Raw genomic sequence first — 922,746 nt, 5'->3', positions numbered from 1 at the left:
AATCGAGACCTATTCAAATATGAAATCACCCATAACCTCTCGACTGAGCTCGAGGAGACATTATTAATCACTTATAATAATGTGAATCTTGTTTAAGAGTTCAAGACGTCACTTCGAGTGAAATTCTGGAAGAATTTTGTATCGAGAAGCCTTTTTTGATGAAAATTTATTTACCCGCCTTGTCAGTCGACAGCTTTTTGATACACCACAAAGGAAGTTCAGAAAACGACTTTCTAGACAGCCTGAAACAAGACATAAATCAATCCCCAGGTCGCTAAAGGTAAAAGCCATAATAACCAAAGGCTATAATGCTGGGCTTTCTTTTTATTCATTTTGGCATTAATCATCATACGCCTTTTACCTGTGTATTGCATCCAGTTTTTAAAAAAGATAAAAACCGCTATTAAAGCAAACAGTATCCAGGCTTTTTCTCGAGATATGGTAACCATATGCATTTGCCTAAAAAACCCCGCAAAGAAAACTCCTAAAAGCAGCAATAACGAGCATTGAAAAACAGACACATAAGTTATTGCTATAGTATTTGCCTTTTGCTTGTATTTGGCTTTGTAGCGGGAGAATATATTGTAAAACAGGACATCGAACAGATTCATTATTGGTTTTTCTAGTTAAAAACCAAAACTACGGTAAATAATTAATATTAAAAGCATCTAGTTTATAAGCGGATAGGTTCCGATAAAAACAATTTATCCATTATTTTCTCAAGTTGTTTTTTAAAGTGTAATTGCAAGCCTTCAATATTGTTATATACCGTGTAGAAATGGCCTAGCTCTTTTAGCTTGTCTTGAAAATCAAATACGCTGTTCGCGTCCCTTCGATTCAAAGTGCCCGATTCAATAGTTGCTTCCTTAAAATAAGTATATACCAACGGTTTACCAGTGTTTTTAAATTGACCAAAAGCCGCTTTAAATTCTTCTAAAGTGAACTTACCCACTTTGGTAAAGAATAAGCTAACAAAGATATCAGAATGTTTAACTACATTATTATATTCATCCTGTAACCGAGTTGGTGACATCGCATCAATAAAATTCTCCCACAATTGTAGTTCTATAAAAATCCCTTTTTTATAAAGTTGTTGATTCTCACGATGAATAAAAATCTCAAACTGCTCTCGTTCTGCTTTAAGCTCGGCAGAAGACGCCAAAAATATTTTAATGTGTTTTTGTGTACCACTTCGGTCAATGGATGTGGAATAGCCGTTCAAAATATCGGTTACAGGGAGCCTTTCTTTAAGCTTCGTATGGTATTGCGTTTCGTTTACATTTTCCAGCTCAATTAATTCCAGATAATCTAACCAATGCCCTTTATATAGCACCTCCTGTTTAATCTGCATCTGCGGAAAAGGTTCATGCAGTTTACGGAAGGATTCTCTAATAGTATAGAGATAACTGCGTCCTTCGCCTTTATTACCAATAACTTCAATATGGATATAATTTTTGCTATATGTTTGATACACTTTTGCCTGGCACGATCCATTCGAAATATACACGCCGCTTCGCCATCGTTTCTCGTCTATAATATCTTGATGCATTTCTACAATAAATCGCGTCATAAATGCATCGGGAGGAAAATCGTCATAATAATAACGAAAATGTATAGATGCTTCTCCATGCCACTCATAATCGGGCTCTATATCTTCGAAGAGATCTGGAATAAAATAAACATCTTTTTGGTCTTTTGCTGCATAACACAAATCGAATTTATTCATTAGTTCCAAAAGATAAGCGTGTCTTTCCTTAGGAAACTTTTTCTTCGAAAGGATTCGTTCCAAATCACCAATATGCAATCGGCCTTTGTTTTTATCTTTAACCTCGGGATCATTAATTATAGCATAGACACCATCCATAATCCACTGCGGATTGATCACGTTGGTATCGATTAAACGCGGATCATCCACATAGCTAACCACGGCACCAAGCATACTCAACAACTTAAGGTTGCTTTTACGTTCTTCCTCAGGAAGGTCTTTAATAAATTCCAAATTTTCATATTCATTATATGTAATAAAATGAGTGCCTTTTTCTTCCAGCTTTTCCAGTTCTTCTTTAACTGTAAACCAATCCGGTGGTCGTTGCTCAAAAACACCTGGCATCGATGCTTTATCACCAACAATTTCTTTTATCCTGTTTTTTAAGAGTTTAAGTGAATCGGTAGCTTTTTGCTCTTTACAATCATAAATACTTGTTCTTACAAAACCAACAATATTAGGATAATCCCGTTCAAGACCTTTTCGATCCAGATCGTGTGGATCGATATCTATTTTATTGATAACTACTAGAACAGGTGCTTTATTTCCTAGCTGATTAGCTAGCTTTAGCCAATGATTAAGCTCATTCCGTTCCCTACGCGCCAAGGTAACCAACACATATAAACTACGCTCCGAGAAAAAAAACTGGTGTGTACTCCTCATAAATTCCTGCCCACCAAGGTCCCAAATATTCAACCGAATATCTTTATCTCCACAACCAATCTGGACTTTACTTCGTTCAATACCATGTGTGGTTGTGATTTTTCTCTTAATACATTCCTCTTTAAGCAATTCGATTAAATGTGTTTTGCCATGATTACTTTCCCCTATAAAAATAACTTTAGCTTCATGTATTGGTTGCAAGGTTCCTGCTTTTTGCGCTTTTTGCCATTTGAGTATTTCCTTTATTTGATCTTGTGCAGAAAGCTCATATATTTCTGAACCTACTTCAAATTGATTAGAGCTCAAATAAAGCCTAGTCAAATTGGTAAGCTTGGATATGCCATCAGGAAGGCTGCTCAATTGATTAGAGCTCAAATCAAGCTCGGTTAAATTGGTGAGCTTGGATATGCCATCAGGAAGGCTGCTCAATTGATTAGAGCTCAAATAAAGCTCGGTTAAATTGGTGAGCTTGGATATGCCATCAGGAAGGCTGCTCAATTGATTAGAGCTCAAATAAAGCTCGGTTAAATTGGTGAGCTTGGATATGCCATCAGGAAGGCTGCTCAATTGATTAGAGCTCAAATCAAGCTCGGTTAAATTGGTGAGCTTGGATATGCCGTCAGGAAGGCTGCTCAATTGATTAGAGTTCAAATAAAGCCCGGTTAAATTGGTGAGCTTGGATATGCCGTCAGGAAGGCTGCTCAATTGATTAGAGTTCAAATAAAGCCCGGTTAAACCGGTGAGCTTGGATATGCCGTCAGGAAGGCTGCTCAATTGATTAGAGCTCAGATAAAGCCAGGTTAAACCGGTGAGCTTGGATATGCCGTCAGGAAGACTGCTCAATTGATTAGAGCTCAAATAAAGCCCGGTTAAATCGGTGAGCTTGGATATGTCGTCAGGAAGGCTGCTCAATTGATTAGAGCTCAAATCAAGCTCGGTTAAATTGGTGAGCTTGGATATGCCGTCAGGAAGGCTGCTCAATTGATTAGAGCTCAAATCAAGCTCGGTTAAATCGGTGAGCTTGGATATGTCGTCAGGAAGGCTGCTCAATTGATTAGAGATCAAATAAAGCCCGGTTAAATTGGTGAGCTTGGATATGTCGTCAGGAAGGCTGCTCAATTGATTAGAGCTCAAATCAAGCTCGGTTAAATCGGTGAGCTTGGATATGCCGTCAGGAAGGCTGCTCAATTGATTAGAGCTCAAATAAAGCTTGGTTAAATCGGTGAGCTTGGATATGCCGTCAGGAAGGCTGCTCAATTGATTAGAGCTCAAATCAAGCTCGGTTAAATTTTCTAACTCGAAAATCTCGGGAGGCAGTTCTGTAAGATCTAAATGTATATAAAGCTCTGTTAAGTTTTTCTCTTTAGCTTGCTGAATAAGGCTTAATGCCTTTTGATAGTTATCATCCATTAATTTTAAGTTTTTTAAGAGTAATCAAAACGGTTTTTAGTAATAATAAATCTAAGTTTTACTTCCAGAACATTGATTAAATTGTGATTTAATACACCTATCCAATGCAGTGAGTTTATTCCATAGTATTCGGAGATTTATCGTATACTTTTAAATTTTTTGTAGTCTCAACTAGATTTTCTTTTCCAATGTCAAAACAAATCTAACCTCACTCGGTTGCTCTGTACTATAATAAAAAACAATTTATTATTTCGGGTGGGTATTTAAGCCTTTAATTAGCTCAAATAATGAAGATAATTGAGTTATAATCAATATTATAACAGGGGGGGGGGATTACTTAGCCATTAACGACCTTACTCCAAGCTTCAACCTTTCTAAAAAAGCTTGATAATTTCATAGAGAGAGATTCGCAAAAATTTCATACAGGGCTATTAAATGTTTCTTTATTGTTTGTATATTTTGGATCTATATGCTTTTTAATTTCTGCAATAGCCTCCATTACAACACCCTTATCAAAATCAAAGAGAGGAAATTTTCTTTCTTTTCCATTATAATTCATTCTTATTCTTTCCCTATACTTCATAATACCACTTGTTCGTCCAGGTAAAAAAATACTCAATAAGGAAAAAGCTACTGTATTAGGAAGGTCTATGCTTTTTTCTCTGAATTCTATATCGTATAATTTTGAATATAAAAAAATGCCACTCTCCTCTTTATATTGATCGTTGATGATTTCAAAATTGGATTTGTTAAGCACTATTTTTTGAAGTGGTGTTCTTTTTATTATGAATTCTTTTTTCATAGTCAATTTGGAAAAACTACACTATTTTTATATTTGGAATTTAATCCTCTATTTCTTAACGGATTCTTTCCATTTTTCAACTTCTATAAAAAAGTCAGATAGCTTCATATCACGAGATTCGCAAATTTTATAAATAGTAGGTAAAGAGATTTGATAGTTCTCTCCTTTGATGATATCTCTAAGAGTACTTTCTTCTATGTTATGGTTGATTGCAAATTTTCTTTTTGAAAGCTTAGATTCTTTCCATAAATAACTTATATAACTATATATGTAATCATAGTATTTCATTACTAGCAAAAGAATATCTGCAAAATAATTTTTACCTCTTAACAGACTTACCCCAAGCTTCAACTTCTATAAAAAAGTCTGAAAGCTTCATATTACGAGATTCGCAAATTTTGTGAAGTGTTTCAATTCTCATAGCATATTTTTTATCGCCCACAATTCTCCTAACAGTTTTTTCATCAATGTTATGATCTAGGGCAAATGCTCTTTTTGACTTAGCATTTTTAATCCATCTATTGGATATAAATTCGCATATTAATCTATTTACGCTCTCCATTAGAACAAATAAAGATGGTAACATTTGAATTAATGCGGACATGTATCCGTATTAATAAATATTTTACTATATTTGTAGTCGAATACATATATTTGCGATTCTTCATATAGAAAATATTTGATGCGTCGCTTTGAATCTCGAATGAAAAACTGGTAATTTTTGCAGCGAGATGATAAGTAGATTGGCTCACGAACCTAGGCGTGGGCTCTCTTATCGCTGCACGGTATACCAGTACCTTCATTCGATAAGTTGAGTTCCACGCCTTTTTATTTCCCTAAATAAAGGGTTAATGGGAAGTAGTTTTCTCGTTTTGTGGTTGCTTAAACTTATGAAAAGTAAATCCCGATAGATATTGAACCATTTATCCTGAACTTAGTTCAGGAAGTTTAGTACAGAAATCGGGATTAGTTCAGCTTGCAATTTTGATGGTCTGCATAAAGCAAACCCTCAAAATTGAGCTTCACTAACCTTAAAAATTTAATTTATGCAAGACACCGAAACCAAGATCATACCGTACAATGTGTTAATGTCTCATTACATAACCCTCGCACTTTTAATATTAATATTCGATAAGTCGGGCTTTTCAGATGATTTAAAGGAACATTGCAAAACGGGGGTTAAAGTTGTTGGAATTATTTATGCAGATAAGGCTTATGGCACAGGTACAAAAGCCTTATCTGGAAAAGAATATGATGCATTTTTTAAACTATTTCCTCCGGCCTATTTTAATAACCGGGGAGCTATTCCTCCAGATATGGTTATAAAAAACCTAAAATTAAGTATTACTACAGACGATCTTATACATATGAGTGGTGAGTAATACAGGTTTAGTTATTATTCATGGATGTAAGCAATTCCCTTTTGCGTTTAAACAGGCATGTAATTCTCTCGTTATAATGTTGCTACTGTACAGAAAATTAATCTCTCCATTTATTGCTTTTTTAATGGTATCATTAAAAAAGCAATAAGGTCTCTAACTTATATTTTTCTGGCAAAAGGGTATCTTGCACCGGGTACTTATTGTTATGCTTTATTTTTGTTTAGTTTAAAGATATTGAGATTCCCTACCTGCTGACGGGTTCTCTGCACTCTAAATGCTACCCAACTCTACCGAAATGAAACTGCGATGTCATTCAGAGGGAGGAACGACTGAGGAATCTATGCAACGTGAAACTAAAAGATTCTTCGCTGCGCTCTGAATGACAAACCCTATAATCTAAACAAAAACTGCATTGTCATTCAGAAGGAGGGACGACTGAAGAATCTAAATAACGTAAAACTAAAAGATTCCCTGTCTGCCGGCAGGTTCGCTTGTTTCTGCTCCGCTCAGCACAAGTCGCTCTGAATGACAATTCCTTTAAACTAAATAGAAACTACATTGTCATTCAGAAGCCTGCCTGTCGGCAGACAGGGAGGAACGACTGATGAATCTAAATAATATAATACTAAAAAGATTCCCGGCCTAACTGCAGACAGCCAGGAACGACTAAAAAATCTTTCAATTACTCTCTTAAACCATGAGCTATAACGTCGTTTGGCTTTCTATATCATATATCGTTATTGCTGGTTTCGAAAGAAGCATACGCTCCGATTTAAGCATAAATTCTTTGAAATAATCTTGAGAGACGTGAAAATCGATAGCTTGTTGGCCTTTCCATTCCTCAAAAAACAGAAACATGTTGACATCTGTTTTAATCTCAGAAAATGTAAAACTTATATTTCCAGCTTCTTTTCTAGATATATCGGTTGCTTGTTTGCTCAATGTAATAAAATCATCAATGCACTCATGTTTTACGTGCCATTTCCCTATTATTATCTTCATTTAAATTTGTATTATTTATGCCCCAATATTATTTTGATTGTAAAAACACCAATACTGGCCAATTATTGTATGTCCTGACTAAAATTTTCTAAAACTTCACCTCCGAATATTTTTATGAGATTTTGAGCTATATCGTCGTTTAAAGCTTGTTTAAATGCTGCTATATTCATTGCTATTGCCTCATCGTTTTTTGAGGTAAAATGAATAGCCCACTTAAATATAGTGTGATCTCCTTCAGCTTTTAATGTTATTAATCCAAGAGATTGTTGTAAATCGAATGCATTGGGTTCGTGTGCTAACGATGCTAGACCGATGTTAGGCTCGTACCATACTACTTTTTCACTATGGTCTAGTCCTTGTTGCCTTTCTTCCATGGGTAAAAAATGGCATGTAAAGCTGGTACATTTATTTGAAGTATCGTACTCTGCGTCTACTTTTTCAAGTCCAGAACTGTATTCTGGCATACGTTCCAGCCTTCCTACTTGAGACCAAACTTTGGAAGGAGGAGCATTTAATTTTAGTGTAATACTATTTCTTAATGGCGTTTTTACAAATTTATCGGCACTTGGATAAACTGCTATCATTTTTGGTTCTGCTGTACTATTCAACTTTGCTTTGTTTTGTCCGTTGCAGCCAATCATTATTAAGATTGCTGGCACAATTAATAACTGTTTCATTTATTTCTTTTTTAATTATTGTGAAACAAAACTAAACAGGGCGGGTGACAGCCTTATGTCAACAATGTTTGTGATTTTTATAATTCTACCCACTTTTTATATGTAGAGTAATATGAAATGGTGAGATTCCCTGCTTACTGGCAGGTAGATTCGCTGCGCTCTGAATAACACTTCCTTTAAGTTACCTGTCATTCAGAGGGAGGGACGACTGATGAATCTAAAACAAGATCTTTTCTATCATTAGTAAATGAATGCAATTATTTATGAAAGCTTTTTATTCCTTATTAACTATAAATTTTAGAGATTCTCTGCCTGCCGGTTCGCTTGCTTCGGCTCCGCTCAGCACAAGTCGCTCTGAATGACAACACAACTAGGCCTTTTTCGGAACATAGCCCAACTCTACTACTTTAAGGAGAGCAACCAATAAAAAACATATCATGGCTATATATGCATTTAAAGCCGATAGGGATAAACCTATTATATAAATAACCATGCAAAAAAAATCTATATATTTTCTACCTAATTGCATTCCTACAAGTGATGCTTTTCCGTGAAATCTAACAATGGAGCTTCTTAAAAGTATTAACGATAACTGACACATAACAAGTACAAAACCATATGAAGCCAAGGGAATAATATCTGTATGATGATCTCCTTCTCCCATCCAATCTGTAGTAAACGGGATTAGAGCTAACCAAAACAATAAGTTTAAATTTGCCCACAAGATTTTATTATTTATTTTTTTAGCGACTTTAAATAATTGGTGGTGACTAAGCCAATAAACACTTACGTATAAAAAGCTGATGAAATAACTAATAAATGTTGGCAATATTTCAAAAAGAGCCTCTACAGTATATTCGTTAGGCGCTTTTAATTCTAAAACCATAATAGTGATAATAATAGCTATAACGCCATCGCTAAAAGCTTCTAGTCTTTCTGATGTCATTTTTGTGATTTTATAATTCTAATTGATACTAATGTGAACTCAATAAAAATCTCAATGTATAATCGGTATTGAGATAAACGGCGTTTTTATCATGTGGACTCCCGTCTTAAGAACGAGCAGATAAGTAAGTACTCTCGATAAACTTGGGAGACAGCTCTAAAGGACGAAATTCCCCGCCTGTAAATTGACGGGGTTTCGTTCCTTTTTTAGAATGTAATTTCTAAATTAAAACACTTGAACAATTGATTAATAAAACTATAATAAATAATAGTATTTACCTTCGAACGCAGTATCCAGAACAAATACTAGCTTTATCTTACAGGTACCTAAGCATAATTTTAATAAGAAAGCTTATACATTTAAAAATACCCCTTTACATCATTCATTTATGCTTACGTATTCAAACTGCAGTTCTATTTTTTCTCCCGAAATTGTAGCATATAGATTATCGTTATTTATCCAATACTTTATTTTGTTTGGAGAATCTGCTTCTCTATTAGGATAATCTAAATCATTGTTTTCGCAAGTAAACTCCCGTTCGTTATAACTTATCATTTTAAATGAAGATGGTGTCGTTTCTCCTTTTAATGCAATTGTAAAACTCCAATCGTTGTTCAATTTTACAAGTCTAAAGTTTTGTTCGTATACCGTATCTCCTTTTTGCGTTGTATAACTAAACCCTACGTAGTCGGTGTTGCTTTTTTTATCCCAACTTGCAAATGTTTCTTTTCCAGCTTCCTCATTACTCCTTTTCCATTTGCCTAACAACCAATCGAAATTAGCTTCTGTTTTGGTTATTTTAGCAGTACTCTCGGTTGCGGTCGTTTTCGGTTTTTCGTTTTTACCTTGGTTACAAGAGAACACCAAAATTCCGATAAGTAAAATAAACGTTTTCTTCATATTTTTTGGTTTTACATATGAACAATCCCAGAAAAGCTCCAGGTCTTCCATATGGTTATTTCTACTTATTTATAATAATTCCTATCGTCTGGTGCCTCATTTAAAGTAAATGTCTTCTGATATTCTGGATCGTAAACATTAAGTATCGTATACGTTCCTGATGTTTTCCAGGATTCTCCATCCCATGTACCGTCATCATTTAATTGTTTTTCTATTTTTTGTGATTGAATTAATACGCGCCCCCAAAACAACCATTTTCCGTTTACATTGTGTACGTAATAAACCCTTACCGGATCTATTTGAAATAATCGAGCGCTAGGTTTATTTTTAAACTCAAATACCTTTCCCTCTACATCTTTTAGAGTAACTGGGTTTTTTTGATGTTTTTCTAAGTCGAAAATATGAACAGGAAACCCTTGTTCTTCTGTTAATTGTAATGTGTCATTTATTTCTACGAAACTTCCCATATTTTATTGATTTAATTATTGATTAATTTTCCGCCAAACATTTTTATTAGATTTTTAAAACCATTCTGGTAAAACTCTGTTAACCCGTCTTCAAAGTAATAGAATGTAGAAGACCATTGTACCAAACAGCGTGCATCTAACTTTGTTTCTACTACTTGAATTTGTGCATGGTAATTTTGTACAATTTCTCCCCATTCTCCTTTATTCCATTTGTACTTATAATGCATGTTTTCATTATCCATAAAAACCAATTCCTCGTACGTTGGTTTTTGATTGGGAAACGTTATTTTTCTACGAATGTCTCTTTCTTCTGCTTGCTTTTCCGGAACTTCGGAAATTATAATATCTGGATGCCATTGATTGATGTTATAAAAACCTCCAACCAAATCCCATACTTTGGCCGGTGGAGCATTTAATTCGCATACCACAACAACCCGCCAATTTTTATATTCTTTAGTATTCATTTTGCTATAATATTCTTTTCAATTAGAAAGAACGAACAGCACGAACACGGCATTCATGATTCTTAAGATCTGTAAATATGTTACCTATAAGAAAATATTGAGCCCAAGCGAAGTTTAGATCTAGCTCTGTAGAGCTCCAATAGAAGTCGCTAGCAAAATTACCAATATTTGTGTTTGGAGACTTAGCACCTCGCCCAATATTTGAAAACATTAAGCTCAGTTCTTTTTTTGATGGCAAGTACCAATCTGAAAAACCATTTAACTCTAAATCGTAACAAAGTTTAGCTGCATATGGTTTAACGCCTTGGCTTACGATAATTTTTGATGTATTGGCCTTTCCTGTACCAACAATACTATCATAAGATTTGGTATTAGTAAAAGCGCCGTAATGCCACTGACTACCGGTACTCTGATCTTGTGGCGCGCATACCAATCCATGTTTTCCGGTGGCGTCTAAATAAAATACAATGCCTCCTAATTCCGGAACATTTTGCCCTATGCTATATTTAGTTGTGGTATCTCCCTTGCCTTGAGCAAAAGAATTAACGGTGGTTAATAATAAAAAAGCTAATAAAATATTTAATTTTTGTTTCATTGTTTTTAGTATTTAGATGTAAAAGTGTATTTGTATTTATAATTTTATCTGAAAATTGAGCCTTACAGATATATTATTAATGTGTGTTTATTTGGTTATATATTGCATTAAATCATTCTAAAACAAGGCCCATAATGCAATCCTTCTTTGTCCGGAATGGGTATCTGCATAAGTGGCAGAGCAAATTTTTCTAGCTTAAACATAACTTCGATCGCGTTCACCAAAGCTGCTTGTCCTCTACCATTTATCGCCCAAGCGTCTTCTAAAAACTTCACCAAGTCTGTATAAACCTCATCGAAACTGTTTATTAAATGCCACACTTCTGGCGAAACCTCTTCTTGTTTATAGCCACCTTTAGGCACCCTTGCTATGTTATAGGTTTCTGGTCTTGGCATAGGGTCTTTGAAGTAATATTTATCCCCCTCTTGTACAATCTTCTTTTTATAATACACTTCCCAAAAACGATAAAAGTGGGCTAGATTATCCATTCCTGTACTGGCAGGCGTTACATTTTCTGAACCTTCTCCTTGTTCCTTAATCATATCGATGGCTTTAGATACACTTGTAGCATCTGCCATAACCCACCATGATAGTGGTCCCGCCAATTGACGCTCTACGTCCATGTTTGGTTGCAACTCTTGGAACAATTCGTTAATTCTGTCGTATAACTCTCCAATGGTTGTATTGTGCTCATGACTTTGGATATGCTTAACGTTGGTTATATTTCCATCTTGATCGCAAAGTCCACCTATACTTACTGGTTCTTTTGTTTCGTAGTCGTATATTTCTGCGATTTCTTCGGGTAACTCTATCTCCATGAAATTTCTAAGCGAACAATCGTTCAATCCTTCTAGGTACAGATAAAGCTCGGGATGTACACCACCCGGAAGCCCACTAGGATACTTTAATCCGTTTTTAGGATCGTATATTTTAGGCTCGCCTCCTATACCCACAATCATGTTGCATACCATGGCCATATGTAGCATTTCTTCTTGAAAAATATTACGGATTGATTTTGCAACGTCGCACTCATTATCCTTAATAGTCCACATAGCTTGCAGATATATTGGTATGGTCGCGAACTCTAATACTACAGCACTGTTTAATAATTCCTTTAATACATGTAATTTGTCTTCTCTTACATCTTCAACAGATTTTGAATGATGGATTAACTCTTTTACATTAGTTAGTTTGGTTGCTTTCTCTTGAAAGGCATTTTTATATTGTGTCGACTGTGTTAACATCTTCTATTTTTGATTTAATTTGGTTGGTTTTTTTTAAATGTTCTACTAACCTAAAAGCCATTGCCGTGAGGGTAAGTGTAGGGTTTACAGCACTTCCAGTTGGGAAAGCGGCATTTGAGCATACATACAAGTTATCGGTATCGTGCACCTTCATAAATTTATCGGTTACGCTATTCTCTGGACTAGTACCCATACGAGCCGTTCCTGTGGTATGATGTCCTCCTGGTTTGTCGATACGGGAGGAGGTTACTTCTAAGCCCATTTTTTCAATAACCTGCTCCAATAATCTTAAGCGATCATTGGCATTTTTCATTTCCTCATCCGTTCTACTAAAGTGCACTGTGGTTAGAGGCAGACCAAAACGATCTACTCCCGGTTTTGCTTCTAGTCTATTACTAAATTTCCCTTTTTCTTCTAAAAAGGCTTGAAGATTAATGGTCATTTCTCCGTAAACAATCTCATCTATTTCTTCTCTGGTTTTTCCCTCTATCATTAATTGAGCGATATCGACATTTGGAGTGGTACGGTTTTTAAACATAAAAATCTTGCCCTTTTTTTGATGCTCTTTGGTATTATAACTATGAGACATTAGGGTAGGGAAGTCATATTCCTGAAACCATCCGTTAGGATTTGATTTGGCTTTACCAACAACATTGAGCATAGAGTGCGATACCACAAAACGTCCTACTAAATCATAGTCGTTGCCTATACCATCTTGCCAAAATTCATTTTTTGAGGCTCTTAACAGTTTTGGTACATTATATGCTCCCGAAGCTAAGATTATGGTATCTCCGTATACGGTATGTTTTTTTCCGTTTAAATTGTCTGTATATGTTACAGATTCTATTTTTGATTTGCTCGAAGCATTCACTTTATGTACCGGTGCATTTACTCGAACTTCAAAATTGATAAATCGGGTATCGTTTTTTAAATCGTCTAATACATATTGTGCGTTAAAACGCCCTCCTATGGGACAGTATTTACAAGTTCCCGTGGTCATACACTTTCGGTAACGTGCAATTGGCATTTTTCCAGATTTTATTTTTGTTTTTGTCCCCGGATCTATATCGCCATCTTGATAAACCACATCTAGTTGCTCCCATGCTTCTATCATGGCACCATCTGCCGCGGTCCATTCAAAAGGAGGTACGGGATAGGGTTTCGATCTTGGTATCCAATTTGCATTATCGTCTCCACAAACAGATAAAAATGCTTCAGCGTCGTTATAGTATGATTCTAAGTCTTCGTAGTTAATAGGCCAATCGGCGCCTTCACCTGTATTGGTATGAAGGTTAAAATCTTCTGGTCTGAAGCGTAAGCACCAAGCACCCCAGTGCATGGTAGATCCTCCATAGGCTTTTACGCGAACACCATCGGTTTGATATTCGATATTCCCTGTAGAATCTGCTTCAAATTTTTGATCGTAGGTGAACGTATACGGCCTTTCGCCACGTGTAATATAGTCCCACCAAAAGCGCCTGTCTTTTGCTATAATTTCTGGTCCTGCTTCTAAAATTAATATAGACGTATCGTGTTTATGTTCTAGTAATCCTTTTGCAATAGTGGCAGCGGCAACTCCAGCTCCAACTATTACATAATCATATTGGTTTTTCATGCGTCATCGTTTTTTGAATTAGTAGTCTCTGGATCATACTCACGCACTCTTGGAATGCGGTTGTAACGTGTTCCTCCCAAGAATCCGTGATAATTCCTTGCTTGCTCGCCTCCGTATTTTGTACCCCAACTCTTAAATCCGCCAGCGGTAATTTGCATTCTAATAAATTCGTTAACCACGTAAATTTTGCAATGCGCTAATCGTGTTGTTGGTGGTGCGCTATTATCTACACCACTTTCAAAAAACAGTTTTTTAAAGGCTTCGTCCTTACCATACATACTATATAACTCATTTAAAACATAAATGGCATTTACATATTCGCCTGCATAGTTAGGTGCGTTTTCGGTTTTTGCTTTTAGCATTTCATACCAAGAACTTCGTTGATTATTAGAATCGTAAATAGTGTTAGACCAGTTTTTACCTATGGCTTCAAAAATATCCCATAAGGCCTCTTTATTTTGATGTGTAAGGTGTTGCCCTTCTGCAAAGATTAAACTAGCCGGGAGTTTTTCATTACATACTGGACCTCCAATAGAAGTGAGTTCTTCATTCATAAGGTGCGTTTTTATAAGGTTTAATATGTGTTTATTTGAAAGCTATTATTAACTGAAGAGTTCTCGCTCTCTATAATGCTGTGTTCCTTTTTTGAAATAGATGTTGGTCCAGGAATTATCTGTTGCTAGATAATCACTGAAATAAACCTCATCTAAACCATTATTGGCTAATTGATCGCGAAATTCATAATGATTAAAAAGACGGACAAATTCTGTGAGATAAACATCCACGACGTTAGTATCGCCACGAACGATAATCATATTCTCATCATTGCTTTGCGTAGATGCTTTGGAAAAGTTAGCCGATCCTGTGATGAGTATTGGATCGTCTGTTAACGGATCTACAAAAAGGTATTTTGTATGTAAATATTTAACATGGTCGTTTAAGCCTGTAAGATGCTCGGCCTCCCAATTTTTTAAACCTTCTTCTTTTATTTCCTGATCATTAAGTATAGCCCCTAAAGCAATTCTATTGTTAGGTGTATCTTTAAAATCGTTGAATGTTTTTCCTTCATGCTCTAATAAAATGTAACGAAGCGATTCGTCTTCTTTACTCATTATATCGGCGAAGTCTTGATTCACTCCAAAAGCTGCTGTAAATCCAATAGATTCTTTTGCATCTTCTATTTGTTTTCCGTACCAATCCAGAACGCTTAAATCTGGTCTTGGGCTAAAAATAGGAGTGATTCCTTTTGGTAAACTTCCGTTAGGAGTTGGTGTATGACTTTCATTTAATGGGCGAATTTCTTTCAAGTCAGGATCTTTGGAAAGTCGTGTCCAATATTCCAAATAAGCTTCTGCTATAGCTTCGTCTCTTACTATATGCCCTACATTGGATTGCCCAAAAATGCCTCCTCTAGTAAAATTGGTAGATCCCATCCATACTTCTTTCGGTTTTCCTTTATGGAGTAGTACGATGTATTTATTATGTTTTATGGATGAGTTCGATTTTCTGGGAATCATTAACTTTTCAACTCCTGGAACATTAGCTATAGCCTTATTTGTACTTTCCCAAGGGCCCGCTTTTGAATGGTCGTATACAATTTTAACATCTGCCCCTCTTTTTGAAGCATCATACAACGCTTGAATAACCGGTACATAATCAAACTCGTAAGCAGCAACACGTAACGAATAATCTTTTCCCTTTGCTTCTGCTATAAATGCGAGCATGGCTTCCTCCAATCCTCTGGAAAGCCAATGATATGCTTCATTATTTGGAACTTTATCGGGGTTTTTATTCTTAAATTTTCTAGCATATGCCTGCCCAACTGTTCCTCTGTTAAAAAAGACACCATGTTTACCCTTATCTGGGTTCTCAGTTGTAATTTCTATTTTAATTTCGCTACCATTTTTTTTGTTTTCGGGAGTTCGGTAAACAGGTGTTGCTGTATACTCATAGTTGGTATTGGGTTCTGCGGTATAATCGCCCCAAAGAAAAGCTTGAATTAATTCGGTGTCGCTTTTACTCGCATTTTCTTTAAATTGTTTAAAACCTTTAAGGGGTTTTACTTCTCCAGTTGCGGTGTTTTTGCGTACAAACGTAAAGCCCAACAACTCTTTTCTTGCCGTTTCGTTTACATCTAAACATAGTAGTACAACATGGGTTCCAGCTATTACATGCAATGAAACTCCATTTACTTCATTCTTTAATCTCATAAGTTTAATTATTAATTATATACAAGCTTTATAAAGCCTTAAAATGATTAATACTCGCTGCTATAATAGTTGTTAGAATATAAGTTAAATCTTATAATTAGAGAGAAGTTTCTGCATCTAATTTAGAGTAAATATTTACAAATACAAAAAATCATTCTATTTTTTTATCAACATGCACATAGTAATCAAGCGATTACAACGCAAAGCATTGACTGCAGTTAAATGACTAAGTAAAGCTTGATTGAAAACGCGACATCCTACAACAAAAGAGCCCCATTCAAAACTTGACTAATATTTGGGTTTGGGATCGTTTCTAGGTATTCTTAAGGAAGAGAACAATCAATGCTAACCTCGTCCAACTCGTAGACTCCATCAAAGGTTTCATGACCACTACCTGTATATTTAAAAGCAATATGTACTGTACCTGTAATACAGGATAAATCCACGCTTCCCGAATTAAACCAAGGCACAAAAGAGTCGGTATCTTTTACTACATAAGCCGCAGATAGTACACTCCAGGTTGCAGAAGTTATATTGGTTTCTGTACCATCCCAATCTAAAGCATACAACACTTCTAGGTAACTACTGTCTGCTAAACTGTTAGAGGTTTTAAAGCGTAAGGTTTCGCCTTCTTGTGTATCCAGATTAATGGCAGGTGTTATTAGCCATCCTATATTACTGTTATCGCCTGAACTTGCTGATTTAAACCTGGCCGATCTTCCTAAGGATGCATTGGTTGATTTTGTAGAATAGGCTTCCCATCCTTTGTTACCAGCTTCTATGTAATTAGTCCAGCCATTTCCGGTTATTAACTTATTGTTTTTTTGTGATTCGAAATCTTCGTAAAACAAATTTCCACTTCCAAGTGTTGGAGCTAATCCGCAATCTAATTCCAGAGGATCGCAACGCTCGTCCTGATTAAAAGTTATATCGGACGAACTATTAAGAATTAGCACATTAAAACGATTCTTATAGTCTCTGCTTAAAATACCTTGTACACTCCCTTTTTGTTGTGGTAGCGGTAGCGATTTAAAACTTGAAAAAGTGCTTGTTTGTAATACAATAGAAGCCCCGGATTCGCAATTTTCTAAAACTCTTAAACCATCAAAATCGTCTGTAGATTCACCTGCATAGGAAAGCCCTAAATTAAACCTATTTATTTGCAAGTTATCTAATTGAATCAATGTACTTTCATCAGTTTCAGTTAAATGAATTAATGAATTAATCTTAGGAGTAATTACAGCAACCTCCGGGGTTCTTATTATAATATTTCGGTATTCAAATTCTTGTATTTGTTCTATTTTAGGGTCTTCGCCTCTGCCTATGGCTAAAACACCTCGAGACTCGCCAATGGTTAAGCCTTTTAGCTTAACATATACTTTTCTTCCAAACTCGTAGGTATCGGAAAGGTTTCCAACATTCACCTTTAATTTAAGCCCTAATCTTGGATCGTGATCTGGATTACTATCGTCTGTTTTATTTTGAATTATGAGTTCTTCAAAAAAATTCCCTGCCTGATCACTTGATATCACATAGCCTTCTATATATAAATCTTCTTCTATAACTGCAACGAAGTGCCCATTGTTTAATGCCTGCTTATACCGCTCATAAACGGCTTTAAAGGTTATTAACTGATTTTCAGGAATGACTATATCCCCGGTTCCATCTGGGTTTGGAATGCTATATTCATCATCATTTACACAAGAGAAACCCATAGTAATCATACTTAAGATTAAAAGCTTATTTATTTGATTCATTAGTCTTGATTAAAGCTTAATAATGTTTTACAAAACTTAACACAAGTTCTGAATGTCTGGTCGAGCGCAGTCGAGACCTTCTTTTTTTACAACTCGCAATAAAAAACCTCTCGACTGCGCTCGAGGATACAATATTTTAATTTTTGTCATGAACTAAAATTTAACATACATGTTTAAAAAATAGGTCGCGCCTCTTCCGTACCAATATTTAGATCCAAAAACAGGTTTGCTTAAAGCTTTATCGTCTCTTAATTGTCTGTAGTTTGCATTCCTGCCTTGTTCAAAACCACCTGTTTTAAAAACTTCATTTAAAACATTATTAATACTTGCAAAAAAACCAAGGTAGTATTGCTGGATACGCCATGATTTGCCTCCTACAAGGTTTACAACCATATAGTCCTTGAAAGTTTCTTGGCGTAGTAATACTTTGGCTATAGTTACATCATAATCTATAAATGGCAGCCCGTCATCATCTTTAAAAAAATTATCGGTTCTAGTTAATGGACTAATGTCTGCATAGGTTTTGCTAAAAAGATTTGCAGTGGCTCCAAACCACCAATACCCAGGGTCGCGATACTCGAACCCTAACGAGTAAGCCTGATGTGGTCCTACAGATAGTTTATAATATTTAAGTTTTGAAGTTCCTAAATAGAGGTTTTCGAACCTATCTGAAGACAGATATAAATCCGGATTATTGGCATAGGTATATTGCCCCACGGAGGCTGCTCCCTTTAACTTTATAGTTGGGGTTACTTGTGCTTCTATTCCAAACTCTACACCTATATGGTTTTTATTTATGCCTTGAAGTATTTCTTGAATAAACTCGTTATCGTCGTTACCGGATTGTTGTGTTCCGGATTCGGCAATCACATGCCCAATGCCATCTGCAAAGAAAAATGAGATTTCATTGGCGTTTTCAAGCTTTGTATAAAAACCCGTGACTTTTGCTTTTATTAGAGAGGATCTGAAAATATAATTCGCATCTAAGGTTATTATCTTTTCTTCGGAAATATTAGGTACTGTATTATGATTGGCTCTGGAATTCGTATAACTATTACGAATAGAAGGTGGTCTTGTTATGTAACCTCCATTTACATCCAATACATGCTTGCCTGTAATCTTATATGTGGCACCAGCTTTTAACCCTAAGCCCGTAAAAGATAATTTATCACCTTTCCCTAACGAGTCATCTTGAAACGTTTCATGCTGAAACAACCCTTCTCTTTGGTATCGCGTATTGATTAAACTACCTGACACAAAAAAATCTATTCTGTTGTATGTAAATTGTGCCTGCGCATAAGCGGACATGGTATTGGCTAACATATTATAATGGTAACCGTAAACATCTCCTTTACCCAAAACCTTATTTGGTGTTTTTAAATCGTACTGCACACCATCAAAACTATCTACGTTTAAAAACCCACTGCCACCGAGAAGATCCAGAACTTGGGCGTAGTTTTCAGATTTTAGCTTTTTGTAGTTTATCGCTGCATTAAATAAAACATGGTCATTTAACTCTTTGCTTAAAATGGCATTAATAGTCAATTGATTATCGTCTACCCTGTCTTCGTATAACATGTACGTAGCCTGTCGCCCTTGGGCGGCACTGATCATATTGGCATCGTACATCTGTTGCCAATCAATTTGTCCGCTGTTTAAAAATGCTTGCTGTGCACCATAAGCAAATTCTAAATCGCTCGGAAAGTTTCTTTCAAAATAGCTTGGAAGCTTTTGATAATAGGTTGGACTGGGATTACTTCCTCCACGCTCAAAAACTACCGTTCCATCTGTATTTTCAATACGATTTGCACCACCATATGCTAAACGACTGTTCCCTAACTTTCCAAATTGGTAACCAATATTAGTGTTTAGTTTTGTTTTGTTATTTATATTCCAATAATGACTTAGTATAACTATAGGCTCTTCAACCTCCTTAATGCGTGAGTTACGTTTTCCCCCGGCTTGCCATCCCCAATACTCATTATACCTTATTCCCTTTAAATTATAAACTTCCTGAGTATTTGGAGACGACTTTCCTCTTCTGTTTGGTGCATAAATCCCTGTAATATTTAAACTGTGCCTGTCGTTAATGGCTTTTTCTACGGAAGTAAAAAAAGAGTTCGAACTGTATAGTGTAGCATCTTGATAGCCTTCATTCCCCCAGCGTCTACCTAAAGACAGGGAATATGACCATTTATTTTTTAAACTACCCGATGCATAGGTAGCCATAAATCTGTTGGAATAACTTCTATTAGAAGACGAATAGGTTACACGACCTCCTGATCGCATTTGTGAAGCTCTTGTATTAATATTAGTGGTTCCCAGAACCCCTCCGAAAGTATAGTTTGATGGTGTTAACCCTGAGGTGAGTTCTTGGTTTCGAGTAACGTCGTTTAATCCACCCCAATTGCTCCATTGTGGACGCCCGTTATAGGCTTTATTCATTTCGATACCATTGATTAGAACAGAACCGTGACCCGAATCTAAACCTCTTAATTTAAAAAACGAAGAACTGAATTCGAATGCTGCGGTACGTTGAAATACATCTAATGAGGCTGATAATAATCCGGTGATATTATCTGATCCAATGGTTTCGTCATCAAGTTCATCATCAGACAGTGTTATAATAAATTGGTCTTGAAGCTCAGATAGATCAAATTCCAAAGTTATATCGGTAATATTAACGGTTTGGTTTTCATAAACGACTATTGGATATCTTTTTATTTTATAGCCTTCTTTTGAAATTCTTAAAACCTGTTCTCCTAATGGAATATTTGAAGAAAAAATGAATTCTCCTAAAGCATTGGTCCTTGTGGTTTGGTCAGTTTCTTCAATGGTAATGGTTACGTCTTGAATTGGTTCAAAAGCGTGTCCATCTTTTACACTTCCTTTTATTAAGGTCTGTTGTGCGTATAATAAAGAATTATAAGGAGGAGTCAATAAAAAAGTAAGTAAAAATAGTTTCATTTATTCAATTAGAGGGATTACTTTTTGTATTACATTACTTACTTTATAAATAATAATTAAAGATATTTCTTACTTTTTATTGGGCGCAAATATATATTTTTGATTTCTTTTTTACAATACCTTATCAAAAAAATATATGAAAAAACTTACATATGTAATTCTTTTCTTTATATCGTTTGGGATGATTCATGTTTATTCACAGGAAAGAGAATTCAAAATTCATACTATAGCTTTCTACAATTTGGAAAATTTATTCGATACCATTAACAACCCGAATAAACTTGATGAGTACAGTCCCATGATGGAATTGAGAACAAATCGTACTAAAGCGTACAAAAAGAAAATTCGAAATATGGCTCGTGTTATTGCTGATATTGGTTATGAAGTCACGCATAATATGCCTGCTATTATTGGGGTATCTGAAATTGAAAATCGAGAAGTGCTGGAAGACCTTGTTAACGATTCTTTGTTAGTGGATAAGGATTATGGTATCGTTCATTTTGATTCTCCAGATATGCGGGGTATTGATGTTGGTCTGCTATATCAGAAAAGGTTATTTGCTCCATTGTATCGCAGCAAACATGAGCTTAAAATTTACAATGATGTGAATAAAAAACGAATATACACCAGAGACCAGTTATTGGTGAGCGGTGATTTAGATGGTGAAATGATTCATATCATTATTAACCATTGGCCATCGCGACGCGGTGGTGAAGCCAGAAGTAGGTCCAAACGTAAGGCAGCTGCTAAATTGAGTAAGTCTTTGGTAGATTCGCTTCAGGTCATAAATCCTTACGCGAAGATTTTTATTATGGGTGATTTAAATGACGATCCTACGAACTCTAGTGTTAAAACTGTTTTAAAGGCTAAAAAAGACAAGAATAAAGTGGGCTTAAAAGGCCTTTATAACCCTTTTGAACGTTTTTATAAAAACGGACTAGGTACTACGGCTTATCGGGATAGCTGGAGTCTGTTTGATCAAATTATCGTTACCAAGCCGTTACTTGAAAAAGATTATGCTTCTTTTAGGTTTTATAAAGCTGGTATTTTTAATAAAAACTACTTAATAACCAAAATAGGAAAATACAAAGGGTATCCCTTTAGAAGTTGGTCTAATAAGGAGTTTAGCAATGGTTTTAGCGATCACTTTCCTGTTTATGTGTATGTTATTAGGGAAGTGAAATGATTTATATTATTCCTTCATGCGGCAACTACCGTGTAACCGTATCTCTTTGATCAAGCCACGAATTACACAAATTTACACGAATTTAACCTCAATATAATGGATGACCATCTATACTATTCATAATCACGAATCAGACTTTCAGTCTGTCTTTACAATCCAAGCCCTAATTTAATTCTATTGTATTTTTCTACTTTAATTTATTAATAAGTAAATACATGTTACCTATTTGTAAACAACTTAAGATTTAGAACCATTTGTGATAATTCGTGAAATTAGTGTCTGCTTTTGTAGAATTATTATTTAATATGCAACCATATTTGTGGGTACACTATAACTGCGACAGGCAGGCTCGCTAGCTTCAACTTTAGTTTATCTTAAGCATAGCCGAAAGGCTCAGCACAAGTCGCTCTGAATGACAAAAAACGATAGTTTTATTTTACCCCATCCAAGAACTCCAAGGAATTCGCGATAAAAACAATATTAAAGCAATGGAATAAAAAATTGCAATTGTTTTTAATTTCGCTTTAGATGTTAGTTTCTTTTTATGTTTTGAATAACCAATGGTTATTAAAGCTATAGCTATAATGTTTACAAAAGGGTGTTCTACAAGATATAATCTTGCTAAAGAATTACTCATGACTTCACCTCCTAATTCACTCCATAGTTCAAACCTTGGAGACACGAAATAGAGTATTAATCCTATTAATAATTGTATGTGTGATACTATTAAAGTAAATAGTGATTTTCTAAAATCGTTGGCTTCGTATTCTTTATCTCCAAATGATTTTATCAAAGCGTTTACAGTTGCTATGATCAATACTAAAAGGACTAGATATGCCCAATAAGAATGTAATGTTAATATAATCTCGTACATGGTAGTTTATTAATAAAGATTCACGCAAATGTAGTGATTATATGCATAAAAAAGGAGGCTGTCTCAAAAGTAAGCGCAACGACTTTTGAGACAGCCCCTAAAAATTAAGGATTATATTTTAGAACTTATATCGCATACTAAAGTTCCAGGTTCTACCTAAACCAAAGTACCCTCTGTTAGCTACATTTATGCCTTTAAATGTTTCGTCTCCAGGGTTAGCGACTTCATTAGTAGACAATTCTGAAAGATAAACTTCATAGAAAAGGTTATTTACGTTAGCTCTAAAGCTCAATGATTTATCTTTATGCTTTCCTAATAACATTTTATAAGAAAGCCCCATATCTACTATATCGTAAGATGGTAGTTTTAAGTTTTCTTTTGTTCCTCCAACATTAGCATATAAGTTGTCGTACATTCTCCAGTCTGCATCTACAGAAAATCTTTCGAAAATCTGATAATCAAACCCTAAACCTACAGTAAATTGTGCAGCATCCCCAACTTTACCTCCGTCTATATCTTCTGTTTCTGTACTGATTATATTTTGATCTTCATCAGAAACTGTTGTAAATGTTTCACCATCATAAACCCAATCGCCAACAGATACAAATCCGTTTAATTTTAATTGCGGTATTGGTTTAGCTATAAAATCTACTTCTACACCAGTATGAATTTGATCTAAACCTTCTTGTTGTGTGTATGTAACTACATCGTTTACAATATCAGACGCTGTACCAACCCTATCGGTCCATGCGGTTCTATATAAGTTAACATTTGCTGAGAAATTTGGGCTTTTAAAGCTATACCCCGCTTCTAAACCAAAAATAGTTTCGTTTTGTGTTAACGGATTTACTTGATTTGTAAAGTTTAAGTATATGGTGTCGTGGAATGGTTGACGTGAATAATAACCTGAATTAAAAAATACGTTATGTTGATCGTTGATTATATAATTTACCCCGGCTTTTACATTAAATCCGAAATTATCAACTTTTTCTGAATCTACACCATCTGTTATTCCCGAAGGTAATGGAGTTCCTGTCCATTGAGGTGATGTTCCATTTAAAAGTGATTGGTCTGCATATTGGTAGTGATCGAATCTTTGGTGGTATTGGTTTGAAGCAGCGCCTTGAAAAAATGCAGAAAACTTCTTTCCTGTATATTCCAACTGACCAAAAACACCTCCATAAGAAATACGCTCATCGTTACTGTATGCGATTTTGTCTTCTTCTTTAAAATCGTGGAATAATACTGCCCATGGATTAGCGGATAAATCTTCTGATGTAATTACATTTTTATATGTTCCAAAAGACCCGTAGGTTTGATGCTTATTGTTTTGGTCTCTTAAACGAATATTTTCTTGCCATGATGTAAGACCATGAAAGTTTTCTACAATTCTAAAGTGCTCACCATAGTATGTTCTTAAATCTACCCCAAGGTTTAATGATATGTTTTCTCCTAAATGCATTTCTAAATTAGAAACCATACCATACCAGCTATGTAAGTTCATTGAAGATCGTGTTACATAACCTCCTCCAGCAGCAAAATAACCTCCTTCTCCGTTTGGCACGCTGTTATTGAATGCATGAATAGCGTCATAATCTATTCGTCCTTCGGCTGTTCTTATACGGTTCCCTCTGTTTCCGGTTGCACCTCCACGTCCCCAAGATGCATATAATACTGTAGATAAGCTTGTATTATCACTAATATTGAAATCCCAATTTAAATTGGCTACTGGTTTATGATAGAAGTTTCTTCTCTCGGTCATGTATTGACCACCTAGTGTACCCCAGTTATTATTGTATCTTCTTCCGTACTCTAAATAATCTGAAATACTTTTTGTAAAATTCTGATCGTGGTACTGAGGCGCTCCTGTTAATAAGAAATTGAAATTATGCCTGTCGTTTGGCGTATAGCCCACAGATAAAAAATAAGTTTCGCCTGCACCAAAATTACCTTCATTATATCCATCGCCTTGCCAATGCGACAACATAAAACTAGCACCCCATCCTTTTTCAGATCTCCCCGTGCTATATTGAACTGTATTTTTAATGTAATTATTATTTGCAATACCTGCATATAGATATCCGCCTTCTTGCTTATCGGTAGTTTTGGTAACAAAGTTAACGGTACCACCTACAGAAGAAATTGCTAATTTAGACGCCCCTAAACCACGCTGAATTTGAACTACACTTGCAATATCATTCACACCAGACCAGTTCGACCAATACATTTTCCCATCTTCCATACCATTAATTGGTTGTCCATTTAATAAGTATCCTACATTGGTTTGATCGAAACCACGAACATTTATTCTGGAATCACCAAATCCGCCTGCTTGTCCTGCCACATAAATAGATGGCGTATTTACAAGTGTCATTGTAATATCTTGAGTCCCTATTTTATTTTGAATTTGAGAGGCTTTAATAGTAGATACTGCTACTGGGGTATTTCTGTCGTCTGCTAAATCGATAACTCCAGTTCCTACAATTACTATTTCTTCAAGTGAATTATCTGGTGTTAATTGAATAGTTCCTAAATCTGTATTACCATTAAACGATACAGTTGTAGAAGCATAGCCTATATACGAAATAACAACTTCTCCAGACGACGCTTTAATTTCTAATGTAAAGTTACCATTGTAGTCTGAAGAAACACCATTAGTTGTTCCTTTTTCAACAACATTCGCACCTGGTAGTGGTGTTTTAAGTTCGGCATCTATAATAGTACCTGTAACCGTACTTTGAGCCATTATAACCGTAGTAGATAAAAAGACCACAGCTGTTAATAAAAGTTGAGTTATTCTCTTCATAATTATTTGATAGATTAATTGAATTAGTCTTGCAAATTAATTGAAGATCTTATTGCTTTTTATTAACTGATTTTTACCAAATATTTACCAAATACGTGTTTTTAAAATTTGAAATTACGGCATGTAAAAAGAGGAATATTAGCATAAAAGCCTACATGAAAAGCAATTGCGAAACACAAGAAGAATAGACGCTTACTAATTTATTACGCTTTTGTTAAGTTATAATAAAATTAATGTGATTTACTATTTCTAGAAAATGCATTTATCGAAAATTTGAACATTAAAAAAATTGAGACTGCCTCAAAAGTCATGGTAATTACTTTTGAAACAGCCTCTCCTAATTCAAATCTAATAAAATAGTCTTAGTTAATGCTTAATAAATTATCGAGGTAAGTTATTTGCTACCTTAAAACTTTTGCTCAAATCGGCATAAGAACTCCCTCCTACAAAAACTTTAAAATCGCCAGGCTCTACGATAAAATTCCCATTATTATCATAAAAGCCTAATAGATTTTTATTTAAGGTGAAATTTACTGTTTTTGTTTCGCCAGCTTCAAGTTCTACTAATTCAAATCCTTTTAATTCCCTAACTGGTCGCGTTACACTTGCTACTAAATCTCGTATATATAGCTGTACAACTTCCTTTCCTTTTAAATCGCCCGTATTGGTAATATCTACCGAAACATGAACGTCTTCGTTTATTTGAAACGATTGCTTATTTAAATTGAGGTTCTTATATTCAAAACTCGTGTAGCTTAGTCCATATCCAAAAGGGTATAGGGGCGTATTTTCAACATCGCTGTAATGTGTCCAAAATACAAAGTCTGGAGTACCTGATTCGTTTTCTGGTCTTCCAGTATTTTTATGATTGTAGTAAATAGGTATTTGCCCTATATTTCGCGGGAACGTCATAGGCAACTTTCCACTGGGGTTATAATCGCCATATAATACTTGCGCAACGGCATGTCCGGTTTGAGATCCTAATTGCCATGCTTCTACTATAGCTGGAATATTTTCGCTAGCCCAATTAATTGTTAATGGTCTTCCATTATTTAAAACTAATACGATCTGCTTGTTTACTTTATGTATCGCTTCTAATAACTCTTGCTGCACACCAGGTAATCCTATATCGGTTCTACTTCTGGCTTCTCCGCTTTGAAAACCATGTTCGCCTAAAACCATAACAACAACGTCTGCTTTTTTAGCAGCTTTGATCGCTTCTTTAAATCCGCTTTTATCCTTGGTATTTATTTTAACTTCGTTTATAAAACTGGTACTACCAACAGAAACATCAGCTCCTTTTTTGTAAATTAAATTATTACCTGTGTATTGCTGCATGCCTTCTAATACAGACACTGCTGTACTATCTTTAGAGGCTATTCTCCAACTTCCCAGAGGACTATTTTTCTCCTCGGCTAATGCCCCGATTAAAGCTATGGTTTGACCCTCCTTTTTTAGAGGTAGGATTTGATTTTCATTCTTTAAAAGCACAATAGATTTTTTTGCCACATCTAAAACAGCTTCGTGATTTGCTTGACTATTTATGACTTCTTTTTCACGTGTTTCATCACAATATCTATACGGATCGTCAAATAAACCCAGTTCATATTTTACGGTTAAAATTCTTTGCACGGCATCGTCAATAATTTTTTCATCAACATGACCTTCATTAACCAGGTTTTCTAATTCTGAAACATATATGTGCGACTCCATATCTAAATCTGATCCTGCCAATACTGCTAATTTAGCAGCATCTTTATTGTTTTTTGCATACCCCCAAACTACAAGCTCTTTTATTGATGCCCAATCTGAAACTACAAAACCTTCAAACCCCCATTTTCCTTTTAAAATATCTCTTTGCAAATAGGCATTTCCAGTTGCAGGAACACCGTTAAGATCGTTAAACGAATTCATTATGGTTTTAACATCGCTATCTACCGCAGCCTTAAACGGTGGTAATACGATATTGTGTAATGTAGAAGTTCCTATATCTACAGTATTGTATTCTTTTCCCGCTTCAGAGAATCCATACCCTGCAAAATGCTTAGCACATGCAGCAATTGTATTACTGGCAGATAAATCGGTGCCTTGAAACCCTTCAACTCTGGCTTTTGCAATTTTACTTCCCAAAAAAGGATCTTCTCCGGCACCTTCCATAACACGACCCCATCGTGGGTCTCTTGAAATATCTACCATAGGAGCAAATGTCCAATTTATCCCAGAGGCCGATGCTTCTGTTGCTGCAACTTGAGCCGATTTTTTAATAGCTTCTAAATCCCAACTTGCAGCTTCTGCTAATGGTATAGGACTTAATGTTTTATAACCATGTACAACATCAAAACCAATTATTAAAGGAATTCCTAGCCTGGATTCTTCAACTACAATTTTTTGAACTGCTCTAACTTCTTTTACACCTCTTACAGTGAGCATAGAGCCTACAAGCCCATTTTTAAGATCGTTATATTTTTTTTCGGCATCGCCTCCTCTAGTGGGTGCTGGCCCGGTAACATCCCAAAAGCCATTATATTGATTCATCTGACCGATTTTCTCCTTTAATGTCATTATTTTTAAAAGAGAATCGACCTTTATTCTTATAATATCTGTCTGTAAAGAAACGTTGGTTTCGTTGCTTAAGGTATTCGTGCAATTCATAAGTGTAAATACTACTATTACGTATGGTATTAATCTAAACCGTATGTTCATATAATTGTTTTTTGATACTTCTAATTGTCTTTTGAAAGAAGTTTAAATAAATTGAAAAATGTGCTCGTGTATATTTTTGATCGGTTAGTGTGGTTGTAATTTATTATCTAAGATACGATACAGCTGGTTATTGCTGTATCATATCATCCATGTAAAACGTTCCAGACGTTGTTCCAGGTCCATCAATAAACATGGCTATTTTAGCGTATTGTCCTTCTGGAACAAAAGGTTCCCCAAAGCCCTGATTGCCATCTATGTAACTTTTAACACCGTTTACAGCATAGTTAAATTCCAAGTTTTCCCAACCTGTACCTCCATGCTGTACTATAACTTCTACTTGACGTTCTCCGTTTACACCGCCCTCAAATTTCAAGAGTACGGGTACTGAAACATCTGAGTAAAATTTCATCGTTATGGTTTTATTACTACCACTAAAATCTATAGCTTCCGGTAGGTCGTAGGCCATGCCTTCAAAAGCAGCTCCGCTATTTGTAAACTTAGCGACCATAGATGCCTGAGTATTTACCCCTGAGAGAAACGGGTTTGTAACTACCTCAAACGCGGTGCCTCCAAAGGCATTAAAGTTATAGTTTATATTGGAGTCGTCGAAAGTAAGGGATAAACCATTTCCGTTTCCACCATTATTACTTGGGTCTGATTGAACCATATCATCCATGTAAAACGTTCCAGATGTCGTTCCTGGTCCGTCAATGAACATAGCTATTTTAGCGTATTGCCCTTCTGGAACAAAAGGTTCACCGAAGCCTTGATTACCATCTATATAACTTTTAACACCATTTACGGCATAGTTAAAAACCAGATTTTCCCAACCTGTACCTCCATGCTGTACTATAACTTCTACTTGTCGCTCCCCGTTTACACCGCCTTCAAATTTCAAGAGTACAGGTACTGATACATCCGAGTAAAATTTCATCGTTATGGTTTTATTGCTACCGCTAAAATCTATAATTGTAGGAAGATCGTAGGTCATACCCTCAAAAGCAGCCCCGCTATTCGTGAACTTAGCAACCATGGATGCTTGGGTATTTGTTCCAGATAGGAAAGGGTTGGTTACTACTTCGTACGCTGCACCTCCAAAAGCATTAAAGTTGTAATCTATATTAGAATCATCGAAAGTAACGGATAAAGGTTCAGCAGTAACTGGTCCTTCTAAAGCTATGTTTTGGGAAACCTCTGCTGTTCGCGTGCCGTCTCCTTTTGCTACAACTCGTATGGTATAAGTACCTCCTGCATTGTAGGTATATGTTGTTGTTTCACCTTCTTTTAGAGTTACGGGTGTTTCGTTATTCATCTCTCCAAAGAAAACATCAAACTCATTAGCATCTGTGGCCGTTGGTGCTACTGTTACTTCTAACGGATTGGTTTCTGATATTGTAATCCCCGCTTCTAAATTTAGAACTGCTGTTCGCGAAACCGAAATATCTTTTGTGATTTCTGTTGTTTTATCATTTGGTGCAACAGCTATAATTTTAATGGTATAATCTCCTTCACCGTACACCTTCGTTATTGTTTGATTACGACCTACTATTTGTGGTGAATCTGTATTTGGATCTCCAAAGAACACCTTAAAAGAGGATGCTCCAACAGCGCTTGGTGCTATGGTTACTACTCCCGAATTATCATTGGATACATTTACTGCAGCGTTTACTTCAGACGGTGGATCACTGGCATAAAGTGTGTATGCAAAATCGTCATCATCTTGGCAAGAACTTATAGTTAAGATCACTATAAAAAAGGTTAATAATTCTAGAATTTTTTTCATCGTTACGTAATTTTGGTTTTATGAAATTTAGTTTAAGTTTTAAGCTAAAAATCTAATCTAATAAATTATGTATACTATTATTAGCGCATACAACAACTATGCTATGAAATGCTTGATTTGTTTTATAAAAAATTATTGCTACAGGCTGTAAGCGTGTATTTAAAGCATTGTGGTATACTTGCTAACCTTTGTGGTTTTTGGAAAGTTATTGGTTTTTGACTTTAATAAACTGAAGGAACCCATTGTTTTTTGCAGAGATGATATAGTCTTGTTTCCCAATTTTTATATGAGACATATCTTTTACATCTCCACTTGTAAAAAACCCACTAAATGTGGCATTTAGGCTTGAAAAATGTCCTTTACCATTACCTTTAAGATAGATACCGGTTCCTGCATCTGCTCTAGGCGTTTCTACTTCTGATGCATATAAATTACCTGCGGCTACGGCATCAAGGTTACCATCTTTATCAAAATCTTTTATCAAAATCTGATTTAAAGGGCTCATCTGGGCTTCATTAGGTAAAACATGTTTTATGAATTTACCTTTTTGATTTTCCAGATATAGACTTGCAAACGATTTTACCTGATAATGCAGACCTTCATTTAATTTTTCCTCGGTATATATATCTGTTAACGTCGCTGTAGAGAATTGCTCGTAATTCTCAAACTTCTTTTTTATTACGGGCATTTGTTGTGAGGAACATTCTCTACCCCGTACAGGGTACTTTTTGCCTTCGTTATAATAACTAAGGACTATATCGTTACGATTATTTTCATCGAAATCGTTAAGATAAATATCAAAGGTTTCTTTTTCGTTGGCTTTGTATTTGTAATTCAGTCCAAGGTTGCCGCATAGCAGATCCAGATCACCATCACCATCCATGTCGCCTTCAGATAAGCTAAACCACCAACCAACTGTATCTTCTAGTCCCAATTGTTTGGTTACTTCTTCAAAGGTTCCTTTATTGTTTTTAAAGACTTTTATTGGCATCCATTCTCCAGACACGAAAAGATCTGTCCAACCATCTGCATCATAATCCACCCAAGCAGCTGTTGTTACCAATCCTAATTTATTGAAGTTTAATCCTCCTTTTAGCAATGCTTTTCTAAATTTTGGTTGTCCTTTTGTGCTAACATTTTCTAAAAGATAGCTATCTGCTGGGTACGGATAATTGGAAGGGATTAACCTGCCGCATACAAAAAGATCTAAATCACCATCTTTATCATAATCGTTGCTATATACTCTGCTACCACTGGTTAACATTTTTGGCAGGGCAGATTTACTTTTTACAAAAGTGCCCGACCCGTCATTTACATATAGTCTATCTTGCAACATATATGAGTTAGCTCTAAATTCATTACCGCCGCTAACGATGTAAAGATCATTGTCGCCATCGTTATCGGCATCAAAAATTAAAGCGCCCATATCTTCATACGATCTGTCTTCTAATAAGATTTTTGTTTTTTGTTGTTCGAAACTACCATCAGCTTTTTGAAAAAACATCCCTCCCGGGTATTTTGATGCTGCTCCAATATAGAAATCATCCAAACCATCCGAGTTTAAGTCACCAACTGCTAATCCAGGTCCGAATTGCGAGGTTTTGTGCGGTAATAGTAGTTCAAACTTAAAGTCGTCGTAAACGTTTTCCTTGTGTTTATAAATAGCCAATGTATCGATAAAACTATCAAACAATGCCAAATCCGTATTGTGATCTATTTGGACAGAGCTTTCTGTAGCGTTATTATAATCGATTGTTAAAAATTGATTAGGTGCTACATTTTCTATAATTTGTACTTTATGATCTGGCCATGTCACTTTTACGCTTTTCACATTAGAGATTGCTCCAAGTCCGAAATGAAGTTCTGGTGCAACTGATGATTGAAATCCTCTGCTTAAGGTTAATACTTGTGTTTGATTTAATCCTTCTGAAGAAATATCTACTCTTGTTCCTAAGCCAAATTTATTGTTATCGGCACCTGAAAACCTGAATGCTAAATAGTTGTTTTTTTCTGAGCTTTTATTTTCGAATACGGCAACTTCGTCATCTATATTGTTGGTAACAATCTCTAAGTCGCCATCGTTGTCTAAGTCTACATAAATCGCACCATTAGAAAACCCTTCGTATTGTATACCCCAATAGTCGTTAGCTTTTTCAAAAGTGAGATCTGTTTTATTTCTAAATACATAGTTATCTATTTTTTCCGATGGAATTCGTAAACTCTTTACTAGCAGACTGTCCTTATTCTTTTTTTCGCCTTTAAGTGAGGCAAAATAATCTTTGTTGTTAATTTCTCTACGGGTACCATTGGAAATAAAAACGTCTTTCCAACCGTCGTTATCTAAATCGGCAAATAGGGGCGCCCAACTCCAATCTGTAGACGACAATCCTGCTAAACGTGATATATCGCTAAATTTTGGAACATCACAGCCTTGGTTACCTAAACCAAGCTGTAATGTATTTTGCATAAATTGGTATTGAAACCCTACTTTTTCAATGTTGGCAAACATTTCGGGATTCATACTTGCCATATTGGCTTTAGAACGTCGATTGGATGCTGCATCCATATCCATTTGTAAAATATCTAAAAGCCCATCATTGTTAAAATCTGCAATATCAACACCCATTCCGTAAAATGCTGTATGTTGTGTGCTCTCTTTTATTTTATCTGAAAAGGAACCATCTTGATTATTGATGTACATACAATCTGGGCTTCCAAAATCGTTAGACACGTATATATCTGACCACCCATCGTTATTCAAATCTGCTACGGTAACGCTTAATGATAAGCTGTATGTTTTAACGTTAGCTTTTTCTGTAACTTTTGTAAAGGTATTTCCATCATTACGGTACAAATGGTCTGTTTCTACATCGGTTACATGATCCATTCGCATTTTATAATTGTAACTATTATACTGAAATGGTGTTATGGGATAGTTGGCTACAAAAACATCTAAGTCACCATCGTTATCGTAATCGAAAAAAGAAGCATCTACACTATTTCCAATATCGTCAAGTCCATATGCTTTGGCTTTTTCGGTAAAGGTATTATCGCCATTATTAATATATAACTCATTTTGCTTTGGGTTTGATTGCCCTCCTACCAAGCAGTATATATCTAAATAACCATCATTGTTTACATCTGCCATGGTAGTCCCTGTATACCATCTATTGTCTCCGGCAACCATAGCTTTATCTGTAATGTCCTCAAATTTTAAATTTCCTTTATTTAAGTACAGTCTATTCTTAACCATATTACCAGAAAAGAACAAATCTGTGAGGCCATCATTATTAATATCTCCAGCAGATACACCTCCTCCCATATATAAATAGGGATAGGTGAAATAGTTTAGGCTATCGCTTTCTATAAGGTTGTTTGAAAACGTTATGCCGGTTGTACTTGAGTGTAGTTTATTGAATATTACATTGCTACGATTAGCTACTTTCATCTTTTTTGAAGCATGTTCTTCGCATGATATTAGGGAAGAAACTACCAGTAAAATAAAAAAAGTGTAACGTATCGTTTTCATAACTGAAATTTAATAAAATTAATGTTTACGGCTATATAATTTTAGCCTAATTGATATGTGATAATACTAAAAGAAAGAGGGCTAAAATTATTTTTTAGACACCCTCTTTCTTCAAGAAAAACAGCTTTAACTTAGCTTATTATTAAAGCTAGTAACCAGGGTTTTGATCATCTGGTGTTATTTTATCATTTGTGTCAATTTCAATTTGGGGTATGGGCATGAGTCGATGAACATCAGGGTTATAACCTCTAGACTCCCCTGCATTATTAGTTGTTATTTCTTGTGCATCGAGATTCCACCTTATAAGATCATCAAAGCGATGTTGCTCTGCACATAGTTCTATCATACGTTCATGAACTATCGCTTTAAACACACCATCCGAGGTGTCTACAGGGTAACCTGCACTATCCATTTCCGGGGTTCCATAAAGAGGCATTTCAACGCGCTCTCTTATTTGGTTTAAATAACCAATAGCTGCCATATCGTTACCCAATTTATGCTCTGCTTCTGCTTGCATAAGAACAATATCTGCATAACGTAAAAACCGTGCATTGGTACTACCGTTTTGCACAATGGCATTATTATCATAAAGTTGAGAGAATTTGAACCATCGTGTATCGTTTGGCCATACTTGATCGTTTTGTGGTCCAAAGGTATCGCCGTTTTGTATTATTGCCGATTTTAACCTCGGGTCATTATCTTCAAATTCTGCAACCATTTTATTGGATGGCTTTAAATTACCCCAACCTGTATATTCCTGTGCATGGAATGTTACTTCTGAAACGCCTATACCGGTTTGTGACCATAAATCTGATTGTGTTGATTCTCCGGAAAAAGAAACTTCAAACATGGATTCATCGTTAAATTCTCCTGAATCATTAAAATTATCATTGTACTCTTCTAAAGGTAAAAGCGAGTAGTCCTGAATTTTTGCAAAAGTAGCTTTGGCTTCTTCATACATTTCTCTATGCAGATATACTTTTCCTAGCATGCCTAATGCTGCTCCAGATGTGGCTCTTCCTTTTTCTGTTGAATTTTTATCATAAAGCATATTAGATGCTATATTAAAATCGCTAACAATACTTTCGTAAACTTCGTCTGCAGTACTTCTTGGAAGTGGTTCTATCGTTTTTTGTGTTTCCAAAAGTAGTGGCACACCACCGTAGCGTTTTACCAAAAGGTAAAAGTAAACCCCTCTTAAAAAATGAGCTTGGCCTACAGCATCATCAACATCTTCTTCACTAAAATCTGAACCAACTATTTTACTTCTCATAGTATCTTCATTACCAATTACAAAATTACAGGCTCCAATACCATTGTAGCAGTTGTTCCAGTATCTTGTGGTATGTTCTAAGGAAGGTGTAATTGCAAAATTGAAGGGTGTTACAAAATTGGGATCTCCTCCAGATTCACTCTCATCGGAAAATGCATCGGGCAAAACGTAACCAAAACGCTGGTATAAACCTCCATTTTGCAACTGTGCATATGCTGCATTGGCAGCAGATTCTATTTGTGCAAGACTGGAAAAAAAGGTGTCTTGAGATAATTCGTTCTTATTTTCAACAGTAACATCATCGTCACACGATACTACAAATAAGCTAATGGTTATAAGATATATTATACTAAGTTTTATTTTTGTTTTCATGTGCTTTTTTTTAAAATTCTAATTGTAAACCTATCAAAACAGTTTGTGGTTGGGGTGCCGATCCGCGATCTACATTTAAGGCTTCTATTAATCCCGACGATCCGTAAAACGGTGCTATTTCCGGATCTAACCCATCGTATTTAGTGAGTGTAACTAGGTTTTGACCTTGAATATATAGTCTGGCTTTACTTAATAAATCATTAAACGTGTTGTTTAATATTTTATCGGATAAAGAGTATCCAAAAGTGATATTTCTTAACCTCGCATAGGAAGCATCTTGTATATAACGGGTAGAGATAAAATTATTGGGATTATTTCCTTCGAACCTGAATCTTGGGATATCTGTAATATCTCCAGGATTTTGCCAACGTCTCAACACTTCAACACCATGATTGGTCACATTTTCTTGTCCTTGAAGAAACCATATGTTTGCATTAAGCGCATCTACACCTTGTACTCCGGTTATTAGCATGCTTAAATCAAAGCCTTTATATTCTGCTTTTATGCTTGCTGCATAGGTAAAATCGGGATTCGGGTCTCCTATTACCAGTTTATCTGCTTCTGTAATATCGCCGTCTCCGTTTATATCTTTATATCTAACGTCTCCTGGAAGTGGCAGATATACCTGACCGGAATTGGAATCTAAATTGTCTGCCCCCAAATGGTCTATAATAGCCTGTTCGTCTGAATAAACACCTTCAAATTCGTAACCATAAAAGTGGAACAAAGGCTCGCCCGGTGCCAATCTACTCAATCGCTCTGAAAAAGGCGGATTGAATGTGGCTAATCTTATTTGGTCTGTTTTTCCTAATGAGGTCACTTCACTTTTAGAGGTTGATGCATTTGCCCAAACATTCCATTTAAAATCGCCTTCATAATCATTATACCCCAATGTAAACTCTACACCTTTAACTTCGATGTCTCCAACATTTTTAAACAATACAACACCAGATTGCCCATCTCCTGGGACCCCAGTTGAAGGTGCTTGTCCTTCACCAACAATAAGCCCATCACTACCATTAATAAAATAGTCTGTAGATATGGTAACCTTATTGTTCCAAAGTCCAAGATCAAAACCGTAGTTCTGCTTTATGGCCTCTTCCCACGTTAAGCCGAAATTGTTTGCTCCGTTAATGGACACTCCTGTAGCTATTTTACCATCTATTGAGTAATTGAAGTTTGGCGATAATGCACCCTCGAATGCATTCACAGATTGGTTCTGATTAATTTTATTGTTTCCTGTAACACCATAACTGGCTCTAACCTTTAAATTATTTATCGTTTTATTTGTGCTTAGAAAATCTTCTCTTGAAACGACCCAACCTACTGATCCTGCGGGAAACCAACCTACTTGATTACCTGGAGCGAAAATAGAGGACTTGTCTCTACGAATTGACGCTTGAATTAGGTACTTGCCTTTATAGTCGTAGTTAATACGGCCAAGATAGGATACTAACTTTTCTGGAATGGTAAAACTATTGGCTATACCATTGTTAAGCTCTGGAATTTCCGACGACAGCGTTGTGTTTAAATCCCCTTGCATGGTTTCTGTTTTTGTGTTTTGTCTTTCAGATACCAGTGTTAGATTTAAATTATGCTTTCCAAACGATTTGTTATAATTAAGTGTATTTGTTAAAATAGTAGACACCCTATTCGATCTTACTTTCGAAATAACGGTATTGGGTTGGCTAAAACGACCACTTGTACTAAAAGCCCTTGCTATATTATCCTGTAAACTGTAGTTTGCATCTAAACCAAATTGTGTTCTTAGTGTAAGCCCTTTGAGTAATTCAAGTTCTGCATAAAGGCTTCCTATTAAAGTTGTATTTCTGTTTAAGTTATCATCGGTTTCCTGAACTCGAATCTGGTTTCTTGAGTTGTTTACATCGCCTTCTCTTGGACCTGCAAAGGTTCCATCTGGGTTTCTAACAGGAATATAAGGAGATGCCGCTATTACATTATATAAAGGGACACGACCGCCACTTACTTGTGGTGCTATAGTTTCAGTATAACCTAAGGCAAATGTTTCACCTACTTTAAATTTATCGTTTAGTTTTGCTTCGCTATTGGCATTAAAGGTATACCTTTTAAAATTTGTATCAATGTAAATTCCGTCTTGATCAAATGCCGAGAACGAAAAATTATACTTTGCTTTTTTTGTACCTCCATTTGCGCCAAAATCGTAGTTTCTAATTAACGCCGTTCTAAAGAGTTCATCCTGCCAATCGGTATCAACACCATTACCATTAAAAGTAGGATCGTCATTTATTGTTCCTACGGTAGTTCCGCCATTAGTTTGTGCATTAATTTCTTTTATATATTGTATATACTGATCGGTATTTAACAGGTCATATCTTTTATGGGACTGTTGGAAACCTACATAGGAACTAAAGCTAAAGGTTGTCTTTCCTATTTCCCCCTGTTTTGTGGTAATAATAATAACACCATTAGCACCTCTTGAACCATAAATTGCCGAGGCTGCTGCATCTTTTAAAACATCAATCTTAGCAATACTTGATGGGTTTATATTATTTATGCTATTTGTAAATACGCCATCGACTACATATAACGGATCGCCATCTCCAAAGGTTCCTAAACCTCTAATACGAACTGCTGTTCTTGAACCGGGCGATCCTGAGTTTATAACCGTAACTCCGGCAGCTCTACCTTGTAAAGTCTGCCCTATGTCTGCAGCTGGAATTTCGCTAATATCTTCTGCTTTTACAGATGAAACGGAAGTTGTTATTGTCGATTTTTTTTGAGTACCGTAGCCTACTACTACAACTTCCTCTAATGATTGTACATCTTCCTCCAAAACAAAGTTTATAACAGATTTACCATCTACCGGAACTTCTTTGGCTATATAACCTAAATATGCTGCTGTTAGAACAGCTCCTTTAGGTACATCGGAAATAGAATATTTACCATCAAAATCTGTTACGGTTCCAATGGTCGTTCCTTTTATAATAATACTCGCCCCAGGCAAAGGCAACGTTCCATCGCTAACGACACCTGTGATTGTTTGAGATAGAATAGTACTACTACAAATAAAAGTAAAAATGCAGAGTAGCTTCTTCAAAAAAGTCATTTTCATATATTTAGTTTTAGTTTAATATTTAGTATTAGTTGTAAAGTCATTCAATAATTGAACTCGTTTTTACAAAACTACCTTGACCACTAATTTTTAGGATAATACAATTGAAGCAATATTCTGTATTTTTGATGCAACATACTGTTTATACGAGCAATGAGAAGGGTGAATTTTCAAGTTTAATGCGGGTTTATCTACTATTTTTTTGTTTCTGTAGGTAAATGTCCATATTCAACTTTGAAACATTTGGTGAAGTATGAAGCTGATGAAAATCCAATTTTATACGTTACTTCGTTTACATTATAGCTTCCTGTTTCCAATAGTTGCTTCGCTTTTTCTAATCTAACTTTTCTTATAAGTTCATTGGCAGAAATACCTGTTAATGCTTTAATTTTTCTGTAAAATTGGCTTCTACTTAAATGGAATTCGCTTGCTAGTATTTCTACACCTAAGTTGGTATTGCTAATATTGTCTCCAATATAATCGAGAACTTTTTCAATAAAGGTTTTATCTAATGGCGTTGTTGCTGTATTTGCAGCGCTCATAACAAAACCTGCTGTATATTTATCAAATAGCAATTGCCTGCTTGTGAGTAATTGTGTTAGTGTAGATTTTAGCACACCCATATCGAAAGGTTTACTTAAATATGCGTCTGCTCCCGAATCTATCCCAATAATTTTTTCTTCTGTCATAGCTTTCGAAGTAAGCATTAACAGAGGGATATGACTTGTTTTTACATTAGTCTTTATTTTTTTACATAGCTCGTAGCCATCTAAAATTGGCATAACAACATCTGTGAGAATGAGATTGGGTGTTTCTTTTTCTGCTATTTCGAATCCTTTTTCACCATTTTCTGCTGTTAGTATATTGTACTTGCTTTTTAATTCATTTTTTAAATAATCTCTAAGTTCAATATTATCTTCTACAATAAGCAGGGAGTGTTCTTTTTTTACTAATGCGTATTCTTCGCGGTTGGCTATGGTATTTTCGGTTTGTTCGCCATTACTATTTACAAAATTATCTTCAATCGTTCCATTTTGAGAGGTTGTAGGGAGTATTTCTTCTTCGGTATATTGTGATTTACCAATAGGGAATGTTACTGTAAAGGTTGTTCCTTTTCCAAGTTCACTTGTTACGTCTATTTTTCCTTTGTTAAGTTCTGTAAAGCTCTTAACCATTTCTAAACCTATACCTGTACTACCATAATAGTCCTTATTTTTTTTGCCTACTTGATAAAATCTTTTGAATATGTTTTTATACTCTTTTTGGTCTAATCCTGGTCCTGTATCTTTAATGGAGATATCAAAGGCATTGGATAATTCAATTCCTTTGGCTTCGGCTATTTCGCGTATTCTAATTAGAATGGTAATTTCTCCTTTATCGGGTGTCATTTTAAAGGCATTGGATAATATGTTGAAAAGGATTTTTTCTAGCATACCGGGGTCTATCCATGTTTTAAGACTGCCTATTGAGGTCTCGAAAGTTATATCGATCTGTCTGTGTCTGGCTTCTTCTTCAAAGTATGCCAGAACATTTTTAACTTTATTGATTATATCTATCTCTTGGGCTTGAACTAAGATTTTATTAAGTTGAAGTTTTCTAAAATCCATTAACTCGTTTATCAATCTTGAAAGGCGATCTGCATTTTTCCTGATAACCTTATGTTTATGTTTTACTATTTCTGGAAGTTGTAATGTGCTATTTTTAATTATGTCTTCTAATGGATTAATGATTAGCGTTAAAGGAGTTCGGAATTCGTGCGATATATTGGTAAAAAATTGAAGTTTCTTTTTATTTAAGAGTTCCTCTTGTAGCCTCTTCTCGCGCTCAAATTGTATAAGTTGTCTTTGTTTAAACCGCAATCTTAAAAATTGACTAACGGCTAATAATGAAATCAACGCAAATAATGTCATTAATACATACCATGTTCTTGTTTTCCACCAGGGCGGCAGTACACTAATGTTAAGCTCTAAAGGTTTTATGTTCCAAACACCATCATTATTTGCCGATTTTAGTTTAAAAATATAATCTCCATGTGGTAAGTTGGTGTATGTTGCATTTTTGGTATTGCCAACATAGTTCCAATTTTGGTCGAAACCTTCCAGTTTGTAAGCATATTGGTTTTTTTCTGGATGTGTGTAATTAATACTTCCATAAGACAATGTGAAAACCGATTGATTATGGTTTAAAGTGATTTTATCTGTTTGGGAAATTACTTTTTTTAGCGGAGACTCTTTATCGTTTATGCCTACTTCTTTATTAAACAACTTTAAAGAGGAAAGGTACAGTTTTGGGGGGCTATTATTGGTTTTTATGTTTTTAGGGTTGAAATAATTAATACCTAAATATCCTCCAAAATAAAGTTCCCCGTTTTCGTTTTTAAGAACGGCTCCATTATTAAAATAGTTATCTAACAAACCATCATCAACGGTATAATTTCTTGCCTTTTGTTTTTCGAAATTTATATTCGTGATTCCTGATATTCCACTTATCCAGAGCGAACCATCATCGCCTTCAATAATGGTGTTTACAGACGTTTCATTGAAACCTTCTAAATCATTATACGATTTGAATGCTTTGGTTTCTTTGTTATAGGCAAAAAGACCACCTCCCTTAGTACCCACCCATATTCGATTATCACTAGATTGATATAGGGATAAAATATCATGAATACTTGGGTGGTTTTTAGTGATTTTAGATATGGTATTACGCATTGATATTACCTCGAACGTTCCATTTTCTAACAGCTTCACTTGAAACAAACCGCTTGTGGTTCCCATCCAAATGGTATCGCTATTATCGACCATAACCACTTTAACATCAGAGTTTATTAAATCGTTGTCTACAAAGGGTTTTGAACTGCAATGAAAAAAAGCTTTTTTAACCGGGTCATAATAATGCAGCCCTTTTAAAAAAGAGGCTATCCATATTTTACCTTTAGAGTCTTCTGCAAAGCTCATTATACCATCTGAGGTAATAGCGCCATTGGTCGTTTCTTTATTATAGTTTACAAAGCTTTTACTCCCTTTTTTTAAATAGTAGATGGCTTTATCCCAAGTACCAACCCAAACATTTTCTTTGCTATCTATAAAAACGGTTTCTACTGCTTTAGTTTTTAAACCTTTATAGGTTGACGCTGCATCTTCGTTAACATGGTCGAATGTATTGGTTTTAGGATCAAGAATATCCAGTCCGCTATTAACAGCTATCCAGTATCTGCCTTTACGGTCTTGTTTTATACCGCTTACAGATTGTCCTTGTAGTGAGTTTTTATTATTTGGAAGGTTTTCAATATAACCGAATTTACTATACAGGTTATCATGAACACTTACGCCTCTATTGTAATAGCCAACCCATAACCTATATTGCTTATCTATAAATAATGTCCATACAGAATTAGAGCTAAGGCTTTTACTATCATATAAACTATTTAAATATGTTTTTAAAATACGCCCCTGGGCGTCTATAACAAGTAAGCCATCATTCTCGGTTCCTACTAAAACTCTATCTTTAAACGTTTTTAGGGATAAAATCCTTTTGTCTGAAACCGGCATTATGTCTACTTGGGGCTTATCGCTTATAGAAGAAATTTTATAAATACCTTTTACATGGGTTCCAACCCATAAATTATCATTGTCATCAAAGGAAAGTGTTTCTACATAGGTGTCGAATACTTTCGAATAATCCTTATTATCTATAATTACTTTCTTTAAAGTATCATCGTCCAAAATTCGTAACCCCATATTGGTTCCTACATAAATAACCCCTTTATTGCTTTTACTAAGACTATTTATAAAGAGACTATTTTTAGTATCGGCTTCTAATATAATTTTTGATATGTCGTTTGTTTGAATAGACATTTTTAGCATACCCTTACCGTAGGTAGCTATTATTAGATTTTTTTCTGAATCTTCAATTAGGGATTTTACACTTACGTTTAAGGAAGATATATTCGACTTAAAGTCTACCCGCTCAAAACTATCTAAATCGCGATTATATCTATTAAGCCCTACATTTGTACCAACCCATAAGTTATTATCAGAATCTAAAAAAGCACAATAAATAAGATTACTATCTATCGATGATTTATTTGATACATCATACGAATAAGCATAGTAGTTCTCGCCATCAAACCTATAAAGACCAGCGCCTCTGGTTCCTATCCAAATAAACCCAGAGTTATCTTCTATTATAGTTGAAATGGGCATTTGCGGAATGCCTTCTCTTAGGTTAACAAAAGTGAGGTTGTTAAAATCTATTTCTTGCCCATGAATAGTATGTATGCAAAGGAAAATGCATATTAAAAGTCTAAACCTTAAACATAAAAGCATAGAATAAATTTTAACTGAAAAATGTTGCCTTATAAACTAAAAATGTAAAACTAATGCATTACCTCTTATATACTCTTACCCAATCTACTTGCATTGTGGAATTATCTGCAAAATCAGCAGAATCGACACCTTGAAAAAAATCTCCCCCCACAGCTAAATTTAATACAATTTGCTGTTTTTTACCAAATAATTCTGCCACATAGTTTTTTGAATCGGCTGCATATGTATGCAAGCTTTGCCCATCAAATAATATTTCTAAACTTTCTGCTTTCCAGATTAGCTCATACTCATGAAAGTTTTCTGTAATATCCACTCCCATTTCATGTACTTTTTCTGTGTCCTCGTTTTTGGTTAAAGGCTTATTAACTTCTGTACCATAAAAAATATTAGACTGAAATTTTGTTTCTTGGTTCCCTCGGGCTTCTAAAATGTCTATCTCTCCTTGTGTTGGCCATGGATTGGCATAAGACCAGAATGCAGGCCACATTCCATTGCCTTTTGGCAACTTGATTCTTGCTATTAAGCGATATTCCTTTTCACCTTCTTCATCCGATGGTCCAAATTGATCTTTGGTTTCCAATCTACCGGAAATGTATTCAAAATCTTTTGGTGTGTTATCTGATGGACTTGTTGCACCATTCGTGGCTTCTCGTTTTGCTTCAATGGTTAAGATCCCGCTTTCTATTTTGCTTTGTGCTGCTTTATAAATTTGAATTTCATTGTTAAAAGCACCTCCTTCCCAAACATTCCATTTTGATAAATTTGAATCAAACTCTTCTTCAAAAATCAAGTTCCATTCCCCGTTATTTGGATTCGTCGGTTCTTCAGTCTCTCTTTCAATTTTAACAATTTCATCTGTAAAATTTGAATTAGAGCAAGCAAAAGCTCCAATTAAAAAATACACGACTCCAAACTTAATAATACTCGAAATTTTCATATAACTTTTTATTTTAATTTAATCTGTTAAAGATAGTTATAGGCAAAAAAAAGGTATATGATTTATTATGGTAAAAATGATGTAATATAAGCACAAATGATGCATAATTTACGATATATATGTCTAACAAATTAATTGAACGGGAAGTCATAATGTTTTACGGTTTATTAATACACATATATTTCTCATTGCGCACAACTACCTGATTAGAATGCATTAAATGAAAATATCCCATCTAGCCATAGCTAGATGGGATATTTATTAACACTAATCTTAAAACTAAAATAGTTTAAAGGTTATTTTATTTCTTAAATGGTTTTAAAAATTAAAACGCATACTAAAGGTCCATGTTCTACCATATCCAAAACGTCCCTGATTTGATCTATTGATCCCTTTCCAGTTTTCGGTAGGGTCTGTAGAAGCTATTTGATTTTGGTTAAGAGATTCTAAATAAACCTCATCAAAAATATTATTAATATTAACTCTAAACTGAATAGAGTTAGTATCTTGTTTTCCAACAACCCATTTGTATGATAAACCTGCATCAACCGTATCATACCCTGGTAATGAAATAGGTGGCATGTCTTTAGAAGCGGCCCCTTGTGAGTGTAAATCGTTATACCAATTCCATGTGCCATCAATACCTAATCTTGGTAAGATTTCATAGTCTGCAAAAATACCTCCTGTAACTTGCGCAGCGCCTCCTACTTGTAAACCATCTAAGTCTACTTCTTCTTGAGTACCTATTTGGTTACCATTGTCTCCAAAAACTTTTCTAGATCCGTTGCCATCAAACTTCCAATCTCCTAAAGACAAAAACCCGTTCACTCTTAAGTTATCCAATGGTCGGGTAAACACCTCTAACTCAACACCCATATGTACTTGCGTAACACCTTGTGTTTGGGTTATTCTGAAATCTGCTTCTCCTTGACGCCCCTCAATATCAATATCTGTTCTATTTGCCCAAGTGGTATGATAAGCATTAAGGTTAGCTGAAACTCTCTCGCTTTTAAATTGATAACCTACTTCCAATCCTGTAATATCTTGGTTTTCTACTGCGGGATTAATTAACTCATTAGAGCCTCTATCATTTTCGAACAAATCACTGTGGAATGGTTGACGTGAGTAATAACCAACATTAGCAAATACTTTATTATTATCATTAATAGCATAAGCTGCACCAGCTTTAACATTAAACCCAAAATTTGATACTTTCTCTGAATCTTCTTCTGTTGCGGTTGTAAAGAATTCCGTTCTTAAATGATCTTGAGTTGAGGCAGATCCTTGAAAAAATGCGGAAAATGCATCTTTAGTATATTCTAATTGCCCAAATACACCATAATAGGTAATCACCTCTTGATAATCTCTGTCTAAACGTTGCGTATTAGAATCATTAGGATTAAACACCATACCCCATGGGTTTATACCTCCATAATCGTCTGTTATTGTATAAGACCCATTTTGTGCACTGGTAACATCTACAGATCTAACTCCTATAAATTCATTCACGCCCCTAAAGTGTTTTCCTGTATAAGTTCTAATATCTACACCGGCGTTTAAACTTAAATTTTCACTTAACTCATTATTATAGTTAGAAACTAAACCAAACCAGTTATGATTATTATACGAACCTCTTACAAACGTTGCTTCTCCTGAACTGGTTCTTAATGACCCGAAAGCACCACGTCCTAAAGAACCATAAAGAATTGATGATACCGACGATTTATCATTAATGTTCCAATCCCAACTTAAATTAGCTACTGGTTTATGATATATATTTCTACCAAAAGGATATATTCCTCCTTCTAAGTTATTAGGGCTTTCTACACCCATTAACACACCATCGTTATACCTTCTGCCATTATCTAAAAAAGTACCTATATCATCCCTACCTGCAACAGCATGCCATTGAGGTGCTCCTGTTATTAAGAAGTTTAATGAATGTTTTTCATTTGGTTGATATCCAACCGAAAGGAAATAGGTTTGCCCTTGACCATTAGTATAATCTACGTATCCATCTCCTTGCCAGTGTCCAAATAATCCTGAAAAAGACCATCCTTTTTCATTTACACCTGTAGAATAATAAGCAGTCGTTTTAGTATAATTATCATTTGCTACCATTTGTTGTATAAAACCGCCTTCTCTTTTATCTATCGTTTTGGTTACAATATTTACTGTTCCACCAACAGATGAAATAGCTAATTTTGAAGAACCTAAACCACGTTGTACCTGTACGGCACTAGCAACATCTAAAACACCCGACCAGTTAGACCAAAACATCCTTCCGTCTTCTGGACTGTTAATTGGCTGACCGTTTAACATAAATGCTGTATTTGATTGATCAAACCCTCTTAAAAAAAGTTGACCATCACCAAAACCTCCTGCTTTAATATTTTGAACAGACGGAGTCGATTTTAGTACTTCTGGTAAATCCCAGTTACCAGCTTTTTCTTGAATTTCTGCTGCTTTTATTGTTGATACAGCTATGGGCGTATTTCTATCTTCAGCCAAATCGATAACTCCAGTACCTGTAATAACAATTTGGTCAAGAGAATTATCTGGTGTTAATTTAATCTCTCCTAAATTTGTATTACCATTAAACGGTATCGTAACGGAAGCATAACCTACATAAGAAATTACTATTTCTCCTGTTGAAGCCTCTGTTTGCAAATTGAAAATACCATCAAAATCTGAAGAAACACCATTGCCTGTTCCTTTTTCAATAATATTCGCACCTGGGAGTGGGGAATTAAGTTCGGCATCCATTACTGTACCTTTAACGGTACTTTGAGCCACAATAACTGTAGTAGATAATAAAGCCACAGTCATGAATAAAAAATGAATCGTTTTTTTCATGGTTTAAAAAATTAATTATTTGAAGTTAGTCAATACAAAAGTACGTATTATGTGACAAAACGATGATCGGAAATATTAATTTTATTAACATATACGACAAAACAAAAGGCGCAAATATTAAAATATAAGCGCCTTTTTCTTTATTTTGTTAAAAACTTTACATGTTTTTACATCATACTCTTATAATAATTCAACAAATTATCGGTCGAAGAATCATGTGCGTTGTTGTCTGTACTATTAAATTCCTTTAAGATTTTACTGGCTAATTACTTCCCTAATTCTACGCAAAATTGATCATATACATTGCACCCGGAACAGTTGGACGCTATTGTTAGCTACAATTATTATGGTTTTTCATATTCAATGATGGTTTGTAAATGGTTTATTTTATCAAAGTTTGATTCTCCTCTAAACTATCAGAATTTACAACTTTCCACTTTAAGGTTGATTCCGTTAATTTTATGATTTCATAAACAGTATCGTCAAAATTAGAGTCAATCGCTGACCAATAAATTGTCAAAAAATCTTCATTTTTGTTCCATTCAGCTGTTCTTGGTTCAGGAGTATCTATAGTCGGAAAATCTAAAAAGAAAAAAGTTACTTTATTATTTTCAGTAAATTCCACTTTAGATACCTGGGATATAACAGAACGACCATCCAGAAAAGTACTTTGTACTTTCCATGTTCCCACAATAGATACTTCAACTGCGTCCACATCATCACTTGAGCAAGACATAATAAAGAAAGATACTATAATGATTACCGAATATGTTTTGAATTTACTCATTGGATTAATAATATTTGATTTGTTATTCCAAACGATTTCGGAATTATTTTGTAGGGGGATTTTTATTCACGCGTAAAACAGTCTCCATACCAAAATTTAGTTAGACCAAAACCATAAAAGCTCTCCTTTTTGTTAATCTGTAATATTAATTGTCTCTACCGACGACATATGTGTACCGGTGCACATACACTTATTATATTTTCACAAATCTAATAAATTTCAAATTTTATTGAGAGAAAATACATCAAATAAATGCGTTATGACTTTCGTTTTATTTATGTTATGATCACAAAATGCTTGAGTTTACCATCTAATACTGGTCTTCTTCTTTAAATTCAGGGTTTCTGTTATAACTCGAGGTATTGGTATCGGTGGGAGATCTATCTATTTTGACCTTACTCCTTATGTATTTAGAATCGTTTAGTATTCCAAACTCTTTAACGGCTGTAATAGTAGCCTTTTTTTTCTCAGAGTTTTCTGCAAGTTTATATTTAAATTCTGTTGAGGTATTTTTCCAATCTATATTTTTAATCAAACAGTTACCCCTCTCTCCTTTGTTATTAATATAATAACCTTTTTCAAATTTAACCTGAGAATATGTAGTCATAGTAAATAATAATGTTAGATAGAATAATATCTTTTGTCCCATTTTATAAATGCTGTCAAGTAGGTTTATAGTTAAATAGGTATGGGAGTAGGTAATGGTGTAGTTACCGTATGCACACTTTAACACAAAAAGAAGATAACGGGTGGTCAGAATGAAGGAAAAAATACTCGATAGTTTTAAGAGTTATGAGTGACATTACGATACTAATAAGCCGTAAACGTTAAATTATGGCTTTTTATTATTTGTAATTTACTCACTTATTATCACCACTAGTTTTGAAAGCAAGCGAGAGCAGGGAATTTTTATCGCAGATTAAAGGAAGTTCTAAATTTGGATTTTCTCTACTTATTAACAAAGTGTTATTCTCTATACCCTTGATACTTTAATTAAATCAGTAAAGCTTAAAGCTATTTCTTAACAATGCAAAAAAACCACAGTTTAAAAGCCATGGTTTTACTTTGTTTATAAGTCTTGTCAACCACTAAACATTGTTTAGCGGGAGGGGGGTTATTTTCCGTAATGATAACGACAGGCTGCAATTAATAACTGGTCATTTTCATATTTGTAAACCAATCGATGTTCTGATGTAATTCGCCTCGACCAATAGCCTTGTAAATCTCCCTTTAGAGCTTCGGGTTTCCCGATGCCTTCAAAAGGTGTTCGCATACAACTTTTAATGAGTTCGTTAATTCGTTTTACTAGTTTCTTATCAACTTTTTGCCAATACAGATACTCTTCCCAAGAAGACGTAGACCAAGTTAATTTCATCTATTCGATTAAGTCTTTTTGAACACCTTCGCCTGCTTCTAGTTCTTTGATGGAGTTTAATAAAATATCTCTGTTTTTTCCTGTAAGCAAATAGGTGGTTTCTTTTAGTGAGTTGTACTCATCTAACGATATTAAAACTAGATCCTTACCATTTTTTCGCTTGATGATGATATCGCTTACATCATTGACCACTTTATCGAACCAATGTTTTAGATTTGAACGAAAGTCTGTATAATTTACTGTTTCCATAGTACAAATATAATAAAAAAAGTACCTTATTAAGTACTTTTTATTGTGTTTAACATATAAGGCCTATGGAGAATTTTAATTTTTCGAGGTGGTCGCAGTTTGAGACTACCTGATTCTTTTCTGCTTTTGTGTTTTCGCTCATTTTATGACGTAATTTCGATTACTAAAAATAGTTTTTAAATTGGGTACCGCAGATTGCAACACCCAATTTAGTGTTTGTTTTTAAGGGCTACTTTCTACGCATTTAGCAATTATTGACAGCCCTTCAAGTTCTTCATTTGGATAACTTTTTAGAACCAACCTACATAACCAATATATGGTACTTTGCCAAAAACCTTGCACAAGCTCTTAATGTTTCTCTTGATTTTCTTGCTGGAGACACTTCTGTTTTAGTAAAGGATAAAGAAGTATTACAACGTATTAAAGATATTTCTAATCTCTCGGAGGATAAGAAGAAGTATATTTTTGATTTTATTGATATGTGTTTACGTGACGATAAAACACAACAAGCCTATAAATAAAAAAACACAACATTGCTGCTGTGGATTTTAATAATGATTTTATTGACTCTTATGGAAGTCCGAGTTAAAAATTCGAACTAGCGCATACTATAAACCAACGGGGCCTTTTTCTTTATTTTGTTAAAAACTTTACATGTTTTTACATCATACTCTTATAATAATTCAACAAATTATCGGTCGAAGAATCATGTACGTTGTTGTCTTTACTATTAAATTCCTTTAAGATTTTACTGGCTAATTGTTTCCCTAATTCTACGCCAAATTGATCGTAGCTAAAGATGTTCCAAATGATACCCTGTACAAATATTTTATGCTCGTACATCGCTATTAGTTTTCCTAAACTTTCTGGTGATAGTTTGTTTATAAAAATAGTATTGGTAGGTTTGTTTCCTTTAAAAATCTTAAAAGGAATAATCTCGGATTGTGTTCCTTCTGCAACAACTTTTTCCTCTGTTTTGCCATTTAAAAGCGCTTCTGTTTGCGCTAGGAAATTAGAAATAAGTTTGTTTTGATGGTCTTGATTGCCATGCAAAGACTTTGTAAAACCAATAAAATCTGCTGGGATCAACTTAGTTCCCTGATGTATTAATTGAAAAAAGGCATGTTGTGAATTGGTTCCTGGTTCGCCCCAGATTAAAGTTCCTGTTTCGTAATCGATAGGGTTTCCGTTACGGTCTACACTTTTACCATTACTTTCCATAATACCTTGTTGTAAATAGGTAGCAAATTGGTTTAAGTATTGAGAATAGGGTATTACCGCTTCACTTTCAGCTTTAAAGAAATTATTATACCATATGCTTATTAAAGCTAATACTACTGGAATGTTGGTTTTAAAATCTTCATTTTTAAAATGCTCATCCATTTTGTTAGCACCTCTAAGCAAGCTTTCAAAGTTATTATAGCCAACTGCTAAGCTTATGGTTAAACCTACGGCACTCCATAAAGAAAAACGACCACCAACCCAATCCCACATAGGGAAAATATTGTTCTCGTCTATTCCAAATGATTTTACACTTTCAATATTTGTTGATACCGCCACAAAGTGTTTTGCAATAGCTTCTTCGCTTGCAGATTTTAAAAACCAAGCTTTAATGGTATTGGCATTAGATAGTGTTTCTTGGGTTGTAAATGTTTTAGAAACCACTACAAAAAGTGTGGTTTCCGGATCTAGCTTTTTAATAACTTCATTTACATGGTCGCCATCTACATTGCTTACAAAATGTGTTGTTAAATGGTTTTTATAATACTGTAAAGAGTCTACTACCATAGCTGGTCCGAGATCCGATCCCCCAATTCCAATGTTTACAACATCGGTAAATGCTTTTCCTGTAAAGCCCTTTCTATCACCATTTACAACTTCATTTGTAAACTGCTCTATTTTTTCTTTTACCTCATATACTTCTGGTATTACATTTACACCGTCTACATAACATTCCGATGTTTTTGGTGCACGTAATGCAGAATGTAAAACGGCTCTTCCTTCTGTTTGATTTATTATTTCTCCGGAAAACTGACTCTTAATCGCATCTTTTAGTTTAACCTCATCGGCTAATTCCAGTAAATACTTAAAAGTTTCTTCGGTTATTCTATTCTTTGAAAAATCTACATAAAAATCATCCCATTTTATGGTAAACTTATTTGCTCTCTCATCATCTTGAGCAAATAAATCTTTCATGTGAACATCTTTTAGTGTTTTAAAATGTTCTTGTAATTGTTTCCATGAATTTGTGCTGGTGGGGTTTATATTTGGTAATGTCATTAATTAATCTTTAAATGATATTAGATTATTATTGTTTTGTAACTCTTCTTTTAAAATAGCCTCTTTAAAAGGGATACTATCTAGCTTTACTTTTATAGGTGCTATAAAGTCTAAATATTTAACTTTTAGGGAATCTGATATTGGTTTAGCCTCTGGTAATTTTTGTTTAAATGGATCAACCTCTCTTCCGTTTTTCCAAAAACGATAACATACATGTGGTCCGCCTGTGTTCCCTGTCATACCAACCCAACCAATAACATCACCTTGCTTAACAAACTGACCAACTTTTACATTTCGTTTTCTCATATGCAAATATTGGGTTTCGTAAGTAGCATTATGTCTTATTTTTACATACTTACCATTACCTCTAGTATAACTCGATTTGGTAACGGTTCCGTTAGCAGTTGCCATAATTGGTGTTCCTATAGGTGCGGCAAAATCGGTTCCTCTATGTGGACGTACTTTGTAGCCGTAAACAGCGATTCTCCTTTTTAAATTATATCTTGACGAAATACGACTAAATTTAACGGGGGCTTTAAGGAAGGCTCGTCGTAAATTTTTGGCTTCTTTATTAAAATAATCGATAATGCCTTTAACAGAATCTGTTTCAAATTCAAAAGCATAGAAAGGTTCGTTATTATGCTCAAAGTACGCTGCTTTTATATTGTGAACCCCTGTGTAAATGCTATCATTAATATACTTATCTGTATAAATAACCTTGAATCGATCCCCTTTTTGAAGCCGTCTAAAATCGATCGTCCAGGCATAAATTTCATCTGCCATTTTGTAGGCCAACCTCGGACTTAGTCCTTGCTCTTCTAAAGTTTCCGAAATATTATTGGTAATAATGCCTGTAGCTGTTTTTTCAACATATTTTATAGGCTTTCTGCTCGTATAGGCATGTATTGAATCTTGAAAATTGATTACTACATATTCTTCCTGATTTGGTTGATAAATGAAACACTTAGGTATTTCCAATGTATCTTTAGAACACAGCAATGTATATGGTTTACCAACTTGAAGACGCCTTATATCGAACGAATCTTTAGCTTTTTCTGCAATATGAAATATTTTAGGATAGCCTAATCTGTTTCGTTCTAAAATCACCCCAAAAGTATCTCCTCTTTTTATGGTGTCTCGCTTAACGACAAAATCGTTTAGGTTAAAACCAAATTCATAAACGTCTTCTGGAACTTCTTCAACTATTGCTAATTCTTCTTCTGTAATAATAGTAGGTTTAGGGTCGTCTTTACAAGCAATAAAAGCTATTGCCAACACTAGTATTATTAAATATTTGTCCCCCAATCTTGTATTTCTTTTTCTGACCATAACTCTGGAAAAAATATCCTCTTTTGATATTTTGGATGCATATATTTTACCCATTCGCTTCCTCCTGTGGCTTCTGCTGTTTGTCCGCCAATATTTAAATAATGATTTGCTGTATTATAATGTGCCATGACCCATTTTATGTTTACAGTGTAATCATAATGACGCATGGCTTTTATTAACGCTTTGTCTTCTCTGGATTCTTTAGGCAATGACTTAAATTTAGACCATAAATTATTACCGTAATAAAACTTGGTAAATCTAATAAATTCATCTTTATATTTCTCTTCAAAAGCTGTTAAAAGATAGCTTTTTTTGCCTGTTTTATAATCTTTCCCAGCAGCTTGCCAATATAAGTGTTCGAACGCATTTTCGTAAGACGAATTCCTGTCGATAGTCTCTCTGAATCTTTTATCAATTAGATTTATAAGTTCTGTTGATGCAAACTCAATTTTTCTATACTGCGCGCTCTGAAAACCGCTTGCTGGTGTTAAAGTAGTCCTGAATTTATTGTATTGGTCAACATCCATACCGTCTTTCATGATACTAAAGGACGAGGTAAGCATATCGAAGTACCTACTAATACGCATTAACTTTGACGTAAACGTTTCGGTGTCTACTTCGCTATTTTTTGCTACTTGATCTATCTCACCAAGTATCATTTTAAACAAAAGCTCGTTAATTTGATGGTACATTATAAATACCATTTCGTCCGGATGGACAGTACGTTGTATTTGAAGGTTGAGCAGGGCATCCGTTTGAATATAATCCCAATAATTAAGGGGCTTACTATGCAATAAGCCTTCTAAATAGGTTTCATAATCCTGGTCTATTGCCTCGTATTTTTCTTTTAGTTGGTTGGTTATTTCTAAACTCAAAATCTCTTAATTAACAACTATCTTAAAAGGATGCTTTAACCCTTTAAACGCTTCTAGGTCAGCTCGCAGAGAACCAACTGCTAAATCTGCCTTGATTCGCAAAGGTACTTTATTTTTGTCTTTTGACACCCATAGTGTTAAACTTTCTTCTTCTTTAAAAACACGACCTGCCATTACATAGGGTCTAAATTTTAAAGATCGTATTTCCCCAAAATCCGTATCGATAACTTCTTCACCAAGATACCTTAGTTTGAACCCATAGCTTTCTTTATCAAAAAACATCTCTAAGCCCATTTCGTCTCCTGGTTTTAACTTACTGGTATCTAGATTGTTTCTAAAATAATAAAACGTCGACACCATATCCTGAATATTAGGTCTGGTTTTAATAACAGATTTTTCATTGTGCTTTTTATCGTTTACGTACGCTTTATTATTCACCTGATCAAAATCTATTTCAATGTCTTTGGTATAACCTCCTTCATCTATATTTCTAACAAATTTATACGGCATAATGGTTCGTTTATCAAAGTAACTCTCGTATCTGTCCTTAACTTTAAAAAACCATTTTATCATACCAGTAGTCCAGCCTTTTCCAACTACATGGTAAACATCTTTATTTTTTAATTGTGTGTCTTTAACGGTAAGTGTAGCATTTCCGGCTTTTAAAAAGCCACTATAACTCATCTTAAATTTAAACCATTCTCCGTCACCAAATGCAGATTCTTGTTGGGAAAAAGACATTTGCACAGCTAATGTTGTAATTAATATAAGTAGTATTTTTTTCATTTGTAATGGGTCTTAATAATGTAACTTTTATACCTACGGATTATTGCTATTTACTTAAGGGAATTACAATTATTATTCCAAAAATATAAAAAATCTTAAGACTACTTGCTAATATTAGAAGAGCTTAACATTAATTTGTTACAAAAAAACGCGTCTTGAATTTTAATCTTTGGACAAAAATTCAAGATGCGTTTAGGTTTTATAAAGTGTATAAGTGACCCTAATTTGATACCATTGCGAAGCCTGTCTGCTGAAAGACAGCGAGGTTCGACTATGTCTATCTGTTAATTTGATTCTCGTTTTAATTTAACAGATTCCCACGTCGCTTCCATGGTGTTTCTCAAGATGACATTATATTAAATTTTTAGGGCTTTTGTACTACAATGTTCCTCTATTAGCTTGTTCTCTCTCAATAGATTCGAAAAGTGCCTTGAAATTACCTGCTCCAAAACCACGAGCTCCCATACGCTGAATAATCTCGAAAAACAACGTTGGTCTATCTTCAACTGGTTTTGTGAAAATTTGCAGTAAATAGCCTTCTTCATCTGCATCGATCATAATACCTAAGCTTTTTAGTTTTTCTATATCTTCCCTTAATTCATGGCTGTGTTCTTCTAACCTTTCTGGCACTGCTTTATAGTATTCTTCTGGTGGTGTAGACAAAAACTCAACACCCCTAGCTCTTAAACTGGAAACGGTTGCAATAATATCGTCGGTAGCTACAGCTATATGCTGAACCCCCGATCCTTCGTAAAAATCTAAATATTCCTCTATTTGTGATTTTTTCTTTCCTTCTGCCGGTTCGTTTATAGGGAATTTTATACGTCCATTCCCATTACTCATTACTTTACTCATTAAAGCCGAATACTCGGTATGGATCTGCTTATCGTCAAAAGACAAAAAGTTTTCAAAGCCCATAACATCTTCATACCATTTTACCCAGGTATTCATTTCTCCCCAACCTACATTACCTACCATATGATCTATATATTTAAGACCCGCTGGTTCTGGATTGTAATCTGATTTCCATTCTTGAAATCCTGGTAAGAATGCACCATTGTAGTTCTTGCGCTCTACAAAAATATGCACCGTTTCTCCGTATGTATAAATACCAGCTCTTACAACTTCACCGTATTCATCTTCTTCCACAACTGGTTCCATATACGATTTAGCACCTCTACTGGTGGTTTCCTCATATGCTTTTCTAGCATCTTCTACCCATAGCGCTATTACTTTTACGCCATCGCCATGTTTTACAATATGGTCGTTTATTGGTGATTTACTATTTAATGGTGTGGTTAACACCAAACGTATTTTATCTTGTTTAAGCACATAACTTACCTCGTCCTTCGATCCTGTCTCTAGCCCCCTATAAGCGTAAGATTGAAACCCAAATGCTGTTTTGTAAAAATGCGCAGCTTGTTTTGCGTTACCTACATAAAATTCTACGTAGTCTGTTCCTAAAAGTGGTAAAAAATCTTGTGCGCCTTCGAATATTTTTTCTAAACCGTAGTTTACTGGTTTTATATCTTTCATAATATAGTCCATACTAACCTTCCCTTTGGGAAGGGACTCAAAACTGGATGGATTTTGAGTACTTTATGAATAATTTTTTTTAACGTCTCAAAAAGTTACCTTTGAAGATTCAGGGGTTATAACCAAGATTTATAATAATCTTCATCGGCTATTTTCATAGCTTCTTCAGTAACCATTAAAGGTTTGAATGTGTCTACCATAACAGCGAGTTCATCGGTTTTTAGCTTACCAATACTTCTTTCTGCTGCTCCGGGGTGTGGTCCGTGAGGAATCCCAGCTGGATGTAACGAGATATGTCCTGCATCAATATCGTTCCTACTCATAAAATCGCCATCTACATAATACAACACCTCATCACTATCTATATTACTATGATTGTAAGGTGCTGGAATGGATTCTGGATGATAGTCGTATAAACGCGGTACAAAACTACACACCACAAAAGCATCGGTCTCGAAAGTTTGATGTACTGGTGGTGGTTGGTGAATACGCCCTGTTATAGGTTCAAAGTCGTGAATTGAAAATGCATACGGATAATTATACCCATCGTAACCAACTACATCAAAGGGATGTGAAGCATAAACCATTTCTATAATATCTCCTTGCTTTTTTACTTTTATTAAAAAGTCTCCAGATTCATTATAGGTTTCCAATTCTTCGGGTCTACGAATATCTCTTTCGCAAAACGGTGAATGCTCTAATAACTGTCCGAACCAGTTTCTATAACGCTTTGGTGTGTATATTGGTCTGTGGGATTCAACTATAAATAGTCTGTTATCATCGGTATCGAAATCTATTTTATAAATAATACCTCTAGGAACTAATAGGTAATCTCCATATTTAAAATCAAGATTACCAAACATCGTTCTTAGTTTCCCTGTTCCTTTATGAATGAATATGAGCTCGTCTGCATCGGTATTTTTATAAAAATAATCGTTTGTTGATTGTTTTGGTGCCGCCAATACTATGGCGCAATCACTATTTACTAGTACTGCTTTTCTGCTTTCTAAATAATCCTGTTCTGGTTTTACCTGAAATCCTTTTAAGCGGTACGATTTTATATTGTTCTTTAAAGCAATTTTTGGTGCAACGCTATACTGTTTTTTTATTTCTTTTACTTGTGTTGGGCGTTGCTCGTGGTAACTATTTGTAGACATTCCGTCAAAGCCAACGGTCCCGAATAACTGTTCGTAATACAAACTACCATCAGGTTTTCTAAATTGAATATGACGTTTATGCGGAATACTTCCTAATTTATGATAAAAAGGCATTGTTTCTAAAATTTAAAGATTAAAAAACTACAAAGTTATAGACACAAAGTCTTAAACCTCAATATGATATATTATAGATATAATATACCTGCCTATTCAGGATTTCTCTTGATAAGATAGTGTAAGAATACTAAAAGGTCTTGCCAAAAAGTTTGCATAACTATACAAATATCGTGAAAATTTACGACTTTGTAAAAAAGAAATTACGGTCTTGGGTTTATAAAATTGTTAATACCTAGTAGAAGGTGTTAGACCGCTTCGCCATTAGAATTAAGATACAAAGACGCAACTAAACGTTAAAACCAGAAACCTACGTTAAAAAACCAGATGGCTTTCCTTTGCTCTGGGGAATAGCTAAATTTTGCCTGGACAGGTCCTATAAATGTATTGATGGCGTAACCTAATGCATAGCCTCTATAATCGGGAAGCGTAAACCATTCGCCCGTATCGAAAATATTATCGTCTACATTTGCCCAATTCCCTTCTAAAGTAACATGATGGTTTTTAAAAATCTCGTAATCGGCAATTGCAGATGCCTTTACATAACTATTGCCTGTAAGCGATAAAAAATCGTATCCTAAGAATGGCTCAAAATTATTTATTAAGTTGTTACCATAACCTCCCAATGCAAAATCTAATGCTTGCGTAGATTTATCTCCTAGTTTAAACCCGCCATTGGTTTGTAAATTGAATGCTAATTTGTTCGAAACACTAAAGGCATAACCAATATCTGCTTTGGCTATGGAAAACTTTTTAAAATCCTTGTTGAAGTCTGATGCATAAAGGTATAAATGCAAGTCACTATCAAAATAAAATCCTTTTTTTGGAAAATACTTGTTGTCGTAAGTATCTAGTTTTAAATATCCGAAAACACTCAAATAATCTGTGTTTTCAAACAAAAACTCTTCTTCCGGATTATTGTTTATTGCAATTGTTGGGGATTTTACTTCTAGACGTTTATGTTCTGCTCCTACACCAAATGCAAAATCTTTTCTAAACAGGCTTTGCACATAAAACTGATTGGTTTGATCTTGTAATTCTGCATCTATTTTATTTAATCCAACGCCTAATTGATCGTCTTCAAGCAATAATTGCGCACTTATATTTTTGTGGAATTGCTGAAATCCAGATTTTATACCGATACTCCAATAAAAGCCTTTATCGATTAAGTACTCAAAATTATACCTAACATTATCGCCTAAAATAACATCTAACGATGCCACATCATTATCGAATAAGAGGTGTTTTTTTGTTATGTTTAACAATAATCCACTTTTATATAAATCGTCATAGTGAATTCCTGCTTTTAAAAACGCTGTGTTTTTGGTTTCTACTAAAGTACCGTGTAAGTCGTAACCTTCTGTTCCTTCTGTTTTTTCAAATTCATACAGGAATGAGTCAAAATTATTTGTAGCCACCAAACTGTTTACACCTTTATTAAAGGTTTTATAACTTATCTTTTTATTCTGTTTTAACTTTAACTTACCCAAAACATAAGCTCTTGTATAACTATTTTTCCCTTTTAGCGAAATCGAATTAATTACAATACTGTCTTGTCCTTTTATTTCGGGTATTGGTCTGGTGTCTTCTTTTAAACCTTTTTCTGCTAAATCCTTTAAAGCCTCAATCCGATTTATAGCTGCTTGCTTACCTGTTTCAATAATTTTCGCTCCTTCGCTAAAGGACACTACGGTAAAGTCTTCTATATCTGGTTTTATATAGATATCTGTTTTAGGTGCCTTTACCTTCATGGCGTTGATGGTTCTGAAATTATTTATTTGAAGCAAAACATCGGGAGCAGAAGTTAGTTTTTTACGACCAACCAACCCATGCTGGACATCTACTCCAATAATGACATCCATACCTTTGGCTCTCAATTCATCTATAGGATAATTATTGACTACACCTCCATCGGTTAAAACTTTATCATCAATAACTACTGGTTGAAATATGGAAGGCAATGCACCACTAGCCATAACTGACTGCGCTAAATTCCCCTTATCTAACATAACGGCCTCTCCAGTTTCTATATTTGTAGCAATACAAAAAAACGGAATGGGAAGCTCGCTAAAATCATCTATTTCGTTTAGATGAAGTGTTAATCTTGAAAGTAAACTATAAGTATTCTGACCTCTGGAAAGCGCAGATGGTAATTTAATTTTAAAATCATTAAACGGAAGCTTTATAGCGTATTTTTCATCATTATCCCGTTCGTAAAATGCTTTTGAAGCTCGGGGCAAATCATCATTTAAAATATCATCAAAGTTGACTTCCTTAAAAATGGAATCCAACTGTTTTCCTGTATATCCTGAAGCATATAATGAACCAATAATAGCCCCCATACTTGTTCCTGCCACATAATCTACTTTAACACCTAAGCTATCAATCACTTTAAGGACTCCGATATGTGCTAAGCCTTTGGCTCCACCTCCACTTAGCACTAAGCCAACTTTTGGTTTGTGTTTTTGTGTTTCGTTTTGTGCTTTCGCAGAAAATAAAACGAATAGGAATAGGATTAATATGGTTCCTTTTATTTTCAAATTTTATTTTTAATCAAATCTAAAAAGTTTCAAAACTTAACCGAATTTGTCATGTTAAACGTTTTATGCGATATCTTCAAACAAATATATTTTGTTTTCAATAGTATTCGAAATGACAAATACTCTCAAGGTTATGTATTGAACTTCTTTTTTAAAATTAAATTACTTTTTATTGTAATAATTATATACTTTCTCTGCTCTCGACAAACCTACAACATCTTCTAGTTCATCCAACTTCGCGTTTGCTACGCGTTTTGCCGATTTAAAACGTTTTAACAATTCTACAACAGTTTTTTCTCCTATTCCGGGAATGGTTTCCAATTCTGTATTTAATGCATTTTTGCTTCGTCTATTTCTATGATGTTCGATCCCAAAACGATGCGCTTCGTTACGCAACTGTTGTATAATTTTTAAGGTTTCGCTCTTCTTATCTAAATACAATGGAATAGGGTCGTCTGGATAGAACAACTCTTCTAAACGTTTTGCTATTCCTATAATAGCTATTTTACCTCTTAAATTTAGTGCATCCAAGCTTTTTAATGCTGAAGATAGCTGACCTTTACCTCCATCAATAATAATAAGTTGCGGTAAGGGTTGCTCTTCTTCAACCAAACGCTTATAACGTCTGTACACCACTTCTTCCATCGATGCGAAATCGTCTGGCCCAACAACTGTTTTTATATTAAAATGACGGTAATCCCTTTTACTGGGCTTTCCATTTTTAAAAACCACACATGCAGCCACTGGGTTTGTTCCTTGAATGTTAGAATTATCAAAACATTCAATATGTCTTGGCTCTTCAGAAAGTCTTAAATCTGCTTTCATTTGGGCCATTATTCTATTAGCATGTCTATCTGGATCTACAATTTTATCTTGCTTAAAACGCTCCATTCTATAATATTTGGCGTTTCGAATCGATAAATCCAAAATATGCTTTTTGTCTCCTAATTTTGGTACCGTTACTTTAATCTTCTTACCTAAATCAACTTCAAAAGGCACATATATTTCTTTTGAATTAGAATTAAAACGCTGCCTAATTTCAATAATAGCCAGCTCTAAAAGTTGTAAATCGGTTTCGTCTAGTTTCTTTTTTACCTCTAAGGTATGCGATCTTATTATAGAACCATATGATAGTTGTAAAAAATTAACATAACCATAACTTTCGTCACTTACTATAGAAAACACATCCACATTACTAATCTTAGGGTTTACTATGGTAGATTTTGCCTGGTAGTTTTCTAATACCTCTATTTTTTCTTTTATTTTTTGGGCTTCTTCAAATTGCATGTCTTCTGCAAACTGTTTCATTTGCTTTTTAAATTGCGACAGCGAATCTTTAAAGTTACCTTTTAAAATTTCTTTAATAGCCTTTATATTGCCATGATACTCTTCTTCGGTTTCCAAGCCTTCGCAAGCCCCTTTACAGTTTCCTAAATGATATTCTAAGCACACCTTGTATTTACCTGACTCTATTTTGTCTTGTGATAAATGATATTTACAGGTTCTTAAATGGTATAACCCATTTATCAAATCTAATAGGGTTGAAACCGTTTTCATACTGGTATAAGGTCCAAAATACTCGCTCCCATCCTTAAAGACACGACGGGTTGAAAACACTCTGGGGAAACGCTCTTTTTTTATACAAATCCACGGATAGGTTTTATCGTCTTTAAGCATGACGTTATACCGGGGCATGTGCTTTTTAATCAAGTTGTTTTCCAGCAACAGTGCATCCGTTTCTGTATCTACTACAATATGTTTTATTCTTACAATTTTTTTTACAAGCACTCTGGTTTTACCACTATCGTGAGTTTTTGTAAAATAAGAACTGACCCGCTTCTTTAAATTTTTAGCTTTTCCTACGTATAAAATCGTATCATTAGCATCAAAATATTGATATACCCCTGGGGCATTTGGCAAGGTTTTTAATTGTATGTCTAATGCTGGTACATCCATTAAACCAAAGGTATATTAAATTCTAGATATTGTAAACATTCATTTACCTTTTTTAGTATATTGCAATACTGGGTAAAGTATATTTAATGAATATTGTTGTACTATCGCGAAATCCTAATTTATTTTCAACAAACCGTCTTGTCGATGAAGGTGAAAAACGAGGCCATTTTATGGAAGTTATCGACCCCTTAAAATGTGATCTCATTATTGAAAAAGAAAAACCTACCATTTATTACAAGGATCGTTACTTAGATTATGTAGACGCTATTATTCCTCGAATTGGCGCTTCGGCTACCTTTTTTGGATGTGCTGTTGTTAGGCAATTTGAAATGATGAATGTATTTACTTCGGTTACATCGGATGCCATTATACGATCGAGAGATAAGCTTAGAAGTTTTCAAAGGCTTTCTAAAGCAGGAATTGGCATGCCAAAAACAGTATTCACCAATTACTCAAGAGATGTTGAGAAGGTGATTGCCCATGTTGGCGGCACACCTGTTATAATAAAACTTCTTGAAGGGACTCAAGGACTTGGTGTTGTATTGGCTGAAACCAAAAATGCGGCCGAATCTGTTTTAGAAGCTTTTAACGGATTGCAGGCAAGAGCTCTGGTTCAAGAATATATCTCTGAAGCTAAAGGCGCAGACATTAGGGCTTTAGTGGTAGATGGACAGGTTGTTGGTGCTATAAAAAGGCAAGGTAAGGAAGGTGAATTTCGTTCTAACTTACATAGAGGTGGTTCTGCTGAAATTATTAAACTTAATGAAGCCGAATTAAAAGTTGCCATGAAAGCATCTAGGGCTTTAAAGCTTCCTGTTTGTGGTGTCGATATGTTGCAGTCTCAAAGAGGCCCACTACTTTTAGAGGTAAATTCTACTCCTGGGCTGGAAGGTATTGAAACATCTACAGGCAAAAACATTGCCAAAAGCATCATTACATACATAGAGAGAAATAGACGCAGTTAAACAAAATTAATGGCTAATACTAAAAAAGACATATTAACCATTCTTGGTATATCTATAAAACCTGGAGAGAGCAAAGAGGTTAATTTTGATGTTGCTAATTTGCATACATCTACTCCTGTAAATGTTCCAGTAATTATTGAGCGCTCCAAAAAACCGGGACCAACGGTATTGTTTACCGCCGGTATACATGGTGACGAAGTTAACGGGGTGGAGATTGTTAGACAAATTATTGCTAAAGGTATTAACAAACCTAAATGCGGCACTACCATTTGTATCCCGGTTATCAATGTTTTTGGGTTTATAAATTTAAAACGGGAATTTCCAGATGGACGTGATTTAAATCGTGTATTCCCTGGTAGTTCTAACGGTTCTTTAGCAAGTAGGGTGGCTCATAAGTTAATACATGAGATTATACCACATGTAGATTATATTATGGATTTTCATACGGGTGGTTCCGGCAGGTTTAATGCACCACAAATACGTATTGTTGAGGGAGAAAGAGAACTTAACGACTTGGCTAAAGTGTTTGGGGCTCCCTTTGTATTGTACTCTAAGCATTTAAACAAATCTTTTAGAAACACCTGTGCAAAACTAGGAAAGGTTATGCTCCTTTTTGAAGGCGGGAAGTCTTTCCATATAGATGATTTAATAACCAATTCGGGAGTTAACGGTGTTAAACGTGTTTTAAATCATTTAGATATGTTAAGCTCTAAATTTAAAGTTTCGGTTCCTAAAAAAGATTGTATTCTTATAAAGAAAAGTAAATGGAAACGTGCTAAGTACTCGGGTATGTTTAAAGCTTCTGCTACAATAAGTTCCAAAGTTCTTAAAGGTGATATTTTGGGCAATATTACAGATCCGTATGGAAAGTTTAACTACTTTGTAAAAGCAGACAATTCTGGTTACATAATAAACGTAAACGAAGCGCCTATTGTTTATCAAGGTGATGCTCTTTTTCATATAAGTACCAAACTTGAAGATTGATACTTTTCCCTTAACTAAATCCCAAAAACCACATTATTGTTTTCAAACATTAATGATATAATTCTTATACAAAAAAATAAATCCAATTAATATATTTTGTCCGAAAAATCGTTTAAATAGCTTATTTAATCGATTAAATGCATTTTTTCTCGTTTATTTGTTAAATTAATGTTATGTTTACTTCATTAAAAAAGCTAACCATCACTCTAACACCATGGTTCAAATTATAAAGCCCCCAAAACCAATTGACAATGTCATTGGTTATTTGGAATTGAAAAATAATAGCATTTTATGCTCTAAAGTTTTTCTATCTGATATTGGATACCCTGCAAAGAACAAAGAATTTAGTTTAGAATTCTTTTTAAGCAAGCTTATTCATAAAGACGACAGCAAACTATTTAAAAATAATTATTTTAATTTTACTAAAAACAATATAGACTTTAGGCAGAGTATGCTAATCAAGTCTAAAAAAGGGAAATATAAAGAATTTGTTTGCACAACAAATCACGATAACATTAACTTTAACAATAAAGTAGCAAAGTCAAAATTTCTTTTTTTTAATAAACGGAAATATAAAACCAATAAAAAAGTAAAAAAGAGTCAGTTTTTCTATAAAGAAACTGCCGAGATGACATCAACTGGTAGTTGGTATGTAGACTTGATAAAACGAAAAAGCTATTGGGATCAACAAACAAGAAGAATTTTAGAATATCCTGAAGATTATAAACCTTCTGTAAATAAATCCGTTTTATACTATCCCAAAGAATCCCGCGAACTAGCTAAAAAGCTCTTTTTAAGATGCTCTATTCATGGAGAATCATTTAATACAGAAATAAAAATGCTTACCCAAAACAATCGTGAACTTTGGGTAAAAGCTAAGGGAAAGCCTGTGTTTAATGATAAGAAACAAATAGTTGGCATCCGTGGTGTTTTTCAAAATATCGATGAAACTAAAGCTAAAGAATTAAGTTTACAAAGAACTTCGAACATTATTGCTTCTCAAAATAAAAGACTTTTTAATTTTGCCCATATAGTGTCTCATAATCTTAGGTCTCACACTAGTAATTTATCGCTTGTTGTAGAATTAATAAACTCTACCGAATCTAAAGATGAGAAATTAGAGTTAATTAAAAGTATTGAGGATATAACTTCTAGCCTAAATGAAACTATAGAACATTTAAACGAAGTTGTTACGATTCAAACCAGTACAAATAAGAGTAAATCTCAAGTTAAATTTAGCGAATCATTAAAACACGTAAAAACTTCAATAGGACAAATAATTTTAAAAAATAACGCAACTATAAATTCCGATTTTTCAAAAGTCGATACTATAAAATATATCCCTGCTTATCTTGAAAGTATTTTGTTAAACTTAGTAACAAATTCAATTAAATATAAACACCCCGAACGAGATCCTATTATAAGCATACAATCTTATATGGAAAATTCTAGAGTTGTTTTAGAAATAACCGATAATGGGATTGGAATCGATTTAGATAAATTTGGAGGTAAGCTTTTTGGGATGTACAAAACCTTTCATTATAACAAAGATGCTGTCGGCATTGGTTTATTTATAACAAAAAACCAAATTGAAGCATTAAACGGCGAAATTAATGTTTTTAGTGAAGTTGAAAAATTCACAACTTTTAAAATCACTTTTTAAATTATGAGTAATAAATTAATCGAACTTGCTTGCATTATAGACGATGATGATATATACATAAATCTAATAAAACGCGTCATTGAAACAAAGAAGCTCTGTGAAAACCTTATCGTTTTTAAAAACGGAAAGCAAAGTATAGATTACTTTCAGGCATTGCTAGAAAACTTAGATCGTGACAAAATTCCAGACATTATTCTTATAGATTTAAATATGCCTATTATGGATGGATGGGAGTTTATTGAACAGTTTACTAAAATAAAAAACAAGTTTAATAAATTAATTACGCTCTACATTGTTAGTTCATCTATAAACCCTGCAGATATTGATCGTGCAAAATCTTTAAATAGTATTGAAGGCTACCTTGTAAAACCTATTGTTATTAATAAATTAGAGCGTATTTTTAATAAAAGTGCGTAGTTATATTTTTAATAAAAAATTTCAACAAAAAACCCTCGAAACAAGACTCATGAAAATTCTTTTCGATTAAAATATTTTCCTTTTTTATTTCTTGCAAAGTAGTAACTTTAATCCCGCATAAAACCTTAGAGTTTATATATGATTAAATCTGAACTACGAACTAAATACAAAAAACTTCGAAATGATTTATCTCTTCATCAAATTGATGATTTAAGTATCTCTATTGCTAATCAAGTTTTAAAATTACCTATTTGGGATCACACTTTTTATCATTTGTTTCTTTCTATTAAAGAACAAAAAGAGGTTAACACAGATTATATCCTCAACATTCTATCTGGAAAAGATAAAAACATTGTTATTTCCAAGAGTGATTTTAAAACGGGACTTATGACCCATTTTCTTTTAACAGATAATACAACGATAAAAAAGAACAGTTATAACATTCCTGAACCTGTTGATGGGATACCTATTTTAAATGACAGTATTGAAGTCGTTTTTATCCCGCTTCTAGGTTTTGATAAAATAGGGAACAGGGTAGGTTATGGCAAAGGGTTTTACGATCGTTTTTTAGTAAATTGCAAACCAGAAACTATCAAAATAGGCTTGTCTTTTTTTGAAGCCGAAAATAGCATTACAGATGTTTATGAAAATGATGTAACGTTGAATTATTGTGTAACTCCTAAAACTGTTTATTCGTTTTAGTTTATTAATGTCAGTTTATATTGAACTCTGAGAGCTAAGACACAAATTTGTATGAGTAGGGTTGCTTTCTATACAAATCCTATTGATATAAGTTTCTTTTGATGGTTATTCTTTTGTATGGTTTCTTTATTGTCTCAGTGATTTTCTCTTTAATTAAATAGGTGTTATGTGTTTATAACCCTCCGAATCCCGATTTTATCGGGATCCACCTCCCTTTTTTAAAGGGAGGAGCAAGGTACATTCAGGTTGTTTACTAAAAAATAAACTGTGTTTATATATAAATAAACTATATGTAAGCCCACCACAAGTATCTTTAGACAAGAAACCTTAACCTTCGTTCGGGGTTTTAGTCATTTATATTTTGCTCCTTCTAGACATTAAGAAGCAATACTTATTAGTAAAATAACAACTATTTATCTGTTGAAGTTTCTGGATTATCGTTGTCGTTGGTATTTTCCTCTTGCTTTCTCTTAGGGAATGCTTTTTTATTAAAAATAATCAGCATTACAAAACCTGTACTTATGGCTACATCGGCTACATTGAAAACAGGTTCGAAAAATGTAAAGAATTCGCCTCCGTAAAATGGTACCCATTCAGGCAAATAATTATTATACAAAGGAAGGTGCAGCATATCGACTACCTTACCATGAAGTAAGCTATCGTAGCCCCCAGCTTCTGGTAAAAATGATGCAACTTGACCATAGCTATGGTCAAATAAAATACCATAGAAAACAGAGTCTATAATATTGCCCAGAGCTCCAGCAAAAATTAAGGCAATAGATAATATTAATATTTTCGAATTTTTATTTTTAGTTGCTGTATACAACCAATAACCTATACCGGTAATAGCAACAATTCTAAATAATGTTAATATTGTTTTTGCAGTTCTATCTGATATAAATGAAGTGAAGTCACTAATTTTAGTCCCCCAGGCCATACCATCATTTTCAATAAAAAAGATTTTAAACCAGCTAAATACTTCTACGCTTTCTTGAAGTCTAAAATGCGTTTTTATATATATTTTACTTATTTGATCTACAAGTAAAATAAGTATGATGAGTATGATAGATTTTTTTAAGGGCATTTCTTTTTTTAAATAAAAAACGCCTCGTTTAAAATCGAGACGTTTCGAATGTTATATTTTATAATTACTGCATGTTTTTTGCTTCTATACTTAAAGTAGCGTGAGGTACTAACTTTAAGCGCTCTTTGTTAATTAGCTTCTTTGTTACACGACAAATACCGTATGTTTTATTTTCTATTCTAATTAACGCATTTTTAAGATCACGAATAAACTTTTCTTGTCTAATAGCTAGTTGCGAATTAGACTCCTTACTCATAACAGCACTTCCTTCATCAAAGGCCTTAAATGTAGGTGACGTATCTTCTGTTCCATTATTATGGTCGTTCATATACGCACTTTTTATAAGATCTAAATCATGCTGTGCTTTTTCTATCTTTTCCGTTATTAACTCTTTAAACTCTGCTAAGTCTTTGTCAGAATATCTTACATTTGCGTCTGTACTCATAATTTCTAATGTTTTTGTATAAACAATTTGGTATTCACATCATCAAAGGCAATCTCAATACCATTGTCTAATTTATCAATAATTTCAAGTTCATTGGTTAAGGTTTCTGTTTTAATATAAGTCATATTTGCATTAACAGCATTTATAACATTATCATCTTTTTGAAGCATGACATCAATTCTATCTGTTACTTCAAAGCCTGAATCCTTACGCAAATTCTGTATACGATTTATAAGTTCTCTTGCAATACCTTCTCTTCGTAAATCATCAGATATTGTAACATCAAGAGCAACTGTTAACGATCCTTCGTTTGCAACCAACCAACCTTCTATGTCCTGAGATGTAATCTCTACATCTTCAAGCTCTAAAGTAATATTTTTTCCATTAATTTCAACATCTAAAACACCATTTTGTTCAATTTTTTTAATATCCTCGGCATTTAACGTTTTGATCGTATTGGCTATTTGCTTCATTTCTTTACCAAAACGAGGTCCAAGTGCTTTAAAATTGGGCTTTATTTGTTTTACTAATATATCTGAGGCTTCTTCTAAAAGCTCAACTTCTTTAACATTAACTTCATGTTTTATTAATTCGGAAACTGCTAAAACTTCCTCCTTTTGCTGTGCATTATCAACCGGAATCATTATTTTTTGAAGCGGCTGACGTACTTTTATTTTTTCTTTAGCTCTTAACGATAAAACCAACGACGATATTGTTTGAGCACTTTCCATTTTACGTTCTAAGCTTTTATCTACAAAAGCCTCATTATAAACAGGGAAGTTTGCTAGATGCACACTTTCAAATGATTCTTGTTTGGTAACCGAATTTAAGTCTAAATACAATCTGTCCATAAAGAACGGTGCAATTGGAGCACCTAGCTTAGCAATCGTCAACATACACGTATATAATGTTTGGTATGCCGAAATCTTATCTTGCTCGTAATCTCCTTTCCAAAAACGCCTTCTACTTAAACGTACAAACCAGTTACTTAGGTAATCTTGTGTAAAATCTGAAATAGCACGCGCTGCTTTAGTAGGCTCATAGTCTGCATAAAACGTATCTACTTTTTTGATTAGCGTATTCAGTTCTGATATAATCCAACGATCTATTTCTGGTCGTTCTTCTATCGCTATATCTGCCTCAGAATAATTAAACTTATCTAAATTAGTATATAAAGAGAAGAACGAGTACGTATTATAAAGTGTTCCAAAAAACTTACGCTTTACTTCTTCTACGCCATCTAAATCGAATTTCAAGTTATCCCAAGGGTTTGCATTGCTAATCATATACCAACGTGTAGCATCGGCTCCGTAATTCCCTAAAGTTTCAAACGGATCGACAGCATTCCCTAAACGTTTCGACATTTTCTGTCCGTTCTTATCTAAAACAAGTCCATTAGATACCACATTTTTATAGGCTACAGAATCGAAAACCATTGTTCCTATAGCATGTAGTGTATAGAACCAACCTCTTGTTTGATCAACTCCTTCTGCAATAAAATCTGCTGGAAAAGCCCATCCTAAATCCTTCCCTAAGGGAAGGACTTTTAATTTATTGCTTATTTTCTCTAAGGTACCATCAATATCGCCTATTACTTCTTCATTTGTAAAGCGAATTACGTTATAGCCTAAATCTTCTAAAATCTGTGTTCTTAATTTATCAGCTTCAACAACTTCGGGCTTATTGTGATACCCTCCATCGACTTCAATTACCAATCGTTGTGACAAACAAACGAAATCTACGATAAACTCATCTATAATATGCTCTCGCCTAAACTTATAATTATCAAGCTTTTTCCCTCTCAAAGATTCCCAAAGTATCGTTTCTGCTTGAGTTGGGTTTTTCCTTCTCTCTTCCTTTAATGTTTTAAGTAATGCGCACGAAGATTTTCTTGCTGTTTGATATCCAGGAGTTGCTGAAAGTGCTCCTTTGAAGGATTTAGGAGGCAATTCAAACGGATAATGCCATTGCGCATATGGCATAGAACCTGAATCGAACCAAACATCTATTAAATCGCTTTCGCGGAACATTTTTTGACCTGATGGTGATACTAACACAACAGCATCAACAATGTTTTTATGTAAATCTATCTTAGCATAATTTTCTTCGGAATTGTTTCCTACTTCAAAACCTTCAAAAATGTCCTTTTCTAAAACGCCAGCTGAAACTGCTTTAGTCATCTCAGATTTCAATTCCTCAACAGATCCTATACAGATTTCTTCTTTTCCATCTTCGGTTCTCCAAATTGGCAAAGGAATTCCCCAATAACGTGAACGTGATAAATTCCAATCGTTTGCATTAGCCAACCAATTACCAAAACGCCCTTCTCCAGTGCTTTTTGGTTTCCAGTTAATGGAATTGTTAAGCTCATGCATTCTTTCCTTAACATCGGTTACTTTAATAAACCAAGAGTCTAACGGGTAGTAAAGAATTGGTTTATCGGTTCTCCAACAATTTGGGTAACTGTGTTTATATTTTTCAACCTTAAAGGCTTTGTTTTCTTCTTTTAATTTAATGGCAATCTCAACATCTACAGAACGATCTGGCGCTTCTCCTTCGTTATAATATTCGTTTTTTACATACTTCCCAGCATATTCTCCCATTTCTGATCTAAAACGTCCTTGTAAATCTACAAGAGGTACCAGATTTCCATTTTCATCTTTCACCAACATAGGAGGCACTTCTGGTTTGGCTTGTTTAGCAACCAAGGCATCGTCTGCTCCAAAAGTAGGTGCCGTATGTACAATCCCTGTACCGTCTTCTGTGGTTACGAAATCTCCGGAAATGATTCTAAACGCATTTTCTGGATTATCGTTTGGTAATGCGTAAGGTAATAGTTGCTCGTAAGTGATTCCTACTAAATCTTTCCCTATAAATTCTTTAACAACATAAAACGGAATTTTTCCTGCTTTGCCGGTTGGCTGGTTATCGCCAGATTTATAGTTTAATAACTCTGATTTGTCTTCTACTTGATTGAACTTCCCAGAAAACTGATAGCTAACTAATTTCTTAGCTAAAACTACTTTTATTGGCTCGAATGTATATTGATTATACGTTTCAACTAACACATAATCAATTTTAGGACCAACGGTTAAGGCTGTATTACTTGGTAAGGTCCAAGGTGTGGTCGTCCATGCCAAAAAGTGAATATCTCCTTCGTTTTGCAAAAAGTCTGGTAATGATTCCTGATTAGCTTTAAACTGAGCAACAACTGTTGTATCTGTTACATCTTGATATGTTCCGGGTTGATTTAACTCGTGCGAGCTTAGCCCTGTTCCTGCTTTTGGTGAATAAGGTTGTATGGTATACCCTTTGTACAGTAATTCTTTGCTATAAATTTGCTTTAATAACCACCAAACGCTTTCCATATATTTAGGATCGTAGGTAATGTACGGATCGTCCATATCGACCCAATATCCCATTTTTTGGGTTAGGTCGTTCCAGACATCTGTGTAACGCATAACGGCTTTACGACATGCGGCATTATAATCTTCTACTGAAATGGTTTTACCTATATCTTCTTTGGTAATCCCTAATTCCTTTTCAACACCTAACTCTATTGGCAACCCATGCGTATCCCAACCAGCTTTACGCTTTACCTGGTAGCCTTTCATGGTTTTGTAACGAGGAAAAATATCTTTAATGGCACGTGCTAAAACGTGATGTACTCCCGGAAGTCCATTTGCCGATGGCGGTCCTTCATAAAACACATACGGTTCGTTACCTTCTCTTGTTGTAACACTTTTTTCAAAGATGTTATTTTCTTGCCAATATTGCAGTATCTCATTTGCTACATTTGGTAAGTCAAGTCCTTTATATTCAGGAAATTTCATCTGCAATTTTTTATTTGTTTTTTAATGGACAGATGTAAACTTTGTTTTTAAACCTTCTACTCTTGGTAATCAGCTAAATATCAAAGTTTTCGTGCTCATTTACTATACATTCTTATAAGGATGCGAATTTAAAGAATTTTGAGGAAATAGAAGTAAAAAATCGGGACGAACTAACAACTATTAAGTTACTTTTTTTGATTTATAGCATTTTTCTAAAAGCACATGATTTTTGGATGGAAAATAAGGGTTTATATAGATTGTTTTTTTTCTATTATTCTTTTTACCGTCTATAACTTTTTCGCCGACAATGCTTATGACTTTATTATAGAACAACTCTAGTTTTTTTGTGAGAAAAAGCCCTTATTTGCAATTATCTTTTGTACATTAGTCTTATTAATTTAAAACCTCATCTCATCATGTTCAATAAAAAAGCACAATCTGCTATTTGGTTAATTACAGCTACTATTATAGGTGCATATTCCTTAGGTTATGGCGTTGCTATAATTTTCTAAAAACAACTTAAAACACTCTTAAACAATAAGTTAAAAATTACACAAGATACAATGAGGCTGCCTAAAAAGTATATTAAATGCTATTTTGAGCTCTTCGACTGTGCTCCTTAACAAAACTTTTTAGACAACCTCACAAGTTGTTTTATTTTTTTAACTAATTAAGTATTTCTCGAATTTATTTTCGATTAAAACCAAGGTTTTCGACCTACTTGATATGTATTATAAAACTCTTCATCTGATTTAGTAAGATAAATAATCCCTTCAATAAATGGTATTATTCCTGCAATTCCACAAGTAACAACAGATGCAATTATTTGTATAATGCCTTCTTTATTGTAACCCAAAACAAATTTATGAACCCCTAAAGATCCTATTAAAATGGCAAGGATTCCAGCTAATACTTTTTTGTTTTCACCAGTTACATTCTCAAAAGTTTCTTTTGCACCTTCGGCAAAATCAGATGCAGATTCTTTAACATCTTCGAAGGTTTCTTTTGCTTTTTCTTTTGCTTCTTCCGCAAATTCTCCGGCTTTATCGGCTGCTTTTTTTGCACCCTCTTTAGCATCACCTAACATATCGTTTAGGTCGTCACTTAAATTCTTTTCATCAGACATAATATTCTATAATTTTTGGTTATGATAATAAAGGTAATAAAAAATTAAATTCATTCACAAAAACACCACATTAACAGCGTGTTATCTATTCAATCCTTATCCATTATTCTTTTTAAAAACCCCTTTGTCTTTTTCGACACTTCAGATAGTGTTTCTTTAGCTTCTTCAGCAAATTCTTCTAGTTTATCGCTTGCCTCATCTACAAATACAACTGTTTTTTCGGCGACCTTATCTAGCTCTTCTCCTGCTTCTTCGGCAAACTCTTTTGCTTTTTCTTTAGCTTCTGCATACTTCTCTTTAGCTTCAACGGAAAGTTTGGCTCCTTTTTCTTTAGCAATTTCTGTATAGTCTTCTAATTTTTCGCTCGCTTCCTCAAAAAACTCTCCAGCTTTTTCCTTGGCTTTATAATATATCTCCTTGGCTTCCGCCTTTAATTTTTCAGCTTTATCATTTGTGGAGCCTTTACTTTTATTGGAATCGTCCTTTATAACCTCAGCTACATAAATTTTATCATTGGGTTGACTTTTTTTAGATTCTTCAGACATAACTATTTGGTTTTAATGCTCTCTATTTGTATGTCTATCAACTTATAATAACGTTACATATAGGGCTTAAAAATTTATCTGAACATCATGATTATGCCTCCTGCGGCTGTAACAATTAATATAAATCGTCTGTAATTTATATTTGAAATGAGTTTTACAATGGCCACACCTACAAAAAAACCAATGATTATAGCCGGAATTAAAACAGAATTTAAAATAAGGGTTTCCTTGTTTATTGTTTTCCAAACGAAAAAATGAAAGGGCAGTTTAAATACGTTGATAATAAAAAATAACCACGCTGCGGTTCCTATAAACTCATTTTTGGGTAAGCGCATGGCCAAAAAATAAATATTGGAAACGGGACCTGCCAGATTACCAACCATGGTTGTAAATCCTGCTAAAAATCCAGCAGTACCAGAAAACCATTTGTTTGTTGGTATTTTAGTAGTTTTTCTATTTTCTGTATAAAACATAATGAGTACAGAAAAAATTATAATTACTGCCATTATTCTTTTGAATACTGTTTCGGAAATATCGTTCCCGATCCATACCCCGATTAAAACACCTATGATCATCCATGGCATGAGCTTCTTTACATACCCCCATTGCGCATGTCTGTTATAATATATTACTGCAAAAATATCGGCTGCGATGAGCATAGGCAACAGCACACCTGTTGAAGCCTTTTCACCAAAAACAAAGGCCAGCATAACCACTATTATGATACCTATTCCTTTAATTCCGGACTTGGACAACCCCAACAAAAAAACTGCAAAACAAATAGCAGACCATTGTAATGCAGTTAAATTATATGATTCTAGTATTTCTAAATATGTCAATTATTTGCGGTTAGAGCTTATTTGGTAATAAAGCTAAATTACAAAAAGGCTTTATCAATAGGCTCCCAAAGTTCAATTTTATTACCATCGTTATCTAAAATCCAACCAAATTTTCCGTATTCGTACTCTTCAACTTCTCCAACAATGGTTACACCTTCTTCTTTTAAAATTTTAAGCAATTCGTGTAAATTTTCCACACGATAATTAAACATGAAGTCCTTTTTAGATGGCTCATAATATTTAGTGTCTTCAGAAAATGGTCCCCATTGCGTAGAACAGTCATTTCCTTCTTTATCTTTCCACCAAAAGGTACAGCCATAATCATCGGTATTAAATCCTAAATGCTTTTTGTACCAATCTTTTGTTGCATTAGGGTCTTTCGATTTAAAAAACACCCCACCTATCCCTGTTACTCTGTTTTTCATCTTTTTCGATTTTTAATAGCACTTTCGTAAATACTAATCCATTCTTCTGCCGATAGCTTAGTTGTTAGCTCACCTATAAGCTCATATGGAATATCCTCTATATGCTTAAAACGGACACAGCTTTTCCCCATATCAAGCTTACGTTTGCTATGTTTAGGGTATTCGTTTACAAACCAATCGTACAGTTCCTTTTTAGCATAAATTCCACTATGATAAAGGTTTACTGAGTTTTTTTGAGATGCAAAACTCATAAAAGGCAAAGGTATTTTTGGATCGCAGTGATAGCCATCTGGATACACAGCGTGGGGGACATAAAACCCAATCATTTTATAAATTATCCCTTCCTCAAAACCCTTTGGTAAATTATCGTTTATTACTTTTCTAAGTTTATTTAACGCATCTTGGCGTTCTTGCGGCACCTGACTTATATAGTCTTCTGGCGAATCGGCTTCATATTGCATGATTTTAATTATTTACGTTGTAATATTAATCCAGATATTAAAGATATAACAAATCCAATAAGCACTACTGTGAAGCACATTAAAAACGCCATAAACATGGGGTCTCCATATGCTTCCGTTTGCGCTATAAGCTCGGCTTTTTTAATTTTGAATTCATCGGCAGAAAGCGTCGTTTCCATGGTTTTTAAAGTCGCATCCAGATATTCCGTTAAGAAATCTGGATTAATGAGGGTTGTATAAATATAATCGGCTATCCCCACACCTACACCTGTTAAAATCGATATTAATGTACCTATTCCAATGGCTTTACCTAGCGAAATAACACCTTCGTTCTCTTTATCCCGATAATGCTTAATTCCAAAAAAGACAAATGATAGTGATGCCACCATGGCAACATACCCCAAAACCTCTTGCAAAGACATGCTTAAGCTTCTGGTTAATAAAATGCTGGAGAGAAAGCATATAATTCCTGCTAACCATCCATAAAGGCCAAACTTTTTAATTGTGCTTTGCATAATTGCTGTGTTTTATTAAACATGTTGATCTATAAGAATAGCATTACCATCGGGATCTTTTATAACAAAACTTGCCGGACCTGTAGTACTCTCGTCTGCTTCGCTTTCAAATTTGGTAGCTTTGTTTTTTAAGTGTTTTTGAATGTCCCGAACATCTGTAAAAGCATCCAGTTTGTTTGCACTTTCATCCCAACCAGGATTGAAGGTTAAAATATTATCCTCGAACATCCCTTGAAAAAGCCCGATTAAAACATTACCATTTTTCATAATGAGATAATTCCTTTCTAAATCGCCCGCAAAAACCTTAAATCCTAGATTTTCATAAAATACTTTTGATGCGTTGATATCTTTAACGCTTAAACTTACCGAAAATGCTCCTAATGTCATATTGTTTATTTTTAAAAATTAATGATAATACCGTCTCTACATTAAATTGACGTAATAAAACTACTAGTGATTATTAAAACAGCCCTCATACTAAAGTACCAAATACTCAATACTCTAGTTCTAAATCTATAAAATCTTATGGTCTTTTGCAATTTGAATAGCTTGTGTGCGTCTTTTGGCATTTAGTTTTACTAACAAATTGGAAACATGTGTTTTGATTGTACTTTCTGATAGAAAAAGTTTTTCGGCAATTTCTTTGTTTGATAATCCTTGTGAAATTGCTTGAAGGACTTCATATTCGCGAGAAGTAATTTCCAGTTCTTTAATTTTTTTGTGATCGATCTCATCGCTAATGTTTTGCGGTTTGTGAAGACTTTTTTTATTAATATAAACGCCTATAACAAAAAACACGATGGCTATAACTACTATAACAAATTCGATTGTGGTTTCTCCTGCAAGCAACGTGTATTTGCTAATTCTAAAAAGCGTGAAAAGCGCAATAGCTAATAAAGCAAAAACTACAACAGTTTTTTTCATATGCTAAATTTAGCAAAACTTGGCCTTAATTTTATCGACTATGGTTTGCGCTAATTTTTCTTTGCTTTCAATAGTCCAACCAGCTACGTGTGGCGATAAAATAACATTTTGCGACTTCATTAAGTATTGAAAAGCTTCCGGCACTTCGACTTCGCTCAGTGACCGCTCTTCGACTTCGCTTTGCGACCCTGAATTACTTTTAAATAAATTTTCGAAAGATGATTTTTCGTATTCTAAAACATCAAGTCCAGCTCCTAATACTTTGCCCAATTTTAACGCTGAAACCAAATCTTTTGTCACAACGCTTTTTCCTCTTGCAGTATTTATAAACCAGAATGGTTTTTTAAATTGATTAATAAATGTCTCATTAATCATATTCAAGGTTAAAGGCGTTTGAGGTGTATGTAGGCTTACCACATCTACGCTTTCCTGAAACTCACTTAGCGACACTTGTTTTGCATTGGCATCTCCTACTTGTTCTTTAATGTCGTAACACAACACTTCAACATCGAAACCTCTTAATTTTCTTGAAAAGGCCTTCCCCATATTTCCATAACCAATAATTCCAACTGTTTTACCATCGAGTTCTACCCCTCTATTATCTTCACGCAGCCACTTACCTTGTCTAACTTCTATGTCTGCTTTATTAAGTTTGTTAAATAATGATAATAGCATACCCAAAGCATGTTCTCCTACGGCATTTCTATTTCCTTCGGGAGCTGCTATTAGTGTTATTCCTTTTTTTTCGGCATAATCGCAATCTATATTTTCCAGTCCAGCGCCAACACGTCCAATGAATTTAAGGTTTGTTGCAGCATCTAAAAATGGCGCATCGATAGTAAAACGACTTCGTAAAATAATGCCATCATAATCTTTAATCTTAGTTTCAATCGTTTCTTTTGACGATGTATAATCTTCGTGATTGGTAAATCCTAAATCGTTAAGTTGGTTGAGTAATAATTCGTGATTGGTATCTAAGTGAAGTATTTTCATTTAATTCTTTGTAAAAAGTAAGTGTTCTATTTATGAAATGCTGAAACTAGTTCAGCATGACTGAAGTCAAATTTTCGGATAATGGGTTTGGGTTTTTTCGTGTTTTACATTTCCTGTATGGGCTGTGGATAATTTTTCAAAAAGCAACACATGCACCTCTTCATCATTTTTTGTGCATGGGTTATGTTCTACACCTTTTGGTACTACTATAATTTCACCTTCTTTAACTGTTTCTGTTCTATCTCGAAATTGCATATACAAAGTTCCCTTTACAACTTGAAATAACTCATCTTCTTCCTCATGACTATGCCATACAAATTCACCTTTTATTTTGGCTAAGATCACTTGCATATCGTCTACTACAGCAATTTGATGTGGGTGCCAGTTTTTGCTAAATTTTGAAAACTTATTCTTGATATTTATTGCTTCCATATTGTAAAATTAAGACAACAGAAATGGTTGTAAATGTATATTGAGCCCGAAAGTATAATCCAAAAACAAATAGGTAGTTTAACTATATAGGCTTATTATTAATTCTGCAATCCAAAAATAAAGCAGAATCCCTAAAATATCGTTACTAGTTGTTATAAATGGTCCTGTTGCTATGGCGGGGTCTACACCTTGTTTATTCAAAAACAAGGGCACAAAAGTCCCTATTAATCCCGCAACAATTATTACGGCTACTAACGAAACCGATATGGCTATCGCTTTATCCAGCTCGCCTTTGTAAAACCAAACAAATAAAAACAGAAAAATAGCGAGTATAATACCGTTTAGTGCCGCTAAAAGCATCTCTTTTATCAACCTGCTATTAACACTTCCTCTAACATCGTCGTTAGCGAGTCCTTGTACAATAATGGCACTAGACTGCACACCTACATTACCTGCCATTGCAGCAATTAAGGGGGTGAAAAAGAAAAGAATTGCTTTTTCTTTAAATGATTCCTGAAACCCTTCCATGATTAAAAAGGCTCCAACACCTCCTACTAAGCCTAAAACCAACCACGGTAGTCGTGCTCGGGTAAGCTCTAAAATACTATCATCGGCGACTACATCCCCTGTAATACCCGCTGCCAATTGATAATCTTTTTCGGCTTCTTCTTTTAAAACATCTACAATATCATCGATGGTTATTCTTCCTAAGAGAATCTGGTCTTCATTAACTACAGGAATAGCTTCCAAATCGTACTTTGCCATAATTTTGGCAACATCTTCAACATCTTCATCAACCTTAACGTAATCTACATTTGATATGTAGATGTCTGATATTTTTTTATCGTTTTTAGCTACAATAAGGTCTTTTAAAGATAAGCGACCTATTAATTTTTCCTGCTTATCTACTACGTAAATGGAGTGTACTCTAGTAACTTCTTTAGCTTGCCCTCTAATACGTCGTAAACAACCTGCCACTGTCCAGGTTTCATAAACTTTTACGAGTTCTTTCGCCATAAGACCTCCGGCAGAATCTTCATCGTAGGCCAGAAGCTCTGTAATTTCTGCTTTATGCTCCTCGTCTTCAATTTTCGAAATAACCTCTTGCTGGCGTTCTTCGGGTAATTCCGAAATAATATCTACGGCATCATCGGTATCCAGCTCTTCAATTTCCTCGGCAATTTCTTTATCCGATAGATTCTTTAATATCTTTTCCCGGTTATCTTCATCGAGCTCTGTTAATACATCCGAAGTAGTTTCGGAATCCAGAAGTTTTATAACATAAATGGCTTCTTCTAGATTTAATTCATCTAGAATTTCGGCAATATCCGCGTAGTGAAACTCTTTTAAAAGCTTTTGTAGTTCTTTGTCGCTTTGTTCTTCGACCAATAACTTTACTTGCTCAATGAGTTCATCGGTGAGTTGAAATTGTATGTTTTCTTTTTCTTCTAACAAAAAAGGAAAATTTAAACGGTTTATACGTCCTTTTCTATTAATCCGGTGAGTTCAATAAACTCTTGAACGTTTAATTGTTCTGGACGTTTGCCAAATATAACATTTGCTTTTAAATTATCTGATAAATTGAATGTTTTTAAACTGTTACGAAGTGTTTTTCTACGCTGCTGAAATGCTGTTTTTACAACTTTAAAAAACAAAGCATCGTCGCAGGGTAATGCATAGTCTTTTTTTCTGATAAGGCGTAATACACCAGAATCTATTTTTGGTGGTGGATTAAAAACATTTGGTGGTACGGTGAATAAATATTCTGCGTTGTAATACGCCTGAGTTAAAACCGATAGAATGCCATATACTTTACTGCCTTCTTTAGAGCAAATACGTTGTGCAACTTCTTTTTGAAACATTCCCGAAAATTCTGGGATTTGGTCGCGCATTTCTAGAGTTTTAAAAACTATTTGGGTCGATATATTATATGGAAAATTACCTATTATAGCGAACGGTTCTTGTTTAAAAACATGATTTAAATCGTACTTTAAGAAGTCTTTTTCTATAATTCTTGGTGCTAGATTTAAATAATTGGCTTGCAAATATTCTACCGATTCTGTATCGATTTCTATCACATAGGTTGTGATCTTCTTTTTTAGCAAATACTTTGTTAATACACCCATTCCCGGTCCTATCTCTAAAACATTTTTATAATCTTTTAAAGTGAGGGTATCGGCAATTTTTTGTGCAACAGATTCATCGTTTAAAAAATGCTGTCCTAAATACTTTTTTGCTTTTACTTGGTGTTGGTTTGGGTTATGCGCCACAATCACAGATGTTTTAAGTACAAAGGTAAGTTATATAAATGGATTCCTTGTTTCGGCTACGCTCAATGAACATGCATGGGTTCTTTAAAACTTTAGCTCGTTAAGTTAAACTATTAGTTTAGGCCTGATAGGTTTTAAAACCTATCAGGTCTTTAGGCTATGTGCTAAATGGAAATGGTAAGCTATTGAAAGTTTACTGTGTATTCATCAATAATTTGAAGTTCTGTTCTAAAAGCCAACATCTTATCTGCGAATTTCTTCTGTCCGTCGTTTCTTAGCTTTTCGGCATCTTCTTTATAGTAAGCATCTAAAGCTTCTCGAGAATACGATCTATATTGAATAGAGTATGTTACGCCACCCATGTCTTCTTCTACCAAGACTCTGGATAGTGTCGCTTTTTCAAACTTTCCTGTTGCCAATACTTGAGGAATGTGCTCTTTAATCCATGCCAACCATTCATCATGAATGCTTTCGTCTATGTTTGCGGTTACGTTGTAAATTATCATTTTAATTAGCTTGTAGATTCCTGTCTACACACTGGACTGTGTTCAGTGTGACATGTTGGAATGACAGATTTATTTATATGTTTTTTGCAAATAACAGGAGTTCTTCGTCATCTTCAAAAAGTTTTACCTTTTTTTCACATATAAAGCCCAATTTTTCTAATAGTTTGATGGAGTTTAAGTTTGTTGGTAATGTAATGGCTACTACTCTTTTTAAACGGAATTGTTCTTTAGCCATTTTTAAAATAGCAACGGAAGACTCATATCCAAAACCTTTCCCTTCGTATTCTGGAAGGAAAGCAAAACCAATATCCACATCGTCCAAACCTTCTCTTTTCACCAATCCGCAAGAACCTATAGGTTTATTACTTTCTTCTTTTAATAGGAGTTTATAAAATCCAAACCCAGAATCCTCATAGCTTTTTAAATGGGTATTTCTAATATAAGATTCTGCATCTTCGGTTGTTCTAATACTTCTATCTCCTATATATTTTAACCAATGTGGTGTGTTTACTAATTCTTTAAAAAAGGAGGCGTCTTTTAAAGTGAATTTTTCCACTAAAAGACGATTTGTTTCTGCTACTATCATCTTAATTTATCGCATCTCCTCTCAAAGCCCTATATCGCTTTCTAGCATCTACAAAACAAATACTATCGGCATGATTAAAAATAATTTGCTCGTACAGCGCTTTTGCCTTTTCTGGAAGATTCAATTGGTCCTCATAAATTTTGGCTAGCTTAAAAAGGGCGTCATCTATTAAAATACCTTCTCTATAATTAGCAATAATGGCATCATAGTTGGCTGCTGCTTTTTCGTATTGTTTTTTAATTTCGAATAATTGTGCCTGCTTATATAATGCCTGAGCTATTATGGGTTCTGTTTTGTGCTCGTTTAAAATCTTATTTAATAATGTTATAGATTCTTCGTTTCTGTTTTGAAAGGCAAGTAGGTCTGCCTTTGCATAAAGTTTTAATGCTGTTTGCAAAGAATCCTCATATTTATTATCGGAAATGAGTAGTTTTAAGTCGAGTGCATCGTTTGCAATAAGTTGGGATGTTGACGCTTTTAAAATTTTAAGCTGCGATTCTGCCCACTTAAAATCACCTTTATAATAACTCGCTTTTGCTACTTTATACCGCGCTTCTTGAGAAATAGTACTGTTTTTTAAATTGCGCTGAATTTGTGTGTAATAAATTAAAGCTTTATTAAAGTTTTCTTCCAGCACAAGAATATCTCCCAACTCCAATTTTACCTTTGCTTTTTGCATTTTAGACAGTGGTAATTTTAATGATTTTTCCAAAAACGTTGAGGCTTCATTAGTTTTATTCGTATAAAATGCTAAAAAATGCCCATAGGCAATTTGCAGGTTTAATGTTTGAGAAAACAATCCAAATTCTTTAAACAAGTCTAAATATTTAGCATTAATCGTTTTATAATCTTCTTTTGAGCTTTCTTTGGTTTCCAATTGAAGTAAATCGTAATGTGCTCTTAACTTAGTTCCTGCATCTTGAGCAGTTTCTATTACATATGTAAAAATTTCTCTAGCAACCTCTCCCTTGCCCTCATGAGAGGCTATTAATGCCAGCTCTTCTATTCTTCTTAAATTATCTGGTTGTCTGTTAAAAATTGCTTTTTCCTGAATGAACGCCTTTTTATAATCTTTTTGCTGAATAAATAACCAGCTTAGCATTTCATTCCAAAGTAAATTAGGCTCTTGCTGGATTTTTTTAAGTAAAATTTTCCGAAATATTATATTGCTTTCGTTTTGGCTATCCTCACTTATAAAATCACTGATTAACCTTTTAACATTACTTAAGTTAACAGGTTCGGATTCGACAAACTGAATATAACCGGTAAACATTTTTTCTATGTTTCCCTGCTCTCCGTATATTTTAGCCAATTGCAGATTAAAATTAAAATCGGAGTTTAACGCCATAGCTTTTTCGTAAGATATAATGGCTTCGTTTAAAAGTGTATGATTTTGAAAACTTCTGGCAACTGAAAATACGTTATTGGCTCTAACATCTATACTCGCTATAGCTTTTTTGTAATGAATTGATGCGTTTTCCAAATCATTTTTAAGCTGGTAGTTATAGCCTAATTCTACTAAAAATGCTGGATAATTCATCCTTTTCATTATTTCTAGCAAAAATATTTCGGCTTCGTCGTATTGCTCCAGTTGTTGATGGGTACTTACAATATGACTAATGTAATTAATATTAGAAGAGGACCCGGCATACAACTTCTTGTATTCGTACAATGCTTTTTCGAAGTCTCCTTTTCTAATATATTCTTTTGCAAGAATATCGTTTTGAGAGCATACCGTAACGCTAATAAACAGGAATATGATTTGAATAAATCTCATATCGTAAATATAAGAAATGTAAAAATGTGGGTATTGTAAATATTTACTAATTTTTGAAATTTAGTGAAACTATTAGGTAAAACGAATTGAAATTAATGTTATCTGAGTCAGGTCAAAAACGTGACATGAGAATTCATTTTATTTTAGATTCAATTCGTGAGATTCCTGCCTTATTGAAACAAGTTCAACACAGGTCTCAGGGATGAAAAAAGAGGGTTTCGCAAAAAAAAATGCCCGAATAAAATTCGGGCACTAACCAACCAAAATAAATGTTCCATTAACTACCGTTAATAATAAAAAACGTTGTAATTATATGATTGGGGACAGTTTTAATATATGAATTAAATATATTCTATTTATTCACAACTGCAGTGACTTCGTTCTCGGATTTTGAGATCTCAAAATCTGAAAATAATATTTTACTTGCGAAAAAAATTAAGGTAATTAAGATTACGAGGCGTTTAATGTTTTTCATGGTTAGCTCAGTTTGTCGGTTTGGTGTAGCTAACCTCTAAAATATATATCTGAAAACAAAAGGAATCGAAATATATTCGTTAAACAGCATGCAAAATGCGCACTTAGTCGATATTAGGAATCTAAACCCTACTTTAGCGTAAGATTTTACATATAAAATAAAATTGTTTTTAATCGATAATACTAAACCCTGTATAAGATTGAAGCACTTCGGGAATTACAATACCATCTTTGGTTTGATAATTTTCTATAATTCCGGCAAGTACCCGTGGTAATGCTAACGAACTTCCATTTAAGGTATGTGCTAATTCATTTTTGCCTTTACTATTTTTAAAACGCAGTTTTAATCGGTTGGCCTGAAAGGTTTCAAAATTAGAAACTGAAGAGATTTCCAACCATCTATCCTGTGCTGTAGAAAATACTTCGAAATCGTATGTTAATGCAGATGTAAAACCTAAGTCACCTCCACAAAGTCTTAATATTCTATATGGTAATTTTAACTCTTTTAAAATGGTTTTTACATGTTCGACCATTCCATCCAAAGCTTCGTATGATTTACTTGGATGTTCAACACGTAAGATTTCTACTTTATCAAATTGATGTAATCTATTCAAGCCTCTTACGTGAGCACCATAGCTTCCAGCTTCTCTTCGAAAGCATGGTGTATAACCTGTAATACCTATTGGTAATTCGCTTTCACTTAAAACCACATCCCTAAAAATATTAGTTCCGGGCACCTCTGCTGTTGGTATTAAATACAAATTATCTGCTGTAACATGGTACATTTGCCCTTCTTTGTCTGGTAACTGTCCAGTACCAAAACCAGAAGCTTCGTTTACTAAATGTGGTAATTGGTATTCTGTGTAACCCGCCTCTGTGTTTTTATCTAAAAAATAAGCAATCAGTGCTCGTTGTAATCGTGCGCCTTTACCTTTATAAACTGGAAAACCTGCTCCTGTAATTTTATTTCCAAGTTCGAAATCTATAATATCGTACTTCTTGGCAAGCTCCCAATGAGGCAAAGCACCATCATGTAAAACGGGGATGTCTCCTTCTTTAAATACCTCTTCATTATCTTCTTCTGTATTACCACTAGGGACAATCTCGTTTGGTACATTAGGAATTTTATACAGTAATTCGTTTAATGCTTCAGATTTATTATTAAGTGCTTCTGTAAGCTCTTTTGAGGTTTCTTTTAACTGACTTGTTTTTTCTTTTAAAAGGTTTGCCTTTTCTGCCTCACCAGATTTAAACAAGTTTCCTATTTCTTTCGATAATGAATTAGACTCTGCCAAAGTGTTATCCAATTCTGCCTGAACACGCCTTCTCTCTTCATCTAAGGAGATAACATCTTGGATCATTTGAGTAGCATCAATATTTCTTTTTGCTAATCGTTCGATTACTAATTCTTTGTTTTCTCTAATAAAAGGAACTTGTAACATATTTTTGAAAATTTAAGCGACAAATTTAGGGAATTACTAAGATATTTAATCCTCTTTTGAGGGTAAAATCCAATCACTATGTTTGAATGTATTCCATTCAACATTGGCTATGTCTACTTTCGGGTTTATTAATCTTTTATAGGGCTTTCCGTTTACACTGATCTTGCAATCTACATAAACAGCTACATCTTCACCTTTTTCCAGAAACTTTTGTTTTAAATGCTGTGCAAATTGCCAGATAACATCTGGTTTCGAACCTGCGGAACGCTTTTGCTTATTTGTTAAATAGTCATCTAAATTAACTATCGAACTTTTACCGTTGTCTTTATTCTTAACACGATAGGTTATCGTGCTGCCTTTGGTTCTAAGCATCATGCGCCATGAAAGCCTATGTCCCTCTTCCGTCCAAAGCACATCATCTTCAATTAAATGATGCCTTAGAGGCAATCCAATTTGAACTATAAAATAAAAAAAGAAAATCGCTAAAAATGATGTTCTTAACTTTGGTATTACCACTTCTTCAGAATCATAAATAGGTTTCTTCTTCAAAAATATTTTTCGGATCGTTTCTGGGTCAAAAAAGAACAATGTAAATGCTAACGATAAGTAAGGAAAAATGCCTATTTGGAATACAAACGAATTAAACAAATGAAAGAAAACAGAGGCCACAAAAGCATATTTCCTTGTTGGTTTAAATAACAATAATGGTACAATTAAACCATCGAATAATATGCCGCCGTAAGCTAAAACATAATGCAACCATTTTTGCTGAAGTAACTCACCTACTATGATGTAATCCCTTTTACCTTTCATAAACATTTCTATGGCAGTAGCATTCAACCAATCTGGGTACAACTTTGCAACAGATGCATAGGTATAAACAATAAAAAGCTGTAGTACTATTGCCAGGCGACACCATTGTGGCATGGATAAACTTCTTAATTTGGGATTTCGTTTAACGTCTATTGAAGCATATCTATGAGCTGGCAGACATGCCATGATGCTGCTTAAAAGCATCAATAAATAGTAATGGTTATTATAGGCAGATTTCTGCATTAAATAAGTCGCAGACCACATTAAGGCAAAACATATAGCGCTTAACCTATATTTGTAACCAACCATAATGAATAATGCAAATACTCCCATTACGATGTAGTAATAATACATGCCGTTTCCCGGAAGTGGTTGCAACCACTCAAAACCTATAAATGAAAAAGTAAATTCTGGTTCTATAAGGGTTCGCTTAACCCAACCTGTAAAAATAGCGCCAACCGATTCTAAAAAACAAAGAAGTCCGAAAAAAATTCGGAAAACCACTAATTGGGAGTTATCAATATTTTTAAAAAACCATTTATTGAGCATGATGTGTTGCTATGTAGGTAAGCGCAGTTTCTTTATCTTTTTTTAATTGCATTTTTAGGGCTTCAACCGATTCGAATTTTTCTTCGTCTCGAATACGGCTTAATAATTCAATTTGAACATTTTTACCGTAAATATCATCATTAAAATTAAAAAAATGAACTTCAATCGTTTCTTTTTCGCCATTAACTGTTGGATTTAAACCAATATTCATCATACCATAAATTAATGCTTCATCAACCATAGCTTTTACAATGTAAGATCCCTGCTTGGGTATAAGTTTATAGTCTTCTTCTACTTTAATATTGGCTGTTGGAAAATTTAATTGTCTACCTAAGCCTTTTCCTTTGGTTACTGTTCCAGCTATTGAAAAATTATACCCCAAAAAGGCATTTGCTTTAATTACATCCCCTTCTTTTAGGGCTTTTCTAATTTTTGTAGAGCTAACCGCCACATCGTTTATATCTTGTGCCGATATTTCTTCGACTTCAAATCCATAAACTTCTCCAAACTTTTTTAAATCATCTATATTGGCATTTCTATTTCTTCCAAATCTATGATCGTAACCGATAATGACCTTTTTCGCATGTAACTTATCGACCAAAACCTGTTTTACAAAGTCCTCGGCTGTAAGACGAGAAAATTTCTTGGTAAACTCTTTAATGATTAAGTAATCTAACCCTAGTCCCTTCAGTATTTGGCGACGTTCGTTAATAGTGTTTATTAGCTTTATATTAAAGTCTTTCTGCAAAACCATTCGCGGATGCGGAAAAAATGTTAGAATTACAGATTTTAGCCCATCTGCTTCCCCGGTAGAAATTAGATGTTTAACTATTTTTTGGTGCCCTATATGAACGCCATCAAAAGTACCAATAGTAACCACAGTAGGCTCTACAGGTTTATATGTTTCGATATTTTTTACCTTACCCATTTAACAAGTTAAATTGTTAATTCCGTCTAAAAAAGCTAGCTTTGTTCATAGATCGTTAATAAAAAACGCCCTAAAAAAAATTTATGAAAACAAAACTACATTATGTTTTTTCAATAACAATGCTTTTGTTCGCATTTTCAGCTGTTTCTCAAAATTCTTCATGGAAAAAGGTTGAGCATTTTGAAAACTCTGAAAAACTATCAAAATTTCATTTAAACAAGAATGAGGTTCATTTTTTTGAACTTGATATGTCTTCATTTAAAAAAAGTACCGCTTCTACGACCTTAAGGAGCTCTAAAAATAAAAAGGAAACTACTACGATTGTTTTACCTGGGATTAACGGCAAAATGCAGTCTTTTAAGATTTACGAAGCACCCGTTTTTTCTCCTCAACTTGCTTCTAAATACCCAAACATAAAATCGTATGTGGGTGTTAGTACAAATAATTCCCAGTCTCGTTTGCGAATGAGTGTATCTCCCCAAGGTATACATACCATGATTTCTTCTACCGATAAACCCACAGTATTTATGCAGCCTTTAACAAAAGGTTCAAATAAATACGTTTTATATGATAAGTATGGCAAAGATGCTTCTATAAATAGATTAGCATGTAAAACCTTGGATGAAGTAAATAAATCGCTTAATTCTAAAACAGAAAAAACCGCAAAGGTTAATGAAGGTGGTGCCAACGATCAAACTTTAAAGAAATTTAGAATAGCAATTTCTACTACATCAGAATACACTGCTTATCATGATGATGGTAATGCTGGAAACGGTGATGCCGTTGCCGATGCTCTTGCAGCAATAAATAACACCTTGAGTAGGGTTAATGAAATTTTTGAGACTGATATGGCTGTAACTTTTGAACTTATTGATGCTACTCAATTAATATACACTAATGCAACTACCGACCCGTATTCTGATGCTGGTGTTGGTGCGGATGTTGACAATTTTAATAGTCCTAATGGGTGGAGCTTACAGGTACAAAACACATTAACCAATGTTATTGGTAGTGCCGCTTATGACATAGGCCATTTATTTGGCGCCACTGGTGGTGGTGGAAATGCAGGTTGCATTGGGTGTGTTTGTCAAAACCCTGTTAATTCGTCATCTCATGCTAAAGGAAGCGCCTATACCTCTCCATCTGACGCTGTTCCTGAAGGGGATTCCTTTGACATAGATTTTGTTGCTCATGAAATTGGACACCAAATGGGAGCTAATCATACCTGGGCTTTTGATAATAGTGAAAGTGGCACAGGTGTTAATTCTGAACCTGGAAGTGGAACAACCGTTATGGGATATGCCGGTATTGAAGGTGCCAATAATGTTGAACTAAGCGGGGATGATTATTTTCATTATCACAGCATTAAACAGATATTAGATAACCTGAACAGTAAAAGTTGCCAAGCAACCGAGGTTATTTCAAATAACCCTCCAAGTGCCAATGCTGGGAGTAACTACAACATACCTAAAGGCACTGCTTATGTTTTAAGAGGTACCGCTACCGATCTGGACGGAGGAGATAATTTAACTTACTGTTGGGAACAAATTGATAGTGGCGTGACCAATTACCAAAATTTTGGACCAGAACTAACATCTGGCTCAACCAATAGATCACTACCTCCTTCAAGCTCCCCAGACAGGTATATTCCTAAATTTAGTAGTGTTATTGCTGGTAACGTTACGCAAACCAATCCTACTTTAGGTAGCGATTGGGAAACCGTTTCGACAGTTGCGCGAACTTTAAATTGGGCGTTAACGGTTAGAGATAGATCACCTGCTGATGCTACAGGCGGACAAACAAGTTACGACACCATGCAAATTACTGTTGAGGATGTAACTCCCTTTACGGTTACCAATCCTATTTCTTGGGTTCAAGGGTCTACACAAACTATTCAATGGGAAGTTGGGCAAACAACAAATGGTACAATAAACTGCCAAAATGTAAACATAAGCTTATCTACAGATAGCGGATTGACGTTCCCCATAAGTATAGCGTCAAATACTCCTAACGATGGTTCATTTACTTATACCGTTCCATCAATTCCAGATACATCTTCGGCCAGATTGTTAATTGAAGCCGCAGATAATATTTTTTATGACGTTTCTAACTTTGATTTTTCCATTTCTCCAAATCCTGAATTCTTTATGGTTGAAGAGACTATGGAACCACTTGTATGTGGTGAGACTACTGCTGTATTTCATTTTGATTATGTGCAAGTGAATGGTTTTTCTGAGAATACAACTTTTAGTATTAATGGAAACCCTCCAGGTTCTAGTGTAGTTTTTTCTCCAGCCAATTTAAGTGCTTCTGGAAGTGTTACCATGACTATTAGTGATTTAGATGGTGTTTTGGAAGCGAATTATCCTTTAGTAATAACAGGTGCATCAACCTCTGTCACCAAAAACAAAAACATTACTTTTCCTTTTTTCAATGGCATATGTTCTTCTGCCGGAAACACACAATATAATACAAGTATTACACAAGTTCAATTTAACACATTTGATAATACTTCTGCCAAACCTTCTGGTTATTCAAATTACAAATCAATATCTACAGATTTAAATAGGGATAGTTCTTACGATTTAACTGTAAATGTTAATACCGATGGTAGTTTTACCACTGCGACTATGGCTTGGATAGACTGGAACCAAAACTGTAGTTTTAATGATCCTGGTGAGACTTACAACTTAGGTAATGCGAACAATGTGACTAATGGACCTACATCTGCTTCGCCATTTTCTATTACTGTTCCTATTGATGCTGTTCTTGGAAATACAATCATGAGGATTTCAACAAAATTTGATCAATCTCCTTCTTTTTGTGAAAATGGTTTTGATGGAGAGGTTGAAGACTACACTTTAAACGTAATAGCAACCTTGGATATTGAGAATTTTGGTTTTGAAAATTTTGTAGTTTATCCTAATCCGAACTATGGGGAATTCTCAATCAGGTTAAATAGTTCAACATTTAGAGAGATCAATGTCCAGGTTTTTGATGCTAGAGGGCGTTATTTTTATGATAAAAAATTTAATCATGCTGGTGATTTTAATGAAAAAATAAGCTTGCCCAAAGCACAAGCTGGCATGTATTTTTTAAATGTAAGTGATGGTGTTAGAAAATCTCTTAAGAAGATAATTATAAAGTAACAAAGGACTCTAGAGTCTAATTATGTTATTGAGAAACCTTTCTGTCAGACAGGGAGGTTTACCCGTGATAATGGTTATAAATTTAGACAGATTCTCACATTTCTAATGTGATCAACACAAGTCGTTCTGAGTAACGCTTTTCAGGCCAGATTTTTATTTACCATTAAAACTATTCATAGTAATATTAACACCAGCTAAAGCAAAAGATTTTATAAGCTCTACCGATTTATCTAAACGTTCCTTAAGTTTATCTGCCTCCTCTTGGGTCCATTCTCCTAAAACATAATCCACTTGTCTGCCTTTAGAAAAAGCATCGCTAATACCAAATCTAAAACGATTGTATTTGGTTGTATTTAATTTGTCTTGAGTATCCTTTAATCCGTTGTGACCACCGTCACTTCCTTTTGTCTTTAAACGAATACTTCCAAAAGGTAAGTTTAAATCGTCTGTAATAACTAATAAGTTTTCTAAGGGTATTTTTTCTTTTGTTAACCAATACAATATGGCTTTTCCGCTTAAATTCATGTATGTATTAGGCTTTAAAAAAATAAAGGTTCTTCCTTTTAATTTATATGTAGCCATATCCCCCAGTTTTTGGGTTTCGAAGGTAAATGCTTCTTTATTTGCAAAATAGTCTAATATTTTAAATCCAATATTATGACGTGTATTGGCATATTTCTCTCCAATATTCCCTAAACCAACTATTAAGTACTTCTTCATTAAATCTTCTTGTGATTCTGGTTCTTTTTTTCCCTTAAACAGTTTGAATAAAAACCGGTACATAACTTCAATATTTCCGTAAAAATAAAAAAGCATCCTGAAAATACAGAATGCTTTTATTATTTTAAGTTAAGAATATTTTATTCTTGAGCTGCAGGTGCTTCTGCTCCTTCAGCTTCGCCTGCAGGTGCTGCTTCTGCTCCTTCTTCTAATTCTTCATCATCTTCTTCATCTTCAACTGCTACTCTAGAAGTTCTAACTTGACATACTACTGTATTATCTGTATGTAAGAACGTATACTTTTCGTTTAATAAATCTCCTACTGAAACTTTATCTCCAATTTTTAAAGGCGTGATGTCTATCTCTATAAAATCTGGTAAGTTAACTGGAAGTGCCTTAATACGAAGTTTTCTGTTGTTTCTTCTTAAAACACCACCGTTTTTAACACCTCTTGAGTTACCTACTAGTTGAACTGGAATATTTAAAGCAATTTCTTTGTCTTCAAATAATTGATAAAAATCTATATGTAAGATTCTATCTGTAACTGGGTGAAATTGAATATCCTGTAGTACAGCATTTAAAGTTTCACCGTTATCTAAATTAATTACAACAGTGTGCGCATTCGGTGTGTAAACAAGTTTAGAGAATGCTAATTCTGCTGCTGCGAAATGAACTGGCTTTTCTCCTCCGTATAACACGCAAGGAACCTGACCAGCATTACGTAAGGCTTTTGTCGCTTTTTTGCCCACGCTTTCTCTTTGAGATCCGTTGATTGTAATTGATTTCATAATTTATTATTTATTGTTATTTATTCGTATTATGTAAACTTAGTTGAAAACAAATTCTATTATAAAAGTTAATAGAATTTATATTTCAAGTCGTTTTCATTTTCTATTTATATTAATTATTAATTTACATTACAAATTTTGAACTAATAGACTGATTGTTATGTACTTTATCCATAACCTCAGCAAATAAGTTCGCACAGCTTAAAACTCTAATTTTATCGTTTTCTTGCGATAAAGGAATAGAGTCTGTTACTATGAGTTCTTCTAATTTTGAGTTATTTAAATTCTCATATGCTTTTCCAGACAATATAGGGTGTGTGCAAATAGCTCGTACACTTAACGCTCCACGTTCTATCATTAAATCTGCAGCTTTTGTTAAGGTACCTGCGGTGTCTACCATATCATCAACTAATACAACATTCTTACCTGTAACATCACCAATTAATTCCATATGCGAAATGATATTAGCCTTAGCGCGTTGCTTATAACAAATTACAACATCACTTTCTAAAGCTTTAGAATACGCATATGCTCTTTTCGAACCTCCCATATCTGGGGAAGCAATCGTTAAATTGTCTAATCCCAAGCTTTTTAAATACGGAAGAAAAATAGTAGATGCAAACAAATGATCTACCGGTTTTTCAAAAAACCCTTGTATTTGATCGGCGTGTAAGTCCATTGTAATAATACGAGTAGCTCCTGCTGCTTCTAACATTTTCGCAACCAATTTTGCTGCAATGGGAACACGAGGTTTATCTTTTCTATCTTGTCTTGCCCAACCAAAATAAGGTAATACCGCTGTAATATGTCTTGCAGAAGCACGCTTAGCTGCGTCTAGCATTAACAACATCTCCATCAAGTTTTGCGGTCCTGGATTGGTAGATCCAATAATAAAAACCCTGGCTCCACGAATAGATTCTTCATAAGATGGTTGAAATTCTCCATCACTATAAGTTGAAGTAATTACATTACCCAAATCTGCACCAAATGACTTAGCTATTTTTTCGCCAAGAACTCTACTTTGTGTACATGCAAAAATTTTGGCTTCGGTATTTACAATTGGCATAGTTAACTGGTTGTTATGCAGCGCTAAAACAGCACCCTTATTTTAAACGAGGTGCAAATTTATACATTTATTTTTACCTAAAAAGTATATTGACTAGTATTTTTGTGATTAATTATCGAAAAAATATATATTTTTGCTGTCCGTAATGCTCAAGTGCCTGCCTGCCGGTAGGCAGGGCGGAATTGGTAGACCTGTCTACCGACAGGCAGGCGCGCTTAAATATTGAAAGATGTATTATGTTTACGCCATTTCAAGTTTATCAAGGAATTATATTTATGTTGGAATGACAATTAATATCCCTGAGAGGTTAGGAAGACATAATCAAGGTCGGGAAAAAACGACAAGAGCATATTGTCCTTTTAAGCTAATATATTCTGAAACATTAGATACTAGAATTGAGGCTAGAAAAAGAGAAAAGTATTGGAAATCTGGAGTTGGCAAAGAAAAACTCCGTATAGTTAGAGATAATTTGTAATTTTGAATTGTCTTTTAAGTTTATTAACGCTCAAGTGGCGGAATTGGTAGACGCGCTGGATTCAAAATCCAGTTCTTTCGGGAGTGTGGGTTCGATTCCCACCTTGAGTACTAAAGGCTTTAACAGAAATGTTGAAGCCTTTTTTATTTCTCAGGTACAACATAGGTACAACAAATAAAGAGTTTCAAGATAGTTTCTTATTTTCAATAGCAATGACTACACTTTCACAATCATTAAGTGATATCAAAACCTTTTCCTCTAATCTTTTTTTTCTTTTTTACATAATTATTTTCATCTTGGTCATTGTCTAATCGTGTCACTTTAGGCCAGAACTCAGCTTTTTATAGGAAACGAACTTGCATACAAAAATCATCTAGTTTATTTGGGTTCAATAGCACTGGGTTTTTTTCATCAATAATTGTGTCTAAACGTGTGCTTAAAAAGCTTCTGAAAAGTCTTTATTTCTGCTAGGTATTGCAATGACAGTATAATAGGTGCCAAAAAAAGAGTGAAAGAAAAACACGGATATTTTTGTTAATTCAAATTTTTTGAGATTAATCAAAACATTTCAAAATTGTGTAGCCTTCATTCAAGAAGGGTTAAGATGTTAAGTCTGACAAAATTTAAATAAACATAAAACAAAGAGGCTGGTGAATGGATATATTTATAGCCTTAAAGGAGCTCAGTTAAATTTCCCTTTACAGAAGATTTTCTAATATTTAATTCTCCGTTCATAATTATAGTTTCATCAGGGATTTCATTGTTATTTATTTTTTTTAGTAAAAGTTCTCCAGCGGCTTTTGCCATTTCGTAAGTAGGTTGTTTAACGCTACTTAATTGTGGTGTTACTAATTCTGCCATTCGGGTTTCTGTAAAACCGATAATAGCCACATCTTCTGGCACTCTATAGCCATTGTCTTTTAATTTTTTAATGGCTCCAAAAGCTACCATATCGTTTACACAAAAAATTGCATCAGGTATATCGTGGTGAAAAATTAAGTCTTCAATGACCTCCTTACCTTCCTTTGCTAATAAGCCTGCTTCTATAATTTTATAATTCTCCTTCGATATTTTATGCTTATTCATAGCTTTTTTAAATCCTTCAATACGTTCTTTTGAAACACATAGATCCCTGTAGCCTGACAGGTGATAAATCTTCTCATATTTCTGTCTTATGAGATGCTCAGTAGCGAAAAAACTCCATTTTATATTGTTGAAGATAACTTTAGAAGCAGGTATAGATTCATCCACTCGGTTTAAAAATACAATTGGATACCCGTCATTAATTCTTTTTAAATAGTAAGAAATATTTTCATGCCCAATTGTAGGGGCAATCAATAAACCGTCAACCATGTCGTATATTAGAGTCTTTACGTTTTTTAATTCCTGTTTCTCGTTTTCATCAGATTGCATGACCAATACCTGATATCCTTTGGAAACTAAGGATTCTTGTAACGCTATAATAACTTCAGAATAATACTCGTTAATGAATTCAGGAACTACAACACCGATATTCAGAGATCTGTTCTGGCTTAACTTCTTTGCTATCGGGTTAGGGTGATATCCCATTTCTTCGGCTGTTTTTAGTATAAGCTCTTTTGTTTCTTTCCTAATATCATACTTATCATTAAAAGCTCTAGATACGGTGGAAACAGATACATTTAAGTACTTAGCAACATCTTTAATGGTTACGTGCTTCATATATATAATTCTTTGTTGACTTGTTGAAACAAAATAGTAATGATTGCTTCAATTTATAAATTTCCGAAAGTAATTCGAAAAAAGGTTTTTGTTTTCATAAAGCAATTCTATCAAAGAGAAATTTAAGTTTTTCCTACAAAAGTGTTTATCTCATTTTTTAACGGAAAAACCTCTCTTTATCATCTACGAAATGCCCATATACTGTAAAAATAATTCATTTATTTTAAAGATAGGCTGCAGCTTTCAAATAACATGTTTCTTTACTAATTTGTTAATTTCGAAAACGTTACCGGATTTCGAAAACGTTTCCGAAAACGTTTTTATTTATTCTTTTGGCAGAAATAGCATTTTCAACCTTTAGTGCATATAATTTTAGACCAAATATTTTAACTAAATAAAACTAAAATTTTATGAAACTAAATTACACTTTAGTAATTGGTCTGTTGAGTTTTTGTTTGTCTGGATGGGCTCAACAAAAAACGGTAACAGGAATAGTTACTGATGAACAAGGAGTTCCACTTCCGGGAACAAACATTTTAGAGGCAGGAACTTCTAATGGGGTTCAAGCCGATTTTGATGGTAATTACAGTATTACCGTAAATGATGATGCTACATTAGTTTTTTCATTTGTAGGCATGTTAACTCAACGTATTCCTCTAAATGGTAGAACTAAGATTGATGTCACTCTAATCGAAGATGCTGCTCGCTTAAATGAGGTAGTTGTCGTGGGGTATGGAACACAAAGGAAAGTCAATCTTACTGGTTCTGTAGAAACGATTAACGCTTCAGAAATTGCCCGACAACCAGTTTTGCAAACCTCTCAGGCTTTAGCTGGATTAGTACCAGGATTAAGTGCTACACAAAGTAGTGGACAACCTGGTGGTGATGGAGCTACTATACGTATTAGAGGTCTTGGGACAATAGGATCGGGAGCAAATAACAACCCTCTTATTTTAGTAGATGGAATTCCTGATGATATAAATGGTATAGATCCAAGTGATATTAAATCTATTTCTGTTTTAAAAGATGCTTCGGCAGCAGCAATCTATGGATCTAGAGCTTCAAACGGTGTTATACTAATAACTACAAATAGAGGTAAGGAAGGTATTTTAAAAACTACTTACAATACCTATTTTGGTGTGCAAGGACAAACCCAAAACTTTGAGTTTGCTAATGCTCTAGAATACATGCAAGCATTTAATGATGCTGACCCAGGAGCTTTCCCGGATTCTGTTTTAGATCAATACAGAGCTGGCGTTGGTTTAGGAACAGAAGCATTACCAGATACAGATTGGTTAGATTTATTATTTTCTGAACCAGGTTTTCAGCATTACCATAACCTTAGTGTTAGAGGAGGTTCTGAAAAAGCAAAAATTGCAGCCTCTGTGTCTTACATGAATCAAGAAGGAAATATACCTAATTTTGATTTCGAAAGAGTTAGCGGAAGATTTAATACCGATTTAAAATTAGGTAATAAAATTGATATTTCCTTTGACTTGAATTTTAGACGAGAAGTTAACAACCAACCTGCAAACCTTCAGAATGTAACGCGTCAAGCTAACCGTTTGCAGCCTTTATTTATAGCTATTAATGACGATGGTTCCTGGGGGGAAGGTTTCAGTGGAGGAAACTCAATCGCACTTGTTAATAGTGGGTCTCAAGATGAAAGAATTACTAATTACTTTAGAGGTGTTATTAAGGCAACATACAGACCTATAGAAGATTTATCAATATCGGCAACTTACTCACCACAGTATACAAGTATAAATCGTGATGATTTTAACCGTCCTTGGGTATGGAAAAGTAGTTCTACTGCAGAACCTGTACAACTCGGTTTATCTTCAGTTGCCAAGGAAACACAGGAAAGGTTTGCAGATAACTTTAATATTGTTATAAATTACAGTAAAGATTTTGGAGATCATAGTTTATCTGGCTTGGTAGGTTACGAATTTTTAAAAACCCAATCTGAAACATGGGGTGCAAGTAGAGGAGGTTTTATTTTACCTGATTTCCGTACTTTAGATAATGGAGATGCTGATACTTCGCAAAACTATGGTAGAGCTACACTAAGTGGTTTAGAATCTGTATTTGGTAGAGTAAACTATTCATACAAAGGTAAATACTTATTTGAAGCTAACGTAAGAAGAGATGCTTCTTCTCGATTTTCAGATGGGTTTAGAGCAGCCACATTTCCATCGCTTTCAGTTGGTTGGCGTATATCAGATGAAGATTTTTTTCCTGAAGACTCTTTTGTTTCGAGTTTAAAACTTAGAACTTCCTGGGGTCAATTAGGGAATCAATTTATTTTTGAAAACCGTCAATTTAATGGCGCAACAATTCTTGATTATTTTGGTAATCCTCTTGCTTTCCCAAGAAATTTTATTTATCAATCGCAATTTGGTGTAGGAAACGCAAACCCCGTTCTGGGTGGTGTTCCCACAGTTGGAGGTGCACAACCTAATTTAGCAAATTCAGAATTACAATGGGAAAGAAGTGAAACATATAATATAGGAGTCGATGCTTCTTTATTTAGCAAAAGACTAACATTTACAGGAGAATATTATGTTAGGACAACTAAAGATATATTACTAGGTGTTACATTACAACCATCTACAGGTTTTGCATCCGTTCCTCCACAAAATGCAGGTGAAGTGCAAAATAAAGGATGGGATTTTTCTATAGGGTGGCAAGACTCTATAGGAGATCATTTTACATATGGATTTAATGCTAATTATTCAGTTGTTGATAATAAAGTTACAGATTTAGGTGGGCTAAATGAATTGCCTCCAGGAGATAGAATTATCAGAGTTGGAGAAAGTATCAACTCAATATTTGGTTTTAAAGAAGATGGTTTATATCAGGAAAGTGATTTTACAGGAGGTGATTTAAATTCAGGTTTGCCAGTGCCAGCTTTTGGAGCAATTCAACCAGGAGATATTAAGTATGTAGATCTTAATAACGACGGTATTATTAATAATGATGATCGTACAGTAATAGGTAGTGATATTGATACTAATAACTGGGGCTTTGATGTCTTTGCTAATTATAAAGGGTTTGATCTATTTGTCTCTGTATTGGGCGTTAGTGGCAGAGATGTGTATTTAAGTCAAGATGCAGGATGGTCTTTCTTCAATGCGGGTAAAATTCAAAAATGGCAATTAGATTATTGGACTCCAACAAATACAGATGCTTCATTACCAAGGCCAACAGCTTTAAGTGCTCACCATAATTGGAGGGTTAATGAAACTTGGACTCATGATGCGTCTTATGTGAGAGTAAGAAACATTACTTTAGGATATAAATTGCCTCAAGATTTAATAAAAAAGCTAAATGTTAATAATATCAGAATTTATATCTCAGGTCAAAATTTATTCACTTTTGATAAGATGCCTGATGGCATTGATCCACTAATACCAAACTTTAATACTGGTGATTTTTATCCTGTATCTAAGGTATATACAGCAGGTTTAAATATTGGATTTTAATTAAAAAATGTTATAAAATGAAAAAAATAAAATTTATTCTTGTTTTGTGTTTCATTGCAACTATAATTTCTAGTTGTGAAGACACAGTTTTGAATTTAGAAGACCCAAGTGCTCCTGCAGATACTAATTTTTTCTCTACAGAAGCTGAATTAGAAATTGCTTTGGCTGGCGTATATGAAAGCTTAGCATATGTTAGGGCTGTACCTTTTCCTCAGGTTCTGGACCACTCAACCGATTTGGGTTTTAGTAGAGGTAATGTAGCTGGTACTGCAGATGTAACTCAAGGTAGTTTGTCTTCAACTAGTGGTATAAGTACAGGCTTTTGGTCTAATTTTTATATTGGTGTACAACGCGCTAATACGTTGTTACAAAATATGTCTAGAGCGGAAGAAGTTAGTAACGTTGACAGGTTTAGTGAAATTCGTGCAGAAGCATTATTTTTAAGAGCCTTTTTCTATAGTTACTTAATTGAATTATACGGAGATGTGCCATTTAGAACAGATGTAATAACGTCATTAAATGATGAAGGTTTAGTTTTATCTAGAACACCTAAAGCAGAAATAGTCACTAATATATTAGCTGATTTAGAAACTGTAGCAAGTATATTACCAAATGATGTTCAAGAAAGAGGTAGAGCGTCTGCTAATGCAGCTAATGCCTTAGCTTCAAGAATAGCTTTATATAATGGTAATTACGATCTTGCAATAAGTAAGGCTCAAGCTGTTCAGAATACAGGTATAACGCTTCATTCTGATTATGAATCTTTATTTACAGCAGCAAGTATTGATTCTGAAGAAGTTTTATTGAGTATTAATTTTGCAGATGGTACAAAAACACATGGCTTATCTGTAAGGCAAGGATCGCGTTTTGGAGGTTGGTGCCAATTAGTGCCATTACAGCAAACATTAGATACTTACGAAACTATAAATGGATTACCAATAGATGAAGATCCAGCTTTCGATCCAGCAAATCCTTTTGAGAATAGAGACCCAAGATTAAAGGCAAGTATAGTAACACCTGGAGATGTATGGACTAACCATGAAACTTGGCAGCATAGTGATAGTTTAGGGTGTTGGAGGATAGAGAATGGAGAAAGAGTAGAGCGTGTTTTTAATCCAAATTCAGCGAATCCGGCAGGTGTAACCATAACCGATAATGTTATGGATCCTGTAACAGGAACTTTTAAAACATATAATAGCGGTGGTGCTAATAGGTTCACATCATTCACTGGTTATTTTTGGAAAAAATTCTCTGATGAACCTGCCTTAAAAGGAGAGCTTGCAGTAAGACCTGTAAATGCAGAGCATCCAATAATTTTAATACGTTATGGCGAGGTGTTGTTAAATTATGCTGAAGCTAAAATAGAATCTGGAAATATCGACCAATCTACATTAGATGCTATTAATTTAGTGAGGGAGCGTGCGTATAACGGTTCTGGCATTCCTTATCCAGAAGTAACAACCATGGATCAAGCGGAGCTTAGAAAAATAATTAGGCGTGAACGTAAAGTTGAGTTAGCTGATGAAGGATTCCGTTTATTCGATATTAGAAGGTGGGGTATTGCTGAAAAAGTAATGAATGGAACAGCCGTAGGAGGACCTGCAAATGGATTTAGTGTAATTGGTGGAGATTTAGGCTTAATTCCAAATATAGATGATGATGGGTATGTAACTTATCCTGGAGCTCCTATTGAACCAAGAAAAGAAAAAGGCGATCATAGTTATAGAGATTTAGAAACTAGGCTTTTTACTCCTAATAGAGATTATCTGTGGCCAATACCTCAAGCAGAAATTGATGCTGCTGGAGATGTTAATATACCTCAAAATCCTAATTATTAATTAGTTTGGTTTTAGTTTTTTTATAGTTTGAATTAATCAGGAAAACAAGGGGACTATCACCCCTTGTTTTATTACAATAATATTTTTCTTTATGGGAGAAAAAAAAGTTTTCATATGGCTCATACAATTAGTTTTTTTAGCGACAATAATTAGCTGTAATAAAACTAACAACCAATCGCATGGTTTTAGAACTACCGAAGGAAGTAATAAGAAATTATTTGAAGTTTTAAGTGATTCTATTTCAAAAATAGTCTTTAATAATAAAATTTCAGAAAGTGTTGAAATGAATGCCTTAAACTATGAATATATATACAATGGGGCAGGAGTTTCAGCCGCAGATTTTAATAATGACGGATTAGTAGATTTATACTTTATCTCTAACCAAAATACCAACAAATTGTATTTAAATAAAGGCAATCTGCAGTTTACAGATGTTACCAATATTTCAAAGGTTAAAGGTACTGAAGGATTATCTTTAGGGGTTGCCACTGTAGATATTAATCAAGATGGTTTTTTAGATATATATGTTTGCAAATCAGGACCATTTATACATTCAGATGTAAGAAGAAATGAGTTATATGTTAGTCAGGGAATTAATGAAGCTGGCGTGCCGATTTTTAAAGAACAAGCCAAAGATTATCTTTTAGACCTTCCGCACTACTCAACCCAGGCAGCATTTTTTGATTATGATAAAGATGGAGACCTGGATATGTTTCTGATTAATCATAACACAGACACCAAGGTTTTATATGATATTGATAACTATTTAAAAGAAAAATCCCCATTAACAAGTGATAGGTTGTTCAGGAATGATAATAATAAATTTTATGATGTCTCTGATGAAGTAGGGTTGATTAATGATGGAATTGGCTTTGGCCTCGGATTAAGTATAGGTGATTTGAATAATGATACTTGGCCGGATGTACTGGTTAGTCATGATTATGCTGCAAATGATAGAATTTATATGAACCAATGCGATGGGACATTCAAAGAAGTTTTCAAAACATCAACAGGTCATGCATCCAACTTTTCAATGGGTAATGATATAGCAGATTTCAATAATGATGGTTGGTTGGACTTCATAACTTTAGATATGGCCCCTGAAGACAATTACAGTATCAAGGCAAGTATGAGTGGGATGAACCCAGAACAGTTTAATGATTTTGTTAGTAAAGGGTTACATTATCAATATATGTACAATACACTTCAAATTAACAATGGAGTCAGGCCTATTGATAATACCCCGGCATTTTCAGATGTTTCTTTTCTTTCGGGCATATCGAGCACAGATTGGAGCTGGGGACCGTTGTTTTTTGATATTGATAATGACGGAGATAAGGACCTTTTTGTTTCTAATGGAATTAAGCGAGATTTTAGAAATGTAGACTTTATTCACTATAGACAAAATAAAGAAAAAGTCTTTTCTGAAAAAATAGAGGAAGCACCTAAAGAGGTTAAATCTATGTTAGAAAAGCTTAGAGATGAAAATATTTTAAAGCGGATGCCGTCCAGAAAAAAAGCAAATTATTTCTATGAGAACAAAGGAAATTTACAATTTCAAAAAAAGAATAAAATTTGGTGTTCCGATAAAATAAGTTCTAGTAACGGAGCTACTTATGCAGATTTAGATAATGATGGAGACCTAGAAATAATAACAAATAATATGGATGATGTAGCTACCATATATAAAAACAATAGCAGAGAATTAAATCTTGGAAACTTTTTAAAGGTTAACTTAAAAGGACCTAAAAATAACCTTTTTGGTATCGGCGCGCGGGTAACCCTTAAGACATCTAATGGTATTCAAATAAAAGAACAGTATACTACTAAAGGATTTCAATCATCAACCACCACGATGCTACATTTTGGGTTAGGCAATTTACAAGAAGTTAAGAACTTAACAGTTTATTGGCCAGATAGTAAAGTACAGAAAATAAATAATATTAAAAGTAATCAAAGAATTATATTAAATCATTCAGAAGCATCTTTGTCTGATATTGAAACTTTACCTGCTTCAAAAACTAAAAACAATTTTAAAGACATTGCAAGAACAAGGGGAATTAAACACTTTAACCATCAAAACGTATTTAATGATTTTGAAAGAGAACGTTTACTACCTCATAAAATGTCTGAAGATAAACTAGCTCTTTGTGTAGGGGATGTTAACGGTGATGGATTGGATGATTTTTATGTTGGAGGAGCCAGTAACTATGCAGGGGTTTTATATGTGCAAAACAAAACAGGAAAGTTTACTAAAACAAATACAAGGCTTTTCAATAAAGACAAAAAACATGAAGATGTAGATGCCACTTTTTTTGATGCCGATAATGACGGTGACTTAGATTTATATGTGGTTAGCGGGGGCAACGAATTTAACAAAAGTTCTATATACTATTCAGATAGATTGTATATAAACAATAAAGGGCTTTTTTCTAAAAGTAGCACTGTGCTACCCACAGGTTTGAATGTTAGTGGTTCCGTTGTCTGTCCACACGATTTTGATGGTGACGGAGATACAGACCTTTTTGTTGGAGGAAGGCAAACTCCAGGATTATATCCGTATGCCGGTACGAGCTTCCTATTAAAAAACGAGTCAAACTCAGGGGATTTTAAGTTCGCTATCATAGAAAATAAAGCACTTGCAAATATAGGGATGGTGACAGACGCAAAGTGGGAGGATATAGACTCAGATAATTTAAAGGAGTTGATATTAGTTGGTGAATGGATGCCACTTACTGTATTTAAAAACGAAAATGGAACGTTTAAAAAAGACACATCGCTTACCAATCTAGATGAAAATGTTGGCTGGTGGTTTAGTTTGGAGTCTGGAGACTTTGATAATGATGGAGATATTGATTTTGTAGCAGGGAATCTTGGACTAAATTCAAAATATCAGGCATCTAAAGAAACCCCTTTTCAGGTATATGCAAAGGATTTTGACCAAACAGGAACCGTTGATATAGTGCTTAGCTACAATCAGGATGGAGTAAGCTATCCACTAAGAGGAAGAGAGTGCAGTTCTCAACAAATGCCATTTATTAAAAAGAAATTCAAAAATTACCACGATTTTGCTTTAGCAGATTTAGAGACCGTCTATGGTAAAGAAAATATAAGTAGTGCGTTGAATCATAAAGCTACTAATTTCAGTTCTAGTTTTTTTGAAAACCAGGGACATGGTACATTTAAGATAAAACCATTGGTAAATGAAGCTCAAGTAACAACTATCAAAAGTATTGTTCCTCATGATTATAATAAAGATGGAGATTTAGATTTGCTTCTTTTTGGGAACCTGTATGGCTTCGAAGTAGAAACTCCGAGACAAGATGCAGGCTATGGAATATATTTAGAACATGATGAAGAAGGATTTAGTAAACAATTTTTAGAGGGTTTATTTGTTGAAGGAGAGGTCATTAATGTAAAAAAAATAGCTTTAGAGGATAAAGGACTTGGACTTTTGATTTTAAGGAACAATGAAGCACTTCAACTTTTGAAGGTTAAATAAGATGAGTTAATAAGTATTGGCAGAAGAGATGGCCTCTTTTTTGACTGTAAAATATAATTACTTTGCTAAATATTGCTAACAAAAAATTAAGTATGATTATCTGAGTGCAAAGAAAAGATAGAATTTCTTGAAGTAATACAATTTGTAATAAAGAAAGTTTAGCAATTTCACGAAAGCGGTTCCGGTAAAATTCAATGTTTTCGAAAACGTTTTCGGAGATAAAAAATATAACTCATTATTTCTATTGCATTGCATGAGTTATCTTTAATTTAAATTTATGTAATGTAATGGGAAATATCGATATTATAATAATTTTAGTCTTTACAGCTTTAGTCTTTATATGTGGAATGAGTTTTTCAAAAGCAGGTAAAAACATGAAATCGTTTTTTGCTGCTGGAGGTGCTCTTCCTTGGTGGATGAGTGGTTTATCCCTTTTTATGAGTTTTTTCTCAGCAGGCACATTTGTTGTTTGGGGGTCTATAGCATACTCAAGTGGTTGGGTAGCTGTATCAGTACAATGGACTATGTGTATTGCTGGAATAATAATAGGTTTCTTTCTGGCTCCAAAATGGCAAAAAACGAAAGCATTAACAGCCGCAGAATATATTATGGATCGTTTTGGAAAATCTACACAAAAAACCTACACCTATCTCTTTTTGATTATTTCATTGTTTACTACAGGAGCTTTTTTATATCCTGTGGCTAAAATTGTTGAAGTATCTACAGGGATTCCTATTTCAACCAGTGTTATTGTATTGGGAGTTCTTATACTAATCTATACAGCGGTAGGTGGGTTATGGGCTGTTATCGTAACAGATGTTTTACAATTTATAGTGTTAACCGCAGCGGTATTAATTGTACTGCCACTATCCTTCGATAAGATTGGTGGTGTCGGCAATTTTATTGCGAATGCCCCTGAGCATTTCTTCGATTTCACCAATTCAGAATATACCGATTTATTTATGGTAGCCTTTGGACTCTATAATTTATTCTTTATAGCAGGAAACTGGGCCTATGTACAACGTTACACGAGTGTGGCTACTCCCAAGGATGCAAAAAAAGTAGGTTGGCTATTTGGGGCACTTTATACTATAAGCCCAATAATATGGATGTTGCCTCCCATGATTTACAGAGTATTAAATCCAGATCTACAAGATTTAGCAGACGAAGGAGCCTATTTACTCATGTGTAAAGAAGTATTACCAGTGGGTATGTTGGGGCTCATGTTAGGAGGGATGGTTTTCGCAACGTCTAGTTCTGTAAACACAACGTTAAATATATCTGCGGGCGTATTAACAAACGATTTATATAAAAACATATTTCCTAAAACAAGTACTACAAGGCTAATGAGAGTTGCAAAAATAGCAACCGTAGTTCTTGGAGTTTTAACCATAATAGTTGCCTTGTTAGTTCCTTATATGGGAGGCATTGTTGAGGTAGTTTTAAGTTTAGGAGCGTTAACAGGTGGCGCAATGTTTTTGCCTCCACTCTGGTCGTTATTTTCAAAACATCAAACAGGTAAAACCATTTTGTTCGTAACTATTGTGTCTCTTGTGATCAATTTTTTCTTTAGGTTTTTTGCACCAGATATAATAGATGTAAAATTGAGTCGTGCCATGGAAATGACTGTAGGTATGGGGGGACCAATTTTGTTAATGACTTTAATAGAAATCATACTTGTTAAATCAAAAAATGATACATCTGCCTTTGATAATTATGAAAAAATAAGGCTGTCAAAGATTGCTAATGCTACAGAAGAAGAATCAGGCGAAGACAATAGCGGTAACAAAAGAGGCACAAGAGTCATTGGAATTGGCGTAGCAGCAACAGGAGTACTAATAATCCTGTTATCATTTATAGCAGAATCTGCTAAATGGTTAGTTGGTGGTATGGGAGCAGCCATTCTGTTTCTAGGTCTATTCATTATAAAAAAATCTAAATAATTAAAAATAAAATTACGTTTCAATGTTAATAGGAACATTCCATAAAGAGAAAAGAGATAATAAAACGATAAAATTGGTTTGTGATTTAAGTATCACCGGAGGAGGAACAGCGGGAGTTTGCGCAGCTATTACAGCAGCAAGAAAAGGTACAAAAGTAGTATTAATTCAAGACCGTCCTGTTTTGGGAGGTAATGCCTCTTCTGAGGTTCGGCTTTGGATACTTGGTGCAACATCTCATATGGGAAATAACAATCGCTGGGCTAGAGAAGGTGGCGTGATAGATGAGATTTTGGTGGAGAATTTGTACCGAAATAGAGAAGGAAATGCGATTATTTTTGATACAATTCTACTTGAAAAAGTGTTAAGTGAAGAAAACATCACCTTACTTTTAAATACCGTTGTTCATGATGTTACTAAATCCAGCGATACTCAAATTGAATCCATAAAGGCGTTTAATCCCCAAAATTCAACCGAATATGTGGTAAAAGCACCTTTGTTCTGTGATGCCTCAGGGGATGGTATTGTAGCATTTAGTGCAGGTGCATCCTTTAGAATGGGAGCTGAATCCAAAGAAGAGTTTGGAGAACTGTTTGCTCCGGATAAGTCTTATGGAGAGCTCTTGGGGCACTCCATATATTTTTATAGCAAGAATACCTCTAACCCCGTAAAGTTTAAAGCGCCAGAGTTTGCTTTAAAAGACATTAAACAAATACCGCGTTATAAGGCGATTGGAAAAGACGATAACGGTTGTAGATTTTGGTGGTTTGAATATGGAGGACGCCATGATACGATTTATGATACGGAAGAAATTAAATATGAACTATGGAAGGTCATTTATGGTGTTTGGGATTACATCAAAAATTCAGGAGAGTTTAATGATGTAGACAATATGACTTTAGAGTGGGTTGGCACTATTCCCGGAAAGCGTGAGAGTCGCCGATTTGAAGGGCTTTACATGATGAAACAACAAGATGTGATTGAACAACAAGAGTTTGATGATGCTATTGCTCACGGAGGTTGGGCTATAGATTTACATCCGGCTGATGGAATTTATAGTGACTTATCGGCATGTACGCAATGGCATTCTAAAGGAGTATATCAAATCCCTTATCGTTCGTTCGTAAGTAAAGATATTGATAACTTGTTTTTAGCAGGACGCATCATTAGTGCTACCCATGTGGCTTTTGGCTCTACGCGGGTTATGGCCACAACCGGTTTATGTGCCCAGGCGGTAGGTATGGCAGCAGCTTTGTGTACTCAAAAAAGTTTAAAACCTGCCGATATTCTTAAAAATGGTGAGATTGAAAATCTTCAAAATGAATTGAATATAATTGGCCAAAGTATTCCTAATATTCCTGTCAAAAGCAAAACAAATTTAATTGATAGTGCAAAAATTGAAGTATCTTCAGAATTGGAAATTTCCGAGATTCCATTCGATGGTAGTTGGTTCAAACTAAATATTTCAACTGCGCAATTACTACCATTTAAGGCTGGCCAGAATTATAATTTCAAATTACTCGTGCAAGCAGATGAGCCTACTCAATTAGAAGCCCAGTTAAGGACTTCAGAAAAGCCTAAGAATTATTCTCCAGAAGTGATTTTAGAAAAACAAACCATACATTTAGAACAAGGAGAGCAATATATTACCATTGAGTTTTCTAACACTGTATCACAGGATCAATATGCTTTTGTAACATTTTTATCAAATGATAAGGTTAGTTTAAAAACTAGTAATAAACGTTACACAGGAGTGTTATCTGTGTTTAATGGCGTTAATAAAGCGGTATCGAATAATGGAAAACAAGTGCCTCCGCCAAATATTGGGGTGGATGAGTTCGAATTCTGGACACCACATAGAAGACCGGAAGGTCAAAATATAGCGATGAAAGTTTATCCCTCAATTCGATCTTTCAGTAGTAAGAATATTGGCAATGGTTATGTACGTCCCTGGGGAGAAGTAAATGCTTGGGTAGCCGATTTAAATGATGAGACCCCAACCTTTAAGGTTGAATGGGATGAGGCTAAAACTGTCTCGGAAATCAAATTGTTCTTAGACCCGGATTATGACCATCCAATGGAATCAACTCTGATGGGCCACCCAGAAGAAGTCGTGCCTTTCTGCGTACGTAATTATGTGATAAAAGACCTGGAGGGTAATGTACTCTATAAAGTTGAAGGTAACTATCAAACCATAAACGACTTTAAACCAGAGGAACCTCTAAATTTAAAAGGGTTTACCGTTGAATTAGAACATCCGTCAAAAGATGTTCCCGCTGCTATTTTTGAAATATTATGCAGGTAAAACATAAAATACAACTTTTAGTGGTTGCCCTATTCTCTACAATGGCATCTGTGTCATGTCAAGAAGATAATGGTTTGAACCTAGGTGCTATGGTTCAACCTGTTCCGGAAAATTATAAAAAGATTAGTGCGGATTATCATATTTGGGGAGCTTCGGTAATTAAAGGTTATGATGGCAAATATCATATGTATTATTCCAGATGGAAATATGAATTGGGGCATATGGGTTGGGTAACTGATTCTGAGATTGCTTACGCAGTAGCAGAAAAAGCGGAAGGGCCTTATAAAGATGTAAACGTTGCACTACCTGCAAGAGGAAAAGATTTTTGGGATGGTACAACAACTCATAACCCGACTATATTTAAAAAGGATGGAAAATACTATCTGTATTATATGGGTACAACATCTCCTGTTAAGGCAAAACAGCCTACTTCTATGAAGCATAAGGATTGGTGGTTATACCGAAATAATCAGCGTATTGGAGTAGCTTGGTCTAAAAAACCTGAAGGTCCTTGGAATCGATTAGACTATCCTGTAATCGATGTTGATGAAAACCCTAATGCTCCAGATGCATTAATGACATCGAATCCTGCAGTTAATATAGCTCCAAATGGAGGCATATTTGCAGTATACAAAGTTGTAGGAAAACAAAAAGATTGGCAACCCATAGATTTAGATAAAGATGAGAGTTATCAGGTCTCAAAAGGAGACCGTGTTCGTTATATGGTATCCTTTGCTGAAAATCCCTTAGGCCCTTTTAAAAAGCATAAAACAACAATTTTTGAGTTAAAAGAGGCAGAAAAGGAGCATATGATTGCTGAAGACCCATATGTATGGAGTCAGGACGGGAAATATTACGCCATTGTGTGTGATATTCAGGGGCGTTTTACAGGAGATACAGGTGCTTTTGCATTAATGAATTCAGAAAATGGATACGATTGGCATCAGGCTAAGCATCCATTGGTTTTACCAAGTAGAATACTCTTAAAAGACGGTTCTAAAACGGATTATAAATTGGAACGTCCTCAATTATTGATAGAAGAAGGAGAGCCATCGTTTTTATTCGGAGCTTTGGGAATAACTGTTAATGGGATTCATAGAGGGCATGCCTGTAATTTAAGAGTATCACTAAAACTTAAAGACTAACTATATGAAAAATATGTTTTTGTTTTTAATGGCAATATTCCTGATTGGGTGTAGTAATACTAAAGAAGAACTTTCAAATGATAACGTTCTTTCGCTTAATGGGATCTGGAAATTTTTTGCCATTTACGGTGAAGGTTCCAACTACCTGAACATAAAAGAAATAGAAAATGATTTAGTTATTGATAATGATGCTAGCTCGGTTGAGGTTTATGGCAATTGGAGATTACGAAAAATGGCTGAAAGAAATACGTCACTCTATGGTAAAGATTATTTGGAACATACGTTTACAAATACAGATCTTGACGGTGGCAATAAAGCAGATAGCTCATATGTAAGGTATTATCCTAATTTTAAAAAATCAGGATATTATGAGGCATTTACAAGATTTCCTTTTGCGTCTCATATGACGCCACAATACAATATTAAGCACGCTCAGGGCATTACTACCAAATATTTAAACCATAGAGTGTTTTGCAACGAATGGATAAGCTTAGGTATTTTTAAATTTAATAGTGAAGATACCAATTATTTAGAGGTAACCGCTATTACCAGTGGTGCTGTGGCAGCCGATGCAGTAATATTTAGAGAGATTTCCAAAGAAAAATATTTAAAAGCCAAAGAAGAGCCAAAACAGGTTTTTAAGAAAGATTTTGATGATTCTAAATGGTACAATTTAAAAGTACCTGGGCATTGGGGCATGCTTAATGATTTTTCTAATTACACAGGAATAGGATGGTACAGAAAAACAATCGATATTCCAAAGGATTGGACTAAAGCTCTAGACAACAGATACTATTTAAAGTTTGGCGGGGTGTATCACCTTTCAAAAGTATATCTCAATGGTAAATATATTGGGATGAACAGGGGCGGTTTTACACCTTTTGAATTTGATGTTACAGATGTATTAAATTTTAATGGAGAAAACGTTATTGCTGTTCAAGCAGATAATAGCGCTATTGTTAGTGCCACTTGGAATTGGGGAGGTATTATTAGGGATGTTACCCTAACTAAAAATAAAGATGTTAGGATTGATTATCAATACATACATGCTGAACCAGATTTGGCTAAAGGAAGCGCAGATATTAAACTAAGGGTAAGTATTGAAAATAATAGTTCTGAAAAAAGAACTATAAAAGTTAATTCCAGAATAGTTGATGCAAAAGAAATATCTAAACTTGAAGATGAGATTGTTATTGAGCCACGTAAAATCCAAGATATATATTTAGAAACGACCTTGTCTTCCGATGATGTTGAGTTGTGGCATTTCGATAATCCAAAACTATACAAGGTAGAAACTACAATTTCTGATGGTGAAACTATATTGAATACCAGAACAGATAATTTCGGCATCAGAAAAATTGAATTAACAAGTTCTAAAATGCTACTTAATGGAGAGCCCGTGCGTATAGGAGGGTTTAACAGAGTTAGCGAAAGCAGGTATTGGGGGTCTTCAGAACCAGAAGCGGTTTTAGAAAAAGATGTAGATCTTATGAAAGAAGCTGGAGCTAATTTTATGAGAATAATGCACGGGACACAGAGTGAAAAGCTAATAGAACTATGTGACAAAAAAGGGATTTTACTTTTTGAAGAAGTTAATGTAAGAGATTTAGATAATGATGAATTTAGAGCAGCCTATCAACCACTATCACAACTTAAAAGTGAAAGTTCAATGAGCTTAAATGATGAGAGCAACGAAATTTTAGTACTCGATGGGCCTTACATGAAAGTTTCAAATAATTCAGAATTAGCCTTATCGAATAAAAACTATTTTTTATCCAAGTACTGGCTTAAAGGCATGATAAAACGTGATATTAATCACCCAAGTATTATAGGTTGGAGTGTGGGTAATGAATTAAATAATCATATGGCTTACGGTAAAGAAGCCATGACATATGTAAAAGACGAACTGGATCCCTATAGGTTGGTTACTTGTGTTAGTAATTCGGGGCAAAAAGATGAATATACCCAAGAAACAGATCCTAACACATATTCAGATATCATAATGCACAATTTGTATCCCTGGCAAGGGGAGCCACAAGACGTATTAAATACCTTAAGAACCAAATGGCCAAATAAACCCATTTTTATTTCAGAATTTGGTTTTGGCCCTTTTCCTTCAACTGGTTTAGACAGTGATAAAGAAATTATCTCTGAATGGATGAGCAATTTTAGAAACAAAAATGAATTTGTAGTAGGAACATCTATGTGGACATTTAATGATTATAGAAGTGGTTATGCAGCGACTACGGCAGAAGAAAATAGGGTTTGGGGTTTGATTAACGTATGGCGACAAAAACGAAGATTGTTTGATCGTATCAAAAAAGAACATGCACCTGTTGAGGATATTAAAATTGAAAATATAAATTTCGAAGAGAATACAGCCGATATTAGTATCATCATTAAATCAAGAAGCGACTATCCAAGCTATACGATGAAAGACTACACATTAGAGTATGAATTTAAAAACTCTAAAGGGGAAGTAGTTTCAAAAAACCGCAAGGATTTACCAATTTTAAAACCAGAAGACGGTTTGTGGAGAGATACCATCTCTTGGAACAATTTACCAGAGAACATTTTAGATATGACTATAGATTTGGTAAGTTCTACAGGACACTCCAGATTTGATAAGACTATCTCATTTCAAAACGCCTTAACTCCCAAAATTTCTGAAATAATTCTAGGGAAAAATGTGATTAGGATTCTATTTCATAAAGTACCTAATGCTTATGAATATTTTGCAACCTATCAAAATGATGAAGGCAACATTGTGAAATCGTATAAAACTATAGCAAGTTATATAGATATAAAAGGTTTAACCACCGGAAGAACCTATAGTTTCAAACTTCATGCGTTGAATGATAAAGGAGTAAGCAATCCTTCTGAAGAAATAACAATAACAACCAGCAATAACATGCTACCTCCAATCATTTGGGATTCGTTCATTACCGATAATAAATTGGTAATTGGTTATTCGAGCGATTTTGGTGATGAAGATTATACTGTAAAATATGGTACATCCAAAGATAGTTTAAGCGACGAGTTTTCCTCAAATGTTCGTGGTATGATGTCAATTGATTTGAACATGGAAAGTGACATTTATTTCAAAATAAAAAGAACCAATAATTCACAAGAAAGTAATTGGTCCCAAATAGTCAAAGCAACTAAAACTAATTAAAATGAAGTGTCCTTTATCAATTTCAGTGATGTTACTAATGCTACTTATAGCTTGTGCAGAAAAAAAAGACAAAAAAGAACCGGTTAATAGGTCTGATAAAAAAATAGAAAACTTTAAAATAGAATTAGGTAACGTATCTCCCAAATCTATTTTCGTTAGTGATACTATGAGTATTTGGGGTGGCTCTCTTATTAAAGGGGAAGATAATCTGTACCATATGTATTATTCCAGATGGAAAAAAGATTTAGGTTGGGTTTGGGATTCCCATTCAGAGATTGCTCATGCGGTTTCTAAAAGTCCTTTTGGACCATTTGAACATAAAGATGTTGCGCTATCTATTCGCGATGCAAAGTATTGGGACGGCCTTTGCACACATAACCCAACCATTCATAAGTTTGATGGTAAATATTATCTCTACTACATGGGAAATACGGGTGACGGAAAAATATATAGCAAACCAGGAAAGATAAAATTAAATCCCGTACACAGAAACAATCAGCGCATAGGTGTTGCTGTTTCTGATAGTCCTGATGGGCCATGGAAACGATTTGATCAACCTCTAATTAACGTAAGTGCAGATAGTACTGCTCTGGATGCTTTAATGACTAGTAATCCATCAATCACTAAGCGTCCTGAGGGTGGTTTTCTAATGGTATACAAAGCAGTTGGAAAAAAGAAACCTGGAATTTGGGGTGGTCCTGTCGTACATTGTGTAGCTACTTCTGATAGTCCAACAGGCCCTTTCAAAAAATACGATAAACCCGTTTTTACAGCAAAAGGACATGATTTTCCAGCAGAAGATCCTTTTATCTGGTATGAAAGTGGAAAATATAGAGCAATTGTAAAAGACATGCACGGAGCCTTTACAGATGCAGGAAAGTCATTGGTGTTATTTGAATCTGAAGACGGGTTTGATTGGAATTTATCTAAAAATGCTTTGGTCTCCAAATTAGAGATTAACTGGGAAGATGGAAGTACTCAAAAAGTAGATCATTTAGAAAGGCCACAATTGTATCTTGAAAATGGAAAACCAGTAGCTTTGCTATGTGCTTCAGATACTATAGATGATAATGGCGTGTTACATTCCTTTAATGTGCAAATTCCTGTAAAAACTTCAAATGAATAATGTGATGAGTTACAAACAATCATTATTGTGCTTATTAATATTAATATCAGTACCGATATCTAGCTTTAGTCAGATAGATTTTGCAAAAGCTCTTCCAAAAAAGTTTGATAAATCTAACATTATTCAAGACGAAGATTATAATATTTGGGGTACTAACATTCTTAAAGGAAAAGATGGCAAATTTCATGCTATTTATTCACGTTGGTTAAAATCACGAGGGCATCATGGTTGGGTAACACATTCTGAGGTGGCACACGCTATTTCTGATAGTTTAACAGGCCCCTATAAGTTTAAAAACTTGGTATTGCCTCCCAGAGGGAAAAAATACTGGGATGCTGATTGCACCCACAATCCGCACGTTATTGAGCATGAAGATAAGTACTATCTATACCACATGGGAAATCGCGGTAGCGGTTACTGGAAAACAACCCCAGATGATAGAATGCCAACCATGAAGGACGACGAATGGTGGGTAAACCGTAATAATCAGCGTATTGGTGTAGCTGTAGCAAAAAAATTAAACGGTAAATGGAAACGGTCTTGTAAACCCCTAATTGATATTGATAGTACACGCAAAATGGTGTCTACACCTGTAGTTTCTAAAAGGCCCGATGGTACATTTTTGATGGTTTACAAATATGTAGAAGAAAAAGAGGGTAAATACGGTGGTAAAGTAGTGCATGTTACTGCATTATCAGATTCACCATTAGGACCATTCAAAGATACTAGAATACCGTTCATTGAGACCGAAGCTTCTACATTTGCGTTAGATGATCATGTAGAATGGTTTCAAGATGAACAATACTATTGCATAGGAAAAGACCATGACGGCTCTCTCACATCATACGATAAGGGCACGATGGTGTTATATACATCAGATGAAAAGGGCTTAGACTGGTCGTTAGCAAAACAACCCCTTGTTTTAAAAGCAGGAAAATTAGAATGGACAAACGGTACCGAAACACTATGCGAGCGTACTGCAGATATGCCAAAACTATATTTTGAAGATGCCACACCAAAGGCATTGGTTATTGCAGTACTTCCAAAGGATAGTGAACATTCATTTTCTTTAGTAATCCCTTTTAACGAATATTAAATAGTATAAAACCAAATCGAAACAGAAAAGAATAAAAATTATGAAAAAAGAAAATCCAATCTTCGTATTTCTAATAATAGTATTAGTATTTACAGGCAGTATAATTGTAAGCTGTGGCAGTGATAGTGAAGGATCCGAAGAACCAGGGATGGTAGATCCTGATCCAGACCCAGAGCCAGATCCATTAGACTGTACAGAAAATTTTAATTTGGAATTAACTTTACCTGGAGAAGAAATTAATTTATCTGATTGGGATTTGATTTGGACAGATGATTTTGATTATCCCGATGCTATGTTAGAAAATAATTGGACATCTCAAAATGGACCTAGTGGACATATTCTTTGTAGCCGTTGGAGAGAAAATGCTGAAGTTAAAGATGGTGTTTTAGAACTTAAAGCTATAAAAGAGAATCGTGGAGGACAAGACTGGACTTGCGGTAGTATTTGGAGTAAACAAACTTTTGGGTATGGCTATTTTGAATGTAGATATAAATATGCAGGAGCTGCTGGTACAAATAATTCTTTTTGGCTGTTTGATAGAGTAATTGGAATTAATAGTAGTGAAGTAGGTTGTGAATTAGATATTAACGAAGGACATTTCCCTAATGAAGTAAATACAAACCGTCACCATTGGACAAATGGTTCTAGTGAATTTAATTCTTTCGCATACAGTCCTGGTTCGTCTCCAGCATATGCACATTCTTTCAATGACATTGTAAAAACAAACCGAATACGTTTTACTTCAAATAATTCTGGACATTTCCATATTAGAGAATTTCGTATTTACGAACCAAATACCGATTGTTACCCCACAGACCTGCTTTCAAACTCAGCCGATACTGATGTTTCTGGGCTTAATAACTTGGTAAGAAGCAATGATGTAACCATAACGTCAAGTGGTGTACTTAGAGATGAATTTCCAGTAGAACGTATTGCAGATGGTAATGTTGGTTCTAGTTGGGTATCTCAAAAAAAAGGTGAAAAATGGATAGAATTTAATTGGCCAACCGAAAAAGAAATTGGGCATATTCAATTTATAAATGGCTGGCAAGATGGAACAAAATGGAATGCGTTAATAACAGATTATAAGATTGAAGCAGAAGTTAATGGCGAATGGGTTGAATTGGCTAATTTCGATGCTAAAATAGAAAATAATCACGCTGAAGCATACCACACTTATGGAATGGATTGGGACGCAAGCACTATCAAGTTTTATTTTGATAATAAGCTTTTAAGAGAAATACCTAATACATTATGTGATAAAGAACTTAATATATATTTAAGCCTTGCAATTTTTGAAGTTGCTGGAGAGGTAACAGGTGCTATTGATGGAACAAGTATGAAAATTGATTGGGTAAAATATTATCAGAAGAAATAAATCTCCATATAACCCTAGAATAAAATTTAGATAACAATTTTAAATGAAATCAAATTCAAGCAAAGCATTATTAGTAATAATATTTCAATTAACAGTAATAGCTTGTTTTGCTCAATTGCCTCAAGAAATAGAAGAAAACTTCAAACTTGTTTGGCAGGATGATTTTGATTATAAAGACAAAAAATTAGATAAAAAATGGGAATCGCAAAACGGTCCAAGTGGACATATCCTTTGTAGCCGATGGCGTGAAAATGCAGAAGTAAAAGATGGTATTTTATATCTAAAAAACAAAAAGGAACAGCGTGGAGGTCAAGACTGGACGTCTGCTAGTATTTGGACTAAAAAGAAGTTTAAATACGGTTATTTTGAATGTCGTTATAAATATGCCGCTGCAGAAACTACTAACAATTCCTTTTGGTTGATGACTAAAGGTAAAACACAACCAAAAGCTGGGAAACGATTTGAAATTGACATCAACGAAGGGCATTATCCTAATGAGATAAATACGAATGTTCACAACCATACTGATCATGTTATAAACGAGGTAGGAAAGAAAATTAGTATTAGAGACCCAGAAGCTTTAACTTTTGAAGGTGTAGATTTTTCAGAAGAATTTCATACATACGGTTTAAAATGGGACGAAAACGAAATGATTTTCTATTTAGATGGGAAGGAAATTAGACGTATTGCAAACACATTTTGTTTTAGTGAATCTCCCATATTTTTAAGTTTGGCAATAGTAGAATGGTATGGTACACTAACTGATGCTGTAGATGGAACTAGCATGAAAGTAGATTACGTACGATATTATAAAAAAAAGTCTAAATAGTTGTAAATCAAAAGACACAACGATTCAAAAACTATAATATATTTTAAAATGATAACAATAAAACGTTTTTTAATACTTGTCTATATCTTAAGTACATCTTTGATATTTGCTCAATTTGAAGATGAAGAACCTAATTACCCTCCTTATGTTAATCAATTAGGCTATAATTTAAACGAATCAAAACGTTTTGTTTGTTATGGTGCTAACGAAGATTTACCATTCGTAATTCGAAATACGAGAACCAAAGAAATTGAATACAAAGGAACAATTCTTAATTACGAAGGGTGGTTTTCAGACTTCAATCCTATTTCAACAGATGAATATGTCATTGAAGTTGAAGGAGAAGATCACGGTATTTCTGTTCCTTTTAAGATTGAAGAACATCTATTAGAAAGAAAATCAACTAAGTTGGGTTATGATTTTTTTGTTGATGTTAGAGGTTTTGCTGATTTAGATAAATATAATATGAGCAAAGTTTACAGCGGTGGCCCTTCTAGAGATGGTGGTGCTTTTGGATTGGAAACCATCTTTGAAGTACTTCAATATGCCAGTAATCCTGCAGTTTTTGACAATTGGAAAGATGAATTGGGTGAAGACAAGGTCGCTGATTTAATTGATCTCATTTTATGGCACGCAGAGTTTGCCTATAAATATATTGATTACAATGGCTCCGTTAAAAATAGGCACGGTACTTTAGGTTATGAAGGTGAGCCACGAATGAATTATGATTATTGGAATACACTTGATCATTTAGCTGCAGTTTGTGCAGCCTACCACTCGTTTTTAAAGCCATACTTAAAAGAAGAAACGTATCAAAAATACCGTAAAGCATGTCTTGAAAAATGGGAAGCTTATGATAGACACAAAGTGGTTCGTTATTGGACCTATAGTAGAAAATGGGTTGATAAAGGTTTCCAAGAGTTTAATGAAATGGGGAATGCTTTTGGTCAATCTATATTTAGTAATCTCTTTATGTATATATGTGAAAAAAATGAACAATCTCCTGAGGCTGATAAGTTTTTAAAATATGCACAAGACTCTGCAAAAGATGTGATTACTAAATGGGATTTCAACAATCCAAGACATATGTGGTGGATTAGAAATGCGGAACATATTACGCCTCAATCTTTAGGATATTTTATGTTGATTGCGCCAGGATTAACTCCTGAAGGTACTCGTGAAAAACTAGAAGCTTGGACATATCATATGAAACAAAAAACAAGTAATTTCTGGAAATATAGAGTGCATTCAGAAACAGAATGGGCGCATCCGAAAACTAAAGAATTAGGTGGTGCTCCAGCATTAGGTGGCTCCATGTTTTTAATAAGCCACTTATTGAATGACGATAAGCTTAGAAACATCGGTTGGGCACAGGTAGACTTTGTATTTGGGGTAAATCCTGTAGGCACACACCTAAGTAACAAAAGTAAAACTAGGTTAAGCCTTGGCGGCTATTGGGAAGGTGTAGAAAACGGATGGCCACAATCATTAGAAGGTGGTTATGGAGAATTAGGAAGCGTTAGAGGAACACTAGACGGCTCACCATTAGATAGTCAATTCCCTATAGCAACTCAAATAGAATTTGTTGAAGGAAAGATGAACGGACAAACATTTAGCAACGTTGCCTATGCCACAGAGGGCTGGAATATTTCTAACAGAGGGTGGATGTCTACGTTAACCTTTTCTACTTTAGGTAGTCATACTATTAAAATCACAGATAAAACAGGAAAAGAAATTAATGCTGTAAAACCCAAAACTAAAATTTTTATTGAGTTAAAAGCAGCATTAAATGTAAGTGATGAAAAAGATAAATGTTGGGTTGATGTATATATTGATGATAAACATCAAAAATTGAACCTAATAGAAACAGCAGCTAATTCGGGGATATTTAAAGGTGAATTAAAGCTACCTAAAGCATCTAAAAATGTAACTGTGAGTTACGGGTATTTGGGCTTTGAAAAAACAGCTAAAGTAATTGTTGCAGATTAAAATTTAGAATCCAATTCTATTTAGAAGGAAGTGTGCCCTTAATTTGAACGGTAAATTAGCATGAGTTCGATTAAGTAAAAAGTGTAAATTAATGTGAATCTTCTATGTTAATATAAATTCAATAAACTTTTGAATATATTCAAATTTTGGTTCGAGAATAAGTCAATGCTCAGCACAGGTAAAATCCGTAATACATTAATTCTAAAATGATTACGGATTTTTCGTTTTATTTTTAATCAAACAACTTATATTGAAAGTTATTGCACATCCCAATCTGGACCTATTTGCTCATCAGCTCTAAAAGCTCCTAATACCGTTGGGTAATTTCCTCCTCGACCTCCTTGAAGCGCCGGGCTACCGCTTTGTAAAGTATAATCTCTTGATGGTGCATCAGTAAACAACGGATCGTTAATAACCGATAATTGATCTGGCTTGTTTGGTAATCCAAAATCCGGCTCGGTTGTGTTTTGCCAATCCTCCAGTGAATTCAGATCTACTCTGTTAGTACCATGCCTTTCTAATGTCCAGTTTTCATCTATGTTATAATAAAGGTTGTTGTCAAAATAGCTTATGCCATTCACAAAGGGATATTTACCAACAGTTTCTGCTGTTGAAAAAACGATACTTGGATTAGTATTATTAGACCAAGATGGTCGCATACCGCTTAAAATATTGTTAAAAACCTCTACGTTTATCATCTCTTCGGTATAAGCAATACTTCGTGTATTAATAATAGTATTGTTATAAATCTTTAGACCGTCCCCTTGTTCACCAACGTCTTGTAATGGTACATTTACTGCCGAATTACAATCGTACACAAGGTTATTATAAAACTCGGCATTTCTCGGTGCCGCTGCTCCTGCACCCTGTATTTCTAATGCCAGCGCAGTATTATTAGCATTGAAAATAATATTATTCCTCACAACATGAGATTTTTCATGACCTTCATGGGCTTGCTTTTGAAATATGGCGCGCGCTACATTATAAATCTTATTATTTTCAATGATACAGTTGGAAGGCTGATAACCATGAATTCCCGAATGCAATAAATACGGCTCACTGGAAAAAGGGTTTTGCCCTGGTTTAATAGAATAAATGTCATGGATAATACTATTTCTTACTACACAATTATTGCAACCATCAAGTCTTACACCCCCAGTATTGTCTGGACCATAAAGATGATGTATATATAATTGTTCAAGCACAATATTGTGGTTGGTAAGACCAACATCTGGATTCATAAAAACTCCTGAAGCTGTTAAATACGAAATTTCAAAATTACGAATGGTAACATAGCTGGTATTATGGTCGGTGGCAAAACCGGAATGGTAGTCATGTTGCAAGGCTTCCTCGCGATTATTGTAGCCTATTCTTGGGCGTTCTCCCGGATATCCCGCTATGATTATAGGATTGTTTTCTGTACCACTTCTTTTAACAAAGAATGCTACAGCATCAAAAGCGCTAGTAATTGTTTCGGGTATGTATGGTGTTGATGCTTCCTTAACATAACCCACTTGTCCAGCTTCAAGCGTATTAAGCATTTTTTGAATGGTCTTCCATGGGCCTGTACCGCCATCTTCAACATAACGACCATCATTCTCGTCGCTTGCCTCTGTGTGATCCTTATCTACGTAAAATGCATTAGGATCGATCGTTACCTCCTGTTCCTGTTTATCATCAATGGGGTCTGAATCATCCGATCCACAATTGACCATTAGAAACGTTATTAAAAACAAAAGAGATAATAGTGTAGGTTTATTCATTGTCGTAAAATTTAAGATTTGGGATCTTTTTGATTTTGGGTTCAATATATAACGTTATAAAACGTTTCGCAAATAAAACTGTTGCAACCAGCACCTAATTCACTGTAAAATAGCACGTTATCCAGTTCGTGATTTAATAACTATCAGCTATTCCAGATGTTCCCTAAGGATACTTACGTAATCTAGATAGGGGTGTACTGTGAAAAAGGGCGATATCGACCAAGCGTAAAACTTTATCGAAACTTTGCTAAAAACTAACTATGTATATAAAATAACATGAGTTTTTACGTTAAATTAAAAAAACAATGATAATAGCGAAACTGTTAGAAAACCTGTTACTGCCAATAAAGAGGTCATTACCGTCCAGCTTTTAAACGTTTGTTTTTCATCAAGTCCTAAATATTTACCGACTAACCAAAAACCGCTATCGTTTACATGAGATAGTATAGAGGCTCCAGAAGCTATTGCTATAACTAATAAGGCTTTGTCTATATCAGTAATGTTTACTGCTAAAAGAGGGGCTGTAATTCCTGCAGCTGTTATCATGGCAACCGTTGCAGATCCTTGTAAAATCCTTACTGTTGCTGAAGCTAAAAAGGCAAACAACATGATACTAACACCTTCATTTGCAAAATAATTTGCCAACATCTCTCCTGTTCCTGTATTTACTAATACTTGTTTAAAAACACCACCTGCTCCTGTTAGTAAAATAATAATTCCTGCAGGTTCCATTGATTTGGTAGTGATCTTTAATAGGGTTTCTTCAGAAAATCTTCTGTCAATGCCTAATAAATACCATGCTAAGAGATTGGCTATAATTAATGCTGAAAAAGGATGTCCGATCATTTCAAGCCAAGCTTTTACTTTTATGGGAATTGTGTCTTCAGCAAATAATGGACTATTGATTAAAGTATTACTAACAATAAGTAAAATTGGGATTGCGATAATTGAAATAACAAGCCCAACAGGAGGAAAATTCGAGTTTTTTACAGTGGTTTTACTAAGTGTTGGAGCTTCTATAAATATTTTTTTTGAAATATATTTTCCAAATAGAGGGCCACATACAATCGCGGTTGGGATTCCAACGATAAAACCAAACAAAATAACCCAACCTAGGTCAGCTTTTAAAATGTCTGCAACTGCTACAGGTCCAGGTGTTGGAGGAATGAAGGAATGTGTAATTGCCAAACCAGCTAACAATGGAATACCATAGAGTAACAGCGATTTTTTTGTTTTTCTTTGAAGGGAATATATCAGAGGTACTAAAATAATAAAGGCCACATCAAAAAAAACGGGTATGGCTATAAAAAACCCAGTGATCATTAATGCCCAGGAAGCATTCTTCTCTCCGAATTTTGCGAGTAAGTAATTGGCTAATGCCTCTGCGCCTCCAGAATGCTCAAGAATAGCACCAAACATAGCACCCAACCCAACAACAGTTGCAACAAATCCTAATGTACTTCCCATACCTTGTTGTATTGTTGAAATAATAGACGCAGGATCCATACCTGACATAATGCCAACAACGATACTAGCTATCAACAAAGCAATGAAAGCCTGAATACGTAGTACTAAGATTAAAAACAATAAAACTCCTATACCAATAAGTACTGCCGAAATAAGCGTAAAGTCTATCATAACTCCTCCCATTTAGTATGAAAATATTCAGAATCGCTCGCATCTATTCTTTGATAGGTATGTGCTCCAAAAAAATCTCTTTGGGCTTGAATAATATGAGCTGGTAATTTTTCGGTTGTCATTGAAACCCAATAATTATATGCTGCGCTTATTGTGTTTAATGAAATTCTTTGCTGTAATCCAAATTGCAAAACCTCAACCATGGCGTCTTCATTAGACTTTAAATAACTAAATGAATTCTCGTCATTAAAATAGTCATTACTGTTTTTCAATATAGTTATAGAATTCTCCATAAGGCTAGACCGAATGATGCAACCATTTGTCCATATTCTGGCTATTTCAGAAAGATTTAAGTTCCAGTTATAAGTACTTGATGCTTCTTTTATTAGTAAAAAACCTTGTTGATGATTAACTATTCTTGCAAACTGATATGCTTTTTTAAGTTGTGTAACATCTACTGACTCATTTTTATGTTCGCGAGTTATTTTTTTAGACAGCTTTACCCTTTCATCTTTAAAAGAAGAAAGATACCTATCAAAAACTGCCGAAGAAATCATTGTATTTGGAATTCCTAAACTCAAAGCTGTTGCACTTGACCAAGAGCCTGTTCCTTTATTTTGTGCTTTATCTAAAATAAGATCTATTAAATACTTTCCATCTTCTTTTGTTTGTAAAATTTTAGAGGTGATTTCTAATAAATAACCAGACGCATCTCCTTGATTCCAGTTATTAAAAATTGATGCGATCTCTTCATTATTTAAAGAATAGGATAGTAAAGCATAGGTTTCTGCTATCAATTGCATTTCTGCATATTCAATTCCATTATGAACCATTTTAATAAAATGTCCTGCTCCATCACTTCCTATATAAGTACAACATGGGTTTCCCCAACTGTCTTTGGCTGCTATTTTTTCTAATATCGGAGCTATCTGTCTATAAGCCTCCAAATCTCCTCCAGGCATAATTGATGGCCCTTTACGTGCTCCTTCTTCACCTCCAGAGATACCACAACCCACAAAATTTATATTTTTACTTTTTAAGTAATTGGTTCTATTTTGGGTGTCTTTATAATGCGAGTTTCCTCCATCAATAATAATATCACCATCTTCTAAAACTGGAAGCAATTGTTGTATTACCGTATCGATTGCTGCTCCTGCTTTTATCATGATTAAAATTTTACGAGGCCTTTCCAAAGAACTCGCAAACATTTTTAAATCTGTAAAACCTTGAATTGCATTGAAATTTTCATGCTCATTTAAAAAGTCTGAAACTATAGTTTCTTCGCCTTCTGAAATCCTATTGTAAACAGAGATCTTAAAACTATGTTCTGCGATATTTAAACTAATGCTTTTACCCATAACACCTAAACCGATAACACCAAACTCAGATCTATGCATGTTCGTTTATTTTGTTCGTTATTTCCTTTACAATATCTTTAACTCCTTTATCAATGTTTATATGTAATCCATAAGAAGGAATTTCTAATGTATCAAACTGTGATTGTAATAAATCAGGTTTCATAAAATGATTTTTTCTGTTCTCAATTCGGTTTAATACCAGATCAAATTCTCCATTTAGCAAAACCCAAATTATATTTTCGTTCTTGTTCTTTAGTATGTCTCTATACGATTCTTTTAATGCTGAACAAGCTAAAATAGCTCCTGTAGAAGTACTCCAATCTTCAATTTTACTTGATAGTATCTCTAACCAGGGCAATCTATCTGCATCCGTAAGCCCTATATTATTATTCATCTTATCTATATTCTCTTTTGGATGAAAATCATCGCCATCGAAAAAGGGAATTGATAATTCTTCAGATAACTTTTTCCCTACGGTTGTTTTACCACAACCACTTACTCCCATTATGATTATAATTTGTGGCATTATTGTTTTTTTAATAGCATGTGGTGTTTAATCCAAATTTTGATACTAGTTTGCACATCTTTCTTGAGTCTTTAACTAGGGTTCCATTTATCTACAGCTCCATCAAAGATCCAAATAGGAATATCTTTCATTTCTTCAATTGATCTGATCTTGATGTCTTTAAAAAACAATTCGGCAGCTTCACTCTGTAATTGAATCTTACCTTTATTTAACGGAACGACCTCTCCATTTTCATTCACATATCTTGAGTTTTTCAATACCATAACGACCTCACCATTTACGATATGTAAACTATTCCCTTTAAAGCAAATTAGATCTAGAGTATTCCATTCTCCTGGTTTCTTTTCATAATTATTACTTCTAAGACAGTAACTTCCCGCTTCTCCTCCCTTACCAAAACTCGAATAATCTTGACTTTCATGTGCCATTGGATTTAACCCTGGTTCTCTATAAGCACGAATATCGATTGCAGAAGTCGCTTGATTCCAAAAATCTCCTGTATGTGCTTCCATAATTTGAAATTCTTGTGATAGCATCCATGATCGCCAATATTCAGCTCCAAAAGCACCAATTGAATGGTACAAAATACCAGAGTCTTTTAAACGATTTTTTCTGGGAGTCCATTTCTTATCTCCCCATCTAAATTTTAATTGAAAATGATAATTTTCATATTCTTTTTTAGTGGCTAAACAACCATAATATTCACCACTTACTTTTATAATAGGCTCATTATTTTCTATGATAGTTGTGAAAACGTCGTAACCTGGAACATTTAGTCCTATGGGTGCTATTTTATTTCCAAGAGAATCAATGGGATGACTACCATCGTAGCCTACTTGATGCTTAAAACTTAAATATTTGTCCCATTCAGAAAGTTCCTCGTCAATCAAATATGTCCATTCAACTATATCTTTATCATCTTGTTTTTGCTGTGTTTTATTGGTGCAAGAAAAGCAGATCGATATGATAAAAATTGAAACGATCCATCTGTTTCCCTGAATGTTAATACTATTTGACATATTGATATTGTTTTTGTTTTGAATTATTTTTTATCGTTTATCTTTTTAATAAGACACACCCAATCTTGCTTATTCTTACTTTTAGGGCCTCCTAATGCTGTTATACCTCCTCCAATGACTTTTTCTACGGTACCATTTTGTAATTCTCCTCCTTGTAGCGGATCAAACCATTGTAAGGTAAACATTCCTTCTGTTTCTTTCAAATTTATTGTATGCCTACCTGGGGCTGCTATATATATGGCATATATATCTCCTTTTTTACGAAAACAATAAGCATCTTTAGAATTAATAAGTTTATGTTCTGGTTCCATTTCCCAATAAGGTAAATGATCTTGGAAAAAACCAGTAGCATAATTTGTTAGCTCCCAAAGCCTATCTCTTTGCCTCCAATCTTCTGACGTTAGATCATTATGAGGGTGCTTTGCGCCAAAATACCATTCTACTCCCGCTCCACCAGACAGTAATGTGCCCCAAAGCGCATATCTCCTTAATGTATTATGATTGGGATCTTTATCGTCTGGTAATGCTGCTGTATGCCACAGCCCTATCTCATCCATCGTTATCAACCAATCTTGATTGACTGCTTTGGCTTTGCTTTTCCATGTTTCTACAATCTCTCCTGCATGTTCTCGCTCAGACTGTTGTAGCGATAAGCCATCTAAATATTTAAAACCTAAAATAGAATCTAAAATTACCGATCTGTGTGGATCCTCAGAATGTGTATGCAACAATACGGGATGTTTATATGGATCTGTTTCTTTAAGAAACTTTGCCATATCTTTTCTTTGTCTGTCGTTTTGCGCAATAAGGCTCCAAGGGGCTGATCCATTTTCTTCACCCAAATTCCATATTAACCCCAAGTGATGCCCGTATCTAGCTATTAATTCTCGGTAGTATAATTGTCGTAGAGGCCCTGTATCTCCTCCATCCAACATTGTTTCGTTCTCTGTTTCTTGTAATACCACATGCAACATAATTCCTTTAGATTGCATATGTTTAAATACAATTTCCCATTGTGCTAGTTTACTAACATCGAAACGATCAAACGTTTCTGAATCGGTATATGGCCATACATCTTTACCATCGCCTAAAATATTCATGGTTAGAAAATAAACAGCGTTCATACCTTTTGAAGCCAAATAGTTTAATGCACCTATTAACGATTTTCCTTTTTCATTTTTCCATGTTGGATCTCCTTCTTTCCAATCTTTTAAATGGTTTGGATATGCATGAATTTCTTCTGTTGTACTTGCCTCTCCATCCTTATTTGATGTTTTAAGACGATAGGTATCATCAAAATCTATGTATGCTAATAGGTTTTCTGGACTATTGGCTCCGCCTTTCATCCAATATTTTTTTGAGTCTCGAAACCTAAAATAACCTTTGGAAGCCTCAAGAATACCATTTGCTCTGAAATCTAGACCATCCTTATCTGATTCTATTACTGAAAAACGACCTTCTTTATTCGAAATGGCAATAGATTCTGCTTGTTTTAAATTTCCTTTTAGGGCTATACTGTCCTTATGATATAAATCTGCCGAGTAACTCCAATCACCTTTTAAGCTTGGCGAGAATCTAACTTTCCAAATATTTCCTTTATCGGCTCCTGTTTCTGATGCATTTCCATCTGCTGCATAAAAACCACGAATGGTATCTTGTGTTTCTGCATGTTTAAATACGACATCTAAACGATAATTTAAAAACGGATTGTCTGCCGCCTTTTCTGAAGTTTGAGGTCCTTCAAAAGATAAGGTAACTGTATGCCATTGTTTGTAAACCGGCGTAAGGTCTACGAACTCATCGCTCTTATCTCCCAAATCTGTTGGTAATTTTAAACGCTCTATGGTGGTGAGTTCTGGTCCACCACCACGATTACCGCTACCAGATGCTGTGTAAACATACTCCCCAACTATAGCAAACCCAGAACCATGTCGGCCTTGGTTGAGAGATGGCCAATTTCTCCATGTCCTAGTTTTGCTATTATAGGCTTCTACTTCACTGTGAGCAATTTCATGAGCTAAACTTTCTCCACCTCCTATAACTATTTCATTATTCCATGCAAAGGCTGAGTTACCAGCTCTTTCTGTTGTTATTCTTAAATTTTCGGTAACTGCTTCCCATTTATTACTTTCAAAATTATAGACATTACCATGACTACTAGTCAATGCCATATCCTGATCTGTTTTCTTGGAGGTTCTTCGACCTGCAAAAGCATATAATTTATTATTAGCTACCGCAGCCTGAAAATGGTCTCGTGCATCTGGTGCATCTGGTAAAACAAACCATTCTCCTGTTTTAGGATCGTATACATCAAACCAGGGTTTATAACCATCTACATGACCATTTGTAATACCACCAACCAAATAAATTTTATTGTTATAATATACTGCTCCTGCACCGCCTCTACGTCTGTCTTTTGGTATGGTATGACTGTATTCATATCGATCTTCATCCGGATAATAAATAATGACTTTATCAAGAGGTTTTTCATTGGGCCATTTTCCAGTCATTGCTCCAATTAAATAGACAGCATCGCCTACAACAACTGGTTGAAAATGATGTAATTCTATAGGCGTTGGCGATTTTGCTGTCCAGGTATTTGTTTTAGTATCAAACTCATCAGTTGGATTAATTCTTCGCCCTCCTATTAATAAAATTTTATCTTTAAAGGCTACTAAACCTGCTTCATGTCTAGCTGTTGGCGTTCCCTTTGCTGTAACGGTTTCCCATTTCCAATTGTCTTCACAACTTTGCAACAAAACAAAGCCTATTATCACCAATAAAATATATTGTAAATGAAAACTTTGTTTCATAATGCCTATTTTTTTGAATACTGAATGAATCATTTTCATTTATTTAATAATGTACTTTTCTTTTCCTATAAAATTTACCAATTTTTATTTTCTAATGCTTCTAAAACAACAACCTCATCCATTTCAGCATCCATAGTACCTGCTACAGCAATAGCGCCTACTAATTCGTCTTTATACCATATTGGATAACCACCTTTTAAAGGAATATAGGATTCTGATGTGGCACTGTCTAGAACCAACATTGGTGTCCTGCCCTCTAAAACGACATCTTCAATAGCCTTTGTGGGTCTTTTAAACGCTGCTGCTGTTGCCGCTTTTCCTATAGCTATTTTAGAGGCACTGCTCATTGTATTATCCAAACTTTCCAATAGAAGCAGATTCCCTCCTTCGTCTACAATAGCTATAGCTCCTGGTACATGATGATGTTTTGCAGATTTAACCGCTTCATTCATAAGTGATTTAGCATCGCTATAGGTTATTTTAAATGTTGCTTTTGGCATCTTTTATAGTCTATAAATTTCTTTTCTTACTAATCGCATTAAATCCATATGCTTTTCTTCATGCATCATGCGTCTGTATTGATCTCTATCGAGATTTTCTACAATATTCCATATCGCTTTATTCATTTCGGCATGTTCTCTGAAAAAACCAAGCATGTCAAAAATTCTAGGGGAAGCATCTGCAGTGAAATACTTGTCGTATCCAAATTCCTTGGCATAAAAGAAGAATTCTACTGTATGTAAAAAGTTTCTTGATCCACCTATTAAATCCCAATCAAACTGCCAGTCATTATCGTTTGTATGTAAGTAATAATCTATATTTGATTGTTCGCACATCGCAAGTACTTCTGCTGGATTTTCCTTAGCCAGCAATGAATGTCCGAAATCTATGGTTACTCCTGTAGCAGCATTTTGAACTTCTTTTAAGAATACAATTGTCTTGGCACAACTATCTAAAAAGCAGTTTACCCTGGTTTCATTGATTTTGTACTCAACAAACAACGGCATTTCTGGCTTGTAATCTGCAGCTTCAGCAAAAGCATCAATCATATACTTCCATCCTTTTTGATAGTCAACCTGAAATAGGTTATCGTAACCATCAGATAAAGGACAACATGTTACCAAGGGCGCTCCAACTGCTATGGCATAGTCTTTAGCATCTTTAATTAATTGCACGGCATCATTCCTTAAATTTTCTTTAGGTCTTGATAATGCTCCAGGCACCCATTTGGTTTCTTTTTTAATATTTGCGTTAACTGCTGCAAACTCCAACCCCATATCTTCCATTAATTTTTTTGTCGCAGCAGCTTCTTCTGTTTCATAAGGATACACGATTTCCACACCAGTTACGCCATCAATTTTTTGAACAATTTCCAATCGTTCTTTTAACCCAGTCGGTTCATGATACTCAGAAAATCTATCTTGTGTTTTACTTAAAAACGCCGTAATTATACTCTGTTTCATTTATTTTAATCTTTATATATTAATATGCACCTCGGGGCGCTTTTTCAATTATTGTATCCCTATTTATATTAGGGTCTGTAAACTGGTCATTTAAATCGGTTACTGTAGTTGAAAACGAATACATAACCGCCCCTCTTTTACCTGCCTGGAACCAATGTTTTGTGCCTGCTGGTAATTCCAATTGATCTCCTGGTTTCATAACAACCTCGTTACGCATGGTATAACAATCGGCTTTCCCTTCTACAATAAAACCTTCCGTCATGGTATCTTCTCCGGGGATATAGAAATACAAGTCTCCACTAATTGCCCTTATTACTTCTTCTTTACCCGGATCGTCTCCAACGGTTGGGTGCCAATGCTCTGGTTCTGTTTGATAGGGGAGTAAGACCAATATTTTACCTGCTATCCTGTTTGTTTGAAACATGGTTAATATTTGGATGCCTTCTTTTTTAAGGTTGCTTAATCCAAAATCGGCAGCAGTGATCTTTTCTTTATCCTCGGGGGTTAACAATAAGCCCGCTTCTTCGATCATTTCAATTGATTTCTGACAGACTTCTTTGAATTCTTGAAATTTTATCATGTTTTGTTTTTTTATTCTGTTAACTGTAATGCCTTTTCTGGTTTAATTGAGAGCCAAATAGGAATTGCAATTAAATTCAACGCTGCTGCCAAAAAGAAAAATGGTGTATGAGAACCAGCTAAAGCCATCATATATGGAAAAGCTAAGGCTGTGAAAAAAGAGCCTAGATTACCCGCCATATTCATTGTTCCGCTAACGGTTCCCGAATGTTCTTTTCCTACATCTAAACATGTAGACCATGAAGGGCTTAATGTCATATCGGCTCCAAAAACTGCTAGGGATATAAAAATGACTGCTCCTGTTACTTCATTCATATACACACTGGCTACAATACCTATAGTGGCAAGTGTAAATCCTATAATTGCAGTTAATTTTCTAGACAATCCCCATTTATTCTTTTTATAAATAAAATCGACCAGCCAGCCAGAAAACCAATTTCCCAGTGCGCCAAATATAAAAGGTGCTGAAGCGTAAAAACCTGCTTCTACAACATCTAGATTGTATTTTGTTTTTAAGTATGGAAACAACCATGTAAGACAAAAGAAGAACGTAAAATTACTACAGAAATATTGTATCATAAGCAACCACATGGTACGTGAACCGAACATTTTCTTGAAAGAAATTGGTTCTTTATCCTTGGCTTCTTCTTGTATTCCTTCTTCTATAATTTTGAGCTCCATTGCCGATACCGATTTATGATTTTTAGGATTATCTCTATACCACCAAAACCAAACTAAAGCCCATAGAACGCCTATTCCTCCAAGTATTACAAAACTCATTCTCCAGCCCACAAGATTTATTAACCAAGCCACTACTGGTAATGCTATAGCTGCTCCTATTCTTCCTCCAGAAAAATTAATACCATGAACTAAACCCCTTTCTTTTACAGGCACCCATTTAAAAATAGCACGTGCCATACCGGGAAAGGCGCCTGCTTCTCCTACTCCAAAAAGAAACCGCACAACTAATAGTGCAAAGAAATTATATACTGCTCCGGTTAGAGCAGTGAATACCGACCAGATGCTTACTACAACTGTTAATACTTTTCTAGCACCATGTTTATCTGCCAAATACCCAGAAGGTGTTTGAAAAAGGGCATAACCAAGTGCAAAAATAGATAGCACCCATCCCATTTCTTTATCAGATAGGGATAGATCTGTTGCAACCGGATCTTTAGCGACAGAAATTAAAATTCTATCGAAAAGCACTATCATCGATAAAATAAAAGTACTAAAGACCATTCGGTATCTAACAGGAAAAAACGTGCTTCGTTTATTCATTCATCTTTTTTAAAATTAATTGCTTGGTCTTATCCAAATGCTCCTTAGCTAATGATTCGGCTAAATCTGCATCTCTTTTTTCTATGGCGTCAATAATTGCCATATGTTCAGGGAGTGTTTCGTTTGGTAATCTTAATAAGCCAATCAAATCCATACAGACTAATAGATTTCCTTGTTGAAAAAGTCTATTCAAAAAACCATTTCCACTTCCTTTCATAATACTATTATGAAATTCTGCATCGGCTTGTTGATATTCTGAATTATCGATATCTCCCTCTAAAAAGGGTGAGAATAACTTTTTAAGTTCATTTATCTCATTTGGCCTGGCATGATTGGTAAACAATCTAACCGCAGTACCTTCTAATGCCATTCTGCAATCGAATATTTCTAGAATCTCTATATCTGAGAATTTTTTCACTACAAACCCTTTTTTTGGCAGTGGTACTATTAAACCTTCTCCTTCTAACATCTGCAAAGCCGACCGTAAAGGTGTTCTACTAATCCCTAAAGTTTCTGCAAGTTTATCCTGAACAATTTTTTGTCCTGGCTCCAATTCTTTTGACATTATCATTGCTCTAACCTTGTTATATGCCTGAGCACTTAATTCATTTTTGAAAATTCTATCCATCTTAAATTCTATTTCGTATACGATATTATATTTTCGTATACGGTATACAATATTATAGAAAATATATTAATTTTCCTAAGCATTAGTTAAATTAACTAATGCAGTGTTAAGCTTTTATTAGAATAATTGTATAAAATTAGTATTGATAGAAATAGGCCGTGGCGTAAAACCTTATGTAACTAAAAAACAACTTAGATGTTATCCTATAGCACTACTTAGTTTAAACATTGGCAAGTACATCGCAACCAGAATAACGCCAACCAGAACACCTACAATCAAAATTATAAAGGGTTCCATAATGGTCGATAGCATTTTGGATTGTTGTTGCACCTGGGCATTGTATTGCATATTAAGTCTATCGAAAATAAACTCGGTTTGATTTGTTTCTTCGGCCACCTTAACCAGGGCTATCATTTTGTCGTCAAACAGCTTATGCATACTTAAACTTTTACTTAAGGTTTCGCCTTTTAAAATGTGTTGTTCTACAATTTCCAAGGCGTGCTGTAGTGGATAAAAATCTATCATCTGTTTTACCAATTGAATACTATTAACAACTGGAACCTTTGAGGCTGTTAATAGCGATACCGCTTGGGTAAATTGCGACAAATAAACACCCTTCACAAAGTTTCCTATAAAAGGCAACTTTAATATCAAGCTATCTTTTATTTGTTTAAAGCGTTTCTTTTTATTCAAGAACGATCTTGAAGCGATCATTGCCAATATAGCTAGCAAGAATACCCAGCCATACTCCTGCATAAACTCAGAAAGGCTTATGATAAACTTGGTTATAGCTGGCAGTTCTACATTTTGCTGTTTAAAAATATCCTGAAACATAGGTACTACAAACCGTAACATAAAACCAACTACCAAAACAGCAGTGCTTAAAATGATAATGGGATAGGTTAGGGCACTAATTAGGTTTCTTCGCTGTTCATTCTTTCTTGCAAAGAAACTACCAAGTTGTTCGGTTACTTGATACAGTGTTCCCGTTTCTTCTCCTATTTTTATAGAATAGTATTCGTAATCTGTAAACTGTTTGTGTATCTTAATAGCTTCAGATAGGCTTTGTCCTGAAACTATATTGTTGGATATAATACTTAAGACGTCTTTGTTCTGTTTTTTCTTTTGTGAGTTCTCTATTAAATCCAGGGCATCCTTTAGTGCAATACCAGCTTTTAACAACACACTTAACTCGGTATAAAAGTCCTCTTTGATTTTATTACCAAAGGCCTTGTTGAACAATGTGATTTCCTTTTGTAAAAAAGAAGTGGACTTGGTCTTTTCTTTTAAGGTCGTTTTTTGTGTTTCTATGTTATCTATTTGAAATGCCATTGTTTACGAAAAATGTTGCGTCGTTTTCCTTGAATATAAAGAGTTTTTGATTTTGAAATACTTTTGAAGCCTCTAGTTTTACTGCGTCTATTATACCATGATTTACTTTATTACCATTAAAAAAGAATTGCTTATCTACTAATTGGATATTGAACGTATCTGTTTCCTTTATAATATTGTTTTCGTTAAATTGATAGGTTATCGAATCTATTTCTGTTTTTAAGCTTATCGTATTTTCAAGCTCGTTGTATTCTATTTTTGGATACCTATTTAAATCCAAACAAAGGGACTGTTCCAGCTTATTAAGCTCTGTATTGTTTGTAAAGTTGTTTTTAATACCGGACATGTGATTCTGAACTAACGACAACACCGAAAAAGCCATACCAATAACTATGCTAGTTATTATTAATACCACAATCATTTCACTTAATGTAAAGGCTGGTATTTTGTTATCAATCTTCACGTATTACTTTGGTTTTGGTTTTATTTGTAATGATGTGTAGGGCTTCAAACTCTACACTTTTATAACTACTACTCGTATTAAGGGTTATTATTGATATTTTCCAATCACCCAAATCATCGTAATAGGGCAGTTTTAGCTTTTCATTTTTATATAAATATTCCAACTCATTTAAATAGGCATCAATTTCCCTGGTATTGCTTTTTATACTGTTAGAAAAAATGTTATTTAAAATCATACTTGAGATCATAAATACAATCACAATTAAAACCGTAGCGACCAAGGTCTCCATGAGGGTTGATGCTTTTATTTTCTTCAATACAACCATTTAGCCACTCCTTTTTTAGAATTATTAAATGGTAATCCTATGTATTCTTCTGGTAGCTCGTCAACAATTATAGTTCCGTTGTATATGTGATTTTGATAGGATGAGCCTGATTGTTTGGCAACAAAATTTGATGTGAAGACCGAACCGTAAATGGTTCCTTTAAGTTCCAGGTTTTGGTTACAATAAACTTCTCCTACTACGGTTGTGTTTTCTTCAATAACAATCTGCGCATCAAAATTATTTGTCATCGGCGCTCCAAAATAGGCAACAACTCCTTTTATATTGCATCTTTTGTCTATGTTAATACTCGGTTTTTCTTTTTGCAAATTTGTAGGGGATGATATTGGCTTTTCTTTTTCGTTTAATATGAGTGCTGATGGGTAATCAAGTTTACAATTTTTTCCAACCTTAAGGTTTTTAGTTGCTATGGCCTGAAACGTTCCTTTAACATGATTTTTAATCTCAATTATAGGCGCTATTAGGATGATATCTTTTAAATTGGAATTAGCGTCTACAGTAATTTTTGTTTTAGATTGTACTACAATATGCCCAATAAGCGATATTCCTGAAAGATTAATACTTGTATTACTATAAACAACTTGCAGAGGATTAAAAAAAGAATTACGATAGGTTTTACTTCGGCTTAAATCCAAGAACTGGTGCTGTTGTAAATTTCCAATATTAAGGTTTGATTTTTTTATATGATTGAGCGTTTCGTTTAAAAGCTTGGGAAGTTTATTACTTGGTCTCGTCTTTCCGTAAATAAGCCGGCTCCCATAATAAGAATGTCCTGAAATATTACCTGTTCGTACACCTTGTTTTGGTAAGTAGACCATACCTTTAATTTTGGTTTCCCCGACCACTACCAATGGTCTGTTGTTTTCCTTAATATACAAGGCTGTTCGATCTCTTTCTGGTTGGGAAGCTCCTACTAAAGCTATTTTTTTAACTGTATTTTTCTTGATTTTTGAAGTGGATAGCACCTTCTCGAATAAGCCCCAATAGCTTTTGTATACTGATACTGTTTTGTAATCTTCGTCTTGTAAATTAATATGGACTGTATCGTTAGCTCTTATGTTATTTTTAAGTGCGTGCTGGATTCCCTTTTTTGTGTTTTCAACAGTTTCAAGAACAAAATCCGATTGAAGCTTAAATTGTGTGTGTGTGTTTACCAATATAATAAAAGCAACTAATAACAGGGCAATAACCACCGTAATAAACATAGTGAATTGCAGTGCTCCGGCTTTTACCTTAAGCCCATTCATATTTTAGTAATGGTTTTTCTTGCTCCTTTGTAGCTAACTCGAATTTCTTTGGCATTTGCCTTTATTAATTTTACATGATCTACTTCCTGCCCGATCCGCATTAAGTTTTGTCGTCCGTTAATAGAGACCACGAACACCTGGGTTTTGCTTTGTTGTTTGGTAATAGCGCCATGATAGATTATAGGCACCCAAACCAATGTGTCTTTTGGTTTTACAGATTTCTTTTTTTTAGGTTTCTTTTTGAGATATAAAGTGCCTAAAAAAGGATCGCGCTCCATTGATTGTATAGAAAACGTATCAACTTCTATATTCGTTTTAGGCTTAAATGCTACTATATCATTTTGAAACACTGTGTTTGGAGCATCCGGGTTTAAAGTGGAAAGTATTTTGAGCCCAATAATGCCCCAAATAGCTAGCACACTAGCTAATAACACATATGTCTTTACTTTGTTATTCACTCTGTTTATTAATGAGTTTTTCTACTAATGCTATTAATTTTTCGTTTTTAGATTCTAAATTTTCTATTCTTTTTTCCTGATCAATAGTGTATAGGGTTAACTCTTCTATTTTTTGAAGCAGTTTAGAATCCATCTTTCCTAAGAAGATTCCATGCTTTGCTACCTCTTCAGCACTTGGAATATCTTTTAAATGCCCTTTTTCTTTTATGTGGCTTTCTACTTCTTTTAATGAAGGCAAATTGTAACTGTCTTCAAAAACGAAATCGCTCCAGCCAGTTTCAACTCTTATTTCTTTGGCTTTTATATTACCGTTTACAGCCAACTTATATCCAAGTTGTCTTTCTACTGAACCAATACTAACTATACCACCTCGACTGATTCGCATTCTGTTTTGTCCGTTTGTAAAAAAATCGACACCAAAGTACCCAGACATATATGCATTATTGGGTTCTGTATGACTACTTGATCCATCTTGATAACCATGGAATCCAAAGCCATAGTGATTAAGGTATTGATTATCATATAAAAAATCATCGTTACTTGCCAATACAATACCTGGAGAATTATTGTCTTGATTATTAGCACTAGGAATTCTTATTAAACCATTAACTTGAAGTTTTTCTGATGGGGTTTTTGTGCCAACCCCTATATTTCCCGACTTTAATACTGTAAATACTCCAAAATTTCTAGCGTTAGTTTGTCCATCCTCAATATAAAGCTCTAACCTTCCTCCATTATTAGGGTTATGAAAATTATAGGTGTCATTACTATAACCATCAACAAAGGTCATCCAATCTCCCCATTTAGAACTAACGCTTAAATATCCGCCATCCACCAATGTGTGCGTTAAACCCAATTTCATATTGCCTTTTATTTCTAAATCTGCAGATGGAGTCGTTGTACCTATTCCAACATTGCCATTTACTTTAAATGTAGTTCCGTTAATAGTTTGATCCTGAGCATTAGCTTGCAAAATAAATAGGCTAAGGCAAAAAATGAGGGCTTGTTTTTTCATGATGTTATTGTTTTTTAGAATTTAAAAGCGTTTCTATTTTTAGAAGACGAGTGTTTTGTTTATCCAATTGTTCTTTTAATTGTTTATTAATTACTTTTTGATTTTGAAGTTCTTTTTCCAAAATATTAGCTTTTAAGGTTTTTGCCTCAAGAGCATTGATTTCTTTTTGTTGTTGAATGATATAAAGGGTTAACTCCTCTATTTTTTGAAGCAATTTGGAATCCATCTCTCCTAAGAAGATTCCATGCTTTTCTACTTCTTCGGCACTTGGGATGTCTTTTAAGTGTCCTTTTTCTTTAATATGGCTTTCTACTTCTTTTAATGAAGGTAAATTGTAATTGTCTTCAAAAACAAAGTCTGCCCAATTAGCATAGGTCGCTACTTTTACTTCTTCGGCTGCTATCTTTCCTTGAACACCTAGCTTGAATCCTTTTGTATCTGTTGTACCAATTCCAACATTTCCATTTAAACTAATCCGCATTTTTTCACTACGAGTATTCGAGCCAGTAGAAAAACTGATACCATCATAGGCATTTATACTTAATCCATCTGGAGTTGCACCAGAATTTGAATGGTCATAAGCTAGAATAGATAAATTGTATTTATTTGATAGATTAAAACCTTCTCTAAAAAAAATACCATTGTCATTTCCTTTATTGTATACATCCAATAAAAGATTACCTTCTAGATGTAATTTTTCACTCGGTGTTGAGGAACCGATACCTATATTACCTTGACTACTTATAGTCATATTATTTAAATGATTATTAACCCTAAAAATTAATCGATCATTATTATGTTCATATTGCATACCCCCAACATAACTATCATCTTGATCTGCAAATCCAAAATATGCGGTCTTATTACTTGGTGTAAGGATAGAAACCATACCGTCGTCACTATCTTCTATCGTCATATCTGAAAAAACATGAGGAGTTCCTCCCGAAATACCATTAAATACATGAAGTTTGGATAATGGATTTGCAACACCTATACCCACTTTATTACCAGTGTCTTCTACTTGTGCAAATACACTGTTTATAATTATTAAGAAAAGGAGCTTTGTTATATTTTTCATTTTATTCTTTTTTAGCTTTAAGCAATTTTTCTATTTCTAGTAATCTCTTGGATAGCTTTGACAATTCTTTATTTTCTATTTCAAGCTTTTCATTTTTAGATTCCAAACTTTTAATTCTTTTTTCCTGATCAATGGTATAAAGGGTTAACTCTTCTATTTTTTGAAGCAGTTTAGAATCCATCTCTCCTAAGAAGATTCCATGCTTTGCTACTTCTTCTGCACTTGGAATATCTTTTAAATGCCCTTTTTCTTTTATGTGGCTTTCTACTTCTTTTAATGAAGGTAAATTGTAACTGTCTTCAAAAACGAAATCGCTCCAGCCAGTTTCAACTCTTATTTCTTTGGCTTTTATATTGCCATTCACAGCCAACTTATATCCAAGTTGTCTTTCTACTGAACCAATGCTAACTATACCCCCTCGACTGATTCGCATTCTGTTTTGCCCACTTGTAAAAAAATCGACACCAAAGTATCCAGACATATATGCATTTTTGGGTTCTGTATGACTACTTGATCCATCTTGATAACCATGGAATCCAAATCCATAGTGATTAAGGTATTGATTATCATATAAAAAATCATCGTTACTGGCCAATACAATACCTGGAGAATTATTGTCTTGACTATTAGCACTAGGAATTCTTATTAAACCATTAACTTGAAGTTTTTCTGTAGGTGATGTTGTGCCAATACCCACATTTTCAGTACTTATAACCGTAGTAAGAAGAGCTTTATTTGCATTATTCCTAACGCTTATCTTACCATTATAATGATCAATCCACCCTTTATTATTACCGTCTTCTCTAAATAAAAATCGCGACGGAAAACCTAAAGCTGCATCAGTAATAACATTTGAAGCACCATGGGTTCCATTACTAGTTGCCTTAGCTATAATACTATTTTCGCCAAGAAATCGAACATCCAATTTTGCTGTCGGAGTTGTTGTCCCTATTCCCACATTTGTTCCTGTATCGGTTATTATTTGCGAAAACCCCATATTGGTTAATATTAAACTTAAAACGAAGATTATTTTTTTCATTATTATGTGGATTAAATGATTTTATAAATTTATTTTATGGTTGCCTAAACTACTTTTCATCAACTGTAAATCCAATTTCCGTATACCCCGTTTCATATTCTGAGTTTTTAGCTTTAACACGACATTTATAATCGTTTTTACTCAAATTTGAAATGGAAAATCCTGTATTCGTTATGGTTTCATCTGTTATGGTTTCAGTAATATTCTCGAAATCTGGTGTTACTATTTGTATTACATAGTCCTCTGCACCTTCAATAGCCCTCCAAGAAAAATTTACGGTAGAAGTGGTAGAAAACGTAGCGCCGTTTGCTGGCGAAGATATTACAACAAGTTCTTTGGAAATATCTACCGGGTCTGGAGATAAAAGCCTAAATTTTTGTGTTGTGTATCCTGTTGCATATCCCGAATTTTCTGCACGTACACGCCATTCGTAACTGCCAGAAGCTAAGGTATTACTAAAGGAGGTTTTGGTAACGGTCGAGTCGGTTACTATTTCTGTAGCCGCTTCAAAACTTGGTGTTGCTATCTGTATTTTGTAGGCTTCTGCTTCCTCAACAGTGCCCCATGTAAAAACAACATCGGTATCTACCAAGGTTGTTTCGTTAACAGGTGCCAAAACCGTAACGGTTTCATTGGAAATATCGACAACCTCGATAATATCATCACAGGCACAAACAAACACTAATGTTATTATTAATAGTATCTTACTTCTCATCTTTTAAAAGTTTAAAGTGCTCATCTTTTTCTCTGCTCGTTTTGCAGAGCGGTACGTTTTGTTGGGACAGCTATTAAATTCTGTTACTAAATCCACAATATCCACTTGGTGTTTTTTATTTTCTTGCCAGCAACAATTAGATGTTTTATAAGTAAACACAACACCCTGATTGAATTGAATAAACTGGGTTTGCTTTCCATCTTTATACAGTTTTAGCACATAAGTTTTTAATCCCTTTTCGATTAAGAAAACGGCATCGGCATGTGTTAGGGCATCCAGATTGTTTTGGTTTAAAGCCAATGAAATACTTGTTAAAACAGTAGCGTTAGTATTATTGCTTAAATATTTTTTTACAGATGTATTTTCGGTATTATTTAAAGCATCTATTACGGCTACCTTATCGGCAATTTGCAGCTTAACATATTTGGGCTTGTTTTTTATGGAATCGACATAGTGAATTTTCACATTAGCTGGTTGTAAAGCCTTTGCTTTTATAAATGATTTATACGTTTGTTTATTAAATGGTACAACCTTTACGGCAACTTTTAAGGAAGTCTTATAGTTAGGGATAGCCGTGTTGTTAAACTCGTTTTGTAGCAAAAAGTCTTTACCCAAACCAATACTTCCTAAAACAACTTGTTGGGTGGTATTTGTTTGGGATGTTTGGCGTATATCTATTGTTTTACAGCCTTGTAGGATACAAAAAACAAAGCAAACAAATAAAAAAGGTTTTAGCATATTTCTATTTAATTTTTGTAAATAAAAGTATGTCTTTTTTAAATAAAATCGCTAAGGTTTTCCCTTAGTATTACTAAGGTTTTTGCTTAGAAATTAGACTGTGTTTTAGGTTATAATTCAGAAAAAGCTTTTTGTATTTATTTTTTAATTCCTGTTTTTCTTACCAGCACTCCATTAAAAACAGTTTAGCGGTAGCTAATCTGTATATTAATAACATAAATGCTTTTGTTTGCTTTAAGGAATATCTACAAATCAACCACTAAAGGGGTATGTCTACGCCATATTCTTTTTCAAATTCTCCAAAAAGATCTTTCAAAGAATGTCTTTCATATCTGCATATACTATAAATAGTTGCCATTGGTATATCATAACCTTCTGAGCTTTTTAGTTTACTAAGAGTAGAGGAAGATAACCCACACGAGCTTGCATATTTGTTCTGAGAAATCACATTTCCATCTTGATCATAAAATGTTTGCAAAAACTTATTAGTAATAAAGTTGCATAAATATTTGTTTACTAAAGCATTTGCTTTATTTAATTCATCTTTATTTTTTTTATACTCGTGATTATCCATCGGTATATATACAATTCATCCAAATGAAGTGAATAATGAAAAAATAACTGTTCGCTTACGCGAATGATTGTTATTTTTCCTATATTAGCCCATGAAATACATATTTTTGCAATTCTTCTTTTAAAATATTGAAGCAATTGCTTAGAGTCTCGCGTTAGAAAACTGGAAATTTTTGCACTGGGACGATAAGTAGATTGGCTCACGTACCCGGGCGTGGGCTCACTTATCAGTGCACGGTATTCCAGTACCTCTAACGTGATAAGTTGAGTTCCATGCCCTTTTTTGTGCATAAAAAATTAATGGGATTTACCCCATATTTTAGGTAGCTTAACTGATACTATTAAAATCTTGTTAGATACTGAAATACGGAAACATGCATCCTGAATTTAGTTCAGGAAGTTCAGCACAATCAGATTCAGTATTGAGTTTTACTAACTTAAAAAACTAACCATGCTAGAAACTAAAACCAAAACACCATCTCTCAAGGTATTAATGTCTCATTATGTTACCTTAGCTTTGCTTATATTGCTGATCGATAAATCAGGATTAACAAAAACCGTTAAAACACACTGTAAAACGGGGCTAAAGGTTATCGGGATTATTTATGCCAATGAAGCTTACGGTATGGGAACCGAAGCTTTATTGGAAAAAGAATTCAAGGAATTTTTTAAATTATTTCCTCCTTCATGTTTTAACGACCAAGGGGTAATTTCTGCAGATATAGTTTTGAAAAACTTAAAACTGTGCATTATAACAGAGGATATCATACTTATGGTGCAGGAGTAAATAGTTCCCGTTTATATATAAAATAGTTGTAAAAATGATTTCGCTATTAACTATAAACAATTTATTTAGGATGTAAGCCATTCCCTTTTGTTATTTATATAGAGGAACTTGTAATATGTCATTATAATGCTTCTATGATAAGGAAGAAAAGTTTAATCTCTCCGCTTATTGTAATATAGGTACCGTTGAAAAAGCAATAAGGTCTCTAACTAAAATTTTTCTGGCATAAGGGAATCTTGCATCGGGTTCTTCTTTTGTAGCTATCTTAAAAAAAAAGCTGCTCTATTTCTAAAGTAGCTTATTATATCTTTTATATTTTCTTACTCTTAACACCACTAGTTTTGGAAACTAGCGGTAGCCGTTACGCTAACTAGCACCATCAGGGGTCAACCTCATCATCTACCCATGGGTAACCATAAATTTTATTTTTCAGTTTATCCATAAAAGACTTTCCTCGTGGAGGTGGCTTAGGGATATTAGATCTTAACCAAAATGGCAATGATTTAATCTTATCATAACTTAAACATACTATATCTGGACCTAAACCTTTATAAAATGAATAACTATATTTTAATTCTTTAAACAAATTTTCACCATCAATATCTCCTACTTTATATGTATTCTTTTTAATCTCAAAATATCTGTTATAATCTATATTTTTTTCAAAAAAATCAAAAGAGCATGAATAATACAATCTAAAAATATTAATGACTGTGTTAATAGTTTTGTCATTAAACTCAAGAAATCCACAGCAAGAAAAGTTGTCCTTCTCAAATGATGTTATTTCATCTATTTTACCAAATTCTTTAATCTCATTTTTTATTTCAGTATGTAATGATTCTATATTCCCATCATAAAACATATCAAATCTTCCAAAAGAAAAATAAACCCGCTTTATATCTAAAAAAAGGTTCAAAAGCAATCTTAAATCATTATCAAAATCTTCATAATACTCGATTTCATAAAACTCTATTTTTTCAATACGTTCGGTAACTTTAATTTTGGGAGTAATAATCATTATTCTAAAAATTAGGGAGTTTTAACCACGCTTTAGCACTTTCTTCAACCATAATTCGCCATTGCCTATTACTTAAACCAGTAGGTTTTATTGCCTTATGCGTATGAAGAACCTGTAAGTATCGTTTTACCCCTTTATGATACACTCTATGAAAATCTAACCTAAACACCTTCGATGCTTCTTTAAATTTAACTGCATTCCCCTGTTCCCGCTAAACTGTGTTTAGTGGTGGCAGACTAAGCTATAAAACCAACTAAATCTATTTCTAAGGCCGTATGATCTTCTTGAAAATTCCTATTCATGAATCTAAAATACAAAAAGCTTCTACTTAACTGTAAAAGCTTTTATTATTTTCTTACTCGGTACGGTACTCGTTGCAAACGAGGACTAGCGTTGCATGCCACTAAACGCAGTTTAGAGGGAGCATAGACTAAATAAAAAATTATTAATTAATAATACGTATTAAATTCCCTTTATTAAAATAATAATAATTAAGTGTCAAACCTTTATTTTTATATGTTCTAATTAAATCTTTACTTTTATCTAAGTTTACTTTGTGTGATTTTAATATTCCTATTAATTCACCACTATGTCTCAATTGTAATATAATAAATCCATTTTTGAAATTAGATAAAATAGAAGTTTCAACCTCTAAATCATCAGAATACTTTTTAAGCTCATTTAACAGAAGTTCATAATCAATAATTTTTTTGTTTTTTAGAATTTCTTGCTGAACGTTATATTTATCTGTATAAAATGAAAATAATCTTTTAATCGTAGAAAAAGCATCTTTATTAATAATTATTTCATCTTCTTTTAATGATTTAAGGCATTCTTCTACCAAGAACATTGTTTTCTTCTTTTCTAAACTTTTAACATAGTCTTCAATTATTTTATCCATATTAATTAAGATTTTTTAGTGAAATTATCTAGAAGGCAGACTCACACTTGCACCGGTTACTACCCCGGGAACAAGCCATTCTCCTTCATCAAAGATGTCAGGAGAGGGGACTAACTGATTAATTCTAAATCTCTTTGTTAAAATTAATCCCCCTGGGCCATGTTTAGTAGCATGGTAATTTGCTATTTGTTTTAAAGTTGTCCATGAAGTAAAAATACTATGATTATTACCTATATCCTCAGAATTATGTAGTGCAGGATCATTATGCCCTACAGGACCTAAAGCAAACGGTGTTGCAACACCCATCAAAGCACTCGCATAGCCAGGGTGTTTAGCATGTACCCCTCTATATAGTAAAATTGACGGAAGCTCAGTATCTTTTGTAGTAGTACTAACCTCATAGTCAGAATGTGTAAAAGTTTGAATAGCAAAATAACCATATGTGGTTAGTACTAATCCTTCAGATATTAATGCAGCCGCATCCATAAAAGGTAGATGTCCATCAACAGCGGCAGCAGTACTATTTATAACTGCCCCTCTCATAAGAAGAGCAGCTCCTAATTCTTGGTAATGTTTCTTTTCTCCTGTATACTTAACATTAAAGGTTATCGCTGCTCCATCACTCCACCTACCTATTTCAGCATCATAAACGTATGTGCCTCCATCTGCACTAATATGTTCTGTTCCATCAGCAAAGATTCCTTCAGGACAGTCATCGCAAACAAATCCACCATCAGGGTCTCTAAAACTAATTGGGTTATTTCCCATTCCTAAATAGGGGCTATAGAACTGCCCATAAGGGTCAGTAGTAAGCCACCTTCCAATCCTACTATCCCAGAGCCTTAGCTCAAACGCTTCTTTCCCTGTTTCTGGGTCTTTTTCTTGGCCTTGGTATTTATACCTGTAATTCCCTTCAACATTCCTATTAGGCATCGGCATCCCAAAAGGATAATAATCTGTAGCAACCATTGCCACCGCATCATTACCCGATCTCTGTACCACCGCTCTTACATTTCCTAAATGATCTGTAAGTTGATAAACACTAGAATCATCAGCTTTATTATAAACACCTAAACGGCTTGCTCCATAAATAGTATATTCTTTTACATTTGCACCTTCGTAAATAGCTAGGGTTGTACCTGTTGCATCGCGTACATAATAATCTGTTCTTGTCAATGAGCCTGCTGTGTAAATTTCCTTTTTTACACGGTGTCCTTTATCGTTATAAAAGAACTTAACCAAAGGTACATTATTTTTATGTATTTCTGTAACCAGACCACTGGCATTATAAAAGTACTTTATCTTTTCATCAACATTTTCTTCTAATTGACCAATACTGTTATATTTATAGTTCTCTCCAGAGGAGTCTCCAACTTGATCTCCTATGTCTTCAGCACCAGAAACATCTCCAGCGGCATCATCAACACGTTTTAATTGGTTAGGTTTACCAGAGTAATAATTATAGCTTAAGTTATCCATGCTATTATTGTTACCAACCGTATTCTTATTTCGCTTCAGGGCTTGTATATTTCCATTAGCATCGTAGGTAATACCAGTAACATCATAATCACCATTTGTGCCTAAAAAACCGCCTACATCTATAATTTTAGTAGTTACAACACTACCATTTTGTGCATGAAAACCAGGTAATAAAGTAATACTATTGGTCGCTTCTAAATTAAGTGTAGCTCCACTAGAAACTATTTCTGCATATGTTTCATTTTCTTTAGCATTAGTTGATTGTGGGGTACTATACTTACCATAATAAGCATCGGTTAACCAATTATTTTTATTGTATCTATAATCGTAAACCCGTTCTTTACCGCCACTCAACTTTTGGTAGCTACTATTCCAACGAATGCCTTTTATATTACCATTATATTGATCTTGCCCAAAAGTGGTAGTTTCTATATTACTTCTTTGAGTTCTGTTATAATCTGTACTATGATAATCTACCATCATACCAAAGAGATCATTACTATCTCCTCCCGGGTCTTTACTTTGCTCTAAACTGGGGTGATTAATACTTTTTAATTGACCGTTTAGGTTATACACATAATCTATACCTTGTAAAGCAGTTCCATTTAAAGGTGCAATTTCTGTACGTTTTAAAGCACCTGTTTCATAATATTTGTATTCGGCATTGGTTGTGTAAGTATTACCGCCATCTGCAGATGTTTCTACTTTTATAAGACTATTGTCAATAGGGTCGTAATTATAACGGTGTATAAAACGGTCGTTGGAAGTTGTTGCATAGCGCTGATAATCAACCTCTAATACAGCTCCAGTAATTGGGTCGTATTTATAATCGATAGTCTTTGTTCCTAAAATAGGAATCTCTTGCACAATCCACTTAACACGCCCATAGACATCGTAACTGTAATAGGTTGTTGTATTGCCATTAGATGTTTTTGCTACATTGCCTGCTAAAAAAGTAGGGGTACTATAGCTATTATGAATAGCTCCTAAAGTAGTAAGGTCTGCATTGTTCAAAGCATCATAAGTCGTAAATTGTTGTTCACTGCAATTAGTGTCTGGTAAACCATCTTCATCTGCTGTTGTTGCCGGATTATCTATATTTTCTATAATACTATCCGCATTTGTGAAAGTAATAGCTCCTTCGTTAAACACACCACTTTCTATGGGTCTGCCTAAGCCATCATAATTTGTATAAGAAAACTCGGTATTAGCTAACTGCTTCGAGTTTTGCGAAAAACGTATTTGCCCATCCCTTCTATATTTAAACCATGCTTCTCCTTCATCTGGACTTTTTGTATAGGTAAGCTGACCCAATGTATTATATTTATATTCGGTTTTTAGTTTATTTAGAGGCTGATATGAGGCAATTAATCTACCAATTAAATCATATTCATTGAGTGCATAATCATAATAGTTCTCTTTATAATTTACCACGCCAGACCCAAACACACGATAAAACCCATTAGGAAGGCTTTCCGATGGGGTTACTTTGTTCTCTGTAATAAGGTCGTAAACAGCATAGCTCCCTCCTGGAGAAGTAGTAAAGCCCATATTATTTCCTGCAGGCACATGAATATCAACATACCTTCGGTCTCCTATTTCAATAGACATTGACCTTGTGTTTGTTCCACCGCTACGAGCCGTTGCTAAAGTTTTTCCATCGGTATCTGTAAATACAACATTTTCGTTACCATGAACATCTCTATGTACGGTTTTTATAATTTTATAATTGTCATGATTATACTTACTGTCTCCAAAAGCTTCCGTCTGGGATAATTCGTTTGATGCTCGCATTGAAAACGTATATGTTTGTTTCCATTCTCCGTTTATTTTTTCTCCGCCAACGGTTCTCAATACTTTACCCGGTATTAACGTGCTATAAATACTTTTTGCAAAAGGATAATCTGTAATATCTTGGTAATCTTCATCAATATTGCCCGAGCTATAGTACCAACCCAATGTACCATAAGTATTACCTATTGGATTTGGGGTTTCATTATTAGCATTATCATAGTCGGTTTTAGTATAATTAGAATTATCTATTTTTTTTACAAAATCACCTTCATACTCAAACATATTAAATTCTCGTATAGGTGCGGAAAGCGTTTGTAAAGTAGCTCTGTTCTGCAAATCATATTTTATATCTGATGCCCAAATTCTATTGGTTTTAATATCTAAAGCTTGAGATTGTATTACTTTCCCTAAAGTGTTGTAGTAACTTTTAGATGCTGCTTTTAAAGTACCATTTATATCATAGCCTCGAGAAGTAATGGTATTGAATCCTTCAGAAACTTCACCCGTTGTAGGACATCCATTCTGTTGTTCGGATCCGGGTTCGTTTGGGCATTGATCTATTATGTTACTTTGAGTCCAATTACCTAGGGGTTTATTGCATTCTTGGACAGATGTTCCTGTCGGATCTCTAAGACCATCATTATCTGCATCTGAATACCAGGTAGTAGGAGAAGCTTTAGCGTAGTTAACTGTTCTTACTTCACTCCAAAGCCCTGAATCGATTCCTCTTGCAGATAAATATATAGTATTTCCTGTAGTAAGGGTGATGGTTTTATTTGAATCTTGCCCGATATTCGGGTCAGTAGCATCCGTATGCCAAAAGTATTCTACGTCTTCAGGTGGAGTAGCATAAGTAAGGATATTGCGATCACAAAAATTTCCAATTGTAGGAGCTAAAGGAATAGCAGGAGGTGGTACGGGGTATACGAGTAATGATGCGAACATAGGTCCAGTATTTGTTGATCCCACCTGAGTTTGAGTTGCTCTATATGAGACATATCCATTTGGACTTGTCCATTTAATTTTTATACTAGTCGCTGTTTGACTAATAGTTTGACCTCCTTGAGGTGATTCCCAATTCCCTTGAATTATAGTAAGGTTGGGCGCAAGTGAAAGATAGTAAGTCTCTGTGGTGTTAATAACAGGAGCTACCTCCCCACCAATACTAATCATAGAACCTTGAGCCCAAGAGGTAGATATCGATATTATTACAGTTACAATGATTAACCAAACGATTTTTTTATTTTTCATGATCAGTTAGAATTTATACGTATACTCATTTTCGCTTACTTTTTTAAACCCACCAGAACCAGCTCCATTAAAGTCTATAACTTCTGAAAGTGTTTCGGTTAATCTTCCGACTTCATCATATTTGTACTCGATAGCTAAATTATTACCTCCAAGTATATGGGTTAATTCATCCCATTTGTTATATACATAAGAGACTACGGAAGATGACACTGGATGGAGCCTGAAATCGTCTACATATATGGTATTTCCATCTGCATAAACCTCGACGTTTTGTGTACCATTAATATTAAAATAGAAATTAAGCAAAACCCAATCTCCAGCTCTCTCCATCTCGCTATGCGATATTTGAGTAACACTATTTACACGAAGCTTTGTACTTAAATGCGTACCATATTTTGCCCACAAAGAGGCTTTGTATTTATTAGTTTTTCCTTGAGTTACTGATACCACATATCCTTTATTACCTGTTGCAATTTGTAATGATTTAGAGCCTGTGTGTGCATAAGTACTGTTTTCGATAGCAGTTCCAATATTTACATCTCCACCAAAAAGAGATCCATTTAGGTCTTCTGCTCCTGAATAGAAAATTTCGTCATAACCAGCATTTCCAGTTACAAACACTTTTGAAGATTTATCTCCCAATTTAGTCGCACCTTTATTGCCATTTATATCTACAACTTCCAAAGGCATAGAGAATTGGTCATATTTAGTTACTTCTGAAAGTTTGCGCCATTTTGTATTAGAAGGCTGGGTTTCTGCAATATTCCAGTTAAAGTTATCTTCATTTAACTCATTATAATTCACCAGTAATCCATTGGAATTGGTTTCGCCATTCCATTGAAAAGATTTGTGTTTACGCCATACGTCGAAGGTTTCTGTTCCTGCAGTATAAGTTTGTGGATTCCAGGTTTCAATTCCTGCCCCTGTTAGTTTCCATACGCCACTTTCTTTAACAAAAGATTTATTTATTGCTGCTTGAGTTAACATATTCTTATTATTAAGATTATCTAACTTACTCCCCATAGCGGCATATTGTGGAATAGTATATGCCGGTGTTACCTCACTCTTATATTCTTTTCCATCGCTTGCTAGAATTAAATCTTCAAGTACTTGACCAGAATTTAAATCGCGTTTTTGCGAATTAGTTATTACTTGCTTAGTCCCTCCTTGAATTATTTCACTACTTTCCAAAACAACAGGGTAATTAGTATAATTAGTGGATATTAAATGATTTGTATTCGTAATGGTAGTATTACCAGGCTTAGGGTTTGTCGCTTTATACATTTGGGTTGATACTTTATTTATCACACCCGAAGATTCATCTAAAAAAGCATAAGTATTAACTGTTTTAGATAGTAAATTATTTCCTTGATATACCGATGATTCGGAAAGATTACCTATAATGCTTTGATAATCTTTATAATCATAAATGTATCCAAGGATTGAATTGTTGTCAAATTGGTTAAAATTATCTGATCTTATACGGTTCGTTTTTAGCTTATCCTTACTACCATCTATTAGGGTTTGATCTGTAATAAACTTGTACACATTTTTAACATTATTTATTACTAAACCATTTTGATCTAAATCTCTTACTGTTACCCTATCATACAATACATTCGGGCTTCGAAGGAGGCTTTGATTAGCTACTCCCTGAAAATTGTAAAATGGTTCATATGGTACGGAACCTATTCCATATTCGTAAGTTGTTTTCCATGTATTTACTTCATCTGAAACATTAATTGCTGCTACACGAATTCCTGCGTGATTTTTATGTTTAAAGGCTGTTCCATTAATTTTAGTGAATTTAGCATCTTCAAGAGCTCCAGAGTCTTCGTTACAAATTTGCGGAGGGTTATATACATGTAAAATTTCAAAATTGTAATTTGCTGGATCGAGTAAAGTGAGCTCGTATGTTGTCCTAAAATCTATAGACCACTTTTCTACTAATTGTACTCTACCTTCATATTCTGCCCTAACTCTTGCATTAAGTGAGCAATCATCAAAATTGTTTTCATAGTCTAAATATATAATATCCCCATTTTTCAATGCATAATTACCAACATCAGCACTAATTTTAAAGTTGTTTTGTGTTACTTCAGTTTCTATCTCTTTAAAATCGTATATATTACTATTGGCATTATCATATTCGTCTCCTTCATACTCTATATTAATTTTTGCTCCTTGTGGCGAAATAATTTCATTTAAACTCCATGCCGTAGCATCATAATGATTGTAACCCCAATAGTTTTCGTTGTCATAATCCCAATTCGGGTTATTTGTATAGTTAAAACGATACGGCGGTATTAATGATATGCCTTGTTTACCTTTAGAAAATAATTTCCTAAGAGTTAGTTTTCCTAGAGCATTAGAATTTGGAGCATTGGTAGCTAAAGAATAATCATATTCTAAACTAATAACACGTAAAGCTTTTTGTTCTATGTTTGTTACATAAGAGTCTTTAGTATCAATAACGTTATTTTGAAGATTAAGGGTGAAACTATATGTTTTTTCTATTTTAGGGTCTGAAAAAGTAAACGCTCTATTAGGTAAAGGCACTATATCAGTAGTATTTGTTTTACTTATTGTACCTAAATCAGAATTATTCACTAAAACAATTTTATTGAGTCTTAATTGTTTTTGTGAGGGCATTTCAGTTTCTGAAATATCTTTATAAATAAATTTCTGTGGAATACCCATAGCATCTTCCCTTACCTCTTTAATAAATAATGCAGTATGTGTACGTGTAGAAATTTTATCTAAATAGTAAAGTTCCTTTATTCCCCAGCTATATAATCTATTGTCCTCTATTATAGAATATTCATCTATTTTGCTTGGCGTTCGCCATACCATACCTTCAGACCATTTCCCATATTCAAAATCTACCCAATAGCCATAATCTCCTTCATCTAACAATCCATTAGCATTGGCATCAAAATAATCGGGACCTGTAACAGATGTTAAAAGCCAATGCGTGGCATAAGCCTGATTTGTCTTTTCAGAATAAATATTGGGCTCATAATTTTGATAATGAAACCTCCTAAATTTCTCCATAACACTATATACAGGAAGCATATAGGTATATACCACACCATCTGTAGAGGTTATACGATATCCGGCAATTGCCTCTTGTTTAACAAAATCTGGTTTGTTAAAATTTTTAGGTAAAATAAGCGATGAGGGGATATTACCATACGTAAAATATTCTACAAAACTCCCTGCTCGCTTATTGCCAGTTATTGCTTCAGAAGGATTATTTATATAAGAGTCAAAATTTGTAGGGTTTGCAGTGTTAGAAAAACTAACTTCATTTACCTGTGCACCACCAACCAATTCATCATTAAAATAAAATTTAGCAGCACTAGGAGAGGTAGAACTCTGAGGTTTAAAATACTTCAAATCAGATTCTTCATAGTTATGATTAACATTAACAAGAGCTATATTTTTCATAATCCTAGGAGACATTTGTCCAGCCATCCCTTGTCCCGAAACGTTATAACCGTCGGTATTTAATAAAACCGGATTATTATTTAGAATAGAAAATCGTTCATTACTATCCATAGTGTTTATTTCAGAAATATCACTAAAAGCATAATCCGGGTTAGTTTGTGTACCAGTATATCCATAACCTTCACCTTGCGCTTCAATACAATCGCAGGCCTCCTGAGAGCTTTCATACCAAAATTGGCTGCATTGTCCATATAGACCCTCACAATAATCTATAACACTTTGCGGCACATTTAACACTATATTATCACTAAAAACAGCTCCAGAAACCCCAGGTTCTTTTAGCTTATCTACCCACCACTTTACTCTTTCGTATCTGTAGTTTACAAGAATTGCAGGTATTGTATAACTCTTTTGTGATATTGAAACATCATTTTGCGTCATTTTAGTACTATAATATGCGCCTCCTGACCCAGTTCGCATGGTATATCCATAACTTTTAGATTTTGAATCTTTATCTTCAATACTAGCCCCCAATCCATAAGTTATAGCTCCGTTTGTTGTTATTCCTAAAGAACCACCAACATTTCTTCCAGATTTCCTATTTGATGAGGCATATGCAGATAAAGAACCTGAAAAGCCTCCATTTTCGGAATAGCCCACTCCCAAGTTTAAGCCTGCATCACCCCCAGTACCAACATATACACCAGCATTAAAACCTGAATTAAGACCCATTCCTACAGATACTCCTAAATACTTATTTATACCTATCCCTACAGACATACCATCAGAACCCGCATCTACAGTAACGCCAGCAACGCTCATACCAACACTTCCTGAAAAGCCCCTCATACTACCCCAAGAGGCTCCTACACTTATACTATATCCATAAAGAGGAATTGTTACATCGACAGTATGTTGCCTAAGAATATCACCTTTATTCCAATAGTACTCATACGTTTTAACATTGTTCCAATCATCTGGATAACCATTTATTGTACGATTAATGGCTCCAGGATTAAGGCTCCAACCTAGACCTACCCATGACGATTCTTGATCTACTCCTATACCTCCATGATACGATAATGTTAAAGGGTAGCCACCATTAGGACCTGGTACATTAATTGCGGGTATCGTGTAAACAAAATCACCCGTTATAAGATTAACTACATCTGTAACATTTATAGGCTCAAAGCTTCCTGCTTCTGGAGCATTGGGCCCTTGAGCTTCAGTAGTATTAATAAATAAACTAAATGCTAGTATCGCTAAAACAACACTTATTCGTTTTGGAAAATTTTTATTTATCATAATGGTTCTTTTCATTTAAAGTGCCCCCTTCGACTACGCTTAGGGTGACTGACAAGAGGTTATAATTTTAATTATGGTTCTTTATTTTATTTAATAGAACAATCACTTAATATGAGGTTACATATAGTTTATAATTCCAATCTTGGCTCATTTTGAATTTTTTCAGTTAATACTTTAAACTTCACTTCTCCAGTGTATAATCCTAAATCTTCGATGGTAAAGTTTAAATAGGGTTCATTAAGTATTATTTTATTTCTTGGGTATACAAACATGATTGTGGTAGCTCTACTCATGCCATATATACGAGGGTAGATAAAGTCTGCCATTTCCAGTGTGTCTTTACTCTGTGTATAGAGATGTACTTTCTCGTTCATGCCAAATGCTAGCTGGTTTACCATTTGCCCGAATTCGATTTGGTTTTTTGGTGCCACACTAAGCAATTCTTGATTATTCATACTCATGCTCAAATTAAAGTATATATACTTACCATATTTGTTTCGCAATGTCTTTGCTTGTTCTTTGTCTGTTTGATCACTTAATTCTTGTTTTACCAACATATCTGTAGGACGATAGGTTAGTGTATAATCTACCCCGTTTATGGTTTTATGTTGGGTATAACCATTGGTTTCATCTTTTATATAATCCAATAAAGCTGTTTCATTATTGAAGGTTTTTTGATTGCAGCTAAGAAACAGTATCACTATTAATAATGATGAGATTCCCATCTTTGTGGGAATGACATTTAAAATGCTTTTTATTAGGGTTTTCAATTGTTATTTTATATTTGATTTATTTTGGTTCTCAGCTTATCTTGATATAAGAAGTGAACATTCTAATCTGAATGATGAGATTCCCGCCTTCGCGGGAATGACATGCTACTTCTTACCTTCAAACTCAGTATTTAGGCCTTCTAATATGTTCTGGGTTAAATCGGAACCCTCTGAAGCGTACATAATATTACCGCCTCCACTAGCTCCGAATATGATGTTATAGTCATGCTTTTTGCCATATTCTTTTACATAATCGTTAATATCGTTAATCACTGTTTGGGTAGATTTTTTATCTTCTTCCTGTATTTGCTTTTGTATGGCTTGCTGGTAATTGTTTATTTGTTGCTGTTTATTACCTAATAATTGTTGTTTAAGTTCCAACTCCTTTTTGCTCATTTTAGAGCGTTCTTTCTCATAGGTTTTAAGCTCATTTTGCCAATCGGTCATTAAACTGTCAACATTAGCATTAAGAGTTTTTGCTTTGGCTTCAAATTCTGCTCTTACTATCTTGGTACGCTTATATCCGTCTAGTAGCTTATTTACATCTACATATACTTGTTCTGAAGATGATTGTAATTGAAAAATGGCAAAAATACTTGCAGCTATGGCAATTAGAGATATTGGAAATGCTAGTTTGTTCATATTTAATGATTCTTAGTTTTTTTGTTTTAGTGATTGATTTAATAATAGTTGCTCTAACCTTAAAAGACGTTCTTTTAATTCTTGGTTAGTAGCATCTTGTTCTTTTAACTTTTTCTCCTGTTGTATGGTGTATAAAGTAAGTTCTTCTATTTTTTGAAGGAGTTTGGCATTCATATCACCGAGTAGAATACCGTTTTCTGATACCTCTTCTGCTGATGGAATATCTTTTAAATGCCCTTTTTCTTTAATATGTTGTTCGACTTCTTTTAAAGTGGGTAAGTTATATGCCTTTTCAAAAACAAAATCACTCCAACCATTAAGGTCTACTCGTACTTCTTTGGTGTGAATATTTCCGTTAACCGCTAACTTTTCATCCGGAGTGGTTGTGCCAATACCCAAGTTTCCAGAGGTTAAATACAGATCATTTTCAAGCTTCGTTTTATACCTGTTTATAAGACCATACCCCTTATTTTTCTCATAGCCAATCCAACTACCAATAACTACAACACTATTTGTTGTATGCAACTGCAAACCTGTTAAGGCTTCAGTATCTGTGCCATCTAAAATACTCATCATCGCTACACCGTGAGCATAAGTTCCATCACCAGTATATTTGTCTACACCACATGCAAAAAATTTATTATCAACACTCGCATGCATATATGCAGCTCTCTGCACATAGTTTTTATTATAAACTCCCACAAATCCCCCTCCTTTGTAATTACCATCTAAATCGATAGTCTTAATATTTGTCGGGGCATAAATCTTATGGTTTGTACTAGTGTTAATTTCTGTTCTGGCTCCATTTGGGTTTCCTATTAGTAAATTACTAGAAAAACGTCCAGTTCCGTTAACATCTAATTTATAAACAGGAGATGTTGTACCTATACCTACATTATTTCCAGTATCAGTAACTTGTGCGATCATTGTGCCACTAATAAAAAGACTTATTAGAAAGAGTTTATTCATGATTTTAATTTTTTAGTTTCTGCTGAATGTTTTTAATGATTTCTGCTTGTTCTTCGATAAGCTTTTGTTGCTTAATTGTATATAAAGTGAGTTCTTCAATTTTTTGAAGAAGTTTAGCGTTCATCTCTCCAAGTAAAATCCCTTGCTCTTTTACCTCCTCAGCATTAGGGATATTTTGTAAATGTCCTTTATCTTTAATGTACTGCTCAACTTCTTTTAAAGAAGGTAGGTTATAATCTTCTTCAAAAACGAAATCGCTCCAACCGCTTAAATCGACTCGAACTTCTTTAGTATGGATTTTACCATTTACGGCTAATTTTTCATCTGGAGTTATGGTGCCAATCCCTACATTTCCGGAGAACATATTTGCAAACATATAAGCCGTATTTAAGAACTCTGTATTGGTATATTCTAATTTTGTTCCTGCTTTCTCTCTTAAAAAATAAGTACCTTCGTCTTGAAAAACGATACCACCTATATCATTAAATGTACCTGAAGGACGAACCCATTTAGCCAAAGCCTGATCCCATTTAGCAGGACCATAATTTCCAGTTAACCATTCATCTCTTATCCAACTATTCTCTGCAGATCCTGCTGTAATTCCTAATGTAGTACTTCCGATTTGTACTCCAGAGGTCACATGTAGTTTATACACAGGAGTAGAAGTTCCAATACCTACTCTCCCGTTAGATGTCAACGTCATAAAATTTGACCAAGTTGCCGAGTTATGTCTTGCTTGAAAGTTTAATAATGTTTTTCCTCCTGGGTCTGCATTTATAATTCTATGACCAAAACCAGAGCCATAACTAGAAGATGTCCATGTTATAGATTTATTGGTATATAGATTTGCATTTAAATTATCAAATGTGGTCGTTTGCGAAAATGCTACAACTATTGAGAAGTAGAATAAGAAAGTTAGATCGTATTTTTTCAATGTTTTAAACGCTTAGTTTTCAATTATTTTAACGATCTAAAGCTATTCATATTAAACAGAAAAACAGCTAAGGTTTTCCTTAGTTTTGCTAAGGGCTTTCCCTTTTTTTTGTAAGGTTTTTTTAAAGTATGAATTAAAGAGCCTTAGCTTTTAAACCACTAAAAAAGAACACATTATAAAAACAAGTCTTGTTTCAGCAATTCTATAAAACTTCATAAAAAATAGAAGCAATTTACTGTTAAAGAGCACTTTAAAACTCCTTTTGAAGTTTAATTGTTAATTTAAAATTATAGCATACAAATAAATAAGGAAAATCCTTAGTAAAACTAAGGCATTCCCTTAGCTACATTTTAAAAATTATTTATAGCTTAGTCCTATTCTATTGCAGCTGAATTGATACTGCTATTATTGCATCCTAAGTATAAGAACTATATAGTTATTATTAGTTATTAAGTTTCATCTTTTAGATGATTTTTTCTGAAAAAATTAAATGAAAAATTTAAATATATAGCAAAGATGACCAAAGCCCACAATGTCCTAATTATTGATGATCACATAGCAATAATTGAATCCTATGAAAGAGCATTTTCTTATTTAAGTTCAAATGCAGATTTTGTTTTTGAAATTGATACCGCAACAAGTTGCGATAATGCCTTATTAAAAATTGAAAAGTCCTTAAAATCCGATCCTTACGATTTAATTTTTTTAGATATTAGTTTGCCTCCTAGTAAAGACGGTAAAATCTTGTGTGGAGAAGATTTAGGCAAAAGAATACGTCAGTTATTGAGTGACACGAGAATAATCGTATCTACACATCATAACAATAACTATCGAATAAATAACATTTTTAATAGCATCAACCCAGAAGGGTTTTTAATTAAAAGCGAAGCCGGTTTTAGCAATTTTGTTGATGCCATTAAAGCCATATTAAATAATAGCCCTTATTATACTAAAACAGTATTGGAATTGTTAAGAAAAAGCCTGATGAATAATTTTAACCTGGATGAAACAGACAGGCAGTTACTATACGAGTTATCCAAAGGCACAAAAATGAAAGACCTACCTAATACTATCAATTTATCTATTGGCGGTATAGAACGCAGAAAACGTCTACTAAAACAAACCTTTAACACTACCAGAGAGAGTGACTTAGTATTAATAAAAGCAGCTCAGGAATACGGCTTTTTATAGACCCAATAAAAAATAATAGAAAACCTTAGTTTTTCTAAGGAAAAACCTTAGCGATTATATAATAATGATTTGTATTTTGAGATTGTCATGCATACTTGTTTGACTTGTTTTAATATTCTGACTATCAAATCATTTGTGTCTATTTATTTAAAATAAAAGTTATAAAAAACAAGGAGGAACGAACTTGGCAAAAAATTTAATAAGATCTGTTATGATTAAGATTCGAATAATGTCTGAACAAAAAAACAACAGACACCTACAAATAAAAAAATTACCCGCCTATAACTTACAGGAAGTTTTAATAGTATTAGTTATTATTGGTATCCTATTACTTTTAGCATTACCCAATTTAATGCCATTAATTAGTAAGGCTAAGAGTATTGAAGCTCAAACACAATTAAAATACATCTATAATTCTCAAACCAGTTATAGGTATATGTATTCTAAATTCTCGAGTGATTTGAACGAGATTGACTTCTCCCCTCCAAAAACAGTTAAAGAAGATGGCACTGGTAACTATGTATACGAAATAGTAAGTGCCAACAATAACAGTTTTAAGGTAAGAGCTACTGCTATTACTGATTTTGATGGCGATGGTATTTTTAATGTTTGGGAAATTGATGAAAATGGGAATCCAAAACAAACCGTAAAAGACTAATGCCAATCACACTCATTAAAGCGATACTTATCATGGCTCTTGGAATCATTTTTTTTCAAGACATAAAAGATCGAATGGTATATTGGTTTCTATTTCCAGTAGTTGGGCTATGTGTTGGTATTCTATTTTTCCTAAAAACACTTCCCGAATTATTCTATACATCGATTTTAATCAATTTAGTCTTTGTTTCAATACTCTTGGGTACCGTTTTTTTATATACAAAGTTCAAATTAAAAAAACACTTTAGTAATGCTATTGGAATTGGAGATGTATTATTCCTTTTTGCTTTAATATTTGCTTGCGAGTCTGTATCCTTTATAATTCTTTTAACCAGTGCTCTTATCTTTTCCTTGGTATTACATATATGCCTATCCAAAAAGAACAAAAGTGTTACCGTACCATTAGCAGGTTATATGAGTTTATTTTTTGGTATCACCTATCTGGGTTTTTGGTTCGGAATTATTGACTCCCTTTATAACGTTTAATGATGAAGAAAACCGATTTTAACATAGAAACAGCTCTGGTTCAACTTATAAGTAGCGAGCAAGCATACCATTACATGATCGTTCCGACCGAGGCCCAAAACGGTCATATAGTCTTTAAAACCGATACACCTTCTGATGCCTTAAAACAGGAATTGCAAGTCGTTTTAGGAAAACAGATAAAATTCCTCCCCGAAACATCCGAAAACATACAGCAATACCTTGCAACCAATTTTAGAAAGCAATCGTCAGACACAAAAGAAGACCTACATTATAGCACAGATTTTCTTGAAAAACTTCTATTAAAAGCAAAGCATATTGGTAGTAGTGATATTCATTTTGAACCATACGAACAACGTTGTCGGGTGCGCTATCGATTGGATGGAAAACTAAAAGAACAATTCCTAATTGCTTTATCTGAATATCCTGTGATAGTTAACAAATTAAAAATTAAAGCAGGTCTGGATATTTCAGAAAAGCGATTACCACAAGATGGACGTATCACTATAAAAACCAACACAGATGAATTCGATATTCGTGTTTCGAGTTTGCCAACGCTTCATGGCGAAAAAATAGTGCTTCGTATTTTAAGTAAAGATGCCGATCATATTCAGTTAGAAGATTTAGGCTTTACCAAAAAGGAATTAAGATCGTATACAGAAACCATTAAAAAACCTAATGGTATTATACTAATCTCAGGACCAACTGGTTCTGGAAAAACGACAACTCTATATGCTACACTAAAGTTGTTAAATGATGATAAAACCAATATTGTAACTATTGAAGATCCGATTGAATACACCCTTGAAGGTGTCAACCAAGTACAACTTAAAGAAAATATAGGGCTTGATTTTGCAAGTACCTTGCGTACTTTTTTACGTCAGGATCCAGATGTTATCATGGTTGGAGAGATTAGAGATGTAAAAACAGCCAATATGGCTATACGGGCAGCACTTACAGGGCATTTGGTGTTATCAACCATTCATACCAATTCTGCATGGGCAACTATTTCTAGGCTTATTGATATGGGGATTCCTGCCTTTTTAATTGCTAGTACGCTTAATGTTAGTGTAGCTCAACGACTCGTTAGAAAACTTTGTAACTCCTGTAAACAGGAAGCACCTCTTTCCAGAGATATTTTCCCAGAACATTTTAATATTCCTAACGAGCTTAAAACACATTATGTACCTGTAGGCTGCAATAGTTGTTATCATACCGGCTATCAGGGACGTAAAGCTATTTACGAGATTATACCCATAACGAAAACCCTGGTTAACCATATAAAACGTAACGATTTAGAAATTGACACTTATTTAAAAGAACATAACATCGCCACACTAAAAACCAATGCCATTGAACTTATAAAACAGGGTATCAGTTCTGTTGAAGAAGTTTATGCGTTATTAACTGATTAAAATTTGAATTATGAAATACCTATCTTTTTTATTGCTATTTGCTATTAATCTTTCTTTCTCTCAAACAACTACTAAAACCGTTACACTTTCAAATGGAGATGGCTGGTATCGAATTATAGAAGGTGTAGGTCACAAAACAGGATTGATAAGAGTTACGGGGGCACTGGGAAACAATAAATTAACCGACATATCAATGTATATTTCCATTATGTCATATGATCAGGGAGGGTCTATAAACATCATTAATAATAAATTTTACAATGGAAATCATATAGATGAAATACGCGCTGGTACAAGTAATGGAAAATATGTATTAGACCTTCATTTTGTGAGTATCAACACACCTGTGAATATAAATATCACTTCAGATTCCGGTATAACACCTCTCAACACCCCAGTTTTTAACCCGTCTCCTAACTTTACCGGTAAAATTGAAATTTCAGGTAGAATTATAGGTACTAGTAGCACTAGATGGCCTATTTATTTTTCGGATAATGTAGGCATTGGTACCACAACCCCTGACTCAAAACTAACAGTAAAAGGAAACATCCACACCAACGAAGTAAAAGTAGATTTATTAGGTGCAGTAGCACCCGACTATGTCTTTTATAAGGATTATGATTTAAAATCTCTTAAAGAGGTTGAAGATTATATTGCCGCAGAAGGACATTTACCTAAAATTCCATCAGCTAAAGAAATGGAAAAAGAAGGTATTAAGCTTAAGGAAATGAACTTAAAATTACTTGAGAAGATTGAAGAGCTAACCCTTTATACCATAGATCAGGAGAAAAAACTAGAAACTCAAAAAAATACTATCCAAAACCTGGAAACCCGCTTACAAAAAATTGAAGCTCTATTAAACTCTAAAAAATAATACCCATGAAAAAACTACATTTACTCCTTATTCTTTTATTTGTAACCCTTGAAACACTTTCTCAAACTCTCTACCTCCCAAATGCCGTAAGTGGAATTACAAATTCGCTAAATTTAAATGTTGGTGTAGGAACAGGTACAATATATCCTGACAAGAAATTTACAGTACTTGGTGATGTTCGACTTGGAATGGAGGGTATAGGCGGTGGCTATCAGAGAAATGGTATATTGATACAAAGTAACGGGACAAGAACAGAGCTCAGATGGCAACATTTTGGTCAATTAACCAATCCATATATTGCTGTTGACCCAGGTGTAGACGCTACAAGATTATTATTTGGAACTAATGGATCTGACCAAATGGCAATCCGGCATAATGGAAATGTTGGTATTGGCACCATTTCTCCCGACTCAAAACTAACAGTAAAAGGAAACATTCACACCAATGAAGTCAAAGTAGATTTATTAGGTGCTGTAGGGCCTGATTATGTATTCTACAAAAATTACGATTTAAAAACACTTCAAGAAGTTGAGAATTACATTTCAGAAAAAGGGCATTTGCCCAACATCCCTTCAGCAAAGGATATGGAAATAAATGGTATTAAACTCAAGGAAATGAACTTAAAATTGCTTGAGAAAATAGAGGAATTGACATTATACACTATCAATCAAGAAAAGGAAATAAAAGCACTTAAAAGTAAAACCTCTGAAATCGAAACGCTAAAAAGAGAGCTTCAAAAGCGAAAAATAACTAACAAAAATTTAGAAACCAGATTACAAAAAGTTGAAACATTATTAAATTCTATAAAGCAATAGTATTATGAAAAAGCAACTTTTTATTATTTGTCTTTATTTATCAGCTCCATGCTATTTATGTTCACAAAATATATTTCCAACTACTGGAAATGTCGGCATAGGAACAAATAATCCTAGAAAAAGTCTTGAAATAGAAGGAGGGGATGGCGTAGGTTTTAGATTATTTAACAATACAGCAAATACATGGGATATATTAAATACCCAATATGGTAAATTAGATTTTGTTAGGGGAAATACAAGTACTTTTATGCGTATAGATCAATTTGGAAATGTTGGTATTGGTACTAAAAATACAGGAAATGGATTGTTAACTTTAAATGGCAATAATATCAATTTATTGAGGCTTGAAAATGATGAATTAGGCAAAGAAGCCTTAATGCGATTTCGTTCAAGAAGTATATCTGGAGGGACATTGCATTCAGATATTTCATTATATGCTACGGGGAATAACCAAGGGTATCTAGGGTTTAAAGTTCCTAGTAATAACACTATTAATTCGGGTTATGATATGATAATCAATCAATCTGGCAATGTTGGTATTGGAACCACCACACCAGACTCCAAATTAACTGTAAAAGGAAAAGTACACGCTCAAGAAGTAAAAGTGACTGTTAATGCTGGAGCCGATTTTGTTTTTGAAGACAATTATGACCTTCCTGATTTAGAAAAAACAGAAGCCTTTATAAAGAAAAATAAACATTTACCGGAAATAGCCTCAGAAAAGGACATGCAGGAAAATGGACTTCTTCTTGCAGAAATGAATATTAAACTGCTTCAAAAAATAGAAGAACTCACGCTTTATACCATACAACAAGAAAAGCGTATTAAAACTATAGAAAAAGAAAATACAGAGCTAAAGAAGCAAAAAGAAAGGATTGCCTTATTAGAAGAAAAAATAGCACTACTGTTAAATAAAAAATAAGCGCTAGATTAATTTCAAATTAAAGAATGAAGAAACTACTTTATATCTCGTTACTATTAACTTTTAGTTTTGGTTTTACTCAACAAACTAACCCTCGTATTCAAACCATTAAAAACCAATTAGACATTTTGGCTGTTGATAATGCAGGACTAACCGAACAGGTTAAAACAGAGATTAATGTAAGTAACATTTCATTATCTAATTTTTTGCTGGCAGTTTCTAATATTCATAAAGTCAATATAAATCTTGCACCAGAACTTAATCAAATAAACATTGTCAATAATTTTTCCAATGTCACAGTAGCAGATTTATTAGTCTTTCTATGCAAAGAATACCATTTAACCATAGACTTCACTGGTAATATCCTGTCTATAAAAAAATATGTCCCACCAGTTGAGGTTCCTAAACCTCATGTTATACCTATATCTTTTAACCCTAGTGATAATACCATAAGTATTGATGCTAAAGGAGATAAACTGTACGATGTGTTTAAACGCATTATGGACGAGTCTGGTAAAAATTTGGTGTTTTCTCCCGGTTTAGAAAACAAGCAAATAACATCCTATATAAAGCAAATGCCTTTTGATGCAGCCATGGATAAGCTTGCCTTGGCAAATCAATTATTCAGCGAGAAAACAAAGGATAATTTTTATGTATTTGAAAATGACACACCAACCGAAAATGCTAATGGTCTTAAGACATCCAACAGAAGAAAATCTAATTTAAATTTTAAAGTACTGGACGTAGATTCCAAACTACTGGAAGTAGATTTTAATAACACGGCGATTGCAAAAATTATTTCAGAAATAGCAACAGAACTTAACCTTGATATTTTTACGGCAACACCTTTAGATAATGCAGGGACCATTACCTTTAAAACAAAAGCTATAACATTTGATGACTTGCTTATTAAAATGTTTGAGTCTCAATCTGGTGGTTCCAGTCAAACTAATTCTAGCACTAACACTACCAATGGAAATATTAATTCCAATCAACAAAACAGAAACCCTAACCCTGGTTCATCCAATCGTTTTACCTTTAAAAAGGAAGGCAGTGTCTATTATTTTGGTACAGAAAACCAGCTTAGTGTTAGATCGGTAGAAATTATTCATCTACAACACCGATCTGTAGAATTATTGGCAGACCCAGCTGGAGGCAGTAGCAGAAATAGAACCGTAGGGAGAACTTACGGAGGGCAAAACAGGTATAACGATTATGGTACTAATAATGGTTTTAACACAACCTCTAATAGAAATTACAATAACCAGTATAACAATACTTCTAGAATAAACAATACCCCTAGAACTCCTATTAACACGGGCAGTAGAAATACATTTAGTAACTCAGGAAGTAAAGGTGAGGCGTTGTTAAGTGTACTTCCAGATGAAATCACACAAGATCTAGATATTAAAGTAGATTATGAACTAAATAGCTTTTATGTTACAGGCTCGGGGGCTAACATAGAACGCTTTAAAACGTTTGTGCATAAAATTGACAAACCCGTTCCTGTAATTCTTATTGAAGTCATGCTAATTGAAGTTAGCAGAAATGCCACTGTTGAAACTGGCGTAAGCTGGGGGCTAGGCGAAAAGCCTGTGGAAACCACAGGAGGCATTTACCCCAAAACAGATTTAACTCTAGGAGCAAAAACTATTAATAAAGTGTTGAATGGATTTGACGGATTCGGCCATGTTAATATCGGTAAAGTAGTACCTAACTTTTTTGCTACTATAAAAGCTATGGAAAGCAATGGCAATATAAAAATACGCTCTACGCCAAAATTATCGACTTTAAATGGTCATAGAGCAACATTTTCAAACGGACAGACCTCCTATTACGCCGTAACACAACGTAATATTTATGGGACCGATAATCCACAAACCTCAGAAATCACGAATTACGAACCTATTGATGCAGAACTTGGGCTTACCATTAAGCCAATGGTTTCTGGAGACGGACAAGTAACTATGGATATTTTTGTGGTTCAATCCAGTTTCGGTTTAAGGATAGCCGAAGATTCCCCTCCAGATTTAAGTTCAAGAGAATTTACGTCTATTATTCGCGTAAGAGATCAAGATATTGTTGTGTTAGGAGGTTTAGAAGAACAGGAAAAAAATGATGCGGGATCTGGTGTACCATTATTAGCTCGCATCCCGGTAATAAAATGGCTGTTTAGTCAACGTAAACGAGAAGACTCTAAAGCCAAGCTAACCGTACTCATTAAACCTACTGTTATTTATTAATGCTGGAAAAGATTAAAACATATCTGCTTTATGGCAAGCACTTTTGCGGTATAGAACAAACTATACAAGATGGTGAAGAAAAAGTATTCGGAACAGTATTAAAAAAAACTAAAAAAGAACTGGATATTGAGAATGCTTTTGAAGTTTCTTCTAACGAAATGCTAGCTTCGAAACTTCCAAAAAAGCAACATGTATTTTTGATTGTTAATAACCATCATGTACTTACTAAGCAACTGGAAAGTTCACAACCAAATCTTGAAAAACTGGTTTATAACGCCTTTCCCAACATAAATTTAGACGATTTTTATTATGAAATCGTCACCCAAGGCAACAAATACTTCGTATCTATATGTCGAAAGGATTATTTAGATGAATGCATTGCAAAATATAAAGAAAGTGGAATTGCCATCATCAATATAACGCTTGGCAATATAGTAGCTTCAAGTATATCCCGTTTTATAAATGATAACATACTCCTAACTTCAAATGCTAGCCTTTCTGTTGAAAATGGTATTGTTACAGCTATCGAAAAAAATGAAATTGAACTACCTGAGGCATATGATATTAATGGACTACAGGTCAAAAACAGTTACATATTGTCTTTTTCAGGAGCATTAGACTCCGTATTGAATCACTTTCAGTCGATAAGTAATTTTGATGACTTAAAACAAGCTCTTAAAACCGATTATAGCCAATCTAGATTTTTTACCCAATTTTTAAAAATAGGATTAATCGTTATACTAAGTACCTTGCTTATCAACTTCTTTGTTTTTAACCATTATTTTAATGCTGTTAACGCCTTACAACAAACCTCTCAAGTAAACCAAGCTACCAAACAAAAACTTTTAAAGCTTGATAAAGAAGTTAGTAAATCACAAAAAATGGTAGACGATATGCTCAAAAGCAGTTCATCTAAGAGCTCCTTTTACGTTAATGCCATAGTGCATCGCCTACCTCAATCTATATTACTCACAGAGTTAAACTACCAGCCCCTTGAAAAGAACATAAAAAAAGGGAAAGCTATTGTATTAAAAGACGATACCATTATTGTGTCCGGCGAGTCTAACAATAGTGAATCGTTTTCAAAATGGATAGCAGATTTAGAAACTATAGATTGGATTCAAAATGTTGAGATTTTAAGTTATGAAGATACTTCTAAAGTTATCTCTAATTTTAGTGTTAAACTAAACCTCTCGCATGACTAACAAGACTAAAAACATAGCATTACTCTCTGGGTTTCTGTTAGCACTGGTTTTGTGCTACCAATTGGCAATTTCTAAAACAGTTGCCCTTAAAAAAGAATATAATGCTTTAAAGCAACAGGAGGTATTATTCGAAAATACCCCGAAACAAATATCTCTTTTAAAACAAAAGCAAACTTATTACGACTCGCTATTAAATAAGTACCAAATAAACGGAAGTTCCTTACAAAACAACCTTTTAAAAACCGTTACTGTTTTTGCCGATAGCACCAATCTTAAAGTTGTAAGCTTTTTAGAACCTCATATCATTCATAAAAACAATCTTAAAATAAACACCTATCAATTCGTTTTAGAGGGTAATTTTAATGCCATAATAAAACTCATCCATAAATTAGAACAAGACACTAAATTTGGAGAAATCACCAATCTTTCTTTTGAAAAGAAAAAGAACTTTAGAACCGGAAGATATTATTTACAAGCATTTGTATTATTAAAAAGCTTCGGGTAATTTATAACTTTACATCAATACATAATAGCACAAATATTTAAAGCATTTCTTTAACATTCGTTATCTATTTTCTATCCTTTTAGGTTTTAACTACCTTTGCAGAACTTAATACATACATTATGATATATTCAATGACAGGTTATGGAAAATCTGTATTGCAATTACCTACAAAAAAAATAACAATAGAGCTTAAATCTCTTAATAGCAAAAACCTAGATTTAAATGCAAGAATGCCTTCTATTTATAGAGAAAAAGAATTATCTATTCGAAAGCTTCTTGCCGCGAAATTAGTGCGTGGGAAGGTTGATTTTTCTATTTATGTTGAAGCAACAGCAGAAGACACCTCAACACAAATAAACACACCTGTTGTTAAGCAATATATAGAGCAGCTAAAAAATGTTGTTGATGGTGATGCCATAGAGCTTCTTAAAATGGCTGTTCGCTTCCCTGATGCTTTAAATACAGTTCGTGAAGAAATTGATGAGGATGAATGGAACACTATTGAAGCGCAGATTAATACGGCTGTAAGCGACTTAATAGAGCATAGATTAGATGAAGGTAAAGTACTTGAACAAGATTTCAATAAACGGGTAGCAACCATTGATAATATACTAGAACAAGTTATTGCTATAGATCCTGAGCGTATTGAAGCTGTTCGCGAACGTCTGCTTAAGGGTGTTGAGGAACTAAAGGAGAAATACGATGAAAATCGCTTTGAACAAGAGCTGGTATATTATATTGAAAAGTTTGATATTACCGAAGAAAAAGTACGTTTAAAAAACCACTTAGATTACTTTATAGAAAGTATAAACTCTAAAGATTCCAACGGAAAAAAGCTCGGGTTTATAAGTCAGGAAATGGGAAGAGAAATAAATACTATTGGCTCTAAAAGTAATTATGCACCCATGCAACAATTGGTAGTACAAATGAAAGACGAGCTCGAAAAAATTAAAGAACAACTATTAAACGTATTGTAACAAACGTTAAAATCCATTGAAATTGAACAAAGGAAAACTCATCGTATTTTCTGCACCGTCTGGTTCTGGAAAAACAACCATTGTAAGACACCTATTAGGCATTGAAGATTTAAATTTAGAATTCTCCATATCGGCAACCTCCCGGGAAAAACGAGGGAATGAAATAAACGCAAAAGATTATTACTTTTTATCGGCTAAAGAATTTAAATCTAAAATTAAAAATGATGAATTTTTAGAATGGGAAGAAGTCTATCGCGATAATTTTTATGGTACTTTAAAAACTGAGGTCGAGCGCATTTGGGCTAAGGGAAAACATGTTATTTTTGATATTGATGTATCTGGTGGCTTACGAATAAAACGAAAATTTCCAGAAGAAACTTTAGCTATTTTTGTAAAACCTCCAAGTATTGATGAGTTAAAAATTAGACTTAAAAAACGTAAAACGGAAAGCGAAGACAAAATAAATATGCGCGTAGCCAAAGCTTCAGCAGAATTAGCAACAGCGCCTTTATTTGATGTTATTGTTGTAAACGACAACTTAGATAATGCCCTTGAAAATGCACATAAATTGGTTCGCGATTTTATAAACCACTAAACCTATTAAAATGAAAGTTGGGTTATATTTTGGCTCTTTTAATCCTATTCATATCGGGCATATGGTTATTGCCAACCACTTAGCTGAATATAGCGATTTAGATCAAGTGTGGTTTGTAGTAACCCCACATAATCCATTTAAAAAAAAACGAAGTTTACTCGATAATTACCAACGTTTAGAAATGGTATATCGTGCTACAAAAGAATATACCAAGCTTAAACCATGCGATATTGAGTTTAATCTACCTCAACCTAACTATACCATAAATACACTTGTACATTTAGAAGAAAAATACCCCGATAATGAATTCTCTTTAATTATGGGAGAAGACAACCTAAAGAGCTTTCATAAATGGAAAAATTATGAGCTGATTCTAGAGAATCATCATATTTATGTATACCCTCGTATTTCTGAAAACAAGATTGAAACACAATTTCATAATCATAAAAAGATACACAGTATTGATGCTCCAATTATGGAGTTATCTTCTACATTAATACGCAACTCTATTAAAGCAGGCAAAAATGTAAGACCCATGCTTCCTGAGTTTGTTTGGGAATACTTGGATGAAATGAACTTTTATAAATAACATTATTTTAAATTTATTTAACAGTGTTAGTTACAATAAACTTTAAGCTAATCCTGTTTAAGTTTAATAATTTAAAGATCTCTGCTTTTATGAAGAAAACAATTTTAATAGTATTTGTAGCCACGTTTATTTTTATCGGTTTTAAATCTAACGCCCAAGCCCCATATAACTTTGAATCTGAAACATTAAAAATCAAACAAGTAAGCGACCATGTTTTTGTACATATTTCTTATGTAAAAACGAATGATTTTGGAAACGTAGCTTGTAATGGCATGGTGTACTTCAATGATGATGAGGCTATAGTTTTCGATACACCTACTAATGATGATACCTCGAAAGAACTTATAGATTGGATTGAAAAAAAGAAAAAAAAGAAAATCATAGGAATTGTAGTTACACACTTTCATAATGATTGTTTAGGTGGATTAAAGGAATTTCATAATAACAATATAGAATCCTATGCCAATAACGCTACTATCGAATTAACAAAACAAGACAGCAAAAAAGTATTACCAAAAAATGGTTTCGAAAATAAAACTGAAATCAAAGTAGGAAAAGCATCCGTTTTCGCGAAATTCTTTGGAGAAGGTCATACCGTAGACAATATTGTGGGTTATATTCCAGATGAGAAAGCATTGTTTGGAGGCTGTTTAATCAAATCGTTAAAAGCAAATAAAGGCAATTTAGAAGATGCAAACACAGCCGATTGGTCAAAAACTGTTGAAAACATTAAAAAAGAAATACCCGATTTAAAGATTGTAATTCCAGGACATGGAAGAAGTGGAGGTATAGAACTTTTAGATTATACGATTCAGTTATTTGATTAATTATAGCGATTTAAATTTGAATTTTAAAACCATCTCTTTCTCTATAGTAAAGAAACGATTTCATTTATATTATACACCAATACTAGGCTCGGTACTAATCATTTCCTAAACCTCAGTTAACTCACTAAAAACTAAGGGAAAACCTTATAAATACTAAGGAATAGCCTTAGCTAATTTTCATTTGTATTCCATATTTTTATAACATTAAAAATCAGAACAGTATACTGTTTCGGAATGTGATACTCTTTGTCTAAAGATTATATTCAATTATTACGCAAACACTCATATTAATTTAAAATTCGAAAGATGAAAAAATTTATTTTAGGAAGTTTATTATTTGCAATTAGCTATAATACAGATGCTCAAGTTGATACAATATATTTAGATTCAAGTAAAGGTTTAGTTGGAGACTATGCAGCTCTATTTACAGATATTATTCGCTGGGATGGTGTTGATTCCTATTATGGAAGGCAAAATAGTGGAGGTGGGAATCCTGTTAGTAATCATTACTTTCATACCAATTTTGTAGATAGAATGATAATAAATAGTAATGGAAATGTTGGTATTGGAACAACAACTCCCACAGCAAGGCTTGATCTTAAATCTTCTAACTTTGACATTATCAGTTTAAGTACTATGACCCACACTACACCCTTTGTTATCAAAAAAGATGCAGATGGTTTAAAGCTTTGGGATGAAGGCTCTTTAAGCAACATATGGGAGGCTAGAACAAACGGACACTTTATTGTAAATAACAAAGTTGGCATTGGCACAACATCACCTACAGATAAATTACATGTAAATGGTAGTGTACGTAGTGAATCACAATTTGTAATATCTGGTATTGGAGCTTTTAATGCAGATTCAGGTAATATGAAAATGTGGTCGGTAGGGTCGCTTATTTTGGCATCAGGATCCAATAATGAACATATGAGAATTCAATCAAACGGTAACATTGGAATTGGCACAGCAGATACCAAAGGATTTAAACTCGGTGTTCAAGGAAAAATTGCAGCAGAGGAAGTAAAAGTAGCGGTTTATACTAACTGGGCAGATTTTGTATTTAAAAGCAATTACAACTTGCCTACATTAAAAGAAGTAGAAAAACACATAAAAGAAAAGGGACACTTAAAAGATATTCCTAGTGAAGAAGAAGTTGCAGAAAACGGTATTTTATTAGGTGAAATGGATTCTAAACTCCTTCAAAAAATTGAAGAATTGACGTTATATACCATTGCTCAGGAAAAAACAATAGAGGAGCAGGCTAAGAAAATCGAACAATTAGAGTTATTAAACAAAAAGTTTCTTGAATTACAATCACGACTTGAAAAGTTAGAACCTAAAAAATAAATGGTTTCAGTTTTTAAAGAAAAATAAAAAAGCCAACTAAATTTAATTTAGCTGGCTTAAGCAATCTGCTATTTAACTAGTCTTAGTCCAAGACTGGGATACGTAATAATTGACCTGGATAAATTTTATCCGGTTCTGTTAGCATGGGCTTATTGGCCTCAAAAATAATGGAGTACTTCGTAGCATCATCATAAAATTCTTTTGCAATTTTTCCTAAAGTATCTTCTCTTTCTACCGTGCGAAATTGTGCTTCTGGGGCTTTATACTCCACCGTCATTTGATCATCTACAATAGCTATGCCTTTAGAGTTTCCAACAATCAAAACTACTTTTTCTTTAGTAGCTTGATCGCACGCTAATCCGGTAACAAGGACAATATCATCATCAATAAAAATGTTTAAATCTTTTACTTCTAACTGTAAACCTATAATTGTTTCCTTAAGTTTTATAGCTGCTTCTTTTTCTAATTTAAGTTCTTCTACTGCTACTTCAAGAGCATCTTCTTCATCCGCTTTGCTAATTCCAAATATTTTGTCACCAGCATTTTTCATAAATGAAAATAATCCCATATGTGTTTATAATTTTTGAGGGTTTAATGTGTTAGACACCAAAAAATTATAAGGTCACATACTTTATTAATATTTATCATTATAGAAAAAAAGAAACCGCTCAAAGAATAATTCTTTAAACGGTTTCTAAACTAAATAACCAACCAAAATTTTAGTGAATCATTAATTTTTATTGCTAGATAAGCAAACTTAAATTAGTGGAATCTCACTCTGTTTTATTTATTTAACCCTTGTATTTTCTCTTGGGTTATCTACTTTGTCTTTTCTAAACTTACGTTTCTTGTCAACTGTAACCTTACTCTGTCCTTTCGCTTTGGTATCTCCATTTTTTAGGTATTGTATATACCCTCTTCCTACAAACTCATAAACTGTTTCAGATGATGGGTGGAATAGCTCTATCTTTCCATCATTTATAACGCTCAATTCGAAGTATTCATTGTTGAAGAAATCATAATCTAATGTTAAAGTTTTTAAATGCATATTATTACTAACATCTCCAACACCATAAACTCCAGTATAATCCCATATAAGGTTATCTATTACAGTACCATTTTCATCTTGTGAACTCCTAAATGTCGAATCGTTTCCTCCAGATAAAAACTGCAAATAATTTTCATTATCAAATTCATTTATAGCTCCCAGTTCGCTTGTATAAGTCTTTTCCCAAGCTTCATATTCCTGTAAGAAGTAATGAATGTTATCGTAGAACACTAAATCGTAATCAAAATTACTGCGTTGGTAACCTTCAAGAAAGTATGAAGTATCACTTCCTGGATTGTAAAGCTCTATAGTATTATTGTCTATTTGAAAAACGTCAAAAGTTCTAAACCCATCTATATCATGGTCAATATCAAGAATCATATTGTATGCATCATATTCTCCAATATCGATTCCAAAACCATTACCGCTATCGCCTAACCCAACAATATTATTGTTTGCATATACAACACCGTTTCTAAAAGATATGGTAAATGCTCTTTGTAAAAATGGTATTTCACCGTGCCCTAAAGTTTTATTAATATCGACATACCATAACTCATGTGAGTTTAATAATTGATTTATAGATATAGATGTTCCTGGTTCTTCATCAATATTTACTTCTGTATAGCATGACGTAAACAATGTTGTTGTTAATGCAAAGCTTAAAAGTAATTTTACTGTCCTCATAATCAATCGTATTTATAGTTTATACTCTCATGTTTTCAAAACGCGTGCCAAAAAACGATTTCTTAATCTTTTTTGATTAAGCAATCATCATTATTTTGTTTATTTTTGGGGCTGAAACGATTTGTTACTTATGGATAAACCTTTAAAGTATGCGGTTTTTGGAGCAGGAAGTTGGGCAACTGCTATTGTAAAAATGCTTTGCGAAAATTTAGATGAAGTTGGCTGGTATATGCGAAGCGTTTATACTAAAGAACATTTGCTAAAAGAACAACATAACCCTAATTATTTAAGCTCGGTTGAGTTTCATTTAGAACAGCTAAAACTTAGTAACGATATTAATGAAATAGCAGCCTATGCCGATGTTTTATTTTTTGTAATCCCTTCTGCTTTTATTCATGGTGAATTACAAAAGTTAACTATTGATATCTCTAATAAAACCATTGTATCTGCCGTGAAAGGTATTATGCCCGAAACTGGGCTTTTAGTGGGCGAACATTTTCATGATGTTTATAATATTCCTTATGATAATATTGCAGTGATAGCAGGTCCTTGTCATGCTGAGGAGGTGGCTTTAGAACGCCTGTCTTATCTTACCATTTCTTGTTCGGATACAGATAAGGCGAAAACAATCGCGAATAAATTATCTAGCGATTATATAAAAACTAAAGTTAATGATGACATTATAGGTGTAGAATATGCCGTAATGTTGAAAAACATATATGCTATTGCTGCTGGAATTGCTCATGGTTTGGGTTATGGTGATAATTTCCAGAGTGTTTTAATGAGTAATGCTATACGCGAAATGAAACGTTTTATTAAGAAAATGCATAAAATGAAGCGTAATATTAATAACTCTGCCTACTTGGGTGATTTGTTAGTAACCGGTTATTCTGTTTTTTCCAGAAATCGTATGTTCGGTAATATGATCGGTAAAGGTTATACCGTAAAATCTGCTCAAATGGAAATGAATATGGTTGCCGAAGGTTATTATGCTACAAAAAGTGCTCATTTGCTCAATGAGAAAAACGCTAAAAAAACACAGCTTCCAATTATTAATGCAGTTTACCAAATTTTATATGAAGGTAAGAACCCTAAAAAGGTTTTTAAGAAATTAACTGAGAAGTTGGATTAAGAAATTAAAATTCCCTTTCTGTCATTGCGAGGAGCTTTTTAGCGACGTGGCAATCTGTTTAATTATTTTACGGGTATAATCTTATCTCGTGATTTTATATTACAATAAAAACTCTTTTATAAAACCACCTCGTCTTTAATTTCGATAATAACCAGAAAACGGAAGGGTTTATTTCACCAAAACTCCTTTCACCTGCATTAAAGGTATGGGCTGCAAAGCCTTTAAATTAATGGTGTTTTTTCTAAATAAGTATGTTTTATCAAACATCGTACTGCCCTCAAAAAAAGAAACTTTAAAAGTATTATTGAGGGCAAATAGCTCCTCTTGCATCAATTCTATTTTGGCGTAGCTTTTTTTCGGAAGTCTATCTAGTTTTTTTCTAAATACAGATGTTTTCTTATCATCAGAATAGCCACTGGTAACAATAAGGATCATTTCTAAATCAACTTCTTTATCATTTATTATATAAGCGTTCCAATCTTGCGTTTTGTAAATAGCATTGTATTCATTTACTACAGCTATATAAACGTCTTCAACTTTTGGTATTTGGATATCTTTTTTCACAACAACTAATTTTAGAGTGTAAAAATAAAGCATTTGTTCTAGCATTTAAAACATATGTACTTCAACCAAGGTAACTTATAGAGTAATTTTATAATTGTCGTTCTTAATGTTTTTGTATACTATCAAAAAAACATTTAAACTAAGTAGTAGCAACAAAAACCTTATAGTTTCACTATGATAAGCTACTCAATAGGACCATTGAATAAAAAAAACTGTTAAGTCTTTTTTAATTCATGTATTAATTAAAACCCAAACCGAATGAAATCTAAACTATTTATACTAATTGCCTTAGTTACCGTCACAAATCTAATAGGACAGACTTTGCAAGAAGCAGGCATCTCTGAAACGGCTCGTAATTTTATTAGAAACTCGGGGTTCGAAGAACAAATTATTAATGATGAGAGATTGCAATATTGCCTTAACGGCATTATTTATTCTGACCCTGCTCCAACAGGAGCGATATCAATAACAACAGTCAATCAGTTATTAAATAATATAACCGCAGGTACAATATCTTCTCCTAAGACATATTTTGTAGATGGAACCTTTGTTTTAAATGCAACTCAAACTATAAATATTCCATCTCATGTTATTGTTTATGTACGGGGAAGTATTTTTAAAACAGGAGATCATGATATAATTCTACCTGGAGCTACAGATTTAGGCCCTGAAAATAGTGATGAACACATATTTCTTATAAGTAATAGTAGAAACGTAAAACTTATTGGTATTGACAACCCTATCATTGAAAGTAACCCAGAAGGCGATGAATACAATAGAGCAACAGGATTTTACCTTCAAGGGAGTAATAACATAGAAATTAGAGGGTTTCATATAAAAAATGTATGGGAAGGTGTAAATTGTAGATGGGAAGTAGATAGGGCTTTAATTAGAAATAACTACATACAAAACACTAACAAAAGAGCTGTTTGGCTTTTAGGAGCCAATGAGTGCATAGCCGTTCATAATTTTATCGATAATGCTGGTTGGGATGGTTTTGACTGGGATGCATTCGCTGGAAGTAGAAGTCCTGACAACAGTGGAACACTTGATACTAGTGCATCGGCGATTGGAGCTCCTGTAGCTACACCTACAGGAAATCTAGGAAACACTGGCTTCGAAAATTTTGTTATCGGGTCAGGAAGATTTATGGGTTTTGTAGAAGAAGGTGCCAGAGACACTTTTATTGTAAATAATATTGGTTTTATGGCCAATTACCTTCCTGCCAATCCGATTCGATTAGGATTCCAATTAGGTTGGGCAGATAATGCAAGCTCAGAAGGGTTTATGAACGATACAGGACTTAGAACCGAAGATAATGTGTTTGTTTCTAATGTCATTTATAGACCAGAAGCTTACAATATAGAAGATCGAGCGGGAAGAGTTAGAGGTGGTGGTGAATATTTTGCAAAAGATGGCACAAACGCTGACCCTAATTTTGATAGAAAAGGACTTACTTACTTTTTCGCAAATGAAGGCTATGGTACATTAAAAGATGGCTCTCCTATTGGTCAAACCACAAATCCTGATTTCTTTAGGGATGCCATTTGGAACGACAATGTTCCTACAAATTTTGAATCTTTTGACAACCGATATGCTGATTTTAACCCTCAAACTAGAGTACAGGCTTTAAAAGATAAATTTCGTATTGGAACGACGACAACACTAACTCCTGAAGGTCCAGTCCCAGTTATTGAAGATAATTGTAACCAACCTCCAACGGGTTTAAAATTGCTTAGTGTTACTGCTAATACCATTACTTTTTCGTTTGACAATGAAGCTACTAATACAAGAACTTTTGAACTACGTTCTTATCCTCCAGGAACTTCCGATCCTTTTAATGTAAATACTAATTCCAATGGTTGGGCAGGTGCATCTGCTGGCGCAACAACCATTACAATGGGAGGAAGAACGGAAGGACAAGCTTATGATTTCTCCATACGAGCTTTATGTTCAGGACAAACCCCTGGAACTAGCTCACCCTCAGAAGTTGTTACACTTACATTTAGCCAGACGTTGAGTACAGAAGATTTTAAAACAGAAGCATCAAATATAATTATATATCCTAATCCAACAGCAGATATCATTAATATTGAATCTAAAAGTGATCTTAATACACTTGAAATCTACGATATAATCGGAAAGAAGGTTTCCAGTTATGGAAATAAAAAAGCTATCAATATAAGCTCTTTAAATCCAGGGATATATTTCTTAAAACTATCACTAGCAAATTCACAAAGTGTGATCACAAAACGGATCATCAAAAAATAAAGAATGACTAACTAAAGAAAGTATTACAAAGCACTTTTAAACTGCTCCAAGAAACGTACATCATTTTCACTTAATAAGCGAATATCACCAATTTGATGTAGTAACATGGCAATACGATCTATACCAACCCCAAAAGCAAACCCAGAGTATTCGGTTGGATCTATTTTACAGTTTTCTAAAACATTAGGGTCTACCATACCACAACCTCCAATTTCCAACCAACCGGTTCCTTTGGTGATTTTATAATCAGTTTCGGTTTCTAACCCCCAATACACATCTATTTCTGCACTAGGTTCTGTAAATGGGAAGTAAGATGGGCGTAATCGTATTTTAGATTTCCCAAACATCTCGGTAGTAAAATGTTGAAGCGTTTGTTTTAAATCTGCAAAGCTTACATCTTTATCTATATAAAGACCTTCAACTTGGTGGAAAAAACAGTGAGATCGTGCCGAAATGGCTTCATTTCTATATACCCTACCCGGTGAAATAGTTCGAATAGGAGGTGTGTTATTTTCCATATAACGTACTTGCACAGAACTAGTGTGTGTACGCAATAAGATATCTGGATTCGTTTGAATAAAAAACGTATCTTGCATATCGCGTGCCGGATGGTACTCAGGCAAGTTTAATGCTGTAAAGTTGTGCCAATCATCTTCTATTTCAGGACCTTCACTAACGTTAAAACCTATACGTGAAAAGATATCAATAATTTGATTTTTCACAATCGATATAGGATGTCGTGCACCAATCTGTATCGGCTCTCCCGGACGTGATAAATCACCATAAACACCTTTTACTTCTTCATTGCTCTCTAACTCTTCCTTTAAGGCATTTACTTTATCTTCAGCCGTTTTTTTAAGCTTGTTTATAGTTTGACCAAACTCCTTTTTCTGATCGCTGGCTATATTTTTAAACTCAGCAAAAAAGTCATTTAGTAATCCTTTTTTACCTAAATATTTTATACGAAACGCTTCAACCTCTTCCTTAGATTGGGTTTTAAAGGTTTCTGCTTCTGCAATGAGTTCTTTTATCTTATCTATCATAACACGCTTAAAATGATGGCAAATTTACTATTTTTTACGAGATTTATGTTAAGGATTGCTGTGGAAATCCTTTTGTTTTAGCAAAAGATTGTGGTCTTTTGGTTATTCTCAAGGCAGTCGTACAAATACGACTTGCGGCTTTAAAACCTAAAAATTTAAGCTATTCATAACTTCAATGTTCTCCATAACCCACATCATCCATTTTACCACTAAATACTTTGTATTGAATTATAAAGTATACTATAACCAGAATTAATGCTATAACAAACCAAATAATGCCTACAGAAAGTCCGTAAGCATCAGCAGCAACATTATACAACGTTAACGAAGGGTTTACATTGTTTGTCGATGGTAATACATTGGGAAATATGGAAGCAACTGTAGAAGCTAATCCGCCCACCAAAAACAAACTGGAAAACAAAAAGCCTAAACCATCTTTTTTAAAGCGCTTAATATTAAACAAGCCAAATAATCCTATAAACGTTATTAAAGGAAATACCCAAAGTATAGGGTAATCTATAAAATTATGAAATGGTTTTGGCTCTATAATATGCCAAATAAACAAAGAGAAAATCACCAATGCCAGAAGCACAAAATTGAGTTTAAAAATAACGTCTTTTAATTTTGGGTTTAAAGCCGAATTGGTTTTGTAAATAATCCAATTGGCACCATGAATAGTCAATACTATTACGCTTATAATGCCCAATAAGATCGTAAACCAATCAATAATACCTAATTGCTCTGCTTGTGGACTAAACGTAGGATTCCAAAGTGGTAAAAAGAAATAATGAGCTTCCTGCGTTGAAACACCATCTTTTACCATTCCAAGATTGACACCTCGTACTACGTTCCCAAGGGCTATTCCAAAAAACAATGCTAAAAGTAAACTGGCAATACCAAAAGCCCTATCCCAAATAGCTTCCCACATAGGGTGATGAATTTGCCCTCTTAACTCTAAACCAATGGCTCTAAAAATAAGCAACCACAAAATCATTATTAATGGTAAATAAAATCCACTAAACGACGATGCATATAAGGTAGGAAAGGCAAAAAACAAAATACCTCCAGCTGCAATTAGCCAAACTTCATTCGCATCCCAAAAAGGACCTATAGCATTTGTAATGGCTTTTTTATCTTTTTCCTTTTTTGCAAAAAAGAGATGAATAATGCCTGCTCCAAAATCGTAACCATCTAATACAACATAAGTGGCTAACATAAAAATTAAAACGATGTACCAAAAAATTTCCATAGTCTAATGCGTTTGTGGTTCTGGTCCTTTTCTAATTATTTTACCTGCGACTAATAAAAATAACAAGCCCAGTAAAAGGTAAAGCCCTATAAAACCTAATAAGGTAAATAATGTGTTTCCCGAAGATACTGTTGGCGAAGCGCCATCAGCAGTTCTTAATAAATTGTATACCAGCCATGGTTGTCTACCCAATTCTGCCGTATACCAGCCTGTTGTATTGGCGATATAGGGAAACGGAATCATAAACAATAAAGCCCACAGAATCCATTTTGTAGTGTATAATTTTTTTCGAATTAATTGAACAACAGCTAGAAACAGAAGTCCTATAAAAATAGTTCCTAATCCTACCATAATATGATAAGCATAGTACAACCCAGAAATATTAGTGGGATAATTCTCTTCTGGAAATTCGTTTAATCCTTTAACTTCTGTATCCCAATCACCATAAGTTAGAAAGCTTAATATATTAGGTACTGCAATTTTATTATCGAGTTTTTTATTTTTTACATCCGGCTGTCCTATTAAAACAATCTCGGCACCACCTTGTTCGGTATGAAAAATGCCTTCCATAGCCGCAAATGTTACTGGTTGGTATTTAACCACATTTTTAGCAAGTAAATCACCTGTTGGTATGGCCACAAGTATAGAAGCCACCAAGCCAAAAATAACACCTGTCTTTACAAATAGTTTACCAAATTCTGTATGTTTTTTACTTAACACATAAAATGCGCCTATTCCAGCTACAACAAATGAACTGGTTACTAAAGAAGCTGCCTGATTATGTAAATATGAAGGCCAAAGCCAAGGATTAGTAAACAGTGCTCCAAAATTGTTTAGTACAAATTTACCATTAGCCAGAATTTCGTAGCCTACCGGATTTTGCATCCAGGCATGTGTCGCAATAATAAGAAAGCCACTTGCCCAGGAACCTAAAAACACTAAGAAGCCAGTTAGAAAATGTAACTTATGCCCCAGTAATTTTTCTCCAAACAGAAATAACCCTAAAAAAGACGATTCCAAGAAAAAGGAAAACATACCTTCCATAGCCAATGTTTGTCCTATAATCCCTCCTGTGAGTTCGGAAAACTTAGCCCAGTTCGTTCCAAATTGAAATTCCATTGGAATTCCCGTAACAACACCCATAGCAAAATTAAGTGCAAAAATGCGCATCCAGAACTTGGCAGCATCATTATATTGTTCTAATTGTGTTTTGAGAAATTTCCATTTAAAATAGACTATCATTAAAGATAATCCCATGGTTAGTTGCGGAAATAAATAGTGGAATGTGATAGTAAATGCAAACTGCATTCTATCATAAAATAGCATTTCTTCCATTAAAGTAGATTTTGTGCAAATTTACGCAACAATGATTAATTTTTGCGTTGCTTTATGCTTCTTTTTCGCCTTTTTTAAGGTTAAAAAACGAGCTATTTTGCCCGAAATTTCTACCTTTTAACTACACTTAGAACAAACTTATACTTTTGCCCAAAATAAGATATTGAAATGAAAGGGTTTATTAGTAGTAATTATAGTTTCTATTTCTTATGCCAACTTATAAATAAATTCTTCAATCTCTGCCTGTCTTGCATTCGAAAAACCTTTATCGACACCAGTTTTTATAAATCTACATTTCTCTAAAACTTTTTGTGAGCCCAAATTATCAAATGCCACACGTCCAAAAATCGGTCTTGTGTTTTCAATGATCAAAAACTCTTTGAGCGCCATAGTTGCAATGCCTTTACCCCAAAAGCTTTTGTCTAACCAGTAAGAAATTTCGGCTTGCCCTTCTATTTCAAATTTTACAATACTTCCCACAACCGTTTCGTTATCCAAAATGGTACGTATATTTATTTTTGGATCGTCTAAAAGTTTCGTCCACTTTTCAAAATAGTCTGTTTTGTCTGTAGGGTCTTTAGAAGTAAAAGCAGCTAAATAGTTTGCTTCCTCGTTGAGTTGAAACAAAAAGAAATGTTCCAAATCGGTCTTTTCTGTTTGCCTTAGTCTTATTCGCTTATTATTTGTCATTTACTTTTGTATTAGGTAACGCCGTTTCTGCAATAAGACAACTATGGGATAACGATGAAACCTTATTTTATATACTCGGTTTCCAAAAAATAATTTACTATCGCTTCTTTCATTAAGACACTTTGTTCGCCTGCTTTTAAATGAGGAAGCGCTTCTAAGGCTTTGTAATGTGGCCATCCTTCACCATCTACAAAATCGAGAGCATAATACCCATATGGTACGAGTAGTTTGCAAATAGCAATATGCATGAGATCTAATTTCTGATCTTTCTTAAAACTTCTATCTAATTGCCCAAGCTCTTGCACACCTATTAAATAGATAATAGCATCAAGATCTAAAAGCTCTCCATCTGCAAATTGATCGGATAGTTTCCTGACTACCAATTGCCAACGTTCTTTTAATTGTTCGTCTCTAGACATAATAAATTTAAAGTTGTAAAGTTAATAAACCTAAGTGTGACTTATTATTTTATATTTGTTTAAATTCTAAAATTATGAGTGTTATAGACATTGTTTTAGGGGCATTAATTTTGTTTGGTCTTGTTCGTGGTTTTATGAAAGGACTTTTTGTTGAAATCGCTTCTCTCGTTGCCTTAATCGCAGGTGTTTATGGTGCCATTCATTTTAGCAATTTTGCTGGCGACTTTTTAGAAAGCAAAGTGGATTGGAATGAGAAGACTATTAACATTGTTGCTTTTGCCATAACTTTTGTAATCATCGTTCTGGCTATTGCTTTAGCTGGAAAAGCGCTAACCAAACTAGCAAATTTTGCAGCTCTTGGTATTATAAACAAGATTCTTGGAGGTGTTTTTGGTGGACTCAAAATTGCTTTAATACTAAGTGTGATTTTAATCGTTTTTGATAAAATGAACAATACTATTCCTTTTGCTGACGATAAAACATTAGAAGATTCTGCGCTTTATAACCCAGTTAAATCCTTAGTCCCTATGATTCTTCCAAGCATATTAGATGATACTGAGGAAGAAGATGATACCACGGAATCTAAAGACGAAGTTATCTAAAGCTTACTTGCTTCGATTACGCTCAGCACAAGCTGCTCTCAGTGATGGCAGAAAATTACTTTAAAGCCAGTTTTTTTACTAATTCAGATGATTCATTTAATACTTATTCATGCAGATTGGTTTTAATCCAATTCATACATTGTTTAAAACTATCAAATATGTGTTTTCTTGGGATTAAGTCGGGAATAATATCAATACGTTCCATCATATACCTAGGTTGTCTCAATAACCCAACAAACAACACTTCTATATTATTTTTGCTTAATTCCTGAAGCATATCTTCCATAGCGTATAAACCCGATTGATCCATATATTGCATGCGCCCTAATCTTATAACAACTATTTTAGCTGTATCTGGAATTTGTGCGGTTAATTGCTGAAAATCGCTCGTTGATCCAAAAAATAAAGGTCCTTTAAGGTGTTTAATGAACACCTCCTCTTTTAAACTATCCGGGAAGCCAGCTTCATCCGCCCAAGCTTCTTCTTTAAGTGGCTTCACATCCGAACGTTCTGCGGTTAAATCGCCTATTTTCTTCATAAACATTAAGGATGCTATTACAAGCCCGATACCTACAGCAAAAATTAAATCCCAAAAGGTAGACAGTAACAATACTGTAATCATTATAGTTACCTCAGAACTTAACTTCAAAGGGCCTATTTTTATATCTTTTGGTAAACTTGGTATGGCTTTTAATCCTTTATAATCCATTACACCGATACCTACTGTTATCAAGATGCCAGCCAGAACTGCTGCGGGTATTTTTGAAGCTATAGGCCCTAAAGCCAATAATATTATTAATAATAATATTCCAGCAATCATACCAGACAATTTCGTTTTACCTCCGGAGGTAATATTTACCACGGTTCTAATTGTTGCTCCTGCTCCTGGGATGCCTCCAAAAACTGCAGCTATACTATTACCAATACCTTGACCAACCAATTCTTTATTTGGCTTATGTTTTGTTTTAGTCATATTATCTGCAACCACACTTGTTAGTAAAGAATCGATTGCTCCTAATAAGGCCAAAGTTAACGCCGTAAAGAAATATGGTGTGACACTATTTAATTTAAAACTTGTAAAAATCTCTAAGTTTGGAATGGGTAGCCCACTAGGAATCTCTTCAATGGGTCTATAATCTAACCCAAAGCCAACTGCTACACCAGATACAACTATTAAGGCTACCAACGAACTTGGTATCGCTTTGGTAATTCGTTTAAAGCCATAAATAATAAAAATCGTGCTTAAGGATAAGATTAATTCCAACCAATTAATATTTTGTAAAGCCCTTGGTAAGATCTTTATTATTCCAAAAGCCTTTTTACTTTCGTTTTTAGCCAGAGTTTGGGACTCCTTTAAAATTTCATCTTGGGAAATGGCATTAGACCTAGATATCGTTTCCTGAAAGTCCTCTAACACTAAAATACCTTCTTTTTGCTCTTCTTCAATGATATTCCTAAGAATAACATTTTCGGCTTGTGGTTTAAATGTATTTACAAACTCCATATCTTCCTTCGGATAATACCCTACAGAAGGCAAAATTTGCGTTAGTATAATGATAACCCCTATGGCCGTCATAAATCCCGAAACTACAGGATAAGGAATATATCTTATGTATTTTCCTAAACCTAAAGCACCTAATCCAATTTGCATTAAACCTGCAAGCAAAAAAACCGTAAGAATTACCGGTAATGCTTTAGTAATATCTCCATCGTTTGTCGCTATAATGCCTGCAATTATAACCATACTCACGGCCGTCATAGGAGCCGTTGGTCCAGATATCTGCGTATTTGTACCTCCAAAAAGGGCTGCAAAAAAACTAATGAAAATTGCGCCATACAAACCTGCACTTGGCCCAAGTCCTGAAGATACTCCAAATGCAAGTGCTAATGGTAGTGCTACAATACCTGCTGTAATGCCGCCAAAAGCATCACCTCTGATGTTAGAAAAGAGATTTTTCATAATTAAAGTGAATTTTAGATTCCCTAATTTAACTCATCTTTGCTCAAAAAAAAAGCCCATACTTAGAGTATTGGCTTTTTTTTAACTAATAGTCGATCTAGAATGTCACAAAAGTTATAATATTTAGTTGATCTCTACTTGTAGTTTCAAAGAATTGATTCATATAACCAACTTCAAGTCTTATGTCTTTATTAATATTATAACCTAGCCCGGCATATACCCTGTTTCTGTCGAAAATTGACGTTTGAGTATTCAAAAATATTTCGTTGTAAGCAGAAAAATAATATTTACTGCTTTGATCTTCCTTATTACATAAGGGAATGTTTAGTGCTAAAAAATAACGAAAACGCAATTTAAAATCGTCTTCAACAAAACGTTGCTCAAATCTATAACGATGATTTAATTTTACGCTCCCTACTTTTTGTTTTGATGTGAATTGTTGAAATATTCTATGCTCGTTTACAGAAACTTTATCGTCGGTGTCGCCTAAGTAATTTTCAGACAGTATATATCCATACCCCAGTAATACATTGTTTTTACTTTCGTTAAATGTATATCCTAAACCTGTTCTTAAAAGTAACTGTTCGAGGTCACCAATAGCATCATAATTTCTGTATTGAACTTCGTTGTGAATATTCCACTTTTGGTTAATTTTTTTGTTTCCTATGTATATTAACCAATTACCAAAATTGCTGTCTTGACTTTGCATAAGTATGGGCAGCATTAATGCTACTACACTTATTTTCATATTATTCTTTTTCATCTATAAGAATAAACCGGTTTATTCATAGAAGGTTACTGCTCCCGAATTAATATCGTACATACCTCCAATAATCATGATCTCGCCATTATTCTGCATGTCTGCAAGAACATCACTCTCTTTCATGATCCTTTCAATGTTTAACAACACATTCTTCTTTGCAACATTATCTACAAACTCAATATTTTTTGAATTTCTTAAACTTGAATCTGTAGGTTCTGTAACGGCATTAACCGCTGGCGTGATTTTTTCAAGAAGTGCTGTTAAGTTACCTAGTTTAGCATCATCGCAAGCTCCTTTTACAGCGCCACAACTCGTATGACCCAATACAACAACAAGTTTGGTTCCTGCTAATTTACAAGCAAACTCCATACTTCCTAATATGTCCTCGTTAACAAAATTTCCTGCAATCCTTGCGCTAAAAATATCGCCTATACCTTGGTCGAAAATTAATTCTGAAGATACTCTAGAATCTATACAACTTAAAACTGTTGCAAATGGATATTGTCCGTTACTTGTATCATTTACCTGTTCCAATAAATCTCTATCGGCTTTTTTGCTGTCTAAAAATCTTTGGTTTCCTTCTTTTAATAATTCCAATGCTTTTTGAGGCGTTATTGCCGCTTGTGTTTCTTGCGTATGTGCTTTCATTATATCTTAATTAAATTTATATTTTAAATTACTGTACTAGTAGTCTTTCTCCTCCCGTAACCAAAAACGAGACATTGAGCTTGCCTATATAAGTCTTAATATCGGATGCCGCTTTGTTTTCGTTTTTTGAGGTACGTTTCTTTTCTCTATTTACGCATAACAAGTTAATATTACTTTTCGACACATAATTAGAAAGCTTATCAATAGTATTGTCATTTGGTTCAAATACATATTCAACCATTTTTTTGTCCATATGCTTTTTCGCATTTGGGGCCGTATCTGAATCGTCTTTACCAATTTTAAAGGATTTTAATGGCTCTTGAGTATGATTTATCAGGTCTTCAATAAATTCAAAATTAGATGATTCTTCGACTCCGTTAAGCATACCAAGAGATATTTCTTTATTTGGTTCTAATACGTTATCATTATCTGCCAGCATGATTGCACCCTCATGTTCTTTAAGAATAAAACGTGTAATACCATCTCCCAAGATATTAAGTCTTTTAGGCTTTCTTTTTCCTAAAACAATGATATCTGGTTTATTAGTCTTAATGTATTTACGTAATTCATCTTTTACGTTTCCATAGGCAAACGAATAGTCTATGTTTAGTCCGTAATCTTCAGAAATGGGTTTTATTAAACTTTGTATTTCCTTTTCAATTGTAAAATGTTCTTTATTTATTGTGCGCATAGCAGACAATTGATTTTCTTTTTTTACAATGTCGGTAGGTTTCTTAACATGGAAAAACTGTATATCTCCATTTATCATTTTGGCTAAACTTGTCGTGCTTTTTAACGTTGTACTTGTCGATTTTTTTAAATCTGAAAGTACTAATATTTTATATTTATTCATAATTTCTAGGTTTAGGCTGATTTAGGTCTTAATTTAAAAAATTCAATAAAGCTTGACGGGTTCTCAACAACACCTCGTTCTGAAACCAATTTGATATCGATATGTTTTTCTTTTGCTTTAAAAGCAAAATCCTCTAAAATTTCAATAATATCGTTATCCAGATATCTTGTTTTTCTAACATCTAATTCCAAATAAGTATCTCTTGGTAAGGCATCTAATTCTTTAAGTATAGCTCCTTTATTAAAAAACGTTACTTCTTCTGCAAAAGTCATTTTTATTTTATGCTTCCCATTACTTTTATCTTCAATATGTAAGAAGTGTGAGTTTTGGTAACTTTTAATAAGAATAACAATAATACCTACACCAAGTCCAAGTCCTATTCCATATAACAGGTCTATAAATACTATCCCTGCAACTGTTACTGTAAATGGTATCCATTGTTTCCAACCTAAATCATACATTTTTTTGAATAATGAAGGTTTAGCCAACTTATAACCAACAATTAATAGGATAGCTGCTAAAACTGATAATGGAATCATATTTAATAATCTCGGAATTAAAATCACCGAAATAATTAAGAACAATCCATGAATAATTGCAGACATTTTAGACACCCCTCCAGACTGAATATTAGCAGAACTCCTTACAATTACCTGAGTTATAGGTAAACCGCCTATCATTCCCGAAAGAATGTTTCCGGTACCTTGTGCTAATAACTCTCTGTTTGTAGGTGTTACGTTTTTGTTAGGGTCTAGTTTATCTGTTGCTTCTACGCATAATAAAGTTTCTAAACTAGCAACTAAAGCAATGGTAAAAGCTACTACCCAAATATCTGGATTTGTAATTGCAGCGAAATTAGGAAAGCTAAATTGCCCAAAAAATGAAGCTGCATCTTCTGGAACAGGGACACTTACTAAATGAGATGATGCTATAGATAAAGTATCATGTGAACTTGTTAAATAGTAATAAACTATTCCAACTACAACAGCCACTAATGGCCCTTGTATTAATTGAAATATCTTAGCTTTTTTTGTTAATACTCTATCCCAAAGAATCAATATGCCCAGTCCAATTAATCCAATTAAAGCAGATCCCAATTTTATATGATTAATAGTACCTATTAATTCTGAAAAAGTTCCTTTACTATCTACTTCAAAGAAATGTATGTTACCATCTGCACTAGCATCGTAGCCAAAGAAATGTGGTATTTGTTTAAGAATGATTATTATACCAATACCTGTTAGCATCCCTTTAATTACGGAAGACGGGAAATAATACCCAATAATACCGGCTCTTAAAACACCAAATAATAATTGAATAACACCCCCTAGAACCACAGCAACTAAAAAGTTTTGATAGCCTCCTAAAGTTCCTATAGCGGCCAATACAATAGCTGCTAATCCGGCAGCCGGTCCACTAACTCCAATTTTTGATCCACTTAATGAACCAACAACAATACCTCCAACAATTCCGGCAATTAAGCCTGAAAAAAGAGGTGCTCCACTTGCCAATGCAATACCAAGACATAATGGTAATGCGACAAAAAATACGACTATACTCGCTGGCAAGTCATTTTTAATAGTTTTAAACATGAAAAATAAGTTTTTACTCCTGTGATGTAAATCAAAGAATGGTTAAGTTGAAAATTACTAGGGTTTAAAAGTCTGAAAAATGTTATTGTAAATATTTCGACTAGCCTGCTCTGAACTAAGTCAATAAAGACTCAGCATAAATCAAGGTCCAAAAATCTCTGACATTCTGATAAAACAAATGTTTAATTTCAAAGAGATTCTTAGCCTGTGACAAGCAAGTTGCCAGGTTTGAATAACACTTTTAGACACCCCTTTTTAGTGTTTTAGAATTACTGTATGTGTAAATCTGGGGGAGGGGAAATAATATTTAAATGTGGTTTAGAATAACTTTTAGAGTAATATTGTAAGCTATTCTTTTTCTTTTTAAGAGCCAAACCAACTTCGTTTTCATTGAACTCAAAAAATAAGATTTCGGAATTTTTGTCTTTTTTACTACCTTTTTTTTCTTCTTCCTCAGATGAGTCGAAAAGGAAAGACACATCAATAGAATCGTCTATTACAGTCACTATGGTTGGTGCAGTTAGAAGCACCATAAAAAATATCGATAAACTTATAGATACTATATTTCTAGACATTCTGTTAAAAAAATAATGAAAAGCAAATATATACTATTTTTTGTTAAAGAAATATTAAATATTATTCAACATTTTAATGTCTTTTGAATTTACCCATCCTGTCTTACCGTCAGAGAGTCTTATTTTTTTCCAATCATTGTAAGATTCCAGAACCTGTACTTTCGTACCTTCATGCAGCCTAAAGGCTTCTTCACTTCTTGGGTTTGGGTCGTTTTTCACTTTACTTTCTTGCTCGAATACAATCGCTGGATTATCCTTTTTATCCAGATTGTACTTATGAAATGCAAAGGCTAACGATACACACAGTAAAAATAGAGATGCCAAGCTCCCAATAAATGTTAAGCGCTTATTTAGTGTAGAAAAGGCAAAATAGTAAATGAGAAATAAAACAACAAAACAAAACACCAAACCTACTGCTACTCTGGCCCAATTGTCGAAACTCATGGTATGGGTAACATTATTTAAAAGCTTAGCAAGACCCGCTTCTGGTACAACATCAATAGCATCTATGGTCATGTTTTGGGCAAACGACAGATTGTTCTTAATATCTGGATCATTAGGAGCCAATTGTAACGCTTTTTCATAAAAGTAGATACTTGGTGCTATATTGTTTAGTTTATAGTGTGCATTGGCTAAATTGAAATACAAATCGGCTGAATGATTACCAGTTTCTAAAATAGCCCTATAATTATCTATAGCTTCGGCATATTTATCTTCATTATACAACGCATTGGCTTTTTCGAATAATGTTTGGTTTTGACAAAAAGCGGTTAAGCTTAACAAAAACGATACTATGTAAAAAACTTTTTTCATCTTAACGTGCTTGTTTATCTATTAAAGAAATTGTTTTTGCTGCTTTTTCATAATCTTCCTGCATAGTAACAATATCTATTGGTGTATACCTCGCTAATTCACAGTTTTGTACAATGGCAATAAAATCGTTTATAACGCCATCGTCAACTTGCTTTTCTTTTAGCAAACTACTAATCTTATCTTTACTTAAATCGTTAGTTTCTATGTGTAATCTTGCTTTTAAGTAATTATGCAATGCTTTCTCTAATGCTATATAAAACGCTTCTTTTTTTCCTAACGATTTTTTAGCGCTACTTAAGTATTTCTTTGCCAGCTTATCTGCCTTTCTTATTCTATTACCATATACATCGGCATCTCTGGTTGCTTTTTTCTTACGAACTACTATGGCTAAAGGAATTGCTAAAAAGGGCAATAACAATAGGCTCCAAAACAGATTTGTTTTAAAGAAGTAATTTGTTTTGGTGCTAATAAAATTGGTTTTGGTTTTAATAAAAGCAAATTGGTCGTTATTTAAAACAACACGTTGTTTAACACTATTTGAAGGATTATCGCTTGAGGTGTCACTGGCGCTATTTGTAGGGCCATTTAAAACATCAATTACAATCTCGTCGGATGTTAATCGTTTATAACTTTCTGTTTTTAAATCGAAATACGAAAACGAAATACTTGGTATAGGGTATTTTCCCTTGAATTGCGGCACAACGGTATAACTATCTGAAATACTCCCTCTCATACCAGAAAGGTTTGTTTTAACCTGTTCTTCATGCTCGGGCTCATATACCTCTAATGAACTCGGTAACGAGATCTTTGGCAGCTTAAATAGCTTTAAATTACCATTACCTTTAACGGCCACTTTTACCTGAAATGATTCTGAAGCATCTAGTACTTTCTTTGATGCTATAACATCCAGTTTGAAATCACCAACAGCTCCTGCAAAATCTACTGGTTTTCCAGCATCGGGAAGCGGTTTAACATTAATTGTTTTATTCCCGGCAGACACGGTTTTGTTAACACGTGTCATTAAAAGGCTTCCAAAAATATCCCTCCTGTTGGAAGGTACGCGTAAAGCGATATCCAAACTTAACGGTTCTATATTTAGTTTACCTGTTTTTTGAGGATATAGCACTGCTTTTCGTAAAACCAAAAAGCGATAATCTTTTCCTTTAAAGGTTCCGTTTTGAACTTTTTGTCCTTGGGTATTTATATTCTGACTCCAGAAATCGTTGTACCTCGGACTATCAATCTCATTCCAGCTATCTACGGCAATTGTTGGCGATACGTATAGTTTGTATACAACCGTAATGGCTTCGTTTAAATAGGGATTTGTTTTTGAAACTTCTGCTACTAAATGAATATTCTCTGATGCGATGTAATTTGCATCATTCGGGTCTTTTGGCTTATCTACTGCTGCTGTAACCTGAATATTTATAGGCAACGTTTTATAGGTTTCGCCATCAATAACAATAGTTGCTTGTTTTATGGTGAAGTTCCCACGCTTTTTTGGCGCTAAAAAGTAACTATAGGTCTTCTTATAGGTTCTTACGCCATTAATCCATGAATTGCTTACGGATTGATTAGGACCACCTACTACTGTAAAGTTTGAAAAGTTTGGAGGGTTAAAATTGTCCCCATCTTTATTCATTTCAAAGTCAATACGCAAGCGCTCGTTAATACCCAGTTTTTGTTTGCTTACTTTCGCCTCAAATTTAACTTGGGCAGAAGTAATACTTGCTGTAAGTATTAATAGTAGTATTGATATGTGTTTAATCAGTTTCATAATAATTAACGAACAACGATTAGCGATTTTTGATATTTGAATTTTTACTTCTCGATGTTTTAATACTGGCAACAAAAATAGATACTAATTGATTATTTTCATCTAAAGCTTTATTCATTTTAACTTGATTTCCATTAAATAAATTAGCTTTATTAATTATCCTTAAACAGTTATATGATTCTCTAAGTTCCTTTAAACAGATTCCCATTTTATGAACAAAATCTTTATGAGATTCGGCACTCCTAGCTTCTCCATAATTGAGAGCAGGAGAACCTGAAGAACGTATTAATTGGTTTCCGTAATAATTACCTGCATAACTATTTTTCACATCTTCTATTAAGTTAATTATCGAAACAGCAAAATCAATTATTCTTTCTTCTAAATCATTTGTTTTCATCGATACTTATTCTCAATTCAAAACTTGTTAATCAAAACTCGTTAATCGTTAATCTACCAGTCCTTTTCCGTTTTAATTTTGGCACCTTTTTCTTTTACCGCATTCATTTTTTCCTGAACTTTTTGTTCTTGATTGTTCATGGCTTCCAATAAATTTTTTATTTGCTGTGGCGACATTTGTCCAGGTTTTGGCTTGGGCTTTTGTTTATCTTTCTGTTCATCTTCTCCCTTACCTTTATCTTTTTTGTCGTCTTTTGGCTTTCCTTCATCATCTTTTTTGTCCTGGTCGCCTTTGTCTTTTTGATCCTCGTTATTTTGATCTTTTTGGTCTTTCTGATCTTTTTTATTCTCGTTATCTTTTTTGTCTTGATCGTCTTTATTCTGATCCTTCTTTTTATCGTCCTTATTTTGGTCTTGCTGATCTTTCTGCTGTTCTGCACAAATCTTAGCTATTCCTAAATTGTAACGTGTTTCGTTGTCTGTTGGATCGTTTCTCAAAGCACTTTTAAAGGCTTCAACGGCTTCCTTGCACTTTTTATTCTGCATTAAAATATTGCCGATGTTATGATATGCTTTATGCTTTTCCGATTTTGAAGTAGTAGCCTTTGCAGCTTGCTCATGACGATAAAGAGCTTCTTCGTAATTACCTTCTTTATAATACGCGTTTCCTAAATTGTAAATTCCAGCTACCGTATTTGGTTGTTTAGAAATAGCTTGTCTGTATGCCATTTCTCCAGAAACAAAATCGTCATTATTTATTGAATTATTTCCCTCATAAACATAGCCATTAGCCTTTTTTAACGCTAACCTTTGTGCTTTATCATCTTCTTCCTGAGCAAAAGAAGCTATTGAGGTAATGCATGTTAATAGAACTAATACTATCTGTTTCATTTTTTTTATTTCTAAGATATAAAACCTTATACTTTTGTTCGTTAAAAAATTTATAAAAGTTTAAATCGAGTTAGTTAATCCCTTTTTAAAGAGAACTAAAGATTCTCGTTAAACAAATTCAGTTTTTTTAACCAAGCTGTCTTACGCTCCAATAGAAAAACATCTAATAGCAAAAGGAAAATTCCAAATCCTAAAAACCATTGAAATTGATCTTTAAAATCGGCAAATTGCTTGGCTTCAAATTCTGTTTTATCCATGCTGTTTAAAATTTCACGAATATTTTCAACAACATCGTTTGTACTTTCCCCATTTATATAAGCGCCATTAGCTTCATCTGCTATAGCTTTAAGCGTTTCTTCATTTAAACGAGTAATAACGGTTTCTCCCTTGCTATCCTTCTTGTAGTTTAAAACAATACCATTTCGCCTCTCTGGAATAGGCCCACCTTTTACATCACCCACACCTATTGTAAATATTCGAATGCCTTCTTCATTGGCTTCCTCTGCTATAGCAGCCGCTTCTTCGCTATGATCTTCACCATCCGAAATAATAACCAGTACTCGATTGGTTTGCTGTTCATCATCAAAATAGGTTTTTGCTAATTTAATGGCTTCGTTTATAGCAGTTCCTTGTGATGATAGCATATCGGTATTCATGCTCTGTAAAAACATCTTAGCAGACGCATAATCTGTTGTAATGGGTAACTGCGGAAATGCTTTCCCTGCGTATGCTATTATACCAATGCGATCGCTCGCCAAATTATTGATAATCTGGGTAACGAGTTGTTTTGATTTTTCTAACCTATTTGGCGCAATATCTTCTGCCAACATACTCTTAGATACATCGATAGCAAATACAATATCTACACCTTCTCGTTTAACCGTTTCTAGTTTTGTACCTATTTTGGGATTTACCAATGCTATTGCCAAACAAGCAAAAGCAAGGCTCAAAACCCCTATTTTTAAAACTGATTTGAATACGGATGTATTTGGGCTTAACTTTTTAAGCAATCTTTTATCTGCAAATTTGTTTTGTGTTTTATATTTCCAAAACTGAAGCATCAAAAAGAATAGGATTATTACTGGAATAATACCTAATGCCCAAAACCATATTTTCTCTTCTAATTGATACATTATTGTTTATTTGTTTGCCGTGAATTCGTTTATTTGTTTTGCCACGAATTCACAATACTTCTATACTCAAATTCTCTATAAAGCCTCTATTTCAAAGCCTTTTCTCTAATACGTGTCTACATTTCTTTAAACGAAGCTTCTAAAAATCGTAAAGCGCAACAGCAATTCTATAATGAGTAATAGTCCTGCAAGGATAACTAACGACCTGTATTTCTCTTCGTAATTATAAAATTTAAATTCTTCGATTTCTGTTTTTTCCAGCTTATTAATTTCATCATAAATCTCTTCCAATTTCCTATTATCTGTAGCTCTAAAATATTTACCTCCAGTAACGTTGGCAATTTCTTTTAACAGCTCTTCGTCAATCTCCACTTGAATACGTCCGTATTGGAATGAACCATTAGGCAAAATACGAACTGGCGAGAGTGCCATTCCGTTTGTTCCTAAACCAATGGTATAGGTCTTTATGTCGTATTCAACCGCAAGTTCGCTAGCAATTTTAGGATCGATAAACCCTGAATTGTTTACACCATCGGTTAACAAAATAATCACCTTACTGGTAGCTTTACTATCTTTTAATCGGTTTACTGATGTTGCCAGCCCCATACCTATAGCAGTCCCACCTTCAATAATATTATTATATTGTATACTCTTTAAGGATCTTATTACTATAGCTTTATCACTAGTTATTGGTGTTTTTGTATAGCTTTCTCCAGCATATTCTACCAGACCAATTCTATCGTTTGGCCTGCCTTTAATAAATTCTGCCGCTACTTTTTTTAACGCTTCCAATCTATTTGGTGATAAATCCTTAGCCAACATACTTGCAGAAACATCTATAGCCATTACAATATCTATCCCTCTGGTCGTTTTTGTTTTCGTTGAAACATCTACTGTTTGGGGTCTAGCCAATGCCATAATTAATAAAGCTAATGCAACCAAACGCAAAACGAATAATAAGTGCTTTAGTTTTGGCAACCAGGAATTGGTAATTTTAAAGCCTTTTAAGCTTGATATTTTTAGCTCTGCGGTTTGCTTTTTGTGTTTTAATATGTACCATAGTACAGCTAGCGGAAGTGCTAGCAATAACCAGAAAAATTCTTTATTTAAAAATTCGATTCCCTCAAACATTATTCTTCCGCTTTTTTAAGTTCTATTGAATTTAAAATTCGCTCAACTATTTGATCTGCATAAACATCATGTTCCCTCCAGAAAAGCAATGCTTGCTGTACAACATTTTCTGATGTGAATGCTAAAATAGTATACTTCCCTTTTTCAACTTTGTCCGACTTTGGCACAGGCATCTCCAACGTACCGTAAACTTTTAGTCCTTCAGCGCCATTTGGAGTAACAAACTTGTCGTTCTTTGTTATGATATTCTGAGCTCCAGATGCTTCAAGGGTTTTAAAATTTCCATCTATAGCATTTTGTAAATCTATTTTGTTTTCACCTAAATTTTTGTACTTGGATGTAGCAACTACAATATTAAACTTATCAATTAAACTACCATATCCAAACATGGTTACCTCAACCTGTTGAGCCAATTCTTCTGGTATACCAGAATCTATTCTTTTTAATACTTTTGGTGTCGAAAGTGTTATAGGTGGTACGCCATAATCACTAGTTACCCAATCACCTTCTAAAAGCTCTATGCTCTCGTGACCAATAATAGTATCTTTAACATAATTGAAACCAAATTTTATTGAAAAACCTACGAAAGTAGCTATTATTAAAAACAGACTTATTGCTACCGTTATTATAATTTTCTTTCGGGTCTTTTTACGCTCTAATTCCTCTCTATACTTTTCATCTAAAAGCTTCTCTTCTTCCGTTGGTTCTGGGAGCACTTCTTTTACATGATCAATTTCGTTATCAATCGTATTCCTGTCTAATTCGGCTAATGCAATATCTGGTGCAGACTTTGCAAATTTCACTAAATCGGCTCGTTTTAAAATACTTTCTATATTTTTAATAGTCTCCGGACTTAAATCAATCTGATTACCTTCCTTAAGTAATCGAAGTCGACTAATTAACTCATCGGTAGTACTTTCCAAAGAATGATCGTATACCTTTTCATCTAAGTACTTCCTGATGATTCCTGTTAATTCCGAATAATATTCTTTTAATTCCTCGTGTTCTAAATAATGGCTTTCATCCAGTTTTTTAAGAGCCATTTTAGCTCTATCATAAGGTGGAAGTAATGCAATTTGTTCTTCCTCAGTTAGCGGCTTTTTTCTCCATATAAACCAAAACAGCAAAAAGGCCACTATACCAATTATTAGAAGAGTAATCAGTACATATTTCCACCAATTACTTGAAGGTTTTTTAACATCAATAATGGGCTTGATATCGTACAACCCTTGCTTTGTAGTATCAACAACTATATTCCTAACTTCAACCTTTAGGGAATCTGTAAAAAAGGTTTTATCGCCAACAATTATTTTTTGCCTTGGAATGGTATAGGCTCCAGAATCGAATTGCGTTAAGCCATATTTTTTAATCAGATTGTACTTGTCGTTCTTTTTTAAGGTGTCTATTTCATAAGATTCGATCATTTCCAGAGGCGTAAATGTTTGTCCTTCCGGAAAAACCACCAAACTTGTAGTATCTGTTTCTACCTGAATATGATATGTAATCTGCTCACCTATTTTTATAGATGTGGAATCGACTGCTGAAGTGACTTGAGAATATGAGACAAAAGTGAATAGGCAAAAGACAAAAGATAACAAGATTGAAGGTCGAATGCCGAAGACTTGACTCCTATGTTTATTCTGAACTATATTTTTAAACTTTAAACTTTTCACTTTAAACTAAAATTTATCCTCTTCTTTTAAAATACCCCAGAAGCTTTTTCACATAGCTTTCGTCTACGCGACAATCTATTGCCCCTGCACCCGATTTTGTAAAACTTTCTTTATAATAGTCTACTTTTTCCTTGTAGAAAGTGCTGTAATTAAGTCTGACTTTTTTCGATGATGTATTTACCAACATGAATTCTCCGGTTTCTTCATCTTCCATTTCTACCATTCCTAAATTTGGTATGCTTACTTCGTGTTTATCGTAAACCCGTATACCAGTTACATCATGTTTCCCTGAAACAATTTTCATGGTTTGGTCGTAATCGTCGGCAATAAAATCGGACAGTACAAACACTATGGCTTTTTTCTTCATGACGTTTTGCATAAACTTTAATGCTTCTGCCAAATTTGTCTGTTTGCTTTCCGGTTTAAACTCGATAAGTTCCCGAATGATACGAAGCACGTGCGAACGTCCTTTTTTGGGTGGTATATAAAGCTCTACCTTATCGGAAAATAAGATGAGACCAATTTTATCGTTGTTTTGCGTGGCAGAAAACGCTAAGGTTGCTGCTATTTCTGTAACCACTTCGTTTTTAAACTGCTGTTCTGTTCCAAACAGCTCAGAACCCGATATATCTACCATAAGCATCATGGTAAGTTCTCGTTCTTCTTCAAAAACCTTTACATAGGGTTCGTTGTAACGTGCTGTTACGTTCCAATCTATATTTCGAACATCGTCCCCAAATTGATACTGGCGCACTTCACTAAAAGTCATACCACGCCCCTTAAAGGTTGAATGATATTCCCCTCCAAATATATGATCAGACAAACGACGCGTCTTAATCTCTATTTTTCGTACTTTTTTTAGTAATTCTTTAGTATCCATTTTTTCAGTATGCAGTATGCAGTAACCAGTATTCAGTCGCAATTAATTTAACTGCAAACTGTAGACTGAACACTGAGTACTCGTTTTTATGGTACTTCTATTTCGTTTACGATTTTATTGATAATATCAACTGAAGTTACGTTTTCGGCCTCGGCCTCGTAAGTAATCCCTATTCTATGTCTTAATACATCATAAACAACAGCACGAACATCTTCTGGAATTACATAACCACGACGCTTAATAAAAGCATAACATTTAGCCGCTGTTGCTAAATTGATACTTCCACGTGGCGATGCCCCAAAAGAAATAAGAGGTTTTAAATCTGCTAGTTTATATTTCTCAGGATATCGTGTTGCAAATATGATATCCAGAATGTATTTTTCAATTTTTTCGTCCATGTAAACTTCTCGAACAACCTCTTGAGCTTTTAGTATTTGCGAAACAGGAACCACGGGATTTACTTTATCCCAAGCCCCTTTTAAATTCGCTCTCATGATTAATTGTTCTTCGTCAATCTTCGGGTAGTCGATAACCGTTTTTAACATAAAACGGTCAACCTGAGCTTCTGGTAACGGATAAGTCCCTTCCTGCTCTACAGGATTTTGTGTTGCCATTACTAAAAATGGCTTATCTAATACAAACGTTTCGTCGCCAATAGTCACCTGTTTTTCCTGCATGGCTTCAAGTAATGCCGATTGTACTTTTGCTGGCGCTCTATTAATCTCATCTGCTAACACAAAATTAGCAAATATAGGTCCCTTCTTTATCGAAAAATCATTAACCTTCATATTGTAGATTAATGTTCCCGTAACATCGGCTGGTAATAAGTCTGGGGTGAATTGTATTCTGCTAAAGCTTCCATCTACTGCTTGCGCCAAGGTATTAATAGCCAAGGTTTTTGCTAACCCAGGAACACCTTCAAGCAAGATATGCCCTCGACCTAACAACCCAATAAGTAACCGTTCTACCATATGTTTTTGGCCTACAATTACTTTATTCATTTCCAACATCAGTAAATCAACAAAAGCGCTCTCCTTTTCAATTTTCTCATTAATTGTCTTAATATCAATTGTACCTGTTTCTTGCATCTTCTTTATTTTTTTAAAGCCCGAATATAATAAGCTTATTTGAGCAATGCAAATTGTTAAAATTTTTCTTCTAAACCTGTTAAGGATTGGTTAAAATATTCAATAAACGCAGTTAATAATTCATTAAAACAAAAGAACAACTTCTTACGAAGTTGTTCTTAACATTTGGGCTTTTTTTGAAGTAAAGTATTTACTCAAAACTAATCCTTTAAAATCGATTTTAAAGAATTGACTGAATAACGGTAGTTTGCCCATTAATCACTTGTATATTAGAAATCTTTGTTACTTTATATTTAGAATTTTCATCTACAGGTGTTAATACCACCTCGTAAGTTCCGGTAGGAACGCCCCAAAGGGCAAAATCACCTGCATAATTCGTATAAGCCGATATAACTTCGTCGTCTTCGGTTTCTGGCGTTTCTTTTGTGTCTACAACAGATACAATGGTTGGTTCGTCTGGAGGGGAAACAGATCCTTCTATAATTCCAGAACTCGCATCAGTTGCCACTCGCATCTCCGACCTTAAACTAATACCTCCTATTTTTCCTGTAACTGAAACAGGTTCAATGTTAAAATCTAAAACAAAATCATAAGCATAGCCAGCTTCAATTGCAGCATCTAATTCTAATTTTAAATCCTGTCCCTTAGCATCACCCAATACTAGTTTTATTTGTTCTAAAGTTCCAGACTTAATGGGAAATTCGTTCACTAAAAGTTCATTGAAGTCTCCTGTTATACCAGATAAGCTCTCTCCTTTTTGTTTTGAATTAAGCGATAGCCATTCATTTTCCTCATCCATTTTAATCATCACATCAAAAATCCCAACATTTTCTGCCTCAAAATTTCCAGACTCATCTGCTAGTTTTATCGAAATGGTTGGTGGTACTTGTGCACCTACATTATTTGTTTCAAAATTTTTGCACCCGAAAAAAGAAACAACTAGTGAAACAAGAAGAATTGATTTTAGCTTAGTCAAGGTCTTCATATATAATTCCCATTTAAAAGCTATGGTTTTACCTCTATGAATTTGATGCTATGCAGTCTTTAATAAATTAAGAAAAATATATGTTTTAGGTATGCAACTTAGAATTGCCACTCTTAACACCTAATAACAAATTCATAGCCAGAGCTTAATTATAATTTAATAACAATAATACGATATTAAACCAGTTTTAAGTATTTTTATACGTGAATTGCAAAAAAAGATATATAACCTGTATCTGAATAGATTAAAAGCCTTTTTATTACGTTAAAAACATGAAAAAAACAGCCCTAATTACAGGAGCGACAAGCGGTATTGGAGAAGCAACTGCTTATGAGTTTGCAAAGCATAACATCGATTTAGTATTGTGCGGAAGACGTCTGGAACGACTAAAAGCTATTCAAAATGAATTGGAGCGCTTAACCAACGTTCATATTCTAAATTTCGATGTGCGCGATAAAGAAAAAACACGTCAAGCTATTGAATCGTTACCAGATACCTTTAATACCATTGATATTTTAATAAACAATGCGGGTAACGCCCATGGTTTAGATCCCATAAATGAAGGAAGCATTGATGACTGGGACGCTATGATGGACATTAATGTTAAAGGACTGTTGTATGTAAGCAAAGCTATTATTCCGCAAATGACAGCACGTCAATCGGGACATATCATTAATATCGGATCATCGGCAGGTAAAGAAGTTTATCCCAAAGGAAATGTATACTGCGCCAGTAAACATGCTGTTCTAGCTATTACAGAAGGTATGCGTATCGATTTAAATCCGTTTGGAATAAAAGTGGGCGCCATAAACCCCGGCTTGGTAGAAACGGAATTCTCGCAGGTGCGTTTTAAAGGAGACAATACGGTTGCGGGCTCTGTTTACAAAGGTTTTAAAGCTTTACAGGCTGAAGATATTGCCGAGATTATTTATTTCGCTGTATCCCGACCTCCTCATGTGAATATTGCAGATTTATTGGTGTTTCCAACTGCCCAGGCGAATAGTGTTACTGTGAAAAAGGATTTATAAAAATGAGGAAGGCACCTATACTTCTTTTCTATTTGGCAATCTTTTATATTTGTATTAGCTCTTCATGCGGTCAAGCTAGTCATAATTTTGAAGACCCAAGATTCGTTATACATACTGTTGATTTAAAACAACAGACCCTCAAGTTTTATTGGAAAAATGATCATGGCGTTTCTATTAAAAATCACAAAAATTTAAAAAAACATCTTGACCATAAATCTCAAAAATTAATTTTTGCCACAAATGGAGGTATGTATCTGAAAGATGGCACACCTCAAGGGTTATTTATAGAAAATGGCATTGTTAAAACCCCTTTAGATACTTTAAAAAAAGATTATGGCAATTTTTACTTAGAACCTAATGGTGTTTTTTACTTAACAAAAGACAATAAAGGGGTGGTTTGTAAAACTGAAACATTTAAGCTTAGCAAAACTATAACTTATGCGACACAATCCGGACCAATGCTAGTAATAGATAATAAAATACATCCAGTATTTAAAAAGGGCTCAAAACATTTGCATATAAGAAATGGTATTGGTGTTCTCCCGGATGGAAATCTTTTATTTGCCATGTCGAAAGACTTGATCTCACTATACGATTTTGCTGAATTTTTTAAAAATAATGGTTGTAAAAATGCCCTATACCTTGACGGATTTGTATCGAGAACCTACTTACCATCAAAGAACTGGAAACAATTAGACGGTAATTTTGGAGTAATTATTGCTGAGACAAAAGAAATGAATTAACAAAGATTCCTGCCTTCGCAGGAATAACAACTATGATTAATAAACGCCTTCTCATAAAACACCTTTTAGCTCATAACGATGAGAACAGTTTTTATGATAAAAAGCGAAAAATAGATATTAGTCATAAAGAAGGAAAAGCAAAGTTTTTAAAACATATTTGCGCACTATCAAATAGCAACCCAAAAAACAACTCTTACATCGTTATTGGTGTTGAAGATGAGGATAACAATATTGTTGGTGTTGATTTTTTTGATGACAGTAAAATACAGAACCTCATCAATGCCTATCTTAGTCATCCACCGATAGTACAATATGAAAACATTCCCTTTCCGCACTTGCCCGTAGATAAAGTTGTGGGATTGGTAACTATAAGACCTACAGGCAAAATCACATCGCTTAGAAAAAACATTTGGAAATACTACGGAGGCTCTGTGTTTTTTAGGGATGGTAGTATGAGTATGCCCAAGGTATTCGATATTGAAATAAAAGATGTAAACTCTGAAATTGTTGAAGCTATTGAAAACAATGCCCAAAACAATATAGAACATACATTGGACGGAGTTTTCGATTTTATGACTACTCGTAAGGACTACAACGCGCAATATAAAGTTTTTAAAGAGTATTTCGTAATATGCTGGGCTGGTCAAAAAAAGCTTGTAAAGGACGAGGTTTTCTTTTCCAGAGTAGATATTGAATTGATAAACGAACAGGTACGTTTATTCTTTTCTGCCTTAGATGAAGTCGCTATTACTATTGACGATAACAGCTTTAAAATTATCGAATATGTAAATCTCGGACTCCAAAACTCAAGCAAATATTATCCGTTAGAAGAAACAACCATCCGTTTCGAAAACAATGCGAGCTATAATATTGAAACAAAACTATTGTTCGAACCTCCTCAATTTGACAAAAAGGTATTGCATCATATTTACAACTCTAATAATGCTATTATAGAAAAACTTAAAAAGGGACTTACACTTACAAAAAGAGAGGAAGTAGATTTAAAAAACTTACCCGCTACTTACCTTATATGCTTCCTTAATTCATTTCAGGAAGCCAAAAACAAACTTACCGAAGCAAAACCTTATTTAAAAACACACGGAAATGGGTTATACGAACTTTATAAAGAATCGTTACGTATTTTAAGAAAAGTTAAATACAGTTAAGTAATTATTAAAAATATTAACATTTGTTAATAAAAGTGACTGATAAATTTTTATATGCCATAAAAACCTGTATTTTTGCGGCGCTATTAATCTTTTTTAGATACAACCTTGCTTCTCCCGATAAATTATATCGGTAATGGAGCAAGGTTTTTTAATATGTATTTTTAAAGTACAAAAAAGCCGTTTTTCAATTAAAAACGGCTTTTAATTTTGTTAAATATTACAACAATCACAAAGTCTCTGACTTTGTCCCTGCTTTATTTCCAGCTAACAATTGTATAACTTCTAAACTATACTAATTGCAACTATATCTGTTAGGAGTTAATACCATTCTTCAGAAAAACTAACAACTAGCATAAAAAGATTCCTGCCTCACTGAAACATCTATCCTGAATTTAGCTCAGGAAGTTCAGCGCGAACCGCGAGAATTCGTTACAAATCAAACTTAATCCCTTGAGCTAATGGCAACTCGGTAGTATAATTAATTGTATTGGTTTGACGTCTCATATAAACCTTCCAAGCATCAGAACCAGACTCGCGTCCTCCTCCGGTTTCTTTTTCACCGCCAAAAGCACCACCAATTTCGGCTCCAGAAGTCCCTATATTTACGTTGGCAATACCACAGTCGGAACCAGCAACAGATAAGAAACGCTCAGCCTCTCTTAAGTTATTGGTCATTATAGCAGAACTTAACCCTTGTGCCACTTCGTTTTGAATATCTATAGCGTTTTCAACACCTCCAGAATATTTCAATAAATATAAAACTGGTGCAAATGTTTCGTGTTGTACAATTTCAAAATTAGGTTTCGCCTCAGCAATAGCCGGTTTTACATAACACCCACTTTCGTAACCTTCACCAGAAAGCACGCCGCCTTCAACAATAATATTCCCACCTTCTTCAACAACCTTAGCCAAGGCGTTTTCATACATTCCCACAGCATCTGTATCTATTAATGGCCCTACATGGTTGTTTTCATCTAGCGGATTTCCAATGCGTAATTGCTTATACGCATCTACAACAGCGTTCTTAACCTGATCGTAAATACTCTCGTGAATAATTAAACGACGCGTAGACGTACAACGTTGTCCTGCTGTTCCTACTGCTCCGAAAACGGCTCCAATAACAGTCATTTTAATATCAGCATCTGGCGTTACAATAATCGCATTATTACCACCTAACTCCAATAAACTTTTTCCTAAACGGGCGGCTACCTCTTGCGCCACAATTTTACCCATTCTTGTAGAACCTGTTGCAGAAATTAACGGAATGCGAGTATCTTTCGTCATAAACTCACCCACCTTATAATCGCCATTAATTAAATTACAAATCCCTTCCGGTAAATTATTTTCTTTAAAAACCTCGGCAGCAATGTTCTGACAAGCTACACCACACATAGGGGTTTTCTCAGAAGGTTTCCAAACACAAACATCTCCGCAAACCCAAGCCAAAGCCGTATTCCATGCCCAAACAGCTACTGGAAAATTAAATGCAGAAATAATTCCAACTACACCTAAAGGATGATACTGCTCGTACATTCTATGTCCCGGACGTTCCGAATGCATCGTTAAGCCGTGAAGCTGACGGGATAATCCAACAGCAAAATCACAGATATCTATCATTTCCTGAACTTCACCCAAGCCTTCCTGATAAGATTTCCCCATTTCGTAAGAAACCAATCTGCCTAAAGCCTCTTTCTTCTCTCTTAATTTTTCACCAAACTGACGCACAATCTCGCCACGCTGTGGCGCAGGCATGGTTCTCCAGGTTTTGAAAGCACTTGTCGCAGTTTCCATAACCCTTTCGTAATCTTCCTTTGTTGTCGTTTTTACTTTACCAATTAATTGTCCATCAACGGGTGAATAGCTTTCAATAATTTCTCCATTGGAGAAATTGTTGGAACCTGTTGAAGTTCCTTCATTTAAATCTTTAACGCCTAACTGCACTAAAACGTTATTTATTCCGAAATCAGCAGAAACTACACTCATATATATCAATTTTTTGCGAATTATTTAATTTTTCGCAAGATACTTATAAAGTTTATTTTAAATCTCAATTTTTATTATAAAAATTATTATTGGTTAACTGAGACCTGTCAAATTTTAAAACCTGACAGGTCTGTCCAAAGAATAAAGTTGTAAAGAACTTATTATCGATAAGCTAAACACAAGATTATTTATTAGTAAATTATCTATGCTTAAGTCTATTTATGATAATTCGTGAAATTAATATCAACCTATTTCCTTAGGAAAAGTTGGGTGTAATAGTAAACTCCCGATTGACTTTTAACAACGCTAATACCTATATGCGTAAAGTTTCCTTCAATGTTTTTACGATGGTCGCTGCTGTTTAACCAAGCAGTCATAACTTGTTCTGCAGAAACCTGTTTAAACGCTACATTTTCACCTACTCCTTTGGCATTTTCTTCATCAAACAGGCGGTCTGCTCGCTTACTAAAATTATCATGGCTAATATCTCCTTGACCAATCATGAACATATTATGTTCTTCAGCTAAATTTTCCGCCAAAGTATTAACCTCTAAAATTTGTTTCCCAATACTAGTTCTATGGTTATTTACTATTTGTAATATCTCATTAGCCATATCGATAGTTATTTCCTTTTCGATATCGCCGACCGGATCGTCTTTAGAGCATCCAATGTTACAAGTTAATAGGGTTAAAAATGCTAATGTAAGTCCAGTTTTTAATAAAAAGTTTTTCATAAATTATGTGATTTGGGATATTCAAATATACGTTCTATTTTAATTTATGGTCTATTTCGCTTTATACCTTATAAGTTGCTTAGCATATAACATGGTCGTTAAGAGCATATTTCACGGAATACAGTGATAAAAAAATAAAACGATGTGTTTACTTTTGTTTACGGAAGTTAGCTTATGAGAATAAAATAGATCATCCCGTTGAAGGGCTGAATGATTTTACAACAAATCACCAAAAGTAATTATAAGTTCATAAATAAAACCATTAACTTTATTGCACCTAACACATCACTACAAATCATGAAAAAACTAGTCTATTTAGTTTTGGTTTTATTAGCATTTACTTCTTGTAAAAATGAATCAAAATTACCTGTTGAACATGTTCAACAGCAGAAAGAAAAACAGGAATTTTCAATAATAATTCATGGAGGTGCCGGCACTATTTTAAAAGAAAATATGTCTGCAGAAAAAGAAGCTGCCTACAAAACTACCTTGGAAGAAGCCATTAGAGTTGGATATAACATTTTAAAAAATGGGGGATCGAGTCTTGACGCCGTGCAAAAAACAATCAACGTTATGGAAGATTCGCCGTTGTTCAATGCAGGAAAAGGTGCGGTTTTCACAAATGCAGGCACTAACGAACATGATGCTTCTATCATGGACGGAAAAACACTAAATGCAGGAGCATCGGCAGGAACAACCATAGTTAAAAACCCCATAAATTTAGCTAGAACCGTTATGGATCAATCACCTCATGTGATGCTATCTGGAAACGGAGCCAATACCTTTGCTAAAGAGCAAGGTCTGCAAATCGTAGATCCCGATTATTTTTATACCGAAAGACGCCACAAATCGCTCGAAAAAATAAAAGAAACCGAAAAACTCGAATTAGATCACGACGACAAAACCGCTCTCTTTTATGATGCCGATATTAAAAACTCAAAATTTGGAACCGTTGGCTGTGCTGCACTCGATAAAAACGGAAATCTGGCTGCCGGAACCTCAACTGGTGGTATGACCAACAAACGCTGGGGACGCGTGGGAGATTCTCCTATTATTGGAGCTGGTACATATGCCAATAATAATACCTGTGCCGTATCCAGTACAGGTTGGGGCGAGTATTTTATTCGCGCCATGGTAGCTTACGATATTTCTGCTCTTATGGAATACAAAAACGTATCACTACAAGAAGCCGCCAAAGAAGTCATTCAAAATAAACTAACAAATCTAGGTGGAACCGGAGGAATTGTTGCAGTAGATAAATACGGAACTATGGTTGCAGAATTCAATACAGCAGGTATGTACAGAGCAACCATGAATGCTAAAGGCGAACTATCTATCGGGATTTACAAAGATTAAACCATTTAAGAACAATTTAACAATAACTCAAAATCTAAAGGACAAAAAACGAACGTAACTAGTTTAACAAGAAACAACCTACGCTTTCTTTTTACTAAGTTCATTATCATTTAAAACCATCATCTTATGCTATTAAAAAAACTCTCTGCTATTCTAGTGCTTATTGCAATAGTTGCATCTTGTAAAAAGAAAGTTACCGAAACAGATAATCTTTTCAAGTTTAAGGATTACATAAGTTATACAACATCAGGGTTAACATCGGTAATGAGCCCTATTGAAATAAATTTAACCGAAGAAGTAGCGAGTTGGGAAATGGGTCAGGAAATCACAGATCGTATCGTTTCCATAAGTCCATATGTAGAGGGAAAATTAATGGTAGCCAACAAACATGCTTTAATGTTTACTCCAGATGAGCCACTACAATCTGCTACAGAATATACTGTTAAGGTTAAACTTTCAGACATTTACAAAGATATTCCCAGCGATTTCAGCTCATATACCTTTCAATTTAAAACCATTACGCCAAGCTTCAATATTGTAACGAACAACCTGCAATCTTACAGTAAAAAATGGCAGTATTTAGAAGGTGTTATTAAATCGGCAGATGTTATTTCTTTAGAGAACGCCAGGCAATTAGTAAAGGCATCACAAAACGGAAATAATTTAAACATTGTATTTAACGAAGCTAACGAAAAAAGCAAGGTTTTCGATTTTAAAATAGATAGTATTAGCCGCTTAATAGAAGACAGCAACATTCTTGTATCGTGGAACGGAAAAGCTATTGATGCCGAGAACAAGGGCGAGAATGAGGTTGCTATTCCGGGCGTAAACAACTTTACAATTACCAAAACAGAAGTTATTCAATCCCCAGAACAATATTTACTAATCAACTTTTCAGATCCGCTAAAAAAGCAACAAAATTTTGACGGACTCATCACTCTTCAAAACATAAAGAAACCCAAATTCGTAGTTGATGGCAATGTGCTAAAAGTATATCCAGATACTAAACTGGTGGGTAATATCCAGGTTGATATTTTTCAAGGCATTAAAAACACAGATGGCTTTAAACTTAAAACACCTTTTTCAGAAATTATTGGTTTCGAAGCATTAAAACCACAAGTACGTTTAATTGGAAATGGTTCTATTTTGCCAAATTCAGAAGAATTAAAATTCAATTTCGAAGCCGTTAATTTAAGTGCTGTAGATGTAAGGGTGATTAAAATTTTCGAAGACAATGTGCTTCAGTTTTTGCAAGACAATAACATGAACAGCAATAACAGCCATGAAATTAGAAAAGTAGGACGCCGTATTGCAAAACAAACCATTCCGCTAGTATCAGAAAACGAAAACACAGGAAAATGGAAAGCCTACAGCATTGATTTATCAAAATTCTTTAAAGTAGATGCCGGGGCTATTTATCGTGTAGAAGTTAGTTTTAATAAAAGTTATTCGTTGTACGATTGCGATGCTGTTGTTAGCGTAAATAATAGTGAAAATAACGAGGATTATTATGAAGATGAATACTACGAAGACGATTACGATTATGGAAACGAAACTTCGGAAGAAGACGAAGATTTAAAAGAAGAAGCCTACTGGAACAACCTTAACTACAGATACCGAAACTATTCGTACAACTGGCGCGAACAAGAAAACCCTTGTCATGATGCTTACTATAGCGAAAGCCGTATCGTATACCAAAACCTAATTGCTTCGAATCTGGGGGTTATTGCAAAACGAGGCACTAATAACTCCTACTACTTTGCGGTTACCAATATTTTAAATACCGAGCCGGAAGCTAACGCTACAGTAGCGCTTTATAACTTCCAACAACAAAAAATAGAAGAAGCCAATACAGATAAAGAGGGTTTAACCATTATCGATGCCGAAAAACATGCTTCTTTTGCTATTGTTTCAAAAGGAAACAATGCCAGTTATGTAAAACTTCACGATGGGAATTCATTATCGTTAAGCAAGTTTGATGTTTCTGGTAATAGGTTACAACGCGGGCTTAAAGGATATATTTACGGCGAACGTGGTGTTTGGCGACCTGGCGATACCTTGCACTTAACGTTTATGCTAAACGATCAAGCCAACAAACTCCCAAAACAGCATCCTGTTAAGCTTGAAATTACCGACCCGAATGGCAAGCTTGTTTATAAAAAAGTTAGTACAGATAACCTTAATAACTTTTTCAAATTCACGGTTCCAACATCTACAGAAGATAAAACAGGAGATTACAACGCGAAAGTCTCTGTTGGAGGCGCTACATTTTATAAAGGCTTAAAAATTGAAACCGTTAAACCAAATCGATTAAAAATTAAAGTTGATTTTGAAAACGACATCCTTACAAGTACCGAACCACTAAAAGGAACACTGGGTGTAAAATGGCTTCATGGAGCACCAGGAAAGAACTTAAAAACTGAGATAAAAGCAAAATTCAGTACGTCGTATTCTGGTTTTAAAAAGTATAAAGGCTATACGTTTAACGATCCTACTCGCAAATTTAATACTGAAGAAATTAATGTTTTTGAAGGGCGTGTAAACGAGGAAGGACAAGCCAAAATCACTAATAAAATAGCTGTTGGAAAAAATGCTCCGGGCATGTTAAACGTGCAGTTTTTGGTACGTGCTTTCGAAAATGGTGGTGATTTCTCGTTAGATGCGTTTACTAAAAAATATGCACCCTACAGTTCTTTTGTCGGGTTACGTTCTCCAAAAGGAAATGCATATGGTTCTTATTTTACAGATGAAAACCAAAGTTTTGATGTGGTCGTAGTGGATGCCAATGGGAAGCCTGTAAAACGAAACAACCTAGAAGTAAAGGTTTATAAAATTGAATGGCGTTGGTGGTGGAACTCATCTTACGACAACTTATCTAGTTACGTTTCCAGCAGTTATCACAGACCTTATTTAAACTCTAAAATAAGCACCGATGCCAACGGTAAAGCAACACTAAACATAAACATCCCAGACAATGAACGTGGTCGTTACCTTATTCGAATTAAAGACCCTGTGAGCGGACATGCCACAGGAAGAACAGCTTATTTTTATAAAAACTGGTGGTTAAATTCGTCATCAGGAGATAAAAGTGCAGCAAAAATGCTCGTTTTCTCGGCAGATAAAGAAAAGTACGATGTTGGGGAAACAGCCAAAATAACCTTCCAATCAGGTAGTGAAGGGCGCGCATTAGTAAGTATAGAAAACGGCACAGAAGTATTAGAACATAAATGGGTAAAAACAAAACCGGGAGAAACGGTAGTAGATATTCCGGTAACGTCTGATATGGCTCCTAATGTGTTCATTAATATTTCACTATTACAACCACATGCTATTTCGGCTAACGATTTACCAATTCGCCTATTTGGGGTTATTCCTATGATGGTTGAAGACCCTGAAACTAAGCTAGAACCAGAAATAAAAATGCCGGACAAATTACGTCCGGAGCAAGAATTTAAAGTAACCGTATCGGAAAAAAACGAAAAAGCCATGACCTATACCATAGCTGTGGTTGAAGAAGGTCTGCTTGATCTTACACGTTTTAAAACGCCTAACGCATGGAGCTCTTTTTACGCTCGCGAAGCTCTAGGTGTAAAAACCTGGGATATTTTCGACGATGTTATTGGTGCTTATTCAGGCAGTATAGATCAAGTATTCTCTATTGGTGGTGATGGAAGTGCCGCCGGTGGAAAAAACAAAAAAGCAAACCGCTTTAAACCTGTGGTTACCTACTTAGGACCGTTCTCTTTAAAAGCCGGTAAAAGTAAAACGCATAACATAAAAATGCCAAATTACATTGGAGCCGTAAGAACTATGGTTATTGCTGGAAACAACACCACTGAAGCTTACGGATGCGCAGAAAAATCTGTTGAAGTTAAAAAGCCTTTAATGGTACTGGCATCGCTTCCGCGGAAATTAAGCCCTGGAGAAAAAGTAACCCTCCCTGTAACTGTTTTTGCCATGGAGCCTAAGGTTAAAAATGTAAACATTAGCTTGAAACTAAGCAATGGCATTTCGGTTGTAGGCGACAAATCAAAAACACTTTCGTTTGCTAAACCTGATGAAAAAATGGCTTATTTTGAGTTGGATGTTAGTAAAGCCAAAGGTTTCAATACCGTTGAAGTTATTGCCTCTGGAAACGGCGAGAAATCAACGTATAAAGTAGAGCTGGATGTTTTTAATCCAAATCCTATTACATCAAAACCAATAGATCAGGTTTTAGAAGCAAATGCAACAGAATCCGTAGCGTTTTCAACATTTGGTGTATACGGAACAAATGCTGCGACTCTGGAGTTTTCTACGATGCCTCCAATGGATTTTTCACGTAGATTACAATACTTAATCCAATATCCGCATGGCTGTGTAGAGCAAACCACATCGAGTGTATTCCCTCAGCTATTTTTAAACGATATTTTTGATTTAACGCATGATAAAAAACAAAAAATCAAGACTAATATTGAAAACGGTATTAAACGTTTAGGGCATTTTCAAAGACCAGACGGAGGTCTTAGTTATTGGATTGGTGAAAACTACACCAACGATTGGGGAACAAGTTATGCCGGGCATTTTATGTTAGAAGCCGAAAAGAAAGGTTATGTTTTACCACTTACCTTTAAAAGCAATTGGGTTAAATACCAGCAACAAGCGGCAAGAGATTGGAGACCTAGTTATCGAAGTTATAATTCCGATTTAGCACAGGCTTATAGATTATATACTTTGGCATTAGCTGGACAAGCAGATTTAGCCGCTATGAACAGATTGCGCGAGTTTAGCGAAATATCGAACGAAGCCAAATGGCGATTAGCAGCAGCTTATGCGTTAGCTGGACAAAAAGAGGCTAGCGACGCTATTTCTAAAACAGCAAATATTAATTTTAAACCCGTTCGTTATAACTATTACACCTATGGTTCTGTTGACAGAAACCGTGCTATGGCTTTAGAGACTATGGTGCTTACTAAAAATTCGAAAAGACGTGAATTATCTGAATACATTGCCAAAGACTTATCGAGCAATCGTTGGATGAGTACGCAAACCACCGCTTATAGCTTACTAGCCATTGCAAAAATGGTAGAAGCAAATGGAGGAAAAGCGCTTAATCTAAACTATACCCTAAACGGGAAAAAGGAAACCATAAATACCAAAAGTGCCATTGCCCAACGTGAGCTAAAAGTTATAGACGGCGAAAACACGATATCCTTTACCAATAATAAAGATAATATCGTTTATGTACGCGTATTAAATTCAGGAAAGCTACCGCTTGGAGAGGAATTAACAGAACAACGTGGACTGAGTGTTAGCTACACGTATAAAGATTTAAAAGGGAATACTATAGATGTTTCTAACCTCATGCAAGGTCAAGACTTTGTAGCGTCTGTAAAAGTTAGCAACCTTAAGGATGAAGCCATTAATGATGTGGCATTAACACAGATTTTTCCATCCGGGTGGGAAATCGTGAATACCCGCTTTACAGATTTTGGAAGTACAACGACCAGCCAAGCCAGATTTACAGATATTAGAGACGACCGTGTTAATTTCTATTTCGATCTGGGACGAAAAGGAAGGCAAAGCACCAAAACCTTTAATGTAATGCTTAACGCATCATATTTAGGAACTTATTATTTACCTGGTGTTCAAGCTGAAGCCATGTACGATAATGAATACCTGGTAAGAACCAAAGGTAAATGGATTACTGTTGAGAAGTAGTGTAAACTACATCTTCGTTTTCTATTTCAATATCTTGAAATAGTACCCACTCCTCCTTTGTTTGCAGAACGTAGTCTAAGCAAAGGAGGAGAACTTAACGAGAAAATTATAACTAATTCACCAAAAAAAATTAGCATGAGCTCCTTCCTTGGTTACTGAGCAGAGTCGAAGTAAAGGGAAGGCGGCTTTAATTTCAGTAAAAGAAATTAAAGTCGGAAGGGTTTTTATGCCCAGAGAGGATTAATAATTTTAAAACAGAACAAATGAAAACATACATAAACATAATCGCACTATTGATCGCTTTCAATTTTGCACAAGCACAAGAATTACACTATGTAAAAGCAGACAACGGATTAATTTTAAGAGAAAAGCCAGACAGAACCTCGAACAGGGTAACTAAGTTAGACTATGGTACACAATTAGAGGTTATGGAATACACAAACTTAAAATTAGAGGTTATAGACAATAATGACGTTATCTCTGGTGAATGGGTAAAAATCATCACCAAAGAGGATGATTATAGCACAGAAATAGGATATGTTTTTAATGGCTATTTAACAGAAGAAAAACTAAAAAAACGCTTTAAAGTAGGTTTCGACGAATTGTTCTCATTATCTGTAGACGGTCTGTATGCCTTTGTGCTTAAAGAGAATAAAGACACTATTGATGTCGCCTTAGAACTTGGAGAATCCATTGAAGAAAAAAACATTAGAATCAAGCATCATACAGATTATAAAGACATTAAAGTATTTCAAAGGTATGTAAACAGTGTCTCTATTATGAATGAAGGCCCTCATTGTGATTTATTGGATTGGAAAAGCTATTATTCCAGTTGGGTGCCCTTAAAACCATTAAAAGCCCTTAATCAGTTCAAAACAAATTCTTATACAGACGACGCTTGGGGTAAATTCAAAGACGTTGATATTAATGCGTTTAAACAAGCCGTTAAAACACATTGTGGTGACGATTGGGCTGAGCTAGTAAAACATGTAAAATCTATAAACGAATACCCTGCCGTAGTTTCAATGAGTCATATTTCTCTCAAAGTAGTTTTCACCACTATGAACGACGAAAAAATTGAAAAAATAATTGTCTTTGAAATTCCGATGGGATGTTAATTAACGTGAGTTTCGACGTAACTACAATATTATCATATTGAATGTCAATGATTTAATTCAGGTGTCAGGTTGAGCCTTTCGACTCCGCTCAAGACAGGCTAAAGTCGAAACCTATTTAAATTTATAGACTTTAATGACCTTTCGACTTTAGTTTATGCTGAGCATAGCCGAAGTACTCAAGGCGACAAGTAACATTTTTAGTGTACTTATCGTTAAAATTAGACTGTTTTTAAGATAGAAACTCGCGTTAATTAACGCTTTAAAGTAAAATGCCCAGTTATTTTTTGGTTATCTATAACAATAACATACCAATAATCACCTGTGGGCAAGGGCTGATTTTTAAACGTTCCGTTCCATGAAAACGGACTGTTTCTGGAGTTCTTTAACAACTTTCCGTAACGGTCGAAAATAGACACGTAAGATGATGAGAAAAACTCGATGCCTTTTAAATCGAATACATCATTATTACCGTCGTTATTGGGAGTAAAGAATTTAGGAACATAAAAATGTAAAAACTGTTCGGTGATAATTTCACTACAGTTTCGTTCTTTGACATAAATAGTATACAACCCACCTTCAATACCAGAAAACACATTACTCGATTGAAATATGTTCCCATTTAAAGAATATATAAAATCCCCGGTATTCGACGTGGTAATAACAATATCGCTACCATCAGAATCTATATTTTCTATTTCCGGGTTATTTATTTGAGATAAGGTAATTGTTTTTGTTTCAAAGCATGTACCATTAAAAACGTCGACAGTATACGTTCCTTCATTACTAACATCTATGGTTTCAGTAGTTTCTCCGGTATTCCAACGATAAGCTGTAACAACTGAAGGATTTATAACATTTGGACGTAATGTTGTGATGGTGTTTTCACAAAACGACAATGACTCATCTATAACCTCAGGCACCTCTAAATAGTCTATTTGTAACCGAGCTCTTGTAGTCGATCTACAACCAGCAGTTGTTGTTTCAGCTTCGGCATAATAAACTCCAGAGCTTGTTGGTTTGTATGAGGCACTTCCAGATAAAAACGGAGTTCCCCCTGTTGGAGCATCATACCAATTAACAATTACGCCACTAGGAACATTTACAGAAAGAGGTGTGGGATCGTTTTCGCAAATGGTTAAATCGCCATTACTTACTGGTGCGGCTGGAAATGGAATGATTCCGATTTCAAAAATTTCGGAAGTTGAGCTACATAAATTACTTGATAAATTAATAACATCTTCGGCAACTTTTACTCTATAAAACGTCTGAGAGCTTATATTTGGCGTATTGTATGTTGCATTTGTAGCCATAGGAATATCGTTCCAAACAATACCATTTGAGCTTTCCTGCCATTGATAAAAATGTGTAGAAAAAATTGAAAAATCAGGTCTTGCTGTTAATTGTGTGGAAAACGGAACTTCGTTTTCACATAAATAAACATTAGTATTAACAGCAGGGTCTTCTATAACAACCCTATCACCGCAGGTTCTAAACACGATATCATCTAAAGCCAAATCGTTACCACAACCACCAACACCATTATTTAACATTTTTAAAATAACCGAAGTCTGCCCCGGTTTGGTTTGAAATGTTAAAGCATATTGATCCCAATTAGGGCTAGATGTACCATTAATCGCTCCAGTGTCACCACTTTTAAGTAAATCGGTATTGGTACTATCCCAAATTTCAAATCTTACATTAATGGGAATACCTCCGTTACATCTAGATGGAGGCAACAAGTTAATCATCCAAGAAGAAAACTCATAAGACGTGTTTTCACAAAGCCCGGAAACAGGAATGCTAAAAAACTCTCCTGCTGTAAAAGCAGCATTTACAATCAACATTCTACCATTAGGATCTCCGGTATGATCTGGAATAACATGCCATCCAAACCAATCTGTATTGTTTGATACGGTATAAAATCCATCGTTGGGTGCTCCTCCACTAGAAAGTTGATAGGTTGTTGAACCCGATGGAATTCCAACACTTCCTGTGCCAGCTCCAAACGTCTCAACAAAAATGGGGTCTCCAGAGTTTCCAGGACAGAACCCTAATTGTGCATATGTATTAAAACACATAGCAGCAAAAACAATGAGCCATATTTGAGTTAGAGTGATTTTGATAACTTGGTATTTTTAATCTTAAATAGTACCAATGAGCTATATTAGTAAAAAAATAGGTTAATCAAGAATGAAATCCGACCAAATATTGCAACAAACGGACCATAGACCGTTTCAATACCCTAAAAGGGAATGGAAATTTTACCAAGAATGGAATAAGGCTGTTTTTTTACATTGGAAAGTAAATCCCGAGGAAATAATGCCCTTTCTTCCTAATGGTATGAAACCAGATACCATCAATGGAAAAACCTGGGTAAGCCTTGTAGCTTTCACGATGAACAATATAGGTATTAGAAACTTACCTAAAGTGCCTTATATATCTGATTTTTTTGAAATCAACATTAGGGTTTATATTACCTACAATGATAAACCGAGTGTTTACTTTTTAAATATGGAAAGCAGTAAACGATCATCATGCAACATATTAAAAGTAATATCTAAATTTCCGTATCAATACTCAAAAATGAGTAGAAACGATGGGGTGTATACATCAAAAAACAAAGTATTTAATGACTCATTTAATATGGAATACAGTTTAGAAGACACATCTATTAAAAAAGACGAAACCGATTTGTGGCTTACCGAGCGTTATGCCGTTTTTCAAGATTACAAAAACCATATTATTGAATACGACGTACATCATGTAGAGTGGCCAATGCAATCAATTAGCATTAACAAACTAAACCTAAACTATCCAAGATTTAGTCATTTAATAAACAACCAACCCGATAAAACACATTATTCCAGCGGCGTGCAAGTTTTAACTTGGGATAAAAGAAAACTATAAAATCAATTTTTAAACTAAAATATAAATACCAGCTCCTTACCGGTTACTGAGCGGAGTCGAAGTAACCGAAATCTAAGTAAAGGGAACACGGCTTTTGTTTCAACAAAGAAATCAAAGTCAGAAGGAAAAGAAAACGAATGAGTCAAAAGTAAGAAGCATCAAAAAACAAAATGAACAGAATTATAACCTACATAAAGCACAACAAAATAAAATCAGCAACACTTGCTGTGTTATTAATTGTTTATTATTTCAGTTTACCAAAACAGCTTTTTAAAGACCCAACAACAACAGTAATTACAAGTTCAAACAATGAACTATTGGGAGCCCAGATTGCTAAAGACGGTCAATGGCGATTTCCACAAAACGATAGTATCCCAGAAAAATTCAAAACCTGCATCGTTCAATTCGAAGACGAATATTTTTACAAGCACCCTGGTTTTAATCCCATATCCATATTTAAAGCTTTAAGGGAAAATTTAAAATCTGGTGGCATAAAACGAGGAGGTAGCACGATTACCCAACAGGTTATTAGACTATCTAGAAAAGGGCAATCCAGAACATACCTTGAAAAAATAAAAGAAATTATTTTGGCATCCCGATTAGAGCTTCGGGAATCTAAAAATAAAATTCTATCCTATTACAGCAGCAATGCCCCATTTGGAGGAAATGTAGTTGGGCTAGATGCTGCTTCGTGGCGTTATTTCAACAGAGATGCCAGCCAATTATCCTGGGCAGAGAGTGCTACGCTTGCCGTTTTACCCAATGCTCCTAGTTTAATTTATCCAGGAAAGAATCAAGAAAAACTATTAAAAAAGCGAGATCGGCTTTTAACAAAGCTTTTAATAAATCAAATTATAGACTCACTAACTTACAAACTATCTATTGCCGAGAGCTTACCTCAAAAACCCTATCGGTTACCGCAAATAGCACCTCATTTATTACAAAAAGCATCTCATACCAACCATGGAGAACGTATAAGAACTACTATCGATGTCAAGCTACAAGAGCGTGTAAACCATATAGTGAAAAGTCATTACAATCAACTAAGTCAAAATGAAATTTATAATGCCGCAGTATTAGTTTTAGATGTAAAAACCAGACAGGTTTTAGCTTATGTAGGCAATACTCCAACAGATAAAGTACATCAAAAGGACGTAGATATTATTGATAAACCCAGAAGCACAGGCAGTATTTTAAAACCTTTTTTATATGCAGCAATGTTAGATGCTGGAGATTTACTTCCTCATACACTGGTAACCGATGTACCTACCCAGTTTGGCAGTTATAATCCAGAAAATTTTAATAAAACCTACGATGGTGCAATACCTGCAAGTAGGGCCCTATCCCGTTCGCTAAATGTTCCTGCCGTTAGAATGCTTCAAGATTTTGGTTTAGACAGATTTCATCATTATTTAAAAACACTGCAATTAAAAGACTTGAAATACAATGCAAATCATTACGGATTGTCGCTTATTTTAGGAGGCGCAGAAAGCAATCTATGGGATTTATGCAAAAGTTATGCAGCCCTTTCCTCTACCCTAAACCACTTTTCGGAAACCTCTAGTGAGTATTTTACGAATGAATTTTGCGAACCGACCTTTTTGGCTTCAGAGACAATTGACTTTGGTGATAAAACCAGAGATAAAACTCTTTTTGATGCTGCATCTATTTATTTAACCTATGAAAGTTTAAAAGAAGTAAACAGACCAGAGAGTGACGAAAGTTGGGAGTTTTTCGATGGTTCTAAACAAATTGCCTGGAAAACAGGTACCAGTTTCGGGTTTCGAGACGCATGGGCCATTGGTTCGACTAAAGACTACGTGGTCGGCGTATGGGTTGGCAATGCCGATGGAGAAGGGCGACCCGGCCTGGTTGGGGTACAAACTGCAGCACCAATTTTGTTTGATGTGTTCGATTTATTACCGAACAGCAATTGGTTTTCAAAACCATTTGACGAAATGCAAGAGATAGATGTTTGCACACTAAGCGGACATAGAGCGTCTCCTAATTGTGATGCCATTGAACAAAAGTTTATTCAAGTTAGCGGTTTAAAAACAACACCTTGTCCGTATCATATACTAATTCATGTGGATAAAAACGAATCGTTTCAAGTAAATTCTTCTTGCGAGGATTTAGGCAATATCACGCACAAATCCTGGTTTGTTTTACCGCCTTTAATGGCATATTATTACAAAACCAAAAACCCATTTTATAAACCACTTCCTAAATTTAGGAGCGATTGTATAGGTTCGAATACTGTTTCGATGGCGTTTATTTACCCTAAAGAAAACAATGCCATTTTTTTACCAAAAGATTTTGACGGCAAAACAAATGATCTGGTTTTAAAAATAGCACATTCTAAACCCGAAAGCACCTTATTTTGGTATCTAGACAACACTTTTATTGCTAGTACTAAAGACATTCACGACTTGGCAATTATCCCAAAACAGGGAGCACACATAATTACTGTTGTAGATGAATTTGGAAATGAAGCCAAACGTAAAATTACGATTTCGGAATAATTACTTTCTTATAAACGTTTTTATCATACTATGATCGGATTTAAAAGTACCTATCTTTTCAGTTTTAAGAATTTCCAAGTCTTTAGAAACCCAAATATGATCTAAAGATAGTAACGGAATATTCCAAAACCAGGTTTCCATAAAACCATTACCCTTTTCTGAAAAGGCATGATTAAAATCCGTTTTTAGATCCTCTAAATACTTAGATTCATACGGTACATTGAAGTCTCCTAGAACGATAGTCCGTTTTGTCTGGGTGATGGACTTGTTAACAAATCCCAGTTCCCAATTTCGTGGTACATCCATACTTCCAGATACATCTACTACATAGAAATTAACATCGTTTGTTTCAAAACGAATCACGGTAGATTCATATTTTGATAGTATAATTTCTTTAATGTTTATAGGCCTATTTGAGCATATCCCTATTCTTCTGGTAGGATGTTTATAAAAATAGCGATCAGAGTATTTTAACTTGGTTTCCTCTAATATCTTACCATGATATTCTGCTAAAACAACAACATCGGGAATACTATCACTTTTATTGAATACATCCTGAAAATTTCTTTCATGAGATGCATTCCAAAATACGACTTCCAAATCCCGCTCGTTAACAGTTTCCGAAATATGTACTTTAAAACTTCTACCTAACCAAACAATCATCAATATGGCTGCGAGCCATAAATTATACTTTTTTAACCCCCTCTTAAGAAAGATAGCAAGTATTAAAACAACGATGATAATAACAGGAAGCGGAAAGCTATAAAAGTATAGAGAAGTTTGTAAGCTACTCTCCTTTAAAACAAAATGAATAGCGAGTAATGCTATAATTATTACAACATTAATAACACTAAACAGACGCTTTAAACCTTTTAACATCTATCGTAAAGGAAAGCCTTTTCCTGCCCACCACGGATGTATTTCAATCTCTAAGCGCCCTGCTTTTACCATAGGGTCTGAGTTTGCTAAACTATCTGCCATTTTTAGTGTAGGCACGTTATAAATCGTAATCCCTCGAATATCCCCTTCATCTCCAAAAGGTCCAGAAATATCTGCATACCCAAGCTCATACATTTTACTTAAATGTGCTAAATGTTCTTGCTGCAATAAAGCGGCTTCTTCCTCATTTTGTCCTCTAATAGGCCCCGTTTTTAAAAATGCCACAAAATACTGCTGCATTATAACCGTGTCTTGAGTTTTTTCATCAACATAATCAAAAACCTTAAAGCCTTTTGTAGTAAGTTCTTCCTTAATTTGCTTGGCTGTTTTTTTAATAGGCTCTTCTACAACTTCTATTATAGAATCTGCTTTTTCTTCTACAACTTCAGAAACATCTTCTTTAATGTCTGAAATAGATGCCTTCGCCTTATCCTTGCACGATAAAAGCGTACATGCCAAAAATAGTGTTAGTAATAAATTCTTCATGGTTATCATTTTTTAATTAGTACCAGATTTTATATGGGTGTTTACTTAACTGTGAATTGTAGTATTTTATGTTTCCTGTAACTTCTTCACCTAACCAAGAAGGGGTTTCAAAAGTTTCATTTTCGCTTTCTAATTCAACCTCGGCAATAACCAAACCTTCATTGTCACCAAAAAACTCATCAATTTCAAAAGTATGGTTTTTAACTTTTACCTCATAGCGAATCTTGTCAATAACCCCTGGTTCACAAATTTTTAGAAGGGATTCGGCATCTGTTTTAGGGATTTCTTTTTCCCATTCAAATCGCGACAGACCGTCTTTTGACGATTCCCCCTTAACCGTTAAATATCCAACATCTCCTTTTAGTCTAACACGAACTGTACGCTCTTTATGGGTATTTAAAAACCCTTGAATAATTCTAGTATGCTTTAATGCTTCATCTTTATAAGCACTAGACGTTACTAAAAATTTACGTTCTATCTCTATCATAATAACGCCACGAGAGCGGATATCTTGTTAATTTTATTCAAATCTCATAAAATTGAGAACCCTGCCTTCGCAAGAATGCCTAAATTTACAGTATGTCTGGCGATTTACCAATACGAAAAATCATACACATAGATATGGATGCATTCTATGCTTCTGTAGAGCAAATGGATAACCCTGATCTTAAGGGAAAAGCCATTGCTGTTGGCGGTGGTGGTAAACGAGGAGTTGTTAGTGCCGCAAGCTACGAAGCCAGAAAATTTGGTGTAAAAAGTGCCATGGCTGGCAACTTAGCATCTAAATTATGTCCGCATTTAATTTTTGTAAGACCCCGTTTTGAAAGATATAGTGAAATTTCAAAACAGGTTAAAAGCATCTTTTACGATTATACCGATTTGGTAGAACCGCTTTCTTTGGATGAAGCTTATTTAGATGTTACCGAGAACAAAAAAGGAAATCCAAGTGCTTCTTTAGTTGCTAAAGAGATTCGTGAACGTATTCTTAAGGAAGTCGGATTAACGGCTTCGGCAGGAATCTCAATTAATAAGTTTATAGCTAAGATTGCCAGCGACTATAATAAACCCAACGGACAAAAAACCTTGAACCCCGAAGAGGTTATCGAGTTTTTAGAAAAACTGGATATTAGGAAGTTTTATGGTGTTGGTAAGGTGACAGCGGAGAGAATGTATCAAAAAGGTATTTTTACTGGGGCAGATTTAAAAAGTAAATCGCTGGAATATCTGGATAAGAACTTTGGGAAATCTGGGCGTTACTATTACTATATCGTTAGGGGGGTTCATAATAGTGAAGTAAAACCAAATAGAATACGTAAATCGCTAGCAGCGGAGCGTACATTTAGCGAGAATCTATCCAGTGAAGTTTTTATGCTTGAAAAACTAGATCATATTGCAGAAGAAGTATCGCGGCGTTTAAAAAAGAGTGAAGTTGCCGGAAAAACAGTCACATTAAAAATTAAATACAGTGACTTCACATTGCAAACCAGAAGCAAAACACTGCCCTATTTTATAAGCGACAAAAGCATTATTTTAGAAACCGCTAAAGGTTTATTATACCAGGAAAAATTGAATAACTCCGTCCGACTACTGGGAATTTCCTTGTCAAATTTAAACACTGAAGTCAAGAAAAAACCAGAACAAAAAAGCGTGAGCGTACAATTAAAATTCGAGTTTTAAATTCGATATTACAATCTTCAAATTACAACATATTTTAAGTATCAACTAAACTATTCCTCTTTTTAAAGGTCTAACTGAAACAATTAAAGATTATTAACCTGTATTTTCTAAAAATACACTAAGTCTCTTTCAGTTAAACTTTTGATAAACGAAGCCACTTTTGTAAAAGAATTAACGTCTTCCAAGGGTAGAGAAAAAGCCTTTGCAAAACTACTAAACCTTTACCAGGAACGATTGTATTGGCATATCCGCAAACTGGTAATTACTCACGAAAATGCAGATGACGTGCTTCAAAACACATTTTTAAGAGTTTATAAGAGCCTGCCTAATTTTAAGCAAAAAAGCTCGCTTCACACCTGGATGTATCGAATAGCCTACAACGAATCGCTTCGATTTTTAGAGAAAAACAATAAACGCCAAAATGTTCCTATTGATGACATTAACACCTCTTATTTAAACAATTTAGTTAGCGATGTCTTTTTTGATAGTAATGACGCTCAATTAAAACTACAACAAATTCTATTTGAACTTCCAGAAAGGGAAAAACAAATATTTCAAATGAAATATTTTGACGATCTAACTTTTAAAGATATAGAGGAAATTATAAGCGTTAAGGAAAGCACCATAAAGTCTTCTTACTACAATACGGTTAAGCATATTGAAAAAAATTTGCACGCTGTTCAACTTTTTACAAAAACCCAGGTCTAAGTAAATAACATGGATTCAAAAAGCGATAATATAGTACCTAAAGATCAAGTAAATCATCAAAATTTATTTGATAAGCATATGCTAAAGTTACATAAAGAGGAACTGGGATTAAACGTACCGGAAGATTACTTTTCTAAATCCAAGCAAGATATATTAGACAAAATTTCAGAAGAAACGAAGCCTAAAAAATCTGTTTTCTTTTTAAACAAGTCATTTATTTGGTATGCAGCAGCATCTATTATAGTACTTATTGCCATTACGATTATAAAACCCAATAATAGCTTACCTATAGACGATAGTCAATCTATCGTTTCCGATACCATTAAATTATTGGAACAAACCAAATTCGAGAAAGACATTGCTGAGTTTACAGAAAATGACATTTTAATCACGTCTCTTTTTGTAGAAGAAAACGACATTGACGAATTCATTGACAATTATGTTCTAGAAGAAGCTCTGTTAGATGAAGCATTATAATATTAATTACTAATTAAAACCTTTGTTATGAAAAAAAACAAATTTATGGTAGCTATAGCTACGGCAGCACTTACTTTATTTTTCACATCTTGTAATAAAGATGAATCTGTTACAGACGATGCTCTGGAAACTGGAAACGTGCCGGAATTAGTAGCTCTAGAAACCTCTATTGAAGCAGTTGAAAGCACGGCAGACTCTTACAGCTTATATGCCATGAGTTCTTTGGACTTTGAATCGACTACTACCGGTAAATCAGATTCAGAAAAATTACCTCCTGAAAAACGTTGTCATGATCGTTCTGGTTTTTTTCCTGACTGTACTGAATTTTCAAAAGAAGTCACAGACAATACCATTACAATTACAGTATCTTTTCCAGAGAATTGTATAGATAGAAATGGTGATGTTATTTCTGGAACAATTACCATAGTAAAATCTATTTCTGATACAGACAGAACCCGTACAGCGACTTTTACCGATTTCACCATAAATGGTCATGTAATAAACGGAACAAAAACTCATGAGTTTACGGCAGCAAATAACGATGGTAACCCACAAATTAGTGGCTCCGTAGATATCTCCGTAGAAACCGATGAAGGAACTGTAACAAAAGTTGGAACACGATTAGTCGTTATTACAAGTGGAGGAGATACGCATACACATGCTGATGATGAAAAAACCATTACCGGATCACATACATTTACAGATGCAGAAGGAAATACGAGATCGGTTGAAATTACGACGCCTTTAGTAAAACCAGCAGCATGTAAGTATATTGTTGAAGGTGTTAAAACATACACTAAAAATGGAGAAACTTCTAGTCTTGATTATGGAGATGGTACTTGCGACAATGTGGGCACATTAACTGAAGCTGATGGCACGGTTACGGAAATAGAATTAAAAAGAAAAAGAAGAAAGCACTAAGCTTCTAATAAGACACTCTGTTTCGTTAAGAAACAAAAACTTAAGACATGACATTTGTAAAAAAAATTAAATTACTCATGCTTGGCATATTTATAAGCACCGCAAGTTTAGGCGCTCAGGAGAACCTTGATATAGGCAATCTAACTAAAGAGCAGCAAAAGCTTATGCAGGAGCAACGTGACTTAATTAAAGCAAATAGAAAAGCCTTTAAGGCCAGTCTTACTGCAGAACAATTAACCATATTAGAAAATGCAGAACTTTCAAAAGAAGAAAGGCGCAGGGCTTTAATCGTATCATTTACCAAGGCCCAAAAAAATCTGCTTAAAGAGAATAAGGCTAAAGTAAATAGACTTAAAGCACAATTTAGAGCAACTTTTACACACGAACAACGGCAGCACTTACGTACGCGAAATAGAACTAGAAGTGGTGAAGATAGAAATGAATTGCGGGAGTCTATAAGGCGCGATAGAAATAAAAGGAAAAGAGATAACGGCGGTGGTTGATTCTTTGTGTTTTATCCTAAATAAAAAGAAAAGTGGTTGAATAAAACTCAACCACTTTTCCCTATTTATATCTAAAACGATACTACGTCATACTCATGTTAAAGTATAAATGAACATCAATGAGAAACATCTTCTTGGTATTTGCAATATTATCAAACGGTCTATTTTCATACTCACAAGAAAAATTACCCCTTGATAAAGAAAAAGAGGTCGATGAGATTATTGATAGTCTTTTGGAAGACGATATTTTAGATGAGCTGATACAAGGAGTTAGTAGTTTTAAATTTTTATATGCCTCTTTAGGCTATAATAACAATACTTATTTCTCTGGAAGAGATATTGGTATTGATCAATACAACATAAGACCACAGCTTACTTATATAGACTCCAAAGGACTTATGCTTAGCCTGTCTGGGATGTATTATAGTGAATTCGTTCCTAAATGGGATTATACAGCAGCTACTATAGGCTACAACAAAAGTCTAGGCAAAAAGAAGTTGTTTAGGCTTTATACGCTAGCATCAAGATATTTTTATTCTAGCGGAGTGAACAATCCTTTTCTTTATGCTCTAACCTTAGGCTCCGGCATAAAAAACAAACGACGTAATATTGGCACACAACTCTCCGGAACTTATTTGTTTGGGAATGACCATTCATTCCAAATCACATCTACAAGTTACGCGTCTTTTAAATTGTTTAAAACCAAGAAAAGTAGTTTAACATTAAGACCAGAGTTGAGTATTATAGCTGGTATGCAAACTTTTGAGCTAGCGCAAACATCCATTATAAATGGTGTACCGGTTACAAATTATTTAGAAAATAATGTTTTCGATTTAATTAATACCCAAATTAATATTCCATTGGAATTTAGTACAAACTCTTTTGATTTCGAACTTGGGTATAATATAAACTTCCCTTCGGCTATAGGTACGGAATCCAGCCTAAACACAACCGGTTTTTTTAATCTTTCTATGGCCTATTTATTTGATTTGTAGAATTGGCATGCTTTAGTTCTAATATCTTCGCACCACCTTATTCAAATAACAATAAGCTATTGTCATTCCTACATGTGCAGGAATGACAAAAAATATGATTAACCCTTAACTAACTCGTTAAAAGTTACAATTGTCTATCTCGGTAACACGAAGCGTATTTACCATACCTCTATCTTTAATAGGCATTGCAGCTAAGCTAATAAGCATATCGCCTTCTTCTAAATATCCCATTTTACAGGCAATGGCATTTACATCCTCAATGGTTTCGTCTGTACTTACAAACTTATCGTAGTAAAACGTACGAACACCCCAAAGCAAACTAAGGCGCGTTAATATACGTTTATTAGAAGTAAACACTAAAATATGGCATGAAGGTCTCCAAGCAGAAATTTGAAACGCAGTATACCCACTATTTGTTAATGTTGAAATTGCTTTAGCACTTATTTCGTTTGCCATATTAGCGGCATGGTAACAAATAGATTTGGTTATATAACGATTGGTACGTATATGAGGTGGTAACTGTGGTACTTTAATTAAGTTTGAGTCTTCTACACTTTTTAGTATATCTGCCATTTGCTTAATAACCTGTATCGGGTAATTACCAACCGACGTTTCTCCAGATAACATCACGGCATCTGCACCATCCATAACCGAATTCGCAACGTCGTTTACCTCTGCTCTTGTTGGTGTTAAACTAGAAATCATAGTCTCCATCATCTGAGTGGCTATAATTACCGGAATTCTCGCCTTTTTAGCACGTAATACTAATTGCTTTTGAATAAGTGGTACTTCCTCTGCAGGAACCTCAACTCCTAAATCGCCACGAGCAACCATAATACCATCACAATGTGTAACGATTTTATCGATATTCTCTACAGCCTCTGGTTTTTCAATTTTAGCTATAATTGGAATTTTGTAATCGCTATGTTTATTTATTAAGTCACGTAGTTGCATTAAATCTTCGGCATGACGAACAAATGATAAAGCAATCCAATCTACACCTTGGCTAATAGCAAAAATAGCATCTTCTATATCTTTCTCCGTTAAGGCTGGTTGCGAAATATTCGTATTAGGAAGATTTACCCCTTTTTTAGACTTAAGTGGTCCTCCTTGAATAACGCGGGCAACAACCTCATTATCCTTGTTAGTTGAAACGACTTCAAAAATTAATTTTCCGTCATCTAAAAGAATACGTTCTTCTGGTTTTGCATCTTGAGGAAACCTTTCATAGGTCATGTAAACACGTTCCTTCGTTCCTTCAAAACGCTCTCCTGTAGCAAATATAATTTCGTCTCCTGGGTGTACAACAACCTCTTCCTTCATTACGCCAACACGAAGCTTAGGACCTTGTAAATCTGCTAAAATAGCAGCGGTAAAACCAAACTCTTCATTTAATTCCCGTATCATTTTAACACGTTCGGCTACATCATTATAATCGGCATGAGAAAAGTTTATTCTAAACACATTAACACCTTCTTCCAGCATTCCTTTTAAAACTTCCTTTGTACTTGTAGCAGGTCCTAACGTTGCTACTATTTTTGTTTTCTTTGTTATCGACATTAGTTAAAAATTAAATTGTCTTTAGATTTCAATTGATTTACGTCAATACTATAAGCCGTGGCAATTTGCGGGGCTTTTAATATGTTATTTAAAATGTATTTTTCTTTACTAGATTTTACTTCGTTATCTATCTTTAAAAAATAATTTACTGTTTTATATTCTGGTACTAAATATGCTATCCTCGTTATTTTTTCTTCAGAATCAAATAACGACTCATTTGCACTTTCCCTATAAACTTCCATTTTACAAACATTGGAAACTAAATTCCAAATGGTTTGCTGTTTTTTATCTTCCCACTCAAAAATTGAATAGGTAGATTCTCCGTTTTGATAATCTAAGTCTAATGGCTTTCTAATAAGACTTATTCCTAAGAACCTATTTAAAAGATACGCTAAACGATAGTCTTCAAGCGTGCAATGAATTGCTACTAAAGTATATAAGTCCTCTTCAAAAATATCGTTTAGAATAAGTTTGTGTATAGCCATGACTTATATTTAACGCGGTAAATATAGTATTTATAACCTTCAATTGGAATACGTTTAACCTTAACTTAATAACAAAACAAACGAAAACGTTATAGTTCTGAACTTTTATCTATGAAAGTTTTAAATCATTTTAGACATTTTGCTCTGGAAGGCAAAAAAAGCGCGTTTTGAAGCTTTTTCTTCTGCTTTTTTCTTTGAAGTTGCACGAGCTTTTGCAACAATTTTTTCATCTATGGAGAGTTTTACCGAAAAATGTCTAACATCATCATTTCCAGTATCTTCATACACATTGTATCCAAATGTTTTCTTTTCTTTTTGGCACCATTCAATAAGTAAACTTTTGTAGCTAATAACTTTACCTTCTAAAGTTTCAATATCTACATAAGGAATAATAACACGTTTGTATATAAACTTTTCGCAAAACTTATAACCCTTATCTAAAAAAATAGCACCTATTAGGGCTTCAAAAATGTTACCGTGTATATTGTCTCCAAACTGACCTGGAGGAATTTTGCTTTCAACTAGGTCTATTAAATTTAAGTCTTTACCCAGTTCGTTTAAATGCTCCCTACTTACAATTTTAGAGCGCATTTTTGTTAAGTACCCCTCGTCACCACTTGGCACTTCTAAGTACAAATGTGACGCTATTACAGCACTTAACATGGCATCACCTAGAAACTCAAGCCGTTCATAATTAATAGCATTTCCTTTGCTATCTTTTAAATTCATGGACCGGTGTGTAAATGCCGTTTTGTAGAATTTAATACGCTTGGGCTTAAACCCAAGTGTCTTACTTAATTCCATAAAAAAATTCCCGTTGCGTTTAAAACGGGAATTTAATATGTTGCGAATGTTTTTCATCTGATATATACGTTATTTTAATGTCAGATGTAACAAACCATGTTTTATTTTACTATACTTCAATATCACTATGGTTTATTTCATTCGGGATTCATTAATCTATTTTCTTAAATACCATACAAGCATTATGTCCACCAAATCCAAATGTATTACTCATTGCCACTTTAACGTCGCGTTTTTGAGCTTTATTTAAAGTTAAATTTAATTCTGGATCAATGTTTTCATCTACTGTAGTATGGTTAATAGTTGGAGGAACAATACCACGTTCCATGGCTAATATAACCGAAATAGCTTCAATAGCACCTGCAGCACCCAATAAGTGCCCTGTCATTGATTTCGTTGAATTTATATTTATGCTCTTAGCATGGTCTCCAAAAACTTTAGAAATAGCTTTAAGTTCTGCCACATCCCCTAAAGGCGTAGAAGTACCGTGCGTATTTATATGGTCTATATCCTCTGGTTTAAGTCCGGCATTGTTTAAACAATTTCGCATCACTTCAACAACACCAACACCTTCTGGATGTGGAGCCGTCATATGATATGCATCAGAAGATAATCCTCCTCCAGCAACTTCAGCATATATTTTTGCGCCTCTTGCTTTTGCATGCTCATACTCCTCTAAAATTAAAGCACCTGCTCCTTCCCCTAAAACAAAACCGTCTCTGGTTCCATCAAATGGTCTTGAAGCTGTTTCTGGGCTTTCATTTCTAGTAGATAGGGCATGCATGGCATTAAAACCACCCATTCCAGCAATAGTAACTGCTGCTTCACTTCCTCCAGTAACAATAACGTCACAATATCCTAAACGAATAGAGTTTAGGGCATCGAACATCGCGTTAGCAGAAGATGCGCATGCAGAAACTGTTGTGTAATTAGGCCCCATAAATCCATGCTTTATGGAAATATTGGCTGGTGCAATATCTGCAATCATTTTCGGAATAAAGAATGGATTAAACCTTGGAGTACCTTCACCTTCAGCATAGTTTAAAACTTCTTGCTGAAAAGTTTCTAATCCTCCAATTCCTGCACCCCATATAACACCAACTCGCAACTTGTTAACCTCGTCTAGATTTAGCCCTGCATCTACTATAGCCTCATCTGAAGCTACCATAGCGTACTGTGCAAATTTATCCATCTTACGAGCCTCTTTTCTATCAAGAAAATCGGTTGCGTTAAAACCCTTTAATTCGCAAGCGAATTTGGTTTTAAACTTCTCGGTATCATAATATGTTATAGGTGCAGCACCACTTTTACCACTAATAAGACCTTCCCAATATTCTTCTTTGGTATTGCCTATAGGTGTTAAAGCCCCCAATCCTGTGACTACAACTCGCTTTAGTTCCATAAAGTGTAATGCTTATTTTTGCTTATTTTGCCTCTTCTATATAAGAAATAGCTTGACCAACTGTAGCAATGTTCTCAGCTTGATCGTCTGGTATTTGAATATCGAATTCTTTTTCGAATTCCATTATTAATTCAACAGTATCTAATGAGTCCGCTCCTAAATCGTTTGTGAAGCTTGCTTCTGTTACAACTTCGTTCTCATCAACTCCCAATTTGTCCACGATAATCGCTTTTACTCTTGATGCAATGTCTGACATAATATTTTAATTTTAAATTTTAATTTAGTTGGCAAAAATAAAAAACTTTATTTTTAAAACACATGTTTAATATAAAAATGTGTTTGTAATTTACTAAAATTAGTATAAGTATTTATCTTTCACGTCTAAATTGTTAATAATTATTCTTTTTTTTGTTCGAATAATCTTAACATTTTAATTTGCAAGATGAAAAGAGCTTGAAGATTTTGTGAAATAACACTTAATTATTAGCGATTTACATCTCTCTCTAACATGAAAAACACAACGCAACAGGTGAAACGTATCGTAATATTTGCCTCTGGAAGTGGTACCAATGCAGAAAACATAATTAGGTTTTTTAATAACAGTGATAATGTGTCTGTTATTCAAGTCCTTTCCAACAATCCACACGCCAAAGTTTTAGACCGTGCTAAAAACCTTAAAGTAAGTGCACTCTCTTTTAATAGAATAGCATTTACAGAAACAAATGATGTATTAAACATCTTAAAGGCTTCTCAACCCGATTTAATCGTTCTTGCCGGTTTTTTATGGAAGTTCCCTGAACTTATTTTAAACGCATTCCCAAATAAGGTTATTAATGTTCATCCTGCTTTGTTGCCTAAATATGGAGGCAAAGGCATGTACGGCATGAACGTACACAAAGCTGTTGTTGCCAATAATGAAGCCGAAACGGGTATTACCATCCATTATGTTAATGAGAATTATGATGAGGGCGCAATTATTTTTCAAGCAAAATGTGCTGTTAATACTTCTGATACGGCTGAAAATGTTGCTACAAAAATTCATGAACTGGAGATGGAACATTTTCCTAAGGTGGTAGAAAAGCTATTGTTTTCTCAAAAAAGCAACTAATTTGCAATGGTCGAAATTATTGATTTAAGCCAAGAAATCTTTGAAGGCATGCCTGTCTTTAAAGACCTACCGCAAGTTAAAATGAGCGTGCACAATACACATGAGGAATGGGACGGTATTATAAATCCTGAAACAAAAACGCCTGCCGTACATAAATTAGAACTTGGCGAACATACAGGAACCCATGTTGATGCCATAAACCACATGGCTAAAGAATATAAAGGACAATCTATAGATAAAATGCCTTTATCTATGTTTTACACCGAAGGCATATGCCTAGATTTTTCGAACAAAAAGCTCAATGAACTAATTGAAGTAAAAGACTTTAAAAATGCCTGCGCAAATCAAAATTTAGAAATTAAAGAAAAAGATACTGTATTAATTTATACAGATCATTATAGAAATGCCTTTGGAACCGAAAATTGGGACAAAGGCCCAGGTATTTCTGCCGATGCAACAAGATGGTTGGGCAATAAAAAAATTTCGGCTTTTGGCGTTGAAACCATGTCTCCTGGAGTTCGTGGCGTTTCCAACAAAAAAGTACATTATATATGTGGAGAATTAGGCTTTACACATTATGAAAACATGATAAACCTATATAAATTAGTTGGCAGAGGACGGTTTCGTTTTATTGGTTTACCTTTAAAAATTAAAGGAGGAACTGGTTCACCTGTTAGGGCTGTTGCCGTTTTTGAAAAATAGAAACTACCTCAATGTCAAAAAAGAAAAAGAAATACTATACCGTTTGGAAAGGGCACCGCACTGGTGTTTTTGAATCCTGGAATGACTGCAAAGCGCAGATAAAGGATTTTCAAGGTGCGCAATATAAATCGTTTTCAACATTTGATGCCGCAAAAAAAGCATTCAAGGGTAATTATAAAGACTATATTGGAAAATCCTCGAAATTTAAAAGTGAACTTTCTAAAGAACAATTAAAAAAAATAGGGCAACCTAATTACAACTCTATATCGGTTGATGCGGCTTCAAGTGGAAATCCTGGAAAAATGGAATATCGTGGCGTTGATACCAAAACAAAAAAACAACTCTTCATACAGGGGCCATTTGAAGAAGGAACGAATAACATAGGTGAGTTTTTAGCTATTGTACATGGTTTAGCCTTACTTAAAAAAAACAAAAGCGATCGTATTTTATATACCGACTCCAGAACTGCTATAAGTTGGGTAAAAAAGAAAAGCTGTAACACTAAATTAGAACGCACTGATAAAAACAAAGCACTTTTTGAATTAATCGATAGAGCTATAGATTGGTTAAAAAACAACAGTTATAAAACCGTTATTGTTAAATGGGAAACAAAAGCCTGGGGAGAAATCCCTGCAGATTTTGGAAGAAAATAAACCTGATTCCCAATCGGATTCCTATAATAAACGAGACTAAAAACATTCCAAAAAAATTATTCTTGAATAAGTACTCAAAAGACTTATCTTTGCAGAAAATTATCAGGTCTCTTTTATGAGTAAATTAGTAATAGTTGGCACGGTAGCTTTTGATGCTATTGAAACGCCTTTCGGTAAAACCGATAAAATTCTCGGCGGTGCCGCAACCTACATTGGCTTATCTGCCTCACAATTTGATGTAAACTCTGCAATAGTATCTATAGCTGGTGATGATTTCCCTCAAGAGTATTTAGATTTATTATCAAGCAAAAACATAGACATTTCTGGAATTGAAATCGTTAAGGAAGGAAAAACATTCTTTTGGAGTGGTCGTTATCACAACGATATGAATTCTCGCGATACCTTAGTTACAGAATTAAATACGCTAGCCGATTTTAATCCTGTAGTTCCAGAAAATTATCGTGATGCGGAAATTGTTATGTTAGGAAATCTACATCCTATCGTCCAACAAAGTGTTTTAGATCAAATGACGACTAAACCTAAACTAGTTGTTCTGGATACTATGAATTTTTGGATGGATTGTGCTTTAGATGATTTGCTTAGCGTTATTAAAAATGTTGACGTTATTACCATAAATGATGAAGAAGCAAGGCAATTAACAGGAGAGTACTCTTTAGTTGTTGCGGCTAGAAAGATTCACGATATGGGGCCTAAATATGTGGTTATTAAAAAAGGAGAGCATGGCGCATTATTATTTCATAATGATAGTGTATTTTATGCTCCTGCATTACCTTTAGAAGAAGTCTTTGACCCAACAGGGGCAGGAGACACTTTTGCTGGTGGTTTTTCAGGGTATCTTGCAAAAACAGAAGATATTTCGTTTGAGAACATGAAAAACGCTGTTATTTATGGTTCTACTTTAGCCTCATTTTGTGTGGAGAAGTTTGGAACCGAGCGTATGGAGAATTTATCGAGTAAAGAAGTACATCAGCGCTTAGTGCAATTTAAACAACTAACGCAGTTTGAAATAGAATTAGCATAATACAAACGCGCTCTAAAATAGAGCGCGTTTTTAATTAAAATAAAACTCCAGAATATAGCTATTTTGGAATCAAAAAATTTCATTCCTACGGGATCGCTAAACAAAGTTGAAGCGAAAACTGGAATATAATTATTTATTATTTACACGAGTTGTATTAAGCAAGTGTAAGCGAAAGCAAAAAAGGGTTACATTATATGAGCGATGTTTTAAAACATGAATGTGGTATAGCAGTTATAAGACTTTTAAAACCACTGGAATATTATAAGGAAAAATACGGAAGTGCATTTTATGGTGTAAATAAGATGTACCTCATGATGGAGAAACAACACAACCGTGGTCAAGACGGTGCTGGTTTTGCAAGTATTAAATTAGACACAAATCCAGGTGAACGCTATATAAGTAGAGTGCGTTCTATAGCACAGCAGCCTATTCAAGATATTTTTGCCCAAATAAACGAAAGGGTTAACAACGAATTAACGGCACATCCCGAGTATACTAATGATGTCGCTTTACAAAAACGAAACATCCCATATATAGGAGAGGTATTATTGGGACATGTTCGTTATGGAACTTTTGGTAAGAACAGTGTAGAAAGTGTACATCCCTTTTTAAGACAAAACAATTGGATGCACAGAAATTTAATAATGGCAGGAAACTTTAACATGACGAATGTTAAAGAACTTTTTGCTAACCTTATTGAACTAGGTCAACATCCAAAAGAGTATACCGATACCATAACCGTTATGGAGAAAATCGGTCATTTTTTAGATGATGCTGTTAGTAAAATTTATAAGGATTTAAAAAAGGAAGGTTACAATAAGAGAGAGGCTTCCCCGCTTATTGCAGAACGTCTTAAAGTTGGCAAAATATTAAAACGTGCCGCAAAAAACTGGGATGGTGGTTATGCTATGGCTGGTCTTATTGGTCATGGTGATTCTTTTGTTTTAAGAGACCCTGCTGGTATTCGTCCGGCATATTATTATAAAGATGATGAAGTTGTTGTTGTAGCATCAGAACGACCTGTTATTCAAACCGTGTTTAACGTAAAGTTTGAAGATGTAAAAGAATTAGATCCAGGACAGGCCATTATTATTAAAAAATCGGGAGAGGTACGCTTTAAGCAAATATTAGAGCCTTTAGAAAGAAAATCTTGCTCCTTTGAACGTATTTACTTTTCAAGAGGTAGTGATGCAGAAATATACCAAGAGCGTAAGATGCTTGGTAAACTATTAATGCCTAAAGTTCTTGAGGCTATTAATAATGATACAAAAAACACTGTTTTCTCTTATATTCCTAATACAGCAGAAACATCCTTTTTTGGTATGATTGAAACTGCCGAAGCTTATATAAACAAAAAGAAAACACAAACTATATTAAGTGGGCAGCGTTCGCTTTCGGCCGAAAAAGTAACCGAAATCTTATCGGAACATGCCCGAATTGAAAAAATTGCTATTAAAGATGTTAAGTTAAGAACATTTATTACCGAAGATAGCAGTCGCGATGATTTAGTAGCTCACGTTTACGATGTTACTTATGGCGTTATAAAACCAGAAGACAATTTGGTTATTATAGATGACAGTATTGTTAGGGGTACTACATTAAAAATGAGCATTTTAAAAATGCTTGATCGCTTAAACCCTAAAAAAATAATTGTAGTGTCTTCTGCACCACAAATTAGATACCCGGATTGCTACGGTATAGACATGGCTAACTTGGATAGTTTAATTGCTTTTAGAGCTGCCTTAGAGCTATTAAAGGATATAAATAAATACCATATTGTAGAAGAGGTTTACGACAAGTGTATTAGCCAAACGGATTTAGACGATAAACACGTACAGAACTTTGTAAAAGAAATTTACGATCCTTTTACCGACGAAGAAATCTCCAACAAAATTTCTGAACTATTAAGTGATGCGAGTATCAATGCGGAAGTCAAAATTATTTTCCAATCTGTTGAAAATTTACATAAAGCTTGTCCAGAGCATTTAGGAGATTGGTACTTTACAGGAAATTATCCTACCGTAGGAGGAAATAGAGTTGTGAATAGAGCTTTTATTAACTTTTTTGAAGGGAATAACGAACGTGCATATTAATTATTAATTTGTTGGAATTTTCCCCATAATTCAGAAAAAAATACATTTAATCTTAAAAATACGCCGTTCATCTAAAAAATAATCAAAATATCTAAAATACACATAACTTGGTCTCACCATAACATAAGTAGGTTAAGTTCATGGTAGATTTGGGGCAAAAAAAGGTGAACATCTGTTCACCTTTTTTTATGCAATTCAGTTTCTTCATTGCTCTTTTTTTTAATATTTATTTCATTATTTTTTTATCTTAAAACAATGCGAATTCTGTTTAAGAATTCAAAATGTTATTTTGGGGAAATTCTGGAAGAATTTAGCACTTCGACTTCTGCTTATTTTGTCTCCTTCGACTACGTTCGGCATAAACTTAAGTAGAATGACTTAATGGCGTTATAGAGAAGCTTTTTTGTGAAAAATTTATTTAGCTCGTCTGTTTGCAAACCCACTTTAAATATATCCCGAACCTAACTCAGGACACACCACCATAAATTTTCTTATCAAAGATTCATGTTAAAACAGCTTCAAAAAACCGTTTAAGCTAATATATTCGTCGTTTAACTAATTTATTTCAAGAATTTTAACAAACTATATACATTAGCATCACCATAACATAAGTAGGTTAAGTTCATGGTAGATTTGGGGCAAAAAGGTGAACACTCGTTCACCTTTTTCATTTTGCTTTATTTTAAAGCAAAATGGTCCTCTACAAAGACCCCAAAATCTTAATTGAAAAACCTTTATACAGATGTTAAACCCTTAATCAATTCTATATCCATTTCCAAAACGGTAATTTAGTACAAAGCCATGTGTATTTCCCAACGGAGAATCGTTAGTTGCCATATTATAGTTGTAAACAAAACGTACGCTTTTAAATAAATAAATCCCTAATAAAAGATTTATGGAAGAACTGGTTCTGTATCCTGCTCCTACTTCAAATTTATTTTTAAAGCTTACTGCTAAGTTTATATCGGCTTGTACCGGTGCTCCTTCTTCGTATTTTAATAACAGATTTGGCTTTATCATCAATTCCTGATAACGGTTATTAAAAAAACGGTAGCCTAAATAACCGTAATACGGATTTACTAAATTTAGATTGTCTCTTGAAGCTAATGATTCTCCCAAAATATTTGGAGTTGAAAATCCTAAATAAAATGATGCATGATTAAACAAAAAGCTAAACCCTAATGTTGGAATGCTTGTATTAATGTTTTCATCAAACATGGGATCATCTGTAATGCCTAGCTCTAGTAAATTGTCTTGATATTGTTGCAAACCAGCTGTAATACCAAAAGATAGTACTCCCGGATAGTAGTGCTGCCAATTAGGGCGGTTATTCTTAAAATCGAAAAATATCTTATATGAATATGCTCCGAAAAAATTGGTAGATGTGGTTACCCCGATTTCATCCCTAATAATTCCAGCACCAATTCCCATTTTATCTCTACCAATAGATCCATGTCCGCTAAGTGATAAGCTTCTTGGACTTCCTTCAAACTGATTAAAATAACCCGAATTACTTATAGACATTTCTGCATCGGGGGTTAAACCAGCATATGCAGCATTTATAATGAAGGGGTTGTAATTGTACTCGGAGAACAATGGTGTTTGTTGTCCAATACAGATGCTCGTTCTTAAAATAAAGAATAGCAAAACAGCCGCATAAGCGGAAATATTGTTTTTTATAACCATTGTATTAACGCTTAATTACTAAAAATCCTTTTAACTTTTTCAGGTTATGGGTTCCTCCCGATATTTTAATATCGAAAAAATACGTTCCGTTGGGCAATGTGTTCGCTCCCATCTGTTTGAGCGCATTGGCCTCCCCCCTAAATACTTTAGAATTGTTATCATAATTTGAGATAGAAAAGACCATATCGCCCCATCTGTTGTATATGTTAACCGTGTTCTGTGGGCTATTTTCTATACCTTTTATTTCCCAAAAATCGTTAATACCGTCCCCATTGGGAGAGATTCCATATTTAGATTCTGCCAGAGGGTCTACCAATGTTTCCGTGGTAAAAGATTCCTCACTGCATCCATTGGCATCTCCAACCATGTTATATGGAATAATCGTTATGTAAATAGTAGTACTTTCTGGAAGGTCTGTAGCTAAAACTAAATTTGATACATTCCCTACATCCTGACTGTCTATAATATCGTGAGTTCCTGAGGCAGTTCCAACAGAAATTTTATAGCCTGTTGCACCTACAACCGTATTCCAACTTAAATCGGTATCTATGGCTACATTGGCTCCACCATTTAGCGGACTCGATAATGTGGTACAATTGGGTATTGTTGCCAATGCCTCTGTAGTAAAAGACTCTAGACTACATCCGATAGCATCTCCACTTACGTTATAAGGAATTACGGCAATATAAAGTGTAGTACTCTCGGGTAGATCGAAAGGAAGATCGTAAGTTGTTAAGTTCCCAACATCCATATTATCCAAAATATCTGATGAACCTGAAAGCGCCCCTATCGTAATCCGATATCCAGTGGCACCGGTAACAACATTCCAACTCAAGTTAGAATCAACGGCTACATCTGTAGCGTTATTTAGCGGATGAATCAAAGTAGTACAAGCAAGTAATGCTCCGGTAGTAAACGATTCTTCGCTACATCCGGTGGCATCTCCAACCGCATTGTATGGAACAATCGATATATGAACGGTTGTGTTTTCAGGAAGGTCGGTTGTTAGATTATAGCTAGTAGTATTTCCAACATCCACATTGTTCAAAATGTTATTAACCCCTCCTGGTGTTCTTGCCGAAATTCTATATCCGGTTGCCCCTGTAACGGCGCTCCATTCTAAATGGGTATCGACTGCAACGTTTGTAGCACCATTTACAGGGCCGGATAAAGTCGTACAAGCTGGTGCGGTAGACAAGGTCTCGGTAATGAATGATTCCTCAGTACACCCGGCAGCATCACCTACGGCATTATACGGTATAACGGTGACGAAGATCATGCTGTTCTCAGGTAGATCGGTAACCAGATCGTAAACGGTTGCATTGCCCGCATCGTGCCCGTTTAATATGTCTGTCCCTCCGGAAGAGGTCCCCACGTTGAGCTTGTAGCCGGTCGCTCCTGCAACGGCACCCCAGCTCAAATTCGTGGTTATTGCTACATCGATAGCACTGTTCAATGGACTCGATAGTGACGTGCAGGTCGGTGAAGTTGGCAAGGTCTCGGTAGTGAACGATTCCTCAGTACAACCGGCTGCGTCTCCTACGGCATTGTACGGTATAACCGTCACGTAGATCGTACTGTTCTCCGGTAGATCGGTAACCAGATCGTAAACGGTTGCATTGCCCGCATCGTGTCCGTTTAATATGTCCGTTCCTCCGGATGAGGTTCCCACGTTGAGCTTGTAGCCGGTCGCTCCTGTAACAGTGCCCCAGCTCAAATTCGTGGTTATTGCCACATCGGTAGCATTGTTCAACGGACTCGATAGCAGCGTACAGGTCGGTGCGGTTGGCAAGGTCTCGGTAGTGAACGATTCCTCAGTACACCCCGCAGCGTCTCCTACAACATTGTATGGTATGACGGTCACGTAGATTGCACTATTCTCCGGTAGATCGGTAACCAGATCGTGGGCGGTTACATTGCCCGCATCGTGGGCGTTTAATATGTCCGTACCCCCGGAAGAGGTCCCCACGTTGAGCTTATAGCCGGTCGCTCCTGCAACGGCCCCCCAGCTCAAATTCGTTGTTATTGCCACATCGGTAGCATTGTTCAACGGACTCGATAGCGACGTACAGGTCGGTACGGTAGGCAAGGTCTCGGTAGTGAACGATTCTTCAGTACAACCGGCTGCATCTCCTACAACATTGTATGGTATGACGGTCACGTAGATTGTACTGCTTTCTGGTAGATCGGTAACCAGATCGTGGGCGGTTACATTGCCCGCATCGTAGCCGTTTAATATGTCCGTCCCTCCGGAAGAGGTTCCCACCTTGAGCTTGTAGCCGGTCGCTCCTGTAACAGTGCCCCAGCTCAAATTCGTGGTTATTGCCACATCGGTAGCATTGTTCAACGGACTCGATAGCAGCGTACAGGTCGGTGCGGTTGGCAAGGTCTCGGTAGTGAACGATTCCTCAGTACACCCGGCAGCGTCTCCTACAACATTGTATGGTATGACGGTCACGTAGATTGTACTGCTCTCAGGTAGATCGGTAACCAGGTCGTGGGCGGTTACATTGCCCGCATCGTGCCCATTTAATATGTCCGTTCCTCCGGATGAGGTTCCCACGTTGAGCTTGTAGCCGGTCGCTCCTGCAACGGCCCCCCAGCTCAAATTCGTTGTTATTGCCACATCGGTAGCATTGTTCAACGGACTCGATAGTGACGTACAGCTTGGAGCTGTTGCTGGAGAACTCCCCGTTCTAAAACTTTCTTCGGTACAGCCTGTAGCATCACCTTCATCGTTATAAGGAATAACGGTTACAAAAATCAATCGATTAGGTCTTAAGTCATCTAGTAAATCATAAGTTGTTACATTACCAACATCGATATTATTGAGAATTTCTATACCTCCTCCAGTAGTACCTACTGTTAACAAATAACCAGTAGCATTCGCTATAGGATTCCAACTAAGATCGGTATTAATTGGAACATTAGTAGCTCCGCTTAAAGGACTTGTTAAGTTTGTACATATTGGAGGAACTGGAATTATTTCTGTTGTAAAACTTTCTTCTGTACATGAAGTTGCATCTCCTATAGCATTATATGGTATTATAGTTACAAAAATAGTTGTGTCCTCAGGTAAATTAGCGGGAATATTGTATGTCGTTACATTACCAACATCAACATTATTTATAATATCACTAGCGCCTGAAGCAGTACCTGCTGTAATACGATAACCGTCGGCATTTGCAATAGCTAACCATTCTAAATTTGAATCTACAGCTATATCAATAGCTCCATTAGCCGGCATTGTTAAATTAGTACAGTCTGGCACGGTTGGAATAACACTACTTGTAATTTCAAAGCTTTCTACAGTACAAGCAGTGGCGTCACCTTCATCATTAAATGGTATTAATGTTACAGAAACCGTTTCGCCACCTGAAAAATCAGTAGGAAATTCATATGAGGTGTCTGTAACAATTACATTGTCAACTATCGTAATATTTCCAGGATTGGTTCTTACTGTAAGCCTATACCCTCTTGCATAAAGGGTAGGTTCCCAACTTAAGTTTGTGTTTACAGGAACATTGGTATCTCCATTTAATGGGGCAGAAAGTTGCGTACACACAGGAATGGGGCAATCTAATATATCACCAACAATAGACCAACCATAATTGTCAATCATAGATTGCCTTTCTTCCAATGCATCACAATACGGCAGTCCTCGAGCCCCTAACCCGACTCCTGCTGTTAATATTTGTTTTGACCACGCTATTAAAGTGGTATCATAGTTTTCTCTTGTTAAAGCAGTATTATCTAGCATATTTCTCATGTCTGAAACCTGACTAACATTCCAAGTACTAAATTCCTGATCTAAACTAGTCGCGTTTTCAAACATGGAACGCATACTCACAGTGCCTATATTCCATCGATCAAAAGATTGGTTAAATGCCGTCGCATTTCTAAACATGTAATCCATATTTGATACACCAGGAACTCTCCAGCCATTAATAGTTTTATTAAAAGTTGTAGCACCATCGAACATTTGAGACATCGTAGTAACTCCTCTTACATTCCATTTATCTATTAATTGATTAAAAGTTGTAGCACCATTAAACATTTGTCTCATGGTTTTAACAGATGCAACATTCCAAGTATTCATGGGTTGATTATAGGCCAAGGCATTTCTAAACATAGCTTCCATAGTTCTTACAAAGGAAACGTTCCAGCCATTTATATTTTGATTAAAAACGGAAGCGCCACTAAACATTTCTGCCATAGTTAAAACTTCTCCAGTCTTCCAATCTAATGGTTGATCAAATACGATCGCATTTTTAAACATAGCCGCCATGTTTGTTACTGAGGCTACATCCCAATCATTTATAGGTTGATTAAATGCTTGTGCATTCTCAAACATCGAATTCATTAAGGTAACGGATGATACATCCCAAATACTAATGGGTTGGTTAAACTGCGATGCATTTTTAAACATAGAGCTCATATTTGCAACAGCACTTACAATCCAATCATTAAGAGGTTGATCAAAGACTTTAGTATTTTCAAACATGGAAGACATATTTACAACAGAATTAACCTCCCATTTATTTAAAGGCTTATTAAAAGCTTCTGCATAGCGGAACATTTCTTTCATATTGATCACATTTGTGACATTCCAAGAATTTATGTTTTGATCAAATACTTTGGCATTATTAAACATAGACTCCATAGTTGTGACCGATGATACGATCCATTTGTCTAGAGGCTGGTTAAATTGCAATGTATTTCTAAACATAGAATGCATATCGGTTACTTTCTTTACATCCCAATCATTTATAGGTTGATTAAATACTTCTGCACTCTCAAACATACTAGACATGTTAGTGACATTACCTGTTGTTTTCCAACCATTTAATGGTTGATTAAATGCCTTTGTATCCGAAAACATACCAGACATGTTAGTCACACTGCTTAAATCCCAACTACTTAAAGGTTGATTAAAAACCTGCGTAGAGCCAAACATATAACTCATATTTGTAACATTACTTACAACCCAAGAATCAATATTACTGTTAAAAAGAGTTGTGCCATAGAACATTGACGACATATCAGTAACATTGTCTACCTTCCATTTATCTAGTGGTTGATTAAATGATCTTGCTGAGTAAAACATACCAGACATATTTGTAACATTACTTACATCCCAAGAGTTAATATCTCCATTAAATTTAGAGGCTCTAGAAAACATATGTGACATATTTGTTAATTTTGATAGATCTGGTACATCAGTAGCTTTATAGGTCATATTACTACAATAATAAAAAGCCTGTCTCATAGATTCCCATTGCTGTGTTCCCCATTGATCTATTGATAATAGTTTGGATCTATCAGAAAAAGCATTAGAATAGTGTGCTGGATATGTTCCAATAATAGATACCGTATAAATTCCTGGTTTTAGGTAAGTATGCGTTATGGTGTTGGTAACGTTATGATCAAATTGATCATCTCCCCAATCTATAGAGAAATTGTGTTTTAAATACTCGGGGTATCTCCCCGAAGCATCTATCCTAAGTTGGTTTGTAGCCGTTATCCCTGGTAAAGAAGTGTCATAAGTAAGTTTAAAAGCATCAGGGCTATTTACCCAACTCTCAACCACTTTAAAACTCTCCTCAGTACAGCCTATTGCAGGTCCCGATGCATTATAAGGTTTAACCGTTATAAAGACTTCATCTCCAGGAGTAAAATCGGTTGTAAAATCAATACCAACAACGTTACCATAATCCTTATCCGTATATGTCGTTTTAGTAATTCCGCCATTTACTACTTTAAGATCTACCCTGTAGCCAGTTGCTCCAGGTACAGGTTTCCATACTATATTGGTATTTGCAGGCGCATTTATCTCTCCATTTTTTGGAGAAACTAATGAGGTACATATAACAAAAGGGCAGTTTATTATATCGCCGCTAATTTTCCATTTAAAATCATCGATAAGCTTTTGGCGGGCTATACGTCCATCACAATATTTTAAGTTAGTTGCCCCTAAATTTACGTTAGAGCTAACAGATTGTAATACCCAACCCTGCAAGGTCTTATCATAATTAGCTTGTGAGAGTCCTGAATTAGAAAGCATGTTGTGCATCCTATTAACTTTAGCAATGTTCCAGCTACTCAGATCTTGATCAAAAGAACCAGCGTTAATAAACATAGAAGACATCGTGCTAACATTACTAGTATTCCAATTATTAAGTGGTTGATTAAAAACAACCGTAGTGCCATCAGAAGCGCCAAACATACTATTCATACTTATTACTGAATCCGTTTTCCAACCATTCAAAGGTTGGTTAAAAGCTAATGCGTTATAGAACATCGATGACATACTCCTGACATTGCTTACATTCCAACCCCCTATGTCTTGATTAAATGCCTTTGTATAACTAAACATACTATACATATTAGTTACATTACCAGTTTTCCAATTATCAAGCGGTTGATTAAAAACAGTAGTGCTTCCAAACATACCTCCCATATCTGTAACCGAGGTTACATCCCATAAATTGAGCGGTTGATTAAAATCTCTGGTTCCATAAAACATTTTTTCCATAGATTTAACAGCGGTCACAATCCATGATTCAAGGGGCTGATTAAAAGCAGATGCATAACTAAACATTTCTTCCATATTCGTAACTGCGGTAACAACCCATAAATCTAACGGTTGATTAAAAACATAAGCTCCATTAAACATGCCTTGCATATTTGTAACAGATGAAACGTCCCAACCATTTATATTTTGATTAAACTGTTCACAATTCCGAAACATATAAGACATATTTGTAACCTTACTTACTTTCCATTTATCTAAAGGCTGATCAAAATCCATAAGCCAATAATACCCATCAAACATGCTAGACATATTGGTCACATTATTTACGATCCAATCGTTTAATGGTTGATTAAAAGATGTTGCCCTTTGGAACATACCAGACATATTGGTCACATTGTTCACAATCCAATCACCAAGTGGTGAATTAAATTTTTTAGCAGAGGCAAACATACTAGACATGTCTGTGACTTGAGTTACAGTCCAATTGTTTATATTTTGATTAAAATCAGATGCAGATCTAAACATACTAGACATATTGGTAACTAAAGCTGTATTCCAATTATCTAAGGGCTCATTGTATAAAGTGGCTCCCATGAAAGTTTCAGACATATCGGTTACATTGCCTGTTTTCCATTTATCTAAAGGCCTATTAAAGGTTGAAGCTCCTGCAAAAATCCCTGAGATATCCGTTATTGTAATAATGTCCCAATTATTCACAATCCCGTTAAAGACCTTCGCATTCTTAAACATATTTTTAAGAGTTGTTACTTTCGAAAGATCAGGACTATCAATAGCATCAAAGTTTAAGTTTTCACAACCATAAAAAGCATTTTCCATGGTTTGCCACTGAATGGTTCCCCATGCCAATATTTCTATAATCTTATTTTTATCGCCTGTATTATTAAAATAAATCGAAGGGAAGTCTCCACTTATTTCTATAGTATACTTACCTGGGCTTGCATAGGTGTGTGTAATATCCCCAGTTACATTGGTGTCCGATGTGCCATCCCCCCAATTTACAGCATAACTATAAGTGTAACTTGGGTTTGTTGGGATAACAACTTGATTAGAGGCCGACCCGTCTGGCTTCTCAGTATCCCAAATAGAGTTAAACGACTGCCCGGATAAATGATAACAAAACAGTATTAGAAGTATTGTGAGAGTATTTTTAATCATGATATATATTTTAAATCAATCTATAATGAAGTCAAATAAGGGAATTAGGTTAACATGTCACTTTTAGTAACATATTATGTTTTACAATGGGAAATATAACTCTGCAATTTCATACCATATGGTCAATTGCCATGCAGAGTCATATCACTAGTTGTTAGTCACCCTTTATTAAAATTTTTAAACGTGATCCAATCCTTTTAAAGCGAATGGGATTGAGCTTAGGAAATTGATTTTTCATAGGTTAAGTTTTTAGTTTCAAGCTAATCTTTATATTTCTAATTACAGATTTAGACACACAAAGAACTGTTTAAGTTGTTTACACAATTTTTACGATACAAAATTCATTATTAAATTTATTTTAAAATACCCTGTTTTCAGTGAAATTTGCTTATTGAAATATTTAATTTAGAATGGCTTACCAAAATTGAGCATAAAAAAAACGCCTAGTAAAAAATTACTAGGCGTTTTTTTATATTTATTGTTTTATAGCAAATCTCTATTTTGCTGCTGCGTAACGTTTCTCAACTTCGTTCCAATTAACTACATTAAAAAAGGCATTAATGTAATCTGGACGTCTATTTTGGTAATTTAAATAATAGGCATGTTCCCAAACATCAAGAGCCAAAATTGGTGTACCTCCGCAACCAACGCTAGGCATTAATGGGTTGTCCTGGTTTGGTGTTGAGCATATTTCAACTTTACCACCTTTGTGTACACATAACCAAGCCCATCCAGAGCCAAAACGAGTTGCAGCAGCTTTACTAAATGCAGCAATAAATTCGTCTTTAGATCCAAACTCAGCTTCGATAGCATCTTTTAATTCACCCGATAAGTATCCTCTGTCTTCTGGGTTCATGACATCCCAAAATAATGAGTGGTTGTAAAAACCTCCCCCATTGTTTCTCACTGCTCCGTTATCCATATCTAAATTTTCAAGTATATCTTCAATAGACTTTCCTTCTAAATCTGTTCCGGCAATAGCATTATTTAAATTGTTTGTATATCCTTGATGATGTTTAGAATGGTGTATCTCCATTGTGCGAGCATCAATATGAGGTTCTAACGCATCATACGCATATCCTAATTTCGGTAATTCGAAAGCCATAGTTTTTAGTTTTAGTAATATTAATATTTAATTTCTTTCAAAATTACACATAAAACAATTCAATTAAAAATAATAAATTGTTATGAAACCATTGATAGTTTTTATCTTGTATGCAAATTCCAATTCATGAATAGAAACCATTCTTTTACCATTTATAACGCTTCGGCCGGCAGCGGAAAAACGTTTACACTCGTAAAAGAATACTTGAAAATTTTATTTCAATCCAATAATTCAGAACATTTTAAACGCATCTTGGCTATTACCTTTACAAATAAGGCTGTTGCCGAAATGAAAGATCGAATTGTTGAAACGCTTAAACAGTTTTCCAATAAAGCTATATTAAACACCCCTAATAGTATGTTTAAGGCTATTTGCGAGGAGCTGCAAATGGATCCAAGCACACTTTATAATAAATCGGAAAAACTATTAAACACCATTATACACAATTATGCGGCGTTTGATATTTCGACTATCGATGGCTTTACGCATAAACTTATTAGAACTTTCGCTTACGATTTAAGGTTGCCTTTAAATTTTGAAGTTGAACTGGATCAAGATGCCTTGTTGAGCGAAGCGGTTAATAGTTTGATTGAAAAGGCAGGAAGCGATAATGCCCTTACTAAAGTGCTTATAGATTTTGCTCTTGAAAAAACCGATGACGACAAAAGTTGGGACGTGTCTTTCGATTTTAACAAAATTGCAAAGCTATTGGTTAATGAAAACGATATTCCTTTTATTGAAACGTTAAAGGATAAAACTTTAGATGATTTTAAAGTACTTAAAGAGCAATTAAGAAAGGATCTTGAAACGGTAGAAGGTAATATTATTAAAAAGGCACAAAACACGTTGACCTTATTTGAAGAAGCTGGTTTAGAGTTTAACGATTTTTCTGGAAGCTATTTACCTAAGCATTTTAAAAATTTAGCCGACAAGAAATTTGATCTCAACTTTGAAGCCAAATGGCAAGAAAATCTAGAAACCAAAACATTATATCCTAAACGCGTAACCGATACCATAGCTTCTATTATAGAAGAAATTCAACCACAGATTGCCACCAGTTTTCTGGAAACCAAACAAATGGTCTTTCATCTTAAATTCTTAAAAGCCTTTTATAAAAATATAACCCCACTTTCTGTCTTAAATGCTATCAACAAGGAATTAAAAGCTATTAAAGAGGAACAGAACAAAATGCTTATTTCGGAATTCAACACTATTATTAGTAAAGAAATAAGAGATCAGCCCACACCTTTTATTTATGAGCGCATTGGTGAGAAGTTTAATCATTATTTTATTGATGAGTTTCAGGACACCTCGGTTATGCAATGGGAAAATTTAATTCCGCTTTTAGGGAACTCCCTATCTACCGAAACAGGAAATGCCATGTTGGTAGGTGATGCTAAACAGGCTATTTATCGTTGGCGTGGCGGAAAAGCAGAACAGTTTATAGGATTGTTTAATGATAAAAATCCATTCCATATTGAAAAACATGTTGAAAACCTTCCAACGAATTACAGAAGTTTTAAAGGCATAGTAAATTTTAATAATGGCTTTTTTAAGTATCTATCTCATCAGGCTTTTGGCAAAAAGGATTATAGCGACCTTTACGAGCATGCACATCAAAATACATTTTTAGAAGATTCTGGCTACGTTGAACTGTCTTTTTTAGATATTAATGCAGACGACGACAGGGATGAGCTGTTTTCTATAAACGTTTTAAATACTATTAATACGTGTTTAAACAATGGCTTTAGACTGGAAGATATTTGTGTTCTGGTACGTAAGAAAAAGGAAGGTGTTACGATTGCAAATTATTTGAGTCAACATCATATTCCTATTATCTCTTCTGAAACCTTATTAATTAGCAATTCGCCAGAGGTTGAATTTATTAATAATGTTTTAGCACTCTTAATCCAACCCAAAAACAATGAAATAAAGGTTGACCTTTTAAACTATTTAACCTCTCTTTTTAATATTGAAGATAAACACGAATTCTTTTCAAAATATATAAATTTATCGGTATACGATCTATTTAAAAGTTTTGAAACATACAGCATATTTTTAAACAGCGACCTATTATTACAACTACCGCTATACGATTTGGCAGAAACTATTGTACGTGATTTTAACTTGGTTACATCATCCAACGCATACATCCAGTTTTATTTGGATATTGTTTTAGACTTTTCGCAAAAAAAGGGATCGGATATTTCGGGGTTTTTAGAGTATTTCGACAAGAAAAAAGAAAGTCTGAGCATTGTGTCTCCTAAAGGTCAAAACGCTGTTCAAATAATGACTATTCACAAATCTAAAGGTTTAGAGTTTCCCGTTGTTATTTTTCCATACGCAGACTTAGATATTTATAGAGAACTAGAACCAAAAGAATGGTTTGAAATAGATAAAGACAAATACGCCGGCTTTACGCATACTCTATTAAACTACAATAAAGATTTTGAATACTACGGAAACGAAGGACAACGTATTTATACAAATCATCAATCTGAACTGGAGTTAGATAATATCAATCTTTTATATGTAACCCTAACCCGTGCCGTAGAACAGTTGTATATTATTTCAAAAAAAGACATATCTTCAAAAGGGGTCTCTAATAACAAAAGATATTCAGGCTTATTTATAAACTATTTGCAACATTTAGACCTTTGGAACGATTCCCAAACAACATATGTTTTTGGTGATCCTAAAAAAACCAGTGAAAGGACAACCATTACAAAACAAGCTAATATTCAGCAGGAATTTATTTCAACCTCAAAAGAAACACATAATATAAAGGTCGTAACTAAATCCGGCCTTCTATGGGATACCAATCAACAAGAAGCTATTGAAAAAGGAAATCTTATTCACGATATAATGTCTCAAATTAAAACAAAGGACGATATCGACTCTGCCTTAAATGATTTTGCAAAGGCTGCCTTAATTACAGAACATCAAACAAACAGGTTAAAGCAAACAATTGTTAAGATTGTTAATCATCCTAAACTCGAAAACTATTATACCTCAAATTTTACCATTTATAACGAACGAGACATTATTTCCAAAGAAGGGATAATTTTAAGACCAGACAGATTGGTTATAAATTCTAAGAATGAAGCTGTGATTATTGATTATAAAACCGGTCTGGAAGATAAAAAACACTGGCAACAATTACAATCCTATCAGGATGTTTTGGAAGAGATGACCATAACTGTTAATAAGAAGATTTTAGTCTATATAAATGAAGTAGTTACAATAAAAGAGACCAAAATTCAATAAAATACCGTTTATCGTATAAGAAAGAGAGGATGCGTATACAACATTTTAGTTGTTCGTTAAAAGGTGTATCTAATCAAGGCTATTATTACTATTGCTTAAATGGGCGTCACTTTAAAGATTATGTAAAATCGTTCTGAACAATCGATGAACAAACGAAATGTACTATTTTTTTATATATTTGTCTTTGTTAATAAATTTTAACAACTTACATTTGTTTACAATTAACACTTAAAAATTAAACTTTTGAATATGAAAAATCTTAGCAGATTATTGTTCGCTATGTTGCTTGTACTTGTTTGTAGCAACGCTAATGCGCAAGACAAAAACAACCCGTGGCAGATCAACATTGGGGTTAATGCAGTTGATGCTTATCCTTCTGGTGACGGTGCTCCTTTTAGTGAAACTATTTTTAGTAAATTCGTTGACACAGACAACTGGAACGTTTTGCCATCTTTATCGACTATCACTGTATCTAAATATATAGGTGATGGTTTCTCTTTTGGAATTGGTGGATCTCTAAATAAAATAGAAAACTGGGGTGAAGATCCAACAACTGGAGAAGCTCTTCCTGTAGATGACCTTTCTTACTATGCTGCTGATGGTACTATTAAGTACAACGTTGGTGAAGCTTTAGATTGGAAAACTTTCGAGCCTTTTTTAGGTGTTGGAGGTGGTTACACTTGGATTGATGAAGTTGGTGCTGGAACTTTAAACGGTACTTTAGGTGTAAACCTTTGGTTTAGCGAAAATATTGGTTTAACTATTCAATCTTCTTACAAACATGCTTTTGAAGATTATTTAAATACACATTTCCAACACTCAGTTGGTATCGCTATTAAATTTGGTGGTGCTGATGCTGATGATGATGGAATCTACGACAAAGATGATGCTTGTCCAGATGTTCCTGGTTTAGAAGCTTTCAATGGTTGTCCTGATACTGATGCTGATGGTATTGAAGATAGCAAAGATTCTTGTCCTAACGAAGCTGGTTTAGCTGAACTTAACGGTTGTCCAGATTCTGACGGTGATGGTATCGCTGATAAAGATGATAAGTGTCCTACTGTTGCAGGATTAAAATCTTTAGGTGGTTGTCCAGATGCTGACGGTGACGGTGTAACTGATGCAGAAGATAAATGTCCTAACACTCCAGGTGCTGCTGCTAATAACGGTTGTCCTTGGCCAGATACTGATGGTGACGGTGTATTAGACAAAGATGATAAATGTCCAGATGTTGTTGGTACTGTTGCTAACAATGGTTGTCCAGAAGTAACTGAAGAAGTTCAAAAAACTTTAAATGAGTACGCTAAAACAATCTTATTCGATACTGGAAGATCTACTATCAAATCTCAGTCTGAAAGTGTATTAGAAGATATCATTAAAATCTTAAACGAGTATCCAACTGCTACATTTACAGTAGAAGGGCATACAGATAGTATTGGTAGAGAATCTACTAACCAAAAATTATCTGAAGCTAGAGCTAACTCTGTAAAAGATTACTTAATATCTCATGGTGTTGATACTTCTAGATTATCTGCTATCGGTTATGGTGAGTCTAAACCAATCGATACTAACAAATCTAGATCTGGTAGAGCTAACAACAGAAGAGTTGAGATCAACCTTGTAAAATAAGAAACTATTAATTAGTTTTTAAAATAAGTTTTATAAAAACGCTTCGGATATCCGAAGCGTTTTTTATTTTTATGTACTCACCATTAAATCTTAAAATGATTTACGCAGATGGTTTCTTTTTTAATTATTTCAACTTAGCTATGCACGATTTTAAAACTAAATTGGTATGACAACTTTTATTTTTGATGTTCTAAAAGATCTTCAAAATAACAATGAAAACCTTTCAGAACTAACCTTTGTTCTACCAAGTAAACGAGCTGGGCTATTTTTAAAACATCAGCTCTCTAAAGTTGCTAAGAAAACTATCTTCTCTCCTAAAATAATTAGTATTGAAGAATTTGTAGAAGATCTATCCCTGCTTAAAAGTATATCGAATACAGAGCTTCTTTTTGAGTTTTACAACACCTATGTTAAATTAACCAATAGCAATGAAGCAGATAGTTTCGAATCGTTTTCAAAATGGGCTCAAATATTGCTTCAGGACTTTAATGAAATAGACCGGTATCTTATACCTCAAAAGAATATTTTTGATTACTTAAGTGCCATACAAGACTTAAACCACTGGTCGTTAGAAAATAACCAAACCGACTTTGTTAAAAACTACTTATCCTTTTGGAACAAACTTATTAATTACTACACCCAATTCACCGAACAGCTTATAAATAAAAAAATAGGGTATCAGGGCTTAATTTACAGAGAAGCTGCTAAAAACTTGCCCTCTTACATTAAAAATAACCCTGAAAAGCAACATGTCTTTTTAGGATTTAATGCTCTAAACACTTCCGAAATAACGATTATTCAAGAGTTACTTAAAAACAACTTAGCTAAAACATATTGGGATATTGATAGTGTCTTTATTAACAACCAAAAACACGATGCCGCTTTATTTACCAGACAGCATAAAACTAATTGGTCTTTTTTTAAAAACAACCCTTTTAACTGGATTACCACTAATTATTCGAAAGAAAAAAATATTTCGGTTTTTGGAGTTCCAAAAAATATAGGTCAGGCAAAATATATTGGTACGCTTTTAAACAGTTTACAGAAAAATAATCAATCATTACAAAATACGGCAGTTGTTTTAGGCGATGAAGACTTACTTATTCCCGTATTAAACTCGCTTCCCACAACTATCGAAGCGCTTAATATTACGATGGGGTTCCCTTTAAAATCTATCCCCATAGCCTCGCTTTTCGAATCCTTGTTTCATTTACATAAAACACCTTCAAACATATTATACTATAAAGATGTTATAACTATTATATCACACCAATTTATAAGACCGCTGTTATATGTTAAAGACGTTGATTATGCAACGAAAATAATTGAGACTATTGATGCTAATAATTTAGTCTACCTTACCACAGAACGCTTAAAACAGTTAGCAACTAATTGTAACGATGTTATCGATCTGTTGTTTTCGAATTGGAACAAATCTGTTGATACAGCTTTAAAAAATTGTAACCAACTAATATTACATATCAAAAACTTTTTAGACGGTAACAAAGCATCTAACTTATTATCCTTGGAGTATTTGTTTCGTTTTAACGAACTGTTTAATGAATTATCGCGTTTAAACACAGCCTATCATCATATAAAAGACATCTCAACACTATATAGTGTCTATAAAGAGCTATTGAGCTCTGAAACCCTCGATTTTCAAGGAGAACCTTTACAGGGGCTTCAAATTATGGGTATGTTGGAATCTCGCGTTTTAGATTTCGAAACAGTTATTATATCATCTGTTAACGAAGGGATACTTCCATCTGGAAAAACGAACAATTCATTTATTCCTTTTGATGTTAAAATAGAAAACAACCTGCCTACTTATAAAGAAAAAGATGCTGTTTATACCTATCACTTTTACAGACTCTTACAACGAGCTAAAAACGTGTATATTCTTTACAATACCGAAGCAGATGTTTTAACCGGTGGCGAAAAAAGCAGATTTATAACACAATTAGAACTGGAAGAAATACACGACATAAATCATCAAATTATCGCACCCCATGTTCCTATAATTAAAACCACACCAAACGTTATAGATAAAACGCCCTCGATTATAAATGAGTTAAAAACTGTGGCTCAAAAAGGGCTTTCTCCATCATCGTTAACTAATTATATACGAAACCCTATAGATTTTTACTACCAGAAAGTATTAAAAATAAAAGAGCACGACAATGTAGAAGAAACCGTAGCGGCAAACACGTTAGGAACTGTGGTGCACAACACACTGGAAGACTTTTATAAGCCGTTAGTTGGCACGTTTATATCTGTAGAACGTATTAAAAAACTAAAAACCCGTATTGTAAAAACGGTAACACATCATTTTACGGATGTTTATAAAGAAGGGGATATAACTAAAGGCAAAAACTTAATAATTTTTGAAATTGCCAAACGCTATGTCTCAAACTTTTTAGATTTAGAAATTGAAAACCTAAAAGCTGGCAATCAAATAAAAATAATAGCCATTGAAGCGGATAACCGTGTTGTAATCGATATCCCAGAACTGGGTTTTCCTGTTACCATTACAGGTAAGGTTGATCGCGTTGACGAATGTAACGGTATTACTAGAATTATAGATTACAAAACTGGTCGTGTAGAACAAAGCAGTGTTGAAATTGTAGACTGGGAAGCCATTACAACAGATTACTCCAAATACAGCAAAAGCTTTCAAGTACTTACTTATGCCTATATGATGCAGCTATCGAATAAGATTCAACTTCCAGTTGAAGCCGGTATCATATCTTTTAAAAACCTGAATAAAGGTTTTTTAAAATTCTCCAAAAAAGATAAAGCCGGTGCCTATGCAAAAAAAGATGCCTTGATTACCCAAGAAACAATTAATAACTTTAGTAAAGAATTAAAACAGCTTATTTTAGAAATTTGCGACCCCAACATTCCATTCACCGAAAAAGAAGTATAAAATGATTAGCAAAAAAAATAGTGTTATTGATGGCAAACATGAAAAACCCATTTTAATCGATGTTACGTATACATCCAATAATATTAATAAACCTATAATCATATTTTGTCATGGGTACAAAGGGTTTAAGGACTGGGGTTCCTGGAATTTAATGGCAAATGCATTTGCCGAAGCGGGATTTTGCTTTATAAAGTTCAACTTTTCATACAATGGCGGTACTATTGAGCAGCCTATAGACTTTCCTGATTTGGAAGCTTTTGGCAATAATAATTATACCAAAGAATTGGACGATTTAGAATCTGTAATCGACTGGGTTTTTAAAAGCAATGATATAAAAAGCATTGGCGATATAAATAACCTTAGCCTTATTGGGCACAGTCGTGGCGGCGGAATCGTTTTAATAAAGGCAGAAGAAGATCCGCGTGTTAAAAACGTGATAAGCCTAGCGAGTATTTGTGACTTTGGAAAAAGAACGGCAACAATTGGCGATTTAGAATCGTGGAAAAAAGATGGCGTAAAATATGTACTCAACGGCAGAACAAAGCAACAAATGCCGCATTATTATCAATTTTATGAGAATTATATAAAAAACGAAGAACGCTTAACCATAAAAAGAGCCGTATCTAATTTACAAATCCCCTATTTAATAGTTCATGGTGATGCAGATACTAGTATATCCATTCAAGAAGCCGAAAAGCTTCACGAATGGAATCCAAAAAGTCAATTAAAAATCGTAGAAGGTGCCAATCATGTTTTTGGAGCGTCGCATCCTTGGAAAAAAGATATTTTACCAATACATTTACAAAAAGTTATACAAATAACCTTATCCTTTTTGGAAGAATTTTAATGCTATAATTCACCTCTAAATAATATGCTAACCAAAACTCAATCAGAGTATTTATATACATTAAGAAACAATTTCTATTTATACTATTAATCAATTCAAATCCTTAAATTTTAATTTATGAAAAAACAATTAACAATTATTTTAATTCTATTTTGTACATGCCTAACCTACTCTCAAAAGGTAAAAGTAAAAGAAGGATCTTTTAAAAATTTAAAAGATATTACAGAGTATAGCCTGCAATTTGAATATTCAAATTTAAAAATCCCAAAGTACGATTCTGAAGAAGAATTCCTTAAAGATAAAATGAAAAAGAGAGAAGACAAGGAAGCTGGTACAGGAGAAAAATTCAAAGCGTCTTGGTTTGCTGATAGAGAAGATAGATATGAGCCAAAATTTATAGAATCTTTTAATAAAAGATTTGAAGACGGTGAGGTAAAAGTGGATAAAGGCAATGATGCAAAATACACTTTGCTTATAAAGACTACTATGATGTATGCTGGCTATAATGTTGGTATAGTAAGACAAAATTCAAAAATAGAAGCAACCCTTGTTGTATTTGAAACTAAAACTCCTGATGCTATTTTATTTTCAGCAGATTATACTAAAGTAGAAGGATTTGGAGCTATGGGTAATGACTATAATTCCGGATACCGTATCTCTGAAGCTTATGCAAAACTAGCTAAAGAATTTGCTAAAAACCTGAAGAAAAAAGCACTAAAATAGTTTATTGCTCGAAAAATTAATATTAAAACGAGGGTGTTTAAAAAGTAATTTGTTTTGTCATTCAGAGCGCAGCGAAGAATCTTATTAATCTAAAAATTAATAGATTGATCCCTCCCGCGGGCAAGTACATTTCATTTAGAATGGCACTTTTTTAAACACCCTCGTTTTCTTTTTCCATAGCAATAATGCGAGCAACAGTCTTAACCAATCTATGATGGTTTTTAACAAAAGGATTGGTTTCATCCCATACATAACCAGCTAAAACGGCACATATTTGTTTTTTAATTTCAGGATTCTCTGGTTTGTGGAAAAATATTTCTTGAAGGTTTCCTGTATACCATTCCTTTACATAAGTAGCAAAAACGTTAACACCTTTTTTAATATAATCTGAATACTCTACCTCCCAATCAACTTCAGTATTCTGTAATTCTTTTGCTATTAATTTTGCTGCAAGCAAAGCAGATTCAGTCGCAAACGTAACACCAGAAGAAAACACAGGATCTAAAAATTCGGCACTATTACCTGTAAGTACATATCCCTTGCCATAAAGCTGCTTCACAGATTTAGAATAATTTTTTATTTCAACCGGATTGAATAAAAAATCAACACCATCAAATCTATCGCTATAATAATCCGAAAGTTTTAGCATTTTTGCTAACTTTTCAGTCGGCGTTCCCTCAAAAGATTCTATAAATTCTGTTGGTCCAACATAACCAATACTCGTTGTATCGTCAGAAAAAGGAATAACCCACAACCACACTCGCAGATCTATAACATCAAATGTTATACGCGAACCTTCCCACCCTTCAGGGCGTTTTATATCTTTTACATGTGTAAATATTGAAGACTGGTCAAGAAGTTCTGATGGTTTTTCTAAATTTAAAAGTCGTGGTAAAACCCTACCATAACCACTCGAGTCAATAATATGTTTTGCTTTAACCGTATAACTTTGCCCTTCCTCATTTTTAATAGTTGTTATAGAAGTGCCATCCTCATCAATAACAACATCAATCACTTCATGTTCAAAAGCAATATCTACACCTCTTTTTATAAGTTCATTTGCAAGAACATTATCAAAATCCGCTCTCGGCACTTGCCAAGTCCAATCCCAACCTTGAGTGTGCTTTTTACTAAAATCAAAATTACACACTTCTTCTCCTCTAATAAATCGCGCACCTTCCTTAACTTCAAAATCGCATGCCTTTAAACTATCTAACAACCCAACTTCTTCAAAATGATCCATACATCTCGGCAATAAGCTTTCTCCAATAACAAACCTTGGAAATTTGCTTTTTTCTATAATCTTTACCTTACAGTTTTTATCATATAAATATGACGCCGAAACGCATCCAGATGGCCCTGCCCCTATAATTAATACGTCAATGTTTTCTTCGCTCATATTCTTTTTAGTTGGTGTCATTTATTATTCTAAATTTGCATTCCAAAATAACTATTTTATCTTTAGTTATTAAAATATTATTTTTAAATTTTACCAACACAGTCTAGATGTTAAAACTTAATGGAACTTTAGGTATTGAAGAATTTTACAAAATCATTTTTGAAAACAACCCTATCGAAATTGATAATACAGTTTTCGAAACTATTGAAAATAGTTTTAATTTTTTAAAAACGTTTTCAGAAAACAAAACCATTTATGGTGTTAACACGGGCTTTGGCCCTATGGCACAATACAAAATAGATGATGTAGATCGTATAAAACTACAGTACAATTTAATTAGAAGCCATGCTTCTGGTACAGGAAACATTATTGCTCCTCAGTACGTAAAAGCAGCCATGTTAGCGCGATTAAATACATTATCTTTAGGCAACTCTGGGGTACATAAATCGGTAATAGAATTAATGACCACTTTAATTAACAGAGATATTATTCCATTAATTTATGAGCATGGAGGGGTTGGTGCAAGTGGTGATTTAGTACAATTAGCACATTTAGCGCTTGTTTTAATTGGAGAAGGCGAGGTTTTTTATAAAAATGAACTAAGGCCCACTAAAGAAGTTTTTGAAATCGAGAACCTAAAACCTATTACAGTTGCTTTAAGGGAAGGGCTGGCTTTAATGAATGGTACTTCTGTAATGACTGGTATTGGTATTGTAAACACTATAAATACAAGACGATTACTTAACTGGGTTGTTTTGTGCTCTTCTGCAATCAATGAAATTGTGCAAGCATACGACGATCACTTATCCTTTGAGTTAAACCAAACGAAAAAACACAAAGGACAGCGAGAAGTAGCTAAACAAATGAGGTCGTATTTAAGCGACAGCAAGCTAACCAGAAAACGCGAAGAGTTTTTATATAATAAAAATCCTGAGGTTACTGTTTTTGAAGAAAAAGTACAAGAATATTATTCTTTACGATGTGTTCCTCAAATATTAGGACCTGTATTAGATACTTTAAATAATATAGAAAGAATATTAATTGAAGAGATTAATTCTGCAAACGATAATCCTATTGTAAATGTAGAGGAACAACATGTATATCATGGCGGAAACTTCCATGGCGACTATGTTTCGCTAGAAATGGATAAATTAAAATTAGTTGTTACCAAAATGAGTATGCTTGCAGAGCGTCAACTTAACTATTTGTTAAACCCTAATCTGAATAATATTCTTCCTGCATTTGTAAATTTGGGTAAATTAGGATTAAATTTTGGTATGCAAGGTGTTCAGTTTACAGCCACATCTACTACAGCCGAAAATCAAATGTTGTCTAACCCAATGTATGTGCATAGTATCCCCAACAACAATGACAATCAAGATATTGTAAGCATGGGAACCAATGCAGCCTTAATTACAAAAAAGGTTATTGAAAATGCCTTTGAAGTTGTCGCCATTGAAATGATAACCATTGTACAGGCTATTGAATATCTTAAAAAACAAGATGAAATATCTACAAAGACTAAAAGAATGTATGATGTTGTAAGGAATTTAGTTCCTATCTTTACAGAAGACATAGTTATGTATCCTTATGTGAATAAGGTTAAAGACTTTATTATGAATCATGAAAACAACATAGTATAATGAAACTTTATTACACTTTAATTTTTGCATTTATTTTAAATCTAACATGTGTTAATGCACAAGAATTAGCGCTTGTTAGAGACAACGATCTTTTTGGTTATATTAATACATCTGGAGAATACGTTATTCAACCTCAATTTGAAAAAGCAGGAAATTTCCATGAAGGGTATGCTGCTGCTTTAAACAACAAAAAATGGGGTTTAATTGATACCTCTGGCAAATGGGTTCTTGCCCCTGAGTTTGAAAAAGTAAAAAACTTTAATTCCGGTTACGTGCTAGTACTTCAAAATGATCAATGGAACTACATCAATGCTTCAGGAGAAAAGTTAAGTACTCCGGTAACAGAAAAATATTATGATTTTAATGATGGTGTTGCTTTTCTAAGAAAAGCTAAAAAAACTGGACTTATGGGAACCGATGGAAAGGTTATATTAGAACCAACCTACGATGTCATTAAACCATTTGTTAACGGTTACGCCAGAGTACGTAAAGGAGATTATTGGGGTATGATCGACAAAAAAGGTAAGGTTTTTATTCCTACAGAATACGCTGAAATAGGGAGCTATAATAAACGCGGTGTTTGGGCAAAAAAAGGTGAAACTTTTGGTGTTGTTAGCAATAATAAATTTAACACAACAGTTAGAATTGATAAAATCTGGGATTTTAATGATCATTCTGAATTAACTTATGCTAGACGCGATAAAAAAATCGGATTTATAAACAATTCTGGTGAATGGGTCATTGAACCTACATATGAGAAAGTCAGAGCATTTAGAAATGGGTTAGCTCCTGTTTTTAAAAATAAATTATGGGGTTATATTAATGAAAAAGGAGAGGTAGTAATCCCAATCATCTATAAAGATGCTGAAGTCTTCTCAGCAGATGGCTTAGCTCCTGTAAAAGAGAAAAAATTATGGGGATTTATCGATAAATCTGGAAAAATTGTAATCCCCGCAGAATACCAAATCACAGCTGGCGGACTATCCTTATTTAGTAAAAATGTTATTAAGGGATTTTATAAGGGATTAGCACGCGTAAAAAAAGGTAAACAATGGGGTTTTATAAATAAAAAAGGGGAAACATTAGGAGGTAAATGGTTTCAAAATGCTGAACTTTTTTCAAAAGCTAAACCTTAATATCATTATGTAATGATTTTACGTCTCGCCCCAATATATATATTTTTATTAACCTCAATATGTATTAATGCCCAAAAAACAGCATTAGTTCTTGAAAAGAACCGTTTCGGGTATATTGATTATACTGGTGAATATATTATTGAACCCCAATTTAAAAATGCTAAGAGTTTTTCCGAAAATGGTTTAGCTCCAGTTAAAAAAAATAGAAAATGGGGATATATTAACATTGAAGGAGAATGGGTTATTCAACCTCAATTTGATGATGCAAAAGTTTTCAATAGTGGTTTGGCTTTGGTTGTAAAAGATAATAAAGAATGTTTTATCGACGTTGCAGGAAAAGTAAAAATACACCCAAAACCTAATACTAAATACTATAATTTCGCCAAAGAAGGAGTTGCTATTTTTAAGACAAAAAAGTTAGTAGGCTTATTAAATTCTAATGGAGAAATTATAATGGAGCCTAAATATCAGACTATAAAACCATTTGTTAATGGATTCGCTAGAGTTCAATTAAATGATTTATGGGGTATGATAGATGTAAATGGCAAAGAATATATTTCTCCAAATTATAATGAAATTGGAAATTACTTCAATAAAATTGTACGAGTAAGACAAGGCACTGTTTTTAAAATATTTATTAACAACAAGCCTATTGTCATTGATAATGCTTCAAAAATCTGGGATTTTAGAGATGATAGCGATCTAACTATGGCTAGAGTTGATAAAAAAGTTGGATATATAAATACTAAAGGTGAATGGGTTATAAAACCACAATTTAAGGTTGCCAGACATTTTGTAAATGGAATGGCTCCTGTTTATGATGGTAAACGTTGGGGGTACATAAATACAAAAGGGGAATATGTTATTGAACCTCAATTTAACGATGCTGAAATTTTTGGGAAAGATACTGCCCTTGCTCCCGTAAAACCTTTTTTTAAGAATAGCTGGGGTTTTGTAAATGAAAAAGGAGAAATGGTTATACCACCAAACTATTTTATAACTCCAAGTTTCTCCTTTAATAGAAAAACCAAGGGTTTTTTAGGTTCTTTAGCTAAGGTTAAATACAATAACAAATGGGTATTTTTAACTAAAGAAGGTACACTTTTAGGAAACAAACGGTTTAGTAATATTAATATTTTTGTTGAAATCAAAAAAAAATAATGTTTATTGTTAATGAAAAAAAATACAATTAAAAATAAATACGCACTAATAACTGGTGGCTCAAGGGGGATTGGAAAAGCCATCTGTATTCAACTAGCCAAAGATACAGACTACCACATCTTAATTAACTACCAAAGTAACGAACAAGCTGCTCTCGATACCTTAAAAGCTGTTGAAGAAGCTGGAGGAAAAGGAGAATTACTACAATTTAATGTAGTTAATAACCACGAAGTAAAATCTGTTTTAGATAACTGGCATGAAAACAACAAAGATGCTGCTATTGAAGTGATCGTTAATAATGCCGGCATTACAAAAGACGGTTTATTTATGTGGATGACATCCGAAGACTGGAATAATGTTATTGATACCAGTCTAAATGGATTCTTTAATGTAACTAATCACTTAATTCAAAAATTATTGGTTCAAAAATATGGGCGTATTATCAATATTGTTTCATTATCCGGTCTTAAAGGAACGGCTGGTCAAACCAATTACTCTGCTGCAAAAGGTGCTGTTATAGGAGCCACAAAAGCCTTAGCTCAAGAAATAGCTAAACGTAAGATTACTGTAAATGCAGTCGCCCCAGGATTTATTAAAACAGACATGACTGGGGATTTGGATGAAAAAGAATTAAAAAAGATGGTTCCTGCAAATCGTTTTGGAGACCCCGAAGAAGTAGCGCATTTAGTATCTTTTTTAGCATCAGAAAAAGCATCTTACATTACAGGGGAAGTTATAAATATAAATGGAGGCATTTATTCATAAATAATTCGAAAGATGAGAAGAGTTGTTATAACTGGCATGGGAATTTATTCCTGCATTGGTAAAAATTTAGAAGAAGTAAAAACGTCTCTTTATAACGGAACCTCTGGAATTATCTCTGATGAAAAAAGAAAACCTTTTGGTTACCGTTCAAGCTTAACAGGCATGGTAGAGACACCTAATCTTAAAAAGCTCCTTACAAGAAGAGAGCGTATTAGCTTGGGGGAAGAAGGCGCATATGCTTATATGGCAACCATTGAAGCCTTAGAAAATGCAAAAATCACTCAAGAGTTTATAGACGCTAATGAAGTAGGGATTCTTTACGGTAACGATAGTACAGCAAAATCTGTTATAGAATCTGTTGATAAAATTAGAGAGAAAAAAGACACCACCTTGGTAGGTTCTGGATCTATTTTTAAAGGCATGAATTCTACCGTAACGATGAACCTCTCTACTATTTTTAAATTAACAGGTGTTAATTTTACTATAAGTGCTGCCTGTGCAAGTGGCTCTCATGCTATTGGCATGGCATATCAGCTTATAAAAAGTGGCCTTCAAGACTGTATTATATGTGGAGGTGCTCAAGAGATAAATGAACTAGCCATGGGAAGTTTTGATGGCTTAGGTGTATTTTCTGCACACGAAGAACAACCTGCAAAGGCATCCCGCCCATTCGATAAAAATCGTGATGGTCTTATTCCTAGTGGCGGCGGAGCTACCTTAGTAGTAGAAAGTTATGAATCTGCCATAAAGCGAGGCGCTCCTATTTTAGGAGAAATTATAGGCTATGGGTTTTCATCAAACGGAGAACATATTTCAACACCAAACGTTGATGGACCTTCCCGAGCCATGAATAAAGCCTTATTACAAGCAAACATTCCTGTTAACAGTATCGACTACGTTAATGCACATGCTACTTCAACACCTGTTGGAGATGCCAATGAAGCCAAAGCCATATTCAACGTATTTGGAGAAAACGGTCCTTACGTAAGCTCTACAAAGTCTATGACAGGACATGAATGCTGGATGGCTGGAGCTAGTGAAATTATATATTCGATGCTTATGATGCAGCACTCTTTTATTGCTCCTAACATAAATCTTGAGACCCCGGATGAAGATGCTGCAAAATTAAATTTAGTAAGTAAAACGTTAGATAAAAAAATTGATGTATTTTTGTCCAATTCCTTTGGGTTTGGGGGAACAAACTCAGCATTAATAATAAAAAAAATAAATCACAAAGATGAATAAAGAAGTTATTATTGAAAAAATAAACGACTTTCTTATAGATGAATTTGAAGTTGAAAATGATGATATTTCACCCGAAGCTAACTTAAAAGAAACTCTTGAACTTGACAGTTTAGATTTTGTAGATCTTGTTGTGTCTATTGAGTCTAATTTTGGCGTTAAATTAGTAGGAGAAGATTTTATAAACATTGTTACACTTCAAGATTTTTACAATCTTATTGAAAACAAATTAAAATAATAAAACAACTTTACCCAAATATATATGGCTGCTGAATGGAAAGGAAAGTCCAGAGGTACGGTTTTAGGCTACAAAATATTTATATTTTGTATCAAAAAACTTGGACTACGTTCAGCATATTTTATTTTATATTTTGTTGCTGCTTATTTCTGCCTTTTTGCGATGGACAGCACAAAAGCGACCTACTACTACTTTCATAAAAGACTAAAATATTCCAAGCTTAAAAGTATCTTAAGCATTTACAGAAGTTATTTTGTTTTTGGACAAACAATAATAGACAAAGTTGCTATTTCTTCTGGCTTAAAGTCTAAATTCACATATGATTATGATGGTGTAGAGCGTATAAAAGAAATACTAAAACAAAAAAAAGGAGGCATCCTTATAAGCGGTCATATGGGCAATTTTGAAATTGCTGAGCATTTTTTTGGAGAATTAGAAGATAATGAGTGCATAAGCTTACTCACAACCAATGTCGAGCATACAGCCATAAAAGATTATCTTGATAGTGTTACAAATAAGTCTAACATAAAAATTATTCTTATTAAAGAAGACCTTTCCCATATCTTTGAAATTAATGCAGCATTGGCAAGAAATGAAATTGTTTGTATAACAGGAGATCGTTACATTAAAGATTCAAAATATTTAGAACAAGAATTATTAGGTAAAGAAACTAAGTTTCCAGCCGGTCCATTTCTTATAAGCTCTCGATTACGAGTTCCTGTACTTTTTGTATATGTACTAAAAGAAACCAGAAAACATTACCACCTTTATGCAAGAACAGCAGAGGTGAAGCACAGGGATGCCAAAGCATTACTAAAAGAATATACGCAAAGCTTAGAATGGATGATTAAAAAATACCCATTACAATGGTTTAATTATTTTGATTTTTGGGATGCAAACAATAAATAATAAAATGAAGAACATTTTAGTTATTCATTACTCTCAATCTGGTCAATTAACAGAAATCGTAAATAATATTGCGATGCCTCTTAATAATTCCAAAAACATAAAAGTTGTTCACCATCAAATAGAAATGGAAACGCCTTTTGCTTTTCCATGGAAAAAAAAAGATTTTTTAAATGCATTTCCCGAATCTTTTCTTCAAATTCCTTCAAAAACAAAACCCATTCCTGAAGCCATTCTAAATCAAAAATTCGATTTAGTGATTTTAGGGTATTCTGTTTGGTATTTAAGCCCATCAATTCCAACAAATTCTTTCTTATCTACCCCAGAAGCCAAACAATTACTTGCAAATACGCCAATAATTACTGTTATTGGTTGTAGAAATATGTGGGTAATGGCTCAAGAAAAAGTGAAAACGCTACTTAAGGAATGTGGTTCCAAATTAGTTGGTAATATTGTTTTAAGAGATAGGCATATAAACCACATAAGCGTTATTACCATAGTACAATGGATGTTTAGTGGAGAGAAAAAAAAATATTTAGGTATATTTCCTAAACCAGGCGTGTCTCAAAAAGATATTGATGAATCTACCAGGTTTGGTGATGTTATATTAGATCACACCATTAGTAATAATCTTGATAATCTTCAAAAAAGTCTAGTAAAAGAAGAAGCTGTAGTAATAAAACCTTTTTTAGTTTTAGCAGATAAAAGAGCCAATGTTTTATTTGGTAAATGGGCAAAACTCATCTATTCTAAGGGGGAAAGTAATATCAATAAGCGTACAATTTGGATTAAAATATTTAATTATTATTTATTATTTGCCATTTGGGTTATTGCTCCCGTGGTTTTTCTTTTATTTTTGTTGACTTATTTGCCTTTGTCTGGAAAGATAAAAAAGGATAAAAAATATTATTCATCTGTAGAAATTAAATAGAAAGGGATTAAATGAAAGACGTTTACATAACAAGAATATCAAAATTTTTACCAAACAACCCCATTAGTAATGATGAAATGGAAGGCATTTTAGGTCAAATTAACGGGAAGCCTTCTAGAGCAAAAAGAGTAGTATTAAGAAATAATGGAATAAAACAGCGTTATTACGCCATTAATAGTCAAGGAAAAATTACCCATAGCAATGCAGAATTAACTCAAGAAGCTATTGCAAAGTTATTTGACGATTCGTTTACTGAAAACAGTATGGAATTATTATGCTGCGGAACCTCTTCTCCCGATCAATTATTGCCCTCTCATGCAGCCATGGTTCATGGTTTATTAGCAAATAAAAATATGGAGATAAACTCAGCCGCAGGTATTTGCTGTGCAGGCATGAGTTCCTTAAAGTTTGGCTTTTTATCTGTAAAATCAGGAAATTCAAACAATGCAGTTTGTACAGGATCAGAAAGATCTTCTACACGAATACAGGCAAATATGTTTAATGAAGAGGCTGTGTCGCTTTCATCTTTAGAAGAGCAGCCTATAGTAGCATTTAAAAAAGAGTTTTTACGTTGGATGCTGTCAGATGGAGCAGGCGCCATGTTGTTAGAAAACAAAAAAAATGAAACAGGCATCTCTTTAAAAATAGATTGGATGGAAGCCTATTCGTATGCGCATGAATTGGAAACCTGTATGTATTCTGGCGGAGAAAAACTTGACGATGGGTCTATTAAGCCTTGGACAGAATACAACTCTAAACAATGGTTAGAAGAATCTATCTTTTCTGTTAAACAAGATGTTAAAATTTTAGAAAAGCATATTATCGATAAAGGTGTCGAAAGCTTAGAGCTAGTCTTAAAAAAACATGATAAAGACTCTGCGGATATCGACTATTTTCTACCTCATTTATCCTCTAACTTTTTTGCTGAAAAATTAAAAAATAAAATTAAAGAAAGAGGATTGCAAATTCCCGAAAGTAGTTGGTTTACTAATTTAGATAGAGTAGGCAATGTTGGATCTGCTTCTATCTACCTAATGCTTGAAGAACTCATGTATTCTGGAAGGTTGAAAAAAGGAGACAAAATAATGTTATCAGTGCCAGAAAGCGGAAGATTCTCTTATGCTTATGCACATCTAACTGTTCATTAAAATGGCTTTACTAGAAAAACCAATTACAAATATAGAACACTTAATTCCACAAAAAGCTCCTTTTGTAATGGTAGATAGTTTGTTAGGTTTTTCCGATACAAATGTAATATCCTCATTAAGAGTTTTAGAAACCAATATTTTTTTTGAAAATAAAGTACTATCGGAATCCGGATTAGTAGAAAATATGGCACAGACAGTGGCACTCCATACGGGGTATGATTATTTTTTAAAAGGATCTCCGGCACCAACAGGCTATATAGGTTCTATTAAAAAAATAGAAATCTCTATGTTGCCTCAATTAAATGAAACCATAAAAACAGAAGCTCATATTTTACATGAATTTATGGGAGTAACTTTGGTTGAAATAACTGTACTTAGTTCCAAAAATGAAACAATTGCTTCTGGTATAATGAAAACTGTTATTGCAAGTTAATGATTGATCTTGATAAAATAGATGTCTCTAATTTTTTACCGCATCGTCCTCCATTTTTGATGATAGACAAGGTTCTAACTCTTGATGATGAACATGTTTCTACATCATTTAAAATTAAAAAAGACTGTCTTTTAGTTGAAGATGATTATTTTAACGAAGTAGGATTAATAGAGAATGCAGCACAAACTTGCTCATCAATAGTTGGCAAAAGTTTTTTTAATGATGATGATATTGAAGGAGAAGGTGCTAATCTAATTGGTTTTATTAGTGCCGTGAAAAAAGTAACGTTGTTTTCCTGTCCTAAGGTTGATAGTACCATAATCTCCAGTGCAAAACTAACATCAAGATATGACACCGATAGCTACAGCATATGTTCTTTAGAATGCAATATTCACGAAGGAACATCCAAATTATTATCTTGTGAGATGAATTTGGTTATCAAAGATTTGAAATAGTTTTATGAAAAAGAGTGATGTCCCCCAAGATAAAAGTAGTTTAGAAGCAGGCAAACACAAAGAGCTTTGTTATGCTGTTGATGATAAAGGGGAATACACTACAGCTAAAAGTAGCGGTTGGCAGCCTAAAACAATTGCCTTAGACAACGCCATACAAGAAATTAATGAGCGTATTGCAAAAGCAAAAGCCAGAGTACTAAATAAAGAAACTAGCCCTATTGAATATTATATGGAACTCCATAAAATGGATATTGGTATTCTAGCAAGTTATGTAGGCCTGTTTAAATGGCAGGTAAAAAGACACTTTAAATTGAAAAAATTCAATAAATTATCTGAAAAAACACTAGCAAAATATGCCGATGTGTTCGAAGTTTCTATTAATCAATTAAAGGATATTGATTATGGAAATTAATTTTACACATCACCAAACCGCGCACTGCGAAAATGGCGTTGTTTCAAATTTAATGAAGTATAATGGCTTTGATGTAAGTGAACCCATGGTGTTTGGCATAGGTTCTGGTTTAATGTTCTGTTATATTCCTTTTCTAAAAGTAAATCATGCCCCGGCAATATCATATAGAACAATGCCCGGTCAAATTTTTAAAAGATTTGCAAAACGTACTGGGATAAAAATTAAAAAGGAAAAATTTAAAACCCCACAACAAGCTGAAGCGAGACTAATTGAAAATTTAGAAAAAAACAATCCCGTAGGACTTCAAGTTGGCGTTTATAATTTAGTATACTTTCCAGACGAATATCGTTTTCATTTTAATGCACATAATTTAATTGTGTATGGTAAACAAAATGACAGCTATTTGATTAGCGACCCTGTTATGGAAACGGTTACAACGTTAACCAGTAAAGAATTAGATAAAGTTCGCTTTGCTAAAGGTGCTTTTGCTCCAAAAGGCCACATGTACTATCCTATAGGTTTTCCAGAAAAACTAAATATTGAAAGCGCCATTATTAAAGGAATAAAAAACACGTGTAGAGATATGCTGGCTCCAGTACCTGTTATTGGTGTTAAAGGCATTAAGTATACAGCAAAACTAATACGCAAATGGCCTAAGAAAAAAGGTGTTAAAGTTGCTAATCATTATTTAGGGCAAATTGTTAGAATGCAAGAAGAGATTGGAACCGGTGGTGGTGGATTTAGATATATTTATGCAGCCTTTTTACAAGAATCCAGTAAAATATTAAATAACAATAAATTGGCAGAATTATCCAAAGAAATGACGGTTATAGGTGATTTATGGAGAGATTTTGCTTTAGATGCATCTCGTATTTATAAAAGCAGAAGTGCGAAAGATGATGCTTATAATCATGTGGCATCACAATTAGAAGTCATTGCAGATAAGGAAGAAGCCTTCTTTAAAAAATTAAAAAAGGCCATATAAGGAATTATACATGATTGAAATTAAGCAACTATCTAAAAAATATAAAGGAGCAGATACATTTTCTGTATCTAATTTAGATTTGTGCATTTCAGAAAAAGATATTTTTGGACTGTTAGGCCCAAACGGAGCAGGAAAAACAACGTTAATTTCGCTGTTATGCTCATTAATTAAACCAACTTCCGGTTCATTTGTTATAGATGGGCTTACCTATAAAAAAAATAAGAACCAATTAAAACAGTTAATAGGTATAGTCCCTCAAGAATATGCTTTGTATCCAACTTTAACCGCTTTTGAAAACCTAGCGTATTTTGGAAGCATGTACGGATTAAAAGGCAACGATTTAAAATTAAAAATAAAAGACGCATTAAAAACTCTAGGACTTTCACAATTTTCAAATAAAAAAATAAACACGTTTTCTGGAGGGATGAAACGTCGAATCAATTTAATAGCTAGTATTCTGCACGACCCAAAAGTCCTGTTTTTAGACGAACCTACTGTTGGAGTCGATGTGCAATCTAAAAATGTTATTATAAATTATTTAAAAGCTCTTAACGAAAAAGGAACTACAATAATCTATACATCACATCACTTAAACGAAGCAGAAGCCTTTTGTACTAAAGTTGCTATAATAGACCACGGAAAAATAATAACACAAGGAGACCCAAAAAACTTAATTAAAGAGCAAAAAAATGCTAAAAATCTTGAAGATGTATTTTTAGCTTTAACCGGACACGCTTTAAGAGATCATGCATAAATTACTGGCATCTGCATATAAAGAGTTTAGATTGCTCACCAGAGATATTGGTGGAATAGCCATATTATTTATCATGCCTTTAGTGTTAATAGTAACTATTACCATAATTCAAGACAGTACATTTAAAACTGTAAGTGAAACCAAAATCCCTATACTTTTAGTGGATAACGATAAGGGATCTGTGTCACAAACCATTGTTAAAGGTCTGGAAGGCTCGAATGTTTTTGAGGTTATTAAAATTGCTATTGAAGAAGATGCCAAGAATCTGGTTTTTAAAGGCAAAAATCAATTGGCTATTGTAATTCCTGAAGATTTATCTTCAGATCTTGAAAAAAAAATCAACCAAAATGTTGAAGGCATTTTGAATAAATTTGGTTTAGAAGATGAAGGTGAAGATAAACCAAAAGAAATTTTCAAGGCAAAAGAAGTCAAGTTATATTTTGATCCGGCAACGCAGTTCTCTTTTAAAAGCTCAGTAAAAAATGAAGTAGATAAAATGATTTCTAAAATTGAAACGCAATCCATCTACAATGCATTTCAAGAGCAATTAACAGATGATCCTTCGGAAATCATTTTTGAAACAGAGAGTTTTATAAGTTTTAAAGAAATATTGCCAAAAAAGGATGATGAAAATATCATCCCAAACTCGGTTCAGCATAATGTTCCAGCTTGGACACTTTTTGCTATATTTTTTATTATTGTACCCTTATCCATTAATATTGTAAAAGAAAAAAGTCAAGGTACTTTTGTACGCCTAAGAACAAATCCAGTATCATATTTAACCGTTCTTGGAGGAAAAACAGCGATCTATTTAATCGTTTGTTTGATTCAGTTTGTATTAATGTTACTTATTGGAATTTATTTATTTCCAGCTATAGGGTTACCAAAATTAAATGTTTCAGACAAATTACCCCTTTTATTTTTAGTGGCCATATTTGCAGGTTTAGCTGCCATAGGACTGGGCTTACTTTTAGGCACGATAGCCAAAACCCAAGAACAATCTGCTCCATTTGGAGCAACCTTTGTAGTTATTTTAGCAGCTTTGGGAGGTGTTTGGGTTCCCGTATTTATTATGCCCGAATTTATGCAAACCTTATCTAATATTTCGCCAATGAATTGGGGGTTAAATGCTTTTTACGATGTTTTTTTGAGAAATTCTAGCTTAATGGATATCATTCCGGAAATAACATTACTATTTTTGTTTTTTATCGTCACAACCGCAATCGCCATAGTTTACAATGAAAAGAAAAATGCAGTCTAAAAATAATAAAGAAATTAGCTTTATTAGCCAGGTAAGAGTTCGGTTTGTAGAAACTGACCCACTAGGAATTGTTTGGCATGGCAATTATATACAATACTTTGAAGATGGTAGAGAGGCTTTTGGCAGACATCATGGCATATCATATTTAAATCAAAAAGACTTTGGCTATGCTACGCCAATTGTAAAATCAAGTAGCGAACACAAATTACCTTTGCGTTATGGGGATGTTGCTACAATAAAAACAATATATGTAGACAGTCGTGCTGCGAAAATGATTTTTAGATATGAAATTTTTAATCAAGAAAATCAGCTCGTTTGTACGGGAGAAACCGTTCAGGTTTTTGTAGACCATACGGGGCAAGGAGAATTATCTTTAACAATTCCAGATTTTTTCATGGAATGGAAACAAAAAGTAGGCCTTTTAGATGACTGATGTTTACTTATCACATAATAATATAGTCTCTTCTCTCGGATTTGATAGTGAAACTGTTATAAATAATATTCATAATCAAGTATCCGGTTTACAACTAATTGACGACAAAAACCTATTACCTCAACCTTTTTGGTCATCAATAATAAACACAAAAGCATTAAGTGAACGTTTTAAACCCTTAGAAGGCAAAGGCGATTTCACGCGCTTAGAACAGATGATGATAACATCGTTAAACCATGTTATTCAAGCGTCTAAAATTCCTTTAACAAAAAATGTTGGTTTAATTATTTCAACTACAAAAGGTAATATTGATGTTTTAGAAAAAAACAACGAATTTCCTGAAGAACGTGCTTATTTAAGTGTTTTAGGTAAAAAAATAAAGGACTTCTTTAAATTTGAAAACGAGGCTGTTGTTATTTCTAACGCCTGTGTTTCAGGAATTTTAGCCGTTGCAGTTGCAAAACGTTATATCCAACAAGGCGTTTATGACCATGTATTTATTGTGAGCGGAGATCTTGTTACAGAGTTTATTTTATCGGGATTCAACTCTTTTCAGGCACTAAGCGATGCGCCTTGCAAACCCTATTGTAAAAATCGCTCTGGGATTAATATTGGCGAAGTTGCTGCAAGTATTTTGGTTACCAATAATAAAACAAATCTGGTAAAAGAAGCCGTTGCTGTTTTAGGAGAAGGTTCTTGTAATGATGCCAATCATATTTCCGGACCCTCCCGAACCGGAGAAGGCTTGTTTAGAAGTGTAACATCGGCGCTCAAAGAAGCGAATATATCGTCTGAAAGTATCGATTATATTTCTGCCCATGGAACAGCGACACCCTATAATGATGAAATGGAAGCTATTGCGTTCAACAGATTAGGCCTGCAAAATGTCCCTACAAATAGTTTAAAAGGTTATTTCGGGCATACTCTGGGAGCTTCCGGTTTATTAGAAACTATTGTTGGAATGCATTCACTTTATAATAACACCTTATATGTTTCTTTAGGTTTTGAGACATTAGGTGTTACACAACCAATAAATATCATAACTCAAATCACCCCAAAAAAAATGAACTTTTTTCTTAAAACAGCGTCAGGTTTTGGTGGTAGTAATACAGCAGTAATATTTGAAAAAGTAAAAAAAGATAAAAAATAATTATGGAAAATACTACGTTAAGAGCTATTGACGCTATTCAAGAAGCACAAAAAATTGCTTTTGCTCCTTTTGTGTTTCAAGCTACAGTTTCACTAAGAAAGTTAGGTGTTCTTAGCTTGATTTTTAATAAAAGGAAAAAAGGAGGCATTGCAATAGATGCCATCTCAAATGAATTATCTGTTAGTGCATATGGGATAGGTGTTTTATTAGAAATAGCCGAAAGTTCTGGCATTGTTAGTAAAGACGATTCAGGTAATTATCAATTAACCACTACGGGTTATTTTTTAAATTATCATGAGACTGTAAACGTTAATATAAACTTTACAAACGATGTATGTTATAAAGGGTTATTCCATTTAAATGAGTCTATAAAAACCGGAAAGCCAGAAGGTTTAAAAGAGCTTGGCAGTTGGAACACGGTTTATGAAGGCTTATCTCAATTAACGCCAGAAATTCAAAAATCTTGGTTTGAATTTGATCATCACTATTCTGATGCGATTTTTAATGATGCTTTAAAATTAGCCTTTAGAAATAACCCAAAAACCATATTCGATATTGGTGCCAATACAGGGAAATTTGCAATAAGCTGTTGTCAACATAATCAAGATGTATCCGTAAAAATAATTGATTTACCTGGGCAAATAAATATAGCTCTCGGCAATATTAAAAAAGAAGGCTTTGATAAAAGGGTTTCCAGTTATGAAATAGATTGGTTAAAAGACAACCCTCAAATTCCAAATGGAGCAGATACGATATGGATGTGCCAATTCTTAGATTGTTTCTCTGAAGAAGAAATTCTTAAGGTATTAACGACTTGTGTTAAGTCCATGGACGATAATACCGAATTAATGATTATGGAGACGTTTACAGATAGACAGAAATTCGATAATGCCAAATTTATCTTAGAAGCAACCTCCCTTTATTTCACCGTATTGGCAAATGGGAACAGTAAAATGTATTCGGCTGAAGTATTTCTTAAGTTAATTGATAAAGCTGGACTTAAGCTTGAAGAAGATATTAGTGTTGGAGAATATCATACCTTATTGGTTTGTAAAAAAAAGTAACTGACTAATGAATTCCAATTACCATATAAGCTCTTTTTGCAAAATCAAAAACAATGAGGTATCCTTAAATGGTTCTGTTATTTATAATAATGAAAACAATAACTTTTCGGCGTTTATAAAAGCTGCATATAAATCTCTTGAAACAAATTATGCAAAGTTTTTTAAAATGGATGCTTTAAGCAAATTAGCATTTTTAGCTGCCGATGTATTACTAAAAAACGAACATTTAAACCCAGAAGAAGAAAATAATATCGCCATTGTATTCTCTAACAAAGCATCAAGTATAGATACCGATAGAAAGCATCAACAGTCCATTCAAAATAAAGAAGATTACTATCCAAGCCCTGCTGTTTTTGTATACACATTGCCAAATATTTGTATTGGAGAAATTAGTATTAAATACAAGTTATTTTCTGAAAATAGTTTTTTTATCTTTGACGCGTTTAATGCACAACATTTATTGGACAACACCAATAGCTTATTATCAACAGATAAAACAAAAAAAGTGCTTTGCGGTTGGGTTGAGTTAGATGGAGATGATTATGAAGCATTTTTATATTTGGTAACGAATAAAGGATCAATAATACATAATAAACAAAATATAGTAAAATTATATAATACATAACATGGAGACTTTAAAACAAGAGCTAAAAAAGAATATTGTAGAGCAATTAAACCTTGAAGATATAACAGTAGAAGATATTAATGACAATGATATATTATTTGGAGATGGTTTAGGGCTAGACTCCATTGATGCATTGGAATTAATTGTTATGTTAGATAAGAACTACGGAATTAAGTTAACCGACCCAAAACAAGGTCGCGCTATTTTTGAGTCTATTGAGGTCATGGCTAAATATATTTTTGAGAATAGAACAAAATAAATCGTTCATCATTATTGCGTGTATCAGAATCTTTCAACTAGATTTTATTAAAAATTTCGCAAAAACATAACCACAAATTCACAAACGGTTGTACTAAAATAGCCATCGATTGGTGTTGAATCTCTAAATAATATCAGTTTCAAAATTAAATTGGTATAAGTTTAATAAATTAAGATTCCTAATTTCACAGGAATAATAAAATATGAGTAAAGGCATAGCTATTACAGGTATGGGAATTATTTCTGCTATTGGAAACAATGTAGACGAGAATTACAGGTCGCTTGTAGAAGGCAAAACTGGAATTACAAGAATTTCAAAAATACAAACCATCCATAAGGAAAACATTATGGTTGGCGAAATTGCTTTTACGAATAAAGAATTAGAACAACAACTTGGTTTATCACCAAACAACAACTATTCTCGTACGGCACTACTGGGTGTAATAGCAGCAAAGCAAGCTATTGAAAACGCAGGCATTTCCAATATAAACGCTTATAAAACAGGATTAATATCTGCAACAAGTGTTGGGGGAATGGATAAGACCGAAGCTAATTATTACGATTATTTAGAAGATAAATCAACTCAAAAATATATAGAAGGGCATCATGCAGGAGATTCTACTCAAAAAATTGCAGAACAATTAGGCATAGAACAAAGTTTAGTAACAACTATAAGTACAGCGTGTTCTTCGGCTGCAAATTCTATTATGCTTGGAGCCAGACTAATAAAATCTGGACAATTAGATAGAGTTATTGTTGGAGGGTCTGACTGCTTATCAAAATTCACCATTAATGGTTTTAAAACTTTAATGATTTTGTCGGATACTTATAATACTCCATTTGACGAAAACAGAAAAGGATTAAACCTAGGAGAAGCTGCTGCCTTTTTAGTCTTAGAATCCGATAAAGTAGTCCAAGCCGAAAACAAAACGGTTTTAGCTTATGTAAAAGGCTATGGCAATGCCAATGATGCGTATCATCAAACTGCATCATCCGAAAACGGGGATGGCGCAACACTAGCCATGGAAAAAGCATTAAAGGTTGCTAAATTAGCTTCAAAAGACATCGATTATATTAATGCACATGGTACTGCAACTGGAAATAATGATTTATCCGAAGGGCGGGCCATTTTAAGAATATTTGGTAACGATGTTCCTGCTTTTAGTTCAACAAAAGCATATACAGGACATACGTTAGCTGCTGCTGGAGCTATTGAAGCTGTGTATTCCGTCTTGGCACTTCAGAATAATGTAATCTATCCCAATTTGAATTTTAAAACCAAGATGAAAGAATTTAATATGATTCCGCAATTAGAACTTAAAGAAAAAGAATTGCATACGGTATTATCAAATTCATTAGGGTTTGGAGGTAATTGTTCAACCGTTATTTTTTCAAAAAAACAATGAAACCCGTTTATATAAATAGTGTTGGCTCTATTTCATCTCAAAAAACATATGATAATTCATGGTTTTTAGATGATATTATTTCTTATGAAGATAATATCATTTTGGCCGTAGATCCAAACTATAAAGACTATATTCCTCCAGCAAGTGCTCGTAGAATGGCAAAAGGCGTTAAAATGGGAGTAGTAGCCTCTAAAATAGCTCTAAATGAGGCTAATTTACAAACTGTAGATGCCATCATTACAGGAACGGGAATGGGATGTCTAAACGACTCCAAGAAGTTTTTAAGCGCTATTATAGATAATGGTGAACAGTTTTTAACACCAACATCTTTTATACAATCCACACACAATACCGTTGGAGGCCAAATAGCTCTTGGTCTGCAATGTAAAGGCTATAATTTTACTTATGTACAAGCGAGCATTTCTTTTGAGTCTGCAGTATTGGATGGAAAATTAATGCTGGAAAACGATGAGGCCAGTACTATTTTAGTTGGAGGTGTTGATGAAATTGAAGAATATACATGCACGTTGCATAAACTTATCAATCATATAAAAGAAGAAAAAACAAGTTCTACAGATTTGTTGCAATCTAAAACAGAAGGAGCTGTTTTTGGGGAAGGTGCGAATTTCTTTGTGCTGTCTAATCTTAAGCAAGATTCTAGTTATGCTCAAATTGTAGCAATAAGTACATACAACACACTGGGAAATTCAAATGTTACTGATGTTGCTAAAGCATTCTTAAAAGAGAATAATATTGATATTGAAACTATTGATATTCTGGTTTTAGGAAACAATGGAGATGTTACTTACGACAGTTTTTATGATGAATTAAGTTCTGGGACTTTTAATAACACGCAACAAGTTTATTATAAACATTTGTGTGGTGAATTTAATACAGCATCATCATTTGGTGTATGGTTGGCCTCAAAAATATTGAAAACCCAAAAGCTTCCGGAAACGGTAAAACTTAACGATATTCCAACCTCAAATTATAAAACTATTTTACTTTACAATCAATATAGAGGAGAAAGCCATAGTTTCACCTTATTACGTAGATGCTAAATTTCAAGTCGGTAAATATCATAACAATCATAGTCTTGCTTGTTTTAATATTTACAGGTAATTTTTTTAAATGGTATGTATTTGCATTAGTAATTGTTTGGTTTTTAGTCACCATTGCTGGTTCTTTTTTTATAAAATGGAATTATCATCTTAAATCACTTCATTGTAATAAAACCATTAAAGGAAATAAAATAGCTATTACTTTTGATGACGGCCCGCACCCAGAATTCACACCTAAAGTTTTAGAGCTTTTAAAAAAATACGATGCTAAAGCGACCTTTTTTTGTATTGGCAAGCATATTGAAACCTATCCAAATATATTCAGCGAGATTATAAAGCAGGGACATACTGTTGGCAATCACACCTATACCCATGCTAACAATTTTGGTTTTTTTAAAACTAAAAATGTTATTAGAGAATTACAAAAAACGAATGACATTGTAAAAAATATCATGGGTTTAACCATGCAATTATACAGACCGGCTTTTGGCGTTACCAACCCAAGAATAAAAAGAGCCATAAAAGAAACCCAATTGCAGTCTATAGGCTGGAATGTGCGCTCTTTAGACACCACTTCAAGAACCCCCGATAAGATATTTAAGCGCGTTACAAAAAACCTTTCAAAAGGCGATATTATTTTGCTTCACGATACAAGTTTAAAAACAATTACTGTATTGGAACGGTTATTGTTATTTTTACAAAAACAAAATATAGAATCTGTTACCATAGATTCTCTATTTAACATAAAAGCATATGCGTAATATTATTTATATATTATTTTTTATGGGCGCCGTACTGCATGCACAAACCAAAATGAGTACAGCCGAATCAGCCACTTTAAAAGCTAAGGTAAAAACACAGGCAACTACAATAAAGACCCTATTAAGCGACTTTACCCAATATAAACATTTGGACTTTTTATCTAACGATATTAAGTCTTCGGGTAAGCTGTCATTTAAATCTCCCGACTTGGTAAAATGGGAATATACAACACCTTTTAAATATGCTGTTCTATTTAAAAACGAAACACTTTTTATTAATGATGAAGGTAAAAAAAGCAATATAGATATTGGTTCAAACAAAATGTTTAAACAACTAAATACCCTAATTATAAATAGTGTAAAAGGGGATTTGTTTGATGAAAACGAATTTGATATTACATATTTTAAAGATGGTGCCAATAGTAAAGTTTACTTTAGTCCAAAAGACAAAAAGTTTTCGAAATACATAAAAGCTTTTCAGATACTATTTAATGAGATGGGAGATGTTGTAGAATTGAAAATGATAGAACCATCAGAAGATTATACGAAAATTGTTTTTAGTAATCGAGCAGTAAACACAAACTTATCCGATGCGATATTTAATCAGTAGTTTCTGTTTGCTTTTTATAGCATGTGGTTCGTATTCTAAAAAGCGTAATTTTCAAATACAGACAACATCAAATAAAACAATTCATAATCCATACTTTTCAAATGAAAAAAAAGATTATGTTTATAAAGCAAATATTACAGTTCGCGATAATAATTTTGGCGGTATTCTTATAGTGAAAAAACTAGGAGAAGCCCACCATCGCATAGTATTTACAACAGAAATGGGGAATAAAATTTTCGATTTCTCTTTTTTGAATGATACTTTTAAAGTTAATTTCATTATTGAAACTATTGATAAGGCTATTTTAATCAACATTTTAAAAAAGGACTTTAAAGCGCTTGTTCAAGAGAAAATACCGGTTATTAAATCGTATTCATCGCAAGACACTTTAGTTTATGAAACTGCTTTAGGGAACAAAAAGCATTTTTATTTTAAAACAAAACAGTTAGATAAAATTGCACGTGTTAAAAACGGGAAAGAAAAAGTCACTTTTTTATTTTTAGAAATTAATGATAATATTGCAAATCAAATTAAAATTTCGCACTCAAATATTAAACTGAAAATTAATTTAAAATCAATTAATTAAGATGAAAAAACCTATTTTAACATTGGCATTGATAGTACTAAGTACTGTTGCCTTTTCTCAAATAAAAATTAAACCAGGCGTTAGGGCTGGTGCTAATTTTTCGAATTTAACCAACTCTAATTTAGATGATAAAACCGACCTTTATATTGGAGCGTTTGCCGAAATTAAATTTGTAAGCTTTTATGCATTACAACCAGAACTAAATTATTCAAGACAAGGAGGTAAGTCCAGGATTTCCGGATTAAATGATTTAGAGATCCAGTATTTAAGTGCTGCTATAGCAAACAAATTTTATCCTATTAAAGCAATTGGTTTACATGCCATTGTTGGGCCTGCCATAAACATTAAAGTAGGCGATAATTATAATAATTTTAATGACGATTTAGAAGGGTTTGATTTTTTATTTTTTGGTGGTTTGGGTTATGATTTCCCTTTTGGTTTAGGTATTGAAACTAGATATAATATAGGAATAGTTGATATTTTTGGAAATAATGTTAACGACAATGGCGGAAATAGTAATATTGATGATTTATTCTTAAACAAAATTTTTCAAATAGGCGCCACTTATAAGTTCGATTTTTAATGAGTAAATTACTAGTCATTTAAAAATATTAAGTTTACCGACCTTGAATCAATAAATAAAAAACCATGAAAAATATTTTAGTCATTTTAGTCGCATTTGGAATTTTTACAAGTTCCTATTCGCAAACAAAAAAATCATTCGGAATACGTGGTGGTATTAACCTGTCTAAACTTTCTAATGCCAACTTAGACCAAAAAACAAGTGGGTATTTTAGTGTTTTTGGGCATTTTAGATTTTCAGATTTATATGCGTTACAACCAGAAATAGGATATTCCAATCAGGGTGGACGCGCTAGAAATACTTCCAATATTGACGACATTGAAATACACTATATTTCAATCTCAGCAATCAATAAATTCTTTGTTAAAGATTCCGGGTTTCATTTTTTAATCGGCCCTGGATTTGATTTTGACGTGGATGATACTGTCATTGGGATTTCAAATAGAGAAGAAGGAAACGATATTACCTTTATAGATATTAATATTAATCTTGGTATTGGCTTAGAGTTTAAAAACGGATTAGGTTTTGAAGCCCGTTACAAGCAAGGGTTGATAGATGTTTTTTCAGGCACTTGGCACGATTTTGAATCGGACCTTTATCAAGATGAGATCCAATTTAATAGCGTATTTCAATTGGGCCTATTTTATAAATTCAATTTTTAAACAAATATGTTATTAGAAGGCTTATATAAAGTAAATAATTTAGAGGTTGTTGATAATTCCATAACAGCGAATATTTTTATTAATAAAGATCATATTATTTTTAAAGGACATTTTCCTGATAATCCGGTGATGCCAGGTGTTTGTATGATGCAAATTATTAAAGAAATTACCGAAAATGTTGTCAAAAAAAAGTTATTTACGCAATCTGCAAATAATATTAAATTCATGGCTATAATTAACCCTTTTAACACGCCAGAATTGGAATTAAAGCTAGATATTTCTGAAACCGACGAAGGTTATAAAGTAAAAAACACTTCTAAATTTGAAGATACCATAGCGTTAAAATCTACTACAAATTTTATAGTGAAATAATTTATATATGAAATTTTTAATAGTACTCATATCAGCAATAAGTATAAATACGCTATCAATAGATTTGAGTACCGTTAGAAATGCCTATAAAAAGGCTGCCCAAGACCATACCAAAGTAAAAACTTTTAACAACCTTCTTTTAAAAATAACTAAAAAAGATAAGGCTGCCTTAGTAGCTTACAAAGGCGCAGCAATTGCTTTATTAGCCAGACAAGAAAAAAAAGTTAAAGACAAAAAAAAACTGTTTCTAGAAGGGGTTTCATATGTAGAGTATGCTATAGAAAAATCATCAAACAATATAGAAGTTCGTTTTGTTCGGTTAGGCATACAAGAAAACACACCAAAGCTCTTAAAGTATAAGAATCATATTGAAGAAGATAAACAGTTCATTTTAAAACATTTTAAAGACATTACTTCTTCCAACTTAAAGTATCACATTAAAGATTATATTTTACAGTCTAAAGCTTTTAGTGATGAAGAAAAAATAGTAATTTCGAGCCAATAAAGCTTTAAGGTTTCAATAAAGTGAATATTAATCTAACCAACCAAAAAATCACCGACTTGAACGTATGTATGTTAATTCCAACATACAATAACGATCGTACATTAAAACGAGTTATCGATGGTGTTTTACAATTCACACAACACATTATTATTGTTAATGATGGGTCTACAGATACGACATCACATATCCTTGAAGAATATTCACAACTTCAACAAATCCATATAAAAGAAAATAAAGGCAAAGGTAATGCGTTGCGCATGGGTTTTAAACATGCCGAAACTTTAGGGTATGATTTTGTAATCACCATAGACTCAGATGGGCAACATTTTCCAGAAGACATTCCTACTTTTGTTAATGAACTTGAAAAAAGTGACAACAAAAACATACTACTCATAGGGGCTCGAAATATGAGCCATAAAGACGTGCCTAAAAAAAGTAGTTTTGGTAACAAGTTTTCAAACTTTTGGTTTTGGGCAGAAACAGGAATTAAACTTCAGGATACACAATCCGGATTTAGATTGTACCCCTTAAAAGCACTAAAAAAACTTAAATTCTACACATCTAAATTTGAATTTGAAATCGAAGTTATTGTAAAGTCCGCTTGGTCTGGAGTGGACGTTAAAAATATACCTGTCCGTGTGTTATACGATGAAACAGAACGTGTGTCTCATTTTAGACCATTTAAGGATTTTACGCGAATAAGCATTTTAAATACATGGTTTGTCATACTTACGCTTCTGTATATTAAACCACGAGATTTTTTTAGAAAACTAAAAAAAAAAGGGTTTAAACGGTTTTTTAAAGAAGACTTATTCGGATCACAAGATCCTGCTTCTAAAAAAGCATTATCTATAGCTTTAGGTCTTTTTATCGGCCTATCTCCTTTTTGGGGGTTTCATACAGCACTTGTTATTTTTTTAGCTTTAATTTTTAAATTGAATAAAACAATTGCTTTTGTTTTTTCGAACATAAGCATCCCTCCTTTTATTCCTTTTATACTTTATGCCAGCTCTAAAATGGGGCAATATCTTTTAGGAGTAGAATTAGAATACACAAGAGAAGAAATGATTGAAAATTTTGAAGTTTTAAAACATCTTAAAACATATATCGTCGGTAGTTTTTCTTTAGCCATCATAACCGCAGTAAGTTTGGGGGTTTTAAGTTATTTCCTTTTTTTAATTTTAGATAAAAAAGTGGTACTCAATAATGGATAGCGTTTTTTACAACATATATAAAAAAATTGCTGCTAAAAAGCTTTTAGGTTTTGGCGCTTTGCTCCTAATATTTTTATCGTTGTTATTTGTAGCGTCTAAAATTGAATTTGAAGAAGATATCACTAAACTCATTCCATCAAACGATAAAACTTCAGAAGCACAAAAAGTTTTAAAAACCGTAAACTTTGCCGATAAAATTATTGTAAATATCACAAAGGAACCTAACGGTTCTGTTGATGACATGACGCAATATGCGACGCAATTAATAGACAGTATAAATAGAACGTCCAGCGAATATGTTAAACAAATTCAGGGTAAAATTGAAGACAAAGATATTTTTGAAAGCTTTGATTTTATTTACGAAAACCTACCTCTTTTTTTAGATGAAAGTGACTATAAAACCATTGAAAACAAAATTCAAGAAGACAGCATAGTTGCCGTAACAAATAGCAATTATAAGACCTTATTGTCTCCTTCCGGGTTTATTGCCAAAGAGATTATATTAAAAGACCCTTTAAGGTTGGCGCCTATTGCCTTAAAAGAACTACAACAACTTACTTTTGGTGATGATTTTACTTTTCATAGCGGCTTTTTAATTAGTAAAGACAAAAATCATGTCTTGCTATTTATAACACCAACGTTTGGCTCTAGTGAAACCGCCGAAAATGCAAAATTTGCTGAAAATTTATATAAAATAAACCATCAACTTAATAATACATTTAAAAATAAAGCACAAAGTGAATATTTTGGAGGCGTACTAATCGCTGTTGCAAATGCCAAGCAAATTAAACAGGATATTCAATTTACAGTTGGTATTGCCATGAGCATCTTGCTCATCATTCTCATTGTTTTTTATAAAAAGATAAGCATTCCTGTCATCTTATTTGTCCCAACACTATTCGGAGGCTTATTGGCAGTTGCTTTGCTTTATCTGATTCGCGTGAAAATTTCAGCAATCTCTCTAGGTATAGGCTCTGTTTTATTAGGTGTAACTTTAGATTATTCGCTTCATATATTAACGCACATACGAAGTAATAACAATATAAAAGCCCTATACAAAGAAATTACAAAACCATTATTAATGAGCAGTTTAACTACTGCTCTGGCCTTTTTGTGTTTGCTGTTTCTAAACTCGCAAGCTTTACAGGATTTGGGTATTTTTGCTGCAATAAGTGTTATAGGTGCTTCTGTTTTTGCCTTGCTTTTTATTCCGCTAACCTATAAAGACTCTGTAAAAAAGGTTAAAAAAAACACACTTATAGACAGCCTTGCTGGTTTTCGTTTTCATAAAAAAAAGGGACTTATTATAACGCTCTTGGTCGCATTTATTGTTAGTTTTTTCACTTATAATAGAGTTACTTTCAACAAGGATTTAACAAAGCTTAACTACGTACCACAACATCTTAAAGAAGCTCAAATGCGTTTGGATGCACTAACTAATGTAGCATCAAAATCTGTGTATTTAGCAGCTTATGGCAATTCTGAAAAAGAAGCACTGGAAGTAAATGATAACATTTATAAAAAACTACAAGCGCTTAAAGCAGAAAAACAAATTATAGATTTCAGTTCTATTGGAACTTTAATTCATTCAGAAAAAAAACAAAAGCAACGTATTGCAAAATGGAATACATTTTGGAATGATGAAACCATTACAAGCACTAAAAACAACCTTATTGAAAGTGGTAACAAACTTGGCTTCAAACCCACTACATTTCATTCATTCTACGAGCTTTTAAACACCACTTTTAAACCTTTACAAACGGAAGATTATAAGGTTTTAAAAACTATTTCAACCGAAGATTATATTACTTCAAAAGACAATTTTGTTACGATAACCTCTTTAGTTAAAGTTAAAGAAGAAAATGCACAGGAATTAATAGATATTTTTAAAAATAACTCACAAACGTTAGTTATTGACAGACGACAAATGAATGAAACTTTTTTAGGGAATCTAAAAAATGACTTCAATAATTTAGTTCTTTATTCATTAGCTGTTGTATTACTACTTCTTTTACTGTTTTACAGAAGCCTTTCATTAACTTTAGTAACAAGTATCCCTATAGCATTAACTTGGTTGTTAACCATTGGGGTGATGGGGTTATTTCATATTGAATTCAATATTTTCAATATTATTATTTCCACGTTTATTTTTGGTTTAGGAATAGACTATAGCATTTTTATTACGAATGGTTTACTTCACGAATATAAAACCGGAGAGAAAGCTTTTAAGACACATAAAACGTCCATTATTTTATCTGTTATTACAACTATTTTAGGAGTTGGCGTTTTAATATTCGCTAAGCACCCTGCATTATATTCTATTTCTTTAGTTTCCATTATTGGGATTTTATCTGCAATAGTTATTTCATTCACAATTCAGCCGTCATTATTTAAACTTTTTATTGGAAGTAAAACAAAACGTCCCATATCATTAAGGCTATTAATACACTCTATTCTGTCGTTTGGATACTTTGGATTAGGAGGGATTTTTATCTCCTTGTTTAGTGCTACACTGCTGAAAATTATTCCTGTAAGCAAAAAAGTAAAGATGAAATGGTTCCATAAAGCTGTTTCAAAATTTATGAAATCGGTTTTATATACTAACCCTTTTCTAAAAAAGAATGTTATAAACCTTAGTAATGAAACGTTTGAAAAACCTGCAATAATTATTGCAAATCACACCTCTTTTTTAGACATTTTAGCTATTGGTATGCTCCATCCAAAAATGATATTTTTAGTAAACGATTGGGTTTACAATTCACCTGTTTTTGGTAAAGCTGTCCGAACTGCTGGGTTTTATCCAGTTTCCAGTGGTATCGAAAAAGGAGTCTCTCACCTTGAGGAAAAAGTAAAGCAAGGGTATTCCTTAATGGCCTTTCCAGAAGGGACTAGAGCTTCAACAAACAAAATGAAACGCTTTCATAAAGGGGCTTTTTATTTAGCAGAACAGTTACATTTAGACATCATCCCAGTACTTATTCATGGTAACTCGGAGGTTAATCCAAAAGGTAGTTTCCTTATTAGAAATGGAAGTCTTACTCTAAAAATATTAGAGCGGATTCCTATTGAAAATAAATCATATGGTGAGACCTATAAGCAGCGTACAAAAAGTATAAGCGCAGATTTTAAGCAGCAATTTAATGATTTAAGGCTAGAAATTGAACACGACGCTTACTTTCATGATATAGTACTAGACGATTATAGATATAAAGGTGATGCCTTATACAAAACGGTTAAAAAAGATCTTGAAACCTATAAAGAAGTTTATAGTACTATTTTAAATACTATTGATAAAAAAGATACGATCATCCATCTTTCACAAGATTATGGGCAGCTGGATTTTCTATTATCTTTAAATGCTGTCGACAGAAAAATATTTTCTTATATTGAAGACGCTACTGTTAACATGATTCTTCAAAATAGTTTTATTACAAATAAGCATAACCGTATTAGTTTTGAAAATACTATAGATGAAGCTTTAGAGCATCATGCAAATGTATTAATACTCAACATGAAAGACATCTCTCCAGAGCAAATAAACAGCATCCTGAACAACCCTATTAACCTTTTAGTTTTACTAAAAGAAAGTCGAAATTTATATTCTGAAACAATTAACGATTTAGGCTTTAAGTCGTATTATGAGAATGAGAACCTTATTATTTTTAAACGATAAAAATAGATGAAAACACACTATGATATTGTAATAGTTGGAAGTGGATTAGGAGGCTTGGCTTCTGCAATCATCCTAGCAAAAGAAGGTTATAGTGTATGTGTACTTGAAAAAAACAACCAATATGGTGGTAATTTGCAAACTTTTGTGAGAAACAAAACCATATTTGATACTGGAGTACATTATATTGGTGGACTTGACAAAGGCCAAAATCTGTATCAATACTTTAAATATATTGATATTATTGATGATTTGTCTCTTAAAAAACTAGACGAAAATGGGTTTGATATTGTTACTTTCGATAATGACCCCGTTGAATACAGGCACGCACAAGGTTACGAAAAATTCATTAAAGTTTTAGTAGAACAATTTCCTGAAGAAGAATCTGCTATAGTAGCTTACTGTGACAAGCTTAAGGAAACCTGTGATAGTTTTCCCTTGTATAACATGAAACGAGGCAAACCTTACTACGATAATACAGCTATTTTTCAACTTCAGGCAAAAGGGTTTATCAATTCACTCACTGATAATAAAAAATTGCAAGCAGTACTTGCCGGAACAAACTTTTTATATGCTGGTGATGGTGAGCGTACACCATTTTATGTTCATGCTTTAACAATAAATTCATACATAGAAAGTGCCTATAGATGCATTAATGGAGGTAGCCAAATAACCAAGGCATTAATTAAAACGTTAAAACAGCACGGCGGGGAAACTTATAAGCATCATGATGTTATTAAATTTGGTTTTGATGATGGTAAAATCACTTCGGCCATTTGCTCGAACGGAAAAGAAATAAAAGGCGATTTATTTATCTCTAATATTGAACCTAAACTTACTTTAAAACTCGTTGGTGAAGATAAATTTAGAAAATCCTATACCAATAGAGTTGATAAAATTGAAAGTACCATTGCTGCATTTAGTTTATACATCGTTTTAAAGCCAAATTCGTTTAAATACGAAAATAAAAACTTCTACCATTTTAAAAATCCCGATAATGTTTGGGATGTTCACAAATACACTCCAGAAAGTTGGCCAGAAGGCTACATGATGTCCATGTCAATTAAGAAAAATATGGACGAGTATGGAGATAATATAACTGTGATGACCTATATGCATTATGATGAGCTTAAACCTTGGGCAGATACATTTAATACTGTTGCCCATAAGAATGAAAGAGGTCAAACCTATGAACAGTTTAAAGAAGAAAAAGCCGAAAAATTGATAAAAGAATTAGAGCTTAAATTTCCTAATATTAGAAATTGTATTCAAGAGGTCTACACATCTACCCCACTGTCTTATAGAGATTATATAGGTAGTAATAGAGGTTCTATGTATGGTTATGTTAAAGATATTAATAAGCCCATGCAATCTTTTTTATCACCAAGAACTAAAATTAAAAACTTAATGTTTACGGGACAAAGTCTAAATATGCATGGTATTTTAGGCGTTACAATAAGTGCAGTTACTACGTGCTCCGAAATTTTAGGTAAAGACTATTTATTAGATAAAATATTAAAAGCCAATAACGAACAGGAAGTAAGTTAAAAACAATGTATAATGAACACCTTAAAATAACTTCAATTACATGTATTTAAAGAAGATGAAAATAGTAAAGTGGTTTTGCTTTTTTGCGCTTCTATTTTTAGTATTGTCATGTGGTACTTCAAAATCCCTTAACGATGTTCCAGATGTTAGTAAATACAATTCATCTATCCCTGAAAGGGTTAAGGTTTCAGACTCCACCTATGTTTTAAACAATAATTTTCTTTCCAAGAACAAACAAGGCTTATGGGAACTTTATCTGGAAGGCAATCCATACGAAAGAGGTTTAATTACAGGAAGCTTAACACAAGAGTTATTTAATTACCAGGAACAGGTGTTCTTATCTAAAGTTAATGATTTTGTGCCTTCAAAAACAAAACAAACCTTATTACGCAAGTTTTTAGCTTGGTTTAATAGAAAAATGTATCTACATATTCCCGAAGAGTATAAAACCGAAATATATGGCCTTTCTAAATACGCTTCGCCAAATTATGATCACATAGCCAATTCTTATTTAAGGGTTCTTTACTTGCATGGTGCTCATGATATTGGACATGCGTTACAAGATCTCGCTTTAGTTGGTTGCTCATCATTTGCTGCCTGGGGAGAAAAGACAGACGACGGAAGCCTAATAATAGGTAGGAATTTTGACTTCTATGCCGGAGATGATTTTGCAAAAGAAAAGATAATTGCATTTGTAAATCCAACGGAAGGACACAAATTTATGTCTGTGACTTGGGGAGGTATGATTGGAGTTGTTTCCGGAATGAATGAACACGGCCTTACCGTAACCATCAACGCTGGAAAGTCTAAAATTCCTCTAATCGCTAAAACACCAATTTCTATTTTAAACAGAGAGATTCTTCAATATGCCTCGACTATTGATGAAGCCATTGCCATTGCTAAAAAACGTCAGGTTTTTGTATCCGAATCTATATTAATTGGCAGTGCTAAAGATAAAAAAGCAATCACAATAGAGGTTTCGCCTGAGAATTTTGGAGTGTATGAGGTCTCTAATTCTAATCAATTAATCTGCTCTAATCATTTTCAAAGTGATGCTTATGCAGACGATAAAAAAAACTTAAAACATAAAGCAGAAAGTCATTCACAGTATCGTTACCAACGCATGGAAGAGCTTTTAAATCAGCAACCAAAAATAACACCACAAATTGCTGTAGATATATTACGAAACAAAGAAGGACTTCAAAACAAAAGTATTGGTTATGGTAACGAAAAAGCACTTAATCAGTTATTAGCACATCATGGTATTGTGTTTAAACCAGAACAACGTCTAGTTTGGGTATCATCGAGCCCATATCAACTAGGTGAATTTGTTGCTTACAATCTAGATGATGTTTTTAGCAACCCCACAAAAAAGGGGCTTTCTAATACTCAATTAACAATCGAAAAAGATCCTTTTCAGTTTACTGAAGCCTATCAAAATTATGAGTATTACAGAAAACTAAGCACTCAAATTCAATCCTCAATAAAAAATGATAAATATGTTGATCCATCAATTATTTCAGAAATACAAACAACAAACCCTGAGTACTGGGAAGGCTATTATTTAGTAGGGAAATATTATTATAAAAAAGGATATTTTACCGCAGCATTGCATGCTTTCGAAATAGCAAAAACCAAAGAAATAACAACAGTACCAGATCAAAAGGAAATTGATTTGTATATTACAAAACTTAAAAGGAAATTGGATCTATGATTCCTAAGATAGAAAAAGCCTCTACTGAAGAAATAAAAAGCTTTCAAGAAGAAAAATTAAAACTTCTTTTAAACTACCTAAATAAACACTCTGCTTTTTACAAACGCATGTTTAATGAGCACGATATTAATATTAATAATATCAATACGCTTGAAGATTTAACGACCATACCAACAACTTCAAAGGACGATTTACAGCAGTACAATGATGATTTTATTTGTGTCCCTAGAAAAGAAATTATTGACTATGTTACTACTTCTGGAACATTAGGAGAACCTGTAACATTTGCTTTAACCGATAACGATTTAAAACGTTTAGCCTATAACGAAGCCATTTCTTTTGCTTGCGCAGGGGTAAGTGAAGATGATACTATTCAGCTCATGACTACTATAGATAGAAGGTTCATGGCTGGATTAGCATACTTTTTGGGAGCACGAGAGCTTGGAGCAGGTATTATTCGTGTTGGTAATGGGATTCCGGAATTACAATGGGATTCTATATTAAAATTCAAACCTACTTATATTATTGTTGTTCCTTCATTTCTATTAAAACTCATTGAATATGCGCAACAAAATAATATAGATGTTAATGCTTCGGGAATAAAAGGCGCTATTTGTATAGGTGAATCTTTAAGAAATGAAGATTTCTCATTAAACTTACTAGCCATAAAAATTAAAAACACCTGGGATATTGAACTATATTCAACATACGCTTCCACAGAAATGAATACCGCATTTACAGAATGCGAACAACAACAAGGCGGCCATCATCATCCAGAACTAATCATCATAGAAATATTAAATGATGAGGACAAACCTGTACAAGAAGGCGAAACTGGAGAATTAACCATTACGTCTTTAGGTGTAGAAGCCATGCCTTTATTACGATTTAAAACAGGAGATGTAGTAAGAGCTCATACAGATGCATGTTTGTGCGGTAGAAATACCGTTAGACTAAGTCCGGTTCTCGGAAGGAAGAAACAAATGATTAAGTATAAAGGGACGACTTTGTACCCTCCGGCAATGCATAATGTGTTGAATCATTTCAATAATATAAACTCTTATGTTATTGAAATTTATCAAAACGACATAGGAACCGATGAAATCCTTTTAAAAATCTCAACATCTCAGCCAACAGATACCTTATTGCAAGAAATTAAAGATCATTTTAGAGCCAAATTAAGAGTGCTCCCAAAAATAGAATTTCATGATAAAAGTGTGATTCAGAAACTTCAATTTCCAAAATTGAGTAGAAAGCCCATGATGGTTATTGATAAAAGAAAATAGAGTACTAATAAACGTTGTATGTCTAAAAAAAATTATGAACTATTTTCTACAAATATTGATTTTTCCATTTACGATCATATTGTTATAGGTTCTGGTATTGGTGGCTTAACTGCTGCTACTTGGTTGGCTAGAGCTGGTAAGAAAGTTGCTGTATTGGAGCGACACTATGTTCCAGGAGGTTTTACTCATAGTTTTAAAAGAAAACAAGGGTTTCAATGGGATGTTGGTGTTCATTATGTTGGTAATTTGGATAAAAAAGAATCGCTTCTTGGGATGTTCAATTATATTACTGATGGTAAACTCAAATGGGAGTTTATGGGAGCCATATATGACGTGGTTTATGTTGGTGATAAAAAATACGAATTTAGAGCAGGTAAAGAAAACTTCAGAAAACAACTCATTAAATATTTCCCAGAAGAAGAACAAACTATTAACAACTATATATCTCTCATTGAAAAAGCAAATAAACGAGGTAAAATTTTCTTTTTTGAAAAAGTGTTTGAGCCCTGGTTAAGTAAATCTTTAGGATGGTTAATTAGAAAATACTACGCAAAGTATTCCCAAAAAACGACTTTGGATGTATTAAGTGAGCTAACAGACAACAAATTATTAATCGCCGTACTCTGTGGGCAATGCGGTAACTATGGTCTTTCACCTAAATATAGCAGTTTTGCAGTGCACGCTATGGTTATTTCTCATTTTATGGAAGGTGGGTATTATCCGGTAGGTGGTGCAGACCAAATTAGCCATAAAATCATAGATGTTTTAAATAAACTCGGCAGCAAGGTTTTTATTAATGCCGATGTACAAGAAATTATAACAGAGAAGAACAAAGTAACTGGAATAAAAGTTGATAATACGGTTATAAATTGCACTAGCGTTATTAGCAATGTGGGGGTAAGCAATACATTCAATCATTTACTTTCTGAAAAGGCTAAACAACATTGTAAGTTTAACATAAAAGCTGTAAAACCTGCAACTGGACATATGTGTTTATATGTTGGATTAAATAAATCTAGTGCAGATTTAAATTTACCTAAGCATAATGTTTGGTATTATGCACATGAAAATACGGATGAATTAATTGAAAAAGCGACACTTTCTGAAACTCCAAATAATTTCGCATACATTACATTTCCTTCCGCAAAAGATCCTGAATGGAATCTTAAAAATGATCAAAAATCAACCATTCAAGCTATGTCGGTAGGTCATTATAATTGGTTTGCTGAATATGAAAACCAGCCTTGGATGAAACGAGAATTGGCTTATAAAAAATTAAAAGCTGATTTTGAAACCACCATGCTTAATAGACTTTATCATTTATTTCCGCAACTTAAAGGACATGTTATAGAAACCGAAGTTTCCACACCGCTTTCTACAAAGCATTTTTCAAACTATAAACATGGTGAAATATATGGCTTAGAGCATACCCCTGAAAGGTTTAAACTCCCTTTTTTAAGACCGAAAACAAAAATAAAAGGGTTGAAATTGGCCGGACAAGATGTTACTCTGGTTGGTGTTTCCGGAGCCATGCTTTCAGGAATATTATGTGCAACAGCCATATTAAAACTGAGATCTAGTCGCTTGTTTATGGATATCAAGAACTTTCAGGATTCTTAAATAAAGAATTCATAATCAACTATACCGTCAAAAATAAAAAAGCACTTGCAAAAAGTTTGCAAATGCTTATTATTACTAGTGGAGAAGATCGGATTCGAACCGACGACCTCTTGACTGCCAGTCAAGCGCTCTAGCCAACTGAGCTACATCCCCATTTTTATATTATTATGACCTAATAGGATTCAACTTTTATCAGTTATATTTCCTGAAAAGGATTGTGCAAATGTATACATTTTAATGCAAAAACTAAACTCTATATAAGTCGAAAATTTTTCTTAAAAAAATATAGGCATTACAGTATAAAACTTAACCATACAACCTAAAAGAAAGTATTATATTTAAAGAGAAGATTTAAAAATTGCTATCATCGCATTATTCCTTATAATTTGAAAAACACGAACAACATGAAAATAGACGTTTTAAAGCAAACCGATTTAAACTCAAACCTAGAAAATCAAGTTGCCGAGTTATTCAAACAATTAAGTCAAAACAAAGAGCAAATTAAACTCAATGACCTTCTTGTAAACGACAACCAAATCACCATGGTATATTGCGAAGAGAATGAAAAAATAATCGGTATGGCATCTATGTGTAATTATCGGGTTATTTCCGGTAAAAAAGGTTGGATAGAGGATGTCGTAGTAGACTCCAGTGCGAGAGGAAAAGGCATTGGACGAAAACTAATGGAGAAGTTACTGGAAGTAGCAAAACAAAAGAAGTTAACAGAAGTATTACTATTTACAGAAGATCACAGGGTATCTGCCATAAACCTATATAATAACCTTGGGTTTAAACAAAAAGAGAGCAAAATATACAGCATTAAAAAAACGCTGTAACCTATTTACCAAAAAAAGAATCTTATTATTCTTAGTTTTCCTTACAGTTTTTTCAACTCCTTTATCTTTTCAGACATGCTATAGGTCGAAAACTTTATGCGAAAATTAATAATAGGGTATACATTTCTATGCTGTATTATTAATTTTTACATAACTAAATACCATGAAATTAAACACTAGGAAATCCCCCAAATTAAAACCTGCTCCTTCAACGCAGTTTACTAAGCCTCTATTCAAAACTAAACTGTTAAAGCTTCTAGTAATTACATTAATTGCAATTAAATGTAGTGTTGCCTATTCTCAAACCATCGGAGACGCACCTCCATTTGTCTTAACAGTAGACCAATTAAAAAACTGGACTACTACTGGATCTACAGCCAATGCCACAAATATTTCCAATGTATCGTTAGCAACTCGTTTTACACAAACCGATAGCCAGCTTAACAGAACACTAAACAATAACATGGAAATTATTTGGGCTCCCGATGGTATGAGCCACTTAGCAAATTACCTAGAAGAACAATCAAAATTCAATTTATACAATTTTACACATTGGAGTTATATCGATAAAATTATCTGGTTTGGAGGAACATCTTCAGAAACCGTATTAATACCATCTGCCCCATGGGTAAATACAGCACATAAGAATGGTGTTAAAGTATACGGAAACATATTTTTTGCCCCCAATGCTTTTGGAGGAAACGATACCGTAGTCTCTAATTTTCTTGAGAAAGATTCGGGAGGAAACTTTATTGCAGCCCAAAAATTAAAAGACATTTCTACCTATTATAAATTCGACGGATGGTTTATTAACATGGAAACCAGTACAACGAACGCCAACGGTTTACTTATGCGCGAATTCGTTGAAGAACTAAAAAGCATTTTACCGGCAGATCAAGAGATTATTTGGTATGATGCCATGCTAATAAACGGTAATGTAAGCTGGCAAAATGAACTAAACAGTAATAATAGCACCTTTTTTCAGGACGGTAGCACCCGAGTTTCGGATGCTATGTTTACCAACTTCTGGTGGACAGGTTCTTCCAAACCGAATGTTTCAAAAACAACTGCACAAATATTAGGTAGAAGCGAATTTGATGTTTACACAGGCGTAGATCTATGGCCTGGTCGTAACCAAACCGCTTTCCAAATTGGCGGTAATGCATGGATGGAAGGCTTACATTCCTCAGGTAAAAATCCAATAACATCACTTGGCTTGTTCGTTCCCAATGCGTTTTTTCAAAATAGTACTTACAGTAACTTTAACAGCACAGATAACGAAACCGAAAGAGCACGATTTTATGCTACAGAAAGGCATTTCTTTGGAGGCTTAGATCAAAATCCAAATGGAACGGATTTCAGTGGTTTTAAAGGAATAAGTAATTGGGTGCCTGCAACTTCCACAATAACAAGTTTACCATTCGAAACCAGTTTTAACACGGGGCACGGGAGACTATTCGCTACCAACGGTGTGCAAACCACAAAAGATTGGCACGATATTGCCAAACAAGATATTTTACCAACCTGGCAATTTGCCTTGCAAGGAAACAGCAGCCTAACTACAACTTTCGATTTTACCAAAGCTTATAACGGTGGTACTTCTTTACATGTAGAAGGAACCATAGCAAATTCCAGTAGCACAAAGCTTAAACTTTATAAAACAAAACTTAACGTTGGTGCTCAAACCAAGATAGATGTTACCTATTCATTAGGCAACATTGGCAACACCTACATGGATGTTATTTTAGTATTTAGTGATGATCCAAATACCGTAGTTACCAGAAGTATTGGGTCGAGCACCAGCAGCTCATGGAATATCAAAACCATAGATTTAAGCACATTCAATGGAAGAGAATTAGCCATGGTTGGTTTTCAGTTTAGTTCAACTACAACCGTTAACAATTATGAAATAAACATTGGAGAATTAAAAATATTTAATGGAACGGCTGGCGACAACAACCCTCCAATTGCCGGTTTTAATGCCGATGCTACATCGGTAAAAACAGGATCATCTGTTAACTTTTCCAGCGGTTCTTCAACCGGAGCAGTATCTTGGTCATGGTCTTTCCCTGGAGGAACCCCTAGCACCAGTACAGATGAAAATCCATCGATTACCTATAACACCGTAGGCAACTACAACGTAGAATTAACGGTTACAAATGCAAACGGATCGGATACTGAAACCAAAACGTCTTATATCTCTGTAGACAGTAACCCGATTGCACAGTTTAGTGCCAGTGCTACCAGCATATCAACAGGCAATGCAGTTACTTTTACCAACAGTTCTGTAAATGCGACCTCATATTCATGGTCGTTCCCCGGAGGCACTCCCAGTACTAGTACAGCAGAAAACCCATCAGTTACCTATAACTCGGCCGGACTTTTTGAAGTAATACTTACTGCGATTAATAATAGCGGATCGGATGTAATAACCAAAACCAGACTCATTGGTGTTGTAAATAATACCGATATAGACCATACAGACCCAGCGGGTTCAGGCGTAATTACAGCTAGAGCAGAAATTAATGCCAACGAATCTAAAGAAAAAGCTTTTGACAACCTAGATTCTGCTGGCCCAGGCGGATCGGGACAAAACTCAACTTGGAGTAAGTGGCTAGATAATGGGGGTATACCAAGTGTTAGTAACCCTAGTTGGATTCAAATTCAATTACCAGCATCCAAAATCGTTCGTACTTTAACAATAATGAGTGCCAACGGTTCTGGCAGATTTCCAGAAGATTTTGCTTTATTAGGTTCTAATGACGGTATTAACTATGATGTATTAGAAAGCTGGGAAAACGAACCTTTCGTAAATCATTTTGTTAAGAAAACACTCCCCTTTAATAATACAAAAGCCTATAGTTATTATAAACTGGAAATTTATAAAAATGAAGCAGATGTTAGCCTGACGGAAATAACAGAAATCGAGTTAAAAGGTCCTGTAAACTCACTTAGTATAAACGATGTTTCATCTGGAAACACACAGATAACGGCATACCCGAATCCAACGGAAAACAGTATCACATTAAAAGGGTCGCTTCCTGAAAACACAACCGTAGAAATTTTCAATATGTTTGGTAAAAGTGTTTCAACACCTTTAAAAATAGACTCTAATAACCCTACAATACCACTTAAGGATGTCACTTCTGGAGTTTATATTTTGAAGCTAAACGGTCAAAACGGATTTACAGCAAATAAAAAAATAGTGATTAAATAGCAATTAACATGACCATGGACAGCTTAACTTAAGCATTTTTCTTAAGTTGTCCATGGTATTTATATTAGTTTAAACAACAGTAGTATGTAATTGCTACATTGCAAACCATAAGTGACTAAGAAACCAATATTTTCAAAATACGCTAACCTAAAAAAAGTTGGTAAAAAGCCCTCTTCAACCAGTTATTAAGAGCTTAAAAAAGAAAGAAAGCTTATCTTCACCATAAAAATGTCAATTGCCACTAAAGCAAATTACATCGATCCAGACAAAAGGATTATTGAAATAAAGCACAAAGTTTAATCAGTGGATTTAATTTTAGATTTCATTTTAGTAGGGGGTATTTTAATTATAGCAATAATTCTATTGTTATTAATAAAATCAAAACAAAAAGAACTACCACAAAAAATATTGATAGTGTTTTTTGCCTTGCTGTTTTTTGTCTGTCTATACTTCTATGCCTCATTGCATAATATTATATGGTTAATACATCTTTGTTTTCTCCCCAATGATATTACTACATGTGTTATAGCCCCATTATTATTTTTATACATAAAATCACTGTTTTTAAAAGGAGAGCATTTAGTAAAAAACACGTTAGTACATTTCATCCCAGCTCTTCTATTCGCTGTTTGTATTACGATTCCAACCATTTTGTTCAATACATTTCAGGTAAAAGCCCTTGCGTATACACATACAGATTTCATATCTAAACTTATACGAATAGAAAACTTATACTTCTTACTATACATCTTTATTTCATTACAATCGTTATCTAAATATAAACGATTAACAAAATTTAAATATTCAAACCTATCTAAATATGATTTTAATTGGATTAAAATGATGTTAGTTGGGGCATTTTGTATTATGCTTGTCGATTTGGGGTTTAAAGTGTATAAAACTTTTTATGGTCATTTTAACTGGAATACAGACTATTTTTCTGTATTAACAATGATTATTCTAGTTTCTTATTTGGGATATTACGGTGTAAACCAATCTAAAGTGCTTATTCCTGATTTTTTACTTAAAGACAACAACGATGGGTATATTACTCCTAAAGAAAAAAGTAATGTGCTATCTGATGCAAATAAAGAGGCATTCGAAACTCTTAAAAACAGATTGGAAACTATTTTGAAAACAGATAAGCCTTATCTGGATGAAGATTTAACATTAGGTAAATTATCGGAAAAACTCTCTACAACAGATAAAAAGCTCTCTACCATGTTAAATCAATATATGAACATTAGTTTCTATGATTTAATTAATAAACATCGGATAGAAGCAGTTATAGAAAAAATGCCCTTAGATGCTTATAAAAACTATAATATCTTCGGAATTGCATGCGAATGTGGTTTTAAATCCAGAACTAGTTTTAATAGAATATTTAAACGAGAAACTGGTTTATCTCCTTCAGATTATAAGGCGACTATCTTTTAAGTCTTACTTCAATTTTAACATATTATAACGTACCAATGCTTCCTTTGGTCAACCCGAGAGGTTATAAATTCATTGTTTTGTCATTAAATTAATAAATACAAAATATCATGAAAAAAACCTTTATGACATTAATGTTTTTCGGATTTGCTTTAGTAGTAAAATCGCAAAACGCAAGTGTGGAAAAATCAACTTTTGGAATCCAAACAGGGTTTGCTGGAATTTGGGCTTACAATGAATTAAAACTTGCTAATCAACTTGCATTACGAACCGAAATAGGACTCGACGCATACGATAATGACGATTATTATCCAGAAACAGGCTTTTTACTAACTACAGGAATAACTATAGAACCTCGTTGGTACTATAATTTGAATAAACGGGAAAGCCAATCCAAACAAATAAACGGAAATAGTGGTGATTTTTTCTCACTTAAAACAAGCTTTCACCATAATGATTTACTAATAAAGTTTGGAAATGATAAAGACACCAGCATGGTAAATAACCTATCTATAATTCCAACTTGGGGTATTAGAAGAAACTTAGGAAATCATTTCAATTATGAAACAGGTTTAGGAGTTGGGTACATTCACCATTATGCCAAAGATGCCGGTTTTTCTAAAGATAAAGGAGAAATGGCTATAAACTTACATTTGCGTATCGGGTATCGATTCTAATAAAACAACAACATGAATACATACCTATTGGGCATAATTAATGGTTTAATTTAAGCCGTAATGCGCAATAGGTATTATAGAATAACGTATTCGTGAAAAATTTTAAAGAGAATAAATACACATAAAAACGACCTAACCAAAGGGTTCCCTGTAATTATTTCAACCCTCTTAAAACCAAAACAGGTAATGAACTTGAAAATTCTTTTTTCAAAATAACGTTCTTTTCCCATTTTTTAACAAAAAATCCTCTTTTGCGCCTAACTACGCATAGCATATCTGGGTTATGAGATTGAAAATGCTCCAAAACGCCTTGATAAGTAGTCGCATTTTTTGTCTTGGTTATTTTATCTACATGATCTAAAAGCTGACTTTCTACAACAAAATCACCTTCTTTAAAGTAAGGTGTTTTAACCAATAAGAGGTTCACAATAGACTTGAAATTATTTTTGATGCTTAATAAAGGCACCAGTGCATCGCTCTTTTTTATTATAGCAGATTTAATTGCGAACAGAATATTTTCAATGGGTTTAAATGTGTATCCTTCAGGAACAATTAATGCAGGTATCTCGGTTTGCTTTATAATTTTTCCCGAAGTTTTACCCAAAAACACCTCATCCCTAATAGAGTTTGTTCTAGGTTCTACAAGAATTAAGTCAATATCGGCTTTTTTACAGGCTAGCTCTAGTGTATCTACTAACTTTCCTTTTAAGGTCTTTATAACAACCTCAACATCTTTAGTATCAATTTTAGAAACTAAATTATCCATAAAAGCTTTGCTTTCCCGTTCAATGATATGGTCTACTTTAATCATAGTTCCTGCTTTAGTATAAACATTATATACCTGTACAATAAACAATTTCGCACCAAAAGCCTTGGCAAAATCTACTGCGTATTGTAAATGACTTAAAGCGTTTTTGGATGACCCCACAGGAACTAAAATATTCTTCATAATAAATGTAGTTTACAAACTATTTTTAACGATTTTTATACAAAAATATAACAATTATAACGATTTCGTAAAGGAACATATTTCAATATTAGTTATATGCCTGATAAAAAAACAGATATAAGTCTAAAACATATAAACAGGTTAGCCATACCGGCATTAATTTCAGGCATTTCAGAACCCATTTTATCATTAACAGACGCTGCGATAGTCGGAAACATAAACTTAAATGCTACAGAATCTTTGGCAGCAGTTGGTATCGTTACAACCTTTTTATCCATGCTTATTTGGGTATTAGGACAAACACGAAGTGCTATATCGTCTATTGTATCGCAATATGTTGGTGCAAACCAACTCGATAAAATAAAAAACCTACCAGCGCAAGCTATTTTTATAATTACATCATTAAGCGTGTTAATTATTATAAGCACTTTCCCTTTTGCGAAAAGTATTTTTAAACTATACAACGCCTCAGACCTTATCTTGGAATACAGTGTTGATTATTACAAAATCCGCGTTTTCGGATTTCCATTTACACTGTTTACCATTGCCGTTTTTGGCGCTTTTCGAGGTTTACAAAACACCTATTACCCAATGTTAATTGCTATTATAGGAGCATCGGCTAATATTGTACTAGATTTTATTCTAGTTTACGGTATTACTGGTGTTATTCCGGCTATGAATATAAAGGGGGCAGCATATGCTAGTGTGATAGCCCAATTAATAATGGCTGCTTTTTCAACCTATTACTTGCTTAAAAAAACACCAATCCCTTTAAAAATAAGCTTTCCTTTTAACAAAGAGATTAATCGCTTTGCATTAATGATTCTTAATCTTTTTGTTAGAACTATAGCACTAAACGTAACACTGTATTACGCTAGTGCTTTCGCTACAAGTTACGGAGCAGCATACATAGCAGCTTATACAATTGCCATTAACCTGTGGTTTCTTGGTGCTTTTATAGTAGATGGTTATTCCAGTGCTGGAAATATACTTTCTGGTAAACTTTTAGGTGCCAAACAATACAAAACACTTGTACTACTAAGTAATAGGTTAATAAAATACGGTATTATTATCGGGATAATAATTGCCGTATTAGGCGGGTTATTATACTATCCTTTAGGAACAATATTTACCAACGACCCCGAAGTACTTAAGAAGTTTTATAGCATATTCTGGATCGTTTTAGCCATGCAGCCCTTATGTGCTTTAGCTTTTATTTTCGATGGCATTTTTAAAGGTCTGGGCAGAATGAAGGTTTTACGAAATATATTATTAATAGCCACATTTTTAGTATTTGTTCCTATTCTGTTCTGGTTAGATTATCTCGACTATAAACTGTACGCCATTTTTATAGCTCTAACGCTTTGGATTATTGCAAGGGGGTTTCCGTTAATCATAAAATTCAGGAAAATATTTATTCCGCTTTCCCAAAACAGTTAACTTTGCAGCATATACAGTATAAAAGCAAATATGTTATTACTAACACTCTCTCTTCAACAAATTAACATAGAAGAAAAAATACAAAATGCCCCCAATAAAGGTTACGAAATAGGTGTTTTTATTGGTTCCATGTTACCTTTTGTTGTTTTGGTGTTGATTGCATATTTAATTTATAGATACAACCAAAAGAAGAATCAATAAAGAATAATTATGAATATCATGTCATTTTTAAGCGGAAACGGATTATTTCTGTTGCTAGCTTTAGTTTTAATAATTGTTTATCTTGTAAATAGAAGAAAAAGAAGATAATGGACAACAACATTCGTATTACAAAACAATTTTCTTTCGAAACTGGTCATGCACTTTACGGATACGATGGTAAATGCAAGAATGTGCACGGGCACAGTTACAAGTTATCTGTAACAGTTATAGGAAAACCCATTACAGACAATACCAATGTAAAATTTGGAATGGTTATCGATTTTGGTGATTTAAAAAAAATCGTAAAAGAAGAGATCGTTTATGTATTTGATCATGCCACCGTTTTTAACAAAAATACGCCACACGTAGAACTTGCTAAAGAACTGGAAAATAGAGGACATAATGTCCTATTGGTAGATTATCAACCTACTAGTGAGATGATGGTTATCGATTTTTCAAAAAAAATAAAGAGCCGTTTGCCAGAGCATATTTCATTACACTCTTTAAAACTTCAGGAAACTGACTCCTCTTTTGCAGAGTGGTATGCTTCTGATAATGTTTAGTTGTATTCAGTGTTCAGTGTTCAGTGTTCAGTGTTCAGTGTTCAGTGTTCAGTGTTCAGTGTTCAGTGTTCAGTGTTCAGTGTTCAAGGTTTAAAAATTGGTGTGAATTCTCGAATATTGGTGTCAAAAAAACTAAAAACCAACAAGCTTAACTTCAGCTGAAATTTAAAGCTATCAAGAATATAAGCCCCGTCTTAATAAAACAAACTTCGACTACGCTCGGCACAAGAGTTCAACATAAATCGCAGGAATTTATATTATATTTACAGCATGCAAATTCAAATTCCAGAAGGAAAAAAAATATACTTTGCTTCCGATAATCATTTAGGAGCACCTACCAGAGAAGCCTCTCTCCCTCGCGAAAAAAAGTTTGTAGCCTGGTTAGATGAAGTAAAACAAGATGCTGCAGCTATTTTTCTTTTAGGTGATTTATTCGACTTCTGGATGGACTATAAAAAAGTAGTTCCAAAAGGCTTTACAAGAACATTAGGTAAACTAGCAGAAATCTCAGATTCGGGCATCCCAATTTATTATTTTGTTGGTAACCACGATTTATGGATGAATGGTTATTTTGAAGAAGAACTTAACATTCCCGTTTATCACAAACCTCAAGAATTCACCTTTAATGATAAAACGTTTTTTATAGGTCATGGTGATGGTTTAGGTCCTGGAGACAAGGGCTATAAACGTATGAAAAAGGTCTTTACAAATTCCTTCTGTAAATGGTTGTTTAGATGGTTGCATCCTGACTTAGGGGTAAAAATGGCGCAATATTTATCGGTAAAAAACAAACTTATTTCTGGCGAAGAAGACGCTAAGTTTTTAGGCGAAGACAATGAATGGTTGGTACAATATTGCAAAAGAAAATTAGAAGGCAAACACCGCGACTATTTTGTATTTGGACATCGCCATTTACCATTAGATATAGACCTTAAGAATAATTCAAAATATATTAATCTTGGTGATTGGATAAAGTATTACACCTATGGTGTTTTTGATGGCGAAACTTTTGAGCTTAAGGAATATTAATATTTTCCCAGATGATTTTTAAGCCCTAAATTAAATGAAAACGACAAGACCATTAACAAGTTTTAAAAAAGTCGAAAAAAGATTCGCCTTAGTTATAATAAGTGGATTACTTATTCTATTTCATTCAAAAACTTTTTCCCAGGAGCAACCAAAGAGTATTTATGAAGTGATAATTGGTTTAACCAATGAAGAGGAAAAACCACCCTTATTTTTAATAAATACCCAGGAAGTTTCTAAAGGCCTAATAAAAATGTTAGATTCTGCAGCTATAACATATGTAAGAGCTTTAGGACCAAAAAAATCTTTAGAAAAATATGGGGGAAAAGGTAAAAATGGTGCTATTGAAAATTTCTATAAAACAACACGGAAAATTTACTGAAAAACGTCTGGAAACTGAAGTAAAACATACAACTCTTAGGTCTTTTTTAAAAAGTACAAAAAACTTTTATGCTACTCCAAATGCATATAAAACTCTTATTGTAATTAATGGAAAAGAATGTAATGAAAAAGCACTAGACACGATAGTGCTATCTGATGTTGCTCTAATATCATTTAGGGAAAATGGGCGAAAAGAAGTAGCAAAGTATGGCGAGAAAGGTAAAAACGGAGTTATATTTATTAAGACTAAAAATATAAAGTAAGATCTTCTAGTCCATTTGCTAAACTTATATCAAAATATAACGATCATTTATTTGTAATCGATGGTTATGTTTCTACCAAAGATAAGGTTAAAAATATAAACCCAAACAATATTAAATCTATTGACATCCTGAAAGAATCTGCCGCTACAAACGTTTATGACTCAAGAGGGGAAAATGGAGCGATCTTATTTACTTTAAGGTGAATCTTGCTTAAGAATTCAAGGTGTTCCTCCCTTTTAAAAAGGGAGGTGGATCCCGATGTAATCGGGATTCGGAGGGTTATATTTGTTTGTTATTTTTAATAAAACTCCTCTTTCTTCCTATTTTTATCAAAATCGAAATTCATTTCTCGGCTTTAATTTAAAGAGGAGAGCACTGTGACAGTAAAAAATAGTTCTGAAACAAGTCTGGGACACACAACAACATAAATTCTTTTATCCAAGATTCACGTCACTTTAAAAAAACATTATCTAAAAAAACGACCAAGAACCAGCTTATCATTCTTCATTCTCGTGCGCCTCAATATCTTTTGTTAAATCTAACCTTCTAAAGGATGACGATACCAGATGAAAGTGCTTCATACATAGCTTCAAGACCTTAAGAAATCTGAAAAATCATTTTATAGTGCTATAACATTTTAACAAAGAATGATCTGAGAAGCTAAAAGCTTTTTGATAGACGTAAGAATAAAAACCATTTACCATCTCTTTTTTTAATACACAGTAAAACGAATTCGTAAGGTTACTCGTAACAGACTATGCTAATATTACCTAAAAAACAAATAAATAACAGTTTTATGTAAATATTCATATACAATATATCAAAATTCATATATTTTATTTCTTATTGAAAACTATATTTGTATATACACGGCTAATAATCAATTATTTACAACAACTTCATTAAATGAGGATTTTTAGCCACTAATTTAAACTAAATAAAAATCAAAATTTATGAAGACAAAAAACTACTTTTTAGGACTAACTGCCCTTTTAGCAGTAACAACAATCAATGCTCAATCTTTTGGTGTAGATATCACTCTCGCAGAAAGTGCGGGGGTATATGCTTCATTAGGTGGCACAACTGCAAGTCCAGGTTTTAATGTACCGGCAAATGCAACTGCTGTTGTCCCTTCTGCAACGGCAGGAACAACAAGCGACGTAACATTCACAATGGTAGAGGGAGGCCCAACTAGAGATAGGGCTGGTTCCTTATCAGATGTACTAAGGGATTTTGTTTTTGGCTCTGCTACACTTACTGTACAAATCAGCGGTCTTGATGACAATACAGAATACACCATTGAGAGTTTTCATCTTGAAGGATTGGAGTTATACCCAGCAAGAATGTCTGTAGAGTTGAGAGAAGTTGGAGGCGGAGTCGTTGGCGCAGCTCAAATTATAGATAACAACCCACCTTCTCCAACTGATGCTGATGACATTAACAAAACAGGATGGGTATTTACTACTGGAGTAGGTAAAGACTATGAAATCGTATCTACTTGGTTAGCAAACCTTCAGGATGACCCACCAGGAGGTGTCACAGGAGGGCCTCAAACAAGAAATCGTTTTAATGGTGTTTTAGTCTCTACGGGTAATGTATTGAGTACTTCTAATATTGGTGAAGTTAAGAAATTTAACGTATCTCCAAATCCTTTTCAAGAGTCATTTAATTTAAATACTAGCTCTCAATCATCGTATACAAAAGCAATTATATATGATTCTATTGGGCGTGAAGTAAATAGTATTGATGCTAATGAATCTGAAATAACAGTAAATGGGCCTTCAGGAATTTATTTCTTAGTTCTTTACAATCAAGGTAATGTGATAGCAACAAAAAAATTACTGAAAAAATAATTTTTCAGTAATTGACTTTGACTTGTCAACTAAATGAATTTGTAATATTTATTATTACAAATTCATTTTTTTTGCTAATAAGCACTTGTTTTAAGACTATTAAACTCGTAAATATTAAAAGATACTTGCCAAATAAAAGCGCTTGTTAACTATTCGTCATTCTCATGCGCCTCAATATCCTTTGTTAAATCTAATTTTCTAAACGACGGCGATACTAACCCTGTGGTTATAACAGTTAGCAGCGTCATTGTACCTCCAAAAACAACTGCTACAACCGTTCCCATATACTTAGCGGTTATACCACTTTCAAAAGCACCCAACTCGTTAGAAGATCCAACAAACATAGAATTTACAGACGATACACGTCCGCGCATATTATCAGGTGTTTTAATTTGTAAAATAGTTTGTCTAATCACCATAGAAACACCATCTGTCATTCCACTAAAAAATAATGCCAGTAGCGAAATCCAGAAAACAGACGATAACCCAAAGACTATAATACAAACACCAAACCCAAAAATAGCAGCTAGTAATTTCATCCCAGCATTTTTACTTATTGGTATATATGCTGTAACCAACATGGTTAAAAAAGCACCGACAGCAGGGGCAGCGCGTAATACACCAAACCCTTCACTTCCTACCTTTAAAATATCTTGAGCGAAAACAGGCAATAAAGCTATGGCTCCACCAAATAAAACAGCGACCATATCTAAAGTCATAGCACCTAAAATAGCCTTTGTTTTAAATACAAAACGAACTCCCTCTTTTAAACTTTGTATTACAGGCTCCCCAATTTTAGGATTTAAAATAGGTTTCCGTTTTATCTGAAATAAAATAAATAAAGACAGTAAAACCAGCCCAAAAATGATGCATAACGACCAATGCACACCAATCCAACCAATAGAAAGTCCTCCAAAAGCTGGTCCTAAAACACCTGCCATTTGCCAAGTAGAACTATTCCAGGTAGCCGCATTCGGGTATATTTTTTTAGGCACGATCAACGCCACTAAAGAAAAAATGGTGGGTCCGAAAAAGGAACGTAAAAAACCACCAAAAAACACCAAGCCATAAATAGAGTAGAGTATTGTTTTAGTAGTCCAACCTTCAACAACGACATCCCAGGTTAACAAAAACAGCCCTAAACTAATTAGTGAAAAAGCAGCAATGCATGTAGCTAGCAAGTTTCGTTTTTCTTTTTGGTCTACAATATGTCCTGCAAATAACGCCATGGTAAATGCCGGAATTATTTCCATTAAACCAATAATTCCAAGAGACAAAGGGTCTTTGGTTAAGGTATATACTTGCCATTCAATAACAATAAATTGCATAGACCAGCCAAATACCAATACAAACCGAACTAATAAAAAAATATTGAACTCTCTAATTCTTAAAGCCGCATAGGGGTCTTTTTTCGCCATTAAAATTTAATTTTTACTAGTCTAAGAATAGCAATTGTTTTATTTTAGTTATTATCAATAAATCTATTCCTTAATATCTTTTAACTTAAGCTGCAACGATACATTTCCTTGCCACTCATTTTCATCTATAGAATAAACTGCTCTAAATGGTTTTTTATCAGAAATCAAATCAAGCTTATCGCCCATATTAAAACCAATACAGACAATATTATTCGCTCCAGATTGTGTTGCCGTTAATCTTAAATGGGTTTTATCTGCTCCCACACATTTGCCATAACCTGTATCCGTTAAGTTTTCGGTCATAAAAACAGGAGCCATATTATTAGGCCCGAATGGGGCGAACTGTTTTAAAACCCTATAAAACTTTGGCGTAATATGATTCAAATCTATTTGAACATCAGCTTGTATCTCTGGAGTCAACAGATCTTTAGCTATTGTTTTAGCAACAACATCTTCAAAAGCTTGTTTAAAAGCTTCGTAGTTCTCTTTTTTTAAAGTTAATCCAGCTGCATATTTATGTCCTCCAAACTGTTCAATATGCTCACTACAAGCTCCTAAAGCATTATAAATATCGAAACCTTTAACCGAGCGTGCTGAAGCTGCCAACTTATCGCCACTTTTTGTAAATACCAAAGTAGGTCTGTAATACGTTTCGGTTAATCTAGAAGCCACAATACCAATAACGCCTTTATGCCAAGTTTCATGGTAAACAACAGTAGTAAAGCGTTTCTGTTCTTCTTGTTCTTCAATTTGCTTAAGAGCTTCTTCTGTAACTTGTTTATCTGTTTCACGTCTGTCCTCATTATAATTATTAATTTCAGAAGCATGTTGCGCAGCCAAACCTTCATCATCTTCAGTTAATAAAGTCACTGCATAATTACCATGTTTCATACGTCCGGCGGCATTTATTCTAGGTGCTACAATAAAAACCACATCGGTAATAGTAAATTCTGTTTTTTCAACCTGGTTTAAAATAGCTTTAATACCAGATCGCGGATTGGTATTAATAACCATAAGTCCAAAATAAGCCAATACCCTGTTTTCTCCTGTTATAGGAACAATATCTGCTCCAATCGCAGTAGCTACCAGATCTAAATACTGTGTTAAATCATCTACCGTTTTTCCTTCCTTTTGTGCTAAGGCCTGTATTAATTTAAAACCGACACCACAACCACATAATTCCTTATACGGATAGTTGCAATCTTCCCGCTTGGGGTCTAGAACAGCTGCTGCGTTAGGAATTTCATCTCCAGGCCTATGATGATCACAAATAATAAAATCGATACCTTTCTCTTTAGCAAAGGCTACTTTTTCAACCGATTTAATCCCACAATCCAGAGCTATAATAAGCGTAAAGTCATTTTCTAAAGCAAAATTAATGCCCTTGTAGGATATTCCATAACCCTCATCATACCTATTTGGAATATACGTATGTATTAAATTGTATCGTGTTTCCAGATACTTAGACATTAAAGCAACCGAGGTTGTTCCATCTACATCATAATCGCCATAAACCAAAATATTTTCATTATTAGCCATTGCCTGTTCAATACGAGCAACTGCTTTATCCATATCTTTCATTAAATATGGATCGTGCAAATCGTCTAAGCTCGGTCTAAAAAAAACTTTAGCCTGATCGTACGTTTCAATACCCCGTTGTAATAAGAGCGTTGCTAATACCGAATCTACTTGAAGTGCTTTTTGTAACGCCTCTATTTTAGACGGTTCTGGTTTTGGTTTTAATGTCCAACGCATGGGTTGATCTAAATTTTATGGTTTAAAAGTTATACAGAACAACTTTTATTTTTTATGAAAATGAGTTTCTATAACTATTTCTGAAAATTGTCTGAACATTTCCATAACACCACAATACTTTTCTATAGATAGATCAACAGCTTTTTGAAGTTTCTTTTCACTTAAATTTGAGCCATAAAAATGAAAATGCATGGCTACTTTATCATAATACTTCGGGTGCTCTTCGGTTAAGTTGGCATCAATATCTATTTTAAAACTATCTACCTCCAATTTCATTTTCTTGATTAATGACGCAACATCCAAACCAGAACAACCTGCTAAAGCAGATAACATCAAGGCTTTAGGACGATATCCTTCACTCTTTCCTCCGTTTTCCTCTCCTGCATCAATAAACAAATTATGCCCAGACGGATTGGTACTTTCAAACTTCATGTCTCCCAACCAAGTTGTTGTAATATGATTTGTCATTTTTAATAAATTATTTTTTGTTTCTTGTAGTTTCAAAAATACTATTAAAAAATAAAAATATGCCTTTAGTAACACCTTTATCTGCGGATCATGACACTGAAACAAAAAAACTTGCAGAATTCTTTAATGAAACACTGGGATTTTGCCCTAACTCTGTGCTCACCATGCAGCATCGTCCAGCAATTAGCAAAGCGTTTATCAATCTAAATAAAGCCGTAATGGCCAACGAAGGTCGTGTAACCTCTGCTTTAAAAAGAATGATTGCCTGGGTAAGTAGTAATTCCACAGGTTGTAGATATTGTCAAGCCCACGCTATTCGTGCTGCTGAGCGTTATGGTGCCGAACAGGAACAATTGGATAATATCTGGGAATACCGTACACATCCGGCTTTTAGCGAAGCAGAACGTGCTGCCCTAGATTTCTCATTACAAGCATCTCAAGTCCCTAATGGTGTAGACGAAACCATTAAAAAACGCTTATACGAACATTGGACCGAAGGTGAGATTGTAGAAATGTTAGGCGTTATTTCTTTATTTGGTTATTTAAATCGTTGGAACGATTCTATGGGTACCTCAATTGAGGATGGAGCGGTTGAAAGTGGTACGAAATACCTTTCAAAACATGGATGGGAAAAGGGAAAGCACAAATAATTTACACTAATCGCTTGGTCAGTAATGAATTATTATTTATGTTAGCCCCAACTATAATAACCCAAGATTATGAATTTACCTACAACTACCGCTAGAGTGATGCTTTTTTGCGCGCTTTTTAGTCTTTTCTGCTGCAATAAAAAAGAAGCGAAAGACTACTCTGTACCCTCGTACATACCTAGAAACTCGTACTTTGTGGACAATTACCAAGGTGTAAAAGTCTATAGAGACAATATTTCTAGAGAACCTTTGGATGGCTACTTTATTGTCGGCAACGAAACAACCAAATGGGAAGAATTCCGCATAAAAGAAGGTCTTTTATTTGATGATTATATTTTTTACCATCAAAACGGTGAAAAATTTATGCAATCTAAATATAGAAATGGAAAACTTAATGGTGAAGAAAAAACCTTTTTCCCTTCTGGAAAACTTAAAAAAATTAGTAAGTATGTAGATGGGAAACTTGATGGGAAAGCTATTTCTTATTTTGAAAGCGGACAGGTACTTACTGAATCGGAAATGAAGGATGACAAACCTTTAGCATCTATAACATACAACGACAAAGGGGACATCGAGTCTAGAATGTTTATAGTGGATGGGAAAAGTATAACACAAACTCTTAAAGACGGTAAAGTATTTAAAGAACAAATATCATCTATTTACGATAGTTTTGAAGGCGTAAAGTTTTATAATGAAGATAGCAGTATGAAGATTTACCTGCGCATGATAGACGAAGGTAAAGATACGTTCTTAGTAGAACTAAATGAAAAAGGTGAAGAAATAAAGCGTATTAATTTTGCTACTAACCCGAGAGAAATCTCTAAGTATAGAAAATATATAAGTAGTCTTTAAATAATTCGCTTTATATGATTATAATTAAACCTCACCATTGGTGGGGTTTTCTATTATATATCCATTTCACTCACTTAAAAGCACTTATTATCAAAATACCACTCATTATCAAGCTGTGTGAAAGTCGTAGTATTTTTTTATTTCAAAGACTACTATGATAAGTTAATTGTTGTTTATAAGCCTTTAAAGCAATTGCTTCACCTTCGTTTGCAACTCTGGCAAAACCTCAACATTAAACCAAGGGTTTTTTGCTAACCAAAATCGATTTCTGGGAGACGGATGTGGTAAGGGCAAATAGCCTTTTGGTAAATAATCTTTATAATTTGCTACCGTTTCGGTTAAAGTTTTCTTTGCTTCTTGTTTTAAATAGTACCTCTGGGAATACATTCCTATTAAAATAGTCAACTCTATATTGGGTAACTCATTTAACAATGGTTCGTGCCACTCTTGCGCACATTCAGGTCGTGGTGGTAAGTCACCCGTTTTTCCTTTACCTGGATAACAAAAACCCATTGGAACTAAGGCTATTTTGGTTTCGTCGTAAAACTCTTGGTCTGCAACACCCAACCACTTTCGCAATTGCCTACCACTAGGATCGTCCCAAGGCACACCTGTTTTATGAACACTTGTTCCTGGAGCTTGACCGATGATAATTATTTTAGCATCTGGATGGGCCGATACAATAGGACGAGGTCCCAATGGCAAATGTTCTGAACATATATTGCATTGCCTAATATTGTAAAGTAAATCATCCATAAAAACAAGAATCTATTTTTTACTTAGCGGTTCTTCACTAAAAGAAAGTCCTTTGAAACCCGTTTGCATAAAATTTCTAATATTTTGGTGTCCCGTTCCATTAGGATCTTTTAAAACCTCATTGAAATAAAACTGACCAAAACACGCCAACGTTTCCTCTTCTGTTAAACCTTGCACTTTTGCAAAAGCAAACAATTTACAAGAACCTGAATTCTCTCCACTTTTGTTTTGCACGTCGCCATTGGTAAATGCTACCGGAGAGAAATTATAATTAGCTTCAATTACTCCCATTGTTTCAGAAAACGCGATGGCTTCTGGTGTGTTTTTAAGCTTATTCTTAAATGCTTCTAGTGTCATTAACTCTTATTTTTTCCACCAACAACGATCACAATTTCTCCTTTTGGTGGTTTATTGGTATAATATTCTAAAACTTCTTTTGCTGTTCCTCTAATGGTTTCTTCGTAAAGTTTTGTGAGTTCCCTGGATACAGATACTTGTATGTCTTCCCCAAAATACTCACAAAAATGACCAAGTGTTTTTACTAGTTTATGCGGGCTTTCGTAAAAAATAATAGTTCTGGTTTCCTCTGCCAACAGCAATAACCGTGTTTGTCGTCCTTTTTTAACGGGTAAAAACCCTTCGAATACAAACTTATCGTTTGGTAATCCCGAGTTCACCAAAGCTGGTACAAAAGCAGTTGCGCCAGGCAGGCAATCTACTTCAATATTGTTTTCTATACATGAGCGGGTTAATAAAAACCCCGGATCAGAAATTGCAGGTGTTCCTGCATCGCTAATCAGTGCCATGGTTGTTCCACTTTTTAATTTTTGAACAACACCTTCAACCGTTTTATGCTCGTTATGCATATGATGTGATTGCATAGGTGTGGTAATATTGAAGTGCTTTAAGAGTTTTCCGGAGGTTCGGGTATCTTCGGCAAGAATTAAATCAACTTCTTTTAAAACATCAACAGCCCTAAAAGTCATATCTTTTAAGTTTCCTATGGGTGTTGGTACGATAAAAAGTTTACTCATTAATCTCTAATTTGTTTTCCTAAAAAATAAGATGGAAAAATTAGCAACAAGCCATAAAATGAATAACCAAAAACACCATGCCCTGCATAATGATGTGCTGCTGTTGCCAATACCAGATCAAAGAAAAAACCAGCATAAGCCCATTCTGTTAACCAGGTACTTTTTCGCCATAAAATCATAGCAATGCCCAAAACTTTTAACACCGCTAAAGGAATCACAATATAAGTTGGATAATTTAGGTTTTCAAAAAAACCTTTAACCATATCTGTTTTCGTAAAATACATGGAGGCAGAATACGCCATTAACAAGCACAAAAGTACTGTACTTACCCAATACAAGGTTTTATTTAATTTCATTAAACTATGGTCGGAAAATTTTATTCGAACTTACTTTCAATAATTTCCATGAATCGTGTTTCAAACTCCTCCTTATCTACCCAATTATTATAATCTGGCTTTATGATATCCTGTATTAAGTTTTTGGCTTCATTAAAATTGGTAGACGTATTTATCTGGGATATAACACGATCGTAGTCTTCACTTCTACCATCAAATAAATGTTTTATAAAAGCAATTTTATCATTAAGTCCAATATTAAGCCTCTTGGTTTTTAATTTATCGTTCAATGATTTTTTTTCATCCGATTTTCCATTGTTCTGTACTTTCGAAACAGGTTCAAAAATCGGTGTTTCTTTAAACCCTGCAGTAATTTCTTCAAAATCTGCTTTTTGAGTTTTTGGCTTAGGGTCCCTAGGAATGGCCTGTTCAAAAATTTCGTCAACTTCCTGGGTTTCATGTGGCATTTGCGCCACCATATCTTTAATCTTTTCTATAACGGGCTCCATAATATCATCATCTTCAACTTCATCAAGATTAATATAAATCTTATCTTCAATTTCAATATTATCACTAACCTTATTATTAAATGCCTTGTCCAACATATCGAAAAAGGATGAGTCGCTTCCTATTGTTGGTATATCATCTTCAAAATTCTCATGGGCAAACTTTAATACCGATAGCTTTTCGTAAAGAGCTGATACCTCTGCATGCATTCTAATAACATCTTCCTTCCCCTTCAGTTTGAGAATTCTATGTGCTATACTAATGAGTTCCGACTCTAGCTTCTTCTTCATTATTTATAATTTTTAAATTATTGCTATTAACACTTTTGATTTTTATAAATTTACGCCACCTTTATACAAATGAATAATAGCTTTGTTTTAGTGTTAAAATTACGAAATGTTTCTTGAAAATACGGTAAATCATAAAGAACAATTTGGATGGATTGAAGTTATTTGTGGCTCGATGTTCTCTGGAAAAACAGAAGAATTGATCCGCAGGCTTAAGCGCGCCCAATTTGCAAGACAAAAAGTAGAGATTTTTAAACCAGCCGTAGATGTACGTTACGATGAAGAAATGGTAGTCTCTCATGATGCCAACGAAATTCGATCAACCCCTGTCCCTGCTGCAGCTAACATTCCTATTTTAGCAGATGGTTGTGATGTTATTGGTATTGATGAGGCTCAGTTTTTTGATGATGAAATTGTACGTGTTTGTAACGATTTAGCAAACAAAGGTGTTCGGGTTATTGTTGCCGGGCTCGATATGGACTTTAAAGGTAATCCTTTTGGCCCCATGCCTTCTTTAATGGCAACAGCAGAATATGTTACAAAAGTACATGCAGTTTGCACCAGAACTGGTAATTTGGCACAATATAGCTATCGCAAAGCTAAAAGCGACAATCTGGTACTTCTTGGCGAAGTAGATGAATACGAGCCTTTAAGCAGGGCGGCTTATTACAAAGCCATGATGCGTGATAAAGTTAGAAATATGAATGTAAATGAAGCCGAAGAAGTGACACCTAAACCTAAAGACACGGATGCAGATGCCTAAAGCGCAAGAAACTGTACTTGAAATAGATTTAAAAGCACTTAAGCATAATTTTGAGTATCTAAAATCGAAACTTCAAAATGGCACTAAATTTTTAGCAGTAGTTAAGGCTTTTGGTTACGGAAGCGATTCTTGCGAAATAGCAAATTACTTGCAAGAACTCGGTGCCGATTATTTCGCGGTGGCCTATACAAACGAAGGTGTAGCTCTGCGTAAAGCAGGCATTACAAAACCCATTTTAGTACTACACCCTCAAGCTGTAAATTTTAAAACACTAATAACATATGCCTTAGAGCCCAGTTTATACAACACTAAGGTTTTAAAGGAGTTTATTGAGATTGCCTTAGCAGAAAAGCAAAGTGATTACCCCATTCATATAAAGATAAATACTGGTTTAAACCGACTTGGTTTCTGTAAAAACGACATCGATCATGCTGTTACGGAAATAAGAAACACAACGGCTGTAAAAATAACCTCTATCTTTTCTCATTTAGCCGCCAGCGAAGATTTAAACGAAAAAGCATTTTCTTTAAATCAAATTGAAAGCTTTAATACCATTTCTAAAAAGATAATCGAAAAACTAACTTACCAACCCATGCTTCATATGTGTAATACTTCGGGCATATTAAATTATCCTGAAGCACATTTTAATATGGTTAGGGCTGGTATTGGGCTTTACGGATTTGGAAATTCCCACGAGGAAAACAAAAACCTAATTCCAATTGCAACTTTAAAAACGATAATATCTCAAATACACCATATTGAAAAAGATGCATCTGTTGGCTATAATAGAGCATTTAAAGCAAATTCTACTTTAAAAACAGCAACACTTCCCATTGGTCATGCAGACGGTATTGGCAGGCAATATGGCAATGGAAAAGGTTTTGTAACTATAAAGGGACAACAAGCTCCTATACTTGGTAATGTTTGTATGGACATGATTATGGTTAATATTACAGATATTGATTGTAAAGAAGGGGATGAAGTTATTGTATTTGGACAAAACAATACCGCAGAGCAATTAGCTGAAACCACCAACACCATTTCCTACGAAATCATCACATCTGTTTCTCAGCGAGTTAAACGAATCTTTATAAAATAAGAAATTTAACAAATGTTAATTTTTTTATCTATTTTAGTATTTCACTAACCAAATAATTATAAAGATTATGCTTAAAGAATTCAAAGAATTTGCAATGAAGGGCAATCTGGTTGACATTGCCGTCGGTTTTGTAATGGGTGCTGCTTTCAAACAAGTAGTGACTTCGTTTACAGGGGGTATAGTTTCTCCATTGATTGGGTTGATTTTCAAATCGGACTTCAAAGATGTAAAATGGATCATTAAAGAAGGGATTGCCAATGCCGAAGGTGCTGTTGAAGGAGAAGTTGCATTATTAACAGGGGAGTTTGCGACCAATGTGATAGACTTTATTATTGTAGCATTCGTCATGTTTATGATGGTTAAAGGCATAAACAAAATGAAGAAAAAAGAAGAACCTGCTCCAGAGGCTCCTGCTGGACCATCTCAAGAAGAATTACTCGCCGAAATACGAGATTTATTAAAGAAATAACAACTTGTTAAATAAATAACATCGTGTTATTTTGTTGTTAAAAAGACCTTATTTCCAGAAAATGAGGTCTTTTTTTAGATTCTAAAATAGAATTAATACTTAATTTTGTGATCTAAGAAATTTATTAAATATATATAAAATGAAAGTAGCTGTTGTTGGAGCCACAGGTATGGTTGGTGAAGTCATGCTAAAAGTGTTAGAGGAACGTAATTTTCCCGTTACAGAGTTATTGCTTGTTGCATCCGAACGTTCGGTTGGAAAAAAATTAACTTTTAAAGACAAAGAATACACTGTAATTGGTTTAGCAGATGCTGTAGCAGCAAAACCTCAAATCGCTATCTTTTCTGCAGGTGGAGATACTTCCATAGAATGGGCTCCTATATTTGCAGAAGCTGGCACCACGGTTGTAGATAACTCTTCGGCTTGGAGAATGGATCCTACCAAAAAACTAGTTGTTCCAGAAATAAACGCTAGCGAGCTCACCAAAGAAGATAAAATTATAGCAAACCCTAACTGCTCTACCATACAGATGGTAATGGCATTAGCGCCGTTGCATAAAGCATATAAAATGAAACGTGTTATTGTTTCTACCTACCAGTCTGTTTCTGGTACAGGTGTAAAAGCTGTGAAACAATTAGAAAATGAAATAGCAGGAATAGATGGCGAAATGGCTTATCCGTATCCTATTGGAAGAAATGCATTACCGCATTGTGATGTGTTTATGGAAAATGGATATACCAAAGAGGAAATGAAATTAGCCAGAGAGCCACAAAAAATATTTAACGACAAAACATTTTCTGTAACCGCTACAGCCGTTCGTATTCCTACTGCTGGCGGGCATTCGGAATCTGTAAACGTAGAATTCGAAAACGACTTTGATTTAGCAAATGTTCGTAAAATGCTTCATGAAACGCCTGGTGTTGTTGTACAAGATAATACAGATACCAACACATATCCTATGCCTATTTATGCGCATGACAAGGATGAAGTATTTGTAGGTAGAATTCGTAGAGACGAAACACAACCTAATACATTAAATATGTGGATAGTTGCCGATAATTTACGTAAAGGTGCCGCAACGAATACAATTCAGATAGCCGAGTATTTGGTTGAGAATAGTTTAGTGTAATCGCATTTTTTTTAAGAATAATTTAAAAGCTTCTGTTTTAACAGAGGCTTTTTTTGTTATTTTTGGTCTTTTAAACGCACTCAATCATGAAAAAATTAATAGTCAGCCTCTTATCTCTAATCCTTTTAATTTCTTGTAAAAAAAATACCGACGTGAAGTACCCTGAAACAAAAACCGTAAACAGCATGAGTTCTTATTTTGGTGTTAAGGTAAAGGACCCCTTTCGTTGGCTGGAAGATGATCGAAGTGAAGACACTGAAGCCTGGGTAAAAGCTCAAAACAATTCAACTTATAGCTTTTTGGATAAAATCCCATTTAGAGAAGAACTTAAAGAACGTCTTTCCAGTTTATGGAATTACGAAAAAATAAGCGCTCCGTTTGTAGAGAGTGATTATACATACTTTTATAAAAATGATGGTTTACAAAACCAATATGTTATATACAGAACTAAAGATAATGGAGAACCGGAAGTCTTTTTAGACCCCAATTCGTTCTCTAAAGATGGCACAACCTCTTTAGGCAGTACAAGCTTTTCAAAAGACGGCGGTATCTTAGCCTATTCTATTTCTGAAGGTGGTAGCGACTGGAGAAAAATCCTGATAATGAATACCGAAACCAGGGAAATAATAGAAGATACTTTAATAGATGTAAAATTCACCCAAATATCGTGGTATAAAAATGAAGGTTTTTACTATTCCAGTTATGACAAACCGGAAGGTAGTGAACTATCTGCAAAAACAGATCAGCACAAAGTATATTATCATAAATTAGGGACATCCCAAAAAGAAGATGCTTTAATTTATGGAGGAACTCCAGAAGAAAAACATCGCTATATCTACGCTAATGTTACCGAAGATGATAACTATTTAATTATTACACCTAGAGTTTCAACCTCTGGAAACAAGTTGTATATAAAAGACCTTTCTAAACCTGATAGTGAATTAATCACGGTTTTAGACCATACAGATAGTGATACATACCTTATCGAGAATGAAGGTAGCAAACTATTTTTAGTTACAAACCTTAATGCACCTAATAAAAAAATAGTTACTGTAGACATGGCCAACCCTACTCCAGAGAATTGGGTAGACTTTATTCCTGAAACAGAGCATGTTTTAAACCCAACAACAGGTGGAGGTTACTTTTTCGCTGAATATATGATTGATGCGATCTCAAAAGTTAAGCAATACGATTATAACGGTAAACTCATCAGAGATATTAAATTGCCTGGTGTTGGAAATGTAAACAGCTCTCGTTCTAAAAAAGAAGAAAAAACAGGTTATTATTCCTTTACAAACTACAAAACACCTACCAGCATTTATAAATTAAATTTTGAAACCGGTGAATCTGAATTGTACTGGAAACCTGCTATAGAATTTAATAGCGATGATTATGAAAGTAATCAGGTTTTTTATACGTCAAAAGATGGCACCAAGGTTCCTATGATAATTACGCATAAAAAAGGCCTAGAATTACATGGTAAAAACCCAACCATATTGTATGGCTATGGAGGGTTTAACATTAGCTTAAATCCGTCGTTTAGTATCGCTAACTCGGTTTGGATGGAGCAGGGAGGTATTTTAGCGGTTCCTAACCTTCGCGGAGGTGGTGAATATGGCAAAGACTGGCATGATGCCGGAACCAAGCTGCAAAAACAAAATGTATTTGACGATTTTATTTCTGCAGGTGAATACCTAATTGAAAATAAATATACGTCATCAGATTATTTAGCCATTAGAGGAGGTTCTAATGGAGGGTTGTTAGTTGGTGCAACCATGACCCAGCGTCCGGATTTAGCTAAGGTAGCTTTACCAGCAGTAGGCGTACTGGATATGCTTCGATATCACACATTTACAGCGGGAGCAGGATGGGCTTACGATTATGGAACAGCCGAACAAAGCAAAGAAATGTTCGAGTACTTAAAAGCATATTCTCCAGTACATAATGTAAAACCTGGTGTAGAATATCCTGCTACATTAATAACAACAGGAGATCATGACGATCGTGTGGTACCAGCACATAGTTTTAAGTTTGCGGCTGAGTTACAAAGCAAGCAAACCGGAAATAACCCTACCCTTATACGTATAGAAACAGATGCTGGTCATGGTGCCGGAACACCAGTAAGCAAAACCATTGAACAATATGCAGATATTTTTGGATTTACTTTATACAATATGGGCTTTGAAGTGCTTCCTTATAAAACTAAAGAAAAGGTAAAAGGTTAGGATAACTTAAAACTCGTAACTAACGGTTATATAAAACCATTTGTATTTATAACAAAATTTATAGTACTCTGGTTTATGTTATTCCAACATTTAATTGCCTATTTCTAGTATCTCAAATTGCTTAAAAAGCAATAATGACGTCTGGGATTATGCCAGTAGTAATCCTAGTCCTTTACATGGGTACTGTTAAGATAATCGTTCAAGGAGCTGCTATCTCAGGTTTTTAAGCGTGTGCATTTGCTAACCACTGTTAGCAATTAATGTTATTTAAGTAAATGATCCTCGGGGCAAGCGCACGAGGCATTCAATTGAAAATATTATTTATAAATTCCGAAGCTAGCTTCGAGGTATTAGACCTAAGATCCCGCTGGATACTGAAACGAGTTCAGCACAAGAAGCGGGATTAGTTCTTCTTGCTATTTTGAATGCTTTGCTTCGCAACTATTCAAAATAGAGTTTCACTAATAAAATTATAACATAAAAATGGAATTAACTGAGTTATTGATAAGCCGCTTAAAAGAAGTACTAACCGAAGGGAAATGGGTCTCTGGAACAAATTTTAAAGAACAAATTTTTGACTTAGACTGGAAAGAAGCCATTCAAGAAGTAGATTCACTAAATTCAATTGCCGACTTAACATTTCATGTCTCATATTACATCGCAGGCGTAACAAATGTACTGGAAGGTGGTTCGCTTGATATTAGAGATAAATACAGCTTTGATTACCCTCCAATTGAATCTCATGAAGATTGGAGAAATTTAGTAAACAAGTTTTGTACTGATTCTGAAAAATTTATCAGTCTTGTAGAGAATATGACTAAAGAACAATTATTTGAACCCTTTGTTGACGAAAAATATGGAAATTACCATAGAAATATAGATGTAATGATTGAACATACCTACTATCATCTTGGCCAGGTCATGCTTATAAAAAAAATGATAAAAGCCACTACCAATGATGCATAAATCGTATTAAAACCTTTTTTTTGGAAATGTTATGAAAATATGTGTCGCACAAATAAAACCAGATAAAGGAAATATTCAAGAGAATATTAAAAGCCACAAAAGTTGGATTGAAATTGCCGTTTCCGAAAACGCTAACATTATCATTTTTCCCGAATTGTCATTAACAGGTTACGAACCTGAACTCGCCAAGGCATTGGCAATAGACAAAAGTGATACTAGATTAGACGTGTTTCAAAACATGAGTAATCTAAACAACATCTCAATCGGACTCGGTGTACCTACTAAATCAATACCTGAAAACCTAATCAGTATGATCATTTTTCAGCCCAATCAAATTCGAAAGATCTATTCAAAACAAAAACTACATTCAGACGAACTGCCCTTTTTTGGAGAAGGCACCGAGCAAATGATTTTGACAGTAGAAAATAAGAACCTCGCACCTGCAATTTGTTACGAGTCTTTATTAAAAGAACATTCACAGAATGCCAGAAACTTGGGTGCGGAATTTTATCTGGCTAGCGTAGCCAAATCTCAAAACGGCATTGAAAAAGCATTGATACATTATCCAAAAATCGCTAAAGCATTTTCAATGCCGGTTGTTATGTCGAACAGTATTGGGTTTTGTCATGATTTTCTAAGCTCAGGGCAAAGCGCCGTTTGGAATAAAGAAGGTAAACTTTTAGAACAATTGGGAAGCGATAAAGAAGGACTTTTAATCTTTGATACTAAAACTGAAAAAGTAACTCTGGTTTGAAAAAAGCACCAGTAATATTATTTTGTTTAATTCTGGGGTCTTGTGGAATTAAAAATGACAAATCAGAATTTGACAAAATTACTTTTAACAACGAATTAAATAGCTATCTATTTAATTCAACAGAATTCATCCTCAACCCCTTGACCTTAAAAACAGAATCTGGATATGACAATGTTCCTGACTCAACCAAATATATCGTAAAATCCAACGCGATTGTAAATAAAGATAGCTTAAGGTTAATGCGATTTGTAGAATTAAAACAAATAAATGCAGACACTCTTGAGTTAAATATATTTGAAACCAATCCAGCTTATAGCCAAAATTTAACCATAAAGATAATAGACAATCAATTCTCATCAGAATTCGAATATAATATGTCCGGACCTCTAATTGAACCGAAAATCAAGAGGCTTAAACAGGAATTAACGATTAAATCGATTCCTAAACAAAAAGGTGAGATGATGTTTGGTCAATTCTACTTTAAAGGCATTTGCGAGTCAGACTGTGAAGGAGGCATTGAAATAACAGGTGATTTTAAAGCTACTTTAGAATAAAAACTTGCCCTGTGATCAAAAAATATCAAGTGTAAAATAATGTAATGTCTGGTCGACTGCAGTCGAGACCTTTTTAAAACCTCTCACAAACCTACAAACAAGACTTCAATAATGACTAAAGAGATTTTTCATCCTATTTTTGCTCTTCGATAAAAGTTATGCTCAAATACACACCCATTCTGTTGGGATTGAGCAAATAATTTCTCTTGATATTCTTTTTTGCCTTTCATAACTAAAGACAATTAATTTATCAATATATTGGTCTCGTCCAACAGGCACAAAATGTATAATTTATTGCTGCGGATTTTCAGGCAATAACGCATAGACAAAACGCTGTATTACATTGAAGAAGATATGATTGATAAGATATATTTTAAAACTCCAACACTAAAAAAATATTATAATCTTGTAACAAATAAGTCTTCAAACTCATTTTCTTTAAAATTAAATGAAATAAAAAAAGGGCAACAAGTTGAAGAGATTTCGGTAATACTAAAATTCTCTAGCCCTATTGCCCAATATAGAAGTCCTCAGTACACTTGGGAAAAAATTAAAAAGAGAGAAATCAGTATAAATTATCATAGTCCAAAAATCATTGTGCTTGATGACGGCACCCATGTAATTAGCTCAAGAAACATAGGTGCTTGGGTGATAAAAGATTCCTATACTATAGAGTGGCTTTTAAGATCTCCAACATTAACACCCTTTTTTCAGTACAATAAAACAGGAGGGAGAGTTTTTAATACACTATTTAATACCGAAAACTTTGATCTTGAGTTACTTTTTACAAAAGGGGAGGTACCAGAATTTAGCAGATCAAAAATTCCTTTTAAACCTATTATTTGTTTCACCGATCATTGCGACTTTGATGACAATGATAAATTAAATAAACAACTACATTTTTTTAAAGAAAATGGTGTAACAGTATCAAAAGGATTCTTTTTAAATCACTTCTCAAAAAGAAAAGAGAATAGCTCGTATGAGCGAGATAGTGAATTGATTAAAAGGTTTGATCAAAATGGACATGAATTATTTTATCACGCTCTCAGTCAATCATTAAGAGAAAAACAAGACTCAATACAAGAATTTAAAGACTTTACTCCGCCTCCAGAATTAACTGTTCGAACCTATGTCGATCATGGATATCAGGTATATAACTTTACAAAAAGACAAGAAACGGGCTTAACAGACTCGCAATGGGCTAATATTATGGAGCGAAAAGGTATTCAAAACTTATGGACTTATCTGGATTCTGGTACTGCGATGAATGGAATAATCAATCAACTTAACCCAAGTCACTTTTCGCTAGGAAGGGTGATAAAATTTAATGGGTTCAATTTAAAATTGATAACACGAACTCAACTATTCTTTTGTGGACGTGAAGATATGCTCTTAAAATATCGAAAAATTGCTCAATTGGCAAAGCAAGTCATAAGCAAAAAAACAACCAAGAAAATAGTCACTCTATTAATAAATATTAGTTACGTTATCAATTTTATGATTCGATCAATAATCTTTGATCGTAAGAAAGCATTTAAATACGCTACTCACTCTCCTTTTGTATTTGAAGCTATTATTGAAGGAAAGACTTTTCATCTATTTCAAACAGTTGAAGTAACAAATTTTGAGGACACATTTTCACCAAGAAATATTGATCTTTTAATCAAAGAATCTGGAGCAATTATCGCACATTGTTATTTTGCTTCACCACTGGCACATCAAAAAGGAAAATTGTTTCAAGAAGGAGAGATTTCTCCAAAGAATCAGAGCAATTTCAAATATTTAAAAGAGAAAATAGAGTCAAACGATGTTTGGAACCCTACAATTAGTGAGCTAATTAATTTTTCAAAGGAAATTACAGACTTGAAATTTTACTGGGATAATGAAAAACAAAAAATTCAAGTAAATAATTTAAATGTTCCTATAAGATATATTCAATATGTATAAGTTTTACTGGACAAATTCGGAAGAAGATTTTCGTTTATGGGACGAGTTTTTAAGTTCCACAAAAAGGGGGCATTATTCGCAATTAAGCCATTGGCTAAAATCTTATTCCAACTATGGATTTATGATTGATTTATTGATTGTAAAAAATGATAAAGGTGAATTAATTGGTGGAGCTGGTATGGTAATTAGCAAAATACTGTTTTTTAAATTTTGTTCCTGTGCATGTGGACCAATAATAAAAGAGGGTCACGAAGAAATATTTAATGAAGTAGTAGAAAAAATCAAGGCGCAAGCTAAAAAGTATCGTCCTATTTGCAGCTCTATTAATTTTCCGATTTTGGCACAAGAAAATAAAAATATTGCTCCATTCTGCATTAATACGGAACTTGATAAGGCTACTATAAATGGATCATACAAGGGTAATATGGTCAAATCAGTCACATCAATTAACGGATTTAGAGAAGTTAAAATAGACTATAGTAGTGAGGTTTCACCAGAAGAGGCCTTGTTTAAGCAGTTTAGTAATAACACCAAGAGAAATGTTAAAAAGGCATTAAAAAATAATTTAAGCCTGCATTTTGCAAAAACAGAGGACGAAATCAATGAAGCCTATAAATTAATAGAATTAAATGGTAAAAATAGGGGTTACTCTGTGAGATCATGGGAAGATTTTAAGGAAACCCTTATAAACATGATTAAATCGGGTAGTTGCATCATTCCAGTTTGTAAACATAATGATGAATTAAAAGGAGCTTTGATAGTTTTTCATACTGGTAAACGTTTTACCTATATATCTGGTGGTACTTTACGAGAAGAAACAGATCTCAAAGTTGGGCATTTCTTACACTTTCAAATGTTGAAAATATCCATTGAAAAAAGATATAACTTTTATGATATTTCAGTTGGAGGGAGTCTAGGCGTAACCAGGTTTAAAGAAGGGTTTGGTGGTAGGCATGTAAAGTTTATTGGAGAAAGATATTGGATTCATAACAAACCTCTTTTCTGGTTTTACAATAAATTATTACCCTCCCTAAAGCGGCATAAAAAATTCATATCAAAAATTTTAAAGTTTCTAAAATGAATTTATTAAAAAAATTGATCCCTAAAAGAATTGAACAGTTGGTTTATGTTCTAAACAAAAATGAAGAATTACCATCCTTAAAAATCGGTTTTAATATAGAAGAATCCTTAATTACCAATAATTACAATTCAAAGAAAAAAAAAACCAAACATCAACTCTTAATAAATCAAGATATAGTTTATACCAGTAATACTTTTGAAAAGGTTCATTTTATGAAAAGTATAAATGAATATAATTCGCTAGTTATTGGCGATTGTTTTACCTATAAAAACTATAGAGGCTTATCCATTTACCCATTTATGCTTCAAAAAGTTGCAAAGGAAATGTTTCAAAAAGTGAATAAGATATTTATACTTGTATCTCCTGAAAACGCAGCATCTATAAGAGGTATTGAAAAAGCAGGCTTTACGCTTTTATACAAGGTGTCTACAATTAGAGTAGGTGTTTTTTATTTTCTTACTAGAAAAACGTATCAAAACAAAATCTAAACCTCCATAAATCGGCTATGATAAAATAGTTGGTTTTATTTTTCCTAATAGGAAAAATGAAGAATTTGAAAAGAGCAAAATAAAAAACTTGATAAATTCGCTAGCAGGAATTAATATGGATGTCTTTACCCATTTTGACTCCTTTTATTATAAACACGCTTTTATTGGCAACACCTTATCTTATCAAGAAAGAATAGCAAATTCATTTTTCAATACGGTTTTTGACGTATTAGAACTAGAAGAAGAAAACAAAAAAGATTTTAAAGAATATATATCATTAACCGTGTAGATGAATACAAAGTCGAAAGTATTAAGATATTCAAGTCCAATGAAAATTTAACAGCAAAAGCAGGGGTTACTGAAGAAAAAGTTGATAATAAATGGAAAATAAGTTCATTTGATGAAGGGGAATATAATACGAAAAAAATATTTCCTTGTAAATTTTAAATAAAGTCTTCTCCAAGCATAAGCTATACCATTAAATAAAATGTTCAATAAGACATAAATTTTATGTTATTTTTGCATTCTTGTAAAGGTTATGCTTCAAGTAAAAAATATATCGTTTCGCTATAAAAAACAAGCCGTTCTAAACGACATTAGTTTCAATGTCAAAGCAGGTGAACACTTATCTATTATAGGCGAAAGTGGTTCTGGTAAAAGTACCCTCCTAAAACTGCTTTATGGCACTTACGATCTGGACAAAGGGCAGATTTTTTGGAAAGATTCCGAAATTTCTGGACCTAAACGTAATTTAATTATCGGCCCGGAATTCATGAAGTACGTCGCTCAAGAATTCGATTTAATGCCTTTTATTAGCGTTTCAGAAAATATTGGTGCATTCCTATCTAATTTCTATCCAGAAGAAAAACAAGCACGTATTAGCGAGTTACTGGATGTCGTTGAGTTAAAACCTTTGGCAAAAACAAAAGTTAAAGAATTAAGTGGCGGACAAAAACAACGTGTTGCCTTAGCCAGAGCTATTGCCAAACAACCTGAAATTCTTTTACTAGACGAACCTTTTAGTCATATCGATAATTTTAAAAAACGATCCCTACGCAGAAGCTTATTTAAATACCTAAAAGAAAAGAATATTACCTGTATTGTTGCAACGCATGATAAAGATGATGTACTATCGTATTCCGATACTATGATTGTGTTACACGACGCTAAAATTATAGCCAATGACACGCCTGAGTATTTATACAACAATCCGGGGAACAAATTGATAGCTTCCTTTTTTGGTGAATACAATAACATTAAACCTCGTGGCATTATATATGCGCATCAATTAAAACTAACCAACAAATCAGATTTAAAAGCCTTAGTAAAACAATCTTATTACAAAGGGCATTATTATTTAATTGAAACCGATTTAAACGGAGAAACCGTATTTTTTGAAAATGATACCGCCCTTAAAAATGGGGAGCATGTCTTTTTAAACTTCATTAAATAAATTAAGATATCTTTGCATCAGTTCATTGAAAGGTTCTTTTAAGAAATTTTGAAGGATATATAAGTCAATAGTGGCTTATATAACTTTTAAAATTTAATATTATGAATTGGAAAATTCAAAAACTTCAAAATGGTGAAACCATTATTTCAAAAGAACCCGGTAATTCTATATTGCCTCTGCTAAAATCTAAACAACCTGTAAAAATCAAACCTATACATTGGGAAGATTGTGAAACAGGAGATATTGTTTATTGTAAGGTTAGAGGAAATTGTTTTACACATCTTGTAAAAGGAAAAAACAACAAACGTGGCTTATTAATTGGTAATAATCACGGAAGGATTAACGGATGGACTAAAAATGTTTATGGTAAAGTAATAGAAATATTGCCAATGTCTTAGACATTATCTAACACATAAACACACAATTTACTTTTTTAAATAATTTGATCTATTATAAATTTCTGCTCTCTAAACCCTACCTCCTCACCAACCCCCTTGCCAATAAGCAACTTTCCAATAGGTGTATTAGGCGAAATTGCATAAAAAGTAACATCATCAACTATTAATTTACCAACACTAACAGCAATAAAATAATTAGCTTGTACGGTATAAACAACACTGCCCAAACCTACTACCTCCAACGTTTTGAATACATCTATCTTAGATAGAGTTTCTTTAACTTTTTGAACTTCTGCTAACTGATTTCCTACCTTTTCACGCTCTAACTGTAACATAGCACGTCCCGTTTCATGTTTATCGCCCGCACTACTTTTCGTCTCTGAAGTTAATGAAACCTGAATTTCGTTTATAGTATTCTGTATGGTTTCAAATCTATTATTCACGGCATTTAAGCATTGAGAATAGAGGTCTTCCTTAATTTTTAAGCTTTCCATCATCCTTTGTATAATCTAACGATCCAAAATAACCCATTTGTTTTATAATCCAAACCTTTCTGGCTTGAATATAACTAGATACAGGATTTGCCTTATACGCCCTTGGGTTAGGCAAAATAGCGGCAATAGCGGCAGCTTCCAGTTTCGATAATTTGCCAGCGGATTTTTTAAACCAATATTGAGATGCCTCCTCTGCTCCGTAAATACCATTGCCCATTTCTATACTGTTTAAATAGACTTCCATAATACGCTCTTTAGACCATGTTTGTTCAATTAAAAAAGTAAAATAAGCTTCCAATCCTTTACGAAACCAACTTCGTTGTGGCCACAAAAAAACATTCTTTGCTGTTTGCTGGCTTATAGTACTAGCCCCTTTTAATTTTTTACCTTTTTTATTGTTTTTATAAGCTTTTTCAATGGCCTTTATATCAAAACCATTGTGATCCAAAAAATTTTGATCTTCACTACAAATAACAGCTAATTGCAGGTTTTTAGAAATATGGTCAATCGAAACCCAATCATGTTTCCATATTTTATTTTTTGTAGTATCTGATTTTTCAAAATACCGTACCACCATAAGCGGAGTAACCGGAACCGGAACCCACTTATATAAAAAAACAAAGCCTATAGATACTATAAGGAACCATAATATGACCTTAAATATAAATTTAAAAAAACGTCTCATTAATTTAAACAACTTACTTTTTAAGACTTCTACTTAAAAACAGCAATAAACCTACTAATTATTTACCAACTAAAACAGTTACAAATCTTCTTCCAAGGGGATTTCAATAGTAAATACTGTTCCTCTACTAATAGCACTATCTATAACAAGCTCACCTTTAAGCTGTGCTGCCCTATTTCTCATATTGGAAAGCCCTATACCATCTTGTATTTGCGCCACATTAAAACCTTTACCATCATCTTCAAACAATAGCTGAAATGTCTTTTCATAAATAGTAAGATGCAAGTCAATATTTTTGGCATTAGCATGTTTTATCGTGTTGGTAAATAACTCCTGAATAATCTGATAAATTTGCACTTTAATAGTTTCTGACAAATTATCTATTTTTTCTTCGGGATGTGTCAAAAAATTAATTGAAAAATCTACAATTTGTTTTATACTCTCAACATATTCGCGAATAAGTGTAGTAAATGCATTTTTATGAAATTTACTTGGGGTTAGATCATGTGAAATACTACGAACCAGCTTGTAAGTTTCATCTACCTGAAGGATGATACCTTGCTCTTCTTCATTTAAACGTCCCTTGTTAGACATTCGTAATTTGATTCCGGCTAAATTACCTCCAATACTGTCATGCAATTCCTGAGCTATCCTTGTTCTTTCTTCTTGTTGCGCATCCAAGGAAGTTCTTGCCAGTTTTAGTTCCTGCTCATTTAAAAGAGATACTATTTTACGGTTATTTAATTCTTTTTGGTTTATGTTTAATTGGTTTTGAGTCTGTAATTTTTGATAGTACACATAAAGCAATGCCAAAATAGGTATTAAAAGAATTAAAAAACCATATAAAAATGCTTGTCTGATCGTTTTCTCTCGATTAATTTCTGCTTGCTTAACTAATTGTATTTCTTTAAGTTCGAATATCTCCTTTTCTTTCTGTAACGTTTGGTATTTGTACTCCAGATCTTTAACAACGATATTGTTCTGTTCTTTTAAAATCATATTGGAAATACCCAAATATTGCGTCATTAGGTTATATGCATTTTTATAATCACCTTTAACAGAATAAACACGCCTTAAACCATTAATAACCCTTCTTTGAAGCTCTAGTCGATTCCATTGTATCGCATTAGTATACGCAATAGTAAGTATCATTTCAGCGTCATCATACCGCTCCAATTGAATATAAATTCTCCCAAAACTCAGCACTGCTTCTGTATAAATGTCATAATGGTCATGCTCTAAACTACGCTCCATAATGCTCTCGAAAATGTCGAAAGCTTCATCATTATTTTCTTCTTCCCATGCAATGAATCCTTTATATAATTCTACTTTTAAAATTAGCTTTAGGGACTTTCCCGAATGAGCCAGAGCTTTATCTAAAAAAACAGCAGCAGTAGTAATATTGTTTTGCCTAAAATTTAAAACACCTAAACAATAATTTGCCTGAGCGATTATCTCACTTTCAGCAGATTTCAAGCATTCATGAAATAGTTCTTTCGCCTTTTTATAATTCTTTTTTTGTATATAGACTTTTCCTAAACCTATTTTCAACCATTCTACTTCGGGGTGTTTTAAAGGGTTTTTAACTATAGAAATACCTTCAATATAAGCTTTAAGCGCATTTTCATATAGCCCATTCATGTACATGCCATCACCTTGAAGCCTTTTGGCCTTAATTTGGTGCAAATTATAATTGCTTAATTTTTGTTTCGTATGGGACATAACAGAATCCATTCTTTTGGCATAAAAGACAATAGAATCTGATGTTCCTGCATGGGCATGGGTAATTCCAATATTATAAATCAAATCCAGTCTTTTATCTATATCGACCTCTCGTTTTAGTTGATGATAAATCGAATCTGGAATAGTCTTAGGCGTATAACCAAAGGCCTTAAAGTTAATCATTTCCTGGCCTATGGCTGTATTTGATGCAAAGAGAGCTATTAAGAAAATTATAATATTGTCTCTATACTTTTTATAAAGAAAAACGTTCTTTCTAAGGGGCGTGGGGCTCAACGTATATTAATTTTTAAATTTCTAGTAATATGAATATGGCTCTGGTTTTAATCAAAAACCTAAAGTAAAATTATACCTCAAAAATACATCTTCATGGGGCAATAAACCCTGCTTACTTCCGATAAAATTTTTTGTTATAATAGTTAGTTTGTATTAACTGTGAATCTGGGTTTCCAATAGTTTTTTGTTATTAAACCTCTGTTAAATCTGCCAATTCTTTGCCAACCAAACTACCAATAGCAACTCCCATACCTCCCAAACGAACACCACAAAACACATTGTTAGATACTTGTTTTACTATAGCCTTTTTCCGACTTCCTAATCCCATAATACCACTCCATCTATGATCGATTTCAAAGTCAGTTTCAGGTAAAATAACTGTTTTTAAAAGCGTTTCTAATTTGTTTTGTATTAAACTTGTTTGGTTAAACTCGGTGGTTTCTTCTCCTTCAAAATCCAGATGTCTACCTCCACCCAGCAATATTCTATCATCAATATTCCTAAAGTAGTAGTACCCTCTATTTAAGTGAAAAGTACCCTTTATATGAAGGTTTTTAATGGGTTTCGTAATCAATACCTGTGCTCGAGCCGGTTTTACATCCTCATCCAATAAATTCAGCGCAAAACCATTGGTAGCTATTAATAATTTAGACGTAGAAAACTCGAACCGATTAGTTCTTACTTTTACTTTATTAATGCTTTCTGAGAAGCTTTTAACAGTAATACCATTGAGAATTTTTATTCCTTTTTTTAGTACAAGACCCATTAAAGATTCCATCATTTTACCTGTATCAATTTGCCCTTCAAATTGATTGAAAATATATTGGTTTTTTACATTCTGAAACTTGAAGCTATTTGGAGTTATACTAAATACAGAATCTTTAAAAATAGGATAAAGTAAATGATTAATGTGTTCTATTTTTGGAAGACATTGTTCAAATAAATCGTCTTGTTTAGTGAACAGCTCATAGCCTCCAAGTTCTTCATAGTTCATGGCTTTATCGCCTAAAGTTTGACGTAATAATTGCAGACCGTCAACACGTTTTTTCACAAGTTCAAAAACCTCCTTTTCGGTATGCGAACTTAAGTCATCAAGAATTTCACTTATGCTACCAAAACAAGAAAACCCTGCGTTTTTAGTACTTGCTCCCTGAGGTAAAATACCTTTTTCCAATATCAGGATGTTGGCTATAGGAAAACGTTCTTTTAAATATAAAGCACAGCTCAAACCAACAATGCCGCTACCTACTACAGTAAAATCTATGTGAGTAAACCAGCTTTTAATTTCCCAATACGATAGCTCCATATTACAAAGTTACAGCTTTCAAATCAGGAAAGAAAACTCTTTCTGGCAAATAAGAATAAACTCATTTCATTTTTATTTAAAAAAATAAAGGCAAAAAAAACTCCGAAATTGCTTTCGGAGTTTGATATATAATTTATTCTTCTACTTCTTTTTCTATTACAAAGTCTTCCATAAACTTAGTGGTGTAATTACCAGCTAAATAGTCTGGATGATCCATAAGCTGCCTATGGAATGGAATAGTTGTTTTTATACCTTCTATTACAAACTCATCTAATGCCCGTTTCATTTTATTAATAGCTTCTTCTCTTGTTTGCGCCGTTGTAATCAACTTAGCAATCATAGAATCGTAATTTGGTGGTATGGCATATCCTGCATAAACATGAGTATCTAAACGCACACCATGCCCTCCTGGAGCGTGTAATGTAGTTATTATCCCTGGTGATGGTCGGAACCCATTAAATGGATCCTCTGCATTTATACGACATTCTATAGAATGCAATTTAGGTGTATAATTCTTTCCAGAAATAGGCACTCCTGCCGCTACTAATATTTGTTCACGTATTAAATCGAAATCTATCACCTGTTCGGTTATAGGATGCTCAACCTGAATACGTGTGTTCATTTCCATGAAATAGAAATTGCGGTGCTTATCTACAAGGAATTCTATCGTTCCTGCACCTTCATATTTAATATATTCTGCTGCTTTAACAGCTGCCTCTCCCATTTCGTTACGAAGCTTTTTCGTCATAAATGGAGATGGTGTCTCTTCTGTTAGTTTTTGGTGACGACGTTGTACTGAACAGTCTCTCTCTGATAAGTGACATGCTTTTCCTCTAGAATCTCCAACAACCTGAATTTCGATATGTCTTGGCTCTTCAATAAGCTTTTCCATGTACATGTCGTCATTACCAAATGCCGCTTTACTTTCTTGTCTGGCCGAATCCCAGGCATCTTTTAAATCTTCTGGTTTCCATACGGCACGCATTCCTTTTCCTCCGCCACCTGCAGATGCTTTTAGCATAACCGGATAACCAGTTTCTACAGCTATCTTTTCACATGCTTCAAACGATTCTATAATACCATCACTTCCTGGAACACATGGTACGCCTGCAGCTTTCATAGTAGCTTTTGCATTCGCTTTGTCTCCCATTCTATCGATCATCTCTGGCGAAGCACCAATAAATTTTATTCCATGCTCTTCACAGATTTTTGAAAATTTAGCATTTTCTGATAAAAACCCATATCCAGGATGTATAGCATCGGCATTAGTAATTTCTGCTGCTGCTATAATGTTAGACATCTTTAAATAAGATTCACTACTTGATGGTGGTCCTATACAAACCGCTTCATCTGCAAATTTAACGTGCAAACTTTCCTCGTCTGCAGTCGAATAAACAGCTACTGTTTTAACCCCCATCTCTTTACAGGTTCTAATAACACGTAGTGCTATCTCACCTCTATTGGCTATCAATATTTTTTTGAACATAACTTGTTGAATTAAAAATTACAAATTCCAATCGCCAAATTCCAAACACTGGACTTTGAGATTTGTATATTGGAATTTTTAATAGGTTATGATGGGTCTACTAAAAATAATGGTTGATCGAATTCAACTGGTGAAGAATCATCAACTAATATTTTTACTATTTTTCCTGAAACTTCAGATTCTATTTCGTTGAAAAGTTTCATTGCTTCAATGATACATAGTACATCACCTTCGGCAATGGTTTGTCCAACCTCAACAAATAATGGTTTATCTGGTGATGGTTTTCTATAAAAAGTCCCAATTATTGGGGATTTAATTGTAATATATTTTGAATCGTCTGTAGCTGCAGGTTCACTTGCTTGTGGTGTAGCCTCTGTAGCAGCAACCGGAGGAACGGCCACAGGAGTTGCTTGAGGAAGGGGAGCTGCAGGAACTTGGTGCACGATGGTTGTATCGGACTCTGATCCTGTTTTAATAGTGATTTTAATATCATCCATCTCTAATTTAACCTCACTTGCACCAGACTTGGCAACAAACTTGATTAAGTTTTGAATCTCTTTTATATCCATAATTTTGCTGATTAGTTAATGGTTAGTTTACTGAATTATACGCCCATTTTAAATAAATAGAGCCCCAATTAAATCCGCCTCCAAAAGCGGCAAATATTATATTATCTCCTTTTTTAAGTTTCGATTCGTAATCGTTTAAAAGCAGTGGTAATGTAGCAGAAGTCGTATTTCCATACTTCTCTATATTCATCATTACCTTTTCTTCTTCTAATTCTATACGTTGTGCTGTAGCGTCTATAATACGCTTGTTGGCTTGGTGTGCCGCCAACCAAGACACGTTGTCTTTATTTAAATTATTTCGTTCCAGAATTTTAACAGTAGCATCTGCCATATTAAATACCGCATTTTTAAACACAGTTCTTCCTTCCTGATAAGCATATTGTCCACCTTCGTCCATAGATTCATGTGTTAGAGGAAATGACGACCCTCCATAAGTAGCTTGTAAAAACTCTCTTCCTGTCCCGTCGCTTCTTAAGTACTCGTCTTGAAGTCCCAAGTTCTCTTCATTTGGTTCAAACAGAACAGCACCTGCTCCGTCTCCAAAAATAATACAAGTAGCTCTATCTTTATAATTTATAATTGAAGACATTTTATCGGCTCCAATTAATAAAACATTTTTGTATCTACCAGATTCAATATAACTCGCGGCTACCGACATACCGAACAGAAAACTCGAGCATGCCGCATCCATATCGAATGAAAAGGCATTAACTGCTCCAATATTGCTTGCTGTATAGGCAGCAGTTGAAGCGGCTTTCATGTCTGGAGTTGCAGTAGCAACAATAATAAGTTCTATATCTTTAGGATCAATACCTTTTTTATCAATAAGGTCTTGGGCAGCTTTAATAGCTAAATAAGAAGTACCTTTCCCTTCGTCTTTAAGAATTCTACGCTCTTTAATTCCTGTACGAGAGGTAATCCATTCATCATTTGTATCAACCATAGTCTCAAGAATTTGGTTGGTTAATACATATTCTGGCACATAAGCACCGACAGCTGTAATTGCTGCTGAAATTTTACTCATAACTTTATAGTTAATTCGACCAAAAAATCACTAAAACTGGACAAAAACATTTAAAATTTTGGTGAAAACTACTAAATTTTGGTGTAATAACACACAAATAAATTGTTTTTGTCTTTATAAAAAACAGGCTATAAAAAAAAACGCTCACAGGGGAGCGTTTAGTTATATGCATGCATAATATTTATGCTACGTTTTCTACTTCTGAGTTGTCAATTAAAACTTGACCTCTATAATATAATTTTCCTTCGTGCCAGTGAGCTCTGTGGTATAGATGAGCTTCTCCTGTAGTTGGACATGTAGCAATCTGTGGCGCAGTTGCTTTGTAATGTGTTCTTCTCTTATCTCTTCTTGTTTTTGAGATTTTTCTTTTAGGATGTGCCATTTTCTATATTTATTTATCCGTTAATAGTTTCTTTAATGTATTCCAACGAGGATCAATATCCTCCTTGTCTTCTTTTTCTTTATCTTCTTTAAGTTCTGGACTTAATTCTTCTAATTTTTCAAGTATGTCTGAATCTAAGGTTCCATCCTCAACTCCAGGGTGTACTCTTTTAGTTGGTACGGCAAGTACAATTAATTCATAAATGTATTGCTGTATGCTAATTTCGTATGTTCCGTGGGGTACTATAAGAATATCAATATCTTCGTCATTATACTCATCTCCAAATTTCACCACCAAATTAAACTCGTTCTCTATAGTTTGATTATATGGTTCGTTTGTTAAATCGCAATTAACATTTACCCATCCTGAAACCTTAAAATGTAATTCAAGTAATGTTGTTTTTTTATTTAACTCAACATCTACTTTAATGTTTACATCATTAAATTCTTCATACTCAAAATGCTCAAAGAACGCTTGTTCAATTTTGTACTCAAAAAGATGTTTCGCTTCTTTTAGCCCTACAAATGCAATTGTAAACTCTTTCAATGGCTTCATTCTGTCATCTATTTTGAGCCTGCAAATATATGAATTTTTATTTATGCAACATTACTTATAAACATTTTTTTGTTTATATCTATTTGTTTGCTTTTTTCAATGGATTTGCGGTAAGCTCTTCATAATCAATTCTGTTCTTATATATATGCATAGCAGTAAAAACGGCTTCCTTAAAAGAACTCGGATCTGCTTCCCCTTTTCCTGCTATTTCATATGCTGTTCCATGGTCTGGCGAAGTTCTTACTTTATTTAACCCAGCCGTGAAATTTACACCCTGTCCGAACGACAATGTTTTAAAAGGAATTAATCCTTGATCGTGGTACGTTGCTATTATAGCATCGAAATTTTTATAATTGCTAGACCCGAAAAAACTATCTGCCGCATAGGGCCCGAAAACTAATTTCCCGTCTTCTCTAATTTTTTTAAGTGTTGGTCTCAACACATTATCATCTTCGCTACCAATTACGCCATTATCGCCAGTATGTGGATTAATTCCCAAAACTGCAATTTTTGGTTTACCCACTTTAAAGTCCCTTTTAAGTGAGTCGTAAACCGTATTAATTTTCTTTACGATTAAATCTTCCGAAATATGCTCTACAATATCCTTTACAGGTACATGATCTGTTAATAATCCTACTCTTAACGATTCGGTTACCATAAACATTAAACTTTCGCCTTCCAGTTCTTGTGCCAAATAGTCTGTATGCCCGGGGAATTTGAAGTCTTCCGATTGAATGTTATGCTTATTTATTGGTGCAGTTACCAAAACATCTATTTCATTCTTTTTTAATGCATTTGTGGCTGACTCCAAAGATTTTATAGCATACTCGCCAATCTTAGGATCTTCTTTCCCAAATTCAATCTTAACTGGGGTATTCCAACAATTTAGCACATTAATTTTTCCTAATGCTAATTGACTTATGTTATTAATATTATGGAAATGAATAGCGGAATTGAAATGGGTTTTGAAAAAATTCATAGCTTTTGCTGATGCAAAAATTACGGGTGTGCAGAAATCTAAAATTCTTGCATCTTCGAATGTTCTTAAAACGATTTCTCCTCCAATACCATTTAAATCTCCTATGGATATTCCTAGTATTATATTTTCTGCTTTCTTCATTAAAATAACAACTTTTGTTTGTAATTTTGGTCTTGTTACCAAATAAGCTCCTTAACAACTTATTATTTATTTCTTTTAGCTCTTATTTCAACACAAAACATAACAATAACTAATGTTATGCTTGGGTTTTCTACTTAATATGAACTAAAAGATTATTCAAAATAATAACGATCGTTTCGAGTTTTGTTTGGCTTGACAAATTTAACCAAATAAACAGAGAAAAGTATGTTTACCGGAATTATTGAAGATATAGGTGTTGTTTCTAATTTAAAAGAGGAGTTGGATAATCTTCACATATCTATTAAAAGCAATATTACAGATGAATTAAAAATCGATCAAAGTGTTGCTCATAATGGTGTATGTTTAACTGTTGTAAGCATAAATGGTGACGAATATACGGTTACAGCTATAAAGGAAACGTTGGACAAAACAAGCCTTAGTACTTTAAAGGTTAACGACAAAGTAAACTTGGAGCGTGCCATGAAATTGGGAGACCGATTAGACGGACACATTGTACAGGGCCATGTAGACCAAACTGCCACTTGCATAAATGTTGAAGAAGCTAATGGTAGTTGGGTATTTACCTTTTCTTATGATTCTTCCCTTAATAACATCACCATTGAAAAAGGCTCTATAACTGTTAACGGAACAAGTTTAACGGTTGTAAATTCTAAAAAAGATACTTTTAGTGTTGCTATTATACCTTATACTTATGAGCATACAAACTTTAATACTTTTAAAGCGGGTACTACTGTAAATTTAGAATTTGATGTTTTAGGTAAGTATGTTGCCAAGCTAGTAGAACTAAACAAGTAAGTCGAAATTAATGATTATTCTTAATCATTAACTTTCTTATTCCATAAAATAAAGCGAATACCATACCTAATAGTACGCCACCATCAATTGGAAGTCCTGGTGGTGGTCCACTAGGCGGAGGCGGAGGCGTTGTTTGTGCCATGCTAACAAAACTTATTAACATGAATAAGGTTGAGGCTAATATTCTTTTATTTTGTTCAGTCATATGGGTCACAAAAATATTAAAAAAAGTGAGCTAGCAAAAAAAACATACTAATATTCATAAAAAAACACCCATAAAGTGCAATATATTATCGATGAAAAGCAATTTTTAGTTAAAAATTAAGTAAAATCTGTCAATTACCATTTTTGTTAAAAAAAGTATAAGTACACAAAAAATAATCCCATTTATTTTATGAGGCAAATATATACAATGTTAATGAAATAAGTAAATTAAAATTGAAACCTATGATTATTAATTACTTATAGTTAACGTAAAATTAAATTTATATTAAACAATCCTTAACCATAAAGACTTCTGGCTTATAAATACCATATCGTTTTATAAGGTTAGGAAACCAACTGTTAATAAATTAATTTTCTAACCTTGCCAATTTTCTTTATCTGTCTCGTTATTAGTAATAATCTGACAACTCTTTTTATTTAGAAGAAGTAGGAATCCATCTAACACTTAAATCAACATCAATCATGTTAGAATCCAATGGAAACATCGGTCGTTTTATACGCTTATACCCTAGTCTGTACAAATCTTGGTCTACGCCTCCCGGTGTTAACGCCATAACCCAATCTCCTCTCATATTATATAGCTCTGGCACTAGATAGCCTATTTTTACTACCACGATATCGGCCTCTCGAGGATTAAGTCCTAATTGGGTAAAATCGCGTTCATAATGATAAGGTTTACGCTTTTTGGTTACAATAACCGAAATGTTACCGACTTCTACCACGACCTCAACTTCAGCATGTTTATCGCCCTCTCTTATAGCCTTTATTGTTCCTTCTAATAGAATAGGTGGTGCAAATCGATTGTCTACTTCGGCTCCAACCGGTGCTTTTACTATTGTTCCGATACCTAATTTTAACACTTGTTCTATAAGTTTTGGTCCTGGGATGGAGGCATAAATAAGCGATTTGCCTTCTTGCTTTTTAAAAGTTTCCTTTTTTAAGAGCTCATTGAGCGTCCATGTAACATCACCTGCTCCTCCTGCTGTGGGGTTATCTCCCATATCACTCATCATAAACGGTTTTTTATCACTTTCAATAGCCATTTGTAATGCCGTTTCAAATGGCTCGGTAGGTGCTACAAACTCAAATTCATTCCTTACCTCCCAAAAACTATTGGCCAAACTTTCTGCCGATGTTTTTACTTTTTCCTTGTCATCACCTGTAACCATAACAACAGCATGGTTTCTTGGCTCGTCGGCCCAAGCATATCCTACCCAAATAGCTGCATCTATAATGCCTTCTTTGGCAGCTATAGGCGCAACCTTAGCATAAAGGCTTTTTCCCGGTTCAATCCTAGTGCTGGTTTTTTCTCCTGGTAGTAAGATCGGGACCGGAATCCATGCTTTATAAGCTGGTTTACCTTTCCCGTTCTTTAAGCGTTCCAACAGATTGGTTAAAGCTCTTCGTTTCGATTCCATGGCATCTTCATGTGGTGCCAATCGATAGCAAGTAATCAAATCGGTATTTTGAGCCAATCGTTCAGAAACATTACCGTGTAAATCCATACATGTAGAAATTACACAATCGTACCCTACTATTTCTCTAATTTGTTTAAGCATATCACCTTCAGGGTCATCTAAACCTTCCACACTCATAGCCCCGTGTATATCAAAAAACAATCCATCATAAGGTAGATTGGCACGTAAGCTCTCCAGAGTTTTAGCCATAAGGGACTCATAAGCTTCCTTAGTTACAATGCCTCCGGGAAGTGCATGCCCTTTCACTGCCGGGAAATACTCTGCCTGCTTTCTAACCAATGAATCTGCATTTAAAAACGAAAAATAGCTATAAACATCCTCGCCATGAAGTGCATGAAAGGCTTCTTCAGTACTCTTTGCTGGTGAAAACGTACTCGACTCAATACCCAAACCTGCTATGGCAACTCTAGGAAGTTCTTTATTTTTCTGATCTGATTTTTTTCCGCAGCCTGTTATGAACAAGATTGCCAACAAACATAAGCTTTTGCATTTATAAAAGTTCTTTAGTGTGTGTTTCATAAAAGTGATTATATAAGATTTGTTACGCTTAATATTCAATATTATAATGAGCCAACGATAAGCTTACCATGATAAGCAGAAGATTGAATGGTTTTATGTACTATTCCTATATTCTCCTTGGTCACTTTACCACAAGCAATAATTTGTATACGGTTTTCTGATTTTTTTATAAGTGCTTTAATCAACTCTTGTCCGCCTTTCCACGTTGTGGCTTTACCAGAGGTAAGCAAAGCATCTATTCCTTTTAGATTTATTAAATTATCTAATTCGGTTAATGGGTCTGTTACTACATCTATCGCTTTATGAATTGTTACTTTAAGCGGTGAAGCTATGCGGGTTAACTCTTTAATTGCCGAAAGATCCAATGTATTTTCTTTTGTGGTAATTCCAAAAACCACACCCTCAACTCCTATTTCCTTGCAAAGACAAATGCTATCTTTCATTTGATCCAGTTCTGAATCGGAATAAATAAAATCGCCCTCTCTTGGACGTATAATAACCCTTATTGGTATGTTACAATTCTTGAAAGCAGCCTTAATAATTTCGGGTTCTGGCGTAAGACCATCCAAGTCTAAACGTTCGCAAAGTTCAATGCGATCTGCGCCTTGTTTCTCTGCACGTATTGCTTGATCCAGTCCTTCTACGCAAGCTTCTAGTAAGTACTCTTTTTTCATTTATTATTTTGTAAACCCCAATTTTTATTTGGTTCTGGTCCCATTTCAAAAATCAACTCACCTCCTTGCATTAAATCATTGTGGTGAAACCAACTCAAATTATAAGGCTTTCCATTTAAGGTTGCCGATTGGATATACATATTCTTTTTTGAATTGTTATTCGCAATTATGGTAAACACCTTTCCTTTCCCAACATTTATATCAACCTTATTTAAAACAGGGCTACAAATTTGATATATCGGGTCTCCAGGGTTAGCTGGATAGAAGCCCATTGCACCAAAAACGTACCATGAAGATACTTGACCGCAATCATCGTTACCAGGCAATCCGCCAACATCATTAAAGAAGTATTTGGCTAACATATCCCTAACTACTTTTTGAGTTTTCCACGGCTTCCCAAGACTATTGTACATATAAGGTGCATGCATAGAAAATTCGTCGCCCACATAATACATATCCTTATCAAAGAAGTCGTCCAGATATTCTACTAATTTTTCATCGCCTCCCATAAACTCAGCCAGCCCAGGAATATCGTGAGGTACTAATAAGGTGTGGTTTTTATAATATACTTCTGTGTCGTGGTCTGTACCTTGTGCCCAGACACTAATACTTTTATCAAAAGGAGGTAACCACTCGCCATTTAATTTTTTTCCACGCACCAACCCGGTTTCTTTATCTAAAACATTAATATATCGTTTGGAGCGTTTCATAAAATCGGTATAATGATCTTCTTTGCCTAAAGCTTTCGCCATTTGAGCAATACAATAATCATCGTAAGAGAACTCAAGAGTTCTTGCCACTGGTTCGCCGTAAAATCCGAAAATATCAGTAGGCACATATCCTATGTCATTAAAGTAGTCGATACCTACTCGACCAGAAAACCCTCGATTTCCTTTTTCGGTAGCATTTTTTAACATTGCCTCGAAAGCTAACTCGGCATCAAAACCTCTAATGCCTTTTATATAAGCATCTGTAATTACGGCATCGGCATGAGTTCCCATCATAATACTACGGTACCACGGGTTTGGCCATTTTGGCAACCAACCTCCTTGCTTATACGTGTTTAGCATACCGTTAATAATATCGGTAGTTTCTTCAGGTTTTATGATAACCCATAACGGATGCAACGAACGGAATGTATCCCAAATAGACAAATCGGTATACATGTTTCCTTCGTGTACTTGATAATCGAATGGACTAAAGTATCGTCCGCCTTCATTTAAATTACGTGGGTTTACAAAACATTTTGTTAAGGCTGTATAGAAAATAGATTTATCATCTTCTGAACCTTCAACCTGAATCATATTTAATTCGTTCTCCCAAACTTCGGCACCTTTTGCCACTGCTTTCTTAAAATCGAAATCTGGAAACTCTTCTTCCATATTCGCTCGAGCTTGTGCTATATCGATCAAGGACGTACCAACCTTCATCTTCACTTTTTCCTGATCTTTTGTGGCGAAGGTTACATATACTGCATTTCCATCTGCTCCTTTAAGTGCCATTTGAGGACCTAATTTAGGATCTAATTCTACTGGTTCTGAACATCTAAGATGCATCTCGGTGGTACTTGAACCATCGTAATATTCGATACGTATTTCGTATTTCTCTCCTTTTGTAAGGTTTGCCTTGTGTACGTTTGTACCAGTTGCTCTATACTTCCATTCGTCAATTACCATGTTGCCATTTATATACATTCGCGTACCATCTTTAGTAGTTAATTCAAATGTATGTTCTCCGGTATGTCTTGCAACAAAAGTACCTGTATATCTAGCCGAAAAGAAATCTGCCTTAACACCTTTTGCCGGTTCTTTTAGCCAATCGTAATTCAATTCGGAATGGTTTACAATTACATCCGGTTTCCCTTCTAATTTATCGTTATTGTAATATTCTGCTTTGAATCCTTCCGGAACCAAATTAGCATCTACCACATTTGGCAACATATCTAGATTGTAAACTTCAAATTTTTTATCAAATTTTGCCACAAAGTGATTCTTAAAATGACCAGCGATAACGGTGTAACCTTCTATTTCATTTTTCTCTGGGATCACTTTATAATATCCCGGAACATACACCCCATCAAAAACTACCGATGACGTTTTGGATTCTGGATATGTAAATTGAAAGAATGCTGTTTTAGAAGCTGCTGTAAATTCGGCTTTTATATTGTAATCGTCTAATTTAACCGAATAATAGTGTGGTTTAGCAATCTCGCTATCATGACTAAATTTAGACGCTCGGGCTTCCGCTTCAATGACAACTTCTCCTGTCATTGGCATTAATGACATGGGGCCCCAATCGCCAACTACAGCACCGTTTGGATACCTTGTGCCTCGAAACCCCTGAATTTTTTCCTGATCGTACCAATAAGGAACTGGAACTGTAACTATACGTTCTGTCCATTTAGCAGTTTGTGGTGTCCAATGTGTTAAAGCAGATGGATTTCCTACTATTGGCGATACATAACCCATAGGTTCTTCCGCCTCAGTAACTGTAATATCTGCAATACTGGCTGCTGTACCTACACGTGTATCCACATATCCTAAAAATTCTTTTTTAGCTGGTGTATTTGCATCCCCTTGATTATTACCATCCTTGCAACTATAAAAAGCTGTTACAATAAAACATATCACTATGCTTTTTATAGTATGATTATTGATTAGATTCATGTGTTTATTTATTAGTTAAGTTTTTACAAATTATTATAATGCTTTTATTGCTGCTCCCAATATATCTAAGCCTACTGCCTGGCATACAGCGTTTTTGTTTTTTTCGGGCATATTATCTATATCCCATTTATATACATCGTCTGCTAACCCCCATAGTTTTCGGAACTGCTCTACATATAATTTATCATGCTTTACCGACGTAAATTCTGGCTGAAATTGATTCTTAGCGACATCCCTTGTACACCAAATGGCATCTAGTGTTTTAAAAATAGCGCCATTAATGTTTACGCCAAGTTTAGATTTTTCTTCTTTTGAACCAAGATAACGTACCATGATACCTCGTCCTGCTACATAATCTCTTGCATGTTCTGGACCAAAGCTACACTGGCAAGGTGCTTCTCTAATAATACCATCCACTTCTCCAACTAGAGCATTCTCTACACCTTTTCCTATTAAACGAATGTAACTTTTTGCTTCTTTTTCAAAATCGACAATATCAAAGTCTGGGTTTAAGTTATTCTTTTTAATATATACAGCTAGATCTTCTTTGATTGCAATCACATCACTTAAGGCTGCAACCAACATACCTTGATCGCCTGTCCATACCCATCCTTCTTTCCATGGCGGGTGAATTTTATTGGTATATCCAGAACCTTCAACCATGGCCATAGGACGTTCTTGTACTAAAGCGCCTTTGGTACTTAGTTTCTTTAAAAACTCATACTCTTCTAGTTTAAACCAATTTGTAAACCAAACCCATTGTTGATAAACCATTTCCAGATACTTATCTGTATCTTCTCTATTTTCAGCTTTAGCCGCTCTATAAATACGTGATGAGAGCAGGAACAATAATACATTGGTAACTGTGTTTTTTACTCCTAAGCTATTCCCTCCCGCATCTCCATTTCTGCAACCATGGGGAATTGGTAATGCTGTTTTGGTATGATCGTAAGCTACTTCTTTTTTATATTTCCAGCACAACTCATCTGAAAGATTCCAATATTGGTCGGCTAATGCTACTTCTCCCTGAGCCAACAAAAAGGTTCGGGCGTTTAACCCCATTAATCCCCACCAACCAAAATCGTCTGCCCACATTGTTTCAATATCAACCGATTTAAAAAAGGCTAAATTTTGCACTAACATTTCTACGATCTTGCTATTCATTGCTTCAACCCGGGAATCTTTTGCCCATTGCTTCCGTACTGCGTTTGCAAAAACCAAACAGGCATCGAAAGTATTCCCCCTTTTCCAGAAATCGGGAAAATCCCAAACATTTTCAAAACGCTTAAATGCCAATAGTGCTTGATCTTTTAATGCTCTGTTAATTCCTGATTTACTACAAGACAATGATATAAGAGGTGATAGTCCGGCGAGTGCAATTCCAGAAGCTCCTGTAATTTTTATAAATTTCCGTCTTTTCATTTACTTAAGAATTTATAACCCCGCACTAATCCATTTTAAAAGTTTAATAGTATTGCTACTCATTTTAATTTAAACTTTTGGTTTGTTTTTATTTTCAGTTTGTTTTACTTTAAGCCTAATACAAATACTAGATGTTTTTTTTGGAAGGACACATTAAATGGTTAATGTATCCTCCCTGTCAAAAAATTAAACTCAAATAAGTCTCTTATTGGCTTTTTAAAACCATAGCTACTTATTTTTTATTCTAAAAGCGCTAATGCCGCTTTCATATACCCCATTGCATACGCCATTCCTGCATGCCAAGGGGCATCACAGGTCATTTGAGGTGTGTGATCTGGAATTAAAACCCCTTCAAAATTGTTTTTCTTTAGGATTTTTAAAATTCTAAACATATCTATATCTCCTTCGTCAACAAAAACTTCTTTATAGTTGGGAACTTTTCCAATAATATTTCTAAAATGAATATAGCTAATCTTACCTTGTTTGCTATAGTTGTCTGTTGCTTCGTATACATCTCCTTCGGTCATTTCGGCTATTGACCCCAAACAGAACTCTAAGTTATTCGATGGGCTTGGTTGCATATCAATTAGCTTTTGATACATCTCTGGTTGGTACACTAATCTTGGTGTATTTCTAACATAAGGCATTGGAGGGTCGTCTGGATGCGCCGCCATTTTTACGCCCGCTTCTTCTGCCACAGGTATAATTTCGCTAAGAAAATATTGAAGCCTACGCCAAAGTTCATCATGATCGATTTTTGGCAATGTACCTTCTGGTTCATTTTCGCTATACACCATGTTCCATACCATTCCTTTAGGTATAGGTGTTTCGTCTACAGTACCATCCATCCCCACAGAAACGGCTTCTCCTCTGGCGTAAGGACCTTGACTTCTTGACGCTACTCCTGCCAAAGAAAAATTATATCCAAAAGTGGGAATTCCTGCCTTACCTACATTTCGTATAAGTTGTTTTAAGTTCTCCATTTGGGCTTCTTTTTGAGGTCCGTCCAATAAAATATCATACCAATGTGCAGGATCGAAATTCTCTATGGCTTCTAATTCTAACCCTTGATCGTTAATTTCTTTTTTAATAGTCTTTAGCTCATCCAACGTCCACATTTCATTTGGATTTCCAGCTTTTCCCCAACCTCTTTCTCCTCCTATGGGTTGATCTGCCTTATCTTTATTGTGTCCAAAATAATCTACTAAATGGATCACCAAATGTGTAGCTCCACATTGTTTTGCAAACTTATAGTTTGCTTCATTGAGCATGTGTCTGTATAAGCCAAATCCTAATTTCATTTTTATACCTTTTAATTATAATCTATATTACTTTTTATTTGTTTTAAGTACAGAATTCTTTTAGTATTTCTTCTTCATCTTCGTTTAGTAAAGGTGCCGGCTTATATACTTTTGTGGTGTTTCACTATGCTTGATTTGTGGCCCTTCTATCATCTTATCAAACGTGTTTACTTGCGAACACCAGATATCTTTTTTTAAAAGCGTTTTAATCATTTTGATATTTATTCTGGAAAAACGATACAAACAGGCGATAGAATTTCCTTGCTACGATATGTTTCTGTTAATTTTCCGTCACTTTTAATTTTATAAACTACCGTATCGTGCGAATTTTGATGACAGGCTATTAACCATTTTCCATCTGGAGTAATATTAAATTCCCTTACTTCGTCTCCTCTGGTATATTGATAATCTATAAGCTCTAACTTATCTCTTTTTATATTGAAAATAGTTATGGCTTCTAGTTTTCTATTCGCTGTATATAAAAATGTTCCTTCGGGATGTATTCGTATCGCAGATCCGCTAGGTATTCCTTTGTAATCTTCTGGCAACGCACTATGGGTACTCGTTTCTTTAAACATATCGTTTTCGTATTTTAAAACCGAAACGGTTCCTGTTAGTTCATTAAGCACATAGGCTAAGCTTCCTTCTTTATTAAAGACCATATGTCGAGGTCCGCCTCCTTTGGTTACCAAAATATCTTTTGCTTGGTTAGGCACCAGCTCTGAATCTTGAAAACGATATGCCTTAATGGTATCAATACCCAAATCACAAACGTAAATGTCTCTTTTATTTGGGTGAATTGCAACTTGATGTGCATGAGGCCCTTCTTGCCTTTCTTCATTAATACTCGATCCTACGTGATGGTAGTTTTTTTTAGAACGCATCAGTTCTTTCGATTCGTTCAATGGAAACTGCAAAACATTACCTGTTCCATAACTAGCAACCAATATGTTATCATTATAGGTTTCTATATGGCATGGATAGCCTCCCGAAACAGGTTGTTCGTTTAAAAATTCAAGCGAAAAGTCTTCTTTTATCTTATAGGATTGCACTTTCGGATTATCGCCCATATCAACCTCTGTATTACAATACAAAAATTTATTATCGTTACTAATGGTTAGATAACTCGGGTTTAGTGTATTTTGAGTGTGCAGGGTTATTAACTCACCTGTTTTGGTGTTTAATTGTACCGTGTAAATACCCTGCCCTGTACCTCCAAAATCTGGGGTAATAAACATGGTATAACTGCCTATAAAAAAAGTTAATAGATCCATTTTAAGCTTTATCTATAAAATCTCGAATTGCTTTTTGAGCCTCTTCACTATAATACAGTTCGGATACGGTTTTGCATTCTTCTGCAAGCCTTTGGTTGAACGGTAAATGTGAAAGACTAAGGTGCGCCAATCTTTTTAACTCTTTTATTGCTTTTGAAGGTCTTCTGGTTAGCTTCCCTGCAAAACGCAATGTGTCGTCTTCAAATGTTTTTGCTTCAAATACATGATTTATAATACCCCAATCGAATAATGCTTCTGCTGAATATTGTCCTCCTGTATATAGTATCTCTTTTGCTCGGTTAATCCCTATTTTCTGAATTAAACGTTGTGTGCCACCGCCTCCGGGCACAAGGCTTAAAAAGACTTCCGGAAGTCCCATCTTAGCCTCTTCTGATGCTACTATCATATCGCAGGAGAGGGCTATTTCGAAACCACCACCTAACGCATAGCCATTTACAGCGGCTATCCACGGTTTAGGTGCATTTTCAATCGATTCGTATAATGCTTCACCTCGTTGTTGAAACGATTTGAACTGTTCGGGCGTTTGGCTTCCATATTCTTTAATATCTGCTCCTGCCATAAAAGCCCGGCCTGCTCCTGTAATTACCGCAACTTTTGCTTCATTATTCGAATTGATTTCTTCAATACCGTCAATAATCTCATCCATCGTTTCCCGATTCATTGCATTGAGCTGATCTGGTCGGTTGAATGTTAAAACGCCAATGCCGTTTTCTATCTTTATCTCTATATTCTTGTAATTTTTACTCATGTCAAACAATTGATTGGTATAACTTATTTAACTCTTTCATTAATTTATCTGATGAAATATCCTTTACAATACCATTATGCAATATATCGGCTCCTTGTTCTTGAAACTGGTTCCATCCGGGATATTGCGGACGTACATACGCATTTTCCATTGTTTCAAGTGTGTCTTTAAAGAAGTTATTACATAGTTTATTGTTGTCTTCACTTTTCCAGGCTACCAGATTACCGGGTTGTCCACCATTTTTAGTATAAACGCCTTCCTGAGTTTCGGCTTTCGCCGTGTAACTCACATAAGCTGCTGCTAAAGCAGGATGTTCACATTTAGAAGAAACAGCCAAACCAACTCCTCCAAGTATGCTCGAAACTTTTGTTTTAGGGTTTGTTGGGCTGTTACCAAAACATAGTATGTTTTTTGAGTAACCTGCTCTGGAATAATTGGTATACCCAAATAAATATGGTGAATAAATAATTGTGTTATCGCTTCCCATACTATCTAAAATCTGAATAGGGTTCCAGTTTATAGATTCTGGATGTGCAAATTTAAGGTGATGTTTTAATTCTCTTAAAACAGCACTTCCTATGCTTTCGTCTACTCCAGCTTCGCTAATAAAATCTCCTCCTGAATCTTGGGCACATAATGTTAAAAAAGCACACCATAAATCTGTTGGACACAACGCCCATGCAACTTTATATTCATTAGGTACTTTTTGGTAGAAATTAAGCAACCCTGTACGTGTTTTTGGTAGTTCTAAATTTAATTTCGCTACAAGGTCTGCTCTTGATACCGAAACCAATGCTGCCGCATCGATAGGCAGGGCATACAAGTCACCATTGTAGTTATACGATTTAAAACTTGCTCCTACAGATTGGATTCCTAGCTCTTTTAGAACACCTTCTGATAGCTGCTCATTTAATGGCAGTAAAAGCTTGTTTGTATATGCCTGGCCCATATAAGGGTGATCTATTGTAATTACATCGTAAGTATCGATTAAATTTTCAATAGGCATATCACCAAATTCCTTTAATGAGCGAATATCCCAGTTTATGGTTACTTCGGGGTATATTTTTGTAAATTCTTTAGACGTTGCTCTAAGGGGTTCGTACCCTCTTGGGTGATCCCATGCAATACCTTTTAATGTTATTTTCTTAGACATTTTAGATTTACTTGTTTTTTCTCTCTGGTCTTGGGTCGTACTGTATTGTATGGTTCATATATGCACCATCTATATAGATATCGGTACCATTAACGTAATCTCCCAACTCACTTGCCATAAACGCAACGGTATGAGCTACATCACCAACATTTCCGATTCTTCCTTGCGGAATCCAGTTTTCGAATTTTTCTTTACCGAATTCGGCAATTTCTTCTCTGTTCATTTCGGTAGTTATTGCTCCCGGAGCGATCGAAACTACTCGTATGTTACTTTCTGCTAATTCTAAGGATAAACATTTAGAGAACATTTTAAGCCCACCTTTTGCAGAACAATAGTGTATTAAACCTTTTCTAGGAACGGTGTCGTGAATTGATGAGATGTTTATTATAACTCCTCCTCCTGTTTTTTCCATTCTTTTTCCTGCTTCTTTCGAACATAAAAATGGACCTTTTAAATTAACATTCATAATTTTATCCCATACATCCTCTTCCATATCAAGTACATGTACTACATTTTCTATACCTGCGTTATTGACCAAAATATCTATACCTCCCAGTTCCTTGTCCATTTTCAAGAACATAGCTTTAACTTGAGCACTATCCGATACATCTGCTCCTGCAATACCTGTCTTAACATTATAAGCAGCCTCAATTTCCCGTGCTAATTCTTCAGCCTTTTGTCCATTTCTATTGTAGTTAATAAAAACATCTGCTCCACATGCGGCCATTTTTCTACATATGTCTGCTCCAATTCCTTGGCTTCCTCCTGTTACTAATACTCTTTTGTCTTTTAAGTCAATTTCTATCATAAGTCTATATTTGTTTATTGCATTCTAAAACATTATTTAAAAGTTTGGTTTTGGTTAAAAAGCGTTTTTACCAAAACCTCCATTTCTTCCTTTTTTACTTAGTTGAAAAAATTCAAAATCGGATACACGGGTATTTGATTTTTCAACAATTATAATTTCGCAACCCTTAACCTTGGCTATATTATGCCAAGCGCCAGCGGGAATGTTATAAGTAACACGGACTTCATTAGTTCTACTTCAAATTCTACATTATTTTCTTCTATCTTAGCTAAGAAGTTGCTTGAAAAACAGTGCGAATACTAAAAATAAAATGAGGTATATCTTTTCCGTTGTTATAAAACTTTATTCAGCTCTTATTTCTTAATAGCTTTTAATCTTATACAATAGTTCTTTTTAGATATAACAAACAATTGACACTATTTATACAAGTTTTCAATTTATACAATGTCTGTTTGTAAATCAAAATATTTATAAGTACGACATGACTTAATAGTTAAATGACTTTTCTATGTACTTGTATAAACTTTTCTATTTAAACTGCAGCTCTTTAATTCAATCATTCCACTTTATCTTTAGGAGTTAAAAAAACGTGAATCTTGCTTAAGAATTCAAGGTGCTCCTCCCTTTTAAAAAGGGAGGTGGATCCCGATGAGATCGGGATTCGGAGGATTATATTTGTTTGTTATTTTTAATAAAACTCCTCTTTCTTCCTATTTTTATCAAAATCGAAATTCATTTCTCGGCTTTAATTTAAAGAGGGGAGCACTGTGACTGTAAAAAAATAGTTCTGAAACAAGTCTGGGACACACAACGACATAAATTCTCTTATCCAAGATTCACCTTAAAAAAGTAACGTATCTTCTTATTTTGATATCGAATCATACAAGCATACTAATATTAATGAAGAGCATCCTACATCAATACCTACTAAATTAAACTTAGGCAAGTATGCTATAGAAACATTTGGCTTAGGGGTAAAAAATAATTGATTAGATATTACATAACTGCTAAGGGGCTGTCTTAAATTTATAGTTAATAATCTATGTGCGGTATCACTTTCCATGTATTAAATGCATCAAGTGAGTTGGGAGCACTACACTGATACACTTTCATTTTTCTTTGATGGTAGGGTTTAGAAAGTTCGTTATAAATTGCTTCATCGGAAAACCCCACTCCTTGTACTGCAGAATCATAACGTGTGGCTGAAAAATACAGGTGCTCTATATTCGCCCAGGAAACGGCCGAGAAACACATCGGGCAGGGTTCTGCAGAACTAAATATAACACAATGGGATGTTTTTCCTTGTTGCGGTAATTTGGCTTGTTCCTTTTCTATTTTTGCCAAGTTAAAAACTCCTAAAGAAGCACAAGCACTACGTATCGTCATAACTTCTGCATGTGCCGTAGGGTCTCCTATTGAGGTTACCTGATTGTGGTTCCTCCAGTAACGAATCACCTCATTAGTATCATCATCAATCTGAACAATCACTGCTCCAAACGGCCCTCCTTCTTCTTCAATCGACATTTTCGCCTCTTCGCAAGCCATTTCAATCCATTTATTGCTCTTTATTCTTATTTTATCATAAACTCCGTCTACAATAATATTAGCCGTTTGTGCTGGAAAATATTTGCAATCATCATGGTTTTCCAATGTACATTCAGGAACAAACCCATTCCATGGTTGTGTCGCTAACGGATCTACTTGGTCATGTCCCACATGAAATCTTTCTCCATTTCCTGAAATGGGTTCCGACAGATATGGTTTTCTATCTTTCGAGGCAGTAGAGATGTTTTTCTTTTCCATTATTTTTTCTAAAAATTTAACAATATTAATGCCTATAAAATTTACAATAAATTTGCGACTTATTAAAACTATACTTTAAAAAATAAATGCTTCAACGTACAATCGATTCTTTATAAAACATCCTCTATTAGTCAAATACACCTCCGGATCGATAAAAGTTTTAAGCTTCGTGTTAAGGCTTAAAACTTTTAATAACTATTGTATCAAAACATACGATTGCGAATACGGGTTCGTTACTTTTGTGTAAAATCTAAATCATGAAATTCATCATGTTTTTAATAAAACATAATTGATAGATTTGCATGTTTTTAGAAAACGCACATTAAAAAAGGACAAAACTTATTCGACTTTTATGAAAAAGAAAGCTCGGATTAATTACAATTAAAAACCCCCTATGAAGACAAGTAATGTAATCATTGAGAATCAATATAATAGAACCAGTCTGTTTGAAAAGGAAAACGTTAATTACCTTGTTAGAGTTTTAAAGCGATTTAACACGGCGCCAAAAATAAACAGTATTAATATTATTACTTCTAATACCGAACCTGATCTATTTAAAATTATTCCTAACCGAGCCATTAAAATAGGCTCGTTGTTTTTAGAAAAGCCTGTATTGGCTTTAATTTACTTAAGATATGGTATTGAATGGCAACTTTGGTATAAAGCTTTAGGCGCAGATAAATCCAATACTATTTTATGTGATCTGGCAGCGCTTAAGGTCACTCAAATATTTTATGATTTATTACCAAAAAAGGATAAAGAAAAATTAAAAAATCTTGATTATTATTTAATCGATCTTATCAAAAAAAATGAAGATTTAAATACCGAATCTTTATCGAAATACGAAGCGTTACGACCTTTTCATGGATTAAATAACGTAAACGGCGAATTTAAGGCTTCTTGGGCACCCATTCTTGAAAATCTGGCAAAACCAACCGAATACTTGTTAATGTCTGGTGGCGATCTTAGATTAAATATCGATGAGTTTGAATTGTTAAATAAGTACGGTTGCAGACCATTTCCAAGACCCGAAGCATTTACTTTTGCTTCATCTACTGCTACAAGTGTGTCGAATTTCGCTTTTGACAAAACCGACAAAGCTAGATCGCTATTAATTCAAAATAGCTTAAAAAAAGGGTTTAATGAGACGACCACGGAGTTTTCGGTATCACTGAAAAACAGTCTTAGAAAAATCCTTAACATTAACGATGAGTGTCAAATAATCTTTTCGCCATCGGGTACAGATTCTGCGCTTCAAATCGCAGCCATTACCCAAATTGTTTCCGATAAAGAAATCACTCATGTTTTAGTAGCATCCGATGAAACAGGTAGTGGTGTTCCTGCTGCACTAAAAGGGTGTCATTTTGAAAACACAACCGCCTTGGATCACCCTGTAAAAAAAGGGGATGCAATTGAAGGCTTTAGGGATGTTGATTTGATTAAAATTCCTCTAAAAGACGAAAATGGTGAATTAAAATCATCACTTCAATTAGACGATGAGGTTTTTGATGCTATTTCGAAAACCAACGAGCTAGGAAAACATGTGGTATTACATGTCATGGATCAATCTAAATTAGGTTATCAGTCACCTAGTGAGGATATGATGCAAAAACTAAAAACGCTTGACGATTTATCGATACAAATTATTGTAGATGGATCGCAACTTAGGTTAGACCCTAAAGATCTGCAGAATTATTTAAACAAAGGATATATTGTTACTATAACTGGAAGTAAATATTTTACAGGTCCTCCATATTCTGGAGCATTGATTGTACCAGGAAGTGTTAGCAAATCAATTCAATCTGCAAAAAATACTTTACCAGAAGGTTTAACTTATTATTATAATCATTCCGATTGGCCAGTGTCATGGTTCTGTTCTAAAAATTTATCCGGTGGATTCAATTATGGTTCGCATATGCGTTGGAATGCGGCTATAACCGAAATGGATCGATATTACAAAACTCCTATTTTATACAGGAATTTAGGGATAGAGATGTTTTGTAATTTTGTTGAAGATTCTATAAAAGATTCTACTTTTTTAGAACCGCTTTTTGAAAATGAAACAAAGATTAACACCTATAATAGTGAAGAATTCGGACTTAGAAACATTCGAACTATTTTCCCTTTCTTTATCCGCAAAAACAATGAAGTGCTATCTCTTGACAACGTAAAGAAACTCTATACGCTGTTGAATTCTGATATATCCGATCAGTTTGAAGGGGCTTCCATAGAAATCATCAGGTTAGCCGCTCAAAAGTGTCATATCGGACAGGCCGTTAATGTAAAATATGGCAACGATTTTCAAAGTGCCGTGTTAAGAATTAGTTTGGGTGCCAGAGTTATTTCAGAAAGCTGGGTTAATAGAGATATTAGCCTCTATTTTAGAAATATAGAAGCACAAATGAATCAAGTTACTGTCATTATTAAAAAAATAGAATTGATTCTTAATACGCCTGAATTGTTGGAGTAAACAAGGAACTAAATATTATAGATTAAAAAATTAAGGCTGTGGACTTGCAATTCAATTATTGTAAGTCCACAGCCTTTTGTATGCTAAATTTTTAAAAGCACCTATAACTGTACAGAACCTTTTTAGAAGTGTTCAAATTTCACACTTTGCTCCAGATAGGTTTTTATATCCGCAACAAACACATAAAATACTGATTATCCTACAAATAGGGTTTTCGGAAGTAAAACTCTCCTTATATCTCTTTTTTGAACAAAATGTAATCTAAAAAGAAAGATTTCACTGACTTAAGAATCTTTTTTTAATCATAACTTAATGATTACTAAATCCCTACAATACAAACAATCAAATAGCAAACTATAAAAAGTAAACGTGCTATTTGTAAAAATTAAATTAACTAAAAAACTAACTTTATGAAACAATCATTGACCCTATTTTTGTTGGTACTATCTGTATGTTTATTGCCCCACTTTATGCTCGGACAAACAAACTTATATGTTTCGCCAACTGGAAACGATTCGAATTCGGGAGACATAAATTCCCCATTAAAAACTTTGCAAGGAGCAAGAGATAAAATACGTAACATTGGAGTTTCTTCTGGCGGTGTTATTGTTAATTTTAGAGCAGGGCGCTATCCTGTAACGAATACTACCTATTTTGGAAGTCAAGATTCAGGTACTTCAGGAAGCCCTGTTGTATACAGAGGATATCAAAATGAAAAGGTGATTTTTGATGGAACTATTTTTATAGACAATGATGCTTTTGAGTTAGTGCCTTCAGGAGACAATGGTATTTTACATACTACAGCACCTGGTAAAGTATTTGTTCAGACATTGACAGATCAAACGATCATTAATGTTATTAAAAATTCTCAAACGGCACAGATGGCTATGGATGACCAAATGATGACTTCCGCAAGATACCCAAATATAGGTTTTTCTGCCATTAATGATAATACAATCAATAATTCAACAGAAGCAGCTCCTCCTCCAGGACAACTATCGGCCAAAGGCACACCAAATAACCCTTTAGGCGCAAAATTTAAGATGGATAATGCTTTTCCATTTAATGCATCAAAATGGAATGCAGAGTTAAATCGAACAGGAAGTGCTTTTATTAAAGGCTATGTTTCTGCAGACTGGTTCAAAGGCACCTTAGCAATCAATAGTGTTAGTACTTCTGGCGAAATTCATTTGCGTGACGGCTCTCGTTATGGGATAAAAAATAGACCAGGACCAAATCGTTTTTTTGCTTCACATTTATTGTGTGAATTAGATGAACCTGGCGAATGGTACTTTGATGAATCTAATAATAAACTGTATATCTGGCCATTTTCTCCCATAACAAGTGAATCAAAAATAGGAGTATGGGCAGGCCCTCAAATGGTAGAAGTTAATAATGGTAGTTACATTCATTTTGAAAAGATGACTATTCAAGGCTTGGGAGCCGGAACAAATGGCGATGGTGCCTTAAATTTCAGATCGGGAAATAATTTCTTTGTAGGGGGTGTTACTTTTAGATATATTGCTTCGCCTATATTGGCTCTTAACTTTTGGCATGATGTATCAAATTCTCAAGCTAAAAGTTGCGATTTCTTTGATATTCCTAACGCTACAAGGTTATATGGAGGATCGTTCACTTCAACGGGAACCATATCGGCAGGTAATAATACCATCGAGAACTGTCATTTTACTCAAATTTTTTCAAAAGATTTTAGCGGAAAAGCCGTAGGGATTTCTGGGGTTGGAAATATTTTTAAAAACAATCTGGTTCATAATGAGAATATCCAACCTATTACATTTGCTGGGATAGACCATACAATAGAACGCAATGAGATTTTCAATGTAGGTATAGAAGAAGGAGATGGTGGAGCCATATATTCTGGAGCAGATATAATGAGCTATGGAAATATACTAAGGCATAATTTTATTCATCACATCATGTCTGTTCCCACTTTATTAGGACGAGCATCTATTTTCTCGGATGATTTAGACGGTGGAGATCAAATGCTGGAAAACGTAACCTACAAAGGAGGCTGGGAGGTCTTGAAAATGAATAGAGGCGCTGGTCATACTGTACAATACAATGTTATTTTAGACGGCTATAGAGGAATTCGGCAGGGTAAAGGAGGGGCTTCAAGTTACAACTCTGCTATGGAATATATTAATAGCATTAATGGAAAGTCTCCAACTTCTTCGGATAAAGGCAACCAAATAGGGAGGATGCTAAAAAAAATTGGAGTTTCTGGATGGCAAACAGGGGTTAACGAAACTAATTGGTATAATAGAATAGAACCTTTTTGGAAGTCAAGATACCCTGTCTTTGATGCTGTAATGAAAAAGTATTCAGATAATAATCAGACAAATGCTTACGAATGTAGATACTATGATAATATGTTTTGGAGCAACAATAAAGATGTAGAGTTAGCGGGCGATACAGATGCAGAAGTAGCAAGAAGTCAAGCAATCAACTTGGGTATTTTTGAAAACCCTACTAGTATGAATTTTAAATTCAAAGAACCAAGACCAAGTTATGCTCCCAACATTCCTTTTGAAAATATTGGGTTGTATCTAGATTCATATCGGTGTTACGTTCCCAATAAAGACGATTATCGACGTATGATTAAACAGCATTTTGAAGGCTTGGCATCGCATACAAATGATTCTTATAATCCCGCGACAATTAATGACAGATTATATTATAATACCGGAAAGTTACTATATTCCATGGACCCTTGTTCGGGCGTATTTAGTGAAACCAGTTTCTTTTTTGATTTTGGAACAACAACTTCTGCCGTGTTTTCGGGGTATCGAAGAGTGTCTAACCAGACCAGTGGCGGATTATATGGATGGACGAATACTTCTGGAGTAAATGCTACAGATCGTGGGACTTCCGGAGGCGTAAATAATTTGAATAGAGATTTAGTGTATGGAAGCTCGCCCAGAACCTTTGAGGTTAAAGTCCCTAATGGAACTTATGAAGTTTTGATCACATTTGGTGATGCGGCAGCATCATATGATAATATTATTGTGAAGGCAGAAGGTATTACAAAATTAACGGATATAGACATAGCAAGTAATTCCTTTTTTAACAAAACCTTTACTACTGATGTTAACGACGGTAAGCTATCCGTAGAATTTTTAGATGGAGGCGGAAATAACCCTAATTGGTCATTAACAAGAATGATTGTAAAACCCTCTTCTACATCGCCACAAACGCAACCAGAACTATTTTTCGATTTAGGTACACCAACATCCGCAGTATTTTCAGGATATACCAGAGTTTCTGAAACAACCACTGGTGGTTCCTTTGGATGGACAAATACATCTAATTTAGATTCAAGAGATCGTGGAACTTCTGGAGGAGTAAATAACTTAAACAGGGACTTTGTGTTTTCTAGCCAGGCAAGAACCTTTGAAGCTAATGTTTTAAACGGAGATTATAATGTCTTAATTACTTTTGGAGATGCGACTAACGCTCATGATAACATTATTGTAAAAGCCGAAGGCATAACAAAACTAACAAATATTAACACCACTATAAATTCCTTTTTTAATAGAAACTTTGATGTTACAGTAAATGATGGTAAAATATCTATCGAATTTTCCGATGGAGGTGGAACTGATGTAAATTGGATTGCTAACAGAATCATTATTAAACCCAATGCTTCAACAACAGCTAAAACAACTCTTGATGCTAACGAAATTGGGGAGGAGAACTCCACAGATAAAGGGGAGTTTAGGTTCTATCCTAATCCTACCGGAGATGTTTTCAACGTGGAAATTCCAGAATCAATTGATTTAAATACGAAAGCTACTCTGGTCTTTTACGATGTTATAGGTAATGTAGTAGTCTCTAAACCTATAACAAATCACAATACTCAAATAATATTGGATAGTCTTAGCTCAGGTGTTTATCTGGTAGTTTTATCTACAAAAAATAAAGTAGTAAGAACAAGATTGGTAAAGGAATAGTAACATATTCACTAGAAATTATAATTTTTCAGAATATTCCATAAAAAAAGGAAAACTAAATAGTTTTCCTTTTTTTGCCCCAAATCTACCATGAACTTAACCTACTTATGTTATGGTGATTCAAACATAAATAAGTTATACCAATTAAAACAGAAATATCTATGAATCACCTATTTATTTGTTTAAATGAATTTAGCCTATTTTATTATAGTTGTTTTCAACCTCTTTATTTCAAAACTAATCCTTGGTAACAACATCGCACAAACATATTTTTGGTTTACTATTATTTTAATTTTTTAGCGCTACTCTTTTAAGTTTTAATCACCTTAAAATCAAATAATTAATCTTTTAAAAATAAATACTTGCCTCACTAGAGATAACACTTTCATTTCCATTTTTCGTAACTAATGAGATTTTATAATAATATAAAACACCTTTTTTTACTGATGCATCTATGTACTTTTTTTCAGTTATAGAAAGCGTTTTTATTGCTTTTGCTTCCTTACTCCCTTCACTTCTATATATTTTTATTTCTGAAACATCCTTAGAAGCCATCTGATTCCAAGAAACCGTAATGCCCTTAGAATTTTTATACACTTTAGGTTGATTTGGCGCATCAAGATTTTCAATAGTTTTATTAATTACTACAGAAACAGGCAAACTCAAATCACTTTCTTGACCAAACATATCTAGGGTTGCAATATGGTATGTATACTTAGGCCCGTTGCTTATATTGGCATCATTAAAATAATTTTTATAGGGTTTCAAAGAGTCATTTGGCATCACTTGTAATGGGCTATTCTTACCTTCACTTCTATATACTTTATAGCCTAAAACATATTCTGAAACTTTCGTCATATCCTTCCAAACCACTTCAACAATACTATCACGAAATACGGCGCGTACTTTCTGAGGCACTATCATTTTTGGTTTTTTTTCTGTAAAAACATTAATAGTATCTGAAAATTTCCCCATAGTATATGCATCGTTTTCAGCTCTTACTGTGTAACGATATATCTCACCTGCTTTTAAGTTTGTATCCAAATCTTTATATGAATAAGCTGTTTTTCCATTTACTGGAATTAAGTTGGAAACTTGATTAAAAATTTCCATTTCGGCAGTGGCTCTAAACACATAAAATCCTCTGGTGTAAGGCTGGCTATATTCCCAAGAAATTTCTATACCATCCGTCATAGGTTCCCCTGAGACATCTTGTGGAGCTGGTAACACATCCCGATTTGTTTTTACCATAGCTGAAATTTTAGCAGATCGAAATTCCTGTCCTGTTCCGCCATTGATTACCAAGTAGTAATAATAGTTTTCGGAAGCTTCGGGTAAATTATCTGTAAATTCAGAAGTTGTTGGTGGTAAATTTGTAACCTCAACAAAACCATCATCATAATTATGACTACGCATCACTTTAATGTTACTTGTGATGATGGTTTTATCCAATTCCCAAGAGAGTTTAATTTGGTAGTCGCTTAATTCTTCAGCATGTAAACTTTTAATTGGAATGATATTTTCAGCTTGCAATTTTCCAATTGAAACCGCTTCGGAAACGTCTCCTGCATTTCCATATAAATCCACTGGTTGAATATAATATTTATAAAGTGATGCTTTTTCTGCTGAATCATCAATGGCTATTAAATGCAAACCATTTTCATCATTTGAATAACCTTTTTTAACATTGATTTTTTTAAAGTCCAAGGTTCCAAAAAAGGCGCGATACACATTAAAAAATGTAAGGTCTTTTTGTTCATCAACAATCCATTCTAAAAATACGGCATCATTTACAATCTCTGAACGATGGCTTTTAGGTTTTGAAAGGTTTGTTTTAACGGTATTCTTAATTGGATTTAATTCTTTTTGAAATACTTCACTACCATCTTTAAACAACCTTATTCTATATTGATAGGTTTTATCCTTTTCAACAGTAGTATCTAAAAAAGCAGTACCCACTGTTAATGCAATAATTGGTGTGTGCTCTGCTCGATAAAGACTATCATCGGTTTTGTTAGCTAATACATATTCATAAACACGTTTTACATCTTGTTTATTTAGGAATTGTAAATGCTTAAAATTGGTGGCATTTTCGGCTGCTTTTTTTTCGGTCTCTACGTCACTACTTGGCACTGTAGTTTTTGCAATTTCTATGTAGTTTCTGTCTTTTTCACCTTTGCGCTCAAAAAGATAATACCCATTTTTTGGTAATTTACCTCCGCCATACACAAAAACACCATGTTCTACAGCTATAGCACCTGGTGCTTCCTGTGCATTACTAAAAGAAATACTTAATGCAAAAGCTAATAAATAAATTGTGCTGCGATATATTGTTTTCATCATTAAATGTTTTCTAAATTATTACCAACCACTCGATAAAGGTGTGCCACTACAATTACCAAAACCAAATGACACATCTGTATTACCTCCAGAATCCAAATGTAAATCGAGTTTTACAGCTTCACTAAACCCTGTGGATACACACCATTTACAACCTGCAAAAACCGTAGGCACACATTGCTTTATATTGCCACCAACCATAATACTTCCGCAACCATCTAAATTAAAATGACCTGTTGCAGTTTGATACATGCCTTTTATACCTAATTCTGCTCTTGCTTCTGCGCCCAGACTTGTACATGTAATGGAATTTGCTTTAAAATAGACATGTGCAAAAGCCATAGCTCCAATACCAAACGTATCGCCAGAACTATCAAAATCCATCCACACACGAGCATCTAAGCCTGCTTTTGCACCTAATGAAGCATTCAATACACCCAAATCTATACTCCAATCTGGAATATTAATAACAGGGAGCACTTTTTGTCCAGTTACAAACAATCCAGAAACACCATTTTTTATAGTTGGTGGTACATTTTTATCATAGGCAAACTGCATGAGATTTCCCGTTACATCTGGTGCGAGATAATCTGAATCGCCAAGAATTAAACCAACGGAAACCTCTCCAATTCCTGGCGGCGTTCCTTTACCTCCGGCCATAAAATACCAACCTCCACTTCCCATAAGTAAATCTGCTGCTCCAACAAATTTCATACCTCCAAGAGATTGGTTGATATTTAAGTGTCCTAAAAATCTTGAGTTCTCTATATCGTAAGTCAATGCTAAATCACCAAATGGTGTTTCAATATTATCGACTTCAATACTTTCACTATCAGCTTTAATATCACCATGAACTGTAAAGGTTTGTCGCTGTCCAGGCGTTACGCCTTTAAATCCATCAAGTTCGCCACTAAATGTTAGTTTGGTCCAATCATCGGCTTTAGAATCAAAATCTATACGTCCTTTAATATCTTTAAATGCGGTTCCAGAACCACCTAATTGCATGGTTTGGCCTGGTTCAATTTCGATATGCACATCTGAATTTGTTTTTTGGATAGAAGCTTTCAAATTAATGCCTTCCTCATCGGTTAATTTACCAATAGCTTTAAAGAAACCGTCACGGATTTCTGTATCTTCTGGCTTGTTGCCAATAGCTAAAGTTACTTTTCCCGGAGCATCAATAATGAAAGGAATAGGAGACACTGTGGCTTTAACTTTGCCATTCTCCTTTTTAAAACGAATATAACCAGATTCCTGAGGCACTCTCGGAATACCTAAATTCGTACTTGTCGATACATCTATAAAACCATCACCAGAAATAATCCCATTTGGTGTAATGTCTATAATATTATAGAATTTTATAGGCTTATTATTGTCTATGCTTGTTTCCTGTTCTCCATTACTCAACAGACTAATGCTCGAAAAATCCAAGGTTTTTCCAGTTTCAAATCCTGGTAGAGTAATACTTGCAGCTGGTCCACCATCGTTAGTAATCATAAGTTCCCAATGTGGCTTTTTATCACTACCAGCACTTGGATTCATTGAAAAAGAGGTAGAACTACCAACCACATTCAAGTCTGCAATACCTCCAATATTCAATCCATCGAGTTTAAAACTACCATCTATATCAAAATCGTTAGAATAGATACGAACAGTCTCCACAGGCACATCAATAGTTCCCGTTTTTATGGTTGCTTTAGGAATTTCAATATTTAAATCGTTAGTGTTAAAACTCCAGTTTTCCGATTCAAAATCCCATGCTTCCAGTTTAAATTTCAAGGCCTTACTAGTATTTAAAGGCAATAGTTTTTTTGGTTGTAAAGTGAGTTCGCCTGCTTCTATCTTCAATGTTTTTGGAACAACCCCTTCTATTTTTTGAGTTTGTAAATACGTATAGAATACAACGTTATTATCGGTTATGTAAGATTTATCTTGTTTTGCTTTAGCTTCAAATTCACCTAATTTAAAGGTCAGTTCTTTGTCTTTTTTATTGACAATTCCAAATACATCCTTTTTTGTATAATCAATAGCAAAAACTTTAACTTGGGTGTTTGTACTTCCTTTTGATGTGGTTAAAGTGATGTCTTTATCGTTTTCCAGATTTACATAGGCCTCGCTAAATTCAAAAGACACATTATTAATGGCAACACGCCCTTTTATTTCACCTTTTCCATTGTTGTCTTTGAGTTGTAATTGCTTGGAACCGTCTCCTAAAGCGCCTTTAAAGGCATTATTTATAAAGACATCCAACGTTTTATCATTTAAATTAACAACCGCCGTTTCAGGTGCGAAAATTGGTGTATTATGACTATCTAATTCTCCTGTCTTCTTTATTTTAAGATTACTAAAAGATAAGATTTTTTGTTCTGTATCATTTTCTGTAGCTATTTTAAAATTGGGATTTTCGGGAATATTAATAATATTTCCTTCAGTAATCATAAACGTATTATCATCAATTCTTTCTTTAGAAACAATTGTAAAGTCAAAACCAAAAAGTGTCGTCATAGAGACTTCTTTGTCATACTCTAAAGTAAAGTCCACAACGTTTTTAGACTTAATCGTAACTGACTTTTTTCCTGTTTTTATCATTGGTAGTGTTCCAGGTTTTTCAGCGATCAATTCAATGTTTCCTATACTTTTTCCTATACCTTTTAAATTGTAGCGGCCTTGGGCATCTGTAGTATCTTGTTTTTGAGTATTCCCTTCTTGAAAATACACAATGGCATCTTTAAGTGGTTTTATTCCATCGCCTGTTTTAATAGATACCACACCAGTAATTTTTGCAGTTGGCTCTAAGTAAGCGTGTTCTAGAACCGTTTTTATTTTTACAGTATTTGGCACGCCTCTAACCACAAAAGATTCTGTAGTATAACTATCTTCTTTTCCTTTTGGTGGTGCAATGGAGAATGTAAAATCATCTACATTGCTATCAAAAATAAAGGTAACATAACCATCGTTATTAGTTAGTTTTGTGGTTTCAAGACCTGTTCCTTTTTCAAGAGTAACCTTTGCATTTGTAATAGCGTTTTTCGTATTATATTCGACCACTTTAAAACGAATACGCTTTCTTTTTTTTAGAAGTACAATTTTAATGGGTTTATCATTACCTTTTTTAGAAATAGTTATTAAAGTATCTTTTGGCTGATATATTTTATTACCACTTAGTGCCTTTACCGATAATTTACGTTTACCTGAAGGCGCTTTAAAGTTAAAAATTTGCCCATAGTTACGATTGGCAGCTGTAAATCTATTTGAATTGTTTGCTCCATTATTCCCTAAATTGATAAAACCAAAAACGGTCTTTTTTACTGCTAAACTATCTACATTAACATTGGCAGAAATGCTATTTCCTTCCTCATCAACCACATAACCTGAAATCTTGCCATCTGCAAACAATTTAAAATCAGCTTTTTGTTGCTGTCCCCATTTTAATGCATCATATTTTTTAAGCTGTCCTTTAAAACCTTCAACATTTGTATATACTAATCTCGCTGGTCCAACGACTTCTCTTTTTCCGTTATTAAAACCACCTTCATGCACGGGCAGGTTGTCAAACTCATAGCTTCCATTTGTGTCAGTTTTTGCAAATCCGTAATATTTTATGGCTTGTGAGTGGTTCTTGTTTGTTTCAATAATATGTACCTTTTCATTACTTAGTTGACGTGTCTCATTATCTTCTTTGTTTTCTGCAAGTAGTACTTGTCCAAAAATTCGTGGATTATTAGGTGCTAGCCACAAGGTATCTGTATAGGTTTTAACGTTGAGTTCACTATTCCATGTCATGTTTTCACCTAAATATTGACCAAAATTACTTGATGCTAATGCGGATTGTGTCGTGAATGGAAAATCTTTAGCAAATACCAATACATGGTACTGTTTAACTTTGGTTTTGTATGTAACTAGGCTTTTATCAGATTCTGTTGCGACTATAGTGTACCTGTCTTTAGCATTAGTGGCACTATGCCTTACCAAATTCTTAAACGTAATACCATTGGCTCCTGTGATACCATTATCAACTACATCTCCTAATATCCCTGAACCAGAATGCGCTTTATTCCCTTCATTCTTTGGAACGTGATTTGGGGTATACCCTCGTGTTAAACTTATATTGACACCACTTAAAATTCCCAAATTGGTTGTTTGTTTTTTATCAGCTTGCCATTTTGGAATAACATTTAGGTTATAACTCTTTACCAAAGACACTACTTCACCAATATTTTTTGATTCAAAAGGATTGATGGTAATGTTTACATCTGGACTCAAATAATATTGATTGTTCACTTTTAGACGAAGTACTTTATACATATCTCCTTTCATCCAAAGGTTTTGAACATCAGAATTCTGTTTAGCATCAATATCTGACTGCACCAAACCATAATCTTCATAGGGATTAATAAAACCTTGAAAATTGAAATTTCCATCACCATCTGTAATAGTGGTTGCCAATACTTGATCTTGTGCTTGTTTATTTTCAGAATTCAAATAACCAGATTGGAAATCGTCTACAGGCTGAAACTTATGGTCACCATTATTATCTTTCCCATTAAAAAGATGCGTCACCACTAAACTTACACTTACCCCCACCAAAGGTTTAGCGCCAGTTGCAGAAACCACATAACCCATTTTTGGAGGTAATGGTTTATTGCTAACTGTAGTGTTATTATTAATTAATGGATTTGGGTCTACAGTAACGTTAGCTAAATTAAAACCTCCATTACCTGTGGTAGAAGTTGTATTTGTACTTCCTGATGTATCTTTAAATTTATAAAGTAATTTACCTTTTAAACTACTTATTGGCATAGGTTGTGGATCGATTGTCAAAGTTGGTAATTTAGGCTTTTCTTCTACTGGTAAAATAGGAATAGCTCTTATGGTTGCAGGATTCCATTTAAACCAACAAACTTGACTTCTGCCATCGTTTATAAATGGTGTATTTGTTTCTCCATCTCTTGCTATAACTTGCCATGCATAACTTTTACCCGTTTCTAAAGGAGGGTTTGTTGGCCCATACACAAAAGCGTTTTGCGTAAAAAAAGTTTGCTCAAAAAAAGCGGGAACTGTTGATGCCAAAAACGCTTGATTAGGGTCTTGGTTGGGTAACAATTCTATCATTTTGAATGTATATTCTACTCCAACTGGAGACACTCCAGTAGGAATCGTCCAACTGAAAATAACATTATTACTTCCAGTAGTAATCTCATCACCACAAATTGGATTGATAAGTTGCGGCGGTTCTGCTGCAATAATATTAAAATAGCCACAACCTAATGGCTCTTCAGCAGAAAGAAATTGACCTGTTTCGTTTCTCACACGAACACAAATTTGATATTGTCCTGCTGGCAATCCATTTTGTTGTAATTCAGCAATTGAAATTCCCGTTGCCACTAAGTTTTCAGGCGCAAAATAATCCTGCAATTCAAAAGATGAGAGTATTGTAGGGCTTCCAGCCTGAAGTACTAAATCTAAAGGGTTATGACTCTCTCTTGTTCTTAAATCAACACCATTATCTCCTTTAAATTCAATATATAAAGATACATCACTATTAATGGATGGATTAATAATGGTAACGTTTGTATTATCATAATAAAAGAACGCATCTCTTCCGTAAGGAGCTACTATATTTGTACTAACGGTTACAGGAAAATCCTGAGCAATTGTAACAGCAGCATTGATCATTACAAATAGCAAGGTCAATATATTTTGTTTCGATATTTTAAAAAGTATATACATAACCAAAGTCTATTTTAGTTTCTGAATAATTTAATGGATTTATTCCTGTCGTGTTTCCGTTATTGAGAAAACCACGTAACGAGAATTGATGCTTTTTTGTCAATCTATATTTTCCCTGAAATCTAATAGTAAAAGCATTACTATCCTTTATCCCATCATTTACAATTTCATAATGATTGAAAGTGGTAGACAGATTAATATTTGGCTTTTGAAAGGCTTTTGATAACGTTACTGAAGGTCCGAAATTCTTAGTTTCTCGCGTCGTAAATTTAAAAATGCTATAATTATAACCAATGCCGGTAGTAAACCTCCATGGGTTATATGAAAAGGTGTATCGGGGCGAAAGAATGTGCGATTGAAACTCGGAAAACGCTGAGGTATTACTATTGTCGTCTGTTAGATTTTGAAAATTCCACAGGAGCAATAGCATGTGCATTATAGAATTGTCCTTGCTCAATAAATTCACGTTTTGGGTAACGGTTAGTTGTTGATTTACTTGCGCTATTTCCATTTGATTATTTATAGGTTGCGTTCCTGGTTTTTGAGTAATGCCATAATTCGTATAATTTGCATTTAAGTTGTATTGCTGAATTGGTGTAAAGTTGATATTTGTCGAATAAATATTCCGCTTAGTTTGTGCATTCTTAACGGCATTCAAATTATCTTTTTGAATTCCGAAACTACCTGCAACAACAAGTTTGTTTTTCCAAAACTTTACGCGAGGTTCAATAGTTATTTTTTCTAAATCTGTTAGAAAAAAATAGGCTCCTAACGATTTAAAATCTGGGTCGATACGATTGTATCTTAATTTAATCTCATAAGTTTTTTCCTTGAAACCCAAAGTGGCCAGAATAGCATCTCCAACTCGTGTACCTTGGCGTTCGTCAATTAAAAAGGAAAACGTATTAACTATTGGGTCGTTCAAATTATTAACCGATACTGTTTCGGTGTTGGGTGTATAAATACTTCGTGCATATTCGGCATCAAAAGATAGTTTCTCAAAAAACAAATGATGGGTTTTTATAGAAGCAACTACATTTTCCTGAGGTGTTAAAGTTGGTGGTGCATTGGTAACATCTATAGAATTCACATCATCTTTAGCTTGAAAAACAACAATGTCTGCATTATTCTTTTCGCTACCATAACCTACTTTAAAAGCACTGCCAACACGCCTGAACGCAGGAGTATCATAGGTTGTTCCAGAAGTTGCAGAGTTTGGTTCAATAGGTTTTAAAAACCGACCGTACACGGCTCCAATTCTAAAATTTTTTGGTGTTACTTCAAATCCGCCACCAAAAAAATTGTGTCCCGCAAGTGCAAATTCAGACCATTTTAAATTACGATGCCCTAAATGCACCGTTGCCCATTTATAGGTTGGGCTCAATCCAAATTGGTTAAATGGTTGCCTAAAATCACGATTCTGCTCACTAAAAGTAAACGAAAATGGAATATCTACACCATAAATGGAAATTGTTGGACTTCCGTAAATAACCCAACTAAAAGGTTCTCGATTGGCTTGTCGTCCGTCGGCATTGAAATAGGTTCCTGTGGCTCCAATGGTTCCCGAAATTTTAAAAGGGTCTTGCTGGCTAATATTTTCAATATCCTGTGCTACTAAACAAAATTCTCCTAAGAGGAATGTTAGCAAAAGGATACAAAATTGTTTTCCTGTCATTCGAGTAAAATTATGTTTAGCGATTATCGTAATAATCTATACATATAACCCAAACCATGATATAATTGTTAAATACTGTTTGTTATTTATTTTAACAACGAAAAAAATAGGTTTTATAAAGGTAAATGCAGAAAAGAGCATTAACATTTATTCTGATTATATTAATAAAAAATGGTGCTTGTGAAAAAACTCGAGGAAAGGTAATTGTAAATAAACCTAAGTGGTTGTAAATAAGCGTCTTTTCTTTTATAAATAAACATTCTGATTATTTTATCTTTAGGATAAGAGGGTCATCGACCATTATTTTTTTAATGAATTTGTATTTGTCAATATTGAATTTTGTAGGAGCGTCTCCGCAATATTTTTTAAAATCCTTAGAAAAATGTGCTATATCATAATAATCAAAATTATCACTTAGGTCTTTATAGTTTTGATCAGGTATTTTACTCATCTCTGCAAATAAATAACTAAATCGTGTTATTTTAGTGTAAGCAAATGGTGTGATTCCAACAATTTTTTTAAATTTTTTTTGAAAATAACGTTCACTAATTTTAAGTTGAGTTACCAAACTTTTAATTGATGTTCGCCCTTTGTTTTTATGAATTAAGTCTATTGAAATATCAATTACATTTAGTTTTGGAGCAACTTGTTCCAACCTTTTCAACAATAATTCTTCTACATAGCGCATTTTGGCTTCATAAGATTTAGCATTCTCAAAATGCTTATTAAATACTGTAAGCTTACTCATAAAAGCTTCTTCAACAGATATAACATTGTTTATTAGTTTAGTTGTATCTAACCCAAATAGGTGATAAAGGGCTGTTGGCTTAAAAACTACTATAATCACCTCTATAACGGGATCAGAAGACACGAAATTAAAACTCTTTATTTGTTGTCCAGTGATGTAAGCTTTCGGAGGTGTTGTTTCTTTATTGTCTGATACTATTTTATATTTTCCAATACACTGAAAGCCCATTAAGCAATGGCCACTAGGTAAAATAAATTCATTTATTATTTTATTTTGGGCATCTCTATCAAAGCTAATTGAAAATATATGCGAAATAAAAGGGTTTAAGGCTTTTTGATGTTTATAGAAAATCATAAAATAAGTCAAATTTCGTTATTCGAAAGATAAAGAAAGATTTGAGATAGGTTTTTATCAAATCAAAGTATAAACCTAAACGCTTTAAATAGTATATTATTAGATACTATCTCTTTAGTCGCAATTAACAATTAATAGAGCGTATTTCCCTGATAAGAAGTTATAGATTAATTCTGCTAAAAGTGTTAAATTTTGGGGTGTTTGCAAATAAAAAAGCTTCAAACAGATAAACTCTATGAAGCCTTGCTTTACCTATGGTCCTAATTGGCTCGAATCAAGCCCCCTGGTTATGAGTCAGTTATTTTCAGATTCTTACAAATTAACTTGATTCAAAATCGTTGATTTACAAAGGGTTTTATTATATTTGGTATCATAATTAATTCATATTAAACAGAAAAAAGCACGCCGATTTTAGATAGGATTTCCGGTTTATTAAAACTGGAAATTGAAGCCGCTAAAAAACAACAACAAACTAAAAATTATTAATATAAACCTGCGACAGCATTTATATTTTACAAATTGCCTTTGATTTCGCCTTTACTTCACTCTAACACTTTTAGCAAATAAAATCAATCATGATTAAAAGGGAATTAGCCAAAAAACAATATTTCTAGTAATACCAAAACCGCTTATTTATTTTAAGCTCTAACAAGAATTGTTCATTCAAAATTATTATAATTTTGATTTTGAGTGAAATATATTACATTTGTCGCATTAAAATCACTAATTAACACATGGTTAACCGAAAAAACAAACACAAACGAGGCTATAATCAACCCAATTTTTTTGGAACGGTACAGAATGTATTCATAGCATCCATGAAAAAAGGTCAGTTCGTTATTGACATTATAGGAATAACACTTCTTACAATGGTTTTAAAACTTTCATCCACCGACACAAAAGAAATTACGTTCAAGTAATTAACACTATATAGCTATTTTATTTATAATAACATTCATTCTTGGAATTTTCCATTTTATCTATCAGGGAATAATAGTACCGTATTATAGATTAGAGTTACGTTACAAATTATTTGCACTTCGAGACGAGTTACGAAGAATAAAAGGAGAAGAATCTTCAAAAGTTAATGATACTGCCTTTTACTTATTTATTTGAAGATACGATCAATTCAACAATCAATAGATTGCCTTACTTTTCTATTTATACAACTTGGACTACACATCGAAAATATGATGCTAATAAAACTTTTCAAAGAAAGGTGGAGAAACGTAAACAGATACTGGAGCAATGTAACGACGAACGATTAAACAAAATTAATAGCGAAGTAATTCATATTGCTACTAGAGCATTTTTAATTAACTCTGGCGGGTAGATTTATATTGTAATCCCATTTTTAGCCCTAACTTTTTTATTTTATGCAGTTTTTAAATCAATAAAAGAACTTAGAAATCGAATTAAAATTGAAGCTCAAAAGTCAGTATATGCGTCCGAAAATGAATTTTCATACTTCAAATTTGCTTAACATCTAACCAAACTGCGTTAAAAAACATTTATTACTTCACTCTAATTTTTTTGACGAGAATTCTATTTTAAAAAAGACTGAGAAAATCAAATATCAAAAAAAGATAAGTTGTGTATAAATGTTACAAATTCTTCATTCTATAATGTGTGATCATTGTTTTGAATGAAAACAGGCAGTTCCTTTTCAAATTACGCGAACAGCAATCTCTTGAAGAAAGAACTAGTGAGGTCTACAACAAAACAACAGGAAATTAAAAACACTTTTTAAAAACGAGATATTTTCCTATAATTTTACTACTTTTCCAATAAGAATAAAGAATGACAGGTCATAAAAACACGAAACCCCGCCATTACTAGCGAGGTCGCGTATGTGGTCCCACTTGGGCTCAAACCAAGGACCATCTGATTATGAGCAGATAGAAACACATAAAAACTAACACAATTAAAATTTTAACACATTGATATACCCAACACTGAAAATAACAATGTAAACCTGTTTTATAGATATAAAATAGATTACAATTAATATTTTGAAAAATTCTAATAATGTTTTTTCATATTCGGCTAATGAGAAGAGTATTCCCTCAATAAGAAGTTACAGATTAATAGCACTAGATAATATATAAAATACATCTATGAAAACTGTTAATTCAAATTTGAAGAATTGTATTTTTTATAATTTAACGCAAAAAATCAAAGTGAAGTCAGTAAAATTACGGATTTAACAGAAAAACGTTTTTAAAATCCAATCTCTAAATCCATCACTTTAAAAACGGATTTCAAAAAATATTGAGGAATTAGATCAAAAATTAAAAAAGAGAAAGAGAATTAGACTCTCTCATATCTTATAAATTGTTGGCAAAGAGATTCACCTAGACAGTTATCTATTATTAGATTTATTTGATAGTTTTTTACACCTCAAAGTCAGGAGACTTTGCGGAGTGGAGGTTAACCCGTTAAAGACTAAAAGAATTAAAAGACTCCATTCTTAAGGAGATTGAGTAAAGTTTTATATAAACTCCATTAGTTCAATCTGTTGGTAAGTATAGATAAAATCGAAAAGAGATAACTAGCAAATAATTCTTTATTTTTACTTGTGAAAATTCACGAAGTTACTTTTTGGAAACTTATGTATAAATTTCTTTTTACTAATTATTTGATTAATAATATTATCAAGATATAGAATCTAAAATGTTTTTTGACTTTACTAAGAATCTTTTTTTATGACTTCTTTTTTGACAGTATTTAACTTTGATTTTAAGTTGTTAAAATAATCTTGATCAGGGAAATTGTCATAAATTTTAGACACTTTACAAATATCAAAATAATGTTGGGCTGTAGTATATCTTTTCGTAGCCTCATCATGGTTAGAATTATCCAATTCAGCTTCAGCAATATTTAAATTTAACCAGCATAAGGTATCACAAAACGCAGGAAAATCTTCTATTGGTTTTGAAATATATCTCTTGAATATATCCAGAAAAACTATAGAAGATTTCTTTGAATTTTCTAGATACTCTTCTTTTTTATCATGATTATACAAATGATTATATAAATTACAGATACTATTAGATATTGCTATCAATGTCTTTCTTAAAAGTATATTATTGGTTACTTTTTCATATTCATACAAACGTAGGGATTTAATTAACAGATTCTTAGCTTTCAATAAAGACCTTGAAATATTGTATCCGCTTTCTTGGGAGTACGCTTTAGATAAAATTGACAATGCTTTCCCATGAATTATCCTAGGTTCATCAGAATAAATCTCAAGCACCTTATTTGCTAATTCTATTGATTTATCAAACATTTTTTTTCGCCTGTAAATCCATATGAGCATATAATTTATTTCAATCTCATATTTGTTTTTCGCCAATATTTCTTCAAACTCTTCGTTTTTAGGATTATAAACCTGTTTAATATAAGAATATTTTATCACTTCTTTAAGGTTTTCTAATTGTCTTATTAGTTGTTTTTCATTTCCTACATTAGAGTCAGGATCTGGAAGTATTAAACTCAAGTAATAGAGAATAATTGAAATTTCTATTGCTGAAAACCCCTTCTTTTTCTTTAAGTTTTCAATAATATTATTATAAGACGTAATGAATTCGTTTTTCTCATCCTGTCCTGGCTCAGATAAGTAGTTAGAAATTGTTTTTAATAAATCATGCCATGAGGATTTTTTTAATAAACTCTGTTGTTTGTAAAAAATTAAAATAGGCAAATGCTGATAATTACTTCTAACAGTATCTTCACCTAAATCTGGAGTAATATTTTCATTAGAAAGGCTTAATTCTAGTATTTTCCCTTGCAATTCAGAATTAGCAGTATGTAGATGTAGATATTCAAATACTTGAGTCGATTTTGTTTTAAATGTATCTGATTGAATTATTCGACTGATATAGTTTTTAAATTTCCTAAACTCTCTTGTATTAATTCCTTGGGTACTATTTTTAAAATTTTCAATTACTTTAGTCAACCTTTCTTTATTCTCATAAAACTTATGCATTTTAGAGATGATATCAAATTGATTTCTTGTAGTATCTCTCATATCAGCTAGACTTCTTCTAAGACCTGGATTTTTTTCATTTACCTCGGATTCAAGACTATGTATCTTATCTATTCGCTCCTGTCCTCTGACAATCTGTTTCAAAAACTTTATGGAACTATCTATGTTGTCATCTTTACCAAAACTGGATATGGCTTGAAGATAAATTTGTGGTGCATTCCTTAAAAAATTAAATTTATCAATATTGTATATGTTTGGCAAATTACTAAGCAAAGATGGAAGTTTAAATAAAACTTTAGATTTTGAAGGTGTAGACGAAACATAAAGAAATAAATATTTTTTTTCTAGTTTATTTTCCTTATGCTTTTTTTCTAAAATATTATTTATTTGGATCAATCTATCAATTACGACAATATCTTTATAGGTGTTATTTAAGTGCCTAAAAATTTTCTCAGAAGTAGGTTTTTTTTCAATAAATTTAAGCTTTACATTATCATAATAATCTTCAAATATTTTTTCAGTCAAATCTGACTTTTCAACACCTGCAAACAAATTAGATAAAGTTTCTCTGTCATTCTTATTTTTAACTGTTATATTAAATGCATCTAACCTTTTACTAAAAATATCTCTATACCTATCTAAAGAAACCGGATTTAACAGATCATACTGTATTGCTAAAAAAGTGGTAATGTTCTTTGTGAAAAAATCGAAGTCTAATTGTTGTTCTTTTTCTTTAAATAGATTTTCAATATCCTTGAATGCATTTATAGCATTATTAGCTTTATTTTTTAGATGATACATAAAAGAATTTAACTCTGCTAAATACTCATCAGGTACAAGAGGTTTATTTTCATTTTCATAAAATAGATAATCATAGGCTATCAACTTAGTTTTAAGCTCGTACTCCTCCTTCTGCCCATCCGAATGAAAAGGAAAACAATATTCAATAATATCGTAAGTATCAACAACAAAATATATAACAACATTATCTTTTCTTAGCTCATTGTCAATAATCAAATTCTTGACAGCTGATTTACTAAGATCTTTTATAAAAGGATTATCATTAATTAATTCTTTCATTATTTATTGTTTTTTACGATTGTACTCATAATTGAGTCTAATTCTTCTATATCTAATGTATTAGGTTTTTCATTTTTACTATTAACTTCCAAGTTATCATTCATAAATAATTTAAACTCAAATATCATATTTAAAACTGAGGGACTACTTGTATAGTCATTCTTATCAATAACTGAGTCCAGCATATGTATAATTGGAACCTCTTCTTCGGTTAGTTCCCATCTATGATGGAGATTTTTATATAAACAAGGGATCTTAGGAGATGCAGATAGAGCTTCTTTATTCAAAGCTGGTATATCTTTTATACCTTCTATTGTTCCTCTACATTGCTTTTTTATAAAAACATAAGCTTCAATTGAGTATCGATTGTTAAGGGATTTCACCACACTATCTGAATCTAAATAAGCATTTAAATCTTTTTTATTAACCAAATTATTACCTATTCTAACTGTTAATTTGTAATCGCTGAAAATATTTTTTAAACCTAAATATTTTCTAAAAACCTTGGAATATTTGGTTTCCTTTAAAATTGATGTCGTTTCCCTCGACAATAAGTCAAAATCTAAATTATCTGTTTTTTTTAATTGTTTCTGAAGAATATCTATGCCTTCACTTTTTTTTAGACTTATTCTTTCATTATCTGCCTGTGCTGTAAAACCAATAAAGTTGAAAAGGTTATATTTTTTAATTTCGTCTAACTCATCTATATAACTATTAAAATTTTCTATCAATTGATTAATAACCAAACTTTTATTTCCTTGAAAAAAGATTTCCCCTTTTTGGAAAAAGTGAACAATTTCATCTCCCTCTCTAAGAGTTAAATTACACTTAACAATCTTTTCGTCTTCTTTAACATAATCTTTGAATGAATTATTAAGCTCTTTAAATGACGAAATTTTAGAATCTTTAACTGTACATCTATATCGTTCATCTCCATCTCCTTTTTGAAAAATAGGATTTAAAAAACCTGTATCACTCTTTTTTGAGATTCTTAAGTATCCTATTATTTTATATTCCTTACTCATTAATTAAAATAGCCATTAACCTCTAAAAAGTTACGTACCATAACTTTAGCTTCAGTCAACAAGTCTCTTAAGTGCTGCTCTTCATAACCAAACTCTTCTTCCATATATACATCTATCTTCACATTTGGATTTAATAATTTTAATTTGGTTTTAACCAAATCTCCTATATCTGAAGGAATCAGCGCATATATAATCTTATTCTTAGTTAGGTCAAAATCCTTTTTGAATTGTACCTCTATGGAAGATGATCGACTGTCGTAATATTGGGTGTATGATCTTCCCGAAACAATTTTATTATAATAAGCACTTGGAAGACTCAAATGTTTAATTCCTTTTTTAATAAGGTTTCTATAGTAATGATTATTGGAAGTAAAAAAATAATTAACTATCTTTTTACCATAATCAATGGAATCTTCACCGACATCGGAATCGTAACAGAAATCATTTAAACATATCCCTTTATTAGCATCATTTAGGTTGCCTTTTTTATTTTTATCTAAGTGACCTTTGAAATATGCGCCCGTATCAAATGGTGCTATTCTATGTTCTACATTTTCATTTTCAAAAAAATCAAATAAAAGGAAAACAGGCAAAAACGCTTCATCATCAAAATAAGTTGGTTTTCCATAAAAAAAATAAGCCAATTCTTCTCCTTCAAATATATTACAGGGATTTGCCTTTATTATTTTATCATCCAAAATACTTTGTAATTGTCGAAATGGACAATTATGAGAAAGCGGCAATGTCTTTAAACCCTCTATTACCTGTTTATCTATTTCTTTCAATCCGTCAGAAAAATATTTACTCATAAATTAATTATTATTTTGTCTTGCTATTTCCCATAGCTTATTTGCTTCTTTTAAAATATTATCTACTTCTATTTTATATTTTTCTAAATCTTCAATTTTTATATTTTCGAATTCCTTTCCTGCAATAAAGAACTCATAATCATTCTTTACTTTAAGCAACTTGTTACTGATCATTGTGTTTTTTATCCATAAATCTTTATTGTTAAAAAAAGTCTTATAAGCTCCAATTACTGTTACAGCAGCTCCTAATATCAAAACAACTATCCTAGTATGTTCTGCAATTAATTCAATATCTAAACCAGATAAAATTGTTATTGCTGCTCCTAATAAGGTAACTAAACCATGTTGCCTTATAGAAGCCGATCTATTATATACAGATCTTTTTTTAAAACCCTCTAGTTGTTTAGTAATATACTTTTCTAAATGTTCTTTTTTAAGTTTTATTTCTTCTTCCATATATCATCATTTTAAGATTTTTTGAAGATGTCTGTTTTTATATTTTTCAAATAGGCATCCAGTAATTTTTTAACAATTTGATTAATTGCCTTAGGTGTAGTATTATGGATAGTCAATGATTTAATCCCACTTGTCAATAACAAATCTTTTTTTAGGAATTTTCAGGTGCATTACAAGTATAATTTGAGAATTTCAATACTCGATGGTTTTACTAGTCCTAATGGGTTCATATCCTTGAAAGTAATTGTCTATAGAATTTAAAATTTCATTTTCATCATTAAGCTGAAAATTATCACTTCTCTTTAATGCTAAATCAAATTTGTCAAGTTTGCCTGAATATAGTTTCTCTTTAGCTTCTTCTTCAAAAATTAGGGTTTCATTTGCATAATAAATTAATGACATATTAATATAATTAGGATTAGTAAAATAGGGCTAATGTAAATTAGACCGCATGTCATTAATTATTTCTCAGGGAAGAAATTACGACTAATTTAGTAAATATATTCAAACAAGCAAATTTTAAAGCCCACTGACCTTCAACCTCCTCATCTCCAAATTAATTTTTTTCTGAACTACTTTATCATAACTTTCTTGGGTAATTTTCGTACTACTTACTATGTTCTAACAATTCATTTACTCATCATTTATATAATAAAGTAGTACTTACAAAAGTTCTTCCAACCATGTGGATAGTTAGTTTTCTATGTTAATCAAATCTACTATTTCCTTTAAATAAGAATTGTATTTCTGATTACTTATCTTAGAAAACATGCGAGATTCATCTTTTGAGTGCTTTATTTATATTTCCAATGCTTTGGGCAACAATGAATGATATTAATATTTCTTTTTTAATTCGCTTAAATTTATGTAGTATAAATGAGATAAACAGGTATATTTAATAAAAACAAAAAATACAATTACAATATGGGGTTATTGAATATAAAAAAGCCTCGTAAACTCAACATTCACAAGGCTTCTCTCAATTTTTAAAAGTGGTCCCACTTGGGCTCGAACCAAGGACCACCTGATTATGAGTCAGGTGCTCTAACCAACTGAGCTATGGGACCGAAATTGGAGTGCAATATTACTACTTATTTTATTTCTTAGCAAGAAAAATTAGTCCTTTATCTCTTGACATAGTTCAATTAAAACTCCATTTGAAGATTTTGGGTGCAAAAAAGCCACCAACTTATTATCTGCACCTTTCTTTGGCATTTCGTTTAAAACTATAAAACCCTCGTTTTTAAGGCGTTTAATTTCCGATTCAATATTCGTTACATCAAAAGCAATATGATGGATGCCTTCGCCTTTTTTATTAATAAATTTTGCTATCGGACTATCTTCATTGGTAGCTTCCAATAGTTCAATTTTATTTTCACCAACTTTAAAAAAAGACGTGTTAACACCTTCCCGCTCTACTTCTTCTATTTTGTAGTGAGGTTCACCAAAAAGTTTAGAAAACAATTCATTAGAGTCCTTGAGGCTTTTTACGGCAATTCCTATATGTTCAATTTTATTCATTAGTAAAGTTATTTTTCTCATTCCCTTGAAAAAGAGAATCTTTTATTTATAGTTAAGATACAAATTATGCAAATCAAAAGTAAGATAATCTTCAAATATCCGTTATTTTTGCATTATGGAGGAAAGTCAAAGACAAAAAAAGATAGGATCCGTTTTACAGCGCGATTTAGTTGAGGTATTGCAAGGTGCTGCCACACAAGGAGGTATGCAAGGGATATTAATATCGGTGTCTAAAGTTAGAGTAACGGTAGACTTATCGGTAGCTAAAGTTTATTTAAGCATTTTTCCAAACGAAAAAGCAAAAGAACTTCTCGATGGTATAAAGTCTAATACACCATTGATTAGGCATGAATTAGCACAGCGCACCAAGAATCAATTAAGGCGTATGCCTAATTTGGAATTCTTTGTAGATGACTCTTTGGAATACATCGATCAAATAGAAAAATCCTTAAAAGGAAAGGAAAATCCTATTAAAGACCCTGATATTTTGGATAAACGGAAAAAATCCTAAATGTTTTTAAAAAAAGCTTCAAGTTGAGATTAATTTTTCTTTATTTAGTATAAACATGCATTTTCCTTTATACATAGCAAAACGATACCTACGAACTAAAAGCAGTAACAATGCTATTAACTTCATAACTATAATTGCCATTATTGGAGTTATAGTAGGAGCTGCATCGTTATTTATTGTATTGTCTGGTTTTGCTGGCTTAAAGGACTTCACCCTTGAATTTTCGAGTATTGTCGACCCCGATTTAAAAGCCGAATCGTCTGTTGGTAAATCATTTATTTTAACTGAAGATCATATTTCCAAGCTAAACGATTTAGAAGAAGTCTCGCTATTCTCTAAAATTATTGAAGAACGCGTTGCTATTGCCGCCGGCGATAAAAACTATTTGGCGACCTTAAAAGGGGTTGATGGTAATTACCGGAATGTAGTTAATATTGAATCTAAAATAGACCATGGCAATTGGCTCGATCAAAACTCCAATCACCTCGTATCTGGTTGGGGAGTTTCAAATAACTTATCTCTTGGGGTTTTAGATTTTTCGAATATTATAAATATTTATGTTCCAAAACCTGGAAAGGGACAAATAAAATCTAGCAAAAATGCATTTAACACTGCAAAAGCAATTAATGTTGGTGTATTTTACGTAAACGAATCGTTAAATGATACTTACGTGTACTCATGTATAGATTTAGCTAAAAACCTTTTAAATTATAAACCTAATCAAGTATCTGGAATAGAATTTAAACTTAATGAAGATGCAGATGAGGAACTCGCCAAGGAAAAAATCCAAGCAATTTTAGGGGATCGCGTTATTTTAAAAAATAGAGCACAACTTAACGATGCACTTTATAAAATGCTAAACACCGAAAATCTTGCGGTATATTTAATATTCACCTTGGTATTAATCATTGCATTTTTTAATGTTATAGGATCGTTAATCATGATGATGCTAGATAAAAAACGAAGTTTAGGCACACTTTTTAACATGGGAGCCACTGTAAAAGATATTCGTAAAATCTTCTTTTTACAAGGTAGCTTAATGAGCATTGTAGGCGGCGTTATAGGGTTAGTAGTTGCCCTAATAGTTACTGCACTTCAAAAAATATTTGGTATGGTTATGATAACGCCAACCCTAGCTTACCCCATGACAATTAAAATTGAAAACTTTTTTATTGTATTTATAACCATTTCGGTTTTAGGTATTATTGCCTCTAAGATTGCATCAGTAAGAATTTCGAAATCGTTAATAGAAAACTATTAGTTAAGGTATATTATTCGGTAAACTGATAATCTGAAAACTTTTCCAATACCTCATCAAAGGCAGCAAATACATCTTCCGGACGATCGCTAGTTACCATTTTCATACGATATTCTTTAAAATGTGGAATACCCTTAAAATAATTTGTATAATGTCTACGGGTTTCAAAAACCCCTAATACTTCACCTTTCCAGTCTATAGACATTTGCAGATGCCTACGAGCAGCCTCAACACGTTCGGCTAACGAAATAGGTGCTAAATACTCACCTGTTTTAAAATAGTGCTTTACCTGTTTAAAAAACCATGGGTTTCCTATAGAAGCCCGACCTATCATAGCGCCATCTAACCCATAACTATCACGCATTTCTACAGCCTTTTCAGGACTATCAACATCTCCATTTCCAAATACAGGAATATGCATACGCGGATTGTTTTTCACCTCAGCAATAGGCTTCCAGTCGGCACTCCCCTTGTACATTTGTGCGCGGGTACGACCATGTATAGCAATAGCCTTGCAGCCAACATCCTGTAGCCTTTCTGCAACCTCAACAATTTTTATAGAATCATGATCCCAACCTAAACGAGTTTTTACAGTAACAGGAATGTCGGTACGCTTAACCATCTCGGCAGTCAGTTTCTCCATCAAACAGATGTCCTTTAAGATTCCGGCACCGGCACCTTTGCTAACTACCTTTTTTACGGGGCAACCAAAATTAATATCAATAATATCTGGTTTCGAAGCCGAAACAATATCAATGGTCTGCAACATACTGTCCAGATTTGCTCCAAAAATTTGAATCCCCACAGGACGTTCCTTCTCATAAATATCCAACTTCATAACACTTTTAGCAGCATTACGAATTAACCCTTCGCTCGACACAAACTCTGTATACACAACATCAGCACCTTGCTCCTTACAAAGGGCACGAAACGGCGGATCGCTTACATCTTCCATAGGCGCTAAAAGCAATGGAAAATTTGGAAGTTCTATGTTGTCTATTTTAACCACAATTTAAATTTTGGGCAAAATTACAGTTTTTTAATGAAATGTGTTCTTCCCTTCAATATTGTTGTATTTTTAGTTCCAAATTTCAACTTTTTGAACATCCCCTACGAACCCATTCTTTTCGGATACAAGACAAACATCCACCTGATTCTGGAATACCTAGCATTCTTTGTCGCGTTTCGGTATTACGTAATACTACGAAGACATAGTAATGATGTTATTTCATCAAACAACAGGCTGTCCATTATCTTAGGAGCGGCTCTCGGTGCTCTGATTGGTTCCAGAATTGTTGGGTTTTTAGAAAACCCGCTAGTGAGTCTCTCACAGGAGAATTTGATTCAACTACTAAACACAAAAACCATTATGGGAGGGCTGTTTGGTGGTTTATTAGGTGTTGAAATTGCTAAAAAACGAATTGGTGAAACCCAATCATCTGGAGATTTATTTGTGTTTCCAATTATACTGGGCATATTTATCGGCCGCATTGGATGCTTTCTGTCCGGAATAAATGAATTTACCTATGGTAGAGAAACCTCCTCGGTTTTTGGTATGGATCTGGGCGATGGATTATTACGCCACCCAGTAGCCTTATACGAATTAGTATTTTTAATCCTGTTGTTTTTTAGTTTAAAACGTATCCAAAATAAAGCCTCATTAAAAAACGGTGATCTGTTTAAATGGTTTATGGTTTTTTATTTTTCGTTCAGATTTTTTATCGAGTTCCTAAAACCAAATACATTTTACATTCTTTGGCTTAGCACAATCCAAATATTATGTATAATTTGTCTCCTTTACTATTATAAAACCATTTTAAACGTTTTTAAACATGCCCGTTAGAAAATATACCTATTACGATTTTACCTTAAGCCTTTGTCCGGATTGTTTAAAACGAGTTGATGCTAAAATAGTATTTGAAAATGACAATGTTTATATGCTAAAACGTTGTCCGGAGCATGGGAATTCCAAGGTATTAATTGCCGACGATATTCCTTATTATAAAAACATTAGAAATTACAACAAGCCTTCTGAAACACCATATAGATTTAATACCAAAACCGATTATGGTTGTCCTTACGATTGTGGCTTATGTCCAGATCACGAACAACATTCATGCTTAACTGTAGTAGAAGTCACCGATAGATGCAACTTAACCTGTCCGACCTGCTATGCCGGTTCATCACCTACTTACGGAAGACATCGTACTCTGGAAGAAGTAAAAACCATGCTGGATACTATTGTTGCCAACGAAAAAGAACCTGATGTTGTTCAAATTAGCGGTGGCGAACCAACAATTCATCCGCAATTCTTTGAGATTTTAGATTATGCAAAGTCGCTACCCATTCGGCATTTAATGCTAAACACCAACGGCATTAAAATTGCCAAAGATTTCGCTTTCGCGGAAAAGCTTAAAACCTATACTCCCGATTTTGAAATCTATTTGCAGTTCGATTCTTTTGAAAATAGCGTGTTGCAAGAACTCCGAGGTGCCGATTTAAACGATATCAGAACACAAGCTCTTGAAAATTTAAACAAACTCAATTTATCAACCACTTTGGTAGTAACCCTTCAAAAGGGGCTAAACGATCATGAAATTGGTAAAACCATAGACTTCGCCTTGAAGCAAAAATGCGTAAGAGGTGTCACCCTTCAGCCAACTCAAATAGCAGGAAGACTGGAACATTTCAATCCAGAAACCGACAGAATGACGCTTACAGAAGTACGCCGCAAAATTATGGAGCAAACCACCATTTTTAATCCAGACGATTTACTGCCAGTGCCTTGCAATCCCGATGCGTTGGTTATGGGATACGCCCTTAAATTAGGCGATGAAGTGTTTCCGCTTACACGATATATAAACCCAAATGATTTGTTGGATAATAGTAAAAACACCATTATTTACGAACAGGACGAAAACATAAAGGGTAAGATGATAGAACTTTTTAGTACCGGAAATTCTGTTGAAGTAGCCGAAGAAAACTTAAAATCTATCATGTGTTGCCTACCAAATATTGATGCGCCAAATTTGGGTTACGATAATCTATTTCGCGTTATTATCATGCAGTTTATTGACGCTTATAACTTTGATGTACGTGCTATTAAAAAATCCTGTGTGCATATTGTAGATAAAGACAATAAAATTATCCCTTTTGAAACTATGAACTTGTTTTACAGAGATGATAAAAAAGAATATTTAGAGGAACTTAGAAACGATATATTATGACTACATTAATAGTTGAGGGCGGAAATTATTTGGGCATATTTTTACTAGTTTTAGCCATTATGTTCTTACCTCCATTAATCCTACTAATTATTGGATTGGCCATTAGAGCAAAAAACCGAAAAACATCAAAAATACTTATGATACTAGCGGCGGTTTATCTTTTAATAAGCCTTGGTATATGTGGCAGTATGATGATATAAAAATTTAACTATGGTTTACTTTTTAGAAGGAAACATGAATTTAGATGGCCTGATATACTTAATTCTGGTCATTATGTTTGGTCCTGCTATTTTATTAGCTATTATAGGATTTGCTATACGCGCAAATAACAAAAAAGCTGCAAAAGTGTTGTTTATTCTTGCGGCACTTTATGTTATTGTAAGCTTAGGTATTTGTAGTAGTATGGTGATGTAATTTTTGTTTCCTTTCAATAAATTAAAATATTAACAAACTTCGTTTAAATCCTCTATCTTTGCAGAATCTTTTTTAGAAAGATTTTTTTGACCATGAAGCACATTAGAAACTTTTGCATTATTGCACATATAGATCACGGTAAGAGTACGCTCGCAGACCGTTTGTTGGATTATACAGGCGCTGTAACTGCCAGAGAGAAGCAGGATCAGCTTTTGGATAGTATGGATTTGGAACGTGAACGTGGTATCACTATAAAATCGCATGCCATACAAATGGAGTATGTTTTTGAAGATAAGGAGTATGTTTTAAACCTAATTGATACTCCGGGCCATGTTGATTTCTCTTATGAGGTTTCCCGTTCTATTGCTGCTTGCGAAGGCGCTTTACTTATTGTAGATGCAGCACAGAGTATCCAGGCTCAGACTATTTCTAATTTATATTTAGCCCTGGAAAACGATCTGGAAATCATTCCGGTCCTTAATAAAGTGGATTTGCCTAGTGCCAATCCGGAAGAAGTTACAGACGATATTGTAGACCTTTTAGGTTGCGATCCGGAAGAAGTGATTCATGCCAGTGGAAAAACAGGTTTCGGGGTCGATAATGTCCTAAAAGCCATTATTGAGCGCATTCCATCGCCAAAAGGAAACATAGATGAACCATTACAAGCCTTAATATTCGACTCGGTTTATAATCCGTTTCGTGGTGTAGAAACTTATTTTAGGGTTATAAACGGTTCTATTAAAAAAGGGCAAAACATTAAGTTTATTGCTACCGATAAAAATTATTTTGCTGATGAAGTAGGGACTTTAAAACTCAAACAAGTTCCTAAAAAAGAAATCCAGGCAGGTGATGTTGGTTACGTAATTACAGGTATTAAAGAGGCCAAAGAAGTTAAAGTTGGGGATACCATTACAGATGCTAAAACCCCAACAACTAATGCTATTGAAGGGTTTGAAGATGTAAAACCCATGGTTTTTGCTGGTATATACCCTGTAGATACCGAAGATTACGAAGAGCTTAGAGCATCTATGGAAAAGCTTCAGCTAAACGATGCGTCGTTGGTGTTTGCTCCAGAAAGTTCAGCCGCTTTAGGGTTTGGTTTCCGCTGTGGTTTCCTGGGCATGTTGCATATGGAAATTATTCAGGAACGTTTAGAGCGAGAGTTCAATATGACCGTAATTACAACGGTTCCAAACGTATCTTACCATGCATTTACAAGGAAATCTCCAGATAAAACTGTAATCGTTAATAATCCGTCGGATTTACCAGAACCATCCATTTTAGATCGTGTTGAAGAACCTTATATAAAAGCAACAATAATCACAAAAGCCGATTTTGTTGGTAATGTTATGTCGCTTTGTATTGAAAAACGTGGACAAATTACCAATCAAACTTATCTAACCACCGAACGTGTTGAATTAACATTCGATATGCCTTTAGCTGAGATTGTATTCGACTTTTACGACCGTTTAAAAACTGTTTCTAAAGGGTATGCATCTTTCGATTATCACCCTATAGGTATGAAACAATCGAAATTGGTTCGTGTAGATATTTTATTAAACTCACAGCCTGTTGATGCGCTTTCGGCATTAATTCACGCCGATAATGCAGCAAACATTGGGAAAAAGATGTGTGAGAAATTAAAAGAGTTAATTCCTCGCCAACAATTCGATATTCCTATTCAGGCAGCAATTGGAGCCAAAATTATTTCCAGAGAAACTACAAAAGCACTACGTAAAGACGTTACTGCTAAATGTTATGGGGGAGATATTTCCCGTAAACGTAAACTCCTTGAAAAACAGAAAAAAGGAAAAAAACGTATGCGTCAGGTAGGTAATGTAGAAATACCACAAGAAGCATTTATGGCAGTTTTAAAGCTGAACGATTAAATAAACCCTTTTTGTTCTGCAATTTTAAGTAAGTCTCTGTCTGCTTTAACATCAAAAAGCTCTTTTAATGCTCGCTTTCTCCTTTCTAAAGCAGTTTTAGAAAGTGGCATTATTTGGGGTAATTCGCCCATTTTTGTGCCTCGGGATAATTCATATAATAATTTTCTATCAATATCGTCTATTACTAAATTGTTAGAAGTTTCTTGGCGCATTAACCGAACTACAGACTTACTATAATAGGGGTCATCCTTTATTATGCTTTCAATAGCCAAAATAAGCTCTTCCGGGTTTAAATCATTCTTTATTAAAAACCCATCAGGATTTACACTTTTAAAAATACTGTTAATTCTATAGTTATCATTATATGTAGTTGCGATAATTATTTTCGTTTTCGGAAAAAGCGTTCTTATCTTAATACCTAAATCTTCCCCAGAAATTATTTTACCGTCTTTGGATGGAGGTAATTTAATATCAAGAAAAACAATATCAATAGTAGCTTTGGTATTTTGCGCATCTTTAATTCTTAAATAAGCTTCATCGCAACTTACTGCAATGTCAATATTAAACGTTAAGGCTTTATCTTTTGCACTAACGAGGGCAAGTGCATTTTTATAAGCATTACTAATTAACGGGTGGTCTTCAATAATTAATACATTCATACTTTTGAAACGCTTTGTTAAACGGGTATATTTATATTTAATTCTGTTCCTTTATCTTCAGTAGAAGCTATATTATAACTGCCTTTAAGTTTCGACACCCTTGAGGCTATATTTTTTAAACCTATCCCTTTATGTCTATCATTTGTATCAAAGCCTATGCCATCATCTTTGATCTTAATTTCTAAAACATATTCTTTTAGCATAAAAGAAATAATAACGTTATCAGCCTGAGCATGTTTTATAATATTTTGCATCGACTCTTGAACAATACGGTAAATCTCTACTCTTATTCGATCATTAAGCGAATCAAGATTTACCTCATTCATTTTTTCCACCTCATACTTAAACCCTCCAATAGAACTTTGATGCTTCATATAATCTTCAAGCATGGATTCAAAACTGGTTTTTATCAAGGTATTATCTTCTCGAAGTACATGAGTAACATCCCGCACTTCTTTTTCTATATCTTGTATTTCCTCTATAAATGTCCGGTACTCTTGCAAAGTCGTTTCGTCTCCTTTAATATTTAAAAACCCCATGCCCATTCTTGTACTAAACAACCTACTCAAAACACCATCATGCAAATCTTCTGCAATTCTGTGTCGCTCTTGTAAACGGCCTTCTTCTTGCCTAGTTTGTTGTTGCAACATGAGCTTATAAATCTCCCGATTGGCTTTTTCTTGCTCACTTGCAAATACTAAAGCCTTGTTTTTAGAACGTTGAACTCGTATAAAATATAAAAGCCCTAATACTAATAACGATATCCCACCAATTACAGAAATTAAAATATTTTGGATGCTTAAGCGCTCGGTTTCTTTTATATATTGATCGGTTTCAAATTGTATCCTGGCGTATTTGTTTCTTTTTAGGCGATCTTCTCTCTGTATGCTATCATTTAGAGTTATATAAGATTCATAATGCTTTACAGCAATACTGTCTTCTTCTATTTTCGATAAAACTAAAAGTGATTTTAACAAATCGTCTTTGTAGAATTGTTCTGAAATCTCCTTTGCTTTATAACCATGATACAATGCAGAATCTTTTTGTTTTTTATAATAATAGAACTCAGCTAAATGCTGATGGATGATTATGGTTTTATACTTATCATTAACATCATTACAAACTTTTAAGGCTCTTAAATATAAATTAGGTAATTGATTATAATCTTCGGATAAATACAGAGCATGCGCATAATTATCTAATACAAGGGCAAATAAACTACTGTCTTTACGTATGAAAGCTTTATCATCTAAAACTTTAGTATACATTTTAATAGCTCTGTCAAGTTGACCTGAATGTTTGAATGTGTTACCTATACTAATGTGTGTTATATGAATAGCTCGTTGATTATTTCCTTTAAGCCTATTTTTCATTTTAAGGCATAAATTATAATACTCGATAGATTTTTCAAATTGCTTTTGTTCGTCAAATACCATACCTAAACAACTATAAACATAAGCTTTCCTCCTGTTTATTATATCAGACTCTTTTAATGTTTCTAATAATGAAAGTGCTTCTATAAGATTAACTTCACTACCAACAAAAAATTTCTCATCTTTTTGTAGAATTGCAATTCGATGTAGAATTAATGCCCTATTGAAATTATTCTTCTGTACTTTATAAATTTCTTGAGAAATGTTATAGTAATAATAACTACTGTCTGGTCTTATATTTTCAGTAAAAGAATAATAGTATTCTCCTAATAAGCTACTATAAAAAGTAATCTGTGTAGAGTCATTGAACTTTTTAGCTAATTTAAATCGTTTATGAAAAACTTTTTTAAAGGCATAAAAGTCCTTAGTATTTAGAAAAAAATCTACACGATTTATATCTGATAAAAATATAGTAGAATCAACACCAATTTCATAAGACAACTCGCTAGCCCTTTTAGCATACAATATCCGAGTATCGATATCTAAATCATCATTTTTAGATAACCGTCTTAACTCCTGAATACTATCAAGTTGCTTTTCAAAAGAAGTATTTTGCGCACATAGATTTAAACAAAAAAGAAGTATGCATGTTAGAGTAAAAGGAGCAAACATATTTTGTAGCTGTTTTTTTAACAGTAAAACAAATATAATCTTTACTCTTAAATATTCAATAAATTGATTTTTTCTCCTTAACAACTAAAACTAACACACTAAGACATTTTCATAACCTAGTAAAAAAATTAAGAGTTTTTATGTATTTTTTTTAATTTTTGTTAGCAATACTCGCAATTAATCTCAGTTATATTTTATTTTTCTTAAAAATAAAATCATACAAAAAAATTAGCTAATTATTTCGTAAGTTTATAAGATACGCAAAACTATATATGAATATTGTACACATTAGCGCAGAATGCTACCCAGTAGCAAAAATAGGAGGGTTGGCAGATGTTGTTGGAGCATTACCTAAATATCAAAATAGTGCAACAATTTCATCTCAGGTTATTATGCCTTTTTATAATAACAAGTTTACAAAAGCGAATACATTTAATACGGTTTATGAATCTCAATTAAGCTTAGGGGACACACTATATCCGTTTAAAATATTAACTCTAAAAGAAAGCCTTTTGGAGTTTGATATATTCTTTGTTGATGTACCTCAGCTTTTGTTTAAGGAATATGTTTACTCCAATGATGATACTGAACGATTTTTAGCCTTTCAAATTGCAGCTCTGGACTGGATGTTAACCTGGGATAAACATCCCGATTTTATACACTGCCATGATCACCATACAGGTCTTGTTCCTTTCATGCTTCAAGAAAGTTTTAAATATGAAACGTTTAGAAAAATCCCTAATTTATTAACCATACACAATGCCCAATACCAAGGATGGTTTTCTCATAAAAAAGTAGACTTAATTCCTCCTTTTAATTTTCAAAATGTTGGACTTTTAGATTGGTCGGGGAATATAAACCCATTGGCAGCAGCTATAAAATGCGCCTGGGGAGTTACCACGGTATCACCAAGCTACATGGAAGAATTAAAAACCGCTGCTAATGGTCTAGAAAGTCTGTTAAATCATGAAAGCGCAAAATGTTCTGGTATTCTAAACGGTATCGATTGGAACGTATGGAACCCCGAAACCGATAATTACCTTATTTCAAACTATAGTACCAAAACAGTAGTAGCCGGTAAAAAGGCAAATAAGAAGCATTTATGCGACACCTTTAATTTAGATGTTAACAAACCTCTTTTTGCTTTTATTGGTAGATTGGTCGGCGAAAAAGGATCTGACCTCTTTCCCGAAACATTTAAAAAAGTTCTTGAAAAAAACAAGGCTTCCATTCTATTACTAGGCTCTGGGCATGACGATGTTGAAATACAGTTGGAAGCCCTAAAAAATGATTATAAAGGGACTTACAATGCTTTTATAGGCTACGACGAAGCTTTATCTCATGTTATTTATGCTGGTGCAGATTTTTTACTCATGCCTTCACGAGTAGAGCCTTGTGGACTCAACCAAATGTATGCGCTAAGGTATGGCACCATCCCCATAGTAAGAAGCATAGGAGGGCTTAAAGATACTGTTACTGACATTTCAGAAGAAAACGGATTTGGTATTAGCCATGCCAACGTTACTGTTTCAGAGATCACGAATGCAATTGATAGAGGTGTTTCCCTCTATAAAGATAGCACTACCTACAAGAAATTGAGCGCTCAGGTTATGAAAATTAACCATTCCTGGGACGCATCTGCTAAAGAATACATTAAACTATACAAATCCATAAACTAAAAATATGATTAACGATAAAGTTTTAGCCATTATTTTAGGGGGCGGTCAAGGCTCCAGATTATATCCATTAACAGAAGCAAGATCTAAACCAGCAGTTCCAATTGCGGGTAAATATAGGTTGGTTGATATACCTATTTCAAATTGTATTAATTCGAACATAAAACGCATATTTGTTTTAACACAATTTAATTCCGCATCGTTAAATAGGCATATTAAAAACACGTATCATTTTAGTTTTTTCAGTTCGGCTTTTGTCGATGTATTAGCAGCAGAACAAACACCAGCAAATAAAACATGGTTTCAGGGTACGGCAGATGCTGTTCGCCAGAGCATGCACCATTTTACAAGGCACGAATTCGATTATGTATTAATTCTTTCTGGAGATCAATTATACCAAATGGATTACGAATTAATGATCGACGCACATATAAAAAGCAAAGCTAAAATATCTATCGCTACCATTCCCGTTAATGCTAAAGATGCCACATCCTTTGGTATTCTAAAAGCAAACGATAAAAATGTAATTACTTCATTTATTGAAAAACCAGACGCCGAAGTATTACCAGAATGGGTTTCTGAAGTAAGTGACGACATGAAAAACGAGGGTAGAAACTATTTGGCTTCCATGGGAATCTATATTTTTAATAGGGATTTATTAATTAAACTCATGAAAGATCCTAATACCATAGATTTTGGCAAGGAAATCATCCCACAAAATATCGACAAACACAAAACATTAAGCTATCAATATGAAGGCTACTGGACCGATATTGGAAATATAGATTCGTTCTTTGAAGCCAATATTGGTTTAACGGCAGACATTCCAAAATTCGATTTATACGATAAATCTAAACGTATTTATACCAGAGCCCGAATGCTCCCTACAACAAAAGTATCGGGAACAACGCTTAACAAAACCGTAGTCGCAGAAGGCTGTATAATTAGTGCTGCAAAAATTGAGAAATCGGTTATTGGTATTCGTTCCAGAATTGGAGACGAATCTACAATAATAAACACCTATATTATGGGTAACGACCATTACCAAACATTAGAAAACGTTACCAACCCCAATGTTAACTCAATAGGCATCGGGGCACGTTGTTTTATAAAAAATGCGATTTTAGATAAAAATTGCTGTATCGGTGACGATGTAAGAATTAATGGAGGTCCACACTTAGAACCAATCGAAACAGATTCTTATGCTATTAAAGATGGGATAGTAGTAATTAAAAAAGGAGCTGTAATCCCTAATGGCTTTGTAATATAATATATGGCACACGTAAAACCTTTTAGCTTATTTACAGAATTCGATATCGATCTTTTTAAAGCAGGAAAACATTATCGACTTTATGAAAAATTCGGATCACATATAACAACTAGAGAAGGCGTTGAAGGCACATATTTCGCAGTCTGGGCACCAAGCGCTAAATCGGTATCTGTAATTGGCGATTTTAACTTCTGGGTAGAAGGCGTACATCAATTAAATGTACGTTGGGACTCAAGTGGTATTTGGGAAGGTTTTATTCCTTTAATAGGAAAAGGCAATCTTTATAAATATAAGATTGAAAGCCACCATAACAATGTAACAACAGTAAAAGCTGATCCATATGCGAGGCGCTGCGAACATCCACCTAAAACGGCATCGATAATCTGGGACGATTCCTATGCCTGGAAAGATAAAGACTGGATGAAAAAGCGCAAGAAACACAATGCTATAGACGCGCCCTTTTCTGTTTACGAAGTGCATTTAGGATCCTGGAAAAGACATCTGGAAGAAAAGCGGTTTTTATCCTATTTCGAATTAGCCGATAGTTTGGTAAACTATGTAAAAGACATGAATTTTACACATGTAGAACTCATGCCTATTATGGAATATCCTTACGATCCATCTTGGGGATACCAGCTAACAGGCTATTTTGCACCAACATCCCGCTTCGGTTATCCCGAAGAGTTTAAGTATTTGATTGATAAACTACACCAAAACGATATTGGAATTATTTTAGATTGGGTACCATCACATTTTCCCGAAGACGCACACGGTCTTGGTTTTTTTGATGGTTCTAGCTTATACGAACACCCAGATAAAAGAAAAGGGTACCATCCAGATTGGAAAAGTTTAATCTTTAATTACGAACGCAACGAAGTTAGGTCTTTCCTAATAAGTAATGCCATTTTCTGGTTGGATCAATATCATGCAGACGGATTGCGCGTAGATGCAGTAGCATCTATGCTGTTTTTAGATTACTCCCGCGAAGATGGTGAATGGGAACCAAACATCCATGGAGGCAAAGAAAACCTAGCTGCTATTAGCTTTTTTAAAGAATTAAATAAGGAGGTTTACAAGTCTTTCCCAGATGTTCAAACCATTGCAGAAGAATCTACGGCATTTCCTATGGTGTCTAAACCAGTGTTCTCTGGCGGACTGGGTTTTGGAATGAAATGGATGATGGGTTGGATGCACGATACTTTAGAGTATTTTTCCAAAGATCCTATTTACAGAAAACACCATCAAAACGATATAACATTTAGTTTGGCATATGCCTTTACCGAAAACTTTATGCTTCCATTATCGCATGACGAAGTTGTTTATGGAAAGAACTCTATTTTAGGCAGAATGCCAGGCGATGAATGGCAGCGCTTTGCAAACCTTCGATTGCTTTACGGTTATATGTTCACTCACCCTGGAACCAAGTTATTGTTTATGGGTGGCGAATTTGGTCAATATAACGAATGGAATTTCGAGAAAAGCCTCGATTGGAACCTGCTGGAGTTTGAGCCACACAAAAATCTTCAAAACTATTATAAAGCATTAAACACACTATATAAAACAACTCCTGCGTTGTACGAAAACGGATTTAGCAACGAGGGGTTTGAATGGATTAGCTTCGACGACCATGAGAACTGCGTTATGTCTTACATAAGAAAAGGGTACGACGCTAAACATAACCTCATTGTTGTTTGTAATTTCACCCCAACAGTTAGGGAAAATTATAAAATTGGAATTCCAATAAAAGCAAAACTCAAAGAGATTTTTAATAGTGACGCTAAAGCGTTTGGAGGTAGCGATGTTTTAAACAATAAACAAATTATCACAAAAAAAGATCCTTGGAATGGTAGGGATTATTCAGCAGAAATAACACTAGCACCCCTGGCCATATCTGTATTTGAATTTAAATAGGGCGTATTCAATAGTAATTGCAGACCATACCGTTACATCTTGGATGCGAAAATGACAATCGTTTAAACTTCAGCATTTTAACACGCTTTATTTTGAGAAAACAACATCGAAAACACGCTAAATAACAATTTGTTTGAGGTTTCCTTAAATATCGACCTATTAATTTGCGTTTTATAAAATAATCTTGTTGTTTTTTTAATATAAACAACCCCTTTTTGCCTACTAAATTTAGTAATTTAGGCAATTATTAAACTGCGCTAACCGCTATGATTTTAAATACAGAATTAGAATATAAAGGAAACTTGTTTCCATCTAAAATAGTTTCATACGAAAAGAATCTGAACGTCCTCTCATTTACCACAGAGAACAATGTTATATTGGAAATTACCGTACGTCGAGATAGTGTTTTACGATTTAGATACAGTACAACAGGTAGTTTTGAAAATGACTTTTCTTATGCCATAACCAAATATGCAAGCAGGGGCTATAACCATCTTGAAGTTACCGAAAGTGACGATAATTACATTATAACTACGGCCAAACTTATTTGTCATGTTTCAAAAGCCGACTTACGAACCTCTATTTTCGATGCTAACGATAACGCTTTAATTTGTGAAGACGAACTCGGGTTTCATTGGGAAGAAAGTTATGAGCATGGCGGCGATATTGTAAAGATGTCCAAAACCTCTCAGCCAGGTGAAAGTTACTATGGTTTGGGCGATAAGCCTGTAGACAACAACCTTAAAGGAAAGCGTTTTGAAAATTGGGTAACAGATTCTTATGCCTATGGCAGGGATACCGACCCTATTTATAAAGCTATCCCGTTTTATACAGGATTACACCATAAAAAATCTTATGGAATCTTTTTTGATAACACATTCCGTTCGTTTTTTGATTTTTGTCAAGAACGTCGTAACATAACCAGTTTTTGGGCTCAAGGTGGCGAAATGAATTACTATTTCATCTATGGTCCCGAAATGTCTGATGTTGTTGCCAATTATACCGATTTAACAGGGAAACCCCACGAGTTACCAGCACTTTGGGCTTTAGGCTATCACCAATGTAAATGGAGTTATTATCCAGAATCGAACGTAAAAGAAATTACTGCGAAATTCAGGGAATTACAGATTCCTTGTGATGCCATTTATTTAGATATCGACTATATGCAAGGGTTTAGGTGCTTTACATGGAGTAAAGAACATTTTCCAGATCCTAAAAGAATGGTTGCTGAATTGGCAGACGATGGCTTTAAAACCATCGTTATTATAGATCCGGGTATTAAAATAGATATGGATTACTCGATATTTAAGGAAGGCCTCGAAAAAGATTATTTCTGTAAACGCGCAGACGGACCTTATATGAAAGGAAAAGTATGGCCAGGTGAATGCTACTTCCCCGATTTTACGAGACCAGAAGTAAGAGAATGGTGGTCTACTTTGTTTAAGGAACTTATTGAAGATATAGGTGTAAAAGGTGTTTGGAATGATATGAATGAGCCAGCTGTTATGGATGTTCCCGGTAAGACCTTCCCTGATGATGTAAGACACGATTACGATGGTAATCCGTGCAGCCATAGAAAAGCTCATAATATTTACGGTATGCAAATGGCTCGAGCAACTTATCAGGGTTTAAAAAAATTCTCGTATCCTAAAAGACCGTTTGTAATTACTAGAGCCGCATATTCTGGTACACAACGCTACACATCTAGTTGGACAGGTGATAATGTCGCTACCTGGGATCATTTAAATATAGCAAACCTACAGGCACAACGCATGTGTATGTCGGGGTTCTCGTTCATAGGATCGGATATTGGTGGATTTGCAGAACAACCTAATGGCGAATTGTATGCCCGTTGGATTCAATTGGGTATTTTCCACCCATTCTGTAGAACGCATTCTTCCGGAGATCATGGTGATCAAGAACCATGGGCTTTTGGAGATACAATAACCGACGTGGTAAGAAAGTTTATCGAATTAAGATATCAATTACTGCCATACTTATACACTGCTTTTTGGAGATATGCAGAAGAAGGTGTTCCGATTTTAAAATCGTTAGTGCTTTACGATCAAGAAGATTCTCAAACGCACTACAGAAATGATGAATTTATTTTTGGTGAAGAAATACTGGCATGCCCAATTACAGGACCTAACCAGAAAGGAAGACGCATGTATATTCCTAGAGGGAAATGGTATAATTTCTGGACGGATGAAGTAGTAATCGGAGGTCAGGAGTTATGGGTAGATGCAGATCTGGACAGTATGCCAATTTTTGTAAAAGAAGGCGCTATTATACCTAAATATCCTGTTCAGCAATATGTAGGTGAAAAGGTTATTGACGAATTATTATTGGATGTATATTACAAACTAGGTAAAGAAAACTCTACGGTTTATGAAGATGCTACAGATGGTTACGATTACATTAAGGGAAGATATAGTTTAAGAGACTTTAAATTGCTTGGTAAGGAAAACGAACTAATCATTCAACAGCATAAATCCGGTAAGTTTATAACAACGTATAAAACGTTTAAATTATGCTTACATGGTTTACCTTTTGAAATTTCTAAAGTTCAGGTTGATAATGAAGAAATTCTTTTTAAGGATATTAAGCTTAATGGTGATAACACGTTAGTTCTTAATAAAGAGTTTACAGAGCTTCATATTATGGCTTAAAAAATTGTCATTCAGAGCAGCTCGTGCTGAGCCTTTCTGCTTCGCTCAAGATAAACTAAAGTCGAAGCAAGCGAACCTATCTGCAGTAGGCAGGGAATCTCAATGCTGTTATACGCTAATTCAGATTCTTCGGTCGTTCCTCCCTCTGAATGACAATTTTAGATCTATTCCTCTTCTTTTATAGGCTCTCCCAAATAAACCAATTTATAGCCTTTTTCAACCCTATCAATAGCATTGTTATAAGAAGATATTATTTCTAAAACGCCATTCTTATCTTTAATAAATAGAGGTACCGTATCTGGTTCTTTATTTGCAATCGCAATTAAAGTTTTACAATGTGCCTTATCGTTAATTTTAATTTCATGAATTTTAGGATTTTTTCGAGCGGCCTCTGTAAGCACATTAAAGTCGTCTGTTTGAGAAAATAAACCTTCATTAGGAACATTATCAGGGCCATTCATTTCATCGGCCGTTATCAATCTAAACGACCCATTTTCGCCAAATTGTTTTCCAAACTTATCAATAGCATAATTATTGATATCTGCACTACCAGTTAGAGCCATTAAAAACCCCATATCGTTAAGTTCTATATTGTCATCTAAATCTTCAGAATATATATCGGTATTTATAGCTTCAAGTCCCAATTCTTGTGCCATCTGGATATTAGCCTGATTGCTGTCTATTAAAACCACATGTCTTTGGTTTTTCATTAAATATTGTCCTATTAATCTGGAAACCTGAGATGCTCCTAAAATTAAAATACCTTCCGATCTTTTTAGAAAAACACCAACTATTTTGGCAAACCCTCTAGCCGTGGTTGCATTAAGCAAAACAGTTCCAAGAACAATCATAAATACCAAAGGTGTTATATATTCGGCACCTTCAACACCCTGTTTCATTAACTTGCTTCCAAACAGCGAGGCAATACCGGCAGCCACTATACCCCGTGGACCAACCCAGCTTATAAATACCTTTTCGTTTGTTTTTAACTTAGATTTCGAAGTACTCAAAAACACTCCCAAAGGCCTAACAATAAAAACAACAGAAGCAAAAAGCAACGCTGTTTTCCAGCTAACAAGCAGCATTAAATCTTCAATATTAATATTTGCTGCCAATAGGATGAAAAGAATTGAAATTAATAAAACGCTCAGTGATTCCTTAAAATAAAGCAGTTCTTTTATGTTCTTTAATTTACTATTCCCTAAAACCATTCCCATAACAACAACTGCCAATAAACCCGATTCGTGTGCAAAGACTTCCGATTCAACAAAAACCAATAGTACCGTAGAAAGCGATACAACATTTAACAGATAATGCGGAACCAATTTTTTATTAATAACAAACGCCAAGGCATGGGCAAACGTAAAGCCAAAAGTAGTACCGAAAAGAATAATCTTTCCAAATTCAATTAAAGCTGTCTTAGTAAAACCGCTATCGCCTTCAACACTAATAAATTCGAATACGAGTACCGCTACCAAAGCCCCAATAGGATCTATTAAAATACCCTCCCATTTCAATACGGTCGACACATCTTTTTTAAGCGGAATATTTCTTAAAATAGGCGTGATTACTGTTGGTCCGGTAACAATTATTAATGCCGAAAACAAAAATGACAGCTCCCAGCTTAGTCCAAAAACGAAATGAGCCAATATCCCTGCTCCAAAAAAAGTAACTGCAGAACCTATTGTTATCAATTTAGTAATAACGGGACCTACATTATCTATTTCGGAACGCTTTAATGTTAATCCGCCTTCAAAAAGAATAATACTAATAGCCAGCGACACAAAGTAGAACAAACCTTCACCAGGAAACAGTCCTTTTTCTCCATTCCAAATAGGTTCTATCCATTTTGAACCATCGTCGCTTAAAAATTCGGCAGCAATAGGCCCGACCAACAAACCAATTAAGATTAATGGTAAAATAGCGGGAATCTTGAACTTCCATGCTACCCATTGTGCCAAAATACCTAATATTATAATACCTGCTAGCTCTAACATAAATTTTTATTTTGTTTAATACAAATTCAACAAAAACCAATTAAAAGTGCTACCAATAACCAACTAATATTGGGCAGCATATTTCTTAAATAATGTAAACTTCAATTAGGTTTCGGCCTTGCATAGACTCAATTCATTAACAGTCAGCAAAATACAAAAAACAGTGTGCCGAATTCACATTAATTAGATACTAATTTAAATAAAACAGATGATTTTTATGTTTTCAAAAAATGTTATCTTTCTGCTCTTGTAAAATAAATCTTAAATAATTGTCTTTACAACCATTTAAAAGTATTGGTATTGGCGTAGCCTTTTCTCCTAACTTGAAAGCAAATCTTTTTGAGGCTGCTAGATTATCCCTTTTCTTTAATTCCAAGTTAATTTTAATACATGTTGGAGAGGTATCTGATGATAAGGTAAAAATGCTTAAGGTGTTTTTAAAACCTTTCGAGAAGGACAATTTAAAGTATGAGGTTGTTTACAAACCGGGAGATCCGGTAAACGTTATTTTATCGACCACCGAAGAAAAAGATATCGATCTCCTTATCCTTGGAGCTTTACAGCGCGAGCGCTTTTTAAAGTACTATGTAGGGTCTATTGCCAGAAAAATTACACGTAAAGCAAAATGTTCTGTTTTACTATTAATAAAACCTTCGGTAGAGCGTGTAGCATGTGAACACATTGTTGTAAATGGTTTAGAAGACCCAAAAACCGAGCAGACCATAAAAGCAGCATATTATGTTGCCAGCCATCTCAGTGCAGAAAAAATCACTATTGTTGAAGAAATAAAACAAGAGCAGGTTTCTGTAAAGGTAGACGACGATAAATCCTTGCGTAAAGCTAATATTATTAAAGAGCGTATAAGACTTAGAGAAAACTCGAGAATTAAAGACATTATAGAACATATTCCAGAAAAATACACTAAAAGTATTGTTACCAAATTACAGCCTATTTTCGGTAAACAAGGATACTCCATTGGGCACTATGCCCAAATTTCAAGAGCCGACTTATTGGTGATGAATGCCCCAAGTAAAATGACATTTTGGGACCGTTTATTTCCGCATGATATCGAACATATTTTAACCGAATTACCAACAGACGTGCTAATCCTTCAATGAGTCCTAAAAAAAATAAAATAAAAGATTTTATTAGTGCATTACCCAAAAATATATTTTCGGGCTTTGTAGTTAGTCTTATTGCATTACCATTGGGCTTAGGGCTTGCTATGGCAAGTGATGCGCCACCTATTGCCGGAATTATCGCTGCAGTAATCGGCGGTATTCTTGTTTCTATATTGGGAGGAAGCCATGTAACGATTGCAGGACCCGGTAATGGTCTGGTAGGAGTGCTTTTAATAGCTATAACAACCTTGGGCATAGAAAGCGCATATGCAGCCATTGTGTGCTCCGGAATTTTAATCATGCTACTTGGGTTTTTCAGGATGGGGAAATTGGCAGATTTCTTTCCGTCTTCCGCTATTCAAGGCATGCTTGCTGCTATTGGTTTAATTATTCTTGGTAAGCAGTTTCATATTATGTTTGCTCATAAAATTTCGCGGGAAGAAACTTTAGATTATCTTTTTGAAATTCCGTTTACTATTAACGATGCACTGCATTATGAAAATAAAGGGTTAATATTCGCAGCATTAGCAGGTATTTTAAGCTTGGCTATTATGATGTTCTATTCCAAGGTAAGGAACAAGTACTTGCAACTCATCCCGGCGCCTATGTGGATTGTTATTTTATCCATTGGTTTTAGTTATTACTTCGAACTTGTTGTGCATGAGAACAACCCCATAGCAAAAGAATACATGATCTCCGGGATTCCAAATATTCAAACCATTATCGCGAATACCCATTTACCCGATTTTTCAAAGGTTGGTGGTTTTTCGTTTTGGTCTAGCGTACTCGCCATTACTTTAATTGCAAGTATTGAATCGCTTTTAAGTATTAAGGCGGTAGATAAACTCGATCCTGAAAAAAGACGATCTAATGTAAACAAGGATCTTAAGGCACTTGGTTTAGCCACCATAGGCAGTGGTTTTCTGGGCGGATTAAATGTGGTTACTGTTATCGCGCGAAGTTCTGTTAATGTTAATAATGGTGCTAGTAACAGGTCTTCTAATTTTTTCCATGCGGCCTTTTTAGTTATGTTTATTGTGTTGTTCAGTACTCAATTAACTCGCATTCCTTTACCCGCTTTAATGGCTATTTTGGTGTTTACGGGATACAAACTAGCGTCACCTAAAATTATTAGAAAAATATTCTTTATAGGTAAAGAACAACTCATTATATTTTTTACAACCCTTATTGTAACTCTAAAAATAGGGTTAATAACTGGCATTATAGCTGGGGTAGTTATTACTTTTATTATTCATATTGTTCTTAACAAAACGCTTTCGCTATTCCTTAGAAATGTTATGAAACCGAATGTTTTAATGTATCAGGAAGAAGGTCATGACAATTATTACATTAGTGTAAAGCATTTTTGCAGCTTTTTAAACTACTACAAGCTAAAAGAGAAGTTAGACGCTGTGCCGGAAGATAAAGAAGTTATCGTAGATTTTTCGATGTGCAGTTTTGTAGACCATACGGTTATGGAAAACATGCACAACTATCAGGAGTTATTTAAAAAGCGTGGTGGTCATTTTGATGTGATTGGTTTAGATATGCACGATACCGACTCTGAGCACCCTTTTGCTTTGCGTCGTTTACTGCCCGTGCCAAATATTATTAAAAATAACCTTACCAGACGCCAAACAAGTATGGAAGATCTGGCCGAGGATTATGATTTAATCTACACCTCCGAAAAACGTAAGGAGATAGATTTTTTAAATCACTTCTTGTTTTTCAATACTAAAAACATCAACCATATTTATAATCAATTGTCGTATAAAAACCATACGATAAACCTGTTCGATATAGAATTTTCCGAAGGGGAATTTATAGCCAAGGAAGTCGTTAGGTCTACCATGCTTCATATAAAATTAAATCAGGCCATTCCAGAATTTACATTGGATAGGGAAGGCTTTTTAGAAAAGGTATATTCGTTCGCTGGTTTTAAAGATATTCCTATTCAAAATCATTCTGATTTCTCTAAACGTTTTTATCTACTAGGGGACAACGAAGAAGCCATAACAGCTTTCTTCGACGACGACCTTGTTCATTTCTTTGAAAGTAATCCGTATTACCATATCGAATCTAACGGCGAATCTTTATTGATTTTTGGAAAAGAACGTTTGGCTAGTATTAAAGAGATTAAAGCCCTTTTCGACTTTGGAAAGCGTTTAAAAGAGGTTGTTGAGCATTGATATGTCATTCAGAACGCAGTGAAGAATCTCTTAAATCGAGTCTTTAAAAAACTATTCATCAATCTTATAACTTCAAAACACCCAAGTTTTAACAAAAGTGACTTAATTATTATACAATTCTATTTTATAAGATAATTCTGTCGTTAAATTAAATAAACTTCTTATGTTTAGACAGATGTAAGAAAAATAAATGCTACAAAGTGCTATAGTTTTACTTGAACGAAAACTCAACTAAAATAGATACGTGGTTAATAACAAGTAAAACTAATGAATCATCTAATTAGATATAATAGATTTTACATTTATGGTACTGCAATAATTTTGATGCTTTTTTGCGGAAATAAAGTTTACGATCTATGGAACGAACCTGTAACTAAATACTCTCACAATTTTACCATTGCTTTAATAACAGGAATAATTTCATCTATTATTCCTTTGCTATTTGGATTGAATTTAGGATCAAAACTGAAAAGCAAATTATTCCATTTAAAAATAAAGAATGTGTTAAGAAGTATATCAGAAAAAAGAAGTAATAACAAGATTGATAAAAATACAGCTCAAGAACTAGTAATTGATATAGTAAATGCATTCAGCGACGGAATTATTAATGAACCATGGTATCAGGAAGTTATTAAATACAATCAAAAACCAAATATGAAAGAAGTTGATTGTGGTGTTTGCGGTAAAGCAATTGAAATGATTGAGAATAAATGTAGCAACTGTAAACTAAATTGTTTTGCATGGGGCATAAAGCAATGAAAAAAAATTCTTCTTATAGGCTCTAATAAGATTTTAAACGATGCTACTGGCTTTTACTAGATAAGCCTGCACAGCACTCGTTAGTGAAAGATCGCTAGTCAAGATTTTCTATTTGGAATATAGCCGGGTAAGCTCCCATCAAGTAAAACAAATCATTGTAATAAATTATAGTTAATCAAAAATAAATACCCTGTAATGGGTATTGAAAAAAGAAAACTTATCAATTAATTTTATTTTAAAATATTCAAAATCAAAAAAATGAAAATAACAACAGCTATAGTATTTCTCTTGATGAGTTATAGTGTTTACTCGCAGAGCTCAGACAAAAACCACTGTTCAGAAAATCTAAAAATAACATTTTTAGATAAGAAAGATGCGGATTGGGAATTAAAAAACCACTCCATAGCTAATAAATATTTAAATATTGTAATCGATGATTCAAGAATATTATATCTCAATAACGATATAAAAGATGAATCTGAATTATTTGATGCTATACAAGAGATAGAAAAAGCTGTTACTTACAGGTTTAGAGTTGTTATAGGGATAAAAAACGATGTCCCATTTGAGGTCTTTACAGATCTCTTATGCTGGTTGAGTAAAATTAGAAGCGATCAAATTGGCGATATAGAAGTATATCATTTCGACTAACCTTCAACAAAAAACACATAACCGAGTAACGTTTATACAATAATACTAAATCATTAAAAACATTATGGATAAGTTTAATGAAGACCAAGAGTTTCTGTATCTAAAGATAAAATCTGAACTTACCGATTCCACAGATAAACGAGTAAGCGAACATCTTGATCGAGATAGAACATTAATAAAAAATACAATTACCACTGTTTCAAGAGTTTTCTTATGGGTGATAGCGTTATTTTCAGTTTTACTAACAATACTGGGAATAAAAACTTATTCAGACATTAAAAATGCGATAAATAAGACAGCAGAAACAAGCATTAGTAGAGAGTTAGCCAAAACAGATATTTTAAAAAAGTATGAGAACAAAGCAAAAATATTATATACCAACGCACTGACAGAATCTTATCTGTTAAAATTAGAAAAACTAAAGCACAATAGGTTTTCACGATTTGAATTAAAACCTGAACATTTAGAGCACTTTATTGACGTGATTGATCGACCTGATTTAGATATTGATACATTTAAAAGTATTATTTCAATCTTATCTGAGGCGAGATTTGAACCAAATGAGAAAGAGAGATTAATGGCCAAATTAAAAGTTATTCTTTCAAAGGATTTTATTTTTTATTCTTATAATACGGAAAAGCTCACGGCAATATTTACCAACTTACATAATATTGATTATGATGAGTTTAAAATCATAAACAGACACTATATAAAAGATTCAGAAGAAAATTTAGAAGTTAGAATTGCTGCAATAAATCACCTAAAAAAAACTTCCGACTATGAAGCAATTCCTTTACTCGAAGATTTGTCAAGTTCTAAAAATGAAGATATTCAAAAAGCTAGTTTAAATGCTCTCGCTTATTGTAATTGTAAGAATAAAAAAGTTCAGCATTACATAGCTAAAAAATTAACCGGAAAAATCAATCTTGATAAAGCAAGTGATTTGTTGAATATTGTAAATGAATCACTTTCAGGAATATATTCTTCAAATAAAAGGAAATCAATATTAGATGAAATAGATGAGGATACTTTGGAGTCTTGCTTGGAACAATCAAAAGAACTAGTGAAAAAATTGATTGACAAAGGAGTTATGTTTACATATTCAAAATTTGCTTTTTCAGATAGACCCCCCAGGCTCAGTATTTATTTAAAAAATCGAAAATCAATATTATCAAGTATCAATGGAGATTTATTTTTTAAGTATCACATTGAACAGAAATTGTTATCGGATGCAACGAATTCCTTAGAAACATTTTCAAAATACTTGAAAGGTCTTAATAGTATTAATTCTTTAGTAAGACGAGAGCAAGAAGCAAGAATAATCGCTACAATAAATAGTGATAAAATATTAAAATTAAATGACACAGAATTATCGAGTAAAGACATTAACGGAAATATTGTCATTGAACTAAATGATAACGATAAAGTTATGGCAAAATGGTGGGACTACTCTGATAAATTGATTGTCAAGGAAATAAAAGAACTTAATGCTCTTGAAGAGTTTCGTTTTATTTCAAGAGCATCGAGTTCCTTAAATGAACTTTGGTGGAAATGAAATGCGGTAAAACAAAATTAGAACTTTGTAGCATCTTAAGGTATATGTATTCGATTATCATTTTTTTAAAACAAAAAACTCGCTATCATCAGTTTTTAACTGATGATTTTATTCAAATATTTACCTTTAACCAACACCAACATAGTTAAAAAAAGGAAACTATGGCTGCTTCAATAGATAATTCTAAAATCAAAAAAACAAAGGTTCAAAACTCAAATTCTATTTCGAAAAAATCGATCGCAATTCCTCAAGAGGTTCAAAACTACATACACAATAATGTTAATAGTTCTAACTACAATTATGTTAGGCGTATAATAAACAAGCAGTGGGCAAACCATCCTGAAGCAAGGAAATGCTTTAATGAAGATTCACTCAAGGAAATGCGAAAAGGTAGAAACCCTTATGCCCCAATAAATGAAAGATTAGGTAGAAGGGTAAAAATGGAATATGACCATTATCGAGAGCAACAAGTAGAAGGGACAGACTCTTGCGATGTTTCAAATTTAAGGCTTGTATCCCCTTATATTCATGCTAAAAAGATTGGACTCAAATTTAATTTAAGTTCTGGGGTTTGGAAACTAAGGAAGAAATAATACTCACAAAATAGAAAAAATGAATAATACTCACTCATTCGTATTAGTTATAATATTTGTCATTCTTACCTATAACTTTTGGGATTTTGATATAAAATGGTATTGGGTAATACTTCTAAGTTATATTATAACCTCGTTACTTTTTGGTTTATTTGCAATGTTCAAAAATGCAAAAAATCCTCCCCTTCAAAGTTCTATATTTTGGATTGGTTTTGCTTGGCCTATTCATGTAGTTGGAGGATTTGCCAACATAAAAAGTGATCATGATAGAACAATAAATGATCATAGAAATTAAATCGATTATGACAAAGGTGTCTATAGACTTACTCTCAAAGTTTATGCTTAGAACTTTAACTATCACTTATTATAGCCCAAACCAACCTCAAAATCAAACAATTCCTTAGGATGAACATCTAAACCAATAGACAATTCCAGCAATGAAGATAACTGAATATTCCGTTTCCCTTTTTCAATTTTACTAATATCACTATAATCTATATTGCAACGAGTAGCTAATTGTCTAAAGCTTAATTTTTTAGATTCTCTAATTCTTTTTAAGTTTTTTCCAAATAAGACCTTAAAATTGTTCTTGTCTGTTTCGTTGTACATCATACCGATTTCAAAGCAATTTCAAAAGTTTTTTATAAAAACATGTGGGTAATATTACCTACTTACAATATTTTTACTACATTTGGTCTAGAAATATTAATTTTGCGATTCTTCAAATAAAATATTGAAGCATTCGCTTTGAATCTCGTATCAGAAAACTGGTAATTTTTATAGGAACGAGAAGATAAGTATGATGCTCACGTCTATGGACGTGGGCTCTCTTGTTGTTCCTCGGTATACCAGTACCTCTGATGCGATAAGTTGAGTTCCACGTCTTTTTGTTTCCATACATTATGGGCACTAGTGCTGAATTTGCATGTGCTGAACTTCCTGAATTAAATTCAGGATAAATGTTTCAGTATCTCAGCACCTATTAAACCTAACCTCAACTTACAATTTTTTAAGTGTCATTAAAACATTAATTAGTTCTATGGAAAAAACAGAGGTCAATACATCATCAGATAATTTTGCACTACCGCCCTACGATATTATAGTTACATTAATTGGATTGTTAAACAAATCCGGACTATCAGACAACGTTGTAAAACACTGTATAACGGGGCTAAAGGTTATTATTGTTATTCGCATTGATAAAGAAAATAATACCGGAACTGATGTTTTAACAAGAAAGGAGTTTGACGACTTTTACGAAAAACTCCCTTATGTATATTTTAACAACAGGGCATCCATTCCACCAATTATGATTATTGAAAATATTGACCAATGCATCAAAGCAGATAAGATTTTTCGTGTTGATAGTTAGAGCCTTAAAATATCTCAATTCATAGTATTTAAGGCTCTTTTTTACTTGTCATTCAGAACGAAGTCTTTTTTTCTTCAATAATTCAACTACAATAATCGCCAAAACACTAAAACCAAACAACGGAAAAACAACACCAAGCAAAACAATTAAAGCCATAACACCATAACCCACTTTAAACTTAGCTGGTACTTTTGGTGTGCCCCACTTTCCATCTGGTTTACGCTTTAAATACGATACTAATGCTGCTACTGATATAAAGGTTAGTAAAACGGCAACACAGATCATTAAAACCCAATTCCAGAGTCCGAATTGCCCTTGATGAAATGCCATAAACCACATACGTCCCCGCATTAAAATACCAACATCTTCCCAATTATGGTGTACTAACTGCTCTCCGGAATACTGATCGAAATGAAAACGCTTCTGTGCGCCCAAATCGAATGTGGTATTGTAAATACTATACACACCGATTTTATCTTTTGGCAAACCGAGGCTTACTTCGCCCTTTAAGTCCATTGACTTGGCAAGGGTTACCATATCATCCAAAGAAATGGGTTTACCTTCTGCATGCGATTTTAAACTCCGGGCATTCCAGGTTTTAGGGAAGCCTGTATTTGTAACCTTTTGTACCCATTTAAAACTATCGCCGAAAACATCGGTCCATGGCATACCACCTGCCAACGTCATGAGTAATAAAATGGATATCCAAAACCCGAAAACAGTATGTAAATCTCTAAACAAAATACGTTTTCCCTGCTTAAAACGAATTTTAAAAAATCCTTTTATTCCTTCCTTTTTCGCTGGCCAAAACACGTAAATACCAGTAATAATTAATACAAAAAGCCAACTAGCAACAAGCTCAACGATTTTTGTGCCGAATTTACCTAGCAGCAACTCGCCGTGTAGTTTTCTAACCTTATGCATATCGGTATCCTTAGGATTAATATTTCCGGTAATTTCACCCTTATAAGGATTTATAAACACACTTTTTTTATGACTAAACATGCCCGAAGTAAATGCTGTAGCTTGATTAGCTTCAGTTGGAATCACCATTGTAAAAGGTGGTTTGTGCAAATTCGGTTTAGCTAATTGCCATTGCTCTTGGTATGATATGGGTTCACCTTCAACCTTAACCGTTTTTATATGGGCTTGTCTTGGAGCTTCGTAACTATCTTTGAATAAATAGATACCACCTGTAATAGCCAATAAAATGACTATGGGCAAAGAAATAAGCCCTGCTATGAAGTGCCATTTCCAAAGCCATTGATTTAATTTATGATTTTTTTTAAACATGGTTTATAATTTAAAGTGGGGTTGATTGGTGTCATTCCTGCGGAGGCAGATTCGCTTGCTTCGACTTTAGTTTATCTTGAGCGAAGCCGAAAGGCTCAGCACGGGTCGCTCTGAATGACATCAAACAACCCCAAAATGATTAAAACTTATACCGCACCCCAAAGTGAAAAGCTCTCGGGTTTCCGATAACATAGCCGTTTTCTCTTCTAAACCTATTATAGCTCGCTCTGGCGGCATACAGATCGTCGAAAATGTTTAGAGCATGAGCCCAGAGTTCAAAACACTTTGCTTCATACGAAACCAAAGCATTAAACACATTATGTCCGTCGTAAACAGCCGTGCTAAACGTGCCATCGCCATTGTCAACCTGATTTTCAAAACTGGTATTATACTTTCCAACCAATTCGTGGGTAACGCTAAACAAAAGCCCTTTAATGGCTTGTGGTTTATAACTGATTTTAGAAGTTCCTAAAAGTTGTGGAGCTGTTTCTCTATCAGTATCAGAGTAATCGACACCTCTATCGAAAAAATCGATATATCTATGTTTTGCAAAACTTCCGTTATGGCTAATCGTTAAAGCTTCAATTGGCGAATATTTAATACCATATTCAATACCGTACGATCGTGTTTTCCCAACATTGGCATTAAAAAACTCGTCATTTTCATTGCGTAAAGTCACCAACGTATTCTTGCCTTCTAAAAGATAAAGTGCAACATCTGCTTTTAAGCGGCTCGATGCCCTAAAATAAGAGCCTATTTCAAAATTATCATAACTGCTCGGTTTTAAATCGAACACATCACCACCAACACCCACAAAACTGTTACGGTATAGGGTAGATGTTTGCGGTGGCGTAAACCCGTTAGAGTAATTAGCATAAAACCCCAGCTTCTCAGTTAGGTTATAGTTTGCCCCTAATTTTGGAGATACATTGTTATAGCTGTTTTTAGAATCTCTTGGCCCAGCAACTGCATCAACCAGGTTGTTATAATCATATTCAAAACCGTCGTATCGTAAAGCTGCTGTTACTTTTAACTTTTCAATAGGGTTAATTTCATATTGAAAATACCCCGCATAGTTTAAAATGCTGGCATCGTAATTAAGAATATAATCTCTGGAATTTAATGCATATCCTATGTTCTGTCCTGTTGTTGTATTAACAGTTACACCAATGGTTTCGGCTACGTAATCTTGCGGCGAATAATCTAAAGAAGATCCTATAATTAACGACGAATTCGCAAAATCGAAATCCACTTTATGCTGTATTAAACCAACAAGACTCGAAAATGAATTTTCATTGATTTCGCCACGACCAAGCCCTGTTAATTGTCCGCTATTTCTAAACTGCCTGATACGGTACGATGGGATTTGTCCCATAACATTTTTTCTGAAAATAAAATTGAACGCTGTTTTATTTTTGGCGTTCCAGATTTTATCTAATGTACTTCTAAACCTAAAAGAAAAAGCATCACGTTTGGTAAAGGTTTGATCGCTTTCGTAATTTCCTGCAGAATAATCCGATTCACTAATAGAGCCCGCCATATCCGATCTGTAATCGACAATATTGAACACGCTGGTCCAATTTAAAGAGGGTGCAATGTGGTATACATTTTTAAATGTTAACGCGAATTTTTCGTAATCGCTGTGTTGCACTGGGCCATCTTTACGTTGTGTATACTGCGTGCCAACATAAAACCCAACCTTATCGCTGGCATACTTAGATAATTCCAGATCGTAACGGGTTAACCCCATATCGTTAATTTGAAATCCGGCATATCCGGTAAAATCCCTGGTAGGTTTTTTAGTAATAAAGTTAAAACTTCCGCCAATGGCTTCACTTCCGTAAATGCTGGATGCTGGTCCTTTTAAAACCTCTAAACGCTCAAAAGCAACATCGTTCATTTCTAAAAGTGCATTATGATTAAAAACGGCTGTGGGTCTAATAGGTAAACCGTCTTCAACATATAAAAACAGCGATTTGGTAGATATTGGGGAACGTACCGCCATGAAATGCTGCTCATTGCTAGCTGCTCTAGAGGTAGACATTAAAACCCCCGGAACATCATTTACCAATTGGTCTATACCTAAGGCTTTGGTTTCTTCAATACTTTTTGCAGATATCACCGAAATGGAAGCCGAAACGTCTTTTCTTTGTTGTGTTTCGCGGCTTGCAGAAATAACGACCTCATCTAAAACTTCATCGTCGTAAGCAAGAACAATAATATTGTTGCCTTTAGAAAGTGTTTTTGTAACCGTTTTATGCCCAATAAACTTTACAATAACGGGCGTGTCTTCTTCTAATAAAATTGAAAAGGCACCATGACCATCTGTAACTATGGCATTTTGTAAATTACTTTGGGATTGAACTGTGGCTTGCACCAATGGTTGATTGTTAACATCAACAACTTTTCCGCTGTATTTGTTTTGCGCATATGCGCTTAGACTTGCAAACAATATTGCAAGTACTAGTATATTTTTCATTTGTAGTTTTATTAATATTTTGAATATTACACATAACCAACACACTTACGATTCATGAAATCGTACAGGTTATATGTAATAAGGTTTGATTTGATTATTCGTAATAGATCATACAGAGCTCGGTATGGCACTTCGAGTACCACGCCGTGAGCATGGTCTATCGAAAAGCCTCTTTGTCGAAAAACTGTTTGACAAATAAAGCAAGTTCAACATGACGCACAACCACTCAATACGATATCAAACGAATAATCTAACGATATAGATCATAACTATTTGCATCTGGTAAAACCAGACAACCGTATGTAAAATCTAAAAAGAAGTATTAAGCTTGTGGGGGAGGAATCAAAATATCCCTTACTGGCGTAGAAAACATATTATTATAATTCCAATTATGCTTAACTAAAGCAATGGGTTGTTCTAAAATAAAATGGGATTTGTTTTTATGTAAATAAACAGGAACAAAAGCTTCGAATATCGAACCTAAATATGAGTTGTCCTCTGTATTTTCAATCGGGTTTACTGTTAGTTGGCTTGCTAAATGACATTTACCATTACACTGCAATTCTGGCTTTTCTTTATTAACGCAATACGTTTCAATAATATAGTCGATATTTAACTGAAAATAAGCTACATAACCTATATTATAAGCAGGCCTTAAAACGAGAGAGAATAATAAAATATAGGCTAAAAACGATTTCAACAGAAATGTCAATTAAATTTAACGCCAAAATTAACACAAAACTTTTATCTCTCGTTAGTTATTTTTATAAAATTTTTCTTAATAAATTCTTAACAATTCGCGGTTTTTATTGCGATTTGTTTAATTTTACCTTCTATGAACTTATTTCCCATAAATGCCGGAAACCTTAAACTAGATGGTGGTGCTATGTTTGGTGTAGTACCTAAGTCTCTGTGGCAAAAAACAAATCCTGCCGATGCCAATAATATGATTGATATTGCAACCCGTTGTTTACTCATAGAAGACGGTAATAGACTGATATTGATAGATAATGGTATGGGTGACAAACAATCTGAAAAGTTTTTTAGCTATTATCATCTTTGGGGCAACCATACACTGGATGGTTCGCTTAAAGCACATGGGTTTCATCGCGATGATATTACCGATGTTTTTTTAACACATTTACATTTTGATCATTGTGGAGGCAGCGTGCAATGGAACACAAATAAAACAGGTTACGAACCCGCTTTTAAAAACGCCCATTTTTGGAGCAATAAGGACCATTGGTTGTGGGCAACACAACCAAACAGAAGGGAAAAAGCTTCCTTTTTAAAAGAAAACATTATCCCCTTGGAAGAAAGTGGACAGCTTAAATTTACATCACTTCCAGAAAATGATCTACAAAACAATTCCGAACTAGGTTTCGATATCTTTTTTGCTAGCGGACATACCGATAAGCAAATGATACCACTTGTTAAATACAAAGGCAAAACCATTGCTTTTATGGCAGATTTATTGCCTACCGCCGGACATTTACCTCTTCCCTACATTATGGGCTACGATACCAGACCCTTGCTAACTCTCAACGAAAAAGAAAAATTCCTTAACCTCGCCGCAGATAACAATTACTATTTGTTTTTAGAACATGATGCGAATAATGAAATTATTACGGTAAAGAAAACCGAAAAAGGTGTAAGACTAGATACCGTGTATACAACAGAAGAAATATTTAACTAAATAAATTTAAAGACGAAAATTACAAAAAAACGTAAAGACTATAAGTATGAGAACAATTAAGACAATAACAGCTTCTGCTTTTGCGGCGATATTAATTTCGGGGTGTGGTGGTACAGCAACAATCCTATCAACTCCAATCGAAAATATCGATAATACGCCATTAAAAGTTTCAGAATTAACCGAGGCAGAAAAGCACAACTGGGGGCATTTGGATTTAGTAAAAGATACCATTCCAGGAATGAGTGTTGACAAAGCTTACACTGAAATTATTAAAAACAAAAAAGGCAAAAAAGTTATTGTTGCTGTTATTGATTCGGGCATTGATATAGATCATGAAGATTTAGACGATGTATTATGGACTAACACGAAAGAGGTTCCAAATAATGGAAAGGATGATGATAATAATGGTTATGTTGATGATATCCATGGTTGGAACTTTTTAGGTGATGGATATGACGAACAATTAGAGTTTGTTAGAATTTTAGCCAAGGGAGATACCAGTCATCCAGATTATAACAGAGCACAAACCGAGTATGATAAAGAATATAATAAATACTCTGGTTATAAAGGAAACTACGACCAGATATACGAGCAAATAAAATCTGCAGATGAAGCTTTATCTAAGCACTTAGGTAAAAAAGATTATACTAAAGAAGAGGTTATTGCCATTAAAACAGAAGACCCTACTCTTAAACAGGCTAAACAAGTAGCTCAATATATGTTTAGCAATGGCATGGAATCTATGGCAGAGGCTAAAGAAGAAATCTCTAATGGCGTAAAAAGTATTAATGAACGATTAAATTACAACCTAAATAAAACATTTAAAGGACGTGTTACTGGTGACGATCCAGACGATCTGTCTGCCAAATCTTATGGTAACGGTAATGTAAAACCGGTTAAAAAATCTGAAAGTCATGGTACACACGTAGCAGGTATTATTGCGGCAGAACGCAATAACGGTAAAGGTGCCAACGGTGTAGCCAATAATGTGGCTATTATGAGTATAAGAGCGGTACCAAATGGAGATGAATATGATAAAGACGTTGCTCTAGCTATTAGATATGCTGTAGATAATGGTGCTAAAATTATAAACGGTAGTTTTGGTAAAAGCTTCTCACCACATAGTGATTGGGTACGCGATGCCATAGCATATGCAGGAAAAAAAGATGTGCTTTTTGTTCATGCTGCTGGAAACGATAGTAAAGATGTAGATACGGAACCTAATTTCCCAGATGACAACATAAATGGTGAAGAAGTTTCAGATACATACATAAGAGTAGGAGCACTGGCTCCAAAATACGGTTCTGGATTAGTTGCTGGTTTTTCTAACTACGGAAAGCAAAATGTAGATGTTTTTGCACCGGGTGCCAAAGTATATTCTACAACACCAGAAAACGAATACAAAACCAAAGGAGGTACGTCTATGGCTGCTCCAGCTGTTGCTGGTGTTGCTGCCTTAATTCGTTCTTACTATCCTAAATTAAGTGCCGCTCAGGTAAAACAAATCCTTATGGATTCTGGTTTAACTGTAAAAACAAAGGTAATTGTTGGTGGAAATACCGACGATGTAAGACCTTTTGCCGATTTAACTAAGTCGTCTAAAATGGTTAATGCATATAATGCATTAATTCTGGCGTCTAAAATGTCTAAGTAATATTTTTAACGAATATAAAAGAAGCTGCCTGACAGAGTAGAAATGTCACATCGAGCGCGCTCGAATAAGACACCAAAGTTCTTTTCAGGCAGCTTTCTTTTTTAAAACCTTTTATTTCACAATGAAACGATTCCTCATTTCTGTTTTAAGCATCAGTGTGTTTATGTCTTGTGGTGGTTCAAAAAACGTGACCACACAAAAAACACCTGAAAAAATTACTACACCACAAGCTAAAGCCGAACAATCTGTATCAAAAACCGCTTATTGGCAACAACATGTAGATTATAAAATGGAAATTGATATGGATGTAAACACCTATCAATACAAAGGAAATCAAACATTAGTGTATACCAATAACTCGCCAGATGTTTTAAACCGGGTATACTACCATTTATACTTTAACGCTTTTCAACCGGGAAGCGAAATGGATGTTCGTTCTCGTACTATAGCAGACCCAGATTCGAGGGTTGGTAGCAGAATTAGCAAATTAAAGCCTAACGAAATTGGTTTTATAAAAGTACACTCATTAAAACAAAATGGTACCGCCTTAAAACACGAAACCGTTGGTACTATTTTAGAAGTTGATCTGGCAAAACCTATACAACCGGGAGAAAGTGTAACATTTACTATGGTTTACGATGCTCAGGTTCCGTTACAAATACGTCGTTCAGGTAGAAATAATAGGGAAGGTGTAGCGCTTTCTATGCCACAATGGTATCCAAAAATGGCAGAATACGATTTTGAAGGATGGCACGCCGATCCTTATATTGGCCGTGAGTTTCATGGTGTTTGGGGAGATTTTGACGTAAAACTAACCATTGACGAAAATTATGTTGTTGGTGGTTCGGGTTACTTGCAAAATCCAAATGAATCAGCTAAAAACGGTAAAAAAACCTGGCACTTTGTAGCGCCTAAAGTACATGACTTTACATGGGCTGCAGACCCAGATTATATTCACGATACCATTCAGGTTCCGGACGGTCCACTATTACACTTCTACTATAAAAACACTTTAGCCGCCGATAAACTGGAAAACTGGAAAAAATTGCAACCTAAAACGGTAGAATTAATGCAATATTTTAGTAAGCGTATTGGTAAATACCCTTATAAGCAATACTCTGTTATTCAAGGAGGTGATGGTGGTATGGAATATGCCATGTGCACACTAATAACGGGTAACCGTAGTTTTGGAAGTTTATTTGGTGTTACAGCTCACGAAATGGCACATACTTGGTTTCAGTTTTTGTTAGCCACTAACGAAGCAAAGCATGAATGGATGGACGAAGGGTTTACGACTTATATAAGCGAATTAGCTGAAAATGATATTATGGGTCATAATAGAAAGAATCCTGTTGCCAGTGCTTATGGGAATTATATGTATTTAGCTAGTTCTGGTAAAGAACAACCACTTACAACCCATGCCGACCGTTATCATTCAAACATGGGGTATGGTATTTCTGCATACAGTAAAGGTGCTGTGTTTATGGCACAATTGGGTTATGTTATTGGCGAAGACAACCTAAAGAAAACCATAAAAAAATATTTTAACGATTTTGCTTTTAAACACCCAACACCTAACAGTATTATTAGGTCTGCAGAAAAAGTATCTGGTTTAGAACTAGACTGGTATTTAACAGATTTTGCACAAACAACCAATACTATTGATTACGGGGTGAAAAGTGTTGAAGACAAAACCATCACTTTAGAGCGCATAGGCTTAATGCCAATGCCTATAGATGTAACTGTAACTTATACAGATGATACTACTGAAGATTTTTATATCCCGCTGCAAATGATGCGAGGTGAAAAGCCAACCTCGGCTACTATAATAGCCGATTGGGCCTGGGCATACCCTGAGTATGCTTTCGAAGCTTCAAAAGCCGTTAAAAGTGTTCAAATTGACCCTAAAGGGATGATGGCGGATGTGGATAAAAAGAATAATAAGAAGTAGTTTTTACTCTTTTACATTTTGAAAAAAGTGTCTTTTCGTTTTGAATTATTAAGTTTATTTTGCGTATATAACATAGCTATGTCTTATCAATAGTCCTCTCCTAAATAATAAATTAAATGACAAATTATTATTTTAAAACATTGTGGGATAAATTCACTTCATATGTGTTTAGAAAAAAGTCACTTTATACTATATTATATGTGTTGATAATATTTTGTATTACTCAATTAGGTGCTATATCAACAGAAGAGGAAATTAATAAGCTTATTGAAAATGTAAAGAATAGTTATCCAAATAATTCATGGCAATATTACTCTGCTCAGTTATTTTCTATTTGGCTTTTAAAAGCTTGCGAATTAACTTTAAAAATCAACTTAGGACTGATTGTTTTTATAGGGTTTTTAATTCTTTTTTCATTTTATAAGAATCAACCCATTGTAAACAAATCAGATAATTTTAGTGGCAAAATCAATTATATAAATTTAATTATCCAACCAAAATTAGAAATAGGTATTAAAGAAATTTCGCTGATTTTGTTTATTTTATGTTCTACAGTTTTATTGCTTATACCTAGAGATAAAGTTAACAAATTAGTAGGAAGGGATAAAGTGTTTACTGAGAAAAGTCAATCATTTAAGGTATTAATACTTCCATTTCATCCAGATAAAAATTGTAATGTTGAGGATACAAATTATGAAAAAAAACTTCTTGAAAAATATAAAAGCTTAATAGATAAAAATTCTTTAAATATAAACTTTAATCTACTTCGACATAATGAGTGTGTTTATACCAATACTGAAGCTCAAAGAATAGCAAACTATCATAATGCCGACTTAATTATTTGGGGCGATTATGACGAAAGTTGTGACGGTCCTATTAAAGTTAGAATTAAATATTTACTTACTGATTTAAATAATCCTTATTTAGAAAATTCGAAGAAAATAGGTGATACTGACATGCAACAAATTAAGGAATTAGATGACTTAAAATCTGGAGAGTTAACAAGAGATATCGATGATATTATTTTTTCTATAGCCGGTATGTCTAAATTTAGTCAAAATGATTACAAGAACACTCTCAATTACCTTAAAAAAGTAACATATTTGGAAACTAATGGAAAACTTTTAGAATATTCCGGCATATGCCATAACAAAATGAATGAGTATGAGAAATCAATTAAAACACTCAACCAAGCATTAAAATTAGATTCAACAAATAGCAATGTATATTATTTATTAGGTAGAGCCTATAAAGGAAAGTATACCAATTTTAAACTATTGGGTAGAGAAGAAGGAAAAAGAGATAGTTTTTTAACCTTAGCAAAAGAATATTATCAAATTGCTTGCAAATTAAAAGACAATGTAAATAGTTATGATTTGATTGAACTTGCTAATATAAATGCAGATCTAGATTTATTTGAAGAAGCATTATCATTATTGAACGAAGCTATTCGGATAAATCCAAAAAACTGGTATTGCCATTATTCGATTGCAAATATTCTAAGCTCTAAAATGAGTAAATATCAAAGAAATTCTGATTCAGAAAAAATAAATGATCAAATAGAAAAAATAAAAGACCACTATCTTCAAGCTCTTTTTCTAAGGGAAGATAAGAAGGGTAAAGCGCATATATATTATAAAATATCCAATATTTATATTCATAGAGCTCCGCATTCAAACTTAAGTCTTAGTTTAGCATACGAATATATAAATAAAGCCATTTCAATCGATTCAAAAAACCCTACTTATTTTACTACCAGAGGGTCGATCTATAAACGAGGTAATTATTACCAAAAAGGCGAAAACATATATAATTCTTTAAGAGATTTTTCAACTGCAATACAATTAGATTCTAACAATTTCAGTGCTTATTGGGAAAGAGCATATTTTTATAAACACATGGATAATCTAACGCTAGCAATCGAGGATCTGAATAAATGTAATACCCTAGCCGAAAAAAAATTAAGTGTAATATCTCATACTACAATACTTGAAGAAAGAGCTAATTTATATTTTAAAAATGGTCAGTTTAAAAAGGCATTTATTGATATAAATAAAGTAATAAAAGAACGTGAATTAAATAAAGTAAAAGTTAATAAAATCTATAATTTGAACATGCGAATTAATATAGCTAAAGAACTAGGCGAATTTGATTTAGTTTCAGTTGATAGTATTAAAATAAATAAATTATTGGAGGAATTAAAAAAAGAGAATATAGTTTATTTAAATGAATAGGATTGCTGTTTTTTGTGGTTCCAGCTTTGGTAACGACTCCATTTTTGAAGTTAAGGCTAAACAACTAGGTAAGACATTAGCTAAAGAAAATATAGCATTGGTTTATGGTGGCGCTAAAGTTGGGCTCATGGGAGCCATTGCAGATGGAGCTCTAGAAGAAAATGGCAAAGTTGTTGGGGTTCTGCCAAACTTTTTAAAAGAAAAAGAGCTGGCTCACGAAGGGCTTAGCGAATTGATTTTAGTGGATACCATGCACGAAAGAAAAACCAAAATGAATGACTTATGCGATGGGGTTATTACATTACCGGGAGGATTCGGAACACTGGATGAGCTTTTTGAAATGTTAACCTGGGGGCAACTGGGGCTTCATAATAAACCCATTGGCATACTAAATATTAACGGTTATTACGATGCACTTATAAGCTTATTAGATACCATGGTAAAGAATGGGCTTTTAAAAGAAACTAATAAACAAATGGTTTTGGTAAGCGATAATATTGATGATTTACTTAACAAAATGAAACATTATAAAGCTCCTGATATTGGAAAATGGATTAGCAAAGAAAATATCTAAAAATTGACACTTTCAACAGGTCTTTTTATTCTCCTTTAAATAGATTTGGTTTTGTTAACGCGCATTAGTTTGTCAATACGTTTAAAGCTTCGGTTATAGATGTAACAAAATTAATTTGTTTTCCATTATTGCTTTGTTAAAACCTTGATAATATAAGTTTCCCAACAAATCAAAACCATCTTCGTTTTTCTATTCTCATTGTAGTTTAAAATTCAACGGACTCAATCACCTCATAGTTTTTCATTGTTAAGCTACTTGAATCTGTCAAGTTTGCAAAGTTCATTGCATTTTCGTCCTGCATAAATGTTTTTTGAACCCGCTCAACATCTTCTTTACTTTTCCAAACGAAAATATCCATGTAACCGTCTTCCGTTTTTAAAAATTGTCGACTAATCAAACCTGTACATTTAGAGCAGTAATTTTTGTTAAATGCTTTTGAAGCCAATAAAATTTCTTCGTGCGTTACATTTTCTGCTGCTTTGTAAGTCGTGATTTCTACTATCATTTTTGAATTATTTGTTTTAGTTGTACATGAACTGATAAATGCAAAAAGAATTATTACGATAATGAACTTAGAGATATTCGTTTTTTCCATTTATTCTGAATTATTATTGGCAAATCTACTTTGGCTTTTTTGAGTAGAACTATAAGATAGTTTAAGAAAATGACCTTTCAACGGCTATTTTCTTTCGTATCGTGCTTAAAAATTCAGGTGTTACACCAATGTATGAAGCAATTTGTACATTTGAAATGCGGTTTGATAAATTTGGATATCTTTTAAGAAAGTAGAGGTATCTTTCATGTGCTGTGGAACTTATATGCTGTAAAACTCTTTCTTGTTGCTCGATAAAGGCTTCCTCCGTCACAATCCTCATATTTCTATCAAAAAGAGGAGAGTTGTCATATAAATGAAAAAGGTCTTCTTTTTTTATTTGCAGAATGATAGAAGGCTCTATAGCCTGAATATAAAGTCCGCTAGGGATATTATTATATAAACTATTAAAATCGGTTAACCATTTACTGTTGGAAGCAAATTGAAGATTGTGTTGGTTTCCTTTTTTGTCAATGTGATACGTCTTTAAAATTCCTTTTACGACAAAAGTTAAGTGATTACAATGCTCTCCTTCTGTTAAGATGCTTTCCTTTCTCTTAAGTTTTCTTTCCGTTACACATTCATCTAGTATTTTAACCGTTGAACTTTCTATTGCCCAATAGTTTTCAAAATAATTTAGTAAATGTTCTATTTTAGAAGAGCTCAATTTTTTTAGGTTTTGTTAGTTACTTTTTAATTTTAACACTGGTGCGCCTTCTTTCCCCATCCTATCTATTAGGGATTCTCTCTAGTACTAATTCAATGTCTAAATTACTCATTTTTCTTTCAGAATATTTCCAAGCGCGACAACCTCTTGCTAAAGTCCTGGTAATCTATCTAGTATATATCTCAAAATCGTTACGAAGCATTGGAACAAAATGGTAACAGGCAAGATCATCATCTTGTATGAGGCCTAACACATCCACAAATGTAGAAAAAGGGTTAATTGTAGTTAAGGAGTTTTTGTATGGATAGTAGCGGATTTAATGCTAGTCATTTTTAAAAGTAATAGCGGCTCGAATTAAAACTCAAACCGCTATTATTTATGTGTTTATTGTGTGTCGTTATTGAACAAGTCAATTTTTAGAATGCGAATTGTAAACTTTTCCACTAATCTTCCATTGTCCGTCTTTTTTGTACAGAACAAAGAAGTCTGTAAATCGTAAACCATTCCAATCCAAAAACTCAACTTTTGCAGCAGCAGCTGGGCCTGAAATATCAATCCATGTTATATGGTGTTGTACATTCTCTGAAGGACCTCCTTCACTAACAGCACCGCCAAATTCATCTGCAGTCATATTATAAACTGTACCTTTGATTGAACCTAAAATATGGGCATGATCATAAAATGCAGATCTACTTAACTTACCGTCTCCCGTTAGTGCGCTTTTGATGTATGGTTCGAGTGCTTTTGTAACTTCTTTGATGTCGTTGAAGCTTTGTTTTTCGTCTTGAATATTCATTTTTGTTATATTTATTGAGTTACTTGTAAGAGAATTGCTCTCTTGAACTTGTTTTTTTTGAGCGTACGAATAAGAAATAGAAATGCACGCTACTAGTATTGTTAAAACTGAAATTCTCATCGTCATAGATTATTTATAAATTGAATTGATGGTCGGGTCTACATTCCAAATATCAACAACCATTTTCCATTTATTATTATCATTCTTTTTCCAAATTGTAACGCCTTTTTCAAATAGATTTACTGTTTTTCCGTCTTCACCATCAAAATTCACCAAAATTCTATCAACTGAATAACCTAAATCCCCGCTTTTAGACACAAAAACTTCTTGTGGTTCCCAAGTGATTTTAAAGCCAGGTAATGATTGAAATTCTTTTAAGGTTTTTCCAATCCCTTCGTGTCCCTTAATTACAGGCTTGTCTGGAGGCATCATCAAGGCTTCGTTATCAATGAAACTGAAAAACTCTTCAGGACTAGCAGCTTTTGCCCACTTACGATTTGCTTCCATTAAATTGGCTTCTTCCTGTTTCTTATGTTCTGCAGTTAACTCTACTTTTTTTTCAGCTTTTTGTCCATTTGCACAAGAAGCTAATAAGCAACTCGTTAACGCGATTAAAAATATTTTTTTCATTTTTATTGTATTTTAATTATTAAAGATTTGATGTTTTTGTAACATTATTACATGTGTTTACCAACACTTACTTTATAGATGTTCAATAAAATCTATATAGTTTTTTGAGCTAGTCTCAATGTCTTCCGTGGTTGGATTATGCTCTTCTCCATAAAAAGCATAAAGTGATTTGTAGTCTGATTTAACATACTTAAAGGTGGTTTCAAAAGGTCTGGTAAGCTCTTCAAGTGTATAGTCGTACCTACCAGATGCTTTATAATCTTCCTCTTTAATACCAGCAGTAACAGCTAATGCAATTTTTTTACCTGCAAGTTTGTACCCACTATTTTTACCGTAAGCCCATCCGTGAGCTAACACATCGTCTATCCATTTCTTTAAGAAAGGCGGACAATTAAACCAATAAAATGGGAACTGAAGTATGACTTTATCTACCGATTCTAATAATTGTTGTTCCTTTTGAACGTCTATTTCCAGACTCGGATAGGTTGCATGTAAATCGTGAACAATGACGTTATTTGGATATTTTTTAAGTTCTTGAATCCAGCGTTTGTTAATTTTAGAACTCTCTAGTTTAGGATGAGTTACTATCACCAATGTTTTTTCCATAAGCTTTTGTTTTTAAGGCACATCTGTTTAATTTTCAGGATGTGCCATTTGTTCTATAAAATTCTATAGTACAAAAGTATAGAGGGTAAACGTGTGGAAAATGGAGTAAAAGTCCGTAGATATGGATTATAGGTTCAAGCTGTGTTGAGTTGGCGATATTCGCTTGGAGAATCACCGATTTTCTTTTTGAAAATTCGTGTAAAATAAAGCGGGTCGTTAAACCCCACGCCGAAAGCAATTTCACTAACAGGCATTTCTGTGATTCTTAGAAGTTCTTTTGCTCTTTTTAATTTTTGGTCAGTGATATAATTATTAGGGGTGTCATTAAAGATCTTTTTAAACTCTCGTTTAAAGGAGGATAAACTTAGGTTGCACAACTTCGCTAACTCATCTAGACTTAAATTTGAATACCGGTGTAACTCGATTATATTTTTTATTTGAACGCTACGAGTTGAATATAAATCTGATATTAACTCTTGTATGGAGCATACGTTTTTTGATTGTATTAATAATAGAATGAGCTCTTTTATCTTTAATTCAAGTAAATCGTCATTTATCAAAAGTGGATTTTGAAAATAAAACTCCAGAGATTCGATAAATCTTGAAATAACCTCTTTGGATACAACTACCTCACTTTGTACATTACAGGTTTCTTCTACTATTATTTTAGGCAGCTCTTTTGAATATAGTTTTTTTAGTACCTCTGGATATAAATGAACAATTATTGCCTCAACTTCCTCATCATCGGTCTTTTTTAATAGATCTAAAAAATGATTGCCACATTTCAATAATACCGCTTCTTGACTGTTAACCTGAACATTTTGTTCTGCAGACATTAACTTGGGCGCTCTGTCTTTAAAGTATATGAAGCAACCACTGTTTTCGAAAATAGCTTCATATCTAAAAGGTGTCGCCATTTTTATCTTTTCGATAATGATTTTGTCCTTGTATTCAAATGTATGTCGTTCAAGAATCATTTAGGTTTATTTTTTTAATGGCAGTGTTTAGTTTAACGTGAGTTCGACGTAACCATAATATTATTATACTGAATGCCAGTGATTTAATTTAAGTGTCGGGTTGAGCCTTTCGACTCCGCTCAAGACAGGCTAAAGTCGAAACCTATTTAAAATCATAGGTTTTAATGACCTTTCGACTGCGCTCAAGGTGACAAGTAACATTTTTAGTGTATTTATCGTTAAAATTAGACTGCTTTTAAATCGAAAACTTACGTTAGTTTAGTAGCAGGAACAGATTAAAACATACTTGCTTTTCTGATAACAATATACTTAATTAAAACCAAAACGATTTGAGTTTGTACCCAAATCGCTAATGCTTTTATATGTTGTTGTGTGTTCGCTTTTCTTCCGTTTAATTTGGGGAATTTAAACCGAGTTTATTTCCTTCCGTATCTAAAAACAAAGCAAAAAAGCCACTTTCGTCTGCGTGAGCAGTTTTTGGGACAACGACTTTTCCTCCATTTTTTTCGACCTTATCAAGAATATGCTGAAGGTTATCTCCACCATTTAAATAAATGGTTACTCCATCTGTCGAAGGTTTGAGCCCTTCTTCTTTCATTATAACTCCTGTAACCGTTTGTCCTTCGTATGGAAATATGCCCATTTCCATCCCTGGCATTTCCATTTTCTCAATTTTAATGTCCAAAATTGCTTGATAAAAACTAACTGCTCGTGAAACATCTGTTGCTGGAATTTCAAAAAGGGAAATAAAACTTTTCATATTATTAATTATTTGCTCTTGGCTAGAATCTACTTTTTGTACTTCTGGTTTAGATTTATTTTTATTACTACAAGCCATAAGGATAAAGGCAAGCATTACAGAAGCACTTAGTACAATTCTTTTCATTTTCTCTGTTTAGATTAATGATACGAAATTAGATTATTCGTGAAGGTTGAAATTGTAAAAATGCGACACTCAATCTATTTGTAGAATAGAGCAGAAAGAGCCATATTTTCATTTCCTAAAAACTCCTTTGGATTAGTTCCCGTAAACTCCTTAAAGTCTTTAATAAAATGTGCTTGGTCATAATATTCGCTTTCGTAAGCGATACTGGTTAAGCTTTCTGTTTCTTTGTTAAGTAACATTTTTAATGCGGTTTGTAGTCGAATGACTTTGCCTAACTGTTTTGGGCTAACTCCGATTTGTTTCTTAAACTTTCTCTCAAGTTGTCTTCTTTTGGACAAGTCATCTTTAAGAATCGTTTTTATCGGTGCGTTTCCGTTTGTAGATAAAAGGGCGTTAACGGTTGATTTTACAATATAATCAACGGTTGATTTTTCGTTTAATCTTTCTAGCAGAAATCTTTCTATGATTTCTATTCGTTGTTTAACATCTTTCGCTTGAATTAGTTTTTGTTCTAGTTGCTTAGCGGCTTTTTCGTCAAACAATAATTCTAATGGCGTTTCTTTATTAGCTAAGTTTTTAATTGGTTCTGTTACAAAATTGGCAAATCCGTAAGGGTAAAATCGGATTGCGAATGTATTCACATATCCTGTTGGCTCAATATAAAATGGTTCTATGGTTTGTCCAAGTACCATGGCGCGAGGTTGCAGGATAAATTCATCTTCCGAAGTATATCGCTTTATATCATCACCAAGGATAAAAGCCATTTCAATACAGCCATCTGGTACAATTCGTTGTTTTTGCGAATCATTATCGGCAGGCACTTCTAAAGTCCAATAACAGCTAATGAGCGATTCTAAATCTGGATGAGGTTGAAATGTTTGATAATTCATTAATGATTTGTTGCGTGGTCAATCATCTAATTTAGCAAATAAAAATATAATAGAAAATTCGAAAGGGTTTTTATAAATAGGCTAGAACTAGCAATAAATTATATGGTATTGTCAGTAGTTTTTATTCCACTTTCTCAAATACGTTTACATTTCCTAAAGACAAATACTTAATTTTTCTACTGTTATTTTGTAAAAAACCCATAACCCTTTTTCCATCGTAACTTTTGAACAATAATGGTTCTACTTGATAAAATTTTCTACCAAAACCTGAAAGAGTATTATCTTTATTTGCAGTTAGTTCGTAAGTTTTTTGCTTGTCACTATCAAGGCATGTACTACAGGTGGACATCCATTTATAATTTCCAGTAAATTTGGAAACATCACTATTCATTCTTTTAGGATTTGGATTGATTACATCTTTAGTTCCAAAATGCTCTAAAACCTGAGATATAACTTTATTTCTTAAGTTCGTGTTTTCGTGATGATGAACGACAAATACTCCCAAATTAATTTCGGGAACTAGTGTTATGAACGAGCTATATCCCAGCATATCTCCTCCGTGATTATATGCTTTAAGACCAAATTGGTTTTTTTCATAAAAACCATATGCAAAACCATAAACTTCTGGATTTATAGAGAGTTGTTGGGTTTGCATTGATAAAGCTGTTTCTGGGTTTAAAATTTTATTCTTGTTGAATTCACCGAGATTAAGATGCATTTGCAGATACTTCCCCATATCTGCGGTAGTACTATTAATTGAGGAAGCAGGGTAAGTATGATACCACTCCCAGAGTTGCGGAATGTTGATGCCATTCATATATTCGTAACCTATTGATAAATTTTTTTCTTGATTTTTTGTTAATTCTATGCTTGTCATTGTCATTCCAAGTGGCTCCCAAATGTTCCTTTTCATATATTCTTCGAGAGTAAATCCACTAATATCCTCCACCAATAATCCAGCAAGTGCCATACCGAAAGTAGAATATGCCGGTACAATTCCGGGTTTTCTTAATCGTATCAATTTATCGTGAAGAAAATCTTCTAATGCTATTTGTTGACCTTTTTTATAAACTACTCTTCCTCTCAATTCATCAAATCCAGCACTATGTGTAAAAAGATGTGAAGCTGTTATCGGTTCATTATAAGTGGCTGGGACTTTTACTGATTTTAGATATTGATTTACATCTTTGTCTAAATCAATCAAGTTCCTATCTTCAAGTTGAAGAAGTGCTGTTACGGTAAATGTTTTTGTTATTGAGCCAATTCTGAAAATTGTAGAATCTGGGTTTACGGGTTTTGCATTTTTGCCTAGAGTAGCATATCCATAACCTTTTTTTAATAACGTTTTTCCATCTTTTACGATAATATATGAGGCTCCAGCGATATGCTCGGATTCCATTGTGTTTGTAATTAAAGAATCTAGTTTACTCTCTAAATCTTCGTTTGCATATTCTTTTTTTTGTGAAAATGCGATAGTCGTTATTAGTATATATATTAATAAAAGATAAATTTTCATTGTTTTGGTTTTAATGTAAGCAAAGATGAAGGTTTAGAATTCTTTTCTATTGTAAAATATTGCATTAAATAGCGAAGAAAGCATTTTGGAATTCCAATGGATTAACGCCAATGAATCGTTTGAAGTTTTTATAGAAATGTGAGTTGTCGTAAAATCCGCAGTCGATAGCAACATCAAATATTGGATTTCCATTTTTCAGCAATTCTTTACTTTGCTCAATTTTTTTTAGAAGAATAAAATTGTTAGGTGTTAAACCTGTTTCTTGCTTGAACAATCGTATGAATTTGTATTTACTCATTCCAAATTGCAAGGCAGTTTTGCTTAATGAAAAAGTATCAAAGAACGTGTTATTGATAAAATCTTGAAAAAGTTGTTTTGTTCCGTAGCTAAATTCTTTGTTGGATGAATATTTTGAAATTAACGAAGTTAATACCTGTTTTAGCCTCTTTTCAAAATGAATATCGCTTTTGTTTAAGTTAAGTGATAAAAAATAAAGTTCGCTAAATATATTCTGATCATCAATAATGTTGTCTTTAAAAAACACATCTTGATTATTGTTTAGTTTTTTAATTACATCTGGCGATACGTAAAATGTAAAAAATGAATTCCCAATATAATGGTCGCAAAGTGTAGCGTGAACTTGCTTTGCGTTAGTAATACAAATTGTTCCAACAGGTGCTTTTAAAAATCTATCGGTAAGTTTTGTATAAAAAGTATTTTTTAAAATTAACGAAATGTTGAATGTGTCGTGTGTGTGAAATGGGAAATCAAATGTACAGGATTTCGCATTCAACAATTCTAATCCATCAAGAATAGGAATTCGATAGTATTCATTTATATCTGTTTTGTTTTTCAAATTTTCTACTTGACGTGATGTTGATTCAAAATTGCTGTTAGCAATTAGTGTAAAATGCATTTTTACAACATGTTAGTCGCTTTTTTTATTATTCTCTTTTTCTAGAAAAATAAATTCTAGTTTTTCATTTATTCTTCTTTTTTGGAATTCAGAATAACCAAGTTTATTGTAAAGAGACAAGTTCCTTTTGCTTTTATATCCTGTAAACAATTCAAAACGTTGGGCAGAATCGAATTGAGATTCAATCTCTTTTATGAGTCGTTTCCCTAAACCATTATTTCGTAAATTTTTATCTACTATTAACCTTCCAATTTTACAAGTACCGTCTTCTAAATACCCGCGTACAGAACCAACAATTTTTCCTTCGTACTCAATCTTTAAAAACCTTTCCTTTTCATAATCAGATTTAATTGAATCCAGTGTTTGCGTTAACGGAGGGATTTCAAAATCATTATATAATTCTGCTTCTTCTAAGTAACAAGCCTTTTGCAATTCTAATATTTGTTCAAGATCTTCTTTTTTTGCTATTACTATTTTCATTGAGCCACTTACTTTAAATACTACTAACGTCTCTCGTATGTTGCATTTGCATCCCACAGGGTACATATACAATATACAAATTGTTAGCATTAGTTTTCTAATATTTCTAATTTCACTATTGAAGGAAGATAAGCTTTAACTGTTTCATAGTCGCCCGAACAACAAGGGAATGATGACATTTTCCACTCCCAAAATATTTTAAATGACTTGCCTAAATATTCTGGGCTATCATTTAATTCTTTTTTGTCAAAAAGTGATATGCTTCCAAAATCATTTTGTCCAAATCCAAAGTCATATATCCTCCCATCGGAGTCTTCAAAATCTATGTGATGATAGTCTCCAATGTAATTTCCTCTATAAGTAGCTATAAAAGGATTGGGAACGCCTTTCCATTGACCTCTTTCATATTCTATATTACTTTTTACTTCAGTCTCATAATTTTTTGGATACTCAACTATAAAATCATTGATACTCCATTCATTTATGTCTGACTCACTTTTTTTATTTATTAGATACCCATCGAAAACGTAACCAGTAACAATGGCATTTTTTTTAGTTACAAACACTTTAAGCCATTCTCCTTGTATTTTTTTTCCATTATCGGTAATTGATAATTTTATACCCGTTTTTTTTGCAACCTCAATTTTCTCTAAATAATTAAGCGCACCTATTTTTCGAGAATCCAAGTTCGGTTTTTCTCTAATATTTAAGCCATTTTTGGCGTTAACATATCTTATTTCTTGACCATAAGAGACGGTATTAAGAAATAAGATAATTAGGCATAATATTTTCATTGTCTTTAATTAATGCTAACGTTTGGCTAAACTGCATTTTAATACAGTTTAGGTTTTGTTATGTTTTTTGATTCGCTTTAACCTTTCAATTTGATCAATATTTGTAGCAGGATTAGCAAATGATTTTCGATATTTCTTTTCCCAGTCCTTACCGAAATGTTTGACAATCAAATTTTCGATTGATTTGTCTTTGATTCGGTAATTCAAATTCACAAGTTCTATAAACAGTAATGATTCAATGAATAGTTGGGGAATAAATTTCTCTGCAAATTCTGGTTCATTTTCAACCAAGTATAAACTCAATTCTTCTGTTATGTCTCTGTATTTTTTTATTGGATAATTTTCTTGATTTGAGTTTTTAACTTTTGATAAAGATTGATCAGGATATGTCCAATCATTATCTGACAGTACCAAAAGTCTATCTCCTGACCAACTTCTTAAATTCTTATTCAGGATTTTATGGTTTTCTCCTGGGAATTCACACATTAATAACTCTAAAGCATATAAGTGCAATTCCTCCTTAAAAACTTGTCTTCTGCGCAAATATCCTCCACTTAAGGCCGGATTGAAATACTCTTTTTTATCTGGATTCACAAAGAAATATCCTAATCCCATTTTTTACATTTATTGAATATACGGTTTTGTGTAAGCATCAGTAACGGGAAAATGCTCGAGTATTTTCCGCTGACGCTCCTAATTTAGCAAAATGGTTTGAATTTCCGATTGGGAAATTCAGCCGTTATTACGCTTACACCATGTTGTGCTTTCGTGCTTTTTATTTCGGCCATTTGGTTTAGTAGGCTATTTTCTATTCAATTGATTTAGAAAATGACTTTCTTTTAGTATGCTGTTCACAATAATTATTGCTATAACAAAAAGCGACACAATTCCAGAGATTAAGATGTAAGTATAAAAACCTTTGGAAAGCTCTTGTTCGAAATAAGGCAATAACCTTGTAAATCCGAATATATATATTGCAAAGCATATAGGTGTAATTATATAGTTCACTTTCGACCTTATTTTGTAATGTCTTTTTAGGTATTTTTTGAACGATAGATTGTCTAATGAAATTACCTGACTTTCCTTTCGATAAAGTGAAACGAATTCTAGTATGATACGAAAAGTAAGGCTGGAAATCATTAATACAAGACCTAAAGTAAAATTATTCCATTGATTACTGCTATAATAAATAGAATAGATTAGCAATGTTAGGACGGTTATTGACATAGCTGCTATTGCTATAAATTGCTTAGAGCGCTGTTTTTTAGCTTTTTTAATGATATGGTCAGGATTCGCGAGAGGTGGCACATTCTTTTGCCTGTTCCATGTTTGGGTTAACTTATCATTTTTCATTTGTAATACATTTTAAAAGTGATTTTCTAATTCTGCTTAATCGTGTTCTTAATGTACCGTGAGCTACTCCTAACGTTTCTGCAATTGTAGCTTGAGGAATTTCTTCTAGTTCTAGTAGAATAATTGCCTTATTATTTTGGGTAAGTTGATCGATACAATTATACATTTTTCTAATTTGTACTTCCTGTATTTCTTTTTCATTACCCATCGAATCTATTTCTAGTGTGTTTTCGTTAATTTGGGCATGCTTTTTTGATTTTCTCAAATCACCCAAACATATATTTACTGCTATTCTATAAACCCAAGTGCTTATGGATGACTTTGCTTGGAAAGAATTTCTATGCTTCCATACCTTTATAAAAGTTTCTTGTTGCCACTCTTTTGCCAAATCTTCGTCACCAGACGCATAACCCAAGCACAACCTGAAAACTTTATGAGCATATGTATTATATATTTGAGTGAATTCCTTTTCTATGTTCATCTAGTTTGATGCTAAAATTTGTTGGATTTGCTCTATGAACCATTTAGGTTTGTCGAACATTACGAAGTGTGCAGAATTGTCTGTAATTATAAAATCGTATTTTGTTAAATTGGCATATTGACTTTGGTAAGTTTGAGTAACCATTTCTTTTCCAAATGGTTTATCCGCTACGATTATTGTTACAGGTATAGAAATATTTTTTAGTTCTTCCCTTAAATCTAGTTTAAGATAATCGGTATATCCGTACACATAGGTTTTTCTATTGGCCATAATCATCCAGTCTTTTATTTTTTTTTGAGCTTCTAGATTTAGACTCATTCCTTGAGCCATACCTGTAGTCATCTGCTCAAAGTCAGTCTCATTCATTGACAACTGTTGGCTATTAAAAGGGCTGTCATATACTAGATTTTCAGGATTGAAATTTGGAATCATAATTGCGCCTACTGCTGGTAGTGCATCTACCAATATAATTTCCGATATCCTGCTGTTTTCCCTACTAGCAAGCCAGGTGGCTATGGTTCCTCCTAAACTATGTCCAATTACTGTCAAGTTTGTTAGTTGATTTTGTTCGATGTAGTTTTCGAGAGCTTCATTTACTTTTGGAAGCCAAGGAAAACCTATTGGTTTTTTCCCTCCAAAACCTGCAAGTGTAATAACATGACATTCATAGTTTTCCTCTAATTGATTAATTGTAGCACCCCAACTTTCGCCAGGTACTGTAAAGCCAGGAATTAGCATAACTGGGTTTCCCTTGCCTGTAACTTTTACATGAATTGGCTGGTTGTCCTCTTGTGCTTGAGTTGCCAAAGAAAAAAAGATTACTAAAAATAAAAAGATGTTTTTCATGATTTCTATAATTTAATTTTCACTTTAGATGCAGAAATCAAAAAATGTTACATCTGTATCGGTAATTTCTCTAATATTGGGTTTGGTTAGCTTGAAGCACAACGGTTTAGATATAGGTATTAGCATTCCGCAAGGGGCTATTGCTTATAGGTTTTGTTGGTGGTAGTATTTATTTTTATTTCATTTTCATTCAAAAAGGTCAATCCAAGCTCTACTTCTTTTCGAATCTCATCAAAGTCATTTTCCTTGTATTTATTTAAGAGCAAAAAATATTGGTTCTTTCTGATTTCAAATTTTTCAGGTTCTAAAGCCTTTGTTAAGATAAGCCCATTTATTATTCGCTTTTCAGGTCTTGAAGGAGGTAAATAATCGATAAATTCAGATGGATTTGTATTATAAATCTCGTTCAATTGGCTGTAGTTGCCAATTTTGGAAAAGGTCGAATCAATTCTTGGTTTTATCTCACGAAAAAACTCGTCCGCTAAGTTGTTTATAGACCTGTCTGTATAATCGTCTGCTTTATCATCATACAATGTACTTTCTGTCCAATGCAAGTTTTCGTGAATTGTCCAATTTGTCCAACCATAGTTTGGATGAGCTTTCTTAAAAGACTTTTCTAAATCCCTGAAAACTATTTTAATGAAGTATTGGACTGTCGATATATAACCGAATGTATTATTATAGGAAAGATTAATAACTCTTTTTCCATGTTCAAAGTCTTGAACAAACTCATGCTTTGACTTGAGATGTTTATACCCTTCTTTCTCAAGTCTGCTTAACAAGACCTTTTCAAACCTTTCACTTGGTTTAAGGTTTTTGTCAGTCTGTACGATATTTTTCTTTTTGCCAAATAGTCTCATTTTATTATTACCAACACCTCTTGTATGTAGTTTTTAATTAGTCCTCATCAGTTTTTTTACTATTGGAATGTCTGCAGGTGCTAATTTTTTATTGATTATTTGGTTTATATCTATCCATTCATATTTATCATGATCCGTAAGATTAAAATCTGCTTCAATAAATTTGCATTCATATGCAGTAAGTTCAATAGTGAAATTATCGTATTTATGAATGACTGTTGCGAAATGATTTAATACTTTTATAAACATTGAAATTTCTTCGTACAGTTCTCGTTTTAAAGCTGTTTCTGGGTTTTCGTTCAATTCTAACTTTCCTCCAGGGAATTCCCAATACCCACCTAATTGCTTATGAGGATTTCTTCTGCATAAGAATACTTTACCATTTTTGTAAATAATCCCACAAACCACTTTTATCATAGGCTTACTAGCTTTTCTCTGTGTCTTTTTAGATATTTCTTGTTTCCTTGGGTTAAGTTAGATATTTTTTCGGCCCCTGTAATTCCAAGTATAGAAAACTCTGTCTTATCCATTGAGTTGGATAATAAAATTTTGCCGTCATCGTCAAATGATATAAGGTGTCTATCAAAAAGGGCGTCATACGTTGGAGATAACAATAAACCATTATCAACATCTAATCTTTCATGATCGTTAGATTCTCTCCAAGGAACAATATGAGAGGCTATAAGAATTTCTTTAATAGACGCTCCATTAACGGCACATTTAAACTTCCACCTTCTTAATATTTGTTGTCTATATTCACCTTGACCTATTCTTGATGTCACTAAGCCTTCTCTAGTTGTTTGTTTAGGTGCATTATATTCAGCAGGATCTTCATTTACTTCATTTGTTGATTCATCGTAATCATCTAAATACACTTTTGCTAAATCAAATACAGTTTTTGTGATGTTTCTATTTGATTTATAGAGGTAGCCTTGGTTAGCTTTAATTTTAGGAGGGTTTCCTGTCTTATTAAGTGGTGAATATTTAGAAGGTAAATATTGTTTAATTTGGTTATAAACTATTTTAATATCCAAAGGCTTACTAAATAGGAAATACTTAGCATCAATCATATAGCCTTCGTTCTCCCATTCAACATCTACATTAAATTCTTTCGGTTGGGGTGCTAAAAAATATTTAGACTCTATAATGCAATATCCAATTAAATATCCTTTGTAATAATTTAAAACAATATCATTAGGCATAAGTTTAGTCATGTTGTCCCAATGAAAAACTGAATTTCCAGAACTATTATAGGTTGGAGCCCACAAATAACCTCCTTCTTTTTCTTCTTTATAAGTTTTTCCTTGGTTTACCCAATAATACATTTATTTCTTTTTGGTAATTACATACAACGATTGTGTAAATCAAATATAGAAAATATCTTTTGAGAGGTATGAAGTTTCTTCCAATAAATATGAGGATAAAAAGATTTATTAAAGTAAACTTATACCTGTGCTCGTTGCAAACAAACACTAGTAAGAGGGTTTATTTATATATCGCTCTTTTATTATTCTTAAATGATGAGTTCCGTGTCCAATAATTTGGAACCCTAGTGCCAATGGAGTTATTCGTACTTTAAAACAAACTCCTTCTTTGAGCATTTGAATTTCGTTGATAGAGCTGAATAAAATAATACTCGATTCTCTTACAATTTTAAATTCTGCCAGTAGACTTTCTAAGGTTCTATCGTTGCAATTGTTTACATATAGTTGTTCATCATATCCTGGTTGTATTGATTGGTCCCCTCTTGAAATGGCCAAGGCTCTGTATGACTGAATACGTTCATTATCTATTACGTGCTGAAGAATTTGTTTAGGTGTCCATTTATCAGGTTCGTATCTGTAATTTTCTTTAATCTGTAAATCATCTTTTATTAAAGAATAGTCATTTTTTGTATCAAGCAACCCCTGAATTAATTCTACATCCTCATCCACTTGATTTATATAACGATCAAAGAATTTTGGCATAAATTTTAAGTTCTTAATAGTCATGACAGTATCTTTAAGTTTTATATTTTATTACCCTTTGTTATTTGCCGCTCGTAAATGTTGGTAAGAATATATCTGTCATTATCGCAAAAGGCAATTTATCTTCTTGAGAATTGTATGCGCCTCCCGTAAAAACTGCAACCATATCCAATTCTGGAAGAACCATTATATATTGACCTCCGTTTCCTGTTGCTGCTTTAGAAATAAACATTTTCCCATTTACTTTAAATGGAATATTCCACCATAAATAACCGTAATCAATTCCTGTAATTTTTGTTTTTGGAGTAGTTGATTCTGTAATCCATTTTTCGGATACGATTTGTTCTTCATTCCACTTTCCATTGCTGAGTATTAATTGTCCAATTTTAGCCATATCTCTAGAAATCATATACAATCTCTTTCCTGAAGGAATAATTTCTTTCTTGGAAGTATGCCCCCATTTCATATTACTTATACCTAATGGATTGAACAAATATTTTTCAGCAAATTTGTCGATTGTCATACCCGAAGTTTGACTAATAATTTCGGTTGCTAAAACTTGTCCCATTGTACAATAATTTGAAACATCTCCAGGTTCATTAACCATTGGTAAATTTAAAAAGTATTGCAACCAGTTACTTTTGTTATATATTTTGTCTTCTTGTCCTTTTGATTTTTTATCCCAATCATTACAATCCAATCCAGTTGACATTGTTAATAAATGTTTGATTGTAATTTTCTTTTTTCTTTCATCTAGGTTTTTGGTTGGGGAAAGGTTTTTAAGGTATTTTGAAATAGGGTCGTTTACACTTTCAATAAACCCTTTGTCTATTGCAATTCCCATCAATATAGATGTTATGCTTTTTGTTGTAGAACGTAGGTCATGTTGTTTCTTTATTGAATTTTCGCCAAAATATTCCTCAATAATAATTTGGTTGTTTTTCACTAATAAAACACTATGAATTTTATTTGCTCTTGTTTGTAGTTGATTGAATAATTTAATAATAAGTTTGGAGTCAATGTTTTGAGATTGCAAATTGTTAGTTTTCCATCCATCTTCAATTCTTGTTGGCTGTGAATAGACATATGTGTTTTGAGCAAAACAACATGCTCCTGCGAATAAAATAAAAATTGTAAGTGTTGCTAGGTTTTTCATAGTAGTGGGAGCGGTTTGCGAAAAATGTGTTTTAGGACACCTTGTTATATGTTCGTTATTGCTTTTTATAATATTCGTTCAATTCCATTATAAATCGATTTCCTCTTTCTCTATCTGCTGTTATTAGCTCTCTAAAATTATCGGAATAATGATATTTTGTCGATAAGTCCTCGTGGTCTATATACACGATTGGGTATTCATTATTTTCTCTTTTTATGTTAGAGTCAAAACATAAAAGTCCGTAATCTTGGAAGTCGGCAAAATAGATAAGTCCTTTTTCAATTAATAACTCAGGTTCATAAAATTCAAAGAACCATTCCATAAATCCATCAAGATTTTTATCAGGCAGATGAGTTGGAAAGTTAACCGCAAAATCAGGAATGTCAAGTACATAAAAATGCTTGTGTTTTAAAAAATGTCGATAAGAAAGAGGTAACTCAATTCCAATTATTTCCTCAAGACGGTTTAAGTCCGAATCATCCAATACACTAGGAATTGGTTTCCAGCCTTTCCAGTCGTTATCAATTGGAATAGTAGGGTCAAACATTTCCGCTGGCATATCTGGATCTGGTCGAGACATTAAAATTCCCTCCTTTACCATTTTGTCTAAAGTACTATCAATAATGTTTTCCAACCATTTCATTCTAGTTCTGTTTTAATGTTGCACAACGGTTAGGATAAACTGCGTTTTAATACAATTTAGATTTCGTTGTAGGTAGTTTTATTTCTATTATCTCAACCTCTCCTGTACACCTAGCTCCTTCATGAAGCCACCACTTTCTTCCAATAGTCAAGTATTGCTCAATGGGCGTATGAAATAAAAATCGAACAGTTACAATTCTTTCCTCTCCAGGCATAATTAACTCTTGTCCTTCAAATTGAATATCACCAATCCAAGTGCCTTTTATTCTTTTATTTTCATATTCGAATACATGATTAGGTCTTAATCCACTAGTAAACCCAGTTTGTCTGCCACCTTCTGCAGTTGACCTCATCTTTAATTTGGCTTTAACTAGAATCAAATCGGGGGTCTCTTTGTAATCAATCTCCTCCCACGTTGCCTTCGAATATTTCTCGAATCCTCCAGTATCTTCAATTTTGGTAATTCCCGTTTCAATATTTCCACTCCAAATCAAATTCACATCAAGGTTAACTCTGATTTCTTTTCCGATTATTTCTTTTTTGATTAATAACATATTCAATTACCTACAATGATTATGTAAACATACCTCTATTACCTTTATACTTCTATATATCCTGATAAACGTAATAGAGCAAGATTTATCTTCAAAATATGTAAATCAAATATAGAAAATATCTTTCGGGAGAGGTGAAGTTTCTTCCAATAAATAAGAAAGATAAAAAGTGTTTATTAAAGTAGATTTATACCTGCACTCGTTGTATAACAAACGCTAGCGGAACTATCCGCTAATTTAATTGGTTTTCATATTCTTCTAACTTTTTCCATATGTCGATAAATTCTTTTACGCCTTCTTTGTTAAGGTTAGTATTTACAATTAGAATTTTACCTATTCTGGTCTTCGTATTAAAAAACATATATGTTGTCACTCCTGGATCTCCTCCGGTATGACCAATTTGGTCTTGAGCTGAAATTCCCATAAAAACGCCCATATTATATTCATCGTTATAGGCTCGATCATTTCTTTCTTCAAAGTGATCTTCTGTCAATTGTGGTTTGAACAGCTCTCCATAACTTTTTTTATTCAAGATTTTACCGTTACCATCAAAGCCAGCAATTAATTCGCAAAGATACTTTCCTAAATTGGATGATGATATAATTAACCCTCCGTCTGGATAAGTTACTAATTGATAAAAGGCTAATTCGGTTTTTTTATTTGCATAAAGTTTAGAGTGTTTTGAAATATTTATCTCCTTAAAACTCCAACCAGTATTTAACATATTTAATGGTTTAAAAATATGCTCATTTGTAAACTTACTAAATGACTCATCGGTTGCATTTTCCAAAATAAGAGCTGCTAAACCTGCTGCGATATTTGAATATTCAAACTTTTCTCCTGGTCTGTTCTTAAAAAAATTACTTTTCTTATACCATTTCCCATCCGCACTCAAAATCTTTTTTAGAAACGTACTTTGAGTCATCATGTCACTTGGTAAACGAAAATTGCGATTTACTTTAGTGCCTTCATTATCTTTTTCTTTTAAAACATATCCATATTTCTCGTAGCTTGAAGTGTCTTTAATACCAGAAGTATGTGTGGTTAATTGTCTTATTGTTATTACTTCGTTTGGAAAATATGGATTTATTACCTCAAACGGTAAATACTTGTTTATCGGGTCATCAAGTTTTAGTTTGTCAAGCTCTTGTGCTTTAAGCAATGCAACACCAATAAAAGTCTTTGAAATAGAGCCAATATTCTGAATAGTATTTTCTGTATATTCTAAGTTTTTCTGAATATCAGCGTGTCCAAAACCTTTTGTGAATAGTATATTAGTTTGGTCGACAATCGCAACCGAAAACCCATTAATATGACCTCGGACATGTATGTTCTCTAGTTCTTGAGTTAGTTTGTCTGATGTGGTGCTATTGATCTGACAAAAGCTGAAATGAAGTGAGGCACTCAATATTAGAGTAATAATCGTTTTTTTCATATTTCTATTTAAAACACTATTATTTATAGATCTTGTTCTCTGTTGGCCTAATACGATACATTCGTTTCCTCTCTAATTCTGTTTCCCCATCTACACATTTGCTCTAAAATTGGAATTAATTCTTTTCCAGAGTCGGTTAAATGATATTCAACATGTGGAGGTATGGTTTTAAAGTCTTTTCGAATAATTAGTCCTTCTTTTTCTAAATCTCGTAATCGCTGCGTTAACATTTTTTCAGAAATACCAGGAATATTTCGTTTCATTTGACCGTAACGATGCACTTCTTTGGCAAGATTCCAAAGGACATTTATTTTCCAACGCCCATTTAGCAGTTCTACTGCATAGGATAAACCACAAGACATTTCGAGTATTTTTTGATTTTCGTAATTGGTTGAATTTACTTTCCGCATAGTACGAACCTTTTTGTATGTACTTAACTTTTTTTATTGTTTAAATATATAAAATAGTTTTGTGTCATAATTAAAATCTTAAAGAAATCATTATGAAAATTAGAAATCTAAATTTAGCATTGATACTTACGGTTTTTTTTGCTCTAAACATTCAGGCTCAAAAAAAAGACTGTTCAAAAACATGTACTTATTCTGAAAAAGTAACCGAGGTAACATTTAAAAAAAACAAGGTTTATGAGTTTGCATATGCTACCATAATCCCTGAAGAAGCAACTTCTTTAAATGAGTATTTTGAGAAGGCAACAAAAATTGCGGCAGAATATGCAGGTAAACCATTTATTTCTTTTTCCGTTGTAAAATCTGAAAGCGAAAAATTCAACGTAAACTTAGTTGGTATTTTTGAATGGGATAGTCCGCAATCAAGACTTGATTTTTTAAAGGATAAACGTTACAAAAAAATAGTTCCATTACGAGATGCTGCCATTCAAGGCGACATGCATTTTGGATGGTTCAAAGTAAAGGAAGATACCCAAATAGCTTTTAACGCTAATAAGGTATATGAAATCGGTACTGCCAACCTTGTAGAAAATGGCGGTAAAATACTGCAAGAGTACAATAAAATAGCTGAACCAATAAAACGCAGTTATGGTGGAGATTATCCAGAGTTTAAAGCGATGTTTCAAAGTATAGATTCAAAAGGTCAAGCTACTTTCGAGCCACAAATGCAATTCATTGTAGAGTGGAGAAGTCTTGAGGACAAAGAAAAATTATTTTCCAATGAAGATTTTAAAACAAAAGCACTTCCTATACTGCTAAAAGCTATAGATACTTTTGAGCCTGTATTTGCAAAAATCAACATTCAACAAATTCAAAATTGATAGCTTAATGAGATTAAAAAATAAAGTAGCCGTCGTTACAGGCGGTAATAGTGGTATAGGTCTTGGTATTGCAAAAGAGTTTGACCAAGAAGGTGCTGTGGGAAGTATTGTTGGAAGAAACCTTAAAACCATTGAAACCGCTGTTGCTGCATTAAGAAACAACTTTATGGGTATACAAACCGATGTAACAAATATTGATCAACTAGAAAGCATTTTTTCTAGAACAACAGATAAGTATGGAAAAATTGACATTCTTGTGGTCAATGCTGGAGGTGCTATAGGTAATGGGTCTTTAGGTTCTTTGGAAAGCACTACTGAAGAAGATTTTGATAGAATGGTCGATTTGAACTTAAAAAGTGTCTTTTTTACGGTACAAAAGTCTTTACCATATCTAAACAATGGGGCATCTATAATTTTAGTTGCTTCCATTGCTACACAAAAGGCATTTGATGGTTTAACTGTATATAGTGCTGCGAAAGCTGGAGTACGTTCTTTTTCACGAACATTCTCCAGAGATTTGCTCAAAAAGAATATCAGAGTAAATACCATCAGTCCTGGAACGATTGATACGCCGCTATTTGGTAAATTAGGGTTGTCGAATGAAGTTGCTCTACAAGCAAAAGAGAATTTTGCAAGTCTTATTCCTGTAGAACGCATCGGCCAGCCTTCCGATATTGGAAAAGCCGCCGTTTATTTGGCATCTAGCGAATCGTCTTTTGTTATTGGGGAAGAAATTTCGATAGACGGTGGTGTGGTAAATTTTTAATAATGACTTAAAAGCCGTAGCAGAAAAAGTAATTTGCTTCGGCTTTTCTTATTTAGTGTGTTTATGTTTTTTTATGCTTGCAGAGAACAAGTCTTATTGATGTAATTCATGTCTTAACGATCGTTAGACGTTTCTTTTTAACTGCTATTGTGTAATATTTAAACTATATTTATTTTTATTAACCTCTAATAATAAATAAATTATGGTAATTAATACTCAGTACAAAAGATTCCTTTTACTTGCTATTGTTTGCTGCCTGTTGTCTGTAATTACAACACTAGGAATTCACTCAAGTCTGTTTGAATTAGGTGAATTGAGTTTTGATGAACGGATTAGAGTATTTGAAAATTCAAAATACATTACTAGTAAATTCTGGATTATTGCACATTGCTTATTTGTATTAATTGCCATGCTTGGTTTTTTATTGATTCAGTTTAAAAAGAGCCCTGGATTTACAATTGCTGGTTTTGTGTTTTTTGCGGTATTTTCATTCACGGAAATCTTTCGGCAAATGTTCGTTTTTTTCTACTTGAACAATCTCCGTAGATCTTATATCGAAACTAATGACTTTGCAATTCAAGAGATGATAAAAATTAACATGGAGCATGCTGGGTTAATTGGTTATGCTCTTTTTGGCTTGTTCATTGTGGCATTTGCCTTGGGAAATATCTGCTACGGAATTAGCCTCTTTGGTAGTACCAAGATAGATCGTATACTTGCTTACCTCTTATTAATTTGGGGATTTGGCAACTTAATTGCTTTTGGAAATGAATTTTGGCAATCTGAATTAATAGAACAATGTGTAGAATACTTTAGTATAATTTATCAACCCATAATGAGAGCATTGGTCGGCTTATGGATGTTTTATAAGCTTAAACAAATTATCGCTGATAAGACAGTCGTTAACCCTGTTTAAACCACCTTTCTGTTTTATACATCTTTGTTTTCGCAACACGTTCTCGGTTATTAAGTCTTAAGTGCGTTCTGGTAATTTGCTTGTTTCTGTAGCCCAGCAGATGAAAAAATGATTTAACAAAATATCTGGCTACCTTTAAGTTAACCTGTAAGACACCTCCTTTTCTGTTTAACCAAGAAACACCGGGTAAAGCAATTAATAAACTATCAAATTTTATACGCCTTAAAAGTGTTGATAGTTTTAAAAAAAACGGATGTATTCGTCTTATAATAAAAAACCCTTCGGCACCTTTAGTCTGGTACAAAGGCATAAATATACGCCCTTTATATTTTGCCTTTAATTCTTTGCGGTTGCTTACTGCAATTGGAACATCTTTATTAATAGCCTGAAAACTTTTAAAACCATTAATCATACTAAAGCTTTCAAAGGGTTGTATTTTATGAAGATAAACGACTTCAAAAACATCAACAATGTTAGTCGCTTGTTTTTGAAGTTGTTTGTAATAATTCGAAAAATCGGGTACTTGTTCTTTTTTTAATATACCAGCAAAAACTAAAGCTAAATGTATAAATGCCTTGTTGTTGGTAATAGAGCTTAAATCGTCATGCTGTCCAGACTCAAAGCCTAAGGATACATAACCCAATTCGTTTATATAACTTAACAACGGCCCGTTTAAATATTCTTCAATACCTAGTACAATAGGCACGGGGAAGTGCTTGGAAAATTTTCGGTTTATCAAGGCATCATTAATTGTTATAAAAGGCAATGTTTTACTAGATGTTGTATGTAAATCTATAAAATAGAACGGCGGTTTTTCGGTTTTTAAAATATGGTTTAAAACACTCGATAGCTCTAGTAGTTCCTTTTCTTCATCATTTAAAATCTCCTTGTTTTTAATAATTTGAATACGCGCTTTAGTCCAAAGTCTATTTAGGTCTTCTTCAAGATATCTCTGGTTTACTTTAAGTGCTTTTAAATTTCCCGTAACACCATAAACTGTTCCTTTAACCTTTAAAGGATCTATGGCTTGTAAAACATCTTTTAAAGCAAAAACCCCTGATGTTTCATTACCATGAATTCCACCAAAAAACACCATGGTTGGACCTGGTTTTGACCCCTCAATTTTACCAAGCAATCTTTTTACGGTTATGCTATTATTACATGCTTTACTGTATACATCTATCATCCATTAAAATCGTTTCTTGTAATTAGTCCTAATAATTTTTTATTTTTTATTACCGGAAGACTACCTATTTTATGATTGTCCATTATTCTTTTTGCTTCTTCTACAGGCACATACTCTTCCGTAGTAATAACATCTGTCTTCATTATTTTATTAACCGAATCGTCTAATCGTTTTGTTTTTTCTAAATATGACTTAACATCGTTCCAACTTATTAAACCAATCAATTCCCTATCGCCATTTATAACTGGCATATGATGAATGTTTTTCCATTTCATGATGTTTAAAACCAGTTCGACACTATCTTTTTTATCAACAGAAAAAATATCGGAACTCATAATATGCTTTACAACCTTTGGTTTTATAAAAGGAAAATCATTTTCTCCAAACAGTCTACCCCAAGTAGAAACCGGATAACCTTTTTCTTGCTTTTCGTACATTTTAGACGTTAATACTTGCATAGCCTCATAGCGTTTATGGTGTTTTAATAATCGCCTATAATTTCTAATAAGCCATTCTGAACCACTATGAGCTTGTATTCTGTTTTTTATAACCCTTAAATAACTCTCTGCGTCTTGTGGCGACACACCGGCACTATACAACCCTTTATAGGCCATAGGTAAAAGCTCATTCAATATTAAATCGTAACTGGAAATATAGCTGCCATTCCAAAAAAACTGGGTAGCCATACCATATCGAGCAGCATTAAAGAAATTCATTTTTATATCTTTAAAATCCCATTGCTTGTGTATGTTGTTATACTTTTTGGGTTTACCTAACATGACTCCAACCCAAAATGCCATATTTGCAATTTCATCTGTAATTGTTGGGCCAGCGGGAATATACCGGTTTTCAATTCTTAAGTTTGGTTTACCATTTGTTCTTCCATAGCAAACCCGATTCCAGGGATATACCGTACCATTATGCAGCCCCAAAGCTTTTAGCCCCGGAACTTCATTATTGTTTAACATATCCACACTATCCTTAATAAAATCTGTAGTTATAAAACTTCTAAACCTGGAAATATTATCTTTAAAAATATCGGTTATCGATCCCGTGTGCCATCTGCTGCCAAAACTAACCCGCGATTGTTTTTCGTTTAACAAATATGAATTAGCCCTGGTATCGACACTTTGCGTAAATAACGCTATTCGGGTTTCTCTCCAAAGCTCTTTACCAAACAACATTGGAGAATTAGTACAGGCACTTAAAACAGGTCCGGAAATGGCTTGTGCCCAATTGTAATTGTCTACAAAGGTTTTTGGACTTAGTTGTAAATGCATCTGAAAACTGGTATTGCAGCCTTCCAACATAACCGAATCATGCAATAAATTTAATTCATCGACTCCTTTAATATGGATATCGAAATTTTGCCGCCTGATGCCTTTTATAGCATCGTTCAATACAGAATAACGCTCAACATTGGTCATACTCTTCACGTTGGCATTATTAATAGAAAGTGATGGCAAAATGCCGGTTAGCACGATTTTAACACCTTTTTTAGAAGCTGCTTTTTTTGCTTTTTCCAGTAACATTTCTAGTTGCTTGTGCAATTGAGAAAAGCAAGTATTTCCAAGTTCTAAAACATCGAGATTTATCTCTAAATTAAAATTACTTATTTCTGTAGTAAAATGTTCATCATCAATATCTTTTAAAATTTCTAACGATTTACTTTCTGGTAAAAATTGATCGTTAACCAAACAAAACTCCTGTTCTGCACCTATTCTAAAAACATCTTTCTCTATCATACCTTTATCGATCATTAAATCAAGTGCTTTAATGTCGTTCAATAAATGGTGGATATAATTGGCTCTATCTTTTTTGGTCTTTAATTTTGTCACATTTAAATCGCCCATTTTTAATAGTTTAGTGTTTGTTAAAACCATTAAATTACTGCTATTCATCGAGTTTAAAAATGATTTTTATCATGCTTGATTGCTACGATCGTAGAGTTATTTCTATTTTTGTAATCTTATATAAATTTATGTCAGCATCGTATCCCAAAAAAGAAAAGCTAAAAAGCAAGAAGCTTATAGAGCAATTGTTTAAAGAAGGACGTTCTGTTTCTGCCTTTCCTTTGCGGTTAGTTTATCTTGAAACCCGTTTTGATGAGGACCTAATTGCCAAAACTGGTGTTTCTGTAAGTAAGCGAAATTTTAAAACTGCCGTGGATAGAAATCGTATAAAACGATTATTGCGAGAGGCTTACAGACTTAACAAAGCTGAGCATTTTAACAACATTACAACACAATATGCGTTTATGATTTTGTACATTGGCAAAGAAAAACCAACCTTTACTCAAGTAGAATCAAGAATGAAGCGTTTGTTCGAAAAATTTTCCAACAAAGTTTTACAATAATAACATATGCCCACTATGAAACATTTAATAAAAAAGAAAGTTATAATTCCTATTCTGGTTCTTACCGTATTTTTTACCAGTACGGCTTTTAAGAATGACTTTTTTGAAATAGCGAAACAAATAGAAATCTTTACAACGCTTTTTAAAGAAATCAACATGAATTATGTTGATGAAACCAACCCGGGAGATTTAATGGATACGGCTATAAAAAGTATGTTGGCAGACCTGGATCCGTATACCAATTTTATGAACGAGCAAGATGTTGAAGCTGCCAGGATTAATAATACCGGAGATTATACAGGTATAGGTGCCAGAGTAAAAACATTTAAAGATAAACTGGTTATTGTAGAGCCTTACAAAGACTACCCTGCAGATAAAGCGGGCTTAAAAGCTGGAGACGAAATTATTAAAGTTGGCAATATTTTAATAGAAACTTACAAGGAAGATGCTGGTAATTTATTAAAAGGGGCTTCAGATACGCCTGTAGAGGTTACTTATAAACGTCAGGGCAAAACGCATACAGCCACTATAAAAAGAGCCGAAGTAGAGATTAAAGCTGTTCCTCATTTTTCAATGGTTAACGATAAAACGGGATATATTGTTTTAAGTCGATTCAACAGCAAGGCACACGCCGAAACAAATTATGCATTACGCGATTTAAAGGCCCAGGGAGCAGAACGTATTATTTTGGATTTAAGAGGAAATCCGGGCGGATTGCTTAATGAGGCCATTAAAATTGTAAATCTATTTGTTCCTAAAGGGCAGTTGGTGGTGACTACAAAATCTAAAGTTGAAAAGTATAACAAAACTTACTATACAAAAAGCGAACCTATTGATACCGAAATACCTGTAGTGGTTTTAATCGACGGTAAAAGTGCATCGGCCAGCGAAATTGTATCGGGCTCGTTACAGGATTTAGACCGTGCTGTTATTGTGGGATCCAGAAGTTTTGGTAAAGGCCTAGTACAACGCCCTAAACAGCTAACTTATGGTACACAGATTAAAATAACGATTTCCAGATATTATACACCTTCTGGTAGATGTATTCAATCTTTAGATTACTGGAACAGAAATGAAAAAGGGGAGGCCGTTCGCGTAAAACAAGAAAATTACAACGAGTTTAAAACCAAAAATGGTCGTAAGGTTTTCGATGGAGGCGGTGTGTTTCCAGATGTTAGTTTTAACGCTTCTAAAAATTCGGCCATTACGAATGCCATAGTGAGTAGCGATTTAATATTTAACTATGCTACAGATTACTACTATAAACATAACTTGAATGATGTAGAAAGCTTAAAGCTTACAAATGCCGATTTTTCAAATTTTAAAAGCTATTTAAAAACCAATAATTTTTCTTTTAAAACAGATACGGAAAAAGCACTTTACAAAGCTTTTGAAACAGCTACCAATGAAGAATTAAACGATAATATTGAAAAAGATTTCAATACATTAATCGCGAATTTAGAGACATCAAAAACAAGTGTTATTGATGAAAACAAAGATTATTTATTAGAATTATTAACCGAAGACATAGTAAAAAGATACGTTTACAGAGAAGGGTTATATGAGTACTATAAAATAAATGATCCTAAAATTAAAAAAGCAACGGAAATACTTGGTAATCCATCTGTTTATGGTAATTATTTGAAGTAAGATTTGTTTTATTTATATATCAAAAAAAATTAAAAATAGTATATTTATACCTGTTCTATTATCCTACTATGAATAAATTATTGGTATTAGTATTTTTAACGCTTAATTGTACATTTGCTTTTTCTCAAAAGGAGTTAACGCACGAGGTTTACTTTGACACGGATAAATATAATCTTCCGCCAACAGAAGAAAACCGTTTACTGCTCTTTATTTCTACTTTAACAGATGTAGATATTGAATCCATTTCCATATTTGGGTTTTGTGATGATAGAGGTGCCGATACTTACAATCTAAAGCTTTCCCAACAAAGAGCCGATGCTATAAAAACCATTTTTTCAAGCAACGAAATTAGTGATGAATTAATCACTAATGTTGATGGAAAAGGGGAGATCTTGTTGAAGATTGTTGAAGAAAAAAACATTCTAAAAATAAGAGGTTTAAACCGAAAAGTAGAAATCATAGTAAAACCTATACCTCCTAAACCTGTTGTAAAAAAGCCTGTTGCTAAGGTTGTTAAAAAAGAAAAAAAGAAAGACACTCCTGAGATAATAAAAGGAGATGTTAAAGTTGGTGATAAAATAATTTTTAAAAATATTCTTTTTAAAACAGGATATAGTACCGTAACGCCAAGTTCTAAAAAAACACTGGAAGCTATAGCAAAAGCGCTTGTAGAACGTGAGGATATTTATTTCACGATTCAAGGGCATGTATGCTGCACACAATATAGTAGGGATGCTGTAGATAGAAAGACCAAAAAGCGTAATTTATCTGAGGCACGCGCGAAATATGTTTACGACTATTTTGCAAAAAAAGGCGTTGATAAACGACGTATGCGTCATTTAGGAATGCGCCGAAAGTTCCCGCTTGGTGGAGACCCCAAATACGATAGGCGGGTTGAAATATTAATAACCTATGTGGGTAAATAAAAAACACTTATGTTGTTTCCTTTTTGTTTTACTAAGTTCTATTGGTATTTCACAAACATTTATTCCCGACGATAATTTCGAACAAGCTTTAATAGATCTAGGTCACGATACTGGACCTTTAGATGATTTTGTGCCAACAGCAAATATAAACGGCCTTGCAGATTTAAATGTAAGCGGCTATAATATATCTAATCTCAACGGTATTCAAGATTTTTCAGCATTAACCCAATTGTTTTGCGATAATAATCTGTTAACTACTCTAGATGTTTCCCAGAATACAGCACTGCAAATTTTGTGGTGTCATAATAATCAGCTATCAAGTATTGATGTTTCACAAAACACTAGATTAACATCACTAAGATGTGAAAATAATACCATAACCAATTTAGATCTTACGCAAAATCCGTTTTTAAATGACCTTGCTTGCGAGAACAATCAAATAACGTCTATAAATGTTACTCAAAATACTAATTTGGATACATTTATATGTGGTAATAACTTATTAACCAATTTAGATATTTCCAATAACGCTAATTTAATTTCGTTACGTTGTGAAAATAACCAACTAACTGATTTAGATGCATCCAACAATAAACAATTAATCCGATTAAATTGTGCCTTTAATAACTTGGGAGAATTAGACTTATCGAATAACCCAAATGTTACGGAATTGGATTGTAGCAATAACAACTTATGCCGGTTGAATCTTAGGAATGGTAATAATGGTAATTTTAACACAGTAGATTTTAGATTTAATCCTGATCTAAACTGTGTTGTAGTCGATAATCCGTCGGGAAATCATTCAACCTGGAAACCTGTTTCGTTTTCAAATTACATTGAATCACAAAACGATTGTAGCAATTTTGTTAATGTAGATACCCTTGAAAATGTTATAACAGACACCTCTTATATTTTACCTATTCTTGTAAACGGAAACTACTTTACACAATCTGGCGGTAATGGCTCTCAACTTAATTCTGGTGATAGCATTTCAACCACACAAACCATCTATATTTACAACGAAACGGCTTGCGATAGTAATGAGTCTAGCTTTAATGTATTAATTATTGATGAATCTTATTACATACCTAAATACTTCACACCAAACAATGATGGTTATAACGACTTGTGGCAGGTTTTTGATCGTGACAATTCCATAAAAACGATAAACATTTTTAATAAACATGGAAAGCTTTTAAAATCGTTACCTCCAAATTCACAAGGTTGGAATGGCATTTTTAATGGCAAACTTTTAAGTACAGACGATTATTGGTATATTATAACTCTTAACTCTGGTGAAGTTATTAGGGGACATTTTACCTTGAAACGTTGATTATTTATTCTTTAATCATAGCGATATGCGGAATATCATCTTCCAGATATTCTTTACCAATAGCTGTAAAACCTAAATTAGTATAGAATTTTTTTAAGTACACCTGAGCAGATATTTTTATTAGCGTCGTATTAAGGTTTTCTTCAATAGCTTTAATAGAGGCAGTCATAATATCATATCCGTACTTATAAGCACGTTCTCTTTTAGCAACGACCACTCGACCTATACTAGACTCATTAAAATAATCTCCTGGCTTAAAAACGCGCGTATATGCCACCAATTCATTTGCTTTATAACCCAAAACATGAATTGCCTTTTGGTCTTTTCCGTCAATATCTTGATAAACACAATCCTGTTCCACCACAAAAACCTCACTCCGTAATTGTAGTAAATCGTATAATTCTTGCTTGCTTAGTTCTTCGAATGTTTTTATTTGTATGGTTAGCATGTTTATAAGTTATTTGTTCATTCAGAGCGACTCCTGCTGAGCGTAATTGAAGCAAGCAGAGGATCTCTTAAATTGAAACTACAATTATACAGATTGCCACATCACGCTAAAAAGCGTGATTCGCAATGACATCTCTATTAATAAGATTCCTGCCGCAGTTTATCTTGAGCGCCCTCCTGCCGGACGGACGGGCAGTCGAAAGGCAGGAATTCATCAATCCTGTACAATCACATCTTTAGCATCATCTTTACCAAACTCTGGTTGGATATTTACATGGTTAATATCGTATTTATTAAATACTAAATCCTCTATTTTATGCAAAATAACATCGAATTGGGATAACGTTATGTCGTTCTTAAAATCGATATGTGCTTCTAAATGAATTTCTTCTTCGTTTAATTGCCAAACATGAACATGGTGTACATTTTTAATACTTTCAAAAGCATTAATCTCTGCTACGATTTGTTTTATAGGAATATCATCTGGAGTAAATAGCATTAAAACTTTTGTTGAAGTCTTTAACAAATCGTAACCCATCCAGATTAAATAAAGTGCTATTGCAAATGTTAATACACTATCTACCCAATAAACCTGGTAATACTTCATTAAGAGGCCTCCTATAAGTACGGCAATACTTGCCATCATATCTGTTAATAAGTGCAGATAAGCACTTTTCATATTCATATTAGATTTCGAATCCTTTTTTAATAAAAGCACACTTAATCCATTAGCCACAATACCTAGAAGCGACAACCAAATAACTAAATTAGATTCTATTTCTTCCGGATTTTGAAATCTTTTAACGGCTTCAATTATTAACAAAATAGCAACTATTATTAAGGTAGATGCATTTATAAAAGCTGCTAAAATTTCCGCGCGTTTGTATCCAAATGTTCTATGAAAAGAGGCTTCTTTTTTCGCTAATTTGTTCGCCACATAACTTACTACTAAAGAAAGTACATCGCTAAAGTTATGCAAGGCATCACTTAACAATGCCAAACTACCAGAAACAATACCACCTATTACCTGAGCAGCAGTAATAAGGATATTTAATAATATGGAAATAAAAAGGTTACGTCCTTTTAAGTCGTGATGTGTATGGTGATGATTATGAGTATGTGAATGACCCATTTAACAAGATAACGGAATTTTATCTATTCTATTTTGATGTCTTCCCCCTTCAAATTCAGTATTTAAAAAAGTTTCTACCATTTGTAAGGCTTGAGGAATAGCTGTGTAGCGTGCTGGAATACATAAGATATTCGCATTATTATGTTGTCTTATAAGTTCCACAATTTCTTTGGTCCAACATAAACCGGCACGAACTTGTTGATACTTATTAGCAGTCATAGCAACACCATTAGCACTACCACAAATTAAAATACCAAAATCTACTTTTTTATTTTCAATATCTTGAGCTACCGGATGTACAAAATCTGGATAATCTACACTATCATTAGCATCTGTTCCGTAGTTATTAACAGTATATCCTTTATCCTCTAAGTATTCTTTAATTGCAAATTTATAATCTGTACCTGCGTGATCATTACCTATAGAAATTGTCATGATTTTATAATGTTGTTTTATAGGGTATAAAGGTACTAACTATATATTAAAAATTCTTAGTGTGTTTTACAAGACTTGTGATTGCTTTACTATTAGAATTAAGTACAAAGTCTTAATATTAACTAATTGATAAACAGATATATTCACATAATTTTAGAGCATATAAAAACTATAAAACCATTAAATATCAATACTTTACAATTGGTATTATATAATTTTGAATATTAAAACGTAATTAACAATGTGCGTTATTATATTCATTACTTGTTAATAAGTGTTCATTACTTTCTAAAAGAAAAATATTGTTAATCCATTTATTTTTCCAATCAAAAAGCAACATGACTTTACCAAAAATTTAATTCATTTTTTTTGGCAATTTTATCAGACTAAAATTAGCAGATGTGAACACTAAAATTAAAAATAGTTATAAGAAAAAGTAGTTAACTTCGATTGTTAACAAGTGTTCACATAAAATCAAAATTCATTAAAAATGAAGTTATTAAAATAATTTCTATTGTTAATAAACTATTAATAGAACGTAAATTAATTATTATCAAAATAAACTTTAAAAAAGTTATACCAGTTATTAACACACTATAATAACCACCATTTATTTTTTTAAATTTTAAAAGAAAATAGTATTATAATATATAATGTGGATAACTGTATTTTTTATCTGATTTGTCTTCTAAATTTTATTGATTACGAATTTGTTCTTATTATATTTTTAAGAAATTCTTTATTTTTTATCATAGCTTTAAAAGGTACACTGAATATATTATAGTATGCTATTCATTGCATTGATTTGGTAGTTTCGTAGAAGAATAAGGTTGCGTTTCTTAATGTTAAAACTTATGTTAATTTCGATAAAATGATTTTTTTATCTTTTGTTTATGTATAAACATATAGATATAGTTGTAACGGTTTCATGTTTTATATGTTTGTAATCCAAATCTTAAAATTTTAATAATTATGAAACAAAACCTTTTTTTAATTTTATTTATACCTTTCTTTTGTATTAGTCAGGAATCTATAGGAGAATTTAAAGGGGCATTAAACGATCGGTTAGGTCATCAAGTGTCTCTTTCTTCCAATGGTAGTATTGTTGCTATTAGCGCTATTAGGAATAGCTCTGGAAATGTAACTGTTTATGAAAAAACAGGAACAAATTGGATGCAACTAGATAGTAGTATTAATATTGTTGTTAATGATAATCAATCTGTTATTAGTACATCTCTCTCATCTAATGGTAATATTCTTGCTATAGGTGCACCCCACGGTGATGGCAATGGCACAGATTCTGGTGATGTACGTATTTATGAATACATATCTAATAGTTGGACAGAAATAGGAAATTTAGTTGGGGAAAAAGCTGGCGATGAATTTGGTTTTAGTGTTTCGCTTTCTTCCGATGGTTCTACGATTGCAATAGGTTCTACAAATAGTGAAGGTGGAAGCGATTTCGCTGGTCATGTATCGGTTTACCAAAATGTATCAGGAAGTTGGAATAAGTTGGGTAGTAACATAAATGGTGCAGCCGAGGGAGATGCCTCTGGTTGGAGCGTATCGCTTTCTTCCAATGGTTCTACCGTAGCTGTAGGCTCTCCTTATCATGATGGAAGTAATAGAAATTCCGGTCATGTTCGTGTTTTTGATTTTAATGGTAGTAACTGGCAACAGAAAGGAACAGATATTTTTAGTGATGGGCTTTTGGAAAGTGTGGCAGGTACAAGTGTATCGCTTTCTTCCAATGGTTCTATTGTTGCTGTTGGAGCTCCTTATTATAATAGTAATGGGGCTAATTCTGGTCGCGTACGTATTTATGAATATACATCTAGTACTTGGACACCGTTAGGATTACCTATTGATGGCGAAAGCGCTAATAGTTTTTTAGGTGCTAAAGTTTCTCTTTCTTCCGATGGTTCTACTTTAACTATAGGATCACCTGGTAATCCTGTTAATGGTTTTAATTCTGGTCAAGTTAGTATTTATAAAAATACATCTGGTACTTGGACAAAATTTGGAAACAGCTTGAATGGTAAAGCAAGCGGAGATCTTTTTGGATCTAGTTTGTCAATTTCTTCAGATGGTTCTACTCTTGTTATAGGTGCTCCAACAAATGCAGATAATGGTCCTAATTCTGGAGAAGTAAGAGTTTATGGTTTAGGTACTGTTTTATCGTCCGATACTTATCTAGTATCTAAATTTGGTATATCGCCAAATCCTGCCAATATACAAACTACCATTAAATTGCAAGATGGTATAGAATTGTATACTGTAACTATTTACAATAGTTTGGGTCAGTTTATACAAACCACAAAAGAAGAAATCATAGATACTTCTAGTTTATCTTCAGGTCTTTACTTTCTTGAATTAGTAACTAATAAAGGTAAAGCAACTAAGAAATTAATTATTGAATAAATTATAAATAATCTGAGTTTGTACTAACAAGAATCTTATTTAAGGTTAAACTCATTAAAATAGAAAAGTTTCCCCTATATTTTAATGTAAAGTATTGATATTTAATTAGATATATTTATTGTTATATCTAACTTAGATTAAATATATAAAAAAAAGAGCTTTATTAGAATAAAGCTCTTTTTTTTATATATGAGAAAAAACTTATTTTTTGTAATCCTCGTTTAAAGCGTCTAAAATAGTTTGTGTAAGATCGTTTTCATCTGTACCATATAAAACATTGGCTGCAGCATCACTTGTACCTAAAATATATGTGTAACCATTTTTCTTTCCATAATCCTTAACAAAATCTTTTACTCTTATTATCACAGAATCAATTTCTGCTTGAAAGGCTTGTTGAAACTGTTGACCTTCCATTTGTTTTTGTTGATCTAGTAGTTGTTTTTTCTGACCCAATTCCTGGTATCTTTCCTGAGCTTTTTTCTGAGACATTTTTTTAGCCTCTAATTGAAACTTCTGTACTTCTAAATCAAAAGCCTGGTCAATGCTATCGAATTTTTTTCTAAAGGCAACTTCTTTAGCTTGGAATTTAGTTTCTAAATCTTTTTTTTCTTGAAAATCATTTATAACAATTCCGTTGTCTATAAATCCTATTCTTTTTTCTTTTTGACAAGAAGTAAAAACAAATGCTACCAATAATACGTATGCTATATTTCTCATTTTAATATTTTTTAAAATCCGAACAAATGTAATAAAGTAAAGCTAAAAATGAAGTTAAATTATTTTGAATTTAGATTATAACGATTATTTATAGAATTTTAATTGTAAAATAATAATTATCTATTGAAAAAGAATCGATTTAAAGCGATTTAAGAGGCTTTTAAAAGCGTTGCTTGTATTTGGATGTTTCAGATATAGAACTGGTGAAATAGTTTGTTTAAATAAGTTTTAGCTATTTTTAAGGATGTAAATTAAGGAAGAAGACTCTTTTGTACTTATTGCTTTTAAATTTGAAATAAATCCAATCCAAAATCCTTTTATCGGATTCATTTTTCCATGCTTGTATTTTTCAGAAAGTAGACTTACATAAAATGCATCATAACGCATGGGTTTAGTTTTTATCAGCTTCATTGAAACTTTAGAAAATAATTTAGAAATTGATGTTTTATCAAAATGCCAAAGATGTCGAGGTACATCATAAGCAGCCCAAAATTCTTTATAATATTTTGCGTCGTACGATTTGTAATTAGGAACAGCTATTATTAAAGTACCATTTGGTTTTAATAATTTTTTAAAGATATTTATATGTTCATTTAAATTTGGTAAATGTTCTAGAACGTGCCATAGAGAAATAACATCGAAACTATTTGAATCAAATTTTTGAAGTTGTTCAATTTTATAAACTGAATTGTTTGTTTTTTTATTTGCTATTTTTCGAGCATCATCATTTGGTTCGATTCCAAAAATATTCCAATTATTTTGTTTTGCAATTTGTAAAAAATCACCAGTTCCGCATCCAATATCTAACAGGTTTTTTTCTTCTGATGAAAAAGAATTAATCAAATTCAATTTCTTTTTCAATGAAATTTTTCTGATCACATGATATACTTTTTCAAACAAATTTCGTTTTGAATCTGTATGAGAAATATAGTCTTCACTTTTATAATAATCCGGTAATTTTTCTAAAGAAGGTTGCGGTGAAGTTTCAAGAAAACCATATTCAGAATTTATAATGAGCTTAAATTTTTCACCAGAAACGGAATGATCTTTTACTTTAAAATTATTTAAATTTTGTTTCATTTAAAATAGATTCGAAATTTATTAGAATGAAATATTTGAAATTTTATATAAGTGTTCCACGTGGAACATATGAAAACTATCTACCCATATAAACTAATAAAACAGAAATATCATTTGGAGATACACCACTAATTCGTGATGCTTGAGATACGGTTGTGGGTTGTATTTTTTTGAGTTTTTCCCTTGCTTCAAAACTCATCGATTTGATTTGTGAGTAATCAAAATTCTCTGGAATTTTTACATACTCTAACCTACTTAATTTATCTGCATTGTTTTTTTCTTTGGCTATATATCCAGAATACTTAACTTGAATTTCGGTCTGTTCAATAACCTCATTGTCTAAATTATTATCTTGAATATATTGTTCTACAGCTTTAAATTTTCTAACATCGTCTATAGTAATTTTTGGTCTGGAAAAGATCTTAAACATCTTATCAGATTGTTTAACTGGTGATGATCCTTTAGCTTCTAAAACAGGATTTGCCTCTTCTGGTTTTACACTTGTTTTGGTAAAGAACTCTACGAACTTTTCTGCATCATTGTGTTTTTGCTCCATACGCTTTAAACGTTCTTCACTAGCCAACCCTAATTCAAAACCTTTAGGAGTTAATCTTAAATCGGCATTATCCTGGCGCAACAATGTTCTATATTCAGCCCTTGATGTAAACATTCTATATGGCTCTTCTGTGCCTTTAGTAATTAGATCATCTATTAAAACACCTATATAAGCTTCATCCCTTTTAAGAGTAAAAGGGTCTTTTTTGTTTACTTTTAAACTAGCATTTATACCTGCCATTAATCCTTGAGAAGCTGCTTCTTCATAACCTGTAGTTCCATTAATTTGACCTGCAAAATACAATCCCTCTACAAGCTTCGTTTCTAAAGTATGCTTTAATTGAGTAGGTGGAAAATAGTCATATTCGATAGCGTATCCAGGTCTAAAAAACTTCACGTTTTCAAAACCAATTACAGATCGCAATGCTTTAAATTGGACATCTTCTGGTAGCGAAGTAGAGAACCCATTTACATAAACTTCGCATGTATTCCATCCTTCAGGTTCAATAAATAATTGATGTCTATCTTTATCTGCAAATCGATTTATCTTATCTTCTATAGAAGGACAATAGCGAGGGCCTAAACTTTTAATTCTACCATTAAACATTGGAGACCTATCGAAGCCTTCACGAAGTAAATCATGAACCTCAGAACTGGTATAAGTCATGTAACAAGAACGCTGTTCTTTAAGTGGTTTTGTGATATCTAAATAAGAGAACTTTTCAGGATTATCATCACCAGGTTGTTCTACCATTTTAGAGAAATCTAAACTACGTCCATCTACTCTTGGAGGTGTTCCTGTTTTCATTCTTCCAGAATCGAAACCTAAACTTACGAGTTGTTCCGTAATTCCAGTTGCAGCTTTTTCCCCTGCTCTACCACCACCAAAATTCTTGTCTCCAATATGAATTAATCCATTTAAAAAAGTACCGTTTGTTAGCACCACAGACTTGGCTTTTATTTCAACACCAAGTGATGTTTTTACACCAGTTACTTTTCCTTTTTCTATAATTAAACCAGATACCATTTCCTGATAGAAATCAAGATTTGGAGTACGCTCTAAAAGTAACCTCCAGTCTTCTGCAAAACGCATTCTATCACTCTGCACTCTCGGACTCCACATGGCAGGTCCTTTAGATTTGTTGAGCATTTTAAATTGTATAGCAGAAGTATCAGAAACAATTCCACTATAACCACCAAGGGCATCAATCTCTCGTACAATTTGTCCTTTAGCAATTCCACCCATAGCAGGATTGCAAGACATCTGTGCAATGTTTTGTAGGTTCATGGTAACAAGCAATGTTTTGCTACCCATATTTGCGGCAGCCGCAGCAGCTTCGCTTCCTGCATGCCCTGCACCAACAACTATAACATCATACACTTCGTTAAACATAAGTTTTGTGTTTTAAAAATATAAGTGTTCCACGTGGAACATATCAAATAATTTGAGTGTGCAAATATACGCCCTTTCTTTAAAACGTATATTTTGCTATTTTGAATATGGTATTTTTAAATCCTATTACACCTATGGTTTTAATATGTAATTAAATTTATATAGGCTAATTTGTGGTCTGGTAGGTGCGATAAATTTAAGTAGAATCTTTAAAAGAATAGCTTCAGAAAGTTTGTTTTTAAATTAAACCAATTGCTCCAAATAATGGTTTTCTTTTTCTCGCATTAACTTGGCTTCCGAGTCCGATTTATCTTTGTAACCACAATAATGAAGTATACCATGAATAATAACCCGGTGTAATTCTTCTTTAAAAGGAACAGAGAAATCCTTAGCATTGTCTTCTACCCTTTCAACAGAAATAAAGATATCTCCCTGGATGAGTTTTCCAACAGAATAATCAAAACTAATAATATCTGTTAGTGTATCATGATTAAGAAATTCTACATTTAGTTTATGAAGGTATTCATCATTACAAAACACATAATTTATTTCCTCTAATTTATACCCTTCTTCAGATATTGTATCTAAAATCCAGTTGGAAATTACCTTTTCATCTTTTAAAGAAAATTCGGTTTCGTAATTGAAGTTAATCATTATTCTGCTTAAAATATTCTTGCACTTTCTTTTTATAAACTTGTTGCAAAGGTAAAGCTTGTCGGTTTAATATTTCTGTAGTTTTAAAATATTGTTTAGCTGTTGGAATTTGATTGTTTGTTTTATTATTGAAATTATTTTTATTCGTTTTAGATTCTCTTTTATCATCTTCGCCTTGCTGAAAAGTAGCATTCTCCATTTTTAATAATTGATGCTTTAACTGGAGCATTTTTTGAAGTGTTTGATTCGTGAATCCTTTGTTCAATAAATCCAATTCAATATCTTCCATTTTTCTTAGCAACGCATCTCCATTACCTCCTTTTCCTTCTTTGGCTAATTTTTTTTCCAGAGCTTTTCGAAGCTGTTGTTGTTGTTGGTATATTTCGTATAACAATCCATTTAAATCCTCGTTGGTTCCTTCACCTTCTCCTCCGTTTTGTTTTCCATCTTTTCCTTTTCCTTCCTTCCCTTCTTTATCTCCTTGTTCGCCTTTGTCTCCTTCTTTTTTATCTCCTTTCTCACCTTCCTTTTCTCCTTTACCCTCTTGTTTGGGTTGTCCTTGTTCGCCTTTTTTCATACCCTCCTTCATCATTTTATTAAGTTCTTCTTGGCTCATAATAATATCTGGTAATTGCATATCGCCATCTCCTCCTTTTCCTGGAGACATACTTAAATTCTCCTGCATATTGTCCAGAACATCACTTAAAAAGTTAGCTAAGTTATTTGCTGCCGTTACAGCAAATTGTTGACTAGAGATACCTTGATATAATCTATTCTCGGCTAATTGATCTAGAGATTTATCTATGTTATAATAAACCTCCGTAATTTCTTTATTTACTTTTTCTGATATTTTTGGCTGACGTAGCGATAAGGCAAACAAGCTATCGTCTATATGCTCAAAATGTTCTTTTAAATTATTTTGTTTACGTAAATACGAAGCAAACTTATTATGATTAGCATCTATGTTTTTAAACTTTTTCATGACGTCTTCCTGATCGAAAGAAAACAATACAAGATTATCTAAAATTTGTCTGAGCATTTCAACATCTTCTTGCATTTGTTCACCACCACCTGCTTGCATAGAACTTTGCATTTGCTGGCTCATTTTTTTCATTTTCTGAGCTGCTTTTTTCTGACTCTTTTGTGCGTTCTTTAAATTTTCGTTCTTCTTTTGTTGCTCTTCTTGATTCTCCTTCTTTTCCTCAGAAGGTTGTTCTCCTTCTTTTTTTTCTAATTCCTCTGAAGCATTTTTTTGTTCTTTTTTAATTTCATTTTCCTCTAATTTGTCTTGAGGAATATCAATTGGTTTTTTTAAAGCCTTACTATCCTTTTTTAGCTCTTCTAATTGTTTTGTAAATTCTTCAAATTCTTTATTGAGTTCTTCTTGCTTTTCTTTGGTATTTTCCTGCTCAGATTTATTAGATAGTTCTTCTTGTTCCTCGGCAAGTTTTTTTAAATCATCCTTAAGTTTTTCTAATTTCTTTTCTACATAAAAGCGCTTTGTTAATTCCAGTAGCTGTTCCAAGCTTCGTTTTTTATTTTTATTCTGCTTGGCAAGCTCTTCCATTTTTTGAGTGAGCTCCTCTTCTTTATTTATTTTTTCTAGAAGTTCTTTTAACTCATCTAGAATCTTTTCATCTTTTTTGAGTTGCTCCTCGTTTTCTTCTAAACGCTTTTTTAAGTCCTCTTTAAACTGATCTTCTTTTAAATTATCCTTTTGAAATTCTTCCAAATTATCCTTTAACTTTTTGTTGAAGTTTTTCATCATTTCGTCCTGTTGTTTCTGACGTTTAAAAAATGACTCTAACTTTTTCTTATCGTTAAAATTTAATGTGGATTTTTCTTTTTGTGTTTTGGTAAGCTCTTCTAATTTTTTGTCCTGCTCATCAAATTTTTCTAAAGATTTATTTAAATCTTTAATGGTTTCATTTTGTTCTTGTAAATTCTTTTGAGCCTCTTCTTCCTTGGTTCTTTTTCTATATGAAAAGATATTACTTTTAACAGATTTATATTTATTAACGGCATCATTATCGAATACCTGAAAATATAATTCATAAGGAATCCCCTCTTTAATATTCAAGTTATTGGGAAAAGCACTAATAAAGTCGGCTATGTTCGAATTAGAAACAGGAATCTTTTCAAACTTCTTGTCTTTTTCATTATCCGAAGGATAGTAAACGAGCTGTAATTTACTAAAGCCATAATCGTCGCTCACCTGACCATAAAAATAAAGTGTTTGTAAATCCAAGCTATCCGTTTCTACTTTTAAATTAATTTCCGGATATTCATCTTTAACCACACCAATGCTGAACGCTAAATTTTCGTAATTTTTAAGGTTTTTATTACTAGTACTTAAGCTGTAATCTAAATTTTTATAAACACGCTTAGAAGCTTCAAAAGCTCCTGGTTCGTCAGAAGAAAAACTAATCGTATCGTTGGCGTACAAATACACCTGCTCGGTCGCTTTGGTTTTTAATTGCCAAACAATATTTGTGCCTTCAGGTACCAAGGCATTCCCGGTACTTTTTAAAGTTTCATCTTTCTTTTTGGTATAATTAGGATAATCAAGAACCATTTCGAAGCTCAATAAAGATGGTACCTCAACAACTTTAATGTCATAAGGTTTAGATCTTACGTCATTAGCCGATAGCTCAAAAGTTACATCCGATTTAAGTTGCGAAAACACATATTCAAACTCACCTATTCCCTTTTGTTGTAAAAAATAGGTTTCGTCGTTATACGTTATTTGTGCACTTTCTGGGGTGAGTTCCCCTGCCGTTTTCACGATTAATTTGAAATCGTTGTTCTCTATAGCTTTTAAATTGTCGTTTACTACAAAAAATTGAAACGGTGCTGGCGGCTCGTAAGCAGTCTTGTAATGAACCACACGTTCGTAACTATCGCTAAACCAACTAAAATTACCAGTTAAAAAGGTGAGTAATAAAATTACTACAGGAATAGCAGCGTATTTTAAATAACCTAGATTCTTTTTTAAATTAATAGCCAATTTAAAAGGAACCGGACTAAGTTCTAAAGATTTCTGTTCGATGCCCGCTAAAAGTAATTCAGACTGCGATTTATTTTGGTGTAGTTGAAGAACGTTTAGTAACTTATCATTCACCTCAGGGAAATGTTGCCCGATAATTCTCGACGCATCTTCGTAATTAATTCCTTTTTGAAGTTTGAATAATTTAGCTAAAGGAATGGCTATAAACTTAATAATAAGCGCCAATTCTACTGCTATGAACAACCAAAACAAAACCGTTCTAGCCAATGTGCTTAGCCATAGAATATGTTCAATAAATAATGTGAATAAAAAATATAACAAGCCAATAGCAAAGAATAAAATAGAGCCTTTAAGCAATTCATTGGTATAATAGCGCTTAATAAAGGCTTCTAATTTGTTCTGTATGTTTTTAAAATTACTATCCATAAGTATAGTCTTAATATATGTCGAGAATTATAAATTTAATAGAAAATATCTGAAAAGTCTTAGTAATTCGATTTGTCAGGTTAAGTACTTTAGCTTTAATGAAACTAAAATCATAAAGATTGCTACATTTTTACTAAGCTACAGACTGTAGTTGTATCTTCCTGCCTATCTCAGACAGGCTTTGCAATGACGTTTTTCAGACATCTTCATATTTAATAACTTACTAAACTACAATTTTATTTAGTACAGAGTTTATAATTAAGTGTTAATTGTATCTTTGCAAACAAATTTCTGAAACAACTTCGGAACAACAATTTTAATCGACACTTAAACCATTTTTAATTACAAAACATGACCAAAAACGTTCGCGTGCGTTTTGCACCAAGCCCAACAGGACCTTTACACATAGGAGGCGTACGTACGGCTTTATTCAACTATTTATTTGCAAAAAAATACAACGGAACTTTTGTTCTTAGAATTGAAGATACCGACCAAACAAGATATGTTGAAGGTGCCGAAAAGTATATCATAGATGCGCTTAACTGGTGTGATATGGCTTATGATGAGGGCCCGGGTAAGAATGAAACATTTGGACCTTACAGACAAAGCGAACGTAAGCACTTATACAAGCAATATGCCGATGAGTTAATAGCATCTGGTAATGCATACTATGCTTTCGATACTGCTGAAACATTGGATTTTCACAGAAAAGACCATGAAACAAAAGGGAAAACGTTTATTTACAACTGGCATAATCGTTTAAAATTGAGTAATTCTTTATCGCTTAGTGAGGAAGAAGTAAAAGCAAAATTAGATGCTGGAGAAGATTACGTGATTCGATTTAAATCTCCTCAAGATGAAACACTACACTTAACAGATATTATTCGTGGTGATATAAAAATTGATACTAATATATTAGATGATAAGGTATTGTTTAAAAGCGATGGTATGCCAACGTATCATTTAGCGAATATTGTAGACGACCATTTAATGGAAATAACTCACGTTATTCGTGGTGAAGAATGGCTACCGTCTTTGGCTCTACATTATCAATTATATAAAGCCTTTGGATGGGATGCTCCGGAGTTTGCTCATTTACCTTTAATTTTAAAGCCAACAGGAAAAGGAAAGCTAAGCAAGCGCGATGGTGATAAATTAGGGTTCCCGGTATTTCCTTTAGAATGGACAGATCCTAAAACTAAAGACGTTTCCAGAGGTTATAAAGAAGATGGCTATTTTCCGGAAGCCATGGTAAACTTCCTAGCATTTTTAGGATGGAATCCAGGAACGGAACAAGAAATTTTTAGCATGGATGCCCTTATTGAAGCTTTCGATTTAAGTCGTGTTAATAAATCGGGTGCCCGTTTCGATCCTGATAAAACAAAGTGGTTTAATCATCACTACATGCAAGAACAAAATAATGATGATTTGGCTGAATTATTTAAACCGATTGTAGATGAAAAAGTAAATGAGATCGATATAAACTACATAGCTTTAGTCATTGGTTTAATAAAAGAACGTGCCACTTTTGTTTCCGATCTTTGGGGATTAAGCCATTTCTTTTTTCAAGCACCGAATAGTTACGATGAAAAAGCATCGAAAAAAGCTTTTAAAGAAGGAACAAAAGAACTTATGCAGGAATTGGTTTCTATAATTAATGGCATTGAGGATTTTTCTGTAGAAAACCTTCAAACCAAAATTAAAGGATGGATTACAGATAACGAAATAGGTTTTGGTAAGGTAATGATGCCTTTACGTTTAGCATTAGTAGGCGCTTTACAAGGCCCTGATGTGTTTGATATTATGTTTATGATTGGAGAAAAGGAAAGTATTAAGCGTATAGAAACGGCTATTGCTTCTTTATAATACGATTAGTTTAAATAAATTCTAAACTAAAAATTGTCTCATCGAGGGTAATCGAGATGTCTTAAATACCAAGACATTAAAAAGTTCTCGACCGCGTTCGAACGGACATATAGTATATTTTGTACTAACACTTTTTTTATTTATGAAACTTAAAAGAAAGCATTTTTTTATTTTTCTAATGATCTGTATACTTTCATGTACAAAAGCAGATAAAGCCATGTACCCGCTTCACGAAAAAAAAGTTCTAATTCTTGGAAATAGCATTACTCAAGATGGGAAGTACGTTGATTTTTTAGAATATTATTTACGTAAAAATCATCCAGAAAAACCTTTGGATATTATAAGTATCGGGCTATCCAGCGAAACAGTTTCAGGAAATTCAGAACCAGCTCATGAATTTCCAAGACCAAATATTCATACGCGCTTAAATGATGCATTGCAAGCTGTAAAACCAGAATTGGTAATAGCTTGTTATGGTATGAACGATGGTATTTTTTCTGCAAACAATAGGGAACGTTTTAATGCTTATAAAGAAGGCATTTATGAGCTTAAAAGAAAAATAGAAAAGCAAGGAGCTACGCTAATTCTTTTAACACCTACTATTTTCGACCCTACTCCTATAAAAGATATTGTAAATAAAAGTGAAGATGTTGTGGGTTACAAACACCCATATTACAAATACAATGATGTTTTAAAAAGCTATGCAAACTGGCTACTTGGTTTTAAAGATATACAGGTTATAAATTTACATAAATACCTAAATGCTAATTTAGCAGAAATGAAAGCGCATAAAGGTGATGCTTCTTTTCTTCCAGATGGTATCCATCCGAATCAGACCGGTCACTTTTTAATGGCAAAAAAGATATTGAACGATTTATATCCAAAAATTCAAATTGACGATCCTGTTACCGAAATAGAGAAGCTTAAAAACGATCCATTGTTTTTATTATCCAGCAAACGCAGACAAATAAGATCCGAAGGTTGGCTTAATTATATTGGTTATAAAAGAGAAGCAGTTGTAAAATCTAACGAAATATCTGCAACACAAGAACAGGTGAAAAAATTAGATGATGAGATTTTTAAAACACAGCTAAACAAGTAATCTAATAATATGTTGTCATTCCTGTGAAAACAGGAATCCTCATAGAATTGTCGAGTTCAATGGATAAGATTCCTGAGAGGGCAGGAATAACAATTTATTAAAACGAGAACATAGCACTAAGAACTATCATAGATTGGTTTCCTTTAAAGCTTGTACTTCCTCCAGTAGTATCTAAGTTTTGCTTTTCAAGCTTTTTCAACATATTGGTAAAACCGTAAATATATTGCGCTTTTAGTTTTAAGTTTTTAATACCCGCAGAGGCACCTATAGCACCGTTCACATTAAATCGCGAGATATTTGCAATATCTTCGGCAGTTATGTTTTCGTAGTTATTAATATAATAGCCTTTTTGTTCTTTATCTTTAAGCTCTAACTTACTGTTATATTGTACCATTGGGCCTAAATCTATGGTAAAATGATATGGAATAATCTTTATATGCCCTAGAAAAGCTAATTGAGCTGCAAACACTTTGTATTCAACAAAAGTTTCTTCGGTACTTGCCATTGTAGGTCTTCCGGAAATTTCAACAATACTTTCAGATAATTGCATACCATAACTTAAATCGTAAGGCTTGTGGGCCAGATCTACTGTTGCGGTTAATCCGCCTAAAAAACCATTGCCTTGCTTAGTAATAAAATTGTCGGTAATAATGTTAAATTTGGTAAGTCCTCCGGTGATTCCAATACCGTTGTTAATTCTGTAGTATCCTTTTTGTGCAAAAATGGGTGTAACAAAAATAGCAGTAACTGCTACTAATAAAATAAGTTGTTTTTTCATGATAATTTCGGGATAAATGACCAAATATAACTTAAATTAGTAACTCAGTATTTTCTAACAATTTATACAACTTATTATGAATTTTTTTCTTATAATACCTGTGGCTATTTTCAGCCTTTTACTTCTATTTTCATTCATTTTTACTGTTAAACAACAAACCGCTGCTATAGTAGAGCGTTTTGGAAAATTTGTAGCTATTCGTCATGCCGGACTAAGGTTTAAAATCCCTTTTATAGATAGGGTTGTTGGTCGGTTAAGTTTGAAAATTCAACAGCTCGACGTTATAATAGAAACCAAAACACTTGATGATGTATTTGTACGCCTTAAAGTTTCTGTTCAGTACAAAGTAATACGAGAAAAAGTGTTTGATGCTTTTTATAAACTAGACTACCCGCACGATCAAATTACATCGTACGTATTTGACGTAGTTCGTGCCGAGGTACCAAAAATGAAATTGGATGATGTTTTCGTTAAAAAAGACGATATTGCCATAGCTGTTAAAGCCGAATTAAATGATGCCATGATAGAATATGGTTACGATATTATTAAAACACTGGTAACAGATATCGATCCAGATGGGCAGGTAAAGGAAGCAATGAATAGAATTAATGCCTCAGAACGTGAAAAAATTGCGGCACAGTTCGAAGGTGATGCACAACGTATTTTAATTGTTGAAAAAGCAAAAGCCGAAGCAGAGAGCAAGCGTTTACAAGGACAAGGTATTGCAGACCAGCGTCGCGAAATTGCACGTGGTTTAGAAGAATCTGTAGAAGTATTAAATAGAGTTGGAATAAATAGCCAGGAAGCTTCTGCGCTTATTGTTGTAACACAACATTACGATACGTTACAATCTTTAGGAGAAGAGACCAATAGTAATTTGATTTTATTACCTAATGCTCCTCAAGCCGGAAGCAATATGTTAAACGACATGGTAGCTAGTTTTGCAGCAAGCAATCAAATTGGTGAAGCTATGAAGAATGCCAAAAAAGATAAGAATGAATAAAATAAAATTAACCTTTTTAATGCTGTTACTATGTTGTAGCAGCATTTCTTTTGCGCAAACAAATGAAGAATTAAAAGCATCGGCATTAAGAGATGCTAAAATAGCTTCTCAGGCAACTCTCAAAATGGACTTTGATAAGGTTTTAGACTATACGCACCCAAATGCTTTAAAAATAATGGGAGGTAAAGAAAAAGCTATGGAATTAATAGAGACAACATTTAGCACGATGAAAGAAAATGGATTTGTTTTTGAAAAGGCAGATGTTTTGGGTGTTTCGGAAATCGTTTTTGAGGATAATGAATACAGATGTTATATCGAAAATTTTAATCAAATGGTGTTCAATGGTATGCGAATAAAATCTAAAAGTTATTTATTGGGAATTTATAATAGCGAAGCAAATTTTTGGTATTTTGTTGAAGCTAAAGAATTAAAAAATAAAGCTATGATGGACAAAGTATTCCCAAATTTTAAAACAAGTTTAAAAATACCCGAGGACAGTACTACAAGCGAAAAAATTTGATATATAAAAAGTTTAAAATAAACTGTTGAATGGAATATAAAACGTCTTCATAATAGAAGAGCCAAAAACATCTCAATTCGAGATGTTTTTTTATTATAGACCCGTCAGGTTTTTAAAACCTGACGGGTCTCATCAGTTTGATATATTTTGTTTTAATCTCTAACAATCTTGAAAACTCCTTTGGCTTCATTTGCTGTAATTGCAGATAGCAAAGGTTCTCATTTGGATATGTAATTGATTATAAATTTTAATGTATAGAATTAAGGTTAAATACATTTCATACCCTTTTTCAATCTATAACTTTTTGAATTCAGTCTTTTTATTTTCTTTTATCTCAGGTTCCTTTTTATTTAAACGACTTGGAAATGTTAAACCTGTACTGGCAAACGTGGTTCCGAAATTTACATTAGCATAATACACTTGGCTTACAGCATCTTTAACCTGTTCATCGGACAGTTCTTTAAGCGGATGAATAAACACCGACCATATGACGCCATCTGAAACAGCATATTTAACATCTAACGCCGTGTGGAAGTTAGCAACCAAAGCAGCCTTAATTAAGTCGTCGGTTAAACTGCCTGAGTCGGCAATGGGAGAAATAATGCGCATTCTGTTGTGGTTCGTGTCTGTAATAGACATTATCGGAACTTCCCTAATAAAAAACTGCCAGGCACCATTATTTCCTTGAATGGAATCACTAACGGTGGTATAGATTTCATGAAGCGTGTCGTTGTTCATGTTTTGGGAGAAACCATAAATGGGAAGAACTAATAAAAGGAAAAGCCATTTTTTCATAATAGATATGTTTTACAAGTGAGTCGAAAAAATATGTAAATACTTAATCGATTTGTTTAAAAGGGTGGCGTTCTTTCCAGTCCTGTTTGGGGTTCATTAAACGAAATATTTGCTTTAAAAGCCCATTAACAAAATTATTAGTATGTTTCATGTATACAGCCATAGCTTCAGGTCTAGCACCTACAGAGCTTTTAATTTCCATAGCTGTTCTTGCATAAACAATGGCAGAGAATGCATTATCAATACCATAATTTGCCATTCTGTACAACATATTTAAATAAAGCTGATTGGCATATTGATGCTCGCTATCGTAACCTAAAAAATAAGTTTCTAAGTCTTTATTGTTTAATATTAGCGTAAAAAATCCAACTAACCTATTGTTTAAGTAATATCCAAAAACTTTAAAGTTTTCTTTTAAATGAAACTTTAAACTATAAAAATGATTTTCTGGTAACAGGAATGTGTTAAACTTAGCATTGTTAGAAACATTTAAATATAAACCATGCAATTTGGTCGCATTGTTTTTAATGGCTTCCAAGTCTAATTCATGGCATGTAATGGTTCCTAATTTCTTTTTTGCCCGTTTATAACGCCCACGGTATTTTTTAGTCTTATTGGCAATATAATTGTCAAAAACCTTCCACTCCGGTCGTATTTTCATAATCATATTGGGCTGTACCGAAACTTTGTATAGTTTGTGCGAGTTAAAGAAAGATTTCTCGGTGTGTATACCATCATTGAGAAAATAGTCTTTAAACATAATGGCACGAATCTTTTTGTTCTGCTTTTCCTTGATTTCCTTTTTAATGTTTTCTAAAGCACTAAAAACAGATTCCAAATATGCAGATTGAGAAATGTCCTCTCTATTAAAAAACACCCCATGCTGCCCCGTATGTGTTAAATTACCAACAACTAGAATGTTTCCCTTTAAAATTTTTGAAACAATATCTTTAAAAAACTCCCTTATGCAAGAAACCTGGGTTTTCCTAAACATGTCCTTTAAATACAATTGCACACGCTGAACAATGGCAACGCCAACTAAACGATCTTCATTAAAAACACCAACATAGAAAAGCCTAATGTTATTGGGAGAAGCTTCCTCTAAAGCTTTTAAATAATGTGCCTGCAAAAAGATATCATGCTTAACCAAAGCACTCCAACCTATAGGAAGGTTGTTCGCAGAATAATAGATTTTAGATGTTATATTCAATAGGAAATTAAAAAGACTGAAAACTACAATTTTCAGTCTTTAAATATGTTAAAACTTTACAAAATGATTATTTCCATCCGCATATAATAGCACCCATAACACCTAAAGTAACAATCCAATAGCCACTATTAATAAAAATGTATTTGGCTCCTTTTCGTTCGAATAAAGCATTTGTACCTATAATTGGGAGTGCAATAAAAACACCGGTTAGAACACCATGCAAAGCACCATGTTTAAAAGTTCTGAAAGCATCTCCATAATCATTCATTATGGCTTCGTAAGATGGTAATGCAGTTGACGGATCACCGCCAACTAAACTAAAAACACCCATTTGATGAATAACAATACCGGGAAGAGCGGTTGCTAATAAGAAAGCAAAGAATAGAGCTAAACCAAAAATCTTAGCCATATTTCCACCTTTTACCTGCTCGTCCGTCATACCTGCTGCTTGCATCCAAGCATTTCCAAATACTTTTGGGTTGTACCAAATAAATCCGACAACTAATGCCGAAACTGCAGCAACAATAATTGCTGGGAAGTTGAATAAATCCATAATAATTTTAGTTACAGTTAGAACATAAATATATGTAAAATAATAACATCAATATTATTATTTAAAGATTTATAAACTTTGGTAGCTGTTTTAAATTGCCTCAGCCTCAGTAACTAACAACTCATTTTTATCCTCAAGAGCCTTAGCGATAAAGCTATTTATGGCATCATTTTTAGCTTGTCCGTTTTCAATTAAAACACCTAAAGAAATCGCTACGGCAATTCTAGTCCCTACTTTTTTAGCAGCTGTATTAAACAAAGGTTCTAGTTCTTCGTAAGTAACATTTTTAGCGAGTTCCTTAATTTCTGCTTTTACTTTTTGTTGTTTTACTTCTGGTAAATTCGTGTATTTTTTTCCCAGTTGCTGAATCACATCAATGGCTTTTCGTTTAGGCTGGGGTTTGTTATTCTGCTTATTTTGATTGGGTTTGTTTTGATTCTGCTTCGCCTGACTTTGTTTCGCCCAAGAATCACGCAACCCTACAGTTTTATTAAAGACCAGTTTTTCTGGAGTAGCATCATCGTCCACATTAAAATAACCCAAACGCTGAAACTGAAATCTCTCTCCTATTTTAGCATCCTTTAAACTTGGCTCAATAAAGGCTTCGATAGTTTTTAAGGAATTTGGATTTATAAAATCCATGAAATCCTTGTCTTGATGACTATCTGGTGCTTCATCCATAAACAAGCGATCGTATTCTCTAACTTCTGCTTTTATGGCATGATTAATAGATACCCAATGCAAGGTTCCTTTTACTTTTTTAGATGTATCTTTAGAATAGGTACACTGTACTTCTGTAATGTTTCCATTAGCATCTTTTACAACACTTTCGGCTTTAATGATATAGGCATTTTTAAGACGAACCTCACCGCCTAGTTTTAATCTGAAAAACTTATTTCCGGCTTCCTCCTTAAAGTCTTCTTTTTCAATATATAATTCGCGAGAAAAAGGTACTTTTCTAAATCCGGCACTTTCGTCTTCCTGATTATTCTCTGCTTCTAGCCATTCTACGCCATCATCTGGATAATTTGTAATGACCAATTTTAAAGGGTTTAAAACTGCCATAACCCGTGGAGCGGTTTTGTTTAAGTCTTCACGAATACAAAACTCTAAAAGCGATACATCAATAACATTATCGCGTTTTGCAACACCTGCAGTTTCAACAAATTTTCTAAGAGCACTTGGCGTGTACCCGCGTCGACGTAGTCCAGATATTGTTGGCATGCGCGGGTCGTCCCATCCGTTTACTATACCATCGTTAACCAATTGGAGCAACTTACGCTTACTCATAATGGTGTAACTTAAATTTAAACGTGCAAATTCACGTTGCTTAGGCCTTATAAGGTCTGGGTCTACAACCTGATCCAGAAACCAATCGTAAAGCTCTCTATGAGGCTTAAACTCTAAAGAGCATAACGAATGTGATATTTGTTCTATATAATCGCTTTCACCATGTGTCCAGTCGTACATTGGGTAAATACACCAATCGTTTCCTGTTCTATGATGATCCTTTTTTAAAATACGGTACATGATAGGGTCGCGCATAAGCATATTTGGATGCTGCATATCTATTTTAGCACGGAGTATGTGAGACCCTTCATCGAACTCACCATTTTTCATGCGTTCGAATAATTCTAAATTTTCGGCAACGCTCCTATTTCTGTACGGACCATCTACTCCCGGTTGTGTTGGAGTACCTTTTTGTTCTGCCATGGCTTCGCTAGATTGCGAATCTACATAGGCTTTCCCTTCTTTTATAAAAAGAATGGCCCAATCGTAAAGTTGTTGAAAATAATCTGAAGAAAATAATTCCTTATCCCATTTATAACCTAACCAAGCCACATCTTGTTTAATGGCATCAACATATTCTTGTTCCTCTTTGGCGGGGTTTGTGTCGTCGAAACGTAAGTTAACAGGCGCATTGTATTTTTCACCTAAACCAAAACTAATACCTATAGCTTTTGTATGGCCAATATGCAAATAACCATTAGGTTCTGGCGGAAACCTGAAACGTAAATTATTTCTAGACATTCCATTAGATAAGTCTTCTTCTATAATTTGCTCGATGAAATTGAGCGATTTTTTTTCTTCAGACATTTTTTCTGATTTATTCAACTAAATAAGCCTCAAAATTACGGAAATTCGAGTTATTTTAGCCCAATACTAAAAACATTCCTAAGTGTTCTGTATAAACGGTTTGTTTTTTACTTTATCATTGTTGGAAAACGTTATCATAACTAAGGTTATCGATTAGATTTTTTACCTGAACAAGTCAAAAAATAATTCCATTTCTTGATCAACTATTTGGATGTATTTTTAGTATGATAGGTTTAAGAAGCGTAACAAATTTTAATTAGTAGTGACTTATTTACTAAATGTTATTAATTAAAACGATTTAAAATGAGAAATGTAAATTACAGTTGCCCAAAATGCCATAATTCTGAATATGAAGTAAGCGAAATGAGAGCAACTGGTGGAACTTTATCCAAAATTTTTGATGTCCAAAATAAAAAATTTACTTCTGTAACTTGTACACGCTGTACTTATACCGAGTTTTATAAAGCTAAAACTAGTGCAATAAGTAATATTTTTGATTTATTTACAAATTAATGGGAATTATAAAAGTTGAGAACATTCGCATATTTGCTTACCATGGATGTTTAAAAGAAGAAACCAAAATCGGCAGTGACTACCTTGTCGATTTAGAAGTTGAGGCAGATTTACAAACCTCTGCAAAAACAGATAGGTTATCTGATACGGTTGACTATGTGTTTTTAAACAGGATTATTAAGGAAGAAATGGGTATTCCTGCTTATTTATTGGAAACTGTTGCCAGAAGGATACTTGATCGAATTTTTAATGAGGACAAACTTGTACAAAAAGCCACGGTCTGTGTAAGTAAATTAAATCCGCCAATCGGCGGTGATGTTGATCGGGTAACGATAAAAATGACCGATGAACGTAAAAATTAATATAAAATAATATAAAGTAAGGAAAACTTATATTTTTTTTTACATTTGTACTCCGTAACGGCGTCGTGGCCGAGTGGCTAGGCAGAGGTCTGCAAAACCTTTTACAGCGGTTCGAATCCGCTCGACGCCTCAAAAAAAGCTTCCAGATTATTCTGGAAGCTTTTCTTTTATAGGGTTTATTTGTTCTAACTTTTCTTTATTTTTTTCGTAAGCTTCAGGAAACAAACCTTGAACAAATAATAAAATTCCAAAGCCTAAAATAACAACTGCTATTACTTTTTTGGTTTTAAAAATAAGTCGAGGAGTTAATTTAGCTTTCAATCTTTTAGCGATTACAATTTTAACGAGGTCTGTAACAAAATAAGATACAACCATAGTGACTACAAAAACAATATCACCGTTTTCAGATTTTGTTAATGAATCCCCTAATACCATAAATCCCAACCAGCCTATTAAAACCCCAATATTTATAAAATTAAGAAGGAAACCTTTTATAAAAAGTTTCCCGTAGTCTTTTTGAATTTCAACCTTATGATATTCCTTTACGATAGCCCTAAAGGATTTTGAGGTTTTTATAAAAGAGATGATACCATAGATGGTTAGTAACATGCCACCGAATATTAAAAAGTTGGGGTCGCTGCTTATTTTCCCTCTAAAATTATTGGTACTGTAAAATGCTACAACTATAAAAATAACATCAGCAAATAACACACCAAGATCGAATGTTAAAGCACTTCTAAAACCTTTTGTGGCACTTGTTTCCAAAAGCACAAAAAATACCGGGCCTATTGTAAAGGCTAGTATTACCCCAAAGGGAATGGCGGTTAAAATATCGTCAAACATAACTTAAGCGAAGGTTTACACAAAGTAAAGAAATATTTCGCAACAAATATAAGGTAGTCAACTACAAATAAAAAGCGTGTGATAAGAACATCACACGCTTTCAACAAACTAAATTAATTACGAAACTATTTCTTAACTAATTTAAGGCTACTAGTTCTATTAAGGGTTTTTTTGTGTAAAATACAATCCTGACTTCAAAATAGAGCCATCAATTGATACTACATTTAATTCAGGAGCTGATGCTAGTATTTTTTACCAATACATCAAAAACCAGTATTGAAACTACTTACAGGTATTTAAGGTAAACGATACTTAAAAACGCTGATTTATATTTACTTATGCGTAAATATTTATATCATTTCAGAGCCAGAGATTTCCTGTAGAACTTTGGTACTTCATCTTTATCCCATACACCCCAAAATGCACCAACGTCTCCTTCGTCTCCTACTTTCCATGATTCGTCAAAAGACGAAAAATAAAAAATATCAATATTATCTTGTTTGGACCATTGTTGTGCATTGATGAAGTATTTCATAGCATTTTCATAAGAGGGCAAGGCGCCGTTTAGACCTTCTCCTTCACTTGGCCATCCTGTTTCGGATATAATAACTTTTTTTCCATTGGCTGCTTTAAGTGCTTGGTTAAACATGTCCTTCATGTAAATTAATGCGTATTCATTACTACAACCCTCCCAGTAAGGATAACAATTGGCCAGGATAATATCGCAGGCTTCTGTTATATTTGGTCTTTGCGTAAATTCATAATAGGCATCAACATAACCAACAGGAATATTGGAAATTTTTTCCTTTACCTCGTATATAAATGTTAAAAGCTCTTCTTCGGTTAGGTCACCTCTATACATTACCTCGTTTCCAACGGCTGCAATATCTACATAGCCTTGTTTGGCTAACTCAATAAGACCTGCTATTTCTTTGCGGTTAATATCCGCATCATTTCCCAACCAAGCACCTACCAAGGTTTTAATGCCAAACTCTTTAGCGATAACAGGAATTAATTCATTACCATCTGTGCAGGAAAACGACCGTATCCATTTGGTATATGGCTTTATAATTTTCATTCGGCGTCTAATTTGTCCTTCGGTAATTTGATCACCTGGTTTTTGACCTTCTTCATAAGGGCTAAAACACAACCCATGCATACCATTTTTTAGTATTCTTTTAAATATATTTTCTAAGCCTTTGGTTGTTCTATTATTAAGTTCAGCTCCAGTTAAGGCCATTATTTTATCTGCTCTGTACGACATAACTTCTAATTTTTAAAGTTCACCTCTTCGTTTTACTAATTCTGCTTTAATTTCTTTAGCTCTTGATTCACTAAGACTATATTTCCACATCACCCAAATAGCTAGGGCTGCAGTAAGTGAGGGAATTACAATATCAGCTACTCTAAGCCTATTCATTGTCTCTAAGGTTTGCTCGGTAACATTCGGATCGAAGCCTACGATCTTTAAAATCAATCCGCCTAAAACGAGTGCAATGGCTTGTCCTAATTTGACCATCCACCAATAAATTGCGCCAAAAGTACCTTCCTTACGTGGCATACCGTTTTTTAGTTCATCTAAATCGCAAACATCTGCCGTCATAGACATCATTAAGGTAAACAGGCCTCCCATTCCGAACGCAAATAATGGAATAGGTAAAAATATTAACCAAGGTATTTCACTTCCTGGGTCTATGCTAAACCAAGACATACCAATTTTATCTAGCATTGGATTTAAAGACTCGAACAATGCACCAACACCAGAATTTAACCCTTTACCTAATCCCGTTTCATTAAACTTGTTGTTTAATTCTTTATCGAACCCCCACCACTTTAACAAGTAGCCTGCAATCGATAAAACCGTGGAAATTATGAAAGCTTTTTTCTTTCCCCATTTATTAGCCATTTTTGAAATAATGGGTATCACAATAAAGGCGGTAATTATGGCATTAATCGTATTAAACCAAGCGGGCCAAGTACCTGCCATTTCATAGCTGCCATTATACATGTAAAATACAATAATGAATACACCAAATGCCGCCACAAGTTGAAATCCGTTAAAGACTAAAAAGGTAGCTCCGCATAATTTCATAAATGGTTTGTTCTTGGACACTTGAGCTATGCCTTTAAACAATTCTTTCATATTGGATGCAAGTGTCTTAAAATTAATTTCTTTTCTGTTCTCCATGTGTGCAGAGTCGATACCTTTACAAAACAGAGAAGGCAGAATTCCAAAAACCACACACATCGCACCAACAATAAGGGCCATAGTTCGCACACCTTCGGTTTGTGTATTAAATGTGTTCGAATCTGGTATAATAACATATAACCAAGGAACAATCATCCAGGCAATTTGTCCCATTGTATTCGAAAATGCCATTAAACGTGTACGCTCATTATAGTCTGAAGTCATTTCATAACCCAAACCTACCAGAGGCGTGGCAAACATGGTGTTTCCTACAAGGAATAGAATTTGAAGAACCATAACATGCCAAATAATATACGTTTGCGAAGCATTGTCGTCAATCTGCCACATTAAAAAGAAAAGTATACCGCTTATTATCGCTCCTAAAAAGATGTAAGGTCGTCGCCGTCCCCATTTAGATTTCGTATTGTCTGATATAAAACCCATTATAGGATCTGTAATAGCATCAAATATTCTTGGTAAACCTCCCAAAAGTCCAGCCCATAAGGGGTCTACACCCCAAGCGGTAAGTAAGAAGAATTGAATAAAAACACCTAAAGTTCCAGGTAAAATGTTTAGTATAAAATGTCCAGCACCAAAGGCTGCTTTTTGACCTATAGGAACTCTATCTTTTACTGTAGTTTTAATATTCGACATAATCTTTTTGTTTAGTTAGTTAAACTTCTTTTATGCTTTAGGAATTACAACAGTTTGAATCGCCTTGGCGTCTATTGCAAAATCCACAGTTTTACCGTTCACAGACAGGTTAATGTTTTTTGGAACTTCTGTTTCATTGAAAATCACCACAGTTGTAGTGTCGTCAGGGTTTATGGCCGCTGTTACCATGAGGGTATCGTCTGAATTTTCATGACCAATTATTTTTGCTTCAGGTCTAATGTATTTACTAAAGTGAGCCATGATATAATAAATCGGTGTGAAGTAGACTTCATCTGCATCAGGATCAACAATAACAGGTGCAACGCACCAGTTTTTGAACCAATTAGGGCCTCCCTGCCTATCTAAGACCATATTCCAGTCTACCCACCCATCAACCCAGTTATTTAAGCACCCGATGATGTCTCTCGCATATCGGTTTACGGGTGCATACTTAGGATGAAGATATTTTTCGGCTTCGGAGGCCCAATCCCACCCCCAATCTGTTGCTTCTTTACTCCAATACCAGGCATCGTCTTGCCACTTAGGTATTTCAGAATCCACACATCCTTCGGTTTCTATCAGGTATTTGTCTGGGGCTTTATAGTGTGCATATTGGAGTGCTTCTGGGAAATAATCATAAGTGCTTTCATACCAATGTATAGCCGTACCATCAAAATATTTTGATGATGCTTCGTCGCGATACATTTCATCAACCCATTCTTTTAAACCTGCTCTGTTTTGATCGTAACCTAAAATAATTTTATCGCCATACCCGTCATTTTCTAATTTTGGCCCTAAGTGAAACTGAACAAAATCGGTCATTTCCTTTGGAGAAAAATGCATGCTTTCCCAGTTATTACCATTTCCATGAGGTTCATTTTCAACGGTAAACCCCCAAATGTCGATACCCTCTGCTTTATAAGCATCTAAGTATTTGGAAAAGAACAAAGCCCAGGTATCGTAATATTCCGGGAGCAGTTTGCCTCCTACCCAATGGTTGTTATCTTTCATCCAGGGTGCTGCGGTCCATGGCGATGCGAATATTTTGAAACCGTCTTCTGATATGGCTATGGCATCTTTTATCATTGGAATTAAATCGTCCCTATCTTCCTCGATGGTGAAGTGTTCTAGGTTTTTATCTCCTTCTACAGGCGAGTACGAATAGTTGGTTAACGAGAAATCGCATGAGTTCATGTGTGTTCTCGTTAAGGAATATCTAGCGCCTTCTTTAGCAAAATAGGCTCTCAAAATTGTATCGCGATTCTTTTTACTTAACTTGTTTAATAGGTAAGCCGAAGACTCGGTAAAAGCACCTCCAAAACCTGTGATGGTTTGAAAAGTTTGTTCTGGAGTTAGTTTGATGGTTACTTTCGTATCAGAGTCAAGGAACTCAGTAATTTTAGTTAGTTGATTTCCTTTGGCGGAAGTTTCGAAAACTTCGACCCGTAGTTTATTTTCTGTATTGATACAACTCATCATCGTGAATAAAAGACAGTAGAAATAATATGTTAAAAGTTTCATGTTCATTATTTAAAAACTAATGTGTTGTACTAAATTCTGCATGAGTTGGCGGGACCAAAACTTCCTGCATTAACGCTTCTTTGTCTCCATTGTAGGTTTTTGTTATTGGGTTACCATCTCTTGTCAATCCATCAAAAAGGCCTCTGTCAACCATATCCCATAGGGCATATTTTGCCTGACCTTTTAAGTTTATAAGACCAAAATGGTTTTCTGATCCTAGTTTGTTTGCAGCATCTTTCCACTGCTCATCAAATGCTTCAAAGTAGAAGCAGGAAATGTTTGCCTTATTGGTCCAGTTTCGTATTAATTCGTGGTAACGTCCAGACTTATATTCATCTGTAGCTCTCGATCCGTTTTTGCCGTAATGCCCGTTAGAGGTTGTTGACCAACCTGTTTCTCCTATATGAATAGGCTTATTTACACCCAAGCTTTTCATGTAGTTGGTAACACTATCGTATTGTTTTTTTGCGAAGGCAAGAGCTCGCTGCATAGCAGATTCTATTTTTTCGCTATCTGTAAGGTCTATTTCGTTTTCTGGGGATAACCAAAATTCCGGATTATAATGAGAATTATGCATCGGATAGGTATGCATAGAAATATAATCGACTGCATTGATTAGTTTTTCCAGGTCTTTAGTATGATAACTGGCATCTCCACCACCCCAGGAGGAAAAATCATCGGAGCTGGTAATCCATAACGATTGGGGAAGTTCTCCGGCTTTTTTTAATTCTTGTAAATGGTTTACCCATTTTAGTATCATATTGGGGCGAACAAAATAGCTTGCTGCCCAGTTTACCATGGCTTCATTCCCAACGGCTATTATTTTTATAATGTCTGGGTATGTCTTTGCCAGAGACACCGCTCTTTCAATTTCTGCGGCGTTGTTTTCACTCTCAACGTCATGATTAGGCGCTTTGTCTGTCCATGCATTTTGGCAATCAATCCATGCACCTAGCATAACGTACATTTCAAAAGTAGGATCTTCGTTTTTTAATTCACTAATGGCTTTTAGTATGTTAGGGGCTTGCTGCAGTTGTACATTGTAAGTACGTAATATTTTAATACCCATAGCAGCCAATATTTTCATATCTTCTTTTAACTGTGGGATGGTTGGTTGGATATCTCGTGATACCTGCCTATAACCACCATATGAAATGGCTAAGTATTTGGGGTTACCTAAAATATCTGCTGCAGTTATATGTTTTTCTTCAATCACTTTTTCACTTGCTTTTTTAGACTTATTTGCACATCCAATTGTTGCAATTAAAATGGTTAGTAATAGGAGTTTTTTTAAATTCGTTTTCATCTGCTTGCTTTTATCTTTTTAGCAATACATTTATCTGGCTTATTTGCCCTTTTCTTTGAAATATTGATTCTGAAATTTTTGAATCAAGACTTAAATTATCAAAGTTCAATTGTCTGTCATTATTAAAAATTACGTTTAAGCTATTTTTATCTGAAAGCTTATATATAATTAGCACTTGGCAATAAGTAAAGCAAAGTGTATTTGGGTCTAATAGTATTTCCCATTCCTCTTTTTTAACATCACTGTATCTGAAAACTTTAGGGGTTTTTAAAAACTCTTCTTTACGTAGTAAACAAGGATTGAATGTGATACATCCATTTTTTACAAAAACACCCAGTTCGCCAATTCTACTTAGAATATCTTCTTTTACCTGACCTGTCATTCCAGGTTGTTGCGCACCTTTGGTTGCTGGTGTATGAGAATAAGGGTCGGTTGGAAAAGCTCCGTAAAGTTCGGGTGATTTATGTACACCTATACCTGCATTTATTTCATAATAATGATCTAAAAGCTTCCCAATAAGCTTTTCATTTTTATTCGTGTTTACTGCTAATAAACAATTTTCTTGAACGGCTAATAGTAATTTGGAAACCATATGCCAATAAATGGATCCTAAGCCTTCATAGCCAAAGAATGTTCCTGAGCGCCCTGTGAATGATTTATGATCGAAGATGTCTTCGAAAGTTTCTAATAATAGTTCGGTATCTTTCTTTATAAGGGATTTATAAGCGTCTTTAGAAAGCGTTGTTAAGGCCTCTTGTAAGCTATTGGCATTGTTAAAATTACCATTAAAATGGTAGTTCCCTAAAACATCCTTTTCAATAATATGAGTATTACCGTCTTTTATTAATTGTTTTAATAAGTCGGATTGTTCTACTTTATCAGAAGGGATATTATTCTTCTTATCAAATCGGGGTAATTCTTTGTCCGGATATAATATATAACTGTATTGATCGGCTCTAAAGAGTGAACTATTTTTTAAACCATCAAGCAGTGCTAATGCGTCTTTTGGTGCCAGGTAACCGGAACTTAAAGCAGCCACTTGACCCTCTAGCATTTCTGGCAGATAGGATATGGATACTTCTTTTTTATTTTCGACTGTCATTAAGTTATATGCGTGGTACATATTATCAGGTCGTTTGTTGGCATCAATGGTATGTTGTAAATAATCTTTGGTGGTTTTTATAAAACTTAAAAGCGCGGTTTTGGTTATTACAGATTTATTGTTGTTAAAACCGTTATTATAAATGGTTGTTCTGTACTTACTTCCTGCAGAACCCAGCCCATCTAAAACCGTTTTTCTGTTTTTATCTGATATTTTTCCCGAAAGAATATGCTTGTTTTCTTCAAGTATTGAAGCAGTTTCATCCAAAAATTGTTTAAGTTCTTCAGAGATTTTAATTTGTTTTGTTTCAGATGTATTGATAACCTTTTCTAGGAAATTAAAAAAGCGATTTAAATAGTACAGGGTAACCATGGACACACCATTACCTACTAATGCGTTGTTGGCATCGTTCCACTCTGGACGTTGTGTGTTTAACCAAATGCCGCCTTCTGGGATAAAATTAGATACCTTGGCCAGTACTGTGGCTAAAAGCTTTTCAATTAGGTTAACTTTATAGATGGCATTGTTTTTATCTTGTAGTAAAGTGCCATCTGCACCTATTTTTTGTTTTGCTTCATTGATTTTTGCATCTAGATCATGATCAAAATCAATAGTATCTTTAGGATTAGAAAGTATGTCTTCGTAACTTTTTATTTTATAAGGTACATTGGCGTATACAAATATATCTTGATCGAAACGGGCTTCGAGTTTACCGGGATAATGGTTTTCTATAAATTCTAAAAACTTCAACAGGTAAATAATTTGATGATCGCCCCAGTAGCCTATATACGACCACGGATCGTTCTCCTCAATAACTTCCCAATCGAAACCATCTTTTGTAACACGATATGGATTATAGCCTTCAAATGTAGTGGCATTTAAAAACTTATGAATCATACTTTCTATAAACTCCGGATATGAATATGCTAGAGCTTCCCAGTTTTGAAAAATATCTCGCCAGTTACCTTCGTAGTCCAAAATTTTAGAGCCATCTATTTCGCTATGTGTATTTATTGAAAACTTATTCCAAGGTCTACTTGGGTCTCCATGCCTTCTACTGAATTTTAGAGGTAAATATTCAAAACTAAGTCGTTTAAAAATAGCATCAACATCCTGTTCTGCAAGGTCTTTTAAATAGTTAAGTGTGAATGTTTCGGGTAAGTTTTTTAGTTGGCTGTTCTTTTTACTAAAGAATTGCTTATTGGCGTTTGCTATGTATTTAATAAAGTCTGGTTTTTCAATGTTATAGTCATCATCAAAAATACCGCCTCGCATAATGTTAAACAGCGTGTTGGAAAAATGCCTGTTGTTTATTAAAGGGTCTGCTGTTAGTTGTAAACCATCTGAAGCCCCTGTTAATTCTATCAAACGTTTTGTTCCAGTATCGATAGTATCATTTACAATGTCTGAAATATATGCATGGTTTTTAATAGTTTCTGATATTTCAACCACTCCAGATATTGTTTGATTTACATTGGCAACAAACATCCAGTTTTTCTCCGAATTTGCTTTTAAATCTATATTCGATGATACAAAATAGGCTCCTTTTTCGGCTTTTACATCAACTTCTTGTTTTAAGGGTTTTTTGCTCCTAAAGTTATCAAGTTGTGTTGATGAGATTAAATAAAGTGGGTTTTCAAAACCAGCCGACCAAACGATATTTGCTTTTAAAGCTTCACTAGGTTCTGCTTTGTCAACAATTATGGCACTTAATGTATATACACCTAGACCAGAATCGGGCAATAGCTCGTTTTTTTTGTAGGCGTCTACTAAATTACTTCTACTATTTTGTAAATCTGAAGTAACTCCAGTAGGCAATATGTTTTGTAAACCATCTAAAACAGTAATACGAATCTTAGAAGATGTATTGTTTATTAATGTTGACTTTTTTACAAAACCGAATTCATTACTAGAATTCCATTGATACCTGAATGTTAAGCCCAAATCAACATTAATTTCCTCAAAAATCACTTTATTCCCATAGGTGTTTTTATATATATTTCTTGATATGTTGTAAACACCCATTTGGCGTATTGAGAAAGGTTCCCAGATGTGGATTTTCTCATTTGAATGGATTTGAAATATGGTTTTACTTCCCGTAATGTCTGCCGACTCGGTTATTTTATCGTCTGTGTAATACGGAAACAATGAAGACTCGGCGTTTTTTCTTCCAGCAGATACTCCGCCATTACTCGATATGAACATCCAATGATTTGAATCACTTACTATGCTCATAAAGAAAGGACGCATGGCATCACTATTGGTAATCTTGTAATAGATCTCATTTTCAAAATCTACTAAATCTCCTTTTATGGTATTCATAGTATTTGAAATTTTAGGCTCATCTTTAAAAACTGTATTATTCATTTAGCTTTTTTAAAGTTTATTTTAATAAAAAGGCTAGCTAGTTGATTGAATTTGTGCTAGCCTTTTCTTTACGTTGTAATTATTATTGAACTAATCTTATTCAAGTCTTATATCATCAAAATAGTAGGTTTCTTCAGAATCTGTAAGCGTACCATCTGTACCATCTGGATTATCTGGTTTTATAACCAGTTGATTAAGTCCTGTGTTATTACCTGGGATTCCTGTAAATACTACTTCGATCTCTGTCCAGGTATTAGCTTCTGTTATGGTTCTATATTGTGGTCCAGGGTTTCCAGAACTAGGAGGTTGAGGATTGGTATTTACCTCAAATTTCATGACAACATTCGCTTTGGTTGAATACACTTTAAACTTGAATGTTTTAGTAGCATCAAAATTACTAGGGAATGGGTTTTGGAAACCAGCCCATCTATTTGTTCCGTTAGCTTTAACGACTTTCAATACATTATCTGAAGTATTTATTCCTGTTTTTGCTGGATTTGCCGAAAGCTCTGTTGTAATACTTCCATCATTAGCAAAGGTGCTGATGAAAGACTCGCAGCTTTCAAAATTTACTGGGAATGCTGTTGCCGCTACAGGTGAACCTGAACAACCTCCTGTACCACCAGTTGATCCTGATTTATAGAAATACAGGTTATCCATGAAAACCACAGCCGGATTAACGCCTTTTTGCGCATCAATTTTGAACTGTAATATTTTAGTAAAATCAACCCCTGTAAAATCAGTTACTGGAATGTCGTAACTCTTCCATTCACCTTGTGTTAAATTTGGTAAGCCGACTAATAATTCGTTTGGAGGGCTTATCGGGGTTATTTCTAAAACGGTGGCATCTGGCGTCCAAATATCGACATGTAAAAATTCCATATCGGAGAAATCGGTATCTCCTGCCAACTGCATGCCTATAAACTTTACATTACTATACTTTATGGCATCGTTACCTTGAATAGCTACAGTTTCAGAAACTAAATCGCCTTGCCAGTTGGTATCTAAATTAGTACCTGCTATGTCTGTGTAAGTATCGCTGAATACAGATTTTACATTTGCAGCATCCTGAGTTGGTGTTGGTGCTGCCATGGTTGGCTCTGTAGGTGCTGGTCCTGATTTATAGAAATACAGGTTGTCCATGTACACCACAGCTGGATTAACGCCTTTTTGCGCATCAATTTTGAACTGTAATATTTTAGTAAAATCAACCCCTGTAAAATCAGTTACCGGAATGTCGTAACTCTTCCATTCACCTTGTGTTAAACTTGGTAAGCCGACTAATAATTCGTTTGGAGGGCTTATCGGGGTTATTTCTAGAACGGTGGCATCCGGCGTCCAAATATCGACATGTAAAAATTCCATATCAGAGAAATCGGTATCTCCTGCCAATTGCATTCCAATGAATTTTACATTCCTATATTTTATGGCATCGTTACCTTGAATAGCTACAGTTTCAGAAACTAAATCACCTTGCCAATTGGTATCTAAATTAGTACCTGCTATATCGGTATATGTATCACTAAATACAGATTTTACATTTGCTGCATCTTGGGTTGGTGTTGGAGCAGCCATGGTTGGTTCTGTGCCACCACCAGTTGATCCTGATTTATAGAAATACAGGTTGTCCATATAAACCACAGCCGGATTCACACCTTTTTGTGCATCAATTTTGAACTGTAATATTTTAGTAAAATCAACCCCTGTAAAATCAGTTACCGGAATGTCGTAACTCTTCCATTCACCTTGTGTTAAACTTGGTAAGCCGACTAATAATTCGTTTGGAGGGCTTATTGGCGTTATTTCTAATACCGTAGCATCCGGCGTCCAAATATCGACATGTAAAAATTCCATATCAGAGAAATCAGTATCTCCTGCCAATTGCATGCCTATGAATTTTACATTGCTATATTTTATGGCATTATTACCTTGAATAGATACTGTTTCGGAAACTAAATCACCTTGCCAGTTGGTATCTAAGTTAGTACCCGCTATATCGGTATATGCATCACTAAATACAGATTTAACATTCGCAGCATCCTGAGTTGGTGTTGGAGCTGCCATTGATGGTTCTGTAGATGTACCACCTCCGTCACCAAAGGAAATATCATCAAAATAATAAGTTTCTTCAGAATCTGTTAAGGTACCGTCTGTACCATCTGGATTATCTGGTTTTATAACCAATTGATTAAGACCTGTATTATTACCAGGTATTCCTGTAAACATTACTTCTACTTCAGTCCAAGTGTTAGCATCTGTTATAGTTGCATATTGAGGTCCGGGGTTTCCAGAGCCAGCAGGTTGAGGGTTGCTATTTACCTCAAATTTCATAACAGCATTAGCTTTAGATGAGTATACCTTTACCTTAAGTGTTTTTGTAGCATCAAAATTTTCAGGAAATGCATTTTGAAATCCAGCCCATCTATTAGTTCCGTTAGCTTTAACGACTTTTAATACATTATCTGAAGTGTTTACACCTGTTTTATCTGGGTTGCCCGAAAGCTCAGTGGTAATACTTCCATCGTTTGCAAATGAGTCTATAAAAGATTCGCATGCTTCAAAATCTACAGGGAATGCGGTTGCGGCAACAGGTGTATCTGTACATGCCCCACCAGTAGTATCTGTTTCAACTTGCTCTAAATTATCGAAGTAAAAAGTTCCTGAGGCTGTACCCGGACCATCTACAAAAATTACGAGTTTAGGATATGTTCCCGAGTCGGAGAAGTTAAAAGATAATTCTTCCCATCCTGTACCGCCATGATTAACCGTAACTTCGACAAAATCATTTTCTGAAATTTCAAGTTTAAGCAGTACGCTTATTGGAGCGTCTGACCAAAAATCCATTTTTATGGTTTTTTCTGTAGATAGGTCTATTGAAGTTCCTAACTCGAAAGCAATACCTTCAAAAGTAGCTCCGCTATTGGTTAATGCTCCAACTTTTGAAGCATCAGTGTTTGACCCTGAAGGGTCGGGGTTATCTACTATTGCAAAAGAAGCGCCACTAAAAGGATCACCACCATAATTTACATTGTTCGAATCGAATGAAATTGGAAACGCAACGGCTTCTGGAATCGATATTTCAATGTTATCTTCAAATGTATCAGATGCTCCTGCAACATTCAGGGCTTTAAGTGTAATAGTGTAAGTACCATTGGTGTAAACTTTTACTGGATTAATAAGAGTAGATGTGTCATCATCTCCAAAATTCCATTCATAGGTATTTGCGTTTTCTGATATATTGATAAAGGTTACGGTTCCCGTATTCATATCAACAGTATAACTAAAACCAGCTTCAACTCTTGGTAATACGGCATCATCATCTTCACATGCATTGAAGGATAATGCCAATATCAAAATGGATATATATTTAAATGTTTTTGTTATAGTTTTCATTGTTTTTTATTTTGAGTTAGTTAGTTTCTTCTATTATAAACACGTACATAGTCTACCAACATAGTTTGAGGGAATACGGTTTCTGCATTTGGTGCACCTGGTAATTGGCCTCCAACGGCTACGTTTAATATAATGTAGAAAGGGCCTCGATTAAACACCCATTCTCCGGGAACATCATCTGGAGTTATCTGATTGTATAATATATCATCTACATAGTAATTGATATAATCTGGTCCCCATTCTATTCCGAAAATGTGAAATCCAGTATCAAACCTATCGTTCTCTAATTGATAAGGCTTACCTATAGATTGACCTCCTGAATAACCTGGACCATGAACGGTACCAAACATTATAGTTGGTTCACTTCCAACATATTCCATAATATCAATTTCTCCAATTTGTGGCCATACTTCTGTACCATTAGAATCGTCACCTAACAACCAAAATGCTGGCCAAAGCCCTTTTCCATAAGGCAACCTGATACGAGCTTCAAAACGCCCATAGGTTTGTTCAAACTTTCCTTTAGTTAACAATCTTGCTGAGGTATAAGAAGCACCATTAAAGGCCTCTTCTTTAGCTGTTATTATCAATACGCCATTCTGTACGGTTACATTTTCTGAACGATCTGTATAATATTGTAACTCGTTATTACCCCAACCGTTTTGTCCTGTACCAATATCAAACCCCCAAATTGTTGAGTTAGGAGCACCATCGGTATCAAACTCATCTGCCATAACGAGCTCTGTGAACGTAGCTACAGTTTGTGTTTCATCAGTTTCACAGCTGGATATCACAAAAAAGGAAATCATCAAGAAGGACATCAAGAACAGTGTTTTTGTTCTCATTTTATATGTATGCTTTTTATTCATCTTATTTCTTTTTAAAATTTATGTTACCTAGCTTATTCTGTGTAGAAGTAAATGTTGTCCAATATGAAATCAGGGCCACCTGCTAATATAAGAGCACCTAAATTATTTTTTTGAGTAGCTATATCACCGCCTAGTGGAATATCGAAAGATGTCCAGACACCTTGAGTTAAACCTGAAACAGTAAACCTGAAATCTTTATCGTCTCCATCGGGAGCGCCATTGAAAACATTTGTTTCTAGTTCTCCATTTCCACCAATATCTCGTATTTGTATTTCAAAATTAGTATCTGATTGTTGCGTATAAACATCAACATGAAGATGAGTTAGTGCTGATGCGTCTACAGTATTGTTAAAAATGATACCAGTAAAATTGTTATTGGTATAGATTTGAACATTATTACCATTTGAAGTTGCTTCTGTAGTTTGTGTGGTCGAACCTCCAAAACCTGGATTAAAATTACTTTCAGTTTCTGTTGCGTATGTATCACTATAAATAGATTTAACATTAGCCTCTGGTCTTGTTGGTTCTGGGGAATCTGGTAAATCACCACTCGATGTTATTTTCAAAGAACCCTTAGCAGCTACACCTGCTAAAACAGCCGTTATGACTGTTGTGCCTTGATTAAGAATAGTAACCAACCCTTTTTCATTTACCGAAGCGATATTTGGTGTTGATGAAGAAAAGGAGAAATATGCTGGTGTGGTATTTACTGTTACATTGCTTCCATTGACATTAAACGTTTGTGTAAGACCACTAGCTGCCAAGTCTATTTCACTGCCATTAAAAGATTGTTGCTCAACATCCTGACCGCCTAAAATAAAAGGTTGTGATTGAGCAACAGTTCCTAGTTTTTCAAACTTAACCTCATCTATCCAAAAAGTGTATCCTACTTCGCTACCTACTGGACCTATACCTCCTGCAGAGTATCTTAACATGCCACGTTCTTGAATCAACTTAGACGGGTCTGGGATAGGAATAATATATTTTATCCAATTTGTTGTTAAGTCTATATTTGTTCTGGTAACGATATGTTTATTTTCACCAAAATCTTCGCCAAACCCCACTTCTCCTATCGTAACAGCCTGAGAAGCCTTTGCCCAAAACGTTAAGGCATCAAAACCTGATAAATCTCTACCAGAGCCTTCCCCATCGATTCTAAAGATGGCTCCAGCATAATTTCCATTAGGATCGTTTGCATTTGGCACATCAAAACGCATAGATGCAGTACCTTCATAGCTTACCTCATTATCTACTGACCAGGCTGTGGCTTTTGATCCGATATAAGGAAAATAAAAATTAGTACCTAAACCAACAGGGGCGTCCGTAAAAACTTCTGCTGTGTTTGGGAATGTTGCAAATACGGCTTCATCAGACAATTCTCTTTCGCAGCTTACTAAAATTGTAAAAATGAATCCTAAAAGGCAGATCATTTTTGTATATGTAAATTTTATATTTTTCATCTTAGTTTTATTTTATTTACCAATATTGATGTGTATATATGTTCTGATTTCCCACTCATTTCCATCATCAAATCCAACAGGGCTAATTGGCGGTATAGCTGGAAACGTGTTTGGAGGAACAGCAATAGGTGAATATCTAGGTGAGTTTTCATTTAAGGAACGCCAAGTACCACGGACACCTATTTTAGTATCTGGAAGAATAAACCAATCAGGCTTACCTATGGACGTAGAAATATCGATCATGTTTTGTACAGGGAAAGTCAAGTTGAAATCACGATGGTAATCAAAAGGCCCCCAATCGTTAACTTTGAAACCGTATTCTATTTTCCACTTTTTGTATATCATTTTGATGTTACCACCAAAGCGTTCTATAGTTCTGTCACTATCACCATTTGCCTGAGCGTTGCCTCCATAAAGATTTCCAATGATCCCTAAGTCTGGACTTACTTTAGAAACAACACGAGAACTTAATTCCCAGAGGTCTTGTGCTGGCGCAGCCTGCGGAAAAGCAAAAAAGGTACGATTTGCTAAAAACCCAATATGCGCATCTTGTGATGTTGGCTGATGTCTAAATACAAAACCTAAGTTAAAAGCCAATTTTGCATCTTCCGCCCGATCATTGTCCCACTCATAAAACCAGGATCCAGGTGTTGGATCGAAGGTTAAGAGTAATTCTCCTGCTGTGGTTTCTCTGTTACCTCTTACAGCGAATGGATCATCAATAAAGTTTCTTAATCTTCCTGGTGCGGTTACATCATTAGGCATAGGATCTACTAAAGGTTTTTGCCAAAGGAAATTTGGTGCTATTTGCCAATCTCCAATGCTGTATGTGAAACCAGAAAGTATGTTGGTTTGATTGCCACTTCCAGAATCTTTAAGTTTCCAACCTGTAAATGTTCTTGTAGCATCTGCGCCTCCATTGGCAACCAATCCCATATATGCCGCTTGTGCATAGAAATTAAATCGTCCTTTTTCATAGGTTATTTTGGCTTTCCCGCCCCAGTTATCATCTGAGTTGATTTTATCTTGATATACTACATAGTTTCCAGATTCACCTGTTACATCTTGAAATGTACTACCGTTAAGAGGACTTCCTCCCCAGATACCTCCTAATGAAATACCAAAGGCTCCAAAGTCTCTTTCTAAAACTATGGTCGCACGTTCTGTGGGCCAAGGTGGAATAACACCACTTTGTACCTGATTAGCATTTAAAAATCGTAGTCCATTATCGTCAAATTCTAGGCTCGTATCTAAATCTCTATGATAAATACCAGTAATATCCCAATGCTTAAAATGAGTTCTGTATTTTAATAATATCGTTGGATTTGCTCCCCACCATAATTGTGGTCCAAAAGCTGCTTTTAGTCCTTTTAAGGCTTTTTTACCATCTACTTCTACACCTAGAATTTCTCCGTTGTATATGTCTAGGTTAGGGCCGTAATTAGCTTCTGGGTATAAGCCAAAGAAATCGCCTTCATACCCCCAGTGGTAGTGGCCGGTTCTGTAAAACCCTCTTACATCTGCCACTTTAGAGTTCCATTCAAACTCAGCATTGTACACCCTCACTCTATTGTTATCTGTAATAATAACTTCTTCGCCGTTTGTATTGATAACTTTAACTGGTCTACCTACGTTCTCGTAAAATATCTCATTAATAGGGTTTTGTGCTACATTACCAAGAATATTGAAATTAACTTCTGCACGCATGTTTGAGGTTGGATTCCCTTCAACACCAACATAATAAGATTGCATGTGGTCAAAACCAAGCTGATTAGGAAATGCTGCTTCATCTGGATTTGCAGTCTCTGGGGTTGTTAATAAAGTACCTCCTGTACTAAATGTGGTAAACTCAGCGCGTAAATTGCTTAATCTTACTTTACCAGCGCTAGTTGCTCCAAGTGCGGCTTTATCGCCTCTTGCCCTAAGTACAGCGTCCATTAGCTCTATATTGTTGAAATAATTATCAACAAAATCTGAGGTTACATCTTTGGCATAAGGATCTAGGCTATGTGCTTCTTTTAAGGCGTAGTATGCTGCTCTTGGGTATAAACTGTAAAGTCCTCTTTCGTTTGTTGGTCCTTTGGCACAAATACCAAACCACTCTTCGTTCATATTGTTTTCTCCTGGATCTAAATCTAAGTAGTAGCCTCCGTTTGACCAGGATGCGTTAGTATCGTGAATATCAAGGTTTTTAGTTTGACCAAATTTCCACCATCCGTCGCTAAACTGAAAGGTAAAACCTCCTATCGAATTTCCTGATTTTCCTAACCCAGCAGCATTTTGGTAGATCTCTTTCCAGTTTTCTACCATAAAAAATGCTTGCATCTTTTGGTCCTCTTGATTGGTTTTGGCATTAAATGCATCGCATCCGAATTCGGTAAACATGATGGGTTTGTTCAATTCTTTTTTAACGCGTTCGAAAGCGTCTCCAAAAGATTTACCTCGATACATGTTTACGCCATAAATATCTACGTCTTTACATTCTTCTGCTATAATATCTGCAAACAATAAATCTCCGTTACAAATGGCCACTGGATGCGATGCATCAATGGACTTCATTTTAAGCACGGCATCATTCATTAGCTTATACATGGGTCTTCCCCGCTTTTCGCCGACTTCCCGCTTCTTATCTTCTTCATCTGGAAAATCTTCGGTTTCGGCTCCTGCCCAGAACAAACCATAGTTGTTTTCGTTTCCTAAGAGGAACAGTAACATTCCCGGTGTGTTTCTGTAGGTTTCTGCCATCTGAGAGACTTCAGATATTAATAGTTTCTGTGTTGCTGGGTCTCTGTAATCTGTTACTGCTACCCAGGCTCCGTTTATTGTTAACCCATATCTACCAAAGGAATGGTTGAGCATGGTATAGATTCCATAGTTTTCGTAGATGTATTGAATCCATTTAGGTTGTACGCCTGTATACTGCCTAATAACATTTACGCCCATGTTTTTTAGCAGTCCCATTTCGGCGTCTAATGCTGCTTTAATAACATCATCGGATTGTTTCCATAGACTGTAATTGTAATTGGTACCTATTGGGAAATAATCCCAATTCATACCATTAATCATGAAATCTTTTCCATTCACAACTAATTTCATGCCCTCCTCATTACTTACAACGGACACCTTTTGAGACTGCGCAAGTGTAGTTATTGCAAATAAGAAAAGTACTAATCTTAAAAGAACGTTTTTCATAGTTTTGTTTAATTATTTAGTTAGTCTATTTTATATTCAGAAATACTTTATTGTATTGTTCCTGCTTTCAATGAGTTGTATTATAAATTGATTAGGAATTTTATAAATACCAGAAAAGGGACTTTATGGTTTGAAGTAAAATTACCTGTATTAATTACGAAATCCATAAAAAAGACCTCAACAAAAAGCATACATTATAAAAAAATCGAGTTTTATTACTAAAACCTCAATGTTTTTAAGCTTTTGTTAGGGGTCTTCTTACAATCACATAAGTTTTAAAAAGTAAGAAAAAACGCAAATGTTGTGGTGTTGTATAGGTAAAAAAAACAAATGTTGTGTGTTTATATTTCCAAAATATAGTCCGTTAAGCTTGATTCGTGCGGTAAATTCATCTTTTTTCGCAATCTGTAACGTTTTACTTCTACGCTTCTGGATGAAATGTTAAGTAATGGGGCAATTTCTTTTGACGATAGATTGAGCCTTAAATAAGCACATAATCTTAAATCGTTTGAAGTAAGCGCAGGGTGTTCTTGTTTTATCTTTTTAAGAAAGTCTTTATCGGCATTATTAAAGGCTTCTTCAAAAACATGCCAGTCGTCTGTATTATTTATATTCCTGTCAATTATTTTAATAACATGTTTTATCTTATTAATGTCATCAATATTTTTTAATTCCTTTTTTATACTATTTAAAAACTCGTTCTTTTTAATTAAGCTCATGGTTGAAATACCTAGCTCACGATTTTTGTTATCTATATCCTGTCTTAATTTTTCGTTATTAAAACGCATAAACTGCTGTTTGTTTTCCAACTCTTTTAGCTCCAGTTCGCGTGTGGTTTTTTGTAATAATGCTTCTCTTTGTTTTCTGTAGTAGCGTTTATAAATATTGTGCATTATTAATGAAAACAATAAAACTAAAACCACATATGTAACTATCATGGCATTTGAAAGGTACCAGGGTCTTTCAATATTAAAGCTATAAGATGCTATATTTTTAGACATGGTATTGCCTATTCGGGCTCTAACATTAAATATGTAATCGCCATGAGGTAGGTTTTCAAATAGTGTATTAGATTTGAAAGACCAATTGCTCCAATTTGGATACATGCCTACTAATTGGTACTGATATTCTGTATCGAGATATTTGTCATATTCTTGAACACTAAACAAGAATTCCAGATTATTGTCTTGGTTTATAAAGCTTCTGTTTCCATTTTTGTTTACAATTTCGGGGCTTGTAACTATACTGTGTTTTGTTATGGTATTAATTGAAATATCGTAAGATTTATGGGATACTTTGTCTAAATCTATAATAACGAACCCTGTTGAGGTTCCTATTAAATACCTTTGATTATCGAGATAGGAGATGTTTTCGTAACCTGTTAACCCTCGAGGCAATACCTTGGAAAAAGGGATTTTATTGACCTTTGGGGTATTACTTAATTTTCCCGGAGTTATATAGCTTAAGTTTGTTTTAGAAAAGCACCATAGGGTATTGGGTATTTTATTAAATTCTAGTCTTCCAGAGGTATAATCTTGTTTTGTAAACAGGGTACTTAAAACAGTGTCTTTTAAAAACTTATTGGCTTTGGTATTGTACTTTAACACGCCCTCTTTATGTGTATACAATAAATTGTTATTATACTTAATAATGCTAGAGTTTGGTTCTTTACCAAGGTCTGGATCCTTCTTGATTTCTAATACTTTTGTAAAATTTTGGTCTACATTAATTTTAAAAACACCTTTGTATTCGTGACTAACAAAAATGTGATCGTTATAGATTTCAAAGAATTTACTTGAGAGGTCAAACCCTTCTATTTTGTTTCTAAATACCCAACTGTTATTAACTTTTTGAAGCATGTAGAGTCCATCGTAATTGCCTTGTATTAGTAAGTCTGTTTTACCGTGTATTGGTTTTATATTCCAGGTACCGTGTTGTATGCCTTTAATTTTTTCTCCTGTATCGTTATTTATAATGGATGTTCCTGTATCATGACCACAAAACAATGTATTATCTATTATGGTTAGAGACCAAACGGCTTCCTGGATAGTTTCAATAAGTTTAAAGTCGTCATTTTTTCCCAAGGGCTTATAAAAGAGTCCTTGATTTGTACCTAAATATAAATTGTTATTAAAAACCGCAGAGGTGTATACTGTTCCTATTTTTCCTTCTTCATCGGTATAAATACTAAATGGCGATTTAATATTTACGCAATTAATCCCATTTTCTAAAGCTAGCCAGATGTTATTTTCGGCATCTTCGAAAACAGAATGAACGGTATTGTTACTTAATCCATGGTTGGTATCTATATTATAATCGATAGTACCATTTGCAGTTAAATGCAAAATACCGTTAGATCGAGTTCCTAATATAAAGCTATTGTCTTTTAATTGAATACTACGAAATACACTTACTTCCGATAATTTCTGGTTGGCAGGGATATTCCATTTAGATAGGTTTCCGTTATTAAAAATATAAAATCCATTATTTTCTGTTTCTATTAATAGATTGTCATTTTTATTAAAAATGTTAACTAGCCTGTTTTCTTTAAGAATAGGGTTGTTAGAAACTAGTTTTGATTCGCCTTTTTCAATCTTGTAAATACCATCTTTTGTTTTTTGATAATAGATTGTTCCATTAACTTTAAACATTTTGTAGATAATGGTTTCTGAGTCAATGATGCTATAGGAGCCACTTGTTTTGTTGTAAATATATATTCGCTTTAGGGACTGAAATAGTATGTATTCATCTATACTTATAATGTTCCAGAATTCTTCGTCTTCTAAAAAATCTACGTTTAGTTTTTTAGAAAGTGAGGTATAATATAGTAACCCGAATTCGTTTCTTTGCCAATATCCGAACTCTCTATTGGCACCGGTGTATATTAAATTGTCTATAACGTTTACAGATCGTATAATCGTTTCGTTAGGTGATAGGTATAATTGCCAATTGGCGCCATTAAATTCAAGCAACCCTTTATTATTAGCTACATAGATATAATTTTCTTTGGACTGGGAAATGGACCAATTTTGAATTTCGGCACCGTAATCTTTTGGCGAAAAAACTTCAATAGGAGGGTGTTCTTGAGCATATAAAAGGCTATATACGCAAAAGAATGTATTAAAAAACAGAAAGCTATATCGTTTCAATTAATCTTAGTTGTTGTATTACTAAGATAGTAAAAATTAGAGTTGTAGGAGATATTGTATGGGTAAGATGAAATGTGAATTAACAAAAAAGCCCGCTTCAAGAGCGGGCTTTTGTTAAAAAAATAAATATGTCTAGTCCATACGTTTTATTCTGCCTCCGAATACTCTACTTTCATCTATACGTTCTGGTTTACCATAAATATACACATCGCCCCCTGCTCTTATTTTAGCATTAACTAACTTTTGGGAACGAACGTGTGCTTCTCCTGCAATTCGTACAGAAACGTCTGTATATTCTGTTTTAAGATCTTCTCCCTGGTAAATACCACCTGTATAAATAGATACATCTTGATGCTTGGCAATTCCTGAAGCGTGAATGGTAGCTCCTGTAACGGATCTGATATTGGCATAATTTACATCCAGCTTTACATTTATACGGCCACCTTCTTGAGCATTTAAATCTATTTCGAATTGTTTAATGATATCGTCTGAATGAACTTTTGCTCCTTCGTTAACATCAATTACGTCTACATTTGTATAGTATAATTGTATTTTTGTTTTATCGCCATCAAAAGCTTCTTCAAGCTTCATTTTAATTTTTAGTGTTCCATTTTTATTGTTTACAAGAACATCTCTATTGTTTTCTCCTGAGATAACAATTCTATTTTCATCAGATTTAATGAGTTCAACTTTCATCAAATCGAATACTTTTAAGGTTGTAAATTCCCCAATAGATTTTTTTATCGGCTTTTGTGCTACGGCTATTGTAGAAACTAATATTGTTAATATGATTATTAAGCGTTTCATGTGTAATAATTTTATGTTTTTTGATTTAAACGTAAAGTTATCAATAATTATTCCTTTTTTTAAATTAAATAATTTTTACAGCTGTTCCTGTAATGGATACTATGATTAAACCTGTAGTTGGATTTGTTTCTATATCTACTATAATCCCAACAATAGCATTTGCTTTTAAATTAATAGCATTTTCCTTAAGCTTTTGAAAGGCTTCTTCTTTTGTTTCGTTGACTTTTTTCTCGTACGACCGGTAATATTTAGTCATGTTAAAAGAAAAAGTGGTTTTGGGCATGCTTGTATTAACACCTGTAACGATGCCCAAGTAGTCTTGTATGGTGTGCCCTTCTATTGAATGTGTTGTTGTTAAAATCATGACTTTATTTTTATTGTTAGTTGCATGGCTATAACAATTGTTACAAGGCTATTCTGTTTCGTTTTTCCCTATTAGGTTGAAATCCAGATGTTTTTTAACTAAATCTGCGTTTTTAACTTTTACGATAACTTCGTCACCAAGTTGATACATCATTTTAGTATTTCTTCCAACCATAGCGTATAGATCTTGGTCGAACGCATAGTGATCGTCTGTCATATCACGTACGCTTACCATGCCTTCACATTTGTTGGAAATAATTTCAACATAAATACCCCAATCGGTTACTCCAGAAATAACACCTAAAAACGTTTCGTCTTTATGGTCTTGCATAAATTTAATTTGCATGTATTTTATGGAATCCCGTTCTGCTTTGGCTGCAAGATTCTCCATGGCACTTGAATGGCTGCACTTATCTTCGTAAACTTCTTCGTTTACAGATTTACCACCATCTAAATAGTGTTGTAATAAACGGTGTGCCATAACATCTGGATAACGACGAATGGGCGATGTAAAATGACTGTAATAATCGAACGCCAAACCATAATGTCCAATGTTATTTGTGGTATATTCGGCTTTACTCATACTTCTAATGGCTAGTGTATCTACGAGGTTTTGCTCTTTTTTACCGTTTACTTCTTTAAGTAGATTGTTTAGAGACGCCGATGTGGTTTTTCTGTCTTTAAAATTAAGTTTGTAACCAAATTTAGAAACAACACCTTGTAATCCTGCTAATTTGCTATCGTCTGGTTCGTCGTGTACTCGATATACAAAAGTTTTTTTAGGATCTTTTTTACCAATAAATTCGGATACTTTTCGATTTGCCAAAAGCATAAATTCCTCAATAAGTTTATTGGCATCTTTGCTCGTTTTAAAGAATACACCAACTGGATTATTCTTTTCATCTAAGTTGAATTTTACTTCTACTTTGTCGAAGGAAATGGCGCCAGACCTCATACGCTTTTTACGCATAATTTTAGCCAGTTCATCCATTTTTAAAATGGCTTGCGCTATTTCTTTAGGTGTTTGATATTCTTTACCTGTAAGTGATACTTCTTTTGGTATGGTATTATTAATTTCGTTAATGTTGTGGATTCCTGCCTTCGCAGGAATGACAAGCCCTATATTATTTTCTATAATAGCCTGGGCTTCTTCGTAAGCATATCGTGCATCACTATAGGTTACGGTACGGCCAAACCATTCGTTTTTAATTTCGCATTTATCATTTATTTGAAACACAGCAGAAAAGGTGTACTTTTCTTCATGCGGACGTAATGAACAGGCTTTATTTGATAGCACTTCGGGAAGCATAGGCACAACTCTGTCTACTAAATAAATGGATGTGGCACGCTCGTAAGCTTCATCGTCTAAAACAGTGCCTTCCTGTAAATAATGAGATACGTCTGCAATATGAATTCCTATTTCGTATAATCCGTTATCCAGAACTTCAAAAGATAAAGCATCATCAAAATCTTTGGCATCTTTAGGATCGATCGTAAAGGTTAAATCTTTACGCATGTCTCTACGTTTAGCAATTTCTTCCGGAGTAATAGAGGTGTCTAATTTATTGGCAAATGCTTCTACTTCGTGTGGAAATTCGTGTGGTAACCCGTATTCTGCAAGAATAGAATGGATTTCGGTATTATGATCTCCGGGTTTACCAAGAACTTGGATTACTTTTCCGTATGGCGAATCGGCATTTTCTGGCCAATCTTCAAGTTTTACTAATACTTTATCTCCGTCTTCTGCTTTAAAGGCTTTGTTAATAGGAATAAAAATATCCTTATACATTTTTGAGCTATCTGCAATTACAAATGCGTAGTTGCTATGTATTTGAATAACACCAACATACTCACTTTTGTCGCGTTTTATAATGTTGGTTATCTCTCCTTCTAATTTTCCTCTTTTTCTACGTTTATAAACATAGAATTCTACTTCGTCGCCATCCAATGCTCTATTTATATTATTGGATGCTATAAAAACATCATCATCAAAGTCTTCACAAATAATGTAGCCAGATCCTTTGGCCGATAAATCTAAAATACCAGTATGGTATTCTGTATTAACTACTGCTTTAAACTTGCCTCTATCTACTTGTATAATCTCTTGTTTGGCAGCAAGTTTGGCTAAGGTTTTTATAATTTGATTTCTGCTACTGGCATCATTAACACCTAGTTTCGCAGCAATTTGTTTATAGTTGAATGATTGGTTTCTATCTTTTTTTAAAATACTTAGAATGGTATTTGTTAAGTTGGAAATTCCTTTCTTCGATTTCCTTTTTTTCTTTCTTGTCATTTATAATTTAATTCATAATCGTTTCCTATAAGGTATATAGGAGTTAATAGTTTTAAACTTAATTAATTGGTGAAGATTTTGCATTAAGTTTTGTGCAAAGTTACATTTAATATTTTTAATGGTATTTTTTTAATGTTAAGCTATAAAAAAAGAAAAGGTTTCTGTATAAATAGAAACCTTTTCCGAAATGTAATTTTGTTTTATGTCGTATTCTCTATTCTTTGAGAAACTTTATAGTATTTCTATTTTTAAACTGTATAAAATACATTCCGCTGGAAAGGTTTTTAATATCTGTTTTTTGTTTGGCAGAGATAACTCCTGTATTTACTTTATCACCCAAGCAATTATATATGGTATAGTTTTCTGCTCTGTTTAATCCTGAAATTTGAATAAAATCCGAAGCGGGATTTGGAGACAATTTTAAATTCGGTAAATCAATAAGTTTGCCTGTTGATAACGTGTTTAAATCGAATTTATAAATTTTCCTTGTGCCGTTATCTGAAATATAAAGGTCATTTCCATTAATAGCTAACCCTAACGGACGATCAAGCCCGTTTACTATTTCTATAGCCGTTGGATTTGTTTCAGTAATATTTATCTTAGAAATTATGCCATCGCCACTTTCGGCAACATACAGATTATTTCCATCTAGTATCATCGCGGAGGGCATATTCAATCCTATTATAACATCTGTAACCATTGGTGTTGGAGAGTTAAGGTTTGTTTTAAAAATCCTGTTTCCTCCTTCTGCAACATACAAGTCGTCTCCAATAATTATCATACTACTAGGATTGCTTAAACTGGTTATAACCTCTGTAACTATAGGTGTTGTTGCGGTAATATCTATTTGGGAAATTTTATCTCTTTCAGCTATATATAGATCATTCCCGTTAAGAACCAAACTAGACGGATAATTTAATCCAGTAACAACATCTGTGGCTACAATTGGTGTTGTCGCGGTAATATTTATTTTAGAGATTTTTCTTCCTTGAGTAAAATACATTTCATTCCCATGGAGCACCATTTCAAAAGGAGCAACCAGACGTGTGGTAACATTTGTTTTCGATGGCGATGTATCAGTAGTATTTATTTTAGAAATACCGAGCCCTTCTGCAATATATAGGTCATTTCCATTAAGTAAAATTCCAGCAGGGCCATTTAATCCATCAATAACATCGGTAACCTGTGCTATAAGTTTAACAGAACTTAAAACTAAAAAGGCTATAAGAAAGTAGGTTTTTTTCATGATAGTTTGAGATTTTGAGGGCAAAAAGGGCTTTATATTGTTGTAATTTATTCTATTATTAATTTTTTAGTGGCTTCGCCTTTATTTGTTGTGATTTTTACATAGTAAAGTCCAGAGGACAGTTGGGATGTATTTATAACATCTTTTTGGGTAGATTCTATAAACTGACCCAGATTATTATAGATTGCAACTTTTTTTAAGGTTAATCCTTTGTTTAATTTAATGGTTGTTTGGTAGGTTGAAGGATTGGGAAACATACTAAATTGGGACAGAGCGAAGCTATCTGATGATAGTACGGGACTTAAGTCATAAATATCTACATGACCTAATGCTCCAATAGCAATAAAAGAACCATCATCGGAAAGTGATACACTTAAACCTAATACACTATTAGGTGTTTTGCCTTCGATGCCATCACCTATTTTTTGCCAGTTCCCAGAAATGTTTTTATAAATTCTTACCTGGCCAGAATCATTTCCGTTCTCATTATTACTTGGGGCACCAATAGCAACAATATCACCATTGGCAGAAAGCGATACACTTGTACCGGCTTCTTCACTGGAAGCTTCTCCATCAATAACATTTCCTATCAGCGTCCATGTGCCCGAAATATTTTCAAAAACTTTCACATAACCCTTCGAACCTATAGAAGTTGCCCCAATAGCAACAATATCACCATCTTTGGAAAGTGATACGCTAGCACCTAAATAATCAGAGTTTGCTACACCGTCAATATCTAAACCAATTTGTATCCAATCTTTTGATGATAAGTTATATTCATAAACTTTTACGCTCCCAATACTAAGTTTGGGATCTGAAAGACTGCCATTATTATAAGGAGCACCAATAGCTATTACGTTCCCATTAGAAGAGAGTGATATGCTGTGACCTAAGTTATCAACATATTCTTCACCATAGATACCATTGCCTAACAGCTCCCAGTTTTTTGATGTTGTATTATAATTATAAACTTGTACTTGTCCTGTTTTATGACCATTGTTGTTTTTACCAGAAGGCTCTCCGATGGCAACAATAGAACCATCATATGAAAGCGATACACTAGCGCCAAATTCACTATTTAAAAGAGTTCCATCAATATTATTACCCATCTTTGTCCAAGTGCCGGACTCATTTTTATAAATACTTACATAACCTAAACTCGTAGCATCTTTATTTTTGTTTGGTGCTCCAATAGCTACTGTGGAGTTATCTTTGGAAATGGAAACACTGTAACCTAATCGATTTTCAGCTGCTATACCTTCAATATCATTGCCCATCTTCACCCATCCAGTTGACGTTTTTTGATAAATCTGGACATGACCGGAATTATTACCATTAGTATTATTAAATGGATTACCTATAGCGACTATAGAACCGTTAGAAGAGAGTGATACACTATGTCCTGCGCTACTAATTTCAGTACCGATGGGTGTTTGACTTAAACAAAAAAAAGGAATGAGAAAAATTAAGTGTAAAATTTGTTTCATAGTGTTGGGAGGCATAATACAAGGATTTGATACAGAAACTGAATGTATGTTTTTATATACAAAAATCTGAAAACCTAATTTGTTTTTCATTGACTTAGATCAAGAACGTACAGTAATGTTTTTTCTAATTCTGCTAACTGTTTCGGCACTTATACTTAAATAGGAAGCGATTTCGTATTGTGGCATTTCATTAACAACTCTTTTATTTGAATAAAGTAATTTTAAATATCTTTCTTCTGCGCTTAAAAGTCTTAGATCATCAAATCTTTGTTGCATGGAAATGTATAGCCGTTCAATAACTTTTCTTCTTATTTGATCAATAAACTGGTGTTTATTAGATAATTCCTCAAACTTTTTCCATTTGATCACATATATAGTACAGTTTTCAATACAAACAATGTATTTGTTCGAAGCTTTTTTTGTTAAGTGACTATAACAGTTTGATACGAATTGATTTTCAAAAATGAAATCATCGATAAGCTCTTTTTTATCCCCAATAGAGATGCTTTTTAAAGCGCCTTTTTTAACAAATCCAATTTTATTGCAAATGCTTAGGTTCTTTATAAATACCTCGCCTTTGCGATATTCTTTTTTATCGAATGAGGATGAAATTATTTGAGCTTCTCTTAGTGTTATTTTAAACGTGTCTATTAAAAATTTAGTCATCTTAATTAATTTCTAATTTGTTGATAACTAAGTTTTTGTTTTTTTAAAACTTGTACATTACAAGTATGTAGTAGGTTTGTTTTACCGCCAATCGTTTCGATATTTTTACCTATTTGTGTTTTGCTATTATTAAGTAAGAGAGAGAGAGAAATTAAGAGTAAATCTTTTTTCATGATATTGGGGTATTAAAATGGATTGTAAGTATGTAACGATTGTAGTTTGTAAAACCCTCTAATTTTTTTAGATGATTAGAAATTAGTTTTAAATAATACGATTGAAGTGTGTTACGATATTTTTATCGTCATCGTTAATTAGCGTTTGACTTAGACCATGAAGAACCATAAAAAATGGGTTAAGTTTTATAGCATTTTTTTGAAGATTTTAAAGGGCTATTTAGTTGATTTTAAGTCAATATATATGAAATAAAACGTTGTTTTTATTACGAGTGTTTTTAAAAAACTAAGATATTTTTAAATAAGTATTAATTGCCAATAGTAACATTTTATACCTCTATTTAATTCATCTTTTGTAGAAATAGTTGCAATATAGTTGCCAGAAGGTAATTCATGAGTAGCGTCTGTATAGACTTTTCCTGTAGAATCAATTTTAAACCCTTTTGGAGGGTTTGGAAAGTTTGTCCCGTCTTTAGTAATCTTTTTGATGGTATGTAATGGTTTTGCTGCTGAGATTAATCTAAAAAGGACCTCCATATTTTCATTAGTTTAAAGCAGGAAAGCTGCTTTTTTGTACAGGAGGGGCATAATTTATTTTCCTGTCGGTAAAGCAAACTTTCCTAGTTTAAGGTATTTGGTTATAATTTAAAAAGCTTAATCGATAACCACTTTTAATGTTGTTGTTTTAACCACGTCGTTATCTAGTTTGTCTTTTGCTGTAACGGTTACAACGTAAGTGGCTTTTTCTAATTTATGTTCTGTTTCGGCATAAACTTCCCCTTTTGAAGCATCAATCTTAAATCCTTTTCCTTCTCCAGGATTTGTAAAATCTTTTTCATCTTTAGTTATTTTACTAATTGTAAAAGTCGCTTGTGCCTTGGTTGGAGTTATTTTAACTGCCGAACTCTTAAAATCTTTTTTAAGTTTTCCTGTAATGTTGTTTGGGTCATAGACAATGGAAGTTAGTTTTTCTAAATCGCTAATAATAACTTTTATAGTTGTTGTTTTTACGTTTTTACTATCCGACGCATCTTTTGCAGACACGGTTACAACGTAAACACCATTTCCTAATTTATGATCTTTATCGGCAAAAACTTTTCCGTTAGCATCGATCTGAAACCCTTCTTTTTTACCTGGATTTGTAAACTTCTCCCCGTCTTTTTTTATGTCTTTAATTGTAAAAGTAGCTTTGGCTTTATCAGGAGTTATTTCAATTGCCGAGCTCTTAAAAGCAATTTTAGGTTTACTTGTTATACTGTTTGGGTTATACTTAACCGCAGTTAATTTTGGAGATTTAATAACAGGGTCGTCATCTTTATCGCATGCAACCAATACAGTGGCAAACAAAAAAAGTACAGGTAATAATTTTAATAAATTTTTCATGTTTTCAATTTTTTTAATGATTTTTATTGTTCCTAGAACAGGAAGCTAGATTTTTACCCTACTATTTTGTTCAAATAAAAATGAATACATGAATGCAAGTGTTTTTTTATTTAGGTGCTTATTTACGAAGTTTAAACAAATAAAACATCTTGTGCCAAAATTGATAATACTATCGCAAGTGAATCATTGGGCAGTTAACATGGTGTTCTTAAAATTTTACAAAATTTGACACTTTATTTTCTGTTTTAACGTTTCTTATTAAAAGAAAAGTTAAAAAAACTAATTCCCTTTTCAGTTGTTAAATAATCTTTAGATTTGAACAAAAAATTGTAACTATTGATTTACTGATGAGTAAGGAAACACGATCCGTTTGTGAAGAAAAAACATATGAGTCGATTTTTAATGAGCATTCGGAAACTTTACGAAACTTTATTTATTACAAGTGCGGTGATATAGAACAGGCCGAAGATATTGTTCAAGAATCATTTGTAAAGCTTTGGAGTAATTGCGCAAAGGTTATTTTTGAAAAAGCAAAATCGTATTTGTATACCGTAGCAAAAAATATTTTTTTTAATGAAGTAGCTCATAAAAAAGTGGTATTACAACATCAAGTTCATTTAGTATCGGATCGGACAAACGAGACCCCTGAGTTTTTGCTTGAAGAACAGGAATTTATGGGAAAATTAAAAAAGGCATTAGCCGATTTACCTGAAAAACAGCGCGAAGTTTTTTTACTTAGTAGAATTGATAAAAAAAAGTATTCTGAAATATCGGATATTGTTGGAATTTCTGTAAAAGCTGTAGAAAAGCGTATGAGTCAAGCCTTAATAATGTTAAGAGACCGTATAGGAGATATTTAAAAGTAGGGTAAAGAAAAAGATAACTGTTTTAACTATATAACCAAAAACTAAAAAAATGGGGAAATTTTTTTTAGACGATACTTTTTTAGCACGATGGGTTTCGGGTGATCTTTCTGCCGAAGAGTTAGAAGCGTTTAAAAAATCGAGCGACTATAATAAATTTAATAAAATTAATGAAGCCGCTGAAAAATTAAAAGCACCAACATATAATAAACAGGATGTTTTTAGTAAGTTACAAGAACGTTTAGAGGTAGAAAAAGCAAATAAGAAGACAGAAAAACATATTATGCCTAAATGGGTATATGGCGCAGCAGCAATATTGGTAATAGTGTTTGGGATATTTTACTTTTTAAATTTAAAATCTCATTATAAAACAGGGTTTGGTGAACAGTTAGCCATTACGCTTCCAGATAATTCCAAGGTACAGCTTAATGCCAATTCGCAGGTTGATTTTAATTCAAAACTGTGGAGCAACAATAGAGAAGTAAAACTTGTAGGAGAAGCTTTTTTCGATGTGGAAAAAGGAAGCACCTTTAAGGTATGTACAGACATAGGAGTTGTTGAGGTTCTGGGCACAGAATTTAATGTGATAGCAAGACCAAATTTCTTTGAAATTCAATGTTACGAAGGACGCGTAAAAGTTAAGGGTATTGATGTAAATGAAGCCGCCGTGCTTACAGAAGGAAAAGCGTTTAGAATAGTAAATGGTACTATTGAAGAGTGGACGTTTAGTAATAAGAATGCATCATGGCTTTTAGGAGAAAGTACTTTTACGAATACACCATTATTTCAAGTTATTAAAACTTTTGAAAACCAGTTTAATGTAACTTTTAATGCTTCTAAAATTGACATCAATCAAAAGTTTACAGGAGGATTTACTCATAAAAATTTAAAGTTAGCCCTAACTACCGTTTTTGAGACTATGAATATTTCCTACGTTATTAAAGACAAAAACAAAATAATGCTCGTTAATAAAGGGCATTAAAAAGTAAGATCTTTAGAAAAACTAAGGATCGATTTAATTATGTATATGGTTAGTAGTAAATGAAGTTAATATTAACTGTTTTTATTATTATTTGTTCGTTATTACAAGCGTTCTCTCAAAAAAGAGCTTCATTTTTATACAGTAATACACCTTTAAATTACGTTATAGTCGAACTTGAAAAAGAGTTTAATATTAAACTGTCTTTCAACTCCAAATTAGTTGAAAACCAATCAGTAACTTTTCAAGGTAAAGGTGTGCTTTTAGATGATGTGTTGCAGTTTATAGAAGAGCAAACCGGTATTAAGTTTTTTAAAGTATCGGAGCGTTATTATATTCTTAAGCAAAAAAATCCAAGAGACTTAACAACGACCCAACGGCTTAATGAGGTTGTTATTAACGAGTATTTCACCTCTGGAATTAGCAAAAAATTAAACGGATCTATCACATTAACACCAAGTAGTTTGGGAATTCTACCGGGATTAACCGAGCCGGATGTGTTGCAAAGTTTACAGTTGCTACCGGGAATACAAAGCCCGTCGGAAACAGCATCGGGACTATACGTAAGAGGGGGTACTCCCGATCAAAATCTAATTCTTTGGGATGGCATAAAAATGTATCACTCAGGTCATTTTTTTGGTATGATTTCATCCTTTAATCCGTATATAACCGAAAATGTGAAGTTTTATACTGGTGGAACAAAAGCCAGGTATGGCAGCAAGATTTCTAGCGTGATAGATATTACATCATCGAATAAAATTCCTAAAAAAGTTGAGGGCGGTTTTGGTTTTAATATGATGCATTCAGACTTGTATATAAAAATTCCTGTAGCCAAAAAAATAGCATTGATTGCTTCTGCAAGACGATCGTTTACAGACTTTTTTGAATCAATTACATTTAAGAATATATCTAAGAGGGTTTTTCAAAACACAAAAATTACTGATGGTAAGAGATCTACTCAAGGGTATCAGGTCAATCACCTTATTGAACGCTTTTATTTTTCAGACTATACCATAAAAGGCATTATAAAGCCAAATGATAATAATGAGATTGTAGTTAGTAACCTATATACGAGAAACGAATTGGATAATGAATTTTCAAGCCTATTAAACGTATTTATAAGTGATAATATAGATATAAATAATAGAGGAACCAGTTTTTCGTGGAATCATAAATACAGCAAGACGTTTTCGCATGCCTTTCGGTCGTATTATTCGAATTTTGATTTAGAATATAATGGTTCAACTTATGAAGGACAAGTAGGGGTGATAAGTTATGATACAACAAAAAAGAATGCAGTTCGTGATATTGGAATGTCTTTCGACACCAATTGGGAAATCAACAAGAAAAATGAGTTGGGGATTGGTTATCAATTTACATCAAATGAAATAGGTTATGAATTAGGTTATAGAGATTTAACACCAACTGGTGAGTTTGAAATAGAATCGATAGGAAATACAAACTTAAATAACAATCATGCTTTTTATGCAGATTACCAATATAAAAATGATGATAAACTAATTATTAATACGGGGCTAAGAACCAATTACATGTCTGCTTTCAAGAGGCTTTATTTTGAGCCAAGGTTACATTTGGATTTTAAAATAGCACCGCATTTAAGATTTAAATCTTCATTGGAAAAGTTACATCAGGAGGTAAGCCAAATAGTGGAATTTCAGACAAAAGATTTTGGATTGGAAAATCAAGTTTGGGTCTTATCAAATAGAAAAGACATTCCAGTATTAAAAAGTTTTCAAATAACAAGTGGGTTTTCGTTTAGTAAAAAGGGGTGGAATGTTGATGTAGATGGTTATGCAAAAAGAGTAGATGGTTTAACATCGTTAACGAAAGGGTTTGAAAATGAGGAAAATAAACATTTTTTTAAAGGTAAAAGTGATGTTCTGGGTTTGGATGTATTAGTAAAAAAGAAGATAGACAATTATAGAACTTGTTTAAGCTATTCCATTACAGATAATCAATTTACTTTTGAAGGAATTAATGGAGGAGCACCATTTCCGGGAAATTTTGATATAAGACACAATTTTACATGGACGCATTCGTATTTATGGAATAATTTTAACTTTTCTTTAGGCTGGAATTTAAGAACCGGAACACCATATACAAAAGCTATAAGTTTTCTTGAGGAGAACAACAATATAGAAATCGATTATTCTAAAACAAATGCGTATCGTTTACCTAATTATAGCAGATTGGATTTCTCAACCACATATAAATTCAACTTTTCCAAAAATGAAAAATGGCGAGCTAAATTAGGACTGTCTGTATTAAACATTACAGGTAGAAAAAACTTCTTAGGTAAATCTTATAAAACAATTAACTTCACAGCTAATGGAGAAAAATTTAGTGTATTTCAAGAAATTAATAAATCCTCATTAGGTATTATTCCAAACCTTTCGTTTAGATTAGAATTTTAAAAATCTAAGAATTGTATCACTAGGGCTTCTTGTGGAGTAATCTCGTAAGTTTGATCGATAAATCGGTTAAAATAATTTTAGAATTCCCATTACGTTCAATATGATAAATAGCATCTTGAAGTTCGTCGCTAATTTCTAAAATATTGTTGCCATGTATAAAAGGCGCAAAGTTTTCCAACTTAAATTTTGGTGTTTTAGGCTCTAAATAAACTAAATCTGTGGCGTTATAGTTTAATAACAATGCCTGCCTAAAAAAATCTAAACAAAAATGTAAAAATTGCTTTTGTGTTTCCCGCCCGGTTTTGGCTATATCTTCGCTCCAGGAAATAAGATCGTGTATAGCTGTTTTATTGCCCTTGGCTTTAAAAGCACTTCGAATCCAGAAAACAAACCATTCTTCAAATTGTAGATCTTCAGAATCCTGATAAACTAAATCGCAAGCCTTATTATAATTTCCGTTAGATTGATGTGCAATTTTAGTGGCAACAGCAATATCCAGACTATAGCTTTTAACTAAGGCATCCTTTATAACATCTTCTGCCAAAGGCGGAAAATGCAATATCTGGCAACGCGATCTAATAGTATTAATTATTTGTTCTTCATCTTCAGCAATAAGAATAAAAACAGTTTTATTTGGAGGTTCTTCTATAAGTTTTAAAAGCTTATTTGCACAGGCAATATTCATCTTTTCTGCCATCCATATAAGCATCACCTTATAGCCTCCTTCGTAAGATTTTAAAGTTAGGGATTTTACAATGTCGTGTGCTTCATCAACACCTATTTGCCCTTGCTTATTATCAACACCAAGTAATTTGTACCAGTCAAAAAGATTTCCGTAGGGCTGTTCTTTTAATAATTGACGCCACTCTTCAAGATAATTACTAGAAACCGGATGGCTTTTTGCCTTATCGCTAGTAGTTACCGGAAAAGCAAAATGCAAATCGGGATGCGATATATTTTTAAACTTTAAGTTACAAGCTTCATTTCCGGTTGTATTTTCTCCGCCGGTATTCGAGCATAAGATGTATCGAGCGTATGCTATAGCCATAGGTAACGTACCAGAACCCTCGTTACCAACAAATAGTTGTGCATGCGGAATTCTACCATTATCAACACTTTGTGTTAAATGATTTTTAATATGATCCTGACCTAAAACATCTTCGAAAAGCATGAAACAAACCTACACATTTTTTATTACATGTTAAAGCTCAAAAACCATAAGAACGATCGATAATTTTGTCACCTCTAAAAACGAATTTAACTATGGGTAATGTTTTAACATTAAGTTGTAACAAACACAAAATAAATCAACTTATTTTTATACATTGAACGATCGTAATCAACTAATAATGACTCAAAACGCTATTCTTTTTATTCCAGATATTTCAGGCTTTACAGAGTTTGTGCATCACACAGATATAAGCCATAGCAGACACATCGTTTCGGAGTTACTGGAGTTGTTAATCGATACGAATACAATGGGTCTGGAATTAGCAGAGATTGAAGGAGATGCTCTTTTTATGTATAAGGTCGATAATAAGGTTGATGTTTCAACTCTCGAAAAGCAGATTGAAGCGATGTATTTAGCGTTTCATACACATCTTAAACAATATGAATACCAACGTATTTGTCATTGTGGCGCTTGTTCTTCTGCGTATAATTTAAAAATTAAGTTTGTTGTACATTATGGAGAAATTGAATTTATAAAAGTTAAAGATTCAAAGAAACCCTATGGAAGTACTGTAATACAAGTCCATCGCTTGCTCAAAAATGATGTACCTATAGATGAGTATGCCATTTTTACGGAACATGTTCAACCTTTAAATGGGGAAAATAAGTTAATTGCAGAATACGATTTTGGCAATATTGCTTATACGTATAACCCGTTATCGCATATAAAAGAGAAGCTTCCGGAAGTAGAACCAATTCCGAAAGATGTTCCTAAACATAAATTATTTGACCAAACCGAATTAGTAAAGATTCCTGCATTAGAGCTTTATGAAGTGATAAGTAATTTTGATTATAGGTTACTCTGGACAAAAGGAATCGATAAATTAGAATACGACAAAAATAAAGTTAACCGTGTAGGACAAAAACATAAGTGTTTAGTAAATAAAAATGAGGAAGTAGAACAAACCACAGTTACAAAAACCGTAAACACAAACCAATTGGTTTATGGGGAATCTACAACCAAAGTACCATTTACAAAACGCATGAATAATTATTTCGTTCTTGAAGAAATGGAAAATGGATATACAAAGTTACGTATTGAAGTTTTTGCAGATTTTAAACCTTTAGGGATAGTTATGAAACCTTTGATGAAAAAGAACATAAAAAAGATTATTTCAGAAAATATAAACGAGCTTATTCTTCTAATTAACTCAGGTTTTTCTACAAAAAAGTGAGGAAATAATCAATTTGATAAAAATCTTTATAAGCTATATCGTTTTCGTTAAAAAACAGGTTTTATAGCTGTTTTTAATTAGTTACTTTTGTGTGTCAATTAATTAAAAATACATATCGATAAATCATTCGCAGTCAGTAATTATATCATATAGGAAACGATTAACGAATATTATATGCGGTACTGAGCTCGATAGAATTATAACAATATAAAAAACAATTAAAAAGAACAAAATGAAGACGCTTAACGATTTTAATTTTGAAAATAAAAAAGCATTAATTCGCGTAGATTTTAATGTGCCTTTAAATGAAAATTTTGAAGTGACAGATGCTACAAGAATTGTATCTGCGAAACCAACTATAGTTAAAATTTTAGAAGATGGGGGAAGCTGCATTCTAATGTCGCATTTAGGACGACCTAAAGGTTTTCAAGATGAGTTTTCTTTAGGACATATTGTAGAAAAAGTTGAGGACGTTTTAGGTGTTGAGGTAAAATTTGTTAAAGATTGTGTAGGTCCAGAAGTTGAAGCTGCGGCAGCAAGCTTAGAGCCAGGACAGATTTTGTTATTAGAGAACTTACGTTATTATAAAGAAGAAACAGCTGGAGATAAAGGTTTTGCTGAAAAACTATCTAAATTAGGAGATATTTATGTAAACGATGCTTTTGGTACAGCACATAGAGCACATGCTTCTACAACCATAGTTGCAGAATTCTTCCCAGAAAACAAATGTTTTGGAAGCTTATTAGCTAAAGAAATAGAGAGTATTGAAAAAGTGATGACATCTGGAGACAAACCAGTTTTGGCCATACTTGGAGGTGCTAAAGTATCATCTAAAATTACAATTATAGAAAACATCTTAGACAAAGTAGATCACCTAATCATTGGTGGAGGTATGTCGTTTACTTTTGTTAAAGCTTTAGGCGGAAAGATCGGTAATTCTATTTGCGAAGATGATAAGATGCCATTAGCTTTAGATATCTTAAAGCAAGCAGAAGAAAAAAATGTAAAAGTACATATTCCTGTAGACGTAATTGCTGCAGACGATTTTAGTAATGACGCCAATACTCAAACTTTAGATATAAACGAAATTCCTGAAGGTTGGGAAGGTGTAGATGCAGGACCAAAATCGAGAACACAATTTCATGAGGTTGTGATGCAGTCCAAAACAATACTTTGGAATGGTCCGCTAGGCGTTTTCGAAATGGAAAATTTTGCTGGAGGTACTATAGAATTAGGAAACTCTATTGCAGAAGCTACTAAAAATGGAACATTTTCATTAGTTGGAGGTGGAGATTCTGTAGCAGCAGTAAAACAATTCGGATTCGAAGATAAAGTAAGTTATGTAAGTACAGGTGGTGGAGCTATGCTTGAAAGCTTAGAAGGTAAAACGTTACCTGGAATAGCTGCCATCTTAGAATAATTTCTAAGTTAAATTGACATAAGCTTTCAAATTAGCTTAAAAAATACGAATTTAGCCATAGTATCGTTCAATGTTTAACTGAATAGATTTTATGGCTTTTCGTTTTATTACAACTATTTTTTTTCTATGTATAGGGACTTGTTTATCTCAGGCTCAAGATGCTGTTTCTTCACAAAAAAAACAGACTAAAGATTCTCTGATTGACGGTAAATCCCGTACAGTTAAATCTATAGCGGCAGTAACAGATAGCACTTCAATAAAAAACCTAGAAGATAATGCTCTTGCTGCGAAGTTAGACGAGAAATGGTTTGAAGAACTGTACAATAATGCTTTGTACGATACCATATATAAATCTGTTACAGAATTAACTTTCGAAGAAGTTGATTATCCCGAACTTCCCACCGATACGTTAAAAGCTCGTTTAAAAGAATTAGATGCCAGAACTCCTTTTAATGTAGAATATAACCCTGCGTTGGAAAATGTTATAAAGTCCTATTTAAAGCACAGGAGAAAATCCATTCAAAAACTAATTACCTTAAGTGCCTTTTATTTTCCTATGTTCGAGCGTGAGCTTGATAACCACAATATTCCATTAGAAATAAAATATTTGGCTATTGTAGAATCGGCACTAAAACCCAGAGCAAAATCAAGAGTTGGTGCTACAGGTTTATGGCAGTTCATGTTTAGTACTGGTAAAATGTACGGGTTAGATGTAAGTAGTTATGTAGATGAACGTAGCGATCCTCTTAAATCTACAGAAGCAGCCTCAAAATATCTGGCTAAGCTTTATGAAATCTTCGGAGATTGGGATTTGGCTTTGGCAGCATATAATTCAGGCCCCGGAAATGTTACAAAAGCAATTAGGCGTTCCGGTGGTTACCAAAATTATTGGAATATCAGGCATAACTTACCACGGGAAACAGCAGGATATCTTCCGGCATTTTTAGCCAATATGTATATTTTTGAATACGCAAAGGAGCATGGCTTTAAACATTATAAACCAGAAAAAGCCTATTTTGAAACAGATACCGTTAGGGTAAAGCATATGATTACTCTCGATCAGGTTTCGGAAGTTACAGGCACTCCTATTGAAGAGCTTCAATTTTTAAACCCATCTTATAAACTGGACATCATTCCAATTATTAAAGGAGAAAATTATGTTTTGAGACTCCCTATCGACGTTATAGGAGATTTTGTAAATAATGAAGAAAAAATTTATGCATTTGCAAAAGCCGAATTTGATAAACGGGAAAAACCATTACCTAAATTTTTTAATGCAAACGATAGGATACGATATAGAGTAAGGTCTGGTGATTATTTAGGTAAAATTTCCAGAAGGTATGGAGTTAGGGTAAGCGATATAAAAAAATGGAATGGTTTACGAAGCAATAATCTAAGTATAGGGCAGCGTTTAACTATTTATCCAAGAAAACCATACGTAGCCCCACCAACTTCTACAAAAAAGCCAACAGCTACTAAACCAAAACCGATTACCGGCGAGGTAATTACTTATGTTGTTGAAAATGGAGACTCCTTATGGAGTATCTCACAAAAATTTCCTGGAGTTTCCGTTCAAAATATTAAAGATTGGAACGGTATTAGTGGTAACAAATTAAAACCAGGAATGAAACTTAAAATATCTAAGGGTTAGTCCTAAAACCAAAAAAACTATTATGAGACATATTCTTTTTTTAGTATCCATATTATTTGTTATTTCTTGTGGAGATAAAAAACCTTCAGAAGGGAAATTTCTTTTAGATTCTTCTGGAAACATAAACAACGTTTCTGTTGTTGTTGATAATCAATTGTGGAAGGGAAGCGTTGGAGAAGCCATGAGAAAGGTGCTTGCCAAGCCAATTTATGGGTTGCCGCAAGATGAACCTACATTTACAATTAGTCAAATACCACCACCTGTTTTTTCTGGTTTTGTAACAAAAAATAGAACAATTTTAAAGGTTGAACCTAATAAAGAAGCAGGCATTAAGATTTTAGAAGATGTTTATGCCAAGCCTCAGAAAGTTATAGTCGTTTCGGGTAAAACAAAACAAGATATTATAGATTTAATTACCGAAAACGAAGCAAAAATAATTGAAACCTTTAGGAATACAGAGATTGCCGAAAGACAACGTCAAATGGCAAAGTCGCCTCATAAATTTAAATCTATTCAAGAAAAACTAGGTTTGAGTATTAAGTTTCAGTCGATATACAGAATTGCAAAGGAAACAGACAATTTTTTTTGGATTCGTAAAGACATTACAACAGGAACAACCAATTTAATAATTTATGAACTGCCTTATAATGCTATTAAAAGAAATGATAGTGTTGTAAATCAAATAATAAGAATTAGAGATTCTATTGGAAAAGTTCATATTGAAGGCCCTGTAGAAGGTTCCTATTTGGTTACCGAAAATGCCTACACCCCTTTTCATGGAGAAACAATTTTAAATAACAAACCAACTTTAGAAACTAAAGGTATTTGGGATATAAAAAATGCGTTTATGGGAGGTCCATTTATTAATTATGCTATTGAAGATAAAACAAATAACAGATGGGTGGTTATAGAAGGTTTTGCTTTTGCGCCATCGGTAGAGAAACGTAATTACATGTTGGAGCTAGAAGCTATTATTAAATCTGTTAAAATTGATTAATTACATATAGAACAGATATATTCATATAAAAAAATCCGAAGCTATTAACTTCGGATTTTTTTTATTTCAAGTAAAATGATTATTCTTTTTTATCTTCGGCAGGTTGCTCTTCTTCTTTACTAGCATCCTTAAACTCTTTAATACCACTACCTAATCCACGCATTAATTCTGGTATTTTTTTTCCACCAAATAATAATACTACAGCAACTACAATTAGTGCTATTTGCCAAGGTCCAATTGCTAACGGTAACATATATAAGCTCATAATATTAAATTTATAATGCAAAGTTAATAATTAATGTTTAATAATAGCGTTTTAAACATAACTTTAGCATAAAGACAAAGGTGTCTTGTTATAATTTTATTTAATTTTGCCTTTAAATGGAAGAAAATAAGAAACCTAAAAAAATAAAGCGGAAATTACTAGATAAGTACCGATTAGTAATACTTAATGAAAACACCTTCGAAGAGCGATTGTCGTTTAAATTAACACGATTAAATGTTTTTGTTTTAGGCTCTTTGATTGCTGCTTTATTGATAGCCTTTACATACATATTAATAGCCTTTACGCCATTAAGGGAATACATTCCGGGGTATTCATCAACTGCATTAAAAAAACAAGCTACAGAATTAAATTACAAAACAGATTCCTTGCAACGTGTTATAGCAATGAATGAATTGTATTATTCTTCAATAAAGAAAGTTTTAAAAGGAGATGTAAGCGCTAGTAGTTTTAACAAAGATTCTATAATAGAAGCCGTTAGAACTGAAGCTAGTGAAGTTGATTTGGCACCTATAGTAGAAGATTCCATTTTAAGAGAAAAAGTAGATAAAGAAGACAAATATAATTTGTTCGAATCTGCAACTTCTTCGACTAATTTTGTGTTATTCCCGCCAGTTAATGGAACCATAAGTGAACCATACAATTTAAAAGAAAAACATTATGCCGTAGATATAGTAGTAGCTAAAGATACTCCAATAAAGGCAACTGCAGATGGTATAGTAATTTTTGCAGAATGGACAGTTAGCACGGGGTATGTTATCATTATAGAACATAGCTATGGGTTAATCTCTGTTTATAAACACAATGCTGCATTAACAAAAAGACAGGGTGATTTGGTTAAAGCAGGTGAGGTTATTGCTACTGCGGGAAATACAGGAGAGTTATCTACGGGACCTCATTTACATTTTGAGCTATGGAATGATGGTTATCCAATTAATCCAACAAACTTTATAGATTTTAAATAATAGATGATATCATTAAAATCAGCTCTCGCAAAACCATTTGCAAAGCGTATTTATAAAAGCATTCAAAAATGGGCTAATAAGCCTGTTGAAACTCAGGAAAAAGTGTTTCAAAATTTAATCTCTAAAGCCGCTGGTACCGAGTTTGGAAAAGATCATGATTTTACAAATATAAAATCGCATAAAGACTTTATAGAAAGAGTTCCGATTAGAGATTATGAAGCACTTAGGCCATACGTAGAGAAAGTAGTAGCAGGAGAAGAAAATATTCTTTGGAAAGGAAAACCTATTTATTTTGCTAAAACATCGGGAACCACTTCGGGGTCAAAATACATTCCTATTACAAAAGAGAGTATGCCTACTCACGTTGAGGCTGCTCGAAATGCTATTTTAATGTATATTCATGAAACGGGGAATAGCAAGTTTGTTGATGGAAAAATGATTTTTCTACAAGGAAGTCCAATTCTAAACGAACAAAATGGGATTCAGTTAGGCCGACTTTCTGGCATTGTGGCACATTATGTTCCCAAATACCTTCAAAAAAACAGATTGCCTTCTTGGGAGACAAATTGTATTGAAGATTGGGAAACAAAAGTAGATGCTATTGTTGAAGAAACATTGCCTGAAAACATGACTATTATTTCTGGAATTCCTTCATGGGTACAGATGTATTTTGAAAAGCTACAGCAAAGAACAGGCAAAAAAGTTGGTGAGATTTTCAAAAATTTCAATTTATTCATCTTTGGAGGTGTTAATTATGAGCCTTACAGAGCAAAATTTGAAAACCTGATTGGAAGACCTGTAGACAGTATTGAATTGTACCCTGCAAGTGAAGGCTTTTTTGCATTTCAGGATAAACAAAAAGAGAAGGGGATGTTACTTCAGTTAAAATCTGGAATCTTTTATGAATTTGTAAAGGCAGACGAATTCTTTGAAGACAATCCTAAAAGAATCACTATAAAAGATGTTGAAATTGGTATAAATTATGTGATTATTATTTCTACCAATGCAGGGCTTTGGGCTTATAATATTGGCGATACTGTTCAGTTTACATCAACCAAGCCCTATAGAGTTATTGTTTCCGGACGTATAAAACATTTTATTTCGGCTTTTGGCGAACATGTTATAGGTAAAGAGGTAGAACAAGCGATGCAAGAAGCCCTTTTAAATTCAAATACCAGTGTATCTGAGTTTACAGTAGCACCTCAGATAAACCCAGAAGAAGGTTTACCATACCACGAATGGCTTGTAGAGTTTGAAAACGAACCTGAGGATATTTTAGATTTGGCTAAAAAAATTGATGAATCACTTCAAAAGCAAAACTCCTATTATTTTGATTTAATAGAGGGCAAAGTATTAAGGTCACTTAAAATAACTAAAGTTAAAAAAGGAGGGTTTCAAGATTATATGAAGTCTATTGGGAAACTGGGTGGACAAAATAAATTACCAAGGTTATCGAACGATAGGGAAATAGTTGATAAAATCCTTTATAAAGATTAAGCCAAATAGTACTATATTTGGGGAATTAAAAAGACAAATGAGTAATATAAAACATCATGCTAGAACGAGAGCTCAAGAGAGTTCGAATGCCATTGAGAGGATGTATATTACTATGCGCCATTTATTTAACAGAGGCTTTTACAAGCCTATGGGTGTTTCTGGTGAAACTTTACGGCAGTCTTTGTTGCAGTTACGTCCCGAAATATATGGTTCTATAGGAGAAGAAAAAGCCGAATTAGAGGGGTTACTTTATGTCATAGATAGGCTTCCTATTGGAATTGAAGAATGTACATTTATTAATTTAACAAGTGATGAAGGCTATGGAAACTCTCATTTCAAGCCTATAATTCCAGAAAAAAGACGCCGTAATTGCTATAGAATAGATGCCGAACAAATGAATATTGAGATTACCCGAGGACGATCGGAAATCTATGATATTTTAACACACCTTACATTTCTTTTTATAGAATCTCATAAAATAAGTAATCGCGTTTTAATTGATGAGGAAGGAGCAACGACAAGAGATTGGATAAAGTTGGAAAAAGCGGTTTTATCAAAAAAGAAGCTAACTCAGGAAGAGCGCGAAGTTGCTATAACTCATGTCGCTAATATTTTAGGAAGAACTTTTAATGAGTTAAGAACGGTTTACGGCGAGTTTGCTACACCGCTACAACCAGAAAGGTTGCTTCATATTGTGTATTGGCTAGGAAAATTAGCCATAGAGGAACAGGTACATAATAATAAAAGAACAGTAACATTTAGTCCTGTATTAAGAGAACGTATTGGTCATCACATACATGGAGAAATTTGGGCGGATTCAATAAAAGAAGTATTATTTAAAAACGAATTATTAGAAAGGCCTATACATATAATAAGTGCCAATATGCATAGTGTTATGAATACACTTTTTGCATCAAATGCATTAAAATCGGTGACATCTAAAAAGGATATTTTTGAAGTATACGAGTCTTTAAGCAAAAATGAAAATGAAGGACTTCGAAATAAAGTAAATAAAGAAGCGTTACAACGGGGGATGTTTTATATTAAAGATACATCTGGAACCAATATTGATGTGCAAATTTTTGATACTAGTAAAATAGATATCTCTAAAATAGATATAAGCGTTAACGAAGCCCTATTAAAACAAACCAAACCTGTTATATTAGTCATGGATTATGCTTTTGGAGAACAAGCGTATGAAACCATTGACGAGCTATTGAAACCATATAATAATAACGACAAGAAGACTTATTTAAATGTGGAATCGGTATCGATTATGGGTAAAGCGGGCATTTTAGAAGGAGGTAAAGGTGATATTATGATACCTTCGGCACATATTTTTGAAGGCACAGCTGATAATTACCCTTTTACAAATGAACTTAAGAAGGAAGATTTAGAAGGACAAGGAGTCGATATTTATGAAGGATCTATGATTACTGTTTTAGGAACATCGTTGCAAAACAAGGATATTTTAAAGTTCTTTTACAATTCAACATGGCAAGTAATAGGATTAGAAATGGAGGGTGCTCACTATCAAAAAGCGATTCAGGCAGCTTCGAAAGTTAGAGGAAGTATCAGCTCTGGTGTAAAAGTAAGGTATGCTTATTATGCTAGCGATAACCCTTTAGAAACAGGAGCAACGCTTGCGTCTGGAGGCCTAGGGACTTCTGGAGTAAGACCAACATATTTAATAACAAGAACCATATTAAAACAAATACTTAATTAATACATATAGTTATGAGTAAAGATTTGCCACAACCACAGCAATCTGAAGAAGTAGATTTAGGACAACTTTTTAAGTTAATAGGGAATGCTTTTAGTAACCTATTTCGTTTTATAGGGAGTATTTTCAACAAGCTTTTTTTAGCATTTGTTTGGTTAGTGTTTTTTGTAAAGAAGCATGCTGTAAAACTTGCAATTGCAGGAGTAGTTGGAATTGTTTTGGGAATCGTATTGGAAAAAACCTCTGAACCAGTCTATAAGTCTTCTATTACTGTAAAGCAGAACTACGAGACGGGGGAAAATTTATATAATACAATTAGCTATTATAAAGATTTAATAAAGCAAGAAGATATAAGCACTTTGAAAAGTGTTTTGGGTGTTAAAGAAGAAGAGGCAGCATCCATTTTAAATTTTGAAATAGAACCTCTTATTAGTGAAAATGAAAAGCTTCAAGAATTCGATACATATCTTAAAACACTTGATACTTCATTAACGAAAACAGTAGATTATAAGACCTTTTTGAAAAACTCGAAAGAACACAATCACCAATACCAACAAATTACTATTAAAGCAAAAGAGAGGAATAATTTCAAAACGGTATTTCGTAAAATTATTGCAAGTATTGATTCCAATACATATTTTAAACGAGAACAAGAAAAAGATTTAAGAGAATTAAAAGAACAGGCTTCAGCAATTTCTAAAGCATTAGTTAAGTCAGATACATTATTAGCTGTTTACCAAAAAGCAATAGTAAAGTCGGCAGAGAACAATAATGATTCTCAAGCCCAAATTACCATAGCTAATAAAGGAAATCAAAGCTCTACCAAAGAGTTCGAGCTTTATAATAAAGATTTAGAACTAAGGCAAGAATTAGTTGAAATTGAAAGAGAAATAGCTAATAAGGAACATATCATTGAAATCACATCTAGTAAACAAGATAGTGGAACAATAGATGATAAAAAAGAGCTTTTTGGTAATATGATAAGTCCAAAGTTATACTATGCGATTATTTTAGTGGGACTTACTTTTATAACATTACTATGTTTACGAATTGTTAATTTTCTAGAGCGCTATAAAGATAAAATATAGGTAAAATGACGATTTTAATAACTGGAGGGGCAGGATTTATAGGATCTAATTTCATTGCATACTTTCTCAAAAAATATCCTCTTGTTAAAATAATAAATATAGATAAGCTTACTTATGCAGGAGAATTGTCTAATTTGAGTGAAATAGAAAATAATGATAGTTGTAAGTTTATCAAAGGAGATATTTGCGATAGGCCCTTAATAGAAGATTTATTTAAAAAATATAACTTCAATAATGTTATTCATTTTGCAGCCGAATCACATGTAGATAATTCTATAAAAGCCCCAAATGAGTTTATAAATACTAATGTTTTAGGCACGTTTAATTTAATCGATGTTGCTAAAAACCATTGGATGCAAGCTCCAAACGTAATTAGAAGAGGCTATGAATCATCTAGATTTCACCATATTTCTACAGATGAGGTGTATGGTTCTTTAGGAAATATAGGTTTATTTACGGAACAAACACCTTATGCTCCCAACAGTCCTTATAGTGCGTCAAAAGCGTCTTCAGATTTTATTGTTAGAAGTTATTTTCATACTTATGGAATGAATGTTGTTACAACAAATTGCTCTAATAATTATGGACCGAAACAGCATGATGAAAAATTAATTCCTACTATTATAAGAAAAGCATTGAAAGGCGAAAGGGTTCCTATTTATGGAGACGGAAAAAATATTAGAGATTGGTTATATGTATTAGACCATTGTAAAGGAATAGATTTAGCTTTTAGTAAAGGAGTTTCGGGTGAAACATATAATATAGGAGGTGAAAATGAACGAGATAATTTATATATTGCCAATACAATTTGTGATATTTTAGATGAAAAATTTCCGAAAGATAAGTCGTATAAAGACCAGGTTGTATTTGTTAAAGATAGACCTGGACATGATTTTAGATATGCCATAGATGCCACTAAAATTAAAAAAGAATTAGGTTGGAAGGCAGAAGAAAATTTTGAAACAGGAATAAGAAAGACGATTGATTGGTATATTAAAAAATATAAAAGATAAATGAAAGGAATTATTTTAGCAGGAGGATCTGGTACACGTTTGCATCCACTTACTAAAGTGGTGAGTAAACAGCTTATGCCTGTTTATGATAAACCAATGATTTACTATCCTTTAACGACATTGATGTCGGCTGGAATAAATGAGATTTTAATTATTTCGACAGCAAAAGATACTCCTAGGTTTAAAGATTTATTAGGAGATGGTGATGATTATGGTTGCAGTTTTCATTATGCTGTACAGGAAGCTCCAAATGGCTTAGCAGAAGCATTCTTAATTGGAGAAGATTTTATCGGAAAAGATAGTGCTGCATTAATTTTAGGAGATAATATTTTTTATGGTTCAGGATTAGAGCAAATTTTAAAAGCCAATACGAATCCTGAAGGAGGAGTCATTTTTGCATATCATGTTTTAGACCCTAAACGTTATGGAGTAGTAGAATTTGACCAAAGTAACAAAGCGATTTCTATTGAAGAGAAACCTAAACAACCTAAGTCTAATTTTGCAGTTCCAGGAATTTATTTTTATGATAATAAAGTGATTGATGTTGCAAAAAATATTAAGCCAAGTAAAAGAGGGGAATTAGAAATAACAGATATTAATAAAGCTTATTTGGAAAAAGGAGAACTTAGTGTGGAAATCCTGGATAAAGGTATCGCCTGGCTAGATACAGGGACTTTTAATTCACTAATGCAAGCCTCTCAATTTGTACAGGTAATTGAAGAAAGACAAGGACTAAAAATAGGTTGTATTGAAGAAATAGCCTATAAAATGGGATATATAGATAAATCTCAACTTAATAGACTAGCAAAACCATTACTTAAAAGTGGTTATGGTGAATACTTACAACATTTAGTATAGAGATGATCGTTGAAGAAACATATTTAAAAGGGTGTTTTGTTTTAAAGCCTAAAGTTTTTGAAGACAAAAGAGGCTTTTTTCTTGAAAGTTTTAATAAAAAAAAATTTGAGAAAGAAACAGGGGTTACTACTAATTTTGTACAGGATAATCAATCAAAATCTTCAAAAGGAGTTTTAAGGGGATTACATTTTCAAACCAGTGAATATGCTCAAGCCAAGTTAATACATGTTATAAGAGGAAAAGTACTTGACATTTGCGTAGATATTAGAAAAGAGTCTTCAACTTTTGGTAAACATTTTTCTATCGTTTTGGATGATATAGAGCATAAACAAGTATATATTCCGAAGGGGTTTGCCCATGGTTTTTTAACACTGGAAGACGATACTATTTTTTCTTATAAATGTGATAATTTCTATAACAAAGAATCAGAATCAGGTATTTTATATAATGATAAAGATTTAGGTATAGAATGGAACTACCCCTTAGAAAAACTTATAATATCAGAAAAAGATAAGCAATTATCTTCATTTAAAGATTTTGAAGATGGGTGTTAAAGTTTTAGTTACAGGTGCTAATGGACAATTAGGCAAGACAATTAAAGAATTATATTCTGATAATGAGAAAGGTCTTGATTTTGTTTTTGTGTCAAAAACTGAATTGGATATTACTAAAGCGAAAGAATTAAGCTCATTTTTTAATAATAAGAATTTTGATTATTGTTTAAATTGTGCGGCTTATACAAATGTTGAACAGGCAGAAAAAATATCGAAAATCGCTTATGAAGTAAATGCGGAAGGCGTTAAAAATATGGCTGAAATATGCAAAAAAAAAGATATCATTTTAATTCATATTTCAACTGATTATGTGTTTGACGGTGAAAAAGCGGGGCCTTATACTATTCAAGATACTCCTAATCCTATAAACGAATATGGTAAATCGAAATTGCAAGGAGAAAAATATATTAATAACATTTTAAAAAAACATTTTATAATTAGAACATCATGGTTGTACAGTAAAAAGTATGGTCATAATTTTTATCGAATTATTTTAAATAAAGCTAAAACAGAAAGAGAGCTTTTTGTTACTGATGAACAAGTAGGTTGCCCGACAGAAACAATAACATTGTCCAAATTTATTGTTGATATTATTGATAGTAAAAACAGCAATTTTGGAACTCATCATTTTTCTGATGATGAGTCAATGACGTGGTATAGTTTTGCAGAACAAATTTTACGGGAGAATAATATTTCTGACAAAGTAAATCTTGTTAGGATAAAGAATTGTCGTACTTTTGCAGCACGACCAAAAAATAGTGTTTTAGCCAAATCTATATAAATGAAAAAGAAAAACTTAATTGTTTTTGGAACTAGACCAGAGGCTATAAAAATGGCTCCCTTAGTAAAAGAATTTTTAAAACATGAACATCATTTTGAAACGAAAGTTTGCATAACTGCACAACATAGAGAAATGTTGGATCAGGTTCTGGAGTTTTTTGAAATCACACCTGATTATGATTTGGATTTAATGAAACCAGATCAGAATTTATATTCTCTGACAGCTGAGATAATAACAAATCTAAAGCCAGTTTTAGAAGGTTTTAAGCCAGACTATGTATATGTGCATGGAGACACTACAACGACTATGGCAGCTAGTATAGCAGCCTTTTATTCTGGAGCTAAAGTGTGCCATATCGAGGCTGGGTTGAGAACCTTTAATAAATGGTCTCCTTTTCCAGAAGAAATTAATAGAAGTATTACGGGAAGAATTTCAGATTTTCATTTTTCTCCTACAGAAACATCTCGAAAGAATTTACAGAAAGAAAATGTCAATGATAAAGACATTATAGTTACAGGAAATACAGTAATAGATGCACTTCATTTTAGCACTGCTAAAGTACAATCTGAAAATTTTGTAGATCAAGAGATTGAAAAATTAAAACCATTAATCAAAGAAGGTAAAAGGTTGGTTTTAGTAACAGGTCACCGTAGAGAAAATCATGGACAAGGATTTATAAATATTTGTAGTGCACTGAAACAGATAGCGATTGAAAACTCTGGCACTCAAATTATTTATCCTGTACATTTAAATCCAAACGTTCAGAAACCTGTGTATGAATTACTAGGAGATATTGATAATGTAAAACTTATAAGCCCCTTGTCTTATCCTGCATTTGTATGGTTAATGAATCAGTCATATATTATTATAACCGATAGTGGAGGTGTACAGGAAGAAGCACCTAGTTTAGGAAAACCAGTATTAGTCATGCGTGATACTACGGAAAGGCCTGAAGCTGTTGATGCAGGAACAGTTCTGTTAGTGGGTATAGATATTAAAAAAATTGTATTAGAAACAGAAAGATTATTGAACGATGATGATGCCTATGCCCAAATGGGCAAGTTACATAACCCTTATGGAAACGGATTGGCTTGTGAAAAGATAGTTAATTTTATTTCAAATTTATAAATAATGAGCAGAACACCAGAAGTTGTGATGGTAGGGTTGGGGTATATAGGTCTTCCAACGGCAGCATTAATAGCGAAAAATAAGACCGTTGTTCACGGAGTCGATATTAACCCTAAAGTTGTAGAAACTATCAATAAGGGGGAAATACACATTGTAGAGCCTGAATTAGATATAGCAGTTGCTAATGCAGTAAAAGAAGGCTATCTAAGAGCTTCAATCATGCCTGTCGAAGTAAATGCATATCTTATAGTTGTCCCTACACCTTTTAAAGGGAAAAACGAACCAGATATATCATTTGTAGAAGCAGCAACAAAAGCTGTTATTCCGTTCTTAAAAGAAGACGATTTATATATAATTGAGTCGACGTCACCTATTGGAACTACGGAAAAGATGATGAGTTTAATATATTCGGAAAGACCCGAATTGCAAGGAAAGCTTAGTATAGCCTATTGTCCTGAGCGTGTTCTTCCGGGAAATGTCATGTATGAATTGGTTCATAATGATAGAGTGATTGGAGGAATAGATGAAAAATCTACTGATAAAGCTGTTGAATTTTATAGCAAATTTATTGAAGGAGCGTTGCACAAAACAAATGCAAGAACGGCAGAAATGTGCAAATTAGTTGAAAATTCATCGCGTGATGTACAGATTGCATTTGCTAATGAATTATCGCTTATTTGCGATAAGGCAGATATAAATGTTTGGGAACTTATTCAGTTGGCAAATAGGCATCCTAGAGTAAATATTTTACAACCGGGTTGTGGTGTTGGGGGACATTGCATTGCCGTTGATCCATATTTCATTGTTGCCGATTATCCGATGGAGTCTAAAATTATTGGTAAGGCTCGTGAGATTAATAATTACAAATCTTTTTGGTGTGCTGAAAAAGTACAAACGGCTAAATTGGAATTTGAATTAAAACATGGTAGAAAACCAGGTATAGCTATTATGGGACTTGCATTTAAGCCTAATATTGATGATTTACGTGAATCGCCTGCAAAATATATAGCTCAAAAAGTACTTCAAAATGCTAACAACGAAGAATACTATATTGTAGAACCGAATATTGAAGCTCACAAGGTTTTTAAATTAACAAATTACCTTAAAGCCTATGAAAAAGCTGATATTATAGTTTTTTTAGTCGCTCACAAGCAGTTTAAAGAATTGAAGGAGGTATCCAAAGATAAAGTAGTGTTAGATTTTTGCGGTGTTTTAAGTTGAAAAATAAAAAAGTTGATTTATGAATTTAAAATAAATATAATTGAATAGACTTTTACTTTTGTTTTTAAAGCTTAAAAAAAAAGGTTTTTTTCATCTTATAATTTCTAATTATTCTGTACAATTTATTGTTTTTGGCTCTCATTTATTGGTTGCTAAAATAATGACGCCGTCGGATGTCGGAATCATTAAAACGATAGAGACATTTATTAATATGGCAATTGTTTTAGGGGGAGGGGGAGCTATTTTTGCTCTTTTAAAAATTATACCCGAGAATAAAGATAAAGAATTAAGAAACTATTCATTACGTTTTGCGATTAAATATGTTGTAGTTTTTTCAATTACAATATTCATTGCTTTCAACCTGTTGGCATACTTTGAGGTAATTTCTAAAAACAGGGAATTGGTTTTTTGGTTTTACCAATATTCATTTATTATTGTTCCTTCGGTTGTTGTCATGCTTTTAATTAGGTATTATCAAGCAATCGATTTGTTTAAAAGAATAAGCGGCGTGATTTTAGTTTTAAAATTTAGTTCTGCATTATTTGTACTAACACTAACATATTTTTTCTTTATCAGGGGGTATGTCCTATCAATGGTAATTACTACAATTATAGTTATGTTAAGCTTGATATATGATATAAGAAAAACAATATTTATTTCACACATTTCAAAGGATTACATTGAAATAAAGAAAAGAATAATTGCCTTATCTAAGACAGCTTTTTTTGCACAAATAATTGATCAGTTTAAACTTCATTCAGGCTTCTTTATAGCAAACTATGTGTTATTTGATCGCATAATGTTTGGTCATTATGCATTTGCACTTATAATTATTCAAGGGTTAAATATTGTATCAACAAGTGTTCAACAATTTATAATTCCTAAAATGTCAGAAGTATCAAGTGATATTCCCTTGTTCTTTGATAAGTTGAGTAAATTTGAACTAAAATTTATATTAATTTCAACCTTGATTTTTGCAGTGACACAATTAGTATTTCCAATTTGTATAGGAATGGTATTTGGAAGCAAGTATAATGAGTCCATTCTTTTATTAAGAATAATGTTGATAGGATGGTATATTCAGAGTTTTTATGCCCTAAAAGGGATTTACTTTCTTAGTTTGGGAAAAATGAAATATGTGTCGTATGCGTCTTTTTTAATTTTTTTAATTTCTGTACCTTTAATGTATTGGTTAAACGTTAGATTTGAGGCAAAAGGAGCTGCTTTTGCATATGTTTTACAGAATGTTATAAGCTATCTGGTTTTAAGTTTTTTTGTTAAGAATCTTTATAAAACTTATAGAAGACATACTATAGATTAATGGGAAATAATTATGGGAGGAGTATTGAAGAGAATAATATCACCAACAAAGATTTTTAAGAATTGGATTATATTACTTCCCTTTTTTCTAATTTTTATTTCGGAAATACTACAAATTTCTGAAAAAGGAACTTCTAGTATTGTTAAAATTTGTGCTGTAATTTATATGTTTACATATGCAGTATTGTACAAAAAATATCATAATAATTTTTTATTTTTACTTTTATTTTTTATTCCCTTTTTTGTCTATGCTATTATTCTTTCTTTTAGTATTGAAGCAGCACTAACCGAAGCTGTAAGATATCTGTTTCCTATAGCCGTATTATTTTACAGTTTTTCAATACGATCTCATTTTAACCTTTTAATAAAAGTTTTTATTGTTTTTGTGATTATAAACGACTTATATCAGATTATTAATTACATTAATTGGATAAAAGGAGTGGACCAATGGTTTTATTTATACCTACCTAATGGCGAAAGAAGATATAATGCATCTTCTGGAATAATAAGAGCTACAGGGATTGTTGCTTTTTTTGGGTTATTTGGATTTATTAATTTAATGGCTTTTTTCATAACTAGGAAATTTTATGAGGGAAAAAGAAAATCAACACTTCTTTTTTTATTCATTCTTTTTATGTTTCTAAGTTTTTCTTATAAGACTCTCGGTACATTTTTTGTCCTATTATTTTTAGAATACAAGAATAAGTTAAAACTAATTTTGACTATTTTGACTGGATTTATAGTTGCTATTATTGCCATTCCAAATACAATAGTTAGTATGGGAGAGAGTTTTTCTTATAGAATTAAAGAATACGTTACAGAAGGCAATTCTGCAAGAGCAGAATCGTATAGAGTTATGTTTTCAGATTTTTCAGATTTCAATCTATTTGGTAGAGGTGTAGGGTCTTTTGGAGGACCATCATCAGTTTCTTATAACTCTCCGGTATATCAAGAGGTTAATTTTAATTGGTATGTTACTACTAATTTGGCTACTACCGACACATATTATCCACATTTATTTGTAGAGACAGGTATAATTGGAGGGCTTTTATATATTTTTATTTTGTTATCTCCTATGTTACTAAAATGGAAAACAGATAAATTTAAAATTGTCTTTATAATATATTTTGCATTGTTTATTGATTCTTTATTTTCATATTCTTTAAACAACATCGCATTTTTAGCTGTATCATTGACTTTTATTTATCCTATTTATTATATGAATGATGATAATAAAGTAGTTAATTTGTTCAATAAAGAGGTTGTATTATGATGATGCCTGGAAAAAAAGTTTTTAGAATAACATGGTTAATTATATTAATTTTCTTGTTGGGAGACTTTATTTTGAAGGCAGATAAAACATTTCTTTCTCTCAATTATTTGTGGGAAGATATGATTTTAATTGAAACCTATGAGAATATTGAAATCGACTCAATATCAACAGATTATTTAAAAATAAAGCTCTCAAGTGAAGGGATAAATGTAAATCATACATTTGCGTTAAATGACAATGAGCCACATTATTTTAGAGCGACAAGCATAAAAAAGAAAGATTCAATAATTATTTTTTCAGGTATAAAGTGGCTGAATGGACATCCTGAATCAGTTAAAAGAACAATATTTCAAATTGTAGATTTACCGATAAAACAAACCGGAAGTGTTACTGTAACAACAATTGGAGATTCTCAAATGCTTTGGAGAGCTGGAAGAGAATTTAGAAAAAACCTTTCGTTAAAAAGTAAGGATATTGTTTTTAAGGGTAAAGAAAGGGATGTTTATGGTTATGCATCAGAAGCAAAAACGTTCAATACAATTAAAAAAGTAATTAAGAGTGTATATAATATTGAAGATACGCAAAATTATATTTTATTTATTGGAGCTCATGATAGGAAAAATGACAAAGTAACTCTAAATCAAGGAATCTGTCAGATATACGAAATACTCTCCTCTCGAAAATCCACTCAAAAGATAATAGTAATTACACTACCTCCATCTTCAAACGATACTTTAGAGGCTTACAACAAGTCTTTTAATAGTATTCTAAAAAAATGCTCTCATCATTATGAATCTGTTTTTATTATTGATTTGTATGAATATTTGTTAGATAAGCAAGGATATTTACAAGAAGATGGTGTACATCTCAATGAATATGGACATAAGTTACTTTCTAAACTTATCTTAGAAACATTATAATGAAAGCATTAAAAGAACACTTTTTTTATTGGAGTTTAACTTTGGTACTCATTACATTGCCGTTTCCAAAATATAGCCTAAACTCTATAGCTATAATTCTATGTTTTACTTCGTGGTTGTTTTGTGTACCCTTTAATGAAAAAATATATTATTTAAAAAAACGAAGGTATCTTTTTTTCTTACTAAGTTCTTTCTTTTGGTTATCACTAATAGGTTTATTGTATACGAGTAATATGGAAGAAGGATTAAAAAACGTTAAGCAGAACCTACCTTTTTTAATATTCCCTCTTGTATTCTCATCAATAAAACTTGAAGAAAAGAATAGTTCAATCATATTAAAATATTTCAGCTTTTCAGTTTTAATCGCTGCTTTTTTTGCGCTTTCCAAAGCTTTATTTTTTAAAATAAATAATATTGGAAATTATTTCTTTTTTGATCAGTTAGCTATAATTCTGGACAAGCATACAACGTATTTTGCGCTTTTTGTAATAGTTACTATTATATACTTTTTGTACGAGGCAACAAAATTATCTTGGAAAAAGAAGATGCTAATTTTATTGTTACTTGCTTTTTCTCTATTAGTGTTATATATGTTAAGTACAAGAATTAGTGTTCTAGGATTAATAGCTGTGCTTTTAATTTATTCATTTCAATTTCAAACAAACAAAAAATCACCCATAAGATCCATAATTCTTATGTTAACTTGTTTATCACTTTTATTTGTATACTTAACGCCAAATTTTCAAAAAAGATTTAATTCTAAATCCCCGGATGGGATTGATATTTCAGATATGGGATCAAGAGTAACTCATTGGAAAGGTGTTGTGAATCGAATTGGAAACGAAAATGTGGTTTTTGGTTCTGGTACTGGAGATGGCCATGATGGTCTTTATGAAGAATATTTGAAACTAGATTTTAAAACAGGATATTCATATAAGTATAATGCACATAATCAATATTTAGAAGTCATCTTATTTTTTGGATTTATAGGATTACTTTTATTTCTGTTTATTTTGTATGTAATTTTAAGAAAGTGTATTAAAAAAAGAGATTATGTAAGCTTTTCTGTTATTTGTGTTTTTATGATATTTATGATAACTGAATCGATTTTAGAGCGTCATAGTGGGATAGTACTTTTTTCATTTTTAATATCGATGATCGCTGTAAAAAACAATAAGATAATTAAAAGAGTATTTAAGTGAAGAAGAAATGTTTACAAATAGGTCCTTATACAGCAATTGGAGGTGTAAGTATTCATATTAAAAGGTTATCAAATTTATTGAAAGACTGTTGTGAGTTTTCCTTTATAGATGAGTCTCCTCGAGTGAATCAGCAAGAAAAAGTTTTTAATATAAGAAGCAAAAATATCTTAGAATATTTGCGGTTGATTAGAAATGCTGAAATTATTCATATCCATACAGGCATATGGTGGCTTAGATGCTGTCATATAATTGTTGGTTTTTTCTTTCGAAAGAAAGTGATAGTTACTATTCATTCTTTGAGTAATCTTAATAACAGTTTTTCTGTGTTAATTACTAAGTTGTTTTTATATTTGGTGGAAAAAACAATTACTGTGAGTGACGAAGTAGCTAAAAAGGTTAATGCTGATACTAGGTATGTTGTGCATGCTTTTTTACCTCCAATTCTTGAAGAAGAGCCTGATTTACCTCAAGAAGTCATAAGTCTTATTGAAAACAATAAGCAAAAAAAAATAATTTGTAGTAATGCCTTTAAGTTAGTTCTTCATAACAATGAAGATTTGTACGGATTAGATTTAATGATAGATGTTGCTAGGTTAATAAAAGAAGAAAATAAGGATTATAAAATTATTTTTGTTATTGCATCTAAAAATGAGAAATTAAATTTAATTGGGGCTTATTCTGAGATAATTAAAAATGAAAACCTGGAAAACTATATTACATTGATAACATATTCAATATCTTTTGTTAAGTTGATGACTGAGAGTGATTTAGTTGTAAGAGCAACTAATACAGATGGAGATGCTTTGACAGTGAGAGAAGCTTTATATTTAAACAGAAAAATAATTGCTTCAGATATATGTAAACGTCCAGAGGCGACAATTTTGTTTAAAAATAGAGATAGCAAAGATTTGTATAGGAAAATAAAGAATATTTTGGAATCTAAAGAAGTTAAAAGAAATAATATCAATAACTTAAATGGTAATGATTCAGCGTTTTATGAGAATTATTTTAATTTAATTCTATCACCTTAATTGAACCTGTTGTATACATTCGAATAAAAAAAATCACGTTTTAGATGTCCCACAAAAACAAAAATCATATAATTTTAGATTTGGATCATACGCTTTATAACTATGATATTGCTCATAATTTAGCTATGGAACAAGTAATCTCTTTTTTAAAAGAGAAAAGTAATTTATCTAAAGAAATAGTTTTAAAGGCTTTCAATACTTCTAGAAAACGCACACATTTAGACTTGTTGAATACGGCTTCATCTCATAATCGATTGCTGTATTTTCAAAAAACCTTTGAAAGTTTAGAAATGAATTCGATAGATAACACATTACCATGTTATGAGTTGTACTGGGGGACTTTTTTGGATAACATGACGCTTTTTGAGGGGGTTTCAGAGTTATTTGACAAATTAAAGTCTCAAAATAGAAAGATATGTATTTTGACCGATTTGACGGCTCACATCCAATTTCGTAAAATCAATAAATTGGGATTAGAAAATCACATTGACTTTATAGTGTCCAGTGAGGAGGCTGGAAAAGAAAAGCCTCATCCAATAATGTTTTACAAGGCTCTTGATAAACTAAAATGCACAAAAGAGGAATCGGTAATGATAGGAGACAATTGGGATAAAGATATTTTGGGTGCTTATAACTTTGGAATTGAAGGTATATGGATAAATCATAAAAATGAGAATAAAGAGCTCCCTTTAGGGGCAATTGCTGTTTCTAATTTTAAGGAGATAATAAATATTTTATAATGAAAGAAGAATTAGAAAAATTTATAGCAATGTCCAATTACGCAGGAGAAAGATACGATCTTATTCAAGCAGGGGGAGGTAATACATCGGTAAAATTAGATAATGGTGAAATGATTATTAAGGCTTCTGGTTTTTTATTGTCAGAAGTAGATGAGAATACGGGATATGCTTTGGTCGATAACGCAAAAATTTTGAATATTATTGAAGATCCAAAGATTATTAATATTACGAATAAACGTTTAAGAGATCAAAAAGGGGCGGAAGCTGTAAATAATGCTAAAACAGTAAAAGGACCTAGGCCGTCCATAGAAACATATTTACATGCAATACTGTGCAAGTATACATTGCATGTCCATGCCATTGCTGTGAATATGTTAACTTCGGTTAAGAATTGGAAATTATTATTAGAAAATATAGCTCCAGATATTTTATTTGTGAATTATGAGACTCCGGGAATCGATTTAGCGATCGAAATGAAAAAGGAAATAACTCTTTATGAAAACAGGTGTAATTGCAAACCATCTATAATTTGCCTTCAAAATCATGGTTTAATAATCACATCAGATGATTTTGAAAGTATTCAAGAATTGACAGAAAACTTTATAAGTAAAGTAGAGATTTTTCTAAAGATCGATTTTTCACGTTACAAGATAACAAACTTCTTATCAAAAGAGATCAATAAATACTCTAAAGAAGTTTTGACGACATATTTATCAGAAGATGAATATATCAACAACGTTTTAAAAACTGCCAAAGAACTGTTTTTTAAGAAGCCATTTTGTCCTGATGGCTATGTGTTTTGTGGGTATAAAGCTTTAGAATACAAAGGAAGTAATAGTATTTTGGAGTATATAAATGAATATAAGCAATTGCCAAAACTTATTGTTTTTAACTCGTTCCTTTATATTGTATCTAAGGATTTGAAAAAAGCAAAAATGATTGAAGATGTGTGTAAAAACAATCTTATGATACTTCAGGAAACCAAAGAAGACATTGTCTTTTTAGATAATAGTGAGATTTCATATTTAGGGAATTGGGAGGCAGAAAAATACAGACAAAACTTATAAGAAATGAAGATAATAGTGCCAATGTCGGGAATGGGGCAACGATTTGTGAATGCTGGTTACAAAGATGTTAAACCTTTGATTAAAATTAATGGATCACCTATTATAGAGCATGTGGTTAATATGTTTCCTGGAGAGGAAGATTTCATATTTATATGTAATAGTAAACATTTGCAGGAAACAAACATGCGAACTGTCTTGAATAAAATAGCACCAAAAGGTGTTGTGGTTGAGATATCTCCTCATAAAAAAGGCCCGGTATATGCTGTGCAACAAGTACAAGAATTGATAAATGATGAGGAAGAAATTATTGTGAATTATTGTGATTTTGCATGTTATTGGGACTTTCAAGATTTCTTGTCGCATACCCGAAATAGAAGTGCAGATGGTGCAGTTCCTGCCTATAAGGGATTTCATCCACATATGTTAGGCACCACAAATTATGCTTTTATGCGAGATGATAAACAATGGATGTTAGAAATTAAGGAAAAGGAACCTTTTACAGATAATCGTATGGAAGAATACGCATCTATGGGTACTTATTATTTTAAGAAAGGAGCTTATGTAAAAAAGTATTTCAAACAACTTATAGATGAAGATATTAATCTTAATGGAGAATATTATGTTAGTTTAATTTATAATCTTTTAGTTAACGACAAACTGTCTGTATCAATTTATGAAATTCAACACATGCTTCAATGGGGAACTCCACAAGATGTGAAAGAATACAAAGGTTTTTCTGATTATTTTGAAGAAATTATTGAAGAACGTACAAAACCTAAATCTGAAAACGGTTCAATTAATATGATTCCTTTAGCAGGAAAAGGAAGTAGATTTGTTAATGAGGGATACAAAAACCCAAAGCCTTTAATTGATGTTTCTGGGAAGCCTATGATTATTCAGGCATCCAATTATCTACCTATCGCAAATAACCATATTTTTATTTGCTTAGAAGACCACTTAAAGGACTACCCTTTAACTCAAGAAATAAAAAAAGAATTTCCTGAGTCAAAAATAATCTCTTTAAATGAAGTTACTGAAGGGCAGGCTTGTACTTGCGAATTGGGGTTAAAGGGTGAAGATCTAGAAAAACCTTTATTAATAGCCGCTTGCGATAATGGTATGTTATGGAATGAAAAAAAGTATGAAACATTACTTAAGAATAAATCTGTGGATGCTATCATATGGTCATTTAGAGATCACCCATCAAGCGAGAGAAACCCTGAAATGTACGGTTGGATAAAAACCGAAGGTGATAAAGTTACTGGTGTTAGCGTTAAAAAAGCTATTAGCGAAACCCCTCGAAAAGATCATGCAATTGTAGGCACATTCTATTTTAGAAAAGGTTTGCATTTTCAGAATGCACTAAATAAGATGTATGAAAAAAACACTAGAGTAAACGGAGAGTTTTATGTAGATAGCTGTATAGAAGAATTAGTAAATATGGGACTTAATGTAAAAGTATTTGAAATAGACAATTATATTTGCTGGGGAACACCAAACGATTATAAAACGTATAAGTATTGGCAGAGCTTTTTTCATAAAGTGGATTGGCATTCGTATAGATTGGAAAAAGATATTACTATGAATAAAAAAGCAATTTCGGTAATTGAAAAAGAGTATTCTAGTTTTGACCAAGAATGGGAATAATAAAGTTTGATCCAAAAATAAAAAAACAATTGCTAAGATTCGTATGCGTAGGTGTTTTGGCTGTTTTTGTAGATTTTATAGTTTATTTTATGTTTGTCGAACTTACAGATATAAAATATGCTGTTGCAAAATTTATTTCATTTTTTTCTGGAACAATAGTTTCTTATCTAATTAATAAATTATGGACTTTTGAACAAAAACAGAGATCACCGAAGCAGTTTTGGATGTTTATGATATTATACATAATTACTTTGGGCGTTAATGTTACGGTAAATACTATGGTTTTAAGTATTTTAAAAAACACCTTGTTAGCCTTTTTATGTGCTACGGGAACGAGTACTATTTTAAATTTTATGGGTCAAAAATATTGGGTTTTTAAAGAAAATTAGTTATGAAATTATCAATAGTGGTACCTTGTTACAATGAATCAAAAAATATCCAATTAATACTTTCTAGGTTTAATGATGTCATTGATAGAAGTGATATTGAAGTTATTTTAGTAAATAATGGGTCGACCGATGATAGTACAAATGTTTTTGAAAGATTATTACCAAATTATTCTTTTGCTAAACTTGTAAAAGTTGAAAAAAATATTGGATATGGTTTTGGGGTTATATCTGGCTTACATGAGGCGAAGGGAGAATATATAGGATGGACACATGCCGATATGCAAACTGACCCTAAGGACGTTATTAAAGCTATAGAGATTATTGAAAATCAGGACAAAAAACAGGTATACATAAAAGGAAACCGAAAAGGGAGACCGTTTTTGGATCAGTTTTTTACTTCAGGAATGAGCTTTTTCGAAACCATATATATGGGAAAAAAACTCTGGGATATTAATGCACAACCTAACATTTTTCACAGAACATTTTTTAAACAATGGGAAAATGCGCCAAATGATTTTTCCTTAGACCTCTATGCGCTATATTACGCCAAAAAACTAAAAATTAAAATCATAAGGTTTGATGTTTTATTTCCAGAGAGAATCCACGGATCATCCTCTTGGAACACGGGTATAAAATCTAAGTGGAAATTTATTAAAAGAACATTTGATTTTAGTTTTAAATTGAAAAAAAGCTTAAAATGATAGAATATATTGCTCATAGAATTAATACCATCAAAGAGCTAAATGAGTTACCAGAAAGTTTTGGTGTAGAAATTGACTTAAGAGATGATTTAAATGGCAATATATATATAAGCCATGATCCTTTTGTCTCTGGAGAGTTATTTGAACGATACTTAAAGGCTTATAAACACGGAACAATGATTCTAAACGTTAAAAGTGAACGTATAGAAGGAGAAATATTATGTTTACTTAAAAAATATAATATTCAGAAATATTTTTTTTTAGATAGCTCTTTTCCAATGATTTATTTATTATCAAAAAAAGGAGAAGAGAATATAGCTATCAGGTTTTCTGAATTTGAAGGACTCGATACTGTAAGAGCCATGCAAGGAAAAGTAAAATGGATTTGGGTAGATTGCTTTACTAAATTACCACTCAATTTTAAGATTTTTAAAGAGCTTAAATCTATGGGTTATAAGTTGTGTTTAGTATCGCCAGAATTGCAAGGTAGAGAAAGTGATATCTTAACTTATAAAGACTATTTAAAACGAGAAAGAATAACCTTCGATGCAATTTGCACCAAATACAAAAATGTTGTAAAATGGGAAGTATAATAGGTTATAAAAAAAAAGTTCTTTATGATCAATTAGGAAAATATAAACTTACTATTTTAAAACACAGATTATTTGTAATCGGGTTGATTATTAAATTAGTAGCACCTTTTTTCTTTATAGGTGATTTGTTAAAAAACAAGTTTATACCTTTTGTAAATTATTTTTCCAGTACAGGGTTTAGTAATCCTTATGAGCATTTTTTCAATTTAGAAAAATTCGATTTTTTCCCCTACCCTGCATTAATGCTATATATACAAAGTACATATAGCTTCTTTTTTCAAGATTCCATAGTGCTACAGTCTTTTTTATTCAGAGTGCCCCTATTGCTTGCAGATATAACTGTTTTAGTTGTTTTAAGTAGGTTTTTAAAAAAAGCAGACAATAAACTTTTGTTACTATATTGGTGTTCACCAGTATTATTTTATATTAATTATTTGCATGGGCAGTTCGATGTTCTTCCTATAATGTTTTTATTTGTTTCCTTTTTCTTTTTATTTAAGAAAAAGTTTATTATGGCAAGTGTGCTATTGGGATTGGGTTTAGCAACTAAGACTAATTTATTAATAGCATTGCCTTTCTTTTTTATTTACTTATGGAAGTTTAATAATCCTAACAGAAAAATACAGAGTGTATCCATTGCTTTCTTTTTGGTTTTTGGTGCTTTTTTTCTCTTAAATATTAATTATTTATTTGATGAGGAATTTATTACACTTGTGTTTAAAAATAAAGAACAGATTAAATTATTAGATTTTAAGATCGGTTTCGGTAAACTGTTTTTCTACGTAGTTCCAGCAATTTATGTGCTATTATTAGCAAAAGTTATTAGATATAAGCAATTAAGTAAAGATCTTTTTATGATGTTTATTGGATTCGCTTTTTGCTCTTTACTCCTCTTTATTCCGCCTAAGCCTGGGTGGTATTTTTGGATAATTCCTTTCTTAATTTATTTCTATATTAAAGAAAGTAAATTAAGTATTTTTCCTCTTTTGGCTCTTCAGATCTTTTATCTTATTTATTTTGCAATTATACCCGATTCAGATTTCGCAAACCTTTATATTTTAAGCAAAGATAATACTTCCTTATATACTGTTTTAGAGTATTATGATCTCAATGCAGATATGCTTATTAATATCGTTTTTACAGGATTACAAGTATTACTGTTTATTAATATATTTTGGATATATAGAATAGGAATTACTAAAAATGTAAAAGCAAAAATTAAAAATGCTCCTTGCTTGATAGGTATTGGTGGAGATTCTGGAGTTGGAAAAAGTACTTTAACCGCGTCCATACAAAATCTATTTGCAAAAGATAATATGACTATTTTAAGAGGAGATGACATGCATAAATGGGAAAGAGGTCACGCCATGTGGGAAACTCATACACATTTGTCTCCAAAAGCCAATAACCTTCATGAAGAAATCAATCAATTAAAAGCCTTAAAAGAAGGAAAGAAAATATTAAGGAGGCATTACGACCATAATACTGGGACATTTACCAAGCCTCTCACTATATATCCAAACAAAGTTATCTTATTTGAAGGCTTACACCCTTTTTATATTTTGGCTAAACGAGAATTATTTGACATTAAAATTTTTGTAAGCCCTACTGAAGATTTAAGGCTTCATTGGAAGATAAATAGGGATATGAAGAAAAGAGGGTATTCAAAAGAAGAAGTAATAAGTCAATTAGAATTTAGAAGAGAAGATTCTGTAAAATATATACAATCACAATCACAACACGCAGATATTAAGATATCGTATTATCCAGTTAATAATAATTTCGAGGTTGGTAATGGTGAGGAAGTAGATATTGGACTCATGATAAGTTGTGACACAAGTATTGATTTAAACTTTTTTTGTGAAAAATTCAATAGTATTAATGCCATTCAGGTAAAACATTTTTATGATACTGATTCTCAGCGTTTAGAAGTGGAGGGTAAGATTACCTTATCAGAGGTAGAAAAAACAGCTTATGTTATAGTAGATAATGCAGAAGATTTTATTGAAGATCCAATATGGGAAGATAATTATAAAGGCTTTTTACAAACCTTTTTGTTATACTATATAAAAAAGAAAATTTCTAATTGATAAAAGGTTTTTGAAATATGAAAAATATATTATTGAATTTAACTAAGAATAATAATATAAGGTTTTCGATTATATTACTTGTTGCTTTGTTTTTATTGGTAGGAGTAAGAAAGAATTATTTGGATAATAATTTGACTCGTTATCATGATGATGAATATCATACGGTTTTGTTAGCAATTAAATCTATAAAGACGGGACATGTGGATAATTTTAGAGCTTTGGAAGGCGGGCGTTGGATGTATCGTCTTTTTTACCCTGGAGCCCTAATAAAGATGTCTCAAAAAATGGGAGGAAATACAGCTATTTCTGGTTGGTCTAGAGTTGGACATAAATATATCTTAGAAAATTATTTAAATAAAGATATAAGTGCTCACGAGGTTAAACAAAGGCTTGAGAAAGATCCTAATCTTAGGGATTTTTTTTACTATTTGCGACTACAAAGTATATTATTCGTATTTGTATGCATGATACCTTTGCTTTTTTATTGTTATAAACATAAGTATTACTTCGCTTTGGTTTTTTTAATAGTTTTTCCAAGTCTGAATTCACAACTAAGTAATGAACAGGGGTATGCTTATATAGAACCTCTCCTACTTGGTTTTATAAGCATAGTCATTTCCCTATTTTTGTATTTGTTTCAAAAAAGAAAAATTTCTTCTTTTATGATGATATTTATAGGCTTTGTTAGCGCTTTTATCATTTCAGTAAAGTTTTCTTCTTTGTTTTTCGTATTGTTACTTTGTGCTGTACCATTTCTTAATAAAGAGGATAAGTTTTCTTTTGAAGTTCTTTTAAAAAAGATTCTTACTATAACAGTTTCTTTTATTGTTTTTTTTATATTGATAAATTGGTATGGTTTTTTTGGTTCTTTTAATGAAATGTTACATGATTTTGTTTCTAATTTTTGGAATTATAGTAATGGACAACGTTTAGAGGCAGGTAATAAGAGTACAACAGGGCTGTTATATAATTTCTATCGAACAGTTACTAATTTAAGAGCGTTAATGGGTTACGCTATTTATTTAGTTCCACTTATAGTATACTTTGGTTTTAAATATGCTTCAAAAGAACAGAGAGTAAAGTATGGGATTATTTTATTTGTATTACTATTATCTTTATTTGGTTTAATGAAACAGGTAGAATTTTTAGAAAGAAACCTTGTTCCTTTTTATATCCCATTTTTGTTTTTGGTAGGTTCTTTATTATCTATTGTTTTTCATGCATTTCAAAAGAAAAAGGACTTTAAATATTTAAAAGCATCTTATTATATAGGTGTAGTGATAATTTTGGTCCTATATACTCCAGAGATTTATGGGCAAAAGAATTATTTGTTCCCTAATAAGATATCCAATATTCATAAGGCAATTCATAGGGTGCCCGATTTAGAAAAAAGAAATATGGGCTATATTAATATAAATAAATCGATCTTGGATAATTATTCTAATTTACAAACAAATATATCTTCTGATATCTATTTTGTAAAAGCTAATTATAAAGAGAAGATAATGACTTTTACAGAAAGATTATCATATAACGATGTCATTTTGGTGGATAGGCGGTGTGATAATTATTATCAGTTTAGTAATTTTATTTTACCAACATATTATGACACTAACGAACAATATGGAGATTATTTTGTTTTTTATAATAAAAACCTAAAAGTTGACAATTCACAAACATTATATAAGGAAAAAGTTGTGTTGGCCAATCAATTGGTTTTAGAACAGATAAAAATAAAGAGATTAAATAGTAAAGGTTACGAGTTATCAATAATACTTGAAGAGTTTTCGAATTTAGAATTATTAAAAAATAAATATATATATTTCCATGCTTACAGTTATAAGGAAGATGTGAAATTTTTACCTTCTGATAGAATTGAACATGGTTTTGAAAATTTTGATTTGTCAGAGTTTAATATTAGTAAAGAATTTGGAAAACCCGTAATTAAGAAAATATTTATGCCAAAATTAGAAAAATATGAGTCTTTTAGATTTGGTTTAGTAGACATAAAGAAAGGAAAGAAATTATTAAAAAAGCTTTCGATAGAAAGAATAAAATTATAAAGAAATGAAACAAGTTATACAAAATTTTAAAACAGGAGAACTTTATGTCGATCAGGTTCCAAAACCTTCAATTTCTAATAATATGGTGTTGGTAGAGAATAAATTTTCCTTAATTAGTGCAGGAACAGAAAGGGGAACTGTAAAAGTTGGAAAAGCGAGTCTTATAGGAAAAGCTAAACAACGACCAGACTTAGTGGCTCAAGTACTTCAAAATATTAAAAAAGAGGGACTAAAAGCTACTATTGATAAAGTTAAGACTAAGTTGGATTCCTTAAAAGCACTAGGGTATAGTACTTCTGGGGTAGTTCTAACCTCATTGGATAGTGAAAGTAAGTTTAGACCTGGGGATCGAGTTGCATGCGCTGGTCAAGATTATGCATCTCATTCTGAGATTGTTGGGGTGCCCCAAAACCTTGTGGCAAAAATACCAGATAACGTATCCTTTAAGGAAGCTAGTTTTACAACATTAGGCGCAATTGCTTTACAAGGAGTACGACAAGCAGAACCAAGGCTGGGAGACAAGGTATGTGTTATAGGTTTAGGATTGCTTGGACAGCTTACTGTCCAATTGTTACGAGCAAACGGATGTCAGGTTTATGGAATAGACTTATCTAAAAATTTGGTTGACCTAGCAATAGGAAGTGGTGCGGAAGAGGCTCTTTTAAGAAATGATCCTAACTTGCTTACGTCAATAGATAGTTTTACTGAAGGACATGGTTTTGATAGTGTTATTATTACCGCAGCTGCACCTTCTAATGATCCTATTGAACTTTCTGCTATTATTAGTAGAAAAAAGGGAAAAGTTGTTGTTGTAGGAGCTGTAAAAATGGATATACCAAGAGATCCTGATTTTTATCGCAAAGAGTTAGAATTGAAAATGTCATGTTCTTATGGGCCTGGCCGTTATGATACAAAATACGAAGAAGATGGTGAAGATTATCCTTATGCTTATGTTCGATATACTGAACAAAGAAATATGGAGACTTTTTTAAGTTTAATTTCTCAAGGAGCTATTAAACTAGAGAATCTTATTACACATGTTTTCAATATAGATGAAGCTGAGAAAGCATATGACATTGTGCTAGGTAAAACTGAAGAACCTCACATTGGGATTTTATTAAAGTATAGTGATAATGAAGACAAAGAAAGTAGTTTAGTTTCTTTAAATTCAAGTTCAAGTATTAGCGATATTAATGTTGGATTTATAGGAGCAGGGAGTTTTGCGCAAAGTTATTTAATTCCTCATGTAAAAAAACAAGGGGCTTCTTTAGACACAGTAGTCACAACTAAAGGGATTTCAGCAAAAAATGTAGGTTCGAAATTTGAATTTGACAAAGCATCCTCTGATGCTAAAGATGTTTTAGATAATTCAAAAATAAATACTGTTTTTATTGCAACACCACACAATTCACATAGTTCTTATGTTATAGAAGCTTTAAAGGCAGGGAAGCACGTCTTTGTAGAAAAACCTTTAGCCATGAATTTAGATGAATTAGAAAAAGTTAAGGAGGTTTACTTAAACAGTGAATCGAAATTAATGGTAGGTTTTAATAGAAGGTTTTCTTTAATTGCAGAAAAAATCAATGAAACTTTCTCTAAAAATAGTGAGGCTAAGGTTATTAATATTAGAATAAATGCTGGTTTTTTACCCAAAGAGCATTGGACACAGAATCCAAACATTGGAGGAGGTCGAGTAATAGGGGAAATGTGCCATTTTATTGATTTAATGCAATTTTTTACTTCATCAAAGCCAATTAAAGTATATGCTGCATGTATTAAAACAGAAAATACTAAATTGACTCCCGAAGATAATATCTCAATAACTGTTTCTTTTGAAGATGGCTCAATTGGAAACTTATTGTACTTAGGAAATGGAGATAAATCTTTGCCAAAAGAATTAGTGGAGGTATTCTCTGGTGGTAAAATTGGAAGAATCCATGATTTTAGGAGTGGTGAAATACATGAATCTAATAAAATATCAAAGTTAAAAATCGATGGAAAGGGTCACAAACAAGAGGTAGAAGCCTTTATAGATTCCTTAAAGTCAAATAAAGATTCTCCTATTCCTTTTGAATCGATTTATTTGACAACATTAACCACATTTAAGATTTTGGATAGTATTGCTACGGGTCTGCCTCAAGAAATTTAGGGTTAATTATATTAATTTTTTGATTTTTCATTCGTATTTTTCCCTTATTTTTGTTTTCGAATATTAACACTTTGCTGGCATATTTTAATGAATATTGATAAAAGCTTTCTTAAATTAAAAATTTATTGTGAAGAAAGTAATTTTAAAGGTTGGGATCCATATGACGGGCTTAATAGTTGGTTAATTCAAAAAACTTTTTTTGGTAAATCAAGATTTTTTAGGCTAGCTTGGATTCAATTTTTCAAACGAAGCCCTTTAAACTTTAGAAAATTATTAGGAATAGAAAAAGCTTACAATCCTAAAGGCTTAGGGCTTTTTTTAATTGGTTATTGCAATCTTTACAAAATTAAAAAGAGTCCAGAATATTTAGAAAAGATTAATTTTCTTACGAGTAAAATTCTAGAACTAAAAACTAAGGGATACTCGGGTGCATGTTGGGGTTATAATTTTGATTGGCAAGCACGTGCTTTTTTTCAACCAAAGTATACGCCAACTGTGGTTGCAACTTCTTTTATTGTTGAAGCATTATTAGAAGCATACCAAATAACCAAAGAAAAAGTATTATTAGATACGGCCATAAGCAGTACAGAGTTCATACTAAATGACTTAAATAAATCATTTGATGCAGATAAAGATTATACATTGTCTTATTCTCCATTAGATAATACTCAAGTATATAATGCGGGTTTATTAGGAGCAAAGCTCTTGTGTTTTGTTTATAAATATAATGGGAATAAATTATTATTAAATGAGGCAAAAAAAATTGTTTCATACGTATGTAAAAGGCAACAAGAAAATGGAGCGTGGTCCTATGGAACATTACCTTTTCATGCTTGGATAGATAATTTTCATACAGGTTATAATTTAGAATGCATAAATACTTATCAGCAAACCTCCAAAGATTATTCATTTAAGAATTATATTGATAAAGGGTTAAAGTATTATTTAGAAACGTTTTTCACTAGTGATGGTGTTTCAAAATATTATAATGATAAAACTTATCCTATAGATATACATGCCCCAGCTCAATTCATTGTGACATTGAAGAAACTAAATATTTTATCTAAGGAAAAGACTATGGCTGATAAGGTCTTGGATTGGACAGTAGAAAACATGCAATCTTCTAAAGGGTATTTTTATTATCAAAAAAGAAAAACTGCAACATCAAAAATTCCATATATTCGTTGGGCTCAATCATGGATGTTTTATGCATTTAGTTATTATTTTTTAGAGTTTAAAAAAGAAAATGAAAAAGATTAATATCTTAAATACTTCAATTCATAACCTTTCGATGGAAGAAACACTTCAATCTATCGAATTTGCAATTGAAAATAATCGACAGTTACATCACGTAGTTGTAAACGCTGGTAAAATTGTAGCAATGCAATCTGATCTTCGACTAAGACAGAGTGTGAACGAATGTGACTTAATTAATGCTGATGGACAGGCTGTAGTATGGGCGTCAAAGATTTTGAAGAAACCATTACAAGAACGTGTTGCAGGAATTGATCTAATGATTAATTTAGTAGAACTAGCTAATAAAAAGAATTACAAAATTTTCTTTTTTGGAGCCAAAGAAAGCATTGTGAAAGAAGTTGTTAATGATTATTCGAATCAATATTCCCCTGATATTATTGCAGGTTATAGAAATGGATATTTTAAAAAAGAAGAAGAAAAAGAAATAGCCAATCAAATAGTTAATAGTGGAGCAAACATTTTATTCGTAGCAATTAGCTCTCCAACTAAGGAGAATTTTTTATATGAAAACAGGGAGGTTTTAAAAAAAGTAAACTTTGTAATGGGTGTTGGTGGGAGTTTTGATGTCGTTGCAGGACTCGTTAAACGAGCGCCATTGTGGATGCAAAAATATGGATTAGAATGGTTCTATAGGTTTATTCAAGAACCGAAGCGTATGTGGAAGCGTTATTTAGTAGGAAATGCGAAGTTTATTTTATTAGTTTTTAAGGAGAGATTTTTAAAAGGATCAAAGGTGTAATTGTAAATATACCTTCCTATTTTTACTTAAAAAATCTTATTTATGAATATAAAAAGAATTTGTTGTATTGGTGCAGGCTATGTAGGGGGACCAACAATGACTGTCATTGCTCAAAAATGCCCACATATAAAATTAACAGTAGTTGATATTAATGAGTCTAGAATAGCTGCTTGGAATTCTAAAGATCTAAATAAGCTGCCTATATTTGAACCAGGATTAGATAAAATTGTAGAAGAAGTTAGAGGAAGAAATCTTTTTTTCTCTACAGACATTGATGAAGCTATTAATGAAGCAGACATGATTTTTATATCTGTGAATACACCTACAAAAAATTACGGAAAAGGTAAAGGAATGGCTTCAGATTTAAAGTATATAGAATTATGTGCACGTCAAATAGCTAAAGTTTCTAGGCAAAATAAAATAGTAGTAGAGAAATCTACACTACCAGTTCGGACAGCTTCGGCTATAAAAAGTATTTTAGATAACACTGGTAACGGTGTTCATTTTCAAATATTATCAAACCCAGAGTTTTTAGCTGAAGGAACTGCTATTCAAGATTTATTAAAACCAGACAGAGTATTAATTGGAGGAGATGCTTCGACCAAAGAGGGAGAGGTTGCCATTCAAGCTTTAATAGACGTATATTTAAATTGGGTTCCTAAAGAACAAATATTAACTACCAATGTTTGGTCCTCAGAACTCTCTAAACTTACAGCAAATGCCTTTTTAGCCCAACGTGTATCTTCTATAAATGCTATGTCTGAAATATGTGAAAAAACTGGAGCTGATATACGGGAGGTTTCGAAAGCTATTGGAATGGATTCTAGAATAGGTTCTAAGTTTTTAAATGCTTCAGTTGGTTTTGGAGGGTCTTGTTTTCAAAAAGACATATTAAATTTAGTTTATATAGCTAAGAGTTATGGATTAAATGAAGTTGCAGATTATTGGGAGCAAGTTGTTATTATGAATGAACATCAAAAAAAACGTTTTTCAGATAATATAGTAAGTACTTTATATAATACGGTTTCTGGAAAAAAAATAACATTTTTAGGATGGGCCTTCAAAAAAAATACGAATGATACTCGAGAATCTGCAGCCATTAGGGTTGCTGATGATTTATTAAATGAAAGAGCTGAAATATCTGTTTATGACCCTAAAGTTACTGAAGAAAGAATATATGAAGATTTAAATTACTTGGGCACGCGTTCTTCAATTGAGAATAAAAGATTATTGACTATAAATAAAGATCCGTATAGAGCTTGTAAAAATTCTCATGCTATTGCTATTTTAACTGAATGGGATGAATTTAAAAATTATGATTGGAAAAACATCTATAAAAATATGGAAAAGCCTGCTTTTGTTTTTGATGGAAGAGGTCTTTTAAACAAAGAGGAATTGGAAATAATAGGGTTTATTTATTATAATATAGGAACAGGGAATTAAATCATTATGAAAAAAATCCTAATTACAGGAGCAGCAGGTTTTTTAGGATCACATTTATGCGATCGATTTATAAACGAAGGTTATTATGTTATTGGAATGGATAATTTTATTACTGGAGATAAAAAGAACCTGTTTCATTTAGAAGAAAATTTGTGTTTTGAATTTATAGAACATGATGTGACAGAATTTATTAATATCGAAGGGGATTTAGATTATATTTTGCATTTTGCTTCACCGGCGAGCCCTATAGATTATTTAAAGATTCCAATTCAGACGTTAAAAGTAGGTTCTTTAGGTACTCATAATCTTTTAGGTTTAGCTAAAGCCAAAAAGGCAAGAATTCTCATTGCTTCAACATCTGAAGTGTATGGAGACCCTTTAGTTCATCCACAAACAGAAAACTATTATGGCAATGTCAATACCATTGGTCCAAGGGGAGTTTATGACGAAGCTAAACGATTTCAAGAATCTATAACTATGGCATATCATAGATTTCATGGGTTAGAAACACGTATTGCTCGCATATTTAACACTTATGGTCCTAGAATGCGTCTTAATGATGGTAGGGTTATCCCTGCATTTATAGGGCAGGCATTGCGTGGTGAAGATTTAACTATATTTGGGGATGGTTCTCAAACAAGATCCTTTTGTTATGTTGATGATCAGGTTGAAGGAATATATAAATTACTATTAAGCAGTTACGGTTTACCGGTAAATATTGGTAACCCCCATGAGATTACTATTAAAGAATTTGCAGAAGAGGTTATTAAGCTTACAGGAACTACTCAAAATATAGTATATAAAGAATTACCGCAAGATGATCCATTACAAAGGCAGCCAGATATATCTTTAGCTAAAAAACAATTAAACTGGGAGCCAAAAATTAACAGGGAAGAAGGCATGGCAAGAACTTATGAATACTTTAAGACATTATCAAAAGAAGAATTATTCAAAAGTGAACATAAAGACTTTAAAAATCATATAAAAAAGTAAAGTGGGGTATAAGCAAGGTAGATATTCGAATTTAATGAAGCCATTATTTGGTATCATTGATTTATGTATAATAAACGGTACTGTTTTTTTGTTTAAAATAAACTTATTAAATGCATACATATTTTGTGCCTATCTATCTCTTTTGTGGATTATTATTTCCCTTATTAATCATTTTTATGAAGTTCAGCGGCATACTAGAGTAATCCAAATTATACCGCTTTTATTTAGGCAGCTTGTTTTTTATTCAATTGCTCTCTATGCTTTTATTGGGTTTTTTAAACAACCAGGAATAAGTAGACTAGCTTTAGGAAATTACTTATTAACAACATTACTATTTATATCTGTATTTAAGATATTAACATTTTTCTTACTCAAGAAATATAGATCTGTTTTAAGTGGTAATATAAGAGATGTAATTGTTATTGGAAAAAATGAAAAAACCAGACAATTGATCAACACGTTCAATTCCCGGCTTGATTTTGGATATAAATTTAAAGCACAATTTAGTGTTAACGAAAATGATTTTTCTTTAGAAAAGTGCTTTAAATACATTATAGATAATGATATTGATGAAATATATTTTTCTATAGCAGAGTTGTCAAATAAGCAAATTAATAGGCTTATAGATTTTGCAGATAATAATTTAAGAGAATTAAAGTTTATTCCAGACAATAAGGATATCTTCACTAGAAAAATGAAGTATGAATATTATGATTATATTCCTATCTTATCATTAAGGGCTATTCCTCTTCAAGACTCTTTGAATAAATATTTGAAACGTCTATTTGATATTTTATTTTCATCATTTATTATAATTTTTGTTTTATCATGGTTAACTCCGTTATTGGCGATATTAATAAAGTTGGAATCTAAAGGTCCTGTATTTTTTAAACAATCAAGGAATGGATTTAATTATGAGGAGTTTGATTGTTATAAATTTAGATCTATGAGACCGAATGAAAAGGCACATTTACATCAGGCAACTAAAGGTGATCAACGAGTTACCAAAGTAGGGTCATTTATTCGCAAAACGAGTATAGATGAATTACCTCAATTTTTTAATGTATTGTTTGGAAATATGTCTGTGGTAGGTCCTCGTCCACATATGGTGAGTCATACAAATATGTATGCACAGAGAGTTGATAAGTTTATGGTACGTCATTTTGTGAAACCTGGTATAACCGGATTGGCTCAGGTTAGTGGGTTTAGAGGAGAAATAGAAATGGAAAAAGATATTATTAACCGAGTAAAATATGATATTTTTTATATTGAAAACTGGTCTCTGTTATTAGACTTAAAAATTATTATACAAACATTTTTAAATGCGCTAAAAGGGGAAGAAAAAGCGTATTAAATTTCATGAATAAATGATTGAAGTTGGGTTTGGAAATCAAAATGTTTTATAGCTGATGCTTTAATTTTTTCTTTGAATTCTATGTTTAATTCATTTGGGTTAATTTTAGAAATCACCTCATTTAATTTCGAATAGTTACTTGCCTCAGTTATCCAACCTAAGTTATATTGTTCAATTAGTTCTTCTCCTTCTCCGCCTCCAAAATAGACCATAGGTAAGCCTAATCTGGCGTATTCAAATATTTTTGAAGGCACGGACCCGTAAATTCTATTTAGTAGCGGAATAATGGCTAAATCATATCCTATGAGGGCTTCATGTAACTTGTCTCTTGATACCTCGCCGTGATATATGATATCTAATTCTGAATTGTTGGAAATAAGCGTTTCAATCTTAGACCTTTCCGCACCATTCCCGTAAATATGGAATTGTACATTAGTATAATCAAGTTCGTTACATAGTTTATAGATTCCCTGTGCTATACCTAGTAAGCCAGCATACACAATTCGTAATTTTCCTTTTGAAATTGTTCTTTCAGAAATTTTAGGAGTGACAAAATCTGGATAATTACGATATAAAAAAGTATCCTTATCAGGAAACAAAGATGTTACATGACTTAAAATTTCATTGCTTTGTCCTAGAACGGAATTGGCATGTTTATAATTGAATCTTTCGATTTTTTCTAACAGCTTATAGCTGAAATTCTTTTTGAAAGCCCCTAATTCCAATCCAGCAATAGGCCATAAGTCGCTTACATTTAATATGAGCTTACGTTTTTTAGATCGTAAAAAGAATACAGATGTAAAAGCAACTAACAACGGAGGAGATTGTACAATAACGGTTTTCGGAATTTTACTCCACATAAAGAACCAGAATAAACTAAAGCTATAAGACAACATAGCTATTAAACGCAAAAGCTTGTTCTTAGAATTACTGGCATAAATCCATAGGCGATGAACGTTAATATTATTTTCTGTAGAAGAGTGTTTGAAGTTTCCTTTATAAGTTTTGAATATTTTTCCAGTTGGATAATTAGGTAAAGGTGTTAAAATAGATACTTTAAAATTATGTTTTTGGAGCCCATCTGCCAAATGAAAAATCCGATTGGAAGCGGCCCCGGTCTCAGGAGGAAAATAATTGGTTATGATTAGAATATCCCTCATTATAACTCATCATTAAATGATAAAGATTCTTTCCTTTTAATAGCTTCAATAATAGGAGCAATTTTCATAAAGTTAGGTCTGGCTCCGGCAATTATAGTAATGTTCATTCTCTTGACTGTATTAATGACGAAAACTGCTTCAATTTACCACTTTTCGAACGTTTTAAATACATTTGTCTTTCAAACAGAATAGTAAGTCCGTTTTCAAGATAATGCTCCATTTCGTCTTTTATCATCTTTATTTTGTTTGGAGAAATAATATTGTCGCTAACATAGTGAATTTTAAAAGTATCGAGTTCGAGTTGTTCAATAACAAACTCTTTAACGTTACCATCGTTTTCAATAATACTTTTTGTAACGTAATAAAACGTTAATCCGGCTGCTTTTTTCCCGCTAGGTAAAATGGCAATATCATTTGTTCTACCTATTAATTTTTCTAGAATTGGCTTTTTGAGTGTGCTTTTTTTTGAAAGAACACCTACATCTCCAATATCGTATCGTATAAATGGTTGTGAGCTGTTATATAATGATGTGATGACTAAACGCCCTGCTTCTCCATTAGGTAAAACATTGTTGTGTTCATCTAAAATTTCTACAAAAAGTGTTTCACTATTCACAACCCATTCACCTTTCGTGTTTTCAAAAGCAATTAAATCTAATTCCGAGGCGCCATATTCATTAATTATGGGTACTCCAAATTGTTTTTCCATAAGCTGTTTGTCATCTTTAAAAAGCATTTCAGATGTTACGACACAAGCTTTTAAAGTAGGACAAACGGTTTTAAGTATGATGTTTTTATTCTGAAGATATTTTGCAAATTGAACGATAGGGCTTGTGTAGCCATTCATATAAGCAAAAGGTTTCTTTTTAAAATCCATTAACCAATTTTCAAGGGCTTTATCATTTAAATCAAACACATTAAACCGGTATCTGTTACTAATAAGATCTTTAAGTTTTTCGGTGTAATAACCTTTCTTGTCAAGAGGTATGCCGTAAAAACGTGCTTGTTTGGTGGTATTAAAATTTAGGTTAAACCAAGAGAACCGATCCATGATAACACTCCAGGTTAACGCATGTGTAAATTTGTCTTTGGAAAAAATAAAGGGATGACCTGAGGCTCCAGATGTTTTATCAATATAAATATCGTTTGTAGAAAACCCATCAGATAAAAGCGTTTCTAAAGGTTGTTGCAAATCTTTTTTCGTCATAATTGGAACAGAACTCCAATTTAATGGATCTGCATGTTTTGCAAACGATTTGTAAAATGAATTATGCTTTAAATGATAAGTAACAATCTCTTGCTTTTTAGTTTCAATATATGTGTTAAACTCGGTATCATTTCTCTTTTGAATGGCCTTCAAAGCGATTTGAGCTTTTCGTATAGGAAAGCCTTTAAGTTTTAAAGAAAGATTGAAAAAATCCAATAAAATGATATTTGTAAATGACTAAAAAACAAATCTAAAGATAAATCCTATTTTTTGAATGATTATAAGAAAAAAACATTGATGAATTCATGGCTAAACCTAAAAAGCCATTATTTTTGCATTCGAGAAAATGACAAAGGTTTTTAAAAAGTTTACAAGTTGTTATTCTGAGGAGCACTAAAAGTGCGACGAGAGAATCTGTTTAATTTTAGTTTATAATTTAAACAGATTACCGCAGTCCTAATGTCCTTCGCAATGACAACCTTTAAAAGCCTTCAATAAAAAATGATCATTCTCACGTTAATGGGATTTTAAAAAAACAAATACAATGAACATCTTAATTCTTGGTTCTGGAGGAAGAGAACATACATTCGCTTGGAAAATTGCTCAAAGTGATAAATGCAGCCAATTATTTGTTGCTCCGGGAAATTCTGGAACAGCTGAAATTGCAACTAACGTAAATATTGGAGTGAATGACTTTGAAGCTATTAAGGAGCTTGTTTTAAAGGAAGGTGTTGATATGGTTGTTGTAGGACCAGAAGACCCGTTGGTTAATGGTGTTCATGACTATTTTTTAAACGACGAGGCTATTAAACACGTGTCTGTTATTGGACCTCAAAAAGTAGCTGCAGAATTAGAAGGAAGTAAAGAGTTTGCCAAGGAGTTTTTGTACAGGCATAATATTCCGACTGCAGCATACGAAAGTTTTACAAAAGAAACAGTTGAAAAGGGATATGCCTTTTTAGAAACTTTAAAAGCCCCGTATGTTTTAAAAGCAGATGGATTGGCAGCTGGGAAAGGTGTTGTTATTCTTAATGACCTTGAGGAAGCTAAATCCGAATTAAAGAGTATGTTGGTTGATGCCAAATTTGGACAGGCAAGTACAAAAGTAGTTATTGAAGAGTTTTTAGATGGTATTGAATTAAGCTGTTTTGTATTAACAGATGGCACAAACTATAAAATCTTGCCAACGGCAAAAGATTATAAACGTATTGGCGAAGGGGATACAGGGTTAAATACAGGTGGTATGGGAGCGATTTCTCCAGTGCCTTTTGCAACGGATGAATTCCTTAGTAAAATTGAAGAACGTATTGTAAAGCCAACTATTGAAGGCTTTAAAAAAGATAATTTACCTTATGTGGGATTTGTATTTATTGGACTTATTAAAGTTGGAGACGACCCAAAAGTTATTGAATACAACGTACGTATGGGAGATCCAGAAACTGAAGTGGTATTTCCAAGACTGAAAAATGATTTGGTAGAGATACTGGAAGCTATGGCCAATGGTACATTAGATAGCATTGATATTAAAATAGATGAACGTGCAGCTACTACTATTATGTTGGTATCTGGAGGCTACCCAGAGGCTTACGAAAAAGGAAAAGAAATTACAGGAATAGAAAACATTCAAGATTCTATACCTTTTCATGCTGGAGCTATTTTGAATAATGGTAAAGTAGTCACCTCTGGTGGACGTGTTATGGCTATTACATCATATGGAGACACATACCAAGAGGCCATAAAAAAATCTTACCAAAATATAGAAAAACTACATTTTGATAAGATGAATTATCGTAAGGATATAGGTTTTGATTTAAACTAAATTTATAATAAAAGTAGTTTTACAAAAACGAGTGAGAAGAAACGCTTTTGTCTTCTTCGTTGTTGTCGTTAAATATTTTAAGTTGCTTCATCCAATAGGCTGTGGCAACAAAACCTATAATAAGAAAAATCCAAGAAACTATATTCGCTAAGAACCAGTTATCTAGTTCAAGAGCTCTTAAGGCATCATATGGTGCAAAAAGAACATTAACAAATAAATCCTCTATAGCGTAAAAGAAATCTTTCATGTAGTTATATTTATTGTTTTCTAACCATTTTATAGTTAGTATATTTACGTAGCAAAAATACAAAAAGAGTTAATGATTACAAGCATTTTTAGTAAATCTAAATCAATAAATTTCATCATTGTTTTTTTAATAGCGCTTTTGGCTTTTATAGTTGCCAGAGTAAATTTAACAGGTGAACCAATAACAATGGTGTTCATATTATGGCAAATAGCCTTACTTTTTGTTTGTTATATGTCTATTCTGCTTTTAAACTTTATTGCTAGCAAGAATAGCTTAACATTGAACAATAGTTATGAAATTTTACTATTCAGTCTGTTTTTGTTATTGATTGCTCCTACCACTAGTAGTACAGATATCATCCTTTCTAATTTTTTCATTTTGCTAGCGTTGAGGCGCATTATGAGTATTCGATCTCAAAAAAATGTAAAAAAGAAATTATTCGATGCTGCTTTTTGGATAGCGATTGCATCGTTATTTTATTTTTGGACTATTCTGTTTTTTGCCTTAATACTAATCACCCTAGTACTATATTCAGATAATAAGTTAAGACATTGGATTGTGCCTTTTTTAGGTGTTATTACTGTTTTTGTAATTGCCATAAGTATCTCTATAGTTCTATATGATGGTTTTTTTGAAATACTCGATATCTTACCAGGGATTAGTTATGATTTTAGTAACTATAATTCTATAAAGTATATGGTTGCTATTACATTGTTAATGTCTTTTGGCATATGGTCATCTATATTTTATTTAAGAAATATTAAAAAGAAAAAGAAAGATTTTAGAGCATCTTTTAAAATTGTTATTGTGGCAGCTATAATAGCTTTTTTAATAGTGCTTCATGCACCCCAAAAAAACGGAAGCGAATTTTTATTTATGTTCGCACCCGCAGCAATAATCATAACAAACTATATTGAGATTATTCAGGAAAAATGGTTTAAAGAGGTATTTATCTTCTTGCTTCTTATAGTGCCATTTATAACCTTATTGTTGTAACTTTTCACCAAAGGCTAAATCGCCTGCATCACCAAGCCCGGGAATAATATAGCCTTTATCGTTTAGTTTGTCGTCAATGGCAGCTATCCATAGATGTGTGCTACTATCAAAATTGTTTTTAACAAAGTCAACACCTTCTTGAGCTCCTATAACACTTATTAAATGAACTTCTTTTGGAGTTCCAAACGGTTTTAAAGCTTCAAAAGTTGCTACCATCGATTGTCCGGTAGCAAGCATTGGATCCGCCAGAATAAGTGTTTTGTTTTCCAAATTAGGACAGGCTAAATATTCAACAATAATTTCAAAACTTTCAGGGTGGTGTTTATGATGTCTGTAAGCCGAAATAAAGGCATTCTCAGCTGTGTCGAAGTAGTTTAAAAGTCCGTTGTGCAAAGGGACACCAGCTCTTAAAACGGAGCACAATACAATATCATTGTTTAATAAATCAATCTTACAATTACCTAAAGGAGTTTCTGTGGTTGAAGCAACATAATTTAGGGACTTACTCATTTCATAACCCAAGATTTCACCTATACGTTCAATATTTCTTCGAAAGCGCATACTATCTTTTTGAATAGTAACATTTCTAATTTCTGAGATGAACGTGTTTAGTATGGAATTCTCTTTAGATATATTGTGAATATGCATGCGGCTATATGTCTTTTTGAGTAGTAAAGTTAACTAAATATAAAGTATATTTGCACTTTAAAATTAAGACAACATGTTTACAGAAAAAGCTAACAAAATATTTCAAGATGTTATTGAAAAATATCATGAAATAAATACAGTAGATCAACCTTTTGAAAATGCTTATGATAAGAGCAATTTATTAGAGCATTTGTTGTACAGGAAATGCTGGATTGATACTGTACAGTGGCATTATGAAGATATTATTAGAGATCCTCAAATTGATCCTGTAGCTGCTTTAACATTGAAGCGTCAAATAGATGCTTCTAATCAGGACAGAACAGATATGGTTGAATACATTGATAGCTATTTTCTTGAAAAGTATAACGGTGTTGAGGCTAAAGCAGACGCTACAATTAACACAGAAAGCCCAGCTTGGGGAGTAGATAGGTTATCTATTTTAGCATTGAAGATTTACCACATGAATGAAGAAGCGACTAGAACAGATGCTTCTGATGGCCATAGAGCAGCTTGCCAGAAAAAATTGGATGTTTTGTTAGAGCAACGTGTAGACTTGTCTACGGCTATTGATACATTACTTAGTGATATTGAAAAGGGTGATAAGTACATGAAAGTTTACAAGCAAATGAAAATGTACAATGATGATGAGCTAAACCCAGTATTAAGAGGGCAAAAATAAGACTTTGTCATCCTGAGCTTTTTTCAGGATCTCATCACTTTTGTTGAGTGAGATGCCAAAACAATTAAAACATATTTTAGTAATACGTCTTTCCGCTATGGGAGATGTAGCAATGACCGTTCCTGTACTTAGGGCATTCAGTCAGAAACACCCTGAGGTAAAGGTTACTGTGCTTACTCGTGCCTTTTTTGCACCTTTTTTTCGAGACTTAAAAAACATTACTGTTTTTCCGGCAGAGGTTAAAGGGAAACATAAAGGTGTTCTTGGGCTTTATAAGCTTTATAAAGCGTTAAAACGACTAGAAATTGATGCTGTTGCAGATATGCATAATGTGTTACGAAGTAATATTCTGAAGGTTTTTTTCACTGGAAAACGATTTATTCAAATAGATAAAGGGAGGGCCGAAAAGAAAGCTTTAATCTCTGGGGAAAACTTTGAGCAATTAAAAACCACGCACCAGCGGTATGTTGATGTGTTGGAAGCTTTAGGCTTTAGGTTGGATTTATCTAATCCAACTTTTCCAAATAAATCAACTTTAAATAAAAAGCTTCAAACGCTTGTAGGTACTGATTCTAAAAAAATAATCGGTATTGCTCCTTTTGCTGCTCATGAAGGTAAAATGTATCCTTTAGATTTAATGAAAGAAGTTATTTCAATGCTTTCAAAAGAATATAAGGTTGTTTTATTTGGGGGCGGTACAAAAGAGGTAGCCATTTTAAACGATTTTGAAGAAGGTTTAGAGGGCGTAAAGAGTCTTGCAGGTAAATTATCACTTGATGAAGAATTAGATGTGATTTCTAACCTAGAAATCATGGTTTCGATGGATTCTGGTAATGCGCATATAGCTGCTATGTTAGGGGTGAAGGTTGTTACTATTTGGGGTGTTACCCATCCTTTTTCTGGATTTGCACCATTTAATCAGCCAAGTGATTATGCTTTACTATCAAATAGAGACCAGTATCCGGAAATCCCCACATCTATTTATGGTAATAAGTACCCGGAAGATTATAAAGAGGCATTAGGAAGTATTTCTCCGAAAGAAATCATTGAAAAAATTAGAGACATTATATAAAGTTGATGTGATTTTTTCAGAGAAAAAATCAGTGTTAAGTGTTTGTCATTCAGAGCGTAGCGAAGAATCTCTATTTTAACGCAGAAACTGATGCAATTTTACATTTGTCCAGATTCTTCGCTACGCTCTGAATGACAAAATACTGTTTGAAATGCATGTGCATGTAGATAATTGATTTACAATGCGTAATTGCGTCTGACTTTCGTTATTTATCAAATTGAGTTTCGCCCATTTTCTCTTCAGTTTTCATTTTTTTAATGTACTGACTAGGCAAAACCCCGAATTGTTTTTTAAAGCATTTTGAGAAGTAAGATGCTGTGTTAAAACCGGTCATATACATAATCTCTTTTACAGATAAATCACTTGTTTCTAAAAGCTGTAGAGCGCGTTTTAAACGAATGTTTCTAATGAATTCTCCAGAAGACAAACCTGTTAGTTCTTTAAACTTCATAAAAATGTTTGAACGGCTAAAATTCATTTCTTTAACCAGAACTTTAACATTAAACTCTGTATTCATCATGTGTTTTTCTATAATCTCAATAGCTTGTTGTAAAAACTTTTCGTCTGCAGATGTTACTGCTACATCTTTAGGTTGCGATATTATTTTTCTGTTAAATTGTTTTCTTAATTGTTCACGGTGTTCTAGAATATTAGAGAGTTTAAGTTTTAATAAATCGATATTAAAAGGTTTTCTAATATAGTCGTCTGCACCGTTTGTAAAGCCTTCTACCTCATTTTCTTCTGATGCTTTTGCAGTAATCATTACAACTGGAATATGACTGGTTTCTTGTTTCGTTTTAAGTTGTTTACAGAACTCAAACCCATCCATTACAGGCATAAAAATATCTGTAAGTATAATGTTAGGTTGCAAATATTTTGCAGCTTCTAAACCTTCTTTCCCATTTTCGGCATGATATATATTGTATTGTTCGCTTAAGGTTTGGGAAATAAAATCCCTTATTTCGCTATGGTCATCTACAACTAAAAGTATTGGTAATTTCGACCTTCTTTTTGAGAATATTTTATCAATAATTTCGTCGTTTACATCTCTTTTATAGCTGCTAGTATTCTTAGGCATCATAAACCCGAGTGTTTTATCCTCAGATTCAAAACTTATATTGGGAATGTATAAATAATCCTCTTTGTTTAATGGAAGCTTAAATGTAAAAGTACTTCCTTCGTTGTGCTTACTTTCAACATCTAAGAATCCTTGGTGTAATTCTGCTAATTTTTTAGCATAGGAAAGCCCAATACCTGCACCTTCGGAACCTTGCTTTTTGGTTGGTCTTTTATCCACATAAAAACGATCAAAAATATGTTTGATTTTATCTGGCTTAATACCAGGACCTGAATCTTTTACTTTAATAACTAAATAATCCTTTAATACAGAATCATTGATTTGGTTTTCTTTTACTTTAGAAATTTCAATGATAATGATCCCATTGTCTGGCGTAAATTTTATGGCATTAGATAATAAATTATTTAATATTTTTTCAACGGCATTTGGATCGAACCAGGTTGTTATGTCGTCATCAGAATTCAATATTTCAACAGTTATATGACGTTTTTTACAATGAAATTGAAAAGGCTCAATAAGTTCGTTTATAAATTCAACGATATTGCTCTTGTATAGCGTTAGCATCATTTTACCTTTATCCATTTTTCTAAAACCGAGCAATTGATTAACTAAGCGCAATAATGAATCTGTATTTTTTTGCATTAAGTTAAATTGTTGCAAAACGTTTTTTTTATCTAATCTATCATACGATTGTTGTAGATATTCTAAAGGTCCTTTTATTAGTGTTAAAGGTGTACGGATTTCATGCGATATGTTGGTGAAGAATTCTATTTTAAGTTGTTGTAATTCTTCATTTTTTTCTTTTTCAAAATGCTCTAATTCCAATTGGTGTTTCTTGGTAGTATTTATTATTGTGTATTTTCTAAAGGCGATCAACAGACCAATAAGAATTAAGGAATAGACAAAATATGCTATATTAGAGAGCCAGAAGGGCGGGCTAATATATATTTTTACTTGAGAAGGTGTATTGTCCCATAAGCCATCATTATTTGTTGCTTTTACATAAAAGGTATAAGATCCGGGTTCCAAATTTGTATAGGATGCAAATCGTTTATTAGAAGGGGTTTGTTCCCAATCTTCATCAAAGCCTTCTAATTTATAAGCAAATTGATTTTTTTGGGAAGCAGCATAGTGTAAAGCCGCAAATTCGAAAGAGATATTGTTTTCAAAGTATTTTAGATTAATCTCTTGTGTTTTGCTTATGGTTTTTTTTAATATAACACGATTATTAATTTTTTCTCGAACAGATACAGATTCATTGGAGATTAGAAAATCAGTTATCATGGTCTCTGGTTCAAATGTGTTTTCAATTAGGTTTTTCGGAAAAAAAACATTGAAACCATTAATGCCACCAAAAAGCATTTCTCCATTTTTTCTTTTTAAAGAGGCTAATTCTTGAAATTCATTATTTTGAAGACCGTCATTAACATTGTGATTTTTAAAAGTATTTAATTCAGGATCAAATTTAGAGAGCCCTTTATTTGTTGATATCCATAGATTTCCGACTTCATCTTCTAAAATACTCTTTATAATTTTATTAGGTAATCCATCTTTTTGCGAATATCTTTTAAACTTAAGGGAATTGTTTCCAGGTTGAGGAATAACTTTATTGAGACCACCACCAAAGGTTCCTATCCATATATCCCCCTTATTGCTTTCATAAATTGGTAAAATATAATTATGACTTAACGAGGTTGTGTCTCCAGGAATATTTTTGTAGACTTCAAACTTAGGATGCTTTTTTGCGACTTCTTTTTTTGAAAGCCAACTTAAACCATCTCCAGTGCCAAACCAAATATTACCTTTACTGTCTTCAAAAATATCTCGTATAATGTCGTTTGAAATACTCTTTGGATTATTTTGATCGAAAGAGAAGTTATCCTTCACATAAGTTCCCTCCTTTTGTTTTGGAGACCACCTATAAACACCACTATTATAGGTCCCTATCCATAAAACACCACTGCTATCAAATAAAAGGGAAAATACACTAGTGTTAATACCTGGAATTAATGCAATGTCGTTTTCTTCTATTTTATTAGGATTGGTAATATCTAATTCGAATAATCCGGCATTTTCTCCTCCAAATAAGAGGAATTTTTTAGCGCCTCTTTTTATTTCTGTTATAGTAAATACTTTTGGAATAGAGTTGAAGTTTATAATCTCCTTGTAGTCACTGTTCTTTTTAATCATATTTAAACCTCCGCCTTCGGTTCCAACCCAAGTGTTTCCATGGCTATCTTCAAAAAAAGCTTTTACATTATCATGACTTAAACTATTTTGGTTTAGGTCCTTTCTAATATGTTTAAATTGCTTTCTTTCCAGATCGGTTTTGTTTACACCGCCCCCTTTTGTTCCTACCCAAATAATTCCTGTGCGGTCTTTGTATAAAGAAGAGATATTATTTTTACTAATACTATTGGGATTTCTGGGGTCGTAAGTAAATCGTTTTGATAGCTTTGGGAATTCTAAATTAGGATTTCTTTTTAGATATAATAGTCCATTTTCGCTACCAACCCACATGTTATTATTATTGTCTATTATAAAAGAATTAACAACCTCTTCAATAACCTTTTTTATTACCAGCGAATCTCTATCCTGAGTTTGGTAATAAAGACCTTCATCTGTAGCTAGAATTAATCTTGCATCATTATCTTCTCCAATAAAGCGGACGGAGTTATTAGGTAGATTAAGGTCTTTGTTAACATGGCGAAAATACATGTCTCCATTGGGTTCTCTTGAAAGTTTATAAAGACCACGAAAACCACCAGTCCATAATTGTCCTTTACTATCTTCGAAGATGGTATTCACGGCTTGAATATTGGGGCCTCCTACTATATAAGGCTCTCTTTGAGCTTTAAAACGTTGAAATTCGACCGAATCTTTGCTTTTTTCTAGATCGAGCATATTTACGCCATTGGTTGTCCCTATCCATAGTCTATTTTCTCTATCTCTATAAATTGTAGCTAGATAATTGCTATTTAAGCTCTTTGTGTTGTCTTTTTCATATTTATATGTTGTAAACTTTTCTGTAGATCTATCAAAGAACATGAGACCACCGCCGGTTGTAGCTATCCAAAAGTTTCCATCTTTATCTTCTTCAATATCATATATTAAGTTACTAGTAATACTTCCTGGTTTATTAAGCTCCAGATTGAAGACTTTAAATGAATACCCGTCATATTTATTTAAACCATCGTGTGTAGCAAACCACATAAAACCGTCTTTATCTTGATGAATTTGGTTAATATCACTTTGAGATAAGCCGTTATCTGTTGTAATACGTTCAAAATATCCTAGATTTTGGGAGGTGCTTATTCTTGGCAAGAACAAACAAAACACAAAAAGGAACATTCCAAGCAATTTTTTCGCCCAGAAAATTCTAACTACTAGTTTTACGTTTCTTATAATCATTAGTTAATCTAATTTTTATTTAGAACCAATAATTTTAAGGCATGGTTGTTAGGGGCTATTAGGAATGCTGGAGTCTTGTTTTTTCCTAAATGGATTGGTTTAATTTCTTTGATTTCTCCATCAACGAACAACCCGGTATTTTCTGAACTTAATACAGAGAAGCCATCTGCGCTTCCTTGTAAAACGCTTGTTAAGCTAGCATCATTGCGTGGGGTCTCAACTTCTGCTCCGTATAAGTTACCTCCAATTAATAAATCTGGGAATTCGTCACCATTATAGTCAAGACTGACAAATTTGTTTATTGATGAGAATTGGGAGCGATTAGGCAATTTAATAAAATTAAAGGTACCATCCCCATTATTTTTTATTAAATGGTGTGCAAAGGTATTCGCAGAATAGCTTAAAGATCCTTTTAGCATGCCTTCTCCGTAAATATCAATTAAGTCCGCATTGGCAAAAGATTCAAAAGTTTCAAACCTCTTTTTAATAGCTGGTATTTGTTGCGATGAACATTCTCTACCTCTTAAAGGTAGTTTTTTTCCATTTTTTTCATAGCTTAAAACGATGTCTGATGATCCATTTTCATCAAAATCATTAGCATAAACCTGAAAGGGTTCCTTTTTACTTGCTTTGTACTTGTAGTTTAACCCTAGGTTTCCTGCTAAGTAATCCATGTCGCCATCGTTATCTACATCAAGCTTTTCAATACTATACCACCACCCGGTATAGTTTCCAGAACCGAGTTTTTTCGTCTCTTCTACAAATTTTGCCCCCATATTCTTAAAGAACCTTATTGGCATCCATTCTCCGGTAACGATTAAATCTAATTTACCATCCTTATTATAATCATCCCATATAGCGCTGGTAACTAAACCGGCTTTATTTAAATCTGGAGCCAAATCTAAGGTTACATTTGTAAACTTTAAATCGGTATCTTTTCCACCGTCATTTCTTAAAATATAGCTTTGTGCAGGATAAGGGTATTTTCCAGGCGTTATTCTACCGCCTACAAATAAATCTAAGTCGCCGTCTTTATCATAATCTCCTGCAATTACATTTTGTCCACTTGCAGTAATCTCGGGTAATGTACTTTCTGTTTTAATAAAACCATTGGCGGTATTGATATATAATCTGTCTTGATACTCGGTGTGCGGTTTACTCTTGTCATTACCTCCATTTACAACATACAAATCCAAATCATTATCATTATCTGCATCAAACAATAAAGCACCAGTGTCTTCATACTGTGCATCTTCATTCCAAGGACCTTCGGTTAGTTGGAATGTGTTATCGTTATTTTGAATATATAATGCGCCAGAACTACCAGAAGCATTACCAATAAAAAAGTCCTCTAATCCATCTCCATTTACATCACCAACAGCAAGAGCAGAACCTGAGTTGGAATATCTGTGGGGAAGTAAAGGTTCGAATTCAAAATCATTATAAAAGTTCTCTTTATGGGAAAAATTAATGCCAGATGAATCAGTTATATCTTTAAAATGGCTTTTTGAAATAGCCTCTTTTTGTGTTGAATGGCTATCTTTAAAATCGATTTCTAGTAATTGATTTGGTTTAATCTTTTCTAAGACCTGCTCATTTCCGTTTGGCCATGTGATTTTTAATTCTTCTATAATTTTTGATGCTCCAATACCAAAATGAAAAATAGGCTCTATACTGGATTGATAACCTCTTGTAGTAGTGAGTTCCTGAGTTTGTTCAAAACTACTGGTCTTTACTTTAACTTTAGCACCAAAACCAAAAGGGTTTTTGGTAGATCCATTAAGTTTAATTTTTAAATAATTGTTCTTGGATTTTTGAGTTTCATTGGTGTAAATCGATGCATGATCATCCATGTTATTTATAACAAGGTCGAGATCCCCGTCATTATCTAAATCTACAGAAGTAAACCCATTTGAGAACCCTTTTTTGTTTAATTGCCAATCTTTTGTAACTTTAGTAAAGGTGAAATCACCATTGTTTTTGTACGCATAGTTTGCAATAGGTGTACTGGGTAATTTTGTGTAATCTAAATCTTTTTTGAGGCCAAAAAGCCTTTGGTTTTTATATTCCTCGTTAACATCATTGTTATTAACATCGCGTTTTACACCATTAGTAATAAATACATCTTTCCAACCATCGTTATCGAAATCGGCAAATAAAGCCCCCCAGCTCCAATCTGTAGTTGCCATTCCGGCAAATCTCGAAATATCACTGAGCATTGGAAGTTTTTCATTGTTTATGCCATTATTGAGTTGCAATGAGTTTTGCATGTATTGATGATTAAAACCTAAATCAACAGCTTCATAAAAGGTTTTTGGGTTCATACTAGCCATATTGGTTTTAGATCGGCTGTAATCTTCTGCGGTCATGTCTACCTGTAATACATCAATAAGACCATCATTATTAAAATCGGAAGCATCTATGCCCATTCCAAACATAGAGGTATGCCTGGCAGCTTTATTAGATACTTCGTTAAATGTACCGTCACCATTGTTAAGATATAAGTAATCGGGTACATTAAAATCGTTTGAGAGATAAAGGTCTTTAAACCCATCATTATTAAAATCGGAGGCAACAATGCCTAAAGTAAGTCCGAAGCGTTGTACTCCCGCAGCAGTAGTTACATCTGTAAATGTACCATCGCCATTATTTTTATATAAATGCCCAGAGTCTTCAAACCTATTGTTATCCATTTTTCTTTTGTAATACATATTTCCCATACTCACTAATACTATGGGGTAATTTGCAACAAATAGGTCTAAGAATCCGTCGTTATTATAATCGAAAAAAGTTGATTGTATTGATTTGCTTTTGTCAGCAATACCATAAGATTCCGCTTGTTCTGAGAATGTATTATCCCCATTATTTATAAATAGCTGATTTGCAAAGTTTCCGGATTTTCCAGATACACTTAGATAAATGTCTAAAAATCCATCATTGTTTACATCTGCCATGGTGGTTCCGGAATACCACCTAGAATCCCCGCTTACACCAGCAGATTCTGTAATGTCTTCAAATTTGAGGTTTCCTTTGTTTAAGTAGAGTTTATTAGGAACCAGGTTACCGGTAAAATATAGGTCTGGTAAGCCATCATTATTGATGTCTCCAGATGACACACCACTTCCTAAATAAAGAAAAGGAAAGTCAAAATAATTTAGTGTATCGTTTTCAATAATATTATTGGAAAAAGTAACTCCTGAAGATTTGGGAAGTAACTCTTTAAAATGTGTAGGATCAGAATTTGTGGATTCTTTTTTACAAGAATAAATACTGATAGAAATTACTATGAGAAGAAATGTTTTTTTCATAAAGAAATAGATATAAAAGGAATCATTTTTTAAAATGATTCCTTTTATTAAAAACCAACTAACTCTATTAACAATTAATACCCTTCGTTTTGATCCCAACTTGGGTTTCTAACGATATCATTTTCTGGAATCGCAATGTATTCTCTTCCAGGTTTATAGGCATCGGTTCTAGCACTTTCTGATTTGAAATCAGGGTTATCTACAATTCTAGATTTAACTCTACCCCATCTTAATAAATCAAAGTATCTAGTACGCTCAAATGTTAATTCTTTTATACGTTCATCTTCTATGTCTTGCATTGTAATGGAAGCGTGAGGAGGCATATCAACTCTAGCTCGTACTTGATTAATGGCATCTAACGCTGCTGCAGTAGAACCGTTAAGCATAAATTCTGCTTCTGCAAACATTAATAATACATCTGCGTATCTTAAAATTCTTAAGTTGTTACCTGCACCGTGCCATCCGCCGTCAAGAGAATGTTCTCTACCATTAAACTCCCAATCTTGCCATTTGTTTCCAAAAATATTGGTTCCAGCAGCAGAATATGCCTCTTCATACGTTGCATTTTCGTAAGATCTTGAAGCCAGTACTTTACCTTCATAAGTCGTTGTTTCACTTGAGTTCCAAAAGAAGGTTGTAAAAGTTCTAGGGTCAATTTCTCCATTTATAGTTTGCTCATCTAAAAACAAATCTAAAGCCCATTGATTTACTCGCATTCCGTTTTGACCTGTAAAGGCTGTAGGAGCTAAATCTGGTTGGTACCCGGAACCTTTTCCTGAATTATCTCTATCTGCTCCCCATCCGGTATTACCATCAGAAACCATTTGAATTTCGAATAGTGATTCTGCATTGTTTTCAAACTCTTCGGTAAAATTAGCGGCATAGTCGTCCATAAGAGAATAAGCTCCTCCCATTACTTTAGCAAACTCTGCTTTAGCCTCTGCATGTTTTTGTTGGTACAAATATGCTTTACCTAATATACCTGTAGCTGAGCCAGATGTAACACGTCCTTTCTGATCTGCCGGCCATGATGCTGGCAATAAGTTTTGGGCATTTTGTAAGTCAGACTCTATTTGTGCCCATACATCATTAGGATCTGCTTGAGGAATTGCTGTAGGGTCATCTATTTCCGATATTGGTAATGTAATTATTGGTATATTTCTCCAGCTATTTAAAAGATTGAAGTAATTAAAAGCTCTAATAAAATAGGCTTCACCAATAATATTATCCCTCAATGTAGTATCCATATCTTCTATGTTTGGTACATGGAAGATCACTTCATTTGCTCTGGCTACACCTTGAAACATGGCTTGCCATACCCAGAATGTAGCATTACTATCGGAAGTACCACTAAAGTATCCTACAGCTGTTCTTTCTGAGGTATTAAATCCGTTAATAACATCGTCTCTATAGTCGGACGTAAAAACCTCAAATCTGGTATAATACCAAATATGAGTAAATGGTGCATAAGCTCCGTAAATACCCTTAGTGGCATCCGTTTCATTTTGCCAGAAGGAGGTTGGAGTTATTGAATTTGGGTTTACCTGGTTGAGTTTGTCTTCCGAACAGTTCAAATTCATTAAACAAACAGCAAGTAAGACAAACACAATTTTAAATGAATTCTTTAATTTTTTCATGTTTTTCATATTTTATTTTTTAAAAAGAAACTTGTAAACCAAGTTGAAAAGTTCTTGGTGTAGGATAAGACCCTTCATCTACACCTCTATTAAATAAGGTCGTGCTGTTGGTTAAAATGTCCTGATCTTGACCAGCCCCTCTGTTGTTTCTTCCTACCTCTGGGTAGTACCCTGTATAGTCTGTAATAGTAAATAGATTAATTGCAGACAAATAGAATCTGATTTTCTCTAATTTTATTTTGTCCAGAATAGAACTTGGAATTGAATATCCTATTTGAGCATTTCTTAAACGGAAATAGGCTCCGTTTTCTAAATAAAATGTTGACATTCTACGGTTGAATCCAGGATCAGATTGTGTGTTTCTAGGAATACTTGTATTGGTGTTCGAAGGTGTCCAGGCATTTAATGCATCGGCAAGGTAATTACCGTCTGTATCGAAATAACCTCTGTACTTAGTACCGTTTAAAATAGTATTACCTGAAACACCGTTAAAGAATAAGCTTAAATCGAAGTTTTTGTACTCTGCTGTCAAGTTGATTCCATATTCAAAATCTGGAGCAGGATTTCCTAAATACGTTTGGTCGTTTTCATCAATCATACCATCAGGACCACTTCCGTCTGGACCACCTATATCTTTAAATTTTAAATCACCCGCTCTTGGGTTTCCAGGCTGATCGTTAGCTGCTGTAGCTTCTGCATCTGTTTGGTAAATACCATCAAGTACATAGCCATAAAAAGAACCTACAGGCTGTCCTACATCAGTTCGTGTACTAAATATTGTATTAGAGGTAAAAGAACCTTGATTAATTGGTGACCCACCACCTAGCGAAGTCACTTCATTATTTAAAATAGAGAAATTACCTGTTGCGCTAAAAGATAAATCGCCTATTTGGTCACGATAAGTTGCCAAAAATTCAAACCCTTTATTCTCTATGTTTCCTACATTTCTTGGAACATCATTCCCTGTTCCTGTAATAAATGAAAGCGGAATGGCAAGAAGAATATCTTCAGATTCTTTAATGAAATAGTCCATAGTAACATTTAACTTATTGCTTAAAGCACTAAATTCCAGACCAATATTTGTGGTTTTTGTAGTTTCCCACGTTATAAATGGATTCACACTATTTGTTATGGCATATCCATTAACTCTATCTTGGCCATCACCTACTACATAATCACTAAATAGATTTAGAACAGCATCTGTTTGATAAAAAGCCACATTATTTGAACCTACTTCACCATAACCTGCTCTAAGTTTAATGTTTTTTAAAGCATCAAAGTCTTCCATAAACGGTTCGTTACTAATATTCCAACCTATTGCGGCAGAAGGGAAATTACCCCATCTTAAACCATCTTTAAACAGAGAAGAACCATCTCTACGTATTGATGCTGTTAAGATATACCTGTTATCGAAAGTATAATTAAGTCTACCGAAATACGATTGAATAACAGAAGTGGCTTCCTGAGAGATGGCACTTTGTACTTCACCTGCAGAAACAACACGTACGTCATTATTCGGGAAGTTTATAGAGGTAGCACCTAACGTTCTTATTTTATTTACCTGCTCGGTAGTACCTCCTATAAGATCGACAGTATGCTTACCAAAAGTCTTATTGTAATTTAGAGTGTGCTCAATTAAGGTTGATAAGAAAACTGTGTTTCTTTCCGTTAATTCAGAATTTGCTCTTGTAGTACCATCGTAAATTACTTGTTCGTCTGGACTGAATCTGTAGTTGTTATCTGTATATGATTCTATTCCTGCATTTAGTTTATAAGTTAGGCCATCAAAGATTTCAAAAGAACCTGTTACATTCCCTAATACAGTATTTCTTGTAACTGTTCTATCTTCAAGTGCAGCTAGTGCTAATTCGTTAGCCAAAGTACCAGGACCATAAAAACCGGCAGGAGTGCCGCTAATACCTCTGGCTTCCAGGTCGCTTGCGCTCCATTCACCTGCATCATTTCGCAGTCTTATGGTTGGAATGAGGTTTCTTTCCCTGTTAAAGAACGGGTTCGGGTTATTAACTGTTCTTGTTAATCCTATAGTACTCTCTAGTTTAAATCTTCCTTTGGTAAAACTTCCGTTGGCTCTAGCGGTAGTTCTTTCAAAATCGGAAAATTTCACGACTCCTTCCTGAAAATAGTGATTAAGAGACAAGCCAAAAAGAGTGTTTTCTCCACCACCAGAAATACTTAGATTAGTATTCTGAACAGAAGCTGTTCTTAAGGATTCACCATATAAATCACTGCTGTAGTTTGGGTCAAACTGAGTGTCGTTAGCAGGGAATCTTGCAGTACCATCGTTGTCATTAGCTTCATTTACAATATCTGCATATTGTCTTGCGTTAGCCCAATCGAAAGTATTAATAACTTTTTGCACACCATAGCTTGTGTCTAAATTAATACTAACTTTTCCTTTAGTTCCTTTTTTGGTAGTGATTATAACAACACCATTTGCTGCTCGAGAACCATAAATGGCTAATGCAGAAGCATCTTTTAAAACAGAGATGGTATCTATATCTCCCGGGTTAACGGTATTCATATTACCTGTTATCATACCGTCAATTACAAATAAGGGGCCAATATCTGTAAATGTAGATGTACCTCTAATAGTAATGTTAGCAGAAGCTCCCGGTGAACCACCTGAAGATTGTACGCTAACCCCTGCCATTCTACCTTGCAAGGCTTGAGAAGCATCTGTGAAGGTAAAGTTGTCGATGTCTTTACCGCTGACTGATGCAACAGCTCCAGTAAGGTCACTTTTCTTTTGGGAACCGTAACCAACAATTACAATTTCTTCTAATTGACTAGCGTCCTCAACTAAGATAACATCAATTTTACTTCTTCCTCCCACAGGAACTTCTTGGGTAACATACCCCAAATAGCTAACAACTATTGTTTCGTTGTTTGCTGCTGAAATAGAAAAGAGTCCATCAAAATCTGTTTGAGAACCAATACTTGTCCCCTTAACTATTACATTGGCACCTGCTAATGGCTGGTTAGACTCATCTTTTACAGTACCAGTAATAGTGTTTTGAGAGTGTCCAACGGATATTCCTGCTAACCAAACCATGGTTAACATAAAAATGCGATGTTGGCATTTTTGCTTAAGTAGTTTTAATAATTTCATACACGTTTAAGTTTAATTTTAATTAGTTATGAAAACTACCTAAACAATAATTTGAACCATGATCCAAATGAACAAATCCTTATAACTAGAGAACAAAACAATAGTAGTAAAAATCCTACACAAATAAAAAAGAAAATAAATTAATCTCTTTGTTTATAATCGATTAGCGGGCTGCTGCTGCTGTTTGTCGGCTATATCAAATGATCATTTATAGCTATAAATGAAGAAAAATTCAAACAAAATCGTAAGAATTTAAAACGTTTTTGTTTGGGATAAAATTAACAGATAGTTGATGTTTTAAACATCATCGAAGTCTATAATAAGAGTTGGTGAAGTGGGGTGTGCCTGGCACGTTAAGATTAAGCCTTCTGCAACTTCGTTTTCGGTTAGAATATTATTTTGCCTCATAGTTGCTTCGCCTTCTTTTATGCGGGCCAAACAACTACTGCAAATACCACCTTGACAAGAATAAGGAGCATCAATATCTTCATCTAAAGCAGCTTCAAGAACAGTTTGCTTTTGAGACATTTCGAATGTAGATTCCTCATCGTCAACAGTAACCGTTACTTTGGTTTTTCCATTTGGAACAATGTCTTCTTGTATTTCTGCAGGCTTAGCAGCTTTAAAAAGTTCGAAATGTATACGGTTTTCATCAATACCATGATCTGTTAAAACGTCTTTAACTGTATGGATCATGGCTTCTGGTCCGCAAAGGTAAAAAGCATCAACATCTATGTGTTTATGCTCATTTTTCATAACATAATTAACCGTGCTTTTTTCAATACGACCAAAAATGGCATCTTCTTTGTCTTGTTGGCTAAATACAAATTGTATAGAAAAACGGTCTTTATATTCGTGTTGAAGTTCCAATAGCTCGTTTAAAAACATAGTGTCTTGGGTAGTTTTGTTTCCGTAAACCAATATAACTTTGCTATAAACTTCTTCTTCTAAGGCGCATTTTATTATACTTAAAACGGGTGTAATACCACTGCCAGCGGCAAACGCAGCAATGTTTTTTGTTTTAGAATCGTTTGGTTCGAAAACAAAACGTCCTTTTGGAGGTGCAACTTCCAGAATATCTCCCACTTGTAATTGGTTGTTGGCATAAGATGAAAAAGTACCGTCTTTTACGGCTTTAACGGCTACCTTTAATTCGCCACTTTTTGGTGAAACACATAAGGAATAATCTCTTCTTACATCATGTCCTTCAATTACAGTTTTTAGGGTTACGTATTGCCCTGCCTTAAAAATAAAGGTGTCTTTTAAGTTTTCAGGAACACTAAAAGTAATGCTTATCGATTCGTTAGTTTCTCTATTTATTGAAGCAACTGCAAGTTTGTGGAATGATGACATGTATAAATTTTTGACAAAAATAGTAAAGTTGGTTTGCAAATTTTAACTTTGACTGTAACAAATCCACTAAAATTTTTACAAATACGTAGAACTTATAAATGTTAACTAAAAATTTTTAAAAAATGAAGAAAATCTTATTTGTGTGTATGCTTATATTAACAGTTACTGTTAAAGCTCAGGATAGTAATACGGAATTTAAAAATGTAACAGTTGAATTTATAAAACTTACAGGAGCAGGAGCTGCATTTGATAGTGCCATCGATTTAATTGGAAATAGTGTTTCAGAAGCCAACAAAGAAGCTTACTTGAAAGAAGCCAAAGGTACCTTAGAGGGCTTATACGCTAAAATGGCCGAGCTTTATATGGCAGAATTTACCCTAAATGAAATTAAAGAATTAGTTGCTTTTTATAACACAGACTTAGGAAAGAAATTGGCTGAAAAGCAATTGGACTTAACTCAAAAAGCAATGAGTTATGGGCAAACCTGGGGCATGAAAATACAGGGAATAGCCCAAAAGTATAATTAACCAAAACTATGATAAAAAACTTTTTAAAGTTAGAGTGGAAGTCTTTTTTAAGATCTGCCAGCTTTGGTAAAAGTGTGGCTGCAAAAATATTAATGGGTTTTTTCGCTCTGTACTTTATAGTTATGTCTTTAGGTATGGGGTTGCTCATGTATCATGGGCTTAAAAAAACATTTCCAGATCAAGACCCATTGGTTATTGTAAACAATAATCTTTTTTACTGGATTATAGCCGACTTAATGTTTAGGTTTTTCTTTCAAAAATTGCCAGTAATAAGTGTAAAGCCGTTACTTACATTACCAATAAAAAGGAACAAAATTGTTAATTATGTTTTAGGGAAATCGGTAGTGTCTTTTTTTAATTACTTGCCCCTTTTCGCTATTATACCATTTGGAACAACTTTAATTGTAAACGGTTATCCGCTAAATTCTGTATTGATCTGGATGTTAGCACTTACTTTAGTGTCGTTATGTGTTAATTTCTTGAACTTTATTATTGAGAGTTTTTCGGCAGAGAAAGAACTTTCTTTTTTACCAATAATAGCTTTAACCGGAGGGTTGTTTGTATTAAACTATTTTAATGTTGTTTCTTTTACCGAAATAGTTGCATATGGGTTTAATGCTGTTTACGAAACACCTGTTTTAATTGGTATTCTAATACTTGTCTTAATATGCTTATATCTCTTTAACTTTAAAATTTTAAAGCAAACACTATTTTTAGATAGTGGTTTAAAAAAGGAAGTGAAAGAAGTTAATACCTCTAATCTTGAATGGACAAATAACTTTGGGAGTATAGCTCCTTTTATGCAATTGGATTTAAAATTATTATGGCGAAATAAGCGTACTAAATCTTCTATTTGGATATTGTTAATAGGCCTGTTTTATGGCTTGATTATTTACCCACAACCTATGTATCAAGATAAGCCATGGTTTTTTGCTTTTGTTGGTGTTTTTGTAACGGGAATCTTCTTAATCAATTTCGGGCAATTTATCCCAGCCTGGGATAGTGGTTATTATAAACTGCTTATGAGTCAAAATATTAAATACGAGCAATACTTAAAATCGAAATTTACACTAATGGCTTTTAGCGTTATTATACTATTCGTATTAAGTATTCCGTATGTTTATTTTGGATGGAAAATATTATTAGCCCATTTTGCAGCAGCTATTTATAATGTAGGTGTTAATACCCATGTTATTCTATATGGGGGATCTTTTAATCGTAAAAAAATTAATCTGGATCAAAAAGCAGCTTTTAATTACCAAGGTACAGGTGCGGTACAATGGCTTATTGGGATTCCCTTATTTTTAATTCCTATGATAATATTTGCACTGTTTAATTTTCTGGTGAGTTTTGAAGTAGCTTGTTTAGTATTGGCAACACTTGGGGTTATAGGAGTTGTTTTTCATCAAAAGTTAATGAAAGCAATTACCAAAAAGTATATGGAATCGAAATACAAAATGATTAACGCTTTCGATCAAAACAATTAACAAAAAGAATTATGATAACAACTTCAAATTTATCGAAGAAATATAGTGGAAATGAGGTTTTAAATATAGAATCGTTAGACATTCCAAAAGGACAAAGTTTTGGTTTAGTTGGAAACAATGGAGCAGGGAAAACGACTTATTTTAGCTTGCTTTTGGATTTAATAAAACCATCTACAGGATTTATAAAGAGTCATGATATACAGGTAAACGAAAGTGAAGATTGGAAACCGTTTACTTCGGCCTTTATAGATGAAAGCTTTTTAATAGGCTATTTAACGGCAGAAGAATACTTTTACTTCATAGGAGAATTGCGAGGGCAGAATAAAGCGGATGTTGATAAACTGGTAGCTCAATTTGAAGACTTTTTCCATGGTGAAATACTTGGTCAAAAAAAGTATTTACGTGATTTAAGTAAAGGAAATCAGAAAAAAGCAGGTATAGTAGCTGCATTAATAGGAAACCCCGAAGTTGTTGTTTTAGATGAGCCTTTTGCTAATTTAGATCCTACTACTCAAATTCGACTTAAAGGTATTATTAAGAATTTAGCCGAAAAACAAGGTACTACCGTTTTAATTTCTAGTCATGATTTAATGCATATAACAGATGTTTGTGAACGTATTGTGGTTCTTGAAAAAGGTGAAGTTGTAAAAGATATAAAAACCAGTGAAGCCACTTTAAAAGAGTTGGAAGAGCATTTTGCTTCTTAGTATTCAGTATTCAGTATTCAGTGCTCAGTGCTCAGTGCTCAGTGCTCAGTGTTCAGTGAGCAGTTTGCAGTTTCAACCTCACTAATAGCGTGATGCTCCAGTTTTTTGCTAATGCAAAACTTGGCGTGTTAGCGCCTTCGCGAGAATTTATTATATTAGTATTCTGTAAAAAGTTTTCCATTGTACTTCCAAAAAGGCTCTCAGCAGTTCTATAATTCAATGTATAACACGCATTTGCAAGAAAATATCCGCAAAAATAAAAAGGTCATTATCTATTATTAAAATTACCGTCATACTTTTAGTTTAAAAATGATTGATTTTATAGGTTAATCAAAAAAGATGTTTATTTTTACCTACTTACATAATATAAGTAAGAGTTTACAGTTATTTATTTAGACTAAAAATACCAGCATTGAAAAGACCTTCTAAAGCGATATTAATAATTCTAAGTTTTACTTTATTGGTTGCAAGTTGCTCCAGAAAAAAGGACAAATTTATCAACCGAAACGTTCATGCCGTTACGACAGAGTTTAATACGCTTTATAATGGCTATATTGCTTTAGAGGAAGGAAGGCAAAGTCTTATAGATGGATATACCGATGATTACTGGGATGTCTTACCTATAGAGCGCATGCAAATATTCGATGAGGTTGTGCTTCCGGGTCAGTCTAAAAACGAAAGTTTCACTAAAGCAGAAGAGAAAGCTGTAAAAGCGATTCAGAAGCATAGTATGAATATTGATGGGAAAGAAAAAAACCCACAAATGGATGAAGCTTACCTGTTATTAGGAAAATCCAGATATTTCGATCAGCGTTTTATACCAGCCTTAGAAGCGTTCAATTATATTCTTTACAAATATCCAGCAAGCGATAAGATAAATCAAGCAAAAGTTTGGCGTGAGAAAACCAACATTCGTTTAGATAATGACGATCTGGCTATTGTAAATCTAAAACGTCTTTTATTCCAAGAGGACTTAGAGGGACAAGATTTGGCAGATGCTACATCTATGTTGGCTCAAGCATTTTTAAACACAAAATATATTGATAGCGCGATAACGCAATTGGAAATAGCATCTAATGCTACTAAAAGTAATGATGAACGCGGACGTTACCGTTTTATACAAGGACAATTATATAATAAATTAGGTAAAAAAGATAGTGCTAACATGGTATTCGATAAGGTTATTGAACTTAACCGAAAAACACCTAGGATTTATATGATAAGTGCTCATATTGAAAAAATTAAAAATTTCGATTACGAGAATGGTAACAAATTAGAGATTACAGAATTACTGACCGAACTTGAGGAAAATAGAGAAAACAGGCCTTTTTTAGATAAAATTTATCACCAAATAGCATCTTACAATTTAAACAATGGTTCAGATACTCTGGCAACCATTTATTACAACAAATCGTTACGCACGAATTCTAGAGATAAAAAGCTAAAAGCAAGGAATTACGAAATTCTTGGAAATATGAATTTTGATAAGTCCCTTTATAAAGACGCAGGAGCTTATTACGATAGTACCATGGCAAATCTGGTATTAAACTCGAAGCCATACCGTGTTATTAAACGCAAACGTGATAACCTTGAAGATGTTATTCATTACGAAGGCATAGCAAAAGTTAACGATAGTGTTTTAAGACTTGTAAATTTATCAGAAGCAGATAGAGTGTCGTATTTTGAGTCACTCATCGAGAAGCTAAAAATTAAAGCCGAAGAAGAAGAGGAAAAAAGGAAACGAGAAGAAGCGGCAAAACGTAATTCAGGATTAGCAACAGTCAATAACCAAATAGGAAGTAAAAAATCTCAAGGAGGTGTAAATCAAGAAGCCATATTTTATTTTTATAACCCCACCACCGTAGCATTTGGCAAAAACGAATTTGTAAAAGTTTGGGGCGATAGAGTGTTAGAAGATGATTGGAGATGGTCTAGTAAAGTAAATTCCGGAGTAATTGGCAGCGATGTAAATGATAACCCTTTGGTTACAGCCTCTGAAGAGGAATTATATGATCCTCAATTTTACATATCAAAAATCCCTACAGAAGCAAAAGAAATAGATAGTATCTCTAAAGAGCGTAACTATGCATATTATCAGTTAGGCTTGATTTATAAAGAAAAGTTTAGAGAATACGAATTAGCTAAAAGCAAATTTCAAGACCTGCTTAAAAGCAATCCCGAAGAGCGATTTATATTACCGTCTAAATACAATCTGTACAAGATTTATGAAGCCTTGGGCGAAAGCGATGAGGCAACAATAGCTAAGAATGAGATTATTGACAAATATCCTAATTCCAGATATGCGACTATTTTAAGTAATCCAGAGCAGGCATCAGATCGAGATGAAAATAGCCCGGAAAGTTTATACGAAGCGCTTTATGTAAAACATGAAAATCAGGAATATGCAGAGGTGATTTCTAAATGCGAAGAGTATATAAACCTTTTCGATGGTGATGCTATTGTGCCAAAATTTGAATTGTTAAAAGCTACGGCCATAGGAAGGTTGCATGGTTACGAAGCTTATAGTAAGGCTATTAATTACGTAGGTGTTACCTATGCTAATACAGAAGAAGGTATACAGGCGCAAAATATTGAAGCCAATATTTTATCTAAACTTACAAATAAGGATTTTATATTGGACGAAGATATAACTACCGATTATAAAATCTTTTATAAGTTTGAAAATCCAGATATGGAAGAGTTACAAGGCTTTAAAAAGACTTTAGATGAAGTTTTGGAAAATATAAAATATTATGACCTAAAATCTTCAATCGATGTGTACAACTCAAATACAGTTTTGGTGGTTGTACACGATTTAAAAAATGCTGAAGTAGCAAAAGCATTCGATCAGTTAATTGAAGAAGAAGATGAACAAAAAATAAAAGAACCATATTTTGCAATAGCATCTGCAAACTATCAAATTGTTCAGATTCATAAAAACCTTGATGCGTATTTGAATAAAGACAACCATTAATAATTAATAGCAATATGTTCTCTGATAATAAAAAAGAAAAACAAATGGTAGAAGGAAAACCAAGTCAAAACATTGTATCTCAAGGCACCAAAATGGTTGGTGACTTAACTAGTGAAGGCGATTTTAGAATCGACGGAATAATAGAAGGAAATATTAAAACTTCAGGAAAAGTAGTTGTTGGTAAAACAGGTTTCGTTAAAGGAACTTTAAACGGAACAGATGCCTATTTTGAAGGTAAGTTTTCTGGAAAATTAGAGCTTTCAGGTACATTAACATTAAAAACATCTGCTTATGTTGAAGGCGAAGTAGTTGCTGGTAAATTAGCTGTAGAGCCTGGAGCTACTTTTAACGTAACTTGCGTTATGAAAGGCACCGTAAAAGAAATGAATAAAGGTGGACAACAACAAAAAAGACCAGAAGCCGAAAAAACAGCTTAAAAATGCTGCCATCCTTACAGGAATAGGTTTGCAAATGGGTATTACTATTTACCTGTTTGTTCTTCTGGGTAAGTGGCTTGATACAAATTATAATGATGGTGAGAAGCTATACATTATAATTATGACCCTTTTAGGGGTTGCCATTTCGTTGTACGCAGTTCTTAAACAGGTCAATAGAATTAAATATTGATGAGTAACCCGTTTTTTAATTTTACAGTAAAAGCCAATATCGTTTTTATAGCAATTTTTGGTGTTCACTTAGGAGTATTACGTCTTTTAGACCTTCCGCTTTTCGAAAATAAAATCGTATTATCTTATGTAGTAAACCTCGTTTTAATCATAGTGATTTTTGGGGTGCTTTATCTACTTAGAAAAAAATATAAAAGCCAGTTAGGGTTTTTATTTTTAGCAGGAAGTGTGTTAAAATTTGCAGTCTTTTTTGTGGTGTTTTATCCTTTATATAAATTAGATGGTACAATCTCTAAACTAGAGTTTGCATCCTTTTTTGTGCCCTATGCTTTCGGTTTAATTTTAGAATCTGTAAGTTTAAGTAAATGGTTGAATAAACTGGAGTAAAGACTATAACCTTTTCGTTATAACGATGCTTTAAAATAAAAGAGCAAAATTATTTTTGTTTTTGATTTAAAAACATACCTTTGCACCGATTTTTAAGCCACTATTATTTAGAGTGATATGCGAAGAAAAATATCTTTAAAACCAATTACATTATTACTGCTTTTAGTAACCTTTACTTCTTTTGGTAAAGAACAAGAAGGTCACGGTGAACAAAAAACCGATAAGAAAACAGAAATAAAGGAATATATTCAGCACCATTTACAAGATTCTTACGATTTTGGTTTGTATTCCTATACAACCGATGAAGGAGAACATAAACACATCGGATTTCCGTTACCAGTTATTTTATGGGATAATGGATTAAAGGTTTTTTCTTCTTCTAAATTCCATCATGGTGAAACAGTTGCCGAAGTAGACGGTAATTTTTACAAACAACATCACGGAAAAATATATAAAGTAGATGGCGCTAATGGAGAAATCGTTTTAGACGATCAACACCATGCCACGAATGAAAAGCCATTGGATTTTTCATTCACGAAAAACGTATTCATGATTTTTGTGGTATTCTTAATCATGTTCTTTATGTTTAGCAGAATGGCTAAAGCATATAAAAAGAATAATGGTATGCCAAAAGGAATGGGGCGTTTATTAGAGCCTATCGTGCTTTATATTCGTGATGATATTGCACGTCCAAACATTGGAGAAAAGCATTATAAGAAATACATGAGTTATTTGTTAACGGTCTTTTTCTTTATTTGGATTGTTAATCTGTTCGGTTTAACACCGCTAGGAGTTAATGTAACGAACAATATAGCCGTAACATTTTGTTTAGCTATCGTTACGTATTTAATCACGACATTTTCAGGAAAGAAAGATTACTGGAAACACATCTTTTGGATGCCAGGCGTGCCAGTACCAATGAAAATTATACTAGCTCCAATAGAATTATTGGGAACTATAATAAAACCATTCTCATTAATGATTCGTTTGTATGCAAATATTACAGCAGGGCATATCGTATTAATGAGTTTAATTGGAATGATGTTTATTTTTAAGAACTGGCTTGGTAGTCCATTGTCATTCTTACTAGCATTTGTATTGGGTATATTAGAACTGTTAGTAGCAGCACTACAAGCCTATATATTTACAATGCTATCCGCTTTATATTTTGGAGCAGCTGTTGAAGAGCACGATCATCATTAATTAAGTTGGTAGTGTTTGAGCGTTTCGCACAAATTGTTGACGAAATGTGGTTACCGAGTGTAGCCGAATTAAAATTGAATGTTTAATTTTTAATTATATATATATTATGGAAATTCCAGCTATCGTAGGAGCAGGTTTAGTAGTAATTGGAGCAGGAATCGGGATCGGAAGGATCGGTGGTTCAGCTATGGAAGCAATTGCACGTCAACCAGAAGCTACAGGAAAAATTCAAACGGCTATGCTTATTGCTGCAGCCTTAATTGAAGGTATTGGATTTGCTGCGTTATTCGCAGTATAATTATCAAAATCAAAAAAGAAACAGTTATAACGGTTGGTTATAACTGTTCTTTTAAAATTAAACAGAAGTTATTTTTTAGAAATATATATAAACTATTATGGAAAAGTTACTTGATCAGTTTTCATTAGGACTGTTTTTTTGGATGGCAATTCTTTTCGTTGCATTAATTTTCTTATTGAGAAAATTTGCATGGAAACCTATTTTAGATGCTGTAAATGATAGAGAAGAAGGAATTAAAAATGCATTGGATTCTGCTGAAAAGGCAAAATTAGAAATGGAAAACCTTCAAGCTGATAATCAAAAATTATTAAAAGAAGCCAGAGCTGAAAGAGAGGCTATGTTAAAGGAAGCACGTGATATCAAGAATAAAATGATTGAAGATGCTAAAGGAGAAGCTCAAGATCAAGCTAATAAAATGATTCAACAAGCACAAGCAGCTATCGAAAGCGAGAAGAAAGCAGCAATGGCTGAGCTTAAAAATCACATGGCAGATTTATCTTTAAATATTGCTGAGAAAGTAGTGCGTAATGAATTATCTAACAAAGACAAGCAATTAGAGTTGGTTGAAACTATGTTAGGTGAAAAATCATTAACAGGAGTATAATGGCAGGAACAAGAGCAGCAATACGTTACGCAAAAGCAGTATTAAGTTTAGCATCAGATCAAAAATCGGCAGAAGCCGTAAATAATGATATGAAGCTAATAGCTAATACTATTGCAGAAAGCAAAGACTTAAGCGAGACGCTTCAAAGTCCTGTGATTAGTCCTTCAGTAAAAAAAGCAGTTGTATTAGAGGTTTTTAAAAAATCAGATAAAACAACTCTAAGCTTAGTAGATATTTTAATCAGTAATAACAGAATTGATATTTTAGGGCATGTAGCGTTAAAATATAATCAGTTATTTGATCAATCGAAAGGTATAGAGCTAGCAACAGTTACAACAGCCGTTGCATTAACAGCAGATTTAGAGAAAAAAGTTCTGGTAAAAGCCAAAGAACTTACAGGTAAAAATGTTGAGATAGAAAACATTGTAGATGAAAGCATTTTAGGTGGTTTCATTTTACGTATAGGAGATATTCAATACGACGCAAGTATTGCAAATCAACTTAACAAATTAAAAAGAGAATTTACATTAAATTAAACTTGCCCAGAGCTTGTCGAAGGGTAGAAATAAATAACTAAGATGGCAGAAGTAAAACCAGCTGAAATATCAGCAATCTTAAAACAACAACTTTCAGGTTTTGAAGCAGGCGCTTCATTAGATGAGGTAGGAACAGTATTAACAGTAGGTGATGGTATTGTACGTGCTTACGGATTAGCTAACGCTCAATATGGTGAGTTAGTAGAGTTCGATGGTGGATTAGAAGGTATTGTACTTAACCTTGAAGAAGATAATGTAGGTATTGTATTATTAGGTGCTTCTGTAGGAGTTAGAGAAGGATCTACTGTAAAGCGTACAGGACGTATCGCTTCTATTAATGTTGGAGAAGGTATTGTTGGACGTGTTGTAGATACTTTAGGAAATCCAATTGATGGTAAAGGACCTATCTCTGGAGAGACTTACGAAATGCCTCTAGAGCGTAAAGCTCCTGGTGTTATTTTCCGTGAGCCAGTAACAGAACCATTACAAACAGGTATTAAATCTATCGATGCGATGATTCCTGTAGGTCGTGGACAACGTGAGTTGGTTATTGGTGATCGTCAAACTGGTAAAACAACAGTTTGTATTGATACCATCTTAAATCAAAAAGAATTTTACGATGCAGGTGAGCCTGTATACTGTATATATGTTGCCGTAGGTCAAAAAGCATCTACAGTAGCAAACATTGCTAAAACATTAGAAGATAAAGGAGCTCTTGCTTACACTACTATTGTTGCAGCAAACGCATCAGATCCTGCTCCAATGCAGGTATACGCTCCAATGGCAGGTGCTGCAATTGGTGAGTATTTTAGAGATACTGGTCGTCCAGCTTTAATCATTTATGATGATTTATCTAAACAAGCGGTAGCATACCGTGAGGTATCTTTATTATTACGTCGTCCACCAGGACGTGAGGCGTATCCAGGTGACGTTTTCTACTTACACTCAAGATTATTAGAGCGTTCTGCTAAGGTGATCAACGATGATAGTATTGCTAAAGATATGAACGATCTTCCTGAGTCATTAAAACCGATAGTAAAAGGTGGAGGTTCTTTAACAGCACTACCGATTATTGAAACACAAGCAGGTGACGTATCGGCATATATTCCAACAAACGTAATTTCTATTACAGACGGACAAATATTCTTAGAGTCAGATTTATTTAACTCTGGTGTACGTCCTGCAATTAACGTAGGTATTTCAGTATCGCGTGTTGGTGGTAATGCACAGATTAAATCAATGAAGAAAGTAGCAGGTACGTTAAAGTTAGACCAAGCACAGTTCCGTGAACTAGAAGCATTCGCTAAGTTTGGTTCCGATCTAGATGCAGCAACTTTAAACGTAATTGAAAAAGGTAAACGTAACGTTGAGATCTTAAAACAAGCTCAAAACGATCCTTTTACTGTTGAAGATCAAGTTGCTATTATTTATGCAGGATCTAAAAACTTGTTAAAAGATGTTCCTGTAGAGAAAGTAAAAGAATTCGAAAGAGATTTCATTGAATTCTTAAACGCTAAGCATAGAGGTATTTTAGATACTTTAAAGTCAGGAAAATTAACTGATGAAGTTACAGATACATTAGCTGCTGTAGCAAAGGATTTATCAGGTAAATACAATTAAACCCCTCCCGCCCTCCTCAAAAGGGAGGAGTAATCAGGAGGATCTAAAATATTAAGTACAATTAATAAAAATCCCTTCCCTTTGGGGAGGTTAGGTGGGGCCAATGGCAAACTTAAAAGAAATACGTAACAGAATATCATCGGTATCTTCAACGATGCAGATTACCAGTGCCATGAAAATGGTATCTGCTGCAAAGTTAAAGAAGGCCCAAGATGCTATTACGGCAATGCGTCCTTATGCAGATAAGTTAACAGAGCTTTTACAAAGCTTGAGTGCAACTTTAGATGCAGATTCAGGAAGTAAATTTGCAACGCAGCGTGAAGTTAAAAACGTATTAATTGTTCCTATTACCTCTAACAGAGGTTTATGTGGTGCTTTTAATTCGAACATTATTAAGGAAACACAAAATTTAATTGATAATGTTTATGCAGATAAAAATGTATCTATTGTAGCAATAGGAAAGAAAACTAATGATGCTTTTGTTAAACAAGACAGAGTAATTGCTAATAAAAGTGACGTTTTTGACGATTTAACCTTCGATAATGTTGCAGCAATTGCCGAGCTATTAATGGATAAATTTGTTTCGGGTGAGTTTGATAAAATCGAAATCATTTACAATAAGTTTAAAAATGCAGCCACTCAAATTGTAATGACCGAGCAGTTTTTACCAATTGTTCCTGTTGAAGGTGATACGAATAGTAATGCAGATTACATTTTTGAGCCAGCTAAGGCAGAGATTGTTGAGCAGCTAATACCAAAATCCTTAAAAACACAATTATACAAAGGCGTTAGAGATTCATTTGCAAGTGAGCACGGTGCTCGTATGACTGCGATGCATAAAGCTACAGATAACGCAACAGAGTTGAGAGATCAACTTAAATTAACATATAATAAGGCACGTCAGGCAGCTATTACTAACGAAATCCTTGAGATCGTTGGAGGTGCTGAGGCTTTAAATAATTAAAAAGACAACGTTTGACCCTCGAGCAATCGAAGGGTTTTAATAAAAAGCCTCTCAAGTTTTGCGAGGCTTTTTTTATGGCATCAATTTTGAAATCATATATTTATAACTATTATTGCCTAGTTAAATTTAATAATAGTAACCGTTAGAAGCAATCTAGTCTTTGTTCTTAAGTTATAATAACAAAGCAGTCTTACGTCTTTTGTAAAATTAAACTTTAAAAAATAAACCATTGAAGAATATATTGAACTCATTATTGTTTTTGTTAATCGTTATAGGTTTTTCACAATGTGCAAGCACTCAAAAGTTAGAAGATAAATTACCTTTAGAAATAGATAATGTATACTACCAACATTGGACTTCTGGAGTAGAAGGTGGAGGTTCAGGCTACAATCTCTTCATTCCAATAAAATCAAACCCTAATGATATTATGTTGGATAGTCTTTATTTTAAAGAGCAGCAAGTAAAGTTGGAACTTAAGGGAGAGACTGTTTTTGTAGGGCGCTTTAAATCTGAAGCTAACAAAAAACAAGATATTATTATGAGTAGTAATCGATTGGAGGAATATAAAAATGAAGTTCCTAAACTCACTAAAAAGATGCCTTTCGAATTAAACGATACAGAATGCGTTGTTACATATAAAAAAGGTAATAAGACCAAGTATCACAAAATTCCTAATATTACCCAAAAAGCATCGGAAAAGCGTCTTAATATGCCATTTAATAAGCAATAACTTATCTTTTGGTTTACATGAGCTAAAAACGTATTTTTAGCAGATTAAAAAAACCAGGCATTGAGCGCACTTAAATCATTATTTAAGCAAACATTTATTTACGGATTAGCAACTGTGCTTCCCAGAATGTTGAGCTTTTTATTAGTGCCGCTTTATACTTCAGAAGGCGTGTTGTCTTCCGTGGCAGAGTATGGAGAAGTATCAGTTATCTTTTCATACTTTGTATTATTCAATGTTGTTTTAGCCTATGGTATGGAAACCGCCTTTTTTAGATTCTTCAATAAAGAGGGTGATAAAAGTAGTGTATTAGGCACCTCAACAATTTCTTTAATAACCTCATCCGTTGGCTTTTTTGCATTGGCTTTAATTTGTCAAAATCAAATAGCATCATTTATAGATATTGATGTAAAATATATTAATCTGGTTATATGGATTTTGTTGTTGGACGCTCTGGTTATTGTTCCTTTTGCATGGCTAAGAGCAACGCAAAGACCTATGCGTTATGCAATAATTAAAATTTTAAATGTAGTCATTAACCTAGGGTTGAATCTATTCTTCTTACTGGCATTAAAAGACCTAGCAGATAGTGATTCAATATTTAAAAGTATTTACAGACCAAACTTTGAAATCAGTTATATTTTTATAGCCAATTTAGGGGCAAGTGCAGTAACCCTAATACTCATGCTTCCTTTTTATGCTAAGATTAAGTATGTATTCAATTCGGAACTATGGAAAAAAATGATGCGCTATGCGCTCCCTGTTTTAATTGCAGGAATTGCCTTTTCGATTAACGAAACCTTCGATCGTATTTTATTAGATTATCTGCTTCCCGAAGATATAGCTAAAACCCATATAGGTATGTATTCAGCCTGCTATAAGCTGGCTTTATTTATGACCTTGTTCGCTACGGCTTATAGGCTTGGTATTGAACCTTTCTTTTTTAGTCATGCCAACACCGAAAACCCTCAAAAGAATTATGCCAAAATACTAGAGTTTTTCGTGGCATTTGGGGCTATTATTTTACTTGGCGTAGTTGTTTTTGTAGATGTTTTAAAACCAATTATTGTAAGAAGTGAAGCTTATTGGGAAGCCATATGGGTTGTTCCAATTATTTTGTTGGCTAATTTCTGTTTAGGTATTTATCATAATTTATCTGTTTGGTATAAGATAACCGACAGAACAAAATTTGGAGCCTACATTTCAATTATTGGAGCAGTAGTAACTCTAGTCATCAATTTTCTATTTATTAAGAGCTATAGTTACAAAGCATCGGCTGTAGCCACGCTTGTCGCTTATGCAACAATGATGTTATTGTCTTACTATTTTGGAAGAAAGTATTATCCCATTCCTTACAACCTTAGAAAAATTGGACTTTATCTAGTACTTTCAGTAGGGTTATCATGGCTGTCATTCTATCAATTTAGAGGCAATTATATAATGGGTATATCAATGTTAATTGTATTTTTGGGCTTTGTTTATATTTCCGAAAGAAATCAAATAAAACAATTATTAAAACGATAACATGCAAATTAAAATAATAAACAAATCAAGTCATAACTTGCCACATTATGAGACCATAGCGTCGGCCGGGATGGATTTAAGAGCAAATATTACAGAACCAATTACGTTAAAGCCTTTAGAGCGTACCATAGTTAAAACAGGTTTGTTTATAGAGCTTCCTATTGGGTTTGAAGCTCAAGTACGCCCACGTAGCGGACTGGCAGCAAAAAAGGGAATTACAGTTTTAAATGCTCCGGGAACAGTGGATGCCGATTATAGAGGCGAAATTGGCGTGATTCTGGTGAATCTTTCAAACGAAGATTTTACTATTGAAGATGGCGAACGTGTTGCACAATTGGTTATAGCTAAGCACGAACGCGCTGAATGGATTGCTGTTGAAGAATTATCTGAAACGTCTAGAGGTGAAGGTGGTTTTGGTAGTACGGGAGTGAAGTGATTGACGAATTACGATTAACGATTTTTGAATAAAAAGAAGTTGTATTAAACCGTATAAACAACTTTACAAATAAACGAATCAACTTTAAAAATGAAAATAATAGTACCAATGGCAGGGCGAGGCTCTCGTTTACGTCCGCACAGTTTAACAGTTCCAAAACCATTAATTCCGGTAGCAGGGCAACCCATAGTTCATAGATTAGTAAAAGATATTGCCAAAGTTTTAAAGCAACCTATAGAAGAAATAGCGTTTGTTTTAGGAGATCCAGCTTGGTTTGGTGACGATGTGGTGTCTAGTTTACAAGATTTAGCAAAAAGTTTGGGAGCTAAAGCTTCTATCTACCGTCAAGATCAACCACTGGGAACGGGTCATGCCATTATGTGTGCAAAACCATCTCTGTCTGGACCTGCTGTAATAGCATATGCAGATACATTAATTAGAGCTGAATTTGATTTAGACCCAATGGCAGATAGTGTTATTTGGACAAAACAAGTTGAAAACCCAGAAGCTTACGGTGTTGTTAAATTAAATGAAAACCAAGAGATTGTAGAGCTTGTTGAAAAACCAGAGACCTTTGTAAGCGATCAAGCCGTTATCGGAATTTATTATTTTAAAGATGTAGCTGTTTTAAAAGGCAAGCTACAAGAAATACTAGATGAAAATGTTATGAACGGAGGCGAATACCAAATTAATGACGGTATTAAGCGTATGATGGCAGAAGGGAAAGTTTTTAAAACGGGAACAGTTGATGAATGGATGGATTGTGGTAATAAAGCCATAACCATTGAAACTAATGAAAGGATGTTAGGCTTTTTAAAAGCAGATGGACAAGAGCAATTAGTTTCGGCTTCGGCAAAACTGGATAATTCAACAATTATAGAGCCTTGTTTTATTGGTGAAAATGTTGTTCTTAAAGATAGTACCATTGGCCCACATGTGTCTATAGGAAATAATACAGTTATTGAAAATTCAAGTGTTAAGAATAGCTTAATTCAAACAAATACAACAATTAAAAACGCTAATTTAGATGACGCTATGATTGGTAATCATGTTAAATATGATGGAAATTACACGTCGGTTAGTATTGGTGACTATTCAGTATTAGAATAATTCATGCATTCCCCTCGCAGAAGGGAATCCCATTAGTTAATTTTCGGAATAACTTTTGTTATTTCATCTATATAATACTTTTTTGAAACCAATTGGTCATGTCGAACAGAGTGAGACATCACATAATAAAATGAAAAATAAAATCTACATACTATTTTTAATCTTTGGAATGTTACTATATCCACAGTTAAACTATGCCCAAGTAGATTTTAATAAAAAACCGGACGACGACCTTGGCAATGTAGAAGACAAGTTTCAGGAACTTTTTTACGAAGCCTTAAAACAAAAAGGTATTGAAAATTACGACAGATCGGTTGAAGCGCTTCTTAAATGTATAGAATTAGATAATTCTGTACCAGTTCTATATTTCGAATTAGGAAAAAACTATTACAAGCTTAAAAATTTTAATGCTGCAGAAGAAGCCTTAAAAAAGGCAGTTAGTAAAGACCCAGACAACGAGTGGTTTTTAGATGCCTTGTACGGATTCTATACTTCGCAAAACGAAATCGGTAAAGCCTTAAAAACGGTTAAGCAACTTGTTAAGTACCATCCTGACTATAAAGAGGATTTAGCATCACTTTACCTAAGAGCTGAAGAGTATGATGAAGCTTTAAAGCTTTTAGACGAATTAGATTCAAAATTTGGAATTTCGAAAGCTCGTGACAGGATGCGTAACCAAATTTATGAAGAAACTGGGCGAAAAAATGACCAAATAAAGAATCTTGAAGAACGGGTGGAGAGTCATCCTGACAAAGAATCTAATTATTTAGCCCTGATTTTCCGCTATAGCGAAAACAACGAAAAGGAAAAAGCATTTCAAACCGCTAAGGAACTTCTAAAAATCAATCCGAATTCGCAACTAGTACATTTAGCTTTGTATAAGTTTTATTTAGATGATAACAATGCTGAAAAAGCTATCGAGTCGATGAAAATTGTTGTTAACAGTAACGAGATAAAACCAGATACCAAACTTAAAGTATTAACAGATTTTGTAAAGTTTGTTGGTAATAACCCGCAATACGAAGCAGATCTGGTAGAAGCTACAGCGATGGTTAGCAGCAATAATAATAGTAAAACGCTCATCGAATTAGGACAGTACTATTTAGCAAAGAAGAATAAAGAAAAGGCGTTAGAATATTTTGAGGCTGCATTAAAATTAGAAACAAATAATTTTGGGGTATTACGTAATGTACTGTTGTTATATATAGATTTACAGAAGTATAATTTGGCAGAAGAAAAAAGTAACGAAGCGTTTCAAAAGTATCCAGCCCAACCTATTTTCTATTTAATAAATGGTGTTGCGTTAAATCAATTAAATCAACCAAAAAAGGCAATTGAAGCTTTAGAAATGGGACTAGATTATATTATTGATGATACCAAGATGGAAGCAGATTTTTACAACCAGCTAAGTAAGGCATATACCCTATTAAACAATACCACTAAAGCAAAAACGTTTAGTGATAAAGCAAAACAATTAGAAAGTTCGAATTAATGAAAATACGCTCTCAACTTACTTTAGTCTTTTTAATACTATTGGTATGTAATTGCAAGTCATCAAAAACAATAGTAGAAGGTGAAGCCAACTATAAACTTTCTACAAAGCAATTAATAAAGGAAAATGCGAAAAAAGCACCAGACTTTAAAACACTTAAGTCTACGCTTAAAATAACCTATACACAAAGAGGAGACTCACAAACACATTCGGTAAGTTTTAGAGCTAAAAAGAATGAAGCCTTATGGATTAGCGCTACTTTTTCGATAGTAAAAGCCCTAGTTACACCAGAAAAAGTTAGTTTTTATAATAAACTGGACAACACCTATTTTGATGGTGATTATAAGTATTTAAGTGATTTGCTGGGTACTGAATTGGATTTTCAAAAAGTTCAAAATCTATTGCTGGGAGAAACAATATTTAATTTAAAAGATGGTACCTATAAAGGGTCTGTTAATGATGGTTCATATGTTCTTCAACCAAAGAGACAACGTGAGCTTTTCGAGATATTCTTTTTATTGGATCCGTCGCATTTTAAAGTTAAGTCGCAACAAATATCGCAGCCAAAGGAGTTTAGGCATTTACAGATCGATTACTTATCGTATCAGGATGTTGAAAAACAGTTTCTGCCACAAAAAATAAAAGTGATTGCAGTGGAGGCTAACCAAGAAACTATTATAAATTTAGAGTTTAAAAACATTACTTTAAATGAGGATTTACGATTTCCTTTTAAGATACCCTCTGGTTTTAAAGAAATAAAACTTTAATGCTAAATATAACATTTTCATACAGGGCAGTTTTTTTTCTAGCTCTTTTGCTATGTAGTTCTTTTGTGTTTTCCCAGAATAACAAGCAAAAGGAGTTGGAAACCCGACGAAAGGAATTACGCAGGGAAATACAGAGAATAAATGAATTGCGTGCCGAAAACAAGTCAAAGGAAAAATCGCAGATATCGTTAATAGAAGATTTCAATCATAAGATAAATGTTTTATCTAACTTGATTAAAGTTACCAATCAGCAAGCAAATTTACTAACCCGCAAAATTAATTCGAACCAAAAGAAAATCTCAACTTTAAGAAGCGAATTAAGCCAATTAAAGGAAGATTATGCTGCCATGGTAGTCAAGTCTTATAAAAGCAAGAACAAGCAAAGCAGGATCATGTTTTTGCTGTCTTCAGACGATTTTAAGCAAGCCTATAAGCGGTTACAGTATATAAAACAGTATTCAGATCATCAAAAACAACAAGGAGAAACCATAAAGTCTAAGGCACTGGAATTACAGGATATTAATAAAGACCTGCAAAATCAAAAAGAAGACAAAAAACGGTTAATCGCAGAGAACAGGGAGATTCAGAAATCTTTGGAATCTGAGCGTAAAGAGCATGAGGCTCTTATGAAGACCATTAAAAGAAACTTATCATTATATGCTTCTCAAATAAGAAAGAAACAGCGAGAAGCCGATAGAATTGATAGAGAGATAGACCGTATTATTAAAGCTGCTATTGCAAAATCCAATAAAAAAGCGGGTAAAGTAACAAGTACAAAAAGTTTTGCGCTTACGGCTGAAGAAAAAGTTTTAGCATCTAATTTTGTAGCGAACAAAGGTAAATTACCCTGGCCGGTTGAAAGAGGGGTAGTAAGATTAGGTTACGGTACACAGCGTCATCCCATTGATAAATCTTTAACAATAAAAAGTAATGGAGTACGAATTGCCACCCAAAAAGGGGCTAAAGTAAGAGCTGTTTTTGATGGTGAGGTGAGCGAAATACTTAAAATGAAAAACGTAAATCCCATCGTAATGATTCGCCATGGAAATTATTTAACATTATACAGAAACCTATCCAATGTTTATGTTAAAAAAGGAGATAAAGTATCCACCAAACAAGTTATAGGAGAGGTTTTTACAAACCCTTCTAACGGCGAAACCATTTTAAGATTTACAATATCTAAAGGAACAAAAACAGAAAATCCAGCTTCTTGGATTTATAAAATGTGATACCTTAAGGTAGAACGTTACATGTGTTTTTATTTTGCTTAAAACTACCCACCAGTTATAAACCATTATATTAAAAATTGCCAGTTTAATATAAGTTTAAGAGTATTCGTTTTTAGATTTAATGATGAATTAGTTTTGTAATCGTAGAGATTAGGTAAACCAAATTCATCTCTTACAATAAAGGATAAATAATTCTTATTGCCTAAATTAAATCTATATCCAAATCCGATTAAAAAACCATAGTCGTATTTTTTTATTCTCGGTTTAGAGAAATAAGCTCCTTTTTCTCCAGTATCTTGTCTTGTAGTTACATGTTCCAGATTAAGAAAATAATTGTAAAATATACCAGCATCTGCTAATATGTTATTACGTTTTCCAATATTATACCTAAGGTTAAGAGGTATATTAAGATAGTTAAATATCGTTTTAGTATCTACAAAAAAATAATCGCCATTTAAATTTATTGTTCTGAAGTTTTCGAATTTCATTATTTTATTATCGTAGTTAATGTTTGATAATAATGACCATTTTTCACTTATAATGTATTCAACGGAAAGTCCAAAAGAATAACTTGTTACTGGACTATATTTGTCATAAACAGAGCCGTTAAAATCAGATAGATTTGCCCCTAAATTTAGTCCGATTTTAAATTTTTTGCCACTATAGTCCTGGGAAAAGGATAGGGTTGTTAAGAACATTAGAAATAGGATGGTAAATTTTGAGTATTTCATTTTTAACTTATTGAGAATCAATTTTTGTTTTCTGCAAGTATAATCTAATAGACCAAATTATAAGGACTTTGTGGGGCGATTTCCAGTGTATGCTATTGTGTTTTTAATTTGTTTATCCAAGATGCAACAATTTCCGATACTATTTTACCAGATGTTTTATGTAAATGATTGCCGTCTGTATAATTAAAATCAGAGTTCCTGTTTGTTAAATCTAAATAGCCACGGGTTAAAGAAACAACTTCTTTTATGTCGTTATCAAAATTAGGCATTAGCTCATTTTCTATCTGCATGATTTTTGGATGAATAGGTAGCCTTACTAAATATACTTCTCCATGTTTTTTTAGGAAAGTAATAGTCTGTTTTAAATAATTAAATCTGGTTTTCGAGAATTGTGCTATAGGCAACATACTTTCTCTGTACATTTTCTCTTTATTTTCTATGTTTAAAATATCAATCGAATCTAAACTAATATTTACTTCAAGCCATCCATCTTTATGCAAAAACATTTTTGATTTTTTGTGCCATATTAAATTATAGTAGTTTTTATTCCAGTTATTTAGTAAATAAACAACATTAGGGTTCATATTAACGATTGGTGTGTTTTCTAGCTCTAGTTTTAATTCTCTAAAAGATGAAGAGTCATTTGGGGTTTTTGTAAAACTGGACAAACTCCAAGGATCTACAGTAACTATGAATGTGCCGTTTTTTGCATGTGAATTAACCTTTTTCTTGATGCTATTTAAGTAAGTAGGTCCAAAAGGACTATGTGCCATGGTAAAGGAATAATTTGAAATATTTTCGTTTAAGGTAGCATTAAATACTTTTGGTTGTAACCCTTGCGCTGCTCTTGAAGTACCTAGAATTAATGAATTTTGCTTTGGAGTAGTAAACCTAATATAAAAAGGATCTGAGTATCCATCTGCCTTTAAACAGATCCACAGGAATATGATTAAAGTAATAGAAGAGAATATTAGAGATTTAATGATGAATTTATTCATGATAAATTAGAATTGGAAGTATATAAACTCTTCAGCTTTGCCTCCGCTAAACATTAGTATCGTAGTAGCTAATATAAGGTATAAAGGATATCTAATAGCTCTAGGGTATCGCATGTTTAAGTTTCCTAAGGCAAATTCTTCATGGCGTCCTAACCATTCAAAAACTATAAAGAATAGCGTTGTGAAAAATAAGATTTTAGGTCTGATTTCTGGAATTGAAAAAAGAGAGCTAGAAAATATTTCTGAAAAAATATTGAACGCATGTGTTATGTTTTCGGCTCTAAAAAAAATCCAAGCTAAAACCGTTAACCCAAATGTAATTAGCATGAAGAATAACTCTTTGATACTTGGTAAATATTTACCTTGAGCTACAATATCTAAATTATTTCTGTTGTTATTTGTTAAAATAATGGGTAAAAAATATAGAGCATTTAAAGTACCCCAGATTATAAATGTCCAATTCGCTCCGTGCCAAAACCCACTTACAATAAAAATGATAAATACATTCCTGATTGTATTCCACGATCCTCCCCGACTACCGCCCAAAGGAATATAAAGGTAATCTCTAAACCAGGTGGAAAGTGATATATGCCAACGTCTCCAAAACTCTGCAATATCTCTCGAAAAGTATGGAAAAGCAAAATTTTGCTTTAAGTTAAACCCAAATAGGCGTGAAGTACCTATGGCTATATCTGAATAGCCCGAAAAATCGCCATAAATTTGAAACGCAAAAAATACGGCTCCAAGAACCAGTGTGCTACCAGAATATTGAGAAGAACTGTTGAAAATTATATTAGCGTATTGAGCACATGTGTCGGCAATTACTATTTTTTTAAATAAACCCCAAAGTATCTGTTGCATACCATCGACTGCTTTCGAGTAGTCGAATTTTCGCTTTTTATAGAATTGAGGTAGTAAATTTGTGGCTCGTTCAATTGGTCCAGCAACTAATTGAGGAAAGAAACTAACAAATGCTGAGAATGAAATAAAATCTCTAGTTGGTTCAAGTTTTCTTTTGTAAACATCTATTGAATAACTTAAGGTTTGAAACGTATAAAAACTAATCCCAACTGGTAAAATAATGTTTAAAGAGCTTGTTTTTATTTCTGTTCCAAAAAGTGAAAATGCTGTCACAAAATTATCAAGGAAGAAATTATAATACTTAAAAAAACCTAAAAACCCAAGATTTACTAAAATACTTACCCAAAGAAGCGTTTTTCTTTTGGTTGGATTTTCTTGTTTTGATAAACTAACACCAACGGAATAATCTATTATAGTGCTAAAAAGTATTAAAGCTAAAAATCGCCAATCCCACCAGCCATAAAAGGTATAACTTGCTACTACGATTAATAAGTTTTGTAGTTTTAAGTTCTTGTTAGTTACAAACCAATAAAGAATAAAAATGATGGGTAAGAATATAGCAAAGTCTATAGAGTTAAAAAGCATTCTTTTATTCTGGTTTTTTGATATCTAATTTTTTCATAACCTCTTGTTATCTAAATCACATAACCTCCATAAAGGAGTGTTTATTTTTATGTAAAAATCAAATATAAGATAAAGAGGTGTAACTTCAGATCAATTAAAAAATCAGAATAAAAGGATATATTTATAAAATAAGGCAGGGATTTTTGTTTTCTGTATTGCTCAAAGGATATCTTTCACTATAGCCATCTGTTATAACGGACTGTTAGGGGTTAAGCCGTAAATATGAGTTTGAGTACAGTCGAAGATCTATGAAACCCAAGATTTACTGATCTTCGACTGTACTCAAAATAATATGACAACAGAAAAGCACTTATTTCTTCCAATTTTGAAGTCGGTCAATGTATAAATAACTTTCTATAAATTCCCTATGCTCAGTACTGGTCATTTTTTCTACTAAATTTAGAGCAGAAATATAGCTGGTCAAGTTTCCGTTCGAGGAGCTAAATTTTCCGTCTTCAACAAAAGTTACCAAACTATCATTTTGAACTTTTAAATTTGGGTATTCCTTCTGCAGTTGTTTTCCTCCTCCAATATAGGTGACTATTTTATGTCCATCTGCAATCCCAGATTGACCTATAAGCTGAGCCCCGGCACAATTGCTTACTATGTATTTAGTTTCGTTGTTTTTCTTTTTAATAAAATCTACCATTTGCTCATTATGCACCTGTGCGTACATATCGTAACCACTAGGAACAAATAAGGCGGTTAATTTTGGACAGTTCTTAAAAGTGTAATCGGGAACAAATCGCATACCTTCTTCGGTTGTGATGGGTTTTTCCGTTTCTGCTATAGTTATTACATTAAAAATTTGTTTCATGTTTTTGTCTGGTTTTGCAAAAACATCCGATGTAGCTATAACTTCTCCTTGCAAAACACCATTAAACATAAGAAGCCCTATTGTCGGTAACTCCGGTTTAAATGGTTTTAAGTGTTTTGTTAGCGTGTCCGATTGTGCTGCTACTTGATTAATAGTCTCATTATTGCTGCTGGTTTTTGATTTCTCGGTATTACAGCTAATAAAAATAGAGACTAGAAAAAGTGTTGTTATAATGCTTAAATGTTTCATAGTTTATTTATCCTTTATTTAATGTAAAACAAAGTTGATAAAATCAATTGTAGAAAAAATTAAGCTGGTTTAAGAAAGTTACTTTCTTTTAATCTCGCTCAAATACTCTGGAGTTAAGCCAAGAAAACTTGCTAAAAGGTATTGTGGTACACGTTGCACAAATTCCGGAAAATTATCCCGAAACATTAAAAACATATCTTCTTTAGAAAGGCTGTTCATATATTTTATACGCATTAATGCAGCACCATAAGCCGTTTCGTAAATGTTTCTAAAATATTTTTCCATTTTAGGGAATGTATCTAATAGCTCTTGATATTTTGAAAAAGAGATTGATAGAACCTCTGAATTTTCGACTGTTTCTATATAGAAATTGGATGGTTGTTGGTTTTGAAATGCTAAAAAATCGGTTAGCCACCAATTCTCTATGGCAAATTGTGAGGTTTTTGGGTTACTCAAACCATCAATAAAATATAATTGCAAACATCCTTTTATAACAAAAAATAGCTTGTCGCAACGTTTTTCTGCATGGAGTAGTGTGTCTTTTTTATTGAAAGAATGATAATCGAAAAAGCGCGCAATTTCAGATAATTCTTTTTCTGAAAGGATTAAATAAGATTTAATATGGTTTATTAAAATACTTTCAGCCATTTGTTTTAGTATGCTCAAATAAATATAAAAATATCTTTAGAGAGGAATGGCATTTCTCCAAACAAATAGATGTTAAAAATTGTGTAGTACTCGTTTCAAACGAGCATCAGTAGGAAGAATTTTTAGATTTTATCGTTTTTATTCATTCTTCTTCTTCAATATTTTTGAATCCTGAAACATGAGATAATACTGCCTTCCATTTCCCTTCTCTTTTTACAAGTACATTGCTCGATTGGTAAATTGATTTTACTGAATCTTTTAAAATATGACCTGTTCCACAAATAACTGCAGTTCCATTATCTAAAATTTCAAATCTCTTTATTTCATAATTGAAAGAATCGTTATTTGTAGAATTTTTTTTAATCCAATCTAATTCATCTTTCTTACTATACCAATTTCCTGAATGGTCTATCATTTTAAAATCTTCTCCCAAAATTCTATCTAAGAGCAAAGTGTCTTGTTCTGCATATGCTTTAGGCCATTCAACTTCTTTTAAATACCGTAAGACTTCCTTGTCTTTGTCGGTTATCAATTTAGTATTGCTGTTATTTGCTTTACCACATCCAACAATAAAAATTAATGTTGAAAAAGCTAATAGTTTAAGAATTGTTTTATTCATTTTTATTTTTTGTATTTATTCATCGGTATATACAATCAAATCAAGTTAATAATCTAAAATTAACTGTTTGTGTTCGCTAATTTCAAAAAGTAAGGTAGTAGTTAAAAAGATTATCTATTTAAAAATTATCTTTTTTTGATTCGAAATCTAATAGTTCCTTAGGATTGACATTTAAGCCATTAGAAATTTTAATTAAAGTGCGAAAAGTAATATTCGTTTTTCCTTTTTCGATTTTACTAAAATCACTTGGGTCAATATCGCATAAAGCATCTATCTCTTCGAGAGTATAATTTTTACTTTCTCTAAGCTCTTTCACTCTTTTACCAAAAGCGATTAAAAATTTATTTAATGCGTCATCAACGTCCATTACTCTATTTTGAGTGAAATTGGTATTAATTTGAAAAATCTCTTTGGGGATATACACCCAAATCATGAATTTTTATTATATTAGTCTCCAATAACATATATTTGCGATTCTTCGTACATAAAATATTAGAAGCTATCGCTTTGAGTCTCTGAATTGAAAACTGGTACTTTTTATAGCGAGACGATAAGCAGATTGGCTCACGTACCCGGGCGTGGGCTCTCTTATCGCTATAAGGTATACCAGTACCTCAATTCAGGTAAGTTGAGTTCCACGCCTTTTTGTTTTCATGCATTATGGGCATAAGTGCTGAATTCATTTCAGCACCTGTTGAATGTTAACTCCAACTTATAATTTTTGAATCTTATAAAAACGTTAAAGTTCTATGGAAAAAACAGAAGCCTATATATCGCCTGATGATATTGTGTTACCTCCTTATACTACTATAGTCAAATTGATGGCACTGTTAAACCAATCTGGTTTAGCAGATAACGTTGTAAAGCATTGCATAACGGGGCTAAAAGTTATTATCGTTATTCGTATTAATAAGAGTTATAATAACGGAACAGATCTTTTGGCAAGAAAAGAATTTGATGAGTTCTACGATAAATTTCCTGCTTTATATTTTAATAACAGGGACTCCATTTCCCCAATTATGATTGTTGAAAATATTCACCAATGTATTAAAGCAGATAAAATAATTTGTGTTGATAGTAAGAGCCAAAAAAGCATCTCGAATTGAGATGCTTTTGGCTCTTCCATTCCAGCCTTTCGACTTTAGTTTATGCTGAACATAGTCAAAGTACTCAAAATGGACTAAGGCAGGATGAAGCTTACACTCTTACAAGAACATAACCTCTTCTAGTTTTTCTATAGTGGTTTCCGTTCCAGAAATAATAACGTTTACCTCTTACATTAACAATTTTGTAGTGTTTTGGCGCTGTTTTTACAACGGTTACTCTGTTTGGTTTTGTAACAACGTGCGTGCGAGTAGCGCAAGATGTTAAACTCATGGTGCACAACGCGAAAAATAAAATAATTAAATGTCTCATAGCTTTTTTAGATTTGATTTTACTATAAGACTTGCTAAAAAATAAAAGGTTTAATCCAAAAGAAATTCTTTTATTTATTCAAATAAAGCCTTTAACTCAGTAGCATCATTTGGTTTTATTTTACCAGCTAATAATAAGCTTAATTGTTTACGGCGCAATGCGGCATCAAAACGTTCTTTTTCCAAGTCGGTTTCTGGAGTTATTTCGGGAATAGCTATTGGGCGTCCGGTTTCATCTACAGCCACAAAAGTGTAAATCGCTTCGTTTGCTTTTGTTTTATCACCAGACTCCCTGTCTTCTATCCAAACATCAATAAACACTTCCATAGAAGTTTTAAAAGCGCGAGACACTTTCGCCTCTACAGTTACAACACTGCCTAAAGGAACTGCCCTGTTAAAAGCAACGTGATTAACCGAAGCGGTTACCACGATACGTCTTGAGTGACGCCTTGCAGCGATACTTGCAGCACGATCCATTCTTGCCAGTAATTCACCACCAAATAAGTTGTTTAAAGGGTTGGTTTCACCAGGTAAAACCATGTCGGTGAGAATCGTTTTAGATTGTTCGGGTGTTTTTGCACGCATGATGTCTTTTTTAAAGATGCTGCAAAGGTACTATGCTTTTAAATATTAAAGAAGTAAAAAGAAGCGAATTACGATATAAACCTAATCCAATTTTTTAATCAATATCCAAGCATCTCTGTTGTGCGTATTTCTAATTTCACGAACGGCTTTAAGAGCATCTTGGCCATTTTCGTAGCTAGAATATACAACAAGATGCAATCCGAATTTATTAGTGCCTATTTTTCTGGCGTTATAACCTAAAGCTCTAAGTTGTTTAACTTTTAAATCGGAGTTTTCCTCAATTCGAAATGCATCGGCAACAATGTGATAACTACCTGTTTGTTTATCTACATTTAAAGTAATAGCAGGAAGCGGGTTTAAATTAAATGTTGCCTTTTGTATTTTGGTTTCTAATTGCTGCGTAGCTTCTTCTTGAGCTAATTGATTGTGCTGCTCCACTTTATTTATGTAATAATTAGAGCCAGCAAAACCAGCAAGTGTTAAGGCAATTAAACCAACAGCAGCATATTTTAAGTAAGGTCTTATGTTACGTTTTTCTGGAGTAACTATAATAGGAACTACCTTTTCGATGGTTTCTACTTTCTCTTTGTATGCCTCTCGGATTACCATAGGTTCTTTGTAAGTCTCTCTCGTTACCGGAGGTGATACATATTGTGATAAACCAAAGGAATCGGTTAGATAGTTAAGATGGTTCGAAGGTTCGAATAAAATTTTACCTTCGCTATTAAACGTAATCTCACCAATATTTTTAAATGAGAGCGTTTCTCCTTGAGTTAAATAAGATTTTAATACTCTAACGCGCTTTGCAATTTTTTTGGTGGCAACCTCAAAAGGGATTTTTTCAATATCGGCAATATAATTTGCCAGCAAGCCATCATTTTTTTGAATTTGCTCATTAAACGACACCATTTTTTTTGGTGGATAAAAAGCATTTGTACTTTCATGAATGGTTGCTGATGTACGTTGTGTTAAAAAAGCTCCAAACTCAGGAACCGTAACACACTCATATCTATATAGTAAATCGCTTATGTAGGTCTCTAATTGCATAAAAACAAAGTTAAAGAATTATACTTTCAAATAAAAGTTAGATGTAACTATTTATTAAATGTGTGAAAATTCTTTTATTGCAATCTCAAAATCAATAATATAGAATGACGGAAAATGATTTGCTTTATACACTCGCATTACAACATGTGCCTAATATTGGCGATATAACCGCCAAACGTCTTATTTCGAATTGTGGTTCGGCAGAGGCTGTTTTAAAGGAAAAGAAACAAAATCTTTTAAAAATTAATGGTATTGGGCATGTCGTTTTGAGTGATTTGTTTGAAGCGCATCATTTATTAGCTGCAGAAAAAGAGATTGACTTTATAAAATCGAACAAGATTAAAGTATCTTATTTTAAAGACGGGAGTTATCCGGAAAAATTAAAGCATTGTATCGATGGTCCTATTTTATTGTTTCAAATGGGTAATAATAACTTAAAACAGCAACATATTATTAGTATAGTAGGTGCCCGAAAGATAACCACTAACGGTATAGCATTTTGTGAAGATTTGGTGGAAACTTTAAAGCCTTATAATCCTATTATCATTTCTGGCTTTGCATACGGAACCGATATTACGGCACATAAAGCTGCTATTAAAAATAATTTGCAAACTATTGGCTGTTTGGCGCATGGACTGAATCAAGTTTACCCCAAAGTGCACGAAAAGTATAAGAATGATATATTGAAAAACGGAGGGTTTTTTACCGATTTTTGGAGCAGCGACAAATTCGAAAGAACAAACTTTTTAAAGCGAAATAGGGTTATTGCAGGTTTAAGCGAAGCGACCATTGTTATAGAATCTGCAGAGAAAGGCGGAAGTTTGGTAACTGCAGATATTGCTAATTCTTATAATAGAGATGTGTTTGCTGTTCCAGGAAGAACAACAGATAGCCAAAGTATAGGATGTAACAATTTAATAAAACACCAAAAGGCACATATGCTTACTACGCCTTTGGATGTGCCTTATATTTTAAATTGGGAATTAGAAGCAGATGAAAAACCAGCCGTACAGAAACGATTGTTTGTTGAATTGGATGCTACAGAGAAAACAGTTTATTCATACTTAAAGGAGAATAATAAGCAACAACTAGATATAATTGCTGTTAATTGCAATATGCCTACTTTTAAAATAGCTAGTGTATTGCTCACTATGGAGCTTAAAGGCGTAATAAGACCTTTACCCGGAAAATTGTTTGAGGTTGTCTAATTCCAGTTCGGATTGCAGAGCCAAATTAATAGCCAACTTTCTCTCTAACTCTTTTCAAAACATTGTCAGCCACTTTTGTTGCTTTCTCAGCACCTAAAGCTAAGGCTTTGTCAATCTCGTTAAGATTATTCATGTAGTAGTTGTAACGTTCGCGCTGTTCTGCAAATTTCTCAATAATCAATTCGAATAGAGCTTGTTTTGCATGGCCGTAACCATAACCGCCATTTTCATAATTAGCTTTCATGGCTTCAATTTGCTCATCGTTAGCCAACAGATTATAGATGGCAAAACAATTACAGGTTTTCCAATCTTTCGGATCTTCCAAGGGTGTGCTATCTGTTTGAATGGTCATGATTTGCTTGCGCAGTTTTTTATCACCCAAAAATATATTGATGATATTGTCTCTACTCTTGCTCATTTTTTCACCATCAGTTCCTGGAATGAGTTTAGTATTTTCCTGTATTTTACCCTCGGGTTGTACAAATGTATCTCCCATTTTAGCATGAAAACGAGAAGCTACATCGCGAGTCATTTCAATATGCTGTAGTTGATCTTTTCCAACAGGAATAATTTCTGCATCGTACAGCAAAATATCGGCAGCCATAAGCATTGGGTAGGTAAACAAGCCTGAATTTACATCTTCTAACCTATCTGCCTTGTCTTTAAAACTATGCGCCAATGTTAAACGTTGATAAGGAAAGAAACAACTTAAATACCAGGATAGCTCTGTAACTTGCGGAATATCACTTTGTCTGTAAAACACGGTTTTTTCTATATCCAAGCCAAAAGCTAACCACGTAGCGGCTGTAGAATATGTATTTGTACGCAATGTTTCTGCATCTTTTATTTGTGTTAAAGTATGCAGATTTGCGATAAATAGATATGAATCATTTTCAGGGTTGTTGGCCATCTCTATGGCCGGCATAATAGCCCCTAAAATATTTCCTAAATGTGGTGTTCCTGTACTTTGTATACCTGTTAGTATTCTTGCCATTATATTTTTTGGATAAAGCCACAAAGGTAATTTTTTTAATAGAATTGCTCAATACAATTATGTATTTTTGGATGCGATGATAGTTTTCAAATACATTTTTTGGGTATTATATCGTATCTGGTTTTATATCCTCGTTGGATTGCCTATACTTATTATGCTTCCAGTGCTTTTAATTTCTATTTCTAAAGAATCGTGGTATCCGTTTTTTTTTAAAATTGCGCGAGTTTGGGCTAAAATGATTTTAATAGGTATGGGGTTTGGTTATCGTATCGATAGAGAACAAATACCAGATAAGAATAAGAGCTATATGTTTATAGCTAACCATACTTCGATGGCAGATATTATGCTGATGTTGGCTTCTATTAAAAACCCGTTTGTATTTGTTGGGAAAAAAGAGCTTGCTAAAATTCCGCTTTTCGGCTTTTTTTACAAGCGTACTTGTATTTTAGTAGACAGAAGTTCTTCTAAAAGCAGAAAAGGTGTTTTTTTAAGAGCACAGCGGAGATTGCGATCTGGTTTAAGTATCTGTATTTTTCCAGAAGGTGGTGTGCCAGATGAACATATTGAATTAGATACTTTTAAAGATGGTGCATTTAGATTGGCAATAAACCACCAAATACCTATTGTACCTTTAACTTTTGCCGATAATAAGAAACGGTTTTCGTTTACATTTTTTAGCGGTAGTCCCGGAAGAATGCGTGTTAAGATTCATAAATTCTTATCTACAGAAAATTTAACGGTCGATGATACTAAACCTTTAAATAATATGGCACGAAACATTATCTTAAAACAACTACAAACCTTTAATAAATAAAAAACTGCTCTGGGGAAGAGCAGTTTTTTTTCGATATTGATTTTCGAGCTTAAAAGAGAATCAATATCCAGATCTAACCAAAAACCTAGAATTTAATGGCAAACCCTGAATAAACCCCTATAAAGAAGGGTTTAAAGTCGCCAGTTGTATTATTAAATGTGTTAATTTGATACTTAAACATGGGTTCTAAATTCAAATCTATCCTTTTAGATACTCGATACTTAAACCCTAGTCCAAAATTAGCACTGTAGCTTATTTTATTAATATTGTTTGCTTTGCCTAAGAGGGTTCTTTCGCCATTTTCCGATTCTGAAAATACCTTATGATTATTTAAGAAGAATGAGCTAAAACCTCCAATAACATTAACGCCTAATTTCTTGTTTAAAAGCGCATATTGAATTTCCAAAGGAACTTCTATATACCCTAAATCTTGATTGTAAGTTGATATGTCCGATAATGAGAATGATTCTGGAACATCATTAGGACTAAACCCTTGACCATCAACAAGCGAAAAACCATCATTCTCTAGTGGGCTACTACTAGTATTAGTGTTAATTGGGGTAACATTTTGTAGCTCACGTCTACTGGAGTTAACACCCACAGATTGATAAGCTACTACATTGTTAGTGTCGTAACCCAAATTAACCCTATTAATACCAGAGCGAATACTTACCTTTTCGTTAAGGGCATAACTGGCAGATATACCATAGCTCATGTTAACATCTCCGCTTTTGGAATTATTATTTAATTGCTGACCTAACGAAGAGCCTTTGCCTAAAGTATTAAAATAAACAGGCGCAGCATTTGGGGCGATACTCCACCTGTTTTTGTTTTCTTTTTCTTCAGCAATAATATCTTTATTTTTATCTATCGCCTCTTCTATAGTAAGACTGTTTTTTTCTTCCTTACTTGTATCGTTTTTTACAGTTTCTGTATTTTCAGTTTTTGCAATTACATGGTTGTTTTTAGAAGCGTTATTGATGACTTCTTTAGCTCGATTTTTGTCGATTAATGGCGTCTTATTGTGTTGGGGCACTTGATTGTTTTTTTCTGAATCTGAAGTTACCGCAGTACTATTCTTTATTGTATTTTGAAGTTCTTGAACATCTTTATTTTCTTCAGAATTGCTTGCTACAACAATATTGTTTTTTGATTTATTGAGTGTTTTATCGGCGCTGTTTTTTTCTTCAATATGCTCTGCAACAGCATTATTATTGCGTTTTGTATTTATTAATTTGTCGAGTGTATTCTGTTTTTTCTGGGTTGCTATATTCGTGGCGCCATTATTCTCATTGTTACTGTTTTCTGAGGCGGATGTTTCTGCTATTGGCGATGATTTTTGCGAAGAAACGATTTCGTAAGGAGTAGTGTGCTCTGTTTTATTTTGCGATGTGTTCGTATCTATAATGTCATCGTTCTTAGAATTGGCAACAGCATTTTTTGTGTTATTCGAATTATCGATAACAATGTTATCCTTAAGGTCTGTAGGTGCCGTTGCATCTTCTATATCAACTATTTGATTATTAGGAGGCGTATCTGTATTATTAAAATAAATACCGCCAATGGTTAGTGAAAGCAATAATAGTGCAGCTACACCAGCATAGCGCCACCAAATTGGGATAACACGACGCTTTTTCTTTTTCTGATTAAGCTGAGCTTCTATATTTTTCCATACGGCATCGTTAGGAGTAACTTCAAAATCTTTGAAACTTTCCTGAAACAATCTATCAATATGTTTTTTATCACTCATTTATAATGATTGTAAACTTTGCATTGTCTTGTACTTTTCAATAGTTTCCTTCAAACTCTGTCTAGCACGAGCCAAATTAGACTTTGAAGTTCCTATATTTATGTTTAGCATGTCTGCTATATCTTTATGTGAATAACCATCTAGTACGTACAGGTTAAAAACCAATCTATATCTGTCTGGTAATTCTTGAATAATTTGTAAAAGATAGTCGATAGATACTGTGTCTTCATCAACCTCTAATTCAACATCTTCAATTATATTTTCATTAACAATATCAAAAACCTTTTCACTTCTATACCGTTGCAATACAGTGTTTATAGTAACACGTTTTAACCAACCCTCAAACGAACCTTTATTTTTATACTGTTCAATTTTTTTAAAAATCGTTAAAAACGCGTCTTGAAGATTATCTTCGGCTTCAACACGGTTTCTAGAATACTTCAAGCACACAGAGAATAGTTTGCTCGAAAAGAGCTTATATAGTTCCCCTTGTGCCTTGGCATCTTCAATTTTACAATTTTCTATGATTTGGTCTAAACTCAAATCAAAACATGTATTTAATTAGTAACACTTAATTTTTTATTGTACTACAGGCACTTCAATTGTTAAATATTCACTTTTTCCCTCTGTGTCGTTTCCTTTCCAGAATTTAAAAATATAAGAATTGGTACTTATAACTTTAAAGGGAAAACTTGCTTTTACCAGTTTGTCTTCCAGAATTTGGCAGTCGTCACCTTCAAAAGCGTAGTTGATAGGGGCAACAATACGCTCATTGCCTTCAATTAAATAGTAAAACTCATTAAAAGAATGGCATGTAGAAGGTCTTAAATAATTTACTTCAATCGAATATATTTTCCCCAATTCAAATTCATCGGGGATCTCCACACTCTCTACAGGTACAAATACTTTGGTGAAATCTTCACCATCATCAATACTACAAGATGCAAAAATAACCAGCGCTACACAAAGAGCTAATAATCTTTTCATACATTTTTCTTTTTTTTAATACATGTTTACCATGTAGATACACATATTTATAAAAGGTTGCGTAATTAATGAGAAAATGTTGAATATTTTAGGGCTTTGGTGTGTTTTATCGGTTTAAACTCATTTTCATATCAAAAATAATACATTCATTATTCTGCTAGTGCTTTTTTGTTTCAGTATATCTCTAACGAAATAAACGTTTTTGAATTTATAGTTATTACATATTCAATAAAGTGAAAGGGTTAAAACTATTGTTGTTACAGGTTTTTTTAGACAAAATGTATTTAAAGAAAAAGCATCAAACATTGATGAAAAAATGCTTTTGGAGGTGATGGAGCAGACCAAATGAGTAAACAATCCGAAGTTTTTTAGATGGGATTTTTGTTGAAAAGAGTATCTTTTATAAAAGAGATAGTTTTAAAAAAAAGAGTGTCATTCAGAATGACTGAAGATTCTTCACTTCATTCTGAATGACACTCTTTTAAATACCCGTTTCTATTATTCGGATACGACTATTTTTCTAACCTTTCCTTCGAGCTCTTCCATAAGCTCTGGGTTATCCTTTATAAGTGCTTTTACGGCATCTCGGCCTTGACCAAGTTTAGTATCGTCGTAGCTAAACCAAGAGCCGCTCTTTTTTACAATTTCATGCTCCACAGCAAGATCCAGTATTTCACCAACTTTAGAAACACCTTCTCCATACATAATATCGAACTCTGCCATTTTAAAGGGAGGCGCTACTTTGTTTTTAACCACTTTTACACGGGTTTTATTACCTGCAACGCTGCCGTCTGTTTCTTTAATTTGAGTAGAACGTCTTATATCTAATCGAACAGAAGCATAGAACTTTAAAGCATTACCACCTGTAGTTGTTTCAGGATTACCGAACATAACACCAATTTTTTCACGCAATTGGTTAATAAATATAACGGTACAATTGGTCTTACTAATAGAAGCTGTTAGCTTTCTTAAGGCTTGAGACATTAAACGAGCATGTAGCCCCATTTTAGAGTCTCCCATTTCTCCTTCAATTTCACTTTTAGGAGTTAATGCAGCTACAGAATCGATCACAACAATGTCAATAGCTCCAGAACGAATTAAATTATCGGCAATTTCAAGAGCCTGCTCACCATTATCTGGTTGCGATATAATTAAGTTATCGATATCAATTCCAAGTTTTTCAGCATAAAATCTATCAAAAGCATGCTCGGCATCAATAAAAGCAGCTATGCCGCCAGTTTTTTGTGCTTCAGCTATAGCGTGTAACGTAAGTGTGGTTTTACCAGAAGATTCCGGACCATAAATTTCTATAATACGCCCACGTGGATAACCACCAACACCCAAAGCAATATCTAAACCTAAAGAACCTGATGGAATGGCTTCTACATCTTGTACAGCTGCATCGCTCATTTTCATTACTGTTCCTTTTCCGTAAGCTTTGTCTAATTTATCTAATGTAAGTTTAAGGGCTTTTAATTTAGCTTCTTTTTCGCTGCTCATCTATAAATTTTTTTCTGAAGTTATGTCTGCTAAAATACTACATCTTTTATCACAATACAATTTTATCACGCAACCTTTTTACACATTTTGCATCTAATAATTGTAGAGGAAAATTTTGCTATGAAGAAGAACTAAATGAAATTTTTCAAACAAACAACTTTAATTAACCTATTAGGTGTTTCAGTTACCGTTATTACAAATAGTAACTGTAAAGCCGATGGTGGCTAAGTACGTAGCATATTGTTAGAGAAATAAAAGTAATATTAACTACGGATTAGTCAAGAAAAAGCACTTTAGTATATATAAAGTGCTTTTTTTATTAGTGAAATTCATATTTAACTTATACATGACAAACCTCGTCTTCAGTAATTTAATTTCGCACTTCTGTTTAAAATTGTACTTTTGCACTTTAAAATAAAATATTCTTTAACCTTATAATTAGTATAGCATGCAACTGTACAATAAATTAAGCGGAAAAGAAAGAGCAGAATTAATCGATAAAGCAGGTAAAAATCGATTAACACTTTCTTTTTATCAATATGCCAAGATTGGCAATCCACAAATATTTAGAGATCATTTGTTTATTACTTGGAATGCATTAGATGTTCTAGGCAGAATATATGTTGCTCACGAAGGAATAAATGGTCAATTGTCGTTACCAGCAGATCGTTTTAATGAATTTAAAGCGCATTTGGATACAATTTCCTTTTTAAAAGATATCCGATTAAATGTAGCGATAGAGCAAGACAACAAATCGTTTTTAAAACTAAAAGTAAAAGTGCGTAACAAAATTGTTGCGGATGGTTTAAATGACGATACGTTCGATGTTACCAATAAAGGAATTCATGTAGGAGCAGAAGAGTTTAATAACCTTATTGAAGACGAAAAAACGGTATTGGTAGATATGCGCAACCATTATGAAAGTGAGATAGGTCATTTTAAAAATGCCGTAACACCAGATGTAGACACTTTTAGAGAGTCTTTAGATATTATTGAAGACGATTTAAAAGCACACAAGGAAGATAAAAAACTGGTGATGTACTGTACAGGAGGTATTCGTTGCGAGAAAGCAAGCGCGTATTTTAAGCATAAAGGATTTAAAAATGTATATCAGTTAGAAGGCGGTATTATTGAGTATACAAGACAAGTAAAAGAAGAAAACTTAGAAAATAAATTTTTAGGCCAAAACTTTGTATTTGACGATAGAAGGGCCGAACGCATCAGCGATGATGTTATAGCGAATTGTCACCAGTGCGGAAATCCATTCGATGTACATACAAACTGTGCTAACGAGGCTTGTCATTTACTGTTTATTCAATGCGATACTTGTAAAGAAGCTATGGAAAACTGTTGCTCTAACGAATGTATGGAAATAAATAGGTTGCCTTACGAAAAACAAAAAGAACTGCGTAAAGGACAAGGAAACAGTAACGATATTTTTAAAAAAGGAAGGTCTGAAGCCTTAAAGTATAAATAAGATGCAGCAAATAGAATTAATGGCTCCGGCAGGGAATTTTGAATCCCTTCAAGCAGCTTTAGATAATGGAGCAAACTCTATATATTTTGGTGTAGAGCAGTTAAATATGAGAGCCAGGGCGACTATAAATTTTACTTTAGATGATTTACCCGAAATTTCAAAGCGATGTAAAGCGAAAAATGTAAGAACGTATTTAACATTAAATACCATTATTTACGATCATGATCTATCTATCGTAAAAACACTTATAAATAAAGCAAAAGAAGCAGATATTACGGCTGTAATAGCTATGGATCAGGCAGTAATAGCTTCTGCTCGCGAGGTAGGGATGGAAGTGCATATTTCTACACAAATTAATATTACCAATGTAGAAACCGTTAAGTTTTATGCACTATTTGCAGATACCATGGTGTTGAGTAGAGAGTTAAGCTTACGCCAGGTAAAAAAAATAACCGAAGCCATTGAAAAAGAACAAATAAAAGGACCTTCGGGTAAACTTGTAGAAATTGAAGTATTTGGTCATGGCGCACTTTGCATGGCCGTTTCGGGGAAATGTTATATGAGTTTGCATTCCCAAAATTCATCGGCAAACAGAGGAGCATGTAAGCAGAATTGTAGAAAGAAGTATACCGTTATTGATCAGGAAACAGGTTTTGAAATGGAATTGGATAACGAATACATTATGTCTCCTAAAGATTTGTGTACCATAGATATTTTAGATGAGGTAGCAGAATCCGGAATTAAAGTATTGAAAATTGAAGGTAGAGGACGCGCTCCAGAATATGTAGCCAGAGTAATAAAATGTTACAGAGACGCTATTGACAGTCTTGAGAACAACACTTATAACAAAGAAAAAGTTGTTTCATGGATGCAGGAACTGGAAAAGGTTTACAATCGCGGATTTTGGAATGGCTATTATTTGGGACAGAAGTTAGGAGAATGGAGTAAAGGATCTGGGTCGCATGCCACACAAAAAAAGGTGTACATAGGCAAAGGGGTACATTTTTATACCAAGGCTAAAATTGGTGAGTTTAAAATTGATGCTTACGATGTTTCTATCGGAGATACCATTTTAATTACAGGACCAACAACAGGAGCACAAGAAATGGAAGTAAATGAAATGTTGGTAAACGATGAGAAGTTAACAATAGGTTCTAAGGGAGATACCGTTACCATACCATTGGATTTTAGAATAAGACCCTCGGATAAATTATATAAAATTGTTGAAAATAAAGTAGAGGCTTAATGGTTGTTATCACATTACAACGCAATAAATGTATAGGTTGCAATTACTGTGTGGAGTTGGCACCCAATCAATTTCAAATGTCTAAAAAAGATGGGAAATCTGTGCTTTTACATTCAAAAGATAAAAAAGGATTTTTTACCTTAAAGTCTAACGACGATGTTATTTTTGACGATTGTGATAAAGCTTCAAAAGCATGTCCAGTAAAGATAATTAGTGTAAAGAGTATTTAAAAAAATCCAAGCTTTTCATAGTAAACATAATAATCATATCTTTACATTTCAAATTAAATTATTAATCCCCTTCCGATAGCATTTTAGTTCTAATCGGAATCAATATATAAATATATGGCTTGCGCAAGTTGCTCAACTAAAGACGGCCAACCTAAAGGCTGCAAAAATAATGGTACTTGTGGTACAGATAGTTGTAATAAACTAACTGTTTTCGATTGGTTAGCAAATATGTCCTTACCTAATGGCGAAAAGCCTTATAACTGGATTGAGGTTCGTTATAAAAACGGAAGAAAAGAATATTACAAAAATATCCAGAACTTAACACTAAGTATTGGAGATATTGTAGCTACACAAGCAAAAGCTGGTCATGATATTGGTATGGTAACCCTTACGGGGGAATTGGTGCGTGTTCAAATGAAGCGTAAAAACATATCCGATAACGAAGAGGAAGCTTTAAAGATTTACCGAAAAGCAAGTCAAAAAGATATAGATATTTGGTCGTCTGCCCGCGATAAGGAGGAACCTATGAAGGTAAAGGCGCGTCAGTTTGCAATAGACTTAAATTTGGAAATGAAAATTTCCGATATCGAATTTCAGGGCGATGCCAGTAAAGCTACATTTTATTATACAGCCGAAGAACGTGTCGATTTTAGAGAGCTTATAAAAGTGTTTGCCCGCGAGTTTAGAACCCGAATAGAAATGAAACAAGTAGGGTTTCGCCAAGAGGCTTCAAGACTTGGAGGTATTGGGTCGTGCGGACGTGAGTTATGCTGCTCAACATGGTTAACAGATTTTCGCTCGGTAAGTACATCGGCGGCGAGGTATCAGCAACTATCACTAAATCCTCAAAAATTGGCAGGACAGTGTGGTAAATTAAAATGTTGTTTAAACTATGAGCTTGATACGTATCTAGATGCTTTAAAGAACTTCCCTAAAACAGATACAAAATTACAAACCGAAAAAGGCATAGCAGTATGTCAAAAAACAGATATTTTTAAAGGTCATCTGTGGTATGCCTATGAAGGCGAGTGGAACAATTGGCATAAAATAACGGCAGATCAAGCCAACGAAATAATTGATTTAAATAAGAAGAATCAAAAAATAGCAAGTATTGAAGAGTACGCTTCAGAATTAGTCGAAGATAATAAAGCCGAGTTTGAAAACGTTGTGGGACAAGACAGTTTAACACGTTTCGATAGTCCAAAGCCAAAGAATAAACGTAAAAATAATAGAAGGAAAAACAGTAAGAACAGTAAAAACAATAAGAATAGCAGAAACAATAGAAATAAAAGGAAACCACAAAACAGTAAAAATGCAGCAAAGTAAGGTATTATTATTTCTTTTAATTATCTCTCTAGTATTTATCTCCTGTGATTCTAATCGTGTTTTCGATACCTATAAATCGGTTCCTAACAAATGGCATAAAGATTCAGTAGTTAGTTTTAAGGTTGCACCTCCAGATTCTATAAATGCCTACAATTTGTTTGTTAACTTAAGAAACACAAATAGTTATAAATACAATAACTTGTTTTTAATTGTTGAGATGAATTTTCCACATGGAAAAACCATTAAAGATACGTTAGAGTATAGAATGGCAGACCCTAGCGGAAAACTTTTAGGCACGGGTCTTACAAGTGTTAAAGAAAATAAGCTTTGGTATAAAGAACGAGTTGTTTTTAAAGAAGCGGGAGACTACACAGTGAATATACAGCACGCCATGCGAGAAAACGGAAAAGTTAATGGCGTTATAGAACTTGAAGGGATTACAGATGTTGGTTTTAGAATTGAAAAACCGTTAAACAAATAAAAATTAACTTCTAATAATTCTTAAATTTTCTTAGAATTGTACCCAAATAAATATTTTAAAGTTAAATGGCGAAAAAAAAGCAAGCAGCAGCAACTCAAGATTTTTCAAAATACATTCGTTGGTTTTGGATTTTATTTTCAGGAGGAATATTTTTTATAATTCTTCTTTTTTTATTGGCTTCTTGGGGTGCTTTTGGTGAAATGCCAGACCATACCGTATTAGAAAATCCCAAAACGCACTTAGCAACCGAAATTATTTCGTCTGATGGAGAAACGTTAGGTAAGTTTTATTTAAATGATAATAGAACACCTGTAGGTTACGATGAGTTATCACCAGATTTAATAGATGCTTTAGTTGCTACGGAAGATGCCCGTTTTCATGATCATGCAGGAATTGATGCTCGTGGAACTTTAAGGGCAGCATTTTTTTTAGGATCTAAAGGTGGTGCTAGTACCATATCTCAGCAACTTGCAAAACAATTATTTCATAAAAGAGAAAAAGCGAATATTATAGAAAAGCTTTCTCAAAAACTCCGAGAGTGGATCATAGCCATTCGTTTAGAGCGCCAGTATACCAAAGAAGAAATTATAGCCCAATATTTTAATATTTATGATTTTGGTAATAATGCAGATGGTATTCGTAGTGCAGCAGCAATTTATTTTGATAAAGAGCCCAATGAATTAGATATGAAGGAATCTGCCATGTTGGTAGGGATGTTTAAAAACTCATCATTATATAATCCAAGAAGAAACCCAGTAGGAGTAAAAAATAGACGTAATGTTGTTTTACATCAGTTGGAGTACTATGATTATATTGATGAAACTGTTAAAGATTCACTACAAAAAACAGAGTTAGATATACGATATACACCACAATCTCATCGTGATGGTATAGCAACTTATTTTAGAGGTTACTTGGATGGTTTTATGAAGGATTGGATTAAGAAAAACCCAAAACCAGACGGAACAAAATACAGTTTATATAATGATGGTTTAAAGATTTACACCACCATTGATTCGCGTATGCAGCGATATGCAGAAGCAGCAGTACAACAACATATGCCTAGATTACAGGCAGAGTTTTTTAACCAAAACACACCAAAGCGTAATCCAACAGCACCGTTTTTAGAGCTATCACGTAAGGAAATAGACGATTTAATGAAGCGTTCAATGAGACAAGGAGAGCGTTGGAGAATACTAAAAGAAGCTGGAAAGTCTGATGCTGAGATTGAAAAATCGTTTTATGAGCCAACACAAATGACTGTTTTTAAATGGGAAGAAGGCAAACCTTCAGAAGTAGATACTATTATGAAGCCTATCGACTCTATGCGCTATTACAAGTCGTTTTTAAAACCAGGGATGATGTCTATGGATCCTTTAACGGGTCATGTAAAAGCGTGGGTTGGTGGTATGAATTATAGACATTTCCAGTATGATATGGTAAAACAGGGGAAACGTCAAGTTGGTTCAACATTTAAACCTTTTGTTTATACGGCAGCAATAGATCAGTTACACTATTCGCCTTGCGATAAATTTCCGGACACCCCTTTTTGTATAGAAAAAGATAAGTATGGCAATCCGGAAGAATGGTGTCCTAAAAACTCAGGTGGAGAAGATGATTATGGTGGTACCCGAACTTTAAAGAATGCATTGGCAAACTCAGTAAATACCATAACGGCGAGATTGATTGATAAAGTTGGGCCGCAACCTGTTGCAGATTTAGCAAAAAACTTAGGGATTAAATCTGAAATACCAGCAGTGCCTTCTATAGCTTTAGGGGTACCAGAGATAAGTGTCTATGAAATGGTAGGTGCTTATTCAGCATTTGTTAACAAAGGAGTGTATACAAAACCTGTAATGGTAACTAGTATAGAGGACAAAAATGGAACCATTTTGTATCAATTCAAACCAGAAACACGAGACGTTTTAAACGAAGAAACAGCTTATGTTGCTTTAAAGCTTATGGAGGGTGTTACGCAAGGTGGTTCAGGAACAAGGTTAAGACATAACTATAAAGCCAATAGAGCAGAATATAAAGAAATAATTACGGGCTACCCATATGGTTTTACAAACCCTATAGCTGGAAAAACAGGAACAACCCAAAACCAAAGTGACGGTTGGTTTATGGGGATGGTGCCTAATTTAGTTACCGGAGTATGGGTAGGGGCGGAAGATAGAGCTGCTCATTTTAGGTCAATAACTTATGGACAAGGTGCCTCTATGGCATTACCAATTTGGGGACTATACATGAAAAGTTGTTATGCAGATAAAACATTAAATGTTTCTAAAGATGCGTTTGAAGAGCCAAAAAACTTATCTATAAACGTGGATTGTTCCAAGGATTCAAATAAAATTATGGACGATGATGACGATAATGATCTTCCAGAAGATTTAAGCGGATTTTAACTATATACGCAGGTTCGATAAGCCTGTTTTTATGGGCGTCCAATCTAATGCTATTACTTAAGTATAACAACTTGTGGTAAACTAAAGTTAAAACCTAGGGCATTAAAATAGGTTTTAACTTTAGTTTTTGCTGAGTACCCGCCTACCACATGAGAGAGTAGTTGAAATACTCAGCCAGACACTAATCAGAAAACTTGCTATTAACAATCTCAGGAAGTTCTTGAGCATTTATGCTCAAGAACGACGAAATAAAAATTATATATGAAATGGTGAAAGGGGCTGTTTCATAGAAAAATAAATCTAGAATTTATTTAACTGTAAAATTAAAGCGTAGACTGATAAAACAGCTAAGGATTCGCCTTCAAATGTGTGAGGCAAATACATCTTTTTTGTAAGGTAAAATATTGGACTTAAGATATTTTACATTTTTTCAATAAAAACTACTAAGGAAAAACCTTAGTTTGATGAGATACCGTTGTTATTTTCCTTTTTTAAGATTAAGTCTAACAAATCACCGATTACCAATCTGGACGATTTTTTAATAAGATTTATATGGCTTCGGCAAATACATTTTAGCACTCCTTTTTGATAAACAAAATGGGGTGTAAAGCGTACGATTTTATTAAATAATAACTTATTGCTCGATTGTTTTAAAAATAATTCATTTATATGTAAATTTATACGGTAAAAATTTAATAAGTATGATTAATAAAAATGTTGCTAATGTTCAGAAAGCTTTAAAAGGAGTTTCGGATAACATGACATTTATGCTTGGTGGTTTTGGACTTAGTGGGATACCCGAAAACGCTATTTCAGAATTGGTAAACCTCGGTGTTAAAGGGGTGACTTGTATATCAAATAATGCTGGTGTTGACGATTTTGGACTGGGTTTACTTCTTCAAAATAAACAGATAAAGAAAATGATATCGTCTTATGTGGGTGAAAATGACGAATTTGAACGTCAGATGCTTTCTGGTGAGTTGGAGGTAGAGCTTATTCCGCAAGGTACTTTAGCAGAACGTTGTCGAGCTGCCCAAGCTGGTTTTCCAGCTATCTATACACCGGCAGGGTATGGAACAGAAGTGGCAGAAGGTAAAGAAACCAGAGAATTTGATGGAAAGATGTATGTGTTAGAACATGCATTTAAAGCCGATTTTGCTTTTGTAAAAGCATGGAAAGGAGATGCTGCAGGCAATTTGATTTTTAAAGGGACCTCCAGAAATTTCAATCCTAATATGTGTGGTGCAGCAAAAATAACTGTGGCTGAGGTTGAGGAGTTAGTTCCTCTGGGTACTTTAGACCCCAACCAAATTCATATTCCAGGAATTTTTGTGCAACGCATTTTTCAAGGCGCTCGTTATGAAAAGCGTATTGAACAGCGAACGGTAAGATCCAAAAGTTAGAAAGTTAAAAGTTGTAAAGTTGAAAAATAAAGTTGCAAGTTATAAGTACTTAAAGTGGGCTTAAGTTGGCTGTACTGGAAAATACTTTAGGCACTTATAACTTTAGACACTTAAAACTAAAAAGATGTTAGATAAAAACGGAATAGCAAAACGCATAGCTAAAGAAGTAAAAGATGGGTATTATGTAAACCTTGGAATTGGAATACCTACTTTGGTTGCAAATTATGTGCGACATGATATAGAAGTAGAGTTCCAGAGTGAAAATGGTGTTTTAGGTATGGGGCCATTTCCTTTTGAAGGAGAAGAAGACGCCGATGTTATAAATGCTGGAAAGCAAACGATAACGACTTTACCGGGAGCCAGCTTTTTCGATTCGGCTATGAGTTTCTCCATGATACGCGGACAACATGTGGACTTAACTATTTTAGGAGCTATGGAAGTTGCAGAAAATGGCGATATAGCAAACTGGAAAATACCGGGTAAAATGGTTAAGGGTATGGGAGGTGCTATGGATTTGGTTGCCAGTGCAGATAATATTATAGTAGCCATGATGCATACAAATAAGAGGGGCGAATCTAAGCTCTTAAAACGATGCTCGTTACCATTAACGGGTGTGGGTTGTGTAAAAAAGATCGTAACTAATATGGCCGTACTTGAGGTAACAAACGAAGGCTTTAAACTTTTAGAACGTGCTCCGGGAGTAACTGTAGAAGATATAAAAGAAGCTACACAAGGCGCATTGATTGTTGATGGCGATATTCCTGAGATGGTATTGTAACTATATTTGAATAACAAAATACCAGAATCCAACTGTTTTTAGTAAATGGTTGGATTTTGTTTTTATATCATAAAAAGAATTTGACACTAATATCACGAATTAATACTTATTGTTCTATACGTAGATGATTTAATAATAAATAAATCGTGTTTTACTTATTATTAAACGCTATTTGTGAAGTTATATATAGGATTTGATTAAGAGTTCTAGGCACTCCTCCTTTTTTTAAGGGAGGTGGATCTCGATGAAATCGGGATTCGGAGGGTTATCAACATATTAACTGTAGTGCTTTTGGGTGATGTATTTCTAACCTCATAGAGCAACCATAAACATAAAACCGACTAAATGTTAAAATTAAATGTATTTCATCGATTTTTTTTGTTTTTTAACTGGTTTATTGAAAAAATGTTCCATATTTGTTGTCCCCAAAAACACCAAACAATTATAGATTTCCCAAATCTACCATAAATTGAAAAACTTATGAAATTTGCAACAAATCTACCTGAACAACCTACTTTAAATGAGAGTAAATTCAAAGAGACTCTCAAAGCGAATATAAGATTTATAAAGAGTCTATATTATTTAACAAAAAAGGTATTTATGTTATAATCCTTTTGGTATAGCTTCAATCAATTTCTTAGTATATTCCTTTTTGGGTGCATTGTAAATTACATCTGCATCATCTAACTCCTCTATTTTACCTTTATTCATTACCAGCAATTGGTCAGACATATATTTAACCACGGCTAAGTCGTGCGAAATAAAAATATAGGTAAAGCCAAAAGTGTCCTTAAGCTCATTTAAAAGGTTTAAAACTTGTGCTTGAACCGATATGTCCAAAGCAGAAACAGATTCGTCACAGACAATTAATTTAGGCTGTAATGCTATTGTTCTGGCAATTCCAATACGTTGTCTTTGTCCACCAGAAAACTCATGAGGATAGCGATAAAAATAATCTTCAGATAAGCCAACACGGTTTAATATATCTATAGCTTTTTCCTTTCGTTCTTTTTCCGAATTAAAAAGATTGTGAACGACCATAGGTTCCATGATTGCTTCGCCAACAGGAATTCTTGGATTTAAGGATGAATATGGATCTTGAAAGATAATTTGAATATCTTTTCGAAGTTTTTTAATTTCAGATTGAGGGAGCTTTGTAATATTAGTGCCTTTATATAGTATTTTACCTGCGGTTGCTTTATCCAGTTGAAGGATAGCATTTCCCAGTGTAGATTTTCCACAACCAGATTCTCCCACCAAACCTAAGGTTTCACCTTCATACAATTTAAAACTAACATTGTTTACCGCTTTAAACGATTGCGGTTTAGTAAACCATCCTGATTTAGAAATATATTCTTTTTCAACATTTATAACTTCCAGCAGAGGCGCTTTGTTATATAATTTTTCGTGTTGAAGTTTACGTTGCTCGTTAGTAATAATCTCGTTCGACGTTGTATTATTTAAATAATCATCTATGGTTGGTAGTGTTTTTAACCGTGTGTCTAATGAGGGGCGTGAATTGATGAGTGCTTTTGTATAAATATGCTTTGGCGCTTTAAAAATAGATGAAACGTCACCTTGTTCAACAATATCTCCCTTGTACATAACCAGAACCCTATCGGCTATTTCGGAAATTAAAGCCAAATCGTGAGTAATAAAAATAACACTCATTTTTGTTTCAACCTGTAAAGCTTTTAGTAGTTTAATAATCTCCTTTTGAACAGTAACATCCAGCGCTGTGGTAGGTTCGTCTGCAATTAAAATATCGGGTTTACAGGCAATAGCCATAGCAATCATTACACGTTGCTTTTGTCCACCGGAAATCTCATGCGGATAAGCGTTAAATACTCTTTTGGCATCTGGAAGTTTTACTTTTTCGAATAATAGAATAGTTTCTTCCTTGGTACTTTGTTTAGAAAGTTTAGTATGCTGCAATAAAATTTCCTGAACTTGTTTTCCACAGGTCATTGAAGGGTTTAAAGAACTCATAGGTTCTTGAAAAATCATAGCAATTTTTTTCCCGCGTATGTTTTGAAACCCTTTTGATGCAAGTGTGGTTAAGTCTTTACCATTATATTGGATACTTCCTGAAGTGATTTTCGAAATCTTTTTAGGCAATAAACCCAAAATAGCTAAGGAAGATACCGATTTTCCAGAACCGGATTCTCCTACAATACCCAATATTTCATTTTTATTTAGATGATACGAAATATGGTGTATCACTTCATTTTTTCCGAACGAAATGGAAAGATCCTCGATGTTTAAAATAGCGTTTTCCTGCATTTATGCTGGTTAAATATGAATAATTTCATCGTCAATTAAAAGATCGTCACCACGTAATCTTAAGAATATTTGAGCCACAGCTATCGTGTCTTTCTCGCAATAAATAATAATTCTGTCTATATCATTTTCTTCGTAATATACGCGACATACTTCGCTACCATCGATATCATCTTTTGGTGAAGGAATTCCTAAAACATTGGTTAATAGTTTTAAAGATGTATAGGCTTTGTAGTCTCCAAATTTCCATAGTTCCATAGTATCTAAATGAGGAACCTCCCAAGGTTTTTTCCCAAAAAGATTTAATTTATAAGGCAACTCGATATTATTAATTATCATACGTCGCGCAATATAAGGGAAATCGAATTCTTTACCATTATGGGCACAAAGGAGGTGCTTGTTTTCACTAAAATGAGATATTAGTAAGTTTTTAAAATCCTTTAAAATTTTAATTTCATCTCCATAAAACGATGTTACCCTAAAAGTACGTACATCATTTAAAATATTGAAATATCCAACTGAGATACAGATTATTTTTCCGAATTCTGCCCATATACCAGCACGATCGTAAAACTCTTCGGCTGTAAAATCGTCTTTGCGTTGGTATTGGGATTTAGATTCCCATAGCATCTGTTTAACGTCATTTAACTCAGAAAAATGTTGTGTTTCTGGAACTGTTTCAATATCGAGAAATAGAATATTTTCTAAATTGAGTCTTGATATCATTGGTTAAGCATCTTATAAGCTTCTCTAATATAAGTGTAAATATCTGTTGTATAATCGCCGTCTATGTTGTTTTTACCCTTAGAGTGCCCCAGTCTTACAATAATAATATTATCGGTAGGTTCTACAATAACATATTGTCCTAAATGGCCACGCATCATAAAGAAGTTTTTGTCATCAATATTTTTTAACCACCAGCCATAGCCATATACGGGACTTTCTTGAAATCGTGGTGTTATTGATTTTGCTACAAATGCAGAGTCTAAGACTTGTTTTCCGTTCCATTTACCATGGTCTTTATATAGTTTTCCGAAACGTGCAAAGTCTTTTGCATTACTGGCAATACAACAATATGCTTTTACTAAATCGTGGCCTTCGCTATCTACTTGCCAAAGGGTTGGATTTTCACAACCTAAGGGTTTCCAGAAGCTTTCGGTTAAATAATCATACATTTTTTTGCCAGTAGCTTTTTCAATAACCATAGCTAGCATTTGGGTATCGCCACTTGAATATTTAAACGCTTTACCTGGTTCATCAACCACTTTTAGCCCTAGCATTACTTTTTCTAGGTCATCATCAAAATAAGCGCGTGTTGTAATGGAAAGCGGTGAGTAGTAAGCTTCATCCCAATTAGTTCCGGAAGCCATACTCGATAAATCGCCGACCGTCATTTTAGCAGCCAAGCCTTCCCCAAATTCTGGGATGAAATCACTTACCGGTTGGTCTAAACTTTTTATGTAACCATCTTCAATAGCTTTACCCATAAGTCCGGACACATAACTTTTTGCCATTGAAAATGAATTCGATTGCGAATTTTCATTAAACCCCCCATAGTAGTTTTCAAACCAAATACTATCGTTTTTAATAATAAGGTAGGCAATAGTGCCATTGGATTTGTTTATCTTGTTTAAGCCTTCGGTTTCTTTTGCCGTATTGTAATCTTTATGATTAGGCCAGGGGTGTGGCGTTCCATTTTCTATAGCTTGATTATCAAACTTCTTATAATCTTCCAGGTAGGCTGTTGAATGCCCAGTAAGGTATATTGTTCTAACAGCTTTTATTAAATAATCGGTATCGGTAACATATAGGACTATTATTAAAAGACCAAATAGGATAACGATCCATTTTAGGAGTTTTTTTAAAAATTTCATAAGCGAAAAATATTTGGAGAAACTAAAGATAAGGAATTTCTATACGAATAAAACAAGCTTATTCTTTATTTGCCTTTAGTTTTCGCTTTTCTTTATAGAAGGTTTTGTCTGCTACGTAGATAGTTTTTATAACTTCTGCAATAACAATATTTTCTTTGTTTATTATGTTGGATGTTTTTGTAAGATTTAGTTCGCCGTTTTTTGCGACTTCGCTTTTAATATGATTTATCTCTTCTGGCAAAAAAGAAAACTCTGCATAAACATGTTCTTTGGCAGGGCGTTTATATTTTATGGTAGCATCTTTATCCCAAACAATATAGTTATCGCCCAAAGTATTCATAAGCTGAATCATATAGATAGGGTCGGTAGCAGAAAAAAGGCTTCCCCCAAATATTGAGCCTACATAATTTTTATTTTTTATACTTAAAGGAATGGCTATTTTAACGTATAATAAATTATTTGAAACCTCTATTATTCTGCCTGTTGTACGTCTATACATGGGTGACCAGTTAAACGCGTACTTGAAAATTTGGGCATCTGTTAAAAAGGTTTTTAAGATTTTAGTAAGCGTTCGGTACATGTTAAAAAAGAGATTGCTGTTTATACGGGCTCTCGTGTTCTAATAACCATTGTTTACGGTGCAAACCTCCGGCGTAGCCTGTTAAACTGCCATCACTACCAATTACACGATGACAGGGTACTATAATCCATAACGGATTTTTTCCATTGGCATTTGCAACGGCGCGAATTGCTTTTATATCACCCAATTGTTTCGATAACTCTAAATAAGAAAGGGTTTTGCCATAGGGAATTTGTTCAAGCTGTTTCCAAACTTTTTTTTGAAACTCGGTTCCTTTGGGAGCTAATTTTAGACTGAAGTGTTTGCGTTTGCCTTCAAAATATTCTCTAAGTTGATGTACACAATCTTCTAACACTTCAGGAATAACATCGGTTGTTTTTTCTTGAGAGTTTAAAACAATAACAGAAGCAATTCCATCTGCATCTCCTTCTATTTTAGAATAACCTAAAGGTGTTTGGATGATGCAAGTTTCCATTATTCTTCAGATTTAAAATCATCTAAAATGCCTAGTTTTTTGGCTCTTGCTTCCCAACTTTTGCGTGCCAGATGTTGAAGATCTGAAACGTTGTCGCTTTCGTCCATAATCTCTAGGCCTAAAAGCGTTTCAATAACATCTTCCATGGTTACCAAACCACTCACAGAACCATACTCATCAACAACCAAGGCCATATGGTTTCTACTTTCAACGAGTTGTTCAAACAGATTAGGTATAGGTAAATTACGGTTAACAATAATAATATGCCGTTTTAAATCGGATAATTTTTTGTCTCCGTGATTTAATGCCATTTCTTTAAAAACTTCGTCTTTAAGTACTAGGCCTTTTATATCATCTGGATTGTTTGAATAAATTGGAATTCTTGAAAAACGAAGGTTCATGTTTTTATTAAAGAAATCCTCGACCGTTGTGTTTTGATCTACTGCTAACATAACGGTTCTGGGCGTCATAATATCTTTTGCAAATACTTCTTTAAAGGTTAATAGGTTCTTTATTATTTTGCTCTCGTTTTCTTGAAATACCCCTTCCTCGTGTGCTATATCTGTCATGGCCTGAAAATCTTCACGGCTTAAAACACTTCCATGGCCTTTACCTCCAATTAGTTTTGTGGTAAGTTGAAGTAACCACAAAATACCTGTCCATTTTAAAGGGAAAATTAAAATAGTTAAGGTCTTGGATGTAAAATTAGCTAAGCTTTTCCAGTAGGTAGCTCCAATGGTTTTTGGAATAATTTCGGAGGCTACTAAAATAAGAAATGTCATTATTGCCGAAACGATGCCAACTGTATTAATACCAAATAGTTCTAGTTTATAAGGTAGTTTTTCAGCTTCAATACCTACCATCATGGCTCCTAGCGTGTGCGCAATGGTATTTAATGTAAGTATGGCAATTAGTGGTTTGTCTACGTCCTTCTTAAGTAGTTCCAAGGTTTTGGCGTAAGCTTTGTTTTCCTGTTTTTTTACATTTATAAATGTTGGGGTTACACTTAATAAAACAGCTTCGAGTATGGAGCATAAAAAAGAAAAAAAGATAGAAATTGTTGCCCAAAAGAATAATGCACTCATTAAAAATCGATTTAATCGCTAAAATAGTTAAAATTTATTTTGTACATTGTGTAAGTAAATACTGTCTATTTGGTTGGTTGGTATTTTTTTCCCTCTTGAATTTTTTATTAATAGCATAATTAAATAGCAAATTATGTTAACTGAAAAACCATCCTATGAACTTGCAGAAGTTACCTGTGAGAAAAAAGACTGTAATGAAACTTTTAGTGTTATTATTTCTTCAATATATACTGTTGTTGACAAGCCTGTTGGAGGAATAAAATTTAATCCCTTAGATCAAAGTGAAACCGCTAACGAAAATAGAGTTGATGACTATGTCGTTATTAAGTGCAGTTGTGGTCTTAGTCAAAGAGTGTATTTGAGAAAAAAATAAACATACCAATGTTAAAGCTTCTAATAGCTTTTATCGACCTTCCCAATGTTCTGAAAGAAAATTATTTAATTCAAAGTTATAAACCAGGAAGGTAGAGACATTTGATCTTTAGTTAAAAAGATATGCTTTCCTATCTTGCGAGTCAGGGATACCAATAATATTATTGATGTAATCTTCTTGTAATATAAGTTCACCTTTTTTAATATATCCTTTAGCAAAAGGCATGCAAGCACCCCATGATCCAGATGGTTTACAATCGGTTATGTCACTTATTTTAACAATGGTATGGTCGCCAGTAGTAATAACACAGTTGCTGTACTCTTTTGCTGAAGCTAATACCTCTTTAATATTGTCTTTAGATACCGTTAATACTTTACTCGCTTTTTCTTCGGCTAATTTTTGAAATGAACTAATAGGATTTTGACCCTTAACGTCCTCTAATGTTTTGATGTCGGCTAAGAATTCAGAGACAATATTTGAGTTAGAATTTACATTTGACTTGGTCTCGATCTTTGTTTCCGTTTTAGCCTCAGTCTTCGTTTCTGTTTTAGTTTCAGCTTTGGTATCTGTTTTGGTTTCAGCCCTCATTTCAGTTTCAGCACTTGGCACATTGTCTTTTTGGGTTTCATCCTTTGATTTGTTTCCAGAATTACATGCGAAAACTACAGTTAGCAATAGAATTGAAAGAATTTTTTTCATAGGTAAATTGTATTAGTGGATTTAGGGTTTTATTTAAATGTATATTTAGTTCCAGTATATTTATTAACGGTTTTATGATGATTTAGTTGTGCGAAGGCTCATCTTTCATGTATTGTTATTTAAGAATTCAATAGCCTCACAACATCTTTGGCAAAGTAACTAGCTATAATATCTCCTCCAGCACGTTTAATAGCGGTAATTTGTTCCATCATAACAGCATCGTGTTCTAGCCAACCTTTTTCGGCAGCAGCTTTAAGCATGGCATATTCGCCAGAAACTTGATACACCGCCACAGGAACATCAACCTCATTTTTAATTTCTCGTACAATATCTAAATAACATAAACCGGGCTTCACCATAACAATATCTGCACCTTCATCTATGTCCATTTCGGTTTCCCTAATAGCTTCAAAACGATTAGCATAATCCATTTGATAGGTTTTTTTGTCTTTTGGAATATCCATTTGGTCTACAGGTGCAGAATCTAATGCATCACGAAATGGACCGTAAAATGCCGAAGCGTATTTTGCCGAATAGCTCATAATACCAGTATTGATAAAGCCTTCATCTTCTAATGCTTCTCGAATAGATAGAATGCGACCATCCATCATGTCACTTGGCGCTACAAAATTAGCACCGGCTTTAGCATGAGATATACTCATTTCACTTAAAACTTCAGCAGTTTCATCGTTTAAAATCTGTCCGTTTTCAACAATGCCATCATGACCATAAGCCGAGTAAGGATCTAATGCAACATCAGTCATAACCAACATATCAGGGCAGGCGTTTTTTACAGTTTTAATAGCACGTTGCATGAGCCCATTTGGGTTTAAGGCTTCTGTACCCTTATTGTCTTTTAGGTTGTCTGGAACTTTTACAAACAATAACACCGATTTTAACCCCAATTTCCATAACTCTTTTACTTCGCCTTCAAGCAAATCCAAACTGTAACGAAAGTAGTTAGGCATAGATGGAATCTCATCTTTAATACCTTTGCCCTCTACAACAAATAAAGGCACTAAAAAATCATTTGGAGTAATAATGGTTTCTCGAACTATAGAGCGAATTGCTTCACCAGCTCTAAGTCTTCTATTTCTTCTTAATGGATACATATTTATATCTATAAATTCTTGATAATTGTTATTTTTATCGATTGCAAAGTTAATCATTAAAACCTAGTTTATATTGAGGGAATCGTTAAGTGGTTTAAAATTTAATTTTCCGTGGAGAAGTTATCAGGCAAATCTTTTAAAAAGCTTTAATAATCATATCTCCGATGGTCATTTTCATGTAATAGCACCTCCCGGTTCTGGAAAAACAATTCTAGGTATTGAAATTATAAGACGACTAGGCGAAAAAACATTGGTTTTAGCACCTACCCTCATCATTCGAAATCAATGGGAAGATAGATTGCAATCTTTTTTCACTAAAAATGAAGATTATCAATCGCATTCTTTTAACATAAAATCGCCAGCAGATATAACTTTTGCAACTTATCAATCGTTGCATGCTTTTTATAAAACATTCGAGGACAAAAATAACTATTACGCTTTCTTTAAAAAACACAATATAAAAACACTTGTATTAGATGAGGCTCATCATTTAAAAAATGAATGGTGGAATTGTTTAATCGATTTAAAAAACAACAATCCTTTTTATGTAGTAGCATTAACAGCAACGCCTCCATATGATAGCGAAAAAGCAGAAATTTCGAAATATTTTATGCTTTGTGGGGAAATAGATGATGAAATTGCGGTTCCAGATTTGGTGAAAGAGACAGATTTATGTGCGCATCAGGATTTCGTTTATTTTTCTAAACCAGAGGATTTAGAAATAAATTTTATTGTTGATTACAGGCGAAATATAGCTGATTTTAAAGATACTTTGTTAAAAGACCAAACCTTTATTTCTTTCATTAAACAGCATCGGTTTTTTAAAAAACCTGAAGCTTGTTTGGAAGAACTTTATGCCAATGCTGAGTACTTTTCGGCGATTCTGATTTTTTTAAATGCTTGTGATGTGCCCGTTGAAATGTATAAATTAGAAATACTGGGTTTTAATAAAGGTAAAGCTATAGTCTTTCCAGTATTAGAATTGGAATGGTTAGAGGTTTTATTTCAAAATTTGTTAGTTGACGATAGGGAGCAATTGTTGGAAAACGAACCTTATCTTTTAAGTTTAGAAAAGGAATTAAGAAGGATAAATGTATTCGAAAAAAGAAGAGTAAATTTTATAGGTGAGAGTTTACTGTATAAATCGTTATCCAGTAGTCCGAGTAAGCTTAAAAGTGTTGTTAGTATTGTGTCTGCAGAACATGAGAACCTAGGTCATGATTTAAGGTGTGTTGTTTTAACAGATTATATTAGAAAAGAGTTTTTAGATATTGATGAAAGTAAGCTACAAACTATTAATAAAATAGGGGTTATTCCTGTATTTCAACATTTAAGAATACGGTTTTCGAATAAAGAAGCATTGGCCGTAATATCTGGAAGCATGGTTATCATCCATAAATCTATTTTAGAGGCTTTTGGCCGCATTGAGAACTGCGATCATTTTTCATTCACTCCATTAAAAGTAGATAATGAGTTTTTATTAGTTACCTCTAAAAAGAAGACAAAGAATTCTATAGTAAGTATTATTACAGCGCTTTTTGAAAATGGTGATGTTAAAGTTTTGATTGGTACGAAATCTTTACTAGGAGAAGGCTGGGATGCCCCATCAATTAATAGTTTGATTTTGGCATCGTTTGTTGGCTCGTTTGTATCGTCTAACCAAATGCGTGGACGAGCCATTAGAAAAGATGCAGATAAATCGAACAAAACAGGCAATATCTGGCATCTAGCATGTGTAGATAGTACAGTTTCTAACGGTGGTAGAGATGTTGATATGTTAAGACGAAGATTTGAAGCTTTCGCAGGTATTTCAAACAGTGATCAACCTTATATTGAAAACGGATTTGATCGTTTACAATTCCCTCAACAAATTTTAGAAGAAGATGTTGAAGCTTTAAATATTCAAACGCTTAAGCAGGCAACTAATAGAAATGATACAATTACAAAATGGGATAAGGCCATTATAAAAGGAAAGCGTTTAACAAGGGAAGTTAAGTTTTTTCATTTGGGAGAGCTCTCATATAAAAAGCAAAAACAGATCTATTATTTTGATGCTGTGCGGTTTTTTGTTGCAGAATTATCTTTTGCAATTTTATTGTTTTATCTCGAGTTTATTCTTAAGAGCATTCATATAGTTTTAAATCGGGGTGTTGTATACTTTCTATATACTTTTTTGGCTGCTTTTACAGTGTCGTTTGGTTATAAGTTATATAAAGCTATTGCGCTTTATATAAGATATGGTTACCTAGACAGAAAGGTGAAAAAGATGGGGAACACTATACTTAGTACCTTGTTCGAATTAGGGTTTATGACAACTGATAAAAATGCTGTGTTTGTAGAATCTATGCGGGTTAATAATGGCGATATTGTTTGTAATTTAGTTGGAGGAAATCCGTTCGAGAACTCATTATTTTCAAAGGCTTTGAGTGAGCTAATAGAACCTATAACATCACCAAGATATTTAATTGTAAAAACGAGTCTTTTTAGAAGACGTTTAAATATTGAGAATTTTTATCCTGTTCCGGAAGTTTTTGGAGATAAAAAAGCTAATGTATTGGTGTTTCAAAAGTATTGGCGCTCTAATTTAGGGCAAAATAAGGTTTTTTATACCTACCGTATTGAAGGGAGGAAGTTGTTGTTAAAAGCAAGATTATTTCATATTAACAATGCCTTTAAAAAAGTTTCCAAACAAGGGGTTGTTTGGAAATAGTTAACCAGGTTTTATTTGTAACCCATTTATTCATTTATAGCTATTTTTCTTTTTACAAAATGTTCACTACCAAAGGCTATTCCTTCCTGAATCTTAACCGTTGTTACTTTGAAAAAGTTCTTTGTTTATGTCAGCACCAAGATAAATATGCCCTATATTTCTCATGGTTAAATCCAATTTTTGGGTGTTTTTAAAACCTCTATTAATTTTTCTTCTTCACTTCCAGTTTCAGGTTGATGGTCGTAAACCCATTGTACATGAGGGGGTAGGCTCATTAAAATACTTTCTATACGTCCATTTGTTTTTAATCCAAAAAGGGTGCCTTTATCATGTACTAAATTAAATTCAACGTAGCGTCCGCGACGAATTTCTTGCCAATTGCGTTGGGCTTCTGTGTATGATAAATCTTTGCGTTTTTCAACTATTGGTGTGTAAGCTTCTAAAAAACTATCTCCAACTTCGGTTACAAAGTCATACCAGCTTTCCATGGTCATAGTTTCTGAAGTTTTACAATAATCGAAAAACAAACCACCAATCCCCCTGCCCTCGTTACGGTGTGCATTATAAAAATATTCGTCGCAACGTGCTTTATATTTTGGGTAAAATTCTGGGTTGTGGTTATCACAAGCGGTTTTACAGATTTGATGAAAATGTATGGCATCTTCTTCAAACAAATAATAAGGCGTTAGGTCTTGTCCGCCACCAAACCAACTATCAATAATTTCCCCCTGTTTATCATACATTTCGAAATAACGCCAGTTGGCATGTACTGTTGGAACCATTGGGTTTTTAGGGTGTAAGACCAAACTCAATCCACAAGCAAAAAAGTCGACATCACCGACCTTAAAATACGCTTGCATCGATTCTGGAAGTTTACCATGAACGCCAGAGATATTTACACCTCCTTTTTCAAAAACATTTCCGTTTTCGATAACTCTGGTACGTCCGCCGCCGCCTTCAGGTCGTTTCCAGATGTCTTCTTGGAACGTTGCTTTGCTATCAATAGCTTCTAATTTAGACGTGATGGTATTTTGTAAATCTTGTATGTATTGGTAGAATTTGGACTTTATAGTAGTTGAATTACTTGTCGTGTCGTTATTAAGACCTGTCAGGTTTTCGAAACCTGACAGGTCTGAGCTATGTGTATATTTAAAATTTTCCAAATCATTAAAAAGATTTATAATGTATGATTTATTTGTAACGATAATACTATTGCTATCATCAAGGTAGTTTTTATATGATGAGAATTCATAATTTTCAAAGTTGTTAATCACATTATGATTCTCTGGGTTTTTATGAATATAAAGAATAAGCTTTTTTAAATAGTCTTCATCTTGAATCCGAATTCTTTTATAAGGTCTTTCAAAAAGAGTTCCTGTTCTGTTTTGTTGTTTATTATATGCTTTAGCGTAGGCATTAAAAAGATTAGAAAAAGCCTGAGTAGCAATAGATTCTTCTTTAACAATTTTAATGGCAAAATGAAAATGATTATCCATCAAACAATAAGCAAGAATATCCACTTTACCCATTAAGTGTTTCTCAACTAACTTAAGGAAATAAGACTTATTATCTTCTGTTTGAAAAATAACATCACTATTAATTCCTCTATTAAAGATATGGTAATAATGGTCTTTTTCTATTTTTTCTTGCCTCATTTGTTAAGTTTTGCTTAGAGACCTGTCAGGTTTCTAAAACCTGACAGGTCTATTTATATCTACTCTCTGTTTTATATTATTATTCTATTTCACGATATAATTCATATAACTCCATATTTAAAGGAGTTTCTCCAGGTGGTGTATACTCATTGTTCAGTGTCCTTTTCCAGATAAAGTTGCATTTTTCTGCAACTTTTACACTAGCTATGTTGTCTTTATGAACAATAATTTGAAGTGTTTCCAGACCTAGTTGAGCAAAAGCATATTCTGATAATTTGCCAATGGTTTTGGTCATAATTCCTTTTTCTTCAAAAGGATAGCCAATACAATAGGCAAACTCACCTTGTTTTTTATTCCAATCAAGTTCTTTTAAATAAACTAAACCAACTAATGTATTTGGCTCATTTTCTTTAATAGTAAATAAGAGTTCTTCTTTTAAGCCAAATTGCTTGACTTTTTTTTCTACAAAATATTTAGATAAGTCTGGGGTTAAATTTTGCTTAAGCGTTTTAGGAAAATAACGTTTTAACCGATCTTCGTTTGCAACAATAAAATCGCATAAGTTCCAAGCGTCTTTTAATTGAATGGGTTCTATATTGTAACCATTAAAGCTAAGCATTTTTAGGACTGTTTTTTAGTTGTAAAACTTCTACGGTTCTTGTGGTAGCAGCTGTTACAGATAAAGGTAATACTAGTATAACACCAACAATGGGAATTAATAGGAACAAGAGAAAAATAACACCATTTCCAATAGCTAAACCACGATTTTTTCTAACAAAGGCAGTGCTTTCTTGGTATTTAAAATGACGTTCCAGAGTGTAATCTAAATTACCGAAACCAGCGTAGTATGCTTGGACAGCAAAGAGCAGTATAGCCGAAAATATATTTACAACAGGAATAAATTTTAATAGTAACAATGGAACGGTTATTACCAACTCCATGAGTAAGTTTCTTCCGTTAATTCGTATCCCACGCCATAGCTGTTGTAAAAACGTTGTATTTCTATGCGTGAATTGAACATTTCCTGTTAAATGATTTTCTATTTTTTCGGATACTGGACTCATAAATGGCGCCGATAATGCCATAATGATGTGTTTGAAAAGGATTAATCCGATAACGATAATGAAAAGCCCCCCAATAAAGGAACTTATTGTTGTAAAGGTTTCTTTTCCCCATTCCCAAATCCAGATTTTTGAAATAAATGCTCCAAGATTATCAGACAGTCCGTAAGCTGTTGTAAAAATAATGATAGCTGTTATAAAGCTAATAAGCATTGGAATGGCGAAGTATTTCCAGAGATTTAGTTTAGAAATTAAGTTAAACGCTCCGAAATATGCCTTGATTCCTAATATTATGTTTTTAATCATAATGCCTCTTCCTAGGAGGTTGTCTAAAAAGTGTTATTTAGAATAAAAATGACAATTCAAGAACTTTTTAGACAGCCTGAATTAATTACATCTAAACTATTAAAATTTATTCAACTATTAAAAGTTAAAGTTATATCCGATATAGCAGTTTCTTTCCTTTGGAGATTAAGAAGGGCTATATTCTTTTACAGCATCAATAAATGCCTTGGCATGATCTAACGGAATATTAGGTAAAATACCATGGCCCAGGTTTACGATGTATTTGTCTTTGCCAAATTCGTTAATCATTTGGTGTACCATTTTCTTTATTTCAGAAGGTGGCGACAATAAGCGAGATGGATCGAAATTACCTTGAAGTGTAATGTTGCCGCCTGTTAAATAACGTGCATTTCTTGGTGAACACGTCCAGTCTACACCTAACGCAGAGGCGTTACTTTTTGCCATATCGCCAAGGGCAAACCAACAGCCTTTACCAAATGCAATTACTGGAGCATCATCTTTTAAAGCTTCAATAATTTGATTGATATATTGCCATGAGAACTCTTGGTAATCTACTGGAGATAACATGCCTCCCCAAGAATCGAACACTTGTACGGCATTAACACCAGCTTTTACTTTTTCTTTTAGGTAAGCTATGGTTGTATCGGTTATTTTTTGAAGTAATTGGTGCGCAGCAATGGGGTTTGTAAAACAAAATTCTTTGGCTTTATCGAACGTTTTACTTCCTTGGCCTTGTACACAATAGCATAAAATAGTCCATGGCGAACCGGCAAATCCAATTAAAGGAATCTCGTCATTTAGTAATTTTTTAGTGGCTTTAATAGCTTGGTATACATAGTCGAGCTCTACTGTTACATCTGGAACGACAACATGATCAACATCTTTTTGAGTGCGTACAGGATTTGGTAAATATGGTCCAAAATTAGGTTTCATTTGCACCTCAATATTCATAGCCTGCGGGATGACCAAAATATCACTGAACAAAATAGCGGCATCCATACCATAACGACGAATAGGTTGCACGGTAATTTCACTGGCTAATTCTGGAGTTCTACAACGGGTAAAGAAATCGTATTTCTCGCGAATAGCGATAAATTCTGGAAGATAACGCCCTGCTTGACGCATCATCCAAACTGGTGGACGATCAACGGTTTCTCCTTTTAATGCTCTTAAAAATAAATCGTTCTTTATACTCATACCTTATTATTTCTGCCTTTCGTCTACGCTCAAGATAAACTTCGGCAAGAATCTTTTTAATTGAAACTTTAATTTTATTTTCGTCATTGCGAATCACGTTTTTTGGGTGTGGTGTAAAATCTGTTCGTTTAAAGAGATTACCACGTCACTGCGTTCCTCGTAATGACAGTTAATGATTAAACATAATGCTCATTAACCAACTCAATCACACTTTCAACAGTTGGCACTTTTGCCACTCTAACATCTTCAAAGTGTTTTTTTGCTTCTTTTGCGGTGGTATCCCCAATACAAAAGGCAATAACTTCTGCATTATTCTTTTTTACAAAACTTTGTACGGTAGATGGGCTGTAAAACATTACGGCTTCTACAGATTCCTCAATTTTGTGACCGTCAAATTTGGTTTGGTAGGCTTCTATTTCGTTAACTTTTATATTGTTATCGGCCAAAATGGTTGGTAGCGCATCTAGTCGTATATCGCTGCAAAAATAAGTGACTTCGGTTCCTTCCAGATACTCCACTAAATACTCTGCCAGCTTCTTAGCATTTTTTTCAACATGCTTTACCTTGCCAATTCTGTTTTCAATAAGTTTTTTTGTTCGTCTCCCTACACAGTAAATATTCTTGAATTGTAATTCGGTAGCCGAATAGTTTGTTATTAAAGCTTCAACGGCATTTTTGCTTGTAATAATAACATTTTCAATTTCAGACCTTAAAAGTTGCGGACGAATACGATTCAAACTTATTTTTATAAAGTCATCACTTTTTGCTGCTACTTTCTGGTGAAACAATAAACGTTGGTCTTCGGTTAAGGACTTAGTAGAAACTACATTTGTTGGGTGGTTTGTGTGTTTAATATCATCCATTAAACGTTTGCCGCCTCGTTCGATAATATAGTCGGCACAAAAACCCGCTATATATTCGTGTTTACCTAATTTTTCGGTTTTGGTAACTTCTATTTTTTTAGAACCATCTTTACTTAAAAGCACGCCTTTAAAATGTATTTCTTCATTTTTTATGCGGGCTAAAGCCCCAATAGGTGCAGTGCAACCACCTTCTAGTCGGTTTAAAAATTTACGCTCAATAGTGGTGCAAATTTCAGTTTCCTCATGATTTAGTTGAGCACAGGCGGTTTTTATAAACTCATCCTCCTCTAGAGCAGTAATCATGATGGCACCTTGTGCTGGCGCAGGAATCATCCAATCTAAGTTAATAGATTCATCTGGTCTTATTCCAATACGCCCTATACCGGCAGCAGCAAAAATAGCAGCATTCCAATGGTCGTTATCTTGAAGTTTTTGTAAACGCGAATTTACATTGCCACGTAAATCTTCAATGGTATGGGTTGGATATCGGTTTAACCATTGTGCTTTTCGTCTTAAGCTGCCTGTTGCTATTACGGCTTTTTCGGCGCTTAAAAACTCTTCATTCTTTTTAAAAACTAACGTATCGTTTACGTTTCCTCGTTTTAAAACGGCTACTTGTACAATGCCTTTTGGCAAAACCGTTGGAACATCCTTTAACGAGTGTACGGCAATATCGATATCATGATTTAACATGGCAATATCGAGTGTACGCGTAAAAATACCGGTAATACCTAGTTCGTATAATGGTTTATCTAAAACCAAATCGCCGGTAGATTTTACAGGAACGAGTTTTGTCTGATATCCTAAATGTTCGAGTTGTTGTTGTACGGTTTTAGCTTGCCATAGCGCTAATTCGCTATCGCGTGTGCCAATTCTAATAACTTTAGACATGTGTTGTTGGTTCTAGCTGAAATACTTTTTTTATAAGTTCCAGGCTCTCATCGGTGGAGATGTCATCATCCTTTAAATGATGCGCAAAGTGATTGGTTATTTTTTGAATAATATTGTTGCTAATTAGCTCTGCTTGTGCTTCGTTAAAATCGGCGTTTTTCTTGCGTTGCGTTTCCAATTCTGCAGCAGCAAAGTCGCTAAGCTTGTGTTTTAATGCTTTAATAGTTGGCGCAAATTTTCTGGTTTCTAACCAACCGTTAAATTCTGTTTTTACTTCTTCTATAATAGATTCGGCAAGAGGAATATCCTTTTTTCTGTCTTCTAAAGTTTTATCTGTAATTTTAGATAAATGATCTAAATGAACCAAAGTAACATTGCCTAATTCTTCAACATTGGAATCAACGTTTTTCGGAATCGATAAGTCTAAAATTAGGATTGGTTTTTCAGATTGGATAATGTGCTTGTCTATGGTAGGGCGTTGCGCACCAGTAGCAACTATTAAAACATCGGCATGGCTAATCTCTTCTTGTAAATTTGCATAATCTTTAACCACCAGATTAAACTTTCCAGCAATAACCTCTGCCTTGTCTTTTGTTCTGTTAATTAAAGTAATTTGATCATTTTTTGTATGCTTTACAAGGTTTTCGCAAGTATTTCTTCCAATTTTTCCCGTTCCGAAAAGTAAAATGTTTTTATTCGAAATGTCTTTAACCGAATTTAAAATGTATTGAACAGATGCAAAAGATACCGAAGTGGCTCCTGATGAAATATTAGTTTCTGTTTTTATACGCTTGCTTGCTTGAATAACAGCATTTATTAATCGTTCTGAAAAAGGATTAAGCAACCCATGTTTTTTTGAAGCTCTTGCGCTATTTCTCAACTGGCTAATAATTTCGAAGTCTCCAAGAATCTGACTGTCTAAACCAGAACCTACACGAAACATGTGCGCAATAGCATCTTTATTTTTATAAATATAGGCTACGTCTTGAAATTCTTCAACAGTACCTCTTGTGTTATCACAAAGCAATTGGATTAATTGAAACGGGTGTTGTGCAAAACCGTAAATTTCGGTGCGATTACAAGTAGATGTCACCACCAAACTTTCTATACCATTTTCTTTAGCTTGGTTAAGCAAAGCTGTTTTACCTGCCTCATCCAAACTAAAATGTCCTCTTATGTCTGCATCGGCTTTTTTATAACTTAAACCAATGGCATAAAAGTAGTTACTTCTTGATATATTGTATTTTTGCATGCTGATACCTGATATTTCACAGCAAATGTATATGGATGTTAACAAAAAAAATAACGCTCAAAGAACTTTTAATATCGTTTGTGGTTTTTTAGCGATGTTTTTTCCTATTATATGATAAATGTCATATTTTTGTAGGCAGATAGGCAGTTTTTGAACCATCTATTTAGAACGAATCTAAATAAAACTATTATGAATGACGAAATGGACAACGAAAAAAGTGTCGCTAGAAGTTCTTTTGATGAGACAACATTAGATGATGGTGCATTGATTCTAACATATAAGAACGAGTCGAGTCAAGTAAAGTCTCTTGCTAAAGAAATAGATAGTGATTACATTCAATTTCACTTTTGTGTGAAAGGGGCAAGTCGTTTTGTTTTTAACGAAGGACGGTATGTGTTAAACATCATGGAAGAGAATTCGTTGTTATTGTATAATCCACAACGCGATTTACCAATACATTTAGAAATAGATCCTAACTCGTGGATGGTTTCGGTTTTAATATCGATTAAAAATTTTCATGGCTTATTCTCTCAGGAAGCTGGTTATATTACTTTTTTAAGTGATGATAATAAGGATAAAAAATATTATAAAGATGGTGTAATTTCGCCATCAATGGCTATTGTATTAAATCAAGTATTAAATTACAACCTTAATGATTCTATTAAAAACCTTTATTTTAAAGGAAAAGCTTACGAGCTTTTAAGCTTGTATTTTAATAGAAGCGAAGATGCCGATGTAGAACAATGTCCGTTTTTGGTTGACGAAACTAATGTTATTAAAATTAGAAAAGCCAAAGAGATTATTATTGCACGTATGGCAGAGCCACCGAGTTTACAAGAGCTGGCAGATGAAATAGGGTTGAATATTAAAAAACTAAAAGAAGGATTCAAACAAATTTATGGCGATTCGGTATTTAGTTTTTTATTTGATTATAAAATGGAAGTGGCCAGAAAACTATTGGAGTCTGGCGATGATAATGTAAACGAGGTAGGGCATAAAGTTGGGTATAGCACATCCAGCCATTTTATAGCAGCTTTTAAAAAGAAATACGGTACGACGCCTAAAAAATATGTAATGTCTTTGACATAATAGAAACTATATGAAAGGAATTTTACTAGTAAACCTTGGTTCTCCAGACAGTCCGGAGCCAAAAGATGTAAAAAAGTATTTAGGCGAATTTTTAATGGATGAGCGTGTTATTGATATACCTCTAGCAGCAAGGGCTTTGTTGGTAAAAGGGATTATATTAAAAACAAGGCCAAAAGCATCTGCAGCGGCATACAAGAAAATATGGTGGGAAGAAGGTTCTCCTTTAATTGTATTATCGGAAAGACTTCAAAGTAAAATACAAAAACAAGTGGAAGTGCCTGTAGCTTTAGCTATGCGATATGGTAGTATGACTATTAAAAAAGGGCTTCAGGAACTGGTGGATAAAGGTGTTGATGAGGTTTTGTTATTTCCTCTATATCCTCAGTTTGCTATGGCAACTACCGAAACCATTTTGGTACTGGCCGAAGCGATAAGAAAGGAACACTTTCCAAATTTAAAGATAGATTCCGTTCCGGCATTTTATAATAAACCGGATTATATTGAAGTGCTTTCAAATTCAGTAAAAAGACATTTAGAAGGTAAGGCATACGAACATTTACTGTTTTCGTACCACGGTGTTCCAGAACGTCATATTAGAAAAAGTGATGTGACTAAATCGCATTGTAAAATAGATGGTAGTTGTTGTGTTACCCCATCTAAAGCCCATGAGTTTTGTTACAGGCATCAATGCTTTGAGGTAACCAGATTGGTTGCCGAAAAACTCGAACTAGAAGAAGGGACTTATTCAACATCCTTTCAGTCTCGTTTAGGTTTCGATCCTTGGTTACAGCCCTACACCGACCGAACTATTGAGCGTTTGGGAAAACAGGGTATTAAAAATATGAGTATTGTAACTCCTGCGTTTGTAAGCGATTGTTTAGAAACCCTAGAAGAAATAGCCATGGAGGGACAAGAGATTTTTCATGAAATGGGAGGCAAGGACTTTATAACTATACCTTGCTTAAATGATGATGACGAATTTGTTGATCTGCTGTCTAAGTGGGTTACCGAATGGACAAAGACACCTGCTAAAATTAGTTAACCTATGGCGTATTATTTTTACCTAAAGGCATTCCATCTTATTTTTGTGATTACTTGGTTTGCTGGACTTTTTTATATACCACGATTGTTCGTATATCAAATAGAAGCGTTTCATAAACCCTCTCCAGATAAAGAGATTTTGGGGAAACAACTCAAAATTATGGCAAAACGCTTGTGGTTTATCATAACATGGCCATCGGCAATTTTAGCTTTACTATTTGGTTTAAGCTTGTTTTTTTTAAATCCAGCACTACTCAACCAAGACTGGATGCAAGTAAAAATAGTTTTTGTAGTTATTCTTTTTATTTATCATTTTAGAACCCACCACTTTTTTAAACAGCTTCAAAACGACGAGGTTAAAAAAACATCAAGCTTTATGCGGCTTTGGAATGAAGGTGCTACTTTTATTTTATTTGCCGTAATTTTTTTAGTCATTCTAAAAAATGCATTCAATTGGATTTGGGGCGTTATAGGAATTTTTGTTTTGGGCGTTCTTATTATGTTAGGCTACAAGGTTTATAAAAATATAAGAGCTAAAAATCCAGGCGCCTAAACTGAAAACACAAATTCCAAAATCCAACTATTGGAATTTGGATTTGCTAAAACATATTTGGTCCGATTATTGCTATATTTATTGAACTTTTGAAAGGTCTAATAATTTTTTAATGAAATTAAAAAAACTCTCCTTACGTACTCGTATTTTTTTAGCTATGATATTGCTGGTTTTACTGGCATCGATCCTTATTTCTTCGGTAGCGATTTATCAATATAAAGAGGAACGACAAGAGTATCACAAAGGTCGTTTAGAACGTAAGGAAGAGAATATTAAAACACATCTCAAGCGGGTTTTAAATGGCAGGCAAAATACATGGGAAGTAAAAACCGAGAACATTCCGGTTATTTTCAAAGAAGAGATATATAACGTCGCAGATATTCATAAGCTTCAGATTAATTTATACGATTTGGAAGGCGCCCTGTTAATATCGTCTAAATCGGAATTAAAAAGCAATGCCGCACCAAAATGTCTAGAAGCAGAAGTATTAAACCCTATTGCTAATACAGCAGAGCATAGGTTTGTAGATAAACACAAGGAAAATGGAGAAACATATCAGTCTTCATATACCTATCTTACAGATAAAAGGTCTAAACCAATAGCCATATTAAATTTACCTTATTTAGAACACGATGATTTCCTGTCGAAAGAGTTACAGGAATTTTTAAGACGTATCGCTTATGCTTATATGTTTATTTTACTTATGGCAATTGGTATTGCGTTTTTATTATCTAAGTACATTACAAAGTCGTTAAAAGCTATTAGCGATAAAATTAATGCTACAAGATTAGAAAAACGAAACGAGAAGATTGAAGTAAATGATACTAGCGAAGAAATATCTACTTTGGTAAACTCTTATAATAGTATGATTGACGAACTTGAAGAAAGTGCCGTACAATTAGCTAAAAGTGAGCGAGAGCAAGCCTGGAGAGAAATGGCAAAGCAGGTAGCGCATGAAATTAAAAACCCGTTAACACCAATGCGTTTAACGGTGCAAAATTTTCAGCGTAAATTCGATGCGAAAGACGAAAATATCGACTCGAAGTTAGATGAGTATACCAAAACACTAATTCAGCAAATAGATACGATGAGTTCCATTGCATCGGCATTTTCAAACTTTGCAAAGATGCCAGCACAGCAAAGTGAAACGTTAAATGTTGTGAAAATTGTAAAATTGGCACTGGATATTTTTAACGAAGATTATATCTTTTTTACTGCCGAATCGGATGAGATTATTGCAAAATTTGATAGAACACAGTTAATACGAGTTGTAACTAATTTGGTTAAAAACGGTATTCAAGCCATGCCAGAAAACAAAACGCCTACGATTGTTATTGATGTTGCTACTAAAGATAATAACGTTATCGTTACAGTTTCAGATAATGGTCTGGGAATTGCAGAGGAAAACAGAGATAAGATTTTTGAGCCCAAGTTTACCACAAAAACAAGTGGTATGGGGCTGGGCTTAGCCATGGTGAAAAACATTGTAGAAACTTATAACGGAACCATAACGTTTAAATCTGAAAAAGAAAAAGGAACTACATTTACTGTAACTTTTCCTACGAAATAAATTATATTAGGGCCTTAAAACAAATGCTTTAAACATGAAAAAAATACTTGTACTCGTTTTTTTAATAAGCTCAATGAGCTATTCACAAATTTTAGACCCTGTTAAATGGTCAACTTCCATAAAAAAAGTGTCTAATTTAGAATATGATGTAATTATAAAGGCATCAATAAAACCAAAGTACCATTTGTACTCATTAAAAGTACCTAAAGGGGGGCCTTTACCAACGGTTTTTATTTTTGAAGATAGCGAAGACTATGAACTGGTTGGAAAAATGACTGAAGATAAAGGGCATACGGCTTTCGATCCTGTTTTTGAGCTCAATGTTAAATATTTTGAAAACGTTGCGAGCTTTAAGCAACGTATTAAATTAAAATCTAAAAAAGCATTGAAAGTTATAGGCGAAATTGAATATATGACCTGTAATGAAGAGAGTTGTGTTCCGGGTTATGACGATTTTGAAATTGCTATTCCATAATTTAAAAAATATACTATAATGAGCTACGCTAACTTACTATTAGAAAAGAATAACGGTATAACTACCATTACCATTAATCGCCCTAAAAAGTTAAATGCATTAAATAAAGAAACAATTAGCGAACTGCATGAGGCTTTTAAAGAAGCCAATCTAGATAAAAGCACAAAGGCAATTATTGTTACAGGTAGTGGGGAAAAAGCATTTGTAGCTGGGGCAGATATTAGCGAGTTTGCAGATTATGATATTGAAGAAGGTAAAATGTTAGCGGCTAAAGGACAAGAATTGTTATTCGATTTTGTTGAAAACCTTTCTACACCTGTTATTGCTGCGGTAAATGGTTTTGCACTTGGTGGTGGTTTAGAATTAGCCATGGCGTGTCATTTTAGAGTAGCGAGCGATAATGCTAAAATGGGATTGCCAGAAGTATCGCTTGGGGTTATTCCTGGTTATGGCGGTACACAGCGTTTGCCTCAGTTAATAGGCAAGGGACGGGCTATGGAGCTTATCATGACTGCCGGAATGATTGATGCGAATAGTGCGCTAAATTATGGTTTGGTAAACCATGTAACAACGCTTGAGGAATTGCTTCCTTTTTGCGAGAAAATAGCCGGAAAAATAGTGCGCAATTCTTCGGTTGCTATTAGTGCTGCTATTAGAGCGGTAAATGCAAACTATAAGGATGGTGTTAATGGCTTTAATACAGAAATTCTAGAATTTGGGAATAGCTTTGGAACAGCTGACTTTGAAGAAGGAACAACAGCATTTTTAGAAAAGCGTAAGGCCGATTTTCCTGGAGAATAGAATATTGTCTTTAGGGTGAAGTTTTACTTTATTAGTGAAACTCTATTTTGAAAAGTTGCGAAGCAAAGCATTCAAAATAGTAAGAAGAACTAATCCCGCTTCATGTGCTGAATTCGTTTCAGTATCCAGCGGGATCTTATTTCTAATACCTCTAAGCTTGCTTCGGAATTTATAAAGAATATTTTCAATTGAATGCCTCGTGTGCTTGCCCCGAGAATCATTTACTTTCGATTAATTAAACCGAGTTAGTTTTTAGTTATAAATTTTTAAAAACTTTGTTTGGAAAAATTTATAACTAAAAACACATTAATATAAACAACTTCCTATTTATCAATTGTTTGTAATAAGGGAGACTCATATTCTTTCACATATTCCCTAGCTTCATCAATAGCCTCAGCAATATTACTAACTACTGCATTGGCCTGTTCTATAGTATGGGAGGCCATTACTTGAAGTCTAAATCTAGCACTGCCAATAGGAACTACTGGATATTCCAAAATCATGGTTGCTATATTTCGTTCGGTCATAATCTTATGAGCAATTCGTGCTACTTTTTCATCACCAATCATTACAGGAATAATAGCGGAAGGTGTTCCTAAACATTTAATTCCCTTTTTATGAAATTCATTTCTAATATGATTTACAATATTTAAAAGGTTTTTTCTTAATTGGCTTCCCTCTTTGGATCTCATAATTTTTGTTGCTTCTAAAGCTACAGCTGTCTGCATTGGACAAATAGCGTTAGAAAACATAAATGCACTACTGTACATTTTGGAATAATGCTTTACTGCAGCCGAATTGGTAGCAAGAAACCCTCCATTAGAAGCAAACGATTTAGAAAAACTACCCATTACTAAATCTACTTGACCTTTCATGCCTTGATTCCCTATATGGCCAGCACCATTTTCTCCAAGTGCTCCAAAATCATGTGCTACATCTAACATGAGTGTTGCATCATAATCACGACAAACTTCTTGTAGTGCTTTTATATCGGGTGTTTCACTATCCATTGAAAATAAGCCTTCAGAGATTACAAAAATTCCATTTCTTTGGTCTTTTTCTCGAATATGTTCCAATAATCCTCTAACTGAATCAATTGACATATTAGGGTGGCGATATACATTTTTGGTAGCAGCATAGGCACCTTGGTATAAACAAGAATGTGCCAAGCGATCCATAACAATATGATCTTGTTCTCTAACTAGTCCTGTAATTGTACCAAAACCAGCAGCCCAACCAGTGGGGAAAATCATGACATGTTTCATGCCTGTCATTTCTGCAATAGCCTCTTCTAGTTCGTGTACCAATTCTGTATTTCCAATCACCATGGGAGAACCAGCACTGTGCGGACCATATTTTTCCAAAGCTTCTTTTGCTGCTTTCATAACTTTAGGATGACTTCCCATCGATAAATAATCTTGAGAAGCAAAATTAATACCATCAATATGTCTTTCATTAGCATCAAACATGCTTGCATTTGTACCCGGAAAAGATTTTAGTGTACGTGCATATTGCCATGTGTTACAGTCATTTCTGGCATTATACCATTCGTAGTAATCATCAACTCGTTTTAATATGTTTGGACCTATTGGAATGCCAAAATCCACACATGTTCGATTTAATGATATATCTTCTTTTGAAACATCTCCGTTAATCTCGAAAATGTTTTTATAGTATTTGTAAATGTCTTTTTTATAATTCTGTAAGTCTCTTTTTTCGTTTAGAACAGGAATCAAAACATTTTTTATGTTTTTTTCCGTAAAGAAATCTCTAACAGGCAAAGTATCTCCATACATCGCTAAAAATCGATTTGCTTGTTCTTTGTTTTTAGACAAGGCCTCGAACAATTGTACCTCACTTGCCGAAGCAGGGTTCATTTCTGCTGTTTTAGAAACGAATTCTTGATACCTCCATGTGTCTAGATGTCTTTTTCTAGCATATAATTGAAGCTGATTATCTATATCATTAGTTTCGAAACCCATTTTAATGTGTTGGGCAATTAGTTCGGCATCTCTAAAGGCATGAGTCATTCCACTAGCAGTACATTGATCTTTGAAACTAGCTGCATCTCCAACTAATGCATAACCCTTACCGGCTGCATTTCTAATAAAAGAAGCCATTTTATCAGTACCAATAATTTCTTTTTCCTTTTTTGCCTTTTCTACGATTTCACCAATTTCAGGATTTACATATTTAATGGCTTTAATAAAGTTTTCATTTTTATCTCCATTTCTAAATGCTTTCGCCCATTTTTTGGGTCCATAAATCATTGTCATATTATGCCCATCATTTGTGGGGACAATACCAATAGACATTCTTCCTTTTTTTTGAATAATTGGTTTTTTTAAGTCAAAACCAGAAAAATAAGAATAAGCAGCAAAGGTGCAGTTTTCCCTAATTTCTTCCTTAGAGGTATTAGTCAATTTAGCAACAATGGAATTTACTCCGTCTGCACCGATAATTCTTTTTGAAAAGAATTCACAAACAGAGCCATCTTTATTTTTCCCTTTAATTCCTAATACTTTTTGTTGATTTGTGTCAAAAATGAGTTCATTAACGGTAAAACCTTCTAAAACTTTAGCGCCTTGTTTTACAGCATAATCAATAAGAATTTTGTCTATGACATACCTTTTCGCAGAAAATGAAGTTTGTGTAATACGATCGGCATTTCCATGTAAATTGGTAAAGCGTTGCGCTAGTAGATCAAGAGGAATTTCTCCTCTAATTGTCGTATCTTCAATAGTAATTTCAATTTCATTACTAGAAGGTGTTTGTTCTAAAATTTCATCTAATACTCCTAATCGATTTAAGTAAGAGGCTCCCCTTGGCCATACGAAATGAGTAGAGAGGGTGTCTTGTGGAAATATTGCTTTGTCTACTACTAAAACATTGAATCCCATTTTGGATAGGTGAGAAGCCGTAGTAGATCCTGAACATCTGGCTCCAACAATTATAGCGTCAAAATTTTTCATTTATATTATTAATTGGTTTAACTATTAAAAGTATAACTAATAGTGGAAGTCTATGTAAACGATAATGTAAGTTTGTGGTTTTAGCGCAGTATTATTTAAGTGCTAACATTTTATATTCACCAAGTCCACTATACAGGGTGCCACTTCCGCCTTTAAGAGCAGTTTTCAAAGTTTCGTTTAACGGTTTAGGTATTTCAATTCTTTGTTATGCTGAGCATTTAGAATTTATTTGAGTCAACATCATGATTACGATGATGAAAACTGTACTTATAATAAACCTCATAAATGATTATTCAGCCAATACCGTATCGAAGATTTTCTCCATGGCCTCCTTAGATTGCGTAAATTCATCCACTTTGCCATAATTGCCATTCACTGCCCAACTAATGGTGATCTCTTGCTCTGGGAAATAGACCATGCTGGCAAAGTAGCCGACGGCATCTCCACTATGTAAATACGCCGGACCATATGCCGTTTCTATCAGGAAGATGCCTAGACCATAAAATGTCTCAAAACCGTCACCATATCCACCTTTAGGAGCTTTCCAGCTCATCATTTCATTTAGGGATTCCTTGCTCAGTAAGTTGCCCTGAAACAATTGGGTCATGAAAATGGCTAAATCATATGAGTTGGAAATTAGTCCTCCATCCGCAGTAAAGTAATCCCACCCACTGTAGTAAGTCGCATTAGTTAGATTCAAATTGCTATACAAATCCACATAACCACGTATGATTCCATCTGGAACAGGATCTGTAGCAGCAAATTGTGTGTAGCTCAGGCCAAGGGGTACAAATATTTTTGTTTTAAATACCTCAAAAAAGGCTTTACCAGTTACTTTTTCTATAATCATTCCTAACAGTATGTAATTGGTGTTGGAATACAGCACATCTGTGCCAGGAGGGAAGTAGGAATCTTTATTTCGAGCGTAACTCATGAGTTCTTCTGGCTGCCAGATTTTGATTAAATCATTTAATGAAGCCGTTTGGAATTGTGGATTTTGAATATAATTGTAGATACCGCTCGAATGCAAGAGCAATTGTCTGATGCTAGACTGAGAAGCATTTTCCAAACCTCTAATGTCAGCGTTAGATAAATAATCCGTTATAGGATCATCTATGTCTAATAAACCTTCCTCCTGAAGCAGTAGAATTGTTACCGCTGTAAATGTTTTAACTGTACTGCCGACTCGTGTAATATTACATGATGCCAGAGGTATTTTTGAGGCTAGATCTGCAAATCCAAAAGCTTTTGACCAATACCCATTTTCATTATCATGAACCGAGAGCATCATACCGGGAACACCAGAGTTAACTATATTTTGAATGAGATTGGAATATTGTTCTGAATTGGGATGAAGACTATTAGATAGTGAATCATCGCAGGCGTAAAAGGCTGGAGAAAGTACCTCATCCTTTTCACAGCTTGAGACAAGTATAAGGAAAAGTGAAAGTGATATTGTTCTTAACATCTTATTTTGATTTAAAAGGGTAAAACTTAGCACCCAAATGAAGGTTTGTGTGAGTCATTAAGGGTATAAATCCCGGTGAGTAGGGGTATTCAATCCATGATTGATATAAAAGGTAAATCTCTGGAGAATGGGGATCTTTTTTGTGAAGATTGTAACCTAATCCCAATGTAAAGGATGGCATAAGGCGTGCATTTCCTCGATCGGAATTGCTTTCATACTTACTACCGTTGAATTGAAATTCTTGTTGTGTTGCAAAAGTATGAAGGTATCCAATACCTAGTTTGCTTTTTATATTGATTCCGAAGTTCGTTTGGTAATCTATGCCTAGATCAGCATTTAGGTATATCCCTTGAAACAACTTCCTGTGAAACATATATCCAATACTTATAGATGGATAAAATCTCCAATGATTTTTGGTTTTTCCTTCGAATTCTGTCCCGATTTGTATCCCCGGATGAATAGGCGTTGTTAGAAACCTGGTATATGGTATTGATGTGGACTCATTGAAGATTGATATATTAATAGGCAATGACTCCTGTTGTCCGTAAAGTGTGCCCGAGTAGAAGGTCAGGGCAAATAGCATGATGGTTTTGATGATGCTCATTAGATTTTGCATTTTTTTTTAATGCAAAAGACCGAATAAGGCTTAATAGATTAGCGTGATTTATACCTCTTTATTACCGAACTGGACAAATTGGAGGTTAAGGCGGACATTAACTCTTCCACCATTTGCGAAAGTCAGTAACCTTAGATTTGGGCAGGTAAATGTCATCATCGGTATTTTTGAGAAAAACTTTCAGTCTTCTTGTTTCGGTAGATTCTAAACCCTCAATGGCATCCCTGTTCACGATGATTTGTCTATTGAGTCTGTAGAAATATTCATTCGGTAGTCTCAATTTCCAATCATTTAAGGTACCGCTTATGTGGAGCTGTTTATCTTCAAAGGTGTATAACCATAGTACCTTATCTTCACTTTTTAGGAAAGCAATATTTTTAATCGGTATCAGACTTTCCTTTGCCCCTACTGAGACTTTGACCTTTTCTTCAAAAAGTTTGGAAGCATCCTTTTCTTCAAGCTTTTTTCTATAAGCGACTGAAACGTAATTGAGATAATAGAGCAGGTTTAGAATGAATAGGTATAAAAATGCGAGGGGTAACTCTAAATTCAGAATTGAGCTTTGATTTAAATCTACATTTATAATATTGAGATAAACTAACTCAAGTCCCAAGGCTAAAGTTAAAGGAGCAGCAACTCCATATATAAATTGAATTATTGCTCTCTTGGAAAAATTCTTTTCCCAAGATAAATCTTTGCTTTTATCAAGATGGCGAACCAACCATGCTAAATAGAACCCGATTATAGAAACTACAAAAAGTGAGAAAACAATATCCCATTTGAAAGATGGAATCTGAATGAGCGTTTCAAAATCATTGTCATTTGCAAAGATGGTAAATGAAACTCCCAAAATAGGATAGATTATCCAACCGAAATTTTTGTCGTGGTAATTAAAATTTGTCACTTTAATGATTTGCCTCAATTCATATGGTACTGTTCCTATCTATTCTTTGTATTACCTGACGCTAATGCAAATATAAAGTTCCGTTATAATGAACTTTATCGATTGTTAAACGAAGTTAGTTGAAAAACTTTACAAAATCAAGCCGTGATTTGTACCTTATTAATAATTGTTAATAACCCAGTTTCACTTTAACATTTTCCAATACAAATTATAAGTAATTTTAAAGAGCTACTCAACGAGCATTCAACCTTTATTTTACTATAAATGAACCAAAAAACTGCCATAAAAGGACGTGGAGCGCAGCGTAACGTCCATAACCGTTTCTTCGAATTAAGTCATGAAATGCGTGATGACTTTCTTGAGTTTTGCCGTAAAGAGGGCGAAATAAGCGATAAAAACAAAACGCTCTATCTGGAGGTATTTCCCAAAACCATAATCAATAAGGTGGAGAGTCCCGATATTGGTATGATGTATTCAATGAATTCATATCAAGGCTGTGAACATGGCTGTATTTATTGTTATGCGCGTAATAGTCATGAATATTGGGGGTATAGTGCTGGTTTGGATTTTGAACGTCGCATTATGGTAAAAAAAGATGCTCCCAAATTATTAGAGGCTAAGCTAAAAAAGAAAAGTTGGAAAACGCACCCTATAGTTATGTCTGGAAATACAGATTGTTACCAACCGGCAGAACAACAATTTAAAATTACAAGACAATGTTTGGAGGTGTTTTTAAAGTACAGACACCCGGTGGGCATCATTACAAAAAATGCTTTAATTCTTAGGGATTTGGATATTCTAAAAGCATTGGCAAAAGATAATTTGATAAGTGTGAGTATATCGATCACTTCTTTATCGGAGAGTACCAGACGTATTTTAGAACCCCGAACCACAACAATAAAAAAGCGGTTGGAAACGGTTAAGGTTTTAAGTGATAATGGTATTCCTGTAAATGTGATGATAGCACCTATAATTCCGTCTATAAATAGTCATGAAATTTTGCCTTTGGCCAAAATGATATCGGAACATGGCGCGTCATCGATAGCCCATACCATTGTAAGATTAAATGGAGCCATTGGCGAAATTTTTAAAGATTGGATTTATAAAACCATGCCAGACAGAGCCGAAAAGGTGTTACATCAAATAGAAAGCTGCCACGGAGGCAATTTAAACGATTCTCGATATGGTACTAGAATGCGAGGTGAAGGAAAAATAGCAGAACAAATTAACAATCTTGTAAAACTGGCAAGATTAAAATATTTTAAGAATAAGGCTATACCAAAGCTTAACTTGGATTTGCATGAACAGTATAAAGTGGGGCAGTTAAAATTATTTTAAAAACCGACCTTTCTTTTCTTTTTCGTATTGAATAACTATATCTAGTATAGTGTTAGTGATAATGGTATAAAAAGACACATAAATTAAGATTATTGAAACCCAAATAAATTCTAATCGAGATTCAACAACTTTTATTACCATAATAGATAAAATAGTAGCATGTACAAGGCACCAAACAATACTAAATAATTGTTTTTTAATAAGCCAATGTGACTTTTTATTGAGGTTGGATGCTATTAAAAGGATAAGATTTTTCATTAAACCTAAAAAAGAGTGGGCCCCTACAGCCCACTCTTACTAATTTAAACTAACTAAATAAGACATTAACTAATTACGATTAATGAATTTTGTGAATTTCTTGTTATCAGAGTCGAGTTCTATTTTGTAGTCTCCACCCTTTTTAAGTTTGTAAACTCTTTCAATATTTTGTACTCCCGAAATCTTTTCTGAGCTTAATAGCACAAAGCTACCATCGTCATACTTTCCGTAAATACGTATTTTTAATGGTTCAAGGTTTAGGGCAAGTTTTGTGATAAATACCAAATCGTTTTTCTCTCTTATGTAAGGTTTAAAAACGACTACCTCTTTCTCTTTATTGAAAACTACATTGTTCTCTTTTACAGTAAAAGGAATTGTTTTAATCTTAAGGTCTTTATCAATTTCAAAGAAATAATCTCCATTTGGCAATTCGGTTAAATCGAATCCTTTTTCGTAAGTACCAGATGATTGGATTAATTCTTTATATATGATAATACCATTATAATTTCTAATTGATAGAAGATCACCTTCTTTTACATTTTCAATTGTTAATGCAGTCCCTTTAAGACCTTCTTTAGTTTTGAAAGAAGAAATTTCATTCGCGTTACCTATCATTGCAGTAAGCATTGCTACCGTTAATAGGGTTTTTTTGATGTTTCTAATTACTTTTTTCATGATTATAATTTTTTACAACGTTTGTTGGGACAAAGGTATGTCGGAAAAGGAGTGTACAAAACATCAAATTTGACCAATTTGTATGCTATTTTATCTGTTAAATCAATGTTAAATATATGTAAAGTTAAAATAGCATATAATGATGATAATTGTATATAGGTTTTAAAAAAATTATGTGGTAATTTTGCTACTAAATCGCTCTGATTATGATAAATAAAAAACCTACACTAAAAAAGCTTACCCCCAGTTTTGGGAGCTCTATATTGGTTAAACAACATATGGTTAAGGTTGATAAGCTTAATGCTTTTTGGCATTTTCATCCGGAACTTGAACTTGTTTATGTTAATAAAGGACAAGGGAAAACACATATTGGAACCCATCTCTCTTATTTTAATAATAGTCAACTTATACTAATAGGATCTAATTTGCCACATAATGGTTTTACCGATCGATTAACTGCAAATGGTTCAGAAACGACGGTACAGTTTAAATCTAATTTTTTAGGAAACGATTTTGTTAATATTCCTGAAATGGCATCGATAGTATCATTATTTGATCGAGCAAAAAAAGGAATTCGATTTAAGATGGATACTAAAAGGGTTATCGGTCCAAAGATTGATAAACTTTTGGAATATGAAGGTCTGGATAGGGTTATAAAATTTTTGGAAATACTAAGCTATTTGGCAAAAACTGATGATTATGACATTTTGAATGCAGATGGATTTGCTTTTGAGGCTGAACCACAGGACAGTGATAAAATTGGTATCATATATAAGTATATTAACCGAAATTTTCACAAACACATTAGTTTAGACGAAATAGCGGATAAGGTTAGTATGACCGTGCCTGCCTTTTGTAGATACTTTAAACGTGTTACAGGTAAAACATTTACTAAACTGGTTAACGAATATAGGGTAGTGCATGCTACTAAGCTGTTAAACGAAAGTCAAATGAGTATTGCTGATGTTTGTTTTGAATGCGGATTTAATAACTTCTCGCATTTTAACAAGCAGTTTAACGAAATAACAGGTAAAAGTGCATCGCAATATAGAAAGGAGATAAAACTGATTATACAATAATCTTAGGCGTTTCCGTCCCATTCGTTATAAAACTGTTTAAGGTAAAGCTCCATAAAAGTATGCCTGTCTGTCGCTATTTGCCTTCCGGTTTTGGTGTTCATTCTATCTTTTAATAGAAGCAGTTTTTCATAAAAATGATTAATAGTTGGTGCCGTTGATGCTTTGTATTCTGCTTTGCTCATATTAAGATTAGGCTTGATGCTAGGGTCGTAGAGCGCTCTGTTTTTAAAACCACCGTAGTTAAAACAGCGTGCAATGCCTATGGCTCCTATAGCATCAAGCCTATCGGCATCTTGTACGACATCTAATTCTGGAGATTTGAATTCTTGTGCTGTATTACCACCTTTAAAGGAAATATTCTCGATAATATTTACAACATGTTCAATAACATTGGAGTCTACGTTAAGTTTAAACAAAAATTCTCGTGCTATTTTCGGACCAATGGTTTCATTGCCATTATGAAATTTACTATCTGCAATATCATGCAATAAAGCTCCAAGAGCCACAATAAAGGCGTCTACATGTTCGCTTTTAGAAATTAACAAAGCATTTTTATAAACACGTTCTATATGAAACCAATCATGGCCACCTTCGGCATTATTTAATTGTTCTTTTACAAAGTCGATAGTTTTTTGTATAATTTCTTCTGTAGTCATGATGGGTTAAAAAAGGTTGCCTAATTTAAAAAGGTTATTTAGTATGTCATTGCGAAGGAGGTACGACTGCGGCAATCTGTTTAATTTTAAAAGACTCTTACGTCGCATTTACAGTGTTTTTTAAATTCAATAAGCGGGTCGTTCTGAATGATACTTTTTACAAGACCCCTAATTTACGAATCAAATTGTTTTATTCAATAGGAATAAATAAGTCTACAATACATTTATTTTCGGGATGCTTGCGAAAATCGTTATGGTATATTTCAAAAGGATTGGTTTCGGCTTTTTTATATCCATTTTCGTTCATCCAAATAAAGAGACTGCTCCAGGATTTTTCAAAATCATTGGGTGTTATTTCAAACCGACCGACTATACATTTATTTTTTTTAATAACCTCTGTATGAATATCTTTTTCTAAAGTAAAAGGAGTATTGGTTAGTATGCTAATACTCATACGTACTTTGCTTGGATCTGTTATTTTGAAACTATCATGAAAAATTCTTACTATTTTATTTTCAGAGTTTTCCATTAACCCGTTCGATGTTGCCCATTTTATTAATCTGTAAAATACATGTTCTACACCCTCTGTTCCAAAATGGGTAATGCTGGCAAGTTTTAACTCAGGAACGTTTTTAATTTCAATAGTTGCATTCATTTTAATCCAATTTAAATGATTATTAATGTTGCAAATGTATTTTTCGAAAACTAGATTTTCTTGACCATTCTTGCTTTCTACGTTACTTATCTTGCTAAATTTACCTGGATTTTCTTTTCGAAAATTAGAAGGGCTTACCCCATAAAACTTTTTAAATGCCCGTGTAAAAGAAGAATTGCTGTTAAAACCGTATTGCAAAGAAAGTTCTGTAATGCTTATTTGTTTTTTATGCATTAATACAGAAGCTGCTTTTTCAATACGTTTTCTTATAATGTAAGCATTGAGTGTTTCTCCAATAACAGCTTTAAAAACTCTGTGGAAATGGAACGGGGAGTATAGCGCAATATTAGAAATAGATTCCAATGATAGCTCCGAGTCAAGATTATGGTCTATATACTTTAAAGCCAAGTTAATCCGGCTTATATAGTCCTTTTCTATGTCGTTTTTAGAAATCACCCTTCTTAAGGAATGGAATGATTTTGAGCTATTTTATAACTGCAGGCTCAACCCATTTAAATTGAAACGAGTTTTCCGGTATTTTAATGCGATCGGCTAAGCGATACATTCTGGCAGGAAGCCTCATAAGATAATCTCTGGCTTTTTCGGCTTCGTCTGTGAGGTTCGTAATTTTATCAATTTCCCAACGGGTAATCAATTTTTCTAAAATCTCTACATAGTCAATTGAAGTATAAACACCTATACGTTGAGCGGTATTGGAAAACTCTTCAAAGGCTGTACTGATTTTATTTCCAGATTCTCTTAAAAAATGTGCTGGCATGGTTATTTTTTGTTTCATCATATAATGAAAAGCCATCATCATTTGACTGGGATCAACTTTAAAGATACGCTCAACAAACTCAGAATAAGCATTATGATGTCTCATTTCATCACCCGCAACAATTTTACACATTTTAGCAAGCTGTTTATTGCCATTATCTTTGGCAATTTTAGCAACACGGTTATGTGAGACATAAGTTGCTAGTTCTTGAAAACTAGTATAAACAAAGTTTTTGTAAGGATCTCTATCGGTTCCAATATCAAAACCATCAGAAATAAGATATTGTGTTGTTTTTTCAATTTCGCGCATATTTACACGTCCCGATAGGTATAAATACTTGTTTAGTACATCGCCATGACGATTTTCTTCGCCTGTCCAATGACGCACCCATTTAGCCCAAGGATTTTCTCTATCTGTTTGTTTAACACCTTCTACTTCCATTAACCAAGATTCGTAGGTAGGTAGCGCTTCTTCCGTAATCATATCTCCAACTAAAACCACCCAAAAATCGTAAGGAAGTTCTTTTGAGAGTTCTCTTATTTCGCGGACTTCCTCAAAAAAGTTTTGTCCTTCAGAATCTGGCAAGAAATCGCTTGGTTGCCAAATTTTTTCAATAGGAATTAAGTATTTTTCAATTAATGATTCGACGTCTTTTTCCAAAAACTTCATCACTTCTAATCTAACATTCTTTAACGACATCTATAATTTTTTTAAGGGTGTATATGTTTTTTAATTGTAGCTTCAATATTCTTTATAAGCTCTTGTTTGTCGGCAAAGGTACTAACTTTTATAGGCTTATGCGCAGTAAAAGTTATATGAGTTCCAAGTCCAAAGGGGAATTTCCCGTAACGAACTGTTTTCCAGGAGTTATTTATGGAGATTGGGAGTACCATGGCCGATGGTATTTTTTTAAACAGAATTTCTAGTCCTTTAGTTTGAAATGGTTTTGGAGTACCATCTTTACTTCTTGTTCCCTCCGGAAAGATAACTGCGGCGCGTTTGTTTTTTTCAATGTATTCTCCAAATTTCATGATAGTTGGCAAAGCTTGTCTCGGATTTTTTCTATCAATTAAAATAGAGCCGCCATGACGTAAATTATATGAAACACTGGGAATGCCCTTTCCTAATTCTATTTTACTAATAAATTTAGGGTGATATTTTCTTAGGAAAACAGACAGTGGAGAGATGTCGTACATGCTTTGATGGTTGCAAACGACAATAAGCGGTTGATTAGGTTCTATATCATGAACATTGGTAAACGTAAATCGAGTACCTAAAATATGAAGCAATCTCATTAAGCAGATGTTCATTAAATCGACAACTTTTTTATGCCCTTTATAGCCAAAAAGTTTAAAACCAATCCATTGTAAGGGATGGAATATGAGCAATGTTATTAAGAAACAAAGAGAATAAATAAAGGATAACGGATACGACAATAATTTTTGCATGTGCAAAAATAAGTAAAAACTAAGTTTTAATAAATAAGTATGCAGGTGTTATTTTCACAACTTACATTTGTTGGCTGTAATGCAAATTCACATTCTGAATTAATATTCCATTTTATATTAAATGCCGCTTCTTTTTTGTTATAATCTCTAACGGCTGCTTCTAATTGTGCTACATCGATGGACGTTGTATATACTAAATAAGACCATGGTCCGCCACAAGGTTTGCTGCCTAAAGCAATAAATTTACATTCGGTAGTATCATTACAAACAGATTCGTTGGCTAAACCCTCAATATCTGCTTTTAATAAACTAAGTGCTTCTAGTTCATTTTCATAATTTGATGCGTTGTCATCGTTAGATGAACATCCAGCAATAATGAGTGATATAAAACAGGCAAAGCCCATAAAATACTTTAGATACGATTTCATAATACCTTTTATTATGAAGATGAAGAATTAATAAATAGGTTGCGTAACACGCATAAAAAAACCACGATTATCGTGGTTAAATTTTTTATTGCGAATATCACATCACATATGTTGGTCTATTTAACAATGCTCGTTATATGCATCTATTAAATTTTCTGCAATAAGCTCTGCCGGACGCCCTTCAATATGATGACGTTCTAACATGTGTACCAGTTCGCCATTTTTAAATAATGCCATACTTGGAGAACTTGGAGGAAATGGAACCATATAGCCACGAGCTGTATCAACGGCCTCTTTATCAACACCTGCAAAAACGGTTACAATATTAGCAGGACGTTTTACATTCTGTAAACTCATTTTTGCTCCTGGACGTGCATTAGCTGCAGCGCAACCGCAAACAGAATTTACAACCACTAAAGTTGTACCTTCTTTAGCCAAAGCAGCATCAACAGCATCAGAAGTATGTAATTCTTCAAAACCGGCACCTGTTAAATCTTCGCGCATTGGTTTTACTAATTCTGGTGGATACATATTTTTAAATTTTAATTATTAAAACTTTTGTAGTGCAAAGATACCAATTGTGTAACAAAATTATGAATCAATCAACTAACAAATATTATATTTGGTCATAATTAAAATCTATTACTTACATGAGTATTTCAAAATGGATAGGTGGTGCCTTAGGGTGGTCTTTCGGTGGCCCTATAGGGGCAATTATTGGTGTAGCATTAGGGAGCTTTGTTGATTCCTTGACGAACGGCAAAGGCAGTCCGTTTTTAGATGAAGGACAGCCAAAACAAAATAGGAGAGCAACTCACAGTAGACGAACAAGGCAACAACCACAAACACAATCAGGCGATTTTGAAGTAAGCTTACTCATTTTAGCATCTATTGTTATTAAGGCAGATGGTAAGCAAGACCAAAGAGAGTTGGATTTTGTGCGTCAGCAATTTGTAAATATGTATGGTAAGGAGCGGGCAAATCATGCCTTTAAACTATTCAAGAATATTAGTGATCAGAAAAATATTTCTACCAGACAGGTTTGCTTGCAGATTAGGCAAATGATGGATCATTCATCACGTTTACAGCTTATGCATTTCTTATTTGGTATTGCAAAGGCAGATGGTACGGTAACAGATGATGAGGAACGCCAAATTTATACCATGGCTGGGTATTTAGGGATTAATTCTCGAGATTATGAAAGTATTAAAGCCATGTTTTATAATAGCAGTGATAATGCTTATAAAATTCTGGAAATAGATAAAAGCGCTACGGTTGATGAAATAAAAAAGGCCTATCGAAAAATGGCCAAGAAGTACCATCCAGATAAAGTAATCCACTTGGGGAAAGAGCATCAAGTAGGTGCAGAAGAAAAGTTTAGACAAGTGCAAAAAGCCTATGAGCATTTGCAGAAGGAGCGGGGGTTTTAAGTAATATAGTTCTCATTAATATAATCAACAGCCTCCTGTTGAGTTAAAACAGCAAACTTTTTATAACGATCATGAACATCAACAATTTCATCTAAGGCTTTTTGAACAAGGGGTTTGTTTTCCCAAGTATTAAGGTGTGTTACAACTGTTTTTAGGCAGCCATTTTTATAAGCAATTTGCCCTAAAACATGTACTAAGGTATCGGAAACTCTGCGGGTGTCATCAAATTCCAGTTCTTTTAACAAGGGTAAAATATCTTGAGGATGTGTACGACCCCGTAATTCAATGCCATGGCAAATTTCCCGCCTAACTTCTTTATCAGGATGTTTTAAATAGGTTTTTGCCCAAGCTAGCACTGGGATTGGATTTTTTTCTCCCATTTTTTTGACTGAGCCTATTACGGCATTTCTAACGGAATGATGCTCGTCAAACAATCCTGTATCGAAAAAATGCTGCACTTTGTCAAAATGAAACTTACCAATTTCGCCAGCGGCATTTACAACCGTTTGCTTCACTTTGTCAATATCAGAACCTAATAGCGTTTTTAAAACAGAGCGTATTTTGTTTTGTAATTCAGGTTTAGAATAAAAGATTTTACCAATAGCTAAGTAACCAGTTTTACGAATGTAGGTGTCTTCATCAGAAAAATATTTAATAATATGTTCTGTATTATTTGAAGTTAAATCAAGAGCAATATCTCGATTGATTTTTTCAACAAGTTGATTCCGTGCTTCTTTTGATAAATCGTAAAAACCCATAAGAATAGTTTCAAAATATAAATAAAATAAATAAATTTCAGGATTGCTATGCAACAAATTAAATTAATCAGACCAAATAGATGAAAAATATTTTTGATTTAAACGAGACCAATACTATTATAGGTAGAGTTAATAACCTTGAATTAACAACCCAGCCAAATTGGGGGAAAATGAGTGTGGATCAAATGTTGGCACATTGTAATGTGACTTATGAGTTAGCTTTTGAAAACATACACCCTAAACCCGGAGCCTTTAAAAAGGCCTTGTTAAAATTGTTTGTGAAATCTATAGTAGTAAACGAAAAGCCATACAAGAAAAACAGTAGGACAGCACCAGAGTTTTTAATCAGCGATTCTAAAAATTTTCAAGCAGAAAAAGAACGTCTTATCAATTATTTAAAGAAAACACAAGAATTGGGGGCTGAGTATTTTGATAATAAAGAGTCGCATTCATTCGGGAAATTATCTAAGCAAGAATGGAACAATATGTTTTATAAACATATAGACCATCATCTAAATCAGTTCGGAGTGTAATAATTCCGTAATTTTTATAGCACTTCTAATTTGTAGCCAACACCATGAACATTAATAATGTTTATGGTATTGTCGTTTTTAAATTTTTTTCTGAGTTTTGATATAAAAGTGTCTAAACTTCTATCGACAAAAACACCATGGTCTTCCCATATTTCTTTAACTAGTACATCACGTTTAACAACCTGATTTTGATTTGCGCTAAGCATAGACATGAGTTCACATTCTTTTGCAGATAATTTTATTTCAACAGCTTCTTTAATTAACTTGTTCTGGTCTTTATAGAATTTATAATCCCCAATTTTTGAATAAGGTACTGTATCTTCAACAGGTGTTTTTGTGTTTCTTTTTTTAACATAGAAAAAAGCATAAATAAGTATGCAGGCTAAAAGCATAAAAAGTGTCATATACATTTTAGTAGTTAGCCACGGCTTATTTTCAAAAAAGAGGACCTGTATCGTATAACAATCGGCGGGTAGTTTTCTGCCTAAGCATGAAACAATATCTTTTTCTTTAGATCCTTTAATTTGAAAGCTATAAGATACTTCGTCGTTATTACAATTAACAACCTCTACAATATATTGTTTTGGGAGCTTAGCAGCTTTTAAACTATTACTTACAGCAACTACTAAACTGTCTGGAGTTATAGATAGTTTGTTTTGAAATGCCAGTTCGTATCTGTTTTCTTCTATTTTAATAATTGGTAAGACCAATGATGTGGAATCGTTATTAGCAAGTAGCAATGTATTGCCAGCATCTCGCAAAGCGATTTTTACTGTTTCAGAAAAATGATGCTGAGTGGTATCATCATTACACCCAATAAGTGCAAGTAATAGTATGATATAAAAAGAAAAAATGAGTTGTTTCATCATTGAATTTAAAAGAGTTAAATAAATGAAAAATCTCCAAGTTTTACATGCTTTTCACACTTCTTTTACATTTTTTTCACAAAAATTGAAGGTGTTGCTTCTAGTTTTATGGAAAAATATAAATCATGAAAAAAATCATCTTACTGGCAACAATTATTTGCTTTACAGTTATTACGAATGCTCAAGAACTTATTAAAACAAATATAAATAAGAGTGCTGTTGAATGGACTTGGTATAACTTATTTGAATATAATAAGGATTATAATATTGTAAACACTACTAAAATAGATACAAATAAAAGTGTTGTTAAATGGTCAGGGTCTAATCTTTTTAAATACAACAAGCACTATGGCACTGTAAAATTCGTAAAAGGGCATATTATTAAATTCAATGATGTTATTCAGGGAGGTGCCTTTGAAATAGACATGAACTCCATAGTTAACACCGATGGAAAGTACAACGAAATGTTGGTAGATCATTTAAAAAATCAAGATTTCTTTGATGTTGAAAAATACCCTACTGCAGCAATAAAGTTTACTGAGGTTGTTCATAAAGATGCTACAACCATTAAAGTAAAGGCTAAACTAACGATTAAAGGTGTTACTAACGATATTGATTTTAATATGACATCTAAGGTTATAGATGGAATGTACGAAATGCATTCAAAATTTATTATCGATAGAACCAGATGGGGAATTGAATATGAATCGAAAGGAATGATTGGAAGCGTAAAAGATGGTATTATTTCTGATGCTATAGAGTTTGAGGTTGTTCTTCAATTACCTATAAGGGATCGCTGCTAATTTTCAAAAACAACTGTAGACTGTTCTTTACCTACGGTCAACTTTATGGTTCTACCCAAAATCATAGCGCGATTGTCCTTTTCGTGACCCGCGGGCATATTAAAAGCAATAGGAAAACCATAGTCGGACAAAGCATCCAAGATAAGCTGTTCAACAGAAGTACCCCAAAGTGTGGTGTTCTTTCGGAGCTTTGTCATGTCTCCTACAATAACACCCTTGCAGTTGTCAAAATAACCAGCACGTTTTAAACTTTGTAGCATACGATCTATGTGGTATTTGTACTCGCCAATTTCTTCGATAAATAGAATTTTCCCCGAAGTATCAATACTGGTTTTAGAACCCAACATGGTATGTAACATGGTTAAATTACCACCAACAATAGGAGCAGATGTACTTCCCGTTTTATTGTATTTAGAACCTTCTAAAGTATAGCTAAGCGATTTCCCAAAAATAGCATCTTTAAATGTTGAAAGTGTTTCTTTAATAGTTTCTAAATCGTCTTGCAAACTAGTACACATCATGGCATGAATAGATTGTACACCTTGATTATGAAATTGGTTATGAAGTGCAGTAATATCAGAATACCCAATAAGCCATTTTGGGTTTTGTTTAAATTTAGTATAATTTAATTTGTCTAATATTCTAACCGTACCGTATCCACCACGGGCACACCAGATAGCACTTATTTTCGGGTCGTCTAAAGCATTTTGAAAGTCTTCGCAACGCTCATCATCCGTTCCAGCAAAATGATTGGCTTTACTAAAAACGTGTTTACCAACAATAGTATGTAATCCCCAACTTTTTAAAAGTGCCTTGGCTTGTTGCACTTCTTTAGTTCGGTTTTTTAAAATACCAGAAGGTGCAACTATGGCAACAGTATCGCCAGCCTTTAAATATGGTGGTTGTATCAAAGTATTTGTTTTAGTTGATGATATATTTTGTGTTGAAATGTTGTGCTTTCCAAAGAAAAAAACAACACAGCACAATACGGTAATTAATGAGACTTTAGACATAATGTAAATGTACATTTTTTTTCTAAATCGTGGTGTAATTGATTACTTTTGTGGCTTTAGAAAATGAAATGTCATAACAAGGAGTAAAGCGACGTGGTAATCTTTCCTAATTTACAGATTGCCATAATTTTTTTCAAAAATGTTGAAGTGGCGTTAATTTTGTCCCCCTCGAGCATTATCGACAATGAAATTATTTTTTATTTGAGATAAAAGCGCAGCTAGCAAGAGGTTTTAATGAGGTCTCGACTGCGCTCGACCTAACCTAAAATATTAATGATGAACACACCAAAACGATATACCATTACCACAGCATTGCCTTATACTAATGGAGCTATTCACATAGGGCATTTAGCAGGAGTTTATGTTCCGGCAGATATTTACGCACGTTATTTAAGATTAACCGGAAACGATGTTATATTAATAGGGGGAAGTGATGAGCATGGTGTGCCAATTACCATTAAGGCCAAAAATGAAGGGGTTACACCCCAAGATATTGTAGATAAATACCATGCGATTATTAAAAAGTCGTTTGAAGATTTTGGAATTACTTATGATAATTATTCGCGTACTTCAGCACAAGTTCATCATAAAACAGCCTCAGAGTTTTTCACAACGTTAAACGATAAAGAAGAATTTGTTGAAGAAGTTACAGAGCAGTTGTATGATGCCGAAGCCAATCAGTTTTTGGCAGATAGATTTGTAGTTGGAACATGTCCGAAATGTGGTAACGAAGAAAGTTATGGTGACCAATGCGAAAATTGCGGAACAAGTCATAATGCCACCGATTTAATAAATCCAAAATCTGCATTAACAGGAAATACCCCGACCTTAAAGCAAACAAAACACTGGTTTTTGCCTTTAGATAAACATGAAGCCTTTTTAAAAGAATGGATTCTTGAAGGTCATAAAAAAGATTGGAAATCTAATGTTTACGGACAATGTAAATCATGGATAGATGATGGATTACGCCCACGTGCAGTAACCAGAGACTTAAATTGGGGCATTCCAGTACCCGCAGAAGGTGGCGAAGGCAAAGTACTTTATGTTTGGTTTGATGCGCCGATAGGGTATATATCATCTACCGTAGAGTGGGCAGAGCGTGAAGGAAAAGATTGGGAACCCTATTGGAAAGATAAGGATACCAAATTGGTGCATTTTATTGGGAAAGACAATATTGTATTTCATTGTATTATTTTTCCAGCTATGTTAAAGGCTGAAGGATCTTATATTTTACCGGAAAATGTTCCAGCTAATGAATTCCTGAATTTAGAAGGTAATAAATTATCCACCTCAAAAAATTGGGCAGTTTGGTTACCAGATTATTTAGAAGAATTTCCCGGTCAGCAAGATGTGTTGCGTTATGTGTTAACTGCCAATGCACCAGAGACAAAGGATAACGATTTTACCTGGAAAGATTTTCAGGCAAGAAATAATAATGAATTGGTAGCTATTTTTGGGAATTTTATTAATCGTGTTGTCGTACTAACCAATAAGTACTACGATGGTGTGGTGCCTACTGCTAATGCACTATCTCAAGTAGACGAAGAAACGTTGGCAGCTGTAAAAGCATATCCGGATGTGATTTCCAGTTCTATTGAGCGTTACCGTTTTAGGGAAGCACAGCAAGAACTCATGAATTTAGCACGACTCGGAAATAAATATTTAGCCGATGAGGAGCCATGGAAAGTCATTAAAGTAGACGAAGCACGTACACAAACTATTATGTATGTCGCACTTCAAATAGCATCGGCATTGGCCACATTGTGCGAACCGTTTTTACCATTTACATCTGAAAAACTAAAAAATATATTGAATGTCGGTTCGAGTGATTCGACGGAGGAGAATTGTATCGAGAACTCATGGAACGAAATAAGCACCAAAAATATTCTATTGCCATCAGGACATCAAATAGGAAAAGCAGAATTATTGTTTTCTAAAATTGAAGATCAAACCATTCAAGCGCAATTAGATAAATTAAAAGCGAGTAAAAAAGCAAACGAAGCCGCTAACAAGGAAGTAGAACCTCAAAAAGATACGATTACATTTGAAGATTTTACCAAATTGGATATTCGAGTAGGAACTATTTTAGAAGCCGAAAAAATGCCTAAAGCTAAAAAATTACTTGTTTTAAAAGTAGACACGGGTATTGATGTAAGAACTATTGTTTCTGGAATCGCAGAAAGTTTTACGGCTGAGGAAGTCGTTGGTAAAAAAGTTACCGTATTAGTAAACTTAGCACCAAGAAAATTACGTGGTGTTGAAAGTCAGGGTATGATATTAATGACGGAAACACCAGAAGGGAAATTGGTGTTTGTTAATCCTGATGATGCTAATGCTGTAAATGGCCTGCAAATAAGTTAAAAAAAGAGGCTGAATTCCATGTTAAAAAACAAGGTATTAGCCTCTTTTTCACACTAAAACACTTATTGTTTAATTAGTCGTTTAGTAACAAAACTATTTTCTGAGTATATATGCATAAGGTATAAACCAGATTGTATTGATGAAATATCAATCGTGTTTACGTTTTTATTTACATTAAGTTTCTTAGAAAGAATCAATTTCCCCTTTAGATCAAATAGTCTTACGAATTGTAATTCCAGATTTATTTCAGACGCAATTGTAATGATATCTTGAGCTGGAATTGGATATATCTTTAATTCATTAGTTAAAATATCATCTTGAATACCTAGTGTATTGTCCACAATAAATGTAGCACTAGGTCCTGCAGCAGAAGCATTGTTCCCTGCGGTATCACTAGTGGTGTTTGCTGCGATTGAAATTCCCAAAGTCCCGTCTCCGGTGATGCTACTTATGGTAACTGTCCTTGTTGTCGTTCCCGACCCGGTCACCGCGATACTTCCCGTGGCATCCCCTGTGGAGTTTAATGTGATGTCCCCATCAGCGAGTGTTACGGCATCCGCTCCGGTATAAGTTATGGTATAAGTAACAGGTCCCGTGCTTGTGGTGCTTGTACTCGGAGCACCGATGGATATGGTCGGAGCCGTATTGTCCACAGTAAACGTAGCACTAGGCCCTACAGAAGGAGCATTGTTCCCAGCGGTATCGTTTGCCGTATTAGCCGCAATGGATATTCCCAAGGTCCCGTCTCCAGTGATGCTGTTTATGGTCACGGTCCTTGTTGTCGTTCCCGATCCTGTCACCGCGATACTTCCCGTAGCATCCCCTGTGGAGTTCAATGTGATGTCCCCATCAGCGAGTGTTACGGCATCTGCTCCGGTATAAGTGATCGTGTAAGTAACAGGTCCCGTGGTTGTGGTACTTGCACTCGGAGCGCCGATGGAAATGGTCGGGGCTGTATTGTCGACAGTAAACGTAGCGCTAGGTCCTGCAGAAGGAGCATTGTTCCCAGCGGTATCACTAGCGGTGTTTGCCGCGATGGATATTCCCAAAGTCCCATCTCCGGTGATACTGCTTATGGTCACGGTCCTGGTCGTAGTTCCCGACCCGGTCACTGCGATACTTCCCGTGGCATCCCCAGTTGTGTTCAATGTGATGTCCCCATTGGCCAATGTTACGGCATCCGCTCCAGTGTATGTGATGGTGTAAGTAACAGGCCCCGTGCTTGTGGTGCTTGCACTCGGAGCGCCGATGGAAATGGTCGGAGCCGTATTGTCCACCGTAAACGTAGCACTAGGTCCTGCAGCAGAAGCATTGTTGCCTGCGGTATCACTTGCCGTATTAGCTGCGATTGAAATTCCCAAAGTCCCGTCTCCGGTGATACTGCTTATGGTCACGGTCCTGGTCGTAGTTCCCGACCCGGTCACCGCGATACTTCCCGTGGCATCCCCTGTTGTATTCAATGTGATGTCCCCATTGGCCAATGTTACGGCATCCGCTCCGGTGTATGTGATGGTGTAAGTAACAGGCCCCGTGTTTGTGGTACTTGCACTCGGAGCACCGATAGATATGGTCGGAGCAGTATTGTCCACAGCAAATGTGGCACTAGGCCCTGCAGCAGAAGCATTGTTTCCAGCGGTATCGCTTGCGGTGTTTGCCGCAATGGATATCCCCAAAGTCCCGTCTCCAGTGATACTGCTTATGGTCACGGTCCTGGTCGTAGTTCCCGATCCGGTCACCGCGATGCTTCCCGTGGCATCCCCAGTGGTGTTCAATGTGATGTCCCCATCAGCGAGTGTTACGGCATCTGCTCCGGTATAAGTGATCGTGTAAGTAACAGGCCCCGTGTTTGTTGTACTTGCACTCGGAGCGCCGATAGAAATGGTCGGAGCTGTATTGTCGACAGTAAACGTAGCACTAGGTCCTACAGAAAGAGCACTGTTCCCAGCGGTATCGCTTGCGGTGTTTGCCGCGATGGATATTCCCAAAGTCCCATCTCCGGTGATACTGCTTATGGTCACGGTCCTGGTCGTAGTTCCCGACCCGGTCACTGCGATACTTCCCGTGGCATCCCCAGTTGTGTTCAATGTGATGTCCCCATTGGCCAATGTTACGGCATCCGCTCCAGTGTATGTGATGGTGTAAGTAACAGGCCCCGTGCTTGTGGTGCTTGCACTCGGAGCGCCGATGGAAATGGTCGGAGCCGTATTGTCCACCGTAAACGTAGCACTAGGTCCTGCAGCAGAAGCATTGTTGCCTGCGGTATCACTTGCCGTATTAGCCGCGATTGAAATTCCCAAAGTCCCGTCTCCGGTGATACTGCTTATGGTCACGGTCCTGGTCGTAGTTCCCGACCCGGTCACCGCGATGCTTCCCGTGGCATCCCCTGTTGTATTCAATGTGATGTCCCCATCAGCGAGTGTTACGGCATCCGCTCCAGTGTATGTGATGGTGTAAGTAACAGGCCCCGTGGTTGTGTCGCTTGCACTCGGAGCGCCGATGGAAATGGTCGGAGCCGTATTGTCCACAGCAAATGTGGCACTAGGTCCTGCAGCAGAAGCATTGTTGCCTGCGGTATCACTTGCCGTATTAGCCGCGATTGATATCCCCAAAGTCCCGTCCCCAGTGATACTGCTTATGGTCACGGTCCTGGTCGTAGTTCCCGACCCGGTCACCGCGATGCTTCCCGTGGCATCCCCAGTGGTGTTCAATGTGATGTCCCCATCAGCGAGTGTTACGGCATCTGCTCCGGTATAAGTGATCGTGTAAGTAACAGGCCCCGTGTTTGTTGTACTTGCACTCGGAGCGCCGATAGAAATGGTCGGAGCTGTATTGTCGACAGTAAACGTAGCGCTAGGTCCTGCAGCAGAAGCATTGTTCCCTGCGGTATCACTAGCGGTGTTTGCCGCGATGGAAATTCCCAATGTCCCGTCCCCAGTGATACTACTTATGGTCACGGTCCTGGTCGTAGTTCCCGACCCGGTCACCGCGATGCTACCCGTGGCATCCCCAGTGGTATTCAATGTGATGTCCCCATTAGCGAGTGTTACGGCATCTGCTCCAGTGTACGTGATGGTGTAAGTAACAGGCCCCGTGGTTGTGGTGCTTGCACTCGGAGCGCCGATGGAAATGGTCGGAGCCGAATTGTCTACAACAAAAGAGGTATCATTAGTTCCCGTTGGGGTCGTATTTGTTAAAGGGTTACCAGCAGAATCGGTTATATTTTGACCCCCGCTAAAACTTAGGGTAATCGTTGCGTTTACACTAGCTAAATCTCCTCCAGAAGCAGTAACCCTATATGTATTTCCACTAGGATTAGTTACGCCAGTTATTGTGCCTGTTGTTCCGGTTACAGCAAAATCTGAGCTATCAACATTAGCGACTGTTTCATCAAAAGTGACATCCCAGATTAAGGTATCTGCATTGGTTGGCGATGTAGTAGGGGTTTGCCTTGTAATAGATTGTACCCGTGGAGCTTTAGCATCCACAGTATGAACACTTCCTGTGGTAAATGCAGCAACATTACCATTAGTACCATTACCATTACCAGAATCATCTATAATATCTGAGGTTCCCAAATGATCTAATCGTAAGGTTCCTTCCCCGCTAATCGTATTTACAGTAACATTCACAGAAATTCCAGAATTTGCAGACACTGAAGCAATTGTTCCTGTTGCAGTTCCTGTAGTTGTTAATTCGAAATCATCTGTTGTGATATTGTTAGCGTTTTCATCAAAGGTTATAGTTTTTATAATTGAAGATGCATTCGCTGTTGGTGTCCCTTGTAAAACTATTGATTGTACTACTGGTGGAGTACTATCGGGTGTTACAATTTGTGTAGAAAAGCCCATTTCAAATGAAGCGAATTCTGTACCTTCAAACCAAAGACTACCTCCTGCATAGGTGTTTGTAGCATCTCCCATTACAGTGAAAGTAGTAATTGAGCCATTATCGTCTATAACAAAAGTATATTGAGATGTATTGGTAAGAGAAATATTTTGAGAAGAAAAATCAAAAACATTAGTCGTTCCAGGCGTGAGGGTTACCCCATTTAAAGTTCCAAGTATAGTTCCAGAGGCATTATTTCCATCTCTTATTGTAACTATGGTATTAGATATGGAGGAACCAGTACCTAGTTCTACTGAAATTGTTGATAATGTACCGTTACATGTCGCGGTAAAAGATTGCCCTAACACATTACCAGTTAAATCTTGAGATCCGCTGGGGTTTGTTATAGTACATTGTGCTGCAGTATTAACAAAAAATAGCATCATAATGCAATTAGCTACAATTGGAATAACCTTGAATAAGTAGGTTTTTGAAAAATTAGTAAAATAAATGTCTTTCATTTTAACTTTTGATTAGTTAAGAATTAAAAATGTATTAAAGAGGAAAAGCCTTTAAAGAACATCTTGTATTTTTACGGTATAAGCTAATTTCTAGAAGGGAAGACACCCTGAAGACAGATAATATAGTATATACTCAAGTAGGGTTGTCTGTTTTCGTGAGGCAAACTACCTCCGGTGTTTCCCACGGCTACATGTACATTATTAGGCGCCATTTGTGTATCCGCTGGAGCTGAATTGTAAGTGTCGGTAGCAGCATTTGCAAAATTAGCCCCAGTTGGGTTTCCTGTATTGGCCGGGTTTAATGGGGAAAAATTTGCTGTGACGGTTCCTGTTGCAGCGTGTGTATGACTTGGAATCTGATTTGTAGTTAGGGTAACGGTTTCTGTGCCTCCTCTTTGTCCTAGATTATAAACTGACAATCCAGGACCACGACCAGGGTTAACAGGTACGCGCCCTCTTAAATCGGGTAATCCGAAAGAGGTTCTTCCATCGCCTCCATAGGTAGTTCCTAAAATTGAAAATAAGGCTTGATTTGAATTAATAGATAATAATTGTCCTTCGCAAAATGCCCAAGTTCTTGGTGCGAAATTACCAGCAAACATTCGAATTTCTCCTATTGTTCCTTCCATAATGGTTTATTTTTAAGGTTAGTATTTTTTTAGCTTCTAGATGGGAAAACACCTTGTAAGCAGATGATATAGTATAATGATAAATAAGGTTGGATATTAGTATGACTCATGTTTCCACCAGTATCCCCAACAGTTACATGTACATTATTAGCCGCCATTTCTGTATCTGTTGGATCCGAATTGTAAGTAGCGGTAGCAGCATTTGCAAAATTAGCCCCAGTTGGGTTTCCTGTATTGGCCGGGCTTAATGGGGAAAAATTTGCCGTGACGGTTCCTGCTGCAGCGTGAGTATGACTTGGAATTTGATTTTGAGTTAGGGTAACGGCTTCTGTGCCTCCTCTTTGTCCTAGATTATAATTGGACAATCCAGGACCGCGACCAGGGTTAACAGGTGCACGTCCTCTTAAATCTGGTAATGCAAAAGAGGTTCTTCCATCGCCCCCGTAAGTTGTTCCTAAAATTGAAAATAGGGCAGTATTTTGCGCTATTGACATTAATTGACCTTCGCAAAAAGCCCAGGCTCTTGGTGCAAAATTGCCAGCAAACATTCGAATTTCTCCTATTGTTCCTTCCATAGTTTTAATATTAAAGATTAGTAATTAGTTTAATGGTTATTATTTAAGTAATTGTATTGTATTTAGCATTTAAAGATGTGGTAAAGCAGTGTCCTTGTCGTACTCCAAGATGAACATATTTAGTTCCCGATAGTATTCCGGCATCAGAACTTATAATGTTCACTTTTAGCAGTTTCCCAAATTTGCAGTATACGTATAGCCCTTCTTGTGGGTGTGCGTGTATTATTTCACCAGGAATTTTACCAAAGAGTGCTTGATTGTCTACAGGCGATACTTCTAATATTTTTATGGGAGCTCCTTGGTAATACGTTGTAGCACCACCATATTTCGGATTACAGGCATTGATTAATTGTTCAATTTCGTCTGCTGTTTGGGTTTCCCATTGGATACTGGTTTCTATATCGCGTGGTCTGTGGTTGTATGTTATACCATCAGTAGGTTGTGGTTTAAAATTTGAGGGATCAGTTGCGAGAGTTATCGCTTTTTCGGTAAGTTCTTTAAGCATATAGCTCATTTTAGAATTTACCATCCCAAATGTTTCTCCCATGATAATAGGTATAGGCTGTTCGATAAGGGTTTTACCAGTGTCCCAGTTCTCGTCCATTTGGTGTATGGTAATGGCAGATTGTTTTTTGCCATTTTTTATGGACCAGAACAAGGGATCTGGCCCTCTGTTTTCAGGTAGTTTCCCGAAATGGATGTTTAGAAACCCATATTTAGGAATAGATAGTACTATTTCTGGAATTTTTAAAGAAAACCCACACACTAAAACAAGGTCTGGGGTTTTGTTTTCCAACCATAGTTTAAATTGCTGACTTATGTTTTCTTGGTGTATAATAAAAGAGTCAAAACCTTCTTTTTGGATAGCATTTATCCAAAAATTTTCTTTTGTATTTCCAACATCTGATTCTTGAAAACAAACAGCATCCAGATGTTTGTTTTTTGAAAGATGATTGTATACAGGTAGACAAACAGGAAAACTTCCTATTAGTATTATTTTCATGAATTCATGGTTTAATGATGAACCAGATAAAAATTCAGTTATATTATGATATTGTTATGATAAAAAGGAAAATACCTTTTAGTTAACGATGGCCACTTGTCTTTTAGATGAGCCTACTAAAGTAATTGTGTTACCATTTGTATTTTTATATACAAACTTGTTTTCTTTACCATGAGATTCTTTAATGACCTTTTTTGGGACTGAAAATGCAGCAACATCTAAGCTTAACTCATGAGAATCGGAACTTTTGCTAAAGTTTTCAATCAAAGAATTGAAAGCAATTGTAGTGTTTTCGTTAAGAATATAGTACTTACAACGTCCCTTCTGCTCTATAAGCAAAGCGAGTCCTTTAGTACTAAAACCTATTATTGGGTTTTTGCTTAAAGGAATTGCAAAACAGTTAGAACTCAGTTTTACAACTTCCGAACTGCTAAAATTGTATCCTTTTTTTGCAAGAATCTGCATTAAAGCTGTGTGAGTTTCAAGGAAACGTTGAGGTAGTAATGCCACAGATGTGTGACTAATTTGATTTGAAATTCTGTTAAACCCTTCTCCAACAGAGAAAAGAGAAACAGAATTATTGTTAGCAAAAATAGCTGATGGCACCATCGATATGGCGCCTAATCCAATAGTACCTGATGACAAGAATTTTCTTCGATCCATAATAGATATATGTATAGTTAGTAATAGGCTATAATTATTGGTTCTTAGGAAATTAAGCTAAAAGTAAGAGAAAATTATTACAAAAGTAATAATTATGTAATTTTTTTTACACAAAAATAAATTAGTCAGTGATTAATTATTTGTTATTCATGCTGTTAGAGGGTGCGTCGGTTTTAAGAATAACGACCAGATTTTTTTCATTTAACATGAATTGAACTTAAATTTTTATATTCAATATGACTTATTGTCGTTATATCAACTCACGTTAATCTAATAAATGTTAAAATGGTTTATTTATGATTGAAAAACCAAAACAAGGGGGCAAACCCCTTGTTTTTTGGCAGTTTACTAAAATGGATGTTCAAGAATCCATATGTTGGTATTGATAATAGTGTTTTGAGGATTTTCCCTAAAAATCCTCAAACCAAAATAAGTTCTGGGGTTTCACTTTCTAGTCACGCTTTAGATTGCTTTTCCATGCCACTTAAAGGGATAAGGAAAGCGTCAAAACCTTCTTTTTGAATAGCATTAACCCAAAAGTTTTCTGAAGTATTTTCAATATCAGGTTCTTGAAAACAGACAGCATCCAAATGTTTGTTTTTAGAAAGATGATTGTATACTGCAAGAGAGACCGGAAAACTTCCAATAGGTATAACTTTCATAGATTCTTGGTTTTACGATGACAGATAGAAACCCCAGTTCATGTTTTTATAACAAGGTATATATATTTACGAACCTCTTAAGTAACGACTTCTATACAGTTAAAGCTATGTCTCTTTTTTACAAGGACCTGTATTAAGTTAGTATGAACCTCAAGAAATTGTTGAGGTAGAAAAGTTACAGAGGTATGACTAATTTGATTAAAAATCCTGTTAAACCCATCGGCGACTGAAAAAACGGAAACGGGATTGTTGTTAGCTAGAACTGATGACGGAATCATCGATATGGCACCTAATACAATGGTACCAAACGATAAAGATTTTCTTCGATTCATAAGAAGGAGCTCGTTAAGTGGTTAATAGGTTAGATATTGATTTTAAGTTGATAATTAGGTTTGTTAAAACTAAGTTATTTTTTTAACATTTGTTAATAATGAAGAATGTTTTTATATTGAAAAAACGAAAAGAATTGATTGTCAATATTTTCTTTTTTTAACATATATTTATATTGTATTATTTTCTGTACAAATAAAAAAATGAGTTGATTTCTTTTGTAGAAAAACACACACAAAAAGTAATGTGCTTTATCGAATGTTAATGATAAATGCTTTTTTGTTGAAATCTAGAGAATGTAATAGGTGTTTTTTATCTGGATAAGGAAACTATTATTCCTTATATAAACCTTTGATATATTAAGCGGTTGGTTTTCTTATTGGTACGTGTTGATTTGATTTTTTACACCATTCTATTTTGAAATGAGTTACTGATAAGCTAAAGAATTTATTAACTTTACAAAAAAGAGTATTATGTTATCAAAAATTATAGAAGACGCCCTTAATAACCAAATTAAAATTGAAGCTGAGTCTTCTCAAATATATTTAGCGATGGCTTGTTGGGCAGAGGTAAAAGGACTGGAAGGTGTTGCTGGTTTTATGTACGATCAATCCCAGGAAGAACGCGACCATATGCTTAAACTCGTTAAGTTTGTAAACGAGCGTGGTGGGCATGCACAGATATCTGCATTAAAAGCGCCAGATGTAACTTTCGAATCTTTTAAGGATATGTTCGAAATGCTTTTTAAGCATGAAGTTTTTGTATCTGAAAGCATCAACGAATTAGTGCACATTACATTACAGGAAAAGGATTATGCTACCCATAACTTTTTACAGTGGTATGTATCTGAACAAATTGAGGAGGAAGCCATGGCGCGTACCATCTTAGATAAAATAAACCTTATTGGTGATGATAAAGGAGGGCTTTATTTATTTGATAGGGATATACAACAAATTACTGTTGTGACGGCTTCTGCTGATTCTCCAGAATAATTTTTCGTTTAATCTTATTTAGATTTAATAAAAATAACTATTTTTGCCCAAGATTAAAATCTTAGAGTTTTATTTTGGGCAAAAAGAAGCAAAAGAAGGCTATTAAAAAATTAAAGGACTTAGGTATTGTTACTACCGATAAGGTAAAAAGTAGTTGCTGTAAAAAGTTCAAAAAAGGAGAAGCCAAACGCTGCAAAAAATGTCCTTGTTACGATTTACTTAAAAAGGTGGCTTAGACTATACGATGTAGTTTTATTTAATAACTAACCTTTTGGTTTCTAATGTATCATTTTCGTTTGTAACCTGTAAAAGATAAACGCCACTTTTTAGTTGTGAAACATCAATTTTAATAATACTCTTATCAATTAGGTGAGTAGCTACAGTTTTTCCTAAAACATCAATGATTTCGATAGATTTAATTTTATTCTTTCCCAAAATAAACAATTCATTTTCTGCCGGATTGGGATAAAATTTAAATAGATCATTAGTATTGTCTTCTTCTGTAATGTCTTTTTCTGTTTTTTCTTGAGAAAAGGATGTATTACTAATCAGGACAACTAGAAATAAACAGAACAAGTTTTTCATATAAATAATAATTATTGTAAGCGGTTTATTACTAACGGAATACAGCAGGTTTAATTATGTATATAATGAACTAAATGGAATTTTTAAAATGATTCCAGTGACTTATTTAATTAATATAGGTCTAAATAAATAATGGGAGAAAGCCATTTTCAGAAAAATCGCATGAACAGAACATCTAAATACAACATCTAATTCGTAAATATCTCTAGATATTTACTAAATTCTAAATCTATGAAAAACACACTTCTTTTTTTAATTGCAATTAGTTTAATATCCTGTGGAACACCCAAAACTGTTAGGGTTTCAAAAAAGGTAATTAAAGGTGATTGGTTACTAAATTCAATAACCTATAGCGAAAAAGGAACATACAACGTTAATTTACTTAATGATGACTCAAAAGAATGTTTTGAGGGCAGTACATGGCAATTTGTTCCTAATAACAATAGGGGAGTTTATAACATAAATGGTATAGGCTGCTCGGCAGGAGCACGTAATTTTATTTTTACGATTAAAGAAATCGACCCGCAAACTGGTCTTTATGATTTTCTGCTTAAACCAACCAACGAGAAATATAAATCTGATACAAATCAAGGGTTTCGATTACGGTTAGCAGCACTATCTGATATGGCCATGGAATGGGAACAAACTGTTACAGTTAGTGGAAAACCTTTTACAATTACAATGAAATTTAACAAACAATAAAAAATGAAGACACTTTTAAATAAAATCGGATTAATCCTTTTAGCATTTGTTTTAACTATAAGTTTAACACATTGTAAAGCGGTTCAAAATGCTAACAATAAGCAAAAAGGTGCTGTAATTGGTGCTACGGGAGGTGCTATTTTAGGAGCTATTATTGGCAATAATGTTGGTAAAGGCGGAAATGGTGAGCTAGGAGCAGTAATAGGAGGTGTTGTTGGGGGAACAGCCGGAGTGCTTATTGGTAATAAAATGGATAAGCAGGCTCAAAAAATAGAAGAAGAAATCCCCGGAGCAGAGGTTGAACGTGTTGATGATGGTATTGTTGTAACCTTCGATGAAGGTAGTGGGGTTTATTTCGACACTAACAAGTACAATATTAACTCACGCTCCCAAGAAACGTTAAACAAATTAGCTAATGTTTTTAGAGAATACCCAAATACCAATATTCTAGTAGTAGGGCATACGGATAATACAGGTGATGCTAACTATAATATGAGCTTATCGAAAAACAGAGCTTATGCTGTTACTAATTATTTTAAAGGTAAAGGGCTTAGCTCTGGTAGATTTACCACAAATTGGTTTGGAGAAACCCAACCGATGCATGATAATTCTACTACAGCGGGTAGAGCAAAGAACAGACGTGTAAACATCGCTATTTTACCTAATGAAAAAATGATTAAAGAGGCAAAAGCAGAAGCGAATAACTAAAATTACAATTTACTTGCATAAATCTCGTTTTCAATGTTATTTTTGAAGACGAGATTTTTTTATGCTCTCAATTAATTTTTTTAAATAAATGACCGATATTTTAAAGTTTATAACTTCCCGCCTACCGCTTTCGAAGCAATCTGTAAAAAATACTATTGAATTATTAAATGAGGCCTGTACCGTTCCTTTTATTTCCCGTTACCGAAAGGAGCGAACAGGGAATTTGGATGAGGTTCAAATTGGTGAGATTGTAAAGTATAAGGAACAATATGAAGCTTTAGAAAAACGGAAAGCTGCTATTTTAAAAGCACTTGAAGAGCAGGGTGTTTTAACTCCGGAATTGAGTCAGAAAATAGGAGATGCTCAAGATTTAACAACTCTTGAAGATATTTATTTACCGTATAAGAAAAGTAGAAAAACCAAAGCAGAAACAGCTCGTAAAAACGGTTTGGAACCTTTGGCTAAAATCATCATGAGTCAGAATGCAAATGATGTAGAATCGATTGCTTTTAAATATGTAAAAGGAAGTATTGATTCGGTTGAAGATGCTTTGGAAGGTGCAAGACACATCATTTCCGAATGGATAAACGAGCGTACCGATATTAGAAACAACATTCGTTATCAGTTAGAGAGACATGCCATGATTTCTACAAAAGAGGTTAAAATAAAAGATGATACTAATGGTGCAAAAGCAGAAGCTGCACAAAAGTTTAGGGATTATTTTGACTGGTCGGAGAGTTTAAGTAGAATACCATCTCATAGATTGTTAGCTATTTTAAGGGCAGAAAAAGAAGGTTTTATAAGAGTTAAAATAGAAATAGATAATGATCGGGCTTTAGATAAAATTGAAAGTAGAATTATTCGAAGTAATAACGAATGTGCAGACCAAATAGAATTGGCTATTGCAGATGCTTACAAACGTTTATTGTTGCCATCGTTAAGTAATGAGGCTTTACAAATAGCAAAAGAAAAAGCAGATGAGTCTGCAATAACTGTATTTGCAAAAAACTTAAAGCAGTTGTTGTTAGGGTCCCCTCTGGGTGAAAAACGTGTGTTGGCTATAGACCCTGGATTTAGAACTGGCTGTAAGGTCGTGTGTTTAGATGCACAAGGGCAATTAAAGTATAATGAAACCATTTATCCGCATCCACCAAAAAGTGACTCTGTGGGTGCTATGAAAAAAATAAGTTCACTAGCAGATGCGTACAAGATTGAAGCTATTGCCATAGGAAATGGTACAGCATCAAGAGAAACGGAAGCCTTGGTTAGAAAGATTCGGTTTAAAAACGACATTCAGGTGTTTGTAGTTAGTGAGGCTGGAGCGAGTATTTATTCAGCATCCAAAATAGCACGAGAAGAATTTCCGGATTATGATGTTACCGTAAGAGGTTCTGTATCTATTGGTCGTCGTTTACAAGATCCTTTGGCAGAATTGGTTAAAATTGATGCGAAGTCTATCGGTGTAGGTCAATATCAGCATGATGTAGACCAAACAAAGCTTCAAAAATCGTTGGATGGTGTTGTAGAGCACTGTGTAAATTCGGTAGGCGTAAACATAAATACAGCTAGTAAAAGTTTGTTGAGCTATGTATCTGGTATTGGACCCAAGTTAGCAGAAAACATATTTAATTTCCGTAGTGAAAATGGGGTGTTTACATCGAGAAATGATATTAAAAAAGTACCGCGTTTAGGTGGTAAGGCTTTCGAGCAGGGTGCTGCCTTTTTAAGAATTAAGGAAGCAAAAAATCCGTTGGACGATTCGGCCGTACATCCAGAAAGTTACACTGTGGTTACTAGAATGGCTAAAGATCTGGGTAAAAGTGTTCAGGAACTTATAGGTAATGCTCAACTTCTTAAAAAAATTGAACTTAAAAATTATTGCACCGAATCGGTAGGATTACCAACACTTCAAGATATTGTTAAAGAGCTTGAAAAACCAGGGTTGGATATTCGGGAACAAGCTAAAGTGTTCACCTTTAACCAGAATATAAAAACCATTTCAGATTTAAGGGAAGGGCAATTATTACCCGGTATTGTAAATAATATTACCAATTTTGGCTGTTTTGTTGATGTTGGGATTAAAGAAAGTGGTTTGATTCATGTATCAAATTTGTCTGACTCATTTGTTAAAGATGTTAATGAGCATGTAAGTTTGCATCAGCAGATTATAGTAAAAGTATTGGAGGTTGATATTCCGCGAAAGCGTATACAGTTAAAATTGCATAAATAGTTTTTGTTTTTTTAAACAGATTCAATTTTACAATTTAGCACTTACTAGTTATGTTTTATAGGATATGTTGTTGTACATCGTTTAGTTAAATAGTCATTCTGGGCGTCTTATAGATTTTGGTAACGCTACTCCATCAACAGTAATGGTTTCAGCTATAGAAAGAGTAATAAATTTTCTTCTGTTCATCATTTATGGTTTAACATTAGAAATGCCAACCTAACTTTAAGGATATTTCAGGTGTAAACAAAGGAGTTTCAAAAATACTTTGATCAACTATTACATCTTTATCACCCGCAATCCTAAAATGTCCAGCTACCCAAGGGTTTAAGTAAAAGTTCTTGTAAAATTTCCAGACATATCCTCCGCCAATAGTAAATATGGTATTGTTGTATTCTACAGTTTCTAATTTTGCGTTGGTCTGTATCTTAGCATCCCAATATTCTAAGCCAGGTCCTATCCACCAACCTTCAAAGCCTGGTTTAAAAAAGTAATCTACAATAGCTGCATAAACGTTAATTTCATTATTGGTAAAACCATCCTCTAATATAAAGTCTGGTGTTTCTATTTTTGTAATTACCGCTCGATATCTAAAATGATTATGACCGACCCAAACCGACCCATAATAACCTTTAAAGATATATGGTACTGCATCTAACTCAAAACCTATACTGGTGCTTTTTGTTAATTGATTATCTTCTTGTCCATGAGAGAAAATAGAAAGTATAATGAAACAGAAAGATAAGAATGTTACTTTCATGACATGAATTTATTTTTGATAAGCAAAGTTCTGTAGTTGTTTTTATTTATCAAATGATTTTTATCATCTAATATTGTTATTTTTAATAGTTTAACGTGAATCTTCTATGTTAAAATAACTATTGTCGAAAAAATTTCTTTAGAGAATTCTTTTATTTTTAGTGCGTAATGTTCAAAAAAAATGTTTTGCTTTAAAAGTGATTTATTGAAAAAATAAGCTCTAGTTTGACAAAAAATTTGATTTTAAGGTTTTTCGAAATATATCTAATTCTTTTTCTAAGTTTAGATTCTCTTCTTTATGAACATTATATATAGCATAGGTTTGCAACATTTGAAGCCCACAAAATTGAAATATTTTATGTGTGCCTATATTTGCGTCGTCTATACTTTTACCATCATAAAACCCACTCGGATTGTCAAATTCCATTTTAGGTGATGCGTATGTTAGAGATAACATATAAGATTTGTCGTTCATCAATCCGCCTGTTCCGTAGCGGCGACTTGGATCTTCACGAGTTCGGCCATCTCCCGAGCATGTTACGGTAGTATACCCTGCAGACCATACCTCATCAAAGTATTTTTTTGTTATCCATGGTACTCCAAACCAATACACAGGGCTTTGAAAAATAATAAAATCTGTTTGTACCAGTTTCTGAAGTTCATCATCAATAGAATAAGGTTGTTCTGTATGTGTATGAATAATGTTAAATTCGTTTTCTTTTAGATAAGTTGTTGCAGCATCAACAAATGCTTTATTAAGTTTACCTTCTGATATTCCGTCATATTTTTGATGTGCATTAATAATCAGTATTGTTTTTTTCATTGGGGGTGATTTTTATTAATGATTGCATTTTATGTTAAACAGGTTCCAGAACTTGATTTGGTCCATTTTCAAAAATTTTCTTAGCATTTTTAATATGACTGGATTTTCCTAGCATTTTTAATCCTATTTTATTTAATAAAGACAAAGGGAAAGGTAATTTTCTAACAAAATCAAATATTAATATTACCCGTATACTTTCAGAATTATTCCAAGCTTCGTGTTCGTTTGTATGATCGAAAATGAATATTTTGCCTTCTTTCCAATGGAAAAATTCATCATTCACCCTTATTTTACATGCTTCGGGAGAATCTACCTTTAATCCTAAATGACAGCGCAATAAGCCTGCATACTCGCCGTGATGTGGCTTTATATGAGCTTTTGGTTGTAATATTGAAAATAATGCGGTTTGTATTCCCGGAATTTTTTCAAGTAGTTTTCCCGTTAATGGAGAGCGCTTAAAGCCACGTTCTATACGATGACCGTAGAGATAAAATTGTTCTATTTTCCAAGAGTCTTTCTTTTTGGTTTTTTCATCACCAGTTTCTCTAGAATATCGCTTATCTACATCCTCATAATAAACAACGGTATCTAATTGGTTCAATAGCTGATCTAGTTCTTTACGTATACTTGTCCAATTCTTTTCTAAGGCATATAACTCTTTGTAATTTGCGATGTTCGTTTCTCCCACCTTATTCTTTACAGTTTTTGTAATCATACGATCTACAAACCCTAAATATGATTTCATGATTTTTGATACCAATCTGTCTTTAAAGGTTGAGGATTTCTTGCCTCCATCTACCAGTTTTATTTCTTGACTCTTCATAATTAGTTCTGTTATAATCTATAAATATTTTTAATCCTAGTGATCATCAATATCTTATTAATATCCATGATTGATTTTTTGTATAAAATGATTGCGAAAATGTTATTTTTTCTAAATTTCTGACTGAAGTTAATCTTTTTACTTCAAATTTACGATGAAATTTTGACTGTCTTTTTAAGAAATAACGGACATTTTTTATTGTTAAGATTGTTTAACCTTCAACACACTAAGTTTCAGTACTAAATTTGGTAAAAAACAAAGGCAATAATTCAGTGCGAGGGTTTTTCGCAGGAAAATCAGAAGCTATCAAACAGACAGCTCCCCTTAGGTTAAGCTAAGGGGAGCAATTATTTATAGGACACAATGTTAACGGTTGTTTTTTCTTCCCACATCAATTTGATGATTGATGTAAGGCAATTCTATTTCCTTCACTATCTTCAAATTCCGCAACAAAACCTAAGTCTCCATTTGATGTTTTTGGATACAACAATTGCCCACCACTTTCAATCGCCATTCTTAAAGACTTGTCTATGTTTTCGGTTTTAAAGTAAATCACAACTCCATTATTTGTTGGCTTGTAGATTTCCCCTTTCGCTAATGCTCCTGAAATTCCAGCGCTTTCGTCCAAGAATGGAAACAAAGCCATTTCATTTTTGTCAATTACTTCTCTTTCAAAAGTGAGGTTAAATACAGATTTATAAAATTTAATTGCTCTATCAATGTCCGTAACCGGAATTTCAAAATAAACAACTGGATTGTATTTCTTTGTCATTTTACTATTTTCTAATTGATTACTGAAGTAGATTCATTTCATGTATTTAGTCAAATGTCTCATTCTACTTTCATGTTTTTTTGATTACCGTTAACGGTTAGTATAAACGCAGTAGCGGATTATACGTAATTAATTTTCGGTTAAGCAATATACTTAAAACAAACACAAAAACGGTTTAGGTGTTTACCTAAACCGCTATTGCGTTTACTTTGTTGTGTGCCGTTTTTTGTGTTATTCTGCACTTTTTTCTGCAAATCCTAGGATGTAGCCGTTATTATCAGTCAGGTAAAATTCCCGCATTCCATACCAAGCTGTTTTCAGTTCAGTTGGATTCAGTCCTTCACTTTTAATATGTTCATAAAAGCTGTCAACTCCTTCAATTTCCATATAGAACGAAACACTCGCTGATATTGAAAGGTCTTTAGCAAAAAATACATCTCTTTTGAAGCTTTCGGTTCGTTGAAACATCATTTCTACATTGTCCTTACTAACCAATGCGTAAACATATTCTTTACCATCAGCAAATGATTGTTCGATTCCATCTTGTGTTTCAGGAACAGCCATTACAAGTGTGAATCCTAAAACTGATTGATAAAATTCTACGGTTTTTCTAATGTCTTTCACCTCAAAATTAGGCGTTAATTTATTTACTTTCATCTTATTTAATTTTAATGATAGAACAAATTTAAGTTGCCTTAATGGTGGTCAATTGTAAAAATCGGTCGTTTTTATTCAAATGTAAATTGCTCGGAGTCGTTCCAGTAATTTGCTTTATTTGTTTGATAAAATGAGCTTGATCGTAGTAATCATTTTCGGGGAAAAGGTTACCTTTTGAAATGTGTTTTAAGGAAGAGTAGCATTTTAAAATATTACAAAATGTTTTTAGTGAGAAGCCAAATTTGCTGTTAAAATACCTATTGATTTGTCGATTGCTCCAAAAAATCCTTTGTGAAAGCTCCTTAATTGAAATCTCGCCTTTTTGTTCGTAGAGAATCTTGAAGAGTTCAAATTTTCTGTTATCTATTTCTTTTAGGTTTTTGAGTCCATATTGTAATTTTTCGATTATCGAATCTGTGACTTTCTCAAAGTTGTTAAAGTCAAAATTTTGAAAACCCCAAAAAGTCGTTGGTAATTCTGTTTTTGTGTTTTTAAGTTCTTTGATTGATTGTTTGAAGATATACTCGGCAGAAATCAGTTTGAAGCGAACGCCAATCAATTTTGTGTTTTTTGGAATCGTTACTTGAATTTGGTTTGTCCAAACTCCAGTTAGCGATACTTTGGTAATTTGTCCATTTTTGATTTCAAATATCAAGTCGAAAAATCCGTCTGGAAGGATTTCATAGTTGCATTGTTTTTCAAAAGTTTCAAACTTCCAAAAGCTTTTTATGAAGTTAGAAATAAATCCTTCTGTATTTTTTTCTTGGTAGGTCACTTATTTTGGTCTTTACAACGGCTCATATAACCGTCAGTTATGGGTTTTTATGCGTTAGTTTTCGGTTTGGTCATTGACCTTAACAATTCCGAGTGGATTCTGATCTAGTCGAATCTGCCGTAATTGCTGTTATAAATTGTTAGTGGCAGTTTTTTATCTACAAAGATTAGACGTTCAGCTAATCAGTCCGACTGTACCCCAACTTTGCTGACTAGCGACGAACTTCTAAACCTCCACAATATAGCAAATCAGAGTCAAGTCCGAAATCGGTGTGATTCTTAATCCGAATTGCTTCTTATTTTTTTATCGCCGATATGAACCGAATTTTACTAAACTCCAAAAAATAAAAAGTCCTATTAGACCTATTGAAGCATATCCGAAAAAGACTCCTGCAAGCAAAGCCAAACTAATCAATAGAGTAATAGATTTAAAAGTCCGACTAGATTTTGTCTGTCCACTTGATTGCTTATAATTTAATAGTTGATTCAAGTAGATTTCATCAGACTTTTTTAAATAATAGTCTATCTCAGATTGATCAAAGCCATTTTCCTCCATTTCCTTTATCATTTCGTTTTTGACTAATCCTTTTTCTCTTAATGATATGCTGAACTCGAGTTTATTCATGGTTTGTTGCGATTTTGTACTAAGATAGCAAAAGGGGAGAACGTGTAGGGGTTTCGCCAGAAATCTTCGAAAAACCTTTAAATGGCGTAGCAATTGACTATAGGATACGTTGTTGTGTGTAGTTTATTTGTTTAAGGAAAGTTCGATTAATTTTTCCTTTGCATTTTCATTTTCAGGATTTAATTCGAGACTCTTTTTATAATTGGTAACTGCTAAATCCATTTGACCATTTTCCAAGTAGGCCTCACCTAATGAATCGTACATATTGTAAGAGTTTGGAAAGGCAATAATACCTAATCGAAAAATCTCTATGGCTGACGCTAACTTTTTAGCTGATATGGCATTATAGCCGTTTACAATAAAAGTATACTCATCCAATTCGTTTTCGGCACTGTTAATTTTATTTACTCCAACTTCAAATCCATTTTTGTAATACTCGTCAAATACTGCTTTGGTATTAAAATGCTTTTCTATTGAAGGAGTGGTGCCAGATAATATTTTTTGTATAGAAAATCGAGCATCTAAAAAGCCTTTATCAGTATCTTTATTTGTAAGTAAAATAACGGTATAACCTTCTTTTGTATAAACTCGCCATTCCGAACCCACTCCAAAATGACCTCCACTATGTCCAAAAATGGTTCCTTCTTCTGGGTTTGGAAACTGCATTCCATAACCGTAATGATTGTTTTTTGAAAGAGGTGTAGTGAAAAGAGTGGTGTATTCGCTATTAAGAAGTTTGTTATTTTGTATGGCTTGTGCGAAATGATATAAATCATTTAGCGTCGTGTAGCCTCCTCCAGCAGCATTACCTTTTGAAGGATATGTATGGATATTAATTTTTAGTTTGTCTGGGTAAACTTCTGATGTTGTATAGCCTTCTGCAGCATTGTCTATAGGGTGGTCTAAATCGAAGTTTCCAGTATTTTTCATTGATGCTAATGCATAAATATTCTTTTCTAAATATTCGTCGTATTCTAACCCAGAAATTTTCTCTATAATTCTACCAAGTATCACATAATTTGTATTTCTATAGGTAAATATTTCACCTGGTTTTGATTCCATGGGTTCATTTTCATAAAGAGGATTTAGGTCGTTCATGGTTCTATATAAATCTTTAGAGCTTTTAAGGAAGGTTTCCCTTGCGAAAAAATGAGGCAATCCACTTGTGTGTGTCAAAAGGTAGGCAATGGTAACCGAGTCTCTAACTATTTTATTTGGATATTCGGGTATGAAAGCCCCAACGTTATCCGTTAGCTTTAATTTGTTTTGTTGTATAAGCTGAAGAATAGCTACAGCAGTAAACGATTTTCCAATTGAACCTTGATTGAATTTTGTATCTACATTGTTCACAATTTTATGACCCATGTGTGCATAACCATATGCTTTTTGCAACAAAATACTATCATTTTTGACAATTAAAACAGCTCCGCTAAAATCTTTTAAGGAATCTAAATAGTTTGTTATTTCAGTTATTTTACTGTTGTGACTTGAAGTTGACCTTTTCTTTTCACAAGACAATATCATTACAAGAGCTAATAGAAAAATGATTTTTTTCATTTAATATGTGTTTGACAGTTTTTAGTAATTTTATTTAATATGGTATAAAGTTGTTTTAATTCCTCTTCTGAAACTGAATCGAGCGCTATTTGCCTGTTTTTTTTAATTACAGAATTTAATTTTTCTATAACTTTTTTTCCATTTTTAGAGATTTCTAATTTCACTTTTCGTTTATCCTTTTGATCAATCGATTTTATTAAGTAATCCTTATCAATCATTAACTTTACAATTCTAGTCATAGATGCATAATCTTTGAATACTATATCTGCGACTTCAGATTGACTCTTGTCATTACTTTCAAGTATAATTAAAATCAATGCTTGATCTACTGTTATATTAGGAACTACATTAGCAATATTACATTGACTTAATTTACGATAAGCTTTTATAGTTTCCTCAATTGAGTAAAGTACAGTGCTTGTTGGTGTATCGAATTTCATATTTATTTGATATATCAATCAAATATAAATAATTATATGATATATCAAATAAATATTTTAAAAAAATCAGATTGAATTTTTTTTTTGAATAGCAAGTGTGAACTGAATAGTGCGCTGTTAATGCGTGGTAACGGTTTGTATAAGAATAGTGCGGTTTTGTGTCTGAGGGTTTTCCACAAGAAAATCAGAGTGACCGAATGCACACTAACCTTTAGGCTCTAAGATTAAATTTAAGCATTATTTTTATACTTTGCCTGCTGTAGTTATTATTCTTTTTATTCCAATTATTAGGTGGTAAACAAATAAGATTATAAGAACAACTAAAAAAATAATATCAATTTTTTTTAACTCAGTTTTAGTTCCAAAATAGTAAATGCAATAGCCCATAATTGATAAATAAAATATCGAAATCATGGGTTGCTTTAGTTCAATTTTTTTTAATTCATTATCCTTTACAACAAAAGTATTTGAAAAGCTATCGTGCAAAGCTCTTTCATCATCACTAATTCCTGAAAGAATACTAATAAATCGGCTCAAGTTTCTTTTAGCTAACCTAATTAAAGTCGGTTTTTCTCCAATTCGATTTACAACTTTAGTTCGGGTTTGATATTTTCCCGGTGTTCTACCAAATAAGTACTCAAAAACTAAATAATAAATAAATCTCACGAGTAAATATGTTAGAAGCACAAGAGTGAAATTTTTGAAAGTTAGAAAAGCAATGGCAAGCCCGAGAATTGATGAAATGATAAAATCAATGATTAGATTTTCACCACGTTCTTCCTCATTGGCTAAATTCAGATTTTTATATTTTTTATTCGTGATTTTCATCAAATTACAGCTAACGGCCTCGTGTAACCATCAGTTACGGGTTAATTTTCGGTTTAGCACAGACCTTAGCAATTCCGAGTGGATTCGGACGTAGTCGAATCCGCCGCAATTGCGGTTATACTTTGTTGTACACTGGCTTCTCATTCTCGAAGTTGTATTTTAAATCGTTCAATTTGTCTTCTATGTCTTAAAATATGTACGATTGCGTGTTCAAATAATTGCTCAATATCATATACTTGTCCCCATTTCACTAATATTTTCTTTTCGGAATCGTTTTCCTCAAGATTAACATTAGGGTAATCTTTGAAAAATAGCTCGTTGTAGTTGAACATATTTTTCAATTCCATTTTGTATTGTTCAACAGTATTTAATGTTCTTCGTTCAACAAAATCAATTTGTTCACCCAATGATTTTCTAATTTCGATGATGTAACAATATCCTGCTCTAATAACGTGTGTTAAAATCGTTTGAATTGACTTACAATCAAAATCTTCCGTTTTGTTATCAACGGTGGCGATTAATTCCTCATAACTTAAATCAGTTATAATATTTTCAAGTTCAGTCAAAGCCTTTTCATATTCATCTAATATTGCTCCAATGGCACCATTATTTCTATATTGATTCATTTTTTTTAGCTTGCGTACAATGTGTTTGTGTATGGTTAGCTGCGTTGGCAAGAACTAAGTTAGCAAAAGAAAACGAACGAGAGGAAAATCCGTAGGGTTTTCCGAGTACACACAGAACAAGCAATTAGTTATACACGTCTTTGTTAGCGGTTGTTATTTTTTCTCTATGTTATCTAACCACCGATGATACTTTCTGGCATTTTTATTGTGCTCAGTTATAGTTTCTGCAAAAAGGTGATATCCCAGATTATCTGGGTCAACACACATATAATAAAAATTATGTTTCTCCGAATCTAAAACAGCATCAATACTCTTTATAGATGCCATACTTATAGGTCCAGGAGGAAGTCCTCTGTGTAAATAAGTATTATATGGAGAATTAAAACGAATATGTTTATATAAAATTCTTGTCGCTTTAAAGTCTCTAGTTGCAAATTTCGCTGTAGGGTCTGCATCTAATTTCATACCTATTCTAATTCGATTTAGATATAGTCCTGCTACTCGTTTTTTTTCCTCATCTTTTGATATTTCTCTTTCCACGATTGAAGCTAAAGTGTAAACCTCTTCGGTAGTCAATCCTAATTTTTTAGCTTTTGACAGTCTGTCATTGGTATTCCAAAATCTATTGTGTTCTTTAACCATTCTTTCAAAAAAAACCTTTTCACCTGTGTTCCAATAAAACTCATACGTATTTGGAATAAACAAACTCATTAGGGTCTTTGATGTATATCCGAATTTGGTTATATAATCCTCGTTTTGAAAAAGGTTAATCAAATCGGTAGAATCTGCCTCGATAGATTGAGAAGCTTTACCTGCGACATCTGACAACAACCAACCGTGAGTTAAAACTAAATTTACAACTTCTTGTTCGCCTGCTCGAAGATGACTAATTAATGAACGGTTACTCCAAGATGGAGTGATTTTGTATCTACCGGCTCTCATGATACTTTTTCTGTAGTTCATCATTTCTGATACTTCGCGAAATGATACAGTATCCATGATTTGGTTATTTTCATGGAGAAGTTGAACTACATCGTTAAATGAGAAATTAGTTGGAATGACAACAATATTATTTTCTAAATTTTCTGGAACATTTGGAGAAATTATTCTTGTGTATTTATAGTAGCCAAAGACACCTCCTATCAAACCAAAAACTAATATTCCCCAAAGTATTTTTTTTATCATTTAAATTTTTATTGTGATATTCTCCTAATAATTGCTAAAGGTTAATGTAAAAAGTCGTTTTAATGCTTTTTGCATATTGTTATAAACTTTTTGTTTGAGATTTTTACCATCGTTTCATTATATCAGGAACCGGAATTTCTTCAGGTTTTTGAGGGTTTAAATCGTGAAGTAATTCTAAGTTACCCAATTGGACAGAACCGTCATTAAAAGTTTTAGAAGCAATCAAAGTACCATTTTTACTTGCAATAATTCGTCCATTGCAATCGACTTCTGCCCATTCAACTTGTTCTAATTCATTGACTTCTTGCCTTCTTTTTATAAAAAACTTACTCAATCGTTTATATTTTTCATAATGATAATATGAAAGACGATATAAGGAGGAACTTTTAGTTACTGGTTTTGACCAAAGTTTAGGAGTCGATTGAAATTTATTTCCTCTAACAGAATCTTCCCAAAATTTGTAGATATCATCCCAAAATATAGAAGGTTTCGATAAATATTTAATTCTATTGTTAATAAACTGTTTAGCATCTAATAAACTCCATCCATCTCTTTTTAAACGAGTAGTTTCTACATTAAACGATTCGCCCTTACAAATCACTTTAAGTTGAGGAGGTACTGGAAATAGTTCGTCTGCCTCAAGCATATAATGCCAATTCAATGTAACTTCATTTTCTGATCTGAATACTCCACCTCCAATACCGAATAGCGGGTTATAGTGTTTCCATTTTGCTATAGCAGCCCAAAAAGGTGGTTTGCTAACAACTGTAGCACTATCTCCATTTTCAAATTGGTCGTCTAGATAAATCAAATGTTTTCCAGATGGTGATAAATCACATCTCCATTTTTGAAATTTCACTTTACTCCATTGTCCGTATTCTAACTCATCAGAATTCAGATCCCAAACAATCATTTGCGTCCATTTAGTTGGACCTCTTCTGAAAACAACGGCTTTATTAACCTCTCGGGCAAGAAGAAAAAAAATTCTGGCTGGCTGGTTTGTAGACATAGGTACTCTCGCTTTAATTGTTTACAACGTTCAATGATAAGAGGAGGAGCGACGAAGGAGCTCTTACTTCTTATCTAGTGTTACATGCTGGCTTTTATTCGTTCAGTGATTTCTTCAATAGCCCCCATGCCATCGAATGTTTTTACTTGAAATTTCTTTTTCATGTATTCAATAGTTGGTTTAGTGAGTTCTTCAAATACTCTTATTCTTTTGTAATGTGTCTCTGGGTTTTTGTCATCTTCTCTTGTTGATGTTTCAGCTCTTTTTTTAGCACGGATTAAAAGTTCATCTCTAGGTACTTCTATGCTGATTATTGAATTAATAGACAATTCTCTTTCCGACAACACTTTAACCAAGTCCTCTACTTGAGGAATCGTTCGTGGATAGCCATCTAAAATTATTCCTGAAGCATGTTTGTTTTCTTCGATGAGTTTATCAAGCAACTTTTTCATTATTTCGTCTGGTACAAGTTCTCCTTTCTCATCATAATCAGACATTATTTTTCCAAGCTCAGTTTGGTTTTCTTTTTCGTTTCTTATGTGGTCACCAGTTGAGATGTGAACTAAGTCATGGTCTTTAACTAATTCATCACATTGAGTTCCTTTTCCAGAATATGGAGGTCCAGTTATTATAATTATATTCATTGAGCTGTTTAAAGTTATTTCAGTTATAGGATAAGAATTGTAAATTGTATTATCAAGATTTGAAACACTTCCTTTCTTTTTTATACGTTCGAACTTAACTTCTTCTATTTCACCCAATTCTTGAATCGTTCTTCTATAATTTGGTCTTGGATAGAATTTAGGATGAAGATTTACGTAACCTACAGTTTTAGAATTTTCTATTAGCAGCTTGATAGGTATTTGTAACAAATCATATCTTATAGATGTATAGAATTGTGTTTTGTCAAGATGACTTATGGAGTTGATTAAATCGGAATTTGTATCTAGATATTTATAGCCAAGAACGCTAAGTTCATTTACGCTTTTATTAAACGAATTATCAGTAATAAGAAAGAAACCATACTCATTTATATCTTCTCTCACTATTGAGGTACAAATCAAGTTTGCCTTACTTCTTGACCCTTCTATTTCAATAATGTCTCCTTTTTTCATTTTTATGCTTGCATGTAACGTTGATGTATAAGAATAGTTGCGTGGTTAAGCCTCCTATTTAACAAAAGTTGACGAGCCAGAGGAAAATCCGCAGGATTTTCCGAATAGCACAGACCAAGCAATTATTTTTATACCATGTTAGGCACTGGCTTTTATCTCTTTTTAACTCTCAATTTTTCAATTTCCTCAATCGATAATCCTGTGAATAAAGCAATTTTTTCAATATCTTCATTCTCTCTTTTCATGGCTTTTGCTATTTCAACGGCTTTCTTTTTATTAGCAATTTCAGTTGCCTCTTTTTTAATCCGTTGCTCCAACACATATTTAGGAACATACTTTGTGCTTTTCTTCAATTCGTCCAAAAGTCCAGTATCAGCAAAGCTCAAATAACTTTTGTCAGATATTATCAAATGGTCAAGAACCTCGGTATCAACAATAATTCCGACTTGGATTAATCTATCGGAAATGTCTTTATCTGCCTCGGATGGTTTTAATTCTCCGCTTGGATGGTTGTGGCACAAAATGATTTTCACAGCTCTTTTTTGCAGGGCAAAACTAAATACTTCCATAGGCTCTGCTAATGCTTTTTTTACAGTCCCCAAACTTATGAGCTCAATAAAAAGAATCCGATTATTGTTTTCCAATCCAATAACCCAAAAGTGCTCTCTGTTTTAGTCAATTTTATTTTCCCGCAATAAAATCCGCTGCATGATTCCGTAAATATCATCCGAATTTAGGATTTTAATTTTTTCTGCTTCGGTCAGTTTTATGTCCATAGCGTAAATGTAAGTCTTTCTGGCAAATTATTAAAAATCAGATTTGGCTATTATTTACTTGGAGTTTTCTAATTTTTCTAGTCTTTTTTGTAATGCCTCGAACTGGGTAGCTAAAAGTTTTAAAGATTCGTTCTCTTTTTCAAGTTTATTGATTTTCTTTTCTTGTTGAATCGTGTACAAGGTTAATTCCTCGATTTTTTTGAGAAGATTCATATCCATTTCTGCTTGCATTATCCCATTTTGTTCAAATTCCTTAGCTGATGGGATTTCTGGTAGATGACTGTTTTCTTTGATGAAATCTTCTACTTCTTCTATACTTCTAAGATAATAGTCTTTTTTGAAAACGTAATCAGGAGCAGGAACATTTAAGTCAATTTTTACTTCCTCTGCGTGGATGTTTCCTTTTACAGTTAATTTCATATCTGGATTTATTGTTCCGATTCCTACATTACCGTTATAAGATATTGTTAACCTAGGATTCTTATTCGTGAAAAGCTTAATCCCTCCATAACCTGATAATCTAGCTTCAGCACTACTTGTAAGCATATACCAACCTAAAGCGTAATTCCCTAAAGATGCTCCGTTGTAAGTAAAATTATCATTATCAGGATTAAAGCCAAAAGAGTAATTCAATCCAATGGTTTGATTTTGTGAATTCATTCCGAAAGTAATTCCTAATAGAGCAATTGATAATATTATTTTCCTCATTATTTATTGTTTAAAGTTTGTTGTTCGTTAAGAGACATGGTTTACACAAGTTAAAGATTAGACTTTACACTAAATTAGTTTCTAACCTTATGTTAGTTTTTTTATTTCTTAATTCATTTTCATTAAAGAAACCTAAAAATACGTTTCTGTAAAACACTTTCCAAATACCGTTACCAAGATTTTGGATTCCTACATATTTACCTTTTAGAGCACTTGTTAAATATACCCAATAATAGGACCTCCATCTGATAGCTCCGTTTTGAGTTACTTTAAGAACTTTATGGTCTAAATCATAATCAAAGAGAGGTGTTTTTTCGGGAAAAGGTCTGGTCTCAAAATTATGGACAGAAGCGGGTGTTTTCATGCCTAAAGCCTCATGGGGTCTTATGTGATTATATTCCTTTACAAAATGGTTTAATCTGCGTTGTTGGGCTTTTAGATCATAAGCAGAAGGTCTGGCACATGCCGCCTTTAAGTCACGGTGCATGCGTTCGTGCCTTCCGTTTTGCTCAGGGTGGGCAGGGTCAGAAAACACAGGGGTAATCCCAAGTTCAATAAACCAATAAGAGAGTTGGGTATAGCGTTGGATGGCTCTTACAGAACCAAAGGGGCTACCGTTATCTGTATGGATTTGTTTAGGCATACCATACTTTCTAAAGACCTTTGTAAACTCAGTTTTAGCAGACTTTAAGTTTTCCTTATAATGCCCTTTAGCCGTAAACAAAAAACGACTTTTGGAATCTGCAATGGTTAGCGGGTGACAATAGATCTTATTGCCCATTAAAAACTTTCCTTTATAATCTGCACTCCATACTTCATTACATGATTTGGGGTCGAAAATAGGGAACACAGGTTTGACCCTTCTCATTCGTTTTTGAGGACAGACCAGACCATTTTTCTTGAGTATGTTGTGGACAGTAACCACAGAAGGAACTATTTCTTTATTGAAATCGTTAAACAAAAGTATTCTGATTTTTTTAGCTCCCCAACGTGGATATTTAGCCTTTAATTTAATAATAGCTTTAACAATATTCTCACCCGTAGCGTTAGGATGTTCCCTGGGTGCTCTTGACTGCTCTTTTAGACCGTCATAACCTTGATTTTCGAATCTGGAAATCAGCTTGTAGGCTGTTGGTCTTGAGATTTCAAAGTTTTTGCATAATTCTGTGATGGTATATTTCCCAGTTCTCCATTCACAGATAAATTCAATTTTTTGTTCCATAGTTGTAGTTGCTTTCCAAGGCATGATAATTTGATTTTTATCTCAAATTACAACCTAAAAAAGTGTAAACTATGTCCCTTTAACTCTGTAAACTATGTGCCTTTACCATACCTTGTTTGTGCCTAACGGCTCGGCTAAGAGTAGTTGCGTGGGTTAGCAATTAACTTTGCAAGCACACACCAAACTGAAAATCCGCGAGGATTTTCAGAAGTAGGCGAGAACAAGCAATTACATATAGCCATTGTTAGCACCTGTTATTTATTTAATAATATTTTATAATTCTTTCTTTTTTAGTCAATCCGTTTTCTGAGATTATCCAATTCTTTTCAAAGTCTAATTTATATTCAAAACTTAAGCTTTCTTTCAGTTCTCCATTATAAAATTTTTCTTTTCTCTTTAAATTTCCTAAACTGTCGTGATAGAAAATTTCTTTTGTCTCTGAAGCAGGAAATAAATATTTTTTCGTCAAAACCTTTTTGTTTTCTTCAGGAATAAGTTTCAATTCAGTTATTTTTTCAGGTGAATTACTTTTAAAAAATTCCTTTATAAGAGTTATATTTTCATTAGGATATTCATATTTCCAATTCCTAAATCCATCTGTCTCGACATATCCAAATTTCTTTTCAATCGTTTTTCCTGCGCTATCCATTTTGAATTCCGTAATTGTTTGAAGTTTATTTAAGTAATATTCCTCCTTTTTTTCAAGTCCAAGACTATTGTAGTAATATTTACTTGAGAAAGTCGAATCTCCGTCAGTAACAATTTGTTCTTTTACCAATCTGTTTTTATCATCATATTCTTGGTATCTTATAATTGAAGATAAATTAGGTTCAAAATATGTTTCTTTTCTCTCAATTATTCCACTTTCTGTATAAAATTCCAATACTCTTGATTTTAAAGTATCATTTTCAAAAGTTTTAGTTTCTATGCTTTTTACGTTACCAAATAATTTGCTTTCAACAAATTCCGCTTTCTTATTTTCAGATTTTTCATTGCAAGAATAAAACAACCCAAATAGAAGCAAAAATATTATTGATGTACTCGGTTTCATAATTGGTGCTAACAAAGATATATAGTTAATATTAACTATATATCTATTATAGACGTACTAAGATAATAGATTTTTTAAGGAATTAACTACAACAGATTGTAATGTTTTTGTTTTAATTGAGACCTATGTAAACATGACACAAGTATTCTCTGAGTTTTCCACCGACGCTATTTTAAAAGTAGGCAATGAGTCGCTTTTAGAATCGTATAAAAAAACTAAGCAAGTAGAACTATTTATGTTTATTAGAACCAAAGATTCTAAAGCAGAAATAGTAGTAGACAGTATTCCTTTCTCTATAGAACCTCATAGCGTTTTGGCATTAACTAATGTTCAATATTTGCAATTTGTTGAGGGCGAGGACTTAATTGTATACCAATTTAACAGGGAATTTTATTGCATTAAAGACCATGACCGGGAGGTGGGTTGCGCAGGTTTACTATTTTTCGGGAATGAACATATGCCTCTTATTCATTTAAACGAAAAGGAACGGGGCAAATTTAATATACTTCATGAGATATTTGTTGATGAGTTAGAAACCAAGGATAACATTCAGGCAGAAATGCTGCGAATGCTTATGGCAAGATTTATTATTAAAAGCACGCGTATACTTAAGGCTAAGGATAATGCCGAAACTGTACCAGGAGTTAAAGATTCAAAAGTAGAATTATTAAGAAGCTTTAATGTTCTGGTTGAATCTCATTTTAGAAAAGAGCACAGCGTGGGCTTCTATGCAGATAAGCTCTTTAAATCACCAAAAACTTTATCCAATACATTTGCGAAATTAAATACGAGTCCGTTAAAGATTATTCACGAACGTCTTATTCTTGAATCAAAACGCTTATTGGTCTACACCGATAAAACAGCCAAAGAAATTGCTTTTGAAATTGGTTTCGAAGACGCTTCACATTTAAGCAGGTTGTTTAAAAAACACACCTCGCTATCCCCATCAGATTTTAAAAAACAGCTTAAATCTGCTTCTTAGGAAGAATTGACAAGCTTCCGGGAAATCCATTCATTTTATAACGCCAAGTTATAACGCATCTTTGTACTGTATAATTTAAACAGTATAAGTTATGGATTTAAAACATATTTCAATTTTCAATTTGATAAAAATATTCAGTAATAACAGAAAAAAGAGGCTTAACACTATAAGTCCTAAAACGCATTGCGAGCAAAAGCATATTCATGACTTTTATTGTGATGCCGAAAGGCCTTATGTAGACGGTCATATCACGCTTTAAAATAACAAAGGGAAAAATCGACAACTACAAAGGAAGAACTTACATGGTATAACCTTTTATATGGTTGCAACTTTGTACCAGAATTACAAACAACAAGATTTAATAAAAAAATAGATATTTAAAAATTAAGATTATGAGCACATTTAATGTACCAAAAAGAGAAGAAGTAAGCGAAAACAATCAAGCTATTTTCGATAATTTAAACAAAGCATTAGGTTTTGTACCAAACTTATACGCTACCTATGCACATAGCGATACGGCGTTAGAGAATTATTTAACCTTTTCGAATGCAAAAACATCATTATCTGCAAAAGAAAAAGAAGTGGTTAATTTAGCTGTAAGCGAAGTAAACCAATGTGTTTACTGTTTATCTGCGCATACTGCCATTGGAAAAATGAACGGATTTACCGACGAGCAAATCTTAGAATTAAGAGCAGGATATGCATCATTCGATCATAAATTAAACGCTTTAGCGCAATTAGCAAAAAACATAACAGAAAACAGAGGTAAGACTGAGGCGGCAGTTTTAGAAAATTTCTTTAACGCAGGGTATAGCAAAGGAAATTTAGTAGACACAATTTCTTTAGTTGGTGATAAAACAATTTCGAATTACTTACACCAAACAACACAAATACCTGTAGATTTCCCGGTAGCACAACCATTGGAAACTGTAGCAGGGTAATTAAAAACAATGTCGGGTCGAGCGCAGTCGAGACCTATTTAACGTATTAAAAATTAACACTAACCTCTCGACTGCGCTCGAGGGGACATAAAAACAAAACATTATGAAAAAAATCATTTCAATTTTAGTAATAGCATTGGCATTCACAATAAATACTAATGCACAGAGTACAGTAAAAACAGTATCGCTAGAGCAAACAAAAGGAGAGTTTACTCAAAAAGCATTAACATTAAGCGAAGGATCTTATGTTTTTGAAATATTTAACAACCATGCTGCTAAAGAGGTAGGCTTAGTGTTAGTACCAAAAGGTAAAGATGCCAGTAAACCAGAGAATCATATAAAAACAGCATATGTAACAGCAGTTGTTAAAGATGGTAAGGTTGAAAAAAGTAATGTTACTAAGTTAACAAAAGGAGAGTATGTTTATTTCTGTCCGTTAAACCCAACGCCACAATACACCCTTACAGTAAAGTAGGACGTTTTTTGATTAATTAATAGCGAAAGGACGCCTGAGAAAGGTGTCATTCAGAAGCCTGCCTGTCGGCAGACAGGGAGGAGCAACTGAAGAATCTCTTTAACTTAATAAGATTCTTCGCTTGCTTCGACTACGCTCAGCACGAGCCGCTCTGAATGACATTTTTTCAGGCTGCCTTTTTTGCGTTTACAAAAATTTTAACATTTAAAATTTGGATTTACTAGACGAGTGGTCATATTTTTGTTTCGAAATTAAAACTTATGCTTAAAACTGTTAAACACGATGCTAAAGCAGACTTCCTTTTAGAAAAAGGAATAGAGATTCTGTGGAGTAAAGGGTATAATGCTACCAGTGTTAACGATATTGTTAAAGCAGCCGATGTACCAAAAGGGTCGTTTTATTTTTATTTCAACTCTAAGGAAGATTTTGCTGTAAAGGCTATAGATAAATATTTTGATGCTCATTTTGGACCTTCAAGAGATATTTTAAGAGACACCTCTATTGCTCCCAAACAACGTCTTTTAAATTTTTACGAGCATAGATTACACATGCTAAAAGAAGAAATGAATTGCAAAAAGGGATGTATGGCTTGTAATCTTAGTAGTGAAATGGCGGAACATAATGAAAACATAAGAACGGCTATATTAGCAAAAGCGCAAATGATAATATCGTCAATTACAGAAGTTATACAGGAAGCCCAGGATTTAGGAGAAATAAAGAATACGACAAAAGCAGAAGTTCTTGCCGCTTTTATTGAGGATGCAGGAAAAGGGTCGATGATTAGTATGAAAGAAACAAAAAGTGCAGAACCAATTGATAATTTTAGGATTATGGTTAACGAAATATTATTTCGATAAATTTTTTTAAAATATATATAGTTGACCGGTCAACTATAAAAAATATAATTTTTTTGTCCCCATTATAAATTTATAAAACGTCTTAAATACAAACATTAATTATTAACCAAAGATCCGTTACATATACATAATATATAATTGACTGGTCAACTATTAAAATCACTAAAAATGAATGCAATTAAAAAGGCTCAAAGTGCCACAAATGTTTTTGCCAGGAGTTGGGCCAACTTCGTAATAAGATTTAAATGGCCTATATTATTGGCAACCCTAGTACTGGCCATGGGATTAGGCTCTCAGGGCAATATGGAATTCGATGGCGACTACCATGTTTTCTTTAGTAAGTCGAATCCAGAATTAGAGGCTTTTGATGCCTTACAGGAAAAATACACCAAGGATGATAATGTTATTTTAGTATTGTCTCCATCAAATGGCAACATTTTCACAAAAGAAAATCTTGTAGCTATTGAAGAGTTAACTGCAGAATCATGGAACACCCCTTATTCTTCGAGAGTGGATGCAGTAACCAACTTTCAGCATACAAGTGCCGATGGAGACGATTTATATGTTGATGATTTATCGTATGAATCGTCCTTAAAAACAGAAGCCGAGATTTTAGAGATCAAGGAAAAAGCTTTAAAAGAACCACTTCTTGTTAACAGGATTCTTAACGAAAAAGGGAGTGTAACAGCTATAAATATAACCGTAAGGCTTCCGGGCGAAAACATAAATGAAATTCCTGGAGAAGTAACGCCTTTTGTTAGAAATATGATTGCTGAATTTAAGGAAAAGCACCCGAATTTCGAAGTACACACTTCAGGTTTAATTCCTATGAACACGGCTTTCTTTGAAGCGTCTCAGAACGATATGGGTTTAACCATGATTATGCTTATCATAGTTATTATAACCACATTTATCTTAACCAGAAACATTTGGAGTACCCTCGCAACATTGGTTGTTGTATTGTTTTCTATAATAAGTGCTGTTGGTTTTGTTGGTATTATGGGTATAAAAATGACGCCGCCTTCTGCCGTATTCCCTACCATGATTCTTACGTTGGCCGTTGCAGACAGTATTCATATACTCGTTACCATGCTTCAAAAAATGCGTAATGATGGTCTTAATAAAGTTGATGCTTTAAAAGAAGCGATTCGACTAAATTTCATGCCTGTATTCATTACAAGTTTAACTACAGTAATCGGGTTTTTAACCATGAATTTTGGCGATGTACCTCCGTTTTGGGATTTAGGTAACATTACCGCCTTTGGTATGGCCATGGCGTTCTTATACTCTACCACAACATTACCAGCATTAATGGCAATCTTTCCAGTTAAATCCAAAGTTAAAAAAGAAGAAACCAAAGTACGTAAAAATTGGTATGTCGGTTTAGGGAACTTTGTGGTGAAACAACCAGTAAGGCTGTCTATTATCTCGGTTATAGTTATTGGAGGACTCACCTATCTCGCTACCAACAATACGTTTAACGATGAATTTATAAATTATTTTGATGAAAGTATCGCCTTTAGAACCGATACCGATTATATAAAAGATAATCTAACCGGTATTTATAATGTTGAATACTCTATTAGTAGTGGAGAAAGTGGCGGTATTAATAATCCGGAATATCTTAAACACTTAAATGCCTTCGAAGATTGGCTTAACGAACAGCCAGAAGTAATACATGTTAATGCTTTTAGCGAAGTGGCCAGACGTGTTAACAGATCGATGCACGGAGACGACGAAAGTTTCTACCGCATTCCAGATAACAGAGACGAAGCAGCCCAATACTTATTGCTTTACGAGTTGTCTTTACCTTTCGGACTAGATCTTAACAATCAAATTAATGTCGATAAATCTGAAACCAGAGTAACCGTAACTGTAGATAATATTAATAGTACCGAGATGATTGCCTTTTCGAAAAGAGGTGAAGATTGGTTACGGGATAATACGCCACAAGCTATGCATGCCATGGGGGTAAGCCCAACATTGATGTTTTCTAAATTAGGATTCAGGCAAGCAGATAGCATGCTTAAAGGAAACATTATCGCGCTTATATTAATCTCTTTAGTGTTAATGCTGGCTTTAAGAAACTTTAAACTTGGCTTGCTAAGTATTATTCCAAATGTAACACCAGTTTTAGTTGGCTTTGGTATTTGGGCACTTTATAAAGCACAAATAAACACAGGTATGGTAATTGTTTTTGGGATGACACTGGGAATTATAGTCGACGATACCGTCCATTTTATGAGTAAGTTCTTAAGAGCCAGACGTGAGCTGGGGTACGATGCCAAACAGGCTGTGGTATATGCTTTCGAAACCGTTGGAAAAGCACTCGTAACAACAACCGTTGTTTTATTGGCCGGTTTTTCGGTGCTCTCAACATCGCCATTTGCCTTAAACAGTTATATGGCAAGAATAACCGTAATCATCATTTTGGCAGCTCTAATAATAGATTTCATCTTGCTACCATCCTTGCTCATTCTTACAAGTAAAAAAACAACAGAAGAAGAATCTACAGTAGCACAAGTTATTTTCCATAAATAAAACAAAAATTATAAAACATAGAAAAATGAAAAAAATAGCCTCTATACTAGTCGTATTAATTACAATAGGAATACAAGCGCAAACAGCAGAAGAGCGCGGATTACAAATTGCAAAAGCAGCAGAAAAAGCAGATTTGGGGTTTAATAGCTCTTCAGTTAACTTAAAAATGACCCTTAAAAATAAAAACGGTCAAACCAGCGAACGTTCACTTACAACAAAAACATTGGAGCTTACAGAAGATGGCGATAAATCCTTAATCGTTTTTAATAGTCCTAAAGATGTTAAGGGAACATCCACATTAACATTTACGCATAAAGTAGGCTCAGACGATCAGTGGTTGTTTTTACCATCTATTAAACGTGTAAAAAGAATTTCATCTAATAATAAATCAGGACCATTTGTAGGCAGTGAATTTGCATACGAAGATTTATCGTCGCAAGAAGTGGAAAAGTACAGCTATAAGTTTATAGAAGAAAAAGGAAGCCTTGTGGTTGTAGAACAAGACCCTGTAGATCCAAAGTCGGGATACACAAGACGTTTGGTAACCTACAATAAAGATAAAGGGTACCGTTTTGAAAAAGTTGAGTTTTACGACAGAAAAAATGCGTTGCTAAAAACATTGGTTTATAGCGACTACAAGCTGTACAAAAACAAATTTTGGAGAGCAGGAACGTTTGTTATGACCAATCACCAGAGTAACAAAGAAACCATTTTAAAGTTTAGCGACTATAATTTTGATATAAACCTTTCGGACGAAGATTTTACTCAAGTCGCTTTACAAAGAATTTGATATTGCACTAACTCAAATAAAGCAACGCCGAAGGCTAGGACAAATCTTGGATGTTCTTAGTTTTTGGTTAATTATTTTAATTGATTGGTTAGATTAGAAATAGTCTTCTGGTGTTGCTTTTTAAAAAAACAGAATGAATCGAACACGATTAAAAACCACCATTTTAATGCTTTTTTTAAGTGGTGGGATATTATATGCTCAAAGCGGAGAAAAGAAAATAAATCAGGACTTCGAGTTAGAAATAGCAGCAGAATACAGATACTTTTATGATGATGCCGCATTTAACGACCAGGAACAACATTTCCCGTCTATAGCTTTTACACCGGAATATTCATTAGATTGGAATAAAGGTTACGAGCAATTTAATTTTACTGGTTTTTTGAGGTTGGATGTTGATGATGAACGTACCCACTGGGATATAAGAGAACTGTATTATCAAAAAGTAAAAAAGAACTGGGAGTTAAGTATAGGGCTTAAAAAAATATATTGGGGTGTAGCAGAGAGTAATCATTTGGTAGATATTATTAACCAAACAGATGCTGTAGAGTCGTTTGATGGCGAGGATAAATTAGGGCAGCCCATGGTTCAATTTACCTATACAACCAAAAAAATGGGGAGTTTCGATTTCTTTTATTTGCCCTATCATAGAAAGCGCACATTTCCTGGCGCTAAAGGCCGTTTAAGATTTCCGGTGGTTATAGATAAAGACGATCTACAATATGAAAGTGGTGCAGAGGAATGGCGGCAAGATCTTGCCTTTAGATGGAAACACTATTTTGGTGCTTTCGATGTAGGGCTAACCCATTTTTATGGTAACGGAAGGGAGCCTCTATTCACCTTCGATCAACTCGGTAATATCAATGCTTTTTATCCGGTAATTAATCAAACAGGATTGGATTTACAGATTACCCACAATGCTTTCCTTTGGAAATTGGAGTCTATTTACCGAACCTCTAAAGCACAGGATTTTTTCGCCATGGTAGCAGGTTTGGAGTTTACCTTTAGTAATATTGATGGTAACGGATTAGACATTGGATTACTAGGGGAATACCTGTACGATGAGCGTGACGAACTAGCCCTAAACGCATTGCAAAACGATGTGTTTTTAGGAAGCAGAATTGCTTTTAACGATACGCAGGACACCTCAATTTTAATAGGAGGTATTTCAGATTTAGAATCGAGCAGTAAAATATTTAGCATGGAAGCATCCAGACGTTTTGGAAGCAGTTGGACAGCAGAGGTAGAAGCCCGAATTTTTAGTTCGATTGACACCAACGAATTTATACTCTCTAATTTTAAAGACGATAGTTTTTTTAGGATTAGTTTGTCTAAATACTTTTAAATTCCTGCGTGGTCACTGAGCGTAGTCGAAGTGGAGGCAGGAATCTTAAACATTCTTACAATTACCCATATACCCGGTAGACAGCCATCATTCCTTCCCGATCCCTCGTTATCTACCGGTGAATGGGTTTTATAGTACTTAGGGTTTAAAAAATAGATCATTGTGAGAGATGAACGACCGTGACAATTTGTTTAATTTGATTCTCGTTTCTATTTACAAGATTAACACGTTGCTTAGCTCCTCGTAATGATATAAATTGACTTATCATTCAGAGCGATTTGTACTGAGCGGAGCCAAAGCAAGCGAACCTGCCTGCGGCAGACAGGGAATCTTATTTAATGCTAGTTCCAGATTATGAGATTCCTGCCTCCACTTCGACTACGCTCAGTGACCACGCAGGAATTTAAGAGCCAAAAAGCATCATGAGTCGAGATACTTTAAGGCTCTAGTTGTCAACATAAATTACCTTATCAGTTTTAATACATTGGTGAATATTTTCAATAATCATAATTGGTGGAATGGATTCCCTATTGTTAAAATATATATCTGGGAATTTATCATAGAGTTCATCAAACTCCTTTCTTGCTAAAAGATCGGTTCCAGTTTTGTAGCTCTTATCTAAACGAATAACAATAATAACCTTTAACCCCGTTATACAATGTTTTACAACATTATCTGTTAATCCAGACCTGTTGAGTAATCCAATCAAAGCAGTTATAGTAGCATAGGGAGGTAATACTAAATCATTTGGTGATATAAAGACTTCTGTTTTATCCATAAGAATAGCTGTTACATTTTTCTTTTCGTTAGTGAAACTTAAAAATTGCAAGTTGGAGTTGTTGGCTAATATTCAACAGGTACTGAGATACTGAAACATCTATCCTGAATTTAGTTCAGGAAGTTCAGTACATATGAGTTTAGCACTAAGGTCCATAATGTCTGGAAACAAAAGGACGTGGATCTCAACTTACCGCCATTGGGGTACTGGTATACCTTGCACCGATAAGAGAGCCCACGCCCGGGTTCGTGAGCCAATCTGCTTATCATCTCAGCGCAAAAATTACCAGTTTTCAATGGTGAGATTCAAAGCAATTGCTTCAATATTTTAAAAGAAGAATTGCAAAAATATGTATTTAACTACAAATATAACGAAATAATTATTTGTAAACCAAATGGCTTACAATATTTCTTTATATAAAGTGAAAATTGCAATATGTCTAAATTGAAACCTGAAGATATTGCATTTAACAAAAAAATTGCTCTAAGAATAAAGCAGTTAAGAAAAGAAACTGGCTTAAGTCAATCGAAATTTGCTGAAACTCACTTTATAGATAGGCAGATTGTAAGCCGTTGGGAAAGTGTAAACGATAAAAGAGGGGTTTCAATCCATACCATAAACCGGTTCTGCAAGATGATTGATATTTCCTTGAGGGATTTCTTTGATTCTGATATGTTTTAACAGAGACTTCACAAACAGCGTACAAAACAAAAAATAACATTTTCGTATAGACTTAGGCTAAGAATTTAATGTCGCTTAGGAACGAAGGATATTTTTTATATTTGATTTTTGTATAATAGAAATAAATGCACTTTTATTATGTTTATCCGGTAATATAAGAGGAATAAAGATCATAAGTGTGTTTAAACAATTGCTTTGTGTAATTGCACAAAACCTAATATAGAGAGTTAACTAATGTATTTGATTAAAAAAGAAATACTAAAATCTGGTGATATCATTTTAATGAAATCGGACTCTCGGTTAAGTAGGATTATTCGAAAAAAGTCGGATAGTGAATTTTCTCACGCTATACTCTATATGGGGGGATCAAGCTATATAGATTCAGATGGACCTGGGGTGCAAGCTCATAATATCCAACGATTAATATTTGATAATGAAGATGATATTATCGTGCTTCGCTTAATTAATTCAAATCAAATAGATATATTAAACAAAATTGAACTGTTTGCTCGTCAAAAAATAGGTACAGCATATTCGCTAAATGAAGCCATTCAAGTTTTGGAAAATGGAACTTCATTAGAACCGAAAGAAGTAAATAGACAATTCTGTACTCGTTTTGTAACTCAAGCTTATCACTCAGCTGGTGTAGATATTGTTAAGAATTTCAATTATCCAACACCAAATGATATTCTAAATTCAAAATTTTTAAGTGAGGTCAAAGGTGTGGTAAGAAAAGCTTCAGAAAGAGAAATAAAATATGCCCAAAGCGATAGTCCTCTGGAAACTCAAATAGAAATTCATAATTCTATTTTTGCAGAAGCACGAAAAATTTCTAATCAAGATATTCAAACTTTCGACCAATTACATGAACTAATAATAAATCATCCCGAATATGACAATGAGATAACAGAATTTTTACGTAATTCGGGTTATTTGTATATGATGGAAAATGATTTTGAAAAAAATCCTTGGCATTATGATCCAGAAGCATTTATAGAGTATTATAGATCAGAAAAAATTATGCTTAAGGTAATTAATGAACTTTCAGCAATCGACAAGAGAATTAATTTGGCACTTATAGAAACTATTAATGATACTGAAAAGGAATTAGAAAAGTACAATAGAGAATTTTTAAAAGAACATTTAAGTCTATATAAAAAACTAAAAAGCTATAGTGATATGAGACTTGACACAATAAATGCGGTTTTTAAACGAATAACAAAACTCTGAATTGACAAATTTCAGAAATATAAATTACTAAAAATCGTAATGAATATAAATAATAAAAAATTTATCACTCCTCCGCTACCGCTAAACTGTGTTTAGTGGTGTTCTTTGTGTCTCAATCCATACCATAAACCAGTTCTGTAAGATGATTGATATTTCCTTGAGGGAATTTTTCGATTCTGATTTGTTTTGAATGCCCTCAAGCTAGCGCTCGACCATATCGGGTGCCGAGATTGAGTAAGAAATAAGCATACTATAAAGAGGGATTCTGCTACCTCTATTTTGTAACTAGAGTTAGTTATATTAATTCGAAGTTATTCGTAACGTATCACAGCCTTTATTAACCTAAGTCAAGATTTGCGTACGATCGTTTTTATACATTTACTGCTCCAAATCAAATTAATCTATTTATGAAATTCTATTTTAAAAAAACCTTAAAGGACGTTACGCTTGTTTTTGTATTTTCTTTAATTTTTTCTTCTTCTAATGGTGATACACCTTCACCAAGTATCATGAAAATTAATGCTGCTAACGAAGTTCAATAGCCTTAGATTGAAATAAAATCTGGTCAAACTATTCAATTTGGCGCCATAGAAAAACGAAATAACGATTACTTAACAAAGAGAAAATACATCAAATTTTTATTTACAAAATAAATATTCTTATGAGAATTAAACGACCTATTTATATTTTATTATGCCTGAGCCTTTATTCATCATATACTTATGCACAGAGTGAAAACACATCCCGGTCTTTTCGAGCATTAATTGATTTTACTGGCGAATTTGGTGGTGATGCTGTTGCAGAAGTATACTATACTGATGGTGATGTAAAGTCGGTTCATGCTGGCCAAGGAGTTTCTATTGGTATTGGAGGTGAATTCACTGTTCCTAAAATGCAGAAACTGAAGTTTAGGGGTTGGATCGGTTACAAAATTTTGACAGTAAGGGCTAGTAATGCGGATATGGCCTTGACCCGAGTACCGATTAATTTAACCGCCAATTGGATGATTACAAACAACATTCGTATTGGAACAGGACTTGCTATGCAGACTGGTATTAAGTTTGACGCAGACGGATTAGGAGATAATATCAATTTTAATAATGCAAGTGGGCTAATGTTTGAGTTAGCCTGGAGATGGATAGGTTTACGCTATACACTTATGGAGTATAAAGATGGTTTTGAGGAAACCTATAATGCAAATGCTTTAGGTTTATCAGTGAGTTTTGTGTTTCCAAACTAGCTTAGCTTAAAAGTGGAAGGTATTATAAACAAAAGAATTGCTTAAACGAAAAGCATGAGTATTTCAACAACAAATATCTAGAGGTTCACAAAAGTTCAGCGCTATGTGCAATTGCCTTAAAACCAGTGGTTTGGTTTTTAAAGAATGATTAAATTAAAAACAAAATGAATAAAATTTTTAGAAATTTAGGACTAATAATAATATTAATAACAATTAGTAGTTGTGCTGTGAAAATGCCACTTTCAGACAATTATTATACAAATCAAAAGAAAGTTGGAGTAGTTTATTTAATTGATTCAATTAGAGTTTATCGGGAAGGATCACAAGGTTTGCTTGATGTAGCTTTAACCCCAGGAAAGCGATTTAAAGAACCATTGCAAATTGTAGACAAAAAAATAAATCCAACTAATGAAATAAAGGGTTTATATGAGGGTATATTTAGTGCAAAAGGAAAACCATTGAAAGAAATTCAATTTGATTACGACGTTAAAAAACTCAAAAAGTTTGAAAAGCCATCATCCTCGAAGAAAAAATATCATAAGTATGATTTACGTTCACTTAAAGATAAGGGGGTTGATGAACTTTTAATAGTAAGCGTTAGTTATGGGCTTTTGGTAAGTTATTACGGAATGATAGAAACTGGAAAAAAGGGCAATAGCCATATTGCCTCTGAAATAATTGATTTAACGGATAATTCTATTGTTTTTAAGGGCTATTCAGATTCAGTTGAGAAAATTAAAGGTAAATGGAAAACGCCACCTGAATATGAAAATCTTGCAAACTCTATTTCAAATGCTATTTCAAAAACAATCAATCTTGAAAAAACTAAATTTAACAAGTAACTTTTGCTAATATAGTATAAGCATAAGGGTTAAGATCCGCTCCCGCTAAATTGTATAGAATGATGTTCAGGAACATCATTCTATACAATAAGCACCATCGGTTTGAATATTTAGTCTTGTTTAATAAGTTATTTTTACCGAAAGAGATTTCTTTGATTCTAATGTGTTTTAGCAGACTTCACAAACAGCGCATAAAAAGTAACATTTTCGTATAAACTTAGGTTAAGAATTTAATGCTGCTTAGGGTTGAAGGATATTCTTATATTTGATTTGTGTATTAAATAGAAATAAACGCATCTTATTATGCTTATCTGTTAATATAAGGAGAATAAATACCATAAAGTGTGTTTATACAATTGTTGTAAAGCATTCCAGAAAGAGAAAGACCAGAGCACATTATCTTAATTCATAACAGACAAAAACTTAGGCAAATATGAGAATCAATATAATCAATAATGTTTTTTTCCGATTGAACGAAATAAAAAATCCTATTGGAGATATTTGGTTAATTCACCCTTTTGGAGAATCAGGCTTATGTTATAGAGAAGTTTTTGAGTCAAAACTCAAAAATAAGTTTAATATATTTGTTCCTGATTTACCAGGGTTTGGAGTAAGTCCCAATAATGATAATCCTTTATCAGTCCAACAACTCACGGAAAAACTTAAAGAGTTAATTAATGAAATTTCTCCTGATTCAAACTTATACATTGTTGCACATTCCGTCTCTGGAATAATTGGGACATCACTCTGCAAGTATTTTGGAGAAAAAATAAATGGTTATGTGAGTATTGAGGGCAACTTAACCACAAAGGATAGTTATTATTCATCTTTACCAATCCATAATTCAAAAGAAGAGTTTTATAGAAAATATCTTACTTCTGTAATCGAGAACTCCAAAAGTAGAGTAGACTTTAGAAGATATCTAGCAAGTATCTATTTTGCCAACATAGACTCGTTATATAAATGGGGGAAATCAACAGAAAAAATTATTTCTCAAAACAAGCCAGGTATTGAATTTTTAGATTTAAAATGTCCGAAAGTATATATTTGGGGCGATAAAGATACCCCTGTTGAAACGCAAAGATTCATTGAAGAGAAAAAGATCCCTAATATATTCTTAAAAGGAATAGGTCATTGGCCAATGATTGAAGTATCTGAGAAATTTTATAATTTAGTAAATGACTTTTTTTTAGGAAATGAAAAATCAAAATGAAAACACTTCACAATAAAGTATAAAATTAATAATTTTGGTTTGTATCTAAATTTAAAGGGTAATTGCTCATTTAGCAACTGGTTTCCGTTTGAAAAATCAGCCGTTTGCATAGCCAATTACTAATCTTACACAAACCGTTGTACACAAGTATAAAGCCCAGATTAAAATGAACAACTTTTATCAAAATGTAAAACTTACAAAAACATTTTTAGTACTTGTTCTGAGTTTGACCATTTCCTGTTCAAACGAGCCAAAGAAAATTCCGCTAGAAAGTGTTGACAAAACATTAAAAATGGCTGGGGATAGAATCGCTAATGATATTATTGTGTCAATGAAAAATGGTTCAGGGGCATACTATTTATTAAAAAAAGGATATGTTGCTCCAATACTTCACGGAAGAATAATGCGATATGGGAACATGTATAAAGAAGCTTATGAAATGGCATCTATGGTTATAGGGGATATTTCTGATCCAAAATTGTTTCAAGTGGTTAATAAGGGTGTTGTGAAATCACTAAGCTATAAATTAAAATCAACAGACGAGAATGTTAAATTCATTGAGCTTAAAATCAATATAAATAATAAGCTTGGACTAGCCGATTATTTCCTATATGTAACAACAAAAGATGGGATATTAAACAAGCAGAATATCTTGCCTAAAAGATAAGCCAGTGTAGAACGAGAGCTATAGTTTATTGTTTCTGATTTTCCTTTGGAAAACCACCACAGCTGAATTATGGACTGGGCTTTTTCATAAACTTATAGAATTAAGCAACAAAACCATAGCCAACCGTTAGCTGCAAGCTAAAAAACTTCATCATTCTGAAATATTTGGATTAAAATTTGTACCGAACGGTCTGTTTGTTTAATTTTACGATATGAACTACAAACACAATAAAGAAAAAGTAATAAAGAAAGGTATGGAACTCTTTTGGGCTAAAGGATTTCATAATTTGGGTATTAATGAGATATGTAAAGAAACAGGAATGACTAAAGGTGCTTTTTATAATTCTTTCGAAAGTAAAGAGTCTTTTCTACTAACAACCATTAATGCGTATGGAGAGTTAATAGTTTCTCATTTACAAAATGAATTAAAATCCAGCAAGTTAAAAGCGTTTGACAAATTGATTGAACTATATAAAAATATGCTCACTTCTCAGATTGAGAATAATTACAAAGGTTGTCTTGTAAACAACATAATGTCTGAAATGGGTTCTTCAAACAATGCTATTGCCGAATTATCTGCACAACAGTTTAATAGTTTTTTGCAAGTTATTGAACCCACAGTAAAAGATGCACAGCAAAATGGAGATTTAAGCAATGCTATTAGTTCAAGTATACTAACCGAAATAATCCATACCACATTTTTCGGATTCTTAACTAGGTCAAAAGGCACAAAAGATTCTGGTCATTTATTAATGACCTCATTTCTAAACTCATTAAAAACTAAAACTGATGAAAACAATTAACGAAATATGGGATATATATAGAACCTGTTGGAATGAAACCAACTCAGTTCAACGAGCAGAAAAATTACAAAAAATTCTAACTGATGACTTTGAATATAAAGACCCAAACTTTGAAGTAGTAGGTTATGCACAACTATCAGATTATATGAAACAGTTTCAAGAACAATTTGAAGATGCTTCATTTATCACTACATACATCAATACTCATCACAATAGATGTTTAGTAAATTGGAATATGGTTAACGATAATAATGAGGTTCTTAGTAGTGGTTCAAGTTTTGTCCTTTACGAAAATGACAAACTCAAACAGATTACTGGGTTTTTTAAAGAAAGTTAGAATTTATGAATATTAAAGCAGACATAATCTATTCTTGGAATCAAAACAATAAGGTTACTTTGTACTTACTCGATAATATCGAAGAAGATTGGTTACCTACAAAACTAAACGATAAAGGAAGAAGTATAGGAGAACAATTTGTGCACATTAACAATATACGTTCCTTTTGGATTAATAAAGTCGGTGAAAAAATTGATTTGAAAATAAATAAGAAATATGCAAATAAGAAATCGCAACTTATTGAAGCTCTACAAGAATCATCACAAAAAATGAGAGATACTTTATATGAGTTATTCGAACAAGAAAGTATTAAAGGTTACAAGCCACATCCTACAGCCTTTTTTGCCCAAATGATTGCTCACGAATCACATCACAGAGGACAAATAATGACTATTATAGCAAGAAACGATTTGAAAATAAGTAAATCTGTTAATTTTGGTTTATGGAGCTGGAATAATAAATAGGGAACAGGATAAAAGCCTGTAGGTAATGTATAAAAAGCATAGGGCGTTTGTGTTAGCTCCAGTTTTTTGATTATTTAGTCTTGTTTGTACTTGTTTTAATAAGCTTATCTTTACCGAAAGAGATTTCTTATATTTGATTTTTTATAAGAAAATAAATACCCTAGCCAGTTCAATACAGTAACCTTTTTAACAAGTGCTGGCATAAGTTTACTTGATAAAACCTACTTGTCGAGTTACCGTTCGTTTGTAACAAGTACTATAAATTAAAACTTGTAGCATTCAGGTTGATTTAAAAAATATATTTATGAAGTACATGATTTTCTTCGTTTCCTTTGTTTTATATATAAATGTTAATGCTCAGAATATATATAAAACACCATCAGGAGAAAGATATCATTTGTCATCATGTAGGATGGTTGAAAATGTATCTAAAAAACTCTTGGGTAATGAAGATATATCGAAATACCGTTTAACACCTTGCAAAATTTGTAAGCCACCTTCTATAAACAATTATGTTAGCAGTTATAATGCTTCAAATAAAGCTGTTGGAACATCATCGTCTGTAAGATGTAAAGGATATACCCAAAAAGGTACAAGATGTAAACATAAAACCAAGCTTGCAAATGGTTATTGCTATCAGCATACCAAACAAAATAGTTCTTCAAAACGTAAACATTCAGGTTATTCTAAAACTACAACGTCTACCTGTGGTGCGCGTACCAAATCTGGTGGGTATTGCAAAAGAAAAGTAAAAGGTGGCGGACGTTGCTACCAGCATTAATAAGTATTCATTAAAAATAACAGTGGTTATACCGAAACATTATCGTTAAACCAATCCCATGTCCAGTCTTTAAAGTTTACTTTTTGAGAAGGAATTGTTCCTGTTTCTGGTGGAAATATACTTATAGTTTCGGCTTGAAACCTTGCATCTACTGTTGTGCCAAAACCTTCTTTTGTTGTCTGTGAGAAGACATTTTGGGCGAATGTAATGCCGTTTATTGTTAGGTATGCTTCAGAATTTGGAATATCTAAATAATATTCAACCACATGATATTTATTATTTGGCTCCAAACTAACGCCTAATGGTTGCCAACCATTTCCATCCCAATAAAACAAGTTTTTATACTCAGGATCCCAAGGGTTAATAACCCATTGAAAAGCCAAACCATAATCCAGCTCGGTTGTTGGGCCATCCCATACAAAAAGACCTCCTTCAACCGTTTGGCCATTAAAATCTGTATTTGCCGTACTAATAGTATAAGGAATCTTAAATTTATAAGTAGCCTTGTGAACATCTGTTAAAGCTGTAGGATCTACTATCTTATGAAAGGTTATATTATGCACCATGATCCTTCTATTATGTATGTTAGCTTCAAGAATAGATCTTTTGGTTTTGTTTACAGTCGTAATGTCTGTAATTGATGCAGGAGCTTCTCCTGGTGATGTATAATTCCCATCCCCTAAATTAACAATCCAATTTTCTAAGTTAGGACCGCTTTCAGATCTTGTTATTGGCATAGTATAAAATGTTTAAGTTAAAAAGAAATATGTCGCTCTCAAATGTAGGAATTTTTTTGTTAAAAATAAAGACGTGTAAATTTCGAAGATGCTGAATATTATTTAACCCTGATGATATATAAACTTATTCTATTTTATAGACAAGGAATTATAATTATATTTATATAGTCAAATATGGATACTATTCTCGGACTTTTAATTGTAATTCTTTTTATAACAGGTTTTATTTTTGCCTTACGACACATTGTTTTTCCAAAACATGATTTTTCAGGTGATTTAGAAAAAGAAAAGGAGTCTTACGAATATTTAATGTCTGAATTCTATAATTCTTTTTTGGAATTTATTGATGAAATTAAATCTCTTTTTCGCTAATAAAAAAACAGTAAACTACTTGTTATTAGTTGGAGGCTAATACATTAAAAATCCTGATTAGGATTGGTATGTAACAAGTGACATATTGGAACGAAAACCAGTTCCAATCGTTAACCTCAGTTTTTAGTTATTTCAATACCTACTGGGTTGTTTATTTTTAAAGATGCTGTATTCAAATGATTTTGCCAATCGTTAAAGTCAACGAATTGACCACTTTTTTTCCAGCCATACCCAGCCCAATAACTAAAACTATTTTGGGTTAAAGAAGTATTAATAAAAATATTATTAAAGGTCTCATCATCATGAACCGTAGCATCTAAATTATAATCGGTGGCGATTTTCGGATCTACCAACGCAGCCGTTCCCAAGAAAGAGTCACCCATAGGCTCCCAATAAGAAATCCAACCCGCTTCTTTGTTAGATTTAATGGCTCCGGCACCTTTGTGAATCGTAACACCAACGGCAGCTTTTATGGTATCTTCAATGGGTTTTTCAGAAGCATAAGAAACGGTACAATGGTAAAAATTAGATCCTAAATCTATAGATACCCTTTTTGTTTCGGTTACCATGTTACCGCACACCTCAATAGGGGCGTATTCAAGTTCAAAAATGCTTCTAATGGGGCCGTTAGCAATAACTTTCCACGCTTTAAAATTTTTGCTCAAAACTAAACTATCATTGCATAATAAGGCAGTACCTCCGCAACCTCTGGTGGTACCTACATGGTAATTATCTAACCCTTCTCCATGATCTTCATGATAAGATACACCCTTCTCATTGTTAGCATACCATTTATCAATTATGGGATAATTAACCCGTTTTAACCAACAATCGAAACCACTAGAAATAAGGCCGCCAGGCGTACCTTCTTCAAAAAGCTGCTGACATTTTGGCCCATAAGTTCTAAAAGCAACACGGTCGTTTTCCCAGGCAAAATCATCCATTCTTTCCGGTACGAATCTGCAATGTGTTTTAATATTAGCTTCGTTTTTAATACCAATACTATCATTTAAAACAAGTTTAAACGCTTTGGTTTCACCAGGATTAAGATCGGTTTGAAATATTAAATAATCGGCTGTCGAATTCAAATCAGCATCAACAAATTGCACCGGGACATTATTATTTACATTATCAACAACTGCAATCGCTTTAGTGTCACTTTTTAAAAATTCTGGAAATTTATCCAGTGCTATTTCAATAGTTTCAGAGCTTCTTTTTACATCCGAACCATTAGTTAACGAAATGGTGTAACTATCTTTTTTAGGTGCGCAGGAAGTTGTAGTTAGATTAATAAAACTAATAAACAATAATATCAGGAAAATATATTTGTTATTCATTCGAAAATCGGTTTAGTTAATGAATACAAATAAACAAAATATGAGGTTTTAAAATACCAGGATATTGTCATTTTTTTTATTAATATTTGCATAATATGAGTTTTTTTGTATTTTAATGGTAAAATTAATATAATGACAAAGGCAAAATTTCTTTCAATGGGGTATTCACCCGGCAGTGCTGTTTCTGTAAAAAAACATGAAGTAAAATACTTCCCTAACCCACTTCATTATCATAAAGAGTTTGAGCTGGCCTATATTATAGAAGGGTACGGAACACGGTATGTTGGTAGTAGTATTAAGTCCTATAAAAAAGGAGATTTGGTTTTAGTAGGTGAGGAACTTGCACATGTTTGGGTGAGTGATGATGTATTTTATGAAGATAACGATCTTATTACGAAAGCCATTGTTGTAAAATTTTGTGCAGACTTTGCCGGAAAGGATTTTTTAAGATTACCCGAAGCTCATGGCATTTCCAGTATACTACAGGAAGCATCGGGCGGACTTAGAATTACAGGGAAAACAAATAAAGAGATTGCACGATTACTAACGGGGATGTTAGAGCAATCTCCCATAGAACAAATTTTATCCTTGATGCAAGTTTTAAATTTAATGTCGATAAGCGATTCCAAGAAAGTACTGTGTAATTTTGATCTTCACAGATCTGCAGAAGAAAAAGATAAGGATAGAATGAATCGGGTTATTAAACATACGATGCTTCATTTTAGAAGAAATATTAGTTTAGAAGAAATTGCAGATGTAGCTAACCTCTCCAGAAGTGCTTTTTGTAGATATTTTAAGAATACAGCAAAGAAAAATTATCTTGAATTTTTATATGAGATAAGAGTAAGATACGCCAGTAAATTACTTTTAGAAAGCGATCTGGGAATGACCCAGATATGTTACGACTCGGGTTTTAATAACCCTTCGGCTTTCTCCCAGGTATTTAAAAGGATTAGAAAAGTTTCTCCTAATGAGTACAGGAAAAGAAATAGAATAAAACAAACAGCCTAAGGTTTTTTCGAAAACCATAAATCTCTTCATAGAGATAAAAAATAGTTTGTTTTAAACGGTTTGCCTATACATGTTTTTAACACTTACCTACATTTAATAACTGTATATATCTATCAAGTATATGTAAAGTGTATCAACTATTTATGTTGATATATGCTTTTACTTGTTAGCCATAATTTTTTAACCATGATATTTAAATATTGAATAGACGATTAAGAAGAAATCTATTTTTATATCAATATTGTCTAATAACTCTTAAAAAACATGCTTGATGCAAATATTTATATAAAACACATCAAGATTTGTATATAAAAAGCCTTATTGAGGTGTTAATTTTGTAGCAACGATTAATCTTTAAGGATTTTTTAAATTCCAAAAAATAGTCCTAAGCGCTTGGGTATTACTTTTTTAACTAACTATTAAATAAGCTAAACCCTATGAAAAATTTGTACTTAAAAAGTCTCTTATGCAGAAAAATAAGAGACATGGCATTAACTGCGATTTTGTTTGTGTTCTTGCCGAATTCAACTTTTGCTTCAACTGAATATAATACGGTTGAACCAAACGATTTAAAAAATGTTTCCGAAAATATTCAACAGAGGGTAACAGGAACTGTTACTGATGCCTCTGGTATTCCATTACCCGGAGTAGCAATATTATTAAAAGGAACTACGACAGGAACCTCAACAGATTTTGATGGGAAATACTCGCTAGATATATCGGGTAACGGTGTTCTGGTTTTTAGTTATATAGGATTTAACACTCAGGAAGTTCCTATAGACGATCGGTCTCAAATAAATGTAAGTTTGACCGAAGATATTGCAAAACTTGATGAAATAGTTGTTGTGGGATATGGTGCGCAAAAAAAATCGGATCTTACAGGTTCTGTTGCAAGTGCCGACCTTAAAGCGTTTCAGGATCAACCTAACGTTAATATTCTTCAGTCGTTACAAGGATCTGTTGTTGGACTTAATATTGGTGCTGTAAGTTCGGCAGGAGCCAATCCAGGTATAGAGGTTAGAGGAAGAAATACATTTGCTCAAAATGATAGAAATGAACTAGTTGGTAGTGATCCTCTAATTGTTTTAGATGGTATTATTTATCGAGGAAGCCTCGCAGACCTTAACCCCGCCGATATAGAGTCGATTGATGTACTAAAGGATTCAAGTTCTCAGGCTATCTACGGATCTCAGGCAGCTAATGGAGTTATACTGATTACATCTAAGTCGGGAAGAAAAAACAAGGATGCTGTTATCAATTTTTCATCGTATTATTCTTTCGATACACCAAGCAACACTTTAACGCCTCTTGGAAGAGATGGCTTTTTAGAGCATTACAATAAGATTTATTATGATGAAGCGTATTTGGCTCCAGATTATACACAACTTGATTCGAATTTCGATCCGTCTGCACGATTCCCTTACCAATCTATATTGGATGGGCTAAATAATGGAACAGATACCGATTGGTTAGATGCAATAAGTCAAACAGCTTATACACAAAACACGAATTTAAGTATTGCTGGAAGCGGTGGTAAAGCCAATTATTTCCTATCCGTAGGTTATACAGATCAAAAAGGATGGTTGTTAAACGACCAATACGATCGTTTGAGTTTAAGAGCGAACATTGAGAATAAAATGAACGACTGGTTAACTATTGGAATGCAGAGTTTTGCCTCCTTTGGTGATTATTCCGGATTAGAATCTGATTTAAGAAGAGGGTATCTTTATTCACCTCTTATTGAGCCTTATAATGAAGACGGAACTTTAAATACCGATCCAATTGGTATTGAACGAAGCCCTTTGCTTAGAACACGAATTGACCAATTAGATAAGCGTTTAAACTTATTTGGTGTTTTTTATGGTAAATTTAAATTACCTATAAAAGGGTTAGAATATCGAATAAATCATTCTGTAAACTACAGAACATTTAGAGATTTTCGATTCGACCCTATTGGTAACAATTTCGCAGGTGCTGCTTCTAAAAAGAATGAGTTATTTGTAGATAGAACAACCGATAACTTATTAACCTATAAGAAAACATTCAACGAAAAACATGATTTAGATTTAACCTTACTGTACGGTTTTGAAGAAAGATCGGGAGAAGGTACAATTGCAAATTCAGGAACATTCCTAAACCAATCATTAGGATATAATAGTTTAGAGTCGGGCGATGTAGACCAGCAACTGGTTTCTTCTCTTGCCTGGGACGAGAGTAGTATCTATCAAATGGGTAGAATTAATTACAAATACGATAATAAATATCTTTTAACGTTAACAATAAGACGAGATGGATTTTCAGGCTTTGGGTCTAATACCAAATTTGGTACCTTCCCTTCGGTTGCTTTCGCTTGGACAGCAAGTGAAGAGACATTTGTACAAGATGCTCTTCCATGGCTTAATAACTTAAAAATAAGAGCTACTTACGGACAAACGGGTAATCGTACCGTAGGAAGATACCAAACTCTGGCAAGTGTAAATGCTGGTTTCCAATATGTGTTTGGTGATGGATCAGGTCCAGCTTATGGGCAATTTATTAATAAACTGGCCAATAATGATTTAAGTTGGGAAACAACAACTGGTTTAAATCTTGGACTTGACTTTAGTGTGCTTAACAACAGATTAAGTGGTAACATAAATTATTATGATACAACTACCGAAGACATCTTATTTAGTGTTAATCTACCACAAGTTACTGGGGCAAGCGGTATATTTACAAACCTTGGTAAAGTAGCCAATAGTGGTGTTGAGTTATCGTTAACATCAATTAATGCTCAAACTAACAATTTCACCTGGAAAAGTACCGTTAATTTCTCCACTAACAAGAATGAAATTGTTACCATTTTAGGTAGGGATGATGATGGAGATGGTGTTGAAGATGATTTAATAACTGGTAACAACGGAAGACTTATTATAGGAGAATCTATTCAAACTATTTACGATTATGTAGATACTGGAAGAATATACCAATTGGGAGACGATATACCTGCAGGGTATAATCCAGGAAATCGAATTTTTGAAGATTTAAATGATGATGGTATTATATCTGCCGATAATGATCGTAGAATCGTGGGTAGAGCAGAGCCAGCATATCGATTTAGTATTTATAATGAATTCAAATACAAAAACATAACATTTAGTGCTTTTATCAACTCAATACAAGGAGGAAAAGATGGTTATTTGGGGCGCGTATCTCCTACATCTAGTATTGGAGAATATCGACATGATAATGCAAGTACATACAACATCGTAAGAGAGTTCAATGCATGGTCTCCTGCAACCCCTAATGCTATTCATTCGGGTGTGAGACACGACGATCCTATAGCAGCTCAGCGCTATGCAGATAGAAGTTTTATACGTCTTCAGGATGTTAGATTAGCTTACGATTTCCCTAGCTCACTATTAGAAAAGATTTCGGTAGACAAACTTCGTCTTTTTGTTTCGGGTAAAAATTTACATACTTGGACAGATTGGATAGGCACAGACCCTGAACTGAATGGTAATGCATTTGATCCACGTCAAGCACCATTAATGACTAGTTATTCTGTGGGTGTTAACTTAACTTTTTAAAAAATAGTATTATGAAAAAATATAAATATATAATTTTAGGATGTTTGCTGTTTTTAGTTACTGCATGTAATGAAGATCGATTAATAGAAACACCTCAGGATTTTTTAACTCCTGAAATATCCTATATCAATCCCGAAGATTTTGAAGCGGCCTTGGTTTCTAATTATGCTATAATGAGAGCGCTTAATCAAGGTTCGAACAATACGTTGATGCATTCTGGTACAGATTTATGTATGGCAGCCAGGAGCCCAGAAACAGGAGGGTTAGGAGATTACAGAACCGGTCAAATTCCTTCTGCAGGATATGTATTGGATTTTTGGAAACGGTATTATAAAATGATAGCGAATTCGAATGTGATCTTAAATAGAATTGTAGACGTTGAGTACCCTTCTCAGGCAGATAAAGATTTACATGTGGCAGAAGCGAGATGGTTTCGTGCATTTGCTTACAGATCTTTAGCATTTCTTTATGGTGGTGTACCTATTGTGCTAGATGAAATTTCAACTCCTAGCAGGGATTTTACAAGAGCTACTTTGGCTGAAACATTAGATCAGGCTATTCAGGATTTTGAGTATGCCGCGTCAATTCTACCCGGTGTTGCAGAAGTAGCAGCTCCAGGAAGGTTAAACAATGCAGCAGCTAATCACTATTTGGCAGAATTATACATCGCTACTGGAGAATTAGATAAAGCTATTACAGCTGCTTCTACAGTAATTAACGACCCAAATATTAACTTAATGACAGCACGTTTTGGGAGAAGAGCCAGCGACGATGGAGATCCTTATTGGGATTTATTTCAAAGGTTTAACCAAAACAGAGGAAGTTCGGGAAATACAGAAGGTATCTTAGTTTTGCAAGAAGAGTTTAATATTCCTGGTAATACAGAAATTAACATTGAAAAAGTAGATAATAATTTCAGATACGAGAGATATTATGGATGCCTATATTGGTTCTTAAATGGACCAGATGGACAAAAAATATTTTTTGCTGCCTCTACTCAAAATGGAGGAAGACCAGTAGGGTTCATTCGTCCTACACCATATTATACCCATGCTATTTGGGGATGGGATAGCAATGCCGGAACCTTTGCTGCCGATGTAAGAAACCACAATCGTAATATTCAAAGAGACTGGGTTTGCGATAACCCATCGTCTGCATACTTTGGACAAAACATAAGTGATTTTCCTCAAACTTGGTTCGATAATCTGTCGGCACAAGATACATTACGTGATTTTTATCCGAATGTTACTAAAATTTCAACGTATAACGATCATCCAGATGAAATTTTGGCTAATACCGAAACAGGAGCGATGGCTAATTTTTCTGGGCAAACATTTACAGACTGGTATCAAATTCGTGTAGCAGAAACCTATTTACTTAGAGCAGAAGCTTATTTGGCTCAGGGCAATGCAACTAATGCTGCCAACGATATAAATATGATAAGAAATAGAGCGCAAGCTACACCGGTTACACCTGGCGAAGTTGACATTGATTACATTTTGGATGAACGGATGAGAGAATTGAATTATGAAGAGAACAGAAGGATAACATTAAGCAGACTGAAGCTTGTATATGATAGAACGGTGATAGGGAACCCTTTTGCTGGTCTTACCATAGAGCCTCATAACAATTTAATGCCTATTCCATTTAGCGAAATAGAATTAAATACACTGGGAGATTTAGAACAGAACCCTGGATATACGAATTAAATGATTTGACCTATTTTTTTATACATTTTTGTTTGAGTTAGTTTAAAAAAAACAGACCTTTAGGGGTAAAGGTCTGTTTTTTATTCGTTATCAGATTTAAGGCTCTTAAAATTAAAATGTTATAAATAAACTTAATATTAATTATCAATTATTAAATAAAGCAAAAATGAAGAAACTTATTTTATCATGTATTATCGTAATCATTCTAGTGCCTAATTTAAAAGCGCAGTCTATTTACGATAAAGCAACTATAAAAGAACTTATGGATAGGGTAAACGCCTATCAATTAAAAAATCCATGGCAGAAATACGACGATAACTGGATTCGAGGTACTTACTATGCAGGTGTTATGGCCTGTTACTTTGCAACCGAAGATGAGACATTTTTGAAACAAAGTGATGCCCTTTGTGAATCTTTAAACTGGACGTTGCCAACTTTGCCTCCTGTTCATGATGCCAGTGGTGTAAACTTACTTACCTGTGGGCAAACCATGATAGAATCTTATATGGCAAAAAGAGATAAAAAGAAGATAAAATCTATAATAGAACATCTTGAAAATCCGGCGATAAGAAACCCTGTTTCTAACCCTAGAGAATGGTATTACGAAGGTGGAACCCGCTATGTTGACGGATTGTTTACAGGTCCTCCAGCTTTAGCGATGTTATATGATGTAACAGGAAATAAGAAGTATTTAGAATGGATGGATGCCTGTTTTTGGGATGTATATGGTAAACTGTATAACACCGATTTAGACTTATTTTATCGTGATAAACGTTTTTTCCCATCAAACACAGAAGGAAATAAACAAATAATCTGGTCTAGAGGAAATGGTTGGGCCATAGCAGGAATTGCACGAATATTAGAGTACCTGCCTATGGAGCATGGCAACTATAAGAGGTACGAGGAAGTAATGAAAGGTATGGCAGCAGCTCTTAAAAAATGCCAATCTGAAGAAGGATTTTGGTACCCTAATTTAGCCGATCCAGATTATGCACCGTTTAAAGAAACAAGTGGAACAAGCTTCTTTATTTATGGCATAGCATATGGCATTAATCATGGTATTTTATCCAAAGAAGAATATATTCCTGTAGTTAAAAAAGCATGGAAATCGGTTACTGACGAAATAAGTAAAAAAGGAAAGGTACAATGGGGACAACTTGTTGGTGATAGACCTGTTAATCTATCGAAAGATGATTCTCATGAATATGTTACGGGAACATTTTTATTAGCAGCCAGCGAAATGTATAAAATGAATTTAAATAATAATTAATTATTAAGATGACAGAAATAAGTTATAATGAAAGGTTTGAGTCGCACCCAGGCGATGTTAAAGCATATGGAACAGATAAATTAAGAGACACTTTTCTTATAGACAAAGTTTTTGATGAAGGTAGAATAATACTAACATATACGCATTACGATAGATTTATTGCAGGAGGTGCTGTCCCAAAAGAAAAACCATTAACACTTGAACCAATTGACCCGTTAAAGGCAGAGCATTTTTGCGACAGACGTGAGTTAGGAATTATAAATATAGGAGGAAATGGTGTTGTAAAAGTTGATGGTGTTGATTACGATATAGCTAATAAAGAAGCAATATATATTGGTATGGGAGCTAAGTCTGTAATCTTTGAAAGTAAGAACAGCAACGAACCTGCATTGTTTTATATTAACTCTTCTCCAGCTCATAAAACTTTTCCAACAAAAAAGATAACGATTGACGATGTAGCACTTGTGGATTTGGGAAGAGCAGAAGACGCCAACGAAAGACAGATTATACAATATATAGTTGCTGCAACAACATCGACATGCCAGTTGCAAATGGGAATTACAGAATTAAAACCTGGTAGTATCTGGAATACGATGCCTGCACATACGCATAACAGAAGGATGGAAGTGTATTTGTATACGAATGTACAGGAAAATCACATGGTGTGTCATTTCATGGGGCAAGCCCAGGAAACAAGACACATATGGATGTCTAACAATCAAGCTGTAATTTCCCCGCCATGGTCAATACATTCAGGAGCAGGAACATCAAATTATAGTTTTGTTTGGGGAATGGCAGGAGAAAATCTTGATTTTATGGATATGGATGGGATTAAGCCAGAAGATTTAAGATAATTACGAATTGATTAATAGTATTGATGAAGAAAATAATTTAAAAGAATGGGTTTAAAAAACATATTACTTTTTGTTTTTTCAATGTTCACGGTTATGAGTTGTAAAGATTCTCATGTTACTGAAAAAACAGCGAATAAGAAGCTTACAACAGCAGCTGCCGTTGCTTTAATTCCTTTAGGTGCATTGTCTAAAAAAGGAGTTGAAAACGACATGCACCCGCTTTCCGAAAACATAAATGTATTTTTACAAAATCAGGAAAAAGCAGAGAGTTTTACACCAACTGGTCTTCATCGTAAAGATTATTTAAAAATCATAGACGCTCAGGTAAGAGCGATGATTAAATATCAAGATAAGGATGGTAGAATTATTGACCCTGTAGAGAATGTAGAGAAATATTATACAACACCCTGTTTTGCCCATAGTGTGGCGGCTTTGGTAGCATCGTCCCATATTGATGTAAACGATAGTTTAGCTTTAAGAGGCATGAAGGCTCTAGATATCTCACTTACCGATATGGTAAATGCAACGGTTAATGGTAATCATGGCGATTTTTACACATGGCCCGTTATGCTAGCTTACGAAACTTATAAACCATTTGTAAGTAAAGAGCAACTAAAATCCTGGGACGATAAAATACATTCGATTCAAGTTGAAAAGCTGTACCGTACCTATAATAAACCCAAAGAGAATAATTGGGTATTGGTACACACAGCAGGTGAATTTTTAAGAGCCAAAAGCGGATTTACTAACTATGATTATGTAGAGAAAATGTTAGGGCTGCAACTTTCTAATTTCACAGATTTGGGCATGTATAATGAGCATGGTAATCCGCTACCTTACGATTTGTTTCCTAGACATTATCTTTCTGGGATGCTTCAACTGGAATATAAAGGCCCCCAAGCTACCAGTTTAAGACATTATTTATGGAAAGGCGCCTGGACTTCATTATTTATGCAGTCGCCATTTGGTGAATTAGGAACGGGATACAGAAGTAGTCATCATATCTGGAACGAAGCACAACAATGCGTTGTTTTTGAGATTTATGCTAATGCGTATGCCCGTGCCGGTAGAGAAAAGGAAGCAGGTGCTTTTAAAAGAGCAGCTATGATGTCCTTGAATTCTATGAATCAATGGATAAGAGAAGATGGTTCTGGCTACATTGTAAAAAATCGTTTTCCTATAGAAAACAAACATGGGTACGAGCGTTATTCCATACACACATGTTATAATATGCTTGCCACATCCATGTTAGCTCAGGCTTGGGAATTTTCAAATAATGAGATAGAAGAATTACCATCGCCAGCCGATATTGGAGGTTTTGTCTTACCAATTGTGAATCCGTTCCATAAAATTTTTGCGAATGCAGCAGGAACCTATTTGGAATACGATACGAACGGAGATCAGAAATATAACCCAACAGGTATTATTCGGGTACATTTAAAAGGAGGGCATCCGCAATTAGGACCATCAGACGGGATAGCGTCATATATAAATAAAGACAAGAAAAGTGTTGCTTTAGGGCCATTATGGCAAAATGAAGAAGGCACATGGGTGTCTTTATCAGAACAGAAGAATAAATCATCCAAAGTTGAAATTCTGGAAAGCAATACAAAGGAGGCAAAATTTCGTATTACACACGATATAACAAACCCTGGAAAGAAATCGTCTCAGGTTACAATAATTGAAACCATTTCAATTACAGATGGAAAAGTTGTTGTTAAAAATGAGTTTAAAGGAGTTGTTGGTAACAAGCGTTTAACATGGCCAATGTTGGTGTATGATGGTAAAGACCGTGTAAATGTTCAATTAACAGAATCGATGGCATCGTTAGAGCTTAAAGGAAAGGGGGTTCAATTTAATGTTGAAACTCCAAAAAATGTAAGCCTAAAACGAAAACAAGTTGAGTTAAAACACAGAAACGGTATTTGCGACGTAGCCTATGCCGAGTTTAGTGAAAATACAGTTATATACAGTTTAACACCTAAAAATTAGCTTATGTCAAGATTAAAAAAAATAATAGCCAGTGTTCTACCTGGGATATTTCTTATAGGCTATAATGTTGGTACCGGAAGCGTTACATCAATGTCTAAAGCCGGTGCTAATTTTGGTTTGGATCTGCTTTGGACGGTACTTGTAAGTTGTATTATAACATATTACTTAATCATACTGTTTAGCCGCTATACCATGGTTACCGGCGAAACCGTTATACAAGGAATAAAAAAACGAATACATCCCGGTTTAGCCATTACCTTATTAATTGCGCTTTCAACTATTATTGTAAGTGCATTAACAGGTTTGTTGGGGATTCTGGCAGAAGTATTACATGTTTGGTCCGAGAGTATTATGCCATGGGAAATATCTACTTTAGCATGGTCTATAATTGTTGGCCTGTTAGTTTATGTTATAATATGGGTAGGAAATTATGCCATGTTTGAAAAGATACTGGCGATTCTTGTTGCAATAATGGGAATAGCATTTATCGCGACCATGTTTATAAACTTCCCTTCCTTTTCAGATCTTATGTCTGGATTGTTTGTTCCTAAACTACCAGAAGCTACAGAAGGAAGCGATAATAGCCCTTTGGTCGTTATTGCCGGAATGGTAGGAACCACAGTTTCAGTTTTCGCTTTTATTATACGATCGCAAATCGTTAAAGATATGGGTTGGAACATGTCCGACAATGCTTTACAAAAGCGTGATGCATTTGTAAGTGCCTCCATGATGTTTTTAATTAGTGCAGCAGTATTAATTACGGCCGCCTCAACATTACATGTTCAGGGGTTGAGGTTAAATAATGTTGCCGAGATGATTCCTTTAATGGAACCCATCGCCGGAAAAGCAGCACTTGGTGTTTTTGTTATAGGAATATTAGCAGCAGGATTGTCATCTCACCTCCCAAATATGTTGGTAATCCCATGGTTAATAATTGACTATAAAAACGAAGAACGAAATACCAAAACAACATACCACAGGATTTTAGTATTTATTTTAACATTAACAAGTGTTTTAGGAATCGCATTAGGATTCAAACCCGTATTTATCCTCATATTATCTCAGGCATGTATAGCAATAGTATTACCTATTACAATAGGTTCTATATTCTATTTAACCTGTAAAAAAAGCTTAATGGGTAAACATGTAAACAAGGTGTACGATTACGTAATATTAAGCATTATCATGTTGTTTACACTCTACGTAAGTAGCCTAGGAATTGAAGGCTTAATAGACGATCTGTCAAGTATATTATCTTAGCATTAATAGCGATTAGTTTGTAAAACGTGGTGATTGACAATTCATGCAATCACCACGTTTGTTCGTTTATTTGCCAACAAAATATAAAATCCGGTCTTGTATTAATCCGAAATTCAATTAAATTGAGGTAATAATGAGCTATCAAGTACGTTACTAAACAGTGTGTAAGTAGCTCTATTAATACTTATACTAAACGCTGTATATAATTTGAAAACTAAAAAATCAAAATGAACTTTAAAGAAAAAACCGTTGGAATTATTGGGGTTTTATCGGTCTTGATTTTAGTTATCACTTTGCTAATATTTGGTTATTTAAATCAGGAATTTAGCTTTATTAATGATTTTATAAGCAAACTTGGTGCGAAAGGAGAACCTAACGCAATATGGTTCAACATAATTGGATTTATAATAGTTGGATTACTACTCTTTGTATTTGGACTAACATATGGGAATTTACTAAATGACAAATTATTGTCAACGCTGTTATCACTATTTGGATTGGGATTTGCTTTTACAGCTATACCAATAGATATGCAAATGTCTGAAACACCATTTTCTAAAGCACATATAGTGGCAATCTGTCTTGGATTAGCATTTTGGCTTTTTGGACTTTCAAGACTTGGCTATAACAGGGCATTAAAAAAAGGAACTAGAACCAGAGCAAATTTTACCGCTACAATTCTTGTGTTATCAATAATAGGATTTATACTTGGGTTTTGGTCTATGCCGATAACTCATAGATTAGTATTTGGAATTGTATTTGGATGGACTGCTTTGACCTCCGTAGAATTGATCTATAAGAGAGAAATCAATAAGGCTGGAAACTAATTTAGCGTAAACCATTACCCCTTAACGAACAATTATATTATCAGTAAACTAAGTAACATGCTATAGTTACTTTAGAAAAATTACGAACCTAACTCCCTATAACAATTTGTTATCTTTGATGCCTTATGAATGAATATTTTAAATCGATCATTCTGCAGAAAACAGGAGCTTCTTCATTAATTGAAAAAGAGATGATTCAGGAATTGTGGAGTGGGTACGGAAAAATCATGAGAGTTGGATTGAAGAATGCTTCTATTGAAAGTGTAGTGGTAAAGCATGTTCAGTTGCCTGCGTATAAAAATCACCCTCGAGGATGGAATACAGATATCGGTCATCAACGAAAGGTGAAGTCATATAAAGTGGAAACAACATGGTATGACACATATAGTAAAAACAGTACTGCTCGTCTGCCACAATGCTTGGCCATTGATAGGCAAGATGATGAGGTGATGATGGTGCTGGAGGATTTGGATGAAGCAGGCTATTCCTTACGCAAAGGTACTGTTACATGGGAAGAGATATCTTCCTGTTTGGCATGGTTGGCACAATTTCACGCAAGTTATCTGGGAAAAGCTCCAGATGGGCTTTGGGAAGTAGGAACCTATTGGCATTTAGAGACTAGACCTCATGAATTAGCAGTATTGGAAGATCAAAGGTTGAGGGAGGCAGCTTCTACTATTAATGAAAAACTGAATACATGTAAGTACAAAACGTTTGTTCACGGGGATGCAAAACTCGCAAACTTCTGTTTTGCTCAAGATGGACAAGTTGCTGGAGTAGATTTTCAGTATGTAGGTGGTGGGTGCGGAATGAAAGATGTGGCGTACTTTATAGGAAGTTGTCTTAACGAAAAGGAATGTGAACGTTTAGAAGCACAAATTTTAGATACTTATTTCACATGTTTACAAAGTGAGCTTAAGGAAAGAAATGAGGCGCTAGAAACCGAATGGCGGTCTTTATATAGAGTAGCTTGGGCGGACTTTCATCGCTTTATAAAAGGATGGAGTCCAGATCACTGGAAGATTAATAGTTATAGTGAACGTATTACAGCAGAAGTGATTAATAGTTTATAAAAATGGATCTGTTACAACTTAATAATATAGCGATCAAAGCAGCCCTTTCAGCAGGAAAAATTATTCAGCAGTATATGAGTGATGATGTTCCGGTAGAGAAGAAGAAAGCAGGGACAAGCTATGCCTCACAAGTCGTAACCGAAGTAGACAGAGCATGTGAAAAAGCAATTCTTTCTCATCTACTTCCCACCTGTAAAGCGTTTAATTTAGCACTTTTATCAGAAGAGACTGAAGATGATCGTAGTCGATTCTATGAAGATTTTTTTTGGTGCATTGACCCGATGGACGGAACGCTTGCTTTTATTAATAAACAACCAGGGTTTTCTGTATCTATAGCCTTAATTGCAAAAGATGGGACACCATATATTGGAGTTGTGTTTGATCCTAACACAAATACATTGTACTATGCCATCAAAGGGAATGGAGCCTATAAGAATTATAGCCCTTGGGAAATTAAACACACGAATAATCATTTAACCTACGTAACAGATCGGAAATTAAAGGATACACACCAAGCAGCCGAAATAGAAAGATTATTAAATGAAAATGTAGAGCGATTGGGTTTAAATGGGGTAAAAGAAATTGCTGGTTCGGGTGCAGTATTAAATGGCATTCTTGTGCTGGAAAATGGTCCGGCATGTATGCTAAAGCTTCCTAAAAAAGAAAACGGTGGGGGAAGTATATGGGACTTTGCAGCTACGGCATGTATTTATCAAGAATTAGGATTGCCCGCAACGAATTTTGAAGGAGGAAGATTAGACCTGAATATAAAAGATGATACTTTTATGAATCACCAAGGTATCTATTATGCTAATTTCATTATAAATAAGTAGTTGATAGGCATTAATTTATCAGAAAGGGTATCATAATAATAAATTTGAGCTATGTGTCGATACGCAATGACAACTTATAAATCTCATTATGCCTGTTTTAATTGTAGAAAAACATTTAAAAGAAGGTTGCTGAGTGATATTAATGGAGGACAAAGTAAGGATGAAAAAGAATCACCAGCGAAATGCCCAGAATGCAGTAGTTTAATGGCTAATATGGGATTGGATTTTGAATCTCCCAAGAAAACAGATATAAAAGCGTGGAATCATATATCCACATTATATAAAGTTGGAATTACGTTTCATTCTTGTGGTTGCAGTGGACCTGGTTATATACCAAACGACTCAAAAGCTTTAATTAATTATTTCGAAAAAATAAAAGAACATTATTTAGAACATCAACACTTTTGGGCGCAAAGAAAAAAAGATCCAGAAATACAATGTGATATTGCTAAAGATGAATATCAAAATGCAACCTTTCTCTATCGTATTCCAAAAGAAATGAAAAAAGGTTCAAAAAAGAAACCTAAATATGATGCTCGAAATGCCCAAATATATTGGAATGAAAGAGTTGTCCAAATTGAGGAAAAAATTGAAAAAGTAAAAATACTAACACTATAAACAAAACATAGCTGTCCTTTAGGCAAGTGACGTTTGTTATATTCAAAGTCACCAAACAGTTGAAAAAAGAAATGAAAAAACTTCTGATTTTAATATTTACACTTTCAATTTTATTGAGTTGCGATCAAAAAAAATCCAATAAAAAAGAATCTAAACCAGAATCCAAAACAGATATAAAAACGCCAGATACAACAGTTGTTTATTGGCAAACTGATTTTGACACAATTAGAAACAATCAAGAAGTGAGAATTGGGAATGATTTACATCAACTTGAATTGAAAACTTACTCATTAAATGATAGTTCAATTGTAGCTGTAAATGGAAATTACAAAGGGATTTATCACGATTATGTATCTCAAATAATACTAACCAAACAAAAAGACACAATACTAAATAGAAAATTGACAAAAAAAGCCTTTAAAGACAGCCTTAATACAGAGTTTTATAAATTATGTGTACTTACAGAAATTGAATATGATGGAATTCGTTCAAATCGACTCTTTTTTAAAGGTTCCTTAAATGTTCCAGATACTGATTGGGTTATTGGAAACGACTTTGGAGTTTTCTATCAAACGAAAAAGAAGAATCAAATTGATTCTTGGGACTATGAGGATATCGGATTATAAAAATCGTTTGTTACAAAGACGTGTATAAAGCATATTTAGTAAATACCAAATTTTTAATTTGACTCTGTGTGAATCCGAAAAGTTAGCATCTTTTTGTATGTTACATTTCACACACAAGACTGTCAGCTACCATAAAAGAAATGAAATACTACTTATCGTCATACAAATTCGGAAATAAAATTGAAGAATTAAAAAAACTAATTCCTGATAATAATAGAATCGGTCATATAAATAATTCGAGAGATTGGGTTGGCTCAGACCTTGAAAGAGCGAACAAACATCAAAATGAAGAAATTGAATTTCTGAATGGGATTGGATTCAAAGCTGAACCTTTAGATTTGAAAATGTATTTTCATAAAAAAGATGACCTAAGAAATAAACTCAATTCCTTGGGAGCATTATGGGTTAGTGGAGGAAATACCTTTGTACTAAGGATGGCGATGAAATTAAGTGGATTCGATGAGATATTTAAAGAATTAAAAAATAAGACTGATTTTCTTTATGGAGGATATAGTGCTGGAATTTGTATTCTCTCAGATTCTTTAAAATCAATTGAAAATGTAGACGACCCTAATAATTTTCCCTACGAAGAAATCGACAAACCAATTTATGAGGGATTAGGAATTTATAATTACTCATTTATGCCTCATTATGATTCTGATCATTTTGAGTCGGAAGCAATAGGCAAGGAAATTCAAAGATGTATAGATAACAAATGGCTTTTTAAAGCTTTAAGAGATGGAGATGTAATAATTGAAGAATAAAAAAACTTCTAAATCCAGAGTTAAAAACACTCGATTATAAAATGGAATTAATAATTTAGTTTTTTGTACAAAACGTATTAATCATGGATGAACTAACCTTAACAACTCCTGCTCTATTATTTTCGGCAATATCTTTAATTATGCTGGCTTACACCAATAGATTTTTGGCTTATGCAGCTATAATACGAAACTTGCACGATAAGTATCAAAAGGAAAAGGATTCCGTTTTAATGGCTCAAATAAAAAATATAAAACACCGCTTATATTTAACCCGCTCTATGCAAATTTTTGGGATTACCAGTTTGTTATTTTGTGTACTTACCATGTTTTTAATTTACATACAACAACATACTATTGCGGTTTGGGTATTTGGTTTAGCTCTTATTTTATTAATATTTTCTTTGGCTTTTTTAATTTGGGAAATTCAAATTTCAGTAAAAGCTTTAGAGCATCATATTAATGATATTGAGAACAGATAAGCTAATTTGGTTTTTGCTACCAGTTTGTAGCTGATAGTGATTACACAGAGTTTTTAACTTTTCAAGCTGATCATAACATAAAAACCTCTATCCGTTTTATTAAATACATTTTTTTATTCTTAGCATTTTAATTGACACGAAGTTACACACTTTAAATCGTGTGGTATTTCTTATATTTGGGATACTCCGAAAAACACCTTAACCTATGTCTTTACAATTATTGTGAGTAATTCAAAATAAGTAATCATGAAAATAAAAGGGGCAATAGAAATTGATAAATCGAGAGATGAAGTTGTAAAATACTTTGCCGATCCAAAATATCTTGGGGAGTATCAAGATGGATTTGTTAAAAAAGAACTGGTAAGCGGAGTACAAGGTGAGAAAGGAGCTGTGTCTAAGATGTACTATAGACAAGGAAAACGAGATATGGAATTAACCGAAGCCATAACGAATAATCAATTACCAGATTTGTTTGAATCAAACTATCATCATAAGCACATGGACAATACAATGAAATGTGAATTTATAGTATTAGATGATAATCGCACGAGGTATGAGTACGAATTTGAGTATACTCGAATAAATTGGTTTATGCCAAAAATGATGGCGATTTTATTTCCAAGTATGTATAAAAAGCCAGCCCAAAAATGGATGATACAATTTAAAGAATTCGTCGAAAACCAATAATTACACAGGAAGAATTTGAATTCTAAACCCTGAACACTTAAGTTGTAATTTTCGACATCAAGTCTTAGTAAATATCAAACATGAAAGATCTAGCTATAAGACATTCCAATAACCCAATTTTATCTCCAGAAAATGTAAGTCCCAGTTCAGCAGAGATGGTTGTTGAATGTGTATTAAACCCCGGAGTTTTTATTTTTAATAACAAAATTTGGTTATTAGTAAGAGTAGCGGAAAGAACTGTACAAAATACTGGAGAAGTAACGGTTCCTATTTACAATGAAGAAGGAGGATTGAAAATGCTAAAATTTAAAAGCAACGATCTTAAATTAAATAAGGAAGACCCTCGTGTAATAAATTATAATGGGACAGATTATTTAACCACGATTTCACACTTAAGGCTGTTTTATAGCGAAGACGGTAGCACATTCCATGAGTCTGGGAATCTTTTTGGAGCAGGGAAGTATGAAAGCTATGGTATTGAAGATTGCAGGGTGTCCCAAATAGAAAACACTTACTATTTAAGCTATACCGCAGTTTCTAGCCATGGAGTTAGCGTAGGGCTTCAAACAACCACTAATTGGACAGATTTTAAAAGACATGGGCTTATCTTACCACCCCATAATAAAGACTGTGCCCTGTTCACATCGAAAATACATGGGAAATATTATGCGCTACACCGTCCAAGTAGTCCAGAAATAGGAGGTAATTACTTATGGCTGGCAGAATCGCCAGACGGATTACACTGGGGAAACCACAAGTGTATTGCAAAAACCAGACAGGGAAAATTTGATAGTAAAAGATTAGGAGCAGGAGCAAGCCCAATTAAAACGCCGCATGGCTGGTTGGAAATTTATCATGGTGCAACCGAAACAAATCGCTATTGTTTGGGGGCATTGTTGTTAGATCTAAACGACCCTAGTATAGTAATTGCTCGATCCGAAGAACCCATAATGGAACCATTGGAGCTATACGAAAAGGAAGGTTTTTTGGGGAATGTTGTATTCACCAACGGGCATATAGTAAAAGATGACGAAATCATTATTTATTATGGAGCATCAGACCAGTATGTTTGTCAAGCTAAATTCTCAATAAATGATATTTTAAAACATCTTACTTAATTATTTTAAATGTTTTAAGGTATCTAAGTTAAGACCTCACTTCAAATAAACAATGCAAGGATTTATAGTTTAAACGACCGATTACAATAACATTAAAATAATTTTTTAAGTATTATAGAGGCAACCAAATAAGATTTGATGCATCTTAATGATAAATAAAAAAATTAAAAATGTTATGAAAAAAGTATTATTATTCGCTTTAGCGAGTTTAATGTTATCGTGCGACAAAGAAGACGATAACCCTATTCCAGGAGATAATGAAAACAAGGTTGTTTTGTTGAAAGTTGATTTTTTAACAAACAAATTCGAAGGAGGAAAAGAGCTGGAATTTTCCAAGTCCCCAGACTTTACTATTTCTACAACTTACGAGAGTCCCGGAGATTTTGGCAGTGTTCAACTATATTATAAAGAATTTGAGAAAAAGCTTTTCGATGGAACAATCCATTGGATGGGACTTGGAGAGATGTCTTATCCAGAGAGTGTTAGTTCTCCAAATGCTTTTCAAACGATAGACGAAAATTTGCCATTGCCAGATACTAGTGAATTCGCAAAAGTAATGTACGATGAAAACGCCCATTACCCAGAAACGATTAATTACACGGATATTTGGAATTCTATTGATAATTTAAAGGTCGTTTCAAATTACCGTAACTCAAATCCAGAAGGTAAGATCAACCTGTTTTTATACACACCAAGTGTAGGAGTGGGTGACCCGGCAGACTGGGATTGGTTTATCATTCTGAAAAATTAAACGGTGTACAAAGTTTAGATATATCGAATAATATTTATTCTATTTTCCACAAAAAAAGCGCCTAATCACAGAGCAAAGTCGAAGTGTAGGCGCTTTTATATTTTATGAAGTTGAATCTTTTTATTGATTCATATGTTTTATCTCGTCAATAAATGTATCCAGATCGGCACCATTATCTACTAGTGTAAGTGCTTTATCTATAATATATTTTACATTTTCAGAATGAAACCCAAGTCCTATTCCTAATTTTTTAAGTAAAGTGTTTTCAGAATCACCATTAATAGTATCAACATGTACCATTCTTACTAAATCATACAAACGCTCCAAACGCATGTCGTAAGATACAGGAGGATTAATTGGGTGCGATTTATAATCTTTTAAAATTGATTTATAATTTCCTTCACTAATATCTAAATTGTGTGCCAATCTATCTAAAAATGCTTGTTCCTCATTGGTGATGATACCATCCTCCATGGCAACACGAACAATAGCTGCGAAATGACTTTCATTACGCTTCTTAAATCCACTATCAAATAAATTCGAAAACGACATATTTTTTATTATTTTTTGTTTTTAAAGTCGTGCAAACCTACATATTTTTTATATGAAATGAAAATAATATAAAGTGCTTCTACTCAGTCCAAATTAACAAATAAAAATGAACAAGAAAAATATAAGCAAAAAAGTATTTTCTTAGGTGATTAGTAAGCGGGAAGTGGTTGTGGATAGACCTTGGAAGCGCTTTAAAATATAGAAGAGCGCCGTTTTAAGAAAAGGTTAAACTTTATTTCCTAAGAGTTAACAAGTGTATAACAGTAAATTACAACCTTGAAAAGGTGTAAATTTTATTTATAATTAACATAAAAAACAGAGTAAGCACTATATTTGTGATTTTATTAAATAAAACATTACGTGAGTGAAATCATGATCGCTAAAACCTACGAACAGACTTTGCAAATGCAAAATCTGCAGACAACTATTGCCCAAACTCATTCTCAAGACAAACCTAAACTGCATTTAAAAGGACTTGTTGGTTCTTCATTTTCATTCGTAATTTCGAGTATTTTTAAACAAGCAGACAAACCATTTTTGCTTGTTTTTAACGATAAAGAAGAAGCGGCATTTTATTTAAACGACCTAGAACAGCTTTGCGGAGATAAAGATGTATTGTTCTATCCAGGAAGCTACCGTAGACCATACCAAATAGAAGAAACCGATAATGCGAATGTATTGTTACGGGCAGAGGTTTTAAACCGCATAAACTCACAGAAAAAACCGGCAATAATAGTTACTTATCCAGATGCGCTTTTCGAAAAAGTAGTCACTAGAAAGGAGCTGGAGCGGAATACGTTAAAAGTAGGAGTTGGCGATAATTTGTCTATAGACTTTGTAAACGAAGTCTTGTTCGAATATCAATTTAAACGTGTCGATTTTGTATCAGAGCCAGGAGAGTTTTCGGTACGAGGTGGGATAGTAGATGTATTTTCGTTTTCGCACGACGAACCGTTTAGAATTGAGTTTTTTGGAGATGAAGTAGATAGTATTCGAACCTTCGATGTAGAAACACAACTGTCTATAGACCAAATTAAAAAGATTAACATTATTCCTAATGTAGCTAACAAGTTTCTGGAAGAAAAGCGACAAAGTTTTTTTAAATACATTGCTCAGAAAACAGTAATATGCCTAAAAAATGTCGATTTACTCTTTTCAAGAATCGATGATTTTTACGGTAAAGCGGAAGAAGCGTTCAAAACGCTTTCAAAAGATATTAAACACGCCGAGCCAAACGAACTGTTCTGTAATTCACAACTATTAAAAGAACAATTATTAAATTTTTCAATTATTGAGTTTGGTAGTTCTACTACTATGTCGAGTGCAAAAGATACATCTCTCTCTATTGAATTTAATACTAAACCACAGCCATCATTCAATAAACAATTCAATCTTTTAATAGAGGATTTAATTGCAAATCATAACAAAGGATTTACCAACTATATAGCATGCGTTAGCGAGCAACAAGCGAAACGTTTTCATGATATTTTCGAAGATATTAGTGCAGATAAAAGTATAGATGATGAGGTACATTATAAAACAATTGTTTTGTCCTTACACCAAGGGTTTATAGATCATGATAATAAAATTGTATGCTATACAGATCATCAAATTTTTGAGCGTTATCATAAATTTCATCTTAAAAGCGGTTATGCTAAAAAGCAAGCTATAACACTAAAAGAACTTACTAATTTAGATATTGGCGATTATGTAACCCATATCGATCATGGTATTGGGCGTTTTGGAGGTTTACAAAAAATAGATGTAGAAGGTAAAAAACAAGAAGCTATAAAATTGGTTTATGGTGAACGGGACGTACTGTATTTAAGCATTCACTCGTTACACAAAATCACCAAATTTAATGGTAAAGATGGGAAACCACCTAAAATATATAAACTAGGTAGCAATGCCTGGAAAACCTTAAAACAGAAAACCAAAGCCCGTGTAAAACATGTGGCATTTAACCTGATAAAATTATACGCGAAACGTAAAACAGAGAAGGGTTACCAGTACAACCCAGATAGCTACATGCAACATGAGTTGGAAGCCTCCTTTATTTACGAAGACACACCAGATCAAAGTACAGCTACTGCAGATATTAAAGCCGATATGGAAAGCGAGCGCCCAATGGACAGACTGGTTTGTGGCGATGTTGGTTTTGGTAAAACAGAAGTCGCTATTCGTGCAGCATTCAAGGCGGTCGATAACGGTAAACAAGTTGCAGTTTTAGTGCCAACAACTATATTGGCATATCAGCATTATAGAACGTTTAGGGGGCGATTAAAGGATTTTCCCGTAACGGTAGATTATGTAAACCGATTTAGAACAGGTAAGGAGAAAAGAGAAACCCTAGAAGGGTTAGAAAAAGGAACTGTAGATATTATTATAGGAACACATCAACTCGTAAATAAAAACGTAAAGTTTAAAGATTTAGGGTTGCTCGTTGTTGATGAAGAGCAAAAGTTTGGAGTAGCCGTAAAGGAAAAACTAAAAACTATAAAAGATAATGTTGATGTATTAACACTTACCGCAACACCAATACCTAGAACACTTCAGTTTAGTTTAATGGCGGCCAGGGATTTATCGGTTATAACAACACCGCCTCCAAACCGTTATCCAATAGAAAGTCATGTCATTCGTTTCAATGAAGATGCTATTCGTGATGCCGTTAGTTATGAAATTGAACGTGGCGGACAAATATTTTTTATCCATAACCGTATTGAAAATATTAAAGAAGTAGCAGGCATGATCCAGCGTTTGGTGCCAGATGCTAAAATTGGTATAGGACATGGACAATTGGACGGAAAAAAATTAGAACAACTTATGTTGGCATTTATGGATGGTGCCTTTGATGTTTTGGTTAGTACGACTATAGTTGAAAGCGGACTTGACGTACCAAATGCCAATACTATTTTTATTAATAATGCGAATAACTTTGGATTAAGTGATTTGCATCAAATGCGAGGACGTGTAGGACGAAGTAATAAAAAAGCATTTTGTTATTTTATTACACCAGAATATTCTGCTATGACCGATGATGCCAGAAAGCGTATTACTGCTCTAGAACAGTTTACCGAACTGGGAAGTGGCTTTAACATAGCCATGAAGGATTTAGAGATTCGCGGAGCGGGGGATTTACTTGGGGGTGAACAAAGTGGCTTTATAAACGAAATAGGATTTGACACCTATCAAAAAATATTAAATGAAGCCATAGAAGAACTTAAAGAAAATGAGTTTAAAGACTTGTATAATGAAGATGAAGAAGATAAGGTTTATGTAAAAGAAGTAACGATCGATACCGATTTTGAATTACTCTTCCCAGATAATTACGTTAATAACATTGCAGAGCGACTAAACTTATACACACAACTTAATAATTTAAAAACAGAAGAAGAGTTAAGTATTTTTAAGTCGGAGTTATTAGATCGTTTTGGGGAATTACCAGAGCAAGTGACCGATTTGTTAAATAGTGTCCAAATTAAGTGGATAGCTACTAAAATAGGCTTCGAAAAAGTTATTATGAAACAAGGAAAATTTATAGGTTATTTTATTAATGATCAGCAAAGCAGTTTCTATCAAAGTAGTAACTTTACAAAAGTTTTAAAGTTTGTTCAAACACATCCGAACGATTGTAAAATGAAAGAAAAACAAACCCGAAACGGATTGCGTTTAATGCTTTCGTTCGATAATGTAAAATCGGTAGAGCAAGCACTAAAAGTATTAAAGCCAATCGTGGCTTAGTTATTGTCTAATTAAAAAAAACACCTTGATGCAGAATATCAGGGTTTTGTATAAAAATAGTATTCCAGAGTTGTTTCAGTAACAATAGGAACCTAAATAAAGTATGATTTTGAATCGCTTATTTTTTTTAACCGTTTTATTACCAAGCATTCTTATTGCCCAGCACACAATTGATGGTAAATTTTCGCCAGCGAAAGAGTATGAAGTGGCTTTGTTGTATAGGGTAACCCCAACAGTTTCCGAGTATATCGCAAATGTAAAAGTAGAAGAAGACGGTAGTTTTCAGTTTCAGTTAGATTCTACCGCAACCAAAGGGATTTACAGAATTGTTTATGCCATACCTCAAGAAGATTATAATTTTGATGTTATTTATAACGGAAAAGAAGATATAGCACTTACGTTTAATTCTGAAACAGGCGTTAAGTTTAAAAAATCGATAGAAAACAAATTATTGACATCTTATACCGATAGTATGTCTATGGTTACGCAGAGTATCGGAAATTATTTCAGACAAAAAAGTGAAGATACACTGGCTTTAAAAGCTATTTTTAAAACCCAGGAAGAAACACAATCTAATTATGAAGCTGCTGCAAAAAGCACAATTGCGCTCAGTTTTATAAAAGCCAATAAGCCATACGTACCTAAGAAATTTAAAGATGTTGAAACGTATGTAAGCAACTTGAAGAAACATTATTTCGATTATGTAGATTTTAATAATGAAACACTTCAAAGCTCTAGTTTTTTAGAGGAACGCATGCTTAATTATGTTTTTGGCGTATCGTTTAACCCGGTAGATGAAATAACCAGTTATAAGAAAAGCATAGATGTGTTTTATACAGCTATGAAAAAAGCACCAATAAAAGTTAAAAGAATTTTATTGGTTAGCCTATGGCAACAAATGGCAGATCTAAACTTTGAGAGTGTTGCCAATTACATAGCAGAAGCCTATTTAATGGACATCGCAGTATCATTAAACGACCAAGAACTTTTGCACGGTTTAATGCTGTTTAAAAACCTTTCATTAGGTAGTGAGGCACCGGATTTTTCTTTAGAAATAGAAAAAAACAAAAAAACACTTACTAAAAAGTTAAGTACGTTAGATTTAGCAGAGCGTTATATTCTTGTATTTTGGAGTAGCACGTGTTCGCATTGTTTAGATGAGGTTCCGCAATTACAAGCCTATATTAAGGTTAAAGAAAAAGGAAAAGTTCAGGTTATAGCTATAGCCTTAGAAAATGATGCGTTAAAATGGAAAGAGTTAAAAGCTAAGTATCCAGAATTCATTCATGTTTATGGAGAAGGTAAATGGGATAATGAAATTGGTAATGATTATGGAGTTACTGCAACACCAACCTATTTTGTACTGGATAAGGACAAGCACATCATATCGAAACCAGAAGACTTTGGAGCTTTAAAATTGTTTTTTGAGAAAGACTAGTTTTGTCATAACGAGGAGCGTAACGACGTGGTTATCTGCTGAATTTATGAGATCCTGAAACAAGTTCAGGATGACATTGAATGTCAAAAATGATAAAAAGCGTCTTCCAAATGCTCAATATTGAAACCAGTTCCTTCTTTTACGATGGCTATAATGTCAAAACGGACTTCAACTTCTAAATTATTCACATTTACATATTCGTCAACAGCCTTTACTAAGCGTTGAATTTGTTTTGGTTTTACAAAATCCTGCGGATTGCCAAAATCATTTGTCGAACGTGTTTTAACTTCAATAATAGCTAGCGTGTCTTTTTGTTGAGCAATAATATCAACTTCAGCTTTATCAAAACGGTAATTACGCTCGACAATATCATAACCTTTTTCCAATAAAAAATCGACTGCTAATTGCTCACCTTTTTTTCCTAGTTCGTTGTGTTTTGCCATATTTAACTTCCTGCGGAGGCAGGAATCCCATGTTAGGATTACAATTTAATTAATAGAATTGACTTCTAGCCCAAAAAATGAATTATTGTTTTCGACTATAGTATTATAATGAGGAATAGAAAAACTCCAGGTATGATACATGCGAATTTTCATTTTAATTTCAGTCATTTCTTCACGGCTTAATTGGTGGAGTTTTTTATTGAATTTAAGTAGAGCTTGATTTTTTCTAGCCTCATTATAAACAGAATTAATAATGGCATTCATTTCTAAAAAACTGCCATAAGTAGATTGTAAATCATAAAGACTGAATATTACGTCATTATTTTTAACCCATGGTTTTATAAGTGGTTTTAAATCGGAAAGGTTAATGGTTTTATTATTATAATAAATTTTATCTTTTTTTAGGAGTATAAATTTTGCTTTAGGTGTAAAATCGTCAAAAAAAGGATAGTAAAAAAGGAGTGTAGGAGGGATGTTATAACTACTAGTAGAAGTGTTGGTACTATAGTTGTCATCTTCTCGAAAGGGAGGTAATTTTTTTGTTAACTTCTCGTAATTATAATAAAACCCAATTGAGTCATTGTACATTAAGTGTATGTTATTTATAAAACAAACTTTTAATTGATTAACAATTTTTAAATTATAAAAAATATCTTCAATAAATTTCATGGGAATTGTCTTGTCAATAAATAGAAAAGTAGAATGAAAAGGAGTTAATTCTTCTCTTCTACTGCCTCTTGAATAACTCAAAAATTCAGGTAATTCATTTATTTCAGCATATTTATCATTTAGTTGTAAGCAGGGTTTTCCATTATCTAACCTTTTTCCATAATAAACATAATTTATTAAATCATTATTTTTTTTAGTAGTTTTAGTTAATTCTGAAACTTTAGGTAGATCAATTTTTAATAATGGTTTAACCCAATATAAAGTGTCGTGATAATTTTTTAAAAGATAAATGGAATCATTTAGAGTCAATGTGTCTTCTTCGACTAATGCACTGATAGTTATATTATTGAATTTAAATTTTTCTTTTTCGATTTTTAGTGGATATTTATTCCAAAAATCAAAATAAGTATAATTAAACTTTATAGAATCGTTTTCAATAACAATACTTTTGGCTTCATTATAATAATAACTAGGTTTTAAATAACTATTAGTCCATTTTCCTTGATACTTTTCTTTTTTATCACAAGAAAAAAGAAAGACGATGGAAGCTAAAATCAAGAAGTTTTTTTTCATAATAGCCAAAGGGTTTAATCTTTAGCCACAATAAAGATACCAAACTTGCCAAAAAGCTTCGTTCTGTCATTCATAAGCCTGTCTGTCGGCAGACAGGGAGGAACGACTGAAGAATCTAGTAGGGTGGGCAACTAAGATTAAGAGATTCCATGCCTGCCGGCAGGTTCGCTTGCTTCGGTTCCGCTCAGCACAAGTCATTCTGAATGACATCATCCCCTAAACAAGAAGAAATCATCCTTCATATGTTCAATTTTGGAGTCTTCGTTGGTAATAATATAATCGATAGCTTGAGATGTGAAATCGGTTCCTTTTTTTGTTAATGATACGATGTCATTATTAATAAGAATCATATTGTTTTTGAGTGCTAAATCCAGTACCGTTTTAGAACGAACCTTTTGCCAATTAATATGTTCGTTAAGGTGATTTACATGACGTTCCTCTTCTTCGTTATGGTTCCTTAAATGCAATAAAAAGGTAAGTAAGGATACTTCTGTGCGTTGTTGTTTTTCACGGTAAAGTACAGCAATAACACCTTTGTTTGGAGCAAATAAGTAAACTATTAAAAATAGTAAGCCCAACATAGTCGTGATAGAACCTGCAATGGAAGCATCTAACCAATGCGCCACCCAATAACCCGAAATAGCGCTAAATACACCAAAGCAAATAGCATAAGCAAGCATGCGTTTTAAATTGGTGGTAAGCAAATAGGCAGTAGCAGCGGGAGCAATCATTAAAGCAACCACTAAAATAGCCCCAACAGCATCAAAAGCCCCAACAGTTGTAACCGAAGAAACCGTCATAAGACCATAATGAAGTACCGCAGGTGAAAACCCTAGAGAAGCAGATAAACCAGCATCAAAAGTGCTTAATTTAAGTTCTTTAAAGAACGCAAATAACAATCCGAAAGTGATTAATAAAATACAGCCAATAATCCATAACGATTTTGGACCAACATCTACTCCGGCAATGAACAACCTATCAAAAGGAGCAAAAGCCAATTCGCCTAACAGTACAGCATCTACATCTAAATGAACATCATTGGCGTTTTTGGCAATTAAAATAACACCAATACTAAACAATACAGGAAATACTAAGCCAATGGCAGTATCTTCCTTTACCAGCCCAGTTTTTTGAATATATTCTACCAAAATCACTGTAATAATACCCGTTAACGCTGCCAAAAGAATTAACAACGGTGAGTTTAAATCTTGAGTAATAAAAAAACCAATAACAATACCGGGTAAAATAGAATGGCTAATAGCATCGCTAATCATTGCCATTTTTCGCAGAACTAAAAACGTACCCGGAATGGCGCAAGCAACGGCAACTAAACTGGCAATAAGTTGTATTTCTATCTGTGCGCTACTCATTATTTTCAGATTGTTGATTGTATAAATTAGCGGCTGTTTTAAAGCCTTCTTCCGTTAGGCTCCACATGTTTCCGTTCAATGTTACATAGTTTTTATTTACCAACTTCTGAAGTGTAGAACGTGTATACCCTTGAAAATTATTGAGTATTTTAATAGTATGTGGATGTGAAATATTTTCGTGTGTTTTAGCAATGTGATGCATAAAAGCTAAAGTTTTATGCAATTGCAGATCACGACGGTTTTTTATAAACCTAATTTGTTTAAACAATAAACCTCTACTAGGTGAAAATATAAAAGAAATCAGGACAAATACTCCGGCAACAATAACAATTACAGGACCTGTTGATAGATTGTTTTGACTGGCACTAATAGCAGTTCCAAAAACACCAGAAAAGGCTCCAAATATAGCAGAGAGAATGACCATGATTCCTAAGCTATTCGTCCATTGTCGAGCAGCGGCAGCAGGAGCTAAGAGCATAGCACTCATAAGTACAACACCAACGGTTTGCAAGCCTAATACAATAGCTAATACGATAAATGTGGTAATTAAAATATCAATAAACTTGGTATTGAAACCAAGTGTTTTAGTGTAGTCGGCATCAAAAAGAAGAATTTTAAATTCTTTCCAAAAGAGCAATAATACGATAAGGCAAATACTGGTTACTATAGCCATAAGCCAAACATCACTTTCTACTAGAGTGGCCGCCTGTCCGAATAAATATTTATCCAACCCAGCTTGATTAGCATTGGGTTGTTTTTGAATGAAGGTGAGCAGAAGCATTCCAAAACCAAAAAATAGCGATAAGATAAGCCCTAAAGCCGTATCTGATTTTAGATGTGTTTTGCTTATAATGCCACGAATCCAAAATGTACCAATAAGACCACTTATCAGAGCACCTAATAATAAAACATTGCTATCTTTTGCTCCAGTAATTAAAAAGGCAATAGCAATTCCAGGTAGAGCAGCATGAGAAATAGCATCACCTAAAAGACTTTGTTTTCGTAATACAGCAAAGCTTCCCAGCATACCAGTTACACCACCAAGGATTGCAGTACCAAGGGTAATGGTTCTTAGGGTGTAGTCTGTAAAAACTAGCTTTATGTATTCTGTTATATCCATTTAAAGCCTTTCATATTATAAAGCCTTCTTTTGAGGTTTTTCACTTTGTTCAGAATGACAAGTTGCTTTTCAAGCTGTCATTTTTTATTCACGTCGAGTAAGTACTGCCTGTTGCAACTGCAAACTGTATACTTATCTTATTCTTGTATACTAACCTTATAATTAATACCATAGGTTTTTGTTAAGTTATCATCATTAAAGATGTCTTTAACCGGACCCGTGGCAATTTTCTTTACATTTAAAAAGGTTACCCAGTCGAAATACTCCGGAACTGTTTGTAAATCGTGGTGTACAACGATAACTGTTTTATTCGCTTTTCTTAATTCTTTTAAAATATTAATAATGGCAATTTCGGTGGTGGCATCTACCCCTTGAAATGGTTCATCCATAAAATAAATGGATGCATCCTGTACTAAAGCTCTAGCTAGGAAGATACGTTGCTGCTGTCCGCCAGAAAGCTGACTTATTTGCCTGTTTTTAAAAGGCAGCATGCCCACCTTTTCTAACGCTTCAAGAGCTATCTTTTTTTGTTTTTGTCCGGGGCGTTTTATCCAACCCAAACTACCGTATGTTCCCATCATCACCACATCCAAAGCCGTTGTTGGAAAATCCCAATCTACACTTCCTTTTTGAGGCACATAAGCAACTAACGCACGTTGTTTCTCATAAGATTTGCCATAAATACTAACGCTCCCTGCAATAGGATTTAAAATGCCAAGGATTGATTTTATAAGTGTAGATTTTCCCGCACCATTCGGCCCTACAATAGCCATAAGCACACCTTCAGGAATTTCTAAATCGATATCCCAAAGTACCGGCTTGTAGTTATATGCAACCGTTAAATCGTCTACTTTTACGGCGATGTTTTGTTTCATTTTTTTGTTTCCATTTTACCCTTCCGAATTCAGCTTTTTTAAGCTGAATTCACCTTCCCTAAAATAAGGAAGGAATCCTTTTCAAGATTATTTTTAGGTACTCGTTTTTTACGTTTGAGTAAACACTGCAAACTGTAACTGAATACTGCTGGCTTATTTAAGCGCATTAACGATCGTATTTACATTATACTCAAACATACCAATGTATGTGCCTTCTACTGTCCCAGCGTTTCCAAGTGCATCCGAGTATAAGGAACCTCCAATAGAAACCTGATGTCCTTTGGAATTTACAGCAGCCTGCAATGCTTCTATGGTACGTTTAGGAACCGAACTTTCTACAAAAATAGCGTTTACATTCCTTTCTATGATAAAAGCCGATAGTTTTTGAACATCTTGAACACCGGCTTCGGTAGCGGTAGATAATCCTTGTAAACCAACAACTTCAAATTTAAATGACTTTCCGAAATAATTAAAGGCATCATGAGCAGTTACCAAAATGCGTTTTTCTTCTGGAAGTGACTCAATAGTAGCTGTTAATTTGGTTTTTAGGGCTTTTAGTTTTTTTATATAATTGGCGCCATTGGTTTCAAAAGCTGCTTTTTGTTCTGGAATAGCGTCTGATAGTTTTTTAACCACAAATTGAGTGGCTTGTATCCAATAATCTATATCAAACCAAATATGCGGATCGTAATTAGATGCAAAATAATCAGAGCCAATCAACGTGTTTTTATCCAAGGCATCAGAAACAGCAATGGTTTTGGTTTTTTGACTGTGCATTTTTTCGAATACTTCCACTAATTTACCTTCTAAATGCAAGCCATTGTAAAAGATAATATCGGCATTAGCCAGCTTTGTTACATCGCCTTCACTGGCTTTATATAAATGTGGATCGACACCACTACCCATTAAGCCTTGAATATTGATGAGGTCGCCCCCAATATTAGTAACTAAATCCGTAATCATGGTTGTTGTTGTAACAACGTTGAATTTACCGTTCTCTTTTTTATCGCTTTTACAGTTGAAAAAGATGAAGCAGATTAACAGTATGGAGGCATATTTTTTCATGGATTTAATTTTGGTGTGAATTTACTAAAAAGCTCATAATTATTTAAATGAATAGCGTAGCCCAAAAAACAGGCGAATGCCTTGGTTTGGCGCATAAACATACGAAGGGTCGAAAGGTAGGTCATTAGGATCGTTCACATCTAAAGTTTTATCAAACGGATCGTGGGCTCTTGAGATAATAAATGGGTTGCCTTTATTTGGTGTCCAATCCAACAGGTTTTTTACACCCCCATAAATTTCTAAATTACTTAATCCGTCGTAAGTTAATTGAATATTTTGAATGCTCCATGTTGGCGAATATTCACTTCGTGGATCTGCATCACCCAATAAGGGTAATCGCATAGGGCCATAAATATTTCCTGTATAATCTAGCGTTAGGTTGTATTTATAGTTTTTATAGGAAGCTGCCCATGTTCCTGTAAAACGTTCGGTTAAAATTTGACGTTGCTTTATACCATTTTCGGTTTGGGAAACATCTTGCATCGTAGCCCCGACGAGTACCTTAATACCACTCGCAATCATGGCGTCTACATTTACACTTATTCCTTTTGTTATAGCTTTACCATCTAAATTGTCGTATATAATTTCGTTAGGATTGGTATCGTAATCGGGTAAGATCAAATTGGTAAAATAGGTGTACCACGCAGAGGCATCTAAACCAATTATAGCGCCAGATTTGGTATAGAACTTTCTAAGGTAATTAACATTAACATTATAGGAACGCTCTGGTTTTAACTCTTCTGGAATTATAACGTCTCGGGCTCCTGTAAGAGCAGCATGTTCTTCGGTGAAAATATTAACCACTCTAAACCCTGTTCCGGCGTTAATGCGAAAAATATCATCGGTAGTGGGTTTGAATTTGTAAGCAATTCTTGGGGTGAATATATTACCATGTCTTTTATCGTAATCATATCGTGCACCTAATAACAATGTGTTTTTATCGTTAAGCTTAATTTCATCTTGAGCAAAAATCGAAGGAATGGTCACTTCGTCCGCTGTTACTGTAGCAGGGGTATTGTCGTTATAAAAGTTATATCTGGCAGCAACACCAAATAATAAATCATGATTTTCAAGTGGTTTGTCCCAAGTTAATTGACCGAAACCAATACGTTGCTGTGCTAAGTAGGGCGTGTTACCATATACTGAATTTTGATCATGATCTGTATAAGAAACTTGAAGAAGCATCTTTTCTTCAACAGGTAATTGATATTTTCCTAAAATTTCGAAACGACTCGTGTAGATGCTTTCCCCGTAAACGTCACTACCACCTCTAAATGACGGATTCCATTGCATTTCGCCACCCCATCTATCCTCATAAAAATAACGACCTGCTAAAGACATAACCCTGTTATTGTTGCGTTTAAAGTCCCATTTTTGAAACACAGAGATTCTATCTTGAAGTGTTAAATCGGTGAAATTGTCTCCGTTATTATCTATCGGATTATTATAGTTAAAATAATTTGTACCCATAAGTAAATGGGCTTTATCGCCTACCTTGGCCTTAAAACCCAAATCTAAATTGACTTCTCCCCACCCAGTTACATAACTATCTGCAAAAAACCTTGGGGCATTTTCCGGAAGCTTTGTTATAACATTTATAAGCCCTCCAACGGCTTCGCTCCCATAAAGAGAAGAGGCTGGACCTTTTACAATTTCGATTTGTTCGATTAAAGAGTTTGGTATTCCAGAAAGACCATATACTGTAGATAGCCCACTTACAATAGGCATGCCATCTATAAGTACAAGCGTATAAGGTCCTTCTAAACCGTTAATATGAATATCGCCTGTGTTACAAACATTACAATTAATTTGTGGGCGCACACCGTTTACATTTTGTAAGGCTTCAAAAATATTTGGGGTTGGGTTTTTCTTTAAAAATGCAGGGGAGTATACTTCAACTGGTACAGGACTTTCTAAACGAGATACCGCTTTTAAAGTCCCAGAAATTACGACTTCCTCTAAAAGTTCTGTTTCTGGTAAATCAAAATTAACAACTGTATTATTTGAAGAAATTGTGATTGTTTTTTTCTGAGTTTGATATCCGGTAAATGAAGCTATAATAGTATATGTCCCAGCTTTTACATGCTTTATGTTAAATGAACCATCGTCTTTAGACACCGCACCTTGTTCACCACCTTTTAAATACACGTTTACGTAAGGTAGCGCCGTGTTGTTTGATGTTGTTCTGCCTGTTATAGTTTGAGCAAACGCAGTAAAACTTAAAAGGCTAAATAAAAGTGTAAGGTGGTTCATAAAATTATTTTATGCAAATATAAATATATTTTTAGATTAATCTAAAAATTATTTTAATGTTATAATTATTCTATATTTGTTAATATATATTTTAACTATGATTACCCTTACGGAAGAAAACTATATTAAGGCTATTTATCACTTAGGGAAGTACGGTGCTAATAATGTAAGCACAAATGCTATTGCTAAAGAAATGGAAACAAAGGCATCGTCTGTAACCGATATGGTTAAGAAGCTTTCTGAAAAAAGATATGTCGATTATAAAAAATATCAAGGGGTTACTTTAACTAAAAAAGGGAAAGAGGTTGCCGCTAATATTGTTAGAAAGCACAGATTATGGGAAGTTTTTTTAGTAGAGAAATTAAACTTTTCATGGGATGAAGTCCATGAGGTAGCCGAGCAGTTAGAACATATAAAATCTAAAAAGCTAATTAGTCAGTTAGATGCCTTTCTGGAGCACCCAACGCACGATCCGCATGGCGATCCAATTCCGGATGAAACAGGAAAAATTAAAAAAATAGATAAGATTCTTTTATCGCAAGCCGAAACCGGAGATCATTGTATTTGTGTTGGTGTTAAAGATTCTTCATCCGAATTTTTAAAGTATTTAGATAAGAATAATATCGCTTTGGGAACCGAATTGAATGTTCTACATAAAGAACCGTTTGATAATTCAGTAACTATAAAAGTAAACACTAAAGAGTTTATTATATCTAATATGATTGCGAATAACCTATTCGTAAAAATTTCTTAAAACCAAACTGTAATTTGTTCGTTGGTATAATTGTTGGTACATAGTTAAAAATTTAACTATGAAACTATTAGTGCCCCTTTTCTCTGTTTTATTATGTTTTTCATGTATTCCTTTAAGGATAGCACCATCTATTAAAACCGATAAGGTTATGGTTGCAAAAAAGTTTAAAAGAAAATTGCCTAAGGAGCATGCTTTTATTTTTGAAGACCCTAAAGATGCCAACGAATTTTACAACTATGTTAATACTAAATATGAACGATTACATTTAGATGTGGAGTCGAATGTACCTTTTGAAATTGACGGAGAATTATTCTATTTTTCGTTTTATGAAATTGAAATTCAACATAAGGTATTAATGCTTTTGCCATTTTTGATAGATTCAAAGTTAAATCAAGGAGAAGATGCTCCCGTATTAGGTGAAGATTATATTTCAAGAAATGGGAACAGGTATTTGGCTATTACAGTTTCTAATGCTAATATGGAAGACTGTTTAAAGCCTGATAATATTCATAGGAATGCTGTTATGAATTATCTGCGACATTTAAGGGTTGAATATTTGAGCACTCAAAACTACTTAGATGCTTTGTTTAGAAAGTAGGTTCTTCCAATCGCATGTACTAACCGTATCTGTAAGCAAGTCTATTCTAAAAACTTTTTAGTTAAAAAACGTTATAACTTAAGCTATTGTTGTAAAATTGAAAGTTATAATTATTAACTTTCAGCTTAATTAAAAAGTTACATATGAATCGCGTTATTGTTTTTTTGTTTTCTGTTGTATTTACAAATCTGGCATTGGGTCAAATTAAAAAAGAACCTTTTCAGTATTTAGATGTTTTTGAGTTGGAATGGGCATCAGATCCACAAATTTCGCCAGATGGAACCCAGATAGTTTATAAAAGAAACGGGTTTGATATCATGAAAGATGCTTCGAAAGGAAATCTGTGGATATTAAATGTAGATGGGTCTTCTCATCGAAAACTAACGTCGAGGGAAGTTAGTGAATCGCAAGCTAGATGGTCGCCGACGGGAGATAGAATTGCTTTTGTTAGTGCTACAAATGAAGGCTCGGAATTATATATGTATTGGACGGATTCTGGACAAATTGCAAGACTATCCCATTTAGAAAAATCTCCAGGAAACCTTTGTTGGTCTCCAGATGGGAAACATATAGCGTTTACGATGTTTGTTGCCGAAAAAGCCCCAGTTGTTGTTAAAATGCCAGCTAAGCCAAAAGGTGCCAAATGGGCAAAACCAGCAAGGATTACAGATAGATTAAAGCATGAAGCAGACGGAAGGGGGTATATGACACCTGGTTTTACACATGTTTTTAGTATTTCGGCAGAAGGTGGTACACCACGACAATTAACATCGGGAAATTATAACCATAGAGGTAGTTTGTCTTTTTCTCCAGATGGGAAAGACATTTATTTCTCGGGAAACAGAAGCGACAATTGGGAGTACGAGTTTAGAAATAGTGAGGTGTATAAAGTAAATGTAGATTCAAAAACCATTACGGCGTTAACGACACAGATTGGACCAGATCATTCTCCTAAAATATCACCCGATGGAAAAACGATCGCATTTTTAGGATATAAAGATAAAATGGAAGCCCATCAAAACACGGTATTACATTTAATGAATAGCGATGGTGGTAATCGACATATCATATCTAATAAACTAGATAGGAATGTGAGGGATATCTCCTGGGATAATTCCGGAAAAGGCTTGTATTTTACTTACGATGATAAAGGGAATTCTAAAATAGCCCACATCACAACAGGTGGTAAAATTACAAAGTTGGCAGACAATATGGGAGGAACGACTATAGGAAGACCTTATGCTTCCGGATCATATTCATTTTCTAATAATGGAACTTTGGCTTATACACAATCTAGACCAGAATATCCTGCTGATGTAGCTGTGATTAGGACTAAAAAAGCGCCTCAATTAATTACTAATTTAAACTCAGACTTACTAAGTTATCGGGAACTCGGAAAAACAGAAGAGGTTTGGTATAAATCGTCTTACGATGGTAGAGATATTCAAGGGTGGATTGTAAAACCACCTTTTTACGACCCTTCAAAAAAATATCCCTTATTGGTGGAGAACCATGGAGGTCCTATTTTAAATTATGGAGATCGTTTTACTGCCGAAATTCAACTGTATGCTGCAGATGGTTATGTGGTGTTCTATCCGAACCCGAGAGGTAGTACAAGTTATGGTGAAGCATTTGCTAATCTGCTTCTTAATAACTACCCCGGACAAGATTATAATGATGTGATGGATGGGGTGGATTATTTGGTTGAAAAGGGTATTGTTGATAATGATAAATTGTTTGTTACCGGTGGTAGTGCTGGAGGTATTATGGCGGCATGGATGATTGGAAAAAATAACCGTTTTAAAGCTTCGGTAGTAGTAAAACCAGTTATGAACTGGATTAGTAAAACACTTGTTGCAGATAATTATTATGGGTATGCTAATACCAGATATCCCGGACAGCCCTGGGAGAATTTTGAAAACTATTGGAAGTTCTCTCCAATTTCTTTAGTTGGAAATATTGAGACACCAACGATGGTTATGGTGGGTATGAACGATTTAAGAACGCCTCCTAGTGAAGCGAAACAATTATATCATGCACTAAAATTACGCAAGGTAGAAACGGTATTGGTTGAAATCCCTGAGGCTTCTCATGGGATAGCTAAAAAACCTAGTAACTTAATTAGCAAAGTGGCTCATACTTTGGCTTGGTTAAACAAGTATAATAAATAAATTGATGTAGCTTTTTCAAACAACAGCAGTATTAAGCTTTAATTTGTAGTTGTTCATAGTTTAGGCTATGTGAGGTGTGGGTGATGGCCCTGTCTGCCGACAGCTAAGGTGTACCCATAAATATGACTGCATATTAAATAATAACTCAACAAAGACAGACACTAATTTCACGAATTATCACAAATGGTTCTAAATATAAATTATTTACAAATAAGTAATTTGTGTTTACTTATTAATAAATTGAAGGTGATTTCGATTTAACTTCATTGTAAAGTTCTTATTGTTAGACTTATAAAATAGTTTGTATTTAAAAATACCCTCCTTAATCCTCCCTCGAGGGAGGAATCTCACTCGGTAAAATTGTCCCTTTGAGGGGACTCTAGGGGTATTTTCAACTTAACTAACTGAAAATCAAAAAATATTAAATCGAACCCACCTTAAATTAAATCGGGTTTGGATTGTAAAAACAGACTGAAAGTCTGATTCGTGATTATGAATAGTATAGATAGCTATCCATTATATTGAAGTTACATTCGTGTAAATTTGTGTAATTCGTGGCTTGATTAAAGAGATGTGGATACACTATAGCTGTCGGCAGACAGGCTTCTCATTATTGGTTCGGAATACCACCGTTTTTAATAGCTCGTATCTGTATGATTTAATGTATCGATTACGTTAAGAGGATTAATGACAACCACACCCATCATCACCGCCACAAGCTTTTTTAGATTTCGCTTTTTTCCAGAAGAATTTTTTAAACAAAAAACCAAAAGCCAATGCCAGAGCTGTAAATACTAGTATGTTTTGAATAATGGTATTCATGGTTATTGAGTCGAAATCATTATTATAAATTTACGTTATTCTACCCTAAAGCAAAAGAATCTGTTATTTTTTAGCTCAATTTATAAGATTATCACATTACATTGATACCTATATCTATTTCAAAAACTGAAAAGCAATTAGTGCTACCATATATGCAAAAACCGTCATAACTACCAATTGTAGAGTAGGCCATTTCCAAGAATTGGTTTCCCGTTTTACAATGGCTAAAGTACTCATACATTGCATAGCAAATGCGTAAAATAGAAGCAATGAAACGCCTGATGCAAACGTAAACAATGGACCTCCTAGGGTAGGGTTAACTTCACTTGCCATTTTATTTTTTATGGTTTCTTCTTCGTCGCTACCAACGCTATAAATAGTCGCTAATGTACTTACAAATACTTCGCGGGCAGCAAATGAGCTTATTAGAGCAATACCAATTTTCCAATCGTAACCCAACGGACGTATAGCGGGTTCAATAGCACGTCCGGCTATACCAATAAAAGAATGCTCTAATTTATGGGATGCTATTTTTTGTTGTAAATCGTCTTCATTTAAACTTTCGGAAGCGTGTTCGGTTTTTATAATGTTTTCGGCATTATTGAACTGCTCGCCGGGACCGTAGGATGCTAAAAACCACAAGATAATAGATATGGCAAGAATGATTTTACCAGCGCCAAACACGAAAGATTTTGTTTTTTCAATAACCGTTAAAGCTACATTTTTTAACAAAGGGAGTTTATAGTTGGGCATTTCGATTACAAAAAAAGTTTTGCTTTTTATCTTAAGGACTTTATTTAATAGATATGCCGAAAAAACGGCTGTTCCAAAACCAATTAAATATAAAAGCATAAGCGTTAAAGCTTGGGAGCTTAAACCTAAAAAGCGCTCTTCTGGGATAACTAGCGATATAATAATTAAATAAACGGGAAGCCTTGCAGAACACGTCGTAAATGGTGTTACCAGAATGGTGATTAAACGTTCTTTCCAGCTTTCAATATTTCTTGTGGCCATAATTGCCGGAATGGCGCAGGCCGTACCAGAAATTAAAGGCACAACACTTTTACCGCTTAAACCAAAGCGCCTCATGACACGATCCATTAAAAACACCACGCGGCTCATATAACCACTTTCTTCAAGAACGGCGATGAATAAAAATAAGAAAGCAATTTGGGGAATAAATATAACGATGCCTCCAAGCCCCGGAATAATACCTTCTGCCAATAAATCGGTGAAGGCGCCTTGCGGTAGTTGATTTTTGGTCCATTCGCTAAGCGAAGCAAAAGTAGCATCAATAAAATCCATTGGAATGCTAGACCAATCGTAAATGGCTTGAAAAATAATAAGCAGGATAATAAAGAAAATGGCATACCCCCAAACTTTATGCGTTAAAATGCGATCTAGTTTGGTTCGCAAATCTTTGGCCTGCGAAACATCGATAGTCTGTCCTTTTTTTAGAACATTGTTTATAAACTGGTAGCGCTTAATAGTTTCTTTTTGCTGTAAACGTTTTAAGTCTCCTTTACTTTTAGTTTTAAAATTGGCTACAGCTTCAATTTCGTTTCTATCTGTTTTTCCGAAGTTGACATCTTGTGTTATTACCAACCAAAGTTTGTATAAAAGTTGATTAGGGAAGGCTTTACGTAAATTATCAAAATATTCTGGATCTATTTCCGAAGCATTTAAGCAAGGTGTTACGGGAAGTTCTTTAAAATTGGCAATAAGATTTTTTAAATTGGCGATACCTTCATTCTTTCTTGTGCTCGTTAAAGCAATTTTGGTTTGCAGGTGCTCCTCCAAATAATCAATATCTAACGAAATACCCTTGTAAATCATTCTATCTGCCATATTAATGACTAGAAGCGTTGGTATTTCTAGATCTTTAATTTGTGTAAAAAGTAAGAGGTTCCGTTTTAAGTTTTCAACATCGCTTACCACAACTGCAATGTCTGGGAAGTCTTTATCTTTTTTATTTAAAAGGAGTTCTATAACAACGTTTTCATCAAGAGAAGAGGCATTGAGGCTATAGGTTCCTGGAAGATCAATAATGTGTGCTTTAACACCCCGAGGTAGTTTACATATACCTTCTTTTTTTTCTACCGTAATTCCAGGGTAATTCCCAACTTTTTGATTTAATCCTGTTAATGCATTAAAAACGGATGTTTTCCCTGTGTTAGGATTACCAATTAAGGCGACATTTATCTGCTTACTCATCCGCTATTTTTTCAATTAAAATATAAGAAGCTGTTTCTTTTCTAATGGCCAAATGTGTTCCATTAATATTTAAATACATGGGGTCTTGAAAAGGGGCAAGTTGCACTAGTTGAACAGAACTACCTGGTAAACATCCCATTTCTAAGAGTTTTAAGGGTATATGAATAGATGAAACATCGGTAATAATACCCTTTTCACCACGTTTAAGATGTGCTAAAGTGTCTTGCAAGCTTATTTAGATTGATTTTAAAGAAGCAAAAATAGTGTAAAAAAGTAGTCTAAAAAAATGGTTAGTAAAAAACTATTGATGATACTCTTCTTTTAAGGTTTTGATGTCATCGAGTAAGCGATCGATATCCTCTCCGTTTGTACCATCGTAAAAGCCTCTTATTTGACGTTTCTTATCAATAAGCATAAAGTTTTCTGTGTGAACCATGTCAAAAGGGCCTCCGTCGCCATTATCCTTTACAGCTAAATAGCTCTTTCTAGCAAGCTGATATATTTGCTTTTTATCTCCAGTAACTAAATTCCATTTGCTATCGTTCACGCCTTTTTGTTTTGCATAGCGTTTTAGTTGAGCAACAGTATCTATTTCGGGAGTTACAGAGTGGGAAAGTAACATAACGTCGTCGTCGGTAATAATTTTTTGTTGTATTTGCGCCATATGATCTGTCATTATAGGGCATATAGTCTGACACGTGGTAAAAAAGAAATCGGCTACGTATATTTTATCTTTATAATCGTTTTGCGTAATGGTTTTTCCGTTTTGATTTATAAGTGAAAAATCAGCAATTTTATGATACTTCTTTTTGTACTGTATGGTACTGTCTACTAATTCGCTACTTACCATAGTAGGTTGATAAATAGGAAGTGGCTGGTAAACATTTAAAGTGTTATAAATAATTGAAATTATAATAATGGAAATAATAGCAAAAACGATTGCAAATACTTTGTACTTACTAAAAAATGATAACATTGCAGAAGATAAAATTAAACGTATACAAAAATACGATGAAACATTGGTGACTAAAAATTTATTGAAAAAGAAATAACTCCATGAAAGGCATAAAACTACCTATGAAGACCAACATGTCATTCTATTAAAAATTAATTTCATGTTAAAAACCCTTACATCTTTTAATTGTCTTTTTAAAGTTGGTTTAAAAACGTACTTTTGTGCGATTAAAAAATTTGATTGAAGTTATATGGAGTTCGTTATTAAAATATCTCAATTTTTATTAAGTCTTTCGTTGCTAATTATATTGCACGAGTTAGGGCATTTTGTTCCGGCTAAGGCTTTTAAAACCCGAGTAGAAAAGTTTTATTTATTTTTTGATGTAAAATTTTCATTGTTCAAGAAAAAAATAGGTGAGACTGTTTATGGGATAGGGTGGTTGCCATTAGGAGGTTATGTGAAGATTTCGGGAATGATCGATGAGAGTATGGATACCGAGCAAATGGCTAAGGAACCACAACCATGGGAATTTCGATCTAAACCAGCTTGGCAGCGTTTAATTATTATGCTTGGTGGTGTTACTGTGAACTTTGTTTTGGCTTTAATTATATACATCTTTGCATCCTTCTTTTATGGAGACACCGATATTTCGGCAGCGAGTATTCAAGATGGTTACTTAATAGATAACCCTTTATTAACCGATTTAGGTTTTAAAACAGGTGATGATGTAGTTGCCATTGGTGATTATAAAATTGAAAATGTTTCCGACATAAAAGGAAACTTTATTGGAGCAGAGTCTGTAACTATTAAAAGGGATGGTGTTGAAAAAACCATCCAAATACCAGAGGATTTTTTAGGACAATTATCTACAAGTAAAGATAGAAGTCTATTTGAAATAAGAATGCCGTTTATTTTTGGAAGAGTAGGAGATTCTTCGGTAAATAAAGGCGTAGATTTAAAAGAAGGCGATATTATTGAAGGGATTAATGGAAAGAAGATTAAATATTTCGATCAATTTGCTGCTGTACTAGATACGCTTAAAGGGAAGTCTGTTACTGTTAATGTTTTAAGAGGCGAAGAAAGAATTGAGAAAGCATTAAAGGTTGACGACAATGGTAAATTTGGAATACATCCAACAGGATCTTATAACAGATTTGAAGAGTTAGGGTATTTATCAATAACTAGAAAAGAGTATTCTTTTGGCGAAAGTTTTGGTGTTGGTTATAATAAGTTTACAAGCCAAATAAGTTCATATTTTGTACAGTTAAAATTAATCTTTAGTCCGAGCACTGGTGCTTATAAAGGTGTTGGTGGTTTTAAGGCCATATTTGATATTTTCCCTGATACGTGGAGCTGGGAAGCTTTTTGGGGTATAACGGCTTTCTTGTCTATTATGTTAGCGGTTTTAAATTTATTACCGATACCAGCTTTAGATGGTGGACATGTTATGTTTTTACTCTATGAAATGGTGTCTGGAAGAAAGCCGGGAGACAAGTTTATGGAGTACGCGCAAATGGTTGGATTCTTCATTTTGATCGCTTTAGTTTTGTTTGCAAACGGGAATGATATTTATAAAGCCATTTTTGGTTAAATTTTTATGATTTTTATTTGCAGTAACTAAAAATATGATATATATTTGCGCTCGCAAAAGCGAAAGATAATCTTCCTCTTTAGCTCAGTTGGTTAGAGCATCTGACTGTTAATCAGAGGGTCCTTGGTTCGAGCCCAAGAAGAGGAGCGAAACTTAAAAGCCTGATATGAAAATATCAGGCTTTTTTTATGCGTTTTTTTAATAAAATAAATATCAAATTATAGAATTGCTTAACTCTTGCTAATTTCCATTAATGTTTTGTCGATTAGTTTTTTGGAATTATTACTAACTTCAGAGTTCTTTGCGTAAATTCTCCAATCGGAAATAGCACTTTTTACTTCATTAATAATAGTTTTAGCGTGTTTTATTTCAAAGGTATTTGCTAATTCCAATAAGTGTTGTTCTCCTGGAGCTTTACTCTCTCCTGCAACCATAGTGCTATGCATACCGTGTGATGAATTTGAAAAAGTAAGATCATATGCAGGAGCTAATTTCCATACTCCAGCGGTATTCATTAGGAAGGAAATATTCTTGCTATGATCGTCCCGATTATGGCTATAAACATTAAAGGCGGCTAACCGAAGTACTTTTGAATAGGCTGCTACATGATTTTCAAGTCGAAAAGCACAGTCCATTATATTGCCGTAGTCTAAGTTGCTATAACGAAAATTATCGTTTAAAAGCCCGCTTACTGAATGTAAGTGTAAACGATCATTATGTATTCTGTCAAACCTTTTGGTTGCAAAATATTTTTTTCCGGAAGGGCCTTCGAATAATTTACATTCAGACATTTCAATGCCTGCAGCTAATGCCATTTTATAATACGCATATTCTATTTGAGCTATGTCATGCATATCTGTTGAAGATGGAAACTTTATTATCCAATGTTCGTAGTCTTCAGGAAGTGACGAATACCCATGAATAAGATGATTCGTTTTAGGGTTGTACCCTACAAAGATTTTTGGCCTTGCACCGCCGGATGAACCACCAAGATGGAATAATTCTTCTATAACATCAGAAGGTGTACCTTCTAATACCTTGGTCATCTCCTGGGAAATTTCATCTAACTCCAAAAGCGTGTCAGTCTGAACTTCGGAGTTTAGGTTTGGCTTATAGGTTAATGCACCCATGCCTCCAGATCCAACATAAGCCAATCTGTGTAAAGGTGTAATTTGGTTAAGAGGGATTCTTTTTGATAGCAACGTTCTGTCCAATAATAATCTGCCCCAACCATCGGGAAGCGAATCATTAAAAACCCCGAAGAGTCCATCAAAAATAGTGGTTTCGGGAGTTAAAATTGCATTGGAACGTTTTAATTTAAAAGGCGAAATATCTAAGCCCGTTTCTATAAAAGTATCGTCGTATTTAAAAAAAACAGCTCCGTTGTCAGATACCATTTGACCTACAGCAACAGGTGAGTTGGTAAAGCGAAGGTAAATATCCAATTTTTCAATAGGTTCCATCAGCTTTTCTTTTTTGAATCAAATAATTTCTCAATATGCTCAAGACCTTTATCTGGTTTCAGTACACTTTCAAAATCAGAGAGTCTACCTAATACAAATACAAGTTTCAAAAGGGATTCTAAAGAAACTTGCCCTTTGGTTTCAAAACGCTTTAAGCTACCTAGAGATACTCCTGAGCGTTCTGCCAGTTCCATTTGGGATAGCCCCCTTTGTTTCCGAAGTTTTTTGTGTTTGTTCGCAATTTCTAAACGGACATCTCTTGGAAGTTTGTCAACACTATATTTATTCATAAAACAGATAATATATTAACTATTATTGTTCTAATATACACAAAATAGATAATATATTAACTACAAAATGAAGTTAATGTAAAGCTGATGTGATTTAGCTATTTTTCTCTTTTATTTAGAATGAATAGCTGCTTTTGCTACTTCAACAGTCTTTTTAGAATTACCAATAAAAATCTGATTACCATTTATTATAACTGGTCTGCTTAAAAAAGTATAGTGTTCTAGTATGTATTGTTTGTAGTCGCGCTCTTCTAATTGTTGATTTTTTAAATCCATTTCTTTGTAAAGCTTAGCGCGTTTACTAAAAAGAGACTCATAGCTACCCGATAGAGCTTCCATTTCCTCTAATTGTTTTACAGTTATCTCCTCTGTTTTAATATCCTGTAAAACGAATTCAGAAGACAAGTTTAAGTCTTTTAAAATTCTAATACAGGTGCTACAGGTTTTTAAATAATATACTTTTTTCATGCGTAGTTGTTAGTTTTTTTAGTTGTTAAGTAACATCGTACAAATATACTTAACTGTGCACTAAGGGTTCAAGTTAGAGAAGCCTTATTTTTACAAATAATTTTCAATAAAACAAAAGTAATTATATCATTTAAAAAGTATATTTATGCCAAAAATAAGTAGTATGAAATTTACATTCGAAGTATTGACCAATACAAGAAATTCTATTAAAAATATTTTAGAAAAAACAAGCTTAGAAGATTTAAACCAAATTCCCGAAACGTTTAATAATAATGTTATTTGGAATGTTGGACATATAATAGTGAGTGGACAACTTTTAGTTTACAAATTATCAGGCTTACCAACGATGATATCTAATAGTATGATTGAGAAATATGGAAAAGGCACCAAGCCTGAAGCTGATGTGACTCAAGAAGAAGTTGATGAAATGAAGCAGCTGTTACTATCAACTCTTGAAAAAATTGAAGCAGATTATAAAAATAAAACCTTTAAAACTTTTAATGAATATACAGTTTCTACTACAGGTAATACCTTAACCAGTGTAGATGATGCGTTGCAATTTGTCTTTTTTCATGAAGGGTTGCATATAGGATACATTATGGCGCTTTTAAAAGCTATTAAAATGTAGAAACGAATCAATTTCTTCAAAAGGAACAGTAAACTCGATAATACCAGTTGCATAAGGAGCTATTTCGTAAGTATTATACAGCAAAATAATACCATCTTCTGCATATGCCATGTTTGCAGGTAATTCGAAGTTCTCAATATCTAAAGTTATATCTTCATTTTTAATGGTTTCGTAGAAATGGGTTTCAGTTACTTTTTTAAAGCCTTCAATATCCTTAAAAAGTTTTTCGTTGGGGATTAAGTTGCCTGTTTCCGTTTCAAAATTTAAAAATGTAATGTTTATTGTTCCGTGAGCACCACCTGTGTTTACATAAGATGTTATAGCAATGCTTATAAGTTCTGGAGATTGAAATATAATTTCCCCATCTATTTGTGCATCCCATTGTTCTATGGTTTTTGGAAAATCGGTTTTAAATGTTAGAAATTCTTTATTGAATGAGGTAATACTTTCCTCAATAGACTTTGAAGCAATAGTGTCTGGATCTCCAATATGTAACGAAGCTATAACAGTTTCGCTTATTGCTGAATTTATCTGGTTGGTAATGGCTTTATTTCCAATGGCGTTAGGAATGTTTACTTCAACAAGATTATTATTGTTTGTAGTAACATTAATTTCTGAAAAAGATAGTTTTACTTCATCCTTACAAGCTATACAAATGAAAAGTGAGCATACTATTAAAAGGTGTTTTTTATAAAACATAGTTAGGTTTTTAAATGGTATTAAAGATAATTATTGCATTTGAATTGGATACATAATTACTCCTCAATATTTTACGTTAAGGCTAAGCTAATTATTATAGAATGGTTTAATTCCGTTTACAAATATCTTTTTTGCTTCACCGAATTAAACTTACCTTTGCATAAAGTTTTTTAAAATGAAATTTAATACTAAAGTAATACACGGAGGACAAGAACATGATCCAGCTTATGGTGCCGTAATGCCTCCAATTTATCAAACGTCTACTTATGCTCAAACAACTCCTGGTGGGCATAAAGGGTATGAATATTCAAGGACTCATAATCCTACCCGTAAGGCTTTAGAAAACGCTTTTGCAAGTATAGAAAATGGAACGTATGGATTAGCTTTCGGATCGGGATTGGCGGCCATTGATGCTGTGATTAAGCTTTTAAAACCTGGTGATGAGGTCGTTTCTACTAATGATTTATATGGTGGTTCTTTTAGGTTGTTTACTAAAGTATTTCAAGATTTTGGAATAAAATTTCATTTTATGGGTATGCAAGACGCTTCAAATATTGAAGCCTATATTAATGAAAACACTAAGTTAATTTGGGTTGAAACACCAACGAACCCAATGATGAATATTATTGATGTTAAGGCCGTTTCTGCGATTGCAAAAAAACATAATATATTACTAGCTGTCGATAATACATTTGCCACGCCATATTTACAACAACCTTTGGATTTAGGAGCAGATATTGTAATGCATTCAGCAACCAAATATTTAGGTGGCCATAGTGATGTTGTTATGGGCGCTTTAGTGGTAAAGGATGAAGCGTTGGCAGATAAATTATATTTTATACAAAATGCTAGTGGAGCTGTTTGTGGCCCTCAAGATAGCTTTTTGGTACTTAGGGGTATAAAAACATTGCATATTAGAATGCAACGTCATTGCGAAAACGGTAAAGCAGTAGCTGAGTTTTTAGCTGCCCACCCAAAAATAGAAAATGTATACTGGCCTGGCTTTGAAAACCACCCTAATCATGACATTGCTAAATCTCAAATGAAAGATTTCGGAGGCATGATTTCCTTTACGACTAAAGGGAATGACATGAAAGAATCTATTAAAATTGTTGAAAATTTGAAAATCTTCACCTTAGCAGAATCTTTAGGAGGTGTTGAATCACTTTCTGGTCACCCGGCAAGTATGACACATGCGAGTATTCCTAAAGAAGAAAGAGAAAAAACAGGTGTTGTAGATTCTTTGATTAGATTAAGTGTGGGAATAGAGGACATCGACGATTTAATTGCCGATTTAAAGCAAGCCTTAACTTAGTCTATACTCTGTAAAATTTTAGTTTAAATAGTAGATATAGCCAATATTAAGCCATATTAAGCTATCGTTACTTTTATTGTGATCCAATTGGTGATTAAGACCATCAACCCAATCGCTAAAATAATGTTGGTATCTAAAATCAAGCATTAAATCTGAAAGTTTATCAAGCTTGTACCTTACACCAATACTACCAACAAGAGACCATGCGCTTCCTGATGTAGCATCAACCGATCCAGGATCCCAGCCAGAATAAAAGTTACTAGGTTCAAGAACATCTCCAACTAAAAGAGGGTCTGGGTTTGCATAAGTAGTACTAACTTCTGGATTATAGGAGGTATAATGGACTCCAAGACTTACAAAGGGAGTAAACCTGTAACTAAAAGATTGAAACGAACGAATACTTAGAGGAAAGAATTCAAGTTGCGTACCAATGTCTAAATTTTTGGCAACACCTCTATGACTTCTTAAACGTTCGGCGTCTTCTGAGGTTCTGTTAGGGTCAACAAACTTTCCAAAATGTTCAAGCTTGGTTCTATTCCAAGATATTTCATTTCTTAGTTTAAAATGATCATTAAAATAATTATCAGTTGTATAACAGTTACAATCAGCTCTATAAGAGAAGTTTAAATAATGTACTAGACCTACTCCAAATCCGGAATTCCCAAAATTTGTTTTTGTATTTTCACGAATGCCATAATCCGATCTTAATTGCAACGAACCAGCAATAACGCCAATTTCATGAGAGAAACCTAGTTGAGCACTAGATGTTTGAAAGACAACAAACATGCAAAAAGCAGAAACTATATATTTCATTAAGGTTTTGTTTTTTTGAGGCATTATAGACGACAAATATATAAAAACTCGTTAAACAAACAAATTTTATCGTTAAACAAACAAATTTTAGTTAATTTCTTCAAAAATATTCGAAATATATTTTACGGGTTTTAAATAAACATTATTTTTTTCAAAGATACTAGCATTTGGTCTTTTAATATTATTAGTTTTATTAACTATTAAATTATTTTGCACGGTTTTTACTATATTTTTTTTAAAAAGTATATAAAGTTATACAAAATACCATATTGATAGATTCCCCTAATGGTTCATTAAAATTATTTATTGCGAATTTAAAAAAATACACACGTTATTTTTAAAGATAACGTATATTTGTGGCGTTAAATCACTTATTTTTTAAATAATAATTAATAATACAATTTAGTGTGTATGAAAAGTAATATTGAATCATTTTTGGATCTGGTAAAAGAAAGAAATGGTCACGAACCAGAATTTTTACAGGCCGTAGAGGAAGTTGCAGAAACTGTTATCCCTTATATTATAGAGAATGATATATATTATGGCAAAAATATTCTTTTAAGAATGGTTGAGCCAGAGCGTGTTGTTACGTTTAGAGTTTGTTGGGTAGATGACAAGGGAGAAATACGCGTTAATAGAGGGTATAGAATTCAAATGAATTCTGCTATTGGTCCTTATAAAGGAGGATTACGTTTTCACCCAACGGTTAATATGAGTATTTTAAAATTCTTAGCATTCGAGCAAGTCTTTAAAAATAGTCTTACTACGTTACCTATGGGAGGTGGAAAAGGAGGAAGTGACTTTGACCCTAAAGGAAAGAGTGATAACGAAATTATGCGTTTTTGTCATTCGTTTATGAGTGAATTATTTAGGCACATTGGTCATAATACAGATGTTCCAGCAGGAGATATTGGTGTAGGAGCAAGAGAAATTGGTTTCCTTTTCGGAATGTATAAAAAAATAAGTAATGGTTTTACAGGTGTTTTAACAGGTAAGGGTATGTCTTGGGGTGGTTCTTTAATTAGACCAGAAGCTACAGGATACGGTACTGTTTATTTTGCAGAGAAAATGCTAGAAACTAAAGAAGATAGTTTTAAAGGAAAAGATGTCGTGATATCTGGATCTGGAAATGTTGCACAGTATGCAGCGGAAAAAACTATACAGTTGGGAGGTAAAGTTTTAACACTCTCAGATTCTTCTGGTTATATTTACGACGAAGATGGAATTGATACCGAAAAGCTGGCTTTTGTCATGGAGTTGAAAAATGAGAGACGTGGAAGAATAAGTGAGTATTTAGAAACGTATCCAAATGCAAAATTCGTTAAAGGAAGGACGCCTTGGGAAGTTAAGTGCGATATAGCATTACCATGTGCAACTCAAAATGAGCTTAATGAAGATGATGCAAATACTCTTTTAAGTAATGGATGTATTTGTGTAAGTGAAGGTGCTAATATGCCTTCAACTAAAGGGGCTATTACTGCATTTCATAAAGCTAAAATATTATTTGCGCCAGGTAAAGCATCCAATGCAGGTGGTGTGGCTACTTCAGGTTTAGAAATGACCCAAAACTCATTAAGATTTAATTGGACTAGAGAAGAAGTCGATTTAAAATTAAAGGAAATTATGTCTAACATTCACGATTCTTGTACAGAATATGGAAAAGATGAGAATGGTTACATTGATTATGTTAAAGGAGCTAATATTGCAGGATTTGTAAAAGTTGCAGATGCTATGTTGGCGCAAGGTATTGTGTAATTAATTATTAAGAATAAATAGATAAAAAGCTTCTCATACATGAGAAGCTTTTTACTTTAAATTATATTATTTTGAAGTAAAACTCGTTAGTTATAAATATATTTGAATACTTAAACAACATTTATGTTTAAAAGACTAGCTATCTTTATTATCTTCTTGTGTCCATTATTGCAGTTTTCTCAAGATTATTCTGCATTGTGGAAAGGTCATTTTTCATATAATAATATAAAGGATGTATCATCTGGTAATAATAGGATTTATGCCGCTTCAGAAAATGCCATTTTTAGTTTAGATACTCAAACCAACGAAATAGAAGAGATTAATACTGTTAATGGTTTGTCGGGAGAAACTATTTCTACTATTTATTATAGTGAAACCTACGAACTATTAGTTATTGGATATGAGAATGGCTTAATAGAAATAGTTTTCGATAACGATGATGCTATTATTTCTGTGGTTGATATAATCAATAAGCCTACCATTCCAACAACAGATAAAAGAATAAATCACTTTAACGCTTACCAAGATGTTTTATACGTGTCGACCAATTTTGGAATCTCGGTTTTTAATTTAGAAAGGTTGGAATTTGGAGACACCTATTTTATTGGTAATGGCGGAAGTCAAATTCAAGTTAATCAAACCACTATTTTTGGCGATTATATTTATGCAGCTTGCATGGACGGAAGTGGTCTTAGAAAAGCACTTGTGGCTAGCCCGAACCTTATAGATTTTCAAAATTGGCAAACAATTAATTCGGGAAACTGGCTGTCTATAGAATCTCAAGTAGATAAGTTATATGCAATAGGGACAAATAGAAGGATTTATCAAATAGCGAATGATGTTTTAACAGAAAGGTTTTTATATCCCGATATCCCAATGGATATGAGAACTGTTAATGAGAATCTAGTAGTCACTACTCAAAAAGAGGTATTTGTTTACGATACAAGTTTTAATATAACATCCCAAGCTTTTATTGATCCTTCTTTTGATACCCAGTATAATGCTGCTATTATAGACTCAGAGAGTATTTATATTGGTACTAGAGATTTTGGCATTTTAAAAACGCTGTTGGTAAATCCAACAGTTTATGAAGAAGTACATCCAGATGGACCACTGCTAAATATTCCATTTTCAATTGAGGCAGAGCCCGGTGGTTTGTGGGTTACTTTTGGAGAATATAGTTTTTTTTATAATCCTTATCCATTAAATAGTCGAGGATTTAGTCATTTAAAAGATGGTAATTGGATAAATACCCAGTATAGTGACGTTTTTGAAGCAAGATGTTTAAACAATGTTGCTATCAACCCACTTAACACAAATCAGGTGTTTATAAGTTCATTTTTTAGTGGATTATTAGAAGTTAATGAAGACATTCCAACCATTTTATATAATGAAACTAACAGTGGTTTGGAATCTTTAACTCTCCCAGATGACCCTAATTATATCGATATACGTGTGGGGCCAACTTTGTTTGATAAAAATGGATTATTGTGGACAACAACAACGTTAATAGATGATCCTTTAAAATCGTATAACCCATCAACAAACCGATGGGAATCTTATAGTTTTACAGATATTATTTCTGATGGTTTTTCTGGAGGGAATTTAGGTTTTGCCGATTTAGTAATTGGGCCTGATGATACTAAATGGATTGCTAGTTATAAATTTGGAGTTATAGGTTTTAATGAAAATGGGGGGGCTCAATTAATTAAAAGTATTAGTAAACAAGATGAGAATATGCCAATTGAGTTAGCTACTGCAGTGGCAATGGATAAACGTAATCAATTATGGATAGGAACCTTAAATGGATTGCGTGTTTTGTTTAATACCTCAAACTTTTTTACAGACGATAATGTTAAAGTAACAGAAATTTTTATTGAAGAAGAAGGTGTTGGCAAAGAACTATTATTTGAGCAATTTATAACTGATATTGAAGTAGATGGTTCGAACAATAAATGGATTGGTACAGCAGATTCAGGGTTGTTTTATTTTTCTTCAGATGGTAAAAAAACGATATTTCATTTCACTAAGGATAATTCACCATTACCGTCAAGTAGTATTAGGGATGTTTCGCTGGATTCAGCTAACGGTATTGTTTATATTGCCACAAGTAAAGGGCTTGTATCTTTCCGATCCGGAGGATCGAGTCCATTAGAAGGTTTAGAAAGCGCCCATGTATATCCTAACCCAGTAAGGCCAACATTTAACGTAGTAGATGAAAAGGTAAAGATAAAGGACATATCAGAAAATGTAAATATTAAGATAACAGATATTGAAGGTAATTTAGTAGCCGAAGCACAGTCTAGAACGAACCAGAGATATAGCGGATATAACCTCGAAATAGATGGGGGCACTGCTTATTGGAATGGAAAAAATATGGCAAACAATGTTGTTGCTTCTGGAGTTTACTTAATTATGCTCTCCGATTTGGATTCACTCGAAACTAAAGTTTTAAAACTAATGGTTGTTAGATAATGCTAATTACTACAAATGCCATAGTTTTATCCAAACTAAAATACAGAGATAACGACTTAATAGTTAGATGTTATACACAACAACTGGGGGTAGTAAGCTTTTTGTTAAGGGGCGTTTTAAAAAGCAAAAAAGGTAATTCTAAGATAGCTTACTTTCAATTGCTTTCACAGTTACAACTAGTTATTGTATACAAGAACAATAGGTCGTTGCAAGCTATAAAGGAGACGAGGTTAAATAATATTTATGCAAGTTTACACTCGAACGTTTTAAAGAGTTCTATTGTTATGTTTCTATCCGAAGTATTATCAAATACACTTAAGGAAGAGGAAAAGAACGAGGTGCTTTATAGCTATATTGAAACGACATTATTATGGCTTGATACACATACAGAATATTCAAATTTTCATTTATTATTTTTACTTAATTTAACAAAGTATTTGGGGTTTTATCCGGATACAAAAAATGTGGACTATCCCTTCTTTAATTTGAGTGAAGGCAGGTTTGAAACAAGGTCGCAAGATAGATATACTATATCTGGGCAAAATTTAACACTCCTAAAGCAGTTATTAGGCACAACATTTGATGCTTTAAATACTGTGGAAATCAATGCAAAACAAAGACAGTCATTTTTAAGTATGATTTTGCTATATTTTGAGTTACATTTGGGGAGTTTTAAAACGCCCAAATCATTGCAGATATTTAATCAAGTTTTTAATTAAAACATGAAGTTTCTTTTTACTATTTTCTTTTCCTTACTTGTTTCTATATCTTTTCAAGCACAGAACATAAGAGTATTTAGTGAGCTCACAAAAGAACCTATTTTTGGAGTGGCTATTTATAATGTTGATAAATCGCAAAGTGTAGTTACTAATTTTAGAGGTGAAGCAGACTTAAGTAAGTTTTCAGATACCGAAACGATTTACTTTAAACATTTATCGCATGTTTTAAAAAAGATAACAAAACTTCAATTAAGTAATTTAAATAGAGTGTATTTAACGTCCAATACCCAAGGATTGGAAGAAATTGTTATTTCGGCTTCAAAATTTGAACAAAGCAAAAGAGACATTCCACAAAAAATAATTAGTGTAAACAGAGCAAGCATTCAATTTTCAAATCCGCAAACCAGCGCCGATTTGTTAGAGAACTCAGGAAAAGTGTTTATCCAAAAAAGTCAATTAGGAGGTGGAAGTCCGATGATAAGAGGGTTTGCTACCAACAGATTGTTAATTACTGTAGATGGCGTAAGAATGAATAATGCCATTTTTAGAGGCGGAAACTTGCAAAATGTTATTGCTGTCGATCCGTTTTCGGTTCAAAATACAGAAGTTACTTTAGGTTCTGGCGCTGTAATTTATGGAAGTGATGCTATTGGAGGTGTTATGAGTTTTTATACCCAAAAACCAGAATTATCTCATTCAGATTCCTTGCTATTTAAATCAAACATCATTACAAGATACTCGTCTGCCAGTGATGAAAAAACAGGACATTTTGATTTTAATTTAGGCTATAAAAAATGGGCGTTTGTAACTAATGGTAGTTATACAAGTTTTGGAGATTTAAAGATGGGTAAAAATGGCCCAGATGACTATTTAAGACCTGAATTTGTTTTAACAAATGATACAGGAGATGTTATCGTTGAAAATAACGACCCAAGGGTTCAAAAATTTTCAGGATACGACCAATTAAACATGATGCAAAAAGTGCGTTATGAGCCTTATAAAAACTTAAGTTTTGATTTAGGCTTATATTATACCAGAACATCAGACATTCCTAGATACGATCGATTAATAAGATATAGAAATAACACCTTGCGTTCTGCAGAATGGAACTATGGACCACAGCAATGGTTTATGTCTAACCTTCAGATTACCAAGTTAAGTAGCAATTCTAATTTGCACGATAAAATTCAAGCAACTTTAGCGTACCAGAACTTTCAGGAAAGTAGAATGGACAGGGATTTTCAATCGTCTATTAGGAATATAAGAGAAGAGGCGGTGGATGCCTATTCATTTAATTTGGATCTAGAAAAAACGCTAAGTCCAAAAACACAATTTTTTTATGGACTAGAATATGTGTATAACAAAGTAATGTCTCATGGAAAAGAAGAGAATATTTCTATAGGTGTTAGTTCTCCATCTGTTTCTAGATATCCAAATGGAGCCAGTTGGCAATCGGCAGCAGTATATTCAAGTATTAAATACAAGCCAAATTCAAAATTTGTTTTTCAATCAGGGATACGTTTTAATCACGTTGTTTCCAAAGCCGATTTTAGAGAAAACAATGTCTTTTTGAATTTGCCTTTTTCATCATCTAAAAATAAGGCAGGTGCACTTACAGGAACAGCAGGTATTAGGTGGTCTCCAAATAGAACCATGCAATGGAAGCTAAACGCATCCTCTGCTTTTAGAGCGCCTAATATTGACGATATAGGTAAAGTATTCGACTCCGAACCAGGTTCGGTGGTAGTTCCTAACGAAACTTTAAGACCGGAATATGCATATGGTGGTGAATTAGGATTAAAACTCGACTTCGATAGAAGAGTCATATTAGACATGAGTACGTATTATACATATTTAGATAATGCTTTAGTGCGTAGGGATTATAATTTAAATGGCGAAACAGAGATTCTTTACGATGGAGAGTTAAGTAATGTGCAGGCCATACAAAATGCTTCTAAAGCCTGGATTTATGGTTTTGAAGTAGGTTTAAAAGCGATCATTACAAATCAACTTCATTTAACATCCCAATACAGCATTATTGGAGGTACAGAAGAAGCGGGCGATATAGAAGTGCCTATTCGTCATGTCGCACCTAATTTTGGAAATACGCATTTAATTTGGGTGTCTAAAGGTCTTAAATTGGATGTTTTTGCAAATTATAACAATGAACTTTCCTTTGATGAATTAGCACCTTCTGAAGTTGGAAAAGATTATATCTATGCCCTCGATAGAAATGGAAACCCTTACAGTCCTTCTTGGCACACGCTTAATTTTAGAACACAATACCAAATATCTAATTCAACAACAATTACTGCGAGTTTAGAGAATATCACAGACCAACGTTATAAAACGTATTCTTCTGGAATAGCCGCGGCAGGAAGAAATTTTATAGTGTCTTTAAAATACAGTTTGTAATTATTTCTTAATAGCTTTTTTTGTAACAACCACGCCATTTGATAATGTTACTTCAGCAATATAAATACTACTGCCTAAATTAGAAAGTCTATAAGTTTCAGAGCTATTTTGACCTTTAAAGTTGTATAAGGCCCTTCCCAGAGCATCGTAAACAGTAACCGTTTTTATACTTAAGTTATTTGAAGTACTGAATCGTACATAACCATTGTTTAATGTTATAATGTTTAAGGTGTTTTCTGCTAATAAATCATCATTAGTAGATAGTGCAGTTACATTAAATACGATTTCAAAACGATCATTAAATTCCCCAATTTCTGATGTAAAAGTATAATCGCTTGCAGATAAATCGTGTAGTTTATTAAGTAAGTTATCTTTTAAATAAACTGTATTATTGGATAAAAATTCACCTTGATATTTAGGCATTGAGAATTTATATTCTGTATCTGATGGTTTTGAAGTGTAAAACCCTAAAGGAATAATTTCATCGGTTGTTAAACTGGTTACATCTTTACCTTGAATGGTGAACTTCTTATTAACATTAGTGTCACTTATTAGGGAATAAATTGCAGAGGTGGTCATATAGGATATAGTTTTGGTTGCATCATAATACAAACCATCATCTCCATCTGTAGCCCCATCGGCATAGCCTATGGCTATTTGATTAAAAGCACCTAAGCTTGAGGTTAAATCAATCCATAAAATATTGTTTACACTTGTTGGATTATCTTTTTTAGTATCGGAGTTTTTGAAAAATTGACTATTACTAGTCCCATCAGCCATTCGCATAGAGTTATTAAAAACAACTTGACCCTGACTAATATCTCCGGTAGTAGAGATTGGAATGGCAGCATCAGAGTAAGTTACAAAAAAGCCTTGTCCTGAGGGAATAAATCTATTAGGAGTAATAGGGTCTCCTCCTTGAGTTTCAGTTAAACCATTAATAACGGCATAATCTAAATCTGAAAAATTAATTTGTTCATTACCGTTCGCAACTGCTGAAGGAGGTGTGTTATGTGACCAAATATATATAGCTCCATCTATATCACTGTTCGCAGCAAAAAACGAATTTACACTAATAGCACTTGGGTAAGGATTCCCAATAAAATTCAAATTTTTATCACCTGATTCCGAATCATTTCTATATATAGGTACGGTTATAATGCCATTATTAAATGGACCTACAAAATCATATATGAATTGACTTGCAGGGCTACTATTAAATATTAACCTATCATGGGTTGAAGCATAGCCAACTCCAGGTGTCATAATTGTTGAACTACTTACAGATTGCCAAGCATCACCATTATCGTCAATATCATCATAGCCAGGTATAGGAACATTATCATTATTTGTTTCTGTTTCTGCATCTAAAAAGCTCTGAGCATCAAAAACAAAACGCCTATCGACTTGAGCTTCGGTTAATCCATTAGCAATATCCGCTCCAGAAACAGGGGAACTCCAATAAGTATATTCATACCATGCGTTTGCTGGGGCTGTTCTTTTCGTTACGGTTATTGTTCCATTATTAGTCACGGTTACTGACGCTGAGTCATCAACTTGAACAACAGAACCATTTGGTTGTACCACAATAGAAGAGCCTGTACCAGGATCTACAGTAATATCGTTTTGAACTTCTATATATGTGTTATCTGCTATGTTTAAAGTAAAACCATTATTGACTTTTAAACTACAAGCACTAAAACTTATTTCACTTCCACCATTTCCTGTATTATAATCGGCATCTATAATTACTTGAGTTGTCAAATCTGGTGTGCCACTCCATGCCCCATCCCATGTAACGATTCCTCCTGAACATGTGGTGCATGAATAAAAACAACTACCAATAGTTAATATAGAACCAGAGATGTTCCAATTAGTGTTTGTAGATGTTGCTGTTAAGACAGCAGAAAAGTTACTGGTGACAGAGCAGTCGTAAATACCATTATCAGTTTCTCCCACATCTAAAGCATTTATACCATCTGTTAAACCTGTTGGTAAAGCTGTGTCATTTGAATTGGTAGCATCTGACCAGCCAACTCCTTCAAAATTTACAGCAAATATGAAAGTTGGTGAGCTAGCTAAACCTTGATAAGCCAATATTTGATCGCCACTAGTAGATAATTGAAAGCTAGGGCTATCGGTGACGTTACCGATAGAAGCAGAAAAAGGACTATTGTCGGTAATTATTATTTCTATACCACAAGGTAAGTCGGATGTTGCTGTCCAAGTTATTGTACCTTCGCCCGCTCTAAAGCTACTAGTAGATAGCCAACCATTATCAGTAAAATTAATTGTAGTTGAATTAGTGACGTCTGTTAATAAAACAAAAGAAAATTGATCTGGGTTATCAGAGTTAAAACCTGTTATTGCAATATCTCCCGCTGTAAGTATAGTTTGTCCAAATCCAAAGGGGATTACACAAAGACACATAACTAAAAAAGCAAGAGATTTAAATAGAGTAATTCTTTTCATAATGGTTAGTTTAAAAACTATACTATAACTACGTTCAGTACAGTGGATTTGGTTTTTATATATTTTTTGTCTTATTGTTTATTTATCTATTGTTATTTTTGAAACCTATGCAGTTATCAAAAAAAACATATACGGTACAAGAAGCTACCAAAAAAATGGAGCATTATTGTGCGTATCAAGAACGTTGTCATCAAGAAGTTAGACAAAAGCTAACAGGTATGCATATGATTCCGGAGGCGATCGATATAATCATAGTACACCTCTTGGAACATAACTTTCTAAATGAAGAACGTTTTGCCAAAGCATTTGTAGGCGGTAAATTTAGAGTTAAGAAATGGGGTCGACGTCGTTTAGCTTTTGAATTAAAGAAAAAGGACGTGGTCAAAGTTAATATAAATCAGGCACTTAGAGAAATTGAGAATGAGGAGTACATCGAGGTTTTCAATGGTTTAGCCGAAAAAAAAGCAGATTCAATTAAAGAGACCAACAAGTTAAAGAAAAGAAAAAAACTAATTGATTTTTTAATTTATAAAGGATGGGAGTCTCATTTGGTGTATGAAAAAGCCAACGAGCTTATACCGTAATTCCGCTATTTTTGTGCGTTCTTATAATAGCTTGTTCGTTTTTCCAATCAATCCATTTTTGTCCTTTTAAACGGCGCATTACATTATCGTAATGACGCATAATAACGATGTTGTAAATCGCTCTGCTAAAGTTTTTCGGGTTTCTGGCAATAGCCCTTAAGCTCATAGAAAATCCAGGCGTAATATAGCGCATATAATGCCAATACCCTTCGGGCATATATAAAACCTCACCATGTTTTAGTTCGGTTTGATAGCCTTTAGCCTTTTTAAGCATCGGCCATTTTTTAAAATCCGGATTGGAAAAATCGATATCTTCTCTGGTAATTAAGGAATGCGGAATTTTATACAGGTAATCACTCTGTTTTTGGTCAAACAAGATAATCTGTTTAATGCCCTCAAAGTGGAAATGAAAAATATTGGCTAAATCGATATCATAATGCATAAACGTATGGGAACCACGACCGCCAAAAAACAACATAGGAATCCCTTTCATAAGACGTATCCCAAAATCTGGAAACGTGAAATCTTTCTGTAATTGAGGTATTTCTTTTAAGGCATTCCAAAGAAAAATACGATATTTTGTGGGCTCCGTTTTTAACAGATCTACATAATCGCTCATTTTCATTTTAGCATGTGGCTGATTAAACCCTTCTTTATAATCGACAGGCCTATCGTCGTAAAGCGGAATAGTAATGTCGCCAGCAACCGATTTCATATAATCCAAGTTCCACTTGGTATAAGCTGGCCAATCTACGGTAAGGGATTCTATAACTACAGGTTTTTGCGGATTAAAGTAGTTTTTTAAAAAACCCGCTTTAGTAATTGCCTTTACGCGAGGAATATCTTGTAGCTTAAGTGTCAATATTTGAATGGTTTAGCACTCAAAGTTAAGAAAACGTTATGAAAATAGAAACAGTATTTTTTCGTGTTTTCTTAATGGCAACAAGAAATAATTCTTAATGGGCAATACGGTAAAATTGCTAAAATGGTGATTCCAAAAAGGGGTATAGCCTTAATTATTTTAAGGTCTTAGCTTTTTCTTTAGCTGCTTCGTTACGCTCAATAGTGTGATCAGGTCTTGTCCATTTTGGTTTTTCACCTAAAGCTTCGTATTGGGAATCGTCAGCTTCAACCGTTTTTGGTTGCACTTTTTTAGTGAATGGTTTTTGTGGTTTCAAGCCTAATAACTCAAACATTTTCATGTCTTCGTTAACATCTGGATTTGGAGTGGTTAATAATTTATCACCAGCGAAAATTGAATTAGCTCCAGCAAAGAAACACATTGCTTGGCCTTCTTTAGACATTTGTGTTCTACCTGCACTTAAACGCACTTGGGTTTCTGGCATGATAATACGCGTAGTTGCAACCATACGAATCATATCCCATATTTCAACAGGTTTTTCTTCTTCTAGAGGCGTACCTTCAACTGCGACTAAAGCATTTATTGGTGTAGATTCCGGTTGAGGGTTTAGAGTTGATAAAGCCACCAGCATTCCGGCACGATCATCAATGCTTTCACCCATACCAATAATACCACCGCTACAAACAGTTACATTAGTTTTTCTTACGTTATCAATGGTATCTAATCGATCTTGATACCCACGTGTTGAAATAACTTCTTTATAATATTCTTCAGATGAGTCTAAATTATGATTGTAAGCATATAAACCAGCTTCAGCCAATCGTTGTGCCTGGTTTTTAGTAATCATACCAAGTGTACAACACACTTCCATGTCCAGTTTATTAATGGTACGTACCATTTCTAGAACCTCGTCGAATTCTTCACCATCTTTTACATTACGCCATGCAGCACCCATACAAACACGCGAGCTTCCAGAAGATTTTGCACGTAGTGCCTGCGCTTTTACTTGTTGTACAGACATTAAATCGTTTCCTTCAATATCTGTATGGTAACGAGCTGCTTGTGGACAATACCCACAGTCTTCTGAACAACCACCTGTTTTTATAGATAACAATGTAGATACTTGTACTACATTAGGATCGTGATGTAAACGGTGTACAGTTGCTGCTTCGTAAAGCAGTTCCATTAAAGGTTTGTTATAGATTTCTATTACCTCTTCTTTTGTCCAGTTGTGTCTTGTCTCGCTCATAAATCAAGTTGATTAGCTATGGTCAAAAATACTAATTAAATAGCATATACTTTCAATAATTTTTTAATTAATGTACCTGTTTTTAAGAAGCGATTATTAATAAAATTATTGAAAGCCTATGCCATATTTGTTTAAAGATGATAAAAGAATTATTATTCTTTAAGGTTGAATTAAGCGACTAACGCTTTGGACCTTAAGAGTCTTTTTCTTCTTTGGAATCTGATGTTATCTCTGGTTGTTCAACATTTTTACCCTTTAAATATTCGGGTAATTCCATTCCTGCCATATTAAACATGTCTTGTAATGGCGGAACCGATTTGTACATACCTGAAAGGAAGTTAGCGGTTGATGATTTCCCATCTTTTCCACCACCATTTTCCCATACGGTAACTTTATCGATTTTAATATTTTTAATCGCCTCAGCTTGTGTTTTAACTAATTCAGGTAATTTATCTGCAACTAATAGTAATACAGCGTCTTTAGAATTATTTCCTGCGGCTTTAACAATTTGATCTAAACCAGCGGCTTGTTTTGTTAGTACCTCATATAAGCCTTCAGCTTCAGCTTGTGCCTTAAATAAAATAGCATCGGCTTCACCTTTAGCTCTTCTTCTAATACGTTCTGCTTCTGCTTCAGCATCAATTTCAACTTTCTTTTTATCAATTTCAGCAGGTACAATAACGTCAGCCATTTGAGATGAACGTTCTCGTTCTGCTCTGGCAGTTTCCGCTTCTTTTTCTGCAGCATACGACTCTTCAAGAGCTTTCGCGCTTTGTACTTTTTCTGCAGCTATAGCGACACGTTCTGCTTCTGCTTCACGCTGACGACGTAAGGAATCTGAATTCGCTACTGCAATTTTGGCGGTGTTCTCACCTTCTACAGCTTGTGCATTAGCAGCAGCAACCTGAGTTCTTTCGTCTTGTACTGCATTAGCTTCACCAATAGATCCATCTCTTGTTTTTTCTGCTACAGATTTACGTGCTGCATTTATAGCATGAGCCGCAGCTTCTTTACCTAAAGCTTCAATATATCCAGATTCGTCAACAATATCTGTGATGTTTACGTTGATTAGTTTTAAACCAACTTTCTTTAATTCAGATTCAACAGATTGAGAGATGTTTGCTAAAAATTTATCTCTATCTGAATTAATTTCTTCAATATCCATCGAGGCTACGACTAAACGTAACTGACCAAAAATAATCTCTTGAGCTAAGTCTTGAATTTCGTTTTGGCCTAGGCCTAATAAACGCTCTGCTGCATTTTGCATAATACCAGGCTCGGTTGAAACACCAATGGTAAAACGAGATGGTACATTTACACGGATATTTTGTTTAGAGAGGGCATTTACCAGATTTACTTCAATCGAAATAGGAGTTAAATCTAAAAACTCATAATCTTGAATTACAGGTAAAATAAATGCAGCACCACCGTGAATACATTTGGCAGATTGTCCGCCACCAACTTTTCCGTAGACTACTAAAATCCTATCTGAGGGACAACGTTTATAACGTCTAATTAATACTATAAAAAAAAGGAATATAAATAATACTCCAAAAATAAGAGCCATAGGGAATCCTAAGTTAGGCCCTTCCTGAATTATCAGTAATTTCATAAGTGTGTTGTTTTAAAGGTTCTATTGGTTTTTTCGTTTGGTCTACTATCAAGATACCATTTGGGGTAACATCGACCACTTTTATTATTGTTCCGGACTTTAATTCTACTAATGAATCTGTGAGCGCATCTAGTTCGCGCATAGCGCCTTGAACTCTAACACTAACTTTTCCCATTTTAGATCTATCAGCACCAATGGTAAGATATACTTCACCAATGGCATCAATCGCATTTTTATAGTTTAAAGTGCCGCTGTCTGTTAATTTACCCATGAAATAGAACATGGAAGCCATAATAGCCATCATTATTAATCCACAGAATATAGAAATGACAATGGTTACAGGTATAGGTAAACCTGCATCTATACATGCAATACCGCTCCATCCAAAAATGGTAAAAAATCCAACTAAGTTTTTAAAGGTGATAAACTGAAACCCAATTCCTGTATCTCCATCAATTTCAGAATCTAAATCTTCAATCCCATCGGCATCACCGCCCATAAAAGATAATATCATTACGATCGTAAAAATTAGCGATCCAATGATGGCTATTAGCCAATAGATTTTTGGAAAGAGCTCTAAATTTGAAAACCATTCTAACATAATAAGTTAATTTTTTGGAGGATTAAATATACCCTTTTTCTAGTGATAAAATTACTTCTGAAAACTATTATTTTGAAAGCAAAATACTCACAGCATTTCCTCCAAAACCAACAGCATTTACCAAAATGTTATTAATGCTATTTGGTGATTTTTGGAACTTTGAAAAAGGTACGGTTATAAATTTTTGATGTTGCAACATTAAAATGGCCATTTCTATACTTAACATGCCTGAGGCACCGAAGCTATGGCCAACCTTCCATTTGTTTGTTGTTAAAGAAGGTGTTTTGTTACAAAATATTTTTTTTATTGCTTCATATTCCGATAAATCACCTTTTATGGTTCCCGGAGCATGCATTACTATGGCATCAACGTCATCAGGGTTTAAATTACCCAATGCCATTTGCATCGATTTTTGAAAACATTGCGCATCACTTGAAATGGAAATATTATGTTCTAAAATTTCGGTAGCATAGCCAAATCCTTTTATAAGAGCTATGGCATTGTCTTTTTTGCCTGCTTCCAAACAAGCCATGGATGCGCCCTCACCTAAAATCATGGTATTTTGCTTTTTTTCCAGATTTAGTGCTTGGCATGGGAAAGATTCTGTATTCAATTTGCCTTTCGAATAAATCTTTAAAGCTTTCATTTGTGCAATGGTAAAAGGTGTTAATGGCGCTTCGCTACCACCAACCAAAAATTTATCGCACATACCAGAACTAACCCAAGCAATTCCATTGAGCATAGCGTGCAAAGCAGTCGAGCAGGTTATGGAATGACTAATTTCTGGGCCTTGTGTTTGCAAGTCGTGAGCCACCCAGGATGAAATATTGCCTAATGTTGTGGTTGGAGAGCTTAGTGTTTTTGCTTTATTCTTTTCAAGAAAATCCTTGTGATAGGTTTCAAAAAGTTGTGTAGCACCACGAGAAGATCCAATGTTGATTCCGAAGTTATCCGAACCATTCCAATGGGCATGTTTAATAGCTTTTCTTGAAGCATAAATGGCAAATAGAACAGTATCGTCTAACGATTTGTATTTGGGATCAGATTTACGCAAGGATTCGATTTCCTTTTTAGCATCTTGAGGGATTTCTGCAACTAAAGTATGCTCATTGCCAAAAGATTTTTCCGAAATACAATCTTGGTTATTTTGATAGTTTTTCCATGCATCGTCCAAAGATTTTCCAAGGGGAGAAATAGACGAAATAGCGGTTATTGAGATTGGTTCTTGCAAGATTTTAAACTTTAAAACAAAAATAAGTTTATTGTATTTATTTCCAGTCGTTTTATGAAATGAAAATGAATTATTTTAAAAAATGTAACAAGTTATTTAATTGGTACACCTATTGTTTGAATAAAAACAATTTTATGGAAGAAGTAAAACGAAAGAGTTGGTTTGGCAGAAATTGGCCATGGGTACTGCCTGTTGGTGGATGTTTAACAATTATTGTATTGTTTATATTAGGCTTTGGAGCTATATTTTTTGGAGTAACTAAAATACTAGGGTCTTCGGAACCATATAAGTATGCTATAGATCAAGTATCGAAAAACACAGAAGCAATTGCCATTTTGGGTAAACCTATTGAAGCCGATGGCATTATGAATGGTAAGATTTCAATAAAAAATGATGGAGGGGAAGCCGATTTTGAAATTCCCATAGTAGGCCCTAATGGAACGGCTAAAGTTATAGTTATAGCAAACAAAACAGATGGAGAATGGTTTTACGAAAAACTCTATGTTATAATAAAAGAAACCAATGAAGAAATTAATTTATTGGATAAGGGTTTAGAGGGAATTTAACCCGTCTTTATTAAACAATTTCCAATACATCTTCGATAGTATTATAAACCTGTTCTAATTGTTCCTTGGTAATTACGTAAGGTGCTTGAATATAAATAGTATGGCCTAGTGGGCGAAGAAAAACACCATGGTCTAAAAAGAACTTAAAAAGTTTATCTCGCAAACTCCCATAGCGTTTCATTTCAACGTTTAAATCCAAAGCAAAAATAATTCCTGTTTGTCTCGTGGATTTTACTTTTGGATGTGTTTTTATATGCTCGTTAAATCTTTTGTGGGAAGCTATTATGGTTTTTATATTTTGCTGAATAGCGTCTGACTGTAATAGTTCGATGCTTGCTAGAGCTGCTGTACAAGCCAATGGGTTTGCCGAATACGTATGTCCGTGAAACAAACCTTTACTAATCTCGTCGCTATAAAAAGCCTCGTAAATGTCTTGAGAGCATGTGGTAAGTGCCATTGGGACTAAGCCGCCTGTTAAGGCTTTGCTTAAACATATAATATCTGGTTTTGTGTCAATATGATCTGATGCAAAATGTTTTCCTGTTTTTCCAAAGCCTGTCATAACCTCGTCGGCAACAGTAATAATGTTATGGTTTTTACAAAATTTTAAAATAGCATTTAATCCTTCTGGGTCGTGCATTTTCATGGCTGCAGCACCTTGAACCAAAGGTTCGTAAACAAAACCAGCTACTTTGTGGGTTTTTGCTATGTCGTTTAAGGTATTTAAAATGGCTTCATTGTTTTCTCCGTTTGGAGTCGGAATTCGTTTTACTTCTAAAAAGAAATCCTCAAAAGGACCATTATAAACAGATAAACCGGATACACTCATAGCACCAAAGGTATCACCGTGAAACCCATCTTCGAAAGCGATAAGAATATTGCGTTTCTCACCTTTGTTAAAATGATACTGCAAAGCCATCTTTATACCAATTTCAACCGAAGTTGAGCCATTATCACTAAAGAAAATCTTCTCTTGATTATCGGGTAGGATTTTGATAAGTTCTTCTGATAGTTTTATAGCTGGCTCATGAGTAAAACCACTAAAAACAATTTGATCTAATTGCTGCATCTGATTTGAAACACGGCTAGTAATATATTCGTTGCAGTGCCCGTACATGCAGGTATACCAAGAAGCAATAGCGTCAATATATTCGTTGCTATCTTCGTCGTACAATAGGCATCCTTTTGCTTTGGTTATGGCAATAGATTCGGCATGCAGTTTATGCTGTGTTAAAGGGTGCCAGAGGTGTTTTTTATCGCGTTCTTTTAGTGTCATAATGTTTTGTAATTCCCGCGAAGGCAGGAATCTGTTTTTTGTTCTCAGTTTCGATTCATAAGATTCCCGCCTTCGCTGGAATTACAACATGTCCCGAAACAATTCAGCATAGTCACTCACCACATTTTTATCAAAATAAGGTTCCTCGTTAATGCGTCCGATAACGGGAGTCTTTGTCATTTTTTTAATGATATCTTCCGTTGTTTTATGTTCGTTTCCACTATAAATAATCGAGACATCAAACCCTTTATCCTTTAGGGCATTTATTGTTAGTAAAGTATGATTAATACTTCCTAAATAATGCCTTGAAACAACAATTACTTTATAATCGGGTTTAATAAGATCTAAAACCGTTTGTGTGTCGTTTATTGGAACTAACAAGCCACCGGCACCTTCAATAATTAAATGGTTTTTTGTTTCAGGTTCTTTAATTTCCTTTATGCTAATTGAAACACCATCAATGTCTGCTGCGGCATGAGGACTCATAGGTGTTTCTAATGCATAACTGTTTGGATGAATTGTAGTTTTGGTATTGCTAATAAGCTTTTCAACAGTGTCTTTATCACCATGTTCTATTTCACCTGCCTGAATAGGTTTCCAATAGTCTGCTTGCAAAGCTTCGGTAACTATAGCAGAGGCAATAGTTTTACCAACATCTGTAGATATTCCAGTAATGAAAATTTTCTTCATTTTAAATCGAATTCTGTTTTACAATCTTCGCATTTATACTTGTGCTTGGTATAAAATGGAAAAACTGAGAATAGGAATCCAAAAATAAACCAGAATAATGATTTAGCATCTTTTATTGTAGAAAATAATTCCACTTTTTCGCTTTTGCAATTTGGGCAGCAGATGGAGTTGCCCTCATCATCAATAGAGTACTTTTCAATAGAATTAAGTATGTGCTGAGCCTTTAATGCCTGACGCGACAATACTTTTAATTTTACACCACCAATAGCATTACTTACTAAAGGATCGGTATCAATAGTAATATGATCTGATAAAAAAACCTGAATACCTTCGGCTTCCAATCGTCCTTTAATGATTTGCGCTTCAGATGAATATTGAAATCTGGCTATTGTTTTAAATGTATCACTCATGTATGGATCTAAAGTTTTAATGAGATACTGAAAAAAGTTCAGCACAAACAAGTTCAATACGACTTTGTCACAAAAGTAGCAAGTAGTTTTAAAACTTTTGATATGTCTTCTTTAGAATTAAAAGCATGCAAACAAAAACGTAATCGTTCTTGATTTTTTGGAACTGTTGGCGATAATATGGGTTTTATATTAAAGCCATGTTCTTGAAATTTTTGGGCAATTGATTTTACCATATCATTCCCGGGAATAATACAACAATGTATAGCAGAATGACTTTCTATAAAACGATTTTGAAGCTCGTTTTTAACAACCTCGCTTTTAAAATGGGCGATATTGTTATGAAGTTGCGCTTTGGTTATGCTTGTAGCCAATTCATGATAGGCAGCATGAATATTAGCTAAAGTATGAGGAGGTAAAGCTGTGGTATAAATAAAACTTCGGGAAAAGTTTACTAAATATTGTTTGAGAGATTCACTTCCTATAATAGCTGCGCCATGAGCCCCAATGGCTTTTCCAAAGGTGACGATTCTAGCAAAAATGTCTTTTTCCAGTTTTAAATGCTGAATTAGACCAGCGCCTCCTTCTCCAAAAACACCAACCGCATGGGCTTCGTCTACAATCAATAAAGCATTGTTTTTTTTACATAGCTGGGTGATACCCTTTAAATTCGGCGAATCGCCATCCATTGAGAAAATGGATTCTGTAACAATATATATATTGTTACTGTCATTTTGAGAAAGCCCGTGCTGAGCGGAGTCGAAGTATCGAAGAATCTGTTGTTCTATGTCATCTAAGTCATTATGCTTAAACTTATAAGCCTTAGCATTAGAAAGCCTTATACCATCGCGAATGGATGCATGAATATATTCGTCGTATAAAATAACATCGCCACGTTGTGGGACGCAAGAAAAGAAGCCCACATTTGCATCGTAACCAGAATTAAAAACTAAGGCAGACTCGCTGTTATGGTAATCGGATAATTGGGTTTCTACTGTATTAAAAAGTGGGTGATTTCCTGAGAGCAGACGAGAGCCTGTTGCTCCGTTATGGATTATGTTATAATCAATTAAATACTGGTGCGTATTATTAAAAATGGTTTCGGATTTTGAAAAGCCCAAATAATCGTTAGATGAAAAATCCACTAAATTGCGAGGCGCTTCCAACTGTCGTAAAGCATTGTTAGCCTTACGTTCTTCCAGCTTACTATGTAGTTTTTTTGGAAACATCGTGGTAAAGATACAAAGACCCACTAGCTTAATAAAATATCTTTTTTTGATAATAAATTATTGTTTTACAATAATATTTATATATTTGTTATCGTTAAACAATAATTTCAGAATTAAATGAAAGCGATAATAATTACTCCCTTAAAGCAGATTAGTTTTAAAGATTGTCTCATAGATTTAGTCATTTATATAACTTTTTTGTTTTTAGCCAGAGAAATATATATACAAAGTATTGGGCTTATTGCAAGTGTTCTTGTTGGGTCTTTTATAGCATTATCTGTAGCTACATGGCGGATGAAGACAAGACATGTTGATTGGAAGGACTTAGGTTTATGTAAGCCAAAAAGCTGGAAAAGAACCATAATGATAGCTTTATTAATTATTGTGGTAAGTATTACTTCAATTATGATTATTGAAGTATTGAAAGATATATTTCCTGACCTATTTAGTTTTGAGAATTCTAATAGAGGCAGAAAACATAAAGGTCCCAGATTTGGTAAGTTAGAAGGAAACCTTCCATTGTTTTTCTCTATTATATTTTTCATTTGGCTGGAATCAATGCTAGAGGAATTAATCGATAGAGGTTTTCTAATGAATTGGCTGGAACGCTTATTTTCAAATATACCTTATGCAACTATCATTGCAATTACTATTCAGGCAGCTCTTTTTGGGTATAGACATTCGTATAGTTTATCGGAAAGATCTATTACTGTTGGAGTGCTTGGTTTTATAATGGGAGTTGCGTATATGTATTTGGGGCGGAATTTATGGGCTTTAATTATCGCCCATTGTGTGCTTAATACGTTTTCGATGCTTGAAAGAGTATTTTAAAGCGTGCTTTAAAACAATGATATAATAAAACAAAGATTTATGATTAAATTATTCCCAAAACCACTAACCAGTGATATGGAAATTCAGAAAAAGTATAGCTGGCAAGTTGCAATGGGGCTTCTCGTACTTTTTGTACTTGGAGCCCTTGTAAATGTACCTTTTTCCAGAGAGCTGAAAAGATTGAAATTAAAGCAGAGGGAAACAGATACAAAACTAATGGAGCCTATATCGAGTGTATTAATTGATACGGGAATTAGTAGTGTTATAATCGGGACTATTTTTATTTTTATAGGTTTATGGGTATGTAGAAAAGCTAATTTAGGTGCTCCAGGGCTTGCAGCTTTTTTTTCTAAACATTCTAACCTTAAATATTTTAGTAAAAAAATTATGCTCTTCAGTATTATTATTGGCTCAATAATAGCTTTAATATTGCTTGGGCTTTTTGAGGTTCAAAAAATATTTTATCCGATAGTAGCTGTAAATGAGCGCCCTTCAAAAACATTTTACATATTGGCATCTTTTTCGGCTGCCATTATTGAAGAAGTGATCTTTCGGTTAGGTGTAATGTCTTTAATTATCACGGTTATTCAATATTTCAAAATGGAGCATCCAATATCTAATACCGTCATATGGACAGGTATTATTCTGTCGAGTATTATATTTGGACTAATTCATTTACCTATGACTAGTAATTTTTTTGAGCTTACAACTTTTACTATTTGTATAACTATGATTGGAAATTTAATCACAGGATGTACATTTGGTTGGGTTTATTGGAAATGGGGCTTGCTTAATGCAATGCTTTCTCATTTTGTTTTTGATATTTTTTTTCATGTTGTAGGCTCACCATTTGCATAAGAATTTGTTTATTTAAATATTTGAAAAATGAAAAGAATTAAACTTTTATATCGATTTTTGATTTTTATAAATGTTTTTTTTTCGATCTTGTTAGTTGTGCAGTTGGTACTTCTTATCGGACCGGATCTTATTTATTGGAAGCAATATGAAGACAGAACTTTTGGGACATTTCAAAGTTTAATTGAAGGTGTTCGACTTGTGTTATTGTTAATAGGCTTATTTAAAGTTCAACATGGGGTTCGTGCGATTATAGATGAGGGCTTCTATAATGTGACAAGTCAGGTTAAGTTTAAGAAGAGTGGATTTTTTTTAATAATTTATGTATTGATTAGTTTTGCTTATAACATTTTAGTTATGAAAGAATTGGAACTGAATATTTTTATAGTAAATTTCATTCAGTACTACTTTATTTTGTTGGTTGGAATCGGATTATATATCTTTTCCGATTTCATTAAAAATGGGGGAAAACTTAAACAAGAAAACGATTTAACTATCTAGGCATGTCAATTATAGTAAATCTTGATGTCATGCTTGCTAAGCGTAAAATGAAAAGCAAAGACCTGGCAGATATTATTGGTATTACGACCGCGAACCTTTCAATTTTAAAATCAGGAAAGGCAAAGGCTGTGCGCTTTTCTACTCTCGAAGCTATATGCAAGGCTTTAGATTGCCAACCAGCGGACATATTAGAATATATTGAGGATTAGTTTCACATTAAAAATGTATTTTTGAAATACAAATTGAATTATCCATCACTCATGAAAACACTATCCTTTCTTTTATTATTTACCATGTCTTGTATCGGTTTTGCTCAAAACAATCATATTGTAAAAACTGAGGACGGGAGACGTGTTTTGCTTAAAGCCGATTTTACCTGGGAATATATTGATTTGGTAAAACCAGAACCTACATCAGATAATAATTTAAAACCAAAAGAAAGTAAGAATTGTGGCTTAACTGAAGATTTTGTTGAACCTAAATTAAACATGAAAATTCAGGGACAATTAAAAAGAGGTAAAGCGACTATTCATCATATAAAAAAGAAGGTTGCTAAAGATTACAATTGTACTTTAGACGATGTTGTGCTGTTGTCATTTTCAGAACATAAGGCAAAGGGCGAATATCATTTTTGTGCCAAAGGTATCAAAGTAGCGTATAAGCGTATTGGTAATTCTATCGTGAAGAAGAACAAATTTTTTTAGTTAATCTAGATAAACCATTTTACCTGTTTCCTTAGATGCTTTTTTATCTATCCATTTGAAATTTTTTGGAACAGTAGCATCTAATATTTTAATCTTTAAAAGTTCGGAAATCTCATAACCAATTAAAAAAGCTTCTTTATAGTCGTATTTTTTATAAAGTTCCCAATGTTTATTTCTATCATACCACAAATTAACTTCAAAGATCTTATTTCCATCTTCGAGAGGTTGATGAAAAATAGAAACATATTCATAATTAGATATTGTTTTCCATTGTCCTAGCTTAATAGGCCCTATTTCGAAAGTTTGTCTAAATTTTGAGTTTTTGATATCGATGTAAATACTTTGGTGAAAGGAAAAAGCAATACCAAATCCCATTAAATAAATAACGCCTTTTATGTTGTGACCAATATTTGTCAAATTATTATCACTCCAGTTAGCGTTATATAATGTTGATGCTAAAAAGGCTATGGCTGCTGTAAAGAATAGCGAAGCAATTATACGCTGCCAAAGTGGGCGTGTTTTTTCAGATACAATTAGATGCTTATTCATGGGGTTAAATATAAGAAAATACGCCATGTTAACTGTGAATTATAATATTTTAAAAGACATGAAAATCCTGTATCTTTACTATTATGTATGCCTTAGTAGATTGTAATAACTTTTATGCGTCTTGCGAACGTGTTTTTAATCCTAATTTGCGCAACAAACCTATTGCTATTTTAAGTAATAACGATGGCTGTGTTATCTCTCGAAGTGATGAGGCTAAGGCTTTGGGACTTCCAATGGGAGCTCCTATTTTTAAATGGGAGGGGTTTTGTAAAGCAAATAATATTAATGTGCTGTCCTCAAATTATCCATTGTACGGCGATATGAGCAGCCGGGTTATGACTATTCTGGAACAGTTTACTCCAGATGTGGAGGTGTATAGTATCGATGAGGCATTTGTGCAATTTAAGGGTTTTGAGAATTACGATTTTGATGATTATGGCATCCAGATGAGACAGCGTATTTTAAAATGGACTGGTATTCCTACCTGTGTTGGAATTGCACCAACAAAGGCTTTGAGTAAGGTTGCTAATAAAATAGCGCGGAAGTTTCCAAATGAAACCAAAGGAGTATATGTAATCGATTCTGAAGAAAAAAGAATTAAAGCGCTTAAATGGATAAAGTTGGGAGCTGTTTGGGGTATTGGTCGCGGATTGCAGAAACGACTAAAGGCAAGGGGATGTAAAACAGCATTAGATTTTGTTCAACTGCCAGACGAATGGGTGCGCAAAACCTTTTCAATAACCGAATGGAGGCTAAAAAAAGATTTGGAGGGCATCGCTAAGTTGGAGTTGGATGAGCTTCAAACAAAAAGAGCAATTGCAACTACCAGAAGTTTTGAGTATACCTTTTCGGATATTGATAATATTAAAGAGCGAATTTCAACGTTTGCAACAAGTTGTGCCGAAAAGTTACGTAAACAAGGTTCTAGCTGTCATATTATTTATGTTATTTTAAGGAGTGATAGGCATAAAAAAAATGAGAAACAGCATAGGACTAGTAAAGTTGTAAATTTACCATATCCTACCAATTCGTCTTTGGTTATTAGTAATTATGCCGTTAAAAGTGTGGTATCCATTTTTAAAAAAGGGATAAAGTATAAGCGAGCTGGTGTTGTTGTAACAGGATTGGTGCCAACAAACAACCACCAATTGCATTTATTTGAAAATGAAGATCCAAAACATGAACCTTTAATGCGTGCTATAGATAGGTTAAATGCTAAATATGAAAATTATAAAATCAAGTTGGGAAATCAAGACTTAAAGCGCACCTGGAAAATGCGGCAAGAACGATTATCTCCAAGATATACAACGAATATTAACGATATTATTAAGGTAAAATGATATTACATAAATCACAACACTTAACGTTTTTTACTCCAAAGTCAATAAGTGGTTCTGGAGCACCTTTTTTTGATACAGGAATTTCGGCAGGATTTCCTTCGCCGGCTGAAGATTTTAAGGAACAGAGATTGTCTTTAGATAAAGAACTTATTAAGAATAAGGAAGCCACTTTTTTTGCACGTGTTAGTGGGCAATCTATGATTGGTGCAGGGTTAGATGATAATGATTTACTGGTTATAGATAGAAGTATAGAGCCTACAAACAATAAAATAGCAGTTTGCTTTTTAGATGGAGAGTTTACGGTAAAACGCTTAAAAGTTGATAAGGATGAGGTTTGGTTGCAGCCAGAAAACCCTAATTACCCAATAATTAGAATTACTAATGAGAACGATTTTATTATTTGGGGTATTGTAACTAATGTCATTAAAAAAGTATAGGCCGTAATGATTCAAATCGTTTATAAGCGAGCTGAAACGGATGAGGAGTTGCAGCAGATTTTAGACTTACAGCAGGTCAATATTAAATCATCACTATCTAATGATACTATGAAGTCGGAAGGCTTTGTTTCTGTAACACATACGCTTGATGTTTTAAAGCGTATGAATGAAGCATGTCCGCATATAATCGTTAAGCATAAAGGGAAAGTTGTTGGTTATGCTTTGTGTATGCTTAATGCTTTTAGAAATGATGTGCCAGCACTCAAACCAATGTTTGAATATATGGATGGTATAATAAGATCGAAGAATTTATCAGAACTTCGTTATTTAATAATGGGGCAGATTTGTATCGATAAGGAGTATCGTAAACAAGGGGTTTTTAGAAATCTATACCGGTGTTATAGAGAAGAACTAAGTCCAAACTTCGATGCTGTAATAACAGAAGTGAACTCTAAAAATATACGGTCGTCTAAAGCCCATCATGCCATAGGATTCGAACCGTTGGATGTGCATACTGAAGCTGGCGAAGATTGGGAGCTAATTATCTGGAAATGGACATAAAAAAAACGCGAAGCATTTGCTTCGCGTTTTATATATATTCTATAAGAAGAAATTTAATCTGCTAAAACAATAATTTTATTGTCTTTCATTTCAATAGTTCCAGAGTTAATTTTTAATAAGGTTTTGTCTTTTTCACCTTTAACAAATTTATCTTGAACTTCTTCATCCAATTCAATGTTTCCTGAAATCTTTACAACACCCTCTTTTAATAAGGATACTATAGGAGCGTGATTGTTTAACATTTCGAATTCCCCATTAACTCCAGGAACAGCAACACTAGTTACTTCTCCGCTAAATAAGGTTGCTTCTGGTGATACAATTTCTAAATACATAGTTTTTAAGTATTCAGTATTCAGTGTTCAGTACTCAGTGGCATCCTGCCAACTGCTACTGCCAACTGCCTACTAGTTTTAGGCCTCAGCCAACATTTTATCTCCAGCCTCGATAGCTTCTTCAATAGTTCCTTTAAGGTTAAACGCCGCTTCTGGTAAGTGATCTAATTCACCATCCATAATCATATTAAACCCTTTTATTGTTTCTTTAATATCTACTAATACACCTGGTATACCTGTAAACTGTTCTGCTACGTGGAAAGGCTGTGATAAGAAACGTTGTACACGTCTTGCTCTACCTACAGCTAATTTATCTTCTTCAGATAATTCTTCCATACCAAGAATAGCGATAATATCTTGTAATTCTTTATAACGTTGTAGCAACTCTTTAACACGTTGTGCACAGTTATAGTGATCATCTCCTAAGATATCAGCTGTTAAGATTCTTGATGTAGAATCTAATGGATCCACAGCAGGGTAAATACCTAGCTCGGCAATTTTACGAGATAATACTGTTGTTGCATCTAAGTGGGCAAATGTTGTTGCAGGAGCAGGGTCTGTTAAATCATCTGCAGGTACGTAAACCGCTTGTACAGATGTAATAGAACCTCTTTTAGTTGATGTAATACGCTCTTGCATCGCACCCATTTCTGTTGCTAATGTTGGTTGGTAACCTACCGCAGAAGGCATACGACCAAGTAATGCAGATACCTCAGAACCAGCTTGTGTAAAACGGAAGATATTATCTACGAAGAATAATACATCTTTCCCTTGACCTTCACCAGCACCATCACGGAAATACTCAGCAATAGTTAAACCAGATAATGCCACACGAGCACGTGCTCCTGGAGGCTCATTCATCTGTCCGAATACGAAAGTTGCTTTAGATTCTTTCATTTTAGACTTATCAACTTTAGATAAATCCCATCCGCCTTCTTCCATAGAGTGCATAAAATCATCACCATAACGGATAATTCCAGATTCTAACATCTCTCTTAAAAGGTCATTTCCTTCACGAGTTCTTTCTCCAACTCCAGCAAATACTGAAAGACCACCGTGACCTTTTGCAATATTGTTAATTAGTTCCTGAATCAATACTGTTTTGCCTACACCAGCACCACCAAATAATCCAATTTTACCACCTTTTGCATAAGGCTCAATTAAGTCGATTACTTTAATACCTGTAAATAAAACTTCTGTAGAAGTTGATAGATCTTCAAATTTAGGTGCTTGACGGTGAATTGGTAATCCGTTATCATCGGCTTTTGGTAAATCTCCAAGACCATCAATAGCATCACCAATTACATTAAATAAACGTCCGTAAACATCATCACCAATCGGCATTTGTATAGGAGCACCAGTAGCAGTAACTTCTGTACCTCTACTTAATCCATCAGATGAATCCATAGCGATAGTACGAACTGTATCTTCACCAATGTGAGATTGTACTTCTAATACTAATAAAGAACCATCAGGTCTTTTAATTTCTAATGAATCGTAAATTTTTGGAAGTTCTGAACCAGCACCGAATTCAACATCGATAACCGGACCTACTATTTGTGCAACTTTACCTGTAATTTTAGACATTACTTATGTATTTAATATTATGCGATTTAATTGTGTGAAAACAATTTTAGTTTTCGCGTGCAAAGATATATTTTTTAATTTAAAAAAAAAGTCGTTTTTGGAGCTTTTTTGCAATAAAAAAACACCTTCTGTGTGAAGGTGTTAAGTATTGATATTTTAATTTATAATTATTGTAATGTAGGCGAGTAATTTGTTGGATAATCATTCGCTTTGGCAATATTTCCAGATTCAATAAAGTTAGACCCAAAAGCATCGTCGATAGCTTCCAGAAATTTGTTTGCCATTAGGGCATAGCCTCTTGCTGTTAAATGAATTCCGTCTAACCCAACGGCACCGCCGGTAACTAAATCTGCGTTTAAGTTAAACCCATCAAAATCAATGCCCATACTGGATAATTCAGTAAGAATAGCATTAAGATCTACTAAGGCAATAGCATCATTTGCATTTACTACAGCAGCAATAGTTGTGTTATAGGCATCTGTAGCTATTTTTATTTCTTCTTGTTCGCTTGGTAACAACACCCATTTATCAGCTAATGGAAGGGTAATACCTTCTGCTGAAAATTGGCCAGCTAATTCTAAAGACAAGCCTTGAAGTACTAATGCCTGTACATTATCTGTATTTACAGTACCAATAACACTACTGCTTGGTAAAACAAATATGTCGTCCTCTGTTGCTTGTCTGGTTTGCCCATAAGTAACTCCTAATAAATTTGCTACTAGAGGTGCTGCCTGTGCAGGTAAACCGAAAGATTGTACAAGTACAGGAAACGTAGGACTAGCAAGCAAAGTAGTTGTAATTTCGGCAGATAAATCTGTTAAAGTTTCATCTTTAATAACAACAGCGCTAGCTTCTGTTTCGGAAAATACAATGGAACGCTCTGGAGCGTTAAGAAAAGCATATACTTGATTTAATTGACCAAAAATACCGTTAAGAGTTGGGATTTGAGGTCCAAAATCCGGATTTGATGGTGTTAATGGATTGTAAGGTACCGTAGTAAAGTGTGGTAAATCTGTAATATAAGGCACGTTAGTTACAGCACCTTTTGCACCCCCGGATGTTAAAGTAGTTACTATAGCTCCAAAAGTTTCATTAAAACCTACTCCGGGAGGTCCAGCCACAGGAGTTATTGTATTTGAACCGTCTCCTCCAGATGTTGCGTATCCCAATACATCGTTGCCACCTATTTCTGATAATGTAAAAAATGTTGGGCTTTGAGCCATGGCATCACCCAGCATAGTTGCATTCGAGCTAGATGCCATTCTAACAAAGTATGGATTTGCTGTTGCGGGTACAGTTTGTAAACCAGTCGGATTACCATAGCCATCAAATAATAAATGAAAGCTTTTTGCTCCCGGAACTCCCATATTTTTAAAAGAATCACCTAAAACACTTGTACCTTCAGTAGTTGGTATTTCAGGAGTGAAATCCTGTTCATGAGGCACTACTCCTAAAGGGTAAGGACCTGAACCAAAGTCATCAGTATCATCTTGATCACTATAAAAATAAAGTCTAGGTCCAAATCTAGAATTTGGTATATTTCCAAGAAGAAGCCCTCCTATATTGTCATTCATTAAAGGTTGTGTAAAATCACTACCACCTATTTTAGCAAATTCTTTTGATAAAATATTAGGAAACGAATTTTCTTGAGCTGCTTTAAATAATGCACCATCTGTAAAACCTGATGTAAATGAAGCACCCAGAGCTACATAATTTGAAAAATCTGCGGAACCTGTTGTAAGTTCTGGTAATATTACTTCTTGTGGTAAGAAATTATCGTCTTCGTCGCAAGCAAAAAAACCTAAAACAAAAACAAAAAGGTATATATATTTAATATTCATAATTATTTTTTTATAGGTTATTAATTGTCCATGAAATGTAATATTGTGAGCCTATAAAGCCAGTACCCACAGCCGTAAAGTATTCATCGCCTAACAGGTTGGATGCACCTGCTTTAAATGAAGATTTTAAAGAGGGTACGCGTAGGTTTATTTGAGCATCTAATACATGGTAAGCAGGAACTTCCCCGGTTGCAAAAGATGCTTCCCAGATATAATTATCACTCCATCTCCATGCTACATTAAAACCAAAATTTTCGAATAAATTAGTGTTACCAAAGGATGCTTTAAATTTGTGTTCGGGTGTGTTAAAGTTTGTTTGGAAATCTGGATTTGCATCACGGTCAAAATCTAATTTAGCATAGGTGTAATTCATACCTAAATCATAGTCCCCAAATATTTTAGTAGTTACACCCAAAGCAGCTCCATAAGAGTTAACATCTGCTGTTGTATTTGTGTAAGCTCTGTACGCTTGAAAATCACTATTAGCAATAGCTATAATGGCCAAGGGAGTTGAAGTACCATTTACGGGCACTGTTTGGCTTAATTGTACATCCCCATAATATGGGTTAACAACATCTACTGTGGTAATGAAATCTTGATATTGATTCAAATAAGCACTAAAATCAATAATAACTTTATCTAATTTTCCTCGATAACCTACTTCATAAGAACTAACTTGTTCAGGTTTTACAATACCTGGATTGGCTATTTTTAAATCTGCAGGGTTTTGTGAAGCAGCAAATGCTGCCACAGATGTTCTTGTAAAGGAGTTATTATAAGCTCCAGTACCATCATAATCAAAACTAGTACCAATAATACCCTGTCCAGTAGTCGAAATGTCGTCGCCACTAACAGTTCTTAAATCTCTTTGAGGGTTATCTGGCGCGCTACCTAATAAGATAATACTTCCTACATTAAAACCAATATATAAAGCTTGAGTATCTGGATTTCTAAAACCTGTTTGAAAGGAGGCTCTTAAATTATGGTTGTTATCTTCCCCCAGGTTATACCCAAGTGATATTCTTGGAGAGAAGAAAGCATCAAAAAGTTCTGATTTATCATAACGTATAGATGCTGTTAATTTGAGACGTTCATCTTCTAAAAATTTCTTTTGGATTTGTGTATATAAACCAACTTCAGAATATGGAATCTCACCTAATTTATCAGTATAAATTGAACCAAAAGAGTTTAATACATATTTTCTATAGGAGCCACCAACTTGAATGTCGGCAAAATCGGTTAAATGACTAAAATTATAGTTCGCGTCCGAATGATAGATTTTAGATTCATCTCTAAATTTACTACCGGTTAATACATCAGGATCATTGATTACTGTATTAAAAGCACTTTGAAATTCAGGGGTGCCTGGTTCAAATCGCCCTGTATCAGCAGCTTGTCTTGCGCTTGCATGCGCTTGATTAGCATCTAACCCAGCTAATGTTCCTCCTATGAAAGCTGCAGTATATTCGCCAAACCAAACTTCATCGGATTTCCATTGTCTATTTATGTTTACACCTGTAAATACCATATCGTAAGAATCACCAGCATTGTCGGCTGTAACGTAGCCTCTTAAAAAGAAGTTGTCATTTTTTATTTCCACTTTGTGCTGTTGTAAAAAGAAATTCTTAATAGAATATCTATTAGAACCCTGATAAACTGTAGAACCAGAACCTATTTTACCTACATATTGAATTTCAAAATCGTTTTCCCATGGTCTATAATAAAATCCCCAATCTGCTTTTATACTTTTAGCATCATAATCCGTTAAATCTGCTTCGTCGTATCCTGTTCTACTTACATTAACAGATGGCACTAAATTAGCTAAGGCAGGGTTTGGCAATCTTCCTAGTGAAGCTAGTCTATCAGCTACCGTTTTTATATTAATTGTAGCAATATCACCATATACGTTTACACCATCATAATCAATATCATTTTCTCTGGTGCTATTATTTTCTACAAATGTGGTTGTTCGGTCTTTACCTCTGGTATCATTTGCAACCCAATCGGTTCCTTGTAAATAACTAAAGTTAACTTTTGTAGCGAACTTTTCACTGAATTTGTGAGCAACGCGAATACCATAATCTTTATAATCATTATCTCCAGCAGCTTCTTGGGATGTAATTCCTTGCTTGTAGTAAGCACTAATTCCAGAATGTTCAAAAGGGCTTTTACTTCGCATGAATAGTATCCCGTTAAAAGCATTAGCACCATAAAGTGCAGAAGCGGCTCCAGGTAAAAGCTCTATGCTTTGTACATCTGTTTCAATCATGCCTAATAGATTACCAAGTGGAAAGTTAAGAGCAGGTGCTGCATTGTCCATGCCATCTACCAATTGCATAAAACGGGTGTTTGCAAATGTTGCAAAACCTCTGGTGTTTATAGATTTAAAGGTTAAACTATTTGTATTAATGTCTACTCCTTTAAGATTTTCTAATCCATCGTAGAAATCTGAAGAAGCAGTGTTTTTGATTTCTTTTAACCCAAAACGCTCTACCGTTACGGGCGATTCAAAAATTCGTTCCGGTGTTCTTGATGCAGAAATTACAACTTCATCTAATGATGTTCCTTCTGCGAGAACAAAATTTAAAGTTTGATTGTTCGACGTTACTTCCATAGTAGCGGTTTCAAAGCCTACTATGCTCGCTTGAACATTAAACGGGGGGCTTTGACTTGTAGTAAGAGAGAAATTACCATCAAAATCTGTTACAACGCCCGTTGAGGTACCAACGATAATGATATTAGCACCAGGAATGGGCTGATTATTATCGTCTACAACAGAGCCTGAAAAAGTTGTTTGAGAATAGGATAAACCGCAAAACAACAACAGTAAAATTGAGAAAATTGTCTTCATTTAGTAAGAATTAGTTTAAGTTTTAGACTAACAATATAAAAATATTAAATAGTAGTTCAACATAAAAATAGAAAAAATTATGCGCGCATAGTATTGTTTTAACAAAAAAGAATGCTAAAAACTGCGTTATATTTAATAAAAGTGAAGATTTGTTAAATATTATCATCATGCCACGGAAGGCATGATGATAATACATATTTAAGGTGTAAGAATACTACTCTACGGTAACAGATTTAGCCAAATTTCTTGGCTGATCTACATTTTTACCTAACATCACGGCAATGTGATAAGATAATAATTGAAGTGGTATGGTGTTAAGTAATGGGGAAAGCGATTCTAAAGTTTCTGGAACTTCTATAACATGATCTGCTAATTCTCTTACTTGCGTATCTCCTTTAGTAACGATACCAATAATTTTTCCTTTTCGGGATTTTATTTCCTGAATATTGCTTACTACTTTTTCGTAATGTCCTTTTTTTGTAGCAATAACTACAATAGGCATATTTTCATCAATTAAGGCAATAGGACCGTGTTTCATTTCGGCAGCAGGGTAACCTTCTGCGTGTATATATGAAATCTCTTTTAATTTTAAGGCGCCTTCTAATGCTACAGGGAAGTTGTATCCTCTACCCAAATACAAGAAATTACTAGCGTCTTTATAAATTTCGGAAATTTCTCTAATATGTGCGTCAGATTTTAAAGATTCTTCCACTTTTGCAGGAATCATTTCTAATTCAAGTAAATGGCGACGAAAATCTGAACTGCTAATAGTTCCTTTGGCTCTAGATAAACGCAAGGCCATTAGAGTTAAAACCGTAATTTGAGTAGTAAAGGCTTTTGTTGAAGCAACACCAATTTCTGGTCCTGCATGCGTGTAAGCTCCTGCGTGGGTTTCTCTAGCAATTGACGAACCAACGACATTACAAACACCAAATACAAAAGCACCTTTAGATTTAGCAAGCTTGATAGCCGCCAACGTATCAGCTGTTTCACCAGATTGGGAAATAGCTATAATCACATCTTTCTCTGTAATTATTGGGTTACGGTATCTAAATTCCGAAGCATATTCTACTTCTACAGGAATTCTGGCTAAATCTTCAAATATATATTCAGCTACCAAACCGGCATGCCACGAAGTACCACAGGCAACAATTATAATACGATCGGCATTTAAAAACTTTTTCATATTGTCTTCAATACCAGCCATTTTTATAATAGCCTCTTGTCTAACAAGTCGCCCCCTATAAGTATCAGTAATTGCTTTAGGTTGTTCGTGAATTTCCTTCAGCATAAAATGATCGAAACCACTTTTTTCAATCTGTTCTAAATTTATTTGAAGCTTCTGAATATAAGGATCGACTAAAGAGTCGTCTTTAATTTTTCTGATTTTTATACCTTTATGAAATCTAATTATAGCCATTTCTTCATCTTCTAAATAAATGGCATCTTTAGTGTATTCTAAAAAGGGAGAAGCATCACTAGCAATAAAAAATTCGTCTTCGCCAATACCAACAGCCAATGGGCTTCCTAAACGCGCAATAACGACTTCTTCTGGTTTGTTTTTATCGAAAACAGCAATAGCATATGCTCCTATTACTTGGTTTAAGGCAATTTGTACAGCCTTACCAAGTTTTACATTTTCTTGTTTTTTTACATCTTCAATCAAGTTAACCAATACTTCTGTATCTGTATCTGATTGGAAGGTGTAACCTCTGGATATTAATTCTTTTTTAAGCGATTCGTAATTTTCAATAATTCCGTTATGAATAATAACTAGATCACCAGAATTTGAAATATGGGGATGGGAATTCACATCGTTGGGAACCCCATGTGTAGCCCATCGTGTATGACCAATACCAACACTTCCATGCTTAGTAATTTCTTTATCCGATCGTTCTTCAAGATCGGCTACTTTTCCTTTGGTTTTAGAAACTTTTAGGTCGTTGCCATCAAATAGTGCTATTCCTGCACTATCGTAGCCTCTATATTCTAGGCGCTTAAGACCTTCTATGATAATTGGATAAGCTTCTCTGGGTCCGATATACCCTACAATTCCGCACATAAGTAAAACTTTTTTTGGTTTAATTTTGACAGGCCAAATATGTGAATAAATTTCGAATAATAACTATTTATTACATAAAGGCAATAATTTATACGATGAAATTCATTTTAAGTCCTGTAGGGAGGGCTATATTGCTTAGTTTTCCGATTCAGTATAAAACACTTCTAACTTCATTCCTTTTTCGTTTGATGTATTGGTTCCATGTAAAACAATTCCTCTTGGAGCTAAAACAGCTGTAGTAGGAACGTTGGTAACATCATCTCCACTATTTAATATTTCGGCATTATTCGCAATATTAACATTAGTAGATAATGTTAATCCGATTTTTGTGTTAGTAGAATCTGTTAATAGCATAGTGCTTAAATGCTCTGTCAAGCGTATTTTAAATTTCAGATCATCATCTCGAAATCCTAAACTAATAAATCTAGAGTTGAGGTTGTCTATATTATTTGATGGTGTAGTTTGATCTGGTCCAGTTGGGTCATTAAAATAATCAGAAGTTACGGCACTGTTTTTAACATCGTACGCATAAATTCTATCGTACTTATTGTAATCTTTATCTGTGTGAATGATGAGTTGGGCTTCATTAATAAGTCTTCTTAAAATATAGTTTCCGGTAGTATTATCTTTTAAATATCCACCATTTCCGTCGGAAACCCTGAATTCGTCTCTAAAATCTTCCAAAGCATCGGGAATATCGTTGTCGTCAAGATCCTCATTCCCAAATAAATCAACAACAGCCATAGAGCCTTCAATACCTTTTAAATAGAGTGTTTCGTCTCCAGTTTCTTTATTTCCATTAACTAATGAGGCATTATAGTTATTAATAAACGTATTTAAGCTTACACTGTTTGCACCATTTCTAAGAAATAAAGGGTATTGAGCTTGTGTTCTGTTGTCATCAGGACCTTTACTATAATGTATTGTAATATTTGCGTTTCCAGCATTCAAATTCAATAAAATCATACTGCCTTTGCCTTCTACAGGTTGAGCTTTTAAGTATAAACCTCTAAAATAGTCAAGAAAATTGTTAAGATTACTTAACCCAGCATCGTTGGCTTTGTTTATAATAGTTGATGTCCAAAAGTCTTTATCAAGGTGAACTCTTAAAGCTGGAGCAGAACCTTGGGTTACAGCATCCTCTCCTTCTCCTGTAGTAGTTTTTATTTCTTTATTACTAAAAACAAGTGTGTCGTCAAATATTATTGAACCAGCATGTGTATCAAAATTTATAACATCATCGTTAATGAGAGCGGAATTATCTGTTGGTTTTACACCGTCTCCATTGGCGTTTGAAAAATATTTTTGAAGCGAGTTATTCGAATTTGGATTAAATCTTCTTAAGAAATAATTGTTACGATAAATAGTTAATCTAATAGAATCGGCCGGATTACCGTATAAAGAGTCAATAGTGTATGTGGTATTACCCTCGTTATTAACAATAGATTTTGTACTATAAGGAATGCTCATGATAACCGAATCGATAACAGGATTTTCACCAAAATCTGGACTAAACCCAGACGAAAGCGGGTTTATTTGGGTAATTATACTAGCAGTAGTTTGTCCGAATTCCTGATCTTCAAAAAAACCAAGCAAATATGAATCGAAACCGTTATTAATCTGTAGAGAATCCAGTTTTTTATTATAAGCTACTATAGGCAGGCTTAATTTGTCTGTACCAAAGTTTGTATTTCCAGATCCTAAAACACTACTTTCTATAACGCTAAAATCTTTATCGCAAGCAATAAATGATGAGGCAACTAATAGAAAAGCTATAGAAAATTTAAAGGCTTTAATCGTCTTTTTCATAGATATGTGAATGAATGTAATGGGTTAACTTAAAACGCTGGTATTTAAAAATGTTGTATAAGCTTCTCCAAATTCATCTTTGTTTTTGTGTTCTAAAATAGGTTTGTCTGATGCTTCTAGATAGGATTTTAAATCTTCGGGGATACTTTCCGACCCTACAATTAGCGCATCCGAATAATCAACAGCAACTTTCATTAGATTATTATATGTTGGCTCTTCAAGTACACTAACAGCATCTTCATTTATGCTGTCAAATTTAATCTTATTAAGCATATCTTTATTTAATGAATTGTTAAAACTTCGATCGTAAATAGAAGTAACAATTTTGCTTTCGTTAAACAAAGGCTCGTCTTTATAATATTCTTTTAGGTACAAAGGCAACAATGATGCTAGCCAACCATGAACGTGAATAACATCTGGAGACCAGTTTAATTTCTTAACGGTTTCAATAACGCCTTTTGCAAAGAAAATAGCACGTTCGTCGTTATCTGAAAAGAGTTGCCCAGCTTCGTCAGTTAGCGTTGCTTTTCTTTTAAAGTACTCGTCGTTATCGATAAAGTAAACCTGTATACGTTCTTTAGGGATGGATGCCACTTTAATTATAAGGGGCATGTCTAAGTCGTTTATTACTAAGTTTATACCAGATAATCTTATAACTTCGTGTAGTTGGTGTCTGCGTTCATTTATATTACCATATCGAGGCATGAATATTCTTATCTGCCCGCCTTGTTGATTCACCAATCTTGGCGCTTCAAAAGACATGGAAGAAATTTCGGTTTCTGGTAAATAAGGAACTACTTCAGATGATACATATAATATCCTCTTATCTTTCATATGTTTATTTTTGTTGACTTTTTTAGTCGAATATAGCTAGCAATTAATTATTTCTTTTTACAAGGGAAATTTTGTAAAGCTTGTTTTTTTGACGGTTTCGCTTTTTCAAATCGAAATAAAAAACACGCAAAAGTACAAAATTTTATGCAAATTGGTTGTAAAATCTTAAGTTTGCACGCGTTAATTTTTTATTAAAAAGTGGAATTTTACTCAGAAAAACAGCAAATTAAGCTAGTCATTGATGCTTTAAAAGCAAAACAGTTAACTATAGGGTTGGTTCCTACTATGGGAGCCTTACACGATGGGCATTTGCAATTGGTAAAAAAAGCTCTGGATAATAATGATAAAGTTGTTGTTAGTATTTTTGTAAATCCAACTCAGTTTGATAATAACGATGATTTAGAAAAATACCCAAGAACGCTTGAGAGTGATATGGTGTTGCTAGAGAGCGTTAGCCAAGATCGTATTATAGTTTACGCACCTACGGTTAAGGATATTTACGGAAGCAACCCGATTTCTGAAAGTTTCGATTTTGATGGATTAGAGTTGGAAATGGAAGGTAAATTTCGCGACGGACATTTTGACGGCGTTGGTACGATTGTGAAACGTTTTTTTGAGATTGTAAAACCTCATAACGCGTATTTTGGAGAGAAAGATTTTCAACAGCTGCAAATTATAAAAAAAATGGTTGAAAAGCTTCGCATTCCTATTCATGTAATAGGGTGTGAAATACATAGGGAAACCAATGGCTTAGCCATGAGTTCGCGGAATACCCGTTTAAAACCAGAATATAAAAAAGCAGCCCCTTTTATTTATAAAACTTTAACAGCTGCCAAAGAACATTTTGGCACAAAAAGTGCTAATAAAGTATTGGAATGGGTTGAAAAACAATTTGCTAAACATCACTTGTTGGAATTGGAGTATTTTATAATTGCAGATGTTAAAACCCTAAAACAAGTTAAACGAAAATCAAACAAAAAATCATATAGAGCGTTTATAGCAGTATATGCAGATGATATTAGACTTATTGATAATATCGCTCTAAATTAATTATCTTTGCGGCATGCAAATACAAGTAGTAAAATCTAAAATTCATAGAGTAAAATGCACGGGTGCAGAACTCAATTATATAGGTAGTATCACTATTGATGAAGACCTCATGGAAGCTGCTAATATTATACAAGGAGAAAAGGTTCAAATTGTTAATAATGATAATGGCGAGCGTTTAGAAACTTATTGTATTCCCGGACCACGCAAAAGTGGCGAGATTACACTTAACGGGGCAGCCGCAAGAAAAGTTTCGGTGGGTGATACATTGATATTGATTACTTACGCCTTTATGGATATTGAAGAGGCTAAGATCTTTAAGCCCTCATTGGTTTTTCCAGATGAGGCAACAAACTTGTTAAAGTAGACATTTTGAACCTCAAGATAAAAAGAATACTAAAAATTACGCTCCCATTATTATTGGGAGTTTTTTTAGTCTGGTATTCACTATCTAAGGTCTCGGTAGATGAATTATTGGTTTATCTAAAGAAATCTGATTATTCATGGATTATTTTAGGAATGGTCTTAGGGTTTTTGAGTCATCTGTCTAGAGCATACCGTTGGTTGTTTATGTTGGAACCTATGGGGTACAAGATTAGGTTTGGTAATAGTATCATGGCGGTGTTTGCTACGTATTTGATTAACTACACCATTCCAAGAGCTGGAGAGGTTGCCAGAGCTTCCATACTTACCAATTATGAGGATGTTCCTTTCGAAAAAGGATTTGGGACTATTGTTGCCGAGCGTATCGCAGATTTAATTGTGATGCTTGGAATTATATCGATTACACTTTTTCTACAATTCGATTTTATTTATGGTTTTTTAATTGAAAAGTTTAACCCAATAAAAATTGTTATTGGCCTTATTTTGCTAGGGTTTTTAATTGTTTTGTTTTTACGGTATGTAAAGAAAAGTAACTCCAAAATTGCCTTAAAAATAAGAACTTTTATCAATGGTTTAATAGAAGGTGCCTTAAGTATCTTTAAAATGAAAAAGAAGTGGGCTTTTATTTTTCATACACTTTTTATATGGGGTATGTATTTGCTCATGTTTTATATAACGTCCTTTTCTATTGAAGAATTACACGGTATTTCGGTGGGAGCTATTTTAATTGGTTTTATTTCTGCTAGTTTTAGTATAGCAGCTACAAATGGTGGTATAGGCTCCTATCCGATAGCCATTTATGCCGCTTTTTCAATTTTTGGAATCGCTGAAGACCCAAGTATTGCATTTGGTTGGATTATGTGGGCATCCCAAACACTTATGATTATAATTTTTGGAGGGATATCATTAATCTATTTACCTATTTATAACAGAAAAAAGTCAAAATCAAAAAGTTAGATTTTTTAAAGGGCTCATAAAAACTTTGTTTTTAATCTCTCCTACTTATTTAGTAACTTGGCGATATCAAATTTCAAATTATTCATTAAAAATGAAACATATACTTTACGTCTTACTGTTTGTGCTATCAGTGCATTTTACAGAAGCTCAGGTTAAATATGAAACTATAGAATCTTCAAAATTAGAAGAAGCTAGAGAAATTAAAATACAATTACCAAGAGGTTATAATAGCGACAAGGATAAAAAATACCCATTATTTATTGTACTCGATGGCGATTACATGTTTGAAGCTGTTGCCGGAAATGTAGATTATTATTCCTATTGGGAAGATATGCCAGGATGCATTATTGTAGGAGTTAATCAATTTGATAAACGATTTGATGATTGCATGTATTCTGAGCAAAACTCTTTGCCTATTGAAACAGGAGCCAGTTTCTTCGAATTTTTAGGTTTAGAGCTTATTCCATATATAGAAAAGAAGTACAGAACGACTAATTTTAAGGTTGCGGTAGGTCATGGTGAAACGGCCAATTTTATTAATTACTACTTGTTAAAGCCTCAGCCACTATTTCAGGCTTACATTGCTGTAAGTCCGGAGTTAGCACCAAACATGATAGATTACCTTCCAGAGCGGTTAAGTAAACTGGAATCTAAATTATTCTATTGTTTAGCAAATACTAAAAATGATCCGGGTTCTATTAAAAAGATGACCGAAGCTTTAAATAAGGATATTTCTGCTATAGATAATGATAATCTGGTTTACAGTTTTAGCACCTTTGAAGAGCCATCCCATTATTCGGCACCCTTGCACGCTTTACCAGGTGCTATTGAGAATATTTTTAGTGTATTTCGTCCTATTAGTAAAAAAGAGTACAAAGAAACTATATTAGAGCTAGAAACCTCGCCGGTAGAATATCTGGTTAACAAATACCAAACAATAAAAACATTATTTGGTCTAGATAAAAAAATCCTGATAAATGATTTTAAAGCCATCTCTGCAGCTATCGAAAAAACCGAGCAGTACCAATATTATGAAGAATTGGGTAAAATTGCTCGAGATGCATACCCGGAAACACTGTTAGGAGGGTATTATCTGGCGCGTTTTTATGAAGAAGGAGGAGAGCCTAAAAAAGCGATGCGTACCTACCAGACGGCTTATACTATGGAGGAAATAGCTGGACTTACAAAAGGTTTAATGCTTGAGAAAGCAGATTTAATTAAAGAAGATTTCGGGTACTAAAGCGATAAAATTCTAAACATCATAACCTCAAATTCCAAAAGGGAATAAATGGCAAAAGTAAAAACGACTTTTTTTTGTCAAAACTGCGGCACACAATATGCCAAATGGCAAGGACAATGTAATGCCTGTAAAGAGTGGAATACCATTGTTGAAGAAGTTATTCAAAAACCAGAAAAGAGCGATTGGAAGTCTCCAACATCTACTGTAAAAAAAGCATCAGTTCCATTACGAATTAAAGATATAGATGTTTCTAAAGAACCACGACTTAATGCTTTCGACGATGAGTTTAATCGTGTTTTAGGCGGAGGGATTGTGCCTGGATCGTTAACCTTATTAGGAGGCGAACCTGGCATAGGGAAAAGTACCTTATTGCTGCAAATCTCATTGAAATTACCTTATAAAACATTGTATGTCTCTGGAGAAGAAAGTCAGAAACAAATTAAAATGCGGGCAGAGCGTATTAATCCAGAAAACAATCACTGCTATATATTAACAGAAACCAAAACACAGAATATATTCAAGCAAATTGAAGTTCTAGAACCCGACATTGTTATTATCGATTCCATTCAAACATTACATAGCGACTATATTGAGTCGTCTTCGGGAAGTATTTCGCAGATAAAAGAATGTACAACCGAACTTATAAAATTTGCAAAAGAAACCGCAACCCCTGTTTTATTAATAGGCCATATTACTAAAGATGGAAATATTGCTGGGCCTAAAATTTTGGAGCACATGGTAGATACTGTACTACAGTTTGAAGGCGACCGCAATCATGTTTTTAGGATTTTAAGAGCGAATAAAAACCGTTTTGGTTCTACTAACGAGCTGGGTATTTATGAAATGCAAGGCTCTGGGCTTCGCGAAGTAACAAATCCATCGGAGATTCTAATCTCCAAAAAAGATGAAGAGTTGTCTGGAAATGCTGTGGCAGCTACATTAGAAGGCATGCGTCCGTTAATGATAGAAGTACAGGCTTTAGTAAGTACTGCTGTTTATGGCACTCCGCAACGTAGCGCTACGGGTTTTAATGCAAAGCGCCTTAATATGTTATTAGCAGTTTTAGAAAAACGAGCCGGATTCCGACTGGGAGCGAAGGATGTTTTTTTAAATATTACCGGGGGAATTACCGTTGACGACCCTGCTATAGATTTAGCCGTTGTTGCTGCGATATTATCCTCTAACGAAGATATGGCATTACAAAAAGACTTTTGCTTTGCAGCAGAGGTTGGTTTATCTGGAGAAATTCGCCCTGTACAACGTGTGGAGCAGCGTATTTTAGAAGCTGAAAAATTAGGATTCTCTACTATTTTTGTGTCCAAGTACAATAAAATTTCCCTTAAAAACTCCGCTATTAAAATTCAAATGATTTCTAAGATTGAAGATTTGGTTGGTTTTGTAGTATAAAACCTCTTGTAAATGTAGGTATCACTTAAAGGCCACTATTCGCATTTCTTTTAATTTTAGCCACAAATAATGCTTTTAGTCTATAATATTTGCATTTAATCGATAAAAAAATCATTTTTTTCTAGGAATTTTCACATTCTTGTTTTAATATTGTCTTCTTAAAATGTTACAAATCAAATATTTTGGTTTGTATTCGTAATTAATTTCCCTCAAAATTTAAAAATCCATTGTACTAAAGCGTATTGTTTGTAAGAAAAAATTAGAATAGGTCCTAAAGCTAACCAAAATTCAACCTATGAGACAAACATTGCTTTTTAGAATATTGTTTATAACAGTATTGTTCTTGGCTAATACTTTATATGCACAAGACTCCGATGGAGATGGTGTGCCAGATTCTATAGATATAGATGACGACAATGATGGTATAATAGATACTTACGAATGTTCTGCCGCTATTCAATTTAATAGTGCGTCGGCACTTACCGCAGCCGATTTAAGTGATGTAAAGGCCGGTGAAAAAGTAGTATACTCTAATGCGATTTTATTTCAAAATAAATATTATGACATTGTTTTAACTATAATAACTATTAATGGATCATATACAGTAGATTGTAATAATGAGCTAAGGGTTAGTACTTTTGATTCCAGCAGCGATGATTATGTAACGTATTCGTTTGATTTAGTGGAAGCAGGAAGTGCAACTCCAGGTAATCCAATAGGTGTTCCTGCGGTTTTATATGATATTATTTTAGAGTTGCGAGACATTGATACCAGATATTATAGAGATTTTACAGAAATAGCGGGTTTTAATCCTTCTACAGTAACATCAACAGTAACACCGTCTTTAAGTGCTACAACAAATTTGGAACAGACAGGTTTTGTTAATGGACCAGATCCGGCAGGTTACACTTTATACAGATTAGATCCAACCCTTGTTGCGCCAAATACAGATTGGGTATATGAGCCAGATGATGGAGGAACGCATGGTGATGATCCGGATTTCTATTTATATATGGAATTTGATAAGTTTTCCCATGTTGATTTGTTGTACGGAGCTACTGGAACCCATACTAATACTGGTGTTAGGTTAACAAATTTTGGAGTAAGCTCAAAATGTAATTTTGATGATGATGCGCTTTCAGATACATTAGATATTGATAGTGATAACGATGGTATACCAGATAATGTGGAAGCACAACCTACCATAGGCTATATACCGCCAAGCAATGTAAGCAGCAGTATTACCGATGCTAACTCTAATGGACTAGATGATGTTTACGAGTCTGCTATGGGAGGGACAGATTTAACAGATGCAGAAGATACAGATGGGGATGGATTACAGGATTATTTAGATAGTGATACAGATAATGATGGTACACCAGATATTCAAGAAAATGGTCAGGCAAATATCCTTAATAACATTGATGTTGACGGTGATGGATTGGATGACAATTTAGACGCTATAACGGCTCATTTGGATGTTAATGATGAGGTGTCTACTGGAGATATAGCAGATCTTACCGCTTCTTTTGGTGATGTTGATAGCGATGCGACTATAGGAGGAGACTTGGACTACAGGGATTTATTCGATATAAACCCGCCACCAATAGCTTCTATAGATTTTGACGGTGTAGACGATTATTTATCCAGAGCATCGTTTATAGATGGATTGGGGGATGTAACCTTAATGGCTTGGATTAAATCGGACTCTGGAAATTCTACGAATATGACCATTGTAGGAGAGGATGTAGGTTGTAAACTATGGTTACAAAATGGGAATACACCTGCGTTTACAGTTAAAACAGTAGGTAATTCTCAGGAAACGATAAGTTGCAGTGCTATTAATTTTGATGAGTGGCACCATATAGCAGCAACTTATACTAGTACAACGGGACTGTTACAGCTTTTTGTTGACGGTGAATTGTTGAGCGCTACAAATGTTGCAAGTACTGGAGCTGTAATTGAGAACACAGACGATTCTAACGATAATTTTGAAATTGGTAGATTTTCTAGCGATGTTACTAATAAAGAATATTTTAAAGGAGATATTGACGAAATAAGAGTATTTGATATTGTACTTACAGTCGATCAATTAAAACAAATGGTGTACCAGGAAATTCAAGATAGTTCAGGAAATACCATAGGTTCAACCGTTGGAAAAGAAATAAAGGATATGGCGACTAGTACTACCGTTCCCTGGGCAAATTTGATAGCGTATTACCCGATGACGGATATTAAAAAGGGAACGACTACAGATTATTCGAGTTACGATAAGGAATTGTACATAAACTACATTACGACCATTCAGGATCAAACCGCCCCAATGCCATATGTGTCTTCAAATAATGGTGATTGGACAACACAATCTACATGGCAACATGGCGATGTATGGGATGTTGAAAATATAGCTACCAATAAAGATTGGTGTATCGTAAGAATAGCAAGTGATGTATCTGCCTGCCATTCGGTTAAAACAAATGGCTTAATAATAGATGCCGGAAGTACTTTTACAGTACATAGCGAAAATCTTATTGAAAATTCCTGGTATTTGGAATTAAATGGAACACTTAATTTAGAGGACGACTGCCAACTAATTCAAACCATAAATAGTGATTTGGTTACCTCTGCAACTGGTAAAATACTAAGACATCAAGAAGGAACTTCAAATGCGTATAGATATAACTATTGGGCATCGCCTGTAGGAGCTACAGGTGTAACAAGCTTAACAGATAATAATGCAGCAACCAATAACACTAATAATGCACCATTTTACTTAAATACAATAAAAGATGAGAGTGGCGTTAATTTTTCGTTTACATCGGCTTATGACGAGCCTGGAAAAATAAGCACCTATTGGTTATATACATATAAAAATGGTTTAACGTATTGGGATTGGGTTTTACTCTCTCCTAGTGCACCGTTAGAATCAGGGGTAGGGTATATACAAAAGGGAACAGGAAATGCAGGTACAGAACAACAATATATTTTTGACGGGAAACCAAATAATGGAACCATACTAATACCTGTAACTGATACTGGAGGCCCGGGATCTGTAGCTACGGTATCAAAAACAGAATATTTATTAGGAAATCCTTATCCATCTGCTTTAGATATTCATAAGTTTATTGATGATAACGTAGGTGTTATAGATGGCACATTGCAACTATGGCAGCAGTGGAGCGGAGATTCACATTACCTGAATGAATATAATGGTGGTTATGCACAAGTAAATAAGCTGGGATCGGTAAGGGCATACCAATTTGTTGGGATTAGCGGTGCACATAATGGATCGCAAGATGGTACAATAACACCCACGAGGTATCTTCCCGTTGGTCAAGGGTTTATTACAGAGATTGTTGCAGATGGCAATGTAGAATTTAACAACAGTCAGCGTATATTTATTAAAGAATCTGATGCAGATGGTACATATAATAATGGTGCATCATTCTTTAAATCTAGTAATACAAAATCTAAAAAAGGTAATACTACAGCCAAAGAAAGCGGAGAGGATAGTGAGGCGAATGGCCATGGTATGCAGAAAATTCGTTTGGAGTTTAATGCAGTAACGGGACCAGATACAAGACGAGAGTTACTGTTGGGGTTCAGTGACGCTACAACAGACGGGTTTGATTATGGATACGACACAGAGTGTGACGAATCTAATAACAACGATTTCAATTTAAGTTTAGAAGGCTTAAATATGAATATACAAGCCTACGCTCCTATTGTTAGCGATAAAGTAATACCTCTAAACTTTAAATCTTCAGGAGACAATTCGTTTGAAATTAGAATCACCGAATCAGAAAATTTAGATGAAAATCAGGAAATTTATTTAAGAGATAACCTAACCGAAGAGTATTTTGACTTAACGACTATGGAAGCATATAGTTTTAGTTCAGAGCAAGGCAAATTTAACAACAGATTCGAAATAGTTTTCCAAAATGAAGCAACAACGTTAAGTGCTGAAGAAGCCACATTTACAGAAAATTATATTTATTATCATAACAAAACAAATACACTATTTGCTAAGAAGTTAAATAGTCAAGTGAAAAAGCTTGCTTTAATTAATATGAGAGGTCAAGCGGTTTTAGAGGTCGAAAATGTACCTGCCGAAAGTTTAGAAAATGGTTACAAATTTAATAATATGCCAACAGGTGCCTATATAGTATGTTTAAGAACAGAAAATAATGAGGTGCTTACCAAAAAAGTAGTTTTAAATTAGTTTAGTTTTTGTTTAGTGAATCGAGAAGAGCCAAATATTTGTTTTGGCTTTTTTCATTTCATAGTATTAAAATCGAAGAAATAATAAGAAAAACTAAGACAATCGCTTTCAAAAAGGTATTGTTACAGCATAAAAAAACCTTTGAAACTGAGTCTCAAAGGTTTTTAATATTATTTAATAATGTCAACCCTAAATGTATAAGGATGACTCAAACGGTATAACTACTCTTGACCAATTTGATTTATTTCCTCAGTCTGAGACTTTGGATTTGGTCCCCATTTGTTAGAGCCTGCTTCACTATCTGTACAAGCTAAAATTAAGTTGTAAATAGGAATTAGTAAAAACCAGCCGCTTTTGCCAGCATCATGCATTCTTCTTACACCAACAGCTATTCCAGGGATTAGAACTGCTAAAGAGTAAATAGAACTTAAAATAGATAAAGAAGGCATTTCCAAACCTATAGCTATAAACATGATTCCGTAAGAAATTATAATATTGAATAAGAAAAACATCCAATATTCTTTTCTACGGGCTCTGCCAGTAAAGGTTGCGTACTGTTTTAATACTTTTAAATACCAATTCATAATAGTTGATTTTGGGGTTAATAAGGCCAAATATAGTTTTTTTATTTAAATATAATATCGTAATATTGCAATATATAAATTTGATATGGGAATTACTAAAACTCAAATATTTACTGATAGACAAAATGACTTGGCTCAATTTTTTAAAGTTTTGGGCCATCCAGCTAGGGTTGCCATCTTACAATATATAAGTAGTCAAAATGCTTGTATTTGTAACGATTTGGTTGAAGAAATAGGCTTAGCGCAAGCTACTATTTCTCAGCACTTAAAAGAACTTAAAAGTATTGGCTTGATAAAAGGCGAGGTTGAAGGCAAAAGTATGTGCTACTGTATTAACGTTGAGAGATGGACTTCCATACAAGATCAATTGAATTTATTCTTTAACACAACAAAATCAAATTGTTGCTAAAATTTTAATTATGAAAACACAAGAATTATTTAAAGTATTAGAACAAAATCAAGACAAGTCGTTATTGTTTGAATATGCACCGAATTTATTGGTTGGGGCTAATTATCATATTACAGAAGTAAAGCATATGACGATTGATTCTATCGATTGTGGTTCACAAGCAGATGCTTGGAAGGATACGGTTATTCAACTTTGGGAAAGTCCAAAAGAATTAGGTAAAACAGAATATATGTCTGTATATAAAGCCTTAGGTATTTTAAATAAAGTTGGAAAAATGAAATCGTATACTTTAGACGCTGAGGTTAAATTTGAATATAGTAACGCAACATTTCATACAGCGCAACTATTTGTTAACGATTTTGAAATAAGAGAGAACAACTTAATTGTTAAATTAGCGGTCGAAAAAACGGATTGCAAAGCAAAAGAACTTTGTGGCGTGCCTGAACCCGTAGAGGAAACGGTAGGGGCAAGTACAGAACCTTGTTGTTCTCCTGGTGGAAACTGTTGTTAGGGGATTAACGAAAAGTGATTGGAATTCTGTTTCAAAAATTTATAAAGAAGGTATAACGACCGGAATAGCTACTTTTGAAACAGAAGTTCCCGATTGGGAGCAGTGGGATGCCAAGCATTTTTCGGTTTGCAGATTTGTAGCTTTAATAGAAGAAAAAGTTGTTGGATTTGCGGTATTATCACCAGTTTCAAAGCGAGATGTTTATAAGGGAGTTGCAGAAGTTAGTGTGTATGTTTCAAATGCATTTAAAAGAAGACATGTTGGTGAAATATTATTGAAGCAATTAATTGAGGAAAGTGAAGCACATGAGATTTGGACCTTGCAAGCAAGCATTTTTTCAGAAAACAGGGCAAGTATTAATTTACATTTAAAATGTGGATTTAGGGTTGTTGGTATTCGTGAAAGAATAGGGCAATTATATGAGAAATGGTACGACAACCATTTTCTGGAACGACGAAGTAATAAAATAACGTGAATCTTGGATAAGTAAATTTTCGGCTAATAAAGCTTCTCGATACACCACTCTAATGTAGTGGTACTTGGAGTGACTTCTGAACTCTTAAGCAAAATTCACTGTAAAATAGTCTCTTTAAAAGAAGAGGATAAAAATAAAATAAAAGTTTAATTAAAAAGATTCCTGCCTTCGCAGGAAATATTATGAAGAACATTTTAGTATTGTGTACGGGTAATTCGTGTAGAAGTCAAATGGCGCATGGATATTTAAACCATTTTTTAGAAAACAAAAGTGTAATTGTATATAGTGCAGGCATTGAGACTCACGGTTTAAATCCAGGAGCCTTGGTCATTATGAAAGAAGATGGACTAAATATAGATCATCATACCTCTAACCATGTAGACGAATATGCCGACGTAGATTTTGATTACATCATTACGGTTTGCGATCATGCTAATGAAAATTGCCCGTATATTCCAAGTAAAAATGCATTGCGCTTACACCATAATTTTTTCGATCCATCTAAAGTAGTGGGTACCGATGATGAAAAGCATACAGCATTTTTAAAAGCACGAGAAGAAATAAAAGGATATTTCAAAGAGTTTGTAGAGAAGTATAACCTAGTTTAAGCTTCTCCGTTATTTTCCAGTTTACTTTCTAATTCTGCCTGGAATTCTTCCATAACAGGACGAACAGTACTTTCCGGTAAGTCGGCAATTTTAATGTACATTAAACCATCTACAGCATTGTTGAATAGGGGATCCACATTAAATGCGACTAACCGGGCATTTTGTTTTATATACTTTTTTAGAAGTACTGGCAAACGTAACGCTCCAGGTTCTACTTCGTCTATTATTTTGTCGAATTTATTTAAATCGGCTTCTGTCGAATCGAAGACAAAATCTTTATCGGCATCTTTAAGTATAACTTTAAATTCCTTTTTAGGATGCACGTATTGCGCTATATAAGGGTCGTAATAATGCGATTTCATAAACTCGATCATCAACGATTTCGAGAAGTTTGAAAACTGATTGCTAATACTAACCCCGCCAATTAAAAATTTATGCTCAGGAAAACGCAACGTCGTGTGCACAATACCTTTCCAAAGTAAAAATAAAGGCATGGCTTTTTGCTGGTATTCTTTAACAATAAAAGCACGTCCCATTTCAATAGATTGGCTCATCATCTTGTGTAGCTCGGGTTCGAACCTAAACAAGTCTTGCAAATAAAAGCCATCGATACCGTAGCGCTCAAAAATTTTGGATCCTAAGCCCATTCGGTAAGCGCCAGCTATTAATTTTTTTTCATTATCCCAAAGGAACATATGATGGTAGTACGTATCAAAAGTATCTAAATCAATGGCTTCATTAGTACCTTCCCCAACCTCTCTAAAAGTAATTTCACGTAAACGCCCTATTTCACGTAATATATGAGGAATCGTTTTTGGTTCGGCTAAAAATACCTCATAATTCTTGCTTTGCAACAGCCTGGAATTGTTTTTAACAAGGGCTTTAACCTCCTCGGCCATAAGCATATTGTCGACAGGTGTTACTATATTTTTAGGCGCTTTAGGGCTTTTTAATGTAGAGGAAATGTTATCTAAAATCTTCGATTTATCTTCAAAGGCATTCGATAACATATAAGTTTTACGTCTTAAAAAGCCAGAAAAACTCTCAAGTGACGTGTGTTCTTTTTGGTCGGTAACAGAGATTGGTCTTCCTATTCTAACCTTTATGGTGCGTCGTTTTTGAGTTAACAATTCAGAGGGCAATTTGGCTGTTCTAAAAGTGTCGCTAATTTTAGAAAGCTTATAAAACAATTTGCTGTTTTTAGCATGGAAATAAATAGGGACTACAGGCACCTCTGCTTTTTTTACAAGCTTCATGGCGGCTTCTTCCCAAGGTTTATCTACTACCAGTTTACCATCTCGATATGTTGATACTTCACCAGCCGGAAAAATTCCTAGAGGATGTCCGTCCCTTAAATGTAAGATAGCATTTTTAAAACCAGTAATACTTGATTTTACATCTTTCCTGTCCTCGAAAGGGTTAACAGGCATGATATAAGGCTTTAAGGGCTCTATTCTGTGTAACAAAAAATTGGCTATTATTTTAAAGTCTTTGCGTTGTTCAAGCATAAGCTTTAAAAGTAGAATACCATCAATACCTCCAAGGGGATGGTTGGAAATAGTAATATAAGGACCATCTTTTGGTAAGCGCTTTAAATCTTCTTCGGGGATTTCAAATTTAATTTGAAAGTCCTCTAAAATACCATCTAGAAAAGCCAAATCACTAAGGTGTTTGTTGCGCTTATATATTTTATTTAGAGTAGATATTTTAAGGATTTTCATTAAAACCCAACCAATAAAAGTACCAAAAAAGCCATATTTGTTTAACTGTATAGCTTTAGCGACTTCTTTGGCGGTTACCAGTCCCGTATTTTGTTGTTTGGTCATGAGTGTAAATGTACTAAATTGTTTATTTAGTTACTACTTGAACAGTTTGTTGAGTTAATTGTTTTAGTAACACGGTTTTACCCTCTTCAATTTGTCTAATCGCATTTTCATTGTAATGGCGAATCGTGTAAAGAGATACATTTTCTTCACAGGTTACTTTAAATTTTGCTTTTAAATGGAGCAACAATTTATCAATATTATTAAAAATATTATCTACACAAACCGAAAAACTTATAGCTGAATTTTGAATAACATCCACTTTCATTTTGTATTGATGTAATAGGTTGAAAATATGACTGATGTTTTCTTCAACTATATAAGAGAAATCTAAAGAAGACAATGATATTAAAATTTGGTTTTTCTTTACAATAAAGCAAGGAACCATAGGCTCTAAAGTAACATTTTTGCCAATTCTGGTACCAGGTGCTTTGGGGTTTATAAACGATTTTACATACAATGGAATTTCTTTACCTTGTAGTGGTTGTAATGTTTTTGGATGAATTACCGAGGCCCCGTAAAAAGCCAATTCTATGGCTTCTCTATACGATATTTTATTAAGCAGTTCCGTATGTTCAAAATAGCGTGGGTCGGCATTTAAAACACCAGGTACATCTTTCCAAATGGTAACAGCTTCTGCATTTAAACAATACGCATAAATAGCGGCGGTATAATCGCTGCCTTCCCTACCAAGAGTTGTTGTAAAGTTATTAGAATCGCTGCCCAAGAATCCTTGGGTGATATTTAAAATGGTTTTATCAAATTTCGAGTTTATTAAGTTTTGTGTTTCTTCCCAATTTACATTGGCACGTCTATAAAAATCATCTGTTTTAATTTGGGTTCGAACATCAATCCAATTATTTTTTATATCTATGGCATTTAAATACTCGCTTATAATTGTTGTTGAAACCAACTCGCCAAAACCGATAACCTGATCGTAAACAAAATTGTAGTTGGGTGATTTATTTGTTATAAAAAAGGTTTTCAATTCATCGAAAAGAACAGCTACTTTTTTTAAAGCTGGATGATTTTCATTTTTAAATAAATCTAATAAAATGGTAGTGTGGAATTTTTTAACTTCCTCGAGGGAGCCAGGTAATTGGCTTTTGTCTTCAAAATAGTTTTTTATAACAACCTCTAATGCATTGGTTGTTTTCCCCATAGCGGAAACAATAATTAGTGTGTTGGCATAACCGACTTCTTGCAATACAGAAGCCATGTTTTTCACACCTGAAGCATCTTTTACCGATGCACCACCAAATTTGAATACCTGCATGCTATAATTTTGCTATATAATCTTTAATACCTTGTTCGTTTAAATGAACAACATTCCAATCACGTTTTACTTGGGCTCCTTTTTTTTCATAAAAAACAATAGCTGGTTCGTTCCAGTCAAGTACCTCCCAGTTAATACGTTTTATGCCTAAGCTATGTCCGTATTTTACAACTTCATCCAAAAGGGCAGTTCCTAAACCAGATCCCCTCATAGATTCACTCACTATTAAATCTTCTAAATGTAATGATTTCCCTTTCCAAGTAGAGTATCGGTGATAAATTAGGGCAATACCTGCAATGGTATGATTAGCTTCGGCTACAAAGCATTCAAAAGCTGGTTTCTCACCAAATCCATCAATCTCCAGGTCTTTAACAGTAACTTCAACAGCATCGACTTCTTTTTCAAAGACAGCCAATTCTTTTATTAAATGAAGTACTTGAGACATGTCACTTTTTACAGCTTTTCGTATAGAGTAGTTCATGTGTTAGTATAATTAATTCAAATATAACTTAAAGTTGATTATTTAATGCTATTAATCTTGTACGAAAACGTTGTAGTTCATTAAAAAATAATTGATATTTGCACAAACTAAACAAACAATTTTATGTCTCACAAAAATCAAACTCTAGGAGAGTTTATTATCGAAAATCAATCGGCTTTTAAATATTCTTCAGGCGAACTATCCAGTCTCCTTAATTCCATAAGATTAGCTGCTAAAGTAGTAAACCATGAGGTAAACAAAGCAGGGTTGGTAGACATTATTGGTGCTGTTGGAGATACAAATGTTCAAGGAGAAGATCAACAGAAGTTAGATGTATATGCCAATGAAAAGTTTATACAAACATTAACAAAAAGGAACATTGTTTGTGGTATTGCAAGTGAGGAAGAAGACGATTTTATAGCTATTAATAGTCAAGATGAAAATCATCAAAATAAATATGTTGTACTAATAGATCCGTTAGATGGTTCTTCGAATATTGATGTAAATGTATCTGTAGGAACAATTTTTTCAATTTACAGACGTATTACTCCTGTTGGTACTCCGGTAACGTTAAAAGACTTTTTACAAAAAGGGAGTAAACAAGTAGCTGCAGGCTATGTGGTTTATGGTACCTCTACCATGTTGGTTTATACAACTGGAGCAGGTGTTAATGGGTTTACATTAAATCCTGCAATAGGTTCATTTTATTTATCGCATCCCGATATGCAATTTCCGGAGGATGGAAATATTTATTCTGTTAATGAAGGGAACTATATCCATTTTCCTCAAGGTATTAAGAATTATATAAAATATTGCCAAAAGGAAGAGGGCGATAGACCTTATACATCGAGATATATTGGATCTTTGGTGTCCGACTTTCACAGAAATATGATTAAAGGAGGTATTTATTTATACCCACAGAGTTCAAAGAATCCGAACGGAAAACTTCGTTTGTTGTACGAATGTAACCCGATGGCATTTTTAGCTGAGCAGGCTAATGGAAAGGCTAACAACGGATTTATAAGAATTATGGACATTGAGCCTACCGAACTACATCAACGTGTACCATTTATTTGCGGAAGTAAAAATATGGTAGAAAAGGTTGAGGAGTTTATGCAGGATTCATAATAAAAATGCGAACTATATCGTTCGCATTTTACATATCCCTACAATTCTAGCTGATTATTGGTTGGTGTAGCGATTCAATTTTCGTACTTCATTTTATTCTAAAAAAGGACAAATCATCGCCATTTTTCGTAAAGATGATTCCATCTATTTTGACCAACGCCATTTCATTTAATTGGCTATTAATTCTTCATGATTTTAAAGGAAGCATTACCTTGATTGGTTTTTAAATTTAAAATATAAAGTCCGCTATCCAGATTATGCAATTCTAAGTTTGTTTTGTGTTCCAGACTGGAATAGATTTCTTGCCCCATTAGATTGAAAATTCTTGTATTTAAGATTTTTATATTTGAAGGTAAATCAATATCTAATCTATCAGTAATTGGTATTGGTGACAATTTAATATTACTCGCGATGTTATTATGATCCTTAGTCGATAAAGAGCTACATGTTTCATTTGCGGAGGATCCTTCTTTGATTTTAGTTATAAACCCCGTTGTTAGACCTCCAGAAGGATTGTCTCCAGTTACTATTTGAAATGGGGTTCCTTCTTGGAAAAATTCAAAACTAGCATTTTCGAATTGAAAATTTCCAGACAAATAATAAAAAGAACAGTGAGGATTTATTTCTAGAATACTATGATTAATAAAAGAAACAACAGAGTAGGCAAACTTGTAATCACCATTGTTGTCATAAGAGGCAACAAACAAATCACCTGGAGTGCTGCTAATGCCTCCAACTCCTCCTTTTACTTCGGCGACACTTTCTGATAAATCAAAATCGATTATTCCTCTTAATAAACTACCGGTTATGTAAACATTTCCATCAGCATCTACCTCAAAATCTGTAATTGTTTCTGATGAAACGTTGCCAACTTTATCTTGTATTGCCTTTGCATAAACTAATGAGCCATCAGTTGTGTATTTAGCAAAAAACATATCCCCAAGATCATATTCAAAACCACTCACTTCTACATTATATTCATTTTCACTAGGATCAAAATCAATTATCCCTGCTCCCATTTCACCAGCAATAAAAATGTTATTGTTGTTTCCAACAATAGCTACTGGAGCGGCGTTAGGACCCTTAATATCCTTTACAAAGTTCAAATCGCCATCTTTTGAATATGAGGCAAAAAAGAATGAACTGTTATTAACGTCTCCTAAGGAGAAGACACTGTTGCTGGGATCAAAATCAAAAACGTGATCTATAGATTCAATAAGTGTTCCCGTTATTAGATAATTTCCAGAAGAATCAAAACCTATATCTTTTGTGTTATTAGGTACTTGATGCCCAAATCGAAAATTCCCATTGGTATCATATGATAGAACATATGTTCCCCATGGAATTAAAAATTCTCCAGTACCATTATCAAAATCAAAATCAGCGTCATAGTTATTTTTGAATAATAAATAGCTGTTTCCATCTTTATCGACCGATAAAAACTTTGGTATGGTTGTAAAGGAATTCGTAATTGCGTTTGAAGGAAAAGGGATCGCATACCTAAAGTTTCCATCTTTGTCGTAGGAAGAAAGAAAATTTCCGGAAGTGTATATAGTAGCATTACTAAGTTCTTGTATATTATTGCCTCCATCAAAATCTGCTTTTCCAGTAAAAACTCCATAGACATATATATTATTTGCACTATCAGATTCCACCAAAATATTATTCACGAAAGGTTTAATATCTGCATCAGTTATTTGAAGTGCATAATTTAACTCTCCCATTTTAGAATATGAAGCGATAAATCCTGTGGTACCAGATAGAGAATTTACATTTGGTAATTCGTAAATATTTTCTCCGGGATCAAAATCATTGTTAAAATCACTAATATGGCTTAGCCTTCCTACAATTATCTGATTTTCATTATTGTCAATAGTTAAATCATTTATTCCAATAACACCCGAAGAGATAGTTCCTTTGCCTTCTATTAAAGTATTTATTTGAGATTGTGAGAGATTGTAAATTAATGCAATCAATAGATATAAAGTGAATTTTATTTTCATTGTTTTGTAATTAGATTGTCATTTCGCCATGTTTTGATAATCTCACATATTCTCTATATAAGGTTTTTCAACATGATAACTATTATGAGTTAATAACCATAAGGGTTTTTAGAAGTAATAATGAATTCCGCCGCCACCATTAAAACCTCCTATAGATGCTACGCCATCAAAAGAGACATAAGTATAGCCTAATTCGATCGAGAAGGCCAACCCTTGAATAAAATCATTAAATGACCATTCAGTGCCCCCTCCAATGCCAGCGGCTATTGAGTTTAGATTGTAAGAACCCAGGTAGCCCAGGTCGTATTTAAGGGTCCAATACCCTACCTGTCCATACAAATAGGGATGGAAGCTGGCAAAACCGATATCGTTAGTATCAAGGTTATATGAATACCTTCCTGTTATTGAGAAACTACTTTGATCAGCATAACTAAAACCGTAATTTACAGATCCTACGATTATTTGACCAGTATGACTTTTTGTAAAATTGTATTTTAATGACGCACCATAATTTAGTGAGGTCCATGCTAACCCTGCACCAAAAGAACCTGCCTCACTCATATTTTGTGCAGTTGTTTTACTCGTAAATATCAGTAATAATAATGTGAGTGGTAATAGAATTGTTTTTTTCATAATTTAAAGTTTATAAGATGGAATTTTGCTATAGATTTTTTTCATGATTGTTTGGTTTTAATTAAACCGGAAGGGTTGTATAATTTATTGAACAGTGATTGTTTTTATTGATAGATCGGTAAATGAATCATTCGCACCAGTATAGCTCGTTGTAATTTCTATTGTTAATACAGTACCAGAAGGATAATTAATGTTCCATTCCAAAATGTATAGTTTTCTCAACTGCTGATCGATTATTTCATAAAGATTTGAAATATCATCACTTGTAGGAGCGTAGAAGAACCTACCGCCAGTTTCGTTTGCTAAATATTCTAAACCAGCTTGATCTGCATTTCCAAAGCCTACGGTATATATAGGTATACTTAAAGATTTGGATTTAAGTATCAAATTATTAGCAGAAATGGATGAATTATTATCATAACCGTCAGTAAAACCAATGACTACTGGCAAAACACCATTGAGCTTGTTTACCTCTTTTATACCCAAATCGCAAGCACTATAAAATGCTGTAGAGCTACCAATATATGGGTCTATATCTATTGCGGCATCTAACAAGGTTGCATCTGTAGTAAAACCTTGTACTTCTTCAATTGAGGAAGCAAATTTGATTATAGACATAAAGTCGGAATCACCCTTTAGACTGATAAAGTTTTTTAAAGCGGTTTCCATGTTTTGAATGTCATTAGAGCCCATACTTCCAGAATAATCCATGGTAGTGGCTATAGCCAGAGGGTCAGAATTTGTATTGTTGAATTCCGAAAGTGTAATCTGGTTTTGATTGAGCACTACTGGTTCACCTCCATCAGGCGTTATTTTAACTTCATAATTCCCAAGTGTAAATTGTTCTAAAGGAGTTCCATTTTGATCCGTAACAGATAATAGCGCCGTTATTTTACCATTAGATTGTGAAATTTCTAATCGAGGAATAGTTGTTTCAAGACTAGTTGTTGTTACATCGTTTAAATTCTCGAAAGCTTGATCAAGTGGTGGCGGATTGTCATCTGATGAACATGCAAATAACACAGTTAGCAAAGCGGATAATAAATAGATTTTTTTCATAATTTTTTAGTTTTTAATGGATTAAATGATTGTCGTATCATAGTATTTAGAGAGAATAATTTTTATATAGTAGCTTAATCGAAAGGCTATTAGATCAAGATCTTAAAGCATAAACCTTTTTCCGTTGATATTTAGAATGGTTTTTGCTGATTAACCGTGGTAAATTTTTCCGACCAACAAAATCAAAACCATAATTTGCAGAACTTATAGTTACTGAGCATCTATGTCTTTCTGTGAAATTGTAGTTTAATGAAGTCCCTACTAAACTAGTTCCAAAGAAACTGGTTTCGGGTATTTGAGCATGTGTTGTAAAATGTCCTATAAAGACAAGGAAGAAGATAAAGATCGATTTTTTCATTTGTATTTTATTATGTTCGTAACAAACATAATTTCAATACTTTATACTTTTTTACGGGTAGCCATAACGAGATGGTTTTTCTTCGGATAATTGGTTGAACTGAACAGAAATTCGTTGAAATACAACTTTTAATTCAGGTTTGATAAAAGCAAATGTTATGAATCGATTATTTCTGAGTTCGTAAGATTAAAACACATCAAATTTCCAAATGCCATTTTGATTGATCAACTTACCTTCCCAGCTGCTCCCCTTCCTATTTAAGAACTTAAAGAAATTGCTCACTTTTTTAGAGTTGTTTTCGGCATCATAGATATTTTGTTGCTGTAAATAAGTAGCTCGTCCTTTTTCTGTTAAAACAAGCTTTACTATGGCCGTACTTTTGGTATGCGAGACTACGTCAAATTCATCGCTAAAACCATAACTATATTTACTAAAACCTATTGAAGAAAGTTGTGTATAGAGTTTAGGAGTCGTTGTATTTTTTATTGTGATTTGAGACTTATTATTTAAACCTCTTAAAAATAGCCGCGTGCTAGATTTTATACCCTCTAAAGTGATATCATTATCTTTTGTACTAGAAGTTGCTCTATTACTTTTAGTTTGTATAATACAATTTGGAGGAGTATTGACATATACACCGTTTGAAACAGAAAGGGTTGTATAATGTACAGATCTTGTTTCTATTGCACCAGAACCGGTTATTTTATTTCCTAATTGGTATTTATGCCAATTCTTTTGTTTAGCATTTTTACTTTCGTAATTAATACACAAAAGAATACTTTTTGGTAAAGAGGTACGCAATGTATTAGAAGCTGTAAAATCTAGATTTAATACTCCAAGAGGGTTTACAGGCGTCTTATCTTTTATTGGGATGGTTTGCTGCTCTTTTTCATATATTAGAACAACATTTACCGTTACGTTTTCTGCAAGTGCAGTAGTGGTATTTGCCAGTTTTAAAACAAACTTTTGTTTATCTTTTAGCCATATAAAGCTATCTTCTACTAAGTTTAGTTTTGCGTATACAGGACTAATTGCTTTTGTTATATTTTTTTGATCTTCTGTTTTATTATTTTGTGTTTGAACAGTATGTTTTTTTTGTGGCTTAAAAATAGAGTCTTTTTGGGGGATGGAATCTGTAATGTGTTTTTCTTGAGGATTAGTGGTTAAGGTTTGTTTTTCTAATACAGTTGTATCTTTTTTGTCGAACAGAATATCAATAAGCTTAAAAATTACGAGAGCAATTACTAAGACTTTAGAAATGGTAGTTAGCCAAAATTTTATTTTTCGTTCTGTTTTTAAGTTCATAACCTCACGAAGTATTATATAATATCATCTATCAAATCACCATCATCGTCATGATCATCTAAAAATGCTTCAAAAATACTTTGATCGTCCATAAAGTCGTAGTTAATAGAAACAAAGAACAAGCCTAAAGCACCTAATGTATTATGCATAAAATTAGCTTGTTTTAGTTTGCTTTGCAATTCTTCTATTTTATTTTCTAAATGAGTTATCATTTTGGTTTTTATCTCCAAATCATCATTCACTTTTTGTTGCAGGCCTTCAAAGCGTTTCAATAAATTTTGTTCCATAGAGCTCATTAAAACATTTAACGATTGCTGTTCAACAGTACCTTTAAGGTGTAAATATTGGTCTTGCTGCTGTTCTAAAAATTGAATTTTTTCTGGCTTTGGTTTAAAAACTGCTTGTATCACGGGTGTTTTAGGGCTATGCTCTGTATAATATTCTTCTATTTTTTCTCGGTAGTTTTTCGCGATTTTCAAAAATTTTTCTTCTGGATTTTCAAAATAATAGGCGCAAAGCACATTTAGGGTTTTTAAGGTTGGCTTATAAACTTTTCGTTCTAATTTATTTTTTGCTAGTTCCTCTCTAAGATCGAAAGCACGTTTTATGGTGCGGACATCAATTTCTTTTTTAGCAGGTACACCTTCTTCTGCTATTTTTTTATAGTCAATAGGATCCTCTTCAGCCAATATTTGGTCTGTAATATAAATGAATGCAGGCAGAAATTCTTCTGTGAGTTTCGTGATTGGCATGCATCAAATGTACTTAAAAATCTCTATATCATTTATATAACAAATTCTGTCATGACCTCCATGACGGTCATGACAGCACTTTCCTCTTCCTTCCTTGTTCCTTTGAAGTGTACTTAAAAAGCGCATACCGGTTAAAGCTTTAGCAAGTGCAAACTAATGTTCCAAATCGGCTTAACCAAAATTTATTAACACTTTAAAATTTATAATTATGAAAAGTTTATTAGTATGCATGGGGATTTTATTGACTTTAACAGCAACATCTTGCACAAAAACTGATTTAGCAGAAGAGAATGAAGAAATAGTAAAACCACTTGCTACAGAAGGAGATGACGAAGAAGTTAAATCGCCGCCTAAAGATGATTGATGTAGTTTTTTACTACTTAATTTGTAATCTTAAAACCATACAATTTGTATGGTTTTTTTTATTAGTTTTACAAAGTTGTTTTTAATTGCCTCATTATAAGCTATGTAACTAAAATGTTAAACCGCACTAGAATTCAAACTCTTTTTTTAAGTACTGTACTAGTATTGCTTATAAATGCTTGTGCAAAAAATGATATTTCTAAACCAAAAAGTAAACCTTATTTATTTTTAGAATTAAGCAAAAACAAATCAGGAACGTTAAAGGAAAAGATAGCTTATGTTGATAGTGCGTTTAACAGCTCGAAAAAATTGCCGTTAGATTCTTTAGCCCTAGCCATTATTTCTAGAAAGGGGATTCTACATTTAAACAAACAACAACGTGATAGTTTTTTTTACTACAATCATCTTTTGGCTAAACGGTCTCAAAAGATGGATAATAAGTACTACAAAGCCAGAGCGTCATTTAATTTAGGCTACTATTATGAAGAACTAACTAGTGTGCCAGATAGTGCGTTTTTCTATTATCATCTAGCAAAAAAGTTTTTTTCAAAAATAGGAGATACAGTAAAAGAGGGTATTACAATGAAACATATTGCAATGCTCCAGAAGAAAACCACTGATTTTTTTAGCGCTAAAGAAAGCTTGGTAGAAGCTTTACAGTATTTAAACAATAGTTCGGATAAGGAAAACTTGGCTTCCGTATATAATGAATTGGCAACTAATAATAGAAAATTATTAAATTTTACAGATGCTATTAAGTATTATAAAATGGCTATAGCTATTACCGATGCAAAAAGTGACATCATTAGCTATCAAAATAATTTAGCAACTGTTTATAAAGAACAAGGGAACTATAATGGTGCTACCAATTTATTACGAGAATTGTTATCAGATTCTTTGTTAAAAAAAGGCTCAACCCGCTATGCTAGAGTCTTGCATAATTTTGCCTATGCGCAATGGCTTCGGGATAAAAAAGAGGTGCTTCCTATGTTTTTAGAGGCGCTTAATATTCGTAAGATAAAAAATGACAAACGTGGGCAACTACACAGTTATACGAATCTGGGAGAATATCATGCAAAGCAAAACCCAATAAAAGCGAGTCGATATTTGGATACAGTGATTCAATTGGCTAAAAAAATAAAAAACCCTAGAGCAGAAACCGATGCCTTGCAACTCTTAATGCAGTTACACCCTAAAAATATAATCTTTAAAGACCGTTACATTTTTTTGAAGGACAGCCTTTACAAGCAGGAGCTTAAAGTAAAAACGCAGTTTGCAAAAATGCGTTATGACGATCAGCAAGAAAAGGAGCAAATATTGCAGTTACAAAGAGAGAAAGCAGAAGAAAAAGCAGCACTGGCAATTCAAAAAGGACAAAAAATATTGTTTTTATCACTTAGTGGCTTCTTATTAATTGGAGGCGTGTCGTTATATTATGCTTTACGGCAACGTTATAAAAAAGAGAAACTAAAAGAAGTCTATAATACCGAGAAACTGATTAGTAAGCGCTTGCATGATGAACTTTCAAACGATATTTATAGCCTAATGGCTATTATCGAGCAAAACCCCAGTACAGATAGTCCATATCTTTTAGATAGTTTAGAAAAAATATATGGGCAAACCCGTACCATTTCTCACGATCACAGGGAAATTGCTGTAGGAGAGTCATTTGCTACAGAACTAAAAGATACTTTAAGTGCTTTTTACAATAAAGAAACCACAGTAGTGGTTAAAGGTTTGGAAACTATAGCTTGGGAAAAAGTACCAGACTATAAATGTATAGCCATTCATAGAAGTCTTAAAGAGTTTATGGTGAATATGAAAAAACATAGTGAAGCCAGTTTGGTTGCTGTAAACTTTAAGAAAGAAGGGAAACTACTGCATATTACGTATTCAGATAATGGAATAGGTATGGATGAAGCGCAAAAGTTTGGTGTAGGTCTTAACAATACGGGTTCCCGTATTGCTGGTATTAAAGGGAGGATTAAATTTGATTCAGGAAATGGTCATGGTACAAAAATTACCATTATAATCCCTTATTAATTAAAATAGTTATGTTTAAAAAAATTCTCCTTGTAGAAGATATTGATACCATTAGTGATGGTATTGCCTCAAAAATAAAGCAAGGGGTAGGGATTACAAATATAACTATAGCTCAATATTGTGATAATGCTTATATAAAGTTTGTAAAAGCAGAGATAGACCAGGAACCTTTTGATCTTTTAATTACAGACCTCTCCTTTAAAAAAGATTATAGAGAAAGTAGTATATCTTCCGGGGAACAATTAATTAAAAAATTACGCGATAAAAATTACAACATTCCTATTGTTGTATATTCCATTGAAGAGCGCCCTTCTGTAATTAAAAAACTTATGGAAAGGTATGGTGTTTCTGCTTACGTTTTTAAAGGTAGAAACAGTGCAAAAAGTATGATTGATGCACTAAAGTGTGTTAAAGAAAGTAAGCGTTTTATTTCGGAAGAATTAACAGCAACTTTAAGAAAAAAAGAAATTTTCACTTTAAAAGAGTTTGATGCCATCTTACTACATCAATTATCTAAAGGAAGCACTCAGGAAGAAATTTCTATTATTTTAAAAGAAAAAAGCATATCTCCCAATAGTTTAAGTTCTATAGAAAAAAGACTAAACAGATTAAAAGAAGAACTTAAAGCGAAAACTACAATACAATTAATTGCAAATGCGAAAGACTTGGGTTTAATATAATGCTTTTTTAAGTAAATTCCTGCAAATCAATTAAATAACACTTAAAAATCTTCTTTTTTTACGGTTTCCCGTAAACACTATAAAGGCTTTAGCCACTAGGTTTGTTAGTAAATTATTTTTTAATCCAAATAACACAACTAAAAATGAAGATTTATTTAAAACCCTTATGGTATGCCGTGTTTTTTTTATGTACACAATACCTCGTTGCTCAAAAAGAAGAAATCTGGAAAGAAACGACAGTTCTAGAATTTAAAGAACCTTATGAAACCATTACCATTAATTACGACGATGAAGAATTTGTCTTTAATGTTACAGGAAAAACCAAATTTTTGCTAGGAAAAAAAGAAAAAATTTCCAAAGACAGAATTTCGATAGGAAGTACCGTAGATGTTGCTATAGTTATAGAAAGCAGAAAAAGAGTGTTAACTAAGATATTACTTAATAAAGATGAATATGGAGATATAAAAAAGTTTGAAGGCGTTATAGAATCTTATAAAGGTGATACAGCTATTATAGATGGGAGAAGAGTAGCATTAACTGATAAAACTACTATTAAATGCAACGGAGGATCTGATTGTGCCTGTAGCAAAGGAAGAAGTTTTTTAGGTTTTGACGAGCTACAGTTAGGAAGTTTTTTAACCGTTTATGTAGAGCGAAATGATAATGGTGTTTATATGGCATCTAAAATAGAGGTTTGTAAAAATACTTATGGTAAAGTAGATCAGGAATTTATGCTAAGCTTATCCAAGGATTTTGATGCCACAAACCTGAATCAATTTAAAAGTATACCAAATAATGTGTTTAAAGCGGCTAACGGATTGCATAATGGCACTATAAAATTAGGGAATTTAGAGTTTAAATTATTAGATGATATCCGGGTTCAAGGTTATATTAATATGATAGGGAATAATGTATTACCTGCTTATGCTAAAGAAGAAAGTTTTGCCGAAAAACATGGAGTTATTTTTAGGTTTTATGTTATTGAAAATGGTGTGCCTAATGCTTTTGCAATGCCAAACGGGATGATATTTATAAATACAGGTTTGTTAAAACTTATGGAAAATGAAGCCCAAATAGCGGCAGTATTAGGACATGAAATAGCTCATGTTACTTACGAACACGGCATAAAAAAGTATAAAACCACCAGGTTTACCAATAGTAATATTGGTAAAAAGACTTCTAAATGGTTAAAACAAACTGTAAAAAAGAAAATGAATGTTGGGGAAGGTACCCTGGCAGGAAAGGCTTTAAATACAGCTTTAGAGTATACTACACCAGACACGGTTATGAGCTTATTTAATAAAAAAAATGAAACACAATCGGATCGAGCAGGTATGTTTTATATGTCTGAAGCAGGTTATGACCCAAGAGAAGCTGCGAATTTTTGGAAAATTATGATGGAAAATACTGGTAACCAAAAGTTTATGAATAATATTTTTAATTCTACATTAAGTATGGTAAATAATCTTGAAACAGATTTGGAGAAGACAGATTATGGTGCTTTAGGAGAGGATGGTATTGATAAATTAGTAAAGGGGCTTTTAGAAACGATATACACATCACACCCGCTTGCTGTGAAAAGGCTTGGAGATATTAACCATTTATTAAGTACAACATATAAAGATACAGATTTTACTCAGCTAGACGTTGGTAAAGAGTCTTTTGATAAGCATATGAAGAAACTAAATGAATAGGGCTATGAAAAAGTTTATAGCACTATATCTTTTATGTATTATGATTTTTTCTTTTGTAAAGCATATTCCTGAAAAAGAATACTATAATATCACAACCTTATCTAGCCCAAAGGATATTGTTAATGATTCTATTGTAAACAAATCATCTACTATTTTTCTTATTGATAAGTCCGGTAGTATGAATTTAAAAGGGAAAAGTGGTAAACCCAAATGGGAAGAAGCAAAAGAAGCGGTATTAAAAGCAACATCTTCTATTTTAAAAGGAGATAACGAAAACCAACAAGTAGCTTTTCTAACCTTTTCGGGGGGTTGTGTAGAAGATCCAACGAAGCTACAAACCTTAAAGTTTAGCAGTGATTATAAAATAATACAGCAACAGCTAAATGCATTGGGTAAACCCGGAGGTGGCACCCCTTTGCATGAAGCTGTGATTGCTGCTAAAAAAAGATTACAACATTATAGTGCTAATTATGGAGATGGTAATGCATCTAAATTAATTGTTTTAAGTGATGGCGTTGCTACTTGTGGTCAAATAAGACCTAAAGATGTATATGGAACAGGAACAACAATAACTACCATTAGTGGAACTACCTCTAATACTAATAGTAATACTAGCAATAATCAGAATAAAAGTTATCCAAATACAAACACAACAAATAGTAACAATAATACTGCAGGTAACAGTTTAAATAGCTTTTCACAAAAAACAAATTCATTTGTAGGAAATACGATTCCTGTAAAATATTTTACAATAGGCTTCGATATAAAGCCAGGCTCGCCGGCAGAACGGGATTTACAATACCTTGCTGGGCAATCTGGAGGAAAGTATTTAAATACACAGAATGAGTTTGAATTGACTAGGGCTTTTACCAAATTTTTTAAAGTATATTACCCAAAGCCCAATAGTAGTCTTCCAAATTTAACTTTTGAAAAAGAGCACTTATTTTTAACGGCAGTAGAAGCAATTGAAGAAGAAGTATATAGAAAAGCTCAGCAATTGTTTGAAGATTTTTGTACAGAAAATCCAAAAGATTACAATGCACTATTTAATTTGGCATTAATGTATGAGGCTAACGATTTTCATTTACAAGCTATTGAAAAATTTGAACAGTATTTAAGTCTAAAACCAGATGCCGAAGATAAAGATTGGGTGTTGGAACAGATTCAGTTATTGCAAAATGATATGCTTAATTTTTTTGATTATACTAGAAAGCTTTTAAAAACAGATTTAAAATATTTGGAGCTATACTTTAAAAAAATCCAAAATGGCGAAAGTCTTGCTTTGGCATATGAGTTCATGGGGTTTATTCAAGAGAAAGAGTTTTATTATAATGATTTGCCCTCTAAATTAGGGTTAGAAAGTAATCGTAAACAGAGAATTTGCAATACCATACAATCAGACCTTAATAAATGTACTAAGTACATTAAAAAAGATCCTAATAGTTGGGATAAAAATGCAACGCCTCATCTTTCATTAATATTCTATAATCTGGAAACATTAATAGATACCTTATAACTTTAAAATAGTTACAATAGAAGAAAAAAATACAATTATTAAAGTAGCAATTTATGGCTTAATTATGATTGTATTTTTTTCACTAAAAACAGCAAATAGGAAAGTATTAATTCTCATGGTGCTACTAATTAGTCACAATAAAAATGCACCAACTAATCAATAGTTGATGCATTCTATATGAACACTCACTTATTTTCCAGAGAAAATTTCTTTTAATTGTGTTACGATACCTCCATTACCAGAGACTGTGATCTCGCCAATTTTATCAGCGATTTTTTCAACGTATTCCATTTCTTTTAGCTTGAACAGTATGTTGTTTTCTTCCATTAACTTTGCCGTATTTAGCAAGCTACGAGTAGAAGCCGTTTCTTCACGTTTGGTAATCTATTTTGTCATTCAGAGCGAAGCGAAGAATCTCATATATGCTACTAGATTCTTCAGTCGTGCCTCCCTGTCTGCCGACAGACAGGCTTCTGAATACACTTTTTAGTTCTCTTTTTTCAATGAACTTTTCATTTTGTGGGGAGAACTGGAAACAATTCGAACTTGCCAATATGACAATTTTTATAAAGAAGCTACATAGAGAAAAAGAAAACCCACCCTATTTCAGAGGTGGGTTTTAATAATAAAGTTTAACAAAAATATAATTCAATTTGAAGTTGGTTTTTCTTCATCATCAAAGAACTCATCATAATTATCAAAAACAACTGTCATGAACCGAAGGAACTTTACTTCTTTCTCATGAGCTTCTTCCTGAGTAAGTTTGATTCCATAGTGTTGATGATAGAGAAACTGAAATTCTCTGACTTGTTGTTCATCAAGCCGTCTAAGTATGATAAGTGGCATATCCCATCTAAGTGGATAAATTTTATTGAATTTAAAACCATAACAGTAAAAGGTACATTAGATTGAGGCTTTACATGCGATAAATCAATTACATATAAATTTTATTGATAAAAAAATGTATATTTATCATTCCTTATTTAATTTCTTCCTTAATATTTTTACATAATATGTGATTTATGACAATCATAGTAAATAATCTTATGAGAAAAATAAGTTTTAATCCCTTAAAATAGAAAAGCTATAGATTGTAACTTTTATGAATATTTTTCGTCTAATAGTAACAATTTAATTTTGGCATGAAGCTTGAATTAAGAATAATGAGCATGAGTGTTTTTTTAGTTTTTTGAATATTAAGTACACATTTTCCATGAAATTCCTTGAGAGTTATAGATAAAGTGTGTTAAAAAGTTCAATAAATTCACTTTTAAGTGATTTTATTTTGTAATTAACTTAAAAGTGAATATGTTTGTAGAAGTATTCTCTGAAGAAGGAAGCAAGGTAACTTTCTATACAATACGTAAAGAAGGGGCTGAATTTTCAGAAACTGAAATTTTTTTTAGAAAGGTATATGAAAGTGACTACAAGGAAGATGTCCAAAAACTCGCTCATTTACTTTCAAATCAAATAGCAAACAAGTATGGAGCGCATGAAAAGTACTTTAACAGACACGAGAGGCTTGCTACAGCATTGCCTCCTAAGAAGTATAATCCATTTAAAAAGGAAAAAGCGATTAGCTTTGCCCATTCTCCCTTAAGACTATATACTCTCAAAGTCTCAGAATCAGTAGTAGTGTTATTCAACGGCGGTTTGAAGTTCACAAAAGGTTCAGCACAAGAGGACTCTAATGTCAGCATTCATTTTCATGAAGCTAATGAATGTTCAAGAAAGATTTTGGAAGCGATAAAAGAGGGTATGATTTGCCTAAGTCATAAAACTATGGTAGACTTCCAAGGAAACAAAACAATAATAATTTAAAGAAATTATGAACAAGTTTTTCAAGAAAATCATTGACGAAACTCCAAGAGATGTACAAATTTTTGTAGATAAGTATGAAGAAATTACCATGCGAATCCATCAATTACTAAAGTTAAAAGGGCTAACTCAAAAAGATTTAGCTGAACTTTTAGGAAAGAGACCATCGGAAATAAGTAAATGGTTAAACGATGGTCATAACTTAACATTAAAAACAATATCAAAAATAGAGGCTGTTTTAGATGAGAATATCATAAATATTCCTCAAAAACAGTCTTTTAATTTATTTGAAGAAGATCCTATTCTTCAAGGGAATAAAAGTTTTACTGTATTTAGAAATATTCAAAATAAAGAAGAAGAAATAGCATTTAAAGAGTTTTCTTCTAGACCACTACTTGCAAAAATAGCATAAAACTATCGAGATGAGTAAGAAATTTGATCCTACGAAACTTAAGATTATTGAGTTTAAGATAGTTAAAGGAGAAATAGAAGCACCTTATGAGTTTGATAGTACGGTAATAGATAATTACGAGACAAATATGTCTTTTAATTCTTCATTCAATATTGAAAAAAGTATAGTCAAGGCAAACATGGGTTTCTCAATTGAAACGGCAAGTAGTTCAAATCAAAAGGAGGCAACTGCAAAATTTGATTTTGTCTATCTTTTTAAGGTAGATAATCTTGAGGAGATTATTGGAGAAGAGAATGATGACGATATGATTTATATTAAAAATTTATTGACGGCTATTGCGGCCATCTCATTTTCAACATCTAGAGGAGTATTATTAACTAGACTTCAGGGAACTAGTATGAAAGATTACATTTTGTCAGTTATAGACCCAGGTAATCTTTTAGATGAATGGGCTGAATCAATAGAATTAAGCGAATAATAAAATATTTATAATTATATAAAAGCAATAGGTTTTCTAACTATTGCTTTTTTTAATTAAGCACTTTTTATATGGTTGATTTCAAACAAACATATCTAGCTGAAGTCAAAACTATCTTCCACACTTAAAATAAAAAATAAAGTCAATTTCTGACACAAGAACTTTCTAAATTATCTATTTATAAAGACTTTTACAATTTTGGAATTAAAGCAATTAAAAGATTAAGTACTGAAGTAATAAAATAAGAAGAACATCTTATTCCTTTAAAGAAACGTAAAACGGAATTAAGTAAATACTTAGATACCTTAACTCAAATGCGTGCAGATGGAGAAATAACACAAGAGCAGTTAAAAAACATAAAATTGACTTAGCAGTTAGAAATTGATGCCTTATCATTCAAGACATTATCTATCGAAGAACATTCGAAAAATTGAAAAAAGCATACCAAGGAGAAGTTTTATTTTTTACTTCAATCTCAAAATATTATTAGACTTGTTGTTTATTCCAAATAGAAAGGCTAAAATTCAGGGTTTGTTTATCCTTATTTTTATAATAAAAGAAATAATAGATAATTCATGGACAATTAACTTGGTTAGATACTATTTTATTTAATCGTTTTGCTCTAGCAATTAAATCTTCTTTTTTCGATAACTCATACCCCCAATAATTCTCCAAACCCTGATTCAATGATTCCTCTATAATATTGGAAAATATGCATTTATCACTAGGGTCTCCTAGTATTAGTATTTTGTAACTTAAACAATCAGCTTCTTCCTCGTCAAATACATTGAGTTTATGAGCAAGTTCATGTCCGAAAATAAATTTTAAAGCGCTATAATAATCGTCGTCAAACGAACCTTCTAAAAATTCGGCATATCTTTTTTTAATTGAATCAATTTCTTGATTTTTAACTATATACCGAAACATATCATTTCTGTAGAGTGGGTCATTATATTTTGTTTCAATATCTTCTAAGTCAGAATAATATCTGTATATCACATCATTGAAGCTCTCCATAATAAACAAAAACGTTGCCTTTATAAGATTACTTGAAATCTCAACATTACCCGAGCCGAAATTGTAATGTATAAACAAGAGTTTACCTAAATTATTGGGAGTGTTTGGTTTAACATAAGAATTATTAATAATTAATAATTTAGTATCATCAGTATTTTTTAAATAACCTTTTTCAACAAATTGTTTTTTTACTTTACTGAATATTTGCTGAGTTAAATTTTCCAAACCTGTAGGTAAATTTGAATATCTCGGATTTTTGGAAAACAAGAGGCTTTTTATTTTTCTGGAAGAATAGCCTTGCATTGCTTTGTGAATATCAAATACAATTCTTTCTCTACAAGCAACTAATAAGTTAATGTCTCTAATATTGCTGCATTCACGATTTACGTCGAAAGACCAAATATTTTTTACAGAAACCTCAATAACCTGTTCTTCATTGAAATCAATACTAGTCACTCTTTGACAACAATAATCTTTGTCATAAATCTCATCGATTAAAACCTCTTTTAAAGTTCTGTTATCAACTATTTCATCTTCTTGGAAGGTTTTATTCTCAGAGTCTTCCCACTCCCAATATTTATCATCATCTGTTAATAACCAAAGTTCATTATTTACATCATAGTCATTTCTCCAAAACGGATTTGTTGGATAATCATTATGATCGTTATATGTTCTGAACTCTATTTTACGATATGGTTTGGAAATAAAACTTTCGTACCATTTAATTAAGGGAATTTCAATATTTTGAAAATTATGTTCATTCGATATATGGCTTTTAGAAATAAAATAATGCAAATTATTGTTTCCATCAAGGTTGATGGTATTCAAAAATGGATATAGAATTAAACAATATTTTAAGAGGTTTTTCAACTTCTATTTTTGTCAATTGTAAATTCCATTCCACCAATTCCTCCAGTGATTTTTAGAAATACTTTATTATACCTAACATGATAGGGAGTATCTTTGCTATAATCTACCTGATAATCGGAGTTCTTATCCCATTTTATATCCGCTTTAGCGGATGCAATCTCTTTTTCTATTTTTACATCAAAACTATTTTCACTAATCATTTTCTTGTCAAAACCAAAAGACATTTTTTTTGCTCTTTTGATTTCTACGAGTAAAATAATATCGTTATTTTCTAAGTCCAAATTAATATTTTGAGATGCCGTTGTTATATCCTTATTTATCTTTGACAAAGCTTCATTAAAACCAAGAATACCGTTTTTAAAAGTTAAAGATGATGTTTCTTCTTCTTTATAATTAAATTTAATTAATTTTTGATTGTCGATATCACCAAGAAAAGAAAGGTCTTTTATTCCAAGAAAACTGAGGTTAAGTCCCAAATTTGAGTTAACATTATTTTTAAACGTGACTCCAATAGTAGGACTTTCTTGAATATCGACATCTTTAAGTGTTGCTAATTTTATCATTTTCCCTGTTTTTTTGTTTCTAGAAACTACATCTCCTGGAAAATAAATTAAATTAGGTTGTTCAAAGGCATCTTCATTATCTGAAAATTGTATGTATGGTTTTAAATATTTTTCCTTTCTCTTTTCATCACATTTTCCAGCAACTAAAAGGATAAAAGCACTTAACAGCAATAGAATTCTTTTCATTGTAAAAAAATAATTTAAATTAAACAGATGTAAAGTTATAAAATATAGTCCATTACTTATTTTTAATGTAAGATTTTTATTAACAATCAATACTGATAACCTCAATTTTAGTCTTTCTTTTTTCACCTCTAGAACAACTAGCAGTAATTGGCTTTTCTATTTTAATCTGTTTCCAATTATTCCTTTTTGCATATTCTGTTAATAAATCGGAATCGTATGTAGTAAGCATGAATTTACTTTTTATTGTATTTAAAACATCTAGAAGTTTGATATAATCTTCTTCGGTATACCCTTTGTAGCATCCTTGGTCAGCACCAACGTATGGCGGGTCTATGAAGAAAAACATATCTTCGTGTGAATCAAATTTCTTAATAATTTCAAGTGCATCCCTATTTTCAATAAGAGTATTCTCCATTCGTTTTGAAATGTCTTGAATAAAGCGAGTTTTCTTGTTGTGGAATGTCTTGACTTTTCGTGCTTTTACATCATACGACCATGAAGACATTGAGCCAGAGAACGATTGTGCTATAACAAGCCAATGCGCCCATGCTCTTTGCACGTTGGAATAATCAACGGGATTTTTCAGTATTAACTCCGCTCGTTTATAGGTTCCTCTACTATAGAGAGTTGCATCCACAAGATTTTTTAATTTTTGAAAATCATTTTTTAGAACCGAATAGAAGTTAATAAGTGAATCGTTTACATCGTTAATAACTTCTGTTTCATAATGTCTATCAGCTAAAGCGTAGTAAACGGAACCGCCACCGAAAAATGGCTCACAATAACCTTTAGTTTCTGGAATAAGTGGTAATATTTTATTTAATAAAGAGGTTTTACCCCCATATAATATGATTGGAGATTTCATGTAATATTTAGAATCAAAGCGAATAAGGAGAGAAAAAAGAAATCCCACTATCTGTATAATGGGAAATAAAAGATTAATTAGAGAATCATATCATCAGAAAACGAGTAATAATGTTCACTCGTAATAATAATGTGGTCTAAAAGTTTTATAGAAAATAATTCAGCAGCTTGTTTAATTTTTTGAGTAATACTTTTATCTTGCCTAGATGCAACAAGTTTTCCACTTGGGTGATTATGGCAGATAACAATAGATGTTGCGTTTGTCTTTATAGCTAATTGGAATATCTCAATAGTGTTTACTATAACTCCCTTTGCGTCTCCCACACCAATTTCTGATAACCCCAAAATCTTATGTGAGTTATTTAATAAGATAACCCAAAAGACCTCTTTTAAGTCGACAATCTCTAAATCAATTGTTTTTCTTAGAAAAGTATCAATATCTCGTGAAGATTTGATGGTAATCATTTCATCAAATAGCTTACGTTTATATACGATACCGACCTCGTGAATCTTTGTTACATTATTTTTAATCATTTCTTTTTTCATACTATTAAATTTAAAGTTTCTTTGATGTAAGTATGAAATTTATTAGGCGTTAAAAGTAGAAGTCAAAAATTGACAATATTAGAAATAGTCAAAGTATTTTATTGTCGTTGCAGAAAATGGTTTACATACCTTATTATCAATAACCATACGCAAATAAATATCATGATTTGCTAGTGACACAAAATCATCAGCTTTAAAGATTGGGTACATTTCTTTTTCAAAATATTTAGCACACGAATGAGATACCCTAAATACAATAATATTACCTACGTTACCGAGTACGGCATTTCTAATATCAGAATCTAAAGCAGTTATATATTGTGTAGCCATTGTAACCGTAATTGCATATTTCCGAATCTCCGAAAGAAGATTAATTATCGACTTGTTCGTGTAATTTTGAAATTCATCAAGATAGATATGAAAAATGGTTCGTTGTGATTCTGGAATTGTAGAGCGACTAAACCCTGCATTCATTATTGAGGTGAGGAGGAGTGAAGAAATCATGTGTGATACTTCACTTCCTAATTCCCCCTTGTTTACATTAATGAGCAGAATCTTGTTTGAATCCATGATAGAACGAAAAGAAATATCAACAGGATTTTCAACTAATAATTTCTTAATGCTCGGATGGGCTAGAAAACTCATCACTTTATTTAGAACACTTGTTAAATCTGTTTTTGAATATTTAGGGATATTCATGCGTCCAGAAAGATTTCACATCATCACTTACAATATTATGCATACAACGGTTTCTAAATTCTTTGTCATTTAAGAGTTTAGGTATATCAGCAAAAGTACTATTTGGTTGGTCTAAAAGGCTAAGGATAGTAAATCGCAATACATATTCAAGTCGATTCCCCCAGGAGGCTCTATAAATAGTTTTAAACGATTCCAATATTCCACTTGCAACTAAACTTCGCTTGTTATACGAAACTCGTTTAAAGGGGTTATATCGATACTGTAAATTGTTATTCGGTATATCGAGATAAATAACATCCTTAAGACGATATGGCGGTAAGTATTGGAGTATATTTGGAATGAGGTCATTGTGAATATCAAAAACACAAAAGCCTCTTTTATGGATAGCATCTTGATAGCAGAGATTTTTAATTACGTTAGATTTTCCTGTACCAGTCTTGCCATAAATTGCTGTATGGAATTTTAACGCATCTTTTTGTAAACCAAAGAGTTTTCCGTCACTTCTAAAATTTGTTTTTGCGAAATATGAAATATCTTTTTTCGGGAAGCGAAGCATATTTCTAAACTAAACGTATATAACATTTAATAATAGGTGGTAAAAATGGACTTTATCATCACAGATAATGGTTTCGTCCTTAAATAGTATGGTCTTATCATTTCCCTATTGTCATCTTTATCTGTCATCGTAATTTTCATGTTTTTTAACTTAAAACATAAACAATTATGAATAATTTTATCTATTATCCTTCTTGGAACGTAATGTACATTGTGTACGGAATTTTTGCCTTTTTACTACTTAGATTAATTTTTAGTAAAACTCTTAAAAGCTATCATTCCAAATGGAATACCCTTATTGATAATTTTGAATATTCACCAAAAGAGTTTTATTCACGTTTAAAAACAGAACTAGAATCACATGGTATTACCAAAATCAAAATTGAAGAGGTATATATTAAGGAAGGAGGCGTAATGTCTCATTCACGCATTTATTTACGAGCAACTTGGAAAGATTATCAATACGATATATGTGGAGCAAAATTCGGAAAAGGTTTCTTTATTTCTTGGTGGTTACTGTATAAAGACTCTATTGTAAAAATACTGATTTCAAAGATTCCTTTTTTTGGAACATGGCTAGCACAAAAGCTATATCCCATTACATATTTCCGTATAGATTCTGCCAGTATGTTTATGACCTATGCTCAATCATCGGTACTCAAGGTTATAGATGATATTACCAAAAACAAAGGAGTACGAGCCTTGACCGAAAGTGAACGCAAACCAATGTTAGGAGATATATTCAAACGGTAATAATGAGCCTTACCGCAAGTGAACAAGCAACACTCTATTTCTATGAATGGGAGTATTGGAATCGTGGTTATAACCATTTCGATACTCCCATTGATATAGAACCTCCATATCTTCCCTTTCAGCACAGAACATACACTAATCCAGTTATTGATGATGGGCGTGTACCAGCTCTTTTTACGAGTATTAAAAAACTAATTGTTCCGCAACAAAAAGAAGAAAAGCAAGAAAACGAAAGCCTTAGCCTTGAACCAAACTTTTTACAATTTAATGAGCAACCTACATTAGTAGGTTTTTCAATTTCCTTTCATCAAGGACAAGAAATTATCCCACTGAGAAATATTGAGTTCCTTAATATGTTGTCTTTTACGGCACATCTCGTTTCATTTGAAATCGTTGGTACTGAGGATAACATAACTATACAAATAGTCTGTAGTGATGTTGATGGTAAACGTATACAATCACATCTCAAGGCATATTTTCCTAATATCATAATACGAGATTGTGATGCTGAAGATTTTGGCTTTAACCTTGATAAAAATATAGCCATAGCAGATTTTGGTGTTCATGATGAATTCATGCGTTCCATTCATACAAGCGAATCGTTTTCAATTGACCCACTTACCTCAATTATTGCAACATTAGATTCATTAGAACAAGGAGACATTACGGTATTTCAAGTTCTATTCAAGGGTATTACTTCTCCATTAGCCAAAGATATTACGAATGCAGTGAGTGATGGTGGTGGAGGTTCGTTTTTTTCTGATGCTCCAGAAATGCCGAAATGTGCAGAGGACAAAATATCTGCTCCGTTGTTTTCAGTAGTTATGCGAATTGGAGTGCAAGGAGTTAATGATAATCGAAGCCATTATTTGGCAACAGAACTATCTCGTAGTATCACCAGTATCTCACAATCTAAATACAATAAACTGATTCCTTTATCGAATGAGGGGTATGCTTATGATTTCCATGAATACAATCTTCGTAACAGGTTAAGCAATCGCTTAGGGTTTATTCTGAATAGTAAAGAGTTGAACACCTTTGTTCACTATCCGAATAGAACAGTTGTGAGTGATAAGCTTGGATTGGATAACATAAAGACCAAACAACAATCTAAAGCATCACAGAATGGAATCCATATTGGAACGAATGTTCATCTAGAACAAGAGTTCCCCGTGCATTTAGACACCGAATCAAGATTATCACATACTCATATTATTGGAGCAACAGGAGTTGGTAAATCGACTCTAATAGCAAATATGATGTTAGCCGACATTGAACAAAAACGTGGCTGTGCTATTTTTGATCCTCATGGTGATATTTGTGATGATATATTACAACGAATTCCGGAACATCGAAAAGATGATGTTGTAATTATTGACCCATCAGATAGCGAATACCCTATTGGTTTTAATCTCTTAGAAGCTCATACCGAACCAGAAAAGATTGTTTTAAGCTCTGATTTGGTTTCAGCATTTAAACGTCATGCAACTGCTTGGGGTGATAATATGACGGCTGTTTTACAAAATGCAGTGAATACTGTATTAGAAAGCTCTAAAGGAGGAACTATCATTGAACTTAAACGATTCCTAATCGAAGAATCATTTAGAGATGAATATCTCACATCAGTTGATGACCCATCACTACACTATTATTGGCAAAATGAATATCCAATGGTACGTAAAGGTATCGCTCCCCTATTAACTCGTATAGACACCTTTTTACGACCGAAACTCGTGAGGTATATGTTAGCTCAAAAGCAAGGAGTTGATATTTCACAGTGTTTGGCAGAGAGCAAGATTGTATTACTCAAACTATCGCAAGGGCTTATTGGCGAACACAATAGCTATTTACTTGGCTCTCTATTCTTGGCAAAGTTCAACCAAGCCGCATTATCACGCCAAGGACAAAATAAAGACGAACGTACACCGTACATACTGTATTTGGATGAGTTTCAGAACTTCATTACTCCAAGTATTGAAAAGATTTTAAGCGGTACGAGAAAATATGGTTTAGGATTAACTATCGCTCATCAGGAGCTTGGACAAATTCAAGATTTGTCATTATTAAACTCGGTAATCTCTAACCCTAAAATACGCATTTGTTTTAGATTGGGAGATAGTGATGCAAAACGATTGGAATCTGGTTTTTCATATTTTGAACAAACAGATTTACAGAGTTTGGAACGAGGAGAGACCATTATGCGTATCGGTTCTAGTAGTAATGATTTTAATCTTTTGACTAATCCACTACAAAAAACAAATACTGATTACTCCCAAACTATTATTACATCTGTTCGCAAAGAATATGGGACACCAAAAAAGCAAGTAGAAGACTTGTTGGTTTCAATGCTCCCCTCTTTAAAAACAACTTCTTATAAAAAGAAACCCCCGATTAAAGAGAAATTAATAATACCAAATGAAACCATTAATGAGGTTCCCGAGCAAAAACCTAAAAGTTTACCAAGTGCTATTCCTGATGACGTTAAAGACAAACTCTTCAAGGAAGAAAATGAGTCTTTAGAAATACGAACACATACATATCTACAATCAATGATTAAAAAATTAGGACAAGATAGAAATTACATAGCTACAACAGAATATCCAACTAAAGATGGTGGACGCATAGATATCGTATTAGAAAAAGACGGTTTGAAAATTGGTTTTGAAATTTCAGAAACCAATAAACCTGCATACGAGGTTAAAAACATAAAAAAATGTTTGAAAGCAGGATGTATTCCTGTTGTTATGGTTTCAAAAAACAAAAAACATCTAAATGTTATCGAAAAATTGGCTACTAAGGAATTATCAACCAAAGACAAAACATTGGTTCAATTTATTCAGCCCGATATGATTCCAAAGATTTTAGATGCATTTGTTATTCAACCTCAAAAACAAGAAGAAATTGTAAAGGGATTTAGAATAGTAACAGAATTTGAAAATGAAGAAAGTACTCAAATTAAGAATATTAAATCACGTCTTACGAAGCTATTTAAAAAGAAAAAATAAAATTCAGTATTTAATTTCATCAGGTTTAATAATAGGGTTACTTTAGAGATAAAACACTATAAATATGAATGTTGCGATTTTCGTTAGAGTTAGCACTCTGGACCAAAAAAATAACACTGATTCTGTAGAAACCCATATTGAGCGAGGTAAACTATATGCAAAATCCAAAGAATGGAATGTTGTCAAAATATATAATCTTGCAGGGGTCTCTGGTAAAAGCACTATCAATCATCTACAAACAAAACAGATGTTTGATGATATTAGGTCTAGCAAAGTCGAAGGTATTATTATTAGCTCTTTAAGTCGTTTAGCTCGAAATACTTCCGAGCTCCTTGAGTATAGTAAATTCTTCGAAGACCATAATGCTAGCCTAATTTCTATAAATGAATCACTTGACACTTCAACCAGTGGTGGAAAATTCTTTTATACATTATTGAGTGCCCTTTCAACCTATGAACGTGAAATTACCTATGAAAGACAAATGGCAAGTCTAAATTATAGAAGGAAGCAAGGCAAATTTACTGGTGGCATGGTGAGTTATGGGTATAAGATTGTTGATTCCGAAGTAGTTATTAATGAAGAAGAAGCCCCTGTTAGACGATTGATATATGATTTGTTTTTAGAACACCAACGCATGTCTACCGTTGCAAACGAATTAAATAAGAGAGGTTATATTACTAGAAAAAATAGGCCTTGGTCTGATACCACTATTAGAAGATTATTAAAGAATACAGATGCAAAAGGAATTAGAAAATGTAATTATCAAGGACAACGGTCAAAAGACAATCCATCTGGATTAAAAGCGCAAACCGAATGGCAACATCTTCCTTGCCCAGCCTTAATATCTGAAAAGAAATGGGATGAAGTAAATGCCATTATTCGAGACCAAGAAAAAGGGAGTAAACAAAGGCAACCTTTAAACAAAAGGGTACATCTATTTACAGGTTACATTAAATGCAATAAAGGGCATAAAATGATTATCCAATCTAAGAGCAAAAGATACACGTGTAAGCATTGCAAATTTGGTATTGATAAAGATGATTTAGAAGATGTCTTTTTAGGTCGAATAAAACGGTTTTTAATTTCGGATGAAGAACTTTCAGAATACAACACTTCAAATTCTCATGAGATACAAATGAAACACGATGAAATAGAATTTGTAGAAATTGAATTAAGTAAACTTGAACAAAAGTTAGAAAGTTTAATTGACTTAAATACTCAAGGTCAAATACCTACTAAAGGTTTCAAAAAACACTATGAACCAATTTTCGTTAGAAAAGAAAGTCTTGAAGTCACTATTAAAGACTTAAAAAAAGAATTGGAACTCTTAGAAGAAGCTAAAATATCCTTTGATGTAATCGCTAACAAATCCATCGGTTTTTATAATAATTGGGAGCATTTGGATAGAGGCGAAAAGCGTTATATCGTAGAGTCTATAACTAATGAAATCATATTTGACAATAAAACTATAAAATTCAAACTCAAACAAATCGCTCCGCTCTCTTCTTTAGAATTAAACCCAAATGGTCAACAACGTAGCACAATATTGTTGCTTGGGGTAAAACGGCTCAAATAATCGAGAAATATGTCACTAAAGGTAAAGAGGTTGCTATTGAAGGTAAATTGACTTCTCGTAGTTATGATGATAAAAATGGTAACAAACGATATGTAACTGAGATAATAGTTAATGAGTTACTTATGCTTGGGAAATAAAAGAGTATTTTTAAAACTATAATTCGGCACTAAATCCAATTTGCTGTCGAATTATAGTTTTTAAATATGTACCTAAAAGATATAAATCATCATAACAAAAAATTAAAACTCTTCTTAAGGATGAAAGAAAACAAAACTTTTGAATTGCCTGAAAATCAAAAAATAGAAATAGATAGACGATTATCCAGAATGGAAAAAGGTGAAACCAAATTTTACACTTGGGAACAAGTTGAACAAAAGCTCAAACAAGCTTTATGATTTATAAAGTTTTAGTTTCTGACGAAGCTATCTTTAATATTTGTCATATAAGAAGTTACTTATCGCTAATTTTAAGAATATATCTAAGAACAATGTTTAAAACCAAACAACAAGAATAATATAGAATCCGTTCGATTACCTACATTTTTTCGAATAATGGCAAAAGCTTTGCTCATTTGGTTTTCAACAGTTCTAAATGAAACATTTAAGTATTCTGCTATTTCTCCATAAGTTAACCCTTCTTGCTTTCCTAAAAGGAAGACTTTTTTACATTTAGGAGGTAAATTTTGTATTTCTTCCTTTACTAGACCAATCAATCTTGTGAGTTCGCTAGCATCTTCTTCCACAATATCAGTAAGTGCTTTTATATATTCACTTTCTACTGCAATCAGTTTGTTTCTCTTTCTATACTGATCTATAAATTCATTATAAACAGACTGGTATAAATAACTTTTAACTGAGTGAGTCCCCTTTAATCTATGTCTATGTTCCCAAATCCTTAAAAACACATTTTGTACAATATCTTCTGATACATAAACATCCCTGGAAAGACTATTAGCGTAAGTACAAAGTTTTTGGTAAAAGGCGTCCATTAAATAAGTATAGGCACTCTCATCGCCTTTTCTTAAACGCTCAACCAAATACGTATTGTTTGTATAATCCTTAAACATTATGACCCAATAATACTGATTTTAAAATCATTACAGATTAAATAAATATTATTTTTTAATAAAAAAATTAATAAAAATGTGGGTGGTAAAGATTGGGAAACGTAATATAACTAAAGAGTCTAATAAAAATGAATCAAAATATAGAAAAAATAATTGTTAAGTTTTTAATGAATGCCATTACCATTGAAGAACTTGAGGTCTTAACAGAATGGCTAAAAAAACCTGACAATAAGAAGTTTTTCAAAACTTATGTGAAGACAAACTATGCAATGGATGTTAGCATGAAACAATTTGATACCGAAAATGCAAAAAAAGAATATCTGCGTAAAATAAGACGAGACAAAAGTATTTTTCATAGGTATAAATTAAACAAAGTTTTAAAATATGCTGCCGTGTTTATAGGCGTGATGATTTCAGTATATATGTTTAGAGATACTATTTTTGGTAATCAAACAGAAGACACTCCAACCATTGTAAATACCACTATTAAACCGGGTACTAATAAAGCAACCTTGACGCTAGAGGATGGTTCGGTGGTAACATTAGAAAAAGGAAATTCGTATCAAACACAAAACGCCAATAGTAACGGGGAAAAAATAGTTTATAAGGCTGGAGAACAAAGCGCCGTAGAAATTGCTTATAATTATTTGACGGTTCCCAGAGGTGGAAAATTTCATATTACGCTATCTGATGGAACTGAAGTATGGTTAAACTCAGAGTCTCAATTAAAATACCCTGTATCATTTGTTGATGAAGTTACACGTGAAGTTGAATTAGTTTATGGAGAAGCCTATTTTAATGTGTCTCCAAGTACAGAACATAAAGGCTCAAAATTTAAGGTACTTAATCAAGCTCAGGAAATTGAGGTATTAGGTACAGAGTTTAATATTAAAGCATATAAAAATGAAGCCAATATATATACTACGTTGGTTGAAGGTAAAGTATCTGTTTCTACGAAACATACCAGTCGAATTTTAAAACCTAATCAACAAGCAAACCTTAATCTTAATGATAACACAATGGCCATAACGACTGTTAATGTCTATAATGAAATTTCATGGAAAGAAGGTGTTTTTAGCTTTCGTAGAAAACCACTTGGAGATATTATGAAAGTATTATCTCGCTGGTATGATATGGACGTAGAATTTGTTAACCCAGAACTCAAAAAAGAAGGGTTTAATGGCGTTTTAGGTAGAGACCAAAACATAGAAGATATACTAATAATTATTAAAAACTTTGGAATTATTGAAGATTACGAAATTATAGATAAAAAGATCATATTGAAATAAAAATAAAAAAGGGAGCGAAGTTAAACATTTTGCGGTGAATCAACTTCGTCCCTCGAGATTGTATCAATTAAACCAATGTATAACTAACACCATGTAAATTTATGAAAATTAAATTAACCAAAGCGCGTTCACTCGTTCGAAAACGATTGCTATTTATTATTATGAGAACACTTATATTCTTATTATGTACAACTGTTTTTAGTTTTACTACTAAAACTTCTTTCTCTCAAGAAAAAGTAACAATTGATACTGATAAAGAGGTGCCAGTAGATGAGGTATTTAATATAATACGAGATCAAACAAAATATCGTTTTTTATATCCTCAAGATTTGTTCGCTAATGCACCAAAAGTGCAATTGAAAAAGGGAGTCATTCAAATGTCAAAACTGTTAGAACAATGTTTTTCTGGCAGTAATGTTAAGTTCGAATTATCTAAAGATCACACCATTGTAATAAAGGAAAAACCTCCTCAACAGCTCATTAAAGGTGAAGTTAATGATGGAGGAGCTGGATTACCCTTACCGGGTGTAAGCATTTTAATAAAAGGAACGACCGTCGGAACATTTACCGATTTTGATGGTAAATACCAAATAAGGGCTAATCAGGGAGATGTCTTAGTGTTTTCTTTTCTTGGTTTTACAACTCAAGAAATAACAGTTACCGATATATCTCAAGCCATTAATGTTAACTTAAAAGCAACCATCGGGGTATTAGATGAAGTTATAGTAACTGCTCAAGGTATTAAAAAAGACAAAAAAGCTTTAGGATATGCCGTTACAACACTTGCTGGAAGAGATGTGGAGAACAAAGCAGAATCGGACGTTTCTAGATCACTAATAGGTAAAGTTGCGGGTGTACAGATAAATGTAGGCAGTGGTGCTACTGGATCTGAAGCAGAGATACGAATAAGGGACAACTTGTCTATCAATAACGGTAACAGTCCATTGATTGTGGTAGATAACGTGCCTTTTAATGGAGGCTTAATAGATATTAACCCTAACAATATTAAAACTGTAAGCGTTTTAAAAGGTTTAAATGCCTCTATATTATATGGTAGTGATGGCCGTAACGGTGTTATTTTAATTACTACTAAAAGTGGTAGTGCTAGTATAGGTGAAGAAAAGGTTTCCATCAATTTTTCACAAACTATGTATACAAATCAAGTAGCTAATCTTCCTGATTATCAAAACAAATTCGGTCAAGGTAATGATAATGCTTATGACGATACTTCCCTTAACAGCTGGGGGCCTGCCTTTTCAGAATTAGATTTGGTACCACACCCTTTGTCAAACAATCAGTCTTTTCCTGAGTTTGCAGATGTACAAATACCCTATCAAGCCGTTCCCAATAACGTAAAGGACTTTTTTGATACGGGAATTGGTACAGTTACCGCTTTAAACATTAGTTCTTCTCAAGAGAAAACAGCCTTCAATTTATCATTAGGATATACAGACGAAACGGGTATTATAGGAAATAATGATCTTAAACGATTTAATCTAGGCCTAGGTGGTTCTGTTCAAATAACAGACAAGTGGAACGTTTCAGCAACATTTAACTATACGGCTCGAGAGCGTAATTTTAACGGCGGGTTATTTGATGTATTACTGTTCTTACCTAGAAGTTTAGACTTACGTAGTTTGCCATTTGAAGACCCAGGAACTGGGGAAAATGTGTACTATAGAGACGAAGCAAACCCGCTTTGGACCATAGATAATGTAAACAATAACGATCGAGTAGTTAGATTGTTCTCTACGTTAAATACTAAATATGAGTTTAATAATAATTGGAGCGTAAACTACCGTATTGGTATTGATGCAGATGTATCGGATTCATTTGACACGACCAATAGAGGTGCTTTTGGTAATAATGAATCTGGACGTTTAAGCTTAAGTTATGATAGAGATGAGATTATCGATCAGTCATTAATTTTAAATACCAAATACCAGCTAACAAATAAATTAGGATTAGATGGTAAGTTAGGTCTAAATTCGAGAACGATAAATGTCCTTTCTAATTCTAGTGATTTTCAAGATCAAGATTTATTAGACTTTTTTAGACCAGATAATTTTAACACACAAACAGGAGACGCTTCTAGAGCAAGAGAAAACCTGTTAGGAGCATTTGCACAGTTAGATTTTAATTATGACCGTTTTTTGTTTTTATCGCTTTCCGGACGTAATGATTGGAGTTCTACCATAGAAAAGGAAAATCAATCCATATTTTACCCAGGAGTATCTGTATCATTCCTACCTACCTCTGCATTTAATTTTGATTCTAAGGTTGTAAATTATCTAAAACTAAGAGCTGCTTATGCAACATCGTCAGGATTTCCGGGCCGTTTTAGAACACGTGCTACGTTTAGATCTGAACCATTCGAGTTTATTACAGCAAACGGAGCAATACGATCTAATAGTGCATCAAGTACATTACCAAATTCAAATTTAAAACCTGAGTTACATAGAGAATTTGAGATCGGAATTGAAAGTAAACTATTCAACAATCGTGTTACCTTGCAAGCATCTGCCTATAAGCGTAGTTCTAAAGACCAAATCGTAACCAAAAGAATAGATGCTTCGGTTGGTTTTTCGCAAACGGTGACCAATATCGGGCGCGTTGATGGTGAAGGATTAGAGATAGAATTAGGTGTAGACATTATAAATAATGATAGGTTTAAATGGAACATGGCCAATGTATTTACGGCCTATACCACAGAAGTTGTTGAACTAAATGCCCCTATTAATTTAGGTAATGGTGGCAGGGCAATTGAAGGGCAGCCATTCGGAGTTTTTGAAGGTACCTATGCCGTAAGAGACAATCAAGGTAATTTTTTAATTAACCCTAATAATGGAGAGCTCATTGTAAGCAGCACTGCAGGATTAGATAATGAGGTTATTGGTGATCCAACACCAGATTGGAGACTTACAAACATTAACTCATTTAGCTATAAAAACTTCACACTTACTGCACAGCTAGAATACACACAAGGTGGTGACCAATTTTCTGGAACAGCTATTGACTTATTATCAGCAGGTGTTACAAAAGATACGGAAAACAGAGACGGTACTTTTACTATTCCAGGAGTTTACGGCGATATTGGTACAGGGCAACCTTTATTAGATACCAATGGCCAAACCATACCTAATAATGTTCAGTTAAATGCGAGTAGACTTGCATCTGGAAACTATTACGAAGCAGATGATCGCAAAATTTTTGATTCTACTTTATTTAGAATACGAGAAATAGCATTGTCCTATAATTTGGATGGAGCAAAATACAACCTTCCTTTTGATAATCTTGCGATTACGTTAAGCGGAAGAAATGTATTTTATAAAGCTCCCAACTACCCAAAGTATACCAACATAGATCCTGATGTTGGCGGAAGAACAACCTCAACACCGTCAACCAAAAGATATGCTCTTGGAGTGTCTGTTTCTTTTTAATCAAAAAAATAATACATATGAAAAAAATAACTATAATAATTTGTACACTGTTTAGCATATGTTTTGTGTCATGTGAAATAACAGATTTACAGTTACAGAATGACCCTAATAATATAACTCCTGTTTCCGCAAAACCCAACTTTATCTTAAATTATATACAGGTAAATTTTATCAATGGAATGGTTCAGTTCAGTACAAACACTGACGATACCATGCGCTATGAAGGATCCACTAGAAATTATGCCCGATTAGCCTTATCGAATGCTTTGGAAGGCGAATGGAATAATACATACAGAACCCTAGCAAATACTAAATTTATTGAAGACTTTGCCGAAAATGATGACAGCTATATTTTTCATAGAGGTATAGCAACCCTATTAAGCGCCTATCAAATGGCAACTTTGGTCGATTTTTTGGGAGATGTGCCATTTTCGCAAGCAATCAATCCCGATTTTTTAAACCCCATTGCAGATGATGATGCCACTATATATCCTAAGCTCATAGTACAAATAGATGCCGCTATTGCCGATTTTAATAATGCTACTCAAGCTCCGGAAACCGATTTATACTACGATGGAGATGCCAGCAAATGGATAAAAGCAGCAAATAGTTTGAAGTTAAAATTATTTGTAAATATGGGAGATACAGAGGCTATTAATGCATTACTGGCTGATGATAATTTGATCAGCAGTACAGCAGACGACTTCCAATTTCAATACTCAACAGTGGAAGATCCAGAAGACAGTAGACATACATATTTTGACCAAGCATATAGAAGTTCTGGCCCGTCTAGATCTATAGGAAATTATTTTATTTGGCTATTAAAAGATTCTAAAACAGTACGTGATCCAAGATTACGCTATTACTTATATAGACAAACTAATACAGATCCTGTTTTGCCTTGCTCAAGTAATCCGGCTTACGATTTTTGTTATTTAGGTGATTTTTATTGGGGAAGAGATCATGTAGATACTGGTGGAGGATCTAGCGATCGAACCATTAAAACGACCTGGGGATTATATCCAGCTGGGGGTGCTTTTGACGCAGACAATGGAGTAAAAGCAGTAGAGACTAATAATTTAGGTGGTGCAGGGATATTCCCTTTAATTCTTTCTTCATACGTGAATTTTTTAAAGGCCGAAGCCGCTTTATCTTTAAATACAAATGGTGATGCTCTTAACTACCTAGAAGCAGGAATACGAGAATCCATGGACAAAGTATTAAATTTTGGTTCATCTGTTGTTGTATCCAGTTTTGCTGCAACACAAGACGATGTAGACGCTTATGTAGATGAGGTCTTGCAAGAATACACCTCCGCCTCTAGTGATCAAGAACGATTGGACATTGTTTTACGAGAGTATTATTTGGCATCTTATGGTAATTCAATAGAAGCCTATAATGGATATAGAAGAACTGGTTTTCCATCGAACATACAAGTTCCCGTTGAAGATGAAGCCATCCCGTTTATAAGAACATGGCTTTTACCTGGTGAAGCTCTAGAAAGAAATACGTCATTGGTTCCACGACCAATTACAAATCAAGTTTTTTGGGATACACTTCCTGCTGGAGCCTTAAAATAATAATTAAAAGAAGATAATTATGAAAAAAATATACATATGTCTATTAATCCTAATAGGTATGTCCTGTCAAGATGATAATATTAATTTATTTGATGACTTAACAGATAAAGGTGGCTTTGTTGCCTTTAAATCAGAACCAACACTAAGTTTTAATTTTTTGAAATTAGCTGAGGCAGAAATTAATGAAGAGATTATTGATGTTAACAATAATATAACAAGTTATGTACTATCTGTAACGCATGAAGATGTTACTGTAGATAATTTTATTACAATTACTAAGTTCCCAGCTAATTTGGTGATTACATTACCTATGTTATATGAGGCTTTTAACATAACTGAAGCGGATTTAAGTGGATTCTCTGAATTTGAGTTTAATGCGGTAGTAACCACACCTAATGCCATCTATAATGGCATTAAACCAGACTTTAACACCGATACTAATGAGGCAGAGGGAGGTACTACAATCTCACAATTATTGGGTGATAGCTATAGAAATGCTTTAGCTTTTAACTTTTCGTTTATAATTCCTCCACCAAAAAAGATAAGAGGAACTTCTTTTGAAGAAGGATCTGTGGGTAGTGGTACTTACATAAGACCAGATGGTCAAGATGCAAGGGATGAAGGACCGTTAATTAATAACCCTCCTATTAGTGCAGATATTATGTACACAGCTGTTGGAACTGGTGTTGATGATGAAATTGGTTTTACAGCAGAATACATCCAACTTCCATTTCAAAATGGAGTCGGAGGTCCAAGCGGAACAGATATTGGAATAAGTAATTATACCGATGATGTTGGCGCTTATCCAGATGGCGAACAAGGGTACCGTTTACAAAACACTAGAGGTATTGTAAAACTAGCTTTTGATAGGGTTGCCGTACCTTCTGGAGTTACAGACTCTGGTGTGCAGATAAAATTATTTATCAATGGTACTGGCTTTGACGATGACAACTTAAGGAATACCCCAGGCCTAGATCCCGATTATATCATTGTATCTACTTTAATTGAAAGAACAGATGGCAGTTCGGAAACCATGGTGATTTTTGATAAAAGTGGAGATGAACTAGATGATTTAGGGGAGAGCGGCAAATTTACTTTAATCAGTACAGGTTTTCTAACAGATGTGAGTGCCTATACGTTAATGATTGAATTTAGAAGTACTTCTTCTAGTGAACGTGCGTATTTCGATCAGATGTTAGTGTTTCAACCATCAGAGTAATGTATAACCTAAAATATAGCTAGCTAAGTTTTAAGATAAACTATACAAGCTATAATTTATATAAAAAGCAAAAAATGAAAAATATTAAAAAACATATAAAGAAAGTGCTGCCTATTGGTATGTTCTTAGCAACCTGTATTGGTATCGTAGTGTTGTCTTGTGACAATCCTGATTACGAAGCGTTAAACCGAGTACCTGCTATTGAGCAACTTACTATAAATAGTATAAATCCAAGTACTGGAGATATTGGAACTTTGGTAGAGGTTAAAGGAACCAACTTTAGCGTAAGCCCCGCTAATAATAAGGTAAGCATAAACGATCTTGCTGTTACAGTTACGGAGGCTTCAGACAGTATATTGACCATAAAAATACCAGAAGGAGCCACCTCAGGAAATATTGTTATTTCCCATGGTAGTTTTACTGCAAATGGTCCTGCGTTTAGCGTTGTGGATATACCTACCATATCCGATGTAGACCCTTCAAGAGCAGCCATAGGAGATGTTATAACCATTACTGGAACTAAATTTAGTACGACACTTTCAGATAATATAGTCGTTATTAATGGCCTACCCGCTATAGTAACCGATGCTACTGAAACAAGTATCACCACAACAGTTCCTGAAGGTTCTGTTGTAGGCTTTGGTGATGTTACGGTTACTGTTGCTGGGCAACTGGCTACATCTTCTGGTTTTATTGTAGAACCTGCTATTACGGAGTTAAATCCTTTAATGGGAGTGATAGGAACAGAAGTAACAATTACAGGAACAAGTTTTGGATCTACCATAGCAGATAATATTGTTACGTTTACTGGTAGTTCTGGAGAGGCTATACCTGCAGTGGTTACAGCAGCGACAGAAACAAGCATAACAACATCTGTACCACAAGGAGCATTTACAGGTCCAATAAGCATTACAGTAAATAATGTAACTATTACGAGTGATGAATTTGTTATAGATCAAGCACCTGTTACTATAATAATGGAGATTAGCATTGAAGAAGATAATGTGGAGTCTATAGATGGAGAAATGGATCTAGATAGTGGTGATTTAGAACTAGGTGAACTAAGTAGTAGTAGCCACGATTCGGCTCCAATAATAGGGTTGCGATTTGCAAACTTAGAAGTTCCGCAGGGTGCAGTAATATCTAATGCGACAATTCAGTTTACTGCAGATACGAATAGTGATGCCAACCCTGTAGAATTGACTATTTATTGTGAAAGTACTGATGATGCTGCACCATACACAGAGACATTATTTAACTTAACTGACAGAGGTAGAACAACTGCTAGTGTTGTTTGGACTATAACAGAGGAATGGACTAGGGATGATAGAGGACCATCTCAACAAACGGTTGATTTATCAAGTGTTATTCAAGAGATTATTGATAGACCTAATTGGGTATCGGGTAATAGTTTAAACATTATTATGGTTCCTACAGGAGTAAGTGCAACAGTTACATCTACTTCAATTGGTCGTGAAGCCGAAGGTTTTACAACGAGTACACCTGGAGATACACCAGAACTCACACTTACATATGATCAATAAATGATAAAAAATATAATTGGTTTGAGTTAGTCAGCAAAAAGAGTTCAATTATTATAGTATAGTTGGGCTCTTTTGCAATAAACCGAATCAGAATCCATTTAACCTCTCCCATACATTTAGGTTTGGGAACATTGTACACATATTAAAAAGAATGAAAAGAAAAATAATTATATATAGCATCATTTTATGCTGTACCGTAGGATGCAATAGCAGTAAACCATCTTTTTTTCAAGTTAAAGAGACGAAGGCGACTACCTTGAATAGTTTGGATGGTCCTTATATATACAACACTAATGATACGCTTACGGTTATTTCTGTAGAGAAAGCAAAAGACACCTCTTTTTTGGTAAAAACAGCAAAAATTAAAAGGGCAAAAGACTATGAGTTTATCAGTAAAATTAATAATGTAGACAAAGATCAGGTTCCATTTAAATTGGCTCAAAAATATACAGTACCGAAGGACGTTCATCCACCCCAAGATAACATATTTGTTACCTCAGATATAGAAGGAAACTTTAATACTTTCTATAGTATGTTGATTGGAAACAAGGTTATGGATTCTAATTTTAACTGGATTTACGGTAAAGGACATTTGGTTATTTGCGGCGATATGTTCGATAGAGGTACAGAAATCTTACCATGTCTTTGGCTACTCTACAAGTTGGAGCAACAGGCCAAAAAGAATGGCGGAGACGTGCATTATATTCTGGGCAACCATGATGTTATGAATCTTTATCTGGACATTAGATATGTAAAGGATAAGTACATGAAATTGGCTAGGTTGGTTTCTGGTATAAACGATGATGACCAAGCAGCATATGCCTTTTTAATGTCTGATGCCAATGAACTAGTCAAATGGATAAAGACCAAGAATGCTATTGAAAAAATAGGCGATAATTTGTTCATACACGGTGGTGTAAGTGAAAAACTTATTGCTACAGGGCTTTCGATATCTGAAATCAATGATATTGTTAGAAAGAATATCCGTAAAAACTTAATGAAATATCCTGAAGAGGACGAACAGGCAAATTTAATTTTTGGCAGAGAAGGTCCGTTTTGGTATCGCGGCCTTATAAAAGGATACAAAAAGTATTACTCTAAAATAGAGACTTCTGGTTTAGATGCCCTTTTGAATTATTTTGATGTGAAACACATCATTATTGGTCATACCATAGTTGATCGTCAGGTGACTTCAGATTTTAACGGAAAAGTAATACGGGTAGATATTAAGCACCCAAAAGAAAAGTTCACAGGTAAATCGCAAGCGTTACTAATTGAAAATGGAAAATACTTTAAACTAAGTGACAAAGGGGACAAATTTGAACTGGATTTTAATAACTAATACCTCCCCGATCATCTTAAATAGATAACTACAGAAACATTATATCCAACCTATAGAATAAGTAACATAAAAGACACAAAAAAAGAAATGACATTATTTTCAATACTAAAAAAAACAGCTCTGATATTATCTCTAGCATTCATACCAGCACCTTGTATGTCACAAGAAAACAAGCCCTATAAATCCCCTAAGTTAGTCGTTGGTATTGTTGTAGATCAGATGAGATATGATTATATAACCCGATTCTATAATCGATTTGGAGAAGGTGGATTTAAAAGAATGATAAAGGAAGGCTATAACTTTAAGAATAGCCACTTTAATTATGTACCAACGTTTACAGGACCAGGACATGCTTCTATATTTACAGGTACAACACCACAAAATCATGGTATTATGTCTAATGATTGGTATGATAGACTTAGTAAAAAAGTGGTCTACTGTGTCGGTGATTCTTTGGTAAAACCCGTAGGATCAGATAGTCCATTTGAAAAGATGTCACCTAGAAGATTAAAAACTACTACGATTACCGATCAGAATCGATTGCATACACAAATGAAGGGAAAAACTATTGGAATCGGAATTAAGGACAGAGGGGCCATCCTCCCAGCAGGACATACTGCAAATGGGGCCTATTGGTTTCGAGGTAAAGACGAAGGCAAATGGATTACCAGCACCTATTATAGAAATGAGTTACCAGGTTGGGTTAAAAGATTCAATAATTCTGACCAAGCAGCATCTTATCTAAAAGTGTGGAATACATTATATGATATTAATACATATACAGAAAGTGGTTCAGATCAGAATGCATTCGAGAAAGGGTTTAAAGGAAAAAAAGCTGTTACATTTCCTTATGATTTGGCAAAATTAAAAGATCAGAATGGAGGTTTCGATATTATTAAAAGTTCTGGATATGGTAATAGTTTAACTGCAGATTTTGCCATTGCTGCTATTGATGGAGAACAGCTAGGTGCAGATGATATTACAGACTTTCTTACAGTAAGCTTTTCGAGTACAGATGCTGTGGGCCATAAATTTGGCGTAAATTCTAAAGAGATTCAAGACACTTATTTAAGGCTAGATCAGGATTTGGAACGATTTTTTAAAGCATTAGATACTAAAGTAGGCAAAGGACAGTACACTGTCTTCTTAACCTCCGATCATGGTGCCATACATGTACCTTCTTATCTGAAAACACTTAACATTCCATCAGGATATTTTAATAGATACCAGTTGAAATCTAAAATAAACGACTTTATAAAAGAGCGGTTTAAGGCAGACGGTTTAATCGAAAACATGTCTATTAACCAACTATTCTTTAATTACAAAGCCTTGAGAAAACATAATATCGATAGAAAAGAACTTGAAGATGCGTTATTGGATTACGTGATCTTAAATGAGCATATCCATAAGGTATATACTAGGAGTCAGATGGAATCGGCACAATATACTTCAGGAATTGGAGCGTTACTGCAAAATGGTTTTAATCAAAAATATAGTGGTGATGTATTCTTTATTCTTAATCCATCAACAATTAGCCATTCGTCAAGTACCGCTTTCAAAGGTTCTACTCATGGTAGCGGTATGGCTTACGATACGCATGTACCTTTGCTTTTTTATGGTCATGGAATTAAACAAGGGAGTACAACATTAAAAACTTACATAACGGATATCGTACCAACCATTTCTGCTTTGTTAGGAATTGCTTTTCCTAATGGAGCAACGGGTGATGTGCTACCTTTTGTATTAGATTAAGTCGTTTTCTATCTAGCAAAGCTAGATTATAAGGGAGTTCCTTTAATTTTGAAATAAAACAATACTTAACTTAAAGTATTTATTATCTTTAGATAAAATTACAAATCACCCTTTTCTTTTTCATAGATTTGATTTAATTCTATTAGTACATTATTCATGAATCTTATTCTTGATGAAATAAGTAAGAAGAATTCTAAAGTTTTTAAAGTTTTTTTTGATAAAAATTATCTAAGCTTAGTACAATATGCTAATAGATATCTTTTTGACAAAGATTCAAGTGAGGATATTGTACAAGAAGTATTCATTTATATATGGGAAAATGCAGGTAAGTTAAAAATAAAGACCTCTTTAAGAGGATATCTGTTTACTATGGTTCGTAATAGGTGTTTTAATTATTTAAAGTCGATAAAGATTACAGATAATTATGAGTTTTTAGAATTTAACATCAATCTAATTACCGAACATGTTTTTGATTCTAACACAGAGGAAGACAAAAAAGTGATATACCATCAAATCTTAAAAATTGTTGATTCGCTTCCTGAAAAAATGCAACAAATTGTCAAACTTAAGTTTTTACACAATTATACCTATTCAGAAATTGCTAACGAACTAGGTATATCTATAAATACAGTTAAAACGCAACTCAAAAGAGCAAAGGCAAAAATTACAGAATTAGTGACTTCAATTTTAATACTACTGCAGATTAATCAATAAAAATACTGATTATCAATAATTTATATTTTTCTACTTATTTTAAAAATTCTTTTCATCTTTTGTCACCCTTTTATAGATTTTAGCTGTCTACCTTATAGTAAGCAGAAAAATGTGTAAGATGGAATTTAAACTTATTATAAAAAAACTTAATAAAACACTTACTTCAGAAGAAGTGATTGTTTTTAATAAATGGTATGATGAATCAAGCCTTCACAGAGACTATTTTAATTCTGTAAAAAAGAATTTTATAGATGGAAATGATATAGACAACATTGATGTTGAAAAAGGATGGCTAGCTATTCAAAAGAATATAAAAACACCCAAAACGAAAACTAATACGTATTGGAAGTATACTGCAGCAGCCATATTTATTGGCATATTGGCATCAAGTTATTTCTTTAGAGACAGTTTATTTAACACAACAATAGAGGAAACCCCAATAACAATAAACAATAATATAGAGATAGGGACAGATAAAGCAATATTAACATTAGAAGATGGAACAGTAGTGGCCCTAGAAAAAGGTCAAGAATACATCTCAGATAATTTACAAAGTAATGGCGAAAAATTAATCTATAATGCCACAACGAATTCCAAATCAGAAATAGCCTATAACTATTTAACCATACCTAGAGGTGGGCAATTTTTTATCGAATTATCTGATGGCACTCAAGTTTGGTTAAATTCAGAATCTCAATTAAAATATCCAGTAAGTTTTATAAAAGGAGAAATGCGTCAAGTAGAATTAGTTTATGGAGAAGCTTATTTTGATGTATCTCCAAGCACAGAGCATGATGACGCAAAATTTAGAGTTAACAACCAATCTCTTGAGATTGATGTATTAGGTACTGAGTTCAATATAAAGGCCTATAAAGACGAAACCAATATTTATACCACTTTGGTTGAAGGTAAAGTAGTCCTTCATTCTAATACTACTAGAGAACACTTAATACCAGGTCAACAATCAGACTTTAACTTAAATACAAACGCTATGACGTTGAAAATGGTAGATGTTTATAATGAAATTTCATGGAAAGAAGGCGTCTTTAGTTTTGAGAGAAAATCATTAAAAGATATTATGAAAGTAATATCGCGTTGGTACGATTTTGAAGTCATTTTTACTAATGAAGCGATTGAGAAAAAGAAGTTTTTTGGAGTTTTAGGTAAAGATCAAAATATTGAAGAAATATTAAAAACTATTCAGGATTTTGGGGTGATTAAAACTTACGAAATCAATAATAAAACAATCATATTAAAATAAAAAGAGGAACGAAGATTAGAAATTTGACGATATCGAACTTCGCCCCCTTAAATGAGTATTAACTAAAACTATGTCTAATTAACACCAAGCAAATTTATGAAAATTAAATTAATCCGAGAGCAGGCTTTCGTACGAAAACACCTGTTATTTATTGTTATGAGAGTATTTATATTTCTTTTATGTACAACAGTTTTTGGTTTTAGCACAGAAAACACGTTCTCTCAAGAAAGAATTATAATTGATGCCGATAAAGAAGTTTCGGTAAACGAAGTATTTAGGATTATTAAAAACCAAACCAAATATCGTTTTTTATACCCCGAGGGTCTATTTGATGAGACCAAGAGAATCCATTTAAAAAAAGGAGAAATTCTATTGACTAAGTTATTAAAACAAAGTTTTTCCGGCAGCAATGTTAAGTTCGAATTATCTAAAAACCATACTATTGTAATAAAAGAAAAACGTCTTCAACAGTTAATTAAAGGTAAAGTTAATGATGATGATGGTCTACCATTATCAGGTGTAAGCATTTTAATAAAAGGAACGACCACTGGAGCCGCCACCGATTTTGATGGTAATTATCAAATAAGCGCTGATACTGGCGATGTTTTAGAATTTTCTTTTCTTGGTTATACAACTCAAGAAATAATAGTTACTGAGGCTTCTCAAACTATTGATGTTACTTTAAAAGTAATTGTAGGTAAATTAGATGAAATCATAGTAACCGCTCAAGGTATTAGAAAAGAGAAAAAAGCGCTGGGATACGCTGTTACCACACTTGAGGGAACAGAAGTAGAAAATAAAGCAGAATCTGATGTTTCCAGATCGTTACAAGGTAAAGTTGCAGGAGTACAGATTTTTGTAGAAAGTGGTAGCACAGGAGATCAAGCTAATATACGTGTAAGAGGAAACTTATCCATCACAGGTAATAATGAACCATTACTTGTTGTAGATAATGTTCCTTTTAGTGGAAATTTGATAGATATTAACCCCAACAATATTAAAAATATAAGTGTTTTAAAAGGATTAAATGCTTCTATATTATACGGTAGTGAAGGTAGAAACGGGGTTATCTTAATCACCACTAAAAGTGGCAGTTCTAGTATAGGTGAAAAAAAGATATCGATTAATTTTTCGCAAACGGTTTATACCAATGAAGTTGCTAGCCTTCCTGATTACCAAAACACTTATGGTCAAGGTAGAGATAATGCTTTTAGTGGCGGTGATATAGTGAGTTGGGGAGCCGCTTTTTCTGAACTTGATTTTATACCACACCCTTATGCAAATAACCCTTCGTTTCCGGAGTTTGCAGGTGTTGAAATTCCGTATGAAGCTACTCCTAATAACGTAAAAGATTTTTTTGATACGGGTATAGGTAAGATCACTGCTTTAAACTTCAATTCATCACAAGAAAAAACAGCATTTAACCTATCTGCTGGGTATACCGATGAAACTGGTATTATTGGTAAAAACGATCTAAAACGATTTAATTTGGCTATAGGAGGGTCCGCCCAAATAACTGATAAATTAAATATATCAGCTACATTTAATTATACCACTAGAAAACGAAATTCTCAAAGTGGCTTGACACTTTTTTCTACGCTACTATATTTACCTAGAAATTTAGATTTGTTTAACTTACCGTATCAAGACCCAATAACAGGGGCAAATGTATATTTTAACTCTGAGGAACATCCACTTTGGACCATCAATAACACAGGGTCTAATGATGATGTAACAAGGTTGTTTACAACTATAAATACAAAGTATGATATTAATAACCATTGGAGTTTAAACTATCGTATAGGGATTGACAACAATGGTTCTGATGGATTTGATTTTAGAAATAAAGGAGGAGATATTGCTAGAACTGGTTTTCTAAGTTTAAGCTATAACAAATCAGAAATCATTGATCAATCACTAATTTTAAATACAAACTATAAATTATCTGATAAAATAGGCTTTGATAGTCAGCTAGGGCTTAACTCAAAAACAACAAACGTTAAGAGTAATTCCAGTCGATCTGGAGATCAAGTTGTATTTGGTTTTTTCCGCCCAAATAATTTTGATACACAAACAGCAAACGCTACTAGAGCTAGAGAAAATCTATTGGGTGTATTTGCAGCTTTAGAATTTAATTATGATCGTTATTTGTTTTTGTCTCTTTCTGGACGAAATGATTGGAGTTCTACCTTAGAAAAAGAAAATCAGTCTATATTTTACCCTGGAGCCTCAGTTTCATTTTTACCAACTTCAGCTTTCAATTTTGATTCTAAAACGGTGAATTATTTAAAGGTAAGAGCAGCATATGCGACATCTGCAGGATTTCCAAGTCGTTTTAATACAAGACAAACTTTGGAATCTGACTCAAACCGTTTTGTTACTGAAGATGGTTCAATTAGAGCTAGCACAGTACCTCGCGACTTAGCAAATCCTAATTTAAAAGCTGAATTACACAAAGAATTCGAAGTGGGTATAGAAAGTAAACTATTTAACAACCGAGTAAGTTTAGATGCATCTGTTTTTAAGCGTGTTTCTAAAGACCAAATTGTAAATCGTAGATTAGATACTTCAACTGGTTTTGGAGCAACTTCAATCAATATAGGAAGAGTAGATACTGATGGGGTCGAGCTAAATCTGGGGGTCGACATTTTTAAAAGCGAAAACTTTAATTGGAATTTAACGAATGTTTTCACAGCGTACGAATCCACTGTGGTGGAACTAAGCAGTGGTCCTTTTGCTTTAGGTAGAAGCAGATTTGCTATTGAAGGAGAAGCATTTGGTGTTATACAAACAAATTATGCCGCTAAAGATAGTGAAGGCAACTTTTTAATAGACCCCAATAATGGTGAGATTCTTTCTAGTAATCAAGTTGGACTACCTGATAAAATTGTAGGTGACCCAACACCAGATTGGAGACTTGCAACCATTAATTCATTTAGCTATAGAAATTTTACCCTTTCTACGCAGTTTGAATATACACATGGAGGCGATAACTTATCTGATACTTTTAGTGAATTAGTAGAAAATGGGGTACTAAGAGGTTCCGAAAATAGAGATGGCAGTTTTATTATTCCCGGCGTATATGGTGATAGAAGTACAGGACTACCGTTTTTGGACGCTAATGGACAGCCTATTCCCAATACCATTCAGCAAAATGGAAATAGAACAGCATCTGGTAATTATTATGATGCAAGAGATAATTACGTTTTCGATGCTTCGGTATTTAGGATACGGGAAGTAGCCTTATCCTATAATATAAACGGACGAAAAAACAACTTACCGTTTGATAATTTGGCAATTACCCTTAGTGGAAGAAATCTCTTTTTTATAGCACCAAACTATCCTAAGTATGCCAATTTAGACCCTGAAGTTGATAAGGCAAGTACGGTGGTACCATCTACAAAAAGATATGCCATAGGAATTAACGTTTCCTTTTAATTAAAAAATAATACTAATGAAAAAAATAAATATACTTATTTGCATTTTGTTTAGTGTAAGCTTCTCGTCTTGCGAAATAACAGAATTACAATTACAAGAAAACCCTAATGAGCTGACACCCAACGTAGCAGATGCGAATTTCATTTTGAATGAAATACAAATAACGTTCGCTGAGGCGATAAACTTTTTTGGTGTAAATACAGATGACGTTATGCGTTACGAAGGAATGGCACAAACCTATACTAGTATCGCTTTTAATAGAATAGGAAATGAATGGACTCGAACATATTTAATAAGAGAAAACCTAAAGATTATTGAAGGTATAGCAGAAAATAATGATAATTTTATCTTTCACAGAGGAATTGCTAGAATGTTGCATGCTTATAGTATGACTACATTAGTAGATTACTTAGGAGATATTCCCTATTCTGAAGCCAATGATGCTAACATATTGAATCCGTCAATAGATGATGATGTTACTATTTATGCTGCAATGTTGACCCAAATAGATGCCGCAATCTTAGATTTTAATACTGCTACAATAGCACCACAAACAGACTTATTTTATGATGGTGACGCTAGTAAATGGATAAAATTAGCGAATAGCCTGAAGTTAAAGATGTATATAAATACTGATGATACTGCAGGAATAAATACCTTAATAGCCGATGATAATTTGATTAGCAGTATAGCGGATGATTTTCAATTTCGGTATTCTACAGCAACAAGTCCTGAAGATAGTAGACATCCGTATTTTAGACGCGCGTACAGAGGTCGTGGATTTAGGCAATATATGGGAAACTATTTTATGTCATTATTAAAAGATTCCAAGAATATTCAAGATCCACGATTACGTTATTATATATACAGACAAACTAATACAGATCCCGTTTTAGACTGTACAGGTGATTCCTCTTTTGATTTTTGCTATATAGGGGATTCTTATTGGGGCAGAGACCATGGAGATGATAGTGGTTTTCCAAGTGATCGTTTTCTTAAAGCCGTCTATGGTTTATACCCTGGGGGCGGTACTTTTGATGAAGACAATGCCGTGACGACTGCTGATAGCCCTCATATAGATGGCGCTGGAATAACCCCTATACTTCTTTCTTCTTTTATAAATTTCTTAAAAGCAGAAGCAGTTTTAAGGCTTAATGCTAATGGAGAAGCAGTACTTCTTTTAGAAGCAGGAATACGGGAATCTATGAACAAAGTATTAAATTTTGATTCAACAGCCGCATCTTCCAGTTTCGCAGCTACACAAGATAATGTTGATGCATATGTAGACGAAGTTTTAGTAGAATACGCTTCGGCTTCCAATGACGAAGATCGCTTAGATATTGTAATGAGAGAATATTATTTAGCTGCGTTCGGTAATTCTGTGGAAGCCTATAACGGGTATAGAAGAACTGGTCTTCCATCGAATTTACAAACACCTGTTTTTAACCAATCGATACCATTTCCAAGGACCTTTTCTTTACCAGAATTTGCCGTGGAAAGAAATTCTTCTTTGACACAACAATTAACAACAACTCAAGTGTTTTGGGACACCTTCCCTGCAGGTTTCCTAAAATAATTTAAAAATATATAATTATGAAAAAAATAATTCTAAGTATATTCATATTATTAGGTTTGTCTTGCCAAGAAAATCAAGATAATATATTCGATAATTTAACCATAAGAGGAGGATTTGTAGAGTTTGCTAAAACACCAACCTTAAGCTTCAATATTTTAGATCTAGATCGTGTAGAAATTAATGAAACAATTCTAGATACTAATGGTAATACTATTAGTTATGATTTATCTGTAACCTATGAAGGAGTTACAGTGAATAATCTTGTTTCACTTACTAGTTTTCCCGCTAATTTGGTAATTACATTACCCATGTTATTAGATGCCTTTAATTTAACAGAAGGAGATTTAACCTTAGATTCTGAATTTTCTTTTATTGCTACCGTAACAACTCCTACAGGTTCTTTTAAAGGAGACAGACCAAAGTTTAATACTGTTACCAAAGAAGAAGAAGGTGGAAATACCGCATCACAATTAAATGGTGCCAGTTATAAACCTGCTTTCATTTTTAAACTTTCTTTCTTTATGACTTGATCAAAAAAGATTCGTGAGAACATTTAATATTGTAAGTATTGTCATTACTTAAAGTTCTGGAGGTCGTGAAGCCGTAAATATTTGGCGGATCAGATAATGCGGCACAATTGATTGTTTCTTATAAATAGGTAATCACAAAATAATTGAGTTAGTTATTTTGAGTTAGTCAGCAAAAAGGGCTCAAATATCATGTAAAAATTGAGTCCTTTTACCATAATTGAAGGTAAAAAACTAAAATTTAAAGATATCAATTCTTTTACGGGCGAGGTATTTGATGAATTTCAAATGGAGAAATAGCACTTGTTCAGTAAAAAAGTAACATATTACAACTACTCTTACTCCCTAATTATTTTAAACGAGATGCATTGCAAGATGGGTCTCGTTATTTTTTTACATTATCAACATTATAGTACCCACCTTTGTTCTCTTTTCTATCTAAAGATTGTCTAATAATTAAGTGGGATACATTAATCATATTTCTTAATTCACAAAGAGATGTGGTTATTTTAGATTCTTTATATAGCTCTTCAACTTCATGATAAATTAAATCTAAATGCTTAATGGCTCTTTTTAACCGTTTGTTACTTCTAACAATCCCCACATAATTTCGCATTAAGGCTTGCAATTGCTTCAGGTTATGTTGGATTAAGATATGTTCTTCGGGTATCGTTGTGCCTTCATCATTCCAATCAGGAATTATAACATCTGTCGGCTCGCTTTCGCGCTTACTATGATATTTATAAACATTATGCGCATAAACCAAAGCTTCTAATAATGAATTTGAAGCCAATCTGTTAGCACCATGCAAACCTGTTCTTGTGCATTCGCCACAGGCAAATAAATTATTAATGGTTGTTTTTCCTTTTTTATTCACCTTAATGCCTCCGCATAAATAATGAGAAGCCGGAACTACAGGAATCCAATCTGTTTCAATGTTTATATGGCGTTCTAAACACTTATTATAAATATTTGGAAAGTGGTTTTTAAACGCTTCAATATCTAAATGCGTACAATCTAAATAAACGTGAGGCTCTCCAGATTTTTTTAATTCACTGTCAATACTTTGCGACACGATATCTCTGGAAGCCAATTCTGCACGTTCATCATAATCGGGCATAAAACGATGCCCCTTTTTATTTCGAAGATGTGCTCCAAAACCTCTAACTGCTTCTGAAATCAAGAACGCAGATTCGCCTTGTTCTTCATATAAAGCCGTTGGATGAAACTGTACAAACTCCATATCTTTAATTCGCGCTTTGGCTCTATAGGCCATGGCAATCCCATCACCAGTTGCTATTACCGGATTTGTTGTATGTCCGTAAACACATCCAATACCACCAGTGGCAAGTAATGTATTATTCGCTTTTATGGTAAAAATTTCGCCTGTATTCTGATTGAATATATAAGCCCCGAAACATGATAGCGTTTCAGATTCGTAATTCTTTAAATGGTGATTGGTTACTAAATCTATCGCAAAATGATGGGATAGAATAGTAATATTTGGTAATTGATGTACCCGCGCTAACAGTGCACGTTCTATCTCGTACCCGGTAATATCTTTATGATGAACCACACGATATTCCGAATGGCCACCTTCTTTTCCTAAATCGAATTTGCCGCTATCGTTTACATCAAAGTTTGCTCCCCAAAGCAAGAGTTCCTTAAGTCGTTTGGGACCTTCTTTTATAACTAGCTTAACCACATCTTCCTTGCACAAACCATCACCAGCTATTAAAGTGTCTTTAATATGTTTTTTAAAGGAATCTTTTTCCTTATCTAAAACCACGGCAACACCACCCTGAGCATATTTAGTATTGGATTCGTCTTCGTTAGCCTTAGTAACTACAATAACCTTTCTGTCTGGGAATTTTTCTGCAATTTTAACCGAAAAGGTTAAACCTGCTATTCCAGAGCCAATAACTAAATAATCTGTATTAACCATTTTTATTTAGATAATTCCAACATGCGCTCTATAGGTAATAATGCCTTTTTTCTAATAGGCTCGGGCACTTCTATTTGTGGTGATTCATTTAACAAGCAATCATAAAGTTTTTGCATGGTATTCATTTTCATGAAATGACACTCGCTGCATGCACAAGTATTATCTTCTACAGCTGGGGCAGGAACAAGTTCTGTATTTGGCATTTCTTGTTGCATTTTGTGCAAAATACCTGCTTCTGTAGCTACTATAAATTTTTCTTCCTGATGTTCTTTTACATAATTTATCATCCCCGAAGTAGAGCCCACATAAGTTGCCGTATTTAAAATATGTTCTTCGGATTCTGGATGCGCTATAATTTTATAGTCTGGATATTTTTTATGTAGTTCAATTAATTTATCCATCGAAAAAGCCTCATGTACTATGCAACTACCGTCCCAAAGTAACATATCTCTTCCGGTTTCTTTTATAACGTACTTACCGAGATTTTTATCTGGTGCAAAAATTATGGGTGTATCTTTTGGTACGGACTCTACAATCTTCAACGCATTGGAAGAGGTACATACAATATCGCTTAAAGCCTTAATTTCTGCCGAACAGTTTACATAGGTAATAACAACATGATCTGGATGTTGTTTTGTAAATGCTTCAAAACTATCTGGCGGACAAGAGTCTGCCAACGAGCATCCTGCATTTAAATCGGGTAATACAACTGTTTTTGTTGGATTTAATATCTTGGCTGTTTCTGCCATAAAATGAACCCCTGCGAATACAATAACATCAGCATCTGTTTCGGCTGCTTTTTGTGATAAACCCAAACTATCTCCAACATAATCCGCTATATCCTGTATTTCTGCAATTTGATAATAATGTGCTAGAATTACAGCATTCTTTTCTTTTTTAAGGCGTTTTATTTCTTCTACTAAATCCATGTTACTAAGCTTCAGCATGAGAGTGTCTAAAAGGTACGTTTAATGTCATATTGAATTTGTCGAAATAAATTTATGTTACTGATAATCAATATAGGTTTCGACAGGCGCAACCTGACAAAGTAATTTACAACGACTTTTGAGACAGTCTCATCTTTATTTCTGCAAATATCTTAATTAATATTGTATTGAAAATCACAAGACATCAAAATTTATGAAGAAATTAAGCATCTTTAAAAAAACCTCTGGAAAGAAGTGTTTAACTCAAATAAACCCTGTAATATTTTGCAAAAAATAGATTGAAATTATATCTAAATATGGCAGCCAGCAGCAATCTGTTGGTTTTTCATTGATAAATTTTCAATTTCAACCTTAATTAAACTTAACGTCACTTCGCTTTTATCTAATTCATTCATTACTACTTCTTTAATATCCTCGAAAGTATGCTTTAACTCACAAAACATATTTTTATAATAAGAAATACCCTCTTTCATATTATTCGTAAAAGTCAATAAATACTTTTCTTCTTTTTTTGTTACCGACTTTTTTAACTCTTCCAATTTGTTCTTTAAATAGTCAATGTAGATATGTAATTCTTTAATAAAGAAATTTGGTCTATCATCTCTGGAAATCATATTATCCCTACCGTAAATATGGTCTGTAATATTAGCCAAACTCATAACATCGGAATAATAAGCCATATTAGGTCCCGGGCAAACAGACACACCTTTTCCTTCTACTTTCGTATCTAAACCGTATGCTAATAACGCAGAGGTTCCCAGCCCTACACAGGTACAGGATTTTTCTATTATTTTATTAAATTCAACCTGATACTCTTCTAACGATAGTCCTTGTTTATCTAACTCTTTTATTTTTAAATGTTGATACTTTCTGGAAGCAGTACACATTCCTTTTTCTTTAAATTCTTTATTTAAAGCCACAAACTTCTTAGGGCACGCACTACCGGGTCTTCCGTTATTAATATTCGTCTCCTTTTCTATATCTTTAGTATTATCTCTAAGGTTATTAAATGGAATTCCTAATGGTGAAATATCGCTTAGGTACAAGTCCTTTTCTTTGGCTTTAGTTAGCTTGTCTAATGTTTTTTCATCCACAGTCGTCGCCTCTGGAACTAACAAAAAGGGAGTTCCCCAACCAACAGAGTCTAATTGATATTGGTCTATTAAAAACTCGTGTTCTTCTTGTGTACCAACCCCGCCTTGTGCCGTAATTTTTATAGTTAATGGTGTTTCGGAAATTGTACGTCCTTGATTGGTTAATTCTTTATTTAACTGTTCTTCAATTGAGCTTCTTAATTCTTCTCGTTTTTCTTTAAATTCTGCTAAAACTGGTCCTAAAAGATACCCATTGGTAGCAAAAGCATGACCGCCGCAATTTAACCCGGACTCGATTCTATATTCTGAAACCCATAGACCCTTTTTCGCCAAAAACTTACCTTGAATCAATGCCGATTTGTAATCGCTTACTTTTAAGATAATTCTTTTGTTAAAGCTACCATCTGCCTTGGGGAAAAAATCATCAAACTGCCCCATATAGCTATATAATCTGGGGTTCATTCCTGCAGAAAGTACCACAGAAGAGTTTAACTTACTATTTACAAAACCTCTTAAAGCGGCATGTGCATCGTTGTATTCAATAGGTAACTTTTCATTTTTAATATAGTTATCCTTATCAACTTTGGTCATAATGTTAACATCAATACTACCCTTAACCAAATTTTTAACGGCCCATTTTTTAACTTCAGAAAAGTTAAATTCCTTGGAGGTAAGCTTCTTAAATTCGTCCTTAATCTTAGAGCTATCTGGTAGCATATTAATATAATTACGAAGTTCGTCGCTTTTTTCAGCAGTTACATTCTTTAATAATTCAAATTTTTTATCGGTTAAATCGCTTATTAAGTTTAAATAGGATGTGATTCTTTTTGCTCTAAAATCATCTATCTTATCTGTGATTTCTTTATAAGGAATTTCAAATTTCTCACTGTACATTTTTCTTAATTTCTCTAGTAAAATATCATCTACCAAAGAAATTACAGAATCCATCCCGTACTGGGCCACTTTTAATGGTGTATCTATTGTAAAACCAATACCCATTACAGGAATGTGAAACGAATGTGCTTTTTTCATACTTGTCATGTTAATCGACAAATATATTGTGTGTAATAAGTTTAGAACATGACATATATCATACTTTAAAACACCAAACCCTTTATACAAATGAATATCAAGCACTTTAATCGCAAAAAATCCTACAATTGTTATCGTATTCTTTTTATGTTTTCCGTTTTACCTTTAAAGAATTCAGGAATGACATAATATGCTTTACTAATAATTAAATACTATATTAACGAGTTTGATTTGATAGTTATTAATTTTCAGTTAGTTACATTGAAAACATCCCTCAAGTCGCCTCAAGGGGGACAATTTTACCGAGCGAGATTCCTCCCTCGAGGGAGGATTAAGGAGGGTGTTTTTAAATACAAATATTTTATAAAACCAACAATCAGTACTTTACAATGAAGTTAAACTCACATTATATTAATAAAATTGAACAACTGGCAAACCTATTTTACCAACAAACCATGTTATTGTAAAATAATTAGATCCAAACAAATTCATTTAAAAAGGAAAGTCCTACCAAATATTTGTTTAAAAAATTAAAAGTAAAATTGATGCAACATGCTCAAACTCGCTTTTTTTAAATACCAATATTTAATATCCTACTATATACATCGTTTTCGCTAGTTTTTAAAATCATTTTTCTAATTAAAAAACTAATAACCAGAACACATATAGATTGTAGAGAAACAAGTATAGCCTCTATTTTTTTTAATTATTCACAATTAGAATTCGTTAAACTAAAAAAATCTGTAAATTTTTATCGAGCCTATTAGCTTTAATAAAAGCTTCACTACTTTTACAGTTAATAATTTTCAATAGAACGAAATCATGTCTGTAGAGCCAAAATTAAAGCGATTTAATCAATCGGTTTTGTCAAAATATCAAATATACAACAGTATATTCATGACATTACCTTTTGATTCTGTAACTAAAACCGGAGTATTACTTCCTTTATTTCACGAAACCTGTAAAAAAGGTTTTAAAAATGGTGATGATCCCACTGCCATTGTTGAAACATTTTTTGAAAAATACCAGGCACGTAGAAACAAGGAAAGCCAAATAAACTTATTATTTAGATTTATACAATACATCGAAAGGCAAGTTGTTTTATTTGACGCTATCGAAGATGCTGCTTACCCTATTGTAAACAACATGGATGGTGTTGGTACATTAAGAAACTTAAAAGGATCTGCAACTTCTGAAGGGAAAATGGATGCATTAAAAGCCTTTCTTGAAGAGTTTAAGGTCCGTATTGTTTTAACTGCTCACCCTACACAATTTTACCCTGGATCTGTTTTAGGGATTATTACAAATTTAACCGAAGCCATTAAGGAAAATAACCTTTCTCAAATAAATAATTTATTTGGGCAATTGGGTAAAACGCCTTTCTTTAAGCGCGAAAAACCTACGCCTTACAATGAAGCAAAAAGCTTGATTTGGTATTTAGAGAACGTTTTTTACAAAACATTTGGCGAAATATACAACTATATCCAAACCAATATTTATGCCGATGGAAAAAAGCATAACGATATTATAAATCTTGGATTCTGGCCTGGTGGTGATAGAGATGGTAATCCTTTTGTAAAACCAGAAACCACTTTAAAGGTTGCCAATAAACTTAAACGATCTGTCCTTAAAAAATATTACGAAGACCTTAAGGATTTAAGACGCAAACTTACATTTAGAGGTGTTGAAGAACGTGTAATAAAACTTGAAACCATACTTTATAAGTACAGCATCAATCTAAATTATAAAAAAGCCATTACGCATAAAGAGCTTATTGTTGAATTATTGAGTATAAGAAACGAGGTTGTTAAAGAACATCAATCGCTTTATGTTGATGAATTAAATCAAATTATAAACAGAGTACACCTTTTTGGATACTGGTTTGCAACTTTGGATGTTAGACAAGATAGTAGAATTCACCATTCTGTTTTTACAGCGGTAATAGATCATTTAATTGAAACGGGGGATGATTCTATTCCAAGCAACTACCATGATTTATCCGAACCCGAGCAAATTAAATTATTATCTGAAATATCGGATAAGTCAATAGACATTAGTGTTTTTAAAGATGAAATGGTATATAATACTTTAAAAACTATCGAGGTTATTAAAGATATTCAAGAAACCAATGGCGAGCGTGGAGCAAACAGATATATTATAAGCAATAACCAAACAGCCTTAAATGTTATTCAGCTTTTCACGATGCTTAAACTGGTTGCATTTAAAGATGATTTAACGGTAGACGTTGTGCCTCTGTTTGAGACCATAGACGATCTTGAAAATGCGCCTGGTGTTATGGAGCAATTATATAGCAACCCGGCTTATATGGCTCATCTTAAAAAGAGAGGCAACAAGCAAACGATTATGTTAGGATTCTCTGATGGTACAAAAGATGGTGGTTACTTAATGGCAAACTGGGGTATTTATAAAGCTAAAGAGTTGCTTACCAAAATGTCTAGAAAATACGACATAACCGCTATATTCTTTGATGGACGTGGTGGACCACCAGCAAGAGGTGGAGGTAAAACACATAACTTCTACTCATCATTAGGTCCAACTATTGAAGACAAGGAAGTACAGCTTACTATTCAAGGACAAACCGTAAGTTCTAATTTCGGAACTTTAGACTCGTCGCAATACAACTTGGAGCAATTAATAAGTTCTGGTATTAAAAACCGAATAGACCACGATAAGAACAGAATGTCTGAAGAAGACAGAGTTGTTATGAACGATCTTGCGGAAACAAGCTACCAAACTTATAAAGATTTTAAAAGCCACCCGATGTTCATCCCTTACTTGGAGCGCATGAGTACTTTAAAATATTACGCTAAGGCTAATATTGGTAGTAGACCTTCTAAACGATCTAACTCCGATAAGTTGGTGTTTTCAGATTTAAGAGCAATACCATTTGTAGGATCATGGAGTCAATTAAAACAAAATGTTCCTGGTTTCTTTGGTGTTGGTACAGCCTTAAAAGTTTACGAAGACAATGGCGAGTTCGATAAAGTAGAACAGCTTTACAAGAATTCAAAGTTCTTTAAAACCTTGCTGGAAAACAGTATGATGTCCTTATCAAAATCATTCTTCGATTTAACTAAATATATGTCCAGAGATCCTGAATTTGGTGAGTTTTGGAATATTATTTATGCCGAATACCAAACAACCAAAAGGTTACTGTTAAAACTAACCGGTTATGAGCAATTAATGGAAAACGAACCTTCTGGAAAAGCTTCTATTGATGTTAGGGAATCGATTGTTTTACCATTACTGACTATTCAGCAGTATGCACTTAAAAAAGTTCAGGAACTGGAAAAAGCAGAAGTAAAAGACGAAGAACAACTAAAAATTTTCGAGAAGATTGTAACACGCTCTCTATTTGGTAACATTAATGCTAGTAGAAATTCGGCTTAGAAGCATCGTAAATTTAATATAATGATAAGCCTTCGGTTATACCGAAGGCTTTTTTATTCAGGCTTCAACCTTTTAATAAACAGAGTTAAAACCTCGAACGAAGATTTAAACTTTCCTTCATAACGAAAATTCGCATTAAGCCTTATATTTGAAAGAGAAATAAACACAAATATAGTTTATACTATAATTAACAAAACTCATGAAAGCCCCAATACCCAATACCAAAACATCAAGTATTGTATTATTAATCTATTTAATACTCGTTTCTTGCCAGTTCAACCAATCAGTCAACAAGGATGTAACAACCGGAGCCTATTCCAGAGAAAATGGTATTGGGTGCGATGATGTCGTTATTGAAATTAATGGAAATACCGAAAAACGAAACGAATTTGTTTATGGTGAAAAAGTAAAACTAACCTTTAACAATATTAGCGGATTAACTAATGTAAAAAACAAAACCTATCCCGGTTTGTCCATGTATATTGTAAAAAACGAAAAAGACACGGTACTTTCAAACCCTGAGCTATTAAACAATCTTGACAAAGGAATCGACATTTCCCCACTGCAATTATACACATACTTTATAGCTACTGCTCCCAAAAGAAACAACGAGACTTATAAAGTTCATGTTAACATATGGGATAAAAAAGGAGATGGTAAATTCTCGTATGAATTACCATTTACTTTAAAAGAAAGTGAATTATTCGATATAAAAAACAACGGTATTGAATGTTCTAGTGTTTACTTGCAGAATGAAACTCTAAAACGACCCATTTTTGATAAAAACATAAGTCTCGAAAACTCATACATGTTAACACTTGACGATATAAAAGGCTTAAAAAGTATTAATGGAAAGGTTTTTCCGGTTTTTTCGATCGATCTTATTGATAATAATGGAAATAAAATCCTATCAAGACCAAATGTCCTAAGCGATTTTGAAGCAATAAGCGTAAACCCGGAAGACTCAAAAACTAAACTATATACAACATTTAGCCTTTCTAATGTCGAAATAAACAATCCCTACAAATTAATTGCTAAAGTAAAAGACAAGAATTCTTCAAAGGAAATTGAGATAACAGCAGAGTTAATCATAAACTAAAATTGTTCGACTTAAATTAGTCTCAGTTAATATTAACTTTGCCAATTTAACCATCCAGCCGAACAATATAGAAAAACGTACAACAACGATGCTAGAAACTTAAGAGAAGTCTACTTTGGGCTGATTTCTGTATTCGAAAATCAATTTAATAAACCGATACATAACTGAAATTTTGTTTTAGACATCTAAAATATAATCAATCTAGGGCACATCAAAACGTAAAAGGCTCTTGTGTTTAGAGCATAGAAAAGGCTGCCTTATAGAATACAAGACAGCCTTTTTTTTAACTAACTATAAAATTCAGCTATTTATATTAATGCTCATTCATTCTAAAATCAGCATAAGCACTCATACCATGTTCGTGTCCATCTAGCCCTTCCAATTCTTCTCTTTCAGAGACTCTAATTCCAACCGTTTTCTTAAGTGTAAATAAAATAAGGAACGATGTTACCAAACAGAATCCTGCATAACATGCCACTCCTAATAATTGGATTAAGAAAGTATGCTCTGGGTTAGTTGAAAAAATACCAACAGCAAGTGTTCCCCAAATACCACAAATTAAGTGTACTGCAATAGCTCCTACAGGATCATCTAATTTAATACCGTCTATAAAGCTAACAGCAAATACAATAAGAGCACCGGCGATAGCACCAATAATAATCGCACTCTCTGGAGTCATTACATCTGCTCCGGCAGTAATACCAACTAAACCTCCTAAGATACCATTTAAGAACATCGTTAAATCTAAATTCTTAAACCTTAAGAAAGATACTAAAGCAGCAACCACACCACCTGCCGCAGCAGCTAAACATGTAGTTACCAAAGTTAATGAAGTTAATTCAGGGTCTGCAGAAAGCACAGAACCACCATTAAATCCAAACCATCCTAACCAAAGTACCAAAACACCAGCAGTAGCTAAAGGAATGTTGTGTCCAGGAATTGCTTGTGGCTTACCGTCTTTAAACTTACCAATTCTAGAACCTAGTAACCAAACTGCTACTAAAGCAGCCCATCCACCAACAGAGTGTACTAATGTAGAACCAGCAAAATCGTAAAATCCTAATTGATCTAAGAATCCTGATCCCCATTTCCATGATCCTGCAATTGGGTAAACAACCCCAACATAAATAATAGTAAAGATCATAAATGGTCCTATTTTCATACGCTCAGCAACAGCTCCGGAAACGATAGTTGCAGCAGTTGCAGCAAACATCCCTTGAAATAAGAAATCTGTCCACCATGTATATCCTCCATCAGCATATTCTGGTGTCATTCCATTCTCAGGTGGTGTTATACCAAATCCTGCGAAATCAAAAACTCCAGCAGCACCTTCTTCAAATCCTGGATACATTAAATTAAACCCTGCGATATAATACAATAGTAATCCAACAGTGATTATAAAAATATTCTTAAATAAAATGTTAATTGTGTTCTTTTGTCTTGTTAACCCAATTTCTAAAAATGCAAAACCTGTATGCATGAAGAAAACGAGTGCTGTACAGATCATCATCCATACATTATTTGTAGTAAGTAATTCCATAATTATATATTTTTAGATGATGATTAATTATTTTAAAGTGTCTCCACCTTTTTCCCCTGTTCTAATTCTGTAACATTCATTAATATCGGAAACGAATATCTTTCCATCTCCAACTTCTCCTGTAGCAGCAGAGCTAAGAATAGCCTTAATAGTTACTTCTTCAAAATCATCATTTACAACAATAGATATATGTCTACGTTGAATATCACTTGTACTATATGATACACCCCTGTACACATGTCCTTCCTTTTCATTTCCTAAACCAGTAACATCCCAGTAAGAGAAAAAGTTTACTCCAACATCGTGCAATGCCTCTTTAACAACACGATATTTTGATTTTCTAATAATTGCTTCAATTTTCTTCATGATTGTATTAGTTTTTGTTAGAAAGAATAAATAGCAGCTAATGTGAAAGCAGCTAAGCTTTTTGTAGTTTCTAAATCAGAATTATAATATACCTCCTCAGAATTGCTATCTAAACGTAATTCTGGTTTAATAATCAAGTTTTCTAAAGTGTAGCTTCCTGTTAAAGTCACTGCAAACACATTAGTGTCATCTACAGGACCATCATTCATCCAGTTAAAGTACTCACCTCTTAACCCTATAGAGAAAGAATCACAAGTTGCAAGTTGTGGGTATAAAGCAGCCCCATAAAATCCAGATCCGTCATTATCGGCATACGCACCATTAATACCTAAGAAGAAATTATCGGATAAATCAAATCCACCAGTATAATCTACTTCAAAACCTAACTTAATCCCAGAATCATAGTAGAAATTTAAAAACTGACCTTTATATCCTAACTGAGCTCCCAGTGCATAATCACCTGTTACGTTACTATCTATGTCAGTAGCATTCATAAGAGCCAACATTAAACTAAAGTCATCAGATAAAGAAAAATCTGCTTTTAACCCTACATGAGAGAATGGCCCACTAGAGAACAAATAAGATGTACTGTAGTTAAAGTTTGCAGACGGAGATATAACTTCGTACCCTAAATACGTGTTGAATCGACCTAAAGTTAAAGTAGTTCCTTCCGATACATTCCAGTAAGCGTATAATTGATTAATATTATTTCCAGTAATTGCATCATTACCTCTTGGTCCAAAAACCACATCTGCAACTACTCCAGTTTTTTCACCTTCGTAGCTAGCAATAATGTTTGCCATTCCTAATGCAAAACCAGTTTCATTCGCAAAAGAAGTACCAAATGTTTGTGAGCCACCATCGCCATCATTAAATAAAGGATTAGCAGCGTCGGTAGAAGTTATGTTTGTTTTGTAATAAGTATCTACAGTTCCGCTTATAGAAACCTTCTTCTTAGCTTCTTCTTCTTGAGCAAATAAAACAGTTGCCATTAAAAGCATTGAAAGAGTAATTAGTTTTTTCATAATTGTTTAGATTTTAGTTATTGATCTTTAAGTGTTTATTTTCTAATTAACGGGGCTAATCTATACAAAAAACATTTATACCCCATAAAAAATAGGGGTCATTGATTAAATTTTATTAATATTTCAATTTTAACCCTATTTTTTTATAGGTATGTTGTTTATAAAAGATATTTTTGAATTTTTAACAACTCGTTTATTTGAAGATTTGATACTATTTTATAGGCTTTAATGATTTTATTCTCAGGAATTTGGTTTTTTATTAGCATAAATTCACATATCCGGATTTATTACTAAAAATTATAGATTGAATATTTATTAAAAAAAACAGTTAATATTGATATATAATTATTTTTACCTCGACTTCCTTTATATAATCGGAATAATGAATTACCCCTTATTGTTATTCGAATGTTAGTATATATCTTAGCTTTTCAACTCGTTTTTTAAACCTAAAGTTTGTTGATTATGCTGAAGAAACAAGGACTCTATTTACCCGAATTTGAACATGAAAACTGTGGCGCAGGTTTTATTTGTAATCTCAATGGAGAGAAAACAAATCAAATCATTCATGATGCCCTAGAAATTCTTGTAAAATTAGAACACCGTGGTGGTGTAAGTTCCGATGGAAAAACCGGTGATGGTGCTGGTTTATTAATTGATATCCCTCATAACTATTTTAAAAGAGTTTGCGATTTTAACATCCCTGCTCAAAGAGAATATGCCGTAGGTATGGTTTTCTTACCAAAAACATCAAACCAATACCAATTTTGCAAAGACGCATTCGAGAACGAAATAAAAGAGCAAGGGCTCACTATTTTAGGGTGGCGAGAAGTACCTGTAGACTCTACACAATTAGGACAAATAGCCTTAGCTTCAGAGCCTAATATTGAACAAATTTTTGTTGGTAAAACAGACGCAATTAACGAAGCCGATTTTAAAGCTAAATTATACGCCGCACGTAAAATTACTGAGCACGTTATTAGAAAGTCGAAAATTTCTGAAAGCGGCTATTTTTATGTGCCTAGTTTATCAACAACAACCTTAATTTACAAGGGTATTATAATGCCCGAAGATATTGGTCCTTATTATACCGATTTACAACAAGAAGATTTGGTAACCCGCCTAGCATTGGTACACCAACGTTTTTCAACTAACACTATGCCTACCTGGGAGTTAGCACAACCTTTCCGTTTTATGTGTCAAAACGGTGAGATTAATACGCTACGTGGTAACGTAAGTAGAATGCGTGTGCGCGAAGAAATCATGAAAAGTGATGTTTTCGGACCTCAAATAGACAAATTATTCCCTATTATATTACCAGGCAAATCGGATTCTGCTTCAATGGATATGGTAGTAGAATTATTAACACATACCGGAAGATCGTTACCGGAAATTATGATGATGATGATTCCTGAAGCATGGGAAAAACACAAAACCATGTCTGATGACAAAAAAGCATTTTACGAATACAATCACTGTATCATGGAAGCATGGGATGGTCCGGCTTCTGTTCCTTTTACAGATGGTGATTACATAGGTGCTTTATTAGATAGAAATGGATTAAGACCTTCTAGATACACGGTTACCAAAAGCGGTAAGTTAATTATGTCGTCGGAAATTGGTGTGGTAGAAATCGCTCCAGAAGACATAGAAAAACATGGTAGATTAGAGCCTGGAAAAATGTTCCTGGTAGACATGAACAAAGGGCGTATTATTGAAGACGAAGAAATTAAAAGCAAAATTGTTTCAGAAAGACCATATAAAACATGGTTAGATAAAACAAGATTACATTTAAAGGATGTACCTTATACAAACACAACCTGTCCGATTGAAACCATCGATATAAAAACACGACAGCGTCTGTTTAATTATACATTCGAAGATATTCAAGAGGTTATTACACCAATGGCTCTTAATGCTAAAGAAGCACTTGGTTCTATGGGTATCGATACACCATTAGCGGTACTATCGGACAGACCTCAACTTATTTCAAACTACTTTAAACAATTATTCGCACAAGTAACCAACCCACCATTAGATGGTATTCGTGAAGAAATTGTAACCGATATTAGTCTAAACCTAGGTAAAGACAGAAATATATTCAGCATTACAGAAAGACAGTGTAGAAAACTACGAATTCAAAACCCTGTTATTTCTAACGCCGACCTTGAAAAAATAAGAACCATTCAAATTGAAAGCTTTAAAGCAGAAACCATTGAAATTTTATATCCTAAAGCACAAGGATTGAATGGATTGGAGAATGCTTTAGAAGACATCATCAAACAGGTTGAAAAAGCACTGGACAGAAAAACGAACATTATCATTCTTTCAGATAGAGGTGTTAATCAAGAGTTTGCTCCTATCCCTGCCTTATTAGCGTGTTCTTATGTAAACCACCAAATGAACCGTTTGCGTAAGCGTTCTTATTTCGATATTATTATAGAATCTGCAGAACCTCGCGAACCACATCACTTTGCAACCCTATTCGGATATGGCGCTTCGGCTATCAATCCTTACATGGTGAATGAAATTATAAGAATGCAAGTGAAGGATGGCTTTATTACCAATATGGATGAAGACAAAGCCGTAGAAAACTTCAATAAAGCTATTGGTAAAGGATTACTAAAAATCATGAACAAAATTGGAATCTCTACCTTACATTCGTACAGAGGTTCCCAAATATTTGAAATCGTTGGTTTTAATTCTCAATTTGTAGATAAATATTTCCCTTATACCGCTTCAAGAATTGAAGGTATTGGACTTTATGAAATTGAAAGAGAAATTAATGAACGTTACAAACAAGCCTATCCAGACAATAAGATAGACAAACGTTTAGGTTTAAACATTGGCGGTGATTACAGATGGAGACGTAATGGAGAAAGACACTTGTTTAACCCAACAACCGTAGCTAAACTGCAACAAGCCGTTAGGTTAAGCGATCAAAAAAGTTACGATGTATACTCAAAAACAATCAACGAACAGTCTGAAAACTTAATGACTATTCGTGGTTTATTTGAGTTCGACAACTTAAACCCAATTCCAATTGACGAGGTAGAACCTTGGACGGAAATAGTTAAGCGTTTTAAAACCGGGGCTATGTCTTACGGATCTATTTCGAGAGAAGCTCATGAAAACCTAGCCATTGCTATGAATCGTATTGGAGGAAAGTCCAATTCTGGAGAAGGTGGAGAGGACAGAAAACGTTTTCAAAAAGATATAAACGGAGATAGTAGAAACTCTGCTATTAAACAAGTAGCATCTGGTCGTTTTGGAGTAACATCGCATTACCTTACAAATGCTAAGGAAATCCAAATCAAGATGGCTCAAGGTGCTAAGCCTGGTGAAGGCGGGCAATTACCTGGTGAAAAAGTATTACCATGGATTGCAGATGCCAGAAATTCAACCCCTTTCGTTGGTTTAATTTCACCACCACCACATCACGATATCTATTCTATTGAAGATTTGGCACAATTAATTTTCGATTTAAAGAATGCCAATAGAGAGGCGAGAATTAACGTAAAACTAGTATCTGAAGTTGGTGTTGGTACCATTGCTGCCGGAGTTGCAAAAGCAAAGGCAGATGTTGTTCTTATTTCCGGTTACGATGGTGGCACCGGAGCTTCACCGCTAACCTCATTAAAACACGCAGGTTTACCATGGGAGCTTGGTTTATCTGAAGCACAACAAACATTGGTATTAAATGACCTTAGAAGCAGAATCGTTGTGGAATGCGACGGTCAGTTAAAAACCGGTAGAGATGTTGCCATAGCAGCACTTCTTGGAGCTGAAGAATTTGGCTTTGCAACAGCACCACTAGTAGCTTCGGGGTGTATTATGATGCGTAAGTGTCATTTAAACACATGCCCTGTAGGTGTAGCTACCCAAGATAAAGAACTACGTAAAAACTTTAAAGGTACGCCAGAGCACGTTATTAATTTCTTCTTCTATGTTGCAGAAGAATTAAGAAACATTATGGCTCAGTTAGGGTTTAGAACTATGGCCGAGATGGTTGGTCAGACCCATAAAATAAATGCCAATAAAGCCATTAAACATTATAAAGCTAAAGGGTTAGATTTATCAAGTATTCTACACAGACCAGCTGTATACAATAGTATGACTGTAAAGAATACTGAACAGCAAGACCATGATTTAGATAATGTACTGGATTTCCAAATACTCAAAGACTCACATAGAGCACTTTACCGAAAGGAAAAGATGATTCTGGAATATCCAATTAAAAATGTAAACCGTACGGTTGGAGCCATTATAAGTAACGAAATCTCTAAAATTTATGGACATCTAGGTTTACCAGAAGATACGTTGAACATTAATTTTACGGGATCTGCCGGACAAAGTTTTGGAGCTTTTGGTGCGCATGGACTAACGTTCCATTTAGAAGGAAATACAAACGATTACTTGGGTAAAGGGTTATCTGGCGCGAAGCTAATCGTTAAGAAACCTGAGGCTGCCGATTTCCTTGCTCAAGAAAACATCATTGTTGGTAACGTTTGTTTATTTGGCGCCGTACACGGTCAAGCCTACATAAATGGTATAGCCGGCGAGCGTTTTGCAGTCCGTAACTCAGGAGCTACAGCCGTAGTTGAGGGTGTGGGGGATCACTGTTGTGAATATATGACTGGGGGTCGTATTGTAGTACTTGGAAAAACAGGTAGGAATTTTGCTGCTGGTATGAGTGGTGGTTACGCTTTTGTATTAAACGAAACCGGACAATTCACTGATGGGTTGTGTAACGAAGAAACTATAGATTTCGATCCTATTACCGATACAGATGCTGCAGAGTTAAAAGATTTAATCGAAAAACATGTAGCCTATACTAACAGTAAAAGAGGAAAAGAAATTCTAGCCGACTGGGATAATTACTTAGCAAAATTTGTTAAGGTAATGCCTAAAGAATATAAAATAGCATTGGAAAGAATTGCTAATGAAGAACCAATGGTAGAAGAACTAACAACTGCATAATGTCATGGGAAAAGTAACAGGATTTAAAGAATTTGAAAGACAAGATGAAAAATACACGCCTGTAGATGATCGTGTAAAGCATTATAAAGAATTTACGGTTCCTTTAAGTGAAGCTGAAATCACTAAACAGGGATCAAGATGTATGGATTGTGGTATTCCATTTTGCCACAGTGGTTGCCCTCTAGGAAATTTAATCCCGGATTTTAATCATATGGTTCATCAGGGAGAATGGCAAAAAGCCTCATGGTTATTACACTCAACTAATAATTTCCCTGAGTTTACAGGTCGTTTATGTCCGGCACCTTGCGAAAAATCATGTGTATTGGGTATTATAGAAGACCCTGTATCCATCGAAAATATCGAAAAAAATATTGTAGAACGTGCTTTTAAAGAAGGCTGGATTAAACCACAACCACCTAAAACCAGAACTGGCAAGACCATTGCTGTTGTAGGTTCCGGACCAGCTGGTTTAGCTGCCGCACAACAATTAAACAGAGCAGGACACACGGTAACAGTTTTCGAAAGAGATGATGCTATTGGAGGATTATTACGCTACGGTATTCCGAACTTCAAAATGGAAAAAGAGATCATCGATCGTCGTGTCGCTATCTTGGAAGCAGAAGGTATTTCCTTTAAAGTTAATATTAACGTTGGTGTAAACTACGATGTAAAGGAATTAAAGGCATTCGATGCTGTTGTTCTATGTGGGGGTGCTACAGAAAGACGTAGCTTACCTACTCCTGGTATTGATGCAGACGGTGTTGTACAGGCTATGGACTTTTTAACACAGCAAACCAAAGTTGTATTTGGACAAGAAATAAAAGATCAAGTATTAGCAACCGATAAAGATGTTATTGTTATTGGTGGTGGAGATACAGGGTCTGACTGTATAGGAACATCAAACCGTCACGGAGCAAAATCGGTGGTGAATTTTGAAATCATGCCAAAACCTCCAGGACACCGTTCGCCAACTACACCTTGGCCTTATTGGCCATTACAATTAAAAACGTCCTCTTCTCACCAAGAAGGTGTTGAGCGTAATTGGCTAATCAATACTAAAGAGTTTATAAAAGACAAAAACGGCAAACTTACCGCTTTAAAAACAGTAAATGTAGAGTGGAAAATGGTTCCTGGAGAGCGCCCTCAGCTTATAGAAATTGAAGGTACCGAAAAAACCTGGCCATGTGATCTTGCACTATTGGCGCTAGGGTTTACTGGACCAGAAAGTACTTTAGCCGATAAGCTAGGCATAGAAAGAGATGCACGCTCTAATTATAAAGCTGAATACGGGAAATATCAAACGAATGTTCCAAACATTTTCACTGCCGGTGATATGCGCCGTGGACAATCCTTAATTGTTTGGGCAATTTCAGAAGGTAGAGAAGCAGCGCGTCAAGTAGACTTATACTTAATGGGTAAATCTAATTTGCCATCAAAAGATATGAGTGGTGACCTAGTTACTCTATAATAATATTATTGTATTATAAAGAGGGAGTGTCTCAAAAATGTCATTCTGAATGAAATGAAGAATCTCTTTTAACTTGCATCTTTTAAGATTCTTCGCTATGCTCTGAATGACACTTTTGAGACACTCCCTTTTTTTATTCATCACTTCGTTTTCTTTCCTAAATCGATAAATAATAAAACCAAAATTTGGAACTTACGTATTAAATATGCCATATTTGTACCGCAAATGAGAAAAACTACAGTACATATAGCACCAAAATCACTGATTTGTCAGTGGGATTATCGAGGGAATAGCGAATTATTTCTCCGATCAAGGACGTTATATGGTAGTTTTAAATCATTTTTAGCATGATATAAATTAATAAAAACTATAATTACTATAAGCGTCCAAAAAATTGGGCGCTTTTTTTATGAAAAAAAATAAAAAATATTGGACATAACTTTTAGACACTAAAATATTGAGCATTGAAAAGTAAGCAATTGAGCAACAGACTTTTGCCCCTTTACTTAAATATCTGCTAAAAAGCGGGCAGGGATTTCAATACCCAAAAATAATCATAATCATTTGACTATCAATAAATTAAAATGAAAATATATTTGTTTTTTCAAAAATAGTTTTCATCTTTGCATCGCAGTTTTAAATAACTACTGCAACAAATAATAATCATAATTAAAAACAAGAAGCCATGCTAAAACATATAGTAGCATTACAAAATTTAGGCTGTGACTTTAAGTCACATTTTAGGCTTCGGTATTATTTTCTGTAGATAACTTTCCAGAAAAGAATCCGAAGCAAACAAACTGTTTCGGATTTTTTTTATTCCAAAATTTTAAGAATATATCCATTCGACTCAGTTTTAAGAGCAGATAATACATGCTGTATAATTAAAACAAGTAACTCCTAATTGAAAACTAAAATGAAAAACAACACATATAACATATACTTATTTAAAGCATTAGAAGCTTATCCTTATGAATTGGCGAAAGCTGTTGAAGCCTTAAATTATGTCTTATCATACGAGCCAAATAACTTAAAAGCACTATGCTTAATGGCTAAAGTTCAAAGTGAAAAACTTGGGGATTATGAAGCAGCAAAAACATATTACGAAAATGCTTTGGCTATTAATATTGAAAACCCGGATATATACCCAGATTACATCAGATTACTGGTTAACAATCATGATTCCGAAGAAGCTCAAAAGCTAATCGACTTTGCCATAACCGTAAAAGGTGTTGATAAAGCTGGAATTAAACTAACCCAAGGTTATTTATACGAATCCTTAGGTGAGTTTGAAAACGCTAAAGAAGCTTTACAAGAGGCAAAAATGTTTGCGCTTAACAACGATTTCACCTATTACGTTGATGAAGAAATTAAACGTGTAGATGAAAAGCGTAAAATTCAAAATAAAAAAAATCGAGCGCAAGAAACGGTTGTGAAAAATGAAGTAGAGAAAAAAGCAAATAACAGCTGGTTTCAAAACCGATTGAATAATTTATTGTAAAGAAAGGAGAATAACAAATCGGTAAACCAAGTTTACCGATTTAATTGAGGTGTAGCTTAATTGTTAAAGCACCGAGCTTTTAATTCGGGTGATTTAGGTTCAAATCCTAATACCTCAACAAAAGCAGGAATAGTAGCAAAGTTGATCAATGCAGCAGATTGAAGGTCTGACAAAACAGGTTCGATTCCTGTCTATTCCGCAGTGTAAGAAATAAGGTGTCAAAATATTCATTTAAGCCTTGTTTTTTAATGCTTTTTTTCGGTTCTAACTTATCAATTTCATGGGTGTAAGCATTGGCACAATTACGAATAGCCCAAAGTGGTTTTAACCTTGTAAAATAAAGCGACTTATCTTTTAAAGTTAGGTTCGACCCTATTTTTGATGCAATCTCCCTTTTTGTTTTTTTATCCCCTTTTTTAAATTTTTTCATACTGAAACATGCAAAATTGAGTTGCTCTTTTGTCACTTTAAACCAGTTTAACTCATTATGATTCAAAGATAATATCTTACTATCTATTTCTTTAATTGAGTTTTCATTAGCTTGTTTCATCTCTGTTAATTGATTAGCTGTTAACTCATCATCCAAACGCATTTCTATTAATCGTTGTAAACGATTCAATAATTCAGTTTTCCTCTTTTTAAGTTGAGTTCTAATTTTATCGTTTTTTTGATTACTGGTCTTATTAAGAAACTTTAATGATTTTATTGCAAAATCATAAAATTGTTTAGAAATAGAAATTTGCTCTAGATTTTTTTGTATAAACTCTTCAATTGCAATATCAGTAATAGAACCTTGTGAACAATCTTTTTTAATTTTCTTGGTGCAATGATAATACGTCTTATCAATAATTGATGGTTTCTTCATTTCATCAAGATTTGTTTTACATTTAGGACAGCTAGTTTTCGTTTTAATGGAGAATTTATACTTACAATGAGTACAGATAGCCTGTAACTTGTTTTCGGCTGTTACAAAGCCATTACATTCGCCACAGGTAATAAGTCCTCGATAGGGGAAGTTGTATTGTCCTGTCCTTTTCGGATATCTATTATTGTCCAATATTTCTTGAACCTTCTTAAACTCTTCTTCGGATATCATAGGTTTATGTTTTCCTAAATACCTAACGTTATTTCCGTTATCATCATTCCAGTAATAATAACCACAATAGAACTCATTTTTTGCCATTAAATAAAAACTACTCATTGAGTAAGGATTACCTTTACGACTTTTTAAACCTAAAGCATAGGCTTCTCGTTTAATATCAGCAATCGAATAAAGCCCCGTTGAGAGTAATTCCCATAATTTTTTGATAATGAAAAAACTTTTTGGGTCTATAATAATCTCGTCACTTGTATCTTGTCGTGCTTTATTTACATTATGTAAATATCCCAGAGGGAGTTGCGTAGTCGGATACCACCCACGTTCAGCTTTTTTACGTAGTCCACGTTTAACATCAACTGATAAGTCTTTAACGTATTGGTTGCTCATACCAAACTCTACTGACATCATAATAACATTGTCAGACGGTTTATAATCCCTCCCATAGGTTTGAATATGTTGAATAACGTTTTGCTGTAACATCCATGAAATACGACCTCCATCAATAGGGTTACGTGCAAGACGATTCAATTTCCAACATAATATCCCTTGTGCTTCGCCTTGTTCTATACGAGTTAACATTTCATTAAACTTTTCTCGACCTGGTTGTTTTGCAGATTTTGATTCAGAAATGATATCGACAATTTCAATATTTAATTCTTTAGCCAGTTTTGAAACCTCTGATACTTGGTCTTCAATACTGGTTATTTGTCTATCTTCTCCTTCACTCGATTTTCGTGCATAGAGGAAATATTTGATAGTGTTATTCATAGTTAGGCACAAAAAGAGACAAAGGAAATAAGACTTAAAATTACTACATCATAAATCATCCTTTGCCTCTTTTTATTTTTAAATCTTATTATAAAGATTATGATGTAGTAGGTTTACTATATCATTAATCACTCATCAAAAAAAGCCTCATTATTTTCAATAATGACTGTTATAAATTGCAAGAACCGAACACCTTTTTCGTTGGCTTCTTCGTTGGTAAGTTCAATATTATAATGCTCTTTATACAATTCTTTAAATTCAACGATTTGTTCTTGTGTTAATCGTGTTGGTATTACTAATGACATATACCAAGACTACGCAGAATATATAAAGCAAATAGAAGTCAAAAATTGACATTTATGTAGTGCCAATTTTTATTACCTATTTAATCAATTAAGCAAACACCATAATAGTTTCTATGAACTATAAAGAAACCACTATGATACCAAATAGCTTATTCGTACTCATTCCTAACCTCAAGTCTAGTTGTATCATTGTTTTGCTCATAATCATTCGTCAAACGCTTGGCTGGTATGATTCAAAAACTAAAAAAAGAAAAGTACGTGATTGGATTAGCTATAAACAATTTAACAAGAAAACAGGTCTTTCAATCAAAACCATATCAGAAAGTATTAAGATATTAGTAGAACTCGATATCATTAAAGCTACTGACTTCTATGGAAATGAATTACGAACTACAGATTCAAGAAAAGGTAAGATGCGTATATATTACCAATGTTTACTCGTAGATAGCCAAAAAAATACTGAACCCTATGTAAAAAAGTATAGTGACCTTAGGAAAAAATTACCTACAACAAAACTAACTCCTACTAAACTAACTCAACAAAAGAAAGTATATAAAAGATTAACAGATACTGAACGATTAGCTGAAATATTAAAATTAAAGAAATATCCATAATCAGTATTCAATAAATTACATGGTATATCTCTCGTTATGTGAATGTTCACATTCACATCTATTCAAATCAATAACGAAAATATACAAAGTTATTAATGCTTAACAATTCATTTATTATAAAGTTCACATACTCTTATTCTTCCATCAACTATAATTCAATTAGAGGCACTACACGTCACATTAACTCTCTATTATTGTACTTCCTTAGAAAACTATTAATAGTAATTTTATGATTTTAACATATCCAATTTAACTACCAATTACACTCAAATACCAGTTACCTATATCTCATTCATAGAATGTTGCACCACCACGAAAAAAATTGTCTAAATAGACAATTTTTGCATTATACTTTCAAAACTGCTTTTCTATTAGAATACAAAAAGCGAAGTGAACTTAACTCACTTCGCTAATTATATTTATGAAAACAAAAACAACTTTTTTATCATGTAGAAAAGAGACAGGGCTTTTGCAACAAGATGTTGCCTACATTTTTCATCAAGATACAGGTATGTATAACAAACATGAAAAAGGTCACCGTCGTCCTACACTCGAAACTATTTTAGGATTCCATATCCTCTTTGGGAAAAGTCTTGAAACACTCTTTCCTAATCATATGAAAACGATGAGGGAACGTATCGTAACTCGCAGTAAAAAACGTATTGAACAATTAAAAATGGAACAACCTCAAAGAGGTAAGCACAGGATAGCATATTTAACTTCGTTTGTCAATGGATTGCACAATAAACACCATGGATAGAAAGGGAACTAAAACGGTATTAGCATTCTATCCTAATCAACTTGGTTTTGGTTTTGCTATTATGGAAAATGCTCTTACTCCCAAAGACTACCGTATTGTGGTATCTCGCCCCATGTCAAATAAGTATCTTTTAAAACGAATGAAAGAATTAATAGCTTTTTATGAACCCGAAATAGTTTTATTGGAAGACATTGAAACCAAGAGAACGAGAAAGTCAGTGAGAGTACAAAAACTCATTACTAGCATTGTATATCATGCAAAGACAAATAATATTCCTGTAGCTCAATATACCCGAGCTCAAATCAGAGAAGTATTTTTAAATTTTAATGCGAAATCTAAATATCAAATAGCATCAACTATTGCACAAAATATTCCTGCATTAAAAAACAGATTACGACCAAAAAGGAAGCTCTTTGAAGCCGAACCATACACTATGGGAATATTTGATAGTATTTCTCTTGCGATAACTCATTATTATTTGACTGATTGAAATAATATAAAAGCCATCAATTACGATGGCTTTTATTTGATTATCGTTAGAGTAGTCATATTATAAATTATTGAACGAGACGTATTGAATAGAAAGAGGAGTTATGGTCTTTTCCCAAGGTAGATAATTCAGAGCCACTGAATAAGATGAAGCTATATGCATAATCTCCGGGAAAGTCAGAATCATCTTTGTATGACCAAAATTTTGCAGCAGTTTTTAAATTATATACTATATTGTTATGCGTTGAGCCAGCTGGAAGTGCGGTAAACCCACTTTCGTTTGTTGCTCCTTTGTTTGGAGTTTTCCATAAACTTATACCTGTTTGTTTCATTTTACCTCCCGCAACATTGGAACCTCCTAAAGCATCAACAAGATTATTCCAATGATAATTTGTTGGTAATGTAAATCCTGGAATAAGCTGATTTCCGTTACCAAGAGAAGGTCTGTCTAATGTAGAGTTCCAGTAAATAAATTCTGAATATTGATAGAATTTCCCATATATTTCATCTAGTGCTGTATCATTAAAAGAGGAATGAGGTATTGGATCTCCATTGAGATAATGTGTTCCTCTAAAATTTTCTTTGAGCCATAAATGATTTCCAATTTTTATTATATTGTATTCATTGTTATCATAATCATAGGTTTTAGTAGAACCAATTCCAATAACTTCAATTGTTCCATCTCCCTCATTAGCATTTGAATTAACAATAATATCACCCTTATATTCTTGCTCCATAGTTGGGGTAAAAACAACCCATAAAACTATCTCACTATTAGGTGATAAAGATATTTGAGTAAATGTTTCTGATAAAGTGAATCCATCGGGTAGATTAATAGACGATATTAAAAGCTCTTTATTACCTGTATTCTCTATCTTCATACTTATTCTTTTTCCTTTATAATTGGGGAATACCCTACCAAAAGACAATGAAGTATTATCTAAAGTACTTATTTCTATCTTAGATATTGATGATTCAGTATCTGGTTGATTATTGTCGGTTTTTGGGTTTTCATTTACAGATTCATTTTCAGTTGATGAACAATTGACTAAACTGATTGTAAATAGTAGTAACCAAGTAAACCTGTAAATTGAAATTTGTGTTTTCATACGTTTTATTTTTAAATTGAGTTTAACCCCATGACTCGACTGGGGTGTTAGTATTGAGTCTATTAGGCTTCAAATATATAGATAATTTTTCCTACACGGCAATTTTGTCGTGTAATGTTTTTGTAAATACATCTACATTTCTGTTTTAACCTCATGAGGTAATGTTATGAAACAATCAGAAGTAGAAGTCTTTATTGATGATATTGGAAAGCGTATTCGAGAGTTACGCAAAGAGCGAAATATGACTCAGTTAGACTTAGCTACAATTTCAGATATTGATGAGAGGCAAGTACAAAGGTTAGAGAGGGGGCATACATCTGCAACATTAAAAACCTTACTTAAAATCACTAATGGTTTAAACGTGAATTTTTTAGAGTTTTTTGAATTTATTAATAAGACAGAAAACAAAAAATAGTCGTTTTTAAGTAATAAAAACTCCAAACTATAGAACAAGGGACAGATGTTATAATTGCTTATTAATATTCCTTATTTTAAATAAAAATAAAGAAAGTAATAAAAAAATAAGAGAAAGAATTATAGTAATACCACTTCCTGCATAAATGGATTCATCTGCACCTGAACTTAATTTTCCGTAAAGATATTCTGATAATAAATTATGATGTCCACTTAGATAGTAAGTTCTTGGGTATTCATTTAAAGATAGAATAAAACTAAAAATAAAAGAAGTTAACAATGCAGAAATCGACATTGGTAAAATAATTTTTATATTAATAAAAATGTTTTTCATACCGATATCTCTAGCTGATTTTATAATCGAATTATGAATAAAATAATATCTAGACCATAATAAAAGTATTACAAAGGGTAGGGTATACAGTGTTAAACCTATAACAGTAAAAAATAAATTTGTATCTATTAAGTGTAATAATTGCGAAAATTGACTAAGTCCTAATGCAATGATATCTGGTGGAATTAAACCTAAAATAATAATTAATAACATGACAACATAACGCTGTTTTTTATTAAACCAAGCAAGTGAAATTATAAAACCAATAATGCTAGTTATTAAAGCAACCACAACTGATGTTTTAGTAGAAAGCCATAGTGCTTTTAAAAAATCATTATTATATATGATTTCATAATACCAATGTAATTTATCTACTCCTGTATTAGAAAATGAATAATAAAAGATAGAGAATATAGGTATAATAATTAAAGTTAAAACTACAATTAATATAATTTTTATAAGAACTTTCATTAGCTCTTCTTTTTTTTGTTTTTCAAATATAATTTAACAACAATACTGAAAAACAATATCAAAAAAGTTAAAATACTTCCTAATAAAAATATTGCCGAGAAATGCCCACTACTCATAAAACTTAAAACCAAATTTCGAATACTTATTTTTGAATCTCCGCCTAAAAAATTAACTTCACTTGACAACGAAAACGCCAAAAAAAATGAAATAATAAAAGTGATAGTAATACTTATTTTAGAAATTGGTAAAGCTACTTTTAGAAATGTAGGCAAAGGTTTTAATCCGATATCTTTTGAAACTTTCCAGTAAACTTTTGGCGTTATATTTAATGAGGCTGTATTAATAAAAATTCCAAACGGAATAATACTAATTAACATTACGAAAATAACATTACTAAAATTTGAGCCATTAAAAATTGAGATTTCAGTTTCAAGTATAGAACTTAATATTGAATTAAATAATCCATTTTCCGATAACATCAACTGCCAAGAAAATACTCGTACCGATTCATTGATTAATAACGGAATTGTAATTAAAACTAAGAATATTGTTTGAAATCTTTTTGAAGCCCCTCTAAATAAAAAATACGAAATAATAAACGAAAAAATAGTAGAAAATAAACTAACCAATATTGCTCTAAAAGTTATGGTTCGTAATTCAGTCAAACGTATGGGTGAAAACAATTCTGTAAAACTATTTAAAGAAAAAGTTATTTTATCTCTAACAATATCTATAAAGGAAAAATATAAAAGTAAAACAAAAGGGATTACACAAAAAACAAGTAATGTGTATAAAATATAATTTGATATTATCCTATTAAAATGCATTGAAAAATGATATTAGGCATTTCTTAACTTACTCCACCATTGCTCATATGATTTATAATTTGTAGGTCTCACATTTTGCCAATAAACTTCACCTTTTGAAAACTTATTTTTTACATGTTCAATTTTCTTTTTTTGTTCTTCAAAATCAAAATCAGCTGATTTTTGTGCAAATGATAAAGTATTATTATTTGGAACGACATATCCTCGGTTTTTTGTCATCCAATTTCCGTAATAACCTTGCATTAACCAATTTGCAAATTGGTGAACTTCATCAATAACATTTCTATTATTAGTTCCTGCATGTAATAATAAATTGTTCGTCCATCCCTCATACCCCTCTTTAGGTTCTGCATAACGAATATCTAACCCAGACTTTTGTCCTTCATACACGATAGGCTCCCAGCCTGTCATAGCCCATACCTCTTCAGATTTAATGAGTCGAACTCCTGTTTCCCAGCCAGACCAAAACGTTTTAAATTGTCCATCTTTCTTATGTTTTATTAAAAACTCCATAACATATTCCAATTCATCAATAGTTAAGTTTCCAGGGTCTTGTATTTTGTATATATTGTTTCCTTTTAAGTAAATAGCAGTGAAAATGACACTATTTATCCAAGCGTCCTCCATTGCAACACGCCCCTTAAATTTTGGATCAAAAATAACATCATATGAGTTTACAACCTTACCGATTTTTTTATAGTTATAAATAATAGAATCTGCGTTAGCTACAATAGGCAATCCATATTGTTTTCCATTTACTTTTGTAGATTCAATATCTTTTATCCATTGCCATGTTTGTTGCCAATTTGGAATTTTAGATAAATCCCATGCTAAAATCTTTCCTGCTTCAGCAAGTTCTTGTTCTGTTCCTCCTTGATTTCCAGCAACGTCATAATCTGTTGAAGCTGTACCGTGTAACATAGAGCCAATAATTGGTCCAACATCGTTACCACTATCAGCAAAAGCCACTGTCATTTTTAAGTCTTTTTCAAGTTGTTCCCAATTATCCATTGTCATTGTTCCAGAAGCAATAAAACGCAATATTTTCTTTTTGTCTTTTTCATCAGCACAGGAATGCAAACTACTCAAGACCCCCAATCCTAATATACCTATACCACTGACACCTAATAATTTTAGAAATTCTCTACGTGACTCATTTGAGTTATATACCGTTATCTTATTTTTAGTTTTCATATTATTGTTTTTTGATGTATAGTGGAGTTTCTTTAAACTCTTCTTTTGTTCCTTGAAATACTTGTTTACCATTTTCCATATAAATAATATTGTCAGCTATGTCCATTACAAAATGCCAATCGTGAGATACCACAATCATAATGGGAACTTGCTTACTGTTTTTTAGTTCTTCTAGCAAATGTGTTAATTTTTCAATATTTTGATAATCTAATGCAGATGTAGGTTCGTCTAAGATTAAAACCTTAGGCTTAGTTGAAATGGCTCTAGCAATAGCTATTCGCTGTTGCTGACCTCCAGACAAAGAATTAGGTCTTATATCTTTCAAGGCATCTAACTGAAAAGTTTTAATAATATCTGTAACATCTATATCTACATTATCAGACTTGCCGAACAAACGATTAGGTTCTATCGCTAAGGCTAAATTTTCATGTACTGATAAGTGTGGAAATAATCCCAATTCCTGAAATACAGTAGCAATAGGGCGCTCACTTGCGTTTATATGTGTAATATCGTTATCGAAAACGGTAATAGTGCCATTCTGTAATGGTAAATGACCTCCTATTAAGTTAAGAAAAGTAGTCTTGCCACTACCGTTTTCTCCTAATACACAAGTTATTTTGTGTGGGGCAAAGTCCACTCCATCCATCCGTATTGAAAAATCAGAATTCTTGTATTTATATGATATATTATTAATTTCTAACATTAAAACTCAATTTTACGGTATTCTGGGTTGTACTTAATATATGGGTTGAAATTTTCGTATTTACTGTTTTTTATTGATTTAATAAACTCCATTTCATCTTCTAAACCATAAATAAAATCATATTTTCCTATGTCAAAAACATATAAATAAAAAGCAAATTCTGTAAGTAGAAAAGGAGTCATTAATTCAATTAAACTATCTTTACTATCTGTAATATTATATCTTCTTAATTTAGGTTGTAAGTTTTGAAAAATTTGAGAACATAAATGCCTTTCAAAACTTGGGTTAGTTAAGTATTCATTATAAATAATGCTCATATACTTTCTAATCTCTTTTTTATGTTCTGAATACTTTATTATTTCACCTTTGTTTGGAACAGCATCAAATAATTTACCATAAACAGATTCCATTATTTTACCTAGTTTAATTTTTTCGTCTAGAATATTTGAAGAATTAAATAGGATACCATTTAACACCTCAAATACATCAAATATATAGATGTCTGTTTCTACATTTTTTAATGGAATTAGCTTATTTAAACCATTTTGAATAAACTTATCCAAGCGTTTAGAATTTAAACTAACAAGTAATATACTTTTATTCATTTTATATATTGTCTATTATTATATTAGACCGATTAATCAGTTCAGTTAAATCGCTATCATCAAATTTTTTATTTGCATCAAATTTTTGATATATAAACTCGCATAGTTCTCTATAATCGTTAATTTTAGTTAGATCAGTAATATTACCAAATGCTGCCTTTGACTGCTCTAAATTCTCATAGAACTTATTATATTTCCCAAAGTTTTCTGCCAAAATTTCTTTCGTGAGAACTGTATTAAATTCTTTTTCTAAATTATTACAATAAAAATCTAAATGATTATCAGGAGGATTTGCAATGTCCTTGAGTAATATTTTTATAGCTGCAAACCAATTTTTAATAAGTAGTTTTACTTTATTTTTATTACCTATATAATACTGTTCGGTAAATATCAGACCATTAATATTATTATGATTAATAAACTGGTCACCTTTTATTACATGGTATTTATCGTTTTTAGCTAGACTTTGGTAATTCATCCAGTTAGTGCTTAATAAAAAAATAGACTTCTCCTTTTTAAAGGAACCTACATCTTTAAAAATTTTTTCTTTTAATTTCTCACTGGTAATATTAATTTCATGAGACTTTAAATATTTATATAAAATCCAATGTAAGTCTGTATTTTTCTCTACACAAAATTTAATTTCATCATCCTTTAATAACTCCTCAAAATCATCGCCTATAACATAATCTTCAATTTTACTATAAGTACTTTTAATTAATTCTTTTTTTATTACTAATCCATAGCCGTTAAATCTGAATAATGGAATAAAAACAAGTTTCTTTTTATTATTTGTGAGTTCATTAAGAGCTACTGCATGAGCAAAAGAATTAAGAGTAATGTGTATTTTATTTCTCTTGAATAAATCACTTGTCACTTTTAATCGTCTAGATTTTATCGGTTTAATATTTATACCATTACTTAATAAATGATAAAAATAGTTTGGTAAACCTAAATCAGGAAATGGATGGTATTGAAATTTAAGAGCTTCATCATTTAAGTAATCATATAATGTGTTATCTTGATGAGAAGCATAAGAAACACCTAATTCTTTTTCTATATTTTTAATAATTGATTGCAATTCCATCCAGTAAAATACCGATAGCCCAGAAGTGTTCTCCCCTTGAAAATACCTTTGCAATTTTTTGTGGTCATTAGAAATGGTTATTTCTTTAAAACTTCCTGCTTTAATTTTTTCATTTACAGCATCGTTTATTTTTTGGTAAGTATTATAAAATGCACTTATTCCCTTTTTTTTCAATGTTCCTTTATGAATCTCCCCTCTATTATTTCCAAAAGTAGTTAAGTTTATTGCTTTGCGAATTTTTTCAGATTTATCATCTTTTTTCAATGAGTCTTTCATATCGATTATGAATTTTTCCATTTTCAAAAGTAAGTATTATCCTTCTTATTTTTGTAAGATAAAACAAATCTTCTTGGTTGACTCAAATAAAAAAACCAAATTAAAACCAAGTCAAAACCCTAATACAAATCAAAACTAAATGAATTTTAAAAATGAAAAAAAAAATAATTAAACATTTGAAGTATAAATAGTTACGACATGTTCTTGGATTGATTTAAAAACTATGAAAATATGACTTAGGTAGCAATAATCACTTTGTAGGAAAAGTAATTGTGTGTATTTTTGAATAAAATATTTCAAAAGTAATTCCAGAAATTATTAACTCTTTTAACATTATATAAAGTGCCAATAAACACGGTTGGTTATGTTGAAACATGTAGCGCTTTAAGTTTCGTAAAAAATAAAAGCGCCACAAAAAATTTGTGACGCCCAATTCAATTTTTAGATGTGTTTCCACATCAGTTATAAATGAAATTGTAATAGCACCTCAAAATTTGCGATTCAGCGGTGCTTTCTTGGTAGCAAAATTAGCAATTATTTTAATCATAGTTGCTTTTTTGTTTCCATTTACACAATACTATAACCAAAAGATATGCCAAGGTGCTTGTAGGGTTTAAAAAACAAACTTAGTTACATGTCAATACTACTGCATATTTTGCTACGGAAACATTTTTTTTAAAAGAATTGAGCTAAACACAATAATGTTTAATTCAAATTTTTCGAAAAAAATGAAAAAGTTTACTTCAAAAATATATGCACGGATACGTGGCATATCATCTTTGCAAAAGCGAAAGTTAACCGCAGAACAAATTGTATTAATCTTTTTAGCACTTTTACTTATTGGTTTTAAATTATTTCATGGGTATAAAGTGTATATCTTAGTAAACGAATGGAACTATGTATTTGAATTAGTATCTGATATTAAGATTTCTAACTTTTCATATGTAGCAGATTTCATGATTGCAGTTTATGATAGTAAGACTGATATTTTTAAGAATAACCGATTATTAAAACTGACTGTTACTAGTTTTAAAAAGCTCCCAACGTTTTTATTATGGAGTTTTGTAGTATTAATAGGTGTAGCGTATGTTACGGTTCCAGATTTTAATGTATGGAAATATGTGTTCGTAGCTGTGCAGGATTACCTTATTCATAAAGCTTTAAATTTTTTATCCCATGATAAAGCTCACAACGACTGGGATAAATGTAAAAGTGTTTTTCGCTATTTGTTTAACCTTTTTAAAACTGATAGCAATGAAAAAAAAAGGTAGGCATGTATGGTTGCTAACAACGTGGAATAAAAGCACACAACAGAACATCAAAATAGTAGATAATATAAAGGTTATTACACCTAATTTATATAAGGTTAGAGTAAATCATATATTATACATTCAAAGCTGTGTCGAGAAGAATTATACTTGTGTAGTTTTAAAGGATAAACGGCAGTTCTATTATAGTGGTTCTATGAATAAGTTTCACAAAGAGACGAGATTAGAATTATTAACTGTTAATAAGAAAACAAAAGTGTGTGTTAAATATTTCAAACAATCACTTGGTGTACAGTACTTATTTTCGAAATACCTCGATGTCCCAATTTATGTGTCAAAACCCTTCAGGGAGAATGTGAAAAAAAACTAAGATTCTGATACGAAATTTAGTTAACAGAGGTCATCTAAAAACTTTTTAGTGACCTCTTAGTTTGTTTTTATACAAAAACCATAAGCCTTTAATAAACTAAATTATTTACTAAGCATTAATAATTCACTGGCAAAAACTTCAGTCGTGTAACGTTTATTGCCATCCTTATCACTCCAGCTTCGGTTAGTTAGCTTACCCTCTATAGCAATTTCTTTGCCTTTGGTTACATAATTCTCAACAACATTAACAAGACCATTTTTAACAACTACAGGATGCCAATAAGTACGCTCTACCTTGTTTCCATTTTTGTCTTTATAACTATCATCTGTTGCTAAGTTGAATTTTGCTATTTTACCACCGTCTTCAAAAGTGATGATTTCAGGGTCTTGTCCAAGTCTTCCAATTAGTTGTACTTTATTTCTAAGTGAGTTCATAATTTTCAATTTTTAAAGGATTATAAATTCGTGGGTCGTAGCCCATAAATTCAATTATTTTTATAATGTTTTTTGGAGTAGGTTCTGTAAGTCCGAGCTCCCATTTGTAGATTGTAGAATCGTAAACATCTAACTCTAATGATATTTCAAAAGCGGTGTAGCCATGTGCGATTCTATATTGTTTTAAATAGTCGCCAATTGAAGAAGGATTTACGGGATAGCCTTTAGGTAGTGGTTTTGTGGCCCCCAATTCGATTTCGCAAATGGTCAACGACGTGGTGCCATTGCGTATCTGTAATTTTTTCACCGTTATTATTGGTATAACTTTCGTTAGTTGCGATAGCAAACTTTGCCAAAGTTTTACCAGATTCTAGGGTAATAATTTCTGGGTCGTTTCCTAAGTTACCAATCAACTGTACTTTGTTTCTAAGCGTGTTCATAATTTTAATTTTTCGTGTTAAACAGTTAATACATAATCCTAAACTCGTTTCAGGATCTTTTTAAATTATTTTTAAGTGTTGAATAATACTGAAACAAGTCCAGCAGAAACTTCAACACTGCAAATATGAAACAGCTTCCAAATGTTATTCGGTATTTACTTATTTAATATCGTTTGTAAACGTTTGTAGTCGTTTGAAAACAGAAAATTTCTTTTTATGAAAAAAAGACAATCTTCGGAATAATCTTTTTTTTGATAAAACTAAGATTAAATGAACGTACGTATTCCTAAAGATGGAAATGGACGCATAGAAGGCGGGCTCGATATTGCGCGAATTATGCGCAAAATACTTCTAAGACAAAATAAATTACACAGGAAAAAGGAATACTTCTGGACGATTGGACTAAGTGTTAAGAATGACATAGAATATATTGAGCTTCTTACCATCGGAGTATTGAACAAAAACAATGTAGACCCTGTAGAAGTATTTAATTTTACGGTAGCTAAAAAATGTAAAAGAATAATTCTTTGCCATAACCATCCTTCAGGAGATACAACGCCAAGTCTACCAGATAAGCACATCACCCAAAAAATAAAGAAAGGTGCGGAAGTTTTAAATATAGAACTATTAGATCATCTTATTATATGTGAGGGTAAAGAGTTTTCAAGCTTTGCGGCTTTGAAACTACTTTAGTAACATTTGTTGTTATTAAGATACTAATATTATATCATGTTAGACTTCATTGAAAACTTATTTAGTATAATTCTAAAAATATTCATATTTGTTGCTCTGTTTACTATTTATGTTTTAATATCAATGTGGGTAATCGTTTATTTTAGTATTAACGACCATTTAAGTGAAGATAATATGGGTTTATTAGCTATATTCTTAAGTGTTGTGCTTACAACGGTTACGATACATTTTGCAAAATCCTTCTTTAAAAAAATGCAAAATCAAAAATAGATTCCTCTTTTCTTTTAACATTTTATAAGTGTTTGTAAACAGGGAATTTCCTTAACCTTATTTAAAACTAAAGAAGTATACTGGGTGTTTGTCCCATAATATATATCGATGCCTTTATGAAGGAGAACTAAATACAAGTCTACACCAAAAAGAAAAGATTAGTTTCTCACTTAGAAATAGTGCTTTTTTGAAATATGCAAGTTGTTTAATCCATGTTTGGATTCCGCTAATTCAGAATCACTAAACAATGAGTTCTTACCGACTTAAAGTCAAATTAAATTCTTGCGTTTCGATGAGCGTATTTAACTCATTTCTAATTCTACTAACATTAGAATGAGTTATTAAATATAGCTTTTGCGGCTTTAGAATTGCTTTAGGATATTGTTTCATAATGTATACAATTATCTATTTTTATTGCTTATACTAAGCAACCTTTTGAAATAGTTTGCATCTTATCTATAAAAAACATAAATTATTATGAGACATTTAAGACACCTACTTGCTTTTTGTACCGTTATTTTCTTCATTTCATCTTGTAATAATGATGATGACACACCTAGCCAAAATGGTTTAATTGGAGATTGGCTAGTTGTTAAGGTTATGAATAAAAAAGGTAATAGTACTATATATAATGCTTACACCATTGAAAATGCCACAGCAACAATAAGTTTTCGAAATGATGGTGTAGTTGAATTTCGATCATGTAATAAAGGAGAGGGTTATTTTGAAGATAATGATAATAATATCTCTATAAGTAAATTATTTATTACAGAACTAAACTGTCCTTTTAATGAGACTATAATTAGTTCCAATTTATCTGGTGAATATTTGATCGATGGGAATACGTTGAAAATTACTTCTAATCTTGATGCGGACTTAATTTTAACTAGAACGGATCTAGATTGAATTCTTATTTTTTCTTGTCCCATTTTGTATATAGATGCCGTAAAACATCTGATTTAAACCTATTTTTTTCAAAAAAAGTGAATATTCAATGTTTCAAACACTCACTTTTATTATAAATCATTCTATAAAATAAGACTAATTAGGTGCATTTTGACATCTAAACAAAATAACATTACACGGGTTATTTGGGCCCGGGGGGAAGTTTCGATTAGGTACATTAAATAACTGTCTAAAACCTACACCAGGTACAAAAGTAGTACAAACAGGACCTTGTATTTCCGGGTCACACCTTCTCATAATGGGTACACATCTGGGTTGATTAGGAGGCGTGTTATGATACCACCAGACTGCAAATATTCTATCTTCCTCCACAATAGTTTCGGTGTCAGCAGATTTAAAAGCAAATGAAGCAGTAATAGCCATTGTAATAACGACAGCCGGTAAAACGAGTTTAATTAAGTTTTTCATAATATAGATATTTAAAGATTAAATAATACGACCTACTCTTTTCTACAGGTTTTCGGTCTTAGTCCTGAATGCAGTTACTATAAAGTATACGGTTTAAAACTTATTTGTAACGGATAAAAGATTGCATGAGAAGGATAAGTATTCTTATCGGTTTTTAGAATAGCCTTATAATTTTATGAAACTCAATTCAAAAGCACCGTACGCATAGAGGTCAATATGATATAATAAAAAAGCTTACAAATTTCTTAGTAGACGAGTCTCCCCGATTTAACATGAATATCTAAAGTTATTATTAAAAACACTTATTTATTATTTAAGCCATTCGATGAATGAGATGAATAAATTATGTGCGTAAACATATAGGTACTGTTTAAGGTTGTGGCATTGTTTTTGAACCAAACAAACTTTTTAAACCTTTAAATCTACTATTATGAAAAACCTTTTTTTATTAGCTATTGCCATAACTAGCTTCTCTTTAACGTCTAATGCTCAAAACATCAAATTTGGTTTTAAAGCAGGTGTGAATTTCGCTGCTTTATCTGGAGATAGTAATACTTTGGGCAGTAGTTTGGATGGAAGAACGGGGTATCATATTGGTGCGGTCGCTCAGTTAGGTATAGCAAAGAAATTCGCCATTCAACCAGAGGTTTTATATTCTGCTCAAGGGCTTAAGGATGTTGATGTTGATTATATAAATGTTCCAGTTTTGGTAAAGTTTAAATTCGCAAAGTTTTTTAGTGTAGAAGCTGGACCTCAATTAGGATTTGTTATAAATAACGATATTCCAAAAGAGAGTGAACCAAAAGACTTTAATTTTAGTGGAGTTATAGGAGTAGGCGCAGAGTATAAATCTTATTTTGTTCAATTACGTTTCACACCAGGAGGTGTAGGCAAACATAATTTAGGCTCAAGTTTAGTAGGCACATCTTCTCAAGTTCAAAATGAAATGTTACAAATATCTATTGGATATTATATCTTCTAGTGTAAAAAATGCCAGAAAGAGTTGTGCAGATGTCAATTTACAATTTTAAATAGTAAAAGCGTAAAATTTTCATTGTCTATAAATTTGTATACTATAATAAACGATTTAACCAAGTTAATTCAAAGTATAGTAAAAAAATAAACCTTCTCTTTCTGGTGTAAAGTTCCAAGATTCCCTTTCTACATTTCTTAGTTGTATATAGTTGCAATACCTATAAATATTTGAAATCACTCTTTAATAGTCATACCAAAGATTAATCTTTTTAAAGACAAGTTTTTTATCTGTTTCAAATAGATTTCAAATTGTAATTTATATAAAAATCCTTCATGTGTTGGTATTCCTAATGCCAGCCTGCCTACGACCGACCGTTTAGTGCTAAAACACTTATTTAAAAAGGGGATAAACACCTTTTTTTTAAAGGCTATCTCCTTGAAACTTATTGGTTTTTAGTTAGTTACTTTGGTGTTCAATGTAAAACTTCTATGATTTCATATAAAGTATTTACATGGATGCCTTAATTCTAAACTAACGCCAATTTGAATAAAAAATGGACTTAAAAGTAATTATTGAGCAGTTAAGCAAACTAATCGATCCGGGTGAAACAGTAATCGATATTACTAATATAGCAACACTTAATGATGGTGATGACTTTCTGGTATCAAAATCACCTATTGTACTATCCATTGTAAATATTGAAGAAGATAAAACCCAAAAAAACCAATCGGTATATCTCAAGGATACAAATAATCAAACAACCATTTCGCGCTATAAGCATCCCACACAACATCTTATAGTGTCTTTGTTATTTAGCTCATATAATAAAGACTTATCTAAATACCTGGACGGAATAGAAAAGTTAAAAACCATTATCGATTACTTCCAGCAGCATAAGTCCTTCTACTATAAAAATGACGATTCCGAACTCATTACATACGATACGTTTTTAACAAAAACAGAAGTCGAAAAAGAAGACTATTACAAGCTCACTATGGAATTTGTGAGTTTAAGTATGGAGCAGTTAAACCAAATGTGGTCGTATTTAGGCTCAAAATATATGCCTTCTGTGTTGTTCAAAATGAGATTGTGCATGATTCAAAGCACTAATACAGTTCAGGATAGAGTCATTAAGAAAGTCGCCATTAATCTTTGGGAAAACGATATAAATAACCCAATCGGATTATTAGAAACCCACGAATTCGAAGAATAAGTAAGCAATTAAATTTAAATAATAAATATGTCATGAATGTAAGTTCTCTTAAAACACCAGGAGTATATATCAATGAGATTGATGCATTTCCTCCTTCAGTAGCCCAAGTTGCTACAGCAGTTCCAGCTTTTATAGGCTACACCGAAAAAGGACCAACAGTTCCTACCAGAATTTCCTCTTTTATGGAGTTTGAACAAATTTTTGGAGGTGCACCAAGTCCTACTTCTTTAACAGTAGAACTAGATGGAAACTTGATGCCAACAGATAATTGTAGCGTAACCGAAAGTAAATACAAGTTGTATAATAGTTTACGTCTTTTTTACGCTAACGGAGGTGGTATTTGTTATATCGTTTCGATAGGAGATTATACCGCGGCAATAAATAGTGATTCCGATTTCACTGATGGTTTAGATTTATTAAGAAAATTTGACGAACCTACCTTATTGTTGTTTCCAGATGCCATTAATTTAGACGCAACAAAACTAGGACTGGTTCACCAACAAGCCCTAAAACAGTGTGCCGATTTAATGGATCGATTCACCATTATGGATGTTAAGCAAGAAGCCGATCTAGTAGCAGATAGTGCCGCTTTTAGAGATAAAGTAGGTAACCAAAACCTTAAATATGGTTCTTCATACTACCCATATTTACAAAGTGCGTTTCCTTACTCATACAGATTTAGTGATATTAATGGTATTGCAGCCGGTAAGGTAAACTTTAAAGGCATTTTTTCTACAAATACTGCTGTAAAAGACAGTATTGAAGAATTCGAGAAAATAGCAGCAGATAATAATACGTTAAGTTCGGCTTGGACTCCTACTGATGTGGTAATTCCTATAGATACGCATGCCAAGTTAAAAACAGCGACCAATGTATGCTGGACACTTTTAAAAACGTTAGGTAAACCAACAGTTCCTCCACTAACCAGTACAAAAATGACTGCATTTGTGGAAGAGCAGGTAACCAACTTTTTAAAGAAATATGCACAAGAATTAGTGGATTTTAAATTCGCTTACGAAGTGCTTAAAAAAGCGGACGGTGTTGCCGATGTAGACGATTTATCAGCATTAGATAACGATACAGCTTTTAAAGGCGTATGGGGTAACATATCAACATACACAGAATCTGCACCAAACCCATATACTGGTTTGATAAGTGTAAATGTTCCAGCTGCTGGCCCTATTCCTGCACATGATGAACCTGATTTTGGAAAAATTCAAATCGCCATTCAGAAATTAAACGCGGCCATCATCAATGCAACCAATAATGTTTTGGCAAGCATGAATGATTATGTATTGTTCGAAGAAAACAATGTAACCTCACAGATTCCGTTTTACTCGGCTATTGTTGAAAAGCTTTCACAGTCTATGAATACTGTGCCACCTTCTGGAGCTGTTGCTGGTATTTATGCACAAACAGACAAGACCCGAGGTGTTTGGAAAGCACCTGCTAATATAAGTGTTAACGGTATAGTTGGTTTAACCGACGATATTAATGATGCAGAGCAGGAAGACATGAATATTCATGAAACTGGTAAATCAATTAACGCCATTAGAAAGTTTACAGGAAAAGGATTTTTAGTATGGGGAGGTAGAACTCTGGCAGGAAACTCCAACGACTGGCGCTATATAAATGTTAGACGATTAGCCAATATGATTGAAGAATCGGTTAAAAAAGCCTGTATGCAATTTGTATTCGAACCTAATGTATCTCTAACATGGGTGAGCGTAAAAGGAATGATAGACAATTATTTAAACACACTATGGAAAGATGGTGCTTTAGCTGGCGGAAAACCAGAACACGCCTTCTTTGTATCGGTAGGATTAAATGAAACCATGTCTGCCCAAGATATCCTGGAAGGAAGAATGATCGTTAAAATAGGTTATGCTCCTTCAAGACCTGCAGAATTTATCATTTTGGAATTCAAGCAAATGCAACAAAAATCATAACAATTAGAGTTTAACTTAAAATATAAAGAATTATGCCAAATACAGATTTTCCGTTACCAAAGTTCCATTTTAGTGTGCAATGGGGAGGAAGTAAAATAGCTTTTACAGAAGTTTCAGGTTTAAACAAAGAAATGGATGTTATAGAACACCGTGTTGGATCAAGCCCTAATTTTTTCAAAGAAAAAATGCCCGGTATGCAAAAGCTAAGCAATATCACTTTAAAAAGAGGTGTGTTCTTAGGCGATAATGAATTTGCCGATTGGTTCAATACCGTGGCTCAAAATACAGTTGAAAAACGAACCATTATCATTTCACTTCTAGATGAAAATCAGGAACCAAGAGTTGTATGGACCGTTAACGATTGCTTTATAGTGTCTTTAAAATGCACCGATTTAAAATCTGATGCAAACGAAGCAGCCATCGATACGGTTGAGGTGGCTAATCATGGTTTTACAGTAGAATATAAAGCCTAAACGTTATGGCAAGCAACGACCCCATAGTTGGCTTTCACTTTTCCGTAATCTTCGAACTGGTTCCTCAATTTTCTATTGATACTAAATTTCAAAGCGTAGGCGGGTTAAAAGTAACTATGGAAACAGAATCTTATACCGAAGGGGGACAAAACCGTTTTAAACACAATTTCCCTCTTCGTTCTGGGTATCAGGATTTGGTATTAAAAAGGGGCTTAACCTCAGACTTGTCGGGGTTGTCCATGTGGTGTAATCAAGCCTTGGAAAGCTTTGTTTTTTATCCGGCAAATCTGGTGGTTTCACTTTTAAATGAAAACGGGAATCCAGTTAAGGTTTGGTATGTATCGCATGCAATCCCTATAAGTTATGAGTTTAGCGACTTTAACGCCGAAGAAAATAAGATTGTAATTGAAACCATTACACTACGATATAACTTTTTTAAAGAATTGCCTGTTCCAAATTTTTAAAACTATGGCTATAGAAATTAAAGAATTACGAATAAAAGTCAACGTAGTTGAACCTCGAGAAACTTCACATTTTACAGAGAAAATCAATAACGTAAAATGGCAAGAATTAAGAACGTCGATTGTTAACGAATGTACCTCGAAAGTACTAGAGAAAATTAAAGAAAAAGCTCAGAGATGATAGAAGGACTGTTTGGAATAATAGATAAAATGCGTATCGAGGTTTTTCCAACCAAAGAATACGCAGAACCACCTAATAAAACCATTTTCGTTCAGTTAAACCCCGAAAAGTATTCCATGAAACACAATGTTGAGTTTTGTGAGAATCAAGCGATGGGAACTTCAGGAACCGATTTGCGTTTTAACAGGATTGAAGGGGAAGAGGTGAGTTTCGAATTCTTTTTTGATAGCTCGGGAATTGTTCCGCCAGGAAAAATTAAAGACGGAAAAGGAGAAGATTCGCTTTTAGATACCATTGGAGATATTGCCAGCACATTAAAACCGGCTATCGTAAACCCCTTTGGCGAAGTAGAAACCGTTGAAAAAGAAGTCGAAGAATTCAAAAACCTGTTAATGGGTTACGATGGAGAAACTCATCAAACAGCTTATTTAAAACTGCTTTGGGGTGGCTATAATTTAAGTTGTCGCTTAAAAAGTATGGACATTGAATACACGCTTTTTAGAAAAGACGGTAGACCCATTCGAGCCAAAGTAACCTGTGTGTTTAAAGGAACAATCGATTATAAGTTAATGGTTGCCAAAGAGAACAAAAGTTCTCCGGATTTAACACACGAACGAACATTTAAAATGAACGATAACCTGCCCCGAATTTCAGAAGAGATTTTTCAAAGCAACAATTATTATATAGATGTAGCTAAGTATAATAAGCTAATGAGTTTTAGGCAATTAAAGGTTGGTCAAAAAATAAAATTCCCACCCCTTAAATAAAAGAAATAATGTCTACAGTAAAGCCTTTTTTTCCTACAGATACGTTATTGAAACTGGAATTTTCCATTAATGGGGTAAGCAATGGTTTAGATTCTTTGTTAACAGAAGCAAAAGTGCATTTCGAATTGAATAAAATTCCGTTCGCCAAATTTACTTTTGCCGTAGCCGAAGAAGATTTCGAAGACAATCCCGATTCGCCATTACACGCATTACATCACGAGCCAACAGATCCACCACTAGAAATAGAAGTGAAAGTGTCTTTTGAAGGCACTATGGAAACGCTATTTAAAGGCGTTATAAAATCCTTGGATCAGCAGTACGAAAACTGTCAGGTAGTGGCCAAAATAGAATGTAAAGATGTGGCTTTACGCTTGTCGCAATCTGCAACAGAAGAAGAAAATAACAATCAAACCTTTGAAGAAAAGCTAACAACCTACACCTCTAACTTAACCTTAAGCGACAATTTAACCGGACAAAGCTGGGGTGAAGAACAGATTACCCATAATAACACAACAGTGCCTTGGGATTATTTAGTAGGGTTTTTAGATTCTATAGGTATGATGGTCGCTTTACGAAATGAGGAATTTGTTGGAATAGATATTCTAAGTCCAGAAAGTAAGCCCATTTATGTAGCAGAAAATGGCATTAATGTTTTTGCGTTTACGGGACAATTAGATGCCGAAAGAAAAAAATCGGCTGTAACCATAGAGCGGTGGGATATCGAAAACCAGGAAACCGTTAGCGTTACAGCGTCTCAGAGTAGTACTCCAGAAAATCCGCATACCGTTCGTTTAAGCGAAACCGTACTACAAGAAGCTACGTTACAACGTGTAGCCGATACCATCATTGCAAAAAGTAATCTGGCTTCGGTAACAGGTAAAGTCACCACATTTGGAAATTTACTGGCAAAATCTGGCGATTATATAAGCTTTAATAAGGTGAATACACAGATTAATGATGAAGTGTTGCTAATCACTCAGGAAGAGCATGTTATTCAAAACGGATGTTGGAAAACAGAGTATGGATATGGTTTGGAAAGTGAAAGATCATTTACCCAAAATACCAGTTCCGGTATAAACAATACCCATGCAGAGATCGGTCAGACCAATACCATCAACGGTTTACAGATAGGTATAGTCACCAAAATAATAGAAGATCCTAACAATCAGTTTCGGGTTAAGGTGAGAATTCCTCAATTATCTAGTAGCGGTGAAGGCGTATGGGCAAGATTGGCTACGATGAATGCTTCCAACGAAATGGGGAGTTATTTCATTCCAAGTATTAACGATGAGGTTATTGTAGGGTGTTTGAATAATAACCCCGATACACCAATTATTTTGGGAAGCTTATACAGCAGTAATAAACCGATGCCTTTTCCAATAGAAGAAGAAAACTACATCAAAGGATTTGTTACTAAGGAAGGTACAAAAATCATCATGGACGATGAAAAAAAGAGTATTGAACTAAGTACCAAAAAAGGAAATATTCTAACGATAAGTGACGATTTAAAAGGCTTTGTATTAGAAGACGAAAACAAGAATAAAATTACCATGAACGATAAAGGCATAACCATTGAAAGTTGCAAAGATTTAAACATGAAGGCAACTGGGAATGTTAAGATAGAAGGGGTGAATATAGATGTTGAAGGTAGTGGTAACATGACTCTAAAAGGGTCTATGATAAACTTAAATTAAAAATAATGGGAGCAGCAGCAAGAGCAACAGACATGCATACATGCCCGATGACAACGGGAACAGTACCACACGTAGGGGGGCCTTTGTTACCGGGAAGTAACACCACGGTTTTAATAGGCGGGTTGCCGGCATCAATCGCAGGGGATAATTGTGTATGTACCGGTCCGCCAGATACTTTAGCCGTGGGTTCTTCCTCGGTTTTTATAGCAGGAAGCCCGGCAGTAAGAATGGGAGATTCAACTGCTCATGGCGGTGTCGTTGCAGCAGGTTGTCCAACGGTCTTAATAGGCGGTTAAAAAAGAACATATGGAAGATAAATCATTTTTAGGCACAGGTTGGAGTTTTCCACCCACATTTAAGAAGCAGTCGGGAACAAATGAGATGGTTTCAAGAGAGGAAGACATATTTCAAAGTTTACACATCTTATTGACCACCCAATTGAATGAAAGGATTATGCGATCCGATTATGGGTGCGATTTAACCCCCTTGTTATACGAAAACATCACCATTACCCTACTTACAAAAATCAAAGGGATCATAGAAAATGCGATACTGCGGTACGAACCAAGAATAGATTTGTTGGATGTCGATTTTAAATCGCAAGAAACAGAAACCCTTAACGGTATCATCAACATCGAAATAGTTTATAGAATAAGAGCCACTAATTCCAGAAAGAATTATGTGTTCCCTTATTACTTAGAAGAAGGAACGTTTGTAAAAAAATAAGCTAAGTACAAATGAAAAATTGTAATTCCACATTATCCATACACGAAGGCATGGGAACCACTCAACAAGATAGAGTAAGACCCGCTTTACAAACAGACTTTTTCCTTTTAGACGAGAGAAACGAAGAAAGCTTCATCTTATTTGTACAACGACTTTCCAAGTATGTAAAATTCTATAATGAATTTAATGGAAGCGAAGGAGACTGGTCTAACTTTTTTCAAAAAGAATCCACATCTATCCTCATTTATATAGCCAGTTGGAATATTGAATTGCTTCAAAATTCGTTCGAGGTCAAAAAGAATGAAATTTTTATAAACACCGATTTCACTGCGCAAAAGAATTTATTACTGGAGTTTTTTAACCAATTAGAAACCGAGTTTAATGATTTTTTAGAAAGAGCAGAGACGTTAGATAACAACATCATTGAAAAAGAAAATTTACTGGCATCATCCTATGCCATAAGTGCCAAATTTGCTTCGATTTTCGATCAAATAAATGCATCCACCAATATAACGTCATTGTTGAAAAACCATGTGTTTATAAAAACAACCCAACAACTTTTTGGACTGCTTTTATCATGGAAAAATTTCTCGCAAAATGCGGTTGATTATCAATTAGAGCACTATTCTGAACATACACCACATTACGCCCTTTTTCTTTCCTTTTTAAAACTACTCGAAGTAGCCAAAGATAAGTTCAACGGGTTTACAAAAAGGCATTTAGATTTTTATTATAAGGATGTTCTAAAAATCGAAAACAGAAAGGCACAACCCGATTATGTACACCTGGTAGCAGAACCATTTAAAGTAAAACCATTTTTAATTCCTAAGGATACTATTTTTCCAGCAGGTAAAAATGGCGATGGCAAGAACAAATTCTACGCATCAACAGCAGACCAAACCGTTAATCAGGTAAAGCTGAATTCATTTTTAAGTCATCATAGAAAAGACGACCAGTTTTTTAAAACAACAGACTTATTCGATGCAAACGCAGCAGGAGAAAGTTTTGATGTCTTTACAAACAATAAACAAGAGTTTAAAGAAGGGATAATGATTGCAAGTCCGCTATTGTATATGCAAAGCGGGGAAAGAACCATTTATTTAAAATTCAATCAAAAAACATACAAAGCAAGTGATTTTGGTTTTTATATAACAGGAGAAGAAGAAGGTATTGAAATAACTGAAAAAAGTGATATAAAGGGCTTTATTAAATTAACTATTCCAGCTACAGAAAAAGCGATTGTCCCATTCGATTCGGAAATCCATGTAGACTTTTTAGTACAGTCTGAATTTCCTGTTTTAAAAATTATACCCATAAACAAAAATGTAATTACGTCCATAAACAAGATTAATCTAACAGTATCGGTAAATAATTTTAAGTCGTTTGTTTTAGAATCCGATTCCGGGGTCATAGATGTTGAAAAACCTTTTTACCCTTTTAGTGAATTCCCAAAAAACGGCAATGGTATGATGTTAAGCTCTAATGAGTTTTTTATGAAAAACCAGGCCGTAGCCACATTAGGAATAACTAGCATTTTAGACGATCGTGTTATTGTAAGTGATGCTGTAATAGATGCAATAGTAGCTATGGATACTGTAGCTAAGGTAGCAAAGGAAGGAACAGCACAAAAAGCAACTGCAGAAAAAAGTTCATCAAAAAAATCGCAATCAGTTAGCAAAGGCAAACAAACTTTTTTAACAGCGAGTAATTGGCTGAACAAAAAAGTAAAGATTTATCATTTAAACGATGGTAAGTGGCAAGCATATTCAGATAACCTACAACCCATTACAAATAGCTACCCATTAAAGGAGTACCATTTTGATGAAGTAGTTACCGAAGAGATCGTTTCCAACGGTAAATTTAGAATAGAGCTAAGCGATTCGGCATATAGAGGGGAAAAATATATGCAAGATTATATACTCGCTAGTGAAAAGAATACAACACTTCCTTATAAGCCCAGAATTAAAGAATTTGTTTTTAATTATACCGTTTCAGAAACCATAAACTTAGCCACCAGAACAGGTGAAAAAAACACTATAGAAATTTTTAAAGTACAGCCATACGGCTATACCAAAAAAGATAAAGGCGTAGTCAACTTTTCAGGTTTAAATAGTAACGAAGGTTTTGTTTATATAGGTTTCGACACGGTAGAACCTCAAGATGGACTAAGCTTTTTAATTCAATTAGAAGAAGGTACCGCAAACCCATTATTAGAACCGGCTACTATTGCCTGGAACTATTTAAGTAATAACAAGTGGGAAGATTTTGAGCAAACCGAACTAGGAGACGAAACCTATTCCCTAACCCAATCAGGTTTGGTCGCTATATCCGTTCCGGAATTTAAAGCCAGTACCAATACCATGCTGCCCAAAGATTTATTTTGGGTACGCATATCGGTATCAAATATTCAGGCCATTAGTAAGTTTCTGGGAATCCATGTTCAGGCATTCAAAGCTGTTCTAGTAGACTTTGAAGGCATAGGAACCGAATTTCTGGAAAACACGCCAAAAGAAACCATTGCCAAGTCGTACAAAGCCATAAACGGTGTTAAAAAAATAGTACAACCATACAGTTCCTTTTTAGGAAGAGTGGCAGAATTGGACGATGCTTTGTACATAAGAACCAGTGAACGATTGCGCCATAAAAACAAGGCAATTACTACTTGGGATTACGAACGCATTGTGTTGGAAGAGTTCCCGGAAGTATATCGTTTAAAAACCTTAAACCATTATCGATACGATACAAAAATATCGAATGTTTCAGCAGGTTATGTAACACTCATCCCTATTGCAAAATCATCAACATCAGAAAACATCAGTTGGAAACCACTTTTAAGCCTTAACAAAATGCTTTTAATCAAAGAACACCTTGGTAAAAAAGCATCACCACATGTTAGAATCAATGTAAAAGCACCCAAATTAGAAAAGGTAGAAATTCAGTTTAATGTAAAATTTCATGTGGTACAGGGCATGGATACTCGATTGTATATAGACCAGCTTAAGGACATTATAAACAACTATTTAAGTCCCTGGGCTTATGATGATAGTGAAGATTTCAATTTCGCCAACGACATTGAATTTTCATCCATAATCCAATTAATCGATAACCAGAGCTTTGTGGATTACATCACCGAATTTAAAGTCAGCCAATACAAGCTAGACGAAAACAATGAGATTATAGGCAATGCGATACAAAACCTGAATAAAATCACGCCACAGTCTGATTTTACATTATTCATACCTACAGAAACCCATTCAATTACAGAAATCTAAGCATCATGTCAACAGAATACTATATAGAAAAAGATAGAATATTACCTCCCTCGCAGGATTTTCAATACCTGTTGGACGAAGGATTCAAATACATCGAGCAGTTTGGTTCTAAATTCTGGACAGATTATAATACACACGATCCGGGTATTACCATTTTAGATGCACTATGCTATGTTATTACAGAGCTTGGCTATCGTGCCGATTTCGACATTAAAGACTTGTTAACGAATAAAAATGGAGTTATAGAAAACAATACGTTTTTCTCTGCCGCAACCATTTTTACAAATGCACCGTTAACAGTAATAGATTACAGAAAATTGCTCATTGATATTCAGGGCGTTTCAAACGCCTGGATATTGCCTACAAAAACAGCAACCGATGCAAACGGATACCTGCTTCCAAACAATAGCGAAGCATCCATTTACATTAATAAAATTGAAGATAAGCTAAGTCTTAAAAAGGTAGATAAAAACAATAAGAAATTACAAAAACTACGCTTAAGGGGCTTAAACAAAGTAAAAATAGAACTTGACGAAGACCCTATTTTAGGAGATTTAAATACCTTGGTATTAGAGCATGCTTTTTGGGAAAATAACCGTTGGGTAAATCTTAAAATCGTACCTCAATTCACTAATTGGAATCATCCGGAAGCACAGTTGTTCAAGAAAATGAACACCCCAGCAAAAATTACAATCGATAGTGTTAAGAAAGTTCAGGAGATTGTTTATTTACAGGTAAGCAGGACCAGTAATGCTTCAGATGAATTACACTTTAGAATTTTTACTGAAGATGTTTCAGAGCAAGACCTTGTGGTGAATCATTTTTCAGTGGAACAAAACGTATGCGACGTCATTAAGCTGTTCGAAAAAAAGAAAGATAAAATACAGGAAACATTTTCAAAGATAGCAGTTCAATTACACCAAAACAGAAACTTTACAGAAGATTACCTATGTACAGAAATTGTTGAAAAGGTAGATGTTGGTATTTGTGCCGATATCGAATTGCAACCCGGAGCTGATGCTGTGGAAGTGATGACCGAGGTTCAAATTGCCATTGATAACATCATTAACCCAAAGATTTCATTTTATACGTTGGCGCAAATGGTAGACGAAGGATACCACTCCGAAGATATCTTTTTAGGACCAAAATTAACGCACGGCTTTTTAAAAGACGAAGAAATTGAAAAAGCTCAGCTAGCCAACGCCATTTATGCATCCGATATTATTGCCGTTTTAATGGAAGTTCCAGGGGTGAAATCGGTTAGAAACCTTATGATGACGGCTTATAACGAATTGGGAAAACCCATTACAAATGCCACTAACGAGAAGTGGGTTTTAAAACTTTCGGGAGAAGTAAAACCAGTATTTAATGCACAAAAATCAAAGCTGTTACTATTTCAAAGAAACATTCCTTTTTTACTGTCCGAAACCCAACTTATGTTGGTTGAGCAAAAAGTAATCATGTATAAATCGCAATTCAATCAAAAGAAATTGCAAAATACCAAGAACGATTTCGATATTGAGAATGGTGATTACTTTGATTTTAACCACTATTATAGTATTCAAGATGAATTTCCCAGAAACTATGGCTTAGGCAAAAACTATATTTCGGAAAAGGATACACCATTAAGAAAAGCACAAGCCAAACAATTAAAAGGATATTTATATTTCTACGAGCAGATCATTGCCGACTTTTTTAGTCAGTTGTACAATGCCAAAGCGCTTTTCGATACAAAATCCGTTACACAAACCTATTTTGCAACCTACCTTGAAACCAATCCGTTAACGGGAGAAGATTTCTATTCCAAAGAATTATTCTCTGATGAATTACAGACAAACTTGCTAAACGGTGAATCTGCCGATGAGGTATCGCTATACGAAACCAAAAACGATTTTTACGATAGACGAAATAGAGTCTTAGACCATTTGTTGGCACGTTTTTCAGAAAGTTTCAACGACTATGTGTTTATGATGTATCAGTTGTCTCAAAGCACATCTGGCATGGGATCGCTATCCTTCGATTATGAAGATTTAATAGAAGACAAACAAAACTTCATTAATAGTTATCCCGAAATAAGCAGCAAACGAGGCTTGGGAATTAATTATTTAAATGCCACAGTAAACGAGGTTACAAAAGCCTTAGAGTTTCATCCGTTTTGGAACACAGACCATCGCGCAGGTTATGAAAAACGCGTGGCTAAATTATTAGGAATTGGGAACATTCCATTGCGGGACATTGTTACAGAAGATAGCCCACAACCACAGTGGACAGTACAAACAGCAGGTATAAATTATGTATTTAAAATTATTGCACCCGGTGTAGGTTTACCCGAGAAATGGGAATGGGCGCTGAGTCATTTTTTAGATCAGAACCTATATCAAATAAACAAAAGTGGTGAAAATTTCATTCTTCACTTAGTAGACAATACGAATAAAATTGCCCGATTAGATAAGAAATTCGGATCGGAAAGCGAGGCATACGACTTTTTAGTGCAAATGATAAAAATAATAAATAGCCATTACGAGAATTTTTATTGTTTGGAACATATTTTACTAAGACCTTTTAACAATAAGACCTTTAAAGATGAAGATTTATTAACCGTGTGCTTAAACGACGATTGCGACGACGAGGCTAATAACGATCCATATTCGTTTAAAGCAACCATAGTATTACCGGGTTATATTTCTCGATTCAAGAACTTGATTTTTAGGAAGCACGCCGAAAAGGTATTCAGACAGGAAGCACCGGCACATACCTTGTTAAAAATATGCTGGGTAAATGCCAGCGACATGTTAGGCTTTCAAAAATCATATAAAAAATGGCTTGAAAACTACAGGCATTACAGACGACATTTCTGCGAAAACACATTAACAAAAGCAGAAGAAACAAAATACAGAAAATCATTAAACGAACTCATTTTAGCAGTAAAAGAGCTCAACACATTATATCCAGAAGGGAATTTATACGATTGCGAACTAAGCGAATCAAACAATCCTATAATTCTTGCAAACACATCATTAGGAACATTATAAAAAAAACATCATGGAAGCATATAACACCTCTATTTATCCAGTTTTTGAAGCAGACCAAGTGCTTAGTCAAAAGGAATTAAACTTGCTTGTAAGCCATTTAGAAGAACAAGATCGTATAACACGAAAAAATCTAATAGGCTTAGGAATCGTTTGCGGGTTAGAACTTTCCTTTCCTACTGCAAATACTGTAAAAATAGCCTGTGGAACCGCAGTAACCTCCCTCGGTTTTCAAATGAACTGGAAAGGAAAAGAATTTACCCAATATCGCGATTATGAAATTTCAGATCAGTTTTTAAAACCAGATTATATTAAAGAGCCGTATTTAGATGCCATTTTTAAATATGCTTCAAAATACGAGCCCATAAAAAAATGTGCTGAACTGCTTCCGGCTGATACTTCCGATGAAGGTAAAAAACCAATTCCTAATAATTTCTTTGATGATAAATTAATCATCCTATTACTGGAAGTTACATTAATAGATCAAAAGAATTGTGTTACCACAAATTGCGACGACAAAGGAAAGCGCATGGAGTTTAACATTCGTCCTTTAGTTATTCCAATAAATGATGGCATAGCAGAATTTATTAAACCCTATCAATTACCAGAATCGTACTCAAAATTAAGCTTCCCAAGATATAATGTGCCTTATAAAAACTTAATTACAGCTTCAAACATTCTTGATGGGTTTAAAAAGGTATACAACGATTCATTTTTAACTGAAATCACCGGTGCTATTGCTAATGTTTACGACGATTTTAAAAATGTATTAGCACAAGGCAGCGGTTTAAGTGTGCTTGAAAATAGTAAAGGAACCATTAACGATACTGTAGATAAATACAAAACAAGTGTAAACATTCAATATGTTTGGGATTGGATATTCGATATTGTAAATGCTTACAACGAAATTATAGATTTCAGGAAATTAAACCCCAGTCTGTGTTGCGTAGATGAAGACTTATTTCCGTTCCACGTTGTTCTGGGGGGAAATACAGGCGATAAAGAGGCATACAGAACCCCATTTATTAAAACATTAAACGGAAGCCATGAAGAGGATGCCAAACGTAAAGAGCTTATCCTTTTATTTAAAAAATTAGTGCTCATTCTTACCTCGTTCGAAATTCCGGAAGGGAACAACATAAGAATAACGCCTTCATGTTCCGGAAAGGTGCCGTTAAGCGAAAAAGCCATCCCGTTTTATTACGATGATATTTTAGATTTAAATAAAAACTGGAATCCAGAGCTAACATCCAAAAATCAAAATGATACCATTCTTTCGTATCATTCAAATACAGCAAATTACACCAATATACCTTCGGTAAAAGAACCTCTCTTATACGATACCGAACCCTATAATTTCTTTCGAGTAGAAGGACACATTGGTATGAATTATAAAAAAGCTATAGAAAATCTTAATCTGATTAAAAATAGCTACGGCCTACCGTTTAAAGTAACTGCTTTAAACGCCGTTAGTTTTCTAAATAAGGAGGTTGATATTTCAAAATTTCAAGGACGATGGGACGATTTGGAAACCGATTACGATCTGGCTCGTAAACGTGTTTATAACATCACCGAGTTTGTTATTAAGTGGATGGACTTAAGACGAAATGTTTTAGATGAAAAGAATATTATTTCGAAGCAAAACATTGATAATTTTAAGAATATACTAGCTCAGTTAAAGAATTTGTTAACCAATGATTTAAAGGAGTTTTTACCAAACTACAAATCGTTCTACGATATCTTTAAACAATTAAACTATGTATTCTTATTCCATAGATGGTGTATTCAATTGCAAAACCCAACACTATCTACTATTGCAGAAGATTTAATAGATCGCATGGACGACATTAACGAGTTGTTTTTAGAAGATCCATTCACGGTTATTTACGAAGAAGCCAATTTAAGATGGCAACAAACCTATAAAGATTTATTCTTCTCCACGTTTTTACAAAAACACCCCGGATTAGAGCACAAAGCAGGCGTAACCAAAGGCGGAACATTTGTAATGGTATATGTAGATACATCTATTTTTAAAGCCGCTGCGCCACCTTCAAAATATGCCAATTTACTAAATGCTGTGCTCCAGTACAAGGACAACATTCCTATTGAGGCCAAAGTAAAAGACGATTTAATTAAAAGCGTTCAATTTGAAGATTATAAATCGCAAACCAAAACAAAACCTAAAGGGGACTCTGTTAATAAGTGCAAAGATGAATCAGACAACATCAAAAGCGATTTATTAGAAATAGCAAAGTATAACTTAGATACAAGTCATACCGTTCAAATGAACGCATATTTTCTTGAAAACCTGAAAGGCTTTTTACAATTTGATGTTGGTACAGGTTCAGAAAAAAGCCCATTTCAACAAACCATAATAGCCGATTTCTATTTGCCTTATGTATGTTGTGGTGATGGAAATAATCTGGAAGTTAAAATAGAAGTTAACGAGCCTCTATCGATCGCTTTGGAAGAATTAAAATATTGTCAAACCGATGTAGGCGAGTACGAAGTAAAAGTTAAAGGAAAATCGGGAGGAAACTTTACAGGAACAGCCAAAGATGCTATCGTTCAAAAGAGTGATAAATACTATCTGAAGCCTAACCATACCTCTATTTCAGCCCCTAAAATATATACATTACAATACGAGATTGACGGTGAGTTAAGCAATACCATCGAATTTGAAATTGTAAGTCCAAAATCGGTTAAATGGACAGCAGCAAAAGATGAACAAGACCCAAACAAATTCTCGTTTAGAAACACAATAACACCAGATGCTCACGAATATGAATTCGATTTTGGTGATGATTCTGCTGTAGAAGTAACAAAAGAGAACACCATATCACATACGTTCAATTTTAATGAAGTAAACAAACAATTTACAGTAACCATAAAACAACTGGGAGAAGTTTGCGAAAATACACAAACAATAACCGTGAAGGCAAGCACTGGAGGAGATTTCAATAACCCGGATTTTAACGCAACAGATTTCAATACTAACCAATAATTAAACTATATAATCATGGCAGCAAAAACAAAAGCACAGATCGTAACAAATATTGATAAAAAAATCATCACGAATGGTAATATTAAAGCAGTAGACACCAATACCATTTTAAAAGACATTTTAGATTGTAAGGAATTGAATGGTCAATCTTCCAGCGTGTCAACCTTTAGTTTTGCCAGTACGGCAGCAATAAGAGATAATCGTGGCGGCACACTAAACTATTCCTTACGAGGTGTTAAAGACTCATTTGTTAACGTTACCTTTAAAATAGCTGTTTTAGAAACTAATGTAAACAGTTGGGCGTTTGCACATAATACCCCTGCCATAGCCAATGCTTTAAAAAGTATAATGGCTCCCAAGCTAGGATTTCAAATTGACTTTTTAGTGAAAATAGAAAACCAGCAGTTGGCAGCCAATAAACCTTTTAGGGTAGGCAGCCTTAATTTTACCTATAACACTAATAATTTCAACATAAAAATTGACAGTCAGGATGGTGACAAATTATTTAACGGCGACCAAATTTTTGCATCGTTCACTTTGCATTGTCCTGCAAGATTTTAAACCTATAAAATATGCACCTTATTCAGCAACATATATTTGATATACAGTGTTCATCCCAGGATTTTGGGAAAGAACTGCAAGGTCAGTTAAGTGAGTTGTTAGAAAAAGAATTTTATCCGAAGCTAGAAGTCCTGTTTAATAAATACGATGTAAAAAACAGCACACTAAGCATTGATGCATTAGCTATAGAAATACCTTCTGTTTCAAAGAGATATTGGAAAGAGGAATTGGTACAAAAAAGTTTGACTCAAATTGAAGATTATTTAAAACGAAATCAACTTCCCGATCCAGAAGAAAAGGGCGTAGAAAACCCCGCAGAATTTATTTCGAACAGTTATCATGCAGAACATATTTTTTTCGAATTTTTAAAGACCGGAAACATTGTTGAAAATGCTATTTCTAATGATTTAGAACGGATTGTTTACGAAATTGAAGTAAAAGAAGCGTTTGTTGAAGCCCTTCTTTTAAATTTTGAAAAGAACAGGAATTCCATAATGCGTTGGATTTTTTCAGTACCAGACTTTTTTAAGGACATCGTAGCAAAAAAGTTATATGACTTTACTAATGAATTAATAGACCTTTTTGATGCCGTTTTAAAGTATGTTAGTGTTGATAGAAAAGATGTTAGAGAAACCATAAAGAAAATTAACAGCGATAGTGCATCCAAAAAACTTTGGTTGGAGTTCATGCAATGGACAAATTATCTGGAAAGCAAAAGTGTTTTAACGCATGTGCTTTTTAAGGAATTTATTCAGTTTTCAGAAGAATTTTTCGATATCAAACCAGAAGAACTAGGTCTGATTTGTCAGTTTATTTTAGAAGACAAATACAGCACACCCCAAACCAAAGATTTCTTCGAAAAAATAATAGCACATAGTAACACTGGTAGCACAGGGTATAAAAGTGCATTTAAAAAGTTGGAAGAAGATATTCTGGAAAACAACGCTTTAATAAATAAGGTTAAAAAGGAGGTTGATTTAGGAGACAACCATTACATTAAAAATGCAGGGCTAATACTGTTACATCCTTTTATAAAAGGGCTTTTGAACCAATTGAATTTATGTAGTTACGAAGGGAATTGGACAAACAGAATGGACCAACATAAAGCCATTTTACTTACACAGTATTTGGTAACAGGAGAAGAAAGGATGCAAGAAAGCGATCTGGTACTCAATAAAATTTTATGTGGATTTTCAGTTGAGGAAGTTGTAAATGTAAAACTAAAGATTACTACAGAAGAGAAAGAAAAATGTAAAAGTTTACTTGAAGCAGTTAACGAACACTGGAAAGCCATGAACAAGTCTTCTGTTGAAGCTTTACAAGAAACCTTTTTACAACGAGAGGCCAAACTGGAATTGGTAAATGATGGTGATTATAATCTGTGGGTAGATGAAAAAGGATACGATATTTTATTAGAACAATTACCCTGGACCATAGGAATGGTAAAAACCCCATGGATGGAAAATTATTTAATATGTAACTGGAAGTATTAATGTATTAGTTTGAGTTTGTCATTCAGAAGTCGTTCCTCCCTGCCGGCAGGCATGACTTCTGAATGACACCTGGAAACATTAATGTATAATATTGTAAAAATATACTTACTTGGGTTGAATGAGCGTTAATTTAAAAACTTAAATTATGAGAAAAACATTTTACAAAAAAGAATTGGTTATTTCCAATACCCAAAAAAGAAGAGGAAACAAAAATAAAAGATCAGATGTTATTAAAATTCAGTCATGGCTTTGTTTACAAGAACAATTATTTCCAGGGATAGGAACCATGACGGCTATTGATGGTGATTTTGGACCTGCTACCGAAAAATGCGTAAAAAACTTTCAAAAGTTTATTAATATAAATGAAACAGGTATTGTAGATCAAGACCTTTTTAGCGCATTGTCTCACCCGTTAAAAAGTGCGTTCGAAGATGTAACGGCACAAGCTACTATTAGGGAAACCATATTAAAAGTGGCCGAAAACCATTTAAAGAATCAACCCAAGGAATTAGTCATTAAAGGAGAAAATAATTCAGGGCCATGGGTTAAAAGTTATATGGACGGGCACGAAGGAGAATTATGGTTCTGGTGTATGGGCTTTGTTCAGGGTATTATAGATCAAGCACTATCCTTACACGACATGAAATTTACTAAAATCATGCCTTTAACCTACAGTTGCGATGTAGTTGGTATGAAAGGATTGGAACACGATAGCCTTATTAGAAACAGCAAAATAGAGCAGCAACCTAATCTGGTAAAACCAGGCGATATTTTGTTGATAAGAAGATCGTGGCATGACTGGACACATACAGCTATAATTATAGATGTTGAAGACGAAACCTTTACGACCATTGAAGGGAATACCAATAGAAGTGGTTCGCGTAACGGAGATGGGGTTTATAAACGCGTTCGGAATTTCCAAAAATCTAATTTAGATGTATTCTCTTTAGAAAAATGGATAGATTAAAATTTATAATCCCATGGAAATTACAGAAATAGTATTATTGATTTTAGGAGGAATTACACTGATTTTCTCATTGGTTATGATTTTTATACACATTAAAAAAGATCAATCCTATATGAAAATATCGTGGCTGGTTATCATTGCTTTTCTAATGATGGGGTTTCCATTAATTTCCAAAGCAAAAATTTTGGGATTAGAATATAGTAAGGAAAAGGACTTAGAATACATAAAAACTATGGCAGAAGCTTTGGCAGAATGTCCAGATAATGACGTATTAAAAAAAGAGCTGGAAAAATCACTTGATAAAATTGAGCAAGAGCAACCCGAACTTAAATCGGGTGAATTAGCAGGATTAAGTGAAGCCTATTTAGTAAAAGGAGATACAGAAAAAGCAAAAACATTATCAGATTCAGCCATAAAAACAGATCCTACCAATTCTAAAGCCGTAGCAGTAAAGGAAATGGTAAAAACCCAGATTAGCATTAACGAATTACCCAAATCTGTTAATACCGAAACTCAAATTAGGAAGGCAAGAAGCTCAATTAACAAATTAAGAACGGATCCCAATACCAATAAGGCCGTGCTTTATAACATGGACAAATTGCTAACTGTACAAGATTCTTTAAGAAAAATAAAATAAGGAAATTATGGAAAGAGCAACGCTTTACAAGAAAAACCTAACTCAGGGAGCTAAAATAAATACGTCGTTTTTTAAACCAACCATTCAAAAAAAGTTGAGTGTAGGAGCTTCAAATGATGCCTATGAAGTAGAAGCCGATAACATGGCCAACAAGGTGATGAGAGCCCCTAACCCCAAAAGGGAACAAGCTACATATACAGGAGCTTTAATACAAAGAAAATGCGCAGCTTGTGAACAAGAAGAGAAAATTCAAAAAAAGCCACTCGCAGAAAATATAACACCTTTAATTCAAAGAAGTTCTGATTTAACGTCCCCTTCGGGGGATGGGGGGTTAGCCCCCAGTCATATAGAAAGTCAAATAAATAGCTCCAAAGGAAGTGGGAGCACTATGGATCATGGCACAAAAAACTTTATGGAAAGTCGTTTTGGTACTGATTTTTCAGATGTAAAAATCCATACCGGAAGTCAGGCTGTACAAATGAGCCGTGAACTTAATGCACAAGCATTTACAGTAGGCAATGATATTTATTTTAACGAAGGGAAATATAGTCCAAATTCCGATAATGGAAAACATTTATTAGCGCATGAATTAACACATACGGTGCAGCAAACCGGTGGCCTGAATAAAAAGCTTAATGCTCCATTAATTCAAAAACAAGCAGCCAATCCCCCACGTAAAACACTTTGGGTAAATGTAGGTTTTGATAGTAGTGCTTCAGCAAGTACTGCGACCATGAGAAAGTTACGATCTTCAATAGCGTTGTTAAGTTCCTCGGTTAGGAATTGTTGCTCAGCTCGAGCAAAAGCATGCGATGTAGATGTTAAAACAGCATACGATTGGAATAGAAATAATAAACCCGCTCCGGCAGATGGAGATTATGATGGAGATGTAGCTGCAGATTCTGCATTACGCGATTCTAACATCAATAATATTAACACAGGTCGTGCAGGAGGAATGAAAGTGCTTGTTACAAACTCGTCACTTAGTCAAACATGGCAAGGCGTAAGAATATTTGCGAGCGCGAATACGGATGCTAATGGAGTTATTTGGAATGCCAGTGTAGCACCTAATGAAACTATGGCACATGAAACAGGACATTTTTCAGGATACTCAGGTGGAGATATAGAAGGAGGTGCACATAGTTCAGATCCTGACAACATTATGAGTAGAGGAGATATAAGAAATGCAGGAGCTTTACCTGATCTTAATTGGTGTGAAAAAGTTGCCGCATTGGCAGTATAAAACTAATTAAATGTAAAAATGAATTATTCATTAGCTTGTAAAGAATTAAAACCAAAAGCAGTAAAGGCAAAAGCGCCTTTCTTTAGTTCTGCAATACAAAGAAAAATAGCTATAGGGTCGGCTAATGATTCGTATGAAGTAGAAGCAGATAACATGGCCAACAAGGTGATGAGTGTCCCTAATTCGAAAAGGGAACAAACTATAAATACAGGAGCTTTAATACAAAGAAAATGTGAGGCTTGCGAGCAAGAAGAGAAAATTCAAAAAAAGCCACTGGCTGAAAATATTACCCCTTTAATTCAAAGAAGTTCTGATTTAACGTCCCTTTCGGGGGTGGGGGGCTTGCCCCTAGTCATATAGAAAGCCAAATAAATAGCTCCAAAGGAAGTGGAAGTACTATGGATGATGGAACTAAAGGTTTTATGGAAAGCCGTTTTGGATCCGATTTTTCAGATGTAAAAATCCATACAGGAAGTGAAGCTGTGCAAATGAGTCGTGAGCTTAATGCACAAGCCTTTACGGTAGGAAACGATATTTATTTTAACCAGGGGAAGTACAGCCCAAATTCAGATACAGGTAAGCATCTACTAGCTCATGAGTTAACCCATACCATACAGCAAAGAGGCGGAATTGGGAGGAAGTTACAGAGAAGTTTATGCATAAAATCAGTTTTTGGAGGTGAGGTAAGATTTAATGGTTTAAGCTCTAGTGAGTTATCAAATATTGCAGTTATAAATGAAGATGATTTTGGAGGCGTAACTACGCCTCCGGTTAACAACAGGTGGTATGACTGCGATGGGTTTTGGTATAATGGATTTTCAGATTGGTTTAAGATCCCAGATCATTGTAAAGTAGAAGTTAACTCATCGCCAAGAACCAGAAGTGGGTTTTTTAGTTCTTGTTGTAATTGGGCTGCAAGTTTCTTTAAAAACGGTCCAAGTTGGGTTAATCATGGTCTAGACGAGACAAAAACCAACCCATTTTAAAACTAAAAACATGTTTTTAGAGATTTAAAATCATAGATACTCAATTTTTAAAGCGATTAGATATAAAGAGGGGTCAACCCAATTCAATAAAAATGAATCAGGCATCTGTAAATAAAGAATCAAAACCAAAAGCAACACAAGCTAAGCCAAAGGCAAAAGCGCCTTTCTTTAGCCCTGTGGTACAAAAGAAAATGAGTGTTGGTGCAGAAAACGATTCTTATGAAATTGAGGCAGATGCTATTGCAGATAAAGTATTGCAAAGCGATGTAGGTAGAAAACACAGTTTTAGTAATACAGGACCTCTGGTACAAAAAAAATGTGCAAAATGTGAGGAGGAAGAAAAAGTAAGGATGAAACCATTAGGTGAAAGCATAACCCCTATGGTTCAAAAATCATCACTGCTCAACAGTGGCGAATCTCAGGTGTCCCCTCAAATAGAAAGCCAGATTAATGCAACTCGTGGAGCAGGAAGCAGTATGGATAACCATACCCAAGGGTTTATGGAAGACCGTTTTGGAGTTGATTTTTCGGAAGTTAGAATCCATACCAATAGTCAGGCTATACAAATGAGTCAGGACTTAAATGCTCAGGCATTTACAGTTGGAAACGATATTTATTTTAATCAAGGCCAATATAACCCTGCTACAAATAGCGGAAAGCATTTATTGGCTCACGAATTAACACATACCGTACAACAAGGCGGGAGTCAGGTTAAAAAACTTCAAAAAAAATCCAATAGCCAAACCATACAACGAAATATCCTTGGAGATATCGGCAGAGGCATAGCAAGAGGTGCTTCTGTTGCATGGGATCATACAGGAGGTGCAGCCATTCGGTTTGGAGGTAGAGTTATAAATTGGGTAGAAGATAAAGCCGAGGAGATTATTAACGAGATTGCACCTGGGCTGTTACGTTTTCTTCGTTCAAACATTTGGGAACCCATTAGGGATATGATTGCCCGTGGATTGGATACTATGACGGGTGGATTGTTTACCCGTTTACAAGAAGAAGGCTTATCTGGGATACTTCACGAGTTTGTAGATAACATCATTAGTACGCTACAAGGTAATATTGCAGATGCCTGCAGAAGTTTTGCGCAACTGGCAGAAAAGATATTCAACTTTATTAGAAGTTTAAGTGCTGGTGCTTTAGCTCGCTTACGATCAACCCTCAGTAAAATTAGTGGGTTTTTTAGCGGTATCTGGAACGATTACGGGAAACCAGCTATTGATGCCATTAAGCGCTATGCAAGAGCAGCCTGGGACTGGGTTAAAGAAAAAGCTCAATGGGTATGGGATTTAATTGCGCCCATTCGTCGTGCCATACAAAGAGCCTGGAACTGGATTAAACGCATGTTTAATATCGCCTGGGAAAGCTCTTCGGCAGCTTGGGATTGGCTGGTAGAAAAAGCAACGCAAGCCTGGAACTGGATTAAACGCGCTATCGAACCTATTAAAGTACCATTAATGATCATTGGTGGTATTCTTGTATTACTATCGCCATTAGGCCTTTTCGCTGCCATTGGTGCGGCAGTATATGGTATATACCAAGCAGTACAATGGGTTAGAGCACATTGGGACGATGAGGTATTTGTAAGGTTTAGAAATTATTTAAAGGAAAATATTTTTGATCCAATTAAAAGGGGCATAGAACAATTAAAAACGCTGGTAAATAATGCCATGCAGTGGCTTAATGGTAAATTCCAGCAATTACAAGCTGCTTTTCAATCACTAGTAAATGCAGTCATGCGATCTTCAATTTTTGTGTTTTTAAGACGCGTTGTTCGAACTGTATCGAATATGATTAGTAGGGTAACAAGTTGGCTTGTTGCTCAGGCTACACGTATAGGTCAATTTATTGCAGGTGTGGCACAAAGTGTTTGGAGTTTTATAAGACCGGCTGTTGTTTTGGTAGCAAAACTTATATTCCTATCCTTAAATCCATGGCTAATACCTATAGTCGTTGTGGCCTGGTATTGGAGGTTGTTGCCTGATTGTTTTAAACCTCCCATTATTAATTTCGTGTTAAGAGTAATGATCGGTGTGCTTAGGGTCATGCCAAATTTTGCCATGTTTGGTGAAACCTGGGGACAAGTAAAAGCGAGAATCATTCAATTTTTACAACAAACTTTAGAGAAACCTGATGAGGAAAAAGTGGCTGTTGCGAATAGAGTGGCACGCATGGTATCAGAACTCGATTTAAGTTTACTAAGTAATCAAATAGCAGCAGCAGTAGCAGCTCCTGCAGAATTTGAAGGACAGATGGAAGAAGAACTATTAGGTGTAAACCTAACGCAAGCTTTACCATTTGAAAGAACGAGTTTAGAACCCCCTTCGTTACAATCGCAATTTCAATCTTCTGGGCTGGCAGATAGTGTGCACGCCAGTGATGCCTCACTATTTGGTCGTTCGGAATATACAAATCAGGATATAGGAGTTGATAGTATTGGAGAGTTTACACCTAGTGCCGATTTACAACAAGCTATTTTAAGTCAAACAGGTAACAACGATGGCACTGTAGAATTTGGAAATTCTGAAGATAGCTCACGTTCGGTTCATAGCATACTGTCAGAAATGGTGTCGTCTGGTGGTGTCGTGGCAGAAGGAGGCGATGGTCAGGCAGATGGAGGTGCAGGTCAGGCACCGATGACGCATGAGGAAGAAACAGAAATGCGTTTACAACAAATGATGGCTCAAAGTAATGCTGAAATGGCAAGGCAAGCCTGTAATCCACCACCGGCGGGAGGCTCTAAAGATGCAGCAGCAAGTGCTTTCCCAGAAGCAGCAAAATTTGGCCCATTAACACGATCGCAAAGAGGACGTTATACCATGAACCAAATGTCGGCAGGAATGGGGCATTGGTGGCGTTGTAATAGAAGCTGGCTAATACCAACCATTATTGGTGTTATTATAGTTATTGTTTTAGCCGAAGTACTATCGGGAGGAGCAATTACCGGAGCATTACCAGCTATATTCGGAGCTTTAATGCCTATTATGATAGGTGTTGCAGCAATTAGAGCAGCATACTATCTGGGTGAATATGTTTATAAATCTATAAATGGAGACATTCAGGGCGCCAGTAAAGCCCTAGCCAGAGCATTTGCAGTAGCTGCCGTTGAAGCTATTTTTGCATTATTAGGAAGTTCTGCATTTTGGAAATCTTTAAAAGCAGGCATTGGTACCGTAGGTAGAGCAGCTGGAAGAGCCGGTAGTGCGTTGGTAAGAGGTACGGGAAGAGTGCTTGCGGGTACAGGACGATTGGGAAGAGGATTAGTAAGAGGCGTTAGTGCTGGAAGCCGATATGTGTTGAGAACCGCTGGTGCAGTGGTATCACGAGGTAGATTGGTCATGCAGGGTGTAAGAGGAAGAATAGGTCAAGGTGTACGCACACTTGAAGAACTTGCTGAACGATTATTTGCCAGAGTACGCTTTAGAGGGTTTAGGGTACGTTTTACACGTGGATGGTTTAGATTAGAAGGTAATATTAACCCATGGGTGTTATTGGCTACTGGTAGGGTTGAATGGACAGATGATACTGCAAGAGTTGGAACACGTTTGCCAGGAGGAGGTATTGTTATTGGGGCTAACCCTGTTGCATCTAGATTAGTTACAACATTAACACGAGATCCTGCCTTGGGAAGAAGGCTTTTTCAATTGGCAGCACACCCCAATTTAGCAGCACATTCTGAAAGGCTGATATTAGGATTGAGAAATTATGTAGGATTCAATCCGGGAAGACTTACGGCTGCTGTTTCTGCAATAGAAAGTATGGCACAACGAGGAGTTGGAGGGCTTTCAACATTTATAACTGGTTTAGGGGCAGGAGGTAATACCGGTGTTGGAGCCAGATATGTCATGTCCTTTTTAGAAAGGCATCCTAGAATGTTGGCAGGATTAACCCATTTAGAAGATGCGGTTTCTGGTGGTCAAAGGGTTATTGATGCGGTGATTGATGGTGTACATTATGAATTTAAAAACTGGGATCATATAGTAAACACTAATTTTGTAACTCAAGTAGTTCATGATATGCAACATGGAGCAGATTTTCGATGGGTATTTAGTAGACGGATGTTAACAGGAAATGTTACAAACCAAACCGCTTTAAGAAATTTAATCAGAACAACTTTAGAAGGTTCAGGAAATCCGTATTTTATGGGGCATACAGGTGCAAGAAATATTCAACGATTCCTTGCTAATATTCATGTTTTTTAATAGCTATATTTAAAACAGAAAGATAATATTGTGATTATGAAAAAAATAAAAACGCTTTTTAATTCAAATAATGTATTATTTCTTTTAGATGATGATAATCAATTTCAAGAATTGAAAAATGATGTTTTTACAGTATCTCAAAACAATGAATTGCCAAAACTGTCTGTGGAGGATACCGTTATTGTAGCCGAAAATAAACTAGTGGTTTTAAATGCGGCAGAGTTAACGGTTTTCTCTATTGAAACAGGTTTTAAAAAAGTATTTCAAGAAAAATATGAAGTAGGTATTAATCTTTACGACACGTCTGTAATTGATGGTTTTATTTGTTTGTATTTAAACGATAGTACTTGTTCAATAATTAATTTGGACACATTTTCAGTTAAAAAATTTAATAGCTCCGGAATTATATTTAATACGAATGGAACATACACGCTTGAGCTGGATATTGAATATAACAACAACCTTATTTACAGAGATGAAAATGGCTGTCAGGATTATAAGCTTAATGATTTTTATAAAGATCCTACTACGGATAAAGATAAACCAATCACGCTTGAGAAGATAATTAAGACTCCAGATTTAGATACCTATATCATACAATCAAAATACGATTATATATATAGAATAAAGGTTACAGATGACATAATTAAAACACAAAACGTAGTGATAGAAAAAACGTATTTAGGAGATACGGTCTATTTGAATGGTGTGTGCTATCATATTACAAACCAAAATGTTTATATAATAGATTGGGAGAATAATAATGTCCAGTTGGCTTTAAATTGGGCCTCTGGGATAGATAGTTTAGATTATTCGGGTATTACTGTATTACAAACGTATAAAGATATTATTGTTTTTTTAGCAACTAAAAAAGGTACGGTTATATTCTATTCTAGTTCATTAAATAAGATTATCGATTTTAAAATTTTAGAAACCCCTTTTTATATCAATTGCAAAAGCATTATTCATAATAAGGAGTTGTATGTCTCTGATTATGAAGGTGTTTTATACCATGTTTCACTTCCTTAAAACGCACTATTAGGTAAATTATAACTTATGTATTTTCAAAATTTAAAATTATTTATATTAAATTCTTTAAGGGATAAAAGTGTTGCAGAATTCAATTTCCGAAACACTTTTTCAGAAATCTTAGAAAGAGAAACAACACATGAGGAAGGCTTTATTCTGTCTTTAGTATTGGTGCCACATGTGCTCCCTAATTTTTTAGAAACTATCATAAAAGAAGTTTATCCTGAAGGCGGTGATTTACCAGAATTAGGTGGTGTTAAAACAGAAAGTTATAGAGGATTAATTCCTACGGGACAAACAGCCTTATATTTATTAGCAAAGAACGATATAAATTACCGATTACAAATTCAGCAATTGTTTTCACCAGATCATTGGTTTTTTAAAGACAATATTTTACTCTTAGAAGATGTAAAAGATGGAGAGCCTGTAATGAGTGGCAAACTAATATTTCCTAAGGAGGTTGTTCATCTATTATGTTATGGAGAAACTCTTAAGCCCAAATTTGGCGCTAATTTTCCTGCTAAAGAAGTAAGTACTTATATGGAATGGGAAGATTTAATTGTAAACGAAGCACTCCATACCCAAATTACCCAAATAAAGCTATGGATTAAACACCAAAAAACATTATTGGAAGCATGGAACATGAAAAAACACATACTTCCTGGTTTTAGGACCTTGTTTTTTGGGCCTTCGGGAACGGGTAAAACGTTAACAGCAACATTGCTTGGAAAAGAATTTAACAGACCCGTTTATAGAATAGATTTATCGCAAGTCGTATCGAAATATATTGGCGAAACTGAACAAAATTTAGAAAAAATATTTAATCTCGCCGAGCATAAAGAATGGATTTTATTGTTTGATGAAGCCGATGCCCTTTTTGGTAAAAGAACAAGCACAAAATCATCAAACGACAGATATGCCAATCAGGAAGTGAGTTATCTTTTACAACGTGTAGAGCGGTTTAATGGGCTAGTGATTTTAACCTCCAATTTTAAAAATAATATCGATGATGCTTTTTTAAGACGATTCAATTCTATCATTAAGTTTTCAAAACCAACCCTTGAAGAACGCGTAAAGCTTTGGGCCAATTCAGTTCCTAAGAATGTTTCTGTAGAAGAAGGTTTAATAAATCAAATAGCTGAAAAGTATGAGTTAACAGGAGCGCAAATCATCTCTGCTATTATGCATGCTTCGCTTTTAGCTTTAGAAGAACAGTCAACATTTTTATCGCCAAAAAATCTGTTATTAGGGATAAAAGCTGAGTTTGACAAAGAGGAAAGGCATTTTACTTCAATTATTACGAGTGTTTAAAAGCATACGAATTCCTGCAAAGGCAGGAATCTGCTTAATAGTAAAACCGTAGTTTATTAAAATAATATTCATACCGGGGGCATCTTAATATACTTTATAATCTGTAGTTATTTCATATTGAAGATTTTATTGGGGTTTATGCGGGAAGAGATACCCGTAAAAACACCTTTTTCGTGTTAAGAATAATCTTATATTTGGTCATGAATGCCCTTAACGTTTTTACTAATAAAGAAAATAGTATGACTTACAATTTAGAACAAGCTTTAGAAATTTTAGAGCGCACACCAAATACGCTTAGTAGTCTGCTTTCTGGTTTATCAGACGAGTGGGTTTATGCCAATGAAGGTGATGATACATGGAGTGCATTCGATATAGTTGGGCATTTAATTCATGGTGAAAAAACAGATTGGATTATTCGAACAAAAATTGTTTTAAGTCATGCTGAGAGCAAAACATTTAAGACTTTCGACAGGTTTGCACAATTCGAAAATTCTAAAGGGAAAACATTACAGCAATTGCTGGAAGAGTTTTCAGAATTACGCCTAGAAAACTTAAAGACATTAAAAGAATTACAGATTACCGAATCCCAATTTAATATGAAAGCTATACATCCGGAATTGGGCAAGGTTACTTTAAAAGAACTATTGGCAACTTGGGTAACGCATGATTTAGGGCATATTGCTCAAATAGCTCATGTTATGGCAAAACAATATAAAGATGAAGTTGGTTCTTGGAAAGCCTATATTACTATTTTGAGTAAATAAAATGTAATTTTGCATAAAACAAGGTGTAGGGTAATTGCAAGTAATACCTCAATTATGGTATGTAAAGCCTAAAACCTGAAAATCTACAGAAAATAACTAATATTAAAAAATACATGCGAACATTAAAGTTTAATAATAATGACGAAATGCCTGCTTTTGGGTTAGGTACATGGAAATCTGAGCCAGGAGAAGTATATAATGCTGTAAAAACAGCCATTAAAGAGGGCTACAGGCACATCGATTGTGCAGCAATTTATGGTAACGAAAAAGAAATTGGAGAGGCATTATCGGAGTGTATAAGCGAAGGTATTGTTGCTAGAAAGGATTTATGGATCACTTCGAAACTTTGGTGTAATGCCCATGCAAAGGAAGATGTCATCCCAACTTTAAAGCAAACCTTACATGATCTTCAGCTAGATTATTTGGACTTGTACTTAATCCACTGGCCGGTGGCCTTAAAGAAAGAAATATTGTTTGTTGGCGCCAAGGAAGATTTAATTTCTTTGGACGATCTTCCTAATGCAGTAACATGGGAGGCTATGGAAGACGCTTTAGAATTGGGTTTAACAAAGCATATAGGAGTCTCTAACTTCGGAAAGAAGGCTTTACAAGATTTAATTTCGAATTCTAAAATAATCCCCGAAATGAATCAGGTTGAGTCGCATCCATACTTTCAGCAAGAAGATTTACTGTCTTTTTGTAGAGATAATAATATTCATTTTACAGCTTATGCACCATTGGGTTCGTCTGATAGAGCAGAGAAATTTAAAGCCGAAAACGAACCTAAATTATTAGAGGATGTTGTAATTGCAGGCATTGCAAAATCTAAAAACGCAACACCGGGTCAAATACTAATAAGTTGGGCATTACATAGAGGTACTTCGGTTATTCCAAAATCGGTAAACCCTGGTAGAATTGTTCAGAACCTTGAGGCAGAGGCAATTCATTTATCGGATAGTGATATGAAAAGAATTACCGATCTAGATAGGAATTACAGGCTTTTAACAGGTGCGCATTGGGTGTTCGAAGGTGGTGCCTATACACTTGAAAGTATTTGGGCTTAGCTAATTTAAAGTATGAGTAGGTTTTGGCGATAATGCCTAAAAATATATGAAACAGATGTTCATTAAAGAGATTATTCAGCAATTGGAAAACAATCAGCAGGTGTTTAAAAGTCTCTTAATGTCTAAAGACGAAGTAGCGTATTTATGGCGACCCGATCCGAAAAAATGGAATTTGTTAGAAATAGTCTGTCATTTATTGGATGAAGAACGAGACGATTTTAAAACTCGTGTAGCACACGCACTTAATACCCCTGAAGAACCACTTGTGCCAATTGATCCTGAAGGGTGGGTTGAAAAAAGAGCGTATAGTACTAAAAACTACGACCATATGCTTTTCGCTTTTTTAGAAGAAAGAAAACAGTCTGTAGTATGGTTAAAAAGTCTGGCAGATGCTAAATGGGATAACGAATTAAAACACCCTGAGTTAGGCAACATGTCTGCAAAACTATTTTTAACCAATTGGTTGGCGCATGACTATTTGCATATCAGGCAAATTTTAAGATACAATTATCATTATTTAAAACAAAAAACAAACCTTGATTTAGGGTATGCAGGTGATTGGTAAAAACAACGTACAATGCAATTTAATATAGAAACCGAACGGTTAATTTTAAGAGAACTTAGGTTAAGCGATTTAGAGGGTATGTATGAGTTAGACTCAGACCCGGAAGTACATAGGTATTTAGGAAACAAGCCCATTAAAACGAGAGAAGAATCGAAGAAGATCATAGCGGATATAATACATCAATATAACGAGCGGGGTATTGGGCGTTGGGCTCTAATTAATAAACAGACTAAGGAGTTTATGGGCTGGTCTGGAATAAAACTTAATAAAGAACACCCACTGAACGGTTTTGATGAGTATTATGACGTAGGCTATAGAATAATAAAACGTTTTTGGGGCAAGGGTTATGCAACAGAATCTGGTAAGGCAGCAGTCGATTATGCGTTTAAGGTTTTAAAACTTCCCGAATTATACGGTATAACAGAAATGGGAAATCAGGCTTCGCATAATGCACTTTTAAAAATTGGACTGGATTATGTTGAAGATTTTTTCTATGAGAAAGAGAAACTTCAATTACGTTGGTATAAAATCGAAAATAAATAGTTATGCAAAAACAATGTTTGGAATGTGGTGAAAAGATTGTTGGCAGAATGGATAAGAAGTTTTGTGGCGATGGTTGCAGAAATGCTTATAATAACAGAGTAAATAAAGACAGTAAAAATTTAATACGTAATACAAATAATAGGTTACGCAAAAATTATAGGATTTTAGAAGCACTCAATCCAGAACAAAAAACAAAAACATCGCGTGCTAAACTTATAGAAGCAGGTTTCGACTTTAATTATTTTACAAGTATTTATACAACTAAAGCAGGCACCGTTTATTACTTTGTATATGATCAAGGGTATTTACCATTAGAAGGCGATTATTATGCATTGGTAAAACGAGAATAAAGATTAGGTTTTATGTAACACATTGAAAAGAATACATACTCATTAAATATACTTTAAAATAGCTCCAATGACCGAAATGCCAAAATCTATTCTAATTGCTTTAACGTTTTGTGTTATAGGTTTAGTTATTATTTTATCACTTTATTTCAATAAAAAAAACATTGTTTTAAGGAAGCTATCTAAGTTTAAGGCAAAACGAATATCGCAATTTAGAACTAACGAACTAACCAAGGTATCTGGAAAAGTGTTACAAGTACAAGAACCGTTTATTGCACCATTTAGCAAGCGAAAATGTGTAGCTTATATTTTTGAGGTCAAGCAAAATGTGAGGTCGGGTAAAACTTCACGTTGGAAGACTTTAGTAAGCAAGGAAGATATTCAGGATTTTTTTATAGAACAACAAGGGGAGTTGGTTATGGTAAAACCTTCTCTGGAAACAGACAATTATTATAGCTATATGGTTGAAGATCGTTGTGTGTCGTCTGGGACGTTTAAAGATCCAACACCAGAGTTTCGAAAGATTTTGGATTCATTCGGAATTGAAAGTGAAAACTGGTTAGGGTTTAATAAACCCTTAAGGTATGCCGAAAGGATTATTGAAATAGGAGAGACGATAACGGTTGGGGGTGTAGCAAAATGGAAAACGTTAAAAGAACCTATTAAAGGATATAGCTATTCAAAAATAGCAGCATTAGAAAGCAATGCCAATCAAAAACTGGTCATTACAGATCATCCTAAAGCAATAAAATAAGTAGAAAGAAAAAGGCCTTAATTTAAGGTGAGTTTAACTTAAATTAACGTGAATCTTGGATAAGAGAATTTATGTCGGTGTGCGTCCCAGACTTGTTTCAGAACTATTTTTTTACTGTCGCAGTGCTCTCCTCTTTAAATTAAAGCCGAGAAATGAATTTCGATTTTGATAAAAATAGGAAGAAAGAGGCGTTTTATTAAAAATAACAAACAAATATAACCCTCCGAATCCCGATTACATCGGGATACACCTCCCTTTTTAAAAGGGAGGAACACTTTGAATTCTTAAGCAAGATTCACGTTAAATTATTTAACTTTATTGTAAAGTTCTGATTATTAGGAGTATAAAATATTTTATATTTAAAAACACCCTCCTTAATCCTCCCTCGAGGGAGGAATCCCACTCGGTAAAATTATCCCCTTGAGGGAACGTTAGAGGTGTTTTAAATGTAACTAATTGAAAATCAACGACTATTAAATTTAACTCGCATTAATTTATTTCCAGTTCTGACCCTTAAGTGCCATAGCAGCTTTAAGAATGTCTTTTTGGCTTATCTGG

General features: G+C 33.7%; 787 protein-coding genes, 7 tRNA genes and 6 pseudogenes (1 of these 800 only partly in view). 398 read left to right on the top strand and 402 right to left on the bottom strand.

What is annotated here, in order from left to right:
* Positions 1-233 precede the first annotated feature (233 nt).
* The 5 genes from C1H87_RS14170 to C1H87_RS14150 all read right to left on the bottom strand — a co-directional run bounded on the left by C1H87_RS14170 (position 234) and on the right by C1H87_RS14150 (position 5,244).
* On the bottom strand, positions 234-611 hold the full coding sequence (locus tag C1H87_RS14170) for a hypothetical protein (protein ID WP_102756440.1): 378 nt from the start codon (positions 609-611) through the stop codon (positions 234-236).
* Positions 612-673: 62 nt separating this feature from the next.
* A complete protein-coding gene (locus tag C1H87_RS14165; protein WP_102756439.1) occupies positions 674-3,838 on the bottom strand; it encodes a leucine-rich repeat domain-containing protein in 3,165 nt (1,054 codons plus the stop codon).
* A 418-nt stretch (positions 3,839-4,256) separates the two neighbouring features.
* A complete protein-coding gene (locus C1H87_RS14160) occupies positions 4,257-4,640 on the bottom strand; it encodes a hypothetical protein (RefSeq protein WP_102756438.1) in 384 nt (127 codons plus the stop codon).
* 48 nt (positions 4,641-4,688) lie between these two features.
* Positions 4,689-4,928: a helix-turn-helix domain-containing protein gene (locus C1H87_RS23755; RefSeq protein WP_102756437.1), complete on the bottom strand. Its 240-nt coding sequence runs from the start codon at positions 4,926-4,928 to the stop codon at positions 4,689-4,691.
* A gap of 31 nt (positions 4,929-4,959) precedes the next feature.
* Positions 4,960-5,244, bottom strand: a complete 285-nt coding sequence (locus C1H87_RS14150; protein ID WP_233783146.1) for a helix-turn-helix domain-containing protein — start codon at positions 5,242-5,244, stop codon at positions 4,960-4,962.
* 442 nt (positions 5,245-5,686) lie between these two features.
* On the opposite strand from C1H87_RS14150, the gene C1H87_RS14145 reads away from it, so the two are divergent.
* Entirely contained in the window at positions 5,687-6,022 is a 336-nt protein-coding gene (locus C1H87_RS14145; protein WP_102756436.1) for a hypothetical protein, read from the top strand.
* A 702-nt stretch (positions 6,023-6,724) separates the two neighbouring features.
* Here the strand turns inward: C1H87_RS14145 and C1H87_RS14140 are convergent.
* The 13 genes from C1H87_RS14140 to C1H87_RS14080 form a co-directional block, all read right to left on the bottom strand.
* Positions 6,725-7,024: a putative quinol monooxygenase gene (locus C1H87_RS14140; RefSeq protein ID WP_102756435.1), complete on the bottom strand. Its 300-nt coding sequence runs from the start codon at positions 7,022-7,024 to the stop codon at positions 6,725-6,727.
* Positions 7,025-7,086: 62 nt separating this feature from the next.
* Entirely contained in the window at positions 7,087-7,701 is a 615-nt protein-coding gene (locus tag C1H87_RS14135) for an SRPBCC family protein (protein WP_102756434.1), read from the bottom strand.
* A gap of 370 nt (positions 7,702-8,071) precedes the next feature.
* Positions 8,072-8,647, bottom strand: a complete 576-nt coding sequence (locus C1H87_RS14130) for a TMEM175 family protein (RefSeq protein WP_102756433.1) — start codon at positions 8,645-8,647, stop codon at positions 8,072-8,074.
* A gap of 378 nt (positions 8,648-9,025) precedes the next feature.
* Positions 9,026-9,547, bottom strand: coding sequence for a hypothetical protein (locus tag C1H87_RS14125; protein WP_158655228.1), 522 nt, complete (start codon positions 9,545-9,547; stop codon positions 9,026-9,028).
* 65 nt (positions 9,548-9,612) lie between these two features.
* Positions 9,613-10,014 (bottom strand): hypothetical protein, encoded by a 402-nt coding sequence (locus C1H87_RS14120; protein ID WP_102756431.1) that lies wholly within the window; start codon positions 10,012-10,014, stop codon positions 9,613-9,615.
* An 11-nt stretch (positions 10,015-10,025) separates the two neighbouring features.
* Positions 10,026-10,478, bottom strand: a complete 453-nt coding sequence (locus tag C1H87_RS14115; RefSeq protein ID WP_102756430.1) for an SRPBCC family protein — start codon at positions 10,476-10,478, stop codon at positions 10,026-10,028.
* Positions 10,479-10,500: 22 nt separating this feature from the next.
* Positions 10,501-11,073, bottom strand: coding sequence for an Lcl C-terminal domain-containing protein (locus tag C1H87_RS14110; RefSeq protein WP_102756429.1), 573 nt, complete (start codon positions 11,071-11,073; stop codon positions 10,501-10,503).
* Between the two features lie 107 nt (positions 11,074-11,180).
* Positions 11,181-12,317, bottom strand: a complete 1,137-nt coding sequence (locus C1H87_RS14105) for a ferritin-like domain-containing protein (protein ID WP_102756428.1) — start codon at positions 12,315-12,317, stop codon at positions 11,181-11,183.
* A complete protein-coding gene (locus C1H87_RS14100; RefSeq protein WP_102756427.1) occupies positions 12,292-13,932 on the bottom strand; it encodes a GMC oxidoreductase in 1,641 nt (546 codons plus the stop codon). The genes C1H87_RS14105 and C1H87_RS14100 overlap by 26 nt, the downstream gene beginning before the upstream one ends.
* Positions 13,929-14,486, bottom strand: coding sequence for a hypothetical protein (locus C1H87_RS14095; protein WP_102756426.1), 558 nt, complete (start codon positions 14,484-14,486; stop codon positions 13,929-13,931). Before C1H87_RS14095 ends, C1H87_RS14100 begins: the two co-directional genes overlap by 4 nt.
* 48 nt (positions 14,487-14,534) lie before the next feature.
* On the bottom strand, positions 14,535-16,142 hold the full coding sequence (locus C1H87_RS14090) for a phospholipase D-like domain-containing protein (RefSeq protein ID WP_102756425.1): 1,608 nt from the start codon (positions 16,140-16,142) through the stop codon (positions 14,535-14,537).
* 323 nt (positions 16,143-16,465) lie between these two features.
* Positions 16,466-17,899, bottom strand: coding sequence for a DUF5689 domain-containing protein (locus C1H87_RS14085; protein ID WP_102756424.1), 1,434 nt, complete (start codon positions 17,897-17,899; stop codon positions 16,466-16,468).
* A 153-nt stretch (positions 17,900-18,052) separates the two neighbouring features.
* A complete protein-coding gene (locus C1H87_RS14080) occupies positions 18,053-20,866 on the bottom strand; it encodes a TonB-dependent receptor (RefSeq protein WP_102756423.1) in 2,814 nt (937 codons plus the stop codon).
* 136 nt (positions 20,867-21,002) lie between these two features.
* Between C1H87_RS14080 and C1H87_RS14075 the strand changes: the two genes are divergently transcribed.
* Entirely contained in the window at positions 21,003-22,052 is a 1,050-nt protein-coding gene (locus C1H87_RS14075; RefSeq protein ID WP_102756422.1) for an endonuclease/exonuclease/phosphatase family protein, read from the top strand.
* Positions 22,053-22,488: 436 nt separating this feature from the next.
* On the opposite strand, the gene C1H87_RS14070 is transcribed toward C1H87_RS14075, so the two are convergent.
* From C1H87_RS14070 to C1H87_RS14005, 14 genes are all read right to left on the bottom strand, one after another.
* The gene (locus C1H87_RS14070) at positions 22,489-22,926 is read right to left on the bottom strand and encodes a hypothetical protein (RefSeq protein ID WP_102756421.1); all 438 of its coding nucleotides are present in this window, start codon (positions 22,924-22,926) and stop codon (positions 22,489-22,491) included.
* 118 nt (positions 22,927-23,044) lie between these two features.
* Positions 23,045-25,732, bottom strand: a complete 2,688-nt coding sequence (locus C1H87_RS14065; protein ID WP_102756420.1) for a TonB-dependent receptor — start codon at positions 25,730-25,732, stop codon at positions 23,045-23,047.
* Between the two features lie 381 nt (positions 25,733-26,113).
* Positions 26,114-28,435, bottom strand: coding sequence for a beta-glucosidase BglX (gene bglX, locus C1H87_RS14060; RefSeq protein ID WP_102756419.1), 2,322 nt, complete (start codon positions 28,433-28,435; stop codon positions 26,114-26,116).
* A gap of 127 nt (positions 28,436-28,562) precedes the next feature.
* A complete protein-coding gene (locus C1H87_RS14055; protein WP_102756418.1) occupies positions 28,563-30,218 on the bottom strand; it encodes a hypothetical protein in 1,656 nt (551 codons plus the stop codon).
* A gap of 205 nt (positions 30,219-30,423) precedes the next feature.
* Complete coding sequence (locus tag C1H87_RS14050; protein ID WP_233783144.1) at positions 30,424-33,747, bottom strand: VCBS repeat-containing protein; 3,324 nt, start codon at positions 33,745-33,747, stop codon at positions 30,424-30,426.
* 148 nt (positions 33,748-33,895) lie between these two features.
* On the bottom strand, positions 33,896-35,392 hold the full coding sequence (locus C1H87_RS14045) for a RagB/SusD family nutrient uptake outer membrane protein (protein ID WP_102756417.1): 1,497 nt from the start codon (positions 35,390-35,392) through the stop codon (positions 33,896-33,898).
* Between the two features lie 10 nt (positions 35,393-35,402).
* Positions 35,403-38,486, bottom strand: a complete 3,084-nt coding sequence (locus tag C1H87_RS14040) for a SusC/RagA family TonB-linked outer membrane protein (RefSeq protein ID WP_102756416.1) — start codon at positions 38,484-38,486, stop codon at positions 35,403-35,405.
* Positions 38,487-38,680: 194 nt separating this feature from the next.
* The gene (locus tag C1H87_RS14035) at positions 38,681-42,814 is read right to left on the bottom strand and encodes a hybrid sensor histidine kinase/response regulator transcription factor (protein ID WP_102756415.1); all 4,134 of its coding nucleotides are present in this window, start codon (positions 42,812-42,814) and stop codon (positions 38,681-38,683) included.
* Between the two features lie 58 nt (positions 42,815-42,872).
* Positions 42,873-43,751 (bottom strand): glycoside hydrolase family 16 protein, encoded by an 879-nt coding sequence (locus tag C1H87_RS14030; RefSeq protein ID WP_102756414.1) that lies wholly within the window; start codon positions 43,749-43,751, stop codon positions 42,873-42,875.
* Positions 43,752-44,069: 318 nt separating this feature from the next.
* Complete coding sequence (locus C1H87_RS14025) at positions 44,070-46,607, bottom strand: TonB-dependent receptor (RefSeq protein WP_102756413.1); 2,538 nt, start codon at positions 46,605-46,607, stop codon at positions 44,070-44,072.
* A 382-nt stretch (positions 46,608-46,989) separates the two neighbouring features.
* The gene (locus C1H87_RS14020) at positions 46,990-47,394 is read right to left on the bottom strand and encodes a lipocalin family protein (RefSeq protein ID WP_102756412.1); all 405 of its coding nucleotides are present in this window, start codon (positions 47,392-47,394) and stop codon (positions 46,990-46,992) included.
* A gap of 310 nt (positions 47,395-47,704) precedes the next feature.
* On the bottom strand, positions 47,705-48,001 hold the full coding sequence (locus tag C1H87_RS14015) for a hypothetical protein (RefSeq protein ID WP_158655227.1): 297 nt from the start codon (positions 47,999-48,001) through the stop codon (positions 47,705-47,707).
* Positions 48,002-48,508: 507 nt separating this feature from the next.
* Positions 48,509-48,769, bottom strand: coding sequence for a Txe/YoeB family addiction module toxin (locus C1H87_RS14010; protein WP_102756410.1), 261 nt, complete (start codon positions 48,767-48,769; stop codon positions 48,509-48,511).
* Positions 48,770-49,018: a type II toxin-antitoxin system Phd/YefM family antitoxin gene (locus tag C1H87_RS14005; RefSeq protein ID WP_102756409.1), complete on the bottom strand. Its 249-nt coding sequence runs from the start codon at positions 49,016-49,018 to the stop codon at positions 48,770-48,772.
* A 278-nt stretch (positions 49,019-49,296) separates the two neighbouring features.
* On the opposite strand from C1H87_RS14005, the gene C1H87_RS14000 reads away from it, so the two are divergent.
* Positions 49,297-49,539, top strand: a complete 243-nt coding sequence (locus C1H87_RS14000; RefSeq protein ID WP_158655226.1) for a hypothetical protein — start codon at positions 49,297-49,299, stop codon at positions 49,537-49,539.
* Positions 49,540-49,678: 139 nt separating this feature from the next.
* Here the strand turns inward: C1H87_RS14000 and pgi are convergent, their stop codons facing one another.
* The 8 genes from pgi to uvrC all read right to left on the bottom strand — a co-directional run bounded on the left by pgi (position 49,679) and on the right by uvrC (position 61,591).
* Entirely contained in the window at positions 49,679-51,298 is a 1,620-nt protein-coding gene (pgi, locus tag C1H87_RS13995) for a glucose-6-phosphate isomerase (RefSeq protein WP_102756407.1), read from the bottom strand.
* A gap of 3 nt (positions 51,299-51,301) precedes the next feature.
* Positions 51,302-52,627 (bottom strand): peptidoglycan DD-metalloendopeptidase family protein, encoded by a 1,326-nt coding sequence (locus C1H87_RS13990; protein ID WP_102756406.1) that lies wholly within the window; start codon positions 52,625-52,627, stop codon positions 51,302-51,304.
* Positions 52,585-53,502 carry a tryptophan 2,3-dioxygenase family protein gene (locus tag C1H87_RS13985; RefSeq protein ID WP_102756405.1) on the bottom strand — a complete coding sequence of 306 codons (918 nt, stop codon included), beginning with the start codon at positions 53,500-53,502 and terminating at the stop codon, positions 52,585-52,587. Before C1H87_RS13985 ends, C1H87_RS13990 begins: the two co-directional genes overlap by 43 nt.
* 6 nt (positions 53,503-53,508) lie before the next feature.
* Positions 53,509-54,288: a DUF3108 domain-containing protein gene (locus C1H87_RS13980; protein ID WP_102756404.1), complete on the bottom strand. Its 780-nt coding sequence runs from the start codon at positions 54,286-54,288 to the stop codon at positions 53,509-53,511.
* 378 nt (positions 54,289-54,666) lie between these two features.
* Positions 54,667-55,824, bottom strand: coding sequence for a 4-hydroxyphenylpyruvate dioxygenase (gene hppD / locus C1H87_RS13975; protein WP_394337941.1), 1,158 nt, complete (start codon positions 55,822-55,824; stop codon positions 54,667-54,669).
* Between the two features lie 116 nt (positions 55,825-55,940).
* A complete protein-coding gene (locus tag C1H87_RS13970; protein ID WP_102756403.1) occupies positions 55,941-57,095 on the bottom strand; it encodes a homogentisate 1,2-dioxygenase in 1,155 nt (384 codons plus the stop codon).
* 296 nt (positions 57,096-57,391) lie between these two features.
* Positions 57,392-59,635, bottom strand: a complete 2,244-nt coding sequence (locus tag C1H87_RS13965) for a patatin-like phospholipase family protein (protein WP_317048169.1) — start codon at positions 59,633-59,635, stop codon at positions 57,392-57,394.
* A gap of 162 nt (positions 59,636-59,797) precedes the next feature.
* The gene (uvrC, locus tag C1H87_RS13960; RefSeq protein WP_102756402.1) at positions 59,798-61,591 is read right to left on the bottom strand and encodes an excinuclease ABC subunit UvrC; all 1,794 of its coding nucleotides are present in this window, start codon (positions 61,589-61,591) and stop codon (positions 59,798-59,800) included.
* Positions 61,592-61,677: 86 nt separating this feature from the next.
* Between uvrC and rimK the strand changes: the two genes are divergently transcribed.
* From rimK to C1H87_RS13935, 5 genes are all read left to right on the top strand, one after another.
* On the top strand, positions 61,678-62,556 hold the full coding sequence (gene rimK, locus C1H87_RS13955; RefSeq protein WP_102756401.1) for a 30S ribosomal protein S6--L-glutamate ligase: 879 nt from the start codon (positions 61,678-61,680) through the stop codon (positions 62,554-62,556).
* A 9-nt stretch (positions 62,557-62,565) separates the two neighbouring features.
* The gene (locus C1H87_RS13950) at positions 62,566-63,540 is read left to right on the top strand and encodes a succinylglutamate desuccinylase/aspartoacylase family protein (RefSeq protein ID WP_102756400.1); all 975 of its coding nucleotides are present in this window, start codon (positions 62,566-62,568) and stop codon (positions 63,538-63,540) included.
* A gap of 214 nt (positions 63,541-63,754) precedes the next feature.
* Positions 63,755-65,203, top strand: coding sequence for a PAS domain-containing sensor histidine kinase (locus tag C1H87_RS13945; RefSeq protein ID WP_102756399.1), 1,449 nt, complete (start codon positions 63,755-63,757; stop codon positions 65,201-65,203).
* Between the two features lie 3 nt (positions 65,204-65,206).
* A complete protein-coding gene (locus C1H87_RS13940; protein WP_102756398.1) occupies positions 65,207-65,620 on the top strand; it encodes a response regulator in 414 nt (137 codons plus the stop codon).
* Positions 65,621-65,758: 138 nt separating this feature from the next.
* Positions 65,759-66,322: a 5-formyltetrahydrofolate cyclo-ligase gene (locus C1H87_RS13935; protein WP_102756397.1), complete on the top strand. Its 564-nt coding sequence runs from the start codon at positions 65,759-65,761 to the stop codon at positions 66,320-66,322.
* A gap of 409 nt (positions 66,323-66,731) precedes the next feature.
* Here C1H87_RS13935 and C1H87_RS13930 read toward each other — a convergent pair whose 3' ends face one another.
* From C1H87_RS13930 to C1H87_RS13830, 21 genes are all read right to left on the bottom strand, one after another.
* The gene (locus C1H87_RS13930; RefSeq protein ID WP_102756396.1) at positions 66,732-67,406 is read right to left on the bottom strand and encodes a lipoprotein signal peptidase; all 675 of its coding nucleotides are present in this window, start codon (positions 67,404-67,406) and stop codon (positions 66,732-66,734) included.
* Positions 67,407-67,470: 64 nt separating this feature from the next.
* Entirely contained in the window at positions 67,471-67,851 is a 381-nt protein-coding gene (locus C1H87_RS13925) for a TraR/DksA family transcriptional regulator (protein WP_102756395.1), read from the bottom strand.
* Positions 67,852-67,856: 5 nt separating this feature from the next.
* Entirely contained in the window at positions 67,857-71,690 is a 3,834-nt protein-coding gene (gene ileS, locus C1H87_RS13920; protein WP_233783142.1) for an isoleucine--tRNA ligase, read from the bottom strand.
* Between the two features lie 691 nt (positions 71,691-72,381).
* The gene (locus C1H87_RS13915; RefSeq protein WP_233783140.1) at positions 72,382-72,810 is read right to left on the bottom strand and encodes a TM2 domain-containing protein; all 429 of its coding nucleotides are present in this window, start codon (positions 72,808-72,810) and stop codon (positions 72,382-72,384) included.
* 89 nt (positions 72,811-72,899) lie between these two features.
* Positions 72,900-73,355, bottom strand: a complete 456-nt coding sequence (locus C1H87_RS13910; protein ID WP_102756393.1) for a hypothetical protein — start codon at positions 73,353-73,355, stop codon at positions 72,900-72,902.
* Between the two features lie 74 nt (positions 73,356-73,429).
* A complete protein-coding gene (locus tag C1H87_RS13905; RefSeq protein WP_102756392.1) occupies positions 73,430-74,194 on the bottom strand; it encodes a sulfite exporter TauE/SafE family protein in 765 nt (254 codons plus the stop codon).
* Positions 74,195-74,232: 38 nt separating this feature from the next.
* Positions 74,233-74,619 (bottom strand): VOC family protein, encoded by a 387-nt coding sequence (locus C1H87_RS13900; RefSeq protein WP_102756391.1) that lies wholly within the window; start codon positions 74,617-74,619, stop codon positions 74,233-74,235.
* A complete protein-coding gene (locus tag C1H87_RS13895; RefSeq protein WP_102756390.1) occupies positions 74,616-75,080 on the bottom strand; it encodes a DUF1801 domain-containing protein in 465 nt (154 codons plus the stop codon). Before C1H87_RS13895 ends, C1H87_RS13900 begins: the two co-directional genes overlap by 4 nt.
* A gap of 8 nt (positions 75,081-75,088) precedes the next feature.
* Complete coding sequence (locus C1H87_RS13890; protein ID WP_102756389.1) at positions 75,089-75,595, bottom strand: DUF4199 domain-containing protein; 507 nt, start codon at positions 75,593-75,595, stop codon at positions 75,089-75,091.
* Positions 75,596-75,610: 15 nt separating this feature from the next.
* On the bottom strand, positions 75,611-75,982 hold the full coding sequence (locus C1H87_RS13885) for a VOC family protein (RefSeq protein WP_102756388.1): 372 nt from the start codon (positions 75,980-75,982) through the stop codon (positions 75,611-75,613).
* Between the two features lie 126 nt (positions 75,983-76,108).
* Entirely contained in the window at positions 76,109-76,519 is a 411-nt protein-coding gene (locus C1H87_RS23690; RefSeq protein WP_102756387.1) for a response regulator transcription factor, read from the bottom strand.
* Between the two features lie 9 nt (positions 76,520-76,528).
* Complete coding sequence (locus tag C1H87_RS13875; RefSeq protein WP_102756386.1) at positions 76,529-77,512, bottom strand: 2-hydroxyacid dehydrogenase; 984 nt, start codon at positions 77,510-77,512, stop codon at positions 76,529-76,531.
* A 66-nt stretch (positions 77,513-77,578) separates the two neighbouring features.
* Complete coding sequence (locus C1H87_RS13870) at positions 77,579-77,944, bottom strand: cupin domain-containing protein (protein WP_102756385.1); 366 nt, start codon at positions 77,942-77,944, stop codon at positions 77,579-77,581.
* 78 nt (positions 77,945-78,022) lie between these two features.
* Positions 78,023-79,399 carry a magnesium transporter gene (gene mgtE / locus C1H87_RS13865; RefSeq protein ID WP_199769295.1) on the bottom strand — a complete coding sequence of 459 codons (1,377 nt, stop codon included), beginning with the start codon at positions 79,397-79,399 and terminating at the stop codon, positions 78,023-78,025.
* Between the two features lie 20 nt (positions 79,400-79,419).
* On the bottom strand, positions 79,420-80,214 hold the full coding sequence (rsmA, locus tag C1H87_RS13860; RefSeq protein WP_102758274.1) for a 16S rRNA (adenine(1518)-N(6)/adenine(1519)-N(6))-dimethyltransferase RsmA: 795 nt from the start codon (positions 80,212-80,214) through the stop codon (positions 79,420-79,422).
* A gap of 182 nt (positions 80,215-80,396) precedes the next feature.
* Complete coding sequence (locus tag C1H87_RS13855) at positions 80,397-80,720, bottom strand: DUF4286 family protein (protein WP_102756384.1); 324 nt, start codon at positions 80,718-80,720, stop codon at positions 80,397-80,399.
* 73 nt (positions 80,721-80,793) lie between these two features.
* Positions 80,794-81,306, bottom strand: coding sequence for a GNAT family N-acetyltransferase (locus C1H87_RS13850; RefSeq protein ID WP_102756383.1), 513 nt, complete (start codon positions 81,304-81,306; stop codon positions 80,794-80,796).
* Position 81,307: 1 nt separating this feature from the next.
* Complete coding sequence (locus tag C1H87_RS13845) at positions 81,308-83,083, bottom strand: tetratricopeptide repeat protein (RefSeq protein WP_102756382.1); 1,776 nt, start codon at positions 83,081-83,083, stop codon at positions 81,308-81,310.
* A 644-nt stretch (positions 83,084-83,727) separates the two neighbouring features.
* Positions 83,728-84,999, bottom strand: a complete 1,272-nt coding sequence (serS, locus tag C1H87_RS13840) for a serine--tRNA ligase (protein WP_102756381.1) — start codon at positions 84,997-84,999, stop codon at positions 83,728-83,730.
* A 45-nt stretch (positions 85,000-85,044) separates the two neighbouring features.
* The gene (locus C1H87_RS13835; RefSeq protein WP_102756380.1) at positions 85,045-86,361 is read right to left on the bottom strand and encodes an HTTM domain-containing protein; all 1,317 of its coding nucleotides are present in this window, start codon (positions 86,359-86,361) and stop codon (positions 85,045-85,047) included.
* The gene (locus C1H87_RS13830; protein WP_102756379.1) at positions 86,351-87,289 is read right to left on the bottom strand and encodes a bifunctional riboflavin kinase/FAD synthetase; all 939 of its coding nucleotides are present in this window, start codon (positions 87,287-87,289) and stop codon (positions 86,351-86,353) included. Before C1H87_RS13830 ends, C1H87_RS13835 begins: the two co-directional genes overlap by 11 nt.
* A gap of 83 nt (positions 87,290-87,372) precedes the next feature.
* On the opposite strand from C1H87_RS13830, the gene C1H87_RS13825 reads away from it, so the two are divergent.
* On the top strand, positions 87,373-90,438 hold the full coding sequence (locus tag C1H87_RS13825) for a zinc-dependent metalloprotease (protein ID WP_102756378.1): 3,066 nt from the start codon (positions 87,373-87,375) through the stop codon (positions 90,436-90,438).
* Positions 90,439-90,591: 153 nt separating this feature from the next.
* On the opposite strand, the gene pth is transcribed toward C1H87_RS13825, so the two are convergent.
* The 3 genes from pth to C1H87_RS13810 form a co-directional block, all read right to left on the bottom strand.
* Entirely contained in the window at positions 90,592-91,221 is a 630-nt protein-coding gene (gene pth / locus C1H87_RS13820) for an aminoacyl-tRNA hydrolase (protein WP_102758273.1), read from the bottom strand.
* 77 nt (positions 91,222-91,298) lie between these two features.
* Positions 91,299-91,946, bottom strand: coding sequence for a 50S ribosomal protein L25/general stress protein Ctc (locus C1H87_RS13815; RefSeq protein ID WP_102756377.1), 648 nt, complete (start codon positions 91,944-91,946; stop codon positions 91,299-91,301).
* A gap of 124 nt (positions 91,947-92,070) precedes the next feature.
* Complete coding sequence (locus C1H87_RS13810; RefSeq protein ID WP_102756376.1) at positions 92,071-93,012, bottom strand: ribose-phosphate pyrophosphokinase; 942 nt, start codon at positions 93,010-93,012, stop codon at positions 92,071-92,073.
* A 229-nt stretch (positions 93,013-93,241) separates the two neighbouring features.
* On the opposite strand from C1H87_RS13810, the gene C1H87_RS13805 reads away from it, so the two are divergent.
* Positions 93,242-93,487, top strand: coding sequence for a GIY-YIG nuclease family protein (locus tag C1H87_RS13805; RefSeq protein WP_102756375.1), 246 nt, complete (start codon positions 93,242-93,244; stop codon positions 93,485-93,487).
* A gap of 28 nt (positions 93,488-93,515) precedes the next feature.
* Positions 93,516-93,597, top strand: a tRNA-Leu gene (locus tag C1H87_RS13800).
* Positions 93,598-94,159: 562 nt separating this feature from the next.
* On the opposite strand, the gene C1H87_RS13795 is transcribed toward C1H87_RS13800, so the two are convergent.
* Positions 94,160-95,188: a LacI family DNA-binding transcriptional regulator gene (locus C1H87_RS13795; RefSeq protein ID WP_102756374.1), complete on the bottom strand. Its 1,029-nt coding sequence runs from the start codon at positions 95,186-95,188 to the stop codon at positions 94,160-94,162.
* Between the two features lie 410 nt (positions 95,189-95,598).
* Between C1H87_RS13795 and C1H87_RS13790 the strand changes: the two genes are divergently transcribed.
* The 12 genes from C1H87_RS13790 to C1H87_RS13735 all read left to right on the top strand — a co-directional run bounded on the left by C1H87_RS13790 (position 95,599) and on the right by C1H87_RS13735 (position 118,996).
* Entirely contained in the window at positions 95,599-98,673 is a 3,075-nt protein-coding gene (locus C1H87_RS13790) for a SusC/RagA family TonB-linked outer membrane protein (protein WP_102756373.1), read from the top strand.
* Positions 98,674-98,690: 17 nt separating this feature from the next.
* Positions 98,691-100,511 (top strand): RagB/SusD family nutrient uptake outer membrane protein, encoded by a 1,821-nt coding sequence (locus tag C1H87_RS13785; protein WP_102756372.1) that lies wholly within the window; start codon positions 98,691-98,693, stop codon positions 100,509-100,511.
* Between the two features lie 91 nt (positions 100,512-100,602).
* On the top strand, positions 100,603-104,013 hold the full coding sequence (locus C1H87_RS13780) for a VCBS repeat-containing protein (protein WP_102756371.1): 3,411 nt from the start codon (positions 100,603-100,605) through the stop codon (positions 104,011-104,013).
* 287 nt (positions 104,014-104,300) lie between these two features.
* Positions 104,301-105,956, top strand: coding sequence for a sodium:solute symporter family protein (locus C1H87_RS13775; RefSeq protein WP_102756370.1), 1,656 nt, complete (start codon positions 104,301-104,303; stop codon positions 105,954-105,956).
* Positions 105,957-105,978: 22 nt separating this feature from the next.
* Entirely contained in the window at positions 105,979-108,258 is a 2,280-nt protein-coding gene (locus C1H87_RS13770; RefSeq protein WP_102756369.1) for an FAD-dependent oxidoreductase, read from the top strand.
* The gene (locus tag C1H87_RS13765) at positions 108,249-109,403 is read left to right on the top strand and encodes a glycoside hydrolase family protein (RefSeq protein ID WP_102756368.1); all 1,155 of its coding nucleotides are present in this window, start codon (positions 108,249-108,251) and stop codon (positions 109,401-109,403) included. Before C1H87_RS13770 ends, C1H87_RS13765 begins: the two co-directional genes overlap by 10 nt.
* A 4-nt stretch (positions 109,404-109,407) precedes the next feature.
* Entirely contained in the window at positions 109,408-112,578 is a 3,171-nt protein-coding gene (locus tag C1H87_RS13760; protein WP_102756367.1) for a glycoside hydrolase family 2 TIM barrel-domain containing protein, read from the top strand.
* Between the two features lies 1 nt (position 112,579).
* The gene (locus C1H87_RS13755; RefSeq protein WP_233783138.1) at positions 112,580-113,704 is read left to right on the top strand and encodes a glycoside hydrolase family protein; all 1,125 of its coding nucleotides are present in this window, start codon (positions 112,580-112,582) and stop codon (positions 113,702-113,704) included.
* Between the two features lie 4 nt (positions 113,705-113,708).
* Positions 113,709-114,800 carry a glycoside hydrolase family protein gene (locus C1H87_RS13750; protein ID WP_158655225.1) on the top strand — a complete coding sequence of 364 codons (1,092 nt, stop codon included), beginning with the start codon at positions 113,709-113,711 and terminating at the stop codon, positions 114,798-114,800.
* A gap of 40 nt (positions 114,801-114,840) precedes the next feature.
* Positions 114,841-116,178 carry a family 16 glycosylhydrolase gene (locus C1H87_RS13745; protein ID WP_102756365.1) on the top strand — a complete coding sequence of 446 codons (1,338 nt, stop codon included), beginning with the start codon at positions 114,841-114,843 and terminating at the stop codon, positions 116,176-116,178.
* 43 nt (positions 116,179-116,221) lie between these two features.
* Positions 116,222-117,007 (top strand): glycoside hydrolase family 16 protein, encoded by a 786-nt coding sequence (locus C1H87_RS13740; protein ID WP_102756364.1) that lies wholly within the window; start codon positions 116,222-116,224, stop codon positions 117,005-117,007.
* Between the two features lie 48 nt (positions 117,008-117,055).
* Positions 117,056-118,996, top strand: a complete 1,941-nt coding sequence (locus C1H87_RS13735) for a hypothetical protein (protein ID WP_102756363.1) — start codon at positions 117,056-117,058, stop codon at positions 118,994-118,996.
* 257 nt (positions 118,997-119,253) lie between these two features.
* Here C1H87_RS13735 and C1H87_RS13730 read toward each other — a convergent pair whose 3' ends face one another.
* The 22 genes from C1H87_RS13730 to C1H87_RS13630 all read right to left on the bottom strand — a co-directional run bounded on the left by C1H87_RS13730 (position 119,254) and on the right by C1H87_RS13630 (position 141,066).
* Positions 119,254-120,759: a right-handed parallel beta-helix repeat-containing protein gene (locus tag C1H87_RS13730; RefSeq protein WP_158655224.1), complete on the bottom strand. Its 1,506-nt coding sequence runs from the start codon at positions 120,757-120,759 to the stop codon at positions 119,254-119,256.
* 294 nt (positions 120,760-121,053) lie between these two features.
* On the bottom strand, positions 121,054-122,397 hold the full coding sequence (locus C1H87_RS13725; protein ID WP_102756361.1) for a GntP family permease: 1,344 nt from the start codon (positions 122,395-122,397) through the stop codon (positions 121,054-121,056).
* Positions 122,394-123,794 (bottom strand): NADP-dependent phosphogluconate dehydrogenase, encoded by a 1,401-nt coding sequence (gene gndA / locus C1H87_RS13720; protein ID WP_199769294.1) that lies wholly within the window; start codon positions 123,792-123,794, stop codon positions 122,394-122,396. Before gndA ends, C1H87_RS13725 begins: the two co-directional genes overlap by 4 nt.
* Positions 123,787-124,281: a gluconokinase gene (locus C1H87_RS23455; RefSeq protein WP_199769293.1), complete on the bottom strand. Its 495-nt coding sequence runs from the start codon at positions 124,279-124,281 to the stop codon at positions 123,787-123,789. Before C1H87_RS23455 ends, gndA begins: the two co-directional genes overlap by 8 nt.
* Before the next feature lie 71 nt (positions 124,282-124,352).
* A complete protein-coding gene (locus tag C1H87_RS13715) occupies positions 124,353-125,300 on the bottom strand; it encodes a 3-keto-disaccharide hydrolase (RefSeq protein WP_102756360.1) in 948 nt (315 codons plus the stop codon).
* A gap of 23 nt (positions 125,301-125,323) precedes the next feature.
* Positions 125,324-128,113, bottom strand: a complete 2,790-nt coding sequence (locus tag C1H87_RS13710) for a Kelch repeat-containing protein (RefSeq protein WP_158655223.1) — start codon at positions 128,111-128,113, stop codon at positions 125,324-125,326.
* A 74-nt stretch (positions 128,114-128,187) separates the two neighbouring features.
* Positions 128,188-128,613 (bottom strand): GlcG/HbpS family heme-binding protein, encoded by a 426-nt coding sequence (locus tag C1H87_RS13705; protein WP_102756358.1) that lies wholly within the window; start codon positions 128,611-128,613, stop codon positions 128,188-128,190.
* A gap of 3 nt (positions 128,614-128,616) precedes the next feature.
* On the bottom strand, positions 128,617-129,576 hold the full coding sequence (locus C1H87_RS13700; RefSeq protein WP_102756357.1) for a sugar phosphate isomerase/epimerase family protein: 960 nt from the start codon (positions 129,574-129,576) through the stop codon (positions 128,617-128,619).
* Between the two features lie 19 nt (positions 129,577-129,595).
* A complete protein-coding gene (locus C1H87_RS13695) occupies positions 129,596-130,156 on the bottom strand; it encodes a cupin domain-containing protein (RefSeq protein ID WP_102756356.1) in 561 nt (186 codons plus the stop codon).
* An 11-nt stretch (positions 130,157-130,167) separates the two neighbouring features.
* Entirely contained in the window at positions 130,168-131,436 is a 1,269-nt protein-coding gene (locus C1H87_RS13690) for an MFS transporter (protein WP_102756355.1), read from the bottom strand.
* Positions 131,429-132,064 carry a GntR family transcriptional regulator gene (locus tag C1H87_RS13685; protein ID WP_102756354.1) on the bottom strand — a complete coding sequence of 212 codons (636 nt, stop codon included), beginning with the start codon at positions 132,062-132,064 and terminating at the stop codon, positions 131,429-131,431. The genes C1H87_RS13690 and C1H87_RS13685 overlap by 8 nt, the downstream gene beginning before the upstream one ends.
* Positions 132,065-132,262: 198 nt before the next feature.
* Positions 132,263-133,396: a type II secretion system F family protein gene (locus tag C1H87_RS13680; protein ID WP_102756353.1), complete on the bottom strand. Its 1,134-nt coding sequence runs from the start codon at positions 133,394-133,396 to the stop codon at positions 132,263-132,265.
* The gene (locus C1H87_RS13675; RefSeq protein WP_233783136.1) at positions 133,377-133,859 is read right to left on the bottom strand and encodes a PulJ/GspJ family protein; all 483 of its coding nucleotides are present in this window, start codon (positions 133,857-133,859) and stop codon (positions 133,377-133,379) included. Before C1H87_RS13675 ends, C1H87_RS13680 begins: the two co-directional genes overlap by 20 nt.
* Positions 133,849-134,184, bottom strand: a complete 336-nt coding sequence (locus tag C1H87_RS13670; protein WP_102756352.1) for a hypothetical protein — start codon at positions 134,182-134,184, stop codon at positions 133,849-133,851. The genes C1H87_RS13675 and C1H87_RS13670 overlap by 11 nt, the downstream gene beginning before the upstream one ends.
* Positions 134,172-135,449, bottom strand: coding sequence for a hypothetical protein (locus C1H87_RS13665; RefSeq protein WP_102756351.1), 1,278 nt, complete (start codon positions 135,447-135,449; stop codon positions 134,172-134,174). The genes C1H87_RS13670 and C1H87_RS13665 overlap by 13 nt, the downstream gene beginning before the upstream one ends.
* Positions 135,446-135,907, bottom strand: coding sequence for a hypothetical protein (locus tag C1H87_RS13660; RefSeq protein ID WP_102756350.1), 462 nt, complete (start codon positions 135,905-135,907; stop codon positions 135,446-135,448). Before C1H87_RS13660 ends, C1H87_RS13665 begins: the two co-directional genes overlap by 4 nt.
* Positions 135,900-136,922: a hypothetical protein gene (locus C1H87_RS13655; protein WP_102756349.1), complete on the bottom strand. Its 1,023-nt coding sequence runs from the start codon at positions 136,920-136,922 to the stop codon at positions 135,900-135,902. Before C1H87_RS13655 ends, C1H87_RS13660 begins: the two co-directional genes overlap by 8 nt.
* A 4-nt stretch (positions 136,923-136,926) precedes the next feature.
* A complete protein-coding gene (locus C1H87_RS13650) occupies positions 136,927-138,000 on the bottom strand; it encodes a hypothetical protein (protein ID WP_102756348.1) in 1,074 nt (357 codons plus the stop codon).
* 1 nt (position 138,001) lies between these two features.
* Entirely contained in the window at positions 138,002-139,039 is a 1,038-nt protein-coding gene (locus C1H87_RS13645; protein ID WP_102756347.1) for a hypothetical protein, read from the bottom strand.
* 49 nt (positions 139,040-139,088) lie between these two features.
* The gene (locus tag C1H87_RS13640; protein ID WP_102756346.1) at positions 139,089-139,754 is read right to left on the bottom strand and encodes a hypothetical protein; all 666 of its coding nucleotides are present in this window, start codon (positions 139,752-139,754) and stop codon (positions 139,089-139,091) included.
* A 3-nt stretch (positions 139,755-139,757) separates the two neighbouring features.
* Complete coding sequence (locus tag C1H87_RS13635) at positions 139,758-140,492, bottom strand: hypothetical protein (protein ID WP_102756345.1); 735 nt, start codon at positions 140,490-140,492, stop codon at positions 139,758-139,760.
* A 259-nt stretch (positions 140,493-140,751) separates the two neighbouring features.
* The gene (locus C1H87_RS13630) at positions 140,752-141,066 is read right to left on the bottom strand and encodes a hypothetical protein (RefSeq protein ID WP_102756344.1); all 315 of its coding nucleotides are present in this window, start codon (positions 141,064-141,066) and stop codon (positions 140,752-140,754) included.
* A gap of 450 nt (positions 141,067-141,516) precedes the next feature.
* On the opposite strand from C1H87_RS13630, the gene C1H87_RS13620 reads away from it, so the two are divergent.
* On the top strand, positions 141,517-141,852 hold the full coding sequence (locus C1H87_RS13620) for a hypothetical protein (protein ID WP_102756342.1): 336 nt from the start codon (positions 141,517-141,519) through the stop codon (positions 141,850-141,852).
* A gap of 379 nt (positions 141,853-142,231) precedes the next feature.
* Here the strand turns inward: C1H87_RS13620 and C1H87_RS13615 are convergent, their stop codons facing one another.
* The 8 genes from C1H87_RS13615 to C1H87_RS13580 all read right to left on the bottom strand — a co-directional run bounded on the left by C1H87_RS13615 (position 142,232) and on the right by C1H87_RS13580 (position 156,365).
* A complete protein-coding gene (locus C1H87_RS13615) occupies positions 142,232-142,870 on the bottom strand; it encodes a hypothetical protein (RefSeq protein WP_102756341.1) in 639 nt (212 codons plus the stop codon).
* A gap of 445 nt (positions 142,871-143,315) precedes the next feature.
* Positions 143,316-143,771 (bottom strand): hypothetical protein, encoded by a 456-nt coding sequence (locus C1H87_RS13610; protein ID WP_102756340.1) that lies wholly within the window; start codon positions 143,769-143,771, stop codon positions 143,316-143,318.
* Positions 143,772-143,795: 24 nt separating this feature from the next.
* Complete coding sequence (locus C1H87_RS13605; protein WP_102756339.1) at positions 143,796-148,295, bottom strand: RHS repeat domain-containing protein; 4,500 nt, start codon at positions 148,293-148,295, stop codon at positions 143,796-143,798.
* Positions 148,296-148,301: 6 nt separating this feature from the next.
* The gene (locus C1H87_RS13600; RefSeq protein WP_102756338.1) at positions 148,302-153,050 is read right to left on the bottom strand and encodes a hypothetical protein; all 4,749 of its coding nucleotides are present in this window, start codon (positions 153,048-153,050) and stop codon (positions 148,302-148,304) included.
* Positions 153,051-153,178: 128 nt separating this feature from the next.
* Positions 153,179-153,820, bottom strand: a complete 642-nt coding sequence (locus C1H87_RS13595; RefSeq protein ID WP_233783134.1) for a hypothetical protein — start codon at positions 153,818-153,820, stop codon at positions 153,179-153,181.
* A 105-nt stretch (positions 153,821-153,925) separates the two neighbouring features.
* Positions 153,926-154,462 (bottom strand): OmpH family outer membrane protein, encoded by a 537-nt coding sequence (locus C1H87_RS13590; RefSeq protein WP_102756336.1) that lies wholly within the window; start codon positions 154,460-154,462, stop codon positions 153,926-153,928.
* Between the two features lie 12 nt (positions 154,463-154,474).
* Entirely contained in the window at positions 154,475-155,431 is a 957-nt protein-coding gene (locus C1H87_RS13585) for a hypothetical protein (protein ID WP_158655222.1), read from the bottom strand.
* Between the two features lie 4 nt (positions 155,432-155,435).
* A complete protein-coding gene (locus C1H87_RS13580; protein ID WP_102756334.1) occupies positions 155,436-156,365 on the bottom strand; it encodes a tail fiber protein in 930 nt (309 codons plus the stop codon).
* Between the two features lie 516 nt (positions 156,366-156,881).
* Here C1H87_RS13580 and C1H87_RS13575 point away from each other — a divergent pair.
* The 15 genes from C1H87_RS13575 to C1H87_RS13505 all read left to right on the top strand — a co-directional run bounded on the left by C1H87_RS13575 (position 156,882) and on the right by C1H87_RS13505 (position 171,013).
* Positions 156,882-157,556 carry a response regulator gene (locus tag C1H87_RS13575; protein ID WP_102756333.1) on the top strand — a complete coding sequence of 225 codons (675 nt, stop codon included), beginning with the start codon at positions 156,882-156,884 and terminating at the stop codon, positions 157,554-157,556.
* Positions 157,557-157,785: 229 nt separating this feature from the next.
* The gene (locus C1H87_RS13570; protein WP_102756332.1) at positions 157,786-158,214 is read left to right on the top strand and encodes a prepilin-type N-terminal cleavage/methylation domain-containing protein; all 429 of its coding nucleotides are present in this window, start codon (positions 157,786-157,788) and stop codon (positions 158,212-158,214) included.
* Complete coding sequence (locus C1H87_RS13565; protein WP_233783132.1) at positions 158,214-158,699, top strand: general secretion pathway protein; 486 nt, start codon at positions 158,214-158,216, stop codon at positions 158,697-158,699. Before C1H87_RS13570 ends, C1H87_RS13565 begins: the two co-directional genes overlap by 1 nt.
* Positions 158,700-158,701: 2 nt before the next feature.
* Positions 158,702-160,111 carry a GspE/PulE family protein gene (locus C1H87_RS13560; RefSeq protein ID WP_102756331.1) on the top strand — a complete coding sequence of 470 codons (1,410 nt, stop codon included), beginning with the start codon at positions 158,702-158,704 and terminating at the stop codon, positions 160,109-160,111.
* Positions 160,112-160,121: 10 nt separating this feature from the next.
* Positions 160,122-160,985, top strand: a complete 864-nt coding sequence (locus C1H87_RS13555) for a tail fiber protein (protein ID WP_102756330.1) — start codon at positions 160,122-160,124, stop codon at positions 160,983-160,985.
* A gap of 5 nt (positions 160,986-160,990) precedes the next feature.
* Positions 160,991-161,800 carry a tail fiber protein gene (locus tag C1H87_RS13550; protein ID WP_102756329.1) on the top strand — a complete coding sequence of 270 codons (810 nt, stop codon included), beginning with the start codon at positions 160,991-160,993 and terminating at the stop codon, positions 161,798-161,800.
* Between the two features lie 4 nt (positions 161,801-161,804).
* Entirely contained in the window at positions 161,805-162,722 is a 918-nt protein-coding gene (locus C1H87_RS13545) for a tail fiber protein (RefSeq protein WP_102756328.1), read from the top strand.
* Positions 162,723-162,748: 26 nt separating this feature from the next.
* Entirely contained in the window at positions 162,749-164,965 is a 2,217-nt protein-coding gene (locus C1H87_RS13540; RefSeq protein ID WP_102756327.1) for a general secretion pathway protein GspD, read from the top strand.
* Positions 164,965-166,170, top strand: a complete 1,206-nt coding sequence (locus C1H87_RS13535; RefSeq protein WP_102756326.1) for a hypothetical protein — start codon at positions 164,965-164,967, stop codon at positions 166,168-166,170. Before C1H87_RS13540 ends, C1H87_RS13535 begins: the two co-directional genes overlap by 1 nt.
* Positions 166,163-166,675: a hypothetical protein gene (locus tag C1H87_RS13530; RefSeq protein WP_199769292.1), complete on the top strand. Its 513-nt coding sequence runs from the start codon at positions 166,163-166,165 to the stop codon at positions 166,673-166,675. The genes C1H87_RS13535 and C1H87_RS13530 overlap by 8 nt, the downstream gene beginning before the upstream one ends.
* 119 nt (positions 166,676-166,794) lie before the next feature.
* On the top strand, positions 166,795-167,652 hold the full coding sequence (locus C1H87_RS13525) for a YicC/YloC family endoribonuclease (protein WP_102756325.1): 858 nt from the start codon (positions 166,795-166,797) through the stop codon (positions 167,650-167,652).
* A gap of 22 nt (positions 167,653-167,674) precedes the next feature.
* A complete protein-coding gene (gene gmk / locus C1H87_RS13520) occupies positions 167,675-168,247 on the top strand; it encodes a guanylate kinase (RefSeq protein ID WP_102756324.1) in 573 nt (190 codons plus the stop codon).
* A 10-nt stretch (positions 168,248-168,257) separates the two neighbouring features.
* Positions 168,258-168,836: a nicotinate (nicotinamide) nucleotide adenylyltransferase gene (gene nadD / locus C1H87_RS13515; RefSeq protein ID WP_102756323.1), complete on the top strand. Its 579-nt coding sequence runs from the start codon at positions 168,258-168,260 to the stop codon at positions 168,834-168,836.
* A gap of 89 nt (positions 168,837-168,925) precedes the next feature.
* Complete coding sequence (bla, locus tag C1H87_RS13510; RefSeq protein ID WP_102756322.1) at positions 168,926-169,663, top strand: subclass B1 metallo-beta-lactamase; 738 nt, start codon at positions 168,926-168,928, stop codon at positions 169,661-169,663.
* Positions 169,664-169,969: 306 nt separating this feature from the next.
* Entirely contained in the window at positions 169,970-171,013 is a 1,044-nt protein-coding gene (locus C1H87_RS13505) for a hypothetical protein (protein WP_102756321.1), read from the top strand.
* Between the two features lie 82 nt (positions 171,014-171,095).
* Here C1H87_RS13505 and lysM read toward each other — a convergent pair whose 3' ends face one another.
* Together lysM and C1H87_RS13495 are read right to left on the bottom strand one after the other, a co-directional pair.
* A complete protein-coding gene (lysM, locus tag C1H87_RS13500; protein WP_102756320.1) occupies positions 171,096-171,581 on the bottom strand; it encodes a peptidoglycan-binding protein LysM in 486 nt (161 codons plus the stop codon).
* A 219-nt stretch (positions 171,582-171,800) separates the two neighbouring features.
* Positions 171,801-172,748 carry a nicotinic acid mononucleotide adenyltransferase gene (locus tag C1H87_RS13495; protein WP_102756319.1) on the bottom strand — a complete coding sequence of 316 codons (948 nt, stop codon included), beginning with the start codon at positions 172,746-172,748 and terminating at the stop codon, positions 171,801-171,803.
* 130 nt (positions 172,749-172,878) lie between these two features.
* Here C1H87_RS13495 and C1H87_RS13490 point away from each other — a divergent pair, with 130 nt between their 5' ends.
* Entirely contained in the window at positions 172,879-173,880 is a 1,002-nt protein-coding gene (locus tag C1H87_RS13490) for an NAD(P)H-dependent glycerol-3-phosphate dehydrogenase (RefSeq protein ID WP_102756318.1), read from the top strand.
* Positions 173,881-174,048: 168 nt separating this feature from the next.
* On the opposite strand, the gene C1H87_RS13485 is transcribed toward C1H87_RS13490, so the two are convergent.
* Positions 174,049-174,444, bottom strand: coding sequence for a hypothetical protein (locus tag C1H87_RS13485; RefSeq protein ID WP_102758268.1), 396 nt, complete (start codon positions 174,442-174,444; stop codon positions 174,049-174,051).
* A 258-nt stretch (positions 174,445-174,702) separates the two neighbouring features.
* On the opposite strand from C1H87_RS13485, the gene C1H87_RS13480 reads away from it, so the two are divergent.
* The gene (locus C1H87_RS13480) at positions 174,703-176,715 is read left to right on the top strand and encodes a T9SS type A sorting domain-containing protein (RefSeq protein ID WP_102756317.1); all 2,013 of its coding nucleotides are present in this window, start codon (positions 174,703-174,705) and stop codon (positions 176,713-176,715) included.
* A gap of 23 nt (positions 176,716-176,738) precedes the next feature.
* Here the strand turns inward: C1H87_RS13480 and pheS are convergent, their stop codons facing one another.
* The 5 genes from pheS to C1H87_RS13455 all read right to left on the bottom strand — a co-directional run bounded on the left by pheS (position 176,739) and on the right by C1H87_RS13455 (position 181,451).
* Entirely contained in the window at positions 176,739-177,758 is a 1,020-nt protein-coding gene (gene pheS / locus C1H87_RS13475; protein WP_102756316.1) for a phenylalanine--tRNA ligase subunit alpha, read from the bottom strand.
* 172 nt (positions 177,759-177,930) lie between these two features.
* Positions 177,931-179,007 carry a cytochrome d ubiquinol oxidase subunit II gene (cydB, locus tag C1H87_RS13470; RefSeq protein WP_102756315.1) on the bottom strand — a complete coding sequence of 359 codons (1,077 nt, stop codon included), beginning with the start codon at positions 179,005-179,007 and terminating at the stop codon, positions 177,931-177,933.
* A 3-nt stretch (positions 179,008-179,010) separates the two neighbouring features.
* Positions 179,011-180,342 (bottom strand): cytochrome ubiquinol oxidase subunit I, encoded by a 1,332-nt coding sequence (locus C1H87_RS13465; protein ID WP_102756314.1) that lies wholly within the window; start codon positions 180,340-180,342, stop codon positions 179,011-179,013.
* Between the two features lie 207 nt (positions 180,343-180,549).
* Positions 180,550-181,032, bottom strand: coding sequence for a GNAT family N-acetyltransferase (locus tag C1H87_RS13460; protein WP_102756313.1), 483 nt, complete (start codon positions 181,030-181,032; stop codon positions 180,550-180,552).
* Between the two features lie 62 nt (positions 181,033-181,094).
* Positions 181,095-181,451, bottom strand: a complete 357-nt coding sequence (locus C1H87_RS13455) for a hypothetical protein (RefSeq protein ID WP_102756312.1) — start codon at positions 181,449-181,451, stop codon at positions 181,095-181,097.
* 74 nt (positions 181,452-181,525) lie between these two features.
* Here C1H87_RS13455 and C1H87_RS13450 point away from each other — a divergent pair, with 74 nt between their 5' ends.
* Positions 181,526-182,053 carry a CvpA family protein gene (locus tag C1H87_RS13450; protein ID WP_102756311.1) on the top strand — a complete coding sequence of 176 codons (528 nt, stop codon included), beginning with the start codon at positions 181,526-181,528 and terminating at the stop codon, positions 182,051-182,053.
* A 103-nt stretch (positions 182,054-182,156) separates the two neighbouring features.
* Here the strand turns inward: C1H87_RS13450 and C1H87_RS13445 are convergent, their stop codons facing one another.
* From C1H87_RS13445 to C1H87_RS13370, 16 genes are all read right to left on the bottom strand, one after another.
* Positions 182,157-184,013 carry a SulP family inorganic anion transporter gene (locus C1H87_RS13445; protein WP_102756310.1) on the bottom strand — a complete coding sequence of 619 codons (1,857 nt, stop codon included), beginning with the start codon at positions 184,011-184,013 and terminating at the stop codon, positions 182,157-182,159.
* A 97-nt stretch (positions 184,014-184,110) separates the two neighbouring features.
* On the bottom strand, positions 184,111-184,761 hold the full coding sequence (locus C1H87_RS13440; protein WP_233783130.1) for a DUF2490 domain-containing protein: 651 nt from the start codon (positions 184,759-184,761) through the stop codon (positions 184,111-184,113).
* 33 nt (positions 184,762-184,794) lie between these two features.
* Positions 184,795-185,424: a carbonic anhydrase family protein gene (locus tag C1H87_RS13435; RefSeq protein WP_102756308.1), complete on the bottom strand. Its 630-nt coding sequence runs from the start codon at positions 185,422-185,424 to the stop codon at positions 184,795-184,797.
* A 28-nt stretch (positions 185,425-185,452) separates the two neighbouring features.
* Positions 185,453-186,277, bottom strand: a complete 825-nt coding sequence (locus C1H87_RS13430) for a universal stress protein (protein WP_102756307.1) — start codon at positions 186,275-186,277, stop codon at positions 185,453-185,455.
* Positions 186,278-186,288: 11 nt separating this feature from the next.
* Positions 186,289-187,869 (bottom strand): SulP family inorganic anion transporter, encoded by a 1,581-nt coding sequence (locus C1H87_RS13425; protein ID WP_102756306.1) that lies wholly within the window; start codon positions 187,867-187,869, stop codon positions 186,289-186,291.
* Positions 187,870-188,138: 269 nt separating this feature from the next.
* Positions 188,139-188,444, bottom strand: a complete 306-nt coding sequence (locus C1H87_RS13420) for a hypothetical protein (RefSeq protein ID WP_102756305.1) — start codon at positions 188,442-188,444, stop codon at positions 188,139-188,141.
* Between the two features lie 54 nt (positions 188,445-188,498).
* Positions 188,499-189,257, bottom strand: coding sequence for an SH3 domain-containing protein (locus C1H87_RS13415; protein WP_102756304.1), 759 nt, complete (start codon positions 189,255-189,257; stop codon positions 188,499-188,501).
* Position 189,258: 1 nt separating this feature from the next.
* Positions 189,259-191,034 carry a BatD family protein gene (locus C1H87_RS13410; RefSeq protein WP_102756303.1) on the bottom strand — a complete coding sequence of 592 codons (1,776 nt, stop codon included), beginning with the start codon at positions 191,032-191,034 and terminating at the stop codon, positions 189,259-189,261.
* 19 nt (positions 191,035-191,053) lie between these two features.
* Positions 191,054-191,431, bottom strand: a complete 378-nt coding sequence (locus tag C1H87_RS13405; RefSeq protein ID WP_102756302.1) for a four helix bundle protein — start codon at positions 191,429-191,431, stop codon at positions 191,054-191,056.
* 53 nt (positions 191,432-191,484) lie between these two features.
* Complete coding sequence (locus C1H87_RS13400; protein ID WP_102756301.1) at positions 191,485-192,321, bottom strand: tetratricopeptide repeat protein; 837 nt, start codon at positions 192,319-192,321, stop codon at positions 191,485-191,487.
* Between the two features lie 95 nt (positions 192,322-192,416).
* On the bottom strand, positions 192,417-193,454 hold the full coding sequence (locus C1H87_RS13395) for a vWA domain-containing protein (RefSeq protein ID WP_102756300.1): 1,038 nt from the start codon (positions 193,452-193,454) through the stop codon (positions 192,417-192,419).
* Positions 193,455-193,580: 126 nt separating this feature from the next.
* Positions 193,581-194,585: a vWA domain-containing protein gene (locus C1H87_RS13390; protein ID WP_102756299.1), complete on the bottom strand. Its 1,005-nt coding sequence runs from the start codon at positions 194,583-194,585 to the stop codon at positions 193,581-193,583.
* On the bottom strand, positions 194,585-196,186 hold the full coding sequence (locus C1H87_RS13385; RefSeq protein WP_394337965.1) for a hypothetical protein: 1,602 nt from the start codon (positions 196,184-196,186) through the stop codon (positions 194,585-194,587). Before C1H87_RS13385 ends, C1H87_RS13390 begins: the two co-directional genes overlap by 1 nt.
* Positions 196,187-196,271: 85 nt before the next feature.
* Positions 196,272-197,138 carry a DUF58 domain-containing protein gene (locus C1H87_RS13380; RefSeq protein ID WP_102756298.1) on the bottom strand — a complete coding sequence of 289 codons (867 nt, stop codon included), beginning with the start codon at positions 197,136-197,138 and terminating at the stop codon, positions 196,272-196,274.
* Between the two features lie 86 nt (positions 197,139-197,224).
* Positions 197,225-198,226 carry an AAA family ATPase gene (locus C1H87_RS13375; RefSeq protein ID WP_102756297.1) on the bottom strand — a complete coding sequence of 334 codons (1,002 nt, stop codon included), beginning with the start codon at positions 198,224-198,226 and terminating at the stop codon, positions 197,225-197,227.
* Between the two features lie 220 nt (positions 198,227-198,446).
* A complete protein-coding gene (locus tag C1H87_RS13370; RefSeq protein WP_102756296.1) occupies positions 198,447-199,211 on the bottom strand; it encodes a DUF4382 domain-containing protein in 765 nt (254 codons plus the stop codon).
* Between the two features lie 272 nt (positions 199,212-199,483).
* Between C1H87_RS13370 and C1H87_RS13365 the strand changes: the two genes are divergently transcribed.
* The 3 genes from C1H87_RS13365 to C1H87_RS13355 are packed head-to-tail and all read left to right on the top strand — an operon-like array spanning position 199,484 to position 202,148.
* Positions 199,484-200,239, top strand: coding sequence for an SDR family NAD(P)-dependent oxidoreductase (locus C1H87_RS13365; protein WP_102756295.1), 756 nt, complete (start codon positions 199,484-199,486; stop codon positions 200,237-200,239).
* A 2-nt stretch (positions 200,240-200,241) separates the two neighbouring features.
* Entirely contained in the window at positions 200,242-200,982 is a 741-nt protein-coding gene (locus C1H87_RS13360; RefSeq protein ID WP_102756294.1) for a phosphodiester glycosidase family protein, read from the top strand.
* A gap of 32 nt (positions 200,983-201,014) precedes the next feature.
* A complete protein-coding gene (locus tag C1H87_RS13355) occupies positions 201,015-202,148 on the top strand; it encodes an ATP-binding protein (protein ID WP_102756293.1) in 1,134 nt (377 codons plus the stop codon).
* A gap of 432 nt (positions 202,149-202,580) precedes the next feature.
* Here C1H87_RS13355 and amaB read toward each other — a convergent pair whose 3' ends face one another.
* Entirely contained in the window at positions 202,581-204,134 is a 1,554-nt protein-coding gene (amaB, locus tag C1H87_RS13350; protein WP_102756292.1) for an L-piperidine-6-carboxylate dehydrogenase, read from the bottom strand.
* A 248-nt stretch (positions 204,135-204,382) separates the two neighbouring features.
* Positions 204,383-204,868, bottom strand: a complete 486-nt coding sequence (locus tag C1H87_RS13345; protein WP_102756291.1) for a CAP domain-containing protein — start codon at positions 204,866-204,868, stop codon at positions 204,383-204,385.
* 297 nt (positions 204,869-205,165) lie between these two features.
* Between C1H87_RS13345 and C1H87_RS13340 the strand changes: the two genes are divergently transcribed.
* The 3 genes from C1H87_RS13340 to C1H87_RS13330 all read left to right on the top strand — a co-directional run bounded on the left by C1H87_RS13340 (position 205,166) and on the right by C1H87_RS13330 (position 213,042).
* A complete protein-coding gene (locus C1H87_RS13340) occupies positions 205,166-206,224 on the top strand; it encodes an isoaspartyl peptidase/L-asparaginase family protein (protein WP_102758266.1) in 1,059 nt (352 codons plus the stop codon).
* Between the two features lie 126 nt (positions 206,225-206,350).
* Positions 206,351-211,924, top strand: a complete 5,574-nt coding sequence (locus C1H87_RS13335; protein ID WP_102756290.1) for an alpha-2-macroglobulin family protein — start codon at positions 206,351-206,353, stop codon at positions 211,922-211,924.
* 263 nt (positions 211,925-212,187) lie between these two features.
* A complete protein-coding gene (locus tag C1H87_RS13330; RefSeq protein WP_102756289.1) occupies positions 212,188-213,042 on the top strand; it encodes an SH3 domain-containing protein in 855 nt (284 codons plus the stop codon).
* A gap of 251 nt (positions 213,043-213,293) precedes the next feature.
* Here the strand turns inward: C1H87_RS13330 and C1H87_RS13325 are convergent, their stop codons facing one another.
* A complete protein-coding gene (locus C1H87_RS13325) occupies positions 213,294-215,120 on the bottom strand; it encodes a T9SS type B sorting domain-containing protein (RefSeq protein WP_102756288.1) in 1,827 nt (608 codons plus the stop codon).
* 112 nt (positions 215,121-215,232) lie between these two features.
* Between C1H87_RS13325 and C1H87_RS13320 the strand changes: the two genes are divergently transcribed.
* The gene (locus C1H87_RS13320) at positions 215,233-215,949 is read left to right on the top strand and encodes a YqjF family protein (protein ID WP_102756287.1); all 717 of its coding nucleotides are present in this window, start codon (positions 215,233-215,235) and stop codon (positions 215,947-215,949) included.
* Between the two features lie 170 nt (positions 215,950-216,119).
* Entirely contained in the window at positions 216,120-218,471 is a 2,352-nt protein-coding gene (gene pbpC, locus C1H87_RS13315) for a penicillin-binding protein 1C (protein WP_102756286.1), read from the top strand.
* Here the strand turns inward: pbpC and C1H87_RS13310 are convergent, their stop codons facing one another.
* The 3 genes from C1H87_RS13310 to C1H87_RS13300 are packed head-to-tail and all read right to left on the bottom strand — an operon-like array spanning position 218,472 to position 220,383.
* Positions 218,472-219,350, bottom strand: coding sequence for an endonuclease/exonuclease/phosphatase family protein (locus tag C1H87_RS13310; protein ID WP_102756285.1), 879 nt, complete (start codon positions 219,348-219,350; stop codon positions 218,472-218,474).
* Positions 219,351-219,896, bottom strand: coding sequence for a YciI family protein (locus C1H87_RS13305; RefSeq protein ID WP_102758265.1), 546 nt, complete (start codon positions 219,894-219,896; stop codon positions 219,351-219,353).
* A gap of 16 nt (positions 219,897-219,912) precedes the next feature.
* Complete coding sequence (locus tag C1H87_RS13300; RefSeq protein ID WP_102756284.1) at positions 219,913-220,383, bottom strand: CYTH domain-containing protein; 471 nt, start codon at positions 220,381-220,383, stop codon at positions 219,913-219,915.
* A gap of 92 nt (positions 220,384-220,475) precedes the next feature.
* On the opposite strand from C1H87_RS13300, the gene dinB reads away from it, so the two are divergent.
* The 6 genes from dinB to C1H87_RS13270 all read left to right on the top strand — a co-directional run bounded on the left by dinB (position 220,476) and on the right by C1H87_RS13270 (position 225,177).
* Positions 220,476-221,573, top strand: coding sequence for a DNA polymerase IV (gene dinB / locus C1H87_RS13295; RefSeq protein WP_102756283.1), 1,098 nt, complete (start codon positions 220,476-220,478; stop codon positions 221,571-221,573).
* Positions 221,574-221,714: 141 nt separating this feature from the next.
* Positions 221,715-222,281, top strand: a complete 567-nt coding sequence (locus tag C1H87_RS13290) for an RNA polymerase sigma factor (protein WP_102756282.1) — start codon at positions 221,715-221,717, stop codon at positions 222,279-222,281.
* Between the two features lie 9 nt (positions 222,282-222,290).
* Positions 222,291-222,758, top strand: a complete 468-nt coding sequence (locus C1H87_RS13285) for a hypothetical protein (RefSeq protein ID WP_102756281.1) — start codon at positions 222,291-222,293, stop codon at positions 222,756-222,758.
* Positions 222,759-222,785: 27 nt separating this feature from the next.
* Entirely contained in the window at positions 222,786-223,679 is an 894-nt protein-coding gene (locus C1H87_RS13280) for a hypothetical protein (RefSeq protein WP_102756280.1), read from the top strand.
* A 47-nt stretch (positions 223,680-223,726) separates the two neighbouring features.
* Positions 223,727-224,182 carry a hypothetical protein gene (locus C1H87_RS13275; protein ID WP_158655221.1) on the top strand — a complete coding sequence of 152 codons (456 nt, stop codon included), beginning with the start codon at positions 223,727-223,729 and terminating at the stop codon, positions 224,180-224,182.
* 119 nt (positions 224,183-224,301) lie between these two features.
* On the top strand, positions 224,302-225,177 hold the full coding sequence (locus C1H87_RS13270; RefSeq protein ID WP_102756278.1) for a hypothetical protein: 876 nt from the start codon (positions 224,302-224,304) through the stop codon (positions 225,175-225,177).
* A gap of 117 nt (positions 225,178-225,294) precedes the next feature.
* On the opposite strand, the gene pyk is transcribed toward C1H87_RS13270, so the two are convergent.
* From pyk to C1H87_RS13245, 5 genes are all read right to left on the bottom strand, one after another.
* Positions 225,295-226,737, bottom strand: a complete 1,443-nt coding sequence (gene pyk, locus C1H87_RS13265) for a pyruvate kinase (protein ID WP_102756277.1) — start codon at positions 226,735-226,737, stop codon at positions 225,295-225,297.
* Positions 226,737-227,222 carry an IPExxxVDY family protein gene (locus C1H87_RS13260; RefSeq protein ID WP_102756276.1) on the bottom strand — a complete coding sequence of 162 codons (486 nt, stop codon included), beginning with the start codon at positions 227,220-227,222 and terminating at the stop codon, positions 226,737-226,739. The genes pyk and C1H87_RS13260 overlap by 1 nt, the downstream gene beginning before the upstream one ends.
* Positions 227,223-227,342: 120 nt before the next feature.
* Positions 227,343-228,083 (bottom strand): ribonuclease III, encoded by a 741-nt coding sequence (gene rnc / locus C1H87_RS13255; protein WP_102756275.1) that lies wholly within the window; start codon positions 228,081-228,083, stop codon positions 227,343-227,345.
* A gap of 94 nt (positions 228,084-228,177) precedes the next feature.
* Positions 228,178-229,428: a beta-ketoacyl-ACP synthase II gene (gene fabF / locus C1H87_RS13250; protein WP_102756274.1), complete on the bottom strand. Its 1,251-nt coding sequence runs from the start codon at positions 229,426-229,428 to the stop codon at positions 228,178-228,180.
* Between the two features lie 22 nt (positions 229,429-229,450).
* On the bottom strand, positions 229,451-229,684 hold the full coding sequence (locus C1H87_RS13245) for an acyl carrier protein (RefSeq protein WP_008269813.1): 234 nt from the start codon (positions 229,682-229,684) through the stop codon (positions 229,451-229,453).
* Between the two features lie 273 nt (positions 229,685-229,957).
* Between C1H87_RS13245 and purN the strand changes: the two genes are divergently transcribed.
* The 5 genes from purN to C1H87_RS13220 all read left to right on the top strand — a co-directional run bounded on the left by purN (position 229,958) and on the right by C1H87_RS13220 (position 235,026).
* Entirely contained in the window at positions 229,958-230,536 is a 579-nt protein-coding gene (gene purN / locus C1H87_RS13240) for a phosphoribosylglycinamide formyltransferase (RefSeq protein WP_102758264.1), read from the top strand.
* Between the two features lie 6 nt (positions 230,537-230,542).
* Positions 230,543-231,238 (top strand): cyclase family protein, encoded by a 696-nt coding sequence (locus tag C1H87_RS13235; protein ID WP_102756273.1) that lies wholly within the window; start codon positions 230,543-230,545, stop codon positions 231,236-231,238.
* 11 nt (positions 231,239-231,249) lie between these two features.
* Positions 231,250-231,891 (top strand): ribonuclease H1 domain-containing protein, encoded by a 642-nt coding sequence (locus tag C1H87_RS13230; RefSeq protein ID WP_102756272.1) that lies wholly within the window; start codon positions 231,250-231,252, stop codon positions 231,889-231,891.
* Between the two features lie 115 nt (positions 231,892-232,006).
* A complete protein-coding gene (locus tag C1H87_RS13225) occupies positions 232,007-232,933 on the top strand; it encodes a PfkB family carbohydrate kinase (RefSeq protein WP_102756271.1) in 927 nt (308 codons plus the stop codon).
* Between the two features lie 194 nt (positions 232,934-233,127).
* Positions 233,128-235,026 carry an amidophosphoribosyltransferase gene (locus C1H87_RS13220; protein WP_102756270.1) on the top strand — a complete coding sequence of 633 codons (1,899 nt, stop codon included), beginning with the start codon at positions 233,128-233,130 and terminating at the stop codon, positions 235,024-235,026.
* Between the two features lie 753 nt (positions 235,027-235,779).
* Here the strand turns inward: C1H87_RS13220 and C1H87_RS13215 are convergent.
* The 3 genes from C1H87_RS13215 to C1H87_RS13205 all read right to left on the bottom strand — a co-directional run bounded on the left by C1H87_RS13215 (position 235,780) and on the right by C1H87_RS13205 (position 245,528).
* Positions 235,780-236,712: a PorP/SprF family type IX secretion system membrane protein gene (locus C1H87_RS13215; protein ID WP_102756269.1), complete on the bottom strand. Its 933-nt coding sequence runs from the start codon at positions 236,710-236,712 to the stop codon at positions 235,780-235,782.
* Between the two features lie 4 nt (positions 236,713-236,716).
* Complete coding sequence (locus C1H87_RS13210) at positions 236,717-244,423, bottom strand: BspA family leucine-rich repeat surface protein (protein ID WP_102756268.1); 7,707 nt, start codon at positions 244,421-244,423, stop codon at positions 236,717-236,719.
* A gap of 496 nt (positions 244,424-244,919) precedes the next feature.
* Complete coding sequence (locus C1H87_RS13205) at positions 244,920-245,528, bottom strand: superoxide dismutase (protein WP_102756267.1); 609 nt, start codon at positions 245,526-245,528, stop codon at positions 244,920-244,922.
* Between the two features lie 126 nt (positions 245,529-245,654).
* On the opposite strand from C1H87_RS13205, the gene C1H87_RS13200 reads away from it, so the two are divergent.
* From C1H87_RS13200 to C1H87_RS13180, 5 genes are all read left to right on the top strand, one after another.
* Positions 245,655-248,795, top strand: coding sequence for a UvrD-helicase domain-containing protein (locus C1H87_RS13200; RefSeq protein WP_102756266.1), 3,141 nt, complete (start codon positions 245,655-245,657; stop codon positions 248,793-248,795).
* A 249-nt stretch (positions 248,796-249,044) separates the two neighbouring features.
* Positions 249,045-250,424: an OmpA family protein gene (locus C1H87_RS13195; RefSeq protein WP_102756265.1), complete on the top strand. Its 1,380-nt coding sequence runs from the start codon at positions 249,045-249,047 to the stop codon at positions 250,422-250,424.
* A gap of 166 nt (positions 250,425-250,590) precedes the next feature.
* Positions 250,591-253,350: a PD-(D/E)XK nuclease family protein gene (locus C1H87_RS13190; RefSeq protein WP_102756264.1), complete on the top strand. Its 2,760-nt coding sequence runs from the start codon at positions 250,591-250,593 to the stop codon at positions 253,348-253,350.
* A gap of 1 nt (position 253,351) precedes the next feature.
* Positions 253,352-254,197 (top strand): alpha/beta hydrolase family protein, encoded by an 846-nt coding sequence (locus C1H87_RS13185; RefSeq protein ID WP_102756263.1) that lies wholly within the window; start codon positions 253,352-253,354, stop codon positions 254,195-254,197.
* 117 nt (positions 254,198-254,314) lie between these two features.
* Positions 254,315-254,920 carry a hypothetical protein gene (locus C1H87_RS13180; protein ID WP_102756262.1) on the top strand — a complete coding sequence of 202 codons (606 nt, stop codon included), beginning with the start codon at positions 254,315-254,317 and terminating at the stop codon, positions 254,918-254,920.
* A 151-nt stretch (positions 254,921-255,071) separates the two neighbouring features.
* On the opposite strand, the gene C1H87_RS13175 is transcribed toward C1H87_RS13180, so the two are convergent.
* A complete protein-coding gene (locus tag C1H87_RS13175) occupies positions 255,072-256,319 on the bottom strand; it encodes an NAD(P)/FAD-dependent oxidoreductase (protein ID WP_102758263.1) in 1,248 nt (415 codons plus the stop codon).
* A 107-nt stretch (positions 256,320-256,426) separates the two neighbouring features.
* Between C1H87_RS13175 and C1H87_RS13170 the strand changes: the two genes are divergently transcribed.
* The 35 genes from C1H87_RS13170 to C1H87_RS13000 all read left to right on the top strand — a co-directional run bounded on the left by C1H87_RS13170 (position 256,427) and on the right by C1H87_RS13000 (position 290,917).
* The gene (locus C1H87_RS13170) at positions 256,427-257,962 is read left to right on the top strand and encodes an HAL/PAL/TAL family ammonia-lyase (RefSeq protein ID WP_102756261.1); all 1,536 of its coding nucleotides are present in this window, start codon (positions 256,427-256,429) and stop codon (positions 257,960-257,962) included.
* On the top strand, positions 257,962-259,098 hold the full coding sequence (locus C1H87_RS13165) for a WG repeat-containing protein (RefSeq protein WP_102756260.1): 1,137 nt from the start codon (positions 257,962-257,964) through the stop codon (positions 259,096-259,098). Before C1H87_RS13170 ends, C1H87_RS13165 begins: the two co-directional genes overlap by 1 nt.
* A 12-nt stretch (positions 259,099-259,110) precedes the next feature.
* Complete coding sequence (locus tag C1H87_RS13160) at positions 259,111-260,259, top strand: WG repeat-containing protein (protein ID WP_102756259.1); 1,149 nt, start codon at positions 259,111-259,113, stop codon at positions 260,257-260,259.
* A gap of 12 nt (positions 260,260-260,271) precedes the next feature.
* Positions 260,272-261,024 (top strand): 3-oxoacyl-ACP reductase FabG, encoded by a 753-nt coding sequence (gene fabG / locus C1H87_RS13155; protein ID WP_102756258.1) that lies wholly within the window; start codon positions 260,272-260,274, stop codon positions 261,022-261,024.
* 12 nt (positions 261,025-261,036) lie between these two features.
* Positions 261,037-262,269: a beta-ketoacyl-[acyl-carrier-protein] synthase family protein gene (locus C1H87_RS13150; protein WP_102756257.1), complete on the top strand. Its 1,233-nt coding sequence runs from the start codon at positions 261,037-261,039 to the stop codon at positions 262,267-262,269.
* A complete protein-coding gene (locus tag C1H87_RS13145) occupies positions 262,262-262,504 on the top strand; it encodes an acyl carrier protein (RefSeq protein WP_102756256.1) in 243 nt (80 codons plus the stop codon). Before C1H87_RS13150 ends, C1H87_RS13145 begins: the two co-directional genes overlap by 8 nt.
* 24 nt (positions 262,505-262,528) lie before the next feature.
* Positions 262,529-263,413: an LpxL/LpxP family acyltransferase gene (locus C1H87_RS13140; RefSeq protein ID WP_102756255.1), complete on the top strand. Its 885-nt coding sequence runs from the start codon at positions 262,529-262,531 to the stop codon at positions 263,411-263,413.
* A 4-nt stretch (positions 263,414-263,417) separates the two neighbouring features.
* On the top strand, positions 263,418-264,341 hold the full coding sequence (locus C1H87_RS13135) for a hypothetical protein (protein ID WP_102758262.1): 924 nt from the start codon (positions 263,418-263,420) through the stop codon (positions 264,339-264,341).
* 11 nt (positions 264,342-264,352) lie between these two features.
* Positions 264,353-265,489, top strand: coding sequence for a beta-ketoacyl-ACP synthase III (locus C1H87_RS13130; RefSeq protein WP_102756254.1), 1,137 nt, complete (start codon positions 264,353-264,355; stop codon positions 265,487-265,489).
* 1 nt (position 265,490) lies between these two features.
* The gene (locus C1H87_RS13125; protein ID WP_102756253.1) at positions 265,491-265,922 is read left to right on the top strand and encodes a hypothetical protein; all 432 of its coding nucleotides are present in this window, start codon (positions 265,491-265,493) and stop codon (positions 265,920-265,922) included.
* Positions 265,923-265,981: 59 nt separating this feature from the next.
* Entirely contained in the window at positions 265,982-266,377 is a 396-nt protein-coding gene (locus tag C1H87_RS13120; RefSeq protein WP_233783127.1) for an ABC transporter permease, read from the top strand.
* Between the two features lie 4 nt (positions 266,378-266,381).
* Positions 266,382-266,789 carry a hypothetical protein gene (locus tag C1H87_RS13115; protein WP_102756251.1) on the top strand — a complete coding sequence of 136 codons (408 nt, stop codon included), beginning with the start codon at positions 266,382-266,384 and terminating at the stop codon, positions 266,787-266,789.
* On the top strand, positions 266,779-267,774 hold the full coding sequence (locus tag C1H87_RS13110) for a BtrH N-terminal domain-containing protein (RefSeq protein ID WP_102756250.1): 996 nt from the start codon (positions 266,779-266,781) through the stop codon (positions 267,772-267,774). Before C1H87_RS13115 ends, C1H87_RS13110 begins: the two co-directional genes overlap by 11 nt.
* Before the next feature lie 10 nt (positions 267,775-267,784).
* Entirely contained in the window at positions 267,785-268,528 is a 744-nt protein-coding gene (locus tag C1H87_RS13105) for an ABC transporter ATP-binding protein (RefSeq protein ID WP_102756249.1), read from the top strand.
* Entirely contained in the window at positions 268,521-269,789 is a 1,269-nt protein-coding gene (locus tag C1H87_RS13100) for an ABC transporter permease (protein ID WP_102756248.1), read from the top strand. The genes C1H87_RS13105 and C1H87_RS13100 overlap by 8 nt, the downstream gene beginning before the upstream one ends.
* On the top strand, positions 269,779-270,222 hold the full coding sequence (locus C1H87_RS13095; protein WP_233783125.1) for an acyl-CoA thioesterase: 444 nt from the start codon (positions 269,779-269,781) through the stop codon (positions 270,220-270,222). The genes C1H87_RS13100 and C1H87_RS13095 overlap by 11 nt, the downstream gene beginning before the upstream one ends.
* A complete protein-coding gene (locus C1H87_RS13090; RefSeq protein WP_102756246.1) occupies positions 270,215-271,372 on the top strand; it encodes a beta-ketoacyl synthase N-terminal-like domain-containing protein in 1,158 nt (385 codons plus the stop codon). Before C1H87_RS13095 ends, C1H87_RS13090 begins: the two co-directional genes overlap by 8 nt.
* 2 nt (positions 271,373-271,374) lie before the next feature.
* The gene (locus C1H87_RS13085) at positions 271,375-272,436 is read left to right on the top strand and encodes a methyltransferase (protein ID WP_102756245.1); all 1,062 of its coding nucleotides are present in this window, start codon (positions 271,375-271,377) and stop codon (positions 272,434-272,436) included.
* A 7-nt stretch (positions 272,437-272,443) separates the two neighbouring features.
* Entirely contained in the window at positions 272,444-273,061 is a 618-nt protein-coding gene (locus tag C1H87_RS13080; RefSeq protein WP_102756244.1) for a 3-oxoacyl-ACP synthase, read from the top strand.
* A gap of 1 nt (position 273,062) precedes the next feature.
* On the top strand, positions 273,063-273,320 hold the full coding sequence (locus tag C1H87_RS13075) for a phosphopantetheine-binding protein (protein ID WP_102756243.1): 258 nt from the start codon (positions 273,063-273,065) through the stop codon (positions 273,318-273,320).
* 202 nt (positions 273,321-273,522) lie between these two features.
* Positions 273,523-274,725, top strand: a complete 1,203-nt coding sequence (locus C1H87_RS13070) for a beta-ketoacyl-[acyl-carrier-protein] synthase family protein (RefSeq protein WP_102756242.1) — start codon at positions 273,523-273,525, stop codon at positions 274,723-274,725.
* Positions 274,722-275,786 carry a beta-ketoacyl synthase N-terminal-like domain-containing protein gene (locus C1H87_RS13065; RefSeq protein WP_102756241.1) on the top strand — a complete coding sequence of 355 codons (1,065 nt, stop codon included), beginning with the start codon at positions 274,722-274,724 and terminating at the stop codon, positions 275,784-275,786. The genes C1H87_RS13070 and C1H87_RS13065 overlap by 4 nt, the downstream gene beginning before the upstream one ends.
* Positions 275,787-275,821: 35 nt before the next feature.
* Positions 275,822-276,547 (top strand): polysaccharide deacetylase family protein, encoded by a 726-nt coding sequence (locus C1H87_RS13060; RefSeq protein WP_233783123.1) that lies wholly within the window; start codon positions 275,822-275,824, stop codon positions 276,545-276,547.
* Positions 276,540-277,157, top strand: coding sequence for a LolA family protein (locus C1H87_RS13055; protein ID WP_102756239.1), 618 nt, complete (start codon positions 276,540-276,542; stop codon positions 277,155-277,157). Before C1H87_RS13060 ends, C1H87_RS13055 begins: the two co-directional genes overlap by 8 nt.
* Complete coding sequence (locus C1H87_RS13050; protein ID WP_102756238.1) at positions 277,138-277,743, top strand: hypothetical protein; 606 nt, start codon at positions 277,138-277,140, stop codon at positions 277,741-277,743. Before C1H87_RS13055 ends, C1H87_RS13050 begins: the two co-directional genes overlap by 20 nt.
* A 1-nt stretch (position 277,744) precedes the next feature.
* Positions 277,745-278,326, top strand: a complete 582-nt coding sequence (locus C1H87_RS13045) for an outer membrane beta-barrel protein (protein WP_102756237.1) — start codon at positions 277,745-277,747, stop codon at positions 278,324-278,326.
* Positions 278,327-278,391: 65 nt separating this feature from the next.
* A complete protein-coding gene (locus C1H87_RS13040) occupies positions 278,392-278,988 on the top strand; it encodes a porin family protein (RefSeq protein ID WP_102756236.1) in 597 nt (198 codons plus the stop codon).
* Positions 278,989-278,994: 6 nt separating this feature from the next.
* Positions 278,995-279,360, top strand: a complete 366-nt coding sequence (locus tag C1H87_RS13035) for a hotdog family protein (protein WP_102756235.1) — start codon at positions 278,995-278,997, stop codon at positions 279,358-279,360.
* Between the two features lie 7 nt (positions 279,361-279,367).
* Positions 279,368-279,865 (top strand): hypothetical protein, encoded by a 498-nt coding sequence (locus C1H87_RS13030; RefSeq protein WP_102756234.1) that lies wholly within the window; start codon positions 279,368-279,370, stop codon positions 279,863-279,865.
* A gap of 20 nt (positions 279,866-279,885) precedes the next feature.
* Positions 279,886-281,079 (top strand): DUF2062 domain-containing protein, encoded by a 1,194-nt coding sequence (locus C1H87_RS13025; protein WP_394337939.1) that lies wholly within the window; start codon positions 279,886-279,888, stop codon positions 281,077-281,079.
* Complete coding sequence (locus C1H87_RS13020; RefSeq protein ID WP_102756232.1) at positions 281,072-284,752, top strand: 1-acyl-sn-glycerol-3-phosphate acyltransferase; 3,681 nt, start codon at positions 281,072-281,074, stop codon at positions 284,750-284,752. Before C1H87_RS13025 ends, C1H87_RS13020 begins: the two co-directional genes overlap by 8 nt.
* Positions 284,753-284,758: 6 nt before the next feature.
* Entirely contained in the window at positions 284,759-286,297 is a 1,539-nt protein-coding gene (locus C1H87_RS13015; RefSeq protein WP_102756231.1) for a phytoene desaturase family protein, read from the top strand.
* Between the two features lie 55 nt (positions 286,298-286,352).
* Entirely contained in the window at positions 286,353-288,011 is a 1,659-nt protein-coding gene (locus C1H87_RS13010) for a C45 family autoproteolytic acyltransferase/hydolase (protein ID WP_102756230.1), read from the top strand.
* Positions 288,008-289,297 (top strand): phenylacetate--CoA ligase family protein, encoded by a 1,290-nt coding sequence (locus tag C1H87_RS13005; protein WP_102756229.1) that lies wholly within the window; start codon positions 288,008-288,010, stop codon positions 289,295-289,297. The genes C1H87_RS13010 and C1H87_RS13005 overlap by 4 nt, the downstream gene beginning before the upstream one ends.
* An 18-nt stretch (positions 289,298-289,315) precedes the next feature.
* Positions 289,316-290,917 (top strand): phytoene desaturase family protein, encoded by a 1,602-nt coding sequence (locus C1H87_RS13000; RefSeq protein WP_102756228.1) that lies wholly within the window; start codon positions 289,316-289,318, stop codon positions 290,915-290,917.
* 79 nt (positions 290,918-290,996) lie between these two features.
* Here the strand turns inward: C1H87_RS13000 and C1H87_RS12995 are convergent.
* Positions 290,997-291,070 (bottom strand) — tRNA-Ala (locus C1H87_RS12995).
* Between the two features lie 251 nt (positions 291,071-291,321).
* Here C1H87_RS12995 and C1H87_RS12990 point away from each other — a divergent pair.
* The 4 genes from C1H87_RS12990 (at position 291,322) to C1H87_RS12975 (ending at position 297,081) form a co-directional block, all read left to right on the top strand.
* The gene (locus C1H87_RS12990; RefSeq protein WP_102756227.1) at positions 291,322-291,753 is read left to right on the top strand and encodes a GNAT family N-acetyltransferase; all 432 of its coding nucleotides are present in this window, start codon (positions 291,322-291,324) and stop codon (positions 291,751-291,753) included.
* Between the two features lie 163 nt (positions 291,754-291,916).
* The gene (locus tag C1H87_RS12985) at positions 291,917-294,970 is read left to right on the top strand and encodes an endo-beta-N-acetylglucosaminidase (protein ID WP_102756226.1); all 3,054 of its coding nucleotides are present in this window, start codon (positions 291,917-291,919) and stop codon (positions 294,968-294,970) included.
* Between the two features lie 462 nt (positions 294,971-295,432).
* A complete protein-coding gene (locus C1H87_RS12980) occupies positions 295,433-296,407 on the top strand; it encodes a helix-turn-helix domain-containing protein (RefSeq protein WP_158655220.1) in 975 nt (324 codons plus the stop codon).
* A gap of 107 nt (positions 296,408-296,514) precedes the next feature.
* Positions 296,515-297,081 (top strand): hypothetical protein, encoded by a 567-nt coding sequence (locus C1H87_RS12975; protein ID WP_102756224.1) that lies wholly within the window; start codon positions 296,515-296,517, stop codon positions 297,079-297,081.
* Between the two features lie 154 nt (positions 297,082-297,235).
* Here C1H87_RS12975 and C1H87_RS12970 read toward each other — a convergent pair whose 3' ends face one another.
* Positions 297,236-298,030: a universal stress protein gene (locus C1H87_RS12970; protein ID WP_102756223.1), complete on the bottom strand. Its 795-nt coding sequence runs from the start codon at positions 298,028-298,030 to the stop codon at positions 297,236-297,238.
* Between the two features lie 96 nt (positions 298,031-298,126).
* Here C1H87_RS12970 and C1H87_RS12965 point away from each other — a divergent pair, with 96 nt between their 5' ends.
* The 7 genes from C1H87_RS12965 (at position 298,127) to C1H87_RS12935 (ending at position 303,757) form a co-directional block, all read left to right on the top strand.
* The gene (locus C1H87_RS12965) at positions 298,127-299,470 is read left to right on the top strand and encodes an MATE family efflux transporter (protein ID WP_102756222.1); all 1,344 of its coding nucleotides are present in this window, start codon (positions 298,127-298,129) and stop codon (positions 299,468-299,470) included.
* A 30-nt stretch (positions 299,471-299,500) separates the two neighbouring features.
* Positions 299,501-299,671 (top strand): hypothetical protein, encoded by a 171-nt coding sequence (locus C1H87_RS23450; protein ID WP_199769290.1) that lies wholly within the window; start codon positions 299,501-299,503, stop codon positions 299,669-299,671.
* 107 nt (positions 299,672-299,778) lie between these two features.
* On the top strand, positions 299,779-300,234 hold the full coding sequence (locus C1H87_RS12960; RefSeq protein ID WP_102756221.1) for a 6-pyruvoyl trahydropterin synthase family protein: 456 nt from the start codon (positions 299,779-299,781) through the stop codon (positions 300,232-300,234).
* Between the two features lie 276 nt (positions 300,235-300,510).
* Positions 300,511-301,263 carry a UDP-2,3-diacylglucosamine diphosphatase gene (locus C1H87_RS12955; RefSeq protein WP_102758261.1) on the top strand — a complete coding sequence of 251 codons (753 nt, stop codon included), beginning with the start codon at positions 300,511-300,513 and terminating at the stop codon, positions 301,261-301,263.
* A gap of 34 nt (positions 301,264-301,297) precedes the next feature.
* A complete protein-coding gene (locus C1H87_RS12950; protein ID WP_102756220.1) occupies positions 301,298-301,642 on the top strand; it encodes a hypothetical protein in 345 nt (114 codons plus the stop codon).
* On the top strand, positions 301,605-301,904 hold the full coding sequence (locus tag C1H87_RS12945; RefSeq protein WP_102756219.1) for a hypothetical protein: 300 nt from the start codon (positions 301,605-301,607) through the stop codon (positions 301,902-301,904). The genes C1H87_RS12950 and C1H87_RS12945 overlap by 38 nt, the downstream gene beginning before the upstream one ends.
* Before the next feature lie 953 nt (positions 301,905-302,857).
* The gene (locus C1H87_RS12935; RefSeq protein ID WP_102756218.1) at positions 302,858-303,757 is read left to right on the top strand and encodes a T9SS type A sorting domain-containing protein; all 900 of its coding nucleotides are present in this window, start codon (positions 302,858-302,860) and stop codon (positions 303,755-303,757) included.
* 149 nt (positions 303,758-303,906) lie between these two features.
* Here C1H87_RS12935 and C1H87_RS12930 read toward each other — a convergent pair whose 3' ends face one another.
* The 3 genes from C1H87_RS12930 to C1H87_RS12920 all read right to left on the bottom strand — a co-directional run bounded on the left by C1H87_RS12930 (position 303,907) and on the right by C1H87_RS12920 (position 307,398).
* Positions 303,907-305,175 carry an MFS transporter gene (locus tag C1H87_RS12930; RefSeq protein ID WP_102756217.1) on the bottom strand — a complete coding sequence of 423 codons (1,269 nt, stop codon included), beginning with the start codon at positions 305,173-305,175 and terminating at the stop codon, positions 303,907-303,909.
* A 63-nt stretch (positions 305,176-305,238) separates the two neighbouring features.
* The gene (recJ, locus tag C1H87_RS12925; protein ID WP_102756216.1) at positions 305,239-306,930 is read right to left on the bottom strand and encodes a single-stranded-DNA-specific exonuclease RecJ; all 1,692 of its coding nucleotides are present in this window, start codon (positions 306,928-306,930) and stop codon (positions 305,239-305,241) included.
* A gap of 45 nt (positions 306,931-306,975) precedes the next feature.
* Positions 306,976-307,398: an OsmC family protein gene (locus C1H87_RS12920; RefSeq protein ID WP_102756215.1), complete on the bottom strand. Its 423-nt coding sequence runs from the start codon at positions 307,396-307,398 to the stop codon at positions 306,976-306,978.
* Between the two features lie 59 nt (positions 307,399-307,457).
* On the opposite strand from C1H87_RS12920, the gene C1H87_RS12915 reads away from it, so the two are divergent.
* Together C1H87_RS12915 and C1H87_RS12910 are read left to right on the top strand one after the other, a co-directional pair.
* Complete coding sequence (locus C1H87_RS12915; RefSeq protein ID WP_102758259.1) at positions 307,458-308,048, top strand: carboxymuconolactone decarboxylase family protein; 591 nt, start codon at positions 307,458-307,460, stop codon at positions 308,046-308,048.
* A gap of 69 nt (positions 308,049-308,117) precedes the next feature.
* Positions 308,118-308,900, top strand: coding sequence for a toxin-antitoxin system YwqK family antitoxin (locus tag C1H87_RS12910; RefSeq protein ID WP_102756214.1), 783 nt, complete (start codon positions 308,118-308,120; stop codon positions 308,898-308,900).
* Between the two features lie 183 nt (positions 308,901-309,083).
* Here C1H87_RS12910 and C1H87_RS12905 read toward each other — a convergent pair whose 3' ends face one another.
* Genes C1H87_RS12905 through C1H87_RS12885 form a run of 5 tightly spaced genes read right to left on the bottom strand, consistent with a single transcriptional unit; the run spans position 309,084 to position 311,822 of the window.
* Entirely contained in the window at positions 309,084-309,656 is a 573-nt protein-coding gene (locus tag C1H87_RS12905) for a uracil-DNA glycosylase family protein (protein ID WP_102756213.1), read from the bottom strand.
* Positions 309,657-309,668: 12 nt separating this feature from the next.
* On the bottom strand, positions 309,669-310,013 hold the full coding sequence (locus C1H87_RS12900) for a HopJ type III effector protein (protein ID WP_102756212.1): 345 nt from the start codon (positions 310,011-310,013) through the stop codon (positions 309,669-309,671).
* Positions 310,013-310,690, bottom strand: coding sequence for a 16S rRNA (cytidine(1402)-2'-O)-methyltransferase (rsmI, locus tag C1H87_RS12895; RefSeq protein ID WP_102756211.1), 678 nt, complete (start codon positions 310,688-310,690; stop codon positions 310,013-310,015). The genes C1H87_RS12900 and rsmI overlap by 1 nt, the downstream gene beginning before the upstream one ends.
* On the bottom strand, positions 310,690-311,046 hold the full coding sequence (locus tag C1H87_RS12890) for a DoxX family protein (RefSeq protein WP_102756210.1): 357 nt from the start codon (positions 311,044-311,046) through the stop codon (positions 310,690-310,692). The genes rsmI and C1H87_RS12890 overlap by 1 nt, the downstream gene beginning before the upstream one ends.
* 20 nt (positions 311,047-311,066) lie before the next feature.
* Positions 311,067-311,822, bottom strand: a complete 756-nt coding sequence (locus C1H87_RS12885; protein ID WP_102756209.1) for a hypothetical protein — start codon at positions 311,820-311,822, stop codon at positions 311,067-311,069.
* Positions 311,823-311,928: 106 nt separating this feature from the next.
* Between C1H87_RS12885 and C1H87_RS12880 the strand changes: the two genes are divergently transcribed.
* From C1H87_RS12880 to C1H87_RS12815, 14 genes are all read left to right on the top strand, one after another.
* A complete protein-coding gene (locus C1H87_RS12880) occupies positions 311,929-312,582 on the top strand; it encodes a thymidine kinase (protein ID WP_102756208.1) in 654 nt (217 codons plus the stop codon).
* Positions 312,575-313,681, top strand: coding sequence for an alanine racemase (gene alr / locus C1H87_RS12875; RefSeq protein WP_102756207.1), 1,107 nt, complete (start codon positions 312,575-312,577; stop codon positions 313,679-313,681). The genes C1H87_RS12880 and alr overlap by 8 nt, the downstream gene beginning before the upstream one ends.
* Before the next feature lie 67 nt (positions 313,682-313,748).
* The gene (mscL, locus tag C1H87_RS12870; protein ID WP_102756206.1) at positions 313,749-314,150 is read left to right on the top strand and encodes a large-conductance mechanosensitive channel protein MscL; all 402 of its coding nucleotides are present in this window, start codon (positions 313,749-313,751) and stop codon (positions 314,148-314,150) included.
* A gap of 139 nt (positions 314,151-314,289) precedes the next feature.
* Positions 314,290-315,279 (top strand): aspartate-semialdehyde dehydrogenase, encoded by a 990-nt coding sequence (locus C1H87_RS12865; RefSeq protein ID WP_102756205.1) that lies wholly within the window; start codon positions 314,290-314,292, stop codon positions 315,277-315,279.
* An 86-nt stretch (positions 315,280-315,365) separates the two neighbouring features.
* Entirely contained in the window at positions 315,366-317,504 is a 2,139-nt protein-coding gene (locus tag C1H87_RS12860) for a prolyl oligopeptidase family serine peptidase (RefSeq protein WP_102756204.1), read from the top strand.
* 501 nt (positions 317,505-318,005) lie between these two features.
* Entirely contained in the window at positions 318,006-318,470 is a 465-nt protein-coding gene (locus tag C1H87_RS12855) for a DUF1572 domain-containing protein (RefSeq protein ID WP_233783121.1), read from the top strand.
* A 31-nt stretch (positions 318,471-318,501) separates the two neighbouring features.
* On the top strand, positions 318,502-319,224 hold the full coding sequence (locus C1H87_RS12850; RefSeq protein WP_102756202.1) for a carbon-nitrogen hydrolase family protein: 723 nt from the start codon (positions 318,502-318,504) through the stop codon (positions 319,222-319,224).
* Positions 319,221-319,778 carry a hypothetical protein gene (locus C1H87_RS12845; protein WP_102756201.1) on the top strand — a complete coding sequence of 186 codons (558 nt, stop codon included), beginning with the start codon at positions 319,221-319,223 and terminating at the stop codon, positions 319,776-319,778. The genes C1H87_RS12850 and C1H87_RS12845 overlap by 4 nt, the downstream gene beginning before the upstream one ends.
* A gap of 354 nt (positions 319,779-320,132) precedes the next feature.
* The gene (locus tag C1H87_RS12840) at positions 320,133-321,725 is read left to right on the top strand and encodes a hypothetical protein (protein WP_102756200.1); all 1,593 of its coding nucleotides are present in this window, start codon (positions 320,133-320,135) and stop codon (positions 321,723-321,725) included.
* Positions 321,718-322,806, top strand: a complete 1,089-nt coding sequence (locus tag C1H87_RS12835) for a lipid II:glycine glycyltransferase FemX (protein WP_102756199.1) — start codon at positions 321,718-321,720, stop codon at positions 322,804-322,806. The genes C1H87_RS12840 and C1H87_RS12835 overlap by 8 nt, the downstream gene beginning before the upstream one ends.
* Complete coding sequence (locus C1H87_RS12830) at positions 322,803-323,294, top strand: GNAT family N-acetyltransferase (RefSeq protein WP_102756198.1); 492 nt, start codon at positions 322,803-322,805, stop codon at positions 323,292-323,294. Before C1H87_RS12835 ends, C1H87_RS12830 begins: the two co-directional genes overlap by 4 nt.
* Before the next feature lie 88 nt (positions 323,295-323,382).
* On the top strand, positions 323,383-323,583 hold the full coding sequence (locus C1H87_RS12825; RefSeq protein ID WP_102756197.1) for a hypothetical protein: 201 nt from the start codon (positions 323,383-323,385) through the stop codon (positions 323,581-323,583).
* Between the two features lie 249 nt (positions 323,584-323,832).
* Positions 323,833-324,747 carry an ABC transporter ATP-binding protein gene (locus tag C1H87_RS12820; protein WP_102756196.1) on the top strand — a complete coding sequence of 305 codons (915 nt, stop codon included), beginning with the start codon at positions 323,833-323,835 and terminating at the stop codon, positions 324,745-324,747.
* Positions 324,748-324,848: 101 nt separating this feature from the next.
* Positions 324,849-325,145, top strand: a complete 297-nt coding sequence (locus C1H87_RS12815; RefSeq protein WP_102756195.1) for a phage repressor protein — start codon at positions 324,849-324,851, stop codon at positions 325,143-325,145.
* A 35-nt stretch (positions 325,146-325,180) separates the two neighbouring features.
* Here C1H87_RS12815 and C1H87_RS12810 read toward each other — a convergent pair whose 3' ends face one another.
* The 10 genes from C1H87_RS12810 to pdxA form a co-directional block, all read right to left on the bottom strand.
* The gene (locus C1H87_RS12810; RefSeq protein ID WP_394337938.1) at positions 325,181-325,588 is read right to left on the bottom strand and encodes a 3-oxoacyl-ACP synthase; all 408 of its coding nucleotides are present in this window, start codon (positions 325,586-325,588) and stop codon (positions 325,181-325,183) included.
* A 31-nt stretch (positions 325,589-325,619) separates the two neighbouring features.
* Positions 325,620-326,324, bottom strand: a complete 705-nt coding sequence (gene mtgA, locus C1H87_RS12805) for a monofunctional biosynthetic peptidoglycan transglycosylase (protein ID WP_102756193.1) — start codon at positions 326,322-326,324, stop codon at positions 325,620-325,622.
* A gap of 78 nt (positions 326,325-326,402) precedes the next feature.
* Positions 326,403-328,340, bottom strand: a complete 1,938-nt coding sequence (locus C1H87_RS12800) for a tetratricopeptide repeat-containing sensor histidine kinase (RefSeq protein ID WP_158655219.1) — start codon at positions 328,338-328,340, stop codon at positions 326,403-326,405.
* Positions 328,341-328,530: 190 nt separating this feature from the next.
* Positions 328,531-329,646, bottom strand: a complete 1,116-nt coding sequence (locus tag C1H87_RS12795; protein WP_102756191.1) for an NAD(P)/FAD-dependent oxidoreductase — start codon at positions 329,644-329,646, stop codon at positions 328,531-328,533.
* A 133-nt stretch (positions 329,647-329,779) separates the two neighbouring features.
* Complete coding sequence (gene accC, locus C1H87_RS12790; RefSeq protein ID WP_102756190.1) at positions 329,780-331,132, bottom strand: acetyl-CoA carboxylase biotin carboxylase subunit; 1,353 nt, start codon at positions 331,130-331,132, stop codon at positions 329,780-329,782.
* 86 nt (positions 331,133-331,218) lie between these two features.
* A complete protein-coding gene (accB, locus tag C1H87_RS12785) occupies positions 331,219-331,701 on the bottom strand; it encodes an acetyl-CoA carboxylase biotin carboxyl carrier protein (RefSeq protein WP_102756189.1) in 483 nt (160 codons plus the stop codon).
* 22 nt (positions 331,702-331,723) lie between these two features.
* Positions 331,724-332,725: a beta-ketoacyl-ACP synthase III gene (locus C1H87_RS12780; RefSeq protein ID WP_102756188.1), complete on the bottom strand. Its 1,002-nt coding sequence runs from the start codon at positions 332,723-332,725 to the stop codon at positions 331,724-331,726.
* A gap of 181 nt (positions 332,726-332,906) precedes the next feature.
* Positions 332,907-333,107 carry a 50S ribosomal protein L32 gene (rpmF, locus tag C1H87_RS12775; protein WP_072400476.1) on the bottom strand — a complete coding sequence of 67 codons (201 nt, stop codon included), beginning with the start codon at positions 333,105-333,107 and terminating at the stop codon, positions 332,907-332,909.
* A gap of 9 nt (positions 333,108-333,116) precedes the next feature.
* Positions 333,117-333,662, bottom strand: a complete 546-nt coding sequence (locus tag C1H87_RS12770; protein WP_102756187.1) for a YceD family protein — start codon at positions 333,660-333,662, stop codon at positions 333,117-333,119.
* Between the two features lie 79 nt (positions 333,663-333,741).
* Complete coding sequence (gene pdxA / locus C1H87_RS12765) at positions 333,742-334,782, bottom strand: 4-hydroxythreonine-4-phosphate dehydrogenase PdxA (RefSeq protein WP_102758258.1); 1,041 nt, start codon at positions 334,780-334,782, stop codon at positions 333,742-333,744.
* Between the two features lie 225 nt (positions 334,783-335,007).
* Between pdxA and C1H87_RS12760 the strand changes: the two genes are divergently transcribed.
* Positions 335,008-335,598 carry a riboflavin synthase gene (locus C1H87_RS12760; protein WP_102756186.1) on the top strand — a complete coding sequence of 197 codons (591 nt, stop codon included), beginning with the start codon at positions 335,008-335,010 and terminating at the stop codon, positions 335,596-335,598.
* 7 nt (positions 335,599-335,605) lie between these two features.
* Here the strand turns inward: C1H87_RS12760 and C1H87_RS12755 are convergent, their stop codons facing one another.
* The 11 genes from C1H87_RS12755 to C1H87_RS12705 form a co-directional block, all read right to left on the bottom strand.
* Positions 335,606-335,803, bottom strand: coding sequence for a PID-CTERM protein-sorting domain-containing protein (locus tag C1H87_RS12755; RefSeq protein ID WP_102756185.1), 198 nt, complete (start codon positions 335,801-335,803; stop codon positions 335,606-335,608).
* Between the two features lie 433 nt (positions 335,804-336,236).
* On the bottom strand, positions 336,237-337,820 hold the full coding sequence (locus C1H87_RS12750; RefSeq protein ID WP_102756184.1) for a M81 family metallopeptidase: 1,584 nt from the start codon (positions 337,818-337,820) through the stop codon (positions 336,237-336,239).
* 41 nt (positions 337,821-337,861) lie between these two features.
* Positions 337,862-338,494: a copper homeostasis protein CutC gene (locus C1H87_RS12745; protein WP_102756183.1), complete on the bottom strand. Its 633-nt coding sequence runs from the start codon at positions 338,492-338,494 to the stop codon at positions 337,862-337,864.
* Positions 338,491-341,160: a GH92 family glycosyl hydrolase gene (locus tag C1H87_RS12740; RefSeq protein WP_102756182.1), complete on the bottom strand. Its 2,670-nt coding sequence runs from the start codon at positions 341,158-341,160 to the stop codon at positions 338,491-338,493. The genes C1H87_RS12745 and C1H87_RS12740 overlap by 4 nt, the downstream gene beginning before the upstream one ends.
* A gap of 33 nt (positions 341,161-341,193) precedes the next feature.
* Positions 341,194-342,582, bottom strand: coding sequence for a hypothetical protein (locus C1H87_RS12735; RefSeq protein ID WP_102756181.1), 1,389 nt, complete (start codon positions 342,580-342,582; stop codon positions 341,194-341,196).
* A 239-nt stretch (positions 342,583-342,821) separates the two neighbouring features.
* Positions 342,822-343,883: a mannonate dehydratase gene (locus C1H87_RS12730; RefSeq protein WP_102756180.1), complete on the bottom strand. Its 1,062-nt coding sequence runs from the start codon at positions 343,881-343,883 to the stop codon at positions 342,822-342,824.
* Between the two features lie 221 nt (positions 343,884-344,104).
* On the bottom strand, positions 344,105-345,157 hold the full coding sequence (locus C1H87_RS12725) for a lactonase family protein (protein ID WP_102756179.1): 1,053 nt from the start codon (positions 345,155-345,157) through the stop codon (positions 344,105-344,107).
* 1 nt (position 345,158) lies between these two features.
* Entirely contained in the window at positions 345,159-345,926 is a 768-nt protein-coding gene (locus C1H87_RS12720) for an enoyl-CoA hydratase/isomerase family protein (RefSeq protein WP_102756178.1), read from the bottom strand.
* Position 345,927: 1 nt separating this feature from the next.
* A complete protein-coding gene (locus tag C1H87_RS12715; RefSeq protein ID WP_102756177.1) occupies positions 345,928-347,079 on the bottom strand; it encodes an extracellular solute-binding protein in 1,152 nt (383 codons plus the stop codon).
* A gap of 7 nt (positions 347,080-347,086) precedes the next feature.
* A complete protein-coding gene (locus C1H87_RS12710) occupies positions 347,087-347,887 on the bottom strand; it encodes an SDR family NAD(P)-dependent oxidoreductase (RefSeq protein WP_102756176.1) in 801 nt (266 codons plus the stop codon).
* 1,032 nt (positions 347,888-348,919) lie between these two features.
* The gene (locus C1H87_RS12705; RefSeq protein ID WP_102756175.1) at positions 348,920-349,690 is read right to left on the bottom strand and encodes a nucleoside deaminase; all 771 of its coding nucleotides are present in this window, start codon (positions 349,688-349,690) and stop codon (positions 348,920-348,922) included.
* Positions 349,691-350,084: 394 nt separating this feature from the next.
* On the opposite strand from C1H87_RS12705, the gene C1H87_RS12700 reads away from it, so the two are divergent.
* Both C1H87_RS12700 and C1H87_RS12695 read left to right on the top strand, forming a co-directional pair.
* Positions 350,085-352,160, top strand: a complete 2,076-nt coding sequence (locus C1H87_RS12700; RefSeq protein WP_102756174.1) for a hypothetical protein — start codon at positions 350,085-350,087, stop codon at positions 352,158-352,160.
* A 410-nt stretch (positions 352,161-352,570) separates the two neighbouring features.
* Complete coding sequence (locus C1H87_RS12695) at positions 352,571-356,131, top strand: T9SS type A sorting domain-containing protein (protein ID WP_102756173.1); 3,561 nt, start codon at positions 352,571-352,573, stop codon at positions 356,129-356,131.
* Positions 356,132-356,479: 348 nt separating this feature from the next.
* Here C1H87_RS12695 and C1H87_RS12690 read toward each other — a convergent pair whose 3' ends face one another.
* The 4 genes from C1H87_RS12690 to C1H87_RS12675 all read right to left on the bottom strand — a co-directional run bounded on the left by C1H87_RS12690 (position 356,480) and on the right by C1H87_RS12675 (position 366,978).
* Entirely contained in the window at positions 356,480-358,474 is a 1,995-nt protein-coding gene (locus C1H87_RS12690) for a fibronectin type III domain-containing protein (protein ID WP_158655218.1), read from the bottom strand.
* An 18-nt stretch (positions 358,475-358,492) separates the two neighbouring features.
* Positions 358,493-364,201 carry a hypothetical protein gene (locus tag C1H87_RS12685; protein WP_102756171.1) on the bottom strand — a complete coding sequence of 1,903 codons (5,709 nt, stop codon included), beginning with the start codon at positions 364,199-364,201 and terminating at the stop codon, positions 358,493-358,495.
* Positions 364,185-365,876 (bottom strand): hypothetical protein, encoded by a 1,692-nt coding sequence (locus C1H87_RS12680; RefSeq protein ID WP_102756170.1) that lies wholly within the window; start codon positions 365,874-365,876, stop codon positions 364,185-364,187. Before C1H87_RS12680 ends, C1H87_RS12685 begins: the two co-directional genes overlap by 17 nt.
* A gap of 265 nt (positions 365,877-366,141) precedes the next feature.
* On the bottom strand, positions 366,142-366,978 hold the full coding sequence (locus C1H87_RS12675) for a helix-turn-helix domain-containing protein (protein ID WP_102756169.1): 837 nt from the start codon (positions 366,976-366,978) through the stop codon (positions 366,142-366,144).
* Between the two features lie 734 nt (positions 366,979-367,712).
* On the opposite strand from C1H87_RS12675, the gene C1H87_RS12670 reads away from it, so the two are divergent.
* Together C1H87_RS12670 and C1H87_RS12665 are read left to right on the top strand one after the other, a co-directional pair.
* Positions 367,713-367,898, top strand: coding sequence for a hypothetical protein (locus C1H87_RS12670; protein WP_102756168.1), 186 nt, complete (start codon positions 367,713-367,715; stop codon positions 367,896-367,898).
* A 167-nt stretch (positions 367,899-368,065) separates the two neighbouring features.
* Positions 368,066-368,311 (top strand): hypothetical protein, encoded by a 246-nt coding sequence (locus C1H87_RS12665; protein WP_102756167.1) that lies wholly within the window; start codon positions 368,066-368,068, stop codon positions 368,309-368,311.
* A 1,356-nt stretch (positions 368,312-369,667) separates the two neighbouring features.
* On the opposite strand, the gene C1H87_RS12660 is transcribed toward C1H87_RS12665, so the two are convergent.
* The 7 genes from C1H87_RS12660 to mce all read right to left on the bottom strand — a co-directional run bounded on the left by C1H87_RS12660 (position 369,668) and on the right by mce (position 375,860).
* Positions 369,668-372,049 (bottom strand): tetratricopeptide repeat protein, encoded by a 2,382-nt coding sequence (locus C1H87_RS12660; protein ID WP_102756166.1) that lies wholly within the window; start codon positions 372,047-372,049, stop codon positions 369,668-369,670.
* Positions 372,049-373,074 carry a hypothetical protein gene (locus tag C1H87_RS12655; protein ID WP_102756165.1) on the bottom strand — a complete coding sequence of 342 codons (1,026 nt, stop codon included), beginning with the start codon at positions 373,072-373,074 and terminating at the stop codon, positions 372,049-372,051. Before C1H87_RS12655 ends, C1H87_RS12660 begins: the two co-directional genes overlap by 1 nt.
* Positions 373,074-373,883, bottom strand: coding sequence for a hypothetical protein (locus C1H87_RS12650; protein ID WP_102756164.1), 810 nt, complete (start codon positions 373,881-373,883; stop codon positions 373,074-373,076). Before C1H87_RS12650 ends, C1H87_RS12655 begins: the two co-directional genes overlap by 1 nt.
* Before the next feature lie 3 nt (positions 373,884-373,886).
* Positions 373,887-374,339, bottom strand: a complete 453-nt coding sequence (locus C1H87_RS12645; protein WP_102756163.1) for an SLATT domain-containing protein — start codon at positions 374,337-374,339, stop codon at positions 373,887-373,889.
* Between the two features lie 192 nt (positions 374,340-374,531).
* Positions 374,532-374,741: a hypothetical protein gene (locus tag C1H87_RS12640; protein ID WP_102756162.1), complete on the bottom strand. Its 210-nt coding sequence runs from the start codon at positions 374,739-374,741 to the stop codon at positions 374,532-374,534.
* A gap of 591 nt (positions 374,742-375,332) precedes the next feature.
* Positions 375,333-375,406, bottom strand: a tRNA-Ile gene (locus tag C1H87_RS12635).
* Between the two features lie 49 nt (positions 375,407-375,455).
* Positions 375,456-375,860 carry a methylmalonyl-CoA epimerase gene (mce, locus tag C1H87_RS12630; RefSeq protein WP_102756161.1) on the bottom strand — a complete coding sequence of 135 codons (405 nt, stop codon included), beginning with the start codon at positions 375,858-375,860 and terminating at the stop codon, positions 375,456-375,458.
* 115 nt (positions 375,861-375,975) lie between these two features.
* On the opposite strand from mce, the gene rbfA reads away from it, so the two are divergent.
* Together rbfA and C1H87_RS12620 are read left to right on the top strand one after the other, a co-directional pair.
* On the top strand, positions 375,976-376,371 hold the full coding sequence (gene rbfA / locus C1H87_RS12625) for a 30S ribosome-binding factor RbfA (RefSeq protein WP_102756160.1): 396 nt from the start codon (positions 375,976-375,978) through the stop codon (positions 376,369-376,371).
* A 55-nt stretch (positions 376,372-376,426) separates the two neighbouring features.
* A complete protein-coding gene (locus tag C1H87_RS12620; protein WP_102756159.1) occupies positions 376,427-377,632 on the top strand; it encodes an ABC transporter permease in 1,206 nt (401 codons plus the stop codon).
* Positions 377,633-377,642: 10 nt separating this feature from the next.
* On the opposite strand, the gene dusB is transcribed toward C1H87_RS12620, so the two are convergent.
* A complete protein-coding gene (dusB, locus tag C1H87_RS12615; RefSeq protein WP_102756158.1) occupies positions 377,643-378,638 on the bottom strand; it encodes a tRNA dihydrouridine synthase DusB in 996 nt (331 codons plus the stop codon).
* Between the two features lie 33 nt (positions 378,639-378,671).
* Between dusB and C1H87_RS12610 the strand changes: the two genes are divergently transcribed.
* The 5 genes from C1H87_RS12610 to lepA all read left to right on the top strand — a co-directional run bounded on the left by C1H87_RS12610 (position 378,672) and on the right by lepA (position 383,159).
* Positions 378,672-379,472 carry a prolipoprotein diacylglyceryl transferase gene (locus C1H87_RS12610; protein ID WP_233783119.1) on the top strand — a complete coding sequence of 267 codons (801 nt, stop codon included), beginning with the start codon at positions 378,672-378,674 and terminating at the stop codon, positions 379,470-379,472.
* Positions 379,462-380,856 (top strand): radical SAM protein, encoded by a 1,395-nt coding sequence (locus C1H87_RS12605; protein WP_102756157.1) that lies wholly within the window; start codon positions 379,462-379,464, stop codon positions 380,854-380,856. The genes C1H87_RS12610 and C1H87_RS12605 overlap by 11 nt, the downstream gene beginning before the upstream one ends.
* Positions 380,853-381,056 (top strand): hypothetical protein, encoded by a 204-nt coding sequence (locus C1H87_RS12600; protein ID WP_102756156.1) that lies wholly within the window; start codon positions 380,853-380,855, stop codon positions 381,054-381,056. The genes C1H87_RS12605 and C1H87_RS12600 overlap by 4 nt, the downstream gene beginning before the upstream one ends.
* Before the next feature lie 10 nt (positions 381,057-381,066).
* Positions 381,067-381,270, top strand: a complete 204-nt coding sequence (locus C1H87_RS12595) for a hypothetical protein (protein ID WP_199769289.1) — start codon at positions 381,067-381,069, stop codon at positions 381,268-381,270.
* A 92-nt stretch (positions 381,271-381,362) separates the two neighbouring features.
* A complete protein-coding gene (lepA, locus tag C1H87_RS12590; protein WP_102756155.1) occupies positions 381,363-383,159 on the top strand; it encodes a translation elongation factor 4 in 1,797 nt (598 codons plus the stop codon).
* Here lepA and C1H87_RS12585 read toward each other — a convergent pair.
* On the bottom strand, positions 383,156-383,818 hold the full coding sequence (locus C1H87_RS12585; RefSeq protein WP_102756154.1) for a response regulator: 663 nt from the start codon (positions 383,816-383,818) through the stop codon (positions 383,156-383,158). The genes lepA and C1H87_RS12585 overlap by 4 nt on opposite strands.
* Positions 383,819-383,835: 17 nt before the next feature.
* Positions 383,836-385,863, bottom strand: a complete 2,028-nt coding sequence (locus C1H87_RS12580; protein ID WP_102756153.1) for a tetratricopeptide repeat-containing sensor histidine kinase — start codon at positions 385,861-385,863, stop codon at positions 383,836-383,838.
* A 272-nt stretch (positions 385,864-386,135) separates the two neighbouring features.
* On the opposite strand from C1H87_RS12580, the gene C1H87_RS12575 reads away from it, so the two are divergent.
* The 4 genes from C1H87_RS12575 to C1H87_RS12560 all read left to right on the top strand — a co-directional run bounded on the left by C1H87_RS12575 (position 386,136) and on the right by C1H87_RS12560 (position 393,389).
* Complete coding sequence (locus C1H87_RS12575) at positions 386,136-387,542, top strand: glycogen synthase (RefSeq protein ID WP_102756152.1); 1,407 nt, start codon at positions 386,136-386,138, stop codon at positions 387,540-387,542.
* Between the two features lie 4 nt (positions 387,543-387,546).
* On the top strand, positions 387,547-388,809 hold the full coding sequence (locus tag C1H87_RS12570; RefSeq protein WP_102756151.1) for a glucose-1-phosphate adenylyltransferase: 1,263 nt from the start codon (positions 387,547-387,549) through the stop codon (positions 388,807-388,809).
* Between the two features lie 3 nt (positions 388,810-388,812).
* The gene (glgB, locus tag C1H87_RS12565; protein WP_102756150.1) at positions 388,813-390,720 is read left to right on the top strand and encodes a 1,4-alpha-glucan branching protein GlgB; all 1,908 of its coding nucleotides are present in this window, start codon (positions 388,813-388,815) and stop codon (positions 390,718-390,720) included.
* Between the two features lie 266 nt (positions 390,721-390,986).
* Positions 390,987-393,389 carry a glycoside hydrolase family 31 protein gene (locus C1H87_RS12560; protein ID WP_102756149.1) on the top strand — a complete coding sequence of 801 codons (2,403 nt, stop codon included), beginning with the start codon at positions 390,987-390,989 and terminating at the stop codon, positions 393,387-393,389.
* 164 nt (positions 393,390-393,553) lie between these two features.
* Here the strand turns inward: C1H87_RS12560 and C1H87_RS12555 are convergent, their stop codons facing one another.
* Positions 393,554-395,386: a cation:proton antiporter gene (locus C1H87_RS12555; RefSeq protein WP_102756148.1), complete on the bottom strand. Its 1,833-nt coding sequence runs from the start codon at positions 395,384-395,386 to the stop codon at positions 393,554-393,556.
* Positions 395,387-395,655: 269 nt separating this feature from the next.
* On the opposite strand from C1H87_RS12555, the gene C1H87_RS12550 reads away from it, so the two are divergent.
* The 6 genes from C1H87_RS12550 to C1H87_RS12525 all read left to right on the top strand — a co-directional run bounded on the left by C1H87_RS12550 (position 395,656) and on the right by C1H87_RS12525 (position 402,254).
* On the top strand, positions 395,656-396,504 hold the full coding sequence (locus C1H87_RS12550; RefSeq protein WP_102756147.1) for a universal stress protein: 849 nt from the start codon (positions 395,656-395,658) through the stop codon (positions 396,502-396,504).
* Positions 396,501-398,696 carry a SulP family inorganic anion transporter gene (locus C1H87_RS12545; RefSeq protein ID WP_102756146.1) on the top strand — a complete coding sequence of 732 codons (2,196 nt, stop codon included), beginning with the start codon at positions 396,501-396,503 and terminating at the stop codon, positions 398,694-398,696. Before C1H87_RS12550 ends, C1H87_RS12545 begins: the two co-directional genes overlap by 4 nt.
* Positions 398,697-398,963: 267 nt before the next feature.
* Positions 398,964-399,455: a hypothetical protein gene (locus C1H87_RS12540; protein ID WP_158655217.1), complete on the top strand. Its 492-nt coding sequence runs from the start codon at positions 398,964-398,966 to the stop codon at positions 399,453-399,455.
* A 258-nt stretch (positions 399,456-399,713) separates the two neighbouring features.
* Positions 399,714-400,106, top strand: coding sequence for a hypothetical protein (locus tag C1H87_RS12535; protein ID WP_102756144.1), 393 nt, complete (start codon positions 399,714-399,716; stop codon positions 400,104-400,106).
* Between the two features lie 64 nt (positions 400,107-400,170).
* A complete protein-coding gene (locus C1H87_RS12530) occupies positions 400,171-401,661 on the top strand; it encodes a HEAT repeat domain-containing protein (RefSeq protein ID WP_102756143.1) in 1,491 nt (496 codons plus the stop codon).
* A 161-nt stretch (positions 401,662-401,822) separates the two neighbouring features.
* On the top strand, positions 401,823-402,254 hold the full coding sequence (locus C1H87_RS12525; RefSeq protein ID WP_102756142.1) for a hypothetical protein: 432 nt from the start codon (positions 401,823-401,825) through the stop codon (positions 402,252-402,254).
* A gap of 357 nt (positions 402,255-402,611) precedes the next feature.
* On the opposite strand, the gene C1H87_RS12520 is transcribed toward C1H87_RS12525, so the two are convergent.
* On the bottom strand, positions 402,612-402,866 hold the full coding sequence (locus C1H87_RS12520; RefSeq protein ID WP_233783117.1) for a helix-turn-helix domain-containing protein: 255 nt from the start codon (positions 402,864-402,866) through the stop codon (positions 402,612-402,614).
* A 427-nt stretch (positions 402,867-403,293) separates the two neighbouring features.
* Between C1H87_RS12520 and C1H87_RS12515 the strand changes: the two genes are divergently transcribed.
* The gene (locus tag C1H87_RS12515; RefSeq protein WP_102756140.1) at positions 403,294-403,626 is read left to right on the top strand and encodes a hypothetical protein; all 333 of its coding nucleotides are present in this window, start codon (positions 403,294-403,296) and stop codon (positions 403,624-403,626) included.
* 48 nt (positions 403,627-403,674) lie between these two features.
* Here the strand turns inward: C1H87_RS12515 and C1H87_RS12510 are convergent, their stop codons facing one another.
* The 3 genes from C1H87_RS12510 to C1H87_RS12500 form a co-directional block, all read right to left on the bottom strand.
* Positions 403,675-404,919, bottom strand: a complete 1,245-nt coding sequence (locus tag C1H87_RS12510) for a PepSY-associated TM helix domain-containing protein (protein ID WP_102756139.1) — start codon at positions 404,917-404,919, stop codon at positions 403,675-403,677.
* A 139-nt stretch (positions 404,920-405,058) separates the two neighbouring features.
* Positions 405,059-407,398 carry a TonB-dependent receptor gene (locus C1H87_RS12505; RefSeq protein ID WP_102756138.1) on the bottom strand — a complete coding sequence of 780 codons (2,340 nt, stop codon included), beginning with the start codon at positions 407,396-407,398 and terminating at the stop codon, positions 405,059-405,061.
* A 322-nt stretch (positions 407,399-407,720) separates the two neighbouring features.
* On the bottom strand, positions 407,721-408,098 hold the full coding sequence (locus C1H87_RS12500) for a hypothetical protein (protein WP_102756137.1): 378 nt from the start codon (positions 408,096-408,098) through the stop codon (positions 407,721-407,723).
* Between the two features lie 135 nt (positions 408,099-408,233).
* On the opposite strand from C1H87_RS12500, the gene C1H87_RS12495 reads away from it, so the two are divergent.
* From C1H87_RS12495 to C1H87_RS12475, 5 genes are all read left to right on the top strand, one after another.
* Complete coding sequence (locus C1H87_RS12495; protein ID WP_102756136.1) at positions 408,234-409,094, top strand: MBL fold metallo-hydrolase; 861 nt, start codon at positions 408,234-408,236, stop codon at positions 409,092-409,094.
* A gap of 46 nt (positions 409,095-409,140) precedes the next feature.
* Entirely contained in the window at positions 409,141-410,748 is a 1,608-nt protein-coding gene (locus C1H87_RS12490; protein WP_102756135.1) for a S8 family serine peptidase, read from the top strand.
* 121 nt (positions 410,749-410,869) lie between these two features.
* Complete coding sequence (locus C1H87_RS12485; protein ID WP_102756134.1) at positions 410,870-412,699, top strand: M1 family metallopeptidase; 1,830 nt, start codon at positions 410,870-410,872, stop codon at positions 412,697-412,699.
* Between the two features lie 116 nt (positions 412,700-412,815).
* A complete protein-coding gene (locus C1H87_RS12480) occupies positions 412,816-414,933 on the top strand; it encodes a tetratricopeptide repeat protein (protein WP_102756133.1) in 2,118 nt (705 codons plus the stop codon).
* Complete coding sequence (locus C1H87_RS12475; protein WP_102756132.1) at positions 414,926-415,507, top strand: LOG family protein; 582 nt, start codon at positions 414,926-414,928, stop codon at positions 415,505-415,507. Before C1H87_RS12480 ends, C1H87_RS12475 begins: the two co-directional genes overlap by 8 nt.
* Positions 415,508-415,712: 205 nt before the next feature.
* Here the strand turns inward: C1H87_RS12475 and C1H87_RS12470 are convergent, their stop codons facing one another.
* The 25 genes from C1H87_RS12470 to C1H87_RS12350 all read right to left on the bottom strand — a co-directional run bounded on the left by C1H87_RS12470 (position 415,713) and on the right by C1H87_RS12350 (position 434,961).
* On the bottom strand, positions 415,713-416,012 hold the full coding sequence (locus C1H87_RS12470; protein ID WP_158655216.1) for a hypothetical protein: 300 nt from the start codon (positions 416,010-416,012) through the stop codon (positions 415,713-415,715).
* 151 nt (positions 416,013-416,163) lie between these two features.
* Entirely contained in the window at positions 416,164-416,766 is a 603-nt protein-coding gene (locus tag C1H87_RS12465; RefSeq protein ID WP_199769288.1) for a Crp/Fnr family transcriptional regulator, read from the bottom strand.
* A gap of 409 nt (positions 416,767-417,175) precedes the next feature.
* A complete protein-coding gene (locus tag C1H87_RS12460; RefSeq protein WP_158655215.1) occupies positions 417,176-417,562 on the bottom strand; it encodes a nuclear transport factor 2 family protein in 387 nt (128 codons plus the stop codon).
* Positions 417,563-417,691: 129 nt separating this feature from the next.
* Positions 417,692-418,192, bottom strand: a complete 501-nt coding sequence (locus C1H87_RS12455; protein WP_102756129.1) for a YybH family protein — start codon at positions 418,190-418,192, stop codon at positions 417,692-417,694.
* 72 nt (positions 418,193-418,264) lie between these two features.
* Positions 418,265-418,798: an NAD(P)H-dependent oxidoreductase gene (locus tag C1H87_RS12450; RefSeq protein ID WP_102756128.1), complete on the bottom strand. Its 534-nt coding sequence runs from the start codon at positions 418,796-418,798 to the stop codon at positions 418,265-418,267.
* A gap of 134 nt (positions 418,799-418,932) precedes the next feature.
* Positions 418,933-419,775 (bottom strand): helix-turn-helix domain-containing protein, encoded by an 843-nt coding sequence (locus C1H87_RS12445; RefSeq protein WP_102756127.1) that lies wholly within the window; start codon positions 419,773-419,775, stop codon positions 418,933-418,935.
* Positions 419,776-420,166: 391 nt separating this feature from the next.
* Positions 420,167-420,661, bottom strand: a complete 495-nt coding sequence (locus tag C1H87_RS12440; RefSeq protein WP_102756126.1) for a VOC family protein — start codon at positions 420,659-420,661, stop codon at positions 420,167-420,169.
* A gap of 74 nt (positions 420,662-420,735) precedes the next feature.
* Positions 420,736-421,551, bottom strand: a complete 816-nt coding sequence (locus C1H87_RS12435) for an AraC family transcriptional regulator (RefSeq protein WP_102756125.1) — start codon at positions 421,549-421,551, stop codon at positions 420,736-420,738.
* A gap of 121 nt (positions 421,552-421,672) precedes the next feature.
* Entirely contained in the window at positions 421,673-423,067 is a 1,395-nt protein-coding gene (locus C1H87_RS12430; protein ID WP_102756124.1) for a serine hydrolase domain-containing protein, read from the bottom strand.
* Positions 423,068-423,131: 64 nt separating this feature from the next.
* On the bottom strand, positions 423,132-423,983 hold the full coding sequence (locus tag C1H87_RS12425) for a helix-turn-helix domain-containing protein (protein ID WP_102756123.1): 852 nt from the start codon (positions 423,981-423,983) through the stop codon (positions 423,132-423,134).
* Positions 423,984-423,995: 12 nt separating this feature from the next.
* On the bottom strand, positions 423,996-424,463 hold the full coding sequence (locus C1H87_RS12420) for a GNAT family N-acetyltransferase (protein ID WP_102756122.1): 468 nt from the start codon (positions 424,461-424,463) through the stop codon (positions 423,996-423,998).
* A gap of 89 nt (positions 424,464-424,552) precedes the next feature.
* Positions 424,553-425,257: an SH3 domain-containing protein gene (locus tag C1H87_RS12415; protein WP_102756121.1), complete on the bottom strand. Its 705-nt coding sequence runs from the start codon at positions 425,255-425,257 to the stop codon at positions 424,553-424,555.
* Positions 425,258-425,305: 48 nt separating this feature from the next.
* Positions 425,306-425,872, bottom strand: coding sequence for a hypothetical protein (locus C1H87_RS12410; RefSeq protein ID WP_102756120.1), 567 nt, complete (start codon positions 425,870-425,872; stop codon positions 425,306-425,308).
* A 186-nt stretch (positions 425,873-426,058) separates the two neighbouring features.
* A complete protein-coding gene (locus C1H87_RS12405) occupies positions 426,059-426,610 on the bottom strand; it encodes a hypothetical protein (RefSeq protein ID WP_102756119.1) in 552 nt (183 codons plus the stop codon).
* The gene (locus tag C1H87_RS12400; protein ID WP_102756118.1) at positions 426,600-427,091 is read right to left on the bottom strand and encodes an RNA polymerase sigma factor; all 492 of its coding nucleotides are present in this window, start codon (positions 427,089-427,091) and stop codon (positions 426,600-426,602) included. Before C1H87_RS12400 ends, C1H87_RS12405 begins: the two co-directional genes overlap by 11 nt.
* Complete coding sequence (locus C1H87_RS12395) at positions 427,092-427,937, bottom strand: alpha/beta fold hydrolase (protein ID WP_199769287.1); 846 nt, start codon at positions 427,935-427,937, stop codon at positions 427,092-427,094.
* Between the two features lie 137 nt (positions 427,938-428,074).
* The gene (locus tag C1H87_RS12390; RefSeq protein ID WP_102756116.1) at positions 428,075-428,797 is read right to left on the bottom strand and encodes a hypothetical protein; all 723 of its coding nucleotides are present in this window, start codon (positions 428,795-428,797) and stop codon (positions 428,075-428,077) included.
* Positions 428,798-428,830: 33 nt separating this feature from the next.
* A complete protein-coding gene (locus C1H87_RS12385) occupies positions 428,831-429,214 on the bottom strand; it encodes a (deoxy)nucleoside triphosphate pyrophosphohydrolase (RefSeq protein ID WP_102756115.1) in 384 nt (127 codons plus the stop codon).
* The gene (locus C1H87_RS12380; protein ID WP_102756114.1) at positions 429,211-430,122 is read right to left on the bottom strand and encodes an HNH endonuclease; all 912 of its coding nucleotides are present in this window, start codon (positions 430,120-430,122) and stop codon (positions 429,211-429,213) included. The genes C1H87_RS12385 and C1H87_RS12380 overlap by 4 nt, the downstream gene beginning before the upstream one ends.
* A gap of 147 nt (positions 430,123-430,269) precedes the next feature.
* Complete coding sequence (locus tag C1H87_RS12375; protein ID WP_102756113.1) at positions 430,270-430,788, bottom strand: DinB family protein; 519 nt, start codon at positions 430,786-430,788, stop codon at positions 430,270-430,272.
* A gap of 37 nt (positions 430,789-430,825) precedes the next feature.
* Entirely contained in the window at positions 430,826-431,920 is a 1,095-nt protein-coding gene (locus C1H87_RS12370; RefSeq protein ID WP_102756112.1) for a serine hydrolase domain-containing protein, read from the bottom strand.
* Between the two features lie 55 nt (positions 431,921-431,975).
* On the bottom strand, positions 431,976-432,563 hold the full coding sequence (locus C1H87_RS12365) for an SMI1/KNR4 family protein (RefSeq protein WP_102756111.1): 588 nt from the start codon (positions 432,561-432,563) through the stop codon (positions 431,976-431,978).
* Between the two features lie 46 nt (positions 432,564-432,609).
* Positions 432,610-433,056: a hypothetical protein gene (locus C1H87_RS12360; RefSeq protein WP_158655214.1), complete on the bottom strand. Its 447-nt coding sequence runs from the start codon at positions 433,054-433,056 to the stop codon at positions 432,610-432,612.
* A 292-nt stretch (positions 433,057-433,348) separates the two neighbouring features.
* Positions 433,349-434,551 (bottom strand): serine hydrolase domain-containing protein, encoded by a 1,203-nt coding sequence (locus C1H87_RS12355; RefSeq protein ID WP_102756109.1) that lies wholly within the window; start codon positions 434,549-434,551, stop codon positions 433,349-433,351.
* 47 nt (positions 434,552-434,598) lie between these two features.
* Positions 434,599-434,961 (bottom strand): winged helix-turn-helix transcriptional regulator, encoded by a 363-nt coding sequence (locus C1H87_RS12350; protein WP_199769286.1) that lies wholly within the window; start codon positions 434,959-434,961, stop codon positions 434,599-434,601.
* Between the two features lie 92 nt (positions 434,962-435,053).
* Between C1H87_RS12350 and C1H87_RS12345 the strand changes: the two genes are divergently transcribed.
* The 3 genes from C1H87_RS12345 to C1H87_RS12335 all read left to right on the top strand — a co-directional run bounded on the left by C1H87_RS12345 (position 435,054) and on the right by C1H87_RS12335 (position 437,521).
* Entirely contained in the window at positions 435,054-435,839 is a 786-nt protein-coding gene (locus tag C1H87_RS12345) for a hypothetical protein (protein WP_102756108.1), read from the top strand.
* A 7-nt stretch (positions 435,840-435,846) separates the two neighbouring features.
* Positions 435,847-436,605 (top strand): SDR family NAD(P)-dependent oxidoreductase, encoded by a 759-nt coding sequence (locus C1H87_RS12340; RefSeq protein ID WP_102758253.1) that lies wholly within the window; start codon positions 435,847-435,849, stop codon positions 436,603-436,605.
* 202 nt (positions 436,606-436,807) lie between these two features.
* Positions 436,808-437,521: a hypothetical protein gene (locus tag C1H87_RS12335; RefSeq protein WP_102756107.1), complete on the top strand. Its 714-nt coding sequence runs from the start codon at positions 436,808-436,810 to the stop codon at positions 437,519-437,521.
* On the opposite strand, the gene C1H87_RS12330 is transcribed toward C1H87_RS12335, so the two are convergent.
* On the bottom strand, positions 437,508-438,707 hold the full coding sequence (locus C1H87_RS12330; protein ID WP_102756106.1) for a succinylglutamate desuccinylase/aspartoacylase family protein: 1,200 nt from the start codon (positions 438,705-438,707) through the stop codon (positions 437,508-437,510). The two genes, C1H87_RS12335 and C1H87_RS12330, sit on opposite strands and share 14 nt — an antisense overlap.
* Positions 438,704-440,608, bottom strand: a complete 1,905-nt coding sequence (locus C1H87_RS12325) for a CBS domain-containing protein (RefSeq protein ID WP_233783114.1) — start codon at positions 440,606-440,608, stop codon at positions 438,704-438,706. The genes C1H87_RS12330 and C1H87_RS12325 overlap by 4 nt, the downstream gene beginning before the upstream one ends.
* Positions 440,609-440,688: 80 nt before the next feature.
* Here C1H87_RS12325 and rnpA point away from each other — a divergent pair, with 80 nt between their 5' ends.
* The 4 genes from rnpA to C1H87_RS12305 all read left to right on the top strand — a co-directional run bounded on the left by rnpA (position 440,689) and on the right by C1H87_RS12305 (position 444,972).
* The gene (gene rnpA, locus C1H87_RS12320) at positions 440,689-441,063 is read left to right on the top strand and encodes a ribonuclease P protein component (protein WP_102756105.1); all 375 of its coding nucleotides are present in this window, start codon (positions 440,689-440,691) and stop codon (positions 441,061-441,063) included.
* A gap of 15 nt (positions 441,064-441,078) precedes the next feature.
* Entirely contained in the window at positions 441,079-442,713 is a 1,635-nt protein-coding gene (locus tag C1H87_RS12315) for a S41 family peptidase (RefSeq protein WP_102756104.1), read from the top strand.
* A gap of 68 nt (positions 442,714-442,781) precedes the next feature.
* A complete protein-coding gene (locus C1H87_RS12310) occupies positions 442,782-443,639 on the top strand; it encodes an OmpA family protein (protein ID WP_102756103.1) in 858 nt (285 codons plus the stop codon).
* Entirely contained in the window at positions 443,626-444,972 is a 1,347-nt protein-coding gene (locus tag C1H87_RS12305) for a T9SS type B sorting domain-containing protein (protein WP_102756102.1), read from the top strand. The genes C1H87_RS12310 and C1H87_RS12305 overlap by 14 nt, the downstream gene beginning before the upstream one ends.
* Before the next feature lie 4 nt (positions 444,973-444,976).
* Here the strand turns inward: C1H87_RS12305 and C1H87_RS12300 are convergent, their stop codons facing one another.
* The 3 genes from C1H87_RS12300 to rpiB all read right to left on the bottom strand — a co-directional run bounded on the left by C1H87_RS12300 (position 444,977) and on the right by rpiB (position 446,986).
* Entirely contained in the window at positions 444,977-445,420 is a 444-nt protein-coding gene (locus C1H87_RS12300) for a GNAT family N-acetyltransferase (RefSeq protein ID WP_102756101.1), read from the bottom strand.
* A gap of 213 nt (positions 445,421-445,633) precedes the next feature.
* Positions 445,634-446,551, bottom strand: a complete 918-nt coding sequence (locus C1H87_RS12295; protein ID WP_102756100.1) for a cation diffusion facilitator family transporter — start codon at positions 446,549-446,551, stop codon at positions 445,634-445,636.
* Positions 446,552-446,986: a ribose 5-phosphate isomerase B gene (gene rpiB / locus C1H87_RS12290; RefSeq protein WP_102756099.1), complete on the bottom strand. Its 435-nt coding sequence runs from the start codon at positions 446,984-446,986 to the stop codon at positions 446,552-446,554.
* Positions 446,987-447,958: 972 nt separating this feature from the next.
* On the opposite strand from rpiB, the gene C1H87_RS12285 reads away from it, so the two are divergent.
* Entirely contained in the window at positions 447,959-449,407 is a 1,449-nt protein-coding gene (locus tag C1H87_RS12285; protein WP_102756098.1) for a T9SS type A sorting domain-containing protein, read from the top strand.
* A gap of 201 nt (positions 449,408-449,608) precedes the next feature.
* On the opposite strand, the gene C1H87_RS12280 is transcribed toward C1H87_RS12285, so the two are convergent.
* The 5 genes from C1H87_RS12280 to C1H87_RS12260 all read right to left on the bottom strand — a co-directional run bounded on the left by C1H87_RS12280 (position 449,609) and on the right by C1H87_RS12260 (position 457,239).
* On the bottom strand, positions 449,609-450,124 hold the full coding sequence (locus C1H87_RS12280) for an OmpH family outer membrane protein (RefSeq protein WP_102756097.1): 516 nt from the start codon (positions 450,122-450,124) through the stop codon (positions 449,609-449,611).
* A gap of 228 nt (positions 450,125-450,352) precedes the next feature.
* Entirely contained in the window at positions 450,353-451,204 is an 852-nt protein-coding gene (locus C1H87_RS12275) for a class I SAM-dependent methyltransferase (RefSeq protein ID WP_102756096.1), read from the bottom strand.
* Between the two features lie 76 nt (positions 451,205-451,280).
* Positions 451,281-453,152 carry a tRNA uridine-5-carboxymethylaminomethyl(34) synthesis enzyme MnmG gene (mnmG, locus tag C1H87_RS12270; protein WP_102756095.1) on the bottom strand — a complete coding sequence of 624 codons (1,872 nt, stop codon included), beginning with the start codon at positions 453,150-453,152 and terminating at the stop codon, positions 451,281-451,283.
* Between the two features lie 243 nt (positions 453,153-453,395).
* Positions 453,396-453,806: an rRNA maturation RNase YbeY gene (ybeY, locus tag C1H87_RS12265; protein WP_102756094.1), complete on the bottom strand. Its 411-nt coding sequence runs from the start codon at positions 453,804-453,806 to the stop codon at positions 453,396-453,398.
* Positions 453,799-457,239 (bottom strand): DUF4175 family protein, encoded by a 3,441-nt coding sequence (locus C1H87_RS12260; RefSeq protein WP_102756093.1) that lies wholly within the window; start codon positions 457,237-457,239, stop codon positions 453,799-453,801. Before C1H87_RS12260 ends, ybeY begins: the two co-directional genes overlap by 8 nt.
* Positions 457,240-457,590: 351 nt before the next feature.
* Between C1H87_RS12260 and gltX the strand changes: the two genes are divergently transcribed.
* The gene (gene gltX / locus C1H87_RS12255; RefSeq protein ID WP_102756092.1) at positions 457,591-459,105 is read left to right on the top strand and encodes a glutamate--tRNA ligase; all 1,515 of its coding nucleotides are present in this window, start codon (positions 457,591-457,593) and stop codon (positions 459,103-459,105) included.
* 142 nt (positions 459,106-459,247) lie between these two features.
* Positions 459,248-460,207, top strand: a complete 960-nt coding sequence (locus tag C1H87_RS12250) for an SGNH/GDSL hydrolase family protein (protein ID WP_102756091.1) — start codon at positions 459,248-459,250, stop codon at positions 460,205-460,207.
* 97 nt (positions 460,208-460,304) lie between these two features.
* On the opposite strand, the gene C1H87_RS12245 is transcribed toward C1H87_RS12250, so the two are convergent.
* A complete protein-coding gene (locus tag C1H87_RS12245; protein WP_102756090.1) occupies positions 460,305-460,985 on the bottom strand; it encodes a porin family protein in 681 nt (226 codons plus the stop codon).
* 76 nt (positions 460,986-461,061) lie between these two features.
* On the opposite strand from C1H87_RS12245, the gene C1H87_RS12240 reads away from it, so the two are divergent.
* Positions 461,062-461,988 (top strand): SPFH domain-containing protein, encoded by a 927-nt coding sequence (locus C1H87_RS12240; RefSeq protein ID WP_102756089.1) that lies wholly within the window; start codon positions 461,062-461,064, stop codon positions 461,986-461,988.
* Complete coding sequence (locus tag C1H87_RS12235; RefSeq protein WP_158655213.1) at positions 461,981-462,508, top strand: hypothetical protein; 528 nt, start codon at positions 461,981-461,983, stop codon at positions 462,506-462,508. The genes C1H87_RS12240 and C1H87_RS12235 overlap by 8 nt, the downstream gene beginning before the upstream one ends.
* 294 nt (positions 462,509-462,802) lie before the next feature.
* Here the strand turns inward: C1H87_RS12235 and C1H87_RS12230 are convergent, their stop codons facing one another.
* From C1H87_RS12230 to C1H87_RS12215, 4 genes are all read right to left on the bottom strand, one after another.
* Complete coding sequence (locus C1H87_RS12230; RefSeq protein WP_102756087.1) at positions 462,803-463,303, bottom strand: hypothetical protein; 501 nt, start codon at positions 463,301-463,303, stop codon at positions 462,803-462,805.
* A gap of 43 nt (positions 463,304-463,346) precedes the next feature.
* Positions 463,347-464,513 carry a GNAT family N-acetyltransferase gene (locus C1H87_RS12225; protein WP_233783112.1) on the bottom strand — a complete coding sequence of 389 codons (1,167 nt, stop codon included), beginning with the start codon at positions 464,511-464,513 and terminating at the stop codon, positions 463,347-463,349.
* 67 nt (positions 464,514-464,580) lie between these two features.
* On the bottom strand, positions 464,581-465,066 hold the full coding sequence (locus C1H87_RS12220) for a DUF1761 domain-containing protein (RefSeq protein WP_102756086.1): 486 nt from the start codon (positions 465,064-465,066) through the stop codon (positions 464,581-464,583).
* A 90-nt stretch (positions 465,067-465,156) separates the two neighbouring features.
* Positions 465,157-467,163: a glutamine--tRNA ligase/YqeY domain fusion protein gene (locus C1H87_RS12215; protein WP_102756085.1), complete on the bottom strand. Its 2,007-nt coding sequence runs from the start codon at positions 467,161-467,163 to the stop codon at positions 465,157-465,159.
* 303 nt (positions 467,164-467,466) lie between these two features.
* Here C1H87_RS12215 and C1H87_RS12210 point away from each other — a divergent pair, with 303 nt between their 5' ends.
* The 3 genes from C1H87_RS12210 to C1H87_RS12200 all read left to right on the top strand — a co-directional run bounded on the left by C1H87_RS12210 (position 467,467) and on the right by C1H87_RS12200 (position 468,168).
* Complete coding sequence (locus tag C1H87_RS12210; protein ID WP_102756084.1) at positions 467,467-467,676, top strand: zinc ribbon domain-containing protein; 210 nt, start codon at positions 467,467-467,469, stop codon at positions 467,674-467,676.
* The gene (gene folB / locus C1H87_RS12205) at positions 467,676-468,038 is read left to right on the top strand and encodes a dihydroneopterin aldolase (protein WP_102756083.1); all 363 of its coding nucleotides are present in this window, start codon (positions 467,676-467,678) and stop codon (positions 468,036-468,038) included. Before C1H87_RS12210 ends, folB begins: the two co-directional genes overlap by 1 nt.
* Positions 468,039-468,097: 59 nt before the next feature.
* Positions 468,098-468,168, top strand: a tRNA-Cys gene (locus tag C1H87_RS12200).
* A 17-nt stretch (positions 468,169-468,185) separates the two neighbouring features.
* Here the strand turns inward: C1H87_RS12200 and C1H87_RS12195 are convergent.
* From C1H87_RS12195 to C1H87_RS12105, 20 genes are all read right to left on the bottom strand, one after another.
* Positions 468,186-468,881 (bottom strand): LysE family translocator, encoded by a 696-nt coding sequence (locus C1H87_RS12195; protein ID WP_102756082.1) that lies wholly within the window; start codon positions 468,879-468,881, stop codon positions 468,186-468,188.
* 355 nt (positions 468,882-469,236) lie between these two features.
* Complete coding sequence (locus C1H87_RS12190) at positions 469,237-470,145, bottom strand: glycoside hydrolase family 17 protein (RefSeq protein ID WP_102756081.1); 909 nt, start codon at positions 470,143-470,145, stop codon at positions 469,237-469,239.
* A gap of 12 nt (positions 470,146-470,157) precedes the next feature.
* Entirely contained in the window at positions 470,158-471,723 is a 1,566-nt protein-coding gene (locus C1H87_RS12185; RefSeq protein ID WP_102756080.1) for an MFS transporter, read from the bottom strand.
* Positions 471,724-471,753: 30 nt separating this feature from the next.
* A complete protein-coding gene (locus C1H87_RS12180; RefSeq protein WP_394337964.1) occupies positions 471,754-473,202 on the bottom strand; it encodes a glycoside hydrolase family 30 protein in 1,449 nt (482 codons plus the stop codon).
* A gap of 58 nt (positions 473,203-473,260) precedes the next feature.
* Positions 473,261-474,550 (bottom strand): glycosyl hydrolase family 17 protein, encoded by a 1,290-nt coding sequence (locus C1H87_RS12175; protein ID WP_102756079.1) that lies wholly within the window; start codon positions 474,548-474,550, stop codon positions 473,261-473,263.
* Positions 474,551-474,560: 10 nt separating this feature from the next.
* A complete protein-coding gene (locus C1H87_RS12170) occupies positions 474,561-478,019 on the bottom strand; it encodes a hypothetical protein (protein WP_102756078.1) in 3,459 nt (1,152 codons plus the stop codon).
* A 96-nt stretch (positions 478,020-478,115) separates the two neighbouring features.
* Complete coding sequence (locus C1H87_RS12165; protein ID WP_102756077.1) at positions 478,116-481,412, bottom strand: PKD domain-containing protein; 3,297 nt, start codon at positions 481,410-481,412, stop codon at positions 478,116-478,118.
* Between the two features lie 20 nt (positions 481,413-481,432).
* Positions 481,433-482,281, bottom strand: a complete 849-nt coding sequence (locus tag C1H87_RS12160) for a glycoside hydrolase family 16 protein (protein WP_102756076.1) — start codon at positions 482,279-482,281, stop codon at positions 481,433-481,435.
* 32 nt (positions 482,282-482,313) lie between these two features.
* On the bottom strand, positions 482,314-483,741 hold the full coding sequence (locus tag C1H87_RS12155) for a glycosyl hydrolase family 16 (protein ID WP_102756075.1): 1,428 nt from the start codon (positions 483,739-483,741) through the stop codon (positions 482,314-482,316).
* Positions 483,742-483,753: 12 nt separating this feature from the next.
* Positions 483,754-486,933 carry a glycoside hydrolase family 2 TIM barrel-domain containing protein gene (locus C1H87_RS12150; protein WP_102756074.1) on the bottom strand — a complete coding sequence of 1,060 codons (3,180 nt, stop codon included), beginning with the start codon at positions 486,931-486,933 and terminating at the stop codon, positions 483,754-483,756.
* A 341-nt stretch (positions 486,934-487,274) separates the two neighbouring features.
* Positions 487,275-490,082 (bottom strand): helix-turn-helix and ligand-binding sensor domain-containing protein, encoded by a 2,808-nt coding sequence (locus C1H87_RS12145; RefSeq protein WP_233783110.1) that lies wholly within the window; start codon positions 490,080-490,082, stop codon positions 487,275-487,277.
* Between the two features lie 132 nt (positions 490,083-490,214).
* On the bottom strand, positions 490,215-490,889 hold the full coding sequence (locus tag C1H87_RS12140) for a head GIN domain-containing protein (protein ID WP_102756073.1): 675 nt from the start codon (positions 490,887-490,889) through the stop codon (positions 490,215-490,217).
* Positions 490,890-490,953: 64 nt separating this feature from the next.
* The gene (locus tag C1H87_RS12135) at positions 490,954-491,253 is read right to left on the bottom strand and encodes a heavy metal-binding domain-containing protein (RefSeq protein WP_102756072.1); all 300 of its coding nucleotides are present in this window, start codon (positions 491,251-491,253) and stop codon (positions 490,954-490,956) included.
* Positions 491,254-491,301: 48 nt separating this feature from the next.
* Positions 491,302-493,545, bottom strand: a complete 2,244-nt coding sequence (locus tag C1H87_RS12130; RefSeq protein WP_102756071.1) for a ribonuclease R family protein — start codon at positions 493,543-493,545, stop codon at positions 491,302-491,304.
* A 214-nt stretch (positions 493,546-493,759) separates the two neighbouring features.
* A complete protein-coding gene (locus tag C1H87_RS12125) occupies positions 493,760-494,791 on the bottom strand; it encodes a T9SS type A sorting domain-containing protein (RefSeq protein WP_102756070.1) in 1,032 nt (343 codons plus the stop codon).
* 47 nt (positions 494,792-494,838) lie between these two features.
* Positions 494,839-496,278, bottom strand: coding sequence for a T9SS type A sorting domain-containing protein (locus tag C1H87_RS12120; protein ID WP_158655212.1), 1,440 nt, complete (start codon positions 496,276-496,278; stop codon positions 494,839-494,841).
* A 99-nt stretch (positions 496,279-496,377) separates the two neighbouring features.
* A complete protein-coding gene (locus tag C1H87_RS12115; protein ID WP_102756068.1) occupies positions 496,378-496,944 on the bottom strand; it encodes a Crp/Fnr family transcriptional regulator in 567 nt (188 codons plus the stop codon).
* Positions 496,945-496,949: 5 nt separating this feature from the next.
* Entirely contained in the window at positions 496,950-497,117 is a 168-nt protein-coding gene (locus C1H87_RS23335) for a hypothetical protein (protein WP_158655211.1), read from the bottom strand.
* Between the two features lie 297 nt (positions 497,118-497,414).
* Complete coding sequence (locus C1H87_RS12110) at positions 497,415-497,654, bottom strand: hypothetical protein (protein ID WP_102756067.1); 240 nt, start codon at positions 497,652-497,654, stop codon at positions 497,415-497,417.
* A 117-nt stretch (positions 497,655-497,771) separates the two neighbouring features.
* A complete protein-coding gene (locus tag C1H87_RS12105; protein WP_102756066.1) occupies positions 497,772-498,500 on the bottom strand; it encodes a cadherin repeat domain-containing protein in 729 nt (242 codons plus the stop codon).
* A 347-nt stretch (positions 498,501-498,847) separates the two neighbouring features.
* On the opposite strand from C1H87_RS12105, the gene C1H87_RS12100 reads away from it, so the two are divergent.
* From C1H87_RS12100 to C1H87_RS12090, 3 genes are read left to right on the top strand one after another with little or no spacing between them, the layout of a single operon-like run.
* The gene (locus tag C1H87_RS12100) at positions 498,848-499,360 is read left to right on the top strand and encodes an RNA polymerase sigma factor (protein WP_102756065.1); all 513 of its coding nucleotides are present in this window, start codon (positions 498,848-498,850) and stop codon (positions 499,358-499,360) included.
* 55 nt (positions 499,361-499,415) lie between these two features.
* Positions 499,416-500,345, top strand: coding sequence for a FecR family protein (locus tag C1H87_RS12095; protein ID WP_102756064.1), 930 nt, complete (start codon positions 499,416-499,418; stop codon positions 500,343-500,345).
* Positions 500,346-500,404: 59 nt separating this feature from the next.
* Positions 500,405-502,777, top strand: coding sequence for a TonB-dependent receptor plug domain-containing protein (locus C1H87_RS12090; RefSeq protein ID WP_102756063.1), 2,373 nt, complete (start codon positions 500,405-500,407; stop codon positions 502,775-502,777).
* Between the two features lie 19 nt (positions 502,778-502,796).
* Here C1H87_RS12090 and C1H87_RS12085 read toward each other — a convergent pair whose 3' ends face one another.
* Positions 502,797-503,948, bottom strand: a complete 1,152-nt coding sequence (locus C1H87_RS12085; RefSeq protein ID WP_102756062.1) for a DNA polymerase III subunit — start codon at positions 503,946-503,948, stop codon at positions 502,797-502,799.
* Positions 503,949-504,126: 178 nt separating this feature from the next.
* Between C1H87_RS12085 and C1H87_RS12080 the strand changes: the two genes are divergently transcribed.
* The 4 genes from C1H87_RS12080 to C1H87_RS12065 all read left to right on the top strand — a co-directional run bounded on the left by C1H87_RS12080 (position 504,127) and on the right by C1H87_RS12065 (position 509,250).
* A complete protein-coding gene (locus C1H87_RS12080; RefSeq protein ID WP_102756061.1) occupies positions 504,127-505,182 on the top strand; it encodes a DUF2652 domain-containing protein in 1,056 nt (351 codons plus the stop codon).
* 232 nt (positions 505,183-505,414) lie between these two features.
* Positions 505,415-506,602 (top strand): phosphoglycerate kinase, encoded by a 1,188-nt coding sequence (locus C1H87_RS12075; protein ID WP_102756060.1) that lies wholly within the window; start codon positions 505,415-505,417, stop codon positions 506,600-506,602.
* A gap of 91 nt (positions 506,603-506,693) precedes the next feature.
* Positions 506,694-508,253: a LysM peptidoglycan-binding domain-containing protein gene (locus C1H87_RS12070; RefSeq protein WP_102756059.1), complete on the top strand. Its 1,560-nt coding sequence runs from the start codon at positions 506,694-506,696 to the stop codon at positions 508,251-508,253.
* 22 nt (positions 508,254-508,275) lie between these two features.
* Positions 508,276-509,250: a DUF4837 family protein gene (locus tag C1H87_RS12065; protein WP_102756058.1), complete on the top strand. Its 975-nt coding sequence runs from the start codon at positions 508,276-508,278 to the stop codon at positions 509,248-509,250.
* A 79-nt stretch (positions 509,251-509,329) separates the two neighbouring features.
* Here the strand turns inward: C1H87_RS12065 and C1H87_RS12060 are convergent, their stop codons facing one another.
* Positions 509,330-509,515: a Sec-independent protein translocase subunit TatA/TatB gene (locus C1H87_RS12060; protein ID WP_102756057.1), complete on the bottom strand. Its 186-nt coding sequence runs from the start codon at positions 509,513-509,515 to the stop codon at positions 509,330-509,332.
* Between the two features lie 116 nt (positions 509,516-509,631).
* Between C1H87_RS12060 and C1H87_RS12055 the strand changes: the two genes are divergently transcribed.
* The 29 genes from C1H87_RS12055 to C1H87_RS11915 all read left to right on the top strand — a co-directional run bounded on the left by C1H87_RS12055 (position 509,632) and on the right by C1H87_RS11915 (position 543,332).
* Positions 509,632-510,498 carry a M23 family metallopeptidase gene (locus C1H87_RS12055; RefSeq protein ID WP_102756056.1) on the top strand — a complete coding sequence of 289 codons (867 nt, stop codon included), beginning with the start codon at positions 509,632-509,634 and terminating at the stop codon, positions 510,496-510,498.
* Positions 510,499-510,501: 3 nt separating this feature from the next.
* Positions 510,502-511,995, top strand: a complete 1,494-nt coding sequence (locus C1H87_RS12050) for a GH3 auxin-responsive promoter family protein (RefSeq protein WP_102756055.1) — start codon at positions 510,502-510,504, stop codon at positions 511,993-511,995.
* Positions 511,996-512,032: 37 nt separating this feature from the next.
* Entirely contained in the window at positions 512,033-513,721 is a 1,689-nt protein-coding gene (locus tag C1H87_RS12045; RefSeq protein WP_102758248.1) for a DUF6909 family protein, read from the top strand.
* Between the two features lie 11 nt (positions 513,722-513,732).
* Positions 513,733-514,806 carry a YveK family protein gene (locus C1H87_RS12040; protein WP_102756054.1) on the top strand — a complete coding sequence of 358 codons (1,074 nt, stop codon included), beginning with the start codon at positions 513,733-513,735 and terminating at the stop codon, positions 514,804-514,806.
* A 5-nt stretch (positions 514,807-514,811) separates the two neighbouring features.
* Positions 514,812-515,819, top strand: coding sequence for a dTDP-glucose 4,6-dehydratase (gene rfbB / locus C1H87_RS12035; protein WP_102756053.1), 1,008 nt, complete (start codon positions 514,812-514,814; stop codon positions 515,817-515,819).
* Entirely contained in the window at positions 515,820-516,677 is an 858-nt protein-coding gene (gene rfbA / locus C1H87_RS12030) for a glucose-1-phosphate thymidylyltransferase RfbA (protein ID WP_102756052.1), read from the top strand.
* 2 nt (positions 516,678-516,679) lie between these two features.
* Positions 516,680-517,231, top strand: a complete 552-nt coding sequence (gene rfbC, locus C1H87_RS12025) for a dTDP-4-dehydrorhamnose 3,5-epimerase (RefSeq protein ID WP_102756051.1) — start codon at positions 516,680-516,682, stop codon at positions 517,229-517,231.
* Positions 517,221-518,012: a dTDP-4-dehydrorhamnose reductase gene (gene rfbD / locus C1H87_RS12020; protein ID WP_102756050.1), complete on the top strand. Its 792-nt coding sequence runs from the start codon at positions 517,221-517,223 to the stop codon at positions 518,010-518,012. Before rfbC ends, rfbD begins: the two co-directional genes overlap by 11 nt.
* Positions 518,013-519,140, top strand: a complete 1,128-nt coding sequence (wecB, locus tag C1H87_RS12015) for a non-hydrolyzing UDP-N-acetylglucosamine 2-epimerase (protein ID WP_102756049.1) — start codon at positions 518,013-518,015, stop codon at positions 519,138-519,140. It begins immediately after the preceding gene.
* Positions 519,141-519,143: 3 nt separating this feature from the next.
* Entirely contained in the window at positions 519,144-520,361 is a 1,218-nt protein-coding gene (gene wecC, locus C1H87_RS12010) for a UDP-N-acetyl-D-mannosamine dehydrogenase (RefSeq protein ID WP_102756048.1), read from the top strand.
* A 40-nt stretch (positions 520,362-520,401) separates the two neighbouring features.
* Complete coding sequence (locus C1H87_RS12005; protein WP_158655210.1) at positions 520,402-521,682, top strand: MATE family efflux transporter; 1,281 nt, start codon at positions 520,402-520,404, stop codon at positions 521,680-521,682.
* Positions 521,683-522,408: 726 nt separating this feature from the next.
* Positions 522,409-522,954, top strand: a complete 546-nt coding sequence (locus C1H87_RS23330) for a hypothetical protein (RefSeq protein WP_158655209.1) — start codon at positions 522,409-522,411, stop codon at positions 522,952-522,954.
* Complete coding sequence (locus tag C1H87_RS11995) at positions 522,951-523,874, top strand: SGNH/GDSL hydrolase family protein (RefSeq protein ID WP_102756045.1); 924 nt, start codon at positions 522,951-522,953, stop codon at positions 523,872-523,874. The genes C1H87_RS23330 and C1H87_RS11995 overlap by 4 nt, the downstream gene beginning before the upstream one ends.
* A 233-nt stretch (positions 523,875-524,107) precedes the next feature.
* Positions 524,108-525,076 (top strand): O-antigen ligase family protein, encoded by a 969-nt coding sequence (locus tag C1H87_RS11990; RefSeq protein ID WP_158655208.1) that lies wholly within the window; start codon positions 524,108-524,110, stop codon positions 525,074-525,076.
* Positions 525,073-526,107, top strand: coding sequence for a glycosyltransferase (locus tag C1H87_RS11985; protein WP_158655207.1), 1,035 nt, complete (start codon positions 525,073-525,075; stop codon positions 526,105-526,107). Before C1H87_RS11990 ends, C1H87_RS11985 begins: the two co-directional genes overlap by 4 nt.
* A gap of 44 nt (positions 526,108-526,151) precedes the next feature.
* A complete protein-coding gene (locus C1H87_RS11980; RefSeq protein WP_102756042.1) occupies positions 526,152-526,847 on the top strand; it encodes an HAD family hydrolase in 696 nt (231 codons plus the stop codon).
* A complete protein-coding gene (locus tag C1H87_RS11975; RefSeq protein ID WP_102756041.1) occupies positions 526,847-527,914 on the top strand; it encodes a class II aldolase/adducin family protein in 1,068 nt (355 codons plus the stop codon). Before C1H87_RS11980 ends, C1H87_RS11975 begins: the two co-directional genes overlap by 1 nt.
* A gap of 3 nt (positions 527,915-527,917) precedes the next feature.
* Positions 527,918-529,561 carry an NTP transferase domain-containing protein gene (locus C1H87_RS11970; RefSeq protein WP_233783108.1) on the top strand — a complete coding sequence of 548 codons (1,644 nt, stop codon included), beginning with the start codon at positions 527,918-527,920 and terminating at the stop codon, positions 529,559-529,561.
* A complete protein-coding gene (locus tag C1H87_RS11965; RefSeq protein WP_102756039.1) occupies positions 529,552-529,950 on the top strand; it encodes a GtrA family protein in 399 nt (132 codons plus the stop codon). The genes C1H87_RS11970 and C1H87_RS11965 overlap by 10 nt, the downstream gene beginning before the upstream one ends.
* A gap of 2 nt (positions 529,951-529,952) precedes the next feature.
* Complete coding sequence (locus C1H87_RS11960) at positions 529,953-530,651, top strand: glycosyltransferase family 2 protein (protein ID WP_102756038.1); 699 nt, start codon at positions 529,953-529,955, stop codon at positions 530,649-530,651.
* Positions 530,648-531,244, top strand: coding sequence for a PI-PLC domain-containing protein (locus C1H87_RS11955; protein WP_233783106.1), 597 nt, complete (start codon positions 530,648-530,650; stop codon positions 531,242-531,244). Before C1H87_RS11960 ends, C1H87_RS11955 begins: the two co-directional genes overlap by 4 nt.
* On the top strand, positions 531,232-533,334 hold the full coding sequence (locus C1H87_RS11950; RefSeq protein WP_102756037.1) for a hypothetical protein: 2,103 nt from the start codon (positions 531,232-531,234) through the stop codon (positions 533,332-533,334). Before C1H87_RS11955 ends, C1H87_RS11950 begins: the two co-directional genes overlap by 13 nt.
* A 17-nt stretch (positions 533,335-533,351) precedes the next feature.
* Entirely contained in the window at positions 533,352-535,397 is a 2,046-nt protein-coding gene (locus C1H87_RS11945) for a hypothetical protein (protein ID WP_102756036.1), read from the top strand.
* A 4-nt stretch (positions 535,398-535,401) separates the two neighbouring features.
* Complete coding sequence (locus C1H87_RS11940; RefSeq protein WP_102756035.1) at positions 535,402-537,546, top strand: bi-domain-containing oxidoreductase; 2,145 nt, start codon at positions 535,402-535,404, stop codon at positions 537,544-537,546.
* An 87-nt stretch (positions 537,547-537,633) separates the two neighbouring features.
* On the top strand, positions 537,634-538,806 hold the full coding sequence (locus C1H87_RS11935) for a glycoside hydrolase family protein (protein ID WP_102756034.1): 1,173 nt from the start codon (positions 537,634-537,636) through the stop codon (positions 538,804-538,806).
* Positions 538,793-539,542 carry a WecB/TagA/CpsF family glycosyltransferase gene (locus tag C1H87_RS11930; RefSeq protein ID WP_102756033.1) on the top strand — a complete coding sequence of 250 codons (750 nt, stop codon included), beginning with the start codon at positions 538,793-538,795 and terminating at the stop codon, positions 539,540-539,542. Before C1H87_RS11935 ends, C1H87_RS11930 begins: the two co-directional genes overlap by 14 nt.
* Before the next feature lie 42 nt (positions 539,543-539,584).
* Complete coding sequence (locus C1H87_RS11925; protein WP_102756032.1) at positions 539,585-540,985, top strand: UDP-glucose 6-dehydrogenase; 1,401 nt, start codon at positions 539,585-539,587, stop codon at positions 540,983-540,985.
* A gap of 6 nt (positions 540,986-540,991) precedes the next feature.
* Complete coding sequence (locus tag C1H87_RS11920; RefSeq protein ID WP_199769285.1) at positions 540,992-541,978, top strand: UDP-glucuronic acid decarboxylase family protein; 987 nt, start codon at positions 540,992-540,994, stop codon at positions 541,976-541,978.
* Positions 541,979-542,012: 34 nt separating this feature from the next.
* Complete coding sequence (locus tag C1H87_RS11915; protein ID WP_158655206.1) at positions 542,013-543,332, top strand: undecaprenyl-phosphate glucose phosphotransferase; 1,320 nt, start codon at positions 542,013-542,015, stop codon at positions 543,330-543,332.
* On the opposite strand, the gene C1H87_RS11910 is transcribed toward C1H87_RS11915, so the two are convergent.
* Both C1H87_RS11910 and C1H87_RS11905 read right to left on the bottom strand, forming a co-directional pair.
* Positions 543,329-544,492: a glycosyltransferase family 4 protein gene (locus C1H87_RS11910; RefSeq protein ID WP_102756029.1), complete on the bottom strand. Its 1,164-nt coding sequence runs from the start codon at positions 544,490-544,492 to the stop codon at positions 543,329-543,331. The two genes, C1H87_RS11915 and C1H87_RS11910, sit on opposite strands and share 4 nt — an antisense overlap.
* Before the next feature lie 103 nt (positions 544,493-544,595).
* Positions 544,596-545,915 (bottom strand): phenylacetate--CoA ligase family protein, encoded by a 1,320-nt coding sequence (locus tag C1H87_RS11905; protein WP_102756028.1) that lies wholly within the window; start codon positions 545,913-545,915, stop codon positions 544,596-544,598.
* A gap of 328 nt (positions 545,916-546,243) precedes the next feature.
* Here C1H87_RS11905 and purD point away from each other — a divergent pair, with 328 nt between their 5' ends.
* A complete protein-coding gene (gene purD, locus C1H87_RS11900) occupies positions 546,244-547,518 on the top strand; it encodes a phosphoribosylamine--glycine ligase (protein ID WP_102756027.1) in 1,275 nt (424 codons plus the stop codon).
* 19 nt (positions 547,519-547,537) lie between these two features.
* Here purD and C1H87_RS11895 read toward each other — a convergent pair whose 3' ends face one another.
* Entirely contained in the window at positions 547,538-547,765 is a 228-nt protein-coding gene (locus tag C1H87_RS11895; RefSeq protein WP_102756026.1) for a DUF6341 family protein, read from the bottom strand.
* Positions 547,766-547,837: 72 nt separating this feature from the next.
* On the opposite strand from C1H87_RS11895, the gene C1H87_RS11890 reads away from it, so the two are divergent.
* Positions 547,838-548,761 (top strand): DUF6427 family protein, encoded by a 924-nt coding sequence (locus C1H87_RS11890; protein WP_102756025.1) that lies wholly within the window; start codon positions 547,838-547,840, stop codon positions 548,759-548,761.
* Here the strand turns inward: C1H87_RS11890 and upp are convergent.
* Positions 548,750-549,409 (bottom strand): uracil phosphoribosyltransferase, encoded by a 660-nt coding sequence (gene upp / locus C1H87_RS11885; protein WP_102756024.1) that lies wholly within the window; start codon positions 549,407-549,409, stop codon positions 548,750-548,752. The genes C1H87_RS11890 and upp overlap by 12 nt on opposite strands.
* Before the next feature lie 73 nt (positions 549,410-549,482).
* Here upp and C1H87_RS11880 point away from each other — a divergent pair, with 73 nt between their 5' ends.
* A complete protein-coding gene (locus C1H87_RS11880) occupies positions 549,483-550,088 on the top strand; it encodes a DUF4254 domain-containing protein (RefSeq protein WP_102756023.1) in 606 nt (201 codons plus the stop codon).
* 52 nt (positions 550,089-550,140) lie between these two features.
* Positions 550,141-551,160, top strand: a complete 1,020-nt coding sequence (locus C1H87_RS11875; protein ID WP_233783104.1) for a glycosyltransferase family 9 protein — start codon at positions 550,141-550,143, stop codon at positions 551,158-551,160.
* Positions 551,161-551,365: 205 nt separating this feature from the next.
* Here C1H87_RS11875 and C1H87_RS11870 read toward each other — a convergent pair whose 3' ends face one another.
* The 5 genes from C1H87_RS11870 to C1H87_RS11850 all read right to left on the bottom strand — a co-directional run bounded on the left by C1H87_RS11870 (position 551,366) and on the right by C1H87_RS11850 (position 565,077).
* Positions 551,366-555,649: a hybrid sensor histidine kinase/response regulator transcription factor gene (locus C1H87_RS11870; protein ID WP_102756022.1), complete on the bottom strand. Its 4,284-nt coding sequence runs from the start codon at positions 555,647-555,649 to the stop codon at positions 551,366-551,368.
* Positions 555,650-555,657: 8 nt separating this feature from the next.
* Positions 555,658-558,957, bottom strand: coding sequence for an FG-GAP-like repeat-containing protein (locus C1H87_RS11865; RefSeq protein WP_102756021.1), 3,300 nt, complete (start codon positions 558,955-558,957; stop codon positions 555,658-555,660).
* A gap of 74 nt (positions 558,958-559,031) precedes the next feature.
* Complete coding sequence (locus tag C1H87_RS11860; protein ID WP_102758245.1) at positions 559,032-560,594, bottom strand: RagB/SusD family nutrient uptake outer membrane protein; 1,563 nt, start codon at positions 560,592-560,594, stop codon at positions 559,032-559,034.
* Between the two features lie 19 nt (positions 560,595-560,613).
* A complete protein-coding gene (locus tag C1H87_RS11855; protein WP_102756020.1) occupies positions 560,614-563,724 on the bottom strand; it encodes a SusC/RagA family TonB-linked outer membrane protein in 3,111 nt (1,036 codons plus the stop codon).
* Between the two features lie 297 nt (positions 563,725-564,021).
* Positions 564,022-565,077, bottom strand: coding sequence for a ferredoxin--NADP reductase (locus C1H87_RS11850; RefSeq protein WP_102756019.1), 1,056 nt, complete (start codon positions 565,075-565,077; stop codon positions 564,022-564,024).
* A gap of 122 nt (positions 565,078-565,199) precedes the next feature.
* Here C1H87_RS11850 and C1H87_RS11845 point away from each other — a divergent pair, with 122 nt between their 5' ends.
* The 20 genes from C1H87_RS11845 to C1H87_RS11750 all read left to right on the top strand — a co-directional run bounded on the left by C1H87_RS11845 (position 565,200) and on the right by C1H87_RS11750 (position 584,295).
* Positions 565,200-565,604, top strand: a complete 405-nt coding sequence (locus tag C1H87_RS11845) for a DUF2059 domain-containing protein (RefSeq protein ID WP_102756018.1) — start codon at positions 565,200-565,202, stop codon at positions 565,602-565,604.
* An 8-nt stretch (positions 565,605-565,612) separates the two neighbouring features.
* Complete coding sequence (locus C1H87_RS11840) at positions 565,613-567,091, top strand: DUF5687 family protein (RefSeq protein WP_102756017.1); 1,479 nt, start codon at positions 565,613-565,615, stop codon at positions 567,089-567,091.
* Between the two features lie 11 nt (positions 567,092-567,102).
* Positions 567,103-567,798, top strand: a complete 696-nt coding sequence (locus tag C1H87_RS11835; RefSeq protein WP_102756016.1) for an ABC transporter ATP-binding protein — start codon at positions 567,103-567,105, stop codon at positions 567,796-567,798.
* Positions 567,799-568,210: 412 nt separating this feature from the next.
* Positions 568,211-570,772: a type IX secretion system periplasmic lipoprotein PorW/SprE gene (gene porW, locus C1H87_RS11830; RefSeq protein ID WP_102756015.1), complete on the top strand. Its 2,562-nt coding sequence runs from the start codon at positions 568,211-568,213 to the stop codon at positions 570,770-570,772.
* Positions 570,773-570,786: 14 nt separating this feature from the next.
* The gene (locus C1H87_RS11825) at positions 570,787-571,209 is read left to right on the top strand and encodes a bactofilin family protein (RefSeq protein WP_102756014.1); all 423 of its coding nucleotides are present in this window, start codon (positions 570,787-570,789) and stop codon (positions 571,207-571,209) included.
* Positions 571,166-571,399 (top strand): AtpZ/AtpI family protein, encoded by a 234-nt coding sequence (locus tag C1H87_RS11820; RefSeq protein WP_262497873.1) that lies wholly within the window; start codon positions 571,166-571,168, stop codon positions 571,397-571,399. Before C1H87_RS11825 ends, C1H87_RS11820 begins: the two co-directional genes overlap by 44 nt.
* The gene (locus C1H87_RS11815) at positions 571,399-571,785 is read left to right on the top strand and encodes a hypothetical protein (RefSeq protein ID WP_102756012.1); all 387 of its coding nucleotides are present in this window, start codon (positions 571,399-571,401) and stop codon (positions 571,783-571,785) included. Before C1H87_RS11820 ends, C1H87_RS11815 begins: the two co-directional genes overlap by 1 nt.
* Positions 571,786-571,902: 117 nt before the next feature.
* A complete protein-coding gene (gene atpB, locus C1H87_RS11810) occupies positions 571,903-572,988 on the top strand; it encodes a F0F1 ATP synthase subunit A (RefSeq protein WP_102756011.1) in 1,086 nt (361 codons plus the stop codon).
* Positions 572,989-573,094: 106 nt separating this feature from the next.
* Positions 573,095-573,286, top strand: coding sequence for an ATP synthase F0 subunit C (gene atpE, locus C1H87_RS11805; RefSeq protein ID WP_102756010.1), 192 nt, complete (start codon positions 573,095-573,097; stop codon positions 573,284-573,286).
* Between the two features lie 97 nt (positions 573,287-573,383).
* A complete protein-coding gene (locus C1H87_RS11800) occupies positions 573,384-573,890 on the top strand; it encodes a F0F1 ATP synthase subunit B (protein ID WP_102756009.1) in 507 nt (168 codons plus the stop codon).
* Positions 573,890-574,426, top strand: coding sequence for an ATP synthase F1 subunit delta (gene atpH / locus C1H87_RS11795; protein WP_102756008.1), 537 nt, complete (start codon positions 573,890-573,892; stop codon positions 574,424-574,426). The genes C1H87_RS11800 and atpH overlap by 1 nt, the downstream gene beginning before the upstream one ends.
* 42 nt (positions 574,427-574,468) lie before the next feature.
* The gene (gene atpA / locus C1H87_RS11790) at positions 574,469-576,046 is read left to right on the top strand and encodes a F0F1 ATP synthase subunit alpha (protein WP_102756007.1); all 1,578 of its coding nucleotides are present in this window, start codon (positions 574,469-574,471) and stop codon (positions 576,044-576,046) included.
* Between the two features lie 103 nt (positions 576,047-576,149).
* Positions 576,150-577,010: an ATP synthase F1 subunit gamma gene (atpG, locus tag C1H87_RS11785; protein ID WP_102756006.1), complete on the top strand. Its 861-nt coding sequence runs from the start codon at positions 576,150-576,152 to the stop codon at positions 577,008-577,010.
* A gap of 229 nt (positions 577,011-577,239) precedes the next feature.
* On the top strand, positions 577,240-577,740 hold the full coding sequence (locus C1H87_RS11780; RefSeq protein WP_158655205.1) for a hypothetical protein: 501 nt from the start codon (positions 577,240-577,242) through the stop codon (positions 577,738-577,740).
* Positions 577,741-577,800: 60 nt separating this feature from the next.
* Complete coding sequence (locus tag C1H87_RS11775) at positions 577,801-579,261, top strand: oligosaccharide flippase family protein (RefSeq protein ID WP_102756004.1); 1,461 nt, start codon at positions 577,801-577,803, stop codon at positions 579,259-579,261.
* A gap of 1 nt (position 579,262) precedes the next feature.
* On the top strand, positions 579,263-579,697 hold the full coding sequence (gene dut, locus C1H87_RS11770) for a dUTP diphosphatase (protein ID WP_102756003.1): 435 nt from the start codon (positions 579,263-579,265) through the stop codon (positions 579,695-579,697).
* A 90-nt stretch (positions 579,698-579,787) separates the two neighbouring features.
* Positions 579,788-580,807 carry a sugar phosphate nucleotidyltransferase gene (locus C1H87_RS11765; protein ID WP_102756002.1) on the top strand — a complete coding sequence of 340 codons (1,020 nt, stop codon included), beginning with the start codon at positions 579,788-579,790 and terminating at the stop codon, positions 580,805-580,807.
* Positions 580,808-580,937: 130 nt separating this feature from the next.
* Positions 580,938-582,299, top strand: coding sequence for a tetratricopeptide repeat protein (locus tag C1H87_RS11760; RefSeq protein WP_102756001.1), 1,362 nt, complete (start codon positions 580,938-580,940; stop codon positions 582,297-582,299).
* Positions 582,299-583,066: a DUF4292 domain-containing protein gene (locus tag C1H87_RS11755; protein ID WP_102756000.1), complete on the top strand. Its 768-nt coding sequence runs from the start codon at positions 582,299-582,301 to the stop codon at positions 583,064-583,066. The genes C1H87_RS11760 and C1H87_RS11755 overlap by 1 nt, the downstream gene beginning before the upstream one ends.
* Positions 583,066-584,295 (top strand): murein hydrolase activator EnvC family protein, encoded by a 1,230-nt coding sequence (locus tag C1H87_RS11750; protein ID WP_102755999.1) that lies wholly within the window; start codon positions 583,066-583,068, stop codon positions 584,293-584,295. The genes C1H87_RS11755 and C1H87_RS11750 overlap by 1 nt, the downstream gene beginning before the upstream one ends.
* Positions 584,296-584,360: 65 nt before the next feature.
* On the opposite strand, the gene C1H87_RS11745 is transcribed toward C1H87_RS11750, so the two are convergent.
* From C1H87_RS11745 to C1H87_RS11715, 7 genes are all read right to left on the bottom strand, one after another.
* Positions 584,361-585,026, bottom strand: coding sequence for an outer membrane beta-barrel protein (locus tag C1H87_RS11745; RefSeq protein WP_102755998.1), 666 nt, complete (start codon positions 585,024-585,026; stop codon positions 584,361-584,363).
* Positions 585,027-585,118: 92 nt separating this feature from the next.
* Positions 585,119-586,024: a hypothetical protein gene (locus C1H87_RS11740; RefSeq protein WP_102755997.1), complete on the bottom strand. Its 906-nt coding sequence runs from the start codon at positions 586,022-586,024 to the stop codon at positions 585,119-585,121.
* A gap of 6 nt (positions 586,025-586,030) precedes the next feature.
* Positions 586,031-587,470 carry an MBOAT family O-acyltransferase gene (locus C1H87_RS11735; protein WP_102755996.1) on the bottom strand — a complete coding sequence of 480 codons (1,440 nt, stop codon included), beginning with the start codon at positions 587,468-587,470 and terminating at the stop codon, positions 586,031-586,033.
* 349 nt (positions 587,471-587,819) lie between these two features.
* Entirely contained in the window at positions 587,820-588,575 is a 756-nt protein-coding gene (locus C1H87_RS11730) for a DJ-1/PfpI family protein (protein WP_102755995.1), read from the bottom strand.
* 78 nt (positions 588,576-588,653) lie between these two features.
* Positions 588,654-589,223 carry a Crp/Fnr family transcriptional regulator gene (locus C1H87_RS11725; protein ID WP_102755994.1) on the bottom strand — a complete coding sequence of 190 codons (570 nt, stop codon included), beginning with the start codon at positions 589,221-589,223 and terminating at the stop codon, positions 588,654-588,656.
* A 142-nt stretch (positions 589,224-589,365) separates the two neighbouring features.
* Positions 589,366-589,842: a nuclear transport factor 2 family protein gene (locus tag C1H87_RS11720; protein ID WP_102755993.1), complete on the bottom strand. Its 477-nt coding sequence runs from the start codon at positions 589,840-589,842 to the stop codon at positions 589,366-589,368.
* 118 nt (positions 589,843-589,960) lie between these two features.
* Complete coding sequence (locus tag C1H87_RS11715; protein ID WP_233783102.1) at positions 589,961-590,275, bottom strand: helix-turn-helix domain-containing protein; 315 nt, start codon at positions 590,273-590,275, stop codon at positions 589,961-589,963.
* A gap of 316 nt (positions 590,276-590,591) precedes the next feature.
* Between C1H87_RS11715 and C1H87_RS11710 the strand changes: the two genes are divergently transcribed.
* On the top strand, positions 590,592-590,948 hold the full coding sequence (locus tag C1H87_RS11710; protein WP_102755992.1) for a hypothetical protein: 357 nt from the start codon (positions 590,592-590,594) through the stop codon (positions 590,946-590,948).
* A 91-nt stretch (positions 590,949-591,039) separates the two neighbouring features.
* On the opposite strand, the gene C1H87_RS11705 is transcribed toward C1H87_RS11710, so the two are convergent.
* The 3 genes from C1H87_RS11705 to C1H87_RS11695 form a co-directional block, all read right to left on the bottom strand.
* Positions 591,040-591,258 (bottom strand): DUF6515 family protein, encoded by a 219-nt coding sequence (locus C1H87_RS11705; RefSeq protein ID WP_233783100.1) that lies wholly within the window; start codon positions 591,256-591,258, stop codon positions 591,040-591,042.
* A gap of 74 nt (positions 591,259-591,332) precedes the next feature.
* Entirely contained in the window at positions 591,333-591,842 is a 510-nt protein-coding gene (locus C1H87_RS11700; RefSeq protein ID WP_102755990.1) for an acyl-CoA thioesterase, read from the bottom strand.
* An 81-nt stretch (positions 591,843-591,923) separates the two neighbouring features.
* A complete protein-coding gene (locus C1H87_RS11695) occupies positions 591,924-592,889 on the bottom strand; it encodes an HU domain-containing protein (RefSeq protein WP_102755989.1) in 966 nt (321 codons plus the stop codon).
* Between the two features lie 104 nt (positions 592,890-592,993).
* On the opposite strand from C1H87_RS11695, the gene dprA reads away from it, so the two are divergent.
* Entirely contained in the window at positions 592,994-594,097 is a 1,104-nt protein-coding gene (dprA, locus tag C1H87_RS11690) for a DNA-processing protein DprA (protein WP_102755988.1), read from the top strand.
* A gap of 25 nt (positions 594,098-594,122) precedes the next feature.
* On the opposite strand, the gene trpS is transcribed toward dprA, so the two are convergent.
* Entirely contained in the window at positions 594,123-595,091 is a 969-nt protein-coding gene (gene trpS / locus C1H87_RS11685; protein ID WP_102755987.1) for a tryptophan--tRNA ligase, read from the bottom strand.
* A gap of 76 nt (positions 595,092-595,167) precedes the next feature.
* Here trpS and C1H87_RS11680 point away from each other — a divergent pair, with 76 nt between their 5' ends.
* The gene (locus tag C1H87_RS11680) at positions 595,168-595,905 is read left to right on the top strand and encodes a lysophospholipid acyltransferase family protein (RefSeq protein WP_102755986.1); all 738 of its coding nucleotides are present in this window, start codon (positions 595,168-595,170) and stop codon (positions 595,903-595,905) included.
* Between the two features lie 85 nt (positions 595,906-595,990).
* Here the strand turns inward: C1H87_RS11680 and C1H87_RS11675 are convergent, their stop codons facing one another.
* The 4 genes from C1H87_RS11675 to recA form a co-directional block, all read right to left on the bottom strand.
* Positions 595,991-597,655: an outer membrane beta-barrel protein gene (locus C1H87_RS11675; RefSeq protein ID WP_102755985.1), complete on the bottom strand. Its 1,665-nt coding sequence runs from the start codon at positions 597,653-597,655 to the stop codon at positions 595,991-595,993.
* Positions 597,656-598,198, bottom strand: coding sequence for an RNA polymerase sigma factor (locus tag C1H87_RS11670; RefSeq protein WP_102755984.1), 543 nt, complete (start codon positions 598,196-598,198; stop codon positions 597,656-597,658). It abuts the gene before it with no gap.
* A gap of 36 nt (positions 598,199-598,234) precedes the next feature.
* Complete coding sequence (locus C1H87_RS11665; protein ID WP_102755983.1) at positions 598,235-598,642, bottom strand: hypothetical protein; 408 nt, start codon at positions 598,640-598,642, stop codon at positions 598,235-598,237.
* A 498-nt stretch (positions 598,643-599,140) separates the two neighbouring features.
* Positions 599,141-600,142 (bottom strand): recombinase RecA, encoded by a 1,002-nt coding sequence (gene recA, locus C1H87_RS11660; protein WP_102755982.1) that lies wholly within the window; start codon positions 600,140-600,142, stop codon positions 599,141-599,143.
* Positions 600,143-600,590: 448 nt separating this feature from the next.
* Between recA and trhO the strand changes: the two genes are divergently transcribed.
* From trhO to C1H87_RS11620, 8 genes are all read left to right on the top strand, one after another.
* Positions 600,591-601,619, top strand: a complete 1,029-nt coding sequence (gene trhO, locus C1H87_RS11655) for an oxygen-dependent tRNA uridine(34) hydroxylase TrhO (RefSeq protein WP_102755981.1) — start codon at positions 600,591-600,593, stop codon at positions 601,617-601,619.
* A gap of 1 nt (position 601,620) precedes the next feature.
* Positions 601,621-602,865 carry a peptidase U32 family protein gene (locus tag C1H87_RS11650; RefSeq protein WP_102755980.1) on the top strand — a complete coding sequence of 415 codons (1,245 nt, stop codon included), beginning with the start codon at positions 601,621-601,623 and terminating at the stop codon, positions 602,863-602,865.
* Positions 602,865-603,095, top strand: a complete 231-nt coding sequence (locus tag C1H87_RS11645; protein WP_102755979.1) for a ferredoxin — start codon at positions 602,865-602,867, stop codon at positions 603,093-603,095. Before C1H87_RS11650 ends, C1H87_RS11645 begins: the two co-directional genes overlap by 1 nt.
* A 114-nt stretch (positions 603,096-603,209) precedes the next feature.
* A complete protein-coding gene (locus C1H87_RS11640) occupies positions 603,210-604,421 on the top strand; it encodes a PSP1 domain-containing protein (protein ID WP_102755978.1) in 1,212 nt (403 codons plus the stop codon).
* On the top strand, positions 604,408-604,902 hold the full coding sequence (locus tag C1H87_RS11635; RefSeq protein WP_102755977.1) for a gliding motility lipoprotein GldH: 495 nt from the start codon (positions 604,408-604,410) through the stop codon (positions 604,900-604,902). The genes C1H87_RS11640 and C1H87_RS11635 overlap by 14 nt, the downstream gene beginning before the upstream one ends.
* A 65-nt stretch (positions 604,903-604,967) precedes the next feature.
* Positions 604,968-607,307 (top strand): transglycosylase domain-containing protein, encoded by a 2,340-nt coding sequence (locus tag C1H87_RS11630; RefSeq protein WP_102755976.1) that lies wholly within the window; start codon positions 604,968-604,970, stop codon positions 607,305-607,307.
* Between the two features lie 701 nt (positions 607,308-608,008).
* The gene (locus C1H87_RS11625; RefSeq protein ID WP_102755975.1) at positions 608,009-608,710 is read left to right on the top strand and encodes a CoA transferase subunit A; all 702 of its coding nucleotides are present in this window, start codon (positions 608,009-608,011) and stop codon (positions 608,708-608,710) included.
* Between the two features lie 124 nt (positions 608,711-608,834).
* Complete coding sequence (locus C1H87_RS11620; protein WP_102755974.1) at positions 608,835-609,488, top strand: CoA transferase subunit B; 654 nt, start codon at positions 608,835-608,837, stop codon at positions 609,486-609,488.
* Between the two features lie 603 nt (positions 609,489-610,091).
* On the opposite strand, the gene C1H87_RS11615 is transcribed toward C1H87_RS11620, so the two are convergent.
* From C1H87_RS11615 to C1H87_RS11590, 6 genes are read right to left on the bottom strand one after another with little or no spacing between them, the layout of a single operon-like run.
* Positions 610,092-611,771 carry an ABC transporter ATP-binding protein gene (locus C1H87_RS11615; protein ID WP_102755973.1) on the bottom strand — a complete coding sequence of 560 codons (1,680 nt, stop codon included), beginning with the start codon at positions 611,769-611,771 and terminating at the stop codon, positions 610,092-610,094.
* A gap of 9 nt (positions 611,772-611,780) precedes the next feature.
* Positions 611,781-612,494 (bottom strand): 3'-5' exonuclease, encoded by a 714-nt coding sequence (locus tag C1H87_RS11610; RefSeq protein ID WP_102755972.1) that lies wholly within the window; start codon positions 612,492-612,494, stop codon positions 611,781-611,783.
* A complete protein-coding gene (locus C1H87_RS11605; protein WP_102755971.1) occupies positions 612,491-613,642 on the bottom strand; it encodes a serine hydrolase domain-containing protein in 1,152 nt (383 codons plus the stop codon). Before C1H87_RS11605 ends, C1H87_RS11610 begins: the two co-directional genes overlap by 4 nt.
* 58 nt (positions 613,643-613,700) lie before the next feature.
* On the bottom strand, positions 613,701-614,222 hold the full coding sequence (locus C1H87_RS11600) for a DUF4442 domain-containing protein (RefSeq protein WP_102755970.1): 522 nt from the start codon (positions 614,220-614,222) through the stop codon (positions 613,701-613,703).
* A 1-nt stretch (position 614,223) separates the two neighbouring features.
* Entirely contained in the window at positions 614,224-614,697 is a 474-nt protein-coding gene (locus tag C1H87_RS11595) for a methylated-DNA--[protein]-cysteine S-methyltransferase (RefSeq protein WP_102755969.1), read from the bottom strand.
* Complete coding sequence (locus tag C1H87_RS11590; protein ID WP_102755968.1) at positions 614,697-615,782, bottom strand: CNNM domain-containing protein; 1,086 nt, start codon at positions 615,780-615,782, stop codon at positions 614,697-614,699. The genes C1H87_RS11595 and C1H87_RS11590 overlap by 1 nt, the downstream gene beginning before the upstream one ends.
* Before the next feature lie 133 nt (positions 615,783-615,915).
* On the opposite strand from C1H87_RS11590, the gene C1H87_RS11585 reads away from it, so the two are divergent.
* Complete coding sequence (locus C1H87_RS11585; RefSeq protein ID WP_102755967.1) at positions 615,916-616,155, top strand: hypothetical protein; 240 nt, start codon at positions 615,916-615,918, stop codon at positions 616,153-616,155.
* A 108-nt stretch (positions 616,156-616,263) separates the two neighbouring features.
* Here the strand turns inward: C1H87_RS11585 and C1H87_RS11580 are convergent, their stop codons facing one another.
* Positions 616,264-616,854, bottom strand: a complete 591-nt coding sequence (locus C1H87_RS11580) for a hypothetical protein (RefSeq protein ID WP_102755966.1) — start codon at positions 616,852-616,854, stop codon at positions 616,264-616,266.
* A 119-nt stretch (positions 616,855-616,973) separates the two neighbouring features.
* Positions 616,974-617,966 (bottom strand): porphobilinogen synthase, encoded by a 993-nt coding sequence (hemB, locus tag C1H87_RS11575; protein WP_102758243.1) that lies wholly within the window; start codon positions 617,964-617,966, stop codon positions 616,974-616,976.
* A gap of 73 nt (positions 617,967-618,039) precedes the next feature.
* Here hemB and C1H87_RS11570 point away from each other — a divergent pair, with 73 nt between their 5' ends.
* Positions 618,040-620,676, top strand: a complete 2,637-nt coding sequence (locus C1H87_RS11570) for a DEAD/DEAH box helicase family protein (protein WP_158655204.1) — start codon at positions 618,040-618,042, stop codon at positions 620,674-620,676.
* A gap of 167 nt (positions 620,677-620,843) precedes the next feature.
* Here C1H87_RS11570 and hemF read toward each other — a convergent pair whose 3' ends face one another.
* The 7 genes and pseudogenes from hemF to hemA form a co-directional block, all read right to left on the bottom strand.
* Complete coding sequence (gene hemF / locus C1H87_RS23580; protein ID WP_233783460.1) at positions 620,844-621,746, bottom strand: oxygen-dependent coproporphyrinogen oxidase; 903 nt, start codon at positions 621,744-621,746, stop codon at positions 620,844-620,846.
* Between the two features lie 231 nt (positions 621,747-621,977).
* Positions 621,978-622,331, bottom strand: a pseudogene (locus tag C1H87_RS23575) (transposase); the annotation flags it as partial.
* A 79-nt stretch (positions 622,332-622,410) separates the two neighbouring features.
* Complete coding sequence (locus C1H87_RS11560; protein WP_102755963.1) at positions 622,411-622,950, bottom strand: GNAT family N-acetyltransferase; 540 nt, start codon at positions 622,948-622,950, stop codon at positions 622,411-622,413.
* Positions 622,943-623,698: an EI24 domain-containing protein gene (locus tag C1H87_RS11555; RefSeq protein WP_102755962.1), complete on the bottom strand. Its 756-nt coding sequence runs from the start codon at positions 623,696-623,698 to the stop codon at positions 622,943-622,945. Before C1H87_RS11555 ends, C1H87_RS11560 begins: the two co-directional genes overlap by 8 nt.
* A gap of 165 nt (positions 623,699-623,863) precedes the next feature.
* Positions 623,864-624,895, bottom strand: a complete 1,032-nt coding sequence (hemE, locus tag C1H87_RS11550; RefSeq protein ID WP_102755961.1) for a uroporphyrinogen decarboxylase — start codon at positions 624,893-624,895, stop codon at positions 623,864-623,866.
* Between the two features lie 176 nt (positions 624,896-625,071).
* The gene (hemC, locus tag C1H87_RS11545) at positions 625,072-626,649 is read right to left on the bottom strand and encodes a hydroxymethylbilane synthase (RefSeq protein WP_102755960.1); all 1,578 of its coding nucleotides are present in this window, start codon (positions 626,647-626,649) and stop codon (positions 625,072-625,074) included.
* Positions 626,642-627,901 (bottom strand): glutamyl-tRNA reductase, encoded by a 1,260-nt coding sequence (gene hemA, locus C1H87_RS11540; RefSeq protein ID WP_102755959.1) that lies wholly within the window; start codon positions 627,899-627,901, stop codon positions 626,642-626,644. The genes hemC and hemA overlap by 8 nt, the downstream gene beginning before the upstream one ends.
* Positions 627,902-628,090: 189 nt before the next feature.
* Between hemA and C1H87_RS11535 the strand changes: the two genes are divergently transcribed.
* The 6 genes from C1H87_RS11535 to C1H87_RS11510 all read left to right on the top strand — a co-directional run bounded on the left by C1H87_RS11535 (position 628,091) and on the right by C1H87_RS11510 (position 633,430).
* A complete protein-coding gene (locus C1H87_RS11535; protein WP_102755958.1) occupies positions 628,091-628,990 on the top strand; it encodes a helix-turn-helix transcriptional regulator in 900 nt (299 codons plus the stop codon).
* 10 nt (positions 628,991-629,000) lie between these two features.
* Positions 629,001-630,032 (top strand): ferrochelatase, encoded by a 1,032-nt coding sequence (hemH, locus tag C1H87_RS11530; RefSeq protein WP_102755957.1) that lies wholly within the window; start codon positions 629,001-629,003, stop codon positions 630,030-630,032.
* Between the two features lie 3 nt (positions 630,033-630,035).
* Entirely contained in the window at positions 630,036-630,584 is a 549-nt protein-coding gene (locus C1H87_RS11525; protein ID WP_102755956.1) for a CopD family protein, read from the top strand.
* Between the two features lie 112 nt (positions 630,585-630,696).
* Positions 630,697-632,154, top strand: a complete 1,458-nt coding sequence (locus C1H87_RS11520) for a sensor histidine kinase (RefSeq protein WP_102755955.1) — start codon at positions 630,697-630,699, stop codon at positions 632,152-632,154.
* Positions 632,155-632,188: 34 nt separating this feature from the next.
* Positions 632,189-632,629 (top strand): protein-disulfide reductase DsbD domain-containing protein, encoded by a 441-nt coding sequence (locus tag C1H87_RS11515; protein WP_102755954.1) that lies wholly within the window; start codon positions 632,189-632,191, stop codon positions 632,627-632,629.
* Between the two features lie 18 nt (positions 632,630-632,647).
* Positions 632,648-633,430: an enoyl-CoA hydratase/isomerase family protein gene (locus C1H87_RS11510; protein ID WP_102755953.1), complete on the top strand. Its 783-nt coding sequence runs from the start codon at positions 632,648-632,650 to the stop codon at positions 633,428-633,430.
* Positions 633,431-633,753: 323 nt separating this feature from the next.
* Here the strand turns inward: C1H87_RS11510 and C1H87_RS11505 are convergent, their stop codons facing one another.
* The 4 genes from C1H87_RS11505 to C1H87_RS11490 form a co-directional block, all read right to left on the bottom strand.
* Complete coding sequence (locus C1H87_RS11505; RefSeq protein WP_102755952.1) at positions 633,754-636,402, bottom strand: aminotransferase class I/II-fold pyridoxal phosphate-dependent enzyme; 2,649 nt, start codon at positions 636,400-636,402, stop codon at positions 633,754-633,756.
* Between the two features lie 289 nt (positions 636,403-636,691).
* A complete protein-coding gene (locus C1H87_RS11500; RefSeq protein ID WP_102755951.1) occupies positions 636,692-637,870 on the bottom strand; it encodes a serine hydrolase domain-containing protein in 1,179 nt (392 codons plus the stop codon).
* A 1-nt stretch (position 637,871) separates the two neighbouring features.
* The gene (locus tag C1H87_RS11495; protein ID WP_158655203.1) at positions 637,872-638,474 is read right to left on the bottom strand and encodes a hypothetical protein; all 603 of its coding nucleotides are present in this window, start codon (positions 638,472-638,474) and stop codon (positions 637,872-637,874) included.
* A 109-nt stretch (positions 638,475-638,583) separates the two neighbouring features.
* Positions 638,584-639,390, bottom strand: a complete 807-nt coding sequence (locus C1H87_RS11490) for a LytTR family DNA-binding domain-containing protein (RefSeq protein WP_158655202.1) — start codon at positions 639,388-639,390, stop codon at positions 638,584-638,586.
* A 264-nt stretch (positions 639,391-639,654) separates the two neighbouring features.
* On the opposite strand from C1H87_RS11490, the gene C1H87_RS11485 reads away from it, so the two are divergent.
* Positions 639,655-640,728 carry a PA0069 family radical SAM protein gene (locus C1H87_RS11485; RefSeq protein WP_102755948.1) on the top strand — a complete coding sequence of 358 codons (1,074 nt, stop codon included), beginning with the start codon at positions 639,655-639,657 and terminating at the stop codon, positions 640,726-640,728.
* Here the strand turns inward: C1H87_RS11485 and C1H87_RS11480 are convergent.
* A complete protein-coding gene (locus C1H87_RS11480) occupies positions 640,720-640,986 on the bottom strand; it encodes a hypothetical protein (RefSeq protein ID WP_102755947.1) in 267 nt (88 codons plus the stop codon). The two genes, C1H87_RS11485 and C1H87_RS11480, sit on opposite strands and share 9 nt — an antisense overlap.
* A 69-nt stretch (positions 640,987-641,055) precedes the next feature.
* Positions 641,056-641,661, bottom strand: a complete 606-nt coding sequence (locus tag C1H87_RS11475) for a hypothetical protein (protein ID WP_102755946.1) — start codon at positions 641,659-641,661, stop codon at positions 641,056-641,058.
* A gap of 206 nt (positions 641,662-641,867) precedes the next feature.
* Between C1H87_RS11475 and C1H87_RS11470 the strand changes: the two genes are divergently transcribed.
* Positions 641,868-642,740 carry an AraC family transcriptional regulator gene (locus tag C1H87_RS11470; protein WP_102755945.1) on the top strand — a complete coding sequence of 291 codons (873 nt, stop codon included), beginning with the start codon at positions 641,868-641,870 and terminating at the stop codon, positions 642,738-642,740.
* Between the two features lie 2 nt (positions 642,741-642,742).
* On the opposite strand, the gene C1H87_RS11465 is transcribed toward C1H87_RS11470, so the two are convergent.
* From C1H87_RS11465 to C1H87_RS11440, 6 genes are all read right to left on the bottom strand, one after another.
* Positions 642,743-643,396 (bottom strand): HD domain-containing protein, encoded by a 654-nt coding sequence (locus tag C1H87_RS11465; protein WP_102755944.1) that lies wholly within the window; start codon positions 643,394-643,396, stop codon positions 642,743-642,745.
* 190 nt (positions 643,397-643,586) lie between these two features.
* Positions 643,587-644,459, bottom strand: a complete 873-nt coding sequence (locus C1H87_RS11460) for an AraC family transcriptional regulator (protein WP_199769357.1) — start codon at positions 644,457-644,459, stop codon at positions 643,587-643,589.
* A gap of 76 nt (positions 644,460-644,535) precedes the next feature.
* Positions 644,536-645,528, bottom strand: a complete 993-nt coding sequence (locus tag C1H87_RS11455; RefSeq protein ID WP_102755942.1) for an acyl-ACP desaturase — start codon at positions 645,526-645,528, stop codon at positions 644,536-644,538.
* Positions 645,529-645,539: 11 nt separating this feature from the next.
* Complete coding sequence (locus tag C1H87_RS11450; RefSeq protein ID WP_102755941.1) at positions 645,540-646,277, bottom strand: lysophospholipid acyltransferase family protein; 738 nt, start codon at positions 646,275-646,277, stop codon at positions 645,540-645,542.
* Between the two features lie 26 nt (positions 646,278-646,303).
* Positions 646,304-646,705, bottom strand: a complete 402-nt coding sequence (locus C1H87_RS11445) for a hypothetical protein (protein ID WP_102755940.1) — start codon at positions 646,703-646,705, stop codon at positions 646,304-646,306.
* Positions 646,706-646,825: 120 nt separating this feature from the next.
* Positions 646,826-647,236 (bottom strand): BrxA/BrxB family bacilliredoxin, encoded by a 411-nt coding sequence (locus tag C1H87_RS11440; protein ID WP_102755939.1) that lies wholly within the window; start codon positions 647,234-647,236, stop codon positions 646,826-646,828.
* A gap of 119 nt (positions 647,237-647,355) precedes the next feature.
* Between C1H87_RS11440 and C1H87_RS11435 the strand changes: the two genes are divergently transcribed.
* Positions 647,356-648,135 (top strand): DnaJ domain-containing protein, encoded by a 780-nt coding sequence (locus C1H87_RS11435; protein ID WP_102755938.1) that lies wholly within the window; start codon positions 647,356-647,358, stop codon positions 648,133-648,135.
* Here C1H87_RS11435 and C1H87_RS11430 read toward each other — a convergent pair.
* Complete coding sequence (locus C1H87_RS11430; RefSeq protein WP_102755937.1) at positions 648,132-648,893, bottom strand: HEAT repeat domain-containing protein; 762 nt, start codon at positions 648,891-648,893, stop codon at positions 648,132-648,134. The genes C1H87_RS11435 and C1H87_RS11430 overlap by 4 nt on opposite strands.
* Positions 648,894-648,973: 80 nt before the next feature.
* On the opposite strand from C1H87_RS11430, the gene C1H87_RS11425 reads away from it, so the two are divergent.
* Positions 648,974-649,426, top strand: coding sequence for a DUF1569 domain-containing protein (locus tag C1H87_RS11425; RefSeq protein ID WP_102755936.1), 453 nt, complete (start codon positions 648,974-648,976; stop codon positions 649,424-649,426).
* Between the two features lie 14 nt (positions 649,427-649,440).
* On the opposite strand, the gene C1H87_RS11420 is transcribed toward C1H87_RS11425, so the two are convergent.
* Positions 649,441-650,295 (bottom strand): helix-turn-helix domain-containing protein, encoded by an 855-nt coding sequence (locus C1H87_RS11420; RefSeq protein WP_102755935.1) that lies wholly within the window; start codon positions 650,293-650,295, stop codon positions 649,441-649,443.
* 122 nt (positions 650,296-650,417) lie between these two features.
* Here C1H87_RS11420 and C1H87_RS11415 point away from each other — a divergent pair, with 122 nt between their 5' ends.
* A complete protein-coding gene (locus C1H87_RS11415) occupies positions 650,418-651,095 on the top strand; it encodes a YceI family protein (protein WP_102755934.1) in 678 nt (225 codons plus the stop codon).
* Here C1H87_RS11415 and C1H87_RS11410 read toward each other — a convergent pair.
* Complete coding sequence (locus tag C1H87_RS11410) at positions 651,092-652,123, bottom strand: S66 peptidase family protein (protein WP_233783442.1); 1,032 nt, start codon at positions 652,121-652,123, stop codon at positions 651,092-651,094. The two genes, C1H87_RS11415 and C1H87_RS11410, sit on opposite strands and share 4 nt — an antisense overlap.
* 261 nt (positions 652,124-652,384) lie before the next feature.
* On the opposite strand from C1H87_RS11410, the gene metG reads away from it, so the two are divergent.
* Complete coding sequence (gene metG / locus C1H87_RS11405; protein WP_102755932.1) at positions 652,385-654,469, top strand: methionine--tRNA ligase; 2,085 nt, start codon at positions 652,385-652,387, stop codon at positions 654,467-654,469.
* A 62-nt stretch (positions 654,470-654,531) separates the two neighbouring features.
* Here the strand turns inward: metG and C1H87_RS11400 are convergent, their stop codons facing one another.
* From C1H87_RS11400 to C1H87_RS23325, 7 genes are all read right to left on the bottom strand, one after another.
* On the bottom strand, positions 654,532-658,815 hold the full coding sequence (locus C1H87_RS11400) for a T9SS type A sorting domain-containing protein (RefSeq protein ID WP_102755931.1): 4,284 nt from the start codon (positions 658,813-658,815) through the stop codon (positions 654,532-654,534).
* 83 nt (positions 658,816-658,898) lie between these two features.
* A complete protein-coding gene (locus C1H87_RS11395; protein ID WP_199769356.1) occupies positions 658,899-659,444 on the bottom strand; it encodes a phage tail protein in 546 nt (181 codons plus the stop codon).
* 29 nt (positions 659,445-659,473) lie between these two features.
* Positions 659,474-660,019 (bottom strand): phage tail protein, encoded by a 546-nt coding sequence (locus tag C1H87_RS11390; protein WP_102755929.1) that lies wholly within the window; start codon positions 660,017-660,019, stop codon positions 659,474-659,476.
* 43 nt (positions 660,020-660,062) lie between these two features.
* Complete coding sequence (locus C1H87_RS11385) at positions 660,063-661,022, bottom strand: methionyl-tRNA formyltransferase (RefSeq protein WP_102755928.1); 960 nt, start codon at positions 661,020-661,022, stop codon at positions 660,063-660,065.
* Positions 661,023-661,100: 78 nt separating this feature from the next.
* Complete coding sequence (locus C1H87_RS11380) at positions 661,101-661,685, bottom strand: hypothetical protein (RefSeq protein WP_102755927.1); 585 nt, start codon at positions 661,683-661,685, stop codon at positions 661,101-661,103.
* Positions 661,686-662,140: 455 nt separating this feature from the next.
* Positions 662,141-662,347, bottom strand: a complete 207-nt coding sequence (locus tag C1H87_RS11375) for a hypothetical protein (protein ID WP_102755926.1) — start codon at positions 662,345-662,347, stop codon at positions 662,141-662,143.
* 77 nt (positions 662,348-662,424) lie between these two features.
* Positions 662,425-662,679 (bottom strand): hypothetical protein, encoded by a 255-nt coding sequence (locus tag C1H87_RS23325; RefSeq protein WP_158655201.1) that lies wholly within the window; start codon positions 662,677-662,679, stop codon positions 662,425-662,427.
* 471 nt (positions 662,680-663,150) lie between these two features.
* On the opposite strand from C1H87_RS23325, the gene C1H87_RS11370 reads away from it, so the two are divergent.
* Positions 663,151-663,669 carry a ferritin gene (locus C1H87_RS11370; protein ID WP_102755925.1) on the top strand — a complete coding sequence of 173 codons (519 nt, stop codon included), beginning with the start codon at positions 663,151-663,153 and terminating at the stop codon, positions 663,667-663,669.
* A gap of 252 nt (positions 663,670-663,921) precedes the next feature.
* Here C1H87_RS11370 and C1H87_RS11365 read toward each other — a convergent pair whose 3' ends face one another.
* Complete coding sequence (locus tag C1H87_RS11365; protein WP_102755924.1) at positions 663,922-664,254, bottom strand: T9SS type A sorting domain-containing protein; 333 nt, start codon at positions 664,252-664,254, stop codon at positions 663,922-663,924.
* Positions 664,255-664,485: 231 nt separating this feature from the next.
* On the opposite strand from C1H87_RS11365, the gene C1H87_RS11360 reads away from it, so the two are divergent.
* The 3 genes from C1H87_RS11360 to C1H87_RS11350 all read left to right on the top strand — a co-directional run bounded on the left by C1H87_RS11360 (position 664,486) and on the right by C1H87_RS11350 (position 667,894).
* On the top strand, positions 664,486-664,956 hold the full coding sequence (locus tag C1H87_RS11360) for a lipocalin family protein (protein WP_102755923.1): 471 nt from the start codon (positions 664,486-664,488) through the stop codon (positions 664,954-664,956).
* Between the two features lie 3 nt (positions 664,957-664,959).
* The gene (locus C1H87_RS11355) at positions 664,960-665,664 is read left to right on the top strand and encodes an OmpA family protein (RefSeq protein WP_102755922.1); all 705 of its coding nucleotides are present in this window, start codon (positions 664,960-664,962) and stop codon (positions 665,662-665,664) included.
* Between the two features lie 88 nt (positions 665,665-665,752).
* The gene (locus tag C1H87_RS11350) at positions 665,753-667,894 is read left to right on the top strand and encodes a Tex family protein (RefSeq protein WP_102755921.1); all 2,142 of its coding nucleotides are present in this window, start codon (positions 665,753-665,755) and stop codon (positions 667,892-667,894) included.
* A gap of 202 nt (positions 667,895-668,096) precedes the next feature.
* On the opposite strand, the gene C1H87_RS11345 is transcribed toward C1H87_RS11350, so the two are convergent.
* The 18 genes and pseudogenes from C1H87_RS11345 to C1H87_RS11260 form a co-directional block, all read right to left on the bottom strand.
* Positions 668,097-668,651, bottom strand: coding sequence for a hypothetical protein (locus C1H87_RS11345; RefSeq protein WP_102755920.1), 555 nt, complete (start codon positions 668,649-668,651; stop codon positions 668,097-668,099).
* A 219-nt stretch (positions 668,652-668,870) separates the two neighbouring features.
* Complete coding sequence (locus C1H87_RS11340) at positions 668,871-669,473, bottom strand: NAD(P)H-dependent oxidoreductase (RefSeq protein WP_102755919.1); 603 nt, start codon at positions 669,471-669,473, stop codon at positions 668,871-668,873.
* Between the two features lie 34 nt (positions 669,474-669,507).
* Positions 669,508-670,296 carry an aspartyl/asparaginyl beta-hydroxylase domain-containing protein gene (locus C1H87_RS11335; protein ID WP_102755918.1) on the bottom strand — a complete coding sequence of 263 codons (789 nt, stop codon included), beginning with the start codon at positions 670,294-670,296 and terminating at the stop codon, positions 669,508-669,510.
* 391 nt (positions 670,297-670,687) lie between these two features.
* On the bottom strand, positions 670,688-671,068 hold the full coding sequence (locus C1H87_RS11330) for a VOC family protein (protein WP_102755917.1): 381 nt from the start codon (positions 671,066-671,068) through the stop codon (positions 670,688-670,690).
* A 231-nt stretch (positions 671,069-671,299) separates the two neighbouring features.
* Complete coding sequence (locus C1H87_RS11325; RefSeq protein ID WP_102755916.1) at positions 671,300-671,725, bottom strand: VOC family protein; 426 nt, start codon at positions 671,723-671,725, stop codon at positions 671,300-671,302.
* Between the two features lie 28 nt (positions 671,726-671,753).
* Entirely contained in the window at positions 671,754-672,500 is a 747-nt protein-coding gene (locus C1H87_RS11320; protein WP_102755915.1) for a DUF6597 domain-containing transcriptional factor, read from the bottom strand.
* A gap of 303 nt (positions 672,501-672,803) precedes the next feature.
* Positions 672,804-673,124 carry a hypothetical protein gene (locus C1H87_RS11315; protein ID WP_102755914.1) on the bottom strand — a complete coding sequence of 107 codons (321 nt, stop codon included), beginning with the start codon at positions 673,122-673,124 and terminating at the stop codon, positions 672,804-672,806.
* A gap of 123 nt (positions 673,125-673,247) precedes the next feature.
* The gene (locus C1H87_RS11310) at positions 673,248-674,681 is read right to left on the bottom strand and encodes a serine hydrolase (RefSeq protein ID WP_102755913.1); all 1,434 of its coding nucleotides are present in this window, start codon (positions 674,679-674,681) and stop codon (positions 673,248-673,250) included.
* Positions 674,678-675,139, bottom strand: a complete 462-nt coding sequence (locus C1H87_RS11305; protein WP_158655200.1) for a MarR family winged helix-turn-helix transcriptional regulator — start codon at positions 675,137-675,139, stop codon at positions 674,678-674,680. Before C1H87_RS11305 ends, C1H87_RS11310 begins: the two co-directional genes overlap by 4 nt.
* 225 nt (positions 675,140-675,364) lie before the next feature.
* The gene (locus tag C1H87_RS11300) at positions 675,365-675,949 is read right to left on the bottom strand and encodes an RDD family protein (RefSeq protein ID WP_102755911.1); all 585 of its coding nucleotides are present in this window, start codon (positions 675,947-675,949) and stop codon (positions 675,365-675,367) included.
* A gap of 140 nt (positions 675,950-676,089) precedes the next feature.
* Complete coding sequence (locus C1H87_RS23445; protein WP_199769355.1) at positions 676,090-676,575, bottom strand: DinB family protein; 486 nt, start codon at positions 676,573-676,575, stop codon at positions 676,090-676,092.
* 153 nt (positions 676,576-676,728) lie between these two features.
* Complete coding sequence (gene mltG / locus C1H87_RS11290; protein WP_102755910.1) at positions 676,729-677,760, bottom strand: endolytic transglycosylase MltG; 1,032 nt, start codon at positions 677,758-677,760, stop codon at positions 676,729-676,731.
* 103 nt (positions 677,761-677,863) lie between these two features.
* Positions 677,864-678,769, bottom strand: coding sequence for a hypothetical protein (locus tag C1H87_RS11285; protein WP_102755909.1), 906 nt, complete (start codon positions 678,767-678,769; stop codon positions 677,864-677,866).
* Between the two features lie 80 nt (positions 678,770-678,849).
* On the bottom strand, positions 678,850-679,884 hold the full coding sequence (locus C1H87_RS23570) for an adenylate kinase family protein (protein ID WP_233783438.1): 1,035 nt from the start codon (positions 679,882-679,884) through the stop codon (positions 678,850-678,852).
* 152 nt (positions 679,885-680,036) lie between these two features.
* Positions 680,037-680,540: pseudogene (locus C1H87_RS11275) on the bottom strand (JAB domain-containing protein); the annotation flags it as partial.
* Between the two features lie 174 nt (positions 680,541-680,714).
* The gene (locus C1H87_RS11270; RefSeq protein WP_102755908.1) at positions 680,715-681,368 is read right to left on the bottom strand and encodes a tail fiber protein; all 654 of its coding nucleotides are present in this window, start codon (positions 681,366-681,368) and stop codon (positions 680,715-680,717) included.
* Between the two features lie 64 nt (positions 681,369-681,432).
* Positions 681,433-682,614 carry an integrase core domain-containing protein gene (locus tag C1H87_RS11265; RefSeq protein ID WP_102755907.1) on the bottom strand — a complete coding sequence of 394 codons (1,182 nt, stop codon included), beginning with the start codon at positions 682,612-682,614 and terminating at the stop codon, positions 681,433-681,435.
* Positions 682,615-682,852: 238 nt separating this feature from the next.
* On the bottom strand, positions 682,853-683,656 hold the full coding sequence (locus tag C1H87_RS11260; protein ID WP_158655199.1) for a hypothetical protein: 804 nt from the start codon (positions 683,654-683,656) through the stop codon (positions 682,853-682,855).
* A gap of 118 nt (positions 683,657-683,774) precedes the next feature.
* Here C1H87_RS11260 and C1H87_RS11255 point away from each other — a divergent pair, with 118 nt between their 5' ends.
* From C1H87_RS11255 to C1H87_RS11225, 7 genes are all read left to right on the top strand, one after another.
* Entirely contained in the window at positions 683,775-684,623 is an 849-nt protein-coding gene (locus C1H87_RS11255) for a helix-turn-helix domain-containing protein (protein WP_102755905.1), read from the top strand.
* Between the two features lie 392 nt (positions 684,624-685,015).
* Complete coding sequence (locus tag C1H87_RS11250; protein ID WP_102755904.1) at positions 685,016-685,564, top strand: carboxymuconolactone decarboxylase family protein; 549 nt, start codon at positions 685,016-685,018, stop codon at positions 685,562-685,564.
* 103 nt (positions 685,565-685,667) lie between these two features.
* Positions 685,668-686,039 (top strand): cupredoxin domain-containing protein, encoded by a 372-nt coding sequence (locus tag C1H87_RS11245; RefSeq protein WP_102755903.1) that lies wholly within the window; start codon positions 685,668-685,670, stop codon positions 686,037-686,039.
* Between the two features lie 260 nt (positions 686,040-686,299).
* Positions 686,300-686,896, top strand: a complete 597-nt coding sequence (locus C1H87_RS11240) for a TetR/AcrR family transcriptional regulator (RefSeq protein WP_102755902.1) — start codon at positions 686,300-686,302, stop codon at positions 686,894-686,896.
* A 168-nt stretch (positions 686,897-687,064) separates the two neighbouring features.
* Positions 687,065-689,437 (top strand): efflux RND transporter permease subunit, encoded by a 2,373-nt coding sequence (locus C1H87_RS11235; RefSeq protein WP_102755901.1) that lies wholly within the window; start codon positions 687,065-687,067, stop codon positions 689,435-689,437.
* 25 nt (positions 689,438-689,462) lie between these two features.
* Positions 689,463-690,227 carry an outer membrane lipoprotein-sorting protein gene (locus tag C1H87_RS11230; protein ID WP_102755900.1) on the top strand — a complete coding sequence of 255 codons (765 nt, stop codon included), beginning with the start codon at positions 689,463-689,465 and terminating at the stop codon, positions 690,225-690,227.
* A gap of 133 nt (positions 690,228-690,360) precedes the next feature.
* Positions 690,361-691,569 (top strand): hypothetical protein, encoded by a 1,209-nt coding sequence (locus C1H87_RS11225; RefSeq protein ID WP_102755899.1) that lies wholly within the window; start codon positions 690,361-690,363, stop codon positions 691,567-691,569.
* 445 nt (positions 691,570-692,014) lie between these two features.
* Here the strand turns inward: C1H87_RS11225 and C1H87_RS11220 are convergent, their stop codons facing one another.
* Positions 692,015-692,398, bottom strand: a complete 384-nt coding sequence (locus C1H87_RS11220) for a hypothetical protein (protein WP_102755898.1) — start codon at positions 692,396-692,398, stop codon at positions 692,015-692,017.
* A gap of 384 nt (positions 692,399-692,782) precedes the next feature.
* Between C1H87_RS11220 and C1H87_RS11215 the strand changes: the two genes are divergently transcribed.
* The 11 genes from C1H87_RS11215 to C1H87_RS11165 all read left to right on the top strand — a co-directional run bounded on the left by C1H87_RS11215 (position 692,783) and on the right by C1H87_RS11165 (position 700,604).
* Positions 692,783-693,028 carry a helix-turn-helix transcriptional regulator gene (locus C1H87_RS11215; RefSeq protein ID WP_102755897.1) on the top strand — a complete coding sequence of 82 codons (246 nt, stop codon included), beginning with the start codon at positions 692,783-692,785 and terminating at the stop codon, positions 693,026-693,028.
* Positions 693,029-693,268: 240 nt separating this feature from the next.
* A complete protein-coding gene (locus C1H87_RS11210) occupies positions 693,269-694,258 on the top strand; it encodes a YiiX/YebB-like N1pC/P60 family cysteine hydrolase (RefSeq protein ID WP_158655198.1) in 990 nt (329 codons plus the stop codon).
* A 407-nt stretch (positions 694,259-694,665) separates the two neighbouring features.
* Positions 694,666-694,800: a hypothetical protein gene (locus tag C1H87_RS23660; protein WP_262497917.1), complete on the top strand. Its 135-nt coding sequence runs from the start codon at positions 694,666-694,668 to the stop codon at positions 694,798-694,800.
* A 119-nt stretch (positions 694,801-694,919) separates the two neighbouring features.
* Positions 694,920-695,498 carry a hypothetical protein gene (locus C1H87_RS11200; RefSeq protein WP_102755895.1) on the top strand — a complete coding sequence of 193 codons (579 nt, stop codon included), beginning with the start codon at positions 694,920-694,922 and terminating at the stop codon, positions 695,496-695,498.
* 164 nt (positions 695,499-695,662) lie between these two features.
* Complete coding sequence (locus tag C1H87_RS11195) at positions 695,663-696,340, top strand: hypothetical protein (protein ID WP_102755894.1); 678 nt, start codon at positions 695,663-695,665, stop codon at positions 696,338-696,340.
* Between the two features lie 433 nt (positions 696,341-696,773).
* Positions 696,774-697,553 carry an alpha/beta fold hydrolase gene (locus tag C1H87_RS11190; RefSeq protein WP_102755893.1) on the top strand — a complete coding sequence of 260 codons (780 nt, stop codon included), beginning with the start codon at positions 696,774-696,776 and terminating at the stop codon, positions 697,551-697,553.
* Between the two features lie 166 nt (positions 697,554-697,719).
* Positions 697,720-698,220 (top strand): hypothetical protein, encoded by a 501-nt coding sequence (locus tag C1H87_RS11185; RefSeq protein ID WP_102755892.1) that lies wholly within the window; start codon positions 697,720-697,722, stop codon positions 698,218-698,220.
* 211 nt (positions 698,221-698,431) lie between these two features.
* Positions 698,432-699,022, top strand: coding sequence for a TetR/AcrR family transcriptional regulator (locus C1H87_RS11180; RefSeq protein ID WP_102755891.1), 591 nt, complete (start codon positions 698,432-698,434; stop codon positions 699,020-699,022).
* The gene (locus C1H87_RS11175; RefSeq protein WP_102755890.1) at positions 699,009-699,359 is read left to right on the top strand and encodes a nuclear transport factor 2 family protein; all 351 of its coding nucleotides are present in this window, start codon (positions 699,009-699,011) and stop codon (positions 699,357-699,359) included. Before C1H87_RS11180 ends, C1H87_RS11175 begins: the two co-directional genes overlap by 14 nt.
* Positions 699,360-699,364: 5 nt before the next feature.
* On the top strand, positions 699,365-699,823 hold the full coding sequence (locus C1H87_RS11170; RefSeq protein WP_102755889.1) for a DinB family protein: 459 nt from the start codon (positions 699,365-699,367) through the stop codon (positions 699,821-699,823).
* 304 nt (positions 699,824-700,127) lie between these two features.
* A complete protein-coding gene (locus C1H87_RS11165) occupies positions 700,128-700,604 on the top strand; it encodes a DUF5763 domain-containing protein (RefSeq protein WP_158655197.1) in 477 nt (158 codons plus the stop codon).
* A 26-nt stretch (positions 700,605-700,630) separates the two neighbouring features.
* Here the strand turns inward: C1H87_RS11165 and C1H87_RS11160 are convergent, their stop codons facing one another.
* Positions 700,631-701,341: a hypothetical protein gene (locus C1H87_RS11160; RefSeq protein WP_102755887.1), complete on the bottom strand. Its 711-nt coding sequence runs from the start codon at positions 701,339-701,341 to the stop codon at positions 700,631-700,633.
* Positions 701,342-701,515: 174 nt separating this feature from the next.
* On the opposite strand from C1H87_RS11160, the gene C1H87_RS11155 reads away from it, so the two are divergent.
* Positions 701,516-701,713 (top strand): hypothetical protein, encoded by a 198-nt coding sequence (locus tag C1H87_RS11155; RefSeq protein ID WP_102755886.1) that lies wholly within the window; start codon positions 701,516-701,518, stop codon positions 701,711-701,713.
* 116 nt (positions 701,714-701,829) lie between these two features.
* Here C1H87_RS11155 and C1H87_RS11150 read toward each other — a convergent pair whose 3' ends face one another.
* On the bottom strand, positions 701,830-703,050 hold the full coding sequence (locus C1H87_RS11150) for a DUF4861 family protein (RefSeq protein WP_102755885.1): 1,221 nt from the start codon (positions 703,048-703,050) through the stop codon (positions 701,830-701,832).
* Between the two features lie 132 nt (positions 703,051-703,182).
* Between C1H87_RS11150 and C1H87_RS11145 the strand changes: the two genes are divergently transcribed.
* The 17 genes from C1H87_RS11145 to C1H87_RS11065 all read left to right on the top strand — a co-directional run bounded on the left by C1H87_RS11145 (position 703,183) and on the right by C1H87_RS11065 (position 722,491).
* A complete protein-coding gene (locus C1H87_RS11145; protein ID WP_102755884.1) occupies positions 703,183-704,061 on the top strand; it encodes an AraC family transcriptional regulator in 879 nt (292 codons plus the stop codon).
* 437 nt (positions 704,062-704,498) lie between these two features.
* On the top strand, positions 704,499-707,630 hold the full coding sequence (locus C1H87_RS11140; protein WP_102755883.1) for a SusC/RagA family TonB-linked outer membrane protein: 3,132 nt from the start codon (positions 704,499-704,501) through the stop codon (positions 707,628-707,630).
* Positions 707,631-707,641: 11 nt separating this feature from the next.
* Positions 707,642-709,339 carry a RagB/SusD family nutrient uptake outer membrane protein gene (locus tag C1H87_RS11135; RefSeq protein WP_102755882.1) on the top strand — a complete coding sequence of 566 codons (1,698 nt, stop codon included), beginning with the start codon at positions 707,642-707,644 and terminating at the stop codon, positions 709,337-709,339.
* Positions 709,340-709,505: 166 nt separating this feature from the next.
* Entirely contained in the window at positions 709,506-710,609 is a 1,104-nt protein-coding gene (locus C1H87_RS11130; RefSeq protein WP_102755881.1) for a glycoside hydrolase family 88 protein, read from the top strand.
* An 8-nt stretch (positions 710,610-710,617) separates the two neighbouring features.
* Positions 710,618-711,463, top strand: a complete 846-nt coding sequence (gene kduI / locus C1H87_RS11125; protein ID WP_102755880.1) for a 5-dehydro-4-deoxy-D-glucuronate isomerase — start codon at positions 710,618-710,620, stop codon at positions 711,461-711,463.
* A 93-nt stretch (positions 711,464-711,556) separates the two neighbouring features.
* Complete coding sequence (locus tag C1H87_RS11120) at positions 711,557-713,455, top strand: hypothetical protein (RefSeq protein WP_158655196.1); 1,899 nt, start codon at positions 711,557-711,559, stop codon at positions 713,453-713,455.
* A 3-nt stretch (positions 713,456-713,458) separates the two neighbouring features.
* Positions 713,459-714,715: an Nramp family divalent metal transporter gene (locus tag C1H87_RS11115; protein WP_102755878.1), complete on the top strand. Its 1,257-nt coding sequence runs from the start codon at positions 713,459-713,461 to the stop codon at positions 714,713-714,715.
* A gap of 227 nt (positions 714,716-714,942) precedes the next feature.
* Positions 714,943-715,542, top strand: coding sequence for a DUF998 domain-containing protein (locus C1H87_RS11110; protein WP_102755877.1), 600 nt, complete (start codon positions 714,943-714,945; stop codon positions 715,540-715,542).
* 125 nt (positions 715,543-715,667) lie between these two features.
* Complete coding sequence (locus C1H87_RS11105) at positions 715,668-716,615, top strand: oxidoreductase family protein (protein WP_102755876.1); 948 nt, start codon at positions 715,668-715,670, stop codon at positions 716,613-716,615.
* A gap of 2 nt (positions 716,616-716,617) precedes the next feature.
* Positions 716,618-717,448, top strand: a complete 831-nt coding sequence (locus tag C1H87_RS11100) for a 3'(2'),5'-bisphosphate nucleotidase CysQ family protein (protein WP_102755875.1) — start codon at positions 716,618-716,620, stop codon at positions 717,446-717,448.
* A gap of 51 nt (positions 717,449-717,499) precedes the next feature.
* Positions 717,500-718,066: a hypothetical protein gene (locus C1H87_RS11095; RefSeq protein ID WP_102755874.1), complete on the top strand. Its 567-nt coding sequence runs from the start codon at positions 717,500-717,502 to the stop codon at positions 718,064-718,066.
* Between the two features lie 71 nt (positions 718,067-718,137).
* Positions 718,138-718,692, top strand: coding sequence for a DUF4738 domain-containing protein (locus C1H87_RS11090; RefSeq protein ID WP_102755873.1), 555 nt, complete (start codon positions 718,138-718,140; stop codon positions 718,690-718,692).
* Between the two features lie 140 nt (positions 718,693-718,832).
* On the top strand, positions 718,833-719,456 hold the full coding sequence (locus C1H87_RS11085; RefSeq protein ID WP_102755872.1) for a Type 1 glutamine amidotransferase-like domain-containing protein: 624 nt from the start codon (positions 718,833-718,835) through the stop codon (positions 719,454-719,456).
* A gap of 83 nt (positions 719,457-719,539) precedes the next feature.
* A complete protein-coding gene (locus C1H87_RS11080; protein ID WP_102755871.1) occupies positions 719,540-719,935 on the top strand; it encodes a DUF2721 domain-containing protein in 396 nt (131 codons plus the stop codon).
* 246 nt (positions 719,936-720,181) lie between these two features.
* Positions 720,182-720,622, top strand: coding sequence for an SRPBCC family protein (locus C1H87_RS11075; RefSeq protein ID WP_102755870.1), 441 nt, complete (start codon positions 720,182-720,184; stop codon positions 720,620-720,622).
* An 80-nt stretch (positions 720,623-720,702) separates the two neighbouring features.
* Complete coding sequence (locus C1H87_RS11070; protein ID WP_199769353.1) at positions 720,703-721,740, top strand: glycoside hydrolase family 130 protein; 1,038 nt, start codon at positions 720,703-720,705, stop codon at positions 721,738-721,740.
* Between the two features lie 175 nt (positions 721,741-721,915).
* A complete protein-coding gene (locus C1H87_RS11065) occupies positions 721,916-722,491 on the top strand; it encodes a hypothetical protein (protein WP_158655195.1) in 576 nt (191 codons plus the stop codon).
* Between the two features lie 120 nt (positions 722,492-722,611).
* Here C1H87_RS11065 and C1H87_RS11060 read toward each other — a convergent pair whose 3' ends face one another.
* Positions 722,612-723,043 (bottom strand): tellurite resistance TerB family protein, encoded by a 432-nt coding sequence (locus C1H87_RS11060; protein ID WP_102755867.1) that lies wholly within the window; start codon positions 723,041-723,043, stop codon positions 722,612-722,614.
* Between the two features lie 405 nt (positions 723,044-723,448).
* Here C1H87_RS11060 and mfd point away from each other — a divergent pair, with 405 nt between their 5' ends.
* The gene (mfd, locus tag C1H87_RS11055; RefSeq protein WP_394337963.1) at positions 723,449-726,784 is read left to right on the top strand and encodes a transcription-repair coupling factor; all 3,336 of its coding nucleotides are present in this window, start codon (positions 723,449-723,451) and stop codon (positions 726,782-726,784) included.
* 103 nt (positions 726,785-726,887) lie between these two features.
* The gene (locus C1H87_RS11050; RefSeq protein ID WP_233783434.1) at positions 726,888-728,222 is read left to right on the top strand and encodes a TlpA family protein disulfide reductase; all 1,335 of its coding nucleotides are present in this window, start codon (positions 726,888-726,890) and stop codon (positions 728,220-728,222) included.
* Between the two features lie 83 nt (positions 728,223-728,305).
* On the opposite strand, the gene C1H87_RS11045 is transcribed toward C1H87_RS11050, so the two are convergent.
* From C1H87_RS11045 to C1H87_RS11015, 7 genes are all read right to left on the bottom strand, one after another.
* Positions 728,306-728,665 carry a YraN family protein gene (locus tag C1H87_RS11045; RefSeq protein ID WP_102755865.1) on the bottom strand — a complete coding sequence of 120 codons (360 nt, stop codon included), beginning with the start codon at positions 728,663-728,665 and terminating at the stop codon, positions 728,306-728,308.
* Positions 728,666-728,710: 45 nt separating this feature from the next.
* Positions 728,711-729,907, bottom strand: a complete 1,197-nt coding sequence (locus tag C1H87_RS11040; RefSeq protein WP_102755864.1) for a hypothetical protein — start codon at positions 729,905-729,907, stop codon at positions 728,711-728,713.
* A gap of 209 nt (positions 729,908-730,116) precedes the next feature.
* Positions 730,117-731,277 (bottom strand): metal ABC transporter permease, encoded by a 1,161-nt coding sequence (locus C1H87_RS11035; protein ID WP_102755863.1) that lies wholly within the window; start codon positions 731,275-731,277, stop codon positions 730,117-730,119.
* The gene (locus tag C1H87_RS11030) at positions 731,270-732,397 is read right to left on the bottom strand and encodes a metal ABC transporter permease (RefSeq protein WP_102755862.1); all 1,128 of its coding nucleotides are present in this window, start codon (positions 732,395-732,397) and stop codon (positions 731,270-731,272) included. The genes C1H87_RS11035 and C1H87_RS11030 overlap by 8 nt, the downstream gene beginning before the upstream one ends.
* A 137-nt stretch (positions 732,398-732,534) precedes the next feature.
* On the bottom strand, positions 732,535-733,272 hold the full coding sequence (locus C1H87_RS11025) for a metal ABC transporter ATP-binding protein (RefSeq protein ID WP_102755861.1): 738 nt from the start codon (positions 733,270-733,272) through the stop codon (positions 732,535-732,537).
* A gap of 153 nt (positions 733,273-733,425) precedes the next feature.
* Positions 733,426-734,337, bottom strand: a complete 912-nt coding sequence (locus C1H87_RS11020) for a metal ABC transporter solute-binding protein, Zn/Mn family (RefSeq protein ID WP_102755860.1) — start codon at positions 734,335-734,337, stop codon at positions 733,426-733,428.
* A gap of 39 nt (positions 734,338-734,376) precedes the next feature.
* Positions 734,377-736,590, bottom strand: coding sequence for a TonB-dependent receptor (locus C1H87_RS11015; protein ID WP_102755859.1), 2,214 nt, complete (start codon positions 736,588-736,590; stop codon positions 734,377-734,379).
* Between the two features lie 97 nt (positions 736,591-736,687).
* Between C1H87_RS11015 and C1H87_RS11010 the strand changes: the two genes are divergently transcribed.
* The 3 genes from C1H87_RS11010 (at position 736,688) to C1H87_RS11000 (ending at position 740,113) form a co-directional block, all read left to right on the top strand.
* Positions 736,688-737,344: a metal-dependent transcriptional regulator gene (locus C1H87_RS11010; RefSeq protein WP_102755858.1), complete on the top strand. Its 657-nt coding sequence runs from the start codon at positions 736,688-736,690 to the stop codon at positions 737,342-737,344.
* A 58-nt stretch (positions 737,345-737,402) separates the two neighbouring features.
* Complete coding sequence (locus tag C1H87_RS11005) at positions 737,403-737,942, top strand: hypothetical protein (protein ID WP_102755857.1); 540 nt, start codon at positions 737,403-737,405, stop codon at positions 737,940-737,942.
* Between the two features lie 143 nt (positions 737,943-738,085).
* Positions 738,086-740,113: an alpha/beta hydrolase family protein gene (locus tag C1H87_RS11000; RefSeq protein WP_102755856.1), complete on the top strand. Its 2,028-nt coding sequence runs from the start codon at positions 738,086-738,088 to the stop codon at positions 740,111-740,113.
* 684 nt (positions 740,114-740,797) lie between these two features.
* Here C1H87_RS11000 and C1H87_RS10995 read toward each other — a convergent pair.
* The 4 genes from C1H87_RS10995 to C1H87_RS10980 all read right to left on the bottom strand — a co-directional run bounded on the left by C1H87_RS10995 (position 740,798) and on the right by C1H87_RS10980 (position 744,125).
* Positions 740,798-740,935 (bottom strand): FeoB-associated Cys-rich membrane protein, encoded by a 138-nt coding sequence (locus C1H87_RS10995; protein WP_102755855.1) that lies wholly within the window; start codon positions 740,933-740,935, stop codon positions 740,798-740,800.
* Between the two features lie 114 nt (positions 740,936-741,049).
* On the bottom strand, positions 741,050-743,149 hold the full coding sequence (feoB, locus tag C1H87_RS10990) for a ferrous iron transport protein B (protein WP_102755854.1): 2,100 nt from the start codon (positions 743,147-743,149) through the stop codon (positions 741,050-741,052).
* The gene (locus tag C1H87_RS10985) at positions 743,142-743,378 is read right to left on the bottom strand and encodes a FeoA family protein (protein ID WP_102755853.1); all 237 of its coding nucleotides are present in this window, start codon (positions 743,376-743,378) and stop codon (positions 743,142-743,144) included. Before C1H87_RS10985 ends, feoB begins: the two co-directional genes overlap by 8 nt.
* A gap of 72 nt (positions 743,379-743,450) precedes the next feature.
* Positions 743,451-744,125, bottom strand: coding sequence for an SCO family protein (locus C1H87_RS10980; protein ID WP_102755852.1), 675 nt, complete (start codon positions 744,123-744,125; stop codon positions 743,451-743,453).
* 229 nt (positions 744,126-744,354) lie between these two features.
* On the opposite strand from C1H87_RS10980, the gene rseP reads away from it, so the two are divergent.
* Entirely contained in the window at positions 744,355-745,695 is a 1,341-nt protein-coding gene (gene rseP, locus C1H87_RS10975; protein ID WP_102755851.1) for an RIP metalloprotease RseP, read from the top strand.
* 73 nt (positions 745,696-745,768) lie between these two features.
* Positions 745,769-745,842, top strand: a tRNA-Asn gene (locus C1H87_RS10970).
* 83 nt (positions 745,843-745,925) lie between these two features.
* On the opposite strand, the gene C1H87_RS10965 is transcribed toward C1H87_RS10970, so the two are convergent.
* The 3 genes from C1H87_RS10965 to C1H87_RS10955 form a co-directional block, all read right to left on the bottom strand.
* Entirely contained in the window at positions 745,926-747,158 is a 1,233-nt protein-coding gene (locus C1H87_RS10965) for a type II toxin-antitoxin system HipA family toxin (protein ID WP_102755850.1), read from the bottom strand.
* Entirely contained in the window at positions 747,158-747,448 is a 291-nt protein-coding gene (locus C1H87_RS10960; protein WP_102755849.1) for a helix-turn-helix domain-containing protein, read from the bottom strand. Before C1H87_RS10960 ends, C1H87_RS10965 begins: the two co-directional genes overlap by 1 nt.
* A 111-nt stretch (positions 747,449-747,559) precedes the next feature.
* Positions 747,560-747,916: an arsenate reductase family protein gene (locus C1H87_RS10955; protein WP_102755848.1), complete on the bottom strand. Its 357-nt coding sequence runs from the start codon at positions 747,914-747,916 to the stop codon at positions 747,560-747,562.
* A gap of 163 nt (positions 747,917-748,079) precedes the next feature.
* On the opposite strand from C1H87_RS10955, the gene C1H87_RS10950 reads away from it, so the two are divergent.
* Entirely contained in the window at positions 748,080-748,544 is a 465-nt protein-coding gene (locus C1H87_RS10950; protein ID WP_102755847.1) for a DinB family protein, read from the top strand.
* On the opposite strand, the gene C1H87_RS10945 is transcribed toward C1H87_RS10950, so the two are convergent.
* Complete coding sequence (locus C1H87_RS10945; RefSeq protein ID WP_102755846.1) at positions 748,524-749,243, bottom strand: DUF3298 and DUF4163 domain-containing protein; 720 nt, start codon at positions 749,241-749,243, stop codon at positions 748,524-748,526. The two genes, C1H87_RS10950 and C1H87_RS10945, sit on opposite strands and share 21 nt — an antisense overlap.
* A gap of 175 nt (positions 749,244-749,418) precedes the next feature.
* Between C1H87_RS10945 and C1H87_RS10940 the strand changes: the two genes are divergently transcribed.
* Positions 749,419-750,558 carry a cystathionine gamma-synthase gene (locus tag C1H87_RS10940; RefSeq protein WP_102755845.1) on the top strand — a complete coding sequence of 380 codons (1,140 nt, stop codon included), beginning with the start codon at positions 749,419-749,421 and terminating at the stop codon, positions 750,556-750,558.
* A gap of 18 nt (positions 750,559-750,576) precedes the next feature.
* On the opposite strand, the gene C1H87_RS10935 is transcribed toward C1H87_RS10940, so the two are convergent.
* Positions 750,577-751,371 (bottom strand): THC0290_0291 family protein, encoded by a 795-nt coding sequence (locus C1H87_RS10935; protein WP_102758239.1) that lies wholly within the window; start codon positions 751,369-751,371, stop codon positions 750,577-750,579.
* Between the two features lie 411 nt (positions 751,372-751,782).
* On the opposite strand from C1H87_RS10935, the gene gdhA reads away from it, so the two are divergent.
* The 4 genes from gdhA to C1H87_RS10915 all read left to right on the top strand — a co-directional run bounded on the left by gdhA (position 751,783) and on the right by C1H87_RS10915 (position 758,735).
* Positions 751,783-753,126 (top strand): NADP-specific glutamate dehydrogenase, encoded by a 1,344-nt coding sequence (gdhA, locus tag C1H87_RS10930; protein WP_102755844.1) that lies wholly within the window; start codon positions 751,783-751,785, stop codon positions 753,124-753,126.
* 123 nt (positions 753,127-753,249) lie between these two features.
* Positions 753,250-755,601 carry a type IX secretion system anionic LPS delivery protein PorZ gene (gene porZ / locus C1H87_RS10925; protein WP_102755843.1) on the top strand — a complete coding sequence of 784 codons (2,352 nt, stop codon included), beginning with the start codon at positions 753,250-753,252 and terminating at the stop codon, positions 755,599-755,601.
* A complete protein-coding gene (gene recO / locus C1H87_RS10920) occupies positions 755,601-756,320 on the top strand; it encodes a DNA repair protein RecO (RefSeq protein ID WP_102755842.1) in 720 nt (239 codons plus the stop codon). The genes porZ and recO overlap by 1 nt, the downstream gene beginning before the upstream one ends.
* A 3-nt stretch (positions 756,321-756,323) precedes the next feature.
* On the top strand, positions 756,324-758,735 hold the full coding sequence (locus C1H87_RS10915) for a TonB-dependent receptor (protein ID WP_102755841.1): 2,412 nt from the start codon (positions 756,324-756,326) through the stop codon (positions 758,733-758,735).
* Here C1H87_RS10915 and C1H87_RS10910 read toward each other — a convergent pair whose 3' ends face one another.
* Complete coding sequence (locus tag C1H87_RS10910; RefSeq protein ID WP_102755840.1) at positions 758,736-761,207, bottom strand: T9SS type A sorting domain-containing protein; 2,472 nt, start codon at positions 761,205-761,207, stop codon at positions 758,736-758,738.
* A gap of 107 nt (positions 761,208-761,314) precedes the next feature.
* Between C1H87_RS10910 and C1H87_RS10905 the strand changes: the two genes are divergently transcribed.
* Positions 761,315-761,791, top strand: a complete 477-nt coding sequence (locus C1H87_RS10905) for a regulatory protein RecX (RefSeq protein ID WP_102755839.1) — start codon at positions 761,315-761,317, stop codon at positions 761,789-761,791.
* Here the strand turns inward: C1H87_RS10905 and C1H87_RS10900 are convergent.
* The 5 genes from C1H87_RS10900 to C1H87_RS10880 form a co-directional block, all read right to left on the bottom strand.
* Entirely contained in the window at positions 761,781-762,653 is an 873-nt protein-coding gene (locus C1H87_RS10900; protein ID WP_102755838.1) for a cupin-like domain-containing protein, read from the bottom strand. The genes C1H87_RS10905 and C1H87_RS10900 overlap by 11 nt on opposite strands.
* Before the next feature lie 154 nt (positions 762,654-762,807).
* On the bottom strand, positions 762,808-763,902 hold the full coding sequence (bioB, locus tag C1H87_RS10895) for a biotin synthase BioB (RefSeq protein ID WP_102755837.1): 1,095 nt from the start codon (positions 763,900-763,902) through the stop codon (positions 762,808-762,810).
* Positions 763,903-764,095: 193 nt separating this feature from the next.
* Complete coding sequence (locus tag C1H87_RS10890; RefSeq protein ID WP_102755836.1) at positions 764,096-765,514, bottom strand: flotillin family protein; 1,419 nt, start codon at positions 765,512-765,514, stop codon at positions 764,096-764,098.
* Positions 765,483-766,115, bottom strand: a complete 633-nt coding sequence (locus C1H87_RS10885) for a hypothetical protein (RefSeq protein ID WP_102755835.1) — start codon at positions 766,113-766,115, stop codon at positions 765,483-765,485. The genes C1H87_RS10890 and C1H87_RS10885 overlap by 32 nt, the downstream gene beginning before the upstream one ends.
* Before the next feature lie 67 nt (positions 766,116-766,182).
* Complete coding sequence (locus C1H87_RS10880) at positions 766,183-767,346, bottom strand: beta-ketoacyl synthase N-terminal-like domain-containing protein (protein ID WP_102755834.1); 1,164 nt, start codon at positions 767,344-767,346, stop codon at positions 766,183-766,185.
* Between the two features lie 134 nt (positions 767,347-767,480).
* Between C1H87_RS10880 and C1H87_RS10875 the strand changes: the two genes are divergently transcribed.
* Entirely contained in the window at positions 767,481-767,912 is a 432-nt protein-coding gene (locus C1H87_RS10875) for a cytochrome c oxidase assembly factor Coa1 family protein (protein ID WP_158655194.1), read from the top strand.
* A gap of 10 nt (positions 767,913-767,922) precedes the next feature.
* Here the strand turns inward: C1H87_RS10875 and bioA are convergent, their stop codons facing one another.
* The 4 genes from bioA to C1H87_RS10855 all read right to left on the bottom strand — a co-directional run bounded on the left by bioA (position 767,923) and on the right by C1H87_RS10855 (position 771,514).
* Positions 767,923-769,188: an adenosylmethionine--8-amino-7-oxononanoate transaminase gene (bioA, locus tag C1H87_RS10870; RefSeq protein WP_102755832.1), complete on the bottom strand. Its 1,266-nt coding sequence runs from the start codon at positions 769,186-769,188 to the stop codon at positions 767,923-767,925.
* A gap of 81 nt (positions 769,189-769,269) precedes the next feature.
* Entirely contained in the window at positions 769,270-769,878 is a 609-nt protein-coding gene (gene bioD / locus C1H87_RS10865) for a dethiobiotin synthase (protein ID WP_102755831.1), read from the bottom strand.
* On the bottom strand, positions 769,875-770,288 hold the full coding sequence (locus C1H87_RS10860; RefSeq protein ID WP_102755830.1) for a putative signal transducing protein: 414 nt from the start codon (positions 770,286-770,288) through the stop codon (positions 769,875-769,877). The genes bioD and C1H87_RS10860 overlap by 4 nt, the downstream gene beginning before the upstream one ends.
* Positions 770,289-770,341: 53 nt before the next feature.
* Positions 770,342-771,514: an aminotransferase class I/II-fold pyridoxal phosphate-dependent enzyme gene (locus C1H87_RS10855; protein ID WP_102755829.1), complete on the bottom strand. Its 1,173-nt coding sequence runs from the start codon at positions 771,512-771,514 to the stop codon at positions 770,342-770,344.
* Positions 771,515-771,631: 117 nt separating this feature from the next.
* Between C1H87_RS10855 and C1H87_RS10850 the strand changes: the two genes are divergently transcribed.
* From C1H87_RS10850 to C1H87_RS10830, 5 genes are all read left to right on the top strand, one after another.
* The gene (locus C1H87_RS10850) at positions 771,632-772,345 is read left to right on the top strand and encodes a CPBP family intramembrane glutamic endopeptidase (protein WP_102755828.1); all 714 of its coding nucleotides are present in this window, start codon (positions 771,632-771,634) and stop codon (positions 772,343-772,345) included.
* Between the two features lie 75 nt (positions 772,346-772,420).
* Entirely contained in the window at positions 772,421-773,203 is a 783-nt protein-coding gene (locus C1H87_RS10845) for a CPBP family intramembrane glutamic endopeptidase (protein ID WP_158655193.1), read from the top strand.
* 27 nt (positions 773,204-773,230) lie between these two features.
* Entirely contained in the window at positions 773,231-773,701 is a 471-nt protein-coding gene (locus tag C1H87_RS10840) for a hypothetical protein (RefSeq protein WP_102755826.1), read from the top strand.
* 2 nt (positions 773,702-773,703) lie between these two features.
* A complete protein-coding gene (locus C1H87_RS10835) occupies positions 773,704-773,910 on the top strand; it encodes a helix-turn-helix domain-containing protein (protein WP_102755825.1) in 207 nt (68 codons plus the stop codon).
* Positions 773,911-773,931: 21 nt separating this feature from the next.
* Positions 773,932-774,405, top strand: a complete 474-nt coding sequence (locus tag C1H87_RS10830) for a DUF3157 family protein (RefSeq protein ID WP_233783432.1) — start codon at positions 773,932-773,934, stop codon at positions 774,403-774,405.
* Here C1H87_RS10830 and C1H87_RS10825 read toward each other — a convergent pair whose 3' ends face one another.
* On the bottom strand, positions 774,406-774,954 hold the full coding sequence (locus C1H87_RS10825) for a hypothetical protein (protein ID WP_158655192.1): 549 nt from the start codon (positions 774,952-774,954) through the stop codon (positions 774,406-774,408).
* A gap of 83 nt (positions 774,955-775,037) precedes the next feature.
* Here C1H87_RS10825 and C1H87_RS10820 point away from each other — a divergent pair, with 83 nt between their 5' ends.
* Genes C1H87_RS10820 through C1H87_RS10810 form a run of 3 tightly spaced genes read left to right on the top strand, consistent with a single transcriptional unit; the run spans position 775,038 to position 777,292 of the window.
* The gene (locus tag C1H87_RS10820) at positions 775,038-776,294 is read left to right on the top strand and encodes a Y-family DNA polymerase (RefSeq protein ID WP_102755822.1); all 1,257 of its coding nucleotides are present in this window, start codon (positions 775,038-775,040) and stop codon (positions 776,292-776,294) included.
* Complete coding sequence (locus C1H87_RS10815; protein ID WP_102755821.1) at positions 776,291-776,731, top strand: LexA family protein; 441 nt, start codon at positions 776,291-776,293, stop codon at positions 776,729-776,731. Before C1H87_RS10820 ends, C1H87_RS10815 begins: the two co-directional genes overlap by 4 nt.
* 6 nt (positions 776,732-776,737) lie before the next feature.
* Positions 776,738-777,292, top strand: coding sequence for a GNAT family N-acetyltransferase (locus C1H87_RS10810; protein ID WP_102755820.1), 555 nt, complete (start codon positions 776,738-776,740; stop codon positions 777,290-777,292).
* Between the two features lie 53 nt (positions 777,293-777,345).
* Here C1H87_RS10810 and C1H87_RS10805 read toward each other — a convergent pair whose 3' ends face one another.
* The 7 genes from C1H87_RS10805 to C1H87_RS10775 all read right to left on the bottom strand — a co-directional run bounded on the left by C1H87_RS10805 (position 777,346) and on the right by C1H87_RS10775 (position 788,608).
* Positions 777,346-777,624 (bottom strand): F0F1 ATP synthase subunit epsilon, encoded by a 279-nt coding sequence (locus tag C1H87_RS10805; RefSeq protein WP_102755819.1) that lies wholly within the window; start codon positions 777,622-777,624, stop codon positions 777,346-777,348.
* Between the two features lie 78 nt (positions 777,625-777,702).
* The gene (atpD, locus tag C1H87_RS10800) at positions 777,703-779,211 is read right to left on the bottom strand and encodes a F0F1 ATP synthase subunit beta (RefSeq protein WP_102755818.1); all 1,509 of its coding nucleotides are present in this window, start codon (positions 779,209-779,211) and stop codon (positions 777,703-777,705) included.
* Positions 779,212-779,378: 167 nt separating this feature from the next.
* Complete coding sequence (locus tag C1H87_RS10795; RefSeq protein ID WP_102755817.1) at positions 779,379-781,052, bottom strand: SGNH/GDSL hydrolase family protein; 1,674 nt, start codon at positions 781,050-781,052, stop codon at positions 779,379-779,381.
* A gap of 10 nt (positions 781,053-781,062) precedes the next feature.
* Positions 781,063-783,903, bottom strand: a complete 2,841-nt coding sequence (locus C1H87_RS10790) for a TonB-dependent receptor (RefSeq protein WP_102755816.1) — start codon at positions 783,901-783,903, stop codon at positions 781,063-781,065.
* Between the two features lie 214 nt (positions 783,904-784,117).
* Positions 784,118-785,965, bottom strand: coding sequence for a glutamine--fructose-6-phosphate transaminase (isomerizing) (gene glmS / locus C1H87_RS10785; RefSeq protein WP_102755815.1), 1,848 nt, complete (start codon positions 785,963-785,965; stop codon positions 784,118-784,120).
* 135 nt (positions 785,966-786,100) lie between these two features.
* Positions 786,101-787,774, bottom strand: coding sequence for a DUF4270 domain-containing protein (locus tag C1H87_RS10780; protein WP_102755814.1), 1,674 nt, complete (start codon positions 787,772-787,774; stop codon positions 786,101-786,103).
* Positions 787,775-787,798: 24 nt separating this feature from the next.
* Positions 787,799-788,608: a glycogen/starch synthase gene (locus tag C1H87_RS10775; protein ID WP_102755813.1), complete on the bottom strand. Its 810-nt coding sequence runs from the start codon at positions 788,606-788,608 to the stop codon at positions 787,799-787,801.
* Positions 788,609-788,806: 198 nt separating this feature from the next.
* On the opposite strand from C1H87_RS10775, the gene panC reads away from it, so the two are divergent.
* From panC to C1H87_RS10745, 6 genes are all read left to right on the top strand, one after another.
* Entirely contained in the window at positions 788,807-789,658 is an 852-nt protein-coding gene (gene panC / locus C1H87_RS10770) for a pantoate--beta-alanine ligase (protein ID WP_102755812.1), read from the top strand.
* A 13-nt stretch (positions 789,659-789,671) separates the two neighbouring features.
* Positions 789,672-790,022, top strand: coding sequence for an aspartate 1-decarboxylase (gene panD / locus C1H87_RS10765; RefSeq protein WP_102755811.1), 351 nt, complete (start codon positions 789,672-789,674; stop codon positions 790,020-790,022).
* A 5-nt stretch (positions 790,023-790,027) separates the two neighbouring features.
* Positions 790,028-790,996, top strand: a complete 969-nt coding sequence (locus C1H87_RS10760; RefSeq protein ID WP_102755810.1) for a lysylphosphatidylglycerol synthase transmembrane domain-containing protein — start codon at positions 790,028-790,030, stop codon at positions 790,994-790,996.
* Between the two features lie 91 nt (positions 790,997-791,087).
* On the top strand, positions 791,088-792,236 hold the full coding sequence (locus C1H87_RS10755) for an alpha/beta hydrolase (protein WP_102755809.1): 1,149 nt from the start codon (positions 791,088-791,090) through the stop codon (positions 792,234-792,236).
* A gap of 48 nt (positions 792,237-792,284) precedes the next feature.
* Positions 792,285-793,643 carry a DNA repair protein RadA gene (gene radA / locus C1H87_RS10750; protein WP_102755808.1) on the top strand — a complete coding sequence of 453 codons (1,359 nt, stop codon included), beginning with the start codon at positions 792,285-792,287 and terminating at the stop codon, positions 793,641-793,643.
* A gap of 295 nt (positions 793,644-793,938) precedes the next feature.
* The gene (locus C1H87_RS10745) at positions 793,939-797,865 is read left to right on the top strand and encodes a LamG domain-containing protein (protein ID WP_102755807.1); all 3,927 of its coding nucleotides are present in this window, start codon (positions 793,939-793,941) and stop codon (positions 797,863-797,865) included.
* Positions 797,866-798,086: 221 nt separating this feature from the next.
* Here C1H87_RS10745 and C1H87_RS10740 read toward each other — a convergent pair whose 3' ends face one another.
* Positions 798,087-798,449, bottom strand: coding sequence for a DUF805 domain-containing protein (locus tag C1H87_RS10740; RefSeq protein ID WP_102755806.1), 363 nt, complete (start codon positions 798,447-798,449; stop codon positions 798,087-798,089).
* Positions 798,450-798,534: 85 nt separating this feature from the next.
* Between C1H87_RS10740 and C1H87_RS10735 the strand changes: the two genes are divergently transcribed.
* From C1H87_RS10735 to C1H87_RS10720, 4 genes are all read left to right on the top strand, one after another.
* Positions 798,535-798,858, top strand: a complete 324-nt coding sequence (locus C1H87_RS10735; RefSeq protein WP_102755805.1) for an ArsR/SmtB family transcription factor — start codon at positions 798,535-798,537, stop codon at positions 798,856-798,858.
* Between the two features lie 10 nt (positions 798,859-798,868).
* On the top strand, positions 798,869-799,369 hold the full coding sequence (locus C1H87_RS10730) for a DUF6428 family protein (protein ID WP_102755804.1): 501 nt from the start codon (positions 798,869-798,871) through the stop codon (positions 799,367-799,369).
* On the top strand, positions 799,353-799,844 hold the full coding sequence (locus C1H87_RS10725; RefSeq protein ID WP_102755803.1) for a GNAT family N-acetyltransferase: 492 nt from the start codon (positions 799,353-799,355) through the stop codon (positions 799,842-799,844). Before C1H87_RS10730 ends, C1H87_RS10725 begins: the two co-directional genes overlap by 17 nt.
* Positions 799,845-800,026: 182 nt before the next feature.
* Entirely contained in the window at positions 800,027-800,452 is a 426-nt protein-coding gene (locus C1H87_RS10720; RefSeq protein WP_102755802.1) for an arsenate reductase ArsC, read from the top strand.
* Here C1H87_RS10720 and C1H87_RS10715 read toward each other — a convergent pair.
* The 3 genes from C1H87_RS10715 to C1H87_RS10705 are packed head-to-tail and all read right to left on the bottom strand — an operon-like array spanning position 800,449 to position 804,032.
* Positions 800,449-802,278, bottom strand: coding sequence for a GNAT family N-acyltransferase (locus C1H87_RS10715; RefSeq protein WP_102755801.1), 1,830 nt, complete (start codon positions 802,276-802,278; stop codon positions 800,449-800,451). The two genes, C1H87_RS10720 and C1H87_RS10715, sit on opposite strands and share 4 nt — an antisense overlap.
* A 22-nt stretch (positions 802,279-802,300) precedes the next feature.
* Entirely contained in the window at positions 802,301-803,551 is a 1,251-nt protein-coding gene (locus C1H87_RS10710; RefSeq protein WP_102755800.1) for an aspartate kinase, read from the bottom strand.
* Position 803,552: 1 nt separating this feature from the next.
* Positions 803,553-804,032, bottom strand: a complete 480-nt coding sequence (locus C1H87_RS10705; protein WP_102755799.1) for a GNAT family N-acetyltransferase — start codon at positions 804,030-804,032, stop codon at positions 803,553-803,555.
* Positions 804,033-804,155: 123 nt separating this feature from the next.
* Here C1H87_RS10705 and fbp point away from each other — a divergent pair, with 123 nt between their 5' ends.
* A complete protein-coding gene (fbp, locus tag C1H87_RS10700; RefSeq protein WP_102755798.1) occupies positions 804,156-805,160 on the top strand; it encodes a class 1 fructose-bisphosphatase in 1,005 nt (334 codons plus the stop codon).
* Between the two features lie 179 nt (positions 805,161-805,339).
* Here fbp and C1H87_RS10695 read toward each other — a convergent pair whose 3' ends face one another.
* The 6 genes from C1H87_RS10695 to C1H87_RS10675 form a co-directional block, all read right to left on the bottom strand.
* Positions 805,340-807,163, bottom strand: coding sequence for a T9SS type A sorting domain-containing protein (locus tag C1H87_RS10695; protein ID WP_102755797.1), 1,824 nt, complete (start codon positions 807,161-807,163; stop codon positions 805,340-805,342).
* A 108-nt stretch (positions 807,164-807,271) separates the two neighbouring features.
* The gene (locus C1H87_RS10690) at positions 807,272-807,796 is read right to left on the bottom strand and encodes a hypothetical protein (RefSeq protein ID WP_158655191.1); all 525 of its coding nucleotides are present in this window, start codon (positions 807,794-807,796) and stop codon (positions 807,272-807,274) included.
* An 84-nt stretch (positions 807,797-807,880) separates the two neighbouring features.
* Complete coding sequence (locus tag C1H87_RS10685) at positions 807,881-808,855, bottom strand: vWA domain-containing protein (protein WP_102755795.1); 975 nt, start codon at positions 808,853-808,855, stop codon at positions 807,881-807,883.
* Positions 808,856-808,949: 94 nt separating this feature from the next.
* Positions 808,950-809,213 carry a hypothetical protein gene (locus C1H87_RS23320; RefSeq protein ID WP_158655190.1) on the bottom strand — a complete coding sequence of 88 codons (264 nt, stop codon included), beginning with the start codon at positions 809,211-809,213 and terminating at the stop codon, positions 808,950-808,952.
* A gap of 186 nt (positions 809,214-809,399) precedes the next feature.
* The gene (locus C1H87_RS10680; protein WP_102755794.1) at positions 809,400-810,518 is read right to left on the bottom strand and encodes a hypothetical protein; all 1,119 of its coding nucleotides are present in this window, start codon (positions 810,516-810,518) and stop codon (positions 809,400-809,402) included.
* Between the two features lie 14 nt (positions 810,519-810,532).
* Positions 810,533-811,270, bottom strand: coding sequence for a hypothetical protein (locus C1H87_RS10675; RefSeq protein ID WP_102755793.1), 738 nt, complete (start codon positions 811,268-811,270; stop codon positions 810,533-810,535).
* 229 nt (positions 811,271-811,499) lie between these two features.
* Here C1H87_RS10675 and C1H87_RS23655 point away from each other — a divergent pair, with 229 nt between their 5' ends.
* The 5 genes from C1H87_RS23655 to C1H87_RS10655 all read left to right on the top strand — a co-directional run bounded on the left by C1H87_RS23655 (position 811,500) and on the right by C1H87_RS10655 (position 817,566).
* A complete protein-coding gene (locus C1H87_RS23655) occupies positions 811,500-811,634 on the top strand; it encodes a hypothetical protein (RefSeq protein WP_262497915.1) in 135 nt (44 codons plus the stop codon).
* A gap of 113 nt (positions 811,635-811,747) precedes the next feature.
* Positions 811,748-813,676, top strand: a complete 1,929-nt coding sequence (locus C1H87_RS10670; RefSeq protein WP_102755792.1) for a tetratricopeptide repeat-containing sensor histidine kinase — start codon at positions 811,748-811,750, stop codon at positions 813,674-813,676.
* 11 nt (positions 813,677-813,687) lie between these two features.
* Positions 813,688-814,356 carry a helix-turn-helix domain-containing protein gene (locus C1H87_RS10665; RefSeq protein ID WP_102755791.1) on the top strand — a complete coding sequence of 223 codons (669 nt, stop codon included), beginning with the start codon at positions 813,688-813,690 and terminating at the stop codon, positions 814,354-814,356.
* A gap of 143 nt (positions 814,357-814,499) precedes the next feature.
* Complete coding sequence (locus C1H87_RS10660; protein ID WP_102755790.1) at positions 814,500-816,050, top strand: M48 family metalloprotease; 1,551 nt, start codon at positions 814,500-814,502, stop codon at positions 816,048-816,050.
* Positions 816,051-816,054: 4 nt separating this feature from the next.
* Positions 816,055-817,566, top strand: coding sequence for a VWA domain-containing protein (locus C1H87_RS10655; RefSeq protein WP_158655189.1), 1,512 nt, complete (start codon positions 816,055-816,057; stop codon positions 817,564-817,566).
* Positions 817,567-817,755: 189 nt separating this feature from the next.
* On the opposite strand, the pseudogene C1H87_RS10650 reads toward C1H87_RS10655, so the two are convergent.
* A pseudogene (locus tag C1H87_RS10650) lies at positions 817,756-817,950 on the bottom strand (slipin family protein); the annotation flags it as partial.
* A gap of 924 nt (positions 817,951-818,874) precedes the next feature.
* Here C1H87_RS10650 and C1H87_RS10640 point away from each other — a divergent pair.
* Genes C1H87_RS10640 through C1H87_RS10630 form a run of 3 tightly spaced genes read left to right on the top strand, consistent with a single transcriptional unit; the run spans position 818,875 to position 820,274 of the window.
* Entirely contained in the window at positions 818,875-819,387 is a 513-nt protein-coding gene (locus tag C1H87_RS10640) for a hypothetical protein (RefSeq protein WP_102755787.1), read from the top strand.
* Positions 819,388-819,394: 7 nt separating this feature from the next.
* Positions 819,395-819,796: a helix-turn-helix domain-containing protein gene (locus C1H87_RS10635; protein ID WP_102755786.1), complete on the top strand. Its 402-nt coding sequence runs from the start codon at positions 819,395-819,397 to the stop codon at positions 819,794-819,796.
* A gap of 10 nt (positions 819,797-819,806) precedes the next feature.
* Positions 819,807-820,274 carry a hypothetical protein gene (locus C1H87_RS10630; protein WP_102755785.1) on the top strand — a complete coding sequence of 156 codons (468 nt, stop codon included), beginning with the start codon at positions 819,807-819,809 and terminating at the stop codon, positions 820,272-820,274.
* 573 nt (positions 820,275-820,847) lie between these two features.
* Here the strand turns inward: C1H87_RS10630 and C1H87_RS10625 are convergent.
* The 6 genes from C1H87_RS10625 to C1H87_RS10600 form a co-directional block, all read right to left on the bottom strand.
* Complete coding sequence (locus C1H87_RS10625) at positions 820,848-822,119, bottom strand: hypothetical protein (protein WP_158655188.1); 1,272 nt, start codon at positions 822,117-822,119, stop codon at positions 820,848-820,850.
* Positions 822,120-822,157: 38 nt separating this feature from the next.
* Positions 822,158-822,910 (bottom strand): hypothetical protein, encoded by a 753-nt coding sequence (locus C1H87_RS10620; protein WP_158655187.1) that lies wholly within the window; start codon positions 822,908-822,910, stop codon positions 822,158-822,160.
* A 79-nt stretch (positions 822,911-822,989) separates the two neighbouring features.
* Positions 822,990-823,775: a DNA adenine methylase gene (locus C1H87_RS10615; protein ID WP_102755782.1), complete on the bottom strand. Its 786-nt coding sequence runs from the start codon at positions 823,773-823,775 to the stop codon at positions 822,990-822,992.
* Positions 823,776-823,852: 77 nt separating this feature from the next.
* Complete coding sequence (locus C1H87_RS10610) at positions 823,853-824,320, bottom strand: JAB domain-containing protein (protein WP_102755781.1); 468 nt, start codon at positions 824,318-824,320, stop codon at positions 823,853-823,855.
* Positions 824,321-824,398: 78 nt separating this feature from the next.
* Entirely contained in the window at positions 824,399-824,890 is a 492-nt protein-coding gene (locus tag C1H87_RS10605) for a TraM recognition domain-containing protein (RefSeq protein ID WP_158655186.1), read from the bottom strand.
* A gap of 115 nt (positions 824,891-825,005) precedes the next feature.
* Positions 825,006-825,575, bottom strand: coding sequence for a helicase HerA domain-containing protein (locus tag C1H87_RS10600; RefSeq protein ID WP_102755779.1), 570 nt, complete (start codon positions 825,573-825,575; stop codon positions 825,006-825,008).
* Between the two features lie 167 nt (positions 825,576-825,742).
* Between C1H87_RS10600 and C1H87_RS10595 the strand changes: the two genes are divergently transcribed.
* The 5 genes and pseudogenes from C1H87_RS10595 (at position 825,743) to C1H87_RS10575 (ending at position 831,303) form a co-directional block, all read left to right on the top strand.
* On the top strand, positions 825,743-826,327 hold the full coding sequence (locus C1H87_RS10595; RefSeq protein WP_102755778.1) for a hypothetical protein: 585 nt from the start codon (positions 825,743-825,745) through the stop codon (positions 826,325-826,327).
* Positions 826,328-826,329: 2 nt separating this feature from the next.
* On the top strand, positions 826,330-829,332 hold the full coding sequence (locus C1H87_RS10590) for a type IV secretory system conjugative DNA transfer family protein (RefSeq protein ID WP_102755777.1): 3,003 nt from the start codon (positions 826,330-826,332) through the stop codon (positions 829,330-829,332).
* Positions 829,333-829,396: 64 nt separating this feature from the next.
* Complete coding sequence (locus tag C1H87_RS10585; RefSeq protein ID WP_102755776.1) at positions 829,397-830,908, top strand: recombinase family protein; 1,512 nt, start codon at positions 829,397-829,399, stop codon at positions 830,906-830,908.
* Positions 830,872-831,045, top strand: a pseudogene (locus tag C1H87_RS10580) (single-stranded DNA-binding protein); the annotation flags it as partial. The gene C1H87_RS10585 and the pseudogene C1H87_RS10580, both read left to right, overlap by 37 nt.
* 120 nt (positions 831,046-831,165) lie before the next feature.
* Entirely contained in the window at positions 831,166-831,303 is a 138-nt protein-coding gene (locus tag C1H87_RS10575) for an addiction module protein (RefSeq protein WP_158655185.1), read from the top strand.
* 83 nt (positions 831,304-831,386) lie between these two features.
* Here the strand turns inward: C1H87_RS10575 and C1H87_RS10570 are convergent, their stop codons facing one another.
* Positions 831,387-831,974, bottom strand: a complete 588-nt coding sequence (locus C1H87_RS10570) for an RNA polymerase sigma factor (protein WP_233783429.1) — start codon at positions 831,972-831,974, stop codon at positions 831,387-831,389.
* A 128-nt stretch (positions 831,975-832,102) separates the two neighbouring features.
* On the opposite strand from C1H87_RS10570, the gene C1H87_RS10565 reads away from it, so the two are divergent.
* The 12 genes from C1H87_RS10565 to C1H87_RS10510 all read left to right on the top strand — a co-directional run bounded on the left by C1H87_RS10565 (position 832,103) and on the right by C1H87_RS10510 (position 851,659).
* Positions 832,103-833,263 (top strand): FecR family protein, encoded by a 1,161-nt coding sequence (locus tag C1H87_RS10565; RefSeq protein WP_102755772.1) that lies wholly within the window; start codon positions 832,103-832,105, stop codon positions 833,261-833,263.
* Positions 833,264-833,364: 101 nt separating this feature from the next.
* On the top strand, positions 833,365-836,703 hold the full coding sequence (locus C1H87_RS10560; protein ID WP_102755771.1) for a SusC/RagA family TonB-linked outer membrane protein: 3,339 nt from the start codon (positions 833,365-833,367) through the stop codon (positions 836,701-836,703).
* A 17-nt stretch (positions 836,704-836,720) separates the two neighbouring features.
* Entirely contained in the window at positions 836,721-838,283 is a 1,563-nt protein-coding gene (locus C1H87_RS10555) for a SusD/RagB family nutrient-binding outer membrane lipoprotein (protein WP_102755770.1), read from the top strand.
* A 19-nt stretch (positions 838,284-838,302) separates the two neighbouring features.
* Positions 838,303-839,502, top strand: a complete 1,200-nt coding sequence (locus C1H87_RS10550) for a hypothetical protein (RefSeq protein ID WP_158655184.1) — start codon at positions 838,303-838,305, stop codon at positions 839,500-839,502.
* A 74-nt stretch (positions 839,503-839,576) separates the two neighbouring features.
* The gene (locus C1H87_RS10545) at positions 839,577-841,046 is read left to right on the top strand and encodes an IPT/TIG domain-containing protein (protein WP_102755768.1); all 1,470 of its coding nucleotides are present in this window, start codon (positions 839,577-839,579) and stop codon (positions 841,044-841,046) included.
* Between the two features lie 151 nt (positions 841,047-841,197).
* On the top strand, positions 841,198-842,388 hold the full coding sequence (locus tag C1H87_RS10540) for a metallophosphoesterase (RefSeq protein WP_102755767.1): 1,191 nt from the start codon (positions 841,198-841,200) through the stop codon (positions 842,386-842,388).
* 87 nt (positions 842,389-842,475) lie between these two features.
* Positions 842,476-844,140, top strand: a complete 1,665-nt coding sequence (pafA, locus tag C1H87_RS10535; RefSeq protein ID WP_102755766.1) for an alkaline phosphatase PafA — start codon at positions 842,476-842,478, stop codon at positions 844,138-844,140.
* Between the two features lie 156 nt (positions 844,141-844,296).
* Complete coding sequence (locus C1H87_RS10530; RefSeq protein ID WP_102755765.1) at positions 844,297-844,854, top strand: RNA polymerase sigma factor; 558 nt, start codon at positions 844,297-844,299, stop codon at positions 844,852-844,854.
* A gap of 118 nt (positions 844,855-844,972) precedes the next feature.
* On the top strand, positions 844,973-846,115 hold the full coding sequence (locus C1H87_RS10525; protein WP_102755764.1) for a FecR family protein: 1,143 nt from the start codon (positions 844,973-844,975) through the stop codon (positions 846,113-846,115).
* Between the two features lie 96 nt (positions 846,116-846,211).
* Positions 846,212-849,553, top strand: a complete 3,342-nt coding sequence (locus tag C1H87_RS10520; protein WP_102755763.1) for a SusC/RagA family TonB-linked outer membrane protein — start codon at positions 846,212-846,214, stop codon at positions 849,551-849,553.
* A gap of 16 nt (positions 849,554-849,569) precedes the next feature.
* On the top strand, positions 849,570-851,129 hold the full coding sequence (locus tag C1H87_RS10515; protein ID WP_102755762.1) for a SusD/RagB family nutrient-binding outer membrane lipoprotein: 1,560 nt from the start codon (positions 849,570-849,572) through the stop codon (positions 851,127-851,129).
* A 17-nt stretch (positions 851,130-851,146) separates the two neighbouring features.
* A complete protein-coding gene (locus tag C1H87_RS10510; RefSeq protein ID WP_102755761.1) occupies positions 851,147-851,659 on the top strand; it encodes a hypothetical protein in 513 nt (170 codons plus the stop codon).
* Between the two features lie 382 nt (positions 851,660-852,041).
* Here C1H87_RS10510 and nadB read toward each other — a convergent pair whose 3' ends face one another.
* From nadB to C1H87_RS10495, 3 genes are all read right to left on the bottom strand, one after another.
* A complete protein-coding gene (gene nadB, locus C1H87_RS10505) occupies positions 852,042-853,601 on the bottom strand; it encodes an L-aspartate oxidase (protein WP_102755760.1) in 1,560 nt (519 codons plus the stop codon).
* 2 nt (positions 853,602-853,603) lie between these two features.
* Complete coding sequence (gene nadA, locus C1H87_RS10500) at positions 853,604-854,530, bottom strand: quinolinate synthase NadA (RefSeq protein ID WP_102755759.1); 927 nt, start codon at positions 854,528-854,530, stop codon at positions 853,604-853,606.
* Positions 854,531-854,838: 308 nt separating this feature from the next.
* A complete protein-coding gene (locus tag C1H87_RS10495; RefSeq protein WP_102755758.1) occupies positions 854,839-856,674 on the bottom strand; it encodes a hypothetical protein in 1,836 nt (611 codons plus the stop codon).
* Between the two features lie 822 nt (positions 856,675-857,496).
* Here C1H87_RS10495 and C1H87_RS10490 point away from each other — a divergent pair.
* Both C1H87_RS10490 and C1H87_RS10485 read left to right on the top strand, forming a co-directional pair.
* A complete protein-coding gene (locus tag C1H87_RS10490; protein ID WP_102755757.1) occupies positions 857,497-860,085 on the top strand; it encodes a phosphoenolpyruvate carboxylase in 2,589 nt (862 codons plus the stop codon).
* 199 nt (positions 860,086-860,284) lie between these two features.
* Positions 860,285-861,184: a cupredoxin domain-containing protein gene (locus tag C1H87_RS10485; protein WP_102755756.1), complete on the top strand. Its 900-nt coding sequence runs from the start codon at positions 860,285-860,287 to the stop codon at positions 861,182-861,184.
* A 313-nt stretch (positions 861,185-861,497) separates the two neighbouring features.
* Here the strand turns inward: C1H87_RS10485 and C1H87_RS10480 are convergent, their stop codons facing one another.
* Genes C1H87_RS10480 through C1H87_RS10470 form a run of 3 tightly spaced genes read right to left on the bottom strand, consistent with a single transcriptional unit; the run spans position 861,498 to position 864,115 of the window.
* Entirely contained in the window at positions 861,498-862,724 is a 1,227-nt protein-coding gene (locus tag C1H87_RS10480; protein ID WP_102755755.1) for an ammonium transporter, read from the bottom strand.
* A 27-nt stretch (positions 862,725-862,751) separates the two neighbouring features.
* On the bottom strand, positions 862,752-863,090 hold the full coding sequence (locus tag C1H87_RS10475; RefSeq protein ID WP_102755754.1) for a P-II family nitrogen regulator: 339 nt from the start codon (positions 863,088-863,090) through the stop codon (positions 862,752-862,754).
* A gap of 17 nt (positions 863,091-863,107) precedes the next feature.
* The gene (locus C1H87_RS10470; RefSeq protein WP_102755753.1) at positions 863,108-864,115 is read right to left on the bottom strand and encodes an outer membrane beta-barrel protein; all 1,008 of its coding nucleotides are present in this window, start codon (positions 864,113-864,115) and stop codon (positions 863,108-863,110) included.
* A 465-nt stretch (positions 864,116-864,580) separates the two neighbouring features.
* Between C1H87_RS10470 and gltB the strand changes: the two genes are divergently transcribed.
* From gltB to C1H87_RS10445, 5 genes are all read left to right on the top strand, one after another.
* On the top strand, positions 864,581-869,095 hold the full coding sequence (gltB, locus tag C1H87_RS10465) for a glutamate synthase large subunit (protein ID WP_233783427.1): 4,515 nt from the start codon (positions 864,581-864,583) through the stop codon (positions 869,093-869,095).
* A 4-nt stretch (positions 869,096-869,099) separates the two neighbouring features.
* On the top strand, positions 869,100-870,563 hold the full coding sequence (locus C1H87_RS10460; protein WP_102755752.1) for a glutamate synthase subunit beta: 1,464 nt from the start codon (positions 869,100-869,102) through the stop codon (positions 870,561-870,563).
* A 916-nt stretch (positions 870,564-871,479) separates the two neighbouring features.
* Entirely contained in the window at positions 871,480-872,064 is a 585-nt protein-coding gene (locus tag C1H87_RS10455; protein WP_102755751.1) for a tetratricopeptide repeat protein, read from the top strand.
* Between the two features lie 45 nt (positions 872,065-872,109).
* Positions 872,110-872,182 (top strand) — tRNA-Lys (locus C1H87_RS10450).
* Between the two features lie 8 nt (positions 872,183-872,190).
* Positions 872,191-872,263, top strand: a tRNA-Phe gene (locus C1H87_RS10445).
* A gap of 858 nt (positions 872,264-873,121) precedes the next feature.
* Here the strand turns inward: C1H87_RS10445 and C1H87_RS23750 are convergent.
* Together C1H87_RS23750 and C1H87_RS23315 are read right to left on the bottom strand one after the other, a co-directional pair.
* Positions 873,122-873,931, bottom strand: a pseudogene (locus C1H87_RS23750) (recombinase family protein); the annotation flags it as partial.
* 128 nt (positions 873,932-874,059) lie between these two features.
* Complete coding sequence (locus tag C1H87_RS23315; protein WP_158655183.1) at positions 874,060-874,236, bottom strand: hypothetical protein; 177 nt, start codon at positions 874,234-874,236, stop codon at positions 874,060-874,062.
* Positions 874,237-874,349: 113 nt separating this feature from the next.
* On the opposite strand from C1H87_RS23315, the gene C1H87_RS10435 reads away from it, so the two are divergent.
* From C1H87_RS10435 to C1H87_RS10425, 3 genes are all read left to right on the top strand, one after another.
* Complete coding sequence (locus C1H87_RS10435) at positions 874,350-874,850, top strand: hypothetical protein (protein WP_102755750.1); 501 nt, start codon at positions 874,350-874,352, stop codon at positions 874,848-874,850.
* A gap of 421 nt (positions 874,851-875,271) precedes the next feature.
* Entirely contained in the window at positions 875,272-875,610 is a 339-nt protein-coding gene (locus C1H87_RS10430) for a helix-turn-helix domain-containing protein (protein WP_102755749.1), read from the top strand.
* Positions 875,603-876,100 carry a hypothetical protein gene (locus C1H87_RS10425; RefSeq protein ID WP_102755748.1) on the top strand — a complete coding sequence of 166 codons (498 nt, stop codon included), beginning with the start codon at positions 875,603-875,605 and terminating at the stop codon, positions 876,098-876,100. The genes C1H87_RS10430 and C1H87_RS10425 overlap by 8 nt, the downstream gene beginning before the upstream one ends.
* A 67-nt stretch (positions 876,101-876,167) precedes the next feature.
* Here C1H87_RS10425 and C1H87_RS10420 read toward each other — a convergent pair whose 3' ends face one another.
* A complete protein-coding gene (locus C1H87_RS10420) occupies positions 876,168-877,208 on the bottom strand; it encodes an FISUMP domain-containing protein (protein WP_102755747.1) in 1,041 nt (346 codons plus the stop codon).
* Positions 877,209-877,374: 166 nt separating this feature from the next.
* Here C1H87_RS10420 and C1H87_RS10415 point away from each other — a divergent pair, with 166 nt between their 5' ends.
* On the top strand, positions 877,375-877,623 hold the full coding sequence (locus tag C1H87_RS10415; protein WP_102755746.1) for a helix-turn-helix domain-containing protein: 249 nt from the start codon (positions 877,375-877,377) through the stop codon (positions 877,621-877,623).
* A gap of 48 nt (positions 877,624-877,671) precedes the next feature.
* Here C1H87_RS10415 and C1H87_RS10410 read toward each other — a convergent pair whose 3' ends face one another.
* Genes C1H87_RS10410 through C1H87_RS10385 form a run of 6 tightly spaced genes read right to left on the bottom strand, consistent with a single transcriptional unit; the run spans position 877,672 to position 883,140 of the window.
* Complete coding sequence (locus C1H87_RS10410; protein ID WP_102755745.1) at positions 877,672-878,427, bottom strand: ABC transporter permease; 756 nt, start codon at positions 878,425-878,427, stop codon at positions 877,672-877,674.
* Entirely contained in the window at positions 878,427-879,254 is an 828-nt protein-coding gene (locus C1H87_RS10405) for an ABC transporter permease subunit (RefSeq protein ID WP_102755744.1), read from the bottom strand. The genes C1H87_RS10410 and C1H87_RS10405 overlap by 1 nt, the downstream gene beginning before the upstream one ends.
* A 12-nt stretch (positions 879,255-879,266) precedes the next feature.
* The gene (locus tag C1H87_RS10400; protein WP_102755743.1) at positions 879,267-880,448 is read right to left on the bottom strand and encodes an ABC transporter substrate-binding protein; all 1,182 of its coding nucleotides are present in this window, start codon (positions 880,446-880,448) and stop codon (positions 879,267-879,269) included.
* A gap of 1 nt (position 880,449) precedes the next feature.
* On the bottom strand, positions 880,450-881,151 hold the full coding sequence (locus C1H87_RS10395) for an ABC transporter ATP-binding protein (RefSeq protein WP_102755742.1): 702 nt from the start codon (positions 881,149-881,151) through the stop codon (positions 880,450-880,452).
* Positions 881,151-881,756 (bottom strand): hypothetical protein, encoded by a 606-nt coding sequence (locus tag C1H87_RS10390; protein ID WP_102755741.1) that lies wholly within the window; start codon positions 881,754-881,756, stop codon positions 881,151-881,153. Before C1H87_RS10390 ends, C1H87_RS10395 begins: the two co-directional genes overlap by 1 nt.
* 1 nt (position 881,757) lies before the next feature.
* Positions 881,758-883,140, bottom strand: coding sequence for a hypothetical protein (locus C1H87_RS10385; protein WP_102755740.1), 1,383 nt, complete (start codon positions 883,138-883,140; stop codon positions 881,758-881,760).
* 707 nt (positions 883,141-883,847) lie between these two features.
* Here C1H87_RS10385 and C1H87_RS10380 point away from each other — a divergent pair.
* Positions 883,848-884,390, top strand: coding sequence for a hypothetical protein (locus C1H87_RS10380; RefSeq protein WP_158655182.1), 543 nt, complete (start codon positions 883,848-883,850; stop codon positions 884,388-884,390).
* A 468-nt stretch (positions 884,391-884,858) separates the two neighbouring features.
* Here C1H87_RS10380 and C1H87_RS10370 read toward each other — a convergent pair whose 3' ends face one another.
* The 3 genes and pseudogenes from C1H87_RS10370 to C1H87_RS10360 form a co-directional block, all read right to left on the bottom strand.
* Positions 884,859-885,191: a single-stranded DNA-binding protein gene (locus tag C1H87_RS10370; RefSeq protein ID WP_102755737.1), complete on the bottom strand. Its 333-nt coding sequence runs from the start codon at positions 885,189-885,191 to the stop codon at positions 884,859-884,861.
* On the bottom strand, positions 885,178-885,441 hold the full coding sequence (locus C1H87_RS10365; protein WP_158655181.1) for a helix-turn-helix domain-containing protein: 264 nt from the start codon (positions 885,439-885,441) through the stop codon (positions 885,178-885,180). The genes C1H87_RS10370 and C1H87_RS10365 overlap by 14 nt, the downstream gene beginning before the upstream one ends.
* A 19-nt stretch (positions 885,442-885,460) precedes the next feature.
* Positions 885,461-885,631, bottom strand: a pseudogene (locus C1H87_RS10360) (single-stranded DNA-binding protein); the annotation flags it as partial.
* Positions 885,632-885,901: 270 nt separating this feature from the next.
* On the opposite strand from C1H87_RS10360, the gene C1H87_RS10355 reads away from it, so the two are divergent.
* Complete coding sequence (locus C1H87_RS10355; protein WP_102755734.1) at positions 885,902-886,324, top strand: JAB domain-containing protein; 423 nt, start codon at positions 885,902-885,904, stop codon at positions 886,322-886,324.
* A gap of 747 nt (positions 886,325-887,071) precedes the next feature.
* Complete coding sequence (locus tag C1H87_RS10345; RefSeq protein WP_102755732.1) at positions 887,072-887,500, top strand: META domain-containing protein; 429 nt, start codon at positions 887,072-887,074, stop codon at positions 887,498-887,500.
* Between the two features lie 135 nt (positions 887,501-887,635).
* Here C1H87_RS10345 and C1H87_RS10340 read toward each other — a convergent pair whose 3' ends face one another.
* Complete coding sequence (locus C1H87_RS10340; RefSeq protein ID WP_102755731.1) at positions 887,636-887,968, bottom strand: DUF6520 family protein; 333 nt, start codon at positions 887,966-887,968, stop codon at positions 887,636-887,638.
* Between the two features lie 430 nt (positions 887,969-888,398).
* Here C1H87_RS10340 and C1H87_RS10335 point away from each other — a divergent pair, with 430 nt between their 5' ends.
* The 29 genes from C1H87_RS10335 to C1H87_RS10200 all read left to right on the top strand — a co-directional run bounded on the left by C1H87_RS10335 (position 888,399) and on the right by C1H87_RS10200 (position 922,188).
* The gene (locus C1H87_RS10335; protein ID WP_102755730.1) at positions 888,399-888,950 is read left to right on the top strand and encodes a porin family protein; all 552 of its coding nucleotides are present in this window, start codon (positions 888,399-888,401) and stop codon (positions 888,948-888,950) included.
* A 547-nt stretch (positions 888,951-889,497) separates the two neighbouring features.
* Positions 889,498-890,157, top strand: coding sequence for a Pvc16 family protein (locus tag C1H87_RS10330; protein WP_102755729.1), 660 nt, complete (start codon positions 889,498-889,500; stop codon positions 890,155-890,157).
* A gap of 32 nt (positions 890,158-890,189) precedes the next feature.
* A complete protein-coding gene (locus C1H87_RS10325; protein WP_102755728.1) occupies positions 890,190-892,106 on the top strand; it encodes a phage tail sheath C-terminal domain-containing protein in 1,917 nt (638 codons plus the stop codon).
* 32 nt (positions 892,107-892,138) lie between these two features.
* Positions 892,139-892,579 (top strand): phage tail protein, encoded by a 441-nt coding sequence (locus C1H87_RS10320; RefSeq protein WP_102755727.1) that lies wholly within the window; start codon positions 892,139-892,141, stop codon positions 892,577-892,579.
* Positions 892,580-892,584: 5 nt separating this feature from the next.
* Positions 892,585-893,043, top strand: coding sequence for a phage tail protein (locus C1H87_RS10315; RefSeq protein WP_102755726.1), 459 nt, complete (start codon positions 892,585-892,587; stop codon positions 893,041-893,043).
* 4 nt (positions 893,044-893,047) lie between these two features.
* Entirely contained in the window at positions 893,048-893,221 is a 174-nt protein-coding gene (locus C1H87_RS23745) for a DUF5908 family protein (protein ID WP_394337961.1), read from the top strand.
* Positions 893,218-893,988, top strand: a complete 771-nt coding sequence (locus tag C1H87_RS10310) for a CIS tube protein (RefSeq protein WP_102755725.1) — start codon at positions 893,218-893,220, stop codon at positions 893,986-893,988. Before C1H87_RS23745 ends, C1H87_RS10310 begins: the two co-directional genes overlap by 4 nt.
* 8 nt (positions 893,989-893,996) lie before the next feature.
* Positions 893,997-895,682 carry a phage baseplate assembly protein V gene (locus tag C1H87_RS10305; protein ID WP_102755724.1) on the top strand — a complete coding sequence of 562 codons (1,686 nt, stop codon included), beginning with the start codon at positions 893,997-893,999 and terminating at the stop codon, positions 895,680-895,682.
* A gap of 5 nt (positions 895,683-895,687) precedes the next feature.
* On the top strand, positions 895,688-895,978 hold the full coding sequence (locus C1H87_RS10300) for a PAAR domain-containing protein (protein ID WP_102755723.1): 291 nt from the start codon (positions 895,688-895,690) through the stop codon (positions 895,976-895,978).
* 10 nt (positions 895,979-895,988) lie between these two features.
* On the top strand, positions 895,989-896,408 hold the full coding sequence (locus C1H87_RS10295; protein WP_102755722.1) for a GPW/gp25 family protein: 420 nt from the start codon (positions 895,989-895,991) through the stop codon (positions 896,406-896,408).
* Positions 896,409-896,419: 11 nt separating this feature from the next.
* Positions 896,420-899,680 (top strand): baseplate J/gp47 family protein, encoded by a 3,261-nt coding sequence (locus tag C1H87_RS10290; protein WP_102755721.1) that lies wholly within the window; start codon positions 896,420-896,422, stop codon positions 899,678-899,680.
* A gap of 5 nt (positions 899,681-899,685) precedes the next feature.
* Positions 899,686-902,712, top strand: coding sequence for a hypothetical protein (locus C1H87_RS10285; RefSeq protein WP_102755720.1), 3,027 nt, complete (start codon positions 899,686-899,688; stop codon positions 902,710-902,712).
* Positions 902,713-902,722: 10 nt separating this feature from the next.
* Positions 902,723-905,713, top strand: a complete 2,991-nt coding sequence (locus C1H87_RS10280) for a hypothetical protein (RefSeq protein ID WP_102755719.1) — start codon at positions 902,723-902,725, stop codon at positions 905,711-905,713.
* Positions 905,714-905,728: 15 nt separating this feature from the next.
* Complete coding sequence (locus C1H87_RS10275; protein WP_102755718.1) at positions 905,729-906,274, top strand: hypothetical protein; 546 nt, start codon at positions 905,729-905,731, stop codon at positions 906,272-906,274.
* A gap of 11 nt (positions 906,275-906,285) precedes the next feature.
* Positions 906,286-907,767, top strand: a complete 1,482-nt coding sequence (locus C1H87_RS10270; protein WP_102755717.1) for a contractile injection system tape measure protein — start codon at positions 906,286-906,288, stop codon at positions 907,765-907,767.
* Between the two features lie 145 nt (positions 907,768-907,912).
* On the top strand, positions 907,913-908,734 hold the full coding sequence (locus tag C1H87_RS10265; RefSeq protein ID WP_102755716.1) for a peptidoglycan-binding protein: 822 nt from the start codon (positions 907,913-907,915) through the stop codon (positions 908,732-908,734).
* Positions 908,735-908,747: 13 nt separating this feature from the next.
* Positions 908,748-909,371, top strand: coding sequence for a hypothetical protein (locus C1H87_RS10260; protein WP_102755715.1), 624 nt, complete (start codon positions 908,748-908,750; stop codon positions 909,369-909,371).
* A 7-nt stretch (positions 909,372-909,378) separates the two neighbouring features.
* On the top strand, positions 909,379-910,614 hold the full coding sequence (locus tag C1H87_RS10255) for an eCIS core domain-containing protein (protein WP_102755714.1): 1,236 nt from the start codon (positions 909,379-909,381) through the stop codon (positions 910,612-910,614).
* A gap of 18 nt (positions 910,615-910,632) precedes the next feature.
* A complete protein-coding gene (locus tag C1H87_RS10250) occupies positions 910,633-910,974 on the top strand; it encodes a hypothetical protein (RefSeq protein WP_102755713.1) in 342 nt (113 codons plus the stop codon).
* 38 nt (positions 910,975-911,012) lie between these two features.
* The gene (locus C1H87_RS10245) at positions 911,013-911,600 is read left to right on the top strand and encodes an eCIS core domain-containing protein (RefSeq protein WP_102755712.1); all 588 of its coding nucleotides are present in this window, start codon (positions 911,013-911,015) and stop codon (positions 911,598-911,600) included.
* A 92-nt stretch (positions 911,601-911,692) separates the two neighbouring features.
* Complete coding sequence (locus tag C1H87_RS10240; protein ID WP_102755711.1) at positions 911,693-915,811, top strand: eCIS core domain-containing protein; 4,119 nt, start codon at positions 911,693-911,695, stop codon at positions 915,809-915,811.
* Between the two features lie 36 nt (positions 915,812-915,847).
* The gene (locus C1H87_RS10235) at positions 915,848-916,840 is read left to right on the top strand and encodes a hypothetical protein (RefSeq protein ID WP_102755710.1); all 993 of its coding nucleotides are present in this window, start codon (positions 915,848-915,850) and stop codon (positions 916,838-916,840) included.
* A 27-nt stretch (positions 916,841-916,867) separates the two neighbouring features.
* A complete protein-coding gene (locus C1H87_RS10230; RefSeq protein ID WP_102755709.1) occupies positions 916,868-918,151 on the top strand; it encodes an ATP-binding protein in 1,284 nt (427 codons plus the stop codon).
* Positions 918,152-918,324: 173 nt separating this feature from the next.
* Positions 918,325-918,915, top strand: a complete 591-nt coding sequence (locus C1H87_RS10225) for a DinB family protein (RefSeq protein WP_233783423.1) — start codon at positions 918,325-918,327, stop codon at positions 918,913-918,915.
* A gap of 113 nt (positions 918,916-919,028) precedes the next feature.
* Positions 919,029-919,979: an aldo/keto reductase gene (locus C1H87_RS10220; RefSeq protein WP_102755708.1), complete on the top strand. Its 951-nt coding sequence runs from the start codon at positions 919,029-919,031 to the stop codon at positions 919,977-919,979.
* 46 nt (positions 919,980-920,025) lie between these two features.
* Positions 920,026-920,544 carry a DinB family protein gene (locus C1H87_RS10215; protein WP_102755707.1) on the top strand — a complete coding sequence of 173 codons (519 nt, stop codon included), beginning with the start codon at positions 920,026-920,028 and terminating at the stop codon, positions 920,542-920,544.
* 12 nt (positions 920,545-920,556) lie between these two features.
* Positions 920,557-921,087: a GNAT family N-acetyltransferase gene (locus tag C1H87_RS10210; RefSeq protein ID WP_102755706.1), complete on the top strand. Its 531-nt coding sequence runs from the start codon at positions 920,557-920,559 to the stop codon at positions 921,085-921,087.
* Between the two features lie 2 nt (positions 921,088-921,089).
* Positions 921,090-921,437 (top strand): hypothetical protein, encoded by a 348-nt coding sequence (locus C1H87_RS10205; protein WP_102755705.1) that lies wholly within the window; start codon positions 921,090-921,092, stop codon positions 921,435-921,437.
* A 67-nt stretch (positions 921,438-921,504) separates the two neighbouring features.
* A complete protein-coding gene (locus tag C1H87_RS10200; RefSeq protein WP_102755704.1) occupies positions 921,505-922,188 on the top strand; it encodes a hypothetical protein in 684 nt (227 codons plus the stop codon).
* Between the two features lie 494 nt (positions 922,189-922,682).
* Here C1H87_RS10200 and C1H87_RS10195 read toward each other — a convergent pair whose 3' ends face one another.
* On the bottom strand, positions 922,683-922,746 hold the 3' portion of the coding sequence (locus tag C1H87_RS10195) for a CBS domain-containing protein (RefSeq protein WP_102755703.1). The gene runs 407 nt beyond the window's last position; 64 of the gene's 471 nt are visible here — the last part of the coding sequence; its start codon lies beyond the right edge, outside the window; its stop codon occupies positions 922,683-922,685.

Origin of the sequence: Flavivirga eckloniae (assembly GCF_002886045.1) — a bacterium.
Taxonomy (GTDB): domain Bacteria; phylum Bacteroidota; class Bacteroidia; order Flavobacteriales; family Flavobacteriaceae; genus Flavivirga; species Flavivirga eckloniae.
This window is presented reverse-complemented; position numbering and strand designations above follow the sequence as displayed.

Excerpts from the sequence above, each read along its gene's own strand:
- C1H87_RS23690 (WP_102756387.1), bottom strand. The coding sequence starts at position 76,519 with ATGAAAAAAACTGTTGTAGTTTTTGCTTTATTAGCTATTGCGCTTTTC.
- C1H87_RS13950 (WP_102756400.1), top strand. The coding sequence starts at position 62,566 with ATGGCTAATACTAAAAAAGACATATTAACCATTCTTGGTATATCTATA.
- C1H87_RS10740 (WP_102755806.1), bottom strand. The coding sequence starts at position 798,449 with ATGAATTGGTATTTAAAAGTATTAAAACAGTACGCAACCTTTACTGGC.
- C1H87_RS12365 (WP_102756111.1), bottom strand. The coding sequence starts at position 432,563 with ATGAAATGGTTGGAAAACATTATTGATAGTACTTTAGACAAAATGGTA.
- C1H87_RS11560 (WP_102755963.1), bottom strand. The coding sequence starts at position 622,950 with ATGCTTAGCTTTAATGGTTACAATATAGAACCCATTCAATTAAAAGAC.
- C1H87_RS13970 (WP_102756403.1), bottom strand. The coding sequence starts at position 57,095 with ATGCCTTTTTATCATAAATTAGGAAGTATTCCGCATAAACGTCATATT.
- C1H87_RS13340 (WP_102758266.1), top strand. The coding sequence starts at position 205,166 with ATGAAAAAACTAGTCTATTTAGTTTTGGTTTTATTAGCATTTACTTCT.
- C1H87_RS10265 (WP_102755716.1), top strand. The coding sequence starts at position 907,913 with ATGAGAAAAACATTTTACAAAAAAGAATTGGTTATTTCCAATACCCAA.
- C1H87_RS10945 (WP_102755846.1), bottom strand. The coding sequence starts at position 749,243 with ATGTTTTATAAAAAACACCTTTTAATAGTATGCTCACTTTTCATTTGT.
- C1H87_RS13430 (WP_102756307.1), bottom strand. The coding sequence starts at position 186,277 with ATGAATAAATATAAAATATTAGTACTTTCAGATTTAAAAAAATCGACA.
- C1H87_RS12820 (WP_102756196.1), top strand. The coding sequence starts at position 323,833 with ATGCTTCAAGTAAAAAATATATCGTTTCGCTATAAAAAACAAGCCGTT.
- C1H87_RS11330 (WP_102755917.1), bottom strand. The coding sequence starts at position 671,068 with ATGACAAAGAAATACAATCCAGTTGTTTATTTTGAAATTCCGGTTACG.
- C1H87_RS12670 (WP_102756168.1), top strand. The coding sequence starts at position 367,713 with ATGGTTAACCGAAAAAACAAACACAAACGAGGCTATAATCAACCCAAT.
- C1H87_RS12865 (WP_102756205.1), top strand. The coding sequence starts at position 314,290 with ATGAAAGTAGCTGTTGTTGGAGCCACAGGTATGGTTGGTGAAGTCATG.
- C1H87_RS11970 (WP_233783108.1), top strand. The coding sequence starts at position 527,918 with ATGAAGATAATAGTGCCAATGTCGGGAATGGGGCAACGATTTGTGAAT.
- C1H87_RS10295 (WP_102755722.1), top strand. The coding sequence starts at position 895,989 with ATGGAAGATAAATCATTTTTAGGCACAGGTTGGAGTTTTCCACCCACA.
- alr (WP_102756207.1), top strand. The coding sequence starts at position 312,575 with ATGCCTAAAGCGCAAGAAACTGTACTTGAAATAGATTTAAAAGCACTT.
- C1H87_RS10575 (WP_158655185.1), top strand. The coding sequence starts at position 831,166 with ATGAAAGAAAACAAAACTTTTGAATTGCCTGAAAATCAAAAAATAGAA.
- C1H87_RS13355 (WP_102756293.1), top strand. The coding sequence starts at position 201,015 with ATGATTAATAAACGCCTTCTCATAAAACACCTTTTAGCTCATAACGAT.
- C1H87_RS12085 (WP_102756062.1), bottom strand. The coding sequence starts at position 503,948 with ATGCTTTTCGAAGATGTTTTAGGTCAGGATCATATTAAAAATCATTTA.
- C1H87_RS13940 (WP_102756398.1), top strand. The coding sequence starts at position 65,207 with ATGAGTAATAAATTAATCGAACTTGCTTGCATTATAGACGATGATGAT.
- C1H87_RS12780 (WP_102756188.1), bottom strand. The coding sequence starts at position 332,725 with ATGAGTAAAATTTCAGCAGCAATTACAGCTGTCGGTGCTTATGTGCCA.
- C1H87_RS13615 (WP_102756341.1), bottom strand. The coding sequence starts at position 142,870 with ATGATTATTACTCCCAAAATTAAAGTTACCGAACGTATTGAAAAAATA.
- C1H87_RS12610 (WP_233783119.1), top strand. The coding sequence starts at position 378,672 with ATGAAATGTGTTCTTCCCTTCAATATTGTTGTATTTTTAGTTCCAAAT.
- C1H87_RS11595 (WP_102755969.1), bottom strand. The coding sequence starts at position 614,697 with ATGGAAACTTGCATCATCCAAACACCTTTAGGTTATTCTAAAATAGAA.
- C1H87_RS14140 (WP_102756435.1), bottom strand. The coding sequence starts at position 7,024 with ATGAAGATAATAATAGGGAAATGGCACGTAAAACATGAGTGCATTGAT.
- C1H87_RS11390 (WP_102755929.1), bottom strand. The coding sequence starts at position 660,019 with ATGGAAGGAACAATAGGAGAAATTCGAATGTTTGCTGGCAATTTTGCA.
- C1H87_RS13320 (WP_102756287.1), top strand. The coding sequence starts at position 215,233 with ATGAAATCCGACCAAATATTGCAACAAACGGACCATAGACCGTTTCAA.
- C1H87_RS13565 (WP_233783132.1), top strand. The coding sequence starts at position 158,214 with ATGCCAATCACACTCATTAAAGCGATACTTATCATGGCTCTTGGAATC.
- C1H87_RS13805 (WP_102756375.1), top strand. The coding sequence starts at position 93,242 with ATGTATTATGTTTACGCCATTTCAAGTTTATCAAGGAATTATATTTAT.
- C1H87_RS10675 (WP_102755793.1), bottom strand. The coding sequence starts at position 811,270 with ATGCCAATCACGAAACTCACAGAAGAATTTCTGCCTGCATTCATTTAT.
- C1H87_RS12230 (WP_102756087.1), bottom strand. The coding sequence starts at position 463,303 with ATGAAAAAATGGCTTTTCCTTTTATTAGTTCTTCCCATTTATGGTTTC.
- C1H87_RS11605 (WP_102755971.1), bottom strand. The coding sequence starts at position 613,642 with ATGAAATTTTTAAAAAAACTCCTAAAATGGATCGTTATCCTATTTGGT.
- C1H87_RS13620 (WP_102756342.1), top strand. The coding sequence starts at position 141,517 with ATGCTAGAAACTAAAACCAAAACACCATCTCTCAAGGTATTAATGTCT.
- C1H87_RS11085 (WP_102755872.1), top strand. The coding sequence starts at position 718,833 with ATGAAATACTACTTATCGTCATACAAATTCGGAAATAAAATTGAAGAA.
- C1H87_RS10600 (WP_102755779.1), bottom strand. The coding sequence starts at position 825,575 with ATGCTTCGCTTCCCGAAAAAAGATATTTCATATTTCGCAAAAACAAAT.
- C1H87_RS12280 (WP_102756097.1), bottom strand. The coding sequence starts at position 450,124 with ATGAGAAATATAGCATACGTATTATTGGTAGCATTTGTTTTTACTTCT.
- C1H87_RS13465 (WP_102756314.1), bottom strand. The coding sequence starts at position 180,342 with ATGGAAGAAATGCTATTTTATGATAGAATGCAGTTTGCATTTACTATC.
- C1H87_RS11910 (WP_102756029.1), bottom strand. The coding sequence starts at position 544,492 with ATGAGGGATATTCTAATCATAACCAATTATTTTCCTCCTGAGACCGGG.
- C1H87_RS13575 (WP_102756333.1), top strand. The coding sequence starts at position 156,882 with ATGACCAAAGCCCACAATGTCCTAATTATTGATGATCACATAGCAATA.
- C1H87_RS12640 (WP_102756162.1), bottom strand. The coding sequence starts at position 374,741 with ATGTCATTAATTTATTATGCAAATGAAACCCTAATTTTTGAAGAAGAA.
- C1H87_RS23450 (WP_199769290.1), top strand. The coding sequence starts at position 299,501 with ATGTTATTACTAACACTCTCTCTTCAACAAATTAACATAGAAGAAAAA.
- C1H87_RS13165 (WP_102756260.1), top strand. The coding sequence starts at position 257,962 with ATGAAACTTTATTACACTTTAATTTTTGCATTTATTTTAAATCTAACA.
- C1H87_RS11240 (WP_102755902.1), top strand. The coding sequence starts at position 686,300 with ATGCTTAAAACTGTTAAACACGATGCTAAAGCAGACTTCCTTTTAGAA.
- C1H87_RS11615 (WP_102755973.1), bottom strand. The coding sequence starts at position 611,771 with ATGCAGGAAAACGCTATTTTAAACATCGAGGATCTTTCCATTTCGTTC.
- C1H87_RS13685 (WP_102756354.1), bottom strand. The coding sequence starts at position 132,064 with ATGGATAGAATTTTCAAAAATGAATTAAGTGCTCAGGCATATAACAAG.
- C1H87_RS10310 (WP_102755725.1), top strand. The coding sequence starts at position 893,218 with ATGATAGAAGGACTGTTTGGAATAATAGATAAAATGCGTATCGAGGTT.
- C1H87_RS11375 (WP_102755926.1), bottom strand. The coding sequence starts at position 662,347 with ATGAAAGTTATACCTATTGGAAGTTTTCCGGTCTCTCTTGCAGTATAC.
- C1H87_RS11750 (WP_102755999.1), top strand. The coding sequence starts at position 583,066 with ATGCTAAATATAACATTTTCATACAGGGCAGTTTTTTTTCTAGCTCTT.
- C1H87_RS12420 (WP_102756122.1), bottom strand. The coding sequence starts at position 424,463 with ATGAAAATAGTAATAGCAAAAAAAGAAGATCTTGAACAAATATTAGAA.
- C1H87_RS11235 (WP_102755901.1), top strand. The coding sequence starts at position 687,065 with ATGAATGCAATTAAAAAGGCTCAAAGTGCCACAAATGTTTTTGCCAGG.
- mscL (WP_102756206.1), top strand. The coding sequence starts at position 313,749 with ATGCTTAAAGAATTCAAAGAATTTGCAATGAAGGGCAATCTGGTTGAC.
- C1H87_RS11835 (WP_102756016.1), top strand. The coding sequence starts at position 567,103 with ATGATAACAACTTCAAATTTATCGAAGAAATATAGTGGAAATGAGGTT.
- C1H87_RS14100 (WP_102756427.1), bottom strand. The coding sequence starts at position 13,932 with ATGAAAAACCAATATGATTATGTAATAGTTGGAGCTGGAGTTGCCGCT.
- C1H87_RS11505 (WP_102755952.1), bottom strand. The coding sequence starts at position 636,402 with ATGAAAAATTTTGACGCTATAATTGTTGGAGCCAGATGTTCAGGATCT.
- C1H87_RS10710 (WP_102755800.1), bottom strand. The coding sequence starts at position 803,551 with ATGCAGGTATTCAAATTTGGTGGTGCATCGGTAAAAGATGCTTCAGGT.
- C1H87_RS12965 (WP_102756222.1), top strand. The coding sequence starts at position 298,127 with ATGCCTGATAAAAAAACAGATATAAGTCTAAAACATATAAACAGGTTA.
- C1H87_RS12915 (WP_102758259.1), top strand. The coding sequence starts at position 307,458 with ATGCCTTTAGTAACACCTTTATCTGCGGATCATGACACTGAAACAAAA.
- ybeY (WP_102756094.1), bottom strand. The coding sequence starts at position 453,806 with ATGATTAACTTCAATTACGAAACCGAATTTTCTTTAAAAGATGAAAAG.
- C1H87_RS13810 (WP_102756376.1), bottom strand. The coding sequence starts at position 93,012 with ATGCCAATTGTAAATACCGAAGCCAAAATTTTTGCATGTACACAAAGT.
- C1H87_RS12985 (WP_102756226.1), top strand. The coding sequence starts at position 291,917 with ATGAAATTAAACACTAGGAAATCCCCCAAATTAAAACCTGCTCCTTCA.
- C1H87_RS10620 (WP_158655187.1), bottom strand. The coding sequence starts at position 822,910 with ATGAAAAGAATTCTATTGCTGTTAAGTGCTTTTATCCTTTTAGTTGCT.
- C1H87_RS11745 (WP_102755998.1), bottom strand. The coding sequence starts at position 585,026 with ATGAAATACTCAAAATTTACCATCCTATTTCTAATGTTCTTAACAACC.
- C1H87_RS10400 (WP_102755743.1), bottom strand. The coding sequence starts at position 880,448 with ATGAAAACTAAAAATAAGATAACGGTATATAACTCAAATGAGTCACGT.
- purD (WP_102756027.1), top strand. The coding sequence starts at position 546,244 with ATGAACATCTTAATTCTTGGTTCTGGAGGAAGAGAACATACATTCGCT.
- C1H87_RS10885 (WP_102755835.1), bottom strand. The coding sequence starts at position 766,115 with ATGTTAGAATGGTTTTCAAATTTAGAGCTCTTTCCAAAAATCTATTGG.
- C1H87_RS12170 (WP_102756078.1), bottom strand. The coding sequence starts at position 478,019 with ATGAATAATACAGTTTTTAAAGATGAGCCTAAAATTTCAAATACTATG.
- C1H87_RS12605 (WP_102756157.1), top strand. The coding sequence starts at position 379,462 with ATGCCCGTTAGAAAATATACCTATTACGATTTTACCTTAAGCCTTTGT.
- C1H87_RS13555 (WP_102756330.1), top strand. The coding sequence starts at position 160,122 with ATGAAATACCTATCTTTTTTATTGCTATTTGCTATTAATCTTTCTTTC.
- bioD (WP_102755831.1), bottom strand. The coding sequence starts at position 769,878 with ATGAAGAAAATTTTCATTACTGGAATATCTACAGATGTTGGTAAAACT.
- C1H87_RS11060 (WP_102755867.1), bottom strand. The coding sequence starts at position 723,043 with ATGTCGTTTTCGAATTTATTTGATAGTGGATTTAAGAAGCGTAATGAA.
- C1H87_RS23320 (WP_158655190.1), bottom strand. The coding sequence starts at position 809,213 with ATGAAAAAATCGATCTTTATCTTCTTCCTTGTCTTTATAGGACATTTT.
- C1H87_RS13245 (WP_008269813.1), bottom strand. The coding sequence starts at position 229,684 with ATGTCAGACATTGCATCAAGAGTAAAAGCGATTATCGTGGACAAATTG.
- C1H87_RS11340 (WP_102755919.1), bottom strand. The coding sequence starts at position 669,473 with ATGAAAAAAACAATACTGATTATTAATGCACATCAAAAATATGACGGA.
- C1H87_RS12300 (WP_102756101.1), bottom strand. The coding sequence starts at position 445,420 with ATGCTAACCATACAAATAAAAACATTCGAAGAACTAAGCAAGCAAGAA.
- C1H87_RS11195 (WP_102755894.1), top strand. The coding sequence starts at position 695,663 with ATGAATAAAATTTTTAGAAATTTAGGACTAATAATAATATTAATAACA.
- C1H87_RS13560 (WP_102756331.1), top strand. The coding sequence starts at position 158,702 with ATGAAGAAAACCGATTTTAACATAGAAACAGCTCTGGTTCAACTTATA.
- C1H87_RS13535 (WP_102756326.1), top strand. The coding sequence starts at position 164,965 with ATGCTGGAAAAGATTAAAACATATCTGCTTTATGGCAAGCACTTTTGC.
- C1H87_RS13020 (WP_102756232.1), top strand. The coding sequence starts at position 281,072 with ATGGATAGCGTTTTTTACAACATATATAAAAAAATTGCTGCTAAAAAG.
- C1H87_RS11100 (WP_102755875.1), top strand. The coding sequence starts at position 716,618 with ATGGATCTGTTACAACTTAATAATATAGCGATCAAAGCAGCCCTTTCA.
- hemB (WP_102758243.1), bottom strand. The coding sequence starts at position 617,966 with ATGTATCCATTAAGAAGAAATAGAAGACTTAGAGCTGGTGAAGCAATT.
- C1H87_RS11860 (WP_102758245.1), bottom strand. The coding sequence starts at position 560,594 with ATGAAAAAATTAAAGAATTCATTTAAAATTGTGTTTGTCTTACTTGCT.
- C1H87_RS13710 (WP_158655223.1), bottom strand. The coding sequence starts at position 128,113 with ATGAAACAAAGTTTTCATTTACAATATATTTTATTGGTGATAATAGGC.
- C1H87_RS12050 (WP_102756055.1), top strand. The coding sequence starts at position 510,502 with ATGATATCATTAAAATCAGCTCTCGCAAAACCATTTGCAAAGCGTATT.
- C1H87_RS11555 (WP_102755962.1), bottom strand. The coding sequence starts at position 623,698 with ATGATTAAAAACATAATATTAGGAATCAAGGCATATTTCGGAGCGTTT.
- C1H87_RS13455 (WP_102756312.1), bottom strand. The coding sequence starts at position 181,451 with ATGTCTAGAGACGAACAATTAAAAGAACGTTGGCAATTGGTAGTCAGG.
- C1H87_RS10240 (WP_102755711.1), top strand. The coding sequence starts at position 911,693 with ATGAATCAGGCATCTGTAAATAAAGAATCAAAACCAAAAGCAACACAA.
- C1H87_RS12655 (WP_102756165.1), bottom strand. The coding sequence starts at position 373,074 with ATGAGTAAGGAATATAAAATAATAGGATACTTAAGAATCTCAAAAAAG.
- C1H87_RS14145 (WP_102756436.1), top strand. The coding sequence starts at position 5,687 with ATGCAAGACACCGAAACCAAGATCATACCGTACAATGTGTTAATGTCT.
- C1H87_RS12065 (WP_102756058.1), top strand. The coding sequence starts at position 508,276 with ATGAGACATATTCTTTTTTTAGTATCCATATTATTTGTTATTTCTTGT.
- C1H87_RS12470 (WP_158655216.1), bottom strand. The coding sequence starts at position 416,012 with ATGATAGTAGAAATCACGACTTACAAAGCAGCAGAAAATGTAACGCAC.
- C1H87_RS14025 (WP_102756413.1), bottom strand. The coding sequence starts at position 46,607 with ATGAAAAAAACGATTCATTTTTTATTCATGACTGTGGCTTTATTATCT.
- C1H87_RS12520 (WP_233783117.1), bottom strand. The coding sequence starts at position 402,866 with ATGATGTACAACGAAACAGACAAGAACAATTTTAAGGTCTTATTTGGA.
- C1H87_RS13765 (WP_102756368.1), top strand. The coding sequence starts at position 108,249 with ATGCAGGTAAAACATAAAATACAACTTTTAGTGGTTGCCCTATTCTCT.
- C1H87_RS13600 (WP_102756338.1), bottom strand. The coding sequence starts at position 153,050 with ATGATAAATAAAAATTTTCCAAAACGAATAAGTGTTGTTTTAGCGATA.
- C1H87_RS11625 (WP_102755975.1), top strand. The coding sequence starts at position 608,009 with ATGATTAATAAAAATGTTGCTAATGTTCAGAAAGCTTTAAAAGGAGTT.
- C1H87_RS12180 (WP_394337964.1), bottom strand. The coding sequence starts at position 473,202 with ATGATGAGTTGTATCAATACAGAAAATAAACTACGGGTCGAAGTTTTC.
- C1H87_RS13135 (WP_102758262.1), top strand. The coding sequence starts at position 263,418 with ATGAAGAACATTTTAGTTATTCATTACTCTCAATCTGGTCAATTAACA.
- C1H87_RS10655 (WP_158655189.1), top strand. The coding sequence starts at position 816,055 with ATGAAAAAGTTTATAGCACTATATCTTTTATGTATTATGATTTTTTCT.
- C1H87_RS13075 (WP_102756243.1), top strand. The coding sequence starts at position 273,063 with ATGGAGACTTTAAAACAAGAGCTAAAAAAGAATATTGTAGAGCAATTA.
- C1H87_RS13370 (WP_102756296.1), bottom strand. The coding sequence starts at position 199,211 with ATGAAGACCTTGACTAAGCTAAAATCAATTCTTCTTGTTTCACTAGTT.
- C1H87_RS11845 (WP_102756018.1), top strand. The coding sequence starts at position 565,200 with ATGAAGAAAATCTTATTTGTGTGTATGCTTATATTAACAGTTACTGTT.
- C1H87_RS11475 (WP_102755946.1), bottom strand. The coding sequence starts at position 641,661 with ATGAAAAAAGTAATTAGAAACATCAAAAAAACCCTATTAACGGTAGCA.
- C1H87_RS12120 (WP_158655212.1), bottom strand. The coding sequence starts at position 496,278 with ATGAAACAAATTTTACACTTAATTTTTCTCATTCCTTTTTTTTGTTTA.
- C1H87_RS11035 (WP_102755863.1), bottom strand. The coding sequence starts at position 731,277 with ATGAGTAGCGCACAGATAGAAATACAACTTATTGCCAGTTTAGTTGCC.
- C1H87_RS11315 (WP_102755914.1), bottom strand. The coding sequence starts at position 673,124 with ATGAATAAACTCGAGTTCAGCATATCATTAAGAGAAAAAGGATTAGTC.
- C1H87_RS13900 (WP_102756391.1), bottom strand. The coding sequence starts at position 74,619 with ATGAAAAACAGAGTAACAGGGATAGGTGGGGTGTTTTTTAAATCGAAA.
- C1H87_RS14095 (WP_102756426.1), bottom strand. The coding sequence starts at position 14,486 with ATGAATGAAGAACTCACTTCTATTGGAGGTCCAGTATGTAATGAAAAA.
- C1H87_RS13990 (WP_102756406.1), bottom strand. The coding sequence starts at position 52,627 with ATGGTCAGAAAAAGAAATACAAGATTGGGGGACAAATATTTAATAATA.
- C1H87_RS13690 (WP_102756355.1), bottom strand. The coding sequence starts at position 131,436 with ATGAATAAACGAAGCACGTTTTTTCCTGTTAGATACCGAATGGTCTTT.
- C1H87_RS13825 (WP_102756378.1), top strand. The coding sequence starts at position 87,373 with ATGAAAACAAAACTACATTATGTTTTTTCAATAACAATGCTTTTGTTC.
- C1H87_RS11230 (WP_102755900.1), top strand. The coding sequence starts at position 689,463 with ATGAAAAAAATAGCCTCTATACTAGTCGTATTAATTACAATAGGAATA.
- rsmI (WP_102756211.1), bottom strand. The coding sequence starts at position 310,690 with ATGAGTAAACTTTTTATCGTACCAACACCCATAGGAAACTTAAAAGAT.
- C1H87_RS12675 (WP_102756169.1), bottom strand. The coding sequence starts at position 366,978 with ATGATTTTCTATAAACATCAAAAAGCCTTAAACCCTTTTATTTCGCAT.
- C1H87_RS11955 (WP_233783106.1), top strand. The coding sequence starts at position 530,648 with ATGATAGAATATATTGCTCATAGAATTAATACCATCAAAGAGCTAAAT.
- C1H87_RS13495 (WP_102756319.1), bottom strand. The coding sequence starts at position 172,748 with ATGAGGACAGTAAAATTACTTTTAAGCTTTGCATTAACAACAACATTG.
- C1H87_RS11675 (WP_102755985.1), bottom strand. The coding sequence starts at position 597,655 with ATGAGTGATAAAAAACATATTGATAGATTGTTTCAGGAAAGTTTCAAA.
- C1H87_RS12435 (WP_102756125.1), bottom strand. The coding sequence starts at position 421,551 with ATGAATTATCAAACATTTCAACCTCATCCAGATTTAGAATCGCTCATT.
- C1H87_RS13335 (WP_102756290.1), top strand. The coding sequence starts at position 206,351 with ATGCTATTAAAAAAACTCTCTGCTATTCTAGTGCTTATTGCAATAGTT.
- C1H87_RS12100 (WP_102756065.1), top strand. The coding sequence starts at position 498,848 with ATGAGTAAGGAAACACGATCCGTTTGTGAAGAAAAAACATATGAGTCG.
- trpS (WP_102755987.1), bottom strand. The coding sequence starts at position 595,091 with ATGGCAAGAATACTAACAGGTATACAAAGTACAGGAACACCACATTTA.
- C1H87_RS10325 (WP_102755728.1), top strand. The coding sequence starts at position 890,190 with ATGAATGTAAGTTCTCTTAAAACACCAGGAGTATATATCAATGAGATT.
- lysM (WP_102756320.1), bottom strand. The coding sequence starts at position 171,581 with ATGGGATTATTTTCATTTATGAAAAATGCTGGTGACAAAATATTTGGA.
- C1H87_RS11510 (WP_102755953.1), top strand. The coding sequence starts at position 632,648 with ATGAGCTACGCTAACTTACTATTAGAAAAGAATAACGGTATAACTACC.
- C1H87_RS11465 (WP_102755944.1), bottom strand. The coding sequence starts at position 643,396 with ATGACTACAGAAGAAATTATACAAAAAACTATCGACTTTGTAAAAGAA.
- C1H87_RS11870 (WP_102756022.1), bottom strand. The coding sequence starts at position 555,649 with ATGATTATAAGAAACGTAAAACTAGTAGTTAGAATTTTCTGGGCGAAA.
- C1H87_RS13400 (WP_102756301.1), bottom strand. The coding sequence starts at position 192,321 with ATGAAACAGATAGTATTAGTTCTATTAACATGCATTACCTCAATAGCT.
- atpB (WP_102756011.1), top strand. The coding sequence starts at position 571,903 with ATGCGAAGAAAAATATCTTTAAAACCAATTACATTATTACTGCTTTTA.
- C1H87_RS11730 (WP_102755995.1), bottom strand. The coding sequence starts at position 588,575 with ATGAAACATTTAAGCATTATAACAACACTTTTTCTAGTCTCTATTTTT.
- C1H87_RS11880 (WP_102756023.1), top strand. The coding sequence starts at position 549,483 with ATGTTTACAGAAAAAGCTAACAAAATATTTCAAGATGTTATTGAAAAA.
- accB (WP_102756189.1), bottom strand. The coding sequence starts at position 331,701 with ATGGATATAAAAGAGATTCAAAACTTAATCAAGTTTGTTGCCAAGTCT.
- C1H87_RS10635 (WP_102755786.1), top strand. The coding sequence starts at position 819,395 with ATGAACAAGTTTTTCAAGAAAATCATTGACGAAACTCCAAGAGATGTA.
- atpG (WP_102756006.1), top strand. The coding sequence starts at position 576,150 with ATGGCAAACTTAAAAGAAATACGTAACAGAATATCATCGGTATCTTCA.
- rfbD (WP_102756050.1), top strand. The coding sequence starts at position 517,221 with ATGGGTGTTAAAGTTTTAGTTACAGGTGCTAATGGACAATTAGGCAAG.
- C1H87_RS10630 (WP_102755785.1), top strand. The coding sequence starts at position 819,807 with ATGAGTAAGAAATTTGATCCTACGAAACTTAAGATTATTGAGTTTAAG.
- C1H87_RS13505 (WP_102756321.1), top strand. The coding sequence starts at position 169,970 with ATGAAAAAATTTATTTTAGGAAGTTTATTATTTGCAATTAGCTATAAT.
- C1H87_RS11345 (WP_102755920.1), bottom strand. The coding sequence starts at position 668,651 with ATGAAAGTAACATTCTTATCTTTCTGTTTCATTATACTTTCTATTTTC.
- C1H87_RS13450 (WP_102756311.1), top strand. The coding sequence starts at position 181,526 with ATGAGTGTTATAGACATTGTTTTAGGGGCATTAATTTTGTTTGGTCTT.
- gndA (WP_199769294.1), bottom strand. The coding sequence starts at position 123,794 with ATGCATAGATCTGAGTTTGGTGTTATCGGTTTAGGTGTTATGGGTAAA.
- C1H87_RS11825 (WP_102756014.1), top strand. The coding sequence starts at position 570,787 with ATGTTCTCTGATAATAAAAAAGAAAAACAAATGGTAGAAGGAAAACCA.
- C1H87_RS10720 (WP_102755802.1), top strand. The coding sequence starts at position 800,027 with ATGAAGAACATTTTAGTATTGTGTACGGGTAATTCGTGTAGAAGTCAA.
- C1H87_RS13150 (WP_102756257.1), top strand. The coding sequence starts at position 261,037 with ATGAGAAGAGTTGTTATAACTGGCATGGGAATTTATTCCTGCATTGGT.
- C1H87_RS12690 (WP_158655218.1), bottom strand. The coding sequence starts at position 358,474 with ATGATGAAAACAATATATCGCAGCACAATTTATTTATTAGCTTTTGCA.
- C1H87_RS13000 (WP_102756228.1), top strand. The coding sequence starts at position 289,316 with ATGTCTAAAAAAAATTATGAACTATTTTCTACAAATATTGATTTTTCC.
- C1H87_RS11270 (WP_102755908.1), bottom strand. The coding sequence starts at position 681,368 with ATGAGGAAAATAATATTATCAATTGCTCTATTAGGAATTACTTTCGGA.
- C1H87_RS14040 (WP_102756416.1), bottom strand. The coding sequence starts at position 38,486 with ATGAAAATGACTTTTTTGAAGAAGCTACTCTGCATTTTTACTTTTATT.
- metG (WP_102755932.1), top strand. The coding sequence starts at position 652,385 with ATGAACACACCAAAACGATATACCATTACCACAGCATTGCCTTATACT.
- serS (WP_102756381.1), bottom strand. The coding sequence starts at position 84,999 with ATGTTACAAGTTCCTTTTATTAGAGAAAACAAAGAATTAGTAATCGAA.
- C1H87_RS11640 (WP_102755978.1), top strand. The coding sequence starts at position 603,210 with ATGGCTTGCGCAAGTTGCTCAACTAAAGACGGCCAACCTAAAGGCTGC.
- feoB (WP_102755854.1), bottom strand. The coding sequence starts at position 743,149 with ATGAGTAAGCAGATAAATGTCGCCTTAATTGGTAATCCTAACACAGGG.
- C1H87_RS12575 (WP_102756152.1), top strand. The coding sequence starts at position 386,136 with ATGAATATTGTACACATTAGCGCAGAATGCTACCCAGTAGCAAAAATA.
- upp (WP_102756024.1), bottom strand. The coding sequence starts at position 549,409 with ATGCATATTCACAATATATCTAAAGAGAATTCCATACTAAACACGTTC.
- C1H87_RS12260 (WP_102756093.1), bottom strand. The coding sequence starts at position 457,239 with ATGGATAGTAATTTTAAAAACATACAGAACAAATTAGAAGCCTTTATT.
- C1H87_RS11995 (WP_102756045.1), top strand. The coding sequence starts at position 522,951 with ATGATGATGCCTGGAAAAAAAGTTTTTAGAATAACATGGTTAATTATA.
- C1H87_RS13100 (WP_102756248.1), top strand. The coding sequence starts at position 268,521 with ATGCATAAATTACTGGCATCTGCATATAAAGAGTTTAGATTGCTCACC.
- C1H87_RS11950 (WP_102756037.1), top strand. The coding sequence starts at position 531,232 with ATGGGAAGTATAATAGGTTATAAAAAAAAAGTTCTTTATGATCAATTA.
- C1H87_RS11325 (WP_102755916.1), bottom strand. The coding sequence starts at position 671,725 with ATGAAAGTAAATAAATTAACGCCTAATTTTGAGGTGAAAGACATTAGA.
- C1H87_RS11025 (WP_102755861.1), bottom strand. The coding sequence starts at position 733,272 with ATGAAACAAAACATCGCCGTAAAAGTAGACGATTTAACGGTTGCATAT.
- bioA (WP_102755832.1), bottom strand. The coding sequence starts at position 769,188 with ATGACACTAAAAGAACGCGATAAAAAACACCTCTGGCACCCTTTAACA.
- C1H87_RS12975 (WP_102756224.1), top strand. The coding sequence starts at position 296,515 with ATGAAAAAAACCTTTATGACATTAATGTTTTTCGGATTTGCTTTAGTA.
- pyk (WP_102756277.1), bottom strand. The coding sequence starts at position 226,737 with ATGTCGATAACAAAGAAAACAAAAATAGTAGCAACGTTAGGACCTGCT.
- nadA (WP_102755759.1), bottom strand. The coding sequence starts at position 854,530 with ATGGATTTAGTAGAAGAAATAAAACGCCTTAAAAAAGAAAAGAATGCT.
- C1H87_RS10755 (WP_102755809.1), top strand. The coding sequence starts at position 791,088 with ATGAAACATATACTTTACGTCTTACTGTTTGTGCTATCAGTGCATTTT.
- C1H87_RS10460 (WP_102755752.1), top strand. The coding sequence starts at position 869,100 with ATGGGAAAAGTAACAGGATTTAAAGAATTTGAAAGACAAGATGAAAAA.
- C1H87_RS11250 (WP_102755904.1), top strand. The coding sequence starts at position 685,016 with ATGAGCACATTTAATGTACCAAAAAGAGAAGAAGTAAGCGAAAACAAT.
- C1H87_RS14015 (WP_158655227.1), bottom strand. The coding sequence starts at position 48,001 with ATGACTACATATTCTCAGGTTAAATTTGAAAAAGGTTATTATATTAAT.
- C1H87_RS12715 (WP_102756177.1), bottom strand. The coding sequence starts at position 347,079 with ATGTCTAAGAAAATAACATTAAAAGGTATTGCATGGGATCACCCAAGA.
- C1H87_RS11855 (WP_102756020.1), bottom strand. The coding sequence starts at position 563,724 with ATGAAATTATTAAAACTACTTAAGCAAAAATGCCAACATCGCATTTTT.
- C1H87_RS12510 (WP_102756139.1), bottom strand. The coding sequence starts at position 404,919 with ATGTTTAAAAAAAATCATAAATTAAATCAATGGCTTTGGAAATGGCAC.
- rfbB (WP_102756053.1), top strand. The coding sequence starts at position 514,812 with ATGACGATTTTAATAACTGGAGGGGCAGGATTTATAGGATCTAATTTC.
- C1H87_RS12185 (WP_102756080.1), bottom strand. The coding sequence starts at position 471,723 with ATGTCGAATATTAAAACTACAGTAAAAGATAGAGTTCCTATAGGTCAA.
- accC (WP_102756190.1), bottom strand. The coding sequence starts at position 331,132 with ATGTTCAAAAAAATATTGATAGCCAATAGAGGTGAGATAGCACTACGT.
- hppD (WP_394337941.1), bottom strand. The coding sequence starts at position 55,824 with ATGAAAGATATAAAACCAGTAAACTACGGTTTAGAAAAAATATTCGAA.
- C1H87_RS10615 (WP_102755782.1), bottom strand. The coding sequence starts at position 823,775 with ATGAAATCTCCAATCATATTATATGGGGGTAAAACCTCTTTATTAAAT.
- C1H87_RS10845 (WP_158655193.1), top strand. The coding sequence starts at position 772,421 with ATGGAAATTCAGAAAAAGTATAGCTGGCAAGTTGCAATGGGGCTTCTC.
- C1H87_RS11000 (WP_102755856.1), top strand. The coding sequence starts at position 738,086 with ATGAATCGCGTTATTGTTTTTTTGTTTTCTGTTGTATTTACAAATCTG.
- C1H87_RS13795 (WP_102756374.1), bottom strand. The coding sequence starts at position 95,188 with ATGAAGCACGTAACCATTAAAGATGTTGCTAAGTACTTAAATGTATCT.
- C1H87_RS13815 (WP_102756377.1), bottom strand. The coding sequence starts at position 91,946 with ATGAAATCAATTACAATCAACGGATCTCAAAGAGAAAGCGTGGGCAAA.
- C1H87_RS12395 (WP_199769287.1), bottom strand. The coding sequence starts at position 427,937 with ATGAAAAACATCTTTTTATTTTTAGTAATCTTTTTTTCTTTGGCAACT.
- C1H87_RS10380 (WP_158655182.1), top strand. The coding sequence starts at position 883,848 with ATGAAAAAGTTTACTTCAAAAATATATGCACGGATACGTGGCATATCA.
- C1H87_RS11965 (WP_102756039.1), top strand. The coding sequence starts at position 529,552 with ATGGGAATAATAAAGTTTGATCCAAAAATAAAAAAACAATTGCTAAGA.
- C1H87_RS11875 (WP_233783104.1), top strand. The coding sequence starts at position 550,141 with ATGCCAAAACAATTAAAACATATTTTAGTAATACGTCTTTCCGCTATG.
- C1H87_RS12930 (WP_102756217.1), bottom strand. The coding sequence starts at position 305,175 with ATGGCGAAAAAAGACCCCTATGCGGCTTTAAGAATTAGAGAGTTCAAT.
- C1H87_RS10875 (WP_158655194.1), top strand. The coding sequence starts at position 767,481 with ATGGAAGAAGTAAAACGAAAGAGTTGGTTTGGCAGAAATTGGCCATGG.
- C1H87_RS11010 (WP_102755858.1), top strand. The coding sequence starts at position 736,688 with ATGATTACCCTTACGGAAGAAAACTATATTAAGGCTATTTATCACTTA.
- C1H87_RS10510 (WP_102755761.1), top strand. The coding sequence starts at position 851,147 with ATGAAAAAAATAATTCTAAGTATATTCATATTATTAGGTTTGTCTTGC.
- C1H87_RS10610 (WP_102755781.1), bottom strand. The coding sequence starts at position 824,320 with ATGAAAAAAGAAATGATTAAAAATAATGTAACAAAGATTCACGAGGTC.
- gltB (WP_233783427.1), top strand. The coding sequence starts at position 864,581 with ATGCTGAAGAAACAAGGACTCTATTTACCCGAATTTGAACATGAAAAC.
- C1H87_RS11350 (WP_102755921.1), top strand. The coding sequence starts at position 665,753 with ATGACCGATATTTTAAAGTTTATAACTTCCCGCCTACCGCTTTCGAAG.
- C1H87_RS13230 (WP_102756272.1), top strand. The coding sequence starts at position 231,250 with ATGTCAAAAAAGAAAAAGAAATACTATACCGTTTGGAAAGGGCACCGC.
- C1H87_RS14170 (WP_102756440.1), bottom strand. The coding sequence starts at position 611 with ATGAATCTGTTCGATGTCCTGTTTTACAATATATTCTCCCGCTACAAA.
- C1H87_RS11265 (WP_102755907.1), bottom strand. The coding sequence starts at position 682,614 with ATGCCTTGGAAAGCAACTACAACTATGGAACAAAAAATTGAATTTATC.
- C1H87_RS11580 (WP_102755966.1), bottom strand. The coding sequence starts at position 616,854 with ATGAAAAAAATTCTTTCAATTCTATTGCTAACTGTAGTTTTCGCATGT.
- C1H87_RS11255 (WP_102755905.1), top strand. The coding sequence starts at position 683,775 with ATGACACAAGTATTCTCTGAGTTTTCCACCGACGCTATTTTAAAAGTA.
- C1H87_RS13310 (WP_102756285.1), bottom strand. The coding sequence starts at position 219,350 with ATGTTAAAAGGTTTAAAGCGTCTGTTTAGTGTTATTAATGTTGTAATA.
- C1H87_RS11480 (WP_102755947.1), bottom strand. The coding sequence starts at position 640,986 with ATGAAAAATCTTATCCTTTTAATAGCATCCAACCTCAATAAAAAGTCA.
- C1H87_RS12110 (WP_102756067.1), bottom strand. The coding sequence starts at position 497,654 with ATGGAGGTCCTTTTTAGATTAATCTCAGCAGCAAAACCATTACATACC.
- gltX (WP_102756092.1), top strand. The coding sequence starts at position 457,591 with ATGACCAAAAACGTTCGCGTGCGTTTTGCACCAAGCCCAACAGGACCT.
- C1H87_RS12555 (WP_102756148.1), bottom strand. The coding sequence starts at position 395,386 with ATGTTAGAGCTAGCAGGTATTATAATATTAGGTATTTTGGCACAATGG.
- pheS (WP_102756316.1), bottom strand. The coding sequence starts at position 177,758 with ATGATAGATAAGATAAAAGAACTCATTGCAGAAGCAGAAACCTTTAAA.
- C1H87_RS12830 (WP_102756198.1), top strand. The coding sequence starts at position 322,803 with ATGAATTTATTAAAAAAATTGATCCCTAAAAGAATTGAACAGTTGGTT.
- C1H87_RS12425 (WP_102756123.1), bottom strand. The coding sequence starts at position 423,983 with ATGCATTTTACACTAATTGCTAACAGCAATTTTGAATCAACATCACGT.
- C1H87_RS12135 (WP_102756072.1), bottom strand. The coding sequence starts at position 491,253 with ATGATTTTAACAACAACACATTCAATAGAAGGGCACACCATACAAGAC.
- wecC (WP_102756048.1), top strand. The coding sequence starts at position 519,144 with ATGAGCAGAACACCAGAAGTTGTGATGGTAGGGTTGGGGTATATAGGT.
- C1H87_RS11430 (WP_102755937.1), bottom strand. The coding sequence starts at position 648,893 with ATGGGTTTTTACGATTTATCAAAAGAAGCACGGAATCAACTTGTTGAA.
- C1H87_RS10235 (WP_102755710.1), top strand. The coding sequence starts at position 915,848 with ATGAAAAAAATAAAAACGCTTTTTAATTCAAATAATGTATTATTTCTT.
- C1H87_RS12305 (WP_102756102.1), top strand. The coding sequence starts at position 443,626 with ATGTGGGTAAATAAAAAACACTTATGTTGTTTCCTTTTTGTTTTACTA.
- C1H87_RS11620 (WP_102755974.1), top strand. The coding sequence starts at position 608,835 with ATGTTAGATAAAAACGGAATAGCAAAACGCATAGCTAAAGAAGTAAAA.
- C1H87_RS11310 (WP_102755913.1), bottom strand. The coding sequence starts at position 674,681 with ATGAAAAAAATCATTTTTCTATTAGCTCTTGTAATGATATTGTCTTGT.
- C1H87_RS12760 (WP_102756186.1), top strand. The coding sequence starts at position 335,008 with ATGTTTACCGGAATTATTGAAGATATAGGTGTTGTTTCTAATTTAAAA.
- C1H87_RS13225 (WP_102756271.1), top strand. The coding sequence starts at position 232,007 with ATGAGTAAATTAGTAATAGTTGGCACGGTAGCTTTTGATGCTATTGAA.
- C1H87_RS12860 (WP_102756204.1), top strand. The coding sequence starts at position 315,366 with ATGAAAAAATTAATAGTCAGCCTCTTATCTCTAATCCTTTTAATTTCT.
- C1H87_RS14115 (WP_102756430.1), bottom strand. The coding sequence starts at position 10,478 with ATGAATACTAAAGAATATAAAAATTGGCGGGTTGTTGTGGTATGCGAA.
- C1H87_RS12160 (WP_102756076.1), bottom strand. The coding sequence starts at position 482,281 with ATGAATAAAAAGCATACATATAAAATGAGAACAAAAACACTGTTCTTG.
- C1H87_RS10980 (WP_102755852.1), bottom strand. The coding sequence starts at position 744,125 with ATGTTATCATTTTTTAGTAAGTACAAAGTATTTGCAATCGTTTTTGCT.
- C1H87_RS11665 (WP_102755983.1), bottom strand. The coding sequence starts at position 598,642 with ATGAAAAGATTATTAGCTCTTTGTGTAGCGCTGGTTATTTTTGCATCT.
- C1H87_RS23335 (WP_158655211.1), bottom strand. The coding sequence starts at position 497,117 with ATGAAAAAAGATTTACTCTTAATTTCTCTCTCTCTCTTACTTAATAAT.
- C1H87_RS12220 (WP_102756086.1), bottom strand. The coding sequence starts at position 465,066 with ATGGATTTATTCAACTTCCCAGCAATTATTGTTGCTGCAGTTTCGGCA.
- C1H87_RS13330 (WP_102756289.1), top strand. The coding sequence starts at position 212,188 with ATGAAAACATACATAAACATAATCGCACTATTGATCGCTTTCAATTTT.
- fbp (WP_102755798.1), top strand. The coding sequence starts at position 804,156 with ATGTCTCACAAAAATCAAACTCTAGGAGAGTTTATTATCGAAAATCAA.
- C1H87_RS14125 (WP_158655228.1), bottom strand. The coding sequence starts at position 9,547 with ATGAAGAAAACGTTTATTTTACTTATCGGAATTTTGGTGTTCTCTTGT.
- C1H87_RS10795 (WP_102755817.1), bottom strand. The coding sequence starts at position 781,052 with ATGAATATTAAATATATATACCTTTTTGTTTTTGTTTTAGGTTTTTTT.
- C1H87_RS11030 (WP_102755862.1), bottom strand. The coding sequence starts at position 732,397 with ATGGATATAACAGAATACATAAAGCTAGTTTTTACAGACTACACCCTA.
- C1H87_RS11160 (WP_102755887.1), bottom strand. The coding sequence starts at position 701,341 with ATGCCAATAACAAGATCTGAAAGCGGTCCTAACTTAGAAAATTGGATT.
- C1H87_RS10665 (WP_102755791.1), top strand. The coding sequence starts at position 813,688 with ATGTTTAAAAAAATTCTCCTTGTAGAAGATATTGATACCATTAGTGAT.
- C1H87_RS10255 (WP_102755714.1), top strand. The coding sequence starts at position 909,379 with ATGGAAAGAGCAACGCTTTACAAGAAAAACCTAACTCAGGGAGCTAAA.
- C1H87_RS11960 (WP_102756038.1), top strand. The coding sequence starts at position 529,953 with ATGAAATTATCAATAGTGGTACCTTGTTACAATGAATCAAAAAATATC.
- rpmF (WP_072400476.1), bottom strand. The coding sequence starts at position 333,107 with ATGGCACATCCTAAAAGAAAAATCTCAAAAACAAGAAGAGATAAGAGA.
- C1H87_RS23570 (WP_233783438.1), bottom strand. The coding sequence starts at position 679,884 with ATGAAAAAAGGAGACATTATTGAAATAGAAGGGTCAAGAAGTAAGGCA.
- C1H87_RS13405 (WP_102756302.1), bottom strand. The coding sequence starts at position 191,431 with ATGAAAACAAATGATTTAGAAGAAAGAATAATTGATTTTGCTGTTTCG.
- C1H87_RS10335 (WP_102755730.1), top strand. The coding sequence starts at position 888,399 with ATGAAAAACCTTTTTTTATTAGCTATTGCCATAACTAGCTTCTCTTTA.
- C1H87_RS11200 (WP_102755895.1), top strand. The coding sequence starts at position 694,920 with ATGAGAATTAAACGACCTATTTATATTTTATTATGCCTGAGCCTTTAT.
- C1H87_RS10515 (WP_102755762.1), top strand. The coding sequence starts at position 849,570 with ATGAAAAAAATAAATATACTTATTTGCATTTTGTTTAGTGTAAGCTTC.
- C1H87_RS12460 (WP_158655215.1), bottom strand. The coding sequence starts at position 417,562 with ATGAATATTCAAGACGAAAAACAAAGCTTCAACGACATCAAAGAAGTT.
- C1H87_RS11040 (WP_102755864.1), bottom strand. The coding sequence starts at position 729,907 with ATGAAAAAAAACTTCTTGATTTTAGCTTCCATCGTCTTTCTTTTTTCT.
- C1H87_RS11755 (WP_102756000.1), top strand. The coding sequence starts at position 582,299 with ATGAAAATACGCTCTCAACTTACTTTAGTCTTTTTAATACTATTGGTA.
- C1H87_RS11715 (WP_233783102.1), bottom strand. The coding sequence starts at position 590,275 with ATGATTTGGGTGTATATCCCCAAAGAGATTTTTCAAATTAATACCAAT.
- C1H87_RS13750 (WP_158655225.1), top strand. The coding sequence starts at position 113,709 with ATGAGTTACAAACAATCATTATTGTGCTTATTAATATTAATATCAGTA.
- C1H87_RS13830 (WP_102756379.1), bottom strand. The coding sequence starts at position 87,289 with ATGGGTAAGGTAAAAAATATCGAAACATATAAACCTGTAGAGCCTACT.
- C1H87_RS13670 (WP_102756352.1), bottom strand. The coding sequence starts at position 134,184 with ATGGTTGTATTGAAGAAAATAAAAGCATCAACCCTCATGGAGACCTTG.
- atpE (WP_102756010.1), top strand. The coding sequence starts at position 573,095 with ATGGAAATTCCAGCTATCGTAGGAGCAGGTTTAGTAGTAATTGGAGCA.
- atpH (WP_102756008.1), top strand. The coding sequence starts at position 573,890 with ATGGCAGGAACAAGAGCAGCAATACGTTACGCAAAAGCAGTATTAAGT.
- C1H87_RS12970 (WP_102756223.1), bottom strand. The coding sequence starts at position 298,030 with ATGAAGAATATTTTAGTTCCTGTGGGGTCATCCAAAAACGCTTTAAGT.
- C1H87_RS11815 (WP_102756012.1), top strand. The coding sequence starts at position 571,399 with ATGAGTAACCCGTTTTTTAATTTTACAGTAAAAGCCAATATCGTTTTT.
- C1H87_RS14050 (WP_233783144.1), bottom strand. The coding sequence starts at position 33,747 with ATGAAAACGATACGTTACACTTTTTTTATTTTACTGGTAGTTTCTTCC.
- C1H87_RS11420 (WP_102755935.1), bottom strand. The coding sequence starts at position 650,295 with ATGATGAAACAACTCATTTTTTCTTTTTATATCATACTATTACTTGCA.
- C1H87_RS13280 (WP_102756280.1), top strand. The coding sequence starts at position 222,786 with ATGAAAAAAAACAAATTTATGGTAGCTATAGCTACGGCAGCACTTACT.
- C1H87_RS12070 (WP_102756059.1), top strand. The coding sequence starts at position 506,694 with ATGGCTTTTCGTTTTATTACAACTATTTTTTTTCTATGTATAGGGACT.
- C1H87_RS11285 (WP_102755909.1), bottom strand. The coding sequence starts at position 678,769 with ATGTCTACAAACCAGCCAGCCAGAATTTTTTTTCTTCTTGCCCGAGAG.
- C1H87_RS10230 (WP_102755709.1), top strand. The coding sequence starts at position 916,868 with ATGTATTTTCAAAATTTAAAATTATTTATATTAAATTCTTTAAGGGAT.
- C1H87_RS10590 (WP_102755777.1), top strand. The coding sequence starts at position 826,330 with ATGAGCCTTACCGCAAGTGAACAAGCAACACTCTATTTCTATGAATGG.
- C1H87_RS12665 (WP_102756167.1), top strand. The coding sequence starts at position 368,066 with ATGATACTGCCTTTTACTTATTTATTTGAAGATACGATCAATTCAACA.
- C1H87_RS12745 (WP_102756183.1), bottom strand. The coding sequence starts at position 338,494 with ATGAAAAAAGAGTACTTACTAGAAGCTTGCGTAGAAGGACTGGATCAA.
- C1H87_RS13200 (WP_102756266.1), top strand. The coding sequence starts at position 245,655 with ATGAATAGAAACCATTCTTTTACCATTTATAACGCTTCGGCCGGCAGC.
- C1H87_RS11915 (WP_158655206.1), top strand. The coding sequence starts at position 542,013 with ATGAAGCCATTATTTGGTATCATTGATTTATGTATAATAAACGGTACT.
- C1H87_RS13945 (WP_102756399.1), top strand. The coding sequence starts at position 63,755 with ATGGTTCAAATTATAAAGCCCCCAAAACCAATTGACAATGTCATTGGT.
- C1H87_RS13045 (WP_102756237.1), top strand. The coding sequence starts at position 277,745 with ATGAAAAAACCTATTTTAACATTGGCATTGATAGTACTAAGTACTGTT.
- C1H87_RS10960 (WP_102755849.1), bottom strand. The coding sequence starts at position 747,448 with ATGAATAAATATAGTGTTGACAAACTTCCAAGAGATGTCCGTTTAGAA.
- C1H87_RS13420 (WP_102756305.1), bottom strand. The coding sequence starts at position 188,444 with ATGTCTAGAAATATAGTATCTATAAGTTTATCGATATTTTTTATGGTG.
- C1H87_RS12390 (WP_102756116.1), bottom strand. The coding sequence starts at position 428,797 with ATGAGACTATTTGGCAAAAAGAAAAATATCGTACAGACTGACAAAAAC.
- C1H87_RS12885 (WP_102756209.1), bottom strand. The coding sequence starts at position 311,822 with ATGAAGAAGAAGCTAGAGTCGGAACTCATTAGTATAGCACATAGAATT.
- C1H87_RS13435 (WP_102756308.1), bottom strand. The coding sequence starts at position 185,424 with ATGAAAGCACATACGCAAGAAACACAAGCGGCAATAACGCCTCAAAAA.
- C1H87_RS10355 (WP_102755734.1), top strand. The coding sequence starts at position 885,902 with ATGAACGTACGTATTCCTAAAGATGGAAATGGACGCATAGAAGGCGGG.
- C1H87_RS13195 (WP_102756265.1), top strand. The coding sequence starts at position 249,045 with ATGAAAAATCTTAGCAGATTATTGTTCGCTATGTTGCTTGTACTTGTT.
- C1H87_RS10910 (WP_102755840.1), bottom strand. The coding sequence starts at position 761,207 with ATGAAAAGAATTACTCTATTTAAATCTCTTGCTTTTTTAGTTATGTGT.
- C1H87_RS13070 (WP_102756242.1), top strand. The coding sequence starts at position 273,523 with ATGAGTAAAGGCATAGCTATTACAGGTATGGGAATTATTTCTGCTATT.
- pgi (WP_102756407.1), bottom strand. The coding sequence starts at position 51,298 with ATGACATTACCAAATATAAACCCCACCAGCACAAATTCATGGAAACAA.
- C1H87_RS10315 (WP_102755726.1), top strand. The coding sequence starts at position 892,585 with ATGGCAAGCAACGACCCCATAGTTGGCTTTCACTTTTCCGTAATCTTC.
- C1H87_RS11980 (WP_102756042.1), top strand. The coding sequence starts at position 526,152 with ATGTCCCACAAAAACAAAAATCATATAATTTTAGATTTGGATCATACG.
- C1H87_RS13190 (WP_102756264.1), top strand. The coding sequence starts at position 250,591 with ATGACAACTTTTATTTTTGATGTTCTAAAAGATCTTCAAAATAACAAT.
- C1H87_RS10495 (WP_102755758.1), bottom strand. The coding sequence starts at position 856,674 with ATGAAAAAAGCACATTCGTTTCACATTCCTGTAATGGGTATTGGTTTT.
- C1H87_RS12650 (WP_102756164.1), bottom strand. The coding sequence starts at position 373,883 with ATGAGTAAATATTTTTCTGACGGATTGAAAGAAATAGATAAACAGGTA.
- C1H87_RS11105 (WP_102755876.1), top strand. The coding sequence starts at position 715,668 with ATGAATGAATATTTTAAATCGATCATTCTGCAGAAAACAGGAGCTTCT.
- C1H87_RS13460 (WP_102756313.1), bottom strand. The coding sequence starts at position 181,032 with ATGACAAATAATAAGCGAATAAGACTAAGGCAAACAGAAAAGACCGAT.
- C1H87_RS12090 (WP_102756063.1), top strand. The coding sequence starts at position 500,405 with ATGAAGTTAATATTAACTGTTTTTATTATTATTTGTTCGTTATTACAA.
- C1H87_RS10995 (WP_102755855.1), bottom strand. The coding sequence starts at position 740,935 with ATGAATACCATTATTCAAAACATACTAGTATTTACAGCTCTGGCATTG.
- C1H87_RS11930 (WP_102756033.1), top strand. The coding sequence starts at position 538,793 with ATGAAAAAGATTAATATCTTAAATACTTCAATTCATAACCTTTCGATG.
- C1H87_RS14160 (WP_102756438.1), bottom strand. The coding sequence starts at position 4,640 with ATGAAAAAAGAATTCATAATAAAAAGAACACCACTTCAAAAAATAGTG.
- C1H87_RS12400 (WP_102756118.1), bottom strand. The coding sequence starts at position 427,091 with ATGAACATAGAAAAGGAATTCACTCAAATATATAATACATATGCTCAT.
- C1H87_RS12540 (WP_158655217.1), top strand. The coding sequence starts at position 398,964 with ATGAATCATCTAATTAGATATAATAGATTTTACATTTATGGTACTGCA.
- rfbC (WP_102756051.1), top strand. The coding sequence starts at position 516,680 with ATGATCGTTGAAGAAACATATTTAAAAGGGTGTTTTGTTTTAAAGCCT.
- C1H87_RS11080 (WP_102755871.1), top strand. The coding sequence starts at position 719,540 with ATGGATGAACTAACCTTAACAACTCCTGCTCTATTATTTTCGGCAATA.
- C1H87_RS14010 (WP_102756410.1), bottom strand. The coding sequence starts at position 48,769 with ATGAAATTAACTTGGTCTACGTCTTCTTGGGAAGAGTATCTGTATTGG.
- C1H87_RS13360 (WP_102756294.1), top strand. The coding sequence starts at position 200,242 with ATGAGGAAGGCACCTATACTTCTTTTCTATTTGGCAATCTTTTATATT.
- C1H87_RS12125 (WP_102756070.1), bottom strand. The coding sequence starts at position 494,791 with ATGAAAAAAACCTACTTTCTTATAGCCTTTTTAGTTTTAAGTTCTGTT.
- C1H87_RS10545 (WP_102755768.1), top strand. The coding sequence starts at position 839,577 with ATGAAAAATATTAAAAAACATATAAAGAAAGTGCTGCCTATTGGTATG.
- C1H87_RS13140 (WP_102756255.1), top strand. The coding sequence starts at position 262,529 with ATGGCTGCTGAATGGAAAGGAAAGTCCAGAGGTACGGTTTTAGGCTAC.
- C1H87_RS14045 (WP_102756417.1), bottom strand. The coding sequence starts at position 35,392 with ATGAAAACAAAAATAAAACTTAGTATAATATATCTTATAACCATTAGC.
- C1H87_RS12285 (WP_102756098.1), top strand. The coding sequence starts at position 447,959 with ATGAAACAAAACCTTTTTTTAATTTTATTTATACCTTTCTTTTGTATT.
- C1H87_RS10455 (WP_102755751.1), top strand. The coding sequence starts at position 871,480 with ATGAAAAACAACACATATAACATATACTTATTTAAAGCATTAGAAGCT.
- C1H87_RS12795 (WP_102756191.1), bottom strand. The coding sequence starts at position 329,646 with ATGGAGCTATCGTATTGGGAAATTAAAAGCTGGTTTACTCACATAGAT.
- C1H87_RS13115 (WP_102756251.1), top strand. The coding sequence starts at position 266,382 with ATGAAAAAGAGTGATGTCCCCCAAGATAAAAGTAGTTTAGAAGCAGGC.
- C1H87_RS14135 (WP_102756434.1), bottom strand. The coding sequence starts at position 7,701 with ATGAAACAGTTATTAATTGTGCCAGCAATCTTAATAATGATTGGCTGC.
- C1H87_RS13590 (WP_102756336.1), bottom strand. The coding sequence starts at position 154,462 with ATGAACAAACTAGCATTTCCAATATCTCTAATTGCCATAGCTGCAAGT.
- C1H87_RS11535 (WP_102755958.1), top strand. The coding sequence starts at position 628,091 with ATGAATGACGAAATGGACAACGAAAAAAGTGTCGCTAGAAGTTCTTTT.
- C1H87_RS11585 (WP_102755967.1), top strand. The coding sequence starts at position 615,916 with ATGTTAACTGAAAAACCATCCTATGAACTTGCAGAAGTTACCTGTGAG.
- C1H87_RS12150 (WP_102756074.1), bottom strand. The coding sequence starts at position 486,933 with ATGAAAAACGTTCTTTTAAGATTAGTACTTTTCTTATTTGCAATAACT.
- C1H87_RS23325 (WP_158655201.1), bottom strand. The coding sequence starts at position 662,679 with ATGAATCGAAGAAAATCTTTATCGTTTGGTACCATTGTATTAGGTGCC.
- C1H87_RS12130 (WP_102756071.1), bottom strand. The coding sequence starts at position 493,545 with ATGACAAGAAAGAAAAAAAGGAAATCGAAGAAAGGAATTTCCAACTTA.
- fabF (WP_102756274.1), bottom strand. The coding sequence starts at position 229,428 with ATGGAACTAAAGCGAGTTGTAGTCACAGGATTGGGGGCTTTAACACCT.
- C1H87_RS12450 (WP_102756128.1), bottom strand. The coding sequence starts at position 418,798 with ATGGAAAAAACATTGGTGATAGTAACTCATCCTAAACTAGAGAGTTCT.
- C1H87_RS12890 (WP_102756210.1), bottom strand. The coding sequence starts at position 311,046 with ATGAAATTAAATAAAACCTTGTATTGGGTAAGTACAGTACTTTTGTGC.
- C1H87_RS10555 (WP_102755770.1), top strand. The coding sequence starts at position 836,721 with ATGAAAAAAATAACTATAATAATTTGTACACTGTTTAGCATATGTTTT.
- C1H87_RS12410 (WP_102756120.1), bottom strand. The coding sequence starts at position 425,872 with ATGGGATTAGGATATTTCTTTGTGAATCCAGATAAAAAAGAGTATTTC.
- C1H87_RS12325 (WP_233783114.1), bottom strand. The coding sequence starts at position 440,608 with ATGAATAGCAGTAATTTAATGGTTTTAACAAACACTAAACTATTAAAA.
- rpiB (WP_102756099.1), bottom strand. The coding sequence starts at position 446,986 with ATGACAATTTCTATAGGTAATGATCACGCAGGTACAGATTATAAATTT.
- C1H87_RS12815 (WP_102756195.1), top strand. The coding sequence starts at position 324,849 with ATGAATTGGAAAATTCAAAAACTTCAAAATGGTGAAACCATTATTTCA.
- C1H87_RS11435 (WP_102755938.1), top strand. The coding sequence starts at position 647,356 with ATGAGTATTTCAAAATGGATAGGTGGTGCCTTAGGGTGGTCTTTCGGT.
- C1H87_RS13175 (WP_102758263.1), bottom strand. The coding sequence starts at position 256,319 with ATGAGCGAAGAAAACATTGACGTATTAATTATAGGGGCAGGGCCATCT.
- C1H87_RS12620 (WP_102756159.1), top strand. The coding sequence starts at position 376,427 with ATGCATTTTCCTTTATACATAGCAAAACGATACCTACGAACTAAAAGC.
- C1H87_RS12570 (WP_102756151.1), top strand. The coding sequence starts at position 387,547 with ATGATTAACGATAAAGTTTTAGCCATTATTTTAGGGGGCGGTCAAGGC.
- C1H87_RS12165 (WP_102756077.1), bottom strand. The coding sequence starts at position 481,412 with ATGAAAACTATAACAAAAACATTTAAATATATATCCATTTTGATATTG.
- dprA (WP_102755988.1), top strand. The coding sequence starts at position 592,994 with ATGACGGAAAATGATTTGCTTTATACACTCGCATTACAACATGTGCCT.
- C1H87_RS13925 (WP_102756395.1), bottom strand. The coding sequence starts at position 67,851 with ATGAGTACAGACGCAAATGTAAGATATTCTGACAAAGACTTAGCAGAG.
- C1H87_RS10520 (WP_102755763.1), top strand. The coding sequence starts at position 846,212 with ATGAAAATTAAATTAATCCGAGAGCAGGCTTTCGTACGAAAACACCTG.
- C1H87_RS13050 (WP_102756238.1), top strand. The coding sequence starts at position 277,138 with ATGCGATATTTAATCAGTAGTTTCTGTTTGCTTTTTATAGCATGTGGT.
- C1H87_RS11455 (WP_102755942.1), bottom strand. The coding sequence starts at position 645,528 with ATGTCGTTAAAGAATGTTAGATTAGAAGTGATGAAGTTTTTGGAAAAA.
- C1H87_RS11635 (WP_102755977.1), top strand. The coding sequence starts at position 604,408 with ATGCAGCAAAGTAAGGTATTATTATTTCTTTTAATTATCTCTCTAGTA.
- C1H87_RS10670 (WP_102755792.1), top strand. The coding sequence starts at position 811,748 with ATGTTAAACCGCACTAGAATTCAAACTCTTTTTTTAAGTACTGTACTA.
- recJ (WP_102756216.1), bottom strand. The coding sequence starts at position 306,930 with ATGCGTTGGACATTAAAACCAAAACCAGAACCGTCTAAAATAGAGGCG.
- hemH (WP_102755957.1), top strand. The coding sequence starts at position 629,001 with ATGAAAGGAATTTTACTAGTAAACCTTGGTTCTCCAGACAGTCCGGAG.
- C1H87_RS12245 (WP_102756090.1), bottom strand. The coding sequence starts at position 460,985 with ATGAAAAAACAACTTATTTTATTAGTAGCAGTTACTGCTATTTTTGTT.
- C1H87_RS12750 (WP_102756184.1), bottom strand. The coding sequence starts at position 337,820 with ATGAAACACACACTAAAGAACTTTTATAAATGCAAAAGCTTATGTTTG.
- C1H87_RS13170 (WP_102756261.1), top strand. The coding sequence starts at position 256,427 with ATGTTAAAACTTAATGGAACTTTAGGTATTGAAGAATTTTACAAAATC.
- C1H87_RS12385 (WP_102756115.1), bottom strand. The coding sequence starts at position 429,214 with ATGATAAAAGTGGTTTGTGGGATTATTTACAAAAATGGTAAAGTATTC.
- C1H87_RS12960 (WP_102756221.1), top strand. The coding sequence starts at position 299,779 with ATGGACAACAACATTCGTATTACAAAACAATTTTCTTTCGAAACTGGT.
- C1H87_RS10430 (WP_102755749.1), top strand. The coding sequence starts at position 875,272 with ATGAAAACAAAAACAACTTTTTTATCATGTAGAAAAGAGACAGGGCTT.
- C1H87_RS14035 (WP_102756415.1), bottom strand. The coding sequence starts at position 42,814 with ATGCTTTTATGTTTAAGGTTTAGACTTTTAATATGCATTTTCCTTTGC.
- C1H87_RS13210 (WP_102756268.1), bottom strand. The coding sequence starts at position 244,423 with ATGATTAAAAATACTCTCACAATACTTCTAATACTGTTTTGTTATCAT.
- C1H87_RS11385 (WP_102755928.1), bottom strand. The coding sequence starts at position 661,022 with ATGAAAATAATACTAATAGGAAGTTTTCCTGTTTGTCTACCTGTATAC.
- C1H87_RS13380 (WP_102756298.1), bottom strand. The coding sequence starts at position 197,138 with ATGGATACTAAAGAATTACTAAAAAAAGTACGAAAAATAGAGATTAAG.
- C1H87_RS10850 (WP_102755828.1), top strand. The coding sequence starts at position 771,632 with ATGAAAGCGATAATAATTACTCCCTTAAAGCAGATTAGTTTTAAAGAT.
- C1H87_RS13005 (WP_102756229.1), top strand. The coding sequence starts at position 288,008 with ATGATTCCTAAGATAGAAAAAGCCTCTACTGAAGAAATAAAAAGCTTT.
- C1H87_RS13550 (WP_102756329.1), top strand. The coding sequence starts at position 160,991 with ATGAAAAAACTACATTTACTCCTTATTCTTTTATTTGTAACCCTTGAA.
- C1H87_RS14020 (WP_102756412.1), bottom strand. The coding sequence starts at position 47,394 with ATGAGTAAATTCAAAACATATTCGGTAATCATTATAGTATCTTTCTTT.
- C1H87_RS13445 (WP_102756310.1), bottom strand. The coding sequence starts at position 184,013 with ATGAAAAATCTCTTTTCTAACATCAGAGGTGATGCTTTTGGCGGCATT.
- C1H87_RS10640 (WP_102755787.1), top strand. The coding sequence starts at position 818,875 with ATGTTTGTAGAAGTATTCTCTGAAGAAGGAAGCAAGGTAACTTTCTAT.
- C1H87_RS12355 (WP_102756109.1), bottom strand. The coding sequence starts at position 434,551 with ATGAAAAAAACGATTATTACTCTAATATTGAGTGCCTCACTTCATTTC.
- hemE (WP_102755961.1), bottom strand. The coding sequence starts at position 624,895 with ATGAGTATAAAGAACGATTTATTTTTAAGAGCATTAAAAGGAGAAACC.
- C1H87_RS11500 (WP_102755951.1), bottom strand. The coding sequence starts at position 637,870 with ATGTTAAGAACAATATCACTTTCACTTTTCCTTATACTTGTCTCAAGC.
- C1H87_RS13650 (WP_102756348.1), bottom strand. The coding sequence starts at position 138,000 with ATGAAAAATATAACAAAGCTCCTTTTCTTAATAATTATAAACAGTGTA.
- dut (WP_102756003.1), top strand. The coding sequence starts at position 579,263 with ATGCAAATTAAAATAATAAACAAATCAAGTCATAACTTGCCACATTAT.
- C1H87_RS11145 (WP_102755884.1), top strand. The coding sequence starts at position 703,183 with ATGACAAAGGCAAAATTTCTTTCAATGGGGTATTCACCCGGCAGTGCT.
- C1H87_RS23455 (WP_199769293.1), bottom strand. The coding sequence starts at position 124,281 with ATGCCACAAATTATAATCATAATGGGAGTAAGTGGTTGTGGTAAAACA.
- C1H87_RS12295 (WP_102756100.1), bottom strand. The coding sequence starts at position 446,551 with ATGGGTCATTCACATACTCATAATCATCACCATACACATCACGACTTA.
- nadD (WP_102756323.1), top strand. The coding sequence starts at position 168,258 with ATGAAAGTTGGGTTATATTTTGGCTCTTTTAATCCTATTCATATCGGG.
- C1H87_RS14055 (WP_102756418.1), bottom strand. The coding sequence starts at position 30,218 with ATGAAAAAAATTCTAGAATTATTAACCTTTTTTATAGTGATCTTAACT.
- C1H87_RS13655 (WP_102756349.1), bottom strand. The coding sequence starts at position 136,922 with ATGAAAAAACAAGCCCTCATTTTTTGCCTTAGCCTATTTATTTTGCAA.
- C1H87_RS10320 (WP_102755727.1), top strand. The coding sequence starts at position 892,139 with ATGCCAAATACAGATTTTCCGTTACCAAAGTTCCATTTTAGTGTGCAA.
- C1H87_RS11070 (WP_199769353.1), top strand. The coding sequence starts at position 720,703 with ATGAAAGATCTAGCTATAAGACATTCCAATAACCCAATTTTATCTCCA.
- C1H87_RS10220 (WP_102755708.1), top strand. The coding sequence starts at position 919,029 with ATGCGAACATTAAAGTTTAATAATAATGACGAAATGCCTGCTTTTGGG.
- C1H87_RS11760 (WP_102756001.1), top strand. The coding sequence starts at position 580,938 with ATGAAAAATAAAATCTACATACTATTTTTAATCTTTGGAATGTTACTA.
- C1H87_RS11335 (WP_102755918.1), bottom strand. The coding sequence starts at position 670,296 with ATGAAGAGTCAAGAAATAAAACTGGTAGATGGAGGCAAGAAATCCTCA.
- C1H87_RS11190 (WP_102755893.1), top strand. The coding sequence starts at position 696,774 with ATGAGAATCAATATAATCAATAATGTTTTTTTCCGATTGAACGAAATA.
- C1H87_RS23755 (WP_102756437.1), bottom strand. The coding sequence starts at position 4,928 with ATGAAATACTATGATTACATATATAGTTATATAAGTTATTTATGGAAA.
- atpA (WP_102756007.1), top strand. The coding sequence starts at position 574,469 with ATGGCAGAAGTAAAACCAGCTGAAATATCAGCAATCTTAAAACAACAA.
- C1H87_RS13055 (WP_102756239.1), top strand. The coding sequence starts at position 276,540 with ATGCGTAATATTATTTATATATTATTTTTTATGGGCGCCGTACTGCAT.
- C1H87_RS12725 (WP_102756179.1), bottom strand. The coding sequence starts at position 345,157 with ATGGATCTATTAACTTTTTTTATAGGCAGTTATACCATGTTTATTACC.
- gdhA (WP_102755844.1), top strand. The coding sequence starts at position 751,783 with ATGAAAAGTAATATTGAATCATTTTTGGATCTGGTAAAAGAAAGAAAT.
- C1H87_RS10775 (WP_102755813.1), bottom strand. The coding sequence starts at position 788,608 with ATGAAAGATAAGAGGATATTATATGTATCATCTGAAGTAGTTCCTTAT.
- C1H87_RS14150 (WP_233783146.1), bottom strand. The coding sequence starts at position 5,244 with ATGTCCGCATTAATTCAAATGTTACCATCTTTATTTGTTCTAATGGAG.
- C1H87_RS10855 (WP_102755829.1), bottom strand. The coding sequence starts at position 771,514 with ATGTTTCCAAAAAAACTACATAGTAAGCTGGAAGAACGTAAGGCTAAC.
- C1H87_RS11095 (WP_102755874.1), top strand. The coding sequence starts at position 717,500 with ATGTGTCGATACGCAATGACAACTTATAAATCTCATTATGCCTGTTTT.
- C1H87_RS11895 (WP_102756026.1), bottom strand. The coding sequence starts at position 547,765 with ATGAAAGATTTCTTTTACGCTATAGAGGATTTATTTGTTAATGTTCTT.
- C1H87_RS11135 (WP_102755882.1), top strand. The coding sequence starts at position 707,642 with ATGAAAAAATATAAATATATAATTTTAGGATGTTTGCTGTTTTTAGTT.
- mltG (WP_102755910.1), bottom strand. The coding sequence starts at position 677,760 with ATGATAAAAAAAATACTTTGGGGAATATTAGTTTTTGGTTTGATAGGA.
- C1H87_RS12095 (WP_102756064.1), top strand. The coding sequence starts at position 499,416 with ATGGGGAAATTTTTTTTAGACGATACTTTTTTAGCACGATGGGTTTCG.
- C1H87_RS12310 (WP_102756103.1), top strand. The coding sequence starts at position 442,782 with ATGAATAAATTATTGGTATTAGTATTTTTAACGCTTAATTGTACATTT.
- C1H87_RS11370 (WP_102755925.1), top strand. The coding sequence starts at position 663,151 with ATGTTATCAAAAATTATAGAAGACGCCCTTAATAACCAAATTAAAATT.
- glgB (WP_102756150.1), top strand. The coding sequence starts at position 388,813 with ATGGCACACGTAAAACCTTTTAGCTTATTTACAGAATTCGATATCGAT.
- panD (WP_102755811.1), top strand. The coding sequence starts at position 789,672 with ATGCAAATACAAGTAGTAAAATCTAAAATTCATAGAGTAAAATGCACG.
- mnmG (WP_102756095.1), bottom strand. The coding sequence starts at position 453,152 with ATGTTTAACGAAGTGTATGATGTTATAGTTGTTGGTGCAGGGCATGCA.
- C1H87_RS13125 (WP_102756253.1), top strand. The coding sequence starts at position 265,491 with ATGGCTTTACTAGAAAAACCAATTACAAATATAGAACACTTAATTCCA.
- C1H87_RS13215 (WP_102756269.1), bottom strand. The coding sequence starts at position 236,712 with ATGGTTATAAAAAACAATATTTCCGCTTATGCGGCTGTTTTGCTATTC.
- C1H87_RS13610 (WP_102756340.1), bottom strand. The coding sequence starts at position 143,771 with ATGGATAAAATAATTGAAGACTATGTTAAAAGTTTAGAAAAGAAGAAA.
- mce (WP_102756161.1), bottom strand. The coding sequence starts at position 375,860 with ATGAATAAAATTGAACATATAGGAATTGCCGTAAAAAGCCTCAAGGAC.
- C1H87_RS13080 (WP_102756244.1), top strand. The coding sequence starts at position 272,444 with ATGAATTCCAATTACCATATAAGCTCTTTTTGCAAAATCAAAAACAAT.
- pafA (WP_102755766.1), top strand. The coding sequence starts at position 842,476 with ATGACATTATTTTCAATACTAAAAAAAACAGCTCTGATATTATCTCTA.
- C1H87_RS12755 (WP_102756185.1), bottom strand. The coding sequence starts at position 335,803 with ATGACTGAACAAAATAAAAGAATATTAGCCTCAACCTTATTCATGTTA.
- C1H87_RS12440 (WP_102756126.1), bottom strand. The coding sequence starts at position 420,661 with ATGAAAAGAATTGTACTAAGTGCTTCTGTAATGCTTGCCTTTATCCTT.
- C1H87_RS13270 (WP_102756278.1), top strand. The coding sequence starts at position 224,302 with ATGAGAAACATCTTCTTGGTATTTGCAATATTATCAAACGGTCTATTT.
- C1H87_RS11140 (WP_102755883.1), top strand. The coding sequence starts at position 704,499 with ATGAAAAATTTGTACTTAAAAAGTCTCTTATGCAGAAAAATAAGAGAC.
- C1H87_RS10305 (WP_102755724.1), top strand. The coding sequence starts at position 893,997 with ATGTCTACAGTAAAGCCTTTTTTTCCTACAGATACGTTATTGAAACTG.
- C1H87_RS10200 (WP_102755704.1), top strand. The coding sequence starts at position 921,505 with ATGACCGAAATGCCAAAATCTATTCTAATTGCTTTAACGTTTTGTGTT.
- C1H87_RS13065 (WP_102756241.1), top strand. The coding sequence starts at position 274,722 with ATGAAACCCGTTTATATAAATAGTGTTGGCTCTATTTCATCTCAAAAA.
- C1H87_RS12155 (WP_102756075.1), bottom strand. The coding sequence starts at position 483,741 with ATGAAAAATATAAAATTTACATATACAAAAATGATCTGCCTTTTAGGA.
- C1H87_RS14085 (WP_102756424.1), bottom strand. The coding sequence starts at position 17,899 with ATGAATCAAATAAATAAGCTTTTAATCTTAAGTATGATTACTATGGGT.
- C1H87_RS13395 (WP_102756300.1), bottom strand. The coding sequence starts at position 193,454 with ATGTATCAATTAGAAGAGAAAATATGGTTTTGGGCATTAGGTATTATT.
- C1H87_RS10570 (WP_233783429.1), bottom strand. The coding sequence starts at position 831,974 with ATGTTTAAGGATTATACAAACAATACGTATTTGGTTGAGCGTTTAAGA.
- C1H87_RS14120 (WP_102756431.1), bottom strand. The coding sequence starts at position 10,014 with ATGGGAAGTTTCGTAGAAATAAATGACACATTACAATTAACAGAAGAA.
- C1H87_RS13715 (WP_102756360.1), bottom strand. The coding sequence starts at position 125,300 with ATGTCAAATAGTATTAACATTCAGGGAAACAGATGGATCGTTTCAATT.
- C1H87_RS12045 (WP_102758248.1), top strand. The coding sequence starts at position 512,033 with ATGAGTAATATAAAACATCATGCTAGAACGAGAGCTCAAGAGAGTTCG.
- C1H87_RS13030 (WP_102756234.1), top strand. The coding sequence starts at position 279,368 with ATGAAATTTTTAATAGTACTCATATCAGCAATAAGTATAAATACGCTA.
- pdxA (WP_102758258.1), bottom strand. The coding sequence starts at position 334,782 with ATGAAGAAAGCAGAAAATATAATACTAGGAATATCCATAGGAGATTTA.
- C1H87_RS13035 (WP_102756235.1), top strand. The coding sequence starts at position 278,995 with ATGTTATTAGAAGGCTTATATAAAGTAAATAATTTAGAGGTTGTTGAT.
- C1H87_RS11015 (WP_102755859.1), bottom strand. The coding sequence starts at position 736,590 with ATGAACCACCTTACACTTTTATTTAGCCTTTTAAGTTTTACTGCGTTT.
- C1H87_RS10565 (WP_102755772.1), top strand. The coding sequence starts at position 832,103 with ATGAATCAAAATATAGAAAAAATAATTGTTAAGTTTTTAATGAATGCC.
- C1H87_RS10730 (WP_102755804.1), top strand. The coding sequence starts at position 798,869 with ATGAAAACACAAGAATTATTTAAAGTATTAGAACAAAATCAAGACAAG.
- C1H87_RS13930 (WP_102756396.1), bottom strand. The coding sequence starts at position 67,406 with ATGCCCTTAAAAAAATCTATCATACTCATCATACTTATTTTACTTGTA.
- C1H87_RS13780 (WP_102756371.1), top strand. The coding sequence starts at position 100,603 with ATGGGAGAAAAAAAAGTTTTCATATGGCTCATACAATTAGTTTTTTTA.
- C1H87_RS12720 (WP_102756178.1), bottom strand. The coding sequence starts at position 345,926 with ATGAGTAAAAATTACAAGAATATAGAGATAAAGATAGAAAACGGCATT.
- atpD (WP_102755818.1), bottom strand. The coding sequence starts at position 779,211 with ATGTCTAAAATTACAGGTAAAGTTGCACAAATAGTAGGTCCGGTTATC.
- hemC (WP_102755960.1), bottom strand. The coding sequence starts at position 626,649 with ATGTCTAAAGTTATTAGAATTGGCACACGCGATAGCGAATTAGCGCTA.
- C1H87_RS23745 (WP_394337961.1), top strand. The coding sequence starts at position 893,048 with ATGGCTATAGAAATTAAAGAATTACGAATAAAAGTCAACGTAGTTGAA.
- C1H87_RS11225 (WP_102755899.1), top strand. The coding sequence starts at position 690,361 with ATGAATCGAACACGATTAAAAACCACCATTTTAATGCTTTTTTTAAGT.
- C1H87_RS13040 (WP_102756236.1), top strand. The coding sequence starts at position 278,392 with ATGAAAAATATTTTAGTCATTTTAGTCGCATTTGGAATTTTTACAAGT.
- C1H87_RS13530 (WP_199769292.1), top strand. The coding sequence starts at position 166,163 with ATGACTAACAAGACTAAAAACATAGCATTACTCTCTGGGTTTCTGTTA.
- C1H87_RS10340 (WP_102755731.1), bottom strand. The coding sequence starts at position 887,968 with ATGAAAAACTTAATTAAACTCGTTTTACCGGCTGTCGTTATTACAATG.
- C1H87_RS10270 (WP_102755717.1), top strand. The coding sequence starts at position 906,286 with ATGCACCTTATTCAGCAACATATATTTGATATACAGTGTTCATCCCAG.
- C1H87_RS11735 (WP_102755996.1), bottom strand. The coding sequence starts at position 587,470 with ATGCTTTTTAACTCTATAGACTTTGCTATATTCTTACCCATCATTTTT.
- C1H87_RS12335 (WP_102756107.1), top strand. The coding sequence starts at position 436,808 with ATGGTAATTAATACTCAGTACAAAAGATTCCTTTTACTTGCTATTGTT.
- folB (WP_102756083.1), top strand. The coding sequence starts at position 467,676 with ATGGGAATTATAAAAGTTGAGAACATTCGCATATTTGCTTACCATGGA.
- C1H87_RS12215 (WP_102756085.1), bottom strand. The coding sequence starts at position 467,163 with ATGTCTGAAGAAAAAAAATCGCTCAATTTCATCGAGCAAATTATAGAA.
- C1H87_RS11355 (WP_102755922.1), top strand. The coding sequence starts at position 664,960 with ATGAAGACACTTTTAAATAAAATCGGATTAATCCTTTTAGCATTTGTT.
- C1H87_RS13285 (WP_102756281.1), top strand. The coding sequence starts at position 222,291 with ATGGATTCAAAAAGCGATAATATAGTACCTAAAGATCAAGTAAATCAT.
- kduI (WP_102755880.1), top strand. The coding sequence starts at position 710,618 with ATGACAGAAATAAGTTATAATGAAAGGTTTGAGTCGCACCCAGGCGAT.
- trhO (WP_102755981.1), top strand. The coding sequence starts at position 600,591 with ATGCAACTGTACAATAAATTAAGCGGAAAAGAAAGAGCAGAATTAATC.
- C1H87_RS13300 (WP_102756284.1), bottom strand. The coding sequence starts at position 220,383 with ATGATAGAGATAGAACGTAAATTTTTAGTAACGTCTAGTGCTTATAAA.
- C1H87_RS12840 (WP_102756200.1), top strand. The coding sequence starts at position 320,133 with ATGATTGATAAGATATATTTTAAAACTCCAACACTAAAAAAATATTAT.
- C1H87_RS13185 (WP_102756263.1), top strand. The coding sequence starts at position 253,352 with ATGATTAGCAAAAAAAATAGTGTTATTGATGGCAAACATGAAAAACCC.
- bla (WP_102756322.1), top strand. The coding sequence starts at position 168,926 with ATGAAGAAAACAATTTTAATAGTATTTGTAGCCACGTTTATTTTTATC.
- C1H87_RS13870 (WP_102756385.1), bottom strand. The coding sequence starts at position 77,944 with ATGGAAGCAATAAATATCAAGAATAAGTTTTCAAAATTTAGCAAAAAC.
- C1H87_RS11065 (WP_158655195.1), top strand. The coding sequence starts at position 721,916 with ATGAAAAAAGTATTATTATTCGCTTTAGCGAGTTTAATGTTATCGTGC.
- C1H87_RS11440 (WP_102755939.1), bottom strand. The coding sequence starts at position 647,236 with ATGTATCCACCAGAATTAGTAAAACCAATGCGCGAAGATTTAACAGGT.
- C1H87_RS13120 (WP_233783127.1), top strand. The coding sequence starts at position 265,982 with ATGATAGACAAGGTTCTAACTCTTGATGATGAACATGTTTCTACATCA.
- C1H87_RS12235 (WP_158655213.1), top strand. The coding sequence starts at position 461,981 with ATGAATAAAATAAAATTAACCTTTTTAATGCTGTTACTATGTTGTAGC.
- C1H87_RS10415 (WP_102755746.1), top strand. The coding sequence starts at position 877,375 with ATGAAACAATCAGAAGTAGAAGTCTTTATTGATGATATTGGAAAGCGT.
- C1H87_RS11975 (WP_102756041.1), top strand. The coding sequence starts at position 526,847 with ATGAAAGAAGAATTAGAAAAATTTATAGCAATGTCCAATTACGCAGGA.
- C1H87_RS13205 (WP_102756267.1), bottom strand. The coding sequence starts at position 245,528 with ATGGCTTTCGAATTACCGAAATTAGGATATGCGTATGATGCGTTAGAA.
- C1H87_RS13390 (WP_102756299.1), bottom strand. The coding sequence starts at position 194,585 with ATGTTTGAGGGAATCGAATTTTTAAATAAAGAATTTTTCTGGTTATTG.
- C1H87_RS13145 (WP_102756256.1), top strand. The coding sequence starts at position 262,262 with ATGAATAAAGAAGTTATTATTGAAAAAATAAACGACTTTCTTATAGAT.
- C1H87_RS13935 (WP_102756397.1), top strand. The coding sequence starts at position 65,759 with ATGATTAAATCTGAACTACGAACTAAATACAAAAAACTTCGAAATGAT.
- C1H87_RS12370 (WP_102756112.1), bottom strand. The coding sequence starts at position 431,920 with ATGAAAAACCTAGCAACACTTACAATTTTTATTTTATTCGCAGGAGCA.
- C1H87_RS12275 (WP_102756096.1), bottom strand. The coding sequence starts at position 451,204 with ATGAAACAAAATTTAAATAATTTTAAAGTAAAAGATCATTCCGTTTCT.
- C1H87_RS12075 (WP_102756060.1), top strand. The coding sequence starts at position 505,415 with ATGAAGACGCTTAACGATTTTAATTTTGAAAATAAAAAAGCATTAATT.
- C1H87_RS14105 (WP_102756428.1), bottom strand. The coding sequence starts at position 12,317 with ATGTTAACACAGTCGACACAATATAAAAATGCCTTTCAAGAGAAAGCA.
- dinB (WP_102756283.1), top strand. The coding sequence starts at position 220,476 with ATGTCTGGCGATTTACCAATACGAAAAATCATACACATAGATATGGAT.
- C1H87_RS13850 (WP_102756383.1), bottom strand. The coding sequence starts at position 81,306 with ATGATAGTAGCAGAAACAAATCGTCTTTTAGTGGAAAAATTCACTTTA.
- C1H87_RS10280 (WP_102755719.1), top strand. The coding sequence starts at position 902,723 with ATGGAAGCATATAACACCTCTATTTATCCAGTTTTTGAAGCAGACCAA.
- C1H87_RS12210 (WP_102756084.1), top strand. The coding sequence starts at position 467,467 with ATGAGAAATGTAAATTACAGTTGCCCAAAATGCCATAATTCTGAATAT.
- C1H87_RS12175 (WP_102756079.1), bottom strand. The coding sequence starts at position 474,550 with ATGAAAACGAATTTAAAAAAACTCCTATTACTAACCATTTTAATTGCA.
- C1H87_RS10595 (WP_102755778.1), top strand. The coding sequence starts at position 825,743 with ATGAATAATTTTATCTATTATCCTTCTTGGAACGTAATGTACATTGTG.
- C1H87_RS13570 (WP_102756332.1), top strand. The coding sequence starts at position 157,786 with ATGTCTGAACAAAAAAACAACAGACACCTACAAATAAAAAAATTACCC.
- C1H87_RS11005 (WP_102755857.1), top strand. The coding sequence starts at position 737,403 with ATGAAACTATTAGTGCCCCTTTTCTCTGTTTTATTATGTTTTTCATGT.
- C1H87_RS10790 (WP_102755816.1), bottom strand. The coding sequence starts at position 783,903 with ATGAAGACAATTTTCTCAATTTTACTGTTGTTGTTTTGCGGTTTATCC.
- C1H87_RS11150 (WP_102755885.1), bottom strand. The coding sequence starts at position 703,050 with ATGAATAACAAATATATTTTCCTGATATTATTGTTTATTAGTTTTATT.
- C1H87_RS10540 (WP_102755767.1), top strand. The coding sequence starts at position 841,198 with ATGAAAAGAAAAATAATTATATATAGCATCATTTTATGCTGTACCGTA.
- C1H87_RS11515 (WP_102755954.1), top strand. The coding sequence starts at position 632,189 with ATGAAAAAAATACTTGTACTCGTTTTTTTAATAAGCTCAATGAGCTAT.
- C1H87_RS12700 (WP_102756174.1), top strand. The coding sequence starts at position 350,085 with ATGAAGACAAGTAATGTAATCATTGAGAATCAATATAATAGAACCAGT.
- C1H87_RS11700 (WP_102755990.1), bottom strand. The coding sequence starts at position 591,842 with ATGCGTGCAAAAACACCCGAACAATCTAAAACGATTCTCACCGACATG.
- C1H87_RS11800 (WP_102756009.1), top strand. The coding sequence starts at position 573,384 with ATGGAAAAGTTACTTGATCAGTTTTCATTAGGACTGTTTTTTTGGATG.
- C1H87_RS10330 (WP_102755729.1), top strand. The coding sequence starts at position 889,498 with ATGGACTTAAAAGTAATTATTGAGCAGTTAAGCAAACTAATCGATCCG.
- C1H87_RS12705 (WP_102756175.1), bottom strand. The coding sequence starts at position 349,690 with ATGGAAAAGAAAAACATCTCTACTGCCTCGAAAGATAGAAAACCATAT.
- C1H87_RS10370 (WP_102755737.1), bottom strand. The coding sequence starts at position 885,191 with ATGAACTCACTTAGAAATAAAGTACAACTAATTGGAAGACTTGGACAA.
- C1H87_RS13010 (WP_102756230.1), top strand. The coding sequence starts at position 286,353 with ATGAAAATAGTAAAGTGGTTTTGCTTTTTTGCGCTTCTATTTTTAGTA.
- C1H87_RS10425 (WP_102755748.1), top strand. The coding sequence starts at position 875,603 with ATGGATAGAAAGGGAACTAAAACGGTATTAGCATTCTATCCTAATCAA.
- C1H87_RS10480 (WP_102755755.1), bottom strand. The coding sequence starts at position 862,724 with ATGGAATTACTTACTACAAATAATGTATGGATGATGATCTGTACAGCA.
- rfbA (WP_102756052.1), top strand. The coding sequence starts at position 515,820 with ATGAAAGGAATTATTTTAGCAGGAGGATCTGGTACACGTTTGCATCCA.
- C1H87_RS13440 (WP_233783130.1), bottom strand. The coding sequence starts at position 184,761 with ATGAAAATAAGTGTAGTAGCATTAATGCTGCCCATACTTATGCAAAGT.
- C1H87_RS10300 (WP_102755723.1), top strand. The coding sequence starts at position 895,688 with ATGGGAGCAGCAGCAAGAGCAACAGACATGCATACATGCCCGATGACA.
- C1H87_RS10805 (WP_102755819.1), bottom strand. The coding sequence starts at position 777,624 with ATGTATTTAGAAATTGTATCACCAGAAGCAACCTTATTTAGCGGAGAA.
- C1H87_RS10705 (WP_102755799.1), bottom strand. The coding sequence starts at position 804,032 with ATGAACTACTCTATACGAAAAGCTGTAAAAAGTGACATGTCTCAAGTA.
- C1H87_RS13700 (WP_102756357.1), bottom strand. The coding sequence starts at position 129,576 with ATGAAACAGAGTATAATTACGGCGTTTTTAAGTAAAACACAAGATAGA.
- C1H87_RS12105 (WP_102756066.1), bottom strand. The coding sequence starts at position 498,500 with ATGAAAAATTTATTAAAATTATTACCTGTACTTTTTTTGTTTGCCACT.
- C1H87_RS13890 (WP_102756389.1), bottom strand. The coding sequence starts at position 75,595 with ATGCAAAGCACAATTAAAAAGTTTGGCCTTTATGGATGGTTAGCAGGA.
- wecB (WP_102756049.1), top strand. The coding sequence starts at position 518,013 with ATGAAAAAGAAAAACTTAATTGTTTTTGGAACTAGACCAGAGGCTATA.
- C1H87_RS13730 (WP_158655224.1), bottom strand. The coding sequence starts at position 120,759 with ATGAATAAACCTACACTATTATCTCTTTTGTTTTTAATAACGTTTCTA.
- C1H87_RS10275 (WP_102755718.1), top strand. The coding sequence starts at position 905,729 with ATGGCAGCAAAAACAAAAGCACAGATCGTAACAAATATTGATAAAAAA.
- C1H87_RS11380 (WP_102755927.1), bottom strand. The coding sequence starts at position 661,685 with ATGGATCGAAGAAAATTCTTGTCATCAGGTACTATTGGATTAGGCGCC.
- C1H87_RS11020 (WP_102755860.1), bottom strand. The coding sequence starts at position 734,337 with ATGAAAAAATATGCCTCCATACTGTTAATCTGCTTCATCTTTTTCAAC.
- C1H87_RS11705 (WP_233783100.1), bottom strand. The coding sequence starts at position 591,258 with ATGAGACATTTAATTATTTTATTTTTCGCGTTGTGCACCATGAGTTTA.
- C1H87_RS10260 (WP_102755715.1), top strand. The coding sequence starts at position 908,748 with ATGGAAATTACAGAAATAGTATTATTGATTTTAGGAGGAATTACACTG.
- C1H87_RS11680 (WP_102755986.1), top strand. The coding sequence starts at position 595,168 with ATGATAGTTTTCAAATACATTTTTTGGGTATTATATCGTATCTGGTTT.
- C1H87_RS13885 (WP_102756388.1), bottom strand. The coding sequence starts at position 75,982 with ATGACATTAGGAGCATTTTCGGTAAGTTTAAGCGTTAAAGATATCAAC.
- C1H87_RS12315 (WP_102756104.1), top strand. The coding sequence starts at position 441,079 with ATGAAACATTTAATAAAAAAGAAAGTTATAATTCCTATTCTGGTTCTT.
- amaB (WP_102756292.1), bottom strand. The coding sequence starts at position 204,134 with ATGAGTGTAGTTTCTGCTGATTTCGGAATAAATAACGTTTTAGTGCAG.
- C1H87_RS11175 (WP_102755890.1), top strand. The coding sequence starts at position 699,009 with ATGAAAACAATTAACGAAATATGGGATATATATAGAACCTGTTGGAAT.
- C1H87_RS23655 (WP_262497915.1), top strand. The coding sequence starts at position 811,500 with ATGGGGATTTTATTGACTTTAACAGCAACATCTTGCACAAAAACTGAT.
- C1H87_RS10420 (WP_102755747.1), bottom strand. The coding sequence starts at position 877,208 with ATGAAAACACAAATTTCAATTTACAGGTTTACTTGGTTACTACTATTT.
- C1H87_RS14065 (WP_102756420.1), bottom strand. The coding sequence starts at position 25,732 with ATGAAGAGAATAACTCAACTTTTATTAACAGCTGTGGTCTTTTTATCT.
- C1H87_RS10605 (WP_158655186.1), bottom strand. The coding sequence starts at position 824,890 with ATGGATTCAAACAAGATTCTGCTCATTAATGTAAACAAGGGGGAATTA.
- C1H87_RS13725 (WP_102756361.1), bottom strand. The coding sequence starts at position 122,397 with ATGATAGACTTTACGCTTATTTCGGCAGTACTTATTGGTATAGGAGTT.
- C1H87_RS12345 (WP_102756108.1), top strand. The coding sequence starts at position 435,054 with ATGAAAATTAGAAATCTAAATTTAGCATTGATACTTACGGTTTTTTTT.
- C1H87_RS10685 (WP_102755795.1), bottom strand. The coding sequence starts at position 808,855 with ATGAAAAAAATCTATTTATTATCCGCTTTGCTAACTGTGTTATTTGCA.
- C1H87_RS14130 (WP_102756433.1), bottom strand. The coding sequence starts at position 8,647 with ATGACATCAGAAAGACTAGAAGCTTTTAGCGATGGCGTTATAGCTATT.
- rnc (WP_102756275.1), bottom strand. The coding sequence starts at position 228,083 with ATGAAAAACATTCGCAACATATTAAATTCCCGTTTTAAACGCAACGGG.
- cydB (WP_102756315.1), bottom strand. The coding sequence starts at position 179,007 with ATGGAAATTTTTTGGTACATCGTTTTAATTTTTATGTTAGCCACTTAT.
- C1H87_RS12445 (WP_102756127.1), bottom strand. The coding sequence starts at position 419,775 with ATGATTCTTGAACGACATACATTTGAATACAAGGACAAAATCATTATC.
- C1H87_RS13980 (WP_102756404.1), bottom strand. The coding sequence starts at position 54,288 with ATGAAAAAAATACTACTTATATTAATTACAACATTAGCTGTGCAAATG.
- C1H87_RS13910 (WP_102756393.1), bottom strand. The coding sequence starts at position 73,355 with ATGTCTGAAGAATCTAAAAAAAGTCAACCCAATGATAAAATTTATGTA.
- C1H87_RS11050 (WP_233783434.1), top strand. The coding sequence starts at position 726,888 with ATGATTTTGAATCGCTTATTTTTTTTAACCGTTTTATTACCAAGCATT.
- C1H87_RS11495 (WP_158655203.1), bottom strand. The coding sequence starts at position 638,474 with ATGAGCATCATCAAAACCATCATGCTATTTGCCCTGACCTTCTACTCG.
- C1H87_RS11165 (WP_158655197.1), top strand. The coding sequence starts at position 700,128 with ATGAAGTACATGATTTTCTTCGTTTCCTTTGTTTTATATATAAATGTT.
- C1H87_RS11115 (WP_102755878.1), top strand. The coding sequence starts at position 713,459 with ATGTCAAGATTAAAAAAAATAATAGCCAGTGTTCTACCTGGGATATTT.
- C1H87_RS10745 (WP_102755807.1), top strand. The coding sequence starts at position 793,939 with ATGAGACAAACATTGCTTTTTAGAATATTGTTTATAACAGTATTGTTC.
- C1H87_RS11935 (WP_102756034.1), top strand. The coding sequence starts at position 537,634 with ATGAATATTGATAAAAGCTTTCTTAAATTAAAAATTTATTGTGAAGAA.
- C1H87_RS12505 (WP_102756138.1), bottom strand. The coding sequence starts at position 407,398 with ATGAAAAATATACTAGTACTTGCAATATTGTTTGCAAGTCTAAGCGCA.
- lepA (WP_102756155.1), top strand. The coding sequence starts at position 381,363 with ATGAAGCACATTAGAAACTTTTGCATTATTGCACATATAGATCACGGT.
- radA (WP_102755808.1), top strand. The coding sequence starts at position 792,285 with ATGGCAAAAGTAAAAACGACTTTTTTTTGTCAAAACTGCGGCACACAA.
- hemA (WP_102755959.1), bottom strand. The coding sequence starts at position 627,901 with ATGCAAAAATACAATATATCAAGAAGTAACTACTTTTATGCCATTGGT.
- C1H87_RS13085 (WP_102756245.1), top strand. The coding sequence starts at position 271,375 with ATGGAAAATACTACGTTAAGAGCTATTGACGCTATTCAAGAAGCACAA.
- C1H87_RS23445 (WP_199769355.1), bottom strand. The coding sequence starts at position 676,575 with ATGAATCAATATAGAAATAATGGTGCCATTGGAGCAATATTAGATGAA.
- C1H87_RS13235 (WP_102756273.1), top strand. The coding sequence starts at position 230,543 with ATGGTCGAAATTATTGATTTAAGCCAAGAAATCTTTGAAGGCATGCCT.
- C1H87_RS10735 (WP_102755805.1), top strand. The coding sequence starts at position 798,535 with ATGGGAATTACTAAAACTCAAATATTTACTGATAGACAAAATGACTTG.
- C1H87_RS11185 (WP_102755892.1), top strand. The coding sequence starts at position 697,720 with ATGAACAACTTTTATCAAAATGTAAAACTTACAAAAACATTTTTAGTA.
- C1H87_RS10550 (WP_158655184.1), top strand. The coding sequence starts at position 838,303 with ATGAAAAAAATATACATATGTCTATTAATCCTAATAGGTATGTCCTGT.
- C1H87_RS23315 (WP_158655183.1), bottom strand. The coding sequence starts at position 874,236 with ATGTCATTAGTAATACCAACACGATTAACACAAGAACAAATCGTTGAA.
- recO (WP_102755842.1), top strand. The coding sequence starts at position 755,601 with ATGCTAATTACTACAAATGCCATAGTTTTATCCAAACTAAAATACAGA.
- C1H87_RS13760 (WP_102756367.1), top strand. The coding sequence starts at position 109,408 with ATGAAAAATATGTTTTTGTTTTTAATGGCAATATTCCTGATTGGGTGT.
- C1H87_RS11725 (WP_102755994.1), bottom strand. The coding sequence starts at position 589,223 with ATGGCTGAAAGTATTTTAATAAACCATATTAAATCTTATTTAATCCTT.
- C1H87_RS11630 (WP_102755976.1), top strand. The coding sequence starts at position 604,968 with ATGGCGAAAAAAAAGCAAGCAGCAGCAACTCAAGATTTTTCAAAATAC.
- C1H87_RS14075 (WP_102756422.1), top strand. The coding sequence starts at position 21,003 with ATGAAAAAACTTACATATGTAATTCTTTTCTTTATATCGTTTGGGATG.
- C1H87_RS11590 (WP_102755968.1), bottom strand. The coding sequence starts at position 615,782 with ATGAGTGCATTATTCTTTTGGGCAACAATTTCTATCTTTTTTTCTTTT.
- C1H87_RS12770 (WP_102756187.1), bottom strand. The coding sequence starts at position 333,662 with ATGAAGCCATTGAAAGAGTTTACAATTGCATTTGTAGGGCTAAAAGAA.
- C1H87_RS12530 (WP_102756143.1), top strand. The coding sequence starts at position 400,171 with ATGGATAAGTTTAATGAAGACCAAGAGTTTCTGTATCTAAAGATAAAA.
- C1H87_RS14005 (WP_102756409.1), bottom strand. The coding sequence starts at position 49,018 with ATGGAAACAGTAAATTATACAGACTTTCGTTCAAATCTAAAACATTGG.
- C1H87_RS12480 (WP_102756133.1), top strand. The coding sequence starts at position 412,816 with ATGACAAATTATTATTTTAAAACATTGTGGGATAAATTCACTTCATAT.
- C1H87_RS12525 (WP_102756142.1), top strand. The coding sequence starts at position 401,823 with ATGGCTGCTTCAATAGATAATTCTAAAATCAAAAAAACAAAGGTTCAA.
- C1H87_RS13585 (WP_158655222.1), bottom strand. The coding sequence starts at position 155,431 with ATGAATAAACTCTTTCTAATAAGTCTTTTTATTAGTGGCACAATGATC.
- C1H87_RS11990 (WP_158655208.1), top strand. The coding sequence starts at position 524,108 with ATGGAAGAAGGATTAAAAAACGTTAAGCAGAACCTACCTTTTTTAATA.
- C1H87_RS11695 (WP_102755989.1), bottom strand. The coding sequence starts at position 592,889 with ATGCAATTAGAGACCTACATAAGCGATTTACTATATAGATATGAGTGT.
- C1H87_RS13845 (WP_102756382.1), bottom strand. The coding sequence starts at position 83,083 with ATGAGATTTATTCAAATCATATTCCTGTTTATTAGCGTTACGGTATGC.
- C1H87_RS13695 (WP_102756356.1), bottom strand. The coding sequence starts at position 130,156 with ATGATAAAATTTCAAGAATTCAAAGAAGTCTGTCAGAAATCAATTGAA.
- rseP (WP_102755851.1), top strand. The coding sequence starts at position 744,355 with ATGGAGTTCGTTATTAAAATATCTCAATTTTTATTAAGTCTTTCGTTG.
- C1H87_RS14090 (WP_102756425.1), bottom strand. The coding sequence starts at position 16,142 with ATGAGATTAAAGAATGAAGTAAATGGAGTTTCATTGCATGTAATAGCT.
- C1H87_RS10250 (WP_102755713.1), top strand. The coding sequence starts at position 910,633 with ATGAATTATTCATTAGCTTGTAAAGAATTAAAACCAAAAGCAGTAAAG.
- C1H87_RS12730 (WP_102756180.1), bottom strand. The coding sequence starts at position 343,883 with ATGAAATTAGGATTTGGCTTATACAGACACATGCTCAATGAAGCAAAC.
- C1H87_RS10915 (WP_102755841.1), top strand. The coding sequence starts at position 756,324 with ATGAAGTTTCTTTTTACTATTTTCTTTTCCTTACTTGTTTCTATATCT.
- C1H87_RS11155 (WP_102755886.1), top strand. The coding sequence starts at position 701,516 with ATGGATACTATTCTCGGACTTTTAATTGTAATTCTTTTTATAACAGGT.
- C1H87_RS12490 (WP_102756135.1), top strand. The coding sequence starts at position 409,141 with ATGAGAACAATTAAGACAATAACAGCTTCTGCTTTTGCGGCGATATTA.
- C1H87_RS11890 (WP_102756025.1), top strand. The coding sequence starts at position 547,838 with ATGATTACAAGCATTTTTAGTAAATCTAAATCAATAAATTTCATCATT.
- C1H87_RS12740 (WP_102756182.1), bottom strand. The coding sequence starts at position 341,160 with ATGAATCTAATCAATAATCATACTATAAAAAGCATAGTGATATGTTTT.
- C1H87_RS14080 (WP_102756423.1), bottom strand. The coding sequence starts at position 20,866 with ATGAAACTATTTTTACTTACTTTTTTATTGACTCCTCCTTATAATTCT.
- C1H87_RS14110 (WP_102756429.1), bottom strand. The coding sequence starts at position 11,073 with ATGAAACAAAAATTAAATATTTTATTAGCTTTTTTATTATTAACCACC.
- C1H87_RS13875 (WP_102756386.1), bottom strand. The coding sequence starts at position 77,512 with ATGAAAATACTTCACTTAGATACCAATCACGAATTATTACTCAACCAA.
- C1H87_RS11215 (WP_102755897.1), top strand. The coding sequence starts at position 692,783 with ATGTCTAAATTGAAACCTGAAGATATTGCATTTAACAAAAAAATTGCT.
- C1H87_RS10215 (WP_102755707.1), top strand. The coding sequence starts at position 920,026 with ATGAAACAGATGTTCATTAAAGAGATTATTCAGCAATTGGAAAACAAT.
- C1H87_RS13630 (WP_102756344.1), bottom strand. The coding sequence starts at position 141,066 with ATGGATAATCACGAGTATAAAAAAAATAAAGATGAATTAAATAAAGCA.
- C1H87_RS12350 (WP_199769286.1), bottom strand. The coding sequence starts at position 434,961 with ATGCGGAAAGTAAATTCAACCAATTACGAAAATCAAAAAATACTCGAA.
- C1H87_RS11650 (WP_102755980.1), top strand. The coding sequence starts at position 601,621 with ATGCAGCAAATAGAATTAATGGCTCCGGCAGGGAATTTTGAATCCCTT.
- C1H87_RS10560 (WP_102755771.1), top strand. The coding sequence starts at position 833,365 with ATGAAAATTAAATTAACCAAAGCGCGTTCACTCGTTCGAAAACGATTG.
- bglX (WP_102756419.1), bottom strand. The coding sequence starts at position 28,435 with ATGAACATACGGTTTAGATTAATACCATACGTAATAGTAGTATTTACA.
- C1H87_RS10470 (WP_102755753.1), bottom strand. The coding sequence starts at position 864,115 with ATGAAAAAACTAATTACTCTTTCAATGCTTTTAATGGCAACTGTTTTA.
- C1H87_RS13480 (WP_102756317.1), top strand. The coding sequence starts at position 174,703 with ATGAAATCTAAACTATTTATACTAATTGCCTTAGTTACCGTCACAAAT.
- C1H87_RS11120 (WP_158655196.1), top strand. The coding sequence starts at position 711,557 with ATGAGTTGTAAAGATTCTCATGTTACTGAAAAAACAGCGAATAAGAAG.
- C1H87_RS11395 (WP_199769356.1), bottom strand. The coding sequence starts at position 659,444 with ATGGAAGGAACAATAGGAGAAATTCGAATGTTTGCTGGTAATTTCGCA.
- C1H87_RS12850 (WP_102756202.1), top strand. The coding sequence starts at position 318,502 with ATGAAAATATGTGTCGCACAAATAAAACCAGATAAAGGAAATATTCAA.
- C1H87_RS13895 (WP_102756390.1), bottom strand. The coding sequence starts at position 75,080 with ATGCAATATGAAGCCGATTCGCCAGAAGACTATATAAGTCAGGTGCCG.
- C1H87_RS10525 (WP_102755764.1), top strand. The coding sequence starts at position 844,973 with ATGGAATTTAAACTTATTATAAAAAAACTTAATAAAACACTTACTTCA.
- C1H87_RS12910 (WP_102756214.1), top strand. The coding sequence starts at position 308,118 with ATGAATTTACCTACAACTACCGCTAGAGTGATGCTTTTTTGCGCGCTT.
- C1H87_RS13305 (WP_102758265.1), bottom strand. The coding sequence starts at position 219,896 with ATGAAGAATTTATTACTAACACTATTTTTGGCATGTACGCTTTTATCG.
- C1H87_RS13160 (WP_102756259.1), top strand. The coding sequence starts at position 259,111 with ATGATTTTACGTCTCGCCCCAATATATATATTTTTATTAACCTCAATA.
- C1H87_RS10680 (WP_102755794.1), bottom strand. The coding sequence starts at position 810,518 with ATGAACTTAAAAACAGAACGAAAAATAAAATTTTGGCTAACTACCATT.
- C1H87_RS10210 (WP_102755706.1), top strand. The coding sequence starts at position 920,557 with ATGCAATTTAATATAGAAACCGAACGGTTAATTTTAAGAGAACTTAGG.
- C1H87_RS12415 (WP_102756121.1), bottom strand. The coding sequence starts at position 425,257 with ATGAAAATATTATGCCTAATTATCTTATTTCTTAATACCGTCTCTTAT.
- C1H87_RS13275 (WP_158655221.1), top strand. The coding sequence starts at position 223,727 with ATGACATTTGTAAAAAAAATTAAATTACTCATGCTTGGCATATTTATA.
- C1H87_RS12990 (WP_102756227.1), top strand. The coding sequence starts at position 291,322 with ATGAAAATAGACGTTTTAAAGCAAACCGATTTAAACTCAAACCTAGAA.
- C1H87_RS10905 (WP_102755839.1), top strand. The coding sequence starts at position 761,315 with ATGCAGTTATCAAAAAAAACATATACGGTACAAGAAGCTACCAAAAAA.
- C1H87_RS11485 (WP_102755948.1), top strand. The coding sequence starts at position 639,655 with ATGAACCAAAAAACTGCCATAAAAGGACGTGGAGCGCAGCGTAACGTC.
- C1H87_RS13635 (WP_102756345.1), bottom strand. The coding sequence starts at position 140,492 with ATGCTAAAACCTTTTTTATTTGTTTGCTTTGTTTTTTGTATCCTACAA.
- C1H87_RS12190 (WP_102756081.1), bottom strand. The coding sequence starts at position 470,145 with ATGTCGTACAGAGCAGATAAAATAATGGCCTTAACTGGAGCTGAACTT.
- C1H87_RS11170 (WP_102755889.1), top strand. The coding sequence starts at position 699,365 with ATGAATATTAAAGCAGACATAATCTATTCTTGGAATCAAAACAATAAG.
- C1H87_RS12430 (WP_102756124.1), bottom strand. The coding sequence starts at position 423,067 with ATGAAAATTTATCTTTTATTAATATATATACTAATAACGACTATCGCA.
- glmS (WP_102755815.1), bottom strand. The coding sequence starts at position 785,965 with ATGTGCGGAATTGTAGGGTATATCGGACCCAGAGAAGCTTATCCAATT.
- C1H87_RS11925 (WP_102756032.1), top strand. The coding sequence starts at position 539,585 with ATGAATATAAAAAGAATTTGTTGTATTGGTGCAGGCTATGTAGGGGGA.
- C1H87_RS10860 (WP_102755830.1), bottom strand. The coding sequence starts at position 770,288 with ATGAGTGATACATTTAAAACAATAGCCAGATTTCAATATTCATCTGAA.
- C1H87_RS13180 (WP_102756262.1), top strand. The coding sequence starts at position 254,315 with ATGAAAAAACAATTAACAATTATTTTAATTCTATTTTGTACATGCCTA.
- C1H87_RS13110 (WP_102756250.1), top strand. The coding sequence starts at position 266,779 with ATGGAAATTAATTTTACACATCACCAAACCGCGCACTGCGAAAATGGC.
- C1H87_RS11600 (WP_102755970.1), bottom strand. The coding sequence starts at position 614,222 with ATGTACCGAACGCTTACTAAAATCTTAAAAACCTTTTTAACAGATGCC.
- C1H87_RS14030 (WP_102756414.1), bottom strand. The coding sequence starts at position 43,751 with ATGAAAATTTCGAGTATTATTAAGTTTGGAGTCGTGTATTTTTTAATT.
- C1H87_RS13375 (WP_102756297.1), bottom strand. The coding sequence starts at position 198,226 with ATGCAAGAAACAGGTACAATTGATATTAAGACAATTAATGAGAAAATT.
- C1H87_RS12330 (WP_102756106.1), bottom strand. The coding sequence starts at position 438,707 with ATGATAGATGTATACAGTAAAGCATGTAATAATAGCATAACCGTAAAA.
- C1H87_RS10585 (WP_102755776.1), top strand. The coding sequence starts at position 829,397 with ATGAATGTTGCGATTTTCGTTAGAGTTAGCACTCTGGACCAAAAAAAT.
- C1H87_RS11920 (WP_199769285.1), top strand. The coding sequence starts at position 540,992 with ATGAAAAAAATCCTAATTACAGGAGCAGCAGGTTTTTTAGGATCACAT.
- C1H87_RS13705 (WP_102756358.1), bottom strand. The coding sequence starts at position 128,613 with ATGCCAAAAGCAACATTTAAAATAACCTATAGCGATGCTAAATCACTT.
- C1H87_RS12195 (WP_102756082.1), bottom strand. The coding sequence starts at position 468,881 with ATGTTTGACGATATTTTAACCGCCATTCCCTTTGGGGTAATACTAGCC.
- C1H87_RS11645 (WP_102755979.1), top strand. The coding sequence starts at position 602,865 with ATGGTTGTTATCACATTACAACGCAATAAATGTATAGGTTGCAATTAC.
- C1H87_RS12595 (WP_199769289.1), top strand. The coding sequence starts at position 381,067 with ATGGTTTACTTTTTAGAAGGAAACATGAATTTAGATGGCCTGATATAC.
- C1H87_RS10245 (WP_102755712.1), top strand. The coding sequence starts at position 911,013 with ATGGATGATGGAACTAAAGGTTTTATGGAAAGCCGTTTTGGATCCGAT.
- C1H87_RS11850 (WP_102756019.1), bottom strand. The coding sequence starts at position 565,077 with ATGTCATCATTCCACAAACTTGCAGTTGCTTCAATAAATAGAGAAACT.
- C1H87_RS10820 (WP_102755822.1), top strand. The coding sequence starts at position 775,038 with ATGTATGCCTTAGTAGATTGTAATAACTTTTATGCGTCTTGCGAACGT.
- rnpA (WP_102756105.1), top strand. The coding sequence starts at position 440,689 with ATGTCAGCATCGTATCCCAAAAAAGAAAAGCTAAAAAGCAAGAAGCTT.
- C1H87_RS11720 (WP_102755993.1), bottom strand. The coding sequence starts at position 589,842 with ATGAATAAAACAATTCTTAAACTATTAGCTTTTTCAACATTAATTTTT.
- C1H87_RS10810 (WP_102755820.1), top strand. The coding sequence starts at position 776,738 with ATGATTCAAATCGTTTATAAGCGAGCTGAAACGGATGAGGAGTTGCAG.
- C1H87_RS10435 (WP_102755750.1), top strand. The coding sequence starts at position 874,350 with ATGAACTATAAAGAAACCACTATGATACCAAATAGCTTATTCGTACTC.
- C1H87_RS10935 (WP_102758239.1), bottom strand. The coding sequence starts at position 751,371 with ATGAAATATATAGTTTCTGCTTTTTGCATGTTTGTTGTCTTTCAAACA.
- C1H87_RS13220 (WP_102756270.1), top strand. The coding sequence starts at position 233,128 with ATGAGCGATGTTTTAAAACATGAATGTGGTATAGCAGTTATAAGACTT.
- rbfA (WP_102756160.1), top strand. The coding sequence starts at position 375,976 with ATGGAGGAAAGTCAAAGACAAAAAAAGATAGGATCCGTTTTACAGCGC.
- C1H87_RS10385 (WP_102755740.1), bottom strand. The coding sequence starts at position 883,140 with ATGGAAAAATTCATAATCGATATGAAAGACTCATTGAAAAAAGATGAT.
- C1H87_RS13665 (WP_102756351.1), bottom strand. The coding sequence starts at position 135,449 with ATGAATGGGCTTAAGGTAAAAGCCGGAGCACTGCAATTCACTATGTTT.
- C1H87_RS10815 (WP_102755821.1), top strand. The coding sequence starts at position 776,291 with ATGATATTACATAAATCACAACACTTAACGTTTTTTACTCCAAAGTCA.
- C1H87_RS10890 (WP_102755836.1), bottom strand. The coding sequence starts at position 765,514 with ATGAAATTACTGATAATTCAGGAAGGGCCTAACTTAGGATTCCCTATG.
- C1H87_RS14165 (WP_102756439.1), bottom strand. The coding sequence starts at position 3,838 with ATGGATGATAACTATCAAAAGGCATTAAGCCTTATTCAGCAAGCTAAA.
- C1H87_RS10405 (WP_102755744.1), bottom strand. The coding sequence starts at position 879,254 with ATGCATTTTAATAGGATAATATCAAATTATATTTTATACACATTACTT.
- C1H87_RS12600 (WP_102756156.1), top strand. The coding sequence starts at position 380,853 with ATGACTACATTAATAGTTGAGGGCGGAAATTATTTGGGCATATTTTTA.
- C1H87_RS10410 (WP_102755745.1), bottom strand. The coding sequence starts at position 878,427 with ATGAAAGTTCTTATAAAAATTATATTAATTGTAGTTTTAACTTTAATT.
- C1H87_RS13915 (WP_233783140.1), bottom strand. The coding sequence starts at position 72,810 with ATGTCTGATGAAAAGAATTTAAGTGACGACCTAAACGATATGTTAGGT.
- C1H87_RS11090 (WP_102755873.1), top strand. The coding sequence starts at position 718,138 with ATGAAAAAACTTCTGATTTTAATATTTACACTTTCAATTTTATTGAGT.
- C1H87_RS10490 (WP_102755757.1), top strand. The coding sequence starts at position 857,497 with ATGTCTGTAGAGCCAAAATTAAAGCGATTTAATCAATCGGTTTTGTCA.
- C1H87_RS10690 (WP_158655191.1), bottom strand. The coding sequence starts at position 807,796 with ATGAAAAAAACAATTCTATTACCACTCACATTATTATTACTGATATTT.
- rimK (WP_102756401.1), top strand. The coding sequence starts at position 61,678 with ATGAATATTGTTGTACTATCGCGAAATCCTAATTTATTTTCAACAAAC.
- C1H87_RS12880 (WP_102756208.1), top strand. The coding sequence starts at position 311,929 with ATGTTTCTTGAAAATACGGTAAATCATAAAGAACAATTTGGATGGATT.
- C1H87_RS10780 (WP_102755814.1), bottom strand. The coding sequence starts at position 787,774 with ATGAAAAAGACGATTAAAGCCTTTAAATTTTCTATAGCTTTTCTATTA.
- C1H87_RS10345 (WP_102755732.1), top strand. The coding sequence starts at position 887,072 with ATGAGACATTTAAGACACCTACTTGCTTTTTGTACCGTTATTTTCTTC.
- C1H87_RS12455 (WP_102756129.1), bottom strand. The coding sequence starts at position 418,192 with ATGAAAAAAATATTTTTAATCGCGTTAACGAGTTGCTTATTAGCTTCT.
- C1H87_RS13015 (WP_102756231.1), top strand. The coding sequence starts at position 284,759 with ATGAAAACACACTATGATATTGTAATAGTTGGAAGTGGATTAGGAGGC.
- C1H87_RS12645 (WP_102756163.1), bottom strand. The coding sequence starts at position 374,339 with ATGGAAGAAGAAATAAAACTTAAAAAAGAACATTTAGAAAAGTATATT.
- C1H87_RS10955 (WP_102755848.1), bottom strand. The coding sequence starts at position 747,916 with ATGAAAAAAGTATATTATTTAAAAACCTGTAGCACCTGTATTAGAATT.
- mtgA (WP_102756193.1), bottom strand. The coding sequence starts at position 326,324 with ATGAGACGTTTTTTTAAATTTATATTTAAGGTCATATTATGGTTCCTT.
- C1H87_RS11840 (WP_102756017.1), top strand. The coding sequence starts at position 565,613 with ATGATAAAAAACTTTTTAAAGTTAGAGTGGAAGTCTTTTTTAAGATCT.
- C1H87_RS10395 (WP_102755742.1), bottom strand. The coding sequence starts at position 881,151 with ATGTTAGAAATTAATAATATATCATATAAATACAAGAATTCTGATTTT.
- nadB (WP_102755760.1), bottom strand. The coding sequence starts at position 853,601 with ATGGTTAATACAGATTATTTAGTTATTGGCTCTGGAATAGCAGGTTTA.
- C1H87_RS10950 (WP_102755847.1), top strand. The coding sequence starts at position 748,080 with ATGAAATTTACATTCGAAGTATTGACCAATACAAGAAATTCTATTAAA.
- C1H87_RS12735 (WP_102756181.1), bottom strand. The coding sequence starts at position 342,582 with ATGAAAAGACGGAAATTTATAAAAATTACAGGAGCTTCTGGAATTGCA.
- C1H87_RS13770 (WP_102756369.1), top strand. The coding sequence starts at position 105,979 with ATGTTAATAGGAACATTCCATAAAGAGAAAAGAGATAATAAAACGATA.
- C1H87_RS12040 (WP_102756054.1), top strand. The coding sequence starts at position 513,733 with ATGAGTAAAGATTTGCCACAACCACAGCAATCTGAAGAAGTAGATTTA.
- uvrC (WP_102756402.1), bottom strand. The coding sequence starts at position 61,591 with ATGGATGTACCAGCATTAGACATACAATTAAAAACCTTGCCAAATGCC.
- C1H87_RS12585 (WP_102756154.1), bottom strand. The coding sequence starts at position 383,818 with ATGAATGTATTAATTATTGAAGACCACCCGTTAATTAGTAATGCTTAT.
- C1H87_RS10475 (WP_102755754.1), bottom strand. The coding sequence starts at position 863,090 with ATGAAGAAAATTGAAGCAATTATTAGAAAATCAAAATATCGTGTTGTT.
- C1H87_RS12405 (WP_102756119.1), bottom strand. The coding sequence starts at position 426,610 with ATGAAAAATGATAAGTTAACCCAAACATGGAACAGGCAAAAGAATGTG.
- mfd (WP_394337963.1), top strand. The coding sequence starts at position 723,449 with ATGCAAAATCTGCAGACAACTATTGCCCAAACTCATTCTCAAGACAAA.
- C1H87_RS12660 (WP_102756166.1), bottom strand. The coding sequence starts at position 372,049 with ATGAAAGAATTAATTAATGATAATCCTTTTATAAAAGATCTTAGTAAA.
- C1H87_RS11610 (WP_102755972.1), bottom strand. The coding sequence starts at position 612,494 with ATGATATCAAGACTCAATTTAGAAAATATTCTATTTCTCGATATTGAA.
- C1H87_RS13410 (WP_102756303.1), bottom strand. The coding sequence starts at position 191,034 with ATGAAACTGATTAAACACATATCAATACTACTATTAATACTTACAGCA.
- C1H87_RS10840 (WP_102755826.1), top strand. The coding sequence starts at position 773,231 with ATGAAAAGAATTAAACTTTTATATCGATTTTTGATTTTTATAAATGTT.
- C1H87_RS10695 (WP_102755797.1), bottom strand. The coding sequence starts at position 807,163 with ATGAAAATAAAATTCACTTTATATCTATTGATTGCATTAATTTACAAT.
- C1H87_RS14070 (WP_102756421.1), bottom strand. The coding sequence starts at position 22,926 with ATGTACGAGATTATATTAACATTACATTCTTATTGGGCATATCTAGTC.
- pbpC (WP_102756286.1), top strand. The coding sequence starts at position 216,120 with ATGAACAGAATTATAACCTACATAAAGCACAACAAAATAAAATCAGCA.
- C1H87_RS11075 (WP_102755870.1), top strand. The coding sequence starts at position 720,182 with ATGAAAATAAAAGGGGCAATAGAAATTGATAAATCGAGAGATGAAGTT.
- C1H87_RS13130 (WP_102756254.1), top strand. The coding sequence starts at position 264,353 with ATGAAAGACGTTTACATAACAAGAATATCAAAATTTTTACCAAACAAC.
- C1H87_RS12080 (WP_102756061.1), top strand. The coding sequence starts at position 504,127 with ATGACTCAAAACGCTATTCTTTTTATTCCAGATATTTCAGGCTTTACA.
- C1H87_RS10825 (WP_158655192.1), bottom strand. The coding sequence starts at position 774,954 with ATGAATAAGCATCTAATTGTATCTGAAAAAACACGCCCACTTTGGCAG.
- C1H87_RS10290 (WP_102755721.1), top strand. The coding sequence starts at position 896,420 with ATGAAAAATTGTAATTCCACATTATCCATACACGAAGGCATGGGAACC.
- C1H87_RS10285 (WP_102755720.1), top strand. The coding sequence starts at position 899,686 with ATGTCAACAGAATACTATATAGAAAAAGATAGAATATTACCTCCCTCG.
- C1H87_RS10965 (WP_102755850.1), bottom strand. The coding sequence starts at position 747,158 with ATGGAACCTATTGAAAAATTGGATATTTACCTTCGCTTTACCAACTCA.
- C1H87_RS11045 (WP_102755865.1), bottom strand. The coding sequence starts at position 728,665 with ATGGCAAAACACAACGAACTAGGAAAAAAAGGTGAGCAATTAGCAGTC.
- C1H87_RS10530 (WP_102755765.1), top strand. The coding sequence starts at position 844,297 with ATGAATCTTATTCTTGATGAAATAAGTAAGAAGAATTCTAAAGTTTTT.
- C1H87_RS11865 (WP_102756021.1), bottom strand. The coding sequence starts at position 558,957 with ATGAAAAAAACATTTCTTCTCATAGTAATTTCTATCAGTATTTATTCT.
- C1H87_RS12935 (WP_102756218.1), top strand. The coding sequence starts at position 302,858 with ATGAAGACAAAAAACTACTTTTTAGGACTAACTGCCCTTTTAGCAGTA.
- C1H87_RS13415 (WP_102756304.1), bottom strand. The coding sequence starts at position 189,257 with ATGAAAAAAGTTTTTTACATAGTATCGTTTTTGTTAAGCTTAACCGCT.
- C1H87_RS13490 (WP_102756318.1), top strand. The coding sequence starts at position 172,879 with ATGGATAAACCTTTAAAGTATGCGGTTTTTGGAGCAGGAAGTTGGGCA.
- bioB (WP_102755837.1), bottom strand. The coding sequence starts at position 763,902 with ATGAGCGAGACAAGACACAACTGGACAAAAGAAGAGGTAATAGAAATC.
- C1H87_RS13090 (WP_102756246.1), top strand. The coding sequence starts at position 270,215 with ATGACTGATGTTTACTTATCACATAATAATATAGTCTCTTCTCTCGGA.
- C1H87_RS12515 (WP_102756140.1), top strand. The coding sequence starts at position 403,294 with ATGGAAAAAACAGAGGTCAATACATCATCAGATAATTTTGCACTACCG.
- C1H87_RS12115 (WP_102756068.1), bottom strand. The coding sequence starts at position 496,944 with ATGACTAAATTTTTAATAGACACGTTTAAAATAACACTAAGAGAAGCT.
- C1H87_RS13605 (WP_102756339.1), bottom strand. The coding sequence starts at position 148,295 with ATGAAAAATAAAAAAATCGTTTGGTTAATCATTGTAACTGTAATAATA.
- C1H87_RS13365 (WP_102756295.1), top strand. The coding sequence starts at position 199,484 with ATGAAAAAAACAGCCCTAATTACAGGAGCGACAAGCGGTATTGGAGAA.
- fabG (WP_102756258.1), top strand. The coding sequence starts at position 260,272 with ATGAAAAAAAATACAATTAAAAATAAATACGCACTAATAACTGGTGGC.
- C1H87_RS12900 (WP_102756212.1), bottom strand. The coding sequence starts at position 310,013 with ATGACACTAGAAGCATTTAAGAATAAGCTTAAAAACACACCAGAAGCC.
- C1H87_RS13640 (WP_102756346.1), bottom strand. The coding sequence starts at position 139,754 with ATGAGAAGTAAGATACTATTAATAATAACATTAGTGTTTGTTTGTGCC.
- C1H87_RS11410 (WP_233783442.1), bottom strand. The coding sequence starts at position 652,123 with ATGTACATTTACATTATGTCTAAAGTCTCATTAATTACCGTATTGTGC.
- C1H87_RS11110 (WP_102755877.1), top strand. The coding sequence starts at position 714,943 with ATGAACTTTAAAGAAAAAACCGTTGGAATTATTGGGGTTTTATCGGTC.
- C1H87_RS11245 (WP_102755903.1), top strand. The coding sequence starts at position 685,668 with ATGAAAAAAATCATTTCAATTTTAGTAATAGCATTGGCATTCACAATA.
- C1H87_RS10205 (WP_102755705.1), top strand. The coding sequence starts at position 921,090 with ATGCAAAAACAATGTTTGGAATGTGGTGAAAAGATTGTTGGCAGAATG.
- recA (WP_102755982.1), bottom strand. The coding sequence starts at position 600,142 with ATGAGCAGCGAAAAAGAAGCTAAATTAAAAGCCCTTAAACTTACATTA.
- C1H87_RS11415 (WP_102755934.1), top strand. The coding sequence starts at position 650,418 with ATGAAAAAAATCATCTTACTGGCAACAATTATTTGCTTTACAGTTATT.
- C1H87_RS12375 (WP_102756113.1), bottom strand. The coding sequence starts at position 430,788 with ATGACTATTAAGAACTTAAAATTTATGCCAAAATTCTTTGATCGTTAT.
- C1H87_RS13325 (WP_102756288.1), bottom strand. The coding sequence starts at position 215,120 with ATGTGTTTTAATACATATGCACAATTAGGGTTCTGTCCTGGAAACTCT.
- C1H87_RS11180 (WP_102755891.1), top strand. The coding sequence starts at position 698,432 with ATGAACTACAAACACAATAAAGAAAAAGTAATAAAGAAAGGTATGGAA.
- C1H87_RS12580 (WP_102756153.1), bottom strand. The coding sequence starts at position 385,863 with ATGTTTGCTCCTTTTACTCTAACATGCATACTTCTTTTTTGTTTAAAT.
- C1H87_RS12535 (WP_102756144.1), top strand. The coding sequence starts at position 399,714 with ATGAAAATAACAACAGCTATAGTATTTCTCTTGATGAGTTATAGTGTT.
- C1H87_RS12560 (WP_102756149.1), top strand. The coding sequence starts at position 390,987 with ATGATTTTAAATACAGAATTAGAATATAAAGGAAACTTGTTTCCATCT.
- C1H87_RS12695 (WP_102756173.1), top strand. The coding sequence starts at position 352,571 with ATGAAACAATCATTGACCCTATTTTTGTTGGTACTATCTGTATGTTTA.
- C1H87_RS13540 (WP_102756327.1), top strand. The coding sequence starts at position 162,749 with ATGAAGAAACTACTTTATATCTCGTTACTATTAACTTTTAGTTTTGGT.
- C1H87_RS11365 (WP_102755924.1), bottom strand. The coding sequence starts at position 664,254 with ATGAAAAACTTGTTCTGTTTATTTCTAGTTGTCCTGATTAGTAATACA.
- C1H87_RS13105 (WP_102756249.1), top strand. The coding sequence starts at position 267,785 with ATGATTGAAATTAAGCAACTATCTAAAAAATATAAAGGAGCAGATACA.
- C1H87_RS12240 (WP_102756089.1), top strand. The coding sequence starts at position 461,062 with ATGAATTTTTTTCTTATAATACCTGTGGCTATTTTCAGCCTTTTACTT.
- C1H87_RS10660 (WP_102755790.1), top strand. The coding sequence starts at position 814,500 with ATGAAGATTTATTTAAAACCCTTATGGTATGCCGTGTTTTTTTTATGT.
- C1H87_RS23660 (WP_262497917.1), top strand. The coding sequence starts at position 694,666 with ATGAAATTCTATTTTAAAAAAACCTTAAAGGACGTTACGCTTGTTTTT.
- C1H87_RS13855 (WP_102756384.1), bottom strand. The coding sequence starts at position 80,720 with ATGATAATTTACAACGTAACCGCAAACATAGACGAAAGCATTCATGAT.
- C1H87_RS11360 (WP_102755923.1), top strand. The coding sequence starts at position 664,486 with ATGAAAAACACACTTCTTTTTTTAATTGCAATTAGTTTAATATCCTGT.
- C1H87_RS12950 (WP_102756220.1), top strand. The coding sequence starts at position 301,298 with ATGAAAACGACAAGACCATTAACAAGTTTTAAAAAAGTCGAAAAAAGA.
- C1H87_RS12055 (WP_102756056.1), top strand. The coding sequence starts at position 509,632 with ATGGAAGAAAATAAGAAACCTAAAAAAATAAAGCGGAAATTACTAGAT.
- C1H87_RS10940 (WP_102755845.1), top strand. The coding sequence starts at position 749,419 with ATGAAATTTAATACTAAAGTAATACACGGAGGACAAGAACATGATCCA.
- C1H87_RS13790 (WP_102756373.1), top strand. The coding sequence starts at position 95,599 with ATGAAACTAAATTACACTTTAGTAATTGGTCTGTTGAGTTTTTGTTTG.
- C1H87_RS13095 (WP_233783125.1), top strand. The coding sequence starts at position 269,779 with ATGCAGTCTAAAAATAATAAAGAAATTAGCTTTATTAGCCAGGTAAGA.
- C1H87_RS10390 (WP_102755741.1), bottom strand. The coding sequence starts at position 881,756 with ATGAATAAAAGTATATTACTTGTTAGTTTAAATTCTAAACGCTTGGAT.
- C1H87_RS13345 (WP_102756291.1), bottom strand. The coding sequence starts at position 204,868 with ATGAAAAACTTTTTATTAAAAACTGGACTTACATTAGCATTTTTAACC.
- C1H87_RS11765 (WP_102756002.1), top strand. The coding sequence starts at position 579,788 with ATGAAAATAATAGTACCAATGGCAGGGCGAGGCTCTCGTTTACGTCCG.
- C1H87_RS13425 (WP_102756306.1), bottom strand. The coding sequence starts at position 187,869 with ATGTTTAAAACTATTAAAAATGACTTGCCAGCGAGTATAGTCGTATTT.
- C1H87_RS12475 (WP_102756132.1), top strand. The coding sequence starts at position 414,926 with ATGAATAGGATTGCTGTTTTTTGTGGTTCCAGCTTTGGTAACGACTCC.
- C1H87_RS12905 (WP_102756213.1), bottom strand. The coding sequence starts at position 309,656 with ATGGATGATTTACTTTACAATATTAGGCAATGCAATATATGTTCAGAA.
- C1H87_RS10715 (WP_102755801.1), bottom strand. The coding sequence starts at position 802,278 with ATGACCAAACAACAAAATACGGGACTGGTAACCGCCAAAGAAGTCGCT.
- C1H87_RS13740 (WP_102756364.1), top strand. The coding sequence starts at position 116,222 with ATGAAATCAAATTCAAGCAAAGCATTATTAGTAATAATATTTCAATTA.
- C1H87_RS13680 (WP_102756353.1), bottom strand. The coding sequence starts at position 133,396 with ATGGCATTTCAAATAGATAACATAGAAACACAAAAAACGACCTTAAAA.
- C1H87_RS13735 (WP_102756363.1), top strand. The coding sequence starts at position 117,056 with ATGATAACAATAAAACGTTTTTTAATACTTGTCTATATCTTAAGTACA.
- C1H87_RS12545 (WP_102756146.1), top strand. The coding sequence starts at position 396,501 with ATGAGTCCTAAAAAAAATAAAATAAAAGATTTTATTAGTGCATTACCC.
- C1H87_RS11470 (WP_102755945.1), top strand. The coding sequence starts at position 641,868 with ATGATAAATAAAAAACCTACACTAAAAAAGCTTACCCCCAGTTTTGGG.
- C1H87_RS10485 (WP_102755756.1), top strand. The coding sequence starts at position 860,285 with ATGAAAGCCCCAATACCCAATACCAAAACATCAAGTATTGTATTATTA.
- C1H87_RS12380 (WP_102756114.1), bottom strand. The coding sequence starts at position 430,122 with ATGTATTATTGGGTAAACCAAGGAAAAACTTATAAAGAAGAAAAAGAA.
- C1H87_RS12250 (WP_102756091.1), top strand. The coding sequence starts at position 459,248 with ATGAAACTTAAAAGAAAGCATTTTTTTATTTTTCTAATGATCTGTATA.
- C1H87_RS12685 (WP_102756171.1), bottom strand. The coding sequence starts at position 364,201 with ATGTATATACTTTTTAAAATATCGAAACAAAATATATTGACCTTGCTA.
- C1H87_RS11450 (WP_102755941.1), bottom strand. The coding sequence starts at position 646,277 with ATGCAAAAATTATTGTCGTATCCGTTATCCTTTATTTATTCTCTTTGT.
- C1H87_RS12340 (WP_102758253.1), top strand. The coding sequence starts at position 435,847 with ATGAGATTAAAAAATAAAGTAGCCGTCGTTACAGGCGGTAATAGTGGT.
- C1H87_RS11940 (WP_102756035.1), top strand. The coding sequence starts at position 535,402 with ATGAAACAAGTTATACAAAATTTTAAAACAGGAGAACTTTATGTCGAT.
- C1H87_RS13835 (WP_102756380.1), bottom strand. The coding sequence starts at position 86,361 with ATGCTCAATAAATGGTTTTTTAAAAATATTGATAACTCCCAATTAGTG.
- C1H87_RS12060 (WP_102756057.1), bottom strand. The coding sequence starts at position 509,515 with ATGAGCTTATATATGTTACCGTTAGCAATTGGACCTTGGCAAATAGCA.
- C1H87_RS13525 (WP_102756325.1), top strand. The coding sequence starts at position 166,795 with ATGATATATTCAATGACAGGTTATGGAAAATCTGTATTGCAATTACCT.
- C1H87_RS13645 (WP_102756347.1), bottom strand. The coding sequence starts at position 139,039 with ATGAAAAAAATAATCTTCGTTTTAAGTTTAATATTAACCAATATGGGG.
- C1H87_RS11425 (WP_102755936.1), top strand. The coding sequence starts at position 648,974 with ATGAAAAATATTTTTGATTTAAACGAGACCAATACTATTATAGGTAGA.
- C1H87_RS11130 (WP_102755881.1), top strand. The coding sequence starts at position 709,506 with ATGAAGAAACTTATTTTATCATGTATTATCGTAATCATTCTAGTGCCT.
- C1H87_RS10835 (WP_102755825.1), top strand. The coding sequence starts at position 773,704 with ATGTCAATTATAGTAAATCTTGATGTCATGCTTGCTAAGCGTAAAATG.
- C1H87_RS12710 (WP_102756176.1), bottom strand. The coding sequence starts at position 347,887 with ATGATAGAAATTGACTTAAAAGACAAAAGAGTATTAGTAACAGGAGGA.
- C1H87_RS12485 (WP_102756134.1), top strand. The coding sequence starts at position 410,870 with ATGAAACGATTCCTCATTTCTGTTTTAAGCATCAGTGTGTTTATGTCT.
- C1H87_RS11520 (WP_102755955.1), top strand. The coding sequence starts at position 630,697 with ATGAAATTAAAAAAACTCTCCTTACGTACTCGTATTTTTTTAGCTATG.
- C1H87_RS12680 (WP_102756170.1), bottom strand. The coding sequence starts at position 365,876 with ATGACAGGAAAACAATTTTGTATCCTTTTGCTAACATTCCTCTTAGGA.
- C1H87_RS11525 (WP_102755956.1), top strand. The coding sequence starts at position 630,036 with ATGGCGTATTATTTTTACCTAAAGGCATTCCATCTTATTTTTGTGATT.
- C1H87_RS11945 (WP_102756036.1), top strand. The coding sequence starts at position 533,352 with ATGAAAAATATATTATTGAATTTAACTAAGAATAATAATATAAGGTTT.
- porZ (WP_102755843.1), top strand. The coding sequence starts at position 753,250 with ATGTTTAAAAGACTAGCTATCTTTATTATCTTCTTGTGTCCATTATTG.
- C1H87_RS13260 (WP_102756276.1), bottom strand. The coding sequence starts at position 227,222 with ATGGCTATACACAAACTTATTCTAAACGATATTTTTGAAGAGGACTTA.
- C1H87_RS12495 (WP_102756136.1), top strand. The coding sequence starts at position 408,234 with ATGAACTTATTTCCCATAAATGCCGGAAACCTTAAACTAGATGGTGGT.
- C1H87_RS13775 (WP_102756370.1), top strand. The coding sequence starts at position 104,301 with ATGGGAAATATCGATATTATAATAATTTTAGTCTTTACAGCTTTAGTC.
- C1H87_RS11740 (WP_102755997.1), bottom strand. The coding sequence starts at position 586,024 with ATGAATAAATTCATCATTAAATCTCTAATATTCTCTTCTATTACTTTA.
- C1H87_RS12920 (WP_102756215.1), bottom strand. The coding sequence starts at position 307,398 with ATGACAAATCATATTACAACAACTTGGTTGGGAGACATGAAGTTTGAA.
- C1H87_RS11400 (WP_102755931.1), bottom strand. The coding sequence starts at position 658,815 with ATGAAAGACATTTATTTTACTAATTTTTCAAAAACCTACTTATTCAAG.
- C1H87_RS13545 (WP_102756328.1), top strand. The coding sequence starts at position 161,805 with ATGAAAAAGCAACTTTTTATTATTTGTCTTTATTTATCAGCTCCATGC.
- C1H87_RS13755 (WP_233783138.1), top strand. The coding sequence starts at position 112,580 with ATGAAGTGTCCTTTATCAATTTCAGTGATGTTACTAATGCTACTTATA.
- pth (WP_102758273.1), bottom strand. The coding sequence starts at position 91,221 with ATGTACCGGTTTTTATTCAAACTGTTTAAGGGAAAAAAAGAACCAGAA.
- C1H87_RS11445 (WP_102755940.1), bottom strand. The coding sequence starts at position 646,705 with ATGAAATCGTATCTAAAGTATTTTATGGGCTTTGCCTGTTTTATATCA.
- C1H87_RS12140 (WP_102756073.1), bottom strand. The coding sequence starts at position 490,889 with ATGAAACGCTTAATAATCATATTAACAATATTAGTTTCTACAATAGCC.
- C1H87_RS12835 (WP_102756199.1), top strand. The coding sequence starts at position 321,718 with ATGTATAAGTTTTACTGGACAAATTCGGAAGAAGATTTTCGTTTATGG.
- C1H87_RS13745 (WP_102756365.1), top strand. The coding sequence starts at position 114,841 with ATGAAAAAAGAAAATCCAATCTTCGTATTTCTAATAATAGTATTAGTA.
- C1H87_RS13785 (WP_102756372.1), top strand. The coding sequence starts at position 98,691 with ATGAAAAAAATAAAATTTATTCTTGTTTTGTGTTTCATTGCAACTATA.
- C1H87_RS11710 (WP_102755992.1), top strand. The coding sequence starts at position 590,592 with ATGGAAAAAACAGAAGCCTATATATCGCCTGATGATATTGTGTTACCT.
- C1H87_RS11300 (WP_102755911.1), bottom strand. The coding sequence starts at position 675,949 with ATGAAAATCACGAATAAAAAATATAAAAATCTGAATTTAGCCAATGAG.